Annotated in this window: 894 protein-coding genes, 7 tRNA genes, 3 rRNA genes, 6 pseudogenes and 1 riboswitch (2 of these 911 running past the window's edge); of the genes and pseudogenes, 453 read left to right on the top strand and 457 right to left on the bottom strand. The window is 55.0% G+C overall.

What is annotated here, in order from left to right; translation table 11 throughout:
* From MY069_RS14795 to MY069_RS14750, 10 genes are all read right to left on the bottom strand, one after another.
* A protein-coding gene (locus MY069_RS14795; protein ID WP_482794555.1) for a polyprenyl synthetase family protein crosses the window boundary here: on the bottom strand, positions 1-527 show its 5' portion. 376 nt of this gene lie to the left of the window's left edge; only the first 527 of its 903 coding nucleotides appear in the window; its start codon is at positions 525-527; the stop codon falls past the left edge of the window.
* The gene (locus MY069_RS14790; RefSeq protein WP_482794554.1) at positions 527-772 is read right to left on the bottom strand and encodes an exodeoxyribonuclease VII small subunit; all 246 of its coding nucleotides are present in this window, start codon (positions 770-772) and stop codon (positions 527-529) included. Before MY069_RS14790 ends, MY069_RS14795 begins: the two co-directional genes overlap by 1 nt.
* Before the next feature lie 70 nt (positions 773-842).
* Complete coding sequence (locus MY069_RS14785; protein ID WP_482794553.1) at positions 843-1,469, bottom strand: histidine phosphatase family protein; 627 nt, start codon at positions 1,467-1,469, stop codon at positions 843-845.
* 72 nt (positions 1,470-1,541) lie between these two features.
* The gene (locus MY069_RS14780; protein ID WP_482794552.1) at positions 1,542-2,669 is read right to left on the bottom strand and encodes a GNAT family N-acetyltransferase; all 1,128 of its coding nucleotides are present in this window, start codon (positions 2,667-2,669) and stop codon (positions 1,542-1,544) included.
* A gap of 94 nt (positions 2,670-2,763) precedes the next feature.
* Complete coding sequence (lepB, locus tag MY069_RS14775; protein ID WP_482794551.1) at positions 2,764-3,618, bottom strand: signal peptidase I; 855 nt, start codon at positions 3,616-3,618, stop codon at positions 2,764-2,766.
* Entirely contained in the window at positions 3,615-3,929 is a 315-nt protein-coding gene (locus tag MY069_RS14770; RefSeq protein ID WP_482794550.1) for a YbjQ family protein, read from the bottom strand. The genes lepB and MY069_RS14770 overlap by 4 nt, the downstream gene beginning before the upstream one ends.
* Before the next feature lie 12 nt (positions 3,930-3,941).
* A complete protein-coding gene (locus tag MY069_RS14765; RefSeq protein WP_482794549.1) occupies positions 3,942-4,208 on the bottom strand; it encodes a hypothetical protein in 267 nt (88 codons plus the stop codon).
* Between the two features lie 76 nt (positions 4,209-4,284).
* Complete coding sequence (locus tag MY069_RS14760) at positions 4,285-5,355, bottom strand: MBL fold metallo-hydrolase (protein WP_482794548.1); 1,071 nt, start codon at positions 5,353-5,355, stop codon at positions 4,285-4,287.
* 68 nt (positions 5,356-5,423) lie between these two features.
* Complete coding sequence (locus MY069_RS14755; protein WP_482794547.1) at positions 5,424-5,987, bottom strand: lipid-binding SYLF domain-containing protein; 564 nt, start codon at positions 5,985-5,987, stop codon at positions 5,424-5,426.
* A 77-nt stretch (positions 5,988-6,064) separates the two neighbouring features.
* On the bottom strand, positions 6,065-7,453 hold the full coding sequence (locus tag MY069_RS14750; protein WP_482794546.1) for an L-serine ammonia-lyase: 1,389 nt from the start codon (positions 7,451-7,453) through the stop codon (positions 6,065-6,067).
* Positions 7,454-7,558: 105 nt separating this feature from the next.
* Here MY069_RS14750 and MY069_RS14745 point away from each other — a divergent pair, with 105 nt between their 5' ends.
* From MY069_RS14745 to MY069_RS14735, 3 genes are all read left to right on the top strand, one after another.
* Positions 7,559-9,097: an amidase gene (locus MY069_RS14745; protein ID WP_482794545.1), complete on the top strand. Its 1,539-nt coding sequence runs from the start codon at positions 7,559-7,561 to the stop codon at positions 9,095-9,097.
* Between the two features lie 16 nt (positions 9,098-9,113).
* Positions 9,114-9,635: an SRPBCC family protein gene (locus MY069_RS14740; protein WP_482794544.1), complete on the top strand. Its 522-nt coding sequence runs from the start codon at positions 9,114-9,116 to the stop codon at positions 9,633-9,635.
* A gap of 72 nt (positions 9,636-9,707) precedes the next feature.
* A complete protein-coding gene (locus MY069_RS14735; protein ID WP_482794543.1) occupies positions 9,708-10,937 on the top strand; it encodes an MFS transporter in 1,230 nt (409 codons plus the stop codon).
* Positions 10,938-10,942: 5 nt separating this feature from the next.
* Here MY069_RS14735 and MY069_RS14730 read toward each other — a convergent pair whose 3' ends face one another.
* Both MY069_RS14730 and MY069_RS14725 read right to left on the bottom strand, forming a co-directional pair.
* Complete coding sequence (locus MY069_RS14730) at positions 10,943-11,320, bottom strand: VOC family protein (RefSeq protein WP_482794542.1); 378 nt, start codon at positions 11,318-11,320, stop codon at positions 10,943-10,945.
* A gap of 55 nt (positions 11,321-11,375) precedes the next feature.
* On the bottom strand, positions 11,376-12,149 hold the full coding sequence (locus MY069_RS14725; protein ID WP_482794541.1) for an SDR family oxidoreductase: 774 nt from the start codon (positions 12,147-12,149) through the stop codon (positions 11,376-11,378).
* Positions 12,150-12,312: 163 nt separating this feature from the next.
* Here MY069_RS14725 and MY069_RS14720 point away from each other — a divergent pair, with 163 nt between their 5' ends.
* Positions 12,313-13,083 (top strand): DUF1223 domain-containing protein, encoded by a 771-nt coding sequence (locus tag MY069_RS14720; protein ID WP_482794540.1) that lies wholly within the window; start codon positions 12,313-12,315, stop codon positions 13,081-13,083.
* Here the strand turns inward: MY069_RS14720 and MY069_RS14715 are convergent, their stop codons facing one another.
* From MY069_RS14715 to bioB, 4 genes are read right to left on the bottom strand one after another with little or no spacing between them, the layout of a single operon-like run.
* Positions 13,084-13,377 carry a 4a-hydroxytetrahydrobiopterin dehydratase gene (locus MY069_RS14715; protein WP_482794539.1) on the bottom strand — a complete coding sequence of 98 codons (294 nt, stop codon included), beginning with the start codon at positions 13,375-13,377 and terminating at the stop codon, positions 13,084-13,086.
* Positions 13,377-13,979: a putative periplasmic lipoprotein gene (locus MY069_RS14710; protein WP_482794538.1), complete on the bottom strand. Its 603-nt coding sequence runs from the start codon at positions 13,977-13,979 to the stop codon at positions 13,377-13,379. The genes MY069_RS14715 and MY069_RS14710 overlap by 1 nt, the downstream gene beginning before the upstream one ends.
* Complete coding sequence (locus MY069_RS14705; protein ID WP_482794537.1) at positions 13,976-14,626, bottom strand: HAD-IA family hydrolase; 651 nt, start codon at positions 14,624-14,626, stop codon at positions 13,976-13,978. Before MY069_RS14705 ends, MY069_RS14710 begins: the two co-directional genes overlap by 4 nt.
* 5 nt (positions 14,627-14,631) lie before the next feature.
* Positions 14,632-15,633 carry a biotin synthase BioB gene (bioB, locus tag MY069_RS14700; protein WP_482794536.1) on the bottom strand — a complete coding sequence of 334 codons (1,002 nt, stop codon included), beginning with the start codon at positions 15,631-15,633 and terminating at the stop codon, positions 14,632-14,634.
* 151 nt (positions 15,634-15,784) lie between these two features.
* Here bioB and MY069_RS14695 point away from each other — a divergent pair, with 151 nt between their 5' ends.
* Complete coding sequence (locus tag MY069_RS14695; RefSeq protein ID WP_482794535.1) at positions 15,785-16,159, top strand: DUF4345 family protein; 375 nt, start codon at positions 15,785-15,787, stop codon at positions 16,157-16,159.
* A 59-nt stretch (positions 16,160-16,218) separates the two neighbouring features.
* On the opposite strand, the gene MY069_RS14690 is transcribed toward MY069_RS14695, so the two are convergent.
* A complete protein-coding gene (locus MY069_RS14690; RefSeq protein WP_482794534.1) occupies positions 16,219-19,029 on the bottom strand; it encodes a TonB-dependent receptor in 2,811 nt (936 codons plus the stop codon).
* Positions 19,030-19,243: 214 nt separating this feature from the next.
* On the bottom strand, positions 19,244-20,203 hold the full coding sequence (locus MY069_RS14685; RefSeq protein WP_482794533.1) for a hypothetical protein: 960 nt from the start codon (positions 20,201-20,203) through the stop codon (positions 19,244-19,246).
* A 195-nt stretch (positions 20,204-20,398) separates the two neighbouring features.
* On the opposite strand from MY069_RS14685, the gene MY069_RS14680 reads away from it, so the two are divergent.
* Entirely contained in the window at positions 20,399-20,947 is a 549-nt protein-coding gene (locus tag MY069_RS14680; RefSeq protein WP_482794532.1) for a PAS domain-containing protein, read from the top strand.
* Positions 20,948-20,959: 12 nt separating this feature from the next.
* On the opposite strand, the gene MY069_RS14675 is transcribed toward MY069_RS14680, so the two are convergent.
* Positions 20,960-23,524, bottom strand: a complete 2,565-nt coding sequence (locus MY069_RS14675) for a response regulator (protein WP_482794531.1) — start codon at positions 23,522-23,524, stop codon at positions 20,960-20,962.
* A gap of 193 nt (positions 23,525-23,717) precedes the next feature.
* On the opposite strand from MY069_RS14675, the gene MY069_RS14670 reads away from it, so the two are divergent.
* The 6 genes from MY069_RS14670 to MY069_RS14645 all read left to right on the top strand — a co-directional run bounded on the left by MY069_RS14670 (position 23,718) and on the right by MY069_RS14645 (position 30,757).
* Complete coding sequence (locus MY069_RS14670; RefSeq protein ID WP_482794530.1) at positions 23,718-25,598, top strand: DUF885 domain-containing protein; 1,881 nt, start codon at positions 23,718-23,720, stop codon at positions 25,596-25,598.
* A 101-nt stretch (positions 25,599-25,699) separates the two neighbouring features.
* A complete protein-coding gene (locus MY069_RS14665) occupies positions 25,700-26,812 on the top strand; it encodes a Re/Si-specific NAD(P)(+) transhydrogenase subunit alpha (protein WP_482794529.1) in 1,113 nt (370 codons plus the stop codon).
* 35 nt (positions 26,813-26,847) lie between these two features.
* Positions 26,848-27,180 (top strand): NAD(P) transhydrogenase subunit alpha part 2, encoded by a 333-nt coding sequence (locus tag MY069_RS14660; protein ID WP_482796717.1) that lies wholly within the window; start codon positions 26,848-26,850, stop codon positions 27,178-27,180.
* A gap of 4 nt (positions 27,181-27,184) precedes the next feature.
* Positions 27,185-28,648, top strand: a complete 1,464-nt coding sequence (locus tag MY069_RS14655; RefSeq protein WP_482794528.1) for an NAD(P)(+) transhydrogenase (Re/Si-specific) subunit beta — start codon at positions 27,185-27,187, stop codon at positions 28,646-28,648.
* A gap of 45 nt (positions 28,649-28,693) precedes the next feature.
* Entirely contained in the window at positions 28,694-29,671 is a 978-nt protein-coding gene (locus MY069_RS14650; protein WP_482794527.1) for an NAD(P)H-dependent flavin oxidoreductase, read from the top strand.
* A gap of 81 nt (positions 29,672-29,752) precedes the next feature.
* Positions 29,753-30,757, top strand: a complete 1,005-nt coding sequence (locus tag MY069_RS14645) for a TerC family protein (protein WP_482794526.1) — start codon at positions 29,753-29,755, stop codon at positions 30,755-30,757.
* A 26-nt stretch (positions 30,758-30,783) separates the two neighbouring features.
* Here the strand turns inward: MY069_RS14645 and MY069_RS14640 are convergent, their stop codons facing one another.
* Both MY069_RS14640 and dksA read right to left on the bottom strand, forming a co-directional pair.
* Entirely contained in the window at positions 30,784-31,794 is a 1,011-nt protein-coding gene (locus MY069_RS14640) for a FliM/FliN family flagellar motor switch protein (RefSeq protein WP_482794525.1), read from the bottom strand.
* Positions 31,795-31,886: 92 nt separating this feature from the next.
* On the bottom strand, positions 31,887-32,303 hold the full coding sequence (dksA, locus tag MY069_RS14635) for an RNA polymerase-binding protein DksA (protein ID WP_482794524.1): 417 nt from the start codon (positions 32,301-32,303) through the stop codon (positions 31,887-31,889).
* A 232-nt stretch (positions 32,304-32,535) separates the two neighbouring features.
* Between dksA and MY069_RS14630 the strand changes: the two genes are divergently transcribed.
* The gene (locus MY069_RS14630; protein ID WP_482794523.1) at positions 32,536-33,828 is read left to right on the top strand and encodes a hypothetical protein; all 1,293 of its coding nucleotides are present in this window, start codon (positions 32,536-32,538) and stop codon (positions 33,826-33,828) included.
* On the opposite strand, the gene MY069_RS14625 is transcribed toward MY069_RS14630, so the two are convergent.
* Genes MY069_RS14625 through MY069_RS14615 form a run of 3 tightly spaced genes read right to left on the bottom strand, consistent with a single transcriptional unit; the run spans position 33,825 to position 35,201 of the window.
* Entirely contained in the window at positions 33,825-34,475 is a 651-nt protein-coding gene (locus MY069_RS14625; protein ID WP_482794522.1) for a MarC family protein, read from the bottom strand. The two genes, MY069_RS14630 and MY069_RS14625, sit on opposite strands and share 4 nt — an antisense overlap.
* 35 nt (positions 34,476-34,510) lie before the next feature.
* Entirely contained in the window at positions 34,511-34,822 is a 312-nt protein-coding gene (locus MY069_RS14620) for a hypothetical protein (protein ID WP_482794521.1), read from the bottom strand.
* Positions 34,815-35,201 (bottom strand): flagellar biosynthesis repressor FlbT, encoded by a 387-nt coding sequence (locus MY069_RS14615; protein ID WP_482794520.1) that lies wholly within the window; start codon positions 35,199-35,201, stop codon positions 34,815-34,817. Before MY069_RS14615 ends, MY069_RS14620 begins: the two co-directional genes overlap by 8 nt.
* Before the next feature lie 224 nt (positions 35,202-35,425).
* Here MY069_RS14615 and MY069_RS14610 point away from each other — a divergent pair, with 224 nt between their 5' ends.
* Positions 35,426-36,295 (top strand): AAA family ATPase, encoded by an 870-nt coding sequence (locus MY069_RS14610; protein ID WP_482794519.1) that lies wholly within the window; start codon positions 35,426-35,428, stop codon positions 36,293-36,295.
* A gap of 3 nt (positions 36,296-36,298) precedes the next feature.
* Here MY069_RS14610 and MY069_RS14605 read toward each other — a convergent pair whose 3' ends face one another.
* Positions 36,299-37,030, bottom strand: a complete 732-nt coding sequence (locus tag MY069_RS14605) for a TlyA family RNA methyltransferase (protein ID WP_482794518.1) — start codon at positions 37,028-37,030, stop codon at positions 36,299-36,301.
* Between the two features lie 59 nt (positions 37,031-37,089).
* Here MY069_RS14605 and MY069_RS14600 point away from each other — a divergent pair, with 59 nt between their 5' ends.
* Positions 37,090-37,686, top strand: coding sequence for a superoxide dismutase family protein (locus MY069_RS14600; RefSeq protein ID WP_482794517.1), 597 nt, complete (start codon positions 37,090-37,092; stop codon positions 37,684-37,686).
* A 3-nt stretch (positions 37,687-37,689) separates the two neighbouring features.
* On the opposite strand, the gene MY069_RS14595 is transcribed toward MY069_RS14600, so the two are convergent.
* From MY069_RS14595 to pdxH, 5 genes are all read right to left on the bottom strand, one after another.
* A complete protein-coding gene (locus MY069_RS14595; RefSeq protein ID WP_482794516.1) occupies positions 37,690-38,955 on the bottom strand; it encodes a hypothetical protein in 1,266 nt (421 codons plus the stop codon).
* A gap of 74 nt (positions 38,956-39,029) precedes the next feature.
* A complete protein-coding gene (locus MY069_RS14590) occupies positions 39,030-39,740 on the bottom strand; it encodes an ATP12 family chaperone protein (RefSeq protein ID WP_482794515.1) in 711 nt (236 codons plus the stop codon).
* Positions 39,740-40,414: an HAD-IA family hydrolase gene (locus MY069_RS14585; RefSeq protein WP_482794514.1), complete on the bottom strand. Its 675-nt coding sequence runs from the start codon at positions 40,412-40,414 to the stop codon at positions 39,740-39,742. The genes MY069_RS14590 and MY069_RS14585 overlap by 1 nt, the downstream gene beginning before the upstream one ends.
* A gap of 9 nt (positions 40,415-40,423) precedes the next feature.
* Positions 40,424-40,810: a DUF4345 domain-containing protein gene (locus tag MY069_RS14580; RefSeq protein ID WP_482794513.1), complete on the bottom strand. Its 387-nt coding sequence runs from the start codon at positions 40,808-40,810 to the stop codon at positions 40,424-40,426.
* 122 nt (positions 40,811-40,932) lie between these two features.
* On the bottom strand, positions 40,933-41,598 hold the full coding sequence (gene pdxH, locus MY069_RS14575) for a pyridoxamine 5'-phosphate oxidase (RefSeq protein ID WP_482794512.1): 666 nt from the start codon (positions 41,596-41,598) through the stop codon (positions 40,933-40,935).
* Positions 41,599-41,689: 91 nt separating this feature from the next.
* Here pdxH and aroC point away from each other — a divergent pair, with 91 nt between their 5' ends.
* The 4 genes from aroC (at position 41,690) to MY069_RS14555 (ending at position 44,977) form a co-directional block, all read left to right on the top strand.
* Positions 41,690-42,778: a chorismate synthase gene (aroC, locus tag MY069_RS14570; protein WP_482794511.1), complete on the top strand. Its 1,089-nt coding sequence runs from the start codon at positions 41,690-41,692 to the stop codon at positions 42,776-42,778.
* Positions 42,778-43,311: a GNAT family N-acetyltransferase gene (locus tag MY069_RS14565; protein WP_482794510.1), complete on the top strand. Its 534-nt coding sequence runs from the start codon at positions 42,778-42,780 to the stop codon at positions 43,309-43,311. The genes aroC and MY069_RS14565 overlap by 1 nt, the downstream gene beginning before the upstream one ends.
* A 71-nt stretch (positions 43,312-43,382) precedes the next feature.
* Entirely contained in the window at positions 43,383-44,156 is a 774-nt protein-coding gene (locus MY069_RS14560) for a DUF481 domain-containing protein (protein ID WP_482794509.1), read from the top strand.
* Between the two features lie 89 nt (positions 44,157-44,245).
* Complete coding sequence (locus MY069_RS14555; RefSeq protein WP_482794508.1) at positions 44,246-44,977, top strand: hypothetical protein; 732 nt, start codon at positions 44,246-44,248, stop codon at positions 44,975-44,977.
* 18 nt (positions 44,978-44,995) lie between these two features.
* Here the strand turns inward: MY069_RS14555 and MY069_RS14550 are convergent, their stop codons facing one another.
* The 4 genes from MY069_RS14550 to MY069_RS14535 form a co-directional block, all read right to left on the bottom strand.
* Positions 44,996-45,460, bottom strand: coding sequence for a GNAT family N-acetyltransferase (locus MY069_RS14550; RefSeq protein ID WP_482794507.1), 465 nt, complete (start codon positions 45,458-45,460; stop codon positions 44,996-44,998).
* Between the two features lie 12 nt (positions 45,461-45,472).
* The gene (locus MY069_RS14545; RefSeq protein WP_482794506.1) at positions 45,473-46,285 is read right to left on the bottom strand and encodes a ferredoxin--NADP reductase; all 813 of its coding nucleotides are present in this window, start codon (positions 46,283-46,285) and stop codon (positions 45,473-45,475) included.
* 109 nt (positions 46,286-46,394) lie between these two features.
* A complete protein-coding gene (locus MY069_RS14540) occupies positions 46,395-46,940 on the bottom strand; it encodes a rhodanese-like domain-containing protein (RefSeq protein WP_482794505.1) in 546 nt (181 codons plus the stop codon).
* A 73-nt stretch (positions 46,941-47,013) separates the two neighbouring features.
* Positions 47,014-47,598 (bottom strand): thymidine kinase, encoded by a 585-nt coding sequence (locus MY069_RS14535; protein WP_482794504.1) that lies wholly within the window; start codon positions 47,596-47,598, stop codon positions 47,014-47,016.
* A 56-nt stretch (positions 47,599-47,654) separates the two neighbouring features.
* Between MY069_RS14535 and MY069_RS14530 the strand changes: the two genes are divergently transcribed.
* Both MY069_RS14530 and MY069_RS14525 read left to right on the top strand, forming a co-directional pair.
* Complete coding sequence (locus MY069_RS14530; protein WP_482794503.1) at positions 47,655-47,969, top strand: DUF1272 domain-containing protein; 315 nt, start codon at positions 47,655-47,657, stop codon at positions 47,967-47,969.
* Between the two features lie 93 nt (positions 47,970-48,062).
* The gene (locus MY069_RS14525) at positions 48,063-49,109 is read left to right on the top strand and encodes a serine hydrolase domain-containing protein (RefSeq protein WP_482794502.1); all 1,047 of its coding nucleotides are present in this window, start codon (positions 48,063-48,065) and stop codon (positions 49,107-49,109) included.
* A 13-nt stretch (positions 49,110-49,122) separates the two neighbouring features.
* Here the strand turns inward: MY069_RS14525 and MY069_RS14520 are convergent, their stop codons facing one another.
* Positions 49,123-49,992, bottom strand: coding sequence for a Rieske 2Fe-2S domain-containing protein (locus MY069_RS14520; protein WP_482794501.1), 870 nt, complete (start codon positions 49,990-49,992; stop codon positions 49,123-49,125).
* Positions 49,993-50,018: 26 nt separating this feature from the next.
* Complete coding sequence (gene gcvA, locus MY069_RS14515; protein ID WP_482794500.1) at positions 50,019-50,954, bottom strand: transcriptional regulator GcvA; 936 nt, start codon at positions 50,952-50,954, stop codon at positions 50,019-50,021.
* A 128-nt stretch (positions 50,955-51,082) separates the two neighbouring features.
* On the opposite strand from gcvA, the gene cysG reads away from it, so the two are divergent.
* The 9 genes from cysG to MY069_RS14470 are packed head-to-tail and all read left to right on the top strand — an operon-like array spanning position 51,083 to position 57,592.
* Positions 51,083-52,486, top strand: coding sequence for a siroheme synthase CysG (gene cysG / locus MY069_RS14510; protein ID WP_482794499.1), 1,404 nt, complete (start codon positions 51,083-51,085; stop codon positions 52,484-52,486).
* Positions 52,483-52,791, top strand: coding sequence for a DUF2849 domain-containing protein (locus tag MY069_RS14505; protein WP_482794498.1), 309 nt, complete (start codon positions 52,483-52,485; stop codon positions 52,789-52,791). Before cysG ends, MY069_RS14505 begins: the two co-directional genes overlap by 4 nt.
* On the top strand, positions 52,788-53,423 hold the full coding sequence (locus tag MY069_RS14500; protein WP_482794497.1) for a glutathione S-transferase family protein: 636 nt from the start codon (positions 52,788-52,790) through the stop codon (positions 53,421-53,423). The genes MY069_RS14505 and MY069_RS14500 overlap by 4 nt, the downstream gene beginning before the upstream one ends.
* On the top strand, positions 53,423-55,081 hold the full coding sequence (locus MY069_RS14495) for a nitrite/sulfite reductase (protein WP_482794496.1): 1,659 nt from the start codon (positions 53,423-53,425) through the stop codon (positions 55,079-55,081). The genes MY069_RS14500 and MY069_RS14495 overlap by 1 nt, the downstream gene beginning before the upstream one ends.
* Complete coding sequence (locus tag MY069_RS14490) at positions 55,068-55,559, top strand: DUF934 domain-containing protein (protein ID WP_482794495.1); 492 nt, start codon at positions 55,068-55,070, stop codon at positions 55,557-55,559. Before MY069_RS14495 ends, MY069_RS14490 begins: the two co-directional genes overlap by 14 nt.
* 5 nt (positions 55,560-55,564) lie before the next feature.
* Positions 55,565-56,308 carry a phosphoadenylyl-sulfate reductase gene (locus tag MY069_RS14485; protein ID WP_482794494.1) on the top strand — a complete coding sequence of 248 codons (744 nt, stop codon included), beginning with the start codon at positions 55,565-55,567 and terminating at the stop codon, positions 56,306-56,308.
* A 53-nt stretch (positions 56,309-56,361) separates the two neighbouring features.
* Positions 56,362-56,973, top strand: coding sequence for a murein L,D-transpeptidase catalytic domain family protein (locus tag MY069_RS14480; protein ID WP_482794493.1), 612 nt, complete (start codon positions 56,362-56,364; stop codon positions 56,971-56,973).
* A complete protein-coding gene (locus tag MY069_RS14475; protein WP_482794492.1) occupies positions 56,960-57,301 on the top strand; it encodes an MmcQ/YjbR family DNA-binding protein in 342 nt (113 codons plus the stop codon). The genes MY069_RS14480 and MY069_RS14475 overlap by 14 nt, the downstream gene beginning before the upstream one ends.
* A gap of 27 nt (positions 57,302-57,328) precedes the next feature.
* The gene (locus MY069_RS14470) at positions 57,329-57,592 is read left to right on the top strand and encodes a DUF3297 family protein (protein WP_482794491.1); all 264 of its coding nucleotides are present in this window, start codon (positions 57,329-57,331) and stop codon (positions 57,590-57,592) included.
* 4 nt (positions 57,593-57,596) lie between these two features.
* Here MY069_RS14470 and MY069_RS14465 read toward each other — a convergent pair whose 3' ends face one another.
* Together MY069_RS14465 and panC are read right to left on the bottom strand one after the other, a co-directional pair.
* Positions 57,597-58,958 carry a serine hydrolase gene (locus MY069_RS14465; protein ID WP_482794490.1) on the bottom strand — a complete coding sequence of 454 codons (1,362 nt, stop codon included), beginning with the start codon at positions 58,956-58,958 and terminating at the stop codon, positions 57,597-57,599.
* Positions 58,959-59,042: 84 nt separating this feature from the next.
* Positions 59,043-59,909: a pantoate--beta-alanine ligase gene (panC, locus tag MY069_RS14460; protein WP_482796716.1), complete on the bottom strand. Its 867-nt coding sequence runs from the start codon at positions 59,907-59,909 to the stop codon at positions 59,043-59,045.
* 67 nt (positions 59,910-59,976) lie between these two features.
* Between panC and MY069_RS14455 the strand changes: the two genes are divergently transcribed.
* Together MY069_RS14455 and MY069_RS14450 are read left to right on the top strand one after the other, a co-directional pair.
* Complete coding sequence (locus MY069_RS14455; RefSeq protein ID WP_482794489.1) at positions 59,977-60,438, top strand: hypothetical protein; 462 nt, start codon at positions 59,977-59,979, stop codon at positions 60,436-60,438.
* 26 nt (positions 60,439-60,464) lie between these two features.
* A complete protein-coding gene (locus MY069_RS14450) occupies positions 60,465-61,355 on the top strand; it encodes a division plane positioning ATPase MipZ (protein WP_482794488.1) in 891 nt (296 codons plus the stop codon).
* Positions 61,356-61,359: 4 nt separating this feature from the next.
* Here the strand turns inward: MY069_RS14450 and MY069_RS14445 are convergent, their stop codons facing one another.
* Positions 61,360-63,333 carry a YadA-like family protein gene (locus MY069_RS14445; RefSeq protein ID WP_482794487.1) on the bottom strand — a complete coding sequence of 658 codons (1,974 nt, stop codon included), beginning with the start codon at positions 63,331-63,333 and terminating at the stop codon, positions 61,360-61,362.
* A gap of 193 nt (positions 63,334-63,526) precedes the next feature.
* Positions 63,527-64,627, bottom strand: a complete 1,101-nt coding sequence (locus MY069_RS14440; RefSeq protein ID WP_482794486.1) for a helix-turn-helix transcriptional regulator — start codon at positions 64,625-64,627, stop codon at positions 63,527-63,529.
* Positions 64,628-65,114: 487 nt separating this feature from the next.
* Here MY069_RS14440 and MY069_RS14435 point away from each other — a divergent pair, with 487 nt between their 5' ends.
* Entirely contained in the window at positions 65,115-65,414 is a 300-nt protein-coding gene (locus tag MY069_RS14435; RefSeq protein ID WP_482794485.1) for a hypothetical protein, read from the top strand.
* A 9-nt stretch (positions 65,415-65,423) separates the two neighbouring features.
* The gene (locus MY069_RS14430; RefSeq protein ID WP_482794484.1) at positions 65,424-65,558 is read left to right on the top strand and encodes a hypothetical protein; all 135 of its coding nucleotides are present in this window, start codon (positions 65,424-65,426) and stop codon (positions 65,556-65,558) included.
* On the opposite strand, the gene MY069_RS14425 is transcribed toward MY069_RS14430, so the two are convergent.
* Both MY069_RS14425 and MY069_RS14420 read right to left on the bottom strand, forming a co-directional pair.
* Positions 65,555-66,721: a serine hydrolase domain-containing protein gene (locus MY069_RS14425; RefSeq protein WP_482794483.1), complete on the bottom strand. Its 1,167-nt coding sequence runs from the start codon at positions 66,719-66,721 to the stop codon at positions 65,555-65,557. The genes MY069_RS14430 and MY069_RS14425 overlap by 4 nt on opposite strands.
* Before the next feature lie 30 nt (positions 66,722-66,751).
* Positions 66,752-67,726, bottom strand: a complete 975-nt coding sequence (locus MY069_RS14420; protein WP_482794482.1) for a D-alanyl-D-alanine carboxypeptidase family protein — start codon at positions 67,724-67,726, stop codon at positions 66,752-66,754.
* Between the two features lie 305 nt (positions 67,727-68,031).
* On the opposite strand from MY069_RS14420, the gene MY069_RS14415 reads away from it, so the two are divergent.
* The 4 genes from MY069_RS14415 (at position 68,032) to clpA (ending at position 71,642) form a co-directional block, all read left to right on the top strand.
* Positions 68,032-68,358 carry a phasin family protein gene (locus MY069_RS14415; RefSeq protein ID WP_482794481.1) on the top strand — a complete coding sequence of 109 codons (327 nt, stop codon included), beginning with the start codon at positions 68,032-68,034 and terminating at the stop codon, positions 68,356-68,358.
* Between the two features lie 105 nt (positions 68,359-68,463).
* Positions 68,464-68,859: a DUF1499 domain-containing protein gene (locus tag MY069_RS14410; protein WP_482794480.1), complete on the top strand. Its 396-nt coding sequence runs from the start codon at positions 68,464-68,466 to the stop codon at positions 68,857-68,859.
* A 75-nt stretch (positions 68,860-68,934) separates the two neighbouring features.
* Positions 68,935-69,312: an ATP-dependent Clp protease adapter ClpS gene (gene clpS, locus MY069_RS14405; protein ID WP_482794479.1), complete on the top strand. Its 378-nt coding sequence runs from the start codon at positions 68,935-68,937 to the stop codon at positions 69,310-69,312.
* Between the two features lie 11 nt (positions 69,313-69,323).
* Entirely contained in the window at positions 69,324-71,642 is a 2,319-nt protein-coding gene (clpA, locus tag MY069_RS14400; protein ID WP_482794478.1) for an ATP-dependent Clp protease ATP-binding subunit ClpA, read from the top strand.
* A 31-nt stretch (positions 71,643-71,673) separates the two neighbouring features.
* Here clpA and MY069_RS14395 read toward each other — a convergent pair whose 3' ends face one another.
* On the bottom strand, positions 71,674-72,114 hold the full coding sequence (locus tag MY069_RS14395) for a glyoxalase superfamily protein (RefSeq protein WP_482794477.1): 441 nt from the start codon (positions 72,112-72,114) through the stop codon (positions 71,674-71,676).
* Positions 72,115-72,326: 212 nt separating this feature from the next.
* Positions 72,327-74,207 carry a monovalent cation:proton antiporter-2 (CPA2) family protein gene (locus MY069_RS14390; RefSeq protein WP_482794476.1) on the bottom strand — a complete coding sequence of 627 codons (1,881 nt, stop codon included), beginning with the start codon at positions 74,205-74,207 and terminating at the stop codon, positions 72,327-72,329.
* A 159-nt stretch (positions 74,208-74,366) separates the two neighbouring features.
* Here MY069_RS14390 and MY069_RS14385 point away from each other — a divergent pair, with 159 nt between their 5' ends.
* The gene (locus MY069_RS14385; protein WP_482794475.1) at positions 74,367-76,076 is read left to right on the top strand and encodes an alpha/beta hydrolase; all 1,710 of its coding nucleotides are present in this window, start codon (positions 74,367-74,369) and stop codon (positions 76,074-76,076) included.
* Here the strand turns inward: MY069_RS14385 and MY069_RS14380 are convergent.
* Complete coding sequence (locus MY069_RS14380; RefSeq protein ID WP_482794474.1) at positions 76,073-77,440, bottom strand: SUMF1/EgtB/PvdO family nonheme iron enzyme; 1,368 nt, start codon at positions 77,438-77,440, stop codon at positions 76,073-76,075. The two genes, MY069_RS14385 and MY069_RS14380, sit on opposite strands and share 4 nt — an antisense overlap.
* Positions 77,441-77,650: 210 nt before the next feature.
* Here MY069_RS14380 and MY069_RS14375 point away from each other — a divergent pair, with 210 nt between their 5' ends.
* Positions 77,651-78,814 carry a hypothetical protein gene (locus MY069_RS14375; protein WP_482794473.1) on the top strand — a complete coding sequence of 388 codons (1,164 nt, stop codon included), beginning with the start codon at positions 77,651-77,653 and terminating at the stop codon, positions 78,812-78,814.
* Here the strand turns inward: MY069_RS14375 and MY069_RS14370 are convergent.
* A complete protein-coding gene (locus MY069_RS14370; protein WP_482794472.1) occupies positions 78,811-79,788 on the bottom strand; it encodes a glycerophosphodiester phosphodiesterase family protein in 978 nt (325 codons plus the stop codon). The two genes, MY069_RS14375 and MY069_RS14370, sit on opposite strands and share 4 nt — an antisense overlap.
* 101 nt (positions 79,789-79,889) lie before the next feature.
* Between MY069_RS14370 and MY069_RS14365 the strand changes: the two genes are divergently transcribed.
* From MY069_RS14365 to MY069_RS14350, 4 genes are all read left to right on the top strand, one after another.
* Positions 79,890-81,515: a long-chain-fatty-acid--CoA ligase gene (locus MY069_RS14365; protein ID WP_482794471.1), complete on the top strand. Its 1,626-nt coding sequence runs from the start codon at positions 79,890-79,892 to the stop codon at positions 81,513-81,515.
* A gap of 9 nt (positions 81,516-81,524) precedes the next feature.
* On the top strand, positions 81,525-82,421 hold the full coding sequence (gene mmsB, locus MY069_RS14360; protein WP_482794470.1) for a 3-hydroxyisobutyrate dehydrogenase: 897 nt from the start codon (positions 81,525-81,527) through the stop codon (positions 82,419-82,421).
* Positions 82,422-82,516: 95 nt separating this feature from the next.
* Positions 82,517-83,230, top strand: a complete 714-nt coding sequence (locus tag MY069_RS14355; protein ID WP_482794469.1) for a hypothetical protein — start codon at positions 82,517-82,519, stop codon at positions 83,228-83,230.
* 62 nt (positions 83,231-83,292) lie between these two features.
* Positions 83,293-83,369: transfer RNA gene (locus MY069_RS14350), tRNA-Met, on the top strand.
* A gap of 153 nt (positions 83,370-83,522) precedes the next feature.
* Here MY069_RS14350 and MY069_RS14345 read toward each other — a convergent pair.
* The 4 genes and pseudogenes from MY069_RS14345 to MY069_RS14330 form a co-directional block, all read right to left on the bottom strand.
* Positions 83,523-83,981: pseudogene (locus MY069_RS14345) on the bottom strand (tyrosine-type recombinase/integrase); the annotation flags it as partial.
* 781 nt (positions 83,982-84,762) lie between these two features.
* Complete coding sequence (locus MY069_RS14340) at positions 84,763-85,215, bottom strand: hypothetical protein (RefSeq protein WP_482794468.1); 453 nt, start codon at positions 85,213-85,215, stop codon at positions 84,763-84,765.
* A 323-nt stretch (positions 85,216-85,538) separates the two neighbouring features.
* Positions 85,539-87,431: a DUF3363 domain-containing protein gene (locus MY069_RS14335; protein WP_482794467.1), complete on the bottom strand. Its 1,893-nt coding sequence runs from the start codon at positions 87,429-87,431 to the stop codon at positions 85,539-85,541.
* 283 nt (positions 87,432-87,714) lie between these two features.
* Positions 87,715-88,191: a DUF2840 domain-containing protein gene (locus tag MY069_RS14330; RefSeq protein WP_482794466.1), complete on the bottom strand. Its 477-nt coding sequence runs from the start codon at positions 88,189-88,191 to the stop codon at positions 87,715-87,717.
* A 474-nt stretch (positions 88,192-88,665) separates the two neighbouring features.
* Here MY069_RS14330 and MY069_RS14325 point away from each other — a divergent pair, with 474 nt between their 5' ends.
* Positions 88,666-89,913, top strand: coding sequence for an NADH:flavin oxidoreductase/NADH oxidase family protein (locus tag MY069_RS14325; RefSeq protein WP_482794465.1), 1,248 nt, complete (start codon positions 88,666-88,668; stop codon positions 89,911-89,913).
* A gap of 152 nt (positions 89,914-90,065) precedes the next feature.
* Here MY069_RS14325 and MY069_RS14320 read toward each other — a convergent pair whose 3' ends face one another.
* Positions 90,066-90,902 carry an SDR family NAD(P)-dependent oxidoreductase gene (locus MY069_RS14320; protein ID WP_482794464.1) on the bottom strand — a complete coding sequence of 279 codons (837 nt, stop codon included), beginning with the start codon at positions 90,900-90,902 and terminating at the stop codon, positions 90,066-90,068.
* Positions 90,903-91,360: 458 nt separating this feature from the next.
* On the opposite strand from MY069_RS14320, the gene MY069_RS14315 reads away from it, so the two are divergent.
* Positions 91,361-93,136 (top strand): CocE/NonD family hydrolase, encoded by a 1,776-nt coding sequence (locus MY069_RS14315; protein ID WP_482794463.1) that lies wholly within the window; start codon positions 91,361-91,363, stop codon positions 93,134-93,136.
* 263 nt (positions 93,137-93,399) lie between these two features.
* Here the strand turns inward: MY069_RS14315 and MY069_RS14310 are convergent, their stop codons facing one another.
* Positions 93,400-94,767, bottom strand: a complete 1,368-nt coding sequence (locus MY069_RS14310) for an MFS transporter (RefSeq protein WP_482794462.1) — start codon at positions 94,765-94,767, stop codon at positions 93,400-93,402.
* Between the two features lie 217 nt (positions 94,768-94,984).
* On the opposite strand from MY069_RS14310, the gene MY069_RS14305 reads away from it, so the two are divergent.
* From MY069_RS14305 to MY069_RS14290, 4 genes are all read left to right on the top strand, one after another.
* Positions 94,985-95,629, top strand: coding sequence for a TetR/AcrR family transcriptional regulator (locus MY069_RS14305; protein ID WP_482794461.1), 645 nt, complete (start codon positions 94,985-94,987; stop codon positions 95,627-95,629).
* A gap of 351 nt (positions 95,630-95,980) precedes the next feature.
* Positions 95,981-96,757 (top strand): alpha/beta fold hydrolase, encoded by a 777-nt coding sequence (locus MY069_RS14300; RefSeq protein WP_482794460.1) that lies wholly within the window; start codon positions 95,981-95,983, stop codon positions 96,755-96,757.
* 290 nt (positions 96,758-97,047) lie between these two features.
* Positions 97,048-97,992: an aldo/keto reductase gene (locus MY069_RS14295; RefSeq protein WP_482794459.1), complete on the top strand. Its 945-nt coding sequence runs from the start codon at positions 97,048-97,050 to the stop codon at positions 97,990-97,992.
* Positions 97,993-98,085: 93 nt separating this feature from the next.
* Complete coding sequence (locus MY069_RS14290; protein ID WP_482794458.1) at positions 98,086-99,765, top strand: CocE/NonD family hydrolase; 1,680 nt, start codon at positions 98,086-98,088, stop codon at positions 99,763-99,765.
* 241 nt (positions 99,766-100,006) lie between these two features.
* Here the strand turns inward: MY069_RS14290 and MY069_RS14285 are convergent, their stop codons facing one another.
* Positions 100,007-100,768 carry a sulfite exporter TauE/SafE family protein gene (locus MY069_RS14285; RefSeq protein WP_482794457.1) on the bottom strand — a complete coding sequence of 254 codons (762 nt, stop codon included), beginning with the start codon at positions 100,766-100,768 and terminating at the stop codon, positions 100,007-100,009.
* Between the two features lie 284 nt (positions 100,769-101,052).
* Between MY069_RS14285 and MY069_RS14280 the strand changes: the two genes are divergently transcribed.
* The 3 genes from MY069_RS14280 to MY069_RS14270 all read left to right on the top strand — a co-directional run bounded on the left by MY069_RS14280 (position 101,053) and on the right by MY069_RS14270 (position 103,107).
* Positions 101,053-101,550: a MarR family winged helix-turn-helix transcriptional regulator gene (locus tag MY069_RS14280; protein WP_482794456.1), complete on the top strand. Its 498-nt coding sequence runs from the start codon at positions 101,053-101,055 to the stop codon at positions 101,548-101,550.
* A 266-nt stretch (positions 101,551-101,816) separates the two neighbouring features.
* Positions 101,817-102,044, top strand: a complete 228-nt coding sequence (locus tag MY069_RS14275; RefSeq protein ID WP_482794455.1) for a hypothetical protein — start codon at positions 101,817-101,819, stop codon at positions 102,042-102,044.
* Positions 102,045-102,258: 214 nt separating this feature from the next.
* On the top strand, positions 102,259-103,107 hold the full coding sequence (locus MY069_RS14270) for a thioesterase family protein (protein WP_482794454.1): 849 nt from the start codon (positions 102,259-102,261) through the stop codon (positions 103,105-103,107).
* A 176-nt stretch (positions 103,108-103,283) separates the two neighbouring features.
* On the opposite strand, the gene MY069_RS14265 is transcribed toward MY069_RS14270, so the two are convergent.
* Entirely contained in the window at positions 103,284-103,880 is a 597-nt protein-coding gene (locus MY069_RS14265) for a TetR/AcrR family transcriptional regulator (RefSeq protein WP_482796715.1), read from the bottom strand.
* Between the two features lie 130 nt (positions 103,881-104,010).
* On the opposite strand from MY069_RS14265, the gene MY069_RS14260 reads away from it, so the two are divergent.
* Positions 104,011-105,282, top strand: a complete 1,272-nt coding sequence (locus MY069_RS14260; protein WP_482794453.1) for a cytochrome P450 — start codon at positions 104,011-104,013, stop codon at positions 105,280-105,282.
* Positions 105,283-105,287: 5 nt separating this feature from the next.
* Positions 105,288-106,589, top strand: coding sequence for an MFS transporter (locus MY069_RS14255; RefSeq protein WP_482794452.1), 1,302 nt, complete (start codon positions 105,288-105,290; stop codon positions 106,587-106,589).
* Positions 106,590-107,015: 426 nt separating this feature from the next.
* Here the strand turns inward: MY069_RS14255 and MY069_RS14250 are convergent, their stop codons facing one another.
* Positions 107,016-110,504, bottom strand: coding sequence for an autotransporter outer membrane beta-barrel domain-containing protein (locus MY069_RS14250; protein ID WP_482794451.1), 3,489 nt, complete (start codon positions 110,502-110,504; stop codon positions 107,016-107,018).
* Between the two features lie 318 nt (positions 110,505-110,822).
* Here MY069_RS14250 and MY069_RS14245 point away from each other — a divergent pair.
* The 3 genes and pseudogenes from MY069_RS14245 to MY069_RS14235 all read left to right on the top strand — a co-directional run.
* Positions 110,823-111,191: pseudogene (locus MY069_RS14245) on the top strand (response regulator transcription factor); the annotation flags it as partial.
* 15 nt (positions 111,192-111,206) lie between these two features.
* Positions 111,207-111,581, top strand: a complete 375-nt coding sequence (locus MY069_RS14240; protein WP_482796714.1) for a winged helix-turn-helix domain-containing protein — start codon at positions 111,207-111,209, stop codon at positions 111,579-111,581.
* Between the two features lie 509 nt (positions 111,582-112,090).
* Positions 112,091-113,062, top strand: coding sequence for a sensor histidine kinase (locus MY069_RS14235; RefSeq protein ID WP_482794450.1), 972 nt, complete (start codon positions 112,091-112,093; stop codon positions 113,060-113,062).
* 65 nt (positions 113,063-113,127) lie between these two features.
* Here MY069_RS14235 and MY069_RS14230 read toward each other — a convergent pair whose 3' ends face one another.
* The 6 genes from MY069_RS14230 to MY069_RS14205 all read right to left on the bottom strand — a co-directional run bounded on the left by MY069_RS14230 (position 113,128) and on the right by MY069_RS14205 (position 119,914).
* Positions 113,128-113,409 carry a hypothetical protein gene (locus MY069_RS14230; RefSeq protein ID WP_482794449.1) on the bottom strand — a complete coding sequence of 94 codons (282 nt, stop codon included), beginning with the start codon at positions 113,407-113,409 and terminating at the stop codon, positions 113,128-113,130.
* Positions 113,410-113,565: 156 nt separating this feature from the next.
* Positions 113,566-114,144, bottom strand: coding sequence for a TetR/AcrR family transcriptional regulator (locus MY069_RS14225; protein ID WP_482794448.1), 579 nt, complete (start codon positions 114,142-114,144; stop codon positions 113,566-113,568).
* Between the two features lie 463 nt (positions 114,145-114,607).
* Positions 114,608-115,333, bottom strand: a complete 726-nt coding sequence (locus MY069_RS14220) for a hypothetical protein (RefSeq protein WP_482794447.1) — start codon at positions 115,331-115,333, stop codon at positions 114,608-114,610.
* On the bottom strand, positions 115,302-116,201 hold the full coding sequence (locus MY069_RS14215; RefSeq protein WP_482794446.1) for a nucleotidyltransferase family protein: 900 nt from the start codon (positions 116,199-116,201) through the stop codon (positions 115,302-115,304). The genes MY069_RS14220 and MY069_RS14215 overlap by 32 nt, the downstream gene beginning before the upstream one ends.
* Positions 116,202-117,407, bottom strand: coding sequence for an SAVED domain-containing protein (locus MY069_RS14210; RefSeq protein WP_482794445.1), 1,206 nt, complete (start codon positions 117,405-117,407; stop codon positions 116,202-116,204). It abuts the gene before it with no gap.
* A 218-nt stretch (positions 117,408-117,625) separates the two neighbouring features.
* Positions 117,626-119,914 (bottom strand): hypothetical protein, encoded by a 2,289-nt coding sequence (locus MY069_RS14205; protein ID WP_482794444.1) that lies wholly within the window; start codon positions 119,912-119,914, stop codon positions 117,626-117,628.
* Positions 119,915-120,104: 190 nt separating this feature from the next.
* Between MY069_RS14205 and MY069_RS14200 the strand changes: the two genes are divergently transcribed.
* Positions 120,105-121,265: an IS30 family transposase gene (locus tag MY069_RS14200; protein ID WP_482794443.1), complete on the top strand. Its 1,161-nt coding sequence runs from the start codon at positions 120,105-120,107 to the stop codon at positions 121,263-121,265.
* On the opposite strand, the gene MY069_RS14195 is transcribed toward MY069_RS14200, so the two are convergent.
* Together MY069_RS14195 and MY069_RS14190 are read right to left on the bottom strand one after the other, a co-directional pair.
* On the bottom strand, positions 121,214-121,543 hold the full coding sequence (locus MY069_RS14195) for a hypothetical protein (protein WP_482794442.1): 330 nt from the start codon (positions 121,541-121,543) through the stop codon (positions 121,214-121,216). The two genes, MY069_RS14200 and MY069_RS14195, sit on opposite strands and share 52 nt — an antisense overlap.
* Positions 121,544-122,061: 518 nt before the next feature.
* Entirely contained in the window at positions 122,062-123,099 is a 1,038-nt protein-coding gene (locus MY069_RS14190; RefSeq protein WP_482794441.1) for an ester cyclase, read from the bottom strand.
* A 138-nt stretch (positions 123,100-123,237) separates the two neighbouring features.
* Between MY069_RS14190 and MY069_RS14185 the strand changes: the two genes are divergently transcribed.
* From MY069_RS14185 to MY069_RS14160, 6 genes are read left to right on the top strand one after another with little or no spacing between them, the layout of a single operon-like run.
* Entirely contained in the window at positions 123,238-124,251 is a 1,014-nt protein-coding gene (locus tag MY069_RS14185; RefSeq protein WP_482794440.1) for a nuclear transport factor 2 family protein, read from the top strand.
* 42 nt (positions 124,252-124,293) lie between these two features.
* Positions 124,294-125,049, top strand: coding sequence for an alpha/beta fold hydrolase (locus MY069_RS14180; protein ID WP_482794439.1), 756 nt, complete (start codon positions 124,294-124,296; stop codon positions 125,047-125,049).
* A gap of 49 nt (positions 125,050-125,098) precedes the next feature.
* On the top strand, positions 125,099-126,091 hold the full coding sequence (locus MY069_RS14175) for a cupin domain-containing protein (protein ID WP_482794438.1): 993 nt from the start codon (positions 125,099-125,101) through the stop codon (positions 126,089-126,091).
* A complete protein-coding gene (locus tag MY069_RS14170; protein ID WP_482794437.1) occupies positions 126,088-126,813 on the top strand; it encodes an SDR family NAD(P)-dependent oxidoreductase in 726 nt (241 codons plus the stop codon). The genes MY069_RS14175 and MY069_RS14170 overlap by 4 nt, the downstream gene beginning before the upstream one ends.
* A gap of 8 nt (positions 126,814-126,821) precedes the next feature.
* A complete protein-coding gene (locus tag MY069_RS14165) occupies positions 126,822-127,889 on the top strand; it encodes an ester cyclase (RefSeq protein ID WP_482794436.1) in 1,068 nt (355 codons plus the stop codon).
* Positions 127,882-128,772: an amidohydrolase family protein gene (locus MY069_RS14160; RefSeq protein WP_482794435.1), complete on the top strand. Its 891-nt coding sequence runs from the start codon at positions 127,882-127,884 to the stop codon at positions 128,770-128,772. Before MY069_RS14165 ends, MY069_RS14160 begins: the two co-directional genes overlap by 8 nt.
* Here MY069_RS14160 and MY069_RS14155 read toward each other — a convergent pair.
* From MY069_RS14155 to MY069_RS14115, 9 genes are all read right to left on the bottom strand, one after another.
* Positions 128,769-129,521, bottom strand: coding sequence for an HpcH/HpaI aldolase family protein (locus MY069_RS14155; protein ID WP_482794434.1), 753 nt, complete (start codon positions 129,519-129,521; stop codon positions 128,769-128,771). The genes MY069_RS14160 and MY069_RS14155 overlap by 4 nt on opposite strands.
* Positions 129,518-130,672 carry a cobalamin-independent methionine synthase II family protein gene (locus MY069_RS14150; protein WP_482794433.1) on the bottom strand — a complete coding sequence of 385 codons (1,155 nt, stop codon included), beginning with the start codon at positions 130,670-130,672 and terminating at the stop codon, positions 129,518-129,520. Before MY069_RS14150 ends, MY069_RS14155 begins: the two co-directional genes overlap by 4 nt.
* Positions 130,673-130,709: 37 nt before the next feature.
* Complete coding sequence (locus MY069_RS14145; RefSeq protein ID WP_482794432.1) at positions 130,710-131,780, bottom strand: LacI family DNA-binding transcriptional regulator; 1,071 nt, start codon at positions 131,778-131,780, stop codon at positions 130,710-130,712.
* A complete protein-coding gene (gene hisD / locus MY069_RS14140; protein ID WP_482794431.1) occupies positions 131,746-133,044 on the bottom strand; it encodes a histidinol dehydrogenase in 1,299 nt (432 codons plus the stop codon). Before hisD ends, MY069_RS14145 begins: the two co-directional genes overlap by 35 nt.
* Before the next feature lie 77 nt (positions 133,045-133,121).
* On the bottom strand, positions 133,122-134,750 hold the full coding sequence (locus MY069_RS14135) for a sodium:solute symporter family transporter (protein ID WP_482794430.1): 1,629 nt from the start codon (positions 134,748-134,750) through the stop codon (positions 133,122-133,124).
* Positions 134,751-134,832: 82 nt separating this feature from the next.
* On the bottom strand, positions 134,833-136,332 hold the full coding sequence (locus MY069_RS14130) for an alpha/beta hydrolase family protein (RefSeq protein WP_482794429.1): 1,500 nt from the start codon (positions 136,330-136,332) through the stop codon (positions 134,833-134,835).
* A 128-nt stretch (positions 136,333-136,460) separates the two neighbouring features.
* Positions 136,461-138,857, bottom strand: a complete 2,397-nt coding sequence (locus MY069_RS14125; protein ID WP_482794428.1) for a TonB-dependent receptor — start codon at positions 138,855-138,857, stop codon at positions 136,461-136,463.
* Positions 138,858-139,120: 263 nt separating this feature from the next.
* A complete protein-coding gene (locus MY069_RS14120) occupies positions 139,121-139,915 on the bottom strand; it encodes a DUF4198 domain-containing protein (protein WP_482794427.1) in 795 nt (264 codons plus the stop codon).
* Positions 139,916-139,917: 2 nt separating this feature from the next.
* Positions 139,918-140,952 (bottom strand): DUF6607 family protein, encoded by a 1,035-nt coding sequence (locus MY069_RS14115; RefSeq protein ID WP_482794426.1) that lies wholly within the window; start codon positions 140,950-140,952, stop codon positions 139,918-139,920.
* A 136-nt stretch (positions 140,953-141,088) separates the two neighbouring features.
* On the opposite strand from MY069_RS14115, the gene MY069_RS14110 reads away from it, so the two are divergent.
* Positions 141,089-143,254 carry a TonB-dependent hemoglobin/transferrin/lactoferrin family receptor gene (locus MY069_RS14110; protein ID WP_482794425.1) on the top strand — a complete coding sequence of 722 codons (2,166 nt, stop codon included), beginning with the start codon at positions 141,089-141,091 and terminating at the stop codon, positions 143,252-143,254.
* 103 nt (positions 143,255-143,357) lie between these two features.
* Here MY069_RS14110 and MY069_RS14105 read toward each other — a convergent pair whose 3' ends face one another.
* From MY069_RS14105 to gltX, 7 genes are all read right to left on the bottom strand, one after another.
* Entirely contained in the window at positions 143,358-144,287 is a 930-nt protein-coding gene (locus tag MY069_RS14105) for a 5-oxoprolinase subunit C family protein (RefSeq protein ID WP_482794424.1), read from the bottom strand.
* On the bottom strand, positions 144,288-144,908 hold the full coding sequence (gene pxpB / locus MY069_RS14100; protein ID WP_482794423.1) for a 5-oxoprolinase subunit PxpB: 621 nt from the start codon (positions 144,906-144,908) through the stop codon (positions 144,288-144,290).
* Positions 144,893-145,639, bottom strand: a complete 747-nt coding sequence (gene pxpA, locus MY069_RS14095; protein WP_482794422.1) for a 5-oxoprolinase subunit PxpA — start codon at positions 145,637-145,639, stop codon at positions 144,893-144,895. Before pxpA ends, pxpB begins: the two co-directional genes overlap by 16 nt.
* Positions 145,636-146,841 (bottom strand): Nramp family divalent metal transporter, encoded by a 1,206-nt coding sequence (locus tag MY069_RS14090; RefSeq protein ID WP_482794421.1) that lies wholly within the window; start codon positions 146,839-146,841, stop codon positions 145,636-145,638. The genes pxpA and MY069_RS14090 overlap by 4 nt, the downstream gene beginning before the upstream one ends.
* Before the next feature lie 12 nt (positions 146,842-146,853).
* Complete coding sequence (locus MY069_RS14085) at positions 146,854-147,978, bottom strand: DUF2891 domain-containing protein (RefSeq protein ID WP_482794420.1); 1,125 nt, start codon at positions 147,976-147,978, stop codon at positions 146,854-146,856.
* A gap of 92 nt (positions 147,979-148,070) precedes the next feature.
* Positions 148,071-149,837 carry an arylsulfatase gene (locus tag MY069_RS14080; protein ID WP_482794419.1) on the bottom strand — a complete coding sequence of 589 codons (1,767 nt, stop codon included), beginning with the start codon at positions 149,835-149,837 and terminating at the stop codon, positions 148,071-148,073.
* 129 nt (positions 149,838-149,966) lie between these two features.
* Positions 149,967-151,304 carry a glutamate--tRNA ligase gene (gltX, locus tag MY069_RS14075; RefSeq protein ID WP_482794418.1) on the bottom strand — a complete coding sequence of 446 codons (1,338 nt, stop codon included), beginning with the start codon at positions 151,302-151,304 and terminating at the stop codon, positions 149,967-149,969.
* 130 nt (positions 151,305-151,434) lie between these two features.
* Between gltX and MY069_RS14070 the strand changes: the two genes are divergently transcribed.
* Both MY069_RS14070 and MY069_RS14065 read left to right on the top strand, forming a co-directional pair.
* A complete protein-coding gene (locus MY069_RS14070; protein ID WP_482794417.1) occupies positions 151,435-152,199 on the top strand; it encodes a hypothetical protein in 765 nt (254 codons plus the stop codon).
* Positions 152,200-152,280: 81 nt separating this feature from the next.
* Positions 152,281-153,162 (top strand): DUF1499 domain-containing protein, encoded by an 882-nt coding sequence (locus tag MY069_RS14065; RefSeq protein ID WP_482794416.1) that lies wholly within the window; start codon positions 152,281-152,283, stop codon positions 153,160-153,162.
* Positions 153,163-153,549: 387 nt separating this feature from the next.
* Here the strand turns inward: MY069_RS14065 and MY069_RS14060 are convergent, their stop codons facing one another.
* From MY069_RS14060 to MY069_RS14050, 3 genes are all read right to left on the bottom strand, one after another.
* Positions 153,550-154,461 (bottom strand): MBL fold metallo-hydrolase, encoded by a 912-nt coding sequence (locus MY069_RS14060; RefSeq protein WP_482794415.1) that lies wholly within the window; start codon positions 154,459-154,461, stop codon positions 153,550-153,552.
* A 75-nt stretch (positions 154,462-154,536) separates the two neighbouring features.
* Positions 154,537-155,472, bottom strand: coding sequence for a hypothetical protein (locus MY069_RS14055; RefSeq protein WP_482794414.1), 936 nt, complete (start codon positions 155,470-155,472; stop codon positions 154,537-154,539).
* Positions 155,473-155,591: 119 nt separating this feature from the next.
* On the bottom strand, positions 155,592-156,002 hold the full coding sequence (locus tag MY069_RS14050) for a protein tyrosine phosphatase family protein (RefSeq protein ID WP_482794413.1): 411 nt from the start codon (positions 156,000-156,002) through the stop codon (positions 155,592-155,594).
* Between the two features lie 126 nt (positions 156,003-156,128).
* On the opposite strand from MY069_RS14050, the gene MY069_RS14045 reads away from it, so the two are divergent.
* Genes MY069_RS14045 through MY069_RS14035 form a run of 3 tightly spaced genes read left to right on the top strand, consistent with a single transcriptional unit; the run spans position 156,129 to position 158,627 of the window.
* The gene (locus MY069_RS14045; protein WP_482794412.1) at positions 156,129-157,100 is read left to right on the top strand and encodes an ABC transporter permease; all 972 of its coding nucleotides are present in this window, start codon (positions 156,129-156,131) and stop codon (positions 157,098-157,100) included.
* Positions 157,093-157,995, top strand: a complete 903-nt coding sequence (locus MY069_RS14040) for an ABC transporter permease (RefSeq protein ID WP_482794411.1) — start codon at positions 157,093-157,095, stop codon at positions 157,993-157,995. Before MY069_RS14045 ends, MY069_RS14040 begins: the two co-directional genes overlap by 8 nt.
* Complete coding sequence (locus tag MY069_RS14035) at positions 157,995-158,627, top strand: DUF6445 family protein (protein WP_482794410.1); 633 nt, start codon at positions 157,995-157,997, stop codon at positions 158,625-158,627. The genes MY069_RS14040 and MY069_RS14035 overlap by 1 nt, the downstream gene beginning before the upstream one ends.
* Positions 158,628-158,636: 9 nt before the next feature.
* Here MY069_RS14035 and MY069_RS14030 read toward each other — a convergent pair whose 3' ends face one another.
* Together MY069_RS14030 and MY069_RS14025 are read right to left on the bottom strand one after the other, a co-directional pair.
* Complete coding sequence (locus MY069_RS14030; protein ID WP_482794409.1) at positions 158,637-159,638, bottom strand: RluA family pseudouridine synthase; 1,002 nt, start codon at positions 159,636-159,638, stop codon at positions 158,637-158,639.
* Positions 159,635-160,018 carry a fluoride efflux transporter FluC gene (locus MY069_RS14025; protein WP_482794408.1) on the bottom strand — a complete coding sequence of 128 codons (384 nt, stop codon included), beginning with the start codon at positions 160,016-160,018 and terminating at the stop codon, positions 159,635-159,637. The genes MY069_RS14030 and MY069_RS14025 overlap by 4 nt, the downstream gene beginning before the upstream one ends.
* A gap of 110 nt (positions 160,019-160,128) precedes the next feature.
* Between MY069_RS14025 and MY069_RS14020 the strand changes: the two genes are divergently transcribed.
* Positions 160,129-160,791: a hypothetical protein gene (locus tag MY069_RS14020; protein WP_482794407.1), complete on the top strand. Its 663-nt coding sequence runs from the start codon at positions 160,129-160,131 to the stop codon at positions 160,789-160,791.
* Here MY069_RS14020 and MY069_RS14015 read toward each other — a convergent pair.
* A complete protein-coding gene (locus MY069_RS14015) occupies positions 160,788-161,240 on the bottom strand; it encodes a YaiI/YqxD family protein (protein ID WP_482796713.1) in 453 nt (150 codons plus the stop codon). The genes MY069_RS14020 and MY069_RS14015 overlap by 4 nt on opposite strands.
* A gap of 11 nt (positions 161,241-161,251) precedes the next feature.
* Entirely contained in the window at positions 161,252-162,178 is a 927-nt protein-coding gene (argF, locus tag MY069_RS14010) for an ornithine carbamoyltransferase (protein ID WP_482794406.1), read from the bottom strand.
* A gap of 202 nt (positions 162,179-162,380) precedes the next feature.
* Here argF and MY069_RS14005 point away from each other — a divergent pair, with 202 nt between their 5' ends.
* Entirely contained in the window at positions 162,381-163,598 is a 1,218-nt protein-coding gene (locus MY069_RS14005; RefSeq protein WP_482794405.1) for a saccharopine dehydrogenase family protein, read from the top strand.
* Here the strand turns inward: MY069_RS14005 and MY069_RS14000 are convergent.
* Entirely contained in the window at positions 163,595-164,032 is a 438-nt protein-coding gene (locus MY069_RS14000; protein WP_482794404.1) for a VOC family protein, read from the bottom strand. The genes MY069_RS14005 and MY069_RS14000 overlap by 4 nt on opposite strands.
* Positions 164,029-164,352 carry an ArsR/SmtB family transcription factor gene (locus tag MY069_RS13995; RefSeq protein WP_482794403.1) on the bottom strand — a complete coding sequence of 108 codons (324 nt, stop codon included), beginning with the start codon at positions 164,350-164,352 and terminating at the stop codon, positions 164,029-164,031. Before MY069_RS13995 ends, MY069_RS14000 begins: the two co-directional genes overlap by 4 nt.
* A gap of 640 nt (positions 164,353-164,992) precedes the next feature.
* Here MY069_RS13995 and MY069_RS13990 point away from each other — a divergent pair.
* The 5 genes from MY069_RS13990 to MY069_RS13970 all read left to right on the top strand — a co-directional run bounded on the left by MY069_RS13990 (position 164,993) and on the right by MY069_RS13970 (position 169,693).
* Complete coding sequence (locus MY069_RS13990) at positions 164,993-165,667, top strand: hypothetical protein (protein WP_482794402.1); 675 nt, start codon at positions 164,993-164,995, stop codon at positions 165,665-165,667.
* A 78-nt stretch (positions 165,668-165,745) separates the two neighbouring features.
* Positions 165,746-166,561: an amidohydrolase family protein gene (locus MY069_RS13985; RefSeq protein ID WP_482794401.1), complete on the top strand. Its 816-nt coding sequence runs from the start codon at positions 165,746-165,748 to the stop codon at positions 166,559-166,561.
* A gap of 18 nt (positions 166,562-166,579) precedes the next feature.
* Positions 166,580-167,491 (top strand): crotonase/enoyl-CoA hydratase family protein, encoded by a 912-nt coding sequence (locus tag MY069_RS13980; protein WP_482794400.1) that lies wholly within the window; start codon positions 166,580-166,582, stop codon positions 167,489-167,491.
* Between the two features lie 117 nt (positions 167,492-167,608).
* Positions 167,609-168,739, top strand: coding sequence for a carboxynorspermidine decarboxylase (gene nspC / locus MY069_RS13975; RefSeq protein ID WP_482794399.1), 1,131 nt, complete (start codon positions 167,609-167,611; stop codon positions 168,737-168,739).
* Between the two features lie 81 nt (positions 168,740-168,820).
* A complete protein-coding gene (locus MY069_RS13970) occupies positions 168,821-169,693 on the top strand; it encodes a DUF817 domain-containing protein (RefSeq protein ID WP_482794398.1) in 873 nt (290 codons plus the stop codon).
* A 10-nt stretch (positions 169,694-169,703) separates the two neighbouring features.
* Here the strand turns inward: MY069_RS13970 and MY069_RS13965 are convergent, their stop codons facing one another.
* The gene (locus tag MY069_RS13965; protein ID WP_482794397.1) at positions 169,704-170,093 is read right to left on the bottom strand and encodes a VOC family protein; all 390 of its coding nucleotides are present in this window, start codon (positions 170,091-170,093) and stop codon (positions 169,704-169,706) included.
* Positions 170,094-170,290: 197 nt separating this feature from the next.
* Here MY069_RS13965 and MY069_RS13960 point away from each other — a divergent pair, with 197 nt between their 5' ends.
* On the top strand, positions 170,291-171,070 hold the full coding sequence (locus tag MY069_RS13960; RefSeq protein WP_482794396.1) for an SDR family oxidoreductase: 780 nt from the start codon (positions 170,291-170,293) through the stop codon (positions 171,068-171,070).
* 10 nt (positions 171,071-171,080) lie between these two features.
* Here the strand turns inward: MY069_RS13960 and MY069_RS13955 are convergent, their stop codons facing one another.
* Positions 171,081-171,989 carry a methyltransferase domain-containing protein gene (locus MY069_RS13955; protein WP_482794395.1) on the bottom strand — a complete coding sequence of 303 codons (909 nt, stop codon included), beginning with the start codon at positions 171,987-171,989 and terminating at the stop codon, positions 171,081-171,083.
* Here MY069_RS13955 and MY069_RS13950 point away from each other — a divergent pair.
* Genes MY069_RS13950 through MY069_RS13940 form a run of 3 tightly spaced genes read left to right on the top strand, consistent with a single transcriptional unit; the run spans position 171,988 to position 173,486 of the window.
* A complete protein-coding gene (locus tag MY069_RS13950; RefSeq protein ID WP_482794394.1) occupies positions 171,988-172,758 on the top strand; it encodes a phosphoribosyltransferase family protein in 771 nt (256 codons plus the stop codon). The genes MY069_RS13955 and MY069_RS13950 overlap by 2 nt on opposite strands.
* A gap of 32 nt (positions 172,759-172,790) precedes the next feature.
* Positions 172,791-173,048, top strand: a complete 258-nt coding sequence (gene grxC / locus MY069_RS13945) for a glutaredoxin 3 (protein WP_482794393.1) — start codon at positions 172,791-172,793, stop codon at positions 173,046-173,048.
* Complete coding sequence (locus MY069_RS13940; protein ID WP_482794392.1) at positions 173,049-173,486, top strand: DUF1178 family protein; 438 nt, start codon at positions 173,049-173,051, stop codon at positions 173,484-173,486.
* Here the strand turns inward: MY069_RS13940 and MY069_RS13935 are convergent.
* The gene (locus tag MY069_RS13935) at positions 173,483-174,529 is read right to left on the bottom strand and encodes a haloalkane dehalogenase (RefSeq protein WP_482794391.1); all 1,047 of its coding nucleotides are present in this window, start codon (positions 174,527-174,529) and stop codon (positions 173,483-173,485) included. The two genes, MY069_RS13940 and MY069_RS13935, sit on opposite strands and share 4 nt — an antisense overlap.
* Positions 174,530-174,923: 394 nt before the next feature.
* Between MY069_RS13935 and MY069_RS13930 the strand changes: the two genes are divergently transcribed.
* The 3 genes from MY069_RS13930 (at position 174,924) to MY069_RS13920 (ending at position 178,040) form a co-directional block, all read left to right on the top strand.
* Entirely contained in the window at positions 174,924-175,859 is a 936-nt protein-coding gene (locus MY069_RS13930; RefSeq protein ID WP_482794390.1) for a hypothetical protein, read from the top strand.
* A 150-nt stretch (positions 175,860-176,009) separates the two neighbouring features.
* A complete protein-coding gene (locus MY069_RS13925; RefSeq protein WP_482794389.1) occupies positions 176,010-176,216 on the top strand; it encodes a hypothetical protein in 207 nt (68 codons plus the stop codon).
* A 207-nt stretch (positions 176,217-176,423) separates the two neighbouring features.
* Positions 176,424-178,040 (top strand): AbgT family transporter, encoded by a 1,617-nt coding sequence (locus tag MY069_RS13920; RefSeq protein ID WP_482794388.1) that lies wholly within the window; start codon positions 176,424-176,426, stop codon positions 178,038-178,040.
* On the opposite strand, the gene MY069_RS13915 is transcribed toward MY069_RS13920, so the two are convergent.
* From MY069_RS13915 to MY069_RS13885, 7 genes are all read right to left on the bottom strand, one after another.
* Positions 178,037-178,738, bottom strand: coding sequence for an RluA family pseudouridine synthase (locus MY069_RS13915; protein ID WP_482794387.1), 702 nt, complete (start codon positions 178,736-178,738; stop codon positions 178,037-178,039). The genes MY069_RS13920 and MY069_RS13915 overlap by 4 nt on opposite strands.
* A 13-nt stretch (positions 178,739-178,751) precedes the next feature.
* The gene (locus MY069_RS13910) at positions 178,752-179,711 is read right to left on the bottom strand and encodes a DUF3667 domain-containing protein (protein ID WP_482794386.1); all 960 of its coding nucleotides are present in this window, start codon (positions 179,709-179,711) and stop codon (positions 178,752-178,754) included.
* A gap of 21 nt (positions 179,712-179,732) precedes the next feature.
* Complete coding sequence (locus MY069_RS13905; RefSeq protein WP_482794385.1) at positions 179,733-181,364, bottom strand: peptide ABC transporter substrate-binding protein; 1,632 nt, start codon at positions 181,362-181,364, stop codon at positions 179,733-179,735.
* A 110-nt stretch (positions 181,365-181,474) separates the two neighbouring features.
* A complete protein-coding gene (locus MY069_RS13900; protein ID WP_482794384.1) occupies positions 181,475-182,230 on the bottom strand; it encodes a hypothetical protein in 756 nt (251 codons plus the stop codon).
* A gap of 126 nt (positions 182,231-182,356) precedes the next feature.
* On the bottom strand, positions 182,357-183,958 hold the full coding sequence (locus tag MY069_RS13895; protein ID WP_482794383.1) for a peptide chain release factor 3: 1,602 nt from the start codon (positions 183,956-183,958) through the stop codon (positions 182,357-182,359).
* 104 nt (positions 183,959-184,062) lie between these two features.
* Entirely contained in the window at positions 184,063-184,416 is a 354-nt protein-coding gene (locus MY069_RS13890; protein ID WP_482794382.1) for a hypothetical protein, read from the bottom strand.
* Between the two features lie 65 nt (positions 184,417-184,481).
* Positions 184,482-184,832 (bottom strand): DUF1491 family protein, encoded by a 351-nt coding sequence (locus tag MY069_RS13885; protein ID WP_482794381.1) that lies wholly within the window; start codon positions 184,830-184,832, stop codon positions 184,482-184,484.
* Between the two features lie 80 nt (positions 184,833-184,912).
* Between MY069_RS13885 and MY069_RS13880 the strand changes: the two genes are divergently transcribed.
* Positions 184,913-185,107: a hypothetical protein gene (locus tag MY069_RS13880; protein WP_482794380.1), complete on the top strand. Its 195-nt coding sequence runs from the start codon at positions 184,913-184,915 to the stop codon at positions 185,105-185,107.
* A 13-nt stretch (positions 185,108-185,120) separates the two neighbouring features.
* Here the strand turns inward: MY069_RS13880 and MY069_RS13875 are convergent, their stop codons facing one another.
* A complete protein-coding gene (locus MY069_RS13875; RefSeq protein ID WP_482794379.1) occupies positions 185,121-186,350 on the bottom strand; it encodes a sensor histidine kinase in 1,230 nt (409 codons plus the stop codon).
* A 116-nt stretch (positions 186,351-186,466) separates the two neighbouring features.
* Here MY069_RS13875 and MY069_RS13870 point away from each other — a divergent pair, with 116 nt between their 5' ends.
* Positions 186,467-187,477 (top strand): hypothetical protein, encoded by a 1,011-nt coding sequence (locus MY069_RS13870; RefSeq protein ID WP_482794378.1) that lies wholly within the window; start codon positions 186,467-186,469, stop codon positions 187,475-187,477.
* A gap of 82 nt (positions 187,478-187,559) precedes the next feature.
* On the opposite strand, the gene MY069_RS13865 is transcribed toward MY069_RS13870, so the two are convergent.
* Genes MY069_RS13865 through MY069_RS13855 form a run of 3 tightly spaced genes read right to left on the bottom strand, consistent with a single transcriptional unit; the run spans position 187,560 to position 191,070 of the window.
* Positions 187,560-189,371 carry a hypothetical protein gene (locus MY069_RS13865; RefSeq protein WP_482794377.1) on the bottom strand — a complete coding sequence of 604 codons (1,812 nt, stop codon included), beginning with the start codon at positions 189,369-189,371 and terminating at the stop codon, positions 187,560-187,562.
* On the bottom strand, positions 189,368-190,435 hold the full coding sequence (locus MY069_RS13860) for a glycosyltransferase (protein ID WP_482794376.1): 1,068 nt from the start codon (positions 190,433-190,435) through the stop codon (positions 189,368-189,370). Before MY069_RS13860 ends, MY069_RS13865 begins: the two co-directional genes overlap by 4 nt.
* Positions 190,432-191,070, bottom strand: coding sequence for an SAM-dependent methyltransferase (locus tag MY069_RS13855; protein ID WP_482794375.1), 639 nt, complete (start codon positions 191,068-191,070; stop codon positions 190,432-190,434). Before MY069_RS13855 ends, MY069_RS13860 begins: the two co-directional genes overlap by 4 nt.
* 245 nt (positions 191,071-191,315) lie before the next feature.
* Here MY069_RS13855 and MY069_RS13850 point away from each other — a divergent pair, with 245 nt between their 5' ends.
* Positions 191,316-191,972 (top strand): hypothetical protein, encoded by a 657-nt coding sequence (locus tag MY069_RS13850; RefSeq protein WP_482794374.1) that lies wholly within the window; start codon positions 191,316-191,318, stop codon positions 191,970-191,972.
* Positions 191,973-191,983: 11 nt separating this feature from the next.
* On the opposite strand, the gene MY069_RS13845 is transcribed toward MY069_RS13850, so the two are convergent.
* The 6 genes from MY069_RS13845 to hisS form a co-directional block, all read right to left on the bottom strand.
* Positions 191,984-193,705, bottom strand: a complete 1,722-nt coding sequence (locus tag MY069_RS13845; protein WP_482794373.1) for a DUF2207 domain-containing protein — start codon at positions 193,703-193,705, stop codon at positions 191,984-191,986.
* Complete coding sequence (locus MY069_RS13840; protein ID WP_482796712.1) at positions 193,702-194,259, bottom strand: LemA family protein; 558 nt, start codon at positions 194,257-194,259, stop codon at positions 193,702-193,704. The genes MY069_RS13845 and MY069_RS13840 overlap by 4 nt, the downstream gene beginning before the upstream one ends.
* Before the next feature lie 119 nt (positions 194,260-194,378).
* Positions 194,379-195,572 (bottom strand): acetylornithine transaminase, encoded by a 1,194-nt coding sequence (locus MY069_RS13835; protein ID WP_482794372.1) that lies wholly within the window; start codon positions 195,570-195,572, stop codon positions 194,379-194,381.
* 484 nt (positions 195,573-196,056) lie between these two features.
* Entirely contained in the window at positions 196,057-197,001 is a 945-nt protein-coding gene (hisG, locus tag MY069_RS13830; protein WP_482794371.1) for an ATP phosphoribosyltransferase, read from the bottom strand.
* Complete coding sequence (locus MY069_RS13825) at positions 196,998-198,122, bottom strand: ATP phosphoribosyltransferase regulatory subunit (RefSeq protein WP_482794370.1); 1,125 nt, start codon at positions 198,120-198,122, stop codon at positions 196,998-197,000. The genes hisG and MY069_RS13825 overlap by 4 nt, the downstream gene beginning before the upstream one ends.
* A complete protein-coding gene (gene hisS / locus MY069_RS13820) occupies positions 198,119-199,594 on the bottom strand; it encodes a histidine--tRNA ligase (RefSeq protein ID WP_482794369.1) in 1,476 nt (491 codons plus the stop codon). Before hisS ends, MY069_RS13825 begins: the two co-directional genes overlap by 4 nt.
* Before the next feature lie 385 nt (positions 199,595-199,979).
* On the opposite strand from hisS, the gene MY069_RS13815 reads away from it, so the two are divergent.
* The 3 genes from MY069_RS13815 to MY069_RS13805 all read left to right on the top strand — a co-directional run bounded on the left by MY069_RS13815 (position 199,980) and on the right by MY069_RS13805 (position 202,509).
* Positions 199,980-201,218, top strand: a complete 1,239-nt coding sequence (locus MY069_RS13815; protein WP_482794368.1) for a GGDEF domain-containing protein — start codon at positions 199,980-199,982, stop codon at positions 201,216-201,218.
* 110 nt (positions 201,219-201,328) lie between these two features.
* The gene (locus MY069_RS13810; RefSeq protein WP_482794367.1) at positions 201,329-202,024 is read left to right on the top strand and encodes a response regulator transcription factor; all 696 of its coding nucleotides are present in this window, start codon (positions 201,329-201,331) and stop codon (positions 202,022-202,024) included.
* 23 nt (positions 202,025-202,047) lie between these two features.
* The gene (locus MY069_RS13805; protein WP_482794366.1) at positions 202,048-202,509 is read left to right on the top strand and encodes a hypothetical protein; all 462 of its coding nucleotides are present in this window, start codon (positions 202,048-202,050) and stop codon (positions 202,507-202,509) included.
* On the opposite strand, the gene MY069_RS13800 is transcribed toward MY069_RS13805, so the two are convergent.
* Positions 202,506-202,784 carry a hypothetical protein gene (locus tag MY069_RS13800; protein WP_482794365.1) on the bottom strand — a complete coding sequence of 93 codons (279 nt, stop codon included), beginning with the start codon at positions 202,782-202,784 and terminating at the stop codon, positions 202,506-202,508. The two genes, MY069_RS13805 and MY069_RS13800, sit on opposite strands and share 4 nt — an antisense overlap.
* Before the next feature lie 351 nt (positions 202,785-203,135).
* Here MY069_RS13800 and MY069_RS13795 point away from each other — a divergent pair, with 351 nt between their 5' ends.
* Together MY069_RS13795 and MY069_RS13790 are read left to right on the top strand one after the other, a co-directional pair.
* Entirely contained in the window at positions 203,136-204,017 is an 882-nt protein-coding gene (locus MY069_RS13795) for a LysR substrate-binding domain-containing protein (RefSeq protein WP_482794364.1), read from the top strand.
* A 106-nt stretch (positions 204,018-204,123) separates the two neighbouring features.
* A complete protein-coding gene (locus MY069_RS13790; RefSeq protein ID WP_482794363.1) occupies positions 204,124-204,456 on the top strand; it encodes a hypothetical protein in 333 nt (110 codons plus the stop codon).
* Here the strand turns inward: MY069_RS13790 and MY069_RS13785 are convergent.
* A complete protein-coding gene (locus MY069_RS13785; protein ID WP_482796711.1) occupies positions 204,453-205,997 on the bottom strand; it encodes an acetolactate synthase large subunit in 1,545 nt (514 codons plus the stop codon). The genes MY069_RS13790 and MY069_RS13785 overlap by 4 nt on opposite strands.
* A gap of 272 nt (positions 205,998-206,269) precedes the next feature.
* On the bottom strand, positions 206,270-208,132 hold the full coding sequence (locus MY069_RS13780) for a feruloyl-CoA synthase (protein WP_482794362.1): 1,863 nt from the start codon (positions 208,130-208,132) through the stop codon (positions 206,270-206,272).
* Between the two features lie 292 nt (positions 208,133-208,424).
* Here MY069_RS13780 and MY069_RS13775 point away from each other — a divergent pair, with 292 nt between their 5' ends.
* The 7 genes from MY069_RS13775 to MY069_RS13745 all read left to right on the top strand — a co-directional run bounded on the left by MY069_RS13775 (position 208,425) and on the right by MY069_RS13745 (position 213,693).
* Positions 208,425-209,159, top strand: a complete 735-nt coding sequence (locus tag MY069_RS13775) for an outer membrane protein (protein WP_482794361.1) — start codon at positions 208,425-208,427, stop codon at positions 209,157-209,159.
* A 116-nt stretch (positions 209,160-209,275) separates the two neighbouring features.
* Positions 209,276-210,169, top strand: a complete 894-nt coding sequence (gene ygfZ, locus MY069_RS13770; protein ID WP_482794360.1) for a CAF17-like 4Fe-4S cluster assembly/insertion protein YgfZ — start codon at positions 209,276-209,278, stop codon at positions 210,167-210,169.
* Entirely contained in the window at positions 210,166-210,750 is a 585-nt protein-coding gene (locus MY069_RS13765) for a DNA-3-methyladenine glycosylase I (RefSeq protein WP_482794359.1), read from the top strand. Before ygfZ ends, MY069_RS13765 begins: the two co-directional genes overlap by 4 nt.
* Positions 210,747-211,001, top strand: a complete 255-nt coding sequence (locus MY069_RS13760) for a hypothetical protein (protein WP_482794358.1) — start codon at positions 210,747-210,749, stop codon at positions 210,999-211,001. The genes MY069_RS13765 and MY069_RS13760 overlap by 4 nt, the downstream gene beginning before the upstream one ends.
* Positions 210,998-211,192 (top strand): hypothetical protein, encoded by a 195-nt coding sequence (locus tag MY069_RS13755; protein WP_482794357.1) that lies wholly within the window; start codon positions 210,998-211,000, stop codon positions 211,190-211,192. Before MY069_RS13760 ends, MY069_RS13755 begins: the two co-directional genes overlap by 4 nt.
* 83 nt (positions 211,193-211,275) lie before the next feature.
* Positions 211,276-212,472 carry a hypothetical protein gene (locus MY069_RS13750; protein WP_482794356.1) on the top strand — a complete coding sequence of 399 codons (1,197 nt, stop codon included), beginning with the start codon at positions 211,276-211,278 and terminating at the stop codon, positions 212,470-212,472.
* A 99-nt stretch (positions 212,473-212,571) separates the two neighbouring features.
* A complete protein-coding gene (locus tag MY069_RS13745) occupies positions 212,572-213,693 on the top strand; it encodes a beta-ketoacyl-ACP synthase III (RefSeq protein ID WP_482794355.1) in 1,122 nt (373 codons plus the stop codon).
* Here MY069_RS13745 and MY069_RS13740 read toward each other — a convergent pair.
* Positions 213,690-214,856, bottom strand: a complete 1,167-nt coding sequence (locus MY069_RS13740; protein WP_482794354.1) for a hypothetical protein — start codon at positions 214,854-214,856, stop codon at positions 213,690-213,692. The genes MY069_RS13745 and MY069_RS13740 overlap by 4 nt on opposite strands.
* 134 nt (positions 214,857-214,990) lie before the next feature.
* Between MY069_RS13740 and MY069_RS13735 the strand changes: the two genes are divergently transcribed.
* Entirely contained in the window at positions 214,991-215,575 is a 585-nt protein-coding gene (locus tag MY069_RS13735; protein WP_482794353.1) for a Fur family transcriptional regulator, read from the top strand.
* On the opposite strand, the gene MY069_RS13730 is transcribed toward MY069_RS13735, so the two are convergent.
* Entirely contained in the window at positions 215,543-216,094 is a 552-nt protein-coding gene (locus MY069_RS13730) for a cupin domain-containing protein (protein WP_482794352.1), read from the bottom strand. The two genes, MY069_RS13735 and MY069_RS13730, sit on opposite strands and share 33 nt — an antisense overlap.
* Positions 216,095-216,368: 274 nt before the next feature.
* Here MY069_RS13730 and MY069_RS13725 point away from each other — a divergent pair, with 274 nt between their 5' ends.
* The 8 genes from MY069_RS13725 to MY069_RS13690 all read left to right on the top strand — a co-directional run bounded on the left by MY069_RS13725 (position 216,369) and on the right by MY069_RS13690 (position 221,706).
* Positions 216,369-216,626, top strand: coding sequence for a YjhX family toxin (locus MY069_RS13725; RefSeq protein WP_482794351.1), 258 nt, complete (start codon positions 216,369-216,371; stop codon positions 216,624-216,626).
* Positions 216,627-216,793: 167 nt separating this feature from the next.
* The gene (locus tag MY069_RS13720; RefSeq protein WP_482794350.1) at positions 216,794-217,684 is read left to right on the top strand and encodes an acyl-CoA desaturase; all 891 of its coding nucleotides are present in this window, start codon (positions 216,794-216,796) and stop codon (positions 217,682-217,684) included.
* Between the two features lie 82 nt (positions 217,685-217,766).
* Entirely contained in the window at positions 217,767-218,807 is a 1,041-nt protein-coding gene (locus tag MY069_RS13715) for an alpha/beta hydrolase (protein ID WP_482794349.1), read from the top strand.
* Between the two features lie 257 nt (positions 218,808-219,064).
* The gene (sciP, locus tag MY069_RS13710) at positions 219,065-219,331 is read left to right on the top strand and encodes a CtrA inhibitor SciP (protein WP_482794348.1); all 267 of its coding nucleotides are present in this window, start codon (positions 219,065-219,067) and stop codon (positions 219,329-219,331) included.
* 103 nt (positions 219,332-219,434) lie between these two features.
* The gene (locus tag MY069_RS13705) at positions 219,435-220,085 is read left to right on the top strand and encodes a hypothetical protein (protein WP_482794347.1); all 651 of its coding nucleotides are present in this window, start codon (positions 219,435-219,437) and stop codon (positions 220,083-220,085) included.
* On the top strand, positions 220,086-221,015 hold the full coding sequence (locus MY069_RS13700) for a flagellar motor switch protein FliG (protein WP_482794346.1): 930 nt from the start codon (positions 220,086-220,088) through the stop codon (positions 221,013-221,015).
* Complete coding sequence (locus tag MY069_RS13695; RefSeq protein ID WP_482794345.1) at positions 221,012-221,371, top strand: hypothetical protein; 360 nt, start codon at positions 221,012-221,014, stop codon at positions 221,369-221,371. Before MY069_RS13700 ends, MY069_RS13695 begins: the two co-directional genes overlap by 4 nt.
* Positions 221,372-221,439: 68 nt before the next feature.
* Positions 221,440-221,706 (top strand): FliM/FliN family flagellar motor switch protein, encoded by a 267-nt coding sequence (locus MY069_RS13690; protein WP_482794344.1) that lies wholly within the window; start codon positions 221,440-221,442, stop codon positions 221,704-221,706.
* Between the two features lie 17 nt (positions 221,707-221,723).
* On the opposite strand, the gene MY069_RS13685 is transcribed toward MY069_RS13690, so the two are convergent.
* On the bottom strand, positions 221,724-222,317 hold the full coding sequence (locus MY069_RS13685; RefSeq protein ID WP_482794343.1) for a TetR/AcrR family transcriptional regulator: 594 nt from the start codon (positions 222,315-222,317) through the stop codon (positions 221,724-221,726).
* A gap of 124 nt (positions 222,318-222,441) precedes the next feature.
* Here MY069_RS13685 and MY069_RS13680 point away from each other — a divergent pair, with 124 nt between their 5' ends.
* The 8 genes from MY069_RS13680 to MY069_RS13645 all read left to right on the top strand — a co-directional run bounded on the left by MY069_RS13680 (position 222,442) and on the right by MY069_RS13645 (position 228,598).
* Positions 222,442-222,951, top strand: coding sequence for a YkgB family protein (locus tag MY069_RS13680; RefSeq protein ID WP_482794342.1), 510 nt, complete (start codon positions 222,442-222,444; stop codon positions 222,949-222,951).
* 212 nt (positions 222,952-223,163) lie between these two features.
* The gene (grxC, locus tag MY069_RS13675) at positions 223,164-223,436 is read left to right on the top strand and encodes a glutaredoxin 3 (RefSeq protein ID WP_482794341.1); all 273 of its coding nucleotides are present in this window, start codon (positions 223,164-223,166) and stop codon (positions 223,434-223,436) included.
* 11 nt (positions 223,437-223,447) lie between these two features.
* On the top strand, positions 223,448-223,807 hold the full coding sequence (locus MY069_RS13670) for a nuclear transport factor 2 family protein (RefSeq protein ID WP_482794340.1): 360 nt from the start codon (positions 223,448-223,450) through the stop codon (positions 223,805-223,807).
* 115 nt (positions 223,808-223,922) lie between these two features.
* On the top strand, positions 223,923-224,933 hold the full coding sequence (locus tag MY069_RS13665) for a TDT family transporter (RefSeq protein WP_482794339.1): 1,011 nt from the start codon (positions 223,923-223,925) through the stop codon (positions 224,931-224,933).
* 151 nt (positions 224,934-225,084) lie between these two features.
* A complete protein-coding gene (locus MY069_RS13660) occupies positions 225,085-226,089 on the top strand; it encodes a flagellar biosynthesis protein FlhF (RefSeq protein ID WP_482794338.1) in 1,005 nt (334 codons plus the stop codon).
* A complete protein-coding gene (locus MY069_RS13655; RefSeq protein ID WP_482794337.1) occupies positions 226,089-226,925 on the top strand; it encodes an AAA family ATPase in 837 nt (278 codons plus the stop codon). Before MY069_RS13660 ends, MY069_RS13655 begins: the two co-directional genes overlap by 1 nt.
* Before the next feature lie 124 nt (positions 226,926-227,049).
* Positions 227,050-227,751: a response regulator transcription factor CtrA gene (gene ctrA, locus MY069_RS13650; RefSeq protein WP_070960207.1), complete on the top strand. Its 702-nt coding sequence runs from the start codon at positions 227,050-227,052 to the stop codon at positions 227,749-227,751.
* A gap of 214 nt (positions 227,752-227,965) precedes the next feature.
* Entirely contained in the window at positions 227,966-228,598 is a 633-nt protein-coding gene (locus tag MY069_RS13645; RefSeq protein ID WP_482794336.1) for a trimeric intracellular cation channel family protein, read from the top strand.
* Positions 228,599-228,638: 40 nt separating this feature from the next.
* On the opposite strand, the gene MY069_RS13640 is transcribed toward MY069_RS13645, so the two are convergent.
* Complete coding sequence (locus tag MY069_RS13640; protein WP_482794335.1) at positions 228,639-229,820, bottom strand: amidohydrolase family protein; 1,182 nt, start codon at positions 229,818-229,820, stop codon at positions 228,639-228,641.
* 199 nt (positions 229,821-230,019) lie between these two features.
* Between MY069_RS13640 and MY069_RS13635 the strand changes: the two genes are divergently transcribed.
* From MY069_RS13635 to MY069_RS13625, 3 genes are all read left to right on the top strand, one after another.
* Entirely contained in the window at positions 230,020-230,868 is an 849-nt protein-coding gene (locus MY069_RS13635; protein ID WP_482794334.1) for a TauD/TfdA dioxygenase family protein, read from the top strand.
* A 90-nt stretch (positions 230,869-230,958) separates the two neighbouring features.
* Complete coding sequence (locus tag MY069_RS13630; protein WP_482794333.1) at positions 230,959-232,209, top strand: ATP-binding protein; 1,251 nt, start codon at positions 230,959-230,961, stop codon at positions 232,207-232,209.
* A 2-nt stretch (positions 232,210-232,211) separates the two neighbouring features.
* The gene (locus MY069_RS13625) at positions 232,212-232,853 is read left to right on the top strand and encodes a hypothetical protein (RefSeq protein ID WP_482794332.1); all 642 of its coding nucleotides are present in this window, start codon (positions 232,212-232,214) and stop codon (positions 232,851-232,853) included.
* Here MY069_RS13625 and MY069_RS13620 read toward each other — a convergent pair.
* The gene (locus MY069_RS13620) at positions 232,850-232,999 is read right to left on the bottom strand and encodes a hypothetical protein (RefSeq protein WP_482794331.1); all 150 of its coding nucleotides are present in this window, start codon (positions 232,997-232,999) and stop codon (positions 232,850-232,852) included. The genes MY069_RS13625 and MY069_RS13620 overlap by 4 nt on opposite strands.
* Before the next feature lie 157 nt (positions 233,000-233,156).
* On the opposite strand from MY069_RS13620, the gene MY069_RS13615 reads away from it, so the two are divergent.
* The 3 genes from MY069_RS13615 to MY069_RS13605 are packed head-to-tail and all read left to right on the top strand — an operon-like array spanning position 233,157 to position 235,032.
* Positions 233,157-233,765 carry a YfbR-like 5'-deoxynucleotidase gene (locus MY069_RS13615; RefSeq protein WP_482794330.1) on the top strand — a complete coding sequence of 203 codons (609 nt, stop codon included), beginning with the start codon at positions 233,157-233,159 and terminating at the stop codon, positions 233,763-233,765.
* Entirely contained in the window at positions 233,762-234,697 is a 936-nt protein-coding gene (locus tag MY069_RS13610) for an NUDIX hydrolase (protein ID WP_482794329.1), read from the top strand. The genes MY069_RS13615 and MY069_RS13610 overlap by 4 nt, the downstream gene beginning before the upstream one ends.
* A 32-nt stretch (positions 234,698-234,729) precedes the next feature.
* The gene (locus MY069_RS13605) at positions 234,730-235,032 is read left to right on the top strand and encodes a GIY-YIG nuclease family protein (protein WP_482794328.1); all 303 of its coding nucleotides are present in this window, start codon (positions 234,730-234,732) and stop codon (positions 235,030-235,032) included.
* A 116-nt stretch (positions 235,033-235,148) separates the two neighbouring features.
* Here the strand turns inward: MY069_RS13605 and MY069_RS13600 are convergent, their stop codons facing one another.
* Positions 235,149-235,805, bottom strand: coding sequence for a rhomboid family intramembrane serine protease (locus MY069_RS13600; protein WP_482794327.1), 657 nt, complete (start codon positions 235,803-235,805; stop codon positions 235,149-235,151).
* A 95-nt stretch (positions 235,806-235,900) separates the two neighbouring features.
* On the opposite strand from MY069_RS13600, the gene MY069_RS13595 reads away from it, so the two are divergent.
* A complete protein-coding gene (locus MY069_RS13595; protein ID WP_482794326.1) occupies positions 235,901-237,070 on the top strand; it encodes an acyl-CoA dehydrogenase family protein in 1,170 nt (389 codons plus the stop codon).
* A 23-nt stretch (positions 237,071-237,093) separates the two neighbouring features.
* Positions 237,094-237,915, top strand: a complete 822-nt coding sequence (locus tag MY069_RS13590; RefSeq protein WP_482794325.1) for an SDR family NAD(P)-dependent oxidoreductase — start codon at positions 237,094-237,096, stop codon at positions 237,913-237,915.
* A gap of 94 nt (positions 237,916-238,009) precedes the next feature.
* On the opposite strand, the gene MY069_RS13585 is transcribed toward MY069_RS13590, so the two are convergent.
* Positions 238,010-238,684, bottom strand: coding sequence for an OmpW/AlkL family protein (locus tag MY069_RS13585; protein ID WP_482794324.1), 675 nt, complete (start codon positions 238,682-238,684; stop codon positions 238,010-238,012).
* Between the two features lie 223 nt (positions 238,685-238,907).
* Between MY069_RS13585 and MY069_RS13580 the strand changes: the two genes are divergently transcribed.
* The 3 genes from MY069_RS13580 to MY069_RS13570 are packed head-to-tail and all read left to right on the top strand — an operon-like array spanning position 238,908 to position 240,795.
* Complete coding sequence (locus MY069_RS13580) at positions 238,908-239,387, top strand: transcriptional repressor (RefSeq protein ID WP_482794323.1); 480 nt, start codon at positions 238,908-238,910, stop codon at positions 239,385-239,387.
* The gene (locus tag MY069_RS13575) at positions 239,384-240,307 is read left to right on the top strand and encodes a thioesterase family protein (RefSeq protein WP_482794322.1); all 924 of its coding nucleotides are present in this window, start codon (positions 239,384-239,386) and stop codon (positions 240,305-240,307) included. The genes MY069_RS13580 and MY069_RS13575 overlap by 4 nt, the downstream gene beginning before the upstream one ends.
* On the top strand, positions 240,295-240,795 hold the full coding sequence (locus MY069_RS13570; protein ID WP_482796710.1) for a GNAT family N-acetyltransferase: 501 nt from the start codon (positions 240,295-240,297) through the stop codon (positions 240,793-240,795). The genes MY069_RS13575 and MY069_RS13570 overlap by 13 nt, the downstream gene beginning before the upstream one ends.
* Here MY069_RS13570 and MY069_RS13565 read toward each other — a convergent pair.
* The 3 genes from MY069_RS13565 to MY069_RS13555 are packed head-to-tail and all read right to left on the bottom strand — an operon-like array spanning position 240,792 to position 242,819.
* Positions 240,792-241,052 carry a hypothetical protein gene (locus MY069_RS13565; RefSeq protein WP_482794321.1) on the bottom strand — a complete coding sequence of 87 codons (261 nt, stop codon included), beginning with the start codon at positions 241,050-241,052 and terminating at the stop codon, positions 240,792-240,794. The genes MY069_RS13570 and MY069_RS13565 overlap by 4 nt on opposite strands.
* Before the next feature lie 49 nt (positions 241,053-241,101).
* Positions 241,102-242,064 (bottom strand): alpha/beta hydrolase, encoded by a 963-nt coding sequence (locus MY069_RS13560; protein ID WP_482794320.1) that lies wholly within the window; start codon positions 242,062-242,064, stop codon positions 241,102-241,104.
* Positions 242,065-242,078: 14 nt separating this feature from the next.
* On the bottom strand, positions 242,079-242,819 hold the full coding sequence (locus MY069_RS13555) for a DUF4197 domain-containing protein (RefSeq protein ID WP_482794319.1): 741 nt from the start codon (positions 242,817-242,819) through the stop codon (positions 242,079-242,081).
* Positions 242,820-242,956: 137 nt separating this feature from the next.
* Between MY069_RS13555 and MY069_RS13550 the strand changes: the two genes are divergently transcribed.
* Positions 242,957-243,808: an enoyl-CoA hydratase-related protein gene (locus MY069_RS13550; RefSeq protein ID WP_482794318.1), complete on the top strand. Its 852-nt coding sequence runs from the start codon at positions 242,957-242,959 to the stop codon at positions 243,806-243,808.
* Positions 243,809-243,818: 10 nt separating this feature from the next.
* Here MY069_RS13550 and MY069_RS13545 read toward each other — a convergent pair whose 3' ends face one another.
* The 4 genes from MY069_RS13545 to MY069_RS13530 form a co-directional block, all read right to left on the bottom strand.
* Positions 243,819-244,154 (bottom strand): hypothetical protein, encoded by a 336-nt coding sequence (locus MY069_RS13545; protein WP_482794317.1) that lies wholly within the window; start codon positions 244,152-244,154, stop codon positions 243,819-243,821.
* A gap of 94 nt (positions 244,155-244,248) precedes the next feature.
* Positions 244,249-244,674 carry a hypothetical protein gene (locus MY069_RS13540; protein WP_482794316.1) on the bottom strand — a complete coding sequence of 142 codons (426 nt, stop codon included), beginning with the start codon at positions 244,672-244,674 and terminating at the stop codon, positions 244,249-244,251.
* 161 nt (positions 244,675-244,835) lie between these two features.
* A complete protein-coding gene (argS, locus tag MY069_RS13535) occupies positions 244,836-246,641 on the bottom strand; it encodes an arginine--tRNA ligase (protein ID WP_482794315.1) in 1,806 nt (601 codons plus the stop codon).
* Positions 246,642-246,659: 18 nt separating this feature from the next.
* Positions 246,660-247,265, bottom strand: coding sequence for a hypothetical protein (locus tag MY069_RS13530; RefSeq protein ID WP_482794314.1), 606 nt, complete (start codon positions 247,263-247,265; stop codon positions 246,660-246,662).
* Positions 247,266-247,346: 81 nt separating this feature from the next.
* Between MY069_RS13530 and ispH the strand changes: the two genes are divergently transcribed.
* From ispH to MY069_RS13500, 6 genes are all read left to right on the top strand, one after another.
* Positions 247,347-248,288 carry a 4-hydroxy-3-methylbut-2-enyl diphosphate reductase gene (gene ispH, locus MY069_RS13525; RefSeq protein ID WP_482794313.1) on the top strand — a complete coding sequence of 314 codons (942 nt, stop codon included), beginning with the start codon at positions 247,347-247,349 and terminating at the stop codon, positions 248,286-248,288.
* A gap of 93 nt (positions 248,289-248,381) precedes the next feature.
* A complete protein-coding gene (purB, locus tag MY069_RS13520) occupies positions 248,382-249,680 on the top strand; it encodes an adenylosuccinate lyase (protein ID WP_482794312.1) in 1,299 nt (432 codons plus the stop codon).
* A gap of 67 nt (positions 249,681-249,747) precedes the next feature.
* Positions 249,748-250,230, top strand: a complete 483-nt coding sequence (locus tag MY069_RS13515) for a thioredoxin domain-containing protein (protein WP_482794311.1) — start codon at positions 249,748-249,750, stop codon at positions 250,228-250,230.
* A 172-nt stretch (positions 250,231-250,402) separates the two neighbouring features.
* The gene (locus MY069_RS13510) at positions 250,403-252,313 is read left to right on the top strand and encodes a transglycosylase domain-containing protein (protein WP_482794310.1); all 1,911 of its coding nucleotides are present in this window, start codon (positions 250,403-250,405) and stop codon (positions 252,311-252,313) included.
* A 73-nt stretch (positions 252,314-252,386) separates the two neighbouring features.
* The gene (locus MY069_RS13505; protein ID WP_482794309.1) at positions 252,387-253,253 is read left to right on the top strand and encodes a DMT family transporter; all 867 of its coding nucleotides are present in this window, start codon (positions 252,387-252,389) and stop codon (positions 253,251-253,253) included.
* Complete coding sequence (locus MY069_RS13500) at positions 253,250-254,530, top strand: TCR/Tet family MFS transporter (RefSeq protein WP_482794308.1); 1,281 nt, start codon at positions 253,250-253,252, stop codon at positions 254,528-254,530. Before MY069_RS13505 ends, MY069_RS13500 begins: the two co-directional genes overlap by 4 nt.
* Before the next feature lie 52 nt (positions 254,531-254,582).
* Here the strand turns inward: MY069_RS13500 and MY069_RS13495 are convergent, their stop codons facing one another.
* The gene (locus MY069_RS13495; protein WP_482794307.1) at positions 254,583-254,858 is read right to left on the bottom strand and encodes a hypothetical protein; all 276 of its coding nucleotides are present in this window, start codon (positions 254,856-254,858) and stop codon (positions 254,583-254,585) included.
* A 124-nt stretch (positions 254,859-254,982) separates the two neighbouring features.
* Between MY069_RS13495 and MY069_RS13490 the strand changes: the two genes are divergently transcribed.
* Positions 254,983-255,510 carry a D-glycero-alpha-D-manno-heptose-1,7-bisphosphate 7-phosphatase gene (locus MY069_RS13490; protein WP_482794306.1) on the top strand — a complete coding sequence of 176 codons (528 nt, stop codon included), beginning with the start codon at positions 254,983-254,985 and terminating at the stop codon, positions 255,508-255,510.
* Positions 255,507-256,202 carry an aspartate/glutamate racemase family protein gene (locus tag MY069_RS13485; protein ID WP_482794305.1) on the top strand — a complete coding sequence of 232 codons (696 nt, stop codon included), beginning with the start codon at positions 255,507-255,509 and terminating at the stop codon, positions 256,200-256,202. Before MY069_RS13490 ends, MY069_RS13485 begins: the two co-directional genes overlap by 4 nt.
* Positions 256,203-256,205: 3 nt before the next feature.
* Here MY069_RS13485 and MY069_RS13480 read toward each other — a convergent pair whose 3' ends face one another.
* The 8 genes from MY069_RS13480 to typA all read right to left on the bottom strand — a co-directional run bounded on the left by MY069_RS13480 (position 256,206) and on the right by typA (position 263,500).
* A complete protein-coding gene (locus MY069_RS13480; RefSeq protein WP_482794304.1) occupies positions 256,206-257,078 on the bottom strand; it encodes a hypothetical protein in 873 nt (290 codons plus the stop codon).
* Positions 257,079-257,195: 117 nt separating this feature from the next.
* Entirely contained in the window at positions 257,196-257,633 is a 438-nt protein-coding gene (locus MY069_RS13475; protein WP_482794303.1) for an EVE domain-containing protein, read from the bottom strand.
* Between the two features lie 28 nt (positions 257,634-257,661).
* Positions 257,662-258,180 (bottom strand): DUF4188 domain-containing protein, encoded by a 519-nt coding sequence (locus MY069_RS13470; protein ID WP_482794302.1) that lies wholly within the window; start codon positions 258,178-258,180, stop codon positions 257,662-257,664.
* 16 nt (positions 258,181-258,196) lie between these two features.
* Entirely contained in the window at positions 258,197-259,018 is an 822-nt protein-coding gene (locus tag MY069_RS13465; RefSeq protein WP_482794301.1) for a heme-dependent oxidative N-demethylase family protein, read from the bottom strand.
* Positions 259,008-259,637, bottom strand: a complete 630-nt coding sequence (locus tag MY069_RS13460; protein ID WP_482794300.1) for a class I SAM-dependent methyltransferase — start codon at positions 259,635-259,637, stop codon at positions 259,008-259,010. The genes MY069_RS13465 and MY069_RS13460 overlap by 11 nt, the downstream gene beginning before the upstream one ends.
* Positions 259,637-260,422: a hypothetical protein gene (locus tag MY069_RS13455; RefSeq protein WP_482794299.1), complete on the bottom strand. Its 786-nt coding sequence runs from the start codon at positions 260,420-260,422 to the stop codon at positions 259,637-259,639. Before MY069_RS13455 ends, MY069_RS13460 begins: the two co-directional genes overlap by 1 nt.
* Before the next feature lie 203 nt (positions 260,423-260,625).
* A complete protein-coding gene (gene ppk2 / locus MY069_RS13450; RefSeq protein ID WP_482794298.1) occupies positions 260,626-261,567 on the bottom strand; it encodes a polyphosphate kinase 2 in 942 nt (313 codons plus the stop codon).
* 106 nt (positions 261,568-261,673) lie between these two features.
* Positions 261,674-263,500: a translational GTPase TypA gene (gene typA, locus MY069_RS13445; protein ID WP_482794297.1), complete on the bottom strand. Its 1,827-nt coding sequence runs from the start codon at positions 263,498-263,500 to the stop codon at positions 261,674-261,676.
* A 168-nt stretch (positions 263,501-263,668) separates the two neighbouring features.
* Between typA and MY069_RS13440 the strand changes: the two genes are divergently transcribed.
* The 3 genes from MY069_RS13440 (at position 263,669) to MY069_RS13430 (ending at position 266,260) form a co-directional block, all read left to right on the top strand.
* On the top strand, positions 263,669-265,105 hold the full coding sequence (locus MY069_RS13440) for a caspase family protein (RefSeq protein ID WP_482794296.1): 1,437 nt from the start codon (positions 263,669-263,671) through the stop codon (positions 265,103-265,105).
* A gap of 79 nt (positions 265,106-265,184) precedes the next feature.
* Positions 265,185-265,481: a metalloregulator ArsR/SmtB family transcription factor gene (locus tag MY069_RS13435; RefSeq protein ID WP_482794295.1), complete on the top strand. Its 297-nt coding sequence runs from the start codon at positions 265,185-265,187 to the stop codon at positions 265,479-265,481.
* Positions 265,478-266,260, top strand: a complete 783-nt coding sequence (locus MY069_RS13430) for an SdpI family protein (protein WP_482794294.1) — start codon at positions 265,478-265,480, stop codon at positions 266,258-266,260. Before MY069_RS13435 ends, MY069_RS13430 begins: the two co-directional genes overlap by 4 nt.
* On the opposite strand, the gene MY069_RS13425 is transcribed toward MY069_RS13430, so the two are convergent.
* The 3 genes from MY069_RS13425 to MY069_RS13415 form a co-directional block, all read right to left on the bottom strand.
* Complete coding sequence (locus tag MY069_RS13425; protein ID WP_482794293.1) at positions 266,208-266,795, bottom strand: hypothetical protein; 588 nt, start codon at positions 266,793-266,795, stop codon at positions 266,208-266,210. The genes MY069_RS13430 and MY069_RS13425 overlap by 53 nt on opposite strands.
* Before the next feature lie 15 nt (positions 266,796-266,810).
* The gene (locus MY069_RS13420; protein WP_482794292.1) at positions 266,811-268,343 is read right to left on the bottom strand and encodes a hypothetical protein; all 1,533 of its coding nucleotides are present in this window, start codon (positions 268,341-268,343) and stop codon (positions 266,811-266,813) included.
* Between the two features lie 522 nt (positions 268,344-268,865).
* Positions 268,866-269,639 (bottom strand): vWA domain-containing protein, encoded by a 774-nt coding sequence (locus tag MY069_RS13415; RefSeq protein ID WP_482794291.1) that lies wholly within the window; start codon positions 269,637-269,639, stop codon positions 268,866-268,868.
* 211 nt (positions 269,640-269,850) lie between these two features.
* Here MY069_RS13415 and MY069_RS13410 point away from each other — a divergent pair, with 211 nt between their 5' ends.
* From MY069_RS13410 to MY069_RS13400, 3 genes are all read left to right on the top strand, one after another.
* On the top strand, positions 269,851-271,086 hold the full coding sequence (locus tag MY069_RS13410; protein WP_482794290.1) for an argininosuccinate synthase: 1,236 nt from the start codon (positions 269,851-269,853) through the stop codon (positions 271,084-271,086).
* A gap of 310 nt (positions 271,087-271,396) precedes the next feature.
* On the top strand, positions 271,397-271,744 hold the full coding sequence (locus MY069_RS13405; protein ID WP_482794289.1) for a GIY-YIG nuclease family protein: 348 nt from the start codon (positions 271,397-271,399) through the stop codon (positions 271,742-271,744).
* A gap of 329 nt (positions 271,745-272,073) precedes the next feature.
* Positions 272,074-272,589, top strand: coding sequence for a DUF1993 domain-containing protein (locus MY069_RS13400; RefSeq protein ID WP_482794288.1), 516 nt, complete (start codon positions 272,074-272,076; stop codon positions 272,587-272,589).
* A gap of 70 nt (positions 272,590-272,659) precedes the next feature.
* Here the strand turns inward: MY069_RS13400 and MY069_RS13395 are convergent, their stop codons facing one another.
* Positions 272,660-273,229, bottom strand: coding sequence for a YkvA family protein (locus MY069_RS13395; protein ID WP_482794287.1), 570 nt, complete (start codon positions 273,227-273,229; stop codon positions 272,660-272,662).
* 152 nt (positions 273,230-273,381) lie between these two features.
* On the opposite strand from MY069_RS13395, the gene MY069_RS13390 reads away from it, so the two are divergent.
* Complete coding sequence (locus MY069_RS13390; RefSeq protein WP_482794286.1) at positions 273,382-273,975, top strand: carboxymuconolactone decarboxylase family protein; 594 nt, start codon at positions 273,382-273,384, stop codon at positions 273,973-273,975.
* Position 273,976: 1 nt separating this feature from the next.
* Positions 273,977-274,471 carry a GNAT family N-acetyltransferase gene (locus tag MY069_RS13385; RefSeq protein WP_482794285.1) on the top strand — a complete coding sequence of 165 codons (495 nt, stop codon included), beginning with the start codon at positions 273,977-273,979 and terminating at the stop codon, positions 274,469-274,471.
* A gap of 162 nt (positions 274,472-274,633) precedes the next feature.
* Here MY069_RS13385 and MY069_RS13380 read toward each other — a convergent pair whose 3' ends face one another.
* Genes MY069_RS13380 through hppD form a run of 4 tightly spaced genes read right to left on the bottom strand, consistent with a single transcriptional unit; the run spans position 274,634 to position 277,492 of the window.
* Positions 274,634-275,644, bottom strand: coding sequence for a fumarylacetoacetate hydrolase family protein (locus tag MY069_RS13380; RefSeq protein WP_482794284.1), 1,011 nt, complete (start codon positions 275,642-275,644; stop codon positions 274,634-274,636).
* A gap of 3 nt (positions 275,645-275,647) precedes the next feature.
* A complete protein-coding gene (locus MY069_RS13375; RefSeq protein WP_482794283.1) occupies positions 275,648-276,199 on the bottom strand; it encodes a VOC family protein in 552 nt (183 codons plus the stop codon).
* The gene (locus MY069_RS13370) at positions 276,192-276,389 is read right to left on the bottom strand and encodes a hypothetical protein (RefSeq protein WP_482794282.1); all 198 of its coding nucleotides are present in this window, start codon (positions 276,387-276,389) and stop codon (positions 276,192-276,194) included. The genes MY069_RS13375 and MY069_RS13370 overlap by 8 nt, the downstream gene beginning before the upstream one ends.
* A gap of 2 nt (positions 276,390-276,391) precedes the next feature.
* A complete protein-coding gene (gene hppD / locus MY069_RS13365; RefSeq protein WP_482794281.1) occupies positions 276,392-277,492 on the bottom strand; it encodes a 4-hydroxyphenylpyruvate dioxygenase in 1,101 nt (366 codons plus the stop codon).
* 61 nt (positions 277,493-277,553) lie between these two features.
* Here hppD and MY069_RS13360 point away from each other — a divergent pair, with 61 nt between their 5' ends.
* Positions 277,554-278,381 (top strand): serine hydrolase, encoded by an 828-nt coding sequence (locus MY069_RS13360; protein ID WP_482794280.1) that lies wholly within the window; start codon positions 277,554-277,556, stop codon positions 278,379-278,381.
* Between the two features lie 104 nt (positions 278,382-278,485).
* Positions 278,486-279,869: pseudogene (locus MY069_RS13355) on the top strand (transposase).
* Between the two features lie 162 nt (positions 279,870-280,031).
* Here the strand turns inward: MY069_RS13355 and sigJ are convergent.
* The 4 genes from sigJ to MY069_RS13335 all read right to left on the bottom strand — a co-directional run bounded on the left by sigJ (position 280,032) and on the right by MY069_RS13335 (position 283,134).
* Complete coding sequence (gene sigJ / locus MY069_RS13350) at positions 280,032-280,922, bottom strand: RNA polymerase sigma factor SigJ (RefSeq protein WP_482794279.1); 891 nt, start codon at positions 280,920-280,922, stop codon at positions 280,032-280,034.
* Positions 280,919-281,461 carry a hypothetical protein gene (locus MY069_RS13345; RefSeq protein WP_482794278.1) on the bottom strand — a complete coding sequence of 181 codons (543 nt, stop codon included), beginning with the start codon at positions 281,459-281,461 and terminating at the stop codon, positions 280,919-280,921. The genes sigJ and MY069_RS13345 overlap by 4 nt, the downstream gene beginning before the upstream one ends.
* Positions 281,458-281,835, bottom strand: coding sequence for a hypothetical protein (locus MY069_RS13340; protein ID WP_482794277.1), 378 nt, complete (start codon positions 281,833-281,835; stop codon positions 281,458-281,460). Before MY069_RS13340 ends, MY069_RS13345 begins: the two co-directional genes overlap by 4 nt.
* Positions 281,836-281,976: 141 nt before the next feature.
* The gene (locus tag MY069_RS13335; RefSeq protein ID WP_482794276.1) at positions 281,977-283,134 is read right to left on the bottom strand and encodes a D-alanine--D-alanine ligase; all 1,158 of its coding nucleotides are present in this window, start codon (positions 283,132-283,134) and stop codon (positions 281,977-281,979) included.
* A gap of 75 nt (positions 283,135-283,209) precedes the next feature.
* Here MY069_RS13335 and MY069_RS13330 point away from each other — a divergent pair, with 75 nt between their 5' ends.
* Positions 283,210-283,971: an alpha/beta fold hydrolase gene (locus MY069_RS13330; protein WP_482794275.1), complete on the top strand. Its 762-nt coding sequence runs from the start codon at positions 283,210-283,212 to the stop codon at positions 283,969-283,971.
* A 2-nt stretch (positions 283,972-283,973) separates the two neighbouring features.
* Positions 283,974-285,563, top strand: a complete 1,590-nt coding sequence (locus MY069_RS13325) for a Mur ligase family protein (protein WP_482794274.1) — start codon at positions 283,974-283,976, stop codon at positions 285,561-285,563.
* 21 nt (positions 285,564-285,584) lie between these two features.
* Here the strand turns inward: MY069_RS13325 and MY069_RS13320 are convergent, their stop codons facing one another.
* Positions 285,585-286,154 (bottom strand): RNA polymerase sigma factor, encoded by a 570-nt coding sequence (locus MY069_RS13320; protein ID WP_482794273.1) that lies wholly within the window; start codon positions 286,152-286,154, stop codon positions 285,585-285,587.
* A 348-nt stretch (positions 286,155-286,502) separates the two neighbouring features.
* Here MY069_RS13320 and MY069_RS13315 point away from each other — a divergent pair, with 348 nt between their 5' ends.
* Both MY069_RS13315 and MY069_RS13310 read left to right on the top strand, forming a co-directional pair.
* Positions 286,503-287,075, top strand: coding sequence for a sigma-70 family RNA polymerase sigma factor (locus tag MY069_RS13315; protein ID WP_482794272.1), 573 nt, complete (start codon positions 286,503-286,505; stop codon positions 287,073-287,075).
* 276 nt (positions 287,076-287,351) lie between these two features.
* Positions 287,352-288,455: a sensor domain-containing diguanylate cyclase gene (locus MY069_RS13310; protein ID WP_482794271.1), complete on the top strand. Its 1,104-nt coding sequence runs from the start codon at positions 287,352-287,354 to the stop codon at positions 288,453-288,455.
* Between the two features lie 128 nt (positions 288,456-288,583).
* Here the strand turns inward: MY069_RS13310 and MY069_RS13305 are convergent, their stop codons facing one another.
* From MY069_RS13305 to MY069_RS13290, 4 genes are all read right to left on the bottom strand, one after another.
* Complete coding sequence (locus MY069_RS13305; RefSeq protein WP_482794270.1) at positions 288,584-290,011, bottom strand: Glu/Leu/Phe/Val family dehydrogenase; 1,428 nt, start codon at positions 290,009-290,011, stop codon at positions 288,584-288,586.
* A gap of 151 nt (positions 290,012-290,162) precedes the next feature.
* Positions 290,163-291,941, bottom strand: coding sequence for a vWA domain-containing protein (locus MY069_RS13300; protein WP_482794269.1), 1,779 nt, complete (start codon positions 291,939-291,941; stop codon positions 290,163-290,165).
* A 140-nt stretch (positions 291,942-292,081) separates the two neighbouring features.
* Positions 292,082-292,747, bottom strand: a complete 666-nt coding sequence (locus tag MY069_RS13295) for a Crp/Fnr family transcriptional regulator (RefSeq protein ID WP_482794268.1) — start codon at positions 292,745-292,747, stop codon at positions 292,082-292,084.
* A 240-nt stretch (positions 292,748-292,987) separates the two neighbouring features.
* Complete coding sequence (locus tag MY069_RS13290) at positions 292,988-293,413, bottom strand: hypothetical protein (RefSeq protein WP_482794267.1); 426 nt, start codon at positions 293,411-293,413, stop codon at positions 292,988-292,990.
* Between the two features lie 194 nt (positions 293,414-293,607).
* On the opposite strand from MY069_RS13290, the gene MY069_RS13285 reads away from it, so the two are divergent.
* On the top strand, positions 293,608-293,952 hold the full coding sequence (locus tag MY069_RS13285) for a hypothetical protein (RefSeq protein ID WP_482794266.1): 345 nt from the start codon (positions 293,608-293,610) through the stop codon (positions 293,950-293,952).
* Between the two features lie 31 nt (positions 293,953-293,983).
* Positions 293,984-294,262: a helix-turn-helix domain-containing protein gene (locus MY069_RS13280; RefSeq protein WP_482794265.1), complete on the top strand. Its 279-nt coding sequence runs from the start codon at positions 293,984-293,986 to the stop codon at positions 294,260-294,262.
* Positions 294,263-294,268: 6 nt separating this feature from the next.
* Here the strand turns inward: MY069_RS13280 and MY069_RS13275 are convergent, their stop codons facing one another.
* The 3 genes from MY069_RS13275 to MY069_RS13265 are packed head-to-tail and all read right to left on the bottom strand — an operon-like array spanning position 294,269 to position 295,838.
* The gene (locus MY069_RS13275; RefSeq protein ID WP_482794264.1) at positions 294,269-294,622 is read right to left on the bottom strand and encodes a hypothetical protein; all 354 of its coding nucleotides are present in this window, start codon (positions 294,620-294,622) and stop codon (positions 294,269-294,271) included.
* 2 nt (positions 294,623-294,624) lie between these two features.
* Positions 294,625-295,260, bottom strand: a complete 636-nt coding sequence (locus tag MY069_RS13270; protein WP_482794263.1) for a GNAT family N-acetyltransferase — start codon at positions 295,258-295,260, stop codon at positions 294,625-294,627.
* Positions 295,257-295,838 carry a hypothetical protein gene (locus MY069_RS13265; protein WP_482794262.1) on the bottom strand — a complete coding sequence of 194 codons (582 nt, stop codon included), beginning with the start codon at positions 295,836-295,838 and terminating at the stop codon, positions 295,257-295,259. Before MY069_RS13265 ends, MY069_RS13270 begins: the two co-directional genes overlap by 4 nt.
* Before the next feature lie 100 nt (positions 295,839-295,938).
* Here MY069_RS13265 and MY069_RS13260 point away from each other — a divergent pair, with 100 nt between their 5' ends.
* The 3 genes from MY069_RS13260 to MY069_RS13250 all read left to right on the top strand — a co-directional run bounded on the left by MY069_RS13260 (position 295,939) and on the right by MY069_RS13250 (position 297,744).
* Positions 295,939-296,928 carry a LysR family transcriptional regulator gene (locus MY069_RS13260; RefSeq protein ID WP_482794261.1) on the top strand — a complete coding sequence of 330 codons (990 nt, stop codon included), beginning with the start codon at positions 295,939-295,941 and terminating at the stop codon, positions 296,926-296,928.
* A gap of 119 nt (positions 296,929-297,047) precedes the next feature.
* On the top strand, positions 297,048-297,233 hold the full coding sequence (locus MY069_RS13255) for a NepR family anti-sigma factor (protein WP_482794260.1): 186 nt from the start codon (positions 297,048-297,050) through the stop codon (positions 297,231-297,233).
* A gap of 160 nt (positions 297,234-297,393) precedes the next feature.
* Complete coding sequence (locus MY069_RS13250; protein WP_482794259.1) at positions 297,394-297,744, top strand: hypothetical protein; 351 nt, start codon at positions 297,394-297,396, stop codon at positions 297,742-297,744.
* A gap of 39 nt (positions 297,745-297,783) precedes the next feature.
* Here MY069_RS13250 and MY069_RS13245 read toward each other — a convergent pair whose 3' ends face one another.
* The 9 genes from MY069_RS13245 to MY069_RS13205 all read right to left on the bottom strand — a co-directional run bounded on the left by MY069_RS13245 (position 297,784) and on the right by MY069_RS13205 (position 303,841).
* The gene (locus MY069_RS13245; protein ID WP_482794258.1) at positions 297,784-298,146 is read right to left on the bottom strand and encodes a helix-turn-helix transcriptional regulator; all 363 of its coding nucleotides are present in this window, start codon (positions 298,144-298,146) and stop codon (positions 297,784-297,786) included.
* A gap of 108 nt (positions 298,147-298,254) precedes the next feature.
* Positions 298,255-298,569, bottom strand: a complete 315-nt coding sequence (locus MY069_RS13240; protein WP_482794257.1) for a hypothetical protein — start codon at positions 298,567-298,569, stop codon at positions 298,255-298,257.
* Positions 298,559-299,653 carry an EscU/YscU/HrcU family type III secretion system export apparatus switch protein gene (locus tag MY069_RS13235; RefSeq protein WP_482794256.1) on the bottom strand — a complete coding sequence of 365 codons (1,095 nt, stop codon included), beginning with the start codon at positions 299,651-299,653 and terminating at the stop codon, positions 298,559-298,561. Before MY069_RS13235 ends, MY069_RS13240 begins: the two co-directional genes overlap by 11 nt.
* 3 nt (positions 299,654-299,656) lie before the next feature.
* Entirely contained in the window at positions 299,657-300,415 is a 759-nt protein-coding gene (locus tag MY069_RS13230; RefSeq protein WP_482794255.1) for a flagellar biosynthetic protein FliR, read from the bottom strand.
* On the bottom strand, positions 300,412-302,490 hold the full coding sequence (locus tag MY069_RS13225; protein ID WP_482794254.1) for a flagellar biosynthesis protein FlhA: 2,079 nt from the start codon (positions 302,488-302,490) through the stop codon (positions 300,412-300,414). Before MY069_RS13225 ends, MY069_RS13230 begins: the two co-directional genes overlap by 4 nt.
* Positions 302,491-302,497: 7 nt before the next feature.
* On the bottom strand, positions 302,498-302,761 hold the full coding sequence (locus MY069_RS13220; RefSeq protein ID WP_482794253.1) for a flagellar biosynthetic protein FliQ: 264 nt from the start codon (positions 302,759-302,761) through the stop codon (positions 302,498-302,500).
* An 18-nt stretch (positions 302,762-302,779) separates the two neighbouring features.
* Entirely contained in the window at positions 302,780-303,076 is a 297-nt protein-coding gene (fliE, locus tag MY069_RS13215) for a flagellar hook-basal body complex protein FliE (protein WP_482794252.1), read from the bottom strand.
* Positions 303,077-303,086: 10 nt separating this feature from the next.
* Positions 303,087-303,470, bottom strand: a complete 384-nt coding sequence (locus MY069_RS13210) for a flagellar basal body rod C-terminal domain-containing protein (protein ID WP_482794251.1) — start codon at positions 303,468-303,470, stop codon at positions 303,087-303,089.
* Between the two features lie 11 nt (positions 303,471-303,481).
* Positions 303,482-303,841 carry a flagellar biosynthesis protein FlgB gene (locus MY069_RS13205; protein ID WP_482794250.1) on the bottom strand — a complete coding sequence of 120 codons (360 nt, stop codon included), beginning with the start codon at positions 303,839-303,841 and terminating at the stop codon, positions 303,482-303,484.
* Between the two features lie 94 nt (positions 303,842-303,935).
* Between MY069_RS13205 and MY069_RS13200 the strand changes: the two genes are divergently transcribed.
* Positions 303,936-305,255: a FliI/YscN family ATPase gene (locus MY069_RS13200; RefSeq protein WP_482794249.1), complete on the top strand. Its 1,320-nt coding sequence runs from the start codon at positions 303,936-303,938 to the stop codon at positions 305,253-305,255.
* Between the two features lie 4 nt (positions 305,256-305,259).
* Here the strand turns inward: MY069_RS13200 and MY069_RS13195 are convergent, their stop codons facing one another.
* From MY069_RS13195 to MY069_RS13170, 6 genes are all read right to left on the bottom strand, one after another.
* Positions 305,260-306,099, bottom strand: a complete 840-nt coding sequence (locus tag MY069_RS13195; protein ID WP_482794248.1) for a DUF1217 domain-containing protein — start codon at positions 306,097-306,099, stop codon at positions 305,260-305,262.
* On the bottom strand, positions 306,100-306,516 hold the full coding sequence (locus MY069_RS13190) for a flagellar biosynthesis repressor FlbT (RefSeq protein ID WP_482794247.1): 417 nt from the start codon (positions 306,514-306,516) through the stop codon (positions 306,100-306,102).
* A gap of 33 nt (positions 306,517-306,549) precedes the next feature.
* On the bottom strand, positions 306,550-306,909 hold the full coding sequence (gene flaF, locus MY069_RS13185) for a flagellar biosynthesis regulator FlaF (RefSeq protein WP_482794246.1): 360 nt from the start codon (positions 306,907-306,909) through the stop codon (positions 306,550-306,552).
* Between the two features lie 67 nt (positions 306,910-306,976).
* On the bottom strand, positions 306,977-308,224 hold the full coding sequence (locus MY069_RS13180; protein ID WP_482794245.1) for a flagellin N-terminal helical domain-containing protein: 1,248 nt from the start codon (positions 308,222-308,224) through the stop codon (positions 306,977-306,979).
* A 138-nt stretch (positions 308,225-308,362) separates the two neighbouring features.
* Positions 308,363-308,743, bottom strand: coding sequence for a hypothetical protein (locus MY069_RS13175; protein WP_482794244.1), 381 nt, complete (start codon positions 308,741-308,743; stop codon positions 308,363-308,365).
* Positions 308,736-309,056 (bottom strand): hypothetical protein, encoded by a 321-nt coding sequence (locus MY069_RS13170; RefSeq protein WP_482794243.1) that lies wholly within the window; start codon positions 309,054-309,056, stop codon positions 308,736-308,738. Before MY069_RS13170 ends, MY069_RS13175 begins: the two co-directional genes overlap by 8 nt.
* 101 nt (positions 309,057-309,157) lie before the next feature.
* On the opposite strand from MY069_RS13170, the gene MY069_RS13165 reads away from it, so the two are divergent.
* On the top strand, positions 309,158-310,531 hold the full coding sequence (locus tag MY069_RS13165) for a flagellar hook-length control protein FliK (protein ID WP_482794242.1): 1,374 nt from the start codon (positions 309,158-309,160) through the stop codon (positions 310,529-310,531).
* A gap of 9 nt (positions 310,532-310,540) precedes the next feature.
* The gene (locus tag MY069_RS13160; protein ID WP_482794241.1) at positions 310,541-311,221 is read left to right on the top strand and encodes a flagellar hook assembly protein FlgD; all 681 of its coding nucleotides are present in this window, start codon (positions 310,541-310,543) and stop codon (positions 311,219-311,221) included.
* A 22-nt stretch (positions 311,222-311,243) separates the two neighbouring features.
* Here the strand turns inward: MY069_RS13160 and MY069_RS13155 are convergent, their stop codons facing one another.
* Genes MY069_RS13155 through MY069_RS13120 form a run of 8 tightly spaced genes read right to left on the bottom strand, consistent with a single transcriptional unit; the run spans position 311,244 to position 317,832 of the window.
* Positions 311,244-311,795 carry a hypothetical protein gene (locus tag MY069_RS13155; protein WP_482794240.1) on the bottom strand — a complete coding sequence of 184 codons (552 nt, stop codon included), beginning with the start codon at positions 311,793-311,795 and terminating at the stop codon, positions 311,244-311,246.
* Between the two features lie 10 nt (positions 311,796-311,805).
* Positions 311,806-312,525, bottom strand: coding sequence for a flagellar basal body L-ring protein FlgH (locus tag MY069_RS13150; protein ID WP_482794239.1), 720 nt, complete (start codon positions 312,523-312,525; stop codon positions 311,806-311,808).
* Positions 312,513-312,908, bottom strand: coding sequence for a flagellar basal body P-ring formation chaperone FlgA (gene flgA, locus MY069_RS13145; RefSeq protein ID WP_482794238.1), 396 nt, complete (start codon positions 312,906-312,908; stop codon positions 312,513-312,515). Before flgA ends, MY069_RS13150 begins: the two co-directional genes overlap by 13 nt.
* Entirely contained in the window at positions 312,908-313,693 is a 786-nt protein-coding gene (gene flgG / locus MY069_RS13140) for a flagellar basal-body rod protein FlgG (RefSeq protein ID WP_482794237.1), read from the bottom strand. The genes flgA and flgG overlap by 1 nt, the downstream gene beginning before the upstream one ends.
* Positions 313,694-313,709: 16 nt before the next feature.
* On the bottom strand, positions 313,710-314,423 hold the full coding sequence (locus MY069_RS13135; protein ID WP_482794236.1) for a flagellar hook-basal body complex protein: 714 nt from the start codon (positions 314,421-314,423) through the stop codon (positions 313,710-313,712).
* On the bottom strand, positions 314,413-316,137 hold the full coding sequence (locus tag MY069_RS13130) for a hypothetical protein (protein ID WP_482794235.1): 1,725 nt from the start codon (positions 316,135-316,137) through the stop codon (positions 314,413-314,415). Before MY069_RS13130 ends, MY069_RS13135 begins: the two co-directional genes overlap by 11 nt.
* The gene (gene motA, locus MY069_RS13125) at positions 316,134-317,000 is read right to left on the bottom strand and encodes a flagellar motor stator protein MotA (protein ID WP_482794234.1); all 867 of its coding nucleotides are present in this window, start codon (positions 316,998-317,000) and stop codon (positions 316,134-316,136) included. The genes MY069_RS13130 and motA overlap by 4 nt, the downstream gene beginning before the upstream one ends.
* Before the next feature lie 37 nt (positions 317,001-317,037).
* On the bottom strand, positions 317,038-317,832 hold the full coding sequence (locus tag MY069_RS13120; RefSeq protein WP_482794233.1) for a FliM/FliN family flagellar motor C-terminal domain-containing protein: 795 nt from the start codon (positions 317,830-317,832) through the stop codon (positions 317,038-317,040).
* A gap of 252 nt (positions 317,833-318,084) precedes the next feature.
* Between MY069_RS13120 and MY069_RS13115 the strand changes: the two genes are divergently transcribed.
* The 5 genes from MY069_RS13115 (at position 318,085) to MY069_RS13095 (ending at position 323,870) form a co-directional block, all read left to right on the top strand.
* Positions 318,085-318,927, top strand: coding sequence for a flagellar motor protein MotB (locus MY069_RS13115; RefSeq protein ID WP_482794232.1), 843 nt, complete (start codon positions 318,085-318,087; stop codon positions 318,925-318,927).
* 67 nt (positions 318,928-318,994) lie between these two features.
* Entirely contained in the window at positions 318,995-320,299 is a 1,305-nt protein-coding gene (locus MY069_RS13110) for a flagellar hook protein FlgE (RefSeq protein ID WP_482794231.1), read from the top strand.
* A gap of 28 nt (positions 320,300-320,327) precedes the next feature.
* Positions 320,328-321,776 carry a flagellar hook-associated protein FlgK gene (gene flgK / locus MY069_RS13105; protein ID WP_482794230.1) on the top strand — a complete coding sequence of 483 codons (1,449 nt, stop codon included), beginning with the start codon at positions 320,328-320,330 and terminating at the stop codon, positions 321,774-321,776.
* Positions 321,777-321,780: 4 nt separating this feature from the next.
* On the top strand, positions 321,781-322,758 hold the full coding sequence (locus tag MY069_RS13100; RefSeq protein WP_482794229.1) for a flagellin: 978 nt from the start codon (positions 321,781-321,783) through the stop codon (positions 322,756-322,758).
* 2 nt (positions 322,759-322,760) lie between these two features.
* Positions 322,761-323,870, top strand: coding sequence for a flagellar basal body P-ring protein FlgI (locus MY069_RS13095; protein ID WP_482794228.1), 1,110 nt, complete (start codon positions 322,761-322,763; stop codon positions 323,868-323,870).
* Between the two features lie 50 nt (positions 323,871-323,920).
* Here MY069_RS13095 and MY069_RS13090 read toward each other — a convergent pair whose 3' ends face one another.
* The 5 genes from MY069_RS13090 to fliF are packed head-to-tail and all read right to left on the bottom strand — an operon-like array spanning position 323,921 to position 328,231.
* Positions 323,921-325,000, bottom strand: coding sequence for a FliG C-terminal domain-containing protein (locus tag MY069_RS13090; protein ID WP_482794227.1), 1,080 nt, complete (start codon positions 324,998-325,000; stop codon positions 323,921-323,923).
* A complete protein-coding gene (gene fliP / locus MY069_RS13085; protein ID WP_482794226.1) occupies positions 325,001-325,786 on the bottom strand; it encodes a flagellar type III secretion system pore protein FliP in 786 nt (261 codons plus the stop codon).
* Positions 325,779-326,093, bottom strand: a complete 315-nt coding sequence (locus tag MY069_RS13080) for a FliM/FliN family flagellar motor switch protein (protein WP_482794225.1) — start codon at positions 326,091-326,093, stop codon at positions 325,779-325,781. The genes fliP and MY069_RS13080 overlap by 8 nt, the downstream gene beginning before the upstream one ends.
* 10 nt (positions 326,094-326,103) lie before the next feature.
* Positions 326,104-326,709 carry a hypothetical protein gene (locus tag MY069_RS13075; protein ID WP_482794224.1) on the bottom strand — a complete coding sequence of 202 codons (606 nt, stop codon included), beginning with the start codon at positions 326,707-326,709 and terminating at the stop codon, positions 326,104-326,106.
* Positions 326,702-328,231, bottom strand: coding sequence for a flagellar basal-body MS-ring/collar protein FliF (fliF, locus tag MY069_RS13070; RefSeq protein WP_482794223.1), 1,530 nt, complete (start codon positions 328,229-328,231; stop codon positions 326,702-326,704). The genes MY069_RS13075 and fliF overlap by 8 nt, the downstream gene beginning before the upstream one ends.
* A gap of 124 nt (positions 328,232-328,355) precedes the next feature.
* On the opposite strand from fliF, the gene MY069_RS13065 reads away from it, so the two are divergent.
* The 5 genes from MY069_RS13065 to MY069_RS13045 all read left to right on the top strand — a co-directional run bounded on the left by MY069_RS13065 (position 328,356) and on the right by MY069_RS13045 (position 331,737).
* Complete coding sequence (locus tag MY069_RS13065; protein ID WP_482794222.1) at positions 328,356-328,859, top strand: flagellar basal body-associated FliL family protein; 504 nt, start codon at positions 328,356-328,358, stop codon at positions 328,857-328,859.
* A gap of 4 nt (positions 328,860-328,863) precedes the next feature.
* On the top strand, positions 328,864-329,394 hold the full coding sequence (locus MY069_RS13060) for a DUF6468 domain-containing protein (RefSeq protein ID WP_482794221.1): 531 nt from the start codon (positions 328,864-328,866) through the stop codon (positions 329,392-329,394).
* Positions 329,395-329,397: 3 nt separating this feature from the next.
* Positions 329,398-330,015, top strand: a complete 618-nt coding sequence (locus MY069_RS13055; protein ID WP_482794220.1) for a MotE family protein — start codon at positions 329,398-329,400, stop codon at positions 330,013-330,015.
* Positions 330,016-330,147: 132 nt separating this feature from the next.
* Positions 330,148-330,543, top strand: coding sequence for a DUF7831 domain-containing protein (locus MY069_RS13050; RefSeq protein WP_482794219.1), 396 nt, complete (start codon positions 330,148-330,150; stop codon positions 330,541-330,543).
* Positions 330,544-330,648: 105 nt separating this feature from the next.
* Positions 330,649-331,737 (top strand): GGDEF domain-containing protein, encoded by a 1,089-nt coding sequence (locus MY069_RS13045; RefSeq protein WP_482794218.1) that lies wholly within the window; start codon positions 330,649-330,651, stop codon positions 331,735-331,737.
* Between the two features lie 7 nt (positions 331,738-331,744).
* Here the strand turns inward: MY069_RS13045 and MY069_RS13040 are convergent, their stop codons facing one another.
* Positions 331,745-332,665 carry a glycosyltransferase gene (locus tag MY069_RS13040; RefSeq protein ID WP_482794217.1) on the bottom strand — a complete coding sequence of 307 codons (921 nt, stop codon included), beginning with the start codon at positions 332,663-332,665 and terminating at the stop codon, positions 331,745-331,747.
* A gap of 287 nt (positions 332,666-332,952) precedes the next feature.
* Between MY069_RS13040 and MY069_RS13035 the strand changes: the two genes are divergently transcribed.
* From MY069_RS13035 to MY069_RS12990, 10 genes are all read left to right on the top strand, one after another.
* Positions 332,953-333,678: a hypothetical protein gene (locus MY069_RS13035; RefSeq protein ID WP_482794216.1), complete on the top strand. Its 726-nt coding sequence runs from the start codon at positions 332,953-332,955 to the stop codon at positions 333,676-333,678.
* A gap of 34 nt (positions 333,679-333,712) precedes the next feature.
* On the top strand, positions 333,713-334,177 hold the full coding sequence (gene gspG / locus MY069_RS13030; RefSeq protein ID WP_482794215.1) for a type II secretion system major pseudopilin GspG: 465 nt from the start codon (positions 333,713-333,715) through the stop codon (positions 334,175-334,177).
* On the top strand, positions 334,134-334,556 hold the full coding sequence (locus MY069_RS13025; protein WP_482794214.1) for a prepilin-type N-terminal cleavage/methylation domain-containing protein: 423 nt from the start codon (positions 334,134-334,136) through the stop codon (positions 334,554-334,556). Before gspG ends, MY069_RS13025 begins: the two co-directional genes overlap by 44 nt.
* Positions 334,553-335,161, top strand: a complete 609-nt coding sequence (locus tag MY069_RS13020) for a PilW family protein (RefSeq protein ID WP_482794213.1) — start codon at positions 334,553-334,555, stop codon at positions 335,159-335,161. Before MY069_RS13025 ends, MY069_RS13020 begins: the two co-directional genes overlap by 4 nt.
* A 34-nt stretch (positions 335,162-335,195) precedes the next feature.
* The gene (locus MY069_RS13015) at positions 335,196-336,110 is read left to right on the top strand and encodes a hypothetical protein (protein ID WP_482794212.1); all 915 of its coding nucleotides are present in this window, start codon (positions 335,196-335,198) and stop codon (positions 336,108-336,110) included.
* 127 nt (positions 336,111-336,237) lie between these two features.
* Positions 336,238-337,197 (top strand): hypothetical protein, encoded by a 960-nt coding sequence (locus tag MY069_RS13010; RefSeq protein ID WP_482794211.1) that lies wholly within the window; start codon positions 336,238-336,240, stop codon positions 337,195-337,197.
* Positions 337,198-337,242: 45 nt separating this feature from the next.
* Positions 337,243-337,743, top strand: a complete 501-nt coding sequence (locus MY069_RS13005) for a hypothetical protein (protein ID WP_482794210.1) — start codon at positions 337,243-337,245, stop codon at positions 337,741-337,743.
* A gap of 8 nt (positions 337,744-337,751) precedes the next feature.
* Positions 337,752-338,252 carry a hypothetical protein gene (locus MY069_RS13000; RefSeq protein ID WP_482794209.1) on the top strand — a complete coding sequence of 167 codons (501 nt, stop codon included), beginning with the start codon at positions 337,752-337,754 and terminating at the stop codon, positions 338,250-338,252.
* A 299-nt stretch (positions 338,253-338,551) separates the two neighbouring features.
* The gene (locus MY069_RS12995; RefSeq protein ID WP_482794208.1) at positions 338,552-340,483 is read left to right on the top strand and encodes a type II secretion system protein D; all 1,932 of its coding nucleotides are present in this window, start codon (positions 338,552-338,554) and stop codon (positions 340,481-340,483) included.
* Between the two features lie 58 nt (positions 340,484-340,541).
* Positions 340,542-340,898: a type IV pilus modification PilV family protein gene (locus tag MY069_RS12990; RefSeq protein WP_482794207.1), complete on the top strand. Its 357-nt coding sequence runs from the start codon at positions 340,542-340,544 to the stop codon at positions 340,896-340,898.
* 22 nt (positions 340,899-340,920) lie between these two features.
* On the opposite strand, the gene MY069_RS12985 is transcribed toward MY069_RS12990, so the two are convergent.
* The 4 genes from MY069_RS12985 to MY069_RS12970 all read right to left on the bottom strand — a co-directional run bounded on the left by MY069_RS12985 (position 340,921) and on the right by MY069_RS12970 (position 346,726).
* The gene (locus MY069_RS12985; protein ID WP_482794206.1) at positions 340,921-342,120 is read right to left on the bottom strand and encodes a type II secretion system F family protein; all 1,200 of its coding nucleotides are present in this window, start codon (positions 342,118-342,120) and stop codon (positions 340,921-340,923) included.
* Positions 342,121-342,138: 18 nt separating this feature from the next.
* A complete protein-coding gene (locus MY069_RS12980; protein ID WP_482794205.1) occupies positions 342,139-343,776 on the bottom strand; it encodes a GspE/PulE family protein in 1,638 nt (545 codons plus the stop codon).
* Between the two features lie 187 nt (positions 343,777-343,963).
* Positions 343,964-345,508 (bottom strand): hypothetical protein, encoded by a 1,545-nt coding sequence (locus MY069_RS12975; RefSeq protein WP_482794204.1) that lies wholly within the window; start codon positions 345,506-345,508, stop codon positions 343,964-343,966.
* A gap of 423 nt (positions 345,509-345,931) precedes the next feature.
* Complete coding sequence (locus tag MY069_RS12970; protein ID WP_482794203.1) at positions 345,932-346,726, bottom strand: class I SAM-dependent methyltransferase; 795 nt, start codon at positions 346,724-346,726, stop codon at positions 345,932-345,934.
* Positions 346,727-346,751: 25 nt separating this feature from the next.
* Here MY069_RS12970 and MY069_RS12965 point away from each other — a divergent pair, with 25 nt between their 5' ends.
* Positions 346,752-347,453, top strand: coding sequence for a sulfotransferase family protein (locus MY069_RS12965; RefSeq protein ID WP_482794202.1), 702 nt, complete (start codon positions 346,752-346,754; stop codon positions 347,451-347,453).
* 3 nt (positions 347,454-347,456) lie between these two features.
* Complete coding sequence (locus MY069_RS12960) at positions 347,457-348,404, top strand: hypothetical protein (protein WP_482794201.1); 948 nt, start codon at positions 347,457-347,459, stop codon at positions 348,402-348,404.
* 19 nt (positions 348,405-348,423) lie between these two features.
* On the opposite strand, the gene MY069_RS12955 is transcribed toward MY069_RS12960, so the two are convergent.
* The 8 genes from MY069_RS12955 to MY069_RS12920 all read right to left on the bottom strand — a co-directional run bounded on the left by MY069_RS12955 (position 348,424) and on the right by MY069_RS12920 (position 356,453).
* Positions 348,424-349,419, bottom strand: a complete 996-nt coding sequence (locus MY069_RS12955) for a helix-turn-helix transcriptional regulator (protein ID WP_482794200.1) — start codon at positions 349,417-349,419, stop codon at positions 348,424-348,426.
* 576 nt (positions 349,420-349,995) lie between these two features.
* Positions 349,996-350,072, bottom strand: a tRNA-Met gene (locus MY069_RS12950).
* 147 nt (positions 350,073-350,219) lie between these two features.
* Positions 350,220-350,334: ribosomal RNA gene (rrf, locus tag MY069_RS12945) — 5S ribosomal RNA — on the bottom strand.
* Between the two features lie 122 nt (positions 350,335-350,456).
* Positions 350,457-353,231 (bottom strand): 23S ribosomal RNA (locus tag MY069_RS12940).
* 282 nt (positions 353,232-353,513) lie between these two features.
* Positions 353,514-353,589: transfer RNA gene (locus MY069_RS12935), tRNA-Ala, on the bottom strand.
* A gap of 8 nt (positions 353,590-353,597) precedes the next feature.
* Positions 353,598-353,674 (bottom strand) — tRNA-Ile (locus MY069_RS12930).
* A 187-nt stretch (positions 353,675-353,861) separates the two neighbouring features.
* Positions 353,862-355,312 (bottom strand): 16S ribosomal RNA (locus MY069_RS12925).
* The 16S, 23S and 5S rRNA genes sit together here with 3 tRNA genes alongside, the layout of an rRNA operon.
* A gap of 724 nt (positions 355,313-356,036) precedes the next feature.
* Positions 356,037-356,453 (bottom strand): CBS domain-containing protein, encoded by a 417-nt coding sequence (locus MY069_RS12920; RefSeq protein WP_482794199.1) that lies wholly within the window; start codon positions 356,451-356,453, stop codon positions 356,037-356,039.
* Between the two features lie 238 nt (positions 356,454-356,691).
* Here MY069_RS12920 and hfaA point away from each other — a divergent pair, with 238 nt between their 5' ends.
* Genes hfaA through hfaD form a run of 3 tightly spaced genes read left to right on the top strand, consistent with a single transcriptional unit; the run spans position 356,692 to position 359,401 of the window.
* Positions 356,692-357,120: a holdfast anchoring protein HfaA gene (hfaA, locus tag MY069_RS12915; RefSeq protein ID WP_482794198.1), complete on the top strand. Its 429-nt coding sequence runs from the start codon at positions 356,692-356,694 to the stop codon at positions 357,118-357,120.
* The gene (gene hfaB, locus MY069_RS12910) at positions 357,117-358,127 is read left to right on the top strand and encodes a holdfast anchoring protein HfaB (protein WP_482794197.1); all 1,011 of its coding nucleotides are present in this window, start codon (positions 357,117-357,119) and stop codon (positions 358,125-358,127) included. The genes hfaA and hfaB overlap by 4 nt, the downstream gene beginning before the upstream one ends.
* Positions 358,127-359,401 carry a holdfast anchor protein HfaD gene (gene hfaD, locus MY069_RS12905; RefSeq protein ID WP_482794196.1) on the top strand — a complete coding sequence of 425 codons (1,275 nt, stop codon included), beginning with the start codon at positions 358,127-358,129 and terminating at the stop codon, positions 359,399-359,401. Before hfaB ends, hfaD begins: the two co-directional genes overlap by 1 nt.
* 493 nt (positions 359,402-359,894) lie before the next feature.
* On the opposite strand, the gene MY069_RS12900 is transcribed toward hfaD, so the two are convergent.
* The 4 genes from MY069_RS12900 to MY069_RS12885 form a co-directional block, all read right to left on the bottom strand.
* Entirely contained in the window at positions 359,895-360,095 is a 201-nt protein-coding gene (locus MY069_RS12900) for a dodecin family protein (RefSeq protein WP_482794195.1), read from the bottom strand.
* Between the two features lie 96 nt (positions 360,096-360,191).
* On the bottom strand, positions 360,192-360,797 hold the full coding sequence (locus MY069_RS12895; RefSeq protein WP_482794194.1) for a class I SAM-dependent methyltransferase: 606 nt from the start codon (positions 360,795-360,797) through the stop codon (positions 360,192-360,194).
* A gap of 102 nt (positions 360,798-360,899) precedes the next feature.
* On the bottom strand, positions 360,900-363,335 hold the full coding sequence (locus MY069_RS12890) for a sensor histidine kinase (protein WP_482794193.1): 2,436 nt from the start codon (positions 363,333-363,335) through the stop codon (positions 360,900-360,902).
* A 194-nt stretch (positions 363,336-363,529) separates the two neighbouring features.
* Complete coding sequence (locus MY069_RS12885) at positions 363,530-363,871, bottom strand: DUF2853 family protein (RefSeq protein ID WP_482794192.1); 342 nt, start codon at positions 363,869-363,871, stop codon at positions 363,530-363,532.
* 252 nt (positions 363,872-364,123) lie between these two features.
* Between MY069_RS12885 and MY069_RS12880 the strand changes: the two genes are divergently transcribed.
* Positions 364,124-364,699: an EF-hand domain-containing protein gene (locus MY069_RS12880; RefSeq protein ID WP_482794191.1), complete on the top strand. Its 576-nt coding sequence runs from the start codon at positions 364,124-364,126 to the stop codon at positions 364,697-364,699.
* A gap of 85 nt (positions 364,700-364,784) precedes the next feature.
* Entirely contained in the window at positions 364,785-365,585 is an 801-nt protein-coding gene (locus MY069_RS12875; protein WP_482794190.1) for a cyclase family protein, read from the top strand.
* Positions 365,586-365,595: 10 nt separating this feature from the next.
* Here MY069_RS12875 and MY069_RS12870 read toward each other — a convergent pair whose 3' ends face one another.
* From MY069_RS12870 to MY069_RS12855, 4 genes are all read right to left on the bottom strand, one after another.
* Positions 365,596-366,144 (bottom strand): DUF4287 domain-containing protein, encoded by a 549-nt coding sequence (locus MY069_RS12870; protein WP_482794189.1) that lies wholly within the window; start codon positions 366,142-366,144, stop codon positions 365,596-365,598.
* A 3-nt stretch (positions 366,145-366,147) separates the two neighbouring features.
* Positions 366,148-366,714, bottom strand: coding sequence for an SRPBCC domain-containing protein (locus MY069_RS12865; protein ID WP_482794188.1), 567 nt, complete (start codon positions 366,712-366,714; stop codon positions 366,148-366,150).
* Positions 366,707-367,075, bottom strand: a complete 369-nt coding sequence (locus MY069_RS12860) for an ArsR/SmtB family transcription factor (protein ID WP_482794187.1) — start codon at positions 367,073-367,075, stop codon at positions 366,707-366,709. The genes MY069_RS12865 and MY069_RS12860 overlap by 8 nt, the downstream gene beginning before the upstream one ends.
* A gap of 106 nt (positions 367,076-367,181) precedes the next feature.
* Entirely contained in the window at positions 367,182-367,385 is a 204-nt protein-coding gene (locus MY069_RS12855; protein WP_482794186.1) for a DUF1674 domain-containing protein, read from the bottom strand.
* Between the two features lie 90 nt (positions 367,386-367,475).
* Between MY069_RS12855 and htpX the strand changes: the two genes are divergently transcribed.
* The 8 genes from htpX (at position 367,476) to MY069_RS12815 (ending at position 376,836) form a co-directional block, all read left to right on the top strand.
* A complete protein-coding gene (gene htpX / locus MY069_RS12850; protein WP_482794185.1) occupies positions 367,476-368,372 on the top strand; it encodes a zinc metalloprotease HtpX in 897 nt (298 codons plus the stop codon).
* Between the two features lie 34 nt (positions 368,373-368,406).
* Entirely contained in the window at positions 368,407-369,687 is a 1,281-nt protein-coding gene (locus tag MY069_RS12845) for an RsmB/NOP family class I SAM-dependent RNA methyltransferase (protein WP_482794184.1), read from the top strand.
* A 120-nt stretch (positions 369,688-369,807) separates the two neighbouring features.
* On the top strand, positions 369,808-370,314 hold the full coding sequence (locus MY069_RS12840; RefSeq protein WP_482794183.1) for an outer membrane lipoprotein: 507 nt from the start codon (positions 369,808-369,810) through the stop codon (positions 370,312-370,314).
* A gap of 78 nt (positions 370,315-370,392) precedes the next feature.
* Positions 370,393-371,061 carry a ribulose-phosphate 3-epimerase gene (gene rpe, locus MY069_RS12835; RefSeq protein ID WP_482794182.1) on the top strand — a complete coding sequence of 223 codons (669 nt, stop codon included), beginning with the start codon at positions 370,393-370,395 and terminating at the stop codon, positions 371,059-371,061.
* Positions 371,062-371,076: 15 nt separating this feature from the next.
* On the top strand, positions 371,077-372,804 hold the full coding sequence (locus MY069_RS12830) for a heparinase II/III family protein (protein ID WP_482794181.1): 1,728 nt from the start codon (positions 371,077-371,079) through the stop codon (positions 372,802-372,804).
* The gene (locus MY069_RS12825; protein WP_482794180.1) at positions 372,801-374,681 is read left to right on the top strand and encodes a polysaccharide biosynthesis protein; all 1,881 of its coding nucleotides are present in this window, start codon (positions 372,801-372,803) and stop codon (positions 374,679-374,681) included. The genes MY069_RS12830 and MY069_RS12825 overlap by 4 nt, the downstream gene beginning before the upstream one ends.
* Before the next feature lie 79 nt (positions 374,682-374,760).
* Positions 374,761-376,347 (top strand): bifunctional phosphoribosylaminoimidazolecarboxamide formyltransferase/IMP cyclohydrolase, encoded by a 1,587-nt coding sequence (gene purH / locus MY069_RS12820; RefSeq protein WP_482794179.1) that lies wholly within the window; start codon positions 374,761-374,763, stop codon positions 376,345-376,347.
* A gap of 33 nt (positions 376,348-376,380) precedes the next feature.
* Positions 376,381-376,836 carry a YbgC/FadM family acyl-CoA thioesterase gene (locus MY069_RS12815; protein ID WP_482794178.1) on the top strand — a complete coding sequence of 152 codons (456 nt, stop codon included), beginning with the start codon at positions 376,381-376,383 and terminating at the stop codon, positions 376,834-376,836.
* Positions 376,837-376,850: 14 nt separating this feature from the next.
* Here the strand turns inward: MY069_RS12815 and MY069_RS12810 are convergent, their stop codons facing one another.
* The gene (locus MY069_RS12810) at positions 376,851-377,177 is read right to left on the bottom strand and encodes a GNAT family N-acetyltransferase (RefSeq protein WP_482794177.1); all 327 of its coding nucleotides are present in this window, start codon (positions 377,175-377,177) and stop codon (positions 376,851-376,853) included.
* A 124-nt stretch (positions 377,178-377,301) separates the two neighbouring features.
* Between MY069_RS12810 and MY069_RS12805 the strand changes: the two genes are divergently transcribed.
* A complete protein-coding gene (locus MY069_RS12805) occupies positions 377,302-377,709 on the top strand; it encodes a hypothetical protein (protein ID WP_482794176.1) in 408 nt (135 codons plus the stop codon).
* A 148-nt stretch (positions 377,710-377,857) separates the two neighbouring features.
* Here MY069_RS12805 and MY069_RS12800 read toward each other — a convergent pair whose 3' ends face one another.
* Positions 377,858-378,208, bottom strand: coding sequence for a MerR family DNA-binding protein (locus MY069_RS12800; protein WP_482794175.1), 351 nt, complete (start codon positions 378,206-378,208; stop codon positions 377,858-377,860).
* A 99-nt stretch (positions 378,209-378,307) separates the two neighbouring features.
* Here MY069_RS12800 and MY069_RS12795 point away from each other — a divergent pair, with 99 nt between their 5' ends.
* A complete protein-coding gene (locus tag MY069_RS12795) occupies positions 378,308-379,357 on the top strand; it encodes an alpha/beta hydrolase (RefSeq protein ID WP_482794174.1) in 1,050 nt (349 codons plus the stop codon).
* A gap of 158 nt (positions 379,358-379,515) precedes the next feature.
* A complete protein-coding gene (locus MY069_RS12790) occupies positions 379,516-380,811 on the top strand; it encodes a hypothetical protein (RefSeq protein WP_482794173.1) in 1,296 nt (431 codons plus the stop codon).
* Between the two features lie 30 nt (positions 380,812-380,841).
* Here MY069_RS12790 and MY069_RS12785 read toward each other — a convergent pair whose 3' ends face one another.
* Positions 380,842-381,219: a winged helix-turn-helix transcriptional regulator gene (locus MY069_RS12785; protein WP_482794172.1), complete on the bottom strand. Its 378-nt coding sequence runs from the start codon at positions 381,217-381,219 to the stop codon at positions 380,842-380,844.
* 224 nt (positions 381,220-381,443) lie between these two features.
* Here MY069_RS12785 and MY069_RS12780 point away from each other — a divergent pair, with 224 nt between their 5' ends.
* Positions 381,444-382,085: an NAD(P)H-dependent oxidoreductase gene (locus MY069_RS12780; RefSeq protein WP_482794171.1), complete on the top strand. Its 642-nt coding sequence runs from the start codon at positions 381,444-381,446 to the stop codon at positions 382,083-382,085.
* Positions 382,086-382,234: 149 nt separating this feature from the next.
* On the opposite strand, the gene MY069_RS12775 is transcribed toward MY069_RS12780, so the two are convergent.
* Positions 382,235-383,119 (bottom strand): LysR family transcriptional regulator, encoded by an 885-nt coding sequence (locus MY069_RS12775; protein WP_482794170.1) that lies wholly within the window; start codon positions 383,117-383,119, stop codon positions 382,235-382,237.
* A gap of 123 nt (positions 383,120-383,242) precedes the next feature.
* Here MY069_RS12775 and MY069_RS12770 point away from each other — a divergent pair, with 123 nt between their 5' ends.
* The 3 genes from MY069_RS12770 (at position 383,243) to MY069_RS12760 (ending at position 385,604) form a co-directional block, all read left to right on the top strand.
* Positions 383,243-384,049, top strand: coding sequence for an MBL fold metallo-hydrolase (locus MY069_RS12770; RefSeq protein WP_482794169.1), 807 nt, complete (start codon positions 383,243-383,245; stop codon positions 384,047-384,049).
* The gene (locus MY069_RS12765) at positions 384,046-384,705 is read left to right on the top strand and encodes an MOSC domain-containing protein (RefSeq protein WP_482794168.1); all 660 of its coding nucleotides are present in this window, start codon (positions 384,046-384,048) and stop codon (positions 384,703-384,705) included. The genes MY069_RS12770 and MY069_RS12765 overlap by 4 nt, the downstream gene beginning before the upstream one ends.
* A gap of 458 nt (positions 384,706-385,163) precedes the next feature.
* On the top strand, positions 385,164-385,604 hold the full coding sequence (locus tag MY069_RS12760) for a hypothetical protein (protein ID WP_482794167.1): 441 nt from the start codon (positions 385,164-385,166) through the stop codon (positions 385,602-385,604).
* A 78-nt stretch (positions 385,605-385,682) separates the two neighbouring features.
* Here the strand turns inward: MY069_RS12760 and MY069_RS12755 are convergent, their stop codons facing one another.
* Both MY069_RS12755 and MY069_RS12750 read right to left on the bottom strand, forming a co-directional pair.
* The gene (locus MY069_RS12755) at positions 385,683-386,372 is read right to left on the bottom strand and encodes a DUF2161 domain-containing phosphodiesterase (protein ID WP_482794166.1); all 690 of its coding nucleotides are present in this window, start codon (positions 386,370-386,372) and stop codon (positions 385,683-385,685) included.
* Positions 386,373-386,575: 203 nt separating this feature from the next.
* Positions 386,576-387,385, bottom strand: coding sequence for a hypothetical protein (locus MY069_RS12750; protein WP_482794165.1), 810 nt, complete (start codon positions 387,383-387,385; stop codon positions 386,576-386,578).
* Positions 387,386-387,587: 202 nt separating this feature from the next.
* Here MY069_RS12750 and mnmC1 point away from each other — a divergent pair, with 202 nt between their 5' ends.
* Both mnmC1 and MY069_RS12740 read left to right on the top strand, forming a co-directional pair.
* Entirely contained in the window at positions 387,588-389,420 is a 1,833-nt protein-coding gene (mnmC1, locus tag MY069_RS12745; protein WP_482794164.1) for an FAD-dependent 5-carboxymethylaminomethyl-2-thiouridine(34) oxidoreductase MnmC1, read from the top strand.
* 219 nt (positions 389,421-389,639) lie between these two features.
* Positions 389,640-391,250 (top strand): phosphoenolpyruvate carboxykinase, encoded by a 1,611-nt coding sequence (locus MY069_RS12740; RefSeq protein ID WP_482796709.1) that lies wholly within the window; start codon positions 389,640-389,642, stop codon positions 391,248-391,250.
* Positions 391,251-391,426: 176 nt separating this feature from the next.
* On the opposite strand, the gene MY069_RS12735 is transcribed toward MY069_RS12740, so the two are convergent.
* Together MY069_RS12735 and pgeF are read right to left on the bottom strand one after the other, a co-directional pair.
* Complete coding sequence (locus MY069_RS12735; protein WP_482794163.1) at positions 391,427-392,038, bottom strand: glutathione S-transferase family protein; 612 nt, start codon at positions 392,036-392,038, stop codon at positions 391,427-391,429.
* A 6-nt stretch (positions 392,039-392,044) separates the two neighbouring features.
* The gene (gene pgeF / locus MY069_RS12730; protein ID WP_482796708.1) at positions 392,045-392,812 is read right to left on the bottom strand and encodes a peptidoglycan editing factor PgeF; all 768 of its coding nucleotides are present in this window, start codon (positions 392,810-392,812) and stop codon (positions 392,045-392,047) included.
* Between the two features lie 115 nt (positions 392,813-392,927).
* Between pgeF and MY069_RS12725 the strand changes: the two genes are divergently transcribed.
* Complete coding sequence (locus tag MY069_RS12725) at positions 392,928-393,428, top strand: hypothetical protein (protein ID WP_482794162.1); 501 nt, start codon at positions 392,928-392,930, stop codon at positions 393,426-393,428.
* Here the strand turns inward: MY069_RS12725 and MY069_RS12720 are convergent.
* Complete coding sequence (locus MY069_RS12720; protein WP_482794161.1) at positions 393,425-393,997, bottom strand: ActR/PrrA/RegA family redox response regulator transcription factor; 573 nt, start codon at positions 393,995-393,997, stop codon at positions 393,425-393,427. The genes MY069_RS12725 and MY069_RS12720 overlap by 4 nt on opposite strands.
* Positions 393,998-394,015: 18 nt before the next feature.
* Positions 394,016-395,434: an ActS/PrrB/RegB family redox-sensitive histidine kinase gene (locus tag MY069_RS12715; RefSeq protein WP_482794160.1), complete on the bottom strand. Its 1,419-nt coding sequence runs from the start codon at positions 395,432-395,434 to the stop codon at positions 394,016-394,018.
* A 28-nt stretch (positions 395,435-395,462) separates the two neighbouring features.
* Here MY069_RS12715 and MY069_RS12710 point away from each other — a divergent pair, with 28 nt between their 5' ends.
* Complete coding sequence (locus tag MY069_RS12710; protein WP_482794159.1) at positions 395,463-396,077, top strand: SCO family protein; 615 nt, start codon at positions 395,463-395,465, stop codon at positions 396,075-396,077.
* A gap of 8 nt (positions 396,078-396,085) precedes the next feature.
* On the opposite strand, the gene MY069_RS12705 is transcribed toward MY069_RS12710, so the two are convergent.
* A complete protein-coding gene (locus MY069_RS12705) occupies positions 396,086-396,418 on the bottom strand; it encodes a response regulator transcription factor (protein WP_482794158.1) in 333 nt (110 codons plus the stop codon).
* A 155-nt stretch (positions 396,419-396,573) separates the two neighbouring features.
* A complete protein-coding gene (locus tag MY069_RS12700; protein WP_482794157.1) occupies positions 396,574-397,443 on the bottom strand; it encodes a GNAT family N-acetyltransferase in 870 nt (289 codons plus the stop codon).
* Positions 397,444-397,615: 172 nt separating this feature from the next.
* Between MY069_RS12700 and MY069_RS12695 the strand changes: the two genes are divergently transcribed.
* Positions 397,616-398,845: a polyhydroxyalkanoate depolymerase gene (locus MY069_RS12695; RefSeq protein ID WP_482794156.1), complete on the top strand. Its 1,230-nt coding sequence runs from the start codon at positions 397,616-397,618 to the stop codon at positions 398,843-398,845.
* Positions 398,846-399,025: 180 nt separating this feature from the next.
* Here MY069_RS12695 and MY069_RS12690 read toward each other — a convergent pair whose 3' ends face one another.
* Positions 399,026-400,357 carry an APC family permease gene (locus MY069_RS12690; protein WP_482794155.1) on the bottom strand — a complete coding sequence of 444 codons (1,332 nt, stop codon included), beginning with the start codon at positions 400,355-400,357 and terminating at the stop codon, positions 399,026-399,028.
* 157 nt (positions 400,358-400,514) lie between these two features.
* On the opposite strand from MY069_RS12690, the gene MY069_RS12685 reads away from it, so the two are divergent.
* Complete coding sequence (locus MY069_RS12685; RefSeq protein ID WP_482794154.1) at positions 400,515-401,627, top strand: helix-turn-helix domain-containing protein; 1,113 nt, start codon at positions 400,515-400,517, stop codon at positions 401,625-401,627.
* 126 nt (positions 401,628-401,753) lie between these two features.
* Positions 401,754-404,555: a DNA polymerase I gene (gene polA, locus MY069_RS12680; RefSeq protein ID WP_482794153.1), complete on the top strand. Its 2,802-nt coding sequence runs from the start codon at positions 401,754-401,756 to the stop codon at positions 404,553-404,555.
* A gap of 4 nt (positions 404,556-404,559) precedes the next feature.
* On the opposite strand, the gene MY069_RS12675 is transcribed toward polA, so the two are convergent.
* The 6 genes from MY069_RS12675 to MY069_RS12650 all read right to left on the bottom strand — a co-directional run bounded on the left by MY069_RS12675 (position 404,560) and on the right by MY069_RS12650 (position 410,256).
* On the bottom strand, positions 404,560-405,342 hold the full coding sequence (locus tag MY069_RS12675; protein WP_482794152.1) for an SDR family oxidoreductase: 783 nt from the start codon (positions 405,340-405,342) through the stop codon (positions 404,560-404,562).
* Between the two features lie 21 nt (positions 405,343-405,363).
* Positions 405,364-405,891, bottom strand: a complete 528-nt coding sequence (locus tag MY069_RS12670) for a DUF7282 domain-containing protein (protein WP_482794151.1) — start codon at positions 405,889-405,891, stop codon at positions 405,364-405,366.
* 73 nt (positions 405,892-405,964) lie between these two features.
* Positions 405,965-406,336: a hypothetical protein gene (locus tag MY069_RS12665; RefSeq protein ID WP_482794150.1), complete on the bottom strand. Its 372-nt coding sequence runs from the start codon at positions 406,334-406,336 to the stop codon at positions 405,965-405,967.
* Positions 406,314-406,961 carry a redoxin family protein gene (locus MY069_RS12660; protein ID WP_482794149.1) on the bottom strand — a complete coding sequence of 216 codons (648 nt, stop codon included), beginning with the start codon at positions 406,959-406,961 and terminating at the stop codon, positions 406,314-406,316. Before MY069_RS12660 ends, MY069_RS12665 begins: the two co-directional genes overlap by 23 nt.
* Before the next feature lie 42 nt (positions 406,962-407,003).
* Positions 407,004-409,262, bottom strand: a complete 2,259-nt coding sequence (locus tag MY069_RS12655) for a cytochrome c biogenesis protein CcdA (protein WP_482794148.1) — start codon at positions 409,260-409,262, stop codon at positions 407,004-407,006.
* 157 nt (positions 409,263-409,419) lie between these two features.
* Positions 409,420-410,256: a SapC family protein gene (locus MY069_RS12650; protein WP_482794147.1), complete on the bottom strand. Its 837-nt coding sequence runs from the start codon at positions 410,254-410,256 to the stop codon at positions 409,420-409,422.
* Positions 410,257-410,345: 89 nt separating this feature from the next.
* Here MY069_RS12650 and MY069_RS12645 point away from each other — a divergent pair, with 89 nt between their 5' ends.
* Entirely contained in the window at positions 410,346-412,154 is a 1,809-nt protein-coding gene (locus MY069_RS12645) for a DUF885 family protein (protein ID WP_482794146.1), read from the top strand.
* Here the strand turns inward: MY069_RS12645 and MY069_RS12640 are convergent.
* Entirely contained in the window at positions 412,151-412,486 is a 336-nt protein-coding gene (locus tag MY069_RS12640; protein WP_482794145.1) for a hypothetical protein, read from the bottom strand. The genes MY069_RS12645 and MY069_RS12640 overlap by 4 nt on opposite strands.
* Before the next feature lie 285 nt (positions 412,487-412,771).
* On the opposite strand from MY069_RS12640, the gene nadA reads away from it, so the two are divergent.
* The 6 genes from nadA to MY069_RS12610 all read left to right on the top strand — a co-directional run bounded on the left by nadA (position 412,772) and on the right by MY069_RS12610 (position 418,134).
* Positions 412,772-413,920, top strand: coding sequence for a quinolinate synthase NadA (gene nadA, locus MY069_RS12635; protein WP_482794144.1), 1,149 nt, complete (start codon positions 412,772-412,774; stop codon positions 413,918-413,920).
* Positions 413,921-413,979: 59 nt separating this feature from the next.
* On the top strand, positions 413,980-414,432 hold the full coding sequence (locus MY069_RS12630; RefSeq protein WP_482794143.1) for a hypothetical protein: 453 nt from the start codon (positions 413,980-413,982) through the stop codon (positions 414,430-414,432).
* Positions 414,432-414,872, top strand: coding sequence for a hypothetical protein (locus MY069_RS12625; protein WP_482794142.1), 441 nt, complete (start codon positions 414,432-414,434; stop codon positions 414,870-414,872). The genes MY069_RS12630 and MY069_RS12625 overlap by 1 nt, the downstream gene beginning before the upstream one ends.
* A gap of 62 nt (positions 414,873-414,934) precedes the next feature.
* On the top strand, positions 414,935-416,434 hold the full coding sequence (locus MY069_RS12620) for an L-aspartate oxidase (RefSeq protein WP_482796707.1): 1,500 nt from the start codon (positions 414,935-414,937) through the stop codon (positions 416,432-416,434).
* A complete protein-coding gene (nadC, locus tag MY069_RS12615; RefSeq protein WP_482794141.1) occupies positions 416,431-417,288 on the top strand; it encodes a carboxylating nicotinate-nucleotide diphosphorylase in 858 nt (285 codons plus the stop codon). The genes MY069_RS12620 and nadC overlap by 4 nt, the downstream gene beginning before the upstream one ends.
* A gap of 36 nt (positions 417,289-417,324) precedes the next feature.
* The gene (locus tag MY069_RS12610; RefSeq protein WP_482794140.1) at positions 417,325-418,134 is read left to right on the top strand and encodes an SDR family oxidoreductase; all 810 of its coding nucleotides are present in this window, start codon (positions 417,325-417,327) and stop codon (positions 418,132-418,134) included.
* Between the two features lie 8 nt (positions 418,135-418,142).
* Here MY069_RS12610 and MY069_RS12605 read toward each other — a convergent pair whose 3' ends face one another.
* The 9 genes from MY069_RS12605 to MY069_RS12565 all read right to left on the bottom strand — a co-directional run bounded on the left by MY069_RS12605 (position 418,143) and on the right by MY069_RS12565 (position 428,045).
* A complete protein-coding gene (locus MY069_RS12605; RefSeq protein WP_482794139.1) occupies positions 418,143-419,168 on the bottom strand; it encodes a cell wall hydrolase in 1,026 nt (341 codons plus the stop codon).
* Positions 419,169-419,542: 374 nt separating this feature from the next.
* A complete protein-coding gene (ppdK, locus tag MY069_RS12600; RefSeq protein WP_482794138.1) occupies positions 419,543-422,149 on the bottom strand; it encodes a pyruvate, phosphate dikinase in 2,607 nt (868 codons plus the stop codon).
* Positions 422,150-422,667: 518 nt separating this feature from the next.
* The gene (locus MY069_RS12595) at positions 422,668-422,961 is read right to left on the bottom strand and encodes a GIY-YIG nuclease family protein (protein WP_482794137.1); all 294 of its coding nucleotides are present in this window, start codon (positions 422,959-422,961) and stop codon (positions 422,668-422,670) included.
* Positions 422,962-423,082: 121 nt separating this feature from the next.
* A complete protein-coding gene (glyS, locus tag MY069_RS12590; RefSeq protein ID WP_482794136.1) occupies positions 423,083-425,200 on the bottom strand; it encodes a glycine--tRNA ligase subunit beta in 2,118 nt (705 codons plus the stop codon).
* A gap of 131 nt (positions 425,201-425,331) precedes the next feature.
* Positions 425,332-425,694 (bottom strand): cupin domain-containing protein, encoded by a 363-nt coding sequence (locus MY069_RS12585; protein ID WP_482794135.1) that lies wholly within the window; start codon positions 425,692-425,694, stop codon positions 425,332-425,334.
* Positions 425,691-426,128, bottom strand: coding sequence for a hypothetical protein (locus MY069_RS12580; RefSeq protein WP_482794134.1), 438 nt, complete (start codon positions 426,126-426,128; stop codon positions 425,691-425,693). Before MY069_RS12580 ends, MY069_RS12585 begins: the two co-directional genes overlap by 4 nt.
* The gene (locus MY069_RS12575) at positions 426,125-427,027 is read right to left on the bottom strand and encodes a glycine--tRNA ligase subunit alpha (RefSeq protein ID WP_482794133.1); all 903 of its coding nucleotides are present in this window, start codon (positions 427,025-427,027) and stop codon (positions 426,125-426,127) included. Before MY069_RS12575 ends, MY069_RS12580 begins: the two co-directional genes overlap by 4 nt.
* A gap of 74 nt (positions 427,028-427,101) precedes the next feature.
* Entirely contained in the window at positions 427,102-427,839 is a 738-nt protein-coding gene (locus MY069_RS12570; RefSeq protein WP_482794132.1) for a tRNA1(Val) (adenine(37)-N6)-methyltransferase, read from the bottom strand.
* The gene (locus MY069_RS12565) at positions 427,836-428,045 is read right to left on the bottom strand and encodes a putative signal transducing protein (protein WP_482794131.1); all 210 of its coding nucleotides are present in this window, start codon (positions 428,043-428,045) and stop codon (positions 427,836-427,838) included. The genes MY069_RS12570 and MY069_RS12565 overlap by 4 nt, the downstream gene beginning before the upstream one ends.
* A 163-nt stretch (positions 428,046-428,208) precedes the next feature.
* Between MY069_RS12565 and MY069_RS12560 the strand changes: the two genes are divergently transcribed.
* From MY069_RS12560 to MY069_RS12545, 4 genes are read left to right on the top strand one after another with little or no spacing between them, the layout of a single operon-like run.
* The gene (locus MY069_RS12560; protein ID WP_482796706.1) at positions 428,209-429,171 is read left to right on the top strand and encodes a polyprenyl synthetase family protein; all 963 of its coding nucleotides are present in this window, start codon (positions 428,209-428,211) and stop codon (positions 429,169-429,171) included.
* Between the two features lie 54 nt (positions 429,172-429,225).
* Entirely contained in the window at positions 429,226-430,968 is a 1,743-nt protein-coding gene (locus MY069_RS12555; protein ID WP_482794130.1) for a tetratricopeptide repeat protein, read from the top strand.
* The gene (locus MY069_RS12550) at positions 430,965-431,852 is read left to right on the top strand and encodes a 4-(cytidine 5'-diphospho)-2-C-methyl-D-erythritol kinase (RefSeq protein ID WP_482794129.1); all 888 of its coding nucleotides are present in this window, start codon (positions 430,965-430,967) and stop codon (positions 431,850-431,852) included. The genes MY069_RS12555 and MY069_RS12550 overlap by 4 nt, the downstream gene beginning before the upstream one ends.
* On the top strand, positions 431,852-432,808 hold the full coding sequence (locus MY069_RS12545) for a glycosyltransferase family 4 protein (protein ID WP_482794128.1): 957 nt from the start codon (positions 431,852-431,854) through the stop codon (positions 432,806-432,808). The genes MY069_RS12550 and MY069_RS12545 overlap by 1 nt, the downstream gene beginning before the upstream one ends.
* Positions 432,809-432,868: 60 nt before the next feature.
* Here the strand turns inward: MY069_RS12545 and MY069_RS12540 are convergent, their stop codons facing one another.
* A complete protein-coding gene (locus MY069_RS12540) occupies positions 432,869-433,444 on the bottom strand; it encodes a hypothetical protein (protein ID WP_482794127.1) in 576 nt (191 codons plus the stop codon).
* A gap of 14 nt (positions 433,445-433,458) precedes the next feature.
* Positions 433,459-435,138, bottom strand: a complete 1,680-nt coding sequence (locus MY069_RS12535) for an electron transfer flavoprotein-ubiquinone oxidoreductase (protein ID WP_482794126.1) — start codon at positions 435,136-435,138, stop codon at positions 433,459-433,461.
* Between the two features lie 96 nt (positions 435,139-435,234).
* On the opposite strand from MY069_RS12535, the gene MY069_RS12530 reads away from it, so the two are divergent.
* The 4 genes from MY069_RS12530 to MY069_RS12515 are packed head-to-tail and all read left to right on the top strand — an operon-like array spanning position 435,235 to position 437,674.
* Positions 435,235-436,074 (top strand): uracil-DNA glycosylase, encoded by an 840-nt coding sequence (locus MY069_RS12530; protein WP_482794125.1) that lies wholly within the window; start codon positions 435,235-435,237, stop codon positions 436,072-436,074.
* A complete protein-coding gene (locus tag MY069_RS12525) occupies positions 436,075-436,761 on the top strand; it encodes a TIGR04283 family arsenosugar biosynthesis glycosyltransferase (RefSeq protein WP_482794124.1) in 687 nt (228 codons plus the stop codon). It abuts the gene before it with no gap.
* Between the two features lie 23 nt (positions 436,762-436,784).
* The gene (locus tag MY069_RS12520; protein WP_482794123.1) at positions 436,785-436,982 is read left to right on the top strand and encodes a DUF2283 domain-containing protein; all 198 of its coding nucleotides are present in this window, start codon (positions 436,785-436,787) and stop codon (positions 436,980-436,982) included.
* A complete protein-coding gene (locus tag MY069_RS12515) occupies positions 436,979-437,674 on the top strand; it encodes a TIGR04282 family arsenosugar biosynthesis glycosyltransferase (RefSeq protein WP_482794122.1) in 696 nt (231 codons plus the stop codon). The genes MY069_RS12520 and MY069_RS12515 overlap by 4 nt, the downstream gene beginning before the upstream one ends.
* On the opposite strand, the gene MY069_RS12510 is transcribed toward MY069_RS12515, so the two are convergent.
* Positions 437,657-438,112, bottom strand: a complete 456-nt coding sequence (locus MY069_RS12510; protein WP_482794121.1) for a thermonuclease family protein — start codon at positions 438,110-438,112, stop codon at positions 437,657-437,659. The two genes, MY069_RS12515 and MY069_RS12510, sit on opposite strands and share 18 nt — an antisense overlap.
* 88 nt (positions 438,113-438,200) lie before the next feature.
* Here MY069_RS12510 and MY069_RS12505 point away from each other — a divergent pair, with 88 nt between their 5' ends.
* Positions 438,201-438,686 carry a flavodoxin family protein gene (locus MY069_RS12505; protein ID WP_482794120.1) on the top strand — a complete coding sequence of 162 codons (486 nt, stop codon included), beginning with the start codon at positions 438,201-438,203 and terminating at the stop codon, positions 438,684-438,686.
* Between the two features lie 7 nt (positions 438,687-438,693).
* Here the strand turns inward: MY069_RS12505 and MY069_RS12500 are convergent, their stop codons facing one another.
* The 5 genes from MY069_RS12500 to MY069_RS12480 form a co-directional block, all read right to left on the bottom strand.
* Complete coding sequence (locus MY069_RS12500) at positions 438,694-439,029, bottom strand: hypothetical protein (protein WP_482794119.1); 336 nt, start codon at positions 439,027-439,029, stop codon at positions 438,694-438,696.
* Between the two features lie 26 nt (positions 439,030-439,055).
* Positions 439,056-439,403 (bottom strand): PilZ domain-containing protein, encoded by a 348-nt coding sequence (locus MY069_RS12495; RefSeq protein WP_482794118.1) that lies wholly within the window; start codon positions 439,401-439,403, stop codon positions 439,056-439,058.
* A 124-nt stretch (positions 439,404-439,527) separates the two neighbouring features.
* The gene (locus MY069_RS12490; protein ID WP_482796705.1) at positions 439,528-439,872 is read right to left on the bottom strand and encodes an antibiotic biosynthesis monooxygenase family protein; all 345 of its coding nucleotides are present in this window, start codon (positions 439,870-439,872) and stop codon (positions 439,528-439,530) included.
* A gap of 236 nt (positions 439,873-440,108) precedes the next feature.
* Complete coding sequence (locus MY069_RS12485) at positions 440,109-441,311, bottom strand: acyl-CoA dehydrogenase family protein (protein ID WP_482794117.1); 1,203 nt, start codon at positions 441,309-441,311, stop codon at positions 440,109-440,111.
* 15 nt (positions 441,312-441,326) lie between these two features.
* On the bottom strand, positions 441,327-442,442 hold the full coding sequence (locus MY069_RS12480) for an acyl-CoA dehydrogenase family protein (protein WP_482794116.1): 1,116 nt from the start codon (positions 442,440-442,442) through the stop codon (positions 441,327-441,329).
* Between the two features lie 190 nt (positions 442,443-442,632).
* Here MY069_RS12480 and pepN point away from each other — a divergent pair, with 190 nt between their 5' ends.
* Complete coding sequence (gene pepN, locus MY069_RS12475) at positions 442,633-445,197, top strand: aminopeptidase N (protein ID WP_482794115.1); 2,565 nt, start codon at positions 442,633-442,635, stop codon at positions 445,195-445,197.
* Between the two features lie 119 nt (positions 445,198-445,316).
* The gene (locus MY069_RS12470; protein WP_482794114.1) at positions 445,317-447,617 is read left to right on the top strand and encodes a PAS domain-containing sensor histidine kinase; all 2,301 of its coding nucleotides are present in this window, start codon (positions 445,317-445,319) and stop codon (positions 447,615-447,617) included.
* On the opposite strand, the gene MY069_RS12465 is transcribed toward MY069_RS12470, so the two are convergent.
* Genes MY069_RS12465 through MY069_RS12450 form a run of 4 tightly spaced genes read right to left on the bottom strand, consistent with a single transcriptional unit; the run spans position 447,614 to position 451,078 of the window.
* A complete protein-coding gene (locus tag MY069_RS12465) occupies positions 447,614-448,198 on the bottom strand; it encodes an ABC-type transport auxiliary lipoprotein family protein (RefSeq protein ID WP_482794113.1) in 585 nt (194 codons plus the stop codon). The genes MY069_RS12470 and MY069_RS12465 overlap by 4 nt on opposite strands.
* A 5-nt stretch (positions 448,199-448,203) precedes the next feature.
* A complete protein-coding gene (locus MY069_RS12460; RefSeq protein WP_482794112.1) occupies positions 448,204-449,160 on the bottom strand; it encodes an MlaD family protein in 957 nt (318 codons plus the stop codon).
* Positions 449,160-449,927, bottom strand: coding sequence for an ABC transporter ATP-binding protein (locus MY069_RS12455; RefSeq protein ID WP_482794111.1), 768 nt, complete (start codon positions 449,925-449,927; stop codon positions 449,160-449,162). The genes MY069_RS12460 and MY069_RS12455 overlap by 1 nt, the downstream gene beginning before the upstream one ends.
* Positions 449,924-451,078 carry an MlaE family ABC transporter permease gene (locus MY069_RS12450; protein ID WP_482794110.1) on the bottom strand — a complete coding sequence of 385 codons (1,155 nt, stop codon included), beginning with the start codon at positions 451,076-451,078 and terminating at the stop codon, positions 449,924-449,926. The genes MY069_RS12455 and MY069_RS12450 overlap by 4 nt, the downstream gene beginning before the upstream one ends.
* Before the next feature lie 80 nt (positions 451,079-451,158).
* Here MY069_RS12450 and dgcA point away from each other — a divergent pair, with 80 nt between their 5' ends.
* A complete protein-coding gene (gene dgcA / locus MY069_RS12445; protein WP_482794109.1) occupies positions 451,159-452,136 on the top strand; it encodes an N-acetyl-D-Glu racemase DgcA in 978 nt (325 codons plus the stop codon).
* 301 nt (positions 452,137-452,437) lie between these two features.
* Here the strand turns inward: dgcA and MY069_RS12440 are convergent, their stop codons facing one another.
* From MY069_RS12440 to MY069_RS12430, 3 genes are read right to left on the bottom strand one after another with little or no spacing between them, the layout of a single operon-like run.
* Complete coding sequence (locus MY069_RS12440) at positions 452,438-452,860, bottom strand: SAE2 C-terminal domain-containing protein (RefSeq protein ID WP_482794108.1); 423 nt, start codon at positions 452,858-452,860, stop codon at positions 452,438-452,440.
* Positions 452,857-453,903, bottom strand: a complete 1,047-nt coding sequence (locus MY069_RS12435; protein ID WP_482794107.1) for a phosphotransferase family protein — start codon at positions 453,901-453,903, stop codon at positions 452,857-452,859. Before MY069_RS12435 ends, MY069_RS12440 begins: the two co-directional genes overlap by 4 nt.
* The gene (locus MY069_RS12430) at positions 453,896-454,993 is read right to left on the bottom strand and encodes an Rv3169 family protein (protein WP_482794106.1); all 1,098 of its coding nucleotides are present in this window, start codon (positions 454,991-454,993) and stop codon (positions 453,896-453,898) included. Before MY069_RS12430 ends, MY069_RS12435 begins: the two co-directional genes overlap by 8 nt.
* A 100-nt stretch (positions 454,994-455,093) precedes the next feature.
* Here MY069_RS12430 and MY069_RS12425 point away from each other — a divergent pair, with 100 nt between their 5' ends.
* From MY069_RS12425 to MY069_RS12405, 5 genes are all read left to right on the top strand, one after another.
* Positions 455,094-455,519, top strand: coding sequence for a PaaI family thioesterase (locus MY069_RS12425; RefSeq protein WP_482794105.1), 426 nt, complete (start codon positions 455,094-455,096; stop codon positions 455,517-455,519).
* Entirely contained in the window at positions 455,516-455,863 is a 348-nt protein-coding gene (locus MY069_RS12420; RefSeq protein WP_482794104.1) for a DUF423 domain-containing protein, read from the top strand. The genes MY069_RS12425 and MY069_RS12420 overlap by 4 nt, the downstream gene beginning before the upstream one ends.
* A 76-nt stretch (positions 455,864-455,939) precedes the next feature.
* Complete coding sequence (locus tag MY069_RS12415; RefSeq protein WP_482794103.1) at positions 455,940-456,707, top strand: SDR family oxidoreductase; 768 nt, start codon at positions 455,940-455,942, stop codon at positions 456,705-456,707.
* A 1-nt stretch (position 456,708) separates the two neighbouring features.
* Positions 456,709-457,107, top strand: a complete 399-nt coding sequence (locus tag MY069_RS12410) for a Rid family hydrolase (protein ID WP_482794102.1) — start codon at positions 456,709-456,711, stop codon at positions 457,105-457,107.
* Positions 457,104-457,580, top strand: a complete 477-nt coding sequence (locus MY069_RS12405; RefSeq protein WP_482794101.1) for a PaaI family thioesterase — start codon at positions 457,104-457,106, stop codon at positions 457,578-457,580. The genes MY069_RS12410 and MY069_RS12405 overlap by 4 nt, the downstream gene beginning before the upstream one ends.
* On the opposite strand, the gene MY069_RS12400 is transcribed toward MY069_RS12405, so the two are convergent.
* A complete protein-coding gene (locus MY069_RS12400) occupies positions 457,577-458,188 on the bottom strand; it encodes a TetR/AcrR family transcriptional regulator (RefSeq protein ID WP_482794100.1) in 612 nt (203 codons plus the stop codon). The two genes, MY069_RS12405 and MY069_RS12400, sit on opposite strands and share 4 nt — an antisense overlap.
* A 9-nt stretch (positions 458,189-458,197) precedes the next feature.
* Entirely contained in the window at positions 458,198-458,917 is a 720-nt protein-coding gene (locus MY069_RS12395; RefSeq protein ID WP_482794099.1) for a Coq4 family protein, read from the bottom strand.
* 142 nt (positions 458,918-459,059) lie between these two features.
* Between MY069_RS12395 and MY069_RS12390 the strand changes: the two genes are divergently transcribed.
* On the top strand, positions 459,060-459,950 hold the full coding sequence (locus MY069_RS12390) for a phytanoyl-CoA dioxygenase family protein (protein WP_482794098.1): 891 nt from the start codon (positions 459,060-459,062) through the stop codon (positions 459,948-459,950).
* A gap of 25 nt (positions 459,951-459,975) precedes the next feature.
* Here the strand turns inward: MY069_RS12390 and MY069_RS12385 are convergent, their stop codons facing one another.
* From MY069_RS12385 to MY069_RS12365, 5 genes are all read right to left on the bottom strand, one after another.
* Positions 459,976-461,556 carry a GMC oxidoreductase gene (locus MY069_RS12385; RefSeq protein ID WP_482794097.1) on the bottom strand — a complete coding sequence of 527 codons (1,581 nt, stop codon included), beginning with the start codon at positions 461,554-461,556 and terminating at the stop codon, positions 459,976-459,978.
* Between the two features lie 2 nt (positions 461,557-461,558).
* Positions 461,559-462,002, bottom strand: a complete 444-nt coding sequence (locus MY069_RS12380) for a hypothetical protein (RefSeq protein WP_482794096.1) — start codon at positions 462,000-462,002, stop codon at positions 461,559-461,561.
* Positions 461,995-462,210, bottom strand: a complete 216-nt coding sequence (locus MY069_RS12375; RefSeq protein ID WP_482794095.1) for a hypothetical protein — start codon at positions 462,208-462,210, stop codon at positions 461,995-461,997. The genes MY069_RS12380 and MY069_RS12375 overlap by 8 nt, the downstream gene beginning before the upstream one ends.
* 1 nt (position 462,211) lies before the next feature.
* Positions 462,212-462,424 (bottom strand): hypothetical protein, encoded by a 213-nt coding sequence (locus MY069_RS12370; RefSeq protein WP_482794094.1) that lies wholly within the window; start codon positions 462,422-462,424, stop codon positions 462,212-462,214.
* Between the two features lie 222 nt (positions 462,425-462,646).
* A complete protein-coding gene (locus MY069_RS12365) occupies positions 462,647-463,099 on the bottom strand; it encodes an Lrp/AsnC family transcriptional regulator (protein ID WP_482794093.1) in 453 nt (150 codons plus the stop codon).
* A 91-nt stretch (positions 463,100-463,190) separates the two neighbouring features.
* Between MY069_RS12365 and MY069_RS12360 the strand changes: the two genes are divergently transcribed.
* Positions 463,191-464,372, top strand: a complete 1,182-nt coding sequence (locus MY069_RS12360) for a PrnB family protein (protein ID WP_482794092.1) — start codon at positions 463,191-463,193, stop codon at positions 464,370-464,372.
* A 53-nt stretch (positions 464,373-464,425) separates the two neighbouring features.
* On the opposite strand, the gene dnaK is transcribed toward MY069_RS12360, so the two are convergent.
* Positions 464,426-466,339: a molecular chaperone DnaK gene (gene dnaK, locus MY069_RS12355; RefSeq protein WP_482794091.1), complete on the bottom strand. Its 1,914-nt coding sequence runs from the start codon at positions 466,337-466,339 to the stop codon at positions 464,426-464,428.
* Positions 466,340-466,594: 255 nt separating this feature from the next.
* Between dnaK and MY069_RS12350 the strand changes: the two genes are divergently transcribed.
* Positions 466,595-467,512, top strand: a complete 918-nt coding sequence (locus MY069_RS12350; RefSeq protein ID WP_482794090.1) for an SMP-30/gluconolactonase/LRE family protein — start codon at positions 466,595-466,597, stop codon at positions 467,510-467,512.
* Here the strand turns inward: MY069_RS12350 and MY069_RS12345 are convergent.
* From MY069_RS12345 to MY069_RS12335, 3 genes are all read right to left on the bottom strand, one after another.
* Positions 467,509-468,168: a nucleotide exchange factor GrpE gene (locus tag MY069_RS12345; RefSeq protein ID WP_482794089.1), complete on the bottom strand. Its 660-nt coding sequence runs from the start codon at positions 468,166-468,168 to the stop codon at positions 467,509-467,511. The two genes, MY069_RS12350 and MY069_RS12345, sit on opposite strands and share 4 nt — an antisense overlap.
* A gap of 13 nt (positions 468,169-468,181) precedes the next feature.
* A complete protein-coding gene (hrcA, locus tag MY069_RS12340) occupies positions 468,182-469,252 on the bottom strand; it encodes a heat-inducible transcriptional repressor HrcA (protein WP_482794088.1) in 1,071 nt (356 codons plus the stop codon).
* 102 nt (positions 469,253-469,354) lie between these two features.
* Positions 469,355-470,485, bottom strand: coding sequence for a hypothetical protein (locus MY069_RS12335; RefSeq protein ID WP_482794087.1), 1,131 nt, complete (start codon positions 470,483-470,485; stop codon positions 469,355-469,357).
* Between the two features lie 129 nt (positions 470,486-470,614).
* Between MY069_RS12335 and MY069_RS12330 the strand changes: the two genes are divergently transcribed.
* On the top strand, positions 470,615-471,406 hold the full coding sequence (locus MY069_RS12330; protein ID WP_482794086.1) for a winged helix-turn-helix domain-containing protein: 792 nt from the start codon (positions 470,615-470,617) through the stop codon (positions 471,404-471,406).
* A gap of 4 nt (positions 471,407-471,410) precedes the next feature.
* Here the strand turns inward: MY069_RS12330 and MY069_RS12325 are convergent, their stop codons facing one another.
* Positions 471,411-472,034 (bottom strand): 1-acyl-sn-glycerol-3-phosphate acyltransferase, encoded by a 624-nt coding sequence (locus MY069_RS12325; protein ID WP_482794085.1) that lies wholly within the window; start codon positions 472,032-472,034, stop codon positions 471,411-471,413.
* A 110-nt stretch (positions 472,035-472,144) separates the two neighbouring features.
* Between MY069_RS12325 and rph the strand changes: the two genes are divergently transcribed.
* Positions 472,145-472,870: a ribonuclease PH gene (gene rph, locus MY069_RS12320; protein WP_482794084.1), complete on the top strand. Its 726-nt coding sequence runs from the start codon at positions 472,145-472,147 to the stop codon at positions 472,868-472,870.
* A 3-nt stretch (positions 472,871-472,873) separates the two neighbouring features.
* On the top strand, positions 472,874-473,368 hold the full coding sequence (locus tag MY069_RS12315) for a CinA family protein (protein ID WP_482794083.1): 495 nt from the start codon (positions 472,874-472,876) through the stop codon (positions 473,366-473,368).
* Here MY069_RS12315 and MY069_RS12310 read toward each other — a convergent pair.
* Entirely contained in the window at positions 473,365-473,598 is a 234-nt protein-coding gene (locus MY069_RS12310; RefSeq protein WP_482794082.1) for a helix-turn-helix domain-containing protein, read from the bottom strand. The two genes, MY069_RS12315 and MY069_RS12310, sit on opposite strands and share 4 nt — an antisense overlap.
* A 12-nt stretch (positions 473,599-473,610) precedes the next feature.
* Positions 473,611-474,141: a DUF2975 domain-containing protein gene (locus MY069_RS12305; RefSeq protein WP_482794081.1), complete on the bottom strand. Its 531-nt coding sequence runs from the start codon at positions 474,139-474,141 to the stop codon at positions 473,611-473,613.
* 115 nt (positions 474,142-474,256) lie between these two features.
* Here MY069_RS12305 and rdgB point away from each other — a divergent pair, with 115 nt between their 5' ends.
* Positions 474,257-474,856, top strand: coding sequence for an RdgB/HAM1 family non-canonical purine NTP pyrophosphatase (gene rdgB, locus MY069_RS12300; RefSeq protein WP_482794080.1), 600 nt, complete (start codon positions 474,257-474,259; stop codon positions 474,854-474,856).
* Positions 474,856-476,001 (top strand): radical SAM family heme chaperone HemW, encoded by a 1,146-nt coding sequence (gene hemW / locus MY069_RS12295; RefSeq protein ID WP_482794079.1) that lies wholly within the window; start codon positions 474,856-474,858, stop codon positions 475,999-476,001. The genes rdgB and hemW overlap by 1 nt, the downstream gene beginning before the upstream one ends.
* Here the strand turns inward: hemW and MY069_RS12290 are convergent.
* Both MY069_RS12290 and MY069_RS12285 read right to left on the bottom strand, forming a co-directional pair.
* The gene (locus MY069_RS12290) at positions 475,995-477,335 is read right to left on the bottom strand and encodes a vWA domain-containing protein (protein WP_482794078.1); all 1,341 of its coding nucleotides are present in this window, start codon (positions 477,333-477,335) and stop codon (positions 475,995-475,997) included. The genes hemW and MY069_RS12290 overlap by 7 nt on opposite strands.
* Positions 477,336-478,280, bottom strand: a complete 945-nt coding sequence (locus tag MY069_RS12285) for an AAA family ATPase (protein WP_482794077.1) — start codon at positions 478,278-478,280, stop codon at positions 477,336-477,338. It abuts the gene before it with no gap.
* Between the two features lie 115 nt (positions 478,281-478,395).
* On the opposite strand from MY069_RS12285, the gene MY069_RS12280 reads away from it, so the two are divergent.
* On the top strand, positions 478,396-479,307 hold the full coding sequence (locus tag MY069_RS12280; RefSeq protein ID WP_482794076.1) for a peptidylprolyl isomerase: 912 nt from the start codon (positions 478,396-478,398) through the stop codon (positions 479,305-479,307).
* Here the strand turns inward: MY069_RS12280 and MY069_RS12275 are convergent.
* The 6 genes from MY069_RS12275 to MY069_RS12250 form a co-directional block, all read right to left on the bottom strand.
* Positions 479,288-480,784, bottom strand: coding sequence for a CoA-acylating methylmalonate-semialdehyde dehydrogenase (locus MY069_RS12275; protein WP_482794075.1), 1,497 nt, complete (start codon positions 480,782-480,784; stop codon positions 479,288-479,290). The genes MY069_RS12280 and MY069_RS12275 overlap by 20 nt on opposite strands.
* Positions 480,785-480,891: 107 nt before the next feature.
* Complete coding sequence (locus MY069_RS12270) at positions 480,892-482,511, bottom strand: ATP-binding protein (RefSeq protein WP_482794074.1); 1,620 nt, start codon at positions 482,509-482,511, stop codon at positions 480,892-480,894.
* 82 nt (positions 482,512-482,593) lie between these two features.
* On the bottom strand, positions 482,594-483,184 hold the full coding sequence (locus MY069_RS12265; protein ID WP_482794073.1) for an ATP-dependent Clp protease proteolytic subunit: 591 nt from the start codon (positions 483,182-483,184) through the stop codon (positions 482,594-482,596).
* A 68-nt stretch (positions 483,185-483,252) separates the two neighbouring features.
* The gene (locus tag MY069_RS12260) at positions 483,253-485,202 is read right to left on the bottom strand and encodes a hypothetical protein (RefSeq protein ID WP_482796745.1); all 1,950 of its coding nucleotides are present in this window, start codon (positions 485,200-485,202) and stop codon (positions 483,253-483,255) included.
* 160 nt (positions 485,203-485,362) lie between these two features.
* The gene (locus tag MY069_RS12255; RefSeq protein WP_482794072.1) at positions 485,363-486,316 is read right to left on the bottom strand and encodes a hypothetical protein; all 954 of its coding nucleotides are present in this window, start codon (positions 486,314-486,316) and stop codon (positions 485,363-485,365) included.
* Positions 486,317-486,380: 64 nt separating this feature from the next.
* Positions 486,381-487,175, bottom strand: a complete 795-nt coding sequence (locus tag MY069_RS12250) for a thymidylate synthase (protein WP_482794071.1) — start codon at positions 487,173-487,175, stop codon at positions 486,381-486,383.
* A 176-nt stretch (positions 487,176-487,351) separates the two neighbouring features.
* Here MY069_RS12250 and MY069_RS12245 point away from each other — a divergent pair, with 176 nt between their 5' ends.
* Entirely contained in the window at positions 487,352-489,106 is a 1,755-nt protein-coding gene (locus MY069_RS12245; RefSeq protein ID WP_482794070.1) for a vWA domain-containing protein, read from the top strand.
* Between the two features lie 58 nt (positions 489,107-489,164).
* On the opposite strand, the gene MY069_RS12240 is transcribed toward MY069_RS12245, so the two are convergent.
* Entirely contained in the window at positions 489,165-492,623 is a 3,459-nt protein-coding gene (locus tag MY069_RS12240) for an indolepyruvate ferredoxin oxidoreductase family protein (protein ID WP_482794069.1), read from the bottom strand.
* A gap of 128 nt (positions 492,624-492,751) precedes the next feature.
* On the opposite strand from MY069_RS12240, the gene MY069_RS12235 reads away from it, so the two are divergent.
* On the top strand, positions 492,752-493,246 hold the full coding sequence (locus tag MY069_RS12235) for an Lrp/AsnC family transcriptional regulator (protein WP_482794068.1): 495 nt from the start codon (positions 492,752-492,754) through the stop codon (positions 493,244-493,246).
* Here MY069_RS12235 and MY069_RS12230 read toward each other — a convergent pair.
* From MY069_RS12230 to MY069_RS12200, 7 genes are all read right to left on the bottom strand, one after another.
* The gene (locus tag MY069_RS12230) at positions 493,228-494,304 is read right to left on the bottom strand and encodes a DUF2332 domain-containing protein (protein WP_482794067.1); all 1,077 of its coding nucleotides are present in this window, start codon (positions 494,302-494,304) and stop codon (positions 493,228-493,230) included. The two genes, MY069_RS12235 and MY069_RS12230, sit on opposite strands and share 19 nt — an antisense overlap.
* 6 nt (positions 494,305-494,310) lie before the next feature.
* A complete protein-coding gene (locus MY069_RS12225; RefSeq protein ID WP_482794066.1) occupies positions 494,311-495,492 on the bottom strand; it encodes a thiolase family protein in 1,182 nt (393 codons plus the stop codon).
* A gap of 112 nt (positions 495,493-495,604) precedes the next feature.
* Positions 495,605-495,973, bottom strand: a complete 369-nt coding sequence (locus MY069_RS12220) for a DUF1801 domain-containing protein (protein WP_482794065.1) — start codon at positions 495,971-495,973, stop codon at positions 495,605-495,607.
* 144 nt (positions 495,974-496,117) lie between these two features.
* Complete coding sequence (locus tag MY069_RS12215; protein WP_482794064.1) at positions 496,118-498,304, bottom strand: M13 family metallopeptidase; 2,187 nt, start codon at positions 498,302-498,304, stop codon at positions 496,118-496,120.
* A gap of 53 nt (positions 498,305-498,357) precedes the next feature.
* Positions 498,358-501,594, bottom strand: a complete 3,237-nt coding sequence (locus tag MY069_RS12210) for an efflux RND transporter permease subunit (RefSeq protein ID WP_482794063.1) — start codon at positions 501,592-501,594, stop codon at positions 498,358-498,360.
* Positions 501,594-502,883: an efflux RND transporter periplasmic adaptor subunit gene (locus MY069_RS12205; RefSeq protein WP_482794062.1), complete on the bottom strand. Its 1,290-nt coding sequence runs from the start codon at positions 502,881-502,883 to the stop codon at positions 501,594-501,596. The genes MY069_RS12210 and MY069_RS12205 overlap by 1 nt, the downstream gene beginning before the upstream one ends.
* On the bottom strand, positions 502,880-504,337 hold the full coding sequence (locus tag MY069_RS12200; protein WP_482794061.1) for an efflux transporter outer membrane subunit: 1,458 nt from the start codon (positions 504,335-504,337) through the stop codon (positions 502,880-502,882). The genes MY069_RS12205 and MY069_RS12200 overlap by 4 nt, the downstream gene beginning before the upstream one ends.
* 172 nt (positions 504,338-504,509) lie before the next feature.
* Here MY069_RS12200 and MY069_RS12195 point away from each other — a divergent pair, with 172 nt between their 5' ends.
* From MY069_RS12195 to phoB, 7 genes are all read left to right on the top strand, one after another.
* Positions 504,510-505,880, top strand: coding sequence for a sensor histidine kinase (locus tag MY069_RS12195; protein WP_482794060.1), 1,371 nt, complete (start codon positions 504,510-504,512; stop codon positions 505,878-505,880).
* Positions 505,867-506,514 carry an RluA family pseudouridine synthase gene (locus MY069_RS12190; protein WP_482794059.1) on the top strand — a complete coding sequence of 216 codons (648 nt, stop codon included), beginning with the start codon at positions 505,867-505,869 and terminating at the stop codon, positions 506,512-506,514. Before MY069_RS12195 ends, MY069_RS12190 begins: the two co-directional genes overlap by 14 nt.
* 90 nt (positions 506,515-506,604) lie before the next feature.
* Entirely contained in the window at positions 506,605-508,026 is a 1,422-nt protein-coding gene (gene pstC / locus MY069_RS12185) for a phosphate ABC transporter permease subunit PstC (RefSeq protein WP_482794058.1), read from the top strand.
* Entirely contained in the window at positions 508,019-509,563 is a 1,545-nt protein-coding gene (gene pstA, locus MY069_RS12180) for a phosphate ABC transporter permease PstA (RefSeq protein WP_482794057.1), read from the top strand. The genes pstC and pstA overlap by 8 nt, the downstream gene beginning before the upstream one ends.
* Positions 509,564-509,565: 2 nt before the next feature.
* A complete protein-coding gene (gene pstB / locus MY069_RS12175; RefSeq protein ID WP_482794056.1) occupies positions 509,566-510,378 on the top strand; it encodes a phosphate ABC transporter ATP-binding protein PstB in 813 nt (270 codons plus the stop codon).
* Positions 510,379-510,389: 11 nt separating this feature from the next.
* The gene (gene phoU / locus MY069_RS12170; RefSeq protein WP_482794055.1) at positions 510,390-511,100 is read left to right on the top strand and encodes a phosphate signaling complex protein PhoU; all 711 of its coding nucleotides are present in this window, start codon (positions 510,390-510,392) and stop codon (positions 511,098-511,100) included.
* Positions 511,097-511,783 (top strand): phosphate regulon transcriptional regulator PhoB, encoded by a 687-nt coding sequence (phoB, locus tag MY069_RS12165; RefSeq protein ID WP_482794054.1) that lies wholly within the window; start codon positions 511,097-511,099, stop codon positions 511,781-511,783. Before phoU ends, phoB begins: the two co-directional genes overlap by 4 nt.
* A gap of 88 nt (positions 511,784-511,871) precedes the next feature.
* On the opposite strand, the gene MY069_RS12160 is transcribed toward phoB, so the two are convergent.
* Complete coding sequence (locus tag MY069_RS12160) at positions 511,872-513,908, bottom strand: S9 family peptidase (protein WP_482794053.1); 2,037 nt, start codon at positions 513,906-513,908, stop codon at positions 511,872-511,874.
* A gap of 64 nt (positions 513,909-513,972) precedes the next feature.
* Positions 513,973-514,956 (bottom strand): NAD(P)H-dependent flavin oxidoreductase, encoded by a 984-nt coding sequence (locus MY069_RS12155; protein WP_482794052.1) that lies wholly within the window; start codon positions 514,954-514,956, stop codon positions 513,973-513,975.
* A 182-nt stretch (positions 514,957-515,138) separates the two neighbouring features.
* Here MY069_RS12155 and MY069_RS12150 point away from each other — a divergent pair, with 182 nt between their 5' ends.
* Positions 515,139-515,567 (top strand): hypothetical protein, encoded by a 429-nt coding sequence (locus MY069_RS12150; protein WP_482794051.1) that lies wholly within the window; start codon positions 515,139-515,141, stop codon positions 515,565-515,567.
* Positions 515,568-515,643: 76 nt separating this feature from the next.
* Here MY069_RS12150 and MY069_RS12145 read toward each other — a convergent pair whose 3' ends face one another.
* The 3 genes from MY069_RS12145 to MY069_RS12135 all read right to left on the bottom strand — a co-directional run bounded on the left by MY069_RS12145 (position 515,644) and on the right by MY069_RS12135 (position 518,251).
* Positions 515,644-516,429: an SDR family NAD(P)-dependent oxidoreductase gene (locus MY069_RS12145; RefSeq protein ID WP_482794050.1), complete on the bottom strand. Its 786-nt coding sequence runs from the start codon at positions 516,427-516,429 to the stop codon at positions 515,644-515,646.
* A gap of 84 nt (positions 516,430-516,513) precedes the next feature.
* A complete protein-coding gene (locus tag MY069_RS12140) occupies positions 516,514-517,416 on the bottom strand; it encodes an aspartyl protease family protein (RefSeq protein ID WP_482794049.1) in 903 nt (300 codons plus the stop codon).
* Between the two features lie 85 nt (positions 517,417-517,501).
* Positions 517,502-518,251 carry an NAD(P)-dependent oxidoreductase gene (locus MY069_RS12135; protein ID WP_482794048.1) on the bottom strand — a complete coding sequence of 250 codons (750 nt, stop codon included), beginning with the start codon at positions 518,249-518,251 and terminating at the stop codon, positions 517,502-517,504.
* Positions 518,252-518,457: 206 nt separating this feature from the next.
* Here MY069_RS12135 and MY069_RS12130 point away from each other — a divergent pair, with 206 nt between their 5' ends.
* Positions 518,458-518,883 (top strand): TIGR02301 family protein, encoded by a 426-nt coding sequence (locus MY069_RS12130; protein WP_482794047.1) that lies wholly within the window; start codon positions 518,458-518,460, stop codon positions 518,881-518,883.
* Between the two features lie 2 nt (positions 518,884-518,885).
* Here the strand turns inward: MY069_RS12130 and MY069_RS12125 are convergent, their stop codons facing one another.
* A complete protein-coding gene (locus tag MY069_RS12125) occupies positions 518,886-519,635 on the bottom strand; it encodes an RNA methyltransferase (RefSeq protein WP_482794046.1) in 750 nt (249 codons plus the stop codon).
* Between the two features lie 126 nt (positions 519,636-519,761).
* Between MY069_RS12125 and MY069_RS12120 the strand changes: the two genes are divergently transcribed.
* The 3 genes from MY069_RS12120 (at position 519,762) to MY069_RS12110 (ending at position 522,141) form a co-directional block, all read left to right on the top strand.
* Positions 519,762-520,982, top strand: coding sequence for an NADP-dependent isocitrate dehydrogenase (locus MY069_RS12120; RefSeq protein ID WP_482794045.1), 1,221 nt, complete (start codon positions 519,762-519,764; stop codon positions 520,980-520,982).
* Between the two features lies 1 nt (position 520,983).
* Positions 520,984-521,514, top strand: coding sequence for a GNAT family N-acetyltransferase (locus tag MY069_RS12115; RefSeq protein ID WP_482794044.1), 531 nt, complete (start codon positions 520,984-520,986; stop codon positions 521,512-521,514).
* Positions 521,515-522,003: 489 nt separating this feature from the next.
* Entirely contained in the window at positions 522,004-522,141 is a 138-nt protein-coding gene (locus tag MY069_RS12110; protein WP_482794043.1) for a hypothetical protein, read from the top strand.
* A 59-nt stretch (positions 522,142-522,200) separates the two neighbouring features.
* Here MY069_RS12110 and purS read toward each other — a convergent pair whose 3' ends face one another.
* From purS to purC, 3 genes are read right to left on the bottom strand one after another with little or no spacing between them, the layout of a single operon-like run.
* Positions 522,201-522,443: a phosphoribosylformylglycinamidine synthase subunit PurS gene (gene purS / locus MY069_RS12105; protein ID WP_482794042.1), complete on the bottom strand. Its 243-nt coding sequence runs from the start codon at positions 522,441-522,443 to the stop codon at positions 522,201-522,203.
* Between the two features lie 52 nt (positions 522,444-522,495).
* On the bottom strand, positions 522,496-523,212 hold the full coding sequence (locus tag MY069_RS12100; protein ID WP_482794041.1) for a sulfotransferase family protein: 717 nt from the start codon (positions 523,210-523,212) through the stop codon (positions 522,496-522,498).
* A 28-nt stretch (positions 523,213-523,240) separates the two neighbouring features.
* Entirely contained in the window at positions 523,241-524,011 is a 771-nt protein-coding gene (gene purC, locus MY069_RS12095) for a phosphoribosylaminoimidazolesuccinocarboxamide synthase (protein ID WP_482794040.1), read from the bottom strand.
* A gap of 169 nt (positions 524,012-524,180) precedes the next feature.
* Here purC and MY069_RS12090 point away from each other — a divergent pair, with 169 nt between their 5' ends.
* On the top strand, positions 524,181-524,507 hold the full coding sequence (locus tag MY069_RS12090; RefSeq protein ID WP_482794039.1) for a DUF1476 domain-containing protein: 327 nt from the start codon (positions 524,181-524,183) through the stop codon (positions 524,505-524,507).
* Between the two features lie 4 nt (positions 524,508-524,511).
* Positions 524,512-524,847, top strand: coding sequence for a Grx4 family monothiol glutaredoxin (gene grxD / locus MY069_RS12085; RefSeq protein WP_482794038.1), 336 nt, complete (start codon positions 524,512-524,514; stop codon positions 524,845-524,847).
* Between the two features lie 416 nt (positions 524,848-525,263).
* Here grxD and MY069_RS12080 read toward each other — a convergent pair whose 3' ends face one another.
* Positions 525,264-525,668: a hypothetical protein gene (locus MY069_RS12080; RefSeq protein ID WP_482794037.1), complete on the bottom strand. Its 405-nt coding sequence runs from the start codon at positions 525,666-525,668 to the stop codon at positions 525,264-525,266.
* Between the two features lie 48 nt (positions 525,669-525,716).
* On the opposite strand from MY069_RS12080, the gene rimO reads away from it, so the two are divergent.
* Together rimO and MY069_RS12070 are read left to right on the top strand one after the other, a co-directional pair.
* Positions 525,717-527,072, top strand: coding sequence for a 30S ribosomal protein S12 methylthiotransferase RimO (rimO, locus tag MY069_RS12075; protein ID WP_482794036.1), 1,356 nt, complete (start codon positions 525,717-525,719; stop codon positions 527,070-527,072).
* A 30-nt stretch (positions 527,073-527,102) separates the two neighbouring features.
* Complete coding sequence (locus tag MY069_RS12070; protein WP_482794035.1) at positions 527,103-528,035, top strand: alpha/beta hydrolase; 933 nt, start codon at positions 527,103-527,105, stop codon at positions 528,033-528,035.
* On the opposite strand, the gene MY069_RS12065 is transcribed toward MY069_RS12070, so the two are convergent.
* The 3 genes from MY069_RS12065 to ggt all read right to left on the bottom strand — a co-directional run bounded on the left by MY069_RS12065 (position 528,036) and on the right by ggt (position 534,585).
* Positions 528,036-530,057, bottom strand: a complete 2,022-nt coding sequence (locus MY069_RS12065) for a S9 family peptidase (RefSeq protein WP_482794034.1) — start codon at positions 530,055-530,057, stop codon at positions 528,036-528,038.
* A gap of 29 nt (positions 530,058-530,086) precedes the next feature.
* A complete protein-coding gene (locus MY069_RS12060; RefSeq protein WP_482794033.1) occupies positions 530,087-532,723 on the bottom strand; it encodes a M14 family zinc carboxypeptidase in 2,637 nt (878 codons plus the stop codon).
* Positions 532,724-532,812: 89 nt separating this feature from the next.
* Positions 532,813-534,585, bottom strand: a complete 1,773-nt coding sequence (gene ggt / locus MY069_RS12055; RefSeq protein ID WP_482794032.1) for a gamma-glutamyltransferase — start codon at positions 534,583-534,585, stop codon at positions 532,813-532,815.
* Between the two features lie 73 nt (positions 534,586-534,658).
* Here ggt and MY069_RS12050 point away from each other — a divergent pair, with 73 nt between their 5' ends.
* From MY069_RS12050 to MY069_RS12040, 3 genes are all read left to right on the top strand, one after another.
* A complete protein-coding gene (locus tag MY069_RS12050) occupies positions 534,659-535,639 on the top strand; it encodes a P1 family peptidase (RefSeq protein ID WP_482794031.1) in 981 nt (326 codons plus the stop codon).
* Between the two features lie 58 nt (positions 535,640-535,697).
* Positions 535,698-535,774: transfer RNA gene (locus MY069_RS12045), tRNA-Arg, on the top strand.
* A 161-nt stretch (positions 535,775-535,935) separates the two neighbouring features.
* Positions 535,936-537,225, top strand: coding sequence for a Xaa-Pro dipeptidase (locus MY069_RS12040; protein WP_482794030.1), 1,290 nt, complete (start codon positions 535,936-535,938; stop codon positions 537,223-537,225).
* Here MY069_RS12040 and MY069_RS12035 read toward each other — a convergent pair.
* Positions 537,215-538,801 carry a tetratricopeptide repeat-containing sulfotransferase family protein gene (locus tag MY069_RS12035; protein ID WP_482794029.1) on the bottom strand — a complete coding sequence of 529 codons (1,587 nt, stop codon included), beginning with the start codon at positions 538,799-538,801 and terminating at the stop codon, positions 537,215-537,217. The two genes, MY069_RS12040 and MY069_RS12035, sit on opposite strands and share 11 nt — an antisense overlap.
* A gap of 199 nt (positions 538,802-539,000) precedes the next feature.
* On the opposite strand from MY069_RS12035, the gene MY069_RS12030 reads away from it, so the two are divergent.
* Positions 539,001-541,481 (top strand): TonB-dependent receptor, encoded by a 2,481-nt coding sequence (locus MY069_RS12030; RefSeq protein ID WP_482794028.1) that lies wholly within the window; start codon positions 539,001-539,003, stop codon positions 541,479-541,481.
* Positions 541,482-541,565: 84 nt separating this feature from the next.
* Here MY069_RS12030 and MY069_RS12025 read toward each other — a convergent pair whose 3' ends face one another.
* Positions 541,566-542,450 carry a branched-chain amino acid aminotransferase gene (locus MY069_RS12025; RefSeq protein WP_482794027.1) on the bottom strand — a complete coding sequence of 295 codons (885 nt, stop codon included), beginning with the start codon at positions 542,448-542,450 and terminating at the stop codon, positions 541,566-541,568.
* Between the two features lie 53 nt (positions 542,451-542,503).
* Here MY069_RS12025 and MY069_RS12020 point away from each other — a divergent pair, with 53 nt between their 5' ends.
* The 5 genes from MY069_RS12020 (at position 542,504) to MY069_RS12000 (ending at position 546,622) form a co-directional block, all read left to right on the top strand.
* Positions 542,504-542,977 (top strand): MarR family winged helix-turn-helix transcriptional regulator, encoded by a 474-nt coding sequence (locus MY069_RS12020; RefSeq protein WP_482794026.1) that lies wholly within the window; start codon positions 542,504-542,506, stop codon positions 542,975-542,977.
* A complete protein-coding gene (locus MY069_RS12015) occupies positions 542,974-543,651 on the top strand; it encodes a response regulator (protein WP_482794025.1) in 678 nt (225 codons plus the stop codon). The genes MY069_RS12020 and MY069_RS12015 overlap by 4 nt, the downstream gene beginning before the upstream one ends.
* 26 nt (positions 543,652-543,677) lie before the next feature.
* A complete protein-coding gene (locus MY069_RS12010; protein WP_482794024.1) occupies positions 543,678-544,292 on the top strand; it encodes a glutathione S-transferase family protein in 615 nt (204 codons plus the stop codon).
* 202 nt (positions 544,293-544,494) lie between these two features.
* A complete protein-coding gene (locus MY069_RS12005) occupies positions 544,495-545,319 on the top strand; it encodes an FkbM family methyltransferase (protein WP_482794023.1) in 825 nt (274 codons plus the stop codon).
* Between the two features lie 4 nt (positions 545,320-545,323).
* Positions 545,324-546,622 carry an ATP-binding protein gene (locus MY069_RS12000; RefSeq protein ID WP_482794022.1) on the top strand — a complete coding sequence of 433 codons (1,299 nt, stop codon included), beginning with the start codon at positions 545,324-545,326 and terminating at the stop codon, positions 546,620-546,622.
* Here the strand turns inward: MY069_RS12000 and MY069_RS11995 are convergent.
* The 4 genes from MY069_RS11995 to MY069_RS11980 form a co-directional block, all read right to left on the bottom strand.
* Positions 546,619-547,227: a hypothetical protein gene (locus MY069_RS11995; RefSeq protein ID WP_482794021.1), complete on the bottom strand. Its 609-nt coding sequence runs from the start codon at positions 547,225-547,227 to the stop codon at positions 546,619-546,621. The two genes, MY069_RS12000 and MY069_RS11995, sit on opposite strands and share 4 nt — an antisense overlap.
* Positions 547,224-548,030: a pyrroline-5-carboxylate reductase gene (proC, locus tag MY069_RS11990; protein WP_482794020.1), complete on the bottom strand. Its 807-nt coding sequence runs from the start codon at positions 548,028-548,030 to the stop codon at positions 547,224-547,226. Before proC ends, MY069_RS11995 begins: the two co-directional genes overlap by 4 nt.
* A gap of 48 nt (positions 548,031-548,078) precedes the next feature.
* The gene (locus MY069_RS11985; RefSeq protein ID WP_482794019.1) at positions 548,079-548,585 is read right to left on the bottom strand and encodes a type III secretion system chaperone family protein; all 507 of its coding nucleotides are present in this window, start codon (positions 548,583-548,585) and stop codon (positions 548,079-548,081) included.
* A gap of 102 nt (positions 548,586-548,687) precedes the next feature.
* On the bottom strand, positions 548,688-548,924 hold the full coding sequence (locus MY069_RS11980) for an accessory factor UbiK family protein (RefSeq protein WP_482794018.1): 237 nt from the start codon (positions 548,922-548,924) through the stop codon (positions 548,688-548,690).
* 85 nt (positions 548,925-549,009) lie between these two features.
* Here MY069_RS11980 and lgt point away from each other — a divergent pair, with 85 nt between their 5' ends.
* The 5 genes from lgt to MY069_RS11955 all read left to right on the top strand — a co-directional run bounded on the left by lgt (position 549,010) and on the right by MY069_RS11955 (position 553,599).
* A complete protein-coding gene (gene lgt / locus MY069_RS11975) occupies positions 549,010-549,951 on the top strand; it encodes a prolipoprotein diacylglyceryl transferase (protein WP_482794017.1) in 942 nt (313 codons plus the stop codon).
* The gene (locus MY069_RS11970) at positions 549,900-551,000 is read left to right on the top strand and encodes a class I SAM-dependent methyltransferase (protein ID WP_482794016.1); all 1,101 of its coding nucleotides are present in this window, start codon (positions 549,900-549,902) and stop codon (positions 550,998-551,000) included. Before lgt ends, MY069_RS11970 begins: the two co-directional genes overlap by 52 nt.
* A gap of 118 nt (positions 551,001-551,118) precedes the next feature.
* On the top strand, positions 551,119-551,865 hold the full coding sequence (locus MY069_RS11965; RefSeq protein ID WP_482794015.1) for an electron transfer flavoprotein subunit beta/FixA family protein: 747 nt from the start codon (positions 551,119-551,121) through the stop codon (positions 551,863-551,865).
* Positions 551,865-552,794, top strand: a complete 930-nt coding sequence (locus MY069_RS11960; protein WP_482794014.1) for an electron transfer flavoprotein subunit alpha/FixB family protein — start codon at positions 551,865-551,867, stop codon at positions 552,792-552,794. The genes MY069_RS11965 and MY069_RS11960 overlap by 1 nt, the downstream gene beginning before the upstream one ends.
* Before the next feature lie 94 nt (positions 552,795-552,888).
* Positions 552,889-553,599, top strand: coding sequence for a TMEM175 family protein (locus MY069_RS11955; protein ID WP_482794013.1), 711 nt, complete (start codon positions 552,889-552,891; stop codon positions 553,597-553,599).
* Here MY069_RS11955 and MY069_RS11950 read toward each other — a convergent pair.
* From MY069_RS11950 to dnaG, 3 genes are all read right to left on the bottom strand, one after another.
* Positions 553,596-554,015 carry a secondary thiamine-phosphate synthase enzyme YjbQ gene (locus tag MY069_RS11950; RefSeq protein WP_482794012.1) on the bottom strand — a complete coding sequence of 140 codons (420 nt, stop codon included), beginning with the start codon at positions 554,013-554,015 and terminating at the stop codon, positions 553,596-553,598. The genes MY069_RS11955 and MY069_RS11950 overlap by 4 nt on opposite strands.
* A 49-nt stretch (positions 554,016-554,064) precedes the next feature.
* Positions 554,065-555,999, bottom strand: coding sequence for an RNA polymerase sigma factor RpoD (gene rpoD / locus MY069_RS11945; protein ID WP_482794011.1), 1,935 nt, complete (start codon positions 555,997-555,999; stop codon positions 554,065-554,067).
* A 62-nt stretch (positions 556,000-556,061) separates the two neighbouring features.
* The gene (dnaG, locus tag MY069_RS11940) at positions 556,062-557,885 is read right to left on the bottom strand and encodes a DNA primase (protein ID WP_482794010.1); all 1,824 of its coding nucleotides are present in this window, start codon (positions 557,883-557,885) and stop codon (positions 556,062-556,064) included.
* A gap of 140 nt (positions 557,886-558,025) precedes the next feature.
* Between dnaG and MY069_RS11935 the strand changes: the two genes are divergently transcribed.
* The gene (locus MY069_RS11935) at positions 558,026-558,784 is read left to right on the top strand and encodes a GGDEF domain-containing protein (protein ID WP_482794009.1); all 759 of its coding nucleotides are present in this window, start codon (positions 558,026-558,028) and stop codon (positions 558,782-558,784) included.
* Here MY069_RS11935 and MY069_RS11930 read toward each other — a convergent pair.
* Together MY069_RS11930 and MY069_RS11925 are read right to left on the bottom strand one after the other, a co-directional pair.
* Complete coding sequence (locus MY069_RS11930) at positions 558,781-560,034, bottom strand: serine hydrolase domain-containing protein (protein ID WP_482794008.1); 1,254 nt, start codon at positions 560,032-560,034, stop codon at positions 558,781-558,783. The genes MY069_RS11935 and MY069_RS11930 overlap by 4 nt on opposite strands.
* Positions 560,035-560,085: 51 nt before the next feature.
* Positions 560,086-560,574, bottom strand: a complete 489-nt coding sequence (locus tag MY069_RS11925) for a GatB/YqeY domain-containing protein (RefSeq protein ID WP_482794007.1) — start codon at positions 560,572-560,574, stop codon at positions 560,086-560,088.
* Between the two features lie 145 nt (positions 560,575-560,719).
* On the opposite strand from MY069_RS11925, the gene carA reads away from it, so the two are divergent.
* Positions 560,720-561,889, top strand: a complete 1,170-nt coding sequence (carA, locus tag MY069_RS11920) for a glutamine-hydrolyzing carbamoyl-phosphate synthase small subunit (protein ID WP_482794006.1) — start codon at positions 560,720-560,722, stop codon at positions 561,887-561,889.
* Here the strand turns inward: carA and MY069_RS11915 are convergent.
* Complete coding sequence (locus MY069_RS11915) at positions 561,886-562,476, bottom strand: TetR/AcrR family transcriptional regulator (RefSeq protein ID WP_482794005.1); 591 nt, start codon at positions 562,474-562,476, stop codon at positions 561,886-561,888. The genes carA and MY069_RS11915 overlap by 4 nt on opposite strands.
* A gap of 186 nt (positions 562,477-562,662) precedes the next feature.
* Entirely contained in the window at positions 562,663-563,523 is an 861-nt protein-coding gene (locus tag MY069_RS11910) for a LolA family protein (protein WP_482794004.1), read from the bottom strand.
* A 228-nt stretch (positions 563,524-563,751) separates the two neighbouring features.
* On the opposite strand from MY069_RS11910, the gene MY069_RS11905 reads away from it, so the two are divergent.
* Entirely contained in the window at positions 563,752-564,387 is a 636-nt protein-coding gene (locus tag MY069_RS11905; RefSeq protein WP_482794003.1) for a YiaD family glycine zipper/OmpA-like lipoprotein, read from the top strand.
* 70 nt (positions 564,388-564,457) lie between these two features.
* On the opposite strand, the gene MY069_RS11900 is transcribed toward MY069_RS11905, so the two are convergent.
* The 9 genes from MY069_RS11900 to MY069_RS11860 all read right to left on the bottom strand — a co-directional run bounded on the left by MY069_RS11900 (position 564,458) and on the right by MY069_RS11860 (position 573,313).
* Complete coding sequence (locus MY069_RS11900; RefSeq protein ID WP_482794002.1) at positions 564,458-564,928, bottom strand: translation initiation factor 2; 471 nt, start codon at positions 564,926-564,928, stop codon at positions 564,458-564,460.
* A gap of 134 nt (positions 564,929-565,062) precedes the next feature.
* Positions 565,063-567,297: a 3-hydroxyacyl-CoA dehydrogenase NAD-binding domain-containing protein gene (locus MY069_RS11895; RefSeq protein WP_482794001.1), complete on the bottom strand. Its 2,235-nt coding sequence runs from the start codon at positions 567,295-567,297 to the stop codon at positions 565,063-565,065.
* Entirely contained in the window at positions 567,294-567,488 is a 195-nt protein-coding gene (locus MY069_RS11890) for a glycine zipper domain-containing protein (protein WP_482794000.1), read from the bottom strand. Before MY069_RS11890 ends, MY069_RS11895 begins: the two co-directional genes overlap by 4 nt.
* 4 nt (positions 567,489-567,492) lie before the next feature.
* Positions 567,493-568,698 carry an acetyl-CoA C-acetyltransferase gene (locus MY069_RS11885; protein WP_482793999.1) on the bottom strand — a complete coding sequence of 402 codons (1,206 nt, stop codon included), beginning with the start codon at positions 568,696-568,698 and terminating at the stop codon, positions 567,493-567,495.
* A gap of 35 nt (positions 568,699-568,733) precedes the next feature.
* The gene (locus tag MY069_RS11880) at positions 568,734-569,162 is read right to left on the bottom strand and encodes a PaaI family thioesterase (protein ID WP_482793998.1); all 429 of its coding nucleotides are present in this window, start codon (positions 569,160-569,162) and stop codon (positions 568,734-568,736) included.
* 1 nt (position 569,163) lies between these two features.
* Positions 569,164-570,327 carry an acyl-CoA dehydrogenase family protein gene (locus MY069_RS11875; RefSeq protein WP_482793997.1) on the bottom strand — a complete coding sequence of 388 codons (1,164 nt, stop codon included), beginning with the start codon at positions 570,325-570,327 and terminating at the stop codon, positions 569,164-569,166.
* A gap of 112 nt (positions 570,328-570,439) precedes the next feature.
* A complete protein-coding gene (locus MY069_RS11870; RefSeq protein ID WP_482793996.1) occupies positions 570,440-570,952 on the bottom strand; it encodes a GNAT family N-acetyltransferase in 513 nt (170 codons plus the stop codon).
* 2 nt (positions 570,953-570,954) lie between these two features.
* On the bottom strand, positions 570,955-572,736 hold the full coding sequence (locus MY069_RS11865; RefSeq protein ID WP_482793995.1) for an acyl-CoA dehydrogenase C-terminal domain-containing protein: 1,782 nt from the start codon (positions 572,734-572,736) through the stop codon (positions 570,955-570,957).
* A gap of 97 nt (positions 572,737-572,833) precedes the next feature.
* Positions 572,834-573,313: a MerR family transcriptional regulator gene (locus MY069_RS11860; protein ID WP_482793994.1), complete on the bottom strand. Its 480-nt coding sequence runs from the start codon at positions 573,311-573,313 to the stop codon at positions 572,834-572,836.
* Between the two features lie 207 nt (positions 573,314-573,520).
* On the opposite strand from MY069_RS11860, the gene MY069_RS11855 reads away from it, so the two are divergent.
* A complete protein-coding gene (locus MY069_RS11855; RefSeq protein ID WP_482793993.1) occupies positions 573,521-576,892 on the top strand; it encodes a peptidoglycan-binding protein in 3,372 nt (1,123 codons plus the stop codon).
* Here the strand turns inward: MY069_RS11855 and MY069_RS11850 are convergent.
* The 5 genes from MY069_RS11850 to MY069_RS11830 all read right to left on the bottom strand — a co-directional run bounded on the left by MY069_RS11850 (position 576,868) and on the right by MY069_RS11830 (position 582,233).
* Positions 576,868-577,635, bottom strand: coding sequence for a hypothetical protein (locus tag MY069_RS11850; RefSeq protein ID WP_482793992.1), 768 nt, complete (start codon positions 577,633-577,635; stop codon positions 576,868-576,870). The genes MY069_RS11855 and MY069_RS11850 overlap by 25 nt on opposite strands.
* A 65-nt stretch (positions 577,636-577,700) precedes the next feature.
* On the bottom strand, positions 577,701-578,732 hold the full coding sequence (holA, locus tag MY069_RS11845; RefSeq protein WP_482793991.1) for a DNA polymerase III subunit delta: 1,032 nt from the start codon (positions 578,730-578,732) through the stop codon (positions 577,701-577,703).
* Positions 578,729-579,193 carry a hypothetical protein gene (locus tag MY069_RS11840; RefSeq protein ID WP_482793990.1) on the bottom strand — a complete coding sequence of 155 codons (465 nt, stop codon included), beginning with the start codon at positions 579,191-579,193 and terminating at the stop codon, positions 578,729-578,731. Before MY069_RS11840 ends, holA begins: the two co-directional genes overlap by 4 nt.
* A complete protein-coding gene (gene leuS / locus MY069_RS11835) occupies positions 579,193-581,781 on the bottom strand; it encodes a leucine--tRNA ligase (RefSeq protein ID WP_482793989.1) in 2,589 nt (862 codons plus the stop codon). The genes MY069_RS11840 and leuS overlap by 1 nt, the downstream gene beginning before the upstream one ends.
* 23 nt (positions 581,782-581,804) lie before the next feature.
* Positions 581,805-582,233 carry a DUF3576 domain-containing protein gene (locus MY069_RS11830; protein ID WP_482793988.1) on the bottom strand — a complete coding sequence of 143 codons (429 nt, stop codon included), beginning with the start codon at positions 582,231-582,233 and terminating at the stop codon, positions 581,805-581,807.
* A gap of 111 nt (positions 582,234-582,344) precedes the next feature.
* Between MY069_RS11830 and MY069_RS11825 the strand changes: the two genes are divergently transcribed.
* Entirely contained in the window at positions 582,345-583,523 is a 1,179-nt protein-coding gene (locus MY069_RS11825; protein WP_482793987.1) for a porin, read from the top strand.
* Positions 583,524-583,570: 47 nt separating this feature from the next.
* Complete coding sequence (locus MY069_RS11820) at positions 583,571-584,005, top strand: NtrZ family periplasmic regulatory protein (protein WP_482793986.1); 435 nt, start codon at positions 583,571-583,573, stop codon at positions 584,003-584,005.
* Between the two features lie 6 nt (positions 584,006-584,011).
* Here the strand turns inward: MY069_RS11820 and tsaD are convergent, their stop codons facing one another.
* On the bottom strand, positions 584,012-585,097 hold the full coding sequence (gene tsaD, locus MY069_RS11815) for a tRNA (adenosine(37)-N6)-threonylcarbamoyltransferase complex transferase subunit TsaD (RefSeq protein ID WP_482796704.1): 1,086 nt from the start codon (positions 585,095-585,097) through the stop codon (positions 584,012-584,014).
* 49 nt (positions 585,098-585,146) lie between these two features.
* Positions 585,147-586,151 (bottom strand): glycoside hydrolase family 5 protein, encoded by a 1,005-nt coding sequence (locus MY069_RS11810; protein ID WP_482793985.1) that lies wholly within the window; start codon positions 586,149-586,151, stop codon positions 585,147-585,149.
* A 79-nt stretch (positions 586,152-586,230) separates the two neighbouring features.
* On the opposite strand from MY069_RS11810, the gene hemC reads away from it, so the two are divergent.
* The 7 genes from hemC (at position 586,231) to MY069_RS11775 (ending at position 593,457) form a co-directional block, all read left to right on the top strand.
* Positions 586,231-587,178, top strand: a complete 948-nt coding sequence (gene hemC / locus MY069_RS11805) for a hydroxymethylbilane synthase (protein ID WP_482793984.1) — start codon at positions 586,231-586,233, stop codon at positions 587,176-587,178.
* A gap of 9 nt (positions 587,179-587,187) precedes the next feature.
* On the top strand, positions 587,188-587,919 hold the full coding sequence (locus MY069_RS11800) for a uroporphyrinogen-III synthase (protein ID WP_482793983.1): 732 nt from the start codon (positions 587,188-587,190) through the stop codon (positions 587,917-587,919).
* A 48-nt stretch (positions 587,920-587,967) separates the two neighbouring features.
* Positions 587,968-589,104 (top strand): COG4223 family protein, encoded by a 1,137-nt coding sequence (locus tag MY069_RS11795; protein WP_482793982.1) that lies wholly within the window; start codon positions 587,968-587,970, stop codon positions 589,102-589,104.
* Positions 589,101-590,525, top strand: a complete 1,425-nt coding sequence (locus MY069_RS11790) for a heme biosynthesis HemY N-terminal domain-containing protein (protein ID WP_482793981.1) — start codon at positions 589,101-589,103, stop codon at positions 590,523-590,525. Before MY069_RS11795 ends, MY069_RS11790 begins: the two co-directional genes overlap by 4 nt.
* A 78-nt stretch (positions 590,526-590,603) precedes the next feature.
* Positions 590,604-590,679, top strand: a tRNA-Thr gene (locus tag MY069_RS11785).
* A gap of 399 nt (positions 590,680-591,078) precedes the next feature.
* Entirely contained in the window at positions 591,079-591,906 is an 828-nt protein-coding gene (locus MY069_RS11780; protein ID WP_482793980.1) for a S1 family peptidase, read from the top strand.
* Positions 591,907-592,347: 441 nt separating this feature from the next.
* Positions 592,348-593,457, top strand: a complete 1,110-nt coding sequence (locus MY069_RS11775) for a hypothetical protein (protein ID WP_482793979.1) — start codon at positions 592,348-592,350, stop codon at positions 593,455-593,457.
* Between the two features lie 307 nt (positions 593,458-593,764).
* On the opposite strand, the gene MY069_RS11770 is transcribed toward MY069_RS11775, so the two are convergent.
* Together MY069_RS11770 and MY069_RS11765 are read right to left on the bottom strand one after the other, a co-directional pair.
* Positions 593,765-594,325 (bottom strand): phosphoribosyl-AMP cyclohydrolase, encoded by a 561-nt coding sequence (locus MY069_RS11770; RefSeq protein WP_482793978.1) that lies wholly within the window; start codon positions 594,323-594,325, stop codon positions 593,765-593,767.
* 309 nt (positions 594,326-594,634) lie between these two features.
* Entirely contained in the window at positions 594,635-596,998 is a 2,364-nt protein-coding gene (locus MY069_RS11765) for a mechanosensitive ion channel family protein (RefSeq protein WP_482793977.1), read from the bottom strand.
* Between the two features lie 130 nt (positions 596,999-597,128).
* Here MY069_RS11765 and MY069_RS11760 point away from each other — a divergent pair, with 130 nt between their 5' ends.
* The 3 genes from MY069_RS11760 to MY069_RS11750 all read left to right on the top strand — a co-directional run bounded on the left by MY069_RS11760 (position 597,129) and on the right by MY069_RS11750 (position 598,405).
* On the top strand, positions 597,129-597,629 hold the full coding sequence (locus MY069_RS11760; RefSeq protein ID WP_482793976.1) for a MarR family winged helix-turn-helix transcriptional regulator: 501 nt from the start codon (positions 597,129-597,131) through the stop codon (positions 597,627-597,629).
* 94 nt (positions 597,630-597,723) lie between these two features.
* Positions 597,724-598,230 carry a Dps family protein gene (locus MY069_RS11755; protein ID WP_482793975.1) on the top strand — a complete coding sequence of 169 codons (507 nt, stop codon included), beginning with the start codon at positions 597,724-597,726 and terminating at the stop codon, positions 598,228-598,230.
* A gap of 43 nt (positions 598,231-598,273) precedes the next feature.
* The gene (locus tag MY069_RS11750) at positions 598,274-598,405 is read left to right on the top strand and encodes a hypothetical protein (RefSeq protein ID WP_482793974.1); all 132 of its coding nucleotides are present in this window, start codon (positions 598,274-598,276) and stop codon (positions 598,403-598,405) included.
* Between the two features lie 62 nt (positions 598,406-598,467).
* Here MY069_RS11750 and MY069_RS11745 read toward each other — a convergent pair whose 3' ends face one another.
* Together MY069_RS11745 and MY069_RS11740 are read right to left on the bottom strand one after the other, a co-directional pair.
* Complete coding sequence (locus MY069_RS11745; RefSeq protein ID WP_482793973.1) at positions 598,468-599,322, bottom strand: zinc transporter ZntB; 855 nt, start codon at positions 599,320-599,322, stop codon at positions 598,468-598,470.
* A gap of 459 nt (positions 599,323-599,781) precedes the next feature.
* Positions 599,782-600,816, bottom strand: a complete 1,035-nt coding sequence (locus MY069_RS11740; protein ID WP_482793972.1) for an IS110 family RNA-guided transposase — start codon at positions 600,814-600,816, stop codon at positions 599,782-599,784.
* Between the two features lie 181 nt (positions 600,817-600,997).
* Here MY069_RS11740 and MY069_RS11735 point away from each other — a divergent pair, with 181 nt between their 5' ends.
* Together MY069_RS11735 and MY069_RS11730 are read left to right on the top strand one after the other, a co-directional pair.
* Complete coding sequence (locus tag MY069_RS11735) at positions 600,998-602,020, top strand: IS110 family RNA-guided transposase (protein WP_482793971.1); 1,023 nt, start codon at positions 600,998-601,000, stop codon at positions 602,018-602,020.
* 353 nt (positions 602,021-602,373) lie between these two features.
* Positions 602,374-603,757: pseudogene (locus MY069_RS11730) on the top strand (transposase).
* 143 nt (positions 603,758-603,900) lie between these two features.
* Here the strand turns inward: MY069_RS11730 and MY069_RS11725 are convergent.
* Positions 603,901-605,028 (bottom strand): citrate synthase, encoded by a 1,128-nt coding sequence (locus MY069_RS11725; protein WP_482793970.1) that lies wholly within the window; start codon positions 605,026-605,028, stop codon positions 603,901-603,903.
* Positions 605,029-605,104: 76 nt separating this feature from the next.
* Here MY069_RS11725 and MY069_RS11720 point away from each other — a divergent pair, with 76 nt between their 5' ends.
* The gene (locus MY069_RS11720) at positions 605,105-606,178 is read left to right on the top strand and encodes a citrate synthase/methylcitrate synthase (protein WP_482793969.1); all 1,074 of its coding nucleotides are present in this window, start codon (positions 605,105-605,107) and stop codon (positions 606,176-606,178) included.
* Between the two features lie 124 nt (positions 606,179-606,302).
* Here the strand turns inward: MY069_RS11720 and MY069_RS11715 are convergent, their stop codons facing one another.
* Positions 606,303-607,445 (bottom strand): zinc-dependent alcohol dehydrogenase, encoded by a 1,143-nt coding sequence (locus MY069_RS11715; protein WP_482793968.1) that lies wholly within the window; start codon positions 607,443-607,445, stop codon positions 606,303-606,305.
* A gap of 78 nt (positions 607,446-607,523) precedes the next feature.
* Here MY069_RS11715 and MY069_RS11710 point away from each other — a divergent pair, with 78 nt between their 5' ends.
* Together MY069_RS11710 and MY069_RS11705 are read left to right on the top strand one after the other, a co-directional pair.
* Positions 607,524-608,090, top strand: a complete 567-nt coding sequence (locus MY069_RS11710) for a TetR/AcrR family transcriptional regulator (protein ID WP_482793967.1) — start codon at positions 607,524-607,526, stop codon at positions 608,088-608,090.
* Positions 608,091-608,167: 77 nt separating this feature from the next.
* Positions 608,168-608,845, top strand: a complete 678-nt coding sequence (locus tag MY069_RS11705; protein WP_482793966.1) for a nitroreductase — start codon at positions 608,168-608,170, stop codon at positions 608,843-608,845.
* A 620-nt stretch (positions 608,846-609,465) separates the two neighbouring features.
* Here the strand turns inward: MY069_RS11705 and MY069_RS11700 are convergent.
* The 4 genes from MY069_RS11700 to MY069_RS11685 form a co-directional block, all read right to left on the bottom strand.
* Entirely contained in the window at positions 609,466-611,583 is a 2,118-nt protein-coding gene (locus MY069_RS11700) for a putative bifunctional diguanylate cyclase/phosphodiesterase (protein ID WP_482793965.1), read from the bottom strand.
* Positions 611,580-612,596 carry a cytochrome-c peroxidase gene (locus MY069_RS11695; protein ID WP_482793964.1) on the bottom strand — a complete coding sequence of 339 codons (1,017 nt, stop codon included), beginning with the start codon at positions 612,594-612,596 and terminating at the stop codon, positions 611,580-611,582. The genes MY069_RS11700 and MY069_RS11695 overlap by 4 nt, the downstream gene beginning before the upstream one ends.
* 436 nt (positions 612,597-613,032) lie before the next feature.
* A complete protein-coding gene (locus tag MY069_RS11690; protein ID WP_482793963.1) occupies positions 613,033-613,968 on the bottom strand; it encodes a nuclear transport factor 2 family protein in 936 nt (311 codons plus the stop codon).
* 55 nt (positions 613,969-614,023) lie between these two features.
* Positions 614,024-615,007 (bottom strand): alpha/beta hydrolase, encoded by a 984-nt coding sequence (locus tag MY069_RS11685; protein ID WP_482793962.1) that lies wholly within the window; start codon positions 615,005-615,007, stop codon positions 614,024-614,026.
* Between the two features lie 145 nt (positions 615,008-615,152).
* On the opposite strand from MY069_RS11685, the gene MY069_RS11680 reads away from it, so the two are divergent.
* On the top strand, positions 615,153-616,034 hold the full coding sequence (locus tag MY069_RS11680; protein WP_482793961.1) for a helix-turn-helix transcriptional regulator: 882 nt from the start codon (positions 615,153-615,155) through the stop codon (positions 616,032-616,034).
* A 223-nt stretch (positions 616,035-616,257) separates the two neighbouring features.
* On the opposite strand, the gene MY069_RS11675 is transcribed toward MY069_RS11680, so the two are convergent.
* The 5 genes from MY069_RS11675 to MY069_RS11655 all read right to left on the bottom strand — a co-directional run bounded on the left by MY069_RS11675 (position 616,258) and on the right by MY069_RS11655 (position 621,960).
* Positions 616,258-618,000: an arylsulfatase gene (locus MY069_RS11675; RefSeq protein ID WP_482793960.1), complete on the bottom strand. Its 1,743-nt coding sequence runs from the start codon at positions 617,998-618,000 to the stop codon at positions 616,258-616,260.
* Between the two features lie 23 nt (positions 618,001-618,023).
* Positions 618,024-619,283, bottom strand: a complete 1,260-nt coding sequence (locus MY069_RS11670) for a glutathione S-transferase N-terminal domain-containing protein (protein WP_482793959.1) — start codon at positions 619,281-619,283, stop codon at positions 618,024-618,026.
* Positions 619,284-619,327: 44 nt separating this feature from the next.
* The gene (locus MY069_RS11665) at positions 619,328-620,122 is read right to left on the bottom strand and encodes an SDR family oxidoreductase (RefSeq protein WP_482793958.1); all 795 of its coding nucleotides are present in this window, start codon (positions 620,120-620,122) and stop codon (positions 619,328-619,330) included.
* A 55-nt stretch (positions 620,123-620,177) separates the two neighbouring features.
* Positions 620,178-620,822 (bottom strand): DsbA family protein, encoded by a 645-nt coding sequence (locus MY069_RS11660; protein WP_482793957.1) that lies wholly within the window; start codon positions 620,820-620,822, stop codon positions 620,178-620,180.
* Positions 620,823-620,928: 106 nt separating this feature from the next.
* Complete coding sequence (locus MY069_RS11655) at positions 620,929-621,960, bottom strand: helix-turn-helix domain-containing protein (RefSeq protein ID WP_482793956.1); 1,032 nt, start codon at positions 621,958-621,960, stop codon at positions 620,929-620,931.
* 281 nt (positions 621,961-622,241) lie between these two features.
* On the opposite strand from MY069_RS11655, the gene MY069_RS11650 reads away from it, so the two are divergent.
* Together MY069_RS11650 and MY069_RS11645 are read left to right on the top strand one after the other, a co-directional pair.
* Positions 622,242-623,267, top strand: a complete 1,026-nt coding sequence (locus MY069_RS11650) for an IS110 family RNA-guided transposase (protein WP_482793955.1) — start codon at positions 622,242-622,244, stop codon at positions 623,265-623,267.
* A 50-nt stretch (positions 623,268-623,317) separates the two neighbouring features.
* Complete coding sequence (locus tag MY069_RS11645) at positions 623,318-623,530, top strand: hypothetical protein (RefSeq protein WP_482793954.1); 213 nt, start codon at positions 623,318-623,320, stop codon at positions 623,528-623,530.
* A 313-nt stretch (positions 623,531-623,843) separates the two neighbouring features.
* On the opposite strand, the gene MY069_RS11640 is transcribed toward MY069_RS11645, so the two are convergent.
* The gene (locus MY069_RS11640) at positions 623,844-624,572 is read right to left on the bottom strand and encodes an endonuclease/exonuclease/phosphatase family protein (RefSeq protein ID WP_482793953.1); all 729 of its coding nucleotides are present in this window, start codon (positions 624,570-624,572) and stop codon (positions 623,844-623,846) included.
* 175 nt (positions 624,573-624,747) lie between these two features.
* On the opposite strand from MY069_RS11640, the gene MY069_RS11635 reads away from it, so the two are divergent.
* The gene (locus tag MY069_RS11635) at positions 624,748-626,193 is read left to right on the top strand and encodes a hypothetical protein (protein ID WP_482793952.1); all 1,446 of its coding nucleotides are present in this window, start codon (positions 624,748-624,750) and stop codon (positions 626,191-626,193) included.
* A gap of 200 nt (positions 626,194-626,393) precedes the next feature.
* Here MY069_RS11635 and MY069_RS11630 read toward each other — a convergent pair whose 3' ends face one another.
* From MY069_RS11630 to MY069_RS11620, 3 genes are all read right to left on the bottom strand, one after another.
* Positions 626,394-627,620: a sensor domain-containing phosphodiesterase gene (locus tag MY069_RS11630; protein ID WP_482793951.1), complete on the bottom strand. Its 1,227-nt coding sequence runs from the start codon at positions 627,618-627,620 to the stop codon at positions 626,394-626,396.
* A 260-nt stretch (positions 627,621-627,880) separates the two neighbouring features.
* Entirely contained in the window at positions 627,881-631,318 is a 3,438-nt protein-coding gene (locus MY069_RS11625; protein WP_482793950.1) for a P-loop NTPase fold protein, read from the bottom strand.
* A gap of 350 nt (positions 631,319-631,668) precedes the next feature.
* Positions 631,669-631,893 carry a helix-turn-helix domain-containing protein gene (locus tag MY069_RS11620; RefSeq protein WP_482796703.1) on the bottom strand — a complete coding sequence of 75 codons (225 nt, stop codon included), beginning with the start codon at positions 631,891-631,893 and terminating at the stop codon, positions 631,669-631,671.
* Positions 631,894-631,991: 98 nt separating this feature from the next.
* Here MY069_RS11620 and MY069_RS11615 point away from each other — a divergent pair, with 98 nt between their 5' ends.
* Positions 631,992-632,426 (top strand): hypothetical protein, encoded by a 435-nt coding sequence (locus MY069_RS11615; RefSeq protein WP_482793949.1) that lies wholly within the window; start codon positions 631,992-631,994, stop codon positions 632,424-632,426.
* A 214-nt stretch (positions 632,427-632,640) separates the two neighbouring features.
* Here the strand turns inward: MY069_RS11615 and MY069_RS11610 are convergent, their stop codons facing one another.
* The 7 genes from MY069_RS11610 to MY069_RS11580 all read right to left on the bottom strand — a co-directional run bounded on the left by MY069_RS11610 (position 632,641) and on the right by MY069_RS11580 (position 638,540).
* The gene (locus MY069_RS11610; RefSeq protein ID WP_482793948.1) at positions 632,641-634,920 is read right to left on the bottom strand and encodes a phage/plasmid primase, P4 family; all 2,280 of its coding nucleotides are present in this window, start codon (positions 634,918-634,920) and stop codon (positions 632,641-632,643) included.
* Complete coding sequence (locus MY069_RS11605; RefSeq protein ID WP_482793947.1) at positions 634,917-635,162, bottom strand: hypothetical protein; 246 nt, start codon at positions 635,160-635,162, stop codon at positions 634,917-634,919. Before MY069_RS11605 ends, MY069_RS11610 begins: the two co-directional genes overlap by 4 nt.
* Entirely contained in the window at positions 635,152-635,349 is a 198-nt protein-coding gene (locus MY069_RS11600) for a helix-turn-helix transcriptional regulator (protein WP_482793946.1), read from the bottom strand. Before MY069_RS11600 ends, MY069_RS11605 begins: the two co-directional genes overlap by 11 nt.
* A 116-nt stretch (positions 635,350-635,465) precedes the next feature.
* Positions 635,466-636,032, bottom strand: a complete 567-nt coding sequence (locus MY069_RS11595) for a hypothetical protein (RefSeq protein WP_482793945.1) — start codon at positions 636,030-636,032, stop codon at positions 635,466-635,468.
* Positions 636,022-637,188, bottom strand: coding sequence for a tyrosine-type recombinase/integrase (locus MY069_RS11590; RefSeq protein WP_482793944.1), 1,167 nt, complete (start codon positions 637,186-637,188; stop codon positions 636,022-636,024). The genes MY069_RS11595 and MY069_RS11590 overlap by 11 nt, the downstream gene beginning before the upstream one ends.
* Before the next feature lie 256 nt (positions 637,189-637,444).
* A complete protein-coding gene (locus MY069_RS11585; protein ID WP_482793943.1) occupies positions 637,445-637,852 on the bottom strand; it encodes a hypothetical protein in 408 nt (135 codons plus the stop codon).
* Positions 637,853-637,871: 19 nt separating this feature from the next.
* Complete coding sequence (locus tag MY069_RS11580; RefSeq protein ID WP_482793942.1) at positions 637,872-638,540, bottom strand: DJ-1/PfpI family protein; 669 nt, start codon at positions 638,538-638,540, stop codon at positions 637,872-637,874.
* An 83-nt stretch (positions 638,541-638,623) separates the two neighbouring features.
* Between MY069_RS11580 and MY069_RS11575 the strand changes: the two genes are divergently transcribed.
* Positions 638,624-639,253, top strand: coding sequence for a TetR/AcrR family transcriptional regulator (locus MY069_RS11575; protein WP_482793941.1), 630 nt, complete (start codon positions 638,624-638,626; stop codon positions 639,251-639,253).
* Between the two features lie 310 nt (positions 639,254-639,563).
* On the top strand, positions 639,564-640,823 hold the full coding sequence (locus tag MY069_RS11570; RefSeq protein ID WP_482793940.1) for a tyrosine-type recombinase/integrase: 1,260 nt from the start codon (positions 639,564-639,566) through the stop codon (positions 640,821-640,823).
* Between the two features lie 163 nt (positions 640,824-640,986).
* On the opposite strand, the gene MY069_RS11565 is transcribed toward MY069_RS11570, so the two are convergent.
* Together MY069_RS11565 and MY069_RS11560 are read right to left on the bottom strand one after the other, a co-directional pair.
* Positions 640,987-642,372 carry an MFS transporter gene (locus MY069_RS11565; RefSeq protein ID WP_482793939.1) on the bottom strand — a complete coding sequence of 462 codons (1,386 nt, stop codon included), beginning with the start codon at positions 642,370-642,372 and terminating at the stop codon, positions 640,987-640,989.
* Between the two features lie 97 nt (positions 642,373-642,469).
* Positions 642,470-643,360, bottom strand: a complete 891-nt coding sequence (locus MY069_RS11560; protein ID WP_482793938.1) for an ROK family protein — start codon at positions 643,358-643,360, stop codon at positions 642,470-642,472.
* Positions 643,361-643,620: 260 nt separating this feature from the next.
* On the opposite strand from MY069_RS11560, the gene MY069_RS11555 reads away from it, so the two are divergent.
* Complete coding sequence (locus MY069_RS11555) at positions 643,621-644,580, top strand: glycoside hydrolase family protein (protein WP_482793937.1); 960 nt, start codon at positions 643,621-643,623, stop codon at positions 644,578-644,580.
* Here MY069_RS11555 and MY069_RS11550 read toward each other — a convergent pair.
* From MY069_RS11550 to MY069_RS11540, 3 genes are all read right to left on the bottom strand, one after another.
* Entirely contained in the window at positions 644,577-645,596 is a 1,020-nt protein-coding gene (locus tag MY069_RS11550; RefSeq protein WP_482793936.1) for a LacI family DNA-binding transcriptional regulator, read from the bottom strand. The two genes, MY069_RS11555 and MY069_RS11550, sit on opposite strands and share 4 nt — an antisense overlap.
* Positions 645,597-645,791: 195 nt before the next feature.
* Complete coding sequence (locus tag MY069_RS11545) at positions 645,792-648,131, bottom strand: TonB-dependent receptor domain-containing protein (RefSeq protein ID WP_482793935.1); 2,340 nt, start codon at positions 648,129-648,131, stop codon at positions 645,792-645,794.
* 595 nt (positions 648,132-648,726) lie between these two features.
* Positions 648,727-654,573: a hypothetical protein gene (locus tag MY069_RS11540; protein WP_482793934.1), complete on the bottom strand. Its 5,847-nt coding sequence runs from the start codon at positions 654,571-654,573 to the stop codon at positions 648,727-648,729.
* A 378-nt stretch (positions 654,574-654,951) separates the two neighbouring features.
* Between MY069_RS11540 and MY069_RS11535 the strand changes: the two genes are divergently transcribed.
* The gene (locus MY069_RS11535; protein WP_482793933.1) at positions 654,952-655,713 is read left to right on the top strand and encodes a hypothetical protein; all 762 of its coding nucleotides are present in this window, start codon (positions 654,952-654,954) and stop codon (positions 655,711-655,713) included.
* A gap of 86 nt (positions 655,714-655,799) precedes the next feature.
* Here the strand turns inward: MY069_RS11535 and MY069_RS11530 are convergent, their stop codons facing one another.
* From MY069_RS11530 to MY069_RS11510, 5 genes are read right to left on the bottom strand one after another with little or no spacing between them, the layout of a single operon-like run.
* On the bottom strand, positions 655,800-656,120 hold the full coding sequence (locus MY069_RS11530) for a response regulator transcription factor (RefSeq protein ID WP_482793932.1): 321 nt from the start codon (positions 656,118-656,120) through the stop codon (positions 655,800-655,802).
* Positions 656,121-656,131: 11 nt separating this feature from the next.
* Positions 656,132-656,497, bottom strand: a complete 366-nt coding sequence (locus MY069_RS11525) for a CBU_0592 family membrane protein (RefSeq protein ID WP_482793931.1) — start codon at positions 656,495-656,497, stop codon at positions 656,132-656,134.
* Between the two features lie 39 nt (positions 656,498-656,536).
* Positions 656,537-657,079 (bottom strand): 2,4'-dihydroxyacetophenone dioxygenase family protein, encoded by a 543-nt coding sequence (locus MY069_RS11520; protein ID WP_482793930.1) that lies wholly within the window; start codon positions 657,077-657,079, stop codon positions 656,537-656,539.
* Between the two features lie 42 nt (positions 657,080-657,121).
* Entirely contained in the window at positions 657,122-658,267 is a 1,146-nt protein-coding gene (locus MY069_RS11515; RefSeq protein ID WP_482793929.1) for an aromatic ring-hydroxylating oxygenase subunit alpha, read from the bottom strand.
* Positions 658,264-659,142 (bottom strand): SDR family oxidoreductase, encoded by an 879-nt coding sequence (locus MY069_RS11510; protein ID WP_482793928.1) that lies wholly within the window; start codon positions 659,140-659,142, stop codon positions 658,264-658,266. The genes MY069_RS11515 and MY069_RS11510 overlap by 4 nt, the downstream gene beginning before the upstream one ends.
* A 114-nt stretch (positions 659,143-659,256) precedes the next feature.
* On the opposite strand from MY069_RS11510, the gene MY069_RS11505 reads away from it, so the two are divergent.
* The 5 genes from MY069_RS11505 (at position 659,257) to MY069_RS11485 (ending at position 664,123) form a co-directional block, all read left to right on the top strand.
* Positions 659,257-659,964, top strand: coding sequence for a TetR/AcrR family transcriptional regulator (locus MY069_RS11505; protein WP_482793927.1), 708 nt, complete (start codon positions 659,257-659,259; stop codon positions 659,962-659,964).
* A 94-nt stretch (positions 659,965-660,058) separates the two neighbouring features.
* On the top strand, positions 660,059-660,442 hold the full coding sequence (locus tag MY069_RS11500; protein ID WP_482793926.1) for a hypothetical protein: 384 nt from the start codon (positions 660,059-660,061) through the stop codon (positions 660,440-660,442).
* 95 nt (positions 660,443-660,537) lie between these two features.
* Positions 660,538-661,572 carry an IS110 family RNA-guided transposase gene (locus MY069_RS11495; RefSeq protein WP_482793925.1) on the top strand — a complete coding sequence of 345 codons (1,035 nt, stop codon included), beginning with the start codon at positions 660,538-660,540 and terminating at the stop codon, positions 661,570-661,572.
* A 363-nt stretch (positions 661,573-661,935) separates the two neighbouring features.
* Positions 661,936-663,060: a hypothetical protein gene (locus tag MY069_RS11490; RefSeq protein ID WP_482793924.1), complete on the top strand. Its 1,125-nt coding sequence runs from the start codon at positions 661,936-661,938 to the stop codon at positions 663,058-663,060.
* 133 nt (positions 663,061-663,193) lie between these two features.
* Complete coding sequence (locus MY069_RS11485) at positions 663,194-664,123, top strand: hypothetical protein (RefSeq protein WP_482793923.1); 930 nt, start codon at positions 663,194-663,196, stop codon at positions 664,121-664,123.
* Positions 664,124-664,256: 133 nt separating this feature from the next.
* Here MY069_RS11485 and MY069_RS11480 read toward each other — a convergent pair whose 3' ends face one another.
* Entirely contained in the window at positions 664,257-665,279 is a 1,023-nt protein-coding gene (locus tag MY069_RS11480; RefSeq protein WP_482793922.1) for a nucleotidyltransferase family protein, read from the bottom strand.
* 148 nt (positions 665,280-665,427) lie between these two features.
* On the opposite strand from MY069_RS11480, the gene MY069_RS11475 reads away from it, so the two are divergent.
* The 7 genes and pseudogenes from MY069_RS11475 (at position 665,428) to MY069_RS11445 (ending at position 672,836) form a co-directional block, all read left to right on the top strand.
* Positions 665,428-666,276 carry a hypothetical protein gene (locus MY069_RS11475; protein ID WP_482793921.1) on the top strand — a complete coding sequence of 283 codons (849 nt, stop codon included), beginning with the start codon at positions 665,428-665,430 and terminating at the stop codon, positions 666,274-666,276.
* Between the two features lie 448 nt (positions 666,277-666,724).
* The gene (locus MY069_RS11470) at positions 666,725-667,045 is read left to right on the top strand and encodes a hypothetical protein (RefSeq protein ID WP_482793920.1); all 321 of its coding nucleotides are present in this window, start codon (positions 666,725-666,727) and stop codon (positions 667,043-667,045) included.
* A gap of 1 nt (position 667,046) precedes the next feature.
* Positions 667,047-668,849: a type IV secretion system DNA-binding domain-containing protein gene (locus MY069_RS11465; RefSeq protein ID WP_482793919.1), complete on the top strand. Its 1,803-nt coding sequence runs from the start codon at positions 667,047-667,049 to the stop codon at positions 668,847-668,849.
* The gene (gene mobF, locus MY069_RS11460) at positions 668,849-669,934 is read left to right on the top strand and encodes a MobF family relaxase (RefSeq protein WP_482793918.1); all 1,086 of its coding nucleotides are present in this window, start codon (positions 668,849-668,851) and stop codon (positions 669,932-669,934) included. The genes MY069_RS11465 and mobF overlap by 1 nt, the downstream gene beginning before the upstream one ends.
* A gap of 434 nt (positions 669,935-670,368) precedes the next feature.
* Positions 670,369-671,673: a tyrosine-type recombinase/integrase gene (locus tag MY069_RS11455; RefSeq protein ID WP_482793917.1), complete on the top strand. Its 1,305-nt coding sequence runs from the start codon at positions 670,369-670,371 to the stop codon at positions 671,671-671,673.
* Positions 671,673-671,894: pseudogene (locus tag MY069_RS11450) on the top strand (Arm DNA-binding domain-containing protein); the annotation flags it as partial. The gene MY069_RS11455 and the pseudogene MY069_RS11450, both read left to right, overlap by 1 nt.
* Before the next feature lie 42 nt (positions 671,895-671,936).
* Complete coding sequence (locus tag MY069_RS11445) at positions 671,937-672,836, top strand: tyrosine-type recombinase/integrase (protein WP_482796702.1); 900 nt, start codon at positions 671,937-671,939, stop codon at positions 672,834-672,836.
* A 158-nt stretch (positions 672,837-672,994) separates the two neighbouring features.
* Here the strand turns inward: MY069_RS11445 and MY069_RS11440 are convergent, their stop codons facing one another.
* Together MY069_RS11440 and MY069_RS11435 are read right to left on the bottom strand one after the other, a co-directional pair.
* Positions 672,995-674,452 (bottom strand): hypothetical protein, encoded by a 1,458-nt coding sequence (locus tag MY069_RS11440; RefSeq protein ID WP_482793916.1) that lies wholly within the window; start codon positions 674,450-674,452, stop codon positions 672,995-672,997.
* Positions 674,449-679,377 (bottom strand): AAA domain-containing protein, encoded by a 4,929-nt coding sequence (locus MY069_RS11435; protein ID WP_482793915.1) that lies wholly within the window; start codon positions 679,375-679,377, stop codon positions 674,449-674,451. Before MY069_RS11435 ends, MY069_RS11440 begins: the two co-directional genes overlap by 4 nt.
* 558 nt (positions 679,378-679,935) lie before the next feature.
* Between MY069_RS11435 and MY069_RS11430 the strand changes: the two genes are divergently transcribed.
* Together MY069_RS11430 and MY069_RS11425 are read left to right on the top strand one after the other, a co-directional pair.
* Positions 679,936-681,246 (top strand): tyrosine-type recombinase/integrase, encoded by a 1,311-nt coding sequence (locus MY069_RS11430; protein ID WP_482793914.1) that lies wholly within the window; start codon positions 679,936-679,938, stop codon positions 681,244-681,246.
* A complete protein-coding gene (locus MY069_RS11425; RefSeq protein WP_482793913.1) occupies positions 681,243-681,701 on the top strand; it encodes an Arm DNA-binding domain-containing protein in 459 nt (152 codons plus the stop codon). The genes MY069_RS11430 and MY069_RS11425 overlap by 4 nt, the downstream gene beginning before the upstream one ends.
* 132 nt (positions 681,702-681,833) lie before the next feature.
* Here the strand turns inward: MY069_RS11425 and MY069_RS11420 are convergent.
* Positions 681,834-682,867, bottom strand: a pseudogene (locus MY069_RS11420) (IS110 family RNA-guided transposase).
* 13 nt (positions 682,868-682,880) lie between these two features.
* On the opposite strand from MY069_RS11420, the gene MY069_RS11415 reads away from it, so the two are divergent.
* Entirely contained in the window at positions 682,881-683,801 is a 921-nt protein-coding gene (locus MY069_RS11415) for a tyrosine-type recombinase/integrase (protein WP_482793912.1), read from the top strand.
* Between the two features lie 141 nt (positions 683,802-683,942).
* Here MY069_RS11415 and MY069_RS11410 read toward each other — a convergent pair whose 3' ends face one another.
* Complete coding sequence (locus MY069_RS11410) at positions 683,943-684,560, bottom strand: tyrosine-type recombinase/integrase (protein WP_482796701.1); 618 nt, start codon at positions 684,558-684,560, stop codon at positions 683,943-683,945.
* Between the two features lie 177 nt (positions 684,561-684,737).
* Positions 684,738-685,385 (bottom strand): Crp/Fnr family transcriptional regulator, encoded by a 648-nt coding sequence (locus tag MY069_RS11405; protein WP_482793911.1) that lies wholly within the window; start codon positions 685,383-685,385, stop codon positions 684,738-684,740.
* Positions 685,386-685,480: 95 nt separating this feature from the next.
* Here MY069_RS11405 and MY069_RS11400 point away from each other — a divergent pair, with 95 nt between their 5' ends.
* Positions 685,481-686,992, top strand: coding sequence for a hypothetical protein (locus MY069_RS11400; RefSeq protein WP_482793910.1), 1,512 nt, complete (start codon positions 685,481-685,483; stop codon positions 686,990-686,992).
* A 107-nt stretch (positions 686,993-687,099) separates the two neighbouring features.
* On the top strand, positions 687,100-689,424 hold the full coding sequence (locus tag MY069_RS11395; RefSeq protein WP_482793909.1) for a TonB-dependent receptor: 2,325 nt from the start codon (positions 687,100-687,102) through the stop codon (positions 689,422-689,424).
* A 682-nt stretch (positions 689,425-690,106) separates the two neighbouring features.
* Here MY069_RS11395 and MY069_RS11390 read toward each other — a convergent pair.
* From MY069_RS11390 to MY069_RS11375, 4 genes are all read right to left on the bottom strand, one after another.
* On the bottom strand, positions 690,107-690,811 hold the full coding sequence (locus tag MY069_RS11390; protein ID WP_482793908.1) for a GIY-YIG nuclease family protein: 705 nt from the start codon (positions 690,809-690,811) through the stop codon (positions 690,107-690,109).
* A 569-nt stretch (positions 690,812-691,380) separates the two neighbouring features.
* The gene (locus MY069_RS11385) at positions 691,381-692,259 is read right to left on the bottom strand and encodes a sterol desaturase family protein (RefSeq protein ID WP_482793907.1); all 879 of its coding nucleotides are present in this window, start codon (positions 692,257-692,259) and stop codon (positions 691,381-691,383) included.
* Entirely contained in the window at positions 692,256-692,912 is a 657-nt protein-coding gene (locus MY069_RS11380; RefSeq protein ID WP_482793906.1) for a cation diffusion facilitator family transporter, read from the bottom strand. Before MY069_RS11380 ends, MY069_RS11385 begins: the two co-directional genes overlap by 4 nt.
* On the bottom strand, positions 692,905-693,513 hold the full coding sequence (locus tag MY069_RS11375; protein WP_482793905.1) for a methyltransferase family protein: 609 nt from the start codon (positions 693,511-693,513) through the stop codon (positions 692,905-692,907). The genes MY069_RS11380 and MY069_RS11375 overlap by 8 nt, the downstream gene beginning before the upstream one ends.
* 87 nt (positions 693,514-693,600) lie before the next feature.
* Between MY069_RS11375 and MY069_RS11370 the strand changes: the two genes are divergently transcribed.
* On the top strand, positions 693,601-694,041 hold the full coding sequence (locus tag MY069_RS11370; protein ID WP_482793904.1) for a MerR family transcriptional regulator: 441 nt from the start codon (positions 693,601-693,603) through the stop codon (positions 694,039-694,041).
* A 470-nt stretch (positions 694,042-694,511) separates the two neighbouring features.
* Entirely contained in the window at positions 694,512-696,536 is a 2,025-nt protein-coding gene (locus tag MY069_RS11365; RefSeq protein WP_482793903.1) for a TonB-dependent receptor plug domain-containing protein, read from the top strand.
* A 159-nt stretch (positions 696,537-696,695) separates the two neighbouring features.
* Here MY069_RS11365 and MY069_RS11360 read toward each other — a convergent pair whose 3' ends face one another.
* Positions 696,696-697,088, bottom strand: a complete 393-nt coding sequence (locus MY069_RS11360; RefSeq protein ID WP_482793902.1) for a MerR family transcriptional regulator — start codon at positions 697,086-697,088, stop codon at positions 696,696-696,698.
* A 39-nt stretch (positions 697,089-697,127) separates the two neighbouring features.
* Between MY069_RS11360 and MY069_RS11355 the strand changes: the two genes are divergently transcribed.
* The 4 genes from MY069_RS11355 to MY069_RS11340 all read left to right on the top strand — a co-directional run bounded on the left by MY069_RS11355 (position 697,128) and on the right by MY069_RS11340 (position 700,611).
* Positions 697,128-697,493, top strand: coding sequence for a hypothetical protein (locus MY069_RS11355; protein ID WP_482793901.1), 366 nt, complete (start codon positions 697,128-697,130; stop codon positions 697,491-697,493).
* Positions 697,475-697,705 (top strand): GDCCVxC domain-containing (seleno)protein, encoded by a 231-nt coding sequence (locus MY069_RS11350; protein ID WP_482793900.1) that lies wholly within the window; start codon positions 697,475-697,477, stop codon positions 697,703-697,705. The genes MY069_RS11355 and MY069_RS11350 overlap by 19 nt, the downstream gene beginning before the upstream one ends.
* Positions 697,706-698,081: 376 nt before the next feature.
* A complete protein-coding gene (locus MY069_RS11345; protein ID WP_482793899.1) occupies positions 698,082-698,330 on the top strand; it encodes a DUF5676 family membrane protein in 249 nt (82 codons plus the stop codon).
* 61 nt (positions 698,331-698,391) lie between these two features.
* Entirely contained in the window at positions 698,392-700,611 is a 2,220-nt protein-coding gene (locus MY069_RS11340; protein ID WP_482793898.1) for a copper-transporting P-type ATPase, read from the top strand.
* A gap of 13 nt (positions 700,612-700,624) precedes the next feature.
* Here the strand turns inward: MY069_RS11340 and MY069_RS11335 are convergent, their stop codons facing one another.
* Positions 700,625-701,449 (bottom strand): CopD family protein, encoded by an 825-nt coding sequence (locus tag MY069_RS11335; RefSeq protein WP_482793897.1) that lies wholly within the window; start codon positions 701,447-701,449, stop codon positions 700,625-700,627.
* Between the two features lie 4 nt (positions 701,450-701,453).
* The gene (locus MY069_RS11330; RefSeq protein WP_482793896.1) at positions 701,454-701,810 is read right to left on the bottom strand and encodes a copper resistance CopC family protein; all 357 of its coding nucleotides are present in this window, start codon (positions 701,808-701,810) and stop codon (positions 701,454-701,456) included.
* Between the two features lie 63 nt (positions 701,811-701,873).
* Between MY069_RS11330 and MY069_RS11325 the strand changes: the two genes are divergently transcribed.
* The 7 genes from MY069_RS11325 to MY069_RS11295 all read left to right on the top strand — a co-directional run bounded on the left by MY069_RS11325 (position 701,874) and on the right by MY069_RS11295 (position 710,074).
* Complete coding sequence (locus MY069_RS11325; protein WP_482793895.1) at positions 701,874-702,149, top strand: metal-sensitive transcriptional regulator; 276 nt, start codon at positions 701,874-701,876, stop codon at positions 702,147-702,149.
* Positions 702,150-702,213: 64 nt separating this feature from the next.
* Positions 702,214-702,648, top strand: coding sequence for a hypothetical protein (locus MY069_RS11320; protein WP_482793894.1), 435 nt, complete (start codon positions 702,214-702,216; stop codon positions 702,646-702,648).
* A gap of 65 nt (positions 702,649-702,713) precedes the next feature.
* Positions 702,714-703,931, top strand: coding sequence for a TolC family protein (locus MY069_RS11315; RefSeq protein WP_482793893.1), 1,218 nt, complete (start codon positions 702,714-702,716; stop codon positions 703,929-703,931).
* On the top strand, positions 703,928-705,667 hold the full coding sequence (locus tag MY069_RS11310) for an efflux RND transporter periplasmic adaptor subunit (RefSeq protein ID WP_482793892.1): 1,740 nt from the start codon (positions 703,928-703,930) through the stop codon (positions 705,665-705,667). Before MY069_RS11315 ends, MY069_RS11310 begins: the two co-directional genes overlap by 4 nt.
* A 9-nt stretch (positions 705,668-705,676) precedes the next feature.
* A complete protein-coding gene (locus MY069_RS11305; protein ID WP_482793891.1) occupies positions 705,677-708,883 on the top strand; it encodes an efflux RND transporter permease subunit in 3,207 nt (1,068 codons plus the stop codon).
* A gap of 14 nt (positions 708,884-708,897) precedes the next feature.
* Positions 708,898-709,329, top strand: a complete 432-nt coding sequence (locus MY069_RS11300; RefSeq protein ID WP_482793890.1) for a copper-binding protein — start codon at positions 708,898-708,900, stop codon at positions 709,327-709,329.
* A gap of 22 nt (positions 709,330-709,351) precedes the next feature.
* Positions 709,352-710,074, top strand: a complete 723-nt coding sequence (locus tag MY069_RS11295; RefSeq protein ID WP_482793889.1) for a PepSY domain-containing protein — start codon at positions 709,352-709,354, stop codon at positions 710,072-710,074.
* Positions 710,075-710,658: 584 nt separating this feature from the next.
* Here MY069_RS11295 and MY069_RS11290 read toward each other — a convergent pair.
* Both MY069_RS11290 and cpdR read right to left on the bottom strand, forming a co-directional pair.
* Positions 710,659-710,733: transfer RNA gene (locus tag MY069_RS11290), tRNA-Val, on the bottom strand.
* Positions 710,734-710,799: 66 nt separating this feature from the next.
* Entirely contained in the window at positions 710,800-711,159 is a 360-nt protein-coding gene (gene cpdR / locus MY069_RS11285) for a cell cycle two-component system response regulator CpdR (RefSeq protein ID WP_482793888.1), read from the bottom strand.
* 236 nt (positions 711,160-711,395) lie between these two features.
* Here cpdR and MY069_RS11280 point away from each other — a divergent pair, with 236 nt between their 5' ends.
* The 11 genes from MY069_RS11280 (at position 711,396) to rfbB (ending at position 723,132) form a co-directional block, all read left to right on the top strand.
* Positions 711,396-712,217 (top strand): N-formylglutamate amidohydrolase, encoded by an 822-nt coding sequence (locus MY069_RS11280; RefSeq protein WP_482793887.1) that lies wholly within the window; start codon positions 711,396-711,398, stop codon positions 712,215-712,217.
* A 306-nt stretch (positions 712,218-712,523) separates the two neighbouring features.
* Complete coding sequence (locus tag MY069_RS11275; RefSeq protein WP_482793886.1) at positions 712,524-712,922, top strand: helix-turn-helix domain-containing protein; 399 nt, start codon at positions 712,524-712,526, stop codon at positions 712,920-712,922.
* A 32-nt stretch (positions 712,923-712,954) separates the two neighbouring features.
* Entirely contained in the window at positions 712,955-713,758 is an 804-nt protein-coding gene (gene hisN, locus MY069_RS11270) for a histidinol-phosphatase (protein ID WP_482793885.1), read from the top strand.
* Between the two features lie 51 nt (positions 713,759-713,809).
* Positions 713,810-716,635 carry a [protein-PII] uridylyltransferase gene (locus tag MY069_RS11265; protein ID WP_482793884.1) on the top strand — a complete coding sequence of 942 codons (2,826 nt, stop codon included), beginning with the start codon at positions 713,810-713,812 and terminating at the stop codon, positions 716,633-716,635.
* 15 nt (positions 716,636-716,650) lie between these two features.
* Positions 716,651-718,213, top strand: coding sequence for a murein biosynthesis integral membrane protein MurJ (gene murJ, locus MY069_RS11260; RefSeq protein WP_482793883.1), 1,563 nt, complete (start codon positions 716,651-716,653; stop codon positions 718,211-718,213).
* A 45-nt stretch (positions 718,214-718,258) separates the two neighbouring features.
* The gene (trpS, locus tag MY069_RS11255; RefSeq protein WP_482793882.1) at positions 718,259-719,293 is read left to right on the top strand and encodes a tryptophan--tRNA ligase; all 1,035 of its coding nucleotides are present in this window, start codon (positions 718,259-718,261) and stop codon (positions 719,291-719,293) included.
* A 39-nt stretch (positions 719,294-719,332) separates the two neighbouring features.
* Entirely contained in the window at positions 719,333-719,800 is a 468-nt protein-coding gene (locus MY069_RS11250; protein WP_482793881.1) for a copper chaperone PCu(A)C, read from the top strand.
* A gap of 2 nt (positions 719,801-719,802) precedes the next feature.
* Positions 719,803-720,108 carry a DUF1244 domain-containing protein gene (locus tag MY069_RS11245; RefSeq protein WP_482793880.1) on the top strand — a complete coding sequence of 102 codons (306 nt, stop codon included), beginning with the start codon at positions 719,803-719,805 and terminating at the stop codon, positions 720,106-720,108.
* A 272-nt stretch (positions 720,109-720,380) separates the two neighbouring features.
* The gene (rpoH, locus tag MY069_RS11240; RefSeq protein WP_482793879.1) at positions 720,381-721,277 is read left to right on the top strand and encodes an RNA polymerase sigma factor RpoH; all 897 of its coding nucleotides are present in this window, start codon (positions 720,381-720,383) and stop codon (positions 721,275-721,277) included.
* A 3-nt stretch (positions 721,278-721,280) separates the two neighbouring features.
* Positions 721,281-722,084 carry a TrmH family RNA methyltransferase gene (locus tag MY069_RS11235; protein ID WP_482793878.1) on the top strand — a complete coding sequence of 268 codons (804 nt, stop codon included), beginning with the start codon at positions 721,281-721,283 and terminating at the stop codon, positions 722,082-722,084.
* A 31-nt stretch (positions 722,085-722,115) separates the two neighbouring features.
* Positions 722,116-723,132 carry a dTDP-glucose 4,6-dehydratase gene (rfbB, locus tag MY069_RS11230; RefSeq protein ID WP_482793877.1) on the top strand — a complete coding sequence of 339 codons (1,017 nt, stop codon included), beginning with the start codon at positions 722,116-722,118 and terminating at the stop codon, positions 723,130-723,132.
* 4 nt (positions 723,133-723,136) lie between these two features.
* On the opposite strand, the gene MY069_RS11225 is transcribed toward rfbB, so the two are convergent.
* The 3 genes from MY069_RS11225 to MY069_RS11215 all read right to left on the bottom strand — a co-directional run bounded on the left by MY069_RS11225 (position 723,137) and on the right by MY069_RS11215 (position 725,395).
* Complete coding sequence (locus MY069_RS11225) at positions 723,137-724,090, bottom strand: alpha/beta fold hydrolase (RefSeq protein ID WP_482793876.1); 954 nt, start codon at positions 724,088-724,090, stop codon at positions 723,137-723,139.
* A 2-nt stretch (positions 724,091-724,092) separates the two neighbouring features.
* The gene (locus tag MY069_RS11220; protein WP_482793875.1) at positions 724,093-724,623 is read right to left on the bottom strand and encodes a tetratricopeptide repeat protein; all 531 of its coding nucleotides are present in this window, start codon (positions 724,621-724,623) and stop codon (positions 724,093-724,095) included.
* A gap of 76 nt (positions 724,624-724,699) precedes the next feature.
* Positions 724,700-725,395 (bottom strand): DJ-1/PfpI family protein, encoded by a 696-nt coding sequence (locus MY069_RS11215; protein WP_482793874.1) that lies wholly within the window; start codon positions 725,393-725,395, stop codon positions 724,700-724,702.
* Positions 725,396-725,411: 16 nt separating this feature from the next.
* Positions 725,412-725,498, bottom strand: a riboswitch (ZMP/ZTP riboswitch).
* Between the two features lie 176 nt (positions 725,499-725,674).
* Here MY069_RS11215 and MY069_RS11210 point away from each other — a divergent pair.
* A complete protein-coding gene (locus MY069_RS11210; RefSeq protein ID WP_482793873.1) occupies positions 725,675-726,703 on the top strand; it encodes a hypothetical protein in 1,029 nt (342 codons plus the stop codon).
* Positions 726,704-726,714: 11 nt separating this feature from the next.
* On the opposite strand, the gene MY069_RS11205 is transcribed toward MY069_RS11210, so the two are convergent.
* Entirely contained in the window at positions 726,715-727,323 is a 609-nt protein-coding gene (locus MY069_RS11205; RefSeq protein ID WP_482793872.1) for an HAD family hydrolase, read from the bottom strand.
* A 31-nt stretch (positions 727,324-727,354) separates the two neighbouring features.
* Positions 727,355-727,480 carry a type B 50S ribosomal protein L36 gene (gene ykgO / locus MY069_RS11200; protein WP_083332675.1) on the bottom strand — a complete coding sequence of 42 codons (126 nt, stop codon included), beginning with the start codon at positions 727,478-727,480 and terminating at the stop codon, positions 727,355-727,357.
* 121 nt (positions 727,481-727,601) lie between these two features.
* Between ykgO and MY069_RS11195 the strand changes: the two genes are divergently transcribed.
* Positions 727,602-728,921: a lytic murein transglycosylase gene (locus MY069_RS11195; protein WP_482793871.1), complete on the top strand. Its 1,320-nt coding sequence runs from the start codon at positions 727,602-727,604 to the stop codon at positions 728,919-728,921.
* On the opposite strand, the gene MY069_RS11190 is transcribed toward MY069_RS11195, so the two are convergent.
* A complete protein-coding gene (locus MY069_RS11190) occupies positions 728,918-730,186 on the bottom strand; it encodes an MFS transporter (protein WP_482793870.1) in 1,269 nt (422 codons plus the stop codon). The genes MY069_RS11195 and MY069_RS11190 overlap by 4 nt on opposite strands.
* Before the next feature lie 137 nt (positions 730,187-730,323).
* On the opposite strand from MY069_RS11190, the gene MY069_RS11185 reads away from it, so the two are divergent.
* From MY069_RS11185 to MY069_RS11170, 4 genes are all read left to right on the top strand, one after another.
* Positions 730,324-731,202, top strand: a complete 879-nt coding sequence (locus MY069_RS11185; RefSeq protein WP_482793869.1) for a motility-associated protein — start codon at positions 730,324-730,326, stop codon at positions 731,200-731,202.
* Positions 731,203-731,318: 116 nt separating this feature from the next.
* Positions 731,319-731,756, top strand: a complete 438-nt coding sequence (locus tag MY069_RS11180; protein WP_482793868.1) for a hypothetical protein — start codon at positions 731,319-731,321, stop codon at positions 731,754-731,756.
* A 54-nt stretch (positions 731,757-731,810) separates the two neighbouring features.
* On the top strand, positions 731,811-732,335 hold the full coding sequence (locus MY069_RS11175; protein WP_482793867.1) for a hypothetical protein: 525 nt from the start codon (positions 731,811-731,813) through the stop codon (positions 732,333-732,335).
* A gap of 21 nt (positions 732,336-732,356) precedes the next feature.
* The gene (locus tag MY069_RS11170; RefSeq protein WP_482793866.1) at positions 732,357-734,249 is read left to right on the top strand and encodes a cation:proton antiporter; all 1,893 of its coding nucleotides are present in this window, start codon (positions 732,357-732,359) and stop codon (positions 734,247-734,249) included.
* On the opposite strand, the gene MY069_RS11165 is transcribed toward MY069_RS11170, so the two are convergent.
* Entirely contained in the window at positions 734,246-734,968 is a 723-nt protein-coding gene (locus tag MY069_RS11165; RefSeq protein ID WP_482793865.1) for a M48 family metallopeptidase, read from the bottom strand. The genes MY069_RS11170 and MY069_RS11165 overlap by 4 nt on opposite strands.
* 63 nt (positions 734,969-735,031) lie before the next feature.
* Here MY069_RS11165 and MY069_RS11160 point away from each other — a divergent pair, with 63 nt between their 5' ends.
* The 8 genes from MY069_RS11160 to MY069_RS11125 all read left to right on the top strand — a co-directional run bounded on the left by MY069_RS11160 (position 735,032) and on the right by MY069_RS11125 (position 741,360).
* Positions 735,032-736,612 (top strand): hypothetical protein, encoded by a 1,581-nt coding sequence (locus tag MY069_RS11160; RefSeq protein WP_482793864.1) that lies wholly within the window; start codon positions 735,032-735,034, stop codon positions 736,610-736,612.
* Between the two features lie 85 nt (positions 736,613-736,697).
* Positions 736,698-737,522: a TIGR00282 family metallophosphoesterase gene (locus MY069_RS11155; protein ID WP_482793863.1), complete on the top strand. Its 825-nt coding sequence runs from the start codon at positions 736,698-736,700 to the stop codon at positions 737,520-737,522.
* Positions 737,523-737,579: 57 nt separating this feature from the next.
* On the top strand, positions 737,580-738,332 hold the full coding sequence (locus MY069_RS11150) for a YebC/PmpR family DNA-binding transcriptional regulator (protein WP_482793862.1): 753 nt from the start codon (positions 737,580-737,582) through the stop codon (positions 738,330-738,332).
* A gap of 118 nt (positions 738,333-738,450) precedes the next feature.
* On the top strand, positions 738,451-739,095 hold the full coding sequence (gene msrA / locus MY069_RS11145) for a peptide-methionine (S)-S-oxide reductase MsrA (protein WP_482793861.1): 645 nt from the start codon (positions 738,451-738,453) through the stop codon (positions 739,093-739,095).
* Between the two features lie 121 nt (positions 739,096-739,216).
* Positions 739,217-740,107 (top strand): thioredoxin, encoded by an 891-nt coding sequence (trxA, locus tag MY069_RS11140; RefSeq protein ID WP_482793860.1) that lies wholly within the window; start codon positions 739,217-739,219, stop codon positions 740,105-740,107.
* Between the two features lie 76 nt (positions 740,108-740,183).
* Positions 740,184-740,834, top strand: coding sequence for an LON peptidase substrate-binding domain-containing protein (locus tag MY069_RS11135; protein WP_482793859.1), 651 nt, complete (start codon positions 740,184-740,186; stop codon positions 740,832-740,834).
* Positions 740,831-741,049, top strand: a complete 219-nt coding sequence (locus tag MY069_RS11130) for a Trm112 family protein (protein ID WP_482793858.1) — start codon at positions 740,831-740,833, stop codon at positions 741,047-741,049. Before MY069_RS11135 ends, MY069_RS11130 begins: the two co-directional genes overlap by 4 nt.
* A complete protein-coding gene (locus tag MY069_RS11125; protein ID WP_482793857.1) occupies positions 741,046-741,360 on the top strand; it encodes a gamma-butyrobetaine hydroxylase family protein in 315 nt (104 codons plus the stop codon). The genes MY069_RS11130 and MY069_RS11125 overlap by 4 nt, the downstream gene beginning before the upstream one ends.
* A 203-nt stretch (positions 741,361-741,563) precedes the next feature.
* On the opposite strand, the gene MY069_RS11120 is transcribed toward MY069_RS11125, so the two are convergent.
* A complete protein-coding gene (locus MY069_RS11120; protein ID WP_482793856.1) occupies positions 741,564-742,931 on the bottom strand; it encodes a M24 family metallopeptidase in 1,368 nt (455 codons plus the stop codon).
* Positions 742,932-743,018: 87 nt separating this feature from the next.
* Positions 743,019-744,524 (bottom strand): LytR/AlgR family response regulator transcription factor, encoded by a 1,506-nt coding sequence (locus MY069_RS11115; RefSeq protein ID WP_482793855.1) that lies wholly within the window; start codon positions 744,522-744,524, stop codon positions 743,019-743,021.
* Positions 744,525-744,660: 136 nt separating this feature from the next.
* Here MY069_RS11115 and MY069_RS11110 point away from each other — a divergent pair, with 136 nt between their 5' ends.
* Positions 744,661-746,100, top strand: a complete 1,440-nt coding sequence (locus MY069_RS11110; RefSeq protein ID WP_482793854.1) for an alpha/beta fold hydrolase — start codon at positions 744,661-744,663, stop codon at positions 746,098-746,100.
* On the opposite strand, the gene MY069_RS11105 is transcribed toward MY069_RS11110, so the two are convergent.
* Genes MY069_RS11105 through MY069_RS11095 form a run of 3 tightly spaced genes read right to left on the bottom strand, consistent with a single transcriptional unit; the run spans position 746,097 to position 749,331 of the window.
* Complete coding sequence (locus MY069_RS11105; protein WP_482793853.1) at positions 746,097-746,837, bottom strand: sulfotransferase-like domain-containing protein; 741 nt, start codon at positions 746,835-746,837, stop codon at positions 746,097-746,099. The genes MY069_RS11110 and MY069_RS11105 overlap by 4 nt on opposite strands.
* Positions 746,834-747,757, bottom strand: a complete 924-nt coding sequence (locus MY069_RS11100; protein ID WP_482793852.1) for an aminotransferase class IV — start codon at positions 747,755-747,757, stop codon at positions 746,834-746,836. The genes MY069_RS11105 and MY069_RS11100 overlap by 4 nt, the downstream gene beginning before the upstream one ends.
* Positions 747,758-747,759: 2 nt before the next feature.
* Positions 747,760-749,331, bottom strand: a complete 1,572-nt coding sequence (locus MY069_RS11095; protein ID WP_482793851.1) for a long-chain-fatty-acid--CoA ligase — start codon at positions 749,329-749,331, stop codon at positions 747,760-747,762.
* 116 nt (positions 749,332-749,447) lie between these two features.
* Here MY069_RS11095 and MY069_RS11090 point away from each other — a divergent pair, with 116 nt between their 5' ends.
* Positions 749,448-750,395 (top strand): glutathione S-transferase family protein, encoded by a 948-nt coding sequence (locus MY069_RS11090; protein WP_482793850.1) that lies wholly within the window; start codon positions 749,448-749,450, stop codon positions 750,393-750,395.
* On the opposite strand, the gene MY069_RS11085 is transcribed toward MY069_RS11090, so the two are convergent.
* Complete coding sequence (locus MY069_RS11085; RefSeq protein ID WP_482793849.1) at positions 750,374-751,036, bottom strand: alternative oxidase; 663 nt, start codon at positions 751,034-751,036, stop codon at positions 750,374-750,376. The two genes, MY069_RS11090 and MY069_RS11085, sit on opposite strands and share 22 nt — an antisense overlap.
* Positions 751,037-751,129: 93 nt before the next feature.
* Complete coding sequence (locus MY069_RS11080) at positions 751,130-753,175, bottom strand: ArnT family glycosyltransferase (protein WP_482793848.1); 2,046 nt, start codon at positions 753,173-753,175, stop codon at positions 751,130-751,132.
* An 86-nt stretch (positions 753,176-753,261) separates the two neighbouring features.
* Between MY069_RS11080 and MY069_RS11075 the strand changes: the two genes are divergently transcribed.
* On the top strand, positions 753,262-754,605 hold the full coding sequence (locus MY069_RS11075; protein ID WP_482793847.1) for a dicarboxylate/amino acid:cation symporter: 1,344 nt from the start codon (positions 753,262-753,264) through the stop codon (positions 754,603-754,605).
* Here the strand turns inward: MY069_RS11075 and MY069_RS11070 are convergent.
* A complete protein-coding gene (locus MY069_RS11070; protein ID WP_482793846.1) occupies positions 754,602-755,495 on the bottom strand; it encodes a hydrogen peroxide-inducible genes activator in 894 nt (297 codons plus the stop codon). The two genes, MY069_RS11075 and MY069_RS11070, sit on opposite strands and share 4 nt — an antisense overlap.
* Before the next feature lie 345 nt (positions 755,496-755,840).
* Here MY069_RS11070 and MY069_RS11065 point away from each other — a divergent pair, with 345 nt between their 5' ends.
* The 4 genes from MY069_RS11065 (at position 755,841) to rpsP (ending at position 759,062) form a co-directional block, all read left to right on the top strand.
* Positions 755,841-756,431 (top strand): GNAT family N-acetyltransferase, encoded by a 591-nt coding sequence (locus MY069_RS11065; RefSeq protein WP_482793845.1) that lies wholly within the window; start codon positions 755,841-755,843, stop codon positions 756,429-756,431.
* A 191-nt stretch (positions 756,432-756,622) separates the two neighbouring features.
* Positions 756,623-758,080, top strand: a complete 1,458-nt coding sequence (gene ffh / locus MY069_RS11060; protein ID WP_482793844.1) for a signal recognition particle protein — start codon at positions 756,623-756,625, stop codon at positions 758,078-758,080.
* Entirely contained in the window at positions 758,077-758,367 is a 291-nt protein-coding gene (locus MY069_RS11055; RefSeq protein ID WP_482793843.1) for a chorismate mutase, read from the top strand. The genes ffh and MY069_RS11055 overlap by 4 nt, the downstream gene beginning before the upstream one ends.
* A 164-nt stretch (positions 758,368-758,531) precedes the next feature.
* Positions 758,532-759,062 carry a 30S ribosomal protein S16 gene (gene rpsP, locus MY069_RS11050; RefSeq protein WP_482793842.1) on the top strand — a complete coding sequence of 177 codons (531 nt, stop codon included), beginning with the start codon at positions 758,532-758,534 and terminating at the stop codon, positions 759,060-759,062.
* Between the two features lie 55 nt (positions 759,063-759,117).
* Here rpsP and MY069_RS11045 read toward each other — a convergent pair whose 3' ends face one another.
* The 5 genes from MY069_RS11045 to mdh all read right to left on the bottom strand — a co-directional run bounded on the left by MY069_RS11045 (position 759,118) and on the right by mdh (position 763,557).
* Positions 759,118-759,627: a hypothetical protein gene (locus MY069_RS11045; protein ID WP_482793841.1), complete on the bottom strand. Its 510-nt coding sequence runs from the start codon at positions 759,625-759,627 to the stop codon at positions 759,118-759,120.
* Positions 759,624-761,045 carry a M28 family peptidase gene (locus MY069_RS11040; RefSeq protein WP_482793840.1) on the bottom strand — a complete coding sequence of 474 codons (1,422 nt, stop codon included), beginning with the start codon at positions 761,043-761,045 and terminating at the stop codon, positions 759,624-759,626. Before MY069_RS11040 ends, MY069_RS11045 begins: the two co-directional genes overlap by 4 nt.
* A gap of 246 nt (positions 761,046-761,291) precedes the next feature.
* Complete coding sequence (locus MY069_RS11035) at positions 761,292-761,885, bottom strand: redoxin domain-containing protein (RefSeq protein ID WP_482793839.1); 594 nt, start codon at positions 761,883-761,885, stop codon at positions 761,292-761,294.
* A 108-nt stretch (positions 761,886-761,993) separates the two neighbouring features.
* Positions 761,994-762,536, bottom strand: coding sequence for a GNAT family N-acetyltransferase (locus MY069_RS11030; RefSeq protein ID WP_482793838.1), 543 nt, complete (start codon positions 762,534-762,536; stop codon positions 761,994-761,996).
* 58 nt (positions 762,537-762,594) lie between these two features.
* Positions 762,595-763,557: a malate dehydrogenase gene (mdh, locus tag MY069_RS11025; RefSeq protein WP_482793837.1), complete on the bottom strand. Its 963-nt coding sequence runs from the start codon at positions 763,555-763,557 to the stop codon at positions 762,595-762,597.
* 136 nt (positions 763,558-763,693) lie between these two features.
* Between mdh and MY069_RS11020 the strand changes: the two genes are divergently transcribed.
* Positions 763,694-764,152, top strand: coding sequence for a winged helix-turn-helix transcriptional regulator (locus MY069_RS11020; protein WP_482793836.1), 459 nt, complete (start codon positions 763,694-763,696; stop codon positions 764,150-764,152).
* Here MY069_RS11020 and MY069_RS11015 read toward each other — a convergent pair.
* Positions 764,149-764,694 carry a DUF1465 family protein gene (locus MY069_RS11015; protein ID WP_482793835.1) on the bottom strand — a complete coding sequence of 182 codons (546 nt, stop codon included), beginning with the start codon at positions 764,692-764,694 and terminating at the stop codon, positions 764,149-764,151. The genes MY069_RS11020 and MY069_RS11015 overlap by 4 nt on opposite strands.
* A gap of 65 nt (positions 764,695-764,759) precedes the next feature.
* The gene (locus MY069_RS11010; RefSeq protein ID WP_482793834.1) at positions 764,760-764,936 is read right to left on the bottom strand and encodes a DUF1192 domain-containing protein; all 177 of its coding nucleotides are present in this window, start codon (positions 764,934-764,936) and stop codon (positions 764,760-764,762) included.
* Positions 764,937-765,007: 71 nt separating this feature from the next.
* On the opposite strand from MY069_RS11010, the gene MY069_RS11005 reads away from it, so the two are divergent.
* The 5 genes from MY069_RS11005 (at position 765,008) to fsa (ending at position 769,890) form a co-directional block, all read left to right on the top strand.
* Positions 765,008-765,991, top strand: coding sequence for an NAD(P)H-quinone oxidoreductase (locus MY069_RS11005; protein ID WP_482793833.1), 984 nt, complete (start codon positions 765,008-765,010; stop codon positions 765,989-765,991).
* 163 nt (positions 765,992-766,154) lie between these two features.
* Positions 766,155-766,832: a DUF1013 domain-containing protein gene (locus MY069_RS11000; protein WP_482793832.1), complete on the top strand. Its 678-nt coding sequence runs from the start codon at positions 766,155-766,157 to the stop codon at positions 766,830-766,832.
* Positions 766,833-766,871: 39 nt separating this feature from the next.
* Positions 766,872-767,816 carry a tRNA pseudouridine(55) synthase TruB gene (gene truB, locus MY069_RS10995; RefSeq protein WP_482793831.1) on the top strand — a complete coding sequence of 315 codons (945 nt, stop codon included), beginning with the start codon at positions 766,872-766,874 and terminating at the stop codon, positions 767,814-767,816.
* Positions 767,817-767,904: 88 nt separating this feature from the next.
* Positions 767,905-769,212, top strand: coding sequence for a UDP-glucose dehydrogenase family protein (locus MY069_RS10990; RefSeq protein WP_482793830.1), 1,308 nt, complete (start codon positions 767,905-767,907; stop codon positions 769,210-769,212).
* Positions 769,213-769,239: 27 nt separating this feature from the next.
* Positions 769,240-769,890, top strand: coding sequence for a fructose-6-phosphate aldolase (gene fsa, locus MY069_RS10985; RefSeq protein WP_482793829.1), 651 nt, complete (start codon positions 769,240-769,242; stop codon positions 769,888-769,890).
* Here the strand turns inward: fsa and MY069_RS10980 are convergent.
* Both MY069_RS10980 and MY069_RS10975 read right to left on the bottom strand, forming a co-directional pair.
* A complete protein-coding gene (locus tag MY069_RS10980) occupies positions 769,887-770,306 on the bottom strand; it encodes a hypothetical protein (RefSeq protein WP_482793828.1) in 420 nt (139 codons plus the stop codon). The two genes, fsa and MY069_RS10980, sit on opposite strands and share 4 nt — an antisense overlap.
* Before the next feature lie 88 nt (positions 770,307-770,394).
* Positions 770,395-771,423, bottom strand: a complete 1,029-nt coding sequence (locus MY069_RS10975) for a ribonucleotide-diphosphate reductase subunit beta (RefSeq protein ID WP_482793827.1) — start codon at positions 771,421-771,423, stop codon at positions 770,395-770,397.
* 194 nt (positions 771,424-771,617) lie between these two features.
* On the opposite strand from MY069_RS10975, the gene MY069_RS10970 reads away from it, so the two are divergent.
* Entirely contained in the window at positions 771,618-772,820 is a 1,203-nt protein-coding gene (locus MY069_RS10970; RefSeq protein WP_482796700.1) for an acyltransferase family protein, read from the top strand.
* A 2-nt stretch (positions 772,821-772,822) separates the two neighbouring features.
* Here MY069_RS10970 and MY069_RS10965 read toward each other — a convergent pair whose 3' ends face one another.
* From MY069_RS10965 to MY069_RS10955, 3 genes are all read right to left on the bottom strand, one after another.
* Entirely contained in the window at positions 772,823-773,809 is a 987-nt protein-coding gene (locus MY069_RS10965; protein ID WP_482793826.1) for a lipid A deacylase LpxR family protein, read from the bottom strand.
* Positions 773,810-773,861: 52 nt separating this feature from the next.
* On the bottom strand, positions 773,862-774,644 hold the full coding sequence (locus MY069_RS10960) for a lipid A-modifier LpxR family protein (protein ID WP_482793825.1): 783 nt from the start codon (positions 774,642-774,644) through the stop codon (positions 773,862-773,864).
* Positions 774,645-775,015: 371 nt separating this feature from the next.
* Positions 775,016-776,878: a ribonucleoside-diphosphate reductase subunit alpha gene (locus tag MY069_RS10955; RefSeq protein WP_482793824.1), complete on the bottom strand. Its 1,863-nt coding sequence runs from the start codon at positions 776,876-776,878 to the stop codon at positions 775,016-775,018.
* Positions 776,879-777,323: 445 nt separating this feature from the next.
* Here MY069_RS10955 and MY069_RS10950 point away from each other — a divergent pair, with 445 nt between their 5' ends.
* From MY069_RS10950 to MY069_RS10925, 6 genes are all read left to right on the top strand, one after another.
* Positions 777,324-777,773 (top strand): DUF6265 family protein, encoded by a 450-nt coding sequence (locus MY069_RS10950; protein WP_482793823.1) that lies wholly within the window; start codon positions 777,324-777,326, stop codon positions 777,771-777,773.
* Between the two features lie 102 nt (positions 777,774-777,875).
* The gene (locus MY069_RS10945) at positions 777,876-779,027 is read left to right on the top strand and encodes a glycosyltransferase family 4 protein (RefSeq protein WP_482793822.1); all 1,152 of its coding nucleotides are present in this window, start codon (positions 777,876-777,878) and stop codon (positions 779,025-779,027) included.
* 13 nt (positions 779,028-779,040) lie between these two features.
* The gene (locus MY069_RS10940; protein ID WP_482793821.1) at positions 779,041-779,484 is read left to right on the top strand and encodes an ABA4-like family protein; all 444 of its coding nucleotides are present in this window, start codon (positions 779,041-779,043) and stop codon (positions 779,482-779,484) included.
* A gap of 146 nt (positions 779,485-779,630) precedes the next feature.
* Complete coding sequence (gene gap / locus MY069_RS10935; RefSeq protein WP_482793820.1) at positions 779,631-780,638, top strand: type I glyceraldehyde-3-phosphate dehydrogenase; 1,008 nt, start codon at positions 779,631-779,633, stop codon at positions 780,636-780,638.
* A 12-nt stretch (positions 780,639-780,650) separates the two neighbouring features.
* Complete coding sequence (locus MY069_RS10930; RefSeq protein ID WP_482793819.1) at positions 780,651-781,835, top strand: phosphoglycerate kinase; 1,185 nt, start codon at positions 780,651-780,653, stop codon at positions 781,833-781,835.
* A gap of 154 nt (positions 781,836-781,989) precedes the next feature.
* A complete protein-coding gene (locus tag MY069_RS10925; RefSeq protein WP_482793818.1) occupies positions 781,990-782,883 on the top strand; it encodes a fructose bisphosphate aldolase in 894 nt (297 codons plus the stop codon).
* A 66-nt stretch (positions 782,884-782,949) separates the two neighbouring features.
* Here MY069_RS10925 and MY069_RS10920 read toward each other — a convergent pair whose 3' ends face one another.
* On the bottom strand, positions 782,950-784,311 hold the full coding sequence (locus MY069_RS10920) for a polysaccharide pyruvyl transferase family protein (RefSeq protein WP_482796699.1): 1,362 nt from the start codon (positions 784,309-784,311) through the stop codon (positions 782,950-782,952).
* Positions 784,312-784,444: 133 nt separating this feature from the next.
* Between MY069_RS10920 and MY069_RS10915 the strand changes: the two genes are divergently transcribed.
* Both MY069_RS10915 and thiE read left to right on the top strand, forming a co-directional pair.
* A complete protein-coding gene (locus MY069_RS10915) occupies positions 784,445-784,690 on the top strand; it encodes a DUF2798 domain-containing protein (protein WP_482793817.1) in 246 nt (81 codons plus the stop codon).
* Between the two features lie 13 nt (positions 784,691-784,703).
* The gene (gene thiE / locus MY069_RS10910) at positions 784,704-785,396 is read left to right on the top strand and encodes a thiamine phosphate synthase (protein ID WP_482793816.1); all 693 of its coding nucleotides are present in this window, start codon (positions 784,704-784,706) and stop codon (positions 785,394-785,396) included.
* Here the strand turns inward: thiE and MY069_RS10905 are convergent.
* Positions 785,393-785,698 carry a DUF4282 domain-containing protein gene (locus MY069_RS10905; protein ID WP_482793815.1) on the bottom strand — a complete coding sequence of 102 codons (306 nt, stop codon included), beginning with the start codon at positions 785,696-785,698 and terminating at the stop codon, positions 785,393-785,395. The genes thiE and MY069_RS10905 overlap by 4 nt on opposite strands.
* A gap of 121 nt (positions 785,699-785,819) precedes the next feature.
* Between MY069_RS10905 and efp the strand changes: the two genes are divergently transcribed.
* Genes efp through MY069_RS10890 form a run of 3 tightly spaced genes read left to right on the top strand, consistent with a single transcriptional unit; the run spans position 785,820 to position 787,413 of the window.
* Positions 785,820-786,386: an elongation factor P gene (gene efp, locus MY069_RS10900; protein ID WP_482793814.1), complete on the top strand. Its 567-nt coding sequence runs from the start codon at positions 785,820-785,822 to the stop codon at positions 786,384-786,386.
* Between the two features lie 12 nt (positions 786,387-786,398).
* Positions 786,399-787,220, top strand: coding sequence for an inositol monophosphatase family protein (locus MY069_RS10895; RefSeq protein ID WP_482793813.1), 822 nt, complete (start codon positions 786,399-786,401; stop codon positions 787,218-787,220).
* Entirely contained in the window at positions 787,210-787,413 is a 204-nt protein-coding gene (locus tag MY069_RS10890) for a hypothetical protein (protein WP_482793812.1), read from the top strand. Before MY069_RS10895 ends, MY069_RS10890 begins: the two co-directional genes overlap by 11 nt.
* On the opposite strand, the gene MY069_RS10885 is transcribed toward MY069_RS10890, so the two are convergent.
* The 6 genes from MY069_RS10885 to ftsE form a co-directional block, all read right to left on the bottom strand.
* Positions 787,410-788,150: a hypothetical protein gene (locus MY069_RS10885; RefSeq protein ID WP_482793811.1), complete on the bottom strand. Its 741-nt coding sequence runs from the start codon at positions 788,148-788,150 to the stop codon at positions 787,410-787,412. The genes MY069_RS10890 and MY069_RS10885 overlap by 4 nt on opposite strands.
* A 75-nt stretch (positions 788,151-788,225) precedes the next feature.
* A complete protein-coding gene (locus MY069_RS10880) occupies positions 788,226-788,789 on the bottom strand; it encodes an HNH endonuclease (protein WP_482793810.1) in 564 nt (187 codons plus the stop codon).
* A gap of 179 nt (positions 788,790-788,968) precedes the next feature.
* A complete protein-coding gene (locus MY069_RS10875) occupies positions 788,969-789,589 on the bottom strand; it encodes a DNA-3-methyladenine glycosylase family protein (protein WP_482793809.1) in 621 nt (206 codons plus the stop codon).
* On the bottom strand, positions 789,586-790,338 hold the full coding sequence (locus tag MY069_RS10870) for a lysophospholipid acyltransferase family protein (protein WP_482793808.1): 753 nt from the start codon (positions 790,336-790,338) through the stop codon (positions 789,586-789,588). Before MY069_RS10870 ends, MY069_RS10875 begins: the two co-directional genes overlap by 4 nt.
* Positions 790,335-791,210, bottom strand: coding sequence for a cell division protein FtsX (locus MY069_RS10865; protein ID WP_482793807.1), 876 nt, complete (start codon positions 791,208-791,210; stop codon positions 790,335-790,337). The genes MY069_RS10870 and MY069_RS10865 overlap by 4 nt, the downstream gene beginning before the upstream one ends.
* Positions 791,207-791,923: a cell division ATP-binding protein FtsE gene (gene ftsE / locus MY069_RS10860; protein WP_482793806.1), complete on the bottom strand. Its 717-nt coding sequence runs from the start codon at positions 791,921-791,923 to the stop codon at positions 791,207-791,209. Before ftsE ends, MY069_RS10865 begins: the two co-directional genes overlap by 4 nt.
* 68 nt (positions 791,924-791,991) lie before the next feature.
* On the opposite strand from ftsE, the gene MY069_RS10855 reads away from it, so the two are divergent.
* Both MY069_RS10855 and MY069_RS10850 read left to right on the top strand, forming a co-directional pair.
* Positions 791,992-792,645 carry an MJ0042-type zinc finger domain-containing protein gene (locus MY069_RS10855; RefSeq protein WP_482793805.1) on the top strand — a complete coding sequence of 218 codons (654 nt, stop codon included), beginning with the start codon at positions 791,992-791,994 and terminating at the stop codon, positions 792,643-792,645.
* Between the two features lie 5 nt (positions 792,646-792,650).
* Positions 792,651-793,178: a phosphoribosyltransferase gene (locus tag MY069_RS10850; RefSeq protein WP_482793804.1), complete on the top strand. Its 528-nt coding sequence runs from the start codon at positions 792,651-792,653 to the stop codon at positions 793,176-793,178.
* Here the strand turns inward: MY069_RS10850 and MY069_RS10845 are convergent.
* From MY069_RS10845 to MY069_RS10805, 9 genes are all read right to left on the bottom strand, one after another.
* Positions 793,175-793,945: an alpha/beta hydrolase gene (locus MY069_RS10845; protein ID WP_482793803.1), complete on the bottom strand. Its 771-nt coding sequence runs from the start codon at positions 793,943-793,945 to the stop codon at positions 793,175-793,177. The two genes, MY069_RS10850 and MY069_RS10845, sit on opposite strands and share 4 nt — an antisense overlap.
* Positions 793,946-794,015: 70 nt before the next feature.
* Positions 794,016-794,507, bottom strand: coding sequence for an RNA pyrophosphohydrolase (locus tag MY069_RS10840; protein ID WP_482793802.1), 492 nt, complete (start codon positions 794,505-794,507; stop codon positions 794,016-794,018).
* Positions 794,504-795,742, bottom strand: a complete 1,239-nt coding sequence (locus MY069_RS10835; RefSeq protein ID WP_482793801.1) for a divergent polysaccharide deacetylase family protein — start codon at positions 795,740-795,742, stop codon at positions 794,504-794,506. The genes MY069_RS10840 and MY069_RS10835 overlap by 4 nt, the downstream gene beginning before the upstream one ends.
* A gap of 170 nt (positions 795,743-795,912) precedes the next feature.
* Complete coding sequence (locus MY069_RS10830; RefSeq protein ID WP_482793800.1) at positions 795,913-797,238, bottom strand: S41 family peptidase; 1,326 nt, start codon at positions 797,236-797,238, stop codon at positions 795,913-795,915.
* 22 nt (positions 797,239-797,260) lie between these two features.
* Entirely contained in the window at positions 797,261-798,448 is a 1,188-nt protein-coding gene (locus MY069_RS10825) for a murein hydrolase activator EnvC family protein (RefSeq protein WP_482793799.1), read from the bottom strand.
* Between the two features lie 102 nt (positions 798,449-798,550).
* Complete coding sequence (locus MY069_RS10820; protein ID WP_482793798.1) at positions 798,551-799,582, bottom strand: HpcH/HpaI aldolase/citrate lyase family protein; 1,032 nt, start codon at positions 799,580-799,582, stop codon at positions 798,551-798,553.
* A gap of 71 nt (positions 799,583-799,653) precedes the next feature.
* On the bottom strand, positions 799,654-800,550 hold the full coding sequence (locus MY069_RS10815; RefSeq protein ID WP_482793797.1) for a tyrosine recombinase: 897 nt from the start codon (positions 800,548-800,550) through the stop codon (positions 799,654-799,656).
* An 89-nt stretch (positions 800,551-800,639) separates the two neighbouring features.
* Complete coding sequence (locus MY069_RS10810; RefSeq protein ID WP_482793796.1) at positions 800,640-802,112, bottom strand: alanine/glycine:cation symporter family protein; 1,473 nt, start codon at positions 802,110-802,112, stop codon at positions 800,640-800,642.
* A gap of 114 nt (positions 802,113-802,226) precedes the next feature.
* Entirely contained in the window at positions 802,227-802,706 is a 480-nt protein-coding gene (locus MY069_RS10805; RefSeq protein WP_482793795.1) for a hypothetical protein, read from the bottom strand.
* A gap of 157 nt (positions 802,707-802,863) precedes the next feature.
* Between MY069_RS10805 and MY069_RS10800 the strand changes: the two genes are divergently transcribed.
* On the top strand, positions 802,864-803,406 hold the full coding sequence (locus tag MY069_RS10800) for an AAA family ATPase (protein ID WP_482793794.1): 543 nt from the start codon (positions 802,864-802,866) through the stop codon (positions 803,404-803,406).
* Here the strand turns inward: MY069_RS10800 and MY069_RS10795 are convergent.
* A complete protein-coding gene (locus tag MY069_RS10795) occupies positions 803,403-804,134 on the bottom strand; it encodes a glycosyltransferase family 2 protein (protein ID WP_482793793.1) in 732 nt (243 codons plus the stop codon). The two genes, MY069_RS10800 and MY069_RS10795, sit on opposite strands and share 4 nt — an antisense overlap.
* An 89-nt stretch (positions 804,135-804,223) precedes the next feature.
* Between MY069_RS10795 and hrpB the strand changes: the two genes are divergently transcribed.
* Complete coding sequence (gene hrpB / locus MY069_RS10790; protein WP_482793792.1) at positions 804,224-806,659, top strand: ATP-dependent helicase HrpB; 2,436 nt, start codon at positions 804,224-804,226, stop codon at positions 806,657-806,659.
* On the opposite strand, the gene MY069_RS10785 is transcribed toward hrpB, so the two are convergent.
* The gene (locus MY069_RS10785) at positions 806,656-807,204 is read right to left on the bottom strand and encodes a pseudouridine synthase (protein ID WP_482793791.1); all 549 of its coding nucleotides are present in this window, start codon (positions 807,202-807,204) and stop codon (positions 806,656-806,658) included. The genes hrpB and MY069_RS10785 overlap by 4 nt on opposite strands.
* Before the next feature lie 125 nt (positions 807,205-807,329).
* Here MY069_RS10785 and MY069_RS10780 point away from each other — a divergent pair, with 125 nt between their 5' ends.
* The 11 genes from MY069_RS10780 to MY069_RS10730 all read left to right on the top strand — a co-directional run bounded on the left by MY069_RS10780 (position 807,330) and on the right by MY069_RS10730 (position 817,963).
* Positions 807,330-807,497 (top strand): hypothetical protein, encoded by a 168-nt coding sequence (locus MY069_RS10780; protein ID WP_482793790.1) that lies wholly within the window; start codon positions 807,330-807,332, stop codon positions 807,495-807,497.
* Between the two features lie 59 nt (positions 807,498-807,556).
* On the top strand, positions 807,557-808,936 hold the full coding sequence (miaB, locus tag MY069_RS10775) for a tRNA (N6-isopentenyl adenosine(37)-C2)-methylthiotransferase MiaB (RefSeq protein ID WP_482793789.1): 1,380 nt from the start codon (positions 807,557-807,559) through the stop codon (positions 808,934-808,936).
* The gene (locus MY069_RS10770) at positions 808,933-809,886 is read left to right on the top strand and encodes a PhoH family protein (protein ID WP_482793788.1); all 954 of its coding nucleotides are present in this window, start codon (positions 808,933-808,935) and stop codon (positions 809,884-809,886) included. Before miaB ends, MY069_RS10770 begins: the two co-directional genes overlap by 4 nt.
* Positions 809,879-810,325, top strand: coding sequence for an rRNA maturation RNase YbeY (gene ybeY, locus MY069_RS10765; protein ID WP_482793787.1), 447 nt, complete (start codon positions 809,879-809,881; stop codon positions 810,323-810,325). Before MY069_RS10770 ends, ybeY begins: the two co-directional genes overlap by 8 nt.
* 39 nt (positions 810,326-810,364) lie before the next feature.
* Complete coding sequence (locus MY069_RS10760) at positions 810,365-811,189, top strand: hemolysin family protein (RefSeq protein ID WP_482793786.1); 825 nt, start codon at positions 810,365-810,367, stop codon at positions 811,187-811,189.
* On the top strand, positions 811,186-812,850 hold the full coding sequence (lnt, locus tag MY069_RS10755; protein WP_482793785.1) for an apolipoprotein N-acyltransferase: 1,665 nt from the start codon (positions 811,186-811,188) through the stop codon (positions 812,848-812,850). The genes MY069_RS10760 and lnt overlap by 4 nt, the downstream gene beginning before the upstream one ends.
* A gap of 35 nt (positions 812,851-812,885) precedes the next feature.
* The gene (locus MY069_RS10750; protein ID WP_482793784.1) at positions 812,886-813,308 is read left to right on the top strand and encodes a helix-turn-helix domain-containing protein; all 423 of its coding nucleotides are present in this window, start codon (positions 812,886-812,888) and stop codon (positions 813,306-813,308) included.
* 130 nt (positions 813,309-813,438) lie between these two features.
* Positions 813,439-814,317: a 3-hydroxybutyryl-CoA dehydrogenase gene (locus MY069_RS10745; protein ID WP_482793783.1), complete on the top strand. Its 879-nt coding sequence runs from the start codon at positions 813,439-813,441 to the stop codon at positions 814,315-814,317.
* A gap of 246 nt (positions 814,318-814,563) precedes the next feature.
* Positions 814,564-816,093 (top strand): UbiA family prenyltransferase, encoded by a 1,530-nt coding sequence (locus MY069_RS10740; RefSeq protein WP_482793782.1) that lies wholly within the window; start codon positions 814,564-814,566, stop codon positions 816,091-816,093.
* Positions 816,090-817,547 carry a hypothetical protein gene (locus MY069_RS10735; protein WP_482793781.1) on the top strand — a complete coding sequence of 486 codons (1,458 nt, stop codon included), beginning with the start codon at positions 816,090-816,092 and terminating at the stop codon, positions 817,545-817,547. The genes MY069_RS10740 and MY069_RS10735 overlap by 4 nt, the downstream gene beginning before the upstream one ends.
* A 38-nt stretch (positions 817,548-817,585) precedes the next feature.
* Positions 817,586-817,963, top strand: coding sequence for a DMT family transporter (locus tag MY069_RS10730; RefSeq protein ID WP_482793780.1), 378 nt, complete (start codon positions 817,586-817,588; stop codon positions 817,961-817,963).
* A gap of 32 nt (positions 817,964-817,995) precedes the next feature.
* Here the strand turns inward: MY069_RS10730 and MY069_RS10725 are convergent, their stop codons facing one another.
* Both MY069_RS10725 and MY069_RS10720 read right to left on the bottom strand, forming a co-directional pair.
* Positions 817,996-819,111, bottom strand: a complete 1,116-nt coding sequence (locus MY069_RS10725; RefSeq protein ID WP_482793779.1) for a Rieske 2Fe-2S domain-containing protein — start codon at positions 819,109-819,111, stop codon at positions 817,996-817,998.
* A 13-nt stretch (positions 819,112-819,124) separates the two neighbouring features.
* Complete coding sequence (locus MY069_RS10720) at positions 819,125-819,604, bottom strand: hypothetical protein (protein WP_482793778.1); 480 nt, start codon at positions 819,602-819,604, stop codon at positions 819,125-819,127.
* Positions 819,605-819,759: 155 nt separating this feature from the next.
* Here MY069_RS10720 and lepA point away from each other — a divergent pair, with 155 nt between their 5' ends.
* From lepA to MY069_RS10690, 6 genes are all read left to right on the top strand, one after another.
* A complete protein-coding gene (lepA, locus tag MY069_RS10715) occupies positions 819,760-821,565 on the top strand; it encodes a translation elongation factor 4 (RefSeq protein ID WP_482793777.1) in 1,806 nt (601 codons plus the stop codon).
* A 202-nt stretch (positions 821,566-821,767) separates the two neighbouring features.
* Positions 821,768-822,994 (top strand): hypothetical protein, encoded by a 1,227-nt coding sequence (locus MY069_RS10710; RefSeq protein WP_482793776.1) that lies wholly within the window; start codon positions 821,768-821,770, stop codon positions 822,992-822,994.
* Between the two features lie 233 nt (positions 822,995-823,227).
* Positions 823,228-823,842 carry a GTP cyclohydrolase I FolE gene (folE, locus tag MY069_RS10705; RefSeq protein WP_482796698.1) on the top strand — a complete coding sequence of 205 codons (615 nt, stop codon included), beginning with the start codon at positions 823,228-823,230 and terminating at the stop codon, positions 823,840-823,842.
* Positions 823,843-823,898: 56 nt separating this feature from the next.
* Complete coding sequence (locus tag MY069_RS10700) at positions 823,899-824,279, top strand: VOC family protein (protein ID WP_482793775.1); 381 nt, start codon at positions 823,899-823,901, stop codon at positions 824,277-824,279.
* 92 nt (positions 824,280-824,371) lie between these two features.
* Positions 824,372-824,698, top strand: a complete 327-nt coding sequence (locus MY069_RS10695; protein ID WP_482793774.1) for a hypothetical protein — start codon at positions 824,372-824,374, stop codon at positions 824,696-824,698.
* A 109-nt stretch (positions 824,699-824,807) separates the two neighbouring features.
* Positions 824,808-825,230: a hypothetical protein gene (locus MY069_RS10690; protein ID WP_482793773.1), complete on the top strand. Its 423-nt coding sequence runs from the start codon at positions 824,808-824,810 to the stop codon at positions 825,228-825,230.
* A 69-nt stretch (positions 825,231-825,299) separates the two neighbouring features.
* Here the strand turns inward: MY069_RS10690 and MY069_RS10685 are convergent, their stop codons facing one another.
* The 5 genes from MY069_RS10685 to MY069_RS10665 all read right to left on the bottom strand — a co-directional run bounded on the left by MY069_RS10685 (position 825,300) and on the right by MY069_RS10665 (position 832,036).
* Positions 825,300-826,145 carry a CAP domain-containing protein gene (locus tag MY069_RS10685; RefSeq protein ID WP_482793772.1) on the bottom strand — a complete coding sequence of 282 codons (846 nt, stop codon included), beginning with the start codon at positions 826,143-826,145 and terminating at the stop codon, positions 825,300-825,302.
* A gap of 145 nt (positions 826,146-826,290) precedes the next feature.
* A complete protein-coding gene (gene pnp, locus MY069_RS10680) occupies positions 826,291-828,417 on the bottom strand; it encodes a polyribonucleotide nucleotidyltransferase (protein ID WP_482793771.1) in 2,127 nt (708 codons plus the stop codon).
* A 72-nt stretch (positions 828,418-828,489) separates the two neighbouring features.
* A complete protein-coding gene (gene rpsO / locus MY069_RS10675) occupies positions 828,490-828,759 on the bottom strand; it encodes a 30S ribosomal protein S15 (RefSeq protein ID WP_482793770.1) in 270 nt (89 codons plus the stop codon).
* Between the two features lie 219 nt (positions 828,760-828,978).
* Positions 828,979-830,460 carry an oligosaccharide flippase family protein gene (locus MY069_RS10670; RefSeq protein WP_482793769.1) on the bottom strand — a complete coding sequence of 494 codons (1,482 nt, stop codon included), beginning with the start codon at positions 830,458-830,460 and terminating at the stop codon, positions 828,979-828,981.
* 214 nt (positions 830,461-830,674) lie between these two features.
* Positions 830,675-832,036 (bottom strand): ABC1 kinase family protein, encoded by a 1,362-nt coding sequence (locus tag MY069_RS10665; RefSeq protein WP_482793768.1) that lies wholly within the window; start codon positions 832,034-832,036, stop codon positions 830,675-830,677.
* 124 nt (positions 832,037-832,160) lie between these two features.
* Between MY069_RS10665 and MY069_RS10660 the strand changes: the two genes are divergently transcribed.
* The 3 genes from MY069_RS10660 to MY069_RS10650 all read left to right on the top strand — a co-directional run bounded on the left by MY069_RS10660 (position 832,161) and on the right by MY069_RS10650 (position 835,478).
* Positions 832,161-834,494 (top strand): ATP-dependent helicase, encoded by a 2,334-nt coding sequence (locus MY069_RS10660; RefSeq protein ID WP_482793767.1) that lies wholly within the window; start codon positions 832,161-832,163, stop codon positions 834,492-834,494.
* A 101-nt stretch (positions 834,495-834,595) separates the two neighbouring features.
* Positions 834,596-834,880, top strand: a complete 285-nt coding sequence (locus MY069_RS10655; protein ID WP_482793766.1) for a GIY-YIG nuclease family protein — start codon at positions 834,596-834,598, stop codon at positions 834,878-834,880.
* Between the two features lie 253 nt (positions 834,881-835,133).
* Positions 835,134-835,478 (top strand): hypothetical protein, encoded by a 345-nt coding sequence (locus MY069_RS10650; RefSeq protein WP_482793765.1) that lies wholly within the window; start codon positions 835,134-835,136, stop codon positions 835,476-835,478.
* 10 nt (positions 835,479-835,488) lie between these two features.
* Here the strand turns inward: MY069_RS10650 and MY069_RS10645 are convergent, their stop codons facing one another.
* On the bottom strand, positions 835,489-836,775 hold the full coding sequence (locus MY069_RS10645; RefSeq protein WP_482793764.1) for an O-acetylhomoserine aminocarboxypropyltransferase/cysteine synthase family protein: 1,287 nt from the start codon (positions 836,773-836,775) through the stop codon (positions 835,489-835,491).
* Positions 836,776-837,101: 326 nt separating this feature from the next.
* On the opposite strand from MY069_RS10645, the gene MY069_RS10640 reads away from it, so the two are divergent.
* The 3 genes from MY069_RS10640 to MY069_RS10630 all read left to right on the top strand — a co-directional run bounded on the left by MY069_RS10640 (position 837,102) and on the right by MY069_RS10630 (position 839,860).
* On the top strand, positions 837,102-837,731 hold the full coding sequence (locus MY069_RS10640; RefSeq protein ID WP_482793763.1) for a hypothetical protein: 630 nt from the start codon (positions 837,102-837,104) through the stop codon (positions 837,729-837,731).
* Positions 837,732-837,962: 231 nt separating this feature from the next.
* Positions 837,963-839,441 (top strand): hypothetical protein, encoded by a 1,479-nt coding sequence (locus MY069_RS10635; protein ID WP_482793762.1) that lies wholly within the window; start codon positions 837,963-837,965, stop codon positions 839,439-839,441.
* Positions 839,429-839,860, top strand: coding sequence for a DCC1-like thiol-disulfide oxidoreductase family protein (locus tag MY069_RS10630; RefSeq protein WP_482793761.1), 432 nt, complete (start codon positions 839,429-839,431; stop codon positions 839,858-839,860). Before MY069_RS10635 ends, MY069_RS10630 begins: the two co-directional genes overlap by 13 nt.
* Before the next feature lie 34 nt (positions 839,861-839,894).
* Here MY069_RS10630 and dnaJ read toward each other — a convergent pair whose 3' ends face one another.
* The 4 genes from dnaJ to MY069_RS10610 form a co-directional block, all read right to left on the bottom strand.
* Positions 839,895-841,058, bottom strand: a complete 1,164-nt coding sequence (dnaJ, locus tag MY069_RS10625) for a molecular chaperone DnaJ (RefSeq protein ID WP_482793760.1) — start codon at positions 841,056-841,058, stop codon at positions 839,895-839,897.
* An 85-nt stretch (positions 841,059-841,143) separates the two neighbouring features.
* The gene (gene gltB, locus MY069_RS10620; RefSeq protein ID WP_482793759.1) at positions 841,144-845,670 is read right to left on the bottom strand and encodes a glutamate synthase large subunit; all 4,527 of its coding nucleotides are present in this window, start codon (positions 845,668-845,670) and stop codon (positions 841,144-841,146) included.
* Positions 845,663-846,106 (bottom strand): GFA family protein, encoded by a 444-nt coding sequence (locus MY069_RS10615; protein WP_482793758.1) that lies wholly within the window; start codon positions 846,104-846,106, stop codon positions 845,663-845,665. Before MY069_RS10615 ends, gltB begins: the two co-directional genes overlap by 8 nt.
* Before the next feature lie 3 nt (positions 846,107-846,109).
* Positions 846,110-847,555 (bottom strand): NAD(P)-dependent oxidoreductase, encoded by a 1,446-nt coding sequence (locus MY069_RS10610; protein ID WP_482793757.1) that lies wholly within the window; start codon positions 847,553-847,555, stop codon positions 846,110-846,112.
* Positions 847,556-847,789: 234 nt separating this feature from the next.
* On the opposite strand from MY069_RS10610, the gene MY069_RS10605 reads away from it, so the two are divergent.
* From MY069_RS10605 to MY069_RS10595, 3 genes are all read left to right on the top strand, one after another.
* The gene (locus tag MY069_RS10605) at positions 847,790-848,641 is read left to right on the top strand and encodes an undecaprenyl-diphosphate phosphatase (RefSeq protein ID WP_482793756.1); all 852 of its coding nucleotides are present in this window, start codon (positions 847,790-847,792) and stop codon (positions 848,639-848,641) included.
* Between the two features lie 70 nt (positions 848,642-848,711).
* Positions 848,712-849,557, top strand: a complete 846-nt coding sequence (locus MY069_RS10600; protein ID WP_482793755.1) for a hypothetical protein — start codon at positions 848,712-848,714, stop codon at positions 849,555-849,557.
* Positions 849,558-849,695: 138 nt separating this feature from the next.
* Positions 849,696-850,301, top strand: a complete 606-nt coding sequence (locus MY069_RS10595; RefSeq protein ID WP_482793754.1) for an energy transducer TonB — start codon at positions 849,696-849,698, stop codon at positions 850,299-850,301.
* Positions 850,302-850,330: 29 nt separating this feature from the next.
* Here MY069_RS10595 and MY069_RS10590 read toward each other — a convergent pair whose 3' ends face one another.
* Together MY069_RS10590 and MY069_RS10585 are read right to left on the bottom strand one after the other, a co-directional pair.
* On the bottom strand, positions 850,331-851,554 hold the full coding sequence (locus MY069_RS10590; RefSeq protein ID WP_482793753.1) for a glycosyltransferase: 1,224 nt from the start codon (positions 851,552-851,554) through the stop codon (positions 850,331-850,333).
* Positions 851,555-851,655: 101 nt separating this feature from the next.
* Positions 851,656-852,912 (bottom strand): glycosyltransferase family 4 protein, encoded by a 1,257-nt coding sequence (locus MY069_RS10585; protein WP_482793752.1) that lies wholly within the window; start codon positions 852,910-852,912, stop codon positions 851,656-851,658.
* Positions 852,913-853,050: 138 nt separating this feature from the next.
* Between MY069_RS10585 and MY069_RS10580 the strand changes: the two genes are divergently transcribed.
* The 8 genes from MY069_RS10580 (at position 853,051) to MY069_RS10545 (ending at position 862,095) form a co-directional block, all read left to right on the top strand.
* On the top strand, positions 853,051-853,926 hold the full coding sequence (locus MY069_RS10580) for a glycosyltransferase family 2 protein (RefSeq protein ID WP_482793751.1): 876 nt from the start codon (positions 853,051-853,053) through the stop codon (positions 853,924-853,926).
* Between the two features lie 79 nt (positions 853,927-854,005).
* Complete coding sequence (locus MY069_RS10575; protein WP_482793750.1) at positions 854,006-855,475, top strand: hypothetical protein; 1,470 nt, start codon at positions 854,006-854,008, stop codon at positions 855,473-855,475.
* 242 nt (positions 855,476-855,717) lie between these two features.
* Complete coding sequence (locus tag MY069_RS10570) at positions 855,718-856,395, top strand: hypothetical protein (RefSeq protein ID WP_482793749.1); 678 nt, start codon at positions 855,718-855,720, stop codon at positions 856,393-856,395.
* 41 nt (positions 856,396-856,436) lie between these two features.
* Complete coding sequence (locus tag MY069_RS10565) at positions 856,437-857,147, top strand: RraA family protein (protein ID WP_482793748.1); 711 nt, start codon at positions 856,437-856,439, stop codon at positions 857,145-857,147.
* Positions 857,148-857,180: 33 nt separating this feature from the next.
* The gene (locus MY069_RS10560) at positions 857,181-858,260 is read left to right on the top strand and encodes a hypothetical protein (protein ID WP_482793747.1); all 1,080 of its coding nucleotides are present in this window, start codon (positions 857,181-857,183) and stop codon (positions 858,258-858,260) included.
* Complete coding sequence (locus tag MY069_RS10555) at positions 858,257-859,459, top strand: carboxylate--amine ligase (protein ID WP_482793746.1); 1,203 nt, start codon at positions 858,257-858,259, stop codon at positions 859,457-859,459. The genes MY069_RS10560 and MY069_RS10555 overlap by 4 nt, the downstream gene beginning before the upstream one ends.
* 5 nt (positions 859,460-859,464) lie before the next feature.
* Positions 859,465-860,496 (top strand): Ldh family oxidoreductase, encoded by a 1,032-nt coding sequence (locus tag MY069_RS10550; RefSeq protein WP_482793745.1) that lies wholly within the window; start codon positions 859,465-859,467, stop codon positions 860,494-860,496.
* 30 nt (positions 860,497-860,526) lie between these two features.
* A complete protein-coding gene (locus tag MY069_RS10545; RefSeq protein WP_482793744.1) occupies positions 860,527-862,095 on the top strand; it encodes a glucosamine inositolphosphorylceramide transferase family protein in 1,569 nt (522 codons plus the stop codon).
* Here MY069_RS10545 and MY069_RS10540 read toward each other — a convergent pair.
* The 9 genes from MY069_RS10540 to MY069_RS10500 form a co-directional block, all read right to left on the bottom strand.
* On the bottom strand, positions 862,092-863,099 hold the full coding sequence (locus MY069_RS10540) for a complex I NDUFA9 subunit family protein (protein WP_482793743.1): 1,008 nt from the start codon (positions 863,097-863,099) through the stop codon (positions 862,092-862,094). The genes MY069_RS10545 and MY069_RS10540 overlap by 4 nt on opposite strands.
* 133 nt (positions 863,100-863,232) lie before the next feature.
* On the bottom strand, positions 863,233-864,300 hold the full coding sequence (locus MY069_RS10535) for an acyltransferase family protein (RefSeq protein WP_482793742.1): 1,068 nt from the start codon (positions 864,298-864,300) through the stop codon (positions 863,233-863,235).
* Complete coding sequence (locus MY069_RS10530) at positions 864,297-865,517, bottom strand: hypothetical protein (RefSeq protein ID WP_482793741.1); 1,221 nt, start codon at positions 865,515-865,517, stop codon at positions 864,297-864,299. Before MY069_RS10530 ends, MY069_RS10535 begins: the two co-directional genes overlap by 4 nt.
* 159 nt (positions 865,518-865,676) lie before the next feature.
* A complete protein-coding gene (locus MY069_RS10525; protein WP_482793740.1) occupies positions 865,677-867,896 on the bottom strand; it encodes a GumC family protein in 2,220 nt (739 codons plus the stop codon).
* A 96-nt stretch (positions 867,897-867,992) separates the two neighbouring features.
* The gene (locus tag MY069_RS10520; RefSeq protein WP_482793739.1) at positions 867,993-869,258 is read right to left on the bottom strand and encodes an outer membrane beta-barrel protein; all 1,266 of its coding nucleotides are present in this window, start codon (positions 869,256-869,258) and stop codon (positions 867,993-867,995) included.
* Between the two features lie 119 nt (positions 869,259-869,377).
* On the bottom strand, positions 869,378-869,851 hold the full coding sequence (locus MY069_RS10515; RefSeq protein WP_482793738.1) for a hypothetical protein: 474 nt from the start codon (positions 869,849-869,851) through the stop codon (positions 869,378-869,380).
* Between the two features lie 76 nt (positions 869,852-869,927).
* A complete protein-coding gene (locus MY069_RS10510; RefSeq protein WP_482793737.1) occupies positions 869,928-870,503 on the bottom strand; it encodes a polysaccharide biosynthesis/export family protein in 576 nt (191 codons plus the stop codon).
* A gap of 19 nt (positions 870,504-870,522) precedes the next feature.
* The gene (locus MY069_RS10505) at positions 870,523-871,236 is read right to left on the bottom strand and encodes a metallophosphoesterase family protein (RefSeq protein WP_482793736.1); all 714 of its coding nucleotides are present in this window, start codon (positions 871,234-871,236) and stop codon (positions 870,523-870,525) included.
* A 376-nt stretch (positions 871,237-871,612) separates the two neighbouring features.
* A complete protein-coding gene (locus tag MY069_RS10500) occupies positions 871,613-871,801 on the bottom strand; it encodes a hypothetical protein (protein WP_482793735.1) in 189 nt (62 codons plus the stop codon).
* Positions 871,802-872,028: 227 nt separating this feature from the next.
* Here MY069_RS10500 and MY069_RS10495 point away from each other — a divergent pair, with 227 nt between their 5' ends.
* Positions 872,029-872,610: a hypothetical protein gene (locus tag MY069_RS10495; protein WP_482793734.1), complete on the top strand. Its 582-nt coding sequence runs from the start codon at positions 872,029-872,031 to the stop codon at positions 872,608-872,610.
* Positions 872,611-872,614: 4 nt separating this feature from the next.
* Here the strand turns inward: MY069_RS10495 and MY069_RS10490 are convergent, their stop codons facing one another.
* Both MY069_RS10490 and MY069_RS10485 read right to left on the bottom strand, forming a co-directional pair.
* Positions 872,615-873,706, bottom strand: coding sequence for a glycosyltransferase (locus MY069_RS10490; RefSeq protein WP_482793733.1), 1,092 nt, complete (start codon positions 873,704-873,706; stop codon positions 872,615-872,617).
* Between the two features lie 129 nt (positions 873,707-873,835).
* Positions 873,836-874,525 carry a sugar transferase gene (locus MY069_RS10485; RefSeq protein WP_482793732.1) on the bottom strand — a complete coding sequence of 230 codons (690 nt, stop codon included), beginning with the start codon at positions 874,523-874,525 and terminating at the stop codon, positions 873,836-873,838.
* A 303-nt stretch (positions 874,526-874,828) separates the two neighbouring features.
* Here MY069_RS10485 and MY069_RS10480 point away from each other — a divergent pair, with 303 nt between their 5' ends.
* Both MY069_RS10480 and MY069_RS10475 read left to right on the top strand, forming a co-directional pair.
* A complete protein-coding gene (locus tag MY069_RS10480) occupies positions 874,829-876,160 on the top strand; it encodes an O-antigen ligase family protein (protein WP_482793731.1) in 1,332 nt (443 codons plus the stop codon).
* A gap of 54 nt (positions 876,161-876,214) precedes the next feature.
* Positions 876,215-877,138, top strand: coding sequence for a ParA family protein (locus tag MY069_RS10475; protein WP_482793730.1), 924 nt, complete (start codon positions 876,215-876,217; stop codon positions 877,136-877,138).
* Between the two features lie 2 nt (positions 877,139-877,140).
* Here MY069_RS10475 and MY069_RS10470 read toward each other — a convergent pair whose 3' ends face one another.
* Positions 877,141-878,151, bottom strand: a complete 1,011-nt coding sequence (locus MY069_RS10470; protein WP_482793729.1) for an RluA family pseudouridine synthase — start codon at positions 878,149-878,151, stop codon at positions 877,141-877,143.
* A 77-nt stretch (positions 878,152-878,228) separates the two neighbouring features.
* On the opposite strand from MY069_RS10470, the gene MY069_RS10465 reads away from it, so the two are divergent.
* The 3 genes from MY069_RS10465 to MY069_RS10455 all read left to right on the top strand — a co-directional run bounded on the left by MY069_RS10465 (position 878,229) and on the right by MY069_RS10455 (position 882,500).
* Positions 878,229-879,959: an alkaline phosphatase D family protein gene (locus MY069_RS10465; RefSeq protein ID WP_482793728.1), complete on the top strand. Its 1,731-nt coding sequence runs from the start codon at positions 878,229-878,231 to the stop codon at positions 879,957-879,959.
* Between the two features lie 83 nt (positions 879,960-880,042).
* Positions 880,043-880,966 carry an SDR family NAD(P)-dependent oxidoreductase gene (locus MY069_RS10460; protein WP_482793727.1) on the top strand — a complete coding sequence of 308 codons (924 nt, stop codon included), beginning with the start codon at positions 880,043-880,045 and terminating at the stop codon, positions 880,964-880,966.
* Positions 880,967-881,024: 58 nt separating this feature from the next.
* A complete protein-coding gene (locus MY069_RS10455; RefSeq protein WP_482793726.1) occupies positions 881,025-882,500 on the top strand; it encodes a mechanosensitive ion channel family protein in 1,476 nt (491 codons plus the stop codon).
* Here the strand turns inward: MY069_RS10455 and MY069_RS10450 are convergent.
* Positions 882,497-883,216 (bottom strand): hypothetical protein, encoded by a 720-nt coding sequence (locus MY069_RS10450; RefSeq protein ID WP_482793725.1) that lies wholly within the window; start codon positions 883,214-883,216, stop codon positions 882,497-882,499. The genes MY069_RS10455 and MY069_RS10450 overlap by 4 nt on opposite strands.
* Positions 883,217-883,356: 140 nt before the next feature.
* On the opposite strand from MY069_RS10450, the gene MY069_RS10445 reads away from it, so the two are divergent.
* From MY069_RS10445 to MY069_RS10425, 5 genes are all read left to right on the top strand, one after another.
* Positions 883,357-884,328, top strand: coding sequence for a glycosyltransferase family 2 protein (locus MY069_RS10445; RefSeq protein ID WP_482793724.1), 972 nt, complete (start codon positions 883,357-883,359; stop codon positions 884,326-884,328).
* 94 nt (positions 884,329-884,422) lie between these two features.
* Positions 884,423-884,794: a BlaI/MecI/CopY family transcriptional regulator gene (locus tag MY069_RS10440; RefSeq protein ID WP_482793723.1), complete on the top strand. Its 372-nt coding sequence runs from the start codon at positions 884,423-884,425 to the stop codon at positions 884,792-884,794.
* Positions 884,791-887,076, top strand: coding sequence for a M56 family metallopeptidase (locus MY069_RS10435; RefSeq protein ID WP_482793722.1), 2,286 nt, complete (start codon positions 884,791-884,793; stop codon positions 887,074-887,076). Before MY069_RS10440 ends, MY069_RS10435 begins: the two co-directional genes overlap by 4 nt.
* 199 nt (positions 887,077-887,275) lie before the next feature.
* Positions 887,276-887,971 (top strand): pirin family protein, encoded by a 696-nt coding sequence (locus MY069_RS10430; protein ID WP_482793721.1) that lies wholly within the window; start codon positions 887,276-887,278, stop codon positions 887,969-887,971.
* Positions 887,972-888,059: 88 nt separating this feature from the next.
* Positions 888,060-888,536 carry a hypothetical protein gene (locus MY069_RS10425; protein WP_482793720.1) on the top strand — a complete coding sequence of 159 codons (477 nt, stop codon included), beginning with the start codon at positions 888,060-888,062 and terminating at the stop codon, positions 888,534-888,536.
* Here the strand turns inward: MY069_RS10425 and MY069_RS10420 are convergent.
* From MY069_RS10420 to MY069_RS10410, 3 genes are all read right to left on the bottom strand, one after another.
* Entirely contained in the window at positions 888,533-889,471 is a 939-nt protein-coding gene (locus MY069_RS10420; RefSeq protein WP_482793719.1) for a carbon-nitrogen hydrolase family protein, read from the bottom strand. The two genes, MY069_RS10425 and MY069_RS10420, sit on opposite strands and share 4 nt — an antisense overlap.
* Positions 889,472-889,538: 67 nt before the next feature.
* Complete coding sequence (locus tag MY069_RS10415; RefSeq protein WP_482793718.1) at positions 889,539-890,321, bottom strand: tyrosine-protein phosphatase; 783 nt, start codon at positions 890,319-890,321, stop codon at positions 889,539-889,541.
* Between the two features lie 8 nt (positions 890,322-890,329).
* Positions 890,330-891,778 (bottom strand): AMP nucleosidase, encoded by a 1,449-nt coding sequence (locus MY069_RS10410; protein ID WP_482793717.1) that lies wholly within the window; start codon positions 891,776-891,778, stop codon positions 890,330-890,332.
* A 170-nt stretch (positions 891,779-891,948) separates the two neighbouring features.
* On the opposite strand from MY069_RS10410, the gene MY069_RS10405 reads away from it, so the two are divergent.
* Positions 891,949-892,341 (top strand): GtrA family protein, encoded by a 393-nt coding sequence (locus MY069_RS10405; RefSeq protein ID WP_482793716.1) that lies wholly within the window; start codon positions 891,949-891,951, stop codon positions 892,339-892,341.
* Here the strand turns inward: MY069_RS10405 and MY069_RS10400 are convergent.
* Positions 892,325-893,392 carry a 5-(carboxyamino)imidazole ribonucleotide synthase gene (locus tag MY069_RS10400; protein WP_482793715.1) on the bottom strand — a complete coding sequence of 356 codons (1,068 nt, stop codon included), beginning with the start codon at positions 893,390-893,392 and terminating at the stop codon, positions 892,325-892,327. The two genes, MY069_RS10405 and MY069_RS10400, sit on opposite strands and share 17 nt — an antisense overlap.
* The gene (purE, locus tag MY069_RS10395) at positions 893,389-893,892 is read right to left on the bottom strand and encodes a 5-(carboxyamino)imidazole ribonucleotide mutase (RefSeq protein ID WP_482793714.1); all 504 of its coding nucleotides are present in this window, start codon (positions 893,890-893,892) and stop codon (positions 893,389-893,391) included. Before purE ends, MY069_RS10400 begins: the two co-directional genes overlap by 4 nt.
* Positions 893,893-893,991: 99 nt before the next feature.
* Here purE and MY069_RS10390 point away from each other — a divergent pair, with 99 nt between their 5' ends.
* The 3 genes from MY069_RS10390 to MY069_RS10380 all read left to right on the top strand — a co-directional run bounded on the left by MY069_RS10390 (position 893,992) and on the right by MY069_RS10380 (position 895,818).
* On the top strand, positions 893,992-894,690 hold the full coding sequence (locus tag MY069_RS10390; protein ID WP_482793713.1) for a GGDEF domain-containing protein: 699 nt from the start codon (positions 893,992-893,994) through the stop codon (positions 894,688-894,690).
* A gap of 70 nt (positions 894,691-894,760) precedes the next feature.
* Positions 894,761-894,985 (top strand): YdcH family protein, encoded by a 225-nt coding sequence (locus MY069_RS10385; RefSeq protein WP_482793712.1) that lies wholly within the window; start codon positions 894,761-894,763, stop codon positions 894,983-894,985.
* Between the two features lie 62 nt (positions 894,986-895,047).
* The gene (locus MY069_RS10380) at positions 895,048-895,818 is read left to right on the top strand and encodes an SDR family NAD(P)-dependent oxidoreductase (RefSeq protein ID WP_482793711.1); all 771 of its coding nucleotides are present in this window, start codon (positions 895,048-895,050) and stop codon (positions 895,816-895,818) included.
* A 60-nt stretch (positions 895,819-895,878) separates the two neighbouring features.
* Here MY069_RS10380 and MY069_RS10375 read toward each other — a convergent pair whose 3' ends face one another.
* Together MY069_RS10375 and MY069_RS10370 are read right to left on the bottom strand one after the other, a co-directional pair.
* Positions 895,879-897,207 (bottom strand): cytochrome P450, encoded by a 1,329-nt coding sequence (locus MY069_RS10375; protein ID WP_482793710.1) that lies wholly within the window; start codon positions 897,205-897,207, stop codon positions 895,879-895,881.
* A 106-nt stretch (positions 897,208-897,313) separates the two neighbouring features.
* Positions 897,314-897,802, bottom strand: coding sequence for a DUF2244 domain-containing protein (locus MY069_RS10370; protein ID WP_482793709.1), 489 nt, complete (start codon positions 897,800-897,802; stop codon positions 897,314-897,316).
* Between the two features lie 100 nt (positions 897,803-897,902).
* On the opposite strand from MY069_RS10370, the gene nth reads away from it, so the two are divergent.
* Genes nth through MY069_RS10320 form a run of 10 tightly spaced genes read left to right on the top strand, consistent with a single transcriptional unit; the run spans position 897,903 to position 903,652 of the window.
* Positions 897,903-898,634, top strand: coding sequence for an endonuclease III (nth, locus tag MY069_RS10365; RefSeq protein ID WP_482793708.1), 732 nt, complete (start codon positions 897,903-897,905; stop codon positions 898,632-898,634).
* 38 nt (positions 898,635-898,672) lie between these two features.
* The gene (hisF, locus tag MY069_RS10360; protein WP_482793707.1) at positions 898,673-899,431 is read left to right on the top strand and encodes an imidazole glycerol phosphate synthase subunit HisF; all 759 of its coding nucleotides are present in this window, start codon (positions 898,673-898,675) and stop codon (positions 899,429-899,431) included.
* Between the two features lie 9 nt (positions 899,432-899,440).
* Positions 899,441-899,791 carry a phosphoribosyl-ATP diphosphatase gene (gene hisE / locus MY069_RS10355; protein WP_482793706.1) on the top strand — a complete coding sequence of 117 codons (351 nt, stop codon included), beginning with the start codon at positions 899,441-899,443 and terminating at the stop codon, positions 899,789-899,791.
* Positions 899,792-899,830: 39 nt separating this feature from the next.
* A complete protein-coding gene (locus MY069_RS10350) occupies positions 899,831-900,196 on the top strand; it encodes a hypothetical protein (RefSeq protein ID WP_482793705.1) in 366 nt (121 codons plus the stop codon).
* A gap of 39 nt (positions 900,197-900,235) precedes the next feature.
* Positions 900,236-900,883 (top strand): hypothetical protein, encoded by a 648-nt coding sequence (locus MY069_RS10345; RefSeq protein ID WP_482793704.1) that lies wholly within the window; start codon positions 900,236-900,238, stop codon positions 900,881-900,883.
* 15 nt (positions 900,884-900,898) lie between these two features.
* Complete coding sequence (locus MY069_RS10340) at positions 900,899-901,231, top strand: heavy-metal-associated domain-containing protein (protein ID WP_482793703.1); 333 nt, start codon at positions 900,899-900,901, stop codon at positions 901,229-901,231.
* Positions 901,228-901,632 (top strand): hypothetical protein, encoded by a 405-nt coding sequence (locus MY069_RS10335; protein ID WP_482793702.1) that lies wholly within the window; start codon positions 901,228-901,230, stop codon positions 901,630-901,632. The genes MY069_RS10340 and MY069_RS10335 overlap by 4 nt, the downstream gene beginning before the upstream one ends.
* Before the next feature lie 60 nt (positions 901,633-901,692).
* On the top strand, positions 901,693-902,124 hold the full coding sequence (locus MY069_RS10330; RefSeq protein ID WP_482793701.1) for a nuclear transport factor 2 family protein: 432 nt from the start codon (positions 901,693-901,695) through the stop codon (positions 902,122-902,124).
* A complete protein-coding gene (locus tag MY069_RS10325; protein WP_482793700.1) occupies positions 902,121-902,657 on the top strand; it encodes a GNAT family N-acetyltransferase in 537 nt (178 codons plus the stop codon). Before MY069_RS10330 ends, MY069_RS10325 begins: the two co-directional genes overlap by 4 nt.
* Positions 902,658-902,689: 32 nt before the next feature.
* On the top strand, positions 902,690-903,652 hold the full coding sequence (locus MY069_RS10320; protein ID WP_482793699.1) for an acetyl-CoA carboxylase carboxyltransferase subunit alpha: 963 nt from the start codon (positions 902,690-902,692) through the stop codon (positions 903,650-903,652).
* A gap of 107 nt (positions 903,653-903,759) precedes the next feature.
* On the opposite strand, the gene MY069_RS10315 is transcribed toward MY069_RS10320, so the two are convergent.
* Complete coding sequence (locus tag MY069_RS10315) at positions 903,760-906,588, bottom strand: TonB-dependent receptor domain-containing protein (RefSeq protein WP_482793698.1); 2,829 nt, start codon at positions 906,586-906,588, stop codon at positions 903,760-903,762.
* Between the two features lie 222 nt (positions 906,589-906,810).
* Between MY069_RS10315 and MY069_RS10310 the strand changes: the two genes are divergently transcribed.
* Positions 906,811-908,229 (top strand): protein adenylyltransferase SelO family protein, encoded by a 1,419-nt coding sequence (locus tag MY069_RS10310; protein ID WP_482793697.1) that lies wholly within the window; start codon positions 906,811-906,813, stop codon positions 908,227-908,229.
* On the opposite strand, the gene MY069_RS10305 is transcribed toward MY069_RS10310, so the two are convergent.
* On the bottom strand, positions 908,193-908,570 hold the full coding sequence (locus MY069_RS10305) for a MerC domain-containing protein (RefSeq protein ID WP_482793696.1): 378 nt from the start codon (positions 908,568-908,570) through the stop codon (positions 908,193-908,195). The genes MY069_RS10310 and MY069_RS10305 overlap by 37 nt on opposite strands.
* Positions 908,570-910,684, bottom strand: a complete 2,115-nt coding sequence (locus MY069_RS10300; protein ID WP_482793695.1) for a TonB-dependent receptor — start codon at positions 910,682-910,684, stop codon at positions 908,570-908,572. The genes MY069_RS10305 and MY069_RS10300 overlap by 1 nt, the downstream gene beginning before the upstream one ends.
* 178 nt (positions 910,685-910,862) lie before the next feature.
* On the opposite strand from MY069_RS10300, the gene MY069_RS10295 reads away from it, so the two are divergent.
* Positions 910,863-912,548, top strand: coding sequence for an acyl-CoA dehydrogenase family protein (locus MY069_RS10295; RefSeq protein WP_482793694.1), 1,686 nt, complete (start codon positions 910,863-910,865; stop codon positions 912,546-912,548).
* A 9-nt stretch (positions 912,549-912,557) separates the two neighbouring features.
* On the opposite strand, the gene MY069_RS10290 is transcribed toward MY069_RS10295, so the two are convergent.
* Positions 912,558-913,541, bottom strand: coding sequence for a polysaccharide deacetylase family protein (locus MY069_RS10290; protein WP_482793693.1), 984 nt, complete (start codon positions 913,539-913,541; stop codon positions 912,558-912,560).
* A 168-nt stretch (positions 913,542-913,709) separates the two neighbouring features.
* Here MY069_RS10290 and MY069_RS10285 point away from each other — a divergent pair, with 168 nt between their 5' ends.
* Positions 913,710-914,651: a PAN domain-containing protein gene (locus tag MY069_RS10285; RefSeq protein ID WP_482793692.1), complete on the top strand. Its 942-nt coding sequence runs from the start codon at positions 913,710-913,712 to the stop codon at positions 914,649-914,651.
* Here the strand turns inward: MY069_RS10285 and MY069_RS10280 are convergent.
* Positions 914,648-915,562, bottom strand: coding sequence for a pseudouridine synthase (locus MY069_RS10280; RefSeq protein WP_482793691.1), 915 nt, complete (start codon positions 915,560-915,562; stop codon positions 914,648-914,650). The genes MY069_RS10285 and MY069_RS10280 overlap by 4 nt on opposite strands.
* A 112-nt stretch (positions 915,563-915,674) precedes the next feature.
* On the opposite strand from MY069_RS10280, the gene purQ reads away from it, so the two are divergent.
* The 3 genes from purQ to purL all read left to right on the top strand — a co-directional run bounded on the left by purQ (position 915,675) and on the right by purL (position 919,919).
* Positions 915,675-916,334: a phosphoribosylformylglycinamidine synthase subunit PurQ gene (purQ, locus tag MY069_RS10275; protein WP_482793690.1), complete on the top strand. Its 660-nt coding sequence runs from the start codon at positions 915,675-915,677 to the stop codon at positions 916,332-916,334.
* A gap of 66 nt (positions 916,335-916,400) precedes the next feature.
* The gene (locus MY069_RS10270; protein ID WP_482793689.1) at positions 916,401-917,594 is read left to right on the top strand and encodes a DUF418 domain-containing protein; all 1,194 of its coding nucleotides are present in this window, start codon (positions 916,401-916,403) and stop codon (positions 917,592-917,594) included.
* An 84-nt stretch (positions 917,595-917,678) separates the two neighbouring features.
* On the top strand, positions 917,679-919,919 hold the full coding sequence (gene purL, locus MY069_RS10265) for a phosphoribosylformylglycinamidine synthase subunit PurL (RefSeq protein WP_482796697.1): 2,241 nt from the start codon (positions 917,679-917,681) through the stop codon (positions 919,917-919,919).
* Between the two features lie 132 nt (positions 919,920-920,051).
* Here the strand turns inward: purL and MY069_RS10260 are convergent, their stop codons facing one another.
* Positions 920,052-920,909 (bottom strand): prephenate dehydratase, encoded by an 858-nt coding sequence (locus MY069_RS10260; protein WP_482793688.1) that lies wholly within the window; start codon positions 920,907-920,909, stop codon positions 920,052-920,054.
* A 187-nt stretch (positions 920,910-921,096) separates the two neighbouring features.
* Here MY069_RS10260 and MY069_RS10255 point away from each other — a divergent pair, with 187 nt between their 5' ends.
* A complete protein-coding gene (locus MY069_RS10255; RefSeq protein WP_482793687.1) occupies positions 921,097-922,029 on the top strand; it encodes a c-type cytochrome in 933 nt (310 codons plus the stop codon).
* On the opposite strand, the gene MY069_RS10250 is transcribed toward MY069_RS10255, so the two are convergent.
* Positions 922,010-922,746, bottom strand: the 3' portion of a protein-coding gene (locus tag MY069_RS10250; RefSeq protein WP_482793686.1) for a C40 family peptidase. Its footprint extends 124 nt past the window's final position; the window shows 737 of its 861 coding nt (coding positions 125-861); its start codon lies off the right edge, out of view — the gene reads right to left on this strand; its stop codon occupies positions 922,010-922,012. The genes MY069_RS10255 and MY069_RS10250 overlap by 20 nt on opposite strands.

The following is a 922,746-nucleotide window of genomic DNA, read 5'->3' as shown; positions in this document are numbered from 1 at the left end:
ATGTCGCGCGGGCTATCATCTTCGAGCATGTCGATCATTTGCCCGCCAACCATGCCCAAAGCACCGGAGCAGTCTGCCAAGCGCTCCAACAGTTTGAGCCGAATGTGAGGGTCCTGATGGGTGTCGCGATTGGCCAGGATCTTAAACGCGAGCGTTAGCAAAGCGTCCCCCGCAAGAACCGCCGTCGCTTCATTAAAGGCTTTATGCACGGTTGGCTGTCCGCGGCGAAAATCATCATCGTCCATACAAGGCAAATCATCATGCACCAGCGAATAGCAATGCACGCATTCCAACGCCGCCGCGGCCCGCAAAAGGCTCTTTTCCGGCGCATCAAACATCGCGCCGGTTTCAATCACATAAAAGGGGCGCATCCGTTTGCCATTGGCGAGCGCTGAATGGCGCATTGCACGCATAAGGTCGGCCTCAGGCCCTTGGGCGGGCGGGATCAGTTGATCAAGGGCAACCGTGATTCGATCGGCAATCTCGGTCAGCCGATGACTGAAATCCGGGTCGCCGACATCGGCCATCAGTCGAAGCTCGCAGGCTCGGTCTTCGCCGCGCCATCAGAGCCTTGTACGATTTGCTCGACTTTGAGCTCAGCCGATTTCAGCCGAGCTTCGCAATGCTTCTTCAGCTCCGCACCGCGCTCATAGATGGCGATCGACTTCTCGAGCTCGACATCGCCCTGCTCTAGCTGGCGGACAATTGTCTCTAGTTCCGCAAGCGCTTCTTCGAAGCTCATTTCTTTGACGGGTTTCGCCTTAGCAGCCATGTCGATATTCCGGTTTAACGCTGTTCGACCGGCACCCTAGAGGCGGATTGAATTCGCCTCAATGGCGATTTCATCGTTTTCCACGATATTCATAAACGCGATAACTCCAATACTTGTCAGCGCCATCATAGACACAGACCCAGCCAAGCCGCTTGAGCGGCCCGCGGAGCATACGATTGAACCAACCATGGGCGGCTAAATAGACCGACTTCCCATCGGCCGCATCATGCAAAACGGACGCGGCTTCCGCGGCGCGGGCGCGGGCTTCGTGCACCCCCTCGCCGTCGAGCTTATGACCGCGAAGCCAAAATATCCGGGCCAAAACGTTCCAAGTCTTGGGTAAATATTTTTTGGTCGCAAAACGTGGCGGCGGCAAAGGCGCCTCGTTAAAGATCGCGTTGGGTTCAGGCGCGCGCCCCCCTGTAGCCCATTTGGCTGTCTCAATCGCTCTCGGCCGCGACGAGCTTAACACAAGATCCACGCCCTCAACGCAGTCGGTCAATTTGGCTGGAGGGGCTTGGTCTTCGGCCAAACTGCCCTCTTCATAGCGCTCCCACCAGTCGCGATATTCTTGCCAACTCAGTTTAGGTCCAACCGAACGATTCAGCGCAGGCCGCCCGTGCCGTGATATGATGATCGGGCCTCGAACCGCTTTTGGCGTCTGATTTTGATTTCGCTCGGAAATGGTGACCCCCATCGATCTCAAACCTTGAAAGCCGATTAGACAGGATCGAGATTCGCCGCAAGCCGTGAAAAACCCGCGTCGCCTCTAAGCCGAGCGCGGCCCCAGTGCATTTAAGATCCCGCCAGCGCGTCCAGCCAAGCTGGTCTCAACAGAAGCAATTTGGTCCATACGCCGCCGCGCCCGCGCCATAATGGTCGCAGCTCGGTTCGGCATGACCTGCTCACCAAAGCGCCATGCCCGACCGACCACGCGAGACGGAATCAGCTGGTTCGCATGACCGGCGATGACGCCCGCTTCAATTGGCATCTGCAGGTTCGCATAGTGGCGCTTATAGTGATCAAAACCTGGACCTGCATCATACAGACGCAGCCCGTCGGCACACATTTGCTCGAGCATTTCTTGTACGAGCATATTGCCCGGTGAGTATGAACCGAGCTCTTGGTCGAAGGCGGTAATCCAACCGTGCAGGACGTTATCTGATTGCAGATTAAACTCCGCAGCGGCGAAACGATCATTGAAGAATAGACTGCTTAGGCGCGCTCGCAATCTCGGCCCTTCGAACTGACGCAAACGATCAAACAGGGCGCGCGTCCAAGGGGCTTTGAGGACGTCATGATAGCCAGTGCGCGCAAACTGGGTTTGCTTTAGCTCGAGCAAGCGCTGATAGTTTGCATCCGACCGGTCATCCCATTGCATGACGATGTCACCAAATTCACGCTCCGCCTTTCGGTAGACCCGGCGCATTTTTTTGAAATGTTTCGGCCAGCGTTTTTGTTGGTCGGTGAAGAACCCTTCCCAGCCCAGTGACAGGTCAGTCATGTTCGCGCCAACGCGTTCAAGGTCCGCACTTTTCTGAAATCCGCTCGGCATGAAGCCTTGCGTGGTCATGCCAGAAATATCGAACCCGGCTAGAATTTCTTGAGCGGAGAGTTCTGTGTCTTCGGATAAAATTGGGCCATTCCAGTCGGAGAATGGTGACCCGATCGGTCGCGCCCAATTCCCAGGCCGAATATGGAGCGGCCAAACCGCAAAAACCCCTTCGCGGTCGCTGGCAAAGCCAATCCGAGTATCAGACCGAACTTCTCCGACAAGGCGGGCAAAATCTGGATCAAAAAACGGGTCATCGTAGACCGATCGCGCATCGCGAAGCGTGGCATAAATTTGCCACTGCTCTTCCGACATCTCGTCCGGACGATACAAAACGTATTTCAAACCACTAGCATCCCACGCGTTCTCGCAACTTAAGGTATGCAAGCACCGTACCGGAAAGGCTTGGATTTATGCTGAATGGGATCTGTTAAATTGCTTACAATCCGCGCCAGACGCGAGATTTCATGCACGGGTCGGCTTGCGCGCTGCCGCAACGATAGAAGGAGAACAGGACCGTATCTGCGCGTCCAATGAGGTTTTGGAACGGTACAAACCCAACCGACGCTTGTTCTGGGGCCCATCCTTGGCGCGGATTACATCCGGCCTGATCAACCACACCCGCATCATTCGCTGGGCAATGTCCCGTTGGATTGCGCCCATCCATCGAATTGTCGCGATTGTCACCCATGAACAGGAAATGCCCGTCAGGGACGGTATAAGTGATGGAAATATTGGTGCCGGTCTGGCCATCAATATCATGGGTGACCCAGCTTTTGCCGTCATAGGACTCGGTAAATTCAGCAGCGGTGACACTCGCGCCGCTATCGTGCTGGCGGTAGCGCACTCGGCGCACGAAGTTGCGCTCGATCGGCGTGCCATTGATCGCCACAGGCTGGCCATCGCGGACGGTGACGGTGTCGCCGGGCAATCCAATGATCCGTTTGATCATGACCCGCGCGGTGTGGGTATGCTCGAACACCGCAACATCGCCGCGTTTGGGTTGGCTGGCAAAGATTCTGCCATCCGGCAGCGGCACATAGCGCCCCAGGCTGAACGGCAGTGAATTGCGAGAATAGCCATAGGCGAACTTGTTGACGGTGACGCGATCGCCGACTTGAAGGTTCGGCACCATGCTTTCAGACGGAATGACCCGCAGCTCATAGAACAGGCCAGAGAAGACCAAAAAGACCGGAATGAAGATTGAAAGCGTGATGCCCCACTCGCGAAGCTCCTTCACCACTTTTTCTTGCAGCGTCAAAGGCGCTTCGGTCGTCGCTACTGTTTCAGTCATGATAAACGTACCGCGGTTCCATAAGCCAGTAATTCGGCTGAACCGCCCATAATCATACTCGTTGTGACACGCAAACAAATCACCGCATCTGCGCCGCGCTTTTCAGCATCTGCGATCATTCGGTCAATCGCCTGTTCGCGCGCTTCTGCCATCAGTTTGGTGTATTCTGGCACTTCGCCGCCGACTAGGTTTCGAAGCGCAGCCATAATGTCCCGACCGAAAAATCGCGTCCGCACAGTATTGCCGCGGGCTGTGCCGAGAATTTCGGTTACCTCGCGACCTGGAACAGTTTCACCCATGGTGACGATCATTCTACGCGTTCCTTACTTATCGACCGTTTTCGAATAATGGTCGTCTTCCGCATTGTTGAGTCGATCCACAATCACCTTTGCCAGAAGCACAAGAAACCCCAATCCGACAAGGCCTGGTATCAGCAGGACTGCCCAGAAAGGTGCCCCGACAGCCTCTTCGGTTTGTTGGAATAAGACGAACAGTCCAAACAGCGTCCCGAGCGCATAGATCCCACCGCCAATGACGATCAGGGCGATTCCAAGCGTGAACCAGCCTTTGGTTGTTCCGGTTTCCTGCATGCGGGCCTCCTCAAGCGATCAAGCTTGCTCATGTCCCTTATCCGATTGAAAATGTCGAGATCAAGGCGCGACGGGATTAGGCTTTTGCCGCGTACCAGGCAACGCCGCTCGCATCCATCGTTCGCTCGGCTTGGTCATTGGCGATCAGATAGTTGAGGTGCGCCAAGGCCTCCCCCGTCGCCATAGAGAGGACGTCGTCGCCAATCTTACGCCCGAAAATCGCGGGGAAGATGTCAATCACCCGGCGCGGTTCTTGGGCGAGACGCTGATGTAAGCGCCGCAAGGCAACACCATGACCTTTGATCAAATGATCAAGCCGAGCATGGGCCCCGCGAAACGGTTCATTGTGCGCTGGCAAGACCAAAACATCTTCCGGTAGCTCGGCTTTCAGCTTCTCGCAACTGTCGAGCCAATCACGCAACGGATCGCCTGCAGGTTCGGTCGGAAACACTGACACATTCGAGGAGATTTTCGGCAACAATTGATCGCCTGAGATGACCAAGTTCAGGCTTTCGCAGTATAAGCAGCTATGCTCCGGCGAATGGCCGTTTCCGGACACAACCCGCCAGGTCTGTCCGGCCATTTCAAACGAATCGCCATCCTCGATCCGGTGATACGCATCGGGAAGCCTGGAAACACCGCGCCCAAAGCCGCCAAAGCGCGACTTATAGGTTTCGATCTGTTCGTCCGTCCAGCCGGCCGCGCGATAGAATTTGGTCCCCGCTTCTGGCGCTTCACGGCCCGTGTCGGCCACCAGCATACGGCATGAAATATATTCAAGGCGACTGATCCAAAATTCTGAGTCTGGGAATTTCCGGCTGAGCCAACCCGCATTGCCGATATGATCCGGATGCATATGCGTGACGATCACCCGCCATACCGGACGACCACCAAGCTTCTCTTCAAAAATCTTCCGCCATGCCGCTTTGGTATCGTCGAGCGGCATGCCGGTATCGACAATCGACCAGCCGCGGTCGCCATCATCGATCAGCCAGAGATTGATCCATTGCAGCGAGAAAGGCAGCGGCATCCGCACCCAATGCACGCCGGGTGCGACTTCCATTGTTTCACCAACCGCCGGTGTTTCCTCGCCAAACGGGTATTCAAGCGGCGCGCGACCGGCTGTCTTGCCTTCAAAACCATCCATCACAGATCTGTGCCACGCGCTTGGCTTTGGTCCAATCCGTCACCATGCGGCATGACCGAACGGCAGGCCTATCGCGTTTCGACGCGCGTGACTTTGGTTCCCTCAATGCTGACACCCGCCATCAGGCCCTTCTGATCGAAGATAAAGGCATACGCATCATCTTGAAGGGTCGATGAAGACAAGTTCTCGGCAACGCCTTGGTTGACCACGACGACGGTTGGTCCGACGCCAATTTCCCAACCATCGGAGCGTTCGAGATAGGACACGGCATCTTCGTTCATCAGGAAGACCGCATAGCCATACGATTGCGCCCCAGCCTGCAAGCCCCACGAGCCCGTAAAGGAGGTGTAATAATCGACGGTACTGCCGCCGCGACGAAGTTCGCCTTCACCATACGCGCCGCCAAATACCAATCCGGCTTTCACGATTGACGGAAATACCAAGACCGCCCGCGATTGCCGAGAGATCGCGGCTGCGGCTGGGTTTTCCCGCACTAGCTTATTCAGCGCCTGCGAGCTGTCCGCAGACAAATCAGCGCGCGATGCTGATGATGTGGCCGTCGTTGAGCAACTCGCCAATGTTCCCATTGAAAGGACAGCTGCAGCCGCCATGATGTTCGTAAAGGCACCCATTTGGACCTCCTTAAGTGAATTTTCCCCGCTTTACGGAGGAAGAGACCCTCCGACAATCAAAAGCGTCTAAATTCGATTTAACATTCGACCACGTTGACTGCCAAACCGCCTTCGCTCGTTTCTTTGTATTTGGATGACATATCGAGCCCGGTTTGGCGCATCGTCTCGATCACTTGATCCAAACTGACCTTCCCGGCGCCAGACTGATGTAGCGCCAAGCGCGCCGCATTGACCGCTTTCACCGTTCCGATCGCGTTGCGCTCTATGCACGGGATTTGGACGAGCCCCCCAACCGGATCGCAGGTCAGCCCCAGATTGTGCTCCATACCGATTTCTGCGGCCGCCAGAGATTGTGTGGGGCTCGCATCCCATACTGCCGCCAGACCGCCCGCCGCCATGGAACAAGCGACGCCAACCTCACCTTGGCAGCCCATTTCAGCGCCAGAGATCGATGCGCGCTGCTTGTATAAAAGCCCTATTCCGCCGGCGACGCATAAAAACCGTCGCGCTTTGGTTCGGCTGGGCACACCATCATCATCGCAGCAATAATGCCGAAGCACGGCTGGCAAAATGCCCGCCGCGCCATTGGTTGGCGCCGTTACCACACGCCCTCCAGCAGCATTTTCCTCGTTCACCGCCATGGCATAGACATTCAACCAATCGAATAGAGCTTCGCGCTCATTCACTCCGGCGCCAGTTTTGAGTTTTCGGTAGAGGTCCGGAGCGCGGCGCTGAACATCTAACCCGCCAGGTAATATGCCTTCAGTATTCAGACCACGCTCAATACAGGCGAGCATCGCGTCGGTGATGAGGTCGATTTGCGCATAGGTTGTCTCCCGCGGGCGGCGCTCATCCTCATTGGCGAGCACCAAAGCATCGATCGCCATCGGCGCTTGCTCGCAGAGTGTCAGCAGTTCTGCCGCGGAGCCGAATGAAAATGGTGACCGCGCTTTATCTTCGATCACGTCATCCTTTGTCGGGCGCGCTAGACGCCGCGCCGACGTGATGAAACCGCCGCCGGTTGAAAAATATACACGCGTAAAACTCGGCTCATCAGCAGATTCAGCGCGATACAGCCGGAGTACCATGCCGTTTGGATGCAGCTCCGGCACAATGTCTCCGCGATACAGGATATCGGAAAGCGGATTGAAGCGAATATCCGCCTGCCCCGCGACGTTTAGAGATTTGGTTTGCACCGCTTTCCGAAAGGCCGCCTCTGCCTCATCTGGCTCGGCGGTTTCAGGCTCGAAGCCGAGCAATCCCAGGATCACCGCTTTATCGGTTCCATGCCCCACACCCGTGAGCGCGAGCGATCCTTGCAGCTCGACCTCTACCCGGACGGCATCGGCGAGGTGTCCCGACTTTCTGGCTTCTCGCAAAAAGCGTTTTGCGATCCGCATCGGACCGACCGTATGGGACGACGACGGCCCCAACCCAACGCGAAACAAGTCCAGTATCGACAGCATTTCTGGCGCCTCTCCACAATTCGACCGCTACCCCTAGGGTGACCTTGCAATCACGGCAAGCCCAGGCCAGGGTCAAAGAAAAGCCAATTCTGGAGGGATACCGAGATGCAATTCAGTCGGAGACGGATACTGCAATCAAGCGCAGCGATTACAGCACTGGGATCATTGGGCGCCTGCGCGGGAGGAGACGACACCTCGCCAGACACCGGCACGCTTGAGGTCGAGACACCGCCCGTTGAAGCGGCACCTGAAGCTTACACAGCCACCGCCATCCCGGATGGGCTTGAACAACTCGAAATGCTGGCCAATGGCGCAGCCACCTCGCTGTCCTTGACAGAAGCTGCGATCGCGCGCTCCAAGGCGGCGCATCCACGCATCAATGCGGTGGCAACTGAGTCGTATGACAAGGCGCTAGAGGCGGCGGCAAATCCGCCAGAAGGCCGCTTTGGCGGTGTTCCAACCTTCATCAAAGATTTGCTGGATTGGGAAGGCGACCAAACCCTCTATGGCTCCCGCGCCTTTGAAGGCTATATCGCTCAAAGCGATGGCGACTTTGCCAAAGCCTGGCGCAAGGCGGGTGTGGTCAGCCTCGGAAAATCAACCTCGCCAGAAATGGGCCTCATCTCTTCGACCGAACCATTGGTCACTGGGGCAACAAGAAACCCTTATGATCTCAGCCGGATCCCAGGGGGCTCGTCTGGTGGGGCCGCCGCTTTGGTCGCGGCAAGGGTTGTGCCCTTCGCACATGCCAGCGATGGCGGCGGCTCGATCCGGATCCCAGCGGCATGTTGCGGCCTGTTTGGGCTGAAACCCAGCCGCGGCGCCCTGCCAATCAGCCGTGATTCAGGGCCTGTCGATATCTCGGTCAATCACGCTGTGACACTCACTGTGCGCGACAGTGCGGCTTTATTCGCGGCAGCCGAAGTTGACTTAGACACCGATCTGCCGCGCACCGGCAACGTCACCGAAGCCTCAACGCAGCGGCTCCGGATTGGTTTCGCACCAGAGCCCATCACAGATGCAACCATGGATGCGGAAACGCGCGCCGGACTTGAACGGACCGCCGAGCTTTGTCGCGAACTTGGACATGAGGTGGTGGACTATACCGTACCGATTGATGGCAACGAATTTAGCGACGCCTTCTTACTCTATTGGGCCGCTGGAGCGGCAGCCTTTGCCCAGCAAGCCAGCGCATTTTCTGGCAAACCGGTTAGCCCAGAAATCCTTGAACCGTGGACACTCGGTCTGGCGCAGGAATTCCTTGGCCGGCAAGCCGATATGCCGGCCGCTATTTCCTATCTGCAAGGTTTTGAAGCCGTCTATCATTCCTGGTTTGACGACTTCGACATTCTGCTCACACCAACGGTTTCAACGGTGCCACCAAAAGTCGGCAGCCAAGCGCCAGATGGTGACTATCAAACCGTTCGCGCAAATGTGCTCAATTTCGCCGCCTACACTGCGCCAATGAACGTTTCTGGCGCGGCCTCGATGAGCGTGCCTTTACAATGGAGTGCCGACGGTCTGCCGATCGGGTCCATGTTCTCAGGCAAGCGCGGCGATGATGGCAAACTTCTCGCTCTCGCTTATGAATTGGAAGAGGCGCTGCCTTGGATTGACCGCCTCCCGACGTTCAAGCCTGCCTAAACGGAGACATGATGATATGAAACCCATCCTTATTGCTGCTTGCGCTAGCTTCTTCGCCTCAAGTTTCGCGGCGCAGTCTGAAGTCGTGGCCTCGGCACCAGATCATTTTACGCTAAAACTCGAAGCGGAGTCTGAGCTCTCCCCGACTGAGATGTGGGCGCGCCTGATTGAGCCATCGGAGTGGTGGTTGCCCGATCACTCGTTCTCTGGCGATTCAAACAATCTCTTTCTTGACCCGCAAGCCGGTGGGCTTTGGCGCGAAGAGTGGGAAAGTGGTTCGGTTTGGCATGGCACTGTCTTACAGGCGCAACCTGAAAAGACTCTGGTTTTGTCTGCCCCGTTCGGTCCGTTGCAAGGGCTAGCCGTGACCTCGATTTGGACGATCACGCTGTCACCACTTGAAAGCGGTGGTACCAAGGTCACGTTTGATCACGTCACCAATGGCACCGCAGCGAGCAATCTAGATGCGCTGGCCCCTGCGGTCGATTTCGTCAAAAGCGAAGCGCTTAAAAGCTTGGTTCAACCAAACGCGGAATGAACAGCTTTCCGCAAGGTCGCGCTTGCCGGAGCATCCAAAGCCCGTAACTCTGCCCAATAAGAAAGATTGGGCATGGCTGAAACGAGCACAAATCCTGACACGCCGTTACGGCCGCTAACATCCTTTCAACAAGGCATGATCGCAATTGCGAGCGTCGCCATGGGCGCGGGCATGTCGATCAATTTCGTCGTCGTCGCGCCTCTGGCCCGAAAGGCAGGGCTCACCGAAGTGCAGGTCGCCGGGATCTTGACGCTATCAGCCGCGATCTATGCCTTGATGATCCCGCAATGGGGGCGCTGGGCGGATCGGTTCGGCCGCAAGCGCGTTATGGTGTTCTCGCTGATGGCGATGGGCTTCACCAATATGGCGTTCCTGTTTGCGCTCGCGGCCGCCCTTGCTGGCATGATCACCGGCATGACGATGTTTTTCACCTTGGTCTTTGTGAGGATCTGGTTTGGCTTACTGTCGCCCGGTCTGCAGCCAGCAAGCATGGCCGCAATGACGGATGCGACCACCCGCACCAATCGTGCCGCGGGGCTGGGCATGCTCGGTGCCGCGATGAGTATTGGCTCTATTCTTGGCCCCGCCGGTGCCACAGTACTAGCACCATTTGGAGCGCTGATGCCGCTTTGGGGGTCAATCATCCTGTGCTTGTCCTGCGGTGTCTTGATTGCTTTCGCCCTGCCGAAATCGCGTAGTTCGCGGCAAAGCGCGAAACGACCGCCCCCGCTAGCGATGCGCGATCCGCGTGTTTTCCCGCATTTGCTCTTCCTGTTCACCTATTTTGTCGCCGTCGGAATGATCCAGCAGACCTTGGGTTGGTTTCTAGAGGACCGGTATGATCTCGGTGAAGAACGCACCGTGTTGTTTGCAGGGATCGCTTTTGGCTGCCTCGCCGTTGCAATGGTGGCGGTTCAATTCGGTTATGTTCAACCGCGCAAACCAGACCCGCGCCGAATGTTGCCAACTGGGCTGTTCTTAATCGCGCTGGGATACGTGCTCGCCAATATTCTGATGCCCTTCTGGGCCGTCTGTATCGCCTTCTTAATTGTCGGTGGTGGTGCAGCCTTAGCCGTACCAGCAGCCAATGCGCTCGGCAGTCTATCGGTCGATCAACACGAGCAGGGCTCAGCCGCGGCTCTGCTTGCCGCTGCGCCGCCGTCCGGTTTCATCTTTGGCCCATTGATTGGCGCCAGCCTTTACCAGCTCGGCGCGCCGCTTCCGCTCTATGCCTCCGCGATCGTTATGGGCGTATTGGGCGCCTATGCCGTTTTAGTGGTTGGCCGGCGCCCGCTAGGTTAGGTTCGCTAATCCGCTGCGATCATGCAGAATGCGTTGAGCTTGTTGCCATCGAGATCACGGAAATAAGCAGCATAAAAGCCGCCGCCCCGATCGCCAGGCTTGCCTTCGCAGGTGCCGCCTTGCTCAAGCGCAATCGCGTGTAGGCGATCAACTTGTTCTGGACCACTCGCTTGCAATGCTACCATGGTGCCATTGCCGACACTCGGCGCATTGCCATCAAACGGTTTGGTGATCGCGACGCCCGCAGGGCCGCCCATTTCGCCCCAGGCGATGAACGTGTCTTCGTCCATCATCCGGCCAACGCCCATTTCTTTGGCAATTGCATCGTAGAACTTTGCGTTCCCGGCCAAGTCATTTGTGCCCAAAGTTACATAACCAATCATTCCAGCCTCCTTGTTGAGGCTGGAACATTACATGAACATGCGGGCTTGGCAAGCACTACATCGCGCTAATGCCGCCATCGACTTTCAGCTCAGCGCCGGTGACGAGCTTGCTCTCATCACTTGCGAGATAAAGCACGGCATAAGCAATATCGTCAGGCTCACCGACTTTGCCGAGCGGGATTTGACGGCCGAGCTTCGCCAGGCCTTCTTCTTCGCCGAACATTTGCTTCACACCGTCCAAGATCGGCGTGTTGATAAAAACGGGGTGGACAGAGTTACAGCGGATTTGCCCGCCGGTTTTGGCACAATGAAGCGCGATGGATTTCGACATGTGCCGCACCGCCGCTTTCGCCGTGTTGTAGGAAACATAATTGCCGCTCGCGACAATGCCGGCAATCGAGCTGATATTGACGATCGAGCCGAGGCCATGTTCGCGCATCAGCGGGATCGCGTACTTACAGCCAAGGAAAATCGAGTCGACATCGACTTTCATGACCTTTTGGAAGACTCCATAATCTTCGTCTTCAACACTGCCCAGCGATCCGATCCCGGCATTATTGATCAGGATGTTCAGCCCGCCCATCGCGTCGTGCGCCTCTTGAACCACGGCTTTCCAGCGATCGCCATCGGTGACGTCATGATGATAGGCAAAGGCCGTTCCATCGCCGAGTTCGGCATTGATTGCGGCGGCCACAGCATCAGCGCCCTCGGCATTAATGTCCGTGACGGTGACGGTCGCCCCTTCGCGCGCCAGCATCCACGCGGTGGCTTCGCCGAGCCCTTGTGCTCCGCCTGTCACGATAGCTTTCTTGCCTGATACGCGGCCCATATGGATCCTCCTCAATCTTTTGTCTGAGCGTGGTCTAACGCTGCCTTCTAAGGCGGCGCAAGCCCTGACGCGGCGACGGACGCTCACGGCGAGTTGAAAAAACGCGATTTGAGAATTGCCGCGCGGCTCGCGAGATAGGTTTCAGTACAGTTTGGAGATTTTCATGCGGACGTCCCTTCTTGCCCTGGCTCTGGTTGTGGTTACGCTTTTGGTTCTATCCATGCGTGGCGGCGCGCAGACGCTGCAAGAGCTGCCAGCCGCGACGGCGGCGTCGACGGGCCCGGTTGTAGCAGAGCTCTTCACCTCACAGAGCTGCTCGTCCTGCCCACCGGCAGAAAAGCTGTTCGCGGACCTTGCAGAGCGGGATGATCTGATCGTGCTGGAATGGCATGTCGATTATTGGGACCGGCTTGTGCATGGCCGTGCGGGGGCTTGGAAAGACCCCTATTCAAATCCCGATTACACCGCCCGCCAACGCCAGTATAATCGCGCACTCCGCGGCACCGCCGGGGCTTACACGCCGCAGGCGGTGATCAATGGCGCGTCCGAAACCGTGGGCAGTCGCAGCCGTGAAGTTTCAACCCTGCTCTCCGCAGCTCCGCATGCCATGGCCACGGTCGAGGTTTCCGCATCCGGCGACACAGCCCAAGTGAACATCGGCGCCTTTGATATTGCACTGGACCGGACCGCAGACATCTACCAACTCACCCTATTGCCCGAACAAGCCACAGCCGTGCCGCGCGGCGAAAATCGCGGCGTCCGGCTGTTCAGCCGCAATGTCGTGCTCGATGCCGAACAGATTGGCACCTATGACGGTGATGCGGTTGTATTAGAGATCGAAACACCCGCACCAGAGCATGGTTGCGCGATCATCATCCAAGAGAAACGCGGCAATCGCCTCGGCCCGATTCTTGGCGCGAGTTATTGCTCATAATTATGAAAGTTTCGAAGCAAGCGCGTCCATGAAGCCCGCGAGTTCAACATCCAGTGCCGTCACCCCACCAGCGTCATGCGTGGTCAGGGTGACTTCAACGCGATTATAGACATTGAACCATTCTGGGTGATGATCCATTTGCTCGGCTTTCAACGCGCATGAGGTCATGAACCCGAAAGCGGTTTTAAAGTCGGCAAAGTTAAACGTCTTTTCGATGGCATCGCGATCGCCAGATTTTACCGCCCAACCCGAAAGTTTTGCCACGGCCGTTTCAGCCCCGATTTTGGTCGTCATTAGTCGCTCGTTTCTGTTTCTTGAACTGTCTCATGAACGAAATAGAGCCAGCGGCCATCTTCGGCAATCGCTGTTCGAAGTCCAGGATAGGCTTCCCCCGCACGGATGCGCTCAAGGCCAACATCGCCCACCAATTCCCGCAAGCGCGCACGATCCGCAAAATCGAGCCGCTCCGGCATTAGGTCATCGGCGTCCTTGGCCGCAAAGTCGGGCCAAATATACCAGGTCTGATCGCCAACTTGGCGCGTGCCATAGGGGCCGTCGAGCAAAGCGCCGAGCCGCACGAGCGGATCAAACCCTGTGCGGCGAAGCAGGTCCCAATGAACCCGGTGGGATTCGCCCGCGAAATTGGAAACAAAATTTTCTTCTGAGTTCGCCAAGCGCACGAGGCGCGATAGCGAGTTGCGGTCTAGGATGTCACGAATGTCAGCAATTTTTGCGTCCACGGCCTCAGTTAGCGGCGTGACCGGTGCTTCGACTTCAACCGGCGCTGTAACCGCTGGCGCCGCCGTCACCATGACACGAATGCGCGGCGTGCCGTCGCTCTCACCGCATCCGGCAAGCAATAAGGTCGATGCTAATCCTAGAAATAGTGCTCTCATATGCCCTCAAAACTGGTAGCCTCTCGAAGATCCTGCAAGAGCTGAGCCTCGTTTAACACTTTAATCGTGTGCATGCCCATGGCGCGCGCGGGTTTGAGGTTAATGCCCAAATCATCGAGATAGACACAGCGCGCTGGATCAACATCTAAGGCTTCACACATGAGCGCATAGATCCGCGGATCCGGCTTGCGGATCCCGAGTTTCGAGCTCTCAATCACATGATGGAATTGTTCCATAATTTCAGAGACTTGAGCTGCCTTTTTGGAGTCTGAGCTCATGCCAGCGCCCTTGCCGACGGGGGCATTATTGGTGATGCAGCCAACTTTCACATGCTGTTTGCAAATCTTAAGCGCGTCGACCACCGCCGGACGGACCTCACCCGATAAAAGCCCCAAAATGTCCGTGCCCGGCACCTCATGTCCAAGGGCTCGGCTCTCATTTCGGAACAATGTATCAAATTCATCCGCTGTGACTTCTGAGCGCTCTAGCTTTGCCCAAGCGTTCTCCTGAATGTTCACCGCATTCACTGACCGCACAAAGTCTTTGGGAAGTCCGTTGCGTTCTTCATATCGGGTGAACGCCTCAAAAGGGGACGAGGTGAAAACCCCGCCAAAATCCCAAATTACAGCCTGCAGGTCGGTGGTCATATTGTCTATCTCGCGTCGATGAGGGTTTTCTTGTGTGCACGCTCCATAGCGTCATGGCCAGATGCTTCAAACCCCACAGCATCCAGCAAAGCCTGATCGCGGTCTTCGCCTGGATTATCAGTGGTCAGCAAACGGTCGCCAACAAAGATCGAGTTCGCGCCTGCCAAGAGCAGCAAAGCCTGTTCGCCCTCGCTCATGCCTTCGCGGCCTGCAGATAGGCGGACCCAGCTTTTCGGAAAAACAATCCGGCAAGTTGCAATCGCCCGCGCCATCTCTGTGACGCTCACGGCTGGGCTCTCGCCGAGCGGGGTGCCTTTGATTGGCACCAGCATATTGATCGGCACGCTCTCAGGGTGCGGTGTGAGTTTCGAGAGTTCGTGGATCAAGCCGATCCGATCTGCGCGCCCTTCTCCCATCCCAAGGATCCCGCCAACACAAAGCTTTACGCCAGCCTCTCGCGCCTTGGCCAATGTATCGAGACGATCTGAATAGGTCCGCGTCGTCACCACGGTCGTGTAATATTCTGGCGAGGTGTCGAGGTTGTGATTGTAATAATCAAGACCAGCCTCTTTCAGAGCTTCGGCTTGGCCGTCTTCCAGCATGCCGAGCGTGACGCAGGTTTCGAGGCCTTCAGCTTTCACCGCCGCAATCATCGCCGCAACTTTTGGAACATCGCGGTCTTTCAGCGAGCGCCAACCTGCGCCCATGCAGAACCGATCCGCGCCGCCTGCTTTCGCACGTTTTGCTGCTGCGACGACCTCTTCCAGGGGCATGAGTTTCTCAGCGTCCACATCGGTATCGAAATGCGCTGACTGACTGCAATAGCCGCAATCTTCGGGGCAACCACCTGTTTTGATCGACAATAGCTGAGACTTTTGCAGAGCGCCGTCCGGCCAATTGGCCCGCTTCACTTCAAGCGCTTGCCCAATCAAAGTGTCCAAAGGCTGCTCATAGATCGCTTCGATCTCGTCTTTGCGCCAATCATGGCGCGGCATATCAAATGGCATGGGAGGATCCTTGTTCGTCTACTCAATTCGCCGTGTCTCTGCACAGTCGATCGGAGTTTCTTCTGTCTCAGCCCTGCGCTGATGACAAGACTGTTCAGCCGAATTCCTCAACACATTCGCCAAGCGGGGAATGCGGCCTATCTTCCCTGTCATGATCACTCGCATTTTTCTGCTTTTCACCGCCCTCATGTTCATCGCATTTGGCCTTTGGTCGATCACCGATCCAGCCGGCATGACCACCCGTCTGGGCGTATCCGCCGAAGGAATCGCTGGTGTTTTTGAGATGCGCGGCGTTTATGGCGGCGTCAGTCTTGGCGCGGCTTTGTTGTGTCTCTTAGGCGGCTTGCACACGCGGTTTGAGTTTGCGGCGCTGTGTTTCATTGCAGCCTATATGGGCGGCTATGTTCTCGGGCGCGGGGCATCTTTCGCCTATGGCGACACAGCCATGGACTCAAATTGGTATTTTGCGGGTTTCGAGCTCGTCATGTTCATGATCGCCGCTCTTTTGGTGCGCCGAAAAGCATAGAAAAAGCCCCACCAAATTGGCAGGGCTTCCTCCAAAAGAGTTCTTGTCTAGGCTTTGGCTTAGAAGGTTTTCCGAACCGTCACACCGTAAGTCTGCGGCTGGCTTGGATAACCATCAAAACGGCCAGACTGGGCAACACCCGGGAACGTCGTGATGAGATGCTCATCATCAAAGAGATTGCGTCCCCACAACGTGACCCCAAGACCGCCGGCAGATTCAAATCCGAGCGATGCGTTGAAGAGGTTAATCTCACGCGTGAAGCCCGTTGCGTTCAATAGAGCGCGCGGCTCTGGGCTAGAGACGGGGTAGAAGTCTGTATCTTCTTCATACTGCCAGTCGGCGCGGAAAAATCCGCCCCAGTTTTCGTTCAGGCCAAAATTGTAGAGCACTGACGTTGATGTGATGACTTTCGGAATACCGGTCGGTGTTTCACCGGACTGGTCGACTGAGAAGTCACCGCCTGACGCGTCAATACCGGAACCATTCGGGAAGCTGTCATATTTAGGATCGATAAACGTCCCTGCAAAGTTCAGCGTCAGGTTCTCAATTGGACTCCAGCTCGCGTCGAGTTCGAGCCCCATCGCAGACTGCTCTTCCGCATTGGTCAGCACAAACCCTGTACCGAGGAAGACATTGCCTTGGAAGTTTTCGATTTTTTGGTCGAAAATCGCGACATTGAGCGCAAAATTTTCCCAAGAACCTTTCAACCCGATTTCAAAAACCTCAGAGTCTTCTGGTTCAGCGAAACGCGTTCCAACTGTCAGATTAGGCTGGGCCAGACCCGCATCTTGGATCGGAGACGATGGCGCCGCGCGAATGACTGCGCCCGTGAACGGATCAACAATCTGCCCGATCGACTGTTCCGTCGCCAATACGAAGGATGGTGTAAAGTCTGATGGGAATGGACGACTGTCGCGGCTCAAATTAATCGAGCTCGATTTCCAACCCGTCGCATAAGACCCGTAAACATTTACATTGTCCGATAGATCATATGCCAATCGGAACGAGTATGTGAATTGATCATCATCCGTCATCCCGTCTTCGATCGCGTTCGGAACGTTCACGAACGGTGGTTGGAATTGGAATCCAGCAAAGGCGGCCAATGGGTTTGACGAACCTGGCGCAAAGGTCGCTGGGTTGGCTGGGTCGAACGCCGGATCCGTAAGGTCAAAGTTACTTGCAATATTCAGAGCGACCGCTTGAATGCCCGCATAGGCCGGAGATGAGACAAAGGCACCAACCTGAGCCGGGTTAGTGATATCAATGCCATTCGCCTGCGCGACGCCTACGACCAACGCATTGTAACCCGCCTGAGCAAGATCCAATCCGGCAAGCGCATCGGTCGACTGGATATTGAGACGCGATTTTTTCTCGTTGCTTGTATAGTTGAGACCAAACGAAGCAGTCAGGCGGTCGGTGAGATGCCAGTCTGCCGTTCCGAACAGAGAGAAAGCTTCGTCGTCTTGACCAACGCTTTCAAGGGTGCCGCTACCGTCAGCACCTACGGTCCCTGCTGGAAGGTTTACGGCAGGCTCCAATAGTCCTGCAATGGCATCCGGGAGCACACCAGCGGCTTGTGCCCCCGTAATCGCAGCGATCACAGCGGGATTTGTTGGATCCCCAGAAAGTTCAATTTGACCCGCAACGTTTAAGAAATCGCGGAACTGTGAATCATAAGTAAGTTGGCTATCGCGCGATACTTTTTCATCGAAGTAGAAGCCGCCGACCATCCAGTCCAACGCGCCATCTCCATTAGACGTTAAGCGAACCTCTTGCGTAAAGGTTTCGAGCGCAACATCATCCCGCAACGATGCGAGATCAGCGCTTGAAAAGTCGATATCGTAATCCTGGAATGCGTCGTTCTCGCGATAAGCTGTAATCGTGCTGAGGGTAAATCCATCAAAATCGATTTCGCCATGCAAAGAAATACCGCGATTTTCCACCGTATTTACTGGCAATCTGTTAAGTGCAACTTCACGCGAGAATGCATCACCTGGAGATGCGATTTGCCCCCCTAGAGATTCAACCACAGCGCGGTTCGCAGCATCATCAACAATGTTGGTGACCACGCAGCAAACCTCATCAATTTCATCAATATCGGCAATGATTCGCCATTCTTGATTCTCAGTAGGTTCGAACATCAATTGGCCGCGCAAATTCCAACGATCACGCTGGTTGACGTCTGCGCCAGTCACAATCTCAGTCGCGGTTCCATCACGCTGGTTGATGCCACCGCCGAGAGAGAAAGACAGTCCGTCAGCGATCGGGCCGGTCACATAGCCTTTATAACGTTGAAGATTGTAGTTACCGAAGCTTGCTTCGACATTGCCGCCAAACGTGTCAGACGGCTTGCGGGTCACAACGGATACAACACCGGCAGAGGCATTTTTGCCAAACAGAGTAGACTGAGGACCGCGCAGCACTTCGACGCGCTCGATTGACGGCAAGTCGCCGATCTGCGCCGCAGCCCGCGAACGATATACACCATCAATAAAGACACCAACCGAAGGTTCGACACCAACATTGTTAGAGCCATTACCAAAGCCGCGAATTGTGAACGTCGCATTGGCCGAGGTCTGGAAGGTTCGGATGCCCAAAGACGGGACAACTGACTGTAGATCGTTGAGATCCAGGATCTCTGCTTTTTCAATCGTCGCGTCATCGACAACTGAAACAGCAACCGGAACATCTTGCAGAGTTTGCTCGCGTTTCGTCGCCGTGATGGTGATTGTATTCAGGCGCTTGGCGTCGTCTTCGCCATCTTCCTGCGCCATTGCGCTAAGGCCGCTTCCGGCAACCAGTGCTGTAAGACCAACACTGAATGACAGTGCGGCTTTCAAACCAAAATTAGGACCTGTGTGTCTATTCATCTCACGCCTCCCGACAAGATTAAGGAATATATGTTTCTGGGATCCTCTCTCTACGGAGGACTCACAAACAGGAGTAGTTGAAACCTTCCACCTGACAAGATCAGATTTACAGAAATGTCCGGAACCTGATTTGTGGCGGTAAAACTGCAACAGGTATTGCAGACTGCAGAGGTCGCCCTGCAGCCTGAATACACTGTTTCGTTGGAGATATGGGTTAGTTTACGCCCTGACCAACCCCGCCATCGAAGACCATGGCTTGCGCCTTGGACTGGCGGGTCCGCTCAACCTGGCGCTCGACAGATTTCATCACCGTGCGTGAGCGTGGAATACAAGTTTTGTGCTGGGCTTGAGCCGTGACCAGTTTGATCCCAGGTCCATGCCGACGCAGCAAAGACCGCTCATTACAATCGCGCTCTGGCATCTGCGGCGCACAGGCGAGGTTTCCACCATGCTTATGGGTCAGGGCTTCGCCTTTGCGACAGGCAAATGTCTCGCCATGCGCGAAGCTTGCTTTGCCATTTTCAACACTGCCTAGCGTCACTTGCATGCTGGTGCCCGCCATGCAGCGGAACAACTCACCTTTATAGGCGGCAGGAACATGCTCGCTCGCATCCACGCGTGAAGCCGGATGCGGAATGCCTTTATCGTCAATACAAACCGCTTGAACCGGTCGAACAATTGTTTTGATCGCGATATTCTCTTCGCAGAAGTTTTCCTCGGTTGGAATCTGCTCGGTGATTGTCTCTAAATAAGTCTCGTCGGCGCCTTCAACATTCAAGGCTCCGATTGCGGATGGCGCGACGCCTTGGGCTTGGAAGTAACCGCCACCGCCGCCAAACACGACACTGCTATCACTTCCAGAGACGACACTCGTGCTGAGGAAGCTCTGCGTGCTCGTATGGATGCTACCTTGATGCACAGAAACGTTCGATCCCGTGATCATAACGTTCGGACCTGATACATTTACGCCCGGCACATGTACGCGCGGACCTTTTGGCCCCTTACAACAATGGCCGCCATCATAACCGCCATTCGATCCCCCCATATGCGCGCCTGGCACAACAGGGCCGTGGCCGCCGCCAGAGCCGCCACCTGCATAGGCAAGGCCACCCAATATAGTGGCAGATAAGAGGCCCGCTCCCGCGAGAAGGGTGTTCCGTGTTGAGACGGTCATTCGATCACTCCCGAACAGTTCGCCTCTCAGGAAGCAGGTTCCGTGCCGAGTTTCCCCTCTCCCGCGAACCGAGCCCCAAAATGAACCGACATTCGCCCAATGCGCGAGCTGCAAACTGGCGCAAACATTGCGGCAGTGGTCTCAAACCGAAAAACAAACGTGTGGCTGAGGCGCCGCGCAAAGAGAACTGCGAAGATGACAAGAACAGACCACCACCCAAACACCCAGACCCTGCTCTCAGCATGGGCGCGTATGGACCAATCTCCGGAGCAAATGGACAGAAGTGTCCGCGCCAGCGATCACCCAGATCTATTAGAGTGTTTGTTCGTGATCGAGGAGTCTGAGGAAGGCCGCTGGCTGTTCCGAAACGCTGGGAACCGGCTTGAGACATTATTAGGGCGCGCTTTAAGTGAGCACGATAGCTTGGCTCTGTGGCGGGGACACGATCGCACCATGGTCGAGTCTCTTATCGCATCCGTTCGCGAGAGCCGGAAACCTGGCATTCTCGCTGCAACAGGCGAAACCCTGACCGGAACCCAAGTCGATATTGAGCTAACTTTGGCGCCTTTGCCCTCCCCACTCAAGAAAGCCAATCAGAACCGTTTGCTCGGTTTGTATCAGATTTTGCAACCGGCCCCTGTGCTCGGCGGCCGTCCGGTTTGGCGCCACCGCGTTACCGCGATTTATCCACCTGCGATTGACCGGCAACCGGCTCAGCTTCGCCTAGTCGCGAATAATGATTGATCTGGGCGGGACTTAAGCGGCTTCTTGCGCACGCGCGATGAGTTCAGCTTTTACCCGCTCGGCCAATTGCTTCACGGTGAACGGCTTCGACATAAAGCCCACCTCTTGGTCGCCATCCAGTTTGGCAGCAACATCTCGTTCGGCATAGCCTGACATGAACAGCACTTTTGCGGTTCCAAGCAGCTCTTTGGCTTCCCTGATAAGGGTTGGGCCATCCATACCTGGCATCACGACATCCGAGACGATCAAATCAAATCCGCCCGGATTGTCTTCGAGAATTTCGAGAGCTTCCTCGCCATCGCAGGCTTCTTCGACATCGTAGCCGCGCGATTTGAGCTGCGAAGCCGCAATTGAGCGAACCCCATCTTCGTCTTCAACCAGCAAAATGCGCCCGCGCCCTGAAATATCGACCGGCACAGGGATCGCATCAACCGGAGTAGGTTCAAGAATTTGAACTTCCGGAATCTCATCGGCTTTCAGCGCTGGCAGATAGATCTGGAACGTGGTGCCTTTGCCCGTTTCGCTGATCGGACAAATATAGCCTTCGGACTGTTTGATAATCCCATAGACCGTCGAGAGACCGAGGCCGGTTCCAAGCCCTTTCGGCTTGGTGGTGAAGAACGGATTGAAGATATTCGCGAGGTGTTCGGGCGCAATGCCGTGCCCGGTGTCTTCCACTTCAATCAGCAGGTACTCGCCGGTCTCAACATATCGGAAGCCATGCTTATGGGCATCCTTCTCCGTCGCCCGAGACGTGCGAATGGTCAGTTTCCCGCCTTTGCCGCCATCCATCAATAGAGCATCACGCGCATTCGTGGCGAGATTGATGATTGCCGTTTCAAGCTGGTTTCGGTCCGCTTTGATCATCGGTAGGTCGCGACCATGCACAACGTTGAAATCAATCCGTTCATCGAGCAGCTGGCCCAGCAGGATCGCAAACTCGGACAAGAAATCGCCTGGCTCGAACACTTCGCGACGGAAAGTCTGCTGACGCGCATAAGCCAAGAGCATTTGCACCAGATCTTTGGCGCGCACTGAAAACTCGTGGATTTTTTTGACGTGATCGAATGACGGATCGCCAACCGGGTGTTTGGTCAAAAGCTCATCATTATTCAGCATGATGCCGGTGAGCACATTATTGAAATCATGCGCAACGCCGCCGGCGAGTTTACCAATCGCCTGCATCTTCTCGCCTTGAGCGAGGCGCAGTTCGAGCTCTTTCTGCTCGCTCATATCGATGACGTAAGCGACTGCAGGTTGGCCGCGTCCATCCAACGTCACGAACACATTCACATGCTTCTGGTCTTCATCGGCGAGACGAAGTCCAACCGGCTTGTCGATGGAATCGAGCAACAGCTCACGCAGCTTGTTTTCGCCCTCTTCGGCAATGAAGAGATCGATAAAGCGCGTCCCTGGAGAGGCGCCGCCACCAGCGAGCCCCATAAGCGCGCGGTTGCTATCCGTGATGATCGCCCCCTCAAGCGACTGACCTTCAAGACGCACGGCGCCAAAAGGCGCATCATCAAACATTGGATCGCCGTCGGGGCGCGGCGGCCGACTGGCCGAGGCCGCGAGCATTCGGCTTTCACCATCGAGGAGGTTTTGCGCGTTGGCGAGCACAATCGTGCGCCCTGCCGCATCAGCGCCTTTTCCGTGCCAGGTCGTGATCGTTTGCACCGGCATTTCGACGCCGTCTCTCGAGCGGATCATAATATCCGCGCGACCCGGCACACCTGATTTGCGGTCGCGTCTGAGCAATTTCACAAATTCCGGACGCATAATGTCGTCGAGACGAATGTTCTTCGCGCTTTCTGAGACCCCAAGGATTTCGCGCAGCCATCCATTTGCATATGTGATCGTGCCGTCAGGTCCGGACGAGAAAAAGCCCATCGGCGCGTCTTCAACATACAGCGCGCGCATGTCGGCTGCGCCGGTGACATGATCTGAGCCGGTGATCCGGCGCAAACGCCAAATCACGCGCTCACCTTTGAGCGGTGAAACAGATGCTTCATACTGGACTGGGAGCGCCTCGGTCCCGAGCGTCATGGCAGGCAGCGTTTCGCGCCGGGTTTCGCCGGCTTTTGCAGCTTTCGACAAACGGAAGATTGGTGCCGCCAATCCTGGCGCAGCGCTGAAGATGCGGTCGACCGAAACAGGTCCCATTGCATCAGATTGCCCCAGCAGCGCCATTTGCGTGAGCTCGGTATAGGCTTCGTTCGCCGCGACCGGCGCACCGCCGCGATCACAGACCAACGCGGCCTCATCAAGCGCATCAATCCAAGAAAAACGCGGGGTAACCGGCTGCATCGCATCCGCCATCGCACCGCGTTCTGGGAAAAGCCCCATTCGGCGCCCAGCGCCGCGCAGAATCCATAGCAAGAAAACCATGCCGCCCGCGGCCATAGAAATCAGGAGGATGAGCCCCGTGGGTCCACCTGCATTTGGCCAAGCTAGGCTTGCGCTAGAAGCGCCAATGGCGAGCAGGATGCACAGCCAAAACCCCATTTGCAGCCAGTCCAACTGCCGCGTCGGAAGAGCTCCGGTTTCAGTTTGGATTTCAGGCGCTTCACTGGCCATAGTACTTAACTCCAACACAGACCCTGCACAGTCTGATGATTCGCGCCTACTTACAGCAGGTCGCTATGTGAGGACACACATGTCCCGCCCCAATTTATTCTTTTGCACTCGAAATGGTTAATCAAACGAGAAGGCTGGTTAATCTCACATGACCATTTATACAGGTTTCATTACAGATCTCGAAAGGATCCTCATGCGTTTCGCAGCCTCAATTCTCCCTCTAATTTCTGCCGCCGCGTTGGTCGCCTGCGGTGTGCAATCTCCAACCTCGCAATCGAACACGCCCGAGACCTCGTCCGCAACGGACGTAACCTCCGTTAATGCCGAAAAAGAGGCAGAAACTGCGCGGCTGAATGAATGGTTCGAAACCAAATATAATGAGTCTGTTTCTCGCAGCCCTATGCGCGCGACGTTTCTCGGAAGCCGGGAGAACTATGACAAATGGGATGATGTGACCGATGCAGCGCGCGATGCCGAGATGGAGATTTTACGCGCCGATGTCGCTGAAATGCGCGAATTGTTCGATCCTGAAGCGCTCACCGACCAAGGAAAACTCTCATTCCGCTTGGCTGAATATGAGCTGGAACGCGATGAAATCGCTAATCAGTGGCGAGGCCACAGATATTCCTTCAGCCAAATGCGCGGCGCACACGCCTCGATCGCCTCATTCCTGATCGGTCAACATAAGGTGACGAGTAAATCCGATGCCGAGGCCTACATCGCTCGGCTTGAAGGGGTCTCAACCTATCTCGGACAACATCTTTCAAATGCTCAGGCTTCCGCAGAGCAAGGCATTCGTCCGCCGCTCTTTGTTTATGATTTTGTCATCGAAGGCGCGGGCAATGTGATTGACGGCTACCCATTCGAGGGCGCCAGCTCAGACCGTCCATCGCCGCTTTATGCAGACTTCATGAGCAAAGTGAATGCGCTCGTTACCAATGGCAGCATCTCACAAGACGAGGCCGATGCACTCGACTTCGAGGCCCGCGGAGCCTTACTGGATCACGTCTACCCAGCCTATTTCGAACTGATCCAGTGGGTCGATGAGGACAAGGCCCACGCTACGACCGATGATGGTGCGTGGAAGCACGATGATGGCGCCGCCTACTATAATGCGCGTCTCGAATTAATGACGACGACGGACATGACTTCAGACGAGATCCACGACCTTGGACTGGCCGAAGTCGATCGGATCCATGGCGAAATGCGCGCGATCATGGCGCAAGTTGGGTTCGAGGGTACGCTCCAAGAATTCTTCGACTTCACCCGAACCGACCCGCAATTCTTCAAACCCAATACGGATGAAGGAAAAGCGGAATATCTCGCTGAAGCGACGGCGATGATTGATACAATGCGCGGAGCGCTCCCCAGCGTCTTTAATACGTTTCCGCAAGCCGAATTAGACGTCAAAGCGGTTGAACCATTCCGCGAGAAAGCCGCCGGAAAAGCGTTCTATCAGCGTCCTGCGCCAGATGGCTCACGCCCCGGAGTCTATTACGCCAACCTATATCGCATGCAGGATATGCCACTCTATCAAATGGAGGCGCTCGCCTATCATGAAGGCATTCCTGGACACCATATGCAGCTTGCCATCTCCCAAGAACTCAACGGCATTCCGAAATTCCGGAAATATGGCGGCTTCACAGCTTATACCGAGGGCTGGGGGCTCTATTCCGAGTTTCTGCCAAAAGAGATGGGCTTTTACGAAGACCCCTATTCCGATTTCGGACGGCTCGCGATGGAGCTGTGGCGGGCAGCGAGGCTGGTCGTTGATACAGGCCTGCATGAGAAACGATGGCCCCGAGAAGAAGCGATCGACTATTTGCTGACAAACACGCCCAACCCCGAGGGCGACTGCCGCAAAGCGATTGAGCGGTACATCGTCATGCCCGGGCAAGCCACAGCCTATAAAATCGGAATGATCAAAATCCTTGAGCTGCGGGAAAATGCGCGAGAACGGCTCGGCGACGCCTTTGACATTCGCGATTTCCACGATGTCGTACTTAAGGATGGTCCGGTGCCGCTTCAAATTCTAGAGGAGAATGTTGAGACCTGGATCCGGTCACAATCTTAACCCGCAAGACTATTCCCGTAGAGGAAGCTTTTTAGAAAGCTGATTCCATCGTTTAGGTTTTTTTGTTGCACGATCGCAAGATCTTACCCTATTGGAGCGTTATGAAACTAGCAGTCCTAAAAGAAGTGGCCGAGGGCGACGCTCGCGTTGCGGCCACACCCGAAACGGTCAAGAAATATGTCGGCTTGGGCCATGAAGTGACGGTGGAAGCCGCTGCTGGCCTCGCAGCAGGCTATACTGACGAAGCTTACACCGAAGCTGGCGCCAAAGTCGCAAAGACGGCCGCCAGCGTCACCAAAGGGGCAGATGTCTTGCTCTGCGTTCGGACGCCGGATGCCTCTAAATTGCCAGATGGGGTTACCGTCATCGGCCTGTTGGATCCGTTCAAGTTCGATGCATCCGCTTTCAATGCGAAAAAAGCGACCACTCTGGCTATGGAATTCACGCCACGAATTACCAGAGCGCAAAGCATGGACGCCCTCTCAAGCCAGTCCAACTTGGCAGGCTATCGCGCGGTGATCGAGGGCGCGACGCTTTATGGGCGCGCCATGCCGATGATGATGACGGCCGCGGGCACGGTCGCCCCAGCAAAAGTCTTCGTGATGGGCGCTGGGGTCGCAGGCCTACAAGCGATTGCCACCGCGCGGCGCCTTGGCGCCGTCGTGACGGCGACCGATGTTCGTCCGGCAGCGAAAGAACAAGTCGCGTCGCTCGGCGCGAAATTCGTTGCGGTCGAGGATGAAGAATTCAAAGCCGCTGAAACGGCCGGCGGCTATGCCAAGCAAATGTCTGAAGAGTATCAGAAGAAACAAGCTGAACTCGTCGCCAGCCACATTGCCAAACAGGATATCGTGGTCACCACGGCTCTGATCCCCGGTCGCGCCGCGCCGGTCCTGGTCAGCGCAGACATGGTCAAAACGATGCGCCCTGGCTCAGTGATTGTTGACATGGCGGTCAGCCAAGGCGGCAATTGCCCGCTGTCTGAGCCCGATAAAGTCGTCGACTCCGATGGGGTCAAAGTCGCTGGGTTCACAAACCTGCCGGCCCACCTGCCCGCTGATGCCAGCGCCCTCTACGCCAAGAATTTGATTGCCTTCCTGCCGCTGATCACAGCCGAAGATGGCAGCCTGAACCTTGAGACAGATGATGAAATTGTCACCGCAATGCTGCTCACGCGCGGCGGCGAGACTGTGAATGAGAGGATTTCCTCATGAGAAAAGCCCTAATTCTGGGCGCTGTGGCAGGAGCGATGGCCCTGCCCGCCTATGCTGCAGAAGCCAGCACGATTAGCCCCACCGTCTACTTGGCCGCGATTTTCGCGATGGCCTGTTTTGTCGGGTATTATGTCGTTTGGTCGGTGACCCCGGCTTTGCACACGCCTTTGATGGCGGTGACCAATGCGATTTCGTCCGTGATCATTGTTGGCGCGATTGTCGCTGCAACTGCGTCCGGCGCTGTTCAAGGCGGCTGGATCGCAAAAGCCCTCGGCGGCGTTGGCGTGGCGCTCGCGAGCGTCAATATTTTCGGCGGCTTCCTCGTCACCCAGCGCATGCTGGCCATGTATAAAAAGAAAGGAGACTAGTCCGATGGAACAGTTCCAATCGACTTGGGCCCCTTTGCTTTATCTGGCCTCTGGGATCCTATTTATCTTAGCCCTCCGCGGGCTCTCTAGCCCAGCCACCAGCCGCGCCGGAAACCGCAATGGTATGATCGGAATGACGATCGCCGTGGGCACGACGCTGGCTTTATTCTGGAATGCGCTGGACGCCACGACGTGGGGCATTCTCGCGGCTGGCGCACTCGTTGGCGGCGGGATTGGCGCCTACATCGCCCGCAAGATCCCAATGACGGACATGCCGCAGCTTGTGGCGGCGTTCCACTCGCTGGTTGGCCTTGCCGCCGTGCTCGTAGCCGCTGCGGCGCTTTATGCGCCGGTCAGTTTCGGCATCGCTGGCCCGTCCTTGTCGGTCACAGATATCGACACAGGCGCATTGATCGCCCAAGTCCGCCTAATAGGAACAGCGTCCCTGATTGAGTTATCGCTGGGCTCAGCCATTGGGGCGCTGACCTTTACCGGCTCTGTGATCGCTTTTGCGAAGCTCAACGGCAACATGTCTGGCGCGCCTATTCTTTTACCTGCACGCCACTTGCTGAATATTGCGATTGGCGTCGGTATCGTCGCTTTGATCGTAATCCTAGTCGGCAGCGGCGGTAGCGCCACATGGGCCTTCTGGGGGCTAACGGGGCTCGCCTTGGTGCTCGGCATCACGCTGATCATTCCAATTGGCGGCGCCGACATGCCGGTCGTGGTCTCTATGCTCAACTCTTATTCTGGTTGGGCAGCCGCGGCGCTCGGGTTCACACTCGGCAATTTCGCGCTGATCATCACTGGCGCTTTGGTTGGCTCTTCAGGCGCGATCCTGTCTTACATCATGTGTAAGGGCATGAATCGGAGCTTCATCTCGGTTATCCTGGGCGGCTTTGGCGGCGATGATGCGGCGGCAGCTGCAGGTGGCCAAGAAGAGCGTCCGTTCACGCGCGGCTCAGCTGAAGACGCGGCCTTTATCATGAAAAATGCATCTAAAGTCATTATCGTGCCGGGCTATGGCATGGCGGTGGCTCAGGCTCAGCACGCGCTGAAAGAGATGTGCGACAAGCTGAAAGAAGAAGGCGTCGATGTCTCTTACGCGATCCACCCCGTGGCGGGCCGGATGCCAGGGCACATGAACGTCCTGCTCGCTGAAGCCCAAGTGCCTTATGATGAAGTGTTCGAACTTGAAGACATCAATTCCGATTTCCGGAATTCGGAAGTGGCGTTCGTGATTGGCGCAAATGATGTGACGAACCCTGCGGCCAAAACCGACAAGACCTCGCCGATCTATGGCATGCCTGTCTTGGATGTTGAGAATGCCGGCACGGTGCTCTTCATCAAGCGCTCGATGGGCTCTGGCTATGCCGGGATCCAGAACGAACTCTTCTTCCGCGACAATACGATGATGCTCTTGTCGGATGCGAAGAAAATGGTCGAGGATATCGTCAAGTCGCTCTGATGGCGGGGCGATATCCACACTAACAAAATAAGGGAGCGGTCGGGCATGGCGATCAAAACGAGATTCACCGAAGAGTTTGGAATTGAACACCCTGTCGTCCAAGGCGGCATGCAATGGGTGGGCTATGCCGAAATGGTGGCACCCGTCGCGAATGCAGGCGGCCTCGGCTTCCTGACCGCTCTGACCCAGCCAACGCCAGAAGATCTCGCCAAAGAGATCGCACGCACCAAAGAGATGACGGACAAGCCGTTTGGCGTGAACCTGACCATCCTACCGGCGATCAAACCGCCGCCTTATGCCGAATATCGTCAAGCCATCATTGAAGGCGGCATCAAGATTGTCGAAACTGCAGGCTATAAGCCGAAAGAGCATATCGATCATTTCAAACAGCACGGCATCAAGATCATCCACAAATGCACGGCCGTCCGTCACGCTTTGTCGGCGGAACGGATGGGCGCAGATGCGATCTCGATTGATGGCTTCGAATGCGCCGGTCACCCAGGTGAAGATGATATTCCAGGTCTGATCCTGATCCCGGCAGCGGCCAACAAAGTGAGCGTACCCATGCTCGCTTCCGGCGGCTTTGGTGATGGCCGCGGTCTCGCGGCGGCGCTGGCGCTTGGCGCCGATGGCGTGAATATGGGCACACGCTTCTGCGTCACTCAAGAAGCCCCGATCCATGAGAACTTCAAACGCCAAATGGTGGAGAATGACGAGCGCGACACAAAGCTGATCTTCCGCACCCTGCACAATACAGCGCGCGTCATGAAGAATGCGGTCAGTACAGAAGTGGTTGAGATTGAACGCGCGGGCGGCGCCAAATTTGAAGACGTCCAACATCTCGTCGCCGGCAGCCGCGGTCGCAATGCGATGGAGCTTGGCGATCCTGATGGCGGTATCTGGTCGGCTGGACAGGTCCAAGGCTTGATCCACGACATCCCAACCGTCAAAGAACTGATCGATCGCATCGTCGCCGAAGCCGAAGATGTCATTAAGCAGCGCATGTCGGGCATGCTCGCCTAAACCGTAACATCTCGCGGCCTTCCAAATCACCTGACTCAGGTTAAGCTCTCCCCATCAGATAACCATCTAAGGGGATCCATGATGGGCGAGATCATCGCAGAAGTGTTTTCCGTCAGCGGCCTGTTCACGTTGTTCATGTTGCTATTATTGCAAGCCGTGCTCGGCTTCGACAATTTGCTCTATATCTCAATTGAATCGCAACGCGTCGGACCTGAAAAAGCGCCCATGGTGCGCCGTTGGGGGATCGCCATCGCCGTGATCCTGCGAATTGTTCTCTTGGTCGTTATCGTCAACCTGTTCTCACTCTTGGCAGAGCCTTTGTTCAACGTCGCATTCAAAGGTGTGATTGAGGGCGAGTTCACCCTCCAAGCGCTGGTCACTTTGGCGGGTGGCGGTTTCATCATCTACACAGCCATCAAAGAGATTCATCACTTACTGGCCGTCGACCATATCGAGCACACTGAAGGATCGGCCGGTAAATCCATCTTGCAAGCGATTGCGATGATCGTATTGATGAACGCCGTTTTCTCGTTCGACTCGATCCTGTCAGCGATGGCGATTGCGAATGTTGAGGTTGCGAATGTCGTCAATGCCTCTGGCGACGTGTTGAGTACGTTCACCGGCACTGTGGTGCAGTGTAAAGCCGATTTGATTGCCAATCCGGTTGCGGGCGCCGTCGGCTGCGCGCCCGGCAAAGACTATCAAGTTTGGATCATGGCGATTGCCATTCTGTCCTCCGGCGTGGTGATGATCTTGCTGGCTGATTATGTTGCCGACTTCCTCAAGCGCAATCGCATGTATGAAGTGCTTGGCCTGTTCATTCTCTTCCTGGTCGGGGTTCTGCTGGTGACCGAAGGCGCGCATCTCGCGCATTTAAAACTGTTTACCTTCCCCATCGATGCGATGAGCAAATCCAGCTTCTATTTGGTCGTTGGGGTGTTGATCATCACCGACATCATCTCAACCAATTACCAGAAGCGGCTCTGGGCGCAGCGCGAAGCGGAATTGCGCAGTTCAGGCAATAAAGCGGATGATGCGATCAAAGCCGTCGATGCGCACATCGCGAAGCATGGAAATATTGGGTGATCGGAACAGCGACGGGCGCTCACCGATTATGTGTCGAGCGTCCGGGCGCGTTTCGTGATCTTCACCGCAACTTTATTGCTCTTGCGGCCCATCCGGCCCTCAAAGGCAGGTTCGCCATCTCGGCCGCCTGAGAGCAGCTCTACCGGCTGATCCGCTGGCAAACCAAGGAGCAAGGTCGCGCCCGCTTTGAGTTCGGTGATCCGGCTTAGCGGCACGGTAAGGCTCGCCAAGCGCGCGGTAAGCACAGCCGTCACAGGCACAGGCGCAGCTGGTGTGTCGGCCGTCGCCTGTTTATCCTCGGGCAATTCTGATTGAATGACTGCGAGTTCGGAATGCAAGCCAGGCGCTTCAACGGAAAAGTCACCAATCGACACATTCGACGACGATAATAGGCTGCAAACATAGGGAATATCGGTTTCGATCGATTGCAGTTTAAGACCGTCGCCAATCACGTCTCCAAGCGGCACCAGCAATTGCTCGAGCAAGGCACAATCAATCGCACTCAGGGTCCAACCATCACCAATTCGGCCGGTCGATCCACGCGCGCCACAAGCCTTCGCAATGATCGCATCGGACAGCGTGGGCGGCAGACAAACCAAGGCATGGATGTCCGTCTCTGACGGCCCAAGACAAGCAATCGCACTCGATTTTCCATTCAGCAGTGCGGGAAGTTCAGTGCGTTCAATTGTGGCCGCCTCGCTCAGCGTGACCGCTGCTTTGAGGCCTGTGCCCAGCGCGAGCGCGCGCGACATGCGAGCGCCGAGCACGCGATAATGTTCGCTCGCACGATCATCTGTTTTGGTGAGTGCTTCATCGAATATCACCGTCTCTTGCGGCTCAATTGATTGCGGCAGCGGAGGCACTTCCGTTTGATTTTTAAGGGTTTCAGGACGCAGCAGCGCTTCAATTTCCGCGGCGGTCAAAACGCCCCGCGCGGTTGGAAACACGGCGTCTTCGTCTGCGTTTTCCACAGCCGAATCCAGATCGGCAGAGCCCTGCCGATCAAGTGTCTTCGGATTGCTGGGACCGTCTCGCATTCTGCACCTGTCACCGAGGAAAGCTTATCAGTGCGTTAACACGGTTAATGAAGCGTTAGGATTTTCGAGTCCGTCTGCCGGGAATCGCTCAATTAATCGTCACGAACGACGCGTTCATTGCGCTCGTGGCGCTCTTGCGCTTCAAGGCTGAGCGTTGCGGTTGGACGAGCTTCCAATCGGCGCAGACCAATTGGCTCTCCAGTATCATCGCAATAGCCATAGGTGCCATCATCAATCCGACGGATGGCGGCGTCGATTTTAGAGATAAGTTTACGCTGACGATCGCGCGTGCGCAGCTCTAATGCTTTGTCGCTTTCAGCCGAAGCACGGTCAACAAGATCCGGGTGATTTGAGGATTCCGCCCTCAGATTTCCGATGGTCACTTTCGCGCCATCTAGAATTTCATCTTTCCAATCTTCAAGCTTCTTGCGGAAGTAAGCTTTCTGCTTGGCATTCATGAAATCTTCTTTGTCAGACGGCGTATAACCGTTGAGATCAAAGTCAGCCATGGAATCAAATCCTCTACCGAGTTTGCGCGCCCTATACTGCGGTCACGTTAGATACGCAATCGCAATAATCAGATCATTGGCCCCAGAGCCTAGGGCGAAATGTGGCGTTGGCGGGGCTTATACACGGCTTTTGCAGCTGATCACGTAACGAAGACTTGATCTCTGGGGCCGCTTCGTGCGCTAAAGAGATAGGCAGTCTGCGTAAGACAGAAAACAGGACCGGGCCGAGTATATGACCTCCCGATGGCGGCAACGAGAAATCGAGCGCCCGTCTACATGGCGGCAATCTTTGCTGTTCAATAGCCTCATCCTCCTGCTTCCGATTTTCGCCGCGAGAATCATTATCGCTGCCTACACATCCGATATTGCGACCGACCCGTTGAGTTTGGATGCCCGCACCGAAACCCGCCAAGAAATCGAAGACGAATTCCGCGCCTTAGTTATCCCCAATGGGACAGAGCGCCGGGCCTGGGCTGAGCGGATCGGACAAACCATCGATGAACGCGATTTCTCCGCCGCACGTGGATATTTGCTGGCCGCGCCTTTGATGTTGAACAAACAGGACTCCGCTGCAGTGCTCGCCGCAGCGGACGCTGAAAGTTCTGGCAGCCGCGACCAGAGACTGGCGCGCGCAGCTTTGCTCTTTCTGCCGGAGGATTTACGCGCTGCGTATCAGCGTTCAACCGCACCGCCCCCACCGCCTGAGCCAGCGGCAACCGAAGACGACACGTCTGATGAAGATGACGTAGACACTGAAGAACCTCAGGTGGAAGAAGATACACCGCGGGCGACGGGCAATGCCTTTCAACTGTCTCCCGTCGACGAGCCGTTCTCGGCGAAGGGATCGTTCTTCCTGCTCGGCGACCCCGCCGACCTAACGCGGCGCTCTCAACGTTGGCTCGCGCAAGAACAAGTTGATGGGCTGCAGCTGCGATTGCGCGCCCTCGGACTGATGACCCAAGACGATCCCAATCCTGAATCACAAGCGGTGTTCGAAGCGGCGTCGATCTTGCGCGCTGCGCACCGTGCTGGGCGGCTCAATGATCGCTTTGTGAGATATTTGAACAGCCGGGTTGAAGACGCGCTACCAGAAGAAATTTTGCGCGCCGAACTCGCCACCGCCTTCGAACCTGTGATGACCACAGAAGCGCGAACCGTTGAGGTCGTGAAAGCCTATGAAACCACGCTCCAGCCTGAAGCTCGCGAGCGGCTGGCGCGGGACATGATGATCATTGCACGCATCGCGGAACTGACAAGTTCTTCCGGCGCCATTCGGCTAGTTGAACAGGCTCGCACACCAGAAGACATGCGCCGCGCTTTATTGCTATCGGAATCTGGCGGGCACCGATCCGTCGCGCTCGCCCGCGAACTTGGCCCTGACGTGCTCGGTCTGGCCCAGATTGGCGTCAAATGGAGCTACGGCCTAGCCCTGCAAGTGATGGGACTGATGGCGCTTGGCATGGCGCTGATCTGGACGACGCTCTCTGCGCTCATCCAAGCCGAGACCATCCGCTTCCGTTCCTAGATCCCGAACGCGCCTTTGATTCCATCGATCAACAACTGAACCGACAGTGCGGCCAGGATCACACCAAAGATCCGCGTGATGGCACCTGCAATGCTTTCGCCCATCGCTTTGACCAGCGGGCCTGCGGCTAGAAAGATCAGCAAACAGATCAACATGTTTGCGCCGATCGCGCTGAGCACGGCGCCCTTGCCGATCCAATCATCGTGCTGAGACATGTACAGCATCGCGGTGGCGATTGAGCCTGGGCCTGCCAGCATCGGAATGCCCACCGGAAACACCGATACATCATCAAGTTCGGTATCTGTGTCCTCATTGTCGGCGAGAACCGACTCAGCCCGATTCTCGCGCCGCTCTGTTCGTTTCTCGAACACCATATCGAGTGCGATGATAAATAGCAGGATCCCGCCCGCCGCGCGGAAGGCGTCTATCGTGATATGAAGTTTTTCCAAAAGCCAAGCGCCAAAAAAGGCAAAGCCGAAAATAATCAGTGTGCCGACCAAGACCGAACGCACCGCCATAGAGCGGCGATAGCTCGCGGGGCCACGGACTGTCAGTGATGCAAATACGGGCGCGACACCAAGCGCGTCGATCAAAACAAAGAAGGTCACGAAGGACGCAGTAAAAATGGAAATGAATTCGCCGGACATTATCGGCTCCCTCAATCAAAACAGAGGCTGGCCCCCTAGCCTTGATCCTTGAGCGCGTCGAGGATTGCAGCCACATCCGGATGCATGTCGGGTTTGCCAGAACGCATAGGCACAACACTGGAGGAGCTCTCGCCAGACGAAAGCGTCAAAATCATACGATGACCGCGCAAACGTTGCAGTAAGCCAGCTAGGCCTTTGACGCCGTCAGCGCGCAGTATCTTATTGTGACCGATATCTACACAAATCGTGTCAGGCGCATCGCCGGCTTCAATCAGCGCGATGCCCTCGTCGAGAGAGACAATTGGAGAGGGTTCGGGGAGTTCTATCATCGTAGATCGATCAGCCATTCCTCGCCCCCGCCGCTTTCAATAGTTTGCGGCACAAAGACAGAGCTTGGTAAGTTTCAGCAGCAGCGCAGGCGGTTGAGACCTGGATCAATAGATCGCGCTCAGTCTCATCCTTTGTTTCATCCATAAGCGCGGCAATCGCGGTTACGGTCTGATCGTAAAGCTGCCCTTCGGTTTGCCCCGTCAGGTACATTTGCATCACAGCGAAATAGAGGTGCTCCACCGAACTCTGAGTGGATTCAGGTTGCAGCACATCTTTTTGACGCAAAACGCGCGCGTGATTTTGTAGGAGGATGGTGCCCCGTCGGTCGCCATTGCGCAGCACAGCGCCGTTCACAACGACCGCTTCATTTGGCTTCAATGACAGTTTGAGTGGCATTTATAACGCTCCCAGTCGTAAACTGGTTTACGCGGCAATGGTTAACGCACACTTTCAGTTTGGTAACATGGGTTCGAAAGCCGATTAGATTCAGATGGTTAACCGGTCCAGGACAGACCTCCACAAAGCATTTATCGCGAATCACAGACCTCTCGCCACGTAAGTCCTTGCTTCTGCCCTCCTCAGGCTTATCCTTAGCGTAAACGTAAACGAAGAGGCTTCCCATGCGCTTTGAAGGCACCGAGAATTATGTCGCAACTGAAGATTTGCGGGTGGCTGTGAACGCCGCGATCCAATTGGAGCGTCCGCTGCTCATCAAGGGCGAGCCGGGAACCGGTAAGACTGTGCTCGCGATCGAAGTCGCGAAAGCCCTCGGATGCGAGTTGATCGAGTGGCATATCAAATCGACCACCAAAGCCGCGCAGGGCCTTTATGAGTATGATGCGGTCTCGCGCCTGCGTGATGGCCAAATGGGCGAAGAACGGGCCAAAGACGTTAAGAACTACATCAAGAAGGGCAAGCTGTGGGAAGCCTTCACCGCCAAGAAGCGCCCAATCCTGCTGATCGACGAAATCGACAAAGCTGATATCGAATTCCCGAACGATCTTCTCCAAGAACTCGATCGCATGGAATTCTATGTTTACGAGACCGATGAGACGGTCAAAGCGAAGCAACGCCCGATCGTGATCATCACTTCAAACAATGAAAAAGAGCTGCCAGACGCCTTCCTGCGCCGCTGCTTCTTCCATTTCATCAAATTCCCAGACGAACAGACAATGAAAGAGATTGTCGACGTCCACTATCCCGGCATCAAAGACAAGCTGGTCTCAGACGCTCTGACAACTTTCTACTCGATGCGCGAAGTGCCGGGCATGAAGAAAAAGCCTTCAACTTCAGAGCTGCTTGATTGGCTGAAGCTGCTGATGAACGAGGACGTCGATCTGGAGACCCTGCGCGAGCAGGATCCGGAGAAACTGACCCCGCCTCTGCACGGCGCCCTGCTGAAAAACGAGCAGGATGTGGCGCTTTTCGAACGGCTGGCCTTCCTCAACCGGCGTCAGTCTGGCCCGACACCGCGCGGTCCCGCGGGCTAGTTCTTAGTCGCAAAAAACCAAACGCTCCGCATTGCCATCGCCGCCCTTGATCGGGCTGTCTGCGCGCGCGCGGACTCGCCAGCCTTGCGACGCGAGCCAATCGACAAACGCATCTTCAGCGCGCTCAACCGCGCCGGTATCGCTGACGATACCGCCCTTGCCGACATATTCGCGGCCGACCTCAAATTGCGGTTTGAAGAGGGCGATAAGCTTGGCTCGCGGGGCCGTCAAAGACAGAGGCACGGTCAGCAATTTGTGTAGAGAGATGAAACTGGCATCGCAAACCACGAGATCTGATGGTGATTGGACGAGTTCTGGGGTCAAAGCCCTGGCATCGGTGGCCTCCAACAAGGTGATCCGCGGATCATCGCGCAAGCCCGCATGCAGTTGATCTCTACCGACATCGACAGAGACGATATGTGCGGCGCCGCGGGTTAAGAGCACTTGGGTGAAGCCGCCGGTTGATGCGCCGATATCCAAACAATGCAAGCCGCTCGGGTCGACCTCGAATATATCGAGCGCGTGATTGAGCTTTATCCCGGCGCGAGAAACCCAAGGATGCTCCGCCTCCGCTTCAATCTTGGCGTTCGCTGAGATCTTCTCCGACGGTTTTAAGAGCACTCGGCCGCCGATTTTGACCTTACCCGCAGCGATCGCGGATTGCGCCGCGGCCCGGCTTTGAAAATGGCCCAGCGCAACAAGTATTTTATCGGCCCGATCAAGTTTTTCTATCACGGCTGACAACTCCAACGAACGCTCTACACTCACGATCAACAGCCAATGGAGCCCATCTTATGATCCGTAAAGCCCTTCTCATCGCCCTTTTGCCGTTTGCCGCCTGCGCAGACGCCCCGGCTCAAGACGAAACCCCATCCGTGCCGGACACTTCAGAACAGCTGCCGAGTGCTGCAGAAGCGCTTGGTCCAGCGGATGGCGTGTTCCCGTCCATGCTGCGTATGGGCGGCGAGATTGTCGGCGTCGACGGCAGCGTGATTGGCAGCCTCAATATCTTAGATGGCCCAAACGGGCTTCTCATAGAAGCGGTGATTGAACCGGGCGGCTTAACCCCTGGCTGGCATGGTCTGCACCTTCACCAAGTTGGAGATTGCAGCGATGCTGGCGAGTTTAAACTCTCGGGCGGACATGTCGGCAAAATTCCGGACGGACATGGCTTACTCAACCCGGTTGGACCTGAAGCGGGCGATGTTCCCAACATTTGGGCCGGTGCCGACGGATCCGCAGGATATGAAGCTTTCACCACCCTCATATCGGGCGCAGAGCTCGCAGACGAAGATGGCACGGCATTGATTATCCATGCAAATCGCGATGACCACATGACCCAGCCGATTGGCGAAGCCGGTCCACGCGTGGCGTGTGCGGTGATCCGCTAGCCGCTATTGCCGGGTTGGCGGCGGTGGCAAGGGCGCGGTCGCCAATGGTGGATCTTCGATCGTGAGTGTACGCGCGCCGGCCGCGGGTGCGATCTCGTCCAAAGATGTCATGTCGAGGACTGGGATCAGCTGGTTAGCCTCCTCTGCGGAGACATCGCCATTGGCGACACTTTCCATGAGGTTGGCTTGCGCTCTTTGGATCTCGAGGCGCATATCATTGGCGTTCTCAAGCTGTGTCACATAGGCATCCATGACCTTGTTGCAGTGCGCCGAAAGGGCCGTTTCACCTCTGACTGGCGCGTGCCGCAAATGTTCAAAACAGAGCTGTACACCATAATCATTCTGGATCAGCGCCATGGTGATGTCGCGTACGGCTTCGGCCACCGCATAAGATGGCGGATAGGCTGGAGTCGATGGCCACGATCCGGTGACGCCCCCCGCCGATGAGTCAGTTGCAGATGGCGCTGTTTCAGCCAGGCGATTGCTAGTTTGTTCAGTGGCGGCCGCGGACGCTTGCGCATTCGATAAAGCGCGGGCGCGTGACCTCAAATCGCTGATCTCTCGACCACGGCGCTCGACTTCTTCGCCAGAGCAACCGGGAGCGTCCGGCGCGCCGAAACACTGGTCTTGAACATTTTCCAGAACCGTTACGTCTTCCTGCACGGATGCAATCTCATTGCTGAGACGAGTTTGTTCGGCGGACGCCATCGCGGCGCGTTGCAAATATTGTTCGCGATAGTTCATGTCACTGCCAGCAGACGCGCTGACAATTGCATCGCCGCCTTTAACCGAGCCAGTCAGCTGCTCAATCGCCAGCAGCGCAATCATATTGGTTTGAAACCGGCGCAGCATGATCGAGTACTGTTCTTGCGAGAGCCCATTCATATAGGCTTCGCAAACCCGATAGAATCCATCGCGGAGGGTTTGGATGGTTTGCGTCCGCAGGCCGATATTAGCAGCCGCTTCGGAAACGCCGCCTTCTGCAGACACCGCATTCGAAATATCGGAGACGCTGACGCCTGCCTGCGCGGCGATGGCTGAGAGCGCATCCGGTGCGGGTTCTGCGCAGACGACGCGATGATCTGAATCGCTTCGATTATTGGAGAGCACGGCGCGTTGCTCTGCATCAATGAAGACACCCGCCGGCGCTGATGCGCGGCCGAAGCCCGATCCAAGGGTCTCTTTCTTGTTGACCGCCGCCATATTTCCAATCGAAGCGCAAGCTGTGAGGCACAGGCCACTCAGCAAGACTATACCAATGCGTCGCATAACGTCCTCCTCCACCCCGACAGGACGCGAGAATGTGAAATTAGTCAAGGAGGACAGCGGTTTGCCGCTGATTTCTATCGCAGAGCTTTAAACCAGGTCTCCAGGGCGCTCGCGTCTTTCTCACGCGCAGATCGGACTGCCATCGCTTCCTCGTCTTCGCCCCATTGCTCAGCCTGCCAGGTTTCATCCACACAAGATGCGGCTAAGGCCTTTGATGCCGCAAGCGCGCCGCGTTCTACCGCAAGCGCCAAAACGGCTGACCCCAAAAGACTGCACCCCCAAGCCAGCGCCGTCAGCCGAAAATCGTCAAGATCCATCGCATAGTCGCGGACGGCATCCAAACTCGCTGGTGGCTGCGGACTGGCCATCAATCCAACCACCGGGACAAGGACGATCCCAAGCTCTTTACCAGCCCAGTCTCGCCAAGGCTGCCATGCCGTTTCTTGCCGCTCACGCAAGCCCGCAGGGGTTTCAACAAGATAGCAAGTCACGTCGGTGCTCGCATAACGCGCCAATTCTTCGGCAAGCTCTTCCCGTGTTTCTGGTGTACGATCGAGCGCGACATTCGCGAGCCGGGTGAGTGTCATGCCTTGAAGATCAAGTGTCTCACCTTGAGCGGTCCATTCTTCAGCAATCGCCCGAGCAAGCGCCTCACTGGGAAGGGTCAACGTTGCTTTGGCAGGCGTTTTGATCGGTCGCCCATCAAGCTCGACGGAATATCCGCCATTGCAAGTAGAAACTGAGGCTTGTTTGTAGAACCGCTTTGGGAGGTTGGTCTTGTCCATTAGGATACCCGCTCCGCAAATTGATCGAGACCAGCATTCAAGGTCGTAAAGTCATGGTGAACTTCGTGCGCGCCGACACTTTCGAGCTCATGCGCCTGGCCAAAGCCCCAACTGACCCCGATTGTGTGAATATGAGCATTCAACCCCATCCGGATGTCATGCACAGCGTCGCCAATGATCAGCGTTTGATCCGGCTCTGCACCAACCGACGCCATCGCTTGCTCGCACATGAACGGATGCGGCTTACCCGGCCCATCATCGGCGCACCAGGTCGTATCGAACAGTTCGCGCAAGCCATGTTGTTCAAAGAAAGCGTCGATCCCGCGTCGCGCCTTGCCGGTTGCGATGCCCAATAACCAACCATCATCGGCCAGGCGTTTCAGCGTTTCTGTCGCGCCCTCATAAAGTGGCTCAAACCCGTCGCCTTCTGCGCGCAATTGAACGAAGGATTGGCGATAGGCGTCCACCAAAGCATCCAGCTTGGCGCCTGAAACAGAGGGCGCCAAAATTTGACATGCTTCCGCCAAACCAAGACCGATCGTCTTGCGGGTTTCTTCATAGGGCGGCGGCGGCAGATCAAGCGCTTCAAAGCTGCGCACCATTGCCGATTGGATCACCTCGCGGCTGTCCACGATGGTGCCATCCATATCCCAAATTGCCAGTTTTAAACTCATGGCCGCCCTTTAGGCGGCAGCGGCCTTTCTCGCAACCAGTCTTTGCCAGAACAGGAATAGAGGCGAGGCAAGCTCGAGCACCATGCCCGCAAATTGCGTCTCAAGGCCCGGACCAACCGTGCTGTGCGAGAGTAATCTCGCCAACCCACCAATAAAAATCGCCGCACAAATGAAAGCCAACACCGTTCCGTGTTTCTCGACATTCGGGATCGTCCACCAAAGCAACATCGTGACCAGCAGATAAATCGCCGACAGGTAGCGAAGTTGATTATCGATCGCCGCCGGATAGCCGCCGTCCGGCATAAAGTAAGACGCACCTATCATGATGCCCAAAACGCCGAAGGCAAGCGGGATAAGGGACAATATCCCGAGCCCGATCTGCAAGCCTAATTTCATGTTCTAAACCTCCACAATGCCCGACGAGATTTCTTTTGCGCGAGCTTCAAACGCCGCTTTTGTCTCGCCTCCATTTGTGGAACAGACCAAATATCCGCCGCCCTGTCCAATGATCAATCTGACTAAGGATATAGGCGGGAACTCGTCCATGTCGAACCATCGAGGATCAGCTTCAGCCGATCATGCATCCGAAACGCTTGGTCTTGCCAAAACTCGAACTCCGATGGGATCAAGCGATAGCCGCCCCAATGCTCGGGGCGCGGAATGTCATCATCATCGCCATAGATCGCGCTAATCTCGGCGACGCGTTGATTGAAGGTCTCGCGCGTTTCAAGCGGCCGAGATTGATCGGACGCGATCGCGGCGATGCGGGATTGCGGGGCGCGTTGTTTGAAGTAGCTGTCGGACTGTTCGGACGTCGTTTTTTCGATTCTGCCGCGGACCCGAACTTGGCGCCGCAAGCTCTTCCAGTGAAAACAGATCGCAGCGCCTGGGTTGGCAGCGATATGAGCCCCCTTGGCGCTGTCATAATTGGTGTAGAATTGCAGGCCTGCATCCGCGCTCAAGCCGCGGAGTAGAACGATGCGGACATCAGGCATCCCAACTGCATCCACCGTCGCCAGTGACATGGCCGAGGAATCATTCGGCTCATGCGCGTTGGCCTCCTTCAACCAAAGCTCAAGCAGTTCAAATGGCTGGTCCGTGTCCGGGATCAGCGGGCGGTCACCCTCAGTCGCATAGTCCGCTGATGACGGCGATCTTGGGATGGAAACGGGCACATCGGTCATTCAGTCTGATCCAAAGAAGGCGTTAGGGGTTTGGCAGGCGCCGGTTTTGCATATAGGAGACCGCGAGCATCGCAACCACGGATTAGCCCTTATGTCGCATAACACATTTGGACATTTATTTCGCGTCACAACTTGGGGCGAAAGCCACGGACTGGCGCTTGGCTGTGTTGTTGACGGTTGCCCCCCAGGCTTGGCGCTCGACGAGGCTTGGGTGCAGACGTTCTTGGATCAACGCCGCCCGGGCACCAGCCGCTTCGTCACCCAGCGCCAGGAACCTGATCAGGTCAAAATCCTTTCTGGTGTGTTCGCAGATGATCGCACCGACGGACAAGTGACAACCGGAACCCCGATCAGTTTGATGATCGAGAATGTCGATCAGCGCTCGAAGGACTATTCTGAAATCCGCGACCGCTACCGTCCAGGTCATGCTGATTACACTTATGACCAAAAATATGGTGTGCGCGATTATCGCGGCGGCGGACGGAGCTCTGCCCGGGAGACGGCTTCGCGAGTCGCCGCCGGCGCAGTCGCCCGGCGCGTGCTGGGCGACGATATCCAAATTCGCGGCGCAGTCGTTCAAATTGGCGAACACAAAATCGATCGCGAGAAATGGGATTGGGACATTACTGGCGACAATCCGTTCTGGTGTCCGCACGCGGAAATGGCGCAGCAGTGGGAAACCTATCTCGATCAGGTCCGCAAATCCGGTTCCTCGGTCGGCGCAGTGGTCGAAGTGCAGGCTTCAGGCGTTCCGGCTGGTTGGGGCGCGCCGATCTATGGCAAGCTGGACAGCGAGCTCGCCATGGCCATGATGAGCATCAATGCAGCCAAAGGCGTTGAGATTGGCGCTGGCTTTGACGCAGCCGCTTATACGGGCGAGCAAAACGCCGATGAGATGCGCATGGGCAATGATGGCGTGCGCTTCCTGTCGAACAATAATGGCGGGGTTGCGGGCGGGCTCTCTACTGGTCAGGACGTGATTGTCCGGGTGGCGATTAAACCCACTTCGTCAATTCTCACCGAAACGAAATCGGTGACGCGCGACGGCCAAGAGGTCGATGTGCGCACCAAAGGCCGCCACGATCCGTGCGTTGGAATCCGCGCAGTCCCCGTCGCAGAAGCGATGCTGGCCTGTGTCCTCGCCGATGCAAAATTGCGACACCGTGGACAGATCGGGTAATGTCTGCCGCAAAAATTGAACCGCTCAGCTTGGATCGATCGGACCTCATTATCGATCTGCTGAAGGAACTTTTCAGCTTCTACAATCCAACCGCGTCCATCACCGATGACGACCTTAGGCACCATCTATCTGAGAATCTGCTTTCCGCTTCATCAGGCTTGGAATTAATCGTCGCGAGCGAGGAAGGTGGATCCATCATCGGCTTTGCAGCAATTGGGTTCATTCATTCCGTGGTTGACCCACGTCCACTCCATTCGAAACAGTGTTTTCTGAAAGAACTGTATGTTTCTAAGCGTGAAAGAAGCCGGGGCATTGGCCTCCAACTCATGCAATGGATCGCTGATTACGCCATTTCGAAGGGAGGTTCCCGGATTGATTGGCCCGTCAAAGCTGACAATTCCGGAGATATCAAGTTCTATGAGTCACTTGGTGCTGAGCGTGTCGAAGACCGTTTAAGCTATCGTCTTTCCGGCGCCTCTCTCGCTCAGCTCGCCGATGCAAAATTGCGACACCGTGGGCAGATCGGCAGTTAAAACTGCACTGGTTCATTTTGGATTCAGCTTTTTTAGATCATGTCGCGCCCGTCTAATCACAGGAGCTAGACATGACATTCTCCCAGATTCTAAAACTCGCTGCCTTTGCGGGCGCCATGACGATCGCTTTGCCAGCTCACGCGCAAGACGCGAGCGAAAACGGTTGGAGCGGCGAGGGCTCACTGAGCGCTGGTGTTACCACCGGCAACACTGAAACCACAGATCTCGGCCTTGCCGTCGACGCAACCCGGACCATGAATGTCTGGAAAGTCGGTCTACAAGCCAGCGCCGATTATGGCGAAACTGACGGCGATGAAACCAAGAACCGGATTTTCCTCGGCACCAATCTTGACCGCCAGATCAATGATCGTCTCTTCGGCTTTGGTCAGCTGACCTACGAGCGCGACGAGTTTTCAGGATTCGAATCGCGCGCCTTTATCGGTGGCGGTCTCGGCTATGAAGTTCTGAACGGCGACGCGACGCAGTGGACGGTGCGCGGCGGCCCAGGTCTCAAGATTGACGAAATCGAAGCTGTTTTCGATGCGACGACCGTGCCGCCAACTCTGCTGAGCGAAGCGACCACCGAAGAATCGTTTGGTGCAACAGCCGCCTCAAATTTCGCTCACCAGTTCAATGACAATGTCGCCTTCACCAATGATTCGACCGTCGTTTATGCCGACACATCGACGCAAATCGGAAACGTTGCGGCGATTACGGCAACTTTGACCAATACGCTATCTGCCCGCGTTTCGTTCGAAGTACGTCACGACACTGATCCAGTCGACGGATTCGAATCCACAGACACAATTAGCCGCGTTTCGCTGGTTTATGGATTTGGGAAGTAAGCGCCTGAACTCCTGATCAACATCCCGCATTGCCCAATTTTCTGAACAATGATCGCGTATCAACTATCAAAGGCGCAGGAAGTTGGGACATGCTGACAAGACGCGATCTGGTACTAAAACTCTCAACCGCCACTGCCCTCATTTCTACAGTGGCAAATAGTAAAATGTTGGCTGCCCCGATTACGGAGCACTCGAGAACTTGGTTGAAAAAGACCGATGAACTGACCGCCATGCTGCTCGGCGAAACAATTTCCGTTTCCGATTGGCGCACGGGGCTCTCACAGTTCAATAATCACTTTCATCTAGAGGAAATGCTGAAAGAAATCGACTTTGAGCGCCTTAAAACGGAAGTTGAATTTGCTAACTTGGGTGTAGCTACCGCCAAAATCGAGTTCGCCGATGATGATGTTCGCGAGCTTTCATTTATCCCAAAATTGTTCGCAGTAGGTACAGGGCGAGCGATCATTCCGCATGGCCACAGCAACATGGTATCCGCGCATTTGGTGGCCTCCGGCCGTTTCTATTTGCGCCAATATGACCAAGTCGCACTCGATGCAGACTCGATGCTCGTGCGTCCAAGTTTTGATGATATCGTCGCAACGGGCGATCTATCTTCGATTGGCAAAATTGAGGATAATGTTCATTGGTTCGTCGCGCTTGAACCGTCCTACACGTTCGACGTAATTGTAACGGGACTAGATGCCGAGGCGAATCGAAATTTTGACATTTATAATTTGGATATAGACGCTGCTGAACCCGATGGCGCGTTCCTCCGAGTTCCCAGGTTAAATGTCCAAGAAGCACTCGAAAAATATGGCTAGTTGATCAGATTGAAACCACTATAAGTCCAATAGCATCTGGCAATTGCAGCGATCATACGGCGTCGGAGTCACCTCATCGCCGGTGAGTTCGCGAAAGCCAAATTTGCGATACAGCGCCAAAGCTGCCTCGAGTTTGGTATTGGTCTCCAGCCAAATCTGCTTCGCGCCCATATCGCGTGACTTCGACATAGCGGCTTTCATCAAAGCGCGGCCAATGCCCTTGCCTTGAACATCTGTTCGCGCCGACATTTTGATCAGCTCGAGAACACCGTCACCATGTCCGGGAACCAGACCAACCGTGCCAACCGGTTCGCCCGCATACTCGGCGATCAGAATGGCGCCGCCTCTGTCCAGAATATGGATTTGCGGATCTTCGAGTTGCGCGCGGTCTTCCGGTTCAACCGTGAAATAGGCCTCAATCCACGCGAGGTTGAGATCGCGGAAAGCGGTGGCATCAGCAGGCGTATAGTCTCGGACAATCATGTCCGAACTATGCTATCCAACGAAGGCGCGTTCAATCACAAAGTCGGCTGGTTCGGCGTTTGAGCCTTCTTTGAGGCCGTGCTCTTCCATCAAGCCTTTGAGCTCTTTGGTCATCTCGATGGAGCCGCAAATCATTGCACGGTCAGTCGCTGGATCGAGGCGCGGAACGCCAAGATCTTCGAATAATTTCCCGGAGCGAATGAGGTCCGTGACCCGGCCAGCGCGATCAAATGCTTCGCGCGTGCAGGTTTGATAGAGCCGCAGCTTGCCCTGGCCGATCTCGCCAATGTCGGGATCGTTTAGGAACGTGTCGACGGTCTCTTGCGAATAAGCGAGCTCAGCAACATCGCGGCACGTATGCGTGATGATCACTTCCTCAAATTTTTCATAGGTTTCAGGATCGCGCAGAATGCTGGCAAAGGGCGCAAACCCTGTTCCGGTTGAGAAGCAATAAAGACGCTTGCCCGGCACCAAAGCATCATGCACCAGCGTGCCCACAGGCTTTTTGCCGAGCAGAACTTTGTCGCCCACTTGGATCTTTTGAAGTTTAGAGGTCAGCGGGCCGTCTGGCACCTTGATCGAATAAAATTCAAGCGTGTCATCCCAGTTTGGGCTGGCGACGGAATAGGCCCGCAGGAGCGGTTTCCCATTATCGCCCATAAGGCCAATCATGATGAACTCACCAGAGCGAAACCGGAAGCTCGCGGGCCGCGTGATCGTGAATTTGAACAAGCGATCAGTATAATGATGGACCGACAGCACCGTCTCTTCAGTCGGCGCATTTGGGTTCACTTTTTTCGCGGGCGCTTCAGCAGCTGCAGTCATCGCGATCTCCTAAGAACGGTTCTCAAGCGCCGCAGATGTATGATCTGTCCGCTTATTGCAAGGGTTCGAACGAACGCATTAGCAGAGCTAAAACTATCCGGGGAAGTCCTTAGAGCGGCAATTCGCCGGTGACCCAGTTCACATCTTCGTTGGTTGTCTCGGTCAAAACACCTAGCTCATAGATATTCTCATAGCCGTAACCATAGAGATTGATGAAGGTCGGAATGTTGAGCGCGAGCGAAATGCGTTTCAATGGGATCGGCTCTGCATCGTCACTGAAATTATTATTGCAATAAATCAGCACGCGCGTGTCTTTGTGCGGGATCACCTCTGCCAGTTTTTCGTCTGTAAAGTCCGAAAACGGCAAGTTCACCGCTCCTTCTATATGCCCCATTTCGAAAGCATATCGGCTACGGGCATCAAGGATGATCGTGTTTGGTGCGTCGGCCATGTCGTTGAACGCTTGCAGCGAGAGCAATCGCTCTTCGCGGACCTGAAACACTTCGTCACTCAGGTCTAGAAACCCGCCAAAATCAATTTCAGCAGAGCCTGACTGGTCTTGGGCGCTGGCGGCGAGACCGATGCCGATAAAGGTCGCAATCGCCAATAGGCCGCAAATTAGGCTGTTTCGAACACAATTCTTTTGGGCACGCATGACGAGCTCCATGTTTCACCCCAATCGCACGGATAAACCTTCATTGTGGCAGGATTGCGCGTCGAATTTGGTGCTAACGCCCCAATGATTCTTCCCAATGGCGGCGGCAAAGCGAGACATAGACCTCTTTACCGACGCTGACTTGGTTGCCAGATTTTATCGCCTGGCCATGTTCATCCATCCGCGCGGTCATAATGGCTTTCTTCCCGCAATGGCAGATCGTCCGAGCTTCTCGCAAATCGTCGGCAATCGCGAGCAAAGCGGCGGATCCCTCAAACAATTCCCCTTGGAAATCAGTTCGTAAGCCATAACAAAGCACCGGCAGATTCAAGCGATCGCCGACCCGCGCCAATTGCCAAACCTGATCTTTGGTCAAGAATTGCGCTTCATCGAAGAAGATCACATTTAGGCCTGTCGCGGCATGTTCTTTTTCGATGGCCGCAAACAAATCGGTTTCCGGCCGGTAGAGATGCGCCTCCGCCTCCAAACCAATGCGCGACTCGATCTTACCCATACGAGCATCGGGCGCGGCGCCATAATGCCCTGAGGTCCACAGCATGACCTCCATCCCGCATTCCTTATAGTTATGGGCCGCTTGCAATAAAATTGCGGACTTCCCCGCGTTCATCGCGCTATAGGTGAAATAGAGTTTAGACATGTGGATTGGCTTAGACGATTCTTTGCTCAAACACAGCGGTGAAGGAGAGATTTGAGATGCTGGAAATCCGCCCAAATTGTGAGCTTTGCGACCGCGACCTCCCTCCAGACTCTACCCATGCCATGATTTGCAGCTATGAATGCACTTATTGCGCAGACTGTGTGAACGGGCCGCTCTCGAATGTTTGCCCGACCTGTGGCGGCGGGTTTCATCCGCGTCCGATCCGTCCGGCAAAAAACTGGCGGGACGGCAAACGCCTCGGCCTCGAACATCATCCCGCTGGCGAAAAACGCTATCACTCGCCGTATGGCAAAGAAGATCTTGAGGCCCATGTGGCGCGCATCAAAGACATCCCGCCGGATCAGCGATGACGCTGTCTCTATGTTTGCCACTAGGGGCGCGCGGCGTCATCGCTAGCCATGCAGACCTTTTAGGGTGATAGAAAACCTAAAAGAGATTCGCCCATGGCCACTACCGCATCCTTGCCAGCCCTTCCGACACAGCCAGCGCGTGTTGATTGGCCAACACATGAATGGCTGGAGGGGGATCTACCCATTCAAGCGGATAAAGCCGGTTTAGAGAAACGCCTCGATCACGCATTCTCCAATCCAGATAGCCTCGGCAAAACCACCGCCTTTCTCGCCATCCAAGGCGGTAAGATCGTCTCTGAGCGCTATAATGAGGGCTTTGGTCCTGATGAGACCTACCATTCATGGTCAATGGCAAAATCGATGACGCATGCGCTGTTCGGGATTGCGCTGGGCGACGGAAAGGTCGATCTCCACGCGCCCGCAAATGTGCCGGAATGGCAAGGCGCCGATGATCCGCGCGCGGCGATCACGATTGAACATTTATTGCGCATGAGCTCTGGGCTTCAGTTTACTGAAGATTATGAAGACTCAGGCATCTCTCACACAATCGAGATGCTGTTTGGCGCCGGAAAGGAAGATGTCGCGCATTACGCCGCCGCCAAACCATTAGACCATCCGGTCGGATCGGTTTGGTCTTATTCCAGCGGCACCACGAACATTCTTTGCCGCTTGCTCGCCGACACGCTGGATCTCGATCAAACAGGGTTTGAAGCCTTTCTACGCGACCGGTTGCTCAACCCGATCGGGATGCGCTCAGCCATCCCGAAATTCGATCCCGCTGGGATTTTTATTGGATCAAGTTTCTGCTTTTGCACGGCGCGAGATTTCGCCCGATTTGGCCTCCTCTATCTGCGTGATGGCGTCTGGGACGGAAAACGTATTTTGCCAGAAGGCTGGGTCGACCATGCCCGCACGCCGACGCCAAATGTGCCGCCGGAAGAACCGATGCGCTATGGTGGTCAGTGGTGGCTGGACCTGGCTGGCCCAGGCAGTTTCTCGGCGAACGGATATGACGGACAATACATTGTCATCGTACCGCAAAAGGATCTGATCCTGGTACGCCACGGCATGTCGGAAGCGCAAAAAGACAATGTCCGCGGCTGGCTGGCTGATGTCGCGTCCTGCTTTTCTGAGGTCTAAACAACCAGACGGCTTAAGCTGGACGCAGATAGAGGGTCTCGTTCACAGTGATGAGTTCCGGCGGCTGCGCCAGGGCCTGGCATTTTTGCTCGGTATTCTCACCTGTTTGAACATCAAAATGATAGCCGTGCCACGGACAGGTCACTTGACCATTTTCATCCACTGAGCTGTTCTCGAGCGGCCCCAAAAGGTGCGTGCACACCGCACTGTGCACGAGCCACCTGCCCTGCCACTGCCGAACACAAAACCGGCCCTGCTCCATCTCCACGACATGCACTTGATCAGGATCCAAATCATCGGTGCGTCCAACTAGAATGTCCTTTGGGTCTGGTGCATTGGCAGCCCATCGCAGCCGATCATCCAGCGCTTCTTGGCGACCGGACATCAAGTCCAGATCTTCATCGTACAGCGTTGCATATTGCTGCTGCATATAAGCGAGGATCATCTCGGCGCCGGTTTCATTCTCGGGGGCTTCCGGCAAATAGAAGCGCACATCCACTTCGATCTCATTTTCTGCGAGTTCTGTGGCTTGCGTATGAATTTCTATTCCCGTGCCAGGCCCCGAGAACACAGTTGAAACCCAATAATGCTTATCGCTTTCCACTAGAAGATCGAGCAATTGATGCGATGCCGGTGCCCCCTCGGGCAGTCCGATTTTCGCGCGCCAGCCCCAGGTGCCGCTATCGATCAAATCGATCGAAGAAAAGGAGGATGAATGAACGAAGGGAAGATGTTCCCAATCGTAGGCATTCTCCATCATCCGCGCGAGATTGATCGGCAGGCGGCGAACATAATTGCCGAGATAATGCAGCCCCGCGACACGATCAAAATCGACTTGGTTGGGCCGGGCCGCAGCTAGGGACTGCTCTGTGTCGGTCAGCATGGGGTTCGCGCTCCTGTTCAAGCGATCTAGACGCCGGCAACCTCGCTGGCGGCGGCTTCAGCTTTGACCCATTTAATGAAGGCGCGGACGTCTTCTGTCAGGTGACGACCTTTTGGCCAAACCAGCCAATAGCCATAATCAACGCTGATCGAGCCATCCGCAAATGGCGCGATTAGACGCCCAGCAGCGATATCCGCCGCAGCGATCGCGCGCTTCGCTAGGACGACGCCTCTTCCGGTTGCCGCAGCCTCAATTGCGAGCGCAGATTGGTTGAAGCGCGGACCGCGCGTGCCATCCACATCGGCCCCTGCCCCTCGCGCTTTCAACCAGCTGGTCCAATCCGGACAAGATGGATCAACCTCAGCGCTGACATCATGGATCAGCGTATGTTTGGCGAGATCAGCCGGCTTGCGGATCGCGTCGTTGCCATCCAAAAGTTGCGGTGAGCAGACCGGCAAAACCATCTCATCGAGCAGTTTCTCGGCCTTCAATCCATCATAGTCACCAGCGCCATAGCGGATCGCAAAATCTGCGTCAGCAGTGGTGAAATCTGTCAGCCCGCTATCCGCGCTCACCCAAGCCTCAACACCGGGATGCGCATTGTGGAAGCCATCTAAGCGCGGTGCCAACCATTTTGCGGCAAAGCTCGGCGCTGAGCTAACCATGACGCGGCCCTTTCGGGCCGGCGCTTGCATAATCCGCCCCGCTTCGGCGATTTGATCGAACGCCTCACGGACCAAGGGCAGCGCGGCTTGCGCGGCATCAGTGAGCAGTACGCTTCGGCCAGTCCGCTTAAACAAGGGGGTTCCGGCATAGTCTTCCAATTGGCGAATATGCTGCGAAATCGCCCCTGGCGTCACATTCAGCTCGTCCGCGGCTTTGGTGAAAGACAATCGTCGTGCAGCGGCTTCGAAAGCGCGCAAGGCGTTTAGTGGAGGGAGGCGATCATTCGTGTCAGACATAGCTTACGTCTATAACCAGATTTTGATTGTAGTTTCTCTAAACGATGGGATAAGGCTCATACGGTTGCTGAAACCGCTCCGTCAACACATTTCTCCGGCAACGATCGTTCAAACGGGATCATCACGCCATGCGTCTCTTTCCTGCGTTTTTCTATACGGACAATGCTCACGTCACTGTGTTTGGTGGCGGCGAAGAAGCCCGTCGCAAAGTCCGTCTGCTGGCCAAGACGACGCTTCATATTACAGTGGTCATCGATACCGAGATTGAGCCAGGCTTCGCTGAAGAGTTTGCTGGACGGATTACGATTGCCCCGCGCGACATGGCCGGCCAAGCCCTCGACCGTTCGAAGTTTGCGATTGTCGCCTGCCGCACAAAAGAGAATTGCGAACAGTCGATCATTTGGGCGCGCGAATATGGCATCCCAATCAACGTCGTCGATCAACCAGAAGAATGCGACTTCACGGTTCCGAGCATCTTGGAGCGCGGCGAGATCGTTGCGGCTGTCGGCTCTGGTGGTGCAGCCCCGGTCCTAGCGAAACGCGTCCGTACAAGTTTAGAAGCGCTAATGCCGCAAAATATGGGGCCGCTATCAGAGCTCGCGCGCGACTTCCGCCCGCGGGTTTATGAGGTTCTAGACGATGGTGTGAAACGGCGCCAGTTCTGGGAAGCGGCGCTGAATGGCGCGCCGGCTGACCTGGCGATGTCCGGCGACTTCGATGGCGCTCGGGTGGCCATGGAAACGCTCCTGCAAGAGATTGCCTCGCCCGCCAATCGCGTCGGAACGGTCGACATTGTCGGCGCGGGTCCTGGTGACCCGGAATTGCTAACTCTGAAAGCGTTCCGGCTGATCCAAAACGCTGACATCGTTTTCCATGACCGTTTGGTTAGCGATGAGATTATGGATCTCGTCCGCCGCGATGCAACGCGCGTGTCCGTCGGAAAATCGAAAGCCAATCACAGCGTTCCGCAGCCTGAAATCCATGACCTGATGATTGAGGCCGCCCGCAAAGGTCAACGTGTTGTACGCCTTAAAGGCGGGGATCCATTCATCTTCGGGCGCGGCGGCGAAGAAGTTGAAGCGCTGCGTGAGGCCGGAATTGAGCCGAATGTCGTTCCCGGGATTTCATCGGCGCTTGGCTGCGCGGCGTCGGCTGGATTGCCGCTCACCCATCGCGATCACGCCCAGACGCTGACCTTTGTGACGGGCCACGCAAAATCTGGCGACGTGCCAGATCTCGACTGGGACGCGCTCGCAAAACCCACACAAACCGTGGTCGTGTTTATGGGCGTGGGGACCGCTCCGGATATTGCAGAAAAACTCATCCATGCAGGCCGGGCGAGCAGCACACCGGTCGCGGTGATCGAGAATGGAACCCGGCCAAACGAGATCAAAGTCTTCGGCACACTCGCCGAACTGCCACAATTGATCACGCGCGCGGGCATCAAGGGTCCGGCGCTGCTGGTCATTGGTGAGGTGAGCGCCATTCCTGCAGAGGCCTTAGAGAAACTTTCATCGGAGGTTGCGGCATGACATCTGTCCGCCCGAAACTAAAACCAGACACACCGAAAACCGTGACCGCATGGGAAACCGCAAGCGGCAAAGTTGTCTGGTTGCGCGCTGACCAGACTTGGACCGAGGATGCGAGCGAGATTGGCGTCTTTACCGGCGACGCAGCCGACGCCGCACTCGAGCATGCAAAATCCCAAGAAGGCGCGATCACCGATCCCTATTTCATGGAAGTGACCGAAGATGGCGAAGTCGCCGGTCGCGAAACTCTGCGCGAGACCATCCGTGCGACAGGTCCAACCGTACCCTACGGAGTGATCATCCGATGACCGGCCGAGAGATCACCAAGCTCACCCTCTATGGCGATAGCATTTCTGGCAATTGCCAGAAACCGCGCTGGACCGCCGACTATCTCGATGTGGACCATGACTGGGTCGAAGTGGATATCTTGGACGGCGGCACTCAGACCGAAGAATTTTTAGCGCTGAACCCAGTTGGCCAAGTCCCAATCGCGCGCTGGCCGGATGGACGAGTCTTGCCGCAATCGAATGCGATTATGCTCTACCTGGCGGAGGGCTCTGACCTCATCCCAGAAGATGCGTTTCAGCGCGCACAAATGAATTCCTGGCTGTTTTGGGAACAATATTCCCACGAGACCTCAATCGCCGTGCGCCGGTTCAAGAAACACTATTTGAAACTTCCAGACTCAGAAATCGATCCACAATTGATGGCGAAAGGTCGCCGGGCGCTTGGCGTTATGGAAATGCAGCTGACCTGGACAGATTGGCTGGTTGGCGAGGCTATGACCTGCGCCGACATTGCATTGGTCGCTTATACGCGTGTGGCGCACGAAGGCGGCTTTGATCTGGCGCAATTCCCAAATGTTGAACGCTGGGTGAGTCGCGTCGAAGGCGCGCTTTCCATTGGCCACGCTATGCCCAAAGAAGGGGTGACACTTTAATGTATCGCTATGATGAATTTGACGCGCAAATTGTCAAAGAGCGCGTCGATCAATTCCGTGGCCAAGTCGAACGCCGCTTGTCCGGAGAGATCCTCGAAGACGAGTTTAAGCCGCTGCGTTTGCAGAATGGCGTTTATTTGCAACTGCATGCCTATATGCTGCGTGTGGCCATCCCATATGGCCAGCTGAATGCGGCGCGGATGCGCAAACTGTCTAAGATCGCGCGCGATTATGATCGCGGGTATGGCCACATGACGACGCGCCAAAACATCCAATACAATTGGGTTGCGCTGAAAGACATTCCGGACGTGCTGGAAGAGCTGGCCGAAGTGGAAATGCACGCCATCCAGACCTCCGGCAATTGTATCCGCAATGTCACTTCAGACCATTTCGCAGGCGCCACCCGAGACGAGATTATGGATCCGCGCCCGTGGTGTGAGATCATCCGTCAGTGGAGCACCTTCCATCCGGAATTCGCGTTCTTGCCGCGTAAGTTCAAAATCGCTGTCACCGCAGCCGAGCATGATCGCGCTGCCATTCGGGTCCACGATATTGGCCTGCATATGCGTGAGCGTAATGGCGTGGTTGGCTTTGAAGTCCATGTCGGCGGCGGCCAAGGCCGGACCCCTATCATTGCCGCTTTGGTCAATGAGTTCGTACCAGCGACGGAAATCCTGGATTATCTCGAAGCGATTATGCGGGTCTATAACCGCTTCGGTCGCCGAGATAATAAATACAAAGCACGGATCAAAATTCTGGTCACCGAAACCGGCGCGGAAGAGTTTACGCGCCTGGTCGAAGAAGAATATGCAGCTCAGCAAAGCAGCGAAAAAATCGCCCTGCCCCAGGCTGAGATTGATCGCATCAATGCCTATTTCGCGCCGCCCGCCTTTGAAGACAAACCTGAAACCAGTGATGGGTTCGAGCGCGCCAAAGCCGCAGACCCGGCCTTCGCCAATTGGGCCAAAGTCAACCTACACCCGCATAAAGTGCCGGGCTACACCTCTGTTACGATCAGCCTCAAGCCGATTGCCGGGCTCGCAGGTGATGCCACGGACAGCCAAATGGCGGTCATGGCGCATTTGGGCGAGAGCTATGGCTTTGACGATATTCGCGTCACACACGCCCAGAATGTGGTGCTCCCGCATGTCGCGCTGGATGATCTTTATAATGTCTACCGAGAGCTCGACGCGGCTGGCCTCGCAACCGCGAATGAGAGCCTGATCACCGATATGATCGTCTGCCCAGGCCTTGATTATTGCAATCTCGCTAATGCCCGCTCGATCCCTGTCGGACAAGAGATCCAGAAGGTCTTTGCTGACCCGGCTTATGAGCAGGATATTGGCAAGCTGCACATCAATATTTCAGGCTGCATCAATGCTTGCGGGCACCACCATGTCGGCCATATCGGCATTCTCGGGGTCGACCGCAAAGGCGAGGAATATTACCAAATCTCCCTGGGTGGGCGCGCGGATGAGAAAGCCGCCGTCGGTCAGATTATCGGAAAAGCCCTGCGCCACGAAGAAGTGCCGGGCGCTGTGAAGACGATTGTCGATACTTATCGCGACCTTCGCACCAGTTCAGACGAGAAATTTATTGAAGCGGTCGAGCGCCTCGGCGTCGAACCGTTCCAGGAGGCGATCTATGCCACTGATTAAAAATGGCGCCGAAGCCGACGACACATGGACCTTTGCCGAGGACGGTACCGACCTTCCATCTTCAGGATGTGTAACAGTCTCTTTAGCTAAGCTAATAGAAAATTCCGAAACGCTTTTGGGACGAAATCAGCAAATTGGCGTCCGTTTAGCACCGGCTGATGATCCACATGATTTGACGCCATTTCTCGACCGTATCTCATTGATTGAAATAGACTTTCCGAAATATACGGATGGTCGCGGCTATAGCCAGGCTCAGCTTCTGAGACGACGCTTAGGCTATGAGGGTGAGCTCCGCGCGGTGGGCCACGTCTTAAGAGATCAGATTCTCTACATGAACCGTTCAGGGTTTGACGCTTATCAGACCTCCAGGGCCGACCTACCTAATGTTGTGCAAGCGCTGGAAGAATATTCGGCGTTCTATCAACCCGCCGCGGACGGCCAGACTTCGGTCTTTTCGAGGCGCCACACGAAAGTCTAAGGCGCATGCCCTATTCAGACATTAGTTTGCGGATCGACGAAGATATTGATCAGCGCCTCACGCGCTTGAACGATGAATTGCGCGATGCCTCTGCTCAAACCATTTTGCGGGCCTCGATCCTGCGCGAATGGATGGGCGAGCTCACTTATGTCTCAAGCTTTGGCGCTGAAAGCGCGGTGATGTTGGCCCTGATCGCCGATGTCGATCCGGACCTGCCAATTGTCTTCCTCGAAACCGGCATGCATTTCCCGCAAACCCTCGATTATAAAGAGGAATTAATTGAGCGGCTCGGTCTGACAAATGTTCGGGATATCCCGCCAGCTGAAGACGAGCGTCTCGCGGAAGATCCGAAGAATACGCTTTGGAAAACCGATCCAGACGCTTGTTGCGCGCTGCGCAAAGTGCGCCCGCTTGAGCCTGCCTTGGAAGGGTTCGATGCTTGGATTACCGGACGCAAACGCTTCCATGGCGGCGCCCGCATGTCTTTGCCTGTGTTTGAACATGCCAGCGGCCGGTTCAAAGTGAACCCGCTCGCCGGATGGACCCAGGAAGACGTCCAAGCCTATTTCAAACGCCGTGAACTGCCGCGTCATCCACTGGTCGCCCAGGGCTATCCGTCGATTGGCTGCTGGCCATGCACCAAGCCCGCCGAAGACCCCAACGATATTCGGTCTGGCCGCTGGGTGGGTCGCGACAAAAGCGAATGCGGCCTGCACATTGAAAAGACCGAGCGCCCGCGCGTCTTCTAACCGCTAAGCTCTTCAATCATAATTTTGCCGGAAAGCATGTCTTTATCCAGGGCATGCTTTCTGCGTTTTGGCCTGCCCTCCTATTCAGCCTGTTTTTTACCGCGCCCGCTTTTGCGCAGTCACAACCGGCGGCAGACGTTTTGGGCGAAACGCTCTTGGCGGAAGCCTTGCGCGCCAAAGCGGATGCCGCAAGCGAGATCCGGAATGATCGATATTTCAGCGTCATCGATTATCGCGCGCCTTCGAACGTTGCGCGCTATTTTCTGATCGACACAAAGGATATGAGCGCTGAAGCCTTCTTGGTCGCTCACGGCAAAGGCTCAGACCCTGATCATGATGGCATGGCCGACCGGTTTTCGAATATTGAAGGCTCAAAAATGACCTCGCTCGGCGCGTTTGTGACCGGGAAGACTTATTATGGGATGCATGGGCTATCGCTGAAACTGAAAGGCCTAAGCCCGCAGAATGATCTGGCCGAGCAACGGCTGATTGTGATCCATGGCGCGGACTATGTCTCACCGGACCGCTCCCTTCTCGGCCGCAGCTGGGGCTGCCCGGCGCTCGAGCGAGATGTGGCGACCCGCGTCATCCCTCTCATCAAAGGCGGCTCTTTCCTATATGCTGTCGGCACCGAAGGGGAGGAACCGATGAATGACCGTGGATGAATTTCGAGCGCTCGCGCTTTCGCTTCCAAAAGCGATTGAAAAGCCGCATTTCGAGCGCGCTAGTTTTCGCGTAGATGCACCGCGCGGGAAAACCATCGCCACCATGTTGGAAGCCGACAAAACCGCGAACGTGTTCTTGAGCGTGGAAGAACAGGAACTGCTCATTGCGGCCGAGCCTTCGGTCTTCTCGAAAGTTCCCAACAAATGGGGCGATAAGGGCGCAACGACGCTTCAGCTAGCAAACGCCGACGAAATCACCGCGCGCTCGGCGCTGCATATGTCTTGGCGTCACGCCGCACCGCCTAAACTTCAAGACTTGCTTGAATAGTCTGACGAGTTCGGCTTAAAGCGCGCCATGTCTGATCAAATGCCTGACCGTCTCTCGGTAAACCCGAATAGCCCTTACTATAACGAACAATTGCTGCTGCGCGGCGTTGGGATCCGCTTCAATGGCGAGGTCAAAACCAATGTCGAGGAGTATTGCATCTCAGAGGGCTGGGTCAAAGTCGCCGCTGGCAAAGCCGTTGATCGCAAAGGCAATCCATTGACCCTGAAGCTAAAGGGCACCGTCGAGGCCTGGCTAGAAGACGGCCAAGACAATCAAGACGGCACCGAATAGGCAACTACTCAGCGTTCAACGCATCATAAACGGCTTTGACACTGGTCTCGCGCAGCTCGAGGGGCTCACCCGGGTTATTGCCGTCGAACACCTGCACCATGCCGATAAAATAAAGCTCGTTCACCGGGTCGATCCAGAACCAGGTTCCAGCCGCGCCGCCCCAGAAATATGATCCATTCGGCGTCTGCGTTTCTGCCAGGTCGGCATCTTCAATCGTGCCCACCGTCAGTCCCATCCCGATTCCCAAATATTGCTCGCCGCCATTCATCCCTAAAGTGGACATGACCGCGCCGTCCGGCATCACACTTGTGGTGATCAAGTCGATTGTTTCAGGCTTGAGGATACGCACGCCCGCTAACTCGCCGCGATTGAGGAGCATCTGTGAAAAGCGCGCATAGTCATCCATCGTCGAGACCAATCCGCCGCCACCTGACTCATATCCGACGGTTTCCTTGCGGAACATCACGCCGGGAAACGGCACAGGAACCAAGGCACCAGTCTCTGGATCAAAGCCATAGACTTCGCTGAACCGGTCATAATCCTCGGCCGGGACATAGAAGCCTGTATCCGTCATACCCAGCGGCTCGAACATGCGAGATTGGAGGAATTCTCCGAAGCTTTGGCCGGATAATTTCTCAATAATATGCCCCTGAACATCCATGCCGACACTGTAGAACCAATGTTCACCCGGCTGGAACAGGAGCGGGATCGAGGCAGTGCGATCAATGAAGGATTGAAGGTCAGGCGATTCAAGCACTTTCAAATCGCGAAAAGCCGAATTGACGGGATCTGCGCCGCCGAGACCATATGCAAATCCCGACGTATGAGACATCAGCTCGCTCATCGTTGGGGGACGCTCGAGATCGGCCAAAATTGCCGTGCCGTCTTCATTCACCCCCGCCAGCACTTTCAAGTCTTCGAACTCCGGCACATATTTCGTGACCGGGTCATCGAGCTCAAACAAGCCTTCTTCGTACAGCATCATCATGGCCACGCCGGTGACAGGTTTGGTCATAGAGTAGATGCGGTAGATCGTGTCATCCTCGATCGGGGCTTGGGCCTCCAAGCCGCGCAGACCGGTCTTAAAGTCGCTAATCTCTTCGCCCTGGTGAACGAGGCGCGTGTGGATACTGTAGAGACGGCCATCGGCCACATATTGGCCCATGGTCTGCTCCAGGGCCGCGATCCCTTCAACAGAGAAAGCCGGTTTTGCGACAGGTGTTTCGACGACAGGCGCAACGGTTTCGACAACGGCCGGCGCTTCTGCAATGGCTGGATCAGTATCCGGCGCGACAGTCGCGCAGCCGGTCAATGCAAAGCCAGACGCCGCAGCGAGAAGCAGCCTTTGATAAGTGAGTTGAAGCATGACGCCCTCCGAGTTTCTAGGAATCCCTTGCGGGACTCGGCCCGGCTCGACAAGACCTGCCGTCGCGATGTCACTAAAATGTGCTCAGTCGCGCTGAAAGCCCATATTATCGATCAAGCGGGTTGGCCCCATCCAAGCGGCCGCGAGCACCCGGCCCACCTCGCCCACTTTTGTCGCCCCGTCTGGCAGATCTTCCAGCGTCAGCGGGTCAACCGCACTGACATAATCCAATCGTTCAAACCCGGCCGCCGCAATACGCGCGCGGGCTTCTTCCAGCACTTCAGAAACCGGCGCACCAATCGCGAGTCGGGCACAGGCGCGGTGCAAGGCCCCGCTAATCACGTTTGCTTTCACGCGCTCGTCTTCGTTCATATAGGCGTTGCGCGAAGACTGCGCCAAACCATCCGCGTCCCGGAAGGTTTCGCCCCCGATGATTTCAATCGGGAAGCCCAAGTCGCGCACCATCCGCCGGATGATTTGGAGCTGCTGATAGTCTTTCTCGCCAAACACAGCGACGTCAGGTTGCACATGCACGAACAGCCGCGCCACCACTGTCGCCACACCATAGAAGAAGTGTGGACGGAAAATCCCGTCGAGCAAATCAGACATATCGGCAACGCGAACATCTGTTTTCGATCCGTCCGGATACATCTCCTCAACGCTCGGTAAGTAGACAATATCTGTGCCGACCTTAGTCAAACGCGCAATGTCGGCTTCTTCTGTGCGCGGATAGGTGTCGAGATCTTCGCCGGGTGCAAACTGGGTTGGGTTCACGAAAATACTGACCACGGTGATATCGGTTTTCGCATTCGCGATCTCGACCAAAGACAGGTGCCCATCATGCAAGGCCCCCATGGTCGGTACGAAGCCAATCGTGCGGCCGGCCATCCGGTGGGTTCGGATCGCTTCTCGCAGATCAGATAGGGTGCGGACTCTTGTCGGAGATTTAATCATTACATTCGCGCCTGAGGAGAATTCGTAAACTCCCCGTTAACCTTTTGAGTAGATTCTTTAACACATGAGAAAGCACATCTTCCCCCGCCTTAAAGCGCTGCTCGGAGCAGCTTGTGCAACCCTCTACACAAGGCAGACGCGGCCCGCCACGCCGAAGTTCAGCCTTGAGCCAGAACCTGACCATTTGCGCGAACAAAACGACTGCTGGTTGTTTGAATCCGACGCCGGGCACGAAGCGGTTCGGACTAAGCTTTCAAAAGATATGGACGCGATTGCCGATAATTTGGCTGGCCTGCGTGAAACACTGGCCTTGATCCACGGGGAAACGCCGTTCCCGGTCGAAGCGACCACACTCACGCCGTGCGCGATTACGCATCATGACGAAATGCTGTTCGATGGTGAGCCGCTCGCGCCAACCATGCCAGCCCAAGAAGAAATCTCTGGCGGAGAGCAAGTCTTCTTATTCGACGATGCTCCAACTTTCGAAGACGAATTGACGACCCAAGCTCAGCAACACGCCGCTTGATGATTTAAAGGAGATCCCTTGCGGCCATGGCCGATGGATATCAACCTCCCCGCGACGGTGCGGACACGCTAACGCTTTCGACCCCGGCACAGAAACAGTGCCGGGTTATCGTTGTTGGCAATGAAAAAGGCGGCGCCGGTAAATCTACGGTCTCAATCCACCTCGCCATCGCTCTGATGCGCATGGGCCGGAAAGTTGGCGTGATCGATCTCGACGTTCGGCAACGCACGCTGACACGCTATCTCGAAAACCGGATGCGCTGGATGCAATCCACCGGCGCTCAGCTGCCCATGCCTGAAATCATTCGGGTCGATGCCAGCATGGAGCGCGATCTTGATATTGCCGAGAAAGAAGAGACCGAGCGGTTCCACACCTCTCTGGAACGGTTGAAAGCGGTTTGCGAAATGGTGATTGTCGACGCGCCAGGCGGTGACACCTACCTCTCTCGCATCGCCCATATGGCTGCCGATAGTTTGATCACACCGCTCAATGATTCCTTTGTCGATTTCGACCTGCTCGGCGACGTGAACCCGCAGACGCTGGAAGTGCTGCGCCCGAGCTTCTATTCAGAGATGGTTTGGCAGTGTCGCAAGAATAAAGCTCGCACCTCACGCCAACCGATCGATTGGATCGTTATGCGTAATCGGGTGTCGCCGCTCGAAGCCCGCAATAAACAAAAGGTCGGCGAAGCGCTGCTCAATCTGTCCAAACGGATCGGGTTCCGGCTCGCGCCAGGCCTGTCAGAGCGCGTGATTTACCGCGAACTCTTCCCGGCCGGCCTCACTCTGCTCGATTTGACCGAAAGCGGCTCAAACGTGTCCTTCACGATGAGCCATGTCGCGGCGCGCCAAGAGCTGCGTGATCTGGTGATCATCATGCAGCTCCCGGAGCTCGCAGGCGTAGAAATCGCGTTTTAGACACTTACCACCCCAAACGTAGACCTGCCCGCGCCCCGATCTCACCGCGATCCGGCGCAGCACCGATGGCAATGTTGGCAGACCATTTATCATGCAGCCGTTTGGTGCCTGAAAAGGCCAGCGCGGAGCTGCCTTCGAAATAACCTGCATTGAGCGTAAAGGCAGCGGTTTCATTCGCTTGCAGCCACGACGAGCCAGCCAAAGCATTGGCGATCGCAACCCCGTTTTTGTTGCTGTCGATTTTATCCGCCTGGTCTGCCACCACTTGGGCAAGCCCATACACGCTGAGGCCGAGGCTTTCAAAATCCGACTGAAGCATCTCAATAGAGTCACCATAATCCGTCATCCGCGCAATTCTGGCCTGATTTTCACTGGCCATCGCATATGCAGTATTCGCGGTTTCCGTGTTCGCGTCGATTTGCGCCTCATGCTCGATCACGGTTTTGTCGACCGCCTCAAAACGGGTTTCATGGCCCTCCATTTGCGTCTCCATCTCTTCAAACCGAACCGAATTGCCTGCAGCTCCCTCTTCCAGCCGCTGAATGTTCGCCCGATTGGCATCTATATCTGTGCGATTGCTCTGAATGGCGCTGGTATTTTTACCGATCGCCGCAGTGTTTGAAGTAATATCGGCGCGCAGATCCAAAAGTCGGCCTTCATTGTCCTCCACCATGCCCAATCCTTCCGCCAAGTCTTGCTCGAGTTGAGTGATCGAGGATTGAGCCGTCGCAATATCGGAAGTGTTTTGAGCGATGTTTCCCGCATTCACGCTGATCTGGTTGTTCAGAACATTGATGCGTTGGCCATTGCCAGAGATTTCCTGCTGCAGATTTGCCACCGTCTGACCGCCATCCGCGGCGAGATTGCCCGCGGAATCAACCGTGACAAGCTCTAAGGCTCCATTCTGCAAATCTCGCGATTGCGGACTGACCAATCCAGGCATTGTGTAATTAGAGGTCGGCGGCCCCAACATGAATTGGTTGTCGCGCGATGTTTGGGCGCCTGATCCGAATGCAAATGAGTCACTGAACAGCGCTTGCGCGCCGGTTCCGAAAGCTGCGGAATTACTGCCGCCAGCGCGCGTATTGACGCCTAAAGCGATTGCGTTCGTGCCCGGTGCCGCTGCCGCAGGTCCGGATCCATTGATATCGAGATAATCCGTCCCAGAGCCGGCCGCAGCAATTGCCGCCTGCATTTGATCAAGATTGACGGCATCTGTCCCCGCCGTTCCCGCCCCAAGATTTGTGATCCGGCGCAGCCGCGACTCATCCAAACTTGTGATCGGATTGTCCGGCCGCCCAACCGAAATTGTGTTTTCTTCATCCGCGAGTGAGAAGGATCCGAGCGCGACAGAATCTTCCGCCTCGGCGCGAGCCTCATAACCAATCGCTGCGCTTCGGCGCACCAAAGCATTACTAAACGCGCCGATCGCAAGCGCATGCGGGGCATCCGGCGCGATTCCGGCGACGGTGCCGATAGCGATGCCGCCGTGCGAACCTGGTTCGACATGGGTGCCTATGCCGAGCACAATGGCTTCTGGCGCTCCGCCCTTGGTCCCGGATCCGATTGCAATGCTCCCACGCTCAAGCGCCCGTGCACTTGGCCCGATCGCCAAGGCTTGAAGATTTGTCGCAGACGCTTGACCGCCAATGGCAATTGAATCCTCGCCAGAAGCAAGGGCGTCAGCCAAATTGCTATTCACAACCAAATGCGAACGAACCACCCCAGGCCCTGCCATTCCCACAAGCAGATCAGCAACCGTTTTATCGCCCTCTAATCGCCCTCGGAGCTTGATTCGTGCAGCACAATTATACGGGCGCACGGCCATTGCCTTGGTTCGCTCACCGGAGTCGATCGTGTTGATTACCTCAGGCTTGATCGGCGCGCCATTATCGCAGGCTTCTGCTGCAGCAAATTGAAATGTGGTCGATAAAGCGAGGAGCCCGATGGCAGTTCTGCCTATCAAATTGGCATTCATTATAAGGTTCCCAATGCAGGTGAGACCTCAATGCCAACTCTAAATATGGATGGCTCGAGACCTCGAACCCCTCATGAAATCAATCATGGGTTGAGATGCCTAGATTAGTCACTATCCCAACATCTCATTCTTATTGTCTCATTGCATCCATCCGGTTTCGAAACGACTCACCATAATCGGCAAGCGGCGGCGCCTAGCCACGTAATTTTCGCAAGGAGGCGCGCTCTGATTGGCCGATAAACCAATTATAGGTTGGATATTCTTCCCGCCGAGAATTGATCCTCGCCGGCGGCACATAAGACCCTTCCCCAAACAGCGCGCCAGGCGGCATGGTGAAGGCCTGTTTCACTGCGCGGTTGAAGTTCGCATTCGACGAAAACCCCCACTTGTCCGCAACATGCGTTAAACGCCCGCGCTTAATGCCACTATCGGCGAGATCCCAGACTGCAACATGCAAGCGCCGGTCTTGAATATAGCGCCGCACCCCGCCATCCGCTTCGAACATTCGATAAAGCGTCGCGCGGGAGAGGTTGAAGACATTGCATATCTTCGCCGGAAGAAGAGTCTGATCGCCGAGATTCGCTTCTATGTATTTTCGAATAATGTCGTTTCGGGCTCGCCACCACCCAGCCCGCTCAGACGCAGGATGACGATTATGCCCAATCAGCGAGCTGGTCATGTGGATCAGCGTGTCTGTTTCAAAATCCGTCGCCACAGGCGTTTCAAAGAATCGAGAGATCTCTTTGCCGAGCGTCTCTCCTAGAACAGTGCTTTCATCCACGACGATCGGATCTATGGCGGACCCCAAAGGCAAGCCGAGCAAGGCGCGCGGGATATATATCGTCTCCCCGACCGCTTCATGGTGGCTACCGCGAAAGCTCTGAAAGTGATCTGTGATGGCGATCTGGTTGGGCCGGTGAACGAAGCTTTTGAGCTCAAAGTCCAGCGTGGCATACCCCGCGCGCAACCGCCTCACCGAAACCACGCCCAAGCGCGCCGACAGTTTGTGATTTGCGTGCTGGACCAATTGCCACCCTGTGGCATAGCGGGCCCCTGCAAGTTCCCCCCTGACAACGCCCTGCATAAAGTTACCGCCAGAATTAGACCGAGGGTGCTGCACTCTTATATCATATATCGGCGCCCAAATGGCCGCCCAGACATCGCGCGGAATGGGCGCGAGTCGCCAGTCTTGCGGAGTCTTTTTGGTCGGCGAGATTGGATAAAGGACATCATGCATGCCTTTTTGATAGCTGTGTTTGAGGCAGAATAAATTCTCATCACGTCTCAAACTCACCAGAATTCACAAGTATTCGAATTCATATCTTGTTAATACATAAATAGCCGAATGCCGAAAATTGAGACGCTAGGGTAATGATCTTTCAGAAGATAATTCATATACATAACCTGTACGGGGGCCGTGAAACGTCTTCGTGCATTTGAATAGCTCTTAACTTCCTATTGGTTGCAAATACTAACGTCCCCTAGTACTCACGTAATCAATAGGTGCGCCTTGGCCGTTTAACGCAGTCGGCCAAGGCGCAATTTTTATGAGCCTCAATCTCGGTCGACCTTGCCAGAAAACGATCCGCTCGATACCTCGTGCTTATGCGCAACCGAATGATCCCCATTCAGCAACAAACGCCTCACATGCATGTGGCGAATGTTGGCGTATGTTTCGAGAACTGACCTAGAGCTTTTTGCTTGCAACTCGATCCCCAACCCTCGCCAAACCGGCGAGGTTTTCTTTTGGACACTCGCCGGAGATTTCAAAGGAAACCAATATGTCCCTGATAACAGATGCTGAGATTGAAAAACTCACCGCGCGCTTCATGGATCGCACACTGCCCAAGTCGGAATGGACCCACCGGGCTCATTTCGCCGCGGCCTTGCACCTACTCGCAGCCGAAGACTTAGATGCACGATCCAAAATGCCAGAGATGATCCGAGCCTATAATGAAGCAACCGGTGTCGCGAACACCGACACAGAAGGCTACCATGAGACCATTACAACCGCGTCGCTCCATGTCGCGGCAGCCATGTTACGGAAAGCGCCGCCTGGCACTTCTCTGGTCGCGATCTGAGACGCCCTGATGGAAAGCAAATATGGGCGGTCGGATTGGCTGCTCGAATATTGGTCGCACGAGCGCCTGTTTTCGGTTGAGGCGCGCCGCAGCTGGATCGCCCCAGATCTAGCTGCCTTCCCATTCGGGCAAGTAGCGCCTTAACCCTGGTCGCGATCCAGGCCGATCCAGTCTTGGGATGGTAAGCCATAGATCATGTCCATGACTTCAAACTGGAGCCCGACAGGTTTGCGCGCGTTCGAATTCCATAGCGCCACCACGCCCGATTGGCGCTCAGGGTCGAACAAGATCATAGACCGATAGCCATCGACCGCGCCGCGATGCCCAACCACGCGGTAGCCAGGCTCGCCATATTTATAGACGCGCCAGCCAAGCGCATAGCGCGCATCACGCAAGTGCCCGCCATATCGGCGGCTCATGCTCGACTGCTCGCGCCGCGTATAGATTCGGGGCGTATGCAGCTCAGTGAGAGTGCCCTCGTCCAAAACATCGGGCTGCAGCCCCATTTGAGCTTGCGCAAACCGCGCCAAATCCAAGATCGAGCCATTCACGCCGCCAGCTGCAGGAACCCGGTAATAAGAACGTTTAAGCGGACGCCGAACCGGCCGTGCATCCGCGCGGCGTTTACGATAAGGCTCAGCCCAAGACAAAGAGCCCGTTAGCGCCTCAAGACCATAACTCGCATCGCGCATTCCCAGCGGCTGAAACAGTTCGAGCTGAACCACTTCTTCAAATGAGACCCCGCGGACGGCTGCAACCACTTCAGCAATCGCGTCAAAGGCCACGTTTTGATAGGTATGGCACTCCCCGATCGGACAGGTCCGCTTCAGGCTTCCCAGGCTTTTGCGGATCTCAGCGGGGTCACGTCCATCTTCGAGCCGCGTATCATATGCATTCGGAACGATGCCGATTTTGTGCGCGAGCAAGTCTTCCAGCGTTCCAACTTTTTCGCCGCCCAAGGGAAGGCGCAGCGAGGTTTTGAACTTGGAAATCGTATCTGAGAGCGCCAATTGGCCCTCTGCGGCCATCTTACCCACAGCAGTGGATGCGACGCCTTTAGACAAAGAGGCCCAACGAAATACCGTATCCGGCGTGACCGCATCGCCGCCAAGCTTGGTGACACCATAGCCTTCGGCAAATGTAATCTCACCATCTTCTATGACGGCCACCGCGAGGCCAACCATGTCAACCTCTTCAGCGAGACGGGTTAGACGGTCATCAAGGGTTTCGTAATCAACCGGCGCTGCATTCGCTTGCGCGAAGATCGAAAGAGAAAAGATGGCAAATACGCTGAACAGTCTTAACACGATGAAGCTGGCTCCTTGAGCGCGAAGAACTTAATTAGATTTGGAGCCTTCGTCGCCTTCGGCAACCACTGTGTTTGTTCCAAAGATTTTACCGTTCAAGACCGGCATCGCCGCGCCGTTTGGATCAACCGGCGGCTGAACCTCGCTGAACGACATCCGCAAGCGTAGTTCCGGCTCTAAATCGGTTGGTTCAAAGCTTTTATACGCAGCTTCGATGAGGTCCGTGACGTGTTGATCGCGCGAGCGCGCGGTTGATCCGCCAAACATAATTGCGACCACTCGGCGGCCGCGACGCTTCGCACTGCTCATCAAGTTAAAACCAGAAGCTCGAGTGTACCCGGTCTTGATCCCGTCAACGCCCTCAACGCTGCCAATCAGGCGATTATGGTTCTTATAAGTTGACCGACCCCAAGAGAATTTCTTGTTTGAGAAATAGCCATAATAGTCCGCATGATCCTCAAGTAGGCGTTCGGCCAGAACCGCCATATCGCGCGCCGTCGACAGCTGCTGCGCGTTTGGCAGTCCGGACGCATTTTTAAACGTCGTGCTTTCCATGCCCATGGCTTTGGCTTTCGCCGTCATCAGCGTGGCAAATCGGGCTTCAGTTCCGCCCAATCGCTCGGCGACCACAACCGCAACATCATTAGCTGATTTAGTAATCAGGGCATTGATCGCTTGTTTTGTTGTAATCGTCGTGCCCGCGCGCAGCCGCAGTGAAGATGGCGGCTGTTTCGCTGCTGTTCGCGAGACCGGAAGCTTTTCGTGGAGCCGAACTTCGCCCGCCTTCATCGCATCGAACAACATGTACAGCGTCATCGCTTTTGTCAGGGATGCCGGATAGCGCGGGGCATCAGCGTGACGCGCGTGTAAAACCTCATCGCGCTCTAAATCAACAACGATGGATGCATATTTCTCGGCGGTCGCGGTGGGCGTAAATCCAAGCGTAAACGTAGCCGCAGCAACAAGGGCGGATTTCGCGAAAAGCGCTGGGATATCGAAACGCATACGGGGGATCTCCAAAAATCGGCTGCCCCGGGATCCCCGAGGAAACTCTAGGATCAATTCATAAGGTTAGCTACAGGTAAATGCACATGGCATTTTTGTTAGGATTTGCGGGCCAAATCTTACCAAAATTATAATTTTGTGCGGCGCACAATTTTTTGTTGCATGCGCGAATGTTTCGCGTATATTCCGTAAGGTTAAATCGATAGGATCTGATCATGACGGCTGCGACCTCCTCTCCCTTCTCTTTCCCTTTCAGCGCTTTCAATCCCGAGGCATTTTCTGGTATCTTTCCAGAAAGCGATTCGATGAGCGCTTTAGCTCGTGGCGCGATGGAAGCATCAACAGCAAGCACCCGCGCCTCCGTGAAAGGCATGCAGGACGCAGGCCAAACCATGATGGCGCATTTCAAAGAACAAATGAGCCTGTCTGTTGAGACGGGTAAAAAACTGGCAGAAGCTGGCTCGCTCGAGGATGCGATGACGATCCAAACGCGTTTTGTGAAGTCTGCCTTTGAAAACAATCTAAAAGGCTTTAGCGAGCTGTCGGAGCTTTACACCGAAACCATGCGCGACGCGTTTTCCCCTATCGCTCGCCAAGCGAAGAAAGCGGCGAAAAACGCTAAAACGGCTTAGGCGCTCGCTTTCAAACCAAAAATCTATTGAAAACCAGGCCGAACAGCCTGGTTTTTTGCTGCTTGGTCGCTGACAAAATGGTTTTGGGCATGCACAGTCACGCCCATGTCAGATTTCATCAATTTCAAAACGCTAAAGCGTCCACCGAAGCCGAATACGTGTTTGGTCGCTCCCGACAATCATTGCCTAGCCTCCGAGCCGGACTTCGCCGCCCCAGACCTTATGATGACGGGCCGCGGTCTATTCTCGAAACTGAGTGAGATCATTGCCTCGGAACGCAGCTTTGGAAAAGTCGAGTCGGACGCCGATGCGCTTCGCATCAAATTCGTCGCCACGACCGGCCTGATGCGGTTTAAAGATGACGTGGATATTGAGATTATTCCAAACGATAATGGACGCGCGACCTTTGCCATCTATTCCCGCTCACGGGTTGGCTATTCAGATCTTGGCGCCAATCGCAAACGCGTCACAAAAATAATTGAGCGCGTGACCGCAAATTGATCAAATTCAGGCTTGATCCTTTAGCGACGCAGCGTCAGTCTACACAAACCCAAAGGAACACTTATCTTCTAGCTCATGTCTATCAGAATTGACCGCATAACACTCTCAGATCCGGAAGGCCCACAAGGCCCGAACGATCCTGGCAGAGATGATGATGGCGGTCTTGGAATTGCCACCAAGACTCGCGTTCGCACCAAAAAGCCGAGCATGTATCGCGTCTTGATTCTGAATGATGACTATACGCCGATGGAGTTTGTGGTTCTGATCTTGGAACGGTTCTTCAATAAGAGCCGAGAACAGGCAACGCGGATCATGTTGCACGTTCACCAAAAAGGGGTCGGCGTCTGCGGCGTCTACACCTACGAAGTGGCAGAGACAAAAGTTGCGCAAGTCATGGATATGGCGCGTCGAAACGAACACCCGCTTCAATGTACGATGGAAAAAGAGGACTAGGAGAATAAAATATGCCGAGCTTAACCCCTAGCCTTGAATCAGCCCTCGAACGCGCCCTCACCGCGGCGGGCGAGCGCCAGCACGAATACGCAACGCTTGAGCACTTGCTGCTCGCGCTGACCGAAGACGAAGACGCGGTCGAAGTGATGAGCGCCTGTAAAGTCAATATTCCAGACCTAAAATCCGCGCTTGAGCAATATATCGACGAAGACTTATCCAGCCTGATCACAGACACGCCGTCTGGTCGGGTCCAGCCAACAGCGGCCTTCCAGCGTGTGGTGCAACGCGCAGTCCTACATGTTGAGAGCTCTGGTCGTGACGAAGTCTCTGGCGCCAATATCCTAATCTCAATCTTCTCAGAGCGCGAAAGCCACGCGACATACTTCCTGCAGGAGCAGGATATGACGCGCTATGATGCGGTAAACTATGTCAGCCATGGCGTTTCTAAAGTGCCGGGCCAAAACCGCCCATCGACACCGCGCGGTGCCGAACAAGAGGAAGCGCCGCCAAACGCACCGCAAAGCGAGGCGCTGGATGCGTATTGCGTCAACCTCAACGAAAAAGCCAAACAGGGCAAAATCGATCCCTTGATCGGTCGCCAAATGGAGATCGAGCGCTGTATCGAGGTTCTGTGCCGCCGGGCGAAGAACAATCCGATCCTGGTCGGCGATCCCGGCGTGGGCAAAACCGCAATTGCGGAAGGCCTCGCCCGCATGATCGTCAATGGCGAAGTGCCGGAGATCTTGGATGATGCCACGATCTGGGCGCTTGATATGGGCGCGCTTCTGGCCGGCACCCGCTATCGCGGCGATTTCGAAGAGCGATTGAAAGCGGTCATGAAAGAGATTGGCGAGCAGGACAAAGGCATTCTCTTTATTGATGAGATTCACACCATTATCGGCGCCGGGGCGACGTCTGGCGGCGCGATGGATGCTTCGAACTTGCTTAAGCCGGCGCTTCAGAATGGCGAAGTTCGCTGCATGGGCTCGACCACATTCAAAGAGTATAAGCAGCACTTCGAAAAAGACCGCGCACTATCGCGCCGGTTCCGTAAGATTGATGTCGTCGAGCCAAATGTCGAAGACGCGGTGAAGATCCTCACCGGCCTGAAGTCGACCTTCGAAGACTTCCACGGTCTGCGCTACACCAATGACGCGATCCGCTCTGCCGTCGAGCTCTCGGCGCGCGATATGACCGATCGCAAACTACCGGACAAAGCCATCGATGTGATTGACGAAGCGGGCGCCACCCAGTGGCTGGTTCCGGCCAGCAAGCGGCGCAAGACCATCGGTGTCAAAGAGATCGAAGCGATCGTAGCCAAGATTGCGCGCATCCCGCCCAAACAAGTCACGAAAGACGACGCGCAAGCGATCAAATCGCTTGAGACCGATCTTAAACGCGTGGTCTATGGCCAAGACGATGCAATCGACGCCCTGTCGAGCGCGATCAAGCTGTCGCGCGCCGGATTGCGCGAACCGAACAAGCCGATTGGCTCTTACCTGTTCACCGGTCCAACTGGGGTCGGTAAGACAGAAGTCACGCGCCAACTCGCCTCTATTCTCGGCGTCGAGCTTCACCGCTTCGACATGTCAGAATATATGGAACGCCACTCGATCTCTCGCTTGATCGGCGCGCCTCCTGGCTATGTCGGTTATGATGAAGGCGGCCTCCTCACCGATGCCGTGATGCAGCACCCGCATTCTGTTGTCCTGCTCGACGAGATCGAGAAAGCACATCCGGATCTGTTCAACGTTCTGCTGCAAGTCATGGACAATGGCACCCTGACCGACGCGAATGGTCGCAAAGTCGACTTCCGCAATGTCATCCTAGTGATGACCACGAATGCGGGGGCCTCGGATGCTGCGAAGAATTCCATCGGCTTCGGCCGCGGCCGCAAGGATGATGAGCAAGAAGAGGCGCTCAAGCGCCTGTTCACGCCGGAATTCCGCAACCGCTTGGACGCTGTCATCACATTCGGCGGCCTGACCCCGGAGATTATCGAGCGCGTGGTCGAGAAGTTCGTTCTACAGCTCGAAATTCAGCTCGCGGACCGGAATGTCACGATTGAACTGGCAGCTGGCGCGCGCGATTGGCTCGCCAAACGCGGCTTCGACGCCGAATTCGGCGCCCGTCCCTTGGCCCGTGTGATTTCTGAGCATGTAAAGAAACCGATGGCCGAGGAATTGTTGTTTGGAAAACTCGCCAAAGGCGGCACGGTCAAAATTGGCCACGACAAGAAGAAGGACGAATTGACCTTCAAATATGTCGAGGACAAGCCAGCGAAGCGCAAGCCAAAAACCCCTGGCAAAGGCAAGCCTGAGAAGGTTTAGGGAGCAAGAAAACCCCGCTCCCGAGTCTTTCCTAGATGATCAAAGCCGACTCGGGCGCGACGATGAGATGCGGCACTCCATCACTCGTCTTCGCCCAAGAGATCCCCTCAGGGGATACGAACGCCGTCACACGTTGCCGATGCGCGGAGAAACTCTCCCAGTCCACGACGTCGACGGGTTCATCAAAGTGGATCGTCACTTCATAGCCCGAGCCAGCCTGCAGCTCGCGGACGCCATGAATACGGCCTGAAAAATTGCGTTTCAAATATTGGCCACTGACACGTTCGCCAACTTGCCAGCTCGTTTCGGGCGCGTTGGAGAGGCGAGCGGAAGCGGTGTTCCAGTCTCGGAACCCCATCTCTCTCGCCACCACTTCTAGAGCTGCAGCGAGGCTCATGTTTGGGCCGTTTTCAGCTTTAAGTGTTCGGTCGCGCGCTTTGGCTTGCACGCGGGTATAGATATGCGAGGTCATCGCAAGATCCTTTCACAAGTCCTATTGGTCACGCAAAGGGCGGGGCTCGCATTGCCGCCAGACCAGATGTGAAAAGGTCTGCGAAAAATCCAGCTAGGCTGGGAGGACTTCACCCCGGACAATCCGTCCAGCGAGCGGCAGGCGCCTCAACCGAGGGCGGCATTTGCCCGATCGCGGTCGCGAAGTCAACCAACACGCTCGCGTATTCGCGTCTAAGACTTTTCTGGAACCTCTTCCATGATCTCCATCATCCGGTCATGAAGGTCTGCTTCCCAGGACTCAGCACGCTCTCGAACCCGGGCCACATAAGCCTCATTCTCATGACCCGGAATGTTGATGTCATAGACATCCGCCACTTCAATCATAGATTGCTGATCCATCTCGTGGAAAGCGTCTTTCATCTGCTCTGCGGCCTCGCGCGACGTACCGAGGGCTTCAAATGCTGAGCGGCCGATGCGCAGCGACGCGTCATAAGTCTCGCGAATAATATCGCGGCAGCCATGCGCCCACAACTCATAAGTGTGATGCCGATCCACCGCACGCGCGATCACGTGCAGGTTTGGATAATTGCGGGTGGCATATGAGACGAGTTCAGTGATCTGGTGCTTATCATCAATGGTGACGATCAAGAGCTTCGCCTTCTCAATCCCGGCCGAGTGCAACAGGTCCGGCCGCGTTGCATCGCCGAAATAAGCATGACTGATCCCAAACTTGCGCAAAATATCGAGCTGTTTGGCGCTATAATCGATGACGGTTGAGGAATAGCCTGCGGTCCGCAGCATACGGTCGACAATACCGCCGATCCGCCCACGCCCGGCAATGATAATGCCGTTTTCTTCTTCAATCTCATCGGCTTCTGATTCCTGCCCGCGCGCATAAATATTGGCGACGATTTGATCGTAGAGAATGAACAGCAGAGGCGTGATCAGCATGGATAGAGCGACCACTAAGAGGAGAAGGCTCGCGATCTGATCCGGAAGGATGCCATTTGAAGAGGTAAAAGCGAGCAAGACAAAGCCGAACTCGCCAGCTTGCGCCAGGCCCAGTGTAAATAGCCAGCGCTGCGCTCCGCGGATTTTGAATGCTGTCCCGAGCAGGAAGAGCACGGTCGCTTTGAGCGCCATTAGTCCCATCGTCATGGAGATCACGACGCCAAAATTCTCGGACAAGAGATTGAAATCAATTCCGGCCCCAACTGTGATGAAGAACAGGCCGAGCAGGAGTCCCCGGAACGGGTCGATGTCAGATTCCAGCTCGTGCTTGTATTCGGAATTGGCGAGAACCACTCCCGCGAGGAAAGTGCCAAGCGCTGGGGACAAGCCAACGAGCGTCATTAGAAGCGCGATCCCAATCACCATTAGTAGAGCCGTGGCCGTAAACAGCTCGCGCAAATTGGCACCCGCCACGAAGCGGAACAGCGGCCGCGTCAGATAGTTTCCACCTAAGATGACAGCAGCGATCGCGCCTAATGTCACAAGCATGGTCTGCCAGCCATTCAGACCTTCCACCAGGCTCAGGGAGTGGCCATGTTCGTCGCCGCCACCAGCGGTCAGTTGAGCCGTCTCAATGCCAATGACATCCGGAAACGCGAGCAACGGAATGATCGCCAGCATGGGTATGAAGGCGATGTCTTGGAATAGCAAAACCGAAAAGCTCGCTTGCCCGCCGTCGCTTTTCATCAGACCTTTTTCGTTCAAGGTTTGCAGCACAATCGCCGTCGATGAGAGCGATAGGATCATCCCAATGATCAACGCTGTGTTCCAGGATTGCCCAAACGCCATCGCGACTGACATAACCAGCGCCATTGTCGCGAGGACCTGTCCCCCGCCGAGCCCTAAAAGGCGCGTTCGCATTTGCCAGAGCAGTTTGGGCTCGAGCTCCATGCCGACCAGGAACAGCATCATTACGACGCCAAATTCGGCAAAATGCTGGAGCGAAACCACATCCACGCCGAGCACGCCCAATATGGGAGCAATCGCAATCCCCGCGATTAAATAGCCGAGGACAGACCCTAGCTTTAAGCGCGTCGCGATGGGCACTGCGACAATGCCAGCGACCAATAGAATAAAGGCGAGCATCAGAAAATCAGACATGGAACAGCCCTCAACAGCGGTTAGTTGGCTCGATATAGACGGATTTGCTTAGAATGCGACCGCATAGAACTTATTCCACATTTGTGCCGCGATCTGATGCTTGTTCTCGGTTCAGGTTATGATCTAGATTGCGGCGCGTAGGCGTTGGAAGGTGGACGCATGTTTAAGTGGTTTCTTGGGGCATTTGTCGTAATCGCAGCAGCGGCAGCAGCAGCCTGGTGGTGGCTTAACCGGCCATTGGTTTTGCGTCACCCAGAGTTCGGGACTGATTGCGCCACGCTCGTCACGGGCGCGAATCTCAATCAAAAGGTTGATTGCGTGCGGGTTTGGTATGGCACCAATCGCGAATTAGCGCTTGTCGCAGACTCCCAAAACCAACCAATGAGAGATGTGATCGGCGGCCTTGGAACGCCTGACGAGCAATTGCATTTGGGCCGCGCAGATGTGTGGCTGCCAAAACTCGTCGAGGAAGGCGGAAGCCGCGCCTTAGGCGAGACCCCACACGCCAAAGGCGCAGCCCCCACAGAAACAGATAGACTGGCGGAATATGTCTTTCTGACCCGGATCACGACGAGCGGCAGAGAAACCTTCACGTCGACCTTGCAAGACGCCATTGATCAAGATGCGATGGATTCCATTCTGCTGTTCGTACACGGATTTAATGTGAAATTCGACGACGCACTGGTTCGCGCGGCGCAGCTTTCAAATGACCTTTCTCGCAATCCCAATTTCGATGTCGGAACGCCGGTTCTGTATAGCTGGCCATCCGCGGGCGCCCTCTCCCTCGCCGATTATCGCAGCGATCGCGAAAACTCTTTGGGTGCGGCGCCCTATCTCGAACAATTCCTAGATGTTTTGACCGAGGATATCGATGTCAGCCGGATCAATATCATCGCACACTCAATGGGCAATCGCGTGCTGACCAAAGCGCTTGAGGATTATGCGCGTGACTATCTCGAACGCCATGATCGCGGCGATGAGCTAGAGTTTAGAATCCTCCTCGTCGCCGCCGACGTGGAGCGCGACATCTTTGATGCCGCCAATGGTGTTTTCGACAACCTCGACGCGAATGTCACGATCTACACATCAGACACAGACCGGGCGCTACATGTCTCTGGCTTGGTCAATCAGGCTAAACGCTTGGGCGATACCGACACCAACAAGCCCTATATTCGGCCAGTCCAGAATTATCAGACGATCGATGCGACTGCTGCCACTACCCAACTGTTTGGGATAGGGCACAATTACTATTCGGATAATCCGACCATCCTTTGGGACATGATGTGCACCATCGGGGAGACGGATCCGCAAGACCGCGCGCTCGAAGTGGCGCGGTTTGGCGACTTGCCAGACGGCGAGCAATATTATCGCGTGAACACGACGCTCTCGCCAAAAGATCAGGCCTGTAAGCTGCGCCGCACAGCCTACCCAACGACACAGCCGGTGCCGGAAGATACGGAGCCAAAAACAAGGTCTATGTCTCCGCCAGTGGCAATGAAGGAGGAGCCAGAAGCGATCGTTGCACCACAAGCCCTCGCATTCATGGATTTCTTCTATGTTGAGGACTATGACGATCTCGACCTGACGCCTTATCTGCCGATCTTAGAGCGCACACTCGACAGTGATGCTGAGATCGAATCGATTGCCATTCGTGCCTTCTCAGACACAGTCGGAACCGACGCTGAAAATCTCGCCCAGACCCAGCGCTATGCTGACGCCGTAAAAGCTTGGTTTGTCAGCCGCGGTGTGGATGCAGACCTAATCACGGCGACCGGTCTAGGCGAAAGCCAGCTGAATATGGAAACCGGGGATGAGGTTGATCAGCCGCTCAACCGGTTTGTTGAAATCGAAGTTCTGAGCGCGCGCTAGGTCCCGGCCTTATCGGCAACCACACGAAAGCCGAGTGAACGGTCCCGGACGGTGGCCCGATAGCGAGCGCGGTTTGCCGGACGATGTTCTGCCGCATCCAGTCGAAACGATCCGCCTTTGACCACGCGGCGACTGCAATCACCGGTTGTGACGGCCTGGCCATTGGTCGGCGCGTCGGCGTGATTATTGATATAGCAATCGGCGACCCATTCCCGCACATTTCCGAGCATGCCGGAGAGGCCGAACGGGTTCTCTGGCAGCGCAGAAACAGCACGAGTTTCACCTTGTACGACCCCTGCCCCAGGATAATCATTGCCCCACCAGAACAGGGTTTGGGTGCCCGCGCGGGCCGCATATTCCCATTCCGCCTCGCTCGGAAGACGGAAGCTCGCATTGGCTTTGGTGCTCAGCCAGTCAGCATAAGCTGATGCATCGCTCCAGCTAATGCCGGTCACTGGGTGCCCATCTTCCCCACCGCCTTGCGCAGGGCGGCAGCCGCCATCATTGACACAGACCTGCCATTCGGCGCGCGTAATTTCCGCTTGGCTCATCCAAAAACTGGCGACCGTCACTTCCATGACAGGGCCTTCATTGCCCGAACGTCCGCGCTCATCTTCAGCGGACCCGAGTACGGCGCTGCCACCCGGAACGCTGATCATGTCAGGACACTCCGCGCAGGCGAGTATTTCTGGTTCCGGCGGGCTCGGCTTTGTCGTCCCGGCCTCCCCGTCTTGCATAGCTTGCAACCCAAACCACGCGCCGCCGCCCACCACGACCAATCCGCCCAGAAGGATTGGCACCAGCCCAGAGGGTTTCTTTTTCTGTTTAGTCGCGGGTGCTGGCGCAGTTGGTTGAGCTGCCGATGGGGCGGGTGCAGCGGCCGCGGGTTTCGGCGCCTTTTTGGGTTTGGATTTAGGAGGCGGCGCTGCGACTGGTTTTGGATCGACGGGTGCCTCAGCCGCGCCCGCACGGGCTTTTTCAAGCGAGCGTTGAACGTCCGCCGCAAACTCTTTCCAGCGCTGATCTTCGCGATCCCCGGACCATCCAATCAAGTCTGCGGTCTGAACAAGCTCAAACATAATCGGGCGCTCGGCGTCCTCGATCATAACCGGCACAAGTTCGCACTTTCGTTGTCCAAGCGTCGCTTCCGCACGCACCCATTTTGATTGCACTGAGGTTTCCGACCAGAGCACGATCACAACTTGCGCATCGCGCAACATGGTCTCTGTCACCTCATCATAGGTTTGACCCGCTCTCAGGATTTTGTCCCACCAGACAGAGAAGCCTTCGGCCTCGAGCGCTTCCGCCATGGTTTGTGCGATCGGCCTATCGGCACGGCTATAAGAAAGAAATATGTCTGCCATCGTCCCTACCTGCTCCCAATCGATTGGGTTAACGCGTCCACACATCTCAGGAGTGGCATAGAAACTCTCCAAGCGAAAGCGATTAGTCAGGTTTTGCAGACAATCGACGCTGAAAAACCCATTATCTTACAGATATTAAGGAGGATAATGTGTTGCATCTTATCAGCCTTATGTGTTTTCTCACATGACGGGATTTGAGGGTGCGGAAGAATGAGTTTTAGGTTCAATGACGAGCTCTTGCTGTCGGAAGCCGACCGCGCTCTGGCTCAAAAAACCTTCCCGAATGTCTATTTCGCGCTCGACCATCCAGAGCTCCGCGAAGAATTTGGGCGCGTCGACGCCATCGCCGTTCGGGCCAAAAACACGTCCCAGCGGATTGGGTTTGCGGCGCTGATTTTCGCGACGCTCTCGTTGCTGACCTTTCCGATTGAGCCGATTGTGAAGGGGATTTGGCAGAACACGGATGAGTTCCAAACCATGTTCAGGTATCTCACCATTCTCGGCGCCATTATTGGATTTCTGGCGCTGATTTTTGGCAATCTCGGCCTCGGATTTGGCAAGTTTAAGCGGAATTGGCTGCAGCAGCGTTTGATCACCGAACGGCTGCGTCAGTGGCATGCGCAATACCTTATTGCTCACGCCACAGAGATTGCGCGCATTGCGGGCACGAGAGAAGGAAAAGAGGACTGGCTGTCAAAGCGATCCGTCGCGTTTCAGCGATTCAAGCGCGGCTTTGTCGACCAAATTGGCAGCGAATACGCAAAGTACACAATCTCATCTGCAGCGTCTTTTTCTGGACAAAGCGTATCTGACCCAAAGGCGCGAAACGCGTTTTGGATAGACGAGGCGTGGGCAACGGCCGCTGCTTCTAAGCCCGAAAAGGCGCACCAAGACAGTTTGAAAGAAGTGTACCAGGCTTATGAAGAAACGCGGATGCGGGGGCAGATCCAGTACACAAATTATGTCCTATCCGCCGACGGCAAATTCCTATCCTCCCCGGCCAAGCAAATCCACATTCTGGGCAATCTCAGCTATGTCTTAGTCATCCTCGCCTTCATGGCCAATTTCGCAGCGCTGATCAGCGCGCTCTGGCCGCAACCGCTTGAGGGGTGGGCGAGCGTGTTGAGCTCACTCGCAATCGCCTTCGCCATCATCGCCGTGGGTGTCAGAGCAACGCTAGAAGGCCTGCGTCCCGAACGCGAAACCCGTCGAATGCAATTTTATGCCAGCGCCCTCAACCATTCCCGTACGAGTTTTGAGTCCGCCCGCGCACACGGCAAACGGATGGAAGCGATGAGCATGCTCGAGCGCGCCTCCTATGATGAAATGGTCGAGTTTGTGAGCTCTAATGAGCAAGCGCGATTTGTACTTTAACCGGCGCCACAGGTTACGGCGACGTCGTCATCGGCGGTGAGGTAGTCTGCCACACGGTAGGGTTCGTCGGTCGCCAGCAAAGTCAGTCCACCATCGACGAGATCCTGAAACTCGCTGAGATCGCCGTCGGCAATGTATTGGTCATCCAGACGCTCACCTGGCCGGCCGAGCGTGCCAAAGGCGGCTTCAATCCCGCGGCGACCAATCGCCTGGAAGGCGCGCGGGTTTGGATTGCGGGTCCCGAGCCAGGCCACAACATTTTCAAAATTGACGCCCGCTGCTTCCAGCTCATCTTGGTGGTCTTGGCTGTCGAGACCCGCCGTCATCATCAGATCCGGCGCCAAGCCAGCAACCTCAATCGCCTGTTGGTCATTATAGGTGATCAGAACCACGTTGTTCTCCGCGCCCGCGGCTCGGACTTGGCTGATAATATTGCGGAAGCTGGTGGTTGGCTTTTTATCCAGCTCGACAATCGCGCCGCTTTGCTTGGCCCATAGCAGGACGTCAGACAGGTTTGGCGGCGTGAAACTAGTGATTGCGCCACTATTGTCTTTGAGGTTCAGCCTCTGAATCGTCTCCCAATCAGTGTCCGCGACAGGGCCATCGCCGGTTGTCGTCCGTCCGAGCGAACGGTCATGCATTAAGAACAGAACACCATCGCGGCTTTCCGCGACATCGATTTCATGGATGAGCAAGCCTTGGCTCGTCGCATATTCCAGAGTCTCCAGCGCGTTTTCGGGATAGCCAGGGGCTGGCCCGGCGCGGTGAGAGGCGATCAACACCCCGCCTGACTCGCGCACGCAATCGAAGAATGCCGGCAATGGTCCGAGCGCTAGACCCGTCCCCGCTTCTGTAGGTGTAGATACCGTCTCAGCCGCGCCATCAACTGCCGGAGGGCCAAATTCCGTTACCTCAGGCTGGCAGGCACTAAGCAGCAGTCCTGCTGCCGCGAGCGATGGGAGGAGAGATTTCATCAATAAACACTTTCGATTCTTGCCGATCAATGCTGGGCAACCTACAACACTCTGTAGGCCCTGTAAGGGGCGAAAAAACTACAAATTTATGGAGGAAACCGATGCAAGGCATCATGCAGGACTGGCAACTGACCAGCAATAAAATTCTCGAGCACGCGCAGCGTATCAATCCGACCCGCGAAATTATCACACGGCGCGTCGGCGGCGCGATCGTTCGCACATCCTATGGCGAGCTGTTCGACATGTCGAAACGCGTGTCTGGTGCTTTGATCGAAGCTGGCATTTCACTCGGTGATCGCGTTGCCACCCTTGGCTGGAACTCTGCTCGCCACATGGCCGCTTGGTATGGCACAATGGGCATTGGCGCTGTCCTGCACACGATCAATCCGCGCCTCCACCCTGAGCAAATTGCTTGGATCGCCAATCACGCCGAAGACAAAGTTATGATCTTCGACATCACGTTTTTGCCAATCCTCGAAGCGGTGAAAGATCAGCTGAAAACCGTGAAGACGTTCGTGATTTTTGCGGGCGCAGACGACATGCCGGAAAACTCGCTCGGGGCTATAGCGTTCGATGAATGGATCGCTGGAAAGCCTTTGACCGCGGGCTGGGGCGACTTCCCAGAAGAAACCGCTTGCGGCCTTTGCTATACATCAGGCACCACAGGCAATCCCAAAGGCGTGCTCTATTCGCACCGCTCTAACGTTCTGCACACGCTGATCACCATGTCGAAAGACGCGATGGGGATGGGCGCCGATGATGTCGTGCTGCCAGTTGTTCCAATGTTCCACGCCAATGCTTGGGGCTTGGCATTCGCCTGTCCAGCGACGGGTGCCAATATGGTCATGCCTGGCGCGCAAATGGATGGTGCCAGCATTTATGAGCTGCTCGACACTGAGAAAGTAACGATTACCGCAGCCGTCCCGACCGTTTGGCTCGGCCTGCTCACCTATTTGCGTGAGAACAATTTGAAGCTGCCGCACCTGCGCAAAGTTCTGATTGGCGGCTCAGCCATTCCTGAGGCTATCTTGCGCGCGTTTGAGACTGAATATGAAGTCGACGTGATCCACGCTTGGGGCATGACAGAGACCAGCCCGCTTGGAACCCTCGGTTCGCTGCCACCGCATTTGCTCGATGCCGATATCGACACGCGTATGGCGCAAAAGCTTAAACAGGGGCGCCCACCGTTTGGCGTTGAGCTCAAAATCGTCGATGACGAGAACAAAGACCTACCATGGGACGGAGAGACCGCCGGGCGCCTCGTGGTTCGCGGTCCTGCCATTGCGGGCGGCTATTTCAAAGGCGATGGTGGCAATGTCCTCGACGAGAATGGCTTCTTCGATACCGGCGATGTCGCGAACATTGACCAATATGGCACGATGCAGATCACTGACCGCGCGAAGGACGTCATCAAGTCTGGCGGCGAGTGGATCAGCTCGATCGATATCGAGAATATCGCGGTTGGCCATCCGAAAGTCGCGAACGCTGCGGCGATTGGTATTTACCACCCGAAATGGGATGAGCGCCCGCTTTTGATCATCCAATCCGCACCCGGCGAAGAGCCTTCAAAAGAGGAAGTCCTCGCCCAGCTGGAAGGCAAAATCGCCAAATGGTGGACGCCAGACGATGTTCAATTCATCGAGGAAATCCCGCTCGGCGCGACGGGCAAAATCAACAAGCTGAAGCTGCGTGAAATCTTCAAAGACTACAAGCTGCCGACAGCTTAAGAGGCAGTGATGCAAACCATAGCTTTTATCGGCCTTGGCAATATGGGGGGTGGCATGGCCGCCAACCAAGCCAAGGCCGGGCGCACAGTGCGCGCCTTCGATCTGTCAGACACCGCGCTCGTTAAGGCGTCCGATTCAGGCTGCATGGCCTGCAGTTCTGCCGCAGAAGCGGTGCAAGGCGCAGATGCTGTGATCACGATGCTGCCGGCCGGTAAGCACGTTCTCAGCGTTTATGAGAATGACATTCTGCCGATGGCGGCTTCAGGCGCGCTGCTGGTTGATTGCTCAACCATTGATGTCGACAGCGCCCGCAAAGCAGCAAGCCTTGCGCAGGCCGCTAATAAGAGCTTTCGCGCAGCAGATGCCCCCGTCTCAGGCGGCACAGCAGCAGCCGATGCGGGCACACTAGCCTTCATGGTTGGCAGCGCCGACACCGACTTTGCGGATGTCGAAACCGTGCTCGAGCCGATGAGCCGCGTGACCATTCACGCGGGCGACAGCGGGGCTGGCCAAGCGGCGAAGATTTGCAATAATATGCTGCTGGGTATCTCAATGATCGGCACGTGTGAGGCGTTTGCTTTGGCAGAGCGTTTGGGCCTTTCGGCGGAGCGCTTTTTCGAGATCTCAAGCCAAAGCTCAGGGCAGAACTGGTCCATGACCTCCTATTGCCCGGTCGAAGGCGTCGGCCCGGCTTCGCCTGCTGATCGCAATTTCGAAGGCGGTTTTGCGACCGATATGATGCTGAAAGATCTGCGCCTCGCGAAAGAAGCTGCGATATCGAGCGGCGCGGTGACGCCCATGGGCGGGCATGCTGAAGCGCTCTATGCGCTCCTCTCCGAGCAAGGCCTCGGCGGCAAGGACTTTTCTAGCGTGATTGAACTGCTCGCCAAAGGCACCGTTAAATAGCGCGTTCACACGCCATAAACCTAAAAGCTGCAAGCTCTCAAAGTTAATCTTGTCTGCCTTAAACCAGACGTAATTTAGCGAGAGACAGCTTGTCGATGACGCTTTTCCTCAGCCTGGCTTTTCCTCTGATCACTGGCAGCGGCCCGATGGACGAAGCCTTGCGCGCGACCGAAGCGCCTGAAACGCTGCGCGCCGCGTTTACTGTGGAAATGACCAGCGCCAAAGCCAGCCGGACCTACACCTACGATCCGCGCGAGCCGGACGGTCGACGGTGGCAGCTGGTGCTTGCATCGGGCGAGGATGGCGACTTAGACCAAGCCGGCGCCGCCTGGGGCGCGGAAATTGCGCCAGATGGACGACTGTTTCCTGATGATCTCCGCGCTAGCCTCGGAACCACAGTCTATGTCGACGATTTCGACGACGCCTGGCGTCTCAAATTCCAGCACGCGCCTTCCGCGAATGACAGCGCGCTGGATGTTTGGGCGACGCAGCGCCTGCAGGCCGAAGCCTGGCTCGAACCTAAACAAGGTCATTTTTTACGGATCGACTACACCCTCCCCCGTCCGGTTCGCGGGCCAAAAGGTGGCCGTCTGACAAAGTTCCAACAATCCTATTTGCTTGAGACCGAGCCCGAATGGGGCCTCACTTATATTTCGCAATTTGCGCTGAATTTCGAAGCGAAAGCGCCGTTTCGAACGATCCGCCAAAACTACCGCGCCGTGATCACCGATGCGACCTTCTTTTTCGCAAGCCCGGCGCTGGAACAAGAATTCGTGTCGGCCAAATTCACGCCGCCGATCCCGCACTGAATTTCGTCGCAGAAGAGTGGTTGCAGCCTGGCCGAGCGCAGTGTAATGACCCCGCTTCTAATGGTTCGGTAGCTCAGCTGGTTAGAGCGCACGACTCATAATCGTGAGGTCGGGAGTTCAAGTCTCCCCCGAACCACCATTTACCCTCTTGATTTTCATTACTTTTTATCTCAGCAAGCATCAGCTCGGATATTGATCTGTAACGCAATTGTAACGCAACCTCCGTGAGAAACGTATCGATCGCTGCTGTCGATTTAAAAAGGTAGGATGGGTCAAACGGTGCGTAGATCTCGGTCGTGCTCACATCCGGCGATTTATGACCAAGTTGAGCAGCGACTTCCCAAGCTGGAACACTGCTCTTTCTGAGCCACCGAGCCATTGTGTGTCGAAGCCCGTAAGGTTGAACAGCATCATCTAACTCAGTCGTCTTCCGCAAAGTGCGCCACGCAGTTCGAATGCTCTTTACCGGCCCACCTTTGAATTCGATTACGTGACCGGTTTTGGACAGTTCATGCTGCTTAAGAAGCCAGGGTTTCAAAGTTTGGGGGATCTTTACTTGAGGTCGAAACTTGAGCGTTTGCTCTCGCCCCTTCGGATTCAGGTCGATCAGTTCGTTACGAAAGTCGATTTGACTGAATTTCAGATCTAAGATCGCCCGGTTTCTCGCGGTCGCGGAAAGCATCAAGATGATGAACGCTTTCAGGTGATATTCCGCATGGTCGATCAGCATTGCAACTTCCTCGACTTCCATCGGGCGACCCTTCGGCGGTGGCGTAGGTACTTTCACCAACTCGATGTATGGGACAGAAGCGATCTCTCCCCGCTTCCAAGCCCAATTCAGTGCAGCTTTTCCAATCGTCAGGATTTGTCGAATGCTGTTCTTGCTCAGCCCCAATTCTTGTTCGAGATACATCCGAAACGCCTGTTGGCGGGCGGGAGCGCATGCTTCCTTGACTGTAGCTGTCTTGTGAAAGTCTAACCAATATCTCAGATATCTTTGAACGTTGTCAAAGCTGCGAAGCTTGGATCCGTATTGTTCGTAATAGCGGGCAAAAAGTTCTGCTAACGTAGCATCCTCAGGCTGCTCTTCGGTTTTTGTGTGAAAAAGCACAAACCAATCTGTTAGTGCTTGCTTGGCCTCGTCAAAATCCGATGTGCCGAGGCTAATGCGGCGTGTTTGTCGAGCTTCGCTGTCAAACCACGTTCGGTACCACGCTTCACTCTTGGGGCGCTTCGAAAGCCAGAACTCTCCGATTTGGAACGGTTTGTCAGAGTTGTATCTGGGCATGGTGCGCTCTCCACTGCATTGAGTAGGCATTGAATCAACTGAAATCCAAAAAAGCAAATCTTTCTGGGCGAAACGCGGACAAACTCAATTTCACCGCTGGATCGGAGCCTCCTCAGAGACACAACAGAAAGATCCAGAGCTTTCGCCGCCTCCTTCTCGGAATACTTGCCATACAGGTCCAGCCCCTGAGCCTCTGCCATTCGGTGATGAAACTTCGTTAGCTCCGGGGGCTCCAGCATCGATGTTACTCCGCCGCCACTGGCTGCTGTTCGATCTGCAGAAAATCGTCTTCATCGAACACAGCATCTGCGAGCGCTTCGCCGAGCAGCTTTCGACCCGAGTTTAGCCGGTCAGCAATGAGCGCTCTAAACCCTTCCACAGCGGAAGACGCCCGCGCTTTGGCGGCCTGTTTTTGTTCCCCAGTCATGGGCGGCGCAAATGCATGCTGATACCAGACCTGCATATCAACCATCTCGATGACGGCATTTTGCTCGCGTTCAATTCGAGCCAAACTTCGGATCATCTCATCTTGGCGTTTGATGAGGGCCGCGTCTCGTTCGTGCTGGATCGAGATTGAAAAGTAAGCGTTCAGTGCGTCTTCGACAACGGACGATTGTGTCATGCCTTGCTTCTTTGAGAGCGCAACGACTTTAGCGTGCACGTGGGCAGGCACGTATGCGACTAGGCGAAGTTTCATCAAATCAGCCCAACCAGATTTGTGTAATACTCTACTTTCATAGAGCTAAGTCTGCCGATTGAGACATCGCCTCGTCAAGGCTGAAAATCGTGAAAAATCGTGAACTTTAGTGAGCCTTTACAAGAACTTGCCGGCATTTGCGGTGACTTGCCGGATTTTGCCGCCATTTGCAATCCGCGCAATGTTAAAGAGGCGCTCCAACGACGCCTAAGCATACGAAAATCACCATATCTTTGAATCGAACGCGAATTTCAAAACCAGATTTCGCGTTTCAGGAGAGTAATTTCCGGTCTCTTGAATACGCGCTTAAGAGTACCCGTCGACTAGCGGCTGAGACCTCTGTTTCGCCCAATTGTCCAAGCAATATCTCTCGTACGCGACATCGTAATCTCGATGGGACGAGCTCTCAGCTTCTCCAGACTACGCTTCCACGGCACAAGCGAAAACTCGCGTCCACGATCGATGACCGCAAACTTTGCATGCTCAGTCTGGTGGATGCGTTTGAACGTCCCTTCGACCCGATCCCCAGGCTGTATTGCGCGATAGGTAAGGCCCGTCTCTTTCGTGATGTCCAAAGACGCATGAAGCATGCCTTCTTTTTGGAGGAGCTTTAGATGATCATTGTTCAGCTCTTTGGCGTCTCGGTCGCTCACAATCTCGCGCTGGAAGTGACGCTTCATGCGCTCATCCATCGCCGATCGAACATCTCCCCCAAGACCGGCGCCTCCAAGGGGTTCAACTGCTTGGCCAGCGAGCTGCTGATCTAGCCACGTTTCACCGAAAGCGCGGACCTGGCTTTCAAATACCCTACCCTCCACCTTGCGGACGATGTTGGGAGAACGGTTTGCCGCTTTCCCGAAATGCTCATCTACGCGGTCAATGAATTCTGGCCCGATTGAATAGGCGGTTCCATGAAATCGCTGCACGAGGCCTGCACGTTCCAAAGCGGCGATGCGATTCCTGATCATCGCTAAGTGTTTCGCGCTGACGTTAGGATCAGATTGCTTGTGATTTGCGAGGCTACAGATCCCGCGGTTTTGAGCAGCCACATCGATAATCGTTTGATCCATTCCAAGCGCACCGGGAGACCGTGGTTTGATCTCGAGCATATCACCTGGATTTAGATCCTTTGGGTAACTGGTTCCAAGATCGAAGTGATGCACGCGTCCATCTAATCCATCGACGATGGCGTATCGTCGATCCATGAGCTCATCATCGTAGCCGATTTTTAGAAGGCGCCCATGAACGGCGTTACCATACTTGAATGGCCCCTGTTCGTGGGCGCTGATTCTATCCAGTCCGGCCCTTCGAACAGCGCGCTCAATTCGTACGGCTATCGTGTCGGAATTCTCCAGAGCATTGAGGGCGACATCGAGCTGATCATCCACGCTCCAGACCCCGCTAGATTGGTGGCGCGCAAGCCCCATGCTTCTAAGCGTGTGTAATCGCTTCTTATAGTGCGGACGATTGCGTCTTAGGTTGTCTAAATTAACCCCGCCATTGCGATCCATCTCCCGCATCAAGATGCGGTCCATCCGCGTGACTTTTCTGAGAGCGGTTTCTCGCTCGAGTTTGGCAGCAAGTTCAGGCTCGGTTTGCAAGCCAAGTTTGCGGGTAAGAAGCGCGCTGCCGCGTTCTCGCATTTCATGCGAGAGATAATCTTTCGAGATGACGAGATCTTTCCCATCATCGCGCTTCCCGCTCATCACAATATGCGTGTGTGGATGCTCAGTGTTAAAGTGATCGACCGCAATCCAATCGAGCTTGGTTTCAAGATCGATTTCCATCTGAGAAGCCAGGTCCCGAATTAAGGGCTTTAGTTCTTGAAGTTTTTCGCCATCTTCAGGTGAGATAATAAACCTGAAATGGTGACGCTCATCAGCATGCTCCTTGAGCCATTCTTGGCCATCGATTCCCTCGCTCACATCATTGTAAAATTCTGCGGGTTCTTTGTCCTTACCTGCACCGTCTCTTTCTAAATACGAAATGTGGGCTCGCTGCGATCCCACCCCGCTCCCGGACAAGCGATGGACGCGAGCCTTGATCATCACGCGGCGCGCTCCTGCAAACGCGGTGGATCGGCCACCACCCCCAGTGTTGTTTGAACGCTTACGCGCGCCCTTCAGGTAAGCCTTCATGCCCTTTGATTTGAAACTGCCTTCTGACCGGATGTGTCCGAGCTTTGGCTGGAAGTCGAAGTCGCTATCTCCGCTCATGGCATGCACCATGTAGCGCTGAGCAATCGCCCATCAGTATTGAGAGTTTGGACAAGATAGTGCCAATTGTGCACCAATGCGCCCCTAAATCCGACTCGCGCGTATTTACAGTGGTGACGGGCGATCGAGAGATTTGAGCGACTCGCATGGTTGAACGATATGACTCGCGTCAAAGCCCCACCCCCATTGGCAATCTGTGTCTGTCGGACACAGTTGCTTTTATCTTGCGTTACTCCGCTCTTTGTCCCTACCCTTTCTCCTGCTCGCAAATGACAGATCCAGGTCATGAGATGGACCTCGCCCGAACAAGCGCGTCGAACACTTCAGGTTCGTAAGGCTCGGGCTCTTTATTCTTAGAGATTTGCAGGTGCACATGCCGCCAATAGGCCGGCGCAATCTCGTGCATAACGTGCGCTTCGGAGAGCATATCAACCACGCGAAGCGCACGTTTTGCTCTCGTTTTTCCGAAGGCATGGAGCAACAGATGGGCGCCCGGATGTACGCCCGGAATGCGCGTTAATTGCTCTCCTGGCCAACCCGCTTGAGCGACAACAACGCGCCATGTTTGGGTGCCAAATTGATCACCACGCCACCGAACAAATCCGAAAATTTGTGAAGGTTTGAAGCGGAGTTCTTCTTGGTTTTCAGAGGTGCGAAAAGCCTTCTTCGGACGCCCAAATAGCAGCCGATCATTCCCTCGATCTCCCCGCCGCGATAGCGAAAGTTGAGTAATTGACTTTGAGTTTTTCGCCGTATCCATACAACAATACACGCAAACTGGAGGCCAGAAGCTGTATTTGGCCCAGCTCATTTCAGCAGCGATAGCGCTGCTGGCTCCTAAATCGCGGACGTTAGAAATCTATCGACACCCCCATCCCCGTCTAGGTTCCGTCCAATGAACGATCACTAAGAGCACCTTTTGCCGCATCCAGAATAGCAAGTCTCAAATCGTTATGATGGTCGTTCGCGCTCCGCGTCTTTTCGCCCCTAGCTCGCAAAAGTTGACCAGTAGTTCATCAATGATTAGACACTATTTAATCAATGATTAGATATAGGGTGAAGCGATGATCAAATACGATTGGTTATGCTTCCGAAAATTTCACCATCGGTGGCAGGCTGACCAATCTGGTTGCTCGCGGCGCAGGGGGATTCAGCGTCGACGACGCCCGATCACAGGGGCGGACCCAATTATGACCAGCACAGGTTCGTCAAAGAAAATTGAGGAAAATGCAAAATGAATTCTGAGCAAGTTTTGTTCACACCACTCAACCTCCCAAATGGGGTGACCTTGAAGAATCGCCTGTGCAAGGCAGCCATGGAGGAAAACCTCGCAACCATTGGTCAACTGCCTGATGGGCGCTTGGAACGGTTGTATGCGCGTTGGGCTGAGGGAGGTGCGGGCCTTGTTCTAACTGGAAACGTCATGATCTCGCCGTCGGCGCTAACCGGGCCCGGAGCGGTCGTCCTAGAACAAGGGACGGATCTAGAACCGTTTCGGCGTTGGGCGAAGGCTGGCACAACAAATGACACGCAACTTTGGATGCAAATAAATCATCCGGGGAGGCAAATGTATGCCGCTATGGGCGAGGAAGCGGTTGCGCCTTCGGCAGTGCCGGTATCGATCGGCAAATACTCAAACTTGATCGCCCCGCCTCGGGCGCTCAGCGAATCCGAAATATTGGAGGTCATCGATCGATTTTCCAAAGCGGCGCGGCTCGCTGAACAAGCGGGTTTCACCGGAGTTCAAATTCATGCAGCCCATGGATATCTGACAAGTCAATTCTTGTCTCCGCTGACAAATCAACGGTCGGATCGATGGGGTGGCTCTCCGGAAAACCGGGCGCGTTTTTTATTGGAGATCGTGTCGGCCGTTCGAGAAGTCGTATCGCCGGATTTTTGTGTTTCGGTAAAACTCAACTCTTCGGATTTTCAGAAAGGTGGCTTCGAGCTAGACGATGCAATGAATGTTGCAAAAAAGCTAAACAATCTAGGCGTTGATCTATTGGAACTCTCGGGTGGATCATACGAAAGTCCTGCCATGTACGGGCGACGCGCGGATTCGACCACATCTCTTCGGGAGGCCTTTTTTGTCGATTTTGCCCGACAGATCGCTCAGGTTGCGAACATGCCGATCATGGTTACCGGCGGCATTTTTCGGAGAAAAACGGCGATTGATGCATTGCAGATGGATAAAGCTGGTTTTGGCGTGAGCGTTTTGGGAATCGCCAAGGCCTTCACCCGGGTCCCTGATCTTCCAAACGAGTGGCGCGCGGGTCGATCAACAAATATCAAACTTCCGAGCGTATCGTGGAAGAATAAAACCCTAGCTGGCGTGGCAACATCAGCGATTGCCCGCCGACGACTTGTGCAACTCGCGAATGGCAAGCAAACGAAGCGATCTCTATCGCCTCTCGTGAGTCTCATCTGGGATCGAATGCGGATAAAAAAACTCACTAAACGATATCGCCTATGGCGCCGCTAAATCCGGATCGAGCTTTCAACAGCCGAAACCGATGACCTGCGCGACATCTCGAGCAGCGTTGAAGGCGATACTCTGTTTTGCGTTGGAATAGGCTTGAACGCACGCCAGGTTGAGAAAGTTAACCTGAGGACTCCGCAGATTCTGCGATTTTCTCATAAACCCGATTTCGACCTGCAGAACTCAATCAAAGCTGTGCCAATCCCGTTTATGCGCCCCAGTTTTGGCAGATCCTTTGTCATTTCCCCATCGTAGAACGCTCCGGGTTGAGAGTCCTTGCGACTAGAATCGTACGCCGCGAACAGCTTTGCTGCTCCTTGATTTGCAGAACCGAAAAAAAGCGGCCCCAATAAACGAACAAACCAGGGCAGCCCACGACTCGAGGTCATTCCCGTTTTGCTGGCTCCGGGACTAGCGCTTAACACTGATACCCCTTTTTCGCCAAATCGATCAGCCAACTCATAAGTGACAACTGACAAAGCCAACTTAGACCTTGCGTATGGCCCTGCAAGCTGGCTGAAACTTTTTGGATTCTCTAGTTCGTCTAATGATAGATCCCGCGCTCGAAACATTGAGCTGGATGACACATTAATGATTGCTCCTCCGGCTTGAGACACTGGGGCCGTCAATAGGTGCATTAATACAAATGGCGCAATCAGATTGACTTGCGTATGAATTTCGACGCCATCTGGAGAAGCCAGCACGCGATCAAGAAGTACGCCAGCGTTGTTGAACAAAATATCAATCGCGATATCCAAGTCTAATATTTGCTGAGCAACGTTCTGAGCGCCGTTCGATGTGCCAAGATCACCTGCAACTAATTTCACCTGAATGTCCGGGAAATCATTTGCCAGTTTCGATTTCAGGCCTTCGAGCTCATCTTGCTTGCGGCCATGTAACACTAGATTATAGCCGCGCTGCGCAGCAATCTTAGCGAGTTCAGCACCGACCCCCCCCGTTGCGCCGGTAATTACACAGTTAGGTTTATTCATAACTCGCTCTCATTTAATCAACGATCAGTTTTTTTAATCATTGATTAGATTGTGGTCAAGGTGAACCCGCGCGTTCCAGTCAGAAGATTAAAGAAGCTGAGTACTCTGACGTCACTCACTTGAAGAAATATGACGCTGCTGAGCAGATGCCAAACGATCGATCACTGGCAGCGGTCCCTATGCGCTGCGGGTGGAAACGGCGGATGTTTTTTGACGATTTGCGCTATCGCTCATCGGAGTAATCAGCTGCTCATGCGACGAGAAAACTTGACGTCCCAATTGACGAAGGGGTCAAAGCAATAAATAACTGCATAATACACATAATTAATCCTCCCGGAGGCTGAGACGCAGGTTCAATCTAACACTCGGAAGAGTGGGATCGCTATCGGCATCCTAGGCCCGCGAAATGGATTAGGCCCGCGCTTCAACCGCTCATCATGGCATCAAGGAACTATATTATGTCAGTAAGATCACTCTTCGTCTCAAGCATCTTGACCATTTCGATTGCTGCTCTGGGGCATACCGTCAGAGCGCAAACCGCCCCGGACATTCCGAACGCCGATAATTCTTCCCCGGCATCAGCGATCGATCAAGTTTCGCAACCTCAGTATGAAGTCATCGTCGAAAAGAACATCCCCATCGTAACGCGCGATGGAACAACTCTTTATGCTGATGTTTACAGACCCGATGCTAGCGGCAAGTTCCCGGTTCTCGTCGCCCATGCACCGTACCAAAAAGACATCGACGAAGTCTTTCCGAAGCCAGTTCCCGGTTATCCCTCCCGCGAGATGCCGATGGTCTCATACTTCGTACCTCGCGGCTATGCGATTGTCCGAGTGGATCCTCGAGGGGTCGGGCGGTCCGAGGGTCAGTTTGGGATTTTCACTCGTCTCGGTGCTGAAGATGCGTATGACACAATCGAGTGGTCTGCTCAGCAACCATGGAGCACCGGCAAGACGTCAATTGGCGGTGGTGTGGGGTACTATTCGATAGCCTCGTGGCTAGTTGCAGCCCTTCGTCCGCCGCACTTAACAACGATGCTCAGTTGGGACGGAGACGCCGATATTTATCGAGGCCTATCTTACCGGGGTGGCATTTATTTTCAGCAACTCGGCGAGTACTATGAGAATGTCGCGGCTTTACAATTGCTCCATGATGATCCGCTGTACAACCGAGATGGATTCACCCGAAACTTTATCGCCGAAACTCTTCAAAATTCATTGGTCAGTGACGCGATTTGGGAAGGCCGGATTCCAGATCTTAGCAAAATCGATATACCAGTTCTAATGACTGAAAGCTGGGGTGTGAACACGATTCACGGTCGCGGGAATATAGAAGCGTACTACCGGATGCGCGAAATGGGGAAACAAAACATAAAGTTGCGCGTTCACGATAATCATAACAAGATGATGTACCCCGGCGGTTGCCAGCAATACGGCGACCACACGTGCGCGTTCTTCAGCGAAGAAGGCCTTCTTGAGCAGCTACGTTGGTACGATTACTGGTTGAAGGGAATCGACACGGGTGTAATGGACGAGCCGCCGGTGAAGCTCTGGGTTAGAAGCGGCCCGGACAGTGGAGTGTTTCGGTTTGAAGAAGATTGGCCACTACCGTCGACGCAATGGACTAAACTCTATTTGAGCAACGCCGTGGCGGGTGTTCACGACCAGTCCGTCAATGATGGCAGCCTGTCGCTGGACGCATCCGGAGATGCGGATTCTGTCACTTTTACTGCGGGGCCATTTGCCTATGCTCGTACACTGGGAATGGGATTGCCGACTGCAAGTTTTTCGACCTCGCCGATGGAGAACGACCAAGAGGTATCTGGACCTATCGCGTTGAAGCTTTGGGTCAGCTCTGAAACCACCGACATGGATATCGTCGCTCATGTCAGAGATATCGCGCCTGATGGGTCTGTCGACAATCTTGCTGATGGTTGGCTGAAAGTGTCTCGCCGAAAGCTGGACCATGAACTTACACGCAAATTTCGCCCATTCCACACCCACGACGAAGAGTTGAAAATGGTTCCGGGCGAAATTTATGAGGTCGAGATCGAGATCTGGCCGATCAGCCATGTGTTCAAGAAGGGACACCGTTTGTGGCTGGACATCGACTCGAGTCCGGGCGGATTCTTCAAGCATGCGCGATACAAGAACGGTAGTACGAATACGATCTATTTCGGTGAAGGACGACGCTCCTATCTTTTGATCCCGTTGATTCCCGCCAGGAAGTAGTGAACGAGATAATCAGCCTCTGTCTGATGTACGTTTAGGACACAATCGGCCGAGATAGCAGTCCCGCGCCGCCTGTTCGGCGCCGATTAGACAGGAGGTCCACTAATGTTGTGGCGCTGACCATCGCCACCGCACTCGGTGCCACCCCGGCCACGGCACTAATCCGCCGACTGCATCTTGGAAGGAGCGCCGAATTACAATCAGAGCGTCGAGAATTATCCCGATTGTGAGGGTGCCGCGCGTGTATGATTAGAACATTCCATTTAACCTTTGTAATTCGGTTCAGACGCCTGCTTGAGACTCGCCATATAACTACGAGTAAGCGGGTATTTTCTGCTCACCATGGCGGCCACCAAGTAGGCTAAGGCAGGAAGGCCTGCGAATACTATCATCAGGTTACGGATTTCGGCGGGTCCGTTTTCGCCAGCTGGATCAAATCCTGCGATGAGTCCAAGCAAGACGAATGGAACACCGATGGCAAAGCTCTGGCCCGTTTTGAAGGCGCTTGTCATTAGAGCGAAAAATACACCGCTTCGGTCTCTGTGCGTTTGGAGGAGATCCTGCTCAACGATGTCGGCGATCATCGAACGGGCGAGCGCGGCGGGTGCGCCAAACCCTACTCCGCTGACAACTACTGCAACTGCGAGGGCCGCATAGCCACCGACCCATGAAAGCGGGATGTAGGAAACGTGCGCGACAAATGCGAGAATGCATAACCAGGTCAGCGTACGATGCTTGTCGGTGACCTCCGAAAGCTTCATCCACAACGGCATGGACAACAGACCCGATAGAAAAAATAGCATCAACATGGCGCTAGCCCCGTTCTCAACTCCAAAACCCCACTCCGCCGCGAACAGATAAGTTGCCCCGGTGCTAGCAATTGCCAATCCGATGCAAATCTCAATAATTACAACACGGATTAGCGCTTCGTTTTTTGCGATCTGCTTGACGACCGACCATGCATTAGCCGTCAATGCTGGATCCTTTTGAGGTGCTATTGACGCATCGGGCACTCGCCAAATGGCCCAAGCGGTACAGATTGGCAATGAGACCAGCAGCACCAAACCCATTATCTGCGTTTGACCGAATATATCCAAGGCCATTGCGTTCTCAAGTATGGCCGGCAACGCCAGCAGCGAGAGGAGCGAAATAGATCCAAAAACCTCACGCCACATGAAGTACCTAGAGCGATCATCGTAGCTCTGAGCGAGGGTGGTTACCCAAGCCTGATGCGGTGTCTGCAACATCGTGAAGCCGGCGTAGAGAACCAAAATCCAGCCCAGTAGATACCAGCTGCTTACGCCATCGCGCGGAGGCATGTAGAGGAAATACCCAGACACCATGAGTATCGGAAGACTGAGCACCATCCAATGAGTAACGCGACCAAATCTAGATGGGAAACGATCAATCAATACGCCCATGATCGGGTCTGTGATCATGTCCCAAAGTCTTGCGATCATGAACAGCGCGCCAGTGACATCGAGCCCTAACTTTAAATCAACCGCGTAAAATTTGGGCATAAAGACGGCAAAGGGCAACCCAATCGCGGCTAACGGGATCGCGATCAAACCGTAAGAGATAAGCTGCCGAGTGTCGGACCTGACGGCCTGATCCTTGCTGGGGAGTTTCATGTACTACTGTTCCTGATTCTGATTGATGTTTTCGAGACCAGGCCCTTCCGCTCATGGGCTGCGTGATTTCGCCGCCCAATTCGACTGCACTGAATGCTCGTGCTGCTTTTGGCTTCCATCTCGCTGGTACCCTTGGAGGCTATCTGTTGACCTCAATGACCGTGCTCGTGCTGACAGAATTACACTCCTGTTGACTTTTGCACAATAGTGTTCAATTATGATCAAGCGCGTCAATTGCAAGAGGTTTATTTTGAGAAAGACAGCCGTCACACACCGAATCCATGACGCCGCGATCGAAATTTTCGCGACAAAGGGCGCAACAGACATCAACGTGAGCGAATTGGCTCAAAAAGCTGGAGTCGCGCGCGGCACAATCTATAGCCACGTCGATCATATTGATGGTCTCTTCGATCAAGTGGTCGCTGATGTTTCAAGCGACATGTACGCGCGCACACTTGCGAGCGTCGAAGGTATAGACGATCCCGCCCACCTACTTTCAAATGGTGCGCGAATGTTCATCCGAAGGAGCCATGACGACCCTTACTGGGGCAGGTTCATGATGAGGTTTGCCTTGAACGCCGAACCGCTGAGAGGCATCCTGACTGACGCACCTACGCAGTATATTCGTCGTGGAGTTCAATCCGGCAGATATAACCTCGGAGCAGCGAGCGTGGAATCGGCCGTCGCGCTCCTGGCAGGAACGACCCTTGCCTCTATGTTACTCGTCATTGACGGACATCAAACTTGGCGCAAAGCGGGTTCAGATGCGGTGGAGTTAATCCTAACTGCGTTTGGAATAGAAGAAGAAGAAGCTCGCGAAATTTCAACGAGGGAGTTGCCTAAATTGGCGCCCTCCCCGTAGGCGCACACTGACCGGCTTGGATATCCCGTAAAGACATCCAGTAGAAAGCCGAAAACCGCGCCGCTGCTCGCTCAATTTGAGGCCGTCAGCCAACAGCCAGAACATGGCTATCTCGCAAGTTGATCACAAAGATGTAGCACAGCTTTTTCACACAGGAATCTAAATCCGATGACCAACCAACAAAAGACAAAGTCAGGGCAAGCGATGCCCACTACGGCGGGCCGCCCAGCCCACAAGTGGAGCTCGGAGGATCTGCAAGCCGCGGGACTCGACCCACGATTTCGAAGCGAACGATTTGGGGAGCCAGGAAAACAGCTGCACGCAGTTTTTGGCGGCCAAGGAGAGCCCCTAGTGCTTCTCCCTGGATGGCCCCAAACTTGGTATGCTTGGCGCAGAACGTTAAATGCACTTGCAAGCGAGTACACAGTAATTGCAGTTGACCCGCGGGGTTTCGGTGGGTCTGACGCAGCACCTGGCGACTATGACGTCGGCACAATCGCCGACGAATTGGTGAATTTCATTCAATCCGAATTTGGATACAGAAAATTCAACCTGGTGGGGCATGACGTCGGCGCTTGGATAGCTCACAGCATAGCGGCGAGGCACGCAGAATCCGTTGCGGCTGTTGTTCTTTGTGAAGCAATTATTCCCGGTTTGGTAGATGGACCGCCGATGTTTCTCCCGGCTCCGTTCATAGAGCGTGCCTGGCATTTTGCGTTTAATCGAGTGCAGTCTTTGAACGAGATACTAGTCCAAGGCAAAGAAACGGAGTTCCTGCGGTTTCAATTCGAGAACAAGGCGCATCTGCCGGATGCGATTAGCGATGACGACCTCGAAATTTACGCGCGCGCCTACCGATCAGCAGATCATTTACGTGCGAGCTTCGACTACTATCGAGCGCTTGACCGCAATATTCAACTTACCGCAGAAAGCAAAGCGAACCCATTTCCCATGCCCGTGCTAGCAGTTGGTGGCGAGTACGGAATGGGCGCAGGGCAAGAGCAGTCTCTAAAACCGTATACGAACGACTTAACCGGCCGTGTTGTTCCCGGCGTTGGACACTATCCAGCTGAAGAAGATCCGCACGCCATGGTCTCCGTATTGTTGGACTTCTTCAGTCAAACCTGAGTCGTACGAACGGTTCCAGAGCCGACTTTCTGACGCCACTGCGCAGATGTGGTCCAGGCGAGTCTGCCAGCGAACTATGTGTATTACGCAAATAATCTAGCTGAGCATCTTGACGGCAAAATTATGCATGCATAATACACGCAATGTCCCGCGACTAGGCGCTAAAGATGCTCGAGAAAGCGATGTGACACTGATGCGATCCGATTCAGATCGGGCAATCACGTGTCGCCAGGCCTCGCCACCATGAACGACGCAACAAGCCACAGAGGTTTCACTAGGAAAGTGAAAAAATGAACACACCGATAGATGGCCTGCCGCTCGTTCTTGGCGGTAATGTTTTTGGATGGACCGCGAAAGGCGATGAGGGTTTTGCCGTCCTCGACGCTTTTTATGAGGCAGGTGGCCGAATGATCGATACCGCCGATGCTTATACTAAGGCCATGCCCGGACACAGCGGTGGCGAATCTGAAACGTTCATTGGGCAGTGGTTAACAAGCCGCGGTGTGCGTGACGAAATGAAAATCCATACAAAGACGGGCAAACTCAATCCCGGCGACGAGCTATACGAACTTTCTACAGTGTCCTCGACGATTGAGGAGTCCCTAAACCGCCTCCAAACCAACCATGTCGACCTCTACTACGCACATGCGGACAACACTGATGTGCCAATTGATCAAATCGTTGAAAGCATGAACACGACTGTCTTCGCAGGCAAAGCCCACGCGCTAGGCATTTCGAACATAACTCTCCCACGATTCAAAATGGCGTTGGACGCAGCTGCAAGAACGAGCGCGACAAAGTTCTCCGTATTGCAGAACCAAATGAACCTATTGGAACAGGATGACTTCGATCCAACCTATCAACAGTTCTGTGTCGAACATGGAATTTCAATGCTGCCTTATTTCAGCCTGGCATCGGGATACCTGACTGGGAAGTACCGCACACCGGGTGATTTTGACAAATGGATGCGCGGCAGAATGACAAAGCGATATACGGAAAACGGTAAGAACGTCCTCGCCGCGATGGATGCTATTGCAACAGAGACTGGCGCTTCATTGGCGACAATCGCGCTTGCATGGCTTGCGAGTCAACCCGGCATTACTTCCCCAATTGCCAGCGCCCGGACAGTTGATCAACTCGAACAGCTCATCGATTTCACACGCCTAAAACTGTCTGAAATCCAAATCAAATCCCTGACTGAAGCTGCGGCACAAAGCCCAACAGCCTCAAGGTGACCCCCCCCCCCCCCCGCAAGGCACCGCGAATTTTCCTTCGCGACCTCAACTTCGTCGACTTGAAAACATGATAACATTCTAAGGAGATCATAGATGCGCCACTCTAAACCCACCGAGCAGGACAGCAAAACTGACTACTCTGTATCGCCGGTTGAGCACGAAATCGTCGTAGATAAAGATGTGCCTATCCAAGTCCGAGACGGTACAACACTCTATGCTGACATATACAGACCCAATTCGCCGGGCAAGTTTCCAGTCTTGTTGGCACATTCTCCATATCTAAAAGACATCGACGAAATGTTCCCAAAGCCGGTGCCGGACTATGATTCAAGAGAAATGCCCATGGCATCATTCTTTGTACCACGCGGCTACGTCATTGTACGCCTAGACGTACGCGGCATTGGAAAATCTGAAGGCCATTTTGAGTTATTGTCCTTGCAAGAAGCCGAGGATGCTTACGATGTTATTGAATGGGCTGCGCAACAGACATGGAGTAATGGAAGGTCCTCTGTTGGCGGCGGCGTCGGTTATTATTCCATAGCATCTTGGAAAGTTGCCAGCTTGCGACCGCCACACCTAACGACCATGCTAAGCTGGGACGGCGATGCCGATATCTACCGCGGCCAGGTTTATCGGGGTGGGATGTATCTCGCTGCGCTTGGCTTCTATTACGAAATTATTTCCGCAAGCCAGCTTTTAGCAGGCGATCCAGAGTACAACTTGGAAGGATTGTCGAATAACCCTTTCTACGACAGTCTAACCAATCCCCTGATCAACGAATTCTGGCAGTCAAAAACCCCGGACTTAGCCCAAATCGACATCCCGGTTCTCATGACTGAGAGTTGGGGAGTAAACACCGTACATGGGCGCGGAAACATTGAACCATTCTTGCGCATGCGAGAACTCGGGAAAGAGAACATCAAACTTCGAATTCACGACAACCACGATCAAGCGGTTTATCCAGACTACACGAAATATGGGTCACATACTTGTGCTTTTTTCAGCGACGAAGGATTGCTTGAACAGTTGCGGTGGTACGACTATTGGCTCAAGGACATAGATACTGGCATTATGGACGAGCCTCCCGTCAAAGTGTGGGTTCGCGGGGGCCGCGATGGCGGCGAGTTTAGGTATGAACATGATTGGCCACTCCCTGATACACAGTGGACAAAATTCTACCTCCACGGTGCGAGCGCAGGTGCAGTAACGAACTCTCTCAATGACGGCAGTCTGACTAACGACCCATCTCAAGAGCAGGCAATCATATCTTATGAAGTTGGACCGGAAGCGTACGCACGCAATATGTATATGGGACTTCCAACCCTGAGCTTCTCTACGCCTCCGCTAGACGTCGATACAGAAGTGACTGGTCCGGTTGTTTTGAAACTTTGGGTCAGCTCTGAAACCGACGACATGGACGTGGTCGCCCACCTTAAAGATTTGGCACCCGATGAAAGCGTGGACCAATTGGCGGATGGATGGCTCAAAGTCTCTCACCGTAAACTTGATCCAGAGTTGACGAGAGATTTCCGCCCATTCCACAGCCATGATGAAGAACTAAGCATGACCCCAGGCGAGATTTATGAAATCGAGTTGGAGGTTTGGCCGATAAGTCATGTATTCAAAGCAGGACATCGAATTCGGCTGGATATCGGGGCCTACGCACCAGGTTTTTACAACAAAGCGCCGTACAAAATCGGCAAAAAGAACAGCATCATCATGGGCGGTCAGCACAACTCTTATTTGCAACTGCCGATCATCCCGCAACGCTAGAGCGAACAAACCAGAGAACCTTACCCTGAATCATTAGGGCAACTGAGCTTCACCTGACAGCCTCGGTTGCCTTGATGCACTCATACCGAGTAAACGCATCGTCGCGCCGGCACACCAACTTAAATATGTGTTCCCCAGACGCTTCCAAAGCACTGCGCGTCTTTGATTTTACTTTCTTGGATTACTTTTCCGCTCTTGGTATCGCCCCGAACTTCGCTATCCGGCTTGCCCTTAGCAGCGATCAAAAATGAAGTTGGCTCGCAGGGGCAACACCATCCCAGAGCAGTTTGAGCGACACCAACAACAAAGCCCAAGTCACAATCTTGTAGAATATTTCTTCTGGAACGATACTCACCAATCGCACGCCAGCAAACACAGCGATCACAGCCGGAACTACCAACACCGCGGCAACTTGAAGGTTCGTCGGACTCAGCTGACCCAGATAGTAGTACGGAAGGATTTTTGCTGCGTTCCCAATCGCAAATGCAATAGTTGTGGTTCCCATAAAAACCGCTTTCGGCATTTTCAAGGGCAGCGTGTAAACCTGGTATGGGGGTGCGCCGGAGTGTATCAAGAAACTCGTAAAACCAGTGAGCGACCCCCAGAACAGGCCGGGCCATACGCGGGCAGGCTTTTCCGCGACAATATGGTTTGAACGTAGTAGACTATTTAAGGCGAACACCGCTCCAATCAGACCGACAATGGCCGTGACTGCATTCTCAGGAACCACGCTTGCGAACGCCCAAGCCCACCCCAAACCAATCATCATTCCGGGAACAATGATTAAGAGCACTCGTTTGTTAAATTCGTGTCGATAAGCGTAAACTCCAAAAACATCTGACACAATATAGACGGGCAAAAGCAGTCCTGCTGCAGCGAAAGGATCGATAACAAGAGCCAAGATAGGCACACCCATCATCCCTGCTACCGGCATGCCGCCCTTACCGATGCCAACCAGCAGGCTTGCTATGATTGCGGCAAACCAAAACGCTGTTCCATCCATAGAAAAGTATCCTTCGTTCTATCGTAGTTGTTTGACCCACGACCGCGAAGACGCCACCAAAACAATCGTCTGGATCGACATGCCTGCAACGTCGCGTTGCGTTTCAGATGCCAAGAAGGCGCTCCCGATATCTCGGTGAATGGGCATGAAAGGTGCTGCGAGCTGGAGCAACTACCAGAGCGAAGCAGGCGACGCTCACTCCGCATATCGACACACGTGTTGAATTTTCCTCTTTCTTATTCAACTCTTTATGTGCTTTCTGCGCACGCTAGTTTGGAGGCAACATGGCGTCAACAAAAAATGTGCATAATGCACCTACCTCGGCACAACTTCGAGAGTTACACAGCGCTTTGCTTGAAATTGTGGGGGTCATGAACCGGCCTCAACGCGACGAAGCAACCATTCGCGAAGCAGGCATCTCCCTTGATCGAGCGCTTTTCGCTCTTCTTATTCTTGTGGAGCGGTTTGGCCCGATTGGTGTGGGTGACCTAGCAGATAGAGTAGGTCGCGATCATACGACCGTCAGTCGCCAGGTAGCTAAGCTCGAAAAGCTAGGCTTGATTACTCGGAAGGTCGCCGCAGACGACCGTCGCTTTCATCGTTCCATTGTCACTCCAAAAGGCAAAGCGATGACTGATCGCATTGATGCCGCCCGAGAACGCATTGCAGCAGACATCGCTAAGTCATGGAGCAAGCGAGACATATCTGAGCTAGTTAGACTTTTGCGAAAACTTGCAGACGCTTTGGCGACCGAGTCTTCGAACAAAACCGGCAAATCATAAAGTTGGTAATAAAGAACGACAGTCCTCAATACCTAAGCCGCTCCAGCACCTCGATGGGTCGCCAACTAATTAATGTGCAGATTGGTTGCGTACTCAGTCTCAACGTGCGCACAGCGTGGGCGTCTCTCCAAAAGTGAATAGAAAGACTGATTTAAACCGGACTTGCGAACTCAATTGATTTTTTTGCGGTTCAGCGACCGTGAGACATTTTATTTGTTTTGCTTAAGAAGGTTGTTGGCTCATCGTGACAGAACCAAGGAGTGACGATGAGCGAGAAAACCGAAAGTGACGAGCAGCACACTGAAATGGTGAAGCGCCGCACCCGGCACAAATATTCAGCCGAAGAGGAGATCCGTATTGACCTGGAAGGCATGCACGGGGAACACTCGATTGCAGAGCTATTTCGGTGCACGGCGATTGCCCTGAGCCAGTGTTATAGCTGGGCGAAGCATTTCATGGAGGCTGGCAAGAAACGCCGAACCGGGACCACCTAATCTAAGCACTTCACCTTTAAACCGCCCCAACAATCGAGAATTTCCCAATACGCGAATTGCTAGAGCGCTTTGCGTATTAGATGACAGCACCTTTGCGTTTGTTTGAGTATCCTCGTGCGGCACCCTGCATTGACTCGCAACTAATCATTGATTAGTTGCTGTGGAGACGTCACCACTAGTTCCGTCAAAAATTCACTTAACCTAACCGTAGAACGTGATCGATCTTTTGCCAGCCAATCAAAGCACACTCGGATTGACTACGTTGATTGAGCCGCAACAGGTATCACGGTCCCAATACAAGCTGCAAATAACCCCCGAGCTATGCGTCGGAACACCGGAAAAAAGATTTATGTTCGGTGGGGTTGGTCTTGGCGCATCATTGTTTGCGTTAGAAAAGACAACTCGCGCTCCTGTTATTTGGGCGAGCGCGCATTTTTTGAACTTTGCCCGCCCTCCCCAAACCCTCGCACTCGAAGTAAACACTCACAAATCGGGTCGCTTCATCGAACAAACGAGCGTTGAAGGCTTTGTCAATCGTGGCACCGTGTTTCGAGTAGCCGCAGCAATGGGAACGCGACCAGATGAGTTTCCGGCACAATGGCAAAAAATGCCATTGACTCCGTTGCCAGAAGATTGCCCCTTGGGGCAGCACTGGAGGAAAGGGTCCACCAGTATTCACAGCGGATTAGAGGTGCGCGTTGCCCGCGGAACGTACGGAAGCGATCGTGTAAGTCAGAGCGACCCGTTAGGAATGCTCTTACTTTGGGTACGCCCTAAGAACCTCGACAAGATAACGGTTCCATTTTTGGCGGTGCTAGCGGACCTAATACCAGCCGGTGTGGGGAACGCGCTAGGGATTAATGCCGGCGGAAACAGCTTAGACATAACTCTTCGACTGACTAATACGGAGCCAACAGAATGGGTAATGGTCGAGATCAACATTCTTACAATCAATGCAGGCTTAGTGCATGGCTCCGCTAATCTGTACAATCAACGAGGCGAGTTACTGGGCATGGCAAGCCAGTCTCTAATATTGAGAGTTCATTCCCCCGACACAAAATAAGCCCCCCCCGAGATCAATAATCTGGTCCTCGGGTTTATTGGAGCACCGGTGATATCCTACTCGATATCAGCCTTTATCGCAGATGGACATCCGCAAACCTGAGCGGTTCAAGTTGAACTGGGGGCGTCTCGGTGAGCGCAGTCTTCAAAAATGGCGATCCAGCTCGAGTTCAAAGATCAACTTCGATGGATATTGAGCTGATCCGTAACTAGGTTTCGATAAGCGTTTCGATCTAAAGAAAGAGCGAGGTGCAGCTTTGTCCCCAGGAGCGAATCGCCGAGCGCAGGAAGTAAAACTAGCAGGACGGTCAGGGCTGCTTGTTCGCGTTTATATTGCGAGTCCCCATGTGATTGTAGGACAGAGACAAGCTCGGCCACGGTTTCGCACAATGGCGTCAACAACTCTCGGTGCCCGCTGGAGGCAAGCCAAGCAATCAATCGACCTGCACCGTCTTCGTCAAATCCGTCGAACACCAAGTCAATAATACTTCTTCTTTCGACTGTGCCTTCACGGAGTTCTAAAATCGCTTGCTCTACTGTCGTCACCAGGTCCCTCGTCATTGCTTCTGCAAGCGCCGCTTGTAGACCAGCAGCGGAACCAAAATGGTGCGCGATGGTGCCATGCGCCATATCGAGTTTACCCGCGACTGCTTTCAGCGTTATCGCCTCTGGGCCAGATTCCAACAGTAATGTGCGAGCTTCCTGCAAAGCAATCTGACGAGCTTCTGCCGGAGACCTTCTACGTCGTTTCTTATTCGAATTTGTTATTGTCATGAGTTTCAATAAGCTCTAATTATATTGCATACACCGATCACCACTACATTGCTCGGCCCGGTAGCGCCAAGTTTTTGTGCACGCCGCCGAAACGAAAAGTTTATCGCCGATACGGAAGGATATTTGGAATATGCCTGGCACCACTACTAACAATCTAGGCTCGGATCTGGACGCTTCCACGCTTCCACTTGATCAGTTAGATCCGGCGGATCCTGTTCGATTTGAGCACAATACAATGTTGCCGGTTTTCGAACGTCTCCGCCGCGAAGATCCTATCCATTATACGGAAAACAGCATGTTTGGCCCGTACTGGTCGGTAACTAAATGGCACGACATAATGAGCGTAGACACTGATCATGAAACGTTCTCATCCGAACCGCGTATTTCTCTGATCCCAAATGTCTCACCCGGACAACAGGAAGAAATGCAAGCCTTGCAAATGTTTATATCGATGGACCCACCAAAACACGGTCAGCAACGTAAGTCAGTCAGCCCGGCAGTTTCTCCGACAAACCTGCGGGAAATGGCGCCACTGATCCGAGAACGCGTTGGCAAAATTCTAGATAGCTTACCCATCGGCGAGAAATTCGACTGGGTTGACAAGGTTTCGATGGAACTAACCGCGATGACATTGGCGACCTTGTTTGGGATGGATCAAGACGATCGTCGGCTTTTGACGCATTGGTCCGATGTAGTCACGGCAATTCCCGGCCCCGGTCGCATCGTCGAGACTCGAGAAGAAAAGCTTGGCATTTTTGGAGAGTTTCACGCATATTTCACTGAACTATGGAATCGCCGTGTTAACTCAGACCCGACTGGCGATTTGGTCTCCATGCTGGCCCACAACCCCGCCACACGTCACATGCAGCCATTGGAGTATTTCGGGAACGTCATCTTGCTCACGGTTGGAGGAAATGACACCACACGCAATACGCTGACCGGGTCGGTTCTCGCTTTGCATGAGAACCCCGATCAGTATTCCAAGCTGAAAGCCGATCCGGGTCTTTTGCCAGCAATGGTTTCAGAAACGATCCGCTGGCAAACCCCTCTCGCCCATATGAAGAGGCGAGCTACTCGAGACGTGGAGCTTGGAGGCAAAAAAATCGCGAAAGGCGAATCGGTGGTGATGTGGTATGTTTCTGGCAATCGAGATGAAGATGTCATCGAACAACCAAATCTTTACAATATCGCGCGGCCGAACCCGCGGCAGCATATGTCTTTCGGATTTGGAATTCATCGCTGTGTCGGTAACAGGCTGGCTGAACTACAGCTTAGAATTGCGTGGGAAGAAATCTTCAAACGATTTTCAGAGATCGTCGTCGTGGACGAACCGAAGAGGGTCCATTCTTCGTTCGTAAAGGGATATGAATCCATGAACGTCATCATTCCGGCCCGCAAGTAGTATTCATGAACGACGAAGAAAGCGGGCACAGAAACCCGGCCGCGGATAGAGATGAAACCGAATTCAATGAAATTGTTCGTGCAAATCTAAAGCGCAACTACGCGGCGAATTTTTTTCATGGCATGCTAGGCATGACGGGGTTCCGACTCGTCAACACCCCAACATTTCTACCCGCATATCTATTTTTGATTTCAGGATCCAACGCCATCGTCGGCTTGGGACTGGCGCTGCAGCAAGTGGGCGGCATTGTTTCCCCAATCATCACCGGTAATCGCGTTGAGCATCGCGATAAGGTGATGCCGGCCGCCATGCTTCTAGGTATACTCAGTCGATTGTCGGTGCTGGGCATAGCCTTAACCGGTTGGTTCGTGGTTGGAAATATTCAAGTAGCCGCACTGTTGGGATTTCTGTTCTTCTTCGGCGTATTCATGAGCGCGCAACGCGTCGTTTTTCAACTCCTCTTATCGAAGGTCATTCCAATCCGTCAGCGAGGGCGATTGCAAGCCTGGCGAAACGCGACCGGGGGTCTTGTCGCGGCGGCTCTCGCCTACTTTTCTGGCAAAGTCTTCATCGCTCAAAATGCTCTGGGCAACGGTTATGCGACGACTTTTCTGTGCGCATTTGTGTTGACGAGCCTCGGTTTGATGGTCTTGCATTTTATGATTGTTGAACCAAAATCGCCGCAGCTGCGCCCACCTATGCGATTTACCGATCGCCTAAGAGAATTTCCCTCACTCGTCTCCGAAAATCCAAGCTTTGGTTGGTTTTTGCTGGTTCAATTTTTTGCGGCCATGGGTAGAATGGCAGCTCCTTTTTATATTCTTTATGTTGGCGAGAAAATCACGATTGACGGCGCGACATTGGGTTTGCTCTCGCTCGCCTATCTTGGTGCCGGAACTGTTTCAAATTTGGTTTGGGGATATCTCGGGGATCGAACAGGTTTCCGACTGATACTCGTTCTCGCGGTACTAACCTGGATTTCGGCAACCTTACTATTGATCTTTACCTCGTCAGTTCCGTTCATATTTCTTGCTTTCTTTGGGTTTGGCAGCGCTCAAGCCGGCTACTTGATGGGATCGCAGACAATTGTTTTAGAGTTCGGCGAGCGTAGAGATTTACCTATGCGCATAGCGCTCTCCGCAACGGCAGAGAATGTGGCTGCTACGATTGGTCCGCTTGCTGGCGGAGTGATCGCCGACCTGCTCGGCTACAATTTTGTATTAGGGGTCTCTCTTGTCGTATTTTTCATGGCTTTAACACTGTTAGCTTTTTCGGTTGGTGAACCTCGCGATACGCGTGGTGTTTGATGCTATCACCGCTGTTCGATACACGCTCATCTTCATACAAACGGCATTGGCGCACGGTCTTTTAAATGGTTGTCCCTGCACGCATGCGATCGGTTATCGCGCTCTGGTAATGGTAGCGACAATACTCACCGGGGGACCGGCCCAACATTGTTGCGCTTATTACCGACTTTGGATTCGGAGATGAGAGCGCCAGGCTTTTCTATTTGAGCATCATGTAAACGTTTAGAGCGTCGGCCGGCGGTTTGCTTCGCTTACGGCCGGGCAGCCTACGGACGAATGATGATAGAAAACTATGCTGCAGAGGCGACATTAGGTCGGTCCTTCATACTCGCAATTCTACGCTCGCCAATAATTGAGAACTAGCGTCGTTCTCGAGTTCAGCTTGCGTTGTAGTGTTCTTCATTTGAGAGCAGACGGTTTTGCGGACTAAAAGCGAATTCTGAGAGAAACGCTCCCACGGTGTATGGTGCTCTCTTCGGAAGCTTCCAAGTTGTAACCGATGTTAACCTCCAGAAGTTCGGATTGCGTATTCAGGCCCAGACCGAAAATTACAGCATCGGAGTAGGTTTCGAAGGCGTTTACCTCGAAGGGATCAAGGCTGTCGTTCAACAAAGCCTCAGCGCCATAGTTTGTGTAGTCCAGAACCGTTCGATATCCCAGTCGAGCTTCAGGAATTACGAACGCGTTGCGCGAAACTTCCCATTGTGTCCCAACCCTGAGATCCGCAACAGCTGAAACCTGTTCTGTGACAGCCGAACTTATTTGGTAAGTCAGCGTTTCATAACCGGTTTCATTGTATCCGTCTTGATCGAGGCGAAAGTAATCCACACCCAATGATGGTATCACAAACGTCGATGCAAATTGCATCGCTGACGAAACGTCCAGGTTCACCGATTGACTGAGTCCAGACCAGGCCCCTTCGACATCGTAAGCCAGCTCATTGAGTTTAATGGTTCGATGGCTGTTAAAGTCATTTTTGTACGCCTGCCCAACCAATGTAACATCGACCGCACCGACGGCCTCCTGTAGGTAGAGGCCCGCACCTAGTGTGGAGTACATTATCGGACTGAGACTTCGTGACTTAGCGGTGTAGTCTCCGCTAGAAAAAGACCCAATTATCCCGAATGTGTCTAGACCGCCCAATCGGCGATCAAGTCCGAAAACGAATCCAACGCCCTCGCCATCGTATCCCGGCGCATCGGGCTGCGGATCAACTTGCATGCTCGTGAGATACTCCCCCACCCAAGGTCGCCAACCGATTTGATCTTGGCTATCGCGACGTTGAATAGACTGTTTGATGGCATCTTTGCCCGATAAGGTGTGCGACGCTAACACACGGCTCACTCCATCCGTGGCGTGGGGAGTTAAGCTCTCGAACGTCCTTGTGAATTGTTGTGCATCGGTGATTTTGGTCAACGCCGCACCGAGGTCATCGTCTGCAACAAATGAGGCTATGACGGCATCGAATGCCTCGGTTTGATTGGCGCCTAGACTCATCTCCGAAGGCGTCTTCAGGCGATAACTCAAAATCAGCTTCTCCGTCTGTTCGCTGATCTGATCCAAACCCACAAGGTAGATGTATGGTGTATCTTGCAGTATCGTTTCGTCTAAGTTCCCAGAGAATTCGAGCTGAGCCGCGGATAGGATCACCTTCTGAAATGCATCAGCTTGTAGGTCTTCGAAAACAACTTTGACTCTAACGTCGGGCCCAAGTTTGGCTGTTTGACGAGCAGTCAGGATGGCTGCGTCGCTCAGGGTTTGTTCCGAGATCGTGAGTTGCAGGCGAGATTGACCGTTCATCTCGAAGCTGTCGACGACTGCGTTTGTATCCGCGGATAGGTTTAGGTCAGAATTCTCAACAAGAACTGCGAGTTGCGTGGACGAACTGCTGAGTTTTCCAGATAACTCAGAACCATTTGTGAGGCGGAGATTTGCAATGCCGCTGTAGAATTCGAGATCACCATTTAGTTTTGCAGCGTTGAGCGAAAGCGTATTTTCGCCAACACCGAAGCGGACATCACCATTCAATGTGCTCTGTTGAAGCGTAAATATATTTTCGCCCGCGCCAAAATCCACGTTACCCGAGATCGATCCGGCTGTTGACGTGAACACGTCATCGCCGCGCCCCAATAAGATATCGCCGATGATTTGAGGCGTTGCCTCATCCCTGGCATCGACAACATCGTCACCATTCTTGTCTTCGGTCGGTGTATTACGCTTCTGTTCAATCATGACACCTTGCGACGCACCATGCGCCCTCAGGTCAATGGCGATCGCCCGCCCTGTATTTTCGACCACGGTGCCATCATCCCTTAACCCGGCAGCTATGCGATTGGTATTCACTAGTGAGCTGAGGGTTCCGCTTTCGTCCAGGATCGCGATCGCGCTCCCGGCTTCACCCGTCGTAGTAACTGAAATTGCCCCCGAATTCTCGATCGTTTCCAATTGTGCTCCAGGCGCAATCGAGATTCCTATAGCAGTATCATCGAAGCTGGTACTCGTCTGTGCCTCGATCGAACCTGCGTTAACAAATCGAGGAACAATGGCACCGGTGTTCAGGTCAATCGCAACGGCGTCCGCCAAGAAGGCCGACGCTTGTATTGCCCCTTTGTTGTAGATCCCGCCTTCCACGCGAGTCTCGTACTGGCCATCGGAGGAACCAGATACTTTGACGGCCGTGGCGTCGTAGCCAACATTTAAGCCGTTCACCGCGACGCGACCTCGGTTGATAAAACCGTAATCGTAGTCAAACGTCGCCAATTGCTCTGTAAAGTCTTCATCCTCGTCATCATCAGTCGTATCACGCACGTACTCGCGCACTCGGCCAAGAACCAGATGTTCAGCATTCGTGTTACCCCAGTCTGGACTAATAAAAATTGCCGGAGCTGAGCCCGTGGAGACGACTGAGCCTGTTGCGCGATTCTCGTCAAAATCTTCAATTGTATCCTTGGTTTCGTCTTCCTCATCAGATTCTGAGCGAAAGTTGTCATAAGCTCCATTGATCAAGAGGCCCTGGCCAAGGCTGCCGCCAATGGCCAGAGTTGGACCACCGTCATTCAGATCTTCCGCATCGATTCTGTCTGAAACCGGCTCGGTGCTTTCATCAATGCTGGTTGGTGCAATATAGTTGGACACGCTTGTCGACGTGAACCCCGTAGAACTCAAGCTGCTCTCAATCGTGAGGCCACCTGAAACGGATCCTGAGAAACTCGCCGCAGACGCCCCCTCTCCGCGAACGTTGATTGAGCCGCTCAGGAGTACGTTACCGTAAATTTGTTCCCGAACATCGACGCCGAGTGCATTTTCACCAACAACTGAGATGTTTCCATCGAGCGTCAGATCGCCTACCAGATCAGATCGTAGCGATATCGCAGCGGAGTCGTTTCCTTCGATAGCAATAGTTGACCCAACGCCCGTCGTGATGTCTCCCAGGTGGCGCCCGCCCGCGTTCAGTAAAAGACCTACGCGACCGCTTCCAATCGCAAGTGGACCATCCAGGTCGCCATCATCATCTTCGTCTTCCCGAGTGTATTCTTCAAGAATGGAAATGCGTCCATTGTTTGTGACGTCTGATGTGCGGTTTGCTTCAACCTCGATCGCGACGATATTGTCATTCTCGTCGAGAATGATATCGCCGTCATTTCGAACATCATGGTCACTGTTTACGGTGATCGCCGACACACCTTCAGCATCTTCTAGTTCAATCGCCCCATCCTCGGTGATTGTTACATTGCCGCCGGCATTTTCATCCGCTGATGCTGTATCTATTGGCGTTGTTCGCTTGGTTGAGATTTCTTCGGAGCTGGCCAGCTGCGCCTGATGAACCGTTAGCAATAATGCCAAAACGCACAATCCGTGCGCTCGGTTAGAGCTAATCCACGCCCGTGGTTGACAAGGCAACTGCTCATCAATCACGTCGGCGCTCACGATTCCGGTTCGGCAAGGGATCCGAACGGTTTTTTCTCGTTCATCCGCCACTTGCGGGGGCAGCGCAGTGAGGCTGTCCTGACGGGCTCGGCAATCTATGGATTTTTTCATTCAGCGTTCACGCCTTCCGCTCAAATTTGCTTTGGGCGGATAAGCGCAGCTGAAGCGCGCTAGATCATTTCAGAAGTTTCGAAATGTATGTCAAAGTGTGTCAAAGTCGGAGGCTCGACAAGAATCGACACTTGATTTCATGTTTCGGAGTTTCACCCCTGAGGCAAAACTGTTCATTGTGGCAGCCTTCGTTCGTTGAAATTGACAAAGTCCGGATACCCAATTTTGAAGGCAAACCAACCCCATATTCTCGTCATTGACGATAGCGAAGAAATTCGCGCTCCACTGACACGCTACTTTCGCGAAAACGGATTCAGGGTGTCTGCCGCGGAGAATGCGGAAGAAGCCAGGAAATGGCTAAGACGTTCTTTCATCAATTTGGCAATTCTTGACATTATGATGCCTGGACAATCCGGCCTAGACCTTTGTCGAGACCTACGACGCACCTCGGAAATTCCGATTATATTTCTCTCTGCCAAAAGCGAAGAGATTGACAGAATTGTAGGGCTTGAAGTTGGCGCAGATGACTATGTCACGAAGCCATTTAGCCCTCGCGAACTCCTAGCGCGAGTGCGCGCATTGCTCAAAAGGTCTGAGGCCAATCCATTTTCCAAGCCGAGCCCACACGTCAGTCGATATTGGTTCGCAACTTGGATTTATGATAGTGGGCGCAAAGAGCTCACCGACCGTAACGGGATCGTGACCTCGTTGAGCACGATTGAAGGCCGATTGTTGCTCGCGTTCTTGCGGAATACGCAACAAATCTTGTCACGCTTTGATCTTATCCGAGAAATCTATGGTGACGCAGATCATCAAACGGAAGATCGCAATATCGACACTCATGTGAGCCGACTTAGGCGCAAACTCGGCAACAACGCAGATGATATCGAGATCATCAAAACGATATGGGGGGAAGGTTACATGATGCTGGTTGAAGTGAAAAACACACCATGAGGCTAAAACCAAGTCATCTAGCGATACCAATCGAATCAATCATTGTCTCCGTTATCACCTTGGTTCTGATGTCGGCAAGCGCGATCGCTGTATGGCACTCTCAAACATCGCAAACGTCATTCGTTGGGGGCGTAGACCTCAACCTTAAGCTTCCGCAAATCTTGCAGCAGCTGGACAATGCACCAGCTGACCGAGAGGCGCTCGATCGGCTGGTTTCCGCATTATCGAGGGTTGGACTCGAGCTAAGGTTGTCGGATTCGCCTAGCGTTTCCGAGGACGATTTTGACTCGATGGTGTTTGAACGTCTATCTCGGCGGCTCAGCCGCCTAGGGTATACCGCAAGTATTCGTGTAGATAGTACGCCCATCAACTCAAACACGGTCGCGTTTGGGATGGCTGCGCTTCCGGGCTCTTTACAGCTGTCAAGAATTGACGGTGCAACTTCCGTGGAAGGAGGTTTGCGGGGCGGGAATTTGGCTGAGAGGGTCGAAATTCGAGACACACACCCGATGGCTGGAATCGCACTTCAGCCACCCGGCCAAGTCGAACTCTCAATTTTGTTAGGGCAAGAAAAAAACAATCTTTGGCTGAATGCGAGAAGCGTTCAACTCGTTCGCGGAAGTTACAGTCCTTGGCCGTTCGCCTGGATCCTGGGCATCGGTCTAACGATGATCATCTCCAGCTATTTTGTGTCTAAGCCTTCTGCTCGAACTTTACATGCACTTGATACCGGACTGAAGGCGCTCGATATGCATCAGAGCACAGTGGTTTTACCTGTGCATAGTCGAGGGCGCGCGACGCATGTGATCGAGACGTTCAATCGCTTCTCCCGTTCAACCAGCCAAACACTAAAAGAGCAAAATGAAATCCTCAACTCCGTCTCACATGATCTGCTTACACCGTTAACATCGCTGAGAATACGTGCTGAATTTATCGCAGATCCTGCGCTTCAGAACGAAATTCTTCAGACGATCGACGACATGGAGCACATGAGCTCCTCCCTTCTGGAAGCTGCCCGAGGTGGAGCAAGCGCGGAAACGCCGCGTAGACTTGAGGTTTCATCGCTCCTTAACGCAGTTTACGAGGATGAAGCGCGCGCTGGCAGACCTATTACGCTGGGCAATCTCGAATACGCGCTGAGTGAAGCTCGCCCCGTTGAGCTTCGGCGCCTGCTACGGAATTTGATCGACAATGGAATTCGGTATGGTTCATCTGTTGAATTGAGCATGCAGTTAGATGGCGACAAAATTGAAGTTCTGGTACGTGACCAAGGACCGGGTATTCCAGAGCATCAGCTTTCTGCCGTGTTTAAACCGTTCAGGCGCCTTGATGAGTCGCGAAACCGAAAAACAGGTGGATACGGCTTAGGTTTGACGATCGCGCGCGCAATTGCATTACGCAATAACGGCCAACTCTCACTTGAAAACCAAGAGACTGGCGGACTGCTCGCAAAATTGACCCTTCGAAGACTTGTGGACTAGCGCGCACACCAGCTCGAAACATGAAGCGCTTTCACGCATCTCGCTGATTGAACGAAGCAATCGGTTCAGACCGGATCTGGAGACTCCATTAGATCGTCAAACGGTGTCACGACTATCGTACTACCTTCCAGATTCAGCGCACGGCGCAACAACACCCTAAAATTATCGAACATCCGAGCCGACGCTAATAGCTCTCGGTTTTCGATCGCTAAAGTCGCCGCTTTGTACATACGCCCATAATCAATGCGGTCGAGAAAAATATCTTTCATATCCTGATAATCTTCCGGATCGGTTGTCAAAACCCCGGCGTCATGCAGACGCTCCAAGTCCACCTCAGACAGGGTCATTTCAGTAATCCTGCGCCCATCGCTTCTAACTAAGATGAATTTCACCCCACCCCCTTCCGAGCAAAAACACTCCAAGTCAAAATTAGTTTAGATAAAATAAAACAATTCGATCAATCAACTATACAGTTAATTTATTTTTTCGAAATGTAATATATGCTACTCAGTTATGCCTGTTAGAATTTTTAGAGTGTCGAACGCAAAATGATCGAGCCGTGTATCTTGAAGTCGGCCTTCTAGTGCCGGCCCGATGCTCAAACTGGCAGCTCCGTGCATGAAACACCAAACTGACACGGCAGCGATGTTGGAACCGCGAGGGGCGCTTCCGCTAGATTTCTGCTCGATGTCTTGTGCAAGCAACTCAAATACTGGCGCCGCGAACGGATGCAAAAGCGTCTTACGATCTCCTTCGGTTGCTTCAGCCGAAAACATCAATTGATACAAAGCCGAATGAGTTTGGGCGAATTCCAGATAGGCACGCACCATTCCCAGCAACCCATTTTTTTCGTTCGCCGCAGACAACAATGCTTCTAATCTCAAAAAACCCCTTTGACACAATGCAACAACAAGGCCCGCACGATCGCCAAAATGGTGGTATGGTGCACCAGGAGAAACACCTGCGGTCCTCGCGAGCTCTCGCATCGAGATTGCATCCAGAGAGCGATCACAAAGGACATCCTCCGCCGCATCGAGAATAGCGGATTTTAAATCGCCGTGGTGATAGGTCGCTTTGGGCATCTTTTCGTCCATTGCTCGCAATATTGGATTGTTAATTGACCACTGATTAGATGTAAATCAGCCCGCTATAAAACCGTGGTTTGAACGATCAAACCAGATTGCCCAATCGGGTTCTCAATTGCCTTCATCAATATTAGTGCCACCCCCCACATCCCGGGCATCCCAAATAGAGGTTGCACCAGTGGATAGCGCATCGATAGCAAGTTAAGAGCGCAGAAAAATAAATCACTAACGCATACCGACCTCGAACCTCACAACTCGGCTACGAACTCTCCACGACGACATACGATAAATAGCAAAGAACCAATACGTTACGCTTCAGTTGGTAACGACACACAGTTCGAGTATACTTTACGTGCAATGATTTGCGCCTTCCCTTTGACCTTGCCAAGGTTGGGCTCGTCATTCCTAGAAGCGGACATTACAAACGACGAACTTCAATATTGTTGTTTTGCGTTCTGCGCTAAACATCATCGCGGAACTTCCCGCGTTTCGTTCTGGTGAGTTCGCTCTCGATTTGCCGCTTCATGCGTTTGGCAAGCCAGACCGGCGTCGCTCCCTGTTTTGCAGAAACCTTTTTGCGGCAGCAGTGCCTGATAATCTTTCCAGACCGGCACGGACAAAGCCAATGGCCTTTTGTGCTCGCGCTCGCAAGGATCCTCAGCCAATAATAAAGCGGCCTGATCTTGGCGCTGACCCCAAGGACATCGGCGTACGCTTCGACCAGGCCAGCTCCATAGTGGGCGCGCTCGCCGGTTGGCGGAAACCTGCCATGTTTCTCATAGTATAGCTGACCCAGGAGAAAGTTTCGGACCGGAATAGTGAGGAACGTTTCGAAGCGATTGTCCGGTCGGCGCGCAAGCCACTCCTCTGGGACATAAAGGCAAGCTGAGCGATCGGTGTTCACGTGTCGGTCAGGCGACGTGGGGATGCGATCACCCATCAGCACCACGACGGGAAGACCGGATGGATAGTTTGGCGGAAAGTGAACCCGCAGGGTGAAACTGTCTAAATCAACGCCTTTGTCGCGAACGACGAAACGACCTTTGGCGAATAAGTGATCGCCGCGCTCTTGAAGTCTCAGAAAGGGCTGAGCCGCGAGCGCCGTTTGGACCTCGTCATAGATTTCCGGTTTGGCGACCCACCAGCGTCTCGGTTTATCTCTGGGCCCATGGCTGTGTCGGCGCATCTACATTCTCTGCAGCACTTGTAATGACCGCGACGCGCGCTGGTCCGGTTAACTGTGCCTCACCGAATGCTGCACCCCAGCCATATTTTTCAGATTGGTTCAGCATGGTCGACGCGACGGTTCTGAGCTCCGACAAGACCGTTGAACTGAGCAAGTGAGAAAGATCATTGCCGCTTGGGTTTGCGGGATCCTCGATCGCTGGCAAGTTGGCACCTTTCACCAGCCGCTCCAGAATATGCGTGAACTGACCGTCCAGACTGGTGAACCGCTTACCCTTGAGAAGCTCAATGATTAGCAAATCGAGCGCAAACTGCTTGATATCGAGATCGTGTCGGACGCGCATGAGCTTGCCAAGCTTCAAGGCATCGACCACGCCGCTATATTTGATGTGGTCGATATGGACTTGCAAATTGGTTTTTAAGCGAGATTTCTGTCCATCATTCTGATGGAGATAAGCATCGCCGCGCGTATCATCGACGAAACGGCCTGGGACAACATCGATGTAAAGGCGGTCACCTCGCTGGCCATCATTTTTGGCGAATAGTCGTAAGGCGGCGGTTTTGGGCTGGATGTAATAGTCTCCGGCCAATGCCCGAGCAGTGTTATTATAGATCTCTGGAAGGCTGTTTCCCAAGGTGTTGTCGTCATGTTGAGCGTACACGATGATATCCAGATCGTAGCTTTCCTTGATCATTGTCCCTTTGGCTTTGGAGCCACCATATCGGATCGTGGGGTTGGCTCCGGGAAACGCCGAGCGAATAGTCGCTTCGACATTCTCCCGGTGATCCCGAAGCTCGCACATTTCGCGGCTTTCCTGCGCAATTCGCTGCGCGTTGAGAAGGGTATTTAGGTCTGACGTGCGGGTCATTTAACTAATCTCCAATTGAAACGTGAACCCGCCCTTGGCCACGTCATTATCGTATACATGAAGGGGAGCTCGCGCCTTTGGCAGTCGGTCTTTTCCAAGACTGACAGCAATCGGTGCCGGCACTGCCGGCATCAGCGCGAGCGGTTTATTATCGCCATGTTTTGCAGCGATTTCGGATTGAGCGTCATGCCAGAAGCGGCGAAACGCTGCGAGGTCGTCAGCGGAGCTCAAAAAAGTGGGAGTGGGCGAGGCATCAGCAAGCTCAATCTCGTAGAGCGTGGAGCCGGTTGAAATGTCGTCAGGCAGGGTTTCTCGCGCGATTTTGCCGCTTAGCGACATAAGGATTGCAACAGGCGCCTCTGCGCCGCGATCTTCCAGGCAGGTCATTTTGTAAGCGACGGCATTGCCGGTGACTTGCTGCTTCCATGACCAGTCTTCGGTGTCACGATGACGCTGATAAAGGTCGACCGGGACTTTGTCGCCAAGGCGTGATCCCAAATAGGCAAGCAAGGGAATTGGGCCAATGGCGAATAGCGAAACACGCCCAGCCACTTCTACAGGCCCGCCCGGGCGATAGGCGTGATCGAGGCGTTGATCGATCAACCGACGCCCAACAGAATGAAGGTCTTCTTCCTCACCGAGACCCGTGAGCGCTGTGAGATCGATGCTGGTTTCGCGGCCATCGTAAGGGTGACGCGGCAATATGGCTTCGAACATATCGTTACGGGGAATTTCAACCCGATACCCTCTGATCGGCGCCGTGAACGAGATAAGGTGAGAGCCAAGATCGGGCGCGGCATCGAGCAGGGCGTCGACGCGGCGCTCATGTTTCTCCTTCATGGCTTTTAGAGCGGCTGTACTGAAGCGTTCCGGATGATCATCGATTTCCTTATGGCATGGCTTGCAAAGCGCCATGAGATTATCAACATCGTTGATGTCGATAGGACGCGCGGGATCATCGCCGCGCGGGCCTTTTTCGGAGAATGCAACAATGTGCGCACGGTCCGCGTAGGTGCCAGGCTGCTTGGAGAGATGGTGTTCAAATAGGCGAACATTGCAACCTTCACGTTCGCAGCGTCCTCCGGCTCTGATGAATAGAATTTGGCTAGTCTTTGCGGGGATGGCGCGTTTAGGCGTAAAGCAGGGTGCTGCTGGCCCAACAGGCTCAGTCTGAGTTGCTTCGGCGTGGTTTGGCTTACTTTCCATCAGCACTTTCCCTCGCGGACACCACAACATGAGGTAGGAACGATGATCTACAGGCACAAGACTTGGGGCCGAAAAAAGTTCACGTTTGGTTCTTATTGGGCCTGATAGGGCTTAGCGCGTCTTGCGCTCAAGCAAACGAACGGCCAGCGGGCGGGACGCCTACGGAAGTTAAGCTGAGTTGTATCTGCTTATGCTCGCTCACCGGTGGAGCTAAGTCGTCAGGAGCTCAGGACTCTCAACGCTCGCTCACGCCCCTTCTCGGATTTGTCTCCGTGATCGGGGTTCGTCATCAACCGGCAAACCTCCTCAATAGTGTTTCGAGTGATTGCCGGAACGCCATCTAAATTCTTCTGAGAGAGCATCGCATCATACGCCCGGAACCTAAGTTCGACATGGCTCGCAAATAGGTTCAAACGGATTGGAAATCTGGTTTTCAATCGTTCGGATACATTAGGCAAGAATGGCGTGTGACTGTCCTGGACCACATGTGCTGAGAGCACTAGTGCTGCTAGCTCCTGCGGTCGCTTGCCGAGCAATTCGAGGATCAGCGTGTAAGCAAACGCCAGCTCAGGAATCCGTTTAATATCCTTCAATATCTCAGTTAGCCGACCGATTTCAGCTTCTCGAACCAGTTTTGGCTGCTCTTGGAGCTTTTGAATTACACGTTCGAGGTTCGACTTAATGTCTATGAGACTTCCACGGTCTGCCGGGTCCGTGCTCCCCGCGATCCGTTCAAGTTGAGCGATCGAAATCTGATCTTGGATCTGATTGAGCTGTTCATCCGGTTCTCCGGCTAGGACTTTAAATCGCTCAACCATCCACTTTGCACCCGCTTGCAATTCTCGGTTGGGTGAATGGACGAGTTCGCTCAGACGCTGCTGGCTGTAAGGCAGCGCCTGCGGGTGATGCGATCGAGATCTATCGTAGTGCTCTTGCACTTTGCGAACGAACGTGGCTCTGGGCTCGAATCCTCCATTCCCATCGGATCGCATCCCTTCTTCGAAAAATTCTCTTTCGGTGAAAGGGTCAAATGCGTTCAGGTGACCGATCGCATAAAGACGGCGTTGCGCGCGATTGCGTTGCCAGATGCCGAATGCCTGTAATAAGGCGGCGAGCAGAACCAGATCGACAACCGCTCGAGAGGCAAAAGTAAGGTGCATTCCCAATGATGAACTGTCGCTAGGTTCGTAAGGTCGCTCGATGTCGATGTTATAGACTTCCCACCAATCCACGAAGGGCACAGCTTTGGCGAGTTCTGCCCCGAAGAAGCGCGACCAATCAATAAACGCGTTACCGGAAGCGAGATCAGGATTATACTCAAATGCGCCTGTCACACCCTGAAGCTGAAACAAACACAGGGGGACAAGAATGAAGAGCATCGCGTAACCGAGCAACGCCTCATCCTTCAAATCGTTATCGAACCCGATATGAATTTCGCGCGTGTTCTGACGTTCCAGGCGAGACGCCGTTTCACGATCGGCTTCAACCCAGGCCCATCGCCGACCCAATGAAATTGCGAGGACAATCGCGAATGCGAGCGGCACCAATCCAAATGGGCTGGGCAACGCGTATCCCATCGCACTCAATGGCACGATTATGAGAATGACAAACAAGTGTGGCATTCGCTGCTGAGTTGCACCCGACAGCGGAGCGACGAGCCGAACGAGAATTGAATCTAGCCAGCTATACCAAGCCGCGGGTGAGATAGTGGGAACTCCCGCGACCTTCGCCTCAGCGGCAATCAAAGCTGTGGCTTCGCGCCGGTCTCGGAGAGACTTGGCGACAAGGGGCGCCGTGATCACCGCCAGAAACGCCGCAATCACGAGCATAGTAACAAACACTCCAAAATTATCTTCGATCTTGAACAGCCGGCCTCCAGCAGCCCACGCCAACGTGCCGATAGCTAGTACGCTGATCGTTGCAATCGCGAAGGTTAGCGGCGACACAACATCGGATCGAAACAGTTTGATTCTTCGTCTACGAGTTTCTGCTCGGGCGATTAGGAGTGCTCCAATTATTGCTGGAATGTACGACGCGAGCATTAACCCCAGCAGGATGTGAACTTGGACGGTGTTGATTGGATCGTTGTTAGCGGCGATTGAGAAATCGATTTCGCCGATACGCCCTTCATTTACAGCGACAAAGACGATCGCAACTACGGCAATCTGGCAAGAAATGAGATAGACAAAAATCTCGCTGAACCCTCGTCTAACGAGAGTAGCCTCAAGGTTGTTTCTGCGCTGCTCCCGCTTTTGAATCGCTGGCCCTAGTTGGCCCCAAATGCTAGCAATGCGAATAAGTTGAAACCCAATTAGTCCTAGCACCGTGATGGTCAGTGCGAACGTCCACTCGAGGAATGTAGGTAACACCTGACCATCGACGGCATGCCATCCGATAATGGCCAGCCCCGCGAGCGCCGATAGAACTGTGAGAAAGCAAAACCCGATATAGACAAATTTCGGAACTGACTTTTGGTTTCGATTTTTTCTGCTCGGCCGATCACTCATCCTCGGCACCTTCCCCACCACAATTATTGATAGATTCTAGTCTAGCACTTCATTTCGAAATTGTAACAAAAATCAACTTCGCTTCAACGGTAATGCGCTAAGGGAATGCTGAACTGATGTCTCCTTTTGCTCGGCGCGCTCAACAGGTCGTTGCAACACTTTAGTTTGATTTCAAAACTGGAGTGGAGCGATGAAACGACGTCGTCGAATATATTTTACTGAGGCTCAAAAGGCAGAAATTTGGGATCGCTGGCAACGCGGGGAGTCGATGTCCTCGATCGGGCGCGGCTTTGAGCGGGACTCCTCTTCGATCCATCCGCTGATTTCTCGCACCGGCGGATTTCGACCAGAGCCACGCAAGCGGGGACCCCTGGCCTTGAGTCTTTCAGAGCGGGAAGAAATCTCCCGCGGTCTTGGGGCGGATCAATCGTATCGGTGCATTGCCAAACATCTGGGGCGAGCGCCATCAACGATCAGCCGGGAGGTGATGCGCAATGGCGGCCGCAGGGCCTATCGCGCGACCAAAGCAGATACAGCCGCCTGGACACGCGCGCAGCGCCCCAAGCTCAACAAACTGGCTTGCAACAAAGTGCTTTGCCGGACAGTCTCTGCCAAGCTTCGCCAGCAATGGTCACCGCAGCAGATCGCAGGCTGGCTGAAAAAGCAGCATCCGGAAGACGAGGCGAAACGCGTGTCACATGAGACCATCTATCGAAGCCTGTTTGTGCAGGCCCGCGGCGCGTTGAAGAAAGAGCTGATTGCATATTTACGGTCTCCCCGCTCGATGCGACGGCCGCGTGCCTCCAGCCTGCGCCAGTCGGGCCTCGGGCAGATCAAGGACATGATCTCAATCCGTGAGCGTCCGGCCGCTGTGGAAGATCGCGCCGTGCCAGGTCACTGGGAAGGGGATCTCATCGCTGGCTCAAAGGGCAGTCACATCGTCACGCTGGTCGAACGCCACACGCGCTATCTGATGCTGGCCAAGGTTGATAGTCGCGACACCGAGACGGTCATCGCAGCGCTGATCAAACAATCAAAGAAGCTGCCAAAAGAACTCTACAAGTCGCTGACCTGGGACCGCGGCAAGGAACTCTCGGATCATAAGCGCTTCACGCTGGCGACTGACATCCAGGTCTATTTCTGTGATCCGAAAAGTCCCTGGCAGCGCGGATCGAACGAGAACACCAACCGGCTGCTGCGCCAATATTTCCCGAAAGGCACGGACCTGTCGGTCCACTCGCAGGCTAAACTCAACGCTGTCGCAAGACAGATGAATGAGCGTCCAAGAAAAACGCTGGACTATGACACCCCAGCTGAGCGATTAAATGCCTGTGTTGCAATGACCGGGTGAATCCACTCTCGCATAGCAGACATAGCTGCTGAGACTTGGCGGGATTCCATGCAGACCACGTCAAAGTCCTCCGCTGTTAAACCATGGAACAAAGCCTGGCTCATCGTGCCAGCTTCAAAACCAATCCGCTCGACTGAATAGCCTTTGGACCGAACATGATTGGAGATCGCCTTGACCTCGCAATCCAGGTTGGTCTCTTCGATCAATTCACCTTCGGCACTAAGCACGCACATCGCCACTGACCGCAGTGAGACATCCAATCCAATAAACACGTTCATGGTATTCTCCTTCATGTCCGCAGCCCAATGCTGCGAACCTATCAGGAGCTCGACTGGCGAACAGTCCGTCCGATTACCCATGCTTTTGCTCGCGTTGCCGCCAATCGACATCTTTGCAAGATGGCATGGCATCAGACTTCGGCACCCATAGTCGCGCGATGTAGATCACCGAAATCCCAAACTAATCACACCCACAACCAGTTATCGTGAGGTTCGATCATGTAACGCAAGTGTAACGCAAACCACGATTTTATGCGGTTTCGCGTGACACCCTGTGATCGCCAAGAATGATGAAGCATGTGTTTTTATTGTTTATTTTTCTTGGTTCGTATTCCGGCATTCAACTCATAATCGTGAGGTCGGGAGTTCAAGTCTCCCCCGAACCACCATTTACCTTCCCGATTCGCTTTGCATTCGGTCGCGCCCTGCGTGATCATCCGGCGATTAAGCTTTTATCACGATGTTAGCGGTTTGCTACAGCTCGACCGATCATTAAGCCCGTTGTCTTTGTCCGGTCCTCATTGCAGTCCCGACGGAACCGAAACCGCTGACAAATTCCTTGCCTTATTGAATTCGCGCATGCGGCCGAGGACATCGACCCCGACTTGCGCGTAGAGGTCGAGCAGATCCACAAGAACCCAATTTTCGCGGATCAGTCCATCTTTCAGGCGCCAGAAATCCAAGCTGCGGAGGAGCACTTCCTTATTTGCAGGCGCGATCCCCATCCAACCGTCGTCAGAGAGCGTCAAACGCATATTTGGCCATCCCGTCTCGCAGACATAATCGCCCTCCCCGACCCAATGCGACATCAATTCTCCCATTGCATCGAGTTTGCGATCCGGCATCGCGCGTAGAAACGGAATCTGGTGCCAATTGCGGAAACCTGAAATACCGCGCCCGGTTCCGATACCCGCGGGGCCATACCAATTGAAGCGCGGATGCCAATAAGCGCCCAGATTCATCACGGCAGGGTCTGGGTCCGCTGGATATTTACAAAGATCCTCGAGCATATTGACGACATGTTGATAGGCCTCGCTCCCATCGCCGCTGATTGATCGCCCATCACCGCTCATCGGCGCCGGCGTACAGAGAAACGCGCCTAATTGCGGCGCCATGGGCCAAGCGCGCGCTTGCATCATCAGCTCCGGAATATCCCAGATCGCTTGCACCTCAACGACTTGTCCGTGTTCAATTCGAAAGAACTCATGGTATCGCATGTGCGCCAGGTGGCCTGTGGGCGGAATGTCGAGAAATGGCGCGGTAAACGTGCCCATATAGTTGCCCATCATGCCGACCCAGTCGTGGCCCTCGGGCGTGGTCCCCGCCATGACGATCATGTCGCGGCGCTCTAGATCTGCAAACGCGCTGAGCAGCGGCTTGTAGCAGTCGCCCATAAAGGCTGCGGGGCTGGTGAACGTGCCAAATGGGTGGCACATGTGAATAAGGGCGTCCGGCGAAATCAGTTTCGATAGGCTTTGCTCAAGGCTGGAGGCATCAGCGGTTTCTGCGGCAACGCGGAAGGGTTTAACGATCGCTTTCAATTCGGCGGCTTGCATTTCAATTGGTGTCCTGATGCATTGGGCGTCGCGACGAATACACTCAAATTTAGTGGATTAGCGCAACTTGAAATCCGATGGATAACAGGATTGCATTCGAAGTCAATTTCGCTAAACCTAAGCCAGAACGAGGGTGAGATGACGACAATTCAACAGGCTAAATCGGTTGTTCAAGCGCACATGAAAGCGTTCGATTCGGCACCCAATGAGCAATTGCTCGCGCTTGGCTGCGACGCTCTGAGCCGCGAATTTGCGTGGCGCAGCATGCACCCATTCTATGAGAAATCAGGGATCGACTCCGTGGTTTCGGAATTCTGGCTGCCTTTGCGCACAGCGTTTACAGGCCTACAGCGCCGCGAGGACGTGTTTTTTGGCGGGTTGAACGATGTCGATCATGGGCAAACCGTCTGGACCTGCAGCATGGGGCATTTTGTCGGCCTGTTTGATTCAGATTGGTTGAACATTCCCCATACCGGACGACTGGCGCACCTGCGCTATGCCGAGTTCATGTGCGTCCGCGATGACACAATTGTCGAGAGCGCTTTGTTTTTTGACCTCATCGGCCTGATGCATGAAGCGGGCGTCTATCCCCTGCCCCCGATGACCGGAACTTACTTTGTTTATCCCGGCCCGCGCACCCATGATGGGCGGCTCATTGAACAACAGGACGAGGCCGAGACAGAAGCGACCATTGATTTGATCAACCGGATGATTGCGGACTTGGATTCCATCAATCACCTCAACGCCGAAAAATGCTCGCCCGATCTGCTGGCGCGCACATGGCATGATGACATGACCTGGTACGGACCGTGCGGCATCGGCGCGAGTTTCACAATTGAGCGCTACCAAGAACAACACCAGTTTCCCTTCCGGCTAAATCTCGTCGACAAAACCTATAATGGCCACGTGGCCCGAATTGCCGAAGGCAGTTATGGCGGCTTCTTTGGCTGGTCGAACTTGAGCAATCGAAATGCAGGCGGATTCCTTGGCTTGCCTGCTGCCGCGACCTCAAGCGACATGCGGGTGGTAGATGTGTATCGCCGCGACGGTGACAAACTCGCCGAGAATTGGGTGTTTATCGACCTGCCCTTCTATTTAAAGCAACAAGGATTGGACGTGCTTGAACGGCTCGCGCAATTGCGCCGCTTATAGCCTGTTCCGCCATCTCCCACGGACGCGAATGGATGAGTTGAAATGCCTGAAAAGTCTGCGATTTTCCTGCCCGGGTTCATGTGCGACGAGCGCTTGTTCGCGCCCCAGATGCAAACCCTCTCGCGCGCTGGGGTTGCCTGTTTATTCGCAGATCTAACCCAGGCCTGTTCGATTGAACGCATGGCGGAACAAGTTCTGAAATCGGCGCCCAAGAGATTTGCAGCGATCGGGCTATCGATGGGCGGAATAGTCGCGCTGGAACTCTATCGCCAAGCGCCGGAACGGATAACCCATCTGGCGCTCCTGAATACTACGGCGAGAGCTGACGCTGCAGGCCCTGCGAGAAAGAAACAGCTCGGCCGGGTCGCAGCAGGCGAGCTTGATCTCGTGCTGCGCGAAGAGCTTAAGCCGCAATACCTGGCCCCGGCTAATCGCACCGAGGGTCGGCTCCGCATCCTCGAAAATATGGGCGTAGGCTTGGGAGAGGACGTGTTTTGTCGGCAGACAATGGCTTTGACCATTCGGCGCTCATATTTGGATCTGGTAGACCAAATTCATTGCCCGACCCTGTTATTAGCTGGCGCCGATGACACGGTCTGCCCGGTTGATCGTCATCGCGAAATTGCCGACTGCATCGACCACGCCGAACTCCAAGTGATTGACGCCTGCGGCCATATCTCGACCTTGGAGCAACCTGATCTCGTCTCGAAGGCCCTGCTTGCCCTATTAGAGCGCCCGGCGGCGCATACAACAAAGAGCGGAAACTGCACTTTAAAACTGGTCAAAAACGCAAATTGACTTCGAATGCAATTTGAGTATGCATAAGCTCAGAAAAGGATGATGAGCCATGTCAGAGACCATCGCGCGCACCCGCCAGGGAATAGAAGATCGGATCGTCCGATACGCTGATCTAGCGCCATGTTTAGACGCGTTCATCGACACGAGAACTCCGGGATCGGACAAGAAGGAAAACTTCACCATCATTGGCCCTGGGGTCTCGGAAAATCCCAATCAGCATGTCCACATTGCCGAACCGCACGGCTTCAATATTGGCGGCGCCAGGCAGCCGCCTCATTGTACAAATTCCCAACATAGTCATGACACGGTCGAAGTTTTTTACGTCCATGCTGGCCAATGGCGATTCGACCTTGGTGAGCATGCTGATGACGCACAAATCTGCCTCGCGCCAGGCGATATGATCTCAATTCCGACCAATGTGTTCCGAGGCTTTACGAATATTGGCGAAGACACAGGCTACCTTTGGGCTGTGTTGGGCGGCGATGACCCAGGTCGCGTTTTATGGGCGCCGACAGTATTCGATATGGCGAAAGATTATGGCTTGATCCTGCTCGAAGACGGCATGCTGATCGACACCAATAAGGGCGAAACCATTCCAGCTGGAAAATCACCGATGCCGGTCACCAGTGAAAGCCAGATTGCAGCGCTGGATGTATTCTCTGATGCCGAGCTGGAAGCTTGTGTCATTCGATCTGGTGCGAGTACCAATTTTGGCGCCTTCAATAGCCTATCTGGCATTGCCGAGACGAAATTGATCGGACCCAAACCGATTGACTGGCTGCATGGCTTCACGCTTAGCGAAATCGAGATCTCGCCGGGCGCCACTATCCCAGCACATCGCCTCGATAGTGCAGACGTCTATTTCGTTCATTCTGGCAAAGTGATCATCGCGATGGATGATGACAAAACCATCCTAACCGCTGGCGACACGGTCACCTTCCCAGCCGGCGTACATCGCAGCCTCACCAACGCTAATGATCAGGCTGCGCGCTTGGTTGCCGTTCGCGGCGGCGATGAGGCGCCGACGATTACGTGGACATGACTCAAGCCCTTCTCGGAAAGCGCGCTGTCATCACTGGCGCCAGCCGCGGCATCGGCCGCGCGATATGCGAAATGCTGCATGTCGCCGGTGCGGAGATCATTCCAATTGCCCGTCCATCCGATGCGCTGGATGAGCTTGTCGCCGCTTGTCCGGATCGGTGCACGCCATGGGCCGGCGACGCGGCGTCTGATGAACTTTTGCGCTTTCTGCATGATCAAGACCGGATCGATATCCTGGTCAATAATGTCGGCACCAATATCCCGAAACCTATGGATAACGTGACTGACGAAGACCTCGACTTGATGCTCGATCTGAACGTCCGCACCACCTATCGAGTCTCCAGAGCGGTCCTCAAATCGATGCCGGACGGCGGACGGATTGTGCATATCAGCTCCCAAATGGGACATGTTGGATCGCCCAACCGAACCGTATACTGCATGACCAAACATGCGATCGAAGGCCTGACCAAGGCCATGGCGGTAGAGCTCGCTGCGCGCGGTATACGGGTCAATTCTGTGGCCCCAACTTTCGTCGAGACACCGATGACCAAACCTATGCTAGATGACCCAGATTTCTCTGCCTTCGTCAAGCGAATGATCCCGCTCGGCACGGTCGCTAGCACCGACGATATCGCCCAAGCCGTGCTATACCTGTGCGGGCCTGCCGGTAAAATGATCACCGGCCATTCGCTCATCGTTGATGGCGGTTGGACGGCGCAATAAGGACCACAATGAGCAGCAAACCAATCACCCATGTCGCAACAACCGACATCGCCGACATGATGGCGCCGGGCCCAGAGCGGCGCATGGAGCTTCCGGGTTTCGACGAAGAGTTCGTGGATTTTCCTCACTATATCATCCGTATCACCGAACGGATCTGGCACGATCGCGCCGTAGAAAAATGCCTCGATTGGTATGGTGTAGACTGCGCGATACATACGATGGCGGGCGACATTAGCGGCGCGCAGACCGTCGTTGATAATACATGGGCAACGCTCAAGGCGTTCCCAGATCGCCGTCTCGACGCTGACAATGTCATCTGGTCAGATGAAGGCGATGGCACGTTTTACTCCTCTCACCTGATCACTTCGAAAATGACCAATGAGGGCCCAAGCGAGTTTGGCCCGGTAACCGGCCGCCAGATCCGGATTCAAACCATCGCCGAATGCCTCTGCAAAGAAAACAAAGTGATCGAAGAATGGTTGGTGCGGGACAATCTCGCAGCCGTCATGCAGCTCGGATTTGAACCCGATCGCGTCGCCAAAGAGCAAGCCCAAACCGACAAGATTAATGGCTTCAGCTTGATTGAGTTTCACGAAGACAATCGCGCCGCCACCCTAAACGGAGATGCGTGGAAAGCGCCGCTCGCGCCGGCATCACAGGTCGCAGTCGATGCCCTTCGCGCCAGTCTGTCCGGCGCAGATGAAAGCGCGCTGCAGTCGCATTATGACTTCAGAGCAGACGCGCAATATCCGGGCGACGTTTCCCTGTACGGACCAGACCAGATCGCCACTTGGTGCGCCGAGCTATTGAAGGCGTTTCCAGACCTAAAAATCGCCATCGATCACGTCGCTGAGATTCCATATCTCGGAGAGGCTCGAGACGTCTCTGTCCGCTGGACGGCGACCGGAACCCATGAGGGCGCCGGTCGGTATGGCGCGCCAAGCAATGCGCCGATTTACATTCTGGGCGTCACCCAATTCAGGGTCATGAACGGCCGCGTGCGCCAGCAAGTGACCATTTGGGATGACATCGCCCTGCGCCGACAAATTGCTACCGCGAGATATGAGCGTGGATGATCTTCCCTATATCGTCGATGCGCACCACCACCTCTGGGATTTAGACGCGTGCCGACATACTTGGCTGGCGGAACGCGGCGTTGTTCGGTTCTTTGGTGACCCCGCGCCGATTCAGAAGAATTACCATGTTGAAGACCTTAAGGCAGATCTCGGCGCCTTGCCGGTCAAAAAATCCGTCCATATTCAAGTCGGCGTCGATGACAGCCTGACCGAAACCGCATGGCTGCAGGAGCAATCGACCCAACACGGTTTGCCGTCCGCGATCATCGCTTTTTGTGATCTAACGCAAGACTCGGTCTCGCAAGATCTCGAGGCGCATGCCGCTCACGAGGCCGTGCGCGGCATCAGACAAATCATCGGACGCAGCGCCGAAGAAGACCGCAAGACAGGCACATCAGGATTGTTGAGTGATCCCCGTTTTAAGAGCGGTCTGCGGATACTTGCCGACAAGGGATTGTCATTTGACCTTCAACTGACTCCGCCGCTCATGTCCGCCGCGGCTTCGCTGTTTTCGCAAGTCCCAGACCTAAAGGTTGCGCTGTGTCATTGCGGCTCCCTCAGCGCCTTCGATCCAGACAGTTTAAGCGAATGGAAACAAGGCCTTCAGACCCTAGCGGATCTGCCCAACCTGATCTGTAAGATTTCAGGCTTCGGAATGTTTGATCATGGTTGGTCGCAGGACAGTATCGCGCCATTCGTTCACCGCGCGATCGAAATATTCGGGCCGGAGCGATGCGCATTCGGATCGAATTTCCCCGTCGATAAGCTTTATGCGAGCTATGAGGAAACGATGGGTGCCTATCTCAAAATCTGTGAGGTCTACTCACCTGAAGAGCGGGATTTGATGTTCCGGACGGTGGCTGAGGATTTCTACCAAATTTAGAAATGCTGGCGAACTTTCGCGGTCAAATCGGCTGCCCCAGACAACATGAATCCGTGATCGGAGCCGAGGAGAAACAGGCTCGCCCCAGCCGCACGCCATTTGGGCAGTTCCTCGAGATTAGCGGTGAACATGCCGATCGTAACGCCTGCATCCTTTCCTTTCTCGCAAATCATCTCGACCGCCTCGATCACGGCTGGATCGTTCGGCCCATCCGCGCCTAATGAGATGGAGAGATCAGCTCTGCCGATGAAGAATGCGTCGATCGCTTCAACCGCGAACATCTCGTCTAGATGCTCCAAAGCCTCGGCGTCTTCGATCTGCGCGACCACAACGGTTTCCTCAGCGCTTTTGGATTTGTGTTCCGCCATTTTGCGGGCACCATATCCCGCTGCCCGCGTTGAGCCAGCATAGCCGCGGCCGGTGCCGAAATGTCCATTGGCGGCGACCGCCCGCGCATCCTCGCCCGTGATTACATGCGGCACCAAGACGCCGGTTGCGCCGCAATCTAGCGCATTCAAGATGTGCTCAGGACGGTTCGCCGGAATGCGAACCAAGCTGGGTTTGCCGATATGGTTCAGCGCCAAGACGCAATCATTGATATCGCGGCGATCAAATGGCGAATGTTCAGCATCAAGGCACACCAGATCGAGATCACTGCGCCCGAGCACCTCACACAGCATGGCCGACGGCGTCTTCAGAAAAGTTCCGATCAGCGGTTTCTGCGCGCGAAGATCCGCTTTGAGCGTCATGACCAAAGCCGACCCGATGCGAGCTCCGCTCCGTCGGCCAGAGTTTTCAGTTTGGCATAGACAATATCTTCATCCACCGCACCGAAGCCGGCAAAGGTTGAGAACCCGCAATCGGTCCCCGCGATCACGCGCTCTTTTCCAACAATGCCCGCGAACCGCTCTATGCGCTGCGCCACCAATTCTGGATGCTCGATGAAATTGGTGGTCGAGTCGATGACACCAGGGATGAGGATTTTATCTTTGAGCTCACCGCGCTGCTCCGCATCGGCGAAGGCCGTCCATTCATGCCCGTGTCGCGGATTGGCATTCTCAAATAACAGAGCTTGCGGTTTGGCTTTCAATGCCACCGGCAGCACTTCATCCATGGGCGCATCACAATGGTGTGGCCCTTCATAATTGCCCCAGCAAATGTGCATCCGAACACGATCACCTGGCACATTGCGCAGCGCATGGTTGAGCACTTCAACATGCTGACTCGCAAGCCGGTGATAATCCTCAAGCGGCTTGTCCTTGAACATCATGTGTCGCCCGAGGCCGAGATCAGGCGTGTCGAGTTGAAGGATATGCCCTGCCCCTACAATCGCCTCGTATTCCGGTCGCATGGCTTCCGCCAAGGCTTCAAGATACTCATCTTGGGTGGCGTAATGCTCATTTGGTTGAAACAACGCAATTACGCCCGGGCTCGCCGCATTCATAAAGCTATCGCTGTGCCCCGCACCATCAAGGGCCGCCGAGAAATGTTTTAAGTCAGCTTCCAGCGGCGCCATGCTTTTGACTTTGATCTCACCGACGCATTTCGGTCGCCGATAGGTCGGCGTGCCCCCGCCCTTGGCCTGCCGCTCAAGAAAGCCTGGAAACGCTTCGAGGTCTGCAGGCGCACGACGGGGACTGTCGCCGTCAAAGCCAGTGATGCGATCCTTGATATAGGTGGCGTAGGAGATTTTACTCATCTCACCATCGCTCACAACATCGACGGATGATTGTCTTTGGCGTGCAACGGTGTCTGCGACAGCGCTAGAAATGACGGATTCAAAGGTCTGCTCATCGACCGCTTCACCCGCTTCGTGCGCGAACACGAGATCAGTCACCTGTTTTGATCTCGGCAAGCTTCCAACATGGGTGGTTAGAATTCGATCCTGGCTCGTTTCCATCGCGTTTCACTCCGAATATGCATTCGAAGTCATACGCTTATGTGGGCGCGCGAGCAATAGATCCGCCGGGAATAACCGCGCCTTCAAAGACGCGTTTTTCATGCGATTGATCAGGCCGCTCAACGCGATCAGTAATCATCTTCACCGCCGCTTCCGCCATCCGGCCAATTGGCTGGCGAATTGTCGTCAATTCATAGCTCGCAAACTGCCCCATCCCGATGCCGTCAAATCCGATAATTGAGAGTTCTCGCGGCACAGACAATCCGAGCACGGCTTGCGCTTCATCCATGCAACCCATGGCCATCATATCGTTGATGCAAATCACCAGACTCGGCATCAGTTTGGATTGAGCTTTGATCTCCTGGAGTCCGGCCGCACCGCTTTCATAGGTAAAATCGCCTTGAGCCTGGGCAACAATTTCAATGCCGGATCGGGTCAAACTTTCTTCTACGAGCTTGATACGTTCGCGGCTAACCATGTTTTCTGATGGCCCTGTGACAATCGCAGCTGTGCGGTGCCCCAACGTTTGCAATTGTTCGACAAGCTCATTCACCTGCTCGGCGGGGTCGCAATATACAACCGTATTCGGATGGTCGGCAAAATAGCGATTGAAGAACACAACAGGGATCTGTCGTTTCTCAAGAATCTTATATTGATCCTGCGACATGTGAGAGGCGGAAATCACCCCATCGACTTGGAATTGCCAAGCCTGCTCAATCACCATTTCGGTGTCTTCTTCATTGTCTACGGTGAAGAGTAAGGCGCGCAGACCAGCGGCGGAAAGCTGCTCGGTGATCTTGAACAAGACTTCCGGATAATAAAGATTGAGCCGTCCAGAAACCAGCACAGCGACGAGATTAGACCGTTGAGTGATCAGGCCGCGCGCAATCGCATTTGGCTGATATTCGAGCTCTTTCGCCGCTTTCATCACCCGTTCGCGCATCTTACCAGAAATGCTCGCTCCCGGCTTAAAACACCGCGACACCGCCGACTGCGAAACACCCGCCAGTCGGGCGACGTCATAAGACGTCGCACGCCGACCTTTGATCAACGGGATGACATTGTCATCGGAATCAGACGGTTTGTTTTTGCTCGGGTTGTTGGCCATAGCGTCTCACACGAATATCTGCCTGTTCTTTGTGACCTGCAAACCCTTCTAAAGCGCAAAGACGTGAGCAATATTCCCCAACCATTACAGATGCTTCCCGCGTTGCGCGTTGGAATGTACAGGTCTTGATGAACTTACCAACCCAAAGCCCACCTGTATAGCGGGCGGCCTTCATCGTCGGCAGGGTGTGGTTGGTCCCGATGACTTTATCGCCATAAGAAACATTGGTTTCCTGCCCCAGGAACAAGGCACCGTAATTGGTCATATTATCGAGGAAATAGTCTGGGTCTTCGGTCATAACCTGGACATGCTCAGACGCAATCTCGTCGGCCACTTCGACCATTTCTTCGTAAGAGTCACAGACGATGACTTGTCCATATTCTCGCCAGGCTTCGCCCGCGACATCAGCGGTTGGCAGCCATTTCAACTGACGCTCGACAGCTTCCATCGTTCGCTCGGCGAGGCCTTCGGAATTGGTGAGCAAGATTGCCGGTGATGTCGGGCCGTGCTCTGCCTGCCCTAACAGGTCAGCGGCGCAGAAATCTTCGTCGACAGTTTCGTCAGCGATGATCAGCGTCTCTGTCGGTCCCGCAAACAAATCGATGCCGACTCGGCCAAACAATTGCCGCTTCGCTTCCGCGACAAAGGCATTGCCAGGCCCAACAATCATGTCGACGGGTGCAATCGTCTCAGTCCCGATTGCCATGGCGCCAATGCCTTGCACACCGCCAAGCGAGTATATCTCATCAGCGCCCGCCATATCCATGGCAACGACAATGGCTGGATGCGGCCGGCCTTCGAATGGCGGCGCCGTCGCAATGATGCGCGGCACGCCAGCAACTTTCGCCGTGACGACACTCATATGCGCAGATGCGATAAGCGGATATTTGCCGCCTGGAATATAACAACCGACCGAGTTAACCGGCACATTCTTGTGGCCGAGCGTGACCCCGGGAAGGGTCTCAACTTCAACATCACGCAACGAATCTTTCTGGATCTGGGCGAAGTTTCGAACTTGCTCTTGGGCAAATCGGATATCGCTGATCGCTTGCTCGTCTAGCTCTTCATAGCAAGCATCAATTTCCTCGCGCGACAGCCGGTAGCTTTCAGGGCTCCACTTATCGAACTTTTCGGACAGATCGCGGACCGCTGCGTCGCCACGCGCATCAATATCCTCCAGGATGTCCTCAACCGTTTTGCGCACTTGCGCATCGGCCTTTTGTTTGATGTCGGGATCAATCCCCTCTTTGAGCCAACGAGCCATAGCTATCTCCTTAATATGGAGCGTTCTCTAGCATTTTTGCATTCGAATGCAAATTGAAAAGTTTACGTTCAGAGCGCTTATCCGCCAAGCGTTCCAAACCAGGCCAGAAATAGAATGATGACAGCGAAGAATCCCAACAAATACCAGGCGATTTGGTCGATCCGACCGGGCACCAAATACCAACCGTCCTGTTTTTCAGCCAAGCCCTGCTCTTTGAAACGGCGGATTTGACCGATCACTGTTTGCTCGTGCCAATCGGTCTGAAACCCATCCAGCAGGATGCTCGCTGTCCATGACACCGCGATATTGATCACACCCCCAATCACCACATACCAAGGCCAGGCGACATTGGCGGGCTCGAGACCGAATAACGGGACGCCTGCAACGATCGCATAGAGCCCCACAAACCCCGCGACGACCCCGACCAGCAGGCCGCGTTCCGTCGTGTGTTTCGACAAGAAACCGAGTCCAAACATGGCGAGCTTCGCCCCGACAAAATAAGACGCAACTTGGCTCAAGCGCTCCAGGATCGACCCGCCACTATTGATAAAGGCAAAAGCGACTGGAACGGCGAGTGCTGCCCAAACAATCGTGAAGATACGAGATGCGCCCAGGAAATGCGCGGTACTGGCCTCTTTTCTGAAAAAGCGCTGATAGAAGTCGGTCACTGAGATTGTAGCGAGAGAATTGAGCGCTGATGACAGGCTCGACATAGAGGCTGAAAGGACGGCCGCCGCGAGAATACCCATCAGACCCGGAATCGCCAAAGACTGCGCAAATACGAGAATAATTTCGTTCGGCTGATCGAAAGGTTCGCCTTTGAAGTGCACATAGAGCAAGGCACCGATGAAGAAGAACAAGAAGTAGATGAAGAAGGCTGCGAATCCCATCATCAGATAGGATTTCTTGGCATCTCCAAGCGTTTTCGCGGCAAGCGCACGTTGGACCATCATCTGATTGGTGCCGTAGACGGTGATGTGAAACAGTGTCATCGCCAAGACACCTGCCCAAACCGTCGGCGCGACGGAGAAATCTAGCTCCGTCCGGATCGGATTGAGCTTGCCATCCGTGGCCAAAGACTCGAGCGCGCCGGACAGTGGGCTCACCTCTCCAAGCAAACCCCACAGCACAATCCCTGCTCCCACAAACAGGATGACACCCTGCAACACGTCCGTCCAAATCACCGCGTTCATGCCGCCCATCATTGTATAGACCAACACAACGAACGTCATGCCGATGATCGCGATGCTGACATCGATACCCGTCGCAAATGTGATCACGACCGCTGTCGCGGTGAGGATCGAGGCAGTGGTTATGGTTTGGGTCAGAAGGAAGATCGCGGACATGACCGTTCGCGACGCTACGCCAAATCTCTGCTCGAGATACTCATAGATCGATGCGACACCGCTATTGTAGAAAAAGGGCAAAAACAGAACGACGACTACAAAAATGACGAGCGGATAATTGATATGAATAGCGAGCGCCGCCATGCCGTCCCCGTATGCCCAAGCGGGCCCGCCAAGGAAGGACAAGGCGCTGACATAAGTCGCAACCACCGAGATACCGATTGCCCACCAGGGTGCAGAACGGTCGCCAATCTGATAATCCGCAGCAGTCTTGACCTTGCGGCTCATCATGTAACCGAGAAACAGGTTGCCGATCAGATAGGCCGCAACAATCGACCAATTCAGTGCGCCAAATTCCATGCTAATCAGACCTCCCAATCCGATGAATATTCGAGCAGGTATTCTCTAACGGAACCCTATGACTTCGAATGCAAATAATACCCTAGCGGTTCTCGCCTTTTTGGCAATTAGTTCCTTTAGCGACACCATCATCCGCGAATACGCAGAGGTCATTTTGAATGAATTGGGCGTGACCTGCGACAGATCCCGGTGGTGAAAACCACTCGTGCTCGCTCAAACCAAGGCTGTGCGTATTGCCGGCATATTCGTATGTCTGGCAGGTACCGCCAATGGCGGTGATGTCTGCGCAAAGCTGTTCATTCCATTGAGGCAGCGAATAATAGTCCCGATCTGAATAATGAAGGTGAAGCAGTTCAGTTAAAAATGGCACCGCATTCGTTCCACCAATCTGCGCGATAGGCGCGAGCAATCTCGGATCATGCGCCACGAAATCGCGCCCTTCAGCATTCACGGCGATGGCCCAAGACAAGTCCCCATATTCCCGAACTCGAGCGTTCAACGTGGAATACATGTCCGTCGCTTTTGCGCTCATAGCTTCAGCCACTGTTGCAGCAGAGAAGGTTTCGACCTGCCAGGTCCAATCCTCTGGATGAGGCGACCCAATCCAGTCAGGCGGAAATCCAAACACGAAATTTGGGTTGCTTGATCCATCTTCACCGGTCGCTGATCCGGTCCAGGTTCCGTCTCCGGATAAGAAGGCTTCGGGACTCGTACTCATCGCTTCAAACGTTGCAAGCTGAGTAAAGCGATCGGCAATGTTTCCCGCCCAGATCGATCCGCCCGCGAGTTCAAGTCCCGACGCAGCGCCCTCCCCGACCGCCGCTAACACGGTGAGTGCAACATCGCCGCCCTGCGAATGCCCGTTGATAAACATGCGGGATGCATCAACTTGAGCCGTTTGCGGCACACCATCTTCGCCAGTGATTTGGATCGCTCCTGGTCGAGTGCTGATCGCCATCAGGTTCATCACGTCCACCGCGTAAAAACTCGGCATCAGATAAGCGCCATTGTCCCAGGCCAACATATCGCCGTGCCCGTCGGCTGGAATGCCATTGACCGTTCCGTGTCCGCGATATCCAGGGACCAAGACGACAAACCCGGCATCCACCCAAGCATTGATGACGTCGCCATAAATGTCACCATAGCTGGACTCTGTTGTGCACGCGAAATGCCAGTCCGGCGCATTTTCAGCTCCGACCCAGCCATGAGCAAAGATCATGACGGGGTACCCTGTTTCAGGCGGGGCCGAGTTCGGAACATCGATGCGCGCGTACACGTTGTGACCTTCGGACGAATAAGTTGCGAGAGCCCGCAAGGCTGGTTTTGAACGATCACCGCTCGCCTCTTGTGTGGTGCAATCTCGATCAATGCGTGCAACCACGTTCAATTCACCGCCGCCATATGCGCGGCTCCGGAGCGCTTCGATTGATAGATCTGAAAGCCGGTCCAACCGATCGCCCGCCAGCCGGTTCGATGGTCCTGCATCCGATTTTACGGCGTCACCACTGATACATCCGGCGGCCAAGAGAGTCGCGGCAACGGACGCGAAGAGTTTTGGGATCGCTTTGGGATCTACGCGCATGTTTCCTCTCGCATTCTTCTCATTGCGATTGATACAAAAAAGGGGAGGCCCTGGAAGGCCTCCCCTTAAGCGTCATTCGCGCATCCAGCCACTGTGGAGGATTAACCGAACTGCGCGAACGCCGTGTTTTAGAAGTCCACGCCGAGACGAACACCCCAAACTCGAGGGTCAGAAAAATTCGCCTGAATTGAAGCCGTGGCGATGTCCGCTTGGCTTGGCGTGAAGATGATCGCGCGGGTCAATACCGCTTCATCTTCGAGATTTTCGACAAAGCCTTCGACTTCGAACCCTTTGTTCTCATTACGCCATGTGACGCGCAGATCCGATTTCGTGAACGAGTCTTGCTCAGATCCCGGAACGTTGAAGTCAAAGCCATAATACTTGCCGGAATACGCGGTCTGGAACAATGGCGTGATCGTGTTGCCATTGCCGAGATCGAAGAAGTACCCGACCTGAAGCGATGCAGAAACTTCCGGCGTAAGCGCAGGTCTCCATCCTTCCAGAGACAGAGCTGGCACGCCGCCAGCAGCCACGATCTCACCCGTTGTCATGGTGACGTCCTGGCGACCTTCGAAATTACCAAGTCCGTTGACCCGGCCAACCTGATAGTCGCCGAATTCAGCGTCTTGTAGGGCCAGGGTACCATTCACGAACCAATTGTCGCCTGGCAACCAGTTTGCCTCGACTTCAAATCCGGTCGCGTCAACTTCACCAGCGTTCTCAGTATACTCTGAAGCGATACAAGTGGCTGGAACGGTTGGATCGATACAAGCGGTCACGAAGGACTGGGCGTGCATGTCGCGATACTGGTTGTGATAGAGCGCAACGTTCAGCGTCAAAGCGCCATCAAGCAAAGTGCTTTTGATGCCAGCCTCATAAGCTGTGACCGTTTCCGGATCATAACTGGCAGGTGCTCCCGCAGCAACAAGCGAAGAACCGTTCACACCGCCGATGCGATACCCGGTCGATGCAGTTGCATAGAGCAATTCATCATCGCCGAAATCAAACTCTGCGCCAGCTTTCCAAACGAGTTCATCGGATGTGCCGCCAGTCGCGCCGCCTCGGAGGGTGTTTTCATCATCATTCCAACGCAAGCCGCCAAGCACACGGAAATTATCGGTCAGCGAGTAAGTCGCGTTCCCAAATAGCGCCATAGATTCGGTCTCGAACGTGTCTGACGTGGTCGTGTTATAGCGCTGATATTGGCCATTGTTCAGGAAACCGAACTGCCAATCTGCTTCTGATTGGAACCAGAAACCACCCACGAGCCACTCAAGCGGACCTGTCCCTTGTGAGGCCAGTCGAATTTCGCCGGAATAGCTTTCTTGGAGCGTATCATATCCCGCGAAGCCGTTATTCAGAGCGTCGCCGCCATCATATGCGCCGTTGGAATAATCACCGTCATAGAATTGCAGGTTCTCATAGTCATCATAGGCGCCAATCACAGACAGTTCGGCCCAGCCGAGATCATAATTGACCTGAAGATTGATGCTGTCACCCGATTGCTTTGATCGAGACAGAGCATCTCGCGACACCGAGTATGGCCCAGCATCTTGCTCTGTCGCTTCACCGCCTGGTTGAGTCCGGCCAGACGCATCTGGTCCAGGCTGGTAACAGTGACCGTTCAGGAAGGTCGAATTTGCCGACAATCCCGTTGAAGTCGTCGCATCCTGGTTGTTGCGATAGCATCCGATTTGTTGGTAACCCCAAATCGCTGAACCGTTTGTATCTTGCTCAGTTGTGGTCCAACGCAAGGTTGCATCAAACACATCATTTGGCTGCCATTTGGCCGTCGCCCGGAACGCCATCACATCCTGATTGTGAAGATCGTCACCTGGGCCTTCACGGTAGGTGTTTTCAATATAGCCGTCGCGAACTTCTCCCATGCCAGCGAAGCGCAGAGCAAATGTATCGGAGACAGGCACGTTCAAAACGCCCTCAAGACGCTTCTGATTATAGTCACCCAGGGTGATCTCAGCTGACCCTTCGAGCTCATCAAAGTTGGGCTCATTCGAGATGATGTTGATCGTACCGGCAAATGTGTTCCGACCATATAGGGTGCCCTGTGGTCCGCGCAGCACTTCGACCCGATTGAGATCGAGATAGCTGGCTAGGACTTGCGTTGTGGTCGCGACATAGGCGCCATCATTGAAAATACCGACAACTTGCGCCGCTTCCGGACCAACATTGTTTGTACGGGCGCCACGCATCGCGACCCGCGCTTCATTGCCAGAATAGCCAACGTTCAGACCAGGCACGATGAGTCCGAGACGCTTTGGATCAACGATCCCAGCGAAATCCAGAGCTTCTTCGTTCACCGCGGTGATCGAAGCGGAGACGTCTTGCACATTCTCCTCGACCTTGGTTGCGGTGACGGTCACCGTGCTGAGGCGACGGCGCGCGTCATCATCCGCATCTTCGGCGGTGGCGCTGTCTTGCGCAACGGCTGTCAGTGTTGCTGCCGACAGGGCAACAATCGCCGCTCCGCCAAACAGGCTTTTTGTAAAAAACGAGCGTTTGCTCATGGCATTCCTCCCAATAATCTGTCTCGATCAGGATCACGAATGCATTTTTTGACTTCGAATGCAAGAATGATTTTTTAGCCCACCGCATTCGAAGTCAGTTTTACTCCGAGTGTTGCAAAATGGGCTCAATTGAGAGTGGGCGTTTTAGACATCCCGTGAAACTGAGCTAGGCACAGGGCAGGATTGCCGAGGTCGACATTATAATTCGGGCAACAGTCCGTTGATCGAGACGGGCTGTCAGGCGGTGGAGCGCGACGTCATTCTTACTCAACCGTGAAAGTTAGGGAGGTGGTATAGCTTCTAATATCGGTCTCTGCCCCCTCTGGGGACGGCGCTTGTAGCCGGGTCATGATGAGGTGAGTTCCGAGGCTTTCGAGCGGGATTTCAACCCGGCCTTCGAAGTCTGACCGGTAACCGATCCCCTCGTCTTCGACGCGATCTTTTTGACCGCTCCATGTCAGGACGAGCTTCTGTCCCGCTAGCGGCACCCCATCAAATAAGAGCGACACTGAGAACGTGTCGCTTCGGCCCAAAGTCGAGGGATGCTGGGCTGGAACAATCGCCAGCCGTCCAATTGGGTGTCGAACGCTCTTCCAAGTCGGCGCACCAATGGTGACGTATGTATCTGAGACGGTCGCGGTTTGCGATGTGAGCACGGGCGTGCCGTCTGGCACATAGATCGGCTCGGCATCTTCGCCATTCACGAGGTGATATCGGTCATCGAGCAGAACATATTCGCCGCCCTTCCGGCCAAGGCGCTCACCTGTCGTGATCCGGGTCGTGCCTTGATCTGTGATCTTTTGCTCTAGGATTGTGGCATTGGCAAAGCGTTCGATCCGGTCCGGCACAACCGATTCTCCGTCCGGTTGGATAATCGCAAAAGCGTCTGATCGAACCGGGTATTTCGGCACACAACAATAATCGTTGAACGAGGTCTCGATCGTGATGGTCTGGTCGAGAGACGGCGTGAATGTCGATGGCTCAATATAAGCGGTGTCAGCTGCTGCCGCGCCCGCCAAAGCAAGCGCCGCAAGCGTGGTCCAGACGGATTTGACCATGATTAGTTCAAGCTCGCCAAATTAGTCGTTGGCCGCAAACGATCAGCTAGAGCGCCAATGTCTGGCGTGACGAAATGATTGATCACGTCGCGGGCCTCAGCCAAAGCTGGCTCCAGGGCCGTCTCGCCAGACTTCACCTCGATCGCGAGCGCGAGGAGTGGATTGTAAAGCGCCTCGGTTTCACCTTGGATGGTGATAGCAAATCGTTCATGCTCCGCTTCGATACGGTTCCATTCGGCGCGAACGCCTGCCCAAAACTCTGCTGTTCCGGCCCAATAGTCTTCCGCGGCGGAGACAGGGTAATCATCGAATGCGAGGTAGGTGTTGACCCCAACCTCACGCACCAGCGCGCGCGGCGTTTCGTCGAGCATGAGTTTCGAATTATCCTGCTCATGGACCCAGCCCAAAGGCGTGATCACGTGGCGGTTCACCGCATCGACGGCATGATAATCATCGCGCGTTGTCATATCCCGGCGCGGCAGCGGGCGCCATTCTTGCGGCGGAGTCCATTCTGCAATGCCGTCCTCATAGGTCCAGGTCCCAACCGCGCCATAGCGCGGCGCATCATCGACTTGATAAACGGTTTGAGACCAACTCCCCGCTCGCTCAGAGGGCGGAACATCCTGCCATTCCCAAGCATTCCCGCCGATGAAAACCAGCACACGCGCCGGTTCATATTGCCAATCTTGCCGCCAGTGTTTCACCACGAAGGGAGAGTCATCTGGTCCGACCACGAGCAAATGTTGCAGGCTGATAAAGTCGCCCTGGTCCTCAATGACCCGGACAGATTCGTGCCCGCCCGAGAGCTTAGGTTCTTTCAGCTCGTAACCCTCCACGAATGACACGGTCTCCGTAAAATCAAAGGTGACTTTGTAATCGCCGGCCATGGCGAGAATCGAGCCTCTGTCTCGCTCGAAAGTTTCAGCAACCGGTTCTGCTGTGGCCGTCGGCTCGGCACTGACCAGATCAGTGGTTGTGGAACAAGCTGTCAGGACGCACGCAGCCGCGAAAAACAAGCCGGTTTTGAGAGGGGGCATTTCGGGATCTCCTATGAATGAATGTCTGAAATGCACATATTGCAAATGATAATGACTTGCAATTGCAATATGTGGCGTATAGCAAGATTTCTGTAATTGAGAATCACTCGCAAAACTAAACCTCAAAGGATTCCCTATGTTTCTCCGCTCTCATCGCAGCGAGCTGCGTGCCGCCTTGATTGCCTCCACCGCGCTCATCATAGCGCCTGTAGCCGTCTCTCAAGACGCAGAAACAGGCGATGACGAATTACGCGAAGAGACAGTTACGGTTTACGGGACATCTAACCCCCTCCCCGTTTTCGATTATCCAGGACAAGTCACCGTGGTCGATCGCGAGGCGATCGAAACCCTCGCGCCGTCTACGGTTTCCGAAGCGTTGAGAGATGTGCCCGGCCTTGATTTCGCTGGCGGCCCGCGGCGCACCGGAGAACTCCCAAGCATTCGCGGGCTGTCTGGTCAGAACGTGCTGATTTTGCTCGACGGGGCGCGTCAAAGCTTCACCTCCGCACATGATGGTCGCTTTTTCGTCGATCCGGATCTGATCGGAACCGCGGAAGTGGTTCGCGGACCAGCCTCGGCGCTATACGGTTCCGGCGCAGTCGGCGGTGTGCTGGCTTTTGAAAGCGTCGATGCGGCGGACCTTCTCCGTGAAGACGAGACATGGGGCGCTCGGGTCCGGCTCGGATATCGGAGCGTGAACGAAGAGGCGCTCGCCTCCCTCACCGCTTATACACAGCAAGGAGCTTTTGATGGCTTAGCCAGTTTCGGCATCCGCCAATCGGGCGATATTGAGCTCGGCTCTGGCGCTGATTTGCCGTCGGACGATGATATTCAAACAGCCCTTCTAAAAGGCAGTTACGCGGTGACCGATACCCTGACGATAGAGGGGTCTTGGCAGCGATTCACCAATACCGCGATTGAACCCAATAATGGACAAGGTGTGGCTGGCGCGGGTGACGGCGTTCTCGATCGCGATGTCGAGAAAGATATCACCACCGATACGTTCCGCCTCGGCGCGACCTATAATCCTGCCGCTAATGACTGGTTGGATGCCGGGTTCGTGGTCTACCAAACCTCCAGCGATGTCGATGAGTTTGACGCGACAGTGCCGCGAACCACGGTGCGCGATATTGAAACCACAGGTGTCAGCCTACGTAATGCCTCGCGTTTCAACCTCGCTGGAACAGAGACCACGCTCACAATTGGCGGCGACTGGTACAAAGACGAGCAAGTCGGAACAGACGACCAGACCACAGACCGCACGCGCGGCGGCGTGCCGAATGGCGAGAGTGAGTTTACCGGGATTTTCGCGCAGCTCGAAAGCGTCATTGAAACGCCTGCGGGCCAGTTCATCCTCATTCCAGGCATTCGTTTTGACGAATTCGAAAGTTCCTCAAGCATCGCGCCGGGAGCGGATAACTCTGATGACGCTGTCTCGCCGCGCTTTGCTGCGAGCTTTGCGCCAGGGGGTGCAGAGTGGCTGCGTCTGTTCGGATCGTACTCTGAAGGGTTCCGCGCGCCTTCGATCAACGAGCTCTATCTCGATGGCGTGCATTTCGAGATTCCGCATCCGGTCCTATTCAACCCGGCTATGGGATCATTTGTCTTCGCGCCGAATAATTTCATTCCAAACCCAGATCTAGTGCCCGAAGAAACGCAAACAATCGAATTCGGTGCAGGGGTTGATTTCAAACAGATTTTCGTCCCCAGCGACCGCTTCCAAGCCAAAGTGTCCTATTTCGAAACCGAGGCGGATGATTTGATCAATCTGTCCGTGAACGTGGTCCCAGCAGCCACCTGTTTCGCACCACCATTCTTCCAACCGTGCGATTGGGGAACGTCTGAATCCGCGAATGTCGACCGGGCCGAACTCGAAGGTTGGGAAGGTGAGATGAGCTATGATTCAGACCGCTTCTTTGCCAGTGCAAGCTTTGCCACAATTGAAGGCACGAACCTGTCAGACGGGTCTGATCTCGGCGCGCTGACGCCCGATCGCCTGGCGGTAAACTTGGGTTTGAAAGTCCCGGAATTCAACTCACGCATTGGTGCCCGCCTGCAACATGCCTCGGATTTCGAGCAACGCGTTTCCGATGGCGCGGGTGGTTTCACGCTGCAAGACCAGCGGGACGGTTATGTCGTCGTCGACCTTTACGCTACTTGGCATCCAGATTTCCTCGACGGCCTTCGCTTGGATCTCGGTGTCGATAACGTTTTTGACGAAGACTATGAGCGCGTGTTCGCGGGGGTCTCGCAACCCGGTCAGAACTTCAAAATCGCTGCGTCTTGGCAGTTTGGACAATAGGAGCCCCAGATATGTGTTTGCCGCTCGATGATGTCGCCGTGACTTGTTGGCTTAAGATGCAAATTCGCGAGTTGGAAGCACGACAGGAAGAACTAGGTCCACATCAAAGCTTTAGCCAGCTCGCCAAAAGCGCCTCTTTTTCTTGATAATCACGTAGCGCTGCATCAGGTGTTCGATGCAGCAGCGTGATCTGGTCGCCTGGGCGAATTTGGCCAAGCAAATGACGGTCGCAACGCGCGATGCTGGCGATGCGCGGATACCCGCCTGTCGTTTGGGCATCGCTGAGCAGGACAATCGGCCTGCCTGAAGGCGGGCATTGCACACTACCAGGAAAGACCGGCGCGCTTTTCATTTTTCCATCGCTCGCAATGGTGAGCGTGTGCCCTTCTAGAGACACGCCCATCCGCGTGTTTTGACGCCCGGCCTGGAATGTCTCATGGAACAGCGCATCTCGGGAGGCTGGATCAAGCAGATCTGTCTCTGCCGAGTCGCAAGCCCGCAACCCGAACGCATGAGTAAAGACTGGACGAACCGCGCTCGGCGTCTCGAAAGTCTCCGTCAACTCAGGCAAGGCGTTTGCGGACAAAACATCGCCCGGCTGAATGGCACGCCCTTCATGTCCTCCAAACTGTGCCGGCAGATAAGTCGAGCTTGAACCAAATTGGACCTCGGCTCTAAACCCGGAGTGCACGGCCAAATAGGACCGCGCGCCGACATTAGGCGGAGTGATCTGGAGCCGGTCCCCGGGCTTCAAATGCCAAGTCTGGTGTAAGGCGATGTCCCGACCGGAGACGCGTACGCTCCCGGCAGCCCCGGTGACCGCGATCGAACAGGCCGCCTCGATCTCAGCGTCAAACCCGCCAAAGGTGATCTCCAAACAGGTTGCGTCTCTCGCATTCCCAACGAGCCGATTGGCGAGCGCCATGGAAACCGCATCGGCGGGTCCCGCATTCGGGACACCAAAATGGCGATATCCCTTCCGCGGCGCGCCTTGGAGTGTGGTTTGCAAACCTGGTCTCAGAACCCGCAACATCTAAGCCGCCGTGAACTTTACAGACTGCCCCGGCTGCAGAAGAAACGGGGTCTCTGAGCTTACGTCAAACAGAGGTGCGTCCGTTCGGCCAATCAGCGGCCATCCGCCAGGCCCCGCCAAGGCATAGAGCCCAGTATAAGCCGCACTGATGCCGACTGATCCGGCTGCCACGCGTGGTCTTGGCGTACTCAGACGCGGGATCTCAAACCCGTCAGGCAGTCCCGATAAATAAGAAAAACCAGGGGTGAACCCGATCATCTCAACCCGGTGGATTGCCTGTGTGTGCAGCTCGATAAAAGCACCACGGCTCAGCTGCAGCGCCTCGCAAATCTCGTCTAAATCCGGACCGTATTCACCGCCATATTCAATGGGAACCTCAATCACAGGCCCCGTCATTTCGTCCGCCCTCTTTGGAGAGGTCACCTCAGCAAGCCAGGCTTGAACCGCTTCAAATTTCGCAGGTTCGAAGCGCACGCAAACGCGATCAAGCCCAGCGACAACATCCTCGGCCAGCCCAACGCTGCGAAGCTCTCTCGCGAGCGTTTGCGCATCTCTTGAACTTTCGACTCGAAACTCAAAAACGTCATCGGCAATCCGCGTCGGCGTCAGTGCGGCGGACATAGGGAAATCCCGCTCTGTTCCAATGCCGCTCTGATGGATTGTGCCGCAGCAAAAGCGCCGGGCGTATCGCCATGGACGCAAATCGTTTTGACCGGCAGCGAGATCGCGCCGCGATCATAAGTCTCGACTTCGCCTCGGGTGGCCATGCCCAGCGCCTGCTCTGTTTGCGCGTCAACGTCGTGGATCACCGCGCCTGGCGACTTTCTGTCCCGCAACTGACCATTGGCTTCATACGCGCGGTCGGCAAACCCTTCGGCGACAAAAGTGACGTCATTGGCTTGCGCTGCCGCTTCGAGTTCGGAATTGGGCGGCCCGAATAAAGCGGCCTCCGGTAGCGTCTCAATCAACACATTCACAACGCTCTGCGCGAGCCCAGCATCTAGGGCGGCCATATTATACAGCGCGCCATGCGGCTTGAGGTGCGTGATCGGAATGCCGAGCTGATCGGCCTCTGTTTTCAAAGCCGAAACCTGGCCACGGAGACTGGTTTCTAAGGCATCCCCGGACAAAGCGGACTTGGTGCGGCCGAAATTCTCCCGGTCCGGAAAAGAAGGGTGCGCCCCAGCTGCGACTCCACTTTCCTTCGCAAGCATCAGCGCTGTCCGCATCGATGTCGCATCACCGACATGGCCGCCGCACGCGATATTGCAGCTGGTCACCACCGACATCAGCTCAGCGTCGAACGCGCAACCTTCGCCTAGGTCGGCATTTAGATCTAAGCGCAAGCTCATGCCATCACCCCAGCAGCGCGAAGGATCGACCGCAACCCAAGGCCGAGCGTGATCAAGACAATCGCCCCGCCTGCGAGATTGGCCGCGAGCGTGTTTGTCTGCACGCCGAGCAAGTCTTTCCGGTTCATAATGTAGAGCAAGAAAGCAGCGATGATGGGCAGAAGCAATCCATTCGCATATTGCGCGATCAAGATCAGAGAAACGGGCCGGATGCCGAGCAGGCTGATGCCCGCGCCCACGACGACAACGAAAAGTGCTGTGCCGCGGAAGAGTTTCGACTTGCGGTCTTCATCCCCACCGATGATCTCACTGAGCGCGAATGCCGTGGCCATCGGCGCCGTGATCGCGGAGGTAAGCCCAGCGGCGAACAATCCGATCCCAATCACATAGCGCGCGCCTTCGCCAAATGTAGGCTCAATCGCACGGGCCATATCGGCTGCGCTTGAAATCTCTAGGCCGCTCTCAAACAGACTACTGGCTGCCGTCGAGAGAATGAGAATAGACACAAGACCGCCCAACCCGATTGAGATTGCGGAATCTGTTCGAGCCGCTCGCGTGCCCTCGTCGTCGGCCCATTTCCGCCGCGCGGCTGCAGCGTGAAGGAACAGATTATAGGGTACGATTGTTGTACCGATCAGCGCGATCGCCGTGAGCGTTCCGCCATCTGGAATGCGCGGCACCAGTCCGGCCGCAAGCGCCCCAAGATCTGGCTGTACGAATAAAATGCTCAAGATAAAGGCCGCGCTCATCACTAAGACGAGCCCGATCAGAAGCTTTTCCAATAGCTCGTAGCGGCCAATAAACACGATCACGCCCGCCAAGACCGCCAGGCCTGCGACCAAAGCAGATTGACCCGGCGAGGCCTCGCCAAACAAAGCCCCCAGTCCGAGCGCTCCGCCGCTGAGATTGCCGCCTTCATAGGCACAGTTCCCGATCAACAGCGCGGCAAATACGAGCCCGCCCACGACCCATTTCATCGCAGGCGCGGGCGCGCTTTGCATCAAGGCTTCACCCAGCCCAAGCTGCGCACCGGTTCCCAAACGCGCGGCCATATCTTGTAAAATCACGGTCGCGATCGTCGCAAAAACAAGCGCCCAAATCAGCGCGAATCCGAAATTGGCACCGGCAAGCGTGCAGGCGGTCACGGTACCGGGGCCGATAAAAGCAGCGGCGACCAGAACGCCAGGGCCAAAGTTTCGCATCTTGGGTTGTCCTTAATTCAGGCCGCGCTGGGTCGTCAGATAAGTCGCGAAACTGGCGAGCCAGTGACTGCCCGAATAGTGCTCATCCGAAACCGCAGCGATTCCAGCCTCGCGATGCAAAGCCGCCGAAGCGAGCAAAGCCGCAATGCGCGGATCACCTTCTGGCAGCGCGCTCGCAATACCTTCCAACGCCCAAGCGCGAGACAAGTTGACGCCGTCTAGATGGACCAGCTTGCCGTCCGAGGCATCCAAAACGATCCCCGGCTCCAGCCAGTCGCCGCTGCCATCAGAGGGGATTTGCGGCAAGAACGCACCAAGCCAAGCCGAGAATTCGACGCCTGTTAAGACGCGCCGCATCAAGTCTGCTTCCATAAGGCATGGCGACAGAAAGTCCTCGCCGGATGGTTCATAGCTCAGTGGGCAATTCACATCGCCCCGATGGAATTTGAGGATTTTGTTCGTGAGGTCTTGCTCAAAGCTCTGATCGCCAACGGTGCGGGCATAGTCGAGCATCAATCCAAACGCGAACGCGGTTTGATTGTGAGTGCCTAAGCGGACCGGGTAAGACAGATTTGGCAGCCAGGTACGAGTCTTTGTAACGATGGCCTCTTCAAGCGGACGCAGAGTTTCTCGCCAGGTCTGCATTTGTGGATGGTCACTCTCTTCCAGCTCCGCCACGAGCTGCAAGTACCAGGCGATGCCATAAGGTCGTTCAAACGAGTTACGGCCCGGCGCGAGATAGTAAGCCAGCTCGCCCTCGAAATTTTCGGGCGTGAAGCTTTGTGACAAAGCGGTCCGTATGTCCTCAGCGAGGACCGTCTCAGGATGAGTGTTTAGGAGGCGGGTTAAAAGCCAATGCCCGTGCACCGAAGAGTGCCAGTCAAAACATCCGTAAAATGCTGGGGTGAGCTCCCGCGGCGGCTTCGCATCTTCGGCCGATTGCATGACATGGCTGATCTTGTTCGGATATTCGCGATGCACACAATCAAGCGCAAGCACAGCAAACCGGTCTTCGACCGTCACGGGCGCAGGCCGTTCGGCGGGTGGCACGAGATCGACTGCCGGCTGTTCTGACTCTTGCCCGCCAGAGCAGGCAGCCACCGCGAATAAGGCGATTGCCCCAAAATATGATTTCATGTCGCTCAATCCCATTCACCCTCGATTTGAGAAAAGCATAAAAGATCAATCCGACAAGTCGATGGCGTTCCTGAGCTTGTGAAATGCAGCTTTTAGGTGCGGACGCGCCAGAAGATGAAACGCGCCAGCCGCCAGAGACCGTACAGCAAGCCCAGCAACACAAGCCCGAGGATGATGAGCGCCAGACGATTGTGTTGATAGAACCGCGCCGTGGCATTGTCAGCGACGGCTTGGGCCGAGTTATACCCCTCGGGCATTTCCAAAACGCCATTTGCCGCGGCATAGACCGCATATTCAGCCTGCAAGTCCGCAAAACGTTCTGGCTCGACCGCGCTTAGATCTGTCGTTTCGCCTGGATCGCTAACGATATCGAACAGTTTCCAATTCGCATCTCCCATAGGCGGCATCGAGCGGGTGATTTTGTACTCGCCTTTATAAAGCGCGCTATTGCCTGAGACTTCAATCGCTCGGATGTCATTTGGACCATAGACGCTCTCAGCCTCACCGCGCAGCAAGGGGAGCAAGGACCGCCCTGTCATCGGTTTCGAACCGCTCGGCGCAGAAGGTGCAGCGACCCAGTCCAGCAAGGTTGGCGTCAAATCCGACACCATGGCCGGCGCATCGGTTTTGGCCGGACCGATCTCTGGCCCAGCAATGATTAGAGGCGCTCTTAATCCGCCTTCCGTGGCGTAGAATTTATACAGCGCTCCAGGGGTCGCTGCGGCGGCCGCCCATTCCGGGCCGATAAAGCCCCAACTGCCTGGCTGTCCGGCACGCTCGGGATCGATATTATAGCCATTCATCGACTGCCAAATTTTGAGCCGCAGATCTTCGTCCCCGCGATTATATTCCGGGCCATTGTCGGACGTGATCACAAAAATCGAGTTTTCATATTGGCCTTTGGCTTTCAGATAATCGACAAACCGCCCGATATGAAAATCCATGGCATCGAGCATCGCTGCGTTGACTTCCATCATCGCAGAATAAAGCTCGCGATCACTCTCGCTCAGCGCATCCCAGGCGCGCGCATGCGAGGGCATATCTGCCATCTCGGCATTTTGACTGATCAAGCCCAAATCTTGCGCCCGCGCGAACCGCGCCTTTTGGAGCGCGCCCCAACCTTGATCATAAACGCCGTCATATTTGGTGATGAATTCGGCTGGCGCTTGCACGGGGATGTGGATGGCCTGAAAGGGCAGATAAGCGAAGAAAGGCTGCTCTTGGTCAGTGCCGTCCAAATACTCGATCATTTTGTCCACGATGAACTCGGACGAGTAAAAGTCCTCTGGCAAAGCCGCCTCAACGCCGTCTTCCCACCATGGCGCGTCTTTGTAGTAAGGCATGTAGGATTTATCGTCCCAATTGTCCGCGCCGGAGGCCGCCAAGGCAAAAGAGCGATCAAAACCGTGACTGTTGGGCATTTCATCTTCGGTCTCGCCCAAGTGCCACTTGCCGCTCATCAGCGTGCGATAGCCAGCCGGGCGCAAGCGGTCAGCGAGGGTTAGAACGCCGGGTTCCAAAGCCATCGTGTAACCGGCCTGACCTTTATGTTCTGGCGGCAGAACTTCTGGGATCGTCGCGACACCCGTCTGGTGGTTGTCGAGGCCGGTCAGCAACATGGCCCGCGTCGGCGAGCACAGCGGAGAGGTCCGATATTGGGTAAACATCACACCGCGCGCCGCCAGCGCATCAATATTCGGCGTTTGCGCTTCACCGCCATAGACGCCGAGATCCATCAAAGCGGCATCATCTATCAGAATGACCACAATGTTCGGTTTCGTTTGGTCCGCAACTGGTTGGGCGAAAGCGAGTGTCGTTCCGGCTAGAAATGCGACAACCGAGAGCAATATATTACGCATGGAGATCCTCCTTCTCCGAGATCGGAGAAAGGTATCACTACAAAATTGCAGCTGGCCACTGTCGGATCCGATCGCGTCATTTTTATCCAAAACAGGGATAAAAATGACAATCGAAATGTCAATATCGCCCTATCCCAGTCGGCTTAAGGCGCGGTCTCGGCCCATCAGAACCAGCATTTCGCCCACGCTCGGCCCGCGCTCCATACCGGTGAGCGCTTTGCGCAAGGGCATGAACAGGCCTTTGCCTTTGCGGCCAGTTTCCGCTTTCAGGGCAGATGTCCAAGCGCCCCAGGTCTCTGCTGTAAGCTCGCCTTCAGGAAGCAAACGCGCTGCCTCTGTGATGAAATCTTTGTCTTCCGCATCAATGACCGGCGTGATGTCCCCAAACGCGACCGGGACAAAGCGCGCAGCATCTTCAATCGTCGCGCAGTTTTCGCGCACGAGCATCCAAAACGCTTCATTTGCAGCAAGCGGATCGACCGCGGCCAATCTCGCTTCGGCGTCGGCATAAGACATATTGTGTGTGATGGCGGCATTAAGCGAGGCCAGATCTGCTTCATCAAACCGCGCAGGCGCCCGGCCAATTTTACCGAAATCAAACTCATCCGCGAGTTGGGCAAGCGACTCGCGAATTTCGACATTGTCGCTGGTACCGAGTTTGGCGAGCAGCGAGCAAATCGCCAAAGGCTCGATGCCTTGATTGCGTAACTCGCCCATTCCAAGCGAGCCGAGGCGTTTTGATAGGCTGGCGCCATCTGCGCCGACTAGAAGCGGTGTGTGCGCCATGGCCGGGGCGGTGCCGCCGAGGGCTTTGAAGATCTCAATTTGCGCCCCGGAATTGGTCACATGGTCTTCGCCGCGCACAACATGAGTTATCCCTGCTTCGATATCATCGACGCAGCTGGGCAGCGTGTAGAGGTAGGAGCCATCGGCACGGATTAAGACCGGATCTGAGAGACTGCTGGTCTCAATCGCTTGCTCGCCTCGAACCAGATCATTCCAGATCACCCGCTCACCGCTCAGTTTAAACCGCCAATGGGGTTTGCGCCCTTCAGCTTCGAACGCGGCTTTCTCATCATCGGTGAGGTTGAGGCCCGCGCGATTATAGATTGGCGGCTTGCCGCGTGCGCGTTGCAGCTTACGCTGGCGGTCGAGCTCATCAGCGGTCTCATAACAGGCATACAGCAAGCCCATGTCGCGTAGTTTGTCAGCTGCCGCGTCATATTGATCGAACCGCTCGGACTGTTTGAACGTATCGCCCCATGTGAGCCCGAGCCAAGTGAGGTCGTCTTTAATGCCTTGCTCATAGGCCGCCGTTGAGCGCTCAAGGTCGGTATCATCAATCCGCAGGATAAATGTCCCGCCCTGCCCGGTCGCAAAAAGCCAGTTGATCAATGCGGTACGAACATTGCCAACGTGCAAGTTGCCAGTTGGCGAGGGCGCGAAGCGAACGATAGGTTTGGTCATGGCAGAAGCCTTAGTGAATTCGAAGCGCTCCTTCCACACGAAAACGCCTCAAATGCCAAGTCATTGCCGCCACAATTGACAGCAAGGGTCGAGTCCGCGCACCACGAATCTAAAGAAAAGCGAGGAAATCATGATCCGGACTGTCATATACGCCGCGTCGGCCGGTTTGGTCTTAACCGCCTGCAGTCCGTCAAATACGGATCCCGCCCCCGAGACAAAGGTGCCAGACACAGTGGTCGAGACAGAATCGGACGTTTCGGCCGATCCCGAAACGCCAGTCTCTGAAGCCGATCCTGAGACGCAAGCCTCTCCGGAAGATATCCCAACCATTGGCTATCCTGATGGCTGGGAAATGCAGCTCTATTGGTCGGGCGAATATCCATCCGCTTTTTCGGTCACCCAAGAAGGCGTCACGGTGATGGGACATGAAACCATTACGTTTGAGGTCTATCCGCCCATCTATTGCGGCCTCCCGCACAAAGCGACCTACAGCCCGTGGAACCGAGACCGCAATAATGCCGACCAGGTCGAATATGTTTCAATGGTCTTCCCAACCACGTTCACGATTAAAGAAGACGTGACGATCAACGTACTGGTCGGGGATGGCGAAGAGGAGCTAACCCTCACAACCGGTGATCAACTAGTTTATAAAAGTTATCTCGCGGAAGGCTTTTTCATCGCCGAGAAAGACGGCGTTCAGTATGAAATGAACGAAGCAGATCTTCCCCAATCGACGGTGTTTGAGCAGGGGCCTGAGGATCAAGAATGGGTTAAGGTGACCTGTGACGATGCAGAAAAAACGCGAGCTTGGGTCCTCTATGAAGACGCCATAGGGGCGCCAGGCGTTGAGCCGTATGAATATACCGGCTTCGCAGAGGCCGCTGATCTTCCTTAATCGCGCTCGGCGCTGCGCAAATGATTTCCTTGCCCGCGATTATGGTCTATCTCGCTCCTACCGGGATAGAGGAGGCACCCCATGAGCGACGCGGTAGATACCCCTAAAGCAGGCTGGCGGATGAAAGTCGCGATTTTCGCGCTCGCGGTTTCAATTTTCACCGTGCTTTGGTTTGCCATTGCCGCGCTCGGCACGAAGTTTGGTCTCTGGCCTTGGCAGGTTGGACTTGGACAAATGACGATTGGGATTGGTCCCGGCATTGCGATGCTCGCGCTTGGTCTGTCTATCATCGCCCAAGTCATCGCACTGATTAAAGCGCCTCGGAAACAGGCCTTTATTCTCGCGCTTGCCGCCACGCTTATTGCCGCGTTTTGCATGTTCCGCCTCGCCGGCCTTGGGGCGCAAGCTGGGGCCCTGCCGCCGCTGCACGATATCCAAACCAATTGGGATGATCCCATTCAGTTTAGCGAAGCTTTGATGGCCGATCGCACCGCCCAAGGCGAAACCAACCCCGTGCTCGATGCGCCAACCGTTCCTGATTATGCCGAAGAGCGCTGGCCCGGCACCGCGGGTCGTCTTGTGTCAGAAATTCAGGAAGAAGCAGAAGCTAAAGAGGCCGGAAAAGGGACCGTCTATCCGAAGATGGAAACGCTTTATTTCAGCCAATCCCCACAAGAAGTGGCCGCCATTGCCGAACAGATCATGGACCGCAAAGGCTGGGATATCCTAGAACCCGAAACACTCACCGGCGATCAAGTTCAAATCGAAGCAATCGCCACATCTGGCTGGTTTGGCTTTAAAGACGATGTCGCAATACGCCTCCGCGCTGCGAATGGCGCCACAGCCGTCGATATTCGTTCCACCAGCCGCGTCGGCCTATCCGATCTAGGCGCCAACTCGACCCGGGTTTATGGCTTGATGGTTGAACTCGAAGACCGCGCCCAAGGCCGCCGCGCGCCTTAGAGGCAAGCCTATTATCACCGACACAAAGCCCGTACCCCAGCAGGGTGCGGGCTTTTTTTGGGAGGCGCATTGCTCCCCGCGATCATGTCCGAGCCGGAAGCGGTGAAGTGACTTAAAAATGCCTCTGGTTTAAGTTTGTTTCACAACATGTCTTCTATGGGTCAAACGCGGACACGCGAGTCTCAGGCCCTCATCCTGAGCGAAGTCGAAGGATAAAGGGTCGTGCTTCCCAGAAGCCCGCCTCGTCCTTCGACTTCGCTCAGGATGAGGCTCAAAGAAGGATTTTCATTCTTTCGTCCGCTCCGACGCCGAAAGCTGACACGATCAGAGCGTCCACATCTTCCAGAATAACAGTCGCTGACTCAATATCCGGGATATGCACACGCTCTAAGCGTCGACTTTCGTCAACCGAAACTCGCTTTGAACAACTGGACGCGCATCGCTTGCGGTGACGCGTCCTTCTTCGATCAGTTTGAACATATGACCGAGCAAGCTCATGCAAGCGGCAGGAAACAAGCGTTCTTCGAGCCCGACATACATGGCTTTGACCATGTCAGGGATTGCGGTTTCGCCCGCTTTCATTTGCGCAATCACCCCGTCTTCGCGATCTTGGCGATGCTGGCGATAGGCTTGGATGAACTCTTTCACAAAGGCTTTGCCTTCAATCGGAGAGCCGTGGGTTGGCCAAAGAATATCGAAGCCGCGGTCTTCAATTTTATCGAGGCTGTCGAAATAATCAGCCATATTGCCATCTGGCGGCGCAACAATTGTCGTCGACCAGCCCATGATATGATCGCCGCTCAAACAAGCATTCTCTTCTTTCAGACCGAAACAGATATGATTGGTCGTGTGACCTGGCGTTTCGATCGTCTCCAGGGTCCAGCCGGGACCTTCGAACAAGTCACCATCGCAGGTGCATTCATCGGGTGTGAAGCCCGGATCGTCTTCGCTGCCCAGCTCGCCTTTAGCGGTCGGCTCGCCGCAGCCTTTGGCATAGACTTTACAGCCTGCCCAATCGGCCAATGGCTTGGCCAAAGGCGAATGATCAGAGTGACCATGCGTCACCAGAACATATTTGACTGTCTCGCCTTCAAGCGCCGCTTTCAGCGCGTCAAAGTGCTCTTTAGTGTTCGGGCCGGGATCGATCACCGCAACTTCGCCATGCCCGACGATATAGACGCCGGTTCCGACATAGGTGAACGGACCTGGATTATTCGCGACGACACGGCGCAGGAGCGGAGAAACCTGCTCCACTTTGCCATATTCGAATTCAATTTCACGCACAAAAGGTATTGCCATGGGAGTAATGCTGCTTTGAGTTTCTTCTTGTTTTTGTCGTGGACATATCTGCCCTGATTTCACAAGTCAGGCAAACTACTTACGTTTCGGCGCGAACGCAGCGACAAAGGCTTTGGCCATGCGGCGGGTCGACTTCAACTTGTCGCCAAGCTTGAGGGCGACCGGTGGGCCCATATCGGTTTTGTTCGCGTCGACGATGTAGATTCGTCCCGACGCATTGTCGCGTAGCACGTCGACGCCGCCCCATTCCAGACCGATCTCATCAGCAAATCGTGATATCACGCGAATTTCATCGTCAGAGTAACAGTTCTGCGGCGAGTCGAGCAGAACTTCAGTATTCTCGTTGAGGAAGCGTCGGCCGATTGCGCGGCGCTTGCGGAACACGACGGCGGGCTCGCCGCCGCAAATGCAGCAACGCAGATCTTCGATCAGTCCGCCCGGAATTTCATTGTCGACCAGCACTTGATACGTCTTGTCAGCTAGCGGCTCGGCCAGTGGACCTTCCAAGATCCGGCCATCATGGCAGGCATTCTTTTCAGACTTTTCGACCATCGTGCCGGTAAAGACTGTCGGATCAACGGCAAGGCTATATCCAGCGGCCCGCTCAAACGCAGCCGCCACATTGGATTTGGAAATGTCTTTGCAACCAAAATTGACCAATTTGGCGCCGGGTTTGGTGACCGGCGGGGTGTGATCCGTCTCAGTCGAATCATCAAATTGGAAGACGATGTCGGCAATGCTGGTGTCTGAAATCAGTTTTGCGCCCGAGGCATGCATGACCGGCCAGATATGGTACCAAGGTCTTGGTTTTTCAGGATAAAATGCGATTGTTGGACGTTTATGTCCGGTAATCCGTCGCCATGAGCGCCAGGATTGTGCGAGCGTGTAGAAGGTCAGCCAGGTGAAGATGTCGTTCGCGAGCTCGCGAGTCGCCGGAACGCGGTGCCCAGTCTTTTTGACCAGCCAGGCGCCATCTTCATATTTAAAGTCTGCCAACCAGTTTCGTGACATACTTTACTCCTCAGCCGTCAATTCGGCGCTTTTCTGGTGGATCGCATGCTTAACAGAGGCTAGCAAGCTCTTTCGATCAGCGGAAGTGAATAAGTGCTCACAATCAAGTGACGCCCTTGTTATAAGAGCGGTTTCAACGCCGAAAGATCATAGCCTGCACCTGCAGCAGCGTCGACGATTTCATCCGCCATGCCCTGACCTGCATGGGTCATCGCCCAAGCTGTGATCGAGCGGGTTCCAGTGCGACAATAGGCCAATACCGGCGCCGGCGCCTCGGCCAAAGCCGCATTGTAACGCTCTAGAATATCCGGCGTGGGCGCGCCAGAAAACGGAATCGCGACAAAGGCCAATCCCAACGCCTCAGCCTGTTTGCGAATATTGCCCATACGCGGCTGTTCGACCCCGCCTTCACCATCAGGACGGTTCGCAATCAGCGTTTTGAAACCAGCGTCTGCAATCACCTGGACATCAGCTTCATCAATTTGGGGGGCGACTGCAAAACCGTCTGTGACTTTGCGTATTTCGACCATTCCATAACTCCGGTGTAGATGGGCGTTGACTTTGCCTCTTTGGACGTGAACGTAAGAAGTGTTGTCGGGGCTGCCAAGCCCCGAGTGTTGATTCAATTACACATACCTCTCGAGGAGCCCGACTCAGTGTCAGCCCTGCAGCGTACACTTTCGAGAATTCCTTGGGCCGATACGGCGCGCCGTCTGCTCATTGCTATTCCGACCCTTCTTCTAATCATCACCGTCGCGTTTTTCATGATGCGAATGGCGCCAGGCGGACCTTTCGATGGCGAGCGTAAGCTCAATGCCGCGACCGAGGCGGCTCTTAACGCGAAATTCGGTCTCGATAAGCCGCTCTGGCAGCAATACACAGACTATCTTTGGGGGGTTGCTCAGCTCGACTTCGGGCCCAGCATGAAAACCCTTGGCAAGAGCGTGAATGACCTCATCGCGGATGGTCTGCCGATCAGCCTCGCAATTGGCTTTTTGTCAATTTCACTGGCGATTGTCGTCGGCACGGCAATGGGAATATTCGCAGGTCTGCGCCAAAACACAGCTGGCGATTATTCCGTTATGGGTTTTGCAATGGCGGGAATTTCGATCCCGACCTTTGTCACGGGCCCGCTACTGATCCTGCTCTTCGCGCTGACGTTTGGGATCTTCGCCGTGGGCGGCCTTGGAACTTACCCAAATATCGGGATGAGTTTTCACAATATGACGCTGCCGGTGATCACACTGGCCCTGCCTCAGATTGCGATCATCTCGCGCCTGATGCGGGCGAGCGTGATTGAAACCATGCGTTCAGGCCATATCCGAACCGCTCGCGCCAAAGGACTGAGCGAGCGTGATGTGGTGATGAAACATGCACTGCCATCAGCGATCTTGCCGCTGGTGTCTTATGTTGGCCCGGCCATGGCGCGCGTGATGACGGGATCGCTGGTGATTGAGCGCATATTCGGACTGCCCGGCATGGGATCATACTTTGTCGATGGCGCGATCAATCGCGACTACACGCTCGTGATGGGCGCTCTGATCATCTATGCGACGCTGATCGTGCTGTTCAATCTGATCGCAGACATCCTTTACGCCCTGCTTGATCCGAAGGTGAAATATGACTGACACAATGGATCTGACAGGCCGTAAGGAGGCGGTTGAAACCGCCATTCAGGGCGGGCGTTCCCTGTGGGACGATGCCAAAGCGCGCTTGTTCCGAAACAAAGCTGCCGTTGCTTCAATGTGGATTCTCGGCGTGATGGTGCTGTTCGCCGTCGTCGGCCCGTTCTTTTGGGTCCACGATTACAGAACGATTTCAGCGAATGTTGAACTCGCCCCGACATTTGAGAACTTGCATTTACTCGGCACCGACACACAGGGTCGCGACAGCTTGGCCCGCTTGATGATTGGTCTGCGCATTTCGCTGGCCGTCGGGCTTGTCGCCACAATCGTTTCATTGATCATTGGCGTCACTTGGGGGGCCGTCGCTGGATTTGTTGGCGGACGGGTCGACAATATCATGATGCGGTTTGTCGATGTGCTTTATGCGATGCCATTCATCTTCTTCGTCATCCTACTGCTCACGGTGTTTGGCCGGAACATCATTCTGATCTTCGCTGCGATCGGCGCGGTCGAGTGGCTTACGATGAGCCGGATCGTTCGCGGCCAAACGCTCGCCATCAAGAATATGGAATATATCGAGGCGGCCCGCGCGACGGGCGTTCCCTTCTTCACCATTATTCGCCGCCACATTCTACCAAACGTGGTGGGACCAGTGGCGGTCTATGTCACCCTGACCATTCCGGTGGTAATTCTAGCAGAGAGCTTCTTGTCTTTCCTTGGACTCGGCGTGAATGAGCCGCTCACCTCCCTCGGCGTATTGATTTCAGATGGCGCCAAAGAGATGCAGGACAAACCCTGGATGCTGCTCGCGCCGGCACTCACCATGATGATTACTCTGCTTTGCTTGAACTTTATCGGCGATGGCTTGCGCGACGCATTGGATCCGAAAGAGCGCTAATGCACCTGACGCATTTCATCATCGATGACTTTGTCGGTGACCCCGTCGCGGTGCGCAATCACGCCCTCTCATTGACTTATCCGCCGCGTCCGGAAGGCGTGAATTATCCAGGCCGAAACGCCAGCCAAGCACTCGCCTTTCCAGGTGTGGAAGAGATGGTGAGCAGTATCGTACACGAGCCACTAAAACCGGTTCCGGCGCCACGCTCTTCACACGGAATTCCGCGCCTTGCCAAAGCTGGGGACACGAGCAGTTCCCATGTCCATATCGACAATTTTCATTGGTCGGGCATTCTCTACCTAACGCCGGACGAGCATTGCCAAGGCGGTACGCATTTCTTCAAACACAATCCCACTGGCTGGGACATGGCACCCGTTTGGCCTGGCATGGCGGAGAAAGCCGGCTATGCGGACGCAAAGACCGCGATGAACGAGATCCTTAGCCAGGACATCTATGACGCATCAAAGTGGACGGAGACGATGATGGTGCCGATGAAGTTCAACCGCCTTGTCTTGTTCCGCGGCTATCTCTGGCATGACGCTGGGGTTTCCTTCGGGACGACGCCTGAAAATGCGCGCTTGATCATCCCGCTTTTCTTCGCCAATCCGAACTTGCAGCCGCAGCAGAAATAGATCTGTAGCTTAGACAAATAGGTCCAAAGGATCCCGCCCAGCTTCGCTTTCCAAAAAGCCTAAAGTTTCAAACGTCTGCTTCATTGTCCCGGACAAGGGCGCCTGAACCGTCAAGGGTTTGCCGGATTTGCGCGGGATCACCATCGCGCGCGCGTGCAGGTGCAAGCCCCTAGCGACGCCTTGCGGCACCTCGCGGCGGGTTTCGTATTTGTCATCGCCTAGGATGCTGGTGCCAAGCTCGTGCATGTGAAAGCGCAATTGATGCATGCGGCCAGTCGACGGTTTCAGCGCCACCCAAGCTGCCCGGCGCGCGGCGGTGGATACCGTGACATAATCAGTAATCGCGTGTTTCGAGACTTTATCGCCATGGGCGCCCAAAATCATGCGCTCGCGTCCGTCTTCATCCACGCCCTTGCGCATCCAAGATCGGAGCTGTCCCGCCGGCGGATGCGGCACACCGACCGTCACTGCCCAATAGGTTTTCTCCATATCGCGCGAGTGGAATAGGTTCCCGAGCCGTGAAGCTCCATTCGGGTGTTTCGCAATCAGCAACAGACCTGAGGTTGCTTTGTCGAGCCGGTGCACCAGCCTCGGCCGATGCTCGCCATCTGACAGCGCGTCCAACATGCCATCGATATGGCGTCCGCCCTGCCCCGTGCCTCCTTGCACAGCAATGCCGGCTGGTTTGTTGAGCACGAACATCTCATCATCCTCATGCAGGATGAGCGGCTTTAGGAACGCCAGCGCTTTTGCATTTGGCTGAGTTGGCGCACTCCATGGCGCATTAGCGTCTTTCGCCATCTTCGATGCGAAAGGCGGCAGCCGCACCGACATGCCCGCTTCGAGCCGTGTATTGGCTTTCGCACGCGCGCCATCGACGCGAATCTGACCGGTCCGGAGAAGCTTTCCAAGTTCGCCCTGGGTCATCGGCATGCGCCGCTTCACCCAGCGATCAAGCCGCACGCCGCCTTCTTTTTCGGAGACAATTTCTGTGATGACTTGTCGGCTCATGCCAGCAGCCTTTTCAACGCTAAGAGCCCAGCCGTGAAAGCGGCCAAAGCGCCGACCATATTCAGTCCGGCAAACACCACGCCTTTCATCAGCTCGCCGGTCATAAACATATGGACCGTGTCGCGAGAGAAAGCAGAGAAAGTCGTAAACGCCCCCATCATCCCGACCCCGACCAGCAACCAAAGCGTGTTTTCGAGGACAGGCTCGCGGCTGGTAAACCAGCCCATCATCGCACCGAGAATGAAGCTGCCCGCGACATTCACAAACAGCGTCGCCCAGGCACCAGACACGCCGCCATGCTCGGTAAACGCCAAGCCAACGCCATAGCGCATAGAAGCGCCAATCGCGCCGCCAATCGCAACAAGAAGAAATCCGTTCATTCGGGGCTCTTAGTGGGTTTCGGAAGTGAGCGGAAGAGAAGCAAGTGAGGCAGAATAGGATTGACGCAGGCGCTTGCACTTCGCATCCTCGCCTCTGGGAGGCAATCAATATGTTCATCGGACACTATGGAGCCGCATTGGCGGCGCGGGCGGTGAAACCCGCAATTCCTCTGTGGCAGCTTTTCGTCGCCGTGCAATTGGTCGACTTTGCCTGGGCTGGTTTGGTTCTAGTCGGCATTGAAAAATTCGATGTCGCACCCGGCTTTATGGAAGCCTCGATCTTGGATTTACATCATATGCCTTATACCCATTCCCTCGTGGCCGCCGTGATTTGGGCGATCGCTGCTGGGGCGCTTTACGCCGCTTTACGAAAGGGTGCCAAAGCCGTGACGGCGGGCGTGATTATTGGGCTCGCGGTATTCAGCCATTGGCTCACAGATCTGATCGCACACGGCCCAGATTTAGCGCTGTGGTTTGGCGGCCCGAAAATCGGGCTGGGGCTTTGGAACAGCTTGCTCTGGACCCAAGTCGTGGAGATCGGCCTACTCTTGATCGGCGGCGCGCTCTATCTCGCGCATACTAAACCAAAGGGCACGGTCGGACGGTTTGCCCCATGGCTGCTGATTGGCTTCATGCTGGCGCTGCAAGTCTATAATCACTTGCCGGTCGATCATCCGCCAGCGATCCCGCAATTTGCGATCATGGCGCTTGTCGCGTTCAGCCTCTTGGCAGCTTTGGCTTGGGCCACGGATCGGACGCGGGAGCCAGCTTAGCGGGCTTGGCGCTTTAGACGGTTCAACGCTTCATCAAGTGCTGACAGATAACGCGACCGATCAGCCTTTGAAAACGGCGCTGCGCCGCCAACTTGATCCCCGCCCGCGCGCAGATCAGCCATGATCGCGCGCGTCGCAATAGCGCCGCCAATCGAGTTTTCTGTAAACGGCTTGCCATTCGGCCCCAGCACGATCGCGCCTTTCTTAAGAGCTCGCTCCGCCAGCAAGATATCCGCCGTCACCACCACACTTGCGGCATGCGCCAGTTCGACCACATGATCATCAGCGGCGTCAAACCCGTCGCTAACCGTGACATGTTTGATCAAGGGATGCGGTGGTACACGCAGAAAGCTATTGCTAACCAAAGTCACCGGCACCTCATGGCGCAAGGCGACTTTATAGGTCTCATCTTTGACCGGACAGGCGTCCGCATCGATCAAGATTTGGATCTGACCCGCCACTATTTGTAGAGGCACCAGCGCATGATCGCTTTCTGCACATGAAGCCGGTTTTCCGCCTCATCCCAGACTAGCGAGTTTGGTCCGTCAATGACTTCTGCATCGACCTCTTCGCCGCGATGGGCTGGCAAACAGTGCAAAAATTTAGCGCCGCCTTGCGCGAGATCCATCAGCTCGTCGGTGACCGCATATGGGTCGAGTTCTGCAAGGCGCGCTTCCCCGTCTTTGTCGCCCATGGAGACAAATGTATCAGTGATCACAACGTCGGCACCGGCAACGGCTTCTTCGGCGGTTTCGTAGAGATCGACGCGGCCTTGAAGCTGGCGCGCAATTTCAACATCTTCATCATCCGGCGCATACCGGTCTGGCGTTCCAATCGCGAAAGAAAAGCCAAATTTTGGCGCTGCGTGTAGGAAGCTGGAGCAAACATTATTGCCGTCGCCTACCCAAGCGAGGCGCGCGCCTTTTAGATCGAGGCCAGATTCTTCAAGCGTCTGAAGATCTGCCAAAATCTGGCAAGGATGCGACCGGTCGGTCAGGCCATTGATCACTGGCACAGACGCCGCTTCCGCAAACACTTCCAGATCGCTGTGATTATTCGCGCGCAGCATCACCATATCGACATAGCGGCTGAGCACGCGCGCGGTGTCTTCAACCGTCTCACCGCGGCCGAGTTGCATGTCCGAGGCGGTCGCGATGATTGAGTCGCCGCCCAGCTGGCGCATCGCAGCTTCGAAGCTAAACCGTGTCCGAGTCGAGTTCTTCTCAAAGATCATCGCCATTGTATGGCCCGCGAGCGGCGCATCGGCATCGGTTTTACCCTTTGGCCAGCCTTGTCGGGCGCGTTTCATCGCATGGGCTTGGTCCATGATGGCGCGCAGTTCGCTTGCCTCAAGCTGCCACAGATCGATGAAGTGCCGATAGGTCATTTGCTCCCCCGGAATCTCGGAAAAGCGGCGCTCTTAACCTATTTCCGCGGCGAACGCCACTCAAAGATGGATCATGCGTGATCTGCAGAAATGCCCGGAGAATCCTCCCTCTAAGGCGACTGAAATTGAACTAGCGAACCGCGTCCATCTCAAGTAGAGGCAGAAATACGAATACTTGGCTTTGCAAAAAGGGTTGAGGCACATGGATCGAGTGTTGATTATCGGCGCCGGAGCGGCTGGCTCAGTTGTCGCGCAGAAATGCGCAATGGATCGCGAGACGTTCAAACATATCACACTGGCTTCGCGCCGTTTGGTCTCGTGCGAGAACGTCGCCAAATTGTGCCAGACGCCAATCGATATTGCGCAAGTTGATGCCGATAATGTCGAGGAGACAATTGCCCTTATCGAAAAGGTCAAACCCGATCTCGTGATCAATATGGCCCTGCCTTATCAAGACTTGCCGATCATGGATGCCTGTCTTGCCACTAAGACCCATTATATGGACACCGCGAATTACGAGCCGCGCGATGTCGCAAAATTCGAATATCACTGGCAATGGGCCTATCAAGAGCGTTTCAAAGAGGCGGGTCTAACCGCCATCCTCGGCTGCGGTTTTGACCCAGGCTGTACCAACATCTATTGCGCCTATGCCCAGCAAGAGGGTCTGCTCGACGAGATCGAATATATCGACATTGTCGACTGCAATGCGGGCGATCATGGCAAGAGTTTCGCGACCAATTTCAATCCAGAGATCAATCTGCGCGAAGTGACCCAGGACGGGCGTTATTGGAAAAATGGCGCGTGGATCGAGATCCCAGCCCTCTCCATTCGAACCCTAATCGACTATCCCGAAGTCGGCCCGAAAATGTCTTACCTCATCTATCACGAGGAAGAAGAGAGCCTGGTCAAACATATCAAAGGCCTGAAACAGATCCGCTTCTGGATGACCTTTGGCGATGAGTACATCAAGCATTTGGACGTGTTCAAATCGATCGGCCTGATCGGCCTCGAACCGATCAAGCACAAGGGTATGGACATTATCCCGATGGAATTCCTGAAAGACTTGCTGCCCGTGCCGAGCACTCTGGCGGAGGGTTATACGGGTAAGACCTCGATCGGCGTCATCCTGCGCGGCACCAAAGACGGCCAGCCGGTGACCAAGATGATCTATAATGTCAGCGACCATACGCAGACGAATAAAGAAGTCTCAGCCCAAGCGGTCAGCTATACGACCGGGGTGCCGCCAGTCTCGGGTGCGGCCATGTTCTTCAAAGGCGAATGGTCCGGTGCGGGCGTGTTCAATGTCGAGCAATTCCCAGCCAAGCCCTTCCTCGAAGACGTCGCCAAACGCGGCCTGCCTTGGCACGTGATTGATGTGCCAACCGGCAAGCAGGACGATTTGTTCGAGGTGGAGACTTAACAGCAGCCCCCCGCCTCTTTGGCGAGCGGTGTGTGCGGAATCTCGTCGCGCAGATCCTGGCCATAGGTCGGGATGCTATCCATCGTGTGGAACATTTCCCAGACGACGCCTTGCGGGTCTTTCGCCCAATGCTTGTTCGACTGTGCGTAGCAGCACTGTGCACCGGGTTCCGCCAACGTAGACTGTTCCGCGGCCAGCAGCGCAGCATTGACCGCTTCGAGCTCATCATCGCTCTCAACTTGGATGCCTAAGTGATCCACGCCGCGGGTCGCACCATCGCGTTGACTGACCGCGAGATTGATCTTCGGGTCCTCAAGCATCCATTTCATATAGTCCGGCTCGTCGACGGTCGGCGCCTGGCCAAACAGGGCGGAGTAATAGCGTTTGGTCGCGTTCATATCGGCAGCGCTGATGTGTACATGTAGGCGTTTCATGAGGTCTCCAATTCAAGCTGAGTTTGGACAGACAGCGTGCCGCGGCAGCAGTCTTCCATGAGAAATTCGATGAGCGATTGCAGCGCCGAATAGTCCGCCACTGAGATCAGCGAGCGGCCGTCTCGGCTTTGCCGGATCAGGTCGGCCTCGGCCATGGCTTTGAGATGATGGCCAAAGGTCGTGGCCGGGATTTTGAGCTGCGTGCGCATTTGCGACACGCTCAAACCTTTGGCCCCGGCTTGCACTAAGAGACGCAAGATCGCGACCCGATTAGGATGCCCAAGGGCGGCGAAAGCAGAGGCTGCACTGTGATCGTTCATAACATCTATATATCTAGTTTTTTAGATATATCAAGTGCAGGTTCGTCATGCCACAAAATTCGGATTGCTTATTCGGCACTTGATTGAAGAACGGCATCCATCCCAAGATGCACTCTAGGCAGCGGAGACTTGGACATGACCGCACTGAGAGTGAAGTATTTGTGCACCACATGCCAAGTGGCGATGTCGCGCACATTTGTCCGAGATACGGTCATGAAATGCGGCCGTTGCGGCAAGCCACTATCCTACGTGCACCACAAGTTTCGCGCGCCGTCTAAGCGAGATGACTGGTTCTGGAAAGTTATTCGTTATCTGGAGTCTGCCGGCCAAATTCGTGAATTGGATCGGGGGACAATTCCGCAAAATATGCGCGAGGCTCGCGCCCTAGTGGAACAGAAACGACAAGCCGAAATCGCTCTATCGTCTCATCACAAAAGAGCATTGGCCGAGAGAAAGTGGAAACGTCGGGAGGAAGTCGAGAGAAAACGCCGACTGGCCTGGAAGCGACGCTATTGGGCTAATTTGGCTCGAACAGGCACTAAAGACTCCTAATCGGTTTGAACACGATTTCGTGTGCTGGCTTGAATTGTATCGAAAAACCAAGCACCGAGCGCTTCAAAATCGCTCGAAGGAACAAAGAATGAAACTGCCCGTCTTTTCCAGCCTCATCGCCGCAGCAGCCTTGCTTGTCTCTGCTTGTTCAGGCGCAGCGATTGACCCCGACAAGCCGCTCTTTGTCCCGGCGGTCGATTATGCCGATTTCACGCCCGCTGCGGGATGCGCCGCAGATGTGCCAGATGCGATTTACCGCGCCTGTCTTGATCCAAAGGAACTCTACGCGGCAGCAGTGACCTCAGCCCAAGAGGCGAGCAATCCGCTTATGGTCGTCTGGGGCTTTGAAGAATGCCCGTATTGCCAGGCCTTTCAAAAGGCTGAGTTGAATGAAAACAATCCGCGCACAATTGCAGACTTTGTCGGCAACACGCTCTCAGACAAACAGCGCAAGAGCTTGCCGAATGGCGGCGCGGATTTCCAAGTCAGTGTCCTGCACATCCAGGTTCGCACCCCCGCCGGCGCAGACCTGGCTGAGCAAATGGGCGTCACCGATATTGCCCGCGAACGCGGTTGGCATCGCGTCTGGTCGCCATTTGTGACGTTTACCCGCCCTGGCTCCGATACATTCGTGGCGCAGACGCAATTCGAGCAAGGCGAAAAGCCCTGTGAATATGTCGATGATTTCGCGATTAGCTTGCAGCAGCTCAACTATATTCCAGCCGATCCAACCAAAGTTCGGAAGATGTGCGCGGCGGCTTAACCTGCCCTGGCGCGATGACTTGAAGCACGTGAATTTGCTCAGTACATTTTAGCCTTAGCGATAGGCGAGGGCTAAAGCATGAAGATTATCGACGCCTGGGCACAACACCCAACTCAGCGCCATTCCGAAAACCCAGTGTTCGACTCGCTGCGCCGCTGGACCAAAGGCACGATCCCAGATCAACAGCTTCCCGTCTCCACCACGGTTGCGGCGATGGACCAAGCCGGCGTTGAGATCAGTCTCATTTGCGCCTGGCAAGCGCCGGGCAAGGATATGATCACCAATGACGAAGTGGCGGCATTCTGTGCAGAGTCTAACGGGCGCTTGGTCGGCGTTGGCTCGGTCGATATCTCAAAACCCATGCAGGCGGCGCGAGAAATTCGGCGGTGTGTTGAAGAGCTAGGCTTCAAAGCCATTCGCGTTCTGCCCTGGCTCGCAGAACGTCCGCCGACCGATCGCTTATTCTATCCTGTCTACACGGCTTGTTGTGAGATGGGTGTGCCGTTTTGCACGCAAATTGGCCATACAGGACCGCTTGCGCCATCCGAGGTGGGACGCCCGATTTATCTCGATCAAGTCGCGCTCGACTTTCCAGAACTGGTGATCGTCGGTGGCCATATCGGCTACCCCTGGACCGAAGAAGCCGTGGCCGTCGCGACCAAGCATGAGAATGTGTATATCGACACATCCGCCTATACGGCCAAACGGTATCCGCCAGAACTTGTGCGTTATCTGAAATCCAATGGCCGGAAAAAAGTGCTGTTCGGCACAAATTATCCGATGATCACACCGGCCAAAGCGCTAGAGGGTTTGGACGATCTGAACCTCGATCAAGAGACGCAAGATCTGTTTCTGTTTGAGAATGCGGCGCGCGTGTTCGACTTGAGCGCTTAATGTCCCTAAGCTGCCCCCATGTTCGACACCATTCTTTACGAGATCGAGAACGGGCGGGCCCGGATCACGCTCAATCGGCCTGACAAACTCAACGCGATGAGCCTGAAAATGCAGGCTGAATTGTCTGAGGCACTTTGGGATGCCGATGCCCGCAAGGATGTGCATTGCGCCATCATCAAAGGGGCCGGGCGCGCTTTTACAGCCGGTTATGATCTGGCTGGCGGTGACAGCGTTCCGATCTCACGGCTGCAGTCTGAAAACCCAGACGCGCCCTATCGCGGTTATCGCAGCGTTGATGACGACATTTGGCAACTCGAACGCGCCCAGCGCTATCGGATGACCGCGTTCGACATGCACAAGCCGGTGATCGCGCAAGTGCATGGCCACTGCAAAGCGGGCGGAACCGATCTGGCGCTGCTCTGTGATATCGTGATTGTCGCCGATGATGCTGAGATTGGCTTTCCGGCCGGGCGCGATCTCGGCGCGCTGCCGAATCAATTTTGGCTGCACAATCTCGGCCCGCAATGGACTAAGCGTTTGTTGCTCACAGGCGATACAATCAGCGGTAAACAAGCGGCCGAAATTGGCTTTGCGCTGAAAGCCGTGCCTACCGATATGCTCGAAGCCGAAGTTGAGGGCCTTGCTGATCGCTTTGCCCTGATTGATCCGGACATTCTCGCCGCCAATAAACGCGCGATCAATATGGGCCTCGAACTGATGGGCGCGCGGACGCTGCAACGCTATGCGGTTGAGAATGATGCAAGAGGCCACCAAGCGGCCAGCGCGAGAGGGTTTGTCAAACGCGCTAGGGAAGCGGGTTTAAAACAAGCGCTGAAAGAGCGCGACGCCCCATTCGGGGATGGCCGCGTAAAGGTGCACGGACCAGAAACCCGAAACTCTGACGGCAAGCTGGTCAATCCTGAGGATTAAGCACGTAGCTCACCGGGATATGCGTTCGGATTGCAATTCGAAGGTGCATCTTCACTTCTGTTTCTCTATTTAAGCGTCACGCGCGCAGGGCCGCTTTCCGTCAAAAGGATCTCATGCATGTCTGATCAGATTTCGACCCCGTGCTTTGTGCTCGATCTTGCCCGCCTACGTCAAAATCTCGAAACCGCGAAACGGGTGCGCGACGAAGCCGGATGTAAAATCCTGCTCGCCACCAAAGGCTTTGCCCTGCCAGCCGTGTTCCCGATCATGCGCGACTATCTTGATGGCACCACAGCCAGCGGCGAGCATGAAGCGCAACTCGGCGCCGAGACCTTCGGCAAGGAAGTTCATGTCTACTCCCCTGCTTATGCGCCCGGCGAAGTCGAGCGGCTCAGCGGCATTGCCGAACATATCTATTTCAACTCAACTGCGCAGGTCCGCCAGTATGGCGCCATCGCCAAAGCTGCAGGCACGAAAATCGGTTTGCGCGTAAATCCAGGCTATTCGAACGCGACCCTGGGCGGTGATCTCTATGACCCTTGCGCGCCAATGTCTCGCTTCGGGGAAATCGCCAGCAAGCTCGATGAGGTCGATTGGGATTTGGTCGACATTTTCCACGTCCATGCGCTATGCGAGAGCATGGCGGATGGCTCGATCGGCTTGATCAATCATGTCGCAGAACAATTCGCGCCTTATCTGGCCCGCGTCAGCGCGGTGAATTTTGGCGGTGGGCATTTCCTCAACAAGCCAGGCTATGATGTCGATGCCTTGATTGCCTCCATCAAAGGCTTCCGGGAGCGGTTCCAGATCGAGGTCATTCTTGAGCCTGGTGGCGGCCTGGTCGTCGACACAGGCGAGTTGCATGCCAGCGTTATTGATCTGCATTGGAATGACGGCGCGATCGCGCTACTCGATGCCAGCGCCTCGACCCATATGCCGGATGTGCTCGAAGCCCCTTATCGCCCAGACGTAGTCGGCGCAGGGCTGCCAGACGAACAGGCGCACACCTATCGTCTCGCTGGCCGCACCTGCATGACCGGAGACGTCATCGGCGACTATTCCTTCGCCACCCCGCTAAAGCCCGGTGACCGCGTGATCTTCACCGATCAGATGCACTATTCCTTCGTCAAAGCGAACACGTTTAACGGCAACCCCCTCGCCAATCTCGCCCTCCGCCACGAAGACGGCCGGATCGAGAGGCTCAGTGATTTTGGTTATGAAGCGTTTCGGGAGAGATTGGGGCGCTAAGACATCGCAGCGTCTCAATCGAATGACGCTTAGCCGCAATGACGACAAATCGCGGCCAATTTCTTAAGCAAAGCGCGTATCATGGATCGTATGACCGAGATCTCCCGCGTCGATGAAACGCTCACTCGTATCTTGCCCAACCTTGAGCGCTGGCTGAACAAAGGCCTGTCCGAGCGCCTAACCAAAGGCCTGGTTGAGTTTCTCGTGTTCGGCATCAAACAGGCCTGGGCGTGTCTGTTTGGCGGGCTGTTGCTGCTTGGCATGATGGTGACCGGCTACGCCTATCCCGACGCCGCGCCGATCGCGCGATATGATTTTCTCGTGCTCTATGCCGTAGCGATCCAAGCATTGTTTCTAATCACCAAACTAGAACGCCCAAGCGAAGCGATTGTGATTTTGATCTTCCACATTGTCGGCACGGCGATGGAAGTGTTCAAAACAGAGGCCGGGTCTTGGGTTTATCCAGAAGACAATGTCCTGCGCATTGGCGGCGTGCCGCTCTTTTCAGGATTTATGTATGCCGCGGTCGGGTCGTACTTTGCCCGCGTCGCCCGGGTGTTTGAGTTTCGCTGGACGCATTACCCGCCCGTCTTAGCGACCTTGGCACTCTCGGCGGCGATTTATGTGAATTTCTTCAGCCACCATTATGTCTGGGATGTCCGCTATGTATTGTTTGGCCTGACCGCGCTCCTGTTCTGGCGCACCCGCGTGCATTACCGCGTCTGGCGTTGGCGCCATCAAATGCCGCTTCTGCTCGGCTTTCTTCTGGTCAGCTTTTTCATTTGGATCGCCGAGAACATCGCGACTTTTACACGGATCTGGCTCTACCCCAATCAGGAAGCCGGTTGGCATCTGGTGTCGCTGCAAAAGCTTGGCAGCTGGTATCTCTTGATGATCATTTCCTGGGTGTTGGTGACCCTGGTGCACCGGCCGCAAGCCCATAGATCAGACTAGCTCGGCCACACTAAGTGGCATTGTGCTGCGGTTCCCAGAGCTGGATCGGATTGCCCTCAGGATCAAATACAGTCGCAAACAATCCGTTTGGATAAGGGTTGCCCTCATCCATCTTCACCTCATTGCCGTTGGCCCGTAATTGCGCGACCATTTTCTCCAAATCGTCGACGCGGAAATTCATCATGAACGTCTTGGACGGATCATCGCCGAAATAAGTCGTATCCTGGGCGAAGGGCGCGAACACTGTGGGGCCCTCATCTTGATGCCAGGGCTGGGTCTCATAGTCACTTGGAACCTTATCGATGCCGAAATTCTCGTCATACCAGGTGGCCAGCGCGGATGGATCTTTGGCGCGAAAGAAAAATCCACCAAACCCTGTGATGCGTTGTTTTTCAGACATGTCGTTCTCCCAGAGCGTTGGTCAATCGATTATCTTCGAAAAAACGATTGACGCAATGCGTGCCTCGAATATTTAGGTCACACCTTAAAGGAGCTTTTGAGAGCAGATGAACTAGCGGCACCGGACCTCCGGCATCTCTTCCCGCACTGGCGCGTTTCCCCGCGCCGGACATTTCATACGCCCTAAAAGGACTCATCATGCCCCGCTTACAAAACAAAACTGCGCTGGTCACCGGCGCCGCTCGCGGCATTGGCGCCGCCATCGCAACCGCTTTCGCAAAAGAAGGCGCAGATGTCATCGTTTCCGACATCAATGACGCGCAAGGCCAAGAGACGGCAAATGCGATTGGCGCCCGCTATGCGCACCTAGACGTCTCGTCCGAAGCCGACTGGCAAAACGTTCACGGCGCGCATCCTGAGCTCGATATTCTCGTCAATAATGCCGGCATCACCGGATTTGAATCCGGAGAACTGGTGCACGATCCAGAAAATGCCTCACTCAGCGCTTGGCGCGGCGTGCATGGCGTGAATTTGGACGGCACCTTCTTAGGCTGCAAAACCGCCATCGCAGCGATGAAAACAGCCGGTCGCGGCAGCATCATCAATATCGCTTCGCGCTCTGGCTTGGTCGGCATTCCCGGCGCAGCGGCTTATGCCAGTTCAAAGGCAGCGATGATCAACCACACTCGAACCGTGGCGCTCTATTGCGCGCAGCAAGGTTGGGCCATTCGCTGCAATGCCATCGCGCCCGCCGCCATCCTCACCGCAATCTGGGAACCAATGATCGGCGACGGCCCAGACCGGGACGAGAAAATGGCCGCCCTCGTCGCGGACACGCCGCTAAAGCGATTCGGTCAGCCTGAGGAAGTCGCAGCGCTCGCGATTATGTTGGCCAGTGACGAAGCCGCTTATATGACCGGCGAAACACTGACTTTGGATGGGGGCTTATTAGCGGGTTCTGCGGCAAGCCCCGGCTAAGTCGAAACCGCTAGGATTGGCCGGTTTTCTTGACGGCGTCCGCCAAGCTGAACTTCCCGCTGCCCGGCTTTAAGGGTTGCGGCTGTCCCGCTGCGGGCGCCCAACCGGAGAGCCAGATAATCTCAAAACTCGCGCGGACTTTGCCATCCGGATCGCTGAATCGATCGAAATAGATCTCGGACATCCGCGCCAGGATCCGGCGCGAGAGAGGCCGCCGCTCTTGGCCGTCTCGAGGCGCGAAGGCGGCTTGCTCGCCCATGCCCTTCAAGTCACGCAAAAGCTTCATTGGGTGATCGTATCGAACTGTGACTCGCTCAACATCCGCCACGGGAAGCGCAAAGCGAGCGCGCTGCAGAAGGCCCGCCATGTCTTGCAGGCTCGGCAGCGGAGACAGACGCGGGCTAACGCCACCGGTGATTTCGCTTTCCGCTTCGATGAGCGCGCTGCGCAGTTCCTTCAGCGTTCCCCCACCAAACAGGCTGGCGAGAAATAGGCCATCGGGCTTCAACACCGTGCAGATTTGGCTCAGCAAACCGGGCAGATCATTGGCCCAATGCAAAGCCAAAACGCTGACCACCAAGTCAAACGTGGCCGGGTCATAGGGCAGCGCGTCATCATTCATAGATGCCGCCGTGACCGCCTCAACTGACAAGCGCTCAGCCATCACCTTCGACGGTTCCAGCGCGCTGACCCGGCTTACATAACCGCTCTTTTTAAGGGCCGCGCTCGCCTGCCCCGTATGGGCAAACAGGTCGAGCGCATGGTCAAACTCACGCGGGCTATCACGGAGTCTGTCTAATAATTGAGTCGACTCCTTGACCTTAAGGAAGGCATACTGATCAAAATCAGACGACGCGCGATCCCGATTACGGATCCAACGCACGCGATCAAACAGCACAGGGGGTGGAGACGGCGACATGAGTTCCGATATGCACTGGACCACGCGATCCGCAAGAGCGGGCCTGAGGTCACTTGCGAATTTTGTCTGGCCGCAACGCTCGATCCTGACCGGCGAACGCCATGGTGGCGACGGGGTTTTGACCGCTGATGATTTTTCGAGACTGACCTTTTTGAACGGCGCTGGATGCCGCAGTTGCGCTGTGCCACTGGAGGTCGATTACGGCGAACACAGCCTATGCGGCGCCTGCGCAGCCAAAGCCCCCAAATGGGATCAAGCGCGCGCAGCAATCGCTTATGATCAGGCTTCGCGCCAAGCGATCCTCGAACTGAAACATGCCGGACGCAGGGATGGACTCAGCGCGATGAGCAATTGGATGGCGATGGCCGGGCGAGATGTCCTGCCAGAGACCGATTGGCTTGTGCCCGTCCCGCTACATTATCAGCGCCTGGCCTCGCGCGGATACAATCAAGCCGCTTGGCTGGCCCAGGCCGTTGCCCGCAAGACCGGGACGCTCGCATTGGTCGACGCCCTCTCGCGCAAGCGCAACACGCCGAGCCAAGGCGGGCTTACAGCGCGGCAGCGCCGGCGCAATGTTGCGGGCGCTTTTGAGGTTCGAAAATCTCGCTTGGGCCGGATCAAAGGCAGCACGGTCACTCTGGTCGATGATGTGCTGACAACTGGATCAACGCTCGCCGCATGCACCAAAGCGCTGAAAAAAGCCGGAGCGAGCCGCGTCAATGTGTTGGTGCTGGCCCGCGTTGTAAGAGAGGCAGATCTTACCATATAAGGGGCGACCCGTTGAAAGGACCGCTCTGACATATGGCACAAGTCACCATCTATACCCGCGCGTTTTGCCCTTATTGCAGCCGCGCCCTCAGCCTGCTTAAGCAAAAAGGCGTCGACATGACCCATATCGATGCGGGCATGGACTCGAAGAAAAAAGCCGAGATGATTCAAAAGTCTGGCGGGGCGCGTACGTTTCCGCAGATCTTTGTCGGCGATATCCATATTGGCGGCTGCGATGAAATGATGGCGCTCGAACGCGCTGGCAAACTTGATGCTCTGCTCGCGGCCTAAATGATCAAATACGCGCTCATCTGTTCTGATTGCGATTCGGAGTTCGAGGCTTGGTTTGCCTCCTCTGGTGCGTATGACAAACAGTCTGAGCGTGGTTTGGTGGAATGCATGCACTGCCACGGTACGAATGTCGGCAAAGCGATCATGGCACCGGCTGTGTCTGGCACCAAAAAGTCGGGGCCGCCGGATCCGCAAAAAGTGTTCGGCAAACTCGCGGCGAAAGCCCGGCAGCATGTGTCTGAGAATTTCGACTATGTCGGCGACGGGTTCGCAACCGAAGCCCGCGCCATGCATTATGGCGAGACAGAGCACAAACCGATTTGGGGTGAGACCACCGCCGATGAACGCGAAGCGCTCAAAGAAGAAGGGGTCCCTGCTGAACCGCTGCCCCCAGCCTTCACGCCCGCAAAACCGCGGGATGAAGACAAGCTCAATTAGTTCGCTTCGATGAACGCGATCATGATCCGGACGAGTTCCTCCGGATTATCTTCCTGGATGAAATGGTGCCCGCCTTCAATCACTGTGTGCGGCTGACCGGCGGCGCCGGGGACGGTATCTTGCCAGATTTTGTCGCCGCCCGCTGTCACCGGGTCACTGTCGCCAAACGCCGTTAGGAATGGTTTGTCCCATTTCGCGAAGACCTCATCCATAACCTTCTGGTTTTGCCGTAACTGAGACGGCACCATCATCGGAAAGATCCGCGTTGCCGCGCGATAAATCTCATCAGGAAACGGCGCGGCATAACCCGCCAACTCTGCGTCTGAGAGCACACGCGTCGTCGCGCCTTGAAACAGAGTGGGAAGGTCGAAATTGTCGGAATGGCGCGCAAACGCGATCCAGCGCGTGAAGCGAAACTCGCCATTATCATCGACACTGTCCGGCTTGCCTTCACGCCATGTCGCAAAGCGGATCATCGGATAACCGATCCAGCCGCGCAGCCCTTTAGCGGCTGGAAGCCCGGTATTTGACAGCATGATCCGCGCGTAGCGATCCGGATCGGCAGCGACCATACGCAACCCAATCAACCCGCCCCAATCTTGTGCAAACAGAGTTGCGCCTTGCAGGTCAATCTGCTGGGCAAAGCCCGTCATCACATCGACATGCATTTGATAGCTATGATCGGACTGTTTGAGCGGTTTGTCAGACTTGCCAAAGCCCACCAAATCTGGCGCGATCACGCGGTAGCCAGCTTCGGCGAGGGGCGGGATCATATGGCGATAGAGATAGCTCCAAGAGGGCTGGCCATGCATTAGCAGGATGGTCTGTCCGTCGCGCGGGCCCTCATCAACATAATGGACCCGATACCCCTCGATCTCGATATAGTTTGGCTGGAACGGATAATCGGAAAGATTGGCAAATCTTTCGTCAGGCGTCCTGATCGACTCCGCCGATTTCCAATTCGTTGGTGCCTGCAAAGCGATCACCAAGACAACAGCTAGGATCAGTCCGACAAGCAAAATCCCCAAAATCAGTTTCATCATCACGCCTTCCAAATGTGTTTTGTCCGTTCGCACGTGTTGCAATAAATGACACCTTAAATGTCAGAAGCAAGCGCTTAAAGAGATTGAAAAATTGGTCCGGACGCGCGGTGTTGACGATTGGCGTTGCGACCTAGATCCGCTGCATCGCACCCGCACAGAACTTTCCATAGCGGTTCGCATGCAGCATATCAGAGCCCTGCACGCACCCTGGATATTCAAACCAGCACAACCTCCGCGCGTGACAGCCCGCCATGCTGGTTCACACAATTGTTATCACCACTTTGTGTTGAGCATCGTTGCAAAACCCGAGCACAAGCGGTGTGTGGAGGGATGTTAGGTCAGGGTCGATTTGCTGAGTCGCTAAGCGAAATTGATGTTTACTCGGGGACTCCGAATGACTGACTTGCCGTCCCGCTCATTCAACTTGGTTCGCGTTGGCGAAGCGGCTTTCGAGTTTGACGTCATGATTTATGGCGGCAAACGCTCGCACTTAAGACCGCTGCTCATCTGCCACTCGATAGAGTTCCCGGTTCCGCCTTCGGAGATGTTTTGCGGGGCGATGCAGGCGGCGGGCTTACAAGTGATCTTTGTTCGCCGGGCCGGGTTTGGCAGGTCGTCACCGCTGCCCCAAGCCTTGGTTACCGACGCGCTCATCCGCTCTGGCGCCACGGCGATGGCCGAGGCCGTCATGATGCGCCAGCTTATGACCAAGCTTGGCTTATCGAATGCCGTCCTGCTCGCAATGGGAAGTTCGAATCTCGTCGCGTATAGATTGGTGAAACTCGCCCCCGAAATCACGTTCACTGTTTTCACCAACCCCGTGTTTAATCAGGATATTTTTGAGGTCTTCACACCGGATTGGTTCAGAGCGATGCTCAAACAAATCGTGACGAGCAAAAGCGGATTAAAGGTGGCAATCCAAGGGATGAAGCTCCTCATTCGCAAAGACCCTGTCGCGTTCTACAACCACATCTACCAGAAGAACGCGGACGATTTGCAATACGTCCGAGACAATGCTGACGATTATTGCAAGGCGGGCCAATTGGCTCTCGAGACGACCCCGGCGCAATTGTTCTACGATGCCGTCATGTTGCTCGACCAGGATCCGCTCCTTCGCGACGGGTATTTTGGTGACACCGATGGCGTCGCACTGATCGGCGCAGAGAGCTCCGAATATTGGCGCTCACAAATGAACAGCGAAGCAAATCGACTCGGATTGCCGGTCGCCCACACCCCTAGAGGGGATCTATTTTGCGCCTACACCTCTCCTGAGACGCTGCTTGAGCTTGTCCACTCACAAATCCCCTTAGCGCGTTTCGAATTGGCTTAGCTCAGAGTCCTACGTCGTCAAATACACAGATTTTTGCGCTGAAGCGCCAAAAAATGTTGCAATCTGTAGTAGTTCTTTGTTGCAAATCGCGTCAAATTGCGTGACTTTCTATTCATGACCGTAGCAACACACAAAAACGGGCGTTGATCGATGGGGGACAACAAACTTTCGGTTGAAGACATCGAGTATGTCGCGGACATGCTACGCGCAATTACCTGGGTGAAAGATGACCTGGGCCCCGTTTCGAACAAAGCAATCGAAGACTTGGAAGATAGTCTCGTATCAGCTGAGACCGCGCTTCGACGCATCGCTGCGGAAATGGAGATTTCTGTTTCTGGCCAAGCGAAGTCGAAATAGAGCTTTTTGAGCAATCACTCTCGCGGATCACTTGCTGTGTCCCGGGAAAACACACCGCTAACAAACCCCACTCATCCCCGCATGGCCATGACCGGCGCGCCTGAAACTGCGTTTCAGATCCGGCGAGCGCATTGCAGGTTCGTGATTGCCAGCCAACATGGCCCGGTCTAGATCGAAAGGAACGATAGATTTCTGGGAGAATGAGGCATGGCAGACGCGGCTGCGGGGGCACAGACAAAAGGATTTCTCGGCTGGGTCGAGCGAACCGGCAATAAATTACCTGATCCGGTCTTTATTTTCTTCTATTTGATCATCTTACTGGTCGGGATTTCGATCGTCGCCGATCTGTTAAATGTCTCCGCTAACCACCCAACCCAGATAAATTCAGACGGAACGCCACAAGTAGAAAGCGCCGTCAGTCTGCTGTCTGCTGATAATATTCAGCGCCTTTGGGTCGATATGCCCAAGACGTTCACCCACTTTCACCCGCTCGGATATGTGCTCGTTGTGATGCTTGGCGCTGGGGTGGCGGAACGATCCGGCCTATTCGCAAGTGCCATTCGCGGCGCGGTGCGAAACGCTCCAAAACTCTTGCTCACGCCGCTCGTCGCTTTGATCGCAATGCTTTCAAATCATGCGGCAGATGCTGGCTATGTGGTCATGATCCCGCTCGCGGCGATTATCTTCGCCTCAGCTGGACGTCATCCGCTTGCCGGTATCGCAGCGGCCTTTGCTGGGGTCTCTGGCGGGTTCTCGGCTAATATCTTCCCCGGTCAACTCGATGCGCTGCTCTATGGCATCACCGAGACGGCTTATGATGCGAGCAGCATTGATGCTGGCTGGACCATGAACATTGCCGGCAACACCTATTTCATCATGGCGCTTTTATTCCTCTATATGCCGATCATTTGGTTTGTGACCGATCGCATTATTGAGCCGCGTCTGGGCAAATGGGTGCCGGATGAGGGATCGGATGCGCAAAGCGATAGTGATGAAAACAAACCCCTCACCGATGATCAGAAGAAAGGTCTCTCCCGCGCTGGCTTGGCGGTTTTGGCGGTTTGCGGCCTATGGGCAGCGATGACATTTGGCCCAGGCACACCTTTGATTGATGAAAGCGCCTGCGCAGGCGAAGCGGCGGCGGCGGGCACGTGTAGCCCGATTTCCAATTATGCCCCCTTCTTCCGGTCGCTCGTTGGCGGGTTCCTCGTCCTCTTCCTCGCAGCAGGTTGGGCCTATGGCGCTGCTGCGAAGACCATCAATAATCACAGAGACCTGGTGGATATGATGGCGGAAGCGATGAGAGATATGGGCTATTACCTGGTCCTCGCCTTCGCAGCGGCGCACTTCGTTGCGATGTTTGGCTGGTCTAATCTTGGACTAATCACCGCGGTGCACGGCGCCGATGCGATCCAGTCGAGCGGCTTACCGCTGCCCTTAGTGCTTGGAATGATCGTCTTGTTCTCAGCCCTGCTGAACCTATTTGTCGGGTCCGCGAGCGCGAAATGGGCGTTGATGGCACCGGTCTTGGTACCGATGCTAATGTTGCTCGGGATCAGCCCAGACGGCGCGACCGCGGCTTATCGTGTCGGCGATGGCGCGACCAATATCATTACGCCTCTCATGGTCTACTTCCCGCTGATCCTGGTTTTCGCCCAGCGTTGGAAGAAGGATTTTGGACTGGGCAGCCTGACCGCGATGATGATCCCTTATTCCATCTGGCTGCTCATCTCAGGCGTAGGCTTGATGATGATCTGGATCTTCCTTGGATTGGATCTTGGACCTGGCGCCCCGGCCCAAATCGCGATCGCAGGAGCAAACTAGAGCCCAAGCTCCTTTTGCTTCCCGGCAAAGTCTTCCGGAACTGGCGCCTCGAGCGCCAGTTTCTTTTTGTCTGGCAGAGTGATTTCCAGCGCTGCCGCATGCAGCATCAATCGATCTGACCCGTCTTTACGATCACCATAAATGGCATCTCCTAGGATCGGGCAGCCGAGCTGCGCGAGGTGCGCGCGGATCTGATGCATTCGCCCCGTCAAAGGGCGCGCCTCAATCAGTGCGACCCCTTCCGCGCGCGCACGCACCGTCCAATCGGTTCTTGCGCTGTCCGCGCCTTGCTCAATGCTCCCAGGCACAACCGATCGCCCGGTCTTGCGCAAAGGCACAAGGATCGATCCTTCATCGGCTTTAGGGATCTCGCCTGAGACCAAAGCAAGATAGGTCTTCCGCACGCGACGTTCCGCAAACTCAGCTGACAGCGCAGTGATCGCCGGTTTGGTCTTGGCTGCCAGGATCAAACCTGACGTGCCAGCGTCAATCCGATGAACCAATTGCGGGCGCTTGCCATTCGAGCGCGCGAAGGTCCAGAGCAAGTGGTCAAGTGATGTCCCGCGATTGCCCCGCGTCTGCACGGCAAGTCCAGATGGTTTATTGAACGCAAGGACAAATGCGTCTTCGTAAATGACCAGCGACCTGACAAATGCCTTCTGATCTTCAGCAATGTTCGGGATCGGGCGATTTTTCATAGAGCTCGCGGGGCTAGGCCGAGACCAACATACCGCTGACAATGACGGTCGCTGCGATGATCGTCGTTGTGAAAATGATCCACAAGAACAACATCAGAAACAGGCGCAAACCTGACATCATGATCCCGGTGGACCCGACCACAGCAAGACTGCGCCAGACATAGATGAGAAATCCTACAAAATACCCAATCACCAGGATATCAGGGAGATAAGGCCCGGCGAGCATCATCACCGCGCCGGTGAGATAAATCCATGAGTGCAAGTGCAGTGCATGCACGGCATGATCGTAGACATAAAGCGATCGCCGCCAAATGTGCAGAATACAGAACGAAATGATCGTCATTGGCACGATCAAAATGCTCAAACGCGGCAACCATTTTTCCAATTCAGCGCCAAACTGATCTTGGTTTTCGAGCACCGCAAGGATTTGTCTTTCGATCCCTTCCCGCAACTCATCATCAGAGGTTTCGACGCTGATATTTGCGCGCTCCAAACGCTCGCGCGCCGTCTCTGGGATGTCTTCGAGCGCACCGTTTTCTTGAGCTTCACGCAGACCATTTGAGATCTCAGCGCGGGTTTCATCATCAACGTTGATATACTGTCCAGGAGGCACGAGCGCGAACAGGACAAAGTAGAACACCAAGCTCGCGATCAAGAACAATCTGAACGGCGGCACATACCGCGCGCGTTTCCCAGACGTATAATTCTTGGTGAGCCGCCACGGCCGAAACAATAAGACCGGCAGCGTTCTCGCCAATCGCCCATCGACCGTAAACGTGTCAGAGATCGTTTCGCCGATCAGCGAGACGATTGGCCGGTGAAAACTCGCAGCGAGCTGACCGCAATTGGTACAGTAGCGCTCTTCAACCATATGGCCGCAATTGCGACACGGCTGCCCCGATAGGTCAGCCGATTGCCGCCTGGTCAGACCGCCGAGCGAGGCGATCCCAGCTGTTTCGAGCTCTACTGACATGGTCCCTCCCCGAACCTGTCCCTATTCGCTTCCAGTTGTCTCCGCGCCAACATCAGACGGGCACAACCAACGCGACCGGTGATTATCCTCGGCGTTTTCGGCCCACCCGGTGAGGTTTGGATCAACCAGATTTTTCGTCACCTCAAACCACATTGGCGTAATCGGATAGTCTTGCAACATGATCTCTTCAGCCTGAGCGAATATCTCTGCGCGACGCTCCAGGTCTCGCTCTTGGCTCGCCTGTTCGAGCAAAGCATCAAATTCAGGGTTGGAGTAATTGCCGTAATTTTGCTGCCCAGCATCTGTATCAAGCAGATAAAGATAGTTGAGCGGATCATTATAGTCGGCGAGCCAGCCGCCATCGGCGACTTCGAAATTGCTTTGTCGCAGGTCCGCATAAAGCACTTTTGTATCTTGCCGCAGGATCTGGGCATCGACCCAAGGCGCAATCTCGTTCCAATTCGCTTGCGCAACCGGCGCGGCTTTTGGATTATCACCGGTGGAACGGTGCTTATACTCAAACCGTAGCGGATTGTCCGGGCCGTACCCGGCCTCTTCCAACAAGGAACGAGCCTCGGCGAGGCGATCCTCACGGCTCATAGATTTCCACTCTACTTCTGGGCGGTTTGTTTCATAATTCGCGATCCCCGGCGGCACGAAACTATAGGCGGGGATGAAGCCAGGCGTCAGAACATTATCAACCAGGAATTCCCGGTCCAATGCCATCGCAAGCGCTTTGCGCACACGAACATCATCAAACGGGGCTTGGCTCGAATTGAAGCTCCAATAGGTGGTCAAGAGCCCCGGCGTTGTGCGCGCCCAGCCTGGGAAACGCTGATCTATTTCAGCTTTTCGGCCACCGTCGAAATTATTGTTTATATCGAGATCACCCGCTTCCATACGGCGCTCAACGGCTGCGAGGTCTTCAAGTTCAAAATAGCTCACGCGCCCAAAGCAGAGCGTATCAGCTTCGTAAAAAAGCGGGTTTGCTTCAGCCACAAGCTGGTTACCTGTTTGCCAGAATTTGAGCTTGTAAGGGCCGTTTACCTCGATGTTTTCTGGCTGCACCCAGGCTTCACCGAACGTTTCCACAATATGCTCAGGCACGGGAAAAGTCGTGTAATGCGTCAGCAGACCCAGGAAGTAAGGCGCCGGCTCTTCAAGCGTGATTTCAAGCGTTCTTTCATCGACCGCGCGTACCCCCAATTCTTCAGGGGCCACACGCCCCTCATTGAGCGGCTGAGCGTTCTTGATGATGTAGAGCAGAGACGAGTATTGCGACGCGATGGCTGGATCTTGAATGCGGCGAAGCGCATAGACAAAATCGTTCGCTGTTACCGGTACGCCATCGGACCAAGTCGCATCAATCAGCTTAAAGGTCCAAACCAGACCATCTTCGCTCGTAGTCCAGCTCTCCGCCATGGCCGGGATGACTTCACCGTCTGGGGCATGTTGCATTAAGCCGTGAAACATATCGCCGATGACAATGTTTTCCCAAGCGGCGGAGGATCGATGCGGGTCGAGCGTATCGACTTTTGCGGAAATCCCGCGGCGCAGGGTCAGCGTATCGTCACCGGATCCGCCGCCTCCGCACGCTGAAATAGCGAGGGTGAGCGCTAGGGCCGAGCCCGCGAGAATTTTGTTCAACCGCATCGATAGGTCCTTTTCGAAAGAGATATCGTAGTTTTATCAAACTGTTTCAGACAATTCAGGCTTTGCCCAGGTCAGCTCTGTCGCATCTGACTGGTTCTCGCCCCACTGCCTTAGCGGCGACGGAAAAAGCCAACAAAGCCAAATAGCCCGGCAAGCAGCGATCCAATTCCTCCAGCGACCACAGTGATCGGGCTAATCGATTGCGCCAGCGCAACCGCTTGGCCGATCCGTGAGACTTCAACCTCAACCGAATCTCTGAAAGTGCGAAGCGGCAGGGCTTCATTGTCCATGAGCGCAAAAAGTTCGATGACAAGCTCTTGATTGCCGACCGCCGTGGGTGTCACTTTCCAGCGCCATACATTCTCTGTGACTGGGGAAATGCGCTGCGTTGCCGGCGTGATGGCTTCCACTGAGAAGGCTTCGCCTGACACAAGCGCTTGAACTGTATCGGTGATTTGCGCTTCGCCTTCGACGATATTGCCGGTTCCGGGCAAAGGCGCGGTTGCGTCGCCATTACCGGTTCCATCGAGCGCCAGTGTGACAGTGAACGGGCGGCCGAATCTCGCTGATTTCGGCGTCTCATGCGCAATCGGCACGGTGCGTAAGGAGGCGAGTAAATCATCGGTCGACGTGGAGGCGACACCGACCATATCGTCCAGCGCGGGTTTATCTGTCAGGCTCCGTGTCGGCGGTGTCGACCGCGCCATTGGGGGCTCATCGCTGTTCATATCCAGATTAAACCCGACACTGCCGGGTGGCGGAGTGCTTTCGGCACTCGTGCCTTGGGTTTGCATATATTGATGTCCGCCATAGGCGAGCGCAGCGCCGCCAATCAGGATCAGCAAGAACGAGAAAAATCTCAGCATCACAGACCTCCAACTCTCACAGTCTTGTAAGCTCACCCCGCCATTAGGGGAAGAGTTAACTGAACCTGCATTGAATGAGAGCGCCATACGCTGGCTGCAATGTCACATCAAACGCCGGAAGCTGCGCTAGTTCGAACGCTCTTTGGTCGCGGTGAATCGCAACTCTGGGTTCTTTTCTTGCGCGTATCCGACGTCCCAGGCATTCTTTGCCAAATAGACCGGCGCATCATCTAGATCTGTGCCGGAGGCTGACTTGTTCTTATCCAAAAACGCCCGAAGGACCGCCTCATCATCGCAATGGATCCAGCGCGCAACATTGTAAGGCGCCGCTTCGAACACGACGTCGAGGCCATATTCATTGGTCATGCGCTCAGCCATCACCTCAATCTGCAGCGCACCGACCGCGCCAACAATCATGTCTGACCCAATGCTTGGCTTGAACAATTGGGTCACGCCCTCTTCTGCCAGGCTCTCGAGCGCTTTGCGCAAATGCTTGGCTTTCATCGGGTCGATTGTGCGTGCGCGGCGCAAGATTTCAGGCGCGAAGTTGGGGATGCCAGCAAACCGGATATCGCCGGTCTCAGAAAGACTATCTCCGACGCGGAGTTGGCCATGGTTCGGCACACCAATCACATCGCCTGCATAAGCGGTCTCAGCGATCTCGCGATCCTGCGCCAGAAACATCAGCGGGTTATGGACATTGATCTGCTTACCTTCGGCTGTCTTGAGGCGCATGCCTCGTTTAAACTCGCCTGAACAGAGCCGAAAGAAGGCAACCCGATCCCGGTGATTGGGGTCCATGTTCGCTTGGATCTTAAACACAAAGCCCGCCACGCCTTTGTCGCCGCGTTCCAGAGTGTGGTTCTGATCTTTCTTTTGACAGGTTTGGGGACGCGGGGCCGGTGCGAATTCTTCTAAGACCGCGAGCAGTTCGCCGACTCCAAAGTGGCGCAAGGCTGTCCCAAACACGACCGGCGTCATATGCCCCTCTAGAAAGGCTTGTTTGCTGATCTCAGGCAGCATTTCGCGAGCCATCTCGCTGCCCTCTTCCAACTCTTCAAGCGCGCTGGGGTCGACATCGTCGCGAACGGCGTCCAACTCCACCCGCGCCGACTCGCCAGGTGTTAGGCCCTCATCAGCCGTCTTTTTGGAATAATGTAGAAAATCGCCGGTGCGCAGATCCACCATGCCGCCAAACCGCCGTCCCGAGGCGGCCGGCCAATAGAGAGGGGCACAATCGAGTTGCAGCTGATCCTGGATCTGATCGAGCAGTTCAAGTGGGTCGAGCGCTTCGCGGTCCATTTTATTGATGAAGGTCACAATCGGAATGTCGCGCAGGCGGCACACTTCAAACAGTTTCAGCGTTTGTGGCTCGATCCCTTTGGCGGCGTCGAGCACCATGATCGCGCAATCTGCAGCGGTCAGCGTTCGATAGGTGTCTTCAGAGAAGTCTTCGTGGCCTGGCGTGTCGAGCAAATTGTAGACATTGCCGCGAAACTCAAAGGTCATCACAGAGGCGCTAACGGAGATCCCGCGATCGCGTTCAATCTTCATCCAGTCCGAGGTCGTCCTGCGACGTTCTCCGCGCGCAGCCACTTCGCCCGCCATACGGATCGCACCGCCAGCCAAGAGCAGGTTTTCCGTAAGCGTCGTCTTCCCGGCATCGGGGTGAGAGATGATCGCAAAGGTTCGGCGACGATCTGCCTGTTCTGACAATGACATGGACATAATATTCGCCTCAAAAAATTCCAAAGCGCGATCTAGGCGGTTTTGCGGAGGGCTTCAACGCATGTGTCTGCGGAAACCAGAAACCGGACGTAAGTTTGGGGATCTCAGGCGCGGATACGTTCGCCCTGATCATTCGCCGCGCCGCGTTGATAGGTCTCTAAGACCAGAGGCGGAATGTCCCGCAAATGAGGCTCGACGCTGCCAGACGCCGTGGGCTTGAGGATCAAACTATTCGCGCCGGTTTTCGCGATGATCAGAGCGGCGATGTCCGCGAGCAATTCACGATCATCCTCGGATTGTGTCTCGAGCAATTCTTGGTAACGGTTGGCAGCATGCTCGACAGCGTCGTGGGCCCGCAATTGCCGCGGGTCGCCGCAGCCAATCTCACGCCAGCGTTCCAGCAAATGCGCTTCCGGCGCTGGTATCTCAATCACCTTGTCATTCAGCAGAAACAACATGGTCCACCCCTTAGTTCAGGGTCCATGTCGGTTAATTACGGTTAATGAAGCGTTACAGACGCCGATTATGACGGGTATTCGATAGGCTCGGTGATGAAGTGCCGAGCGCTACGATCTTCAATTTCAATCACCCAAAGATCACGATCGCGGCTCCGAACGCGTTCGATATAAGCGTCTGCGCTGGCTTCGTCTGGACCAACCTCTTGGCTCTCAAGGTCGACAAAAACCCGAGTCCCCTCCATCGAGGTTCGGGGGACATAAATTCGAGCGCCGCCGCTCAAATCAGCCACCTTTATAACCAGATCGCCACGCTCCTCATCGCCACTCTGTAGAATGAAGGCGGAGGCGCCCTCTAATTGGGCGCGCCGGATCAGTGCATCGACCCAGAGTTTTGTATGCAATCGTTCTTCAAACATGACCAACCAAGTCTTTCGGCATTAGGATTGCATTGCGCTTTCTTGTTGATGTTTTGTTTACCCTGATGGATCGCGCTAAAATGAACAAGTCCGCGCTGCTTAAAGGACTGATCCTCTCTGTCTCATTGGTCCTGACCTGCGCGAGCGTTGCAGCTCAGCCGCGTCTCATCGCTGAAGCTCAATCAGTCGTCTTCACCTGGCCACTTGTCACATTTTTGAGTGTGATCATGATCGGCGCGGCTGCGGCAATTATCTGGGACATCAGGTCAGACTAAAGACCTGCAGCTCTTATTCTGCCGCGCGCTTCTGCGCCGCTGATAAAGCAGGGAGCGTGACCATAACTTGCGTGCCCTGACCCGGCATTGTTTCGATCCGCACCTGTCCTGACTGCAATTCAGCCAACCTCTGAACCATTGCGAGCCCCAAGCCGGTGCCTGCCCGACCTTTGGCATTTCGCCCTTGCGCGAATGGTCGAGCAATCCGCGCAAGATCTTCGGCGTCCATGCCCGCCCCTGTGTCGCGGACACTTAAGACGCACATGCCATTTTTCTCAAACGCGCGCATGGTCACCGTATCACCGCGCGCCGAATATTTAATCGCGTTCGAGACCAGATTATCCCAAATCCGCCGCACCGCCCCCGCATCCGCCAGCGCCATAACCTCACCTTCGCTTCGCAGTTTGAGTGTGACACCTGACAATTCAGCAATCCCTTCGGATTGGCGGAAAACACTCTCACCGCTTGCCGCAACATCAAGGGGGGAAACATCTAATTCATAAGTTCCAGCTTCGGCTTTGGCATAGCCGAGAATGTCCTCGACCAACCGCATAAGCGTGTCGCCGCTTTCGCGGATCAGAGACGGATAATCCTTGTAAGCATCTGGCAGAGGTCCGCGTAATTCCGCATCCATAATGTCTGCAAAGCCTATAATTCCATTCAGCGGACTCTTCAGATCATGCCCTAGGCTGGCGAAGAATTGTGTGCGTTCCAACACTTCGGATTTTGCGTCCGAACGATCTTCAATTTGAGGGGTTAAGAGCACGATTTCGCCTGCGCTTGATGGCCAACGGAAAACAGAGAAGGCGCCAGTCACAAGGGACAAGTTTGACTGGGTCTTCGCCTCAAATTGCGGCAGGATTTCTTCTAATATTTTGCCGACCTTCAACCCTGGAACATAGTCAGCGTGTCCCTGATAAGCCCGAATGCGCCCCTGTTTTGAGACACTAAGAACTAGGATTGGATCATTTTCGGTCACAACCTCAATGGTCGAAAGCGAAGGAGCGACTTCAATATTCGTCGGTTCCGTCCCAGAGCGCTGTAACAATGCAATCAGTTGCAGGATGATCAGCGCGGTTAACAGGCTCGCGCCCAGCCAAATCCCGATGAGACTCCCAGACAATATTACAGTCAGCGCCCCAATTCCCGCGACCGCCGACCCGATCGCCATAACGAAAGAGTTAATCGAATATTCTCGATCAATCGGCTTTGTCTTAACGGAATGGTCAGGTCTGTTAGGCATTTTCACGATATGGATTCATTAAATTATCCGTCAGAATCCAAAATTCATCAGACGCTGGTCTATGCGCGACGCAAAAGATGGGCCAGGGTCGGGGTCGTAGAGTGAGGGAGCTTTTCATGACCATTAAAACCGCAATTTCGGCTGCCATCGTAATTGCTGGCTTGAGTCTACAAGCGACAGCTCAACTTGTCACGCCAGCACCCCAAAAAGTATCGGCCACCGCGCCGCAATCGGATCCGCTCGCAAAAGCCGCAGCGCTCTATGCGACGTATCAAGGGGACGTCACCGACGTAAAATCGAACGGCTTCTCATCTGCTGGCGATATCGAAGATTCGCTCAACAATTTGGGCGGACACAATCCAGAACAGCTTACCCAAGGGTGGATGGCCTATTCCGCTTTGGTCGCGGCCCAGAACCCAGAATTCCGTGCTGCCGTGCTTGATATCGAAGGCTATTATGGCCGGGACATGCTGATGAGCGGCATGCAGAACGACATTCGCTATGCACGCACATTGAGCGGCGGCAATGCCGCGGTCAATCAAGCGCTGACGGCCGTGAAAGCCGATAGCAGCCGACTGATCGGCGCCGCAGCATTCGTCAAAGAACAAGCTTACAGCCTCCAAGGCTCAGGCTGGGCCAAAGGCCGACTTGGCAACTCTAAAGCGAAAGCGACCAGTCTGTTTGCATCGACGCAAACCGGCATCCCCGCCCGCGGCAGCCTAGTTCAGGCCATGCACGCGCCAGAGATCAGCACCGTATTGTCTCAAGCAGGTCAATCGGGCGCTCCATCGGTTTGGGAGAGTGTTTCAGGCGCGGCCAGCACCATCCGTGTGCCATCTGCGGTGACGAGCTTCGGCCAATCAAACCGTATCGCGCGCGGCAAAGAACCAATCGCCGATCGGATCACGACACTTGCTGCCTATCGCGTCTTGAACGCTGACCCGAGCGTGGCTGGCTCTATGCGTCAAGCAATGAGCGAACGTGAAACCCAAGCCTGCCTCAACATGGCAAACTTGAACCTGCAGCAATGCGTTGCTGCCGCCCACAAACATTATGAAGTGCCCTTCTGTATCGGCGAGCATGCGCTCTCAGATATCGGTAAATGTATCGGGAAAGTCTCTGGGTAAGGCCGTTTAGGCCCGTTTCAAAGACCAAGACCACCCAAATTCCAAACGCCCATGGCCTAACCGCTATGGGCGTTTTGCTATTTTACCAACTCGCGCCGGGGCGAACACGATAAGCATAACCACCCAACTGAATCACCTGCCCGTCTTGAATGAGCCTAGTCAGCAATTCTTTGTCTTCCTGCGCGGCCTGCGGAAGAAGGCCAGGTTTAAAATACCAATAGGTCTGACAATTGGGATCAATCGCTTTTCCGCTGCGCAGGTACCATTTCAGATCTCGGCCGCCTTTGAAATCTGCTTTGTACGCAGCGACAATCGGATTCTGACGAACCATGTCATGAGCCGAGAAGATCGTCCGGCAGCCTTCCGTTCGCTCGATGTCCGCGCGCAGCGCATTCGCCCCTACATGTCCGCCCAAATTGTTCATGACGTTTTCGGACGCAAGTATGTAGTCTCGACTGCCGGTTTCAATCACCGCTGCGCTAACCAGCGCGAACGGAATGAAGACGGCAAACACGCGCCGGTCCAAGCTCCAGCGGGTTTTCAGGAGTCGCGTTTTCCATGTCTCAAATGACGCTGATACAGGCCTCCAAAGACCAGTTTGTTTCAATCGATCCGGCCAGTTCTTCGACGCGGTCGCACCCGCAAGCCCCGCTACCGATAGCGAGAACAACCAACCTGAATTGCGATCATCATAGCTGCAGCAAATGCCCGTCCCAATCGAGCCTGCGATGGCGACGAGAGCGATCAAAGCCACGATCAACCGCTCTCGACCGCGCAAGAAGAAGATCGCGATCGTCATCAAGCCCAAGCTCGCCAAACGTACAAAATCGGCGAGATTGTCGACTGACAGGAATAGAGCGAGCCCGCGGCTCCAAATATCATCAATTTCAGTTCGGCGCGCGCTAAGTGAGATCAATCCTTCGATCTGAGATCCCGTCCCCATAACGGCATGTTGATAACCCGAAAAGAAAACCGCAAAAACCAGGACGGGTATCACCAACCCTGAGATGGCTAAGAATAGGTTTTTCCAGTCTATTCGCCCATTAAAATAGTCGTACGCGGCAACGATCAGACCGAGGACAACGAGCGGCCAGCCCGCCTGTTTCGTGACCGCTGCAATCCCGAACAAAAAGAAGGGCAATAACCAGATGAGCCGGTCTTCACTCGTGGTTTTGGATTCGTCCTTGGTCAAAAATAGGGACGCCACACCGGCTGCGATCAGGAGCGCGACAGGCTGGTCCATATAGCCCCAGGTGAATTTGTGCAGGATCTCTCCCGTGCCAAGCAAAAGCCCTCCAGCAAAGACTAAAGCCGCAGCCGCTTTGCGCCGACGCCAAAGCTCCCAACTCACGAGGCTCGCCAACACAATCAAGATGAGGTGCAGATTTTTGCTCAAAACCTGCCAGGGCTCCGCACCTTGCGCGGCATAGATCACCGACCAAAGCGTCGGCCAAAGAATGGGATATGGATTTGGATACGGCGCGTATCGCCCAATCAGCAGCTCATTCGCCCAACGGTTCCACGAGACAACCGCATCCCAAGTATCAAATCCGAAATGCTGGCGGGAATCTGCCTTGAGGACCCACAACAAAGCGGCCACACAAAACCCGGCCAATAGGAGCGTGCCCAATGACAGCTCTACCTGTTTCGGCGACCGATTTAGAAAGACGAAATTTGCGGTGATCAGAATGAGCGCGAGCCAGATCAGTATACCAAAAGAGAGTGGTCCAAAATTCATCCACCAAAGCGTCGAGAACACATAAGCGACGGCGATGGAGGCAGCGCTAAAAACGCCAATGATCGCCGGGGATGCGGGCGCGTCAGAGCGGGCAAACCAGACGCTGCCTGCGCCGCACAAAACCAACCATACCCCTAATAGGCCTCCAAAAATCACGGTTTGGTTCCTTTCCCACTGGATGGCGCTTTATCGAAGAAAATGAAGTTCCGCTGGACGACGAAATTGATCGAAAAGAAGAACGTGTTTCCGATCAGGGCCGCGACAATTCTTGGGACATCGAGCTGGGTTTCTGCGAACCAAACAAATCCGTAGAGAAACGCAAGATTCACGCAGACGAGCAGAATGTAATAGAGCGCTTGGTTGGCAAAATCCCCCGACGAATTAAACACCACCGATCGGGCAATCGTGAAAAACAAAACCACCGACACGGCTCGTGCCAGGACCAGTGTCGTTAGGATTGTGGCGTCGAGCGCGGTGAGGACGACTACGAGGATCGCTTCACACAGCGACACCATCAGCGTGATCAAAATGTACCGAAGCAAGACCCAGTAAACTCGCGCTGAATCTACAACGGGATTGAAGTGAGAGGTGGGATTTCCCGGCTCGTAAACCGTCGTAATTTCAACTTGCTCTACAGCTCGGGCATGCATGAGCGCAGTGAGCATTTCGATTTCATATTCGTAGCGGTTGTAAGCGATATCGCTGATCAAGCGGAGGTCTTCGCGGCGGATCGCGCGCAAGCCGGTCTGGGTATCCTGAACATCGACCCCATGGATTAATCGAAACAATTGCCTTGTCAGAACATTGCCGAATCGACTGCGAAGCGGGACCGATCTATCAAACCTCCGGACCCCCAAAACTGTGGTTTGGGTTTCACGTGACCGCGCCGCGACATTCAGGATGTCTTTGGGCAAATGTTGGCCGTCCGCATCCGCGGTGACAACAAAAGACACCCGCTCCACCGATTGTTCCAAAGCATAGCCAAACCCAAACTTCAGCGCCGCGCCTTTGCCTTGATTAGGAGATTGAGTGAGAACCGTGACCGTTTCGAGCTGTTCCAGCTGCTCAAAGATCACGGCACGATCAGGTGAAGATCCGTCATTGATGACTAAGATCTCCAGCGCAATTGCGCGTGATTGAGCCAAGGTCATCGTCTCCGAAACGATTTCAATCAAACTTGCGTCCGGCTCATAGGCAGGAATGATGAGAAGGCAGCTCACGCGTCTACTTTTCTGTAGACCAGATAGCCTTGGGTTAGACCGATCAACCAATTGATAGAGCTATGGACCAAGTCTCCGTAATCTCGCGCGGCGGCTTGGACTTCATTGAAACCCAATGGCCGCTCATCGTGAAACTTCCATTGCCCAGCAAGCTCAATCACTCCGCGCAACACGCGATATAATAGAGTCGGCGTTGGAAATGTGATCAGGACGATGCCGCCTGGTTTGCAAAGCTCAAAGTGGGACTGTGTGCACCTGGCAGTGTTCTCCAAATTGAAATGTTCAATTAGGCCAACACTATAAACGATGTCGAACCGGCGCTCGGGAGATGAGATCTCGAGCGCATCTTGGAGTTGACCGGTGACCAGGCTGGAGTTTTCGAACCGCTGATTGAGTAAGCCAATACCATACGCATTGTTGTCAATCGCCACATAAGTTTGCGGTTCCATTTGCTCACATACCGCATCGACAAAGCAGCTATTGGCGCCCCCAAGCTCAGCGATTTCTGGATGTTCTGTTCGGCAATAAGTTCGCATCAGATTGATGATTTTGCGCTCACTTATTTTGCGTGTGAACCGCGCGGTAGAGGCTGGCTTCGCATAATACTCATCCCAATCGGTTGGCTTGGTGAGCATGACAGACCCTTTTTGACACCACACAAATCCACTAATCTGAATGCTTCCGCTTGATACAGAATACACGGCACCAAGAAAGCATATTCATAATTTTCGCCAGTAGTATGCAAAATCAACTCAGGTCAACACGTACTTTTATAAATAACGAATACTTTGAATTGTTTGCCAAAAGAATTCGTTTGCCTGGCGTCTCAATTCACGATACGCGACGAAACCCGTGCAGCCCCAGACAATGACATTTGCCCATGTCCCTCGAAAAACTCGACGCCACCCAAACGCGGCCAAACATCGAGGGCATTGCGCCATATCGCTACACCTTGGACGGTGGCGGGCGGCATGCGGTCCAACAACTCATTGACGAAAACAATGCCAAACTTCTGCTGGAAGTTGGCGTCTATCTCGGCGGCTCCTGCTATGAGTGGTTAGGTCATTCCGACGAGTTGCACGTGATCGGGGTCGACACTTGGTCGGACGCCTATAATGCACGTGCGGACCTCACTCGTTATCGCGAGATCAACACGTCTTGCTTCCGATACATTGATGATATCGATGCCTTTATCGAGAGCACTGTCGAGCACGGATTTTACGCGTCTGCATTGGCCAATCTGAGCGTCTTTGGCGACCGCTTTCACCCCTATCGAGGCCACGCCCCAGAGGCGCTTTTCGAAATCCGGGATCTCGGCGTCGAACCTGACATCATCTATATCGACTCGGCAAAAGACCGCATCAATCTCAATGCGGCTTATGAGTGTTTTCCCAATGCTAAACTTTGCGGAGATGATTGGACCTGGGGCGCCTCGCTCGGCCACCCGATGCAAGAGGCCGTCAATGGCTTTGCGGAAGAGAACGGATTCAAAGTTCGCGCCAGCGGCGCGACATGGGTGCTGGATAAAATCGCTTAAAATACCGGTAGTTACCAGCCGCCGCCGCCACCTCCGCCGCCACCGCCACCAGAGAAGCCGCCCCCGCCGCCCCCTGAGCTTGAGCTTTGCGGCATCGCGGTTGAGACGCCAGAACTCATGCCCGACACCATGGATTTGGTCATTCCACCCATCGAGCCAAAGGTTCGCGCGCTGACATTTGTCCAGCTGGGATCATAGGCTTTGGCCGCGTCAGGGATCAAACGCTCGAAATGCTTGGTCCAGGGCTTTTCTACCCCGAGCGCAACCGCGTAAGGCAAGAATCTCTCGTAGCGCTCAACCGTCATCGGCGGCGGGGCGTCGCTGCCGACCTCGACAGAATTCAGCTGCAGCTTCTCGGCCTTGTCCATGTAGAGCCTGAACCCTTCCAAATGGGTCCGAACTTTTTGGCCCCGCCGCGTCGGCGCAGGCATCAAATACATGAACAGCCCATTCAGGCCGAGCAAAGCGAGAATGGCCAGCGTGTGCCACCAGGTCCAATACGAATGCTGCAAAATGGCGAACAGGATCGCAAAAACAGACAATGCCCCTCCCAAGATCACATAGATCGGGTTCCACTTGAAATAGGCACTGCCATAGCGATCCGTGACTGTTGTTTTAAACTGTTCATACGCCGCGGTGAAATCTGCATCATATTTTTCACCAAGTTTTACCCGGTCACCACCGTCGAAAACGTCTTCAAACAGGCCGGCCATTTCAGGCGCCATGCTTGGCAATGATGAAGCTCCTGCTTTGGTTAGTGTGGTCTTTTTCTTATTGTCCTTATCGACCTCAATCCGCATCAGGCCGTTAGAAGCGAGATACATCAGGCTGGCGATGAGCCCATCATGCCCGTTCAGGGTGCGATAATAGATGTGATGCGCTGCGGCCGGCGAATAGCCTTCCGGCGGTTCGTATTGCGGGAAGACGGGGCCTTTGACCGGGTCACGCCCAACGCGGTCGAAACTGCGATAATAGAACATGAGCAACCCACCAAAAGACAAAAGTAGCGCCGTTAGAGAGCCATTGCGCGCCCACCAGAGCCAGCCTTGATCCGACAAGGACGGCGGATCGATCACGCCCTTTTCCAGGCCAATCGAAATGGTCAGCCCCTCTCGCGCCTTCAGCGCCTCAGTCGTTTCGAAGACATGCGTATCGCCCATCTGGCGATAAGTTGCGTTGCGCTCAGCCTCACCAAGCCCGCCTGTATAGATATTGGTCTCGGTGATCTGCGCACCGTCCGGCAAGGTCACTCGCGCCGTCGCAGAATTGATTGGGAACACCCAATAATTGCCCGTGACGTTCCAATAGAGCTCGTCCTGATTATCCAAATAGTGGATCTGGTTTTTCACGCGATAGCGGATTTCATACACATGCTCGCGGTAGTCCAAATAGCGATCTTCATGGCCAATCCGCAAACTTACCGCATAGCCCTCTCGCTCGCGTTGATAAGGCTCTTTTTGGCCGTCCTTGCGAACGCTCAGAATTTTGTAGCGATAGGGTAGATTTCCGCCGGTTTCATCATCCTTATAAAAGGCCGGGAGATCGCGCAGAATGCCGCGCCGAATCTCGCGACCTTCGACATTTATCGCGATCGTTTCGGTGACATAGATGTCGCCGTTTTCCTGGACCTCAATCTCTACATCAAAGTTTCGAATCTCTTCTTGCGCTTCCGCGCTCAGGTAAAACGAACAAATTAGCCCGATCGCGACCAGCAACAGTCGAAGGTGCATCATTCGCTTGGCCCGATATCCAGTGAGGGAACCGCACGATCGGCCAGTGTGATTTCAAAAAAGTGGCGCCGCGCAAACCCAAACATTCCGGCGACGAGATTGCCAGGGAAACTCTCCACCGCGACATTCATCTCGCGCACCGCACCATTATAGAAGCGTCGCGCCATTTCGATTTTATTCTCGGTTTCCGACAGTTCGTCTTGGAGCTCTTTGAAATTCTCGTTCGCTTTCAAGTCAGGATAGTCTTCCGCAAGCGCCATAAGCCGACCAACCGGCGCGCCGAGCGCGCTTTCCTTATTGCCGCGCTCGCTGGGGTTGTCTCCAGCTTGCAACGCTGCATTGCGGCGCATGATGACGTCTTCAAACAGCTGCCGCTCATGGCTGGCATAGGCCTGAACCGTGGTCACCAATTGCGGGATGAGGTCCGCGCGTCGCTTGAGCTGGACATCAATGTCCGCCCAGCCATTGTTCACCATATTCCGTTTGCCCACCAATTGGTTGAACAAGATGATCAGGGCGGCCACCAGCACAATTGCTATGCCGACGCTTATATAAATTGCTGTCAAAACAGCCCCCTCTGCATTGGTTATCGAAGACGCAACGCAACCTTAAGGCAAGATTGCGCGCGAATGAAGCAAAACCCAGGAAAACGAGGCTGATTAAAGCTGAACCTCGCTTAGCTTGCGACTTCCCAGCTGCCGAGCGCCGCGTCCATTATCGATACCGCCTCACGGACATCAGAATCTTCGATAATCAGCGGCGGCGCCAAACGCAGAACATTGTTTCCCGCTACGCCAACCAGCAGGCCGGTTTCACGACAAGCGTTCTGGACAGGTTTCGGCAAGGCCTTCAATCGCAGTCCGGTCAGCAGGCCTTTGCCCGTTACGCCATCGACCTTGTCAGGGTGGCTGTCAGCGAGCGATTTCAGCCCCTGCGCAACCGTACCAGACACGCGGCGCACATTCTCCAAAAACGCTTCATCAGAGATGATATCCCAGACAACATTTCCGACCGCCATTGCGAGCGGGTTGCCGCCATAGGTTGAGCCGTGGCTGCCGGGCTGCATGACAGCGCCGGCCGCTTCAGTTGTCAAACAAGCCCCGAATGGGAAGCCGCCACCAACGCCTTTGGCGACGCACATAATGTCGGGTTCAGCTTCGGTCGCCCATTCATGCGCGAAGAGTTTGCCGGTCCGGCCCATGCCGCACTGAACTTCGTCATAAATCAGCAAGGCGCCACGCTCATCGCACAGTTTCCGCATGTCGGTGAGACAAGATTCAGGGATCGCGCGGACGCCGCCCTCGCCTTGTACAGGCTCAACCAAGACCGCAGCCGTCTTGTCCGTCACTGCCGCATCAAGAGCCTCATGATCGCCAAACTCAACTTGCTTAAAGCCAGGCAGCGGCGGGCCAAAGCCTTCTAGATATTTCGGGTTGCCGCCCGCATTGATCGCGCCGAGCGACCGGCCGTGAAACGCGCCCGTGAAGGTGACGATCTCATAGCGGTCGGCATCATCATTCGCCCAATGATACTTGCGGGCGGTTTTGAGTGCGCATTCAATCGCCTCGGTGCCAGAATTGGTGAAAAAGACGCGATCAGCAAATGGCAAGCGCTCACACATTTTCCGGGCAAGCTCTTCGCCAGCCGGAACCCTGAACATGTTCGAGGTGTGCCAAAGCTTTTCAGATTGAGCTTTCAGCGCGTCGACCATCGCTGGATGCGAGTGACCTAATGCACTCACCGCAATCCCGGCGACGAAGTCGAGATAGGATTTACCCTCCTCGGTGATCAGGCGAACCCCCTCGCCACGCTCAAATGCTTCTTCTGGAGGACGGTATACCGGCATGATGTGCTGACGTGGATCGGACATGTTTTGCTCCTGTCTGAAACGATTATTGGCGTTTTCGCCTTTCAGGACGCTCTGCCAGCCTATTCTTTAAAGTCAACTCAGGAGATGATTCCTGCAATTTTTCACCTCATACGTTACACTTGTCACAACAATCATGCTAAGACTCATGCTGATCCGCGGTGAGATTTTCCTTACCATTTTTTCAGGAAAAAAAATCCGATTATTCATTGACGAAAAACGATAAACTGTTATTGTTTTTCAATAATAAATGATCTGGCGGCATCCCTAACCTCTCTCCCCCTGAGCGTCGCCCGATTGATAATCTCACTCCAATATCTTGGCGGCTCCCATTTGGGGGTCGTTTTTTCTTTGTGGAATGTGTTGGGAAAGACGCGCACAGCGCCAAAGAAAAAAGGCGCGACCGATTGGTCACGCCCTGAAAAGTGATTGCAGCGTTTCCTCCCAGAAACTTGCCTGTTGTGTATTGCCACTTTGTCGCAGCGCGTCAAGCACTTCGTGACACCTTCTTAACAAAATTCTCCAAGACAGCGTTGTCAGAGCTGAAGACCTGGTTAATCGTTGCAATTGTTACAGTTTTCGCGCCCCCCTGGGCGAGTGTACGCGCTGCCTCACTCGCTTTTTGAGACGCACAGAGAGCGATTTGATCGCTCACACGCTTGAGATCGAACGCCGTCATCACTGATTCTGGAATCGCACTATCTGATTCGATCCGAACCAAAGCGCGCGCCGAAGCTGTAGCTTCGATCCCGTCTGAAAACACTTCGAGTGTTTGCAATGCGTCTGCAGACCAATCTGCGCGGAGCGACCCCACCAAAGAGGCTTGGCTTTTCAGGATGACACCATCATCCAAGACTTTGAGATCGTTGGCTTTCAAAGTTGCGCCGGTCGAGGTGATGTCGACGATCACTTCTGCAGTCCCCGCGGCTGGGGCCGCCTCCGTCGCGCCGGGGCTCTCGATCAAACGGTACTCTCCGACAGCTTTATCCGCAAAGAACTGTCGTGTGAGTTTGAGATACTTGGTCGCGACGCGCATCCGTCGCCCATGGCGCTGGCGAAACAAAGCGCCGGCCGCCTCGAGATCCGCCATGGTCTCAACATCCAGCCATGCGGATGGAACCGCGACAATCACATCGGCGCCGCCAAAATCAAGCCGCCGCATAACATGCACATCGCGATCGAACGCGTTCGAGAGATCATGCAGCAGGTCTTCGCCTGTAATCCCAATATGCAGGTTCCCAGCGATCAGTTCTTCGGCAATCTCGCGCGCTGAGAGCAACATAATGTCAGCACCTGGCAGCCCTTTGAGTTCCGCACGATAGCTGCGCCCGCCGCCTTTTTGGCGTAGCTTAAAACCGCTTGAGCGGAGCCACTCTTCCGACTTCTCCTTCAGCCGCCCCTTTGAAGGGATCGCAATCGACAAACGTGTCATGAGCGTTCTCCCAGCAAAGTCTCAACCCGGTGCGGAATGATAATTCCGCCTAAGGCCGCGGCATCGACCTTGCCATTCGACAGGTCAGATAGTAGCGAGTCATATCGGCCGCCTGCAACGATGGGGCGTCGCCTTGCGCCATCATCGTCACCCGCCGCGATCTCAAAGACGAACCCGTCATAATAAGTAAAGCGCCGACCAAACCGCGTCGCAAAGCGCGCTGATTTGGTGAAACTCGTTCCGATGGCTGCGAGCTTTTCTGTGCGATCGGCGAAGCGCTGCAACACATTGTCGAGTGACGATAGCCCGCCATCTTTGGCAATTGTTTCTAGCGCGCCAGGCGCTTCTTCGAACGGAACATCGAGGGTCAACACCCGTTCAATAAGCTCGGATTGTTCATCAGAGACTTCGAACCCTGCGCCGACACTGGACCTTGCGTGCAATCGTTCAACAATCTCTTCAGCCGACCGATTACCCACCGGTCGCACGCCGGTGATCGAAAAGATGTCCTCAACGAAAGCGGCAATTTCTTTGCGGCTCATGCCTGAAACACGCGCAGGCAATCCGCTCTGATTGCGCGTCTGGCCAGACAAATAGGCCCGCACACCGCCTTCTTGGCGGAAGGCGCGCCGTAAGCCTGCCGACACGTCCTCAGGAAACCCCAGAGCCTGCACGAAAGCAGGGAATATCGAGAGATCGCCGAAGCTTGTGTGACCGCTTTTAACTCCACACACTTCAGTAGCGTCGACAAGCGTTTGAAACAGCCAGACATCATGCGCTGGATCGCTGGGCGCGCCAAACCGTTCAAGCCCAACCTGCTCGTATTCAAGCGGATCTCCTTGATTTGCCGGCAACCGGAACACCGGACCGCGATAGCGTCGGCAGGTCTCGCCCAAACCGTGCTTTTGGCGCAATCCGCACTCGGCCTGCGCCACTGGCAAAGTCAGATCTGGGCGGAGCGCCCATTCCGTCGCTTCGCCGTCGACGAATGTACAAATCCGGCTGCGGACGGTTTCACCCGACAATTCAAGCGGCACCGACGCCTCGATCAAAAGCGGCGGATCGACAAGATCGCCATCTTGAGTCGCGAGGGCGTTCTCGGCGGCCTCGGCGATACTCATTGCTCTGCCTCCACGATCTCGCGGATGCGTGCGATCATTTCGGCTCGGGGCGCTTCAAGCTGGCCCGGACGCGCCTCACGATACTCTTGATTGCTTTCAATCGCAGCCGCTTGACGCGCGCCTTCCTTCAAATCCTTGATCGTGACGACGCCTTTTTCAAGCTCGTCTGTACCGACCATGATCACAGCCGGCGCGCGGCGACGATCCGCATATTTCATCTGCGGCCGCATGCCCGAACTGCCCATGTAAGCTTCGGCGCGAATGCCAACGCTGCGAAGCTCGGTTGCGAGTTGCAAAGCGATCGCTGGATTTTCGCGATCCATATTCAGGACCACGACCGGGCCATTGAGCTCATCAATCTCACCGCTGATCGAAAATGCGGCTGCCAGGCGACTGATTCCAACTGAGAATCCTGTTGCGGGAATTTTTTCGCCCGTGAAGCGAGCGACCAAATCATCATAGCGGCCACCGCCGCCCACAGAGCCAATCCGAACGGTATTGCCGTCCTCATCCTTGGTCTCTTTTAGCAAGTCGGCTTCGAACACAGGGCCCGTATAGTATTCCAACCCGCGCACGATTGAGGGGTCAAACTTTACGTCACCCTCTGGTGTTCCAAGCGCTGAGAGCGCCCTTGTAATCGCCTCGAGCTCAGCCAAACCAGCTTGCGCGTCTTCGCCGCTACCGACCGCTTGGCCGAGCGCTTCGATCGTTTCACCGCGTGTGGCCCGTCCGGCTTCCGCAAATGCCAAGACGCGTTTAACGCTCGCCGCATCGAGGCCAGCGCCCTTAGTAAAGTCGCCGCTTTCATCCATACGCCCGGCACCGAGCAAGTCAGCCACGCCGCTTGTGCCAAACTTATCCAGCTTATCAAGTGCCCGCAAAATTGTCAGACGAACCGTTTCGCCCGTCGCGCCGACGCCATCCAGCACCGCATTGAGCAGGCGGCGCGTATTCACCCGGATGGCAAACTCTCCATCAGCAGCACCCGCCGCCCGCATTGCTTCAGCGGCCATGGCGATCATTTCAGCATCAGCGTGCGCCCCGGCGGCGCCGACCGTATCGGCATCGCATTGCAAGAATTCACGGAACCGTCCCGGCCCAGGTTTTTCATTCCGCCACACCGAACCAACGGCATAGCGCCGATACGGCTTTGCTAGAGTTTGCCAGTTTTCGGCGGCGAACCGGGCCAGCGGCGCGGTAAGATCATAGCGCAGGCTCATCCATTGGTCGTCATCATCCTGAACCGCGAACACACCCGCATTTGGGCGATCTTGGTCGGGCAGAAATTTTCCCAGCGCGTCGGCATATTCGAACGCCCCAGTATCGAGACCTTCAAATCCCCAGTTACGATAGACGGAGGTTACCCGTTCAATCATCGTCTGTTCCGCGTGGATCAAGCCTTCTCGCTTATCCGGAAACCCGCGCGGTTTCCGCGCCAGATCCATCGGTTTTGGCGGCTTTTGTTTGCCCATTGGTCAGCCTTTGCGTTCGGTCGCGCTCCGCATAGACGAAGCCGTGGTCAGTGTGAAGGTTGCGCGAACAAGGAGACCCCTACTCGATCAACCCAGATGGAAATCGGCGAACGCTCAAACTGTTGGCTCAAAAAGATGAGATGAGAAAACTTGGAGGCGCACCGAACTCATTCGCGCCTCGGGGGACGCGTCAGGTCTTTGGATGAAGATGATGCAGATGTGTTTTCATGACGCCGCGCATACTGAAGCCGACTGCGCCCGTCAAGCCGTAACCCCGTAGGTGTCAGTGTGTGGCGGCGTGAGTTCTGTGAAAATTCACCTATCGGCTCAACCGAATCTTATCGACGATCTGGTAGAAATTTAAACCTGGAATTGAGTAGAGCTTTTGAAACGACTTCTTGATTTTCTCGGCGCTTTCTTCCCGAAGACCCTATGGGTCCCGGATGATGGCAGCCTGATCCTGTCGACGGAGGACATCCATCGGCGGCGGATGATCTATGTTTCGCTCTTCGCCTTTGTAATGACGGCGGGATACACCGCACTGCAAGTCTATCAATTTGGATTTGCTCAATCGGCTTGGTTCAATCTCGGCACGGGTGTGCTGGGCTGTTTTCTGTCTTTGTTTGCCTTAAAAGTCAGCCTTTGGCGCAAACGGCCTGAGCCTTTTATTCGCTTACTTTTGATGGGCTTTTCGGTCTTGCTCTGGGCAGAGATTTATTTCGCTGGCGGGGTCACGGGCTATCATATCGGTATCCTGCCATTACTGCCGGTCGTTGCTGCAATCCTGCTGACAGCGCGCGATACAATTATGTTCACAGTGTTGAACATTGTCGTTGTAGCGGCCTTCGCCATTTTGGCTTTCCAAGGTCAGTTTATCCCCGTCTTTGATATCTCGTCAGAGCTCAATGCGCTGATGACGTCGATCATCATTGCGATTGCGATTCTCGGCTGTGGTGGCGCTGCTGTCATGCTGGTGCAACAAAGCGAAAAAGTGAACCGTCAGCTATTGGAACTGGTTGAGTATCAGTCGCACCTCGCCGCCCACGACCACTTAACCGGGCTCGGCAATCGGATCAGCCTTCAGAAACGATTTGAGAATATTGCTCAGAACGACGCGTTCGACATTCTTTTGATCGACTTGGACGGCTTCAAAGCCGTCAATGACACCTACGGGCACAATGCCGGTGACTTTCTGATCAAAGCCATGGCCGACCGCCTGCGTGAGGTCACCGATCGTCAGGATCTGCTGGTTCGCCTCGGCGGGGATGAGTTTGTGATTCTGCTTGAAGACGTCGACGGCACCCTGGGCAGTGTCCGAAAATATGCGGAATATCTAATCGATATTGTTAGCCGCCCATATCGCTGGCAGCAGGCCGTGCTTCGGGTCTCCGCATCCATCGGTCATGCCCGCTTCCCGCACCACGGCACGAGCCCGAGTAAAGTGCTCAGCCTGGCTGACAAAGCGCTCTATGCTGCGAAAGATGCGGGCAAAGCCCAATGCATCACATACGGGTCTGAAACCTTCTTAAGTCTCGGGCGCGTTACCGGGTCAGGGCCTCAAAGTTCTGAATCAAAACGCAAAATTGCCGCATTCACCCCAAATCTGCGCCAAAAATCTGGATAAGAGTGAATATTCCACAAAGCCGGGGCTTCCGGCGGCACTCGAACCATGGTTCAACAGCCACTTAGTCAGAGCCCAGGCAGTATCTGGGTTTGGAAGCAAAGGGCTGAACCATGACAACGCTTGCACTCGTAGATGATGATGAAAACATCGTCGCCTCTTTAAAGATCTTCTTTGAAGCTGAAGGGTATCAAGTCCGCACCTATCATGACGGTTTATCTGCGCTCGGCGCGCTGACCGATAGTCCGCCTGATCTTGCTATTCTCGATGTAAAAATGCCGAAAATGGATGGCATGGAATTGCTCAAGCGTTTGCGCCAAACCTCGGAATTGCCGGTGATTTTCCTGACCTCGAAAGATGAGGAAATCGATGAAGTGATCGGGTTCAATATTGGCGCCGATGATTTTGTTCGGAAGCCTTGCTCAAACCGGCTTCTATCGGAGCGCGTCAAAGCGGTGCTGCGCCGGTCGCGATCCGCAGATGCCGCCCCAGAAGACGGCGATGTGAAACCGATTGTTCGCGGTCGACTGACACTTGACCCCAATCGCCACTCTTGTTCTTGGGATGGCCATCCGGTGCGCCTGACCGTGACCGAATTTCTGATCTTGCAAGCGCTTGCCCAGCGGCCGGGCTATGTAAAGTCACGCGATAATCTGATGGACGCTGCGTATGATGATCAGATCTATGTCGATGATCGGACGATCGACAGCCATATCAAACGGCTGCGCAAAAAATTCCGGGAAAGCGACAAAGAATTTGATGCGATCGAAACGCTGTATGGCGTCGGTTATCGCTACAATGAAAGCTAGCTTTCAATTTAAGGGGTGGGACAATGAAAACACAGACCATATTGATCGGGCTTAGCCTGGCTGTTGCCGCATGTGGCGGCGCCCCTGACGCGGCGGATCCATATGCGGATCTTGCGGACAATTCGCTCCTTGTGCGGTTCGAAGCGAACCCGGACATCGCAGAAGGCCAGTGCAATCCTAACGTGCACTATGCGATGCGCACGACGGAGGAGAGTATTCTCCTCAACGTCAGTATTGAAGTCGTCGATCAAAACCTGAGCGGCTCTGGCCTGGCGATCTTTGACGCTGAACAATCCGGTGTGGCGACGAATACGGGCGAGCTGAATATGTTCGACCCTTATCCCCTGCCCTGTTCAGAGCTGACGGTTCGCGTTTCCGAGATTACCTGCCGGGCAAATGATCAGGATGCTGGCGAACCATGTCCAAACCCGGTCTTCGAAGGCACGGAAATGTTTGCAGACTTTCGAGGCCTGCCAAACAATTAGTTTGCCAGTTTGAGCCAGGCGCGTGCAGCGGCGAGTGCAGACTTGATCTCGTCTTTACAGAGCAAGTCGGCCATTTCCTGACGGCAAATTTTTGCATCGTCACAGCCTTTGAGCACAGCCAAGTTGAACCATTTATGCGCTGCGACCAAGTCTTGCTCGCAATCAACGCCTTCTGAGTAAGCCAGGCCAACGCGGTATAGCTCTTCACCTGTCGCGGTTTCAGAATTCAAACCGGTCTCTGGTGCAATATCAATCGCCAAATCTGAATATGGCATCTTCTTTTCCTCTCATCTGTCGAGAGGTGTCCGGCTCTAGTTTTCTAAAGTCCGGGACACCCACCATCACAATCACCAATACCTCGGCGACAGGGGTGAGATTGCCGGACAGGCTTTGCATTAAGGTTAACGCCTAGAGCGCTGAAATGGCAGTGTATTAATAAAACCGGGTCTGGCTGTTAACTTCGAATGAGATATTCGGATAATTTTGCACCGGCCACCGGAAAATCGCTGATTTCCGGTAATACGGGCCGTCTCGAGAATTTCTCATTTTTACCATGCCTAATACTCAGAGCTGTGAGCAGGGCTCGTTTTCTGAAGACAATCGCAATCCGCGTTTGGATTTGTTACATGGCGAACATGCTCAATCGACTTCCCCCTCTAAATGCGATCAAGGCGTTTCACGCGGCGAGTCGCCACCTCAATCTGTCTCGCGCCGCAGAAGAGCTCGGCGTGACCCAAGGCGCGGTGAGCAAACAGATCCTCGCTTTGGAGGATTTTATCGGCGCCAAACTGTTCGAACGCTTGCCAACGGGACTCGAACTCACGAGTGAGGGAACCTCCCTTAAAAATGTCACCTGGCCAGCGTTTGAATTGCTGCTGTCGGGTTTTTCTCGTTATGAACGCCGCCCACCGCGCTCACAGAAGGTTCGGATTTCGACGCTGGCATCTTTCGCCTCAAGTATTCTGGCGCCAAGGCTGGGGCGACTTGAAGCAGCGTTTCCCGAGGTTCAGTTTGAGATCCTGACGTCGGATCGCGTACTTGATCACAGTCGAGAAGAAATCGATTTCAGCATTCGCTATGGACAAGCGAGCGCCAAAGACTTGCAATACGACCCAATCGGCTCAGCCCGGATCGTTCCCGTTTGCGCATCGGGCATCCAGATGGACCCGAAATCCCTTTTGCGATTCCAGGTGTTCTCTATCAATGAGTGGCGTGCCTGGGAAGATCAGCATGGTGATGGTTTAACCCGACATGGCCAAAATCTCGTGATTGAGGATTTTGTCGTCGCCCTCAGCGCTGTCCTAAAGGGGCAAGGCTATGCCCTCCTGCCAGAGCTAATCGTCCATGACCAAATCCAAACCGGCCAGCTGACAAGGTTTGGCACTCCGTTAGCCGATTGGCCGTACCAATACTATCTCGCTTACCGGCCACAAGCCGCAAAGCGCAAACCTGTCGCGTCGATCATGGCATGGATCCGCAATGAAATCGCGGCATCATCCGCGACTTAATTTGCGCGAAAATTACTCATACCTCAGTTGACGAAGCCGCGATTCTCATGGCCGGCGGCGCATGCCATCTCCCTCTTCCCGCCCCAAGATGGAAAAGGAGATGACTATGAAGAAGACATTACAACTCGTTCTAATCGGTGCCGCTCTGTTGATGACAACTCCAATCGTGAGTGCACAGTTGTACGAACCCGTGACGGTTTCGTTTGAGTATGATCGCTCTGCTCCAATTAAAACGACTTACCGCAACGCGTTAAAGCAAACGGAAAAAGCGTGCGGGCTCAATCGGGAAATCGCGCCAATGAAACGGGCCCTAAAACGAACATGCGTGACACCGATCTTAGAGCAATTTGTTCTCGCCACGCAGGATCAAGATTTGATCGCTTTTTACGAACGCAAAAACAATGTTCATATCACTGCTAATCGTATCGCCGCTCACTAACCCGGTACGACAGCGGCGATGAGCCGAGGCCCTGGTGCGGCGATCGCGTCGGCCAGGGCCTGATCAAAGGTTTCCGCAGTGGTCGCTTCGACGGCGGGAACGCCCATACTGGAAGCGAGCTGAACCCAATCAATATCAGGTCCGCCAATCGACAGCATGTTTTTCGCCGCCGGGCCCGGATTACCAGCGCCAGTGCGATAGAGCTCAATATTCAGAATGCGATAGGAGTGATTGACGAAGACAATCGTCGTCACATCCGCGCCTTCGCGCGCCATGCTCCACAGAGCTTGGTTTGTGTACATGCCGGCGCCGTCGCCGGACAGACAAATGACTTTCCGATCAGGCGCAGCGATCGCGGCTCCAAGCGCCAGCGGCATGCCCTGCCCGATCGCTCCACCGGTCAGCATCATCCAATCATGCGGTTGAGCGTTTTGCGTGGGCAAGTAAGACAGAAGGCCATTGGAAACGCCATCATCTGAGACGAGCGCGTTTTCTGGCATATGACGCGCGAGGCTTTGACCGACAGCCTGCGCCGTGAGATCTCCACTTGGTTGCTCTGGCTGAGCAAGCCCTTCAACCGGCGCGGCGTCATTTGTATTCAACGCATCTGCGAGCGCCGCAAGCGTCATCGCACTATCTGTGCTTGCATCCCCAAGATCTAAAAGCTCACAGCCTTCCGGGACGAGTAGGCTTGGTTTCCCAGGATAAGAGAAGAAAGCAACCGGCGCGCTTGTTCCAGCCAGGATCATCAGATCGCTGCCTTCGAGATCACTCATCGCTCCTTCAGCGAAATATTGCATCCGCTCTGGTGCGAAGACCCCGGCCCCGCGGCGCATCTTTGCGTAGAACGTATCCGTCAGCACCCGGATGCCTGCCGCTTTTAGGCGCGACGCAGCCTGCAACCCGGTTTCGGTTAGAGCTGTGCCATTCATGATGATCACTGGTTTGCTGGCTTTCGAGATCGCGTCCGCAGCGGCCGTGACGCGCTCGTCTGAAACCTGTCGAAGCGTGGGCGCAGGCAGGCGCGCCCCCAATTTTCCGCCTTCGAGCCAGGCGCTATCGGCGGGTAGGAGAAGAGAAACGGGTCCGGGCTTTGGGCCAAAGCTCGCAGCAAAGGCTTCCGCCGCCAGCTCGCCGGTTTGATCGACTTTGTTGGCAGATTTGATCCACCTCGAATTCGGCCCAGCAAGGCCAACAATGTCTGAGGTGAGCGGCGCATCATATTTGAGATGAGGCACGGCATGATCACCAATCACATTGATCATCGGCGTGTTCGCGCGGCCAGCATTGTGAATGTTCGCGCCAGCATTGAGATAGCCTGCCCCCAAATGCAGAAGCGTCATCGCAGGGGTTCCGGCAACCCGGGCAAATCCGTCTGCGGCACCCGTCGCGACGCCTTCAAACAGACATAAGACTGATCGGATGCGCGGCTCGCCATCCAGCGCGGTGACCAAGTGCATTTCGGACGTACCAGGATTGGCGAAGCAGGCGGTGACGCCATGGTCCGCCAGGGTTCCTACTAAAGCCTGCGCGCCCGTCATCTTTTGTGCGTCTTGCTCGCTCATGTCTGCCCTCTTGCATCTGTGTGTTGCACAGTCTCTAGCGCGACGGTTGAGAAAGAACAGACCCTTCGCGTATCAAGACAAGACGGGACGACACAAGGCCGCCCCGCCAAGGTCCGTAGACAAGCCACAAAGGGGATATGGCTGCGAGGGAACCGAAATTCGCGCCTCGCACGAACTATATCTGCCGCCAAGATCTGAAATTCAAGTCAACTTATCCATGAGATCTGCATTTCTTCTGTATTCGCGCGTTACAGATTTATGACATCACGCTCAGTACGCGCGCCATAGAGCTTGGACACATCTTCGGATCGCAGCCCTTGGGCCTTGTTTTGATTGATGTATCCCTTCTCAGTGATCTCGCCCGCATCCGCTTGCGGCGGTGTGGTTTGCAGCAAGATCCGCGCAATCCGGCTGGCGGCGTTTGGATTCTGCCGATTGTGCGCCGCAAGGCCAACGCGGACCGCTTCAATCACTTTTGGATGTTTCGCGAGCTGATCGAGCGGCAAAGCCTCACCGACCAAACGCTGGCAGTATCCCTCGTTCAAGAAGCCAAGCAAACACACATTGTCTTCGTTTAAGCCGCAAACAACGGCGTCGGACAGGGCACCGTCCACCGCCTGCACAGCCTGCACGCGAAGCTTACCGGCCGAGACCCATGTCCCATTCGCCAGCTTAAATTCTTCCGCCGTCCGACCATCAAAAGCGAGACCCTTGTTCGGTTTGTCAGGATCAACAAAGCGAACCGCATCGCCTAAGCGGTAAAACCCTTCTTCATCAAACGCGGCTTTGGTCTTCTCTTCGTCCCGATAATAGCCAGGCGTCACGTTCACGCCTTTCACCCGGAGTTCCATCTTCTCGCCGGCGGGCACAAGTTTGAACGTGTTGCCTGGCAAAGGCAGACCAATCAGCCCCATCGTGTCATTTGGCCAATGCACATTGCTGGCGGTCGGTGAGGTCTCTGTCGCGCCATAGCCCGCAGACAAAGAAATGCGTTTGCCGGTCACGCGCACGGCGACAGTTTGGATACGCTCATAAATATCCTGCCCCATCGCAGCGCCGCCATAGGCCATGGAACAAATGCGCTCGAAGAAGGTCTCCGCCAGAGCCTCATCGCGCTCAAACTCCGTGGCAAGCGCCGCCCAGGCCGCGGGCACTGTAGTGTGCTGCGTGGTCGAGATTTCTTTCATGTTGCGGATCATCTCTGGCAGTCGCGCAGGCGTCGGCGCACCCCAATCGAGATACAGTGTACCACCCCAATCGGTCATATTGTGCAAGATCGCATTGGCGCCATAGGTGTGGCTCCAAGGCAGAAAATTGCACATGATCTGAACCCCGCCGGAAACCTCGTCGAGACGTTTCTCATCCCAAACCGAGCGGATCATTTTGGCGTTCGCTGCGATCATACCGTGCGTGTTGATCACCGCTTTCGGTTCGCCCGTCGAACCAGAGGTGAGCATAAATTTCGCCACCGTTTCCGAGTTTAGTCGATCATAAGCCTCCGAGACAGAGTTCCCGCCGGGCACCGCAAAATCCTCTAATGACTGCGTCTGATACCCCTTTGGTGCATTGCGCGAATACAAAACCAGCCGGTCTTCGACCTTCATCCCATCGAGCCCGCGCTGATACTCTGCGCCATCCTCGACATAAATAAAGTTTGGCTCGATCAATTCATCGACATAATTTAGGCGCGCAAAATCTTGGCTCAGCAGCGCATAAGCCGGCGTAACGGGAACCACAGGACAGCCCGCCAGCATCGCGCCGTACATCACCAAGGCATGATCAATCGTATTGCGCGAGAGGATCATCACCGGCGCATCCGCCCCGGCATTCAGGAAACCTTGTGCAATCGCCTGCACTTTTGTCCACGCCTCCGCATAGCTGATCTCTTGCCAGCCCTCTTTACTCGAATCGATTGGGTCACGTTGCGCGAGCCAGGTGCGATCCGGCGCGTGTCCGGCCCAATGCCGCAAGGGCCAAAGCATGTGTGGCGGGTGGTCTTTCAGAGGGTGGCCATTGTCCAATAGGATTGATCCGTCCGCGCGCTGATCAACCGTCATCTTTTGCGGCAAGTAAGGCACTTCGCGAAATGGGATATGACTGGTTTCACTCATGGCTTAGCTCAAACCTTTCGTTTCGATCTATTGGCGACGACCACTTAGCGCTCAGTGAATCGCAGCTCAATCATGAGGCGTCAGTCCGCATGCCTTACGCGGTTAGTCAACCTTCCCGCTGGAGCGCGGGATACTCGAACCGGTTGGCAAGCACTGGCGCTGTCATCGTGATGTCAATTCGGTGTGAGCGAAGGTGATGACGGGTTGATCAGACGTTAAGTGCCGCGCCGACAAGAGCGGGCTAGGTCCCAGGCCAAGCAAAACACAAATGGCTATTGGAAGGACTTTGCCTATGTCTCGCTTCGCTTTTGCGGCTCTTGCCGCTTCAACAGTTTTGGGGGTCTCTGCGCAGGCCGATCAAGAGCCCGGCTTTTATGTGTCTGGTTTCATTGGTGCTGGCTTTCCGGGTGATGCCGACTTGCGCGGCACCCAAAACCCCGTTGCTGGCGCTCCAGGAACGGCTGGCGCGCCTGCCAATATTGACGCAGATTTTGACAGCGGCACGACTTTGGGCGTTGCGCTTGGCTACAAAACTCCATGGGAATTCTTCGGACTCTTTCATCCTCGCCTTGAACTCGAATATTCCACCCTCGACGTGGATGTGGATGGCGGCAGCTTTAATGGCGGCAACCAGCCTTTCTCAGGCGATACCGATATCGATTTCTTTCTGATCAACAGCTATAACGACATAATCTGGGACGATGATCAAACCCTCATCCCGTATGTTGGCGGCGGCCTCGGGGTTGCGAGTGTTGACGCAAACATCCTCTATGCTGGGGGCGGCGCAACCGCACCGAACTTCGTCGCAACCGGTAGTGATACAGGGTTCGCGAGCACCGTTGCAGGCGGCCTGACCTGGCTCACTGGCTCACCCTGGGAAATCTATGGTGAAGCGCGCTATTATCAGGTTCGAGACCTTGAGTTTGATCGCCGCTTCATTGGCGGTGGCGCAGACCTGTTCAATGCCAGCGTCGATGACGATTTCGACGGCACCAGCCTTACCATCGGCGCACGCTACAAGTTCTAAGAGATACCTCCCCTCTCTCGATCTCTTAGATCTGCCCGGCAACGTTCTCTCTCTGCGTTGCCGGGCTATTTTTTGTCAGGATGACATTGGCCGCGGTAGCCTCTACATGCGATCTCATGGCTTCACCCTTTACATATCTGCCCCATCGCGCTGTTCTATCTTTGGCCGGACCAGACACGATCACGCTGCTGGAACGGCTGGTTACCAACTCGACCGAAGACTGGACCCCAGGCGAAACCCGATATGGCGCGCTTTTGACGCCGCAAGGCAAAGTCATCGCCGATTATCTTGCGATCAGAACCTCTGAAGGCGTGCTCCTAGACGTCGCCGAAGCGCATATCGAAGACCTCGCTAAACGCTTCAAACTCTTTCGGCTTCGCAGCAAGGTCGAGATTGAACGATTGGAAGACGTTTTCGTGATTGCTGGAATAGAAGACGCTCCAGAAGGCGTTCAGCCGATTTCGAGGGCACACGAAGTCTATCTCGACCCAAGATATCCAGGTGGGCGTTTGCGCGGTCTCGCTACCAAAGAAAGTTGGCCAGCATTGGATGGCAAGGATGCCCAGGCATGGTCCCCCGCCATGGATGCTTATCACTTAGACCGCATTCAGAATGGCGTTCCGGAACAAGGCTTCGATTTTGGCAGTGCTGAGGTCTTTCCGTCCGACATTAATATGGATGTCCTCGGCGGTGTGGCCTTAAACAAAGGCTGCTTTGTCGGCCAAGAAGTGGTTAGCCGCATGCATCGCAGGGGTAAGATCCGTAAACGAACGCTCACGGTGGAGCTGCCCGCGGGCAAAGACCTTAAACCAAAAGCCGATATTCTCGCTCCAGCGCCGATCGGGTCGCTCACCAGCGTCGAGGCACCGCTTGCGCTCGCTCGTATTCGCATCGACCGATGGCTCAAAGCAGAGGCTGATGGCACCCTGGCCATGATTGATGAAACCCCTGTCATAATTACAGAACCGGATTGGCTTCAGGCCGAACTGGCGGCTATGGACGAAACATGACCGATCAAACCCCATGCGGCTGGGCGCCTATCGATGATCCCCTATATCGCGCCTATCATGACGAAGAATGGGGCGTACCGGAATATGACTCGCGCGCGCTTTGGGAAAAGCTTCAACTCGATGGCATGCAAGCTGGTCTTGCTTGGATCACGATCTTGCGCAAACGCGAAACCATGCGCCAAGAGTTTGATGGGTTTGACCCCGAACGGATCGCCCGATGGGACCAAAAGCGCATTGAAAAAGCGCTGACTAATCCTGGTATCATTCGCAGCCCGAAAAAAATCGAAGCGTGCATCGGTAACGCCAAAGCTTTCTTGGACGCCGCTGACAAAGGCGAAGACTTTTCGGACTTCTGCTGGAACTTTGTCGACGGCAAGCCAATCGTTCACCAGCTTCAAAATTATCGAGACGGCCCAACAAAGACCGAAATATCAGAGGCTTGCTCAAAAGCCCTAAAGCAGCGCGGGCACAAATTTGTCGGCCCCGTCATCGTCTATGCTTGGATGCAGGCTTGCGGTCTGTACAATGATCACGAAGTCGGCTGCGTTCGGCACAAAGAAGTTCAGGAGTATTATCGATGAAATCTCTACTCGCGCTTTCGCTCGTGGTCCTCGCTGCGGGCTGTATTTCGACAGCCGAGTTCGATCGGGATCAGGCCTATGCGAAATGTAACTCGATCTCCAACAAGTCGAGCCGCGATCGCTGTATCGCAGATGCCATTAGTCGCGCCGAACGCGAACGTCATAAAGATAATGAGCGCCTCGAGCAAAGCCATGAGGATGCTGAACGTCGCGAACTCGGGCGCGAAATCGCTGGCGCAGGCGACAAATGATGCGACGCGCGGTCTTGCTGATGATGAGCGCCGCAGTCCAAGGTGGGTGTGTGCTCGTGCAAGACGAATATGACCGCCAAAGCCTAGAAGAGTGCCGCGAAGACCCCGCGCCAAATAAGCGATTAGACTGTGAACGCCGGGCTCATGACGCAGCCGCGGAACGCCGCCGGGACCACCTCTCCAAAGACTAATCGACCCGATCTCTCCCCTGACAAACCACAGTTTGAACACACTTCTCCGCAAATAAGTGATCAATCGCTCACGGAGACTGTTGATGCTTAAACTCGTTCAAATGGGACTTGTAGGCTGTGCCTTAGCGGCTTGCACGCCCGCCATTCAAACCCCTGAAATCGACGCCACTTGGCAAGACGTACTCGCCGAACAAGGATTGGCCGCCGCCGAAGTCACGCTGTCTGAACAGGTGCGCAGTCCTGACACGGACTTTCTGCTTGGTGGCATACAATTCCTGCGCGCCAGCGAAGCGATCATGCAAGTGCGATATCAAAACTCATCGGCATCTTTGGCTTTGATCCCGGGCATGCGCAATTCGCTCCCCGCCAATCCAGACGCCAAGTTTGACCCTGCATTCTTGGAGCAGGCGATGACCCAAGCGCTTGAACATTTGTCTCGCGCCGAAATCACACTCGCCCGCGCAACAGGAGAAGAGATCGGTGTCGAGGTTCCGCTAACCGCCATCTGGTTTGATGTGAACGCCAATGGCACCCGCGAAGATTGGGAATCGGGCCTTGCAGTGATGGCGGAGTTGAACGCGACGCCGGATGCGGCCTTTGATGGCCTGGTTCGCTTTGACAGCGCGGATGCAAATTGGCTCAAAGCCTATGTCCACGTCATGTCTGGCATGGCCGAGCTTACTCTAGCGACCGACCCTACGCCCGCCATTCGGACCGTCTATGAGGGGCGACGGGACATGGAACAGCTTGGCGAGATTGAAGGCCTGTTCCTCGACAATGATACAATCGACACGCTCGCCGCTGTCTTGTTGACCCTGCGCGGTGTGCCGGACAAGACCCGCACCCGCGCCGCGCATGCGCACTTCAAGTCCATGATCGCTGAAAATCGCGCCTTCTGGACCGCCGTCATGCGTGAGACGGATTATGAGCGAGAATGGTTGCCTAATCCGCAGCAGACCTCCGCTTTTGGAATTGAGGTCGATGAAGAAATGGCCGCCGGTTGGCAGGCCGTATTGGTCGAGATTGAGAGCCTATTAGAAGGCGAGACTCTTGTCCCTTATTGGCGGATGGAAAACGGCTTCGAAGCAGAGATCGGGATCGGCGTGAACATCGCCAAATTCCTCCAAGAGCCTGGCGATATGGATATTATTCTTTGGCTACATGGCGCGGGCGCTGCCCCTTATCTCGAACGCGGCAAGCTTGCTCGGCTGGAGGCCTGGGACCGGTTTGTTCGGATGACGGGCGGGAATGGCCTGATGTTCGCGGCTTGGTTCAACTGAATCTGACCGACACTGACGCCTCGACGCGCGCCGACCATCGGCCTAAACTAAGGCCGAGAGAGATAAAAGTCGCCGAGGCGACGCGCGAGGCATTGCATCATGAACACCCCCGTCATTTCGGCCACCGGACTTTGGACACCCTCGGAGTCTGTGTCGAACGAAGAGCTTGTCGCCAGCTTCAACGCGTGGGCAGATAAATGGAATGCCGACCATGCCGGCGACATCGCCGCGGGAACGGTTGAAGCCAAAACCCATTCCAGTGTTGAGTTCATTGAAAAAGCGTCTGGAATTAAATCACGCTTCGTCGTCAATAAATCGGGCATTATTGATCCAGATGTGATGCGCCCTGACATCCCTGAGCGTCCGAATGAGCAAATATCAGTATTGGCCGAGATCGCGGTCAACGCAGCCAATATGGCGCTCGAGCGTGCGGGACGTGATCCGAAAGATGTCGATGCCGTTTTGTGCGCCGCCTCTAATATGCAGCGCGGCTACCCGGCCATGGCCGTAGAAATCCAGGATGCACTTGGCATTGAGGGCTTTGGCTTTGATATGAATGTGGCTTGCTCGTCGGCGACGTTTGGCATTCAAACCGGCGCAGATTTCGTTCGCTCTGGCAGCGCGAAATCGGTGCTCATGGTCAATCCAGAAATCTGTTCGGGTCATCTGAACTTCACCGACCGCGATAGCCATTTCATTTTTGGAGACGTCGCCACAGCGGTCTTGATCGAGGCCGAAGACGTGGCGCCGGCGCAGCACTGGAAAATCCTCGGCACGAGTTTGAAAACGCAATTCTCTAACAATATCCGCAACAATTTCGGCTTCCTCAATCGCTGCGCGCCTGACGGTGTTGGGGCAACCGACAAACTCTTTGTTCAGGAAGGTCGCAAAGTGTTCAAAGAAGTTGTGCCCATGGTCGCCAAGATGATCATTGCCGAGCTTGAACGCTTAGAGCTCGAAGCGCCGAATTTGCGCCGGATGTGGTTGCATCAGGCCAATGCCAATATGAACCGGCTGATTGCCTCTAAAGTGCTCGGGCGCGAAGCCACACCGGATGAGAGCCCAACCGTGCTCGACACCTATGCAAACACAAGCTCAGCAGGCTCAATCATCGCCTTCCACAAAAATAGCGATGATATGGTCGCCGGAGACAAAGGCCTGATCTGCTCGTTTGGCGCAGGCTATTCAGCGGGCACGGTGTTTGTCGAAAAGGCCGCCTAAACCACTAATTCCTCCTCAACGTCCAGCACCGGTTCTGGCTCAGCTTGCCGCCCATAAAGCAGCAAGAGAGAGACAAAAGCGATGCTGGTCGCCTGGGAGGAAAACAATTCTAACATGAGCGCGAAAACCCAAGCCGGTAGACTTTGCGATGGCTGCGTCTGAGGCACCGAGGCTTGGGCGCGCAAGTCCGCGCGCGCGACAGCGATCTTTGCTTCCAGATCAGCGCGCCGTTTGGCTAGTCCAAGCTCATTCTGGGCGTCACGATATGGTTTCTGATGGGTACGGCCTGCTGCCTCAACGCCAATCAGATAGGCCTGCAAGCCTTCAATCGACCTGGTTTCGGGCGGAATGGCCTGCAATTGCCGCGTCCAGTCTGCGATCTCTGCTTCAGTGAGCGCGCGCATATCATTGGCGCTTTTCCAGGTCGCTGCTTGGCCCTCGGCATTGTTCATCATGAACAGGCTGGTGCCCGCGATCGAGGTCGCCGCGCCTGCAATCGCAAAGATCAAAGCGCGTGCCGCCTCTCCGCGCCGCCCGCCTGAAATATGCCACCAGAAGAAAGTGAACCCGCCGAACGAACAGACCGAGGCAATCACCCCGCTCCATCCCCAAATCTTGGCTTGAGTTGGATCGCTAACGCCAAGGCTAAAAGCTTGAAAATTGGCAAAGCCAGACAAGCCCGCCGCCGCAAGCCCGGCGCCCAGAAAGATCAGCGCCAGCAAGGACATAATGATCCGCTCGCCCCAGCGCCCATCAGATTTTGGGCGCGTCGGCGGCACAGCGGGTTCGGGTATCTCCGGGATCAGTTCGGCTTGGATTGGATCGGGCGCGGCGGGCACGAGCGACAGCATCGGCTCCGGCAAAGACACCGGATCTGGCTTAGTTAGGCGCGGTTCAATCGGAATAATCTCAGCCTCGGAAAAAGGCTCATTATTCCACTCCGCCGCGTTCGACTTCTCTCGCAGATAAGCCAGAAGCGGCCCCTCTATACCGCAGCCATTGCAATGCACACGGCCCCGCGCGAGCGATAGCTTTAAACCGCGATGCGCGCCGCAGCCTGGGCAATCCTCATGCGCAATGCCGCGATCATCAAAAGCTTCCTCTAAACCCGCGCTTCGCAATGCTTGGTCTAGCACGTCCGATGTGGTGACGATTGCGCTCATGACAGCCCTTTAACAACAAATGATCCCTTTATGTTCTCATTATGTTTCTTTTTCACCCTCGTCAAGCGCAACGTTTGCGTCAACGGAAAGGAATTAACTCGACGCAAACCCGTATCAGACATATACGTCATACTATGACACGCATCCGATCCCGCACGCCCGCCACTGGCAAACGTCGACTCCACCGCCGCCGCTGGCGCGGTCCAGAGAGCGCAAAGCCGAGCCGTGAAGAATTGCTGCAAGCCGCAGCCGATGAGGCGCAGCTGAATGGCAAAAGCCTGACCGCGATCCGCAAACATGTATTGAACGTCTTGTTGGATGCCCAGCGCCCGCTCACCGCTTATGAAGTGCTGTCTTCGCTAGAAGGCGTTGGCTCCGTTTCACCGCCAACGGCCTATCGCGCGCTCGACTTTCTGGTGTCGCTTGGATTTGTGACGCGGGTTGAAAGCTTAAACGCTTACCTCGCGCTCGATTTGGGCCCGAGCGATACCCCCCTGGCCTTTTTCGTTTGCGAGACTTGCGGACAAGCGCAAGAGATCCCCGCCACAGATGCGATAGTGAGTTTGATCTCGGAAGCCGACAATCAGGGCTTTGGCGTCAATCATGCGTCGCTAGAAGTACGCGGAGATTGTCGCGGCAAACTCGGCTGTGACGCTTGGAGCGAAAGCATCGTGACCGCCGAAGACTTAGGTTCGGTCGACCAGCACAGCCACGAATAAAGCCGGCTCATCGCCCTCTACCGCCCAAGCGTGGTTGGTCGCGCGCTGCACGACAACATCGCCCGGTCCGATCACCGTTTCTTCCTTATCAAGGATCAAACGGACGCGGCCTTTCACCAAAATAATCGCATCAAGCGTGTGCGTTGTGTGCATGGCCGGATGTTTAGACGTGTCCGGCTGATGATCGCCCGCGCCCATCGCGATAAAGGCTTGGCGGGTTAAATCCGCGATCATTTCAGGCGGCGCTCCCTCTGGGGTAGGCCCGGAAGAAAACCAGCGAATTTTCACTTTACCTTTTTCTGGCGAAAGCTGCGGCGTGCCAGCCGCTTTGTCCTCACAAGGGGCGGGATCGAGGGGGCCTGAAACCTCATCATGCCAAATCTCGAACAATCCACCGAGATCGCCAGATCGGAACTCGTCTGCTGGGCCGCCATCTATCATAATGTGCGACTTCCCGTCAGCATCATTTGCGGTCACGATCCGGCGTAGTCCGGACAGCATCTCATCCATTTTGCTCATCTGTTTCCTCCTCAAGCGGCGCTTATGCTACGATTGACGCAAGTTAAGGCACATTTCGAGCCGCGCGGCGAGGTGTCTTGACGACCCCCTGTTTGATTTTCTAAATCGCCCACTCAACGGAGACTTTATGTTTAACTTGTCTGAGTCCTGGTAAAGGCCCGCGCCGCGCGCAAGCAACGGCAATGGGCCCGAAACAGATCCAAACCCTGACCCGCAATTTGGGTCAGCCTGTTTCTACGCGCCTGTTAGGCGCACCAATGGACTTACACACATCATGGATATCTCACGCGCCGAACAGCGCATTCTGCACTTGCTCGCTCAAGGCGGGCGGATCGAAGTTGAACGTGGCGAAAATCGAAAAGTGGAACGCGTTCTGTGTATCAATCGCGAAGGATGGCGGGCCCCTGGGCTGGATCTTTGCTTGTTTCGCAAACTGAAACGACGCCGCGCGATCGCCTCAAAACAAGGCCAGCCCTACCGAATTACGCGGCGCGGCTTGGAATTGGTGAGGTCTGAATTCGACAATCGCTAGTATAAACGGGAGAGGCTAGGTCAAAAACGTGACTCTCCCGTCACACTTGCTCACTATGCTGTCATTGCTGAAAATGAAGGCTTTCCTGTTCTGCGAGCGAGTCTTAACTGCTTAGTAAGGCGACACAGTCGTTTAATGTATTCAAACACCGTCAGGAGGCTTTCAGAATGATCCCTCGATCCGCCGCGATCCCAAAAAACTGGAAAACCTTTAGCTTTTCGAGCTTCTTCTCCGCCTTTTTGTATCCCGCATTAGGGCTCGCCATGCTGATCACGATGATTGTTTTAGGGCTTGCTTTATCGGGTCTGACCTTGCGCTGGTACTATCTGCCGCTCGGTCTTGGCGTTGTGGCGCTGTCGATCTTCATCTGCAATGCCGGCATCGGCCCGCTGCATCGGATCCTGCAACACAAGGCCGGTGAACTACGCGCACCGGGCCAAGTTGTGACAATGATCAATCTGATGATCGCCATGCAAGGCACCGTGCGTGATTGGGTCAATTATCACAGCCAGCACCACCGGTTCTCTGACAAGCCTGGCGATCCGCACAACCCGTTTGAATCAAAGCGCTGGGCCTGGGTCGGCTGGATCATCTGGCGCGACGCGAAAGACATGATGCGTCCAATGCCGAACTGGCTAAAAAAGCAACCGATCGTCGATTGGATGGATCGTTCCTACAATTCGATCTCTTTGGTGCTGCACCTATTTATCCCAGCTGCGATATATTTGATCGTCTGGGCCGCGGGCGGATCCTTGGTCCTGACCGCCATCATCCATGCCTGTTTTGTTATCGGCCGGGCGATCCAATTCCACGCGACCGTCTATGGCATCAATGTCCTCGGTCATCTGCCAACGCCAAAGTGGGCAGATCATTTGATCGGGCTCTTAACCGGCGGTGAGGCCTTCCACGACCATCACCATGAAGAACCGCAAAGTGCGCTGCACCGTCCGCGCAAGGGGCTTTGGAACCGGATCGTCGATTATAATGGCACGATCTTGCTGGTGTACGAAAAGCTCGGCTGGGTGAGAAATCTCAAAATCGCCCCACAGTTTGCGTAAGATCGCTTCTCGCGACGATAAACTGGCGCGCTCTTGAAAATTAAGGCTTGTAGCTTGAGACCTCGCTCAAGAAGGATGCCTTATGCCTAATATCGCCAATGATCCTCGCCTCGACCCGCGCCTCAAGGCCGTGCTCAGCATGCTGCCGTCCGTCACCGAAGAAACCGATGTCGTCTCGCGCGAGGCGCAGCTCGCAGAGGCCAACACACCCGAAGCGAAAGCCGCGACAGAGCAACTCCGCCAAATGCTCGAAATGATGGACAATGAGGATATCGCGCCATCAGACGGGCTCGAGATTTCAGAATTGGAATTCCCCTCACAGCCTGACGGAAATCCAATCAAAATCCGTTTCGTCCGTCCCGAAGGACAAGAGAAAGTTCCATGCGTCTATTACATCCATGGCGGCGGGATGATGATCTTCTCTTGCTTCTACGGAAACTATCGGGCGTGGTCGAAAATCATCGCGGCCAATGGCGTGGCCGTAGCAATGGTCGATTTCCGCAACGCGTTGACGCCATCTTCCGCCGAAGACGTTGCGCCCTTCCCAGCCGGACTGAATGATTGTGTCTCTGGGGTTCGGTGGCTGCACGCAAATGCTGATCAGCTTGGCATTGATGCCGACCGGATCATTGTTTCGGGTGAAAGCGGCGGCGGGAACCTGACCATCGCAACCGGACTAAAACTCAAACAAGACGGCGATCTTGGTCTCATTAGCGGTCTCTACCCGCTTTGCCCCTACATCGCTGGACAGTGGCCGCAGGATGAATTGCCGTCTTCGATCGAGAATAATGGCATCCTGATCAATCTCCACTCAAACCGCGGCGCCATGGCCTATGGCATCGACGCGCTCGAAGCGAAGGACCCGCTGGCTTGGCCGCGTTTTGCCAGCGTGGAAGATGTGCGGGGCCTCCCTAAGACCATGATCAGCGTGAATGAGTGCGATCCGCTGCGTGATGAAGGCATCGCCTTTTACCGTCTCCTTATGCAAGCGGGGGTTTCGGCCAGGTGTCGGGAGGTGCGCTGCACGTGTCACGGTGCCGAATTGCTGATGAATGCCGTGCCCGACATTAGTGGCGACACCGCCGCCGATATTGCTCGGTTTGCCAAACTGGGGCGCGAATAATTTTAAAAACGGCTGCGCGCCAATCGCATCAAATCTGCCCGCCAATCCCAACTTGTGGTTTAGGATTGGCGGCGTTTTGCCGTTTTTGATCCAAATCGGAACAGCTTTACCAACGAGGCCCTAATGCGCTCGCGCGGCTTGCGTCCAATTTTCACAAAAATTGAGCGATCAGGCTGAAACTGGTTTTAAGGCCGCTCCTGTATACCCATCCCATCGCCACAGAACGTGGTGTCGAAACCAAATTGGATGGTGGAACTATGACGCAGAACACGCAATCTTTGAGCGTGCGCGGCCCTGACGGTCGCCCGCTCACTCTTTCAGACCTACCAAAGCCAGGCATCACGCGCTGGGTCACACGCCGCAAAGCAGAAGTTGTTGCAGCCGTGACCGGGGGCCTATTGTCTGAAGAAGAAGCCCTGACCCGCTACGACTTGAGCGAAGAAGAGTTTTCAGGTTGGCGCGCGCTCTATTCTAAGCATGGCCGCAAAGGCCTGCGCACAACACGCGTGCAGCAATACCGCTAAACCATTGCGCAAGGGGATTATCCCCTTGTTAAAGCGCCGTTTACGACGCCACCCGTAAAAGAATGCGGGTTAGCCCGCATCTGCGACGGGCGAAGGTATCCTTATGCGCGCTAAAGACAGAACGCCCACCACGCGTCTTTTGGCCCTCGCTGCGTTTCTCCTCGCAGCAGGGCTTTTGTCATTGCGCGCCTATGATGTGTTTGGCACGCCGGATGCTGAACCGGCTGGTGGCGCCGCGGAACGTGAGATCACCTATTTGCTTGAACCAATTGCGGGTAAAAACCGCATTCGCGTTTCGGTGACCGGGCACAGCCCCAAAACAGTCTTAGTGATGATCGATGGCGCCAATGGCGAGGATCTCCGCGCCGTGCGCACCCGCGTCGAGGCCGTTCTATCGGCATCGATTGGCTTTGATCCGGAGACCGACACACTCACGCTGTCCCAGTTTCCGTTCGCGCGCGGGGTGGGCGGCAGCATGACACCATTCGAGATCGCCGAACTGACCGGCCTCGGCCTTTTAAGCCTCATATTACTTGGACTGGTCTTCGCGCCAGCGCCCGCGACAAGCCAAGCCGCGCCTGCACCGATCCGCGATCGCACAAGCGAACCAGCGCCGCAGGCGCGCTCAGCACCGCAAGTGACGCAAGTGCTTGAGCCCAATCAAGATCTGAACGACGCGACAAGCCTCGCCGAAGCCCAACCGAGCCAGACCGCAGATCTGGTTCGCGATTGGATGTCGTATCGGGAGGAATAGATGACGATCCCGATGCTCTCTCCTCAGCCAGGCCGCGCGGACGGTATGATCCGAAGCGCCATGCTGATGCGCGCCTTGGGCGCCAAAGCGGCATCGGTATGGTCGGAGCTCTCTCCCCAAGATGCGGAACGGCTGTCTGCTGCCATGCAAGCGCTGCCCGAAGACAGCGCGGCAGAGCAAAGCGTCCTGCGCTCTTATGTTCAGTCGATGCAGGGCCGCGCGACGCTTGGCGCGCCCCAAACTTCAACTGTCTGGGCGCGGCTCTCCAAGACAGACGGCACATTCATAGCCGCCCTTACCCAAAGCGAGAGCCCCCAGGTCATCGCGCTCATCCTCTCTCGCCTCGCGCCCGAAGCAGCTGCGAACGCGGTGCGCGCTTTGCCGAGAAATTTAGCGACTGAGGCTCTCAAACGGCTTCTCAACTTGGGCGATGTGCACCCATCAGCGGTACGCGCCATTGAATTGGCGCTTGAAAACAGCCTGATCCAATCGCAATCGACCGCACTATCTGGCGGACACGAACATGTGGCGCGGATCTTTGACAGTCTCGATAGCGGTTCTGAGACATCGCTCTTGTCCTCGCTCGACAGTGCTGAACCCGGCGCTGGTGAGAAAATCCGAGCTTTGATGTTCACCTTCGACGATCTGGCGACCCTCGATCCAGGTAGCTTGCAGACCATACTGGGCAGCGTCGACCGCGCGGTGCTGACCGTCGCTCTGAAAGGCGCATCGCAAACGGTGTCTGATGCCTTCTTTAAAAATATCACTCAGCGCGCTGGCGACCTCCTACGCGAAGATATCGCGGCGGTTGGGCCCGTCCGTAGAAGTGAGATTGAAGCGGCGCGTGCCGAGGTTTTGCTGGTCGCTCGAGCATTGGTCAAACGCGGGGATCTGTTGCCGCAAAACCAAGATGACGAGCTGATCGAATGAAGCGGCGCGTTGAGTCTTTGACCCCCTACCCCTTCGCGAGCGATTTTAGCGCGCCTGCCGCTCAAACCCGCGACACCGTACAAATGAGCACGGAAGAGCTGGCTTTGCTGCTTGCGGATGCTCAGGCCAGCGGCGCCTCAATTGCCCGCAATGACAGCTTGGCCGAACAAGCCGATAAGCTTTCGCAAGCCTCGGCTGACCTCAAGCAAGTCCTCGCCAGCATTGTGGATCTCGCCGCCCATCTTGAAACCGCAGCGATTGATGAGAGCGACCGCGCCGACGCCCTAGATCGCGTGCGCCGCCTCGCCGCAGTTGTGATTCAGGGCCAAGGTGACTTATTTTCCGAAGGCAGCTGATTTGTTCATATCTCGGCAACCATTCAGCCCCAATCTGGCCCTTCTCGCAGATCAAAGATAACCGCCTCATGACCACCAATCGCGCTCTCGAAGACTCCCTCATGGATGCCCCGGTAAAAGTGGATGTCGTCCTTGGCGAAGCCAGAATGCCGATGGAAGAGCTGATGGGCCTATCAGAAGGCGAGATTGTCGAGCTTGAGAACCAGACCACTGATTTGGTGGATATCTATGTCTCGGACCGGTTGATGGCGCGGGGCCGGCTGGTCGTCGCGGATGGCCAACTTGGCGTGACCTTGAGCGAAATCGTCGACAGCCGTTCACCAAGTTTCGCTTAAGCCCGAACCATATCAAACTACTCGCGCGCCATTTTCATGGCATGCGATGCGGCGAGTTCTAGCCCTTCAATGGCGACGCCGCTTCGCACCATGATGCGAAATCCGACATACACCGATAGCAACGCCTCCGCTCTCGCTTGCACTTCGGCCAGACCGAGGTCTGGGAAAAGATCTTGCAGCGGAACGATCAAGCCCTTGGTGAGCTGCTCGAACCCGATCGACACTTGCGCCTTGGTTGGGACGTCCAGGTCAGCTTGATCGGCCGAGGCATTACAGAGAAAACACCCCGATCGGTCATTCTTAGTTGCCGCATTGAGCGGCGCTCTGATCAGGGCTTCGATCCGTGCCTGCGGAGGAAGAGACCCGTCTTTCAAGGCGCTTGCCGCCGCTGAAACCACATCTGTGTGATATTGCGCCAGCGCCTTCAGATACATTGAGCGTTTGTCTCCGAAAGCCGCATACAGGCTCGCTTTCTGCAACTCTGTCTCTTTCATAATCATTGAAAGAGAGACGCCATCAAACCCATTCTTCCAGAATAGGTGCATGATTTTTCTGAGGATTTTGATGTCATCAAACTCTCTCGGACGGCCTGGTGCATTTCGATCACGCATCTGTGATCTCCTATATTCTTGACCGATTGGTCTTTAATCCATATTTCAACTCTCGCAGACGCAAAACGTCTCGTTACACCCAATTAAAGACCAAACGGTCAATATTTCAAGAAGGAAGATTAAAATGTCCCAGTCAACTGCAATCCTCGCCGGTCAATCCGCAGACGAGCTCAGCGCATTGTCTCAGAAAGTCACCGGTATTGGCCGTCATGGTCTTCGATTCTCGATCGCTGGTGTGTTGGGCTGGATTGGCGCGATGAAATTCACCGCTTATGAAGCCGGCGCCATTGAGGGCCTGGTTGCCTCCAGTCCGCTAACCAGTTGGCTCTACAGTGTGACCAGTGTTCAAGGCGCCTCTAACCTGATCGGTTCGATCGAAATCGTCACCGCGATCGCTCTGATCGCCGGATTGAAATTTGCCAGAATTGGCTTGCTCGGCGCCGTCGCTGCGGCCTTCACCTTCCTGCTGACCTTTAGCTTCTTGCTGACCGCGCCGGGCTGGGAACAAAGCCTAGGCGGCTTCCCCGCTCTGTCCGTTGTTCCAGGTCAATTCCTACTCAAAGACGCCGTTTTGTTCGCAGGAGCACTGTTTCTCGCCGGCAATGAGCTGAAGCGTGTGGCCGACGCCGCGTAACCCTCAATCATCCAATCGCGCAGGTCGCTAACCGGCGATCTGCGCGGCCCAAGAAAGGATCACATCATGTCTAACGCAACCACCACGTCTCGCATCATCACGCTCGGCCTTTTAGCTGCCCTGACAGGCGTGATCTGGACCATCGCCCTGGCGCAGCAACCATCGCTGTTCGCCTAAAGCTCCAACCCGCACCTACCGAAAGGACCGCTCCTATGCCGCATATCCTGCTCTACACGATGGGCCATTGCCCATACTGCAAACGCGCCAAGGCCTTGCTGCGCGAAAAAGGCATCACCGATTGGGAAGAATACGATCTTGAAATCGTCCCCGAGAAACGCGGTGAAATGCTGGCTCGTTCAAACGGCCGACACACCGTGCCGCAAATCTTCATTGGCGACACGCATGTCGGCGGCGCGGATGATCTCTTCAAACTCGATGCTGCAGGTCGTTTGGACCAGTTGCTCACCCTCGAACCACAACTCTAAGGACTAAGACTATGGAACAACAAAATCTCGCTCAGCTCGACACGCTCCTCGGCATGCTCGCACAAGGCCAATTTGTCGAAGGCATGGAAGCCTTCTTCGCCCCAGACGTGACCATTCAAGAAGTTGGTCAGGCGCCCAAAACCGGTCGCGATCACACCATCGCAGTCGAGAAAGATCTACTCGCCGGCGTGTCGGAGTTCATCCAATATAGCGCTCATTCCAAAGGCGCTGGCGGTGACAAGACCTTTTATGAAGCGACCATGGAGTTCAAAACGACGGATGGTCAACATATTGTCCAAAACCAAGCTGTGGTGACGACTTGGAAAGACGGAAAGATCGTGGACGAGCGCTATTATCATAGCAACGTCTGATCAGTAACGCAGAGCCCGCGCGTCGCCAGGATAGGACGAGGCGTGGGCTCTGCTCTTGCTATAACCGCAAGAGTGATCGATCACAGACAGGACTATTTCATGCTAGGCGGTTGCAATGGCACTCTCGTTTAAAGGCGCAGGACAATTGCTGGTCCGTATCCCAACGGCGCTGTTTCCAATTGCGCTCGGGCTGGCAGGATTGGCCTCCGCTGCGATCATAGCCGCGCCCCGGCTCAATCTCGAGCTTCTAAACACGATCGGCATGGGCGTTCTCTGTCTGGCTGGCGGGATTTTAGTCGTGGATGTCTTGCTGTATCTGATAAAATTACTGCGCCACAGCGACGAAGTCGCCGAGGATCTATCCACCGCCAATCGCGCAAATCTCCTCGCTCCAGGCCTGATGGCAGCGATGGTCATCGGAGGCACATTAGCCGATGCTTGGTCGATGGGCGGCGTGATCTGGGCTGCCGCGTCGGTGCTGCATGTGATTTTGCTGATTGGTTTTGTCGGGCGATGGCTCACCCATGATTATGCACCATCTGATTTGAACCCGACTTGGTTCCTTCCAGCCGCGGGCATCATGACCTCCGGCATGACCTGGCCAGGCATCGGGCCAGTTGAGTTCCCTTTACTGACATTTGGCATCGGCGTGATGGTTTGGGTCATGCTGCTCCCCTTGGTGTTCCGCCGTTTGGTTTTTGAACCTGCGGTCGCCCCAGAATTGCGCCCCAGCCTATTCATTGCCGCGGCGCCGTTTGGCCTGGCCGCTGGAGCGCTTCTGACCTTATTCCCAAACCTTGGCTGGCACGCGCCGAACTTGCTGCTCAGTGGCGGCGCGTTCTTTATCGCAGTCTTGTTGTTGCAGCTGAACTTCATCCGCAAAGCCGGCATCACGCTCAGCTGGTGGGCGACGACGTTTCCCATCGCGACTGTGGCGGCTGGGTATTTTAGGATTTCGGATCAATCCGGAAATATTGCGCTCTATGCGGCGATGGGTTTGCTGATTGTCGCTTGTTTCACAACAAGTTTCGCACTGATCGCAACTGTCCGCGCAACCTGGTGCACCTGCGCAAAAACGGTGCGCAGAACCGAGCAACAAATTGAGGCGATGCAAGGCTTGGGATAGTTTGTTTGGGTGCCGCCATGCGTGACAGCTTTTTGGGCCATCCACATTAAACATCGCCCACAAAGGCGCGAATTCGTAAAAAACTAATAAATCAACAGAATCTGTTAACCATTTCGGCGCAACACTCATTTCATAGAGTGGAGTGTGCTGTATGCGAATGAAGATGTTTGCCGCTGAGTCCTTAGAGGCAGCAAAGGCATTGATCTTCGCGGAAATGGGCGACGATGCGATCATCTTGTCCGAACGCGAAGTGCCAGGAGGCGTGGAAGTCCGGGCGGCGACCGATAAAATGGGCGGCGGAATGGTGCCCAGTGAGTCGCGGATACTAACGCGCCTCGGCGCAAACCCGTCTCCACGTTTGGTTGAGAGCCCGATCCGCAATCGGGTTCGCGACTCGCTGCTTTGGCACGGCACGCCTGAACGTTTTGCAGAACGCATCGCCGATGCTGGGCTAACCGGCGGCTTCGAAACCAGCGAGCCTGGCTCTGCGCTGGCTGCCGGTCTCGACAGCACCATCACTTGCGATCCAATTCCGCCGGTTCCGCACAGAAACATCGTGCTTGTCGGCGCGCCAGGTCATGGCCGCACGGCCACAGCCGCAAAGCTCACCCGCCGCGCTGCGGTCGCAAAAGCTGAAGTGCTGCCAGTTGCTGCAGATCTTGATCTGACAGCAGGCGGCGCGCAACTCGCTGCTTATCTCGAGAAAGAGCAAAACCAAGTCCGTTCGGTCACCACACCAGACGATTTGTTCGCGTTGCTGAAAACGATCAAAGAGAATGACCAGCGCTGCATCATTGATATGCCGGCCATCATTCCGTTTGATCAAGAAGATATGGCGAGCTTGCAGGACCTGTTAGCGGTGATTGATGCAGAACCTGTGCTCGTGATCAGCGCCGAAGGACACCCAGAAGATCAAGCCGAAGCGGCAAAAGCCTTTGCGCGTTGCGGCGTCCGCCGTGCGATTGTCACCAAACTAGATGTCACGCGTCGCCGCGGCGGTATCGTATCCGCGCTGATCGCTGCCAAAATCTCATTCTCCCACCTCGCCATCACGCCATTTATCGGCGGCGGCTTGGTCCCCGCGACCCCATCAAGACTGGCCCAGTTGCTGACAGAAGACGCACCTGCCCATGTCGCTCTAAAAGGAGCCGCATAATGAGCTTCCTCCTTCCAAAATCGCAAGAGCGCCCGAACCAGCGCCCTCCGCGACGCGTCGAGCCTGCCTCGATTATCGCGGTTGGATCTGGCAAAGGTGGGGTCGGGAAAACCTTCATGTCGATCACGTTGGCCAGCGCGATGGCGCAAGCCGGTCGTCGTACACTTCTCGTCGATGGCGACCTTGGCCTCGCCAATGTCGATGTCCAGCTTGGGATCGCGCCAGAAACAGATTTAGCCGCGGTCATTGCTGGCTGGGTTGAGCTTGAAGACGCGGTAACCCCCGTCGATGGCGGGTCTGCTAATGGCGGGTTTGATGTGCTGCCAGGCCGCTCAGGCTCGGGCGCGCTGGCAGAGATGTCTTCAGAAGAAGTCGCTCGTCTCGCCGCGGGTCTCTCCGCCCTCGCGCTGCAATATGATCAAGTCATCTTAGACCTCGGCGCAGGGATCGAAGCCAATTGTATGCGCCTCGCGCGCGCCGCAGATAAAGTTCTGATGGTCATCACCGATGAACCGACCTCAATGACAGACGCCTATGCCTTTATCAAAGTACTAAAAGGTTACGCGCCGAGTGTCGAACAGATGATTGCGATTAATCAGTGCGAAACCAGAGCCGCCGGCCAGAGCACGTTCTCTGCTGTGTCTCAAGCCTGCCAGACTTTCCTCGGCTTCCGTCCGCAACTTGCTGGCACCGTTATTCGGGATGACGCGGTCCGCGAAGCTATTCGCAGCCAAAAAACGTTAATCTCAACAAATTCGTCCTCTCAACCGATTCAGGACGTTATCGCCATTGCTCACACGCTTCTCGGGCGCACTGGGCAAGACCTTCATTCTTAAGAGGTATGAATAAAAACATCGTTTCGAATGCGATTGTTAAATCTTCGGTTACTTTCATTACCTAGATTCACAATGGTTAACGATCACGCTAGGAAAGCGAATAGACTGATTCGGGGAGCTGAATATGCGAGTCTTACTAATTGAAGATGATAATGCGGTCGCCCGCAGTATCGAACTGATGCTGAAGGCCGCTGGCTTTAACATCTACACGACGGATCTCGGTGAAGAGGGCGTCGATCTGGGCAAGGTATATGAGTATGATATTATCATTCTCGATCTCTCGCTTCCGGACATTTCTGGCTATGACGTGCTGAAACAGCTGCGTATGGCTCGGGTGAATACACCTGTCCTGATTCTGTCTGGTAACCCAGACATTGAAGCTAAAGTGAAAACACTCGGCTATGGCGCCGACGATTACCTCACCAAGCCATTCAACAAAGACGAACTGATTGCTCGTATCACGGCCATCGTACGTCGTTCGAAAGGTCACGCTGAGAGCGTTATCCGCACCGGCGAAATCCTGGTGAACTTGGACGCAAAGACTGTTGAAGTCGACGAAGAGCGCGTCCACCTCACCGGCAAAGAATACCAAATGTTCGAGCTGCTCAGCCTCCGTAAAGGCACGACGCTCACCAAGGAAATGTTCCTCAACCACCTGTATGGCGGTATGGACGAGCCTGAACTTAAAATCATCGACGTGTTCATCTGTAAGCTGCGCAAGAAATTGCAGCAGGCCACAGGTGGCGAGCACTATATCGAAACTGTTTGGGGCCGCGGCTATGTGCTTCGCGACCCGAAACCGAAGAAGGAAGCGGTCGCCGCTTAACCCTTCCTCACCCCCGAATTACCTTTAAACCCGGTGCGCAAGCATCGGGTTTTGTTTTGAGAGGCAGCTGAAATCGGGATGGATTTGGGATGCTAAAGTCTTTTAACTCGGATATTGATTCAGCTGTCGATGCCGGTCGATATTGCAAGCCTTACGCGAACACGTCTGGTTGAGGCGCGCCACCTCAAAAACCGCCATCTAGGAGGAAATCTGTATGGAAATCTGGGACGTCTTCGCGGTTTTGAACGTGTTTGGTCTGTTTGTATTTGCCATCTCTGGCGCCCTCACCGCGATCCGCAATCAGCTCGATTTTCTGAGTGTATTGATCATTGCGTTCTTTACCGGCGTCGGTGGCGGAACGATACGCGATGTATTGCTTGGTATTTCACCGGTTTGGTGGGTCAGTGACCAATCCGCCGTGATGATCTGTATCGCGGGCGCCATTGTCGCGAGTGTTACGCATCAATTATTGTGGTCTCGCCAGAAAGCGCTGATTTGGGCGGATGCAATTGGTTTGTCCGTGTTTTCAGTAGCTGGCGCACAATCAGCGCTCGATGCAGGCGCGCCGGCGATTGTTGCGATCTTCATGGGGGCGGTCACAGCAACATTTGGAGGCATCATTCGCGATGTTCTCTTGAGTCAGCCCTCGCTTATTCTCAAACAGGAAGTCTATGCAACCGCAGCTTTGGGAGGCGCGACGGTGTTTGTGATTTTGAGCGAAGTTGGACTGTCGATGGAGCTGGCTGCGATCTTGGCCGCACTATTAACGCTCGCCATTCGCGGCGGGGCAATCGTCTTCGGCTACTCACTTCCTAAGCTTGGCGGCAACGTGAAACGGGACCCTTAGCGAGCACCCGGTTTACAGCGACTTCAGCCACGGATCTTAGTTATTCGTGGACCCGTGCCTCCGGCCAGAGGCGGAGGAAATTCTCTGTATAGAATTTGGTTTTAACGGCTTCGTTCGCGTCTGTGAGATAGCCTTCAAACTTGCCAATCGGGTCACGTCCGCCCTCTACATGAGGATAGTCGGACGAGAATAAATACAGGTCCGGCGAGGATTGCTCGATCAAGACACTGACATCCTCGACCGGGAATGGCGTGAAGCCCATTTGCATAGTGAGTTGCTCAGACGGTTTGCGGGAGAACCTCAAAGTTTCATCTACGCGGCCATAAACGCGGGTGACCCAATCGAGCCGGCGCAACAATTCCGGCACCCAACCCGCGCCAAGCTCTACTGCAGCGCCGCGCAAGTTTGGGTGACGCTCGAACAGCCCATCGATTAGCATCATTGAAAGGAAGGCTTCGACCGGCTGGTGCAGGACCGCGGCATCTTTGGTTCGCACATTTTCACCGCCGCCCATCCAGTCGCGTACGGCGGCACGGCCATTATTGCTCCACGATTTCAGCGCCTGCAGCGGCGACCCGCCAACGTGCAACACGAACGGCACACCTGCTTCAGCGAGGCGTGCCCAGAACGGCTCTAGATCGACATGGCCCGGCGCAAACCCAATCGGTGCGCGATGCGGCACCCAGATCGCTTCCATGCCGCTTTCAATAGCGAAGTCGAGCTCTTTAATCGCAAGCTCGGGCGTATCGAGCGGAACAATCCCAACCCCCATGAGCCTCGGGTCGTCAGCGCAGAAATCAGCCATATGGCGATTGTGCGCCCGCGTCGCTGCGTAGCGAAGCTTCGGGTCCGTCTTAGAACTTGGATGGAAGGGAAGCACGACCGAATGGGTTGCAAAGACGAGTTGCTTTTTGAACCCCAACATGTCCATCGCTTTCGATCGATCACTCGCATTGAACGCCCCCAAAGCTTGGATCTCTTTTGATTGCGAGATCAGTGCATCGCCTAAAGCGATTTGATCAGCGACATGCGTCTCCGAATGCTGGCCGCCCTGATCCATGATCACCGCGACTTCTTCATCGGTCACAAGAGAGGCCGAGTAATTCACTTCCGGGATGTCATCGCGCACATCTGGGTCGGCATACTTTTTGAGGAAATCTGGCAGCTCCATGATGTGACTATCCGCATCATAAATGGCTCGGTTTGCGGGCGCGTAGACCATGATGAATTCCTTCCACATCAAGCTTCAGAGGAAGCGTATGAGATTGGTGGCGCACAGGCAAGCAAGACCTATTGAACGGGGTAGCCAGTGGCGCAGGTTCAATCTTACGGCGCGCGCATCAACTTTCTCCGCCTTGGCAGAGGCCTTTATATTTGGTTCAGTGCCGGACATAAAAATTGGGGACCGGAGGAATGCCGAAATGACACTGACAATCACCCCGAGTGACCAAGCCTGCGGCGCATCCGTCACAGGCGTGGACCTGACCCAGCCTTTAGATCCGCAGATGATTGATGACATCCGCGCCGCCTGGCTTGAGCATTTGGTCCTGTCCTTCCCCGACCAAGCAATGAGTGACGATGACCTTGAACGCTTCACGCTCTGTTTTGGTCCCTTTGGAGATGACCCTTTCATTGCGCCAATTCCCGGCCGAGATCATATCATTGCGGTGAAACGCGCGGCGAACGAGACCTCGCCCATCTTTGCCGAGATTTGGCATTCTGATTGGAGCTTTCAGGAAACCCCGCCGGCGGGCACCTGCCTGTTTGGCATCACTATCCCGCCAACCGGCGGCGATACAATGTTTGCTAATCAATACAAAGCTCTAGACGAGATGCCTGATGAGTTGCGGCAGCGGCTAGACGGCAAGAAAGCCATCCACTCCGCCGCCCGCGGTTATGCCAAAGACGGCCTCTATGGCGACGGCGATGCGAGTGATCGCAGCATGGATATCCGTCCTTCGAATGCGGCGCTAACGAGCCACACTCACGATATTATTCGCACCCATCCCGAAACCGGTCGCAAAGCCATCTTTAGCTCCGCCGCTTATATTACCGGGTTTGAGGATATGGATCCGGAGGCGTCGAATCAGCTCCTCATGGATCTTTATCACTGGCAGACCCGGCCAGAATTCCACTACCGCCACAAATGGCAACCCAATATGCTTGTGATGTGGGACAATCGATCGGTCTTACATATGGCCACGGGCGGCTATGCCGGACATGACCGCCTCTTGCATCGGACAACGATTGGCGCGCGGGTCGCGAGTTAAGGCGTTTCAAAGATCGCAATTTAGACGCTTTGGCCTGCGCTTTGCTTGCTCTCATGGGACCTAAAGGCAATCCCGGGATCGGCTCCGATCATGCAATCAAATGCTCAGAACATCGCAGGCAATGTCAGCGTGCTTCTGCTTGGCGATTCTCGCATGGCCTTTCCGATCGCCAAAGCGCTCCACAAACAAGGCGCGCAGGTCTTTGCTGGGGTCTCGATCTATAGCAATTACCTTGAATGGTCGCGCTATTTACACGGCACATTCTCGCATCCGTCGACGGATAATGGCACCGATGACGCCTTGCCTGCCATCTTGAATTGGCTTGCGCAGAATCCGCAAATTGATGTCATTCAACCCGTTTCAGAATCTGCGTCACGACTGATCATGCGGCATCGCGAAACCTTCGAGCGGATCGCAACGCTGATTATGCCATCGTCGGAAACCGTCTCGCTTTGTTCGAGTAAGGGCGAGATGTTTCGGCTATGCCGAGAACTTGGGGTGCCCCTCGCTCCGTTTGAAATCATCGAGTCCCAGGACGCTCTGCTCGCTGCCAGCCAACGGATTGGGTTCCCGCTCATCGTAAAGCCGTCAAATGTGGATGCAGAACTGTTCGGGCGCAAAGCGATTATTACGCAGTCTGAAAGTGAGCTTGCGTCAGCCTTCCCGGCGTGGCCGAGCGAGCATCCAGAATTGATCATTCAGAAATTCGTCAAAGGTCCGCGCCACAGCGTGATTTTTAGTGCGCAAAACGGGCGCTTGCTGAAAGCGGCGGCGGTGGCCGCTTTACGCACACATGAAGATGACGGCACAGGTTACACAACGCTGGGGGTTACAGTTGCGCCTTCGCAGCCCGTTAAAGACGCGACCGAAAAACTGGTACGCGCGCTCGATTACAGCTTCACCGGATGCACGCAATTCATCGTCGATCCTGACACCGGCGAAACGACCTTTATGGAGCTTAATCCACGCACCAGCCTTGCACGCATCTCCGAAGCTGCCGGCGTTCATCATAGCCTCCTCGGATTGCAGCATGCTCTAGGCGTCGACCTGGGCGATCAAGATGATGCCTGGGACACCAAACACGGTGTCCGATACGTTTGGACGAAAGGCGACTTGATGCGCCTCAAGCGCGGTGTTGCCACGGGTCAAAAGTCGATCTTCCAGGCGCTCTACGAACTTCCTAGCATCGGATGGGACGCGGTTCGATCTTGCCATGCCATATTCGATCTTTCAGACCCTATGCCTGCGATCGGCACCTATTTGAATCCGATTATCGAGAAGTTTCGGACCCCGAACGACAAGACCGTTACTCATGGGTGTGAGGCGAAATATCAGACATGAAGATGAAGCGGATCAGCAGCGGGTTTGATCGGATCGCGATCATCGTCATCCTTATGGCAGGTTTGCTCGTTCTGGCGACGGCTGTGCAGCCTTGGGTCGACCCGCGTTGGCTTTACCTAGACACGCAAACCGTCGGAGAGCTCTCAGGCGACTGCTGCCATATCTATGACGGCGCGATCTCGACTTTGGGCATCATGATCTGGGCCGCTACGGCTGCGATATTGTTATTCACCGCCTGGGTCGGCTACGGTTTGAGACAGAAAGACCTAACCAATACTACCCTTCAAGGTGCTGTGGTTTCAACTCTGCTAGCGCTGGATGACGCTTATTTATTTCACGAAATCGTATTTCCAAAATTGGGCGTTCCGCAAGTCGTGATCATTGCGATCTATACCGGGATAATGGCGGCATATCTCGTCTGGAACTTTCAGTTTTTCAAAACCAAATCGAGTTGGATCCTAGCGGTTAGTCTGGCGGCCTTTGCCGCAAGTGTCGGGATCGATCAAATCGCCCACAGCATCAAGCCCGTTTGGGTCGTCCTCGAAGACGGCGCCAAATTCGTTGGAATCGTGTCCTGGTTTTTGTTCCACTTTTCGCTGTTTTCAGACAGCGTGGTTCGCGCGCAGGTCGTGTCGAAGACTTAGTCTTCGTCCTCAACCATATCAGCCCAGAAGACATCCGCGCTGGTGCGGATGGCTTCAACCAAAATGCAGATTACTGCGAGGGAGAGCACCCACCATGCTGTGCTGGATTGCCCAGCCCAATTCACCAATGTCTCAATCATCACCATGCCTCGGTCTTGCGCCGTCGATCAGGTGAATATGACGGCCACGTCTTAACGAGAGCTGAGTCAAATTCGGCACAGCTGAGGCAATTCGTAATCAAAACCGCCCTATTTCTTTACGCCTGACCGATTTTGCGCAATCACCGGTCGAATGAGTTCAAGAATGCCTTCCCGAAAACCTCCGGCTCGAGTTTGGCAGCGCATGCTGTCCGGACGCCGTTTAGATTTGCTTGACCCTTCCCCAGTCGATGTCGAGATAGAAGACATCGCGCACGGGCTTGCACGGGTCGCGCGCTGGAACGGACAAACCAAAGGCGCCCATGCCTTTTCGGTCGCTCAGCACAGCGTTATTGTCGAAGCCTTATGCGTACAGCTCGAACCGCGGCTGGATCCGAAATCCCGCCTCCTGGCGCTTCTGCATGACGCGCCCGAATATGTCATCGGCGATATGATTTCACCGTTCAAAGCGGTGCTCGGGGATGGCTATAAAGACATCGAGGCGCGCCTTGCCTATGCCATCCATGCCCGGTTTGGCTTGCCCGCAGAAACGCCAGGTAGTTTGAAACGCTTGATCAAAAAGGCTGACAATATCTGCGCCTGGTTCGAAGCCACCCAGCTTGCCGGGTTCTCTGTTGCCGAATCGGATCGCTTTTTCGGGCATCCGCCGCGCGGAATCCAACTCGACCTGCACCCGCAGCCCACCGAAGCGGCGCAAGCTGAGATGATTGGCCGAACCGTCGCGCTGCTCTCAGAAATTGAGGCACCTGCATGAGCCTGCTGATTGGATTGTCAGTAGTGATCGTCGCGTATGATGGTGAGAAACCACGCGTCCTCACAACCCGCCGCGAAGGCGGACTGTTGGCGCTTCCATTCGGTGCATTTGACCCAGGCGAACACAGGACCTTTGAACTGGCTTTGCGCGGCTGGGTGAAAGAACAAACCGGTTTTCAACTTGGTTATGTTGAGCAGCTCTACACATTTGGGGACCGCGACCGCGAAAGCCCAGAAGCCACCTTGCTCGACGCGCCCGCAAATGCCCGCGTGGTCAGTGTCGGTTATCTCGCGCTGACGCCAGAAGCTGAGCGATTGCCAGAAGCGTTCGAAGCGCGTTGGCGCGGTTGGTATCGTCATTTCCCATGGGAAGATCGACGCGCTGGGCGTCCGGCGATAATTGACGACGAAATTGGACCGAGGCTGTCAACTTGGGCAGCCGGCAACCCGGATCGTTTATCTCGCGCCGAAAGCGCCTTTGGCCTGGCGGGCAATGATTGGCCCGACGAAGCCGTCCTCGAGCGCTATGAACTTCTATATGAAGCGGGTCTCGTCTCCGAATGCGCTCGCGATCAAGGCTTGCCATTGCCAGAGGTCCTGCTCGGCGAACCCATGGCATCGGATCACCGTCGTATCCTCGCAACGGCGATGGCCCGCTTGCGTTCGAAAATTCGCTATCGGCCGGTTGTGTTTGAACTGATGCCTGCGCGGTTCACACTCACCGCGTTGCAAAGCACGGTCGAAGCCATTCTCGGCCAGGGCCTGCACAAACAAAACTTCCGCCGCGCTTTAGAACGAACCGGCTTTGTCGAGGGAACCGGCGAGATGGAAAGCAGCACTGGCGGCCGCCCCGCCGAACTGTACCGCTTCAAACGCGAAGCCCTTCGCAAAACCGGCGCGAGGGGGCTAAGCGCGCCCGTGCTTCGAAGTTAAGGGGACCCAACCAATCTGCTGGAGGAGGCAGGATGGCAAGTTGGGACAAAATTATCGCCGTCTACATGATGGCCAATCGAAAGAACGGAACGCTCTATACCGGCGTGACATCAGACCTCTTGAAAAGAAGCTGGCAGCACCGCGAGGCCGTGTTTCCAGGATTCTCGAAGAAATGGGGCTGTAGGAAACTTGTTTGGTTCGAAACGCATGACCTGATTGCTGAAGCCATTCGCCGCGAAAAATCGATTAAAAGCTATCGCAGGAAGAATAAAATCAATTTGATTGAGACGCACAATCCTGACTGGCGTGATCTGTACTTTGAGCTGCTTGAATAACGTCATGTCTCGCGTCTCCCTCGACGAGCGCAGCTCGTCTGAGGGCCCATCATCCGAATTTTAGGTCTCGAGATGGGCGCCCAGATCGCTGACGCGATCGGGCGTGACGCATGAACTTACCTTCTCGCCAAAACCAAAAACACCGGAAACGAAAAGCCTGCGGCTAAGCCGCCCAAATGCGCGGCCCAGGCAATGTTCATAACGCCGACATCGCCGCCCAGAAACGCCAGGACCACATTGATGAGGATCCAAGGCACACTCATTGACCAAGCGCCCTTCCAGCCATTGCGAATGTAGCCGACCGCAGGAAGTAATCCAGAAATCGCCGAAGACGCCCCGATCGCGATGCCGTCTTGCGCTTCGATGGCGTACCAAAGCATTTGCGCAAGCCCACCGCCAATGGCGCAAACCGCGAAGAAGGCCAGGAACAGGCCTGCCGCAAAGGCCGACTTACCAAGCGCTTGCGCGATGATCGGTCCAATCGCGATCAGCATCGCCATGTTCAGCATCAGGTGAAACGACCCGCCATGTAGGAATGTGTGCAAGACATAAGGCGCGAAATCGCCCCAGGGCCGGTACACATTTTCAAAGCTGGGACCGCCTGCAAGCGCGGCCACCGAGAACATCCAGTCTTCAGTGGCGCGGGACGCGTTGAACTGGATCAACGACACCGCGACAATCGCGCAGGTGAGCAACAGTATGACCGTCGGAAATCCTTTGCGGAAAATCGGAGGCTTTTCAGGTAGATCGGTCTGATCATCATAGACTTGCATGCTCTACATATGGCGCCTGGTGCGCGGAGCGCTAGCCCTGCTTTGCCGCCACGTGACGGCTTGACCTTCTTCCAGCTGCGGCCACGATCGCGGTTATGACTTTGACATTTGATGACCTCCGCCCGCCCTGCCCGCATATGGATGACACCCACACAGAATGGCGCCGCTCTGTCCGCGGCTTCGTCGACAAAGAAATCATGCCTTATGTCGAGGAATGGGAAGAGGCCGGCAGGATCCCGCGCGAGCTGTTCAAAAAGGCCAAAGCGGCAGGCATTCTCGGCATTGGCTATCCAACCGAATATGGCGGCGAAGGCACAGAATTTGATCGCTTCCACGGGATCGTGACTTCAGAAGAACTTGCGCGGATTGGTGCCGGCGGGGTGTCCTCTGCGTTAATGATCCATGGTATTGGCCTGCCGCCGATCATGGCGCTCGGCACCGAGGAAATGAAAACCGAAATTGGCCGCAAAGTCCTCTCGGGCGAAAAACAAATCAGCCTGGGGATTACGGAACCGTCCGCTGGATCGGATGTCGCCCAGCTTAAAACCAAAGCGGTCAAAGACGGTAATGGCTGGCGGGTGAATGGGTCGAAGACTTACATTACCGGCGGCATGACCTCGAAATGGCTGACCACCGCGGTCCGCACCGGCGGCGAAGGCATGGGCGGCATCTCGCTCCTGCTCATCGATCTCGAAAGCGATGGGGTCAGCCGAACGGATTTGCCCAAGCAAGGCTGGTGGGCTTCGGACACCGCCACGATCCACTTTGATGATGTCTTCGTTCCGGCGGAAAACCTGATCGGAGAAGAGCATAGAGGCTTTTACGGCATCATGGCGAACTTCAATGGCGAACGGCTCGGCATGGCCGCGCAAGCCGCCGCCTCAGCGCGGGTTTGTGTCGAGGAAGCCGCTGCTTGGGCGCAGGAGCGTAAGACTTTTGGAAAACGCCTCGCGGATCATCAAGTCATTCGCCACAAGATTGCCAGCATGGCGCAGCGCGTCTGGGCAACGACGACCATGCTCGACACTTTTGCTTGGCATGTCCAGAACGGCAACACGCCCGTGGCCGAGCTTGCTATGTTGAAAGTGCAAGCCACCGAAACACTCGAATTCTGCGCTCGTGAAGCGATGCAGATTCTTGGCGGCGCCGGCTTCATTCGCGGCCACCGTGTCGAGCGGATCTATCGCGAAGTTCGGGTCATGGCGATTGGTGGCGGCTCCGAGGAAATTATGCGCGACCTGGCCGCCCGCCAGCTCTCCGTCTAGGCTGATCTTAGGAGGAAGAGCTTATGGACAGTTTTAAAGACAAGGTCGTGGTGATCACAGGTGGCGCGACCGGCATCGGCTTCGGACTCGCCAAGCGGTTCGGCAAAGAAGGCGCGAAGATCGTGATCGGCGAGCCGCGCCAAAGCTACCTCGACACGGCCTTAGCGGAACTTAAGGCGCTCGGCATTGACGCGTCCACCATGGTTATGGACGTGACCGACCCGAAAAGCATAGAATCCTTCGCCGACTTTGCCTGGAACACCTATGGCGGCGCGCATGTCCTAATCAACAATGCCGGGATATCGATTGGTCGCAAAGCGATGGTCGATGTGCCGCTTGAAGACCTTCACCGGCTCATGAACGTCAATTTCTTTGGCGTGTGGCATGGCGCGGCAATCTTCGGCAAACGGATGATAGAGCAAGGCGAACCGGCGGCGATTTACAATCTCGCTTCAGAGAACGCCTTCTTCAACGCGGTGCAAAAGAGTGCGCCTTACATCGCCTCAAAGCACGCCGTCCGCGGGCTGACTGAAGCCATGCGGGATGAGTTTCCCGACTTCATTCAAATCGGCATGATTGTGCCGGGCTTTGTCGCCTCGGACATGACCAAAGGCTCTGAACAATTCGCCATGGATGCAGATACATTCGCGGACAAAGTCGTTGAGCAAATCCGCGCCGGTGAGTTTTACGTCGTTACACACTCTTACAACGTGGTCCGGATCAAACCGATCCATGACGCGATCGAAGCCGCCTATGAGCGCAACGCACCGCGCTATGACGGCGATGACGAATATGACGTGCCGACGCTAATTGCGAAACTCCGGTCGCGTCGGGATGGCACATAAATTGGTTCAAAGCCTTCATTGGCGAAGACTAAAAAGTGCCCCGAACCGCAGCCAGTTCGGGGCAAATGGATTGGCATTGTAAGGAGGCAGTCGGCTAAAATTTATAGCCAAAACCAATGCCAACCACAGTCGGGTTGATGTCGACATCCGCATCGACAGTCGCTCCCAAAGCGGTGGTGAAATCGACGGTCACGTCTGTATTGATCCAGACCTTCTTGATATCGGCATTGAGCAGCCAACCGCCTGGCTCGCCATCGAGGTCATAGTCGACGCCAACTTGCAGCGCGCCGCCAAAGCTTGGATCATAATCGATGCCGTCCGCGACAGATCCTTTGTCCTCATCAAAGAAGAAGGTCGCGTTCACCCCAGCGCCGACATAAGGCTTAAACTGTGTGCCGGTATCGAAATGGTATTGCAGCGTAAGGGTCGGCGGCAGCAGCCAGACATCACCCAGATCGACTGTCGCATTGTCGAGCGCACCCGGCACCGTCACGCCAACCGCGTCAACATCATGCGGGGTCACCGCTAGGATCAGCTCGACCGCAATATTGTCGTTAAAGAAGTAAGTGATGTCGAGCTCAGGCACGTATTGATCGCCAATATCGACACTGCCTGCCAAGGCCGCACTGCCGACCGACAGATCTGCACTTTCATCGGGCAGGACACCAAGAACGCGACCACGAACCATCCAAGGATTGTCATCTGCATAGGCCGCAGCCCCAATCAACGCAGATGTGACCATGAGGGCGGAACAGAATAAAGATTTCATAACAGAGCCTCTTTCTAGGGGTTACCCAGCCTAGGTATGACCTTGATTTACATAGTGAAATGCACTCATTCGCCGCGCGGAAACGTGTCACGCGGCATAGGCGCTCATATCCGTATTCCCCCTAAGTGACTGGGGATGAGAGACTTGCGATGGGTCGAAGATTCCGGCCCATTCTCCTCGGTTCCCTCTTCACTTTTGCGTCCAATCGTCCAACATAGCGCCCATGTCCGATAAGCATGCACACGTCCACGCCAATACGCCTTGCAGTCCGCAAGACGCTGAGGCCTTTCTGGTACAGGCCGAAGCCTTGGTAAGCGGGAAAGGGCAAAAGCTCACACCAATCCGCCGGAAGGTCCTACATCTTTTGCTGGAGAGCGAAGAACCCGCCAAAGCTTATGACCTTCTGGCCAATCTTGATGGCGAAGGCGCTGCGAAGCCGCCGACCGTCTATCGCGCCCTGGATTTCCTGCAAGAAATGGGATTGGCGCATAAGATTGAAAGTCTCAACGCTTATGTCCCTTGCGGGCACGCCAATCACGAGCATTCGGCTGTGTTTCTTATTTGTCAGTCTTGCGGCGGCGCCGAAGAATTGCACGCTATTGAAACCAGCGCGGCCCTGTCAAAGGAAACCCAATCAGCGGGCTTCTCAATTCAAAACGCAGTGATCGAAGCACGCGGCACCTGCCGGAAATGCGCCGCATGATCCCGTTGTGGAAAGGCATCGCGAACACTTGGGACTGTGACGAGATGGGGCACATGAATGTGCGCGTCTATGTCGAAAAAGCCATGGAAGGCTTAGGCAATCTCGCTGGTGCGCTTCAGATGCCGCACGCCTTCCGCGCTAACGCCCCCTCGACCCTACTGCCGACTGAGCACCATATTCGCTACATTCGAGAAGCCCATGCGGGTAAGCCGCTGACCATGACCGGGTGCGTGCTTGAGTGGGATGAGACAAGCGCGCTGATCTATCAGGATATGCGCCATGGTGACGGCAGTCCCGCGGCTGCGTTCCGCACCCGCGTCCAACACGTGGAGTCCAAAACCGGCAAGCCATTTCCATGGAGCACTTGGACGCGGGCGCAATTAGAAGCCCTGATCGACACGCCGCCGGAAGACACAAAACCGCGCGGAATCGATCCTGCCCTCGCGCCCATTCCCAGCAGCATGGCGACCATGGAGCAAGTCACCAAAGCCGGCGCTCCAGAGATCGGCCGCGGCATGGTACTGCCACGCGAATGCGATGCTTTCGGCCGGTTCTGGGCGCCTTGGTTCATGGGCCGAATTTCAGATTCTGTCCCTGTCCTACTGCATGATTGGCGATCCGAAATCGCGGCGTCCAATGGCGATGTTCGGATGGGGGCTGCGGTGCTCGAATACCGCCTCATCTACCGAAAGTGGCCGCGTGCTGGCGATCGCTTCGTCATCCATACCAGTCTCGCTGATGTCGCAGAGAAAACCCATTCGCTGTCGCATTGGGTGTTAAACCCGGACACGGGTGAGGCCTACATTACCAGCCAAGCGGTGGCGGTGACCTTCGACTTGGACAAACGGAAAGTTATTCCAACCCCTCCGGACCAAATCGCTGAGCTTGAGAGAATAGCGCCTCGGGGATTAGTCCTATAAGCGGCGCGCTCCATGTTCGCGAAGCGCTGCCCAATGATGGTGCCGCCGCGATCCAGGTCTTACGCGACTCGATCACCTCACTTTGCGGTCCGGACCACCAAAATAAGCCTGACCTGCTCACCCCTTGGCTCGCCAATAAGACGATTGAGTCTTTTCAGGTTTGGCTTGGGAACCCTGAACGCATCCTCAAACTTGCTTGCCTGGAACACCGGATCGTTGGGGTCGGCATGGCGTCGACGTCTGGAGAGATCCTCTTAAACTATGTCTCGCCGGACGCCCGTCTTTGCGGGGTTTCGTCTAAGCTTTTATCGGCGCTGGAAGACGGCCTCTTCGAAGCGGGCCACACGAAACTGAAGCTCGATAGCACGCAGACGGCTCACCGCTTTTATCGCTCTCGCGGCTGGCGAGATGCTGGTTCACCGTTTCTCGACGGCGGGATGCAAAGCTATCCGATGCACAAAACATTGGCCGCAATGCTTGACCGCTAGTCTTCCCAGGCGCGATCACGCTTTAGATTTGTCGCCATGGTCTGGCGCCCATAGGTCGTTGAGACCCGGTGGACGGTGCAATTCAACATGCCGTCTGCGGCATCTTCTCGTTCCATCTGGTCTTCGCTGCAGGACACGAGCAGCGTTTCCTCAAATGCGGTTTTTCCGAAATACGAATCTGAAACGGCGCCAGCCGTTCCAATCAAGATGAAGCTTGCGAATCCGCAAGCCACCATCGCGGCAATCCGACCCTGCATATTTTCTCTCCCAGGATCAGCGGAGCAGAATATTAACCATTTGTAAAGTCTAGCGGCTTCGCAGCGACCGCTTCATCGGGCCCACATCATCAACTCCTATCCCTTCAATCAGGCTCGAAATGTAGGACGAGAGCTGATCGCGCACATCATAAGGCGCCTCCATTGGGAGGAAGTGTGTTGTGTTCACGCGTTCCTTCAAAATCAGGTGCGGGCACTTCTTGGTCAGCCGCGCTGCGACCTCGTCTGTCAGCACAGAATCGCTATCGGGCCTCAGCACCGTAATCGGGATCTTGTGTTTCTTAACTTTGCCGATCGCGCCCCAAGGGCGATTACGCTGTGCCATGAAGGTTGCCGCTTCCCATTTCGGATCACAGAGCAATTGCCAAACCTGTTTATCGCTGTCGGGATCATTGCCATCTGTTCGATCAAACGCATCAAGAATGTAATCAGCGAGGAACGGATCGCGCCAGGTCGCAAACGCGCCGCGGCCCTTATATTTGTACTGAATATGCTCACGGGAATCGAATTTGTTACGCCTGCGCCTAGCCTGTTTGGCCATATGATGACCGCCGCGCCGGAACCCGAACGGCATTAAATGCATCGCCATATAATATCGCGGCGGTAGGATCACGGGATCGACAAGCACCAGACCCGCAACCTTTTCCGGGCGCGCGCCTGCAATCATCAGTGCCACAGTCGCACCCATCGAATGTCCGCCAAGCACGACGGGATTAATCGGCGATTCGCGATCCAAAAAAGCGATGACATCGTCGCGATAACGCCTCCACGACTGCAACGAACCCGGTTTGGCGGGCAATGTCGAACGGCCATGCCCGCGTAAATCAACCGCTTGTACCTTCGTGCGCAAGCCAAGCGGCGCCAAAATCGATTGATAGGTCATGGCATTAAACCCGGTGGCGTGAAGCCAGAGGGCAGCCAGTTTTTTCGCAGGATCTCCAAACTCCAAAGCCGCTAAATCGCCTTCGGAAGTCTCGAACGTAAAACGACGCATTCTTTGCCTAAACTCTACCCAAATACTCTTCGCAACAGATCCGTGGTTCGAGCCAACGGATTATCGCGAATCTTCTGTTCTTCAACTGCGAGATAATTGAACAGTCCATCAAGGCCAAATTGGACCGCATATGTGGTTAAATCAGATTTGTAATCTGTTGCCGCAATTGCGAGCAGCGGCTGGCTTGATGTGACACTGTCTAGAGCGCGATAGGCACCAGAGGCGTCCAAAGCGGATTCCACATAAGGCGTGAAAGTCTCGCGCAGGCTGGCTTCAGTCCGGCCACGCAAGAAATCGGTCGCTGCGGTATCGCCGCCGCGCAAAATGCCAAGCGCATCTTCAATCGTGATCGATTGGACCGCCTCGATGACAATTTTCTTGCCCGCAGGAACCGCATCCTCTGCAGCCCGGTTCATCCGCAATTGCAGCTCATCGAGTGGCCCAGACAGACCAACACTTGAGAGCTGTTCTTGAACGTCTCCCAGTCGGCCCGGCAGTGGGATCCGGATTTGAGGATCTTTCCAATAGCCATCCTCCACACCGATTTGGGAGGCGACTCGATCGGTTCCAATTTCAAGCGCCTGTCGAAGTCCGGCATCCACTTCAGCAAGTGTCAGCTCGCCACCTGGGCTTTGCGCCCCTTCGATGCCGCCAAGAACGTCGCCTAAGACTTGGCCAAAATCGCCGCCCGATCCGGATTCGCACCCGGCAGGTATTAAGGTTAAGGCCAAAGCCCCGATGATCGTTGCGCGCATCTTCATATCCCTCCACCAATGCTGTCCATGAACCAAGTTTTGGCTGTAAAATCAAATGTCTATCTACTTATCGCCGCGACAGCCTGGTGATACTAGCCTGCTTGATGTAGTTTAGCGAGGGATTTGGAGACGTACACATGCTGAAGAAAACACACGAATGTTTCACAGTGTCAGTTGAGGACAAGGTCGCGCACATTGTGCTGAACCGGCCGCAAGCCATGAACGCAATGAACAAAGCGTTCTGGAATGAGCTGCCTGCAATTGTAAACGAGATTAACACGACCGCCGCGGCCCGCGTGATTGTCATTTCCTCAGAAGGAAAGCACTTCTCTGCTGGGATGGATCTATCGGTGTTCGGCCAGGATGGCGCTGTCATGCATGGCAAAGTGGATCGTCATATTGCGGCTGAAGCGTTTCGGTCAAACATCAAACAGATCCAATCCTCCTTCAATGCGCTTGAAGAGGCTCGGATGCCGGTCCTCATCGCTTGCCAAGGCGGCGTGATTGGCGGCGCGATCGATATGATTTCTGCTGGCGATATTCGCTGGAGCACCAAGGACGCTTTCTTCTGCATCCAGGAAACCAATATCGCGATGACAGCCGATGTCGGCACCTTCCCCCGTTTGCAGCGCTACATCCCTGAGGGCTGGGTCAAGCAAATGGCCTATACGGGCGAACGTCTCGGCGCTGAAAAAGCGAAAGAGATTGGCCTCGTCAATGAAGTGTTCGACACCAAAGAAGAGATGATGGCGCATGTGATGGGCGTCGCGAAGGAAATTGCTTCGAAAGATCCGCTTGCGGTGACCGGGTGCAAAGTCCTGATCAATTATGGCCGCGATCACTCTACTGCCGACACGCTTGATTATATTGGCGTTTGGAATTCCGGCATGATCCCGCCTTCGCATATGCAAGAGGCTTTCGCCGCAAAATCAGAAAAGCGAGAGGCTGAGTTTCCAGATCTTTTACCGCTGCGCACCTCGCCCATGTAGCCTTCGCGCGCTAACTAATTCGAAAGACGACCGTCGCTTTTAGCAAGTGGCGGTCGTTTTGTTTGGCGATCCCGCTGGCAAAGATCAGCGTGCGTGTTTTGCGATCAATGCGGCTTTCGAAAGCGATCTCATCACCAGAAATCGCTTCCGCAGACACATCAAAAGTCACGGAAACAGAATGAAGCTCGCCCGTCTCCAATTGGCTGCCGCAATGATGCTCGATCACCGCTTGCAGCAAAACGCCAACCTGAATTGTGGTCCATGCGCCCGCTGCCGCGGACGCCGTTGACTCCGTTTCAAAGCTGAGCGCGGAGAGAGGAATTGTAAGATCGTTCAAACTCGACATGGCGCTGCTCTAATTCGAGCGCTGCAAAAAGAAAAGGCTCACGGCGCGATAATGCCATGAGCCTATCAAGAGGAAGCTGTTTTAGATCGGAAGCCTAGGCTGCAGCAGCGGTTTCCCGTGCGCCAGTCAGCATATCCGCCACCACGAGGTCACCGAGATGCCCAAAGGCTTCCATACCATAAGTGGTTTGCATGTATTTGCTGATTGAAGGCAGCAAGAGTGAGATTTCTTTGTGCCCGAGACCGGCTTGATGGAGGCTGGTAAACATGCCCTCGCCGACATGACGGCGGCCGCCCGGTGTTTGCTCGATCAAGCGCGCGATCACGGAGGTCGCTGCGCCATGGTCTGCGCCGGTTGTCGCAGACAAAGTCCGCGCACCTGGCATTTTACGGAAAATCGCTTCTGCCAGGGGTGAACCTTGGCGTTCAGCTGTATTGAGAACGATGCCCAATGCGCTGCGGGCTTTCACCTGCGTCATGCCTGTCGCATCAGCGCACGTTTTAATTAGGTTTTTCAGCATTGGGCAGCTCCTTCTCGATTGATCTCTAGGATCAAGCCTAGCTGCCACGCCTTGCCTGAAGGTTACTATTCGGAAGAGATTCATTCACTTTCGAGCGAAAGTGGTTAAGCGCCGTTAGCACCGAGTAAACAAATCAGGCCGATCTGTTTACTTTTGGCCGATTACATCCGGTTTGGCGCGGTAATGCCCAAAATCCCCAGCCCGGCTTCAAGTTGATGCAAGACGGTTTTACAGAGGGCTAAGCGCGAAGATCGCGTTTGAGCATCCACATCATCCTTGAGGATCGGACACGCCGCATAGAAGGCGCTGAACGATTGCGCCAATTGGTAGACATGTTCGCAAATATAATGCGGCATCCGTTTCTCGCGGGCGAGCCGCAGCGCAAGCGCAAATCCATCAAGGGCGAGAACCAGCTTTCGCTCTTCCGGCGCTTCGATCGTGATATCGCCAGATGCAAACCCCTGCTCTGCTGCCCGGCGCAGGATCGCTTTCAGTCGTACCGCGGCATAGAGCAGGTACGGACCGGTCTTGCCTTCAAATGAAGTGAAACGCTCAAGGTCGAACACGTAATTGGTGGTGCGCTGGTTTTGCAAATCGGCAAAGCGCAAGGCTGCGCGCGCCACGAGCGTGCTGATTTCAGCTTTCTCGTCTTCGCCAATATCGCCAGACAGGCCCGCCTCGCCAATCCGTTTCGAGGCTTCCTCGAACGCCATTCCATTCAAATCGGCCAGGCGCAAAGTCCCGCCTTCGCGGGTCTTGAACGGTTTACCATCTGTGCCGTTAACGGTGCCGAAGCCGAGATGCTCAAGCTGATCGCGTCCGATATAGTCGGCTTTGTCAGCGGCCCGGTAGACTTGCTCAAAATGCAAGGCCTGGCGCTGGTCGACCACATAAAGGATCCGGTCAGGACCAATCGTCTCGACCCGGTCTTTGATCGTGGCAAGATCTGTCGCGTGATAGCCCGTCGCGCCGCGCGAATTGACCAGCATAAACGGCGGCATCGGGTTTTTGAGACGCGGTTGGCCATCTTTGCCCACGGTTTCGATATTCTCATCATCGCGCGCAATCTCAATGATCCACGCGCCATCATCCTCAGTCGCCAGACCTCTAGCCTTCAGCTCTTCAACCATGGGCGCGATCAAAGGATCGACATCGCTTTCGCCTTTCCAAAGGTCGAAAGACACATCTAGAAAGCCATAATCAACTTTCAGCGCGGCAACGGACACATCGATGAAATGCTTAAGCAATGCCCGGTAACCGGCCCGGCCCGCTTGCATTTCCGCGACTGCATCTTGCGCACGTTTCGCATAAGCTTCGTCTTCCTTTGAGCGCCCTGACGCCATCGGGTAAAGCCGAGACAAGTCTTCCATCGTGACCGGGGGTTCTGTCGGGAAAGGACCTGTTTGGGCGGCATCAAAATAGATCAGATCTGGCTGTTCATCCATGACGGCGATGATCAGCAGCCCCATTTGCAGGCCCCAATCGCCGAGATGCACATCGCCAGTGACATCGTCACCTAAAAAGCGGAACAGGCGCACTAAAGTGTCACCAATCACAGCGGATCGGATATGCCCGACATGCATCGGCTTTGCGACATTCGGGCCGCCAAAATCAAACACGATTTTTTCGGGATGATCGACCGCTCCGCCGCCGGCCCGTTCGTCCTGGCCAATAAAGGTGGCTTGTTCAGCGAGTGCGGCGGCGCTGACCGTGATATTCAAAAAGCCTGGGCCTGCGACATCAACGCGCTCGACCACATTGGCCTCGGCAATCTTCGGCGCAATCTTCGCGGCCAGCTCGCGCGGGTTCATACCGGCCTGTTTGGCGGCGCCCATGCAGCCATTGCACTGAAAATCAGCAAGTTCGGGACGGTCTGACTGCTTCACCGCGCCCCAGCGCGCTTCTAAGCCCTCAGCCTCAAAAGCCGCGCTGCACGCGCCCGCCAATTGCGTCGCGAGATCTGTCATGTCGTGTAACTCCCGCGACTATTGGCCAGCATTCAGGCGGAAGCGTCGCCCTTGGCGGTTATAGTCAAGCTGTTCTTCGGTCAGATCAAAGCCGATCAAGACTTCGAAGTTTGCGGCCGATACAGATTCGTCGGCTCGGGGAATGATGATCCGCTGCAACAGCTCGGTTTCCGCGGTCACCGGTCCGTCAGAAAAATCAGCCGAGACCGTGAAATGCTCTTTGTGCAGCACTTTGCCGCTGCGCCGTGTGACAGCGACCCAATAGCCGTAATCATGCCGATCGCTGGTGCCAGCAGGTCCTTGACCAAAGGCAAAATCGATCTCGACTTCGGCGCGCACCGGGTCGGTACCGGCATACCTGCAATAGAGCCGCACGCCGACAATCTCGCCGGTATAGGAAACGTTCGGGAAGATCTTCTCTTCGCCGTTAAACTGAACCACGCGCGAAACGTTATAGATGCTTCCAGCAGGCGGGCATGTGCCAGCATTTTGGCGCGTATCGAACGCGTCACCAATGCCAGAGCCTGATTGGCAAGCGCCAATCGCCAGGGCGAGGATGGAAAGGGCGATGATTCGCATATGTGATGCCTTGTCACTCTTGGCCTCGCGGGCGAGGCTATCCATTTACTGCTCAGAGTGTTACCGGGCGAAGAGACGGCGCGCAACGCCCTATCTGCGTCGCAATTGTGAGGACAGTGTAAGGTTATGAAGCCGCTCAGGATTCTGCTGGCTGCCCCGCGCGGCTTTTGCGCCGGTGTAGACCGTGCGATTCAAATTGTCGAAGAAGCGCTGACCAAATGGGGTGCGCCGGTCTATGTGCGCCACGAAATCGTCCACAACCAACATGTCGTCTCTCGTCTTGAGCAATTGGGCGCGGTGTTTGTCGAAGAACTGGACGAGTGCCCCGATGATCGCCCAGTCGTGTTTTCCGCACATGGCGTCCCGAAATCTGTCCCTGCCGCGGCGGCGGCGCGGGACATGGTTTTTGTCGATGCAACCTGTCCCTTGGTGTCGAAAGTTCATGTCGAGGCCTCGCGTCATAGCCAAGCGGGCAAAGAGATTGTGCTGATTGGCCATGAAGGTCACCCCGAAGTCATTGGCACGATGGGGCAGTTGCCAGATGGCGCGATCACGTTGATTGAAACAGTTGAAGATGTCGCCGCTTATCAACCGCAGGACCCTGATAATCTAGCCTTTGTGACCCAAACGACCCTCAGCGTCGACGACACGGCGGAAATCGTCAGTGCGCTGCAAAAACGGTTTCCGTCGATCAGCGTGCCGCACAAAGAAGACATCTGTTACGCCACCACGAATCGCCAAGAAGCGGTCAAAGTGATGGCCGAACGGGCGGACTTGTTTCTCGTGATTGGGGCGGAGACCTCGTCTAATTCCAAACGCTTGGTCGATGTCGCGCTGCGGGCGGGATGCCCTGAAGCCTATTTGGTCGCGAGTGCGGAGAACATTGACTGGTCCTGGTTCGAAAATGTTGAGACCTTGGGCCTGACAGCGGGTGCGAGCGCGCCGGAAGATCTGGTGCAAGGTCTGATCGCCGCCTGCCGCGCGCGCTACGAGATTTCGGTTGAGGAGATCACGACCGCAACTGAAAGCGTAGTGTTCAAACTTCCGCGCGTGCTCGAGCGCACTTAGTCCAGCCCGCGACAGACCGGCAATTGCGACTCTTTCAGGCCAGCGCTATAGCCCAGCGCAACCTCGCAGATTCGCTTTGATCGGACCCCGACTATGATCCCACGCTATGCTCGCCCCGCTATGACCGCCATTTGGGAGCCCACCAGCAAATATGGCATCTGGCTCGAAATCGAGACGCTCGCCGCTGAAGCGATGGAAGAGCTCGGCCAGATCCCGGCAGGCACCAGCGCGGTGGTCCGCGAAAAAGGCGCCTTTGAAGTCGCGCGCATCGATGAGATTGAGGCCGAGGTTAAACATGACGTCATCGCCTTTCTGACCAATGTCGCTGAACATGTCGGTGAGCCGGCACGCTTCCTCCATAAAGGCATGACCAGTTCCGATGTGCTCGATACGTGCCTGAACGTGCAGTTGGTACGGGCCACTGATCTGCTCGCGGAAGGCTTGGATCGCGTCCTCGCTGCTCTGGAAAAGCGCGCCTTTGAGCATAAGCTGACCCCAACTATTGGGCGCAGTCATGGCATCCACGCAGAACCCACCACATTCGGGATCAAGCTCGCAACCTTCCATGCGGAATTCCAGCGTGCCAAGCGCCGCCTTGAGACGGCGCGCGAAGAGGTCGCCACTTGCGCCATCTCGGGCGCGGTCGGCACATTTGCGAATATTGATCCGCGCATCGAAGAATATGTGGCTGAAAAGCTCGATCTGACGCCGGAGCCGGTTTCGACCCAAGTGATCCCGCGTGATCGCCACGCCGCCTATTTCGCGGCTTTGGGCGTTATCGCGTCGTCAATCGAGCGCCTCGCAACCGAAATCCGCCACCTGCAGCGCACCGAACTGTATGAGGCTGAGGAGTTCTTCTCCAAAGGCCAAAAAGGCTCGTCGGCGATGCCGCATAAGCGCAATCCCGTGCTGACAGAAAACCTGACCGGCCTCGCCCGCCTTGTGCGGATGGCCGTGGTCCCGGCGATGGAAAATGTGGCGCTTTGGCATGAGCGGGACATCTCGCACTCCTCTGTCGAGCGCGGCATTGGGCCTGACACGACCATCCATCTCGACTTCGCGCTACACCGTTTGGCTGGCGTGATCGAAAACCTGCTCGTCTATCCAGACAATATGCAGGCGGTGATGGACAAGATGGGCGGCCTGCACAATTCGCAGCGTGTTTTGCTGGCCCTGATCGAAGCCGGAAACAGCCGCGAAGACAGCTATCGCATGGTTCAGCGCAACGCGATGAAGACATGGGCCGGCGAAGGCGCCTTCCTCGACCATCTCAAAGGCGATGCCGATGTGACCGCGAAGCTTTCGGACGAACAGCTCGAGAGCTTGTTTGATGATGGCTACCACTTCAAACGCGTGGATTATATCTTTGAGCGGGTGTTCGGGCGCAGTTGATAACGCGTGTGTGATCTGATCGCTCGCTGAACTGTGCTAACTTAGCTCGGCGTGATTGGAGCTGAAGATGCGATCTTTGTTGACCTGTTTGGCGATGGCCGTTCTTGGCGTGTTTCCCAGCCAAGCTGAGCCGGTGCTCAAAATTATCAACTTCACCGCCGATTGGTGTCCAAACTGCCAAATCCTCAATCCGCGTATTGATGAGGCCATATCTGGCTTCGCACCTGGTACAATTGAGCGCGTTGATCTTGATGTGACCAAGATGCGGGGCGCGGAATCAGTCATCGAACGCGCGGCGGTTCAGACCGATGCCATCGTCCTCGCGGGCGAACACCAAGCCGCTTATCTCTGGGATTGGTATGGCGGGGTCACTGGCATTGCGGTTGCGGTCTCAGCGGATAATGGCGAGCCGATCACTTGCTTTATGCGCCCAATGAAAGCCGATGAAATTCAAGATCGGCTCAAACTGGCGAAAATCCTCGCCGAAAAGGGCGAACCCGGACAGCGCAAACCCGATGGCCCGGACTGCCCAGCGCCGATGCGCGGGTAACACACGGTTAAGCTCTTCGCCTTCACCCTGCCTCAATTTCTCTGCACTAAACCTCGCTGAAGTTGTGCACGAAAGGTGAGCAGGCGTGAGAGCTTCAAACGGCAAACCCGGTTTAAAAAAACCTGCTCGCAGACCCAAAGCGTCTAAGGCGCCCAAGGCACAGGGAGCGACTGTGGGGATCTTTCGCGGACGTCCAATTTTGAAATGGGGCCTGGTCTCGGGCCTGGTTTTGACGCTGGGCGCGCTCTTGGCGGCCTGGCTCTATTGGCAAAGCCTGTATCGCGGCATGCCCAGTCTGCCCGCCACCGCTGAGCTTTGGGATGCTAATCGCGAACCAGCGATCGAATATGTCGATCGCAATGGCAAAACGATTGCCATTCGCGGGCCGCGCTATGGCCGTGCAATCAAGATTGATGAGCTCCCGCCGCACGTCCCGCGCGCCTTTATCGCTGCTGAAGACAAACGATTTTACGAACATGACGGTGCCGACACCCAGGCCATGGCCCGCGCCGCCATGTCGAATGTCATTTCCAGACGCACGGTGTCTGGCGCGTCTACGATCACGCAGCAATTGGTCAAAAACCTGGTTCTGTCACCAGAACAAACGCTCAAGCGAAAAGTCCAAGAAGTTCGCCTCGCCCGGCAGTTGGAAGAGCAGCTATCGAAGAATGAGATTCTCGAGCTTTATCTCAACCGAGTGTATTTCGGCTCGGGCTTTTATGGCCTTGGCGCGGCATCTCGCTTCTATTTCGGCAAAGATCCGCAAGACCTGACCTTGGCTGAGGCGACGCTTCTCGCCACGCTTCCAAAAGCACCGTCTCGCCTCGCTCTCGACAATAACATGGAGGGTGCCAAGCAAAGACAGGCCTATGTTCTGTCCGAGATGATGCAGTCGGGGTTCATCACGCCAGAAAGCGCTCAAATCGCCATGAATGCCGATGTGACGCTGGCGCCTGATCCAGAGCAGAATCCGCAATTTGGCTTTATCTTGGACGCCGCGACCGAGCGGGCGAACGAGATGATCCCGGAAGTCCCAGACGATATGGTCATCACGCTGACGATCGATTCTGAGCTACAGAATAAAGTCTCGGAAGCCCTCGAAGCGCGTATGAATGAGGAGTCTGAGGAGGCAAATGCCGGGCAGACAGCGGCCATAATCATGAACCGCCAAGGCCATGTCCTGGCGCTCTATGGCGGCCGGGACTACACCGAAAACCAGTATAACCGTGCAATGCAGGCACGGCGGCAACCAGGCTCGGCGTTTAAGCCATTTGTATTCGCTGCGGCGCTAGAGGCTGGCATCGGCCCTTATGATGTGCGGATCGATCAGCCAGTGACAATCGATGATTGGTCGCCAAAGAACTTCTCTCGCGCCTTTATGGGACCGGTGACAATCTCTGAAGCGCTGCGCGACAGTCTCAACACGATCGCCGCCACCCTCGCGCAAGAGACCAGCGTTGAGTCGGTCATCTCGACTGCCCGCAAATTCGGCATCAGCGAGGACTTTCAACCCTTCCCATCGATTGCCTTAGGCAGTCAGGAAGTCACGCTGTGGGATCTAACCCGTGCCTATGGGCCGTTCATGACGGGTGGTCGGCGCGTTGATCCCTATCTGATCGAAAAAATTGAAACGACCCGCGGCGATGTCATCTATCAACGTGCAGAATATGAACCGGCGCGCGTTTATGAGAGAGAGCTTGCCGAGACAATGACCGCGATGATGGCGGAAGTGATCCGCACCGGTACCGGCAAAGCCGCCGCAGTCAATGGTTGGCCCATCGCTGGAAAGACCGGCACCAGCCAATCCTCACGCGATGCGTGGTTCGTTGGCGATAGTTCCGAACTGCTCGGTGGCATCTGGACCGGCAATGATGATGATACGCCGATGAATAAAGTCACCGGCGGCGGTCTGCCCGCACGGCTTTGGTCTGACATGATGAAAATCGCCCATGATGGCCGCTCTCCTAGCCTCTTGCGGGGCGCCGATAAGCTGATCCAACTCACACCAGAACAACAAGCGCGGGTCGGATACTATCGCGATCTCGGCATGGCCTTTGCCGGGTTGGCGGAGTCTGGGAATTAAAGGCTCACAAGAGTTTGATAGCCATCGGCTCTATTAGGCTGGTGATCTTGAAATCAGCGCTTTAAACGGGCGCATGCCCAGCGCGTTTCGCATTTTTATTCTGACGTCGCTTGCGATGGTCGCGTTCGCCGCAAACTCGGTCCTTGGGCGGTTGGGCCTGGTTGAAACAGAGATCGGCGCGGGCAGTTTTGCTTTGATTAGATTAGTGAGTGGGGCGGCAGTATTGGCCGCGATCTGCCTCATCCAATCGAAACGGATTTCAGGCTCGATCCGCGGCGGTGTCTCATTGCTAATTTATGCCGGTTTTTTCTCCTACGCCTATCTCGCACTGCCCGCGGGCATGGGCGCGATCATTCTGTTCGCGATGGTTCAAATCACTATGCTTGGCTGGGGTTTGATGCGCGGTGAGAAACTATCAGGCTTGCAATGGCTGGGATTCTTAACCGCTGTGGCCGCGCTGCTTTGGTTGGTTTCGCCCAGCTTAGAAGCGCCTCCGCTTTGGGCGGCAGCGATGATGGCGCTAGCCGGGATCGGTTGGGGCGCGTACTCGCTGATCGGGCGTAGCGCTCGAGATGCAACGGCCGCCACCACTGGCAATTTTGTTATTGCCAGCCTGCTCGCGCTTCCTCTTCTCGCGGTTGTTCTATTCGTGGCGCCCGAACCGGCCCTACCCCTTAATGGTATTGTGATCGCCGTGCTTTCAGGCGCAGTCACCTCTGGGCTCGGTTATGTGATTTGGTACCAGGCTCTGACAAGCCTCACCGCAACCCGCGCCGGTATCGCGCAGCTCAGCGTGCCAGCGATCGCTGCGATTGGCGGGGTCCTGTTTTTGTCTGAGCCGATCACCTTCCGATTTGCGTTAGCGACGACCGCAATCTTGGGCGGTGTCGCGCTTGCCGTCTTGACCGCAGCGCCGCGCTCCACCAAAGCGGGGGAATGACAGATCCCGCACCCTCTCCAGACAAACCGGGAAAGAACGCGTTCTTCTTCGTCGTCATCGCGGTTATCCTCAACATGATCTCATTCGGCATCATCATGCCGGTGATGCCCGCTTTGCTCGAAGACATTACCGGCCTCGCGGCAGCGCAATCAGTCTCATATGGCGGCTGGCTCGCTATGACCTTTGCGGTGGCAAATTTCTTCGCGATGCCGATCCTAGGCGGTCTATCAGATCGATATGGGCGGCGACCGGTCTTGCTCGCATCGATCGCAATGCTGGCGGTGGACCTGCTGATCATGGGCCTCGCTCCGACCCTGGCAGTATTATTTATCGGCCGGTTCTTAGGCGGAATGTTCTCCGCCACCTATTCGGTTGCAAATGCCTATATTGCCGACGTTACCGAACCAGAAGATCGCGGACGTGCGTTTGGCATGATGGGAGCGGCGTTTGGGATCGGGTTCATTCTCGGCCCAGTCTTTGGCGGCTTCTTAGGCGAGATCAATCCGCGCCTTCCTTTCTTCGTGGCTGCGGGCATTGCCAGTATCAACTTCCTTTATGGCTTTTTCATTCTGCCCGAGAGCCTGAAAGCAGAAGATCGCCGCGACTTCAGTATTGCCCGCGCGAACCCGTTCGGCGCGATGGTCCACTTCTCAAAGGTCCCGCGTGTGGCCTGGTTCATTGTCGCGATTGGCCTGTTCCAGATTGCGCACGCGGTTTATCCGTCGACTTGGAACTTTCATGGCGAAATCCGTTATGACTGGTCGGAGTTTGAGATTGGCCTGTCGCTGGCCGCGGTCGGGATTGGCTCTGCGGTTAGCCAAGCCCTGCTCACGGGCTATTTGATCAAGCGGTTTGGCCCCATGCGCGCGGGTCTTTTCGGCCTGATCGCCAATATGGGAGCGCTGTTTCTGTTCTTCTTGGCCGAAGCGCCGTGGATGGCGTACGCTGTGATCTTTGTGTCCGCGATTGGCGGCGTCGCGATGCCCGCGATCAATACGATCACCTCGACCCTGACACCGCGAAACGCGCAGGGTGAGCTGCAAGGCGCGCAAGCCAGTATGATGGCGTTCACGCTGATTTTCAGCCCAGTTTTAATGACCCAAACACTGCAATATTTCGCAACGCTACCAGAGGCGCATGCGCTTCACACCGGCGGGGCGGCGTTCCTATTGGCGGCCATCATTACCGGTTTGGCCATCATCCCCTTCCTGATCGGCGCTGGGATCAATCGGCGGGCGATTGCCGAGGCCGCGCAAGACCCCGCGCCTGCCGAATAAAAAAGGGCGGCCCCAATCTGGACCGCCCCAATTCAATTCGTGACAATAAGGCCTAGCGACCTTTGGTGACGAGGCCGATAATGCCGCCAATCACACCGCCGCCAACGCCGCCATTTAGGAAGCTGCTGAGCAGTCCCATAATCGCTTCACTGCCGAGCAAGGATTGAAAGCCGACATCGGCTGCGTTCATGCCGTAACCACCAGCGAGACCGCCGATAATCCCAGCAATGGCGCCTGTTCCGCCTTTACCGCCAAGTGCTTTTGAGACGATTGGTCCAAGGACCGCACCGCCAACACCATTCAAAATGAGTGGAATAAACTGTTCCATGTTTTTGCCCTCCCGAGGCTATACGAGGGGCCTGTTTTCAGATCTCCCCTCACGTAAGGCACCAGAATTTTTGAATTCTGCCAAGGGCTCTCGCGCAGAACGAGAGTCTGGGCTAGGCAGTCTCATGGCTGATCTTCAACCTGCTTTATTCCTCGATCGCGACGGCGTCATCAATGTCGATCGGGGCTATGTGGCGCGGGTGGACGACTGGGAATGGGTGGACGGCGCGACCGCCTGTATCACCGCTTTTAAGGCCCGCGGCTGGTTCGTTTTCGTGGTCACCAATCAGTCCGGGATCGCGTTTGATCATTACACAGAGGCCGATATGCAAGCTGTGCATGATCATATGACCCACGGGATCGAACAGGCTGGCACCCAGATCGACCGCATCTATGCCTGCCCGTTCCATCAAGACGGCACCAATCCACGCTATCGAAAAGACAGTTTTGACCGCAAACCAAAGCCTGGGATGATCCTTCAGGCCATGGCCGATTTTCCCGTAAAACGCGAAGCAAGTTTCTTGATTGGCGACAAACAAACCGATATCGACGCAGCCCATGCCGCCGGAATTGGCGGTTTTTTGTTCAAGGGCGGCCATCTCGGCGATTTCGCGGAATGGGCGCTCGCGAGTTTTGAGGATGGATCAAGATGAAAACGATCGGTATGATTGGCGGGGTCAGCACCGAAGCGACGCTGATCTATTACAGGACGATCAATGCTTTGGTTCGGCAGCGGCTTGGCGGATATCACAGCGCCGATATGCGCATCCATTCGGTGAACTTCCACGAGTATAATGGCGCGCATGAAACCCGCGATTGGCCGTTTATTCGAGCGGGTTTTGACCAGGCTGCTAAAGGCTTAAAAGGCGCTGGGGCAGAATTCATCGTATTGGCCTGCAACACGCTGCACACGGTGGCCGATGCGATTGAAAACGCGACGGATTTGCCATTTCTCCACATTGTCGATGCGTGCGGTGCAAAGCTGCAGGCAGATGGCCGCAAACAACCGGGATTGCTTGGAACAGCGTTCACAATGGAGCAGCCCTATTTTGTCGATCGGCTGGCTGAAACCACGGGCATGACCCCGTTACTGCCAGATGCGGAGACCCAGAAAGAGCTCAGCCGGATCATTTTCGAAGAGCTCACCCATGGCGTGGTGACCGATGCGAGCATTGCCTATTATGAGGAAGCGATCGAAGATTTAAAAAAACGCGGGTGCGACAGTATCATTCTTGGCTGTACAGAGCTCGGCCTGCTGATCACGGACAAGAACAGCCCGCTACCGCCTTATGACACCGCCCTTATCCATTGCGAAGCGATCGCCGATTACATCTTGGCCGCGTAAGGCCTAAACGCGTTCGAAATCACGAATAATGACCGCGCGGATCTCCGTTTCCGGATAAGCGCCTTCGAGCCTGGTTTTAAACGCCGAGACGATAAGGCCTGGCAATTCCCATTCCCGGTAGGGCCCGAAATCGACGCTTTCAACGGCCTCAATTTTTAGGACGCTGACCGCCAATCCATCTGCGTATAGCGATTTGGCTGTCTCGGGATCGGTTAAAACGCCGACTGAAACCCGCAACCGTCGAGAATTGGGCCCGGAGTCTATGGAAATCGTTGCAGGTGCTGTATGATAGATGGCGCTGTCGCCAGAGAAAGTGACCGTGCCATATTCATTATCGAACGTGTTCGGTTCCGCTTGGACGACATCAGAGAGCAACTTTTCTTTAGGCGCGTCGGCAGACTCTGTTGCCGCTGTTTCATAACCGCCGTCGGACTCCTCGGCTGTGATTTCTTCGGCGGCTTTATCGTTTCCGCCAGAGGTTGCGAAAATGAATCCGGCGCCGCCCAATGCCGCAGCCAAAACAGCTGCACCAATCAAACCGATGGGAGACTTCAAAAGGCCTAGAAAGCCGGGCTTACGCGGGCTTTCCGCAGGTTCCGTAACGGTGTCGGTATCTTCGCTCATGTCGGCGTTCGAGTCCGCATCAGCTTCTGGTTCGGTGCCTTGAACCGGAACGGTGACCACCTCTTCTGGGTCTTCAAAAACCACTTCATCCGGAACGGGCGGCGTCTCGACTGCCGTTTGATCTGCGCTCAAATCAGGATCCGCTTCTATTTCCGTCTCTTCAGTCCGAACGGCGACCACTTCTTCTAGTGCCTCAAAAACCACATCATCGGGAACTGGCGATGTCTCGATTGCCGTTTGATCTGCGCTCACGTCCGTCTCCAACACGCTGAATTTCGATTACAAGTTGAAATTCATAACCTGAATAGTCTTAAGATTCCTTTTGATCTCAGGGATGTGTTTGCAGAGCGGACGTCCGATCCAGCGCGCCTAAAGCGGCTTTAGCGTCTTTCCATTCAGACCGCCCATGCGGCAGACTTCCATCCACTCGTCTTCCAGGACTGGCTGGACTGACAGCCGCATACTGGTGACGAGCGACATTTTCTCAAGCGCTTCGCTCGCTTTGACGGCTTTCAGTGTCACTGGCTCCGGCATGTCGGTCAGGGCGCGGATATGGACGCAATCCCAGCGCTCATCATCTGTGGTTGAGTCCGGCGCGCTTTCGGCTGAAACTTCCACAATTCCAACCACTTCCAGCCCTTCATTAGAGTGATAGAAAAAACCGCGATCGCCAATTTTCATCTCGCGCATATTGTTGCGCGCTTGATAATTGCGAATGCCGTCCCATTCTTCGCCCGCATCGCCTTTCGCCTTTTGCTGGTCCCAGCTCCATTTGAACGGCTCCGATTTGAACAGCCAGTATTTCATGTGCGCTCCTACAAGTAATGCAGGCCATTTAGGTCGCTTTGGGATCAGCGTCCACTGGTTGGTCATCGCCTTCGGTTTGTCGCAGACGTCCTTTCGCAGATCGATGGCGCCCATCGGCAGGTTTCAAACCGCTCGCCACCCCGAGGCCAACAGCTGGCATGTTGCCATAAACGGTCTCATGCTGCCCATCTTTTACCAGGAAAGTCTCGTGCCATATCCCAACATCGCCATCTGACCCGATTTCCTTGTTGAAGGCTTTCCAGGCAGGCAAATGCTCGTGATCTCGGCTCACGGAGTAGGCGTGCAAATGTTCAAAACTGCGCCAATATTGAACCAGGTAGGGGCTGCGCAAACTGAAAAAAGTCTTGGAGTGGAGCAAACCCAGCTCGGGATCCTTTTCAAGCTCGGCTAACATGCGCGGCATCGCCGTGATCACTGGGAACCACTTCCAAAACTTCCATAATTTGTGGACGCGCATTCCGATCAGGAAAATCACGAAGTCACCTTCAATACTCGCCGTCATCCGCCCCGGAATGAGTTTTGTCATGGATAGGCCCTCCCAGTCATTTTTTCTTGGCGCTATGGGTCCGGCAGGCTTCTGCAACCAGCGGCTCAAGCTCTGTCCAGTGCTTATAGTGCCGAATGGCCGCTGAAGCCCCCAACCAAGCGTCCTCAAACGCGTCGCGCGTATCGCCATCCGCCAGGATCGGCAAAAGCGGATCGACGCTGATCCGGATCGTGAACACCATGGCACCGGTCTTGGGCAGTTTGCGAATAGTTTGGCGTTCGACCCGCAAATGAAGGTCTTCGACCTGTTTATTCACCGCACTTGGCCGGTCGGGGGTATGGCGCTTGTCGCTCGCCTGCACCGTCCAGTTAAAGCGCTCCAGAACAACGCCCGGTTTTAGACCAGAGAAGATCCGTCCAACCCGCGCCGCAAGCTCAGGGTCGCCGCGGGGCACGGGGCTGTGCAACGCCCCAAGGTCGAGGCCGATCCGCTCGGGCAAGGTCCAAAAGGTCGGCGCACAGAGGACGCCCGCGATAAGTCGCCAATCGTTCGGGCGTGACGCCTCCAAAATGCAAAGATCATCCGAGACCAGTGAGGCTGCCTCTTCGAGCGCTGTTGGCATATTCTGGTTCGGCACACGCCCCGTGGCTTCAATGATCAGTGCCAAAAGCTCTTCGGCCGCCTGACCGTCCAACGCCCCGCCAGCGACATTGGCGCGCATCATTTTCAGGACCAGACATTTGTCTCGCAGCCAGGCATCTGACTCCGTATCAGGGGTCAGCCATTCAGAGACGGGAATAGGCGAAAGACCGGGCTCAAATTTCGGAATGCCTTGTAAAAAAGGCAGATGCGGAGGGGGTCGCGACTTAAGCGACACCCGCGCTGCCCCAAGAGGCGAAGCCAGCGATTTTCGGCGTGCTCGGCAGATACATGGTCTCGAACTGGTCGAGCTTGAAGCCTTCGGCCTCGAGCATGGATTTCGTATCGCGTGTCAGGTGGCAGCCGCCCGCCATCCGTTTCCAGAGCGGCTCGATTCGGCGCTGCCATTTCGCGACGCCTTCATCTGGTGCCAGACCATGTTCTGAGAACAGGACTTTGCCGCCCGGCTTCAAAACCCGACGCAACTCCTGCAAAGAGGCCCGCCAATCTGGGATCGTGCACAAGACAAATGTGACGACGGCCGTATCGACGCTCTTATCCTCGAGCGGCACTGCTTCAGCGCCGCACGTATAAATATCACTGGGAAAATCGTAATCGCCTTCGGCCATCGCATTTTTCGCCCGTTCCACCATCGGGGCGTGTGGTTCAATCGCGTGCAAGTGTTTAACTTTGGCGGCATCGTAATAGTCGAAATTTGTGCCGCACCCGCAACCAATCTCCAGGACGACGCCTTCGGCTTCTGGGACCACTTTCTCGCGCTGTTTCATCATCGGCTTGGACGAGCAAGCACATGAAATTAGCGGCGGTAATACATATCGATCCCAGAGCCCAAACATTACTCGCTTCCTTCCACCATTCTCCGGCGCGTCTGGCCGTCCATGGGTTCGACCACTAGCGCATTTTGCGTGATCCGAACACGGTAGCTCAAATTATCCGCCATGGGGAAATAAACCGCCGACCCAAACGGCGGCGATCCGCCACTATTTTTTGACGTCACCATGCCCGCTGAAAACCAAGACGGCTTGTCGCCTGCAGGTGCGTCTTCGCTGAGGACCCGATCAAGCTCTTTCTCGCCGCTATAATTGACCAGCGCGCCATAGACATCGAGGCCAAGCTCTTGGTCAAACACTTCAATCTTGCCGTCCTCGCTGACCCGCCGGCCATAGGATGTCGCGCGGGTCAGATCGGTTGAGCTAAACCGGCGGGCATAGCGGCTTTCAATGAATTCTAGACGATAGAGACTGTCATAACCGAGCATCTGTCTCATCGGCGAGAATCGGATGACTTGCGCGCTGACTTGGAATTCATCGCCAATAAATCCGTCTTGAACGATCACCTCGCCAGATGGCAGCGTCATGGTCATCGTATAGGTGTCTTCAGCGCTATTATCTTGCACAAAGCTGATCTCAGCGACATCGCGCTCTTTGGTCAGTGCCTTATAGGTTTGCAGGTTTAACCCGACAAAGGTTCCAATCCCCGCCGCGCCCAGAAACCCGATCCCGAACAAGAACCGCAATCCACCCGCCGCCAAGCGCAGCTTCATCAACCGCCCTATGCCTGCGAAACTCAATGCTAAACCGACAATCCCTGCAAGCGCCGGTAAGATCCACCAGATCATCATATGCCACCTCCTTAGAGCCGCCCCTTATGGCTCGTTGGAATTAACTATATCAGTGGATTTTGATGAAGACAGGGCACGCGCGCAGACTCCCTCACCATCACGCGATAAGTCACTGAATAAACATCTGTTTTTAAATTACTCGATCCACTGGTTCGAGCTGAAATTATGGCTGGCGGGATGCGCTATAATGAACCATGAGCGCCTTAAGTTTGATCCGGATGCAAGGACTGACCTAAAATGTGTTCGCTATTCCCGATCACATGCTGGCTGACGCCGACGATCAGAGGGTCAGGCGCGCGAGCAACGCGGCGGTCTTTGTCGGGATAATCCAATGAAGACAGGAAATGCTGCATACAATTGATGCGTGCACGTTTTTTGTCCGAGGATTTGATGATCGTCCAAGGCGCATCCGCAGTGTCCGTATAGAAGAACATCGCCTCTTTCGCTTCAGTGTAATCGTCCCAACGGTCCAAAGACGCGCGGTCAATCGGAGAGAGCTTCCATTGTTTGAGCGGGTCATGCTGTCGCGCTTGAAAACGTTTCTGCTGCTCGTCTTGGGTGACAGAAAACCAGTACTTGAAAAGCTTGATTCCTGAGCGGGTCAGCATCCGCTCTAGATCGGGCACCTGACGCATAAACTCGAGGTATTCTGTTGGATTGCAAAAACCCATAACGCGCTCGACGCCCGCTCTGTTGTACCAAGATCGGTCAAACAGAACGATCTCACCTTCGGTCGGCAGATGGTTGATATAGCGCTGAAAATACCATTGCCCGCGCTCTGTATTCGTCGGCTTCTCTAAGGCGATGACCCGAGCACCGCGCGGGTTCAGATGCTCAGTAAAGCGCTTAATCGTGCCGCCCTTGCCTGCTGCATCACGACCTTCAAACAAAATAACAATTTTTTGGCCGGTCTCTTTGACCCAATGTTGAACCTTCAAAAGCTCGACCTGCAGCTCTGCTTTGTGGCGTTCATACGTCTTACGTCGCATCTTCGTTTTGTACGGAAACTCGCCATTTTCGAATAATTCACGAATCCGATCCGGATCATGGCGCTGTTGCCGAGCGGTGAGCGAGGATAGCGCCTCTGCCGAAGCGTCACCAAAGGCTTCGCTCTCAGGCAAGCCTGATAATGTTTCATGAGCCATATCTGATCCTCCTACCCTATCCGACGGCGACGTCAGGATGGCGTAGTAAGACTCAGATCAAATACGCAGACTCACCTATATGCGCAGAAATACGGGCAAAATGATTTTAAGCGTTCGCGGCTTTCGCGGCGCGTTTGCGCTCGTGCGGGTCCAAGTGGACTTTGCGCAGGCGAATGCTTTCTGGTGTGACTTCCACCAGCTCATCATCGGCAATGTACGCCAAAGACCGCTCCAGCGTCATTTGCAGCGGCGGGGTCAGGCGCACAGCTTCATCCGTGCCGCTGGCGCGGACGTTTGTGAGCTTCTTGCCTTTGAGCACGTTCACTTCGAGATCATTGTCGCGGGTATGCTCGCCAACAATCATGCCTTGGTACACTTTAGCGCCAGGGTGAATCATCATCGGGCCACGATCTTCGAGGTTCCATAGCGCGAAGGCGACGGCCTCGCCTTTATCCATCGCGATCAGCGTTCCGGTACGACGGCCTTGGATTTTGCCTTTATAAGCCGCGTATTCGAGGAAGACGCGGTTCATGATCGCAGTGCCGCGCGTGTCCGTCATTAGCTCGCCTTGATAGCCGATCAAGCCGCGGGTTGGCGCGTGGAACACCATCCGGGTGCGACCAGCACCTGATTGCTTCATCTCAATCATTTCGGCTTTGCGTTCTGACAATTTCTGCACAACCGCGCCGGAAAACTCGTCATCAACATCGATCACGACTTCTTCGATCGGCTCCAGGCGTTCACCGCCCTCGCCTTCTTTATAGACCACTTGTGGACGCGAGACGCCAAGCTCATAGCCTTCGCGGCGCATGGTTTCGATCAAGACAGCGAGTTGCAGTTCGCCCCGGCCTGAAACGATGAAAGACTCAGCCTCAGTGGAGCGCTCTACTTTCAGCGCGACATTGCCTTCGGCTTCGCGCTGCAGGCGGTCCCAGATCACCCGGCTGGTGACTTTGTCGCCTTCAGTGCCGGCGAGCGGGCTGTCATTGACGCGGAAGGTCATAGACAGAGTTGGCGGATCGATTGGCTGAGCTTCAATCGGTTCCGTCACGCTCGGATCGACAAATGTGTCAGCCACGTTGGCTTTCTGAAGGCCAGAGATGGAAACGATGTCGCCGGCCTCACCCACCTCGATCGGTTCACGCTGCAAGCCTCGAAAAGCTAGGACTTTCGAGACCCGGCCACTTTCAACCAATGAGCCATCGCGAGCCAGGACTTTGACGGTTTGGTTCGGCTTGACCGTCCCAGAGGTGACGCGTCCGGTCAGAATGCGGCCGAGGAAATTGTCCGCGCCAATCGTCGTTGCGAGCATTCTGAATGGACCCTCTTCGACTTTTGGTTCCGGTACGTGTTTGACGACCAAGTCGAACAGCTCATCCATATCGGTGCGCTCTTCTTCATATTGAGTCGACATCCAGCCATTCTTCGCGGAGCCGTATAGGATCGGGAAATCGAGCTGATCATCATCGGCGCCGAGCGCGTCGAACAGGTCGAACACTTCGTCAATCACTTCGTCTGGGCGGCGCTCAGGCTTATCGATCTTGTTGACCGCGACAATCGGGCGAAGGCCAATTTTCAGCGCTTTCGAAACCACGAATTTGGTCTGCGGCATCGGCCCTTCGGCGGCATCGACAAGCACGATGGCGCCATCCACCATAGACAGGATCCGCTCCACTTCGCCGCCAAAATCAGCGTGTCCGGGCGTATCCACAATATTGATCCGCGTATCGCCCCAGACGACGCTGGTCGTCTTGGCGAGAATGGTGATGCCGCGCTCTTTTTCGAGATCATTAGAATCCATCATCCGCTCGGACGTGGCTTCATTTTCGCGGAACGTGCCAGACTGTTTCAGCAAACAGTCGACCAGGGTTGTCTTACCATGGTCAACGTGGGCGATGATCGCAATATTGCGAAGGGAAGTTGGCTCGGTCATCGGGAGGGGCTCTCAAAGCGCTATTTGTCGTTGCGCGCGCCATACACGGGACCGGGGGCTTTGGCTATGGCTTGTGGACACTCCCGCGCCCGCCGCCGCTGAACTTGGCGCTGACAAAGCGTCAGACTTTGGTTAATCAGAAATGGGGCGGACGAAATGAGGGATATTATGCGTCTGATTTTATTGTGCTTGTTTGCGGCCCTTTCGCTCGGCCCAAGCGCGGTCGCGGAGAAACGGATCGCCTTGGTGATTGGCAATAGCACCTATGAAACAAATGGCTGGACCCTCGCGAATCCGACCAATGATGCAGAACTGATCACGCGGTCGCTTGAGGCTGTCGGATTCGAGGTGCATCAGCTGCTCGATGCCGACAAATCCGCCATGGAGGAAGGGTTTCAGCAGCATGCTGATCGGCTCAAAGACGCTGGCGAGGATGCGGTTGGCTTTTTCTTCTATGCGGGGCATGGCGCCCAGCATCGCGGCCTAAACTATCTCGTTTCGACCGATGCGCGCTTACGATCGGCAGCAGATCTCATGCGCCAGCCCAAGCTCGACCTGTTAATGGACTATCTCGACTATGCGGGGAACCAGACCAATTTTATCGTCCTCGATGCGTGCCGGAACAATCCCCTGCCCGCCTCAATGCGCAGCGCCCCGCAAGGTCTTGCCAGTAGCCAGAAAGTGCGCGGCACCCTGATCGCTTATTCGACGGCACCGGGCATGGTGGCCGAAGATGGTGAAGGACGGAGCAATAGCTCTTACACGACCTCGCTCGCGGCACTGATGACTCAGCCAGGCTACTCCGTTGAGACGATGTTTCGGGTCGTCGCGACACGCGTCGAAGACCTCACAGAGGGCTATCAAATCCCTTGGACAGAGAGCGGGTTGCGCGGGGAGGCGGATTTCTGTTTTGCCGGATGCGAATTGCGCGGTGAAAATGATCTCGAAACCGAAGCGCTATCGGAAGCGATCTCAAGCAATGATCCGATGATTTTGGAAGTCTTCCTCGACCTCTTCCCAGAAAGCGAACACCGCAATTTCGTTGAATCGCAAAAGCGCCAACTGGAAATCGAACGCAGCGCGGCGCAAGAAATTGCCGATGCTAAAGCCGCCAATGAAGCGGTCCGCGAGCTGTTTGGCGTCGATCGGCTGATCTCAGAAATGATTACGCCCTGGCAGGATGAGCCGCAGCAGATCACAGCGCGCTTGGGGATGGAAACACGGATCCTCGAAGGCGACCCGGCCTTTGCCAAACTGGATGAAGCTATGTTCGTGTTTTTCGACGAAGGCTCGAGCACGCTCTCCGAAGCAGCGAAGACCAATCTCGATCTGTTTCTGAAATACACGGCGGATTCTCACATTCTCGAGGCCGGGCCAGGCAGCTTATCCATCATTGCCAGTTGCAGCCCGGATGAGACCAGTCTCGAAATCTGCCAAGGTCGGGCGTTCAGCGTCGAAAGCTATCTGCGAGAGCTGGGCCTATATGAAACCGCGATTTTGCAATCTGAGAATTGGGGGTCGATCCGCCAGATTTCGGCCGGCGATAGCGGGATCGATGAGAACGATTTGAACAGATACGCCGCAATCATGCTGTTGAACCGATAGATCTGCTCCCGAACGCCGCAATAACCGGGAACTCGAAATTAGCTTGACTCATAATTATCAAAAATGCTAATTAGCATTTATGGCAAATGAAGTCTTCAAAGCGCTTGGACACCCTTTGCGCCGCCAAGTTATGGCGCTGCTGCAAAAGGGACCTAAGAGTTCAGGCGAATTGGCCGAAGCCTTTGACGCGGCCTGGCCAACCGTCACACGCCATTTGAATGTGCTCAAGGATGCCGACCTCATCACGGCAGAGCGTCAGGGCACATCCATCATCTACCGCACGAATACAAGCGTCGTTGAAGACGCTGTCACCGCACTGCTTGGCCTAATCGGTCGCGACAATGGTGACGATGACATCAAGGAGGCCGCAGAATGATCCGGACGGGTTTAATCGCATCAGCGATCACAATCACGCTTATGGCAGGAATTGCTATCTGGGCGGGGCAGCAACTTCCGGCTGAAAACATTCCGGTACATTGGAATGCCGAAGGCGTGGCGGACCGATTTTCTGACAAAAATGAAGCGCTCTTTCTGCTTTGGCTGCTGCCCACCAGCGCTCTGTTCGGGGCTTTAGTGTTCTCACTACTGCCGCAGATTGAGCCAATGCGAGATAATCTGTTTAAAAGCCGCAAGGCCGATAATGCGGTCTGGATCACCACGATGCTGCTCTTCCTCGGTATCCATTGCGGAATCGCCTATATGATGGTGATTGGCAGCGGTAGCGACATGCAATCGAACGAGTTTGTTCGCTTTGTGATTGCCGGAACCGGCCTGCTCTTCATTATCCTCGGCAACTACCTGCCCAAGACGCGTCAGAACTGGTTCCTTGGCATTCGCACACCGTGGACGCTTTCCAGCGAGTTTACTTGGGAAAAGACGCATCGTTTGGCGGGCCGCTTATTTTTTCTGGTCGGCCTCGTCTGCATGGTCAGCGCCTTCGTAGTTGACGGGATTGGCCTTGTTTTTGTGGTCACCGGCGCCGCAGTTGGCAGCGCGCTGATCAGTGCGGTCTATTCTTTCATCATCTACCGCAACGCACCCGATAAGCGGGTCAGCCCAGACTATATCGTCCAGGCACCCGGGCTTCGCAGAGCCCAGACCTCTACTCGATCGTCTCTTCTGCTTTCAGCATCACAGCCGGCTTATCGTCGCTGAGCATCTCAGTCGGCATCGCGGCTTTCGCTTTCGCACTCGCCCAATCACCGGCATTGACCCGCACAGCATAAGCGCGCGTTTCGATAACACCTGGTCCTGGACGAGCGGTTGCCAGCACGTTCACATAGTGGACGCCAGCCGATTGAGGCTGAAAATCCACACGCCAAGTATGCGTCGTCACATCCGACATGGCGACCTCTGTCACCCGCGTGGCGCCGAAGACTTCAAGCCCATCACCGCCCGTTGCCTCAAGCGTCAGTGTGCCAGTTGGATAGCCTTCATTCACTGTGATGGTCACTGCGCTATTCTCACCGACTTCAAGCGTTTTGACGGCCGGGTGCGAAAAGGTCACCGACGCGCCGGGCTTCACGGTGCTGATCGGCGGCGCCAACGTCACTTTGCTTACAGCCCCATCAGCCGCGATCTCAGCCCTACCACTCGGTGCCACATCGCTGGCCGGTTGTTGCGCACAAGAGGCGATCAAAACGCCCGCGCTGAGCGTTAGAAGGCCGAACAGTTTTCCAGTCTTGGTCATGGTGCTTGCCCTCCTTTATGTCACCGAGAAATCGAAACAGCTATCGCCAGCGGTGTCTTCGTCGAAATTCTTGAAATCATAGATTTCGATCGCATAAGTCCCAGCATCTAGCGTTCCTGTCCATGTTTCGGATCCGTCAACGCCAGACTCCGCACGCCGATCCTGTCCACGATTGTCGCTCGAGAACAAACGGCCATTTTCCCAAATCCTAAAATCGGGATCCGTCGTTCCGGCAGGACCCGATGTCTCAGTCGCCGCCATGGTTAGAGCGGTCGTCGAGTTTAGGGTCAGTGTGATGAACTCTCGCACGCCATGGCGATTGGTATCGCCGTTTACAGCGGTGGAGCAAACAGTGAATGCGGCTCCGCCAACCGTTGCGGTTTTGTAGACCGGCAGCGATTGAGGTAGCGCGCCATTATTGGTCTCGCCAACGCCGCGCGGGCCGCTGCCATTGATATCCTCGGCCGCCAGCAAAGTATCTAACGCTGCGCCACTTACGGTGGCTTCGTCGCGAACCCGATCAGCAAAGGCAAAGATCGTCGTGAAATCTGGATTATTGATATAAGCCGGATCGGTGAACGCATTATAGATCGCCGCTAAGCCGCCATCGATCGTGTCGACGCCATCATCATCGCTATCATAGATATCGTAGAGGATTTGCTGAACTGAAGCCTCATTGAACCAGCCTTGGTCGCGCGACGAACTTGGCACCTCGGTCAGGTCGGATTCGACGCTAAACGCGAACCCGCTCGATTGCTGCGCGCCGTTTACATCACGATACACAGGATCGTCCAAGATCATCCCGGAAAACGCATTGCCCCAGCCTTCGCCAAAGGACAAACGCGAGTCGAGGCGCGGGGTTAAGCTATGCGATCCGCCGGGCGAGTCAGAGCGCGCCAACTGGTCTTCGAAATAATGCCCGAACTCATGCACCACTACATGTGTGTCATACTCATCGGTATCATTGTTTTCCGCGCCAAGAATACGGACTGTCGGGACACCGCCCGCTGTCCGCGTATAGGATGAGGTCCCAATTTCACCATCAGCGACATTCCCGCTGGTCGGCACATTGTTCACGCTCCACAACACTTCTAGGCGTGGAAAATTCACATCCGTATCAACCGCAGCAATGTCAATGACCGCGTCATAGATCCCATCAAGAATCGCAAATGGAGCGGCGGCACGCGCTGTCGCTGACGTGTAGCCACCAACACCGCCGTTTAAGCTTTGATCCCAGCCAGAGCCGGCATTCAAGTTACGGGTTGAATTGGCCGATCCGGAACTCGTCAGGCTCCCCTGCAACACGTAAATCGCATTGCTGCTCGTATTGTCTAAAACCTGAATATTCCACGTCGCGCCGCTGGTGCTGATCATCTCGCTTCGGACGCGCACGCGCACTTCCGTGTCGGCATCTACCGTGACCGAATAACCGCCATTTTCATCGGTGGTGTCGGTATCAAGTACGGTCCCACTGCTATTGACGACTTGCACCGTCACGCCCCGCGCAGGCTCTTGTGTGATCGCATTATAATTAAGACTCGAAGCCACGACCTGCGTTGCCGTTGCCGAGCCGATCTGGTGCGGGACCTTGTCGAACGAGACCTGCCCCGAAATCTCCACAGATCCCGATGGCGGAGGGGGTGGTGGAGGAGGAGGTGGTGGCGGAGGGGGTGGTGAGATTTGTGTCGGCGGCGGCGATGAAGACCCGCCACCACCGCCACAGGCTGCAACCAGCCCGGTGGCCACAACTAACGCAGTTGCATTGACGAAATGCTTGAATTTTGGAGGTCGATTGGACTTCAAGACGGCTCTCCCCGCAGCACAATTACAATCATAACGGGAAACCAACCCCTCGACGACTAATCAGAGGTTAACGCACACAATTCCCCTAGGCTCAACAAGCTGCGCGAAGTTGAGTTTAGGCGCAAGCAGACAATGTCTGCATGACAGAAATTTGAGACCGCGTGAGCGGAGAACGACAAAGAGCGCAGAGAAAAATCTCTGCGCTCCCCGCTCTCTCCCGCGTCATGTCCCGTGCCCACGGGGAGGAATTTTACTCTACCACTCTACTTAACGGTTTGAGCCTTTGCGCTCTTTGACGTCTTCTTCTTCCGCGACGGCGCGGTCTTCAGCGTCAAACTCGATCTCTTCCGAAACACCTTTGCCATAGTCGCGCGCCTTTTTGGCAAGACGCTCTTGGGTCACTGACAAAGTCCCAGCGCTCACAGCCATCTGTTTGTTTGAGCTGACCCCGACCGCGTCAGCATCTCCGAAGTTCGCGAATTCTGCGCCCAGGAAGACCACTTCCCACCCGCGGGCTTCTGCCCGATCTAGCGCGGCTTTAGCGCCTTCGCGTGTCACTTCGCGGGACGAGTTTTCATGACCGTCCGTCATGATCACAATCACCGCTTTCTCAGGATTATCCGCCTCTGCCATCGTGATGGTGCGGTTGATCGCATCAAATAAGGGCGTCATGCCGCGCGGGCTGACCTCATCATTAGTCACATCCGTCCAGGCATCAGGCGTGATTTCTTTGCGTAGGACGTCGAACTGAAACCCTTCTTGGTGATCAAACACCGCCAAGGTCACTGAAGTTTCAAGATCATCGGCTTCGCCATCTTCAACTTTTCCAACCGCGGCAGCATAAGCATTCACAGACCCGAGCGCCTCATCCCAAATGTCCGACATCGAGCCGGTGCGATCGAGAAGGATATAGGAGGAAACAGCATTCATAATCGGCGTATCCGCAATTGGTTCAGGGGAAGGTTTGGTTTTGGCGTGGGCGCCAAACGCCAAAGCGGCGGCGGCCATTACGCTTGCGACGGTCAAGCTGGTGCGTTTCATTTGGTGCGTCTCCCATTGGTTTTCGTGTGAAGAGAGTGTTGCGAGCAAACAAGGCAGCGGGCTGGCCGCAATCAAGGCATTTTAACCTAATGTGTGACCTTCATGCCCGAATTCAGTCATCGCCTGTTCAGGTTCAAGTGAGATGCCCCTTGCGCTGCAGAGCAGTCCGCGCCATACGCGCCTGAATCAAAAATTGACGATGGAGTCGACAATGTCCTCTGCGCCCAAAAAAGTTGTGCTCGCCTATTCCGGAGGGCTCGACACCTCCATCATCCTGAAATGGCTACAAACCGAATTTGGCGCCGAAGTGATCACCTTCACCGCCGATCTCGGCCAAGGCGAAGAGATCGAACCGGCCCGCGCCAAAGCCATCGCGGCGGGCGTCAAACCAGAAAACGTCTTCATCGAAGATGTCCGCGAAGAGTTTGTCAGCGAATATGTCTTCCCGATGTTCCGCGCCAATGCAGTTTATGAAGGCGTCTACTTGCTCGGGACTTCGATTGCGCGCCCGCTGATCGCTAAGCGCCAGATTGAGATTGCGGATCAAATGGGCGCTGATGCGGTCTGTCATGGCGCGACCGGCAAAGGCAATGACCAGGTTCGCTTTGAGCTTGGCTATTACGGCCTCAACCCTGACATTAAAGTCATCGCCCCTTGGCGCGATTGGGAGTTTAAATCCCGCACCGATTTGCTTGCTTTCGCAGAGAGCCAAGGCATTGAGATAGCCAAAGACAAGCGCGGCGAAGCGCCTTTCTCGGTCGATGCCAACCTGCTCCACTCCTCGTCAGAGGGCAAAGTTCTCGAGAACCCAGCCGAAGCCGCGCCGGAATTCGTTCACTTGCGCACGGTGGCGCCAGAAGATGCGCCGGATCAGCCTGAAATCATCACGATCGGCTTTGAAAAAGGCGATGCCTGCGCCATCAATGGCGAGGCAATGAGCCCGGCGACGATCCTGACCAAGCTCAACGAATACGGTCGCAAGCACGGCATTGGCCGCCTCGACCTGCTTGAGAACCGCTTTGTCGGTATGAAGTCTCGCGGCATTTACGAAACGCCCGGCGGCACGATCCTGCTGACCGCGCATCGCGGCATGGAGAGCATCACGCTCGACCGCGGCGCTGGCCATCTCAAAGACGAGCTGATGCCGCGCTATGCCGAGCTGATTTATAATGGCTTTTGGTGGAGCCCGGAGCGCGAAATGCTCCAGGCGGCAATTGACCATTCACAACGTTTCGTCACCGGCGAAGTGAAAGTGAAGCTGTATAAAGGCGGCGTTCACCTGGTCGGCCGCGACAGCCCCTACTCGCTCTACCGCGAAGACATTGTCACCTTTGAGGATGATCACGGCGCCTATGATCAGAAAGACGCCGAGGGCTTTATCAAGCTGAATGCGCTGCGCCTGCGGATCTTAGCGGGGCGGGATCGGAAATTTGGGAAGAATGGGTAGGACGCAGGCCTCTCCAATCCCGACACCAATCCAACTTACGCGTTCCCTCGGACGAGTTCCGAGGGTCCATCGCGCGAGCTTGAACCCCGATCGGGAGAGATCGCATCGCTCTCGTCCTATACCGCGTCATCCCGTGATGGATTGCCCAGACAAGCTGGGCAAAGCGCTGGATGGAAGGGATGCGCACGAAATGCCAATCTTGCCAGAGAACGTAGATTAAGCGCTCCCCACAGCTCGTCTGCGGGGCCCAACGCCTGATCTTTCGGCTTCGATCGAGAGCGCAAGCCCTCCTTTCGATCAACAATCGAAAATGAGACGCTGCGAACTTGAACCACTTCAACAATCCAATACTCAAAATACGATGGCGCGGTTTGATTTCATCGCAACCTATATCATGGCCAATCGCAAGAATGGCGCGATTTATACGGGATGCACGTCAGATCTTCCGGCGCGCGTCGGTCAGCATAAACAAGGCGTAGGCTCAAGATTCACGCGGCAATATCGGTGCTTCAGCCTCGTTTGGTATGAACGGTTCGAGGACTTGGCGTTTGCGGTGCACCGTGAGAAACAAATCAAACGCTGGCCGCGCCAATGGAAGATCAATTTGATCGAAGCGCGCAATCCGATCTGGCTCGATCTATCGCGTGAATTGGTTTGAACGGCGCGACGATTGGTGGCCGCATAAACACCGAATCCGCGAGCAGAATTTCATTCTAAGCGCTCCCTCGGACTTGTTCCGAGGGCCCAGCACGTGATCTTGAAACCACGACCGGGAGGGATCGCGCCGCTCCCAATCCAAGCCGAGAGACCTCGTGATGGATTGCCCAAACAAGTTTAGCAAAACGCTCAATGGTGGGGTGGTGCGCCGAGCCTCAATCCATGAGGGCGCGCAACGGATCTAACAATACAATTTCGCCGACTATCTTGCCCTGCCCAAACTTCTCCCCCAAATGCCTCCCACACAACACGGCTGGAGGAGCAGCGCCTATGACCACCCCTATCTATAAATCCACAATCGGCGTGATGATCCGCCAAGCCGAAGCCTTGGTTGGCATTATGGCGGCTGGGCGCGAGCACCTGGGCGACGGCGCGGACGCGTTCATCAATGAAAAGCTGATCGATGACATGCTGCCCTTCTCGTTCCAGATCCGGGCCGTTTGTCATTCGAGCTATGGCAATGTGGAAGCCATCCGCGCCGGACAAGCTGGCCCTCCGGGAGAGGCAGAGATCAGCTCTTACGCGCAGTTGGAAACAATGCTCAATGAGACGATCGAGCACCTCAAAACAATCGATCCATCAGAACTCGATACGCTGATCGACAAAGACCTGGTCTTCGTCCTGGGCGATTTCAAATTACCGTTCAAAGGCCTCGGCTTTTTGACCTCGTTCGCGATGCCGAATTTCTTCTTCCACATGACCACCGCTTACAATTTGCTGCGCCAAAAAGGCGTCCCGATCGGCAAGCGGGAATATCTCGGCGCCATGGATATGAATATGGGCTAAGGCCCCGATCCCATCAAAAAAAGGCCCCAGACGCCTGAAACGTCTGGGGCTTCTTTTTTGGGGGTTTGACTTAACCTGCGTGGAAAAGCGATGTGATCACATCGGTTCCAGACGCGCCACCCGAGCGGCGACGTCGACGGCGGCGCATCCGAGATTGCAGCTCGTCCCGCGCCACTTTCAAAGGCTGGGCGTCAGCTTCTTTAGCTTCGAGATCTTTGCGGTTCTCACAGAACTCAGCATAGGCTTCGAGTTCGGGCTGCAAGTCGATCGCAGCCAAATCGACCATGATCGTATCGTCCAAGAAGCCAATGCCTGGCAGATCATCTGGGATGATATCATTCGGGTCGGCAAAATAGGCGAGCACTTCCAACACGCGCTCCCGGTCATCACTCTCAAGATTCCAGTCGCGGTCTTTGAGCATGTCGACCATATTTTGAAGCGTCAGCATGCGTGAGACGACAAAAGTCGGTGGATCGCTCTCAAGTGCTTTCACAGCCAAAGCTTCCGCCGCGAGGATCACACGATCATCATCTCGCAGGGCGCGGTTCTTGCGAGCCTTTGACAGGCGGTTACGGAAATACTCGATGTCTTTCGGACCGAGTTCGAAATTGATGCGTAGCGTATCGCCTTGTACGTCCATAGGCTTGATCTCTCCATAAGCGCTTTTGAAACAACACGATGCCGAGAGACGAGCGCAGATGCAAGAGCGAATTTTAATCGACGCGACCGCTTTTCGCTTGCTCGATTAAAGGATCCGGGCTTCGGTCAGGAGGAATTAGACGGGAAGAAACGATGACACGCATTTCGCCAGCACCGCCGGAACAGCTCGCCGAAAGCAAGGATCTTCTGGCCCTCGCCGCCGCCGCGATGGGGTTTGAAGCCAACTCTTTGAAAGTCATGGCAAGACAGCCAGCCATCCTTCAGGGCTTTATGGGCTTGTCGGCTGCCTTGCTGGGTCCGAATGCGAGCCTCGACCCCGTGCTACGGCAGATGATTGCGCACATTTCCAGCGCGGCCGCGGGCTGTGCCTATTGCCAGGCGCACACGGCCCATGGCGCGGAACACCGCGGCGCGGATGCGGCCAAGCTCGATGCGCTTTGGTCGTTTGAGACCAACGATCTGTTCAGCCCCGCTGAAAAAGCTGCGCTCGACTTGGCTTTAGCCGCAGGCAGCGTGCCCAACCAAGCCACAGATGAGCAGTTCAACGCGCTGCGAGCCCACTATAGCGAAGACGAAATCGTCGAGATTGTTGGCGTGATCGCTCTGTTTGGGTTCTTGAATCGCTGGAATGACACGCTCGCCACCACGCTCGAGGATAGCCCGCTGGCCTTTGCAGAAGCCCATCTCGCGCCGCGCGGCTGGAGCGGCGACAAGCATAAGGACTAATATGCCCATTCGCCCTTACCGTTCCGATGACTTTCCGACGCTGTTTGCCGCAAATGAGGCCTCCGTGCCCGGCGTCGGCGCCGAGACAGAATCCAGCCTCGCCAAATGGATCGCGCTTTCAACCTGCTTGGTCGCAACGCACAGGGGCGATCAGCCTTTGGGCTTCATCACCGTGATGGAACTCGACCAGCCAGAGTATGACAGCCCGAATATGCGGTGGTTTGAGGCTTATGCCGGTGAGACGGGGAAATCCATCGTCTATGTCGACCGCATCGCGCTTTTACCCGAAGCGCGGGGGCAAAGGCTGGGTGAGGCGCTGTATGCAGCGGCCTTCACCCAGTTTGCGGATCGCGATGAAATGGGCTGCGAAGTCAACACTCTGCCAGATAATCCCGGATCGCACCGGTTTCATAAACGGCTGGGGTTTAACCAGGTTGGCGAAGCGGTCGACCGGCCGGGCGAGAAAGCGGTCCGGTTTTACACCCGCGCTCTCTAGCGCCCTATCATACTACGCTCTGCCCAACTTGTTTGGGCAGCCCAGCTCGTCATCTCTCCGCTGAGATCGGGAGCGACGTACTCCCTCCCGGTCCTACCCACGCCATCGGATGTTGGGCCCCACAGACAAGCTGTGGGGAACGCCCAAATGAACAGGCGCGGCTTAAACCGCCACGACTTTCTGTTCGATCGCACCGAAGATCGATTTTCCGCTCGCATCTAGCATATCCAGGCGCACTGTATCGCCAGGCTGCATGAACGGCGTTTTGAACTCACCGGTCGCAATCTTCTCAATCATCCGGATTTCAGCGATGCAGGAATAGCCGAGCCCGCCTTCACCCACCGGTTTGCCGGGTCCACCATCGACGCCTTTATTCGACACGGTGCCCGAACCGATCACTGTGCCAGCACTCAGCGGGCGCGTCTTCGCCGCATGCGCGACCAGCCGCGCCAGAGAGAACGTCGCATCGACGCCGGCTTCAGCTCGGCCAAAGGCGGCGCCATTATAATCCACGCGCAGCGGCAAGTGGACGAGATTGTCTTTCCAAGCGGCGCCCAACTCTTCAGGCGTCACCGCCACAGGCGAGAACGCGCTTGGCGGTTTACTTTGGAAAAAACCAAACCCCTTTGCGAGCTCTGGCGGAATTAGACCGCGCAGCGAGACATCATTGCAGAGCATGATCAGTTTGATGTGATCGGCTGCTTCCGCTTCGCTGACGCCCATCGGGACATCATCGGTGATAACCGCGATCTCGCCTTCCATATCACAGCCCCAAGCGACATCACCGAGCGGGATGTCATCGCGCGGACCCAAGAAGGCATCAGAGCCGCCTTGATACATCAGAGGGTCATCATAGAAGCTCTCTGGCACTTCGGCGCCGCGCGCTTTTCGGACCAGTTCAACATGATTGATATAGGCCGACCCATCGGCCCATTGATAGGCGCGCGGCAGCGGGCTTTCGCAATCATGCTCATGGAACCGGAAGGTTGGGACAGAGCCAAGCTCAACGCCCTCTGCCATACGGGCGAGGCGCGGGGCAACCATTTCCCAATCATCCAATGCCGCCTGCAAAGTCGGCGCGATCCGCGCCGCATCGGTGCAACGGGTGAGGTCTTTGGACACGACGACCAGACGCCCATCGCGTGAGCCATTTTTGAGTGTGGCGAGTTTCATAAATTAGCTCTCTTGTTTGATCTTCTCATGCAGCCAAGCCGCGTGGCGCGGGGCCTTTTTGGTTTGGCTCCACTCTTCGAGCATTTCAGGCGCGACGCGTTTCAGCTCCGCATACTGATCGGGCGTACCAATATCGCAGGCGAGCTCTAAACGGTGGCCGTTCGGATCGAAGAAGTAAATCGATTTGAAAATGCCATGATGGGTCGGGCCAAGCACGTCGAGCCCATGCGCTTCAGCCCGCTCTTTCGCCGCTAGCAGCTCTTCCATCGAGCCAATCTTGAAGGCGATATGCTGAACCCATTGCGGCGTGTTCTCATCGCGGCCCATATCAGGCTGTTCTGGCAGTTCGAAAAAGGCGAGCACATTGCCATTTCCGGCATCAAGGAAGATGTGCATGTAAGGATCATAGGCGCCGGTTGAGGGCACATGATCTTCAGCAATCGCGAGCTGGAAATCCATGCCCAGAACTTGATGATAGAACTCGACCGTTTCTTTCGCGTCTTTGCAACGATAGGCGACGTGGTGGACGCCTTGCAGGTTCGGGACATTACTCATCTTTATTGCTCCGCTTCGGGAATAGGATCACGCCGATGACGCCGCCCACCAGCGCAAAAAACGCACCCGCGCCAGCATCAACGGCATATTTCATCACCCCTTCGGCTTCATAGACATAGTCTTTCGCAAACGTTCCAATGAACATGAATACGATCGCGAGTATGATCGCCGGCAGGGACAGTCTCGACACGTTTAAGCAGGCTCCTCAACAGCCAGAACACCACGCTCAACCTGATCACGTTCGATGCTTTCAAACAAGGCTTTGAAATTGCCTTCGCCAAAGCCGTCTTTGTAATCACCGACGCGTTGGATGAACTCAAAGAAGACCGGGCCGAGTTGCGGCTGCGCGAAGATTTGTAAGAGCAGGCGCGGCTCGCCGCCTTCGGTCGTACCATCGAGCAAGATGCCGCGAGACTTCAGCTCGCCTTCCGGCTGGCCATGCCCAGGCAAGCGCTCAGACAGCATTTTATAATAAGTCTCTGGCGGCGCCGTCATAAACGGAACGCCGAGCTTTTGCAGCCGATCCCAGCAGGCGACCAAGTCGTCACAAATGAGCGCAATATGCTGAATGCCTTCGCCATTAAACTCGCGCAGGAATTCTTCGATCTGACCTTTTCCGCCCTCGCCTTCTTCATTCAGCGGAATGCGGATTTTGCCATCCGGCGCGGTCAGCGCTTTTGAGGTCAGGCCCGTATATTCGCCTTTAATGTCGAAATAGCGGATCTCTTGGAAATTGAAGAGCGTCTCATAAAAATCGGCCCAATATTTCATCCGGCCGCCATAGACATTGTGGGTCAAATGATCGACGACTTGGAACCCGCAGCCTTCTGGGTGTTGCTCAACGCCCGGCAGATACTCGAAATCGATGTCATAAATGGTGTGGCTGCCATCGCCGTCAGCATAGCGGTCAATCAAATAGATGATGGAATTGCCGATCCCGCGAATGCCGGGAATGTGGAGCTCCATTGGGCCAGTTTCGACAGACACGGGCTCCGCGCCTTGCCCCAGCAAATGCTCATAGGCTTTGCCGGCATTGCGGACGCGGAAGCCCATGCCGCAAGCGCTCGGGCCATGCTCGCGTGAGAAATACCAAGCCGCAGAGCGCGGCTCATAATTGGTGATGAAATTGATCCCGCCTTGGCGCCAGAGCTCAACGTCTTTCGATCGGTGACGTGCGACTTTGGTAAAGCCCATGCTTTCAAAGACAGGTTCTAGAACACCTTTTTCAGGCGCAGAAAATTCAATGAATTCAAATCCGTCCAAGCCTGCCGGGTTTTCGAACAAATCGGCCATGTCGTGCCTCCATGCATGAGAGTATCGTTTCTAGGGTCTTCGTATCAGCAATTAGTTGCATATGCAACTATATAGATTGGGACTAGCGCCGCTCTTCAACGCGCGCCAAAAGGAGCGGATGGAAACAGATCGTCTCGCTGCTCTGAAAGACCTCACCGAAGCGTTCGTGCGGCGCCCCGGAACCGTCACGGTGCATGTCGCCTCGAAAACCGACCCGGCGCTGTCTGTCGCTTTGAACACGGCGCAATCGCTACCCTCAGCCAGTGTGATCAAGGCGGCGATTGCCTGCGCAGCGGTCGACACACCTGGACTAGACCTCGCGCAGACCATCCCGCGGGCAGACTTGGATGACACCTTTTACTGCTCCATCCTCCACGCCTTCGAGCCCGAGGACGTGCTCTCGCTCAAGAGCTTGATTGGCCTGATGCTGATCGTCAGCGATAACCCCGCGACCAGCGCGATCCTAGAAGCGGTCGGCACGGACACGGTAAATGCCTGGCTGCGCGAGAACGGCCTGACAGAGACCAATATCGAAGTCGGGTTCGATGATGCCTCGCTCGGCGCGCCGCTGCGGGCCAACCTGACCACCGCGGACGATTGCCTCACCCTGCTCAAATTGATCGACCAGACACCGCACTACGGCTTCATCAAACGCATGCTCGCCAACAATCTCCGCAATGAACGGATCCCAAAATGCCTGCCGGATGATGCCGTGATCGCGCACAAGACGGGGACCCTAAACGGCTTGGTCCACGATATTGCCATCGTGGAGAGCCCCATCGCGGCTTATTATTTGGTGGTCTTGGCGGATGGCTTGGAGGACGATGCAGCTTTCGCGCGCGACCTCGCGGCGTATTCGGATAGCGTGTACGGGCTTATGGCCGGATAGAGACCAGCCGAGTGGCTTAAAACGCCCGATGGTGTTGAAAAACTCCGAGTCAAAGTGGCCGAATTCTGATTCAGTGATTTTCGTGCAGATCGAGGAGATGCGCGATGATGGGACGATTGGACGAAGACGGTGCAAAGCTGTTCTATGAGTTCTCACTGGAAGAGATGGTTCCGGCAGATCATTTGCTGCGCAAGATTGGCCGCTTCCTCGATTTCGATGACATCCGGGCGCACCTAAAGCCCTTCTATAGTCACACGGGCCGCCCATCGGTTGACCCGGAACTTATGTGCCGGATGCTGATCGTTGGATACTGCTATGGCATCCGATCGGAGCGGCGCTTGTGCGAAGAAGTTCATCTGAACCTCGCCTATCGATGGTTTTGCAAGCTTGGCATTGAAGACAAGGTCCGAACCACTCAACTTTTTCCAAAGCACGTCATGGCCGGTTCCGTGAGAGTGACTTGTTTCGGAAACTGTTCGAGCAAGTCGTGTTGTGCTGCATGTCCGAGGGCTTGGTCAAAGGCGAGGGCTTTGCGGTTGATGCCAGTCTGATCCGCGCGGATGCGAGTGAAGACCGCGCTGTTGAGAAGGGCGAGCCTGTTGACTGGTCAGACCCAAAGATCGCTTCGCGCCCGGTGACAGAATATCTTGATGCGATCGATCAGACCGAGACTGAAAATAGCACGCCACGCAAGAAGGTATCCCTCACCGATCCGATAGCGCGTTGGACCGCTGCGGTTGGCGGCAAAGCCCGGTTTACCTGGTCAACCAATTACCTTTTGGATGTTGAGACATCGGTTATTATGGACGTGGAAGCCACGCCGGCTCATCGCACCGCTGAAGTCGATGCTGCGAAGCTTATGATCAACCGGACCGAGGATAGGTTTGGGCTCAAGCCCAAACGCCTGATGGGAGATGGAGCTTATGGTGCCGGTGAAATCCTTGCTTGGATGGTCGATAAAAGAAGATCGCTCCACATGTCGCGCTGCTTGAGCCGCCCGGCGCGCCGACGACAAACTTCACCGTCAAAGACTTCGTGTATGATCAGGACCGTGATCTTTATACCTGCCCGAATGGCAAAGAGCTGCGCCATCAACGACGAAACTATAAGGTGCCGCGATCAGGCATCACGAAAGACAAGAAACGAATGTACAGATCGAGCAGCTCAGACTGCGCGGTCTGTCCGCTGAAAGACAAATGCTGTCCCAACGCGCGTAACAAACGTGTTGGTCGATCCATCTATGAGCATGCCAGAGACGAAGTCAGGCGCCTGAGAGAAACGGATGAATACGAGCAATCGAGGCGAGATCGAAAGAAGGTCGAGATGAGCTTCGCGCATCTGAAATGCCAACATGGCTTGCGCCGATTACGATTACGCGGCCCCACTGGAGCCAATGACGAATTTCTCCTCGCTGCCACCACCCAAAACCTCAGAAAACTCGCCAGATACGCCCCGAAACCGTCTACCACCCTCCAAAACGCCGCGTGATACGGTCGAGAAGAGCGAACACCCTGCAGAAAAAGAGGCCTGAACACGATCGAAGAGGAAAGCCCGCGCTCTAGCAGCAGAGTTTTTCAACAGAATTGCCCTAAAACAGACGGTGAGCGTAAATCCGATACCTAGAGGTCTCGGGTTTCTTTAGCGAAGCCATCACCAGCCCTCGCCAACTCTGCTTTCCAGCATGGCCAGTTTGTCAGGGTTACGCATTATGTAGAGCCAAGCAATCTCACCATGCGGCGATGGCGCGAGGGTTATCACAGAATCAACGACCCCTTCCACGCGTCGTACGATTCCGGGCTTGCTGTTGGAGATGCAAGGTTCGAGGGTCCAGTTTTTTTCATCCGCAAAACGATGCCAAATGGCGGCGTAAACCTGAATTATATCCTCTGGTCCAACCAAAACACGTCTTGCGGCGCGGGCTTTGCGTCCACCATCCGAAATCGCAACTGCATTAGGAGCAAACAAGCTCTTTGCCTCTTCAAAGTCATTCGCCGCGGCGGCGGCGAAGAACTTAGAAATGAGTTCCTGGACTTGGTCAGGAGACGCATCAAATCGCGGTCCACTCTCTTGCAGTTTCTTATGTGCGCGACTGACCATTTGACGACAGGCCGCTGCGCTCTTTGCCAACGTTGCAGCGATATCATCATAACCGGCATCAAACGCTTCACGCAGAATAAAGGCGGCGCGCTCTTCCTCTCCCAAACGTTGCATCGCCCAGAGCAATGCAAGTTCGCACTCTTGCGCCAACTCGAAGTCCTGTTCGGGCCCGGCATCGCTCTGCACCAGGGGTTCCGGAAGCCAGGGGCCGACATAAGTTTCGCGCCGCTGTCTCGCTGAACGCAGGGCGTCGATCGCAATGTTCGTTGCTGCTCGGCGCAACCAGGCGGCAGGATTTGAAATGGAGCTGTGATTAGCATTCATCCACCGTAGCCAAGTGTCCTGAACAGCATCCTCAGCGCCCGCGCGGTCCCCCAACATACGATAGCAAAGCGAAATGAGATGTTTCCGCTCTGCTTCAAATGTCGAAACCGTATCTATCATGTCGCCTCGCGCTCTATCGTCTTTATGTTGTCAAAACAGATCTGCTGGCACGCATGGCCGTATCCGAGGCCGCGCTTGAAAACGGGATAGAACCGCCCCGATCCGGCGGCAAATGATGCCGCGATCAAACCGCGTCGACCATGTTTGGCTTCGATTTGGCGTTGAAAATCTTCGACGTTTAGATCACCGCCTATGGCGGCCATTGCAAACTGGAACCCAAGTCCAACATCTCCTGCGCGTTGCGGATCCCCCTCGAAACAGCTTTGCAAGTCTGCCGGGTCAGCGCCTGCTCGGAGCGCCATATCGACAACCAATTGCGCACAGGGGCCACAATCGCCCTCAAGCGTAGAGGCGAAAATTGCGCCGACCCAAACGAGCTTCGCATCTTTTGGGCCGCGATATTGGCTAATCATTGGAAAGCCAGACAGACGCAGGCCCGCACCTGCAGATGTATTGATCACATCCAGCATGTAGCCCACATCGTAGTCGTAGGCACGGCCGAATGCACGCGCACCACGCCTTAGGATCCACTTGATCATTCGATGTCTCCTTGAAGTTTCATCGCTGCGAACAGCGCAAGCCAAGCGGGCACTTGTATGCCGACGAGATTTATCAAAGCGACTTGGTCTAAGGGCGTGCCGCGCGCAATCCAAACCCAAGCGTGTAGGGTTGCGTGCAGGCACACCCAGACCGCACCGAATATTGCGACGGACCGGTTTCGATATCGCCCGCCCCAAAGGAGCGCTCCGCCACTGGTCAAGAACGCGAGCCCTGCATCTTGAATAAAATGTGTGTTGAACGGTCCCATCATGGCGACGCCGGGAGTCTGGTCATAGAACACTTGCGGTGCTGCAAACATGTAAATGGCTGTGAAGAGGTAAAGTCCTCCGACGCCGTAGAGTATGAGTTTCATTCGATTATCTCCATGCCTCAAACTAATGACGAGACAGGATGACAATCTGTGACAGGGCGCCGATTATTGCGCCGGATTGATCAACACAACGCCGCAGCCCTGAGCACGACGGACCGTCTTATTATCGCCCCGCAACAGCCGCTAGCGCCGCGGCAAGAGCCGCGCATCCTGCGGCACAGGATCTTCGAACGTCTTGATCGTGTCGCCCGTGGCCTCGTCGATCAAATGCTGGATCAGCTCGGGGAAGAGCAAGGGTTCAGCCGCTGCTTCCCATAGGAAGAAACCATATGACCCTGGAATGGCGTTGATTTCATTGAACCAGAGCTCACCCGTCTCCTGATTGCACATGAAGTCGATCCGCGGAGCGCCGCGTTTGCCGAGCGCGGTGAAGGTCTTGGCGGCATAGTCGTAAATCTTGTCGCGCAGCGCGTCTGGAATGTCCGGATTGATGTCGCGGGTCAGAGACAGCATGCCTTCGGACGGCTTAAACGCGCCTTTGGTGCCGCCATCGCTGGAGAGATATTTCTCGCGAAAATCGAGCAATTCGGCGCCTGACTTAGGCCGCTCAATCGCGGAAAATTTGATCTCGCCGTCTTTGGCAATCATGGCGATATTATATTCGACCAAGTTCTGAACCTGCGGCTCGATCAGCGCGAGCGTGTCTTTCTTGAGTACATATTCAACCAGCGGCCAGAGATCATCATTGTCGCTTTTTGCGAGGCCTACCCCGACACTTGAGCCAAGATTGGCGGGTTTGACGATGACGGGAAACCCAAAGGACTCACGCACTTCTTTCAGCACAGCTTCAGAATGATGCACGCGGTCGCGATCAACTGTGACATGCGGCAACACATTGACGCCGGCGGCTTTGACCAAAGACTTCGTCACGTCTTTGCGCATTGCGATGGCATTACCAGACGCGGACATGCCAGTCACCGGAATGCCAAGCAGTTCAAAATAGGCTTGCACGCGGCCATCTTCTCCGAACGTTCCATGGAAGACTGGCAGCACGCAATCAACGTTATCGATGGGCGTGCCGTCCATGGCGCACATAACCGGGCCATTATCGCCCCAACGAAACATGACTTGCTTGGCGAGCGGTGGTTTCGGGCTGTAGCGCGCAATGTTGCGGAGGTTCGCGCCGATCCAGAACCGGTTGGCGAAATCGGTATAGACCGGGATAATCTCCAGCCCGCGCACGTCTGCGGCGTCCATTAATTGATGGGCGCTAACGACGCTGACATCGTGCTCAGAGCTCGCACCCCCAAAAATCACCACAGTTTTCAACAGTTTTGCCAATTTTTCACCAGTCTTAAGTCTTAAGCGCGCTTACTGTATTAAAGAGCGAATCGTTGAGCGGGATCAAGCGCACCTATGAGCACTGCATTGAAGCCAAATTTGGTTCAAATTGGGGACGCGACCAAACCCGCCATTGTGTTTGGGCATGGCTGGGGTCGAACCTATAATGATTTCATCCCCGTTGCCGAAGCCCTGGCCCCAGTTGCTCGCAGCTATCTGGTCGATTTTCCAGGCTTTGGCGACAGCCCGCGCCCCGACCAGGCCTGGGGCACCGAAAATTATGCCGAGCATATGGTCGCCTTCCTGCGCGATGAGCACGGCTTGAAGAATTACACTTGGGTTGGCCACTCCTTTGGCGGCCGCGTCGGCATGCGCATCGCGGCCAAGCACCCCAAGATCATCAATCACTTGGTCTTGGTGGCCTCCGCTGGCGTGCCGCGCACCCGCACGCTCGGCCAGCAATTGCGCGGCAAACAGCGCAGTTGGGCGTTTAAGTTCCGCAAGTCGATGGCGAAATCGCCTGAAGCGCTTAAGGCGCTGGAACAGCAATATGGCAGCGCCGACTATGTCCACAGCCGCGAGATCGGCATGCGAGACATTTTCGTCCGCACGGTGAATGAAGACCAGACTAGCTCGCTGGGCCAGATCACCTGCCCGACCACGGCGATCTATGGCGGGTTGGATTTTGAGACTCCGGTTGAGGTCGGTGAGAAAATCGTTGCGGGGATATCCGATGCGCAGCTAGTGGTCTGTCCGCACTTTGATCATATCTCGATCTTGGACCGGGGCCGGCATCAGATCGCGCTCAGCATCAAAGAAAATCTCGGGGGCGCGTAAAGATGTTGCCTTATCTTCCCTTCGCGCTCTTCCTGCTCAGCTTGGCAGGGTTTGGCATGGTTCGGATCAACACGATCCTCACCTATTTCCAGCAAGAAGAGTATGATAGCTCGCGCTTTCTCGGCGCGGTGTTTCGGGTGCGTTTGTTCGATGTGCTCGCAACGCTGGGATTGCTGGCGCTCTTTGTAGCTCAGCATTTTATCGAACTTGGCAACTACGTTTGGCTCATCGCAGCGGCTTTACTCACGCTGATTGCCCTGCCCGAGCGCGGGTACACCTATAAGAAAAAGCTGGTTGCGACAGATCGATTAAAGCGGATCCGCTGGCTCGCTCGCGGGTTCTATCTGATCAGTCTCGGGCTGGTTTTCGTCCACGCCTATGCCGTGTTTGCGATTATCCAAGCGGTGCCGCTTTTGATCATGCTGGCCAACCGCCTGCTGCGCCCGATGCAAGACAAAATCAATCAAGGCTTTGTCGATCAGGCGATTGAGAAGCTCGAGACATTTCAACCCGTAACGATTGGGATTACCGGCTCGTTCGGCAAGACGACGACCAAACATATTCTCGCTGAAGTGCTCGAATCTGCAGGGCCAGTTTTTTACAGCCCTGGCAGCATCAATACCGTGCTCGGCCTGACCCGGAACATCCGCGAGAAATTGCAGCGCGGGCACAAATTTTTCATCGCCGAAATGGGCGCTTACGGCATCGGCTCGATTAAGCGGCTATGTGATTTCAGCGACCCTGAATTCGCCATCGTCACCGCGATTGGCGACGCACATACCGAGCGCTTTGGCAGCATTGAAAACATTGCGCGCGCCAAATCTGAGCTGGTCGAACATGTCTGCGCGCGCGGCGGTCAGGCGGTCATCCCGGTCGAAATTCTAGACCATGAGCCCTTTGCAGAATTGAAGACCGCCTACCCCAATCTGGTCAAAACCGTTGGCCATGAGGCCAGCGCGGATTTTCAAATCGTCAAAGCCGAGCTTGAAGACAGCAATTGGGCGATTGAGATCCAGCCGCGCGATGAGGCTGGCGCGGCACCGATCCACTACACGCTGCCGTTGCTCGGCGACCACAATATCCTCAACTCGGCGCTGTCAGTTGTCCTCACCTATTTGGTCAGCCCCAAGACGGTGAACCGGATCGCCGCCTTTTCCAAAGACGTGGAACAGGTTCAGCATCGGCTGCAAAAGGTCGATAATCCCGGCCAACCGCTGATCCTTGATGACGCGTATAATTCAAACGAGATCGGCTTTAAGAATGCTGTGAAAGTGCTTCGTAAGCTCGCCGATCAGCGCGGCGGGAAAGCCGTTTTGGTGACGCCTGGCGTGGCTGAGCTTGGCCTCGAACATGACCGCGTGCACAATCGTCTGGGCCAGTTTGCCTCCGAGCATTGCGACCTGGTGATTGCGATCAACCCTTCCCGGATCGAGAGCTTCGTGAAGGCCATCGACCAAGACCGCACCGATTTTCATACCCGTGCTTCCTTCGCCGACGCGCGGCGATTGGTGAGTGAACTGGCATCCGACAAAGATGTCGTGCTTTACGAGAACGATTTGCCGGACCTTCTGGAAGAGAGCCGACTGCTTTAAGCTCGAAACCCGCAGGCGAGATTATGCGGCGCGCGCCAACGCTTGAATGCGGTTGAGCGCCTCGTGCAGCTGGACAATTGGCGAAGCGGAAGGCGTCTTTTTGTCCTCAGACCATTGATCAGAGTGGAATTTACCAAGCGCCATTTCACGCGCGCGGCTCACGCGGCTCTTCACAGTGCCTTCAGAGCAGCCGAGCACCTCCGCCGCTTCCGCATAGGTGAAGCCCGCCGCTGCGACGAGCAAGAAGGCATCGCGCTGCGCCTCTTTCAGCGTTTCAATGGCCTGTAGCATGCGGCTGAGCTCGGAACGGGTCTGCAATCCGCAATCGGCGACAAGGTGGAGTTCAATCTGCGTCGTAGAATCTATTTCTCGCACCCGCTCCGCGCGCTTTTGTTGATAAAACTCGTTGCGGACAATCCGAAACAACCAGCCGCGCAAGGCGCCTTTTTGGGGATCAAAACTTGTCCTTTTTTCCCAAGCTTTGAGGCACGCATTTTGAACAATATCATCCGCCCGCACGACATCGCCGCAAAGCACCCGCGCATAAGCACGAAGATCTGGAAGGTGGGTTTCTAAAGCGTCAGAAAACATCGCGAATTCTCAATATTTCCACTCTGGATAGTACCCGTTAGCTAATACTTAGTTTCTAGAAGTCGATGTCTTTGGCAACGAAATACAGGCAATGACATAGAAAATGGCGCGCAAAGGCCGCGGCCACGACACTTTCTGCTGGTGATAATATGCAATAATTTCAACGCGCTAATGCCAATCTCCATTGTCCTCGGAAGTATGTGAAGTCTAAATCCGAACTAAAACCTGCCCTATAGAAATTTTGATTTCAGAGACTTTGCGAATGGCGATCGGTTTCTAAGAAGTTAACACTATTTACGATTAATTAACCAACGCTGCAGACATCATTGGTCAACGAGGGGCCGTTATATGTTTGCTGATGAACTTGAAAAACTCCTGCCAGAAATCCGTGCCTATGCGCGCATGCTCTGCCTCGATCGAGACGTATCAGACGATATCGCCCAGAACGCCTGTCTGAAAGCTTGGAAAGCGCAAGACAGTTTCGATCCGAATAAAGGATCTCTGAAAGCGTGGATGTTCGTCATCACGCGCAATGAGTTTCTTCAACACATTCGAAAACATAAGCGCACCGAAAGTCACGCGCCGACCGATTTCGAAAACTGGCTGACCGAAGACTGTCAAATGTCGACGAGAGCCGCCTGCTCTGACGCGATTAAGGAGCTGTTTGCGCTCAACCCAGATCAACGGGACGTTTTCATCCTGGTTGTCGCCGCGGGCTATTCCTACGAAGAAGCTGCGAGTATTCTTGATTGCTCTGTTGGAACGGTGAAAAGCCGGATCAATCGATCTCGCGAGAAACTGCAAGCCCGGCTGTCCGAACCAGAATCGGACGTCGAACCTGATCCCGAGACCTCGCTCGCTTTTCTCAGCATGCAGGATGTATTCGGTCGCGTCGACGCGCTGACCAGACCCGCAGCTTAGCGCCCCGCCGCAAGGATTTTCTCGAAATCTGAGGTTTTTCAAAAAAGTTTGGAACGATTTCCAACCCTGAGACGTAGGGATTATGGAAACGCCCGTTTCCAAATCTCCATTATGACTTACCCGCACCCTCTCCGGTGCGGGTTTCTTTTGTCTGGGAGACGCTGTTGACGGCGTCGACACTGCGATTGTGTGAGAAACCCGGAATGTAAACTGTTTTACAACCAATGGTAGAATATAAGGAGATACACGTATAAAAGAATACCCGGAGAGAGCCCCATGATTTCATACCCGCCCCCGAAATTCGAGGAACAGAAATCGGAGATTCTCCAGCGATATCAGATCTTGTATGATGACAATGCCCTGAGCGCGACCTCGTTCGCAGACTCCGTGGCCCTAGCGCTCGATACCCCATTTGTGATCGCCGCACTGACCAATCGCTATCGCAGCTGGTACCATTGCACCCATGGTCTGGGCGCCTTTGCGAACAGCGATTTGCAGACCTATTTCGCCCGCATGCATCTGGCGCAATCTCGGTTCGAAGTGGCCGACATCAGCGAAGAAGAGTTCTTCCTCAGCCATACAAGTGGGCTGCAAATCCCTAAATTTCGATCGCTTGCGGGCGTTCCTCTAACCGACCCTAACGGCAAACGGTTCGGGACGCTCTGTGTGGGCGATCGCAAGACCCGCGAATTTACCGAGACCGAGCTCAACATTTTATCGAGCTTTGGGCGGCTTGTGAGCAACGATATCTGCGTTAAGAGCGCCGCGCGCTACGCCGTCAAAGATTTGATTGAGCTCGAAAATGAGAAATGCGACTTGTTCGAGCTGGCCACCATTGACCCGCTCACCAAAGCGCTTAACCGCCGCGCTTTTATGCGCTTCTCAGAACGCGAGTTGGCCCGCTTCAAGCGCGACAATGCTCGCATCTCGACGCTGATGCTCGACATCGACCATTTCAAACAAGTGAACGACGTACATGGTCACGCCACGGGAGACAAAGTGCTCTCAAAAATGGTCTCCATTGCGTCAAACGTCCTCCGCCAAGAAGACCTCATCGGTCGACTGGGGGGCGAGGAGTTCGCGATTGTATTGGTCGACGCCGATGCGATGTCGGCCGCTAAAGTTGCCGACCGTATCCGGCAAGCGATCAAACAGGTGAAATTTCCAAGCGAAGCGGGACCTTTCAATGTTTCTGTGAGCATTGGCGTTGCCGAGCCGCTTCTCAATGAAGCGAGCATCAATGACGCGCTCGAGCGGGCCGACGCTGCGCTTTACAATGCCAAGCGGAATGGCCGCGACCGGGTTGAGATCGCAGCAGAGAATGTCTCGCCCTTCGGCCATGGTGCGAGCCCCAGCGTCACAAACAGACGCGCGAACTAAACTCTACACATAGTTTCCTCCCAGAGCCGCAATTGCGGTTCGCCCATACCAAAAGCGCCGCCCGAAGAGACTTCGAGCGGCGCTTTTTTTTGGAGGCCCGCCGCAGGTAGCGGGCCGGTCCAGTTTCCTTATAGGGTGAAGTGATCCATCACGCCCACAATCCGGCGAACAGCAACCATATAAGCGGCGGTTCTAAGGTCTGGGCAGTTGGGGTGGGCTTCACGCACTTCACGCATCGCGACATAGGCCGCGCGCATAGTGTCATCGAGGCCTGAGCGGACAAGATCGATCTCGCCAGCGCCGCACTCCAGCTTCTTCCTCAAAGACGGATCGACACCATTCGGCAGGACCGCTTCAAGCTGCTCAAGGAAGGCGCGACTGCGCGCTTCTTCCTGACGGCGCTGCATACGGCCAAACCGGATGTGCGAAATATTCTTCGCCCATTCAAAGTAAGACACGGTGACACCACCGGCATTCGCGAACAGATCTGGAATGATCGTGTGGCCACGCTCGACCAAGATATCATTCGCATCGGCCGTGATCGGGCCATTCGCGGCCTCAATGATCAGGCGAGCTTTGATCTTGTGAGCATTCGCATAGGTGATCACGCTCTCACACGCCGCCGGGATCAGAATATCGCAATCATATTCTAAACCGAGCGAGCCATCAGCAACAAACTCGACGCCAGCGAACTCAGCCAAAGGCTTACGCGCCATCAGGTGCGCTTTCAAAGCTTCGACATCGATGCCCTTCGGATTGAAGACCGCGCCATCGCGCTCAACAACGCCGACAATTTTCGAGCCATCTTCCTCACTCAAGAATTTCGCGGCATGGTAGCCGACATTTCCGAGGCCTTGAACGACAACGCGCTTGCCATCAAGCGAGCCGTCTAGTCCGGCAGCTTTGACATCATCCGCGTGGCGGAAGAACTCTTGCAGCGCATATTGAACACCGCGTCCGGTCGCTTCGGTCCGGCCAGCAATCCCGCCTGCGTTGAGCGGCTTACCGGTCACACAAGCCCGGGCATTCATGTCGGTCGGGTTCATGCGGCGGTACTCGTCCGCCATCCAAGCCATTTCGCGCTCGCCAGTCCCCATATCAGGCGCCGGAACGTTCTGCGATGGATTGATCAGATCGCGCTTGATCAGCTCATACGCAAACCGGCGCGTGATTTTCTCAAGCTCGTGGTCTTCCCACTCGGTCGGATCGATAATCAGACCGCCCTTTGAACCACCAAACGGCGCTTCAACCAAGGCACATTTATACGTCATCAAAGCGGCGAGCGCTTCGACTTCATCCTTGTTCACTTCGATCGAATAACGGATGCCGCCTTTGGCCGGTTCCATATGCTCTGAGTGGACAGACCGGTAGCCTTTAAATGTGTGCAGCTGACCGCGCAAACGGACTGAAAACTGGACTTCATATGTGGAGTTACAAGTCTTGATCGTCTGTGCGACATCTCCCGGCAAATCGAGCAGATCAACGGCGCGATCGTACATCAGATTGACGCTCTGAAGAAAGCCAGTCGTTAAGGGTTTTTTAGTTTGGAAATTCATTTTGTCCCACCTTTCCTGATTTTATACAGGATACAATGCATTGTTTTAATTGAAGATAATTGAAACAAAAAGTTCCGGCGGGTTGAGCAACCTAATCGTAAGTATGGTAACTCAAACCCGCCAAATTTCACTTGATCAGGTAAGGTTTTGTTTACCCAGAAATCCGCAAGTCAGAGATCGATGTAGCAATCTTTCGATACGCATCTTTGAGCTCAGCCGCCGATGTCGGATCGAAGTAAAAATCCGGACCAGATGCGCAATAGTTGAGCACTTCGCGACCTGAAGTCGGCGCGCTCAACGCCACCGAATAAACTTTGATGCCAGATGCTTTCATATTGTCGCAAAGGTTGCGCGCTTGGATATTTGAATTGCCCTGTTCAGGGAAAATCTCAGCATTGAAGGCGCCATCGGTCATCAAGATTACGGCTTTGGTGCTGTCGGGTTCGGAATAAGAGAGGGGTGCGGAACCGCCGGTGAACACTCCCCCCCAATGTTCTGAGACCAAATACCACGACCAAGCCACACCTAGATGTCCCGCGGTTCCGCCGCCGGCATTTAGGCTTTTGAGGTGATTGATCAGTGTTGTGCGATTATTGGTCAAAGCGACTGGCTCGCTCTCGCGACATTCATCGCCATCATACCAAGAATGATCTGGACGGTTGGGGTGACCAACATGCCAGACACCGCCATCGCGATGATCTTCATCCTCTTCGAACCAAGCTTGTTGATGCGCAAGATAAGCGCCGGTTTCCGGCCGAGAATCCGTGAATTTTTCGTCGCCATCACGCTCCCAAACACAAGTTGAGGTCAGTGTGTATTCAACCTCTCGAGGCGGACTCGCTTTGCCGCGCACAATCTCAAACTTGATCGTCTCATCAAAAAGTTTGCGGCCGCGCGCCTTTTGCCCAGAATAAAGACGGACCCGAAGTTTGTAGTCGCCCTCGCGCCAATTGCGGCCATGATAGTCGCCGCGCCGATCTCCATACAAAGCGTAGGGATCAAAATTTTCTGTCTGTCGTTTTGATTCTCGCCCGGAAAGGTCAAACCGTATGCTCTTAAATCGACCGCGATACGGGCTTGAATTAGGAACAGACACATCGATGGTCATCCTATGATCTGTCCGGTCGTTTCGGTCCCAATCTTCGATTGCGATAACCGCATCATCACCGATCAGGGAGACAAACTCATCGCGATCCGCATCCATCAGCGTAACCGTAATATCGTCGAGGAGGTCGCCTTCCGTGACCTTCGGACCAGAATCGCCACCGCCTATTGTATGGGTGTAGGTGCGGGTCGCTGGAACGCCAGTCACATCCTCGAAGTGAAGGCCAGCATTAACCATCGTATTATAGGTCACCATGCTCAGGCGTGTATTTTCGATCAGCTGCGGCGCTGCATCAGCGGGCAATAGAATATCAATCGCATCCGTCGCGGCAGCCTTTAAATTGGTGAGGCGGCTCGAACTGTTCATTGAGCCTGAAACGTCAAACATGAACGCAACATCGATCTTATCGATCCCATACTCCGCCACAGCCGCGACCGTGAAATCCATTTTCTCTTGGCCGATTACACGGGTTAGCGAGGTAGGCTGACTGCAGCTCATTGCCGCTGTAATACGCTGGGCAGATGCTCCGATCGCGACATTCGGGGCTTCACAGGTCATCCCGCCATTCATTGGATCAAGTTGAGCATTCATAAATCCGGAAAGCGCAGCGCTAACCTCAGCATCGGTGGCGCCGGTCTGTTTCACGCGCGCGGCAGCGAGGATTGCCGAGTCCAGGATCACCTGAACCTTTTGTTTCTTTTTGATCGTGTTTTGGAAATCGATCGCAAAGCCCGCGACGGCGAAAATCGGTATCAAAGACAGTGCAAAGATCACCGCAACCTGGCCGGCTTCATCAGATATTTTTTTCAATTTTTTTATGGGCATAGAACGCAGTGAACCTCTCCATCGAGGCCCAAGGATCTAGCAAACTATAGTTAATTCCCGTTTGGGTTGATCAATCGAATTTTCTATTGAGGGTAAGGATTGAGTCATATTCTGTTGAGAATTGACAGAGGCAGCGCCCGCTAATCTTGGTCATCTAACCAGGCTTTGAGCTTTTCGCGATCGACCGTCATCAGGGCGCGATCAACCCTTTGCACCAAGCCGAGCTCTTCGAGACTTTTGATCGCTTTTGAAATGCTGATCCGAGTCACCGCAAGGATTTCAGCGAGTTCAGCTTGGGTAAACTCGATCGCAGGGCGGTGCTCTGTAATCAGCATGATCCGTTTTCCGAGGCGAATGATTAGAGGCTCTTGCCGCTGCTCTCTCAGATAGCTGAGCGCAACGAAGAACCGTTCGGAAAGATCTTTAAACAAATATTCGGCAAACAAGACATCCTTGCCGATCATTTCATAAACGGTCTCGCGCTTGATCAAGACGAAGCGTGTTTCAGCTTTCGCCGCTTCAATCGCGAACGGATTGACAATCTGAAGGTGCATCCCGGCATGGTGCAGCACTTCACCAGGTGTGCGATAGACAGCGGTTGGCTGGCGCTGCCCGTCTTGGAAATAAACCAGCGTGGCCAAGCCGGACAGGACAATCAACAAATGTTTATCAGTTTGGCCCAGCGCGAGAATGGTGTCACCGTCATCTGCCTGGTAAAACTCGCCATGCGCTTCAATTAAAGCCCAGGCTGTATCGCTGAGACCTTCCAGACGATCTTCGGCACGGGGAGACACTTCACGCAGCACTGTAGGCTCCTCTTTGCGCCTCAACTGACGGCGATCGACAGTCTAAGCTGGGTGCACTGAGGTTCCACGCACAAATCTTGTCTGTATTAAACATATCGAGACTCGCCCCTATTCTCGCTCTGTAAACAAGTTTGCACGCATGCCCCGCCATAGACTTTTTCTCAGCGCCCGACTGTGACGCGGCACCAGATCGAAATCAGTTTTTCTATTTTCTATTACAATCGCAACAATTGCTACAGTTTAACTGACATCGAAACAGTCATATGTGACTGCGTTTAGAAAGCCATATTCTAGAAATGCGACGCCATGGGGCCCAACCATCGCGCCAGATTCTCCGGTTTCGGTGGTCGCGGCGCAATACATTGTATGGTCGTTGAGATTTGTCAGGCTCACTTTGGCGATAATGGTCTTGCCCTTACAGGCATAGTCTTGGGTGACTTTCACGCCATTCCTGACCGCCAAGGATGATCTCGGAAAGCCAAACGCCTGATCGAGCGAGGCACGGCATTTTTTAGCGTCCAATTGATCGGTGAAAGGTGTGGCATGGACGCGGTCAAAGCTAGCGCGCCGGATCGCCGCCTCACTCAAGCTGGCCGTTGTTTCACACCCCGCCAATGCGATCATCAAACTACCGGTCAGCAAGGCTGAAAATGGGCCGTGAGACATGTGAGGCTCCCTCATTCGAACGCGGGCTCATTTCGGCAGAGTCGCCTTAAGAAAATACTATTCTCGATTGAAATGTATCGCCGAGCCGTTCGAGACGACGATTGAGCGTCAGGGGTTAGTCATTCGTAAATTTTCTACTTTATGTTGTTTTTTGAAACGTGGCCGATTCGGCCCGTCAAATAGATGAGACCCGTATGGCAAAGTCCGAAAACAGCCCCGCACAAGCGCAGCGCAGCCCGCTCACGCTGCTCGCTACGACCGCCTTAGCCGTCTCTAATTTGATTGTCGGAATATTGCAGGAAAACAGGTTCTTAATCGCCGCCAGCGCCGCCTTGGCAGGCCTTTTTGCGGTGGTCTATTTGGTCCGGATCCACCGCCCTGAGCTGTTCGAAAAATTTTCACTCGGCCGGGGTAAAACCGGATCGCGTGGGCGGCGGAAATTTCCGCTTTCGGTCTTCGTTGCGATCTTGTTTGTCGCCCTCCCTGCCCTCTTTTTATTCATGCAGATCCTGCAACCTCAGTATAATTTCAATTTATAATTGATTTACTGATTTACCCTTTAGTTGCTCCATGTCCTTGACGACCCCTGACGAAACCCCTGTTGATGAAGCCATTGGCCACCGTATTCGAATGGCCCGGGTCAACGCCTCGATGACCCAATCCCAGCTCGGCGAGCATTTAGGCTGCTCGAGCCAGCAGATTCATAAATATGAGCGTGGCAGCAACCGGGTTTCAGCAGGCACGCTATTCGTCATTGCGCAGCTGCTCGAATATCCGGTTGATTGGTTCTTTTTAAATCCGCAAACACCGACGGAAACAGATCCAGTCGCCAGCGTGCCGTACCACTGATCCAGACTATTTCGACAGAATGGCGGCTCGGTCTAACTCCGCGGTCAATCCCGCACGGGTCAAGATTGATCGCATCTGTTCGAACAGTTTTACGTCCGCAACACCCGCCAAGCTGACCTGGCGAACTGAGCTGGATAGAATGAAGTCAATCAACCCATCTGACAGGTTGCGTTCCGCGCTGAAGATCGGCTCATACCGGCCAATTCGGATACCCAGCTCATTCAGCCCTTCGCTATTATGCTGTTGTACAAAGGCCACCGGCTGCTGCGAGACGCGCGCATCATCGATACGTTCATGCAATCCAGTGAGTCCAGACGGATCGGGAACCCGTTTGCTCGCAGATAAAACAAGCAGGCACATGGCTAGGCCGCCACTTCGTGCACATCACCGCCGCGGGTGGCAGACTGCTCCAAAATTCCAGGCGTGTCCCAATCGCCTTCAGGTCGAATAATCATCATAGGATCAGAGTTGAGCCGGATCGCATCCGGATGCGCCGATACAGAAATTTCCATCTCGCAATACTCGAAATCCGAGAAAAAGAAGTTTGGATGATCGTCCATCAGGCGGCAGTTTAGCGTTTTCGACCAAAGCGGCCAGAGGCGCGCCTGAATTTGCGCGAGCATTCGGCGATAACCTTTGCGGGACGCGATTTCCAATGACGCCGCCAGCATCACTTTAACCACGCCGCTGCCTCGATAGGCCGGCAGGATGCTGACGCGTTCGATCTTACCAAATCCAGCAAACCAGCGCAGTCTCAAAGTCGCGATTGGCTGTCCGTTTGAATAGGCAATCACGTGTGAGGCGCATAAATCATTGCCATCAAATTCTTCTTCATACGGGCAGTCTTGCTCGGCCATATAGACCATAGACCGCACCGCCACGACTTTTTGAAACGCATCAAGCGTCCGAACCATTTCGATCGGAAATTGCTCAATCAGTTCAGGATCAAGTGGTTTTGCGAGACCAGATTCGCCAATCGGTGAGATCTTGAGCATCATGCCACCTTTTGCTCTGGCACGACCAAAGCCCCTTGCATCCAGAGTTTTTCGGCGCCGAAGCCCGCTGGCGACCAGCCAAGGCTTTCCATCGATCGCGCGCCATCTTCTGTCGCGGCGCGGGCAAAGCAGGGCACCTGGGCGTAAATCGCCATCCGGATTACCCCTGCGCCGCTCATAACCGCCTTCCGCGCTTCTTTCGTCTCGCCGGCATAGATACCGATATAGACGCCCGCACAGGGCTGACCAACCGCAGCGACATGCGCATCATCAGGTGTTTTTGCCACGAATTCATTGTCTTGGACGGCATCCAATCCGGCTTCCGACAGGGGAACTGAGATGACCAGGCCTTCAACTGGGTCACCGAACACCCACGCCGTTATGCCAGTTAGATCGTGCAAATGTGCAAGCGTTTCTGAGCTAATCAAACGGTCGTCAATCAGACGTTCGCCCAGCGCCAACATTTCCGGAATTTCTTTTTGATTCGCCGTCCGCCAACCAAAATTCGACATTTGCTCAATCATTTTGGATTGATCGACAATAAAGGGATATGTCGCGAGTCGTTTTGCTGCATTGGTCATCAATTCGCTCCTTCTAAATGAAGGTTTCTCACAATTCGTTTGCCTGCGATGCAGACAGAATCGAATTGGGGTAGTACAGAAATCGTATAAGGGGCCCTAAATGTTTGAGAATCTGGACTGGGATAAGCTAAAAGTCTTTATAGTTGTTGCCGAACTTGGCAGCATGAACGCGGCTGCTTCGCGTTTGAAGGAGACAGCTCCAACGGTTTCCCGAAAAATTGACGATCTCGAGCGGTCCCTCAATGCGCGCCTTCTGTATCGATCGCCGCGCGGGGTGACCTTGACTGATGCCGGTAAAAAAACCTTACGCTATGCGGAAATCATGTCAGATGCCGCAGATGGATTGCGCAGCGACGTGCTCGATCACGACTTGCCCGCTGAAGGCTCGGTCACGCTTTGTACGGGCGACGGTCTCGCCACTCATTGGCTCGCCCCGCACCTTCCGGATTTTCATTTGCAGAACCCCAAGATCGAATTGCGACTCGAAACCACTGATCGGCCAGACGCCGATTTGATCAATGAGAAGGCCGATATCGCCATTCAATTCCAAGAACCGGGCCGGCCAGATATCGTCTCGAAACGCCTTGGCGTCTTGCACTATGTCTTCTTCGCGTCGCCCGATTACATCAAAAATTTCGGACATCCGACGAGCGTTTTCGACCTTTATAACCACCGCTGCATCATTCATTCCGGATATGTGAACCAGATGGAGCGATGGGCGCCAAAAGCTAAAGAATTCAGAGACTTGATCGATTTTGCACTGGTCACCAATTCTGGCGCCGTGATGGTTGAAGTCTGCGCCAAAGGCGGCGGCATCGCGCTCTTACCAACCTATGTTCACGGGCTCGGCAAGAATATTGTGCCCCTCAACCTCCCAGAGGTCGCCCCGATTCGGTTCTGGCTGACCTATACAGAGCGAGTTCGCAGAATGGCACGTGCACAAATCGTGATTGATTGGTTGCGCGGCCTGTTTCACCAGCAAAAATCCCCCTGGTTCAAACCTACATTTGTTCACCCAAGAGACTATGCAAATGGTTCTCTTGAACAGCGTGAGCAAAGTCTTGCAGATTCTGGCTCTGACAATCCTTAGAATTTGCGCGAGACCCTATTTTTGTTTGGTATTACAAAAATTATGTAACTGTCCGAGTTGCTATAACGCTCAGACTTAGGCTCCAAACAGGTAAAGGGATTTAAAACAGAGACAAACCTATGTCCGGTGATCGGGATGCGCCTAAGAGTCCGCCAGAATGGCGGTCGAAAAAGCCAATGGGTGAGGCATTGCGCGATAAATATAAAGAAGTCCTGCACGAGCCGGTTCCAGAAAAACTCAAAAAGCTGATCGAAGCCCTGAAAGAGCAAGAGCGGAAAGATCGCGATAACTCTGAATGTGATTAAGCCCTCGACATCCAAATTTTGGCCAGTACGGCCCTCACTCACAAAAAATTGAAAAAAAATTCATCCAACTCGGAACAATTCCGAGGAGCAGCGCATTGATATCATGTGAGACGCGAAAACGCGCCACGCTAATCAAATGCGTTGCAAGAAGGAAATTGTAATGGGGACCGAAAAACTGATCGAGCAAGAGCTGCCACAATGGGTAAAATCCGTGCGCCGGCATGCTCATTTTGCGCAATCGATCGAGACAGAAGAACTCGCAGATGCAGAGCTCGAAGTGCAACTCGGAATGATTGATGCGATCAGCGCAAAACAGGCTCTGGGGCCAGTTGATATGCTGCTAAAGCTCAAGCTTTGGGAAAACTATGTCGCGCCAAATGGCAACACAACAGATCTGCCATCAGAGGCCAATCTGATCCTGTCAGTGATCCGCGATTTAGAAGCTTTTGTAGATACGCAAGGGGGCTCTATGGCGAGCTATCCAGGCGGTCATTTGGCCAAGGTCAGTTAAGACCCTGAACCCTTGGCCAAACGGTTTCGGACGCAGGGACTAGCGGGTGCCTGCGAGCCGCAAAACTTCACGTACTGGACCCAAATTCGCGCTTTGGCGCAGATCTAAAAGCAGGTTCATGCAATCATCAAAATCGGTCGTACCTGACTCTTTGACGGCGTGAATTCGGTCAACAATATCCTCATCAAAGAACCAGCTGATCGGGATATCGAACACTTTGGCAATTTCATAAAGCGTGCCCGCTGAGACGCGATTGACGCCCTTCTCATACTTCTGAACTTGCTGAAAAGTTAGCCCGATCATATCGCCGAGTTGGCCTTGGGTCAGCTTCGCCGCGCGACGCGCTTGGCGAATACGACGGCCCACTTGATGGTCCACGTGGGACGGTGTCTTAGCACTCATTTGGTTCTCCATGCATTCAGGCGGCGTTTTTATGATTGAATTTGCCACTCTTCGCGCAGGGATAGTACGGCTGAGTTTATGAAGAGAAGGTAAACTTGTTTACCTTGATCACGAATTGTTCAGCACGGACTGCGAAAAGACCGTTTGGCGGAGCTCGTCCTGAATCGCCTCTGTAGCGGCTTTTAGGGTCGCAATTTGCCGATCGAGAATCTCCTGACGATGTTGCATGTATCGCAAATAGCCATTGGCTATACTCATTTGTGTAAACCCGTCTTGCCGTTGATCGAGTTGCTGAAATTCGCTTTCGAGTTCAGCGCGCTTTTGCTCAACCCCGCGCAGTTCCGACATCAGCGCGGCCAAGCGCTGGACCTGGTCTTTATGCTTAATATCCAGCAATTGCGGAATGATCGGATCAACTTGCATGGCCCGGACCTTTTAGATGCTGACGAACCCGCTCAACATATTGGATCGCCGCTGCGACGGCCGCAAAATGTTCTCTGCGGATCTCTTCTTCCACTTCAATGAGACGATATAGCGAGCGCGCGGTTGGCGGGTCGCGATAGATCGGCACATTATTGGCTTGTGCAACCTCGCGAATTTTCGCGGCTAAGTGATCAACGCCTTTGGCCACACAAATCGGCGCGGAGTCGCCGTTCGGATCCCATTGCAAAGCCACCGCATAGTGTTCCGGGTTGACCATGACCACGGTCGCAGATTCGACATTTTTGAGCATGTCAGAGCGGGCGATCTGCGTTCCACGCTCGCGGCGCTGCTGCTTCAAGTGCGGATCACCCTCGCTTTGTTTCATTTCCTTTTTGACCTCTTCGCGGGTCATTTTGAGGCGCTCGGCGTGCAGATATTGCTGTAGCGGGAGATCTAGGAGCGCGAGCACGATCTGGAAGGCCCCAAAATAAAGGATGAGTTTGAGGATTTGCTCCAGCGTGAATTCGACCAATTGGCCTTTAGAGATCGCGCCCGCTGCGTAGAATTCGGACGCGAAATAGATCATGAAATAGGCTGCGATCAGACCGGCAAACATCATCTTTGCCGCGTCTTTCAAGAAGTCGAGCATGCCTTTCGCGCCATACTTGTTCTTGATGTTCTCGACCGGATTGATCTTTTTGACGTCGGGTTTGATCTTTTTGGTTGAGAAGGCGATCGCGCGCTGAAGGATGAGCGCCAGCAGGACGCAAGCCACAAGCACGCCAAACAAGGGCAAGATCGAGTACATCATACCCGACATGACTTTCCGCGTCTGCGAGCCCTTATCTGCAAATATATCCAGAGCGTACCGGTCAGCATGATAGAACATGCTGGCAAAGCCATCATTCAGAGCTTGTGAGGTCAGCATCAAGAACACCAAAGTGCCCAGGCCAATACCCATTATTAAGCCGGCGGCATTGGCTTCTTTCGATACCGGAACATCGCCATCCTCACGCGCCTGCCGAAGGCGCTCATCGGTGGCATCAAATTCCTTTTCGCCGGACTGGTCGTCTTGCTCTGCCATGCCCTATAACCACACAATCAGCTGCGCGATTTGATCTTGCCAAACCATCAGCATAGCCCCGATCGAAATCGCGAGAAGGAACATTCCGGCGCCGACCAAGAAGGGCGCGCCAACAAAAGCCACCATCATTTGCGGCATGGCTTTATTGATGAAGCCGAGACACACATTGTAGAGCAGGTTCATCGCCACAAAGGGCCAAGCGAGTAGGATCGCGAACGCAAACGCGGCATAGATGCTGTCGAACAAAAAGGCTTGTGCGATCCAGGACGAGCCGCCCACCGGGATCGTCTCATAAAGGCCGATCCAGCTGGCAAAAACCTCAACGTGAAAGTTCATCGAAAATAAAACCGCCGCCCCCGCCATAGACAGCAAGTTCGCAGTTGCGGTTTGCGCTTCGTTTTCAAGCGCCACCCCCAAAGGTTGCGCCAATCCCATCGATTGCGCGATGACACTGCCAGCAATGTTCAGCGTCCAGATGACCACCCGCAATCCAATCCCCAAAAACAGGCCGAGCAGCAATTCTGTGACGATGACAATGCCGAGATCTGTGAGATTGCCGGGCAGGACATAATCCGTGATCCCCATGCCCGATATCGCCGCAGATAGGCCGAGCAGAAGATAGATACGCACCTGCGCGGGGATCATCTGCTCGCCAATTCCCGGGATCAGAATGACCACAAAGGACAGCCGGGCCACCGTCAGAATGAACTGGGCCACCCATGCTGACAGGTCTGGACCGAGCAGATCCAGGAGCGGGATCATACAATCCCTACGATTTGCGGTTTGCTGCTGGAGCGGATCTCTTCATAGGCCAGAACAGCATTGCGAATGCCCTTGCTGGCGAGCACGGTCTGCAAGAATCGGCGCCGCTTCGAGGAGGTTGCAATCGCCGCAACCACGCCGCGCTGGGCCGTCTCGTTCAGCTTTTCTTGAATGCCATTGAGCAGCTCGCTGAACAGTTCAGGGGGCAGCGCGATATCGGAAGCGCCGCCATCTGATTTGATCTCGTGCTCGGCGAATTTTTGCTCCCACGCCGTTGAGAGCTGAACCAGCGGCAAACGTCCATCCGTATCCTGAAGCTTGTTCAAGATTTGGAAGGAGAGGCGTTGACGCACCAGCTCAACCATTTGCGACTGATTGGCACCTTGGGCTTTCGCTTCCCCAACGGTTTCCAGAATGAGGAAGATATTGCGGATCGACACGCGCTCTTCGAGTAAGCCGCGCAGCACGGCCAGCAAGGTCTCAGGCGGCACTTTGGTCGGGATATACTCATCCAGCAATTTCTGATTGGCCGCACTGCGGTCGCCATCCGACATACTGGTCAGCGCATCCAAGGTTTGGATCATCACCATGCGTGTAAAGATCAGCGAGAAATTACCCTGGATCAGCTCAAGCATGTGCGTGGCGAGCACTTCAATCGGCTCGATCACCGGCGTGCCAGCAGCCACCAATTCTTGTTTCTTGGTCGTCGGCAGCCAGCGCGCGGCGGCCTTATAGACGGGCTCTTTGACATGTTCCCCGGTTAGGTGCGGCAGCTGATCTTCTTCAATCAGGGCCAAGACTGAGCCTGGCCGCAACAGACCACTATCGACAGGCACCCCCTGAATGTTCAGGCGATAGGTGTTGCGCTCCATGGTCGGATTATCGGTCATCCGGATGGATGGCAGAACAAAGCCATATTCTTCGGCGATATAGCGCCGGATTTTATCAATTCGGGCCTCAATGCCACTATCACCTTGCAGCACTGTGTTGACCAAGTCGGGCGCCACTTCGAGGTGGATTTCATCGGAATGGATGGAGTCGCCGATTTGGTTGGCTTGGGTTTCTGGGGTCTCCTCGGGCGTGTCAGCTTGCGCTTCAACCGCTTGCTGCTGTTTGCGCAGGAAGTAAGCGGTGACGCCAAACCCGATCGAGGCCAGCATGAAGGGGAGGAAAGGCAGACCCGGGAAGAGAGCAAACACGGCGAGCAGGCCGGAGACGATCATCAGCGAGGTTGCATTGCCGCCAAGCTGCTTGCCGAGCGCCTCGTCAATCGCGCCGTCATCGCGCCCCTTGGAGAGCAGGAGCGCCGCAGATACTGAAACGATGACCGCTGGAATTTGCGAGACCAGGCCGTCCCCGACGGTGAGCACAGAATAGTTCGCAGCCGCTTCACTGAGCGAGAGGCCATGCACCGCCAACCCGAATCCAATGCCCGCAACCAAGTTCAGCGCGGTGATCAGAAGGCCAGCAATCGCATCACCTTTTACAAATTTAGACGCACCATCCAGTGAGCCAAGGAAAGCAGCTTCTTCTTGCTCTTTTTGACGGCGCTGTTTGGCTTCTTCATGGCTGATCGCGCCAACCGCTAAGTCAGAGTCGATCGCGAGCTGTTTGCCTGGCATCGCATCCAAAGCGAACCGCGCCCCAACCTCGGCCATACGTCCCGCGCCCTTGGTAATCACCATGAAGTTCACAATGATCAGAACGCCAAATACGACGAGCCCGACAAACAGGTTCCCGCCCATGATGAACATGGCAAAGCCTTCAATCACGCCGCCCGCAGCATCGGTGCCTGAGTGGCCCTCTGAGATAATCAACTTGGTCGACGAGACGTTCAGTGCGAGCCGCAAGATCAGGGACGCTAAAAGCACGCTCGGAAAAGAGGAAAAGTCGAGCGGCTTTTCAATAAAGATCGAGGTCGTGAAGATCAGGATCGCAAAGGCAAAGGACGCGGTCAGTCCTAAATCCAACACCCAAGCCGGCACCGGCAGGACCATGACCAAGATTACAAGCATTAAGCCCAGCGCGAGGAACGCGGTGGGCGATGCAATATCAAGCAGTTTCGATTGCGTCATCAGGGTCTCAGAGCGTGATCATCGGAAGAATGAAATTGTTGAAGAGATCGAGACAGACGCGCGTCATGTAACCGATCGTGAGAAAGAAGACCGTCACCACGGCAATGATCTTCGGCACAAAAGTTAGCGTCATTTCTTGAATCGAGGTCAGCGCTTGGACCAAGCCAATCGCAAACCCCAAGACCAAAGAAACGCCAAGGATCGGCAAGCCCATGAGCACGCCGGTCCACAAAGAAGCCCGAAGGACCTCAAAAATTTCAGATTCGCCCATCGTCCCCGTGGCTCCATTCTAGACTGGCATGCGCAGTAATTCCTGATAGGCCTCGACCACCTTGTCGCGGACCGTCACGGCAGTTTCGAGCACCATCTCAGCGTTCGCTAAGGCTTCGACCATGGCATGCGGATCCGCGCCGGAGACGGCGGTATCGATTGCGGCTTGCTCGGCTTTCTGCACGGCGGCTTTAAATTCAGATGCCCCCTTTGCGACCACATTGTCTTCGGCAGCAGGCTTGGCTGGCGCTGCCGATGAGGTCGCAACTTTTGCGGGGTTGAGCGAGTTATAGGCTCCAAAACCGAAATTGTTCATTCAAGCCTCCCTATCGCCGCAACACGTCCAGCAGCGAGGTGTACATGCTCCGCGCCTGCTGGAAGGTATTGAGGTTGGCCTCATAAGTGCGGTTGGCTTCGCGCATGTCGGCCATCTCAGTCACCAGAGAAACATTTGAGAGCGTGATATAGCCCTCATCATTCGCCATCGGGTGGGACGGGCTGTACTCTTGCTCACCTTCGGTTTGATCAAGTGCGGTTCGAAGCGCCCCAAAGGACAGCTCATTGCCAGCGCCTGGCTCGGTCAGCAGGATTTTGCGTTGATAGCCGGGCGTATCAACGTTTGAGACGTTTTCGGCGCTCACCGTAATGCGCTGAGAGTTTTGACGCATGCCCGCGACAGACTGCATCATGGAAAATTCAAATGGGTTCATATCCTAGTCCCCTATTGCCTCCGCCCAAGCGCAAGCTTCATCATGTCCAAAGATTTGGAATAGACGGTCATCGCCATATTGTGCTTGCCCACGGCTTCAGCCGATCTGAATACTTGCTCTTCAACGCTCACCGTGTTGCCGTTTGGCGAGGCCGAATCTAAATTTAGACTGTGTTGAAACGGCTGATTGAAATCGATTTTCTCGACGTCTGGTCCGTTGCGTTTCATGAAGTCTGCGAAGGATTCGATTTCCACCGCTTTGTAGCCTGGCTCATTCGCACGCGAGAGGTTTTCAGCGCTCGTTTTCTGCGTTTCAGCCGCATGACGCGCCATCGCCCCGTAGATTTGGAACAGAGACATGTCAGAAAGCATCGGAAAATCCCTTAAGGTTAACGTTTCCGCAAAATTTGCGACTATAAGTTGAAGAAAGGATTAACAGATACCCTGGGTTTAATTAACTTTTAGCATGTCTCGCCCCATCACCTCTCCCGCCCGTTTATGGGGCGCCGTGACCGAAATCCTGCCCGGCATGATTGAAGTCTCCGGCGTCAGTCACGCTGTGGGCATTGGCGATTCCGTAACAATTGAGAAGCCTGGTGAAGATCTGATCGGCGAAGTGATCACCGTGATGGGCGATTGTGTGAAAATCCTGATGTACAGCTCAACCGATGCGATTCGGATTGGCGACCGCGCCTTCATCACCGAACAAGATCAAGTTGAGGTCGGCGATCATTGGCTGGGCGCGCTCGTCAATTATCGCGGCGAGGTTCAGACCCGCCGGATTCCGAAACAGGGCGCGGGTTTAAAACAGAGTATGCCGCTGCAAACCAGCGCCTTGCCCCCGTCGGTCCGCAAACCGCTGGGCAAGCGTCTGCTGACGGGGCTGAACGTGACTGACACATTGCTGCCGATCTGCGCGGGACAGCGCATTGGCCTGTTCGCAGGATCCGGTGTTGGGAAATCGACGTTGCTCGGCACCCTTGCGGGCGGGATGAATGCCGACCGAGTAGTGATCGCTTTGATTGGCGAGCGCTCGCGCGAGGTTCAAGAATTTATCGACGAAGTCTTGCCGCCAGAGGCTCTGCCTAAAACCACAGTGATTGCGGCGACGGCGAATGAGCCGCCCGGCGCCAAAAAACGCGCTGCGTTCTGCGCGATGGCCGCGGCAGAGTATTATCGTGACCAAGGCCATTCGGTCCTCTTCTTGTTTGACTCGCTGACGCGGTTTGCCGAAGCGCATCGCGAAACGGCTTTAATGGCGGGCGAGACACCAGCGCTTAATGCGTTTCCGCCGTCCACTGTGCGCGTGGTCTCAGAGCTTGCCGAACGCACCGGCCCAGGTCCAAAGGGTCTTGGGGATATTACCGCGATCTTTTCTGTATTGGTCGCCGGATCAGACTTTGAAGAACCGGTCGCGGATATGGTGCGCGGCATCTTGGATGGGCATTTCGTGCTCTCTCGAAAGATTGCCGAGCGCGGCCGGTATCCAGCGATTGATGTCTTGCGCAGCGTCTCTCGCGCTTTGCCAAAAGCGGCGACGCCTGAGCAAAACGCCCTGCTCCACACCTATCGCAATTTGATCACCACTTATGATGAAATCGCGCCAATGGTCCGCGCGGGATTGTTTGAATTTGGAAAAGATCCGCATGCGGATCTGGCTTATTCGCTTTATCCCAGTCTCGATAAATTCCTCACCGAGCCCAGCAATGGAATAGAGACCGCGTTCGAGTATTTGCAAAGCCTGATGCAACCTGCGCTCAGCACCCCTGAAGCGGTGCCCGCTTAAGCGATTAGAAATTGCTCAAAAACAGATTTTGGCTCGCGACTGCGCCGAACCCGACAGCATTGCTCAACAAGGTGAGCGCCGTAGCGGCTGATCCAGTTGCCGCGATATTTTGATTAAGCGAGTCCAGCACCTGATAGCGCTGGATCACGCGATCAATCACGTCCGGCTCGGTCAGCTGGTCGATCGACGAGATGCTGAATTTCTTCTGCAATTCCTCATCGAGGATTTCGGCCTGCCGATCGATATCTAATGAGGCAAACTCTGATGGCAGGCCTAACGCGGTTTCCATCACGGTCCGCACCGGCACGCTGCCGAGCATGCGATAAAGATTGGTCTGGTCGGTCGAATTGGAATCTACAAGATCGGCAATTTCGGTCTGATAGTTGAGGCTTAGCCGCATCGCATTGTCTTGCTGGCCAACCGCCTCTTCAAAGGATTCAGACGCATATTGCGACGTTAGGCGTTCGACTTGTCCTGATGCGAGATTGATCATGCCCTCAGAATTCGGCCGCAAAGCGTTGGCGAAATCGGTATAGGCTTGGTTGTTCAAGCGCGCGAGAAAGGTGCTTTCAGGGTCCTGCACTTCCTCGAGCACATTGCGGACATAGCCGGTTTTCCAGGACTCGTCCGCCAACCCAAATGAGGTTAGCGCGATCCGGCGCAAACGGCCATCGGTGACAAACTCCTCCACCGCGATCGGTTTGGAGAGCTTCTCAGTGAAATAGTCGATATCGTTTTTGATCTGCGCAGAGTTTGAGTAGGTCTCGAGCTGCGTGTCATATGTCGACTGCAAAAAGGCCCAACCACCCAGACCTGATAGAGGAATGACCGGTTGGAATACCATTTAAGCCGCCAGAGCGTCGTTTCGATCTTGCCCGAGCATTTGGCTTTCGAGCTCGATTACCTGCTTCAAATAGCACAGCGCAGAATAGTAATTGCCGCGCCGGATCATTTCGCAAAGCGTTGGGATCAGATCGGGTTTAATCGGTGAGAATGCGTCTTTAAGATCCTCGCACGCCCGATAGAGTGCGGGCAGTGTATCGTCTTCTTCGAGATCTTTTGTGATCAGAAGCTGGATTGCGTAATAGACCTGCTTAACGGGGGTATCGACTTGGTCGGGCCGCAAAGCATCGCGGCAGCGCAGAACCATAACATCCGGACTTGGCACGCGAATGCGTCCGGGTTTGTCGCCGTTTTCCAGCATTGTTCCGTTGATAATAAAACGCTCACCAGGAGCGAGTTTTAGCATTAATCCGGACATTCCTAGTCCCCTCCAGCTTTACTCTTTCGCCGTTTAAACCGTTTTGAGCCCCTGCATTATGGACTCGTTGATTTCGATCAGGTCTGCCAAATGCGCATCGCCTGAAAGCACTTGCATAGAGTGCCGGCGGACAAAGACAGCGAGCTCGAGGAGGGACTTCCGCGTCGCCTCTGGGAGCTGATTTTCAGGGTGAAGCAAATCGGTGGAGAGAAGGGTCCACAATTCGAGGTTTCGATTGACGGCATCTGCCCATTTGGGAGCGTCAGTTTTTTCGAGATCGACCGCGTCTCTCAGCGCATCCGTGATTTGATCAAACAGAGCATGTTCGAGAGATTTGTTATCCGCGGTTCGGTTCCGAACTTCACCATACGCTTTGACAGCTAGAGCCTGCAATCAAGCCTCCTAGAATTCTAAAATGAAATCTGGGGCGCCCCGAAGAGCGCCCCAGACAATTGAGTTACTATCGGAAGAGTGACAGCAGCGACTGAGGCGCCTGGTTCGCGATAGACAGAGCTTGGGTACCAAGCTGCTGCTGAACCTGAAGGGCCTGAAGCTTCGCTGAAGCGGCTTCCATATCTGTGTCTGTCAGACCACCGATACCGGTTGTCAGTGAGTCGACCATTGTCTGAACAAACTCGCTTTGTGTATCGATCCGCTTCTGAGCAGAACCGAAGCCAGCTGCGGCGTCGATTGAGGTATTGAGAAGCGTCTCAATTGAGCTCAGAGCTGCGGTTGCACCAGCGTCCGTCGTAACGTCGATGGTTGACAAGTTACCAAGGCCACCAGCCGACGTACCAGCGGTACTGTCGTTTGTAGATTCAGTCTGAATGCTAACCGCTGCACCAGAATTGTTGGTGATCGAGATTGAGTTGTCAGTACGAGACACAACATAGTCAGTCTGACCAGTTGCTGCGAAGAAGTTTGAAATCTGAGTTTCAAGGTTCGCAGCAACAGAGTTGGTGCTCGCATCTGCATCAGCAACATACTGGAATGTGCGCTGACCGATATTGTTATTGGTCGCCGTGTCATCAATGATGATCTGGTAGCCATAACCGTCAGCAACCGATTCGATATCGATTGTTTGGGTCGCGCTATCAGCAACTGATGCCGCGGTACCAGCGTTTGTGCCGCCATTGTCGATGATTGTTAGGTCATCAACAAAAGTCGTACCGAATGTTTCGCCAGTTGCGGTGTTCGAAATCGACAGGTCAGTCCGTGCAACGTCGATATAAGACGCCGAAACAGTGCCGGCAGACGAACGGTCGAGAGACGCCAAAACGCTAACGTCTTCAGTGGAAGAACCGTCGATCAGGTTCAGGCCGTTAAACTGAGCCGCACCAACAATAGATCCCACCTGGTCACGAAGCGCCGCGATGTCGGTTTGGATTTTTGAACGGTCAACGTTTTCTTCTTGAGCAGAAACGATCAGCTCTTTCATGTCCTGAAGAACGTTTGTGATTTGCTCAGAAGCAGACCGGGCAACACCGACAGAAGAGTTACCAAGGTTCAAAGAGTCTTGGATCTGCTTAAAGCTCTCAACGTCTGTAGACATAACAGTCGAGATCGCCCAGATCGCCGCGTTATCCTTGGCGCTGGAAACTTTTTTACCGGTTGAAATTTCTGACTGAACCATTGCGAGGTCTTTGTTGATGCCGCGCAATGTTTCCAGTGCGACCATGGCACTGTTGTTCGTAAGAATACTAGACATTGATGCTTATCCTTATTTGGTTTGGTCCTAAGCGGGACTTTCTGTTCAATGCCATCCTGACACCCCGTTTATACGGGAAACCACTCTTGGTTGTATTTACCGTATTACTATCGCAGGGTGTACAAACCCTTAATTCCGTTACGCTTTACTTTCGAAGCCGCCGCGAGCGCCAGAAAAGTGCACTTTAGAGCCTGACTGATTGTAGGACCCGACCTGCGAATCGCTTTGCAGACGATCGAGCCGACTGATCACGCTCTTTAATCCATGCTGCATGGCGCGGAGATGCCGCCCGTGCTCATCCGCCGTGGCCTGAAGTTTAACCACGCGCTTGATCAGTGTTTGGGGTTGGTCTTTTAAAGCACCGCCCTCAATCGCATTGGCCAGCGTCGTCAGATGTTCAAGCTTCGTGCTCGACAAAGCGTTCAATTCGCTAATCTGCCCTAAGACAATATGTTCCGCTTCCTGTTCAAATACAGTTTCGATCGAGTCGAGGCACGCTTCTAAATTTGCACTATTCATTGATCAGTCCCTTTGCATCTGTGTAAGCGGCCACTGGCGTTGGAAGTTCTTTATCTAAGAGGCCGAGCGGCTGTTGCTGGGCGAGGTCTTCGGCAATCGCTTCAACAAAGTATCGCGAGAACATAGACGCCCCTTCGCCGCCGCCGAGTGTCATTGCTTTCTCCAACCCCGTATGGGTGAGAAGTTCAGCCCAGAGCAATTTTTCAAAGCGCAGCTTCGCATCCTCTGACATGTCTGTCGGCGCTGGTTTGGTACCCTCCGCCGAGGTCGAGGCGGCGAGCTGATTACTGGTGATCGGCGATAGAGGTTGCACATCGCACTCCTTGATTGGTGAATCAAAATTAAATTTAAAGTTGTTAATTACCTCTTTACGCGCTCCTGTTGTATTGCGCGCAGGTTTTTGAAGAGAGCCCGATGATCTCTGTCTTAATGTCTGAGGGTTTGGCCCCGTCGAACGGCGCTAAACCACACGAACCCGCCCGCGATGCGTCGCGTCCGTCCAAAGACGAGGCGTTCTCGTCCGATATGGACTCCCCTGACGACACGTCTGACGTCGCCTCTGAAAAAGAGAGCGCCGCGCAAGACACCGTCGCAGCCGCACCAGCCGAAACAGATCAAAAACCGGCCCCCGCCGGCGAAGACGGATCTCAACTGAATGCTGTAAAAGTGGCGAAAGATAGCGCTCAAGCTGAACCCACTGGTGCCCTCAACCTAGATGCAGAAATCGCGGCCGATGACCCAGATATCGCCGCTAAAGATACCGCCTCTAAAGAGGCCAATGCCCCGCGCACAGCTGAGATCGTCGACACAGTCAAAACTGCGGCATCCGCCGCGGTGACCGCCGGTGACGCCAATCTCGACGCTCCTGTGCAAACGCAGGCTGAAACGGCTGCTCCGTCCCCTGACGGGGAACCGCGTGCGCACGGATCTGAAGACGCTGCCACCATCAAGGGCGCGCCGGAAGCAGATGCTGAGATTAAGCTCGATCCGCGTAGCGGCGACCAAGCCTCTGCTGATGGCGAAGTGACGCCCCTGAAATTCGCAGACACATCAGGTCAATCTGGTGACCAGAATCGAGGCCAGACTAGTCTAACCGCGACGCCAGAAGCTGATCCGCGCTTGGCGGGCGACGCGGAAGCCGCCCCCAGCGACCTGGTGCGGACAAGTGAACTTGCCGACCTAGACGCGCGAAAACAGAATGCCGCTGCTGCTGGCAACGAAAAGCTCATTCAAGCAAGCGTGTCTCGTGACGGGGCGCCGGTCTCTTTTGACCCCGCTCTATCCGTCGTCGCCGCATCTTCGAGTTCTAGTTCAGTAGGTCCCGTGCCCACAGGAGGCCTCGCCCCAACGACGCCTGCGCACGTCATCGCTGCGCCGTCGGATCTGACCAATATTGTCATGAATGCGCTCAAAACTGGCGGTGATCCGCAAGAGCAATTGGTGGTTCAGCTGGATCCGCCTGAATTGGGACGCGTCCTGATCGACTTTAAATTCGACGCGCAAGGCGTTCAGCAAATTACCGTCACCTCTGAAAATCCTGAAGCCTTGAAACGCCTTCGGGAATTGCATTTCGAATTGACTGAAGCCTTGAAGCAAAACGGCCTCTCAGACAGCAATCTGTCGTTCCAGCAACACACGCAAGATCAGTCGCAATCAAATTGGCAGGCCCCTGAATGGGGGCGTGCGCAATCGCAATCCATTGCAGCCGCAGATCGAGATTCTTCGGCTGCCTCCATGCCGCCTCTCCCTAACTTCCAAGGGAGGGATCGGCTCGACTTATTGCTTTAGGAGTAAGCTATGAGTGAGATAAATCCTGTTTCTTCGACCGGATCTACCGGCTCGACAAACACAGCGGCGGCAAACACGTCAGCCAATCAAACCAGTTTCAACGAAGACTTTGACACCTTCTTGCAACTGCTCACCGCACAAATCCGAAACCAGGATCCGTTAGAGCCGACAGACTCAACTCAGTTTGTTGAACAGCTCGCGACCTTCTCCTCGCTTGAGCAGCAAGTTGAAACAAATAATACGCTGGGCGACATCGCCACTATGATCGGCAATCTCTCCTCAATGCTGGCCAATGAATGGCTCGGCCAAGAAGTCGCGGTGTCCTCTAAGCATGTGTCCTATGAAGGCAAACCCGTCGAGTTCGAGGTCGATCCTGCTTACGCTTATGATGAAGCGGTGCTGACCGTCGCCGACAGCCAAAACCAAATCATCTACCAAGAAAAGCTTGATGTTGATCAAGGACGGTACGCTTGGGATGGCGACCTCTCCAACCAAAAAGGTCAAGCCGATGATGGAATCTATCAGTTCCAGGTCGACTTGTTTGAAGATGGCCAAGTGGTGGCTTCCACTCCGGCTGAAATTATCAGCAAAGTGACCGCGCTGGGCAATGAGAACGGCCAGTTGCGCATTGGCACAGATAGTCGCCTATCGGCCAATCTGAGCGACGTCCGGAAGCTCGACGCGAATTGAGTTAAAGCGAATTTGTGAGGACCTACATTAGGTCCTGTTTGGCCATATCCACAATCAGCACATTCACGATCCCGTCGGACACAGAGTCTCGAAGGTTCATCAAAAGCATTGAGCGGATCATTTCATAATGCTCAATATTGGTGGGCTCTTCGAGCGTTCGACCATCATTGCTGAGCCCGATCAGAGTCGTCATGATATTGTCGCGTAGTTTCGGTTCTTCCGAGAAAAGCTTGTCGGATGCGCCAGAAGCGGTTTCAAGCGTGACGTGCAAAATGACGAGGCTTTTGACCTGATCTTCGCGCATCACCGGGACGACGAATTCTCGGCTAAATTTAAAATATTCAGACTCGCCCGTTGAAGCGTATTTGTCGCCTTTCTTGGCATCGCCTTTCTTCTTGCCATGATCGTCTTTTTTGTAATCCCCGTGATCATCATGGTCGCCATGATCATCCTTGGATTCAGAATGATCTGAACCACCAGCCGCCGCTGTCGACGGCGTCTTCAGCATAACGCCGGCAAAACTGCCAATAGCGATAAAAATAATAGCAACGAGGCTGGTGATGATCAGTTTCATGATTGGATCCTTAGAAGGGGAGTACTTTTTCGAGCACTTTCGGCACCATGCCGCGTTTGATCCCGGCTTGGGTTTCTCCGCGGCTGAGATAAGACAGGTTGGCGTCGGCGATTTTCTCGTAAGACACTGTGTTGGTTCGCGTGATATCTTGCGCGCGAATGACGCCTGAAACGGTTAGGTATCGCACTTCGTCGCTGACTTGGGTTTGCTGATAGCCAGCAATGACGAGATTGCCGTTTGGCTCCACGCCGACGACGCGGGCCGATAATCTGAATGTGACTTGTTCCGCCCGATTTAGTGAACCATCGCCTGTGATCCCTGAGGCCCGGTCATAGTCGATGGCAGGCGACAGGCTGGCACCATTCGGCAGAAAGCCGCCAGCGGCCTGCGGCAAGCCGAGAAGCGCCGCAATGTTAAACTGTTCATTGGTTTGACGATTGCGTGACAGAGAGCTTTGCATGCTGGCTTGATCATTCATGTCGACCACAACGGTGAGCAAATCGCCAACATCTTTGGCGCGGCGCATACCCAGCAGTGCGTTCGGCGCCGTGGTCCACAGCGAAGCAGATGTTGCTTGCGGTTCTTGTGTATAAGCGGGCTGAGTTTGCGCCCAATAGGTCGGCTGCTCATGCACGGCAACATCTTGCCCATCATGCGCGCCGCCTGAAGCACATGCCGACAAAGACACAGCCACTAATCCCGTAAATGCGGGAATTCCTAATTTACCCATATCCAGCCTCCTGCTTGAACGATTCCTTCGACGGTTTGGCGCGACTCAAGGTTCAGAACGGGCACTCGCTCGTTCAACCCTGCTTCGCCCAAGGCCCGACCCGTCAGGGTGATTTCGAGCGGACCTTTCATATATTTCAAAGTGACCAATTGATTGCGCTTCACCAGGCGTGGCGAGCGAGTATCTTTGGCGGCAATTGGCTGGCCAGCATAAATCGTGCGGCTGACCTCTCGACCGAGAAGCTCCGCATGCTGATCTTGCCAGACATCGTCCGCAGGAGACGTGTTTTCTTGGGTGATCACAGACCCAGCGCGTAACACTTCATTGGCGGTTAAAGAGGCATCGACAGAGAGGCCAAGCGCCAGACAAATCAGGCTAATCATTATCTTAGCCTCGTGGTTGCAGCGAGCATTTCGTCAGAGGCAGTAATCACTTTCGAGTTCAGCTCATACCCGCGCTGCGCTTCAATCAGATCCGAAATCTCCTTCACCACATCTACGCCAGAATCTTCCAAAAATCCCTGCCGTAATGAGCCCACCCCTTCGCTCCCAGGCACCAAGCGATTGGCTTGACCAGAGGCTTCTGTTTCACGGAACAAATTATCCCCGATCGCCTCGAGGCCTTTTTCGTTCACGAATGACGCGACTGAAATCACGCCAATCGATTGGCCTTCGACTTGGTTGTCAAAATAAGCGGTCACCTCGCCATCGCGCGAAATAGAAATGCGCTGGGCATCGTTTGGAATCGTAATGCCATCGGCCAGCGAGTAACCAGCGGCGGTGACGATCTCGCCATCGGCGCTGCGATTAAGTTTCCCATCGCGCGTATAGACCGACTCGCCATCCGGGGTCCGAACCTCGAGGAACCCCTTGCCATCAATCGCGATATCAAGCTCAGCGCCCGTTTCGCGAAGCGCGCCTTGGGTGATTGCCATCGACACCGATGAAGCTTTCACCCCCGTACCGAGTTGAATACCAGCCGGAACGACTGTGCCCGTCTGCGAGGTGATTGTCCCAGGCGTGAGATATTGTTGATAGACCAGGTCTGAAAACTCGGCGACGCGCGGCCGATAGGCGGCGGTGCTCATATTGGCAATATTGTTCGAGATAACGTCGACGCGCGTTTGCTGCGCCGCCATCCCTGTTGCTGCAATCTGGAGGGATTTCATGGCTTAACTCCTGTGCCTATCGGTCTCTAACCGCTGAAATAAATTGCGTGATGCGTTGGTCCTCTCGCTCCAACAAAGTTTGTCCGGCCTCGTAAGCGCGATGCACTTCAATCATTCGGGCCATTTCTAAAACGGGGGATACATTGGAGGCTTCCAATGCGCCTTGTAGGACAGCGGCGCCTGCTACTGGCTGTAAGCCGCCATCAGCAACAAAGCGTGTGTCTGTCTCGCGCTGCAGCTGTCCTGTTGGGTTAAACACGCCAACCTGGCCAATGATCTGACCATCGGATGAGATGGTGCCATCGCCGGCAATGGTGACATTCGCTGCCTCGGGCGGGATCTGGATGGGTGAACTGCCTTCGCTCAGCACTTTCGCGCCGTCAGCTGTCACCAACTCGCCTTCTGCGGAAATCTGGAACGCTCCAGCGCGGGTCAGCCGCTGTCCGGCATCGGTCTCAAGCCCGAAAAAGCCTTCGCCTTGGATCGCCAGATCAAACTGGCCGCCAGTGAATTTCACAGTGCCTTGCGTCAGATCGAAACTATGCCCGGCAAGCCCGCCCATAGAGAGCGAAGGCGTCTCTTGCCCTGTGGCCATGACATATTCAGCGAAGATGGCGCTGTCGGTCTTATAACCTGATGTGTTTGTATTTGCGATATTGTTCGCGACGACTTGCATCTCTTTTAAGAGACCATCTTGGCGCGCCAGCGTGGTGTAAATACTATTGCTCATTCATGGCTCCTGCCTGTGGGACCGCCAGCGCTTTTCGAGAAGACTCAAGAAGGTCTGCGATCTGATACGGGCGAATCTCTCGCCCCGCCCCATCTGGGGAAATTCCTTTTGAAAGCTTGATCGTCCGCACACGGTCTAGACGCACAACTTCCTCGTCCGATAGACCGGTCACGAGCTTGGCGAGATCAACGTCCCAAAGCGCCCAATTGTCGACAATGGCGCCCTGCTCAATCAGCTCAAGCTGTTTGCTTGGATAGGCAGCGAGGCCCGTATAAGCGGCTGTCGCAATGATCGGCAGATTGGCCTGCAAGGCGCGAATTCCGGCCATGCGGTTGATTTCGGCTTCGGTTGGGAAGTCCTCGCGGACATCAAACAAATCTTGATCGACATGGCCCCAGAATGCGGCTTCGGCGAGCATGTTCGCGACTTCGGGGGTTTGCTCAACCGGCCCGAGGAATTCCTTGACCATGCTGAACAAACCCAACTCCAGAGCTTTGACGGCGCCCTGTTTGCGAAGGTCTGTGCCATAACCATCAATCGGGAGATCGCTATGGAAGCGCGTAAGCGTATGCAGCGCGTTGAGCGCATTCGCCGGGTCGTCGTCGGTCAGATAATCATCCAGCGCGCGAACAGTGTAGCTATCAATCGAAGCCCGAACCTCGTCACGATTTGCGACCGGCAACGCGCGAATGCGCTGCAAGCCTGCATACAAATCCCCGCTTGCAAGGTGATCGATGACGAACTCCAGAATCGGATCGAGATTGTGCTGAGTCTCATTCGTCTCGAGCATGTTCCACGCTTCTTCGAGTACAAATGAGCGGACGGTTGGGCGGAGCTGATCACTGCGCTCAACTAAAATCAAAAGCGCCGCCAATTTCAGCTTTGGCCGACTCATCAGCATGACCAAACGGTCGTCTGATTCTGCGCCGCTCGGCATATCAAGGATCGCCGTCTTCAGCGCACTCAGACGCGTCGAATTCTCAATTTCTTGCGGTGTGAAAGTCGCAATCACCTGTTGCGCGAGATCGCTGCGCCGCTCAATCAACAGCGATGGCACGATGAGCATCGCGGTGTCTTCGCGCAGGTTGTATGGCAGGGTTCGAATGCTGGCGATCTGATTGGCAAGTCGCTCAACTCCGCCCGGCTCGAACAAGACCAATTGCGCCGCCGCGTGCCAAATCTCAGCTTCGGAATGGCAAGCGCTCAGCGCTTCGAAGTAAGCAAGATCAGGCCGCACCCGATTTTCCATCAGCGTGATGAATTTGCGGTACGGCTCCCATTGCGGCTCTTCCCGAGCATTTAGCAGCGCTCGCGATTCCGCGTAGAGGCCCAAAGCGAGTTTTGATTTTAGATCCGCACGAAGCTTTTCGTCTATGCTTTCATCGGCAGCGGCATCAATCGCGTTGGGCAGCTCGGTAAATTTCCGCAATGATCTGACCACGGAGAAATCGAGTGGATAAGGCTGCGCGCAATTCCCTCGCGCGGCTGGCATTGATCTGATTTCTGACCCATCGGCCTGCGGCCCATCCTCGCCCTCGGCAGGGACAAGAAGTCCGCCGCGGATCGCGGTTTCGACAAATGCGTCGAGGTCTTCGCCCACAGCTTCTTGGTCAGTTTCTGCTTCAGGTTCAGAAACGTCGTTCGCTCCGGTTTGCGCATGAGCTGCGGAAACCAGAGCGATGAAGAAACTTGCGGTGGCAAGACGGCGTATCATGCGGCTTGGCGTAATCCTTTCACGGCTTCTTCAACCTCGTCGAAGGACGGGCGGACCCTGGCCGGGGCATGTCGGCGAGCGACTTCGACACAGATATTGATCGGGTTCTTGTGCAGGCTCGACACCAGCACTTCGCCAATCATCTCATAGAAAAAATGCTCTTCTTTGCGAGTATGGGCGACCTTGGTGGCAAAGGGGCCGACGACGCCGTAGGCCAAAAACACGCCAAGGAAGGTTCCGACCAGCGCGCCACCGATCATACCCCCCAGAACTTCTGGCGGCTTGTCGATCGAAGCCATGGTTTTAATAACGCCGAGAACCGCCGCAACGATCCCAAGGGCCGGTAGAGCGTCGGCCATGTTCTGCAGTGCGTGCGAGCCATGCAGATGGTCTTCGAGGAGCGCTTCAAGGTGCTTTTCCAGAAGCTCTTCGACTTGGTGAACATTGTCGAAATTCATGATCATCGAGCGGATCGTGTCGCAGATCATTTCAATCGCGTGGTGATCTTTGAGAATTTTCGGATATTTCTGGAAGATCGCAGACTCTTTGGGCGCCTCAATGTGCGCTTCAATGTCGACCGGGTTTTCTTTGAGAATGGTCAAGAGCTCTGTCATCATGCAGAGCAGGTCTTGATAGTCTTTCTTCTTCCATTTGGGGCCAGCAAAAGCTGCGCCGAGATCACCGGCAGTGTGTTTGATTGTGGCCATATCATTCGCAGCCAAAAACGCACCAGTCGCCGCGCCGCCAATCATCATCATCTCAAATGGCAGCGACTTGAGGATGATGCTCATCTTACCTCCGGCGAGGATATACCCGCCGAAGACCATCACCATGGTCACTACTAAGCCTAATATCGCGTTCACCGGTACTCTCCTTTTGACCCGTACTCACCCATCTTCATCATGCCGCCGTCATCTCTTGGACGAACTCAGGATCGATCTCTGATGTCAGCTTGACTGCGCGCTGGTGTTTCCAAACACCGAGCTCCGCCATCGCGATATCAACCGGACCGTCCACGGTTTTTGCGGACACGATAAGCTTTGAACGATCAGTGCCGGGCAGCGTAATGACACTTCCGCTCTCGAGGCGCGCGCATTCCGCGACACTCATCGGCACCCGATCGATTATGATTTCCAAATTGACGCTCGAATTCTGAACCCGGGGCTCGTCGAGACTTGGTGGTTTCTGCGTTTCTTCGGCATTTGCGTTTGCAATTCCGTCCTCAGAAGACGCCATGGCCAATGCAATTGTCTTTTCGAGCTTCAGCGCCACGCCAACCCGCACCGCCTGGCCTTCGATATCGCTTAAATAGTATACAAGCAGGCAATTGCCTTCGACCGACAGACTCTCAAACGCGACGCAAGCTGGCGGCTCGTCGTCTTCCTCAATCAAACCAAACGCGCGGGTGACGGACTCGCCCAGAACACTCGCCGAGCGCTCCAAAAGTAATTGTAAGAAGAGTTGCGGCGCCTCTGCTAATCGGGCGGGATCTTGTTCTAATTTATTACCGGCCACGCGTGCGGCAATCAAATTGTCGATCGAAACGCCAACAATGAAATCGTCCGACTCACTTTCAAAGCCATAGAGATAGGCGCCGAACAGGTCGTCTGGGAGCGCTGCGCCACGGCACACTTCACGCGACTGCAATCGAACCTTGTTTTCCCCGCCTAATGTCTCGTCGAGCCATGTGGCCACAGAGGATTCAAGCGTCAGCCAAAAGGACCGACTCTGCAGCACTTTTGGCGGCAACCCACCGCTCGATTCAAGCTTTTTCCGAAGAACGGACGTCAAATTGCACCCCTAGTGATCACGCGTAATCTCTACCCACGATTGAATTTTAAGGTGAATAAAACGTTATCGGCGTCGAAAAAATCGCCGTGTAGTTGTATTTCGGAAATTTACCTTACTTTGCTAATCCAAGCCCACTGAACAAAACGGGTGTACGTTATGGCTGCTGATGGTGCTACTGGACTTGCTCCAATCATTATTAAGAAGAAGAAAAAAGTCGTTGGCGGCGGACACCACGGCGGGGCCTGGAAGGTTGCATATGCAGACTTCGTGACCGCGATGATGGCCTTCTTCCTGCTGATGTGGCTGCTCAACGCGACAACTGAAGAGCAGCGCAAAGGCATCGCCGACTATTTCAACCCGACTATTCCCGTCAGCCGGATTTCTGGCGGCGGCTCAGACGGGCTGAATGGCTCTTCGATCTTCACCGAGCAGACTTATGCGCAAAAAGGAACCGGCGCGACGCGAGATGCGACCGCGGGCAGCCCCTCAACCTCAAAAACCGGCACCCCGGATGAGGAAGGTTTGGCGCAGGCTGACGCAGATATCGTTGAGCAATTGCAGCTGGCGATTAGTCAGGAAGCCCCGCTATTGAACGAACATATTCAGGTTAAACTCTCCCCCGAAGGGATTGTTATGGAGCTTGTCGACTCTGAGGATGTTCCCCTGTTCCCGCGCGGCGGCAGCGTCGCGACTCCGCTTCTCACTGAACTCATTCAAACCGTAACCCAGTCATTCGACTCTTTCGGCAATTCTGTGAAAGTGGTTGGTCACACAGATTCAGCTGTGTTCAGAAATGGCGAAGGGTTCGACAATTGGGATCTTTCTGCCGAACGCGCGAACGTCGCGCGCCGTCTGATGATGGAGGCTGGATTCCCGGCAAGCCGTATCCAGGAAGTCTCAGGCCGCGCCGATACCGACCTGCTGGTTAAGGATGATCCGTATGCGGCACAAAACCGCCGGATCTCGATCACACTGCTCAAACAGGAGATCAGTGGTTAAGGGGAGTTATCCGTCTATTAACCTATGATTTCTACTTTCGGTTGCATCGACTGCAGGAGCAACCGACATGAGTATCACATCATCCTTGAACGCGGCCGTTAGCGGCCTCAACGCAAACGCCACCCGCCTCGCAACAATTTCTGACAATTTGGCGAACTCTGAAACGTTTGGATACAAACGCAGTGACGTCGACTTTTCGAGCATGGTGCTCGAACAGCGCAGCTCAACTTATTCTGCTGGCGGCGTAAATGTCGACGCGTTCAAAGATGTGCGCGCAATTGGCTCTCTGATTTCAACCGGTAACGCCACCGATATCGCCGTGGCAGGCCGGGGCTTGGTCCCAGTGACCGACCTTCAGGGCACAACGCTGAATGGTGATGATCGAGACCTCATGCTCCTGCCCACAGGATCCTTTTCCGCAGATCAGAACGGCAACCTGCGCACCCAAAGCGGCAAATATCTACTCGGCTGGCCAGCCGATAGCGCCGGCGATGTTGGTAGCGTAAGCCGCAATAGTGGCGGCAGCTTGCAGCCGGTCAACATCTCGACATCGCAATTCGTTGCCGCCCCAACTGGCCGGATCGAGATTGATATCAACCTCCCAGCGGATGCGACCCAGGCCGGGGCCCCGGCAGGCGCTTACTCGCTGCCAATTGAGTATTATGACAATCTTGGCCGAGCGCAGAATGTGAGATTGGAATTCACACCTGTGGTTCCCGGTACCGGTTCAAGTAATGAATGGAATGTCCAAATCTTTGATGAGGCTGGCGATCCATTGGTGTCCGTCGGTGATTTCAATGTCACTTTCTTGGATACGACCGGAAATGGCGGTCAGATTGATGCAGTCACAGCATCTGGGGGCGCCACCTATTCAAACGCGACAGGCTTACTTTCAATGACGTTTGAGCATGGTCCGGTGGATATTTTCATTGGCCGTCCAAGCGACACGGCTGGGATTACCCAGCTTTCAGCCGCCTTCTCACCCACATCGGTCACCAAAGATGGGGCGCCAATTGGGGATCTGCAATCTGTTGAGATTGACGATCGCGGTTATCTTCAAGCGATTTATGATACCGGCTTCCGGCGCACATTGTTCCAGATTCCGATTGCGGACGTTCCAAATATGGACGGCCTGATCGCCCGTGATGGCCAAGCCTTTAGCATCTCAGCTTCAAGTGGCGATATGTATCTCTGGGATGCCGGAACCGGACCAGTCGGATCGATTTCTGGTTATTCCTTGATGGAATCCACCGTCGACATTGCAGCCGAGCTTACCGACTTGATCGAAACGCAACGCGCTTACTCTTCGAGTGCGAAGATCGTGCAGACCGTAGACGAGATGCTGCAGGAAACGACAAACCTCAAGCGATAACGCTTAGTCCGCCAAGAAAGCCAATGACGTGAGCATTACAGCTGCCATTCAATCCGCAAGGTCTGGGCTCGACGTCATTGGTATGCGCGCCGATTTGGTCGCAACCAATGTCGCCAATGCGACGACGCCAGGATATGTCCGCCGGTCTTTGACCGTCAGCGAGACGATTCTCGGCAATCAAACTGCCGGCGTGCAGGTGATCAGCGTTGATCGCTCTCAAAATGAGATCATGACCGCTGAGCGCCGCAGCCTCTCAAGTGATTTGGCACAAGCCGATATCCTCAGCAGCCGTTGGGGATCTCTGTCTCAACGGATCGGTGATGACATCGAGTCTTCTGCGCTGTTCCAAAATTTGAGCTCATTGCAGGCCGCGATTGATGAAGCGGTGCTGAGCCCTGAATCTGCGACCCACGCCAATACGGTGGTGCAGTCAGCAAACAATCTTGTTCGAGAGTTTAATGCTCTATCGGATCTGATCACCCAGGAGCGTTGGCGCGCTGAAGGAGACATCCAAGAAGGCGTCACAATCGTGAATGCTTCGCTCAAACAAGTTGAAAACCTGAACAAGCAAATTTCAGGAGTTGATCGAACGACCGCCCAAGCGGCGGCCCTTTTCGACGAACGCGATCGGGTGATAGACCGGATTGCCGAATATCTCCCCGTGCAAACGATCGACAGTCAAAGTGGCACGGTCGATCTACTTACGGCTGAAGGCGTGTATTTGCTCGCCGGCACCGCACGCGAGATCGATTTCAACCAAGCCAATGCGATCGGGCCCAATATTACGCTCGGCAATGGCTTATTGTCCGGCATCTCAGTGGACGGCACGGATATAACGCCCGGTGCAACCTCCTTCGGCGCGGTCTCAAGCGGGAAATTTGGCGCGCTGTTCACGCTGCGCGACACAGACCTGCCCGCGCTTGAAGGTCAGCTTGATATCATGGCGCAGGACCTGATTGATCGGTTTTCCGACCCCGCACTTGACCCGACGCTGACACCTGGCGACCCGGGTCTGTTCTTAGACACCAACGCCGCTGCTGGCGACGGCGTTGCAGGGCGTTTGCAATTAAACGCCTTGGTTGATCCTGATCGCGGCGGCGCCGTTTGGCGATTGCGAGATGGTCTCGGGGCGGTCACACCCGGACCACCCGGGGACAACACAATCTTGAGCAATATGTCCGGTGCCTTCGATACCGTAAATGCGATCAGCGTCCCAGGCCTGCAAGGCGGGTTCGCATACTCAGATCTCGTCGCACAATTGGGTTCGCTGACGGGTCAACAGCGCATCCAGAATGAATCCGTTTTGTCATCAATATCGCTTCAGCATCAAACGATAAGAGAAGCCGAGGCCCGGGAAACGGGCGTCGATATCGAGACTGAGATGCAAGACTTGCTGATAATTGAGCAAGCTTATGCCGCCAATGCCCGCGTGATCCAAACAGCCAGTCAGATGCTGACAGAATTGATGGAGATCTAAGTCGATGAACTCGATTTCGCTCAATGGTTTTCTCAACGCATCGGTTCTGAATAGCGTTTCAACTCTCAAAGAACGCATCGCTTCAAGCGCCCAAGAGGCGACGTCCGGGCTCCAATCTGACCTTGTCGGCCACCTGAATGGCCGCATTGATCAGGCCTTGTTGAGCGACAAAGCGATCAACGAAAACAGAGCTGATCAATCTCGCATCGAACTTCGTAATATTCGCCTCGACATCACCGACAATACGCTGAGCTCGCTGCGAGACCTGACCGAAGGACTCTCGCTCGAAATGCAAAGCGCGATCGGCGTCACGGACGTGCCGCGGCAAGATGCTGTCGCGCTCGAGGCCAAGGAAGCGATCACCGAAGTCCTCTCACGCCTCAATGCGCGGCATGGCGAGCGGTTTCTCTTCTCTGGTGACGCCACAGCGACCCCGCCTTTCGCAGATGCCGACACGCTGCTCAGCGATATCCGCAACATCTCACTGACCGCGGTGGATGAAGCAGACTACGCGGCGCAAATCGATACCTATTTCAATGACCCCGCAGGCGGGTTCCAGACCTCCTTCTATCAAGGTTCTCAAACCGCCAGCGATGGCGATGCGGTCTTGGCGAACCAACAAGCTTTTGCGGATTTGTTTCAGGGCCTGGCTGTGCTGGCTTTGGCAAATACGTCTGAAGGTCAACCTTATGCGCGCGCAGGCACACCGGCGCTGGATCAGGCTCTGTCTCGCCTGGAAGGCGGGCGCACTGGCATTGTCGACGTTCAAGCCGGCGTTGGTATCCGCCAAGCAAACCTGCAAAACGAGCAAGTTCGCCTTGAGCGAGAAGAAACTCTTCTCGCGGCGGCTTTCATCGATCTTGCCGGTAAAGACCAATATGAAGCAGCGACAGAGCTAAGAGAGCTCGAGGCGAACCTTGAAGCGTCTTACTTGCTCACCTCTCGCCTCTCGAACCTCTCGCTCCTCAACTATCTGAGATAATTATGCGCTTTTTGTCCTCTCTCCTGAGTATTGCGGTCTTGTTGACCTTAACCGCCGCACCTATCGCGCAAGCGCAAACCAAGTTGCGGGATATTCTTGATATTGAAGGGGTCAGAACCAATGACCTGGTCGGTTACGGCATTGTGGTCGGTTTGAACGGAACCGGCGACTCGGTTCGGAACTCGCCCTTTACCGAAGACTCCCTGTCCAACATGCTCGAACGTCTTGGCGTGAACGTGCAAGGTGAAGACATTCGGCCGAATAATGTTGCAGCCGTATTGGTCACCGCGACCCTGCCCGCATTTTCGCGCAGCGGGTCGAGCATTGATGTCTCGGTCGCTTCGATTGGCGATGCTGGCAGCCTTGAAGGCGGCACCTTGATCCTAACGCCCCTGCGCGGCGCCGACAGCCAAGTCTATGCTGTGGCGCAAGGCAGTGTGATGGTCAGCGGCCTTAATGTCGAAGCTCCTGGCGCGCGCGATACAGTCGGCACACCCACGACCGGCGCGATCCCCGCCGGCGCGATGGTCGAGCGTGAAATCGCGTTCGACTTCAACGCCCAGGAGACCCTGACCCTGGCCCTGCAAACGCCAGATTTCACCACTGCCGCGCGGGTTGAGAACATTATCAATACCGCGCTTGGAAAGCCTGTCGCCTACATGCGCGACCCAGGCACGATTGAACTTAATATTGGCGCAACAGACGGCTCTCCCGCGCGTGTTCTCGCGGCGATTGAAAACCTGCCCGTCCAAGTTGAAACCCCGGCCCGCATAGTGATTGACGAAAAGTCAGGAACGATTGTCCTGGGTCAAGACGTGACGATTTCTCAAGTCGCAATCGCGCAAGGCAATATCTCGATCCGCGTGCGTGAGAATCCGGTTGTTGTGCAGCCTAATCCATTTGCGGAAGGCGAAACGATTGTCTTGCCGCGCACCGATATTCAAGTCGGTCAGACCGGCAATCAAAACATCGCTGTGCTGAATTCAAACACCACGCTATCGCAGCTGATTGATGGCCTCAACGCGCTCGGTGTGCGGCCGCAAGAAATGGCTGACATCATTCGTGCGATGAAGACTGCTGGCGCGATCCATGCCGAACTTGTGGTTCGATAGACCACTCTGAAAAATAGAAACTTGTGAGTTAGAAAGGGGCCCTTTGGCCCCTATTCTTCTTCCGGCTCAGGGCGTTCGAGCACAATCAACTCATCGCGTTTCATTTCCATCATCTTCATCAGGAAATCTTTTTGGATTTGTTCAGCAGCCTCAGCGCTCGGCGCTTTCATCATGCTCAGATCGTCGCGAATACCGTCCGCCATCCGGTTGGAGATATTGTCCAAGAAATAGTCATAGACGGCCTTATACTCACCCTCCAAAACCTTCATCAATTCAAGCAGGAACTCTTGATCCAGAGCTTTGAACAAGACCGGCACATAATTGCGATTGAGCATGGTTGGAATGTCGACCAGTTCGAACATGCCCTTCTGAATCGCGTCGACCTTTTCAGCATGCTTGTCTGACACATGGCCCATGAGGGACGACCGGCGGTCGTTCGGCATCAGGCTGAGAATCTCGCCAACGCCTTGCAATTGCGCATCGCCATCATCTTCGTCTTCTTCAGGCGCGAGCAGGAATTCCATCCGCACCATCCGCGCTACAACAGCATCAATTTCATATGAAGGCGGCGGCGGATTGACCATCTCGCTGAGGACTTTCGACTGCTGGCCTTCTTCGAGCAAACAAATCAATTCCGAACACAGCGTCGCATCGAGATTTCGCAGGATTAAGCCGACAATATTGGGGGTCAGACCCGACAAGTATTTGGCGATATGGGCGGGCTCTCGCTTCGAAAACGTGTCCCAAAGGCGGCTGAAGTCTTCTTTGTTTTCAGGCTCCGGCAGCTGGTCTTCCAGGCTCTCTTCTTGCGGCGCCCCGTAAATTACGTTGAGCCGCGACTCATCGAGCAGGCTTTCCATCAATTGCCGAGAGGTCTCCGACCCGCCTCGTAGCGCGCCGCTTGAACGGCGCAAATGGCCGAGAAAGTCCATCACAATTTCCGTCAGCTGCTCGCGCGGGAGGTATTGGATCGTTTCCAATGATGCTGCGACATTGGCGATCGCATGATCGTCAAGCATATCGACAATAGGTTTCGCCGCGTCTTCGCCAAGCACAGCAATCACCACCGCCGCGCGTTGCGATGCGGTTATGTGCTGTGTGCTTTGCGCATTAGAAGGAGCATTCGACACTTAAGCATATCCTCTCAATAGGGCTTCGGTGATTTTCAACCACCCATCCGCCAGTACAAAGAATCCGAGTTTAAACGGCAGTGAGACCACAGTCGGCGGCACCATCATCATGCCGACCGCCATTAGGATTGAAGCCACTACCAGGTCGATGACCATGAAGGGCATGAAGATCACAAAGCCGATCTGAAACGCGTGCTTGATCTCAGACAGCATGAACGAGGTCGCAAGCAATGAGAACGAGTGTTCTTCTTCCGGCCCCACCGGGCGGTTGAGCGCATCGGAAAGCACAAACAACGCTTCTGGATCGGTCCGGCGCAGCATGAACTCACGGAACGGCTCTGTGGTCAGCTGCCATGCCTGCTGCTCTGATAAGCCGCCCTCGATGTAAGGCGATAGGCCTTCGGTCCAGGCCTGCATGAACACGGGTTCCATGATGAAGAAGGTCAGGAACATGGCGAGCGCCATGATCATCATATTTGGTGGCGCTTGCTGCACCCCGAGCGCTTGGCGCAAGATGGAAAAAACGATCACCATGAATGGCAGACAGGTGACCATCATCGCGATGCCAGGCACCAGGCTGAGAATGGTGACGAAGAGGAAGAGCTGGATCACAGTCCCGCTCAGGCCCTCGCCTCCGCCGCCCAGCAAGTCGCCGAGCGGTCCTGCTGCATCATCCGGGATCACTTGCGCAAAAGCCGCCCCAGTTAGGACGGTCATTGAAAGCGTTAGAACAAGAACGGAGCGCCAGAAGAGGCTCTGCCAGCTCGTGGTCGGCAGGCTAGCCATCTTCTTGTTCCTCGATTTGCGTGAGACGAACGCCAATCGCGCCATCTTCAAGCTCAATCAGCTCACCATGCGCGATCAACCGGTCATCAACCAGCAACTCGATCGGATCTTCGATTTTCGCGGTAAGCGGAATGATTGTGTCTGGTCGCAATTGCAAAAGCTCTGCAACGCTGAGCTTTTTGCGCCCAATCGAGACGACAACATTGACCGGCAAGCCATAAATGGACCGCTTATATTGGTTCTCTGGCGCGATGCTCCGGCGCTCTGTTTCACCAACAACGTCTTCTACTGTTTCTGGCTCTGACATCCTGTCCCTCTTACACGCTTTCCGACCCGCTCATGCGGGCCAGGCTAGACTCAACAAATCGCTGCATGTCGAATTGCAAACCGCCGGTTTGCCAATCTGCATCGACGAAAATTTCAGTTGCGGCGTCGAGCATTTGCAGCTCGCAAATCTCGTTCAACCGCGGCGACGCCTGAATGGCATTTTGAAAAGAAACGCCAAATTGGGTTGGCACTTTCAGCACCAGCTTTTCAATTTCCGGAGGGGCCGTCTCTGCAAGCTCGCGGGTGATTTCTTCGGCCAGAAACGCCTCTGCCAAGTGCGGAAAGGCGGTTTCGATAAAGTCACGTGTCAGTTCGGTGACTTTCGCCACCGCGGCACGTTGCAACCCGTCCATTTGCGCCTCGAGGCTTTGCAGGATGGTGCCTGTATCGATTTCCGGCTGCAACGGAGCGATCGGCGCCTCAACGCTCTCTTCCGCGTCTTGCAGCGCGTCTGGTTGATCCGCTTGCGCTTCAAGCTCTGCGTCAAACTCAGCATCGTTTGACGGCTGCCCGACCATCGTCCGGCGGTCCTTTGGCGCCGGAGCGAGCGCATTTACGTGAAAGCGCGGAAGCGAAAGCGGCGGCAAACTATTCATTGGCCGCTTTCTTTCTGTCTTCTTTCAGCCAGTCTTGCAGTAAGGCGGCCGTCTGTTCCTGATTCTCGCTCGTATAATCTTTCAAATAGTCGATTGGATCGCTCGATTGTTCGAACAGCTCCCCGTCCAGACCGCCCTCTACGGTGCCGTCACCGGAACCTTCTGCGTCGCGATTTGCGGTGCCGCCTTGAGCAAATACCGGACGCATCACACCGAACCCGAGCGCGAGGACAATAATGCCTAAGAAAATCGCCTGAATGGCGGACCATAAATGCTGCTCGATTAAACGTGAGACCATGCCTGGTGCTGGCGTCATCTCGACCTCTGGCAAAGCTTGGAACGGCATCAGCTCAACCGTCAGCGTATCCCCGCGATCAACCTCCAACCCGGCTGCGTTGCGAACCAGTGCTTCGAAATTCTGACGCGCCTGCTCAATTTGGGTCGCCGCGTCCGCAGCCGTGAGATCAATCCCCAGCGCTTCCTGGTTGAGCAGGACCGCAATCGACACGCGTTCGATTTGGCCTGGAAGGCGCTCTGTCTGTGTCCGGGTTTCATTCAGCTCATATGCAATGCTCTCAGTTGAGCTCTTGCTTGTGCTCTCATTCTGGCCGGCGCCGGCATCGCCTTGCGGCAGGTTGCTGGCCACGGTGAGATTGCCGCCGCCTTGATTGGTTTCGTTCGAATCATTGGTCGTCCGCGATCGAACCACCCGCGATTCGGGGTCAAACCGGACGTCAGAAATCACCGTGCGTTCGCGGCTGACATCAACACTGACCGAGACTTCGGCATTGCCGTCACCGAGGCGCGCAAACAGAAGGCGTTTGATTTTCTGCTCTAGCGCTGAGGCCTGATCTTCGGCGACAATCCCAGGCGCTTCAGCCGTATCGGCTGTGGGGCCCGCAAGAATGCCATGCCGCGGATCGATCACGACGACATCTTCAGGGTTCAGCCCGGAAACTGCGAGCGCGACAAGGTATTGGATCGCCTCGGCCTGCCCATTATTCAAGCGGCGCGCGGACGACAGTGTCACGGATGCGGTCGGTGTCGGCGAAGCCCGCGAAAACCCTGAGCGCAGATTGGCGCCAATATGCACACGCGCGGAATCGACGCCCGGCGTGGTCAGGATGGTGCGCGTCAGTTCACCTTCTTTGGCGCGCCAATAGGCAGCATTGTACATCTCTGACGTAACCGAGAAGCCATTGACGCTGTCGAGCAGCTCATAACCTTGGATGGATTGGCGCGGCAGACCGTCGCGTGCCAGGGCAAATCGCGTCCGGTCGCGGACATTGGCCGGAATGAAAATCGCCTCGCCGCGAATCTCATAAGACACATCAAGTGATTCGAGTTCGTTGATCACCTCCCCAGCGCGGACCGGATCAAGACCAGAATAAAGCAGAGACATAGAAGGCTGCAGGGTCGTGCGCACTAAGAAGGTCATCGCCGCCAATACGCCCAAAACGGCCGCGGCGAGCATGATCTGACGCTGCAAACCCAGCGCGCGCAGATTGTCGATGAACCCCATAAGACCGCTTTCTGTTTTCTCGCTACGGTTGAACTTAGTTAATTTCTCGGGCGAAAGCGTTAAGGCTTCCTTTACTAGGGATTGTTTTAAACAGGAAAACTACTTCTAGTTTTATGAGGGACACATGAGCGACAAGCCAGAGGCCAAATCTGAAGAGGCGGCCCCACCATCCGGCGGCATCAATATGATGGGATTGCTCGTGCTGGGCCTCGCCTGTGCGGCGACCTCCTTTGCCAGCGTCTATTTCTTAGCCCCCGCCCCGACTGTCGCAGAAGCGGCGACCGTGGAGGCGGAATATGAGGTCAAAGAAAAACCCGAAGAGAAGAAGAGCCTGACCTATACACCGGTCCAGGAAATCTTGATTACAATCGGCAGCGCGCCAGCGACGCGCTATCTCAAAATGCAACTTTCTGTCGCCACTGACAAAGCCGATGCGAAAAAGGTCAAGCCGGTGGAAACCCAACTGGTCGATGCATTCCTGCTCTATTTGCGGTCGGTTGAGCTGGATGATTTTGAGGATCCGGCTTTTTACAAACATATGCGTGAGCAACTCGGTCGCCGAGCTGACTTAGTTCTAGGGGACGGCATTGTCGAAGGCGTCCTGATCACTGAATTCTTATTGAGGTAAAAGCGTGCCGATTTCTCCTTTCGATATTGCGATCATTCTGATCTCTTCTGTGGCTTGCATTTATTGCATCGTGCTGAGCCGCCGCCTGCGCGCGCTGCAAAACACCCGCAATGGGCTCGGCGCGACGATTAAAGCGCTGTCTGATTCGATCAGTGCCGTCTCCGCCACCACAGATGAAACCCGCTACCACGCTGGCGAACTCGCAGCGCGTTTAGCCCGCCTGATCGAAGAGGCCAAAACATCCTGTCAGCGGGTTGAAGCCCTCACTCAGCGCTTAAACGAAGCGCATGACCGCGCTTCAACCTATACACCACCCATTCACCAACCTGTACCGGTTCCTGCGCCTGTACCTGCACCGAGCAATGGCGCCGTCCAGGAGGCGCTCGATGAGTCAAATCAGCGCCTGCAAGAAATCACGGAAATGATGCACCGGCTGAAAGACCTGTCTGAACAATCGGTCGCTGAAGCAGAAAAGGAAGCACCGGTTCTGCGCCCGCTTCCGACGCAATTACGGCCCCGGATGAAAGTGGTGTAAGGCATGGCGATTAAAGCTGCGAACCGATCGAATGTCCTTTTAACGCTGGGCGTCTTGTTCACGCTTGGGGCGGCCACACGCTTGATCCCGGCAAATGTTGCTGATGCCCGCGAGGCTGACGCTGATGACACGGTCGAAACTGTATCGGCTGAGCCAACTAAGGCTGAAACGACAAACGCTGCCGCCCTGCCAATTGAAGGGCAAATCTGTTTCAGTGAAGATCTGTCAGCGGCTCTGGCTTCAGATCAATTGCGGCTGGAAACAGAGACTGAAAAGCTCGCCGCCCGGGAGCTGGAACTGCAAGCGCTGGAGGCCGAACTGGCTGAAACACGCGCGGATTTGACCGCGCTCCAGGCCAGTTTGGAGACCCGCTGGGAGGATATGCAAGCCTTTGCTGGCGAAGACCTCAACCATTTGGCGCAAATGTATGGGGCGATGAAACCGGACCAAGCGGCGACGATTTTTAATCAGATGGATCCAGGCTTCGCAGCTGGCTTTCTCAGACTGCTAAATTCAGAGCAAGCCGGCCTCATCATGGCGAATATGGAATCTCAGCAAGCCTATATTGTCAGCGTCCGTCTTGCGAGCATCAATGAAGACCTGCGCCGCGAAGAATCCTAATTCTGAGGTGCTAGACCGTTAGCGCTCACTCTTTTGTGATGGCATCCTTAATGTCATATTACTACTTTAACTAGAATTGGTCTGTATATTGCTTTGACCTTGCGCATTAACCACGCAGGATCAGCGATAGATATGACGATAGCGCATCCGGATATGTCCGTGACCATCTTCCGGCAGACTTGGACCACGCGAGACGACCTCCGTGCGAACAGAGACTGTGTGTTTGTCTATGGTGATAATGTTGCGCGGGAAGGCCATCGCGGCCTTGCCCGGCAAATGCGCGGTGAACCAAATGCGCATCCAATATCGATCAGTTGGGGCCCGTTTGAGCCTTTCACACATGCTACAGCTGCGAAAGCAAAGGCTCAAATCGAACAGGACTTAGACGCGCTGCTGGCGCTTAAGTCTTCTCTGATCGTATGGCCGCTGATTGGTATCGTGCCGGATTTTCAGTCCATGCCAGACGAGATTCATCACTATTTACAGGTCCAAGCGCAGCACCGTTTTGGGCTGACTGACCCCGCCTAAAGTCCAAAGCAGGCCCGCGACGCTTTCGCACAGCCATGCCTGCTGAATCCCGTTTGGAATTAACTCTAATTAAAACAACCCTAGATAGAAGTTTCTCATCGAATAATGATGGGATCGGCCATGGCATCGGCGGCGCAAGCACAACAAATCGAAACGGAAGACGACGCTCCCGTCAGCGCACGCACGCTTATTTTTAAGCATTGCAAGGCCGCATTCGACGAGATTCAAAAACACGGCACCCCGCCTGATCCAACCGCTTACGCCGTTTGGTACGCCTATGTCTCGCGCAATCCGGCCGAACTCAGATTGTCTGTCGACCGGATTTTGGCCAGCGGCGGCGCCCTTGATGACTATGAGCTAAACGAACTTTATCGCGAACATGTCAGCCCGAACCAATCGGTGGATAAGAATGAAGCGATAGGCAAAGAAATCGAAAGCAGCATTCAAGACGTCTCGAAGCTTCTAAAAGCTGGCATGACGCAGAATGCCCATTTTCGGACGACCCTGGATGATTTGGCCGAAGCGCCGACAGATCAAGCAGATGAGCAGGATTTCAAATCCCTGCTCGACCAATTGATCTCGGAAAGCCAAAAAATGGCCGTTGTTTCAACCCGGCTAACTGATGGGCTGCGCAAGTCACAGGAAAAAGTGCAAAAGCTCAATGACGAGCTCGAACAGGCTCGCCGTCAGAGCTTGCTCGACCCCCTTACATCCGTCGCCAATCGCCGCGCCTTCGAGAACCGGATGCAGAGCCAAACTGAAGAAGCCAATGCCACTGGATCGCGCTTCTGCCTGGTGCTTGCAGATCTCGATGAGTTCAAGTCGGTAAATGACAATCTCGGCCACCAAGCCGGCGATGAAGTGCTGAAAAAGTTCGCGTCGATCCTGTTTGAAAATACAAAAGGCCAAGATCTCGTGGCTCGTTATGGCGGCGACGAGTTCGCGATCATCCTACCAAATATTGATGTCATGTCGGCCTATAATCTGATGGTCGCCGTCAAACACCAGTTTGAACAGGTCCGCGCTTCAACTTCCCAGTCTCATGCGGCTCAGATCGAGGCGACGGCCTCGTTCGGCATCGCGCCGTTCAAACCCCGCCGCACAGTGGAAGATCTCGTCACAGCGGCCGATACCGCGCTAAACAAAGCCAAATCACTTGGCCGAAACCGAGTCTGTGCCGAAGGGCTGTTTTAAGCCGTCTTCATCGACCTTGGATGAGATTATCCAGCCCCAAAGCGGCGATCTGATTGGCTTCGCCTGGCAATTGACCGAATAGAATCGGCTTTCGGTTCGGCGGGCGATAGTCCTCCCCGCGAATTTTGCGATACTGCGCGGTATATTTTTCCCATGTCGTTATCCCATCCGCTTCAGGCTTAATCACCCGCCGCGAGGTCGTGACGCCGTGGTGGAACTGGTGAAATGTGCCTTCCCCCAGGATCGAATAATAGCGGGTGTCCGGCAAGCGCAATAACCGGTTCAGAAAGTCGAGATTGACCAGGCCGCCGCCGGGAATATCGAACGCTTCATCATACCCGCCAAGCTCATCATACAGGCTCCGCGGCAGGATCGGCGCATTGGATTCATTCAAATATCCAAACCACCCATATCGAGACGAGCCCGCAAGCGCACAAATCTCGAACAACCGATACCCATTTTCGGGCCAATTGATGGATTTTAGCAACTCGTCTTCGACCTCTTGGCAATAGCCTTCTTCGACGGCGATTTGCTGCAATTTATCGCCCAAATGGAACCCAGCCGTAGACGCAAAGGCGCGCGGGCTTTGGGCCGCGGCCTCAAGCCCCCATTTCAATAGACCAGGGCTCGCCATCCGGGCGCCATCAATCACCGGGCAAACCAAAGGCGCGGTCGACAGCGCGATCCCTTCATTCAGCGCGCGCGCCGGCGAGGGATGCGCGTTTTCGACAAAATGATAGCGAACATTGGCCGGCCAACTCTTGTGGATCTGTTCCGACACAGGCCGCGGAGAGCCATTCTCCATCACGATGATCTCGACATCGCTCTCTGATATACCGGTCTGATAAGGCGGCAAGAATGACGTCACCGTACGCGGTACTTCCCGCGCCATATTATAAGAGATGATGATAATACTGATCTTGGGCACTGCAGGTCTGGCAGTGCTTCCCCCCGCGCGAGCGGCTAGCGATCGCCTCAATTTAGCAAGATTTGATATCATTGGACCTACATCATTTGCGCGCCGCGGCCACAACTTGCAATCGTTCATTTTCGTTCCGCAAGTCGCAACAACTCTGTTCCGTTACTCAAATCAAGATGCTGATCACTGTGAAGCCTCTTTTACGGCACCTCAAGAGTTGGCAGAGTGCCGCGTCGCGAGCTATTAGAGCGGCGAACACAATGTTGATACCAGTTAGATTGGCCTAGAAATTAAAAATGGCAGGTTTTCTGATCCTTGGCATGCACCGGTCCGGCACATCCTGTTTAGCAGGGTGTTTGGAAGCTGGTGGAATGAGACTCGGCGCAGTCAATACTTACGCGCCCTTCAACAGGAAGGGAAACCGAGAGCATGAGCCAATTCGCGATGTTCATGACGAGATCCTAAGTCTCCACGGGCGATCTTGGGACAATCCACCCGAGCAGCAAATTCCAATCACCTGCGACCACTTACGCCGCTTGCGGCAGCATGTGGACGCTATCGACACATCAAATCATTGGGGCGTCAAAGACCCTAGATCAATGTTTTTCGCCAATAGCTGGCAACAAAACTTCGATTGCAATTTTATTGGCACTTTTAGACATCCGGTAGACGTTGCAAAAAGCCTCGAAAGCCGTGCGGCGAGGACTGGGAAAACGATGAATCGCGAAAATTCGCTGCAGCTATGGAAGATATACAACACGCAATTGTTGGAGCTGCATCGTGCTAATCGGTTTCAGTTGATTCGATATGGAATAGATGTAAAACTCTACTCAGATCAAATACGTGACATTTCGCGCCGATTAAATTTGAATCCTAACGAAGCGACCGAGTTTTACACCCAGGACCTGACACATCACAGCAGCGTCGAAACACCCGTGCCAAAGTGCTGCCAAGATATTTGGGATAACCTAACTAGCGCATGGGAAGACTTCGAGAGACAGTGTAATCCGCGCAAAACATGAAACGCCTAAGCCTAACAGGGAGACCTCCGTGCAAGTGCCTTTTTTAACCGCCTTATTTCGCCTCGTTGCGGGGGCTGATCGGAAACAACAGGTCAAACCAACACAATCAGGATACTCATTGCTAGAGATCTTGGTCGTGCTTGCGATTATCTCAGCCCTGATGGCAATTGTCGGACCGCGGTTCCTTGGACACGTAGACCAATCAAAGGTTGTGAGCACCAAAACTCAAGCCAAGAACTTAAAAGATGCGCTCGCGATTTACCGGCTCCAATCTGGAAGTTATCCGGACAAGACAGTTGGGTTAAAAGTCCTAATCGACCCACCGGTTGGCGAGAAAATCCTTGATGAAGAAGCGCTTCCGGTTGATGCTTGGGGAAACGCATTTCACTATGAGCCGCCAACGGAAGTAAACGGTCGAACCTCTTCCATTCGAGTTTATTCACTCGGGGCGGATAATGAGCCAGGCGGCGAAGGCCTCAACGCCGACATTTATGGTTAGCAGCCAATCAAACCAAGGCGGTTTCAGCCTAATTGAAACGCTTGCAGCGCTGGCGATCCTGGGACTATTAGCGTCGACGGTGGTCGTCAATTTGACACCTATCGTTGAAGAGCGACGATTTAACTCCATTGAGTCAGCAGTAGAAAATGCAATCTCCGCCGCTCGAATAGCGAATGTCCACGAAAGGCGCTCGATTTCCCTCATAAATTTTCTCGGTGAGAGACATCCAGAACTAACAGGATTCGTGCTTCTCGACTCGGAATTGAAGGTTGTTTCTCGTGGCGCCTGCAATGAAGGACAGCTCGCAATTGAGTATGCCGGCAGAATAAAGCGCTACAGTGTTTCGCCGATCACCTGCAGCTTGACGCCCCTGGCATGATTATTCGCTCCCCTTCAGAACAGAACGAGTCAGTCCAGCAAGGCTTTTCACTTGTCGAAGTATTAGCGGTCATAATGATCGCGAGCACGCTCCTCGTCAGCATGATGTCAATCCTGGTGATGTCTCAAAGATCGTTTCAAGAATTCTCTGATGCAGACGAACGAGCATCAAAACGCTTCTTCTTCGAACAACAATTTGAGGCATTTGCCGGAGCGTTGGAGACCGTGCCCCACCCGGAAATCGAAGGAACTTGCGAACTCAGCGGAGATAAGGACGGCTTCAGTGGGTGTTTCTACGATATTTTCGATGGGTTTGGCGGCATGCGAGCCTTCGAGTTAGAAATCGAAAGCACTGATTTGGGTTCAGTCGTCTGGTTGAAGTACAACGAGCAAGAGATCCCATGGTTCGCGACAGAGACAAAACTATCGATTACATACCAAAACATTGGTGGCGAAGATCAGGAAACGTGGCCAGTCGAAGATTCGCAGCCCACGCCTGCCGCATTGTTGGATGAGCCGATTCCACCGAGTGCGATAGTATTACAATTTGCCGCCACAGGCCCAATTCCAGAAACGAGAAGATTGTTTGTTACGAAGCACCGTTAATTCCGAATATGCTCGCGATCAGAATGGCTTCGTCATGCCTTTATGCCTCGTTGTCATCGCGCTCCTCGCCCTAACTGCAGCGACTCTGTCTCAATCACTCCAGACGGCGACAGCACGGGCGCAGCTGCAAAAGGACGTGATCGACTTTGAATGGTCGATGCACAATTTAGAGCAACAGGTCGTATGGAGATCCGTGCTTGAGCGTGCCGTCGTGAACGCTCAGTTTGACGGTCAAGCGATATCCGGTCGCACGGCGACGCTCATCGAACTTTCAGGGCCCTGGGACAAACGATCCACCCCGATGGAATGGCAGAGCCTTTACGAAAACGAAGATCTAGAAAACGATCGATACGAAGTAACCGTTCAAGACACCAGAGGGTTGCTTGATATAAACTATCCTAGCGAGAGCTATCTGAGCTTCGCGCTCCGCTCCATGGACATTCCACCCTCAAAAAGGCGACGTGCATTGGAAGAAATTCGATCGCGAATATCGGATTTCCAAGCGCTAAGGATCGTTGGGGATGAGGGATATCGCACCAACACTGTTACTGGACTCACTGGGATCGCCGATCTTTGCGGTCTTGAAACATGGGGATCATTTGAGCTGTGCGATGCTCCGGTAGCGCTCGCTAAATATCTGACTTTCGGATCTGGTTCGCTTCCGAACATCAAACTCACGCCAGACAGTTTACGTGACGAAATGGGCGTCCGGGCCTTCGGATCCAGCGACGCCGCACTTATTTCCGACTGGGAACGTGTTCAACAGCGCGAGGGATTTTATGATCCTCTGCTTGCATCCGGACCAGGCGGGTCAAGGTTTCACGTCTGGCTCCATGATCAAAGCACTGGGACACAGCGGTTTTTTGAGCTACATCACTCCTTGGACCCAAACCTAAGCCCATTTCGGATCACCCAAAGATTTGAAGGCGCTGTCGCCGAAGAGGAATAAGGTGGATACCGCCGGATTGTAGAGTATTATGATTTTCTCACCCTCCCTCATTTACTTGGATCGAGAAGGACAACTCTCTGGATCTCTGGGCGGTGTTCTGTCTCAATGGCTCACCGGGAAGCGCATCGTGCTGTCTCGTGCGATCTGCTCACACGAGCGAATAAAAAACGATGCCGGACTAACCCGGCAGAATCAACTCAAGCGCGCATACCTACACGCGATCGAGAAATCGCCCTATGATCGCCCCGGAGTATTTCTTCAAGCGTTAGACCAGGGCACGGCGATTTGGAGCTGGAACGCGGATTTAGTCGAAGATCAATCCGGTGAGAAAAGCCTGCTTTGCGTTCCAGAAAGCGCATTTTACAAAGGGTTGTCAGACGGATTCCACGTCATCCAATGCTCAGACGGCTTTGAAGGGATGTACTGCGGCGGGGATGAAATCCTTCTCAGTCGATGGTGGCCAAATATGCCAACCGAAAACGACTGGTTACGGTTTACCCTGAATGCCGAGCAATTTGGTGCAAAGTCAGGTCCGATTCCAGAAGCAATCGCAATCAAGTCTTTTCGGCGAGGCCCCCCCCCAAAAAACCAGATCGGCTACCGCGAAGCATTTCGGATGGTTGATGTTCCGCGGCTAGTATCAATTGGCATACTAATCGCGACACTCGTCACACTGTATCCGGTATTTAGGTGGGCGAATCTCAGCGCCCAATCTTCCTTTCTTGGATCCGAACTAAGCGGGATGTCGGCGCAATTTGACGAGCGTATAGACCAAATTAGAGAACGCAGCGAGTTGTCCGCCTCGATAGGTGTGTTGGCAGACGCTGTAGACATCGAACCTTCATTTATCCCGTTTTCCGAAGGCATATCAACGATCCAAGACGCCGGCGGCGAGATCCACAGAGTTTCATTCGGAGACGGGCTTTGGGATGTGGGGTTCTCAACAAAAGCCGATTTCAGCGAGACCGAATTGGTCAGAATATTAGAAGAGAACCCAAAGCTTGACGCAGCATCAGTTGAAGCCGACCGGCGGGCTAATTTTTGGATTGCGCGTTTCCGGAACAGCGCAGAGGAAGCCGAGGAATAAGCAATGAATAGACTGCGGCTCTATTTCGAAGAACAACTCACGCCAATGCTTGGCGCTGCACTGGCGGCTTTGTTCTTACTCATCTGCTTTTGGATCTTCGATGCAGTCTCGCGAGCTAATCAGGCTCTTGAAAGCCGAATCATAGATCAAAAATCAGAACTCTCGCAGATGCAACTCCTATCTAGCGAGCAAAATCAGGTGAGCGAGAATGTTGTTCTCGCACAGATGTTAGAGACTCTCGCCTCCAAGACTCTGCGCGAAGAAACAGAAGGCCTTAATTCGGCTTTGTTTCAGCAGCATATCAGACAGACGCTTCAGGAGTGCGGAATGGAACGCGTCTCAATCGCTATATCTGTTTCCGAAGACCCGGAACTTCCAGGCCTTTCTGTTTATGAAGCCGCCGTCAGAGCGAGAGACGCGGATGGCGTTTTCGCTCTCTGCTATCAACGGCTATCAGAAATGGAAGTCGCTGCTAAAATCGACTATATCAGATGGACGAACTCCGGATTGTTTCAGGTAAATGTTCTGGGTTTCTCCGAGCTGTAGGGTAGATTATGTATTCGCTGTTGACCGCATTACATACAAAGCAAGTATGGTTAGGGATCCTAGCCCTATCTGCTTGGGTTCTACTTCATGCTGCGCGTCCTATAAATTCGGAAGCGCTTGCCGGAACGTCGGTAACGAATATCGCGGATCGAGTTGAGCTCAATAGAGGTTCTGATCTCAATGATGCCATGCAAAAACTCACTCGATCGGGTTTCTACGTACCCGTTGTCGTCGACGACCCAAGCGTCACCCAGGCAATCGATATTGCTGGCGCTGAAGCTGCCGCCGTGCCTACGCTGAGGCTAACGCGTTCTTTGAATGGGCGGTGGGCCGCATATTTCGGCACTGGCGAGCAGCGAATTATTGTCGAAGAAAATGACGATATCCATGGCTGGGTCGTTTCTGATATCGGCCCTGCTTCGGTTCAACTCACTAACGAAACGGAATCGCGTCGAATCTATATTTTCGACCGCTTACCGGATGCAAACTCGGAAGATTCGCAACTATGAAACGGTCCCACTACGCATATGTGAGTTTGTTCGCACTAACGCTCAGCGCCTGCGCGACGAGTAGCAATTCTGACGGTCTTGAAGCCTCGGAGATTCCTCAGGTGCGCCCCCAAACGCAAGTAAACGTGGCCAGCACGGCAAATCCAAGTGCCGTACAGTCTGCAGAACTGGGTGTTTCTGAAGAAAACACAGCGGGCGAAGAACTAAGATTCGGTACAGTTCCAAGAATCGGGACACGTCAACCCGTCGAGAGAGTATCCACACAAAGCTATCCGCCTCTCCCAACCGGTGATCTTCAAATGGCGCTAAGCGCTAGCCAATCAATTCCGGAATTCATCGATGTTGTGTTCGGCGATATTCTTGGAACAGGTTACACATTGGGTCCTGGCGTCGATAGCAATCCCGGTATTGTAAACCTACGCACCCCTTCGGAAATGTCACCGCGCGATCTCTACGATACTGCCGTCAACACACTAAGCCTGCATGCAATTAGTGTTGCGGTTGAAGAGGATGAGGTCAAGATTTTTGCGGATGAAGATCTTCGTGACTCCTCCCCTCGGTTTATCCCATCGCGCGCCAGAAGCTCAGTCCCAGCAGGATTGCAACCGATCGTTCAGTACGTGGAAATTTATGCCCGCGATCTGAACGATATGGCACAAATCCTCAAGGACGCTTTTCCAGACTCCAACGACCTGACAGTTCGCGTGAACAGGGCCTCCAATTCGCTAACGATTGCAGGGCTACCACAGCAGACGTCTGAAGCACTCAAGATCATCGAGGAAATGGATGAGCTAGATTATGCAGATACCGATTACGCGGTTTACACGGCGCGAAACTGGAGCGCTGAAGAATTAGGCAAAGCTCTAGAAGAATTGCTAATTTTAAATGGCTTATCGGTATCCAGCCAGCGCGGGGTCACCGCATCGGTAAACCTCAAGACTCTGGATTACACGCAGCAAGTCTATATTTTTGCGCGCCGGCCTGATTTCCTGGAACTCGCTATCGATACGATCCGAATGCTGGACTCCGATGCGTCCCCGGACGATCTGCGGACCACACGAGTATACAAGGCAAAACACTATAAAGCGGAAGATCTTGTCGGGGTCTTAGACAGTGTCGCAAAATTGGGTCAAGCGAGTAGCGATCCTGCACAACTCGCAGCGGGATTGGAGGCTCCAACACAAGCGAGCGGTGGTCCGAATAATATCGCGAACACCGGAAACTATGTCGTCGATTTGCAAGGCAATCGGATCATATTTCAAGCGACGAATGATGAATACGCCGATACGATTAGGCTCTTAAACCGAATTGATGTTCCAGCGTCCGAAGTTCTGATCGAGGTCACCATCGCTGAGGTGACACTTACAGACCAAACCCGGTCGGGTGTTGAGTTTATTTTCAATCAAATCGGTTCGCGCGGCTTCGCCGTCAATGCGGGAACGCTTGGGGGATTAGGTCTTGCCTCCGGCGGATTCTCCGGTCGCGCTCGCAGTGGCGACTACATCTTAGACTTCAGCGCCTTTGCGTCTAACAATGATGTGAATGTCCTCTCTACACCGAGAATCGTTACGAAATCCGGCTCAAGTGCAAGCATTCAAGTGGGTACCGACGTGCCGCTCATTGTTTCGCAATCGGCCGGCGACTCACAGTCGCAAGGCTCCACGGATATTCTACAAACGGTTCAATATCGCGAAACCGGTATCTTACTCGATATCACGCCTTTGGTCCTATCGGAGGATCGGATCGATCTAACAATCAGTCAGGAAGTCTCCTCGGCCGAAGACAATGAAAACCAGTCAATACCCTCTCCGTTGATATCGAACAGAAGCCTCCAAACGGAGCTAACTTTGCAGGATGGTCAGTCGGCAATTTTGGGTGGGTTGATTGAGAACAGATATAGCCGGGGCATTAGCGGTGTGCCACTCTTGAAAGATATTCCTGGCTTGGGGCGAGCCTTCAGTACGGAAACGCTCAACAATTCTCAAACAGTTCTGATGGTGATGATCACACCGTACATTCTCAACTCGAGAGAGGACCGAGCAAACGCAGTCAATGCATTATCGGACCGAGTGAATGACGCGTATTTGAAATCGTTCGCTGGTTCCAAGACATTCACAAAACCACCAGCTCCCATGCACGTGACGCCGGAACCACGGGAATTACCCGAAAACTCTCTTCAAAGTGACGAGACCATAATCCATGGCAAAGTACAGGCAAAAGACGACTTTTAAGACCCCTTGTTGTCTCGGCGTGCTCAAGCTTTCTACGTCTCAACGAGATCAATATGGGATGAGCACGATTGAAGTCATTGCGGCTTTGCTACTGTTCTCGATTGCCTTGCTACCGATCGCTCAAGTGCAAATGAACGCTCAACGTGGGTCGGTAATTGTTAACGAAGCCGAGACGACCGCCAGACTTGAACAACAAGCCCTCACCTATCTAAAGTCTGTCAACTTTGCGGTTCGCCCGACCGGAGAATATTCATTTGGAGATGGATCGCTCAAATGGACCTCTGAGCTCATGGCACCTGACGCTGAAATCATATTAAACCAACGTCGGATCGGTCTATATCGTGTTCAGGTGGAGCTGACTCATGAGCAACGCTTGCTGTCCACACGCTACCTTCACTCGACCGGCTGGCGATAATCTACTGACACAAACGCCAAACTTAAAGGGATACGTCGTACAGGCTTGTCATCGACGTGACCAAGGCGATGACCACGGTGCCAACGATTAGCGAAATCACCAGGATGGCAATCGGCTCGGCCAGCTTTCCTAATCGACTGGACTTGGAATTCACTTCTTCATCCAGCGTGTTTGTCGCAATCAAGAGCATTTCTGCAAGGCGACCCGACTTAACGCCGGTAGAAACGAGGCTAAGGACAAGCGAGTCGATCCCTTCGACTTTCTTCAACGCCTCGTCCAAAGCCAATCCCGAGCGCAAATCACGGGTTACGCTTTGAAATTCAGATTTCATAGCCGGATCCCGTACGGATTGATTGGCTAAGTGCACGGCGTCCAAGAGATGGGATCTGGCATCCACCGAAATGCCAATTGTTCGGGTCCAATTCGACATATCTGCGGTATGCATTAGCGGTCCGAGCACCGGGACTCGATATCCAAGCCGCAGGAATACGCTCCGAACCGAGCTTGACCGCCAAGCCATCAGAACAATGGCCGCAACGCCCCCCAATACTCCGAACAGCAATAAAGAGTTGCCGACCATAAATTCGCTGATCGAAAACACGACGTCAGCGATCATAGGTAAACTCTCGCGTGAGTCCCCAATCATTGAAGAGAAACGCGGGACAACAACGTAAAACATGAAGACGACGGCAATCACTCCAACGATCAAAAGGAAAGTTGGATAGGTCAATGCGTCTCTGAGCTCTTTCTTCATTTTTTCCTGTAGAGAGAGCTGATCGGCCAAGAGCGACATCACACTCCCCAGACGTCCTGTTTTTTCTCCCAGTTTAACCAGGTTGAAAACGAGAGGCGGAAATTCCGGCATCTCGGTTGCCATCGCATCTCCCAAGGTGATACCAGCCCTCAATTTCTGTGAAACAGAATCAAGCTGATCTGAGATATGCTTGTGCTTGGTCGCCCCTTTGAGGCTCTGGAGTCCTTCCAAGACGGAGACTTCAGCATCGACCAGAACCGAAAACTGCTTAAGCAACTGGTAGTAGTCATTGCTCGACGGCTTGCCTGATTTCAGGTCTGATTTCGCGTCTCTGACCTTAGAGACCTCAAACGCACGAATCTGGCGGGATTGAAGCAGCCGAAGCGCTTCTCGCTCCTCTACGGCCTCGATTTTTCCCGAGACCTGAGTTCCGTCAGACGCGACACCTTTATATTTGAATATGGACATAGAACTTCTTCAGCGACATCAACTATACCAGCGTCCGAAAACGCGCTCAATTTCTTCAAGCGACGTCAGTCCACGCGACGACTTCTCTATCCCATCCGTGACCATGCTCACATAGCCATTTGATCGTAGCGCTTTTTCGTCCATGATCTCGGACAGTGATTTTTCCGGAAACTTATTGACCATCGAATGAGCGTTCAACAACTCGAACACACCCACCCGTCCGCTGTATCCACTGTGCCCGCAGTGTTCGCATCCAACGGCTTTCCGGTAATTTCGTTGCTCCGCCGAAACGCCATCCGCGTGCAATCGCGATATCGCGTGGGAGACCATTTCACCATTGGCTTGGGGGACCGAGCAATGACCACACAAACGACGCAATAATCGCTGCCCGAGCACCCCGCGCAGCGAGGCTTTGATCAAAAACGGCTCTGTTCCCAAGTCTTGCAGGCGCTCAATTGCGCCCGCTGCTGTGTTGGTGTGCAAGGTTGAAAACACCATATGGCCCGTCAGTGCAGCTTGAACAGAGACTTCAGCTGTCTCTGGATCCCGAATTTCCCCAACCATTATGACATCCGGGTCATGGCGAAGCATCGCCCGCAATCCGCCGGCAAACGTTAGGCCGATCTCTGAATGCACTTGGATCTGTCCGATATTCTCCATCTCATATTCAACCGGATCCTCAATAGTGATGATCTTGTTTTCACCATTATTGAGCAGCTCCAACACGCGATAGAGCGTGGTCGATTTACCGGACCCGGTCGGACCAGTTACGAGGAAAATTCCATTCGGCAATCTTACAAGCGACTCAAGTTCGCTCAACAGCTTTGCGCCAATTCCTAACCCCTCCAGGTCAGGCAGTGACGATTGTTTACGCAAAAGACGGAGTACAACACTCTCGCCATAAGTGGATGGAATGGACGAAACTCGCAGGTCCACTTCTTCACCAGCCACCCTAATCGTCTGTCGTCCATCCTGCGGCAAGCGCCGCTCCGAAATATCCATGTTCGACAGAATTTTAATGCGCGTGACGACGGAGTCGAAAAGTGCTCTTGGATTGATTCTTTGATGCGCGAGAACGCCATCGACTCGAAAGCGAGTAATGAAATCGATTTCCGAGGGCTCAATATGCACGTCTGATGCGCGCAAATCGACTGCGTCGGAAAGCAAACCGTTCACAAAATCGATGACCGGTGCTTCTTCCGCGAGTTCCCTTAGCCGCGCGACATCGGTGCTGGTCTCTTGCTGCAGGTTCCGGGCGCCCGCATCTGCACTCAATTGAGCAAACAAAGCATCCAGCGTGCGATTGGTCGCGAGAAACTGTCTTAGGGTTCCGTTCCAAAACTTCTGGATGTTTTCTTCACCGCTTGTATCTAACGGATCCCGCTGAATGAAATTCAGTGTTTCGGCATCATCTCCATCGATCCAGATCACCAGATCAAGCGCACTGAGCCAGCCGTCGCTCACATCTAGAGCAAGCATCCCCCTTTTGATATCATCGAGCGATGGAATTGGGGTGGCAGAGGTTTCGATACACTCGATCGATAGGACCCGTTGATAAACATCTAATAGATCTTGCTCTCGCAGCAGCCCGAGCTTCATAACCGCCTGGCGAAGACTCCCACCAATATTGGTTTGAAAGCGTTGGACCTCCGCCAACTGCGTCTCCGAGAGCAATCCACATTCGACTAATGTGCCTGATATACTGGTAGAAAATGCGATGTCGTTTTGCACGCGATTGACCTCGTATTGATAGCGTCGATCCTAAACAAATCTCAGGTAAAAAAAAGAGGGCGCACAGCGTGCGCCCTCTTAGATTTTGTGTCTGTCTCAGACAGTTTCCGACTTAGTCGTCACCGTCCACAGATGCACCAGCAGTAGAGTTGTTGTTGCCGAATGCTGTGATGATGTTCGCAGCATCAGAGTTCATCAGACGGTCACAATCAAGAGCGGTTGTTGCGCCGATGAAGTTGAACAGAATGTCTGCTCGACCAAATTCGCCAGCAGCTGCGCCGATATGAGCGTTCGTGATGACAACCTCAGGCTGGCTGAAGTCATAAGACTGCATGGTGTAAGACCCGTCGAACGAAGCTCCGTTAGAAGAGTTAGACAGTGTTACAATCACGTCTGAAGTCGCAGAACCCGCACCTGTTACGCGCCAAATGTTGGCAGTTGGCTTGGTTGCGTCACCGACCCAATCGAAGGTTTCACATGTTTCACCTTCATAGTTCAGGTCATCAAGTGTTGCGTCTGCAATTGGCTCGTCATCAACGAGTGTTGCATCAGCAAAGTTCAGAAGACCCATGCTTGTGGTCACGTCTTGCTGAGGAACTTGCGCTGAAGAAGCACCGGTCAGAACTGACACTGTAATGTTCTCGATGAGATCATTCACTGCCATTGCAACGTTTGCAGCCACAGTCAGAGATGCCGCTCCACCTGCGCTGAACGCATCGGTGTCAGCACCTTCTTCAGTGTTTGCAGAGTCTAGACCGGTTGGATCAGAAACGTTCACGTCAAATGTCGCTGAAGTCACGTCGGTAGCTGTACCAGTGATCGTCGACAGAGCATTTGCACCATCGTTCAATTCTGTAACAAAAGCGCCGCCCGGTAGGGTCAGACCACCTGGGTTAAACTCAACGGTCAACACACCGAGTGTCGCAGTTGTAGCCGTATCAGCTGGACCTGCCGTCGTTGTGCCGTCAGCGCCTGCATCTGTCGCAGAAGTTGTCACACCAGCTTCAAACGCTTCGAACTCGATTGAGTCGAGGAATGAATCGTTCGCACCCGCGAGGACGTCTGTTGCGATTGAGCCCATGTATGCGTTACCACACGTGATAGCCGCGTCATCCAGCGAGACAGTACCTTCTTCGAAAGTAACGCCGCCAGTGGTCTCAATAGACACTGTGAAGTTCAGCTCAGATGGGCAACCGCTGTACATGATTGGCAGTTCGAGACCAAAATTGTCACCAACGACGTTGTCGTTAGAAACCAAGAAACGGACCGCATTCTCGCCTTCTTGGCCGGTTTGCGCCTGACCAGCGATTTGAACAGAAGAACCTGAAACAGTGATACCTGAACCGCCGTCGCCGTCAGTTACCTCAGCACCGGTCAGATCTGCAGAAAAAGTTCCGCCAGATACCGTCACGTCCACGAAATAGTTTTCGCTCGCCGCAAATGTACCAGTCGCATCAACACGAAGCTCAAAAATACCAACATCAGAACCAGTCGCTGCGAAGCTTGCTTCTTCCGCAACAATAATGGCTGACTCAATCTGAGTGCCTGTGAGGCCAGCAAGTGTATCTGCATCCCCTTGTGTAACTTCCAGAGCTGCAGCGCTCCCCGCAATCAGAGCTGCCGACGCAGCTGAGACCAAAAGTTTATTCATACTCATACGTAAATTCTCCGTTCAGTTTTACGCTCTCCCACAGCACTGCGCGCTGATAAAGACCGCGGGGCAAACGCCCGCACCCACTGCTAAAGAACACTGCGACCGCGATGTCAACAGGTTGGAGATTGATTATTAAACGGCCGCAACTTTTTAGGACAGGTATTGCGAATTTGCCACGACCAAAAATCTGGATATTACCATAATAAACAATCACTTAGGGGATTTCTTGAGGGCTTTATTAACCAATTCAACTTGTTGCAGTTGAACCACGCCAAAGCGTTTCAAAATCATGAGCTGCAAAAAGCGATTTTGCGCGTGAAATTAATCATAAGTGTCTGGTTTCTCGCCGTGTTACAACAATAGCGAGCGAACGCTCCATCAACATTCAGTGGTGATTCGGACGGCTTGAAAGGATGCAATTCGATCCTAATTTTGCTTTATTTTAAAGAGGCGCTGGTTGCGCGGATGACTAAAGCCATCAATAGGTCGGAGCACCAAACCAACCTTCCCCCCCAATGAGGTGATCTGCTCTTGACTGAGATGAAACGGGTCTCTGTCCGGATAAGTGGTAATACCGGCGGACTGTTCTGATGGCAGGTGCGGATTGTGATCTGTTACAAAGAAGGTCGCCATGACGGTGGATTGCGGATGCATACACTGAGAGATCGACCGCAAGACAGACAAACATTGATCTGGATGCAAATGAGTGAAAAGCGAAAAGGCAACTATGAAGTCGAACGACATTTCAATCGGCAAAGCTTGGGTCGCATCGTGCTCAATCAAATTTTCTCTTGGTAGTTTGGTTCTCAATTGCTCCGACAATTCGCGCTCGTATCCGGCATCAAGCAATGGCAGATTGAGATCTGTGCCATAGTATTGTCCAGGATCTAGAAAGTCGACGAGCTTCGCCCCCAGTCGCAGAGACCCGCAGCCAACATCCAAAACCGAGCTTGACGGTTTCATACCCAGATGTTGCAGGCAGTTTAGTTGGAGTGTTCCGAGTTCTTCCCATAGCCCCCCAATCACAACCCTATGTCGATCAGAAGCGACGAGCTCTTTGATCCGTTCGGCGTCGTAGTACTTACTCATGGATGATGAGCCCTTCTTGAGAGGATTTAAATAGTCGAGACCGCGATCGTAACGGAAGCCTGGGGGCTTCGACAAGAATAGATTGCTCATTTTGGATAGACATTCAAAAGCGGCCGGGATAGCGAAGCCCATCTTACGCGTTATGGGCAGACTCCGAATGAATTCCTCACGCCATGGTCGCGCCATCATCATTCTTGGCATGCATCGCAGCGGCACCAGCGCGCTGGCTGGGACTTTGCGTGCGCATGGCGTTTATTTTGGCGAGGTGCTCGATCAGGGCATCCAGTATAACCCAAAAGGTCTGCAAGAAGCGCCCTCGATCCTGTATATGCAAGAAGACCTGATGGCGAAGAATGGCGGGGCTTGGCATAGCCCACCCGACGAAATCAAATGGCAGCCTTTGCATAAGGCGGTGCGCGATCTGTTTATTGAGTCGCGATCGAGCCAGCCCCTGTGGGCCTTTAAGGACCCGCGCACGCTGTTGACGCTCGAAGGGTGGTATGAGGTTTTGCCAAATCTCGCGGGCGCTGGGATCTTCCGTCACCCCGCAGAAGTTGCGATGTCGATCCATACGCGCAATGGGTTTGCTCTGGAAAAATGTCTAGAGATTTGGTGCGCCTATAATCAGAGGCTGCTCGACTTCCACCACGCCCATAAGATCCCGGTGATCGAATTCGTGGGCGACCAAGCCACCATGGAGCGAAGCTTCAAGTCTATGATCGACGCCTTAGGATTGGGCGATAACGCGCCTGAACAGACTTTCTTTGAGGCTGGGATGAAACATCAAGACCGGCCGGATATGGCCCTCACGCCGCGCGCGATTGAGCTTTACCAAGCGCTGCAGGCAGCAGCCTTGTAAGTCATGCTCAGGATCCACTCGACCCGGCTTTTTCCCAAAGATCTCGGCGCGGACCAATACCGCCTGACGGGGATCGCGGCGCGTTGCGATTGGGTCGTATTGTCAGACAAGGCCGCTCCGCAGACGCATCTCATCAAGCAGCGCGGCGGCACAACGCCAAAAACCGTGTTCCTGTCCTTTCGTTGGCAACGGGTGGCCCTGCGATTCTTCGTCGAAACGGTGCTGCCGCAAATCACAGGCCCATTCATTCTCGTTAGCGGTTCTGAAGACACGACCATCCCGAACCAAACCGATGCCCGTATGGCGCCATTCGAGCAGCAGGATCGCGTCGATGTCGCGGCAATCATAAACCATCCCTTGCTCACCGCTTGGGTGGCGGAGAACCTGGACAGCGCCAGCCATCCAAAACTCCACCCGCTGCCCTTGGGCATGGTGTTCAATGAAGACCCGCATATTCGTGAGATGGTCGCGATCCCAACACCGCCGCCGCTTTCCGCCCGGCCGCTGAAAGCGCTGTGTGGTCACCGCGTGCGCCCTGGCGTCCAATGGGAGGCTCGGCGGAAGGTCGCCGATCTTGCAGCCCATGATTGGAGCGATTGGTGCACGCGCCTTGAAGAAAACGTCTCCGAGCGGGCCTTCATAGACCAAATCGAACAACATGCTTTCGTCTTATGTGTCGAAGGCGGCGGCTTAGACCCCTCGCCAAAGGCGTGGCTCTCGCTTTTACATGGTGCAGTCCCAATCATCAAAAGAAGCGCTCTGGACAAAGCCTATCAGCGTCTCCCCGTGGCTTTCGTAGAGGACTGGACCGCTGATGCGCTCACGCCCGCGCTACTGCAGCGCTGGCACCAGGAATTTTCGCCTCTGTTCGATCAAGCCGCGCTTAGACGGGCCATGCATAAACGCCTCGGGTTAGACTATTGGTGGGATTACATTCTCTCGCGCAGATAGCGGCGCTCGCCCAGTCGTCTCACACCCACCACGTTTCCCAAAGGTCTGCAGGTTCGGCTAATTCTGGGCGGAGGTCAGGGCGGGCGATGGCGCCGAGGGCGATTTTGGGCGGTAAGCCGAATTGGCTAGAGAAGGCCGCCTCAAACGCGTCCAAGGAAGTGTATCCGCAATAGGCGGCGACATCTTTAGTCCGCTTCGGATTGGCCTCACCGAACGCCAGGCTGCGCAGCGCATAATCGAGCCGCCGACGCGCGATATAGTCATCCAATTTTCCAGCAACATCTAAAGCGGCATAGATTTGTCCGCGCGGCGCGTCGAACACATCCATCAAAGCCGTCAAGGACAGCTCTTGGTCGAATATGTGCGCGTCGACATATTCCAGAAGTTTCGGCTTTAGCGCCTGATCCTCACCCGCCTGCCGCACGTTTCGGTTTAGTAGCGTCGCTAACAAGGCCGAAAACCGGTCGGCTTCTTGCGGCACGTCTTTACGGGTCATCTGGTCAGCGTCGCGAATAACGCGCTCAAGCTCCCCCGCCACTAAAGCGCCATCCGCCGATTCGAGGTCCAAGATGAGACGGGCTGGATGCCGCAATGGATCATATCCGACCCGGCGATGCGGCACCATGATGCTATAGACTTCAGATTGCGCTGCGATCGAATAGAGCTCTCGCGAATAGTCGAACAGGCAAAACACATTGTCACCAATGTCAAACATCTCGCCCTCATGCCAAATCTGGGCTCCGCCACGCCGATAAATCCAGCCAAACAGAATATCCGGCGCGCCTTTAACCGTCGATGATCCCGGCTTGCAGCACATGGTCTGCGGATCGAAGAAGACGTGCGAGAACACCAGTCGCTCAATCACCCAGCTTTGCGCATGCGCCGCGAATGGCCGCTCCGGAACGAGAAGCGGCTGCACTTTGTGCATATAGCTCATATACCGCGCCCAAGCCTCCGGCCGGTCGTCTGAACTATGCTCAGCAGGATCGAATCCGAGTTTCGGTAGCTCGGTCATTGATATATGATAACGTTTTTCGCGAGCGGCGGATAGGCGAGAAAATTCCGCGTGTTCGGACGCTAGAACGCCAAAACCTGCACCCAGCGCATCCCAAACACCAGACAAAGGACAGCCACTAAAAAACCGAGTATTTTCCGAGACTTACTTGGGGAAAAAATAGATCTCTGAGAACATGCCCGCTCTCGACGTAAAAGGGGCATGCACGCCAACTCGACTGTCCCGGCCTTGATCTGGGACCTCGTGCGATAGATCCGTGACCGGCGCTGGAGATCCCGAGTCAAGCCCGGGATAGGCGGGGTTCTCTTTAAGCCTCATTCTCAGCGAAGTCGAAGGACGAGGGCCTCCTACGGAAAGATCCGTGCGCGCACCGCTTTCCTGACGAAAGTCAGGATTCACGACGGCTGGGCCCAGTCTCAAAAACCTAAGCCAGCCGCCATGGGTACCAGCTTGCGCTGGCGGAGCGGTAACAGGGGCGCTGTCGTCTAATGTCTGCTCCCACCCTTTCCGACTACAAAAAATCAAAACCCCAAACAGAAAAACCCCCGAAAAACCGAAGTTTTTCAGGGGTTTATTTGGGTGCGGGAGTAGGATTTGAACCTACGACCTTCAGGTTATGAGCCTGACGAGCTACCGGGCTGCTCCATCCCGCGTCAGAGTGGCTCCCTCCTATGAGGTTACCAGAAACGAAAAAACCGGCACAAGGCCGGTTCGATTTGTCCACCAAGCAGCTGGTGGGCCCGAACCAGTCGAGCAATCTATAAGGGAAGATGTCTGTTTTTCATCACCAGCTTTAGCTGACCCGGCAGCGACTTACTCTCCCGCGCCTTAAGACGCAGTACCATCAGCGCTAGGGGACTTAACGGCCGAGTTCGGGATGGGATCGGGTGGGGAACCCCTGCCATAACCACCGGGTCGGCAAAAGCTAGCAATGTAAGAAACCAATAAGTAAAAAACCGCAGATATTTAATTTAATGTTCTGGGATGTTTCTGATCTTAGTCCGCATGAGGCGTTCACCACCACACACGAGTTTCTAAAGATCAAGCCAATCGAGCAATTAGTACCAGTAAGCTCCACGCCTCGCAGCGCTTCCACACCTGGCCTATCGACGTCCTAGTCTAGAACGGCTCTCAAGGGAAACCTGGTTTTGAGGTGGGTTTCCCGCTTAGATGCATTCAGCGGTTATCCCGTCCATACATAGCTACCCTGCAATGCGGCTGGCGCCACAACAGGTCCACCAGAGGTATGTCCATCCCGGTCCTCTCGTACTAAGGACAGATCCTCTCAAGTTTCCAACACCCACGGCAGATAGGGACCAAACTGTCTCACGACGTTCTGAACCCAGCTCACGTACCACTTTAATCGGCGAACAGCCGAACCCTTGGGACCTGCTTCAGCCCCAGGATGTGATGAGCCGACATCGAGGTGCCAAACGATGCCGTCGATATGGACTCTTGGGCATCATCAGCCTGTTATCCCCGGAGTACCTTTTATCCGTTGAGCGATGGCCCTTCCACTCGGGACCACCGGATCACTATGACCGACTTTCGTCTCTGCTCGGTCCGTCGACCTCACAGTCAGGCAAGCTTATGCCATTGCACTCAACAGCCGATGTCCGACCGGCTTGAGCTTACCATCGCGCGCCTCCGTTACTCTTTAGGAGGCGACCGCCCCAGTCAAACTGCCCGCCAGGCTGGGTCCCGGTCCCATCCAGGGACGCGGTTAGACAACGAAAAGAATAAGGGTGGTATTTCAAGGATGGCTCCACAACGACTGGCGCCGCTGCTTCAAAGCCTCCCACCTATCCTACACATATTATTTCCGGTGCCACAGCCAAGCTGCAGTAAAGGTTCACGGGGTCTTTCCGTCTGACCGCGGGTACCCCGCATCTTCACGGGGACTTCAATTTCGCTGAGTCGATGCTGGAGACAGTGGGGAAGTCGTTACGCCATTCGTGCAGGTCGGAACTTACCCGACAAGGAATTTCGCTACCTTAGGACCGTTATAGTTACGGCCGCCGTTCACCGGGGCTTCAATTCGACGCTCTCACATCTCCTTTTAACCTTCCGGCACCGGGCAGGCGTCAGACCCTATACGTCGCCTTGCGGCTTCGCAGAGCCCTGTGTTTTTGATAAACAGTCGCAACCCCCTGGTCTGTGCCCCTCAGTTCTAGTTGCCTAGAGTGAGGCCTCCTTCTCCCGAAGTTACGGAGGTAATTTGCCGAGTTCCTTCAGCATCGTTCTCTCAAGCGCCTTGGTATTCTCTACCTATCCACCTGTGTCGGTTTAGGGTACGGTCTATACGGGAGGGCTATTTCCTGGGACTTCCAGGCTGCCACCCCAATCCGATAAGGGATGACAACTTTCGAAATCCGTCACACACTCCCAGGCCCACGAATATTAACGTGGTTCCCATCGGCTACGCCTTTCGGCCTCGCCTTAGGGGCCGGCTAACCCTGCGCAGATTAGCTTTACGCAGGAACCCTTGGATTTTCGGCGAGCGGGTCTCTCACCCGCTTTGTCGCTACTCATGTCAACATTCTCACTTCCGATACCTCCAGCATGCCTCACAGCACACCTTCGCAGGCTTACGGAACGCTCCGCTACCGCTCTTACGAGCCCACAATTTCGGTAAATGGCTTTAGCCCCGTTACATTTTCGGCGCAGGATCGCTTGATGAGTGAGCTGTTACGCTTTCTTTAAAGGATGGCTGCTTCTAAGCCAACCTCCTCATTGTCAAAGCAATCCCACATCCTTTCACACTTAGCCATTATTTGGGGACCTTAATTGGTGGTCAGGGTTGTTTCCCTCTCCACGACGGACGTTAGCACCCGCCGTGTGTCTGCCGATTAGTACTTCTCGGTATTCGGAGTTTGATAAGGTTTGGTAATCCGGTGAGGACCCCTAGCCCAGTCAGTGCTCTACCCCCGAGAGTATTCGATCGACGCTCTACCTAAATAGATTTCGCGGAGAACCAGCTATCAGCAAGTTTGATTGGCCTTTCACCCCTAGGCACAGGTCATCCGAGCACTTTTCAACGTGCAACGGTTCGGGCCTCCAGTGCATGTTACTGCACCTTCACCCTGCCCATACCTAGATCACTTGCCTTCGGGTCTAATGCTACATACTCAGTCGCCCTATTCAGACTCGCTTTCGCTACGCCTACACCTAACGGTTTAAGCTTGCATGCAACACTAAGTCGTTGACCCATTATACAAAAGGTACGAGGTCACTCCGAAGAGCTCCCTCAGCTTGTAAGCATCCGGTTTCAGGTACTGTTTCACTCCCCTCATCGGGGTACTTTTCATCTTTCCCTCACGGTACTAGTTCACTATCGGTCGGTAAGGAGTACTTAGGCTTGGAGGGTGGTCCCCCCATGTTCAGACAGGATTTCACGTGTCCCGCCCTACTCGAAAAGGTCTTCATTTTACAGCTACGGGGCTATCACCCACTATGGCGCAACTTTCCAGATGCTTTGCTTTATTTCAGACCAGGCCTGGTCCCCGTTCGCTCGCCGCTACTAAGGGAGTCTCAATTGATGTCCTTTCCTCCGGGTACTTAGATGTTTCAATTCCCCGGGTTCGCTTAATAACACCTATGTATTCAGTGTATTATATCTCTCTATTGAAATGTATGACCAGCACCCAACCGGAGTTGGATTATAGTCAAACATCTCGGAGATGGGTTTCCCCATTCGGAAATCACGGGATCAAAGGGTGCTCTCGCCTCCCCCGTGCTTATCGCAGAGTGCCACGTCCTTCATCGCCTCTTACCGCCAAGACATCCCCCGGATGCCCTTTTGACGCTTGATCTCATTTTTGAAACTCATGTGCAGAGGTGAACGCCCCGTACGAGACGGCGCGAACCCTATACATATGGGTTTCGATCAGACTTTGTTGGTTTCTTTAACAGACTAACCCTTTATGACAGGCTCACCTCGTTACTCCATCCGGTTAGTGAGGAGCTTGCTGTCGATGACAGCGAGGCGGATTAATCTTCCCTTACGATTACAAACATCCCGGAGACAAGCTCCGGAAACTTAGACACTTTCTTCATTTGCTATGCGGTTTGACGCTAACCAACCACCAAGGAAATGGTGGAGCCTAGCGGGATCGAACCGCTGACCTCCTGAATGCAAATCAGGCGCTCTCCCAGCTGAGCTAAGGCCCCGAAAAGGGTGGTGGGCCGAGGAGGACTTGAACCTCCGACCTCACGCTTATCAGGCGTGCGCTCTAACCGCCTGAGCTACCGGCCCCAATTACTAGGTTGCCCGGTAGCACCAGGCTATGTCCCTGCCAAGCGGCGAGGAACAGCAAATGAAGGAAGAGAAACGAAGACGGCACAAACAACCGCATAGTTTTTGTTGGTCACCGATTGCTCGGGCCAACGATTGTCTTTGAACGTTGCCATAAGGCGTGAGCCTAAATGACAAACATCCTTAGAAAGGAGGTGATCCAGCCGCAGGTTCCCCTACGGCTACCTTGTTACGACTTCACCCCAGTCGCTGAACCTACCGTGGCTTGCTGCCTCCGAAGTTAGCTCACAATCTTCGGGTAGATCCAACTCCCATGGTGTGACGGGCGGTGTGTACAAGGCCCGGGAACGTATTCACCGTGGCATGCTGATCCACGATTACTAGCGATTCCAACTTCATGCCGGCGAGTTGCAGCCGACAATCCGAACTGAGACAGCTTTTGGGGATTATCCCATTGTCACTGCCATTGTAGCACGTGTGTAGCCCTACGCGTAAGGGCCATGAGGACTTGACGTCATCCCCGCCTTCCTCCGGCTTAGCACCGGCAGTTTCCCTAGAGTGCCCACCCAAACGTGATGGCAACTAAGGATGAGGGTTGCGCTCGTTGCGGGACTTAACCCAACATCTCACGACACGAGCTGACGACAGCCATGCAGCACCTGTGCACTGGCCCCGAAGGGAGAAACCGATCTCTCGGAGTCGTCCAGGCATGTCAAGCGTAGGTAAGGTTCTGCGCGTTGCTTCGAATTAAACCACATGCTCCACCGCTTGTGCGGGCCCCCGTCAATTTCTTTGAGTTTTAACCTTGCGGCCGTACTCCCCAGGCGGAGTGCTTAATGCGTTAGCTGCGTCACCTACAGGCATGCCTGCAGACAACTAGCACTCATCGTTTACGGTGTGGACTACCAGGGTATCTAATCCTGTTTGCTCCCCACACTTTCGCACCTCAGCGTCAGTATCAGTCCAGTCAGCCGCCTTCGCCACTGGTGTTCCACCGAATATCTACGAATTTCACCTCTACACTCGGTATTCCGCTGACCTCTCCTGATCTCTAGACTCCCAGTTTCAAATGCAGTTCCAAGGTTGAGCCTTGGGATTTCACATCTGACTTAAAAGTCCGCCTACGTGCGCTTTACGCCCAGTAATTCCGAACAACGCTAGCCCCCTTCGTATTACCGCGGCTGCTGGCACGAAGTTAGCCGGGGCTTCTTTACTAGGTACTGTCATTATCATCCCTAGCGAAAGAATTTTACAACCCTAAGGCCTTCATCATTCACGCGGCATGGCTGCATCAGGCTTGCGCCCATTGTGCAATATTCCCCACTGCTGCCTCCCGTAGGAGTCTGGGCCGTGTCTCAGTCCCAGTGTGGCTGATCATCCTCTCAGACCAGCTATAGATCGTAGCCTTGGTGAGCCGTTACCTCACCAACTAGCTAATCTAACGCGGACCGATCTTTCACCGATAAATCTTTCCCCCGGAGGGCGTATACGGTATTACCTTTCGTTTCCAAAAGCTATTCCGTAGTGAAAGGCACGTTTCCACGCGTTACTCACCCGTCTGCCACTATATCGTTCGACTTGCATGTGTTAAGCCTGCCGCCAGCGTTCGTTCTGAGCCAGAATCAAACTCTCAGGTTGAGAATTGACTTCTGACGATGCGTCATATGCTCCAGGAAAATGGAGCGACGCCTAGCTATAAAGCTTGTTTACGTTTTGACGAGAAACCCTTGCACAAATCACTATCGACCGAAGCCGATATTTTTTGTGAAGGTATTTCTTTTTTGAAACGCAAATCGTCATAGTCATATGTGGTCCTAAAAGGACCGCAAGTCGCCTATGCCGCCTGCGTTTCTCTTCCTAATTCCTGCGATGTCAAACAGCTGGGCCGGAGCCCGATTTGGCGTCTGGAGCATGGCGCCCCGTCGACCGGAAGTGGCGGCTTATACAGCCACCGAATTTTGCGTCAACACCCTTTTTTCGACTTTCTGCAGAGCAATTTCAGCGGACTGAAAAACCCTGATTTTGAGCCGAAAAATCTCTCTGAGCCGTTTGACCGGCCCCGAATAAGAGAGGCATTTCCGTGAAGCGCGGTCTCTACAGACCTGACCTCACCCCGTCAACACCGTATTTCACCAAAACTGCAGAAAAGGTTGCAAACGCAACTTTCTCTAATTTTGGCGACGCAAAGCCGTTGAGCCGTTTAACCGGCCCCACAGATTTGAGGCATTCACGAAGCAAGCCCCCATATAGAATCTGTTCGGGGGTTTTGGCAAGCAAAAAATTCGCCTGTTACGCACATTTCTGCAGATCGTGCATTAACCTTTTAGACACCCTGTTCGCAGGGCCTTTAGCCACTGCGAATCTAGGCCTCCATGGCCTCTGCTTCCGCCAGTACGGCATCGATCTTATACTTCACCAGGTCACCGATCGAGATAATCCCTTTCAGAACGCCCTCATCCACGACTGGCAAGTGGCGAATCCGTCTGTCCGTCATCCGCCCCAGACATGTATCAACGTCTTCTGCGGGTGAGGCCGTAATCACACCACGGGTCATCGCTTGGGAAACCGTCATCGATACGGTCTTTTCGCCATTGCGCGCAAACCGGCGCACAATATCGCGCTCAGAGAGCACGCCGCTCAAATCACCCGCATCATCTACCGCCACGATCGCACCGATTCTCTTTTGGTCGAGCAGATTCGCCGCCTCGGCCAATGTCGCTTTATCGGAAATCGTTTGAACCGAATTTCCTTTATCCTTGAGAATCGTATCGATCAGCATGCGCCACCTCCCTGTGTGTGATTATATATAAAGGCTATAGCACAGCTTCCACGGTTCGCGAAAATATCCGGCGTTTTGTTTCAAACCGATACATTGAGCCGGTCAAATGCCCCAAATCGGGGAGAATCGCCCGCAATACACTTCGCCTGACGCGCGAATAGCGCAACAGAATACCCCAATATTGGCATGACCGTTGCAACCTTCCCGGCAAATGGAACTAGCGGGAAAGAATGCCAATATGAAAGCGCCGAAACATACCCGATCATTTTGCATTGGCGGCCTTGCCGTCCTTGCAGGTGGATCGCTCCTCGCCGCGGCCCTCCCGGCCCAGGCGCAAGAAGCCAGTTCGGTTTCAGAATTCGAACGCCCTTACGGGTTCGGATATGGCGCCGAATCGCGCCCCTTTTCTGCAAACACACGAGACCGCCTCGGAAATCGCGTCATCATTAATGGCTTGATTGAAGGTGGATCTGGGCTCGGCACCGGCCTTTATACCGGTTGGGGTCAAACCGATGGCGCCGCCGGCATGATCGGCACAGGCACCGCGGTGGGCAATCAGCTGAATGTCATCACCAACGGATCGAACAATACGATCATCATCGATTCGACACAGATCAATAATGGCGACCAAACCGTCGTGCTCAACGGGGAACTGGACTTAGAATGATCAATCTCATGAAAATCCTTCCGCTCACAGGCGGTAAAACTACAGGCGCCGTCCTCGCTTCGGCTATGCTTGTCACTGGCTGCATCTCTCCAGTTGCAGGCCCAGGCGGCAATTATACTCAGCCGATCGGCGGCTCACCGGTCACCGCAAACCCAACCCCTTATTCAAATGGCTTGGTCTGCATGGGTCATTATGCACGACAGTCTGGTGTTCGCGCCCCGCGCATCGCAGTTGGACGGATCCTCGATTATACCGGCAAGGCCGATATTGAAGGCGGTCGCCGGGTCACTCAGGGCGGTTCTCTGATGGCGATGTCTGCGCTTGCCAAAGCTGGCGCGGTTCTGGTCGAACGCTTTGACACGTCTGTCGCCGAGCTCGACCTCAAATATAAGAACAATAAGCTAATCGGTGATGCACCGGGCGAGTTTGATAAAATTCACGCCGGATCAATCCCTGGATCAGACTTCTACCTGGTCGGCGGCATCACTGAGCTGAACTATAATATCCGCTCTGTTGGTGGCGAAGCCTTTGTTGGCGACACCGATGCGACCGATCCGAAAGGGACAGCCGGGGCGAAACTGTTCGTCATCAATGTCGGCCTCGACCTTCGCCTGGTCAAAACCGACACTTTGGAAGTGTTCGACGTGATCTCTTATCAAAAGCAGATCATTGGACGCGAGCTCTCATTCGGCATTTTCGACTTTGCCAATGGCAATGTCTTTGATGTCGGCGTTGGTGGCCGCGCGCAGGAGCCTATTCAATTGGCGGTTCGCTCAGTCATCGAACGCGCTTCGCTCGAAATGATGGCCAATCTTTATGGCGCGCCAAACGCAGATGTTTGCGCCCTGACACGCGGCGTCATCTCAACCAATAGCGTCACTGGTGACTACCGTCCGTTCCGCGCGCAATTGGAAGATTACAATGGCGGATCGCGTCAGTCTTCGAATAAATGGCATGAAAACCGTGACAGCGGCTACAAAGCCAAATCAGATGGGCCTGCCCGCTAATGGCTGCGCGACGAGAAACCCCACCGGTCAAGGTGCTTCGCTACACGCTGGCGCTCGGCTGTTTTGCCGGCGTCGCGCTGCTCGCCCCGCCTGCCCTGTCTGAAGGACAACCGGCAACGGTTGAGATTGTCCAAGTTCAGCTCAACGATGTCTGGTCTGATATGACAGTGGTGATTCCCGAAACCGCTTGGGAAGCCACCTCGACCTCGACCGCTGTTGGCAATGCCGCGGCAGGCCTAGTCATGCAAGGCACAGTCGATCTCGACGCGACACAGACGCTTGAAGGCGATGTTCGCGCTGATAACCAAGTGTTAGGCGGCACGGCCGGGCTCGCTGTGGCAACGACAACCGCTTATGGCAACTCAACCACTGGCGGCACCTGGTCGGGTGACAATTACTATCGCGCAGAACAAGTTTCCAACGGCGATGTGTCGGCCAATACGCGGGTCGATATTGAACGCGCGAACAATATTGCGACGGCCACAACCGGCATCGCCAATGTTTCTGTGCCGACCGATGAGTGGGGCACGAACGCGGCCTTCCAAATCCAGGAAAGCAATGGCTCTGTAGAAGCCACAACCGATGTCGATATGTGCTGCGATGGCACCTCGGCGAGTTTCGCAACCACAGCTGGCGGCAATGCGGTTTCCTCGACCGGAACCACCAGCACAAATTATAATGGCGCCGTCCAAACAACCGCTTCCGGCGAGACGATTACTGCCTCCAGCGATGTCTATATGGGGTATGGCCACAATGTGCTGACCGCGACCACCGGATTCGGCAACTCAGCCACCGTCCACAATGAATGGGGCTATGCCACGCTCGGCCGAGACGGATCAGAGCTCTATCAAGGCAATGACTCCGATATTGATGCCCAGTCTTATGTGACCCTCGATGAGTGGTCAGGCTATGCCAGCTCAAGCGCCTATGGCGTCGGCAATGCCGCTGAGATTTCAAATGTTGGCTCTGATACCGGGCTTTATGCCATCCAAAACAACACTGGCTCGGTCTATAGCGAGGCCAGCCTCAACGGCACCTCAAGCTATGATGGCGACGGCATTGTCACCGCCACTTCAATCGGCAATGCGGCAACCGCGACGCTGTGTAATATCTGCGGCGACGCGTCCCTGCACGGACAGACCCAGCAATACAATTCAGGATCAGTGATCGCGCGGGGCAGCGCGACCATTGGTCAATCTGGCAGCGTCTTCGGATCCGCCACCGCGGTTGGAAACTCATCCACCTATCAATCAAACGGACACCAGATCCGGTAAAGCTTGCGACACGAAAACCCCCGCTTCAGCTGAAGCGGGGGCTTTTTGATGTGTGCTGGCGAGATTGCGCTCAATGTAAGGAGCACCCTGAAATTATCCGAGCGAGCACAACACCGTCAGGCCCTCATCATGAGTGAGGTCGAAGGATCAAGGGCCGGGCTTCCCATGTGTTATTCGGTGAGCCCGCCTCGTCCTTCGACATCGCACAGGATGAGGCTGATCGGAGACATAGTCGCCACACGCGTCTCCCTCGACAGCCGCAGGCTGTCTGAGGGCCCATCAAGGAACCTATCCGCGTGATGCAAACTCGCGTGTTGGATCCTCAGACCGCTGCGCGGTCGAGGATGACGCGAAACTCCTGACGTTCTCTCCGACACCGAAAGCAGAACGAGAACGGCTCAAGATTCTCTGCATGAGCCTATGGAATAAGTACTTTTGGAAATAGCCGAACCCCCGCCTCAACCGAAGCAGGGGTGTTTGATTTCCACGGTATCTATTTCAGGATGAAAGTCACCTTCATCACCACACGATATTCTTTGATTTCGCCCTTATCGAGGACGACCGATTGATCCTTGATCCAGGCGCCTTCAACATTGTTGAGCGTCTTGTTCGCTCGAGCGATGCCTTTTTGGATCGCATCGTCGAAGCTCTTCTTCGACCCTGAGATAATTTCTGTAACGCGTGCAATAGCCATTCTGGCCTCCCTTTGTACTCGCAGGTCTAATACCTGGAGACCAAAACTGGCCGGACAAGCCGCGCTTGGCAAGCCTGCAGCCTCATAGCGCGGTGACTATGAATTCAGATCTCGACCAAAGGAGAAGCCAAAAGATGACACCTTCTCCTCGTCACGAAACATGGTCTTTTCAGACATATCGCAGCCGAGATCTTTGCAAAGCGCCTCATAATCGTGTGCGAAACAATGCCATTTCGGATCGAAACTCGTGCCTTTGCGCGGCCATTGACGTTCAAGCACCGTTATCACCGCCACCGACTTACAGCAGCGCGCCAGTTCTGACATTGAATGCTCAATGTTCTCGAACGGGATATGCATCAGCACATGAGACGCGATCCCGATTTCAAATGCTCCGTCTGCAAACGGGAACTTGTCTAAAGGTCCTTCAATGAAGTTCGCATCAACGCTGATTCCAGCGGAGTCCGCGGCCTGTCGTGCGCGATCATTGTAGTTTGTGGACAAATCTAGCGTCGCGATCTTTGCGACGCCTTTGTAGAGCGGAAACAGACGACCGACTCCCGGTCCCAGCTCGAGCAGCGAACTCGCTCCGGATAGCATGGGTCCAAAGAAATCAAGTTCGACCTGACCTATCCCAGGATTTGCCGCTGTGTTTGGATGCTCTCTGGTATTCCAATGTTCGACCGGATCGTATTTGTCTGACATAATGCGTCCCCTGCATTTACGTTAGCTACAACAAATTACGTGCGATTTGGAAACAGACTTTCTGCAAATTTGCCGAAGCAAAACCCCACCGGGTTGCTTGCCCTAAGCCGCCAATTTTTCTGGTGAGCCAGAGCCGCCTTTTGGCGTCGCTTCGACCGGGATCCAGCAGACAACTTCCGTGCCGCCGCCAGGCTGGGACTTAATCCCGACATTGCCGCCATGCAGCTGGACAAAGTGTTTCACCAGCGACAGCCCGAGGCCGGCGCCGCGTCGATCGCTTGAAGTAAAGCTGTCAAAACGGGTCGCTTGATCTTCAGCAGGAATGCCACGTCCATTGTCTTTGACGGTCAGCTTAGCGGTGTCGCCCATTCGTTCGGCCGAAATCGTTACTTGTCCGCCCGGATCAGTGAATCGCAGCGCGTTGGAAATGAGATTGAACAGCACTTGCCGAATGCGCTTTTCATCGGCTTCGATTTTGCCCAGGCTGTCTTCGATATTCGAGATCACTTCAACCTCGGTATCAGCCGCATTGGTGACGCCGATGGTCACGGCTTCTTTGATCAAGGCCTTGAGGTCGACTTGGGTGATATCGAGATCCATCCGCCCCGCTTCGATCATCGCCAGGTCGAGAATATTGCCGATCAGATCATTCAAATGATTAGACGCCTCACAGATCGCATCCACTTTGTCGCGCTGCGCATCATTGAGATCGCCAATGCGCTCCATTTGAAGGAATTCACCATAGCCAAGAATGGTCTGCAGCGGCGAGCGAAGTTGATAGGAGACGTTTTTAACAAACTCGGTTTTGAGCCTGTCAGCTGTTTCAAACGCTTCCGCACGATCCCGAAGCGCGGTCTCAACAGAGCGCTGCGCGGATACATCGGCGAATCCGATCAGCGTGTTCCCGTCCGGCAGCGGCTTGGTCACATAGGTCAGGATCGCCCCGTCCGAGCGTTTCATTTCGCCCGTGGTTTCCTGGCGGGCGCTTGGGTCAGTGATATGGCCTTTGATGGCGGTCCAGGTCGCTCGATCGTGGAAGAGCGGCACACAGAAATCTGCGATATCATCATAGTCCGGCTCATCCTTGAGCAAGTCTTCTTCAACGCCCCAAAGCTCAGCAAAAGCGCTATTCCAAAGTTTCAACCGCCCATCGGTGCCAAACACAACGACGGCTTCATGCAAGCTGTCGAGGGTTTTGCCTTGGGTTTTGATCATGGCGTTATATTTGGTCCGGAGATCGAGTTCGCTGGTAATGTCCTTAAACAGGATCAACAATCCGCCCATAGGGTGGCGCTGGCGCGTTACTTTTAAGGTGCGATTGTCCGGCAAGTGCCATTCGTCTTCTTCGATCCCGCTAATATCGAGATAGTAAGACAGCTCTTCGGCGCGCCATTTCGCATATTCAGATTGCGCTGGCAGTTTACGCCGCTCACGCAAGCGATCGAGCAATTGGCCATGGCTCGGCATATCGAGCAGGAAGCCCTCATCCATATCCCACATTTTCGCAAAGGCGCGATTGTGGAAGGTCAGTTTGCGCTCGCCGCTAAAGATCGCCACCGCATCGGCAACATGGTTCAGCGTCTCGTCATGCGCTTGAACATGTTTGTCCAACTCGTCGCGCGCGCGCTCTTGTTCAGTGACGTCAAACGCCATGGCGCCAACGCCGCCTGAAAGTGGGAAAGACAAGATCCGCATGGCGCGCCGATCGCCGCCTATGGCGATGTGGCGTGTCTCATCTAACTCTTTGCCTTCGGTCAGGGTCTTGCGAACCTGTTCTACGGCTTTCTCATCCAACATGACCTGACGCTCAAGCACGCGGTCCAGGCTGTCGCCGTCGACTGCTTCGACATAGGCCGGGTTTGCCCATTGCAGGCGTCCAACGCCCGAAATCCGCCAAGCTGGGAATGGCGCTTTGCCGAGCATATCCAAGAAGGCTGTCGGATCACGCGCGATCACTTGGCGAGCCTCTTCAAGCCGGCCACGGGCGGAGCTTTCTTCCAGGCCTTTAATCGTCGAGTCCGTGACCCAGACGACAACTCGAGCGCCGGCGGTCCGGCCATCCGCTTCGAGGAAGCGGCCATTCTGTCCGATAATGGTCAGCGAAAACGGATGACCTTCTTCGGCGAGCTCGCGCAAACGCAAGCGCAAAGTTGTATCGATACCGCTGGCGTCGCGCGCTTCCAGATCTGCAAGCCCTTCAATAATTCGCACCGCCGGATCAATTGAAACTGCATCATCGGTAAAGCGCAACAGGCTGGCCAGCGCGACCGGCGAGCCGTGAATTTCAGGCGGTGTGATTTCGTCAGCATCGACATCAATGTCTTCACCTTGCCAAACCAAGATGACACCAGGATGTGCGCCCAGCACTGATTTAAGCTCGGCCACAGAAGATTCAGCATCATGGGCTTTATCTTTATAGCGTTTCGCAGCCCCGCGCGCGCCATCAGACGTCCGCAAGGCCCAAAGGATGAACGCCAATCCAAGCGCCAATGCGCCGACCGCAATTATAAGCGGGATCTGGTCTGCCGTGATTTGCATGACATCCTCCTGAAGCCCCAAGGCGAATCACTCGCTGGCGCATAGCTCTACTGGTTAACCGAATGCTAGCTTAGCGTTAAGTCCGGGTTAACGAAGATGGCTTGAGCGTTAAGGATTTACACGTCTCGCCCAACAAGAAAGGGCTGCAGCAATCGCTGCAGCCCCTCGAATGTGCCGATACCGGGCAGCAAAGCCTATTTGAACAAAGACGCTTTGCGGAAATGCTTGACCAGAAGATAGTAGACCACGGCGCGGTATTTTTTGCGCACAGAACGGCCATAGATTTCCATCACTGCGTCCAGGCCTTCATCCAGCTTCGGTGTATCTTTCAGACCAAGTTTCTTGATCAAGAAACTCTTCTTCACAGTCTCAAGCTCTTTTTTCTGAGTTGCTGAAACCGTTGATGAGTCATTGTTATAGATCGATGGGCCACAAGCAATCGTGACCGCAGTCAGCAATTTCATGTCTGGCTTCATCTCGCACTTCTCTTCAAGATCCTTCGCATACTTGGCGATCAGATCGTCACGCTTACCCATAATATTCCTCCGTGGGATCGGACCGCGAAGTCTTGCGGCCTTGAGGTTCAGAAACGGTACTCAACTTATAGGACTATCTCTCGAGCGGGACTCGACAGCGCGGTCAACCCGTTTCCGACATCCATTAAAAACTGGCAATCTCTTGCCTTCTTGCAACGGATCGCCAAACTATAGCCGTTGAACTGACAGAATCGTCATGCGGTGTTCATCTTGAACGGCCCTATATGACGGTAAGCGTCGCGTGGAGTATTTATGATCCGTACCCTATCACTTGTCAGTCTCACCTGTTTGAGCCTGTGCATTTCAGCTCAGGCGCAAGTCGATGAAGACGAGCTGGTCCGGCTGCCTGGACAAGGCGAGATCCGATCAGAAGGTCTCCGTCAAAAAGCTAAGGCGACTCGTTTGAAGCCAGGCGCTGGTCTGCTGATTACGTTCGATACGAATGATGATGAGCGCATCAGCCCGTCCGAGATCGAAACCGGTATCCCGATCGCGTTTGCCAGCGCAGACAAGAACCAAGACGGGTACCTCACCGCGCTTGAGCAGCAAGACTGGGCGGCCAGCCTGCCCACACGCGATGACAGTCTCGCCAATCCGTTCCGGTTCGATCCGAACCTTGATCGCCGTGCGGACTTAGAAGAGTTCACATCCGTAATCAGCAATCTCGCTTCGGATTATGCTGGCAAAGACAGCACGGACATTTTGGTCTCTGACCTAAAAGCCCCTCACCCGCGCGCCCAAGAGCGTCGTGACGGGATTGAAGAAGCGATCCAAGACCAACGCCGCGACCGTCCATCGAATCGGCGCAATCAGTCCGCCCGGAACTGATCGACTGGGCGCCATCCGGTAAACTTGATCCGCAGAAGAGTCTTTGCTTGAGTGAACGCTTAGGGGCCATTCAAGGATCAGACCGATGCGCTTGCCCACAATTATTGCAACGTCTCTGGTGATCGCCGCCTGCGGTGCACCCGCTCAGAACATGGACTTCACAAACGGCACTTGGGTCGATCTGACTCATGAATTTGATGAGCGCACACTGCATTGGCCCACGTCTGATCTGTTCGTTCTCTCGACCGTTTCGGAAGGCATGACGGAAGGCGGCTACTATTACAGCGCCTATGCGTTTCAAGGCTCAGAACATGGCGGCACACATTTGGATGCGCCCATTCATTTCCAAGCCAAGGGGCAAACCACTGATGAGATCCCGCTCAGTTCCCTCATCGGCCCAGCCATCGTCATTGATGTGAAAGCCAAGACAGAAAATGATCGAGGGTACGGAATTACCGTCGAAGACATCACCGCTTGGGAAGCCGAGCATGGTGAGATCGAAAACCGTCCGATCGTGCTCTTTAACACGGGCTCTGCTGCGCTCTGGCCAGATGCAGAGGCTTATCTTGGCACCGGCCGGCGTGGCCCAGGCGGCGTCGCCGAGCTCAATTTTCCTGGCTTGACCCCAGACGCTGCGGACTTCCTCGCCAATCAGCGATCGGTGCGCGCCGTAGGCCTCGACACACCAAGTCTCGATATGGCTAATTCGGCGAGCTACCTCGTCCATCGAACTCTGTTCGATAAGAACATTCCCGGCTTTGAAAATGTCGCATCCTTGGATGGCATCCCTGCTCGCGGTGCCCATGTTTTTGCGCTGCCTATGAAAATCAAAGGCGGCAGCGGCGGCCCGCTGCGTATGGTCGCCTTTGTGCCAGATGACGCTTAAAGGCTAACGCCTATCCGGCGCGACCGAACGCTTCTTTCAGCCAGTCTTTTACCTCGCCGTCAAAGTCGCTTGGCTCGCTGAGCTTTATCTTATGGGTGCACATGCCCGACATCGCTTCGAGGCGGTCTTGTGGCTCGACCCCTTTGAGATTGAGACCGAGATCGATGCGCGTTTTTGTGCTCGGCTGAATCAGCGCGAACTGCTTCTTACGGCGCAGGCTGACGCTCGTTTTCTTAGGCGCGATCTCAAGCTCACTGCCGAAGGACTGAACATAAGCAACAATCGCATCGTGGAGCGGTTTCAGCGCTTCCTTGCCCTTATATTGATTGGCGACGAGATCCTCATCCGCGACATCCAAATTGCCGATACATTTTTGCGCAATCAGGTTGGCGAAGCCATGGGTCACGCCATATTCGCCCTTGAGCAGTTTCATGATCTCGCCATGCTTCACCGCACCACTCTTGGCCACCAGTGACTGCCAGGCCTCGAGCGATTTACCGGTTTTGTCCGGCATATTATCGATCATGGTTTGGGCGAGCTCTTGAGGGGATTTTGCCATGCTCTAAGCCTCCTTCACGATTTTGAGGTCCGACGGATCGCGTTCCAGCGGCCAATGTTCAATCCGCTGCTCTTTTTTGGCAAACACCGCCATGACCGGGGTCATCAGCGTCACCATCTTTCCGCTAAAGGCGGGCTTGCCTGTCTCGGCGAGTGATTTGAGATTTTTCGCGATAAACACCTGACCGCCAATCATCTGTTTGTGCAAATCACTGCCTTCGATGGCGCGCTCGATGATCAGATCAAATTCGGTGCCGCCATCTTTCTCTCTCAACTCATAAGTAACCTGGCAGGCATCGTCTTTGAGATTGGTCATTTTGAATGTGTGGCTGTAGCGATGGGGTGGCTCAAAGGCGAGCACTTCCCCAACCACCATGGCGATTTTCCGATTGGGGTGGACCATCCGCATCTGCACGCCCGGCTTTAATCCATCTTTTGTGTCGCAGACGCTGCCAAAGAAAAAGGGCAGCGGCTTGTCGGTGGCGACCAAGATCGACCAAACGGTTTCGATCGGCGCCTCAATAAAAGTGCGGTGAACCGATTTTTCGGCATAGTTGGGCTGGTCAGTCATTTTCCCCCTCCTCTTTTGGTACTGTATTGGTTTGAGCGACATGTTCCGCCGCCTGTTTGATAAAACTGAGACGATCCGCCCAAACGGCGCTGAAGCGATCGATCCAACGCTCATGGATGGCCTGGATCGGCATCGCGTTCAGATACAAACGCCGCGAGCGCCCATCCTTTTGGCTGACCAGAAGGCCCGCCTCTTCTAGGACTTTCAAATGGTTCATGATCGCGATGCGGCTGACATCAAAAGCCTTGGCCAGCTCGCCGACACTTTGACCGGGCTTGTCGCGCACCAAGTCCAAAATGCGTCGGCGCGTTTGATGCGCCAAAGCGTGGAAGACCAGATCCATATCGTCATTAGTAATCATGTAATTACTTAATTACATTAAAAGCTAGGAGTCAACGCCTACCTCCAAGAATCTTGTTCCACATTGTTTTTATGAGACTAAATTCGCGCCGTAGGTCCAAAGATCGCTAAAAATCAACCGCGCGACCGGCCTTCTCCCAATCGCCATAGCGCACGCGCTCTTCCTTAGGGCCGCCTTTTTCGCTGGACCGTTGATCCTCCAAAACGGCTTCTTTGGCTTCTTGTTCGGCGCGGCGGGCTTCTGCTTCAGCCAGCGCTCTCTCCGCCGCTGGGCTGATCTGTTTCTTCGTGACGAATTTTTCATCTGACATGAACAAGACTCCCCGCTTTGTTAACTAATCCATATATGTTCCGAGACAGAACGTATTCTTTCAATCCACGCGTGCAAGGAGCCATGTCAAATGGGCACAGCCAAAACCTTTATGCTACTCGCCGCACTGACTGCCCTTTTCATGGCGGTTGGGTATCTGGTTGGGGGGCCTATGGGAATGGGGATCGCCTTTGTAATTGCTGGCGGTCTCAATCTGTTTTCCTATTGGAATGCCGATAAAATCGTCCTGCGCATGCAAGGCGCGCGGCAGGTCGATGACAATGAGCGTAGCCCAGTGATTCGCACCTTCGTTCAGGACACCAAAGCCCTGGCACAATCGGCGGGCATGCCAGAACCGAAGATTTACATCATCGACACTCAGCAACCCAACGCCTTCGCGACGGGGCGCGATCCGCAAAATGCGGCTGTCGCTGCGACCACTGGTCTTCTGAATATCCTTTCACGAGAAGAAACCGCCGGCGTCATGGCGCATGAGCTTGCCCATGTACAAAATCGCGACACGCTGACCATGACCGTCACCGCCACAATTGCAGGCGCGATCGGCATGCTGGCCAATTTTGCGCTCTTCTTCACCAATCGCGAGCGGGGCGGCATGCTGACCGGATTGGCGATTATGATCTTTGCCCCAATGGCGGCAGGTCTCGTTCAAATGGCAATTAGCCGGTCGCGTGAATATGAAGCCGATAAGCGCGGCGCAGAGATTTGCGGCAATCCGCTTTGGCTCGCCTCAGCACTGGCAAAGATTGATCGCGGCGCGCGGTCGACCGTCAATCGCCGGGCCGAGCAGAACCCGGCCATGGCGCATATGTATATTATGAACCCGCTCGCCGGAAAGCGCGGGGACAGTCTGTTCTCCACCCATCCCGCCACGCAAAACCGGATTGAAGCGCTGCAGCGACTCGCCGCAGAGATGGGCGTAGAACCTTCAAGTGTGCGGCCACGCCGCGCCGCTGGCCCGTGGGGATAATTGACCTTTTGCCATATCTAAAAGTCCAACCCGCATGAGCGGCGCCACAACGCGCCTTGCCGCCGCGCAGCTCCTAATGATGGTGCTGGAAGAGCGCCGAACCTTGGATGAAGCGCTCGCCACCACAGATGCTTTCGAACAATTAAGCGGCGCCGATCGCGGCTTTGCCCGCGCTATGACCAGCGCCGCCTTACGCCATCTTGGCCGGATCGATCTCGGCCTCGCGCCTTTCTTGGATCGCCCTCTAGAGACCGCGCCACCGCCCTCGCGCGCATTATTGAGAATTGGCGCGGCCCAAGCTTGGCTGCTGGAAACACCTGATCATGCGGTCGTCGGTGAGACGGTCTCTGCTGCAAAGATGTGGCCGCGCGCGCAGCGGGCGACCGGCTTTCTAAACGCCGTTCTTCGAAAAGTAGTCGCTGACCGATCAGGATTTGACGCCGCCCCGATGGAAGCCAATTGGCCCGAATGGCTGCGCGCTATGATCAGCCAAGGCCTCGGCGCGAAAGCGGCAGCTGCATTGGCAGAAGCTCAAACCCGGCAGCCGGAAACCTATCTCACGCCCAAAGACGGCAACCCTGCCGCTTTGGCTGAAAAACTGGGCGGCGAGGCCGTCGCGGACGTTTCAGTGAGCATCGAAACCAATGCCGTTGACGCCCTTCCTGGCTATGAAGATGGCGACTGGTGGGTTCAAGATGTGGCGGCGACCTTGCCCGCGCGCTTGCTCGGCGCATCCGCTGGAGAGCAAGTCTTAGATATTTGCGCCGCTCCGGGCGGCAAAACGTTGCAACTGGCGGCAACGGGGGCGAATGTTACCGCGATTGATCGATCAAAGCCGCGCCTTAAGCGGCTCAAACAGAACCTGTGGCGCACCAAGTTCAAAGGCGAAGTAGAGGTCATCCAAGCCGATGCCACAGAATGGCGACCAGAAACGCCCGTCGATCGCATTCTATTGGACGCGCCGTGTTCGGCCCTGGGCACACTCAGGCGCCACCCCGAAGGCGCTTGGATCAAGGCGCCCGAAGACGTTACCCGGTTTCCGGACATTCAAGAACGGCTGTTGCGCGCCTGTATTGCGATGCTCAAGCCTGGCGGCACCTTGGTCTATTGCGTATGTTCACCGCTCCCCCATGAAGGCGCGGATATTGTTGAGCGCGTATTGACTGAAACCAACCTCTCTCGCGCGGCCATTCGCCCCGAAGAATGCCCGGGGTTTGAAACCTGCGTCACAGCGGCCGGAGATCTTCTCACACTCCCGGTGGGCACGTTCGGACATGACGCGTTCTACATCGCTCGCCTGAGACGCGATTCCTGACCAAATTGTCATAAAAACAATCGATTCTGCCCCAATCATGCCTTTTCAGGTTCATAGGACGTTCAGCCAATATCGGTGAAAACCGTATCCATAGTTTCCCGTGCATAAGGAGCACACCCCATGACGACTCTTGTCTCAGCCGTGAAGGCCCCAACTAAACTTTTCGCTGGCGGAATTGCCGCCATGACCCTCGCTGTTGCTGGGTGCCAAAGCACCTATGGCGCAAATACTGTCAGCTCTTCCAGCGTCGGCTATGCGATGACCGTGAAACCAGGCGTTGTGACCAGTGTTCGCGCGGTGACCATCAAGCCTGACCGCTCAATTGTCGGCACCGCAACCGGTGCTGTCCTTGGCGGACTTGCAGGATCTGAGCTTGGCGGCGGCGATAAAGCCCAAACCGCGGGCGCGATTGGTGGCGCCGTCCTTGGCGGTATCGCTGGGAACATGATCGGCACAGCTGCTGGCACCAAACAAGGCCTCTCCGTGACGGTTGAGTTCAATGACGGCAATGTCAAAGCCTTCGTCCAACCGGCAGATACCAATCTCCAGCCAGGACAGCCTGTAAACGTCGAATTCCGTGAAGACGGCGCTTATGTTGTCCCGGTTCAATACGCAGGCGGATACTAACCCGCCACCTGCGATATCCCCTGTATCAAAACTGCCGTCAGCCTTGTGCTGGCGGCAGTTCCGTTTTAGGCGTTCAGCATGAGTGAGGTGTTGATTTCACCGTCGATTCTGTCGGCGGATTTCGCAGAATTGGGCGCAGAGATTCGCCGAATTGATGAAGCAGGCGCAGACATGATCCATGTCGACGTCATGGATGGGCATTTCGTGCCGAATTTGACCTTCGGGCCGCCCGTGATTGAAAAGCTGCGCCGTCATAGCGACAAACCCTTCGACGTGCATTTGATGATCGCTCCGGTTGATCCTTTTATTGGCGACTTTGCGAAAGCGGGTGCAAATATTCTGACCGTGCACCCTGAAGCAGGCCCTCACCTTCATCGCACCCTGCAGGCGATCCGCGCTGCGGGCATGAAACCGGGTGTGGCTTTAAATCCCGGCACACCTGCCGACGTGATCGATCCGGTCATCGACGATGTCGACATGATCCTGGTCATGTCCGTCAATCCAGGCTTTGGCGGCCAGAGCTTCATTGAAAGCCAGCTCAGAAAAATCGAAGTCTTGCGCCAAAAAATTGACGCCACCGGTCGCGACATCATTCTGGAAGTGGATGGCGGCCTCAACCCGGAAACGGCCCCGCGCGCCATCTCAGCTGGGGTAACTGCTATCGTCGCCGGATCAGCAGTCTTCCGCGGCGGCCCGAGCGCTTATGCCGACAACATTTCCGCCTTGCGCGCGCCCGCGACAATTTAAGGCTGTCTCCCTGCGATGAGTGAAGCCCATTCCTCCGATCCGTTAAAAGCGAAGCGTAGCGACGCTGAGGATGCGGCAGTGTGGGAAAAATTTGCTGGACGGCCCGGCGAAGACGCAAAAGTTTCAGCCGTCCACCGCTTACGCATTGCCGGCAACGCGCCTGAAGGATTTGGCTTACATATGCGCCAGATCATTCCGCCGGACGAGCTGCGCGGTGAGATGCTGATGCGCGGTGTTTGGCGGATTGGCATGGACCGCCTTGAACATGAAGATGGCGCCGCCCCCTGGTCGGGGGCGATGCCATCTCGGCACTATGCTAACCGATTGCACCGGTTTGATTGGCTTCCCGATCTGTTCACACAAGGCGATGCCGGAGCTGACCGCGCACGGTTTCTGGTCGATGATTGGATCGATAATTTCGGCCGGTTTGACGGCTTCTCTTGGCGCATGGGTTGCGCTGCGGACCGCGTCTGGAACTGGATGCGCTGCGGCGCAGCTTTGTTTGAACAAGGCCTGCCAGAAGCTTGCGACACCCGGTTGGAGGCGCTTGGACGTCAAGCGCGCCACGTTTTGGCACTGGTCGATTCTGAGCTCGAACCGAAAGCCCGGTGGCGCGGGTGCACGCTCGCGGTGGCGCACGCAGTCTGTCTGGGACGCGGCAAGGGCCTGGACGATGCTGAAATGCGGCTCGAGAGCGAATGTACCGCCCAATTCTTCGCAGATGGCGGACATGTCAGCCGATCACCTGCACGGGCGATGCGATGCTTGTCTGATTTGATCGCCATCCACGATCTGCTCAGCCGCAGTGATCGGGAAATCCCGGAATTTCTGACCCGTTGGATCTCGCGGATTGGCGGCATGGTCGCCTTCTTCAAAGCCAGCGATGGGGCTCTGATGCCCTTTCATGATGGCGATGAGCGTTGGCCGGAAGCGGTCAGCGCTGTCCTCGATCATATGGAAACGCCGCCGCGCCGTTTCTCCGTCGCGCCAAAATCTGGCTTTCATAAGCTTGAGAAGCAAAACACCGTTTTGATTCTCGATGCCGGGGCCGCCCCAGAGCCGCCTTTTGGCGACAAAGCCCATGCCGGTGCGCTTGGGTTCGAGCTGCATGATGGCGATGCGCGGCTGATTACGTCCTGTGCCTGCAGCCCCGAAATCGATATCGCGTTCCGCGCCGCGGTGCGTCATTCAAGTGCGCATTCGACGCTGATCCTGGCAGATACAGATTCCTCAAGGTTCACTCCGAATGAGGATACCCGCCTCCTCTACCCACATGGCCCGGAAGGCATCTCAGCCAAGCGGCTCGAAGAAGATGACGAGATTTGGCTTGATGCGCAGCATGGCGGCTATAAGCGCGAATATGGCCTGCTGCACCGGCGACGGCTGTTCATGTCGGGCGATGGCAGACGGTTGACGGGCGAAGATTCTTTGGCACGTCCCGTGTCTGCCGGAGCGACGGAAGATGATGCGCCAATCGTTTATGCATTGAGATTCCATTTGCATCCGACCGTCGAACCAGAAATGGCGGGCGACTCAATTCTGTTACAAAGTGAGCATGGTGCGAAATGGCGCTTCAAATCTAGCCACGCTAAGGCCATGCTAGAGGAGACGATCTACTTAGGGAGAGGGATCATCGAGCGGAGCAAGCAAATCGTGCTGAGCGGCAAAGCCTCGCCCGACAGTGATGGTTCGGCGCCCCCGAACTGCATTCGCTGGGCCTTCCTAAAGGTGGAAAACGGATGAAGCCGCAGGTTGAAGCCAGACGGGCAATGGCCCTGACGCTCGGCTTCGACGTGTTCGCAGCCTTTTTATCGATGCTGGTGGCCGTCCATTATCGTTGGATCGCCACAGATGGAACGCCGCCTGACGCGTGGCCAACATCTCTCATCGCCGCGGGATCTTTTGCGCTTGCTGCTGGAGTCGCCTTTTTTGCTCTACGAGTACACAGACAAGTTTGGCGCCATTCTGGCTGGCCTGACGCGGCTCGGATCATTCAAGCGGTCTTCCTAACCGCCCTCATCTTCATTCCTATCATCTTTCTCTGGAATCGATGGGTCGGATTCCCGCGGACCAGTCTGCCGCTGGCTTTGCTCGTCTGGGTGACTTTGGTTTTCTTGGGTCGCATGGTCGCCCTCTCACGCTCAACCCGGCGGCCTTTTCAGATCTTTCGCGGCACGCGCGCCGACGCACCGCCAGCGATTTTGGTCGCCAATGCAACTGAAGCTGCAGACGTGCTACGCGACCTGCAAGCCACAAAAGGCGGCGCTCCGGTTCGGATATTAGGCTTGATCGAAGCCGACGGCGCTGAGCCTGGGCGCGCGATCCGCGGCGTTCCAGTATTCGGCGACCTGAGCGAACTCGGCAAAATGTTGGACCTTTTGGCGGTGCGCTATGACGGCACGCCATGGGTCGCTGTCGCCGGCACAGTCCGCGCGCGCGAGACCATGAACCAAGTTCTCGAACTCGCGACCCAGCATGGCGCCGAGGTCATGGCGCTCGGCTCAAATCGCGAGGGTTTACATCTCCAGCGCGTGCGCCCTGCGGACCTGTTGGCGCGTCCGGTGCGAAAACTGGATATTGAACCCCTCCATGCCCTCCTCAAGGGCAAACGCGTCTTTGTCACCGGCGCGGGCGGAACCATCGGATCACAATTGGTCCAGCAATGTGCCGCAATGGGGGTCTCGCAACTCACACTCTTCGATGCGTCTGAGTTTAATCTCTACGACATCGATCTGACACTGCGGGAATCTTTCCCGGACTTAGATGTGTTCGCGCAAATCGGCGATGTCCGAGACAAAAAGCGCCTTCAACAAACGGTGCAGCAGGCCAAGCCTGACATCATGATCCACGCTGCCGCGCTGAAACATGTGCCGCTCATGGAGATGAATGCCTGCGAGGCCATCCTCACAAATGTCGGCGGGGCGATTAATGCGGTCGATGTCTCGATTGAATGCGGGCTCGAACGATTTGTCTTCATCTCCACCGACAAAGCCGTGGACCCAGACAACGTGATGGGCGCGACCAAACGCTTGGCCGAACTCGCCCTCGCTTATCGCGCTAAAGGCACACAGCTTGCCGTATCGATGGTGCGGTTCGGCAATGTCTTGGGCTCATCCGGCTCTGTGGTGCCGCTATTTGAACGTCAGATTGCGGCAGGCGGTCCTCTGACACTGACGGATGACCAAGTGTCCCGCTATTTTATGACCGTGGAAGAAGCCGCTTCATTGGTGCTGCAGGGCGTTGCTCATAATGGGAGCCCTGGCGAAGCCTCGCTCTATGTCCTCGACATGGGTGATCCGATCCGCATCCGGACACTGGCCGAAGCGATGATCCGCATGAAGGGCATGGTCCCGTATCAAGAGATTAAGATCAAAACGACTGGTTTGCGGCCCGGCGAAAAGCTGCATGAAGAGCTGACCTATTCGGATGAGCGATTGATCGCCACGGGCATAAACGGCCTCAACAAGGTCACGCCTGAAAGCCGAAAAATGGAGCCGCAAGGCTTTGGCGAAAATGTCGAACAACTGCTATCGGTCGCCGCCGAGCGTCAGCAAAACCACGCCCTCAAGATCCTCGGACAGCTCGTCCCGGCCTATGATCCGCCAAATTGCCGGACTTAGATGATGCCAACCCGTTGACGCCGCTGGGACTCATGATACGCGAGCGAGCGTGATCAGCCCCTAGCCTGAAAGCCGCTCAATGACCCACGCCACCAAAGTTCGCCGCGCCCTCATTTCAGTTTCAGATAAAGAAGGGCTGGTCGAACGCGCCAAGGCGCTAGCCGGCTTTGGCGTAGAGCTCGTCTCAACCGGCGGCACATCGCGTGCGCTCAAAGAGGCCGGACTAGACGTCAAAGATGTGGCTGACCTGACGGGCTACCCTGAAATGATGGATGGCCGGGTTAAAACCCTCCACCCAGCCGTGCATGGCGGCCTCTTATATTTGCGCGACAATGACAGCCACAAAGCTGACGCCGAGCGCCACGGCATTGAGGCGATCGATCTGGTCTATATCAATCTCTATCCATTCGAAGCGACTGTTGCATCGGGGGCGGGGTTCGAAGACTGTATTGAGAATATCGACATTGGCGGCCCCGCCATGCTGCGCGCGGCCGCCAAGAATGGCGATTTCGTTTCGGTTTGCACTGATGGCGGCGACTTGGATTCCGTTTTGGCAGAAATGGCGAGCTCTGGTGGCCGCATCAGCCGAGACACGAGCCGTAAGCTCGCAGCGAAAACCTACGCTCGCTCAGCCGCCTATGATGCCGCCATATCAGGCTGGTATGCGAAACAACTTGGCGAGACGGCACCTGATTGGGTCGGCTTCGGAGGGCAGCTCAATGAAGCGCTCCGCTATGGCGAAAACCCGCACCAGAACGCTGCCTTCTACACAACTGGCGAGAACCGTCCTGGAGTTGCCACCGCCCACCAGGTGCAAGGCAAAGCGCTCTCATACAATAATATCAATGACACAGATGCTGCTTATGAGCTGATCGGCGAGCTTGGAGATGACGTGCCCGCCGTGGCGATCATCAAACACGCAAATCCTTGCGGCGTCGCGCTCGGCGACAGCGTGATTGAGGCTTATCGCGAGGCGCTGGCTTGCGACTCTACCTCGGCGTTTGGCGGGATCGTGGCGCTGAACCGTCCGCTGGATGAGGCCACAGCCCAGGAAATCACCTCGATCTTTACCGAAGTGGTGATCGCCCCGGGCGCAGACGACGCGGCAATTGAAGTGTTCAAGAAAAAGAAGAATCTCCGGCTGCTGCTCACGGATGGGCTGCCCGATCCCGCGGCGCCCGGCACCTTTGTGAAGACGGTTGCGGGCGGGCTGCTGGTCCAAGATCGCGATTTTGGCCGGATCACCAAAGACGATCTAAAAGTCGTGACAAAGCTCGCACCAACCGAGGCGCAGCTTGACGATTTACTATTCGCGTGGCGCGTCGCCAAACATGTGAAATCAAACACAATTGTCTATGCAAAAGACCGCGCAACGGTCGGCATCGGGGCCGGACAAATGAGCCGCATTGATTCCGCTCGAATTGCCGCGCGCAAAGCCGAAGACGCGAAAGAGAAAGAAGGGTTCGATGCACTCCGCACGACAGGGTGTGTCGCCGCCTCCGATGCTTTCTTCCCATTCCCGGACGGCATGCTTGCCGCCGCTTCTGCGGGCGCCAGCGCGATTATCCAGCCGGGCGGTTCGATCCGTGATGATGAGGTAATTGCCGCGGCTGACGAAGCCGGCCTCGCCATGGTGCTAACCGGAATGCGTCACTTCCGGCACTAGCGCGACCATCCTTGCGCCTGTTAGCTACACTGTATGAGCACGCTTCCTCCGCCTTTCGACGCACATGGCCAGCACTGGCTGGATATTCGGGTCTATTATGAGGACACCGATTTCACCGGCATGGTCTATCACGCGAATTATTTGCGCTTCTTCGAGCGCGGACGCTCAGATTTTTTGCGGGATGCCGGGGTGAGCCATCAAAACCTGCTCGCACGAACACCACCAGCAGCGTTCACGCTGACCAATGTCGAGGTGGATTATAAACGCGCGGCGAAAGTCGACGACTTGCTGACCATCCGAACGCGTAGCCTCGGCGTGAAAGGCGTCCGGATGTATTTTGGACAGACCTGTTTTCGCGGCAAAGACGTGATCGCAGAAGGCCGCATCACCGCCGTGATGATTCACACCGACGGCCGTCCGATGCGCCCGATCCCAGAAGTGGTCGCGCAGCTTGAGCCGTACGAATATCAGGCGCCCGCCGAAAGTTAATCTTCAGCCCGACCTTATTGCACCGCATCCTGCCATTCCGGATGTTTATCAAGCGTCGCCTTGGCAAAGGGACAGAGCGGGATGATCTTGTAGCCCTCCGCCCGCGCATCTTCTACAGCGGCCTCGACCAGTTTAAGACCGATCCCCATTCCGCGCATCGAGTCCGGCACGCCGGTATGATCAATAATGATCCGCGTTGCACCGGCACGCGAATAGGTCATCTCAGCTTCATCGCCATTGATGACAAGCACATATCGCCCGCCTTTAGGACCGTCTTCTCGCATTATCTCCGCTTCCGCCATTTCAGTCTCATTGTCTGGATAAGACATAGGTCCAGGCATGGTTCCCGACCATGGCGAAGGGCACGAATAGTCTTATCTCGAAATTGCATGGCGGTGCCTCGAGAAGTGTCAGGATTTGTCAGCAGTCGGGATTAGACTAAACTGCAAAGTACGGAGGATCCTCATGGCCAAAAAGACCGCCCGCGAGAAACTCGCCGTGGAGAAGCAAATCAAGAAAGTCGTCATGGACAAGGCCTGGGCCGGCATGAAACCAGGCGACAGGATGCTCGTCGCCACCCCGCTCATGGTCGATGCCTATATTCGCAAGATCCCGCATGGCAAAACCGAGACGATCCCCGAAATGCGCAACGCTATGGCCGCGGCCGAGGGCTGCACGGGGACGTGCCCAATGTCGACCGCCATCTTCGTGCGCATGGTCGCTGAAGCGGCACTTGAAGACATCGCAGACGGTAAGGCGGTCTCAGACGTCAGTCCGTTTTGGCGGATGATTACCAGCCAAGACAAAATCGCCAAAAAGCTGAACGTGGACCCGGCCTGGATTGACGAGCAACGCGCCTTGGAGGCGCATTAGTTCCATATAGTTCTGTTTGAGATATTCTGACAAAATCATTTTCGATGTATGCGCACTCTGCGAGTTGAAGCCACCCGAGCACGACTGTTTTTTTGGGTCAGAAGCGGACATTGGGACTTTAAATGAAATCGCGCGCCGCGGTCGGAGTTTAAGAGTAGGTGGTACGCAGCTTTTCGGCGAGCCGGTCTCGGATGCTTTGAAGATGCGCGATCTTTTGATCGACCTCTTCGAGTTTCTCGCGGAACATGGCCGCAGCTTTTTCTTTTGGGAGTTTGTCTTCCATGAACATGGTCAGATAGTGCTCAATCTCTGAGAGTGTAAATCCGAGCGATTTTCCGAGAATGATCCATTTTAGGCGTTCTTGATCCCGATCTGAAAAATCATTGTATAGTCTTGTCCCCGCTTGCTTCGGCGTTGGCTTAAGTAGACCGATCTCCACATAATGCCGAATGGAGTCTTTCGTCAGGCCGACTGACCGAGCGAGCTGTCCAATTAGCATAGTATGTCTCTTTTACGCTTGACTGTGGGGTTAACCCCGCAGGTTAGAGCATAGGTGACGCGACGATTCCAGTCGCCTTTTCTCCTCGAGGACTTGCTCATGTTTATCAAAATTGGACTTGCGGTGATTGCTGCTTTCGCTGCATTCGGGGCCTTGGTGTGGTTTGCAGATTTGGGGGGGCTGAAAACGCGTCTCTTCGTTGGCCAGATCGTCAAGATGCGTGTGTCGCCAGAGCGGCTCACAAATGTCAAAACGCCGGCAGACTATGGCATGTCATTCTCGGATGTCGACATCATGACACCAGATGGCCTTCGCCTCAGCGCTTGGGAGATCCCAGCACCGATTGCATCCGACAAAACGATCATCATGAACCATGCGCTGTCGACGACGCGGTATGGCTCTGTAGAGGGACTTGATGGTGTGCCGGTTGAGTATCTGCCTATGGTGAAGCACCTCCACGAGGCAGGCTATAATGTTGTGATGTATGATCACCGCGGGCAAGGCGATAGCGATGGTGGTACAGGCAAGACTCAAATCGGCCCAAAAGCCCCGGTCGGTGTGGGGGCGACAGAGTGGCAAGACGTTATTGGTTCGCTAGACTATGTGAAAAATCATCCGACATTCGGGAATGATCAGATTGCATTTTTGAGCCAATGCATGGGCGCAAGCGCAACATTCCGCGCTTGGACGGAAGCGCCTCAGACATTTTCCGATCCACAGATCAAGTCTGTTGTCGCGATCCAGCCACCAATCGCTTACAAAATGAACGAGCGCTTCATTATCGCGAAAGCGAACATGGACATCGTGGATGAAGTTCTGGAAGCACAGATTGAGAGTTATGGATTTGGTTTTGCGGACAATGTGAAACACGTGAAAAGCCTTACGGTGCCGGTACTTTTCTCACAGGTCGAAGCAGACGAATATACGTTTGACATCGAAACGGGCGTGAATGATGTCCAGCTCATCTATGACGCCGCCGCGACGGAGAAGGAAATTATCTGGGTGCGCGAGACGGGTGATAAGCCTCACGGAACGGGCAAGCGGTTTGACGGCTATGGTTATTTTAACAAATATCCGGAAGAGCTCCTCGAATTCCTGGCTCGGAACTTTGAGATCGGTTCTGAGGGATCAGTTGATCTCGCAGAATAGCCTGGACAGGGGTAGGTTCATACAGCTTCTTGCGGTTGCGCGCGGCTTACAGCTCGTTGCCACTCACGTCTGCTTCGACGCCGGTAGCGGACACTCGCTCCGGGCCACCGATTTCCGGGTTGAATTGACAAATCCGGGGCAGCACTCATTAATCTCACGTGCTCCAACTTATTCTACAAGCCATTTCTTATCCTTTCGGGCCGCGTCTCGCCTGGATTACGGGTCTGTTGGGCATCGCCCTATCTCTGTTAATTTTCGGGTTTTTTCTAACCAAGCCACCAAGCCAATTTTCCGAAACCCCGCCTAGGATTGGTCTCGTCTTGGCCGGAAATTGCGGCGACGACTTGGCGGTCTATTCCACCTTGGATCACGACCAGAATATCCTTCTCGGTGTGTCTGTTAAGGCGTCAGAGCCGGAAGCCTATTCAAGCACGTTTAGACGGCTGGCAGATGAGGTCGAAGCATCAGTGTCCTACGCTCCGCTGAGCGACGAAATCGACTGCGACCGCATGCGACTGGCCGTGGTCGGTCCGCCAAAGTCATCCGTGACACCTGTGGGGGCGGTGTTTGGCGACATTATTGTTCAGAACCATTCCGTCGGGAGTTCTCGGCGCAGTGGGATTGTCGAAACTGCGTTGCGCGAAGATGAAAACGGACCCGGAAGTGACCGCGGCAGTGCCGACCAGGTTCGCGATGGAGCGCGCGCGAAAGTCGGTTTCGTTTCAACCGCCGATTTCCCCGAAATTATCAAACCAGCTGAGTCCGTCGATACAGATTATATCGGGCCAGAAAGCGATTTATTAGGCACGACCGATCCAGATTTTGGCGGCATTTTACAAGACTGTATCGGTTCACACGGCGCCTCTCACACAGATATCGATCTCTCCGAACACCCATGTGTCGCATTCGTCGAAGCGGAGGCTTTACCAGGTTTTGTCGGCGTCGCCATTCCGTCCACGCGTTGCGCTCAACCGGTCGGGGCCGAGCCTGTTCAGTGTATGTCTACGTCCGGACTTGTTCAAAGACGGATCGCTCCGGTCGCCTTGCTGTTCAAAATTGACTGCCCCGAATGCCGAAAAGGACAAAGGTTCGGGTTCAGTCTGGAAGCGATCTTCACCCAGATGAGCGCCTGGATTTCAGGCAATGACAAAACGGTGTCTCTCACCGCTTTATCCACCGATCGGAAAGCACCGACGCCCTGGCGGGATGACGACGCGGCGCGAACCAAACGTTTTGATGATTGGGTTTCAACGACAAAAGTCGGCGCCTATTCAACCACAATTGATAGTTATGTTTGGCAGTCAAAGAATATGGATGAGCGCCGTCAATTCAATCTCATGTGGGGCGCGATTATCCTCGGCTTGGGCATGACGATTCTGATCGAACTTTTGATTGTCTCCATCCATCCGGGCATCAGATTGCAAACCACCCCTCCGGATGAGGACGGTGTGTAATTCGCCACCAGCTCGGCCGAGCAAGGCGCACTAGTTCACATTGAGCTGTTCGGTTGCCTGATCGTATTTCTCGCGGGCTGTATCAATTCTATTCAGGTTTTCCAGCGCCCAATTCCCGAGTGCGGATACTGGCTCGCGGAACGACTCACCCATTTTGGTCAAATTGTATTCAACCTTGGGCGGGATGGTTGGGTGATAAGTGCGGTGAACGAGGCCATCCCTTTCCAGCTTTTTCAAGGTCAGGCTCAACATGCGCTGTGAGATTCCCAAATTGCGTTTCAGCTCGTTAAAGCGAAGCGTTCCATATTCTGAAAGCGAGATGATGACGAGGACGCTCCAACGGTCACCGACGCGCGCCAAAACTTCATTGATGCGCGCGCAATCAGGGCATTGGACAGAATTTAGCATGTTGGTTCCCTTCTTGTGACCAGGGGTCGTTCATGTGCCTTCTTGCGAAAACATACAGTTCCCAATACATCGTCAGTAACAAAAGTATACTGCGCTCAATGGATCACGACAATAGGAGATGGGAAATGGCCAAAACGAGTCTGCTGAGCCGCATTTTTGGGCGGAACAGCAAAAAGAGTATCGCGCCCGTTCAAACACAATCAACAGATAATAGGACGACATCTATGACCCAGAAGACCCTGCTCGAACAGCTAGATTGGCGCTACGCAACCAAGAAGATGGACCCCGCAAAAGCGGTTCCGCAAGAAAAAGTAGACGCCATAGTCGAAGCCATCCGCATGGCACCAACTTCAAGTGGCACACAACCTTTCGAACTGCTCGTCGTCACCAATCCTGAGGTGCGCAGCGAAATTTGCAAAGCCGCGAACGGTCAAACGCCGATTACGGACGGGTCTCACCTGTTAGTGTTTGCCGCCTGGGACAATTACACAGAAGCGCGCATTGACGAGGTGGCAGACCTGAACGTGAAGGCGCGAGGCGATTTGCCTTTGATCGGTCAGTATTACGGAAACCTAAAAGCCAATTATGTTCCTCGCGATTCTGAAACAAATTACGCCCACGCTGCACGCCAAGCCTACATCGCATTGGGTGTCGGCCTGGTTGCCGCGGCCGAGCAAGAAGTCGACAGCACGCCGATGGAAGGGTTTGACCCGGCCGCAGTCGATAAAATTTTAGGCCTAAAAGAGCGCGGCTTGCGCTCAGTTGTTCTCTTGCCGCTTGGCTATCGTGATCCGACTGGCGATTGGCTGCTGCCAATGGCAAAAGTCCGCAAGTCACGGGACACGATGGTGACGTTCGTCGACTAAATCGACCGACGGCCATCACCGCTATGGACGGTCACTGGTGGGCCTTCGGGCGTTGCCAGGGCTCCCATGGGTCAGGAGGAGACATTGCCGGAGTGTCTTAGCGGGGACTAACCTAAGTCGTTTTGGGACCTCGCTTTTTCGCTCACCGACTATTCGAGCAAGATTGATTGACGGAGCTCATCGATAAAAGTTCGCAGTAACGGGCTATCGCTGTCTGACGCGAACACGCCGTGCCATTGCCGTTTAAACCCGGCGTCACCCAAACGTAGTGGCACCATGTTTTGCATGTTATCACGCCTCAACATCCAGCCCGCAAGTGTGGCAACGCCAAGCCCAGCTCTTGCGAGTTCGAACATACCTTCTGTCAACGGCATCTCCGTCACGGATTTGGGCGCACACCCTGCTGGCCGCATGAACTCATCGATAATTGGTGATCCACCGGCCGAATAGACAAGCAGTGTCTCAGGTTCCAAATCGGCGGGGTGGACGACGCCGCGTTTCGCCAGCCGATGGTCTCGCGATACGAGAGCAAAGATTTCGTCCTCAAATAAAAACTCCGACTGACAATTTGGGAACGTTTCTGGATACGCACTCAGGATTAGGTCAACTTGGCGGCTTTCAAGGAGCTTTATTGGAGCGATCGTTGCGGCAATTATTTGTACGTCCAAGTTACAATCATATTGGCGAATTCGGTGCATCACTGCAGGCAGCCATCGATATGTGGTGAAACAATGCGCACCCACACGAATGCGGGCTTGGTTCTGAGCATTCAGATCGCTCAATTCGATGTTCAGCCGACCGATTTCTTGTGCGATCAATTTTGCTGTCTCAAGGGCACGGCGTCCGGACGCGTTCAAAGTAAGACGGCGCCCGGTGCGCTCAAACAGGGGTGCACCAAGCGATTCTTCAAGCTTAGAGAGCCGATAGCTCGCGGCTGGTTGGGTCAGCCCGAGGCGTTCAGATGCTGCCGTCAGGCTCCCCGTTTCGGCAATGGCAATCAGTAGGTCCAAACGATGCGGGAGAATTTCTTTCATCAAATTTTTTTATCAAAATTTTCCAATTATTCAATTGGACTTATATCGCACGGCGAGGCTAGGTGCTCGTCTCGGCGCGTGCAGATTGCGTCGTCGCTGAACTCCAAAATAAAGAGACCTCGCATGCTATCCGCTACCCTCAAATGCCTTTCGCTCCTGATCATCTCTTTTTTGCTGAACATCCCACCCGCATGTTCCGACCCCGTAGATATACAGCGGCTGACTTGGGCGGGGGTCAAACTCTCGAACGAGAACGCCACGGTCTTCATCGACACGATGGCGACAGACATTTGGGACGGCGCTGCGCCGGAAAAGTTTGTCAAACCGGAAGCCAACACGCCGCGCCGCTATGCGCTGATCACTCATATCCACAATGATCATTTCGATACCGAAGGGCTGCACGAGTTGCTCGGCGAACGAGGGTACGTCATTTGTCATCAACCGATCGCCGCTTATGTCGCCTCTCGCGGCTTCAAAGTGATTCCGGTAACGCTCAACCAATCAATTTCGCGAGGCGGTTTTTGGTTCACCGCGTTGCCGGCGAGCGACGGGTTTGGCGACGCTCAAGTCAGTTGGCTCGTGTCGACCGAAACACAGAAAGTGTTTCATGGCGGCGACACGCTTTGGCACGGAGATTTCGAGCGGATAGGCGCGCAATATGGACCAATCGATATTGCCTTTTTACCGATCAACGGCGTGAGTGTCCCGGGGCCTTTGGGGGCCTACTCGCCCCGCGTGATGACCCCTCAGCAAGCCGTGGACGCTGCCAAGTTGCTGCGCGCAAAGGTCATTTCTCCGATTCATTTTGGCGTGACCAGCGCCCCCGGCTATGTCGAGGTCGAGAAGCCATTGCAAGCCCTGCGAGATGCTGTCGCTGACCAACCTCTCTCGGCTGTGCATCTGTTGCCAGGCGACTCGCTGCAGCAATGATGCCGTGGGACGTCGCCACAGTCTCCACGCTTGCGATTGGTCGCCCGAAAGTTCAAATCCATGGCCAGCGAGAAATCCAAACCAGCATATTCAAAACACCCGTCACCGGCCCGCTTTCGGTTGGAAAATCGAATATAGAGGGTGATCGACAAGCTGATCTCAGCGTTCATGGCGGGCGCAACAAGGCCATCTATGTTTATTCAGAGGCTTACTATCCGGACTGGGCCGCGACTTTGAAACGCGACCAACTTGAGCCTGCGCAATTCGGTGAAAATCTCACCGTCGACGGGTGTCGCGATTCGGACATCCTCATTGGCGCCACAAATCGGATTGGTACGACGCTGCTAACAGTGACGCAGCCAAGAATACCCTGTTTCAAACTTGGAATCCGTTTGGGTGACATGACTGTTCCTAAGTTATTTTGGGAAATGGGCGCGCTTGGATTTTATATGCGGGTGGAGAAAGAAGGTGAGATTTGTCAGGGCGACCGGGTGCGCCTGATATCTGTACCCGACCACGACATAACGGTGCACGATCTATGGAAGTGCGTCATGCACAGACAGGTCGTCCGTGCGAAATCTGCTCTCACGCTTTTGCCTCATCTTGACGCGGGCTGGCAGAGACGTCTGCAAGCAATCGTGGCGAAAACGGACTAAGCATCACCGACAGCATCTTCATCAAACTTTACCGATATGGACTGTGGTACATTCACCCACTCCATATCCGCCTCTGCAAGAGAGTGCGTATACTGATCCTCCTTGGTGCGCGACTTGTACCTAGCGGATAACGTCCGCTTTAACACCGAAAGCGGACATTGTGTCTGGGCCATTCGCGAATTCTGGCGTTTCAGGTCCTCATCCAGAGCGCAGTCGAAGGATAATGGGCCGTGCTTCCCAGGAGTTTTCCGATAGCCCGCCTCGTCCCTCGACAGCCGCGGGCTGTCCGAGGGTCCATCTCGGACACGCTCACCATGACGCATCACTTCCGCTCCCGCTTTGGACGTCGATAGCGGACCTTCGGGGAAGGTCGCACACTCGACTTCTACGAGACACGTGTCACATCCGGTGTATTAATGGCGACCAAACGCCAAGAAACTTCGCAAAAGGAGCGTTCTATGCTCGACCTCACGATCAGTGCGATCTTTTTAGCCAACACAATCTGGTACGGATTGGGCTTTATCGCTTTCTACATTCGCAGAGACATATTCGCGAAGGTCGTCGTTCCGGTCCAGGCGGATCGCAACAATTCAGCGTATGCTGCCGTGATTGAATCAGGGCGCTTCATGGGTGGTTTCAACTTTGCTCTGTCAGCGTTGAATCTAGGTCTGTTCCTGAATCTTGCTGCCCTCGAAACGCCAGCTCAGCTTTCACTCATGTTGGCATTCAATGGCCTAGCACATGGGTCGCAATTCTTTGGAAACGTACCAATGGCCGTCCAAAACATGCAAGGTGGCGGAATATGGAACGTGTTCAAAGGTGTGATGCTTCAGATTTTTGTCATCGACTTTATTTTGATGACAGCCAACTTTTTATTGGCCCTGACGGTCTCACTATAGATGGATCGCGCCCGGCCGCCTTTGACGCTGAAAGCGGAGGATAGACGCCTCGCCCGAACAACGCACTCGAAGTCGTCTTTACGCCGCCAGCTTTTCGAGTTCTTGCTTAAAGTCCCGCAGCGCCGTTTTGCCTTTTGGCGTGATGTCATAGATGCCGGTTTTCACGCGTTCGAACCAGCCATAATGGTCATCGGCCATAATGCGTCGCGCCGTTTCAACGCCCGTCACACCCGCAACGATAGACGCTTTAGTGGCGCCGTGCGTTCGCAAATAGCCAAGACAACGCAGAGCATCTTGTCGATAGGCCGTTATCAAGCCGGACCGGGTCGAACCGCCTGTATTGGGATCGCCAACCCGTTTCGCAAATTCCTTGAGTAGCCTGTTTTTCTTAACCGCAGAGCGACGCGGTGCATACGGGCCAGGATCTGTATGCGGAAAGACGAACCCATCCTTGAGGCGCACGGTGAGCAATCCAATTCCAAGCCGACGGCATAGTGCGATGTTTCGTTTCAATGATCTCGCAAACACCTTGCCCGGTTTGTGGGGGGCGGCGATGTAAACAATCTCTGATACAGCTAGACGATCAATGGCTTGATGAAACAAGGAGAGCGAGAAAGACGTTTTTAGCTCGACCAGAACAGGCGGCTCATCACCGCGACACGCGACAACGTCCACGGCGCCAATTTCACCCTTCACGACATAGCCTTGCGCTTGCAAAAACTGCTTAATCGGGGCGTACAGATCGGTTTCACATATTGGATTTGCCATTATTTTCGAACCGTCCCTTTCTCGCCCACAAGCTTATTGAACAAAGGTAAACCGCTGGTTCGAACCGGCGAAGGGAATTTATGGCATTAGTCGCGCGTCTATTTCGACTTTACGCCGAAACCGGACCTTACTGATTGGACTTGGTTAGCCGCGCGAGATGCACAGCGCACAGTCCGGCCGTTAGACGCACCAAGTCCTCACATCTAAGGCACGTTCAGCTCGACCTGCTGACTGTCCACGATCACCATATCGTTCCAGAAGGCGAAACTTTCAGGGGTGTCTGCGCGCAAGGAGACAAAGACCTGCGCGCCGATATTTTCGGCGTCCCAGCGGCTGTTCCAATTTGTGCTCACGCAAAGCGTTTCGGTTTCTCCAGCGCGGATATTCTCTTCGTGTAAATCTGGTTCGCGGTCGATCATCTGGCCCGTCTCGCTGTGCAATTCCAGGTCATATTCCTGCATCAACGCGGTTGGGTTGAGAATATCTGCGCAGATCTTGATTTCGTCTTGGCCCATCGCATCAGCGATCCGCCGGGTGCGAAGTTCGCTAATCTCGCCGCCAGGTGCGCCGCCGAACGCCACACCGCCATAGGTGGAATTGATCAAACGATAATACATGCCGCCATGGAATTTACAGAGCGACGGCCCGACGCCCGGAACCCGATAGACAACGCCTGCTTTCCCGGTGTCGCAGATCGCAAACATCTCATCGCGCATACGGTCATCACACCAAGCCTGGCTTTTTTCTCCCATGCGGTAACAGGCGTCATGACGCGCGCAGACGGGTCGGAACGGACCGTCTGCTAATGGTTCAATCGCAGCCTTTAGGGCGCTGGGGAGTTTGTCCTGGATGAAAGCGGGGCCGCAGCTATCAGCGGCATCCATGTACGCTGCCTCGCGCGCCAGATAATCCTCGCCGACATCCGCTGGTGCATCAACTTGATTCGAAATCAACGCGCACGCAGCGGCGACCAGCGCGACCGCAACCATCGCCGCTAAGATACGCCGGTTCATGCTGCTAGAGCCCGTCTGAACCTGCCATGGGTCATCGCTTGTAATTGATAAGTCTGATCAGTCATTCGTCCCCTCCCACAGCGCCAATCCTGCACGCCGCAGCACGCTAGCGCCAACCCCGGAAAGAATAAAGCGCGCGCTTTGGGGCAGCGCCCCTTCCCCCAACCTAGCCGCTAGCTTTAGAACCGGCTATGGCGGCGCGATGAGATTGCCGCCCCGCCCAGATCTGCATTGGAACGAAGATGGCACGCCCGTCGATCAGCGTGTGGGCGACGTCTATTACTCGGTCGAGGATGGGCTCGCGGAAAGTCGCGCCGTGTTCTTGGCGGGCTGCGGCCTGCCAGAGGCTTGGCAAGAGAGATCGCAATTCACGATCGCAGAACTGGGGTTTGGAACCGGCCTCAACTTTCTCGCTACGTGGCAGATGTGGCACGCATCGGGCCCGCGCGATGGCTGGCTGAACTTTGTCAGCTTTGAAGGCTTCCCGCTCGACCTGGAAGACATAGAGCGCGCGCTGAAGCCCTGGCCTGAACTGGCTGATCTCGCTGCAGAACTGTGCGCAAAATGGCCCCCGCGCGCGAAAGGTATCCGCCAGATCACTTGGCCGGAAGAGCGCCTGACGCTCACCCTGCATATCGGCATGATCGAGGACACCCTGCCGCAATCGCAATTAAGGGCCGACGCTTGGTTCCTGGACGGGTTTAGCCCGGCAAAGAATGGAGCCATGTGGGAGGACCCTATCTGGCCGCTCATCGCAGAACGGTCAGCGCCGAGCGCCCGCGCCGCGACGTTTACGGTTGCAGGCGCGGTCCGACGCGGGCTCTCAGAGGCTGGCTTCAAGGTTGAGAAAAAGCCGGGCCATGGCCGCAAACGCGAACGCTTGGAAGCGGTGCTTGAAACCCCCGCCTCACCGGCGCTCCCAGTCCGGTCTGCGCACCCCAAGATCGCGATTATCGGGGCCGGGATCGCGGGCGCTTGTCTCGCTCATACGCTGGTAGAGCGCGGCGCAGACGTCACCGTATTCGAACAAGACGACGCGCCCGCGCGCGGCACGAGCGGCAATCCACTCGCGTTGATGATGCCGCGTCTCGACGCCGCCGACACAGTCCAAGCGCGCTTGCTTATCGACGCCTATTTAAGTGCCCAAAGCTTCTACGCGAACTGTCCTGGGGCCACGATTACCGAAACCGTTCACACCCCGCGAAATGCGCAAGAAACGCAGCGATTTCAAAAGCTACTGGCCGACCCACCTTTGGGGCTTGAGCAATTAGAAGCGCTCCGCGGGGGCGGGCTCTTACATAAGCAAAGCCTGATCATTGAGCCTTCGGTTCTCATTTCTGCATTGCTCGAAAAGGTGGATGTCAGATGGGGCACTCAGGCCGCGCCAGACCTCAACACCCGCCACATCGATGGCGAGCCGTTTGACGCGGTGGTCTTGGCCAGCGGTTGGTATATGCGCGAGGCTCTACCAGAGCTCGACCTTACAAACCGGCACGGTCAAATCGAGTGGTGCCAGTCTAAAATTGCCGCCCCGCCATCGGCCCAAGCCAGCGGGGATTATGCGCTGGCGCTCGAGCAAACTCGGCTCTGGGGCGCGACGTTTGCCGATCATGTGGACGGTTATCCTCAGACCAGTGAAAAGGCGACGGTGGAAAATAGCGAAGCGCTTGAAGCGCTCAATCCATATTGGCGCCAAGACGCTAAGCAAGCGACGCAAAATGCGCGAGCGGGCGTACGAGCGACCACCGCGGACCGTTTGCCGCTGATCGGCTGGATGCCGGACCCGATCGCCCTCAAAGCGGATCGAAAACTTCTAGAGCGCCAAGCCTGGTCGATCGCGCCTGATGCCTATGCCAGGGCTGGCATTTTCGCGACCGGAGGCTTCGGCTCTCGCGGCTTTACCTGGGGACCTTGGGCCGCCAAAATTCTGACTTCGATCTTGTTTGATGACCCTTTGCCAATTGGCCAAGACGGCTTGAAAATGATTGTGCCAAATCGGCAAATTCTTCGAAATCTGAAACGATCCGGCTCTTAACCAAAACGAATCGGTCGCGAAATATTTCCGCTAAATCGCGCGAATCCGGACGATTTTGCTCGCAAAACGGGTACTCCGCAAATTGACAGCGCTGACTATCAGTTTGACAGCGTTTACCTCGGCCCCAGGGCTGGCCTTGGCCAGACCCTTGCAGTTGTATCCGCGAAGTTCACGCAGCTGGGTGCGCTGGACACCAGAATTTTAGATCCGCGCGAACAAATTTCAGGGGAAGAATCAGTGTCTCAACAGAATGTAGAGTTGGCCGATCTCGGCATCGAAGCCGGCGAGGTCCGCACGAACTGGACCGAAGAACGCCTTTACGAACAGGCCGTCCGCAGCGGTGAAGGCGAAGTTGCCAAAGGCGGCGCTTTGCTCGTCAAAACCGGCAAACACACGGGCCGTTCGGCCAAAGACAAGTTTACCGTCCGGGACGAAACCACAGAGAACACCGTCTGGTGGGACAATAATGCCTCGATGACACCCGCCCATTTCGAAGCGCTTTGGGAAGACTTCCAAGCCCATCTTGCAGGCAAAACCCTCTACACACAGCAACTCTTCGGCGGCGCCGATCTAGATCACCGCGCGCCCGTCCGTGTCGTCAATGAATTTGCTTGGCACTCTCTGTTCATTCGCCACTTGCTGCGCATTCCAACCGCCGACGAGTATTCCGATTTCGCGCACGAGTTCACGATCATCAACAGCCCAAGTTTCCGCGCGGACCCGGCTAAGCATGGCACCGTTTCGGAAACCGTGATCGCGGTAAACTTTGCTAAGAAGCTCGTCCTCATTGGCGGCACATCTTATGCGGGCGAGACCAAGAAATCGGTCTTCACCATTCTCAATTATATCCTGCCAACCAAAGGCGTGATGCCCATGCATTGCTCGGTCAATGATGGCGGCAAGGACGATGCAGCCATCTTCTTTGGCCTCTCCGGCACCGGCAAAACCACGCTCTCGGCAGATGCTAGCCGCACGCTGATTGGCGATGATGAGCATGGCTGGTCTGAGAATGGCTTGTTTAATTTCGAAGGCGGCTGCTACGCTAAAATGATCAATCTCTCGCCAGAGAACGAGCCTGAGATTTACGCCACCACAAGCATGTGGGGCACCGTACTCGAAAACGTCGTCATGGACCCTGAGACCCGTGAGCTCGACTTCTTCGACAATACGCTCGCGGAAAACTCGCGCGGTGCCTATCCGATCTCGGCGATTGAGAATGCGTCTTTGAGCGGCCGCTGCGGCCAGCCGAAAAACCTGATCATGCTGACCTGTGATGCGTTCGGCGTCATGCCGCCGATTGCGAAACTGACGCCGGAACAGGCCATGTATCACTTCTTGTCTGGCTACACCGCGAAAGTCGCGGGCACCGAAAAAGGCGTCACCGAACCGACCGCAACCTTCTCAACTTGCTTTGGCGGACCGTTCATGCCGCGCCATCCAAGCGAGTATGGCAAATTGCTCGGCGAGTTGATCGATAAGTACAATGTCAATTGCTGGCTGGTATCAACCGGCTGGACCGGCGGCGCCCATGGCGTTGGCCATCGGATGCCGATCAAAGCCACGCGCGCCCTTCTGAACGCGGCCCTGGACGGGTCCCTCAATGCGGCAGAATTCCGCGCCGACGAAACATTTGGTTTCATGGTCCCAACCGCGCTCGAAGGCGTCGACAGCACGATCCTCAATCCGCGCGACACATGGGACGATAAAGCAGCCTATGATGCTCAAGCTGAGAAACTCGCGCAGATGTTTATCGAGAATTTCAAAGTCTATGAAGCGCATGTCTCGGCTGACGTAAACGCTGCAGGACCTAAGCTCAAAGTCGACGCTTAAATCGTCGCACATCTTAAAAATCGCCCGCGCTTTTCCGGCGCGGGCTTTTTTATGCGCGGCTGGCGGGCGGGGTGTTAGAGCTTCGACAAGTCCAACAAGCTTGCGTAGCCATCATTTAGGTCCCACCAAACTCGCCATCGAGCATTGGCACGCAGATACTCGATCATTTCCCGCGACTAGGCATCCGCACTCGGGCGGACTGATACCGCCTCATGCCATCGCTTGAGATGCTTGAGGGCCGGATCGTAAGGCACACCGACCAAGCCGTTTGCAAAATCTAAGTTGGCCAAGAGCACCGCATCGACAACGCTATAGGCGCCGCCCGCCACGAATTCATTCTCAGCCAATTGGTCGTTTAGAAGCTTGTACCCAAGGTGGACGCGCTTGCGATTTTGGTCCGCCGCTTCAGGAATCTGTTTGATCAGCCGCGCCGTTAGTGGATGGCCATGAATCCAAACCATGCCCACCGGGACCATGAAATTTAGCTCTACGCGGCGCAGCCACATCTCGATGATCGCCTTTTCAAGCGCGGTCGTACCGAAGAGGGGCGGCTCAGGGTGCAATTCTTCGAAATATCGGCAAATCGCTACGGATTCGGAGATACAGGTGCCATCATCGAGTTCCAAAACGGGAATGCTGCCAATTGGATTTTTGGCTAAAAATTCAGGCGTTTTCTGCTCGCGCTTAACGATGTCGGTATGAACAAGCGGAACCGATATGCCCTTCTCAGCGAGAAAGATCCGCACCCGCCGGGGGTTGGGCCCGGCTTTGTAATCATAGAGTTTCATCCGCCCCTATGCCCCCAACACAATCACGCTGCCATTACGGCCATAGTCAGGCTCTCCGCGATGGTTGCGGCGGCGATTGGAAAAATAGTCATCTTCAAGCGCACATGTGTCGAGGCCGAGATTGTCGACGGCGGCGATGCCCTCGTCCATCAGCACGGCCTCCACAAAGCCGGTTAGATCGAAATGTGAACGATCGTCTTTTCCCGCGATGAAGAGGCGATCGGTCCATTCCTGATCGCCAACAAACGTGTCCCGAAACTCAGGACCGACTTCATAACTGGCCTGCTGGATCGAGGGGCCGATCGCAGCGGCAATGTTCTCCCGGCTCGCGCCGAGCGCTTCCATGGCTTCGAGCGTCGCTTCGCAGATGCCCGCTAAGGCGCCTTTCCAACCCGCGTGCGCTGCCCCTATCACCCCGGCCTCGGCATCCGCAAACAAGACCGGCACGCAGTCAGCCGACAAGATACAAAGCGCCAGGCCTGGCACTTTGGTGACCATGCCGTCGGCCTGTGGGCGGGTCCGCCAAGGCTCCGTCACGGTTACAGTTTTGGCGCTATGAACTTGAAAGCATGAAAGCAGTTTTTTCGCGCCCATCGCGTCGCGAATACGGTCGCGATTATCGCGAATATTCTGCGCTTCATCATCCGAGCCTTGGCCGATATTTAGGCTCGTATAGATCCCGGTCGAGACTCCGCCTTTCCGGCCAAAAAAGCCGTGCCGCACCCCAGACAGGGCGGTCAGTTTCGAACTCTGAGCATGCGGCGGGGCGATCATGATCAGCACTTAACGTGTCCGCCATCAGAAGAGCAAGAGGGTTCCGAAACTTCAAATCGCTTGACGATGTCATATAATTACATATTGTAACTTTATTACCTTAAGGGAGGTTGCATTGTACCGATTGTTTATCACGGGTTGCGCTATCGCGGCGCTCACAAGCTGCGCCACAGCTGAGTATTCAGAACAAAGCTCGACCAGCATGGAGGCTTCAATTTTCGACGCCGCCATTGCAACCTTCGACACGGCGAAGACTGCGGCAAAGGCGTGCCACATTGTGTCTGTTAAAGTGTCGGAGAGGCATCAATGCTCAGACTCCGCGGCACCGTATGATCGGACAGCCTGCTTAGCGTTCGACGCTGCGATCCAACCCGCCCTAGAGCCATTGCGCTATTGCGCCGGTGAAAAAACCGCCGCGCAAGACCCTGCTATGGCCGAGCAATGCCAGGCCTATATCGCGCAGTTTATGGACCCGTGTTTAGGGGTTCATGCCTTACAGCTCACCTATGCCGACCAGGCGCAGAGCCAGGCGTATCGAGTGGCTAAACAATCAGGCATGAGCCATGAAGAAGCGCTGCAATCTGCAGCGCCCAATCTAACCCGGTATCGCGACTAGCGTGGGGCGCGTTTGGCGAGGATGCGTTGCAACGTCCGGCGGTGCATATTCAACCGGCGCGCCGTCTCTGAAACATTGTGGCCGCAGAGCTCGTAGACCCGTTGGATATGTTCCCAACGCACACGATCGGCTGACATCGGATTTTCCGGTGGCTCCGGCAGGCCATCGCCAGAGTTGACCAGCGCACGGACGATGTCTTCCACGTCGGCAGGCTTGGCGAGATAGTCCACCGCGCCAGCTTTAACTGCGGCAACCGCGGTTGCGATCGCGCCATACCCGGTCAAAATCACAGCGCGCGCTTCAGGGCGATAGCGATGCAGAACTTCAACCACATCGAGGCCGGAGCCATCTTCAAGGCGCAAATCCAATACCGCGAAGGCTGGCGGGTTTAGCCGTGCAATATCGCGCGCTTCAGACACTTTCGATGTCGCAGACACCAAAAAGCCGCGCTGGGTGAGCGCGCGGGCGAGACGCTGCAGAAATGGCCCATCATCATCCAAGACAAGACAGGTCCGGTCCTCAACATTTTTGAGGCTTTCATGCAGTTTAACTGTGACTGGAGATTCCATTTTCTGCTCCTTCAGCCGCTAATCTAAGTTATTTTCCGTATTGTCCAACGGCTGTAATTCAGTTCTAGGCCATACTGCTTGCACAATCGCCCCGTGGCGTGGTGCCGCGCGGTTGCGTGTCGCAATTCGGCCCCCTGTGCGCTCGATCAGAGTTTTTGCAATAAAGAAGCCAAGCCCCATATCGCCGCCGCCTAGCTGCGCCTCCCCACGCTGCGAGACATAAGGCTCACCCAGTTTTGGCATGACCTCAGCGGCAAAGCCAGGCCCATCATCGCGGATGGTGACGATAAATTGTGTATCGGTCCAATTGGCGACGACGCGCACCTCTGAATCCGCAAAACTCACTGCGTTCTCGATAAAAGCGCCCAAAGCATGGAGGATTTCCGGGCTGCGGCGGATCACCGGGACTTTCTCTTCGCCGCGCTCGGCGGCTTCATAAGTGACCGCAACCGCCACGCCGAGGCCTTTGTGAGGCGCGGCTGCCTCTTCGACCAGAGCGCTAATCGGCATGCGGGCATGGACGATATCACTGGCTTCGCGCGCGCGGCCCAAACGCTGCAAAATATCCCGGCAACGCTCAGCCTGTTCTGCCAGCAAAGACGCGTCTTCCCGATACGGGCTGTCTTCGGGCAGCATCGCATATAGCTCTTTGGAGACCAAGTGGATGGTCGCCAGAGGCGTGCCGAGCTCATGCGCGGTCATCGCAGACATCGCCCCTAACGCCGACAGGCGTTGCTCCCGCGACATCACAACCGCGGCGGCGTCGAGCGCCCGGACCATTTTCGCTTCATCCTCATTCACACGCTGCGCCGATAGGGCGAAAAACACGATCCCAATACACAAGGCTGCGAAATGCCCGCCCTCAAACAATTGCGGGAAAATGAGTTGCTCCCCTTCTCTCCAAGGCAGCTCAAACGCGAAAAATGGCATCAAAGCCGCCATGCCGATCGCAAGCGCGGAAATTAGCGCGGTGTAGCGTCCTCTAAGGCTCGAGGCAGCGACGGTTACCGGCGCGATCAAGAATAAGAGGAAAGGATTGGAGAGCCCGCCCGTCAAGCTGATCAGCAGAGCCAGCTGCACAACATCGAATCCGATTTGCAGGGCCGCTTCCCAGCCTTTCAAAAGCTGCGGTCCGACGGCTGCGAACGACAGAAACACGTTCAACCAAGCCGACGCCGCGATCACCGCTAAGCAAAGCGACAGCGGCAAATCAAAGCCTAGCCCGAAATGGACGAATAAGACCGCAAGCGTTTGCCCCGCCACAGCTAGCCATCGCAAGGTCATCAACGTCGCCAACCGGGTGCGGCCTTGCGCGGCACCAACATGCGACAGGCCCTCTGGCAAAAGGCTGACCAGCGCTTCATCCATGCTGGCGCGCGAGGCGTTCAAGTCTTCCAAATCAAGGCCCTCAAGTGCGGCGACACGGCCCCTTACCATAATCCGCTAGTTTGCACATAACGACTTCATGAAACTGATTCAGTCTGTCTCACTCGGACTTGCAGGTCTTGCACTGGCCGCCTGTAATCCGTCTTCATCGACGCCGTCGGCTGGCGGCGCGGCAGCGGGATGCATGACCCGCGCCTATGACACAATTGGCGGGCCGATCAGCCTGATCTCACATACGGGCGAGCGGGTGACTGAGGAAACTTATAAAGGCGCGCCGACGCTGATCTATTTCGGCTTCACATTCTGCCCCGATATTTGCCCCGGCACATTGGTGGCGCTGAACCGCGCATATGACGCGCTGCCGGACAATATTGAGCCGCCGCAAACCCTTTTGATCACGGTTGATCCCGAACGCGACACGCCGGAAGCCTTGGCGGAATATGTCTCAACTGCCGCCTTTCCAGACAATCTGGTCGGCCTAACCGGAACACAAGAAGAGATTGCTGCGGCCGCAGACGCCTTCATCGCGCAATATGAGCGGATTGAGACCCCCGACAGCCTGGCGGAATATACGATGGATCACACATCCCTGCTCTACTTGATGGACGAGAACTGGGAGCTAAAGACGTTCTTCGCCGAAGCGGATGCGAATCCGGACTATGTCGCCGAATGCCTTGTTCAACATATTGGATAGAGCGCCGATTAGGCCGTAATCGCCTCGACCTCTGTTCCGGCCAAATGGGCTGAGATGATCGCGACTGCGGCTGAACCTGAGCTTACGCCAAGTTTCGCATAAGCGCGGCGACGGAATGTATCGGCGGTGGCGGTCGTAACGCCCATGCGACCCGCAATCTCTCGCTTTTTCAGCCCGGCTCCGATCCACATAAGTAATTCGAACTCGCGCTGTGACAGACGCAAATGTTTCCGGGTTTTATCGCACGAGCGATGCAGTTGCAGCGTATAGTTTCCAACGCGAAACTCGCTCCGTTCTTGGTCATCGTCACTGACCACAGAATTTACCATATCAAATTTCATGACCGCGCGCTTACTCTGTTCCGCCACTGAGACAAGCGGAATAGACAGCAAGTCCTGCCACTATACTGTTTTTGATGCTGAAATTTCGCAGCAATTTGGATAAAAACCGAAGTATTAGCGCTGCCGTCTTAGCGACTATAAGAAAATAGGCGGCTTTATCCGCCGGTTGAGACACACAGTTTTTGCGGTTTGCCCCGTGGGGCGAACCAAGAATGAAACAAAAAGCTACCGCCAAGCCGCTCAATCCGCGCCCCGCTACCAAGTTTAAACCGGCGCAACCCCTCGTTCAAATCCGCCCGCCCCAGGTCCAGTTGATCTATTCCGCGCCGACGAAGATCGCACATGATCTGCCAGAGGAGACGATTATGCGCACAATGCCGCCGGCCTGCATCCGTGGTCACACCGGCTTGATACGTCGCCATCCGCCCATGTTTTAGAACCAGCATCCCTGCGATGGGATTTCCGTTCTCGAGCGCAGTATACAATCGCGCTTGCCCTTTATTGGCGCTCGCGAAAGCCAAAAGGAAACCAGCTGGATAGGCGCGATATTTGCGCGATTTTTGTTGCGCAGCTTCGGCTTGGAAGAACCATTTGTGCCGCGTGTCATCAAGCGCTTGTTCAATTACGGTGATCGGCGCGTGCTCGGCTTTTTTCAGCTGATTGCGCCATTTTTGGTGGAGGCGCGCCCGCATCTGATCCGCGTCATCAAGGTCCACAATTGCAAGCTCAGCGCCTTTGGCGATCTGCAAACCGCCGGGCCCGCGCCCGTCAATGTACGGAGCGTTCACCACTAAGGGGCCGGATAGGGTGCGGCGCACGTCTGCCAGGAGCGCAGATCCGGTCTCCGCATCAACCGCCACAGGCCCGCGCGAGAGAAGATGAAACGCGCCGATTAGGGGAAGTTTCCGGCTCTGAACTAAACACGAGCCATTCGCGCCTTCAAAGCGCGTGACCGGCAAATCTAAGGCCTGACAAGTGCGCTCGAACGCAAGAGACTGGGTCAAAGGCAAGACGATATCGGACATTTTGCAAACTTGTGGTTGAAACGCTTCACAATTGGTTAAGACTTTTGAGCGGCAATGCCCTCGATCTGTGCGGCGTAATTCCTGTACGCAATTCTCCTGACTGGGGTGTTCGGTTGGCTTTACTAACCCTGCGCACTATGTTGCACTGCACCAAATACGGGATTGGGCCCACATGCTGTACACGTTTGTTGAAATGAACCGCGCCGCGCTTGCGCCCATGCGATTGCTGGCAAAAGGCACGATGCAAGCACTGGAAAACCCGCTCAACCCGTTTTCAAAAACCAGTCTAGGACGCTCGGCCCATGCAGCGAGCAGCGTGTTTGAACGGGCCACGCGCTATTATGGCAAGCCCGAATGGCAAATTCCGAGCACAGAGATTGGCGGAAAAACCTGTGCCGTTGTGCCCGAAACCTCGTGGTCGACCCCGTGGTGCAACCTGGTCCACTTCGCGACACAAGGCGCGCCGAAAGGCCGGCCACGCCTTCTGATTTGCGCACCGCTATCCGGCCATTTTGCAACCCTCTTGCGTGGCACAGTTGAAGCGTTTTTGCCGACCCATGAGGTCTACATCACCGACTGGACAGATGCCAAAATGGCGCCGGTCTGGTTTGGGCGATTTGATCTTGATGATTATATCGATCATGTCCGCTCAGCGCTGCAACATATTGGCGGCGGCGCGCATGTGGTCGCGGTCTGTCAGCCCGGCCCTGCAGCGCTCGCGGCGATTTCGATGATGGCCGAAGACGGTGACCCAGCTCTGCCAGCCACGATGACTTTTATGGGGTCACCGATTGATGCCCGCAAATCGCCAACCGTACCAAACCTGCTCGCCGAAGAGCGCGGCTTTGAATGGTTCCGAGACAAGATGATTTACACCGTGCCCGCCCCCTGGCCGGGCATGATGCGACGGGTCTATCCAGGCTTTGTTCAGCTCACCAGCTTCATGCACATGAACTGGGATCGGCATGTCGATGCCCAGGCGCGCTTCTTCGATCATTTGGTCGAGGGTGATGAAGACAGCGCCGAAAAGCACCGCGCCTTCTATGATGAATATCTGGCTGTGCTCGATCTCACCGAAGAATTTTACCTGCAAACGATTCGGCGCGTCTTCCGGGAACACCGGCTGGCCCGCGGCACCTTCCGCTATCGCGGCGAGCGCTTGATCAATCCAGGCGCGATTAAAACCGTCGGCTTGATGACGGTCGAAGGTGAAAAAGACGATATTTCTGGCATTGGCCAAACCCAAGCGGCGCATGATCTGTGTTCAGGCATCCCGGAAAAGATGCAGATCGATTACATCCAACCCGGTGTGGGACATTATGGGGTCTTCAATGGCCGCCGGTTCAACGATGAAATCGTGCCCCGAATCAATGCGTTTCAAGACATGATAGCTGGGCTTTGACCCCTAGCAGATTACGGCGTTCTACTTAGTTACAGCCTTGTCCAACTGTGCTGGATTTGCAGTTGGAGCCTGTCGCGATAACGCGATGAAGCGCAACCGATGCAGGGGTGCGCTCTAAAAAAATCCTGATCGTCGTCCATGACGGCGAACTCGGGTGATCGGTCTGAGCTGGACGCGTCTCTACGTTCCTTCCACAGTTGAAGTACGCGACCGGCTCAGACCGTAAATAACCGCTCCAGTGATAATCAATCCAATACTCACAGCGACCTCTTGAGGCCGCTCGATCGCGACATAGCCCAAGGTCCAGACCGTCAGCGCCAGATATATCAGCGGCAGCCAAGGATAGAGCGGCACCCGGAACGGTCGTTCAAGCTCAGGTTGGCGCCAACGAAGGATGAACAGGCCCAGCACCGCAAACAGGCTATTCAGTGCGAGCGTAAAACCCGCAAACACCAGTACCTGATCAAAGGTCGCGGTAATTACGAACAGCAAAGCCAGGCCCGATTGTACTAAGACAGCGGTGGTCGGCATCCCGTCAGCATTCGATCTCGCCAAAAAACGGAAGGCTTTGATATCCTGCCCCACCACTTGCAAAACGCGTGGACCAGCGATGGTCATGGCGGAGACGGTTGAGATCAACAGAACGCCCAAAACCGCGCCGGTAAACATCGCCCCAGCCTGTCCAAACACATGCCTTGCGGCAATCACCCCGACTTCAACCTCGCCGACCATCAGGTCCGTAGGTGTGGTTAGCAAGAAGACCGCATTGAGCAAAATATAGAGCAGCATGACGCCGAACGCGCCGGCGAACAAAACGCGCGGCAAGCTGCGTTGCGGTGTCTCCAATTCATCGGTCAAATAGGTCGCGACATTCCAGCCCGTATAGGCATAGCTCACATAGATCAGCGATACCGCAAATGCGCCCGATGTGACGGCACCTATATCGCCTGCCGCAGGCAAAAAGCTGACCGGTTGATAGTCGGCCACCATGATCAAGCCCGCCGCGCTGATGATCAGAATGACCGCGACTTTGATCGCTGTGAAGACTGTCTGAAACCGTCCGCTTGTGTCCCTCTGACGAGTATGAATGAGCGTCAATAGGACGATCAGCGCGATCGCGAGACCTCGCTCAGTCCAGCGAGTTACGTCTTCAGATGCCTCTGGCAAAAGGGACGAGCTGGTATAGGCGCCAAACGTCATTGCCGCCAGCGCCACCGGCGCGGAAAACCCGACCGTCGAAGAAACCCAGCCGGACACAAAGCCAGCCCCAGGATGATAGATGCGGCCGAGGAAATTATACTCGCCGCCTGATCGCGGCAGGGCGGCGCCAAGCTCAGCATAAGACAGCGCTCCACAGATCGCGACCACACCGCCGACAACCCAAAGCATGATCAGCGCAAACCCAGACTGTAAGGTCACCAGCTGAAAACCGAGACTGGTGAACACACCGGTACCGATCATATTGGCGACGACGACCGCGAGCGCTGTCCGTGGAGAAAAGAAGGTTTTCATCGAGTCTGGCTTAAAGAGCGGAGGCGGGCCTTGTCCACTCTCCGTTCTAGGACACCCCGGATTCCTTGTTATCCACCGCATTTTGAGACACTGTGACAATGTTTTTATGTCTCTGTGTCTCTTATAGTGGAGTCGCGCACGTAATTGGGAGGACAAGGTGCACGCTTCGAATACCCTATCCGGTATCGAATTTTCGGCCGAACAGAAGCGTTTCGCAACCGGCACGACGGAGTTCATGCGCGCCAGCACAGTCCCCCTTTACGATATGACCCCGATCAAATGGGACGGGTTCACAGGACGCTACATATCGAACGCTTGGTTTGGGCAAGACGTCTTGTTTACGCAGACCACCAATGACGCAGTCGCAATCACAAGGCGCAAGTCTCAAGCTGAGAATGGCGCCCATTTGATCTTCGTTCATCGCTATTTGGCTGGCGGCGTCCGCGGGCAATTCGGAGATGTAAGCTTAGATCGCGACCCGGGTTCGATCTATTTGTTTGACCAAGCACAGCGGGTTGATTGTATTCAGTTTCCGACCACCGTGCAGGGGATGTTCATCCCCAAAAGACTGCTCGGTTACACGCCTGACCTTCATGCGCCGCTTATTCAACTTGCAGCGGACAGCCCCAATGGGCGCGCGCTCGCTGCTGAGTTCACAGCAATATTTGACCAGCTCTTCAACTTTGATCGGCTTGAATTGGCTCGGCTGGATCGATTAATAGCCTGCCTCCGTTCGGCGCTTGGAACAGCGCAAGACGACCTCGATATCAGGCGCCAATACAGCAATGCCCTGCGTGATCTCATCCGCGCCAGAATAGAACGTGACCTATCCTCTCCCGATCTCAACGTTTCGACTCTGCTTTCAGAATTCGGCGTCTCTCGAGCGTCTTTGTATCGGATGTTCGAATCGGTCGGTGGTGTTCGTCGATACATAAATGATCGACGCGTGTTTCGCGCCGTGGCTGAGATCTCGAACAACCCGATCAAACGAGGCGGAATCGCCGAAATCGCTGAGAAATGGGGCTTTAATTCCAATTCGGGTTTCACGCGCATGGTGAGAGACCATTTTGGGGTCGCGCCAAGTTCGCTCAGCCTCTCAGGTGCGCCTGAAATCGACTATCCCATGGAACCCTTGGCAAACCAGCCTTTCGCGCAGCAGACGGCATTGTTGAAAAACGAGCCGCCGATCCAAACCTGTTCTCAATCGACGCTGCTCAAACATTGCACCGCCAACTCGGGTGCTGCGACCGAAACACTCGAACCGGCGTAAAGTCATGCGGGGCTGATCAGCCAATATCCTCAACTTTCTCGCAAAGGCGCGCTGCAAAACTCGGCCGCCCCCTACCCTCAGACCCGACTCGCCGCTAATACTCGTCCGTCACACAAGGACGAACCAATGCCGAGCGCCCCGATCAATTCCGACAGCCATCTCTATTTGATTGATGCAAGCGCTTATATCTTTCGCGCTTATCACGCGCTGCCGCCGCTGACCCGTGCCTCAGATGGATTGCCGGTCGGCGCCGTGTCCGGCTTCTGCAACATGCTCTGGAAACTACTTGAAGATCTGAAAGGCGATGATCGCCCGACCCATTTCGCCTGTGTGTTCGATAAGTCGTCTTATACGTTCCGGAATGAGATGTTCCCGGACTATAAAGCCAACCGGTCTGAACCGCCGGAAGATTTGCGCCCACAATTCCCATTGGTCCGCGAGGCGGCGATCGCCTTCCACACCCATGCCCTCGAGCTGGAAGGCTATGAAGCCGATGACTTGATGGCGACTTATGCGCGCCAAGCCGAAGCCAAAGGCGCGCGGGTGACCATCGTTTCCTCAGACAAGGATCTAATGCAGCTGGTCACTGACAAAATCTCCATGCTCGACACGATGAAAAATAAGCATATCGGGCATGATCAAGTGGTTGAGAAATTCGGCGTCGGACCGGACAAAGTCATCGACATTCAGTCACTCGCCGGCGACAGCGTCGACAATATTCCAGGCGCGCCGGGCATTGGCGTGAAGACGGCGGCGACTTTGATTACTGAATATGGCGACTTGGACAGCCTGCTCGCGCGCGCGGAAGAGATCAAACAGCCCAAACGCCGCCAAACTCTGATCGACAATGCCGACCAAATCCGCATGTCGCGCGATCTGGTGACTTTGAAAGTCGATGTGCCGGTGGACGTCCCGCTCGAAGAACTCGCCGTCGCCGATCCGGACCCGAAAACACTGATCGATTTCTTGGAGCGGATGGAGTTCCGCACGATCACGCGCCGGGTCAAAGAAACGTTTGAGCTCGAGGGCACGCTCGATGAGGCCATTGAAGACGAGCCAGTTCAAATCGACCGCAGCGCCTATACCTGTGTCCGCGATTTTGACACTCTGGAAGACTGGATCGCTCGCGCCACAGCGCAAGGCTATGTCGCGGTCGATACCGAAACCGACGCTTTGGACGCCCACGAGTCCGGCCTGGTCGGCGTGTCGCTGGCGCTCGCGCCCGGTGAGGCCTGCTATATCCCGCTCGCCCATGTTGATCCCGACAGCGATCCATCTGCCGCGACCGATGATATGTTCGGCATCGATCCGCCGCGCCAGATCAATATGGATAAGGCCCTTGAGGCGCTAAAAGCCCTGTTTGAGGATGATTCCGTTCTCAAGATCGGCCATAATTTCAAATATGATGTCACCGTTCTGGCGCGCTACGGTATCCGCGTCGCGCCGATGGATGACACGATCCTGCTCAGCTTTGTGATGAATGCCGGCATGCACAATCACGGCATGGACGAGCTGTCTGAGCGCTATTTCCACCACACACCGCTGAGCTTCAAGGACGTCTGCGGCACCGGGAAAAAGCAAATCACCTTTGACCGTGTCCCGCTCGACCGCGCGACCGAATATGCGGCGGAAGATGCAGACGTGACGCTGCGGCTCTGGCTCGATGGCAAAGCCCGTCTCCACAAAGAGCATGTCACCACCGTCTATGAAACGCTGGAGCGCCCTCTGGTCCCTGTCCTTGCCGACATGGAGGCCAATGGGATCAAAGTTGATCGCGATCATCTTTCGCGCCTGTCAGCCGATTTCAGCCAATCCATGGCCCGCTATGAGGCTGAGGCCTATGAATTAGCAGGTCGTGAGTTCAATCTCGGTTCTCCGAAACAGCTCGGCGAGATCTTGTTCGATGAGATGGGCATTGAAGGCGGCAAAAAGACCAAGACTGGCGCCTGGCAAACCGGCGCAGACATTCTCGAAGATTTGGCCGCCGAAGGGCACGATCTCCCGCGGGCGGTGATCAATTGGCGGACCGTTTCGAAACTGCGCTCCACCTATACCGAGACCCTGCAGCAACAGATCAGCCCGCGCACCGGCCGCGTCCACACCAATTATGGCATGACCGGCGCGCAGACCGGACGGCTCTCTTCAAATGATCCCAACCTGCAAAACATTCCGATCCGCACAGACGAAGGCCGCAAGATCCGCGAAGCCTTCATCCCAGAGCCCGGCAATGTTCTGATCAGCGCCGACTATAGCCAGATAGAACTTCGCCTCCTCGCTCATATTGCCGGCATTGACGCGCTGAAAGACGCGTTCAACCAAGGCCTCGACATTCACGCAATGACGGCGAGCGAAATGTTCGACACGCCAATCGAAGGCATGGATCCGATGATCCGCCGCCGCGCCAAAGCGATCAATTTTGGCATCATTTACGGCATCTCAGCCTTTGGTCTGGCGCGCCAGCTCTCGATCCCGCGCGACGAAGCCAGCGCCTATATCAAGACCTATTTCAAACGCTTCCCGGGCATCAAAGCCTATATGGATGAGACCAAGAAATACGCAGCCGAGCATGAACGGGTCGAGACGATCTTTGGCCGGGTCTTGCACCTCAAAGGCATCAAGTCGAAAGGCCCGCAGCGCGGATTTGCCGAGCGCCAAGCGATCAATGCGCCGATCCAAGGCTCTGCCGCCGACATTATCAAACGCGCGATGATCCAAATGCCAAGCGCTTTGGACAAAGCCGGACTGAAAGCTAAAATGCTCCTGCAAGTGCACGACGAATTGATCTTCGAGGCGCCAGAGGATGAAGCGGAGCAAACCATCCAAGTCGTCTGCAAAACAATGGAACGCGCCCCGCTCCCAGCCCTCAGCCTAAGCGTCCCACTGGTCGTCGAAGCGGACACCGGAATGAACTGGGCCGAGGCGCATTAAGCCTTCAGCGCGGGGCCATTCGAATAGCCCCGTCCAGACGCAGGCATTGGCCGTTAAAATAGCCGTTGCGGGCAAGCTCCAAGGCGAGCGAAGCGAACTCCTCGGGTTTGCCCAGCCGCTTCGGGAACGGCACCGAGGCCGCAAGGCTGTCGAGCACTGGCTGTGGCGCGCCGAGCATGAGCGGCGTCGCAAAAATGCCCGGCATGATCGAATTGACGCGAATGCCAATATTCATCAAATCGCGCGCCATGGGCAGCACCAGCCCATTCACGCCAGCTTTGGCGGAGCCATAGACGATTTGGCCGATTTGCGCGTCTTGGGCCGCAACTGAGGCCGTCATCGTGATCGCGCCGCGCTCGCCATCCTCCATCGGCTCGAGACCAGACATACCCAGTGCTGCGTGTGAGGCCACTCGGAACGAGGCGACCAAGACGCCTTCGACGCCTTTGGCATAGGTCTCGGTATCAAGCTTCTTATAGCCGCCTGTTTCCTTGTCGAAAGCAAGCGTCTTGCCGCGGGTCGACGCCATCGCGCAGTGCACACAGATCCGCTCTTGGCCTTGCGCGGCGCGCGCCGCCTCAAAACCCGCCACGACGGAGTCTTCATCAAGGATATTTACGTGATGGAAGCTGCCGCCAATCGCTTTGGCGACGGCTTCACCGGCTTCATCATTGATATCAAAGATCGCCACCGGGACGCCCGCCGCAGCGAAGGCCTCCGCGGTCGCCCGGCCAAGACCTGAGGCGCCGCCGGTGACAATTGCTGGTGTGTCTTTCGATAATTGCATGAGAGCTCCTCCAATCGCGGATTATTCAGGGACCGCAAAAACGTGCGCGATCATTCGCATCCCTTCGAAAACCGCACGATCTTCGACATTGATGCCGTCTTCTACGAAGACAAAATCGAATACCCGATCTTCGTCGACATCACTGTGCAGCATGACCAGGAACTTGTCGCCAGGGTCTGCGGGGTGATTGACCTGGATCTCCACATTTTCGTGCGTCCCGGCCCCGACATAGGTGAATCCAGACACCATATCGCCATCTGGTCGGCCATCGATGACGGGGTGTAAAACGACCCAGCCGCTTTTCTCGATCGTCACTTCTGGAAAGGAAATCGCTGTCGATGTACCGCGGAAAGACTTCACCGCATCGCCATCGACTCGGACTTCAGAGAAGGTCGTCTCACCTTCCACAAGCGATAGTCCGTCCACAATAATCGCATTGGCCTCGCCATTCCCAATGCTCATCTGGGGCGCGGCAGGTGCCTCTTGCGCGGTCGCGCAGGCGACTGTCATGGTTGCCGCTGCGAGAATAGAAAAAGCGATTTTCGTCATGTGATTAGAGCTCCCTTATTTATCTTCGGGATGACCCTAAGCCGGATTTGCCAGGAAGTAGAGTCCTGCCTGATTAGGCCTCTAATTCTGCCCGCGCGCGCCGGAGCGCGGCTTCTGCGAGACCCAACGCTTTGTTGAATTCGTGTGCGGTTTCCGTTGAGAGCGCGCGCGTCTCTTCACTGGTTTTTCGCAAAAGGTCTAAATAATCAGCGATGAGTTTCATCTCTTCGCGATCAAGCTGACGGCGCGGTCGAATAAAGTCTCGAAGCTTTATGACGTTCGAAATGGTGAAGTCCCCAGAAGCTTGTTCCAGGTTGACCTTAAGTCGCGGGTTTTGATTCGGCTGTCCCGCGAATGGACGACAACTCAAATAAAAAGCCGCTCCAATCAGGAACGGCTTTTCTGCGAACTGGGCAATTGATTTAATATTTGACCGAACAGCCATAAGGTTTGGCGCTCGTGACCTCAGGCATTCCGCCTTGCGCAACAGCCGTCAGCGCCGCTGTCACATAATTGGTCGCTTTGTCGATATCGGCGATTTTGGTCGAGCGGATCGAGTCGATCGCGCCCTGATAGGCAAGCGTGCCCGCACCATTGATCACATACATATGCGGAGTTGTTTTCGCATCATAAGCCCGTCCGAGAGACCCTTCAGGATCGAGAATGGTATAAGTCGGGTTGGCGCCGCGCTCTACATTTTTCGCGATTGCGGCGTCTGCTTCAAGATGACCTTGTTTGCCTGGCGCAGATGATATGACTTGGAGCCAAACGATATCATCGCCCGCAGCATCGCTTTGCAAGGTCTGCATATTTTTCACAGGCTCAGAATAGTGTTTCACCACGAACGGGCAGTCATGATTGGTCCATTCCATGACAACCGTTTTGCCCGCAAAATCGCCGAGCGAAATTTGCTCGCCTGATGCTGTATCATAATCAACGAAAATGGGCGCAGACTCGCCGCTGACCGGTGCCGCATCCGCGGTGAACGCAATCATCGATCCAGCCGTCAGCGCAACCGCGGTTGCCATGCCCGCTGCCAGGCCGAGATTTCTTCGTGTGAGTGCAATCATAACATGGTTCCCTGTTATTTATACGATGGCGAATAACTTACTTTAGCTCGCTGGTTCAACAAGTCCGGTTACAAGATCGATAGAGAGTAATTCTGGCAAAACTTCTGGCGTGGTCTGTCCCGGCGCATACCAAAGATACATCGGCACACCTGCGCGATTATGTTTTTGCAATTCGAGCGCGATGGTTTTGTCGCCATTGGTGAAATCTGCCACCAAGAACGCGACATCCGCAGCCGCGAACGCATCCGTGACAGGCTGGGTTTGCAAGGTTTGCAACTTATTGGCTTGGCACGTCACGCACCATTCTGCTGTGAAATCCACAAACACGGCGCGGCCTTCCGACGTCAGTTCCGCAACCCGTTCCGGCGACCAGGCTTCGGTCTCGTATTTCGCGGCATAGGCTTCGGTTGGAGCATCTGAGGCGAGGGCTGTGCGGGCCTGAGCCAACGGCCAAATCAAGCCCGCTACGATCGCCAATCCGGCGAGACCTTTGGCCAAGCGCGACGCGACCCCTTCTCCCAAGCGAGCAATCACAACGAAAGCCGCGATCATGCCAACGAGCCAAGCCAGACCAATCACCACTTCCATGGAACTCGTGGCTGAGATTAGACCAAAGACGGGTATGATGATCGCCAGTCCAAGCACAGAAAGCAGAATGGATTTCGCGCCCTGCCCGGCGGACTTGAGTGCCCATATGCCGAAGGCGATCAACGCAGCGCCCGCAACCACCATAGCGGCCATGCGATACCCGGCCAAAGCGCCCAAGACAGACAATAACCAAGCGGCCGTGAGGAACATTGGAAAGGCGAAGACTTGTTTGAGCGTTTCCATCCACGCACCCGGCTTTGGCATGAACTTTTGCAGTCCTGGCGAGAAGGAGAGGAGCAAGAAAGGCAGCGCCATCCCAAGCCCCATGGTCAGCAGCACCAGAACGACATTCACCGCGGGCTGCGTCATCACCGCGCCGAGCGCTGCGCCTAGGAACGGCCCGGTGCAAGGCGCTCCGACCACCGCCGCAAGCACGCCCGTAAAGAACGCGCCTGCGCTGCCTTGTTTCGCCGCGAGGTCTGAGCCAACGCTTTGCACCGAGGTGCCGAGTTCAAACAAGCCGAGCAACCAAAGACCGATCAAGAAGATGACTAAGATCAACGCGGTGACGAGGATCGGGTTTTGTAGCCAAAAACCCCAGATCGCGATCCCAGTAGCCGCGCGCACGCTGAGGATAGCCGCCGCCAAGACGCCGAAACTCACCAACACACCGGCCGTGTACCAAAGGCCATGCGCGCGGGCCTCGGCGGCTTGTCCATTCGCCGCAGATGAGACCAGTCCCATCGCTTTGATCGACAAGACCGGGAGCACGCACGGCATCAGATTGAGGATCAACCCGCCGATCAGCGCGAATGCCATTAAGAGCGGCAGGCTCGTCCCGCCCGAACCACTTAACGCGCCGGTTCCGGCTGAGCGCGTCCCAGGCAGAATCGCGCCCGATGTGGTGGAGACTTCGAAGGCCGCATCGCCCAGAATGACGACACCGGACAGGGCTTCTGGGAGGGCAGCATCGGCGCCGTCCGGAGTGAGCGATAAGCTAAACCCCGCATCGCCAAAGCTCGCGACCTGGTCTGCAGCATGGATGATTTCATGACCATACGGGAAGAAACGCGCCTCGCCCGTCTGACCAGCGACCTCTGCGGCCGCGAGTGACATGACCCAGCTATCGCCTTCTTGGCTGAGGTTCACGTCACCTGGAAATTCCGGCGGCACTTGCGCGAGCGCCGCTTGAATGAGCTCTGAGGCCCGCGTGTCGGGGATTTGTCCAGCGCCGACCGACAGCATCAAGCGAATGTCGACGCTCTCAGGAATGCAAATATCTTCGCAAATCAGATAATCAGCGACGCCTTCAAAGACGAGGGGCCCTTCCACGTCCTCAGGCAGAGTTACCGCGAAGGGCAGAACGACTTGATCGGAATAGCCATAATCCATGATCTGGCCAGGAACCACAGGCAGCAATTCTGGAAGCGGCCATTCAAATGCGCCAATCCTGTCTTCTGCGAGGCCGCCGCGTTCTCGCCAAGTGATTTCAGGCGGAATACCCGCATCGCCAGGATTGATCCAATAGACGTGCCATTTGGGATCTATCTCGAAGGATAGGCCGAACCACACCGTTTCGCCTGGCACGGCAAGGGCGCGTTCGGAGATCAGCTCGACCCGCGCATGACCGCCATCAACGGGCTGCGCGGCAACCAAGGTCCCACCAAACACAGCGGTGAGAAGGAAGAATACGAAACTGCGAAGAAACGTCATTGAGTCGGCCCGATGTCTAATTATCGCGGTTGATATACACATATAACATAGGTGGAAGCCCGCTCGCGAGGATGTGATTTCGCTTTTTAGCCCCGAAAACGAAAACAGGGCGGCTCTAAAGAACCGCCCTGTTGAAATTGGTATGCGAAACAGACGCTTAGAAAGCGCCCGGTGCAGTTGGCGCTGCAGGTGCCGCAGCTGCAGGCGCGGCAGCAGCCGCTTGGGTTTGCTGCGCGATGGCGCGCTGAATGACGCGCTGCCAGTTTAGAAGCGAAATCATGTGTGCATAGATTGCGCCCAGAGCGCCATTGGCCCGCAATTCTTTGAACTGCTCATCGCTCAAGGCGTTGAGTTTGTTCTCATCAACGGCCCAATAATCTGCGATCTTTTGCTGCTCACCTTGCGGGTTGCCTTGCTGATCGCGTGGTTGGAACGCAACAGACTTCTGCTCAAACAAGCCCATCTCACGGATGATTTTAGTGAACTCACTGGTCGAACGGCGCTGACGTTCGAATTCCTTACAAAACTCAATAGCGTTTTGCGTGAACGCGCTCGGCTCGCCATTTTCGAACAGCGGCACTTCTGGCTGATTGGTCACCATTGGTGCATCGCGATCGATACAGAGCAGAAGGCGATCTCCATTATCATCATTCGCGAACACGAAAGGATAGCGGCGCACGAAGGCCGGGACATAATAGTCGACCTCTGTGTTGCCGTCTTCGCGAACAAACACGTTCTGCCCTTGGTTTACGCCCATCACGGCCACAGGCGTATAGTCATCGCCGACAAAAATGATGGGATAGGCGGTTGAGGCCATACCAAATTCAGTAACGGTCACAGGCACAGCGTGCGCGGTGCGCAAAAAACCGAACGGTTGTTCGATGGTTTTAACCCCCAGCCCGGCATGCTGCTCAGGGTTTAGAGGTTGAGGGTTCTTGTAGAACAGTACATTTCCAGTCAAACCTGGATCTTGTGGGGTCGGTGAATTTTCCACGGGTCACTCCGCTAAATAGACTGGCGGGGTGTAACGGAAATGGCTAAGCCCGACAACAGGGAGTCGCGTAAGGAATGCAGCTGTTGCGAATGTTTCATACTTTCCTACGGCCAATCCAGAGGCAAAAGCGTACCGCGCGATCGTTCCGGCTCGGATTAATCGGCGCCCTTTTGGGCATCGCGCTGCCGCTTTCTGCCTGCAGCCAAGGCAATGGCGACTCGCTCTCCGAACGCCGCGCGATTGCACAATCCCAAGCCATCGCGTCTGACTTTTTGCAAACCGAACTCGCCCTATCACCAGAGACTGCGAGCCGTTTAGGCCTGGAACAGACGCTGGGTCCAGCCACAAGCTTTGCCTTGGACAATCATTCGCAAGCAGGGTTCGAAAGACGGCGCCTGGTCCGGATCGAGTTATTACAGCGGCTGCGCCAACGGCCTCGCCTTCCGGACGAGCACCCTTTGATTGATGATCTTGCCATCGCAGAACGCGCGCTCTTGGATCTGATCTCGCTCGAACAGCTCGGCTATGGGCGCTTCAATTATCAAACCATGCGCCCATATGCGATCGATCCCTATTCCGGCATTTGGATCGAGGGGCCCAATCTTTTGGCGTTTCGGCAATCGATCACCACAGTTGAACAAGCGACGGCTTTTGTGACGAGACTCCAGAGCCTGAGCGCCGCGCTGCAAGACACACGGCGGCGGGTGATCGCTGACCAGATGGCTGGCCTCCGCATCCCGCTTTCTTTGTCAGCGGAACTTCGAGACCGGCTCGACCAAATGGCCGACCTCGAAACGGGTTCGCTCGATGAGATTTCCGCTGTTTTCGATCTCCTGACCTTAGATGTACCGGATCTTGAGCTGGAAGATCGCGCAGCTTTTGTCGCGGTGGTGGACGAGGAAGTGGCGCAAAACCTGCGCCCCGCCTATCGCGCCCTAATTGAGACCCTCTCCGAAGCCGCCGGTTCGAGCTCTGACCGATTGGGCGTCTGGGCCCAACCGCTTGGCCAAGATCTGTTTGAAGGCATTTTGAAAGCCGCAACTGGCGAGCCGATTAGCATAGAACGCTTGCATGAACGACATCTCGAAGACGCGGCCACGTTGCGCGAACAAATCGACCGCGCGCTGCAGCCGCCGCCGATTGAAGAGGGCGCTGAACCAACCGCCGAACCTGTGGTGCCGGACACGTTCGCGGAAAGACTGACCTGGTTTGAAGCGTTTTACGCTGCCGATCCTTTGCCAGCGGCCACGATAGAAGAGGTCGCTGCCGATATCCTTCTTCCGCTGGAAGCGCTCGCGCCGCGCTCCGAGTGGGCGGAAATCGCTGAGGCACCAAGCTTTGATTTTCAGACCCTAGCATTGCATGCCTTCGATACGTTCTGGCAGTCCGAACCTTATGCCGCTTGGTGGACGGCTGCTCGAACGGACCAACAGCCTTTACGCGCCCTGCTTGAATATCCCGGCATTGTTGATGGGTGGCGCCTCTATATTTGGAACGCCGAGACAAATAATGGGCGCCCGCCAGTCACACCAGTCGATCGGGTTGCGAGACGGTCGATTGATCTCATCCAAGCCAGCCTCGCGGCCACCGATACAGGTCTTCATTTGGAGCGATGGACACACGTTGAGGCGGTTGCGTATGTGGCAGAAATGACCGCGCTTGATCCGGCCATTGCAGAACAATTGGTGCTTAGGATTGCGGCACGTCCGGGACATCAAACGGCAGTCCGGGTGGCGCTGCATCGCCTGGAAGCCTTGTCAGAACGCGCCAAAGCGGTTCTTGGGGCTGAATATTCAGAAGCCGAGTTTCAGCGCACATTGATCCTAGAAGGGCCCCGTCCGCTCGATATGATCGAGAAGGATATCGAGGCTTGGTATGGCGAGCGCTTGGCCAATTAGGCCGCGAGCGCGAGGTCTGCCTGCGCATGTTCTAGAACAGGGTTTAGTCCAGCCGCGAGATCTTCAAGCGCTGCCGCACGGTCTTGTGGATCAATCTCACGCATCACAAACACTGTGCGCGCGCCATAACGTTCCGCATCCGCCCAAGCCCAGATTGGCTGCACATCATGCAGGCGGCCCCGCAACGTCGTGAGCCGAACTACGCGCCAGCCAAACGGTCCTTGCGCTGCAAACAGCGCCACACCGGCTTCTCGTGCCCATGGCGCGTTCGGCGCCATTCTAACAAATGAATAGGCCTTCCCTGACCGCCCTCGAAACTTCACTTCACGCATCGCTTGTTCTCCTTGTGTTCACATCTTTATATTCCTCTTTTGTTCTCATGCAAGAAGTTTATCGTTAACAAGGTCTTAACGGCGCGCTCGGATAGGCGCCTAAGGCCTGTGCTCCCTAGGGGGGCCGCGACTTGCTCTGTGGATGGTTTTGTACTACAGGGCTTTTGCTCACCCGCAGCATAAGGGTGAGGCGTGAGGCTTTTTACGTAATCGAAGCGCGAAGTCTTGAAGGTAGGTATCCTCGCGCCCATATAATGCTCAAGTTGAGCATAACAGGAGGCTGAAATGGCAAGACTGATCGATGCAGGACCCGGATGTCCGACCCCTACTCCTTTGCGCGGCACTGTCGTCGCTGAAGAAACCGGGCTCGCCTATGACGAAGACGTCAAAGCGAAGACCGATCACCTCTACCCGCTTGTCAGCGATTTTATCACGCCAATGGAATGGCCCGCCGTGGCACCATTGGTCGCCGCGATCAATGATCTGAAAGCCGAGAAGAACGCCGTCATTCTCGCGCACAATTATATGACGCCGGACATTTTCCGCCTGGTTGGCGATTTTCGCGGTGACAGCCTGCAATTGGCGCGCGAAGCGGCGAATGTCGAAGCCGACATTATCGTCCAGGGCGGCGTTCATTTCATGGCCGAGACCTCCAAGATTCTCGCCCCGAGCAAAACTGTCCTGATTTCGAGCCTCGAGGCCGGGTGTTCGCTCGCGAGTTCCATCACTGGCGATGATGTTCGCCTGATCAAAGAGCGCTATCCTGACTATCCGGTCGTCACCTATGTGAACACGACCGCGGATGTGAAGGCTGAGTGCCATATTACCTGCACCAGCTCGAACGCCGCGCAAGTGGTTGAGGCGGTTGCGAAGGAATGGAACACAGACACAGTGATATTGGTGCCGGATCAGTATCTGGCGAAAAATGTCGCGGCCCAGACCGATATCCGCATCATGACATGGCCTGGCGCATGTGAAGTGCATGAGCTGTTCAGCGCAGACGATGTCGAAGCTTTGCGTGAAGCGCATCCAGGCGTTGTCATTCTGGCGCATCCGGAATGTCCACCGGACGTTCTAGAAAGCGCCGACTTTGCTGGATCGACTGCCGCGCTTGCCAACTATGTCAAAGACGAGCGGCCCGCAAAAGTCGTTCTGCTGACCGAGTGTTCAATGTCGGACAATGTTGCATCCGAGAATCCAGGCGTCGATTTTGTGCGTCCCTGCAATCTTTGCCCGCACATGAAGCGGATCACGCTCGAGAACATTCTCGAATGCCTGACCGAAATGAAGCATGAAGTGACGATCGAAGAGAGCGTTCGCGTCAAAGCGAAAGCGGCGATCGATGCGATGCTGGATCTGCCGAAAATGGCAAGCCCACTGGCCTTCGAAACCGGCTTGGCGCCGATGGAGATTGAAGTAATTTCACCATCGTAACGTCTTGTCGCCGCCACAAGCGCGGCTAAGGTGAAGCTGGAGTGAGACAGGAGAGAGTTATGGCGAAGTGGGTAACAACGCTGTTCGCAGGTCTAATGTCGCTTTGCCTATTGCCGGCGCATGCAGACACCAAAGACCCAACCGATGTGCTCGGATCTTGGAGTTTCCAAACCAAACCCTATCGCCAGGGCCAGTGCATTATGACGGGCACGATGCGGCTCAGCTCGCATCCTGGCGAAGGTCTCTATGAGTGCGAACTTACCGCGGTTGAGGTTTGCTCAATGTGGGGCCGGTCAGTGGTCTTGCAACAATGCGAAGCCCGCCGGTTTGGCAATCAAGTCTCGATCCGGTCTCAAATCAAAGAAATGCTTGAGCAAAAGGTTGAGGGGCTGATCTATGTCCCGGACAATTTCAGCCTAACCATCCAGGATCAATCTCGGATGTGGGGCGCTTTGGTCTCTGCTGCGACCGCGCCGGTTGAATTTCGCCGCTCTGAGGATGGCATTTCCTAATGCGAGCTTTGGCGACCGGTCTTCTTGCATGCCTAATTGCACTGCCAGCTTTCGCCGAGGCCGGGGTCGCTGATACCAATATTGCCGGACATTGGACGTTTGAAGCCAACATCGCCGAAGAGTGCGAGTTTGGCGGCCAAGCCTATTTAGAGAAAACTGGCGAGGATCGGTTTCAAGGCGAGGTGACCGCCCGTCAAAGCTGTATCGGTTTGGAAGAAGACTATCTCGTCCGCCAGGAATGTGCCGCTTCGCAGCTTGGCAATCAGCTTTCAGTTCGCTGCCGGATCGTTGAATTTGTGAGCGGCAATGAAAGCCAATTTTACTACCCAGACAATTTCACCCTGACCATTGAATCGTCAGCGCGCATGCATGGCGCCTTGGTGAGTTCTGGAATGGCGAAACCCGCTGAATGGGTGCGCGCCGAAAGGGGCATTTCTTGAACCGATCTAGCGGGCCTCGGCCCGAACGTTTTACCGCCACTGCTCCTGCAGGCGATGCGCGCATTTTGATTGTGGGAGCGGGCCTTGCTGGCCTCTTCCTCGCCTTACGCCTGGCGCCGCGCCCGTGCACGGTAATTTCGCCTGCGCCGCTTGGGCAAGCCGCTTCCTCTGCTTGGGCACAAGGCGGATTGGCGGCCGCGCTCCATCCGCAAGATAGTCCTGAGCAGCATGCCGCCGACACAGTCGCGGCCGGGGCTGGCTTGGTGGATCCGGCCATCGCAAAACTAATCGCTGAAGACGGGCCTAAACGCGTCCGCGACTTGATCGCGCTGGGCGTGCCGTTTGATCGCACGCCAGACGGACAATTGGCACTGAGTCTCGAAGCCGCTCACTCCCACCCGCGTGTGGCGCGTGTCGCAGGCGATCTTGCTGGAAAAGCGATCATGGGCGCCCTCACAGCAGCGGTGAAAGCCGCCGGTCATATCCAGCTGATCGAGCACGCTAAAGCAGTCGGCCTACTGCAAGATGATCATGGGCGGATTGCAGGCGCGGTCTTAAAAGATCGGCGTGGACGGATCTCGACTTTTACCAGTCCGCAGACCGTTTTGTGCACTGGCGGATCGGGAGGCCTGTTCCGAGTGACAACCAACCCGCCGCAAGCGCGCGGCGATGCGCTCGCCATGGCCTCTAGTGCAGGCGCGGTGATCGCCGACCCTGAATTTGTCCAATTCCACCCCACCGCGATGGATGTCGGGCTCGACCCCTCACCGCTGGCAACCGAAGCCTTGCGCGGAGAAGGCGCAATCTTGGTCAATGCTGAGGACCGGCCATTTATGGCGGACTATCACGAAGATGCCGAACTCGCCCCGCGCGATGAAGTGGCCCGCGCCATCCATTCTGAGATTTCTGCCGGTCGCAAAACTTTTCTCGATACCCGGGCCACGATCGGCGCCGACATCAAAGACCATTTCCCAACTGTGTTCGCCGCCTGCATGGCCGCTGGCATTGATCCGCGGGAGACTGTGATCCCTGTCGCGCCAGCGATGCACTATCATATGGGCGGCATCCTATCGGATACGTGGGGACGATCGAGCCTCAACGGGCTCAGCATCTGCGGAGAATGCGCGAGCACCGGGGCTCATGGCGCAAACCGGCTCGCGTCCAATTCTCTACTAGAAGCCGTGGTGATGGCAGCGCGGATCGCTGACCGGTTGCGCGAAGCCAATTTGGTGACACCCGGCAATAGCAGCGCAGAGCTGCCGGTGGAGCTGTCAGATGAAGCGCTCCAAGCCTTGCGTCATGACATGGCCGCAAATTGCGGTGTGGTGCGCGATCGAAACGGCCTGGCCGGGCTTCTGGAACGGCTCGAGCAGCTTGAGATAGAATTCCCTGGCGCCCGCGCCCTATGCGCCTCAAAACTCATCGCTCAGGCCGCGCTTGACCGGGCCGAGAGCCGGGGCGGGCACTTCCGCTCTGATCACCCAGGCCAAACGTCAAACCCTAAGCGCACATTTGCGGTGCGCGATGACGTCCTCAAACCCGTTTTGGAAACGACCACATGACCTTTATCGCTCCGCCGCCGCTCCCAGACATCGTTCTAGAGCCAATTGTCCGTCTCGCTCTGGCCGAAGATCTTGGTCGCGCCGGAGACCTGACGACTGATGCCACGATTGCGCCCGGAACCCAGTTAACGGCCCATATTCGCGCCAGGATGCCTGGGCGGCTCGCAGGCCTCGATGCTGCGGCTTATGCGCTGAAACTGGTCGATACAGACACCAAACTCGACTTGCATAAGAATGACGGCGATACGCTGGCGCCTGGCGATGTCGTTGCGGTGATGACCGGTAGCGCCCGCTCCATCCTGATCGCCGAACGCACCATGCTCAACTTTATGGGCCGCCTTTCGGGCATCGCCTCTCTGACCGCGCAATTTGCGGATCGCATCGCCCATACCAAGGCTAAAATCGTCTGCACCCGCAAGACCACGCCAGGTCACCGAGCGGTTGAGAAACGAGCTGTCCGGTGCGGCGGCGGCACTTCGCATCGCTATGGGCTCGATGATGCCATCTTGATCAAAGACAATCATATCGCCGCTTGCGGCTCGATCGAAGACGCGCTGAAGCGGGCGCACGCCTATGCCGGGCATTTGCGGATGATCGAGATTGAAGTCGACTCGCTCGATCAGCTCGCCGAAGCCCTGCCCCACAAGCCGCACGCGGTTCTCCTCGACAATATGGAACCCGCGCTATTGCGCGAAGCGGTGGCGATGATAGACGGCCAATGCCTGGCCGAAGCCAGTGGCGTGATCACGCTCGATAAGGTTGCTGCAAAAGCCGAAACCGGCGTTGATTACATCTCTTCCGGCGCGCTCACTCACTCTGCGTCAAACCTTGACCTGGGTCTCGATATCCTCTGACCTGTCGCAAGACAGCGATCAATCGGGAGGAAATAGATGGCCAATGCGAATGGACGAAAGTCGATCTTCATCACTGGCGCCGCCTCTGGCATTGGCGCAGAAACCGCCCGCCTGTTTCAGTCCCGCGGCTGGTTTTGCGGCCTGTATGACATTGACGAGACTGGACTGACCTCCGTTGCCGGTGAGATCGGGGCGGACAATTGCCATGTTGCGAAGCTCGATGTCACCAAGCGAGATGACTGGGCTGCGGCGATGTCTGGCTTTTCCGAAGCGACAGGCGGCAAGATGAACGTCCTCTTCAACAATGCCGGAATTGGTCGCCATGGGTGGTTCGAGGATATTCCGCCCGAAGAGTCCGATCTCGTCGTCGATGTGAACGTCAAGGGCGTGATCAATGGCATTTATGCCGCCCTCCCATTGCTCAAGGACACGGATGACGCGCGGATCGTAAACACCGCCTCAACAGCAGGAGTCGTCGGCTCTCCACGCCTGGCGGTCTATTCTGCGACCAAGTTTGCCGTCCGCGGGCTGACCGAAGCGCTAGACGTCGAACTCTCAGGCCTCGGCATTCGGTGCACCAGCCTGATGCCCTGGTTCATCGACACCCCAATTCTCGATATGGGCTTAACCGAAGGCGCGAACGTCAAAATGGCCGATGAGATCCGCGAAAACGGGCAAGAGGTCTATCCGGTATCACTCGCGGCAGAGACCGCCTGGGAAGCCGCGCATGGCAAAGACGTTCACTATATGGCCGGTAAACGCGCTAAACAGGCGAGGTTCGCGGCGCGCTTTATGCCTGGCCGCATGAAAAAACAGATTTTGAGTGGATTACCACCGCGCGATTAAAAGCTGGCTCAGCCGCCTGCGGCAGATTCAATCGTCGAAAGCACGCTTGTATTCAAGCTGGCAACCGTCGCTTCTTCGCTTGGCGCTGGCGTGATCGTTTCAGGTTTTGCCTCAACCGCCGTTTCAGCTGGCGCCACGGCCTGCAATCCGGCGCGGCGTTGCGCTAAGCGAGCGCTTTGACGCGCTGATGCGACAGACCACTCGCTGCCGCGCGGAAAGCGATAGAAAATGTGCAGACCGATTTGTCCGGTCTTGATCAGGCCAGAATTCCATACCGGGTTTACATAAGTCGCGTGGTAATGCGTGGCACCGCCCGTCTTACGCTCGTTCAGATCCATCATGACATGTGCCGCGATGGTCTGGGCTTTGTCCCATTTTGCGCCACGTGGCGCTTTGTTCATGGCGCCGTCGCAGGTGAATGTGAACTGGCATCCGGTTGTCCGGGTCGCGCCCTGGTACACCACATCACAAATTGAGTTTGGATAGCGGTGATCTTTAACGCGGTTTACGATCACTTCAGCCACGCCGAGCTGACCGGCTGTCGTCTCACTGCGCGCTTCGTAATAGACTGCGGTCGCGAGACATTCTTTCTGGCGCAGCATTTCTTCGGCATCGGTGCGTTTCGGCACTTCCAACGTGACCAGGCTGCTAATCGCGGCCTTATCGCGATCGAATGCTGTGTACTGGCTGAGCGCAGAACTTGGGTCACGTTCGAGAGAATATTCAACGAAACGCAGCCAATCATGGCTCATCAGAGCAGATTTGTCGGTCAGCGCGGCGCTGACTTCAACTTGGTCTTCGCGAATTTCAGCGAGCTGAACACTGCGATCGCGGAACTGTTCTTCGTTTTGCTGGCTCGCATTAAAGCCAGAAATCATCGGCATAGACGCAACTAGCGCAAGAAACCCAGCAGCGCCGAGGCCGCCCTGAAGCGCCTTCTTGCGCTCATGCGATGACGCATGCGCACGCAGCCAGCGGCTGATACGCGCGGACACGGTCGTGCCCGTCATCGGGTTTCTGGATAATTCAGTCATTATCGTCTTAAGCTTTCCCACCACACTTGCGAGCGTCATCGCCCTGCAAGTTTCAAACCTTTTCCTTATCGTCGCGGCTCTTTTTTGCCGCTTTGGATGTTGTTCAGAGGTGTGCATATTTCCTGCCAGCCTAGAAAATCAATTCTATAAACACCCGCTAATTGCACATTTTTGGTACTGAAAGGTGACTGAATTCATGATGAATGCGTCATCTTTGGCCATACACGCCGCTAAACGTCCGAATCTATTACAGATTCATTGATGCAGCGCAGCATGGTTAATTTTCACTCAGAATCGCGACTGTTGCGGAAACGCAACACTCCAGGCGATCACAATTTATTGCGAATCCGGAACAAATTCACTGTTTGGCGAATCTAACCTTGCTTTAAAACCGCGTGTGCAGCGGCCAATCGGGCGATTGGGACCCGGTACGGAGAGCAAGAAACATAGTCCAAACCAAGGCTGTGACAGAAGATAACCGAAGCGGGATCACCGCCATGTTCGCCGCAAATGCCAAGCTTAATATCGCTCCGTGTCGCCCTGCCCCGTTCCGCTGCGGTCCGGACCAATTCGCCGACCCCTTCTTGGTCAATCGTCACAAATGGATCTTTTTCATAAATCCCTTGTTCTTCATAAGCGGTCAGGAAGCGGCCAGCATCATCACGCGAAATGCCCAAAGTGGTCTGCGTGAGATCATTGGTCCCGAAGGAGAAGAACTCAGCCGTTTCAGCGATTTGCCCCGCTCGCAGCGCGGCGCGCGGTAGCTCGATCATCGTGCCCACGAGATAATCGAGCGTGGTTCCGGTCTCAGCAAACACCGCTTGGGCTTCGGCATCGACAACCGCTTTCAGGATATCGAGCTCTTTGCGCGTCCCCACCAGCGGGATCATCACTTCTGGCACCGGCTTGGAACCGCTTTCATTAGCAATCGCGACGGCGGCTTCAAATATCGCTCGCGCTTGCATGGCGTAGATTTCAGGGAAGGTAATGCCGAGCCGGCAGCCGCGATGGCCGAGCATTGGATTGCTCTCATGCAGCGCATCCGCTTGCGCTTTCAGAGCTTTCACATCCATCCCAGAGGCCTGGGCGACTTCTTCCATCTCCGCATCGGTGTGCGGCATGAACTCATGCAAAGGCGGATCTAGCAGGCGGATCGTGCACGGCAGCCCGCCCATAATCCGAAAGATCTCTTCGAAATCGGAGCGCTGCATGGGTAACAATTTCTGAAGCGCCGCCTCGCGACCGGGCTTCGTCCCCGCCAAGATCATGCTGCGCACAACTGGAATCCGGTCAGCGTCAAAGAACATATGTTCGGTCCGGCACAGGCCGATGCCTTCAGCGCCAAACTCTTTCGCCACTTTGACGTCAGCCGGAGTTTCCGCATTGGTGCGTACATTGAGTTTGCGGACCTTATCGGCCCAGCCCATGAGCAAGCCGAAATCGCCAGACAGGTCCGGCTGCTGCATCTCAACTTCGCCGAACAGAACCTCGCCCTCGGCGCCATCGACAGTGATGATGTCGCCCTTTTTCACTTCCCTGTCACCGACGCGGAACACGCCAGCTTCGGTATCAATTTGCAGATTGCCCGCGCCACACACACACGGCCGGCCCATGCCGCGCGCAACCACAGCCGCGTGCGAAGTCATGCCGCCGCGCGCCGTTACAATCGCACGAGCAGCGTGCATGCCGTGAATATCTTCCGGACTGGTTTCAACCCGAACCAGAATAACTGCGCGCCCAGCCTCTGCGAGGTGCGCCGCTTCGTTTGAATCGAACACAACTTGTCCGACAGCCGCGCCTGGACTCGCTGGCAAGCCTTTGACCACGACATCCCGCACCGCATTGGGTGAAATGGTTGGGTGCAGCAACTGATCAAGCTGAGCGGGCTCAAGACGAAGGATCGCTTCTTCTTCGCTGATCAGGCCTTCTTTCGCCATATCGACCGCGATTTGCAGGGCGGCAGCGGCCGTGCGCTTTCCGTTTCGAGTTTGCAGCATGTAGAGGACATTGTCTTCGACCGTGAATTCGATGTCCTGCATATCCCGATAATGCGCTTCCAGCGTATCGGCGACATCGGTCAGCTGTTTGTAGACCGCAGGCATCACCTCCTCGAGCGGGGCCTCATCTGATTTAAGTTCATCCGCGCGCGCTCGGCTAATTGGTGCTGGTGTGCGGATGCCCGCTACCACATCTTCGCCCTGCGCATTGGTCAGGAACTCGCCATAGAATGTGTTGGCACCCGTGGATGGATCGCGGGTAAACGCCACGCCAGTCGCAGACGTTTCGCCCATATTTCCAAACACCATGGACTGGACGTTCACCGCGGTGCCCCATTCGGCCGGGATATCATTCAGCTTTCGATACAGGATCGCGCGATCATTCATCCATGACCCGAACACTGCGCCAATCGCGCCCCAAAGCTGTTCGCGGGCATCGTCTGGAAACGGCTTGCCGAGCTTTTCCTGAACCGCGTCTTTATACTGGCCGACAATCGTCTTCCAATCGCCCGCTTCCATTTCGGTGTCGAGCTCAAAGCCTTGGCTGTCTTTATAATCGTCGAGCAGATATTCGAACGTGTCATGCCGCAGGCCAAGCACGACATTTGAGTACATCTGAATGAACCGGCGATAGCTGTCATAAGCAAAGCGCTCACCGGCCTTCGCCGCGAGGCCTTGGACGGTGGTTTCAGAGAGGCCGAGGTTCAGGACAGTATCCATCATCCCAGGCATCGACGCCCGCGCGCCGGAGCGGACAGAAACCAATAGCGGGTTGGCCGCATCGCCAAACGTCTTGCCGGTCTTCGCCTCTAGCGCTTTTAGCGCCGCATCAACTTGCTCGTCGAGCCCATCCGGATAGGCCTCGTTCAAATCGTAATACGCCGTGCAAACGTCTGTGGTCAGGGTAAAACCAGGAGGAACTGGCAAACCAAGGCTCGCCATTTCGGCTAGGTTCGCCCCTTTTCCGCCCAGCAAATTTTTCATTGCTGCGCTCCCGTCAGAGCTCCCACCGCCGAAAGAGTAGACCCATTTGGTCTCTACACCCGCGCCATCACCCATACTGTCCTCCGTCTGACCTTTGAGGGGCGGCTCTGCCTCTCGCATGAGTCTTGAATGCAAGCCAAGCGCCACGATTAGCGCTCAGAATCAAGTCGCTATTTCCACTGACTACGCTGTCACCGAAATTTCTTGCGCAAAATCAGCAGAAATGTCCCGATAAAGGAAAATTATTGTTGCTGCACCGCAACATGATGACACAGTAAAAACACCCCAGTCAGCTTAGGTTCAGGCAAGGCATCGCAAACTCGTGAAGCATTGTGAGACGCACAGGCAATGACTGTGATGGAATCAGTGCACATATTGAGAGCACACAAGACGAGGCTAGGGCTGATGACCAAAATCAAACTGCGCGACATAATCTCGCTCAACACATTCACCGCACTCAGCGCCATCGCACTCTGCGTGGTCCTCGCCACAGATCCATCGCTTTTGGGCTAAGGGACTTATTGGTTTAGGCGCATGAACAGATCGTCCCATTTGGGATTGGTCTCTTCGATCAGTCTGATTTTCCACGCGCGTTTCCAGGCTTTGATTTGATATTCGCGGGTTTTGGCGCTCTCTCGCGTATCGTGGGGTTCACACCAAACAAGCCGAGTCACTCTATATTTGCGGGTAAAGGCGCTCCCACGCCCTTCTCGATGCTGATGGACCCGGCGCACCAGATCATCAGCATGGCCACAATAGAGCGTGCCATTCTTCTGACTGGCCAGAAGATAGACCCAAAATTGCTTCTCCATAACCCAACCCCGCCGATACCTGCGGAGGCAGGTATCCAGGGACAAATCATCCCCACGAGCACTCAGAGGTTGAAACGGTCCCTAGACCCCAGCCTACGCTGGCGTCGCCGGAACCCGGGGATTACCCCTCAATCTTAGAAAAGTCAGCGACAGTGCCGATGGCTTCGCGCATCATATTTAACAGGTTTAACCGGTTCTCGCGGACCTTTGAATCCTCCGCATTGACCATGACGCTATCTGGCCCATCAAAGAACGCATCCACTGGCGCGCGGAGATTTGCCAGGGCCGACATGGCCGCGCCGAAATCTTCTTTCGCCAAAGCCGCCTGCGCCGCAGCCGCACTCTCAGAGACCGCCTTAAATAGTGCTTTCTCTGCTTTTGCATCGAGCAGGCTCTCATTCACCGCGCCAGTAAACTTGGTTTTGTCTTTCTTCTCTTCAGCGCGAAGAATGTTCGCCGCGCGCTTAGAACCCGCCAGCAAATTGGTCCCGTCTTCACTCTCGAGGAAACGCGCGAGCGCTTCGACGCGCTTCACGATCAGAACCAAATCATCCTCGCCGAGCGCAAAGACCGCATCGATCAAATCGTGGCGCTGACCTTGGTCACGAAGGTATTGTTTGAGACGGTCGGCGAAGAAGGCGAGGAGATGAGCTTCATCAAACGATCCCCGGTGCATTCCGGCCGCAGGTCCTCCTTTGATCTGAAGAGACGTTTGGTTTTGGCGCTGGAATTCGGCCATTCCAAATACTTCTTTCAGTTTTGTCCGAACCTCATCCTCCAACAAAATCCGCACCACACCTAGCGCCGCGCGACGCAGTGCGAACGGATCTTTAGACCCGGTCGGCTTCTCATCAATCGCCCAAAACCCAACCAATGTGTCGAGTTTATCGGCGAGCGCGACGGCGATCCCAACCGGCTCGCTTGGCACCGCGTCCGAGGGGCCTTGCGGTTTATAATGATCACGAATGGCGTCGGCGACGCGCGCATCTTCTTTCGCTTCGATCGCATAATACCGGCCCATGACGCCCTGGAGCTCAGGAAACTCATAGACCATTTCAGAAACCAGGTCGGCCTTGGCGAGCTTCGCGGCACGTTCGGCCAAATCCGGATCAGCGCCGACTTTTGGCGCCAGCTCGCGCGACAAAGCCGCAACGCGTTCGACTTTGTCAGCAATCGTGCCGAGTTCTTTCTTAAAGTCGATTTTCACCAGTTTCGGCGTCATCGCTTCCAGCCCGGTTTTCTTGTCATTCTCCCAGAAGAAGCGGCCATCTTCGAGACGAGCTGACAAGACTTTCCGGTTCCCGGCCGCAATCGCCTTGCCGCCATCGGCCGCAGTAATGTTTGCGACCACAACAAAGTTCGGCGCCAGATCACCGGTTTTCGGGTCGCGCACCGCGAAATATTTTTGGTGCGTCCGCATCGAGAGCTGAATGGTTTCTGGCGGCAGCTCTAAGAAAGCCGGATCCATCTCGCCGAGAATGACATTTGGCCATTCCGCAAGACCCACGACCTCTTCGAGCAGGCCTTTGTCTTCAACCAGTTCGAGGCCATGCTTTTCGCAAATCGCTTTGGCGTCCGCCTCAATTTTTGCACGGCGGTCATCACGCGTCAGCAAGACATGTCCTGCGCCGCTCAACTGCTGCACATAATCAGCAAGCCCGGTGACCGTATAAGGCCCGCGGCCATGAACGCGGTGGCCTTCGGTCTCATTGCCGCTGGCAATGCCGTCGACTTCAAACGGCACCACTGCGCCATCAAACAGACAGACAATCCGCTGCAGCGGGCGCACCCAACGCATCTCGCCGCGGCCTGTCCGCATGGATTTCGGCCAATGGAAATTGCGCATCAGATCCGGCACCAGCTCAGCGACAATGTCCGGTGTGGCGCGACCCGGAACGGTCCGCATGGCGACATAGAAGTCGCCTTTCTTGGGATCTGAGCGAACCTCAGCCTGATCAATCGAAGTCAGGCCGGCGCCGCGTAGAAAGCCTTCAACCGCTTTTTCCGGTGCGCCAACTTTAGGGCCTTTGCGTTCTTCGCTGACATCTTCAGATCCGGCAGGCACATCGGCGCACGACACAGCCAACCGCCGCGGGCCTGACATAGCGGTGACCTCTCCGAAACTCAGCCCCGCCGCGTTCAAGCCTTTGGTCAGAGCTTCAGCGAGGTCGCGTTCGGCTTTCGCCTGCATCCGCGCGGGGATCTCTTCACAGAAGATTTCGAGAAAAAGTTCAGCCATATCAGCCCAGAATGTTTGGTTCTAAATTTGATGTCTAACGATTGGTCCGAAGGCGCGTTTAGCGGCCTGATCGCGGGCGCACAAGCGGTGTTTCTCTGCGCAACTCAGGAGGACCGCGCTCAGCGCAATGCCTAGATCGTCTCCATTTCGGTCACGGTGCGCGCGGTCGCGTCCCCATCGCCTGTGTTCACGACAGAAGACGGCTCGATCAACATGATCTCGCATTCCTCATCCGCGCCGGGGCGATGCTCGGTCCCGCGCGGCACGATGATGAACTCACCCGCGCTTACGGTTTCGACCCGGTCGCGAAACGCCATCCGCATCTCGCCTTTGATGACGACGAACATCTCGTCTTCCTCGGCATGCGAATGCCAATCGAAATCGCCTTGGATCTTGACTAAGCGAACATCCATATCATTGACCCGGCCCGCCAGACGCGGCTGCCAATGATCCGAGAATTTCTCAAACTTATCAGCCAGGTTCACTTTGCTCATGGCAAGGGCTCCTCATGGAATTGCGCGCGAATATTTGGCATCTCTGCATCGGTCATGTCGAACATCACCCGGCGGGTATACCCGCCGCGATACCGCTCGCCATCCTTGAAGCGCCAGTCCGCAATATCGGCGGTCAGAAACGGCACATCCTTGCCGCCAGACGTCTCACCGATAAATCCCGCAAACTCCGCCCGAATATTAGAGAGCTCTTCATAGTCACGGCCATAAGCGCTGGAGGGCATAATCACCGTCACGCGGAAGTCGGAATAGTCGCCAATGCCGCTCCGCCACGCCTCAAAGAATACCGGCAGGTTTTGTCGCGCTTCAGAGACCGCGTTCTGCATATCTCGATCTTGATATAGCGCGGGTGAGCCAGGCGTGGGACTACACGCCGCCACAGCCAGAATGACAAAAGCGAACAGCGCCCGGGTCATGCTTCAGCGCGCTCCGCCTCTTGGGTCGCCCATTGCTCTGCTGCGCCGCGCGCCAGATCGCGCACACGGCCAATAAAGGCTTGGCGCTCGGTCGGCGATATCGCCCCGCGCGCATCAATCAAGTTGAAAACATGGCTGGCTTTCAGCGCAAAATCATACGCTGGGAGCGGTTTCCCTGCAGCGCGCAAGGCGTTGGATTGGCTTTCGCAGTCACCGAACCAGCGCTGTAACATATCGACATCGGAATGCTCGAAATTAAAGGCCGATTGCTGACGCTCATTCTCGATAAAGACATCGCCATAAGATAGCGGCGTGGGACTGTCTGGCGCGTTGAACGGCAAATCATAGACATTATCGACGCCAAACACATACATAGCGAGACGCTCAAGCCCATAGGTCAGCTCGCCCGAGACCGGGAACACGTCCAAGCCGCCAACTTGTTGGAAATAGGTATATTGGCTGACTTCCATCCCGTCGCACCAAACTTCCCAGCCAAGCCCCCACGCGCCAACCGTGGGGTTCTCCCAATCATCCTCAACAAAGCGGATATCGTGCACGGTCGGATCAATGCCGATCTCGTATAGCGAGTTCAGATAAAGATCCTGCAGGTTTTTCGGGTTGGGCTTCAGGATCACTTGATATTGGTAATAATGGCCGAGCCGCATCGGGTTCTCGCCATAACGGGCATCGGCAGGACGACGAGACGGCTGAACATAAGCCGCGCGCCAGTCTTTCGGTCCAAGCGCCCGCAGCACGGTGGCAGGGTGCAAAGTCCCCGCGCCGACTTCCATGTCATAAGGCTGCAGGATCGCACAGCCTTGCTCGGCCCAATAATTCTGCAGGCGCAAGATCAGGTCTTGAAACGATTTTGGTTTGGCTTTGGCAACAGGTGCAGTCATGGCTCATTCAGTCTTCAGAAATTCAGAGCTTTCGCCTACTCCCGTCTGGCCGCGGGGGCAAGCTTGGAGCCCGGCTATTTCCAGTCAATGCCCGTGCCGTCGCGCTGCAGCCCAAGCGCCCAGTCAGTGCGCCCGCCGCCTTTGTCTGTGTAGAGGTATTTTGACTCCAATAGGCGCATGGGCCCAGGCCGCAGGGCTTTGCGCGCCCGCACCAGGACCCGTTTTGCCTCTGCACCAGGATAAGAATGGACCGGCAGAACGGTGATTTCCCCGCTTTGGCGCTCAAGCACGGATAAGATCCGGGCGAGATCTGCCGCGCGATGGACCATCACAAATGTCCCCTTGGGCCGCAGCGCAAACAGCATTGCGTTGATCCAGTCTTTCAGCGGCACGCTTTCCAGATAGGCCGCCTCTTTCCCTGTACCGGGCGCGGGAATGGTGCCGGTCTCGAAAAAGGGCGGATTAGCGAAGACCAGATCAAAGCCATTCTGCCAGACCGCCGGAAGCGACGCGGCAGAGCCTTCAACGATCTCGACCACGCCTAAATAGCCATTCGCCTCCACACCTTTGCGGGCAAGCGCGGCCATGTCGGCATCGCGCTCTAAACCTGTGAAATGCAGGTCAGCCAGTCGATACGCCGCTGGCAGGAGCGCTCCGCCAGCCCCGCACCCAATTTCTAAAGCGCGCCCACGCGATACGCCATCAAGGGCCGCCGCGAGCAGCAAACTATCGGTGCCGGCCCGAAAGCCTTTTACGGGCTGATAGACTTTTACCCGGCCCTCATAGAAATCATCGCACGTGATCTCGCTCACGCATCCTTCTCCACGTCGCGCAAAATGAAGCGGGCCCGGTCGGCAAGATCAGAGCGCACCGTGATCCGGATCGGCACCATTGGCCCGCGCCCATCGATCATGGCTGTATGTTCATCCAACACAAAGGGCTCAATCCCTTCTTCAAACAGGATGTGCTTGATATAAGACAGCTTCACTAAATCATTGGTGCGAAAGACTTCTTCCAAAACTCGGTCTCCAAAATGCCGCATGCGGTGGCATACCGCAGCTGCGCATGATCACATTTGCGCTAATGTATGGATAAACCCGTAAAAGTGGAATAGGACCACGGTTGTGACCGCCCAAACCCATCCTTCTGAAACGCCCAGCTATGCTGATATTGTTGATCGCATGCAGTCTATGCTTGCCGATGACTTAAACGCGACAGAACGATTGCTGGTTGAGCGCGCGAAAAGCCCGGTTGATGTGATCCCAAATCTCTCGGGTTATATCGTGTCAGCTGGCGGCAAACGGCTCCGGCCGATGATTACGCTGATTGCCGCTCATGTTTGCGGCGGCACCAATCCAGGCACCCACGCCCTGGCGACAGCGGTTGAGTTCATTCACACGGCCACACTTCTGCATGATGATGTGGTTGACGATAGCGATCTGCGCCGGGGCAAAAAAGCCGCTAAGAATGTGTGGGGTAATAATGCATCCATTCTGGTCGGTGACTTCCTGTTTGCACGCGCGTTCACACTGATGGTCGAAACCGGCAATTTGGAAATCTTGCGGATCTTGTCCAACGCGTCGTCGGTGATCGCAGAGGGTGAAGTTCGCCAGCTGGCCGCTGCCAGCCGAACCGATCTACCGACTGAAGAATATCTAACCATTGTCGAAGCCAAAACCGCCGCGCTGTTTGAAGCGGCCGCGGAAGCTGGAGCATTGTCGGCAGGCCCTGATGGCGAGGGCCATGCAGCAGCGCTCGCCTCTTACGGTAAAAATCTCGGTCTCGCTTTTCAGATCGTTGATGACGCGCTCGATTATGGCGGCACCACATCCGTGATCGGCAAAGCGGTTGGCGACGATTTCCGAGAAGGCAAGTCGACCCTGCCTGTGATCATCGCCCGGCGTCGCGGCTCAGCTGAAGATCAAGCGTTTTGGGATCGCGCTTTGAATATCGAGACCCAAGACGAAAGCGATTTAGCGCACGCGATTCATCTCATTCGCTCAACTGGCGCCGCCGAAGCCACGGTCGCTGAAGCGCAAGCCTATGCGGATCTCGCTAAGGCTGCTCTGCGCACGTTGCCGGAAGGCGCTTGGCGCGATGCGCTCTCTGATTTGGCCGATTTCTGCGTTAGCCGCGTTCACTAATTAATTCGCACAGATTTACTTGCCTGAAACCTCCGAGGCTGAGACAGTACGGGCATGTGGCGTATTTTGACTCTTTCTGCTTCGTGTCTAGCCATCACCGCGTGCGCGTCGGTCAGCCGGTCCGTCAATCCGAGCTTGCTCGAACGCGCTGAAGCGGCCACCAAATTGCGCAGCGATATCGATACGCTCAGCACATTTGCTGTCGCGAAATATGCGGGCCTCACTGAAGATCCTCTGAAATCCGCACAAAATTATGCGCGCCTATTGAGCAGCGTCTCTGATGACCCTTGGGTTGCCGAACAGGCGATATTTTCGGTGATGCGTGTCGGCGAGGTCGAACGCGCGGTCAAACTCGCAAAGCGATTGCCTCAAGAGACGATCTTACAGACCGAACTCCCGCGGCTTTTGCTCGCAGTCGATGCGGTTAAGCGCGGAGATAATGATGATGCGTTCTCTTATCTCACAACGCCTTGGAGCAGCGTTTATCACGCCATGCTGGCCCGCAGCCTCGCCGCCTGGGCTTTGCTCGAAGAAGATCCCGACACCGCGATCAGCCTGCAAAGCCAAGCCGGTGGGACTGAAGGCCTTTATGCGCTGATCGGGCAAACGCTCCGCGCGATCATGAAAGCCAGCGTCGGTGATGAAGCCGGAGCGCGGGAAGACTTTGAATTCCTATGGTCTGTCGATGCGCGCCTCGCCATGGGCGTGGAAGCCGAGGCTCGACTATTGGCACTCGCAGGCGAAACAGACACCGCGCTGACACGGCTGAGCGTGTTCCGCGAGGAAGTTGGCCGCCATCCGGCCCTCCTAGCGCTCGCTGATGAGATCGAAGCCGGTACGGTTGCACCCTTCCCTGAATTCACCGCGGCACAAGGCACCGCGCTTTCATTCTATTTGGCAACCGCTCCACAATCCTCTCAGGCTTTAGGCGATGCACCGGCAGTGTATTTCGCCATGGCGGTTTATCTTGATCCAGATTTGCATGTCGCGAAAACGCTATGGGCGGACACGCTCGATAATGCTGACCGTCGGCCTGAAGCGATCGAAATTCTGCAATCGATCCCAGAAAGCTCGCTCCATCATACCAGCGCACAAGGCCAGCTGGCTTGGGCGCTGCGCCGCGAAGGCCAAGATATGGAGGCTCTGAAAGTCGCGCGGAAAACGCTGATCCAGACCGACAATCGCAATATCCGCATTCAGCTGGCTGATCTCCTCCAATCGCTCGGACGCGACGGTGAGGCAGAGGCGACATTCACGGAGGTCATCGACGCCGACGAAGCAGCGGGCCGCTATGATTGGCGCATCTATTTTGCGCGCGGCGGCGCCAGGGAACGGCTGGGCGAATGGCCACCGGCGGAAAATGATCTGAAAACCGCGATGACGCTGAACCCGGATGATCCAACCATTATGAATTATCTCGGCTATAGCTGGATTGATCGCGGGATAAATCTTCGAGACGGGCTCGACCTGATTGAACAAGCGCTCCGGCTAGCGCCGAACAATGGCGCTATAACCGACAGTTTGGGCTGGGCGCATTATAAAATGGGCAATTATGAGCGCGCGATTTTCTATCTCGAGCGCGCCGCATCCCTCGAGCCAGATCTGGCCGAAGTCTTAGACCATCTGGGCGATGCCTATTGGCAGGTCGGCCGGTTCAAAGAAGCAGGCTTCCAATGGGAACGCGCGTTGAAGTACGCCACCGATGACGAAGAAATTAGCCGTCTACGCAAGAAATTGGATGGCGGTATCGCGTTGCTACAAGCCGCCACCCAAGATCCGATCCCTGCTTATCCATGAGCCAGTTGCAAGACTTCGCGCCAGCTAAGGTCAATCTTTCGCTTCATGTCGGCCCACCAAAAGATAATGGACGACATGATCTGGTTTCGCTGGTCACGTTTTGCGACAGTGACGTCGCCGATATCCTGACTGCAGAACCGGCCAGCCATTTCAGCCTCGCCGTGGACGGCCGCTATGCGAAAGAGTCCGGACCCGCGAGAGACAATCTCGTTCTGCAAGCCGCGCGCGCCATGAATGATGCGCTCGACGGCAATGCCCCGCCGCTCGCTTTTCGGCTGAAGAAGAACCTCCCTTGCGCGGCAGGTATTGGCGGTGGCTCAGCCGATGCCGCGGCCGCTTTGCGTCTGATCATCCGCGCGCATGGCGGTGATCGCGTGCAAGCTTTGGCCGAGACGATTGCTCCGCTTTTGGGCGGAGACGTTTTAGCTTGCTTGATCAACCTACCAGGCTTCATGACCGGCGAAGGGGACGTGTTCGAGCCGGTCTTGAGTGTCCCCAAGCTCCCTGCTGTTCTGGTCAATCCTGGCATCGCCTGCCCAACCGGCCCAGTCTTTCGTGCCTATGACGAGACCGCGCCGAGTGAGATCCCAGAACATCCGCCTTTGCCTGATAATCGCACCGCGACGCGCGCGTTCCAAACTTGGCTCAACGAGAATACGCGCAACAGCCTGCAATCTCCGGCGATGAGCATGCACCCTGAGATCACTAAGACCCTTGCTGCGTTGCAGACGCTGCCGGGCATACGCACCCTCAGAATGAGCGGCTCTGGCGCCACCTGTTTTGCGCTCTTTGACAGTCTCGACATCGCCGCCGATGGCGCGAGAATGCTCAGCGCCCAACATCCCACCTGGTGGGTCAAGTCAACGCTGTTGGGCGGCGCCTGATGAGCGCGACTGTTTGGATTGTCCCAGCCGGATTTACCGCCATCAGTTTCGCCGCGGGATTGTTCGCCTGCGCGTTGATCAAACGGACCGGGATTGTCGACGCACCCGATGGTGCGCGCAAAACCCAATCTGGGCCCGTTCCAAGACTTGGCGGCGTGGCGATCCTTCTCGGCACGCTTATTGGGATGGCGCTAGGATTTGTCACTCTGATGGTCGGCTATGGCGCCGACCCAGTCGCCATTTTTTCTGAGCTGCTGGCGGATGTGTACCAAAGCAACGCTCCGCTCGGCCTGGCCCTTTGCTTTGTCGCCATCTGTTTCTTGATTGGGCTCTGGGACGATATCTGGACCGCCAATACAAAGCTTAAACTGATTACTCTAGCTCTCGCCGCGCTGATGGCAGCCGTCATGGGCTTGCGGGCCTCTGAACTCACGACGCCATTTGGAGATATCGAAACGCCGGCTGTGCTCATCGCGGGCAGCGCCGCTTGGCTGATCGTAATGGTCAATACTGCGAACTTTATGGATGGCTCAAACGGGCTGGCGGTTGGGAGCTTGGCCATCATGGGAACCGCTTTAGCCGCGACCGCGACCCTGGCTGGCGACTGGAGCCTGTCTATCTGGTGGTTCCCGGTGCTCGGTGCGATTGGGGCGTTTCTAATGCACAATTTGCGCGGAACGCTATATGCAGGCGATGCAGGCGCTTTGGGCTTGGGCGCTCTGTTTGCCGGGCTTGGATTGGCTTCTGGACTCAATGTTTGGACGATTGCCACCATCGCCCTGCCCTTTTTAGTCGATGTGCTGATGACCCTGATTTGGCGCGCCAAGCATGGCCGCAATTGGCTCGAAGCGCATCTCGATCACGCCTATCAGCGCTTGATTGCAAGCGGCTGGTCGCATTTGGAAACTGCCGTTCTTTATTGGGGCCTTGCCGCCACAACCGGCGCCATGGCCTAGATTGCGTCAGTCGCGGGCGGGGCTGCTCCATTTGCTGTGTTTTGGGGGCTTTGGATTGCTCTAAGCGTCCTCTGGATCCGGCACCGGCGAACCTCCCAATTGAGCGATCTCAGCGGATAGGGCCGCAGAACTGAGCTTTGCGGCCTGCAGGTTCGGGCGGCAGGTCCAAGCCACCGGCAACATCAAAATCACCAAAGCGCCGCCGACAATCGTCGCCTCAACCTGCCCGCGCCCGGTCATATTGGTGAGCCCCGCAAAGATAAAGAATAGCCCGCCCACTGTTCCAAGCAGGCCGAGAATGAACAAAGCGACCCGCCATGGTGCGGAATAGCCGTACTCAATCTCCAGCTCGGGATTGGCGCGCTCAAACACTTGTAGAATGGCTTGGATCAGCCCGAAGAATTCGTCGCGCGCGCCGCCATGATCGGTATATTCGATTTTGGTGGTGCCCGCTTCAGATTGCAGGTGCAGCCAGGCGCTTCTCGTGCCGCGATAACTCACCGTGTTCCAGCTCGCGCTGGTCACCTTAGCGAGGTTGAGCGCTGCCGATCCCCCTCGCCGCATCAGGTGATCATCTTTGATCGCCCAGATCTGTTCTTTGCGGACGGGCGCCGGTTTGAAGCTAAACTCTCGCATCGGCGCCCCGCAGATTACATGTTTGGATAAGCCGGACCGCCACCACCTTCAGGGGTGACCCAATTGATGTTTTGATTGGGGTCTTTGATGTCGCAAGTCTTACAATGGATGCAGTTTTGCGAGTTGATCTGGAAGCGTGGCGGCTGGCCGTCTTCTTCCACCCATTCATACACGCCCGCCGGGCAGTAACGCGCCGATGGCCCGTTAAAGATATCGAGCTCTGACGATTTTTGCAGGCCGAGATCGCCAACTTTCAAATGCTTTGGCTGGTCTTCGGCGTGATAGGTGTTGGTGAAGGACACATTGGTCAACTTGTCAAAGCTCAGCACGCCATCCGGTTTTGGATACTCGATCGGCTTACATTTGCTCGCGGGCTTGAGATATTCATGATCCGCTTTGCCATGCTTGAGCTGCGGAATGTAACCGAAGCCAACCAGATAACGCATCCACATGTCGGGCATCCCCAGCACCGCGCCGGGCATCGTGCCGAACCGGCCCATGAGCGGCTTCACATTGCGGACGCGGGCAAGGTCGGTCCAGACCCAGCTATCGCGCACCGCTTGATCATAGGTTGAGAGCTCGTCGCCCGAACGCTCGGCCCGGATCGCGCCAACTGCTTCTTCAGCCGCCAACATGCCGGTCTTCATCGCATTGTGCGTGCCTTTGATCCGCGGCAAGTTCACAAAGCCCGCCGAGCAACCGATCAACATCCCGCCGGGGAATGACAGTTTCGGGATCGACTGGATGCCGCCAGAAGTGATCGCGCGCGCGCCATAGGCTTCGCGTTTGCCGCCTTTGAGGAATTTCGAGATATCGTCGTGATGCTTGTAGCGCTGGAACTCATCATAGGGCGACAGATGCGGGTTTTTATAGTTTAGGTGCACCACATAGCCGACTGAGACATAGTTCTCGCCGCCTTCTGAGAAGTGGTAGAGGAAGCCGCCGCCCGAACCGTCTTTTTCTTTTACCGGCCAGCCAAATGTGTGTTGGACAAACCCCGATTTAAATTCCGGATGATCGGCTGGAACTTTCCAAACTTCTTTCAGGCCAATGCCGTATTTTTGCGGATCGCAATCGGCTTCGAGGTCATATTTGGCTTTGACTTCTTTGGTCAAGGAGCCGCGCGCGCCTTCGGCGAACATCACATATTTACCCAGCAGTTCCATGCCGGGCTCATAGTCTGGCTTGTGGCTGCCATCTTCGGCGATGCCCATGACGCCCGCGACGACGCCGCGGACTTCACCATTCTCGCCATAAACGACTTCAGAGGCCGCAAAGCCTGGGAAGACTTGCACTTCGAGTTCTTCGGCGCGTTCGCCGAGCCAGCGGCAGACATTCGCCAGCGAGCCAATATAGCAGCCATGATTGTGCATGAAGGGTGGGAAAGCGAAGGTTGGCATCGGCAAGGAGCCGTTTGGTCCGAGCAGTTTATAAGTATCGGCGCCAACTTCCGTGCGAATCGGACGATCATCGCGCGTACGCCAATCTGGGATCAACTCGTCGAGTGCCTTAGGATCGAGAACGAGGCCTGAGAGAATGTGGGCGCCAATCTCGCCGCCTTTTTCGAGGACAACGACTTCAAGTTCTTCGCCAGCTTCATTGGCCAATTGTTTGGCTCGGATCGCAGCCGCCAGACCAGCGGGCCCGCCGCCAACAATCACTAGGTCGAATTCCATAGATTCGCGTTCGCTCATCAATTCTCTCCTCACAAGCTGGCGGCCGGACTTGCGCGCCACCTAGGTATATTCCAGTATCTGAGCACCTCTTTAGCCAAAGTTTACAAGGTCTCAATGCCCCAAAATGCCTCTGCCGCAGCGTTAAAGGCGCTCACCGCATGGTGGGAGGAGATGGGTGTTGATGTCGATACGGGTGAAATTGCGCGTGCGACGCAGGCGAAAACCAGCGCCAATACTGGGCCTGCACCGTCTGAGCGCGAGACGGCGGCCGTATCTGAAGCGCCTGCGCCAGCCTCCGGGCGGCGCTCGCGGAAGTCTGGCAATAAATCGCTGCATGATTGGATCCAAGAAGCGGAATCACTCGCCGCGGGGGCTGATTCGATTGAAGCCCTAAAGGCCGCCATTGAAAGCTTTGATGGCTGCCCGCTGAAACAGCTCTGCGAGAAAACCGTCGTCTATGATGGCACAATTGGCGCGCCGGTTATGGTGCTCGGCGAAGGCCCGGGCGGTCAGGAAGACCGGCAAGGCTTGCCCTTTGTTGGCAAAGCCGGGCAGCTTCTCGACAAAATGCTGGCCGCTATCCAGCTAGACCGCAAGTCGAATACACTCATCTCAAACGTCAATTATTGGCGCCCGCCAGGCAATCGCAATCCCGAAGCCGACGAGCTTGCCGTCTGCCGCCCTTTTGTGAACCGCATGGTCGATCTCGCGCAGCCAAAAATCATCATCGCCACCGGCGGCGTGGCCGCGAAATCGCTGCTCAATTCAAAGACTGGCATCATGCGGCTGCGCGGCTCAGAGCGCCCGTTTGAAACGCCCGCCGGGACCAAAGCGCCGCTCATCCCGATGTTCCATCCCGCCTATTTGCTCCGCCGCCCGCAGGATAAGAGCCGCGCTTGGCGGGATCTTTTGCTCGTGCAAGCGCGCCTCAACGAAATGGGCGTATCGCCATAAATGCCCGCCCCACTTTCGATCATTATTCCAGCCTTAGATGCTGAAGCCGTTCTGCCGCTTTGCCTAAGCGCGTTGATGCCTGGACTGGAAGCAGGTCTGATCAGGGAAGTCATCCTGGTTGATGGCGGCAGCGAAGACCAAACGCGGCGCCTGGCGGAAGGTGCAGGCGCGAAGGTGACGTCTGCGCCACAAAAAGGCCGCGCCGCGCAAATGCGCCATGGGGTCGAGACCGCGCGGGGCGATTGGTTACTCTTCCTGCACGCGGACACCGCGCTGTCGCGAGATTGGGCCGAGCGCGCCAAAGCCCATATGTCTGAGCGCATCGATAAAGCCGCCGCGTTCACTTTGGCCTATCGATCGGATCATCCGATGGCGAAACGAGTGGCGCGGCGGGCCAATTGGCGGGCCCGGGCATTGGGCTTACCTTATGGCGATCAGGGCCTGCTCATCTCCCGCAAACTCTATCAGGAGATTGGCGGGTATCCCGAGACGACATTTATGGAGGACGTCCAAATCATTCGGGCAATTGGCAAGAAGCGCCTCTCAATTCTGTCGGCCGAAGCCCGCACCGATGCATCGAAATATGAGCGCGATGGCTGGCGCACACGCAGCTGGCGGAATGTCTATTTGGTCGCCCGCTATTGGCTAGGCGCGAATCCGGAAAAGCTCGCCAAATTGTATAAATAACCAATTCGGTCAAAGGTCACGCCATGACATTGGATGCAAACTGGGACGATGAATTAGAAGCCGGCTATATCTATTTGCCGGATCACCCCGGGGCTGGGACGCCAGGTTGCGTGAGCCGCTCAATTGATGTTTTCGCTCTAGATGAAAGTCTGCGCGGATTACAAATCATTCTCGATGTGGACGAGCATAACAGAGTTATCGGAATAGAAGTGGTTCGATGAAACGCCCACACATACTGATCTTCGCCAAACCACCGCGGATTGGGCTTGCGAAAACGCGCTTGGCCAAAGACCTCGGTTCACCGGTCACGGCGCGTCGAATCGCAACCGCATTGCAAGCCAAAACCCTGCGTGCTGCCTTGCAAGGGCCTTGGAACACCGTGCTCTACACCGCACCGGATAAAGAGCTCGACAATTCCTTAGGCGGGATTTGGCCGGTCCATCTTGAGCGCCGCAGCCAAGGGCCAGGCAATCTTGGTGACCGATTGAGCAAAGGCCTGCGCGAAGCCCCGGCCGGTCCGGTCCTGTTCATTGGCAGCGACGCCCCAGACATTTCGGCCGCCCTGCTGCGCCAAGCGATCCGGCAGCTTAGCCGCCATGACGCGGTGTTCGGCCCCGCTCAAGATGGCGGATTTTGGCTCTTCGGGATCAACAAGTCGGCCCGCACGAAAAGCCCGTTTTACGACGTCCGCTGGTCGGGCCCACACGCAATGGAAGACGTCTGGGCCAATTTGCCCACGGATGCATCAATCGCCCTGCTCCCGCAATTGATCGATATTGACGACTCGAAAGACTGGGCCATTTGGCAAGGCCGCCATGAAGCAGAGGTCGATGCGCATGCGGAAGCACAGACCCAAACAGCAGACGCGAATAAAAAACCTGGCTTGTTTGCGCGCTTATTCGGTCGCGGCTGACAGCTCACCGCACCAATTCGGTTTTTTGGTCAGCGCACGCCGTCCGCGGTGCGGCCAAGGGCCCAGATGACCCGCAGCGATTCCGGCTTCGCCGACATCTTGCCCGTTCGCGGACAGCGTTATGACCTCTCGCTTATACCGATCTGGGCCCGAATTGCTGGTGATGACCAATTCAGCATCGCGGGTCAGCTCAACCATGAAGGCTTTCGCGTCAAAGCCCAGCTCGCGCTCAAACTCGCATTTCGCCCCGCCTCGAGCACCAACGCCGCCCGTCTCCGGTGCATCGACATTGGCCAATCGGAACTTCACACCATCAATCCGGCCGCTATCCCCGTCCGACCAATAGATTGAACTCTCCGATGTCGCTATGATTTGATTAGCAACAGAGTCCGAACAGGCCGCGAGCGGCACGAGCAAAAGTAGTAACGCAGTTTTCACACGCTCCGATTGAAGTGATTCGGATCGATTTTGGACCGCTCTCGTCTTTTCGGGAGACCTTTACGGAAAAACCGAATAGTCACCGGCTATGGCACATTTGCTCATCGTCTATCACACGCGCACCCAAGGCACCCGGCAAATGGCGGAGGCAGCCTATCAAGCCGCAAAAGACGAAATCGAAACCCGCCTGCAACGCGCGGAAGATACCTCGCCTGAGGATTTGCTTGCGGCGGACGGGTATCTGTTTGCTGCACCAGAAAATCTCGCCGCCCTATCCGGTGAAATGAAAGCCTTTTTTGACCGGTGCTATTATCCGGTGCTCGGGAAGCTCGAAGGCCGGCCCTATGCACAAATGATCTGTGCCGGGTCGGATGGCGAGAACGCGGCGCGCCAAACCGCCCGGATCGCCACGGGTTGGCGGCTCAAACAAGTGCAGGCGCCCTTGATCATCTGCACCCATGCCCAAACCGAAGCCGAAATTCTTGCGCGAAAGCACATTCCTGAGACCGATCTTGAACGCTGTCGCGAACTGGGAACAGCGCTGGGTGCCGGCCTCGCAATGGGCGTTTTTTAGATCCGCGCTATTTCTTTCCACCCGGCGGCATCGCGCTGACAAAGGCGAAGCCCTCTTCGAGCAGTTGAGTGACGAAGCCATCCGCCGCCAGCATCTCATCGGTCAGGCAAACATAATCGCGCATGGTCGCGCCATAGGACTTAAATGGCCCGGCACCATATTCCTCCAAAAGCTCGGCCTGTCGGGGTTTAGGCAAGCGAATGCCGAGCTGATCGTCTTTATTGATCTGTGAGAACATATGCCCATTGGCGGACGTGTAGGGATTAGCCTTGCCTTTGCGCTCAATCTGGTCCGACGCGGCGATCGCGTTTTCGAACAAAGCAATGAGATCTGCTCGGGTCATCTCCAGGTTCCTGATTACCTCACGGGCTAACCCGCGACGCGATTATCAGGCACGAATTCAATTCCGGCGTCAAACTCAGATTGCCAAACCACACGGGCAAACCGGGCCAATCCGATACGCGACGCTTTAATGCGCACCACTTTTGGGAGCGTGCCGCGGCTCCGAAACCGAATCCGCGCACCGGTTTTGGAAATATCGACAATCACGCCCTCGCGTACCTCACCGCCCCGCGTCTCGATGGCGCAGACACACCAAACGCCTTTGCGAGGTCCGCGTCGATTATTGACACTGGGACGCACAACAGGGACCGGGCGCGCCGATCCGCTCACGGCCCGTTCAATGTTGATTTTGTTTTTCGACTTTGACGAAAACATTGCGCAAATCTCAGTTACTCCAACAGAATAGCCGAAATCGCGTTAAAGTTGAATTACCTATAAATGAGGTACTGCAGTTGAAAGGTTTGTCAGTACCGGAGACCACTCGGGACCAATCGCGGTGTCACTCTACCGACCGACCAATCGGCCCACTATAAGCCCGTTCGACTTTGGCGACCCGCAGCTCATAGTGCGAATACCATCTGTCGATCCCGTTTTTCTGCGCGAGCAAATGCTGGGTCTGTTGTTTCCAGGCGAGAATGCTCTCTTCATCGCTCCAATAAGAAACGGTGATGCCGAGCTTGTCTGCGCCTCTTGTGGTTTCGATGCCCAGATATCCGGGCTGTTGTTCTGCGAGTTCGACCAGAGCCCGCCCCATGGCGTCATACCCTTCGTCATTTTCGCCAAGTGTGCTCGTGAAAATCACGGCGTAATAAGGGGGGTCTGGTGTTTTTGAAAAACCGTCCATGGTGGCAACTGCTCGTTTCTTAAACATGAGTGCATTGGGCTTTAGGTCGGTTCGACCCAGTCCCAGCGCGATACACTCATAGATTCTCCCAATGATGCCACCCGTTTCTTGCGATTTTCGGCAAGTGAGCTGATCGGGCTTAACCGCACCCGCTGCCCGCGGCGACCAGTCCCAAAAGAAAAGAGCTCCCAGATTCACTCTGGGAGCTCTTAATTTTTTCGATGAAGGGTGGGGAATTAACCCGACTTCATCTCATCAAACGGAATGTCCTTATCGACCCGCACATCTTGCGGCAGGCCAAGCACACGCTCTGCAATGATGTTCTTCAAAATCTCATCGGTGCCGCCCGCAATACGTAGGCCTGGTGCCCACATGAAGCTCTGCTGGAACAGTCCATCGGCGGGCATCTCATCGCCCGTCATCAGACCATAATGATCCTGCATTTCGATTGCTGAGTTACAGATATCCTGCAGCTGATTGGCGGTGATGATTTTACCGATCGAGTTTTCAGGTCCCGGCGTTTGGCCCTTAGAGAGTGCCGTTTGAGTGCGCAGCTTAGTCAGCTTATAGCCTTGCGCGGCGACATACCAATCGGCGAGATTATCGCGGAAGGCCGCATCGCTCATGGTCCCGGCGTCCTTGGCGTAGGACATGATCTCAGACCAATCTGGACCCGGCGATCCGCCAACTGCGAGCCGCTCATTCATCAGCGTCACAATCGCAACTTTCCAGCCTTGGCCAACTTCACCGAGCCGGTCGCTGTCTGGGATGCGAACATCAGTGAAATAGACCTCGTTAAACTCACGGCCACCTGAGGCTTGGTGGATTGGGCGGGCTTCGACGCCCTGCTGCTTCATGTCCACAATGAACATGGTCAGGCCCTTATGTTTGGCCGCTTTCGGATCGGTGCGGACGAGCAGGATGCCGTAATCAGAATAGTGCGCGCCTGAAGTCCAGACTTTCTGACCATTGATCACCCATTCATCGCCATCTTTGACGGCGCGAGTTTTGAGGCCCGCCACATCCGACCCAGCAGACGGTTCTGAGAAGAGCTGACACCAGATTTCTTCACCCAAGAGCGCCTTCTGGACGTAGCGCTTTTTATGCGCGTCAGAGCCAAATGCGATGACGGTGGGGATGCACATGCCAAGACCGATCGTAAACGGTCCAGTGGGCGCATCGAACTTGCCTTCTTCTTGGCCCCAAATCACTTGCTGCATCGGCGTCCCGCCGCGCCCGCCCATTTCCTTGGGCCAAGTGATTTTGGCATAGCCTTCCTTGGCCTTGGTCGCTTGCCAGATCTTGGCTTGTTTCATGAACTCTTCGCCCGAGACGCGTTGGCGGAGGGGTTTAGCGCCTTTTGGTTCGAGGTGTTTTTCGAGGAAGCTGCGGGCTTCTGCGCGGAATTCGGCTTCTTCAGCTGTATCGTTGAAATCCATCTGTCTTCTCCGTTCCTAAGCCGCGTTCTTCAATTCGAGCGCGCGGACCAATTTCTCTTTCCAAACTTTCGGGGCGCCAGCTTGCACCGCGAGCAATTTCGCTCTGCGATAGAACAAGTGGCAATCGACTTCCCACGTAAAACCCATACCGCCATGAGTTTGGATATTCTCTTTTGACGCAAACCAGTAGGCTTCACTGGCCGCTAAACGCGCGGCCGCCGCGGCCTCTGGCAGCTCTGCGGCATCCGTCGAGAGCGCCCAAGCGCCATAATAGCAGTTCGAGCGTGCGACTTCGTTTTTGACATACATGTCAGCGAGCTTGTGCTTGATCGCCTGATTGCCGCCAATCGGGCGGCCAAAGGCATAACGCTCTTTGGCATACTCAGTGGCCATTTCGAGACAGCGCGTCGCGCCGCCCAGCTGTTCAAAGGCGAGCAAGACCGCAGCCCGGTTCATGATCGCATCATGCAGCTCAGCGCCAGCGCCTGCTTCACCAAGGCGTTCGCCGGCCGCACCGTCAAACTTGATCTCAGCATGGCTGCGGGTTGGCTCGAGGGTCTTGACCGGCGTCCGCGTGACGCCGTCGCCATTCAGGTCGACGAGCACCAGGCTGGCGCCGCTGCCTTCTTTGGCCAGAACAATCGCATGGGTTGCGATATCGCCGTCTGTGACTGGAATTTTGGTGCCCGACACTTTGCTGCCGTCAAAGGTGACCGAGAGCTTGGACGCATCTGGGTTACCTGGGCCTTCGCTTGCGGCGTAGCAGCCAATGACATCGCCGCTGGCCACACCCGGCAGCACCGCGCCTTTTTGCGTTTCGCTGCCCGCAATCATCAGGCCTTCGGCGAAGAAATAGACCGTGCTCGCGAAGGGAACCGGCGCCAATGCGCGGCCCATTTCTTCAGCGAGGACGCAAAGTTCAAGCGATCCGAGGCCCAGCCCGCCATGCTCTTCTGGGATCGCTGTGCCGAGCCAGCCCATTTCCTTCACTTTGGTCCAAACCCCATCATGATGCGATTTATCATCATCATTCAGAACCTCGCGCACATGCTGCGTGGTGCATTCCCCGTCGAGGAACTTGCGCGCCTCATTGCCGAGGAATTTTTGATCATCGGAGAAGTCAAAATTCATGGCCCACCGGCCTCCCTGTCACTTTCTATGGCATCAACAATAGCGCGGTTGACGTGCACGGAAACCCGTGACGCCACGGTAGGCTCTACCAGGGGAAAACGGGCGAAACCGGCCCGGTCACAGGAACGTAAGATTGCATGCCGCGACAAGATAGCTAAATGAGGTTGGATACAGCCAGAAAGGGCCCACCATGCGCACAGAAACGCCGGTTCAAATCAAACTCGCAGACTATGCACCGTATCCGTTTGCGATTGATCAGGTCGAGATGCATTTCGATCTCGAACCGGGCGCGACGAAGGTACGGACCAAGATGCAAGTCCGGCGTCTCGGCGCAGGTGACCTTGTCCTTGATGGCGTGCAAGTAAAATTGGACTCGATTGCGCTTGATGGAGCAGAGCTCGCCGCAGACGTCTATCAGATCAGCGAAGAAACTCTGACGCTGAAAGACGCGCCTGATACGTTCACGCTTGAAACCCTGGTCACAATTGATCCATCCGCAAACACGGCCCTCTCAGGCCTCTACATTTCCGGTGGCCGGTTTTGCTCACAATGTGAGAGTATCGGCTTCCGTCGGATCACTTATTGGCCCGACCGTCCGGACGTGATGAGCCGCTTTAAAGTGCGGATTGAGGGCGACAAGGCCGCCTATCCGATCTTGCTTTCAAACGGGACGCTCGGCGACACCGGAGACCTTGAAGGCGGGCGCCACTTTGCCGAATGGGATGATCCCCACCTCAAGCCATCTTACCTCTTCGCGCTCTGTGCTGGCGACTATGATGTCTATCGCGACAGCTACACCACCATGAATGGCGCGGCGGTGGAGCTTGCTGTGCATGTCGACAAGGGCGATGGCGACCAAGCCGCTTGGGCGATGGAAAGCCTCAAAGCCTCGATGAAATGGGACGAAGACGTGTTTGCCCGCGAATATGATCTCGGTGTGTTTAACATTGTCGCTGTGCGCGATTTCAATTTCGGTGCGATGGAGAATAAGGGCCTCAATATCTTCAACTCGGCCTATGTGCTTGCCGATGAAGCGACCGCTACAGATGCGGATTTTGAAGCGATAGAGAGCATTGTCGGCCACGAATATTTCCACAATTGGACCGGCAATCGGATCACCTGCCGCGACTGGTTCCAGCTCTGTCTGAAAGAAGGCCTGACCGTCTTCCGCGACCAAGAGTTCAGCGCCGATATGCGCTCACGCCCGGTCCAACGCATTAAAGACGTGATCCGCCTGCGCGCGCGTCAGTTCGCCGAAGATGCCGGCCCGCTCGCGCACCAAGTTCGCCCCGACAGCTATGCCAGCATCGACAATCTCTACACCGCCACTGTCTATGAAAAAGGCGCTGAGCTGATCCGCATGCTGAAAACGCTGATCGGCGATGAGGCTTTCGCGAAAGGCATGCAAATCTATTTCGATCGCCATGATGGCGAAGCGACCACGATTGAGCATTTCTATGCCTGTTTCGAAGAGGCGAGCGGCGAGGATCTGACAAATTTCCGTCGCTGGTACAGCCAACCCGGGACCCCAACCCTCACCGCGAGCGAGATTTGGGACGAAGACCGTAACGTGCTCACGGTAATGCTGACCCAATCCAATCCAAAGACCCCTGGCAATGAAACGCCAGCGCCCCTGCCAATGCCGCTGCGCGCAGCGGCTTTCGCCCCCGACGGCAAAGTCCTGGATGACATCACTTTGCTGATTGAAAACGAAGAAACGGTTTGGCGGATCACCTGTGACACCGGACGCCCGTATGTGTCACTCAATCGCGGCTTCTCCGCGCCGATCCGGCTGGACCACCAAATCGATGATGCCCATCGTCTCGAGCTGGCCCGTTTGGACAATGATCCGTTTAACCAATGGGATGCCCTACAGGCCTTGGTGAAGAAGGATATTCTCGCGCTCGCCTATGGCCAGGCGACGGCGCCTGACACGCACATCATCACCGCCATCGCGGACGCCGTGCGCGCCAATATGGATGACGCGGCTTTCGCTGCTTTGCTCACCCGCTTGCCAGATGTCGGCGAGCTGTTCCAAGAGCACACCCCGGCCAATCCGAGCGCGCTCGCAGATGCGCGCAAAACAGTGCAGCAAGCACTCGCCACCGCTCTGTCCGCAGATGCCGAGACTTATCTTGCGAAAGCCAGCCCCGAACCGTTCCGTCCTGATGCCGAACAATCCGGCGCCCGCGCCCTGCGCAGCGCTTTTATCGGCTTGCTGGCGGCTCTGGGCGGGTCATCAGACACCGCACTGAAGACGCTGTTCGATGCGGCTGGAAACATGACCGAGAGCCTCTCAACGCTGCGCGCGCTCTGTGTCGCAGCTGGCGAAAGCAAACAAACGGCCTTGAGCGCGTTTGAAACCAAATGGGCCAGCAATGAGCTGGTGATGGACAAATGGTTTGCCGTCCAAGCCAGCACGGGCGCCGTGGCGGACATTGCGACTTTGATCAAACATCCAAAATTCGATCTCGGAAACCCGAACCGAGTGCGGTCTGTCATTGCAGTGTTTGCGATGCAAAACCTCGCCGAGTTCCACGCGGCTGACGGATCTGGTTACGATCTTGTAGCTGACATCATCAAAGCGGCGGACCCGAAAAACCCAGCTTTGGCCGCCCGTTTGCTCACCGCGTTTGAACAGTGGCGGTCGCTTGAACCAAAGGCAAAATCGGCGGCCGAACGCACGCTAAAAGCCTTGCAAGCTGGCGATCTGTCTAAGAATGCGACTGACATTATCAACCGCACACTGAGCTAATCTGCTGCCGAATCCCAGAATCGTGCCATTGGTTAACCAAACCTGAACTTTCTGAACCGTAACGAAAGCTTAAGGGATGAAAACGTGCCTCAATAGGTGCGAGCGGAAAGGAACCGGCCGTGGCGCGGCGGAAGGGCGAAAACCAAAAATCCGCTAAGCGGATGCGCAAGCGTCCAAGCTTGAACCTGACGACTGCGCTCGGATTGATTATCCTTATTCAAGGTGTGGCGCTCGGCTTGAAAGCGTTTGATGACACACAGAAATTGCGCGCGGGCACACAAGCCGAAACGCATCGCGAAGCGCTGGCCTTTTCCGAACATCTATCTGGCAAGATCGAGACTGTCGCTCAGACCCTGCAAATGGGCTATCAAGCTGGCTGGTCCTCAAGCCAAATTCAACGCGCCTATCCCGAGATAGAAACGGTCGCGACCCTGGCCGATGCTCTGACCGCGCCAACCGGTAGTCGCTTGCGCGTCAATGGCGAACGGGCAAGCGAACTCTTAGCCACCGGACAGCAAGCCGGTCTCTCAACCAATGATGATCTGATCGTGGTCTATGATCCCGACTCTGGCAGCTCCAGGCTGGCGATCACCCCGGTCGCAAACCTGTTACCAACCCCAGATGGGGGGCGCACCGCTCGCATTTTCAACGACCGGCGGAGCGGCGCAGAATTGATGTCGTCCAGCCAGGTTCGAGCGTGCTCACCGATCTCGAGCAATGCGCTGTCGGTCTGTATTACGCGCCCATTTTCCGTGATGTCTCAGTCAGCGATGATTGATCTTTTGGTCTATGCGCTGCTGCTGCTTGGCCCGTCGCTAGCAATTTTGGGCCTATTTCGCTTGTTCGAACAAAACCGGCTTGTCTCAGAAGCATTCGAAGGCGAAGCCACCCGCGCGGGGCGCATCCTCAAGACAGTCCTACATCAATCTAAAGCCGGCTTCTGGTCCTGGGACGAGAAGACCGCAACTTATCAATTTAGCGAAGAGGCGAGCAAATTGCTCGGCGCCGACGGCGAGTTGCAGCTTTCCAGACGCGAATTCCTCCGATTTGTGCACCAGGACCATGCCGACGCCGTCGAGCAAGCCTTGGAGGGCCTGTCGGAACGCGGCTTCGTCCAACAAGTCTTCACGACGCCAGATCAATCCATATGGCTCGATCTGCGCGCGCAACCTGATGAGACCAGCGGCGCCCTCAATGGGATCCTACATGATGTCACGGAGACCAAGCGCGCCCTCGCCCGAACGCGGCAAGCCGAAAACCGCCTCAAGAGCGCCCTCGAAGGCTATTCTGGGCCATTCGCGCTTTGGGACGGCCGCAAGCGCCTGATCTATTGGAACCGCGCCTTCCAGCGGGTGTTTGGCCTTGAGCCGACGGTCCGCGCCGGCATGGGATATGAGACGATCATGTTGGCCCAGGCCGCGAACGTCATTGACCGGCGCCCGAGTGAGGCCAACGACCCTGCGGACATCATCAAAACCCGTGACGGCGCATGGTACAAAATCATAGAGCGCACCGTTCCCTCGGGCGGTATGATCACGATCGGGATGGATGTCTCTAGCGATATGCGCAACGAGGTCGAGCTGACCAAACAACACGCGCGCTTGCGCAATCTCGTCGCCGAACTGGAACGTTCTGAGACCATGACCGCAGAGCTGACCCGCAAGCTCGAAGAAGAAAAGATCAATGCCGAACGCTCTTCCAATTCTAAGAATGCGTTCCTGGCCAATATGAGCCATGAACTTCGCACGCCGCTCAATGCGATTAATGGCTTCTCGGAAATCTTGGTCGACGAGATGTACGGCCCGCTCGGCGACGAGCGCTACAAGACTTACGCAAAAGACATTCTAGATTCTGGCAAACATCTTCTCGAGATGATCACCGACATTCTCGACATGGCGAAAATCGAAGCGGGCAAGATGACCGTCGATCTGCAATCGATTGATATTGTCGACCCTGTCGATGCAGCGATCCGGATGATCCGGCGTAAGGCAGAAGACAAGAATATCAGCCTGCAAATGGTGGCCAATCCTGGCCTGCCCCTGGTCGAAGCCGACCATCGCGCCATTCGCCAGATGATCCTGAACCTGGTTTCGAACGCGCTCAAATTCACCGACCCGGGCGGCGAGGTACGGGTGACCGTGGATCAAAAAGGCGATGAGCTGCGCGTATCGGTCCGTGACAATGGTATCGGCATTCCGGCCGACGCCCTACCTCGGCTCGCGCAACCGTTTGAACAGGTCAGCGATACGCGCGACCGCAATTTTGATGGCACAGGTCTTGGCTTGGCGCTGACAAAATCCTTCGCGGAAATGCATGGCGGCCGCCTGACGATTGCCAGCAAACCTGGCCGCGGCACGCAAGTCAGCTTTTATTTACCGATCAGCCAAGCCCGTTCAGACGCCGAGCCTTCAGTTGCTTAAGACGGGTCTTCGATCCCAGAAATTGCAAACTGAGCTGCCTGCGCCGCGCAATCGGTCGCCGCTGCTTTCAGCGCCAAGGCACGATCGCTCGGCTCCCCACTCGTCGCCTGCGCGCGCGCAATGATTTGCTTCCGCTCAAGCAGCGTTCGGTCCCGGGTCGCGATGAGGCTTACCGCCATCTCGCAAATCGCGGTTTCGCCCTGCAGTTTGAGGTCCGTCAATTCGGTTGCCATCTCAAAGCGCGGCAGAATACCAAGCTCTGGCAACACGGCATTGCCCGGCTCACCCAATTTAAAACTGTTCAGCATCGCCAATTGCAGCTGACGGGTCGCTGGCCCAGACCACTCGACCCGCGGCACGACACGTAAGCCGCCATCCTCGCCTTCGCTGATGATGTTTTGTCCGCTAATCAGCCGCGGCGCTTCAGGTTCGCGAACGATTAGGTCCTGCGCCAATCCCGCATAAGCAGTTTCAGCGTCGATACTATAAAGGGCGTCTGGCGCAGTGGGCTCAGGCAGGACCGAGACGCAAGCGACCGATAGGCTAAAAGCAACACCAATGATGACAGGCTTCAGGTTCATTAGCGTCACTCCTCATATGGCAAGGGATCACCGATCACCAAGCCTTGCGGGTTTTGTTCAATATCGCGGGTGAGCCGATCCAATCGCGAGATCAGCAGTCGCAACTCTTGGGCGGCTAGACTGGTTTGCTGAACCGTATCAGAGGCGCCGCCTTCGACCAGCAGCGTGGCCGCTTCAACCGCTTTGCGGCTCTCGGTCAGCATCGCGCTGGCATCCCCTGTCGCGCCGTTCAGTTCGCTCACAAGCGCTTTCAAGTCAGCGTTTAAGCTGATCAATTCTTGATCCAGTGAACTGGCAACCGACGTGATATCTTGCGATGCGACGGTGAGATTGTCGCCGGCGCGCTCCAGAGACGCCAGGGTTTGGATGCTTTGGGCCAGCAAGGCGTTGTCATCTTCCGACAGGGTTGCCGTGATATCTCGAACATTGGTGAGGATTTCACCCATGGCGGTGATGTTCTCCTCGGTCAGCAAATTGCTTAACTGATCAATGGTCATTCCAGCTTGGCCTACAATTTCGGCACCGCCATTGAACAAAGCCGTCAACGGAGTTTCGCCCGCGTCGATCACCGCGATATCCTCGTATGGCGCGGGCAAGAGCGGTCCGGCATCATCGCTGCCCGCATTGATCTGAACAAAAGTGACGCCCGTTATGCCCGCAAAATCGATGATCGCGGTGGAGTCAGATTTGACCGGTGTGGTCTTATCGACGCGCAGGCGTGCCCGAACCATAGACGCATCGCGGCGATCGATCCGTACCGTTTCGACCTCGCCCACTTTGATCCCGATATAGCGAACCGATGCACCCTCTTCGAGCGAGACGGGGCCGGGGAATACAACATCATAGATCGCGTAGTCTCGATTAAACTGCGAGGAACCGAGCCACAGCGCGAACCCGATCACAGCGGCCGCTGCCATTAAGACAAAAGCGCCGATTAGCGCGTAATTCGCACGTGTTTCCATCATCCGGCTCCCATAATTGCGCCGCGACCTCTCGGTCCCCCAAAATAATCCTGAATCCACGGATGGGGATTACGTCTCAATTCATCCATCGTGCCAGTTGCGAGAATGCGCTTTTCCCCAAGCACCGCGATCCGATCACAGGTGACCGCAAGTGTATCTACGTCATGTGTCACCAAAAACACCGTTAGGCCTAGGGATTTCTGCAAATCTCGGATCAATTGATCAAAGCCAGCAGCAGTGATTGGATCAAGACCCGCGGTCGGTTCATCGAGGAAAAGCAGCGGCGGATCGAGCGCTAAAGCTCGCGCCAAGGCGGCGCGTTTCCGCATTCCGCCCGACAGATCTGATGGGTATTTGCGCCCCGCCCAGGTTTCCAGCCCTGACATCCGGATCTTCTGATCGGCAAGTTCTTTCATCAAAGCCAGCGGCAGGTCGGTGTGCTCTTTCATCGGCACCATAACGTTTTCACGAACGGTCAGATTGGAAAACAGCGCCCCGTCCTGGAACATAATCCCCCAGAGGCGTTGCAGCGCCGCATGATCGGCCGATTGTAGATGGATCACATCCTCACCGAACACGTGGACATCGCCTTCTGACGGCTCTTTCAATCCAACTATGGCGCGAAGCAGGACAGATTTACCGGTCCCAGATGGGCCGATCACGCCCAGGACTTCGCCTTTCCGCATATCCATATCGAGATGCTCATGCACGACATGTGTGCCATAAGCGGTTTTCAGACCGCGCACTTTGATCGCGAGCTCGGTCACAGACCCATCTCCATATAGAAGATGGCGAACAGCGCATCGATGACAATGATCGCAAACAGCGCCTGGACCACTGATTTTGTGGTGTGATGGCCGAGCGATTGAACGCTACCGCCAACTTCCAAGCCCTGCCGGCACCCAATCAGAGCAATGGCAAGCCCAAACACCGGCGCTTTCGACATGCCGATCCAGAATTGATCAATCGGCACATTGTCTTGCAGCCGGTTGAAGAACACGGTCGGATTGATATCGAGCACCAGCCAACCCACCGCCATACCGCCAGCAATCGCGGTCAGCATGCCGATAAAGGTCAGCACCGGCACCATAATCATCATGGCCAACACACGCGGCGCGACGATGACCTGCATCGGATCGAGCCCCAAAGTCTGCATTGCATCGATCTCTTGGCGCATTTTCATCGCGCCGATTTGCGCGGTGAAGGCCGAATTGGTGCGCCCAGCAATGATAATCGCGGCCAAGACCCCGCCCAGCTCGCGCAACACGCCAAAGCCGACCAGTTCGACCACAAAGATCGTGGCCCCAAATTGCGACAGCGTCGTCGCACCGATAAAGGCGACCACCATGCCGACAAAGAAACTCAAAAAGGCAATGATCGGCACTGCATCGAGGCCGGCATCTTCCATGACCGACACCAAAGCCGTCCACCGCATTTTGGTGGGGCGCCAGACCGCCGAGGCGATCGCTACGATGGTCCCGCCTAAGAATGACAGGGTTTCCAGCGCTTCTTGCCATAAATGCTCAGCGTTTCGGCCCGTCCGCTCAAGCAAGTCGACGAAGCCATGCCCGTCTTCGCGAACCGGCGGCGCGTGTTCTTCTTGGGTTGCCAGCGTGCGCGCCTGGCCAAGCAGATCCAAGGCTTCTGGCTGCGCGCCTGTAATCTCTGGCGTCGATGGCGCGAACGCGCGCAAGGTGCGGTCTGCGAGATAGGCGCCAGCCGTGTCCATACTTTCCAGCGCACTTAAATCCACCTCAGCCAGCGCGTCATGGCCATGGGTTTCACCCAGATCGCGGAGCTTTTCATCCAGCCCGCCTAAGGCCATAACCGTCCAAACGCCCCGCAGCACCAGCCGCGGGCGTGCGCCCCCAATATACTCAAACGAGGGCGAAAAAGACGGATCGTTCGATTTCGACACTATTTACCTTAACCCACCAGCGTTTAAGACAGCCCGCAAAGCGTCATTCAAATTTTACCATTCCGGCAAAGACTTCATCCATGCGCCAGATGACCATCACCCCTCAGTCTTCGCCGCTTAAAGCAGCGTTTGCAATCTCTCGCGGATCAAAGACGACGGCCGAAACCGTGCTCGTCGAGATCAAAGAGGGCGAACATATCGGCCGCGGCGAATGCGTGCCTTATGCCCGCTACAAAGAAAGCCGGGTCAGCGTGGTCGCGCAACTCTCTGGCATTGAAAGCGATATTCAAGACGGCCTGACCCGCCAAGACTTGCAACGCCGCCTCCCCGCAGGCGCTGCCAAATGTGCTGCCGATTGCGCGCTGTGGGATCTCGAGTCCAAGCTCACCGGCACGCCGGTTTGGGAGCTTGCTGGCCTGCCCGAACCGAAACCCCTGCCGACCACAATGACGATCAGCTTGGACACACCCGAAGCGATGGCGGAGGCGGCGAAAGCAACCAATGCGAAAATTCTAAAGCTCAAGCTCGGCGGGCCGGATGACCTTATCCGCGTCGAAGCGGTGCGGCGGGCCCGACCGGACGCGAAACTCGTGCTCGACGGCAATGAAGGCCTCGACCCCGCCGCGTTTCCGAGCCTGGCTGCGAAAGCGGCCAATCTCGGCGTGGTCCTGATCGAACAGCCCTTTCCCGCCGATCAAGATGGCGCACTGACCAGGCGCCCTGGCCATGTCGCGATTTGCGCGGATGAAAGCATGCATACCCGCGCCGATATCCAGGGCCTCGCCAAGAAATATGACGCGGTAAATATCAAGCTCGACAAAGCCGGCGGCCTCACTGAGGGGCTGCGGATTATGAAAGAAGCCAAACGCTGCGGCATGGGCACAATGGTCGGCTGCATGGTCGCCGGCTCGCTCAGCATGGCGCCTGCGATTTTGCTTGGCCAAGTCGCTGACCTCATTGATCTGGATGGCCCGCTTTGGCTCGAAAAAGATGTCGCTCATAAGCTCCGCTACAATGATGGCATGGTCTCACCGCCGAGCCGGGAATTGTGGGGCTAGGAACAAACATTAGATAACCGCCTGCGCCCCGTTCCCGCTCTGCCAGCGCAAGCTGGCACCCATGGCGGCTGGCTAAGGCCTTTGAGGCCGGGCTCAGCCGCCGTAGATCCTGACTTTCGTCAGGAACGCGGTGCTCGAACGGAGGTTTCCATAGGCTGAGGGCGTTTGGGTATTTGGAGGAAGAAATGAGCCGCAGACGCCAGCGGAGGCTGGGGTCCAGGGACAGATCTTAGCCTCACAGCGTTGAGGTCGTTTTTTGGTCCATGGATACCTGCGTGCGCAGGTATCGGCGGAAAGCGACCTATTCATCCCCATCCGGAAAGTCAGGCGGGCTGGGCATGCGGGCCATTGCGGTGGCCATCAGATGCAACCAGATTTTCGCGTTCAGATCTTTCGCTTCGTCATCCTCGCGATTCTCGAGAGACATTTGCAGGGCCGTCAAATAACCAGCAAGCGCGTTTCGTTCTTCAGTCAGATCTGCGACTTTGAAACTCGCGCTTTTCGGCACCGCGACTTCTTTTCCAGCGAGGGCAAACAGACCGCGCATTCCGGCAATTTCATTGACCAGTCGGTCCGCCGCGCCGTCCCAGGCTTCGCCCGCCATCACGGCCATCAAGCCGCTCATCGCCGCATGCCCGCCGGAATAGTCGCCTTCCAATTTTGGCGCGACTTCGGTGACGAGTTTGCGTCCGATCCGATCGAGGATCATGCCAATATCGCTCATCCGCCTGCTCCATATTTCGGCCCCAGCCGCATCGCCAACATCAACTCGTGCGCTGCATGGGTGAACCAGCCCGACCACGCCAAGATCGGGTCATCATTCTCGCCATTCGCGAAGGCTTTTTCCGAGGTCACCCAAATGCCAAGCGCTTTGACATGCGCAAACAGAGACCACCATTCAAACGCCGCCGGATCAAACTGGCAGCCCGAGGCTTCTTGCCAAATCGCAATCGCGTCCGGCCACGGAATAAAGCCCGCGGCGCGTTCCTGATCATTGCCGCACCAGAGCAAGTCCGTCGCCCAAGCGAGGTCTTCATACGGATCGCCAATATGCGCCATTTCCCAGTCCAAGATCGCGGTCAAATAACCTGCGCCATCCTGCAGGAAATTGCCGGTCCGGTAGTCGCCATGGACGATCGAGAGCCGTTGCGCGGGCGGCGGCGGATTGCGTTCCAAGTGTCGAATAGCGGCTTCTGCGACCGGCTGCGGGTCTTTCGCATTGGTGCGGATTTCATTCGCCCAATAGTCAAGCTCGCGCCGCCAGCACGCGTCCAGTTCCGGCGTCTCGATCTCGTCGGCCAAGGCAGAGCCCTCAACCGGCAATGCGGCGATCGATCCGAGATGCCGAAAGAACTGTTCGCCAATCGTGGCGCGGTGCGGCTCGATATCATCTATTTTGAACGGGTTGACGGGATCCCCGCCTTCAATCCGCCCCATGACGAAAAAGGGCGCGCCGAGTGCATCATTTTCTGTTTCAAGAAACAGCGCTTCCGGCACCGGCAAATCGCGCTGGCCATAAGCACTCTTGATCGCCGCAAACTCGACCCGGCGCTCAGTATCGATCAAACTGTCCGGCGGGTCGCGGCGCAGGATGAGCCCTTTGGTTTTTGGCCCCGTCGCGTCCTCATATGTCAGATCAATCGAATAAGTTTGTCGGCTGGCCCCACCATGGATCCGGTTGATACTATCGACGCGCGCATTCTTGGCGCCCGGAAGGCGCGCTTCCGCATAAGCCGCAAACTTGGTTGCGAGTTCCGCCTCAAGCATCGAGCGTATCCTTCCAACCGCTTGGCGCATGCGGACCAAGCGCCAATTGCTCTAAGATCCCAATGCCTTCGCTGGACTGACCATCTGGTCCTTTATGGGTCGCTTTTACGATCGCTTGGATGTGCAGATTATCTGGTTGCTGCCAGGGCAGATTATCCGGCGTCAGGTCTTCGCGGGTCACGGCGAGGTCACCGCGATAAGAGCCATGCCCCATGCTCGGATGACCATAGCCAATGCCTTTCATCATGAACGTGGACAGCGGCTCATAGGTCACTTCATGCGGACGCCCCTGGCCATCTTCTACATGCAACGTCGCACCTGCAGCACGGCGGGTGCCTGCGTGCCACGATACATCCATTTTCGGCCGGTTGAGATGCAAAAGGCCATCGCGATCAGCGCCGTCCATTGCGAGGACCGAACGCGTGTTCCAAGCGCCGCCCGACGCATCTTCATTGACATGAAAATAGAGCGAAAGATTGGGGAAATTGATCGGCGCCCACAGCCAATAGAATTGCGGCAGCTGCATCGGTAAAACCGGTTGCGGATCACGCTCTCCGATTGGACGCACGCCCCAGCTGCGATCGCGTGTGCCGAGGAAGTCTTTGACCTCCACTGCGTCGCCATCAACGCTAAGCTTGCCTTGCCAATGGCCGTTCTGGGTCATCCGGGTGCAATCGATCAACATGCGCGGGCCTTGGCGATAGGTGAAGCGCGGTTCTTCGATTGGAAAATGCCGCCCAGTGAAGGTTACATCAAGCGCGATGCCTTCTGTCTCTTCGAGCGTCAGCCGGATCTGCTTGAGCTCCTCGATCACTTGTACTTGCAGCGGGCCAACCTTGGTGTCCATCCGCTCCATACCCAAGAGACGCGAGACATGGATCGATTTCTGCACGCCGTCTTTGAGGATAGAAACCGCTCCATCCATAACGTTCAAATGCGGATACACGCCGAACGCCGCGGCAAAGAAGACCGACCCATCAGCCGAATAGCCATTGAAGAAAAAGCGGTCATAAAAGTTACGGTCAGACCCTGAAAACGCAATGGGTTCGGGGGTTTGATGAATCGGGTATTCGTCACCTTTGGTGAGCACGGTTTCACTCCTCCCGTGGCGTGATCTCTTTTCGGATCAGTTTGGAGATATAAGTTGGCCCCCAAGCCAAGCAGGCGTCAATGCCTATCGGAGGGAGAACATGGGATCTGTCGTGACCACTCAGGAGGTGAACGCCTTCTATGACGCCGTGTTCAAAGGATCGGGCGAACAGGAACGCGTGCTTGAAGTTCGGGAAAATTATGCGCGGATCCGACAACCAGTTGATCAGGGCAATATTCGGCCCGGCGGCTATATCAATGGCCCGACGCAAATGGCTGTGGCTGACAGTGCAGCTTATATCGCAATCTTCACGCGGATTGGGATCACGCCGATGGCTTTGACCAGCAATTTGAACATCAATTTCATGCGCCCGTGTATCGGCGACGCGGTGATCGCCGAAGGCACCCTTTTGAAACTTGGCAAAACGCTCGCCGTGGTCAGTGTCGATATCCGCGCTGAAGGTAGCGACAAGCTGTCGAGCCAGGCCGTCGTCAATTATTCGATCCCGCTAGAGGACCCGTCATGATTACACTGCTCGGTGCCTTAGCCGGATTTCTCGCGGTCGCCTTCGGCGCGTTTGGCGCGCATGCGCTCGGTGACACAATGACAGAGAAAGCATCAGGCTGGTGGGAAACCGCGACGCTCTACTTGCTCGTTCATGCCGCGCTAGCCACGGCGCTTTCAGCGGGCGATGCAGAAAAGTTTGGGGGCGCAGCGGCAGTTTTGCTGGCCGGCGCTGTGCTCTTTGCGGCGACGCTTTATGCTATGGCATTCGGCGCACCGCGCTGGTTCGGCGCGATCACACCGATTGGCGGTCTTGGAATGCTGGCAGGCTGGGCGATGATCGCTTGGGTGGCCTGGAAAACCTGACCTCGCGAAACCCTTTTCTTACACCAGCCCGCCGCGTATCACCGCCGCAGCACACAAGTTAAAAGGGAGCGCTTCAATGAGCTTGTTCGATCTTTCAGGAAAATCAGCCATCATCACCGGATCCTCACGCGGCATCGGTAAAGCCATTGCCGAGCAGTTTGCAGCGGCCGGCGCCAAAGTGACGATCAGCTCGCGCAAGCCTGGCCCCTGCCAAGAAGTCGCTGGCGCTTTGAATGATCAATATGGCGAGGGCACCGCGATTGCGATCCCAGCCAACATTTCTGAGAAAGATCAGCTCCAAGCCATGGTCGACGCGACCAATGAGGCCTTTGGCAAAGTCGACATCGTGGTCTGCAACGCCGCGTCCAACCCGTATTACGGCCCCATGGAAGGCATTTCAGACGATGCGTTTGAGAAGATCCTCTCTAACAATATTATCTCAAATCACTGGCTGGTTCAGATGTGCGCCCCGCAAATGCGCGAGCGCAAAGATGGCGCGATCATCATTGTGAGCTCAATTGGCGGCCTGCGCGCCTCTCCTGTGATTGGCGCTTACAACATCTCCAAAGCGGCTGATTTCCAGCTCGTCCGCAATCTGGCCGGCGAGTATGGCCCAGATAATGTTCGCGTGAACGCGATTGCGCCTGGCCTGATCAAAACGGACTTTGCGCGCGCCCTGTGGGAAAACCCAGACACGCTGAAGCGCGCCACTTCGACCACCCCTCTGCGCCGCATTGGTGAGCCAATCGAGATTGCGGGGGCAGCTGTTTACTTGGCGTCTGACGCGGGCAGTTTCATGACTGGGCAAATGATGGTGGTCGATGGTGGCCAGACGGTCGTCTAGCATGCCAAAAATGATTGTTCCCGACAGCCTCAAAGAGCGCACAGAGCAAATGCAATTTGCGCCCGCTGTACGCGCGGGAGACATGGTGTTTTGCTCCGGTGTTATCGCAGCCCTAAAAGAGGGTGAAGACGCCACGGAAGAGGCTTATTTTCGCGGCGCCGATGAGGCCTTTGCTGAAATCGACATGATCCTGCGCGAGGCCGGTGGAAGCATGGCCGACGTGGTCGACATCACGGGCTATCACGTCGATTTTGAGAAACATATGGCACCGATTTTTCGCGCCAAAGCGAAATGGATGCCAGGGCCGTTTTTCTCTTGCTACACGCTGATTGGGGTTTCGTCCTTGTTCAATCCGCTCGGCTTTGTTGAGCTCAAAGCGCGGGCCTATATCCCGGCATGACGCGAACAGACCTTTCAAGAGATCAGCAGGTTTTCTTCGATCGGCTGCGCAGCGGCGGCTGGGACAAGCCTGCTGGGATAGAGAATCTCGGCATTCGTCCCGAGGATTGGCTAAAAGACGTGCGCTACGGCTATGTCCGCTATGAATGGCCCAACAGCGGAGATCGCGACATCTCGGATGGCCGCGTCTTTGGCGGTTGGATCGCCGGCTTTAGCGACCATATCGTCTCCATGTGCATGGCCTCAGCCCTGGAAGACGGCGAATGGTTCACCACGACAGAGCTGCAGACCCGGATCTTCCGGCCCGTGCCGAACGGCCTCATCACGATTGAAGGTCGGCTGGTCTCACGTGGGCGTACGACGGGTTTTGTGGAAGCCGACTGGCGCGATGAAAAAGGACGTCACCTCGTCCGCATCAGCGCCGCCAAAGCGATCCGCACACGGGCGGAATTGGAAGGCAATAAGCTACGCTAGGAGCGTTTTGTCACCATTTGCATGATCGATTCGATCATATGACCGGTCATATCTCTCGCATTCTTCAATTCCAGTCGGTCCATGTTCACCGGCAAGGCAAGCGTGCCGTGAACCGCTGACCAAAGCACTTGGACCAGTGTGTCAGGATCACCGTGGATGAGCGCGCCTGTTGCCTGTCCTTCTTCGATCGCGGCTTTCATCAGCGTTGGAAAAGCAAAATTGCTCAAGGGCTGTTTGTCAGGCGTCTCCAGCGCAGTGGGCCGAACAAACATCAGCGCGTTGCGATATAAGACGGCTTGATTGATCCCGAACTCGAGATAGGCGCGTAGCAGCGCTTCAATCCGCGCCACAGGATCTGAATGCTTCGCGGCGAGTGCTCGAAACTCATCGTCCAGCTGTGCAATCCGCCCCGTCCACAGCGATTGCATCAGGCCGGTTAGATCGCCGAAATAGGAATAGATCGTCCCCACCGACACACCAGCTTTGGTTGCTACGGCCCGCGCCGATATCGCCGACAAACCCTCGCGCCGGTAAAGCTCAGCGGCGGCCTGTTGAATCGACCGCCGCACTTGCGCACGCTGTTCCGGACTTGCCTTAGGTCTTGCCATATAGGCGGTTTAGGCGGCTTTCGCGATTTGACGCAAGTTCATTTCGACTTGCAGATTGGCCAGCGGCTCAGCCATCCGCTCTTCCCATTTCTCGAAATTGATATTGTTCGAGTTGCGCCCATAATACCAACCGTCGACAAACGCATCCATAGACGGCACGACCCCTTTGGGGGCCACCAGCGCGGTATGCGCCATGGTCACGGCCAAGCGGATCGCGTGATACGGAAAACGGATCTGTGAGAGATAATAAGACGCCAGCGCCAGCTCGCCAGGAATGGTCGCGCCATAGCCGGTCAGCACATGCATGAAGTCATGGATCTGCGTCCCGCGCACCATCATATAGGCCATATCGGCTGGCATCCGGTCGAGCTTTCCGGTTGATTCTAGCTGTTTCTGGAAGGCGCGATAATCACGGCCAAAATTCTCGATCAGATTGTTCTCTTCAACAAAGTCGCGATACGCAGCTCCGAGTGTGCCGGGCCCATAATGACGGAGCCCTTCAATCGTCAGCGGTTCGGCAATATAGCGCTCTTTAAGAAACTCTGTGGCGCCAGGAATGTCGTGCAACTCTTCCATATAAACATCGATGGCTTCGGTCGTCGCGCCTTCCCACCAGTCGTGGAACAAGAAATAAACCCCATAATCGAGCGGGCGGTCGACAGAGACCATGAACTTTTTGACGAAGTCACGATCGACGATGGGCGGCTTTTCAAACACGGGATTGGACATGGAATTCCTCCTCATTTGTCGTCTATGTAGCACAGGGTTTTAGTTTTGTGAACATGTTCATTTAATTATTTTTCGGTCGCTCAACTGGACTCGCTCCCGGTCTCAGCGTTTGCTGAGGAGAGAGAACCGAGGAGGATGGCTTATGCCGCTCAAATATCTACCCGCGGATACCGCGCCGGAAGCCCTGGCAGACGCGCTCAAAACAGATGGCGCCTGCATTCTCGAAGGCGCTATGTCAGCCGATGCGCTCACCCAATTAAAAGCCGAGTGCCTGCCTTATATCGAGGCGACTGAGACAGGCCGGGATGACTTCACCGGACGCAAGACCACACGCACTGGCGCGCTCGTTGCGCGCTCAGCGGCCTGCCGCGACGCAGTCATGAACAAAACCATCGTGAATGGCGCGAAGACCTTCCTCAAACCCTATTGCGAGACGATCCAGCTCCACCTGACGCAGTTCATCCGCATTCAGCCAGGCCAGCCCGTGCAGCCGCTGCATCGCGATCGATTGGCTTGGGGCGGCTATTTGCTGCCGACTTTGGAGCCGCAATTCAATACGATCTGGGCGATTACAGACTTCACCAAAGAGAATGGTGCCACCAATGTCATTCCCGGATCCAATCGCTGGGACGCAGACCGCCAACCAGTCCGCGACGAGGTTGAGTATGCCGAAATGGAAGCCGGGTCTGTGCTGGTCTATTCAGGCTCGGTCGTCCATAGCGGCGGCGCCAATGAATCCAATGGGGACCGAATTGGCCTGAACATCACTTACGCGCTTGGATGGCTCCGTCAGGAAGAGAACCAATACCTGTCTTGCCCGCCAGAAATCGCCAAAGACTTCGATCCCGAGCTGCAAGCCATGCTCGGCTATGCGATGGGCTCTTATGCTCTCGGATATTTCACCCCGCCCCTGCCACCCGGCAAGGGCCCAGAAGTCGTCCCACCAGACTTCCTCTTCAACGGCAAAGTCGCATCCTGGGGCGACGAAATGTATGAAAAAGTCTCAGCGCGAGCGAAGGATGGCGCGAAATAAGGTTTCGTAGTTCGCGCCGCGCGCTCTACTGCAGACGCGCGATCATGTGATCCGCGAGCCGATAACTCAGCGCCGTTAATGTCAGTGTGGGATTTGCGAACCCGGATGACGGAAACACGGACGACCCGGCCACATAAAGATTATCGACCCCGAAATATTTCAAATCAGTATCAACGACGCCTTGCGCGGCGCTGGTCGCCAATCGCGTGGTTCCGATATGATGCGCCGCATATCCCCAACCAATATCTTGAATGGCCTCCTCGACGCTGCCCGTCAGCCAGCTGTCCAAGGCTAATCGGCCAAACTGCTCTTTCGCCAAAAACCGAGCAAACTCCTTAGCGACCCCAAGAACCGTTTGAACCTCGCGTGCTCCAATCTTCCAGTTAAACCGAAGCTTACGAAGCCCCAACCTATCTCGCTCGGCGCCGAGGCTAACGAAATTATCGACCGACGGCGTCTGCTCAAATTCTGAATAGAAACGAATGAGTCGAAACACGTTTGCATCCGATCGCAGACTTTTCGGAATGAAACTGTAGGCAAGCTCATCAATGTTTCTCGCGGCCCAGATGGCTTTGCCAGCTAAGGATCGTGGCGGCGGCTCTATCCCCGAGGCTTGGCGCAATGTCGGCTCGTAGAATCGAAAATATCCAGCGCCAATCTGCTCGCGTTCCTGTGCCTCTGGAGAAATATTCAAATAGGGCTTCCAGAGACTTTCGCCAGCGCCGCTTTCATCCTCGGTATAAGTGATCGCAGGATCAATATAGTCTGAACCGGTTTTGGTGGCGGCGATCGTACCAATCATACAATTGGGATGCTCTTGGAAATACTTCCCCAAATGAGCACTCGCAGAAGGATCGCCCAGCGGACCTTCGTCAATCATATTTAAGAGCAGACGCGGATTTTCTAACCCTCCACACGCCAATACGAACAATCGAGCACTGGCCGTGCCTTCCTTTCCAGAGAGGGTACGAAACTTAAGACGGGTGACGTGGTCGCCCGGTTCCGATCGCTCAAAGCCAATTACATTGGCGTGCAACAAACAGTCGATGCGCTCATGCTGTTCGATCACTGCTAAGTCGCGCTCCGCCAATCTCAGCGCAAATCGAAGCCCGTCGCGACTACGATACTTCCAGGCTCGATTGTATCCGAACGCTTCATCGCCGCGCGCACCCACGCCGTTTCGCGTGGCTTGGGTAATCACCGCTCGATCACCTGAGCCCAGTTCCAAGAACTCGTGCGCCTGGGCGTGATAAGGGTCCAGATCGTCAAACGAAATGCCCCAACCGATATCCTGCGGTAGCCATGGTTTTCCGACGAGATCGTACGGGCGCAGAGCGTCAGTCTGCCCATTCCAGTGTCCACTCGTCCCACCGAATTGGCGCAGCCTTGTGCCGGTCAGTGAATAGTCGCGACCCAAGAGCTCGCCATCATAAAGGTCTTGGGAGTCTTGTTCGAAGGTTGCGCCTCCAGCCTCTAAAACGAGGACGGAGTAACCTGCGTCGGCAAGTCGAAATGCGAGCGACAATCCCGCCGGGCCCGATCCAGCGATTGCGACATCCGCGGAGTATTCTTGCGGCGCTTCGGCATCGATAAAGTCAATCAGCACGATTACAACATCCCTGTTTCGGGAGTATCGCGCTTGAGAATCAGTAACATGCCGCAAATATCGCGTTCCGTCGGAGAGAGCAGCCAATCACCGGCCAATACCAAGTCGCCAGCATGAATTTCGTCTTCAATTTGCGCCTGAAGGACCTCACTATAGGTCTCATCCCTGAGGACATTTTGTAAATGATCATGAATGTGTTGCAGCGCTGTATCGTTGAGCTGATCGCGCGAGATCCTGACGGGCAGAACTTCACCGGCCCAATTCCTCTGCAAAATATGCTCAAGCTGTTGAATGATTTTTTCGGACACAGTGACAAAGCGAACAGGTTCAGAAGCTGAGGCTTGCCGAACACCGCTGACTCCAACAAAGGCAGCGCCCGATCCCATCACGCCCAGCAATTGCCGCCGCGATGAATCTAACATTGCGGATTTGCGAGCATCACTCATGCGGCGCCCTCCGAAAGACCCGGCGCATATCCAAAAACAGCAGCGTATAGGTATAGACCAAGTTCACGGGCGGGATCAGCAAAGTCACCCAAAGCGATGGATGCAATTGTTCGTCAGCGCGGAGGTAGCGCTGGATAGATCTGACCGTCCAAACGAGAAATGCGACGTAGCTTAAGATGATCAGCAGGCGGAATACATCGATACTCATTCTATCGATCTCCGCTCAAGCTGTTCAGTTTCTTCTTCGACAGGACATGGAAAAAGAGTCCATGACCAATCGCGGGAACCGCTCCGATCGCTGCGATAATTGGAGACAGCCCATGTCGCTTACAGAGCAGAACATAGCCGGGCACATTCAAAATACTTGATATGGCCAGTGTGATGCCATGCAAGACGAGGATAAATACAATTAGATCAAGCATCGCCGCCAATCTCACCCATGAAGTAGACACTATGCCTGGCGCCAAGAAAGATCAAGCGTACACCAGTGGCAAGTCATTGAAATTTATAGATTTGTCGCGACGTGCGCGAACTTTGGATAGGCTTGAACCTCAATTGCGCGAAACTGTGTCAATAAAAGTGCTTATCGAAAGAGCGATGGGCATTGGACTTAGTCGCACTTCGGATGGCTAATCTCTTCCCGTCTACGCCCGCTTATCCTTGGGGGAGCCAAGACTAATATGCGATGTGATTGATCGGACTTGCGGAAGGACGCCCAAGACATTGGCGTGAAAGTCTTTGTAAGCTGGTAAGTCTGCCACTTCGACGCGCAATAGATATTCAACCGCTCCCGTGATGTTGTGGCATTCTCTCACTTGAGGTGACGCCTCCATCGCACGTTCAAATTCGCGGGCATCCTTGGAGAGATGAGCGGACAAGCCAACCATAACAAAGACGGTTAGCCCGGCCCCCATCCGCGTCCGGTCCAGCACGGCGCGATAGCCTTTGATCCAGCCATTCCGCTCCAGCTCCTGAACCCGTCGCAGACAGGCCGAAGGCGACAATCCAACGCGTTTCGCCAGTTCGGTATTGCTGACCCGCCCATCCGATTCGAGTTCAAACAATATTCTTGAGCTTATTCGATCTATTTCCGTCATTTATTGCTCTCACCACTCAGATTAGCACCATTTAAGTGAGAAATTGTGTGCAATCCACCGTATTATTGCAAAAAATTCTTAGGAGTGCGATATGCTGAACTTAAACGACTATGACATGTCCGCTGAACGCGGATTCTTATGCCGCCATAATACCCAGGACATTAGGCTGCCCGATGACTTGGCGGTGATTGAGCGTGTCGCCATGTCCCTGCCCCAGCTGCTTCCGACCGGTCGGGTGCGGGAATTGTTGGCAGAGCGCCTTCCCCTGATCGAGCTGCCCTTAGATCAGCTTAGCGACGCTGAAGCGCGCATGTGTATGGTGCATTATTCCTTCATGGTCCAAGCGTTCGTTTGGGGCGAGCCTGCGGCGCCTGACACATTACCGGAAAATCTAGCGAAACCGATGGTCGCGCTCGCTGATCACCTCGGCCAGCAGCCGCTGCTCTCCTATTCTGGCTATGTCCTCGACAATTGGAGTTTGATCGACCCTGACGGGCCAGTGGATCTCGACAATGTCGATATGGTCCAGAATTTCTTGAACGGTCAGGATGAGAATTGGTTCGTGTTGGTTCACGTGGCGATTGAGGCCGCTGCCGGTCGGGCCCTCGCCGCGTTCGGACCGACGATTAAAGCCAGCCGCGCAGGCGATGTCGCGAAGACGCGAGCGCTTCTTCAGCAGATCGGTGAGGCATGGAAAGACATCAACCGCCTGTTTGATCGGATGCCAGAGCGGTGTGACCCTTATATCTATTTTGAGCGGGTGCGTCCTTACATCCATGGCTGGAAAGATAATCCCGCTCTGCCGGATGGGATCATTTATGAAGGGGTCGAAAAATATGGCTCAAAAGCGCAAGCGTTTCGCGGGCAAACAGGATCGCAATCCTCGATCGTGCCGGCCATGGATGCGCTTTTAGGCGTTGGGCATGCAGCCGACCCTCTGCGTGAATTCCTAGACCAATTGCACATCTATCGGCCGCCAGCGCACCGCCGTTTCATTGATGACACGCGCGCGGCAAGCGGCGTCCGGGCCTTTGTGGAACAAGCCAAAGATCGCGCGCTAACAGAAGCGTACAACACGATCATCCAAGCCATGGCGGACTTCCGCACGCGCCATCTCGAATATGCTGCCAGCTATATCAACAAACAGCAGCGCGGCGCGTCAGGAAACGACACAGAAGTCGGCACCGGCGGTACGCCCTTCATGCGCTATTTGAAGAAGCATCGCGACGAAACATCGGCGCGCCTCATCTCAAACGCTGCGAACGCTGCTTAATAAAAAAGCCCCGCCATAATAGCGGGGCTTTTTCAATTCTGTTTTAGGAACGCTTAGGCGCTCTGACGGTTCTCATCGTCGACTTCTTCGAAGTCCGCGTCGACTACGTCTTCGCCGTCGGCGGCAGCATCAGAAGCTGCATCGGCGCTCGCGGCTTCTTCTTGCTGGGCGCCATAAATGGCCTCGCCGAGCTTCATCGCCGCATTCATCAGCGCTTGGTGCTTCTCTTGAATGTCCGCTGCGTCGTCGCCCTCTGCAGCTGTTTTCAGAGCCGCCGCAGCGTCTTCGATTTCTTTCTTCACATCATCGCCGACTTTGTCGCCATGCTCTTCGAGCTGCTTCTCAGTCTGATGCGCAAGGCTTTCCGCATTGTTCTTGGCTTCGACCAAGTCGCGGCGCTTCTTATCTTCTTCAGCGTTCGCTTCAGCATCTTTCATCATCGCATCGATATCGGCGTCGTTGAGGCCGCCATCGGCTTGGATGGTGATTTGCTGCTCTTTGCCGGTCGCTTTGTCTTTGGCGCCGACAGAGACGATACCGTTGGCATCAATGTCGAACGTGACCTCGATTTGCGGTACGCCGCGCGGGGCTGGCGGGATATCTTCCAGATTGAACTGGCCGAGATTTTTGTTGTCCGCCGCCATTTCACGCTCGCCTTGGAAGACGCGAATGGTCACGGCTGGCTGATTGTCTTCAGCGGTTGAGAAGGTCTGAGACTTCTTAGTCGGGATCGTCGTGTTGCGATCGATCAGACGTGTGAACACGCCGCCCAATGTCTCAATGCCAAGCGATAGAGGCGTCACGTCGAGCAGAACTACGTCTTTCACGTCGCCCTGCAAAACACCGCCTTGGATCGCCGCGCCGAGCGCCACAACTTCGTCTGGGTTCACACCTTTGTGCGGGTCTTTGCCGAAGAAGCCTTTCACCGCTTCCTGGACCGCAGGCATCCGAGTCATACCGCCAACCAGAACAACGTCATCAATGTCCGAAGGGTTCTTACCGGCATCCGCAAGCGCCTTCTTACACGGATCAATGGTGCGTTTGATCAGGTCACTGACCAGGCTTTCCAGCTTCGCGCGGGACAGCTTGATGTTGAGGTGTTTCGGGCCTGTCGCATCCGCTGTAATGAACGGCAAGTTGACTTCATAAGACGAGGCGGAAGAGAGCTCTTTCTTGGCTTTCTCGGCTTCTTCTTTCAGGCGCTGAAGCGCGAGCTTGTCGGCTTTCAGATCAATGCCCTGCTCTTTTTTGAACTCGTCGGCTAGGAAGTCGACGATGCGGAGGTCAAAGTCTTCACCGCCAAGGAAGGTGTCACCATTGGTGGAGAGCACTTCAAATACGCCATCACCGATCTCAAGCAATGAGACATCAAATGTACCACCGCCAAGGTCATAAACCGCGATGATTTTATTGGTGTCTTTATCAAGACCATAAGCCAGCGCCGCAGCGGTTGGCTCGTTGATGATGCGGAGCACTTCAAGACCAGCAATCTTACCGGCGTCTTTTGTCGCCTGGCGCTGTGCGTCGTTAAAGTAAGCTGGAACCGTGATCACCGCTTGGGTGACTTCGCTGCCGAGATAGGCTTCAGCGGTTTCTTTCATCTTGGTCAGGATGAACGCAGAAACTTCTTGCGGCGCGTAATCTTTGTCACGGCCTTTGACCCAAGCATCGCCATTTGGACCTTTGACGATTTCAAACGGGCTCAACTCTTTGTCTTTTTGCGCGGTCGGGTCATCAAAAGTACGACCGATCAAGCGCTTAATCGCGTAGAACGTAAAGTCGGGGTTCGTCACAGCCTGACGGCGCGCCGGCATCCCGATCAGGCGTTCGCCGCCTTCGGTAAAGGCCACCACAGACGGTGTCGTGCGTGCGCCTTCTGAATTTTCGATAACTTTGGCGTCTCCGCCATCCATGACAGCGACGCAGCTATTGGTCGTGCCGAGGTCGATTCCAATAATCTTACCCATATTTCTTTCTCTCCTTAGCCGCCGCCATTTGCCTCGAATCGGCCTGCTATGCAGCACCAGCAACCTGCGGCTCTATACACAAAGATGTCCGAAGGTGAAGACGGTGTTTCAGTCCGGTCGCCTCCGTTCCCCCCGCATGTGGGAAACGTCAGGACATGTTCAAGGGGTGGAATGGAGTTAGACTTGACGAAGAATTTAGTGGGCAAACCCTCATTTCTTACGCTACACCTGTCACATAACCCATGGAGACAGTCTATGCGCTTCCTTGCCACGCTATATATTCTCGCGCTCGCAGCTTGTTCGCCAGCCACATATGACGCTACCAACGACGACACGCCGGCCGCAGACACTCAGCCTGACGGGGTTGAAGCCTCAACAGAAACACCTGAAGCGACGGCCAGCAGCGATCGTCCAGACCTTGAACAGCTCTGGGTCACGAGCGGCTTCTCAGCGCCCGAGGGCGTGGCCGTTGAAGGTGACATATTGTACATTTCCAATGTCGCAGGCGAAGGCGGCGCGAAAGATGGCGAAGGCTGGATCAGTCGTCTGTCGCTGCAAGGCGAAATCCTGGACGAAAAATGGATCTCTGGTCTGAACGCGCCAAAAGGCATGGCCGTTCGAGACGGCAAGCTTTTCGTGTCTGATTATGACGCCTATCACGTCATCGATATCGCGACGGCGCAGATTGAGAATACTTATCCAGTCGACGGCGCTGGGTTTCTCAACGATATCACGGTCTGGCAAAACGGCGTCTATTTGAGTGATTCCGGGTCGGCGCGGATCTTTCAGATCGACGTCAACGGCTACAAAGAATGGCTCGCAGATGACCGTCTGGGCGGCGTCAACGGGCTCACCGCGGATGGCGAGCGATTGCTAATCGCAACCATGGATTCAGGCAGCTTGTTGGAGACCCGCGGCGCTCGAGACCTAACTGAGCTCGCCACCGGAATGGAGAATGCTGACGGCATCGCGGTTTTAGATACTGGCGGCTATCTCGTCTCAAGCTGGCCCGGCCAAATTTGGCATGTGACACCCGAAGGCGAGACTGTCGAGCTCCACAACACCGAAGAGATCCCGACCTACCAAAATGACCTGACCCGTGTTGGCGATATGATCATCGTGCCTAATTGGCAGCCTGGAACAGTTACAGCGTGGCGGCTAAAAACGAACTAGTTCGTCTGTCCCGCACTCACCGCGACCATCGCGGCACGCAAGGTCCGATCGCCGATCTTCCAGCCTGCTTGGAACAGGCTCGCGATCGTGCCGTTCGGGTGTTCAGATGGAATGTTCGCGACCGCCTGGTGCAGGTTTGGATCAAACGCCGCGCCTGGCTCGACCTCAATCGCGGTGACGCCATGGCGCGTGAGGACCGTGTGCAGTTCTTTTTGCGTCATCTCAATGCCGCCGAGCAGACCTTTGCCGCCTTCAGTCAGAGCGTCTCGCTCGCTCTCCGGCAGCGCTTCAAGGGCCCGGGCCATATTGTCTGAAACGCTGAGCAGGTCGCGGGCAAATTTCTCAATCGCATAGACCCGGGCATCAGATTTCTCGCGCTCGGAACGTTTGCGCAGATTTTCCATCTCAGCCATGGCGCGCAGCATTTGATCGCGCAGCTCTTGCTTCTCGACTTCGAGCGCGAGCAGTTGCTGTTCTGGAGTCAGCTCAATTGGCTCTTCGATCTCCGCGACCTCGTCTTCTTCGACCGCTTCATCCGCGGCAGGTGCGTTCGCTTTGGCCGCTTTTAAGATATCGTCCGCGGCAGCTTTCAGATCCGCTTTGCTGGCGTCTGGGCCCAATTCTGGGGCGTCGTCTTTGACTGTTTCGTCACTCATCGCTTCAATTCACTCATTCTTGGCGGTGCTTGCCGAGCACCTCTCCAACCATCCGTGCTGTATAGTCAACCATTGGAATCACCCGCGCATAGTTGAGCCGGGTTGGCCCGATCACGCCGAGGGCGCCAATAACTTGACGTTCGGCGTTCATATAGGGAGCCACAATCACGCTTGAACCCGAAAGCGGAAAAAGACTGTTTTCCGAGCCAATAAAGAGCCGCACCCCGTCTGCATCTCTTGTGGAATCGAGCACTTCCAGCAAGCCTTGTTGGCGCTCCAAGGCGTCAAAGAGCTGGCGCACCCGTTCCATATCTTCGGCTGCGGCTGTATCATCGAGCAGGTTAGCGCGGCCCTGAATGATCAACCGGCGCTCTTCTCCAGGTGCGGCGCCGCTCCATTCGGCGAGTCCCCGCTGCACCAAATCCGTTGCCGCCGCATCAAGTTGCGCTTGGCGATTGGCAATTTCTGTCCGCACATCAGCGGCGGCTTCATGTAGGGTCCGCCCCTTCATCCGCGCCGCCAGATAATTCCCCGCTTCGATCAATACGGTTTGCGGTAGACCAGGCGGGATTTTGACCAAACGGTTTTCGACATCGCCTTGCTCTTTAACCAGCACACACAAGGCCTCGCCGGTCGAGAGCGGGACGAACTCAACATGTCGAACCGCCGCGTCTTGAGTGGGTGAAGAGACCAGCCCTGCCCCGCCTGCAAGGCCAGACAGAAGCGACGAGGCTTCTTTCAACACCCCGCTTAAATCGCGGCCCGCCCCACTGAGGCGACCTTCAATTGCAGCGCGGTCGGCTTGGCCCGGATCGCCCATTTCTAGGAAGCCATCAACGAATAGTCGCAAGCCTGCATGCGTCGGCATCCGCCCGGCTGAGACATGCGGCGCATCCAGCAAGCCAAGGTCGGTTAGATCCGACATAACGTTGCGGATCGACGCTGCTGAAAGCTCGATCCCAGCTTTCGACAATGTTCGCGACCCGACCGGTTCGCCAGTTTCGAGATAGGTCTCGACAATTTGCTTGAAGATATCACGCGAGCGTTGGTTCAACGCCTGCATGATCGATGTGTCTGAGCTCATTTAGATTGAATAGTGCGCGAAGACGGGGGATTCAATCTGGGAATGAGGCTTCAGCGCACAGACTTTTGGTCAATGCGCTGAAACCGATCGCAGGTCAGCGGTCTATTCTTCTGAGAGCGCCGCTTTAAAGCCCCACCCGCCGAACGATTCTGAGACGGCAGCGACGATTTCTGTTTCGCCCGGCTCAAGATGGAGTGCGATCTGATCGACCAAGGCAATTGTACCGAGAAAACGATGATCGCGGGCGCGCCACATTGCATTGCCCGAATAAACCAGGTCGCCATTCACGAACAGTCTCACGCGATCGGAATACCCAAATGATAGCATGCGTGTGCTAGCTTCATCTGCGGACACGGTGAACCGCAGCAGGGCGGTGTTCTTTCCGTCCTTGATCGGTGTCGTCCGGGCAATATTGGCCACACCATCATTCTCAACCGCCAGGGATGTCCAAGGCGTGTCCATCACGTCGAGCACTGGCAATTGGTATGCCTCGCTGATCTCCGACTCAGCAAAAGGAGCCGAGACGTCGAACGATTTAAGGAGCCCGTCTGGCAACGGGTCTGTTTCTGCCGGTTTCCCGATAATTTGGTCACTTGCAGTCGCGTCGCGAACAGTGATGTTCGAGAAATAGGCGCCAGTCTCCTGCATCCAGGGTCGATCAGACGCGTAGAGCGCCACTTTTCCGGAGGCACTCACGCTGCGCAAATCGGGGACGTGGATCAATGGCGTGGACATGTCGCCGACAAAAATGTCTGCCTGGTCCCCGATCGCGACAATCCGCACTTTAATCCAAGTCTGTGGCGGCAACTCTGTCGCCACCGCCTCATTCGGCCCGGCATGGAGCTGCCAAGTCGCGGCGCCATTCGTCAACACCATATATTGCGTCGCGTCCGGTTGTCCGGACTGGTGCGGACGGGTGTAGAATTGTTCGAGATTGGCAGTTTCGGAATCGGCCCGGAAATTTATGCCGATGAATCCAGAAGGATGCGTCGAGGCATAATCGTATTCTATGACCATATCGCCATACTCAGCACCCTCCAGCACGGCCACGTTGCGACTCAAAAACAGGGCGTCACGCCCAAGATATGATTCGATCTTGGCGGCACTATTCTCGCCTTGGTCAGCGGACCATGTCTGGCCATCCAAGACAAACTCATCCGCAGCAGCGGTGACGCTCGCCAGTGCCATTATCGCTGTCGATGTGATCATTTTTCTCAGTATTTTCGATGCCACGTGAAAGTCTCCTATCTTGACCTTCGTGGTGTTCCGGGTGAGCAAATAAGGCAATTAAAGAAAAGCTGAAGAAGCTACAGGCTGCCAAACATCGCGCAGACCATCAGCCGTCAGCTCGGGATAAACCGCATGTCTCTCATTAAAATCGACACTTGGGCTTTTGCGCCGGACACAGGCACGCTGGACAATGGAGAAGAAACCCGGCGCTTGGAAAACCGCACCGCAGCTTTGCTCGAACTCTTGGTGCAGCAACCCGGACAGGTGGTGTCCCAATCAGCGATTCTGGATCATGTCTGGGAAGGTCGGACGGTCAGTCCTAATAGTGTTGCCGTGGTGATTTCCGATTTGAGGCGCGCCCTAAACGATGATCCAAAAGCCCCCCGGATTCTCGAAACACTTCCCAAGCGCGGATATCGTTTGATCGCAGACGTCACCTTGCCCAACCGCCCGCAAATGCCTGCGAGCGATAATCCAACCCGGCCCCACAGCATTTCGAAAACTTGGTTCGGACTTGCGGCGATCGCGATCGGGACTTTGTTGCTAGGCTTGTTCTTGGTCCAATCGGTTTCATCTACCCCGCCGGATCGCACCTCAATCATGGTGAGCGCGACCACCAATGAAACCGGCAATGACGAATATCTACCGCTGTCACGATCGGTAACTGAATTGCTATCGGTTGAGCTTAGTAAATTCGATCATTTCAAAGTCTCAGCGGATGCAAATCCCGATATCGTTATCAACAGCAAGCTCATCTTGTGGGATGGTCACCCGTCCATGTCGATTTTTGCCGAGTCGACGGAAACGGGTGAGATCCTGTGGTCCGGCATGGCAAGCGGCCCCGAGACGCTATTACCGCGACAGGTCCGCGAAGAGATGACCGCATTCGCAGAAACGACCGAGCCCGCTGCGCCAACTGAGTAGCCGGCTATTCGCCTTCAACACCTACCAGACTCTCACCCGTTAGCGGATGATTGAAGCGCGACACACGGGCAGCATAGAATTTTGCGACCGTTTCCATGTCGGCCGTATAGTCGCCACAAGGCACAAGCGTTCCGTCTAGGCCGCCAAATTTATTCTCATAATCGATAAAACCGAGCCCGACCGGCACTTCTGCCGCGAGAGCGATATTATAAAAGCCAGTCTTCCAAGCTTTGACATCTTTCCGTGTGCCTTCCGGAGCGATGACCAGGCACATTTCATCTACTGCATTGTAGGCCTCAACGACTTGATCGACCAGTCGGGTCGAGCCGCTACGATCCACCGGCAACAGGCCCCACCAACGCATCAGCCAACCGAACGTCCCCTCGCCGAGGCTTTTCTTACCCATCCAACGCACCGGAATTCGATAGTAAAACGCGATGCCGAGCATCTGCGTCAAATCCCAATTGGTCTCGTGTGGGGCAGCGATAATGACCATTTTTTTGTCCGGGGGCGCCTCGCCCAGGACGCGCCATCCCATCAACCGATACAGGCCATAGAAAAACACGCGGGCGACCTCATAGGCAAAACTGCGCGGCGGACGCTTTGAGCTCGCGGCTCTGGCCTTCATCTCTGCAATGTCCAACGGCAACGTCCTCACCCGATATATTCTCAGCCCAGACAGAAGACCCAAAACCCGCAATTTGCGGCGAGCAGCTTAAGCTATGAAAGACATATCAAATGACAGACTTCGTTCGCCCTTCCGGACGCTCCGCCGACCAACTCCGCGAGATCAGCCTCGAGACCGGCGTTACTCGCTATGCAGAGGGCTCCTGTCTGGCCAAATTTGGGCACACACACGTGCTCTGCACTGCCAGCTGGACGGATAAAGTTCCTGGCTGGATGCGCGGCACCGGCACTGGCTGGGTCACTGGCGAGTATGGCATGCTGCCGCGCGCGACCCACACACGCGGACGACGAGAAGCGGCGGCAGGCAAACAGTCTGGCCGGACCCAGGAAATTCAGCGCTTGATTGGCCGCTCATTACGCTCTGTCGTCGATCTTGAAGCGCTCGGCGAAAACCAAATCACGATCGATTGCGATGTAATCCAAGCCGATGGCGGCACCCGCACCGCCTCAATTACCGGCGGCTTTGTCGCGCTTGCGCTCGCCTGTCGCTATTTGAAAACCGAAGGCGTGATCACGCGCGACCCGATCTTGAAACAAGCGGCGGCGATTTCCGTGGGCGTTTACAAAGATGTGCCCGTGCTCGATCTCGATTATCCTGAAGACAGTGCGGGCCAAGCGGACATGAATGTGGTCATGAGCTCTGATGGCGGGATCATCGAACTGCAAGGCACGGGCGAAGAACGCCCCATGACCCGCACCGAAGTCGACACGATGATGGCGCTGGCTGAGAAAGGCTGCAACGAGCTATTCGCGGCGCAAAAAGCGGCGATCGGATAAGTCATGGAACGCCTGATCCCGCTGGCCGAAACAGTCGGTGCTCGCTTATTGGCCCGCGGTGAGACGATTGGGATTTCGGAATCCTCATCGGGCGGTTTGATTTCAGCCGCTTTGCTCGCCGTGCCAGGTGCATCGCGTTTCTATCGCGGAGCTGGGGTGATCTACACGCCAAATGCGTTTCGCGGTCTGATGGGCCTCAGCAAAGACGATATAAGCGGTATGCGCTCAGCGACAGAACCCTATGCCCGGCTCATGGCGACGACGATTAGAGCGCGTCTGCGTACCTCTTGGGGGCTTTGTGAGACTGGCGCGGCTGGGCCTTCCGGCAATGGCTATGGCGATGAGGCCGGTCATGTTTGCGCGGCGATTTTTGGCGGCCCGCCTGAAGCATTGGTCGAGCGCAGCACAACCCGCGAAACAGGGATCACGGACCGGGTCGAGAACATGTATTTATTTGCTGAGACAGCACTTGAGTTGCTGCGAGACGGGCTCGATTAAGCCGCTTCGCTCGCTTCATTCGATTGACCATCCTCAAACACGAGAATGTCGCCAGGCTGACAATCGAGTTCTCGGCAAAGCGCTTCTAAAGTCGAGAAGCGCACCGCCTTGGCTTTGCCGGTTTTCAGGATGGAGAGGTTGGCCAGGGTGACGCCGACGCGCTCAGAAAGCTCGGTCAGCGACATTCTTTTTTCCAATAACACCCGATCAAGGGTCACACGAATTGACACGTCATGGCCCTCCTAAATTGTCATTTTCTCTTCTTCGCGAAGGCGGGTGCCCTCTTTGAAGACTTGCGCCAGAATGAGAAGCACGATCACTGCGCCCCAAACGGCCAAATTGATATTGATATTCGCATCATAACCTTCGCCGAGATCCACCGTCGCCGCCAAGATCAGAACCGACGACATTCGAATGACCTCAACCAAGCCGATCGCAATCGCGATTTGGGTCAGGCGCGGCGCGTTCTCAGGGACGAATGGATCGCCATCAGCCAAAGTCGATAGGATTTTCCGCAACTGAGCACAGACAAAGGCAATACCCGGCGCAAACACCAGAAGCCCCACGAGCGCGGCCGCGATCCGCCCGGCCGGCACGCCATCGGCGCGCGCTTCAACCAATGGCAAGTCGAGTTCGCCGCCATTGAGACTGCCCAACAAGCCGATTCCGAGAATCACAAACAAAATCGTGCCGAGAACAATTGCGAGCCAGAAAATCACGGTTACGACGGTTGACAGAACTGCCGCCATTGAATTCTTGCGCGTACCTGACATGCGTTTATGTCATCCTTCTGTCATTTTGCTACGTTTGTCACATAGCACAAAGTCACAAACTTACCGTTAAACGATAAGGTCATTCGTTCAAAAAGCAAGATCGGAGCCACATTGCATGTCTCGCAAACTCGAACCGGGCCGTTTGGTCGCTGCTACGCACAACAAAGGCAAAGTGTCTGAACTAAAAGATCTTTTTGAACCTTTGGGCTTTGAAGTGGTGTCTGGGATCGAGCTGGATCTCGACGAACCCGATGAAACTGAGTTCACTTTTGAAGGAAATGCGCTGATCAAAGCCCGCGCAGCCGCCCAAGCCACGGGCGCGCCAGCGCTTTCCGACGATAGCGGGCTGGAAGTCACCGCGCTTGGCGGCATGCCAGGCGTGCATACCGCGATCTGGGCCGGCGAACCGCGCGATTTCTACAAAGCCATGGAAAAAGTCGAACGCGAATTGCAAGCCATTGACGCCCAAGACCGCAGCGCAAAATTTGTCAGTTGCCTGGCTGTCGCTTGGCCTGATGGACACGAAGTAACGTTTCGAGGTGAGGCGCACGGAACCCTGACATGGCCGCCGCGTGGCGAAATGGGATTCGGCTATGACCCTGTTTTTGTTCCTGTCGGACATGAGGTGACGTTTGCGCAGCTCGAGCCCGCTCAGAAACACGCGATGAGCCATCGCGCGGTTGCGTTTGAAAAATTGAAAGCGGCCCTGCTTTAATGACTGCGGTCGGGCGAAAATACGGGTTTGGACTCTATATTCATTGGCCCTTTTGCACGCGCATCTGTCCCTATTGTGATTTTAACGTTTATGCCGCGAAAGACCGCGACATAGAGCCCTTGCTGGACGCGATGATCGCCGATCTTCACGCGCACCGCACGGTTTTGCCAGGCCATCCGCAGCTCGATTCGGTGTTCTTTGGTGGCGGCACACCATCCTTACTGTCAGCGACGCAAATCGAACGTCTGCTCGAGGCTGCAAATGCCAGTTTCGGCCTAAAAGCCGATGCCGAAATTACGCTCGAAGCCAATCCAAATGATGTCTTAGACGCAGACCCAGCCGATTGGGCGGCGGCGGGGGTGGGTCGCTTATCTTTGGGACTACAGAGCCTCAATGATCAAGCGCTCGCTTTTCTTGGCCGGGATCATGACAGCAAAAGCGGCCGTGCTGCGGTCGACCGTGTACAAGCTTGTTTTGACAATCATTCTGTCGATCTAATCTATGCTCGCCCAGGACAAACCGCTGAGGATTGGCAACAAGAACTAAACGACACCCTCGCTTTGGGCGCTCCACATCTGTCTTTGTACGAACTGACAATTGAAGAACGAACCGCATTTGGAAAGCGCGCTGCGCGCGGTGATCTGGTGCCAATGTCAGACGATGATCAAGCCGATCTTTATGAGCTGACCCAACAGATCTGCGATGCTCAGGGGCTCTCGGCTTATGAAGTCTCCAACCATGCCCGTGCGCCTGAATATGAGTCTCGACATAATCACATCTATTGGGCCAGCGGCGATTGGATTGGTATTGGGCCAGGCGCACATGGGCGTCTGACCGTGAACGGCCAGAGGTTGGCGACCGAAGCTGCACGTCGCCCCACTGACTATATCAACTCGCAAGCAGCCAATCAGACCGAACTTTCCCCAACCGACACCGCACGAGAATTTCTCGCCATGGCGCTACGTCCAACCTCCGGGCTCGATTTGGCGCGGTTCGCAGACCTGTTTGGCGTTGATATTGATTCCGACATTGTAGCCGACCTAAGGGAGCGGAATCTCGCTCAGAACCACGGCGGCAGATTGCGTCTCACATCGTCAGGACGATTGATGGCAGACTATATTACCAGCCTTCTCGCGCCCTATTGATACCGCGACAGCGCTTCATCCAAAATGCGCTCGAGATCTTTTATCGTGGTCACCTGTTTCATCGTATGACAGTGCGGCCGGTAACGCGGCAGTTCGCTGTCGCCGCTGCCCCATTGGCTTTCCCCCTCCGGCGTCAGCCAAATGACACGCTTGACGCGCGCCGCCGCTTCCCGGAACAAGTCCAGGCGAGGATCCCCATAATTTGACCGTCCATCCCCCAAAACAATCAAGGTCGTACGCCGGTCGAGCACGTTCCAATGGTTCATTTTGAGATCTGATAGCGACTGACCGTAATCGGTTGAACTCATACCAATTGAGTTGATGATTTGATCCATGGCGGCCGCGAAGTCTTCGGTCTCAAGCGTGTCGCCGACATCCTCTAGCCGTCCGGAAAAGGCAAAGGACTCAATATCCGGCACCACTTCATTCAAACTGTAAAGCAACATCAGAAAGAAACGCACCACCCGCGCCACTGAGCCAGAGACATCACAGACGGCAACGATCTTTGCGCGATCACGCTTGGTCTGTTTCCAGGCAAGATCAAACGGCACACCATCAAACCCGGCATTGACCCGCAGCGTTTTACGGACATCTAATTGCCCGCGATTTTTCTTCCGGCGCCGCCGGGAGTGTTTCACCGCGAGGCGTTTGGCGATCTTCTGAACCAGCACCTGCATGCGCCCAAGATCGCGGACGTCCAAGGCGGTGAGCGCGGTATCGGCCAGCACATCTTCGCGAAATGCCAGCGTGGCACCAGCGCCATATGTCTCAAATGCTTGTTTGGCGTGCTCGCGCGCTCGCGAGAACATTTGCTTGCGGCCTTCAATCAGCTCTTCGGCATAGGCCTGGCCATCTTCGGTCCGCTCCCGAAAGGCTTGCATCATCTCGCTTTCGAGCCGCTCGACGCCGAGCGATTTCATCATTTGCTGGGCAAAGTAGGACACTTGAGTTGAGAAGCGGATGTCTTGCAGGCCTGCCTCTTGTCCCGCGCGCTCCATCGCCATGGCAATTGCGGTCTCGTCGCCGCTCTCCAGCAAATCGAGCAGGTCACCTGGCCCGTCAGAATCACTCGCTTCGGAATTCTCATCTTCGGATGGTGGCTCGCTCTGCGGCACCGGTTGGCGCGAGAAATAGAGATCGAACAAGCGGTCATGCGCCAGCTTTTCGGTCGGCGATTTCGCCAATACACAGCGCAGCGTATCCAAGAGCCGCTGCCGGTCCGCATAGCCGATCAGTTTCACCGCTTCGGCCGCATCAATCGCCTCACCTGTCGAGACCCGCACATCGGCTGATCGCAGCGCGCGGATAAAATCGGTGAGGACTTGTTCTGCCATTTATCCGGCCGAAACGGCGGCGCGGGCAAGTGTGCGAACATCCTTATCAACCGCCTGGATATCGCTTTCATGCTTCAGCAGCACATTCAGGGTCGAACGGACCATGTCTTCGTCCAATTCTGTAGCGTGCATGAGCAAGAGCGTCCGTGCCCAATCTACGGTTTCGGAGATTGACGGGCGCTTGCGGATGTCGAGATCGCGAAGGCCCTGCACAAAGTCCACCAGCTGCTTGAGCAGAGCGTCGGACACATCTGGCACTCGTGCGCGGACAATCGCTTGCTCGCGCTCGGCTTCGGGGAAATCGATATGAAGGTGCAAACAGCGGCGCTTCAGGGCATCGCCTAGCTCACGAATATTGTTCGATGTCAGGATCACCAGAGGCGGCACTTGCGCGCGAATGGTGCCGATCTCCGGCACGGTGACTTGATAGTCAGACAAGACTTCCAGCAAATAGGCTTCGAACTCTTCGTCGGACTTATCGATCTCATCGATCAGAAGGACAGAGCCTTTGTCTTGCTTCATCGCGGTCAGAAGCGGGCGCGGCTCGAGGAAGGTTTCGGAATAGAAGAGGTCCTCAAACGAGGTCAGCTTATCGAAAGCGGCATTGAGCGTGCCGGCGCCGTCCATCACTTCGCCGAGCTTTTCCTTCAATAGCTGCGTGTAGAGCAGCTGTTTGCCATATTTCCACTCATACAGCGCTTTGCCCTCATCGAGGCCTTCATAGCATTGCAAGCGGTTCAGTGAGATATCGAGAAAGCGCGCCATAGAGGCGGCGAGATCGGTCTTGCCGACGCCCGCTGGGCCTTCGATCAGGATCGGTTTCCGCAAATTGTGCGCGAGATAAATCGCGGTGGAGATTTCGCGCGTCGAGATATAGCCAACCGAAGCCAATCCCGCCGTAATCGCGTCAATCGAAGTGAGAGTTTCATAGCCCGTTTTCGTCATGGCCTTCTGGTAACGGGGCGGTTCCACGCCCGCAAGAATGACCTTGAGGCAAGCGCTCTGGCCAAAGCAGGTGGCGAAAGCTAGGCTCACAACAGAACGGTTTTGGAGCTTTCATATGCGATCCCTGATATTCGGTGCCCTCGCCTTATCATTTGCCACAGCGTGCCAAGCGCAAGACGCAGCACAGATTGAACTTACAGAAGACGAAATTGCCTCCGCCTTGGCGCCGAATTGGCGCGATGTGTCACCGGAGAATTTGGTCCTGATCGAAACCGGGTATGGCGACATTGTCGTCGAGTTGAATCCGGATTTTGCGCCCAATCATGCGGCTCAGTTCCGCAAATTGGTCCAGGATGATGTCTATAATGGCATCCGGTTTTATCGCGTGATCGAAGCCTTCGTTGCGCAAGGCGGATTGCAAGATGAAGAGACCATCGAGCAGTATCCGACCCTTAAGAACGAGAATGATCGGCCACTTTCGGATGCCGCCTTCGTGCCGCTCGGCAATGCCGACCTCTTCGCGCCGATGGTGGGGCATATTGACGGGTTCGCGGTTGGGCGAAGCGAAACGCTGGGCACTGAATGGCTTTTACACTGTCCTGGCGCACTCGCCATGGCGCGCGATAATGATCCCGATAGCGGCAGCACCGAATTCTATATCGTGCTCGACGCCCAGCGTTACCTTGACCGAAATTTGACCGTGTTCGGCCGCGTCATCGACGGTATGCAATATGTGCAAAAGCTGAAACGAGGTGTGCGGGCGATCGAAAGCGGCGTCATTCAAGCGCCAGACGTCGGCGACGAGATTATGTCTATGACGGTCGCCGCGGATATGGATCCGGCCATTCGCCCGGCCTATCAGGTGCAAGCCATGCCTACCCAAGCCTTTGAAGATGCAAAGACTGAAAAGCGCGTGCGCGACGAAGACTTTTTCTATCGCAAGCCGCCTGAAATGCTCGATATTTGCGGCTTTGAAGTGCCGGTTCGAAAATTACCGGACGCTGAGCCTACCCCATCGTCGGAATGATGAAGGCCTGGTCGCCAATGTCGCCTTCGGGCCAACGCGATGTGACCGTCTTAATCTTGGTCCAGAAGCGGACGCCCTCGGGGCCATGCTGATTGGTGTCGCCAAAGGCTGAGCGTTTCCAGCCGCCAAAGGTGTGATAGCTGACAGGGACTGGGATCGGGACGTTCACGCCAACCATGCCGACATTGACTTGCGCTGCAAATTCGCGCGCGGCACGACCATTCTGAGTAAAGATGGCGACACCATTGCCGTATTGGTGATTGCTCGGCAGTGCGGCGGCTTCTTCCAGGCTTGTCGCACGCACAACTTGTAGGACCGGGCCGAAAATCTCTTCCTCATAGGACCGCATGCCGGGCTTCACATTGTCGAACAAAGACGGGCCGATGAAATAGCCGTTCTCGTGGCCTTGCAGCTTGTGGCCGCGGCCATCGAGTTTCAGGTCAGCGCCTTCATCGACGCCCATCTGGATATAGTCCTCGACCTTGGCCTTGTGGGCGGCAGACACGACTGGGCCATAATGGGCTTCAGCATCTGTCGAGACCCCGACTTTCAAGCCACGGGCCGCGTCCAGCATACGCTCAACAAACTCGTCGCCGGTCTTCTGGCCGACCGTGACGGCCACTGGCAGCGCCATGCAGCGTTCGCCAGCTGAGCCATAAGCCGCACCGACAATGTCTTTGACCGCCTGTTCCATATTGCAGTCGGGCAGGATGATGCCGTGGTTCTTGGCCCCGCCCATGGCCTGAACGCGTTTGCCGTGCGCTGTGCCTGTTGAGTAGACATATTGCGCGATGTCCGATGAGCCGACAAAACTCACGGCTTTCACGTCCGGATGGGTCAGGATCGCGTCGACGCTTTCCTTGTCGCCATTGACCATGTTGAGCACACCGTCCGGGGCCCCGGCCTCACGGAACAGCTCGACGAGGCGCAGCGGCACGCTCGGGTCTTTCTCGGATGGTTTCAGGATGAACGTATTGCCGCAGGCAATGGCCACCGCAAACATCCAACACGGGATCATGGCTGGGAAGTTGAACGGGGTGATGCCAGCAACAACGCCGAGCGGCTGACGCATGGAATAGACATCAATGCCAGGGCCAGCGCCCTCGGTATATTCGCCCTTTTGCAGATGCGGGATGCCGCAGGCAAACTCGACCACATCAATGCCGCGCTGAACGTCGCCGCGACTGTCGGCAACCACTTTGCCATGTTCAGACGAGAGCAGCTCTGCCAGCTCATCCATATTGGCTTCGAGCAGGCGTTTAAACTCATACATCACCCGCGCGCGGCGCTGAGGATTGGTGTTGGCCCAGCCCGGCAGAGCAGCCTTGGCGTTCCCAACCGCGTCTGCAACTTCTTGCGTCGTCGCCAGCGCCACGCGGGCCTGCACCTCACCGGTGTTCGGATTATAGATATCGCCAAATCGGCCTGAGGTGCCAGCGACTTGCTGACCACCGATGAAATGATTCACTTCGCGCATCGCGCTTCTCCCAAACCTGTCTGATTTTAGCAGTTGAGATCGCGCATTCGGCCCGCCAAAGCAAGCCTTGTCAGTAGGTCAGTATTGGAATGTGTGGGGCGTGGGGCCTAGCCTGCCAATCGGCCTCGGAGTTCGACTGCAGAAACATGCCCTGCCGCACGAGACATCAGGGCGTCTGCAATGGTCGCAACAAGTTCTGGACCTGCTATCGGTTTCTTCAGTGCCCGGTCGGCCCCCATGGCGATACAATCCTGACGGCGCTGATCAGCAACATCGGCGGTCAGGGCAATGATCGGCACCGTTGCATTGAAGCCGCGCCGTCGGCGAATCTGATCAATCAGGCTCATCGCAGTACCATCTGGCAAGTGAAGATCTGTGAGCACAGCCTGGAACTGGCGGAGCTCAAGGTAAGACTCAGCGGCATGCAAAGTGCCAGCATGATGCACCGTCCATCCAGCTTGCTCCAAGGCGGTAATCACGATCATCGCCGACGCCTCATGATCTTCGACCAAAAGAATATCGCCAAGCTCGAACTTGCCTTTACGCGGTGCCAAGGCGTTGAGCCAATGATTGCTGTCTTGATTAGTGGCTCTCTCGACCGGCACGCTTAGTGTGAAGACGCTGCCACCATTTGGATTATCGGCGTGTGATAACACCCCGCCAAGCGCTTTCGCGAGTGCCCGAGAAATGGTCAGCCCCAGGCCCCAGCCCTTAACCCCATCAATCTCTGGACCCTTTTCAAATACTTTCATGAACCGATCGCGTTGCTCTGGTGAAAGCCCGCGCCCTGTATCGGCAACCGATAGAACCAACATCAATCGCTGCCCGACAGATTCCGTCGACAGCGTCACCTCTACCTGCCCTTCGCGGGTAAATTTCAGAGCGTTGGAAACGAGATTGTTCGCGATTTGCCGGATCCGGCCGTGATCGCTGAGCACATGCGCTGGGCCGTTTGGAATAACACCAACCCGCAAACTCAGCCCTTTGCGCGACGCTTCTCCGCCCCACAAACGTCGCAGATCACTCGCCAATTCGGCAAGATCTGTGGCTTCGGTGCGGACGTTCAGCTTGCCTGCCTCAAGCCGCGCAAAATCGAGTGTATCGGTGAGGATCCGGTCCAATGTCTCGCTTGAGCGGACTATGGTTTGGGCAATGTCTTTTTCGTACTCATCCCGAATCCGAGAGGCGAGCATGTCAGACAGGCCCATAATCGCGGTCAGAGGGGTGCGAATCTCATGAGCGAGCGTTCCCAAGAGCGGGGTAGTTGTATTTGATGCTGCGGGGTTGGGGCCTTGCGACTTGTGCGCGCCCTCCGCTGCTGCACTGCCAGAAATAGCGGCCATCAAAGCGTTGCGGAATTTCGCCGGGCTCAAAACGCCTTTAAACCGCTTATCTTCAATGATGATGCAACCACGCGCGATCACTTCATCTATCTTGGTGCCGACACGGGCGATAAAATCTCGAACGGTTGTCTCTGCGCGCAGGATAAATGCGCGCGCAGACACCAAATCCCCAATCGTAAGATCGGATTGGGCGCCAGAATTGGCACTCACGGCAAACTCAAAGGCCATAACGCGGCTAATGAGGCCCGCGGGCCGCTTGTCTCGCACGAGAATGAAATAGCTAGCGCCCGGATCATTTTGGAACAGCTCGACCACGCGCGACAGGGGAGTCAACGCGGATATTGGTTTTGCGGCTTCGACAAAATCACCCAAGCAAACGGACATAAACCGGCTCTCACACTCTACAACGCGAGTGGGAAAGTGCCTGCAATTCCTTTACGGCTTGCAAATTGCCGCAAGTTTTTTTCTATTTAATGTCGCTATGATGTGAAACGATTTTGCTCACGAGGCCATATTTCACGGCTTCTTCAGCGCTCATCCAGTGATCTCGATCGGTGTCTTCGACAATCTTTTTAAGCGGCTGACCCGTCGCTTCAGCAAAAATCTTGTTGAGGCGTTCCCGCATCCGAACGATCTCGCGGACCTGGATTTCAACATCAGACGCCTGGCCGCCGACGCCGCCCCGTGGCTCATGAAGCAGGAAGCGGGTGTTAGGCAGGGCGAAACGGTTCTCTTTCTTGGCCGCTGAATAGATCAGAGCCCCCGCACTCGCGACCCAACCGGAGCCAAGCACTTTCACCGGTGCACCGACAAATTTGATCATATCGTGGATCATATCGCCGGACTCGACATGCCCGCCCGGCGAAGAGATCACGAGCAGGATCGGGTCTGAACTATCTGAGGCCAGTGCCAGAAGACGCTCGCAAACCCGGCGAGCGAGTTTGTCATCGACGCCGCCAGTGAGCATTATTGTGCGAGCATTGAACAGCGCTTCTTCAAGAAACGCGTTCGGCTCACTCATCGGTTTCGCTTCGTTTTCGTCATCAAGGCGTGTCATGCAGTCTCCGCAATTCTCTTGGCCTGAGATTTGATGTGCGCGGCGCGCTGGGTCAAGCAGCAAGATGCCTATTTTGTGTGGGTAACCGTTAACCCAAAGATTTCAACGATCTCTTCTGGCTCTGGTTCATCTTCATAGCTATCCATCAATTCCTCATTGATTGGCACAGGCGGGTTGGCTGCAATCTCAAGGGAACCGCCCGTTTCCAGATAGGTTGCAATGGACTCAATCCACGCCTCTGCGGGCGGGAATTCGGCGGCCGCGCTGGCTTTGCCCATCCGCGTCATTGTGCCGAGATAGGTCCGCATTTGCGCAGGCTCCATACTGCCCAGCATCGCGCCCCACCCCTCATCGGGATACTCTTTGCCGATCGCATTGGCGAAGCCGAACAGTTTATCATAAATGCCTTTGTCTTCCTCGAACCACCGTGCACCTGTGAACGAGAACGCCTCACGGAAAGCCCCTTCAAACGCTTCCTCTCGATCTTCATCTTCAAACGCGGATTTCAGCGCGTCATAGATCGGCACCGTGATTCCGATATCGAGCTCATTACGCCCGAATCCTTCGGCGTCCCAGCGAAGCGCGAAATCTGCCGGGCCGGTGTCTGCGGCCCAAGTCGCATTGATATTGAAATCGAACGGGATTTGGTCGAGGCCGTGCTCGGGTAGTAATTCGATGGCTTTTTCCACGCCTTCTCGAACCAATTCCATTTGCGCGCGTTCATCCTCTGGCAGGTCATCCGCATCGACCCCGCTCAAAAACGTCTCAAAAAACACAAAGAAAAACTCGCTCAACTCATCGGCATTGAGGGTAGCGCCGGTGAGGCCAAAGCTGAGATCACTTGGGATCACCCACTCAAAATTCTCGCCATTGAAATAACCGCGATCGGCGGTGAGAATGGTTTTGTCATTGAGCTGCGAGACATAATCGGAGAATTCCCAAGTTCCGAGGCTCAGCAAGTCCCGCTCATCCATCATTGGTAATTCAGAGCGCGCCAGGAAGCCCATCAATTTGTCGAGCTTGATGTTGCGCATTTCAGCGATCTCATAACTCTCCTGTTGCGCCATCGTGAACCCGGCGGGGAAGCCCGACATGGTGATCACCTCGCCAGCTGCTGTGGCTTCGGTGTAGGCATTGGTTTGTGCGCCGGAATAGCCATGAGCAACATTCTTCTCGATATTAAAGCCTTGCATGTTTTCCGCTGCCGCAAGCTCGACGGAGACCGAGACGGATGTTTCCGCCCCCGGTTGGCGCATCTCAAAGTTGAAATTGGTATCCAGCGACACGCTTTTCTCGATTGAGAGAGAACGGGATACGGCGATCAATCTTTGTCCAGCATGGACGATGTCGACCAGTTCAGCCGGAATTTCATCGTCAATATCAGTGATCCGCTCAGCCGGCAGGAGCGCAAGTTCCCAAGGTCGCAAGGACACGCCCGACATGACAAACCGCTCGGTATTGCTGTCAAACCGGTCAAATCCGAATTCGAACCCTTCTGGCAATTCTGCATCGAGTTGCTCCAGCGTCTCATCAAAAATAGCGTTTATCGCCGGCACGACTCCGAAATAGGAAACATTCGTGCCTTCCAAGCGGCTGAACAGCGCTCCGGTCTCGGTCAGCCTCTCTCCAGCCAAGCGCGATACGAGGAGACCATCATCATAGCCCCAAAGCTTTGCAGTTTCGAAATTGATGCCAAATTTCTCTGTGCCGCCAAACCCGATGGACAGGCCTTCAAAAACCGTGGCGCCCGTGTTCGCGTCTAGCGACTTTGTATCCCAAGTCACGCTGGCATAGGCTGGCAGATTTGCGACAAGGGCTGACAAGTCCGCCTCGCTTGCGCCAGAGATGGTGTACGGATCGTTCACATATGCCATATAGGCCGCATATTCTGCATCATCGGAGGTTACGGCATCGAGATTCGTTTCGGTGGTGAGCTCCGTGGACGGAGACTCGGCGGGCGTACACGCGGTTAATCCGCCCGCAATTACGATCCCAGCAGTCCAGTATTTAAAGCTCATTTCAAAGTCTCCTTTGCTCAATGCCCAGCACCCACTATGAAAGTGTTTATCACAATTCCGGGCGCGCGCATCTGCCATTAAGGTGGTCACATCGCGAAACATGGTCCCTAACTTTAGGTGGTCAGGGATGGTGCGAATAATGTTCTTTAGATTCTTATGCTTAGTGAACTGAGCCCGAACTTGACGGCTTAGGGTCTGGCATCGGCTCCGTATTCGGATCAATCACTTCGGTCTCCGCAGGTGGCGCGCCTGCTTCAACGGCAGCGGGTGCAGGCGGTTCTGGCTGCGGCGCAGGTGCCTCAGGCGTTGCCTCTGCCTCGATCTCAACCGGCGGCGCTTCAGGGACCTGTTCAGGCACGTCTTCTGGCTCAGCTGCGGCTTCCACCGCCTCTTCAGGTTCTTCGATCGGAGCCTGTTTTTTCGGTTTGCGCTTCCAAAACGGCGCGTTTGGATCGGCTTTGCGATCATATTGCATCGAATAGAATTCATGCGCCGTATGAGTCAGCGGTCTTGGCGTGAGCTCCATCCCCTCCATGCGGAGATATTCAACGACTTGATCCCGCAAGTGTAGACCTGGCAAGGCATGGGCGTCGAAGGGTGTCGCTTTCATCCAATCGCGAACATCCCAAGATCTGGTCGACCGAGCGCGATCGGGCGGACAGCCTTTATGCTCTTCCCACAGATATAAAGTCGCAATCGAGCCAATCAGCGCCCGAACCGCGCGGTTTGCGGGCATTTCCACATCGCTTGCCCCAGCCATGGCGGCGCGTAGGGATTGTTTGTGGGCGCTTAACTCATTGTAATTGCCGCGAATAATCGTCAGACCCCGGCGATCGGCTTCGTTCGGCCGGGTCAATAGTGCATCCAGTTGCGGGTGCACGACCGGGATAACATCGATCTCGCTCCGCAAACTGCCATCAGCGATGCCGCGCAACTCATCTAAAAGGCGTTTCAGATTGAGGCGCATTTCATGGCGAATACCGTCCAGCGAGCGCTTTTCCATGTCGCGTTCGCGATCAACCCATCGCCAAGCCGACCAAGCGAGATACCCGATCGCAATAATGAGGATAAGCAGTCCGGAAACCAAAAAGGTTTCAAAAGTCGCGTTCGACATGTTCGTCTCCCCTTTATTAACCTTCTAGCAAAGGTCTGACGGGGAAGCCACTGGCAATTGGGATCTAAACAGCGACCGGCGCCTTGATGTGTGGATGCGATTGGTAATCGACCAATGTGAAATCTTCATAATCCCAGCCAAAAAGGTCCGTTTTGTCAGGGTTGAGGATCATTTTTGGCTCCGGATACGGCTCTCGAGTGAGCTGTAACCGCGCTTGATCCATGTGATTCGAATAAAGATGCGCATCGCCGAACGTATGGACAAATTCGCCTGGCTTTAGGCCTGTCGCCCGCGCCATCATCAGGGTCAGCAGGGCATAAGACGCAATATTAAACGGCACGCCCAAAAACACATCCGCAGAGCGCTGATAGAGCTGGCAGTTCAGACGGCCATCCATGACATTGAACTGAAATAAACAATGACAAGGCGGCAGCGCCATTGAGGGAACATCCGCCGGGTTCCACGCCGACACAACCATGCGCCGCGAATTGGGATTGGCTCGAATTTCTTCCAACACCCATTCAATCTGGTCGATCACGCGGCCATCTGGCGCTGCCCAGCTGCGCCACTGTTTCCCATAAACCGGGCCAAGATCGCCATTTTCGTCGGCCCACTCGTCCCAAATCGACACTTTGCGCTCTTGCAGCCAGCGCACATTTGTATCACCGCGCAGGAACCAGAGCAGCTCCACAATGATCGACCGAAGGTGCAATTTCTTGGTTGTCACCATCGGGAAGGATTCCGCGAGATCGAAGCGGAGCTGGCGCCCAAATACGCCCAGTGTGCCTGTGCCGGTACGGTCGCCCCGTTCGACACCATTATCGAGAATGTCTTGGAGAAGAGTCAGATACTGTCGCATCTCACGTGCAAACCATGACTCGCCATCCGGTTCCAGTACGAACCCACAGGCTTGGTAAACAAATCATCTGCATCGGCACCAAAATCCACAGTACAAATCTAACGGGACCTCAATCCTGATAGATTATCCCTGCGTCTCATAAAATGGGCGTTAGGACGCAGAAGCGTTGTATAAAAATGAGACACACTGAGCTTTTCAAGAATGAAGGCGGGCAGGTGGCAATTCTTTTCGGATTGGTCCTTATCCCGCTCGTAGCAGTCGCAGGATTTGCGATTGATTTCCAACAAACCGTGAAGCGTAAGGCGAAAGCCCAGCTGATCATGGACTCCGCCGTGCTCGCCGCGGCGCGCGTCAAGCAAACCGGCGCAAATGACACGGAGGTCAAGCTTGCCGTCCAGCAATATATGGACGCGCAACTCGATGGTCTTCCTGGCCTGGCTTGCAATGCTGCTGTCGTGACCGTTTCGACAACGGACGAAGAGATTGATGCCGAAATGCGGTGCCAGCAAACAACCTCTCTGATGAAAGTTGTCGGCCAAAACTATATGCCGTTCACGGTTATCTCAGGGTCAGAATATGGCATCGACAAAATCGACGTCGCCTTCATGTTTGACGTCTCAGGTTCGATGAACAGTTCTAGCCGATTGTCCAACCTAAAGCTTGCCGCGCAGGACGCTGTCGATATTCTATTGCCGGCAGATGCCACCCAAGATCTATTGGAAAACACGCGTCTCGCCATGGTCTCTTACAATGGCATGGTCAATGCGGGCGACTTCTTCGAAGACGTTGCTGGCGTGCCGCCGACCCGAACCTATACCCACACAATCTCTGGGTATGGCGAAGATGATTACACTGTCGGCGACACTTATGATGAGTTCTTTGTCGGTCTCTACGATACAGACACCGACGAACTGATCTCAGAAATTGGTGACGGCGCAATCATTGAAGTGCAAGACCACCAAGATGATGACCTGACGATTGCGGTTACAATGAACAGTTCGCACGATCTTTATGGCCAGGTCGAAAGCATGCGGCTGCAATTGTCAGGAACGGAGTGGAATGACAAAACAGAGAATGTTGAGCCCTACACGATGTATGGTGATAGCGGTCTCAACAATATGACCGGCCAAGCCTGGGACATGGGCGAATTCGAATTGCGCTTAAGAGCGTATTCTGGAAACAATCGAAGCGGTTGGAAGCTGTTTGACGACACGTTTAGTTTCACGCTGGTCCCTGAAGGGGGACAGGAACCTGAAACCAAATCCTACACGCTGACCTCGACCTGTGTTTGGGAACGTGACGGGCCATTCAGGTTTACCGATCTCCACCCGGATGTCGGGGGATATCTCGCCCACCGCCAAGCCTGGTTTGTCGAAGACGATAGCTATTCCAATGGCGGATATTGGGAAACTGGCCACCCAAGCCGACCAAATGACAGCAAATATGATGGCGATGAGTGCCGCAATATTGAGCCTGTTGAATTGACCAATAACCGTAGCACGCTGAGCACGTATATTACCTCGCTCACAGCAGGTGGTTGGACGGCTGGACACTTGGGTATTGCCTGGACCTGGTATCTGGTCGCCGAAGATTGGAACACAATCTTCACCGGTGACGCCATGCCGCTTGATTATACCGAGCCAGATTCGGCCAAAATCGTGATCTTGATGACAGACGGCGCATTCAACACTGAGATTTTCCCAGGTCAGGGAAGCTCCGATAGCCAAGCCCGCGATATCTGCGACAATATCAAGCTCAAAGACATCAAAGTCTATTCAGTCGCGCTGAACGCCCCGGACTCGGGTAAGGAAGTGCTCGAATACTGCGCCACCGGACCTGGTTACTATTTTGAGCCAGAAAACGGTGCCGAGTTGAAAGACGCCTACCGTCAGATTGCGGTCTCCATCTCAGATCTCAGAATCTCGAAGTAAACCCCCACCACCAATCGAGACACTTGGCGATGCACTTCCAAAGTGCATCGCCATTTTTTTACTCCGCAGCGATCAGCGTAGTCTTGGCTTTCGGCAAGCTGCCATTCGGCCAATTCTGCCAAAGCTCTGCTTCCCGCGCCGCAGCTGTTGCAATCGCCGCCTCTTTGACATGCCCATAGCCTCTGATCTCATCCGGGATCTCGGCGATCGCAATCGCCAGATCGAGATTTTTGTCATTCAGATCCGAGAGCATGCGCTCGATATTGTCGAGATACTGATCGCGTAATTTGCGCTCGAGTTTGCGCTCACCCGTCCAGCCGAACGGATCGAACCGCGTGCCGCGAAGAAATTTGAAGCGCTTCATCAGATTGAAGCTGGTTTTCATCCAAGGTCCAAACTGGCGTTTAACCAAATGACCGTTCTCATCTTTCTTCGAGTTTAACGGCGGCGCCAAATGGTAAGCGACTTTCCCGCCTTTAAACTTTTTCGCCAGATAAGCGTCGAACTTTCCATCCGTCCAAAGCCGGGCCACTTCATATTCGTCTTTGTACGCCATCAGCTTATAGCCAAATCGGGCAACCGCTTCTGACAACCGTTCGCCAAGGCCAGCCGCTGTCTCAGCGTCTCGCACGCGTTGCACAGCATCGCGATAGTGCTGCGCGTATTTCGCGTTCTGATAGTCTGTCAGACGCGCCGCCCGATTCTCGATCAGCTCGTCTAAACTCATCGGCGTGATATGACCGCGCGGATCTTTCGCTGGCTCGAGACGTTCTGGGTCATAGGCCGCGACCCGGCCAAGATCGAAGGCCGCCATATTGTCGTCAGCCTTCACACCGTTCAGTTTGATCGCGCGATAAATTCCGCGCAATGAGATCGGCAATTGGCCTTTTTGCCAAGCATATCCGGCCATGATCATATTGGTGTAGATCGCTTCGTTGAAATACAGGATCGCCAGTGCTTCGGCGTCAAAAGCGGCGAAGTCCGTGCTCTGACGTTTCACCCGAGCCGCCAGCAAATCGCTTTCGAATTTCTTCGATCGATCGCGAATAAATTCACTCGTCGGGGTCACATCACTATTGGCGTAAGCCGCGGTGCGATCGGCATCCATAAGGTTAAGCGCATCGCCGCCAGCGGCGACAACCAAATCGCACGCAATCATGCAATCTGTGCTCGCGGGCGGAACCCGCCCCGTGGAAATCATGTCCGGGTCCCGGGCAAAGCGTAGATGGCTGAGCACCGGTCCGCCTTTTTGTGCAAGACCGGTCATATCCAAGCTCGAAGCGGCATTGCCATCGACATGAGCGGCCATCGCCAAAATCGCCGCTACCGTCGTCACGCCCGTCCCACCAACGCCGGTGAACAAAACGTTCCAGACCTCTTCCAGACTCGGCGTCTCCGGCAGCGGAATATTATCCGCATCGATATCCGGCCGCGGCTCGTCCTTGGCAGTGAACTCAGCATCGGTGACGGTGATGAAGCTCGGACAAAAGCCTTTGACACAGGAAATGTCGGTATTGCAGGTCGATTGATTGATCCGCCGCTTGCGCCCCAATTCTGTTTCGACCGGCTCGACTGACAAGCAATTCGACTTGATCGAGCAATCTCCGCAACCTTCGCAGACTTCTGTGTTGATTAAGACCCGCGTCCGGTCTGGCGCGCGCAGTCCGCGTTTCGAGCGGCGGCGTTTTTCAGTCGCGCAAATCTGGTCATAGATCAGGACCGAAACGCCCGGGGTCTCGCGCAATTGTTTCTGGACTTTATCGAGGTCGCTGCGCTCATAAATTCTGACCCGACGCGGCAGCCCTTTGACATTCGCATAGCGCACAGGATCTTCGGTGACGATAACGATGGTCTCGACCCCTTCGCCTTTCACCTGCGTGGCAATTTGTTGAGGCGTTTGACCTGACTCGACCGTTTGCCCGCCAGTCATCGCGACCGCGTCATTATACAAGATCTTATAGGTGATATTGGCGCCGGACGTGACCGCCGCGCGGATCGCCAGCGATCCAGAATGAGAATACGTGCCGTCGCCTAGATTGACGAACATGTGGTCTTCATCAGTGGCGAAATGCTGGCCGACCCAAGCGATCCCCTCACCGCCCATTTGGCTGGTCATGTCAGTGTTTCGGTCCGGCATAAAGTTGGCCATATAGTGACAGCCAATGCCCGCCAGAGCGCGCGACCCTTCCGGCACAACCGTTGACGTATTGTGCGGACAGCCAGAGCAATAATGCGGCGTGCGCACCGTCGGCGTGGCATTGGTACGTGCCGCTTCGCCAGCCCGACCTACGCGCGCAAAATAGGCGTCTGCTTTGTCTGTGTTCCAGCCCTTTGGTAGGACGCCGCGCAAGGCGTCAGCCATTTCAGGGATCGGGATCGACCCGATTTGGCTGAGCAAAGGCTGGCCGTCCACGGTCAGCTTACCTTCAAGTTTCGGCCGCTGTTTTTCGGGCAATGGATAAAGCGCCGCGCGCAGCTGATCTTCGATCAGAGGCCGCTTATGCTCAATCACCAAGACCCGCTCCAGCCCGGCGCAAAACGCTTTAATGCCCTCTGATTCGAGCGGCCATGGCATGGCGACTTTATAGATGGTCACGCCGAGTTTGGCAGCATCCTCAGGCGTCAAACCAAGCGCCGATAACGCCTCAAACACATCGCGCGCCGCTTGGCCGGTGACGATCAGACCGACGCGCGGTTTCGCGCTCGGCAGGATGACATGATCAAGTTGATTCGCACGCGCCCAGGCTTGCGCGGCCGGCAGTTTGAACTCCCGAAGCCGCCGCTCTTTTTCAAGCGGCGGATCCGCGCGGCGCATGTGAACGCCGTCATCAGGGAATTCAAAATCGGGCTTCACGAAATTCATTCGGTTGAGCGAAACATCGACAACCGATCCGCTATCCATCGTATCCGCGAGCGCAATCATCGAGCTCCAGCCGCCTGAGAACCGGCTCATCGCCCATCCGTGCAAACCATAGTCGAGTACATCTTGGATAGAGGCCGGGTTTAGGACCGGAATCTCAGCGTCTTGCATCGCAAATTCCGACTGCGACGGCAGGGTCGAGGATTTGCACATGTGATCGTCGCCCAGAATCGCGAGCACCCCGCCTAAGGGTGAGGTGCCAGCCGCATTTGCATGTTTGAAAACGTCGCCCGTGCGATCAACACCCGGCGCTTTGCCGTACCAAATCCCGAACAAGCCATCGCGTTGCGCGCCCGGGAACAGTCCAAGCTGTTGGCTGCCCCATGCGGCGGTTGCACCTAGATCTTCGTTCAGGCCTTCCCAGAATTTCACGTCATGGGTGTCGAGCCACTTTTGTGCAGCTCGCAATTGCTGGTCGTAGCCGCCAAGCGGTGAGCCTCGATAGCCCGAAATAAATCCCGCAGTGTTATGACCTGCCTGATTATCCAGCCGCTTTTGGTCAAGCGGCAGGCGCACAAGCGCCTGTATCCCAGTCATGTACGCTTTGCCCTCGACAAGATCGTATTTGTCGTCCAGCGTGACTTCACGATGTTCCAAACCGCACTCTCCAGTGTTGCGTTTAGGTCATATATCCCAACAATGTGCCGAAAATGCTTGCCTTCTTTGCGTTTATAGGGCTTATTTGAGCAATAAATAACTAAAGAACGCGCCTATCGGGGGAAAAATTGTCTGAACAGCTCGATACTATTGATGCCAAGATTCTCGATTTAATTCAAAAAGACGCGTCCTTGTCGGTCGCGGATATCGCAGAACGTGTTGGTTTATCCTCCTCCCCATGCTGGCGCCGGATCAAGCGCATGGAGGAGGCTGGGATCATCCAAGGCCGCGTCACGCTGCTTGATCGCCAAAGCCTCGGTCTCGGCTTTGAAGTCGTTGCAAACGTCAAACTGGCGCTGCCAAGCAAAGAAAATCTAGAAGCTTTTGAAGAGCTTGTGGGCAAATGGCCCGAAGTGATGGAGTGCATGACCGTCACTGGCGCTGTCGATTATATCATCCGCGTCACCACGACCGACATGTATGCTTATGACAAATTCTTGCGCGAAAAATTGCTCGGCTCTGCCTTAGTTTCTGACGTTCAGTCGCGCATCATCATCAATGTCGCCAAGCGAACGACCGCTGTCCCGCTCGGATTGGTCAGCGATTACGTGCCCGCAGGATAAGGATCGACATAAGTGACGTGGCCATCTGATTGGCCATAGATCTCAACCTCTCCGCCCGGCCACGCTTCCAATCGCGCATGCATGTTGCCACTGTTCGGATCGCCGCCAAACAGCGCTTCCGCTTCAAAGCTTAACCAAGCCAAAGGCGCGTCCGAGGTTGCAGCGGCCCCTGCCCTGCGGATCAGGTTTGTAATTTCAGCAATCACCTCGCGCGGCGGATAGACCAAAAATGCCGAATGGTAGATGACCGTGACACCGGATGTCGGCCGGGTTTCAAGTTTCTGTTCCAACCACGAGAGCGCATCTGCTTGCGTGACCACCGTTCTTTGCGCTTGCGCCAGCTTGATTGCCGCGTCGAGACGCTCCAATCGCTCTGCTTGATCGGCCCAAGTATAGCATTTGAGGCGAAGCACTTGCTCTGGATCCAACAGATCAATCGGCATCAGATCACAAGCCGCGCGACTCGCAACTTGGACATCCGCGTCCAGATGATCAGGCACAGGCGCCCGCCAATCTGAGCGCACCGTGACGTCGCTATCGCCCGGGCGCTGCCAAGTGCCGGTCTGATAATTGAACTTGTCCCAGTTTTGGTTGAGTCCCGCGCTTGCGCCCATTTCCAACAAGTGCAGCGGCATTTGATAGCGCGCCGCGAGTTTCAAAAACCCTGGAAGGAAAATGATTGATCGTCGCGTTTCATTGGTCTGCGGCGGGCTTTGAATGAAGGTGCGAACCTGGTCGATATTTGCTGCGAGCCAGTCTTTCGCGACCGGCCAAACAGCCTCCATATCCCAGTTCACGCCGCCTTTTGGATAGACTTCGGCAAGCGCACGCGAAGTCTCCGACAAAACGGCATGATGCAGCGCTCCGGCCAGCCTTAGTCCGAGCGCATCCTTGCGCGGATTGGTCGCCCAATCGCCACATATATCTGCAATTGGTCCGCCCGTTTCAAAGTCTGCGGCGAACCGCAACTGCAAAGCTGCCGTGAATGGAGAGCCAAGCGCCTCGCACCATTTCGCCTGTTCAACGAAATGGTCGACGATTTTTGTATTGCCGAGCAAGGTCAGTTACGCCCGCTCGACACACATGGCGATCCCTTCGCCGCCTCCAATACAGAGTGAGGCCACGCCTTTTTTGACGTCGCGATCTTCCATCGCCGCGAGGAGCGTAATCAAGATACGTGCTCCTGATGCGCCGATCGGGTGGCCCATGGCGCAAGCGCCGCCATTCACGTTGACGATGTCATGGCTCAGGCCGAGCTCTTGCATCGCGATCATTGGCACAACGGCAAAGGCCTCATTGATTTCCCAAAGCCCAACCTCGTCTTTCGACCAGCCTGCTTTTGCGAGCGCTTTTTCCATAGCCGGGACTGGCGCTGTGGTGAAATTCTCAGGCTCATGTGCGTGGCTTGAAGAAGAAACGATTTTAGCAATCGGGGTCAGACCGCGAGACGCCGCTTCGGACTCTTTCATCAAAACCAAAGCCGCTGCGCCATCAGAAATCGCTGACGCATTCGCGGCGGTCACGGTGCCGTCTTTATTGAAAGCTGGGCGCAAGCTCGGGATCTTGTCCGGGCGGGCGGTGCGCGGCAGCTCATCCGCTTCCACCGTGGTTTCGCCTTTTCGACTTTTGATCGTCACTGGCGCAATCTCGCGCTTGAATTTGCCGTTCTCTGTTGCTTCTTGCGCGCGTTTTAGGGTTTCGAGCGCATAGGCGTCCTGCTGTTCGCGGGTGAACTGATACTTCTCTGCGATCATGTCTGCGAACGCGCCCATTGGACCGCCAGCATAGGCATCGGTTAGACCATCTAGCGCCATATGATCTTTCGCGGCCATATCGCCGTATTTGTGACCGTTCCGAACATCCATCAGATGCGGCGCATTGGTCATGCTTTCCATGCCGCCAACAATGACGATATTTGCATCGCCCGAAGCGATGGATTGGCGCCCCATAACTGCCGCCTGCAGGCCCGAGCCGCACATCTTGTTGATGGTTGTCGCTTCGAGTCCTTTATCCATACCGGCTTTGAATCCGGCTTGACGCGCAGGCGCTTGGCCTTGCCCAGCAGGCAAGCAATTGCCCATGATAATCTCATCGGCATCATCCGCGCCTAAGCCAGCTTCCGCAACCGCAGCTTTGACCGCCACCGCGCCAAGTTCATTTGCTGACATGCTCGACAAGTCGCCCAGCAAACCGCCCATTGGGGTGCGCGCCATTCCAACAATTACAACAGGATCCGTAGCGGTCATGGTAAGCCCTCCTAAAAGCTTTCGTCTCGCACTTTTTGTGCACCTGCGAACAAATGAAGGAGAAGACAGGCAATCGTCAAGTCACCCAAGGACAGATTCTGTCTCCAGATACCTATCGCACGCGCTGCGGAGCCGTTGCATCTAGCGCCACGGCGCGGTCCATAATGTCGATCAGTTCGTCATTAATGTGGTCTGCGGAATAGACTTTCACATGGCGCAGGGATTTGCCGGTTCCCTCGATACGATCGAGATAATCATCCGCCAGACGCGCGCCTTGCCATAGCTGCAAGTTGCAACGATCACCATGCGCAATCACCGAGAACACTCGTTCATTCCCACTCCAACAGGGGAAACCCCAAGCGAGTTTCACCGTCAGGTGTGACCACTGCGATTTGATGATGTCTTCGAGCGCGATGGCGATAATGGATTGATGCGGTTCAAGGCCATCGAAATAAGCCCTTACGGTCTTTGGCTTCGGCACAGCTTCCCCCAAGTCATTTCGCCCCAGAAATGGTTAATACCCCAAAGTGCGCTGCACAGGCCATAGGGAAATAGCGTTTTTTTTCCGGAGAAATAGAAAAAGGGCGAGCCGAAGCTCGCCCTTTTATATGTCGGTCGGGTCGGCTTACCAGATCCGAATACGGTCTTCGGGCGCCAAATAAAGCGCGTGGTCTGGTCCGACATCAAACGCTTCATACCATTCGTCAAAATTGCGGACGATGCCATTCACCCGGTAATAGGGCGGGCTGTGTGGACCGCGGATAAGCTGCTGGCGCAGAGCCTCTTCGCGATACTTATTTCGCCAGGCTTGTGCCCAGGCCATGAAGAAGCGTTGATCACCCGTGAGGCCACCCAAAACAGGGGCTTCTTCGTCGGCGCTGATCTCGCCATCGCCATTGGTATCCAGGCTCATCTTATAGGCCTTGTAAGCCATAGAGAGACCGCCAAGGTCGCCGGTATTTTCGCCCAGGCCTAGACGGCCATTTACACAAGTCTCGCCATCATCAAGCGGACAGAATTCATTATACTGTCCCACCAGCGCATCGGTTCGCGCCACGAAGGCGGCCTTATCATCTGGCGTCCACCAATCGCGCAGCACGCCGTCGCCGTCAGACTTGGACCCTTGATCGTCAAATCCATGGCCAATCTCGTGCCCAATCACGCCGCCAATCGCGCCATAATTGATCGCTGGATCAGCATCGATGTTAAAGAAGGGCGGCTGCAAAATCGCCGCTGGGAAGACAATCTCATTCCGGGTTGGCGAGTAATAAGCATTGACCGTTTGCGGCAGCATGAACCACTCAGTCTTATCGATCGGTTGACCGAGTTTGGCGAGATTGTCATCCGACGCCCACTGGGCAGCGGCCATCGCGTTTTCGAAGGCGCTGTCTGTGACGTTCAAAGAATCATAGGTTTCAAACTTCTCGGTGAACCCAATTTTCGGGGTAAACTTGGACAGCTTATCTCGCGCTTGAACCTTGGTTTCGTCACCCATCCAATCAATCTCATTGAGATTGTCGGCCATGGCGAGGCGAAGGTTGGCCACGAGCTCATCCATCGCGGCTTTGTTCTCGGCCGGGAAATACCGATCGGCATAGACTCGACCGACAGCTTCACCGAGCGCCCCTTCGACCGCGGAGACGCCGCGCTTCCAACGTGGACGCTGCTCTTCTTGGCCGCGAAGCTGCTGATTGAAGAAGGCGAAGCTTGCCTCATCGATTTCACTTGGCAGCACGCTCGCATTTGACGCGATAAAGCGCGCCGTCAAATAAGTCTTCCAGTCCGCTAGGTCAGCAGACTCCATAACCTCAGCAATTGCTGCGATACCGCCACCTGAGATCTTTTCGAGTTGGTCTTCAGTCAGCTGAAGCGCTTCAATTTCTTCCTCTGTCGGCATGACTTGGCTGACAACAAAGAATGGCTGATCCGCGACGCCGATCTCATCGAGAAAGGCTGTCATTGGGAAGGAGCCAGCAAGCGCAACAAACTCGTCTTTGCTGAGCTTATTATAGGTGAGATCACGATTACGGTTCATCGTACGATCCCAATGCGCCTCGGCAATCTTAGTCTCGAGAGCGAGGATGCGCGCCGCGCCGTCGGCTGGATCTTCATAGCCAGCTGCACCGAGCACTGTCGTCAAAAACGCGACATACCCATCGCGCGTTTCTTGGCTCTTTTCATCATCCTTGAGGTAGAAAGAGCGATCGCCCAGTCCGAGACCAGACTGCGAGATGTAGAAGATGTTCTCGTCGGTTTTCTTAGCATCGATGCTGACACCGCCGCCAATCGGGCTGGCAAACCCAACCGACGCAAAGACGCGTGCCAAATCTTCCTGGGTTTCGATCGCGTTGATCTTGTCGAGATAAGGCTGCACCGGCGCCAAACCCGCCGCTTCAATCGCATCTGTATCGACAAAGGCATTGTAGAAGGCGGCAACTTTGCCTTCTTGGGTCGCCGGATCAGGTTTCTCAGCGGCGAGATCATCGATGATGAACTTCACGCGCTGCTCAGATTTCTCGCGCAGCAGTGTGAAAGACCCATAACGGGTTTGATCGCTGGGGATTTCAAACTCATCATACCAGGTGCCATTCACGTGGTTGAAGAAATCATCGCCCGGATGAACGTCGGCGTTCACGGAATATAGATCGAGGCCAAACTCACCCCAATCATCGCGAGAACTGGTCTCAACTTTACGATCGGCTTCGACCGAGTCGCCTGCAATTGCCGACGAACCCGCGGTTTGCGTCGCCTCTTGCGGGCTGCACGCTGCTAGGACGAGCGCTGCGGCACTCGCATACAATAGTTCTTTCATTCGTTTCTCCCTGAACGTTCGAACAATTGGTAAATTGTAACGCACCCTATGCCTTATTCGGCTGGGACAGGTCTCGGTGTTTCCACACTCGTACCGATCAACTCTTCGCTATCAATCGTGACTTCGCCTGTGTAGGACTCGCCGATCTTGCGATAAGGACGTCCGCCCCAGCTCCATCGGAACACCCGGCCGATCTCGACGCCAACCGCATACAGGGTCGGAACCAAGAAGAGCGAAACGAAGATCGCAAACGCCACCGCATAACCCAGTGAAATCACCATTGGCTTGAGGAATTGCGCCTGCATGGATCGCTCGGCAATCAGCGGCAAGATGCCCACAAACGTGGTCACCGAAGTCAGCAAAATCGGACGGAACCGCGAAACGCCAGCATCGACCAGTGCCTGCACGGCGCCGACGCCTTCGGCCCGTTTTCGGTTCACGAAATCGACCAAGACCAAGTTATCATTGATCACAACACCCGCCGCCGCTGCGATCCCAAAGATCGAGAACATCGCCATGGAGGTGCCAGTGATTGCGTGCCCCAGGATCGCGCCGGTGATCGCAAACGGGATCGCCGTCATCAAGAGCAATGGTTGAGCATAAGACCGGAACGCAATCGCCAGAACGATATACATACAAATGATTGCACCAGCCGCCAGCATTTGTAGCTCGTTGAAGAAGCGCTGCTCTTCCTCGAACCCGCCAGCGGATCCGCGTTCAATATCGGGGAACTGCTTCTCAAAATCCGGCCAGAAATTGACGTTCATATCGGCCATGATTTGACCGCGCCCACCGTCGCCAAGCACGTCGGCAAAGACCGAGACAGAGCGGGTTCGGTTACGACGCAAGATCCGGTTGATGCCAGGGGCATAGGTAAAGTCTGCCACTTGGGTGAGCGCGAGTTCTCGACCGTCCGCCGTTCGTATCCGCAGATTGTCGATACTATCAAGATCTGTCCGTGCCGATTTCGGCAGACGCACCATCACGCGAACATCTTCACCATCGCGCGGCAAGCGTTGCACTTCTTCACCAAAATAAGCTTGGCGAACTTGACGGGACACATCCGCGAGCGTGACACCCAGCGCTTCAGCGCCAGGTTTCAACTCGATCCGCAACTCATCCGCCGCGGCGGTGAGATTGTCGCCAATGTCATAAGCGGCGGCATACGTCGCCAATTGCTCTTGGACCACCGCGGAGGCCTCGCGAAGCCGATCAAGGTCAGGGTGGTTTAGCGCAAACCTGATGCCCGTATCATTCTCATTATCGGTGAAATCGAAGTTGACCTCTTCCGCATCTTGAATCGGCCCGACTAATTCTCTGATTTTCTCAGAGATCTCGCGAGTCGACAGAAGTTCCGGACGGTTTTCCGGCGGCACCAAGCCAATCCAAGACTGGACCTGACTGTTCGAAGCAACGACAGACGCACCATTTAGAACACCGCCCTCATAGCCACCATCAGACCGAAGGATCTGTGAATTCCATTTCGTATTGAGCTCGGTCTCAGCCGCGTTGATGCCCGCCTGCAATTGGTCACGAACTTCCAGCGTCCGTGAGAATGGCGTGCCTTCCGGCATGTCGATCGTGACTTGTACCAAGTCGCTTTCGATTTCCGGCATAAACTTGAACGGCACGACGCGATTTGCCACCAGCATGATCGCGAATGCAAACACGATGAAAAAGAACACGATGGTTGCGTATCGCATCCGCAAAGCAAATTCGAGCAATGGCTTGTAAATGTGCTGAGCGAACCAAATCAGACTGTCAGCAATCCGCCGCTGAAAGCGTGCCAAGCCATTTTGCTTGCTTTTGTCTTCCTTTTTCATATGCGACAGGTGAGCCGGCAGAATGAACATACACTCGATGATCGAGAAGACGAGCGATGCAATCACAACGAATGTGATTTGCTGAGTAAAGGCGCGTGTTGGCCCTGTCAGCATGGCCCAAGGGGCAAATGCGATAATCGTCGTGATAACGCCGAACACCACAGGTTTGAACACGAGCTGAGTGCCGACAACCGCGGCATCAATGCCTTCGCGTCGGCCGCTTTCGACCTCTCGGTGAATGTTCTCCCCCACCACAATGGCATCATCGACAATGACCCCAATGACCAGCAGCACCGCGAAAGTCGACAACACATTCCACGATACACCAAAGAACGGCATCAACATGATGCCACCGGCAAATGCGGTAATAATCCCAATCGTCACCCAGAATGCGACGATTGGACGAAGGAATAAGATTAAGACCAGCATCACCAATACAGCGCCAAGCAGCGCTGATTCAGAGATCAGCTGCATACGGGCTTGGAATGGTTGCGAATTGTCCCAGAGAATTTCAATCTGCATCCCGTCTGGCAGAATGCCAGTCGCGGGATTATTCGCCCGGTCGATATAATCGCGGAAACTATTCGCATAGTTGACGATATCCATACTGTCGGGTTGAACGACCATAACGAACGCGGTCGGGCTGCCATTATGGGTGGCATCAAGATCCGCATCGATGAAGCCATCAATCACCTGCGCGACATCGCCAACCCGGATTGTACCTTGGTCATTTGATTGACGGACGATGATTTTTTCAAACTGTTCTTGAGTATCGGCCAAAGCCCGCGCAGTCATCGAAACATCACCGACATTCGAACGGATTTGCCCGCCTGATGAATTAAGGGATGATTGGCGGATCGCCTGCGCGACTTCCGAGAAACTCAGATTGTACCGGCGCAGCGCATCTTCGGAAATTTCAACCGAGACCTCTTCGTCCAAAACGCCTTGTAGGACCGCCAGCTCACCGCCGCTGATTTCAGCGATATCATCGCGAACGTCATCGGCCACCCGTTTCAAAGTTCGGGAATCGACTTCGCCAAATATGGCCATGCCGAAATACCAATCGCGCTGTTCCCAACGTGTCACACGGGGCTGGAAGGCGGCTTGCGGAAGGTTGTTTATCTGATCGACGCGGAGTTTGATCTCATCGATAAAGACTTGCATATCGATATCGTCGCGGCCGCGAATGTTGACAACCGCAAAGCTTTCGCGAGCAATCGAGGTGATCCGATCAAGCCCATCAATGTCGGCAACGGCTTCTTCAATCCTGGTAATAATCTGTTCTTCGACATCCTGGGGCGACGCGCCCTGCCAGCTCATGGTAACCGAGGCCCCCGCCACTGGAACCACGGGGAACATCTCTCGTTCCATTTGGTTAAAACCGAGAACGCCGCCGACAAAGGCGACAACCATGAGCAGGTTCGCAGCAACCGCGTTTCGTGCGAACCAGGATACCATTCCAAACATTACAGGCCTCCGTCACCAGCAGACGCGACGAGATCTGAGGACACGTCCGCAATACCGGTTGTGTCATCCTCGTCGTCGTCAGATTTTGCAGCTTCATTGTGATTTTTGATTGAGCCATCTTCCATGCGCTGCAGGATGGTGATGCTCATGCCGTCATTTGACCCTCGGATCGGGCTGGTAATCGCAAGATCACCTGGCGCGACATCCGGGCTGCGGAACCAGGCACCATCTGGCGAGCTGAATACCAAATCGACTTCATAAATGCGCAGGGCGCCTTCACTTGGATCGCCGATGAAGATGTTCTCACCCCCGCGAATGGCGGAGCGCGGCGCGACCAACAGGTTTTCGATCTTAGTTCCTGCAATATCTGCATTCACGAACAGGCCCGGAGCCATCGGTGCGCCATTGTCAGAGCCAGCTCCATAAGGATCGGCGAGTTCTGCGATGACATTGATCAATCTTGTTTGGCCGTTCACCGCTGCCGATGTTCGGGTGACACGGCCCGTCCACTGGCGAACCTCGCCTGCTACAGGGGCGGTGAAAATCACTTCTGGACCTGGCGCCGCCGCCGTTTCCGCAAACGCCAATGGCAGACCAAGGCGGCCAAGTTCATCATCCGTAATCGGCAAAGAGACCTCGACCATATCGGTGGCGAACACGCGACCTAAAGACTGTCCTGGCGAAGCGAACTGGCCCACATCGACGTTTTCTTCACGCACACGGCCATCAAACGGCGCGACGACAGCCGTGCGGCGTAGGGCCAAATTTGCGTCCGCCAATTGTGCTTTAGCTGATTCCAGAGCGGCCCGCGCTTCCGCCAATTGTGGTTCGCGTCGCGCCAGCGGGCTGGAATCGGTGATGCCGAGATTGATCAGATCTTGCTGGGCAATTTCGGCTTCGGCTTGCTCTCTGGCAAGACGCTGTTCCGCGCTCGCAACGCCAGACTGCGCGCGCACGACGGCGAGCTCATAATCAGCAACCTCGAGACGGACCAGCACCTGCCCACGACGAATAAAACCGCCATCGATGAAGTCAGGTGATACATATGAAATCCGGCCTGCGATTTGCGGCGCAACAATCAGCTCCCGCTGCGGGCGAACCTCACCTTGGGCCGTGACATGGAAGTCCAAATCTTCTTGGCGAATCTCTTCAGAGAAGACAGAGAGTCCCGAGAATTTCTCGTCCGCTTGTTCCGGCTCAGGCTTGAGGATTTGCACCGTCATGAAGGCGACGACGGCCATTCCCGCCAATACGGCGATTGTGATGATGATTGAAATTATACGGCTCATGGGAGGATTGCCTCTTCGGGGCTATTATTGCTCAACGCGATCGGGTTTGCAGGTTCAGGAACCGGCAATCCGCCGCCAAGAGCGAGGTGGAAACTCACACGGTTTGACGCGCGTGCTGAGCGGGCCGAGATCAAGCTATTCTCGGCACTCAAGCGTCGCGTCTGGGAATCAATCAGGTTGAAGATCGAAACCAAACCATTTGTATATTGTCGGGTCGCCAATTCTTCGGCGAGGCGCGCTTCTTCTAGGGCGCGAGATTGCGCATCTTCTTGCAACGCGAGCAGCGTATCCGCAGCGATCGCATCTTCGACTTCACGCCACGCGTTAAGCGTCGTTGCAGCATAGTTTTCAACTGCCGCACGCGCCGACGCGACAGCAGCATCACGGTCCGCATCAAGCGATCCGCCATTAAATATCGGCGCCGTCAGGCCTGCAACCAACCTTGCAGCGACTCGTGTTGGATCCAACGCATCTGCGATATCGGTTTCAGTGTTTGAAACCGACCCAGTGATGCGAAGACCGGGCAGCATTGCGAGCCGTGCTTGCTCCGCGCGCAATCCAGCGGCCACCACGCGGGCTTCAGCCGCGGCAATATCCGGGCGACGCGTCAGCAACAGCGTTGGGTTCCCAGATGGCGGAATTTGCGCAAGCTCAGGCAGTTCTGCCAGAGCTTCGAGCTCTGCGGCAGGGTATCGCCCAAGCAGAATTTCGAGGCGGCGCGTGGCATTCTGACTGGCCTGACGCTGTGCCGCAATCGACGCTTCGGCCGAAGCTTGGGTGGTCCGCGCCGTCCGCACATCCAGCGCGGAGGCCAAACCGCGTGACAAACGACGTTCTGTCAATTCGAGCGCACGAGACCGCGCCTCAAAGGTTTCAACCGCAACCCGCTCTTGCGCCAAGGCGGCATTTAAATCGAACCAAGCTGACGCGGTTTGCGCCGCAAGCGAAAGGCGCGCAGATGCAAGATCAGCTTCGCTCGCGACAAGATCTGCTTCAGCGGCGTTGATACCCGCCCGGAGCCGGCCCCAAAGGTCAATTTCCCAATTGAGATCGAGCCCGACCCCAAAAGTTGGATCATCGACGCGATCATCAATCGACGCGATGAAATTGCTGGTTCCGCCTGCTGATGCTGAGCCGGACAGGCTCGGCAATGTCCGACCATAAACGCTCCGCGCCTGAGCGCGTGTCGCTTCAACCGCGTAGAATTGCGAGCGGATCGAGGGGTTCGCTGAGAGGGCTTCATTGACCAGGCTGACCAGTTTCTGGTCATTGAACTGGCTCAGCCAATCGGTTTGGGGCACTTGGCCAGCAACGCCAGACGCCGCCCAAACTTCAGGCGCATCCGGAGCGACCGGAAAGATTGCTTCTGGTTGTCCGCCCAAGGTTGGAACACTCGGAACGCTAGAACACGCGCCCAGTGCCAGAAACCCCAATACTATACCCGCTTGTTTCATAGAAACCTCTTCACCTTGGATCGTGGCTTACGCCCGCACTAGCCGACTGTCAACAAATAATTATCGTTTTTCAATAATTGTGAAAAAGCTTTCAGACTTGCCGATCAGCGCTACCTGTTTATACGCCGGAAGGCTCATAACGGACCATATCCTAACTGGAAGTTGAGAGGTCATGTCGCAGGATAAGACAAATATAGAACCCGATCCGCCAAAGCGGTTTCGAGACTTTCTTGTCTTGACTTTGGGCGGCGTCGCGGTGCTTGCGCTGCTATTGCTGACCGGCGCAATCGGATGGGTGGAGTGGGCCACTGGTGCCGTGGTTATGACCGCGGGCGCGCTGGCTTTTTATGTGGGCTCTGCGCCTACGGGCCGAAAAATTCGCAATGCGGAAGTCCTTGAGGCTTCAACGCCGCTCCCCGTTCAGTCGGATGATCGGGCGATCACCTCCTTCATCGAAGCGCTTCCCCTCCCCGCCTTGTTGGTCTCACCCGAGCGCCAGCTTGCCTCGGTCAACCCACATGCCCGCCGTTTGTTTCGCCTGGATAAGGCGGCACAAAGCCTTCCCGTTGCTTTGCTCAGACAACCAGACCTCTTAGCCGCCGCCGAACGGGTTGCCGAAGACGGCGCCAATGAGCGCGTCGAGTTCACCCAGCATGGCGATGCTGAAGTGTGGATGGCGCATGTTCGGTCAGGTCCGGATACAGGATCTGTCCTAATTGTGTTCGAAGACCTGACCGCAGTGCGGCGCGCGGAGAAAGCCCGCGCGGACTTCCTCGCCAATGCCAGCCATGAATTGCGGACACCTCTGACGGCCATTGGCGGCTTCATCGAAACCATGCGCGGCCCGGCCAAAGACGATAAAGCCTCCTGGGATGGGTTCTTAGAGATTATGGGCCAGCAAACTGAGCGGATGAAACGTTTGGTCGCCGATCTTCTATCGCTCTCCCGTATTGAATTTAGTGAGCACCGCCCGCCAAACACACAGATTGAAATTGTTGATCTCGCACGCTCGACAAGTTCCGCGCTGACCCCGATCGCCGCAGACGCCGGGATCAGCCTGCATTTTGATGCACCAGATCACCAGATCAAAGCCATCGCTGATGCAGATGAGATTGCGCAAGTGATCCAAAACTTAGTGAGCAATGCGATCAAATATGCGCGTCCTGGCGGGGAAGTTCAGATTTTGGTTGGGGCAGCTCCGACCATGGCCGACGCGGCGCTCGCATGCGGGAGACAATCGGAAGAGCCCAAACGCTCACTTTTGCTGCAACCCTATGCAGCCTCTGGTGCCCCCGCATTCTGGCTGAGGGTCACTGATGATGGCGAGGGGATTTCAGAAAACCATCTGCCGCGTCTCGGCGAGCGGTTTTACCGCGTCGACGAAAGCCGCGGCGGTAAAATCGAAGGTACGGGGCTCGGCCTCGCCATTGTGAAACACATTATGGCGCGCCATCGCGGCGGCCTGGCGGTCGAAAGTTTAGAAGGGCAAGGCACCGCGTTCGGTGTTTGGATGCCCCGCCTCAAAGACGATGCCGCCACCTAAACCCTACACACCCCCACCTGCCGAAACCCTGATCACGCTCTATTCCGACGAGGCGATCGTCTTGGCAGATAAACCTAGCGGATTGCTCAGCGTTCCTGGTCGAGGGCCTGAAAAAGCCTTCTGCGCCCAAAGCATATTAAGCGAGCGACATGGGCCGGTGCTCACAGTCCATCGCCTCGATATGGACACGTCCGGAATCATGATCTTCGCCCGCACGAAAGACGTGCAAAGAAATCTGTCCCGGCAGTTTGAAAAACGAACGGTCGAGAAGACATATGAAGCCCTGGTACAAGGAACCGTCAGCGACACGTCCGGCACGATTGATAAAGCAATTGCGAAACACTCTTTGGATCGCCCCTTGAGGCATCTCGATCCCGAAGGTCAAACCGCGATTACGCATTGGTCTGTTCTAGATCACACCTCAGAGTCAACGCGCTTGCATTTGAAACCTGAGACTGGCCGCTCGCACCAGCTTCGGCTTCACTTGGCTAGCATCGGACATCCCATCCTGGGCGATGTATTTTATGGCGATCCGACAAGCCATGAGCGGCTTTGTCTACATGCGAAATCGCTTTGCTTCGACCACCCAAACGGCCACGCCAGAATCGAACACGTCGCCGCCACCCCGTTTTAAGTCGCCGCCTCAAATCCAAGAGCGCAGAAGTGTCACAAACGTGTCAACAACGACATGTAAGAGCGCCGGACCTGAGCGAACGACCAATCTATGCTGCATACTTTAGGATACCTTCCCATCGGATGGTTGTTGATTGCGCCATTGGCGGCTGCAGGCTTTTTCGCATTCTATTTTGGACGGCAGCAGATTGGCGCACTGGCCATCGGCCCGACTTTTGGCGCGAGACTCAATTCTCAACCGAATTTTCACGGCTATTTTTTGGCGCTGGCGACCGTCCTACCGGCGGCCTTTGTCTTCTTGCTCTATTTGCTGTTCGCCGAAGACATGATCCGCAGCACCTTGATCAGCGAATTGCCGGAACACTTGATCACGCGCGGCGCTGAGCAAGTCGCATTCTTTGTCGACCGGGTCGCAGAGTATGCTCGGACCCAGCAAACAAGTGTTACAGGTAACCTCTTATTTGATGCCAGCGTGGAGAGATTCTCCACCCTGAACGGCGGCGCACGTCTGGTCGCGATGGGTCTGGCCGTTTTGGCAGGCGCAGCCGGTTTCTACTTTGGAAAACGCCAGCTCAGCCGGAACTTTCCAGCGCGCTCATATGTCGAGCTGTGCATCACGTCTGGCCTGTTTATCTGCGCCGCAATCGCCGTTTTAACCACCGCTGCCATCGTCTTATCGTTGGTATTTGAAACGATCCGGTTCTTTAGCCTCCCCGATGGCCCAAGCATATTTGAATTTCTTTTCGGGACTGAATGGAACGCGCAAACAGGCACCCATTTCGGCGCCGTTCCTTTATTTTTTGGCACGCTGATGATCGCCCTCTTGGCGATGCTGGTTGCAGTGCCGGTCGGACTGTTTTCGGCAATCTATCTCTCAGAATATTCGAGCCCGAGATTTCGCGCTTGGGTCAAACCGATCTTGGAGCTCCTCGCGGGCATTCCGACCGTGGTTTACGGGTTTTTTGCCGCGACATTGATCGCGCCTTTCGTTCGCAATTTTGCGCAATGGGTGAATGCACTGCCCTTCACGCCAGATACGCTCCTAGCGGCGCAGCCGACCAGCGCCCTGGCCGCGGGCTTGGTTATGGGCGTGATGATTATCCCATTCGTCAGCTCGCTCTCGGATGATGTCATCAATGCGGTACCTCAATCGCTGAGAGATGGGGCGCTCGCCATGGGGGCGACCAAGTCAGAAATGATCAAACAGGTGATCCTACCTGCTGCCTTGCCCGGGATCATCGCTGCAATCTTGCTCGCCGTGTCACGTGCCATTGGCGAGACGATGATCGTGGTCATGGCGGCGGGTGGACGCGCCCTGATCACGCTCGACCCGACCTCTGATATCACTACGGTGACCTATCAAATCGTGGCTTTGCTGACCGGCGATACCGCCTTTGATAGCGCGAAAACGATTTCGGCGTTCGCGCTGGGCTTTGTCCTGTTTGGTGTCACCCTCTTGTTCAACATCATCGCGCTCCGCGTGGTGCAACGCTATCGGGAAGCTTATGACTAAGCCGGCTCTTTCCCCAGACGCGTTTGCCGCGCGACGCCTGGAACGGCGAAATGCTGCTGAGCGCCGGTTCAAGCTCTATGGCCAAATTGCGATCGGCATCGCGGTCGGGTTTTTGGCGCTGCTGCTGCTTTCAATCTGCGGCAAGGCGATGTCCGCTTTCTCGCGGCACACGATCGTGCTGACCATCGATCAGCCAGACCTTTCTGAGCGAACTGCATTTGCCGTGAGCGATGTAAATCTCGTAGTGCGCGATGAATTGCTGAATCTGTTTCCAGAAAGTGCCAGTAAGCGTTCGGCTAGGATTGAGCTGTTTCGTCTATCTACACGGCTGGCTGTGTTGCCGCTGGCGGAGGCCGCCACTGAGGACCCAGAGGTTTTCGCCGCGCCTTATCAGGTCCGCCTACCTCTCTCCGACGATCTCGACCTATACCTCAAGAACGATATCAAACAGCATCAAACCGAACCGGTGGGTCGCGCAGGTCGTTTTTCAGAAACCGCCTCGGGTACGTATCGCCTGACGGATGCAGATCCGGATGGGTTCGAGAGATTTCAGAACTTCTTAGCCGCTCTGCCTGCCCCCAGAACCGATATTTTGATATCGCTTTCGGGCGCCTGGTTTGACCTTCAAACAGTGTCAGGCGCGGCGCTTGAGTTGCAACACCTTGCCGGGCCCCTGCCCAATCTCGGTGAACAAAATCGCGCGGCGATCACGGCCCTTATCCTGCCGAGCCGGAGCCAGAACCGGCAAGTCTCCAACCATCAAATCGCGTATGCGCTGCTGCTCAAAGAACGCGATATGATCGACCGCAGATTTAATGGCAGCCTGTTTGCCAGCGCCGATAGTACCTATCCCGAGCTCGCTGGTGCCGCCGCAGCATTGGTGGGGTCGATGTTTACCATGCTGATGACCGCGCTGTTTGCGATCCCGGTCGGAATCTTTGCCGCGGTTTATCTTGAAGAATTCGCGAAGAAGTCTCTGATCACGAACATTATCGAGGTGAACATCAACAATCTCGCCGCCGTGCCATCGATCATATTTGGGCTGCTCGGCGCGGCGGTGTTTTTGAACACGTTTGGCCTGCCGCGATCGGTGCCCTTGGTTGGCGGATTGGTGCTCGGTCTTTTGGTTCTGCCGACAATCATCATCGCCTCCCGCGCGGCGCTGCAATCGGTGCCGCCGTCCGTTCGGGATGCGGCGCTTGGACTGGGCGCGTCGCATTCGCAAGCGGTCTTTCATCACGTCTTACCGCTCGCCACCCCGGGCATTCTCACTGGAGCGATCATCGCAATGGCGCGCGCGCTTGGCGAGACCGCACCGCTTCTCTTGATCGGCATGGTGGCCTTTATCAGCGAAGTGCCACAGACTCCGAGCGATGAAGCGACTGTTTTACCGGTTCTAATTTATAAGTGGTTTTCCGGTGCGGAGCGGGCCTGGGAACCGATGACGGCGGCGGTGATCGTGATCCTCCTCGTCATTCTGGTCGCGATGAATTTGATCGCGACCCTGTTGCGGCGTCGGTTTGAGCGGAGATGGTAAAGATGGCAGACACGAGCACATCTCAAAACAATTTCTCACCGGCAGGGTTCGGGATTGGTGGCGCAAAAATTGAGTGCCGCGGCATCAATGTGCGCTACCAGGAAAAGGTCGCGATCCACGACATTTCGATGAAAATTCAAGACAAATCCGTCACCGCTCTGATCGGGCCTTCGGGTTGCGGGAAATCGACCTTCTTGCGCTGCCTCAACCGTATGAATGACACGATTGAAGGCGCGCTTGTCGACGGTGAAATCATCATGGACGGCGAAGATATCAACTCGCCAGATATGGACCCTGTCACGCTGCGATCGAAAGTCGGCATGGTGTTTCAGAAACCGAACCCATTTCCGAAATCAGTCTATGATAATGTCGCCTATGGCGCCCGCATTCACGGCCTCGCAGGCTCGAAGGCGGAGCTGGATCAAATCGTCGAAGTCTCTTTGCAAAAAGCCGGCCTTTGGGATGAGGTCAAAGATCGCCTCACAGCGATCGGCACCAGTCTGTCAGGCGGACAGCAGCAACGCCTCTGCATTGCCCGCGCTATCGCGATCAGCCCAGAAGTCATTCTGATGGATGAACCCTGCTCTGCGCTTGATCCGATTGCGACGGCGCGGATCGAAGAACTGATCGATGATTTGCGGCTCCGTTATTGCATCATCATCGTCACCCATTCCATGCAACAAGCCGCCCGCGTGTCGCAACGTACGGCATTCTTTAATTTGGGCGAATTAGTAGAATTCGGCGACACAGAAATGATTTTCACCAATCCCGCGCAGCAGCGCACACAGGATTATATCACAGGCCGCTTTGGCTAAGGGAGATGCATGTGGCCGGACCACAGCACATTGTTAGCGCTTATTCTGAGGAGCTTGAACGCCTCTCCGCGGATATCTTGCGCATGGGAGGGCTCGCCGAGGCGATGATCCGAGATGCGTCGCGGGCCGTCGTTGCCCGCGATGCCAAACTTGCCGAGCTGGTGATTGAGCGCGATCACGAAATGGATCGGTTGGAAAGCGAGATTGAACGCCAAGCCGTTCGCATGTTGGCGCTGCGCCAACCGATGGCGGGCGATCTGCGAAATGTGATCGGCGCAATCAAGCTGGCGGGCGGCATTGAACGGATCGGTGATCTCGCCAAGAATATCGCGCGCCGGACGCTTGCTGTGGTCAATGAAGACAATCGCACAACGCTAAAAGGCATTGAACGCATGGGCCAGGCGGTCTCGCGCATGCTGCAGATTGCGCTCGATGCCTATGCCCGCCGAGACCCGGTCACGGCGATCAGCGTACTCCGCCAAGACGACGATATCGATAGCCAGTATAATAGCCTGCTTCGGTCTATGCTGGTCTTTATGGCAGAGGAGCCCGAACAGATGACTGCGCGCTCAAATTACCTCTTCATCGTCAAAAATCTTGAGCGTATTGGCGATCACTGCACCAATATCGCTAAAGTCGTCCACTTCATCGCCACGGGCAAACAAATCACAGAACGTGATGCCGAAACCCAGATGAGCCACACGAAGGAAGCTCAGTCATGAAACCGTTCATTGTTATAGCGGAAGACGAACCAGCCGTTTCAGAACTGCTGCGATACAATCTGGAAGCGGAAGGATATGAAACAGCGATCGCCAGTGACGGGGATGAAGCAATGTTGCTCATCGATGAGCGCATTCCAGATTTGATGCTGCTTGATTGGATGCTCCCCAAAATCTCAGGGATCGAGATTTGCCGCCGCGTGCGCACCCGCCAAGAAACCGCCAATCTACCGATCATCATGCTGACCGCGCGCACCGAAGAAGCCGACCGCATTCGCGGGCTTGAGACGGGCGCGGATGATTATGTCACCAAGCCGTTTTCCACCAATGAGCTGATGGCACGTGTGAAAGCGGTGCTCAGACGGATCCGCCCTGCGCTGATGGATGACCAGATCAAAGTCGGTGACATCCAAATCGATCGCTCGACCCATAGCGTGATGCGCGCTGGCAAAGAGATCCATCTTGGCCCGACTGAGTTTCGACTGCTCGAATATTTTGCGCAGCATCCCGGGCGTGTGTTTTCGCGTGAACAGCTTCTCGACGGGGTCTGGGGATCAGATGTCTATGTCGAAGCGCGCACCGTTGATGTTCATATTGGGCGATTGCGCAAGGCCTTGATGAGCCAGGGTGGCAATAACCCTATCCGTACCGTTCGCTCAGCGGGTTACTCGCTGCGCACGGAATAGAGATCGGCGTCTGGCCCTCAAAAATATCGCGTGCAACGCAGCTGCACGCGATTTCTTTTTATAGATCTTTGACTTTCAGGAGAACGGCTTAGCCGTCTTCTTCTTTGCCATCCTCAAGCGCCGCTTCAACGGCCTGTTCAGCCATTTCGCCCTCGCCTTTTAAGAAGCGATCCAGGAAGGCGACATAGGCCTCAGACGCCGTGATCCGGTTTTCCTTGCGCAGGAAGCCGTGCCCTTCATCTGGGAACAGGACATATTCCACATAGACGCCGTTCTCGCGGATCGCGGCGACCAGCTCATCGCTTTCAACCTGCAGAACGCGTGGATCATTTGCGCCTTGCACAACCAGCATCGGCTTGGTCACATTCTCCGCATGGAAGAGCGGTGAGATTTTGTGGTGACGCTCAGCATCTGTCGCAGGATCACCCATCTCGTCATACAATGCTTCGCGGAACGCGGCCCACCAATCAGGGATGCTTTGTAGTGTCCGCACCCAATTGGTCACCCCGAAAATATTGATACCAACTTCAAACTCTTCCGGGTGGAAGGTCAGAGCGGCGGCGGTCATATAGCCGCCATAAGAGCCGCCAATAACGCCAACTTTGTCGCCATCGACCCAATCGAGGCCGCGCAAATAGTGGCCGGCTTCAACGATATCGCGCAGGTCTTCTTGGCCGTGCCGCTTATCATCCATGTGGAAGAAGGTTTTGCCATAGCCAGATGAACCGCGATTATTGGCGGCATAGATCGCATAGCCATGATTGACCATGTGCTGGATTGCGGCGCTATAACCGCGCGTGCTTTGGCCACCCGGTCCGCCATGAACCCAAACCAGAGCCGGTACTGGATTATCAGCTGACGCTTGCTTTGGCTTATACAGGATGCCCGGAACGGTGACGCCATCAGAGGCGGCGAATCGCTCGACGGTCGCAGTCACCAAATTGTCTTCGCTGATTTCAGGATTGAGCGCGTCAGTCAGACGCTTGGCCTCACCGCCAAGCTTGGTCATGTAGAGGTTGAAAGGTGACGTATCGGTGTTCAAACCGAACGCAATTTTTGTCTCGTCCGGAGAGAAACGGATTTGCCCAAGCTCACCTTCTGGTACGCCATTCAAGACGACCTCTTCGCCGCTCGCCGTGTCGGTGATCGTCAAATCGGTCAAACCATCGGCATTGATGGCATGGATCTGATATTGCCCGCTTGGCGAATAAAAGACGAAACTGACATCCCAATCAGCCGCTATTAGCGGCGCTTTTTCGCCCGTCGTCAGATCATGCGTCCAAGCCTGGCTGAACTCGCCAAACTCATTGGTGCTACAGACCAGCTTGCTCTCATCTGGGGTGAAATCATAGGTGCCATGGGCGATATTGCCTTCATGCTCGGTCACCAAAACTGGTTCCGGTGCTTCAGCCGACAAATCCACGACATAGACATCAGAATCGGCACTTGTCCGCGGCTTGTCTAAAGCGAGCCAACGTCCGGTATCGCTCAGAGCGCCTGGCTGAAACCCGGGATTCTCAAACACCATTGTGGTGCTGTAATCGGTTGGGTTCACCGCATAGAGGTCGAAGCTCGCGGAGTCTCGACCATTGTGCCAGACATAGAAGACCTCATTGTTCGCGCGCCATCCGCCGAACGAAGCTTTCACCTCATCGCCCGGTGTGACGTCAACCAAAGTGCCGTCGAGTTCGCGTACATAAATATGGTTGAGTTCATTCCCGCCTTGGTCAGCGGAAACGATGATCCGATCATCGTTTGGGAAGAAGGACTGTGCGAAATGCGCATCCGTCTCTGAAGTCGTCAGCTGCACGACGGCGCCGTCCGCATCAATCGTCATGGCGTTGAACACGCCGCTCGCGTCAGAGTTTGCCAAAACGCGCGTGCCATCGCTCGACCAGGCATAGCCGGCGCTGCTTGCCAGGCCGAAACTCGTGGTTTGGAAGAAAGCGTCTGCCGAATAGGTCTCGAATGCGACCTTCTCCATCACAGCTTCCGGTTCCGCACTCACTTCAGCTTCGGCCGCAGGCGGCGCTTCGGCAACGACAGGATCGGTTTCGATATTGGCTGTGTTTGCGCAAGCAGCAATCAAAGCTACCGCAGAGGCGCTCATTAGAAATTTCAACATATTATACGTCCCGTAGACTGTTAAGTATGGTTAACCGTAACAGCCTGCGAGATGCTTGGCGAGCCTAAACCGACTCCGAAACGCGCAGGCCAGCCACACGCGTGATCGCGGCTTCAGCATCCGCCATGATCTGATCGACAATGTCTTTCACCGGCAGAATTTCCTTCACGCCACCTGCGGATTGGCCCATGGCGAAGCACGACTTGCTGCCATCTAAGCGGGCTTCATCTGTAACCCCGCCAATGCCGCCAATCACATCGGTTTGAACCGACAAGGCCGCTTGCATTGGAAAGGCTTGGATCTCGTCCGGGCGACGTTCCCAGTCCAGAATGTACTCGTTGGTGCGGCAGCGCATCGGCTTACCCGAATAGCAGCGTGTGCGGGTCGTATCCGTGTCGCCAGCGCCGACCACGGTTTCCTTATAGCTCTGCGCTGCATGGGCCTCGGCGGAAGCAATAAACCTTGTGCCCATCCAGACACCAACCGCGCCTAATGAGAGCGCTGCGGCGAGCCCGCGACCGTCATAGATACCCCCTGCGGCCACCACTGGAATGTTCACCGCCTCAACGGCCTGTGCAACAAGCGGCAGAGTTCCGACAAGACCCGTATGCCCGCCGCCTTCACCGCCCTGCAAAATGACCGCATCACAGCCCGCTTGTTCAGCTTTGATGGCATGTTTCACAGCGCCGCCGACGACCATCACCTTGACCCCGGCGTCTTTGAGTTTTTTCATGATCGGCATCGGGACACCTAGCCCGGCCACAAAACTGTCGGCGCCGCCTTCGATGATGACATCGACGCTCTTTTCCAGACTGGTCGGGTCTGCTGCGAGCAAATCAACCCCGAACGGCTTGTCGGTGAGCTCTTTCACCCGCGCCATTTGGCCAGCGATGAAATCTGGCGACGTCCCCGCCATTCCAAGCACGCCATAGCCGCCAGCATTACACATCGCTGCGGCGAGCTCGGCATAGGAAACGCCGCCCATTCCAGCCAGCATGATCGGATGCCGGGTTCCGAGAAAATCACAAAGCGGAGTGTGAATGGCCATAATTGCCTCCTATTTTTATTGCCTGATAGGAGGGCAACCTTGCGGCAAGACAAGGCATTCCCATGCGGAAATCGAGCAACAATGGGCCGTATGCAGATTCCCCCTGCAATTTACACGCGATTCCCCTATGATTATCGCACGCCAATCGTGGCGTATCTTCTAGAGGGGAAGAGACAATGAGTATGAAACTCTGGATTGCAGCGATCGCTGCGGCTGGTCTGGCCGCGTGTAACGCTGCTGAGGAAGCTGCTGAAACAACTGCAGACGCAGTCGAAGAAGCTGCGGATGTCGCTGCTGATGCTGCAAGTGATGCTGTTGAAGCAACTGGCGACGCCGTTGATGCGGCCGCTGATGCAACAGAAGAAGCTGCCTCCGATGCTGTAGAAGCGGCTTCAGACGCTACCGACGCAACCATGGATGCTGCGGGTGACGCTGTCGACGCAGCGGGTGATGCCGCTTCCGAGGCCGTTGATGCAGCTGCTGATATGGCAAACGATGCGGGTGAAGCTGTCACCGACGCAGCCGGCGATATGATGGACGCAGCTGAAGAAGCTGTTGAAGAGGCCGTCACAGACGTCGAAGAAGCTGTTGAAGAAGAAACAACCGAATAAGGCTGTTCTTAAGAAGACATAGAAAAGGCCCTGGGACAGCTCCCAGGGCCTTTTTTTGTTCCGAAAGCCCAGAGCGCTAGAAGATCGCGTAACCGCCATCGATGATACACGTCGTGCCAGAGTGATAACGCGAGGCATCACTGGCGAGATAGACAGCCATACCGCCAAAGTCCTGCGGCTCGCCCCAGCGCCGGATCGGCACGCGGGTAATAACCTTGGTTGTGAAGACGTCATTGTCCTGCGCACCTTCAGTCATATCCGTTGCGATCCACCCAGGCAGAATGGAATTGGCGCGAATGCCATATCGACCACATTCGGCCGCGATGCCGCGGATCATTGAGGGCAAACCGCCTTTGGTGGCCGCATAGGCTTGATTGCGCGCGGCGCCCTCAATCCCTGCCAGAGACGCCACCCCAACAACAGAACCACCAGGGTCGCCAGCTTTTGCCCGCTCAGTCATATGTTTCACGCTTTCGCGCAGCGTCCAGAACGCGCCGTCTAGATTAACCGCCATGTTCTTTCGCCAAGTTTCGGTGGTCATCTCTGCGAAGCTTGGGGCCCCAAACCCAACGCCTGCATTGGCAAAACAGCTATCGATCCGGCCCAGGCTGGAAACGACATCGGCTGTCGCATCGACCACCGCTTGCTCATCAGAAACGTCCACAGTCCAAGCTTTGACCTCGCCGGATCCGAGCTTTGAGAGCGATTCCACCGCGGCCGTGTTTGCGGCCTCTTTGCGACCCCAAATCGCAAGGCTTGCATTTGAGGCGGCCAGCGCCTCTGCCATGCCATAGCCGATTCCGCGATTGCCGCCCGTGACGAGCGCAACTTTTCCAGTCAAATCAAAAGGCGCATATGCCATTCATCTTACTCCCAAACTGTTTGTGGCTCTTCAGTCGGGGGCGTAACGGTAGGGAAAGCAAACGCTAATTCGCGATCTCGGCGTTCATTGGAATGCGTGACTCCGCACCTGCACCGGCGACCGCCGCCGGATGCTTCCAGAATGCACGAACGTAACGCGCTGGCGTTTCTGATCGACCTGCAATCGGAAGTGTCTGAGAAAATCCATGCCCATGACCATCATTGGCGCGTCGCCATATCCGAGCTCTTCAAATAAATCCGTATCAAGCACTGGAAGTTTCGATTTTGCGATCCGAAAATCGCCAAACCGAAAATCACGAAATGTATGTAAATGTGCGGTTTGCCGGGACAAGTCGCTGCCCTTTAGCTGTTCTTGCTCAAATGGGTCGGGCACAGCACGAGCCTGCCGCGCGAAGGCCGGATTCACAAAGCTGCGAACCGCGCCAGTATCAATCAGGGCAAATCCAGAAACGTCATTTATCTCGATCGGAATGAAAACCAGGCGTTGATGATCATCATATTTGATCGTCGATGCGGTCGCCCGCCGAACCCGTTTGGGGCGTCCGTCATAGACCTGGATGCGCGCGCGACTGAACTCGAAATCCACGATCGAAGACTGAAACAAAGACAGCGGCACAATTCCGTGGCGCACTGGAAATTGGTCGCTCGTGTTCACAGCCACCCGCATATCGCGCCAAGATCGGGTCCCGATCGATAGATCTGAAATCTCTGTCACAGGATACTCGCGCAATCCGCCCAATCCAAGAACGTGGGTTACTCCGACTTCCGGAACGAATGGTTGATCTGCCGCCAGATATTTATCATCGATCATCGCAATTGTTGCCGCGGTGTCGATAATCGCAGTCGATTCAACCCCATTAACTTGGATCGCGATCACCGGTCCTTGGAGTGGATCTTCGATCAGAGGAAATGTCCGCCGCTCTGAGGCCTCAGCGGATTGGAAGATCAGTCCGAGCGTCAGTGCCAAAAGGAAGAACGCAATTCCTCTCGCCTGCCCCACGAAATGTGAACCTGCATTGGCCATTCACCGAGTATGGCACAAATCGCGCGCCTTAGGAAAACGCGTCTTCGTGAACGGCGTTGCGGAGCGGCTTACCGGCCAGAAACAGTTCGAGATTTTCGAGGAACACGGCATCGGTGCGAACCTTAGATCCCTCAGTGAGGGCTGAGATATGCGGGGTCAGTGTGATCCGCGGATGGCTCCAGATTGAACTCTCAGGTGGCAGAGGTTCTTCGCGCACCACGTCGAGATAAGCTTCGGCCGGCGCGCCCGTGTTCAGTGCGCTCATCAGCGCGCCTTCATCCACCAAACCGCCTCGCCCGACATTCATAAATAGGCTTCCATTTGCCATGGCGTCAAAAAACGCGGCGTCTGCGATATTTTCAGTCGCATCCGTCAAAGGCAGACTAAGCAGCGCGACATCCATGTCTGGCAGCGCCGCCATGACGTCGCCCGGCGGGATAATCCGGTCTGCGGCGGGATCAGTACCACCGCTGCGCCGAACGCCGGTCACATCCGCGCCGAGGGCCCGCAAACGGCGCCCACAGGCCTGCCCGATCGCGCCGAACCCAATGATTAGCCATTTTGATCCAGCGATTTCTCGAAATGGGAGACGCGTCCAATTTTTGGCCGCTTGCGCCTCTCTGCGGCGCGCGCCGCCTTGGAAATAGTCCAGGCCAGCCCAGACTACCCATTCCGCAATCGCGTCCGACTGTTCATGGCTGCCAGAGAATAATTCTGCCTTCTTCCCAACGCTTGGATCATCGGATGCTCGACGCCGGCGGCCGAAGACTGAAACCAATCGAGCTGCGGAAACGCCATCAAGGTTTGAAAGAAAGTCATCACTGACGGGCTGAAATAGGCGTCTTGGGTACCGTACGCGATTGCGGCGCTTGCCTCACTCTCGCCCCAAGCATGCTTCAGGTCTCCTTCATCATCTAAGACTAGAGGTGAAACTTGATCAGAGAATCTCTTCAACGCGTCCTCGACCCGGGCAAAGGATTTTGCATGAATCAAAAGTTGTCGCATCGAGGCCTCCTCGCAGGGATCCTATTGGGGGTTTCCACCCTGTTGCCAGCTCTGCCGGCACAAGGCCAGATTCAGTCTCAAGATTATTATCGCGATGTCACTGCGCTTGCAGAGGTGCTGGGCAAGTCCCATGCGATCCGTGTCGCGTGCAATGGCCGCAATGACCAATATTGGCGAAGCTATATGCTGCGTCTGCTTGAGCTGGAAGCACCATATCAAGGCGGTCTCCGGCGCTCCATGGTGAACGGGTTTAATGCCGGGTTCTCATTCGGCAGCGATTTGCATCCGGCGTGTGATAGCAATGCGGTGAACGCCGAAAAAGCCTACGCCGCAGAGGGGCGCGATCTCTCCGCGCGACTGGTGCAAGCAAATATTCCTGGCGCCAATCCCGTCACGCCGCGATAGACTTAATCTTCGCGTTTGACCCGCGCTTTGCCGCGGCCCTGTGCCAAGGCTTTGATCGCGCCGCGAAACGTGCGCACTTCTTGAGTGGTCCAATCGCCGCGAATGAACGCGTTGCGAATATTGGTTTTCATCAACGGCGTTTTATCAGCCGGGTAAAAATAGCCGGCCCGCTCTAGCTCTTCTTCCAAATGCTCAAACATGCGGATCAGATCTTCTTTCGGAGCAGGAGGCTCGATCCCTGCCTTCTCGCCTTCCCAACGACCGACAGCGCCCTGCTGCGCCCCCCAGCTGGCACAGAACACACCCACAGCCTGCGCGAGGTTTAAAGACGCGAAACCCGGATTGACTGGATAAGTCAGAATCGCGTCGGCGAGCCCGACGACTTCGCTGGGCAGTCCATGATTCTCTGCCCCAAACAGGATACCGGTTTTTTGTCGCCGCGCCTGAACAAGCTCAACACCGCCCCGCGCATCGACCACTTGCTTCTCCATTCCGCGGGGTCGCGCCGTCGTCGCAAGCACAGTTCCAAGATCCGCAATCGCCTCGTCAATGCCAGCAAAGACGCCCACCTTCACGCCCGCGTCAAATGCCCCAGCAGAGAGCGTCTCAGCAGCAGGATTTGGCCACCCATCACGCGGCTCAACCAGGCGCAATTCGGTCAAACCAAAATTCAACATCACCCGCGCCGCCGAGCCAATATTCTCGCCAAGTTGCGGTCGATGCAGGATGATTATGGGCGCAGAAAGTGTCATGGCGCCCCACCTGCCTCATCCGATTGATATCGGTCAACCAATCGAAAGCCGCAGGTCCCCTTTTGACGCCGCTGGCAGACCTGCTATAGGCCCCCACAAACCGTTAAAGGCAAAGGACTTCCTCTCATGGCAAAGATCAAGGTCGAAAACCCAATCGTCGAAATGGATGGCGATGAAATGACCCGTATCATCTGGCAGATGATCAAGGACCAACTCATCAATCCCTATCTCGATGTAGACCTCAAATATTACGACCTTTCGATCGAATCGCGCGACGAAACCGATGATCAAATCACCATCGACGCCGCGAACGCGACTAAACAATATGGCGTTGCGGTTAAGTGCGCGACCATCACCCCGGACGAAGCGCGTGTGGAAGAGTTTGGCCTGAAGAAAATGTGGCGTAGTCCGAACGGTACGATCCGTAACATTCTCGGCGGCGTTGTCTTCCGTGAGCCAATCGTGATCAACAACGTTCCTCGCTTGGTCCCAGGCTGGACGCAGCCAGTTGTGGTGGGCCGTCATGCCTTTGGTGACCAATATAAAGCGACTGACTTCCTCGTCCCAGGTGCTGGTAAGCTGACCATGAAGTGGGAAGCGGCGGATGGCTCCGACAGCCAAGAATTTGAAGTGTTCGACTTCCCAGAAGCTGGCATCGCGATGGGCATGTACAACTTGGATCAGTCGATCCGTGATTTTGCCCGCGCCAGCATGAATTATGGCCTACAGCGCAAATGGCCGGTCTATCTGTCGACCAAAAACACGATCATGAAAAAATATGACGGCCGGTTCAAAGACATCTTCCAAGAGGTGTTCGATACCGAGTTTAAGGACGCGTTTGACGAGTTTGGTGGTACTTATGAGCACCGCCTGATCGACGACATGGTGGCCGCCGCGATGAAATGGTCTGGCGGCTATGTTTGGGCCTGTAAGAACTATGATGGCGATGTGCAGTCTGACACAGTTGCGCAGGGCTATGGCTCACTTGGCCTGATGACCTCCGTTCTGATGACCCCAGATGGCAAGACGGTAGAAGCGGAAGCCGCGCACGGCACCGTGACCCGTCACTATCGCAACCACCAAAAAGGCGAAGCGACCTCGACCAACTCGATCGCCTCGATCTTTGCTTGGACCCGCGGTCTGCAGCACCGTGGCCGCATGGATAACACGCCAGAGGTGACAGCCTTCGCACAGAAGCTCGAAGACACGATCATCAAAACTGTTGAAGGCGGTCAGATGACCAAAGACCTCGCGCTGCTGGTTGGCCCGGAGCAAGAGTGGCTGACCACTGAAGGCTTCCTCAACGCCGTTGGCAGCAACTTCGAAAAAGCCATGTCCGCTGGCTAAGATGGGCCTAGGGATCAACATCCGACGAGCTGTCCCGGGCGATGAATATGCGCTCGGGGTGGTTGGCTCGGCCACTTTCCTGGAAAGCTATAGCGAAACGATACCCGGCCCAGACTTGATCGCGCATTGTCGCAAACAACACGCGCCTGACATTTATCAGGGCTATATCACCTCGAATGATCCCAACTATGCGTGCTGGATCGCAGAATCGACAGCGACGCGCGCGCCGATTGGCTATGCCGTCACCAGCGCCGTCGAAGCCCCGACCAAGGGCCTGCCCGGCGATATTGAGCTGAAACGCATTTACGTCTTTTCCAAATATCACGGCACGGGCACGGGTCGCGAATTGATGACCCATGCCCTCGCCCATGCCCGAGAGATCGGCGCCAAGCGCATGCTGCTCGGCACCTATGATCAAAACCACCGCGCCGTTGCATTCTATGAACGCGCCGGCTTCGAAAAAGTCGGCGAACGCAAATTCCCGGTTGGCGACCAAGTGTTTAATGACATCATCATGGGTGTCCGGCTTTAGGCGGCACGGTCCGCTCCCACACCGTTTTCCTGACGAAAGTCAGGATCCATGGCGGCAGGGCGCGCTCTTGAAGACATCAGCCAGCCGCCATGGGTACCAGCTTGCGCTGGCAGAGCGGGAATATGAGATGTTGCTGCCCAATATCCGCTGTCGGCGTCGAAGCGAACATACACGCCAACCCGACTGTCCCGGACTTGATCCGGGACCACGTGCCATCAGATGCGGAGGCGGGGACTGGAGATCCCGGGTCAAACCCGGGATGGACGGGTTTCCTTTTAAGCCTCATCCTGAGCGAAGTCGAAGGACGAGGCGGGCTCATCGGAAGCTCGGCGCTTTACGCTCAGGATGAGGGCCTGAAGCGCCAGCACTCACGAATGGCCCAGACGTTTGAACGTTCCTGATGGCGACGAAACTCAGGTGGCAGATGTCGATGGATGGCAGATCGCGCACAAAAAGACAGGCATGCTTTTTCTGCGCAGAGAACAATCCATGTCAAAGTTTGCAATCGAGGCTTTCTTTTATGATGTGCTGAGTATCGCCGTCGCCAATGGCTGGCAGTTTCACTCTTGGTGCCACGAACCAGATTTACCAAACTGGTCGGCTCGAGTCGCTAATGTCCGCTTCTGACCCAAAGCAGACAATAGCGAGCGTCCTGCTTAAAGACTCATCTGAGCCATCGGATCAAACTAGCTGACCAACTCGACGCGGTAGCTTTCAATCACCGTGTTCGCGAGCAGCTTCTCGCACATGTCTTTGACGCGGGTTTCAGCGTCGGCTTCCGAGACGCCTTCAAGATCAAGCTCAATGACTTTGCCAATACGCGCGCCTGCGACTTCGCCAAACCCCATACGCCCGAGCGAATCGGCCACCGCTTTGCCTTGAGGATCCAGAACTCCTGGCTTCAAACCGACATGGACAATGGCTTTCATGGGAATCACGCTCCGCTGCTTGAGTCGCGCCTGCTTTAACTCAAACCCCTGCTTACTGAAAGGCCGTATAGGCGGCGATCGCAGAAACAGCCAATATCGCTGCCGCCACCCAAGGGACATAAGCAAGGCGGGTCATGCCTTTGATCATCTTATGGAACTGTTCGGCGTCATTCACGCGTGGAAACGGCCCTTCCGGCACCGGCTTGCCGAGAAACGTACAGAGCGGCTCCCAGCCATCCTTCACTTCAAAGACCAGCAAACGATCGGCGGGCAAAGAAGATTTGACCTCTTCGATATGCGCATTCCAGACCGTTTCGGCGTGGCCTTTGTCTTCGAATTTGCCGTCAAACTTGCCGTTCCAGATGATGTTTTTGGTCATGCGGTCGATTTTGCGGGGCTTCGGGATTAACCGTGTCCAAGCCGGTTGTTTCTTGCCGACGGCGTAAATCGTCCCCTCCGCGCTTTTATACCAGCTTTCAAAACTGCGCACAGTGAGCACCACTTTGGCGTCAGGATAGGCCTCGGCCAATTCTTTCCAATAAATACTGGACGGGAAATCCACACAGGCTTGATAGCCATCGAAAATCTTATCCCAGCCAGGACGCTCACCCCGACCGACTGCATCCCAATAATCGAGCTGTTGCGGATCATCGGTCATCAAGACCTCGACCATATGGTGACACTTGTTATAGCCGAGCTGTTCCAGGGCTGCCTTCATTGACAGCGTTCCTGTACGCCCGAAGCCGGCGCCAATCACTTGCAATGCCATAGACCACTCCCCCGTGTTTATGGGGAGCTTATTTTCCGGCGCTGTTAATGTCCACAATCTCGGCGCCTTGCCCAGATTCCTTGATAATGCCGAGGCGCCGAGCAACTTCGGCATAAGCCTCGGTCACGCCGCCGAGGTCTCGGCGGAAGCGGTCTTTATCGAGCTTCTCATTGGTCTCGAGATCCCATAACCGGCAGCTATCTGGACTAATCTCGTCAGCGAGAATGACCCGCTGCATATCGTTCTCGAAGAACCGACCGAACTCGAGCTTGAAATCGACCAGTTTAATCCCAACCCCAGCGAACAGGCCGGACATGAAATCGTTAACCCGCAGGGACAATGCGATCAGCTCGTCCATTTCATGCGGTTGCGCCCAGTTAAACGCCGCGATGTGCTCTTCAGAGACAAGCGGGTCGCCCAAATCATCATCCTTGAGGCAGAACTCAACAATCGCTCGCGGCAATTGCGTACCTTCAGCGATGCCGAGGCGTTTCGACATGGTCCCTGCCGCGACATTGCGAACAACCACTTCGAGCGGAATGATCTCAACCTTTTTGATCAATTGCTCGCGCATGTTTAGGCGTTTGATGAAGTGATTTGGAATTCCGACGCCGCCAAGCCGCGTCATCATGAATTCAGAGATCCGGTTGTTCAGCACGCCCTTGCCGTCCAGAACCGCTTTTTTCTCGGCATTGAAGGCCGTCGCATCATCCTTGAAATACTGGATCAGCGTGTTCGGCTCAGGCCCTTCATAGAGAATCTTAGCCTTGCCTTCATAGATCATTCGTTTGCGTGACATCGCGCATTCCCTCGAGCGTGTGATAGCAGGCCGACTCAGCCGCTCCGCATAATCAGGCGCTCCCCTTACGCGAAACCCAGCCTTTAGGCAAAAGGCTTCTTGCACCCACACCCCCACCACCCCTATATCAGCGGCAGAAACTGAACATCCCGAACAAGGTTGAACACATATGTCTTCATTTGACGATCGTAAGCGCGGCGAAGAAGCCAAATTCGCAATGGACGAAGCGGCCGAATTTAAAGTCATGGCGCGCCGCAATAAGCTCCTCGGACTTTGGGCCGCTGAGCTGATGAATCTGCACGGCGCAGACGCTGAGGCCTATGCCAAAACGGTCGTCCTGTCTGACCTCGAAGAAGCCGGTGACGATGACGTCTTCAGAAAAGTCCGCGGCGACCTAGATAAAGCCGGCGTTGAACGCACGGATTCGCGTATTCGTGACCATATGGCGGAATTGCTGCCGGTCGCGCGCGAACAGGTGATGAAAGAAGCGGAGTAACCCAATGACTGACGCCGTACAGACTTCAATCGACAATGCTGTGAAGGGCAATGATGTGCTGCTATTTATGAAAGGCACACCGACCTTTCCGCAATGCGGCTTTAGCTCAGTTGTCGTCCAAGTTTTGGATTATCTCGGGGTTGAATACCAAGCCGTGAACGTGCTGGAGGACCAAGGCGTTCGGGAAGGCATTAAGACCTATTCCGATTGGCCAACCATTCCCCAGCTTTACGTCAAAGGTGAGTTTGTCGGCGGCTGCGATATTATCAAAGAAATGTTCGAGGCCGGTGAGCTGAAGGACTATATGGCCGAAAAAGGCATCGAGATGGAAGCGGCTTAGAAGAAATTCGCCACCGCTCATTTACTTGAATTTCAAGGCAGTAGATTAAACCGTCTGCATGGAATCCGAGCTGAATAGACAACCCTTCATGGGCTCCCTCGCATATAGCAGTGCGATCTTTTGGATTTTGACCGCTTTCACCACCTGGTCCATCACGCTGTTTCTTCCGGAAGCAACATCGTTCTTTTTCGTGTTTGTATTTATCACGCTGCCTCTAGCAGTGTTCTCTAACACACCGTTTTTCTGGGTCGCCCTCACGGCCAGTGGTCTATGTTTCTATATCGCAATTGTAAGAAATTTTGTTGGCAAACGAAGACCAACCGTATGGTGGACGATCGGATTCAATTTCTTCGGATTGGTTATGGTTTTGACTCCATATCGGCTCGAGTATCTCGAATGGGCGTCTCGCTAAGCCCTCAAACCGCGAAAAAGAACAAATAGATGCACGCGATCAGCGGCAAGAGGCCCATCGCGAACATGATCCGGATGAACTTATAGTGCGCCACCCAATTGTCGATCTTGGCGTCGCCGCTTTCGCGCGTTTCGGTCTCTAGATCGATCCAATCATGCTTTTTCGAAAACGTGTCAGAGACAATAGATTGATCGAGCGAGTCTTCGAAAAACCGGTGCCCAAAATAGAAACTGATCGAATAGGCGATGATGCCAAGCATGATAATGATCAGCCATCCGACCCAGCCCATGCCGCCGCCAGACTCAATCACATCCCAAAAGGCAAACCCGGTCCCCAGTCCGATCACCCCGGCCCCTAAAACGATCAGCCACAACCGCCCGGTGTTCGGCGCGCGCGTATCCTCGCCCATGACCAGCGCTCCTTTTCAAGTCCGCCCTCAGCGTATATCAGCGCGGCCATGACGACCACCCTCGACCGCCCCGCCCCAATCAAGCCCGACGCCATCCCAAAAGTCGGGATCGTATCTTTGGGATGCCCCAAGGCTTTGGTGGATTCCGAACGGATTGTGACCCGGCTGCGGGCTGAGGGCTATCAAATAAGTCCGGATTATTCTGGGGCTGATCTGGTACTCGTAAACACGTGCGGCTTTATCGACAGCGCCCGCGAAGAAAGCCTCGACGCGATTGGTGAGGCGATCGAAGCCAATGGCAAAGTCATCGTCACAGGCTGCCTGGGCGCTGAGCCTGAGGTGATTGAAAAAGCGCATCCGAAAGTGCTCGCCGTCACCGGGCCGCATCAATACGAACAGGTGATGGATGCCGTCCATACCCACCTCACGCCACCCCACAATCCGCACACGGATCTTGTTCCGGAAAGCGGCTTGCGACTGACCCCACGCCACTATGCATATTTAAAGATCTCAGAAGGTTGCAATAATCGCTGCAGCTTTTGCATCATTCCGAAATTGCGCGGTGACCTTGCCTCTCGCCCGATCCATCATGTCTTGATCGAAGCTGAACAGCTGGTGCGCGCGGGGGTGAAAGAGCTTCTGGTGATCAGCCAAGACACGAGTGCGTATGGGCTCGACCTCAAATATGCGCCGCAGACCTGGAAGGGCGAGGAATACGAAACCCGCTTCCTCGATCTTGCGCGCGGTCTATCATCGCTCGGGGTTTGGACGCGAATGCACTATGTTTATCCCTATCCGCACGTGGACAAGTTCATTCCATTGATGGCGGAAGGCGCGATCACGCCATACCTCGACATCCCATTTCAACATGCCAGCGCCAATGTGCTAAAAGCGATGAAGCGTCCGGCCAAGCAAGACCGGGTGCTAGAGCGGATCCAACAATGGCGCCGCGACGTCCCCGACCTCGCCATCCGTTCGACTTTCATTGTTGGCTTTCCGGGTGAGACCGAAGAAGATTTCGAAATCTTGCTCGACTTCATCCGGGAAGCGAAAATCGATCGCGCCGGCTGTTTCAAATACGAGAACGTCACCCACGCTGACAGCCGAGACTTGCCGGGCCATTTGCCCGAAGAGGTCAAAGAAGAGCGCTGGCACCGTTTCATGGAAACCCAAGCAGAGATCTCTGCAGACCGCGCCGCGGCTCAGATTGGCACGACCCAAGACGTCATCATCGACGGCCCAAGCGACGAAACGGGTGAGTATCTCGCGCGTTCGAAAGCGGATGCGCCGGAAATTGATGGTGTGGTCTATTTGAAATCTGCGGCTAATTTATCCCCAGGGGACGTTGTCTCCGCTCAAATCACAGATGCCGATGCCTATGACCTCTACGGGCACGCCGACTAAAATTGCGCGACGGCCGAGGAGGCAACAGCCATGTTAAAGAAGATCATCGCCACCGGGCTCGCCGCCTCTTTCATAGCCACTTCGGCGCTGGCGCAAGACAGCGTACCGTTTGCGGAAGTGCCAACGCCGGAAGATGCCGAAGCTTTGCCTCTGTATGAAGGCGCCGCGCCCGGGTCTGATAATTCTGACCTGGAAGAAGTCTGGCGCAATGCTGGAACCGAACGCTGGGCGACGAATGTCACCCGCCCCACTTTGCTGCCCGTTTTACCAGAAGATCCAGCGGCAACGCGCGCAGCCGTGATCGTGATCCCCGGCGGCGGATTTCAATTCGTGTCGATGGACAATGAGGGCTATGCGATTGCCGACTGGCTGGCCGAACGCGGCGTGGCTGCGTTCATCCTGAAATACCGCACTATGGAAACCCCAACCGAGCCAGAGGCGTTTGGCGCCTTTATGAGCGCGCTCTGGGCGCCGCAGCCAGGCGATCCGCAGGTCGATGTGACCCAAGGTATTCCCTTCGCTGTTGCCGATGCTCAAGCGGCCTTAGAGCTGGTCCGCGCGAACAGCGAAGCCTGGGGCTATGACGCGGACAAGATTGGCATGCTTGGCTTCTCAGCAGGGGCGATCACCGCCCTAGGCGTCACGCTTTCAGACGCGGACCAAGCGCCAAAGCCCGATTATATTGGCTATATTTACGGTCCAATGGATGCTGTGGACGTGCCCGAAGGCGCACCGCCAATGTTCGCAGCTCTCGCAGCGGATGACGGTCTTTTTGCCGGTCGCGGTTTCGGCGTCGTTGAGGCCTGGCAGGCCGCTGGCATTCCAGTTGAGTTTCACTATTACCTGTCCGGCGGTCACGGCTTTGGCAGCTATAAGCGCGGTGTTCCAGCAGATGATTGGTTCGACCAATTCATGGGCTGGATGAAGGCGCAAGATCTGCTCGCGCCTCCAGCAGGAGAATAGTTACTCTTCCTCAAATACCTCTTCGAGAAACTCGGCCTGCGCGCGGTAATAGAACAAACGGTTCGACAATTTCCGCCAGCCATGGCCCTCATCCTCGATCCGGATGTATGGCGCCTCGATGCCATTCGATCGCAGGGTTTTGACCATCACTTCGGTCTCGTAAATATCGATCCGCGGATCCATGACACCATGCGAGAAGAGCACCGGAACTTTGATCTTATCGGCCAAACGGATCGGCGAGTTTTCAGTGTAATAGTCGATCCATTTTTGCTCGCGGATATCGCCATACTCAATCCGGTCAGAGGCTTTGAGTGCTGGCGAGGCAATCTGTAAGGCCGTAACCCAATCAGCCACCCCAAACAGGCTGACACCCGCTGAGAACGTGTCTGGATAGAGAGCCAAGACGGCGTTGACCAGATAGCCGCCATAGGAGCCGCCAGCGACCGCTGAACGGTCCATATCGACCCGGCCATCTGCGCGCAGATAATCTGCCATATCGATCAGATCGCGGACACTATCGCGACGGTTCTCTTGATCATCGAGCGTCACATAGGTTCGGCCAAAGCCCGTCGATCCGCGAACGTTTGGTTCAAACACAGCGATGCCGCGATCGACATGATATTGTACAATCGGATCAAAACTTGCCCGCGATTGTGAGGTCGGTCCGCCATGCACGATAAACAGGACCGGCGGCAGGACATCTTCTGTCTGAGAAGCGTCGTCCGGAAGATAGAGCAGCCCCTGAATATCAACGCCGTCTCGCGCCGGGATGGTGACGCTCTCGGGACGCACAAACCGGTTCAGGTCGAGGCCTGCACTCGTCGAGGTGAAAGTTGGGCTGACCGCGTTGCGGCTTAGGTCCCAGACTTTGATATCGCCTGGTGTGTTCCAGCCATTAATGCCAATCGCCATGCGGTCAGAACCGAGCGCGCAGCTAATGCCGTAAACTCCTTCGGCCAAACGTGGCGTCGTTACTGCGTCGCCGGTCGCCAAGTCGCGGACATGAAGCGTGTCGAACCCATCGACGTTTTCGGCAAAAGCGAGGTATCCGCCGGTTTCACCGCAAAGTTCGATTTGACTGGCATCGCGGTCTGTTTCAACCGCGACACTGAGCTCGCCTGATGCCACGTCATAGAGGTGCACTGCGGAAAATTCCCGCTCGACATTGCTGGAGAAGTAAAAGCCTGAATTGTCTGGAAGCCAGGCGAAGCCGCCATCACCGTGATTAGCGCGCGGGCTCGGCGCCGAGACGGTTGTCATCTCTTTGGTCTCGACATCCATCAAATAGAGATTGTCAGAATCTTCGCCGACCGTTTCTGTCACAATCAGATATTTGCCATCCGGTGAGAGCGCGCGTGCGAAATAGCCAAAAGTGCCTTCAAACAGAAGTTCGGTTTCACCTGTCGTCAGATCGGCTTTGTAGAGATCGAAATCGAGACCATTCCGTTCCGTCGACGCATAAACCGCTTCAGTGCCGCTGGCCGCGATATCGCCGAACGATCGGAAGCCACCTTCAACAGCCGGCAGTAAGAGCCGTTCTGTGTGCCCGTCGGGGGAGACAAAATAATAGGATTCCTGCTCATTGCCGTCATTGTCCGCGCCATAGATTAAGCCCGAACCGTCCGGCATCCATCTGAAGAATGTGATGCCATTGCCAAAGGTGAGCTGCTGCGCCGCGCCGCCTGTCGCCCGCGACACCCATAATTGCGGCACACCAGTCACGCTGTAACGGAACGCAACATGTTCCCCGCCCGGCGAAAGACTGGCACCAGACGCGCCGCGCGCCAGCAAATAGCGTGCGATATCGGCAGGGTCGCTGCCCGCCATTCCAACATTCACTTTGCCAGCCTCAGGCGAAATCGCCTGCAGGCTATAGTCTGGCCCGCCAATCGTTTCCTCCGTCTCCAAGACGATTTCCGGCGGCTCTGGCTTTGTTTCAGCCGCCTTAGTCTCAGATTGGGCCGTGGCGCAGGCGGTCAAGGCCGCGCTTAGCGCGATACTGGAAAGCGTAGAACGGGTCATGGTGACGTCTCTTTCTTTGAATCTAAGCGCTATTGCGCGACACGGGCGGGCCCCAGGATAACGGCATTGGCCAGCAGCATATTCAGCCCATTGAGATAAGCCCGTGTGGTCGGGCTTTGGGTGAAACCGATCACCACGCCATTGCCTTGGCGCTCGGCCATCACAAATGGCTTAAACGCCAACTGCGCGCGGTTTTCTTCCCAAAGATAACCGCTTTCGAGCAGCGTCTCAGCATCGGCAAAGCGGAACACATTTGTCCCGTCACTTTCATTCAGGGGCCGATAGATTTCCCGCCCCGTCACCAAGGCGGTCGCTTCTGTATAGCCTGCCGCGAGCCAATGGTCGGGATCGGCAATCGTCTTGACCAGAACTCCTGGAATGTCTTCCGGGCGGGCGCGGTGATCGTGAATATGTTCCTCATATTCTGCCAGCGAGGCAAAATTGATCCCCGGCACGCGGCCATTATCAGACTCGTCTGCAGCCGCCCCATCACTTGTCGCAAGCTCTAACTGGGTCGACAATAAACCAACCTCCTTGGCTGCGATTTCGCTTACCCCGGTTGAGAACGCGATCAACACGCCGCCTTCTTTGACAAATTCTTTGAGCGGCTCTGCGGACCCCATTTGCGCGACCAAGCCGCCATACGTGTCCGGAATGATCAACACATCATAAGCTGACAGGTCAGCATGGGCGAGCGCCGAGACGCGGATCGGGGTCACCGGCACGCCAAGCTGATGTTCCAACACAAACCGAGAATTACCCGCTGAAGTCGGGCTGGTGCCATTGCCCCAGGCGATCGCAACTTCCGGCATGCTCAATGCGGCGAAGGCCGAGCTGCCAAAATTCGGGCCATCCTCAACCCAGCTATTTGCCATTGGGACGATTTCCGCGCCGATCTTTTGGCTCAGGGCGGTAAGATCCCGTCCAAGTTCAGACGAATTGTCCGCGATTGAGAACACCACGCTGCCTGATGGAAAGGTCCGGCCGTTTTGAACAAAGGCTCGATCCGTGGTCTTGCCCTGCAACCCCGCTTTCAGAGCGGCAATGACAAGCCGCGCTTGGCCGCCATCCGTCCACGGGACCACATAGCCGTATTGTCCTGTGCCCGACGTAATCGCCGGGATAGGGTCTGTCGCCGACACGGGAGTCGCTGCAGAGAGATCTACGCGCCGACACTGAACTCGATCGACCCCATCCATAAGCGGCAGGGACCAGGCGGTGACATCATAAAGCTCATGATTGAGCCCGCGTTCACGACGGCTTTCTTGCTCGGCGATAAATTCGGGCGCCAAAGGCGTCGACTGGCTTAGGAGCGTTTTGATCAGGCGCCCTTGCGGCTGAGCCATATCAATAATCAGCGCGCCGTCGGGATAGCTGACGCGGCATTGCTCGCTGCCGGCGGGGACGCGTTGAACGGCAATCCCCTGCTGGGCCAGTCGGCGTCCCATGGCTTCGGCTTCATATCGAGAAGATGCCAGATTCAAGACGATATAGCGATCGCTCGCACCGGATGCCTCATCGATCGCGGTGCGGCGGAACTCAGCGTAATCGGTCAAGAACGCATTCTTGTTACGGGCGACGATTTCCAAAGTCGCGAGCGATGTCAGCACATTATTGCGCACGCCTTCGGCATAGGTCAGCAGCGTTCCATCCGAGCGCGCGAAGATGAGCCCACGCGGGGAGGCCTGCTCAAATGTCATCGCAATTGCGCCATTCAATGTTGGCCACATATCGCCATAGCCGGGATAAAACGCGTCAAACACTTCGCGGGTAAAATAGTCGACGCCAAAGCGGTCGAACCAGCTCGCCATATTGCGTCCCAGCTGAGTCTGACGCCCGAGCTGCGAGTCGGTGATGTTCGGATTGTACGGGCGCGCCGCGGGCGGGAAATAATAGGTGCTATCACCGCCCATCTCATGGCTGTCGACATAGATCACTGGATGCCATTGCATGACCGCATCAATTTTGCCCCGAGTTTCGGGCTGCGTCATCGCGAACCAGTCGCGGTTTAGATCAAACAAATAGTGATTATAGCGCCCGCGTGGCCAAGGCTGATCATGCTCGGCTGCGAACCGGTCGGCTCTCGGCTTGAGACCCAGCGCGGATGCAAAACTATGCACGAACCGGTCCCGGCCGTCCGGATTTTGGCTCGGATCAATAATGATGATCGAATTGGCCAGAACCGTATCGACCAGGGCGTCATTTTCTGCCGCGATCAGATGGTACGCCATGAACAGTGCGCTATCGGGCGGCGTGATTTCATCGCCATGGACACCATAAGACAGCCAAACCACGGCGGGCGTCGCTTCGAGCGTCTCAGCCGCCAGGGTCTCTCCAGTCGCTAGTGTTGAGAGATCAGCCTGAATAGACTCGAGCCGCGCCATATTCTCCGGCGATGAGATTACCGCATAGACCAATTCTCGGCCTTGCCAGGTCTCGCCATAAGGGCGGACCTGCATCCGATCGGGGGCATGATCGGCCAAAGCGCGCAGAAATTTGGTGATGTCCGCAGCCGACGAAATCATCCCGCCATGTTCATGCCCGACCACTTCCGGCAAGGTAGGAACGTCGCCATCATAATTGGTTTCTGGATAGGCTTGCGCATGTGCGCCCATCGCCAAACTGGTCGCCAAAAATAGGCCCGCAACTATTCTAAAAATGCCCACGTCTCACTTCCCATCTTCTATAGTTCAAGCCGTTATCGCACGCGCGGCTTGATCCGTTCTAGACCCGCCAAAAATTTTAAAGGCTCGCCTTACTCGTCAGGCGACCGTGCCACCCCTTCACGACGTGGATCAGCCCCGCCGAGCAGCCCGTCTTCGGTCACCAAGATCACGTGCAGACCACTATTCTCGCCGCGCCGTTCCTCAACATTATAGCCCGCCGCCTTAAGCTCATCGGCCACTTCTTGGCCGCCTTCACGATCAACTTCGACGCCAACACTTTCGCCACGAGCGATGATGTTCGGCAAGGCGACCGCCTCTTGCGGCGTGTGATCCCAGGCCAACACCCCAAGAATGGATTTCGCCGTATAAGCAACGATCGAATTACCGCCTGGCGAGCCGGTGACCATTTTCACGTCGCCGGCTTGGTCAAAGATAATCGTCGGCGACATGGAACTACGCGGACGTTTTTTTGGCCCCGGCGCGTTCGCAACAGGCAGATTTGATTTGCGCGGTTCTCTGGCAAAATCGGTCAGCTCATTATTCAGCAAGAACCCGTTCACCATGCGCGAGTTTCCGAACGCCGCTTCAACCGTCGCTGTCATCGAAACCGCATTGCCTTCGCCATCAATGATCGACAAATGCGTTGTGCCGGGCGCGTCTTCGGTTGGGTCTTGGCCCCACATGCCGACCATTGGATTGCCACCCAATGCGACACCAGGATCGCCGGGGGTCGGGGTTGCGCCCGGTTCAAACACTTCCGTCGCCCGCACGTCGAGATAGGTCGGATTGATCAGGTCGGCTGACGGAACTTGGACAAAATCAGCATCGGCAACATAGTGATCGCGGTCCGCATAAGCGAGGCGCTGAGCGTCAACAAAGGCGCGCAAGAATTGCTCAGGCTCTGTCGCGCCCTCTGGTAGCAAGCGGTCATACAGGCCGGTAATCGCATTTTGAGTGATCCCGCCTGAGCTTGGCGGCGGCGCCGAGCAAATCTTATATTCGCGCCAGTCCCCACACAGCGGGGGGCGGGTTTTCACTTCGTAGGATTCAATGTCCTCAACGCTCAGAGAACCTGGACGCGGCTCTTCGGCAAGCGTTGCGACGATGGCTTCAGGAATTTCGCCTTTATAAAATGCGTCAGTGCCCTCAGTCGCCACCCGGCGGAGCGTTTCGGCATAATCCGGATTGTCCCTGACAAAGCCCTCAGCAAGCGGTTCGCCGTCGGGATAGAAATAGGCGGCGCTGACCGGATGATCATCGATGCGCGTGAACATCCGCAAACGGTCACTGGCCAGCGTATTCGCTAAGCGCGGACTGACTTCAAACCCGTTCTCCGCAAGCGCGATGGCAGAGTCAAAGTTTGACGCCCAATCCATCTTACCATGGGCATCATGTGCGGTTTTATAAAGCGCGATCGCGCCGGGAACACCAGCAGACTTTCCGGATTGCCAAGCTTCCAAAAAGCCGAGCACTTCGCCATTCTCGATGAAAAGATTTTCATCTGCCGCTGACGGTGCGGTCTCGCGTCCGTCATAGACAACCGTCTCGCCGCTGGCCCGGTCATAAACCACCATGAAGGCGCCGCCGCCAATGCCAGACGATTGCGGCTCTACAAGCCCCAGCACCGTATGAACCGCAATCGCGGCATCCACCGCATGGCCGCCATTGCGCAAGACTTCCAGGCCAGCTTCAACCGCACGGGGATCGGCGGCTGCCACCATCGCGCCTTTGGTCCAGTCCGCACTCGTCTCTTCAACCGGCGGGACCGGAGGCGCTTCAATCTCAATCTCTGCCTCTTGCGGCTGACAGGCCGCGATAAAAAGAGCTGACGCTCCGGCGAGAAGGATAGTTTTTACTGACATTCGATGGCGCTCCGACTTGGCGATTTCTGATCCTCACCGTAGAGCGTAAGCGAATGACAGGAAAGAGATTTCAATGTCCCAGCCGGGTAAAAACAATCTGATCACGGATATTGCTGGAATTCGCGTAGGCAATGCGCATGACGCGGCCGCGAAGACAGGAACATCTGTTATAGTTTGCGACACGCCCAGCGTCGGCGCAGCTGCGGTTGCGGGCGGCGGCCCAGGGACACGCGAGACGGACTTATTGCTCGCTGACAAATTGGTGGATCATGTCGACGCGATCGTCCTGTCAGGCGGCAGCGCTTATGGACTCGCTGCCGGGGATGGCGTCGCCGCCGCCCTCGGCGCACAAGGCCGCGGATTTGGCCTGGTCGACCGCCCAGGTGTTCCGAAAACGCCAATCGTCCCTGCCGCCATTCTCTACGATCTCGCAAATGGGGGTGACAAATCCTGGGGCGATCAGCCGCCTTATCAAAACCTCGGACGCGCTGCCTTCGAGGCTGCCGTTCCCGGCCCTTTCGAGCTTGGCCCGTCCGGCGCAGGCTTTGGCGCGCAAGCCGGTCAGTTTCGCGGCGGTCTAGGCTCCGCTTCGATTGTCACCGAAGACGGTATGAGCGTCGGCGCGATCACGGCAGTCAATTGCTTTGGCTCAGTGTTTATGCCGGGCACAGACGCGTTTTGGGCCTGGCCTTACGAGATCAATGGCGAGTTTGGTGGCGCACGGCCGCCTGCCACCTATCGCGCCGACGCAGAAGATTGGGGCCCGGCAAAACAGAACCCGCAGCTGGGCGAGAACACCACGATTGGTTGCATCGCCACTGATATCGCCCTCACGTCTGGCCAAGCGCACCGGGTGGCGCAAATGGCGCTCGCCGGATTTGCCCGCGCCATACGCCCCGTCTTTGCACCATTTGATGGCGATGTTGTCTTCGTTATTTCAACCGCCCAAAGGCCACTTCCAGACCCAGATGCTTTGAGTTTGGCCCGCCTCGGCGAACTTGCGGCAAACACGCTGGCCAGAGCGGTTGCGCGCGGCGTTTACGAAGCGCAGTAATTTCCTGATATCAGGTGTTGCCATCACGTGGGGCCGAGAGTATGTGTCCCGCTTCCGCGCTTCGGTAGCTCAGTTGGATAGAGTACTTGGCTACGAACCAAGGGGTCGGGGGTTCGAATCCTCCCCGAAGCGCCACTTTTCTCTTCGCCTTTTCAATAAATGATGGATCAAAAATCATCAGACCCCGAAATGATCGAGTCGATCTAGAGGATTTCTCGCGGCAAGCGTTGCCAAATTAGGCGGTCAGTCTATGCCTTAAGCCAACAATAGATCGACGTTGAGATTGGGAGCTCATCATGATTTTCAAGCGATTCCTCACTGCCCTTGCTGGGACAGTTATTGCCGCTGGCTTTGCGGCTGCCGAAACCGGAACCGTCATTAAAGGCGCCGACATCATTGATGTCATCGACGGCAAGAAAGTCCGCGGCCAAGTCGTTGCGGTGCAGGACGGCCTAATCACCTATATCGGCTCTGAACGTCGTTTGCCCGACGGCGAGTGGACCGAGATTGATCTGTCTGGCGCCACCTTGATGCCAGGGCTCTCAGATAGCCATGTCCACCTGACCTCCGGCGCCAACGTGCATGGCTTCCGCCGCCTGACCCGGTCCACCGCGCGCGGCGCCATTAGCGGTGTGGTCAACGCGAAAACGACGCTCCTCGCAGGATTCACCACGGTGCGAAATCTCGGCGCGGCGGGCTTCACCGATATCGATCTGATGAAAGCCATCAATGAGGGTGAAATTATCGGGCCGCGCATTATCGGCGCGGGCCAATCGATTGGGATTACAGGGGGCCATTGCGGCGATGCCACTTTGCTTCCTTATGAGGCCCAACGCAAAACCGGGGGCCGCGCAGATGGACCTTGGGAAGTCCGTCAGAAAGTCCGCGAGAACAAAAAGTATGGCGCCCGGGTGATTAAGTTTTGCGGCACCGGCGGCGTGCTCTCGCCCAATACGTCAATCAACGCTCAGCAATACTCGCTCGAAGAAATGAAGGCGATTGTTGATGAAGCCAGATTGCTGGACCTGAAAGTTGCGGTCCATGCCCACGGCCCGCGCGGCATTCAATCTGCGCTCGAGGCCGGGGTCGACTCAGTCGAGCATGCCAGCATGATCACCGATGAAGGTATCGCGCTCGCAATTGAGCAAGGCACCTATCTGTCCATGGATATTTATGTCTCTGACTATATCCTGTCCGAAGGCGAAGCCGCTGGAATTTTGGAAGAGTCACTCGCCAAAGAACGTATGGTCGGCCGGCTCCAACGGGAACGGTTCCAGGCTGCGGTCGAAGCGGGCGCCAATATGGCCTTTGGCAGCGATGCGGGCGTCTATCCGCACGGCACCAATGCGCGCCAGTTCCCGAAAATGGTCGAATGGGGCATGAGCCCGATGCAAGCGATCCAAACCGCCACCATCAGCAATGCGACCCTGTTTGGCTTGGAAGATGAAATTGGCTCGATCACAATTGGCAAAGCCGCAGATATGATCGCGGTAGACGGTGATCCGCTCTCCGATATCGCAGAGCTCCAAGACGTTGATTTCGTCATGAAAGGTGGCGTGGTTTATTTGAACGAGATCAATCGATAAGCTCAGTTGCATCCATACAGCCGGCCTCAACCAGAATGTTTAAGGCCGGGTCGATCCCTGGCCGGTAGCGTTTCCAACGGGCCAGCGAACTCGTGTACAAAGGCTGACGCACTTGTGCAGAACTTGCCGTGGCAACCGGTGCCCGATTGGTGTGAAAATCGATACAAGCCTGCTCAAATGGCAAGCCGCAAAAATCGAGCAATCGGCGGGTTTCAGTATCGATATCTGCAACCACAGATTCGTAGCGAACCGTTGTGAACCGCGTATTGGGAAGCGCATTCTCAAACTGCTCCACCATATGCTTAAACCAGGTAAAATAGCGCGCCGTTGCTTCAAGATCATAGGCATAATTGTAATATGAAAACGAGGTCGCGAAGAGCTGGCGATAATTGCTGAGTACGGTATCGGCAGGATGCCGCAACAAACAGATGACCCGCGCGTTTGGGATCGCCTTTAAGATCAATGGCGCATAAACCACGTTCAATGGCATCTTGTCGGTAAAGATTGGTGTTTCGATTCCAACCGTCTCACGCACCCGGCGAATGTATGCCGCCCCAAGCTCCTCAAGCGGCGCGGACTTACCCGCCGCTAGGGTTGGTCCGTCCAGCACGAACGGCCCAGGACTTTTGACCTGCTGTTTCAAGAGCAGCCCGAAGTCGGTTAGCTCACCCGCCGGAGACACCTGACTATGGCTTGAGAGAATTCGATCGACCAGAGTGGTGCCTGTCCGCGGCATTCCGACAATAAAAATAGGACCCGGCGCGTCAGGCGCAGCAATCGGGAGGTCTCCCGCCAAGGCACAAGCCTGTTCGAAGACCCGCGCGTCAAAGCTTGGATCATAGTTGAGCTCTTGGCGTTTTTTGACCTTCGCTTTTTCAAGCCAAATAAGGGCGTTCGCCCCGTCCTGGAGATCCTCATACGCCTTTGCAATGGCGTGCCCGATATTCAGACTTGCATTGGCGTCTTGGCTGAACCGCGGAAACAAAGCTTCGAGCTCAGCGATATCGTTTTCGTCAGCTGTCTGTTTCGTGATCGTTACCATCGCGGCGCGGGCGCGGGCATCCAAAGGATCGAGCGCGATCACTTTACTATAGGCTTCTCGTGCCTCCTCCATCTTGCCAATGAATTGAAGCGCTGCACCATAATTGTAGAAATATTCAGGCTGGTTCGGCGCCCCTGCCACGGCTTTCTGATAGAATGGAATCGCTTCTTCGTGGCGTCCGGCGCGAGAAAGCACGACGCCAAGCGTATCCAATGTAAATGGCGTGAGATCTTTTATTAGCGACGCTTGTTTCACCGCATCCAATGCAGCTTCACGTTGGTTCAGCGTCAGTAAGTTTCGCGCTTTTTGAGCGTGCGAGGGCGCGTGATCAGGCGCAAATCCCAGCGCGCGATCGAACAGCTCTACGGCTTTCGCGTGGTTGGCATGGTCTGCGGTCAGAATGCCGAGCAGATAGTAAGCGAGATGGTTTTTGGGGTCTTGTTGCAGAACTGTCAGGCATCGCGCATGGGCGTCGCGATAAGCCTTTTGCGCTAATAGCTTTTGCGCCTCTTCCAGGAGTTGGGACACTGACATGCTTGTTTCTATCTCCAAGGCTGTCTCTGAAAACCGGCCTGATGCTGAAAAATGAGGCAAAAATGCATCAATCGCGGAGAAAATCCATTCTTGCGCGGTGAAAACTGTCACAGGCGCTTTGAGATCTCAGGAAGCTGAGTGAACTGATACATGGAGAGAGTACTACTAAGACACTGCGATAATCTATTTGGAGGACAATATGAGTCAAAAGAATCGCTTTTTAGTTTCTGGGAGCATGCTGGCGTTAGCATCTTCTGGACTAATCTTCGCAGCGCCTGCGATCGCCCAAGATGATGGCGAACCAGACGAGTTACGCGCTGATACCGTAATTGTTACAGCAACCCGCCGCGCCGAAGGCGTTCAGGACATTCCTTTGAACATTGCCGCGGTTGGCGAAGCTCAGATTGAAGAGCAGGGTTTTGACGAACTCGCTGATACGCTCGCCTTTGTTCCCGGGATTAACGTAGTTGATAATGGCGGCCGTCAGGGCAACCCTATCATCGTTCGAGGCTTGAACGCTGAGCCGCTCGGCTCAGGTGACGGCAACAATGATGGCGGCGGCACAGTTGCCACCTATCTTGGCGAAATTCCAGTCTTTGTTGACCTGAAACTGAATGACCTACAACGGGTCGAAGTTCTGCTTGGGCCACAAGGGACTCTGTACGGTGCGGGTACGCTTGGCGGCGCCATCCGTTACATTCCGAACAAACCCGATTTCAATGGCGACCTGTTTAGTGTTCGCTCAGAAATCTCTCAATACAGCAAGGCTGATGATTTCAGCTATGAGGCTGGCTTTACCTTCAACAAAGCATTGGGCGATAATTTTGCTATTCGCGGTTCACTGGATCTAGAAGACGATAGCGGTTTCATCGATTATCCGTTTGTGGTCCAACAAATCGGTGTGTCTGATCCAGACCCGGACTTCTCAGACCCAGCTGCACTCGCTGCTAACTTCAATCCACAAAAAGACGTGAACAGCGAAGAGACCCTCTCCGGTCGTATCGCCGCGCGCTGGGCGCCAACTGAATGGCTCGATGGCACACTCACATACTATTATCAGAACGCTGATATTGGTGGACGTCAGTTCTCTAGCCTGCGTTCAACCGTACCAGCTGGTCGCTATGAATCAGGTCTGCGGGTTGTCGAACCAAACGAGATCACCAACGACTTGCTCGCGCTGGAAGTAACAGCCGATCTCGGATTTGCTGAACTCACCTCTGCGACTGGTTTCAGCCGGTTTGAGGATAAGGGACAACGCGATCAAACCGATCTTTTGATCACGCTCGAGTATAGCTATGAATCATTCCCGACATTCACGGCGTTTACGTTTGAAGAAGGTCGTGCGGAGCGGATCAACCAAGAAGCTCGATTGGTTTCGACTCATGACGGCCCGTTTAATTGGATCGTCGGCGGTTTCTATAACAATCTCCGCGAATGGGGCTCTTCATCCGAGTTTACTCCAGGTTATCCTGAGTTCGCCGGATTTGATCGTCCAGACGCGCTCGAATATTTCTCGATCGGCAACGATGAAACCGAAGAAATCGCGTTTTTCGGGGAAATTGGCTATGACATCACCGATCGTTGGTCGGTGAATTTCGGGGCACGGTACTATGAGTATGATGTGCAGTCATTCTCAACCCAGTCCTTCCCGCTATTCGACCCAACTTTTGTTGCGCAGTCATTGGGCGAAATCAAGGATACGCCCTACGATCCGGCACTGGCGCAGTCTCGCAGCGGTGAACTGTTCAAGTTCAACACGTCTTATGACGTGACCGACGATGTTCTGGTCTACTTCACCTATAGTGAAGGCTATCGGATTGGTGGCCGTAACGGTACCGCACCTTGTCCTGATCTCGGACCGGATGCATCGGTTCAACAAGGCGCTTGTGCCCTCGCACCTGGACAAGAGTTCCTCGAAGCTGACGGCTCTCGTGGGGTTTCAACTCGTGATGAAACACAGTTCGGTCCCGATACGACGGCCAACTATGAGCTCGGGTTCAAAAGCACCATCCTTGATGGCACTCTGGACCTGAATGCCGCGGCCTATTTGATCGAATGGGACGGTGCTCAGCTTGGTTCGGCGACGGTGAACGCGAATATTCCGATCACCATCAATGCCGACGGCGCTGAGACTCGGGGTGTTGAGATTTCTGGTAACTGGCGTCCGAGCGAGTATTTCAGCTTGCGCGGCAGCTACAGCAACATCAGAGCAGAACTGACGGCAGACGTACCGTCTCTTATCCGGACGATTAACCCTCCAGGATTTGGATCTGCGTTTATCGACGGTCTCGCCGGAGATCAGTTGCCCGGTGCACCAGAGCATCAATTCTCTTTCTTTGGCACATACAATCACCCACTCGCCAATGGCAGAGACTTGGCCTTTAACTTTGGTTATTCGTGGCAAGGAGATGTCTTGACGCGAACTGCAAGCAAAGGCGAAGGCGTGATCCTGAAGCCTGTTCGTGTGGCGAATGCTTCAGTCGTTTACGATGCCGACACGTGGAGAGCGACTCTGTTCGCGAACAACCTGTTTGATGAGTATAATGAAACAGGTATTCGGACCACACCGCTGTCTAACCAGACGGTCAATGGCGCGAATGTTAGATCACATGGTGCCTTTGTTGGTGCACCACGATCCATCGGTGTTCGCTTCACTTGGGACATCTTTGACGGCACATAAGCGCGTCATCATCGACAATAAGGAAAGGCCGGATCATCTGATCCGGCCTTTTTCTGTGCTCAAATGAACCACAAAAATGGGTTCTTAGTCCGGCATCTCAATCCGCCGATAAACCAGGTCAGCATAATCATTGACCAGAGCTTCCGACGCATTTCCCGGTTTATAGGTGTGCTCACCAATCTCAGCCACTGGGGTGATCTCGGCAGCTGACCCCGTGATGAAACATTCATCAAAAGTCGAGAGCTCATCTGGCATGATGGCCCGCTCGATGACTTCAATCTGGCGCGCTTTGGCCAGCTTAATTGCCGTCTGGCGGGTGATGCCATTGAGGAAACAATCGGCCGTCGGCGTATGCAATGCGCCATCGCGCATGAAAAAGATATTCGCGCCTGTCGCTTCTGCGACTTGGCCGCGATAGTCGAGCATCAGTGCATCCGCATAACCTTCATTCTCTGCCGCATGCTTGGACAGCGTACAAATCATGTAGAGACCCGCGGCTTTCGCATGACATGGCGCCGTGAGCGGGTCTGGACGACGATACATCGCATGCGTCATCCGGATGCCTTTCATCTTATCGGCGAAATAGTCGCCCCAGGCCCAAACGGCGACCGCCAAGTGGATGGAATTACTTTGCGCGGAAACGCCCATCATTTCGCTGCCGCGCCAAGCAAAGGCGCGGACATAGGCATTTTCCAAGCCGGACTTTGCCAACGTCTCGGCTTTGATCGCTTCGAGCTCATCAACCGACACCGGCAGCTCAAAGCCCATAATCTTGGCAGAGTTCGCTAACCGCTCAGAGTGCCGACGTGAGGCATAGATCACACCGCCATAAGCACGCTCGCCCTCGAACACACATGAGGCATAATGCATTGCATGGGTCAGCACGTGGACTTTCGTGTCGCGCCATGGGACGAACTGCCCGTCCATCCAGATATAGCCGTCACGATCATCATAGGCTTGGTCTGCCATTCTCTTTTCCTGTCTTGCACTTTTACCCAATTCACGGGCATTCTCAGATCACTATGGTGGATGTCAACCAAATACGCGCGAATGCCCCCGGATTCGACCCCCGACTCTTCTTAAGAGACGAAGAGCTGGATTACGGAATTGCATTGCTCTTGGCCGGAGAGCGCGCTCTGATGAAAGCGGCGGGCGACATTGCACGTGACTTTTCGCTTCCCGTTCTAGCAGCGCGTGTGCTGGTAACCGTGCGCTTTCAGCCCGGTCACACGGTGAATGCCCTTCGCGAACAATTGGACGCAACCACCCCAACATTTGCCCGTATCATCGCAGATCTCGAAAAACGGGGCTTGATTGAGCGTCGGCAATCTGCACAAGGCGATCGGCGCACGCGGCAATTGTTTTTGACCTATGAAGGCAAACGCGTCACCGATCCCGCAACCATCGCGATGCGCGACCGGCTTCGACACGCCTATCGCAGCGCCGGCTCCGGCGCCGTGGGCGGGGTCCGTATGGTGTTGGAGGCGCTATTATGAGCAGAGAAACGCATCTTCTTGTGGTCGATGATGATGACCGGATCCGTGAATTGTTGAAGCAATATCTGACGCGCCAAGGCCATTCGGTGACCACTGCTTCCGAGGCCACCGCGGCGCGGAAATTGTTCCAAACCTTTAGCTTCGATCTCGCGATTTTTGACATCATGATGCCGGGCGAAGACGGGCTCAGCCTGCTTAAAGCCCTGCGCGACGAGGGCAATGAAACGCCGGTCTTGTTGCTCACGGCTCGCGGGCAAGCCAGTGACCGGATCGAAGGTTTGCGGCTCGGCGCCGATGATTATCTGCCCAAGCCGTTCGAACCGGAAGAATTGGCGTTGCGCACCGCAGCCATTCTGAAGCGAAGCCATGTCCCCCCGCCGCCAAGCGAGATTGAAATGTCGGGCCTGGTCTTCGACCCAATGAAGGGTCTGTTGACCGGCCCGAGCGGGAATATTCGCCTAACCGATAGCGAGCATCAATTGCTGTCCATCTTGTCGAAAAACCCGGGCGAACCCGTATCGCGAGAAGCGCTCGCCGCACAAACATCGAACGGTACTGAGCGCAGCATCGACGTCCAGGTGACGCGGCTCAGAAAGAAAATCGAACCTGACCCGAGGAACCCCATTCACATCCAAACAGTACGAGGTATCGGTTATCGCCTGATGCCAGACTAAACAGAGTACAATCAAAGGGGCTCTCTATGCTAAAAGTTCACCACCTTCGCGTTGGGCGCTCCGTTTTCACGGTATGGCTGCTTGAAGAGCTCGGCGCACCTTATGAGCTCGAAATCTATATTCGCAACGAAATGGGCCGCGCGCCCCCGGAATTGAAAAACGCTCATCCGCTCGGCAAATCGCCGGTGATTGAGGATGACGGCTTCATCCTCGCAGAATCTGGCGCCATCGCGCTCTATTTGCTGGAGAAGTTCGATCCGGAGAACAAGCTCGGCCCACCGGAAGGCGACCTGAAAGCCAAAGGCGAATGGAACCAATGGCTGATGTATTCAGAAGCCTCCGCTTTTGCGCCGCTGCTGATGAAGCTGCTGCTCAGCCGTATGGAAGATAAGCCGCCAGTCTTCGACATGTTCGCCTCTGGCGAGGTTGCGTTGCAACTTGGTTATCTTGAAGCGCGCTTGGCCGACCGTGAGTTCGTTATGGGCGATCGGTTCACAGCGCCCGACATTGGCACGACGTATATCGCGCAAATGGCTGAACGGCTGGGTGAAATTGGACCCTATCCAAACCTCGCTGCCTATTTAGCTCGCAATACTGCAAGACCCGCGTTTCAGCGAGCCTTGGAAAAAACCGGCGGCTAACCGGACAGCTGAATGATCTCGTCATTGAGAAAGGGTTTTGCGCATCGCCTTCTTATCGCGCCATTGAACAGGGTTGAGACGCCCCGGCGATTGATTCAGCTGGTGGGTTCGGGGCATGAGCCATCGCTGAAACGATTTTCGCAGATGATCCCGACTGAGCGCGGATCTACCCAAATCGAGGCATTAAACCTATAAAGAACGAATGGATCATCCCGCCCAGACTTTTCGACCTGGACCGCTTTCAAGCACGCTGATTGGCCTTTCGCGCCATACCCCGTTCGGTCGAGGCGGCCTGCGCAAGCTCATGGCGAAAAGCGTGCGTGCGCTCAATCCGGGCCACCCTTTGGATGTCAGCCTCTATGGCGGCCAAGCCAGACTGCATCACACAGGAAATAATTCTGAAGTCAAAGCCTTGCTCAGCCCCAAACGCTATGCGCGCGAAGAGTATGCATTTTGCCGGTCGCACATGCCGCGCGCTGGCGGCACGTTCCTCGACATTGGCGGCAATGCTGGCGTGTTCAGCCTGTATGTCGCATCTTTGATGAATACGGGGACGCTGATCGCCGCCGAGCCGCAACCCGCTATGTATGAGCGTCTGAAGACAAATTTCGCGCTCAATCCTCACCTTGCTGAGCGATTGACCCTATCCCTGAATCAAACCGCCGTCGGCGGTGACGCAGTGGGCACACTGACGATTTCAACGCCCGAAAGTGCTGGCCAAGCCTCGGCACGTGTGAAAGCCGGTGATCCGACGATCGAGGTTCCGGTCATTCCGATGTTAAAGCTGTTGAACCAATCCGGCGCCCAAAAACTTGATCTGCTCAAAATCGATGTCGAAGGCTTTGAAGATGGCGTCCTGTTTCCGTTTTTTGCACAAGCGTCGAAAGAGCTGCATCCCAAAGCCGTGGTTATGGAGGCCTGTCATGCGCATCGCTGGGAACGCGATTGTGAGGCCCTCTTGCTCGAACAGGGATACAAGATTGTGCATAAGGATCGCACCAATATGATGCTGGTTTTGGATGCGTGACGAGATGAGCGGCTTTCGACTTAGAGATTACACGCCCCGCGGCCTCTATGCGCGCCTCGCTGCATTGGTCGCGCTGCCGGTAATTGCCATTTTTGCGATCTTTTCGCTCTATTATTATCAAGAACACATTAGCGAGGTGAATGAAAAACTCTCGCAATCGATTGCCCGTGAAGTCGGCCTGATCGTCGATATCTGCGCGGCGGCAGATCATGATCAAAGGCGGGAAACACTCGTCGAAAATCAGCTCGGCCTGATGTTCGACTGCGACCATCCCGGGAAAATGCAATGGCCAGAAGCTGCGCGTGAGCGATTCAGTTATGATAAGGTGCTGCGCGGTCAGTTGGCGTCGGTTACAAGTCAATCATTCGAGGTGCGGACAGTACAAACAGGCCGTGTCCTCGACTTCCGTACGGAAGCGGAGACCGGCACAGTACGAGTGTTGATTGATCGCAAACGGGCTCTCGCCGCCAACACGCATTTTACAATCGTTTGGGTCTTACTCGGCGCAGTCATCATGTTAGCGCTCGCTTTTGCATTCTTGCGCAATCAAGTGCGGTCCATTTTGCGTCTCACCGAAGCGGCAAAAGCGTTTGGGCGCGGCCGTGATATGCCAGGCTTTCGCCCCAGCGGCGCCACCGAGATTAGAGATGCGGCGCGCGCTGTCACCGATATGCGCTCCCGCCTGATGGCCTTCACGGATCAGCGCACGGCGATGCTCGCTGGGGTCAGCCATGATCTGCGGACTCCGCTCACGCGGCTGAAGCTCCAGCTCGCAATGCTCGAACAGACCGAAGAAATCACCGGCGCCCGGACCGATCTCGAAGACATGTCGAAGATGCTCGATGAATATCTTGCCTTTGCCAGCGGCGAGGAAGGCGAACGGGCCGAGGCGCTGCGGCTTGATCATATCACCCGCACTGTGGCCGAACGGATCGACGGTGCAGAAGTGGTCGAAGCTGGAGAGATCTCCGTGACCGTGCGCCCGATGGCGCTGACCCGCACGCTGACCAATCTGATGACCAATGGCGTCGGCTACGGCACACGCTGCGAGGTGCGGCTGGTCAAAGGCCCGCGCATGGCTGAGATTCTGTTAGATGATAATGGCCCTGGCATTGCCGAAGACCAGCGCGAAGACGCGTTTCGTCCATTCCACAGACTAGATGATGGGCGATCGCAAAATGTTGCTGGAACAGGTCTGGGGCTGACGCTGGCGCGAGATTTCGCGCGCCTACATGGCGGCGACATTCGCCTTGAAGATAGTCCGCTGGGCGGCCTACGCGTGCGTTTGAGACTGCCTTATTAGGCCTCGTCCTGTTCAGGCTCGGCCGGCTTCTGTTTGCGTCCGCGATTTTTGATCCACGCGGCGCGCTCTTCGATCTTGATCAGCTCGGAATCCAAAGCAGCCATGGTGCGACTAAGGTCAGCACTGGTTTCTTGGCGCCAAGCGCGTTCCGCCTGTGCAATCGCCCAAGCCAACGCCGTGATTTGGACCCCGCGCGGGATGCGGCTCGCCCCGTCTAGGCCAGCGCAAGCCAGCGCCCATTTCGCCGTTTGCGCGCGCGCCTGAAGCCGCAAGGCAAGGCCATCAATCGACCTGTCTCGCCAGCGCAAATAGGACATCGCGCCATCGCGAACCTCTTCCATGGTTTCGAACCGGAGCATGATGACATCGAACAGGCGCGTCCGCGCGGTCTCATCCTCGTCGATGGAGCCTTCGCTCATCCCTGCATCGAAGATGCGTTCAACCGCTGCGGAGAGATCATCCTTATCGGCGACACCATGAAAGTCTTTCAGAGTGAGCCCTGCTTCCTGCGCGATTTCCGCGAGCGTGAGATCGCCCCACTTTCCGGTCTCGGCCAGCTTGAGCGCTGCCTGTACGCCGGTCTCGATGATTTCATCTCGGCTCATTCGGTCTCCTTTGAGAGGGCAATATCACGCGCGATGGCGGCACCGACCGCTTTCTCAAATACAGATGGCATCGCCTCGGGCGACATCAAGACTTCCAGCGCCGCCTGCGTCACTCCGTTCGGCGAGGTGACATTCTTGCGCAAGGTCGCGGCCTCCTCTTCGGAGCCCTCCATCAGAGCTCCCGCTCCTTCCACAGTCTTACGGGCGAGACGCATAGCGAGCGCAGGGTCGAGCCCATGGGCGGCGCCAGCGGCAGCCATCACTTCAGCCAGTAGGAACCCATAAGCCGGGCCGCAGCCGGACACCGCCGTCGCCGCGGGCAGCAAGTCTTCACCGATTGGCCCCTCCACTTCGCCAAGCGGCGCGAGTAGAGCTTTTAGGCCATCAACCGCATCTGAAGATGTTTCAGGCTTGGTACATAAGATAGTGACGCCTTTACCCACCAAGCCCGGCGTATTGGGCATCGCGCGCGCGACATTGGTGGTTCCGAGCTTGGCTTCAAGCGTCGCCAAGGTGACGCCCGCCATGATCGATAGGATGTGCGTATCTGGTCCAACCCGCGCCGCGATTTCATCCGCCAAGGATCCAAACATTTGCGGTTTCACGGCCACCACTAGCATCTCAGCGGGTTCGCGATCGGGGTTTAAACGAACACTACCATCGCTGCCCCAAGCCTGGACAATGGGTGCTGGCGCGGGATCGACAATATCAATATTGCCTCGCAATCCTGCCTTAAGCCAGCCGCCTGCAAGGGCCGAGCCCATGCGGCCAGCGCCAATCAGCGTGATATGTGTATCTGTCATGCGCGTCCTCGTCATTGACGGTCAGGACGAGGGGTTTAGCCGAGCCGCTTAAGCTTCGCCAGCAGTTTCGAACAGGGCCGCCTCGAGCGCTTCGCGCGGGGTCTTGCCGGCCCAGATAACGAAATTAAAGGCCGGAACGAACATGTTCACGGCATCAAGGCCCGCCGCCATCACCGCGCGAACTTCGCCAGTGTCCGGCTCAACCCGATCCAGCATTGGCAGTGCGTGGCGGAAAATGATCACGCCCTCTTCGGCCCAATAATCAAAGTGGCCGAGCCAGAGACGCTCATTCGCCATCATCACCAATTCGGCAATGGCCATGCGGCGCGTTTCAGTCGGTTTTACATCTAGGGTGATCGAAAAATGGAGCGCAGGAGGCTCGGCGCGATTGGCAAACATGCCGCCCATATCGCCCCATTTTGAGTTCGCGATGCATTGAAGAGTCTCATCATCCTCATCGCGTTGGAATTCCCAACCCGCTTCTGTCAAGCAGCTTTCGACAAGCTCTAGCGCATCGATTTCCATTGTCTGGGAACGATCTACGGACAGGCTCATGGGCTCCCCCTTCCGAATCAGTCAGGCATTCTTGCCTTCGGGTCAGGCTACTCATGCCCGACTCATCGCGCAAGAGTCTTGGTTAAAAAGCAGTGGACGCTTTTATTTCTCTAGGCTTTCCAAGCGCTTCTCGAGGGCTTCAACGCGCTCAAGCGCTTGCACCGCAATCGCCTTCAAGGCTTCGACCTCGTCACGGCTGGCCAAATCCATATCAGCAATCATCGCGCGAACGCGCGATTCACCAGCGGTTTTCACTTCTTCGCCAGCGGCACGCGCAGCGCCCATTGCGCCGGTCATCAAACCCGCGAGATCATCCAGGATGGGGCTCTTTGCAGACATGTGACGACTCCCTTGCGCGTCTTGAACCGATAACCATTTGTCCCTAGCAGATGGGAAACGAAATGCCGACAGGAAAGACCGCCGCATGAGTCTTCTAGCGATATCAGCCATGAGCTTCCCGGAATTCTCGCCGGCGATCTTCCAAATTGATCTTGGATTTTTGGGCCTCGGGAAATTTCCAATCCGCTGGTATGCCTTGTCCTATATTGTGGCTTTGCTGCTTGGCTGGCGACTTGCGCTCGCTTTAGTCGCCCGCCCGGCCCTGTGGGGCGGTAAAAGCCCTGCCGACCGAGACGATATCGACGATTTGCTGTTCTACGTCACCCTCGGTGTGATCCTGGGCGGGCGGTTTGGCTATATCCTGTTCTATCAACTCCCCTATCAGTGGGATCAAACCCTATCCGACCCGATGAGCCTGTTGCGCATCTGGGAGGGCGGGATGAGCTTTCATGGCGGTCTGCTTGGCGTCGTGATCGCGATCCTGTGGGTGACCCGGCATCGCAAACTCTCACTCTTGTCAGTTGGCGACATTGCCGGGGTGGTCGCACCGTTCGGGCCATTGTTCGGTCGGATTGCCAATTTCATCAATGCTGAGCTCTATGGTCGCCCAACCCCTGAAGGCAGCTCTTGGGGCATGATCTTCCCCGAAGGCTATGTGCGCGGCTCAACCCCAAGCGCCTATGATTGGGGAAGCGGCGAATGGGTCTATCGCGGCGATGAAGTCGCCCGCTATCCGAGCCAGCTCTATGAAGCGGTCCTCGAAGGCTTAATCCCAGCGATCGTGCTCACCATCTTGGTCTGGCGCTTTAAAGCGCTGCAGCGCCCGGGCTTGGTGGCTGGACTTTTCTTGCTACTCTACGCCTTTGGCCGCACCGTCTCCGAACAGTTCCGGGAACCCGACGCCTTCGTCTCAGGGCTGCCGGAATGGATCACCATGGGGCAAATCCTATCCCTGCCCATGTGGATTGGCGGCGCTTGGCTGGTCTGGGCCGCGCTCAAAAAGTCCGCGACCTCTCCGCAAACGTGACGACGCTAAAACAACGCCTCACCGCAATGATCCAAGCGAGCGGTCCGGTCTCGGTTGCGACCTATATGGATCTCTGCCTGCACGATCGTCAGCATGGCTACTACGCGACCCGGCCAGGCCTCGGCGAAGACTTCATCACCGCCCCTGAGATTAGCCAGATCTTTGGGGAACTGATTGGGCTTTGGCTCGCAAATGAATGGCAATCGCTCGGCGCGCCCAAGCAGCTAAACTTGGTTGAGATTGGTCCTGGACGGGGCACGCTGATGGCAGACGCTTTGCGCGCCGCGCACTCAGTTCCGGGATTTGTCGACGCCGTTCAGCTCCATTTTCTCGAACCGAGCCCGGTTCTTCGTTCGCATTTGACCGAGCGATTTGCGGATCACGACCCGATCTTTTTGGATCACTTTGAAGACATCCCGCAGGACACCCCGGTCTTGGTGATCGCGAATGAGTGGCTCGATTGCCTGCCGGTCCAACAATATGTGCGGGTCGGCGAGACCTGGCATGAGCGCGTCATCGGCCTCAATGACGAGAATGAGCTAACCTTTGGCTTGAACACAGACGCCTTGCCGCCAGAGATCGGCCGTGACACAGCCGAAGATACTCTAGAGCTGCAGCCTGGCCTCAAAACCCTCGCTGAAGGACTCTCCAATCTCTTCGCGCACACGGTGGGGCGTGCGCTGCTGATCGATTATGGCCCCGCCTCAGACACACCTGGTGACACGCTTCGCTCCTACCAAAAGGGCGAACAGATTGATCCTCTAACTGCCCCCGGCGAAAGCGATCTGACCTGCGATGTCGACTTTGCACGGTTGAAAAGGCTCAGCGAAAAAGCAGGCTGCACGGTGTCCGGACCGATCTCGCAAAGCGCATTTTTGTTGCGGTTGGGGGCGGAGGCTAGGCTCAATCAATTGGCAAAAACCCATCCAGACACCGCGAATGACCTCTATCACGGTATCCGCAAGCTCACAGACCCCGCAGAAATGGGAGAGCGATTTCAGGCGATCTGTATTAGCGGCTATGATTTGCCTCCACCTGCCGCATTTTAGAAACCGCTTACAAAAATTCGCGCCAAATTGACCCTAACGTCAAGGTAAGCCTTGTGTTTCTGGCTCGTCCTGCTACCTCCCGGGGCAACAAAACCTAAGCTAACCTCGGGAGTTGCCCATGAAGGTCCTCGTGCCTGTCAAACGGGTCATCGACTATAATGTGAAGGTCCGCGTCAAATCGGATCAAACAGGCGTCGATCTGGCCAATGTTAAAATGTCCATGAACCCATTCGACGAGATTTCTGTCGAAGAAGCCGTTCGCATGAAAGAAGCCGGAACCGTGACCGAAGTGGTCGCCGTATCTGTTGGACCACAACAAGCGCAAGAGACTATTCGAACCGCGCTCGCCATGGGCGCTGATCGCGGCATTCTAATCAAAACCGATGACGATGTTGAGCCACTTGGCGTTGCCAAACTGCTGGCAAAAGTCGTCGAAGAAGAGAGCCCTGATCTGGTCATTCTCGGCAAGCAAGCGATTGACGATGATAGCAACCAGACCGGTCAAATGCTGGGCGCCCTGCTCGGCTGGCCACAAGGCACGTTCGCGTCTGAAGTCAAAGCTGATGGTGGCAAAGTCAATGTCACCCGCGAAGTCGATGGCGGCCTGCAAACGGTTGCGCTCGACGGCCCAGCGATTGTCACCACAGACTTGCGCCTGAATGAGCCACGTTACGCCTCCCTGCCAAACATTATGAAGGCGAAGAAAAAGCCTATCGATATGAAAGAGCCTGGTGATTATGGCGTCGACATCTCGCCGCGCCTGACCGTCGTCAAAGTAACCGAGCCGCCAGTGCGCGAAGCGGGTGAAAAAGTCGAAGACGTCGCCGCTCTGGTTGAAAAACTCAAAACTGCGGGAGCTGTATAATGGCTGTTCTTGTAATTGCAGATCACGACAATGCGGCGCTGTCTGACGCGACCGCGAAAACCGTCACCGCAGCAAAAGCCTTTGGCGGCGATGTAGACGTTCTGGTTGCTGGTAAAGGCGCTGGCGATGTCGCTGCGGCTGCTGCTGGCATCGACGGCGTTCGTAAAGTGCTTCACGCTGATGGCGACGCTTATGAAAAGCAACTCGCTGAAGCCATGGAAGCGCTGATCGTCCCAATGATGGACGGCTATGACGCCCTGTTCGCGCCAGCCACCACAATGGGCAAAAACGTGACTCCACGAATCGCGGCCAAGCTCGATGTGATGCAGCTGTCTGACATTATCGGCATTGAAGGTCAGGACACATTTGTCCGCCCAATCTATGCCGGTAACGCGATCATGACGGTGAAGTCTTCGGATGCGAAAAAAGTCGTGACCGTTCGCGGCACAGCGTTCGACGCGGCAGGCACCGGTGGCTCAGCCGCCGTTGAAACTGTCGACGCTCCGGGCGGACCGTTCAAATCAACTTTCGTCTCTGAAGAGATTGTTGCGAGCGACCGTCCAGAACTGACTGCTGCGAAACGCATCGTTTCTGGTGGCCGCGCGCTTGGCTCTGCCGAAGAGTTTGAGCGTCTGATGAACCCACTGGCTGACAAACTCGGTGCAGCTGTCGGTGCGTCACGCGCCGCGGTTGATGCGGGCTATGCGCCAAACGATTACCAAGTCGGCCAGACCGGCAAAATCGTTGCGCCAGAGCTTTACATCGCGGTCGGAATTTCCGGCGCGATCCAGCACCTGGCCGGGATGAAAGACTCTAAGATCATCGTCGCGATCAACAAAGACGAGGAAGCACCAATCTTCCAAGTCGCTGATTACGGCCTGGTCGCAGACCTCTTTAACGCGGTTCCAGAATTGACTGACGCGCTCTAAGCGATCGACACATTCTACAGGTCAAACCCCGGTCATCGGCCGGGGTTTTTCTTTGCGTGAATTCCTCTAGGCTGCGCATCAGAGGGGGAGTTCCATGCGCAATGAGATCGCAAAACATCTAGATCATGATCCACATTTTGAGTGGCGCGGGCAGAATGTCACGCGGCTCGAGAACCTATCGGACATTGTGTTCGCCTTGGCGCTTGGCATGTTGCTGCTCACAGGCGCACCTCCGTCGAATTTTGGCGAGTTGATCGCGTTCTTGGTGAATATTGTGCCCGTCGCCGCGGCCTTCGCGATCCTGTTTGGGATCTGGAACGCGCATTTCACATTCTTCAGGCGGTATGGGCTCGCCGACACGAAGATCATTGTGCTCAACAGTATCTTGCTGCTGCTGGTCCTGTTTGTGGCTTATCCGCTTCGATTCATTTTCGACAGTCTGTTTGGCTATGTGATTTTTCTTATCTCGGCCGACCCAACGCGGCTGATGGAAACGGACATGGACATAGTGAACTCGGCAAGAAGTGTGGCCATTTTTAATGCGGGATACTCGGTGATCATTTTTCTGACCAGCCTGATGTATCAACACGCCTTGTCCAAAACCGAGATGCTTGGCCTGAGCGAAAATGAGCAACGGCTAACGAAAAGGACCATATGGAGTTACCGCGGCGAGATGATGATTGCGGCGCTCACCGCCGTCATTGCCATTGCGACGCCGCTCGGCCCGTTTGCCGGTGGCTTGCTATTCTTGAATTGGCCAAATGCGATATTCTGGCGGAAACGATTTGAAATCACGACGAACTAAGCACTGATATGCGCCACTACGCTGCGCGTATGGGGGCGACTGCGATGCTCAAACAAATAGATCCCTTGCCATGTGCCGAGTACCAGACGCCCTTCGCTGATCGGGATAGAGATTGATGTTTGGGTCAGGGCCGTTTTGATGTGCGCCGGCATGTCATCGGGGCCCTCCGCGCGGTGAAGCAGGTAGGACATGGACGGATCATTCGCATCGGGTACCAAGCGCGCAAAGAACGCTTTTAGGTCTGTCAGAACGTCCGGATCGGCATTCTCTTGGATCACCAAAGAGCAAGATGTGTGCTGGCAAAACAGGGTCAGCAAACCTTGGCGTTGATCCGCAGAATCCACGAAGGCTGCCACATCTGAGGTAAATTCATGGAGGCCTGGACCATGGGTCGACAGTTCGAATTTTGCCTGCATAACGAGCTAGCTCAATTGAACAGGGCGACCCAAGAGCCGCCCTTTAATCTTACGTATCCAAGAAGCTTCGCAGCTTACGGCTTCGGCTTGGGTGCTTCAGCTTGCGCAGCGCTTTCGCTTCGATCTGACGGATCCGCTCCCGGGTCACTGAGAATTGCTGACCCACTTCTTCAAGCGTGTGGTCGGTATTCATCCCGATGCCGAACCGCATGCGTAGAACGCGTTCTTCACGAGGCGTGAGAGACGCAAGGACCCGAGTTGTGGTTTCGCGCAGGTTCGATTGGATCGCGGCGTCGACAGGCAGCAGAGCGGCTTTGTCTTCGATGAAGTCGCCGAGGTTTGAATCCTCATCATCGCCAATCGGTGTTTCCAGCGAGATCGGCTCTTTGGCAATTTTTAGAACCTTACGGATCTTCTCGAGCGGCAAGCCAAGCTTTTCCGCCAGCTCTTCCGGTGTTGGCTCGCGGCCAATCTCGTGCAGCATCTGGCGCTGAGAGCGGACAATCTTATTGATCGTCTCAATCATATGCACCGGAATACGGATCGTCCGCGCCTGGTCCGCAATCGAGCGGGTGATTGCCTGACGGATCCACCAGGTTGCATAAGTCGAGAACTTATAGCCGCGGCGATATTCAAACTTATCCACCGCCTTCATCAGGCCGATATTGCCCTCTTGGATGAGATCCAGGAATTGCAGGCCGCGATTGGTGTATTTTTTGGCGATCGAGATCACGAGACGGAGGTTCGCTTCGACCATCTCTTTCTTGGCGATCCGCGCTTCGCGCTCCCCTTTTTGGACACGCTGAACAATCTTACGATAATCATCGATCGGAATACCGATTTCTTGCGCGACCATTTGGATTTCGCCGCGGATGAGGTCGATCTTTTCCGCTTCGCGCTCGGTGAAGCGCTCCCACTTTTTCGACATGGCAGCGACGTCTTCAATCCAAGTCGGATCAAGTTCGCGGCCAAAATAGTTCTTCAAGAATTCTGAGCGCGGGACACCATGTGCATCGGCCAGACGCATTAGCTGGCCTTCAAGCCCCATCAGCTTCTTATTAATCGCATAGAGCTGCTCAACCAGCGCTTCGATCCGCGCATTGTTGATGTGCATCGTCTTAAGTTCATCAACGATGTTCTGAGAGATGCCGTCATACGATTCACGGTCTTTCGGCGTCAGGGCTTTGCCTTCCATCCGGCGACCAACCAGTTTTTCCTGAAGCTTCCGGAATTTGCCAAAGCCGGTGGCGATTTCGTCGAGCTTATCTAGCACGCCTTCGCGAAGTTCGGCTTCCATGCCGGACATCGACATCGCTGCGCCTTCTTCTTCGTCCTCACGCTCTTCGCGCGCGTGGCGTTCTTCAACGGTCTCGTTCTCGCGCGCTTCGGCTTCTTCTTCGTCGAGCTCGTCTTCTTCAGGCGCCGGGTTTTCGGCGCCATAAGTCGCTTCGAGGTCGATCAGGTCGCGCAGCAGAATACGCTCATTTACAAGCTCGTCGCGCCACACCATCATCGCTTCAAATGTCAGCGGCGATTCACACAAGCCCCGGATCATCGCGTCGCGGCCGGCTTCGATGCGCTTAGCAATCGCGATTTCGCCTTCGCGAGAGAGCAGTTCAACCGCCCCCATTTCGCGCAGATACATGCGCACCGGATCATCGGTTCGATCAGACCCACGGGCATTGCCTTTTTTGACAACTGTGCCAGTCGCGCTGGTGGTCGCAACCGCCGTTGATTTCGCAGCCGCTTCGCCTTCTTCCTCATTGTCGACCACTGTGATGCCTTGTTCTGAGAGCATCGCCATCGTGTCTTCAATTCGGTCTGACGACAGCTCGTCTTCCGGCATGATCTTGTTCAATTGCTCAAGCGTCACATAGCCTTTGGCTTTTGCGTCTTTGAGGAATTTTTTGACTTTGGTGTCGCTGAGATCGAGGACCGGACGGTCTTCGCTTTCTTCGAGTACTTCCGCTTTGGCTTTCGCCATTTATCGCTCCTGTCCGCTGCGACCGCTGTCGCAACATACACTTTCAATTCCGTAAAAGGGGGTCAGTTCTGATCCGCCTTTTCTGCAGCTTCATTGAGACGCGCTGTGCGTGCCCGACGTTCCGACACGATCCGATGCCGGTGTCGCGCATCTTCAGCAGTGGCAAATGCCTCTCCTGCGATACGGCCGGTCTCGTCCGCGCCTTCTGGGCGTGCATACTGCTCTAAGGCGATCAGCCATTCCCGCTCCTCTGAACCGCCTTGCGGTATGTTTGGGATGTCGGGATACTTTGTTAACAGTTCTGCAGCGCGCAATTTTCCAAGACCCTCTAAATGGTTGCTCAGGGTCTTCCGGTCAACACCTGAATCTGCAGTATTTTGGCTGATAAGGGCGTCTCTAATCGCTGAAACGTCGGGATCGGGGAAAATGGCAACAGCTAACGCCTCAAAACCGACCTCGGCCAAGTGGTGACTGTCAACCGCCCGCACAACCAAGCCGAGCCCTCTTGTCTTCGCAGGCGGACCCCCACGCAGCGCAGACTGGACCACCTGGCCTCCGCGGTTTGGGGTTCTCCCGCTGCTTCTATTTGCCGATCTCAACTGCCAGAGATAATCGCGCATGCGCGCTTTGAGCTCGCGCTCATAGGCCGATTTTACCGCGCCATCTTGGATCGTGCTGGCCGCTTGCATCAGGCGCTTCTCTAGCCCGGCTTGGCGCTCAGGCGTATCCACGGCTTCAAGGTCGCGTTCACGCCGCCACAGCACTTCGACCAAAGGCAGTGCGCCATCGAGCGCTTTACCCATCGCGCCCGGTCCGTGATCGCGAATAAGATCATCCGGATCCATGCCGTCCGACAGCAAGCAGAAAAAGACGCTTCGACCTGGCTGCAACCCAGGAAGAGCCCGTTCAATCGAGCGATAGGCAGCGCCGAGACCCGCCCGGTCGCCATCAAAACACAGAACCGGTTCGGGCCCTGCGCGCCAGAGCAGGCTGATTTGCTCTTCAGTTAAAGCTGTGCCGAGCGGGGCGACGGCGTGACCGAAACCCGCCTCACACAATGCGATCACATCCATATAGCCTTCACAAACGATCAGGCCGCCTTCATCGGTACCGCCGAACGCTTCGCGCGCGGCTTTGTATCGGTAGAGCACGCGCGACTTATGGAAGAGCGGCGTGTCAGAGGAATTGAGATATTTCGGCTTGGCATCAGGCTGCAGCGCTCGTCCACCAAAGGCGATGACCTGGCCACGCGCATCCTCGATCGGGAACATGAGACGGCCGCGGAACCGGTCATACGGCTCGCCCCCGCCCTCTTTTTCCACCGCCAGTCCGGCTTCAACAATCTCGCTTTGCGAAAAGCCTTTCGATTTGAGGTGTTCGAACGTTTGCCGCCAATCATCTGGTGAAAAGCCAAGCCGGTATTTGCCCCAGCTGTTCGGGCGCAAGCCTCGTCCCTCGAGATAGCGCCGCGCGTCCGCTCCTTCGGGCGCGCGCAGACAGGCTTCATAATAAGCCGCAGCCGCTTCAGATGCTGCGATCAGGCGCAATCGCCGATCATACTGTTCTTGGCTTTCCGGCGTCGCTTTGGGCAGCGACATGCCGGCTTCATCGGCCAGTTTTTCGACCGCCTCCATGAAAGACAGCCGTTCGGTTTCCATCACAAATGAGATGACATCACCGCCCATCCCGGACGAGAAACACTTAAAGATCTTCTTCTGGTCGTTGACGTAAAAACTCGGCGTCTTTTCGTTGGTGAAGGGTGAAAGCCCGACCCACTCTTTGCCTTGTTTTTTCAGTTTGACCTTGCGTCCGATAACATCCGAAGGTCGGATACGAGCTTTCAACTCGTCAACAAAACCGTCTGGAATCCGAATAGGGCCGCTCATTTGATTAATATAGCGCGGGAAACGCCCAGAGCGAAGGATTTTAGCGGCTGGTGTTCGGGAAGATGCATGCAATTTGATCGATTTCTGAAACCCTATCCTATTGCTATTGCGGTATGTCCCGCTGCAGGTGGACATATGCGTTGAAACTAAGATCTGATCCTTACAATGTGCCTACAGAGCGCGAATTTGCCACGAGCATGATTCTGACCGGCTTGGTCATTCTCGTGATTGCGGTCGGCATTGCCGTCAGCGTGACTTGGTACACTACGCGCTTTTACGAGCCAGAGATTCACGCCCAAGCCTTACGCACCGCCACTTTCTTGCCGTTGGTTATCGTTCCGCTCTGTACCTCAATCATTGGCCATCAGGGATATCGGAACCACAAGAAAATGCTGGCCGTGGCGCATCTTGCGCGCACCGACGAGATGACCGGGCTGTCCAATCGCCGTGCCTTCATGCACACCGCCGAAACGCTGTTTGCCGAAACCGATTTTGAATATTCTGGCCTTGGTCTTTTTATCGTCGACCTGGATCACTTTAAACAGGTGAACGATGTGCACGGGCATGAAACCGGTGACCAAGTGCTGATCCACGCCTCACAACAAATCTTAGCCGCGGTCTCTGAAGACTGTTTCGTTGCCCGGCTTGGCGGCGAGGAGTTTGGGGTTCTTGTGCCGTTTCACGCGGTGCCTCAACTGCATCAAATGGCAGAAGCGATTCGGTTCCAAGTGGCGTCAAACCCCTGCTTGCACGACGATCTCACAATTCCAATTTCAGCCAGCGTTGGCGTCGGCATCGCGCACCCACGCGACACTGTAAGCTCAGTTCTATGCCGAGCAGATGACGCGCTCTATGAGGCGAAAGACAAAGGTCGCAACCGGTTTGTCGTCGCCGCTTAAGGCGCGGATATCTCAGCCCCCGCGTCAACCGCCTCTGGCTGGTCAAACCATTCTGCGAGCGCCTTATACACGGCGAAACTATGATCATCATGGGCGCGAACATAGCCTTCAGGCCAGGCGCTAGAGCGGGCTACCACGATGTCATTTTCGCGATCAATATAGAGCGTTTGTCCATTCGCGCCGGAGGCTGTGAACGTTCCATCGGCATAGGTCCACCAATGCCAGGCATAGCCGCGATTCGGGTTCGGGTGCACTTCGCCTGGACGGATATGCGCATCGTCTGAAATCGTCGCGCGATCGACCCAATCGACAGGCAAGATTTGCTCGCCATTCCAAACGCCGCCTTGTTCCACAAAGATTCCGAACCGGGCCCAATCACGGAGGGCGGCATTGTAAAACGCGCCGCCAATCTCTGCACCCTCTGCGCCAGCCCGGTCGAGCACCCATTCGCCTGAATGTTCCATACCAAGCGGTCGCCAAATCTTCTGCTCGAGATAGGCCGCAGCATCCATATCCGTCACCCGGCGGATCAGCTCAAGCAGGACTTGGCTTTCAGCGGTATTGTAGTTGAATTTCGTCCCAGGCTCATGCTCGCGTTTATATTTGATCGCGAGCTCAAAAGCCGGCTTTTTGCCGGTCACGACGCTATTGGTCATGAAATTGACGGTGTCGTCCATCTTGCCGTCGAACAGATTGGGGTCATAGCGAATGCCAGACGACATTTGCAGCGCCTGCTTAATCGTGACGCCATCATAAGCCGTGCCTGCCACCTCCGGCAGATATTTGACGAGCTGATCATCGACACTGTCAATTTTACCGTCCGCAACAGCGACGCCGACCAGGGTCGAGGTGATTGATTTGACCAGAGACCAAGTCGTAAAACGCGTACCAGCATCAGCGCCACGCCCATAGGACTCGTGCACAATCTTACCCTCATGAATGATCATCAGGCCCGAGGTTTCCATCGCCGTATAGAGATCCGCGAGGGTCCGGGTTTCACCTTCATATTCATAGGTGAACCCCTCCAACGCCGCCTCGTCCCGGCTCAGCGGCTGCCGCTCCTCCGATACAGACACGGTCCGGGTCGGATAGAGCTCGCTGGTATTCTGGAAGAAATAATCCGCATCGCCTTCAAAAGCTGTTGCGCGCGCCATCGCATCCAGCGGCGGTGGCACGAAACGCGTATAGGTAAAGACGCCAATGAGTGCGCCAAGAATAAGCGCGATCCCTGCAACCAAAAACGATTTCATGCCAGACCTCCAATCCAGGAGCTCTGATGTCGCGAATTTTGAGAGATACGTCTAGCCTATCGCCGCGCGAACAGCTTTGCTGGCGGGGCCGCATTCGATTTGACCCGGATATTTTTCGCGCAGCGCCGTCATACAGCGGCCGACATCTTTGAGCTTTGAGGCGCTCAGTTGAGAAACAATCGCTGCGGCGGCCGTTTCCAGCGCTTCACCCATGAGCGGCTTGGGCAAAAACTCCGAAATGATCTCAATCTCGTCCCGCTCACGTTCGGCTTCGACAATCCGGCCATTATCGTCGAATTGTTTGATTGCACGCTCCCGCTGCGCGACCATGGTCTCGAGCAATTCCAATATCACTTCATTGTCACATCCGGAACATTCACCGCGGCTGCGCGCGATCACGTCGCGATCATCCATTGCGCATTTTATCAAGCGCAAAGTTTGCGATTCCACACTGTTCGCATCTGTCGCCTCAGCGGAGCTGAGCGCGGTATTTATGCGATTTCGGAGTGTAACTTGGACGGTTTGATCCAATTGACCCATTTATAAGCCTCTAAAGCCGCCTTTTAGGTCCAAAACCGCTTGACGGTCCTGGCCGCAGCACTCTATTTGCCACCCGTTTGCCTGAGAAACCGTTAAAGCCACAGGCGGGCGCTGAGTCCAGCGAAACGTGGGAGATAAGGGCTACATGGACAAAAATCAATCCGAATTCGCCAGTCAGGCGAGTGGCGCGATCGCCCTTGCAGACGGCACCGTATTCCTCGGAATCGGCTCTGGAGCTGTAGGAATTGCGGTCGGAGAGCTGTGTTTCAACACCGCCATGACCGGCTATCAAGAGATCCTGACCGATCCATCCTATGCAGAGCAAGTTGTGATGTTCACATTTCCGCATATCGGCAATGTCGGCGCCAATCCTGAAGATCATGAAGACTCGAGCGATAATTCCGTTCGCGCCGCCGTCGGCACTGTGTTTCGGGATCCGATTACCCCTCCTTCAAATTGGCGCGCCGAGGATCATTTCGACGCGTGGCTGGCGAAACGCGGAATTGTCGGCTTGTCTGGCGTCGATACCCGCGCTCTGACCCGTCTGATACGCGAAAAAGGCATGCAGAAATGCGCCATCCAATACGCCCCGAACGGTAAAATCGATACGAGCTCACTGATCGAAGCAGCGCAGGCCTGGGAAGGGCTCGAAGCGGCGGACCTGGCTGCAAATGTCGATGTCGATGCCGCGATGGACCATTCAGAACGTTTATGGGCGCTCGGAACCGGGTTTGCAGATCAAGATCCACCTCAAAAACACGTCGTCGTCGTCGATTTTGGCGTGAAAAAGAACATCCTGCGCAATCTCGCCGAAGTCGGCGCGCGCTCAACTGTGGTCAGCGGCGATGTCTCGATCGAAGACATCAAAGCGCTCAATCCAGATGGGATTGTATTAGCTAACGGACCTGGCGACCCAGCCGCCACCTTCAAGCGCTCAGGCCAGCTCCTAAAAGCCTTGGTGGATAGTGAGTGGCCTATCCTAGGGATTTGCCTCGGTCATCAATTGCTAGCGCTGACCCTGGGTGCGCAGACCATGAAAATGGAACAAGGCCATCACGGCGCCAATCATCCGGTGCAGGATCTCGCCACCGGCAAGGTCGAAATCGTATCGATGAACCATGGCTTCACAGTCGACACTGCGACGCTGCCGAAAGGTGTCGAGGAGAGCCATAAATCTCTGTTCGATGGCACCAATTGCGGCCTGAAAGTCGCCGGAAAGCCCATCATCTCGGTCCAGCACCACCCTGAGGCGAGCCCCGGACCGCAGGACAGTTTCTATGTTTTCCGCCGGTTCATCGACCTGATGGACGCTTAGCGAAGCGATTTCACCAGGTTCTCAAACGCATCATAGAACCCCTCCGCGGTAATCCCATCGGTTTCCCGCGCGAGGGCGAACCCCGCACCGTTCAATGCGTTTTGCAACATAATCGCGAGCGCATCGACGCGGTGCTCGGCCACGAGCCCTTTCTTGGCGAGGTATCGAACGCCCGCGCGGACATTTTCGATGCCGAGATCATGGTCCTGCTCATACCAGCCTTGAACGCCAATCACAGAGGGACCATCCACTAAGACAATCTTCTGAAATTCTGGGCGCGCCGCATATTTAAGATAGACCCGGCACCCCGCTAAGAAGGCGCTATAGGGGTCTGTAAGGCTCCGCGCGGCGACCGCCGCCTCGCGCGCTTCGTCATCCATCTCGACTTGCAAACGCTGCCATATTTCGGCGAATAGATCTTGCTTGGACTTAAAATGGTGAAACAGCGCGCCTTTGGTAATGCCAAGATCTTCGCAGATGTCATTGATCGAGGTGTCAGCATAACCGTCTTGCGCAAATCGCGCTTTCGCGGCGGCGATTAAGCGCTCACGTGTTTCTTCTGCATCAGACTTTGAACGACGCCCCATACCCAACCGTTATTTCAGCTTGACCCACAACATACCGATGGTATGTATAATCCCCAAATGCAGACGAAAACAAGCGTTAGTTATTGTCTGCGACGGGTTACGCGAGTCTAGGGGACGTACGCGGACCAGACGCAAAGCCGGGCCAGCTTATGCTGACCCGGCTTTGTTTTTTTGACCGATTAAAGCCTAACGTTCGTCTTCTTCATCATCGTCTTCGTTCAATCGGAAAAGACGTGGATCAACCCGAACATTGGTTTCGACATCAACCAGATCAACGACCGTGGTTTGGTAATTCCCATCCACGGTGAGCCATCCGAGCAGATCATAGCTGTCTGCGTCGAACACCATGGTCAGCGTTCCTTCGAGTTCGCCACTTGCATCGCTGACGCGAATCCCAACGCGATCTTCCGAGGTCAATATGCTCAAGACTTCAACATCTTCGTCAACGTTCAGATCCGTCGATAGGATCAGCCCTAAAGGCGTCGCGCCAATTGGAATACGATCCACAGTTTCAAGTTCGCTATCTTCCATCGCGACGGTCGTCCCGTCGGAAACAATCAAGATCGGTGTCGGGTCGTCATAGTCGAAGCGCATACGGCCTGGGCGATTCAGCGCGAACGTTCCCGTGGTAATCGTGCCATCGACATTGGTTTGCATAAACTTGCCAGAAGCAGTCTCCGCCGCTGCTAGAGCAGTGCTGGCCGAGCTTAGAATTGCTGGCCATTCTGATGCGGGCACTTCGCCGTTTGTCGCCACGGGTTGAGGGGCAGGCTCGACCTCGTCCTCAAGGGTGCCGGGATCAGGAAGCGCCGGTGTCGCGATCTGATTGTCTTCAATCACCGTCTCTTCGATTTGCTCCAATGGCAGCGTGGCAGGGTCCTCGGCGGCGTCAGCCGCTTCAGCATCTGCAGGGGTTTCCACGTCTTCCGCCTGTTCCACCGGGCGCTCTATTGCCGGTGATTCATCTAGGGCAGCTTGCAGATTGACCTGCAATTGCGGACCTAAAACTAGCGCAAGCGCGAGCGTTGAAACGAATACAGATAACATTGGGACACTCCTGTAACTGAGACCCACTTAAGCCGGGCTGCGCAACAAAAACAGGGCTGAATCAAGGCTTTTATGCCTGTTTTCGTTGCTTTTGGTTCAGTTGCGCGGCGTTCAGAAAACGCCTGCTAGATCCCCGAACATCTTCAAACTTACCGGGATTGCTTTTTATTCACTTGGCGATTCGGGTCCAAAGTGGCGTTCTAGCCATGAAACTGGGGAGCTTCTCTCATGAAAATTGCACTAACTGCACTCGCGGCAGCCGCGCTTTTGGCGGGCTGTCAAAATGTCTCTAATCGCACGCTCAGCACCACAGCGGGTGGCGCAATCATCGGCGCCGGTGTCGGTATGATGGCGGGCGGCGATGACAAACGAAACGCCGCCATTGGCGCGGTTGTTGGCGGTCTCGCTGGCGCAGGCGTGGGCGTTTACATGGATCGCCAGGAAGAAGCGCTGCGCCGCCAAACCGAAGGCACAGGCATCGAAGTCCAGCGCGTCGGCGACCAAATCGCTCTAAATCTACCATCGGGCATCACATTCGACGTGAATAGCGCGGCCATTAAAGGCGATTTTTACGGCCCGTTAGACGATGTCACGACGACATTGATCGAATACCCAAAGACCGCCGTAGATATTGTCGGCCATGCCAGCTCGGATGGTCCGGATGATTATAATCAAGAGCTGTCCGAACGCCGCGCGGGTTCGGTGCAATCTTATTTGATCAATAGCGGCGTACAATCGGTGCGCCTCCGCGCCATTGGCATGGGCGAGAGCCAACCCATTGCCGATAATTCCACTCAGGCCGGCCGGGTCGCCAATAGACGCGTCGAGATCCTTCTCACGCCAATTGTCGAAGGCGGCGCCTGATCAACAAAGGCCGGAGCAAACGCTCCGGCCTTTCTTTTTGAACTTACAAACTGAGCAATCTGAAGACAGCTTATTTCCGAGAAGAGATCGGCTCGATCGGCAGATCGGTACCCGGCAAGGTCGCGACTGGCTGGTCTGAGCCATTTGGCTGCAGTGTGACGAAAAGCGGATTGGGACGCAAATCATTCATCGCGCCTGTCGAGGCATCAACCCCAGCGCCAATAATCCCGCCAAGCAGAATATTTCCGCCCATGCCCGCGATACCGTCTCCAGAGAGTTTTGGTTCCAGCAAGTGAGTCTCGGAGGCGTATCCCTTCTTCTCGAAGGTCACGTAATACGCCCATTTCCGATTGAGCTCGAGCTTACAAGGCGTGACGCAAGACACATCTCGCAAGATATGCCGCGTGTCTTCGATCGTCACTTGAGCGGTTGGCGGTGACGATTCCAAGCGAACCGTATCTTCGGTCCCTTTGGTGACCGTCGCACAGGCGGAGGTGGATAGCATGGCGGTGACGAGCACGGCTTTGAGAACATAATTCATGACTTACCTCTACAAAGAAAAACCAAAGTGGGAGTGTTTGTATTTGCAGAAGCAAGTGCTAATTGATCACAATTAACAAACGAAAAAAGGCCAGAGCTAAATCTGGCCTTTTCTACTTTATCTATTATTTGTCGTTAAGCCGCAGCTTTTTGCTTTACGCCGCCCGGAGGGAAGCGAGAGTAGAAGGTCTCGCCGTTCGCGGCCATATCGCGCAGAAGCTGCGGGACTTTGAACCGGTCACCATATTTCTCAGCTAGCGCATCCGCCTCAGCGACAAATTCTGGGATGCCCCAGATCAAGTCCATGTAAGAGGCGCAACCGCCAGTATAAGGCGCGAAGCCCCAAGCCAGGATTGAGCCAATATCGGCGTCACGGGCATCGGTGATCACACCTTCTTCAAAGCAGCGCGCAACTTCGACAGCCTGGCGGACCAGGAACCGGTTAGTCAGGTGCTTTTTCAGCTCTGGTGGGCATTCATCGACGGTAACATCAATGCGGCTGTTTAGATCAGGCCAGAGGCGCGATGGCTTGCCCTTCTCATTATAGTCGTAGAAGCCTTTGCCAGCTTTACGGCCGACGCGGCCCTGGTCTTCAACCAGCCATGCCATCATCTGACCCAGCTCATTTGAATCGTAATCAACACCAGCGGCTTGCGCCATTTGGCGACCGACTTTCAGAGCGGTATCGAGGCCGACCGAGTCAGACACTTCCAGCGCGCCCATTGGCATGCCGGACTGGCGCCCAACATTCTCAATGATCGCCGGCTTAATGCCTTCTGCGAGCATCGCCATACCTTCTTGGGTATAGGTGCCGAAGCAACGCGAGGTGTAGAAGCCGCGGCTATCATTGACGACGATTGGCGTCTTACGGATCGCCAAGACATAATCGATTGATTTGGCGAGCGTTTCTTCGCTGGTCTTTTCACCGGTGATGATCTCGACCAGACCCATCCGCTCGACCGGCGAGAAGAAGTGGATGCCGATAAAGTTCTCAGGACGCTGAGAGGCTTCTGCCAGGCCGGTGATTGGCAGCGTCGATGTGTTTGATCCGAAGATCGCATCAGCGCTGATCACGTCTTCCGCCATTTTGGTGATTTTGGCTTTCAGCTCAGGGTTTTCGAACACGGCCTCAACGACCAGATCGGAGCCTTTGACGTCATCGTAAGAATCCGTCGTGGTGATCAGGTCGAGCAGCTTGTCGCCTTTCTCCTGAGTGGTCTTGCCGCGTGACAGGTCTTTCTCGACCAGACGGCGGGCATAGTCCTTGCCCTTCTCGGCATTCTCTTTGGAGACATCAACCAGCACCGTCGGGATTCCGGCTTTGGCTTGGACATAGGCAATGCCTGCACCCATCAGACCAGCACCGATGACGGCAATCTTTTTGAACTCAGTTTTGTCATATCCTGCGGGGCGATTGCCGCCTTTGGACAGTTCTTGCATCGACAGGAAGAGCGAGCGGATCATCGCTTTCGCTTCTGGGCGCTGCTGGGTGTTGATGAAATAGCGGGTCTCGATCCGAAGCGCGGCATCGATCGGCACTTGAGTACCTTCATAGACGCAAGACAGAATGTTCTTCTGGGCTGGGTAATTGCCATAGGTGTTGGCCGCCAGCATCGCGTTCGACATGGTTGCGACTTGGCCAGCGCCCGGCGCGCGGTGGACCACGCCTCCTGGCATTTTGAAGCCTTTTTCATCCCACGGCGCTTTCGCATCTGGGTTGGCTTTGATCCAGGCTTTACACTTCGCAACCGTGTCAGACTTCGGCGCAAGCTCGTTCACGACGCCCATTTTGTGGGCTTTCTCCGCGTTAAAGCTCTTGCCTTGAAGGATTAGCGGCAGCGCTTCTTGAACGCCAATCAGGCGCGGCAGACGCTGTGTGCCACCAGCGCCCGGCAGTAGCCCGATCTTGGCTTCCGGCAGACCGAACTGGATCTTTGGATTGTCATTCGCAGCCACACGATAATGTCCTGCAAGTGCCACTTCCAAGCCGCCGCCAAGGGCGAGACCGTCCAGGGCCACCGCAATTGGCTTGCCGCATGTTTCGAGCTCGCGCAGTGTTTTGTTGAGCGAGAAACCGCGCTCAAATTGCATCGCTTTCAGCTCGGCTTCTGACATTTCAGATTCTGGCTTACCGCCGCCGGCTTGCTGGTTCATTTCACCAAGATCCGCGCCGGCGCAGAAGCCAGACGGCTTACCGGACGAGATCACCAGACCGGTGATTTTATCATTGGTCGCGACTTCTTTTGTGATCGCGATAATGTCAGCGATCGCTTTGCCGGTCAGCGTGTTCATGCTGCGGCCTGGGACATCAAACACCGCGTGCGCAATGCCGTCACCATCAATGTCGAAAGAGAATGTTTCGAGGTTCATTTGTCTTTTTCCTGAGACTCTTGGGTGTCTTCACCCTCATTGGATTCCTTAGCGGACAGCGCCACACCCAAACCGGCGCCGATCGCAACACCGACACCGATCCCGACGCCCATATTTTCGGTGGCAACACCGATTGCGAGGCCGATCGACATGCCGATTGCGATCCCGATTGGGAGACCTGAGCTGCCCATGCGTTTAAACGCGCTCGATGATCGTCGCGGTGCCCATACCGGCGCCGACGCAAAGCGTGACCAGAGCGGTTTCTTTGTCCGCCCGCTCAAGCTCATCAACCATGGTGCCGAGCAGCATGCCGCCCGTCGCACCCAGCGGGTGACCCATAGCAATCGCGCCGCCATTCACGTTCATTTTCTCATGATCAATGCCGAGCAGATGCATCATCAGCATTGGTACAGACGCAAAGGCTTCATTGAGCTCGTACAAGTCGATGTCGCTGACATCCATGCCGGCTTTCTTGAGCGCTTTCAGCGTCACATCGGTCGGGCCCGTCAACATGATGCCTGGCTCAGAACCAATTGAGGCCATTTGCTTAACGCGCGCGCGCGGCTTGAGGCCAAGACGCTCGCCCATTTCTTTACTGCCGAACAGAACCGCAGAGGCACCATCGACAATACCTGAAGAGTTACCCGCGTGGTGGACGTGATTGATCGCTTCCAGCTCAGGGTAGCGCTGCTTAATCACTTCATCAAAGCCCATAGAGCCCATGCCAGCAAAACTAGGGTTCAACGCGGCGAGGCTTTGCATATCAGCGTCTGGACGCATGTGCTCATCATGATCGAGGCGAATGCCGCCCATTTGATCTTTGACCGCAATGACAGATTTCGAGAACCGGCCTTCATCCCATGCTTGCTTCGCGCGGCGCTGAGATTCAACCGCATAGGCGTCGACATCATCGCGAGAGAAGCCCCATTTGGTGGCAATTGTATCGGCGCCGACGCCTTGCGGAGAGAAGTAAGATTTCAGCGCGATTTGCGGGTCAGATGACCAGGCGCCGCCAGCTGCGCCCATTGGCACGCGGCTCATGCTTTCAATGCCGCCGCCGATGGCCATATCGGCTTCGCCGGTCATGACTTTCGCAGCTGCCATATTACAGGCTTCGAGGCCTGAGGCGCAGAATCGGTCGACTTGGACGCCTGCTGTTGTTTCAGCATAGTCCGCGTTCAGCACAGCGATACGCGCAATGTCGCCGCCTTGCTCACCGACCGGCGATACACAGCCGAGCACAACATCGTCGACATATTTGGTGTCGAGATCGTTGCGGTCGCGGATTGCTTCCAGCGTTTGGGTGGACAGCTCAAGCGCAGTGATTTCGTGCAAGCTGCCAGATTTTTTGCCTTTACCGCGCGGGGTCCGCACAGCGTCGTAAATATAGGCTTCAGTCATGGGAGGGGTCTCCTGTCTTTAACTTGTTAAACGCATTATTTTGCTGGCGCCTTCATTGGGTTGATGGCGAGCGAAGCTCGAGCCCTCGCGGCTTCTTTGCCACGCGAGTCATATAGGTCAGCTTCAGCAAAAATCACTTGTCGACCAATGTTGCGAAGCCGGGCGGCGACTTCAATCGCGCCCACTCTCACGGGTCGTAAAAAGGTCGTGTGCAGATCAATGGTCGATGGAAAGGCGCGGGTACCAGTCTTTACTGTCGCAAGCATTCCTATCGTATCGTCGAGCATGGCGGAGAGATATCCGCCTTGAATATAGCCTGCTGGATTGGTGAACTCAGGCTTCCCATCGAACTTCACACGCGTTTCCATCTTGCTCATGTCGAGCGAAACCAGCTCAAAGCCAAGCGACTTTGAACTCTCAGCTGGCTGCGGGAAGGTTTCCGTGAGGAGATGGCTGTCCGGCAAGCTAGAGCGTCCTCGCGATCAGCATTTTCATCACCTCATTGGCGCCGCCATAGATGCGCTGCACGCGGGCATCTTGGTACATTTGGCCAATCGGATACTCGTCCATATAGCCCCAGCCGCCATGCAGTTGCAGGCATTCATCAATGATCTTACACTGTAGATCAGAGATCCAATATTTCGACATAGACGCGGTCGCGGCATCAAGCTCGCCTTTCAGCAAAAGCTCTGTGCAATGATCGGTGAACACTTTCGCCACGGTCGCTTCGGTTTTGCACTCCGCCAGTTTGAATTGCGTGTTCTGGAAATCCATAATCGTGCCGCCAAACGCTTTGCGCTGTTTGACATAAGCCACAGTTTCTCGAATTGCGCGTTCGATCATACCGATGCCTTGAATGCCGATAATATGGCGCTCTTGGGGGAGCTGTTGCATCAGCTGGATAAAGCCTTGGCCTTCTTCCGGGCCGAGCAAAGCTGAGGCTGGCACTCTCACATCATTGAAGAAAAGCTCTGACGTGTCCGCGGCTGGTTGGCCAATCTTCTTCAAGTTACGGCCGCGTTCGAAGCCTTCGACTTCATCGGTTTCGACCATCATGATCGAAATGCCTTTCGCGCCCTTGCTTGGATCGGTCTTGGCGCAAACCAGGATCAAATTGGCGGTCTGGCCATTGGTGATGAAGGTCTTAGAGCCATTAATCACATAGCCATTGCCGTCTTTCTTGGCCGTGGTTTTGATATTTTGAAGGTCAGAGCCCGTGCCCGGCTCCGTCATCGCGATGGCGCAGACGAGCTCACCAGAAGCGAGCTTTGGCAGGAGGCGCTGTTTCTGCTCTTCAGAGCCATAATGAATGATGTAAGGCGCGACGATCGCATTGTGCAGACCGATGCCAAAACCGGCAATGCCTTGCAGTTCAAGCTGTTCGATGATCACCGCATCATGCCGGAAATCACCGCCCGCCCCGCCATACTCTTCGGGGGCTGAGACCAGCAAAAGCCCCTGCTCTGCGGCTTTATACCAAACATCCCGGGGCACCGCGCCTGCTTCTCGCCAATCTTCAACGTGAGGTTTCAATTCCTTCTCGAAGAATTGCGAAACCGCTTCATTGAAGATTTTGATTTCCTCATCCTGACGCCATGGCGACAATGGTACATTGAGGACATCAGACATAGGCAAACTCCCAGAAAGTGGTTATGACGTTTACGTTCACGTCAATGTAAGCGGAAAGACGGGTTTTGACCAGGTGTGACGTAACGGGAAGTTGCAGCTGGGATCGGCAGTTTTACTGGGCATTGTGCCGATAAAAGCGCGTTTCCGGCTCTTCAGCCAAACGGATTTCAGGCGCAAACACAGCGCCCAGCCGCTCTGCCAGCTTAATCGACGCGCCATTGTCTTCGTGAATTCCGCTGATCAGACGCGGCCATTGCAGGATTTCAAATGCAAAGTTACGTGCATTTAGGGCGGCTTCGAAAGCATAGCCTTGACCTTCAAACCCTTCCCAAAGGATCCAGCCAAGCTCCGGTTCTGGCAACGCGATGGCAGTATTCAGAGACACCAATCCAACCGCCTCGCCGCTATCTTTCCGTTCGATCGTCCAGGCGCCGTGGCCAGCAATCGCCCAGCGACCCGTACCCGCTGTGAACAAATCCCAAGCCGTCTGACGATCGACCGGTCCGTCCGTGTAGATCGATCGCGGTGAAGCGAAATAGGCCGCAAATGCCTCGAAATCACCGAGCTTGTAGGGCCGCAGCACCAGGCGCTCTGTTTCGAGCGTTGGTGCTGCGGAAAACCCCATGCTTAGAACCGGTCCGCTGGCAGCGCCATCATCAGATCCGCGCCGGTTTTCAGCTTGGCCAAGTGAGATGCCGCTTCTGGCAATACGCGAGAGACATAGTATTGGCCGGTGACCAGCTTGTCGTCATAGAACGGGTCATCGCCCTTTTTCTCAATCGCGACTTTTGCCATCAGCGCCCACATATATGTCAGCGCTGTGAGGCCAAACAATTGCAGATAATCGGCAGATGCCGCCCCGGCATTGTTAAAGTCGGTCATGCCGTTCTGCATCAGCCAATTGGTGCCGTCTTGCAGCTGAGCTTTTGCGGACTTCAGGCCCTCAATGAACGGCTCGAGCTCGGCATTGCCTTCATGGTTGCCGATAAAATCATCCATCTCGGCAAAGAAGCTGAATACCGCGCGGCCACCATTGGCGGCGAGTTTACGGCCAACCAGATCGAGCGCCTGAATACCATTGGTGCCTTCATAAATCAGCGTGATCCGGCAATCGCGAACGAATTGCTCAAGACCCCACTCTTGGGTGAAGCCTGATCCTCCGTGGATTTGAAGCGCCTCATTGGCCATCTTGAAACCGCGATCGGTCAGGAAAGCTTTTAGCACCGGCGTCATTAGCGCCATATAATCATTGGCTTTTTCGCGGACTTTTTCGTCCGGCGATTTATGGTGCAGATCGCTGTAAAGCGCGGTCCAGTATGTGAACGCGCGGGCGCCTTCGATAAACGCCTTTTGATCCATCAACATGCGGCGCACATCTGGGTGAACAATCACCGGGTCCGCGGGCTTGTCCGGCGCTTGAACGCCTTTCAACGAGCGGCCCTGCAGACGGTCGTTCGCGAAATCAACAGCGTTTTGATACGCGACTTCAGCTTGGCTGAGGCCCTGCATGCCGACGCCGAGGCGCGCTTCGTTCATCATCACGAACATGGTGCGCATGCCTTTATGCTCTTCGCCGACCAGCCAGCCAGTGGCGCCGTCATAGTTCATCACACAGGTCGCATTGCCGTGGATGCCCATCTTTTCTTCGAGGCCACCACAAGACGCCGCATTGCGCTCGCCCGGATTGCCATCTTCGTCGACAATGAATTTCGGCACGACGAAAAGTGAGATCCCTTTAATGCCTTCCGGCGCGCCTTCGATACGGGCCAGAACAAGGTGAATGATGTTCTCGGTTAGGTCTTGCTCGCCACCAGAGATCCAGATCTTTTGGCCGGTGATTTTGTAAGAGCCATCCGGCTGAGGCACCGCTTTGGTTTTGATCAAACCAAGATCGGTTCCGCACTGCGGCTCGGTCAGGTTCATTGTTCCAGCCCACTGACCAGAAGCCATTTTCGGACCGTACATGGCTTTCTGCTCTTCTGATCCACCCGCCATCAACGCCTCAAACGCGCCAGAGGTCAGGCCCGGATACATGGCGAAGGCCATATTCGCAGACGAGGTCATTTCGCTGGTCGCCATGCCAACGACATAAGGTAGGCCTTGGCCGCCCATCTCAGGAGACTTACCGAGCAATGGCCAGCCATTTTCGACCATTTGTTGATAAGCTTCGGGGAAACCGTCCGGTGTTTTCACGCTCGCATCGGCGTTGCGGATACAGCCTTGTTCGTCACCGACTTTGTTGAGCGGGAACAGAACCTCTTTGGCGAACTTGCCAGACTCTTCCAGGATTGCGTCAACCAAATCTGGAGTCGCTTCTTCAAAGCCGGGAAGGTTCGAATATTTCTCGATCGACAGCACGTCGTGCAAGATGAATTGCATATCGCGAATTGGGGCGTCGTAGCGTGGCATCTGGTTATCCCTCAGATATTATAATTAAACCGTGACGCTTGCTCTAGCGTCACGGTTTGGAAAGGTCATTCAACTCATGCGGGTGAGCTGTAGTTTTTTACGCGTCATCGAGCTGTTTGCGGGCAACAGCATCGTAAGCTTTTAGGTTTTCCGCCTCAGCTGCACCTGGGCCGATTTTCTCAAGCTGGCCTTCCAGCCATTCGATCCCATTGTGCAGTTCCTGAAGCGCCATTTCGATGTCTTCGCGCTGGTTCTCAAGTTCTTTGATTTGGTTCTGGAACTTGACCAGGGACATGCGCATCTGAGCACGCTGCCCATCTTCAAGACCATAAAGATCGAGAATTTCGCGAATATCTGCCAGCGGCAGACCCAAGCGCTTCAAACGGACAATGATTTTGACGCGGCCGCGGTCGCGGTGCGAGTAAACACGCGTCATGCCGTCCCGGGCTGGGTGCAGCATATCTTTGTCTTCATAGAAGCGCAGCGCGCGGGGGGTGATTCCAAACTCTCGGGCCAGTTCAGAGATCGAATAAGTACGAGAGTCAGCGATAGAAAGAGATGTTACAGTATCAGGCATAGACGCAACTATGCCCCGTCTTTACGCGAACGTCAACGTCAGGCTCACGTTTACGTAAGCAGAAGAATGAACAAACCTTTCGAATTTCACCTTAAACGTTTACCTTTTTAACTCCGTCTTAAGGGCGATGACGCCATCTCTCTCCATTAGATATCTATTTTGGCGTGTATTTTCGAATCACTCGCGCCGGTTATTGGAGTACCGAGGATGAGCCACTACGGGTCATGGAGCGTCAAGGGGGTTGACGATCGGGCGCGCGCTGTCGCGAAAGAGAAAGCGCGCCTCAAAGGGGTCACCCTCGGCGATTATATTAACACGCTCCTCTTGGAAGGTCATAGCGAGGCTGGTCCCCGCGACTATTTTGAACGTCCAAACGCAGCCCCGCGGCACAATCCGCTGGACGGCTTGGCGCAGCGGATCGAAGCCGTCGAAGCGCGCTCAACCCTCGCCATTACTGGGATTGATCAGTCGGTCTTAGGCCTGCTCGCCCGTCTCGAAAACACGGAAAACTCCACCTCAGCAATGGCCGCCGAAGTCGAACGTATGATCGACGAGCTGCGCGAAACGCACGAAGCATTGCAAGACAAAGTCGGCACGCTGGAAGCCGATGATAGTAACGTCAAAAACCTCGAAGCGATGAAAGCGTTCGAGGATGCCCTCGGAAAACTGGCTTCGCACGTTTATGAAGAAGGTCGCCTGACCCAAGACGAAAACATGGCGATCAAAGGCCGTGTCGAGTCGGGCTTTAGCGATCTCAATGACCGTGTTGAGTCAATGGAAGTGAAAGTCGAATCGACGCTCTCTGACGCCGCGCAGCGGGTTGAGAAAGCGGTTGAACAAGCCGAATTGCGATCTGAAGGCGCGTCACGACAACTCGCCTCTCGCGTTTCCAGCCTCGAATCGTCTTTCGCCACCAAAGTCGACACAGTTGATGCCCGCGTAAAAGCGGTTGAAGGCGATGTCTCGGGCGCCATCACATCGATGGAAAGCACGCTGGTGCGGATTCAAGACCGCTTGCATCGCGCCGAAACAACCACAGACACAGCGCTAAAAGCCCTTGAGCACACTTTCGCGAGTCTCGATGAGCGCATCGACTCGGTTGCGGATATGGCCAGCCCTGAAAAAGCCCATGCTTGGAAGGCTGAACTCGAGGCGCGCTTTGATGCCTTAGCTGCTGATCTGCGCGAAAATGTCGAACAGTCGCGTCGCCAACTCGCAGATGAGATTGAACGCGCGGCTGCAGGCGCCAGCCCAGAACTGATGGGTCAGCTCGAATCTCGCGTGAATGCCCTCGAATCGGCACCGGTGACAGATCAGATCGACGAAATCGGCACCCAAGTCGCGTCGCTCAGCGAGCATATGAAAGATGCTGAGCTGCAAACAGCCGCTGCAATTGAACAAGTTGGTGATCAAGTTGCGGGACTGACCGAAACACTCGACCAACGCGTGATTGATAGCGAACGCCGCAGTGCCGCAGCGATCGAACAAGTCGGCGAACAAGTCGCCACAGCGATTAAGCATGTTCAAGCCCGCCAAGAACAGGGTCAACGCGCGCTAACCGAACGCGTCACCGCTTCTGAAAAACGCAACGAAGCCCGTCTGTCCGACGCCCTCTGCAATATTTCCGACCGTTTGGCTGAGATGCAAAACCAGACCGTGACAGCCGTCTCGCCTGTGCAGCGTGCCATTGTTTCGCTGGCCTCTCGCCTTGAGGCACTGGAAGATTTCACGACACCGCCGCATGCCGAGCCGAGCTCGGATACCTTGCCCGAAATGCCGGAGCTCGAGATCGACACCACGCCGATCCAGTTGAATGAGGTCGAGGCAGAAGAACCCGTTGAAGAGCCCATCGCGCCTGAACCAGAAGTCGCACAAGCGGCCCCAGCAGAGATTGAAGAGTTTGAAGAAGACGAAGACTTCATTGCTGGATTGCCCGATTTTGATGAAGATCCCGAACCGGTTGCCGCCGAAACCAGCGAACTTGAGGCGTCCGTAGATCTCTGGGCACATCTGGATGCGGATAGCGATACGGAGACGGATGAGGCTGGTGAGACGGATGAGGCTGATGAGGATTATCTCACTCAGACTTCAGATGAGAACGCCGCCGATCCATTGCTTGAGCAAATTGAAGATGACGAACCCGATCCCCTGCAAGAACTTGGCAGCTGGGACGAAACGCAAAACGAAGCGCGCGATTCAGACGTGTTCGCCTTTGAAGAAGATGGTTTGGACGACATCACACCCGCTTCGGGCGAGGAGGAGCTCGCGCACAATACCGATACGCTCGCCCCTGAACTGGAAGAATCCGAAGAGCCTGAGCTAGAAGACACCGCCAATTATCTTAACCGAGCGCGCACTGCAGCCATCGCGGCGGCCAGCGATCAAAGCCGCGACAAACGCGGGCGCCGGTCCAAACGCGCCGCGCATGCCAAAACAACTGGCGGCTCCGGCAAAAAACTTCCCGTCATCGCAGCAGCATCCATGTTTGCGATTGCAGCTGCCGGAGCGGGCGGCTGGGTCGCGTTACGCGGCAAGCAAGTCTCTGCGGACACGGAACCCCCAGTCTTGGCGACGAAATCAAACCTCGCAGAAGCGCCCACCGAACAGGTCGAAGAACCATCCTTGACCGGCATTGAATTTGCGGATGCGGCCCAGACGAGCTTGGACGAAGCCCTATTTGAGGATGAAGGCAGCGCCGCTGGGATAGAGGCGCTCGACGCGACGACTGTTGCGCCGGAACCAGCACAAATTGATCTGCCGACTATTCCTGATGCTTTGACGCTTCAGCGCGCGGCCGAGAATGGGAATCCAGTCGCAGAGTTCCAATGGGGTGAAGCGCGTCTTGAAGCGCAAGATCTGGCGGTTGGCGCCGATTTCATTAGTCGCGCCGCCCAGCAAGGCCTGCCGGCCGCTCAATACCGGCTCGCAAAGCTGCACGAGCGCGGACTCGGCGTCCCGAGGGACTTTGTTGAAGCGCGCTCTTGGACCGAACGCGCGGCCAATGGCGGCAATGTCAAAGCGATGCACGATCTCGCCGTCTTCTTTGCCGATGGCGAAGGTGGACCGCAATCGTATGCCGCCGCTGCTGAATGGTTCAGAAAAGCCGCGGACTTTGGCATCGTCGACAGCCAATACAATCTCGCCGTCCTCTACGAGAACGGCCTAGGCATCTCACCGAGCCAAGTTGAAGCGCTATACTGGTATGAAGTCGCCTCCATGAATGGCGATGCCAGCGCGCCTGGTAATGTCAACACGCTACGCGAAGCATTACCGCTTGAGCAATCCCAACAGGCGCTGCGCCGAGCCTCTGGCTGGTCCGTATCGCCGATGGATCGCGGCGCAAATGGCACATTCGGCACCCAGACTTGGGAACGTTCGAGCCGCGCTCAAGTTGAAGCGGTACAGACGGTTCTGAATGGTCTTGGCTATGATGCAGGCACGCCTGACGGTCTTGCCGGCGCCGGTACGCGCACGGCCATCCGCGCCTTCCAGGCCGATTCTGGGCTAGAAACATCAGGTGTGATCGATGCCAGCCTGGTTGAAGCCTTAAACGCTCAGGTCGACAGCTTATCTGGATAACTGCCGCGCGCCCCGAAGCGGATCCGCCGAAACAAGACATATAGCGCGACCACTGCCGTGATGATCGCGAGCCAGCCTGTGCCGGTGCGGGTCCAGTTGTTGACGACGATGCCCAATAGGCCCCAACCGAGGGCCACAAAGTACCAGAAATTCCGACTGATATAATTGGCAAAAACAAATGCCATCACCACGGCAGGCACGAGCGCCATCCAAAGCGATTGCCAGACGGCATCTGTGACCCCGTGCGCCAACAACCAGCGACCAAGATCAGGAACGCTAATCGACACCGCGACGGTCAACCATCCCGCGTAGAGACCTGTCGTGAGGCCAATCAGAATCCGCGTCAGCGTGCCATCATATCGCGCCAATCGATCTTGCCGATGGGCCGCCCACCACGTGCAAAATGCGATCGGTAAAAGCAGCATGAAATCAAGCCAGACCAGTCCCAGGCTTTGGGCACTCCACATCCAAACCAGATTTCCAAATGCAGCCAAAGTCAGCGGCAAGCTAACCCGTTCAATCGCATGATCCGAGGCGACCAGGTTTCGGACGGCGAGGACAAAGAGGCCAAGGAAAATGATCCCCCAAATCGAGAAAAACAGGCCGGGCGGCAATTCAGGCGGAATACCTTCGGCCACAGCGCGATCGCCAATCGTCTCTCCAATACCCATTTGCGGCAGCACGGGCACAAAAAACTGACCGATCGCCGTCAACAAAAACAAGATTTTAAGCGTCAGATTCATGCCGTCCTCCTGCGCCTGTTTGGCAGGCTGCGCCGAAAACTTCCAGTCACTGTTTTTTGAACGTGCTAGCCAGCAGCTGCTGCGGCTTTGTAAAGCGAGATGAATAGCTCTCGCGTGGCCGGCTCTGCTAGCCCTGCCCCGCCGGGCGATTTTGCCATCAGTTCAAGATCGTGCAGCCGCTCAATCAACCGCACAAGGCGCGGCGCAGGCCATTTGCGGAGTCGCGCTTGGAAAGCCGGCCAATCGGACTTCCAGACCGGCGGCTTAAGCTTCATGCCGACATTGCCGCCGCCACTATCGCCTTGCAGCGCGTGGGCTTCCAGCATGCGGCTGGCTTCCATCTCAAACATGCGTACCAGGCTGATTGGGGATAGGCCCGCATCGATCACCCGGTCCATTTCGGCTTGCGCCTGTTCCGGCGCCCCGCTCAGAGCTTTCAAGACGGCAGCCCGCGCGCTTTCATCGGCATTGGTTTCACACAAGGCCCGAACATCTTCGACAGATACCGCGCGCCCCAAATCATGGGCATAGGTGGCGAGCTTTTCCATCTCCGCATTGGCAAGGCTTCTATGGCCCGGCAGACCGCCGACAAAAACAGACAGCGCCTCAGGCTCAATTGTAACCGATCGTTCGGAGAGAAACCGCCCGACCAATTCCGACATATCAGAAGCGCTATCGGCAAACAGGTGTAGTGCAGCCGCATTGGGTGCGGCCTCAAACGCCGTGCGCAGTTTCGATCGTGTGTTCAGCGATCCGTTCTGCAGCACCAGTTTTGCCGCGATCCGATCGCTCGGCAATTCAAGCACGTCTTTCATCAAGGCGAACAGTTTTTCACCCTTGGTCCGTATGCGGATGATGGTGCCTTCGCCTAGTAATGAGACCGCTTCCAGCGCATCGAACAGGCGCGCAGGTTCGCGTTTCACGTCATCTTCTTCCAGGGTCAGAACAGTGCTTGGATTGGCTTTTTCCCAAGCCTTGATCAGCGCATTTGCGGTGTCGGCAACGACGCCTTCATCTTCTCCAAAGATTAGAGCAAACGCGCAGGCAGGATCAGGCTTTTTGGCAAAACGCTCCGCGCTTGTGCCCTGCAGCTTCATTCTTCGCTGGCCATTTTGATCCGCAAATCATCGGCAATTCGGCGGGCGAGCAAAAGCATGGCCCGGTCGGTCGCGTCGATCTGGGCGGTAATGTCTGAGAAAGGGGCGTCTGGGACCAAGAAGCTGGTCTCCGCAGAGCTATTGCCCGACACGGTTCCATCATCATGCGCGAGAACATATTGCGCGCTGACAATAATATCGGTCCGGGTCGCCGCTTCATCGGGTTGAAGTGCTAAGCGGCCAATCCGCTCCCGCAAATTGATACTAAGGCTCGCTGGTCCTTCGAGGCCCGGCAGGCCTGGCGCGAGTTCTTGCAAAAGGGCTTTGCGCAAGGCTTGCCCGGCGCGCCCATCGATCTGCTCAATATTGATATTGCCGCCGCCAGCACCGCCCGCATAGAGCGGAGTAAAGCCGCAAGCGGACAAGGTTAGGGCGAGTATGGCAATAGCTAGCTGTCTCATCACACCACGATATTCACGATCCGGCCCGGAACGACAATCACTTTCTTGATGGTTTTGCCGTCAATAAAGGATTGAAGCGCCGGTTCTGCCAAGGCTGTGGCTTCAATGTCATCCCTGCTGGCGCTCTTGGAGACCGATATTTCGGCCCGTCGCTTACCATTGACCTGGATCGGCAATGTGACGCTGTCTTCGACCAGCAAGGCCTCTTCCACTTCCGGCCACGCAGCAGCAGAGCACAATCCGTCTTCGCCAATCATCTGCCAGCCTTCTTCGGCCAAGTGCGGCATGAACGGCACGAGGCAGCGCGCCAACATCGAGGCACCCTCAAAGCGCGCAGCCAGCAGGTCATCCCCGCCTTGCTCAGCCTTTTTCAAGGCGCTCACCCATTCATGGATGGTCGCAATGGCGGAGTTGAACCGAAACTCTTCGATCGCTTTGTCCACGGCTGCGACCGCCTTGTGAGAGGTTCGGCGCAGTGCGAGCGCCGCATCGGTGTCGCTGGCCTCTGGTTTGGCGACGCTGCTCAGCGTGTTGAACAAGCCCCAGACCCGCTGCACGAACCGGCCTGAGCCTTCGGCACCTGATTGCGTCCACTCAACATCGCGCTCAGGCGGACTGTCAGACAAGACAAACCAACGCGCGGTATCAGCGCCAAATGTGGCAATGATATTGTCTGGGTCGACGACATTTTTCTTCGACTTGGACATTTTCTCAATTGCGCCGACTGAGACCGAATGATCGGTGCCAATCTCCCAAAGGCTACCATCGCGTTCTTCGACTTCCGCCGGCGTAATCCAGCGCTGATCATCGGTACGATAAGTTTCGTGGGTCACCATGCCTTGGGTGAACAAGCCTGCGAACGGCTCGCCGCTCGGCAGATCCACTTCGCCGACATCGCGCATCGCGCGCATGAAGAAGCGGGCATAAAGCAAATGGAGCACCGCGTGCTCAACACCGCCAACATATTGATCAACCGGCAGCCAATAGGCGCGCTCAGCCGGATCATCGACGCTTGCAAAGCGAGCGAAATACCAGCTGGAATCATTGAATGTATCGAGCGTATCGGTTTCGCGTTGCGCCGCTTTTCCGCATGTCGGACAGTCGACATCTTTCCATGTCGCGTGGTGGACCAGCGGATTGCCGGGCTTCTCGAAACTGACATCGTCCGGCAGTTTCACGGGTAGATCTGCTTCCGGCACAGGGACAATCCCGCAATCATCGCAATGGATGACGGGAATTGGACAGCCCCAATAGCGCTGCCGCGACACGCCCCAATCCCGCAGACGATAATTCACGGTGCCTGCGCCCAGTTTCATCGCTTCGATTTTGCCAATCGCCAGCGATTTCGCTTCGGTAATCTCTTTACCATCCAAGAATTCTGAATTCATGATCGCGCCAGGCCCGGTATAGGCGGCGTCCATATCCGCACCTTGGCCTGAGCTGACCCAAGCTGCCGAGGCGGCATCCTTATCGGATGGCCTCACAACTGGCAGGATCGGCAAGTCATATTTGCGGGCAAAATCGAAGTCGCGCTGATCATGCGCAGGGCACGCGAAGATGGCGCCGGTGCCATATCCCATGAGCACGAAATTCGCGACATAGACCGGCAGTTCTTGCCCTTCAATAAAGGGATGCTGAACCTTCAGACCAGTATCGAACCCCATTTTCGGGGCTTTCTCGATGTCCGCCTCGGACGTTCCAATCTTGGCGCATTCAGCGCAGAATGTTTCAAGATCCGCATTATTGGCGGCCATCTCGATGGTTAAAGGATGGTCGGGCGATAGCGCGACAAAACTCGCTCCAAACAAAGTGTCCGGCCGCGTGGTGAAGACTTCGACCCCGTCGGCATGGCTCGCAGGCCCGTCAGCGGCCCATTCAAAGCGCATTTGCAAGCCTTCAGATCGGCCAATCCAATTGGCCTGCATCGTGCGGACTTTTTCCGGCCATCGTTCGAGCTTCTGAACCTGCTCAAGCAAATCCTCAGCATAGTGGGTGATCCGGAAGAACCATTGCACCAATTCACGCTGCTCAACCGGCGCGCCAGAACGCCAGCCCTTGCCGTCGATCACTTGCTCATTGGCGAGCACGGTATTGTCGACGGGGTCCCAATTCACCTTGGCCTTCTTTTGATAGACCAGGCCCTTGTCCATGAATTTCAGGAACAGCCTCTGCTGCTCCCCATAATAGTCCGGATCACAGGTTGCGAATTCACGAGACCAGTCGAGCGACAAGCCTAATTTCTCAAACTGCGCCTTCATGGCCGCGATGTTCTGATAGGTCCATTCACCAGGATGGACATTCTTTTCCATCGCAGCGTTTTCCGCAGGCATGCCAAACGCGTCCCAGCCCATTGGGTGTAGAACATTGTAGCCTTTCGCCTTTTTATGCCGCGAAACGACATCGCCCATGGCATAATTGCGGACATGCCCCATGTGCAAACGGCCCGACGGATACGGAAACATTTCAAGCACATAGGCTTTTGGCATGTCGCCCGCTTCAGCGGGTGTTTTGGCTTTGAACAGCTCAGCTTTCTGCCAAGCATCACGCCATTTGGGTTCCGCCTCTTGCGGATTGTATCTTGAGGCCATGGCCTCCCCCATCAATGTTTTAATTAGTCGAGTTCGGAAGCTTTGAGATTTCGCGCCCGTACGAGGATCGCGTTCTCTAGCTGAATCCCGGTTTCGAGATCGACCGCTGCATCGGTCCAGGTGCCATCTTCATTGACCTGCCGAAACACGCTGACTTTGACACCATCGGCGCGCAGACGTGAGTCGAGAATATAGACCGTCGCTTTGATGCGCTCATCAGCGGCATCTTCGAAAGAGTGCCAATCATAGATGATTGTTCCACCAAACGGATCTGCGCTGACGAGTGGAAGCGCTTGCAGCGTATCGAGGCTGGCGCGCCACAAATACGGATTGGACCCTCCAGCAATCTCTTCGACCACTGCTGCTTCTGTTCTGTCGCTGCCACCGAAGACGCAACCAGATAGCGCGAGCGCACCGAACGTTGCTGCGATGAGCGATGAAACTGCCTTCATATCGTCATTTCCCGTTGGCAAGACCTTGTTGATTAACAGTCTCTATAGCACCTGATACAGAGCCTACCAGTGCCCATTTGCTGTACTGCGAAGCGGAGAAGGAAGACACTCATGTGGAAGCAAACATTCGTCCCCTTCGCGGCGCCGGTTTTGCTCGTGCCGATGGCTTTAGCTGACGGGCCTCAGCCGATTGAAGCTCAGCTAGAGGTCGAGAGCACAACGCTGGTTTCGCCGCACTTGGATGTCGATTCAGGGCAAGATGGTGAAGCGGTGCTGGGCGAGCTGTCGCTGATTGGCAACGTCGAAACAGTGCTCGAAAACGGCGTCCGCATCAGGGCGCGCGGCGCCTGGCGATTGCAAACAGATCACGCAAATCGGCCCGGCGGTATTGGCGGCTTCGGGCAAAATGAGGGTACCCCAGTGGGCGCTTTTTCCGGCCTGTCAGCAGGGCCCACCCTTGAGGATGGCGACACGCGCGGTCGCCTCGAAACCGCCTATTTGCAGATAGATGGCGGCTATGGCGAACTCCGTGTCGGCAAAGACCGCGGCGTGGCTGCGAGATTCTTTGAAGGTCCAAAATCTGCGCTTACGCATGCGCGTTTGGACAGCACATTGCTTGATCCAACTGGTCTTACAACCGTGCGCACACGGCATGACCTCACGGGGCCTAGCTTAAAAGTCTCGTATGCAAGCCCGCGTCTGATCGGGATCCGCGCCGGGGTGAGCTTCACGCCAGAAGCGGATGCTGACGGTCTTGATCGGCGCCCCGCAGCTGGAACCGGCGGCATCGCTCCAGACACACAAAACGCTGTCGAACTCGCCTTGAATGGCACAAGACGGTTCCGCGAATCAGGCTGGCGAGTCGATGTCGGTGCGGCTTGGTCGACAGCAGATGTGTCTACTCAAGGTCTCACCCCTGTTTACCAAGACATGCAAACTTGGTCGGCGGGAACGCGGATTGAGAAAGGGGATTGGACGGTTGGGGCGTCGTGGTTGAATTCCGAGAACGGTCTCGCAAACGGCGACTATAAGAGTTGGACTGCGGGCCTTTTCAAGGAGGCTTATGATATTGATTTTTCAGCAGAATATGGCGAATCTGAAGACGATAATGCGCAACTCAGTACGCATGGCTGGCGCCTCTCAGCAGGGCGCGATTTTGGCCGTGATGCCCGCATCGCCGTCGCATATTTGCATGACAACCTCCGGTCACCCTTGCAAGAATGGAGTGCAACCGGTGTTGTTGTCGAAATCACACTCTCACAAGAAATTGTTCAAGTGACTGGAAATTAAGGTTCTATTAATCAATCTCGCTGCTATCTGTCACCCAGGAGTATTTTATGCGCTACCTAATGGTATCTCTTGGAACGATTTGCGGCTTCGCCCTTCCGGCGATGGCCCAGCAAGACGTGCCTGAAATGCCAGCGCCGACGATTTCCGAAACAGATGTTGCGCAGCCTGATTGGTTCCAATCCTTCAATTTCGGAAATACTGATTTCAATGCTCCGATTTGGCAGGATCGTCCTTCGCAGACCTTTAACCTCGCGTGGATCAATGGCGACCGTTGGAGCCTCAGCCTCGACCTAACGTCTCGGGAAGGGGATTCCCCACTGCCGCGCGAAGAGATGTTGGCGGAAGCGGAATTCCGCATCACGCCGCGAATTACTGTTGGTGCTGATTTGAGCATTGGAGCTGAAGAGCTCGACGATGCTAATCGCTGGGAAGATCAAGAGATCGAAGCCGGCATCCGTCTTCGTTCAGCCTTTAAGTTTTAAATAAAGTCAGGCTTTCGCGCCGCGTTTGCCCCCGCCATAGGCCGGGTCTGCTTTTGCGCGCGCTTCATCCAGAGGCCAGCGCGGCCTAGCCGCAAATGCCAGACCGTCATCTTGGACCAATCCAGCCGCCAATCGCTCAGCGCCCGCAAGCGCGATCATCGCCGCATTATCCGTACAATGCCGGAGCGGCGGTGCAATGAGGCGCGCGCCTGCCGCCTGCGCCACCTCATCCAAAGCCGATCTAATCGTCTGATTGGCGGCAACACCACCCGCCACCACCAAACGCGTTTCACTAGATTGTCCGGCTTTAAACACATCAAGCGCCCGGCGGGTTTTTTCAGCCAAGCAATCCGCGATAGCCAATTGGAAAGACGCGCAGAGGTCTGACTGCCCTTGTGCATCCAAGTCTTCGGCCTCAACCACCCGCGCAGCCGCCGTCTTCAAACCTGCAAAGCTCATATCTAATCCCGGACGGTTCAGTAGCGGACGCGGCAGTGCAAATCGCGCGCTATCGCCCTGCGCAGCGAGGCGCTCAACAGCAGGACCACCTGGGAAGCCAATTCCGAGCGTTTTTGCCAGTTTGTCAAAGGCTTCGCCCGCCGCGTCATCGATCGTCGACCCCAGTCGCTCATAGGTGCCGAGCCCGGTCACCGCAATAAACTGGCAATGACCGCCACTGACCAAGAGAAGCAAATATGGAAACGGACAAGAATCAGCCAAGCGGGGCGACAAAGCGTGGCCTTCTAAGTGATTGATCGGAATGAAGGGCTTATCAGCCGCCAGCGCCATCGCTTTTCCAGTCATCATGCCGACCATGACCCCGCCAATCAGGCCCGGGCCACTGGTGGCGGCAATTCCGTCGAGTTCAGCAAGCGATATTCCGCTGTCGGTGAGTGCTTTTGCCACCACTTTATCGGCAATATCGGCATGCGCGCGCGCCGCGATCTCCGGCACAACCCCGCCATAAGGTGCATGCTCATCGATTTGGCTGTGCACGATTTCAGATAGGATCACGACCTCGCCATCCGGCTCACGCCGCAAAACTGCTGCCGCGGTTTCGTCGCAGCTGGTTTCGATTCCGAGGATACTGATAGGATGGCTCATCGCGGCGATATAGGCGGATCAGTCCGCTGTTGGAACCTTATTCGTCCAGCAGCGCCGCTTTGAGTTCCGGCAACCAAGCTTCCCGGTCGACATCATAAGCCTTCAAAGACCCAGCGAAATCCCAATAGCACCAAGCCAGACTGCGGGCGTCAAATCCCTGCCGAAGCGCCTGCGTCCAGCGCGCGCGATGCTCAATCGGAACCCCTTCATAGACACCAAACTCGCCGACAAAAATCGGCATCCGCAAGCGCTCTTGAATGGCAACCGCCTCATCCAATTCGGCCATCATTTCAGTCACATCCTCACGCGTGCCCCAGCGGACATCCGTCTTCGGAGCATCCGCCCAAGGTGCGCCCTGATGGGTAAAATCGAAAGGGGAATATTCATGATAAGTCAGCATCACCTTCGGGTCATAAGCAGGGCGCGACTCTTCAAGCGCGTCCAAACTACCCCAAAATGCCGTGCCCAGGATCACCCAACGATCAGGATGATCGAGCCGGATTCGCGCCAGCAAGCGCTGGTTCAGCGCATCAGTCAGCGGAGTTGTCATATTCGTATGCGGCTCGTTGATCGTCTCAAAAATGAGCGAGCTTGGTGCGCCGACATAATGGGTCGCAAGCCGGTCCCATATCGCTTCGAGCCGCGGGATATGGGTGTCGGGATCTTGATTGAGCTCATCATAGTGATGGACGTTCACGACCACATTCAGATCCAGCGCCTCTGCCCAACCGAGGATCTCATCAACCCGCGCCAAGAAGTCGGGCTCAATTTCATATGGCGCATCCAGGCTGGTATGAGCCGACCACTTTACCGGAAGTCGGATCGTATCAAACCCGGCAGTTTTGATCCGCTCTAAATCTTCTTGGCGAACGGTGTAGCCCCACTCGCCTTCATTCGGCGCCTCAAGCGCGCTGCCGACATTCATACATCTCGAAATCGGTGCGGCTGAGATCGGCAAGGACGTATCACGGGTCAAAGGCTCAACCGGCGCCGGTCCGCACGCGGCCAGCAATAAGACCATTCCAGCTACAAAATAGCGCATCTCGAGGTTCCTGTTCGCTTTGGCTTGCACCGATACACGTTCATCCTTAGCTGATTCCCATCGCAAGAATGGAACCAGAATGACCAGCGCTCAACCCGTTCGTATTGGGACACGCGGCTCACCGCTCGCTCTTTATCAAGCTGAACTGATTGCTCAGGAACTCAGCCGGGCTTCAGATGGCGCGCTGGTTGGCGAGATTGTCACCTTCAGCACCAAGGGCGATCAGCTCACCACAGAGCGGCTGATCAATTCGGGCGGTAAAGGCCTGTTCACGCGCGAGATCGATCACGCGGTTGATCAAGGCGAGGTCGATATTGGCGTGCATAGCCTCAAGGATGTGCCAAGCATTCTACCGCCCGGCCAGGACCTGATCGCCTTTCCCGAACGGGCCGACCCGCGGGACGGGTTTTTAACCAGCAATGGCATCATGAGACTGCAGGACTTGCCGCAGGGCGCGGTGCTTGGCACCGCCAGCTTGCGACGCGAAGCGCAAGCTCTGGCTTTGCGCCCCGACTTGAAAATTGTGCCGTTTCGCGGACGCGTCGAAACCCGGATCGAGAAACTAGAACGCGGCGAGGCGGATGCCACTTTCTTGGCGATGGCGGGGCTCGAGCGCTTAGGCCTAAACCATCTCGCAAATCCGGTACCGATCGGCGACCTTCTTCCCGCCGCTGGACAAGGCATTATCGCCGTCGCGGCTCGGCGCGATCATCTCTCGCCTGAGCTTCAGACAGCGCTCGATACAATCGACCATCCCGCCACCCGCGCCATGGCAACCGCTGAGCGGGCTTTCCTGGCCGAACTCGATGGGTCGTGCCGCACAGCGATGGCCGCGCAACTCATCAATCGTGATGGCACCTGGCATTTGATTGGCGAAGTTCTTGCCCCTGACGGCCAGAGCAAATGGAGCGCCCGCGCATCCGCGCTTTTATCTGCCTCCAAAGAAGATCTTGCAGCGCTTGGCACCCAGCTTGGGCAGAATATTAGAGATCAAGCTGGCGGTGACCTCCCGGTCTTTGAAGACTAGGCTTCGCGCATGAGCCTCGCTGATTTTCCAATCCTAGTGACGCGCGCAGAGCCTGGCGCGAGCGAAACCGCGGCAAGATTACGGGCTGCGGGACGGACACCGATCCTTGCGCCCATGCTGTCACTCCGCGCACTGCCCGACACGCCCCTGCCCCCGCCCGAGGAGATCTCGGGACTGGTGTTCACCAGCGCGAATGGCGTGCGCACCTATGCAGATCGGCGTGGCGACCGACATCTACCCGCTTGGTGCGTTGGGCCCGCGACCGCCGCAGCTGCAGGTGAAGCAGGATTTGAAACCGTTCTGGAATCGGCGGGAAATGCCATGGACCTCGCCCGCTTCATCACCAAGAACGCTCCAACCCCGAAAAAACCGCTGCTCCACATCGCCAATATCGCCGCGGCCGGGACGTTGAAAGCGATCCTTGAATCCTTGGGATTTCCGATGGTGTTTGTCCCGCTCTATGAGATGCGGCCCGCAACCAACCTGCCCGGGCCGGTCCAGCGTCTGGTGACACAAAACGAACCCGCCTTTGTGCTGGTCCACTCCGAAAAAGGCGCCAGCGCGTTTGCCGCCGCGGTCGCTCCTGGTTCGCTTTCGAATTGGGTTGGGGTCGCGATATCGGATCGCGCCAGCGCGCCGCTTGAACCGTTAAATCTGAGCGCCATCTATAAAGCAGACATCCCGAATGAGGATGGTTTGTTTGCCGCACTCGAGACCGCCCTCGCCACACTTTCGGCGTGAAGCAACTCGATATAGGCTTTTGAAAATACTCGCATTGGAGCGCCAAACATGACCGATCCATCCCTGCCCCCGTCATCCAGGGATGAAGCCCCAATCGATGCCGAGTTTGAGCCGGCTGCCCCGAGCGATGCCAAACGGCGCCCGTCTCGCTCCGGCCCAGGTTGGATGGCGTTTGGTCTTCTCGGCCTGATATCAGTCATAGCCTTGTGCTTGTCCGCCGCGCTTGCCGGATTAGTGCCAGGCTTCAAGCCAGGGGCGAAACCGCTCAATACGCTGCAAGCCGAGCTCACCGAACTGAAATCCGCGGATGAAACAGCGGCCAGCGCGATGACAACGAATACAGGCGAGATTGCCGCGCTGAAATCACGCGCTGATAGTTTGCAAGCCGATCGCACTCGCGCAGTGACGGACATTCGTACCCTCCGCCGCGAGCTTGAGACTTTGCAAGCTGATATTGCGACGCTGCAGCGCGCTCGGATCGCCAGCCTCGCAGAGACGGATGACGCGGCTCCAGAAAGCGAAAACAACCCAGACCTCTCAGCCATTGAATCTCGGGTGGCCGCGCTCGAAGACGCGCTTGTGTCCCAGCTCGGCACTTATGAGACCAGTTTGGAAGGCCTGAAAGCCCGGATTGCGGACTTGGAAACCCAAGCTGAAACGGAATCTCTGACCGCCGCGAATAGTTCCAATGCCCGCACGGAAGCGGCTTTGGCCCTTTCGGCCATCGAAGCGGCGGCGCGACGCGGGCGGCCTTTTCTGACGGCGCAGCAAAAACTCGCCGCGGCAATGCCCGCCAATCAAGCGGTCGAGCGATTGGCCACCATCGCGCCCGAAACTGTCCCAACCGTTGCAGACCTCCGTGCCGCCTTTCCGGCGCTAAGACGCGAAGCCTTAGACCGCGACGCACAAGCCGAGGGCGGGGCCAGCGGCTGGATGCGCGACCTATTTGGCGATGGCATCCAAATTCGCCAAACCGGGGAAGTCACGACAAATGACCGGCTCGATGCGGCGGCGGCGGCCTTACAAGTCGGCGATTTAAGCAATGCGATCCAATCGGTCCGCGCGCTCGATACCAATCTTCAGCCTGTCTTCACAGATTGGCTGGATAATGCGGAGAACCGACTAATTCTGGAAGAGACTTTAGAGGCTCTTCGGCTGACTATGATTGCGGAAGAACGCCCATGATCATCTTGTTCTTGATCATCGTCCTGATCGTCCTGGCAGGGATCTTTGTTCTCTGGGCCTCGCGCCTGCCGGGCGGGCTGACCTTGGATCTTGGTAATGGCACGCTGTACGAATTCGAGCTCGTCTGGGCACTACTCGCCATCTTGCTAATCGGCGCCGCCCTGGCGCTGTCTTGGTCGATTGTGACGGGGCTGGTGACCTTGCCGAGCCGGTTTAGCAAATCTCGCCGGGCCTCAAAGATCAAAGCGGCGAACAGAGCCCTCGCTGATGGCCTTCTAGCCGCTGAAGCCGGCGATGCAGAGCTTGCGAAAAAGCTCTCAAAAAAGGCTGCCCAATATGCCGAAGATGACCGGTTAAAACTGCTCCTCGAAGCCCGCGCGGCAGAGATTTCCGATGATTGGTCTGGCGCCGAGCGCGCTTGGGGGCAACTGACCCGCCTCCCCGGTGGCCAACTTGCAGGCCTGCGCGGTGCCGCCTCTGCGGCCAGCGCACGCGGCGATGCGGTCTCTGCCGTTGCCCGCGCTCGCGAAGCTTTGGAGTTAAAATCCGGCGCCGATTGGCCGTTCAACTCGCTGTTCGATAGCCAAGTGGCTGAAGGCAATTGGGACGCCGCGCTGCAAACCCTCAGCACTGGTGAGAAACGCGGTCAGATTAGCGGCGACAGTTTGCGCCGGCGCCGCGCTGTCTTGTACACCGCCCGCGCCGCGGCCCTGCAGCATAATGAGCGCAAAGAAGCCCAGCGCCTGCTCGCCGAAGCCATCCGTTCTGCCCCCTCTTTTCCGCCCGCGGCTTGGCATGGCGCGCGGCAACTAATGATCGATGGCAAGATCAAAGCAGCGCAAGGCGTGCTGGAGCTTGGCTGGAAAGCCCGGCCGCACCCCGCCCTCTCACAACTCGCCCGCCGGCTGGAAGATAATGCCAGCCATAGCGCGATTGAAGGCCGCCTGAAAAACCTGATCGCGGCCAATCCCGACCATCGCGAAAGCCGGATCCTCGGCGCAGAACTCGCTATGCAATCGCGCAGCTGGCTCAGCGCCGTGAAAGCGCTGGCGCTACTGGTAGAAGAGAAACCGACCGCCCGGCTGTGCCTCCTGCTCGAAAAGGCTTTGCGCGGTTATGGCGACCTGACCGAAGCTGAACGCTGGGGCCGGATGGCCGTCACTGCCGCCCGCGAACCAGAATGGTCTGATATTGACCCGCGCGGCGGCGCCTTCCAATACGCCAATCGCGACTGGGCCCGGATGGTCTACGCGTTTGGCGACGCAGGCACCTTGATCCACCCGCGCTACGAAACTTCGGAACGAGAACTCGAAGCAGGCCGCCCGGTCGCTCTGCCCGCACCCGGCGCCAAGCAGGACACGGTGAAAGCCCCGCGCACCGATGTCGTCACCCCGCCGCTCGATTACGTTCCTGAAGACTAAAATCCGCCTGCCAAGCGTGAAGGTTTCACTTGCGAAGCCCCGCGCCGAGCGGTAATTGAGCGCTCCTGGAATTGGTAAGCCGCGTTAGCTCAGCTGGTAGAGCATCGCATTCGTAATGCGGAGGTCGGGTGTTCAAGTCACCTACGCGGCACCATCATAATTCAATAAAAACAACGCATTAGTCGTTCATGTTCTGAGGCAGATTTTACCTTTCGGCGCATAGAGGCACACATAGGCGCAAAAATACGCATGGAGATTGGTCCAATATTCGTCCAATCAGGACGATTTCTGATTTTTGGGCGCATCAATGCGCTTTGTTTTTATTGGAAATTTTTTCATCGCGAAAAGCTTCACCTCAAACCAGGCGTGATTCGAAAAACCTCCCCTCGTGCGAGGGAGCGGTGACTTCGACTCAATTCGAGTTTGTAACTCCAATCGGCTAGCAGATTCGCAGTACAGGCATCGCAGCAAATTTCGTTTATCTACACTATTGGAGAATCTTCGTAGGTTGGGCGCGCAAAAGTGCCGTTTTCATAATTAAAGTGACCCCAATATGTTGTATCGAGAGTTGACCCACATCGAATATCTGGCGTGCGTTGAGCTGGACGCCAAATTCGACGATAATTCAACTTCTATAGGTTCAGGTTTTATTGTTGGAGATGCTGACAGCTTATATATATGCACCGCGCGGCACGTATTGGACCCTAAGTATCGCCCTCAGAATGATGGATATCGAAACGCCATTATCACGGAATGCCACGTTCGAATTCGCATCCATAAACAAGCAGGATCAATGCTAAATTATCAGCCATATGAATTGGGAGTCCCAAACCCGCAGCTGTTGTTCGACGATCGCGATCATGATGTTTGCGCGATCAAGGTGCCGAAAGCGAACATAAGCTTCAAAAATGGATTTGAACTCACTCACTTTGAGTATGCGGCGTTAGCCAACCAATCACAAATTGCTCAGTACTCAGCTTCGACGCCTGCTTACATCATCGGTTACCCAAAAACCGCACCGCCCGGGCAAAAAATGGCTTCCGGACGCCACGAAAGGATGCCTGTCATCAGGCAAGGCATTTTGGCGACGATCCCCGCTCTGACAACATCTGTGAATGGAGCAATTGGATCTGACTACGGATACCTGGATTGCTATGCTTTGAACGGATTTTCGGGAGGCCCGGTGATCGTCCCGGAGTATGGAATCGAAAAGAAACCTGGTCGACTGATCGCGACAGAGATATTTAGACCAACCCAAATTGTCGGAATGTTGTGCGGCCATTTGCGGAGCAGTGATGATCGCGCCGAAGGAAAGCACTCCGGCCTGAGTTATTATTGTTCGTCAAACACGCTGATCCGATTGCTCGACCAAAACAGATGATGTTCCAAGACACTCGATCACTCGATGCTTGGAAAATTTTTCCAATAAAGTCAGACATTTAGAGAAATTCTTCTGGTCCAATTCTCGTCCAATGAATTTTATACGTAAAATATTCAACAAATTCAAGGCATTACCGACTACGCGACAGCATTCGTAATGCGGAGGTCGGGTGTTCAAGTCACCTACGCGGCACCATTTTTAGTATTTTTATTCAATAACTTCAATTCACTATCAATAATTTTGATATTTGCATCCACCCGATAATCCACCCATTAACCGACCTCCCCCAAAAAATCACCACGGCGAATACAGGCACGAGAACCAAATCTCCTATTTTACGAGTTACAAACTCTATTTACATCGATAGCTCACCTGAAGAATCTCAGGCTGAAAGAATGGCATAAGGCTTCCCGCTCGTGAAATTCGGGCATAAGTATAATTATGACCAGACTCCCGATTTTCACAGAAACCGCAGATGGACAATTGGTGCCGATGAGGCCCAGCGCTCCACCAGACGAAGACAGCCTGCAGGAACTTATCGGACGCTTCCCCGAGATTATATCCGGCGATGGTGAACCCTTGCTCCTGGTTCAACGGGAACAGTCGGTACCGGATACCCTCGAAGGTTCCGCTCGTTGGTCTCTCGATCACCTGTTTGTAAGTCGTGGCGCTGTACCAGTATTAGTGGAAGTAAAGCGAGCAACCGATACTAGAATTCGTCGCGAGGTTATCGGTCAGTTGATGGACTACGCAGCCAACGGGGTCGCCTATTGGCGATCGGGTACTCTCGCTGAGTCGTTCGCGACCCAATCCAGTAAGGATGGCACAGATCCAGATGTGACGTTGTCTCAATTTCTCGATGGCGAAGATGCAGAGGACTTTTGGGCGCAGGTCGATGCGAATTTATCAGCTGGCCGGATCCGGTTGATCGTAGCTGCAGATGTAATACCAAAAGAACTTGCCAGAATTATCGAGTTCTTGAACGAGCAGATGCAATGTACGGTGCTGGCTGTTGAGCTGACTTACTTTGAAGCAGAAGACGGTCGGCGTACACTAGCGCCGAAAGTTATCGGAGAGACCGAGCGCACGGGACTCGCCCAAAAAAAGGGCCGTCCGATTCTCGATCCGATCAGTTTGGAGGAATGGGTCAAGAGGAACATTGCGCCGCAAGGCGAAGCAACATTACGAGGAACACAAGCTTGGATTAACTTCGTCAAGAAGCAGAGAGGTGAAGTCAGCGTCTCAGAGCAACAAGGCTCAATTCTCGCACGCTGGAGGACCGAAGATGGCACAACGACCTGGCCGTTCGTTCTGGGGGCGACCGGACGCCTTGGGACGAGTTTTGGGTGGATCAAATCTCGGCCAGCCTTCAGAAACGAGGAAGTTCGCAGAAGCTACTTACAGAAAATCCATAACGCGGTTGGTGGCTTGAGCACCGACAACACAAACGGGCATCCATCTTTCCGCGTTGAGCGTTTGAGCGAAGAAGCGATTGTAGAAGCGTTTGAAACGTGTGCGACAGACTTAGTGCAACTGGCATTGAAAAGTTAATTGGTATCGGTGACGTTTGAGGCACCACGTCTATACTTCCATCGCTGGGTGCAGACATTAGCTTAACGTCCTGAGCATGTCCCATAACTCACTCTGGCATAGTCCGAAATGAGGGCAGATAGAAACATAAGCTTAGCGGTGTAAGTCGCTCTCATTGAGACAGAATCGAACAATGCGTTGGCGCAAGCGTTTAAGTTAAAACCAACCGAACGAAAAGTCTGGCTTCGACCAAATGTTGTCGCGGTTCTGACCAACTAAAAAAGGATGACCGAATGGCCATCCCTTTTCTAAAAACTGCAATTTGTGATCAGCCTGCCGAATACGGCAAGGATGAGTGGTGCAGATTAATTTTTAAAGCGCCCTCGTCATCCAAGACGTAACCGAAAGTGTATTCCACTTTGGTTTCGTTTCCGTCAGGCCCGGTGAAGTAGTAATTACCCATGGCGGTAGCTGAATCACCGTCTGTATAGATGCCGTTGCTTTCCCAGCGGACATTGGTCCAACCTTTGATCGCAAACCCGCTGTCCTCTGTGCCCTCCGTCCCGATGAAATAGGACAGCGCCTCGTCAAAAGTTTCGCGGAACTGATCATCTGCAGCAAGAGTGGGTTTGAACATCACGGATGTGTCGCCATAGGCGTACAGAGACTCGATGTGCTGTTTGGCGCGCTTTTTGTAGTCGCCATCAGCCGCGTGAACGCTTGAGATAGCTACAATACCTTTACCCCATTCAGTTTGTGCATCGATGATGTCAGCTTTGGTAATACCAGACTCAATTGCTTCCGCACTATCTGCCATCGCCGGGGACATCGCTGAAACGATGGCCAGACCTGCGACACCGCTAAAAACCGCTTTTGATGAGATCTTCATAGTTAGCTCCTTTTGTTATGGCTGGTGCGCGCGAAAGCATCGGTAGTAGAATGTGACCCAGCGTATTCAATGCTATGTCAAAAACAGAACTTCGATTGGGGCGCTCTCACTCGCATGCGATAGCAAGTGGCTTCACATTTAGTGGATTCAAATAGATAAAAGCTATTGATGTTAAAGCTCCAAACTGTTGGCTTTTTCAAGAGTTTTAAACTCGATTGGACTGCATGGGGAACGCGTAGCGCAACCTTAGTCTCGCCAATCTGAAAATTTCACACGGCCTAAACCGTGCGCAAAAGAGATGGTTTCAGATTATGTATCGGATTGAGTCGGGGCGGCGGAGCCTGAACGTATGTGAATATCGCGTTGCGGGAAAGGAATTTCTATACCGGCCTTCTTGAGGGCTGTGAAGATTTTGAACCGCATATCGTTTCGAACGAGCAGAGAATTGTTCGCGTCGCGGATGAAGACCCGCAGCTGCAAGTTAAGTGAGCTGTCAGCGAAATCAGCAAAGTAAACGAACGGCTCAGGTTCCATCAGAATTTGAGGATGGTTTTCGGCACACTCGAGAAGGATCTCGCGCACGTGTTCTGGGTCTGAATCATAGGACACGCCGACAGGGATGATGACGCGCGCAGTGTCGTCTTTGTAGGTCCAGTTTTGAACAGAAGACGAAATCAGTTCAGAGTTCGGAACGATGATGGAGCAGCGGTCGAACGTCTCGATTTCGGTCGACCGAACATTGATTTTCTTCACGCGCCCTTCGCCCGACGCAGTGATCACCCAATCGTCGATTTTGATCGGACGCTCAAACAGAAGGATGAGCCCCGAGACGAAGTTATTGACGATACTCTGTAATCCAAAGCCGATGCCGACCGACAATGCACCCGCGATGATGGCGAGGTTTGAGAGGTTGAAGCCAAGCGCCGAGACGCCGGTAAAGAAGGCGATCAGCAGTCCTACATAGCCGACCAGTGTTTTTAGTGAATGCCGGATGCCCGGGTTGAGGCGGGTCATTGGAAGGATGCGATTCTCTAGAACGCGCTGTGCCAATCTCGTCAGGACCAGGATCGCTATGACGAGGAGCAATCCATAAATTAGATTTGATGGTGAAACTTGTATCGCGCCGATCGAGAACCCGGACATAAAGTTCAAGGCCATGGTCCGGATCTCCGTCCATTCCATGCCAAATATGGCGAGGATCACTGGCAGAGATGCTAGCGCCACTAGAATGTCGACGGAGAGCCGGGTCCAAAACCCGATTATGTCATCCGCAGGTGTTTCGTTCCTAGTCTTCCCGAAAGTGATGCGTTCGACGGCCAACAGCGTCCAGCTGCCCAGGAATTTGCGGAGCAAGAACGCATAGCCCAGGAAGAGCGCAAAATAAGCGGCTTTTTCAAAGACCCATCGCGATAGCGCTGCATAGCCCAGCAGGCTTGCTACGACCATGATCGCTGCGGGCAGCAGCAAGAGCAGCTGAGCGATCGTTTTCCCTAGACCGCTTCTTTGTGAAACCGGCCCGGCCGTTTCGAGCGTAGAGGCCTGATTGGTATCATGCTGTATGCGATGAAGCCTGCGATAGAGCGAGACCATTACTAACCCAAAGATGATTGCTGCGATCAGAGTTTCCAGTCTGAGAAGCGCTCCAAATTCTTCTCTGCCGATGAGCGCAACGAGGATCTGGTCGATCGCAAACAGGGCCGTCACGGAAATGGCTGCTAGGTGAGCACCAGAGGCCGTTTCGTTCGAGATTTTGAAGGTTCGCCAATGATCATTGTCGGGTGCGAACAAGCCACGAGAGATCGCGTTCGCGCAGAGCAGGGCAAAGACCGCCTGCGCAATTTGGTTCAGGGTCTCCCGATACGTCTCTCCGACAAAGCCTGTCTCGAGTATGAGGCGGTGCGCCGCAAAAACGCTCAGCGCTGCGAGTATAATCCGTGTCGATGTTCGGGTCAGCGCAATCGCGGGAGGCCCCGCAGGCGTCATTTCGCGTTTTGGCAGTTGCCGCCACAACTGGTTCGCGACACGGTCTTTGATTGGGATATTGATCAGGAACAGGATGACCCCGCTGCCGAGCAGCAGCCATACAAGCGTCAGGGAAGAACGCGCTTCACTTGCTTCAGCGGCGTCGGAACCTGTAAGCCAGACACGGCCCTTTTGGATGGATTGGGTCAGCTCCGTCGACGCTGTGGAGAGTTCGCTTGGTAAGTAAGGTGGCGGCGCACGGTCTAGAATTCTGGAGAGAAACGCGTCGGTGAGTTGTTGTGCAGACTCTTCCAAAAGGCTGTCGATTTGTTGTTTCAACGCGCTGGCTAGAACCGAAAGTCGATCATATTCCGCGATCCGGTCGGCATAGTTCCGCCTGAGATCTGCGACAGCAGCTGGCTCGCTTCCATTCTCGGGTGACGGCCCAAGCACCCCTAAATCGACCTCGAGTTGCGACTTCGAAGCGCGAAAGCTGCGTTGTAACTCTTCTAACTGAACGCGATTTTCCTGGAGCGTCAGGCGGGCTGCAGAGATGGCGGATGTATCGGGCGCTGAGGCAAGATCGGCTTTCGCACCTTCCACTTCAGTTTGAAGGGTATTGAAGCGTTCCGTCGCAGTCGTTGCATCCTGCGCCAATGCGCTCGTGCAAAAAACCAGTGTTGTGAGGAGCACCAAAAACCATCGATACATATCTTGCTAAAAACTCCCAGCTTCGGTCGTGGACTCTAACCGCGATTAAAGGAAATACCAGCGCGCCCTTGACAATTTCAGTTAGAGTTATAATGTTTAGAGAACGAAAGAAAAGAGGTCTAAACAATAAATGGCTGAACCAGCCGCACTTATCGAAACGTCACAAAGCGATCGGGTTTTGATTTCCATTCGGCAAATCATCCGCGCTGTAGACATTCATTCAAAGCGCCTCGTGCGCGAAACGGGTTTGTCTGCGCCCCAATTGGTCGTGTTGCGGTCTATCGATGAGTTAGGTGAAGTGACAACGCGGGCTTTATCGCTCCATGTCAGCCTTAGTCAGCCAACTGTGACCACCATTCTCGATCGCCTTGAGTCTAAAGGCTTGGTCGAACGGTATCGCAGCCAAAGAGACCGCCGCGTCGTGCATACCAAACTCACGCGTGACGGAAAGAAGGCCCTAAATACCGCGCCGCCGCTTCTCCAAGAAGCTTTTACGGATGCTTTCGAAGCGCTCTCCAAGACGCGCCGTAATGACATTGTCTCTGCCGTGAGTGATCTTGCGCAGATGATGCGGGCCGATGACCTTGATGCATCGCCGGTCCTGACCACCGCTGCGACCGCACGAACATAGATCTTCGTCGCCGGACGCTGGCAGCATCACAATCACCATCGTGCGCTCCGTGTTTTTACGCGTCGAGTGCCAACACGAAAGAAAGGAACACCTCATGACCAATACGGTTCTAATGACACGCAACGAAACACTAGACATCGACACCGATGTGAAAGCTGAAAATCGCACCGCCATTGCCGGCATGCTCAGCAAAGTGCTGGCATCGACTTACATCCTCTATCACAAGACCCAAGGCTTCCACTGGAATGTGACAGGCCCGATGTTTCTGAGCGTGCACGAGCTCACAGAGCGCCATTACAAGGACTTGGCGAAAGGCATCGATGATCTCGCAGAGCGTATTCGAACACTCGGTGAACCTGCCCCGATGGGTTTGACCGGCTACATCAATGATAGCAAAATCCCGGATCAGCCCGAGTTTCCAACCGTCGGACAAATGCTCGAAACCTTGGCGCAAGACCATTTGACGGTCGCCGATGAGATGCGCGGCATCGTCGAGGCGGCGGAAAAACTGAAAGACGTTTACACAGCCGACTTACTGACGGCGCGGATTGGCGAGCACGAAGAGGCCGCCTGGATGCTGAAAGCGCTCGCCGCTTCTTAAAGCGCGACTTTTGGCCGAACACTGGAATAAGGAGACAAACTCAATGTCGATTGAACTGACACAGAACGAAGCCCGTCAGGGTAAAACGAAGAAGAATATGCCCCTCGTCCTAGGGGTATCCACGGCCAGTGCAGCTGCCGCGATGCTCGCAATTTTCGGGATCGCACTGCTGTAAAACCTGGGGGAGCCGCATGGGAGGCGGTCGGGGCCAGTCCTTTTGGGGGCTGGCCCCTTTTTCTATAGCCAATCCGCTTTTCGAAAAAGGTAGAGCAACCCGCCCGTGAGCGCGACGAGCGCAGCACAGAAAAGCGCGAATGCATACGGACTTTCGACGCCTGGCATACCGCCAATATTCACACCAAAGAGACCTGTGAAGAAGCCAAGCGGCAAGAAAACCGCTGAAATGATTGCCAGCACGAACAGGCGTTGATTCATCGCTTCCGCGCGCTGCTCAACAATCTGTTCCTGAATGACCACAGCGCGTTCTCGGGCGAGGTCCAAATCCTCGGCGAGGCGTGTGGTAATGTCCTGGATCTCGCGCAATCGCAGTTTGGCTTCGTCGCTCAGAAACGCTCCGCCCTCTCTCACCAGCGAAGACAGAGCCTCTTTTTGAGGGGCAATGTAGCGCCGAAGTGAAAGAGCCGATCGGCGGAAATGCGCAAGCTTCTGTTTCGGGGCGGGCGTGTTCTGATCGAGCCAATCCTCTTCCAGCTCGTCGGCTTCTTCTTCCAGCTTGGCGACAATCGGTTCCAGTCGGAACGTGAGCCGATCCGCAATAAACGTCACCAAATCACCATGCGTCTCAGGTGGCTTATTGGTTCGATATAGATCGGCGAGATCATCGATCGCCCGGATAGGGTGTGCCCGCGTTGTGATAACGAGGTCGTCGGTGGCCCAAATCCGAATGGAAATCATATCGGTTGGCTCTGCGCCTGGATTGAGGTTGGCGCCGCGCAAATTGAGCAAAATGCCGTTTTCGTAACGTGCCGCTCTCGGGCGGGTGTCTTCCTGAAACAGGATACCGACAATGAGTGGATCAAGTCCGCTAACACTCTCCAGCCAAGTCCTCGCTTCGTCTGATTTACGATCCATGTGAAGCCATAAGCGACCCCGATTTTCGGACTCAAGTTCACCCGTCAGATCGTTCCATTGCAACGATCTGACATCGCCGTCTGAATTCGCCGAAAAGCCTATGATAAGTGGATCTTGCACTGTGTCCGACAATTAGCTCGCCTCTTTATTTTGTGCTTAAGCGTTGACCGGTGTTACTCGAATTCCGATTGGCGAGCATCTGTGGACGGCGGCCCCTTGGCAAGAGATTTTAGTTGGTCATCTGCAGGTTGGCCGTTAGCGGGCATCTGTTCGGCCTATTCGAGCGGCATTCAGACGCCGCTGGCCATCATGCGTTCCGCAAGATGAGGTTCCTTACAAAAGCACGCACTCAAGGGTGCTTGCTCGCAGGTGGATTGTCCTCACTTGTTGAACCTACGGGTCTGCATGACCTCCTTATGCTCTCACCAATCTCGTTTGCGCCTGTTCAGCGCGGCGACTTTATGCCGGCATTAGCTTTGCCGGATTGAACTTCTCTCCTTTGACCATCAGGGCCCAGATCATGCGGCCCATCTTGTTGGCCATGGCGATCGCAACCACCATCATCGGTTTACGCTCGAGCAAACGGCTAAGCCATGGATGCTTCGTGAAGCCGAGCTGTTTCGCTCGGATGATCATCGACATCGCGCCAGTAACCAGTAAGCGCCTCAGCTCCGGGTTGCCCTTCTTGGTGATCTTCCCGAGCCGCTCTCGCCCGCCACTGGAATGCTGTTTAGGCACAAGCCCGACCCAGGCGGAGAATGCGCGACCGGATTTGAAGATCTTTGGATCGGGTACTTCAGCGACCACACGTGTTGCGATGACCGGTCCGACGCCGGGTATCGTTTCCAGTCGCTGGCAGATGGCATTGGCTTTATGGGCCTTGAGGATCTTGCGATCCGTTTCCAAGATTTGCCGCTTCACGTGTCGGAGCTCGCTGGCGAGCGGCAGCAGGCACTCCCGCGCCAGGTCGGGGATGCGATCATCCTGATCGTCAGCCAGCGTGTCGAGGATGGCTTCAACGCCCATCCGCCCTCTGGAAGCGACGATACCGAACTCAGCCAAGTAGCCCCGTAATGTGTTGATCAGCCGGGTCGATAAACGCACCCAATGATCGCGTACACCATGCAGGGCAAGGAGCGCCTGTTGATCTGGTGTTTTGATAGGAACGAACCGCATCGTTGGCCGGGTGACGGCTTCGCAGATCGCTTCCGCATCACGCATATCGTTCTTCTGGCTCTTGAGATACGGCTTCACAAACTGGGGCGCCATCAGCTTCACTTCATGCCCAAGTGCGCTCAGCTCACGGCCCCAATAGTGCGCTGTTGCGCAGGCTTCCATGCCGACCAAACACGGTTCCAACTGATTGAAAAAGGCGAGGACTCGCGACCGGCTGAGTTTGCGACGAACGACAACCTCACCCTCCGTGTTGATACCGTGAACCTGAAAAACCGACTTGGCTAAATCTAGGCCAATAACTGTGATACTCTTATCCATAGGCGTGCTCCTAATGTTGGCGGTGTGGATACCTTCACATTACCAGCTCAGTAGAGCTGGGTGGGACACGCCGTCCACAGCATCAAAAGCAGATGGGGTGGATGGCTCCTGCTCCCGGCGTCGCAATGCGCCATAATACGCAGTCACCATCAGAGTGCTGCAACTAAGAGGAGCCACCCACATGCATGTTATCACAATCGGCATCGATCTGGCCAAGACGATTTTTCAAGTTCATGGCGTGACTGAAGACGGGGGCGTTGCCTTCAATCGCTCGCTTCGCCGTCATCAAGTCTTGCCGTTCCTAGCAAAACTGGACCCGTGCCTGGTTGGCATGGAAGCTTGCAGCACCAGTCATCATTGGGCTCGCGAGATCAGTAAGCTTGGCCATCAGGTGAAGCTAATGCCGCCCGCCTATGTGAAGCCCTATGTCAAACGCGGAAAGACGGACGCGGCGGACGCTGAAGCGATCTGTGAGGCCGTCACGCGGCCAACGATGCGGTTCGTGTCGATCAAGTCTCCGGACCAGCAGGCTCTACTCAGCCAACATCGTGCGCGTCAGCTGCTGATCGGACAGCGCACCCAGCTCTCAAACATGATCCGCGGTCTGCTCGGGGAGTTTGGATATGTTGTTCGCAAAGGGCTGAACCATATCCGAGATTTTGCTGAAGGCCTTCAGGCTGGCAATGGCCCAGCATTGCCGTCTGCGGCGCAAACGGTCATCCTATCTTTGTGCGAGCAACTCTTGCTTCTGCATGCACGGATCAAAGACCTGGAGGCGGAGATCTTCGCCGCGTCGCGCACAGACAAACGGGTGAAGCTGTTAGAGACCATTCCGGGCATAGGGCCAGTCACCGCGTCAGCGATCGTTGCGACCGTCGGATCACCCCATCAGTTTAAGTCGGGGCGTGAGTTTGCGGCCTGGCTCGGCCTGACGCCGCTCAATCGATCAAGCGGCGGAAAGGAACGATTGGGTCGGATCTCCAAAATGGGTGATCGGTATCTCCGCGCCTTGCTGGTTGCTGGCATGACATCGCGCGTCCGTGCAGCCCGCGCACGTCCAGATCGAGTTGACCCCTGGCTCGTCTCTTTGCTGGAGCGAAAGCCAGTTCGGCTCGCCACGGTCGCAATGGCGAACAAGGCGGCAAGGATCATCTGGGCCGTGCTGACACGCGGTGAACCCTACCGAGCATCTGTCACCGCATAGGAGAGAAGGACAACCAAGTTTGCAAGGACGATGAGAAGTGATGGCAATCCGGGTCAGACCGGGGATCAGGAAAACCCGCCTAATGTCGAGGACATTAAATGTCCGCAAACCAGAATGGGACCAGATCCGCGGAAACCATCAAGGCCAGAGGCACAAACGCCTCATTAATAGGCCGGACACAAGACTGTACCTGACCATGCTCGCCGAAACTTCAAAAAGCCCTTGCATCGCAGGAGCCATCCACACAAGACATTAGCTCAGCGGCTTAAGTCGCCCGATGGTGTTGAAAAACTCCGAGTCAAAGTGGCCGAATTCTGATTCAGTGATTTTCGTGCAGATCGAGGAGATGCGCGATGATGGGACGATTGGACGAAGACGGTGCAAAGCTGTTCTATGAGTTCTCACTGGAAGAGATGGTTCCGGCAGATCATTTGCTGCGCAAGATTGGCCGCTTCCTCGATTTCGATGACATCCGGGCGCACCTAAAGCCCTTCTATAGTCACACGGGCCGCCCATCGGTTGACCCGGAACTTATGTGCCGGATGCTGATCGTTGGATACTGCTATGGCATCCGATCGGAGCGGCGCTTGTGCGAAGAAGTTCATCTGAACCTCGCCTATCGATGGTTTTGCAAGCTTGGCATTGAAGACAAGGTCCCGAACCACTCAACTTTTTCCAAAGCACGTCATGGCCGGTTCCGTGAGAGTGACTTGTTTCGGAAACTGTTCGAGCAAGTCGTGTTGTGCTGCATGTCCGAGGGCTTGGTCAAAGGCGAGGGCTTTGCGGTTGATGCCAGTCTGATCCGCGCGGATGCGAGTGAAGACCGCGCTGTTGAGAAGGGCGAGCCTGTTGACTGGTCAGACCCAAAGATCGCTTCGCGCCCGGTGACAGAATATCTTGATGCGATCGATCAGACCGAGACTGAAAATAGCACGCCACGCAAGAAGGTATCCCTCACCGATCCGATAGCGCGTTGGACCGCTGCGGTTGGCGGCAAAGCCCGGTTTACCTGGTCAACCAATTACCTTTGGATGTTGAGACATCGGTTATTATGGACGTGGAAGCCACGCCGGCTCATCGCACCGCTGAAGTCGATGCTGCGAAGCTTATGATCAACCGGACCGAGGATAGGTTTGGGCTCAAGCCCAAACGCCTGATGGGAGATGGAGCTTATGGTGCCGGTGAAATCCTTGCTTGGATGGTCGATAAAAAGAAGATCGCTCCACATGTCGCGCTGCTTGAGCCGCCCGGCGCGCCGACGACAAACTTCACCGTCAAAGACTTCGTGTATGATCAGGACCGTGATCTTTACACTGCCCGAATGGCAAAGAGCTGCGCCATCAACGACGAAACTATAAGGTGCCGCGATCAGGCATCACGAAAGACAAGAAACGAATGTACAGATCGAGCAGCTCAGACTGCGCGGTCTGTCCGCTGAAAGACAAATGCTGTCCCAACGCGCGTAACAAACGTGTTGGTCGATCCATCTATGAGCATGCCAGAGACGAAGTCAGGCGCCTGAGAGAAACGGATGAATACGAGCAATCGAGGCGAGATCGAAAGAAGGTCGAGATGAGCTTCGCGCATCTGAAATGCCAACATGGCTTGCGCCGATTACGATTACGCGGCCCCACTGGAGCCAATGACGAATTTCTCCTCGCTGCCACCACCCAAAACCTCAGAAAACTCGCCAGATACGCCCCGAAACCGTCTACCACCCTCCAAAACGCCGCGTGATACGGTCGAGAAGAGCGAACACCCTGCAGAAAAAGAGGCCTGAACACGATCGAAGAGGAAAGCCCGCGCTCTAGCAGCAGAGTTTTTCAACAGAATTGCCCTAAAAAGGACCCTAGCAAGACCAGCATCACTGGATTCTGTTATCAATCGGCCAGGTATTTTGCACGGGGGCGGATGACTTTTCCGCTTTGAGCCTGCTCGATTGCATGCGCGATCCAACCGACCATGCGCCCCGCTGCGAAAATTAGGAATGGGGCATCGTCGGGCAGATCGAGTGTTAAGCAAAGCGCCGCAAGCGCCATGTCTATGTTGGCCCGGTCTTCGCCGAGGCGTTCGGCCTGGAGAATGGCGCGCTTTAGGCGTGGTTCTGGTTTGGTCCATTTTATGATGGCTTTGGCGCGAGGATCCCCCTTTGGATATAGCGCGTGGCCGATCGCCGGAATGTCTCGGGAGTTCGTGTTGAGTTTTGATCCGGGCATCGCCGCCGTGTTGCTGAGTTGTTGCTTCAGATAGGACAAGGCCCGCGCCGAGGCCTCGCCATGCCGTGGCCCGGTCAATGTTGCGTAACCAGAAAGGGCGCACGCGGCTAAGCAAGCACCCGTCGAGGCGGTCACCCGCGCGGCAAAGGAGGATGGATTAAGTTCATGGTCTGAGACCAGAACTAAGGTGCGACGCAACAGGTCGGTGCCGTTTGGGTCGAGCTTCCAATATCGCGCGAGGCGCTGATGGAACAAACCTCGCCCCGTTTTACCAGACACAGAGTCTGAGAAGCCAATCAAGAGCGATGCGCCGCGTCTTGCGATCTCATCTTCGTGCGCGATTGGTGTGTCTTGAGAGGCCGCCATTTGGGCGAGATAGTTAAAGGCCCTCTCCTTACCGGTGGTGCCTGGAATTGCGATCTCTGGCGTGTGTTCAGGGTGTAATGGATCGCATTGCCAGAGCCGGGCGGCGATGTCCTCAACGGTTGCATGTTCGGCGAGCTTAACGGCGTCGACCCCGCGATAGATCAGTCGACCGTTTCGGATTGTGGTGATTTTGGTTTCCATCACCGGGTCGCCCCAAGCAATAGCCGCAGTGGCAATGTCCGATCGAGAGCGCCCGCGCCGACGGCGCTTCACCAGAGCATCGATATCGACCTCTGAATATAGACTCGCGCGCGGATCATCGGGATGCGTTTGCGCGGAAATTTGCCCACGACTGACATAAGCATAAAGCGTCTGGGCTTTGACCCCTAGCTTGTGCAAAGCAGCTTCACGATCCAACCAAGACATATATTGATTATGTTGATCAAGATTGACGCTGTCCAGCTGTTTTCCGACATAGGCTCAAAACAGACAGGAGAAGATTATGGATTCAGGATTAGAAAATGTAGTCGCGGCCGAGACGGCGCTTTCAGATGTCAAAGGCGATATTGGGGAGCTGATCATCAAAGGCTGGTATGTCGAAAAACTCGCAACATCTTTGGCGTATGAGGACGTCACGCACCTTTTGTGGCGATCTGCCTTTGAAGATGTGCCATCGGTGCAAGAGCTTGGCGCACGGATGGGAGCGGCGAGGGTGGAAGCGTTCAAACGTTTGCCCGATGTGACGTCTCATTCGGACATCATTCAGTATTTAAGACGCGGCTGGGCCAATGAGCGAGATGACGAGACGCTCGACACTGCGATTGCACTAGCTGCGAGCGGTCTGGTTTACACCGCTGCGGCGGTGAGACTGGCTGCTGGTGAAGTGCCGATTGCGCCCGATGCGCGTTTATCGTCTTCCGCCGATTTCCTCAAAATGATCACGGGGACCGTGCCGCAGGCGCATACCGCACGGGCGCTCGACGCCTATTTGGTGACGATTTGCGATCATGGATTGAATGCATCGACCTTTGCGGCGCGCGTGGTCTCGTCGACGCGGGCCGGGCTGGCATCGGCGGTCCTGGGCGGCTTGTCGGCGCTGAAAGGTCCGCTGCACGGCGGAGCCCCTGGGCCGGTGCTGGATATGCTGGACGAGATTGGTGAGGTGGCGAATGCCGAGGCTTGGATTGATCAGGCCTTGGCAAACGGAGAGCGATTGATGGGCTTTGGTCACCGCGTTTATCGGGCGCGGGACCCTCGCGCAGATGCGCTGAAAACCGCGGCCGGTCGCTTGCCGGGTACGGCGGGCCGGATCGCATATGCTGAGCACATTGAACGCGAAGTGCTCGGAAAGCTACGCAACAAATACCCAGATCGGTCGCTAGAAACGAATGTTGAGTTCTATACAGCGATTTTACTGGAGGCGTTAGACATTCCGCGCCAAGCCTTCACCGCGACATTTGCTTGTGGGCGGGTGCTTGGATGGATCGCGCATGCCCGTGAACAGATTTCTGAAGGCCGAATTGTACGCCCAAAATCAATCTATACAGGGCCTATGCCAGAACTGACAAATGCATGAAATCTAGTATTTCGAATAACCGGAGCGGCTTAAATTCGCTCCACAACAGCCTCTCGTCTAAGCGGCGGGATGCGCCCTAGTTAAGACGCCCGGCGAGTTTAGTGGTGCGATTGTTCCGGCCTGATTACGCACGCGGTGGGTTTATTCGTTCTCGAGTAACGACGACTTTCGCGGTCGGGTCTAAGAAGGCGTTGGGTGCATCTTCCCAATCTGCCACCAGCGTCGTGACAAGTTCAGGCTTGAACGCGCCGGACTTTGTGAGTTCCAATATGTCCGGCAGGGATGCGCTAACGTCAGCTAGTCCCGTTTCGAATGAGAGCGATTTTACATACATTTCCCAGACCGGCATCGGCGTTGATTTCCGAAAATAGAAAAAAGCGTTTGTACAGACTCCCCCCGGAGAGAGAGAACGAATGGCAAAATCGAGCGCTCCTGGAAGCCCGCTTGCATCGAAGCTGATTGGATACCGCTTTCCACTGGAAAGCCGCTCGCGATACGATTTCTTCCCTGGCTTGATTTCAACCGGATTTGCGCCGACCCGCTCCGCAATCTCCAGAGAATGTCTATCTGAGCTAACGAAGTCTACTCGTTCGGCCCCCATCGCGACTGCGAGCGCCGCTCCATACAAGCCGACGCTTCTTGCCCGCCCACCAACGACTAAAACCGGTGCTCCGGGATTGCGTTTCAGGTGTGGTCCAACCCCACGCCATCCGTCTGGAATATTATCACTCGCGCTTGCGAGCGCAATTGGGTCGACTCCATCAGGCACCTGAACGAGCATGTGCTCTGCATGTGGAATCCGAACGATGTCGCTCATTGCACCTCCCCAAGCCCCCGTTGGATCCCCAAAGCCGTAAGCAGAGATTGGCGCCGGTCTGTCCGTATCGCACTGTGCCGTTCGACCCGACTGGCAGGTCAAACACTTGCCGCATGAAACCTGGAACGGAACGATCACCACGTCACCGATATTTACTCCTCGGACATCAGCCCCGACCGCGATGACCTCGGCGACACATTCGTGCCCGTATGGAAAAGGCCCTTTGAACGGTTGTTTTCCGAGGTCGTACTTAATGCGAGGATCAAACCAATGCAGCTCCGCAGCGAGGCGCAAAGGTGCAGTCAGGCTTCGGTTCAGGAATGCGGTATCGAGATCGCATCGCGCCACCGCAAATGGGCGGACCAATGCATCGGTTGATGCTTGCAAAACGAGATCGTCCGCTTCACGCCACTCAAGCGTTCTCTTCTTAATAAACATGAGTTGGCGCATGATCTTCTCCGCAGTATGGTGATTGACATATTATGGTGATTGACATATTTGTAAACCCTGATCATCGGAGTAGTGATTATGAAGGGCGCTCAAACCCGCCAAAAATTCGTTGATACCGCGAACACTCTTTTTCAGCGGCATGGATTTCACGGAGTTGGCTTATCTCGTTTGATAGAAGCCAGCGGAGCCCCGAAAGGCTCTTTCTATTTCCACTTTCCGGGCGGGAAGAAGGAACTTGCGATCGCTGCGATTGAGAAGTCGCGTCAAGATGTTCTGGCTCTGTTACATTTCGCTGCGACCTACGCAGACTCTGCCGCTGATTATGTACGCACCATCGGAAAGGGTTTGCAGGCTTGGATCACGCAGTCTGATTTCTCGGAAGGATGCCCAGTTGCTACATTTACGCTAGAGCTTGCCAGCACATCAGCCGAAATCGCAAAGCTCTGCAATGCTGCGTATCAAGACTGGAACGATTGCATTTCTGGATTTCTCGAAAGCACCGGCATTGAAGCTGAGCGTACTCAAAAGCTGGCTACGCTAATTCTGTCTAGTTACGAAGGGGCAGTGATTATGTGCCGTGCGCAGAAGCAACTGACTCCCATAAAAAACGTTAGCGATGAACTGTCGCTGCTTCTGCGTGTCTAAGCTTTCAAATCACCACGAAGAGCGTTTCGCGCACTGCTAAAGAACACTGCGGTTGGATAGAAAAACAGGATCAGGTCATGTCGCCCAATATCGAAACCGTCGTTCGAGAAAGACGCTCAACGCGGGCTTTCCTCTCAAAACCTATATCTGAATCAAGTATACGGGAGCTGTTGGACCTTGCGCGTTGGTCGCCGTCCGGTAGCAACATGCAGCCATGGCGAGCAACTGTTTTAAGTGGCAAGCCACTTGAACAGATGTGCGATATTGCTCAGAAAACGATCCTTGCAAATCCTATGGGAGAACAAGGAGAATTCCCAGTCTATCCTGCCGGGCTTAAGGACCCACACCGAGCGCTGCGCACTGAAACCGGCGAACTAATGTATGAAAAGCTAGGCATCCCGAGAGAAGACAAGTTTGCACGGCTTGAATGGCTCGCAAACAATTTCCGATTTTTCGGCGCCCCCGTCGGGATGTTAATTTCTATTGATCGCGAGCTTGAGCGTCCGCAGTGGGCTCATTTGGGGATGTTCATGCAAACCTTTGCGCTTCTCGCAGAGTCACGCGGTTTTGCGACCTGTATGCAAGAAGCTTGGGGAAGCGTACGCGAAACATTACATACTCGTCTGGGGCTGCCAGCAAACGATGTAATTTATGCAGGCATCGCTGTCGGATACGCAGACCGGGACGCAAACGTCAATTCGTTGCGAACATCGAGGCGCTCTGTCGATGAGTTTACAACCTTTCGAGGTTTCTAACCCTGTCGCTTCGCCGCAAATGTTAATCCATTTGCGATTCAGCCAGACCATAACAAAAAGACAAGCCCAAAAACTGAACCGACCATCATCATGGGTTGTATCCAAACAATAGGAACAGGAGATCGCATAAGTTTGGGTGACAAGATTTCGGGAACGTGATCGTGCGCGCTGGAAAAGGTCGCCGCGTCCTTCGCTAAAGCTTCGATTTGTCGATGCGAATATATCACTACGCTCGTCACCCCGGCACTCACGATGCCACAAAAAACAAAAATAGCGATCGCCAAAAACAGATTGGACTCGTCGCGTATTGCATGAGCAGCCGCAAAAACGCCAAACGTCAAGGTCAACCAAACCATAGTCAGATTGGCGACGCGTGTCGCCATTTGGGATCGAAGGTCAGCGATTTCATAGGGAGTCATTCGAGCAACATTTCTATCAGCTTACACAGGCTACACGCAAACGCCCGATGGGCAAGTCCAGGCTGGCGCCTTGAGATAAGCCTAATTGTCTCAAGATTGAGAATTGAAAAGCAAGCGGCTTAAATTCGCCCCAGAGCAGACGCTGACTAAGGCTGGTGGGCGAGCAAAAGAAGACATAAAGCGGTTGGACGGGAATCAAAGTTAGATCGCTTTATTGGACGAGACTTCAATCGAATTTCGATGCAACAACCATTGAGTTATCGCGGGTTTAGACTTAGGGCGCGAAAACAAGTACCCTTGGAACTGAGTGCAGCCGAGTGAAACAAGTTCATCGCGCTCGGAGGCGGTTTCAACGCCCTCGGCTAAACATTCAATGTCCAGCTTACCCGCCAAATCCGTTAGAGCTGAAACGATCGCATGCTTGTCTTTATTTGAATCGATATCGCTAACGAACATCCGGTCTAGTTTAATTCGATCCACCTTGAAACGCGTCAAATTCGAGATCGACGCATGTCCTGTTCCGAAATCGTCTAGTTCGATTTTGTATCCTAGGTCTCGAAGTCTTTTGACTTGCGAGATTGCGAGATCTTCACGGTCTCCGAAAAGAACACTTTCAACGATCTCAATTGAAATATCGTGGGAAGACAAACCGCTATCGCAAACCCTTTGATTTAACTCATCGATCAGACCGGGGTTGCGGAGTTGGTTTGCGGCGAAGTTCAAACTGACTCGCGGCACATCGATCGCAAGGTCACGCCAGGTTTTTAAGGCTTCAATCGATTGCTGAATACAAATCGTGGTAAGCTCATCGCCGAGACCATTGTCCATTGCGAGATCTAGAAAGTGAATTGGCGCGAGCGTGCCTCTCTCAGGATGATCCCATCTAAGCAACGCTTCCATTCCGATGACGCGCTTGGCTGAAACATCAACTTGCGGTTGGAAATGCACAATCAGTTCTTGCTTGGCCAATCCGCGTTTGAGTTGCTCTAAGGTCGTTCTTTGCCGCTCGCGTTGAATGCGTTGCGCTTTGGAGGAGAATTTGAAGAGACCGCGCCCTGCTGCTTTCGCGTCATAAAGCGCCAAGTCTGCGTTGGAGAGCAATAATTCCGTGTTTCGCTCAGACTGTGAATAGAATGCAATCCCAATGCTCGCATTCACTTGTAACTCTGCACCATTGTAAGAGATTGGCATGGATGCTCCGCGAATGATCGACTCGGCGAGCTTACTGGCCTTCTCTTGTGTAGCATTCTCCCGGGAGAGCACCAGAAACTCATCGCCACCCACCCGGAAGATAAGGTCGCTTGATGAAACCTGTTGAATAAGAACTTGCGCAATAACCCGTAGAATTTCATCTCCCGCGTGGTGACCGTGCGTATCATTGGCAATCTTGAAACGGTCTAGATCTATGTGCATCGCGATCCACTCTTCATCCGAGTTATCGGTGCCGCGAATTTCATCTAGTTTACGGTCCATGCACCGCCGGTTCCTCAAGCCCGTAAGCGGATCATGTAGGGCAAGGTATTCAACATGTTCCTTGGTGGCGGTCAGCTCTTGAAGATCACGAGAGAAAGAGGCCACGTTTCGGGCCATCTCTCCAATTTCATCTTTCCGCGTCGCATCTTCTACTTGGACGCTGAACTGACCATTGCGAATTCGGGTCATGTCAGACGAAAGGCGTTGTAGTGCAGAAGCTAGATGATTGGCGCGATAGAACGCGATTAGACTTCCTACGATCAAGAGCACGATTAAAGAGATCTGTGCGGCCGTCATATGTTCGCGAAATCGCGACCGGTTCTCGATCATTGCGCGTTCTTCAAAAATGCGCGCTTGAGCGTACACTGATGACATCGTCGACTGGATACGATTCTTTTTGACTGAGAGGTTTTCGAACGTCGGAATATTGCTCGAGGGTCTGAGTCCTAGAACAATTTCGGCATTGTCGGCCCACTCTATCGCACTCCGCTCGAGTTCGAGAAGAGTCTCCGCATCTACACCCATCTCAACATGTGACGTCAGTTCTTTGAGGTCAGCTAAAACTTTGTTGCGTAGAGCAGTAAAAGTCTCCGAGATTTCCTCTTGTGGGATGATCCGATCGAAAGAGGTAACTTCGCCGACATACCTATCAATTTCGGCAATCGAAGCTTTTGACGACACAACAACTTCGAGTGCTTTAGTGACCTGTTGCTGATGAATCTCAGCATACTCATGACTGTTTCGAGCTGTATCCGAAATCCAGAACATTGCGCTCGACCCGATGATCAAGAGCACAGCCAAAGGCAAAAATATGCTTATGCGCAGAGATCCAGATCTGCCATTCATCGTTCCGGCACCTCTGGAGGAAGTGCTGGCGTTGTGACGTGAACATCGTTGGCCGATAGCGTCTCTAGGAATGCGATGATCGCATCTATTTCTGAATCGCTCAGCTCAAGATCGGTGACGTCCTCTGATTTGGACGGCCGTGCCAAGCCACCCTCATTATAATGACGAAGAACATCGCGAAGCGACTGCAAGTTTCCTCGATGCATGTATGGCGCTCGAATGGCTACATTTCTCAGTGTAGGTGTCTTAAACGCAAACTGTGCCTCTGCGTTATCTGGCTCATACTTTCCGCGTCCAATGTCATCTGTGTCGAGACCTATGTCGTGAAAATCATAGTCGGTAAACGCCCAACCTGAATGGCAAGCTGCGCATTTAGCTTTACCGGTGAATAGATCGAGTCCTGCGCGTGCTTGCTGCGAAATTGCGTCATCGTCACCATTAATCCAATCATCAAACGGTGCGTGGCCAGATCTCAAAGTGCGTTCATAAGTGGCAATGCTACGAACAACGGTCCCGCCGGATATTCCGTCATCGAAAAGTGTTTCAAACCAACGTTTATACTCAGGGATCAGCATCAGCCGTTCGACGACGTCGTCGATTGTGTTGTTCATCTCTTTCGGGTGTGTGATTGGCTGACTTGCTTGTTCTTCTAGCGAGCCGACTTTTCCATCCCAATGTAGGCGCTTTGCTTCTGCTAAGTTTTCAATAGTGGGGGCGTGCCGGTCCAGCGGCTCATTCATAGCGCCGATGGTTCTGGCTGCTGGTGTCTCCCATCCAAATGACGGATTGTGGCACGATGCACAGCTCATGTTCTGAGCGCCAGAAAGACGCGGATCGAAAAATAGTTTCTTTCCTAGCGCCGCAACCTGGGGAGAGTATGGAGCATCCTCAGGGAAAGAAATCACATCAGGTCTGCGAAATTCATCGCGAAGTTTCTGGTCATCGGGCGGTCCGAGCTGACTGAAAACCGCAATGCTTCCAACGCAAATCAGTTGAAGAAAAAAGTGCCCCATTTGAGACTAACAACCCTGTATTTCGACTTTGGGTTGTATTGTGTTTTGGAGAATATTTGGTGAATTTCCATCTCCAAATTTTCGAATACGGATCTCGTCACCGGCTCGCTGTCTGTGCGTTTTGCTTTCAGTATTAGATTTCGATACTCCACTACAGCGGGCTCACGCACGGCGTGGCAAGGCATACAACGATGCAGAATTCGAGATGAGTACCATCCAATAAAATGCCCAGCCGTTTCGGCCGGGCATTCGGTTCAAGTCTCTTGCAGGCTGGGTGGGGGACGCACGCGGAGACCGAACGTAAACTTGTTTACACATTGGCTCTCGATGCACAACACCGATCAACGCATAACAGTTTTGCGAGCAGAAGGAGACATAAACAGAACTGACCGTGCAGAGCGCCTGTGCACGGTCAGCTTGTAGAGTTGGGAGAACGTCACTGTTCCATTCCAAAGGCGCGGGCGAATTCGCGCGGATCGAAATACTCCCTAAACAAAGTTATCTTACCTTCGTCTACATGGAAGAGACCGCCATAGGTCTGACGATAGGTTTCGCCCGTCGGAATGATGTCGACTTCGCCGCGATATTCGACAAAAATCGTGCGCGGATCCTGCATCGGATAGAAGACTAGATGATCGGTGAAGTTGGCAGCGCCAGACACCTCGGGCCACGCCGCATATTGTGCAATCAAAGCCTCCTTCCCTGTGACACGGCTTGGGAAGTTGCTTGGCACGTAAGGCATGTCCTGGACGGCATCATCGGCCCAAACACTATTCACCTTCGCCATGTCCTTTTCTTCCAGACCTGTGAGAAAATCCATGACGACCGCGCGGGTCTGTTGCCGAAGAATATATTCTGAAGGATCTTTGCTCGCTGCCTCAATCGCAGGACCGAACACGTCGCGCGAACCGATCTCATCGGTTACAGTAAAAGTCATGGACGTGATCTTCCATGCTTGGCCGTCATGAGCGAATTGATAGTCATACTGGCCATCGACCTGCCAGTAGGCGTCGTTAATCCAATGACCTGCCGCGACCGCGGCCGTGGCTGTAGCCGTCTCGCTGTTGATTTGCGTTTGGATAGAGGACAGGGCGTGACGCGTTCGGTCAAAGCCTGGCAATACGCTTGCCCATTCGGTCATCAGGCCTTGCGGACTTTTGATCTCGGCGGGCTGTCCGCTCAAGGAAGAATAGTCGATCATCACTTCAGGCGCATAAAGACGTTCGAGCGCAGTGAACTCGCCGCGATCAGCAAGCGTGCCCACACTTTCAACAATTGTTGTGATGGCAGCTTCGTCTTCGGGCGAGGCGTGCGCAATGGGGGAAAGGGAGAATGCGGCGGTCATAGCTAGGGTTCCAATAAAATATTTCATGAGTGTCTCCAGGGGAATGCGGGCCCAACGCATGGCTGGGCCCTTAGGATCCAGATTAGTTTTCGATGAAAAAGGCAGCAGCGTAATCGGCGGCTTTTTCGACTTGCGTCTCACTGTCATAGAAATCGAATTGACCGACGCCGTCGAGCCAGATGGACTGGCTGCCTTTAGAGGTGAGCGCAGCTTCAAACTTGCGCGCGCCTTGCGGGATGGCGGCAGCTTCAGAGTGCACGACCAGCACGGGCTGAGTGATTTCAGACGCGGTCCGCACACTGTCAAAAGTCAGCCAGCCTTCCCAGGAGGCGAGATTGAACGTGTTTTCCCATTGTGGGATCCGGCCGCGGTTTGGGTCATTGTAGTACCCGCCATCCATTGCCATGAGAGCTCCTGAATCTGCATCGCCTGCAGCTGCAATGAGTTGCGGCTCACCGGTTTCGGCTTCAGTTGCGGCAGCTGCACGGCCGGTCTCGATGAGCGCCGAGACGCTGTCTTCGCCGCCGTAGACAGTTTCAACAATTTCAGCATCGTGCAGCCACGGTGCCACGAGGGCGACAGACTGTAAGATTGGCGAGCGCTCTGCGGCCGTCGCCATGTATCCTGCACTGGCGCAGACGCCGAGACCGTTGACGCCGCTGACATCGCCGCGGGTGACTAGGAAGTTTCCTGCTGCGATGATGTCTTCGACTTTCATCTCAGGGCTTTCCAGGCTGCGTGTGTCACCGCCGCTTTCACCCCAAGTGCGGAAGTCGAACGAAAGCGCCATCTGCCCGCGCTCGGCGAGTTCAGAGGCATATAGCCCGGACATATGCTCCTTGATGGAGGTCCATGAACCTGTGACGATTACAGCTTCGGACGGGTTCGCATCGGTGACGCCTTCGGGAATATAAAGGTCTCCGACAATCGTATCGCCGCCGGAGGTGAATGTGACGCGCTCCACGGTGTAAGACCTGTCAGCCGGTATTGGCGTTTCGGCTGCAGACGCGCCTGCGAGGGTTAGAATGGAAGCAGTTGCTGCAAGGGTTTTGATGAATTTGCTCATTGGTTTGGTCCTTTAGGTTTAAGTTCCCGGAACGCTGTGTTCCGATGAAGCCAACCTAGAGGCGGGGGCGTTTGTTTGATTGCTGATCCCTGCGCAGGTTTTGAAGATTCCTGCTTTTTGACAAAACTGCCCTATATGACCCGGCATGAAGACTTACCAAGAAATCTACCCCTCCGAGCCCTTAATGCGGTCGGGCGATATAGTGCGTCAGCGGGCCAGTGATTTGCTCAGCTTGGAATACTTCGAGGCTGACCCAGATGAGATGCCGGCGCAGGCTTTCGATCAGCATCATATTCTGATCAGTCTGAAGGAAACGCCGCACCGCGTTGAAAACTGGCGGGACGGCGAGCACCGGGACTTCATCTTTCATCAGAATGAAATTGTGGTGACACCGGCTGGGCTTGAAAGCGGGTGGCGCTGGCACGAGCAATCAAGGTGTATTGTGATCACTTTGGATCCTGCGAAGCTTGAGTCCTTTACTCAAAATGAGCTCGGCGTTCTTCTGACAGATCAGCAATTGCATGATCTTCCGCAATTCGAGGACGAGGACATTACAAGTGCGGCGGTGATGCTCCTGGATGCGCTTCGCTTGCCCGGACACAGCTCAGACTTGATGTTTGAGAGCCTTGCGCGCGTGTTTCTAGTGAAACTCGTGCAGAAGTATGGCGACGAACGCAGTGAAGATATCGCCTTTTCCCCGGCATTCAGCGCCGCCCATTACAAGCGCGTTCTGGATTTTGTGGCAGACAAATATGGCCAGTCGATCCAGATCGAAGACATTGCCAGACAGGCTGGACTTTCAACATCTCACTTCTCGCGCTTATTCAAACAAACGGTCGGTGACACCCCTTATCAATTTCTGATGCGCTACAGAGTCGAACGTGCCAGCGAGATGCTCGCCGATCCGTCTAACGCGCTGATCGATATTGCGTTGGCATGTGGCTTTTCCGATCAGCCGCACTTCACCAGGACGTTCAAACAGATCAAAGGCGAAACGCCGAAGCAATGGCGAAAGAAAGCTGGATAAGAGACGATCGAGCGTCTTAGACTTGCTCATCCCTAGCCATTCATGGTTTCGGCAAAGCGAGCAAAACCAGACGCTAGCTCAGCGGCTTAGGTCGCTGGTTATCAAGCGTTTGTTGCATTCTGAGTTATTTCATTCGCGGGCCCGCCACCAAATCCTGGCGACGATCAAAGCTCAAGTATCGCTGCGTGCCTCTGATCACGCATTATCACAGATGCGGTAAAACCTATCGCCGCCAGAGTTTTCGAGTGAAACGGAACAGAACGAAGATCAAACCGCAAAATACCACACCCACAACAGCCACGGTGAACATATGTCGGCGCAACATTTTCGCTCGCGCGTTGTGGCCAATTTGAGCTTGCACATCAAAATCAGCTGGCAGCGCCACAACCTTTAGGTCCGCGGCGTAACGATTATAGTCAGACAGCATTTCTTGATGCAGTTCCGTTTCTTGCTCCGAAAGGTCGATTGTTTCGCCTGGGTCATCCACAATGTTATGCAAACGCCAGGTGGCGTCACCATGCGGTTTCGTATTTCGCGTTAGCTTGAACTGTCCTTTGAACAGCGCGGCGTTGCCTGCAACTTCGAGTCCCACTGATTCATCATCACCATAGACTTCACTCTCGGCATTCGTAAGCACAGGCGACAAGCTACGTCCATTCATGGTTTCGCTTACGGGCAATCCAGCCATATCGATTATAGTTGGTGCAATGTCGGTTACAAAGCTTCGCGCTTTCGTAAAGCCTTTAGGATCAATGCCCGGACCGCTGACAATGAGAGGTACACGGGTTCCACCTTCGCTTGCGTACATCTTAAATAGCGAGCCCGGTGCGGCGGCAGCGCTCGCCCACTCAGTGCCGATGGCAACCATACTTCCGCGTTCTCCCATACCTTCGACATCCGTATGGTAGTCGTTTGCCCGCATCCACAATTTGAAAACCGTGTCTTCGATCGGGTCATTGAACTCCGGTCCGTTATCCGATGTGATTATGAAAATCGTATTGTCGAGTACATCTTGCTTTTTCAGGTCATCGACGAGACGACCAATGTGGAAATCCATTGCTTCAAGCATGCCAGCATTGACCATCATGCTGCGCTCATAATGTTCTTTTTCTTCTTGGCTGAGTGAATGCCATGGCCGTAAATCGGGGTGCGTTTCTGGGGGCGAAGCGGTTTCCGGAATAAGCCCTAGCTGTTTTGCCCGATCAAACCGTTGCTCGCGAAGTGCGTCCCAACCCTGTGCATAGACCCCTACATATTTGTCGGTGAACTCTCGGGGCGCTTGCACAGGTATGTGGATTGCTTGAAATGCGACATAGGCAAAGAACGGTTGAGCTGTGTCTCTTTCTCCGAGATATTGGATCATCTTGTCGACGAGAAACCGCGACGAATAGAAGTCGTCCGGCAAAGTCGCTGGCTCACCATCCTCGAACCAAGGCGCATATTCGTATAGCGGCATAAACGGCTTTTGTTCCCAATTGTCGGCGCCTGAAGCGTCGAGCGCAAATGACCGGTCAAAGCCGTGTCGATTGGGAAGGTCGTTTTGATCCTGGCCAAGATGCCACTTGCCCGTCATATAAGTTTGGTAGCCCGCTGTCTTTAGCGTTTCGGCAACCGTTTCTACTTCAGGCAATAGACGAAGTTCGTAGCCCGGTTGGCCTTTCTGTTCCGGTGTTATGACTTCCGGGATTGTGCCGACACCGGTTCTGTGACTGTCCAGACCTGTTAGTAGCATCGCGCGCGACGGTGCACAGAGTGGTGACGTGTGGTAGTTGGAGAATCTGACGCCTTGGTCTGCAAGCGCATTGATATTGGGCGTATGCGCCTCTCCGCCATATTCGCCAAAATCCATAAACGCGCCATCATCGACTAAAATAACAACAAAGTTTGGCCGGGCATACGCGGTTCCAGCTGTCCATATCGCCGTGAGGAGAAAGGCAAAAAGACTCGATACGGTTTTCAACGGCATGAGAAGCTCCTCTTGACGGAACATCAATTTGGACGGGCGCGGTGGTGTTTAAAATAGATGGGTAGCCAGTCTGTCCCTTCAGCTTTCAGCTCTGGGGTCACATTGACAGGCCGGTTGGCTCGAGAATTTTGTAATAGCTTTTCAAAACGACTTTTCTTCGACCAAAGCCTCGAAACGGTTTCGTCTGAGTGCAGTCGCGCAGGTCTATGGGCGGTGACGGACTTCATTTCTTCAGGACAAATAATTTCTGCCTGAAGAATATCCGCGGCCGCATCTCCTAAGAAAAGTCGGGCTTGGGCTTTATGCTCATCACTCAGAATCTGAAATCGCTTCTGGATTTCAGCTAGGCAATAGACTCGATATGGCGCCGTCATCACCGTCCACTCTAAACCATCGACCTTATAGGATGTTGTATCCTCACCTTCTAGGAAGGCGTTTCGGTTTGCCAGTAAGTACGGAACATAGTCTGACGCCATTTTTTGCATGAGGTCTTTAAGATCGTCGGGAACCGTCGAAATTTCCGGCGCTGCATTCACGTCTTCTGGCCGCGTCGCCCAAAGTCGCGCTACCCAAGAAAAAACGTTTGGCGCACGGACTTGCATGATTTCTTGTGGGGTCGGGTCATTGCTAAAGTGCGGAAACATCGGCCCCTGCAATCCGAAATCTGCTTCACAGGGCCTGTACCCAAACAGGAATGGACGCTTTTTTAGAATTGGCTGCAAGAGGTCAAGCAAATCGATATAGAGTTGTTCGATCTGACGATTATGCCGGTCGCTAACCAAACCGTTCCGCTTGAGGTGGACGCCCGTTTGACGAGATTTAATGACCCATCTCAGCATGAACCGCGGCAGGGGCAAACCTCTGGCCGCAATCGTATACGTGAATTCATCGCTTCGCCGGCGCTCGTCCATGTCGAAGGCCCACCGATAGTATAAAGCAGGTGCCCAAAGCCACTCATCGAAGCTGTCTTCTAGAAAGTAGCTGCAAAACGCCACCAACGGGTCTCTCGGCCGGATGGGCGTTTCTGGCGTCCCATTCTCAAAGGCTTGGATGATGGGTGTTGTATCGCAAAGCCACGTACCATCTGGGCACTCGACCAAAGGAAACTGCGTGACGCCGACTTTTTTGGGAAGCTGAGCGAAGCCCGGGGAGTCGAGTTCAACATACTTGTAAGGAATGCCTTTTACCTGGAAATAGTTCTCGAGCTTTTTGGTGAAATAGGAACAGAACATTCCATAAATGGTATAATACCCCTCTTGTATGTTCGCGGTGTTGCTTTCCATTCTCTCCTCCAAAAGTCTCATTACCGTTCGGGTTCCGGGCTAGGCTAGAACAGCGAGGCGTGCTGCCCACCGTCAATGACAATGTTCTGTCCGACGATGAATCTTGCGAGCTGACTGCACAAGAACGCGGCCATCGGAGCGAGATCATCCGCCTCGCCGACGAACCCTGCAGGAATGTGATTATTGGCCAGAAAGTGCGGGCGTACGACTTCCGATACAGGCTCCAGGCCGAAGGCAGCCGCATAGTCTTTCATGATTTCATTTGCACCTTCAGTTTGGAACATGCCCGGCAACAAATTATTGATATTCACGCCATGCTTGGCGATTTCCCGGGAAACGCTTGCTGTGTAATTGATGAGGGCTGACCGCGCGGGGCCAGACATGAGGCGCCATATCATCGGGTTTTTAGCCGAGAACGTGGCGATATTCACAATCCGCCCCCACCCCTTTTCCTTCATCGTAGGTATATAGTTCCGCATGATCTCTATCGGACCGACCAGCGTGGTTTCAATCGACTCTCGCCACATGTCCGGCGTGACTTTCAAAAAGTCTCCATTGGGGGCTGGCGGCTTTATCGTGATCGCGAGAATGTCCGGCTGTGGACACGCCTCAAACAAAGCTTTTCGCCCTTGTTCTGTTGAAGAGTCGGCAACCACAGGCGTCACTGATGTCCCGTACTTCTCTGAAATCTCTTTTGCTGCATTGTTGAGGCGTTCTTCGCGGCGCGCAGAGATATAGAGATCTACCCCCGCCTCGGCTAAACGCTCAGCGGTCGCACGGCCCATTCCAGCGCTGCCGCCCGCCATGATCGCTGTTTTGCCCTTGATACCCAGATCCATCTTGGTTCCTCCAATTTCTGGAATTCATGTTCATTCTGTTTACGAGTGCGTACGTCTATTTTCTTCCGAGGCCTTCGCCATCGAGCCGCCATCGAAGTGTTTCGATCCGGTCCTGCCCGAAGAAAGGCTCGCCCTGAAAAACCATAGTTGGCACGCCCCAATGCCCGGCTTGTTCGAGTGCCTGATGATTGTCGGCAACAGAGGCGCGGACATCGGCTTCGTGCATGGCGGTCTCCATGTCAGTAAGACTTAATCCGATGTTTTTTGCTGCTTGTGCCAGGTGATCAGATTTGTCCCAATCGGGTATCCCACACCAAATCACTGCTGCCGCTGCATGTGCGAAATCGATGCCTTTGCCCAAGCTCTCGGCGATGACGCCCAGACCCGTTAGCCACCAGATCAGGGGCTGTTCCTCAGGGACAGAAAATGTCTCTCGGTCTTGAATGACGGGATCTGGTTTTGGCCAGACAAAGGCCAGACCCAGAAATTCTGCACGACGGCGCGCATCCATGACGATGTAGCGCGGTCGCTTTTTGTCGGACGCGTCGAAGATCGTGGATTTCGCGCGTAGCGCGATCGGTAGAACCGGACGCAAACGCACTTGAACCTCATAATCCTCACGAAGCTTGAGAAGGTCAGTTGTGACCAAATAGGAGTATGGACTGCGAAAGGACCAAAAAACGTCAACCACGTTCGCCATGAGATTTTCTCCTCCCAGCGCACCAAGAAGCGTGCAGCTATTGATGCCCAGAATGGGAGGCGGGGCCGAATTGCGCGAGACCGAACCAGGCCACACACTATCCATATCAGGCCAAATCGGATGCTCGCTTGCGATATTCAGACGGTGATTGTCCGGTCCAACCTTTAAAGGCACGTCCAAAATGGGACGGATTGTCAAACCCCAACTCGTAGGCAATCGAAGCCACAGCTTCCGCAGTCTCTTTAAGCAAGGACTGAGCAAGTTCTTGCCGCGTCACGTCCAATATCTTCTGATAGGAGGTTCCATCATCTTTAAGGCGTCTTCTGAGACTACGCGGGGACATTCCCATCGTGCTCGCGAGCTCTGCGAGTTTTGGCGGCGCAGAGATATTATTCAGAAAAATGGCGGAAACTCTGTGCGACAGATCACTTTCAGCATGAGCCGCAGCGAGTTGAGCTTCACACATTTCCTCTAACAACCGCACCGTCTGCGGGTCGGCTTGCTTTAGAGGTTGATCGATGAACGCCGGGTCGAGGATGACGCGGTTCTGCAACGCACCAAACATCAATGCGAAGCCAAACTGGTCGCGCACGGCACCGAAATCAGGTGGTGGCGGCAAAGCCAATTCCAGTCTTCGAACCAGATGCGCGCCATTCAGGGGGGCAAGAAAGACGCGGTCAAGGAACAAAGCATAGGCCGTGATCGCAAAATATTGGACCTGCTCATTGCGTACGGTGGGCTCCAGCGCAATCGCCAACCCAGCGTCCTTCGCGATTGTCCGCGTATCGAGCGTACGGGTGAACAGTCGCCCATATCTAGAGAACAGGCTGAGTGCGCGAGAAATGCGGCCACTATTGATCACTGCCATAATCGCCAAGCTTGATGTCGCGATATCAACTTTTTGGGAAATCCGCAGCGCCAAGTGCAGATCGTTCGTTATGGCCAGCACACGCAGAATAAACTGCTCATGTTGATGGGCGCTCAGCCGAAACGTCTCATCGGCAAGTTGTGAAGGCGAGATATCGATCCCTTCAAGCAATTCACCTTCGTTATAGCCGTCTTCTGTCAGGACCGAGAGTATCAGTCTTGGAAAGTTCGGTAGGTGTTGCACCTCACGTAGCGTTCGCTCTGATTGCATCTAACTGCCAAGTTAATGTTGGAGTATGTGTAGCTTACTATCACTCCCGTTCTTTTTTCAAATCACGAGGTACTGACGCGTTAGCGAGAGTAGAAAACACGGTTATGCTTCCATGCTTGGTCGAGATCACGGTCAGGATTAGAGCAACAAAGAATCGCTCTGGAACAACCGCTCGGCTGGTCTGTTGCGCGAGCAAAAGCATGGGTAATCGGGCGGACTGTTAGCCAGTCGAGCTCCTGATAGGTTCGCAGCATTGGGCTGCGGACATGAAGGAGAATACGATGAACGTGTTTATTGGATTGGATGTTTCGCTGCGATCTGTGGCGATGTGCGTGCTTGGTACGGATGGTAATCCGATCGAAGAGACCAACCTGGATTGCGAGGTTGAGGCGATCTCAGATCATATCCGAACCAAGGGCTATTCAGTCGAACGGATTGGTTTTGAGGCTGGCACCATGAGCCAGGCTTTATTCCATGGTTTAACAGCCGAAGGCTTTGACGTGGTCTGCATGGAATCCCGCCAAGTCTCAGCAGCCATGTCTGCTATGCGGAACAAAACCGACAAGACCGACGCGCGAGGCATCGCTCAAATTCTTCGGGCGGGCTGGTACAATCCGGTTCATATGAAGAGCCGCGAGAGCCATGAGGTCAAAGCGCTGTTGGCCGCTCGCAAAGCCATCCTCAACCGCTGCATCGATTTGGAGAATGAGATCCGGGGGCTGTTCAAAGCGTTTGGGATCAGACTGCCATCTCGTCTCAGCCGACTTCGGTTCGATGAGAAAGTCCGGCCGATCATCGAGGCCGATGATACGCTCGCCTTTGCACTCCTGCCCATGCTGGATGTCCGGGGCGAACTCTATGATGCTTATCGATTGATGGAGAAGCGTGTCATCGCCGTGTCGCGGAAGGACCAGGTTTGCAAGCTACTGATGACGGCGCCTGGCGTTGGTCCGATCACAGCCCTCTCGTTCAAAGCGGCTGTCGATGACCCAACACGCTTTAAGTCTTCCAGACTGGTTGGGGCGCACTTCGGCCTAACACCGAGACGCTTCCAATCTGGCGAGATGGATAATACGGGGCGTATCTCTCGGGCCGGCGACAAAGACGTACGCGCGACGCTCTATATTGCAGCCAACTCACTTCTGATCGTATCGGGGCGGCCATCGTCGTTGAAGGCGTGGGGCCTGAAACTGATCCGAACCAAAGGCATCCGGCGTGCCCGCATCGCAGTCGCGCGCAAGCTTGCTGTGATCCTGCACCGGATGTGGATCACGAATATGCCATTCCAGACGGAGGGCGTCGCATGATCTAAACCCTAGAGATACCCGGTTCGTCCTGGTCTGGACGAAGTGTGTGGATGACGCCGTTTATGTCTCCTGCGCTCGAAGACGAAGCGCGCGCAAAAGCAAGGCGCCCCACAACACAAGATCACACACATGCATGCAGCGGCGCCAACGCTATGCGCCAACCAGACTGCGAAGAGAAGCGTGACCCAGACTTGGCGAAGAACCGGATCAAAGACGAAAATATGGAGCTTGACCCGAAAGCCCGATTAGAGAAGCAGAAATAAACCTACAGTACGCTTTCGTTGGCATCGAAACGTACCATAGACCTGACCGCCGTCGAAAAGAATCAGAAGGTCCCCATGAGCAATTTCTGAATGATCGGAAATTTGACACCCCAACTAGTGATGAAACCGGCGGTCTAATGCACGCTGACTAGGTGAGCTTATTCTCCTATGCCGCCTCCCCTGAATGACTCTGGAGACAAATCTGGAAGCCCATGAAACCTTACATAGGATTTCGGATAGGGAAAGATCTGCACAAAATCGTCGTGAGTGTTTCCAAAGTGAAACTATATCTGATTGACCTTTAGTTTTCGGATTAGTTTGAATCCCTACGTCCGCTCGTGAGGTCTGCAACTACCCCAAAATGGTCGGAACGTTTCCGGCCTCGATGATCTTCGGCAGGCCTTCCGACGACCGCTTTAACATTCAGCGGAGCTGTAACAGCGATGTGATCAATTGAGAGCTGGTCTACGCCATTTAGTGGACCTCTTGTGACCACTTCATAATTCTCCAGAGCTAGCTCCAAAAGTTCGTAGGAGTGTTTAGGTCCCCAAGACCGTGGCATTCTTCGGTTGAAGTCTCCCAGTACTATCGTCGGGCCTTCTATTGCCCAAACATCTAGATATGACATTAGTTTTCGAAGAAACGCATTGTGTTGGCTCCATGGCTTTTCCTTGGGTGTTACGCCGAGCGGACTGGCAAAATGGTAAGGTACGCAAATTCCAACGATCCTAGTTTGGATTCCAGCTAGATTGCATAACCCTGTAACGGCACTGCCGGTCTCCTCTAGTTCATTGATGACCTCGACAGATACCCAAGGTTGATGAGACCAGATTAGCACTTTGCGCTCGTCTTCTTTTTGAGGGCTCCAAGCAATACCTTTCGAGGAGATTGTAAAACCTCCGAGAGTTTCTAAGGAGTCAACCCAAGCTTCCGTTAGGCAAATCACGTCCGGGGCGATGCTCGCAATCTCTTCGATTAGAGACTTGGCTTGCCATGAGCCGGGTCGTTTGCGTTCGATATTCCAGTTGACCAACCGAAACATAGTTTACCTTTTCAGATAATAGTTAGTTCTCCACGCGCGGAGGCGCGTCACCGCAGGGTAACTTTACTTAAGTCGCAGGTTATGACCAGCTTGCTTGATGAGCATACGAGCAGCACCATCCGCACAGTCCGACCCGTACAATCTTGCGGAGCTGGAGAGGGGACTGCATTCAATAATGGCGGCCATCTCTCAAAAGTCCGATAAGCAATTGAGTAAAACGCGTTTTGCGGGTCGTTTCATCGGTGGAAAAGTCGCGGGCGTTACAGCCATGTCAGCTTTTTATGGAGCCGTCGCAACCTTCGGTACCGCGAGCACGGGCACCGCAATCAGCACCCTAAGCGGAGCGGCAGCGACCAATGCGACTCTCTACTGGATTGGTGGACTGGTCGGTGGGGGGGTGGCTGCAGGCGCAACAGTGATGACCTTCGGAGCGACTGTAATAGGTGCTGGCGCAATGCTATGGTGGTCGCACAAGTTCGGTTCAAAACCTAGACAATTGCGCGATCTGGAGCTCCCTGAGAAGCGCATCCTGTGCAGCTGCGACATTCTTTTGCGAGCGTTGGAACCCGAAGCGAATGATATAGCGAATACTTCCCGGCGAACTCCCTCAGGGGCAGAGCGGATGCTTCTGTCTCAAGATGGAATTCAGCCGATTATAGCGGCGATTAGCTCGAGTTTGTTGTCAAAAGAAAGAGAAGAGCTCCTGAAGAAACGGCTTAAAAGAAAGTATGTTAAAACGCTCAGGGCGGAATACGAAAAGCTGGTCGAATGGCAGAGGGCGTTCGCGCGAACTTATACAAAGAAGTCCTCGAGAAGAGCAAAGCCACGTATTTCTAACGGGTCGGTTTTGCTCCAGCTTTGGCGCATCTTCTTCAGCAAGAAGGAACAAGAAGTCGACATTGAGCGCACTGCATCCGGATCCGTGTTTCTGACATTTGTACATTTGATCAAAGACCCCTCTGGCCCCATGAGCAGCGAACATGAGTTTGTTTTAGATGCCATTCGACGTTCGAGGACCGAGCTCTGTGATGCGACGGTGGAGGAAGTTTCAAACTTTTTGAGTTTGCTTTCGTCCGACGAGCTTACAGAAGTCACAAAGGTGACAAACGATCTATTTAAGGCTCACGTTAAAAATAAGTATCGGTCTTCAAATGAAAACATAGTGGGAGAGGAGCAGGATTTAGATCAAGGCGATCTCACATTTGTGCTTGAAGGAGGCGAGATTGAAAGGGTCCGGCACGTCGCTTCCATAAACACCGATGAGATCCATGAACATTTTCAACTTCATCCTGCAGTTGAGCTTCGCGCATCTGAGGCGCTAAAACCACAACAACTAATTGCGATTCTCGAGGGTCTCGGAAGCACCGAACTCAAAGAATTTGTTCTGAACCAAGATGTCATACGTCGGCTCGCAGAATTGAAAGCACTTGGGTTTATTAGCAGTATCTCCGATGAACTTATTTCATCTGCTTACGTGGTGGCCGCGACAACGGTGCATTCAATCATAGTGAAGAAACAAAGCCCGGAAGCAGCGCTCAATGACGCGCTCATCATTTCGGGCATCATTACATCCGGGAACATCATATCTAATACTCTCGGAGATTCGCTAGGGTTACCATAAGGTCGGATTGAAAAGGGCGGAAGTATTTTGCTCCAAGCCTAGAACTACTCGTTAGTGACCGAACGCCATTTGAGTACAACTTCTATAGCTCATGAATGTTTATTGTTTCGGCTTAGCGGAAACTCGAATCAGCGGTTGCGCGAGCAACAGACACAAGGCCGTCAGCCTAAAACATCTTGTAGTGAATCTAATCGTAGTTTCTAGATTGCACGTTGCATTTCTAGCGCGACCAGTGCGTCTGTTGAAGGTTTACCCAGATAATACCCCTGTCCGCGACTAACGCCCAGCAGCTTGAGCGTATCGAGCTCGGACTTGGTTTCGATACCTTCAGCGATGATTTGTGCGCTTGTCTCCCGGGTATAGAATACCAACGCGCTGACTAAAGCGCGGCGCGCCAGATCTGAATCCACATTTCGAGTGAGACTCATGTCGAGTTTTATGAATTCTGGATCAAGTTGAACAATGTGCCGCAGCGAGGAATGCCCAGCTCCGGCGTCATCAATGGCGACCCTTAGCCCGCGCTGGCGTAGGATTGCGAGTGCTCTGTTGACATCATCATAATCTTCAATCACGGCATGCTCAGTGATTTCAAGCACCACTTTGCTCAGATCGAAAGAATGCATCTTTGTCTGAAACGCATCAGTAAGCAGAGTCCTTGGTGATACGTTGACCGACAGATAAGTATCGCAAATCATGCGATCTAAATTCTGTAGAGCTACCTCAATTGCAGACAACTCAAGCTCAGTGGATAAGCCTACGTCCGCCGCTTCATTGAACCAAATGTCCGGCGAACGAACAGGTTCAACCGAGAACCGGCTCAACGATTCAAATCCCGCCGTGTTCATCGTGAGGAGGTCGATGATCGGCTGGAAAACAATATTGAAACTGGAGTTCGCTACGACGCTTCCAACACGCGCGCGCTTCACCTCAAAGTCCTGACGCGCTTGATGGTCTCTTTGAACCTGTGCGGCTGCCAAATCAGCAAACATGCGCATGGTTTCGAGATCACGTGAGTTGAGGGATAAATTGGGTTCAGGACTGAGGCAACAGAACATGCCAAAGGCGCGTCCATCAGGAAGTCTGATCGGAATGCTCATATGCGAACCGATCGGAATTGCCTGGGTAATCGGTAAGGCGGTACAAATGGGTTCTTGCGATGTGTCTGGAATGAGCTCCGGCAACCGACCTTCCAGTATATGCTGACAATACACATCCTCGAGGCTCTGGCTGTCACCGACATCGATCAGCTCTTCAAGGCCCGGCGCGCTTACGTTCCTAAAGATAGATCGACCATCCACGAACTCTGAAAGATACGCGACCGACATGCCCAAATGCTTTCGGATCACGTCCAAGGCGGAATCAACTACATTTTGATCATACGGATCTTGTATGTTTTCCAGCGCGCGAGACGAGGTAGACGAAGACATATTTAAGCTTTCAGTTTCAGTATTTCGTCTCGGCTAACAGCTTAAAGTTGTTTTTACGTTACTCTAAGGTCGCGGTATTGGAACCTCTCAGCCGCTGCGAACTGAAGCAACAAGCCTAGATTTGCAGAAGCGTCAAAAAAGCAATCAAAAGGAAACGAAAAGAACGATCTAGTTTTCTACAAGCAATCTGAAAACAGGCGGTCGAAACTACGATTGTTCTTGGTCCCCAAGAAACGATACTCTTGTCTTATTGGATTGGGTTATGACGGTCTTTCTTGATCCACCTGCTGCACTGGAATTACGATTTCGAAGTTCGTGAAGAGCTCTTGCGCCCAGCTAGCTATCGCCTCATCCGCGGAATTGCGGCAAGTCAGAACAGCTTCTTCGAATCTATCGACTGCTTCCGGGCTAGCCACCTTCTTGCAAGCGACAAACTCTTTGGATTTCTCTCTTATGAACGAACGCGCGGTCTCACTTGTTGATGCAACGAGCGGCGTTAGGAGTTGATCCAGAGCCAATTCTGGACTGGACTCTAGCGGCAGCATCGCCCCTAGCTCAAAGTATAGCTCGGTGAAGTGCTCCACGCTATCTGGCGTGGTGGTAACTTCCTTGAGGTTGATAAACGTATCTTTGGCGACCTTTTGCTTTGTGTTCTTTTGCATACCACTCAATAGTTTTTTCCAGCTTGAGGCCGTTTTCGTCACTATCTCCGTGCCATCGAGCACTCCGAGAGCATGCTGTGAAACTGCGGCGCGAAATGGTCCAACCGGTGGTCGGTAACCTTGCGACAATCGAATGAACAAGTGGGTCATTGCGCTACTGTCTTCTTCTTGGAAAAACTGCTCCCAATCAGATTCATCAAATGCGCCATAGTATGAGTCGAGAGCGGCTGGGATTTTGTCTAGACCCTCTACTCCGTATTCATGAATGGCTTCGACCAAACGAGGTGCGACTTTGAGGCTATCGCTTCCTCCAATATGATCGTCGAATTTTTCAGACCAGTTTGCGAACTTACGCAAAAACTTTGTGACTAAGTTATCGTCTAGCAGCTCTTCTATCTCAAAAAACCTTGTCATGACGTCTGAAATTGACAGGCGATTAAAGTTCGCATCGAGAACCAGGCGACGGAATGTGGGGACCAACGGTGGTTGTGATGCATCGGCTAGAGTGAATGTCATCCATTCAGCAAATCCGTCAGCTGTCGCGATAAGGCCTGATAATTCCCTTATCACTTCATGTTCATCGTCATAATTTGAAATCAGCACAGCCACGCGCGGAACTAATTGAGATATATCGCCAAAGTGAGGATGGTTTGTCGGCAGTTGTGGGGAAAGATTGCCATTGCCAGTCTTGGCAATCAGCCAGAGCAAGTGAGCGGTTACGACTGGATTTTTGCTATCAGCGGTACGATCAAGATGCCACAGCAGAGAACCATCATCGTATTGTTGTTTGATCCTAGCAATTAACGGATTTTGATCGGAAGCATTAGCGATAACACTTTTGGAAAGCTTCAAAAGTCCTTCCAACGCCGCGGGAGATAGCTTTTCAGAATGCAGTCTGTTGCAGAGCCGGTCCAAACATGTCTGCAGGAATGCTTGTTTTGCAAATTTCGGAGCACTATCTATCGCTCGAGCGACCACATCTGGCGCTGATGTAACAAGTTCCAGACTGGCGGTGGCGAGCTCCTCGTCGGAATGCCGCATTTTGAATGAACTCGCGGAAACATCCGATAACTCTCTGCTTTTTGCGAATACACCGATCGCAAACTTCTGTCCGTCAGGGAAAACGATCTGTCGAAAGAGCAATTTGGCTGCATTCGCGTTTTGCCTCACAATGGCCTGGGTGGCATAGCCGACAAACGTGACCCAATTTCTTCCGGTCTCGTGCGTACGGTCTTCGATTTCAGGTAAGCCGCTGGAGTACCAAGAAATAACTGCGCGAGTTCGCTCCGTGAGTTCTTCGGCCGGTGAATGCCCAAGAATTTCTGCCAACCCAGTATAGTAGTTGGCGTCTTCGGAGTCGCACTTGTCCAAGAATGGAATGGCCTCATCCAAATGCGCCCAGGTCTCTACCAAGTGCCGTTCGTTGAACTGATCGTGCGCTAAGAACTCTCCGGCAATAGCTAGCGAGTAACCTCGGTTTTGTGCCCAGCTCTCCGCGTTCCTTTCGATAAGGTCGGGCAAGACCTCCCAGAAGCCCGGCAACTTGGAGAGTCGCTCAAATTCACCGAATTCATATTCTTCAATTGATTTCGCGATATCTTGGCCCAGCAACACTTGGTATGCGTGTTGCGGATCAACGTTAAATGCGAGCGCAACCATATTTCTATGCCAGTCGCCGTCTACGATGCGGGCTTGGCGTCTGTCGATGATGGATGTTGATTGCAATACCGACGGGTTTTGTTCAATCCGCGACCGGTTCAATATGTATAACGCAATGTGAGCTACTGGAATGTCGTCCTGCCATTGATTCCAAATCGTGCCAATTTCGTTGACGTAGGTGTTCAGAGAACGAGGAGTTGCGTGCTTTTTTTCATCTTGAAGCCGAATATCAAATAGGCGGTGAACCTTCAGTCGCTCAGCTTCCGGCAAATTTATGGGCAAAGACCAATCCAACTTGTCGAACAAATAGTTTTTCCAATCGGTGGCCACGGGTGGTGCCACCCTCATGGTGAGGTCGAACGACTTTGCCACTAGGCTTTGCGCATTCTTAATCGCCGACTCGTGGTCGCTTTGATTCTCTTTTTGAAATGCTTCGGAGATATACGCGCTGTCGAACGGTATCACTGCTGTCACTGCGGACTGGGGAAGCTTCGCTCCTCTATTTCTAGCAGCAAAAATGGATCGCGCTTCGCTCCAAACTTCAAAAAAATTACGGATGGGTAACCGGTCGATATTGTCCAATACTAATATTATGCGGTCGTTTTTTTTCTGAGCGACGGAAAGCAATTCGCGAAAGAAGTTCTGAAATTCCTCCCCTGTCGGGCTTCGCTCATTTACATGCTGTGTAAAACTATCTTGGTCGGTTTCGCGAGAGAACAAACGCGTCGCGGCAGACAACGCAGCCAGCGGGTCATTGACATCTTTACGTAGCAGGCTCGCCAAGAATGCGAAAACAAAAACAACGTATAGAATAGGCAGCGCATACAATGCGATCTTCTGTAGAATAGGAATGATCCAATGTGGATCAGGGCTCGTGGCGAAAGCGAACGGACTAAGCCACATGTACACCAGCGGCAGCAGCGGGAATGCCAAAATAAAAAAAATCGCCGAGAGTTTGTATTGACGTGAGTTTTCGACAGTCGTCTCCACGCGACGATCGCTAAGTTGCTTAGAGTATGTTGCAGCCGTTTTTGTGGAAATAAGGTCTTTGTTTTCAAGCCAACCAATCAACTCTTCCAAAAAGGCGAGCTTGAGTAGTTTCGGTTGATGCAGCCATAAATCGAAACAAAAAAAGTGATACTTCAGTTTTGTCTCATTCGAAGTCTTAATTATACGTTCTGTCAAACGAATGACGCTCGACTTTCCAGCTCCCCACTCACCGTCCAGGCCGATCGCTCCATCATCTTCGGACAGTTCGTTAATTGCGAGAGCGAGGGAACGAGCTGTGCGCTCGTGACCTTCGCCAGAAAACTGGTCGTGTTCCGCAGGTTCGTCGCGAATGAGTCGTGCGAATTTTTTCCGCTCTGTTTCGGCCATATTCTTTCCAGTTCTATTCGAAGAGTTTGAACGCGCCCCGTAACTTTGAGAGTAATGGTAGTCGTTTTACTTATCTTGCATCAAGGTGGGTATTGGTCGAACTTTTTTGAAAATTTCGCGCTACATTTTCGTCCACGAATTTTGATTGGGAGCTTAAGAATACTAAACCCTCGCTTAGAGACTGATTTCGGAAAGAATGATCGCGAATCAAGTTTTAAGACATTGGAAGCCATCGACATGCCAAAGGTGTATTAGGCTGTCCCGAGGTTGAATTTTTATGTCTCTTGTGAGGACCTGCAGCCTAGACACGCTGTTACTTGTTCTGGGAAAATCAAATTGCGTCTCATATGCTAACCAGAAGATTTTGGCTCTGGACTGAGCAGCTCTAAAAAGTGGACGTCTAGGGCAACAGAAAGCTCATACACTGTAACAATAGTTGGATTACGTTGCCCCTTCTCCAATCCGCTTATGTATTGCTGACTGAAGCCAGATAGCTCCTCTACTCGCTCTTGAGTAAGACCTTTCTCTTTTCGAATACGAGCAAAGTTGGCTCCGACTATCACTCTCACGTCCATCCGTGGAAGTTGACATGAATAGACGCACAGCATTATCAACTATAATATGTATTTAGTCGACACTTTGATGGTCAGAACACTTTGAGAGGAAATTAGAGATGCATAAGGGCTTAGTGATAAGTGTATTTTTTTTCGCGATAACAGGCTGCGTGAACCTTTCTCCCGAAGCTAAGTTGATGGGACGCGATACAGGAGATTTTGGTTCAGGTACGATTGAAAACGTTGTGTTCGGGAATTCTGGCAAGATAGAAATTCAGCTACGAAACGAGATCTACACCGGTCAGTGGATCACTGTCAGAAACGAAGGCAGCACCCAACTACAACTAATGAGCGCGTTTTACCCTTCTGGAGCGATCGGTTTGGCGGGTGGATCTAACACCAAACGCTCAGACTTCGGCTTTGGCTCGGCGCTTCTAGGAAGTAAAATAGGAAACACTCTGCATTGCGAATACCAATATAGTTTGGTGACGATAACCGCGATCGGAATTTGTGAACACAGTGACGGAGAAATCTTCGATCTACAGGTTGGATGATCCAAAAACTTCGAGGGTCCTCTCTCTGACTTCACATTTGGGGGGTAACGCGCGATCGCAAGAATTTTCTAGCGATAGATTTTTTTATCGAAATATTTGAAATACACCGAGGGGACACTCGGGACATTGGATTATTGATTATGCTTACGTAACCGGAAGGCCATCGTAAACTTACTAATTTGACGTGTCCCAGGCGTCCCCCAATGTACGACAATTAAAGGCCGGGTAGCTCCAACGCTCGTTTTAGACCACGAAAACCTCTTGCGCGGTCTGACTTATATCTTTGGTAACCTCGCTTAAGCAGTCCTGCACTGATCTGAGTGGTAGACCATGGCGTAATACCTTCTTTCTGCGCCCACCGATGAAACTCCAGGCGTAAGCTCTCGTTGGTGATTTTTGCTGCGCTATCTTTCTCGAGACAGTCAGTAACAAACTTTCCAAGTACATCCTCATCATCTATGTACTGCATAGATCTATCTACAATGGATTGCGGGATTTGAAGTCCGCTCTCATACCACTTTACCGCTCCATCAATCGCCCACCGCAAAATAGCTGCAGTTTCGTTTTTGAGCTTGTCTGGTAGGTTTCTATCTTCTTGGCCGTTAGGGATTGTGACATCGAATGGGATAAGACAAATCCGTCTCCGAACAGCTTCGTCAATGCCTTTTAAGGCCGGGATATTATTGGCATCAACCAGCAACGTGCATTGAGGCTGAAACGTAAAATTGTCTTGGCGCATGAATCTGGCAGTCAACCAATCCCCACCGGTTATTTGCTTAATTAATACTTCGTCCCAAGACCGGCCTGGAGGTAGTTCCGACGCTCGCGCAAAACGCGCTCCTTTCAAATACGCGAGATCAGTTGCATGCTGTTCGGTCCTTTTATCCAACAAAAGTTTTGGCGAGATTGTACGTGAGTAATCTTCTGAGAGAATCTGGCTGTAAGTGTTGAACAATGTAGACTTACCATTTCGTCCGGTCCCATACGCGATGAACAGTCTGTGCTCTTTGGTCGAACCAGTGAGGCCGTATCCCAGCAACCTTTGTATAAAATCTATTTCCGCATCATTGTCAGCGAAGATTGTTTTGAGGAATTTGATCCACTGCGTTGGCGGTTCTCCTGTGGCCGCAGGATCGACGGATGTAGCTTTCAAGAGAAAATCAGTTCGTCGACGAGGCCGCCAAATTCCGGATCGAAGGTCAACAATTCCGTTCGGTGTGCCAATCAGTGACGGTTCCACATCCCATTCATTTATCGACTTGGCTGCACCGACGCTCGACCTCATCAAGGTGAATACGGCTTTAATCGTGTTTAGACTCCCGATCCGTTTATTCTGCCGCAGTCCATCAGCCGACCGGAGTGCATCGCGCAACTCGCGTCGTAATCGCGTTACCGGATCGTGTTTTGATATCGCTATAGACCAGCGTTTTCCATTCCAATTTGCCCAACGATCGAATTCAGGAATGTAGAACATTTCACCGTCCCAACTGTTTTCGAAGATTGCTGTGGCAAGTTGGTCATCAGACATGGATGCATCAATCGGGATCTTTTTTTGATCTGCTGAATAAACTTCAGCACAGCTACGAATTGCTTTCATTATTGTTGCGTGCCGATAGTCCGGGCGTTTTTCATATTTCGGCCTGATAAGAGCGGACTGTCTGAACAGACGATCCATTCTTCGGGCATCCTTACCCGTCCAAAAAGCAAGATGGTTCATTAAAGCCAGATCGGCGCTAGATCGATCGAAACCGTCCAACTTGTTATCCCCGGGATAATACTCAGACAGAACGATTTCTCGTTTGATCCATAAATCTTCGAAACTGGCTTTTTGACCGAATGAACTAGCCAACGATCTTGACCGACGGGCGCGGTCGATAAGTTCGTCATCGGATTCTAAGGCAGAGTAGTTTGGGTCGCACCCATCGGGGAGTTGGTACTTTTCAAAATCTGGGTGAGCGATGCCTGGTAGCGAGGGGTTAGCGAGTTCCTCTCGCTCTGGAACAATGGATTTTAGAACTTCTGTCCAATCGCGGTCAACTTCGACGCCATGGATACGCGCCCAACCGGAAGGGCCAAACGCGATAAACCGCCTTTGAGTATAAAACTCCTTCCAACCGTCCCACTTATTTCTCGAATTCTTGAGCAATGATTTGTCACATTTCCCAAAAATGTGGAGCCCAGCACCAGACTGAGAAACTTCGCCCCATGCTCCCGGAAAGAGGCTTACAATCTGTTTGGCTTCGTACGACCAGTCATTCGTCTCGTGATCAAAGCATTTATCAAGATCTAGAAAAAAGTACGGATCGTTTTCCGTTAGAACGAACCCAACAGAAAATCCCGTCTTTTTAGCTGTTGGATGATCAATCCAGTTTTGGGAATCAAGGGGGTCGATGGCATGACCCTTTGTATCACATGGGACTTTTGCGTGTTTACCATTTCGCTCGATAAGGCGCCAATTAATGAACTGGCTTGGCAAGCCTTTTGGAATGCTCATTTGACATCTCCGGCTTGTTCTAAGTTTTTTGCTTCCTGGATCGCTCTCTCTAGTGCGGCACGAAGTTCTTCCGCTCCTTCAATTGGTAGCAATTCAGCGTAAGGCGGAAGCTCGGCAATCCCGTGGTAGCCAACAAAAACACCCCCTGGAAAAGGAAGGAGTGTTTTTTGCCTTTGCTCACAGATCGATGATCCAGACCACAAGCTCGATATGTATTTTGTAGTAACAATTCTACGCGACATGATCAGCCTCCGAACATTCGAAGCGATTGTCGAAATTATCCAAATCGATCGCGCGCCACAGATTGCGATGTCCAATTTTTATCGGTTCGGGGAATTGGATATTTGGGTTTTGTATCCAGCGATAAATCGTAGAGCGGCTAATCTTATAGCGGCTTTCTACCTCGTTCGACGCAAGAAAAATGTTCATTTGGGCACCTCTTGAAGTTTTATGGTGCTTCATTCTTGTTCGTGTCGTTCACCGCGTCGTGGAGTAAAATTAATTTTGTTTATTCACCTACACTGCAGCGAGCCTTACTCGATGCTTTAGAGTTTTCTGTTTTTCCAAACCGTGCGCACGTGGTTGCGGCTGACGCCGTGCAACTCTGCCATCATGTTCACGATGGACTGTGCCTCATCTTTTGGGCTCTCATTAGTTCCTAATTTGAGACCCGTACCTTCATCGAGCAAAGACATCGTTCTAGCAATTTCATGATCCCTAAAGTTGTCGGGTTTTTTCCCTCGCTTCAGACGTGGTTTTGATCTTACTCCTAGCTCAAAGAGCAAAAGAAAACGGCAAATGTCCGAGCTTACGTCCCGGTCATTCTTCAGTTGCCGTTCAGCAAATCGACGTAAACCATTATAGAAAATCGCGTTATTCTCACATAGCTTGGATATTGCGTCTGAGAAGCCTTCGCTTTGCAGCCATCGCCCGAGCAAAGCGTCCGGATTTAGTTCGGGCGTTCGCGTTTTTTGAGAATCTAGTCGCCCCTTTAAAAGGGCCTTGAAGTCGTCATAGGATGCTCCAGCGGACGCCATCTTTTGGAGTTCAGAAACTTCTTTATCGCGTTCTTTTCGAATAAGGATGGTAATATCGTTTTCATCATGATCCATCGATAAAATCAGCCCACCTTTGCATTAACGCTCTTCGTTGCTCGATATAATCAGTTCTATTGTAAGAGCGCTCAACTCTAGAGCCGATGGAATGTGCCAGACACGCTTCTGCTACTTCCCATGAAATGTCTGTATTTTCTGAGCACCAAACTCTAAAACTAGATCGAAACCCGTGCGGTCTTGCGATGAGACCTCGTCGCTCCATCAATCGAGACATTGCGGCGTCTGACATCACGCCTTTTCTTACACTCGGAAACAAAAAGCCGTCCCTCGAATATGGCCGGGCTCGCGCAATTATGTCCTGCGCCTGTCTTGGAAGAGGTACCCGGAAGTCAGGTGTCTTTCCTTTCGCACCCTTCATGTTCTCATGGGGAACAGTCCAAACGTCACCCACAACTTGCTCTTCTCTCATATACCGAATGGGCTTAGATCGCGGCCCGATAGTTAGAATGAGCAGCTTCAACGCGAGATGAACGATCGTATCTTCAATGAGAGAAGAATAGAAAGCTGGAACCTCCTGCCATGGCATAAACGGCGTATGCTTCGTCACGTGTTGTTGCGCGCCGAGCAATGCCTTTGCTTTCGTCGGAATCTGTAAATCGACGTCCAGTCCCAACGCCGCACTATGCTTTAAACATACCGAAAGTCGAGCGAGCGCTTTCTTTGCGGTAGCTGGTTTTTCGTGCCAAATAGGGGCCAGCGCATTCCTGACATCTATTTGGTCTATATCAGCGACAGGAATACGTCCGAGTTTTGGTAAAACATAAAGCTCAAGCGGTGAAAACCATCGCCCTGACTTACCGTCATTTTTCAGCTCCGCTTTTCGGGTTTCGAAGCAATCCTGCGCAATATCGTTCAGCAAGTTTAGACTGCGTTCGTCGCGCCGCCTTTGTTTATCGCGCTCTTTTATCGGATCTTTTCCATCGCGAACAACGGCGCGCCAGCGATCAGCGCTTATTCTGGCTTCTTTCAGTGACACCGCCGGTGAGGGACCGAGGCCCATCTCACGTCTTCTGCCATGCACTGTTATTCTCAAAAACCACTGAGCTCCGCCGTCGGCACGCTTGTAAAGCCACAATCCTCCGCCGTCAGAGTGCTTACCCACCGGTGCATTCTTAACAAAAGCAGGTGAGAGTTTGTTCAAAGGACGGGCCATTTTCGTCCACCTTACTGTCCACCTTTTATGGTGCAACATCGTGAACTACCATGCAACAGCGTGAAGCCAGAAGTTTCTCTAAATATCTGAATTATTTGAATAACAACACGTGATGGAGCCTGCTGAGACAGCAATTCACGTCTCCTACGCGGCACCATTTTTTCCGCGCGAAACTCTCTGATCGCTCGCGATTCGCGCCGGTTGAATCGTGGACCAATATTGGAACCTAGAGCGCAAGAATTTTGCACGGGCGGGGTCAGCGTTTATACTTCACATGCCCTTGTTTGAGGTAGGTCCGTAACTCTTGGATATCGATCACCGCGCTGATCAGTGTGGTCAGGATCACGTAGACGATGAACCATGACAGTGCTGGGCTCACTGCCTGGGTCATCAACCAATAGATCAAAAAGGGCACGATAATCACCCAGTGCGCATGCCCCACTGGTCCCATCAGCTTAGAAAAAGGCGCGCGTTTGTGGATCTGGCTAGCAATGATGCCCGACAGAAGGCGGCCGAGCAGAATAACCGCGCCGGGAAGGGTCGCAATGAAAATCATGCCCCCGATGAGTTGTGGTAAGGGATAAGCGATCGCCCATAACTTGATCGTCCAGGGCAACGTGCCCATCGCATTGAACCAGATCCAAATGTCTTTGACGAAACTCATCGCTGCAACACCCGTATGCTCAGGCAGCCGCGATTTGGCGAATCCGGTCGTGCGGCATGACCGTTTCGACACCCGCCCGCGCCATGGCCAGGGTCGCTTCATCCGCAATGGATGGATGCCCCGTTCCAAAAGGCGGCGCTGGATTGTATTCGAGAATGAGCTCGATCATGCGCCCAACATCTTCACCCGCAATTAGCCCGGCAACCGTCAGACCAATGTCAACCCCGGCCGTCACGCCGCCGCCAGTGCATCGATTGCGATCCACCACGACGCGTTCGTGCATCGGGGTCGCTCCAAAGGCGTCGAGTGTGTCGATCACAGCCCAGTGACTGGCCGCTTTATAGCCGTTCAATAGGCCAGCTTTGCCGAGCAAGAGCGTCCCGGTGCAAACCGAAACGATCCAGTTCGCCGCCGCCCCTTGCTGAGCCAGAAACTCTACAGTTGCTTCGTCCTCGAGAATATCGATAGACGGCGTGCCGCCACCGGGAACGAGGATGATGTCTGGGGAGCGAGACGCTGTTTCGAATGTTGCATCGGCTAGAATCGTCGCCCCTGCATCTGTCGGGTTAGCGCCCGCTTTTTGCGCCACGATTTCCGTTTTCGAACCGGGAATTTGCGCGAGCGGTTGCATAGCGCCAATCAAATCGAGTGTTGTGAAACCAGGATAAACGAGGGCTTGAACCAGCATGGCGTGCTCCTTGAGCTTGTCATTTCGTACTGTTTCGTACATTAATATCGGGTCGTCAATAATTAATTGCGAAACGGTACATAATGTCTCAAGTGAAGCGCAAACGCGGTCGCCCCGCGAGCATCGACAAATCAGCAGCGATGCAAGCAGTCATCGAATTGTTCCGTTCAAAGGGCTATGCGGCGGTATCGCTTGATGAGCTCTCCGATGTCACCGGATTGAGCCGGCCAAGCTTGTACAGAACCTTTGGCAACAAGCTTTCTATGTATGTCGGGGCGATGAACGCATTTGGCGAGCAAGTGCGGGAGCAGGCCGTTCCGGCCTTGCAAGCAGACGGGCCATTAGAGACGGCCATTGCGAGTTTTTTAGAGGCTATGCTGTCGATCTATTACCGCGACAGCGACATCGATCCTGGATGTTTGGTCTTCGGCACCGCGCCTTCAAGCGCAGATGAAGCTGCCATCAAATCCCGCCTCCGCGTCGGGATAGAGCAACTTGACGATTTGCTGCGCTCAAGGATTCTGCGGTCCGTTCCAAACTGCCCCACCGCTCAACTCAATACCGCGACTCATCTGGTCGCAAACACATTGATTGCCTTCTCCGCCAGGGCAAAATCCGGCGAGTCGCAGGCGAACCTGACCATGATGTCCCAGAACTGCGCGCGGGCCGTTTCAGAAATGCTTGGCGTATCTTCGGCGCAGACATCGCTTTAAGACGCGATAAGCTGAGATGGATATCGCTACGCACATCAAGGTCTTTAAAGGCTAAGCGCCGTTCAGAACCGCAAACTGCTTTAGAAAAATGGTGGTCGATACTAGGTTCGAACTAGTGACCCCTGCAATGTCAAAGCGATCTTTGGGGTTTTGTCAGAGTTTGCGCACGCTTGCTCAAGATTGAAATTTTACAATTAAAACAAGATATTGTAGAGTTGTTACGGCTGCTAAAACTTGATCACCTTTGCGCTGAGTTGAGGGAGTGGTGGTAACATGGTGGTAACACGAGCTGGACGAATTGGAGATTGGAATGACCGAAGTTTCACTCAAACTGACGAAACGTAGCGCCGAGAGCTTGCCACCCAAATCCGCCAAATATGTAGCTTGGGATTCAGAGGTATCGGGGTTTGGAATACGCATTATGCCGTCCGGTTCCAAATCATACATCCTAAAGTACAGGATTGGGAGAGGTCGCTCTGCAAAAACGCGAACCATAACGCTCGGCAAACTGGAAGACTCAACACCTGAAGCCTCAAGGCGATTGGCCAGAGACTGCAAAGCCGAAGCTCGATTGGGCCAGGACCCATTCAAAACCGAAGAGCACTTGGTTGATGACGGCACCCAAACCTTCGCCGAGCTATTCGAAACTTGGCAGGAAAAAGCTGCGCATATCAGTCGTCGTACCGGTGCACTGCGCAAAGCCGCTAACGTAAAATTGGATGTAGACCGTTTAAAGATTCACGTTTTGCCGTTACTCGGTGACAAACCAATCAACCAGATCAAACTAGCCGATATCGCTAACGTGCGGGACCAGATCACCAGTGGGGCGACAAGAACCCAAAAAAAAACGAAGCCACGTGGCGTTCGGCGCGCCAGCGGCGGTGCCGGAACGGCCAAAAGGACAATAGGTATTTTGTCGAGCGTGTTCGCTTACGCCGTCGAACACGAAATTTTAGATCGCAATCCTTGCAAAGGTGTACGACTTGCTCCGAGCAAAAGTAACGAACGCTTCCTGACCGAAGCCGAAGCGGGGCGCTTGGGAGAGGTTCTCAAAAACTGGGAAAGCCGTGCAAACGCGAAGCAAGCGGTTACAATTATCCGGCTTCTTTCATTGACCGGGGCACGGCGTTCGGAAATTTCGGAACTCAAATGGTCTGAGATTGATTTCGACCAGGGATTTCTGCGACTCGGCGATACCAAGACAGGAATGTCAATTCGGCCAATTTCTAAGCTCGCGTTAGACTTGCTCGACCTACAGCCACGGGAGCATGAAAAATGGGTGTTTCCAGCATCGACAGGACCCGCAGCTTATCAAGGTCTTGGAAAAATATGGCGCCAAATAAGAATTGAAGCGGGCCTAGAAGACGTTCGCATGCACGACTTGCGTCATAGCTTCGCAAGTTTTGGAGCGGCCAAAGGTCTCTCGCTTCCTATGATAGGAGCTCTCTTGGGCCACAAAAGTTTTGCGACCACCCAACGGTATGCACACCTGACGAACTCAGCTGCTCAAAAAGCGGCTGAAGAGATTGGGCGGGTTGTAGGCGATGCCATGGATATTTCGCTACGTTAAGTGCTCTACCAGGAAAAGAACCCTCGGAAGCTTGATCACACCCAACGCTATGCGCGCAGAGTTGGTGTCAGGGCTCCAAAACCGGTCAATAGCGGCATGGCGGGAATTTCCTAAAAGCAGACACAAGAAACTGGTTACGCCCTCCACCTTGGAGGGGGTTAGATTATAACGGCCCTCGTCTGGAGCTCAGTTCAACCTCAATACGGTTGAGAAGCTTACGATCGATCTGGTAGAAATACATCAAGCTTCCCGCCACCAGGAAGAATATGCCGGGAATGATATTGAACATCATTTTAATGCCGCTCAAAGCAGCATCTGGTTGGGCTTGAACAACTCCATCTACAGGGGCCAGAAATCCATACAAAGCGAGTACCGATGAAGGTATGGCAACACCAACCGCGGAGCCGAATTTCAATGAGAACATTGAGGCAGATACCGTTAAACCGGCGCTGTTTTTCCCCGACTTCCATTCGCCATACTCAGAGCAGTCCGTGTACATCGCAAACAGCAGAGTAATCATGATACCAAAGCAGAACATCATAATTGTATGCGTGACCAAAGCAGGTAAGAATGCTTCAGGCGATATGAAATTCACGACCAATGCGGTTGCCGCGACAAAATTCGCGGTGATCATAAGGGTTTTTTTGTCGGCTTGTTTGGTGAGAGCGGGCGTTAAAAGCGCGCCGAACAATTGCCCGATAAATCCAACGGTTATGATGACCGAAGCCGCGTCCATCCACCATAGCAGTTTCGCATCGTCCAAGCCCATATTGTATTTCGTGAAAAATGCCACCGACGATAGTCGTCCGATCAATCCTATAACAATCAGAACCCCTGAGACGGCGAGTACAATCCAGGAAATGTTTTTGAAGAGGACGCCGAGGTCTTCAGATATTTTAGACTTTTGTGGAGTCTTCGGCGCAATGCGTTCTTTCGTTGCGGCGAAGGTGATCAAGAAAAGCACAACCGATAGAATGGCAAACAGGATTATGGTCAGCCGGAATCCCGTCACTTCGTCGCCGCCTCCGAGCCAATCCACCAGCGGCTTTGTGGCTGCGCCGACAAGGATCGACCCCAAGGAGGCAAACACGAAGCGATACTGCGTGGCCTTTGTCCGTTCTGTACTATCAGGATGGATCACGGCGAGGAGCGCGGAATATGGGACATTGATCGCGGTGTAAGCGAGCATGACGAGCGAATAGGTCACATAAGCGTAGACGAGCTTCCCTGTGGGCCCGAAATCAGGACCAAGGAAGAGCAAATATCCCAGCAAGGCATAAGGAATGATCGTCCACAGAATGAACGGGCGGTATTTGCCCCATCGCGTATTGGTCCGGTCTGCGATCATCCCCATTGCCGGATCCGTAAAGGCGTCGGCCCATCGGGTGATCAGAAACATAAACGCAGCGTGGCCCGGATGAATACCCCACACGTCAGTGTAGTAGTACAAGAGAAAGATGCCAAAGAAGCCATTGTAGAAATTGGAGGCCATATCGCCCAATCCGTAGGCGACTTTCTCCTTTACGCTCAGCGGCGGATAGCTGGTCATCGTCATTTCCTCCCGGTGGCGCTATGCAGATTTTCTGTCGGCCGAATTAAGTCATGCCCCAAATACAATCGATTGTATAGTGGGGTGTCAAAGGTCTTTACTGGTGTTGAGAGGCCAATAATAGAGCGCCACAGAGTCCAGCATCATCGCCAAATGCGGGTCGGTCGATCAATGTCCTGCCGGCAATCGACTCGTCTCCAAGATAGTTTGCCATCTGACGGTCATAGGCTGAACGAACCATGTCCAGAAGATGCGGCGCCAACATCAAGCCGCCACCGAGAATGATACGCTCCACTCTCAAAGTCAGGGTGAGCACGCGGCACGCTTGCGCGAGATAATCGGCAGCGATCACCCACCCATGATGATTGGGCGCAAGATCTTTGGGTTCGCCCCATCGCGCACGCATCGCTGAGACCGAGGCCAGTCCCTCAAGACAATCCCCGTGAAACGGGCAAATACCCGCAAATGAGGTATCATCTGGGTGTCGCTTGATCGGAATATGCCCAAACTCAGGATGCGTAGGCTGTCCTGCAAAATGGCCATTGAGATAAATGCCAGCCCCGACTCCTGTCCCGATCGTGATGTAGACCGCTGACGCGGCGCCCTGCGCTGCGCCGCTAGCCATTTCGGCGAACAATGCGCCGTTCACATCGGTATCGACAACTGTTTCTGTCGCGAGGGCGTCGGTAAAGAACGCATGTAAGTTAGTTCCTGCCCAATTCGGCTTGGGGGTCGAAAGGATGGTTCCATAAGTGTTGGATGTTCGATCAATATCGATCGGCCCGAAGCTCGCAATACCCAAGGCTTTCAGATCGGATCGAGAGACGACCGATTTGAAAAACGCTGCGCAGGCTGACAGCGTTTCCTCTGGCGAGGTCACGCGAACGCGATGCTTATTCAGCAGGTTACCGTCAGCGTCGCTTACGCCGCATTTGAAGGTCGTACCTCCAGCATCAATGCCGGCGAAACATGGCCTTGGATTGGTCATTTATCTCAACTCACATTAGGCGATCGATACTTATTGCAATCGATTGTATTTCTGATAGCATAAAGATCAAAGCAATTACAATCATATGTTTATACGGATTATCTCAGAGCATGCACGTCAAGTCAGCGCCAATCCCTCGCGCAAGCGGAGATGTGTTCCAGGGCGGGATAACTCACCCGGACCTATGGCTTTGGGATAGCTGGACACTCAGCGAACCATCCGGAGATCTACATCTTTACTGCCTGGCACTAAGCAGAAGGATGGCAGATGGCACCCCCATCGCGCCGCCGGAGCGGAATGATTTTGCATTTCATGTCCGCCATTTTGTCTCGTCCGATCATGGAATGTCTTGGCGTGACGATGGTCCTGTCCTAACGCCTGGACAGGTTGCAGACGGCGCTGATGCACGCAATGTGTGGAGCGGCTCAGCGCTGGCCTTGGATGATGGGCGGATTGCTTTCGGCTTCACTGGCGTAAGAAATTGCGGGGCTGATCGGCGATTCTTGCAAACCATCTGTGTTGCGACCGGCCCAAGTCCATTTCGGGTGGATGCAATCCCTCAAGCCGCCATCAGCTGCCCGCTACGCGACTATGATGCGATTGTTGAAAAGGGCTTTTATCTTGGTCCGCGCGATAGTCTTGGGAGCGATTTGGGCGAGGATGGCGGGCCGATCATGGCCTGGCGTGACCCGTTTCTTTTTTCAGATCCTTCTGGAGGTCTCCACGCTGTCTGGTCGGCCAAAATATCTCCAATACGACCGGCGATTGCGCATGCTCGACTGAAGCGGGATGGTCAAAACATCATAATTGATGAGCTGAGCGCTCCCATCGAGCTGCCAGATGCTGACTTGATGACACAAGCGGAGGTCCCGAAGCTTTATCAAGACCCCAGGTCTGGAGATCTTCTTCTCATGGTGTCGGCCTGCGATCGCCATTACGAAGGGCAACCAGACTCAGAGTTAACCCATCATCACCGCTTGTATCGCGGTGCGGATATGTTGGGGCCATGGCAAGCGATCGCTCCAGATACAAGCAAGCTGCCCGGATTGCATGGTTTGTTCGGCGGTAGCGTCATCGATTTTGATCTTTCGCTTGGCAGCTTTAAAATCCTTGGGCCTTATACCGAGAATGCCGGACCCGAAAAGCAATTGCGGTTCGCCGAACCCAAAGAAATTTTCGTGGAAACAAATATCGCCACAGCGCCGGTCGAAACCACTTAGCTTTGCTTGGTAGACGCTCTCACAATCAGACGTGTCGGCGTCAGCTGCGGATCGACGTCCTCTCCGGCAAGCTTGCGCAACAGCAGATCGACTAACATTTCTCCGCCCGCTGCAATGTTCTGATCGATCGTCGTTAAAGACGGCGTTGAAAGGCTAGCCTGACCGATATTATCATACCCGACCACAGCCACGTCGTGCGGCACCGATCGCGATTTGGACTGCAGGGCTAGCATTGCTGACATCGCCAACACGTCAGAAACCGCAAATATCGCATCAAAATCTGGACCGTTTTCAATGAAGGCGGATACTTCCTGAAACACTGATGCGCTGCCAAACTCAACATCCAACATAAGGGCTGGGTCATGTTTAACCCCCTCTGCGATGTGAGCGGCTTGGAAGCCCTCAAAGCGCAAACGGACCTCTGGCAAATCATTGGGCCCAAGGAAGAGTATTCGTCTTCTGCCAATTGACAGGAGATGTTCCGCTGCTAACCGACCGCCTTCTTTATTGTCACTCCCCACCAAGGTGTAATTGACCGGGTCCGCGAGACCTCCCCAAACAATGACTTTCTTTGCCAACGGCCCCAAGGCTTCGAGCCGGTCGGAGCGCCCCGCCTGACCGATAACAATCAAGCCATCGGCTTTGCCAGTTTGCAAAAGACGCTGTTCAGCGATTTTTTCATCTTCTTTGGGAACGCTAATGATCAAATCATAGCCGCGTTCGGAGGCGGCTTGGCTGACAGCACCAACCATCTCAAGGTAAAAAGGATCGGAAATTGTTTGGCCTGATCCCGCTCTAAGGGGAATAACCATGCCGATGGCTTCCGAAGATTGCCGTCTGAGGTTGCGCGCCGATGCATTGACCGCATACCCGGTCTCTGACGCAATCTTCAGAATCTGCGCCTTGGTTTTCTCTTTGACGAGTGGGCTGTCATTCAACGCACGCGACACAGTCGATACGTCGACATTAGCGAGCCGCGCCAACTCCGCCATCGTAATTTTACCGGGTTTGATCAAGGCTATTCCTCGTCCAGAAGCTCAAGTCTGAATTATATGCTGGCATAGGTTACTACATTGACGCAATTCGAAAAATAATTTGCGACCGAGTACGGAAACCTTCTCTTCTCCTCAATATCAAAACAGCCCGCCTGAACGGCGGGCTGTTGATAATTATCCAAAACTGGGAGGAAGGTATGTTTTGGATATTATTGCTTAGAAATTGTAACGCAAAGTCGCAGAAATCGTTCGGCCGTTGATTGGACGGAAGCGAACAAAATCACCGATGGCTGGATTGCCTTCCTCGCCTTCAGTGAAGCCAACCTCGTCGAACAGATTGTTACCTGCGACACTCAATGTGAGATTGTCTTTCAATTCGTAGTTCACATAAGCGCCAATCGTCGTGAAGCCTGGCAGGTCGAACTGGTTACTATCCTGTACCGGAGCATCCCCCGTGCTGAAGATGTTCAGACCTAGATCGTAACCTTCGCCCTCAAAATACGGATTGATGTTCAGAGTATAAGGCGCCTGACGACGCGGTGTATTGCCGAGATTGGCATTGGTTGCCGGGCCTGAGATCTTGGAATCTGTCAGCGTGACATTGCCCGATACACCGAAGCCTTCGCCAAATGTGAAGTCACCTTCAATCTCAACTCCGCTTGTATCAAATTCGGTTTGGATCACGTTTTGCGTGGTTACTTCGAATTGCGCTGCCTCGGCGACCTGAGCGTCGAAGTAAACAATGCTAAGATCACCCGCATCGAACCGGAAACGCATACCCAGTTCGAACTGCTCCACGAAGTTGAGGAAGAGATCATCGTCTGGAGACGTACCGACGCCATTTGCCACGACGAGGTTCCCAGTCGAGCGATCAGGCGCAGTTAAAGAGGCGCCTTCAGAATAGTTCGCAAAGACCGCCAAACCATCATTGACGCGATAGTTTGCACCAATCGAATAACTATCAAAGTCGGCGTCGTAATCGGTGCGGACTAGCGCAGATGAGTCAAATCGTTGAGCGCCCTGTTCGTTTGTACCGATCGTTCCATCACCGTCAGCATCAAACGGTCCGATGATCGCATTTCCGAAGCTGATAAACTGTCCTGAAACGCTATTATTTGTTTGGCGATAAGACGCTTCAACGGTCAGATCGTCCAAGTCAAAGTTTGCGGAGACATATGGCGCCGTCTGCTCAATATCGAAATCCCAATAGACTGAGCAGCAATTACCGAAGTTTGGATTGCCATAGCTTTGGCCATTGATGAAGGACCCGTCCAGCGGATTCAGAAATAGACTTGATGCGTCGTTGGTTATGAGGCGGCCGCCGCGAAGCACTGCTCTGGCATCATTGAAGCTCCAGACCTGCTCACTTGCCTGATCAGCATAGAACAAACCGGCTCTCAGCGTTACGAACTCAAACTCTCCTGTCAGGCTAAAATCGCTGAACAGGTTTCCGACATCCGGAACCGCTGTGTTGAACAGGACGTAATTGATGTTTGAAGATCCGTCCGGGTTTGTGCTGTCCAATCCAGCCGGGAACGGTGAATAAAAATTCCCCGAGATGTCTGCCCACCGCGCTTTACCGTTGAATGTGAGGATGTCGGTCAAATCATAAGATCCCTCGATCCCGATAGACGTCATCTCAGATTCCACGCCCTCGTCGACGCTGTCGCGCGAATCGCCGAGGCGCAACGCAACATCGTTGAGACCGAGCGAGTTGGTACCAGAACCCAAGTCGAGACCGTTCAATGCGCCTATAGAACCATCATTTTGAACAATCCCAGGAAGCGGCAAGAAGGTCGGCACGCGATCATCAAGATGTTTGAAATGAACGACGACATCGCCTCGATCAAATTCTTTGCCGACAGAAGCTTTGATCTGGAACCCTTCTTCCTGATTGCCAACTGTTTCGCGAACACCTTCGCCAGAACGCACAAAACCACCAACATGGTAGTAAATGCCGTTATCGAGCACGTTCCCGAACTCAGCATCAAGGCGTATGGCGCTATAATCGATACCAGATGTCAGCGCGACGGAGCCGCCCCGTTCAGTCGGCTTTTTGGAGATCAGGTTGATGATACCACCGGCCGCGTTCGGCGCTTGCGTGGAAGCAGAGCCGCCACGAATGGACTGGACTGAACCAATTGTACTGTCGACGCGAAGGTAGCTATCGGCTGTACTGAAAGCGACATCACCGACCAAGAGGGTTGGGAACCCGTTCTCTTGAAGGGACAGGTATCGTGAGCCACCTGAAGCGATTGGGAGACCACGAACCTTGATGTTCGCGTTTGCGTCGCCGCCCGTGTCTTCTGACTTTACGCCAGGGATCGCACGAAACAGCTCATTAACGGATCGCGGTGCAAGATTTTGGATTGTCTCTTCTGGCAATGCAGAGACTGACGCAGAAGAATCGAAAATCGTCGTCGCTTTCGCAACCCCGGTCACAATTACGGTATCTTGCCGCGCCTCTTCTTCTACCTGCTCTTGGGCGATCGCGCCGGCATTACAAAGCGCAAAAGCGCCCGCGCTGATGAGCAAAGATTTTTTACGTTTGAACATTTTTAGGTTCCTCCTGATAGGCCTTGTCAATCGGCTCTTCCACTTTCGCAGCATGAGTAAGCACAAAAATGCAATCGATTGCAAGGTTAAATTACAATCGATTGCAGATGTTTCGGCATCAAGACCTGTGTGTTGCAAATAAACGACACACTCGCAGCCGCGATGGATCCGGCAAAGCAAAAAGCGGAAGTAATCTGTTGCGAGAAATTGGCCTTGGTGCGTTCCTAAATCCAGGGAAGAAGCGGCGAAGTGGTTCTTTCGAAATTCCTTGTGGAGGTTTGGCTGCTCGATCCCAAAACGCGTCAGAATTCAACTAGCAGGAAGTTCCTATTAGGAGACGTGCCGAGGTCGCTGTTTGACGTCATTGGTGGACGTAAAGTCGAGGAAACTAGCTAATCACCACAGAGCCAAGGTATTTGGACGAGAGCTTGTACCTCGAGATTGGAGGACGCGAGTGAACACGGACTCGTTCCAATACCGCTTGCTTTTGGTGTTTGAATGCTACGAAGAGCCTCAATCCCATAGTGTTGATAGTGATCGCTAAGGGCGCTTCCCTAGTTTTTATCTGACTGGCTTAGATCCTCCGTCAGCGTATTCAGGGAAACGGCGCCCCTGTGGATCCCGCTGCGAGTTCAAGCATCATTGCTCGATCAGAAACTGTAACCGTATCTGCAACCAATCGTATGAATCTCGCGACCTCATCGCGATGAGCCGCCCATACCCATCCATCGAAGACTTCGAGCATTTCGAGCATCGCATCAACGCTTGCAGGCTTTAACCTCGAGACCAAACGAATTCCGACTTCCATGAAGAAGTAGAGTTCATTCACTTGAGAGGCGTCGTCTTTGATCAGTTGGGCAGCGCGTTTGAACAAAGCCTGGTAGTGGCAAATGACGCGGTCAGATAATGCGTTATCCAATTTCGGCACGGTCTGAAAGAGCGACGCCAGTAATTGAAGATCGCGGACTTCAAACCGCTTGATCCAAAACCGGACCTGCCGCAGGACGCGAGCCCACTGGGCTTCATCTAAACCGTCGATACCTGCCATGTGCAATTGGTTCAGCTTCAGCTCGTTAGCACCAAACACATCCTCGACGAAGGCGGCCCGTTCTTGGATGACTTTCCGCATCCACTCGTCGTCACCAGACAGAATGTCCATCGACCAGTCAGGGTGATCCCCGAGCCAAGACCCAAACTGATTTGGAAGACTTGCCAAACTAAGTATGGCCGGATGAGGGAACGCAGCCTCTTCTTGGAACGAAATCTCTTTAGCGACTCTTGCAACTTCCTCTTTTGGTAGATCCTCACCTGCCTCGCCAATCCAAGCACCACCGAGCCCAGAACAGAATTGAACATGAGTCAAAACGTTTGGATCAAGCACATCATTTGATCGAAGCGTGGCTTTTAGCGCGAGCCGGTTCGAGGTCGATCGTTCAACGAACACGCCCGAGAGCTTTGTAAGGTCGGCGCCACGCGGGATCAAAGCGCTGAACACGCGACCCGTCCATGCCCAAGCGCTTATCCAAATCTCTTCCAGCGAATGATCCGGCGGAAGACTTGCATAGAGGCGCAGCGCCACGGCACGCGCATAATCAAGTTGTGCATGCCGGTTTTCTGTCATCTCCAAACCCGCCTCGGTGACCAACTCTGTTCGCGCTGCGTGTGCTGCTTCGTTTTTCTCAAACAAGTGCAGTAAGTTTCGTCTGGAGACGGGATCGAAGCAATCACCCGCTAATCGTTCTGATAGGCTCTTTGCCTCCGCCTCTCCCAAACTGGCAAACCACGCTTCGCAGCATTCCGGAAACGAGATTGGAACCCCAGACCACCGGCGCACTGCCTCCAGCATCCCAACCTTTTCCGCGAGCGCTTCGAACGCACTCACATTGCCTTGTGAAAGGCCGATATCGGGCGAGATCCAATCCAGCATGTCAGCCAGACCTGGCGCCGCCAATTGATCGAGGCGAACTGCATCGCCTCCTTTTAGCTCGCAAAGTTGGTGCAGCCGTCCTTCGGGAGAATTTGACAATTCATCTAAGACGTAAGCGCGCTTTTCAGCGGAGCGCGCTCGTCCAAACCGTCTTCGCCAAAAAGTCGCGTCCGCGGCGCACATGTCGAAGGTCGCCAATCGCTCATCAAGAGCTGCTCGACGGATTGCGTGATCGCGGGCGCCGATCGCGACTGGGATGAGACGTTCAATGACGCGATCGCCGACCGCTGCTTGAATGTGGGTTTCATCCGACCTCGACAAGACAACGATTAAACCATTTTCGACAGTTCGGGTCACCTGATCATCACTGTCAATCAAAGCATCGACGGCTGTCCAGAGATCATCTTGCAGGAAAAACAGATCATTCACCTGCGTGCCAAATGTCACTCCAAGCGCGTCTCGTATGCGAGGTTCGCGGCAAATCGCTTGTTCCAACTCATCGGGGCAGACTTCCAAAAAGCAAGCCACAATGCCGCGCCCGACACGGGCCTCGTTCGATGTTTCGTCATGCTCGAGAACGTCATTGATGTGACCTGCCGTCACTTCAGCGATACCTATCACGAATGGATCCAAACCACCCGAATTGAACTCAATCGCAGGCTTTATAAGATTGGTGTAAATACACTCCAAAATCTCGGCAAACTCGCGACGTCTTTCTGGTCCAACCAAGCCAGCTTGAGACAAGAATGACAAAACGAATGAGCCATACCATAACTCGCAGATTTGGCGCGCACCTTCAGGATTGACGTCTGCGCGCCAATCAAGTCGAAAGCTTTCCATCACCCAAATCGTCGCTGTCAGATCAAGGTCTTTAGATCCGAGCGTATTTTGCAAAATCAGTTGAACAACATTGCTCGCCAATAAGTACTGTCTGATCGCCGCTTGGCGCTCATCGACCGCGTGAACGCCAAGCGGGCCGAAAACCGTACCCTGAATACTTGCAAAGCGCTCAAAGGTTCGCCGCATCGCTTCTAGTCGCGGCGAGGCTTGCCGGCTCTCATTCCAGTCAACACTCAGCGCCGCATACACCTCTTCCGCGGTCGGAAGGATGAAATCATAGCCTTGGCGCCGTAATTGAAATTTGTAGTCATCCTGTTGCGCCCGCGTGATCAAGTCGCGCTCCCGCAACATATCAAGAATGACCTGCACGCCAACAATTGGATGACGCGGGCCATTCGAGTGACCGTTCAAAAAGCGATCATCGCACCAATAGGCGGCTCTCCGACTAGAGGCATAATTCATCCCGGATCGAACCGTCAGATCGAGCGTGTTGCCCTCTTCAGCCTCGGCCTCTGCGGATGGGGCGGGCGCAAGTCGAAACCGACCCGCGCTTAACTCTGATGACAAGAATGATCGAAGGCTCGCCATTCGATCGGCGACCAAACTGCCATTTTCGTTCGACCTGAATTCGCGCTGAAGCTCTTGAGCATGTCTCTCACTCATTGAGAGTCTCACCTCACCTAACAATTGATCCAAGCGGCCAGCAACTTCTAAGGGCTCAGGCGTGCCATCTGTTAGAAAAACAGGCGCCCTATCTGAGATTACCTTCTCGATCCGCTCATCATTCAGGTCGTGCTCACAGATATCGCTATCTGTGGCGACGTCTCCTTCAAAGCAAATCCGCACCGATCCTGCTGGCCTGAGGCGTTCTACCCTGATCTCTCCAGCCTTAATGGCTTCGACGATGCGCTCCCTGGCGGCAACGCGGTCGGGCTGATTGGGGCGGGCAGACATCTCCATATCAATAATTGAATCGGCCCACGCAAATGGCAGCACAACATCGATTTCCGCTTCTTCCAAAAGCGGCCATAGATCCAAAATGTCCGCCATGAAAATAGCCGATAAATCCATCAGAACTTCATCAACATCTCTCGGACCGATACTACCTCCCACGGCATGCGAAATTTGCGGCGAGAGCCCTCCAAACTCTCCGTTCGATACAGACGGCGTGAAATAGAGCAATCCAAACCGTTCGTTGAAAACGGCATGGCCAAAAATTCGGCCATCGACATATGCGGCAGTCGTTCGGCGCGCATTGTCCGCCGATGCGATCATCCAGTCTCGGATCTCTTCAATCGTCGCTGATCGAATGGGTCCGTTCGGATTTGCCAGCACAAAGGCTTGCATATGGCGCGTATAAGGTGCTGCCTGAGCTGGCATCAGCTCCAAAGCAAGGATACCAGCGCCGAACGCCACGGCCTTATCTGGATCGAATGCAAAACTTGCTTTCAAAAATCGTTTTGCATTCTTCGGGTCTTCGCTCGCAATCGTGTTTGCCCATCGCATGAGGATTTCGGCGGTGTTCGCGATCGGATTACCAGCGCGCAACGCGCGATAGACCACTGAGCCTGCGCCTCGAAGATTGCCCAACTGAAATTGAAGCCGCGCGCGCACCATATAGTTTGGTTCAGAGGCGTCGGTGTAAATGGTCTCGGCATAAGAAAGCGCTTCGGGCAGTTTCCCGGCATTTGATAGGAAGTTGATCCGCTTGGCCGCATAGTGAGCGGGAAGCGGTTCTGGCAGATATTGCACGCTTTGGCTCTCATAATAGTCGAGCGCAGGGACCGGCCCCTCGATTTCAGCAATGCATTGGGCGATGATTTCAAACGCTACAGGGGTCGCGACTTTCTGTTCGAAAAACTCTCGCTCACCAAACAACACATCCCACTTGTTTTCACGCGTGAGCCGCATCGCCAACTCAATTCGAAGACTAATTTCAGTTTGCTGGTCTAAGAAGTGCTGCTCAATCACCTCCAATGTCGCATCGACCCGTTCAATCTCTCCAGACCGCATCCGCTCGACTTCTTGTTGCCATGCCTCAACCTGCGGGACATCGCCGAGCTCAAAGGTTTGGTCATGGTCCGCGAACAGGGTTTCCAGCTTGTCGACGTCTCCGGAGTCTCGCCACAAAAAGAATAACGACGCTGCTGCATTTAGGTCTCGCGCGTCGTTTGTCAGTCGCTCCAAGAGCCAAGCCTCAACCTTAACGCGATCAAACTCAATCTGACGCCCAAGACACCAGGTCACAAATGACGGGCAACATGGCCCGTCCTCCATGGCCGCTATGACCAGTTCAGCAGCTTTCTCAGGGCCGCCTGGCTCATCCAATGCGGCAATAAAGGTCCATAACCAAGCAAGCTCTCGGTCCGCTTTCTCCGGCGCGGTCGCAGCGACCTCCTCAAACCAAGTAGCCGCTTGAGACCTTCGCTGCTGCGAAACTGCATCTCGCCGAACGAGAAGCGGCGAATATGGGCTCGGACCAGAAATGCCCAGAAAGCCCAAGCCCGGCGCGACCGTCGCAGAATAATAAATCGCTGCTCTACAAATGCGTGCCATCAAATCATCAGAGGCGGCAAGATAGGCCTTATCGGCCTGTTCGATCGCAAGATCGTCTTGCCCAAGACGCGACAGAGCCGTGGCGCGCACACGGTGATACCAAGGCGTGAACTTGCCTTCCGGTTCTGGCCCGTCATCCAATATTTTCAAGGCGCTGGCAGGATCACGCAACTCGCTTTGATAGGCGGCTTTCAAAATGCGCTCTCTCAGCGTCCGAGGATGACTTATCGCCTCGACCGCGGCTTTCATTCCGTTTTCTTGAGCGATGATTTGGAAATCGGCATACCGGTCTTTCGGCGGATGAAGCGACCGCGCCTCTGCATGAGCGGCTTTAAAACCTTCTATATCGGTCGCGAAATCAAACATCACCGCCGTTCGAATGACCGTTGCTTTTTGCTGCGCGTTGAACGTGCGCCAAACACTCAAATCCTTGCGCAGGCGCCCAGCTTCTTCAATCAGCTCCGATTTTGCACCCTGACGAGCGAGCTGGATCAACTGGTCTATCTTCGCCTGTACCAATGGTGCCCGGCTATCTTCAAAAGCGCGAACTTGAGCCTCCAAAGCGTCGATTTGAGCTTCAGTCGCGCCTTCTACGCCCACAACACTCGGCGCGCATAAGACATGCGCCCACCTCCGGCCGAGATGCTGGACGACCACGGCTGGATGTGGCCTCAGACGATCGATCAGACCACTTTGGCTCCACACCTCGCATGTGATCCCAAGATCAAGAATAATGGACCGCGCTTCCTCCACATGCTTTTTGCGCGTTTCAGTTCGTTCCTCGCAGGCCAAGCATAAGACAAATTGGGTCACATCTTGCCGCTTCCACTTCTTGTCCCAGTTTTTTGCAAATTCTTTGGCCGCCCCAACAATTCGCTGCTTGGCCGGATTGCGGTCTGATCGACATGATCCGGCCACCAGACCGCTTGTTCCGAGATCGACGAGGAAATCTACGCCATGCTGTGCCGTGCCTCGTTTTTCGTGTAGATCACCACTAACCACATTTTCGAAATGCGCCCTAGCGACATCGAGGCAAAGATACTCAAATGCTTCATCGCTCTTTGAGCTGAAGTCAGGCCGGTTCGTTCCGGAAAAATCTGGGTCCGGAAAAGATGACATGGTTCACGATCTCTCCTTCCCCAATCGGCTTAAGTCCTGTCTTGATTGCACTAGAAGGTGATTCGTCGCGTTTACCGACGCTCAGATGAGCGAGCCAAGGCGTGATTGTTGCGCGGTTAAAAACTCGCATTTGCGCGGCAGCAAAGCCGGCGTTGCGGTTTTTCGAACGCACGACGTATCGCTTTTCTGGCGCGCGAAAGCTCGAAAGTGGACACCCTCGTGCGAAAGCGTTACTTGCAACTCAACGTCAACCAGAAAGCGAATTCTGTTTCCAGACAGGCGTGCAAACTCATCGCTTTGAGCACCAGGCATGTGCGCAAACAAACGCTTGATCAGGCCAACTCACAACATCAACTCGCCAGCTGAAACATACGCGTCATGTCCTCAGACTCAGATCCAAAAGACGACTCTCAAGATGGACTTGATGCCTCTATCGGTGATCGGCTTGTCGCGTCCTTGAAAGGCGCCGCCTCCATACTTCCACTGGCAGGTGGCCCGTTAGCCGAATTGATCGGCGAGATCGTTCCAAACCAGCGACTTGATCGCCTGACAGCTTATGTGAGAGCGTTGGCAAACCGTGTTGAGCTCTTAGATGAGGCGCAAACAAAAGCGCTTTTGCAAGACGCGGAAACAATCGACCTGGTCGAACGCGGCGCTTATTCTGCCGTGCGCGCAACGACCGAAGATCGGATCGCGCACATCGTCGCACTCGTGAATGCCGGCCTGACCAAGGGTGAGCGTGACCGCGTCCGGCGCAAACGATTACTCGGCGTGCTGGATGCACTCGATGTCGATGAGTTTTCCATCCTGCGCGCTTATGGCGTCTCAACCGACATGACCATGGGGTCAGACGAAGATGACCCGTTTGAATCCGTAGACCGCGTTTTTGAGCCGACCATGGACGACACCGAAGAGGACATTGAACGCCATCACTTATATGAACTCGGCGTCTCCAATCTCTTGAGACTTGGCCTTTTGCGGCGGCGCTACCCCGCGCGCTCGACACTTGGTGAGCTTCCTGAGTTCGACCCAAGAACGGGCGAGTTTAAAGGCAGCGTCGAAATATCAAGCCTTGGTCGCTTACTGCTCAGAGAGATCGGATTGCCAACGCCGTATGATCAGGAACGCAAGTCCAACTGATCCTGCAGCCAATGAACACACCGGGAGGAACCAAGCTTGGATCAAGCGCGACTTAAGCCTCTGAGCTTTCGTCTCCTTTTGCTCGCTCACCTGAATTGGTCGGTAGACGATCGTTGACGAATATCAGCTCCAGATTGGATCGCGATTGCAATTGAGGAGGCTTGCGCAGCTGAATTCACCTCCAGCTTTTCAAAGATACGTTTCTTGAACGTATCGACGGTGCTGCGTTGGACGTTCAGCGCGCTGGCAATTTCGGCTGATGTGAATCCATCAGCAATGAGCTTGAGCGTTTGCCACTCTCTCAGAGACAGGCCAAAATCCCGGTGCCTCTCTGCATCTATCGTCGCCATGAGCACCTCAAAGCGGCCCAGCATTTTCCAGTCTGAAGTCGTGTCCGAATGTGCCATCTAGCACTCCATTAGTTTGCCGCTCGTTGCGGTGCGTGAGCCCCAGATGAGCGTCGAAAGAACGCAACTATCGCGACCAGAGAAACCAGGCACCATGTGCCCTCCAGGACGAGAAAAGGAAGATAAGAAATCAACCAGGACGCATAAGCGGCAAGGCCCGCGCCAACGGCGTTCATGGCGCTGTACATGAAAGACTGACGATCCAGTATGCCAAACACATTCAAAGCAAATGCGATCAACAGCAAGGATACCCCGGCTGCACCGACCCAGTCTGAGTATTGAAATGGCTCTAACATCGCTTTTGTTCCTTCAAGGTTCATGTGCGTCCGCAGGGGATGGGAGGGCAAAACATCGCCGTGCGTGAGCGATTGGCTCATTGAGATTGCCGACGACCAAACAGCCAGAATGTGGCTTCATCAGCTTTCTGAAAAATCGGCCATCGCTTGCGGTTTGATGTATCGTGGCATGTTTTGCCCGGACTGTTTTGCAACTTCGATCAGGACTTGTTCGATCCAAGCCGCATCCATAATGTTCATGAACTGGCCGTCAGCACCGAAGTTGATATTGGCGCCATTGACGACCATGAAGCCCTCTGCCCCTTCTTTGCTCTCAAAAGTGTGGATCGAGCCACCCGGTTCGTAGAGATAGCTGCCCTCAGTTTGCACATCTTCGGGGTGCTCAACATAAGCCCAAGCGCCCTTGGTGGTGTAAAAGTGCACGGTGCCTGTGTGGTAATGCGTTGGCAGAATCGTTCCTGGCTCAAACCTGGAATACAATACCCAGAGCCCATTCTCGACATCGATGAAACATGGTGTCACGTGAACGCCAGGCAGCGCATCTTTGATTTCAGCTCCCTCGTGCCGGTTAAGTGTAAGCAAGTAAGGTTGGTGGTTCACTTGGCTGAGGTCAGCAACGTGCGAGGATGGGTTGGTAGCGGCGGGCTCATGAGATAAGGACATGAAGGTGTACTTTCGGTTCAGTGTTTCGAATTTGCGGTGTGGTTACTCTGCCGGAGCGTTCATCTTCTCCAGCCACCACTGGTTCAATTGCCAGATTGACTTCTCGAGCGGCGATAGACGCCCCTGTTTCGTGAGCGGGGCTTTGAGCCCTTCCCAAACTTTGTCATTGGCATCGATATCTTCGTGATGAACGACACTCACCAGAGCGGCGTTGCCTTCTGCAGCTTCACCAAAACCGTCCAACGCCAGATGGGATTTGGGTGACAGTAAGTGGATTTTTAACAGCATCCGATCCGCCGCCTGCGGAAACACTTGATACCACGCGACGCCGGTGCCTTGGAACGCCAATAAGAAATGGGGAAACATAACCGTGGCGAACAAATCGCGTTCTTGCCATGGCTCTAATCCTTCAATTGGTGGTAGCCCAGGCGCTGCCGCCTCATGCGCCGACGGCATGTGAAGAATTGACCAGGGGCCAGTATTATCGGGGATCTTTGAATCCCTGGCATGGAAAAGCGACTCCAAAGACTGAGCATGCGTCGCGATGTGGTGGTAGGCTTCCATGAAGTTCTCGACCAGAACTTTCCAGTTCCACGGACTGTCAAACTCGAGTGTTTTGACAACGACCATCTCATCGAGCTTGTACTTTTCGAAGTAGCTTGAGTAGTCCGCCACTTGCGGCGCAAAAGGGGGCGCGTCTGGGTCGAGGTTTGCCATGATGAAACCGTTCCAGAGCTCGGTTTTGATTTGGGGCAGCTTGCAGTCCTTCTCCGCAAACCCTTCTGCCCCGTCCATTAGAGGCGCGCGGATGAGCTGCCCGGTCGTGTCGTAGCTCCAGGCATGGTAGGGGCACGTAAAGAGCTTTCGCTTACCTTCACCTTCGGCGATCGGCGCTGCGCGATGAAGGCAGACGCGGGACATGACACGAAACTCCCCATCGATACCATGCACCACCATCACCGGCTGTCCAAACAGATCGAGGGATATGTATTGCCCGGGCTCAGCGATCTGATCCACGCGGGCCAGCGGGAGCCAGCTTTTTCGCATGATCTCTGTTTCTTCCAACGCATAGATATCTTCGCTTAGGTAAGCCTGCGGTGGCAGCGTGTACGCGTTCTCCAAGGGCTGACGGACGCGCTTAATTTGGTCGGCGGTAAAGTCTGGGATACGATCAATCAACGTGGTCATGCTGGCACTCCCGTTTCTTCAGATGCCAACCAATCCGACATGCCGAGTTCCGACATGACAAACGCGCGCCATTTCGCATCGTTCATTGCTTTTCGGCCAGCCAATATTTCTGGTGCAGCGACACCAGGCTCGTATCGGAGTTTTGGTTGTTCAGCGGACGCGGCTTCGAGAATTGTATCAGCGACCAGCTGCGGATTTTCGCCTGCGACTTCGCCTTCAGACGTCGACGCCACAACTTGGTCATTGAACGCATCATAGGGCGTGTCCCGAGAGAAGAAGCTCGACGCATCGGTATTGTGCATACTCATGCCAGTATTGAAGAACGCCGGCCGAATTGTGCTGACCGATATACCAAAGCGCGCTACTTCCATCGCCAGGGACTCAGCCATGCCTTCGAGAGCAAACTTACTGGCGCAGTAAATGGATTCACCGGGAATGCCCGTGACACCCGCCATGGATGAAACGAAAATGATGCGTCCGTACTCTTGCGCGCGCATAACCGGCAACACGGCGCGCGTCATGTCAGCGGCTGAAAAGAAATTGGTGTCCATGACCTGATGGATATGATTGCTGTGCAGTGTTTCTAGTGCCCCAAAACTGCTCATCCCCACATTGTTGACCAAGACATCAACGCTGCCCGTGATCGACTTGACCTCTTTTACAACATTTCGATTTTGAGTCGGATCGAGCACGTCGTGTTCTAGCACGGTCAAGCTCATGTCTTGTTCCATAGCCCAGGCATCGAGCTCTGCACGGCGCTCAGACGCACGCCGCATCGTTGCAAACACATCGAAGCCCGCTCGAGCGAGCGTTTTGGCGGTGAGTTGTCCAAACCCGGTCGGGCGAGAGCATCCAGTAACAATGGCTGTGGGCATAGCTTCCTCCTGATTTCGAGGGGCGCTGTAGCATAGGTATTTTGCTTGAGTCAATTATTTTAGATCGATCGATTTAAATTAGACATTAAGCTTCAACCTCTATAGCCATGTCACATGACCAATAAATCGCCTGATATCGCCACCAAGAAACGCCGCCCCGTCGGACGACCTCGAGGAGATGGCAAACCTCATCTGACCCGACAGCGGGTCTTTGAGATCTGCACCAAGCTCATTGCTGAGCATGGCTTTGCCGGAACGAGCATTCGAATGATGGCGACTGCATTGGATGCCTCGCCAGCATCGCTGTTCAATCTGTTCGGATCCAAGGATGGCCTGTTGAATGAGCTCATTTCATATGCAGCGCAGGCGTCGCTCTCATTTTACGAAGAGCTCAAGGCTATCGATGCCGAACCAGAAGTCCTTCTCTACAAAAGCATTTATGAAGAAGTCGTGGCCGTCGCATCGGCAGACCAAGACTATGTGGGCATCTTCTACCTTCCGGAACTCAGGAAGCCGGAATTCGTATCCGCGCAAGCTGTCCGAACTAGAATGGTTGCTCACTATGCGGGACTAATCAAAGCATGCTTAGCCAAGAACACTTTAAGGGCTGACCAATCGCAGCTCGCCGCGGAGCAGGTATTTCAGCTGACAGAGACGTCTATTCTGGCTCCGCAACTGGCGAATGAGTTGACCCCCGAGGAACAAGCAAGGGCAACGGCTGATTTCTGCTTTCGCGCTATGCGTTGCGATGAGGTCAAACTGCAGAGCGTGCGAAAAACAGCTGCAATGATCGATCTGCGTATCATGCAACCGACAGCCTAACTGTCATTGTCCCAGATATATAGGATTTCGCGTCTCAGGAGAGTTTTCTAGTCGTGCCGCGCTCAAATCGAGGCAGACCACAGGCGACCAGAAAATGTCTTTTGCGACCTTTATAGAACAGCAGCTTCCTTGCATGCGGCGCTATGCATTTGCGATGGTTGGAAATCTCGAAAGCGCTGATCAATGCTTGGCGCAAGTTGTCGAGCGATTACTCGAAGCGCGCGACGAAGAAACCCCAATCGACCATTTTCGCAAAGTCGACCTCTTCATTCTGTTGCAGCGTTCCATCGTTCAGCATGATCCGAAAAGCGCCAAAGATGTCATGCGACAGCTGGTGCTGCTCTTAGAACTCGAGGAATTCTCGATTGATAAAGTGGGCATGATCTTGGGCATCCCGCTCGATGAATTATGGCATCTGGCGAATAGCGAGGAATACGCTTCCAAGTGCGATTCGATGCGCATTGGCCGCGATTGCTAACGACTGCTTTTGATGCTGTGGACGGCGTGCCCCACCCAGCTCTGCTGAGCTGGTAATGTGAAGGTATCCACACCGCCAACATTAGGAGCACGCCTATGGATAAGAGTATCACAGTTATTGGCTTGGATTTAGCCAAATCGGTTTTTCAGGTTCACGGGATCAACGCGGAGGGTGAGGTTGTCGTCCGACGCAAACTCAGCCGGTCGCGAGTCCTCGCCTATTTCAATCAATTGGAACCGTGCCTGGTCGGCATGGAAGCCTGCGCAACAGCGCACTATTGGGGCCGCGAGCTGAGGGCACTCGGGCATGATGTGAAGCTGATGCCCCCACAGTTCGTGAAGCCGTATCTGAAGAGCCAAAAGAACGACATGCGCGATGCAGAAGCGATCTGCGAAGCCGTCACAAGGCCAACGATGCGGTTCGTTCCGATCAAAACACCAGATCAACAAGCGCTTCTTGCCCTACACGGTGTGCGTGATCACTGGGTGCGTCTATCGACCCGGCTGATCAATACGTTGCGGGGCTACTTGGCTGAGTTCGGAATCGTCGCTGCCAGGGGCCGGATGGGTGTTGAGGCCATCCTCGACACGCTGGCTGACGATCAGGATGATCGCATCCCCGATCTGGCGCGGGAGTGTCTGACGCCACTCGCCAATGAGCTCCGACATGTGAAGCGGCAAATCCTGGAAACTGATCGGAAGATCATGAGAGCGCATCGCTCTAGTGATATGTGTCAGAGATTAGAGACCATCCCTGGCGTTGGACCGGTCATCGCAACACGAGTGGTTGCGGAAGTTCCCGATCCGAAGATCTTCAAATCCGGCCGCGCCTTCTCCGCCTGGGTTGGTCTTGTGCCCAAGCAGCATTCCAGCGGCGGGCGAGATCGGATGGGGCGGATCACAAAGACAGGGAACCCAGAACTGAGGCGCTTACTGGTTGCTGGCGCGATGTCGATGATCATCCGAGCCAAACAGCTCGGCTTCACGAAGCATCCATGGCTCAGCCGTTTGCTCGAGCGCAAACCGATGATGGTGGTTGCGATCGCTATGGCCAATAAGATCGGCCGAATGATCTGGGCCCTGATGACCAAAGGAGAAAAGTTCAATCCGGCAAAGCTTTTGCCGGCATAAAGTCACCGCGCCGCTAAGGCGCAAACGAAATTGGTGAGAGCATAAGGAGGTCATGCAGAACCGGAGTTTCTGACAAGTGAGGACAATCCACTCGCGAGCCAGCACCCTCGAGTGCGTGCTTTTGTAAGGAACCTCATCTTGCGGAGCGCATGATGGCCAGCGGCGTCCGAAAGCCGTCTCAATAGGCCGAACAGATGCCCGCTAACGGCCAACCTGCAAATGACCAACTAAAATCTCTTGCCACGGGGGCGCCGTCCACAGATGCTCGCGTTTCGGAACCGCTTGGACCGTTCCAAGGCATGTGCGAAGATGCATCGGTTGACGACGATCACAACAAAGATCGAATAGCTAAGAGGCAGCGGAATGAATCGTAATTATTGGGGCGAGTGCCCATTTATTTTGTGGCTGATTGGCTGTTTCGCTCTTTGGTTTGTTCCAAGTTTTGCCGTCGCACAAGGCAGTTACTTGAACGAAACCCTGATTGAGGAAACCGCCGCTTTCGATCCCGAGGATTGGCGTCCCATCCAGGCGAAAGACTTACCAAATCTCGGAGAAAGGGTGTCCGTTTCACCGCAGAACAGGGGTGTTCTCCTATATGCAGAAGACTCAATTGCCGTCTTCAATCGGGGGAATGTGCGCACGCGCGAACAGAACGCCAGTGGGCGCCCCATCTCGAAGGTCATTCCGGAAGGACCCATTTGCTCCGCCCCCGAATGGCATCGCGAGTGGCGACAAGATAGCACGCGGTATAATATCGCACCCGTGGCCGTGCCCTCCATGCACGTTGTTGTCGTCATCAACGAGTTGCCGACGTTTGAAATATCGCGTGAGTGGTTTGATCAAACACTGAAACCGGTCATTCGTGATCAGGTGGTCGAAAATTATTGCGGCGGTAAAACGGTTTCTGTCCAGGCGGACATCTGGCTGGTGGGGCTGCAACACAGCTCAGAGGGCGAGATTTTTAATATCGCGGAATTCGCTTACCCGGAGTATCGCGTGGGTGCGAATGCCAGAGAACACAGTTCGTTCCAACTTAACGCAGGTGCTCAATCGCTGCGCATCAGGCCTTATGATGCAGGTTTCGCGACAGGTTTCTTCTATTTCTGGGACAATCTACTGGAGCCCAAGCGAACGCGCTTAAAAGCCATGGACTTCGATACAAGCGAAGCAAACACGCTATCGCTCTCTCTCGGATTTGGTGTTTCCGAGTTTGCAAATGGGAAAATCAAAACGCTGACTAAGAAATGGGAACGGCTCTCATATGCCGACTATAACTGGCACCAGGCGCAAAGCGCAAAGCGAACGCAGGACGTGCTTGCCGCAAGGCAGGAAGCTGAGGACCTCGCCAAAGCGTTTATCGCTGGCCTCGCAATCTTGCAGTTCCGCAATTATTGCTACGGAAACGATACGCCCTGGTGGGCCTGGGACCTTCACGATGTTTGGCAGCGCCGCGAACTCGATGCGTGCAAACACTACTTCGGCGAATAGCCCTCTAAGCGTGAGGAGAACTAGCAATGTCTTCCCGCGTGTTCTTGAGTTCTGAAAGCCGTTGTGTACGTGTAACCCTAAAGGATCTCAGAAACGCGAAAGGGGACATTGCGTGCTCAAGACTCTCTCAACAATGATAGTATCCATCGCTTGCCTCGCGACAGCATACGCAGAATGCGCTGTTTACGAAGCCACATCTTCGGATGGAGCAATCGAGTATAGTTGTAGCGACAATCGCCATAGTCGTTTGGCGATGCCAGGTTCGGTTCGAAATGAAGCCAATCAAGCGCTCGGTATGCCCAACCCTCGCAATTTGATTGTGAAGATAGATGCGGGTGGAACCATCATCGATAGCTGGGTCAACCAGCGCGGATGGAGGGCGACAGGACAAGGCGGCGGTGCTGACTCAAGAGCCGTATATGCAAGCCCTGGCGCTGACGCTGATGCGTTGCAAGCCGCCATTGTATCTGGCGCCCCGGTATCGGCTTGGGTCGCGACCCCACAGGGTACGAGGTTTGATCTGTTTTCGGTAAGTTTCGCTGTGAGCGAGCCTCAAGTGTCTTCACAGGACGTCGAACCCGCGCCGCTCAACTCGAGCGAAGGAGACCTTGCTGGATTCGACGCGGAGATGGCATTGGCGCATTTGAATGGGCGCACCAGTAAGGCTTTACTCGACAAGACCTGCGTCATTGAGATGGCAACAGAGAAGCGAGATGAGGTACGCGCATCATTGACCGCACAACAACAAGACGCCTCGGCGACCGCGCGCGGACGCCAACAAAATTATGAGGGCGATCGGGCCGCGACAGTTGCCAAACTCGCAGACTATAGCAGCCCTGAACTAACCGCTCCGAAAATTCTGGCGCGTATGTTTGAACACGGCGACTGTCGCAGCCGGGAACAAGCGAACGAGTATTACCTATCAGAGTGTCAACGTGCGGGCGGACGCGATTGTGAATGCAAGGCGGAGTATTTCGCAGAGAATTTCGTTTCCAAGACACGGATTGAATGGGGTGATGAAGTGCAACGCCTTCGGACAGATGCCATGTCTTCTTGCCGATAACGATCCAGTTTTGGTCGCATAAACCGGGTTTCTGCAAGTTTTCTTACGTCTGGTTTTGCTCGCCAAACAGACTCACTCAGCCTTCCTAGATTCACTCCCCAAGTATGCCCTTCGGGAGCCTTACCTCTGGCAATTATCCAAGTACATCCGTCACTATTTTTTCGATCTGAGCTGAATTCTTTCGCGACACTCCGATGGCCGCTCTCCATGCGGGTCCCTTTTCCATCGCAACTGACAATGAGTTTGCGAGCTCAGCCGGTCGATCTTCGCTAAGCACTTCAAACAGTACTTCTGCTTGAGCTAGGTCTTTTTTCGCTTTTAGGGCAGACGACGAGTGCCTGCGCGCCGCGACGATCAGCTTATGCACCGCATAACGTTCTGGCCTCGGAACTTGGACCAGCACACCAGAACGATAAAGCGCTACCGCAGGAATTGGCTCTGCGATCAGGAAATTCAGGAATGGAAGCGCCTGTGCATAGACACCAAGTGGATCCAGTTTGAGAATACCGCTATCTTCGCGCATCAATGGTACCAAGAATTCGACTTCGGTACCGCCTCCTCCGCCCATGACCCATTTGGTTGGACGATTCCTACGATCAAGCCCGGGGGCCGGTTCTAAGCTTAAATCCTTGAAGGTCTCCGGCAGGGCCGGATCAACTTCGTCTTCGATCACGAGCTTAAGGTTCTCAAAGGCAGCGATGTCCACGTCGCCTGTTACGGCAAGCGTGTTGTCAAAACGCACGCCGAGTTCGGCGCGATATAAGCGAAAAGCATGTGTCCCGATAAGCGTTCCACCCAGGCGAAAGACACCGCTCCTGGCCATTGCATTTAGGACTTTTCCAGTGTCCCGATCTAGGGCTGGAACGCCCGCGGCGCGCAATTGTGCAACCATGCTGGCACAGCGACGCTCAAAGGCATGTGTCTCTTCATTTGCAGCTTCGGCGGCCTGGATCCGTTCGCGAACCTCAGGGGTGTCTGGTCCAACATATTTCTGAGTGGTCTTGTCGCCGATCCTCTGGCGCGCGTACCAATACTTTCCTTTCTTTCCCATATCTCGAAGAAAGGGTTTTCCCGGAACATCAGAGATCGCTCGTATTGCGTGGGCCTGCAGCAGGTCCTGATATGTTGTATGGATCGAAAGGGGGAAGCTATGCATCACGCGTTACACCACATAAGTATATTTTGTAGTGTAATACACTGGTTACACCACAAAAGCAATATTTGTGGTGTAACCAAATCATCTAACCAGACGTGAAGTGTGGACCAAGCTGGCACCGTTCATGCTTCAGACTTTCTGACCAGCAATGGAGTATGCAATTTCGGTATCTGAGTTGAGTTTTAAAGATATGGAACGGTTCTCCGAACTCGGAGAACTAGCTGAACTATTTGAGTCTCTCGAAGTCGAACTCAACGGGGAGGCAATGATGCAGCTTCTAGTCGCCGATCTATTTGCCGGAAGATTTGATCCAGAAATTCCAAATGAGGTACCCTCCCGCTATGCGACCTCAAAGTATACGAGCAAACAAACGCTTGCAGTCCCAAGCTTGTCTTTTGCGAACCGGGTAATGTTGATGTCAGGAAGCGCCAGAGGCGGGTGCCGCTATTTGTATGGCACTTCGGCCGATGTTGTTGCCATTTTGTGGAAGATTAAGGCGCTGCCGTTCGATGCCCCAGAGCAATTGACGGAGGACTTTATCAGTTCAACCATCAATAGATTGTCCAAACTCCCGATAGGTAGTTATGGCGACAGAGCTCGCGACCTATTAGATTGCATAATGGTCGACAGAACCGTTTTACGGACCTGGTTTGAGGCTGCAGGGATGATGACTCCGCAAAACGGAAACGTTGATCTCGACGCCGCAAACGACCGCCACGTGGCAAATGGAGATGATCTGGTACCGCTTCGCCTCGTTGAGAATGAGAAAGAACGTTTAAAACCTGGGAGACCTTCATCTGACCTTTGGCCGCGCGTCCAGGAACTTGTAGCCGAGTTGCACAGAAAGAATCCAGAAGCGTACAATAACGCGATGGCGTCAGAGATTCATGAACGACTTGTCGCCGAGTTCCCAGACCAAAACGTTCTGGCACTCACCACTATTCAGGGTCGAATGATGCCGCTTCGGATGCAAGCACGCATCGAATTGGACGAGTAGAAATTTGAGGCAACCAGGTCGGGAGAGATTTCTTCTACAAAGGGATATGTCGCGCGAGAACTCCGCCCATTACGTGTATTATTACGACTAATTATGCGCATCTGCGCTGAAGTTTGACAAAACTGTTTTCCTTTTTCGCCAACGAAATCTGTGCTCGCGTTTCTCTATCGATCACCGCGCGGAGTAGAGTTTATGTCTAATCACAGCATTCCACATCTTGAACAAATTCTAGAAGGCAACCCTGGTTGGCTAGATGAAGCCATCGACACCCCGTCAGTCAGCAAAATGACAGGCGTGCCGATTTGCACGCTCACCACATGGCGCAGTCGAGGAGGAGGACCGAGGTTTCTGAAGCTAGGAAAAAGTGTTCGCTATCGCAGGCGAGCGGTTCTTGGCTGGATGGCTGATTGCGAGGCGCCGTACATTGATCGCGATGGTAAAATCTACCATGACTGATGTATCTACTCCGGTCTCTATTCGATTAGCCCCTGAAGACATAGACAGGCTTTCAGAACGAGCCAAACGCATTTCTGGGACTAAGACGGGAGTTGCCCGCGAACTGATCAGGTCTGGTCTGTCGGATGGCGACCCCTTCGAACAAGCCAGTCGACTACTGAAAATCGAACGAAAACTCGCGATCGTCACTCAAGACATTCACTTGTCCAAGACCTCTCAATCTGAACTCCGAGCCACCGTCGCGCGCATCGAGAAAATGTTTGAGCAACTCCTGCTTGCCCTCAGCGGTCAGTTGAAAGCCGAGAGGAACTAACATGTCGAAGATCAAAACGAATCTCCTAGCCTCATGCGCAGTGTTAGCGGTGACGGCCTTTGGGTCTTACGAATTAGGCTTCCACTATTATCGGGCTGGCGTCGAAACCGCGCCGGGACAAATTTCGTATCATGATCGGGCATTCATGGATGACTGTGCCAAGGCCCGAGTTGCGTCGCTTTTCTACGATCCTGTTGGCGTCGATACATGGTCCCACTGCAAAGCGGTAATGAAGTATTACGAAACGCAGCCGGCGTTTAATCGACGACTTAATCTCGTTTCAGCTTTATCCGGTCTTAGCGTCGCGACGCTGATCGCGTTCTTTTGGATCATGAAATACGGATCGAAGCCGCCAAAAGTTGTGCGCGGGCGACAGCACTTCAAAGGTAAGGCAGCTATCAAGCAACTCAAAAAGATATCACGCAAAGAATGCAAACAATCTGGCCAGGGCATTGAGTTTCCACTGAACGTTCCGATGAGCCTCGATAGAGAGAGTCGACACTTCCTCGCCTGGGGTAGTACGGGTGCGGGTAAGACGACTGCGATGCTCCTTTTGATGCTGGGCGCGATCCACCGCGGTGACAAAGTCCTAATCCTCGACACGAAGGGCGATCTGACTTCCAAGCTGCCATACATAAGCGGCGTTATGGCCCCGCATGATGCGCGTTCCTTGAAATGGGATATCGCCTATGATTGTCGTACCCCGCAGGAAGCGCGAGAACTGGCGGCGCGCATAATACCGGCCAGCGGATCGGACCCGATGTGGTCAAACGCAGCGAGAGAGATCTTCGTCGCCTGCATTGTCTCGCTGCAAAACACCCGTCCAGAATGCTGGAACTGGATGTATCTTCGCGACCTGGTACTCGCCGACCCAGAACGACTTCTCGAAGTCGCCCAGCGCCATTATCCAGCTGCGACGCAGTTTTTGCGTGAACCGACCAGCAAAACCACTCAGAGCATTCTGACAACGTTCAAATCTCATATGAACATTGTGTTGGTATTGGCAGACGCCTGGCCAAGAAGTTCGGGTGGCTTCTCGATCCGGAGGTGGTTGGACCTACCAAACTACGGTCCGGTAGTGCTGCAGCGCGACGGAAAGTTCCCGCAACTCTCTAAGGCCTGGCTTTCAGGGATAATTGGTTTGCTCGCAAGCTATGCTGGTTCACCGGCAATGCGGGAGAACCCAGATACTCGAACTTGGCTCTTCCTCGACGAGTTTCCCCAGCTAGAGCGAATGGACCATTTCTCCACGCTTTTGGATGTCGGTCGCTCAAAAGGCATCAGCGTCGTCTTGGGCGCGCAAGACCTCTCTCAGATCCGGAAAACATATGGCCCTGATCAAGCCAATGCATGGATCGGCATGATCGGCACGCACATCATTACTCGAATGAACCTTGGCGAGAGCGCTGAAATCACGAGCCGCTTGCTCGGCAAGCAAACGGTAGAAGTTGAGCGCAAGAGTGAGACCTGGACCAATGGACTGCGATCTACGAGCAAAACGACGGTCCCGGAGATCCGTGACGTGATCACACCTTCTGAGCTCTCGGATCATCTTGGCGTCACTAAAGATGGAATCCGTGCCTTGATGGTGGGCCCAGGGCAGCACGTGTACGACGTCGAAATTCCGTTTCTGGATCTGCCCGAACAGCGGTCTGCCAGCGTGCCTGCCGACTGGACTTCGAAATGTGCGAGAGATCTCGCTCCACTTCCAGAACGCAATCCGCTTCGCGAAGAGCGCCCTATCCTTTCTCCGGATATGGCTGACTTTATCAGCAGAAAAGCCGAAGACGGATTTGATGCGTAATGGTCGCCTCCATCTCGGCGCGCAAATCCGTCGCTGCGGCAGTCGCTTACTTCCAGCATATGGCGCAAGACGAATACTACACAAAAGAAAATGAAGCCGAAGCGGAAAGCGATTGGGATGGACGAGGCGCAGAACGCCTTGCGTTAGATGGAGACGTTAACCGGAGAGACTTTGAATCTCTTTTGAACGGCTATGATCCAAAAACTTCGGAGCCGCTCGTTCAGACTAGTAACAAGTCTCACGCTCCCGGTTGGGATATGACCTACAGTGCTCCCAAATCAGTATCGGTATTGTGGGCGCTGTCACCTCCAGCTGAACGCGTGAAAATTGAAGCGGCTCATCGCCAAGCCGTGTCGGTTGCAACAAAGCACCTTGAAGACAACCACGCCCTCACGCGGCGAGGAAAAGGCGGAGCCGTGCGTGAGCCCGTTGCCGGGTTGACGATCGCTCGTTTCCATCACCACACGAGCCGAGATCTCGACCCGCAGCTTCATACGCACGCGTTCATATTTAACGCTGCGCCGCGGCAAGACGGAACTTGGGGCTCGCTGGTCAGCCGCGAACTTTACAAAGCACAAAAAGAAACCGGCGCAGTCTATCGAAATCACTTAGCGAACGCGCTCGAACGGGACGGTTATACAGTCGATCGACAAGGTAGCTCGTTTCGCATGCGAGCAATCCCGCATCAAATCGAACGTGCGTTCTCCAAACGTCGTCAAGCGATCGAAGAGGCGGCCAAAGCACATGGGTACAGAACACCAAAGGGGATGGAACTCGCCGCGCTTCGGACGCGCCAAGCCAAGCGCCCCCGCGAGCGCTCTGCCCTCTTCCAGGCATGGTCTCAGGAAGCGCGAACGCTCGGCTTTAAACTGCCCGACAGGCGACAACAGCATCAACCAAATCTCGCTGTACAAGCAACGGTACCGAGTGAAAAAGTAACGACGTTATCGTCACCTTTAAGTCATTCGATTCAACGCCTTGTGATGACGGCCGCTCTCGCTCTTAGCTCGTCTCGAGGCATGTCCGGATTGAGCGTTTCGCTCCGCAAATCTAATAGAGAACGTGACGTGGAGATCGAACGCTGACCGTGCACAGGCGAAATCCGTTGTGGTTACTAGGTTTTGGCTGAATCTTGCGCGGCTTTGTAAGCGACAATACAGCTGAGCGTATACAGCGAAACCTTCAACAACCGTAGGTGTTTCAGACAAAATCGCTTGCGCTTTGTCAGCACCAAAGGTGCATGGGGTGTGAAACGAAACATCCCCTTTTGTTCTGCCAATAATCGGCGGCATTCAGGGCAAGTTGGAATAGGTCGGGCGTTCGATGCGGATTGGTTTTTATATTTGTTTTCAGGGTCTTCGCCTCTGGATAAAATAAAAACCGATCCATCCTGACAGGTTTCAGGGACGGCATCGAACAGGAATGCGGGCTTTCGGATTTTCTCTTCCCCGTGTGTCCTGAAGCTTCCCCAGGATGTGCAAATATTTTGTCCTGATGGGGAAGCATCGGGAGAGACCCTATGCCTGCTAAACCCATATCACCCACCAGTAATACAAAAGCCATTTCAGCCGACCGTTTCGAATGGGACAGTGAAGTTCCACGCCTCGCTCTGCGCCATCGACAAGATCGACAGCCAGCTTGGTATATTCAGATATGCGTGGATGGACGAAACTTGCGGCGCTCGATTGGCCCGAAGGCGTCGCTGAACCTTGACCAAGCCCGCGACATAGCCCGCACGCTAATCGCCGAACTCACCGGCCAAGCCGCGCCGGTGCCACTTGTGCCGGACAAGCCAACAGCAACCGTCGCTGAGTTTGCAGAGCGTTTCCTCGCACATGGGACACCAAACTGGAAACCTGCCACGCTAAAGGCGCACCGCAGCCTCTTGGCTTGCTCGGTCCTGCCTCAGTTCGGGTTCAGGGAGGTTGGCTCCATAAATGCCCAAGAGGTCGCTTCCTGGTTTTCTCAGTCTCAAGCATCGCAGGGAAGCCGAAACCGCGCGCTTGCCGTTCTCTCGGGCATGATGCGGCATGCGGAAATCCTTGGGCTTCGTACGCCGGGGTCAAATCCTTGTCAGGGGCTGCGCCGACGAAAGAACCAGTTTCAGGTTCATCAGCTTAGCCGCGAAGATTATGGACGGCTTGGCGAGGCCCTAAAACGTATTAAAGATACTGAACCGGTCGTCGTGGCTCTCATCCGATTTCTCGCCCTCACGGGGTGTCGCAAATCTGAAGCGCGGCTTCTGCGATGGGACATGCTGGACGCAAACCGCGCGGCACTTCCAGACAGCAAAACTGGGCCGCGCGCAATCTGGCTCGGCAAAGCCGCGCTGGAACTCCTCTCTGAACAGCCTCTTCTTTCTGAGTTTGTATTCTCGATCAAAGGCAAACCAGTTTCTCCTGCGCGTATCGCGAAAGTTTGGGCAATCATCCGCGAGGACATCGGGCTTCCAAGTTTGCGGCTCCACGATCTGCGCCACGGGTTTGCGTCGATTGCGATCTCGTCAGGTGAGGCACTGCGCACGGTTTCAGGTTTGCTTGGACATTCTGAACTGCAAACGACGGCGGGGTATGCCAAGTTTGCAGAAGCTCCTGTGCGGCAAGCTGCCGAGCGCGTGGCTTTGCATCTGGAGCGCACTCTTGCCGGGCCTGCTGCGAAAGCCCTGCCGGAACCGCCACCGCTGGTGGCAGAGTTTCTAGGGCAGCGGCTATCAGTTGCTGACTTCGCAGTCGAACGCGGCGTTAGTGCGTCAACCTTGCGCCAGAAGGTCGGTGCCTACAATCGCGCGCGACGAGCCGCTATTTCTGGCTCGGAGACGAACTGATGCGAAAAGAACCGATTTATCTCAGCGACCTTTCCGCTCGTGCTGCCCGCCCTGCTGGTAAGGAGTACACGCTGCCAGACAACCGATTGAGTGGGTTTGGCCTGCGGGTGCAACCCACCGGAACTAAGTCTTGGGTCCTGAGGCTCAAGATCGACAGCAAGGCAAAACGGGTCACGCTCGGCAATGCTCAAACTATGAGCGCTGAGGAGGCGCGGGCGCGAGCCCACCACAAGCTTTCAGCGTCCGCGCCTCCGGTTATCTCATTGCTGGCTGCGAACGATAAGCCCGCCATCAAATTGCATGTGCTGGCGAAAAGGTTCCTGAAAGCGAAACAATCAACATGGAAACCTACGACCATGAAGGCGGTAAAAACGTATCTCAACAGCGCGATCCTTCCGGCGTTTGGTGACTACGCCATAAACCGACTTTCCACCGCCGATATCGCAGACTGGTTCCACACCTACAGCGCGACTAGTCCGGGCGGCGCTAATCAGGCGCTGTCGCATCTGCGGAGTATGCTGAAGTTTGCGCGAGAAAACGGCATCCTGCCTCCCGACTCGCCTGATCCGTCTAAGCCCATTCGTCGCAACACGCGCCGGGCTAGAGGACGTTTATTGAACAGCCATCAATTGGCAATGCTGGGCAGTTGGCTAAAAACGCCGCCAATCCGGTGGCTTAATGTTGCCGACGCGATCCACTTGATCCTGTTGACAGGGTGCCGCTCAGGCGAAATCGCAAGACTTCGTTGGGATGAAGTCAACGAAGATCGATTGACGCTGACGACGACCAAAACGGGCGCACGCGAGGTCGTATTGTCTAAACCCGCACGCAGGATCCTAGAAACGAGACGAACAAATGCGAAATCGAAGTTTGTGTTTCCGAAAACCGCGAACTCTAATTTGCCGATTGCCTCGATAGATTCATCTTGGCGCGCAATCCGAAACCTGATCGGCTTGCCAGAAGACATTAGGTTGCACGATCTTCGTCATACCTACGCCAGTCACGCCATACTGACGGGCGAGACGCTAAACATGGCGGGTCAATTGCTTGGGCACAGGCGGCCAAAGACAACTGAAATCTACGCTCATCTTGACGCGCAGCATCTTGAAGAGGCGGCGGAGAGGATTTCGGCGCTATTAGTTAATTGGATGTCGCATCAATAGCATACCGAGTTAAAACCAGTTGTTTCATGACATATGTCAAGCCATTGGTTCGGGCTGAAAACCCGCAAGCTGACTGGGAAAGTGGTACGTACGCATCGGCTTTTAATCGTAGCAACTTCCCGGAAATGCTGGGCCGCTTACGCGCAATCATAGCCATTTCATCGTTTCGATAAATCATTCGGCGGTCCTGGCCGAATATCTGAAAACAACTCGCTAAGCGTCTTATCAGTCGAGCCCAAGTCTGAAAGAAGCTTCCGTGTTCTCTCAATCACCTTCGAGTCCCTGCTGATATAACCCAAGGGTACGGGCAAACCACGTGGGGCTTCTAGCGGTTCATGCACGATCACACTGCAGAGAACATCTGGGATCAAGAGAACCTCCAACCCTCGTGGGACGCCAAGCCTTTCGTTATCTATCGTTTTATCAAAAACCCGCGAAAGAACCCACTCAGCATTTTTTGCACATACACCAATTACATCTGGCGAATTGTCGATTTCACCATATCTGTCTTGCAAAGTTGCTACGATTTCAGAGAGATTTCTGGTAGCACCCCAGTGGGGCACATTTGGAGCAATCCAGAATATGCTTTTTGGCGAATGATCAGGCGTTGATGCGTATTTAAGTTGGTCTAGCAAACGCCTGAGGTTCTCTTTTACAAACAAGCTTCCGAGGACAGGAATCGTCTTCCGGTCTGATCTAACTTCACCGACCCTTCCGAGGCATTCATTGTAGTAGCGACGGATCGCCAGTCCATCCGAACGGGTCCACTCGGCGAGGAATTCAGTTGCGGTGGTTGTTAGGACCTCAAAGGATCGTTCAGCATCATCACTCTTAGAAATGTATAGTGTTTCCGCAAAGTCCTGCACGGCACGCAGAATGTCGACCCGGTCTTCAATTTGATACTTGTCACCCCAATCCGATAGATTGACTTCAGCTGACGTAGGACTCCGTGGCTTACTTCCAATATTGATCCTTACGGTTGCAGAAAAACGGCTTAACGGAGTAGCGCCATCCACTGAATAGAGAATTGGACGATCTTGCCATCTACCAGTCGCCGATGAAGAAAACTGCGAGAAGTTGCGTGAGAATAGACTAATTACTTTATCTCCTGCACTTGATGCGGCGGGAGCGTCCAAAATCGCCAGTTCAGGAAACCTTAGCTCTGCAAAGGTTAGGCTCTTTCTTTCTTCAAGGCACAATGAAATCAAATCTATGCCAACTTGCTTTGACAACTCTTCAACGGCAAAAATCTTGGGGATGGGAGAATCGTGTGTGAATAGCTGCTCTCCCGCCGCCGACAAACAAACTTGACCGTCGCCCCGCGTCAGATAACCAGCCTCATCCAACTCAACCAGAACATAGCTCAACTCTCGATGGTTGAGACCAAAATAATGTCCGATGTCATTCTCATCAATTTCGCCGGTGGCCTTTATCAGCCTCAAAACGAATTCGCTCAGTACAGAGAAATTCTTGGGAACCGCAGCTTTGTAAGTCACATCGAATAAACGACATGGAAGCAAACAATCATATACGCCAAGGGGGTAGAATTCGTCCGCCTCTTGCTGAGTCATCGACCCGCTAATCGTCAAGACAGCCCTTTTTGGCACCTTACTCATTTCGCCACCTCGTTTTCAGCAGAATCGCGCTTCAACAACCCAACGACATCCAAGGTAGATGCGTTGCCTTCGTCCTCCTGATCTTTGATGATGTCAGACAGCTTCGACAATGGGTTTTGTTCGGGCCAAGAATGTCGAGCTCCAACTATTATAAGCTGATCCATTGCTCGGCTCATCGCAACATTTATGCGATTAGTTTTGGCCAGAAATCCTGGTGCAATTTTTTGTTGTCCGTTTTCTTGCAGGTCACGATTGTTCCGGACTAAAGAAACTATAACGATGGGATTTTCTTTGCCTTGGTAGCTATCTACAGTATCGATCTTGATGGTTCGACGCACAGATTCGCTAAGTCTGAGATGCGCCACCTTTTGCCGTAAAAGTTCTTTCTGGCCTGCATACATACAAATTATGCCCACCAAGTGCTCAAATTTTCCTTGTGACTGAACATATTTGCGGAAGGGTTCACATTCATCGAGCGATTTCAGAAGGGCGAGGACCACATCAGCCTCTTTGCCGTTTCGCAAACTACTCGAGTCTCTAATTTTTGATTGAAAGGCATTCGATTTGAAACCGTCAGTTTCGGCCCAGATGATCGGTGCGTTGAACTCCGCAGGCAGAATGCCCGGTGGTAAGATTGGTTCTGTCCTACCACTTTTCAGCTTCCCATCATAAAATGCCCTCGAAACAAGTCGGCCAATAGGTGGCAACATTCTATACTGCGTATCAAGTACTGTGCGGCTACTTGTGCCATCAAAGCTATCGAACATTCTCTCAAAATCACTAGCGAGTACATCGCTTTCGGGAAGCCCCGTTTTTTGGCGGACTCGGCTAACAACTTCGAATGAATGCAGAGGCTCTAACTGATTGTGGTCTCCAACAAGCACAGCCCACCGCGCGGTCTGAAGTGGAACTGCCAATTCACTCGATGTGCAGCGGGCCGCTTCATCGACGATCACGAGATCAAAATATGAAGCCGTTAGTCCTAAAGAAGGGCGTCCTAGTCCAACACAAGTTCCAGATACCAGCTGACGAGTTCCAGCCAAGAAAGGCTCAAAACTTCTTCGCGCGCTGGATTCGGTAAACAAGAAATCTTGGGACAATTCCACCAGCTGTCGAAACTTCAAAAGAGCTGCTGGCGAAACCTGCATATTGGTTGGCTGAAGCAAATTAATTTGGGCAGCGAAATTACCAAACAAGTCGGACACCGAAAGGCTGGAGTCCAGAATTTGATCTTCGTCGAAACTGAGGCCCAATGCTTGCAGATTATTTTGCAAAGATCTTTTCAAGGCACTATTCTCGCTAGAGCTCTCTAATTTAGCAGTAGCGCGATACTGAGTGATCAGCGGCCGAATAACGAGTTGCAACCGCATTAGCGGCTCAAACATCGTTCCAAAATCGCCCAAGTACTTCGAAATATTTTCGAGACGCAAACGGAATTCGGCTTGGAAACGGTCTTTGAACAGCGCCTCCAATTGCTGGGTATGAAATGGCATAAGCGGCTCAGATACGACGGCCTCATTGCCCACCCGCATTAGGCTAGGCGTGCTCTCTTCATTTGAGAACAGTTTCAATACTGCCTCTGTTGCATTATTGACAGCCTCATGAGACTGGCTCGCTATAAGAACATTTCTTATTAGTTTTTTGTGCAGCGCATAGTGAACAAGCGCGGCGATAAATTTTGTTTTTCCCGTTCCCGGCGGTCCTTGCACCAGTCCAAGTGGACGTATTGAAACGGCTCTCTTTAAGGCCTCGGCCTGCGCAGAGTTTAGGCCGTAACGGTCAAGCTCTTCGTCAGTTGGCAAGCATTCGGCGTTGACAGTGGTTGCCACTGGAGCGGCAAATGCGTCCATCAAGTTCTTGATCCCCGCATTGCCTGATGCGACCCGCTCAATCGCATTTTTTCTGCGCCTAAGACTTTCTTCTTCGAAATGGCTTGTGAACTTAAGTAGCTGACCGTCTCTCACCAAATCAGTAGACGCGATGGAAATATCTGCCGAACTACTCTCAATGACCACCGAATCCTTCGACGAACGGCGAATATCCAAAACACCTACGCGACGCCAATTCCCCCTTCTTTCTTGCCTCAGAACTCCAACAGTATCTGAAAGCGAATAGTCCAGCGTGCCAGCTTCGAGTTCGAAAGGCACAACATGTCGCTTGAGGTCTGTTCGGTAGGTACTGTTACTGAGCGCGGTACCTAACGTTGAAAACTCCTCTTCAGATTCAACGAAGGAAGTCCACAGGGCACGTACGTCAACGTCGCCGGGGGTCTCGCTCGGTATTTTTGTTTGACCGAACAATTGATCAAGTGCGGCATCGCCTTCTGGGTTTGGCTCTTCCTGATCTTCTCGCTTACTATGATCTGGAGTAGCTTCACGTGCCGCCCAGGCGTTGCGAAATTCTTCCAATTCAGTGATTATGCTTAAATGTTCATAGTTGCGAGTTGACCCGGCTTCGATTTCAATCTCGCCATTAAAAACAGCAATCTCGTGTTGCGCAATTCGTTCAATCTTAGTCTGCTCAATTGAACGCTTAAAAACGCTGGTCGGGCGGGCTTCAAGATCACAGTCTATGACAAGCTCTTCACATAACCCCCGCACCATAAACCGCGATCGACTGGGGTGTAATCGAACGTGAAATCCACCTTCATCGGACACAAAAGCATGTTTTTCGAACCCCGGAGACTTCAGGACGATTTTTGTAACTTCGACTGTTTCCTTTGTAGCGATTAGGCCCGACAATATTTCCAAAACCGGACTAAGAGTTGTATTTGCCAAGTCCCCCGTCTGGCACTTTTTTAGATCACCAATAGCCATCTCAATATCATCAAATTCTGATGCTATGGGGTCTAGTAGCTCTTTAACAATTTCTACCGTAGCAAAACGATCTCGTTCAAACCTGCCGCCTTGGCTCGGAGAATATCGGCTTGTACAAATTTCACCGTCTGCCTGTGGTGCGAAATCAAGGCTATCAATGATCACCGGTTCCACTACATCACCGTCTTTGAGTACGATGTTGTCCGGTTTTAGATCTCCGTGCGTCATTCCAAGCGCATGAAAATCTGAAACAGCTTTCGTTAACTTCGAAGCTACGGTGAGAATTAGGCCACGCAAACCTTCAATGGTTTGATCGTCTTCGATGAATTCTCTAAGCACCCGTCCGTCGACGAATTCTTGAACAATCGCAATGGCATCTCCAAGCCAAGCAACCTCTTTCACAGAGACGAAGCTGTCGAAATCGCGCTTGCTGTACTCATCAGCACGACTGAGGAAATCCAGTATCTTCGCGCCCTCTCTTTGACTGTTGTTCCACGAAACAGACTTCCAAAGCTTCACCAGAAACGTTTTGCCATCAACTCTCGATTTCCATTGTTCGACCTCGGCGCTTTCCTCCAAGAGCTCGGTCTCAGGATAAGCGCTAAGAAGGGCTCGCTGCGAAGCGTACTTACCGGAAAAATTCTCCAACCCAGAGCTGATCTCAGCTCGCGTGGGACGAGCCTCAGTCGATCGGTTAAAAGCGCTCAATGCTTCAACAGCACTTGGAAATCTATCACTCGGGTCCAGAGCCAACGAGGTCTCAAACCAGGAATGCAAAGCGCCATATTCACGAAGCGGATCAATAGAAGCATCCCACTCGGCAGGCTGGCCCTCACTAGCGGAGGGCGGTTTGCCAAAGAAGAGATGATGAAGCAGAACGCCCACCAAGAACACGTCTTTGGGCATCGAATGCGCGTCCTCAATATCTAGAATATCCTCTGGAAGAATCGCACTAGATAAAAATTGGTAGCGATCGGTTCCCAGTGACTTCACCTCAGGGGTTCGGGCCGCCATCAAGTGTGAAATACGAATTGTGGAGGGGCGTTCGATCCACAAGCTGTGCGAACCGATGTCGAGGTGCGAGACTTCAATTCTATGAAGACTTTCTAGCCTTGAAATTATCTGGCGACCAACTTCGATTTTGTCATCAATGTTTAGTTTGTTGCCATCTGAGACTATCCAGTCTCTAAATCGCTTAAGTCGTTTCCTCCGATCATACACTTCCCAAAATTTGACGCCTCGTTCCGGATCATCCGCAACTAGTCCCAGCAATGCTTGCTCAGCATCTGTACCTAGTTCACGGATAAATCCGAACACCTCACGCTCTCGGCCTGCGATTTCATTTCGGCCATCCTCATTTTGAAACCGGGTGTCTGCTTGAGTGAAGTCCCAAAGTCTCAAGGTGCCAAAAGTTGTAGCGCTATTCCGGTCCTCAACTTCGTATTCAGAATATACTTTTCTTGGATGTTCGAATGTCGCTGCTTCGGATTGCGCAACATAATTTCCATATAACCGCCGTCCGGGTTCAACTACACCACTTCCTGCATTAAAAAAGCTAGAGGTAATCCTCTTCCAAGGCTCCTGGTGCAGAGAATTCGAAACAAAATAACCAAAAGCAGGACCGAATGCGGCGACTCTTCTTTTCGGATCAGCAACTTTATTGACAAAATCTTCAATCTGAAAAACGCGTTTGCGCTCATTAGTGTCCAGACCTGAAAAATCAGCTTTTGATGTAACGACAACGAAGCCCTGAATGGTGGGGACCTTTGGACGCTTTCCATTGCTGTGTTGCTTAATGTGGGCCGTCATCAGTGGAAGCAGGTCGCGTACGTTTTGCAGCATTTTTTGAACTGGCGAAGCACCTAGATTGCGGTCGCCATTCAGCCAGTTTCCGTTTGAGCTGCTGATCGGACCTTTCCAATCTTTCAAGTCAATAAGCATAACTCTGTCGGGTGCCACGAGTACAACGTCTATTTCACGCGATTTGTGAGCCGAAAATATCAGATCTAGGTTTGTGTAGGCGAACCACTCTCTGGGTAGTTTTTGCAGTGCATTAACGCCAACAACCTCGCGTGCATGTATACCAGACCCACAATTGATAATTTTCACCAACTCATCTCCACACACCAAATTGAGAACCAACTTATACGGCAATTTCAATGGTTCGGAAGAACCAACGCATGCTCAACTAAACGGAATTCGCCGTGCTGCGTGTGAATGGCGATTCGATCTTGATCCGACAGTTTTCGTGAAATAGAGTCCCCTAAGGGTCGATAGACCCGAAAGCGTATTATGCGTCTGACCGGCAAAGGTGAAAGAGTTGTCCTCTGTTTTCCTTGCCATTCCGAACTTGATGTTTTGTCCTCATACGCATCGTTTAGGTGCATGGGGTGTGATACCGAAACTCTCTTTTCCAACGTCTCTTTCGCGAGGCATTTGGAGAATGACTGAGTTGTTACGCGTGGGTTCGATTGAAGAAATATCGCTGCACTATCAGAGGCTTAGACTTTGAGAGTGGTGATCAAGAAGATGGCGTTTTCGTCCGTCTTTACTTTCATCGAGCAGGCCAGCTTGGACCCGGATTTCTGCTTCCCCGTGTGTCCTGAGCGCTTCCCCGGGATGTGCAGTCTTTTGTGTCCTGACGGGGAAGCATCAGGAGGTAATCCCATGCTCGCCAAACAAACCAAGAAAGCATCCCGCAACCAGACATCCGACAAAGATCGCTTTAAATGGGATGACAAAGAACCCGGTCTCGGCATCCGTTTCCGTGCCGGACGTAACCCCACCTGGTATCTACAAACCCGGATCGAAGGTAAAACAGTCCGCCGTTCACTCGGGCTTTTGCATGATCTATCCCTTGCTGACGCCAGAGAGATTGCGCGCGAAGCGAGAGACGAATTGTCTGGAGCGACACCTGCGCCAGCCTTGGTGCCTGAAACTCCAAAAGCAACGGTCGCAGATTTCGCAGACCAGTTTCTGAAGGATGGCGCGCCCAACTGGAAACCGGCCACCATCAAGGCGCACCGCTATGTTATTTCGCGTTTCATTGTTCCCGCCTTTGGCACCCGCGACCTTGCCTCGCTAACTGCTGAGGATGTTGCCGCATGGTGGTCCGGTCTCGATGCATCTGCCGGAACCCGGAACCGCACCCTTGCCGTTCTGTCTGGAATCATTCGGCACGGAGAACTGCTGGGCTTGCGCTCGCCGGGGCTTAACCCCTGCCAGGGGCTCCGGCGACGCAAGTCCAGCTTCAAGGCCGATAGATTGACGTCTGAAGATTATGGACGGCTTGGCGAGTCCATCAGAAGCGTTGAAACGCGCTGGCCTGTGGAAGCTGATATATTTCGATTTCTTGCCCTGACAGGTTGCCGCAAATCCGAGGCGCGTTTCCTGCAATGGAGTATGATCGACGGAAAACGGGCGGCGTTGCCCGACAGCAAGACCGGACCTCGCGCCATCTGGCTTGGGTCTCCAGCTCTCAAACTGCTCGCTGAACAGCCGACTCTCTCTGACTACGTCTTCGCCAAACGCGGCAAACCTGTTTCCAACAACCAACTCTACAAGATTTGGCACCGCGTTCGCGAACATGCAGACCTCTCCGCTCTCCGGCTTCATGACCTTCGGCACGGGTTCGCATCGGTTGCCATATCATCGGGCGAACCGCTGAGAACCGTTGCAGGTCTTTTGGGGCATTCAGACCTGCAGACGACAGCAGGCTACGCTCAGTTTGCCGAAGCACCCGTTCGCGCAGCGGCTGCGCGGGTCGCCGATCATCTGGGCGAGGCTCTGGCCGCGCAGAAGCTCCGGGCTGCGCCTCTGCCCAAAGGCATTGTCGCCGACTTCCTCGCCCAAGGTCTGCCGATGGACGCCTTTGCCGAAATCAACGGTATTAGCCTATCTACTCTGCGCCAGAAACTTGCCCGGCACTTCAAGGACGTCCGCGCGTCACGTGCCAGCAGTGAGGGTATGGAGCAATGAGCGGGGCGAAGAGACACTTGACCGATGCGCTGGCCCGAAAGGCAAAGCCCAAGTGCCGGGAATACGCCTTGGCAGACGTAGCGCTACAAGGGTTTGCCCTTCGCGTTCAGCCATCCGGTTCTAAGGCGTGGATTTTGAGGATGCGTGTTGAAGGCAAGCTGCGCCGGTTCACGATTGGATCGCCAAACACAATGAATGCCGACGAAGCGCGAACCCGTGCGTTCCAATTGCGCACAGAGCACCAGCCGAAAACTGTCATTCAACTCGCGTGCGCGGACGAACCGGCCATCACGTTCCGCGAACTCAGCCACTGCCTGCTGCAAGCATCTGTGGACGGCGGCCCCTTGGCAAGAGATTTTAGTTGGTCATCTGCAGGTTGGCCGTTAGCGGGCATCTGTTCGGCCTATTCGAGCGGCATTCAGACGCCGCTGGCCATCATGCGTTCCGCAAGATGAGGTTCCTTACAAAAGCACGCACTCAAGGGTGCTTGCTCGCAGGTGGATTGTCCTCACTTGTTGAACCTACGGGTCTGCATGACCTCCTTATGCTCTCACCAATCTCGTTTGCGCCTGTTCAGCGCGGCGACTTTATGCCGGCATTAGCTTTGCCGGATTGAACTTCTCTCCTTTGACCATCAGGGCCCAGATCATGCGGCCCATCTTGTTGGCCATGGCGATCGCAACCACCATCATCGGTTTACGCTCGAGCAAACGGCTAAGCCATGGATGCTTCGTGAAGCCGAGCTGTTTCGCTCGGATGATCATCGACATCGCGCCAGTAACCAGTAAGCGCCTCAGCTCCGGGTTGCCCTTCTTGGTGATCTTCCCGAGCCGCTCTCGCCCGCCACTGGAATGCTGTTTAGGCACAAGCCCGACCCAGGCGGAGAATGCGCGACCGGATTTGAAGATCTTTGGATCGGGTACTTCAGCGACCACACGTGTTGCGATGACCGGTCCGACGCCGGGTATCGTTTCCAGTCGCTGGCAGATGGCATTGGCTTTATGGGCCTTGAGGATCTTGCGATCCGTTTCCAAGATTTGCCGCTTCACGTGTCGGAGCTCGCTGGCGAGCGGCAGCAGGCACTCCCGCGCCAGGTCGGGGATGCGATCATCCTGATCGTCAGCCAGCGTGTCGAGGATGGCTTCAACGCCCATCCGCCCTCTGGAAGCGACGATACCGAACTCAGCCAAGTAGCCCGTAATGTGTTGATCAGCCGGGTCGATAAACGCACCCAATGATCGCGTACACCATGCAGGGCAAGGAGCGCCTGTTGATCTGGTGTTTTGATAGGAACGAACCGCATCGTTGGCCGGGTGACGGCTTCGCAGATCGCTTCCGCATCACGCATATCGTTCTTCTGGCTCTTGAGATACGGCTTCACAAACTGGGGCGCCATCAGCTTCACTTCATGCCCAAGTGCGCTCAGCTCACGGCCCCAATAGTGCGCTGTTGCGCAGGCTTCCATGCCGACCAAACACGGTTCCAACTGATTGAAAAAGGCGAGGACTCGCGACCGGCTGAGTTTGCGACGAACGACAACCTCACCCTCCGTGTTGATACCGTGAACCTGAAAAACCGACTTGGCTAAATCTAGGCCAATAACTGTGATACTCTTATCCATAGGCGTGCTCCTAATGTTGGCGGTGTGGATACCTTCACATTACCAGCTCAGTAGAGCTGGGTGGGACACGCCGTCCACAGCATCAAAAGCGGGCGTCTGGAAACCCAGCACGATTAAGGCAGTGACCACTTATCTAAACGCCGAACTCCTACCTACCTTCGGAGACCGTCCGATCAATCGGTTGACAACCGCAGAGATAGCAGCGTGGTTCAACGCCTACAGCGCTCGACGGCCAGGTGGAGCCAATCAGGCGCTCACGCATCTGCGCACTGCTCTGAAGTTTGCAAGAGAAACGGGTCGCCTACCGCGTGACGCCCCAGACCCATCGAGCCCGATCCGCAAGAACACAAGGCGCGCGCGGGGACGGCTCCTGAATGCCAACCAGCTCGCAAAGCTGGGAGCTTGGCTGGAAGCGCCCCAGCTGCGCTGGCTGGACGTGGCTGATGCTATCCACCTGATCCTGCTGACTGGCTGCAGGTCCGGAGAAATTTCGCGCTTGCAGTGGGCTGAAGTTCTTGAGGACAGGCTACGGCTAAAGGCATCGAAGACCGGCAGTCGGGACGTGGTTCTGACGCCGCCCGCCATAGCAATCCTGGTGCGTCGGCGAAAGGGCACGCGGTCACTCTATGTGTTCCCTGCCAGCCACGACCCCGGCAAGCCTATCGGGACATTGGATGTGCCGTGGCGATCTATCCGGGAGCGTATCGGATTGCCCCGTGAAATCCGCTTGCACGACCTTCGCCACACTTATGCAAGCCAAGCGATCATGACTGGCGAAACACTCAGCATGGCGGGCCAGTTGCTAGGGCACCGAAGCCCCCAGACAACCGAAATCTATGCCCACCTTGATGCGCGGCATTTGGCTGATACGGCGGACAGGGTCTCGCAATCGATACATGAATGTCTGGAATCAGGGTGCGAAGCAGCCGTTTGAACCTCTCAGGTTAGGTGACCGAGATTGGCCCGAAGCTGCCGTTAAGATTGTGTCATCGAGTGTCGCCCTTTGGCGAAACCACGTCGTAGTTTAACGATGGAAAAACAGCAGGGGTATTCCAACCCCTGCCATTCCATACATTTATAGATCTATACTAGACGATATTTCCAAAGCATCATCGACTTCAACGCCCAGATATCTGACTGTGCTTTCGAGCTTGCTATGCCCCAATAGAAGCTGAACGGCTCGCAAGTTGCCGGTTTTTCGATAGATCAAAGCTGCCTTCGTTCGGCGTAGAGAGTGGGTCCCATATGTTGCCGGATTCAAACCGATTGATGCCACCCAGTGTTGAACCAGCCTGGAATATTGCCGCGTCGAGAGGTGTGGCGATGATCTCACTCGGCTTTTAAACAGATAGTCCTCGGAATTTAGGCCTTTCTCGTCGATAAGCGCTTTGACTGTTTTGCGAGTGTTCCTTGATATCTCGAAATGAACGGGTCGCGAGGTCTTCTTCTGAATAATCACTCCGCGGGTTTTCACCTCACCTCCGGCAAAGATGTCACTCACCCTGATTCTAACAAGATCACAGCCGCGTAGCTTGCTGTCGATTGCGAGATTAAACATAGCGAGGCTCCGCGTGTTACCTTCAAGTTCGAGCCGTGTGCGAATGGCCCAGACTTCCTTCATTTTTAAAGCTGGCTTTTGGCCTGTCAGTTTTCCACCAGCGATGTGATTAGATGTTTGGAAGCTTTCCGACATAAGTGATTGAAATAGATCGTCCTGCATATCTGAGTCCTTCAATGGTCCAACCACACCATGCGGCTGGTTCGATGAAGGCATGCAATTCAGCGGCTTGCGCGAGTGGGAGCAGTCGCAAATAATGCCGAAATCGCTGAATCCAATCAAACTTATCAGCCTGATCGAATAAGTGTTTCTTCAATTTTTCCCGTAAACCCACCGCGTGAGTCCCGGCCTGTCCAGAATAACGGTCCTACCATAGTTAGTGCTGACTAGACCCAACCCGGACATCTTCTTGAGTGCAGTCCCTATCGTGTTGCGTGACACGCCCATTTGGTGAGCGAGTCTGGATTGATTGAGCGAGACTTCATCATCGAATTCCGAAAACTCCAATAGGCGCTTGCCCAGGCGCCGCGCCAGCGGAAGACGACGCTCTTCTTCCAAAGTATCAAAGGCGCGCCCCAGACGGTCACTCAAAAAGCCAATCAACTCGCGGCGCGCAGAAGGATTTGAATCGATCAGCTCCCAGAGTTCCCGCTCGCTAATCTGGATCAAATCGCAATCCTCAATGGTCTCGCCTGTATGCGATCGGGGGCGTTTCATCAAAAGCGGGAAAAGTCCGAAGGCGTCACCAACTGTCAGAATGGCGGCCACGCTTGAGTGTCCATCCTCACTGGTTCGAAACATTGAAATCCGTCCAGACACGATAAGCGAAAAGCTTTGGGCTGGTGAACCTTGCTGGTAAACGAGTCTGCCTGCTGCGATGTGTTCGCGTCGCCCCGAAGCCGCAAGGAAATCAAACAGGCGTAGCGGCAAGCGATCGCGAGCTTGGGTGACATGAGGCATTTTTGCATCTCCTGAGTGACAGATGCTTGAATTGCACAATTCTTGGCATTCTTCATGTCTTTTTTGCCGTAGCGGATTCAAAAAGGGAGGAAGCTATGCTGAGACAGTTTAGTGTAGGCATTTGCGTGTTAGCTTTGGCACTCGCGAGCTGTGGGCAAGTCGAGTCTGCCGATGAAAATGCGGAAAGCATCGCCACGGGAGACGCCATCGAGACGGCTGATACATTCGGCCCAATACCCGGACCCAGAACGTGTTTCTGGATGCGTGGCCCGCACAGCGCTGATCCGTATATCAATCTTGCCTATCCAGATGCCAACGTCTTTTATTGGGCATCCACTTTCACCGTACCGGATGACGCTGAGTTACGCATTGAGGGCGAGTATCCCTACTCGCGCTACATGTCTCTGATTTCCTATGACGAACGCGGGCGCCCGGTCGAGTCGCTTGCCGACTATCTGATCGCACCCGGCGCGGCCCCCGACGGTCCATCCAGCGCGGATCTCGCACCAGAGCGCAAGCCGGTTCGTTTTGCCTGGAACGTCGCTCATGCACAGGACGTCGATGATAATGGCCGCAGCATCAATCCCTTCATTCCCGGCAACCGCAGGGACAGCAAAAACCGGGATTATTTTGTAAAAGTGGTGAGCGCGGCCCCTGAGAACGAGCGCGCCATTGGAGAGCGTACTGAGAGCAGTAGTGGAAATATTCTCCATGTCCCGCGCTATGGAGCGGGCAATCAACAGATGGTGCTATATCGCATATATTTGCCAGATGACCGCAAGGCACCTGATGGCGGTGTCAGCCTGCCTGAGCCTGTGCTTGTTTATCCTGATGGCACGGAGCTGCGTGGCCAGGACGCCTGCGATAAATTGAATTCAAGTCAACCGCTGGCGATCTCTCTCGACGCTGTTGGCGTGCCGCCATCGGAATATCGCAAACTGATCAACCAGCCGGACAAACCTGACACCTGGCCCTCCAAGATACCGGCTGAATGGTTCATCCAACTCGACCGGGAGAGCCTGCTTGGCATCTACACAGGCTACACCAATCCGGATGCGCGGCGGTCTGAAGGCGGATTCTACCCCAACCTTGATAACCACTACATACGCACGATTATCAATCGCAAGCATGGCAAAGTCTTCATGCTGCGCGGTAAAGCCCCTTCCACGCCCACAACACACAAGGGCGACATGGTCATGGGCGATGGCGAATTACGGTATTGGTCAATCTGTTCTAATCAGGGGCTGTCAAACACGCGCGTCAATGATTGTCTGTTTGACGAAGAAATACCCCTCGATGCGCGCGGTTACTATACGGTGGTCATCAGCCGGGAAGAAGACCGTCCGAGGAATGCTGTCCCTGAATGTGGCATCGGCTGGTTGCCGATGGCGGAAGATGGTGACGGCCTGTTCGACCCAGATGTGACTGTCGTGCAAATCCGGCACATGTTGACCGCGCCAGATTTCGATCATTCGGTTCAACGCGTCTTCCGCCAGGAAAATCTCGAAAAGGTGATGGGCCAGTACCTTCCGGTTTCCAGATACGGCCTTCCCAACCAGATCGAGACATTTTTTCCATGTATGCCGCGATCCAAATCAGCGGACTGATATGAACATCAAACAGTGGCTGACAGCGATAGGACGTGTGCAAATTGCTTGAGGCGCTCGTTCGAACAAAATAATCATCAACATAGAAAAATTTAGGAGGAATATCGATGTATAAATCCATTCTCATGACGGGCGTTTGCCTGGCGCTTGTGCCAGGTTTCGCCAGCGCACAAGAGTCTGACGGCACTGAGGTGCAGGAAGCGCGCCGTCTTACTGCAGTGACAGTGACAGCACAAAAGCGGGCACAAGACGTTCAGGATGTCCCAATCTCCATCTCTGCCTATGGCGAAGACTTTATCGAAGATTCTGGCGTCGAGACGCTTGGCGATATCTCGCTTTATTCGCCAAACTTCACCATCACCAGTTCATCGCAAAAGACCAATTCCCGTATCGCCATTCGCGGTGTCGGCTCGGTTGGTAATGCAGGCATCGAACCGTCTGTCGGTGTCTTTATTGACGGTGTTTATTATCCGCGCCCGGGGTCTGTCATTGGCAATTTGATCGATCTTGAAGCGATTGAAGTTCTGCGCGGTCCGCAGGGAACGCTTTTTGGCCGCAACACGCCGATGGGCGCTCTGAATGTGCGTACAAAAAATCCGTCTGATGATTTCGAGTATTATGTTGAAGGCGGTTTCGGCTCTTATGATGCTTTTGACCTTGGCGGCGTAATTTCAGGCCCTCTTAGCGACAAGGTTTCTGGGCGTCTAAGCGCAAAATACTCAGAGCGCGGCGGCTATGGCGACAATCTGCTGACGAACGAGGAGTATGGCGAACAGGATGATTTCAATATCCGTGGCAAGCTATTGTTCGACTTGAGTGACAATTTAGAAGTCAAGGTCTCTGCCGATTATGGCGAAATCAACTCAGGCGGTCAGGCGATCGAATTTTTGAATGGCACAGAAAGCCCGGTATTTCTGGGTACGCTTCAGGCGCTTGCGGGGCCTGATGCAGCGCAAATTCTGACAAACGACCCGTTCGATCACGACATCTATCAGGATCACCGCGACAGTTTGGCTGATGAACAGTGGGGCGTTGCGGTTGATGCGTCCTGGGAACTCGGTTCCGGGCACACTCTTCGTTCAATCACCAGTTACCGCGACTGGGAAGCCAAGTATTTCGAGAGCGCAATTCGCCTGCCGATCCAGCTCTTCCCACGCAAGACAGACTATAATAACGAGACCTTCAGTCAGGAATTCCAGCTGCTGTCACCGACGGGTGAGACCTTCGAGTATGTCCTGGGCGCATTCTTCTATGACGAGACATATGAGATCAGTCAGGATTTCGATCTTGGCGCACAATTCTGTATTCCTGTCGTTGCCGGGCTCGCGGGTCTGCCAGCCGCCCAAGGCTGTGCCGCAGGACAGCAGATTGATGCTTCCGATGGTGAGTTTGCCCAGGATCTTCAAAGCATGGCCTTCTTTGGCCAGGGCACATATCATGTGAATGACCAATTATCGTTCACGCTTGGTGGTCGCTGGACATCCGACGAGAAGGACGCTGACTTCTCAAACGTTGTGAACAACCCATTCGTCATTGCGCTCAGCGTGCGTGATAATGAAAACCGCCCGGGTCTGACTGTCGACGATTCAAAATTCACATACTTCGCCAATGCCAGCTACTTCCCGGTTGATGACACAATGCTGTTCGCAACGGTTTCAACGGGTTACAAATCTGGTGGCTTTAACACGGATGGAACGTTCCCCGCCCTTACCGAAGAGCAGCGCGTTTTTGCTGAGGAAGACACGACCAATTACGAAGTCGGTATCAAGACGCAATTGCTTGATAATACCCTTCAGCTGAATGCGACGCTGTTCCGGATGGATATTGAAGGATTCCAGGACCGGGCCTTCGATGGCATTTCTTTCATCACGCGCAATGTCGGTGAATTACGCCAGCAGGGTGTCGAAGCTGATTTCGTCTGGGCTCCGCTCGATCAACTGACCTTCAACGGCGGTCTGTCCTATCTTGATAGTGAATTCCAAGATTATCGAAACGCTTCGCCGCTTCCCGGCGGGCCTGTGCAAGACCTCACCGGGCAGAGAGCGCATTTCGCTCCAGAATGGCAGGGTTCACTTGTCGCCGACTGGACGGACGCATTCACACCCATCTCCGGCACAGAATACTTCCTGCGCGGCGAGACCCAGTATGTTGGTGATCAGAATATCGGGGGTAATACCAATCAGAACCCGCAATCTTTCCAGGAAGGCTATCAGCTCTTTAACGCACGCATCGGCCTACGCGCGGATGATGAGCGTTGGGAAGTCAATCTATTCGGCAAGAATTTGGGTGATGAAGGGTACTGCCTGACGATCTTCGATCAACCTTTTGGGGGCCAACTCGGCGGGGTAAATCCTGTGGCAAATACAATTCCCCAGCGCTGCGCTGTAGGGGCTCCGCAAACTTGGGGTGTGCAACTCAAATTGAGAAACTGATATTCGCAACAGATAATCAGGACACATTACTGACGCCGCCTGTGTTTTCATTGGCGGCGTCTTTCGGTTTGATAGTGTGCGGCAACCCTCATCGGTGACTGAGCGCTAGTGATGGATTTATGGCCTTCAAGGACAAATGTTTGCAACGAACCAAACTATGAGCGCATAAATGTTGGCTACTTTTGTCCGAAAACCTGCAAAAAGCAGTCATTCGCGATTTATGACCTAATGTCTCGATTTGGCGAGAAATTTCCGTTGGTCAGGTCAAGGCCGAACGTCAGCAAAGGGCGTTGCCAGACATTAGATTTTTGAAACGCCTAGATCATCTCGTAAGGCCGCCTTTAGCTTGTCATGAGCCTCATATCGTTCCGCTACGTCGTCATTGGTCTCAACGATTCTGGCGATGGCTCTACGCACATTTGGAGGAGAGACTAAGTCACATCGCATTTGCCAATATGCAAAATTCTTGGCGGCCTTGTCAGATCGAGAGACAGCCGCCTCGTGGTATGCTTCCAACAATCCGATGTATGCCGCTTTGCGTTCTTCAAAGTTCCGTCTTTTCGTCTGACTTCTGTTTTGCAACCAAGACTGAGCGAGGGCCGTTATAATCGAACCAAGACCAAATGCCGTTAAGAGCGGAAGAACGAGCTCCGGGTTCAATTTCTTTGTCCTTTGATGTTGCTCACTGAAATTTTCGCCTTTTGAACGCTCGTATGTCTTTGCGCGTGAGTTTGAACCACTCGCCATTTGCACGTCTATCAGCAAATCGTCGATGCCAGTAACTTTCTATCCCACTAGGGTCGTCGGTCCGTATCGTATGAACAAGATCGACCTTTTCAGGCATTGAAACACCAATCTCCTTTACTCGACGCTCGATCTCCTCACTTCTACCAATTTTGTAATGAGCGCCTGACTTCAAAAGGTACACGAAACCTTCCTGAGCACTTTCCTGGACGGTGTTTGTGTCTCCTTGGTCGGGTAGTAAGTTGGCTATAGCTGCAAACTCTTCATGTCCGGCCACCCAATCGGAAAGCGCACGAAGCAACGAGGCCTTGTTACCAAAGTGCTTCGAAAATGTCGTGTGTGAGGGAAAGCTTTCATTATCGCGCGCATGCATTCGCACATCAACTTCGGCAGGTATTCGTCCGAGTTGTTGAACGAACTCAGCGTATTGTTGAAGAATACGATCCGAAGAAAGTTTACCTTGCTTTTTGTTGGGTTCGAGACCCGCTTCAATAAGAGCCGCACTCCAACTCCTCCAATGAACGCCGTACCACTCAGGTTTTCTAATCCCTGTCTCTCTTTCAAACACGACCATGCCCGGGGCGCGGTTGTTTTTTTCATAAACTCGCTGGATTTCAGATAGTATGAATTCACGAGATGGCATGTTGGTGTCCTGCTTGGGGTATTAGCAATCCCCGTAGCACAACAGCAATTGCTCCAATCTGCAAGTGCGGGTGGGTCGTCTCGTCTGCTTCGTGGGATATTTGAGCTATCAGATTTGGGTCGCATAGCGAACGAATTTGCGCGAAATATTGAATGCCAATCGAAAGACTTGATCATCATGCAAATCGACGACATTGTGACCACGGGCCGCACGGTCCGAGTCCAAGTTGGCGCAAAGTCAAAAACGGACCGCATCTGAGAGCATTGGTTTTGCTCAATAATTATGGCGGCCCGTCTTGGAGTTTCGGTATCTTCCTTCACCGCTAGGTGAGTGTGGTGTGAACTTACTCATCTATCGAGAAACACTTGGTCTATTGCGGCTCAGACGCTCTATTTTACACACTCACGACCCCAACCTTGGCAACGCTTCGATCTCTCCTAAGTCATTGAAAATAAAGAAGCACAACGTTGCCCAACGTAGTCTAACGTAGTCGATCATAGCGCAATATAGCGCTTCGAAGTGGACCGACGTTGCCCATAGGTTGCCCCACTTACACGTCCAGCCATCGTTTAATCACCGGGAAAAGTACTGTCGTTGCGATCCCATCTACGGAACGGCTCGACGAATTGCGCGGCGTAGCGGACTGGAAAGTCGGGGCGTCCAGCGACCCCGAGTTCCCCGTCTCGTGGCTGCGGGCGATCCTTGACGAATGTGCCAAGCAGGTGATCCCAGATCATGGTGAAAAGGCCAAAATTGACATCGCCTTTGACTTTGTGAGCGAGGTGATGGTGGCGATGACCTGGTGCAACCGCCCAAAAATAGATCAGAGGCCCGACCCGCATATCCACGTTGGAATGTTGCAACATGAGCTGGATCGCCACAGCGAAGCCAAGCAGCGCGCCGGTCTCCATAGGCATGCCCATCAGCAAGAGAGGCGTCGTACCGGCTGTAAGTTCAATCGCCTGATGCAGCGGATGCTTCATCAATCCGTTGAACCCATACATCCGTTCAACGCTATGATGGACGGCATGAAGCCGCCAGAGCGCTTCGATTTTATGACTGGCGTAATGCGCCATTGTAATTCCGAAATCGGCGATCAGGATTGTCATCCCGAGTTGAGCCCAAAGCGGCCACTCGCTCGGCCAGACATCGAACCCGGTCGTTATCGCCGCCACAACCGGAATGAAGGCGATCGCCGCGATATTCGATACCTCGTTGATGATCGCATGCAGCGTATCGCGGCCAGCATCCCCCTTTGAGCGGTTCCACGCCGCCTCGAAAGGCGCAATGCGTTCGGCAAGGAAAGACAAAGCGATCGCGGGCAACAGCAGCCCCGCCAACCAAAGTTTACTGCCGTCATTTTCAACCATCCAAAGGGCCGCACCGATAAACCCAAAAAAGAAAATCGGTGCGTATAAATAGCGCGTCGCGTTGCGTAAGGCTGTCATGACTCAGAAGGAACCTGCTGCGATGCCGCCGAAGCATTGGCTTGGCGCAGATCACGCCGTGCCTGGGTTAGAATTCCCCATGCCGAATGGAGAAAAATACCGACAATGATCAAAGCGACAACTAAATCTGGCCACGGCGCGCCGGTCAGCGCGACCAAACCAGCAGCAATTAAGACCGCGACATTGCCGATCGCATCGTTACGTGAGAACAGCCAGACCGCTCTCACATTTGCGTCGCCATCGCGGTAAGGGAGGAGCGGCACGATCGCGACGAGGTTCACGACAAGCGCGCCAAGTGCAAAGGCGCCCATGGCAAAAGGCTCGACCGCGCTCTGGTCAAGTATTCTGTTAACTGTCTCATACAAAATCCAGATCGCCATGACGCAGAGAAACGCGCCCTGCAGCGCTGCCGCCCGAGCGCGCCATGCGAGCGACCAACCGATCGCGAGGATGGCGATAAAAGTGATCGACCCGTCGCCGAGGAAATCGAGCGCATCGGCTTTGAGCGCCTGAGAATTCGAGAAATAGCCGCCGAAGAGTTCGATGAGGCCATAGCCCACATTAAGGACGACAACGATCCAAAGCGCGCGGCGGTAACCGGGCGATTTTTCGATCAGTTCTTCATCGGCGCTGCAACCGCAATCATCAGCCATGGGAAGGCTCCGTTCTTAGGTTTGAAGACGCGCCAAAATGAAAATAGCGTCCAACGCGCCGACAATATTGGGTGTAGTCGGCTCCAAAGTGGCGCTTCAAATGGGGCTCCTCGACAATTGTGATGTAGCCATGAACCAGAAGCGCGAATGCGACAGCGAAAAGGAATGCGAGCAGCGATCCGCTCGCCGTTGCTGCGCCCACAAACATCAGCCAGTAGCCGAGATATTGAGGGTTCCGCGAGCGCCTGTAGATGCCGTGCTCAATGAGCTCGTTTTCCTTCAGGCCGTACACCCGCGCCTGATCGCCATAGGCTTTGCGGCCAAGATAGATCACATAGGCGCCAAGGACGATGATCGCGCCGCCTGGCATTAGCGACCAGAGCGTCGGATCGTAAGCAGAGCCGCGGTCCAGCCACGCCACTGCGAACGTCGCTAGAGCATGGCCATGCATTGCAAAACCGGTCCAGATCGCCATGGGCCAGGAGACGCGGCCCAGCCTTGCGAAATCCCGTTTCACCAAAAGCGCCATTGGCAAGGCCAGGATCGCGTTTGCGATCATGATTGCTGTCAGCCCGTTTCTCAGATCCAATGTCTCAAACATCGGCGTCACCCTTTTCAAATCATCGAGTATTGTCTAATCCCTACAGTCTACAGTGACTGTAGAGGCAAGAGAGAAAGTGACGCCCCGATGAAACCGATGACGATAGGCCGTTTATCCAAGGCAGCTGGCGTGAAAGTTACGACCATTCGCTATTATGAATCCATCGACCTGATGGGAGAGCCGGATCGCAGTGATAGCGGACAGAGACTCTATGGGGATGATGCTGTTCAGCGCCTGTCTTTCATCCGTCATGGCCGCGAATTGGGATTTCCGACGGAGGCAATCCGGGAGCTGATCACCCTGCAATCCAATCCCGGCGAAGACTGCGCGGTCGTCGAAGCGATCGCTGAGGATCAACTCCAAAACGTTCGAACGCGTCTGAAACAACTCCGAGCCCTGGAGCGGGAACTGAAACGTATGATAACGAGCTGTGAGGGGGGCAAGGTTTGCGAGTGCCGCATCATGTCTGCGCTTAACGATCACAGTGATTGTATCGCGCAAACCCACGAACGCGTAACAGCGTTGTAAAAAACAGCTTGCCGCTCTAGTGGCTGTAGAGATTAAAGACATTTGGGCGGTCATCCTGCAAACGGGACAAATGAAGACGGTCATGCAAAGAACCTTCATGAGAATTGTTGTTATGTTCGTCATCGCAACATCTATTTTCGCAGCACCGCTTGCGAACGCCGTCCATATCGAGACCAGCTCAATCGATTTATGCATTGTTGAAGGCGTTCAGGACTTAGCCAATAGAGGACATGCGGACCATGAGCATGACGGTCATTTACATCAGTGCGCTCAGTGTCATGTTCATTTTCATCTAGGCAACCAGCCGCCAAGGTCTGTCCTGGCAGAGGATGGCGATAACCACAGGTTCCCTCTGAGCAGTCGAGCCATATCAGCATCCATATCGCCGCTCTTGCAGCCCCCGAAAACCTGAATCTGTTCGCGAACGCCATTTTACGCGTTCATTTCTCAACAGATTTCGGACCTTTATAATGTCAAAATACATCTATGCACCCACAGCATGTGTTGCACTTGCAATGCTGGGGCACCCTGTATCGATCGCTCAAGAAGTGACGTTGGACCAAACCACGCCCTCTGAGAATGAAGAGCGCGATAATCACGACGACCACACAGAAGATGGTCATGAGAAAACCCTGGACACGATCATCGTCCAAGCGACGCGATCTGGACGTCTGCTTCAAGATGAACCGATGCGCGTTGAAGTGATCGACCAGGAAGAAATCGAAGAAAAAGCGCTAATGAGGCCGGGCAACATCGCGACACTCGTAAATGAAACGGGGGGCATCCGCGTTCAGATCACGTCGCCTGCTTTAGGGGCGGCAAACATTCGCGTGCAGGGCCTTTATGGTCGTTATACGCAATTGCTCGCCGATGGCCTGCCTCTTTATGGAGGGCAAGCCTCGTCGATCGGATTGCTTCAAATCCCGCCGACCGATCTTCGACAAGTCGAGGTGATAAAAGGCTCTGCCACGTCACTTTACGGAGCCTCGGCATTGGGCGGTGTGATCAATTTGGTCTCGCGCAGACCCGGAGAAGAAGCCGAGAACGAAGTATTGCTCAATGTAACTTCGCGGGATGGACAAGACTTGACGGCATACACCGCAATGCCGCTGTCAGATTCCCTCGGTGTTTCATTGACAGCAGGCGCGCATCGACAAGGCCTACAAGATTTTGATGATGATGGCTGGATCGATATGCCGAGCTATCAAAGGTGGACAGCGCGCCCACGTCTGTTCTGGCAAGGCGACAGCGGTGCCGAGGTATATGCCACACTCGGCTTTATGACCGAAGAGCGCGATGGCGGAACACGTGACGGGTTTACCGTTCCAGATGGGAGCTTCTTCCCGCAAGACCAGGATACAGTTCGGCTAGACGGCGGACTGGTCGCTGACATCCCGCTCACCCAGTCTGTGGAGGGGCAGTTTCGTGCATCCGGAATGGTTCAAGATCACGATCACCGCTTCGGCGCGCTGCTCGAAGAAGACCTCCACGAAAGCTATTTGCTTGAGGCCTCCGCATCTGGTGCAAACGCGGGCACAAATTGGGTTGCCGGTGTCGCATGGCAATCAGAGATTTACTCATCCGATACGTTCCCTGCATTCGACTACACCTATGATGTTCCTGGCATTTTCGGCCAGGTCGATCACGACTTCACCGACAAAGTCTCTGTGTCGGTGAGCGCCCGCTATGATGACCATAGCGAGTATGGATCGCAATTCAGCCCTCGGCTATCTGTTCTCTACCGGCCTGGAAATTGGACATTTCGGGGGTCGGTCGCTGACGGCTTCTTTGCTCCGACCCCGTTCGTCGAGGAGATTGAAGCAGCCGGACTGTCTCGTCTCGAACCGTTATCTGGAATTGTCGAGGAGACCGCACAAACGGCATCGTTTGACATTGGCTATCGCCAAGGCGGAATTGAGGCGAATGCAACCTTCTTTGCCTCGGATGTCGATGGAGTGACCAGGCTGGAGCCTTTTGCAAGCGCGCCAGGTGGTGAACTGGACCGCGTACGGTTGGTCAACGCGCCCGGCAAAACCGAGCTTCGTGGAACGGAGCTGCTTCTTCGCTACGTATGGCGAGACTTCAAAGTTACCGGAAGCTACGTCTATATCGACTCAAGTGAGCCAGACGAGCTGGGAACCGGGCGTCAGGAAGTTGCGCTTACACCGAAACATACTGCGGGCATGGTCGCGATGTGGGAACGCCACGGCGAGTTCAGGCTTGGATTGGAGATGTATTACACCGGCGAACAGCGGGTTGAAGACAGTCCGTTTCGTACCACGAGCGACTCGTATCTAGATATCGGTATCCTTGGAGAAAAAACGTTTGGTCGGATCAGTTATTTCATCAATGCCGAAAACATTCTCGACGTCCGACAAACGCGAGAAGAGCCGCTCTTGAGGCCGACACGTGCCCCTGATGGCCAATGGACGACCGACATTTGGTCTCGCAACGATGGGTTCATCGTGAACGGTGGCATCAGGGTGAAATTCTAGTTGGTTTTTTAGTTCGCAAAAACCTGGCCGCCCAATGCACGCTGTGTTGGGCGGTTGGTCGAGCGTCTTAAACTCGTCCCACGATCGTAGCCCGTGATGACTTCATTGGGTCGATAAGCCAATGCTAGCTATTCGTATATTCGCGTCCGGCGATGTAGCTTACGATGATAGGGCGTCAATTATTGGGCATTCCGGGGTGTCGCCTCGAGCGCACTCTTTTGTGATCCCACTTAATGTTCGTTCCAGCCGCTTCAGATCAGCAATTTTCTTTCGCACTTCGGATAGATGCGCGGTGGTCAGCGCATGAACTTCAGCGCAGGAGGGCGCTTCGTCGTTCAGCCCCAACATTGATCTGACTGCGTCCAATCCGAAGCCTAAATCGCGGCTTCGCTTTATGAAGCTCAATCTCGCTAAGTGCGATGGATTGTAGATTCGCTGCTTCCCAACTGATCGAGGAGGGTCGGGCATAATCCCAACCTTCTCGTAATAGCGAATGGTTTCGACCTTCACGCCTGTTGCCGAGCTCAATCGCCCAATCGTGATGTCAGACATGCTTGCACCTATAGTTACTACAGGTTTTATCATGCTCACATGTTGGATGAATTAGAAACAGAAAAAGACGTCCAAAAGCGCGGCGGCTGGTTCGCGAGCGGCGGTGTGGTCGCAAGCTTTTTCGCCTTTATCGGTGCATCTTGCTGCGTACTACCGATCATTCTGGTAAATCTCGGAGTAAGCACGACTCTGGTTGCCAAGCTTGGCTTTTTCGCCCGCAATCAGGCTCTGTTTCAGTGGGTAACTTTGGCCTTGTTGGCGTCGGCCGCGTTCTTCGCATTTCGAAATGGACGACCAAGCATGCGCGTTATCGTATTGCTTGTGATCGGCTTTGCATTGGCAGGCGTTGCGTACATGCTGCCGTCTTATGAGAGGGAAATATTGGAATGGCTGAACTTGATGTAACCGGAGGCTTCATCGCCGAGTCTACGGTGACCTGTCCGGAATGCGGTCATCAATCAAAAGACACGATGCCGACCAATGCGTGTCAGTTTTTCTATGATTGCAAAGGATGCGGAACTGTTCTGAAGCCCAATCCGGGCGACTGTTGCGTTTACTGCTCGTTCGGTGACGTAGCCTGTCCCCCAATCCAAGTCGGCGATGATTGCTGCGGCTAATAATTACTTAGACACCGAAATCAAACATTGGGATCGCTACCCTGTGCAGTTTGGGGTTTTCTGAGCGACTTCAATTCGCACCAAAACGGCCTCTTGAATTGTCTGTTTTGAGTCATCTACCGGACATTATTTGGAGACTAATCATTCGATGAGTCGCCAATATGGGAAGTGGCTTCTCCGTCTTTCGCGTTGGACTGAAAGCGCCCGCTACGGCGACTACATCGGACCGGCGGGGTTTTTCAGGACCATTATAAAAATGTGCGGCGAATGCAGCGAATAGCCAAGGCTTGAATATACCCTATAGGGGTATTATTTATCTGCTGTCGGCATACAACTGACGCGGCGCTGCGCCCGCAACCCGAAAGGAGGCGACTTCATGAAAATCACATCTGTGGGACATACCTTGTCCCTATTCCTCGCTATTACATTTTTGATCTGCATCGGCTGGGGCCTTGTTACGCCCCCAGCGCTGCACATGCATGGTGCCTGGGAAGGTCTGCTCCCCGGCTTTGAGTTCCTGACGCCGCTTGGCTTCGGAATTGGGCTGATCGAGAGCTATCTCTACGGCTGGTATATCGCTCTCGTGTTCGTGCCGCTCTACAACCGGTTCAACAAATCTTCCTGAGCACTATCGGTCGCCGCACCAGCAAGTTTGTGGCGCGGCGTTCCCCTATTTGAGACCTTACATGACCAATCACGACCATTCCCAACACGACCAGCATGGCGATCATTGCCATTCATCAGCGCCCACACCTGATAAAGACTATGACAATATCCCTGCAGAATATTCAGGCATGGTGTGGACCTGTCCGATGCACCCTCAGGTTCGCGAGACCTCGAACGTGGGGTGCCCGATCTGCGGCATGTCCCTCGAACCGGAAACGGTCAGCGCCGAAGAAGACACGTCCGAACTCGACGACATGACAAGGAGGTTCTGGGTCGGGCTCGTCCTTTCCGTGCCTATGGTCGCATTTGTCATGGGCGAAATGATCCCCGGAAATCCGCTCGGCAATCTGGTCAATCCCACTCTCGGCGTCTGGCTGCAGGCGGTTCTGGCGACACCGGTTGTTTTGTGGGCGGGCTGGCCCTTCTTTGTTCGCGGGTGGCAGTCGGTAACACGGCGTAGCCTGAATATGTACACGCTCATCGCGATGGGGGTCGGCGTGGCCTATGTGTATTCACTTGTCGCCTCTTTTGCGCCTGACGTGTTCCCCGAGTCTTTTCGAGGTCATGGCGGGACCGTTCCCGTTTATTATGAAGCCGCCGCTGTGATCGTGACACTGGTTCTTCTCGGCCAGGTCCTCGAACTGCGCGCACGAAGCGCAACATCCGGCGCGATCCGCGCGCTGCTTGAACTATCTCCGCCGACAGCGCGGCGGATGGCCGAGGATGGCAGTGAGGAAGAGGTCGATCTCTCAGAGGTCGGTGCCGGCGACCTGCTAAGGGTGCGGCCGGGTGAGAAAATTCCGGTCGATGGCACGGTGCTGGAAGGACGCTCGTCTGTCGATGAATCCATGGTCACCGGCGAGCCGGTTCCCGTTGAGAAAAACAAAGATGACCGCGTGACTGGCGGCACGGTTAACGGCACCGGGTCGTTGGTCATGCAGGCGACACATGTTGGCGAAGACACACTGCTATCGCAAATCGTTCAAATGGTTGCTGCCGCGCAGCGCTCGCGTGCACCGATCCAGCGACTGGTCGATCTTGTTTCGTCATGGTTCGTTCCGGCTGTCATCATCATCGCCATTCTGACGTTTATTGTCTGGTCGTTGTTCGGCCCCGACCCGGCCATGGCGTTCGCCCTTGTGAACGCTGTCGCGGTTCTGATCATTGCCTGCCCGTGCGCCCTTGGCCTTGCAACGCCAATGTCGATCATGGTTGGTACTGGCAAAGGCGCTTCAAATGGTATCCTTATCAAGAATGCCGAAGCGCTCGAGACGTTCGAAAAAATCGACACGATCGTCGTAGACAAGACCGGCACGCTCACACTTGGTCGCCCGGAACTCGTTCTTGTTAAACCCGCCGGTCCGTTTGATGAGGCCGCTCTTTTAAGCCTTGTTGCCGCCGTTGAGCGTTCGAGCGAACACCCTCTGGCCGAAGCGATTGTTCGGGGTGCTGAAACACGCAACGCGCCAGACTCCACGGCGACAGATTTTCAATCGGTTACTGGAGAAGGCGCGCATGCCAGTGTCGATGGACAGGTGGTCGCGATTGGCAACTCAAAAATGATGAAACGGCTCGGCGTCTGGTCCGATGAATATGGAGTCGAAGCCGATCAGTATCGCTCGGAAGGTCAAACCGTGATGTTCGTGAGTGTCGATGGGGCGTTTGCGGGCATGATTGGCGTGGCCGATCCAATCAAAGAGACAACGCCGGAAGCGATAAAACGATTGCACGCTGAAGGGTTGAAGGTCGTCATGCTGACCGGCGACTCCAAAGCCACGGCTCAAGCTGTGGCAGCAAAAGTCGGGATTGATGAGGTCCATGCGGATGTTTCTCCAGAAGACAAGCACAAGATCGTTTCAGAATTACAGTCTGGGGGCGCGCGCGTCGCGATGGCCGGCGACGGGATCAATGACGCCCCTGCGCTCGCTCAAGCTGACGTCGGCATTGCAATGGGCACCGGGACTGATGTGGCAATGGAGAGTGCTGGCGTCACTCTGGTCAAAGGCGACTTGCTCGGCGTTGCCAAGGCGCGAGAGCTGAGCCGCGCGACGATGCGGAATATTCGTCAGAACCTCTTCTTCGCCTTCATATACAACTCACTCGGAGTCCCTGTGGCCGCGGGTGTGCTTTACCCGTTTTTCGGATTGCTGCTCAGTCCAATGATCGCTGCCGCTGCGATGAGCCTGTCGTCCGTTTCGGTAATCGCCAATGCTCTGCGACTGCGCGCGCTTGAGCTGTAAAGACCACAGCCAATCAGGCGCCCGGGCCCGTCAGGCTTGTGGCTGAGGCAATCGCAATGATGATTCCAATGAAGAGAAGACAATCGACTGTCAGTGTTTGGCGTAAAAGTCTTCGGCCAGCCGCTGGATCTTTGTTTATCTGAAGCGTCACCCAGAATTTGTTAACAGCGCCGACCCCTAAAGCAACCAACGCCAGACTAAACTTGATCGCAAGCAATCTTCCGTAGTCACTTTCGACCAGTGTGGAGACCGAACCGCCAATCTGGAGACTGAGCCAGACACCTCCGGCGATCAAAGTCGGTATGCTCCAGATCGCTACTGCGCTGAAGCGTTTCATGCACTGCAAAAGATCCGTGTCGGACATGGTTTTTACAGGCCACAAAACGATCGGCGCAGTGACCCAAAAGGCCGCAATGGCGACATGGATTGAAACAAAGATCGGGTTTAGCCCGGGCGTATCCATGCCATGGGTGTGACCGCCAAGCCCTGCGCCGGCGAAAACGGTGATCAATCCGGGCACTGAGAGCCATTTCAAGCCTAAGGCTGCAGAGATGAAAAGCACTAGTGCGCCAATCACATAGGCGAGCGTCTGATCCCTGTTCGGCGTCCATACCCAACCGAAAAGGCTGAAATCAAAACTGTCTTCAAGGCCGCCGGCCAGTACAGCATTCATCAAGAACAATCTCAGGCAGACCGCCGCTGATAGAAGAAGTGCGAAGCCAGCGATCAATCGCCGATTCTGGGCCCCGGTGATATAGGCTTGGAGACACAGGCCAGCTGAGCCGAGCAATCCGACATAAAGGACAATTTTGGTAAATAGCGTCAGTGCAACCAGCACCTGACTAGCCAGTGATCGTGAAGTCGACTTCACCCTTCATAACATGACCGTCCTTGGCCACAGCGCGCCATTTGAGGACGTACGTACCGGGCTCGAGCACTGGCAGTGGTACCGAAAACGACTTGCCCATCTCTCCCGGAGGCTCGAACGCGACCTCAACACGATCACCGTCCAATGTCTCAAGGTCCAAACCGGCGAGACCAATGTCCGCCCCGAACGAAAAGTCGAAAGACGCGGGCGCAGCTTCGATCTGCGACCCATCCTCTATGTTTGACGACACGATGCTCGTGTGAGCGAATGCCGGGACCACCGTTACCGAAAAGACCGCGACGGTGGCTATCAGATTTCTGAGGAATTTCATGAGCGCCTCTAGCGTTTGGTAAGACATTTGCTATATCTATATACCCGGTAGAGGGTATTGCCAATGAAAACTGACACAAAAGAATCTGCGCTCAAGCGCCTTGCCCGAATCGAAGGGCAGGTGCGAGGTGTTTCGAAGATGATCTCCGAAGATCGATACTGCATCGATGTCGTCCGGCAGGTCCAGGCGGTCAAAGCCGCCTTATCGGGACTGGAGAAAGTCGTCCTCGACGATCATCTGGAAACGTGCGTCGAGCACGCGTTGACCAGTGAAGACGTGGATGCTCGCCGCGAAAAAGTAGAGGAATTGGTCGCTGTCCTTGGCGGTCGGAAAAAGTGACTTTCAAATATACCCCTTAGGGAGTATAAGATGTTAACCTGTATAGAGGTAATCTGACGGACTTATGTTGAAACTGACGCGCCTTATAATTTTGGTAGCCGTCGCCTTCATGGTGGCGCGACCGGTCATGGCGTGCTGTATTACGGGCCACAACGAGGCCCCGTCATCTGTTCATTCTGCCGAGACGCCTTCTTGCCATGATGCTGCTGATAGCTCGGAGCATACATCATCAGATTCATCCGGCGAGATGCCAGGTGACATGCAAGACCCTATGGAATGCCCCGGCTGTTTCGATTGCGACAGCGCCATCATGCAAGCGCAGACGTTTGATGAAGGCGCCGTACTTACTGAATCGCCATCGGAAATCGCGGTAGCTCTCCTGACGGCGCGATTTGAAGGTTTTCATCACAATTCGACGGTTCTTACGACCGGCCCACCGGGCCAAGCTCCGCCGACAAACCCGACACCCGTAACGCTGAAACAGCGCCTGTTGATTTGATCCGGTAGCGCCGCGCGATCTTGCGCGGTTTTCGCTGCTCGTTTCAATCAACTTGGTGCTGACCTATGCCCCCACTTCGAAAACTCGCGCTTCTGTGCGCTGTCCTGGCAACGCCCCTCATGGCGATGTCTGTCGCTGCGCAGTCCATGGATGAACTCGAATCGCGTCTCTCCGACCATCCAAGTCTCGCCGCGCTCACTTATCAGGCGGACGCCAACCGGGAACGCGGTCGAGCCGCCACGGCATTGCCCGACCCAGTGGTATCGGTCGGGATCAATAACTTTCCGATCTTCGACCCCTCATTTTCGGACTTCCTGCCCACCAATAAGGCGATTGGCGTGCGCCAGGAATTTCCAAACCGGGCTGGCCGCGAAGCGCGCGCGGGAGAGGCGCGCAGCCTTGCGGCGCAGACAGATCTTGTCCGATCAGCGCAGCTCGCGGCCTTGCGCGGCGAACTCATCTCGCTGCTTCATGAAAAAGCCCGTATCGAAAAGCAGCGCGCGCTGGCCGAGCTCCGCAATGCAAAATATGACGAACTGACCCAGGTGGTGGAAACCGAAATCGATGCCGGACGTCCAGCGGTATTCAGGCTTGCTGAAATTGAATCAGAGCGCACGAGCGTCTCCCGCATTCTGGTCGATCTTGATCGCGAGACCGCACAAATTGATGCCCGCCTGATTGATCTTGTCGGCCTGGTGCCAGTCACGCCCGCGCCGCCGGTAACCGCATCGGACTGGACAGGCGAAGCCATGGACTTTCATGCCGTACGTGTCGCGCAAGCCAGCATTCGAGTCGCAGACCAGTCAGTTGATGGTGCTGAAGCGGCATGGCGCCCAAACTGGGGTGCGCAACTGACTTATCAACAGCGTGAGTCCGGCTCGAATTTCGCCGGAGATGACTGGGTCTCCGGCATGGTCACCTTCAGTGTTCCCCTTTGGGCAGAGCGCAGCCAGGCGCCAAGTCTTCGCGCTGCAAAAGCAGATCGCGCGAGCGCCGAAATGCGCTATCAGGCATCTGCGCGCACATCGGCTGCTCGCTTTGCGAGTGAGGCAGCCGCCTGGCGCGCTTCACAGGATAATATCGCGGTTCTCGAGCGCAATATCGCCGCCGTTGAAGACGAAATTGCCGCGCAACTGACCACTTATGAATCCGGTGTCGGTGACTACGCGCCGATTATCGACGGCGAAATCGCCATCCTCAAACTGCGTTCTGACATCGCCACTGAGGCAGCCCGCATGGCCGCCGCGATTGCTCGTATGAACGCGCTCCTGGTGCAATCATGAAACAGTCCTTCGTTATTTTAGCGGCCTCAGCTGCCATTTTAACAGCCTGCGGCGAACCCGCCGCCGTCGTCGGTTCAAGCTCAGGCGCCACATCGGCAACGTCGACCCCGTCAGCTGAAACGTCCCAATACACCTGCCCGATGCATCCGCATTACATCTCGACCGACCCAGATGGTTCCTGCCCGATATGCGGCATGGACCTGGTCCCGGTGAACGTAAACGCAAGCGCAACGCCCGGTGATGGCGCGATCGTGGTGGCACCTGAAATGATCCAGACCATGGGCATCAGGACGGCGCCCGTCAGCGTCACCAATTTTGGGCGGTCATTGCGCGCCTTTGGCACCGTTGAAACAAATGAACGGTTGGAAAATGTCAGCGTCTCGCGGCTTGAAGGCTGGATCGATGACTTGCGCGTCCGGGCCGAGGGCGACACCGTTCGCCCCGGCGCGTTGCTGTACCGCGTTTACAGCCCGGACCTCATCGCTGCGCAGAAAGACTACCTCGCTTCGCTCACGATCGGCAATGAGAACCGTGTCGCAGCGGTTCGCCAACGGCTTCGCTCGGTCGGCATGCAGAATACGGCGATAGAGCGCCTGACTGAGACGCGCACCATAATAGAGCGTGTTCCTGTATATGCGGAATCAGGCGGAACGGTTGCAGAGCTTCAGGTTAGCGAAGGCGACTACATCAAACCTGGCACGCCGATTCTGCGCCTGCAATCTTATGCCGGCGTCTGGATCATCGCCCGCGTACCTGAACAAGACTTGGCGCTGATCGATACCGGGCTTGCAGTCCGTCTTGAGTTTCCGAGCGCGCCAGGCGCGCCAGCGGAGGGCCGGATCAATTATATCTACCCCACGATCGATCCGCGAACGCGAACCGGCGAAGTGCGGATTGAAGTCGACAATGCGGCCGGATATCTGCGTCCTGGCGCCTATGCTGACATTTCGTTGGATCTTGGCGGTGAAGCGCGCCTTTCTGTCCCAACCGAAGCCATTCTTCGAGACAGCCGCGGCGCGCACGTGATTGTGGCTCTCGGGCAAGGCCGGTTTGCCGGGCGCGGCGTCCAGACTGGTATCGCTGCTAATGGCCGAACAGAAATCATTGCCGGTTTGGAGTCTGGTGACCTGGTCGTTGCGAGCGGTCAGTTCATGCTCGATAGTGAGGTGAACCTGCGCGAAGGCTTTTCAAAGCTTCAGGTGCCAGTGGCGACTGCAGCCGGGCCTGACACGCCGCTACCCCAGCTTCCTGTAGACGCCAGCACGCTCGCCGAGATCGACCATTTCACGGACATGGCGCTCTATTTCCACGAGGCGCTGACGGACGGCTATAAGATCGATCCCTATTTCCTCGATCCGGCCTTAGGTCTCGGTGAGACTTTGCGCACACGGTTTGCGAACACAAAGCTGATCCCCGTCCTTGAACGTTCTGAAATCGCGCTGCGCGCGGCAAAAGAAGCCCGTGAAGGTGATGCCCTGAAAGCCGAACTTGAAAGGCTCATGGAAGCGCTTGAACCGTGGTTGCTGGAGGGCGCGCCAATTCATTATCGTGATGCAGGTCTAACACTTTTCCAAGAAGCAGACACAGACCGTCTCTGGCTTCAGGAGGGCTCAGCACCGAACAATCCTTATGGCGATAACGCAGCCAGACCCGTGTCCTGGCCCGACCCTATGGCGGGCATGGCAATCGACACCGGGGAGCGTCCTTCGACCGATCCCCATGCAGGGCATCGCTAGGAAACCGTCATGTCAGATCACTCTCCCCACACGCCTGACGATCTTGCCGGACGCGACCCTTCCAAGTCATGGGTCGCCGGTCTGATTTCCTGGTCGATAACCAACCAGCTGATTGTCCTTGTGCTCTGCGCAGCGCTCGCAGTGTCAGGTTGGATGGCCGTTCAGAACACGCCGCTGGATGCGGTGCCCGATCTTACGGACACGCAGGTCATCATTCGCACAGATTTTCCGGGCCAGAGCCCTCAAATCGTCGAAGACCTCGTTACGTATCCACTCTCGACCAATCTTCTTGGCTTGCCAAAAACCAAGGACGTACGTGGCTCATCCATGTTTGGCACCAGCTTTGTTTATGTCATTTTCGAAGATGATGTAGATCTGTATTGGGCCCGATCACGGTTCCTTGAAGCGCTCTCGCGCCTTGGAAATACTCTGCCGGATGGCGCGGTCCCGCAGCTCGGTCCTGATGCGACTGGCGTCGGCTGGGTTTACCAGTACGCGCTGGTCGACAAAACCGGTGGAACTGACCTGGCTGAGCTGCGCTCCCTGCAGGATTGGTTTCTGAAGCTTGAACTTGCCGGCGTCGAGGGTGTCTCGGAAGTCGCCTCTGTTGGCGGCTTTGTTCGAGAGTATCAGGTCCTGATCGACCCGAACCTCTTACGCTCCTATGATATCCCGCTCCGGCGGGTATCTGAGGCCGTCAAGGCCGCATCCAGCGAAGTCGGCGGCCGTGTTCTCGAACAGAGCGAAAGCGAGTTTGTGATCCGCTCGTCAGGCTATGTTGATGAGAAAGCCGATCTCGAACAGGTCGTTCTTTATGCTGCTGATGGTTCGCCGGTCTTGTTGTCGGCCGTCGCGCGGATCATTGAGGGCCCCGCGCTTCGCCGAGGCGTCGTTGAGTTGAATGGTGAAGGCGAAACGGTTGCCGGGATCGTCATCATGCGCGACGGCGAGAACGCACTGACGGTTATTCAGCGTGTCAAAGCCAAACTTGCAGACCTTCAGCGCGGCCTGCCCGACGGGGTTGAGATTGTCACTGTCTATGACCGTGCGCCGCTCATTGAAGGCGCGGTGAAATACCTCGAAGAAAAACTGCTGGAAGAAGGTATCGCAGTGGCTTTGGTCATTCTGATTTTTCTCCTGCATGTGCGCTCGTCGCTCGTCGCGATCATCACGCTACCACTTGGTGTTCTGGGGGCATTTCTGATCATGTCGTTCCAAGGAGTGACGGCAAATATTATGAGCCTGGGCGGTATCGCCATTGCGATCGGGGCGATGGTGGACGCCTCCATTGTGCTGGTTGAAAATGCGAGCCGCAAACTGTCGGAGATTGGCGATAAGCCAAGCGCGGCGGAGCGACGCCGCACGCTGATCGCGGCGGCGCAGGAAGTCGGTCCAGGCATCTTCTTCTCACTGTTGATCATCACCGTCTCGTTCCTTCCGGTATTTGCTCTGACCGGTGAAAGCTATCGTCTGTTCAGTCCGCTCGCTTTCACCAAGACCTATGCGATGGCCTTCGCGGCCATTCTCTCTGTCACGCTAGTGCCTGTGTTGATGCTGTATCTGATGCGGGGCAAGTTTCGACGGGAGGAAGCTAATCCGCTCAATGCATTTTTCATCTGGGCCTATAAGCCGATCCTTCACGCCGCGCTAAGGTTCAAATGGGTGACCGTCGCTCTTGCCGTCCTAATGACGGCCAGCGTGATCGTTCCGTTGCAGCGCATCGGATCAGAATTCATGCCCGCCCTATATGAAGGCGAACTACTGTATATGCCCACCACGCTGCCCGGCGTTTCTTCGACCAAGATGCGCGAAATCCTCGGTCAGACCAATCGGGTGATGATGACCGTGCCTGAGGTTGAACGCGTCTTTGGCAAGGCGGGCCGAGCAGACACCGCAACGGATCCTGCGCCGCTAACCATGATCGAGACATGGATCAAGCTGAAACCAAAAAGCGAATGGCGACCTGGTATCACGGTCGATGACATTACCGCTGAGCTTGATGCGAAATTACAAATGCCAGGCCTCGTCAATTCCTGGGGCTACCCGATCAAGATTCGTATGGACATGGTCTCAACCGGCGTGCGCACCCCGGTCGGTATCAAGGTCACCGGCGACAATCTGATCGAAATCGAGCGCATCGCACGCGATGTTGAGACAGCCGTTGGGGACGTGCCAGGTACGCGCTCTGCCTTCGCCGACCGCGTGCTCGGCGGCAAATATCTGGAAATCACGCCGGATCGGGCTGAGCTGTCCCGGCGCAATATCGATATGGGCGTCTTCCAGACTGTTGTTCAGACTGCGCTTGGTGGCATGCGTCTCTCCCAATCGGTCGAAGGCCGCGAGCGCTATGACATCATGCTGCGCTATGACAGGCCGTTCCGCGAGACACCTGAAGACCTTGGCAATATCCTTGTCCCAACGCCGACCGGGGCGCACATCCCGCTCGGCGAGCTGGCCACGATCGCTTATACTGAGGGCCCGCCCATGATCCGCTCAGAGAATGCGCGGCTGACGGGTTGGGTATTTGTCGACATCGCGGACCGAGACATGGGCAGCTATGTCAGCGAAGCCAGACAAGTGGTTGCCGACGCAGTCAGCCTGCCGGCTGGCTATGCGGTCGAGTTCTCGGGACAGTATGAACAAATGGAGGCGGCAAGCGAGCGCCTGCAGATTGCTATCCCGGCCGCCATCGGTCTGATCTTTCTGCTCTTGATGCTGCATTTTGGCCGCCTTGATCGAACTGCGATTATCATGCTCTCGTTGCCATTCGGTCTGATCGGAGGGCTGTGGGCGGTCTGGCTCGCAGGCTACAATCTTTCGGTTGCCGTGGCTGTTGGCTTTATTGCACTCGGCGGAATCGCGGTCGAAACGGCCGTTATCATGCTGCTCTATATTGATGGACAAGTACGAACAGAAAACCCGACCAATCGGGAAGACCTGTTTGGCGCCATCACCCGCGGCGCAGCGATGCGTGTGCGGCCAAAACTGATGACCGTGCTGACAATTCTTGTCGGTCTTGCGCCGGTCTTTCTGACCGATGGTCTTGGCGCCGATGTCATGCGCCGCATCGCGCTGCCCATGCTTGGCGGCATGGTCTCAACCCTATTGCTAACCCTGATCGTGATCCCGGCGATCTACTATATCTGGGTTGGCAAAACACTGTCTGCTCGCCGCCCCAAAACTGAGGCAGAGCATACACCTTTCAACAATCCCTAAGGAGATCCCATACAATGAAACCCTTCATTCTTTTCACTGCGAGCGCCTTTGCTCTGACGCTCGCTGCCTGTGGCGGAGCTGACGGCGATGCGCCAGCCCCAACCCCCGCTGCAGACGCACCGATGGACATGGCAGACGGCACCATGGACCATTCTGATCACAATATGGGCGACGGCACGATCGGTCATGGCACAGGCATCATCAAATCTGTCGGTGCGCAGGGCGACTTCCTGACAATTGATCACGGTCCGATTGATGGCATTGGCATGGGTGCCATGACGATGGGTTTTGACATTATGGGCGATGTCGATCTGGCAGGCTTCGCCGACGGCGACCAAGTCGCGTTTATGGTCAAAAAGGGCCGTGACAATTCCTATCGCATCACTGAAATCTGTAATACCGGGACAGATGGTGAAGACTGCCTTGAAGGCATGATGGATCACTAGATCCAGATAGGGAGGGCGTGATATGGGCTTGCTCAGATGGTCTGTTCGAATTCACAAATGGGTTGCCCTGATTATCGGCCTTCAAATCCTACTGTGGATTGCAGGCGGGTTGGTGATGAGCGTGATCCCGATTGAGCAGGTTCGCGGTGAGCACAAGGTGGCTGCGCCTGCGCCACTCTCCCTTTCTCCCATCCTTGTCCTCCCCCTATCAGACGCAACAGACCGCGCTGGTCTGATCGAACTGAGGGGGGCCTCGATAGGTCAGGTGATGGAGCAACCTGTCTGGCGGTTGACGGGGGCTGAAGGCCAGCACTTTGTTGTCAATGCGCAGACCGGAGAGTTGATGACGCCCGTAAGCAGTGATCTGGCTGAGCGTATCGCGAACGCCGATTATTCCGGAACGGGCCAACTGAAAACGATCGAGCGCGTAATTGATCCACCTGCCGAATATGGAAGGCCCGGACCCGTTTGGCGTGCCACGTTCGATGATGGCGATGCAACGACGCTTTACATTGATCCTAGCACGGCAGAGGTCCGGGCGCGTCGATCATCGACCTGGCGGTTCTACGACTTCTTCTGGAAGCTACACATCATGGACTATGATGATGGCGCTGACTTTAATCACCCGCTTTTGATCACAGCGGCAGGAGCGGCAGTATTTGTCGCTTTGTCGGGTTTGATTCTGTTATTTATCAAAATGCGCCGTACGTTGATGGTTTGGCGCCGTTCCAAACGTGGAAACTGATCTCGCAAAATATTCGACGCGTTCACATACTGAAGCTTTGCAAACCGCGTAAGGCGAAAGCTGCGATAAAAGCCGATTCACCTCAGCGGAAGCGCCGCGGGAATGGTCAGCAGAACATGAGCCGCAAACGCCCTGCTTTAGAATCGCTCGACATGGAACTCGTCATTGTCCACTTCGACGCCGGGAGCAGTCATAAGGATCGCAACCCTGTGTACGTTGGGGTTGTCTCAGCGTGTTAAAATCACCCAGATCGCACTCTGATCGAGAGGCAGGAAACAGAAGTGACTTGAGCGGCCGCCAACCTCATGAGATTCAGCGGATGGGGGCCGCAAAATTATCGCGTTGGCTCACTTACTCTTGGGCAGAGTTTATTCTGAAAGGGGGTCTGGCCTTGGAGGCAAACTCAGAATTTTCGGCGTTTCCGAGTTTCAGAATCAAATTTCTTTGAGGTTTGTTCAGTAACACCTGACATGCGCCAATTCTTCCACAAGAAAATTTGGTGGTAACACGGTGGTAACACGAAGACCGAACAACTTATCTTCGGAAATTTTCATCCCGCAAGTTATTGAAATGTTGGGAGAAAATGGTGGTCGATACAAGGTTCGAACTTGTGACCCCTGCAATGTCAATGCAGTGCTCTACCACTGAGCTAATCGACCATCCGTTTTGAAGGAGGCGTCATCCCCTGTTGGAGACGCCAAGTCAAGCCTGAACTGCAACCAATATCAGGCCGCCATCACCCGTTCGACTTCATCGACCAGTTCGCGCAAATGGAATGGCTTGGAGAGCACTTTCGCCCCGGCTGGGGTCGGCGAGCTGCCGGACAGCGCCACCGCTGCGAACCCCGTGATAAAGACGATCTTCATGGCCGGATCGAGTTCGGCGCCGCGGCGGGCGAGTTCGATCCCATCAATGCCAGGCATCACAATGTCGGTGAGCAGGAGATCGAAGACTTCGCGCTCAAGCGCTTCCAGCGCGCCTTCGCCATCTTCATAGTCTTGCACATCATGTCCGGCACGGCGCAGCGACGCCGTCAAAAAACTGCGCATCGCGTCATCATCTTCTGCCAGCAAGATTTTGCTCATCGAACATCGTCCCTAAATTATTCGCACTCTTCATGGTCGATAGACCGTAAACCCTGAGTGAATATGCCGGTAAAACGCAAATAAAAAGTGAGCGTATAAGCGATTTCGAGTCGGTTTGCGATGCTCACCGTTTTTTTTGCCTTGACCTGAGGCACAGAACATCGACCTTGAACCCAATGCAAACTGCCGCTCAATCGCCTAAAACACTGGATGACGCTCTGCCTGAGGCGTACGAAATGACGCGCGCGCGCGCTTTGAAGGCGCCGGTGATTTTTGCATCCCCGCATAGTGGCACTTTGTATCCGCGGCAGATGACAGACCTCTTATCGGTTCCGCTTTGTGATTTGCAGCGCACAGAAGATGCGTTTGTCGATGAGCTTTACGTGTCTGCCCCGCGCCAGGGCGCCATTCTGCTCCAGGCGAATTTTGCGCGCGCCTTTGTCGACTTAAACCGCGATGCGCGCGAGCTGGATGCCAGCATGTTTGCTGATGGCTTGCCGCGGGTGGCTGGCATGCCAAGCGCCAGGGTGAAAGCGGGCCTCGGATGTTTGCCGCGGGTGGGTGCCAGCGGCCGCGACATCTATACCAAGCAGATCACTCGAGCGGATGGCGCATTTCGCTTAGACACGGTCCATGATCGCTATCACGGAGCCCTGCAGGCAGAAATAGAAGCGCTTAAGCAGGACTGGTCCGATGTGTTTATCATCGATTGCCACTCTATGCCGTCCCGCCAGCCTGGCCGATCAAACCTACCGGATGTTGTGCTGGGAGACCGGTTTGGATCAAGTTGCTCCGCGCGGCTCACCTCGAAGGCAGAACGGTTCTTTCGCAGCGAAGGCTTTAGCGTGACGCGCAATGCGCCATATGCGGGCGGGTATACAACGCGCCGCTATGGCCGGCCGCGGCGCGGCGTTCACGTGCTTCAGATTGAACTCAATCGATCGCTTTATATGAATGAGCTGGACGTACAAAAATCAAATGGCTTCAGCCATCTCAAACAGCAAGTGTCGCGCTTGATTGCAGACCTGGTCGATCTCGCCCTCTCAGAGAACACCTGAACAAAAAAAAGAGCCGCGCTAGAGAGCGCGGCTGTATCAGGTAAGGGAGGAAACGCCAGAAGGCGCTAGCACCACAGTGCTGATCTCAATTTATTGTGCGGCGCACAAAATACAACCCCATCTATGCGGCACTGCCGCATAACTCCGATGCACTGACGTATACGTAAGCGTCAAACAATCGCCCCAAAAATTCTAGCGCACTGATTTTTCCAACAATTTAGGCAATCGGCACGCAACTTGCTGTTGAGAGGTCCAATATCCATTTCGGGACTCCGTGAGGGGGCTCCGATCATCCGGGAGAACGGTATGACGGACAATACGGATCTTAATGTCGGAAAGCGTTTGCGCCGACGCCGACGTCTTTTGGGCATGACCCAACAGGATCTGGCCAGCATGGTCGGGGTTCGGTTTCAACAGATTCAAAAATATGAGTGCGGGGCCAACCGTGTGACCGCGTCTCGACTTTACGACCTGTCACGCGCTTTAAACGTCTCGGTTCAATACTTCTTTGACGGTTTAGAAGGCGACTCGCTTCAAGGGACGGCCGCTAACGATGCCGAGCGCCTGGATGCGGACATTTTAAGCCAAAAAGAAACGCTCGAGCTTGTCCGCGCTTATTATCGCCTGGGCGAACGCCCACGCCGCCGCCTGCTTGAATTGGCGAAAGCCTTGGAAACTGAAGCATCTGACACTGGCGCCGCTTGACCTGAACGGACCCGCGCGGCTAAGCGCGGGGCATGACAGCTTCAATCGACTTTGACGCAATCCAAACGGCGCACACGCTTGCAGATGCCGCACGGCACGCTATTGCGCCACATTTTCGCGCCTTAGAGACAATTGAAAACAAGAAAGATGGGGCGGATTTTGACCCCGTCACGGTCGCTGACCGCGCGGCTGAGAAAGCCATGCGCGAAGTATTGGCCAAGCTTCGCCCTGATGATGCGATTCACGGCGAAGAATATGGCAAGCAAGACGGCACAACCGGCTGGACATGGGTGCTCGACCCGATCGATGGCACCCGCGCCTTTGTCGCTGGACTGCCGGTGTGGACCACGTTGATTGGTCTTGTTGATGAACAAGGCGACTCTGTCGCAGGCACCATCGATCAGCCAGTCCTTGATGAACGGTATTTCGGCTCGTCTGATGGATCATTTCTCAGACATGGCGGCAAGGACGTTCCGATCCATGTCTCTGATTGCGGTGACTTGAGACAAGCCGTGATCGCTACGACCGATCCATTTATTATGACGCCGCCAGAACAAGGCGCATGGACGCACTTGCGCCATACGGCGCGGATCACCCGCTATGGTTTAGACGCTTATGCCTATGCGCGCCTCGCAGCAGGAACGATTGATTTGGTCGCCGAAGCAGGACTAGCGCCCTATGATGCCGCGGCGCTCATACCGGTCGTTCGCGGCGCCGGCGGTCTTGCCTGTGACTGGCGCGGAAACCCAGCAAAACCGGGCGGGCAACTGGTCTGTGCCTCAAATCAAGGCGTCCTTGATCAAGCTCTGATATCGCTCCGCCGATCGGCAAACTAAAGCCATTCAAGAACTAGCCAGAACGCGGTAAAGCGCGCTAGACGAAAAGCCATGGCTCAAGATGTTGCCCTCGTCGAAAAGCGGACCCCAACCCGGCGTGCCCCGGGAAGATGGCGGTTAAGCTCAATCATCGACGGCCGGGCCCTCCGGGTCAAACTCACCGCAGCGGCGCTCAGCCATGAGGGCGATGACAAAGCCGCGCGAAAAGAGGCGCTCGACATCTTACATGGCGCCTTGTTCCGAGGCCGTCTGATCGCCCAGGAACGTCTGCAACAAGGCGCTGATGGGCTCGACACCGCACGTCTGCTTTCGGCGGTGCAAGACGAAGTCCTCCATGCCTTGTTCGATTTCATCACGACCCATGTGTTCCGAGCCCGGAACCCTACGGAGGGCGAGCGCATGGCGGTGTTCGCCACTGGCGGTTATGGCCGGTCGGTGCTCGCGCCATCTTCAGACATCGATCTACTCTTTATCCGCGCTTACAAAGCCAGCCCGCATGCTGAAAGCGTTATCGAATATATGCTCTATGCGCTTTGGGACATGGGGCTGAAGGTCGGACATGCATTCCGGACCCCGCAAGAATGCGTGCGGCTCGCGAAAGAAGACGTGACGATCAAAACCAGTCTCCTCGATGCGCGGTTCCTATTCGGTGACAAGGATTTGGCAGAGGAAACCCGCGAGCTGTTCAATCGCCAAGCCGTCGTCGGAGAAGACGCCCAATTTATCGCCGATAAGCTCGGAGAGCGAGACAATCGACATGCCCGCCAGGGCAATGCGCGATATTTGGTGGAACCGAATGTCAAAGAAAGCAAAGGCGGTCTGCGCGATCTCCAAACGCTATATTGGATCGTCAAACATATGCATCCCGACGAGACTGAGTCGCTCGAAGATGTGATGAAAACCAAGGTCTTCACCCAGCATGAATATCATCTTTTCATGCGCGCGGCCCGGTTTCTTTGGACGGTACGCTGTCACCTCCACTATATTACTGGACGCCCTGAAGAGCGCCTAAGTTTCGACCTGCAGCCAGAAATCGCCGCCCGAATGGGCTATCAGGATCGCGGCGAACAGCTCGGGGTTGAGCGGTTCATGAAGCGCTATTTCTTGGCAGCGAAAGATGTCGGCGGACTGACACGCATCCTGGCGGCGAAATTGGAAGCGCAGCAAAAGGCGAAACCAGAAGGATGGCGCCGCTTCCTATCGCGCGGTGGCCAATCCAAAACTCTGTCTGACGACCGATTTAAATTGGTCGGAAACCGGGTCAATTTTGCCGATACTGATATTGTTCCAGAAGATCCCACTGTCTTACTGAAACTGTTCCAAATCGCTGATAAAAGCGGCGTAGACGTCCACCCAGATGCGCTCACTTTCGCGACCCGCAATACCAAAATCATCAATGCCAAAAACCGCTCAAACCCGGACATGGTCGAGGTCTTCCTGGAGATTTTGCTGGAAAGCGACAATCTCGGCCTGACGCTGAACCGCCTGAATGAAGCGAGCGTATTGGGACGGTTCTTACCCGAGTTTGGCGGCATCGTGGCGCAGACACAGTTCAACATGTATCACCATTACACGGTCGACGAGCACACGATCCGGGCGATGGAATACATCTCGAATATGGACAAAGGCGAAGATGGATTTGCCTTGGCCAAGCAGCTTTACGGCAAAATCGAAAACCGCCGCGCGCTCTACCTCGCCATGTTGCTCCACGATACCGGTAAAGGCCTCGGCGATCAGCAAATCGAGGGCATGAAAACCGCCCGCCGCGCCTGTCGTCGCCTCGGTCTGGATAAAGCAGAAACCGAACTCGTTGCATGGCTGGTCGGCAATCATCTTGAGATGAGCGAGACCGCCCAAAAACGAGACATCGCAGACCCCCGGACCATCGTGACCTTCGCCGAAAAGGTCATGGATCTTGAGCATTTACGGTTGCTCTACATTCTCACTGTCGCGGATATCCGCGCTGTTGGTCCAAATGTTTGGAACACATGGAAAGGTCAGCTGCTCGGCGATCTTTACCACAATACCGAAGCGGCGCTGCGCGGTGGGCGGACAGATGAGGCGACCGTCACCGCAGAATTACAGGCGCGCGCGGAAGCCAATCGGGAACTGGTGGTCGATCAGTTTGGGACGCTCCCGCAAGTCATGCTCGAAATGGATGAGGCTTACTGGACCGGCTTCGATGCCGAAACCCTGGTCGAACATGCCAAACGCCTTTCAAGCTCTGACGACATTATTGTTAGCGCGACATCCGGCAGTGATGATCGCACCAGCCTGTTCATCTCGGCGCCCGATCGGGTTGGTCTGTTCGCGCGTTTGACCCAAGCCATTGGCGGCCTTGGCGCGCACACAGTCGCAGCGCAGGTCTTCACCGGCCCGTCCGGGCGGATCATCGATGTCTTCGTCCTCGAAGATGGCGAAGGCAACCCATTCGCGAAAGGCGATCGCAGCCGCCTAGACCGGATGGAGAAAAGCATTCTCGCGGCGATCGATCCTGAAACGGACTTGCCTGAGCCAAGCCTGCGTCAGAGCCAGCGGAAAGCGGCCTTTATCGTCCAACCGCGCGTCACAATCTCTGAGGACGCCTCGCAAGCCTATACGGTGATTGACGTTTCAGGGCGCGACCGCCCTGGCCTATTGAGTGATGTCAGCCAGGTCTTGGCCGCCGCCGGGATCTCAATCGTATCAGCGCATGTCGGATCGTATGGCGAGCGGGTGTTTGACGCGTTTTACGTCAAACTCCCGAGCGGATTTGACGAAGACATGAAATCGTCATTGCGTGACCAACTCCTCGCCGCGCTTGGCCGCGAAGAACCCGATGGTCCCAGCACCCCCGCGCGCAAACTCAAACGCGCCAGCGCAGCTGATAGTTTCTAAGGCGATCCCGACTCTATGAGCCTCTTGCGTAACACGCTCACACAATCCTCGCTGACCATGGGCAGCCGGATCCTGGGCTTTGTCCGAGACATTCTGATCGCCGCGAAGGTCGGTGCGGGGCCCATCGGGGACGCTTTTGTCACTGCGCTTATGTTCCCAAATCTGTTCCGGCGGATTTTCGCAGAAGGCGCTTTCGCGCAGGCCTTTGTACCCGCTTATGCGCGGACGCTGGAAGCGGAAGGCCCAGAAGCCGCCCAAGAAGTCGCCAAACAAACCATGCGAGGCCTGTTTGCGGCGACGGCCGGTCTGGTCATCATCGCACAATTCGCGATGCCCTGGATTATGAAAATCATTCATGGCGGCTATGAGGAGAGCAGTGAGAGTTTCCAACTCGCCATTTTGCTCACTCAGATCACCATGCCCTATCTCGCCTGCATGGCGCTGGCGGCGCTGTTATCAGGGGTGTTAAACTCGGCTGGGCGGTTCGTGCTATCCGCAGGCGCGCCGACTTTGTTGAACATCTGTCTGATCACGGCCGCCTTATTGGGCGATGATCAGCGCAATACCGCCATCCTCGCATCGATTGCGGTGTCGATTGCCGGTGCCGCCCAAGCCGCCCTGCTTTGGTGGGGCGTGAGCCGCCAAAAAGTCTCACTATCACTCGGCTGGCCGAAGCTGACCCCAGCGGTACGCAAAGTCATTGCCTTGGCCATCCCTGGAACGATTGCGGCGAGCGGTACGCAGATAAATATTCTGGTCAGCCAAGCGCTCGCCAGTTTCGAAGAAGGCGCCAAGTCTTGGCTGTTCTATGCCGATCGTTTGTATCAATTGCCGCTGGGAATTGTCGGCGTTGCCGTTGGGGTTGCGATTCTGCCCAGGCTGGCCCGCGCCGCGCGCTCAGATGATGGCAAATCCGCGAACACATTGATGGATGATGGCATTGGCCTCGCCATGGCGCTGACGCTACCTGCAGCCATCGCCCTGATGGTTGCGCCCGCCTATTTGATCGAAGGCCTGTACGCGCGCGGGGCGTTTTTGGTCTCAGACGCCCAGCAAGCCGGTTTGGCGCTCGTCCACTATGGCTGGGGCGTCCCGGCCTTTGTGTTGATCAAAGTGCTCGCCCCGGGCTTCTTCGCGCGCGAAGATACTAAGACCCCGATGCGGTTTGTGCTCTTCACCGTCGCGCTGAACACGATCTTGGGCGCGGGCCTGTTTTTGTGGTTCCGCTCGCAAGGCTGGCCCGGCTTTCCGGGGCTCGCCATCGCCACCAGTGTCGCCGCTTGGATCAATGCTGCTTTGCTATTCTTTGGGCTGCAGGCCCGCGGTTGGTACCGCCCCGGCGGCCGACTGATCTCTCGATTGATATCGGTCACACTGGCGAGCGTCTCGATGGGGGCGGCATTGCTTTTTCTGTTGCAGCACCGCGAGACGCTGCAAAGCTGGGCCCCTTACGGCAAATTTGTGGAAGTGTTGGCATTCATCTCCATCGGCGCGGCCGCGTATGGGATTGCTGCGATACTCTTTGGCGCGATCCGCCTACGTGATCTCAAAGCGATGGTCCGCCGCAAAGCAGCATAAATTCCCCACTAGCCAGGCGGTCAAAATCCGCTAAACCCCGCTGCCATGACTGAGCAAGCATCCTATTCTGGCCCGCAGCGGATTTTCTCTGGCATCCAGCCAACCGGAAATCTTCATCTTGGTAATTATCTCGGCGCACTGAAAAAGTTCGCCGACCTCCAAGATGCCGGTTGGGAAGGCATTTATTGTGTCGTCGATCTTCACGCCATCACAATGCCGCACCCAAAAGGCGCGCTGGCCGACCAGACCCGCCAAATCGCTGCTGCGATGATGGCCGCTGGGCTCGATCCCGATACATCGACCATCTTCGTTCAATCCTCAGTACGCGCCCACACTGAGCTGACTTGGATTTTCAACTGTGTCGCGCGCATGGGTTGGCTCGAAAAAATGACCCAGTTCAAGGATAAGTCAGGCAAAGACGCCGAACGCGCCAGCGTCGGTCTGTTCGATTATCCTGTCCTGCAAGCTGCTGATATTCTCGCCTACAAAGCGACCCATGTTCCGGTGGGCGAAGACCAAAAGCAGCATCTTGAACTGAGCCGCAACATCGCGGCCCGTTTCAATCAACAATATGATGCGCCCGGCTTTTTCCCAGAGCCAGAAGGCCTGATCGAAGGGCCTGGCGCGCGGATTATGAGTCTCAAAGACGGCACCAAGAAAATGTCGAAATCCGACCCGGCCGAAACCTCGCGGATCAATTTGATCGACGATACAGATACGATCGCCAAGAAGATCAAGAAGGCGAAGACCGACACGCTCGGCGATATGCCGGAAACGGTTGAAGACATGGCGCCGCGCCCTGAAGTCGCCAATCTGGTCGGCATCTATGCTGCGCTGGCAGGGATCAGCGATGAGCAAGTGCTCGCCGAATATGGCGGCAAAGGCTTTGGCACATTCAAACCCGCTTTGGCAGAGCTTGCGGTCGAGAAACTCTCGCCGATCACGAATAAGATGCGGGCCTATCTTGATGACCCGGCAGAGATTGATGCCGCGCTCGCGAAAGGGGCGGAAAAAGCCAATGCTGTGGCTGAGCCGATCATTGAAGAGGTGCGACGCGTTGTGGGCTTCTGGCAAGCCTAATCTCGGCCTATATCCATTGCGATATAAAAGGAAACTGTGATGTCTAAATGGCTTCTAAGCGCGGCTGTCGTCAGCCTTGTCGCGGCGTGTTCTCCGTCGGATGCACCGACACCTCCCGCGAGCGAGACAGGTCCTGTGCTCTCGTATAGCGATGCTTTCGTGATGGAGCCGATTGGCGGCCGTGATATGACAATGGGCGGTGTGACCCTCAGTGTTGAAGGCGGCGATGTCACCCTCACCAGCGCCTCCGCACCAAACATTGGCACAATCGAATTGCACACAATGGCCATGGTCGATGACCGTATGCAAATGCGTCAGGTCGAGAATTTTGAAATCGCCAGCGGCGAGACTCTCGAGCTTAAGCGCGGCGGCAATCACTTGATGATGTTCGATGTCGGTGAAGGTGTCGTCGGCGGCGAGACCGTGGACATCACATTTAATTTCGATGCAAATGGTGAGCCGATGACCCTGGTCGTCGAAGCCGATGTGCGGGTCGTGGGAGAATAGGTTTGAGCGATCTAACACAAGACCAGCAAGACAAACTCGACGCAGCAGCCTTCCGGCGCCTTCTATCGCATCTCGACAATCGCAAAGACGTCCAGAATATCGATTTGATGATCCTTGCCGATTTCTGCCGAAACTGCCTCGGCGACTGGTACCGCGAAGCGGCTGAGGCGGAAGGGATCGACATGTCCAAAGACGCCGCTCGGGAACGGGTCTACGGCATGCCCTATGCGACTTGGAAAGAGAAATTCCAAGGCGAGGCAACGCCAGAGCAAATGGCCGCGTTCAAAGCGCGGAAATCCGAGCGCTAAGCAGGCCGCGACATCGGGACGGCTCAATTCGCGCGTCTCGGGACGCCTCCAGGCCCAATTTACTCGAGATTTGTCCTGACAGGTTTCGTCATCCGAACGCCTTAAATAACGCACTTGTCATCCCTATCTATGCAATATCGCGATAGGGACTATTCGCGAAAGAGGGAAAGACGCTGCCGATGATCGGGGCTATGACCCTCACCAACGATAGAACCGAAGCAGATGCCTAAACGTATAGGGTCTTGTGACGGGGACAAAGGAGGACCAGTAATATGGCCAACACAACTGCGAGCCGCGCGCTCACGCTGAGCCCTGAGCAAGGTCTTAGCCGTTACCTCTCAGAAATCCGTAAGTTTCCAATGCTCGCCAAAGACGAAGAGTTCATGCTCGCCAAGCGTTGGCAGGAAAACGAAGACACTGAAGCCGCCGAGAAAATGGTGACCTCGCATCTGCGCCTGGTGGCGAAGATCGCGATGGGCTATCGCGGCTATGGCTTGCCGATGGCGGAAGTGATTTCCGAAGGCAATGTCGGCTTGATGCAATCAGTCAAAAAGTTTGACCCGGATAAAGGCTTCCGGCTCGCCACTTATGCCATGTGGTGGATCCGTGCCAGCATTCAGGAATATATCTTGCGCTCTTGGAGCCTGGTAAAGCTCGGCACTACAGCCGCGCAGAAAAAGCTTTTCTTCAATCTCCGCCGGATGAAAGGTGAGATTGATGCGCTGGATAATGCGCAGCTAAAGCCAGAGCAGGTCACGCATATTGCCGATAAGCTCAACGTCTCGGAAAAAGACGTGATCTCGATGAATGGCCGGATGAACGGCTCAGACGCCTCCCTCAACGCCCCGATGGGCGCAGAAGGCGACATGGAGTGGATGGATTGGCTCGAAGATGAAGAGCCGAACCAAGCTGAAGAGTTTGCGCGGACCCAAGAGTTCGATGCGCGGATGGAGCTCTTGCAAACCGCAATGGCGGATCTGTCAGAGCGCGAGCAGCACATCCTTCAAGAACGCCGTCTGACCGATGAACCAAAAACGCTCGAAGAGCTGTCTGAGGTTTACAATGTCAGCCGCGAGCGCATTCGCCAGATTGAAGTGCGCGCGTTCGAAAAGGTTCAAAAAGCCATGCAAAAAATGGCCAAAGAACAAGGCCTCCCAATGGGCGCTTAGGCTTTGAGCAAGCAAAACATCATTCGAATATCAGACAGGGGCGATCCACGGGTCGCCCCTTTTGTCAGCGTGCGAGAGCGAGATTTAACCGGCGGCGCCGACGGGCGCTTCATCGTCGAAGGCAAAGTCCCGCTTTCAATCTTATTGAGCCAATCGCGGTTTGCTGTTGAGAGCCTGTTTCTATGCGAGACCCGGCTCGAACCCCTGGCGGCGCTTTTGCAGCAAGTGGATCCCAGCGTGCCAATCTATACGGCGCCGCAGGTTTTGATGGATGAGATTGCTGGGTTTCCTATCCATCGCGGGATCCTCGCCTGCGCGCGGAAGGGCGCGCCATTGCCGCTTGAGAGTTTTTTGAGCGCCAAACGTCTATTACTGCTCAATGAAATCTCCAATCATGACAATGTCGGCGCGGCGTTTCGCAATGCGGCGGCGTTTGGGGCCGACGGCGTGCTGCTTGATGCAGGCTCCTGCGATCCGCTCTACCGCAAGTCCATTCGGGTCTCGTCAGGCGCGAGCTTATGGCTGCCCTATCATCATGGCGGCAGCGGGCTCGATCATGTCGAAATCCTGAAAGCCGCTGGATTTGAAATCTGGGCAATGACGCCGCGCAGCGACGCTGAGCCCTTGCAAAACCTAGCGCCGCCGGAAAAGCTCGCCATCTTGCTCGGCGCTGAGGGCCCGGGCCTGCCGAATGCCCTAATCCAAGCCGCACGGCCCGTGCGAATCCCAATGCGCGCCGGCTTTGATAGCGTTAATGTTGCGACGGCTGGTGCAATCGCCCTCGCCCATGTATTCAACCCACATTAATCGAGACGCGCTCAGCTCAGTGGGAGAATAAATGCGTTACATCGTTACCGGGGGATATGGGTTTATTGGCTCTGCCGTCGTCCGCCAGTTGGTCGCCGCCGGACATGATGTCTTCAATCTCGACAAGAAAACCTACGCCGCAAACCCGGCCGCGATCGCCGGGACGGCTGTTCAGAACGTGCATGCCTGCATCACTGATCGCCCGGCTGTGGAAGCTTTGTTCAAGGCCGCGCGCCCCGATGCTGTGCTGCATCTCGCCGCTGAAACCCATGTCGACCGCTCGATTGATGGGCCCAGCGCGTTTATGAAAACCAATGTCGATGGCACATTCTGCCTGCTCGAAGCGGCGTTGAATTGGTGGCAGAGCGCAGGCCGCAGCGAGCAATTTCGGTTCGTCCATGTCTCCACCGATGAAGTGTTTGGCGATTTGGGCCCAGATGATCCGGTGTTTGATGCCCACACGGCCTATGCGCCCTCCTCGCCCTATTCAGCCAGCAAAGCTGCCAGCGACCATTTGGTGCGCGCTTGGCAGCGAACCTATGGCCTCCCGACGCTGGTGACCAATTGCACGAATAATTATGGGCCGTGGCAGAATGCTGAAAAACTGATCCCGACCGTCATCCGCAAAGCCATTCTTGGCGCGCCGATCCCAATTTATGGCGATGGGCAAAACGTCCGCGATTGGCTCTATGTCGAAGACCATGCCCGCGGCCTGATTGAGGCTTGCGGCGCAGCCCCCGGCTCAACACTCTTGTTTGGCGCTCGCGCTGAGCGTAGCAATCTCGAGCTCGTCAAAGCGATATGCGGCCTGCTCGATGAAATCCGACCGAAAGCCAATAAATACGCCGATCAAATCGAGTTTGTCACCGATCGCAAAGGCCATGACCGCCGGTATGGGGTCGATCCGTCCAGCGCCGAAACGCTGATCGACTGGCAACCTGAGCACGATCTCGATGCTGGTCTTCGGGCGACGGTAGAATGGTATCTCGCCAATCTCGATAGCGATTTGGTCGATGCAGATGACCGGCTCGGCCTGGCACGGTCTTAGACCTTTATTCCGCGGCTTGCGCCTTCCCACCATTGGTTAGACGCCGGATCACATCGGCCACATCGCTGCCAAAGGCGTGATGCGGCATGTGCCCACCATCCGCGAGTTTGACCAGCTCTAGGCCCTCGACTTGATGTTTCAGCTTGCCGACATGCAATGGCGGGCTGATCACCGTGTCGAGCGCGCCCGAGAACACCACAGTCGGGACTTTAATCTCGTCATAGCGCGCTTGCTGAGCGCCAAGCTCAAGCCGAAGCGCATTCACATCCTTCGCATTCGCCGAAAAATTTGACGGTCGGAATAACAGTCCAATCCCCGATTTTTCGAAATAGCCCTCTGGCGCAGGTTTAGGCGAAAACACATTGGTGACACCGCGCTTGACCTGCGCAGGCCCGACAATCGGCACCAATTGGGTAAAGGCTGGCCCGATCAGAGGATGCCCTGCATATTTGTTGTACCAAGCCTCACCGCCGCCGCCCCAATCATGGCTGACCGGCGCGAGCAACACCAAGCCTTCGACAAGTTCGGGATGATCGAGCGCGAGCCTGAGCGAAACAGCGCCGCCAAAACTATGCCCGACAACAATCGCTTTTTGGCCCGGCGCAAGCGCCTTCAAGGCGCCCGCAGCTTGTGCTGCCTGCACCGCCAGCGTGTCCGCATCCGCGGGGCGTTCAGAATGACCATGCCCAGGGCGATCGACCATCAGAATGCGGTGCGTCTCAGAGAGGCGCGGCGCTAAGGTCCAGGAAAACTCCCGCGCATTCGCCGAGGCGCCATGGATCATTAGAACAACAGGGCCATCTCTGCCCTGCTCTAGCACGTGAACATCAGCGCCATTCACCTCGACCAGCTGACCGTCTGCGGGATGGTCTTTGTTGACGCGCGAAGCATAGGCCGCGCTGTTCAACCAAGCAGCCGCACCGCCAAGGGCGAGGACGATTACTCCAATTGTCAGCATTCTCACACCGGCCGGCCTTCCTGTTCGCGCCGAATGCGATTTATACCGCGCTGGGCCGAAGGAAAGAGCGGATAGATCTCAAGCGCTTTTGAATAGGCCTCAAGCGCTTCCTCTTTTGACCCCAGTCCCTCAAGCACCGCGCCAAGACCGCCCCAGGCCCCAAAATGACGAGGCTCTAAACGCAGCGCCTCATTTACATCGCGCAGGGCTTCTGGATAGTTTTCTTGCGCCAGAAACACCGTCGCCCGCCGGTTCCAAGCTTCGGCATAGTCCGGCTGGATTGCGATGACGCGGTCATACAGCGCGCGGGCATGATCCAAGTCGCCAAAGGCTTGGGCTTGCACCGCCCGCTCCATGACGAGATCCGCCGCAGCCGAACCACTTTCCATCCAAGAGGCCCAGATATCGAGTGCGACATCATTGGCTTCTTCTTCGCTCGGGGCATTTTTTAACTCGTCAAACATCTCTTCAGACGGCCCGAAATCGGGGCTGCTGACGAGAAGAAGTCCGACAAAGGCGAGCGCTTTTAGCATGGTTTAGACTATGGGCCGTTGAGCAATGAGTGCCAAGAAAAATTAGCGTGAAGCACTGTATCGGCTGCAAATGGGGCTAAAATCCGAGCGCTTCGGCGATGGCTTTCACTTTCGCTTCGCGGTCTGGCACCGCCGCATCTATCATTTTGTAATAGCGGTCCAAGATCTCTGGCGAGACTTTATCTGGCGAACCAGCATCAAAGGGCGGCATCGGGTCATATTCAATGCTGAGCTGAATGAACCGGGCGAAATCCTCATTGCGGATACGCGCCGCCAGGGCCAAAGCAAAGTCTATCCCGGAGGTGACCCCACCGCCCGAAAACCGGTTTCGGTCTTCAACAATCCGCTCCCGCACCGGGATGGCGCCAAAATATTCGAGCTGATCAATCGACGCCCAATGACAGCCTGATCGGTAGCCCTTGAGCAGCCCCGCCGCGCCGAGCACCAGCGAGCCCGTACAAACCGAGGTCACCCAATCGGCTTTCTCGGCCACCTTGCGGAGCCAGTCTAAGACCTCGCGGTCCTGCATAATCTCCATCGTGCCGAGCCCACCCGGCACGCACAGGATATTGACGTGCTCGATCTCATCAAAGGTGGCGGTCGGCAAAAGCGGAAATCCAGCATCAGTGGGCACTGGGTCTTTGTTTTTCCAGACCAAGTTGAGCTCTGTGTTCCCGAGCCGTGAAAGCACTTGCGCTGGGCCGGTTAGGTCCAATTGCGTGACATTTGGAAACAGTAAGAACGCAACCGAATGCGGGGATAAGTCTGGCATGGCCATCTCCTTTTTGGTGAATGGCCCAGGCGATCGGCACTCGTGACTATCATCGACGCTCCCCAGTGGTGCTCCACTTCATTCGCCAGTCGCGCCGCGATCGAGGATTATAGAACGCTTGCAGCGCGCGGTCTATGGGCCCGCCTGAGGCCAATATGAACCACACGAGCAGCTTTGTTGGCACCGCGTTTCAGCCGCTGAATAATTTCGTTCACCCATTGGGACTATTTCAACCCATCTCAGATATTGAGACCCCACAAGACATAATCGGGGGTTAGAATGAACCAGCGTTTCAAACTTATCTTGGCACTGGCAGCCGTGTTCGGATTATCGGCATGCGCCCCAGGTGATATGTTTAGCGGTGAAGGCAGCGGCGAAATGATCGCGCCGGAAACACCCCTGATTGTCGCCGAAGGTCAAAGCCGGACACTCATGAGCCAAGTTTCCATCGGCCAGCCCAATCTTGTCGCAAACGAGCTTCCAGCGGTGTTCGAAGCGATCGATGCGGAGCCTAATTGTAGGATGCCGCGACCGAGCGGGGCGTCGAAAGTTGCCTATGTCTACACCTATGGCGGCGGCGTGAAGACCCCTCTTCAATACATCGCCGACGGCGAGGACGCGGAACTGATTGCCGCACGAATCGCCATGACGAAAGAAGTCGCCAAAGAGGTCGCGCGCGAAGGCGGGTTCATTGAGGGCGCGATCGCGAGAGAGTTTGCGGGTTTTGCAAAAGGAAACTCTGTCGAGTGGGCGACCCGTGTGGACGTCTTGGTCACCGAAACCGAAGCCCCGGTGTTTCTGGTTCTGACCTCCTATAATGCGATCCTTTGGAATATTCAGCTGGCGCCAGGTGCCAAACTGGATGGTGTCGTGGTGAGCGCATATGAAGGCGGCGCGATTGCAAATGGCGCGTCCGCTCGCCGCACAGGCTTTATGGGGTTTGACGGCTCGCCGAACCGGTCCTGCCGTTTGGACGGGCGCGGCAAACCCGTGCCAAGCGCGGACCGCATCGCGAGCGCCAAGGATCTAAATCCTGATTTCGATCCGCAAGGCTATAAGGAACGATGGGACGCAGAATACCGAGACGGTCAGAAATTCTTTGCCGTCGAGTTGCGTCAAAAAATCGGAAAAACTCCAACCTGGGTGCTCAATGATGCGCGCGGCGAAACGTTTCAAGCGGTGCTGGTTGGGCCAGTGCCAGACGCGCCCTTTCAGCAAGAACCGATCACACGCCTTCAAATTCCATCCTATATTGCGCCCTATTGGGGCACGCGGAAAGGCGCATTTCAATATTTTGGGCTGGAGTGAACCGAACGCGCCTAAAGCAGCCCTTCAGCCATCAATCGTGCTTTCAGCCCCTCTGCACCCGTGAACTGATGCGTTTTGAAACCCATGGCCTCAGCGGCGAGGCAATTATTCTCGCGGTCATCAGTGAACAGCACATCACCGGGATCAGGATTGCCCATTCGTTCGAGGGTGATTTCATAGATGCGGCGGTCGGGTTTAACCACCTTCTCCGCCCCAGAGACCACCACATCGCGTAGCAATCTGATCATTGGAAAGGCGTCAAACGTCTCTTCCGCGACTTCTGCCGGGATGTTGGACAGCCCATAGAGCGGCACACTGTTTTCTTCGAGCTCAGCCATCAGCGGCGGCATACCCGGAACGTAGCCTTCAAACATATCCAGCCAGCGCGTGCGCCAGGCTAAGATCTGCGATTCATAGTGCGGATATTGCGCGATCAGGGGTTTGGCATTCTCTGCCATGGAAACGCCGCGATCATGGTGAACATGCCAATCCATGTTACACACATCGCGAACAAAGGTCTCAGCCTCTGTTTCAGACTCAAACAAGTCGCGATAGAGCCGGATTGGTTGCCAATCGACAACCACATGGCCAAGATCGAAAAGGACGATGCGAGCACCCATCTCAAATGAGGCTCAGCTGTTCATCTCTGACTCAGCCCTGCTTTGCTTTGAAGCGTGGGTCAGTCTTGTTGATGACATAGGTCCGGCCACGGCGGCGAACGACCTTGCAGTCACGGTGGCGCGACTTGAGTGCTTTGATCGAGGATTTCACTTTCATGGCTTTTGCCCAAACGTTAGAACTGTTTTCACGAAAGCGCGGGACATACACATCGGGTCCGAGTGAGTCAATCATGGCTTACAGGCTTTTCCGCAAAGGGGTGCATGTGATGAGGGACTTTATGATCAAACGGCCAATCTATGGCCTCTTGGCTGGCGCAGCGCTGATGACCGCCTGTGCCTCAGCGCCTCAAGCCGCTGGGCCAAGCGCGCCGGGGACGAGCGGTAATGGCGGGGTGGTTGAGACACCGACCGTCCCATCGCTGCCGCCTTTTGCGGCGTCTGGACATGATGGAATGGATGCCTGGCGGTTAGATTTTGCCAATCGCGCAATCGCCGCTGGCCGAAACCCAACTGTCGTTTATGAAACCCTGCGCAGCATCTCCCCGCTTGAGCTTTATCTCTCAGACAATGTCTCAATTGCCGGGACAGACGTTGCGGATCAGGCGGAATTTGCCAAGCCGATTTGGGACTATGTCGAATCAGCCGTGACAGAAGGCCGGAAAACGCGCGGCGCTGAGCGGCTTGCTGAACTTTCAGCGACCTTTGATCTTATTGAAGCCGAATATGGCGTCGATCGCGAAGCAATTACTGCGATCTGGGCCATGGAAACCAATCTCGGCTCTTATATTGGCAATTTCGACGCCGCAAATACACTGGCCAATATGGCGGTCGAAGGCCGGCGCCAGCGATTTGCAGAAAGCGAGCTGACCGCTCTGATGAAAATCCAAGAGCGCGGCGAGGTTGACCGAGATGACTTGGTCTCCGGATGGGCGGGCGCGATGGGACAGACCCAATTCATGCCCTCGACCTTTTTGTCTTACGCCGTCGATTTTGATGGCGATGGGGTTAAAGACCTTTGGAACAGCGCGCCCGACGCCTTGGCGTCCGCCGCAAATTATCTGAGTGCCTCAGGTTATCAAAAGGACCAGCCGTGGGGCATTGAGATCTTGGCCCCGAGCGATTTTGACTGGTCGCTCGCCGATGGTGAAGACCGGCGCCTATCGACTTGGGCAAGCTATGGCCTATCCCCGATGTCCGGCGGAACGTTTACCGCACCCGAGACGGCTTATGCAGAGTTCTGGCTGCCCACCGGCGCGTCTGGCCCGAAATTCCTGCTGTTCAAGAATTTTGACGTGTTCAAGACCTATAACCGGTCTGACAGCTACGCGCTCGCGGTTGGTTTGCTAACTGATGGCGTCGCGGGTGTAACAGGTCCCATCGCCAGCTGGCCAACCGATCTGACCCTGCTCAATAAGCGCGATATCATGATTTTGCAGAGCAATCTGAACCGGCTGGGCTTTGACGCAGGCGCGGTGGATGGGATTGCCGGACGCGGCACCAAAGGCGCGCTGCGGCGGTTTCAGAAAGCCAATGAGATTATCCCGGCGGATGGATATCCCACCACGATCGCCCTCGATCAGGTCCTCGCCGCGAGCTAGAGCTCATCCGCTTCGCCGACGCCGGGCGCAATCGCTTTCCAGGCAAATAGCGCCATGGAGATCAGCAATCCGACGCAAATCCAGAAGGGCAGAGCCGGGTCAACAAACTCGTACAAGAACAGGCCAAACAGCGGCGTGATGATATAGCCCATCCCATTGGCGGAGATGACCAAGCCTGCGACATTGCCCTGCAATTGTGGCGACACCGCGAGCGAGGCGCCACTTGAAAAGCCAGGACGGGTCAGCCCTTGACCAATCCCAAGGAAGAATTGCGCAAAGATCAGTGTCGCGAAGTCTTGTGCTGGGATCAGCAATAGAGCCCCGATTAAAAGCGGGAAACAGCCGGTGATCATCAGCGTCTTGTTCTTCAGTTTCAGCTTTGGGATTAAAACCAGCTGCGCTGTCATCACGGCCATCGCGCCGACCATAAAGGCCGGACCTGTATATTGGGCCGCCTGAACGCCAGTCACATCCAGCTTATCCATCACCGCGAACACAAAGACCTGGGTCAGGATGCCGGTGACCAAAGACAGTGTCACCGCATAAGCCAAGAACGGGAGCACATTGCGCGATTTCCAGAGGCCGATGGCGCCCGGAATCGCTTCAATCTTCGTCGCATCTTGGACGGGTTTCCGATTCTCCGGCAGGTAATTCCACAACAGGACTGACATTGTCGCCGCCATGATGGAGGTAATGAGCATTGGGCTCAGCAATCCAAAATTTGCAACCAGAACCGCTGCGAAGGCAGGCCCAACAATGGTTCCAAAGCTAAAACCCGAGGTGACAAACGCGATCTCGCTTTGGCGTTCATGGGGGTCCGTTCGGTCTGCCACATAAGCCTGGGCAGCCGGACTAGATCCCGATCCGATCAAACCAAACACGGATCGTGACAAAGCCAGGCAAGCAAAAATCGCGAAGGGCGCAGTGATCCATTCAGAAATCGCTGCCCATGATGATAAGAGCAGCAAAAACATCGACACAGCATAGCCTGCGAGCCCGAAAGACGCGATCCGGCGGCGGCCATATCGGTTTGAACGCTTTCCCCAAAACGGCGACGAAAGCGACCAACACAAAGCCGACAGCGAGAAGATCGCGCCTGCCATCCAATCGGGGAGCGCCAGCGTCCGGGTCAAAGGCGGAATAACCGCCGCGATCAGCATCGTATTGCCAGCGCCAATCGCCATCAAAGAAAAGAATAAGAGAAAAAACGCCCCGCGCCGATTGGGCTGGGGCGTTTGATCTAAGCTTTGGTCGGCGTCACTCATGCGCCCCTTTTCTGCTCATGCGCCACAAAATCAAGATCTGATTCAATCATTCTTAGGCCTGCCGCCGCGTCGGCAACCGGTTCGAAAGGTTCTTCTGAAATGATCAGACCCTGACACCGTCATCCCAGGAATATTTCATGATCCAATTGTTTGGATTCGCCATTGTCTTACTGATCGTCTCTGGCGCTTTGCTGATCAGTGGGGGTCCAGCTGTTTTGTCGGCTTTGCCCTTCGAATTGGCCCTAATCGGCGGCGCCGCGATCGGTACTGTGATGATCGGCAATTCTGCATCGGTTGCGAAAGCCGCCTTCGGCGGGTTTGCGCAAACTTTGCGCGGCGCGAAATGGTCTAAGGATGATTATGCTGGATTGCTAACATTGATGCACGAGCTTGTGCGCCGGGCCCAGCGCGGGGGAATCGTCGCGATAGAGCGCGATATTGAGGCGCCTGAAGACTCTGCCCTATTCGCGACCCAACCGCGCCTGCAGAACGATCCGTACGCCATCAATCTCATCTGCGACAGCTTCCGCCTGATCGCGCTCGATCCGAGCATGCGCCAACAGACAGCCACCTATCTCCAAGATACGGTGGCAGAGATGGTTGAAGAACGGCAACGCGCCGTCGGCGCACTTCAAACCCTGGCCGATGCTCTCCCCGCGCTCGGCATTGTCGCCGCGGTTTTGGGCATCATCAAAACCATGGCGATGATTGATCAATCCACCGCGGTGCTTGGGGAAATGATCGCCTCAGCGCTCTTAGGCACCTTCCTTGGGGTCTTTTTGGCTTATGGACTGGTCGGCCCGATCGCTAATCGATTTGGCCAAATCGTTGAAGAAGAAGCGATTTATCTCGATACAATTGCCCGAATTATCACCGCCTTTACCCAGGAAACCGCGCCCCGCACTTCGATCGAGATGGCCCGGGCTAGCCTGCCAGCCCACCTTCGGCCAAACATCTCCGACCTCGATGAGCACATCAAGATTGTTCGGTTGGAACAGGCCCAGCGCGCCGCCTAGAAACGCCTCCAACAGCGTTCCTAATCCTGAAAAATTTGATCTATCCGCTTAATCGGATCGCAAATCCGCTATCGGATACTCGCGGGTGAGGGATGCAGAATAAAGGCGCTTAGCCCATGCAGACGACCGAATTCGAGACACCCAACCCGGCACCATCCTATTGGTTACGCGGCATGCCAGCCCTGTTGGCCAACGGCCTGTGCGGCCTGATCGCTATTTTTGTCGCCATTGCGGCCATGACATACGAACCTCATTCAGGTCCCGGTGGCGTCGGATTCGATCATATTGTCCGGATTATCTCTTTTGCGGGGCTCACAATCTGGGTCACGTTTACAATCGGCATAAGTCGTCGCGGCGCAGCTGCCATGATCGTCCTCGGGTTCGCCGTGTTTCTTGAGCTGGTGATTGTCCCACTGAGAGAGTCCGGTCTCTCGACCATTGCGTCGGCAAATCTTGGAATTGTCTTGGCCTACTGCGTTGTCCAGATGTACTGGTTCGCCCTGCAGGCGCGGTCTAAAAGAGACCGATTGCACCTAGAACCAGCTAAAGACTAGCCTTCGCACCAATCGCGCCCTATTTTCCAATTGGATTGATTGGGGAGTGAGGGCTTGTCTCGATTTGAAGAGCTAATCTCAACCGTGTCGCGCTATCAAACACTGGCGGCAGAGAATTATTCAAGGGTGAGATCCCTAGCAGAAGAGCTGCGTGCCGGACTCTGCGCCCATATTGGCATGAAAGACGGCATCTGTGTCATGCTGGTGCCGCCGTCCGGGCCGTTTGAGCCCAAAGACTATGGTGACCAGGCTTTCTCAATGCCGCCTGAAGGATTCCGTCCGCTTGGCGCCATTCAATTTGGTCTCGCCGTCCGCGTTTTGTCTGACAAGGACTGGATGCGCGTCACCATGCAATGCCAGAAAATTGGCGACGATTTCATCGCGCAAATTGTCGGCGGCGACGAATATCGACTATCGATCCCGCTCAAGGATAATGATCCAGAGCCGTTCTATGATCACATCTATGAACACGTGCTTGAATGGTTCCAAACGCAAATCGAACGCTATGAAGCGGGCGATTATGGCCGGCGTGAAATCGGCTTTGATGTGTCCCGAGATCATGACGAGGTTGCAGCCTAAATCGGCTGCGCTGGACGACTTATGGATATTGGCATTCTTCTCGCGGGCGGCGCTGGACAAGAGGTGATCTTTGCCTGTGCATTGATCGGCGCACTCGGCGTTGGCGCGCAATGGCTCGCTTGGCGTCTTCAGGCGCCTGCAATTGTGCTCATGTCGCTGGCTGGCCTCGCCGTTGGCCCGCTTTGGTCGGTGATTTTTGGCAATCCGCTGCTCAGCCCACAACAGTCATTTGGCGATGTGTTCCGGCCGATCGTCTCGCTCGCCGTAGCGGTGATCCTGTTTGAAGGCGGATTGGTCCTTAAGTTCGAAAATTTGCGGGAAGCGGGCGCCGCGGTTCGGCGCATGATCTTTATCGGCGGACCGCTCGCATGGGTCTTAGGCGCCTTCGCCGCGCGATTTGCGGCGGGACTAGATTGGGCCAGCGCCATTGTATTCGCCGGCGTTATGGTGGTCACTGGCCCGACCGTGATCATCCCGCTCCTGCGGCAGTCCAAGCTTGGCGGACGTCCAGCTAAATTTCTCAAATGGGAAGGCATCGTCAACGACCCGATCGGGGCATTATTTGCCGTTGCTGCGTTTGAATTTATCCGCGTCGCCTCGGAAGGCCAGAGCCTTTTTGGCGCCGGACTTTGGATCATTATGGCAGCCACTTATGGCACGCTGCTCGGTATCTTCTTTGGCTGGGCGATGGCGAAAGCCTTCCGTGAGGGCTGGACGCCGGAATACCTCAAAGCGCCGATCATTCTTGCCTCGATCGTGCTCTGCTACACGATGGCTGAGATGTTCCAGAAAGAGATCGGCCTGGTGGCTGTGACGGCATATGGAATGATGCTCGGCAATTCCAAACTGGCGGGCCTGAACGAGCTGCAAAAGTTCAAGGAAGACATCGCGATCCTGCTGGTCTCGGGCGTGTTTGTGATGCTGACGGCCGATCTCACGCCTGCAATTATTAGTCAGGCGATCAATTGGAACACGCTCGCCTTCTTGGTCTGCATGCTGTTTATCGTCCGGCCGCTTTCGGTTTGGATCGCCACTTATGGCACGCTCTCTCGCAACGAAGCGCTCTTGCTCGGCTGGATTGCGCCGCGCGGGATTGTTGCGGTTGCCGTGTCAGGCCTGTTCGGTTCGCTTCTGGTGGATCTTTCGCGCGAAGGGCGGTTCTTCTTCTCCGGGGCGGACCAGATTACGCCGCTGGCCTTTGCGATGGTATTCGTCACAGTTGTCTTGCACGGATTCACAATTGGGCCGTTGTCGCGGGGCCTCGGTCTGGCGCGCAAAGAAAAGCCTGGAGTGTTGATTGTCGGCGCCAATACTTGGAGCGTTCAATTTGCGCGAGCGCTTGAGCAAAGTGGGATCGAAGTCATCGTCGCGGACACCAATTACCGACGCCTCAAATCCTCGCGAGATGCCGGCTTGGATATCTTTATGGGCGAAGTCATGTCTGAAGATGCCGAGCTGAAACTGGACCATGCCCGGTTCTCAACCGTCATCGCGCTGTCCACCAATGACTCCTACAACGCGCTCGTGTGTAGTCATTTCGCCCCGGAAGTTGGGCGCCACATGGTCTATCAACTCTCAATCAACGAGGATGAAGAGAGCGATGATCGCGGGCTCAGCTCAAATGCGCGGGGCAGGACCTTGATCCGCCGCGGCCGGAATTATGACAGTTTGATCCGGGATCAGTATCGCGGCTGGGAGTTTGCCCGTACCCGCCTCACTGACAAATACTCGCTCGAGGCGTTCCGCAAAGACCGCCCAGATGCGGACATTGTTGCTGAAATCCGCGCCGACGGATCGCTTTTGCTGCTGGGGCCGAACCGTGAAGCGCGCGGCGGAGAAGGCACAGTGTTGATTAGTTTTGCGCCCGAGCTGAAGGATCAACCGAACGATCAAGCGGAACTGTCTCCGGCCTAATCTGCCGTCACGGCGTGAAGGTCGCGGCCATTTTTGCGAAGCCATGCGCGTTCCGCTTTCCAGTCAGGGCGGCAGGTCTCAACATGCGCCCAAAAGGCCGGACTATGGTTCATCTCGAGCAGGTGCGCGCATTCGTGGGCGGCGACATATTGCAAGACGGGCGGCGGCGCCATGATCAAACGCCAGGAAAACGCCAATCGGCCATCTGAGGTACACGACCCCCATCTCGATCTTGTGTCTTTCACCGTCACGCGTCGCGCTTCGACCCCCAGCATCTCGCAATACTCGATCACCGAATCAGACAAATCTGACTTTGCGGCTTTCCGGAGATATCGCTCAACCCGTTTTCCGGTTGTGTCTGCATCTCCTGGCACACGGAGCACCAAAGGCGGCCCAATCTCCAATTTCGGGACGCGTCCAGTCCCTTCCAGACTGATTTCACAGCGCTCGCCGCGCAAGCAGAAGTCTTGACCTGCTCGCAGCGCCACTTTCTCCGGAAGCGCCTGTAAATGCTCGGCAATCCAGTCGATCCGGTCGCGCGCAAAGGCGGCGGCTTCACCAATCTTTTTTTTGCTCGGCGCGACTGCCACAGCCTCGCGATTGCGTTCGTCGAGCCTTAATATCAAGCGACGGGCTTTCGGATTGATTTCAAAGCGAACATTCACCGTTTCACCGGATTTTGTGCGCAATGCCATCTTGTCGCCTTTATCGATAATCATTAAATAGCCTCGACAGGATTAGGCGATAAGCTTATGGGACTCCGGTTGAAAAGGGAATCAATCATGAAGAAATTAATGTACGGTGCCGCAGCGCTCACTCTATTGACGGCGTGTGGCGGTGAAGAAGCAGCGACAGAAGTCACGATTGCCGAGCCAACGCTAAAAGAACTTACTGTTCGTGCGGGCGATCCGGCTGAAGCAGCGAGCGCGCTGGCGGCAATGTCACTAACCAATAGCGGTAGCGGCGTTCTGTCATTCGCGGGCAGCACAACCGATGGCGCGACAGCAACCTTTACGGACCTGTCAATCACCGGCGAAGACGCCGTCAAAGTCGGCTCTCTGGTGCTTGAAGGCCTCGAAATGGACGGCGAGCAAGCCAATTTCGGTAAAATGAGCCTGAACGACATCACCCTTTCTGAAGAAGGTGAAGATGTTGAAGTAAAGCTCGGCTCTATTGAGCTTGTGAACCCGTCGCCAGAACTGGCCGGGTGGCTCGCAGCCAGCCTGAATGGCCAGGAAGTGCCGTTCCCAGCCGCTGACAAGGTCGTTTTTGACAGCTGGTCGATGAATGGTCTGACCGGCGATTTCGCAGAAGACGAATCCGAAGGCACGTTCGGCATCGAAAAAATCGAAATTCGCGACATGACCGATTTGAAAGCCGCAAAAGCGGTGATTAGCGGTCTAACACTGGTCGGCACAGACGAGTCGGAAGGCGTAAACTTCGACATCAAACTCGGCAGCATGACCGCAACAAATGTTGACGCGAAATTTGTCAAAGCCATTCAAGAGAATGTTGATGACGAAGAGGCCATAGTCGCCGCATTGATGGATATGGCTTACGACAATCCAATGGAGCCGGGCTATGACTCGTTCAAGCTCGATGGCCTGAATATTGACGTGGCTGGCGCCTCATTCGCCATTCCAAGCCTCGTGACTGGAGTTGAGCGGAACGCCGCTGGCCAAGCCACCAAATTCGTAACTCAGCCTTATTCGATGACGCTCAAAGCCGATGGCGCTGGCGGCGAGGTTGGTGAAGCGCTGCTGCAAGGCCTCAGCGTGGTTGGTTATGAAGAGCTGGAACTGAAAGGCGCTGGCGTCATGTCTTATGACCCAGACCAGGACATTGTCTCATTCGATGCTGGCTCGAACTATCTTGAGCTTGTCGATGGCGCGAAGTTTAGCCTCGGCGGCAAAATCGAAGGCTATAGCGCCTACACCAGAGACATTGCGGGCGCGTTCGATATTGAAGAGCTGTCTGCTGGTGCAGAGCCAGATCCGACCGCCATGACCAATGCGCTTGGCAAGCTGACCTTCCACAATTTCGAAGTCTCGATTGCGGATAACTCGCTCTTGGATCGCGCCTTCAACGCAGCTGCAACCGCGCAAGGTGCTGACCCAGCTGAAATGAAGTCGCAAATCGGCATGGGCCTCGCGATGGCGCCAATGATGGCTCAAGGATCAGGCATTGATATGGCTCTGATCACAGAAGCGACCACCGCGCTCTCAAGCTTCATCAATGATGGCGGCACGCTGACCTTCAAACTCGCGCCAGAGACACCGCTCTCTGTGGCGTCGATCATGGAAAACCCAGATCCAGCAGCCTACACTAAGGACTCGCTTGGATTTACGGCGACGCAAAAATAGGCGTTCCAAATCTCAATCAGAAGCGCGCGATATAGAGACGTATCGCGCGCTTTTCTTTTACCAGCGAACCACGCATACTAGCTTCATGAAACTTGCTTTTTTCGGAGATGTCGTCGGCAAACCAGGCCGCCAAGCTGTGCGCGAACACCTGCCGGGCGTGCGCCAAGCCTTGGGCTTGGATTTCGTCGTCGTAAATGCCGAAAATGCCGCCGGCGGATTTGGCCTTACCGAAGCCATTGCAAATGAGTTTTTCGACGCGGGCGCGGATTGTCTTACCCTTGGCGACCATGCGTGGGACCAACGCGAAGCGCTGACTTATATTGAGCGCGAACCGCGACTATTGCGGCCGATAAACTATCCGGAAGCTGCGAGTGCGCCAGGCAAGGGCGCACACCTCTTCGTGCTTCCGGATGGACGGCGCGTGGGCGTTATCCAGGCGCAAGGCATCGTGTTTATGAAACAGCTCTTGGAAAACCCATTTGGCGCCGTCGATCTCGCGCTGGATGAAATGCCGCTAGGGTCAGTCGCAGACGCTGTCATTGTCGACATGCATTGCGAAGCGACCTCAGAAAAAATGGCCATGGGACATCATTGCGACGGCCGGGCCAGCGTCGTCGTCGGCAGCCATACCCATGTTCCAACCGCCGATCATATGATCCTGTCAAACGGCACGGCCTATCAAAGCGATGCTGGTATGTGCGGCGACTATGATAGCGTCATCGGCATGCAAAAGGACAATTCGCTGCGACGCTTTTCCACGCAATTGCCGGGACAACGCTATGAACCGGCTTTGGGCGAAGGCACATTATGCGGTCTGTTTGTCGAAACCGATGATGCAAGCGGGCTCGCAAAACGCTGCGAACCGATCCGCGTCGGGGGGCGGTTGTCTGAATTGCTGCCAACCCTTTGAATTCTCAGCTGAGCTGGGTTAAGCAGCGCGTTCTAATGATTGACCGTAGGAGCCCCCATGGCTGGCCATAGTAAATGGGCAAATATTCAGCACCGCAAAGGTGCCCAGGATAAGAAGCGCGCGGCGCTGTTTTCGCGCCTCTCGAAAGAGATCACGATCGCCTCGAAAATGGGTGGCCCTGACCCCGATGGCAATCCGCGCCTGCGCCTTGCAATCGCCAATGCGCGCGGGCAATCCATGCCTAAGGACAATATCAAACGGGCGGTTGATAAAGGCCAAGGCGGTGGCGGCGAAGACTATGTCGACATCCGTTATGAAGGTTTTGGTCCCGGCGGCGTTGGCATCATTGTCGAAGCCTCGACAGACAATCGCAATCGTGCCGCCAGCGAGATCCGGACGGCATTTTCGAAAAATGGCGGCAATCTCGGCGAAACCGGCTCAGTCTCTTTCGGGTTTGAGAATGTCGGCGAAATCCAATTCGCGCCGGAAGCCGGCGACGAAGATACGATTATGGAAGCCGCGCTTGAAGCCGGTGCCAGCGATGTTGAAAGCGACGAAGACGGCCACTTCATCTATACCGAGCGCGAAGAATTGTCCGACGTGGCCGGTGCCCTTGAAGGCCAGTTTGGCGAGGTAGAAGCCAAATCGACCAAGCTCATCTGGAAACCCCAGAACACGGTGCCGATTGCCGGTGAAGATGCGGAAAAGCTGATGCGCCTCCTCGATGTGCTCGATGATCTCGATGATGTCGCAAATATATACGACAATTCGGAACTCTCTCCCGAAGAGATCGAACGGTTAGCAGGCTAAGCCTGGGTCTTGATCACGGCGGAACAAAAAACCGTGAAAACTGAAATCAGTTCTCGCATTCTTCGAGGCGAATCGTCATATGCAGCCTTCCAGAAGAAACGCGTTTGGACGATCTGAAATGAAACTGACTCATCCGCTATCCATCAGCCTGTTTGCCGGGGGCTTTGCAGCGCTCGCCACATTCTTTTTAAACGCTGGGGCTGAAGACCGACCAAACATCACGACCAGCCAAGCAGGCGTTGAAACAGCGATTTTCGCTGGCGGTTGCTTTTGGTGCGTCGAGAGCGATTTTGATAAGCTGCCAGGTGTGCTTGAGACCGTGTCAGGCTACACGGCCGGAAATAGCACAAACCCGACCTATAAAACCCATACAAAACAAGGGCATTTAGAGGCGGTCAAAGTTGTCTATGACCCGACCAAGATCGAGTATGGCGAGCTTGTCCACTATTTCATGCGCCATATCGATCCGACCGATGATGGTGGCCAGTTCTGCGATCGCGGTAATTCCTACCGGACCGCTGTGTTCGTAGACAGCGCAGACGAGCGGGCAGAAGTCGAGGAACAGTTTGCTGAGATCACTGAGGCCAGCCTCCTCCCGGCGCCGATTGTTACGCGGGTCTTGGATGAAACCACATTCTATGACGCCGAAGGCTATCATCAGAATTATTACCAGAAGAACCCAGCACGCTATAAGCTCTACCGGGTCGGTTGCGGCCGCGACAAGCGCGTTGCCGAGGTCTGGGGCGAGGCTGGCGACAGCTAGTTTCCAAACAATTTCAATCTAATCAAAGCGGGTTTCAGCACGCCGCGCAGACAGTGTGTCTTGCGCGATGGCGCCATCGCGCCCAAATAGGCCCAGCTAAGCATAATGGAGACCGCTTCTCATGACTGAAGCAGCCGCATCACCGCATATCGTCGATTCATCCGATCAGAATTTCATGACCGATGTGATCGAAGCATCGAATGAACAACCGGTCCTGGTTGACTTTTGGGCCCCCTGGTGCGGGCCGTGTCGGACCCTGACGCCAACGCTTGAAAAAGTTATCGGCGAGCAGAATGGCAAAGTGAAGCTGGTCAAAATCAACACTGAAGAACATCCAGGTGTTGCCGGTCAGATGGGCGTGCGATCGATCCCATCCGTGTTCGCTTTTGACAAAGGCCGTCCTGTTAACGGCTTTCAAGGCGCGCTACCAGAAAGCCAAGTTCGTCAATTCATCGAGTCCATTCTCGGCGGGACGGATGGCGCGAAACAGCTGCAGGAAGCCTTGGATCAAGCCGAAACCGCGGCCCAAAGCGGCGATATCGGTACCGCCGCGCAGCTTTATGGTGCGGTTATGGAAGCCGATCCGGAAAACGCCGCAGCGATTGCAGGGCTCGCGCGTTGCTATCTTGCCAATGATGATCATGATCGGGCCCGACAAATCTTGGACATGGCCCCAGAAAACAAAGTGAATGACCCGGCGATCAAATCGGTTCGCACCGCCCTCGATCTGATGGCGGAAAAACCGCTTGATGAAGACATGGCGCAAGCGAAAGAAACGGTTGCCGCTAACCCTACCGATCACAATGCCCGGTTTGACCTGGCTGAGTCGCTGATCGCGCAAGGCAAAAACAAAGATGCTTCCGAACACTTATTGACCATTCTCGAAGCCAATTTGGAGTGGGAAGACGGCAAAGCAAAAGCGAAATTGCTGGAAATTTTCGAAGCCGCCGGTCCAAAAGATCCGGTTACAGTCGAAGGGCGCCGCCGCCTCGGCTCGCTGATGTTTTCGTAAGAAGCCGCATTAAGATCTCGCCGCGCCCTGTGTTCAGCCCATCTTATGCTATAGGATGAGCCAAACAGGAGCCGGTGTGACCCACGAGACCTACCGAAAATTGTCGGATCTGCCCGAGATCATCCCGGTGTTTCCGCTCTCGGGCGTCCTTTTATTTCCGCGTTGGTCTTTGCCGCTCAACATTTTTGAACCGCGCTATCTCAACATGATTGATGATGCGATGTCGGGCAGCCGGATCATCGGAATGATCCAATCGAGCGGTGGTGACCGCGCCCATCCAAACCTGGTCAGAACCGGGTGTGCCGGCCGGATCACCTCTTATTCAGAAACCGACGATGGTCGCTATTTGATTTCTTTAACCGGGATTTGCCGCTTCGACGTCCAAGACGAACTCGGCGTCGACACACCATACCGGCAAGTCCTGGCGGATTGGCAGGCCTTCGAAAGTGACCTTGTTTCGCCGCCCGAAAGCGCGCTTCCGGATCGCTTGGCGCTCACCAACTCGCTAAAACGCTATACCCAAATCAACGCCATGGAAGTCGATTGGGAAGCGGTGGAGCACGCTCCAATGGAAACTCTGATCAATGCGCTTTGCGCCGGCTGCCCGTTTGGCACGCTGGAAAAACAAGCCTTGATCGAAGCTCAAACCGTTGCAGATCGGGCGCAAACTCTGATCACGCTGCTTGACATGGACGTGCCAGGCGATGACAGCTCGACCTTGCAATGACCGAAACCAAAACAGACCCAAAACCCGGCCCCTGCGGCGTCAACCCACGCCTGCTTGAAGTCTTGATCTGCCCGGTAACCGGCGGCCCGCTTGTGTTCGACAAAGACGCTTGCGAGCTGATCTCCCGAAAGGCCAAACTCGCCTTTCCCATTCGGGATGGCTTGCCGATCCTGTTAGAAACCGAAGCCCGCGATCTGGACACAATACAATCATGAGTAAACGCGCTTGGCCCACCGAATTGCGCTTTTCCAAGAGCAAACGCGCGCTCCACATCACATTTGATGACGGCGAAGCCTTTGCCCTGCCCTATAAACAGCTTCGGCTCGACAGCCCGTCTGCAGATGTGCAGGGCCATGGCAGCGGCCCTAAACCGCCCCCGCCAATTGTCAGAGATGATATCACTGTCGATAAAGCCGACCCGGTCGGGCGCTATGCGGTGCGCATCCATTTCAGTGACGGTCATTCAAACGGACTGTTCACTTGGGCCGATTTGCGGGAGCTCGCCGAAAAGAGCGCCGCGGCTTAAGCCTACTTACAGAGCGTTCCATTCGTGCCTATATGGCTTCAGCACAGAGGCTGGGGCGTTTGAGGACGGTCAGCTATCCGCCGACCTTAAGTTCCGTCAGGGAGCTGGCTCTGGACTGGACCGTGGTCCTATCTAACCGGCGCCCACCTAGTCTCTAGGTCGACGGGATACGAGACCCGAGACGGCGCTTTCGGTCCTGTGCGCTATCGCACTACATGCCATGTGGTTTGGCGGCCAGCGAGATAATTGACGCGCTGCCCATCGAAACAGGCATCTTGCTCGAGCTTGATCTGCGCATGCTGATCGGACCATTCAGGCACCGGCGCTTTCACATTCCCTTCGATGGCGTAGCAAGTGTTCTCATAGACCGGCCAATCGCCGCGAACAGGCGTGCCGTCTTGATCATCCCACATGCCAATTGTCGGCCCTGGCGCGTGCCCAAAAAAGCCGAGCGGATGGGTATAGACCGAGCAGATATAGTCGCCCGCATCGCACTGCGCACGCGTGTCAGCGAGGACTTGATTGCCCGTCTTCCCCGTGGCGAAGGCGCCGGTGTGATGGTCTTGCCAACGGTTCCCCACGGCCATGGCCGCCTTCAAACCCTCCGGCACATCGCTTTCGCCAATATGGGCGATATAGCCCATTTCTTGGGTGTCGGTGCATAGTTTGAGATAGCAAATTCCAACATCCGTATGGATCACGTCACCGCGCTGAATAACCCCTTCTGTGCCGCAAAAGGATTGCTCGGCTTCGCAAGCGAGGCCTGGTCGTTGGACATTGACATAGGGATTGAACCAGGGCGCCAGATTTAGGTCTTCAAACCGCTGGCGCATGTACCAGGCAACATCATCCGTCGTGGTGACGCCCGGTGTGATGACGTTCGACGAGAACGCCTCGCTGATTACCGAGCGTGCGAGGCTGACAATGTGCCCATAAGCCTGCATTTCGTTTTCGCTGCGGGTTTCGATCCAGCGAATGACCAAGTCTTCCGCGCTGACCAAACGCCGTTCCAGCCGGTTTGGCAGAACGGATTCGAGCTTCTGATGGAGCCCATGGGTTAAGCCGTCCGCCACTGGCCAATGCGACGAGACATTAATGCCAATCCGCTCTGGGTTTTTGTCTTCGATCAGATCCGCCAGCGCCTGCCATTGTTCATCGAGGTCGCCGCCTTCCCAAGCCGCAACATAGGGCTCACCGAGCGGATAGCGGTTGACGGTGAGCATCTCAAACGCGTCCTCGGTCTTGTGAAATACTAAGATCGTCGTTCGACGCGCAGCAAAGGCAGGTTGCGGGACAAGCGTGAAATAGACCGGATCTTCGGCATATTCGCGATTGATCACGAGCCACATATCGATGTCGGTTTCCTCCATCAATTTCGGCAGCAAATTCTCAAGCCGGTCGCGCGTCATCTCGTTTTCCGGCGCAATGCGGTCACGGAACTCGAAGACTGCGCTGACATCACGAACCTCGCGGCCTTGCGCAAACTGATTGTAGGCCTGAGCCAACGCCCCGGGCGCCAGAAGGCTCATGGCCAAAACGGCCATCATTAAACGCTTCAATCCAACCAGCATGCCGCCACCTTTCTCCAACCGAAGGTCAGCATAGAGCGGCCTCACGCACCTGCAAGATAGTCGGGGTCTCTATTTGGGTGAGGTGGTTTAATTTAGGGCTTCACGCACTTTCGGCATGATCCGGCGACTCACTGGCACTGTCACATCGTCTGCCAAGGATAGCGTCCCAGTGCCGGAGGAGTCGCGTTTCAATGCGGCGACATGCATAACATTGATCAAGTGCGAACGATGGACGCGCAAGAAGGTGGCTGGAAGGACCGATTCCAACTCGTTCAAACTCATCGAATGCAAAACGGTTCGTCCGCCAATCAGGACAATCTCAGTATAACCGCCAGCGCCGCGGCAATGTACGATTTGCCCAGTCTCAATGCGTTCAATCGACCCGGCGCCTTTAATATTGATATGGCTGGACGCGGCCCGTTCGCCAGCTTCGGCAAGCGCTTGTTCTAGGCGATTGGCGCGCGCTTCCTCATTCCGGCGCTCGCGCTCTTCGTCAGCAAGGATGACCGCTTGTTCGATGAAGAGCAGCAGCAGCAATAACGCCACGAGCAGGAAGAACACAGTGTCCAGGAACAGGCCTTGAAAGACAACAATCGCCAGCAAGAAAACCAAAAGTGCGATAAAGTAGAGAAACGCCCGCGTGCGACCTTGATACGTCCAAATACCCGTCGCGATCAGTGTTCCCAAGAGCGGAACGGTCATCCCTGTCAGCGCCTTATAGTCAAAGCCATTCGCGATCATCATGCTTAGCACTGAAAGCGCCGCGAGCCCGGCAACCCATTTGAGCGAGCCGCGCGTCATAAATGTCCGAAATGTGTGAAAAGCGACGCTGATGCCGAAGGCTGAAGAGAACACGGCGATCGCGATCAAACGCATATCGTGAATGGGATACGCATAAGCTACCAAGTTTCGCAAAGCTTCCGAGACCAATTGCGCCGCTGCAAAGAAACTCATCGCGCTTAAAGTGAGCGACCGCACACGTGCCGTTCCGATCAGCGCCATGACGCCGAAGTACAATCCGCCAAGACAGAAGAGGCTGAGCGTGACCAAGGCCATGATCAATCGCGGCGACATTGTATTGGAATACGCCCCTGCAGGCGCGATGCCGACCAAGTGCAAAGGCCGATACAAATCGATGATGCCGTGATGTGCGGAAGCGCGAAACACGATCTCATTCTCGCCGATCCGGAACAGGTTCTGCGGTGGATAAAGTTCGGTATCCATTTTGCCAGGTGTCTCACCGGCCGCATCGGCTGCGGGTGTTCCATTTGCGCCGACATATACGCCGTTCAAATAGACTTCGCTGGCCATTTTCCCGGACAGGTAAAGGGATAGAGGTTCGCCGCGCGCTCCGCGCACTGAGACCAAGTTCACTGTGGTTTTGACCCAAATATAGCTCCCCTGTGGATCAATCTCTTCCGCCCGCGCGGTCGCGCAGGTGGTTGCTGTGAAGTCCGGAGGGGAGGTTTGTGCCGCGGTGGCGGGGCAAATTGTGACCCGATCCAAATCGAGCAAGGTGAAGCCGCGCGCCTGCCCGAAAGCAGGCCAAGCCAAGACCAGAATCGCAACTAGCAATGAGATAAGTCGAACCATGACCTACCGTAGACAGGATTGACCGGGCCGGACAGCGCCGTTTGCCAGAAATTCGCTACCGTTCGCACAATCCACGCAAGCATAAATTCAATGATTCCTTAGGTTTGGCGCATCGCAACGCTTTGGAGCCATTCCCATGAAACTCTCATCCTCTCTCCTCCCTTTAATGCTGCTGACAACAGGTGCCGCCGTCTCCGAGGCTCAAACTCTGCCGGGCGAAACTGAGATCTCGTTTGCGCCCAAATCCGGAGACCCGGTGCAAGCCTATGAGGGCGCGCTCACCGTTCCCGAGAACCGGAGCAATGCCGACAGCCGCTCAATCACGCTGAAATATGTTCGCTTCCCCGCGACGGGAGAGACCTCTGGTGCGCCGATTGTGTACTTGTCAGGTGGCCCAGGAGGTTCTGGCATCCAGACCGCTAAATATGACCGCTTCCCTCTTTTCATGGCGATGCGCGAGTTTGGCGATGTCATCGCGTTCGATCAGCGCGGAACCGGCGCCTCAAACGATCTGCCGACTTGCACCTCTTCCTACCATATCAGCTATACCGAAGCGGCGTCTGACCAGGAAGTCTTCGATAAAGAACGGCAGGCTTTTGCTGAATGCTTGACCTTTTGGAAAGACCAAGGCGTGGACATTTACGGCTACACGACCTCAGAGAGCGTTTCGGACTTAGACGCGCTGCGCCAGCATCTCGGCGCCGAGAAAATTGACCTTTGGGGCATTTCTTACGGCTCACACCTATCGCTTGCGGCCCTGCAGCAAATAGATGACCGGATTGGGCGCGTGGTGATGACGGCGATTGAAGGCCTCGACCAGACCGTCAAACAACCTCTACGCGGGGACGCATATTTCGATCGCTTACAAGCTGCGATCGACACGGATCACGACGCCAAAGCCAAATATCCGGACGTCAAAGCAATGATCCGGCGCGTACTGAACCAGCTTGAAGAGACTCCGTTGCACCTCGATTTCCCAACAGAAGATGGCGTGACTGTTCCGATCCTCATTCAAAAGCGAGATCTACAAAAATTCACCTCGGCTTTGGTTGCAGATCCAGCGCGTGCCGTTTGGGTTTTAGACGTGTATCGCGGTTTGGATGCCGGCGACACGACCGCACTCACCGCATTGCTCCAACGCGCGATTGATCCAACCGACACTGCGATTTCCTTCCGTCCGATGACCTATTTGATGGATGTCGCCTCGGGATCTGGGCCGGAGCGGCGCGCCATGATTGAAGAACAGGCGAAGACGGCTTTGCTGGGCCAGCATATGAATTTCAGTCTGCACTTAGAGACAGTCGACGCAAAGCTGGACCTTGGCGACGCCTTCCGAACCGCACCGGTCTCTGATGTCCCCACTTTAGTTCTGTCCGGCACCTTGGATGGCCGGACCTATCCCGAAAGCGGTCAAGAAGCGACAGCAGGTCTGTCGCAAAGACAGACGGTCATCGTCGAAAATGCCGGGCACAATTTGTTCATGATGTCGCCCGAGATCACGGAAGTCATCCAAGACTTTATGCGTGGCGGTGATGTCGATGGACGCACGCTGAAAGTCGATCTTCCCGACTTTTAGACCCGCATCAGACGGTGGGCCGCCAATTGATCATAGATCTCCAAGGCGGCCTCGAAAACACCCGTGAGCTCTGGGTCGACGTCTGGCAAATCGCCGGGCGCCGGCCCAAAGCCGCTAGAGCGCCAGACGGCGTCGTACCAATGCGGCGCCCAGGCACCGTCTTCGGATTTGGGGCCAGCTTCCCAGGTTAGCATTTGCTCCGTCCAGAGCAGTCCGAGTGCGTCACATAGAGCCATCAAAGCGCCAGCCGGATCGCGCAGAATATCATCGCTATCAATGACAATTGGCGGGCGCCCCTCAACCTCAGAGGCCTTTTGAAACAGGCTCAACTGCTGGGGAAACCCGATCGCTTCAAGCGACACCTTCTCCATTTTGCGGGCATAGGACGGGATCACTCGGGCCGGGTGGCGAATGAGAAACACATTGCGACAATGGCGCATCCAGCTGCGATCAAAGTCTGGCAGCATGTGATGGGTCATATGTTTTTGATAGACCACCGGACGATCTAGACTTGGGACAGCGATCAGGTCTGATATGACCGCGTCAGGGTCAACGCTTTGACTGGCAAAGATCTCGTCTGACATCGGATGGTTCAACTCGGTCTGTTTCAAATAAGCCGCGTAGAAGGGTTCATCGAAACAGACCGTATCGGGCCGCGCGCCGAAGCTGCGCATCATTGTCGTCGACATGTTTCGCGGCCCAGACCACATGGCGATGCGAAGCGGCTTGGTCGTCATGTGATCGGCGTCAAGTTCGTTTCGATCAGCGCTTTGTACAGCCCCGACAGTTTCTGCGTCATCGGGCCGTTAAGCTGCGCGATCACCCGGCCATCTACTTCGCGTACGGGTGTCGCGCCAGCAAAGGTGCCCGTGATGAACGCCTCATCGGCCGAATAGACATCAAACAGTGAGAAGCGCTTCTCACGCACCGGAATGTCGCTCTCGCGGCAAACTCGAATGATGTTTCCGCGGGTAATTCCGCCGAGGCAATATTCCGGCGGACTGGTCCAAACCTCGCCATCGCGAACAATGAAGAAATGCGTCGAATTGCAGGTCGCGACAAAGCCATCTGGATCAAGCATGAGCGCTTCGTCAGCACCGGCTTTGTCAGCTTGGATACAGGCCAAGATACAATTCAGCTTGGAATGCGAATTGAGCTTTTGGTCCTGCTCCGCTGGCCCTGTCCGCCGCACATGAGCCGTAAAGAGCGACACGCCTTTGGCTTGGATCTCTGGCACGGGCGATTTAAATTCCGGAATGATCACGATGGTCGGCGGTTTGATCGTGAAGCGAGGCCCTTGATAAGGCGTCTTCTTCACCCCGCGCGTGACCATCAAGCGGATATGAACGCCCTCCGTCATGCCCTGGGCTTTGAGACAATCAAACAGCTGCTGGGTAAGAGCTTCGGGGCTCAGACCGATATCGATATCAATCGTCTTGGCGCCGGCATAAAGCCGCTTCAAATGCTCATCTAAGAACGCGACTCCGCCGCCATGGACGCGCATCCCTTCCCAAACGCCGTCGCCAAGCAAATAACCGCTTTCAAAGACCGAGACCGTGGCCTGATCGCGATGTTTCAGCTCGCCATTTATGGAGACCTGAATGTCGGCATTGCGCTCATCATAGACATAATCGTGAACGCCGTGCGCATCATCCATGATTAGCCCCCAACGCGTCGTTCTTGTCCCGCCCAATAAGGCTCACGCAGATCTTTGCGCAGAATTTTACCCGACGGGTTGCGCGGCAAGGCTTCAATATAGTCGACCGATTTCGGGCATTTATAGCCAGCAATCTTCTCTCTTGCCCAAGCAATGATGCTTTCAGGCGTTGGATTTGCGCCATCTTTCGGAACGATAATCGCTTTGACGGACTCGCCCCATTTCTCATCTGGTACGCCGATCACAGCGACATCGGCCACGTCCGGATGCCCAAAGATCGCATTCTCGACCTCGGCTGGATAAACGTTCTCACCGCCTGACACGATCATGTCTTTGACGCGGTCATGGATGAACAAGAACCCATCTTCGTCAAAATAACCCGCATCGCCAGTATGGAAGAAACCATTGCGAATTGAGTCTTCGGTGGCCTCTGGGCGGTTCCAATACCCTTTCATGACGAAGCCGGACTGGATCACAATCTCACCCACTTCGCCGATCGGGACGGAATTGCCATCTGCATCAACACAGCGAACGATGGTCGACGGATACGGCACCCCGCAAGAGCGGAGCTTGCCCCAGCTTGGATTATGCGCTTCGGGCGGCAAATAAGTACCGCCGCCAACCGTTTCGGTGAGGCCGTAGAGCTGCGTAAACTGCGCGCCCATCACTTCGACGGCCGTTTTCAACAGGTCTTCAGTGATCGGCGAGGCGCCATAAAAGACCTGTTTCAGCGTCGAATAATCGCGCTCACGGAAATCCGGCATTTGCGACAACATCAGAATAACGGCGGGCACCCAGAATGCATGATTGATCTTCTGAGTTTCGATCAAATCCAAAATTTGTGCCGGATTAATCTCAGGCAGGACGACCGTTTTGGCCCCCTGCGCGGTCGCGAGCACACCCGCATTCACACCCGCTACGTGGAAGAGCGGCATGGCATTCATCACCACTTCGCCGGCTTCATAGCCTGCCCATTGCAATGCGCCCGCCTGTTCCATGAAAGATTCATAGTTCGCATTGGTCAGCATCACGCCCTTTGGCAAACCCGTCGTTCCGGACGTGTAGAGCTGGATCACATCGTCATCATCAAGCGTTTTGACCGCTGGCGCCGCGCCGTCTTGGCTGTCTCGCCAGGCTGTGTATTCAGGCCACCCCTCGCGGCTGCCATCGACGGTGATTATGTGCTGCAGATGCGGACACTCATCTTTGATTTGGTCGATCATGTCGAACCATTCGGGCCCGACAAATAGCACTGAGACCTGGGCGTCAGAGAGAATGAATTGAACCTCCGGCGCGGCCAGACGCGTGTTGACGGCATTCATCACCGCCCGGATTTTCGCGCAGCCATAGAGCATTTCGTAATAAAGCGCGGTATTCTTCGCGAGATAGCCCACTCGCTGATTGACCTCGACCCCTAAGCCCGTCAGCCCATGGCTCACTTGATTGGCACGCTTATCTAGCTCGCCAAATGTGGTTTCTTCCTCATTGCACCAGAAAGCGACTTCACCGCCTCGCAACTCGGCTTGAACGCGCGGAATATCCGCCACATGCGGCATCGTTTTCGTGTCGAGCATGTCGAACCACCTCCCAGGTCTTTTGTGTTTTCATTTGTTTTAGGCAACATTGGAGACTTGGAAAGCCCAATCAAACAGGCTTAGTCTGGTCGAGACGTCTGGGGAGGCAAACAAGCATGGCAAACGCCCAAAGCATTATTCTTCATCAGTTTGATCGATCACCTTATTCAGAGAAGATCCGATTGGCACTGAGAATGAAGAATCTCGGCTGGGCGTCAGTGGAAATTCCGTCCATCATGCCAAAGCCCGATCTGATGCCGCTCACCGGCGGCTATCGCCGAACGCCAGTGATGCAAATCGGTGCAGATATTTTTTGCGACACTTCGATCATGCTTGTCGAATTAGAAAAGCGCTTTCAGATCCCGGCGCTCAATTTGCCAGGTCATGAAGGTCTCGGACGGATGGTATCGGGTTGGACCGATGGAAAATGGTTTCAGACCAGCGTCGCCGTGATTTTTGGCGCGATTGGCGAGCATATGCCGCAAGAGTTTATCGATGACCGCACCAAAATGTCAGGCCGCGCCTTCGATGTTGATGCGATGAAAGCCGCCGCGCCCTTTATGCGAGATCAGTGGCGCAGCCAATTGATGTGGATTGAAGAACGGCTCGCCGGCGGACGCTTGGCTGGCACCGGTGATTGGCTGGTCGGTACAAAGCCCGGCATGGTCGATGTGCACGCCTATATGAATCCCTGGTTTGTGGAAAATAACGTTCCAGACTTCCTTGAAACCTGTTTTGAGAGCGCGCCGTTGACCAAAGATTGGTATCACCGCCTCAAAGACTTCAAAGGCCAAGCCCCGGAAGAAATTAGCGGTGCCGACGCGGTGGAAATCGCCAATGCCGCAGCGCCGCGCCTAAAACCGGCCTCCACAGCTGGCGATTTGCGCGATTTCGAACCCGGGGACCGGGTCGCCATCGCCCCAGATGATTATGCCAAAGACAGGGTTGAAGGCGACCTCGTGATTGCCAATTCAGAGCGGGTGATCATTGCCCGGCAGGACGAGCGTGCAGATAATTTGCACATTCACTTTCCGCGCGTCGGCTATGTATTGCGCCAAGCGTAATCGTTTAAATCCACATCGCCTTTAGGTTCGTCGCCCGCAATCAAAACGTCAGCGAAATAATGGTTTCGGTCGCGATGCCCGGCTTCGTCTTCGCGGACAGCGATGACAACATCTCTTAGGCGCGCGGTGGCGGGGAGGGTCCAATAATCGATGGCGATCTGAGGTGCTGGCCCGTTCTCTAATCGACCCGCATCAATTTCTTGCAGATAATGGGTATAGCTGGTCACCGCTTCTTCTTCGAAATAGCCGATGACGCGGTGCGCGGTTTTCGGCGCAAACAGATAGAGGAAGAAATAGAAATTATAGAAAATGGCCTGCGCGATCATGATCAAACCGCGCTCGAACAAAGTCGGCTGCGCCACTTGAATGAACGTCATCAAGTGCATGCGTTCATTCTCTGCCTCGTCGAGCAGTTCTTTGACCCAGCCTTGATCGTCGCGCATCCGGCGAATGGCGCGCAGATGCTGGAGCAATCCGGCCACCATGCCCGGCACCGCAGCAACGGTTTCGAGCACAACCGCCCGGTGGCCATAGCGTTTGCGGAAAAACAGATCGGCGAAGAAACGCAAGAATTTCACAAAAACAAACGCGATCCGGTCGCGAAGGCCTTCGGGTTTTCTGTGGGGTTCAATATAGCTCATTTGCGATCTCCTTGGCATCTCAGCCTTAGGTAATCGCCCTTATGCTCGGCATGAGTTGCTCAATTGCCGCGCGACAGAATGTGCCAGGTTTGGCTAGCAGTCAGCGTCGAACCGGTAGGCGACAAAATGCACTGGGTCGCCGTTCGAATAGTTGAGCGCGTAGACCGGGTCTGATTCCTGGACACATAGAGATGTGCCATTCGCCTGCTCGAGCAAATCGTCTCGAATTTGCGCTGCGGGCGGGATGCAGTCATCACCCAAAGCCTCGCAACGGCGCGCTGGGCTGCCGCGCCCCTCTAAATTGATCAAATAGACCACAGGATACGCGCTCTCATCCGCAGGAAGGGTCAAAGGCGTTTCTGGGGGGTGCAGGTTCTGTGTCCCGAATGTCATCACATAGGAGGGCTCGGCATAACCGACCGCCAAAACGCGCTCGGGGCTGGTCCAGCCGGTCTCACACGTCTCGCTCGGAACCCCGCAAACATCTTGCAGCGCCAGACGGGCGCTTTCGGTTGGTTGCGCCCAGAGCTGGGTTGGCAGGACAAACGTCCGCGCGTGCCAGCCCAAGAATAGGCTCACCAAAACGCCAAAAGCGGCTGCGACCCCGATTTTGCGGACAAAGACCGCAACCAAAGACGCGATCAGAGCTGCCGCCCCAAGCCCCCATAGCCAAAGCGGGAAGTTTGCATAAGCCGCCCATTGCTCGATCACGAGTTCCGGCGACACGGTTTTGAAATCACCTGCCGCTTCCGTCTTGATCAGGCGCGCCGCCCAGGGCGAGCTGACGAATAGCAAAAGAGCGCCGCCAAACGCATAGATCGCAAAGCTCATCCATTTCGACACAGGCAGCCCTGCGCCTTCGACCATTTTTACCCCCGCCCAGCCGCAGAGCAGACCGATGGCTGGATAGGCCGGTAGAATATAGTGGCTGAGCCGCGTCGGCATCAGCTCAAAGAAGATGGTTGTGAGCAGCGCCCAAGCGACCAGGAACCGGATCGCCCGGATCTCCTCGGTGACGGGGGCGGCCTCTGCCATCGACCAACGCGTCTGCCATTCAGGCCGCGTGCTGAGCCACCAAAATCCCGCAATGATCAGGCCCGCAAAGGCAGACGGCGCGCCATTGCCGATCTCGCCAGGCACGATCCAAGTGACGAGCGTTGTTAACGCCCCCAATGCCAAGACAAAGAAAATCGCATCGGTGCCTCGCTTGCGAGCTAGATCACTCGATCCTCGCAAATGTTTCCAAGCCAGCACCATGCCCGGGACGAGCAACAAGACAGCCGGGAAGAACCAAACCGGGATATGGCTCAAATGGTAGAGCGGCCAGCCAGCATGCCCTTCTGAGGCTCCGGCAAATTTGTCCTTTAGGTCTTTCCCGATCGCGCCTTCTAAGAAGGTGCCATCGGTTGCGAATTGGATAGCGATCAACCAAGGCAGGAACATCGCAGCAGCCAGAACCGGACCTGGCCACCAGATCAGAGGGCGCCACCAGTCGCCGCCTTTGCCTTCGCCAGCCTTTGCCCAGACCCACGCCCCAAACCCGGCATAAGCAGCGACCATTGGCGTGACAGGGCCTTTGATCAGCAAGCCGCAGCCCATGGCGAACCAGAATATCAGCGCGATACGCTTGGGGTTCTCAGCCTGCCCCATATAGAGCCGCGCTAGCGCGCCAATTCCCCAGGTCGTGAGAAAGACCAGCATGCCATCGGTTTTGGAAATATGGGCTTCACTGGTCAGCAACAGCGTGGCGCCAAACAGGGCTGCTCCTAAAAACGCAGCCCGCCGTCCAATCAGCACCATCCCGCACCAGAAGGTCGCCAAAGTTGCCAGCGCCGCGCCAATCCAGCTCGGCACGCGATAGGTCCAAATATCGAGCTTGTCTTCGTCGCCTAGAACCTGGGTCGCACCGGCCTGCAGCCAATGAATGCCCGCCGGTTTTTTGTTCCGGTACTCGTCCTGATAGCGAATGATCAGATAGTCGCCGGTTTCGATATATTGCTTAGACGCTTGCGCGAACCGGCTCTCGTCGCGATCCAAGGCAGGCATGTTAAACACACCCGGCGCGGCCGCCGTCAGCGTAATCGCAAACAGCAGAATCCAAGCTTTCCAACCGGACGAAAGACGATCAAGCATATTCATAGCTCGCTCTTATCCTGAGCCTTCGCCGTTGAATAGATTAGCAATGCGGACTAGCGTCCTCGAAATGTGGAAAAATGGGAGTGGGCATGTCCTGGTGGTTCAAGATTGATCTGTGGAAGCGCGTCATCGGTGCGCTCATTCTCGGGCTCGCGTGTGGCCTCGGGCTAAGATACGGCATGGGCGCAGAAGCGGGCGGCGCTTTTGCCCAAGACTGGATCAGTTGGGCAGGAGATCTGTTCCTGCGTCTGATCCGAATGCTGATCGTGCCTTTGATCTTCTTCACGCTCGTCTCGGGCATCATCGCGATGGGCGACCCGAAACGGCTTGGCAGCCTCGGGGTCCGAACGATCGCCACCTATTTCTTCACCACAGCGATCGCGGTGACGCTGGGCCTGATTATGGCGACGATTTTTCAGCCGGGCGCTAGTCTTTCGCCTGAAACGTTCGCAGGGGCGGATACAAGCCGAATGCAATCGGTGGCCGAAAGCGCCGCGCAAGCGGGCGGCATTGTCGACCGATTACTAGCCATTGTTCCGACCAATCCGGTGCAGGCGCTGGCCACTGGCAATATCTTACAAATCATTTTCTTCGCCATCATGTTCGGTGTCGGCATTTTGATGGCGGGTAAGATCGGCGAGCCGGTCGCGAAATGGTTCGATGGCGCCTCAGAAGCGATGATGAAAGTCACCATCATTGTCATGGAAACGGCACCGATTGGCGTGTTTGCTCTGATGGCAACGGTGATGGCGACCCAAGGCCTTGGCGTGTTGCAGAGCCTCGGAACCCTCGCCATCGCGCTCTATTTGGCCTGCGCTATCCATATCCTCGTGACCTATGGCGGGATCATTATCAAAGGCGTGTTGGGTTTGCCGTTCATCCCGTTCATGCGGGGCATCACGGATGCGCAAGCGGTGGCCTATTCGACTGCGAGTTCGTCAGCCACATTGCCTGTGACCATCACCTGCGCGGAAGAAAATCTTGGGATTGATAAGGCTGTGGCGGGCTCTGTTCTGCCCCTCGGCGCAACCATCAATATGGATGGCACCGCCATCTATATCGGCATGGTCGCCCTGTTTGGCGCTCAGGCCATGGGCGTTGAAGTCTCGCTCACGCAATATGTCCTGGTCGCAGTCATGGCGACTTTGGTTTCGATTGGCGCCGCTGGTATTCCAAGTGCTGGACTGTTCCTATCAGGGCTCGCACTCGCGCAAGTCGGCATCCCGGAAGAACAAGCCTTTTTGATCATTGGCTTCATTCTACCCTTTGATCGCCTCCTCGACATGATGCGAACGCTGACCAATGTCACTGGCGATACGGCCGTCGCGACAGCAGTGGCAAAGTGGGAAGGCGAGTTGGATGAGGACGTCTTCCGCGCCGCGGATAATCTGTCCGCTCACATTGATGACCGGGAACCCGCGCAACTGGCTTAGATCGCGCCGCGGACAATCTCACCGATCATCTTTGCTTCAGCGGCGCGCGGCGACCCGGTGCGCCACGCAATGCCGATCCGGCGTCCAATCAAGGGTGTCTCAAAGGCCTGCAATTCAACATCGGCCCCAGACGTCACACCGGCATCAATCGCGAGCCTTGGCAATAAAGACACGCCAAGTCCGCCAGCCACCATATGCACCAAGGTCGGGAGGCTCGTTGCGGTGACGTCGGCGCCGTCCCGTTTGCTAGGAAGACGACAAATCGACAGCGCATGATCGCGCAAACAATGGCCGTCTTCTAAGAGCAAGATGTCTTCGTCCAATAGATCGGAAGATTTCAGGTCGCTGCGTTCAGCCAGGTCATGTCCCGTCGGCGCCACCAGCAGAAATTCGTCTTCCCCGAGATCCATCGTCTCGACCCCAGAAGCCTCCCAAGGCAAGGCAATTAAAGCGGCGTCAAGCTTTCGGGCCCGCAAAGCCTCGAGCAATCGATCGGTCTGGTCTTCGCGTAAATAGAGTTTCAAACTCGGATGCGCCGCGCGCAGCGCTTTCAAAGTCTTCGGCAGTAGGAAGGGCGCGATGGTTGGAATGGCCCCCAATCGGAACGCACCACTCAAAGGCGCACCGGCTTGCTGCGCCGCGGAGACGAGATCTGCAGTGTCTGACAAGATGCTCCGCGCCCGTTCCACCGCCGCCGTACCGGCTTGAGTTAAAGACGCGCCGCGAGCTTCCCGTTCGATCAGTTGAACGTTCAACAGGCCCTCAATCTCTTTGATTGCGGCAGACAAAGTGGGCTGGGTCACGTGACAGGCCTCAGCCGCCTTTGAAAAAGACCCATTGTCGGCAACAGCACACAAGAATTCGAGTTGGCGGAGCGTTGGAAGATGCATAGGTTCTTTCTATCTCATCAACTCGAATTATCAATTATCCAAACAGCACCGCCTGCCCTATGTTCACACTTAGTTGATTGAAAAACGTTCCTGGGCCGCTTGAATAAGTCCTCCAAAACGCCATTTCATTCCCATCACGAGGACAGTTTTCGCCTCGCTCAAAATCGCACCGGTGGCTACCGATCCCCAATCCCTCATGCCGCCGGAAAGCGCGGTCCTGCCGGACCCTTTCCCTCCCCCTTACAAGGTTCTCCGGCAGGACCAACGCCTTAACAGGCCGATTACAAAACCACGTGACTAAGTTTTGACTTGCTAAGCCCACCCATACAGGCATGCTATGCACTCATGGACCTTACAGCACCTGGCCTTCAAAACGACCTGATCAAACTCGCGCAATTGGACGAACAGTTTCGCGAGGCCTTACGATCGAGCGATACCGCTGAGCATATGTGGTCATCCTTACCGGCGATCCAGCGCGGTGCCGGATTTGATGCCTATTATGATCATGTGCAGCGCCAAGCGGAAACGGGTGAGATGTATGCATTCGCCCTGCTCGACCCGAATGATGAGGACCGATTTGTCGGCGTCACGGCGCTGGTCAATCCCAACAAGATGCATCGCCGGGTCCGCTTAGGCTATACATGGCTGGAGCCGCATTTGCGCGGCCGGGGCATTTATGCAGCGACGCAAAAGCTGTTGATCGAGCGGGCGCTCGAATGGGGCGCCAAACGTATTGAGTGGTTTGTCGAAGAACCGAACACGCGGGCCATCCGCGCCATTCAATCGCTCGGCGCGATTCAAGAAGGGGTCTTGCGCCAATATGAGAAATTTGCGGCGGGCGAATGGGTCAATGTCGTCGTCCTGTCCATGGTCCGGGACGAAGCGAAAGAAGCGATCCGGCGCCTCGATTTGATCATGGCAGAGTCTGAGGCTTGATTCTTAGCCTCACCCGTGCTTTACGCGCGCAACAATCACCGCACTGACAGTACGTGCGCGTTGACCGGGACTTGAGCCCGGCGATGTCCCCCACTCGGCGAAGGCTCGCTCAGTGGGGCGCTACTGCTTTGTGTTGGCGATGAGAGCGCTTATCTGTTCTGTGGAACCAGATCGGCAAAAGGAGTGACGCGATGTTTGACGCGCTAACAGACCGCCTAGGCGGGGTATTTGACGGATTGCTCGGGCGCGGTGCGCTGACCGAGAAAGACGTGACCGCTGCCCTGCGCGAAATTCGCGTGGCGCTGCTCGAAGCCGACGTCGCCCTGCCCGTCGTCAAAGACTTTATCAGCTCGATCAAAGACAAAGCCGTCGGCGAAGACGTCATCCGTTCAGTAAAGCCCGGCCAGCAAGTCGTTAAAATCGTTCATGATGGGCTCATTGACCTCCTTGGCGGCGACGAGGCTGAAACCGGCCTACGCGTCGACAATCCGCCAGCCGTCGTGATGATGGCAGGTCTGCAGGGCTCAGGTAAAACGACCACAACCGGGAAACTCGCCAAGCGCCTCGCTGATCGCGACAAGAAAAAGGTCCTCCTCGCCTCGCTCGATACGCGCCGTCCAGCGGCGATGGAACAGCTTGCCATTTTGGCCGATCAGTGCGGTGAGAACGTCTCCTCGCTCCCAATTATCGAAGGCCAAAGCCCGGCAGAGATTGCCCGGCGCGCCCTGCAAGCCGCCAAGCTCGGCGGCTATGATGTCGTCTTCCTCGATACCGCCGGCCGGACCTCAATCGACGAACAGATGATGGCTGAGGCGAGCGAGATCGCCAAAATCGCGACGCCGAATGAAACGCTTCTGGTCGCCGACTCGCTGACCGGACAAGATGCGGTGGAGACCGCCAGCCGGTTCCACGAGCGCCTGCCGCTGACCGGCTTGATCCTCACCCGGATGGATGGTGATGGCCGCGGCGGTGCGGCGCTGTCCATGCGCGCGGTCACGGGCCTTCCGATCAAATTCCTCGGTACCGGTGAAAAGCTGGATGGACTCGATGCGTTTGATGCCAAACGCCTGGCAGGTCGAATTCTTGGCCAAGGCGACATTGTCTCGCTGGTTGAAAAAGCTGGCGACCAGATGGACGCCGAAAAAGCTGAGAAGATGGCCAAGAAAATGGCCAAGGGGCAGTTCGATCTGGACGACCTGGCTCAGCAGCTTCAGCAAATGCAGAAAATGGGCGGTCTAGGCGGCATTATGGGGCTTTTGCCAGGCGCTAAGAAAGCCAAACAAGCGCTCGATGCCTCCGGCATGGATGACAAGGTCATTCTGCGCCAGGCGGCGATCATTTCCTCAATGACCAAGAAAGAGCGCGCCAAACCTGCTCTCCTCAATGCCTCGCGCCGCAAACGGATTGCTGCTGGCGCTGGCGTCACCGTCCAAGACGTCAATCGTGTCCTGAAAATGCATAAGCAGATGGCCGGGATGATGAAGAAGATGTCCAAAGGCGGCATGAAGGGCATGATGAATATGATGGGCCAAGCGGGTGTCTCACCTGCCGATCTCGCCAAAATGGGCGGCGGCGCAGCGATGCCCGGCGGGATGCCTGGCGCAGGCGGCTTGCCAAATATTCCTGGGCTCGGGGGGGCTAAAAAATGAACTCTCCTGTCGACCAACTCACCCAATACCGCGCCAGTATCGACAATCTCGATGCCATCCTGCTGCACACATTGGCAGAGCGATTTAAAGTCACTCAAGCCGTGGGCAAGCTGAAAGCTGAGAATGACATGCCGCCCTCTGATAAAGCGCGGGAAGCGCGTCAGATTGAGCGCCTGCAAAAGCTCGCTCAAGAGAGCGGGCTCGACCCGGTTTTTGCTGAAAAGTTTTTGAATTTCATCGTCGCGGAAGTCATCCGCCACCACGAAAAATTGCGGGAGGAGAAATAGTGTTTTCTTCCCCAACCCTACCGGCGACACCTGCGAAGGCAGGTGTCCATGGCCCCGAATTTCCCCATGCGCTTTTGGCAAATGCCTGGCCATGGATCCCTGCCTGCGCAGGGATCAACGGGACGAACAAACCTAAAGAGATGCCCAAATTCTAGGAGTAAACCATGGCCCTCAAGATCCGACTCGCCCGCGGCGGGTCCAAAAAACGCCCTTTCTATAGTGTTGTCGTTGCTGACAGCCGCATGCCGCGCGACGGCCGCTTCATTGAGAAGATCGGCACCTATGATCCGCGTCTGCCAAAAGACAGCGAAAGCCGTGTCAAAATCGACGGCCAGAAAGCTGCTGACTGGATCAAGAAAGGCGCCAAGCCAACCGATCGCGTTGCCCGCTTCCTGAGCCAAATCACACTCGAAGGCGAAAAAGCGCCGGTCTATGGCTGGACCGCCAGCAACAACCCGCAAAAAGGTGAGCCCGGCGCGAAAGCGAAAGAGCGCATCGAAGAGAAGGCTGAAAAAGAAGCCGCTCGCAAAGAAGCCGAGAAAGAAGCTAAGGCTGCTGCCAAAGCTGAAAAAGAAGCTGCAAAAGCGGCGAAAGCTGAAGCTGAAGCAGCCGAAGCAGAAGCCCCTGCTGAAGAGGCACCTACGGAAGAAGCTCCAGCCGAAGAAGCGGCTGCTGAAGAAGAGAAGTCTGAATAAGATCCACGCTTCGATACGAATAGTAGAGACCCCCGATCCTTGTGGTCGGGGTTTTTTATTGGGCTGCTTCGTCGGCGCTCTGCAAAAACTCCGCCCCGGTTTCGATATCGCCGAGCGCAGTCTTGAGCTGGGCTTGTTGCGCGGGGGTGACTAGATCATCCAAGACCGGCTGGGTTAAGATCAAATGCCGAACCACGCGCGCCGCGATCGGTAAGCCGCGCACCAATGTATCTTGACTGAGATGCCACAACGCGCCGCGCGGATGCATAAAATTGTTCCGCGCCTCAACCAGCCGATCAAAACTCTGCCGCGCTGCCATGCCAAAGGGCAGCGTAAACGGCGCTGGCAATCGATCTTTCGACGCCGCGCGCAATAGAAGCTCGGTCGCGCCCGCTTGGCCTGGAATAGAGTCGCCCGCCGCGCGCAAAGCGATCGCAGCGGCTTGTTGTGCCATCAAAACTCCGCCCGTGACCATCCACGGGTCCTCGACCTGCTGCGTTACATAGAGTTCGAGCCGCTGCGCCGTGAACTCGACCGTCTCACAAAGCGCGGTTTCTGGGGTCATTCGGTGCCAGACGCCTCGAGCTCGGGCTGTTTGCGGAAGTCCCAGCCGGTTTCAGCCGCGATATAGGTAAAGGCGGCATAGACCGCGACGTTCTGGCGAAACTCAGCCGGGTCAATCTTGTCAAACGTATCATCCGGTGTGTGGTGATAGTCGAAATAGTCCATCCCGTTCTGACCGGGCGTGACAACGGGAACCCCAGCGCGCGCCAAGATGCCAATATCTGGTCCGCCAGAGGCGCGATTGTCGCCTGGTGTCACGCCCAGCGGCATCAGCAAGTTTTGAAGCGTGCGCGCATAGGGCAACGCCGCCTCGCCAAAGCGCGTTTGAAAGCGCCAGATAGGCCCCGCGCCGAAATCGCTTTCTGCTGCCAAGATATGTTTATCGAGATCATCGCCATGCTCACGTGCATACGCCGTCGCGCCGAACAGGCCGACCTCTTCGGCGCCATAGAGCACAACGCGAATGGTCCGCCGAGGACGCTCAGGCAGGTCCGCGATCAACATGGCCGCACCAACGACAATGCCGCAGCCTGCGCCATCATCCAGCGCGCCAGTGCCTAGATCCCAACTGTCTAAATGACATCCGATCAATACGATCTCATCGGCAAGATCGGTTCCGGTTATCTCTGCAATGACATTGCCGGAGGGGGCATTGGTTTTAATCTCGGTTTGGATGTTCACAGACACCGTCACCGGGCCGCGTTCCAAAAGGCGGGTCAGCTGATCTGCATCTGGACCCGAGACCGCAGCAACCGGCCCTGCGCCTTCCGCCCCGTCGCGCGCCATGATGCCGGTATGGGGCATGCGATGGGGCTGGGTTCCTACTGAGCGGATCAAGCAAGCAAGCGCGCCTTTGCTAGAGGCGGCTTCTGCACATTGGCTGCGTTTGCGCACCGCCATGCCATAGCCAGAACCATCCATGGATTTGATCATCGTCTCGTCAATGAAGACGATTTTGCCATCGACTTTTGAGATCGGAGCCGATTGCAAATCTGCAAGGCTTTCGAAGCGCACGACTTGTCCCGCGACCCCACCTTTCGGAGTTGCCGCAGATCCGCCGAGCGCGGTCGCGACCAAAGGTTGGGGGCTGGGTGAGAGGACCGCGACTGATTCTGATTTTCGCGACCAAAATGGGATCTCAAAAGGTTCGATCCGGACTTGGTCAAACTGCAACTCGGTCAGCTCAGCGACTGCCCAATCGCGGGCACGCGCCTCGGCGTCTGACCCGGCCAAACGCTGACCAACTTCAGTGGTCAGATCTTCGACAAAGGCCAGGCCGACATCGTCAAATTCGGCTTGTTCGATAAGGAAGCCAACTGTCTCGGCGATCTCGGGAGACAGCTCCGCAGCTTCTTGCGCCATTCCGGTAAGTGGCAAGGCGCAAGTTGCTACACTCGCCGCAATCATGCGTTTGATCATCGTTAATCTCTCCCAAGTCTTGAGGGAGAGATTAATTGGATTTGCAACAGCGTCCAGAGTTAATAGGCGCGTCAGATTAGGCCGCGAGTGCGGCTGACCGATCCTTCAGACCGGGCAGATGCGTCTAAGTGTAAAAGCGTGCGGGCCAAAGATGCCTCCATTATTTGCAACGCAAACAAGGTGGGTCTTTGGCCCGCAACCGGACAGAGCTCATTTTCGGCATTCTGTTATGCCATTATCGTATAATTATGGGGCGACAGGTGCGCCCTGATTGATGAGGGATACCAATTGCGGAATACCCTCGGTTGGCGGGCGATCTTTGTAGCCCTCTTCTTTTTGGACCCCGGCCACTTCGCCATTTGCCCGAATATAGACAATCGCTGGGTGGGGGATGCCATCGAAACGGCTGCCAGCCGCAACGTCGGTGTTGCGCAGACCAAATGCATCAATCGTCGCCGATCCTGTGTCAGACAGGAAGGTGTAGGACAGCGATTTATCGGCTGCGAATTCTGCTAGCGTTTCTGGCGCGTCATAAGTGATCAGGTTCAAAGACCAGCCAACCGCTTCGAGATCCGCCTTCACGGTTTCAAGCTCCAAAGCTTGGGCTTTGCAATAAGGGCACCAATCGAGCGAGCGGCTGAACACCAACACCGCGCCGTTTTCGCCCGTGATCGTCGCGAGATCGACAGCATCGCCCGCCGCCGTCACCGCTGCCACGGTTGGGGCTGTTGTGCCAGCTTCGACGCAAATCATGTTGCTGGTCTCGACGCCGGTATTATCCGCAAATGCGGCAGCCCCTGTCATCATGAGTGCCGACGCTGCGATTAAAGATCGAAACATCAAAGCGACCCTCCTTTTAGTCCATCTTGCCGTTGTCCTTACAGGGCCAACGCGCCCGTGGATAGGGGGCTCACAGCGGTGTGATGCATGTGTGACCTGGTCTAGGAATTAGGCCTGTCGGCGGGCGCGCCACTCATCCGCGCTTTGGCCATAGACATCCCACATCATGCCTTCGAAAGGCGGCGGAGTCGGCGCTTTTCGTAAATATCGGCTGCCGAGTCTCTCGGCGACACGAACCGATCCGGTGTTTTCGGGCAAGATTGTATGAATGATTTCGGTCCAGCCAAGATGATCGACCGCATAGTCCATCGCCGCCGTCGCGCCTTCGGTCGCATAACCATTTCCCCAAGCGGATCGCGCGAGCCCCCAACCAATTTCAGTACCTGGCCAGCCGTTCGGGCGCCAAGGACCGAGCCGTCCAATCCAATTGCCTGTGGCTTTTTCGATGATCGAGAACATCGAAAACCCTTCAATCGTCCAAGCCCCAGTCATCGCACACACAGAACGCCAGGTGAGCTCCGGGCCTTGTACGCCGCCTAAATATTTCATCACGTCCGCATCGGCGTGGAAGGCCACCCAAGGGTCAAAGTCTTCCTTTTGAGGCGGCCTCAGTATGAGGCGATCTGTTTCGAGAATTGGTCCTTCGCGCACTAAAAAACCCTCCGCTGAAGACAGCGAAGGGTTTCTGCAATTTGATTTCAGGTCAAGCCTAAGCCAGAGCAGGCTCAAGCTTTTTACAATCCTCAACCAGGCCTTTCACAGCGGCCACAGAGGTCATGAACATGTCGCGTTCGGTATCATTGAAATCGAACTCTACGATTTTCTCCGCGCCATTCCCGCCAATCAGCGTTGGAACACCGACATACATGCCATCCAAACCATATTCGCCATCACACCAAGCCGCAGACGGCAGGACGCGTTTTTGGTCTTTTAGATAAGACTTGGCCATCGCAATCGCTGATTCAGCTGGCGCATAATAAGCCGAACCGGTTTTCAGGAGCGCAACGATCTCGCCGCCGCCTTTCCGGGTGCGGTCTACGATGGCATCCAGTTTTTCTTGGCTCATCCAGCCTTGTTTGACCAATTCAGTCAGCGGCAGACCGCCAACCGTAGAATGGCGCACCATTGGCACCATTGAGTCGCCATGCCCAGCCAGCGTCCAAGCATGAATATCAGCGACGGAAACGCCGGTCGCTTCTGACAAGAAGTAGGCAAAACGGCTGGAATCGAGCACGCCCGCCATGCCAACGACTTTATTGGTCGGTAGACCAGAGAATTGCTGAAGCGCCCAAACCATCGCGTCGAGCGGGTTGGTAATACAGATCACGAAAGCGTTCGGGGCGTGGGCTTTAATGCCTTCACCAACTGCTTTCATGACTTTCAGATTGATCCCAAGAAGATCATCACGGCTCATGCCAGGCTTACGCGGCACACCGGCGGTGACGATACAAACGTCCGCACCGGCGATATCTTCATACGCATTGGCGCCTTTCAGGTCGACAGAGCTGCCATAGACCGGCGTTGATTCTGCCAGATCGAGCGCTTTGCCTTGCGGCAAACCTTCTGCGATGTCGAACAGAACGACGTCGCCGAGCTCCTCACGTGCTGCGACGTGAGCCAAAGTGCCCCCAATCATGCCTGAACCAATTAGAGCGATCTTCTTGCGAGCCATCCTTCGGGCCTCCTATAGAAATTGAACCATTTGGCGCTTCCCCTAGCCGAGCCAAGTCACTCGCGCAATGTAACCTTGGTCGCAGGGGCAAATTTTGGGCTGGATTTGAAGCGCGAAATCGGACAACAGAGGGCTAATGATACCTCGTGCGCGAAAATCTCCTGTCCCGCTCGACGCCTGCCATTTGGCGAAAGCCATCGAAATGATTGGCGATCGATGGACATTGCTCATCTTACGAGCCTCTCTTTTTGGCGTGCGCCGTTTCGACGATTTTCAAAAGGAATTGGGCATTCCGCGGACCGTACTATCGGGCCGTTTATCTAAACTCGTGGACAATGGCGTGCTCGAAAAACGCGCTTATAAGGAAGACGGCAAACGCGCCCGTCCGGAATATGTTTTGACAGAAGCGGGCGAAGGCTTGCGGCCGGTGCTCATGGCGCTCACCCAATGGGGTGACGAGTTTGCCAGCGATGGCGCTGTCCCACCGATCACATTTACGCACGCCAAAAGCCGCCAAAAAGTCCGGCCTGCTTTTGTGGATGAAGATGGGCGTGAAACGCCAATGTCGCAGACGCGGGTTTCGCTGCGGCGCTAGCGGGCTTTGCCCCAAACGCGGAGTGGATCGAAGGCGCCGGTCTCAGCCGCTTTCTGCAATTGTGCCAGCTGGTCTCCAACCGGGCTGCCGCTTTCCAGCACGCCGCGCCCATACAAGGCCTGATCGAGGCGGCAAATCCGCTCAAACAGGTTCTCAGACCGTTCAACCAGGTCGAGGAACACATCAGGAAGTCCGCGGCCGCGCTGGGCACTGGCGTCTAGAGCAGGGTCTTCACGGCTGATTCGATATTTGGTCTGCATCGCATCATTCGGATGCATATCCCCATCCCGAACAGCCTTCTGCATGACCAGCCAACTCGCCGCCTGCATTAGGCGCGTAGTCAGTTCCATACTCCAAGCGGCATAGGTGAGGCTGGCCTCACGCGGCAAAGTCGATGATAGTTTGCGGCCCGGACCGTCCAGGTAAGACGCGGTTTCCTCGACCAAAGCCATGCCGTCGACAAAGACTTTTTCAAACACTTTTCCATCCGTGAAAGACAGATCAGTGAGCTCTGACGGCGGAGACTTTGATTGATCAACCATGCTCAAGCAACTTCCAGAAATGACACATACGCGCGGACTCTACCCCGGCGCTTCCTTAGAAGACCTTAATCACTCGCGCCAAAAAGCGCATCAGCTGCAGATTTATGTGACTGCTTTTTATTGAGTTCGGCTTCGCAGGCAGCGATTTCGGCCTGCAATTCCTCGATCCGCTCTTGTAATTCTTCGACAGAAAGACGCTCTAAATCGAGTTTCTTTTCTGGGATTGGCTCATCTTCAAACATGGTTTGCTCTTTCCCACTTGGTTGGCTCACCTCTATGTAGGCAAGAAGACGAAAACAAACAGGAGTGTCAAATGGGCGAGAAGATGTGGGCTGTGGTGGTTGAAGAGGATCAACCGCTCAAGCTGGGCGACGTTGAAAAGCCCAGTTGCGGCCCGAATGATGTTTTGGTCGAAATTGTCACCGCCGGATTGAATCGGGCCGATCTGGTCCAAAGACGCGGGCTGTATCCGCCGCCACCCGGCGCATCAGAGATTATGGGGCTGGAATGTGCTGGCACGATCGTCGCGATTGGATCAGATGTTTCGAGCTGGTCGATTGGCGACCGCGTCTGCGGGTTGATGGCCGGCGGCGGCTATGCGGAATTCGCAATCGTCGACCAAGGCTCTTTGTTCAAGATCCCAGACGGCATGAGCTTTGACGAAGCCGGAGCCCTTCCAGAAGTGATGATGACGGTTTGGGCGAATATTTTCGACCGCTGCCAGTTCAAATCCGGTGAAGCGGTCCTGATCCACGGCGGCACCAGCGGCATCGGCACGATGGCGATCCAAATGCTGAAAACCGCCGGCGCTTCGAAGATCATGATCACCGCGGGCAGCGCTGAAAAATGCGAGAGAGCCAAAGCGCTCGGCGCCGATATCGCGATCAATTATCGCGACGAAGACTTTGAGCAGGTAGTGCGGGATGCTGGCGGCGCCGATATCATCCTGGATATGGTTGGCGGCGATTATGTTCAGAAGAATATCTCCGCAGCCAAGGTTGGCGGGCGGATCGTCAATATCGCCTATATGCAAGGCTCCCAGGTGCAAGTGAACTTGATGCCGCTTATGTTGAAACGGCTCGTTCTCACGGGAACCACGCTGCGCGCGCGCCCGAATGCGGATAAGCAGCGCATCCGTGATGCGATCCTGGCGGGTTTCTGGCCCGCTGTGCTGACCGGCGGGATCAAGCCCGTGATCGATACAACCTACCCTTTCGATCAAGCCGAAGCGGCGCAAGCGCATATGGCGAAAGGCGGTCATATCGGAAAAATCTTGCTGTCGCGCCAGAACAGCTAGGGCGCACCAGCAGAATTGACGAATCGCAGCAGAGTTAGGGTTTCAAAATCGTCCGTATCCCGCTATAGGCAGAGGGTTAGGTAATTTCTCGCCTGAAACCTGACCGCCCGAGACCCGAGTCTCGGGCGGCTGCATTTCTGGCGCCCATTTCAAGGAGCTTTCCATGGCCGATATTTTGATGCCCAAGGCAACCGCGGTCTGGTTGATCGACAATACTACACTGACCTTTGATCAGATTGCTGATCTCTGCGGTCTGCACCACCTTGAGGTCAAAGGCATTGCCGACGGCGATGTCGCTGAAAATATGCGCGGTGTTGATCCCATCTCTGGCGGCGAGCTCACCCGCGAAGAAATCCAAAAGGGCGAAGAAGATCCTGATTACCGTCTGAAAACAGCGCCTTCTAAGATTGCTCATATCCCGCAACCAAAGCGTAAAGGCGCGCGTTACACGCCAGTCGCCCGCCGCGGCGATAAGCCAGACGCCATCGCTTGGTTCATCCGCAATCACCCTGAGGTGACCGATCCGCAAATCTCGAAACTGATCGGAACGACCAAAGCGACGATCACCAATGTGCGCGACAAGACCCATTGGAACAGCCAGAACATCAAGCCGGTCGACCCGGTGACGCTTGGCCTCTGCTCTCAAATCGAGCTGGACGAAGTGATCATGAAAGCCTCGAGCCGGCGCAAGAAAATGGATGCTGAGCGCGCGGCGCAAGAGGAAGGTCCAGGTCTCGCACCTGCGGACGAGGTTGAGCAAACGGTCGATTTCAGCGAGCCGGTTGCACCTGCCGCAGACGAGCCGTCCGCTGACGACGTCTTCAGCGCGTTCAAAGACTAAGAACGCCCCTTTCCGCAGCTAGAATGCGTGGAGACCCTGATGGGACGCCAAAGAAAACGTAAAGGCGATCCAGTGCATGGCTGGCTCGCGATTGATAAGCCTGTAGAGGTCACATCAACGCAAGTCGTCGGCATTTTAAAACGCCTCTATAATGCCCAAAAGGCTGGTCATGGCGGTACGCTTGATCCGCTTGCCGATGGCATTCTACCGATTGCATTCGGGGAAGCGACCAAGACGGCCCAATGGGCGATGGATTGCGATAAGGAATACGTCTTCACGATTGAGTGGGGCACCTCAACCGCCAGCCAAGACAAAGAAGGCGAGGTCATTGCCTCGTCTGATGTTCGTCCAAGTCGCGACCAGATCGAGGCGGCATTGCCGAGCTTTGTCGGCGACATCGAGCAAGTACCGCCAAAATACTCCGCCATCAAAATCCAAGGCGCACGCGCTTATGATTTGGTGCGCGACGGTGAAGAGTTTGAGATCCCGTCCCGGCAAGTCACCGTCTATGAAGCCGAGCTCGTCGACACTCCTGATCCGGATCATGCGACGCTGCGGGTCGTTTCGGGCAAAGGGTTTTATGTGCGCGCCATGGCCCGCGATCTTGCCGCCATGTTAGGCACCGAAGGCCATGTCAGCGCGCTGCGCCGTACCCGGGTTGGCGCTTTAGACGAACCGTCCAGTATTAAACTCGCAGACCTCGAAGCCCTGGCCGAAGACAAAGAGGCGCTGATCGCGACGCTGAAACCGCTCGAGACAATCTTGGATGATATACCGAAGATTGAGATTGATCGCGGCGATGCCGATGCGCTGAAGCTAGGGCGCGAAGTGGTGCTGCTGCCGCACATTATTGAACAATGGCGTGCCGAAGCCGATCTCGAGTCTGATGATCGCTTGGCGCTCGCAATGACGGATCAACAAGCCGTTGCCTTAGGCGAAGTTCGGGCCGGACGGTTCCAACCTCGAAAAGTTTTTCAACTCTAACCAGGCTGACGGCTAGGCTTGACCGCGTCAGTCAAAAAATGCACCTGTCCGGCTGAGCGCGAGTCGGCACAAATTGTGAGGGTTTAGTATGCGTGTAGCGATGATCGGGACGGGCTATGTCGGCCTGGTAAGTGGGGCCTGTTTTGCTGATTTCGGACACGTTGTGACGTGCGTCGATAAGGATGCCAGCAAGATCGACCGTTTGCATCAAAACATTATGCCGATTTATGAGCCGGGTCTCGATGATCTGGTTGAAAGCAACGTCAAAGAAGAACGTCTCTTCTTCACCACCGAAGCCAAAGACGCGATCGCCGATGCGGATGCTGTCTTTATCGCGGTGGGCACGCCGTCACGTCGCGGCGATGGCCATGCGGACTTGTCTTATGTCTATGCCGCCGCCGAAGAGATTGCTGAGCTGATGACTGGATTCACGGTTGTTGTGACCAAATCTACAGTTCCTGTCGGCACCGGCGACGAAGTCGAAGAAATTATCCGTAAGAAAAACCCCAATGCCGATTTCGCTGTTGTCTCTAACCCAGAATTCTTGCGCGAAGGCGCGGCGATCAAAGACTTTAAGATCCCTGATCGCGTCGTGGTCGGCACTGAAGACGATCGCGCCAAAGAAGTGATGGAAGAGCTCTATCGTCCGCTCTTCCTCAATCAGACCCCGATCGTGTTTACCGCGCGCCGGACCTCTGAACTGATCAAATATGCGGCGAATGCGTTCCTGGCTGTGAAGATCACTTTCATCAATGAAATGGCGGATCTGTGCGAAGCGGTTGGCGCCAATGTCCAAGAAGTCTCGCGCGGCATCGGTCTCGATGGGCGGATTGGTAAAAAATTCTTGAATGCAGGCCCCGGCTATGGCGGCTCTTGCTTCCCGAAAGACACGCTGGCTTTGACCAAGACGGCGAACGATCACAACTCGCCCGTCCGCATTGTCGACACGGTGGTTGAGGTCAACGCTTCGCGGAAAAAAGCCATGGCGGGCAAAATCATCAAAGCCATGGGCGGCGATGTTTCCGGGAAAACGATCGGCGTGTTGGGCCTCGCCTTTAAGCAGAACACTGATGATATGCGCGACGCGCCAAGCCTGGATATTATTCCAGCACTGGTCGAGGCGGGCGCCAAGATCAAAGCTTTCGATCCAGAAGCGATGGAAGAGGCCAAACACTTGCTGGATGGTATCGACTATGCCGACAATGCTTATGCTGCGGTCGATGGCGCCGATGCGATGGTGATCCTAACCGAATGGGATCAGTTCCGGGCGCTGGATTTAGCGCGAATCAAGGCATCCTTGAACGGCGATGTTGTTGTCGACTTGCGCAACATTTACGCACCTGAAGACATGTCCAAACGCGGGTTCTCATACACCTCAATCGGACGCCCTGACTAATTGCTAAGAGGCTTTGGAGGCTGAGCTATGAAATTCTTCGTCGATACCGCAGACACGACTGAGATTAAGGAGCTGGCGGCCACGGGCCTGATCGATGGCGTCACAACCAATCCGTCCCTGATCACAAAATCTGGCCGCGATTTCAAAGAAGTCATCGCCGAGATTTGTGACCTGACAAACGGCCATGTCAGCGCTGAAGTGGTCGCCACCGAATGGCAGGAGATGGTCGCGGAAGGCAAGAAACTTCAAGCGATTGCCGAGAATGTTGCTGTGAAATTGCCGCTCACTATGGATGGTCTGCGGGCCTGCCGTGAGCTCGCCAATATGGGCACGGCGGTAAATGTCACGCTCTGCTTCTCCGCCAATCAGGCTCTGCTCGCAGCGAAAGCCGGCGCGACTTATATCTCACCCTTCATCGGGCGTCTCGACGATATCAATATTGATGGCATGGAGCTGATCGAAGAAATTCGCGTCATCTATGACAATTACATGTTCGAGACCGAAATTCTCGCCGCCTCTATTCGCAGCGCGAACCATGTCAAACTCTCCGCTTTGGCGGGCGCCGATGTCGCGACCGTGCCGCCAAATGTGCTCAAGGGCCTCGCCAATCACCCGCTAACCGATAAAGGCCTCGCAGCCTTCCTGGCAGACGCGGAAAAAGGCGGCGTAAAAGTCTAAATGGGACAGGCGCCGCCCGCGGCGCGCATAAGATCGAGATAGTCTTCGAGCTGTTCGCCGAGATCATCCATTCTCTTATAAGCCGCCTCGGCTTCAGGCGTCGCATCATCCGCGCGTCGCGCCTCAGATAGTGCTCGGAACGCGGCTTCTGCAGATCCATTATGCTCCGCCATTAGTGTTTCCATCGACTCTAAAGTGGAAATGGCGGTGTCGCGGGCCGTGTCTGGTAAGGCTAAGATTTGCTTGCTTGTGCAGGCACAATAGTCTTCAGCTGAGATGCTCGCTTCCAAAATATCCCGCTGCACATCCGGATCAGCCATCACCGCATTGCAGGTCTTATTGAGCGATACTTCGGCGCTATCGCCACACGCGGTCAGAACCAAAAAGCCGGCTGCTCCAATCAGAATTTTACGCATTTTCGTCTCCCTCATCTGGGGCGTAGCAGACACAGAAAAGGCGCGACTGTCCAGCCGCGCCTTTGGAAGTTTGCGGTTGCCTTTCCGGCTAGCCTGTCAGCACTGTCTGCGGCTTGCGCTTGTCGAACATTGACCAAACGCCGCTATCGCCATGCCAGTCGCCTTGCGTGGCGCCTTTTGAATATTCCGTCGCGCGGGCTTCGAAGAAGTTGGCATGCTCGACGCCGTTGAGGATCTCAGTCAGCCACGGAATCGGGTGTTTCTCGACGCCATAAATCGGATCGAGCTTTAGCTGGCCCATACGCCAATCGGCGATGTAGCGGATATATTGCTGAATATCGGTTGGCGTCATGCCTTCAACTTCGCCGGCTTCGAAAGCCAGTTCGATGAACTTATCTTCTAGCTGCACCACAGTTTCGCAGGCTTCGCGGATGCGGTTTTTCACGCGTGTGTTCAGCGCGCCCGTTTCTGCGGCGAATGTGTGGAACATTTTCATCATGCCCTCACAATGCAGCGACTCATCGCGCACTGACCAAGACACGATTTGGCCCATCCCCTTCATTTTATTGAAGCGTGGGAAGTTCATCAGCATCGCGAAGGAGGCGAACAATTGCAGGCCTTCTGTAAAGCCGCCAAACACCGCCATAGAGGTGAGGATGTCTTCCTCGGTCTCGGTGCCGAACTGGCCGAGATAATCATGCTTCGCGGCCATTTCCTCATATTCCATGAAGGCCGAGAACTCAGAATCTGGCATGCCGATCGTCTCAAGTAAAAGCGCATAAGCGGCGATGTGCACGGTCTCCATATTGGAGAACGCTGCCAGCATCATACGGACCTCTACCGGCTTAAATAGCGGCATATAGTTTTCCATATAATTGGCGCCGACTTCGACGTCTGACTGGGTGAAGAAGCGGAAAATCTGAGTCAGCAGATTGCGCTCTTTATCATTGAGCTTGTTGACCCAGTCTTTGCAATCTTCGCCGAGCGGCACCTCTTCGGGCAGCCAGTGCACCTGTTGCTGCAATTTCCAAAAATCATACGCCCACGCATAGCGGAACGGCTTGTAAGAATGGGACGGTGTTAAAAGTCCCGGAAGTTTCGCCATACCATCGGCCATGCTCAAACCCCTTAAATGTCTATCACACTACATATAGTGTCTAAATCCGTTACCGCACGCAAGATGTATCCTGATGATCTGCGGCACTTCTCCACAGCCTGCCCACAAGAAAGTGAATGTTAACCTCGAATCAGGCCTGTTCCATGAGCAATGGCATGGTGTTTGCGAGTCGATCCGGCGTCTGCAGGACGGGGATGAACACTTTGACGACAGCAAACACGGCCACTCAACGGCTCCATCATTTTGATTTATTAAGAGCAGTCATGCTGCTGCTGATTGTCTTGGTGCACATCGCGCATGTCTACAATCCCGTGGCAGATTGGATTGTCTCATCGCCGGAGTCGAGCTGGCTGGCGCCGATTCTATCGGCGATTCCAGTCTTTTCGATGCCTGGTTTCTTCATGATCTCCTCGATCCTTTCAATCTTCCTCCTGCGCAAAAGAAGTTATGACGATTGGGCGCGCGGACGGCTTCTTAGGATCGCCGTTCCTCTTTTCTTTGGGATTTTGATCCTGAGCCCGATTACGATTTACGCGGCCAGCTTGGCTGCGGCGGCAAAAGCAACTGAGACAACCTCATTTTTGGGGGATCTGAGCAGAGACTTTTCCATTGTTGATCGCCGTTGGATCGGACACCTTTGGTTCTTATCAACACTCGGAATTTTTACGCTGATCGCGTGGTGGGGTTTTGCCAAGGGCGTTTTGATGCCGTGGCTGAACAACACTGCGAAAATGCTGGTCGACTTAGATAGAAAAGTGTCGACCTGGTGGACGGTTGTGGTCACCATCAGCTTGTGGAGCTTTGGCGTCAAAGCAGCCTTCTATCTATTCAAATCATTCTTAGGATTTGAACCCACCATTATCGCTCTCCTCAACGCAGATACACTATTTTCCTACTTCCCAATTTTCATGTTGGGCTTGCTGCTCGGTGCCAGCGAAGAGCTAAGATCAACCCTGTTTCGCGCGACCCCGCTGCGCGTATGGGTCTTGGCGACAATGTTTACCGTGTTTGTCCTCGGCGCGGGTATTGATAATTCCGTTTGGGGGATCGTTCGAAAACTCATATCAAGTGGTTTGGGAACGGGTATCGCGCTGTTCTTATTCGGATATTTGGCCGATAAAATCGGCAAACCTAATCCCACCGTAAAAGCCATCTCAAAATACTCTTATACCGTCTATCTGGTGCACTATCCCATTTGCAACCTGCTCGGATACTATCTCATTTTCGTATCTTGGGACCCGACGATCGAGTTTCTCCTAGCGGTATTGCTCACATATGCACTGAGCTTTGTTGCAGCCTGGCTTATCGCCCGGTCAAAGCTGCTGACCTTCGCTTTCAACGGCGAACCGTTTTGGAGGAAATCAGCCCTCAAGCAGAACCTCAAAATGGGCCGTTGAATTCAACGCGCAATCGATACCGACACAGCCCCGAAACGTTGAGGTCCGCTTTGCGCGACGAACTCTTCGGTTCGGTGAACATAGGTGAAGGCGAGCTGCACATCGCCTTGATGTAGCGCGACACCAAATTGCAGATCGGCGCCATAGTCTCTTCGGTCTTCGACCCGCGCACTGTCGCGGAAGAGATTGCCATCTAGGAACATATCGCGGGCAATGGCGCGACCTTCAACGCCCGCAAAGACATATCCGCCGAAGGGTCGGCCCGGACGAAACACACCGGCCCCGGCAAGCGCGGGCCGAATGCGCGGAGGTCCAAAATCAGAGGACAGATCCCAACCCACCCGAGCCATTCCGCCAATCGAGGCATAGGTGCGAACATTGCCCAGCGTGGCCCCGCCATGCAGAGCGTAATCTGTTTCTAGTCCTAAAGGCAGATCTGGCCCCTCAAACTGCCGCATCCGCTGGGCCGTAATCTCGATCCCAAACTCGTCTTTGAGTTGCGAGTCCCAGCCTCGCGGTTCGACCGCCTGGATCAAATCATGCCAATTCTCTTGCACAAATTGCCCGCCAGCAGAGGGGCCGACCACGCCGAGATTGACCTGCAAGACATCCTGTACCATCTCGCCCGGCCCCAGTCGTGTCGTGCCGACCACCGTTCCAGACGCATAGAGCCACGCCGCATAAGGCCGGTCTTCCGGATCTGGCACCGGCGCTTCAATATCTTCGGGCGTAAAAATCGTGTGTGAGAGCGCGAAGCCTTGCCGCAATTCGGTTCGGTCGAGATCTAAGAAGGGAATGCGATTGGCGACCCAATTCAAACCCGGGGTTACTTTATTGGCCGGTCGCACGCGCTCTATGCGAAGCCCATTGGAATAGTTTCGATCGGTACCGCCGAACAGATCGTTTTCAGAGGTCAGAGACCAAACGCCAACCGGCTGCGGCGGCTCTAAAGCCGGATTAACTGTCTCTTGCGCGCCAGCGGCGGTCATAAAAAAAGCCGCCAGACTGGCGGCTCCTATACATCTTTGAGCAACCATGCGCTCAGCGCTTAATGGTAAAGCTCACTCCCGCGAAGTCCTGATTTTCATTGGCGCCGAGATTTCGCTCCCGATATTCGACTTCACGCCGAATATAGCTGAAAGAAATCTGGCCCAAGCCTCGCTCAATCGTCACGCCGGCTTGAACATCGCCGACGGTCACCTTGTCCCGAAGCGCCATAGCTCCAACAGCCACAAGCCCCTGCTCATCCGGCTCCCAGACCAACGCTTCGCCATCGGCGCCTGCGAACAGATACCAGCTTGAATTGGTTGGCTCGCCGCGCTTGTCGAAGTTCTGACCGATGCGCACCTCACCCCCGAACCGGCGAGACGCAAACTGTCCATCACGCGTGATTTCGACACGTGGCGCGATGCCAACGTCAAAGCCCAGGCCCGTTTGTTCAGAGGACGCAGACAGCGCGATTTCCGCGGTCAAACGTCTCTGTTCGCGCGGCACAGGCGAGAGATTAGCCTCTGCCCGATCAGCCGCCACGTCCGTCATAATAGCCCCAGAGTAGAGCCGCCGCGAGTTCAAAGGTTTGCTACTATCAAACTTAAATCCGAGATCAGTGTCTTTTGGCAGTTGAAAGCCGAAATGCCGCGTCGTTTCGGTTTTTGCGAAGGTTCCCGAATAGACGAGATTGACGCGAGTCTGAGAGCGTTGTCCGAGGGCGCGACTGGCGGCCAGAATAGTTTCATCATCGATTTGAGGTCCCGAATTCACTTGCGCGTGAATACAGGTCTGACATGCCATCGCGGCCATCAAAGATGTGCCTGCAATAATCATTCTTCTCAAGCCTCTCATCGTGTCAGCTCCGTGGTCCCCTAAGAAGCTGACTGATCATCCTTACCTTAACATGAACGTTTGACGTCCCAAAATCCGATTGCGCGCCTCTCTATTAAGCTTTTGCGGATCACAGAAACGTGATCATGCCCGTATTTATTAGCCATCTGGGTCCAACTTGACCCGTGAAACAATGTTAACTCAGGCCAGTTTAATCTTCATTTTTGCCGAAAATTTGCGCGTTTTTGGGCTAAAGTCGCCCGAAGAACACATTATTGGAGAGCGAAAACAGAGCTGTTTTCGTCTCAAGTAGGCGCCTAAAACGAAAAAACCCCGCCAAATTGACGGGGTTTTGATTGATTAATTGAGCTCGTTTACTGACAGGCGAGGCACTCGTCATAGTCGGTATTCGGAACATCCATCCCGCTCATACTGGCTTCTTTTTCGTCCGCCCCGGCGAAACTCGCGCGCTGCACGGACTTAGAGCGACAATAATAAAGCGACTTCACACCACGCTCCCAAGCTGTCCAGTGCAGCATGTGCAGGTCCCACTTATTGATGTCGGCCGGAAGGAATACGTTCAGCGACTGCGCCTGACAAATATAAGGCGTGCGATCGGCCGCATGTTCAATGATCCAGCGCTGATCAATTTCAAACGCGGTCTTAAATGTCGATTTCTCGTGCTCGTCCAAGCAATCCAAGTGCTGAACCGATCCTTCATGTTCGAGAATAGAGGTCCACACCTCATCTGTGTTCTGACCTTTTTCCTCTAGCATTTGCTCAAGATACTTATTCTTGACCGTGAACGACCCGGACAGCGTCTTATGCGTGTAAACATTGGCCGGGATTGGCTCGATGCCGGCGCTGGTGCCGCCACAAATGATCGAGATTGAGGCCGTCGGCGCGACCGCCATTTTGTGGCTGAAACGCGCCATCATGCCAGCTTCGGCAGCATCTTCACAAGGCCCGCGCTCTTTGGCGAGCTTGACCGACGCCGCATCAGCGCCTTGGCGAATATGTTTGAACAGTTTCTCATTCCAAACTTTCGCCATCGCGCTCTCCATCGGGAGATTGAGCGATTGGAGGAAAGAGTGGAAGCCCATTAGGCCGAGCCCGACAGAACGTTCGCGCTTTGCAGAATATACCGCGCGGGCCATTTCTGGTGGCGCGCGATCGATAAAGTCTTGAAGCACATTATCCAGGAAGCGATAAACGTCTTCGAGGAAGAGCTCGTCTTTGCTCCACTCAAAGAATTTCTCTGCATTAATCGAAGACAGGCAGCAAACCGCTGTACGATCTTCACCATGATGATCGACGCCAGTTGGCAGCGTAATCTCGGAGCAGAGATTAGATTGCGTCACTTTCAGGCCAAGCTGGCGCTGGTGGGCCGGCATCGCATTGTTCACGGTGTCAGTGAACAGCAAGTATGGCTCGCCGGTTTGAATACGCAGCTCGAGAATTTTCTGCCAAATCTTACGCGCATTCACTTTGCGCAGCGGCTCACCTGATTTCGGAGACAAGAGCTCAAACTCTTCATCATTCTTCACCGCTTCCATGAACGCATCGGTGATATTGATGCCGTGGTGCAGGTTCAGAGATTTCCGGTTGAAGTCGCCAGAGGGCTTACGGACTTCCAGGAACTCTTCGATTTCCGGGTGGTGGACGTCCAAATAGCACGCCGCGGAACCGCGGCGCAGTGAGCCTTGGCTAATCGCCAGGGTCAAAGAGTCCATCACGCGAATGAAGGGAATGATGCCGCTGGTTTGGCCGCTATTGCCGACTTTCTCACCGATCGAGCGAACATTGCCCCAATAGGTGCCGATGCCGCCGCCATTAGACGCGAGCCAAACATTCTCAGTCCAAGTGCCGACAATATCGTCCAAGCTGTCGCCGACTTGGTTCAGGAAGCAAGAGATGGGCAGGCCGCGGTCTGCGCCGCCATTTGACAGGACAGGCGTCGCCGGCATGAACCAAAGTTTCGACATATAATCATAGAGACGTTGGGCATGATCAGCGTCGTCCGCGAAGGCCTCAGACACACGTGCAAACATGTCCTGATAAGATTCTCCAGGCAGCAAATAGCGGTCCTCAAGGGTAACTTTTCCGAACTCGGTGAGCAGCGCGTCGCGAGACCGGTCGATCTTAACGCTCGGTACGACTCGCAATTCTGGCGCGCCGGATTGCACGTCCTTAGATTTAGCCTGTTTTGCGATCGTCGCGTTATTAGTGCCTGCCATAGTCTCTTACCCCTTGCATAAGGCCCGTCACATATAGGTATTAATCAGAAAACCGCCATATACGGTGTTTCAAATCAGCCCTCACACAACATATTGTGCCTCCAAGGTTAATGAGAGGTCAACAGCGGGCGTCTCAAAAACGTCATTTTGGCGGTGGATAAGTGGTTAATGAGAAGTTAATTCATCGCCCCCACGCCCGTCCCAATTGGGGCTGCAAGGGCACTGCTTTCTTTGAAAAAAAATTCCTTACCAAACGGCTTGAATTTTTTAACGAACCACGCGTGTAGCGATCTTGGGATTCACGACACAATCAGACGAAGACGAAACCACCACCTACTACATCTAGTAGGTGCACGGTTCGAAGGCCCGGCATATAGCGATTGCACTGGTCGGCGCCCTGAATACTCTGCGGAGACCCTCGGATTTAGACAGGAGCGGCCGCCAAGTGATTCGTTCAACTATAAGTTTGTTTCTGCTGTCGGCTTGCCTCTCGGCGCCCGCCGCAACTCCACAAAACGCGAATCAACTGGATTGGCTGACAGGGTGCTGGCAAAGTGAAGAAGGGGACACGCGAGAGATCTGGTCGGTGTCTGAAGGCGGCTACCTGTTTGGCTATTCTGTTGTGTATCATGAAGGCCACGCGGTCTTCTTTGAACAGATGCGCGTTGATCCCGGCGAGACGCCCACTTTCAACGCCTATCCGCGCGGCACCGGACCGTCCGCTTTTCCGGCCATCGAGATCGAAGTTCAATCCGTAACCTTCGCCAATGCCGCGCACGATTATCCGCAAAAGATTCACTATTATCGAGACGGCGCTCATCTGCGCGCTAGGATCTCCAAGATCGATGATAGTAAGCCTCGTGACTTCGCCTTTCGACCTTGCAGCAGCGAGTAACCCTCAGCGAATGCAGTTCCCGACCATCCTCGCCTTTACGCCGCGAGCGCGGCTCCCTAGAACTTCTATGCAATCGTCAACGGGGCGACGAGGAGCTGCTACATGCGCATAATGATCGTCACGGACGCCTGGGAGCCGCAGGTGAATGGCGTGGTTCGCACCATGCAGCGCGTGATCGCTGAGCTGGAAGCCGAAGGTCATGAGTTTGATGTGATCCATCCCGGCGAGGGCTTTCAGACCATGCCCCTGCCGACCTATCCCGAGATCAAGCTCGCTTTGTTTGCTGAGCGTCGCATCAAAGAACGGTTTGAGGCTTTCGAGCCGGATGCCATCCATATTGTCACTGAAGGCACGCTCGGCATGGCGGGCCGGAAAATGTGTTTGAAAATCAAACACCCCTTCTCGACCGCTTATCATACGCGGTTTCCAGAATATGTGTCGGCCAGGATGCCGATCCCGACCGCGACGGGTTACAGCTTTGTGCGCTGGTTTCACAAATATTCTGGCAAAGTCATGGTGCCGACGCCGAGCATGGTCGAAGAGCTCCGCGAGAAACGTTTCATCAATCTGGTCGCTTGGACCCGCGGCGTTGATACCGAGCTGTTCCACCCGTCGCGCCGGATCGAGGCAGGCACGACGGATGATCCATTTAACAACCTGCCGCGTCCGATCTTCCTAAATGTTGGACGCGTCGCCGTCGAAAAAAATATCGAAGCTTTTGTTGAGTTGGACCTGCCGGGATCGAAAGTCGTGATCGGAGACGGCCCAGCGCTGGACAGCCTGAAAAAGAAATATCCAGAAGTCACCTTCCTGGGCGCCCGGTTTGGCGAAGATCTCGCGAAATATTATGCCAGCGCCGATGTGTTCGTTTTTCCAAGCCTCACCGATACGTTCGGCCTGGTTGTCCTCGAAGCTATGGCCTCTGGCACACCGGTCGCCGCTTTTGAAGCCACCGGTCCGAAAGACGTCATTCCAGGTTCAAATGCAGGAACAATTACCCCGGTTGGCGGCGACCTCGCGTCGGGCGCGAAGGCTTGTCTCGAATTGGACCGCGAGACCTGCCGCACCTATGCAGAGGGTTATAGCTGGCGCTCAGTTGCCCTCGCCTTCTTGGAAAACCTGCAACCGCTTCCGACGCCCGAACGCCGCCGCTTTTGGCAAAAGCTCAGACGCAAAAAGAAAACATGGATCGATTGGGAACAGTTCACGGATTGGATGAACACCCCCGATGAATCTCAGAAGAAAGAAAAATAAGAGGGCTTAAGGAATGACCTGGGAAACCGGATTTTCAGCAATCAATGTTCTGGTAATGCCGGCATGGGCTCTGTTGATCTTTCTGCCGCGAGCGAAAATCACAAAAGCGGCCGTCCACTCTATGCTGTGGCCGGTGCTAATTGGCGCCATCTATGCGACGCTTTTAATTGGGGCGATGGCGTTCGGACTGTCTGATCCGGACGCTGGGTTCTCTTTCAGCGGCGTCCAGGCACTCTTCGATCACCCGAATGGCGTTTTGGTCGGCTGGTCGCATTATTTGGTGTTTGATCTCTTTGTCGGTGCATGGATCGCGCGCGATGCGCAGCGCCGCGGCATCGCGCATTGGCAAACCATTCCGTGCATTTTAGGGTCTTATGTCTTCGGACCGGTTGGCTTGCTTCTCTATGCAATATTGCGGTTTGCGACCGGCCATGGGTTTATGCTCGAAGAGCGCTGATCGAAGAGGGAATCTCCTCGACTTGATAGCGACGCTATTGTGACAGCGTAATCAGGTGAGATGCGCCCGTCTGACACGCTAGACTGGCGCCGATCTTGCGTCTAAAGACCCCACAAATTCAGCATCTTGGCAAAAGAGGTTTCACTATGGCTCTTCGCGTCGCAATCAATGGCTTTGGCCGTATCGGTCGTTTGGTCCTGCGCTCTATCATCGAACACGATCGTAAGGATATCGAAGTTGTTGCGATCAACGATCTCGGTCCTGTCGAAACCAATGCGCACTTGCTTCAGTATGATACGGTGCACGGCAAACTGAACCAAGAGGTCACGGTTGACGGCGATATGATTCGCGTTGGCGATCGCGCTTTTAAGTGCACAGCCATCCGCAACCCGGCTGAGCTACCGCATGGCGACATGGGCATTGATATCGCTTTTGAGTGTACCGGCATCTTTGCGTCTAAAGAAAAAGCAGCGGCGCACCTCGAAGCTGGCGCTAAACGTGTTCTCGTATCTGCCCCAGCAGGCGGCGCCGACAAGACAATCGTGTTCGGCGTCAATGATGACACGCTCTCAGCTGACGACCTGGTCGTCTCGAACGCATCTTGTACCACCAACTGCCTGTCGCCGGTCGCAAAAGTTCTAAACGACACAGTCGGTATCGAGCGCGGTTACATGACCACGGTTCATGCTTATACCGGCGACCAGCCGACCCTCGATCGGATGCATAAGGATCTGTATCGGGCGCGCGCTGCAGCCAGCTCAATGATCCCAACCTCAACCGGCGCCGCGAAAGCGGTTGGCCTGGTCCTGCCAGAACTTGCTGGCAAGCTGAACGGCTCTGCGGTTCGCGTACCGACCCCGAACGTGTCGATGATCGACCTCGTCTTTGATGCGGGTCGCGAAACCAGCGTCGAAGAAGTCAACGCCGCGATTAAAGCTGCAGCTGACGGCCCAATGAAGGGTGTCCTTGGATATTCAGACGCGCCACTGGTCAGCGCTGACTTCAATCATGACGCTCACAGCTCAACCTTCGCAGCCGACGGTACCAATGTCACCGAAGGCACTTTGGTTCGGGTCTTGTCTTGGTACGACAATGAGTGGGGCTTTGCCACGCGGATGAGCGACACCGCCCTCGCTATGGCGAAATTCCTGTAAGGATCGCGATTGATGGCAGACTTTAAGACCCTCGACGATCTCGACCTAGTTGAGAAAGTCGTCGTCACCCGGATCGATATCAACGTGCCCGTCGAGGATGGGCGCGTGACCGATACCACCCGGATCGACAAAGTCGCACCAACCATCCTGAAGATCCTGGAAAAGGGCGGCAAGCCCGTCTTGCTAGCCCATTTCGGGCGCCCAAAAGGGCAGCCAAACCCGGACATGTCGCTACGCGTAACGGTTCCCGCGCTGGAAGCAGCTCTGGGAAAGCCAGTCACTTTCGTAGAACGTCCAGACCGCGCTGCGATCGATGCCACGCCCGCAGATGCTGTCATTCTGGTCGAGAACACACGATTCAGCGCGATGGAAGAAGCCAATGACCCGAAAATGGCCGGCTTCTTAGCCAGCCTGGGCGATGTCTATTGCAATGACGCGTTCTCCGCAGCGCACCGGGCCCATGCCTCAACCGAAGGCATTGCTCGTCTCTTACCGTCTTGTGCTGGTCTGCTGATGGAAGCCGAGCTGAAAGCGCTTGATGCAGCTCTGGGAACGCCGACACGGCCCGTCCTAGCCGTCGTCGGCGGCGCAAAAGTCAGCTCCAAGATCGATCTGCTTAAAAACCTCGTGTCGAAAGTAGATGCCCTTGCGATTGGCGGCGGTATGGCCAACACTTTCTTGGCCGCTCGCGGTTACAGTGTCGGCAAGTCGCTCTGCGAGCATGATCTGACCGACACCGCGAAGCAGATCGAAGCCAACGCAAAAGCCGCGGGCTGCGATATTCTCCTGCCAATGGATGTGGTTGTGGCGAAAGACTTTGCCGCCAACGCGCCCCACCGAACCTGCGGCCTCGATGAGGTCGCTGATGATGAGATGATCCTGGATGCAGGTCCGCAAACTGTCGCAATCCTGGCCTCCGCCCTCGATGCCGCTAAGACATTAGTATGGAACGGCCCCCTCGGCGCATTCGAACTGACGCCATTCGACAAAGCTACCGTTCAAGCGGCCCAAGCCGCTGGCACGCGGTGCAAATCTGGCAGTCTCATCGCTGTTGCTGGCGGCGGTGACACAGTGGCCGCTCTTAATCACGCCAATGTGGCACAGGACTTTACACATATTTCCACTGCAGGTGGCGCGTTTCTTGAATGGATGGAGGGCAAGCCTCTTCCTGGTGTCGAGGCGCTCAAAGGCAACTAAATGACGTCAAAATTCTTCTTCCGCTGGACCGATATGTTCACGGAAGCAGAGGCCGCCAAAAAGACAGCGGTGTCAGTTTCATACACAACTAACCAATCCGGGCTGGTCGCAAAACGCTGCCAGCCTTTTTTCTATCTTGAAAGGGACCTTTAAGATGGTGAATCAACACATGACGCAGCAAGCGGCTCAGAAAGACGGCTTTGTTGCTGCGCTTGATCAATCGGGTGGATCGACGCCAAAAGCGCTTAAGCTTTACGGCATCGAAGATGACGCGTGGTCGAATGATGAAGAAATGTTCGGCCTCATTCACGAAATGCGCGCCCGCATCGTCAAATCACCGGCTTTTACTGGCGACAAAGTCATGGGCGCTATTCTGTTTGAGCGCACAATGGACGGTCAGATTGACGGCATGCCGACGGCCAAATTCCTTTGGGAAAAGCGCGGCGTTGTTCCGTTCTTGAAAGTCGACAAAGGCCTCGCGCCTGAAGAAAACGGGGTTCAACTCATGAACCCGATGCCAGAGCTTGATGCGCTGCTCGAACGCGCAGTCGCAAACGGCATCTTTGGCACCAAGATGCGTTCAGTTATCCATGCTGCCAACGCCGAAGGCATTGCGGCGAATGTTGCCCAGCAATTCCAAGTGGGTCTACAGATCCTCAGCCACGGCCTGGTCCCGATTATTGAGCCAGAGATCAATATCACGATCGCTGACAAAGCGGCCGCCGAAGATCTGCTCTTGGCGGAGATTACCAAACAGCTCGACACCGTGCCGGCTGACAAACAGGTCATGCTGAAACTGTCCCTGCCGGAAAAAAGCAACCAATACAAAACCCTCGTCGACCATCCGCGCGTAATGCGCGTCGTTGCACTGTCTGGTGGATATAGCCGCGACGAAGCCAATCGCCGCCTCTGTGAGAATACCGGCATGATTGCAAGCTTCTCCCGCGCGCTTACCGAAGGATTGTCAGCCAAACAAAGCGACAGCGATTTCGATTCTCTGCTGGCGGGCACAATTGACAGCATCTATGACGCGTCTTGCGCCGGCTAACGCCCAATCAAGACATGTTTGGAAAAGGCGGCTCTTCCCTCGGGCCGCCTTTTTCTTGGCTGGCGGTTAGTTCTGAAGGCTGGCTGTGATGCTGGAATAGAGTTGTTTGATCCCATCGCGCGCGTCGCTTAGCACTTTCAGCCTGTGTTCGTCCGGTATTCCGTCTTCGCTCGCTTTCAGCGCCAGCGAAACGCATTCTGCCGCCGGAATGGATTGCACATCGTATAGCCATTCTTCTCGGTTAACAGATTTCATAAACGAGGAGAGTTTTCGGTCCCATGCCAAGGCAATCGCCGGCACTCCCAGTGAATAGGCAGCAATCACGGCGTGCATGCGATACGCGATTAACACATCAAGCTCCGAAATGATGCCGCTCAGCTCTTTTGGATTGCTTGCGGTCGGGAAGGAGAGGACGGTTTCATCACCCAGCGCTCGGATACGATCATACAAATCAGCCGCATACGTTCGATCTTCGGGGCTTCCATTTGTGAACACTTTCAAATGGAAACCTTGCTTGATCGCTTCCCGCGCGACATCAACATACCATTGGTCAAGATAGTCACGTGATGGGGTAAGCGCGGAGTGATACTTGATCGCCACATGGCTCATAATCCCCAGCCCGAGCACAGGGCGCGGCCCGGTCGCCGGTTTAGATTGAGACCGGACGGGCAAGTCATAGACTTGCTGCGCCAGTAGGCCAGGATCCCGTACGACCAGCGCTTGATGACCTGTCGCTTCTCCAAACCGGGTGTCCCATTGTTCTTTTGACTCAACGTCGCGAACAAAAACCCCTTTCACGTTCGGCTTGCGAAATGCCGCTCTGATCATCGCTTCGCCGCGAGGGCTCCAATCGCTGGCAACCCCAGCAGCATAGATAAAGCTTGGCAGACCAAGTTTCTCCGCTTCCTCAACCGCGAGTGACAGTTTGGTGGGAAAATTGAGGTCGATGTCAGACAATAAGTTTCCGCCACCAATCACAACCGCATTGGCGCCGTGCAATGAGCTAGCATAGTGAGGACGCCAGCTTTGCGCGGATTTAATCGCTAAAGGGATGCGAATGGCGTTGCGGCGCACCCGCGTGGGCATTTTTTCAAGCACCGACATGATTAGTGCTCGGCCCGCCATCTCATCGCCATAGGCTAGCCTTTGAGCGAGATCGATCGACCAAGTGTCCCGATCTGCGCCCAAGTTGATGAGTCCCTCTTCCAAGCACTCAGAAAGCAATCCGTCGCCTAAATTCGGGCTAAATTTAGCATTGAACAGCCTGATTTTCGGCGCAGCTGCGTGCGTGTAACCTCCGTCGAGGCCCCTGCTTTCACTGGCTTTTTTCAACTTGTTCAACTTATATCCCCAAAGTTGGAGCCTCCAGAACGATAAAACGCGGCAGCTCGCAAGGCATGCCGAGATCCTGGAACTCAATTCCCACACCGCGATCAAAAACCAACGCCGCACGTTTACAAGTCAGAAGTTTGCAAACCATGTGCCGGGTGTTTTCGGTATTCAACACGCCCTGTCATGGTAACCTAAAGCATTAAAAAAATTAGGCAAAAGTTGATCCGCGATGCGTAGCGAACCAAAATCTCTCATCTGGCGGCTAATCCACACCGGTCTCCTCTCGGGCGGGATGAGCGCTTTGGTGGCGCTGATTGTGACCATGGTGAACACTGGAATCGATTCCGGGCTTGGGGAGCGTTGGCTTATTGCTTGGAGCCTGGCCTATCCAGTTGCCTGGTTCGCCGCCCTGATTTGGGGGCCGAGCGCACGAAAACTCACCAATTGGTTGACCGGAACCGACCGAAAATCTTGACGAATAGGTCAAGTTGAGCGCAAACCCAGCCATCATGTCCGATCCGCAACGCGAACGCCCGCGCCTCTATTTGATCACGCCGCCGCAGATTGCGGACATTCCGGCATTTGTGGATCAGTTCCGCGCCGCTATACAAGGCGGCGACATAGCCAGCCTACAGATCAGACTGAAACAAGGCGATGAGATTGATACCGCAGCGACGCGCGAACTGGCGCAAGCGGTCAAACGCATTTGCCTCGCCGAGCATATTGCGCTGATCATCAATGACAGCCCGCAATTGGCCCGGGCGCTCGAAGCTGACGGCGTCCATCTCGGTATGAATGATATGGAGATTTCTGAGGCCCGCAGCATTGTCGGCGAAGACATGATCATCGGGGCGACCTGCAAAAACTCCCGTCACCACGCGATGATCGTTGGTGAAGCTGGGGCCGATTATGTCGCGTTTGGAGCATTTTACCCCAGCCAAACTAAGGCCGATACGACGCCGGCCGACCCTGAAATTCTAACCTGGTGCCAGATGTTCCTGACCCTGCCTTGTGTGGCGATTGGCGGGATCACATTGGACAATGCTGGGCCGCTGGTTTCAGCGGGCGCAGATTTCTTGGCGGTTTCCAGCGGCGTGTGGGACCACCAAGATGGTCCCGCCGCCGCGGTCGCAATGTTCAATCGCGTGATTGATGATGCGATGGCCGCTTCGAAAATCTAGTCCGATTTTGAAGGCGCGGCGCGGCCCGTCACTTGGTCGTGCAGCGATTTGTCCATGCGGAAATGCGCAAGAACAAATTCAGCCACAACGCGCAGCACCAAGATCGCAATGATGGCGCCTATCGGCGTTTTAATCATGCCCCAGAGCGCTGTATCCCAATCATTGTCGAGATAGGTCAGCCAGAACCAAAACCGGCGAACCGCATGCCACAGGATGCCAACAATCCCAAGATAATAGAGGATCCGCGTCAACGTCTCGCCCATGGATTTTTCAAAACTCAGAAAACCAGAAATCATGCCCATGATTACCCCTCCGTATTGAGCAATTTAGCATATTCAACCTCAAGCGGAGCGGTCTGTCCACAAAACTTGACCAAAGCGCCCGTCACCGCTACCCCGCGCGCTCTACTGATGAGGACGTCACATGGCCAAAATCAACGGCAACGAAATCAAACCCAATATGGTGATTGAGTATAATGGCAGCGTCTGGCGCGCGATGAAGTGCAGCCACGTGAAGCCAGGCAAAGGCGGCGCGTTCAATCAGGTTGAAATGCGCAATCTGTTCAATGGCTCGAAAGCCAATGAACGGTTCCGAGCCAATGAAACCGTCGAGCGCGTTCGCCTCGAGCAAAAAGACTTTCAATTCCTCTATGATGCTGGCGAAGCCTATGCCTTCATGGATCAGGAATCATTCGAGCAAATCGAGCTTCAAAAAGACTTTGTCGGTGATGATGGCGATTTTCTACAGGACGGGATGACCGTCGAAATCGAATTCTATGGCGACACGCCAATTGGCGTCGCGCTGCCGCAGCAGGTCACGCTGACAGTTGAAGACACTGAACCCGTCGTCAAAGGCCAGACAGCAGCAAATAGCTTTAAACCAGCCACTTGCGACAATGGCGTGCGCGTCACCGTCCCCCCTTTCATCGGTGTTGGCGAGCGGATTGTCGTGCAGACCGAAGACCGCACATATTTGCGCCGCGCTGATTAAGGCCCTTCAGACATGTCTAAACCCTCAGCGCTCGGCAATGTGATCATTGAAGCGGCTCGCAAAGCGGGGCGTTCGCTGGCCCGCGATTTCGGTGAAGTCGAGTTTCTGCAAGTGTCCAAAAAAGGCCCGGCGGATTTTGTCTCAAATGCCGATCACCGCGCCGAAGACATCATCTATGAGCATCTAACCAAGGCCCGTCCTGGTTATGGCTTCGTGATGGAGGAACGTGGCATTGTTGAGGGAAGTGACAAGACCAATAAATTCATTGTCGACCCTCTGGATGGGACTTTGAACTTTCTTCACGGGCAGCCGCACTACGCTGTGTCGATTGCGCTGGAACGCGAAGGAAAACTGTTTTCTGGCGTCGTTTATGATGTCGCTAAGAATGAAATCTTCTGGGGCGAAACCGGACGCGGCGCTTGGCTTGGCCAGCGCAAACTTCGCGTCGGCGGGCGAAACAAACTGGAGGAAGCGGTGATCGCCACAGGAACGCCGTGGGTTGGTAAATCTGAGGAATATCACGATCGCTTCGCGCGTGAGATCCAAGTCATGACCCGCAGCGTCGCAGGCATCCGTCGCTATGGTTCGGCGGCCTTGGACTTGGCGTGGGTGGCGGCTGGCCGGTTTGACGGGTTTTGGGAAAGTCATCTTAAGGCCTGGGATATCGCCGCTGGAATGGTCTTGGTCAGAGAGGCGGGTGGCGCAGTCACCGAACTAAACGGCAAAGGTGATCCATTGGTTTCAGGATCGGTGCTTGCGAGTAATTCCGATCTGTTGCCGCTGCTCGAAAAGCGCTTACGCCAAGCTGGGGCCAGACCCCCAAATGTCGACTGATCAAACGCCGGAACCCAAGATGGGCAATGGCCCTATCACGCGCCTACGCGCGGGAATCGCTTGGCTCAATGCGAACAAGAAACAATTTTTTTGGTGGTGGGTCGGCTATCAAGCCGTCAAAGGCATGCTGACCCTATCATTGATCTGGATTCCGCTCTTGTTGATTTGGCTTCGCGCCCGCGGCGAGGCCTAGCCAAACACCGACGCATAGGCAGCTGAGGCGATCGCCAATCCGGCGGCAGACCCCCCGGCAATCACCACGCGTTTCAGCAATTTGTTCACCGACAAACGTTTGAAAAAGAACACAAATAGCGCGATCAAAGGCAGGATTCCCGCCAGATACGCGATAGCGAGAAAGAAGCTCAGCCCTGCTTCGTCACCACTTTCGACCTCTGGCGGCACGGTTGATGTATCGGGAGCAGCTGGATCCACAGTAGGCGGCGGCTCAGTCCCTTCACCAAAAGTATCATCCCACATCATCAGTTGGCCCGTCATTTCTGCGCATGAGCTGCCATAGAAGGAGACGTTCTCGACGCCTGATTTGCACTGGGAATTGAAGTGATTGATCTCAACAATCGGTGTGATGACCTGCACCGCAATTGCGAACAAGATCACCAAAAACGCATACGGAATCAGGAAGAATCGAAAGATATATTTGGTGCCCATCGCCTCTTCACGGGCGACGGAGGACCAGACGATAAGCGTTCCTGACACCGCGATGGCAATGGCCATCACGTCGAGCCCGTTAATTGTCCAACCGAACGAGATTTTGAAGAAATTCGCAATCAGCGGAAAGATGCCCGCAAACAAGCTAGAGATAAACTTTAGCGGACCAATCAGTGTGAACACCATGCCGATCAGCTTGATCAATTGCATGATCAAAAACCCAACGCCAAGCGTATCCGATATGGATCGCAGCACTTGCCACATAAAACCAATCCCTCTCTCCGAGGTGGAGTTTGGCAAACTTAATGAAACTTCACAAGCAAGCGGTGATCAGGCTTTTTAGCGGTCGAGTTCGATATCCCAATAGAGATAGTCCATCCACGTCTCGTGTAGGTGATGCGGTGGGAATTTACGTCCCATTTCCTGCAAATAATAATTGCTGGGGCGCTCTGGCTTGCGGTTTGGATGCATCGCGCAATCCTTTGGCATCCGCCCGCCTTTTTTGAGATTACAGGGCGAGCATGCCGCGACAATATTCTCCCAAGTGGTCTGGCCACCTTTCGAGCGCGGGATCACGTGATCAAAGGTCAAATCATCTGGCGAACCGCAATAGACGCACTTAAACCCGTCACGCAGAAACACATTGAAACGCGTGAAAGCTGGCACCCGGTCCTGCCGGACAAATTCCCGCAAAGCGATGACCGATGGCAAGCGCATTTCAAAGCTCGGGCTGCGGACATAATGATCATATTCAGCAATGATATCGACCCGGTCGAGAAACACAGCTTTTACAACGTCCTGCCACGGCCAGAGCGAGAGCGGATAATAGGATAGTGGACGGTAGTCCGCGTTCAAAACAAGAGCTGGGCGGCCATTCGGCGGGGCGGAAAGAACCTCAGCCATGACAAAATCTCTCTGTCATGAGGGCGGTCGGGTATCGAACCTTCGTCTTGAAAGCGGGCGCTCCTTTTAGTGTGTGCACAGCCTTACTGATTCGCTGTAACGATCATATGACAGCCGCTTTGGCCGTCCAGGTCAAATCAAAACGCGAATTTCTTTGGGCAGCACACGGCCAAAATCGCTCAATCGCGGACCGAGTGGAGCCAATCATATAGGAGGTGCGCCGCCACGGCGCGATGCGGACGCCAGCCGTCTGCGAGCTCGGAAAACGCCTTCGCAGACAGCCGCGCTTCCGCACCTGACAAACGTTTATGCGCTTCCATCAAGCCGACATCGCCATGCGGAAACGCGTCCAAATGGCCAAGCGCCGTCATTAAAAAGGTCTCCGCCGTCCAAGGCCCTATCCCGCGAACAGAGACCAGCCTTTTCCGGGCCGCATCAATCGGGATCTGCGCCAGCACGTCAAAATCGAGCACGCCCGATTGGACCGCTTCGGCGATTGCAATCAGATGGCCGAGTTTCGGTCGGGACAGACCGCAGGCCAACAAGCGCTCTGGATCATCTGCAAGCACCGCGCGCGGCGTTAGCTCTGTGTGGCGGGCGCACACCCGTCCCCAAATCGCATCGGCCGCTTTGGTCGAGATCAGTTGATAGACGACAATTTGCGCGAGGCTTTGATAATTAGCGGGACGGCCACGCCAGTTCGGCAAATCCACCTTGCCATAGGCCTGTTTTAATTCTGGATCGGTTGCCGCGAGCGCTTCACACGCCGCGCGCAACACTGCTTCGCGGGGCGCCGTCATTTAAGGTCCGCGCGTGTCCGGCCTTGAGCGGCGAGCCCCTCATCAAGCAACCGGTCGCTGCCCGCTTCCAATCGCGCTTCTAGCTCAGCCAGCATCGCTTTGGGGTTCATGCCTGGCGTGATCGGCGGCAGGACTTCATAAACAACCTTACCCGGTGTCCGCACCATGCCATGAGCAGGCCAGCACAGACCGGAATTGGTCGCCAGTGGCAGCATTGGAACGTCCAGTGTCTTATAAAAGGCGCGCACGCCCGCGGGCTTACAGTCCGGCGCGGCCCCAGGATCGCTGCGCGTACCTTCCGGATAGATCAGCATTTGCCGGCTTTCCCCGACCACACGAGCCTGCGCGGCGGCGAGCATTTTGCGCATCGTCTTCGCGCCGCCCGCCCGGTCAATCGCCAGCATACGCGTTTTCATCGCATACCAACCGAGCGCCGGATACCAAAGCAGCTCGCGTTTCATAACCAGGACAGGGTCATCAAAAATCAAAAAAGGAACAAACACATCCAGCATGGCCTGATGTTTCCCAGCAATCAGAAGCGGGCCACCCGATACATGCTCCAGTCCGCGAAATTCGACGTGAACGCCGCAAATCCACTTCAGGCCGAGCACGACCGTGCGCGCATAGAGGCGAATGACCCATAAGATCGCACCGCGCGGCAGGAATAGAGTCGGCAAAGCCAGAATGCCGAGCACCGCCATCCAGCCATACAGCCAAATCACATAAATAAACGACCGGATTGCGTTCACAGTGTTTCCTTAAGCGATGCCAGCACCGTCAATCGCGCGGCCATTCGAGCGGCAAGTCCTGCCATAATCGGGGTCACCAAAAGGATAACAATGTCCCAAAAATCCAAGCTGAGCCGCGGTAAAAGTTGCGATTCCACGCCTTGCGAGCCGCTGCCGGTAAACACAATCAGGGCGGTGACCATCAAAGCGGCGACCGCGCCACCAAGCCCAGCTTGCAGCGCCAAGATCCAGAACCGGCGTTCAAACAAGCCCGCAATATAGCGGTCCTCTGCCCCTGACAGGTGCAACACATCGACAATATCCCGCCGCGCCAAAAGAGCAGCATGAGTGGCAAAGGCGATCACCGCGATCGCTGTCGCCGAAAGCAGCGCCACAATCGAGAGTGCCACCAATCGCAAAACCCCTAAAGCGCCGCGAACATTATCCGCATAGCCGGCATTGCCTGCTACATCGCCATCAACGCCAAACTCATCAAGCAGGCGGTTTATATCATCACTGGGATCCCCGACCGCCATGTCCGCTTGTACGACCATCAGCATCGGGATGGGCAAGCCATCTGGCATCCCGCCCGGGCCAAGGCTTGGCTCCAGCAGCGTTTCAACCTCTTCGCGGGTTAGAACGCGCGCTTCAAAAACATTGGCCAGCGCGCCGGTTCGATCAGCAAGCTGTTCCGCTGTGCGCCGGTCCGTGTCGCGCATAACCACCGTAATATCGCCTTCAATCTGCGCCCCCCACGCTTCGGCGGCTTTATAGGTGCCGCGTGTGGTGAGAGCAGCGAGCGCAGCGAGAAAACACAGCGCGCCAATGACAAAGAAAAGCGCAGCTTCGCGGGCGTCGCTGGCGGGCAGAAGGGGTGACTCGCGGCGGCTCATTGCGCGGCTCCATACTCGACATCCCGCACCAATAGTCCGTCATTCAGGCGCAAGACCGGGACATCAAACTCGCGAATGAGGTCTAGATCATGTGTTGCAATCAAGATGGTCGTGCCGACGCGCTTATTCAGCTCCGCAAATAGGCGCAGAATTTTCCGGCCCATTTCAGGATCAACATTGCCGGTCGGTTCGTCCGCGATGAGCAGATCTGGCTTATTGATGAGGGCTCTCGCAATTGCCACACGCTGCTGTTCACCGCCTGAGAGCGATGGCGTTGGCGCATCCACTCGTTCGCCCAAACCAACCCAGCGAAGCAGGTCGATGACTTCGTTTTTGTATTGGTCAGATTTCTGCCCGGCGACACGCAGCGGCAGGGCAACATTCTCAAATGCGGTCAGATGATTGAGCAGCCGGAATTCTTGGAACACGACCCCAATTCGGCGCCGCATCGCCGCCAACTGCTTGCGTTTCAGCTCATGGGTTTGCCGCCCAAAAAGACGGATGGCGCCGCGCGTCGGCCCATGCGCCAAATACATCAGCTTCAGCAAGGACGACTTCCCTGCCCCAGACGGACCGGTCAAAAATGTGAAACTGCCTTGGCGCAACACCAAGTCGAGCTCGGTCAACACTTCCCCAGTGCGTTCATAGGTCAAACTCACCCCGTCCAGGCGGACTGCGGGCTCATCGCTAAGATCAGGTCGAAAGCGAGTCATGTTCATCCTTCAGCAATAGGCTTTAGGGCATATCGACTATTCCTAAAAATTGCGCGAATGTCCAAGCCATGATCCTTACGTGCCCGGAATGCGAGACCCAATACTTCGCGGACGACGCCACCATTGGCGAAAGCGGCCGAACGGTAAAGTGCGCAACCTGCGGCCATTCCTGGTTTGTCGGGCCCGAAGGCGCGAATGAAGGCGCCAACGCGCTGGGCGCTCATGAGACTTACAGACTAAAAGTGCGCGAACGGCGGCGGCGTAAAAGCCGAAACGCCGCGATGAGCGCGTGGACGGCAACAGCCGCCGCCTTTGTCGTGATTCTCACCGGATTGGTCCTGTTCCGCGGCGAGGTTGTGAAACATTGGCCCGAATCGGCAACAACTTATGCAGCGATCGGCATGCCGGTAAACCGGTTCGGCTTAGAGTTTCTAGACACCGAAGCGGAGCGCTTCTTTGACGGCACAACCCCAATCCTAGAAATCCGCGGCGCGGTCCAAAACACGTCCGGGCGGACGGTCTCTGCGCCGCTGGTCCGGGTGATATTGCTCGATGATCAAGGCGCACAAGTCGCGCAAGCCTTTGCGCCAATTACGCCCTCCTCCGTACCGGCTGACGCCCAGGCTGTTTTTGCCGCAAGAGTGGAAAACCCACCCTTTGAATCATTCGAACTTGAACTCGACCTCGTTCCAGCCGATACGGCACTCGCTGAGAACAGGTAAACTTTATGGCCCTTCCCGAGATTGAGACCGTCCTTTCCGAACCGGATTTGATGGCGCGAATTGATGATCTTGCTCATCGCTTGGCCCCCAGCCTGACCGGCGAATGGACCGCGATCAACATTCTGATCGGCGCCACTCCGTTTACCAGCGATCTGATGAAAGCCCTCGCCCGATTAGACGTGCATCCGATTCTCGATGCGCTCTGGCTCGAAAGCTATCGCGATGCCCGCGAGAGCTCTGGCCGGGTGGTTGTCCGCGCCGACATTGCGCGCCAGGTCAAAGGCCGCGGCGTTTTGATCATTGATGATGTGTTTGACACTGGGCGCACGCTCGAATTTGCCAAACACCATTTGCTCGCCAAAGGCGCGCGCGAGGTGATTACCTGCGCCTTAGCCCGCAAGCCTTGGGCGCCTGAGGGCGAGACCAATGTCGACTTCCACGCGTTTGATGCGCCAGGCCGGTTCTTGGTGGGCTATGGCATGGATGATGCCGGACTGTATCGCGGCCTGCCTTATATTGGCGCGCTCGATTAAAGGCTGCGATCGAGCCATTCTAAGATATCAGCGCTAACCTGTTCGGTGCCTGGCTCATCGACAATCCAATGCGCGTGATTGCCATATTCCATATAGTCACCCGGATGCGCCGCCTTCGCGTATTTCGCGCCGGTCTTGCGCACCGCTTTGATCACGGTAGCGCGGTCTTTCTTAGCGCCAATCGTTAGCGTCGGGACATTGATCTGCGCTTCATCAATGACGCCGGGATTGGCAAGATCATGATAGACCCGGCCACTGTCGAACAGTGCTTCGGCATAAATTGCGTCATGTCGGTCTTGTGGCACCGCGTTGAGCACACCCCAACGAAAGCCTTTGGGTCCGACTTTGAACACACCGCCCGGGACATTTTTTTGACCAACTTTAAGAATGCTCCAAAAGGTCCTGAGCACTCTAAGATCGGTGACCGTGCAGCCTTTCGGTTGCGCCGGTGTGAGAAAGATCCCGGCACGAACCGCGCCTGTTTCGGTCAGCTTTTGCGCAATCAGCCCGCCCATGGAATGTCCAATGATAACAGGTGCTTCACCCGTCTTGGCTTTGATCTCGTCCGCCATCGTAGCGGCGGCGCTCACATAGTCGCTCAGAGTTAAATCTGCGAGCCCGGCGGGCGGGTCCTCTTTGGTCCGGAGATCGGGAAACAAGGTTGGCGTTTCACAGGTCCAACCGGCCATGGCGAAATCGCGCTTCATGCGCTCCCAAACTTCGCCGCCGCAGCCAACGCCGTGGATCATCAATAGAGTTTTCGCCACAGCCAACTTCCTCCCAGCGCCGCATACATTTGCAGCATAGGCGTAGTTTTGAGGAAAAGGAAAGAAAGGTCTAGGTCGGTTCACCCCATCGCGCGAACCGTTTGGCGACCTCTTCATAGACCGGCCGTTTAAACGGAACGATCAGGCCGGGAAGCTCTTCGAGTTTGGCCCAGCGCCAGGCGTCAAATTCAGGCGTGTGCTTGTCGAGGCGAACGTCGCTGTCAGAGCCTTTAAACCGCAACGCATACCATTTCTGACGCTGCCCGAGATACGGCCCGCCCATGCGGCGCAACAGATCTGGCGGAAAATCGTAATACAGCCAGTCTTCGGTTTCTTCGAGAATATCGACCAGTTTGGCAGCGACGCCGATTTCCTCGTCCATTTCGCGTAAAGCGGCTTCGACGGCTTCTTCACCCTTATCGACCCCGCCCTGCGGCATTTGCCATTGAAACGCGCCGCGTCCATTGACGCGCCGGCCAACAAAAACGTGTCCAGCTTTCGAAAACAAAGCCAGCCCAACATTGGCGCGGTAAAGCGCAGGATCCCGTTTCTTCTCACTCACCCTTGCGGGTCTAGCTGAGCCTGTTGAACCTGGCCAGCACCCAGCGACTGTTTGGCATAGTGCGAGGCCGGGGCCAAAGCGATGCCTTTTGCTTCAAGGGTGGGCAGCCATTCTTTGAGAATATCAAACGTCACCGGGAAGGGCATTCCCGTGCCGAGCGCAGCGCCGCGTTCCAGTGCGGTGGTTTCAAGCAGCAGCAATTGCTGCGAGATCTCATCGGCGCCTGGACGCGCATCAATCCAAGTGGTGGCTTTTCCGAAGGCGAGACCAGACTTGCGCGCGCTCACCCCAAACTCGGACCGGCCCAGACGTCCATCGTCAAACAACGCCAAGCCTTTATCGCTCAAAGCCGCTACGACCGGGTCAACCGCCTCGCTACTGGTGGCGTATTTATCGCCCATATAGTTCATCACACCGACATAGCCGGGGGTGCGTGCCAGCAAGGCAGCTAAGCGTTGCCGGTTTTCGTCAGGAGACAGGTCGGCTTCCAATACCTGCGGATGCGGACGTTGGCGCCCATAGTCATAGGGCTCCATGGGAAGCTCGATCAGGACTTCATGTCCGGCGCGGCGAGCGTCACGGACGTAGCCTCGCAAATTGTCAGCGGTTGGCGCAAAAGACAGTGTCACTTCGGGCGGCAACTCGTTGATCGCTGCTCGGGTCCTGGTGCGATTGGTGCCGAGTCCGCCAACAATGATCGAAACGGTGGGTTTGCCATCAGTATTGGTGAAGTCCCGCGCATATCGCATCAGCGGCGCGTCTTCTGAAAGGACGGGCGCCGCTGGCGCGGCCTCAGAGTCCGCCATTTGGATTTGCGAGACCTGACTATAGGTCTGTCCAGGCAGAACTGTGCGACCATTGATCCGCACGCCAGACGGCTTGGTGTCAGTCCGTGCGACGGCTTTAACCGGACGGGCTTCACCATATTCCACCCCAAGATCAGGTTCGTCCCCTTGTGGGGTCTGTTCCGCGGGTGTTGCCGCTGCAAGGCCGAGCGTTCCTTCATATGCGGGCCCTTGATAACCGGGCAAGCGCGGGTTTAGCTGCGGCGCGTCATTTGGTGTCTCATTAAACAGAGCCATGCGTACAGATGGGCTGCCAGCGTCAGGGCTGCCGAGCAAATGCATAGCAGACGCCGCAGATCCAAGCACGAAGGTCAGTGTGAAAGCCCCAAGCGCGCTATGCACAACGCCGCTTCGAAAAGGGGATGGATCACGCGCAGAGCGAGCAGACATTGAGGCTCCTGAGAACACTTTAATTCGACCAGCATTCAGTTTGCCGCTCTAATGGTTAAGAAGAGGCAAACTTGAATTAACCTTTGGAGTGATTTGCACAGCTTCACGACCCTGAATCGATTAAAATTCAGCAACTGACTATCTGAAATAGAAACGCGTCGTGCCGCTACTTAGCCGGAGCGGCTTTCTGTGCTCGCGACGATGCCGCCTGAATTTAGAAATTCGATCGCTTTTTCAAGCTGATAGTCGCCCTCATAATCGACAGGCGGCATATCATCCGGGATATGCGGCAGATCGCGAGCGGTGCCGTCTTCATTATCGAGCGCGTTTGGCAGATCGGCTTCTGAATAGCGTCTGATCCGCGCCAGATCTTCTTCACTCACGCGGCGGTTGGCAACTTCAATGTCAGGCACGATGCCCGTGGCCTGAATAGACCGCCCAGATGGGGTGTAGTAACGCGCCGTGGTGAGGCGGATCGCGCCACGCTCAGCGCCCAGTGGCATGACGGTCTGAACCGAGCCTTTGCCGAAACTGGTCATGCCGAGCACCGTCGCCCGATCACGGTCTTGCAAGGCGCCAGCGACAATTTCGGACGCCGATGCGGAACCATTATTGATCAACACAACCAGCGGCACGTTCTTAAACACTTCGCCGCGCTGGGCGTTTGACCGCATCACATCGCCGGGGCGTCGGCCAATGGTTGAAACAACTTCGCCACCAGACAGGAACTGATCGCTGACTGAGACCGCTTCATCGAGCAGGCCGCCACCATTATTGCGTAAATCTAGAATGATCCCGTTTGGACGGCGTCCAATCTCATCCCGGATTTGATCAAACGCTTCGATCAGCTTGGTTGTGGTCTTTTTATTGTTGAAGGTCGCGATGCGGATATAGGCGATACCGTCGCCCTTATCTTCGAACTCAACATATTTCGGTTCGATCACTTCGCGGGTTAGCGTGACATCGAACGGGTCTTGCCCGTCGCGATAAACGGTGACCGTCAAATCTGTGCCCGGCGCGCCGCGCATATCGCGAACCGCATCATCAAGGCTCAAGCCAACAATCGCTTTTGCGTTTAGGTGGGTGAGCAGGTCGCCTGGCTCCAAACCAGCGCGACTGGCGGGCGTATCATCCATTGGCGTGACGACTTTGACGAACCCGTCTTCCATGGTCACTTCAATGCCAAGCCCGCCATATTCACCGGATGTGGTCACTTGAAGCGCTTCAAACTCGTCTGGCGACATATAGCCAGAATGCGGATCGAGGGAGCCAAGCATGCCGTCAATCGCAGCCTCGAGCGCGGCGACCTCATCAATTTCTTCGACATAATCGGCTTTGGCGCGCGCCATCACTTCGGTGAACAAAGAGAGCTGTTCGAACGCGGCTTCATAACGCGGCGACGAATTCTCTGCGTCTGGCCATGCGACGGCTGAAACCCCAACTGCTGTCGCTCCAAGTACGACCCCCAGCGCGGCTCCTGTCAGCATAGCTCTCATAGACGTTTCTCCTGTTCCGGCCTTAGCCGCGTTTCATCCAATTTGCCGGGTCCATGGGCTCACCGCCTTTGCGGACCTCTAAATATAGTTCTGGCTCACCCGCGGCGCGCTCAGCCATGCGGGCCACCGGCTCGCCCTGTTGTACCGATTGACCAACAGCGACATAGCTCGACGACATTCCCCATAAAAGAACATGGTATCCGTCGCTTGTCGAGAGGATCAGTAATTGTCCATAGCTCCTGAATGGGCCTGCAAACTCTACAGTACCGCTAATTGGGGCAGAAACTTGAGCGCCGCTACGGGTCGCAAAGGCGACACTTTCAGATTTGGCGCCACCTGGCATTTTATCGCCCCAGGCGCGGACCACGCGGCCGGTCGCCGGAACGGCCAACACGCCAAGCGGTTGAGAAACGGTCGCGCGCGGCAGGTTGGCTCGTTGGGTGGGTCGAGGTCGTGTTTGCTCGGCAAAAGCGAGCCGCGGTTTCAGGCGCGGCGCCGCCGGAGCGGTGGATTCAAGGGCGAGGATCAAGTCCCGGAGCGTTCCGGCTTTTTCACCAAGAGATTCAGCGTGTTGGCGCAAAATCTGGGCATCTGAATTGACGTCCTCAAAGGCCGCACGCTTGGCTGTTGTGAGCTGAATAATCTCTTCTTTTTTCAGCGCCAAAGCGGCATCGGCGGCGGCCAGAGTCTTTTGTTCGCGCAACACTTGGCGCTCAATGCTTCTGAGCTCGCTAATCTCTTCGGTGAGAACCTTGGTCTTGCTGCGTACTTCTGGGGCAACCTCGCCCATTAGGATCGCCGCCCGGATGGCTTGATTGGCATTCTTCGGCTGGGTCAAAAGCGCTGGCGGGCGGTGGCGGCCCGAGATCGCTAACGAGGCCATCAAATCTTCGAGAGCCGCTTCTCCCTCAATCAAATCCGTCCGCGCCATGGACAATCGCGACCGGAGCGAGACCAGTTTCAGTTCTGTCGATATCGCTTGTTCTTCCCGACGTTGGCTTTCCATCGCTGCTGAAATCAAATCGCGTTCGAGCTTTTCGAGATCACCCGCCACGACGCCACCAGCAGACTCCAATATCGCCAGCTGTCGCAAGGTTTCTTCGCGCTCGGCTTCTAAAGCTTCCAAGTCGGCGCGTGACACATCATCCTGGCCTTGAACAGGCAAAGCCGCTGCCGCAAAAACCGCGGTGCAAGCCAGAAGGTGGCGCACGAATCGAGAATGCCTCAGACGCATCTGATCAATATGCCACAGGCCTGGTGATCAGGACATTAACGCAATCGGTGAAGCCAAATGCCGTGCCGTACGGTTCGATTAGCCGTCTTTGGCCGCGATTTGATCGGCAAGATCGACGATGACTTTGGCCTGTTTCCAAGTCGCGTCATCTTGCATTTTACCGTCCAGCATCGCAACGCCCGCCCCGTCCGGGATGGCCTCGAGCACCCGCCGTGCAAACGCCACCTCATCAGGATCTGGACTGAATACCTTCTTCGCCACCTCAATTTGGCTCGGGTGCAGCGTCCACGTGCCGACACATCCCATCAAGAAGGCATTGCGGAATTGCTGTTCGCAGGCTTCCAAATCGGCGATATCGCCGAACGGGCCATAGAAGGGCTTGATCCCCGCCATTCCGCACGCATCGACCATTTTACCGAGCGTATAATGCCAAGGATCTTGTTGCGCGCCTGTGCGAGCAGATCCATCTTCTTTAGGATCTTCAATCACCCGGTAGAAAGGATGACCACCGCCCACTCGTGTGGTTTTCATCTTGCGAGAGGCAGCAAGATCCGCCGGGCCGAGCGAGATGCCTTGCATACGCGGCGAGGCGAGCGCGATGTCTTCAACCCGCGCGACGCCTTCGGCGGTTTCCAAAATGGCGTGCAATAGGATCGGACGCGAGAGCCCAGCTTTCGCTTCCAATTGCGCCACGAGTTGATCGACATAGTGAATGTCCCAAGGGCCTTCGACTTTCGGGATCATCAGGACATCGATTTGCTGTCCCGCTTTGGTGATCAGCTCGGTCACATCGTCCAAGAACCACGGCGAATTAAGACAGTTCACCCGGCTCCACAGGCCCGTGCCTTTGGCTTGCCAATCGAGCATGCTGGCCATTTCGATGACGCCCGCGCGGGCCGATTCTTTCGCATCGGCGGGGATCGCGTCTTCCAAATTTCCGAGCACCACGTCACACGTGTCCGCCATGCTGGGCACTTTCGCGCGCACTTTGTCGAGATGCGGCGGCACGAATTGGATCATCCGCTCGACTCTGACAGGCAGCTCTAATAGTGGCTCGGGCGCGCCCGCGGCAAGCGGTTTAAAAAATTGGCGCGGGGCTTTTTGGCTCATCGATGATCCTCCGATTTGACGCGCAACCTAGCGAGCAAAACAGCGGAGGCAATGGGGACTTAGGGGCAGGCCTATTGCGCCATCGGATGCGCGGTCTCTAACAGTTCGGCAAGTTCGTCGGTCAGCACGTGGGTATAGATTTGCGTTGTCGCGATATCGGCATGCCCCAAAAGCGTTTGCACGCTGCGCAGGTCAGCCCCGCCCTGCAGGAGATGCGTCGCATAGGCGTGACGCAGAGCGTGCGGATGGACGCGGGTTGGAGACAGCCCAACCTTAATTGCCAGCGCTTCTAGCATTTGCGCCAAACGGCGTCGGGTGAGGTGGCCGGTTTTGCCCCGGGATGGAAACAGAAACGCCCCGCTGCCGGTCCCATATTTGTCATCATCGCGCAGTTCGAGCCAATTGCGGATCGCGAGCAATGCTGGCGCGCCCAACGGGCACATGCGTTCTTTGCCGCCTTTGCCGCGAATAATCATTTCCCTTGTTTCCCAGAGGCCGAGGCGGCGGCGCGGAAGATCGCCGAGGCGCAAGCTCACCAATTCGGTCACCCGCAACCCAGCGCCGTAGAGCAGTTCTAAAAGGCAGGTCATGCGCGGATCATCAACGCAAGCCCGGAGCAAGTCATCGACATCCTCGCGCGACAATACATCGGGTACATCGCGCTGAACTTTCGGCGCATCCAGTTTGGAGGTTGGATCATCCTTGCGATCACGCTCTTCGAACAAGAAACGGAAAAATCGCTTTAGCGAGGACAGTTTGCGCGCTTGGGTCGAAGCGGCCAAACCGTCTTTGGCGAGCGATTGCATCCAGCCGGAAAGGTCTCGTGGATCGGCCGCGCACAAAGTCCCGCCAAGATAGCCTGAGGCCTCAAGCAAGTCGCGACCATAGGCGTCTAGCGTGTGCGGCGAAGCCCCACGCTCGGCAGACATCATTTCCAAGAAAGCTTCAATACGCGAATGATCAGACATGCGTTCTGTCTAAAAGACAGACCTTAACGCCAAACGAAAACGGGCGCTCTGATGGGAGCGCCCGCTTAGATTTGCTAAAAGAGGCGCGTCTACTCGACCCCTTCGCCTTTCAACATGATGGAATCCCCATCTTCGGTATCTGGATCGCCATTCTTCCTGTGCATCGCCACGACGACGCTGGACAGCAAGAGGATCGCAATCAAGTTCGGCAAGGCCATGGAGGCATTGGCGAGATCACCAAATTTCCAAACGAACTCAACCTGCGCCAAGGCGCCGACAAAGATCACTCCGACCCAAAGGAACCGGAACGGCTTGGTCGCCCATTCGCCGACCAAATAAGTCAACGCCTGTTCGGCATAATAAGACCAACCGATAATCGTGGTGAAGGCAAACAGCGCCAAACAAATCGTCACGATCCAGCCGCCACCGCTAAACGCTGCTTCATAAGCGGCATTGGTAATCGCAGAGGCTTCAAGGTCTGCTGCGAGCCAGATATATTGGGTTTCGCCGCCATCAGCAGTGACCCAAGTGCCAGTCGTGGTCAGGATCACCAAAGCCGTCATCGTACAAATCACCAGTGTGTCGATAAACACACCGATCATTGCGATCTCGCCTTGCTTGACTGGGTTGCGGGTTTGCGCCGCCGCGTGTGCGATTGGTGCAGACCCTTGGCCAGCCTCGTTAGAGAACAGGCCGCGCGCGACACCAGCGCGAACCGCCGCCGCCATGCCGTAGCCCGCAAGACCACCAGCCGCTTGCTCAAGTCCAAAAGCGGATTTGACGATCAAAGACAGCGCCGCCGGGATTTCGGTGACATTCATCATCAACACGACAAAGGCTGCCGCGACGTAGAAGAGCGCCATGAACGGGACGACTTTTCCGGCCACGCTACCAATTGATTTGATGCCGCCAATGATGACCGCAAAAGTCAGCACCGCAAGCACCAAGCCGACGCTCCATGTTGGGATACCAACGCCGATTTCTGCGCCGCTTCGTACGACCGTTTGGGTGATCGAGTTGGCCTGAACCATTCCGCCAGTCGCGGTGGCGGAGAACAAGGTGCCGATACAGAAGAAGACGGCGAGCCAGCCCCAATTCTTGCCGAGCGCGTTTTTGATATAATACATCGGGCCACCATTGATGCGGCCATATTTATCACGCTCTCGATATTTGATGGCGAGCGAGCTTTCCGCAAACGCCAAGGCCATACCGAACAGCGCGGTCAGCCACATCCAGAAGATCGCCCCGGGTCCGCCAAGTGTAATCGCGGTTGCAACCCCAGCCAGGTTCCCGGTTCCAACTTGGCCTGACAGGGCCGTGGACAGGGCTTGCCAAGCGGTGATCGTGTTTGGGTCACCATCGCCTTTGCGGCTACCCCACAATTCCGCCAAGGCCGGACCAAACCGGCGCAAAGGGCGACCGCCCAAGCGGATCATGAAATATAGGCCAGACCCTAAAAGAAAGACCGCTAAGGGCGCAAAGGGCAAGACCTGGGTGCTGCCCCATGAGCCGCCCCAGATAAACCCACTAAGATTATCAACAAATCCGTAAAACGCTTCCATAATGCCTCCCCGGCAAAGCTTTTTTCTCTACAGGTCGCCACCCTAGAACAGAAACGGGCGCTGTGAAGCGCCCGGTCCCAAGTTTTTGCAGATATCTGATCAAATGGGGATAATCTATCCCACAAACCCTTCGCCAACGCCAAAATCGCGTCGCGCTGAAACGATCGTCACCACGACCCCTGCAAGCACATCAAGCAGCGCCATAATGGTCAGGATGAAGAAAACAGAGGTCGCGAAGTTCGGATGCAGCAGGAACAGCATCAAGCAGACAATGAACACGATCATTGAGAGCGCGTGGTTCATAATCGTCGCTGTGCCAGTGCTGGTCGATTTCAGGATTTCCATAAACAGAACACCAATCGAAAGCAGAAGCAGCGCGTCGCCTTTGGTCAGCACCCATTCGATCTCGCCGCCAATCATGCCGATAGAGAAGAACTTTTGGCCCAAGATGGCCATCAGAGGCGAGACTTTCTCGCTCAATACTTCATTGCCATGCGTCAGCACGGCAGGATCGCCATTGCTGGTCAGGGCGATCAGGCAATAAATGCCCACTGGAATTACAAATAGCGGAAATGCGCTAAGTAAAAGTCGCATCAAACTTCCCCTTTTCCGTGGACTATGGCCATTCTGGCGCTCCACCCTTTGCTGTTTTTCGTCGAGACCCGCCATAACAGCGCCCGGAAATGGTACGGTCATGGCGCGCCTCCTCGCCTGACCAGTTAACCGTAATATGGATTAATGCAAAGTGAGCATGTCTGCGATCACCTCAAAATCTCCGTCCTATTTCGTCCTGAGCGGGCCGCCTGGATCAGGAAAGACGAGCCTGCTCAAAGCACTCGGGTCGCGGGTTCAAACCGTCGCTGAACCGGCGCGCCGCGTGCTGGCAGAGCAAAGGCGGATCGGCGGCACAGCAACCGGTGACCAAGACCCCGCCGCCTTTGTGGCCCAAATGCTTGCGCTCGCTGTGCGAGATTATGGGGCCGCCTCGGGCATCTCAGTGTTCGATCGCGGATTGCCAGATTTGCTTGGCTTTACAGCCTTTTATCAGCTCGATGACCGCGACATTCGCGAGGCCATCGCCGCGCACCGCTACCAATCAACAGTCTTCTTTTTACCAGGATGGCAAGAGATTTATGAGAATGACGAAGAGCGCACGCTCGATTTTAACGGCGCTGTCGCGTTCGGGGACCTTATTCGTCAGGGCTATGAGCAATCCGGCTATGACTTGGTCGATGTGCCAATTGGGCCTCTTGAGACGCGCGCGGCATTTATTCTGGACCAGATAAAGACCTAGATCTCGTCAGATCCACCTGGATTACGACGGCGGCGAATGAGCCACATCACGCCGCGCAGATCTGACAGCGCGTCTCCGAGGCGGCCAAAATTGGTGTATTTAGATTGCCCTGCGCCGCGTTCGCGATGGTTCACATCCATAAACTCGACGCCATAGCCTTCAGCATTCATCAACGCTGGCATGTAGCGGTGCATATGATCGAAATAGGGCAAAGCCAGAAACGCCTCGCGCTTCATCACTTTGATCCCGCACCCGCTATCATCGCATTCATCGCGCAAGAGGCGTTTGCGGAAGGCATTGGCAAAGCGAGAGCCAAACTTTTTCCAAGACGAGTCTTTGCGGCTGGCCCGGCGCCCCATCACCATAGTCAGGCCTTCTGGCGCATCGGCGCGGGTCAGGCTGCGATACAAGGCGGGAAGATCTGCCGGATCATTCTGACCGTCCCCATCTAGGGTGCCAATAATCGGCGCGCGCGCATGCTGAATGGCGGTCCTCAAAGCCCGCGATTGGCCCGCATTCGAGCGGTGCGCAATCACGCGAAGCTCAGGATATTTGGCTTTCAAACTGGCCAGAACTGCCCGCGTATCATCCGTCGAGGCGTCATCGGTGATGACCATCTCATAAGCGCGTCCAGCTAGGGCGGCTGCGATCTCGTCAATCAAATGTTCCGCATTGCCGGATTCATTGTGCATTGGCACACAGATCGAGAATTCTGGGGATGAGGTCACAGGGGGTCACTCCACTAAGACAAGACCGCCTGCCTTTAGTTGATATCCAGCGATTGCGAAACCTCAAGACTGAGGACATGAGTGTTTTTATGAGCGATCTTCCCATTGAACCCTTGCTGCCAGAGATTGCTGCGACGCTGAAAGCGCGGCAGCGATTGATCCTTGGTGCGCCGCCCGGGGCGGGGAAGACGACCCGCGTGCCCTTGGCACTGGCGGGCCTAATCGATGGCTTCGATGCGCTGCCCGGTAAAATCGTCATGCTCGAGCCGCGCCGGATTGCCGCCCGCATGGCCGCGCAACGCATGGCCCAGACCCTAGGCGAGCCGCTCGGCAAGCGGATCGGGCTCTCGACCCGGGTGGATCGCAAGACCAGCAAAGACACTGTGGTCGAGGTGATCACCGACGGCTTGTTCACGCGGCGATTGCTCGCAGATCCAGAGCTTTCAGGCGTCAGCGCGGTGATCTTTGACGAGATTCACGAGCGCAGCCTCAGCGCCGATCTGGGCCTCGCCTTGGCACTCGAAGTCCAGTCCGCTTTGCGCGATGATGTGCACCTGCTGGCCATGTCAGCAACGCTCGATACATCGTCGATGGCAGGCAAACTCGACGCGCCGGCGATTGAGAGCGAGGGGCGGCAATATCCGGTCGAGACCCGGTATCTCGGGCGCACACAAGACCGGCTTGAAGATCAAATGGCGCGGGCAATCGAGCGGGCTGTGCGGGAAACTGATGGCTCCGTTCTCGCCTTTTTGCCCGGCGCTGGCGAAATTCGCCGGACCGCAGAACGCTTGTCGCATCTAAATGATGTTCTCATCGCTCCGCTGTTTGGCGCGCTGAGCCCGCAAGATCAAGACGCTGCCATTCGACCCTCTCCCGAGGGCCAAAGAAAAGTCGTGCTGGCAACCGATATCGCGGAAAGTGCACTGACCATTGAGGGCGTGTCTGTCGTGGTCGATAGCGGCTATGCCCGGGTGCCGCGCTATGTCCCAGGCGGATTGTCCACCGAGCTTCAGACGGTGCGCGCCGCCCGCGCCAATGTCGACCAACGACGCGGCCGCGCCGGACGATTAGGCCCAGGTATCTGCTATCGGCTCTGGGACGAGGCAGAGAGCCGAGGCCTAACTGCCGCGCCAGAGCCAGAAATCCAAAATGCCGATCTGTCTGGCCTTTTGCTCACACTCGCTGATTGGGGGGAAGCAAAGCCGGAGCGCCTGAACTGGCTGACCCCGCCAGCCCCTGGCCGCTTAAAGGCAGCAAAGCAAGATTTGCGCGCGCTCGGCGCCCTCGATGAGGCCGGAGGTCTGACAAATATCGGCCGCGCGATGACCAAATTGCCGCTTTCGCCGCGCCTCGCAGCCCTGATTGTTCGCGCCGAAACGGATCCTCATCGCGCACTCGCCGCGCAAATCGCAGCATTGATCAGCGAGCGGGGGATTGGTGGCAACAATGCTCATCTTAATGAACGACTGGCGAGCTTCCAACGCGATCGTGGGCGGCGTGCTGAGACATTGAAACGCCAAGCCGCGCAATGGGCTGGCGGCGGGAAAGCATCCGGCAATGTCGCTGAAATCCTAGCCCGCGGCTGGCCCGACATGATCGCGCGAAAACGGCCAGGCAGCAGTGCGCAATATGTCCTCGCTTCAGGCCGCGCCGGTCAAATCGATGACACATCCGCCCTCGCCAAGTCAGACTGGTTGGTCGTCGCCGACATGGTTGGCAGCGCGAAAACCGCTCGGATTACGCTCGCTGCCCCGCTGGATGAGCAGCTGGCCCGCTCCATCGGCCGCGAAGAAACCCGCGAAACGGCTGAGTTCGACCCAGCCAAAGGCACATTCAAGGCCCGCCGCGTAAAAGCTATCGGCGCCATCATTCTCAGCGAACAACCGCTCCCCAAACCTAGTCCAGAAGCCGCGAACGACGCGTTCTTGGCCCATATCGAGACAGACGGTTTCGCGCCCACCGGTCTGGGTGTGCCGATGCAGACCATGTTGGCGCGCTTGACCCATCTCCGCACCCTATTCGGCGCCCCTTGGCCAGAATGGGGCTTCGACGAGCGGTCCCAGACCGTCAGAGATTGGCTCGGCCCGATTTTGAGTAACCAATCATTTACCATGCCGACACCCGCCACGCTTCGGGATGCGTTAAAAGCGCAGCTCGATTGGCCACTCCCCAAAGAGTTGGATCAATACGCGCCCTTGGCGGTTGAGCTCCCCTCTGGGCGAAACGCAAAGATTGACTGGCTCGATGAACGGGCGCCGCTGGTGGAATGCAAAGCCCAGGAACTCTATGGCGCGCAGCAGCATATCAGCTTGGCGCAAGGGCGTTTGCCGGTGACGCTGCAAATTCTATCGCCGGGCGGCAAACCTGTGGCCACAACCCGGGATCTGCCTGGCTTTTGGCAAGGCGGATATCGCGACATGGCAAAAGATATGCGCGGGCGGTACCCCAAACATGACTGGCCCGATCAGCCTGAAACCGCCAAACCGCATGCTGGGATGACCAAAGCGCGGCTCGCTAAAAGCTAAGCATCGCGCCACTCCCCGCTATTTAGGCCATCAATCGTCCAATTGCCGATCTGATACCGGATCAGGCGCAGTGTGGGATGACCGATCGCCGCCGTCATACGCCGCACTTGGCGATTTCGGCCTTCTGAAATGGTCAGCGAAATCCAGCAATCTGGGATCGATTTACGCACGCGGATCGGCGGCGTTCGCGGCCACAAGTCCTCCGGCGTCTCCATCCGGATCACGTCTGCAGCGGAGCTAAGGCCATCTTTGAGCTGTACGCCGGATCGCAGCTTGTCCAATGCAGCCTCATCCGGGATGCCTTCAACTTGCGCCCAATAGGTTTTTGGCGTCCGGTTGCGCGGATTGGTGATTTGCGCCTGAAGCCGTCCATTATCGGTCAAAACCAGCAAGCCTTCACTGTCCCGATCAAGCCGCCCGGCGGCATAAACGGCGGGCACATCTATGAAATCAGACAGCGTTTGCCGCGCCGATCCCGCAACGCCTTTGTCGGTAAATTGCGACAGTACATTGAAGGGTTTGTTGAACAAAATAACGCGAGTCATGTAGGCACCCGAACAATAATTAATCCGTATCGCAGCATATTTTTAGTCCGGTTCCGTTGCATTTCTGAAGACATATGGTAAATAGGAGGCCTCATTAGCGTAAGAAAGTGAAGGGAGATAAGAACATGAACACACTTCCCATGCACAACAAGGCTGGTCACCAGTCAGACTCATTTAACGGCCCAATCCTCGACCGCGATAAATTGCGTGAGGGCACTTATGTGGCAATGCTCACTGCAATCGGATCGATTGTCCTCGTGCTCGCCGTGAAGGCCGTTTACCTGGCCTTTTAGTCACCAAAAACTGAACCCACATATAGCTTTTCGGGCGGTTTTAAGTCATAAGCCGCCCGATGAGTGAAATGACCCCTGATAAGTCCAGCAAATCGGTCTTCATCAAGACCTATGGCTGCCAGATGAATGTCTATGATAGCGAGCGTATGAAGGACGTCCTCGCCCAGATCGGCTATGCGCCGGTCGACAGTCCCGATGGCGCTGATTTGGTGGTCCTCAACACCTGCCATATTCGCGAAAAAGCGACAGAAAAAGTCTATTCTGAGCTTGGCAAAATCAAGAAGCTGAAACAGGCGCAGGGCGGCAAGATGACCATCGCTGTGGCTGGCTGTGTGGCCCAAGCTGAGGGCGCTGAGATTATGCGCCGCCAACCAGCGGTCGATTTGGTGCTTGGCCCACAAGCCTATCACAAGCTGCCAGAGATGATTGCCCGCGTGCATCGTTCCACAGGCGAGCGGCTTGAGACTGAGTTTGAAACGCTGGAAAAGTTTGATGCGCTGCCCAAGGCTCGCCAGGCCGACGGCCCGGTCGCCTTCCTATCGGTGCAAGAAGGCTGCGATAAATTCTGCACGTTTTGCGTCGTCCCGTACACGCGCGGCGCGGAACTGTCTCGCCCCGTCGATGATGTGATTTTCGAAGCGCGGAACCTGGCCGGACAAGGCGTGCGCGAGGTTCAGCTGCTTGGTCAGAACGTGAATGCCTATCACGGCGCGGCCCCGCAGCTTGAAGGCGGTGAAGAGTGGACCTTGTCTCATTTGGTTCGGCATGTCGCTAAAGTCGGCGGTCTCGACCGGATCCGCTACACAACCAGCCACCCGCGCGACATGGATGATGATCTGATCGCCGCGCATGCTGATACGCCAGAGCTGATGCCGTTCTTGCACCTGCCAGTTCAATCTGGCTCGAACAATATCCTCAAAGCGATGAATCGCGGCCACACGCGCGAGCACTATCTCGACATTATGCGCCGGATGAAAGAAGCCCGGCCCGATATGGCGCTCGCGTCTGATTTCATTGTCGGGTTTCCAGGCGAGAGCGATAAAGACTTTGAAGACACGATGGATCTGGTACGCGAGGTCAATTACGCGATCGCTTATTCGTTCAAATATTCCGAACGTCCTGGCACGCCTGCTGCTGAGATGTTCGGCCAAGTCCCTGAGGACGTGAAGAATGAGCGCTTGCAGGCTCTGCAAGCGCTTTTGAAAGAGCAACAGACCGCGTTCAACGCCTCCAAGATCGGCCAGACCATTCCTGTCCTGGTGACCGGCAAAGGTCGCAAAGATGGCCAGATGCACGGGCGCTCGCCGTGGTTGCAGGCGGTGCATTTCGATGCGCAGCCAGACCTGGTTGGGCAGATCATTGATGTCTCGATCAATGGCGCGACCTTGAACTCGCTCTCGGGAGAGCTCGCCGTCAAATCGAAAGAGGTCGCCGCTTGAGCCAAGTCTGGACCCCAAAGGACGCGTCACTCCTGCCAGTGATTTGCGGCCCCAACCACATGAACCTGCTCTATCTCGAGAATGAGCTCGGGGCTGGAGCACTGAAAGCAGAAAGCCAAGGCGGCGGAATCGCACTCGAAGGCTCTGCCGAGGCGGTGGCAACGGCTGAGCTGGCTTTAAGCGTGTTTGAAACCGTGCTGGCGCAAAATCCAAATGCCGGGATCGCGGCGCTCGAAGGCGCGGTGGAACAGGCCCGCACACCCAGCCAGCACTATCGCACGCTGACCGGCCTGAAAGTACCGATCAAAGCGCAAACCAACATGCAGGCGAAATATCTCGATCTGCTGACGGGCGCTGAGAATGACCTGATCTTCGGGGTTGGCCCGGCCGGGACAGGGAAGACCTTTTTGGCCGTCGCTGCCGGCGCAGCGGCGCTCAAAAACAAAGCCGCGTCAAAACTGATCATCACCCGCCCCGCGGTCGAAGCGGGCGAGAATCTCGGCTTCTTGCCCGGAGATCTCGAAGAAAAAGTTGAACCTTATTTGCGCCCGATCTGGGATGCGCTCGATGAAACCCTCGGCGCAGATCAAGCAGGCCGATTGCGCGAGAAACGTGTGATCGAAGTCGCGCCGCTTGCCTTTATGCGCGGGCGAACCTTGAAGAATGCCTTCGTGATTATGGATGAGGCACAAAACGCCACGGTCGCGCAGATGAAAATGGTTCTGACGCGCTTGGGCCGCGACAGTCGGATGGTCGTGACTGGCGACCCTGGCCAGGTCGACCTGCCCAAGAGCCAAACTTCGGGCCTCGCTCATGCCTTGCGGATCCTGCGCGGCGTGAAAGGCGTCGGACGAGTGACGTTCACCGCCCGCGATGTCCGCCGCCATGCCTTGGTGAGCCGGATCATCGAAGCCTATGACAAAGCCGCTAAATCAGACTCAGATGATTGATCTCGATTTACGCGTTGCGGAGCCGGAATGGGCGAAACGCTTGGCCAACCCGCAATCCATTTGCCTTCGCGCACTTGAAGCCGGCGCGACGCAAAAAGCCGTCAAAGGCGAAGTCGCGGTCTTGCTGACTAGCAATGACGAGATCCAAACGCTCAATCGCGACTGGCGCGGCAAAGACAAACCAACAGATGTCTTATCGTTTCCAGCGGATCCAATGGATCGGCCATTCCTCGGCGACATTGCGATTGCGCTCGGCGTGACAGAATCCGATGCGACCATGCGCGGGATTCCACTCGACCAACACTTATCGCATTTGTTAATCCACGGGGTGTTGCATTTACTCGGGCACGACCACAAAGATGACACAGAGGCCGCCGAAATGGAGGCCTTAGAGATTGCGGCGCTTGCGTCACTAGGCTGGCCTGATCCATATAGTTAGCTTGCGATTCGAACGCGCCAAACAGGACCGAAGAAAGACATGTCGGAAGGACGCAAAGGCTTGCTAGGCCTGTTCAAGAAAACCCCGGACGACCCGGTCGAGCCCTCATCGGAAACGCCAGAAGCGCCGTCTCAACAAGAGATGCGCCTGCGGATCGCTGATTTTGCCAGCGCCCGAGTCGAGGATGTGATGATCCCGCGCGCTGAGATTATCGCGGTCGAACTGTCGACCAGTATGGATGACCTGATCCAACTCTACGCCAATGAGGCTCACTCCCGTCTGCCCGTCTATCGAGAGACTTTGGATGATCCGGTTGGTGTGGTTCATATTCGAGATTTGATCGGTGAGATCGCGCGCGCCAATGGCGACGCCCCGAAAGAAGATGATGCCCCGCTGGAACGCTTGCGCCGAGACATTCTTTTTGTCCCGCCCTCCATGCCGCTGCCTGACTTGCTGGTGAAGATGCAAGCCTCGCGCACACATTTGGCCCTGGTTGTCGATGAATATGGTGGCACCGACGGGCTCGTGAGCCTTGAAGACTTGGTTGAAGAAATCGTTGGCGAGATTGAAGACGAACATGACGAGGAAGTCGCGCTTCTGATCCGCCGCGGACGCCTTGCTTGGGAAGTCGATGCCCGAATGGAAACCGAAGACTTTGCCGAAGAGACCGGGCTCGATCTCGAACTCGAAGATCACGATGTCGACACGCTCGGCGGGGTCGCGTTTGCCTTGGCGGGCCGCGTGCCTCTGCGCGGGGAAATTTTGCCCCACCCGAAAGGGGTCGATCTTGAGATCCTAGAGAGCGATGTCCGCCGCATTCAACGACTGGTGGTTCGCAAACCTGCGGCGGAGTTGAACTCATGATTGAGCATCAGGAAACGCGCAGCCACGGCTTAGGGGTTCTCACCAGCGTGCATGAGGCGGTCGCCCGCACCCGCGGTATGACGGCGGGTCTGTTCGCGATTCTATTGGGCGCGTTCTGTGCGCTTGGATTTGCCCCGTTTCACCTTTCTCCAGCGCTCATCATCGCTTTTGTGGGCCTGGTCTGGATGCTCGATGGCGCCCGCAGCCAGCGCCGCTGGGGCCGCGCCATGTTCTTCCGCGCCTGGGCCTTTGGCTTCGGCTATTTCCTTGTTGGCATGTACTGGACGGCGCTTCCTTTCCTCGTGGAGCCCGAAAAGCACGCCATCTTCCTGTGGATGCCTCTGCTTCTATTGCCAGGCGGCATGGCTCTGATTTGGGGCGCGGCTTGCGCCCTCGCCGGCGCGTTTTGGTCGGCTTCACCGTCGCGGATTTTCATCTTTGCGATCTTCATGGGCGGCGCAGAACTCATCCGCGGAACGCTATTTGGCGGCTTCCCGTGGAACTTGCCGGGCACGACTTGGGCGCCAGGTGGAGCCTTATCGCAAGTCGCCTCGATTGGCGGCATTTACTGGCTGACTCTGATGACGCTCTTTGTCGCCGCTTCACCGTCCGCGCTCGTGGATACGCGCGACGCAAAAGGTGTCCTGGGCCGCGCTGTGCCGGTGATCATGGCGGTGGCTTTGGTTGGGTTCTCGTTTGCTTGGGGCTCGCAGCGGCTCGCCAATGACACGGTCCTAACCGAGCGGTCTGTTCTATTAATGGATGCCGGCGTCCCGCAACGCGAAAAGTTCGACGATTTCGGCGAGCCTGTCGTCGCCCGCTATATTGATCTGCTCCGAAACGTTCCGAGCGAAGACGGCGATATCCTGATTTGGCCGGAAGGCGCCCTGCCTTATGGATTACTGCCTAACCCCTATTTTGCCGACAATAACGCGCTCGATTTGGTGTCTGCCTTCCTTGGACGGCGCGCGCTGATTGCCGGATCGCCCCGGTTTACAAATGAGGACGGCCAAAGCCGCGACTATAATAGCCTTGTGATGTTTACCGCTGGCGCCAACACAGCCGAACTCGCAGCGCTTTATGACAAACACCGCCTGGTGCCGTTCGGTGAGTTACCCGCCTCGAAGATTGTTCCATTTGGCGAAAACCTCGCCGGCATCCTGCCTAAAGCGATCCAGCGGATTGCCACAAATGGCTTTGAGCCAGGCGCCGAAGCGACTGTTCTGCTGCCGCAAGTCGTGGCGCCCCCTTTTATTCCTTTGATTTGCTATGAGGGCCTGTTCCCCGAAATCGTCCGCAAAGCTCAACCACAGCGCGAGGCAGCGGAGTGGATTGTGGTGATCTCAAACGATGCCTGGTTTGGTGGCGGCCTTGGACCCGCTCAGCATTATGCTCAGAACCGGTACCGTGCGATTGAAAGCGGCTTGCCCATGGCTCGGGTCGCCTCGCGCGGCATGACGGCAATGGTCGATGGCTATGGTCGAGAGATCGCACGCGGCAATCCTGCGCCAGGCGATCCTGCGGGCTGGAAATCCTCGATTGTTCGAACCGGATTGCCGGAAAAACTCGCAAACACACCGTTTCAACGGTTTGGGGACACGTTTTACTGGTTGACATTGGTCCTATTTGCTGGACTAGCCTTTATGAACTGGCGACGTTAGAAGAATAGTAGTGGTATAGAGAGTTCGGGTAGCGGATGTCAGAAAATAAAGTCCCCAGCGGTATCGATCGAATTGTTGGCCAAAGACTGCGGTGGCGTCGTCGCGAACTTAAGCTCACGCAAGAACAGCTCGGCGAGAAACTCGGCCTCACCTTCCAGCAGGTTCAAAAATACGAAAAAGGCGTGAACCGCATTTCCGCAGGCCGCTTGTTCGAAATGGCGCAGGTGCTCGGGATTACCATCACCTATTTCTATGAAGGCGTTGATGATTTGCTGGAGGGGCCCAGCATGCTCACCGTGCATGAAGAAGACCATCCACCCAGCCTGCCCGTGCTCGATGGCGAGGCCATGGAACTGGTCAAAGCCTTCCAGCAAATTGGTGATAAATCGCTCCGTCGCTCTCTCTTGGACACGATCCGGGCGGCCGCCGCCAGCAATGAATCCGGCACCGCGGCTTAACCAATAGCTGTGGCTCGGAAGCGACAGCCATAATTCTTTTGCAACTGCGAAGAAAATCTGAGGTTGCTTTGCCGCACTGCACAAGCAACCTAGTTTGCTTACAATAAAGACATTCCGACGGGAGACGAGTGTGGCGGAAATCAAAACCATCGGCGTTGTTGGCGCTGGGCAAATGGGAAATGGAATTGCGCATGTCTGCGCCCTGGCCGGATATGACGTCATTTTGAATGATATCTCGCAAGACGCGCTCGATGCTGGGCTCACAACAATCGAGAAGAATCTCGGCCGCCAACTATCCCGCGAGTTGATCTCCATGGATGAGATGAAAGCGGCGCAAGCGCGGATTTCAACCACTGTCGCTTTAGATCCACTGGGCGAGGTCGATCTTGCCATCGAGGCAGCAACTGAGAACCGCGAGATCAAAGAGAAAATCTTTGCCGGCCTTTGCGGCGTTGTTCCCAAGCACGCCTATTTGGCCACAAACACCTCCTCAATCTCGGTCACCCGGCTTGCTTCGACGACCGACCGCCCAGAGAAATTCATCGGCCTACACTTCATGAACCCGGTTCCATTGATGAAATTAATGGAAATCATCCGCGGCCTCGCCACCGATCAAGAAACCTATGAAATGGCAATGGGCCTTGCCGGGCGACTCGGCAAAACGACCACAAATGCCGAGGATTACCCGGCCTTTATCGTCAATCGCATCCTGGTTCCGATGATCAATGAAGCGGTCTACGCGCTCTATGAAGGCGTGGGCACAGTCGAGAGCATCGACACCGCCATGCGCCTTGGCGCCAACCACCCAATGGGCCCGCTCACCTTGGCGGACTTCATTGGCTTGGATACTTGCCTATCGATCATGCAGGTCCTCCATGACGGCCTCGCCGACACCAAATATCGCCCCTGCCCGCTATTGGTAAAGTATGTCGAAGCCGGCTGGGTCGGCCGTAAAGTCGGCCGCGGCTTTTATGATTATTCGGGTGATGCGCCTGTACCGACGCGCTAAGCCGACCGATCAAGTAAAGCTATTTTTTAAGCAATATATAATTGGAATCTTCGCAGAAGATCCATCGGTTTTGACCAACACTATCAATCTAGGGACCCGCGATTAGAACCCTGTCTTTTCGCGATACGGCGCCCCAACATTCGCGTAAACAGCGAATATTGTTGTATAAATTTGCCAAAAGCCTATCCCTCTAATGACTGACCGATAATTTTTCATCGGACTTTGGGTTAAGGGGATCGGAAATATTTGGGTAGTGATTTGGAATCCTCTACGGAAAATGTCGAAAATTCTGGCGCAGAGCGCGCAGCAAACGATGACAAAACGCCCCTTGTTGTTGACCTTGATGGCACGCTGATCGATTCCGACATTCTCGTTGAATCTGCATTCGCGCTCCTTGGAAAATCCCCACTCAGTATTTTCGCGCTCATCTTTGTTTTGCTGACTCAAGGAAAAGCAGCACTTAAGTCCTATATTGCGGACAGATCTGAGATCGACGTTTCCGTCCTCCCCTACAATCAGGCCGTCTTGTCCTTGTTGCAGCAAGCGCATGCAGACGATCGCCCTCTATATCTGGCCTCCGCGTCCCACAAAAAATATGTCAAAGCCGTCGCGGAGCATCTCGACATATTCGCCGATTGGTTCGCGACGGGCAGCGACACGAATTTGTCTGGCGACGCAAAACGCGACCTCCTTATGGAGCAGTGTGGCGAAGCAGGCTTCGACTATATTGGCAATGCTTCTGCCGACCTCTCAATCTGGGCCGTTGCCCAACAGTGTATTTGTGTAAATGCGAGTTCGAGCGTCAAAGCGCGTCTGAAAACGCTCTCTCCGACGGCAAGCTATATCGAAACAAAACCGCCGCGCCTTAGAACTTGGATCAAGCTATTGCGCATCCACCAATGGGCAAAAAATTGCTTGGTTTTTGTGCCGCTGGTCACCTCTCAGGCGATCTACAGCAGCTCGGTCCTTTATTCTATCGGTGCTTTTTTCACATTCTCGCTCACCGCATCATCGATCTATATTATCAACGATGCGATTGATTTGGATGCCGATCGCAAACATCCGAGCAAAAAAGGACGTCCTCTGGCGGCTGGCACGATTTCGGTGTTTTCAGCGATGTTGGCGGTTCCGGCTCTGCTATCGATTGCGCTCATTGGGGCGTGGTTCATTAATCCGATCTATTTCGCAGTCCTGCTCGGATATCTCAGCCTGACAACCGCTTACACGTTTAGCCTCAAGCGAAAGCTCCTGGTCGATGTTGTCGCCCTGGCCAGTCTCTACACGATTAGAGTTATCGGCGGCGCCGCCGCCATCTCTGTGATGGTCTCTGAATGGCTGCTCGCCTTTTCCGTTTTTCTCTTCACATCCCTGGCATTAATCAAACGCTATACAGAACTCGTCCTTTTGTTTCATGAGGATTTGCCCGACCCGACCAATCGAAACTATCGCAAAGCAGATTTGCCGATCATCGCCGCACTAGCCGCAGCGGCCGGGTTCAACGCCGTGACGGTGTTCGCACTTTATGTCTCAGACCAAGATGTTCAGGCATTATATGCGCGTCCGCAACTTCTTTGGCTGATCTGTCCGATGCTTCTATACTGGTTGGGTAGAGCCCTCATGCTCGCGCACCGGCGCTCAATGAATGATGATCCAATCGTATTTGCACTGAAAGACCGGAACAGCCGCGTGACGGTTTTCGCGGCTGGTATCGTGATGCTGTTGGCAATGTTCGAGTTGCAAATTCCGGGCTTTCAGGCTGGAGCTGCATCACAATGATTGAGAGCATTCAGCGGACTTACGATAAAGGTTTCGATGCGACGGTTGGAAGACTTCGCATTGCGAAAATGTGGGATCACATCAAGCGGGACCTAACATCAAACAGACAGCATCTGACGAAAAAAGATGCCTACATTGCGATGGCTATGGGACTGTTGGGCGCCGCGATTTCCGTGTGGGCCTTTTCCCAAACCAACCGGGTTCCTGAACTCCATACGACGTTCAATCTCTGGTTACACGCGGATGTCGCGAGATATGCCGAAAACTTAGTCTCCGCCGGCGGCAGTCACGGTCGGACCTCCGTCCACCCCCTATTCTCCATTCTATTATATCCGTTTGGGGCCACCCTAACCGCTTTTGGTTTGGACCCCCTCACAGCCGCAAAAACGTTGATCGTTATCGTGATGGGCGCAAATGCAGCGCTATTCAGCCTTGTCGTTCGGCTGTTGGGTTTAGATCGCATCGCGGTTGTTCTGTTCAGCCTCGTGTTTGTTACGACCGCAACCTTCATGTTTTGGAGCGCCGTCGTGGAGAGCTTTCAGTTCTCGGGCTTTTCCGTTTTGCTCTCTCTGTTCATGATGTTTCGGGTCAAAGAGTCTCATTGGGGCTGGTGGGTGCTCCTCAATGTGCTGACCCTAGGCTTCCTAATAACCAATTGGGTATTCGCCCTGGTCGCGATGGCGGTCAGGCTCAAACTGAAGCCCTTTATTGCCATCGGCGCGTCCTCTTTTGCGCTCGTGGTCGCATTGTCGCTCGTCCAAAATGCAACTTTTGAGCGGGCCGCGATTTTTTTGAATCCCGAAACGCTGCTTCGAGAGCAAGAATATTTTCAGCCAACACTGGAAGCGAAAGGGGACTATGACGAAGGCTTCAAGCCAAGCTCAAATCTCCGCAGTATTTATGTGACCACCATGGTCGCGATGCCGGTCTATGTTCAACAGGAACGTCGCATGCGTCTGGCGACGACCAATCAAAATTCTGGATTTCCGGAAGGCGAACTAGTGCCAATCCTTGCTGTGATCGTGTGGGTTGCGCTGTTTGGATTAGGGGTATGGGGTGCCGTCAGGTCGAAACAGCTTAGGCTTCCTTTCATCGGGTGCGGAGCAATGCTCGCAGCTCAAACAGTCCTTCACCTAATCTATGGCGAAGTGACATTCCTTTACAGTATGAGTTTTATGCCGATGGTCATTCTGATAGCGTCTGCGGCCTATTTTTCTCCATACAAAACGCTGTCGCTGGCCTTGGCTGTAGTATTAGTTGTCACGGCCGGATTAAATAATGAGAGACGGTTTCAACACACAATTGAAGTCGCGCAGTGTTTGGCGGCGCTTCCGACTGTTCAGAAAATGCAAGTCTATGAACTGGTGAGAGACAATCCTCCGGACGAAGACTTTTTCGATCCGAAATTTGTCGTGGACACTAAAGATATCTGCGGAACCAAGTCCCCAATGTAATCTCACATCTGGATTGGCACTAAGATTGAGGATTCTCTATGTCGCTACAAATCATTTCGCTCATCATGATCAGCGTGCTTCTCAGCGCGGGGTCGCAGATTGTTCTCAAGAAAGCGATGATTGCGGACTCAGTTCAAAAGAGCATTGCATCTGGAGACGTCATCGCGATCTCAACAACATTGATCACATCGCCAATGATTCTTGCTGGATTGTTTAGCTTTGGCCTGAGCGCCGTGTTCTGGCTGTTCGTGTTATCAAAGGTTCCCCTTTCTTCTGCCTATCCGTTTGTCGCTCTCGGCATTGGAATTACAGTAATTGCGGGGGTTACGATTTTTGGAGAGACCGTATCCCCCGTCGGCGCCATCGGCGTGGGGCTGATTGTGCTGGGAATCCTCTGCGTCGGCTCCCAAGCGTAGGCCCACCAGGCTTCATCTCATTGTGAAGCGTTTTAACTCCGCCAGCGTAGCGTCACCGGTTTGATCTTATTCACAAAGTCGCGCTTCTCAGATCGCGCTGCCGCCCATTCGCGTTTCAGCATCTGATACCATTTGGCTTGGACATCGATATCATCGATCCACATCATCGCCTTTTGGTGCTCCATTCCGAGGTTTTGCAGATCCACCATATCGCCATCTTGGCGCAGGAATTTGCGGGCCATGGGTTTGGCAACTGGAATCGCGAGATTGAGCAGCGGTGCGCCGGTCCACCAGGTGAGCTGGGTGATCCGGGTGCGTTTCGGCGCTTCCGGCGTGAGGCAGGTCAGTGTCACCAGTCGCGCGCGATCGTTCGAGATGATCTCCCAGCGAAAGCCAGGCAATTGGAATCGGATCTCAGTTTCGACCTCGTCGCCGAACACCCATTTATAGAGTTTCGAATTGGAACTTGGCTTGTGACGATCAATCGCCCAGCCGCGATCGGCCGGAATGAACGGCTTTTCTTTGAGCTTCAGCCCCACAGATGGCGGGCGCCACCACCATTGATTATGCACAAAAGGCACATGCGCCGGGTCCATCAAGCCGACCACGGCATCATCCATATGGGCATTGAAAACATCTTCGATGACGAATTTGGGCTTGTCAGGGAGCGGCCCAAAATCCGGAGCAGGAACATCGGGCGCCCCGTCAAAGCGCGGATTATCCGCTACAAAAACATAGATCGCGCCATTCGCTTCATGCACCGGATAGCGCCGCACTTTCACTTTCGAAGGTTCATAGGGCTCAGACCCGGTCAAAGACGGCATATGTTTGCACACGCCATCGGTGCCAAACCGCCAGCCATGATACGGGCATTCCAGTGTCGCCTCGCCATCGGTCTCAACTTGCCGCCCGGCACTCAGCGGCACCAGGCGATGCGGACAAATATCGCGCAGCGCAAACACCTCGCCTTGCTCCGTCCGGGCCAGAACAATCGGTTGGCCGATTACGGTTCGGCGCACCTGTTTACAGGATTTCAGCTCCGCCGACACGCAGGCCAAATACCAACTATCGGTCAGCCACCCTTCCGGTGTCAGACCAGGCTTTTGCTCGGGTTGGGTAGTATCGATGAGCGTCTGAGTGTCGGCCATGAACCGCTTATACCTATTCTTGGTAGATGCGTGAATAATCGGCAAACACTGAGCCGTCGAGCGCTTCTGAAATGATTTGAGTGGCCAGTTCAACATCGAGGACCCGGCAGCAGATTTCGAGCGCCTCAGCGCTCAGTCGCCCCGCATCGCAATATCCAAGCCCCGTCCAGCCGAGCTTTTCGGTCAGGGCGTCTTCCACGTCTTCCTGTTTGTCTCGGTCTGCGTCGGCATCGTTCGACGCCGGGAACTCGACAATCAAAGTCGCATAAGCGCTTTCGCCAATCTCTTCGAAGCCAAGATCGCGCGCACCTTGTAAAACGCCAGAAAATTGTTTCTCGAGCGAGCCAAAAATGTGCACACGATGGCTGGCGGTCTCGCCTGGCTCACCGATATAGCCCCAATGCTCCACGATCCGGCGATGCTGCGGCTCGATCCAGGCCTCATGATAGGCCGCTATTTTTCCGGTCTCGTCGCGTTTGAAAAGTCTGATCATTCGCCCGTCATGCGTCACAAACCGCCTCGAACGCCAGCCTTTTTTCTGGAGCATGCAACCCAAAGCCTGCACAGCCCAGACGAAACGCGCCTTTTATCGCAGTTCTTGCTGCAGCTTTGCTTCCCTTAGCGAGCGGCCAAGTCTATATCGCGCTTATGACACCACGCGATAAAATTCGTAATTTCTCCATCGTGGCGCACATTGACCACGGCAAATCGACTCTGGCTGATCGTCTGATCCAAAAGACGGGCGGTCTGACCGAACGCGAAATGTCCGAGCAAGTGCTCGACTCGATGGATATTGAGAAAGAGCGCGGGATCACGATTAAAGCGCAGACCGTTCGGCTCGATTACAAAGCCAATGATGGCGAGACGTATACGCTGAACCTGATGGACACACCTGGCCATGTCGACTTCTCTTATGAAGTCAGCCGCTGCCTCGCCGCGTGTGAAGGTTCGCTCTTGGTCGTCGATGCGAGCCAAGGGGTCGAGGCGCAAACGCTTGCCAATGTCTATCAAGCGATCGACCAGGACCACGAAATCGTCCCGGTGCTGAACAAGATCGACTTACCCGCTGCTGACCCAGAAGCGGTGAAAGCCGAGATTGAAGACATTATTGGTTTGGATGCCTCGGACGCGGTTGAGATTTCCGCCAAGACCGGGATCGGCATTGAAGATGTGCTCGAAGCGATCGTGGAACGCCTGCCTGCGCCGAGCCAGGGTGAGGTGGACGCCCCGCTGAAGGCTGCGCTCGTGGATGCCTATTACGACCCCTATCTCGGCGTCGTTGTGATCGTCCGAATGCATGATGGCGTACTGAAAAAGAAAATGAAAATCCGCATGCTGAAAACGGGCGCGACTTATGATGTCGACCGGGTCGGCGTGTTTAAGCCCAAGCCAACCGATGTCGACGAGCTCGGGCCCGGCGAAGTGGGTTTCCTCGTTGCTTCAATTAAAGAAGTCGCGGATTGCGCGATCGGGGACACGATCACCACCGACAAAGCAGGAACCGAAGAAGCGCTGCCCGGCTATAAAGACGTCCAACCCGTTGTATTCTGCGGCCTATTTCCGATGGATGCGGGTGATTTCGAGGAGCTCCGCGCTGCGATGGGCAAGTTGCGCCTGAATGATGCGAGCTTCACCTGGGAAATGGAAACCTCCGCCGCACTCGGCATGGGCTTTCGCTGCGGCTTCCTCGGGCTGCTGCACTTAGAGATTATTCAAGAACGTCTCAGCCGCGAGTTTGACTTGGACCTGATCGCGACAGCGCCAAGCGTGGTTTATGAAATGTCGATGACAGATGGCACCGAGATCGAGCTGCACAACCCGGCTGATATGCCTGACGTCGTCAAAATCGAAGAAATCCGAGAGCCGTGGATTGAGGCGACGATTTATTCGCCGGATGAATATCTAGGTTCCATTTTGAAACTTTGTCAGGACAGAAGGGGTATTCAAAAGGAACTCTCATATGTTGGTGGCCGGGCCATGGTCAAATATGAGCTGCCGCTCAATGAAGTTGTGTTCGATTTCTATGACCGGCTGAAATCCATGTCGCGCGGCTATGCGAGCTTTGACTATGAGATTATCGGGCACCGGGCGGAGAATCTCGTCAAGATGAATATTCTGGTCAATGACGAGCCGGTCGATGCGCTCGCCATGCTGGTTCACCGTGATCGCGCTGAAAGCCGCGGCCGTCAGATGTGTGAGCGGTTAAAAGATCTGATCCCCCGCCAAATGTTCAAAATCCCTGTCCAGGCTGCAATTGGCGGCCGGATCATTGCCCGCGAGACCATCTCAGCGCTGCGCAAAGACGTGACCGCAAAATGCTATGGCGGCGACGCAACGCGCAAACGCAAACTGCTCGACAAGCAAAAAGCCGGTAAGCAGCGCATGCGCCAATTCGGAAAAGTCGAAATCCCGCAAGAAGCCTTTGTCGCGGCGCTCCGGATGGATGGGGACTAGTAGGGGCTTCCACACTGAAAACGTTCGACTTTGACCCGCAAGAATGGGCCTCACCGTAGAAGGGTCGAACACGACAGCTTTGCGGGTCCGCGGCTAGTCACGCTCCTGAATATGAGCGCACTTTTATTTGCGTTGACACGGACAGCCGGCCGCTTAGTTTCGAACTCGAAATAATAAGCAAGCACCTCCGTTGGGGAATATAATGCGCTTAGTGGGGATCGACAGAGTCGAAGCAAGAGGTCTGACTCAGTACAGAGCAGAATATGAATCGCGTTCCGGCCGACCATTCCGTCTGCACTTCACGCTGCCATCACTCTATAAAGCGCCCGAAAATCAAGATGCGTTCTTCGTCGTTGGGATCACGCTCGCGATGATCCTTCGTGAAGACTATGAACAGTCCATACCTGTTTCAAAATCCCTTCTGCATGGCGTTCGGCAAACGGTCAAAAAATGGTGCTCGTGGCATTCATTCTTAAAACAGATCAAGATTAAGACCCCGACCCGTTTGAACGCTCAAACAGCCGATTCTCACGACGATCGCGTAAATGCGAGCTTTTTCACCGGCGGCGTCGACTCTTTGTTTACAACCGTGAACCATCCGAACGAGATTGGCGGCCTCATCTCGATTGCGCATAGTTCCGCGGATTTTGAAGAGATTGAGCATACGCTCGCAAACCTGAGAGGGTTGTCCGGCTTTGCTGCGCAAACCGACCGAAAACACTTTGTCATAGCAACGAATGTTATGACGCTGGCGCCTGAAATGCTCGACACCTGGTCGTGGCTTAGTCACGGCGCTGCTCTTGCGGCGGTCGCACATTCCCTTTCCGGCGAGATCACGAATGCGATCATCTCCTCTTCGGATACCTGGGAAACACTCGTTCCGTGGGGGTCTCACCCAGATGTCGATCGGCTTTTTTCGAATGAATCGGTGACGATGGAGCATTACGGGAACGATTTCGGACGGACGCAAAAAACGGAACGCATCGCGGCGGACGCTTCTGCCCTGTCGACGCTTTCAGTCTGTCATCACGGGCGAGCTGCGAACCAAGAAATCGTGAATTGTTCCAAATGTGCAAAGTGCATCCGCACCATGATCACACTCGATTTGGCAGGGGCGTCACCGGCCCAAAGCACAACATTTGATTGGTCGCACTACCGTCTTGAGGCCATTCGGGACTTTCGGCTAACAAGCGAAGACGATTTGGTGTTCTTCGACGAAATCAGCTTGAAGTGCGAACAGGAAGGACGCAGTGATCTCGCAGCTGCCGTAAAATCAATGACCAGAGGATCCAATACGCTCATGATCCTCAAAAAGCTGGAGACTTATTTACGGCGCAGAATACCAGTGCTCGCGCAATTTAGGCCGGTCTTGGTACGATGCCGCAATGCCATTTATCGCTCATTTAAAATCACCACGAATGCTGATTAACCTTTTCCGCAGCGTTTAGATCCACGAAATCACTAAAACTTGAAATCCGCGAGCGCCCGCCTGCCGTAAAGAGAGTCTGGTAACTGGTGGAATTCGCCACTATGTTCCAAACATCGCCCTGAGGGTACAAACTCCGGGCGGGCGTTAAGTCCTTATCTGGCAGGGTCCTTGAATGGTCTACCTCAGGTTCGGCTCGACCTCCGTCCCTCAGACTAAGGAATTCAAATATGGCCATGGATGCCATCACCCCAAAAGATCAAATCGATCTCACCGAAGAAATTAAGCGCCCAAGCATGGAAGAAGCGATGGATGCCGTTCGCACATTGCTGGCTTGGGCAGGCGACGATCCGCGCCGAGAGGGCCTGATCGACACGCCGAAACGAGTCGCAAAAGCCTATCAAGAATTCTTCGCCGGATATGAGATGGATCCAGTCAAAGAGCTGTCGCGGACGTTTGAAGATGTGCAAGGCTATGATGATATCGTCATGCTGAAAGACATCGATGTAGAAAGCCATTGTGAGCACCACATGGTGCCGATCCTCGGCAAAGCCCATGTCGCTTACATGCCGACCCATCAAGTCGTTGGCATCTCGAAAATCGCCCGCGTGGTCGAAATTTTCGGCAAGCGCTTGCAGACCCAAGAGACGATGACCGCACAGGTCGCCGATTGTATCACCGAAGCCCTACAACCTGCGGGTGTTGCGGTGCTGATCGATGCCAAGCACCAATGCATGACCACGCGCGGTGTTCACCACAAGAATGTGGCGACGATTACCACGCAGTTCACGGGCGTCTTCAAGACTGACAAAGATCTACGCAACCGCTTCCTTCGGTTCGTCGAACAATAAAGCCATTGACCCTTTCCAGGCTTTCCCGATGATGAGGCAAAGCCGGGGAGGATCATATGGATTTAAACACTGCCAAACCCACACTATTTCTCGCCACGTCCAATCCGGAAGCGGCGAGAAATTTTTATGAAGAACAGCTGGGCTTAAAGCTGTCAGCAGACGACGAATACGCTCTAGTCTATCAATTGGCGGGGACTGAGCTGCGCCTCTCGAAAGTACCAAACCACACGCCGCTGCCCTTCACGGTGTTAGATTGGCAGGTTCCAAGCATTGAAAATGCCCATGCCGCTTTGGCAGAAAAGGGCGTCGAATTTTCGATCTTCGACGGCAGGGGTCAGGATGATCGAGGCATTTGGCAAAGTCCCGATGGCGGCGCTCGTATTCTCTGGTTCAAAGACCCTGATGGAAATGTCCTGTCGGTCTCAGAGCGCGCTTAGAGCCCGATTTGCTCGCGCGACTTGTTTGCGTTAACCATGACGGGTTGCGCGGAAAGCCGCCCAACATCCATAATCAATGGGAGGATGGACTCATGAGAAAGTTTTTCGCTGTAGCGCTCGCTGCTGGATTTATCGCAGCCCCTGCATTTGCAGCAAAGGTCACCGTTTCGTTCGCAAGCGATGATGGCACCACGCAAGAGTGGACCTTTGACGACTCGACCAATACCGCAACCATGGGCGATATCAGCGCGTCTTATACGTTTGATGCAGAAGCCGGTGTGCTCTGTGCCGATATTCCAGAGCAAGGCGAAGTTTGCGCCACCTTTGATGGCGTTGCGCAAGCGGTCGGTGAAAGCTCTGGCTATACGCTCTCAACCGGCGGCGGCGGCACAGCCACAATCACAGCAATGAGCGAATAAGACCCGTTCTCGCTTTAACAATACAAGCCTGGAGCCATCGCTCCAGGCTTTTTTATTGACTTTTAGGCGCTTGGAACATATTGTTTATCAATAAGAAGGAGGCCTCCCAATGCATGCAGAAATCGTCCGTCTCGGATTGCACCAAGTCGATATTAAAATCGTCAATGGCGATGATATGCATGTGCTGCAATGGCGCCGGAACCTTTTATGGGACGAGGTCCTCTTAAATGGCAAACGCCAAGCGCATTCTTCTGGATTTTTCGGCCGTGAGAAAGTCTATGGCTTAGTCTTCGGCGCCAATGAGACGGGTCAAGATGGAACTCAAGTCATGCTTTTGCTCGACCCGAGTACAGAATATGGCAATTGGAGCCAGTCACAACGGATTAGCGGCGTACGGCTCGAGGCAAAAGACGGTCCGATTGTGTCTTATGGCTCGCTCGATCCGCAAGCCTTGCAGAAGCCGACAACTTTTGCCGATTGGATGAGAAAAACAATGGGCATGGAATGGGGCGACCATTCTTCCCCGCGATAGATTTAGACAAAGAAAAAGGGCGCCGAGGCTAAAACTCAGCGCCCGTTTCCAATTCAGTCTAACGGAAGATTAGTTCCTGCCGCTAACCAATGGCCCCTTGAGAACATAAGTGCTGTCGCGAAGCCCGACCAGGACATCAAGCGCCGCAGATTCCGTGCCTTTCAGCTCATTGAAGCGTACCCGAGGAATCGAGCTGCGCGCCAACATTTCACCGGACGCTTTATCAACCAGCCCCCAAGCCACAACTTGCTGATCATGGCGGGTGAGTTTTGCCTTCAGCGGCTTTGTGCCTCGCGCTGAAACTGGGATCGCCTCGAGCAGGTCGCCCTCAGCGGCAGCAAAGACTTGCACCACATAATATTGCCCGGCTTCTTCAACCACACCGATGCCAACATCGGTAAAGCTAGCCCGCATCATATTGGTGACGTTCAACCCGTCGCGTTTGAGCTTTGTGTGCACCGTGGATGCATCATCGGCAGCGCGAGCGACCGTGACGTTCGAACCAGACGCACCAACCAGCATGGTTCTGTCGAAAGCTCGGATCCGGTGAAGATGGTCCCGGCCCTCTAGATCGACATGATCGGCATAAATGCGCACAGACATATCAAGCGCATGAGACATCGCCGCTTTATCGAGCGTGGCACGGCGATTGAGCGGCGCGAGGCCATTCGAGGCACGCTCAGCATTGATCGCTTCAAACAAGCCATCGGCGACGGTGGCGTTAAAATTATCCGCGCTCTCAATGCAATCCGAGGCCTCGGAAACACAGGATGCGAGATCCATTGAATAACCATTGTCTAGGCCGCAACCGGCCTCAGTCGCACCTGCTGTTCCAGAGAGCGCAGCGCTCCCGGCAACCGTCAGCGCGAGGAGGAGAGTAGATTTCAGTTTGTCATATTTTTGTAACATCAGCATCATGTAACTTATGTGACAGATATATGTCAATAATTTATAGTCCGAATTCGGACCATAAATTATCCTTAACCGGACAAATAGTTAACAAAAAAGCCGCTCCTTGTCGGAGCGGCTTTTAAAATTGTTTTGATTCCAAGGGGAAAGCTTAGTCGTCGCTGTCTTTTGCGACTTCTTTTCCGGTCTCTTGGTCAATGTTTTTCATCGACAGACGGACCTTTCCACGATCATCAAAGCCCATCAGTTTGACATAGACTTGCTGACCTTCAGAGACGACGTCTTTCGGATGGCCGATGCGCTCATTGGCCATCTGTGAGACGTGAACCAGGCCGTCTTTCGGGCCAAAGAAGTTCACGAACGCACCGAAGTCTTTGATCGAAACGACTTTGCCTTCGTAAATCTCACCGACTTCTGGCTCTGCAACGATCTCTTTGATCATTTTCAGGGCCTTATCGATGCTCTCACGATCGGTGGCTGAGACTTGAACTGTGCCATCATCATCGATGTTCACTTTGGCGCCGGACTCATCAACGATGCCGCGAATGACTTTACCGCCGGAGCCGATGACTTCACGGATCTTGTCTTCTGGAACTTTGATGATTTCCATTTGCGGTGCGTTGTCCGCAAGGCTCTCACGCACGGTGTCCAGACCCTTGGCCATTTCCCCGAGAATGTGAGCGCGGCCGCCTTTGGCCTGCTCGAGCGCGGTTTCCATGATCTCTTTGGTGATGCCTGCAATCTTGATGTCCATTTGCAAGCTGGTGAGGCCCTTCTCGGTACCCGCCACTTTAAAGTCCATGTCGCCGAGATGGTCTTCGTCGCCGAGGATGTCAGACAGGACAGCAATGCCCTCGTCATCCTTGATCAGACCCATGGCGATCCCAGACACAGGGCGCTTCAGCGGCACACCGGCATCCATCATCGCGAGCGAACACCCGCAAACAGTGGCCATAGAAGATGAGCCGTTAGACTCTGTAATCTCAGACACCATGCGGATCGTGTAAGGGAAGTCTTCGTGCTCTGGCAGAACCGCGCGCAGTGCGCGCCAAGCCAATTTCCCGTGACCGGTTTCACGACGGCTGGTGCCGCCCATGCGTCCGGTCTCACCCACAGAATATGGCGGGAAGTTATAGTGAAGCAGGAACTTCTCTTTGCGTGTACCGTCTAGGCCGTCGATGAACTGCTCATCGTCGCTGGTGCCAAGGGTCGCGACACAGATCGCTTGCGTTTCACCGCGGGTGAACAGCGCAGAACCGTGTGTGCGTGGCAGGAAGCCAGCTTCGGCTTCAATCGGACGAACTTGGTCGAGTGACCGGCCATCAATCCGCTTACCAGTTTTGATGATGTCGCCGCGAACAACTTTCGCTTCAGCCTTTTTAAACGCTGATTTGAAGACATTGGCGTCCATGCCGTCTTCATTCTCTTCCGTCGCTACCAGTTTCTCAGCCGCTTTTTCGCGAGCTTCACCAACAGCGGCCTGACGCTCAAGCTTTTCAGTGATCTGGTAAGCTTTAGAGAGATCTTTGCCGACCAGTTTCTGGATTGCGCCGAGTTCAGAAGAAAGATCTTCAGCTTCGAACTCAAATGGCTCTTTCGCCGCCGCTTCAGCCAGCTTGATAATCGCGTCGATCACTGGCTGCATCGCTTCGTGTCCGGCCATAACCGCGCCGAGCATGACATCTTCAGACAGCTCTTTGGCTTCTGATTCAACCATCATCACAGCGTCGCTTGTGCCTGCAACCACCAGATCAAGCTCAGATTCTTCGAGCTCTTCGACAGTTGGGTTGATGACATAGGCGCCATCCTTATAGCCGACGCGAGCAGCGCCGATTGGGCCCATGAATGGGGCACCAGACAGAACCAGTGCCGCAGAGGCGCCGATCATGCCGAGAATGTCTGGATCGTTCTCAAGGTCGTAAGAGACAGCGGTCAGAACCACTTGTACTTCATTCTTGAAACCGTCGACGAAAAGCGGACGAATTGGACGGTCGATCAGGCGAGACGTCAGGGTCTCTTTCTCAGTCGGGCGTCCCTCACGCTTAAAGAAGCCGCCTGGAATGCGGCCTGAAGCGTAGTATTTTTCCATGTAATTGACGGTCAGCGGGAAGAAGTCTTGTCCCGGCTTCGCGGATTTCGCGAAAGTTGCCGTCGCCAGTAGGCTGGTATCACCATAAGTGATCATAACCGCGCCATCAGCTTGACGGGCCACTTGGCCTGTCTCGATTTTCAGTGTCCGGCCGGCCCATTCCAGCGAGACTGATTGTTTATCAAACATAAGGTTTTGCTTTCTTTCATACATACGAAAAGCCCGCCAAGTCCCTATGACCGAGCGGGCTGTTTTGAGAGCCTAGCGGCGAATGCCGAGCTCTCCGATGAGCGTTTGGTAACGCTCTTCATTTTTCCTCTTCACATAGTCGAGGAGTTTGCGGCGGGTGGCGACCATCGCCAGAAGCCCGCGGCGGGAGTGGTTGTCTTTTTTATTGTCCTGGAAGTGTCCGGTCAGATTGTTGATCCGTTCAGTCAGGATCGCGACTTGGACTTCAGGGCTGCCTGTATCACCTTCGGTGCGGGCAAATTTCTTGATCAGTTCGGCTTTACGCTCAGCTGTGATCGACATCGATATACTCTCTTTTATCGCCTTGCGGCGGGTTAAATACGCGGCCGAATGGCCTGTGTTTTGAGGGAGGGCGGCGCGGGTTCAGCCTCGTCCGGGATGTCGTCCAGAAGGGCTAGGTTTGCACGTTGCTCGCAACAAGCCGCGCATGTGGCACATTTGGTTGCATTTGGAAAGGGTTTCTTGCGGCTCGAACCGGCGGCTCAATTTGGGTGAAGTTAATTATAGAGCGACCGATACGTGTCGCTTGAACACCGCTTCATAGACCTTCCGTTCAACCCCATCGGGTTTTCCCAATAGGTTCCAGAAAATGGTCACGGTCAACACGTAAACCAGGACGGAAATGGCCGACAAGCTGGCGATCGACAGCAAAAGCATCCACGGGCTATCATAGATAACGTATCTGGTGGTGAACCATAGAAACAGAGCCATGACCATGAGCGAGATATACGGCATCACCAGCACTCTTATTTGCTTCACGTAGCCTAAGTTCAGCAATTGCTTCACCATCCAGAGCGCGCTGCCGAAGAATACGACCGCCCCCAATGCTTGCGCGATGAAGAAGCCAGGCAGTCCAAACAACCAGAAACCCAGATACAAAAACACAGCGAGCGAGACGAAAGCGATAGCATTATGAATTGCATAGAAGACCGTTCGGTCTTGCGCGTAAGCCACGCTGCCGGCAGGACCTGTGGGGGCTGAAAGAAGCGAACACGCCGCCAAAATCGCCAAAAAGGCCGGCGCTTCCTGCCATTCTTGCCCAAACAAGAACAAAACGATGGGTCCAGCCAGAACGGCGAGGATCACAAAAATCGGCCCGGTTGCCAGCAACACAACCCGAGAGCTCGTGAGATACCCGGTTTCCAATGACCCTTCTTTCTGCAGCAGGGAAAATGTCGAAATGAACGGAACCAAGAGCGGGCGCAAAAAGGCCTGATGGACGATGCCATTCAGATTTGAACCAACACTATAATTCCCAGTCGTGGTTCGGGAAGAAAATTGCGCCAACACGAACACATTTAGCTGCCAGTGCGCCGCTGAGAAGAATTGCGAGACGGTCGTCCAACCAATCATATTCGCGAAAATTGACCACGATTTAAGCGACCATTTTGGCAGGAACGGAACGTAAATATAAGTCGCCATCGTCAAAAAAGCGGGGGTTAAGACCGTCATCAGCACAAGCGCCCAGTAGCTTTTCGTGATGATCGCAAACGGCAACGCAATCGCCATGGTCGTAGCGCGGGCCACAATCCCAATAACCGCCTCCGGATAATAATTGATCCGGCGGGCAAGCAGAGTCATTTTCGGATTGAACAGTCCCCGAACCGCCGGAGCGAGCGCCAATACGGGCATCAGGGCGTTCAAACGCGGTTCGTTAAACATAAATGCCGCAACAGGCGTCAAAATCAAAATGATCCCGACCACAATCACCGATCTCAAGATTGAAATCGAGAATGCCGTGTAGAGCATATCCCTCGTCACTCGTTTGGAACGAATGAGCGCCGCGCCGACATGCATTTGCAAAATCGCCTCGGTGACTTGAACAAAGATCATCGCAATCGCGATGAGCGCAAAATCTTCAGGCGTCAGCAGTCTGGCAAGAACGAGCACCAGAAAAAAGTCTATTAGCTTCGCCAATAGCTGAGATCCCGACAGCGCCAAGCTCGCGCTAGCGGTCCGGCTAACTATTTTCGATTTCGTCACCGCTCAGTCCAATACTGCTATACTCACGCGTCAGGATGCAACTATTATACCTGAATGCGAAACACATCGCATTCAGCGCAGGCGTGCATCTCATCAGTCTGCCTCGTTCTCAGTCCAAAAAAGAGCGGGCCAATGCAAGATCAGCTCTGACATTTGCCCTCAAACTAACTGCATTACCGAAGAAATTGGGCGGTATTGAGCTCGAATCACAGCGCTACAACCCCGCGCGACTGAGCGCCGTATTCTGAGCGTCTATCAGGGATTCCTCACTAAATCCTTCGAGACTTTCCTCGAACAAGCGATGATAGTTAAGTTCAGCCCCTAATCTCAAATAGGCCGCCCCGAGGCCGATTGCGGCTCGATCCATAAATACGAACTCAGCTGGGACTGTCACCGGGCCCTTCTCTTTAAGCAGCCGCCGGACGGCAAATGCTTCCTTGCGGCCATATTCGCCGGGTTTCACGCCATCAGCGACGCTCCGCACGCGGTCATCAATCAGTGGGCCATAGATAAATCGCGCCCAGATGCTCAGCACTTCGACCAGTTCTGTGTTGAGGCCTTTAAACCCCCATTTCTCAAACGCGGCATAGACTGCATCAAAATCATCGGCGAGCAGTCCGCGATAGAGATCGACCACGCCGGCAACGAAACTTGGCGGGAAGATCCGGATGCAGCCAAAGTCTAGGAGATTGAGCGCCTGCCCGTCTTGCGTGACCTGATAATTGCCCAAATGCGGATCGCCATGGATCACCGCCGCGCCGGTGAACGGCTTCCACCAGGTCCAGAACAAATGCTGCGCAATCGTATTTCGAACCTCTTGCGGCGCCGCCTCATAATCATTCAGGCGATCACCATTCACCCAAGACATAGTCAACAGACGGTCCGTACTCAGCTCCGGCACCAAGTCCGGAACCGTGACATATTCCGCGTCTTTGAGGAGATATTGGTACAGCGCCAAATGTTTGGCCTCGCGGGCATAGTCGAGCTCTTCGCGCAAGCGATCCGTGACCTCTTCGATAATCTCAGACGTATCGACCGACCCATCCAATCGCTTGAACATGCCAAGCAGCATTTTCAGCTGGCCAACATCGCTTTCGACGGCGGAACTCATATCCGGATATTGCAGCTTACAGGCAACCTCGCGGCCATCATGCAGGGCCGCCCGGTGGACTTGGCCCAGGCTTGCCGCATGCGCCGCCTCCTTGCCAAATTCGGCAAATTTGCTCTGCCAATCGGCGCCCAGTTCAGCGCGCATACGCCGTTTCACAAACGGCCAACCCATGGCCGGCGCCTGAGCCTGCAATTTGCTGAGCTCATCCGCATACTCCTCAGGCAAAAAGTCCGGCACGGTCGAGACCATTTGCGCGACTTTCATCAGCGGGCCTTTGGATTTACCCAGCGCCGCCGCCAGCGCTTTGGCAATCCGCTCATCGCCTTTCTCACCGCCAAACATCGCATTAGCGGCAAAGGTCAGACCTGCACCGGACAGGTTGGTTCCAACCTTCATTGTCCGCCCCAAACGCGCCGAGAGGCGGTTACGCTCAGGGTCTTTTTCAAAGTCTTCTACGTCGCTCATAGCGGCTCCAAGGTCCGGTTTCCTTAAACATAGACCTAAAAGCGCCCCCGCGAAGAGGAGAAGGAGTCGCGGGGCACGCACATTCCCCCTGACAAACTGATCCTGTTCACTCTATATTCCCCGGATGACGGGACCGAATCGCAAACTGAGCATCTCTGAAATGGCCGCGGCGAAAGCGCCGGTGGCGAATACGGGTGCGGATTACCTCACGGGGCTGAACCCAGAGCAAAAAGACGCGGTCCTGACCACAGAAGGACCGCTTCTTGTCTTGGCCGGCGCCGGGACCGGGAAAACCCGCGTGCTGACCACGCGCCTGGCGCACATTATCGCCTCTGGGCTCGCTTATCCGAGCCAGACGCTGACGGTGACCTTTACCAATAAAGCCGCCCGCGAAATGCGCGAGCGGGCGCTAAAGCTGACCGGCGAGGCTGGGGAAGGCTTGCGCTGGCTCGGCACGTTCCACTCGATCTCGGCGCAAATTCTGAGGCGCCATGCTGAACTGGTTGGACTGAAATCAAGTTTCACCATTATCGACACCGATGACCAGGTCCGGCTCTGTAAGCAAATCATTGAAGCGGAGAATATTGATCCGAAGCGTTGGACGCCCCGCTATCTCGCGGGCCTGATTGATGGCTGGAAGAATCGGGCGCTCCTCCCGCACAAAGTCCCGAGCGATGAGGCGTATCAATTCGCCGATGGTAAAGGAATCAAATGCTATGAGACCTATCAAGCGCGTCTCAAGGTGCTGAACGCCTGCGATTTTGGCGATCTGTTGATCCACAATATCACGCTGTTTCAAGACAATCCGGACCTGCTCGCCGACTTTCACAGAAAATTCAAATACATCCTGGTCGACGAGTATCAGGATACCAACGTCGCCCAATATCTCTGGCTGCGCCTGCTCGCCCAAGGCAATTCGAATATTTGCTGCGTCGGGGATGATGATCAGTCGATCTATGGTTGGCGCGGGGCGGAGGTCGACAATATCTTGCGCTTTGAGAAGGATTTTCCAGGCGCCAAAACGGTTCGCCTAGAGCGCAATTACCGTTCAACCGAGCCGATCCTCGCTTGCGCCTCGGCAGTGATCTCGAACAATAAAGGCCGGCTTGGCAAAACGCTGTTTGTTGGCGGCGATTGGGCTGGTGACCCAGACGCCAAGAAAGTCCAAGTCCGCGGCCTGTGGGACGGTGAAGCCGAAGCGCGGATGATCTGTGATGAGATCGAAGCCTGGGCGGCCAAGGGCGGCAAGAACACCTATGAGGACTGCGCCATCTTGGTCCGCGCCTCCTGGCAGATGCGTCTGTTTGAAGAACGCCTGATCATTCTCGGCATTCCGTATCGCGTGATTGGTGGCCCGCGCTTCTTCGAACGCGCCGAGATCCGCGATGCCATGGCCTATTTGCGGCTGATCCGCTCGACTGATGATGACTTGGCCTTTGAGCGCGTCGTCAATCAACCCAAGCGCGGCGTCGGCAATACGACCGTACAAAAGCTGCAACGCTATGCCCGCGATGATGGCCGCAGCCTGTTCACGCTGACACCGATGGTGCTGCAAACAGATGAGATTAAAGGCCCGGGCAAGCGCGGGCTCACCCAATTCATCGATCAGATCAATCTCTGGCGCGACCGCCATAATGGCGGCATGAGCCATACTGAGCTCGCGCAAGTGATCTTGGACGAGTCGGGCTATACGGACATGCTGCAAAAGGATCGTAGCCCGCAGGCACAGACGCGGCTTGATAACCTCAAAGAGCTGATCAATGCGATGGGCGAGTTTGAGAACCTGACCGGCTTTCTCGAACACGTTGAGCTGGTCATGGACACGGGCGGCAAATCAAACGGGGACGAGGTGCAAATTCTCACCCTGCACGGCGCTAAAGGCCTCGAATGGCCGCTGGTCTTCTTGCCGGGCTGGGAAGAGGAAGTGTTTCCGTCTCGCCGCTCGCTTGATGAAAGCGGCGCCAAAGGCCTCGAGGAAGAGCGACGCCTGGCTTATGTCGGCATCACCCGCGCTCGCGAGGTTTGCCGGATTAGCTTTGTCGCAAATCGCCAGATCTTCGGCCGCTGGCAAAGCGTGCTGCCGAGCCGCTTTGTTGACGAGCTGCCGCATGAACATGTCGAAGCTGAAGCCGAGACCGGCTATTCCTCTCTGCCCGGTGGCGAGGATGGTTTTACCGGCACCGTCGAGGATTTGGGCGAACGCTCCAGCTATTCATCACCCGGTTGGAAACGGCTCAAAGAGAATGCCGGAAAATATGAAGACGGCCCCGTCCTCGAAGGCAAGGCGAACCTGATGGCATCCGAGAGCGGCCATGCCGGCTTCAAGCTCGGCCAGCGCGTGTTCCACGAAAAATTCGGCTATGGCAAAGTTATGGATGCCAATGGCACCAAACTCAAAGTCGCGTTCGAGAAAGCCGGCTTGAAGAAAGTCATCTCAACTTTTGTGACGGCGGCTTAGCCCGTTCCGATTATCCCGCGCTTGACGCAGGATCTCCAGCCGCGTGTACTACCCCATGCGGGACGAGGTCCCGGATCAAGTCCGGGACAACGGAGCCTGGATTGTTTTACACATATATCGTCACCAATCGGCCGCGCGGCGTGCTCTACACTGGGCACACGGATGACATCAATAAACGGGCCTGGCAGCACCGCACACACGGTTTGCGAGGATCATTTTCGGACAAATATAATTGCGAAATACTGGTCTGGCTTGAGGCATATGATACGCGCGAAGAAGCCAAGGGCCGCGAACAACAGGTCAAAAACTGGAAGCGCGATTGGAAAATTGAACTGATTGAACGCCAAAATCCGGAATGGCGCGATCTCGCCGACGCGCTGCACTAGCCCAACGCCGCCTATCCCGGACTTGATCCGGGATCTCATGCGATGGCTTAGGCGAGCCGCCGCTCGAGGCTCCGGGTCAAGCCCGGAGACACGGAAATTGGGTTGCCTGGCCGCCTTCAGCGAAAAGCACCAAAGATCTGCTCTTTATATGTTATTGACCCAACAAACCGGAACAGAATAAGGCTGTAGAACGAGCTGTTTTCAGGTCTATATCTGGACTAGGCCTTGTTTACGAACAGCTGAGGATCGCCCGATGACCAAATCACCCGAAGATGCCCTAGACGATTTTCTGGAAACGCTGCGCCGCGAGTTTCGGTCTGATCCCGAGCTTGCGCATCGCGTGGTGAAAGCGCTGGGTGTGAAAGTGGAGCTTCGTGGATCGAAGGCAGCGGATGTTCTGAATGCGCTCGAACTTGTCGACAAAGAAGGCCATGACGGCGCGCGCGAGACCCTGCGCTCTTTTTCAAGCGCGGAGCTTAAGAAAATCGCGAAGAACAATAATCTCGCGACGCCCGTGGATATGAAATCGCTAGACGATGCGGGTCTGATCGAGGTGATCGTGACCCGCGCTGCCAATAAGATTGCGGAACGGCGCTAGGCTTAAGCGATTATAATGCCGCTTTGAGCGCTTGATCGAGATCGGCCATCAAGTCTTCCGCATCCTCGATCCCGATGGACAAGCGGACAGAGTCAGGCGCCGCGCCGGCTGCAATTTTTTGCGCATCGGTGAGCTGTCTGTGCGTGGTCGAAGCCGGATGGATCACCAACGAGCGAGCATCACCCAAGTTTGCGACATGGCTGAACAATTCGAGTGAGTTCACGAACTTCACGCAAGACTCATAGCCGCCTTTCAGCTGAACCGTGAACAAAGCCCCAGCGCCTTTGGGACAGAGTTTTTGCGCCCGCGCTTTGTAAGGCGAGCTGTCGAGCCCCGCATAGGTCACGCTGGAAACCGCGTCATGGCCCTCAAGCCAGGCCGAAATCTTCTCAGCATTCGCGACATGTTTCTGCATCCGCAGAGACAAGCTCTCAATCCCCATCAGTGTGTAATGCGCGCCTTGCGGGTTCATCGTCATGCCAAGGTCACGCAGCCCGATGGCGATCGAATGGAAGGTGAAAGCTGCTGGGCCAAAAGTCTCGTGGAATTTGAGGCCATGATAGGCAGGCTCGGGCTCCGTGAGGGAGGGGAACTTGCCCGCCGCGGTCCAATCAAACGCGCCGGAGTCCACAATTGCTCCGCCAGTTACGGTCCCATTTCCGGTGAGATATTTGGTCAAAGAATGGGTGACCAAAGTGGCGCCATATTGGATTGGATTGCAGAGATAAGGTGTCGCGGTCGTGTTATCGACGATCAGCGGCACTTGCGCCGCCTGAGCGATTGAGGCGATGGCTTCGAGATCAGTGACATAGCCGCCGGGGTTCGCGATCGTTTCACAGAAAATCGCTCTTGTGTCTTCGTTGACCGCTGCTTTGACCGCATCGAGATCATCAAAGTCGACAAAGGTCGCCGCCCAACCAAACCGTTTGATCGTGTGGGTAAACTGCGTCACGGAGCCACCATAAAGCCGGGTCGAGACGACGACATTGCGACCTGGTTCCATGAGTGGGAATAGCGCCATCAGCTGAGCCGCGTGACCTGATGAGCAACAAACGGCCCCGGCGCCGCCTTCCAGCTGCGCGATCCGGTCGCCCAGCGCCCCAACGGTTGGATTGGTCAGACGCGAATAGATGTAACCCACTTCTTGGAGATTAAACAAAGCCGCCGCGTGATCGGCATCGCGAAACACATAAGCCGTCGATTGATAGATCGGCACCTGTCGCGCGCCTGTAGCAGGATCTGCGACGGCGCCCGCGTGAATTTGTTTTGTGTCGAAGCCGGTTTTGTTTTGCGTCATAAATACATCTCTGTCGAAAACACCACTTAGAGCAGCTCTAACCGATCTGCCAATATGTGATCGCCGATTCATTTGCTCTTAACTGCCGACATCCCAACAGCTGCGACTGTCGCGCGTCTGCCTGGCTTAAGCGTTGCGAAAAAGTACACGCTCAACTTTTGGTGTATGGATTCATGTTTTTGAGAAAGTAGACTGCAGCAAAAGAGCAGCTCACATCAACTCAATCTCAGAAAAACGATAGTGATCTGCAGCCTTTATATTGAATTTGACTCAATACCCAAAATAACCAAATTGAAATATTTTGCCTGACCGACTTGGAAAACATAATGGAAAACACGCAACAGAACGCTCGATCATTGGACAAACAATGGGAGACGAAAACCCTTCTATACTTGTTGCTATTCCTGGTTCCATATTTTGCCGCGACCACCGTGTTTCAAATACGTTCGGGTTTTGCAATCAACATGGAGGGATCACCTTTTGACCGGATGAATGGAGGATTGCTTTGGCTCGCCTCCTCTATGGCGCTTATGAATGCGGTTCTGCGCAGCGATGATCTAAGACGTTCAGCGCTCTGGTTGTTAGGATGTGCGGCGATCGGTGTAGTCGCGCTGGATGAGTTATTTGCCCTGCACGAACACTCCATAGAGGTTACCGGCGATGATGATCACCCAAAAATCTTGTTGTTTCTTTGCGCTGTCGCCGGCGTGTTTGTTTTGAACAAGCTGGAGAACCTCAATCGCAAAGTATTTTGGCTAATTATTGCGGGCCTGAGCGTCCATTTTATCTATTTGATGGTCGATATGGGAGATGGAGACTATTTCACGATCCCTGCTTCGAAACAGACGCTGCGTTGGTTCGAAGAGTACCTCGAACTCACCGCATCAGCGCTGTATTTTAGTGCGCTGTTTCTTCAGGCGATCATGACCTTCAAGGTCGCAAAAGCTGAGGAATAGAGATTACGAGAGCTTTTTTGAGAATGCGAGAACGTTGAAGCCTCTCATCATTGAGGTTATTGTATCCGATCGCCTCGCCGCCTTATTCCTGAGCAGTTCGCAATATTCGCGCAGTTTTATTCGCGTTGAGCGAGAATCTGGTTGAAGCGGACGGGCTCATATCGCAATAATCGCTTCAGCTAGGGACGATGTGACAGCGCTGCAAAGCTCGAATTGATTATGGGGGGAAGTATGTCCGATTTGGCCGCTTCGGAAAACACGAATGTCGCAGATACGCGACTGACTTCACTGACTATTTTTTCATACGCATGGGCAATGCAGAGCCTTATCCAGCTTGTCTATTTTCGAGCTTGGTTTGAGACAGGCCAACCGCTGGGATGGATTTTCCTATTCTTCTCGCTCGCCGTCTTTCTGTTTCCAGGGCGCATCAGGCTGTTCGCTGGCATGGTCGCGTCTGGTTTAGTCTATTATATTTCGATTTGGCCGTTTGTGGTGAACCACCATCTAGGCGATCATGTCATCGCCATTACGATGCTGGCCGCCGCTGTGATTGTTCTTGGCAAGAAGCTGCTCTCAACTGACCCGCTGACTGACGAAGATTCTGAGGATTGGTTCGACAAGTTTGCGCCCGTGGCGGGTGCGATTTTCGCCTTTGTTTATTTCTCGATCATCGTGTCGAAACTAAACGGTGCATTTTTCGATCTCGAGATAAGCTGTCTATCCGGAATGATCGAGGAGGCGGAAGCTGATCGGCCTTTGGTGCGGCCGTTTTTGGGCCTGTTCAGCGTCGAGTTCTACTTCTGGGTTTTCATTGTCGCCGAGACCCTGTTGCCCTTCATGTTGGCTTATAAGCCGACGCGTCTACCCGCCTTCTATTTTGGCGTGCCCTTCCACATCCTACTCGGCCTGATGGGTCACTGGCCGTTCTCGTCAATGATGCTGACCCTGTACATTTTGATGTGTATGCCGATGCTGAAAGACGTGTTGCGGCCCTATGTCCAAAAAATCGATGAAATACGCGCGGATGCAACACCATGGCTCCCCGGCTCAGCACTGTTTGCGCTGCTCAGCGGCTTCTTTTTAGTCATCGCTGCGGTCGGAAAACCAAGCTGGGCTTGGCTGCTTTGGTCTGTAATTTTGGCGGCAGCAATCCTGTTTGGCATGTTGCGTGAGCATATGGAGAACGGTCTTTTCACCGGAAATGGCGTTATAAATGTCTGGGTCAAACACCCTGGCTGGTTGTGGGTCATGTTCGCATTGGCGGTCGTCAACTCAACTGGCCCCTATCTCGGTTGGAAGACCCAAACCAGCATAGCCATGTACAGTAATATGCGCACCGAAGGCGCGTTCAATAATCACTTCTTCATTCCTGATTTGCCAGTCTTTGGGTTCCAGGATGATCTGGTTGAAATCATTGATTCCAACAATGACGAGATCCTCGCGTTGAAGACCTACCCCGCCCGATACGGATTCGTAGGACAAGAACATGAGGTCTATCGCGTTTACTTCGAGTTCCGGCGCGCCGTCAGCACCCTTGAAGATCCAGATCTTGAGATTACCTATTTGCGTAATGGCGAAATGAGAACGTTTAAGCGAGGCGATGACGGGAACGTGGACAAAGACCTCGATAAACCACTTCCGATCCTCCAAGCGAAACTTCAATATTTCCGCCCGGTCTTCAAAAGCGAGCGCGCATATTGTCTGCACTAGATCCATCTGCCCTGAGCCAAGAAAAGGCGAGTTCGGACAATTGGCTGATCTATGATGGCGAATGCCCGTTTTGCAGCCAATATGTAAAACTGGTTCGGATCCGGGAAGCGGTTGGCGGGTTGAAACTTCTCAATGCGCGGGAGGGAGGTCCGCAATATGACGAGGTTTTGCGCGCCGGGCTCGACCTTGATGAAGGCATGGTGCTGAAGCTGAATGATCGGCTCTATCATGGCGACGATTGTATTCACGCCCTCGCCATGTTGAGCGAACCAAAAGGCTTTTTCAATCGGCTGAATGTTTGGGTGTTTAAGTCGCCTAAGCGTGCGGCGTTCCTCTATCCGATTTTGCGCGCTGGCCGAAATCTGGCGCTCAAACTGCTTGGCCGAAAGAAATTAGACCACGAAGAAGCCACCAGCTAATCGCTACGTCCACAGCGATAAATCTCAGCGTACTTTAGTGCTTGGTCGCTTCGTCTTCGCTGCCAATACCGTCCCAGAATTTTTTCACGCGGCCCATAAAGCCTTCCGATTCTGGGTTGCAGTCTTTGCCTGAGCAATCGCAGAACTCGCGCAGGATTTCTTTTTGGCGGGCGGTGAGATTGCGCGGGGTTTCGACGAACATCTCAATATAGAGATCACCCGTTTGGTGATTGCCGCGTAGGCTTGGCATGCCTTTGCCGCGCAGGCGGAGCTTTCGGCCGGTCTGGGCGCCTTCAGGAATACTGACACGAGCGCGGCCGCCATCAATAGTCGGTATTTCCACCTCGCCGCCAAGCGACGCGGTGACCATGGAGACCGGGGTCCGGCAATAGAGATTAGGGCCATCGCGCTCAAAAATGTCATGTTCGTCGACATTTACGAAAATATAGAGATCGCCTTTCGGCCCGCCCTGCGCGCCAGGTTCGCCCTCACCTGAGAGCCGGATCCGCATGCCGGTCTCAACACCCGCTGGAATCTTAACTGACAGGTTGCGGTCTTCTTGAACTTGTCCGGCGCCGTGACAGGTTTTGCACGGCTTCGCGATCACCTGGCCTTTGCCGTTACAGCGGCCACAGGTGCGCTCCATAGTGAAAAAGCCCTGCTGCGCGCGCACACGTCCCGCGCCTTGGCAAGTTGGACAAGTCTCGGGGCTGGTCCCAGGTTCCGCGCCGCTGCCATCGCATGTGCCGCAATCGACCGCAGAGGGCACATTGATGGTCGCGTCCTTGCCGTTGAAGGCTTCTTCAAGCGAGATATCCATATCATAGCGCAAATCCGCGCCGCGCTGCGGACCGCCGCGGCGACGTCCGCCGCCGAAAGGATTGCCGCCAAAGACTTGGCTGAAAATGTCTTGGAAAATGTCGTTCGGGTCACCGCCGCCAAACGGGTTGCCACCACCGCCGCCCATGCCATTTTCAAACGCGGCGTGGCCAAAGCGGTCATAGGCCGCCTTCTTTTCAGCGTCTGATAAGACGGCATACGCTTCGCCGACTTCTTTAAACATGGCTTCAGCTTCAACATCATCCGGATTTTGGTCCGGGTGATATTTCATTGCCAGCTTCCGATAGGCGCTCTTAAGGGCCTTTTCGTCCGCATTTCGGTCTACGCCGAGCACGTCATAATAGTCGCGTTTGCTCATGAAGCGGGTACCTATTGTTCTAACTCTCTCTCGACCGCCAAGGTGGGGAGGTCCGAAGCGAAGTGCAAGGCCTTATACTGCAGGCCTAACCTACCTTTTGCTTTCCAGTGTCGCCAAGCACACGTTCAGAGATTTCCTTAGGCACAATCATCAAAGTGTCAGAGAGGGTTTGATCCCATTCATTGAGCAGCTCTGTGGCGCGCTGAGACCCTGTGCGTTCTCGATGAATTTCCAGCATCGTCTTGAACACATCCACATGTTTTTGATCCATCGTGCCGACGGCATACCAATCAATCGCATCTGGGTTTGCAACATGTTCAAACCGCTTTTCTGGGTCCCAGATATAGGCGACACCGCCGGTCATCCCGGCCCCAAAATTATCACCAACAGAGCCCAAGATCGCGACGCGGCCACCGGTCATATATTCGCAGCCATTTGCGCCGCAGCCTTCGACAACCGCTTCCGCGCCTGAGTTACGGACGCCGAAACGGACCCCCGCTTGCCCTGCCGCATAAAGATTGCCGCTGGTTGCGCCATAGAGACAAGTATTGCCGATAATGGTGTTTTCGCCGCTTTGGTAAGAGGCGTTCGCGGGCGGGCGAAGTTGGATAGTCGCGCCGGACAGGCCTTTGCCAACATAGTCATTCGCATCGCCAATCACGTCGAGCAGCAGCCCTTGCACACTAAACGCGCCTAGTGATTGGCCTGCACTTCCAGTCAGGCGAATGTGCAAGCGGCCCTCTGGCAACGCCTTCTCGCCAAATTTACGAACAATCGCGGAGCTAGACCGGGCGCCGATTGAGCGCTGAACGTTCTGCACTTCGTAAGTCAGCTGCATTTTCTCGCCGCGTGCGAAGAAAGGATCGCCATCGCGGAGGATTTGCGCGTCGAGCGTGTCGGGCACATCTTCGCGGCGATCCGGTTCATAGGTGACCGGCTCAGCTGTATCGACTTGCACGAGCAGCGGGTTCAAGTCCAAATCATCCAAGTGCGGAGCCCCGCGAGACACTTGCGCCAAGAGATCCGTCCGGCCGATTGCTTCATCCAGAGAGTTCAGGCCCAGCGACGCCAAAATCCGGCGCACATCTTCAGCAATGAAGCTCATCAGGTTGATGACTTTGTCGGCAGTGCCGGTGAACTTGGCTCGCAAAGACTCGTCCTGGGTACAGACGCCAACCGGGCACGTATTGGAGTGGCACTGACGCACCATGATACAGCCCATAGCCACCAAGCTGGCGGTGCCGATGCCATATTCTTCGGCACCGAGCATCGCGGCAATCACAATGTCTCGTCCGGTGCGCAGACCGCCATCGGTCCGCAAGGTGACTTTGTCGCGAAGATTGTTGAGGCTGAGCACTTGGTGCGCTTCAGCCAGCCCCATTTCCCACGGCAGCCCGGCATATTTGATACTGGTCTGCGGTGAGGCGCCGGTACCGCCAACCCCGCCTGCGATCAGGATCACGTCTGCCTTCGCCTTGGCCACACCCGCAGCGACCGTGCCGACGCCCGATTGCGCAACGAGTTTTACGCAAACCCGGCAGTCCGGATTGATCTGCTTAAGGTCGTAGATGAGCTGCGCCAGATCTTCGATCGAATAAATGTCATGATGGGGTGGCGGGCTGATCAGCGTCACACCCGGCGTAGAGTGGCGGTTTTTCGCAATGAACTCCGTCACTTTAAATCCAGGCAGTTGGCCACCTTCACCCGGCTTCGCGCCCTGGGCAACTTTGATTTCAACTTCGCGGCAATTGTTGAGATATTCTGCGGTGACACCGAACCGGCCAGAGGCCACTTGCTTGACCGCAGAGTTCATATTGTCGCCATTTGGCAAAGGCCGATAGCGCTCTCGCACTTCGCCGCCTTCGCCAGAAACAGACTTGGCACCAATCCGGTTCATCGCAACATTCAACGTGCCATGCGCTTCCGGGCTCAGCGCACCCAGCGACATGCCGGGCGTTACAAACCGTTTGCGGATTTCATTGACCGACTGCACCCGCTCAAGCGGCTCTTCCGGACCGGCCGGTTTGAAATCCAGAAGGTCGCGCAACTGGATGGGCTGGTCGCGTTTGTCGATGACTTGCGCATATTTTTCGAACAGGCTGTACTCACCCCGATCACAGGCAGCCTGCAACATATGGATCGAGTTGCCATCCAATGCGTGCGGTTCAGAACGCGCGCGCAGGCGATAGAAGCCGCCGACCGGCAAAGCGATGACGTCTTCATCGAACGCCTCTTCGTGACGGGTCACCGCATTTTCTTCGATACCGGCCAGGCCAAGCCCAGAAATCCGGCTCGCCAGGCCTGGGAAATAGTCGGCCACAAGCGCCCGCGACAGACCCAGCGCTTCAAAATTATAGCCGCCGCGATAGGAAGAAATCACCGAGATCCCCATCTTGGACATGATCTTCAGCAGGCCAGCTTCGATGGCTTTTTTGAAGTTCAACACCGCTTCGCCAAGCGAGATATCGCCAAGCAAGCCGCGCGCATGGCGGTCAGCGATCGCGTCTTGAGCGAGATAGGCATTCACGCAAGTCGCGCCAACGCCGATCAGCACCGCGAAATAGTGCGTGTCGATACATTCTGATGAGCGCACCGTGATCGAACAGAACGACCGCAAACCTTGGGCAACCAGGTGCGAGTGTACCGCGCCCGTCGCCAAGATCATCGGGATCGCAACATGGGTATCGCCTTGGGTTTCATCGGTGAGAACAATATGCTCTCGCCCTGCCCGCACCGCATCCTCGGCTTCTTGGCGAATGCGCGCCAGCGCTTGTTTCAGCGCGCCGCCATCGCCGGTGGCATCGTCCAGCTCGAATGTACAATCGATTTTCTGGACACCTTTGCCGAGCATGGCCGTCAGTCGCTCATACATCCCCGTCGACAGGACCGGACTTTCGAGCACGAACACGTCTTGCTGAGTCTCATCTGTGGTCAGGACATTGCCAAGATTTTTGAACCGCGTTTTCAAGCTCATCACGCGGTCTTCGCGCAAGGGGTCGACCGGCGGGTTGGTCACCTGGCTGAAATTCTGACGGAAGAAGTGCGAGAGCGGCCGGAACTGTTCAGACAGGACCGCCACCGGGCTGTCATCGCCCATTGAGCCAATCGCTTCTTTGCCATTCTCTGCCATTGGCGCGAGGATCAGCTCAAGCGTTTCAAGGGTGAAGCCCGCCACTTTCTGGCGGCGCATCATCATCTCTGTTTCAAACAGGCGCGGTTCTGGTCCAGGGCCGATCTCCGGGTCGAGATCGCGCACGTTTTTGAGCCATTTCTCATATGGATGCTCTTCGGCGAGCTCGTCGACAATTTCTTCATGCTCGTAGAATTTGCCGTTTTGCAGATCCGCTGCGATCATGCCGCCCGCTTGCACATGGCCGCGGCGAACAACTTCATGTCCCGAAAGTGGGCACATACCAGTTTCAGACCCTACCGCGAGAATGCCGTCACCCGTCAGCGCATAGCGCAGCGGCCGCAAACCATTACGGTCCAGACCTGCCACCGCCCAGCGGCCATCATAAGCGCAGACCGCTGCCGGTCCGTCCCAAGGCTCCATCACCGAGTTGCAATAGGCATAAAGCGCTGCGTGTTTTTCAGGCATGATCGAGGCGCGTTTTGACCAGGCTTCGGGGATCAGAAGCGCTTTCGTCATTGGGGCCGTGCGGCCTGCCTTACAAAGGATTTCGAACACCGCATCGAGCGCGCCGGAGTCTGAGCTGCCTTGGGGTGCCACAGGCTTCACATCGTCGACATAGTCACCAAAGGTTCCAGAGACCATTTTGATCTCATGGCTTTTCATCCAGTTGAGATTGCCGCGCAGCGTGTTGATCTCGCCATTATGAGCGAGCATGCGGAACGGTTGGGCCAGCGCCCACTGGGGAAATGTGTTGGTCGAGTAGCGCTGGTGATAAATCGCAACCGCGGACTCAAAGCGCTCATCTTTTAGATCGAGATAGAAATTATCGATATCCTCGGCGAGGAACATGCCTTTATAGATCAGCGACTTGTGGCTGAGCGAGCAGATATAGAAGCTTGGAATACCGGCTTCACGCGCCCGGCGCTCAATCCGGCGGCGACAGATATAAAGCGCGCGCTCAAGCTCTTCTGGATCGCGGCCGCGATCATCGCGGAACATGATTTGTTCAATTTCGGGACGCGTATCTTGCGCCTTCTGACCAATGATCGAGACATCGACCGGCGGTTGGCGCCAGCCATAGATATAGAAGCCGAAATGCAGGATTTCCGTTTCAACAATTGCCCGCGCCGCTTCTTGCTGACCGAGATCCGTACGCGGCAAGAAGATTTGACCGACACAGATCGGGTCCTCTGTTGGTTCATGGCCGCAGCGGCTGACTTGATAGCGGAAGAATTCCTGCGGGACTTCAACGCGGATGCCGGCCCCATCGCCGGTTTTGCCATCCGCATCGACGGCACCGCGGTGCCAAACATTCTTCAGGGCCTTAATACCCATCTCGACGATCTCGCGCCGCGGCTTGCCGTCGAGCGCTGCCACAAGGCCAACCCCACAAGCGCTGTGCTCGTCTTCAGGATTATAGGCGTGCGCATCGATCAGGCGCTGACGATTGTCTTGATAATTGCGAACAAAATCAGTCATTGTTTTGTTGCTCCGCTTGGTATTTTTCGAACCGCTCAAACATTTGCGCGCTGGTGATCCGCGGCGCGTCTGTATCGAAGCGATAATAATCAGGTTGTTCGTCGACGAAGATTTCTTCGTGAATGGTGAGGCCTTCAGGCAGGTCAAACAGACCCGCCTGGCTGCTGTGGATAACGTCAGAACCGGTCAGGTGATAATACAATGTCGTGCCGCAATTGCTGCAGAAGGCGCGCTCTGCCCAGTCCGAGCTCTGAAACGCTTTGATCTGTTCTTTGCCCGCTACAATATGCACGCCTTGCTCAAAAGAGGCCGCCATGGCGGGGCTACCGTGCCAACGCCGACACATATCGCAATGGCAGATTTCGAGTTTTGGCGCTCCGCGGCCTTCCAACTGAACCGCGCCGCACAAACAATGTCCTTTATGAATTTCTGCCATATCTTACTCCGCCGCAACTTTGCGCTGTTTGGCGTTCGCGCGCATCGCTTTGTGCATTTGCTCTGCTGCCTCGCGCCCATCAACGATGGCCCAGACAACCAGCGAGGCGCCGCGCACGATATCGCCCGCCGCATAGACGCCCGGCAGACTGGTCTCCATCGTCTTAAAGTCGACTTGGATCGCGCCCCATCGGTTCACTCGTAGCGCGGATTCATCAAATAGAACCGGCAAGTCTTCAGGATCAAACCCGAGCGCTTTGATCACGATATCCGCCTTCATATCGACGGTTTCGTCCGTCTTTTCAGGCGACTGACGACCAGACGCATCTGGCGCACCAAGCTTCATCCGGCGCACTTTCACGCCTTTAACCTTGTTCGCTTTGGTATGCAGCACGGCATCAGGGCCAGAGAGCCATTCGAATTTGACGCCCTCTTCTTCGGCATTCGCCACCTCGCGTTGCGAGCCTGGCATGTTCGCGCGGTCGCGACGATAGAGACAGGTGACCGATTTCGCGCCCTGGCGCACCGCTGTACGGACACAATCCATCGCCGTGTCCCCGCCACCAATCACGATAACGCGCTTACCGTCTGCATTGAGCTCTCCGGTTTCAAACCGGTCCACGCTGTCACCGAAGCTGACACGGTTCGAGGCGGTTAAGTAATCCAGCGCTGGGTGAACCCCGTCAGCGCCGACGCCCGGCACTTTCAGATCCCGCGCTTTGTAAACACCCGTCGCGATCAAAACGGTGTCATGACTGTCGCGAATTTCATTTAGGCTAATCTCTTGGCCGACATCGCAATTGAACCGGAAGGTGATCCCGCCCTCTTCCAGCAATTTGATCCGGCGCTCGACAATGTCTTTTTCGAGCTTGAAGCCGGGAATGCCATAGACCAACAAACCGCCGCCGCGATCATAGCGGTCATAAACAGTCACTTGATAGCCTTTACGGCGAAGTTGCTCTGCCGCCGCCAGTCCGCCTGGCCCCGCGCCGATAATGCCTGCCGATTGCTTTCGCTCGCGCGGCGGTGCAATCGGTTTGACCCAGCCCTTGTCCCATGCCGTGTCAGTGATGTGGCGCTCGATGGAGCCGATGGTCACCGTGCCGTGCCCGGATTGTTCGATCGTACAAATGCCTTCGCACAGCCGGTCTTGCGGACAAATCCGGCCACAGATTTCCGGCATATTATTGGTCGCGCTTGAGACGGCATAGGCCTCCTCCAACCGATCCTCGGCTGCGAGTTTGAGCCAATCTGGGATATTATTCTGAAGCGGACAGCCTTGCTGGCAGAACGGAACCCCACATTGCGAACAGCGCGATGCTTGGTCGCGCGCAGCCTTTTGGGCATAATCGCCATAAATCTCATTAAAGTCGGTTTTGCGCGTTTTCGCCGAACGCTTTTTCGGCATCGCGCGATCAACTTTGATGAATTTCAGCATCTTTTCTGCCATAACGAGCTCCCAAGGGTAGAGGCTTGCTTATGCGCAATGATAATCGGGGCAGCAAGGGTGAATTCTACCTTTCTATATCATTATGGTATTTATTCACTGCCTTGAATGAGCCAAAACGATGTACACAGATAGGCATAGAATGAAAATATATCACATCAATATATTTATTTGAGCCGTGCGTGTTGGCGCGAATTATGCGAGACCGCGTCATTAATCGAAATCTGTGGGTTCTTGATGTCACTGCTTCAACTCATAATTATCGCGTTGGTTCAAGGCGTGACGGAATGGCTTCCAATTTCGTCTTCCGGGCACGTGCTGCTCGCGGCAAACTTATTCACGCTTGAAGGGCGCGACGAACTTCTGATCAATGCTGTGTCGAACCTAGGCACCCTCGCCGCGATGCTGATTTACTTCCGAAAAGACGTCTTGGCAGCCACGCGCGGAGGGTTCGAGCTGCTCGGCGCAGGGGTCAGCAAACAACCCCTCTCGCGAGGCGCCCATCTCGCGCTATGCATTATTGTCGCGACCCCACTCGCACTGGTGGCCGCTATAGCTCATGAAATGTTTGTTCCAGACAGCATTCAAGCCAATCTTCGCAGCGTTTGGACTGTCGCTGGGGCGACGATCGGCTTTGGCCTGCTTCTATGGTGGGCCGATGTCGCAGGCGGAAAAACGAGAACCGAAGCGGATATGACAATCGGGCACGCGGTGATGATCGGCGCCACCCAAGCAATTGCCGCCTTAATCCCGGGTACTAGCCGGTCTGGGATCACCATGACCGCAGCCCGCGCCCTTGGTTATGAGCGCACCGAAGCAGCGCGGTTTTCGATGCTAATCGGCGCCCCAATTTTGGCAGCAGCTGGACTTTATGGTGCCGTTGGATTGCTGAGTGCAGACATCACAGGTGGGGTCGTCACGCCGCAAGACGGATTAATCGTCGCCGCGCTAGCTTTTGTCTCTGGCCTCGCCTCGATCCATGCTTTGATGACGTTGATCAAGCGGATGAGCTTTCTCCCCTTTGTCATCTACCGGCTCTTGCTAGGGTTCGGACTCATTCTCGCCGCACCCATTCTGGGATTGATTTAATTGAAGAAAATTCTGTCCTGACACTTTTTTACTGGCGTCTTGGCACGATCATCCTTTTATAAGACGGGATATGTCGAAAAGTGCGGACCACTGGTCCAGCCAATCTGATCGAGTAGTGATGACGCGCCGAGAAAAGAAAAGCGAAAGCTTAGACATCCGACTGCCATTCCAACAGAAGCAAGACTTCATGGCGGCGACAAAGCAAAGAGGCGAAACCGCCTCGCAAGCTCTGCGACGATACATTGCTGACTATATCGAGGAGGCTCGACTGGCCGAACAACCCCATCCGGTCCAGGAGATCACTATGACCCTCGCACGACATCGATTTAAAACCCTCGCCACCGCCGCCGGCGCGGCCATTGGCGTCTTCTCTGTCACCGCCCTGCCATCCGCCGCAGATTCAACCGCATTTGAAGCACTCGATAAGAATAAGGACGGCGTGCTGACAGAAGGCGAAATCGCGCCTGGCTATGACGCTGACATTATCCAAAAGCTCGACACTGACGGGTCAGGCGGGGTCAGCCAAGCCGAACTCGAAGCCGCGGGAGACCATATCGTCATCCATGACAGCGAGGTAGATTCCGAAGAAGACGGCAAAACAGTCACTCGTAAAACCATGAAAGTCCTCAAGTTTAGTGATTCAGAGGATGGCGATATTCATGGCGAACTGACCACAGAAGTCGACAAGAAGATCACCATCAAACGCATGGGATCAGGCTCTGAACTGTCTGAAGAAGAACTCGAAGCGCTTATCGCAAAAGCGCTCGAAGACGTTGAAGGTGATTTCGATATGGATATCGATCACGACACCGAGACCATTTATGAAGACATCAGCGAGTCCGGTGACAAACGGATTATCGTAAAACGGATCAAGCGGACAGAAACAAGCACAAGCTCAGAGACTGAAGCCGAGTAATCCATGCTGGCTTAGGCAAAACACGAACACCGAAAGCCTGTCCGGACACGAAAAGTCTGGCGTATGAACGGGCTTTCGGTTTTCATGACGCATCGAAGCGGTCCTGACATAAGGACCGGCAATCCTTCGGAGAGCGGCATGACCAAACAGCGCCCGGAAAAGAAGACAGAAATGATTGAAGTGCGGCTGCCGCACTCTAAGAAAGCAGCTTTTAAGCGCGCGTGCGAGGAAGAAGGGATTTCCGTCAGCTACGCTGTGCGGACCTTTGTCGATGCCTATCTCCGACGATCTCGCCGGATGAAAGTCAAACGTATCGCAAAGGACATTTCGATGACCCTCATCCGCAACCCGCTTAAAACGACAGGCGGCCTCAGCGCCGCTCTGACCGCAGCTTTCGGCATCGCTACACTTGCCACAGCACCGAGCTTCGCCGACCGCGACGCTCAACCCATCGATCTTCCCAGGCCCGAATACCCAATCGACTTGGCAAAGCAGGGAGTCAGCGCACATTGTGACAATTATTTTGATGTCAGCCCGGAAGGCTATGTCATCAATCTAGAGGTTAAATGCGGACATCCAGGTTTTGTTGACTCATCGCGCAACGCTGTCGCAAGCCTCAAATTCGAACCGAAAATGGTAGATGGCGTCGCGGTTAAACGAAAAGGGGTGGTGTATCCGCTGGTGTTCCAAATGGCGGACGATGAGGACAATCTGATGCCGCCATTGATGCCCAATTCCGAATAACCCTCTTTTATCGCCGCTCTAGTCGAGCGTTACGCTTCCTGCAGCTTTCTATTGAATAGCTCGACAAATGATTGCGCCCATTTAATCGGCGTGTTGGTGATATGGTGGGCGCGCTCGAAGGCATTGCAGCTGGTCTCAAGGACCAGGTCATTGTCATTGCTGAATCGATCGAGAACGTTCGCCAGATCGCTTGAATCACTCGGGTCAAAAACCGATCCAAGATTGAGATCCCTGACCTGTTCGGAAAGCGTACTTGGGTCCGAAATAATGATTGGCAGCCCGCTTTGCGCGGCCTCCGCAACGACGAGGCCATAAGGCTCTCGCCAGCGCCCTGGAACAACCAGCGCGCGCGCTGTTTTCGCATGGTCTACAAGCTGATCGCGTGAGCAAAAGCCATAGAAGCTTGCTTGGTCATGCTGATTTTCCAAACTGTCGCGCAGCGGACCTTCTCCCGCAAAGGAGACCGTAACGCCTGACAATCTGGCCGCTTCAACTAGAATATCGGCGCCCTTTTCCTCGGTTAAGCGGCCGATATATAGGAAATTGTCATTTGCCTCAGCTTCGATCCGCATGTCGGTATAAGGCACAGAGGGGTTCGGAATACTGGTCAAGTTTTTCGGCGTAAAACCCGCCTCGCGCATGAGTTTTTCCATACCTTCATGCAAGCATACGAAACTCATGGGGCTATTGGCAAAATCCGCAAAGTGATTGAGGCTGACCTGACGCGCCATTCTCCACATTTTGTGACCGCGACCGCGCCGGTCGCAATTGCTCGCCCAACACGCCGCAGACATCGGCTTCAGCGAACAGGCTTCGCGCTTTTGAAAATTCACCAATCCGCCATTCGGACAGATATTGAAGAAATCATGACAAGACACGACGGTCCGACTCGCGACTGATTCGAGTGCCGCAAAGACACTCGGCGACAATATCTGGGCCCAATTGTGCAAATGGTATCCGGTATCCGGCGTATCGTTTTGAGCGATAAATTCCTGAATCTGTTTGGAAGCGCGTTGGTTGTAAATTCCATTGACGAAGGTTTTCGCGGACACTTCCGAAGCTAAGCTAGGGTGAGACAATGCGACCACATTGATACCATAGCGCATCAGGCTCCGATCATCATTGGCGCCAGTAATATAGGTAACTTTATATCCGAGCTTACGATACTGAATCGCGCTCAGTCTCGCGAGTTCAGTCGCCCCGCCTCGAGCTTCGATTTTATCATGTATTACGACTATGTGACGCAGTTTCATTATAGTCAGTCCCCGTGACAGACCGTACAAACTGCAAGAACTATTCCATTTGGCCTACAAACCCTGTCACTATTGACGACTAGGCTCGGCTGCCACCCTAATTATATGGCCATTTGAGGCGTTTTTGCCCCGGTTGCAGATCCAATTCTTGCCTGCATGATGTCGATAAATTTCTGTGCCCAGTCATCCGGCGACGAGCAGATTGCATGGGCGTTCGCGAATGCGTTTTCACTCATAGTCCGAGTCAATTCATCATTCTTAGTCCATGACGACAATCGGCCCGCCAAATCTCCCGGCTTTAGTGGGTCAAACACTGAACCCATTTCTCGAGAATTGATTTCTCCGGACAACATACTTTGCTTAGAAATCAAAACTGGAATGCCGCTCAGCGCTGCCTCGGCGACCACTAAGCCGAACGGTTCTCTAACCCGGCTAGGGACAATAATACCGCGAGCCTTCTGGGCATATTTTTCGATCGCTGCATGGTCGCAAAATCCAGCAAATTCCGCTTCGGGATATTTGGCTTTGAGTTCATCTTCCAAATCGCCCTCGCCAATGATCATCATTGGCACCCCGGCCTGGTGCGCTTCTTTTAGCGCGATATCCGCTCCTTTTTCAGCCGACAGGCGCCCAACAAAGAGGAATGGTTTATTTTGTTCGCAGGGGACACGGCCATTTGTGTAAGCGCTGGCTGGGTTAGGAACGCTGGTAAGCAAAGGCGGATTAAAGCCTACGGAACGCAACAAGTCCGTCATGCCTTCATGTAAGCTGACAAATGTCATTTCGCTTTCATCAAACCGGGCAAGCCGATTAAGGTTCACCTGGCGCAGCATTCGCCAGTATTTATGTACAGTCCCGCGCCGATCGCACTGACTCAGCCAACATTCTTTCGACATCGGCTTGAGCGAACAGGGCGCGCCCGTCGGGAAGTGCAGTAATCCACCGTTTGGACAGGCATTAAACAAGTCATGGCATGAAACAACCGTGCGGTTGGCCACCGGCGACAGGGCCGAAAAAATTCCCGGTGACAGTATTTGGGCCCAATTGTGAAGATGGTACGCTGTCGAGTCTGTATCGTTTCGTTTGATCCATTGAGACACACGTTTTGCAGCATGAGAATTGTAGAGCCCGCTTGTGATCGCTTCAAATCGCGGCTGCTGCCGAAGCATGGCTTGCCCCAAGCCGATGGTTTCGATGCCATACTCACTTAGGCTTCCATCGTCTGGAACTCCGGTAATGAAAACAACGTCGTACCCCATCGCACGATAGCGTATTGCAGACAGTCGTGCGAGGCTTGTCGCGCCACCAATCGCGTCTAGTGTATCATGCAATACGACTATGCGGTTCAGCTTACTCATTCCCCACCTTTTCTCGCATCAGAAAAACCATGCATTCTGCGCGCCAACTCTAACTTAAGATGGCATATGTTTTGCTGTCCCCGTATCAACAGCCAAATACTCAACCTCGCCGAGAGTTCAATAGAGGACAAAAAATTTATGTCGACCATTGCCGTAGCGATTGCGTCTTTAGGACGACCAGAATCTTTGGGCGAAGTCCTAATGTGTCTGAAGTCACAGAGCCGACATGCTGACCGAATTGTTCTCTCTGTGACAAGCGAAGCGGATTTACCGGCCGATTTTAACGATCCTGATGTCGAAATTATCATGGGATCAAAAGGCGCAAGCACGCAACGCAATCGCGCCTTGGATCACCTTGGATCCAGTGTCGACTATGTCATTTTCTATGATGACGATTATGTGCCATCCCGCTTTGCGATCGAGAACCTGATTTCCTTCTTCGACCAAAACCCAGATATTGTTGGCGCAATGGGGAATACGTTTAAAGACGGGATCGGCGGACCGGGATACTCATTCGCGAAAGCCTCTCGAATGGTTCAGGAAAAAGATTCCGAGCCGGCCCCGACACCCGAAATCTATAAAGACGTTTCGGGATTGTATGGATGCAATATGGCGTTTCGAAATGAAGCGATTGGAACAGTGAGATTCGATGAGAACCTGCCAATGTACAGTTGGTTGGAAGACAATGATTTTTCGAACCAACTTCTAGGTCGCGGCCGGCTGGTTCATACCAACGCTTTTTGGGGCGTTCACTGCGGCATCAAAAAGGCGAGATCACCCGGTTTAAGGCTCGGATATTCGCAAATCGCAAACCCAATATATCTCAGCCGGAAAGGCACCTTGCCTTGGCCGAAAGCCCTACACTTGATGAGTCGAAATTTCCTCGCCAATCATGCCAAAACCTTAGCACCTGAACCGTGGGTCGATCGCTGGGGTCGCGCTAAGGGGAATTGGTTGGCGATCCGACACATCTTCTCGGGAAAGCTTGACCCAACGCATATTACCAATCTTTAGCGTCGAGTAGTGTTTTTGGGCGATTAGAAATGAACCGACCGAATTCCGCAGCAGAGTTAAATAGAAAGTCGATGTCCAATTGAGCGTTTCAATTATCGGTATTATCATTGCTGCCTTGGCAGCGCTTTCGGTGCTTCGGTCTTCTGCTTTAGCGCTAACCATCGTTTGCTGCGCCGGACTCTTGCAAGCGGCTTCGGCGATGGCGTTCGGCCCTGCAAACATCACACCTGGCCACCTTAGTTTGCTGTTCTTTGGCGCCGCTGTCCTAATTCGAGAACGCTCCATTGCGTTTGGGTCGCTCGCGCTTCAGCCGGGGCGTCCGGGTATGACCTTGCTACTGCTGAGCATATGGGCCTTGGTTTCGAGCGTTGTCCTTCCTCGTTTGTTTTCAGGGTCGTTCTTGGTGTTCCCGCTGGCAGCGCAAACCCGCGGCATTATCGAGGTCCCGCTGCAAGCCACCAGTTCTAATTTCAATCAGGCCGTCTACTTCCTGGCTGGTATCATTGTCTTCGCGATGGTGTCTTCCATGGCACGCAGCGCACAGATGATCGAACGCGCAGCGATGGCGATCATCATATGTACGTTTGTAAACTTTATTATCGTTTTCATTGATACAGTCACCTTCGCGGCGGGACTCTCTTCGCTTTTGGATTTCATCCGAAACGCCGACTATGCTCAGCTGTTTTCGCATCAATTTATGGGCATTAAACGGGTCACCGGTTCGTTTCCTGAAGCCTCTTCATTCGCGACCACTTCAGTAGGATTGTTCGCGTTCAGTTTCCGGTTGTGGAGAGCTGGGGTAAAGCCGCGCCTCACCGGGATCGCCGCTTTGCTGACATTCGTCGCGCTACTATTTACGTTCTCCTCAACAGCCTATGCTGCGATCGCCGTCTATCTCGCATTTGCTTATGCCGTCACGCTCACGGGCATGGATATTCAGCGGACGAGAAACCCGTTCTCCGCAGTCAATAAGCGACTGTTTATCGCCGTCGGGCCATTGCTTGCTTTGCTGGGCGCAATTGCAATCGCGATCGCGCCAGAAATCCTCGACCCGATTGTGAAGACGTTCGATAATTCGATCGCGAGCAAGCTTGGCAGTGCGAGCGGGATTGAACGGACATCTTGGAACATGGGCGGGTTGAATGCCTTCGTGCAGACCCTCGGATTAGGCGCCGGAACGGGGAGCGTTCGCACATCAAGTTTCGTTGTAGGTGTGCTCGCAAATTTGGGGATTATTGGCGCCATCCTGTTTGGTGTCTTCTTCTACCAATTGTTCAGATTTAAGCCCGAACTGAACACGCCCTGGGCCACCGAAGATAGTGTCCACTACGCATCTGCTGCCCGCGCGGGATGTATCAACATCTTGATTGCGTCTTCTATCTCAGGGTCTTCAGTTGATTTAGGCATCCACTTTTATGTCATGGCGGGGATCGCTTGCGCGTCGCTATTCTACCAAAAGGCCAGCCGCTTCCCACTCAATCCAAACGCGCCAGCTCACGAGCCGAATGGAGTTGTCGCAGCGTTGATTCCGAACAAACGATTTGTCTGATGTTAGACCCGCATCGTGGGCCGCCACCTGAGCGCAAAAATTTTGCTCAAATTTTAAGCAGAGACGGCCAATATTCTCCTACGAGGTGAAAGTCCCTGCTTTAGGAAGAATACCTATTGCACTTCAGATTTCGGAGGAGCATAGATAGCCACTGTCTGACAAGTCTAGCTGGGTGGCGAAGGCATCAGGCATCAAACGAGCAGAAGCTCTGTGTATTGTAGCATCCAGAATTGGGGGGTGAAATGGTCTTCAAATATAATCCTGGCGACGCTCACGAAGAGTTCGTGAACAAAGGTTATGTTCATCTGAAAGATCTTTTGGATGACGGTTTTTTGAACCATCTCCAAAGCCACTATCAAGAATCCTTGAAAAGTGCGCAGAACGAGAAAGAAGACTGGAAGGTCTACGGCAAAAAACGCCAATATTTATTCGATTTTCCATCTGACAAAGACGCCATCGAATTCCGTGACGGAATGGCCGCTTTGCTCGGATATGACAAAGACGCGCTGACGATTTCAGAACGTCACCTCAAAGTCTATGACGCAGCCGCGGAAGATTATCCCGCGCCTCACAAGGATCGCGCAGCGTCTTCCGTGTCGATCGGACTTCCTGTCTTCTTGCCGGAAGGTTCGACAGTTTGTGTTTTTCCAGAATTGGATTTCGGACCGAACCCGGAAGAACGCGCAGTGTTCATGACCGATCGCGATCATCCTGATTTAGCTCAGATCTACGAGTTGGAAAAAGCCATAACCCTCAATGAAAAAGTTGGCGATCTGGTTGTCTTTCTGGGGTCTTCAATTTTCCACGAGCGTGTAAAAGCCGCTGGTGCTGCAATCCTGTACATTAAAGTCAATCAGGACGGTCGTGACCCGCTGGGCGAGAATATCTTTGGGAAGATCGCCGATACCGAGTCGGTATAGCGCTTGCATCCAAAAAATAGAGAAAAGTAGACGAGGATAGCATGGCTGAGAAACTCAAGTCAGCGGAGATGACGCCTGGACCTGGCTTCATGATCCGTTCGGATTTTGACCGCCCATCGCCCGATCTGATTAGCAAGTTTTCCGACTTTGAAACTGCCGATGTTTCCGACGCGATGAACCGCTTATACGCGATGAGCGGCAAGCTTCGAAACTTATCAAACGACAAAGAACTGCTTGGGCCAGCGCTCACCGTGAAGCTATACCCCGGCGATAATTTGATGATCCACAAAACGCTGGACATTGCCAAACCCGGCGACGTGGTCGTGGTGGATTGCAGCGGTGCCATGACGAATGCTGTGTTCGGCGATCTGGTGGCGAATAAAGCCAAACATCGGGGCATTGCAGGCTTCATCATTGATGGCTTGATCAGAGATGTCGACGGCGTCCGCGAGACAGGTTTACCCGTCTATGCGCGCGGCGTGACCCCGTTCGGCCCTCTTCATCGCGGTCCAGGCGAGATCAACACACCGGTCTCTTGCGGCGGCGTAGTTGTGAACCCAGGCGATATCATCAAAGCAGATGCAACCGGCATCGCAGTGGTTCCGAAAGACTATGGACCTGAAATCCTGTCGCGACTTCAAGCCAGCAAAGACCGGCAAGCCGCTTATGTTGAAAGTGTCAAACGCGGCGATTTCTCAAACGCCTGGGTTGATGATCAACTTCGCGATACTGATTGCGCATTTATCGAATAGATGGCGTAGTTTCGCGAATGGGTGGATTGGGCGATGGCATCGGGATCTCTTGTACGGCAATGGCGTCGGAATAAGCGGCGCCTCCTGAATTTGCACGCGGGTCTCGCGCGGCGCCGTTTAAGACCGGTGCGGGCGAAATTCTATTCTGATCTTTGGACCAATTCGGCTGAGGCGATTGGAGCAGAAATATCGGCAAAGCCAAATGGCCTCTTGGAAATTCGCAAAAACAATCTCGCCACCTATGTCCGCCAATCTGACCTCATGCTGGATAGCGACATCACGCTGAGCGTCTTCGCGAACAAAGCCCTTCATTACGAATTGATGGTCCAGAAATCACTGCGCTTGCCTGAATTCAAGAATTTCACGCTCGGCTCTCTTTCCGAGGCTGAGCAATTTCTCAAAGCGCAAGCCGGACCGATCGTCGTAAAGCCTGCCGATGGCACCGGGGGCGGTCAGGGCGTCGTCACCGGCATTACCAATTTGAGCGCGCTTAAGGCAGCGGCGCAGCATGCATCCGGATACAATCCGCGCCTCATCGCGGAAAAACAACTGACCGGAGCATGTTATCGCCTAGTCTATTTAAATGGCGAGTTTCTAGACGCTGTCAGACGCGATTCTCCCAGTGTCACCGGAGACGGTACGTCAACCATCGCCCATCTCGTGAAAGCCGAAAACAGCGCTCGCGAAGACATAAATAATATTCGCGCGCTGAATCCGCTTATCCTCGACCAAGAGAGTCGAAACACATTAACCGCCGATGGTTTGACCCCAAAAACGGTTTTAGCGGCCGGGACATCCGCTCGCGTAAAATTGGCCGTCAATGAAAACTCAGCTGCTGAGAACCACATTGTCCGCGAGCTAGTGAACGCGGAAATCATTGAGCTTGGCGCCCGCCTCGTCCGAGATTTTGGTCTCAAATTTGCGGGACTCGATATAACCTCAGACGACATATCTGCACCTCTGCTCGACGGGGACACCTATTTCAATGAGATCAATGTAAACCCCGGGATTCATCATCACTATCTCGTCTCTAATCCATCTCAGAGCGCAAAGCTCGCCCCGCAATTGTTAGATCGGATGTTCACCAGCAAAATGGGCACAATTCAGTTATGACCAAATTCGACCCATCCACGCCCGTTCTTTTGCTCGGGGGCAAGCAAAACGCCGTCGCCGTGGCCCGAAACTTAGGCAAGAAAGGCGTCCCGATTGTCGCAAGCGGCTATTCGGACTCTCGGGCAATTTACTCGAAGTACTGCAAGCAGACATTCGTGGTGCCGGCAAAAGCGGATGCAACCGAATATTGGGCTAACCTGCTTCTGACGGACCGGCCCGCGGCACTCCAGAACAATATTGTGCTGCCGTGTTGTGATGAGTCTTTGGCGTTTATCGTCGCGAATTATCAAGCCCTGTCCGAACACTATGCCTTGGAAGAGCTTGTGCCTGAGCAGCGTGAGATGATGCTCGACAAACAGGCGACTCTCGATGCCGCCCATAGCGTTGGCGTGCCGGCGCCGAAGCATTGGACGGTCCAATCGATTTCTGACGTTGAGAAGATCAAAGACGAGATCATGTTTCCGGTTATGGTGAAGCCGATCGACTCCTATGCGTTTGTCCACACTTTCGGGAAGAAGCTCTTCATCATTGAGGACAGTTTCGATGAAGTCGTCGAAAAGGTAGCGCTGGCACACGAGAAAAATCACCAGGTCATGGTTGTCGAGATGATCCCAGGTCCAGATCGTCTGCTTAATAGCTACTATACCTATCGGACAAAGGATGGCGTGAAGCTCTACGATTATACAAAGAGCGTCATCCGCAGATGGCCGATCAATCGCGGCGGCTCATCCATGCATCAATCTGAGTGGCTGCCCAAAACCGCAGAAATGGGACAGCGCTTATTTGATGGCCTGGAGTGGCAGGGCATTGCGAATGTGGAGTTTAAAACAGACACGCGCGATGGTCAGCTGAAGATCATTGAAGTGAATGCAAGATTCACAGCCGCGCATCGCCTGGTCACCGATGCGGGCGCGCCGATTGATGAGATCATTTACTGCCATCTGACAGGTCAGCCTGTTCCGACATTTGATACATATTCGAGTAAGCTTAGAATGCTCAATCCGATGCGAGACCTGATTGCCTTTCTCGCCCTGCGCAAACGCAAAGAGATCACCACCTTTGGCTGGCTCAAAAGCCTATTCGAACAGAAGTTCATTCTGTCCTATTTCAGCTTAACAGACCCTGGCCCGATGTTGGCTGAGACCCGAGGCGACCTTTCGCGTGTGTTCAATAAAATAAAGGGCGCGGTCGCGAAATAAAGCGCATGAGACTTAATCATTCCGAGCTGTCAGCTGTTACCCAAGATATCCTGCTCAGCGCTGGTATTAGTTCTGAACAAGCTCAAACCGTGACCGAAAACCTTATCTGGTGCGATATGGTTGGACGCCGGAATCACGGAATTGAGCGACTTCCAATCCTGCTGAAACACGTCTCTGCCGGGACCCTTCGCAGCGCGCCAAATATGAAATTCGACTCCTTGAGCCCCACGATGGAGCGGCTAGATGCGGACCAAGCCTTCGGACATCACGCGGGACGGATCGCGATAGATCGCGCAATCGAACTTTCCGAAACATTCGGGATTGGCATTGTAGGGGTTCACAATAGCAACTTTTTCGGCGCCGGCGCTTACTATGCTGCCCGCGCCGCGGAAGCTGGGAAGCTTAGCTTAGTCCTCAGCAATTCATTTCCAAAAGTCGCGGCACCTGGCGGGCTTCAAGCTGTGCTCGGCACGAACCCATTTACCTTCGGAGCACCTCGACGAGATGGGCATCACGTCTTGGTGGACATGTCGACCGCGGCTGTCGCCGGCTCCACGGTGCGCGAGAAAATCGTCGCAGGTGAAACATTCGAGCCAGGCGTTGCGATTGATGGCGAGGGAAATCCAATTCTGGATCCCAATGAAGTTATGGCAGGAACTCTGCTGCCAGCGGCTGGCGCGAAAGGCTTCGGGCTCGCTTTGATGGTCGAGATATTGAGTGCGGTGCTCACCGGCGCCGCGATCTCTCACCAGGTTGGATCGATGTACAAAAATTTCGAACGAAGCGGGGAAAATGGGCACTTCTTTATGGTCCTCAACACCCAAGTCTGGCTGTCGCTCGAAACGTATTTCGATCGAATGGATGCGCTCGGCGCTGCGCTCAACGCGACCCCGCAAGATAGTGAAACGCGCTTTCCGGGTCAGGTGCGTTGGCAACAATACGAAGATAGTCTTGAAAACGGAGTAGAGGTTGATGCCAACATGCTTTCGTCCTTCATGGCACTTGCCGAACAGCAGGGTGTGACGGTGCCGTGGTAGGTTAGAGTTTTAGGGGTTGGGAAAACGCTCATGGCGAACGAGCCATTAAAAATCGCGCTTGTCTGTGACCGCCGAGGCGACCTCGAGCCTTGGATGCAGCGGCTTGCCACGCGCATAGAAGCCACCTCGGGACTCGAACTTTCTGCGCTCATTGAACGTGATGCCGACAAGACCGAACGTCCGAAACCGGCGCTCGGTTGGTGGTGGAGGCTCGAATCCAAACTCGCCGCCAAACCAAAGGCGGCAAACACCTCCGAGTTCGAGAACGTTCTGTCCGAATTGCCCATCATCGGCAGCACCGACGCACGAGCGATCAGCACCCTAGAATGCGATATTATTCTGGATCTGACCCATCAGTGTGGACTTGGAGTTGACCCTAAACTGTGCCGTTTTGGAGTCTGGGTCTTAGACATGCTTGGCCCGACCTATGGCCATGAGTCCGTGCGCGCGATCGTCTCTCGCTCGCGGTTGATTGAGATAAACCTTTGCCGCCTGAGCGCGGAAACACCCAAGGCAGACATCATCGGCACCGCGACCTTGAACACCAAATTTATTGCGGCACTGAACCATCTCTATCTTTGCGAGAAATCTGTCACGCTGATCATGCGAGAGCTCAAACGGGTGCAGCTCGATGGCGCGCTTCAAGCCTCCGGATCAAAGACCCTCGCGCAACCCGCATCGCTCTCATTCGCAACCCTGTTCAAATATGGAACGCATCTCGGCCGCGAGGTGGTCACTCGGATCGGAACCAAAATTGGCTCAAAACTGGGCCTGCGACCAGGCATGTTCTACTTGCAGACGGCGCAGGCGTCGCTCGCGGCTTTTGATCCAGCCAAAATGACGCCTCAACCGGTCTCCGGAAACACCTATTACGCTGATCCGTTTCTGTGGGAAAAGAATGGCGAGACCCACTGTTTCTTTGAAATCTACGATTATAAAACCTCGCACGGCCATCTCGGGGTCGGGCGTTTCAAAAATGGTGTTCTGACCGAGACAAGGTCGATTATCAAAAGCGACTATCACATGTCGTATCCGTTTTTATTTGAGCATGGCGATCAGCTTTACATGATACCCGAAACCTGTGGGGCGAAGCGAATAGAGCTCTGGAAATGCGTCAACTTCCCGGACGGGTGGGAACGCGATCGCATCTTGCTCGATGACGTGATTGCTGCGGATACCAGTATCGCCGAAATCAATGGAGAATGGTGGCTGTTCACCAATATTTCCACAGATCCTTTTGGCGAGATGAACTCCGAACTCCATGTTTACAAGATCGATGGGCCAGACCTGAAAACTCTAACCCCTCATCCGCTTAACCCTGTCGTCTTTGACGCGCGGACCGCCCGCAATGGCGGACGCATCCATCATGAAAACGGAGCTGTGCTGCGGGCATCACAAAATAATTCGCATGGCCTTTATGGCTACGGATTAAACCTCATGAACATCGCTAAGATCTCGATGACCGAATATGTCGAATCCCTCGAACGGGCAGTCGAACCAGACTTTAAGCCCGATCTCATCGGATGCCATCATATCGACATCCGTGATGGATTGGTGGTCATTGATGTCCGGAAACGGATTGGCGGGCGCGCCGGCTAAGCGCTTTCGCTTTCCTGGTGGTACTGACCATAAGGGCGGAACCGATAGAGATAACTCGGAACAATCGCCTCGACGGACTCGACATGCTCAACCCCTAGGTCAGCGAGTGTCAAAGCCTTGTCTGAGACGACATTATCGGTCTTCAGCATCTCGACTTGATCACCCGTGATCGGTGGTGCACCAAAAATCCCAGAAGATAGTGGCCAAACATACCGAAACACCGCTCCAAAGGTCAGACCGAGCGGTTTGGCGATGAAGAATGGCAGCGGAAGCGCGTACCGCTTTCGGTCAATTGTTTTGCCGATATAGTCGTAGAGGTCGTTGAAGGAATAGACGCGCGGGCCGCCAAGCTCATAAGTCTTGCCGGCGGCATCGCTTCTGGAAACCGCATTGGCGATCGCGTCAGCAACATCTCCGGCGTAAACCGGCTGCAGTTTCGTGTCTCCGCCGCCAATGGCCGGAAGGAAAGGCGCGAATGTCGAAATCGGATGCGACGACATCGCTGCAAAGCGATTGAAGAACTGGTCTTCCGGGCCAAAAACGATCGATGGACGCAGAATGACCGCACTGGGCACCGCGCTCCGGACTGCTTGCTCGGCTTCTGCTTTGGTTTTTGCATAATCAGCGCGAGAGTCAGGGTCCGCGCCGATCGCCGAAACATGCACCAGGGTTTCAACATTCGCCGCCGCGCAAGCTTCTGCGATGTTTTTTGCGCCTTCGCGCTGAGCGCCTTCAAAACTCTGGCGGCCTTTTTCATAAAGGATACCGACCAGGTTCACGACCGCATCAGCGCCCTCTATGGCCGCTTCCACAGAAGCTTTGTGCCGAACATTGGCTTGAACGATATCGACCCAGCCAGGTGCACCCGCGAGCCGCACATCTCCAGCCAGATGCGGTCGACGCACCGCAACCCGAACGCGGTAACCGGCTTGAACAAGGCTACGAGCGGCATAACGCCCGATAAACCCAGAGCCGCCAAACAAAGTTACGAGTTTGTCGCCCATTGCACTACCCTCCGAACCTAACGGAACTTCCACTTAGATTCGGTTTTGATCACGCCGCCCGCGTCTTGTCTATGTGGCAAGACATACAAATCCGTCGGCTGAAGCGCTCCTTGAAACAGCCGTAGGCCTCGCCCTATTCCGCGGGCGTAGGCCGTGTCAGGCGCGCCATCTCTGGACGGACATAGAGGAAGTTCAATGACGTATTTCGGATCATTCGCTCGAACACCAATGGCGACAACACAGCGACCATCAGTATGATGAAGGTCGAGAGACCGACGCTGCCCAGAGGATCACCGATACGTTCAATGATCTTCTCGGTCACCTTCATCGGGATATAGAAAGTCAGATAGACGACAATCGAGTTCTGACCGATATAGCGAATGAGATTCCCGACATTATGCTTGGCCATCAACACGCCCAACGCGCACACAGCAAAGGCTCCAACCAAGCCGAATATCGGCGCGATCAGCGGCACATGGTGCAGGTCTAATTCTGCAAAATACCAATTCGTCACACCCCAAATCAAAAGCCCGATGATGAGCGCTTTGGTGTGCGGGCGCACGAACTCTGCGCCTTTGAAAATCAAACCGGCGCCAGCATAACCGACATAGAAATAGATGAATCGGTCCATAAATCGGCTCAAGGCGGTCCAATCGGAGTGGAATACACCGGATTGAACGAGGGTGTTTAACGCAAAGCCAACCAAAAGCATGACGGTCACCGGGACCTTCCGCGTCAGCCGGGTCACAACGTAGAACACGGCGAGCATATGCAAGAACCAGAGCGCGTTTACCGGCTCGACAAAGGCGGTCAAAAAGGCCTGGCCAAATCCAACCGGGTCAGAAATCAGAAGGCCAGCCTCTTTCAATGGCAGCAAAATAACCAACCAAAGCGTGTAGAAATAGAGGAAGTGTACGACTTTTCGATCATAATAGGATCGCGCGTCCGAATTGATCGAACGGTGCAAAAACAAGCCCGCGATCAGGAAGAAGTCGGGCATCCGGAACGGTTGCGCAAAATCGACCACCGGTCGCAGCCAACCTTCCGACCCAGCTAGGAATTCATAATTGACGACCGTGTGCATCATCACGACCAAGATCATGCAGATGCCTTTAGAGTAATCGATCCAATCGATCCGATCAGCTTGGGTTGTTTGCCCCCCAACTGCAGCCGCGCTTGGGTTAAATAGATCTCTGATCATGGGACATCGCTCCAGCCATCACGGCTTCTCGTTTTGATGTTAAGTAGGCGGTAGATAAAGTGGCGAACGCGCACGAAAAACGCCCTGTGGCGCCCGGCAGTGGCTAATCGCCTGCGCAAAAAGTATTCGATGGTGACAATCCAATGGTACTTTTTGGCATAGGTGATCGTATTGGTGAGGACACGCTCAATATCGGTGCGCTTCACGCGCCTCGCTTCTTGTAACATTTCCGAGCAATTGACGTGACCCGCCAATAAAAACGTTGTCAGCTTTTCGGGTCGATAATCTGACCAATCAAAGGTTGGCGCCTGCTCAGGCGACAGGCCAAGCAGGTCTAAACCAATCATTGTGCGCAGACATTTTTGGCATTGAGAGCAATTTAGACGCTCACCGGATTGGGGGCCATGCTCACAGATCGACAAATGGTGCATAAACTCAGGATTGCTCGATAGCACCCGTAGTTTCTCAAATCGATTGGTTTCGGCGCCAATGTGATCCACGGATAATCTGGAGGATGACAACAGACGGTCGGTTTCTGGATGAGACCCCCAGGGCCGCAATTGGTCATAAGTGAACGACGAGGATATCAAGAGCCGGTCGATCGATTGCCCAAGGAAATAACCAACAGCTGCATATGCCGTTCCGTGCGCCATGCTCGCCCACGCATCCGTGATCTCAGGAAACGCGAACATCATATTGGTTTCAATGGTGACGAGCGGCTTGCCCTGAGTCTCGGCAAAGGCGTGAAGCGAAGAATTCGGTTCAATCAATCCTGGAAGGTCCGGTGCCTTCTTTCGATGGACGACATTGATGAGCGTCGCGATATCGTCGGCATGTTCATGCACTGTGAACAGAGAATCAATTCCGCCGGTGAACAAGCACCCACCGTTTTTTAGCTCAGTATTGGCAGCGGCGTCGCGAAACGCGGGCACTCGAATTTCAACGAGCTTCTTTTTACGCCAATCCTGCCAGCGCTGCATCAGCTCGCGCATATTATGGTACAGGCGGGAGTCTATCGGTTCTGAGTGCTCATAGGGCTCGGATCGAAGATAGGCTGCGAGCACCCCGAGAACGAAAAAATGATCCGCGGTCTTGGGAACATCCACAGACGCATCGGTTGCAAAAAACACCGTACGGCGGGATCCGTTTGCGAGCTCATAAACCGCCTCGGAAAAAGTTGTTTCAGCAGCTCGACTGGAAATCTTCAGAAGCTTCATGAATGGACTGTCCGAGAATGGTAGGTTGGCCGTAAATCAGTACCCAACTGTGCCAGAAGCATGCCAATCGGCATGCTTCTGAACGCTCAAACACGGTTTTGTTATTGAGCCCAATCTAACCGGTCATATTGTCCGTAGATTGGGCAATAAATAGCGCTGTTATCCGGACGTATAATACTTGTCGTAGGACTTGTATCCGGAGTGGCCATAGCCTTGTCGGTGGTACTTGTTCATGTCCACGCGGTTCAACGCAATTCCGGTTACGCGGGCGCCGAAATCTGTCAGAATAGACAAAGTTTCTTTCAGGGCCGCGCGGTTGGTTTTCAGCCAGCGGGCGACGACGACTGTTTGATCCACCTTGCTCGCCAATACGCGGGTTTCCGCCATGAGGAGAATAGGGCCGGTATCAAAGATAATGAGGTCATACTTCTCTTTTAGCGGCGCCAGCATATCATCGAATACTCTTGAGCCGAACACATCCCGAGGCGTGTGGCGATCCGCGGTCAGTGGAAGGATGTCCAGGTCGGTTTTTTCGTCTTTTACAATGGCTTCTTCGAGAGAGCATTCGCCGAACAGGTATTCTAAGAATCCGTGCTCTTGAGAATCTCCAACCGAATTGGATGAGAGTTGACGGCGACGGAAATCCCCATCGACGATCAGCGTTTTGGTGCCTGACATGGCGCACATACGGCCCAGTCCAAACGTCAAGGTCGACTTGCCCTCGTCAGGTTGCGAGGAGGTAATCGCAACAGTTTTGACGGTCGAATCCAGATCAGCAAACATCAGTGATGCGCGTAGATTCCTCAGCGCTTCGGCATAACTCGACATCGGATTGTTCACCAGGAAGTCGCCAGGTTTCTTCCGGCCCGAACCAGCAATTTGCGGGAAGTTGCCTAAGAATGGGACTTTGAAATTGGCTTCGACGTCCTCTCCAGTGCTGATTTGGCTATTGAGCGATTCAATAATCATCACAACCAAAGCACCCAACATGACGCCAAGGACTAGGCCAATGGCCAGATTGAGCGATGTTTTCGGGAAGGATGGGCGTGATGGTACAGTCGCTCGTGACAGAATCCGAGCATCGGCTTGCGCGAGATCTTCTTGATCATCAATTTGCTTATAACGCTCGAGATAGGTCTCATAGGTCGTACGCGACGCCTCTGCATTGCGCTCCAACTCGCGAAGCCGCACGCTCGCCCGATTATTCTCGGCAAGTGTCGCACGCATGCTTGAGAGGTTCCGCTCCAAACTGTTCAAGCGTTGACGAGAAATCGTGACTTCGCTTTCCAGATTTGAGACTAGACGGCGTACCTCAGTTTGAATCTGAGATTCGACGTTTGAATACTCGCGATTAATCCGCTGAATTTCCGGGTGGTTCGGCAGATATCTGTTCTCGAGATCGGCCTTCTCACGATTGATTTCGGCCTGCTGGCGACGCAGTTCGTTGATCACAGACGATTGCAATGCCTCGCCACTGACCTCAGCAGAACCGCCGCGCTGGGCAATCTCGCGAATAGAGTTCAGACGCGCTTCTCGCTCAGCCAGATCTGCGCGCTGAACAATCAATTGCGCATTCAAATCCGTCATTTGTTGTTCGTTTAGCGTCGTGGCGCCGGTCGCAAATAGACCAGAGGCCGCACGATAGGCTTCTACAAGGCTTTCCGCTTCGTTCAGCTCGACTCGGAGATCAGATAGCTGTTCTTCGATCCAAGCATTGGCACGCCGGGTCGCTTCGTACTTCGCATCCAACTGCTCAACCAAATATTGGTCGGCAATTTCATTGGCGATCGCAGCAGCGAGTTTCGGATCATAGCTATCTGCAGAGATCGCAATACCGTAGGTCGTGCCAATTCTATAAGCATTGGTTTTGGAGAGCAGTGAGGACACAACCGAGTCCATCTCAGAGCGTCCGCTATCGCCATCGCTAACGGATTGCGAAGCGTCATCACGTGATGATCCACCGAACACACCTTCCAACATAGACATTGCGGTGCGTTTCGCTTGATCGATACTGCTTCGCTCGCGGAGCCGCGAGTTGAACTCAGGGGATTCGACCAGATTGAGCTTTTGGACAATCTTCTCCGCCAGCGTACGCGACCGGATAATCTCAACTTCAGTGTCGACCACCGCTGCGTCTGGTGCCAAGCCGGATAAAACCGAGCCGACATCTACGACATTCGTTTCACGTACATCAATGATGACGGAAGCGTCTGTGGAATAGACAGGTCTCGCTTGAAAGGTGAAAACCGCGACCAGCGAGAATACAAGGATCATCGTGATGAAGAAGACCGGCAGACGACGTCTGAAGGCCCTCAATATCTGATTTGGATCCGTAATTTTCTCGTCTACAGCTGCCCCATAAGCAGGCCGATCCGTCATTCTGGCGTCCAGTCTAAATGGCTTGTTCACTACATCCGTCCTCTAATGGCACACACATTCTGTTATGCCAGCAAGTCTCGGACCGAATTTCGCCGATTAGGGGAATATGCGCAGCCCGATTAAAAACCGATTTTCGGAGAAATCCTGCACATTCGAGGACTGATCCGTCAACTCATAAGATCCATCAACCCAAAGATTCGGGTTCACTTTCCAAGTTGCGGCCGCTCGCAGGTTCCAGCGGTCATCATTTCGGTCAACATTCTCGAAATCGAAATTCGTGAAACGCGCCTCGCCTGAGACGATTACATTGCGGCGGAGTTCATGATCAGCGCGTGCACTCACATTGGTCCGAACAGCCGCATTTGATTGCGACAGACCTGGGTCAATGACACCGCGGCCCGCGCCAAAGCTCAGCGTGGTTAGCTGGCTCGCAAACCATTGCAGGCCGCCATCGACCGATAGGCCGCTCACATCGTCTACGGTTGGATCGTCATATTCACTTTGGAACGCACCAATACCTATATCGCCTCGAATGAGATTGCGGAGTTCGAAATCAGTACCAACCCGCAGCGAGGTGTTTGAGAAATCGCGGTTCAGAGCGGTAAAAATATTTGGCCCATCATAATCTGATTCACTGTGATCAACTTCGGCAAACACCGCCCAGTCGCGCTCGACAGCGTAAGACGTCCGCACCACCAGTGACGTGACATCGCGATCTCGGAAATCTTGGTCTTGAATCAATCCGTCATTGAGGGCGACATCATCATAATCAAATGTCTCGAGCCCAGCGGCGCCGCGAATACGTAGGCGTCCGGCTTCGTATTGAATCCCGGCTTCACCGCCAACACGCGTATACTCGACAGGTTCGGATGCATTCTCGACGCTCGCGATATTTGAACGCGGCTCGGTTAGGTCATCCGCCTGGAATGCGCCAAACAGGTTAACTTCGCGACTGACATCAAGTCGACCGTCGCCGCCGAGATTTAAGTTTGTGCGACTCTCAGAAGACGTGTCGCCATATTCAATGTGGTCAATCCGCCCTCGGAGACCAAGCGCGTGTCGGCTCCAAGTCGAACGAACATCGATGCTGGGCCGGATGCCCAAAAAGTAATCATCGACTTCATCATTACCCGTCGCAAAAAGGTTTGAAGTCGCGCCAGCCGTAAACGACACTTCAGGCGTGATCTCAAATCCGTCTGTCCGGATCGGAAGGGGATCAAACTCGGGCTGAGAGCGATCGGTGACCGCCTCATATTTATTACGGATGAAGAAGTCTTCATCTTCCTGCGCCACGGCGCTTCCGGCTCCAATGGCAACGCAGAGCGCGCCCAGCGAACTAATTTTGAGAAGATTCTTTTTCATTGTGAATCGTGCCTGTCTAGTTTGATACCCGCCCCGGCAACTATCCCTGAAAAGATGTAGTTCACCTTAACCGAACGCACAAAACTGTGCGATCGATTTTCAAGGATTTCATGTAAAAACTACTCTTGATAGTCCGAAGATGGCGGATCTGAAGGTGATCCGCTAAGTGGCGGCAGATCGGAAGAGTTTGACAAGATAATGCTATTCGGAGCGCTAGGCCCTTCTGGCTCTTCGGTTTCAAAGCGCACCGGTGTCGCAGCAGGTTGTGCCGCGCCTAGCCGCGCTTCGAGCGTTGCCATATCTGTCTCTGCCAAAGCAAGCATGTTCACAGCGAAGCTGTTCATCTGCCCGCAAACATTGTCGGCCGTAGACAGAAGCTTCAGCGCCGCAACGACATCCGTCATGCTCGCTTGCATTTTTGTCGATTCAGCTTTGAAGTCAGCCTGTAGCCGCTCCACCGAGTCACAGTTTGCATAGGCCGCAACAGTCCATGCCAAAGCTTCACCATCGAGCTTAGAATGGGACGTGTCCGCAGCAGCCGACAAGCTCATAAGACCACCCACGGTAAGCGAAGCGATAAGTTTTCCAATCATCACGATACCTCTTTTTTTATTCCATACGCGAAATATTCAGAAGAGGAAAGTTCCGCTCCCGTATCACGCGAACCGCCTAGAAAAACCGTTCTACGACGCGAATTGTGTCACCTGGTAGGATTTGGGTCGATGGATCCAGTTTCAAGCGAAACTCCTCGGAGTCCTCCGCGCCCTTGATCAGGATAAAACTCTCATTCGCACGATACGTAAAACCGCCTGCTGTTGCGACGGCGTTTAAGACTGTTAGCCCGTTTGTGTACGGGTACTCGCCGGGCTGACGCACTTCACCCAAGATATAGAACGGTCGATAGTTGAGCACTTCCGCGTTGATCCGCGGCTCACGCAAATAGCCATCTGCATAGCGCGCTTCAACCGCGCGCTGGAATTCGCGGACCGTAAGATTGAGCGCAGGAACCTCGCCAATCAATGGCAGCGAAACCGTTCCGGTTCCATCGAGAACATATTCGCCAGAGAGTTCGGGTTCGCCAAAGACGGTGACGCGTAATTGGTCTGCAGAGCCCAGGCGGTATTCCCCGACTGTTCGCTCCGCCATGGCTTCAGGTTCCGCGCCGTTGCTGGCAGCGGGTGTTGACTGACAGGCCGAAATCCCAACCAGCATTGCTGCGGCAAATCCAAAAACTAAGCGCTTCATGCACCCATTCCTCTTCGTTCTACGTTTCGGTGGCGATGAATTCCACCTCAGTTCCTGTTAGCTTCGCAGCCGTGAGGCGCCCCGTAAAGTAAGCACCTGTATCAACATTGATCCGTCTGTGGTCGCTGTGCGGGGTATCGACCGGCGTATGCCCGTGAACCACCATAACATCGAATGTCGAGTTCTCTTTCAAAAACTCATCTCTGATCCACATAAGATCATGATCGGTTTGCTCTGCGAATTTCTTGCCAGGTCGCAAACCGGCATGCGCAAACCCATACCCGCCAATCCTTACGCTGGTCGGAAGCGACATCAAAAATGTCTGATGGCCATTGGGAATAGCCTTTAAGAACGCATCATGTGCATCCTCCCACTCGGCATTCAGAGAAAGACTCCTTGGGGGCCTTACGCCGTATGACACAAGCGTCTCCCGGCCGCCATAAGCGGCCCATTTTGGGCCAAAACTCGGGTCCGATAAAAATGATAGAAGCGCGTCTTCGTGATTGCCTTTGAGATAGTGGGTTTCAAACGGCGCAAGCCGATCACTCAATAGCGTCTCAATCACCTGACGAGATTGCAGCCCGCGATCTATATAATCGCCCAAGAAAACCAAGTGCGGCTTCCGGTCGAGATCCGTGATGTCGGCTTCGATTTTGTCGAGCAGCTTTGACAATAGGTCAGCGCGGCCGTGAATATCACCAATCGCATAAACCACCGCGCCCTCTTCCAGCAACGGACCTTCCGCGCGCTCTAAATTCGCAATGGGAGCCGCTGATCGCTTAGATTTAGAGGGGCGAGTCTCGCGCTTTTGCCGAGACACCTTTTCAGCAGCAACATCTCGCCGGCCGAAAAGTGAAATCAATTGGTGTGTAGAACGCCCTAAAAAGGCTCGGCCAGCTCCAACCATAGGTAATAGCCATCGGCCGATTTGCTCGGCGATACGCATGATCCAGCGTTGGGGTCGTTGGAAATGATCAGGCATGGTCTCGACTGGCGTCCCGTTAACGCACCATATAGTCTTTCGCGGTCACGAAATCTATGCGTTTGCGTCAAGCACTCTTCAATATGGGCCGATGACCATGCATTCATCGTACCAAGACGTGAAGTGGTTAGAACACGATCGCAAACACGCTAGCCCAGAATGCTGTGCAAATGATGGTGACCCCCAATGCAGTCGGCCACAAAGGCCACTTGGCGGATCGATCGTTTACTGAACGCGAGCTCAGCTGCGTTTGCGGCGTGGCCAGCACATCTACAGTTTGCCCGGCGACTTCATTTTGGCGCAATGCGTAGCGCATATAAGTCTCTTTGTATCTTGCTCAGGTTTGTAGGTTTAGGACGATCAGATTGACTAGTTCTTAATCGATTGGGGTATGTTTCAACTATTAACCCCGTCGTCTCTTCTTCTACTTCTGATCTAGCGCACTTTTTGCAAGAACAAGCCATAATAATCGGTAATTCAAGAATGAAATCGAGCAAACCACTGATTTTACGTGTGATTTTGGCGGCCCCTATTGTGGGAATAATGGCAATTGGAGGCGTCACAGCCTATGCGGCCATGTCGTCCAATACGCGAATCTCAGAGCTGCAAACAACAAATGTTGGAGCATCGGAGGCGGCAGAACGGCTGCGCTCGAGTACAGTCGTTGAGCATCCTGGAGAGTGGATCGCGGTGGCAACCGCCCTGAGTACGGAGAGCGCGCAGAATGATGCCCGCTCAATTGACCTACTTGAGCGCGCTTTAGCCGAGGCGCCGGATGATGCGAGCGCCTGGGCGCTTTTATCCTTCTTACACACCCGGCAGTCCGGTTCCTTCACGCCCGCAGCTGAAAACGCTTTGAGAGAATCAAACGCGCGCTGCCCAATGTGCAACAAGGCGCTAATGCAATGGCGCCTTACCTTTACGCTGCAACACTGGGATCAAGTACCTGAAGATGTCCGCATGTCAGCTTTTGAAGGCGCCGATTTTTTGCGCTGGTGGTATTCTGATCACGACTATCTCCGGCAAGTTGGCAACAGTGCCAAAGCCCGGGGCATCCCGTTCAATGAATATCGCCGAAAGGTGAACACAAAAGTTCGCCCAAATGAGATTCCAAGCGCAGGCTGAACGCCTAAATCTCAATCCCATTATCGGCGAGGATTTTCGAGATTTTTGACTTGAAATGGTCGGGACTGAATTGATTAGCGTGCTGCTCGATTTGATTGGGATCGAACGAGGCGCGCTCAAATCCTTCAACGGCCTCGATGAGCGAGTCCACAGATTGTTCCGAGAAGAGCAGCCCCGTTTTGCCATCAATCACGGTATCAAGCGCGCCGCCCTTACCATAAGCAATTACGGGTCGGCCCGAAGCCATCACTTCGACCGGGATCATGCCGAAGTCTTCTTCGCCTGGAAAAACAAGCGCTTTGCAGGCCCCAAAGTGCTGCTTAAGCTCTGAAAATCCAACGCGTCCGAGAAATTTCACATTCGGCCCAGCGCGTTGCTCAAGGTCTTTTTTCTGTTCGCCATCGCCGACCACGATCAGTGGTTTTCCCAGCTTGGTGAACGCGTCCACGACCAGATCGAAGCGCTTGTATCCAACGAGCTCCCCGGCAGCGAGATAGTAATCGCCTGGTGTCTCTGTGCGGGCCTTCGCGAATTCCGAAACGGCGACAGGCGGGAACACAACTTCGCTGTCCCTGCGATAGAATTTTTGGATTCGTCGCGCCACAAAATTTGAGTTTGCAACAAACTGATCGACTCGTGCAGCGCTGGTCACATCCCAGGTTCGAAGCCGGTGCGCGATCCCAGGAAAGACCTGCCGCGCGACAAAGCCCGCGCTACCAAAATAGTGCGGGTAGAGATCCCAAATATAGCGCATTGGGGAATGGCAATAACATAAGTGGAAGGCGTCCGGACTGGTGATCACGCCTTTGGCCGGTCCAGACTCTGACGAGATCACAAGGTCATAACCGGTGAGGTCAAGCTCTTCCAAAGCCCGGGGCATGAAAGGCAGATATTTCTGATACTGAGACGTCGCGAAGGGCAGCTTAGAGATAAACGTCGTCTCAATCTTGTGCCGGTTTAGCGTGTCGCTGAGTTTTGAACGATCCACCACATGCGTGAAAATATCCGCCTCCGGAAACATCTCGCACAGCGTTTCCAATACGCGCTCGCCGCCGCGCATATTCGTCAACCAGTAATGCACCAACGCAACACGCATGTTCTCAAACCTTGGATTTGTTCTAGGCTCATCCGGTTGGATGGTCGGCCGTCATTAGCACCAAGCGATTATCGCTTCGTAAAATCACCGCTCATTGAAGAGAAATACTTTAATGCTCGAGTATCGAGTCTATTTCGCGCCATCGGATAGCAAGACGGCAGGCACGGTCATCACCATGATCTGAATGTCTTTGAAATAGGTTCTTTCATTGACATAAGTCACATCAAGCGCAACGCGCTCATCATAGCTCGTTTCACTCCGGCCGCTCACTTGCCAAAGGCCAGTCAGACCCGGGCGGACGCTCGCATAATAGGTGAAATAGTCGCCATATTTTTCGACTTCATTGCGGACGATCGGACGCGGGCCAACAATCGACATGTCGCCGCGGATGATATTGATCAGCTGCGGCAGCTCATCCAAAGACGATTTACGCAGGAAATTTCCAAACGTCGTAATGCGGGGATCATTGTCGAGTTTTTGAGTCGCTGCCCATTCAGCTCGCGCTTGCGGATCGCGCGCCAATAATTCTTCGAGTTGCTCTTGTGCATTTACGTGCATGGAGCGGAACTTGTAGCAAAGGAACTCGCGACCATTGAGACCAATCCGTCTCTGTTTAAAAATCGCGGGGCCGCCATCCGACAAACGGGTGATCACGGCGATCGGGATTAAGACCGGCAACAAAAAGACAAACGCAACACTCGCCACGAACACATCCGTAACGCGTTTTAGAGCTCCATTTGCTCCGACTTTGACACTCGCATTCTGCAGTGCAGCGTAATCTGCGTTTGGCAGATCACGCATATATGGCTGGTATCCCATTCTGGTCCCACACTTTCCGCCGGCTAGCCCGGACACAACTGTTCTAACGGGGAATTAGCAAGTTCCTTGCCAAATCTGTTAGAAGCTGCCCACCTTCCAGGTATTAGCCGCCGTTGAAATAACTCTGACGAAATTGCTTATGGCGCGGGTTTTGCTGCAATTGCAAACATGTTCGCGTGTGAGGCGAAAAATTTAATGTTTGTTAACCTACAAAACCAAAATGCGAGCAGAGTTGCCGCAGTTTTAACCGACCCCTTATTCGTCTGATCCTATCCTGCAGCCACCGGAACAATTGAGCCAATCATGTCCCCTTCAAATCCAATCCTGTTGAGAACGCTCGGGATGCGGTCCAAGCAAGACATGGTGATGGGCGTGTCTGCCCTTTTGATGGCTTTCGGCCTGCTGTTATCTCACCTCGTTGCCGGAGCTGACATCGCCTCGGTCGCCGCGCCTTTTGTATTATGCGCATGCGCGCTGCTGGTTGTATTGTGCATTTTGGAACAGGCCAGAAATGTCACCATCGCGATGGCAGTGGTCTCATGTCTTTTCTTGCTATGGCTCGCATTCGATTGGATTGGCTCATGGCATCTTGCCAGGCATGAAGTGCAAACTTTGATCGCGGCGGGCGCGATTGCGTCGATCGGCTTCACGATTGGACGCACCAATAGAGGCCTTAAGCTCGCTTGGAACACACTGATCTGGTCGATGCTGGTTTTCGTGGCGATTGCCAGTTTCTCTTTCTTTTCTGCCCCGCCGAGTTCCGAGACCTTTGGCAACCGCCTCAGCGCAGGCTTCGGATCTCCCAACACTGCTGCTACCCTGTTTGGTCTGATTCTGTTGGTCTCATCGGCAAAGCTGATGGTTCGCTTTCAAAGCGCACACTTTAATGCTCGGCCGCGCGGCGATCGCCTTGCGCTTCTTGCTCAATACGAATTCTTCACGATCGCACTTGTTTTGGGTGCTCTAATTTGCCTTGTGTTCACCGTCTCTCGCGCGGGAATCTCAGTCGGTTTGCTGAGCTTTTTTGCGCTCGTCGGATTTGAAGTCTTCCGGATGCGTAGCCGAGGTCATTTTTCATTCTTAAGAAAACGACGTTCGATCCTTCTATTGCTCGTTCCAGTTGTCGCTATTTTGGCGCTCGCAATAACTGGCGAGATCAATCAAGCCAGCCAAGAATCCTTATTAGAGAATGCCTCTGGCCGACAATCAATCAACCAAATCTATTGGCAAGTGTTTCTGGAAAAACCTTGGTTTGGACATGGCCTCGGCAGCTTCAACGCCATCAATGATCAAATCACCACGGCAGATAATGCTGCCACGCTGATGCCGCTGGGAGCGGTGCACAATGTGATCCTGCAATGGCTGGTTCAACAAGGCATCTTCGGCGTGCTCGCGATGGCGGCGGTGTTCGGCATCATATTCTATCCCATTGTCTCCGCGCTTCGGTCACGATCTAAGAAACCGCGGAATTTCCTGCGCCTTGCGGTGGCTGCGACCTTCCTCGTCTTTGCGCATGGCATGGTTGACTATGCCCTCGAAATCCCGAGCGTGATGTGGACTTATGCCTACATTCTCGGGCTCGCAGCCGGATATGCCTCTATGATCCGAGTGCAACGCCACCAGTCTGACGAATAACCCTTCCGAGATCGAATCGGATATGCCAATAAAGCGGCGAGGGAGACTGACTTTATGTCTGCAACGATCGCGGCCGTCGCCAATCTCAAAGGCGGCGTTGGAAAATCGACCACCACGCTGATGTTAGCTGATGGGTTGGCTTATTATTACGGCGCTGATGTGCTGGTCGTGGACCTCGACCCACAAGCCAATTCTAGCCAAATGTTGTTGACCGATCGCGGTCTGCAAATGGCGTTTGAGCAGGGCAAGGGCGTTCATCACCTGATCAAACAGTTTGCCGATAATGAGCCGCCAAACTTGGCTAATCTGATCCTGCCAAACGCTGTGACGCTCGAAGAGCTTCGCAAGGCTGAAGAACGCGATGAGCGCATGGGCTGGATCTCGATCCTCCCAGCACATACGCAATTGCGTCTGACCGAGATGGAGCTTGAGGAAAAACTCTATACCAAAGGCATGGCGCCAAGCCGGCTCGCCAGCTATCTCGCCGGGCATATGGAAAAAGCGCTCGAGCCGCTGGCCAATCTATATGATGTGATCCTCATCGATACGCCGCCTTACTTGTCGCCCATGGCGCGCGCTGGCCTGTCGATCGCCAATCAATATGTCACGCCAACCTTGGCAGACTCTGTCTCAATCTGGGGCACCAAACAATTCTCCGATTGGATCATCGGCAATGTCACGCCGCATCTCGCCTCGAACAATTTTGTCGTGATTACGCGGTTCCGAAACACCAAATATGCGCGCACGGCTGAGACAGAGCTGAAAGAGATCTATCTCAAAGACCGCACATTTGGCCCGACGATTCCTGAATCTGTCCAGGCGTTGAACGCGATGGATCGCGCGGATCTCGATAGTTATGACACGCTGCGCGGTAAATATGGTCGGCTGCGGAATGACGTGAAACGCCTCGCTGAAAGCTTTGCCGGATTTCTGGCGAGCAAGTCGAATGGGCCGCCGCCAAAAATGGTGCGCGACTAGAACTAAAGCCGCTGTAAAGCCTGACGCAAAGCCATCAAATCATCCGGCAAAGGCGTTTCGACAAAGATCTGCTCGCCCGTGATCGGGTGCGTGAACCCCAGGCTCGCCGCATGTAGGGCTTGCCGCGTCAGCTTACGGGCAAGGCTTGTGGCCGCGTCAAAATCAGGTCCGCTACCATGCGCTTTGATCCCGCGATGGCGACCATAGACCGGGTCGCCGATCAGCGAATAACCAAGATGAGCGAGATGCACGCGGATTTGATGGGTCCGCCCGGTTTCTAATTTGCACTCGATCAAGGCCGCCGCTGGAAGCGCCTCGCTCTTGCTGATCTCGCCATAGGATTCGAGCGTCTTATAATGCGTAACGGCATGCCGCCCCTCACCATCCGGAACCACCGCCATTTTCTTGCGATCACGCGGGCTTCTGGCGATATCACCCGTAATCGTTCCCACAGACGGCCGCGGGCGCCCGCGGGTCAGCGCGAGATATGTGCGCTCGATGTCATGGGTCGCAAACAGCTCGGATAAGCCTTGATGCGCGCGTTCGGTCTTTGCGACGACCAAAACCCCGGTCGTCTCTTTATCAATGCGGTGGACAATCCCAGGCCGCTCCACCCCGCCAATCCCAGGCAGCTGACCTTTGCAGTGATGCAGCAAGGCATTCACCAAAGTGCCTTGCCAAGTGCCTGGGGCCGGGTGGACCGCCATGCCAGAGCCTTTGTTGATGAGGATCAAATGCTCGTCTTCGAACAAGACGTCCAAGGGAATGTCTTCCGGTTCTGGAACAGCCGGCACCGGATCGGGCATCAGAACAATATATTCAACGCCTGGAATGGCCGGCGTTTTTGGATCATCTTGGACCTGTTCGGACTTGGCGTTCCGCTGGCGAACATGGCCCTCTTTGATCAGCGTTTTCGCGCGTGATCTTGAGAGCGCCTCGAGCTGTTCGCTCAAGAAACGATCCAACCGGGTTCCCTTATCATTTTCGCCTGCTAAAGCTGATAATTCTGTCATAAGAGCGGTATAAACCGACCAGAAGGCAAAGGTCATGCTGCAATCGCAATTGCAGGCGCAAGAAGAGAGGCTGAATCATGGGGAAACTAACGCGGCGCGGGTTGCTTGGCGCGAGTGGCGGCATATTGGGTTTGGCGGCCTGTAGCCAAGAACCCATTATTGATTCCGAAGCGCGCATCACGGTCAGCCCAGATGATCGCGCGGCCTATCCTGGAACCGTCAATTTTATTCATGGGGTCGCCTCAGGCGATCCTTTGCCAGATAGCGTCATCATTTGGACGCGCGTCACCCCGGATGCAGCCTACCCCGATGTGCTCATTCCAGTCAGCTTTGGCGTGTTTGAAGATGAGGCGATGGAAAAGCCGGTGAAATATGGCCAAGGCTATGCCTCGCCGGATCGCGACTATACGGTAAAGGTCAATCTAACCGATCTGGAACCCGACACAGTCTATTATTACCGGTTCAGCGCAAAAGTCGCATCCGGCGATGTGGCCTCTCCGATTGGGCGCACGCGCACGACAGCGGCGGCAGGCGAAACCCCGGTTAAATTCGCGGTGATTTCTTGCTCAAACTATCCGTTTGGTCGGTTTCACGTGTATCGCGAAATCGCCAATACAGCTGACCTAGATGCGGTCATCCATCTCGGCGATTACATTTATGAATATGGCATTGATGGCTATGGCGGCTCTGTCGGCCAAGAAATTGACCGTAATCATGAACCGCCGCTCGAAATCGTCACGCTGGACGATTATCGAACCCGCCATGCGCAATATAAGACTGATGCCGACCTGCAAGCGGCGCATGCAGCCGCCCCGTGGATCTGCACATGGGATGATCATGAGAGCACCAACAATTCCTATCGGTCCGGCGCAGAAAACCATAATCCGGAGCAAAATGAAGGCAATTGGAGCGACCGCAAACAAGCTGCGGTGCAAGCCTATCTGGAGTGGATGCCGGTGCGCGACCCAGCTGTTGGGCGCGCGCGTGAAGCGCTTTATCGCCGGTTCGATTTTGGCGATGTCGCCTCGGTGATCTGCCTTGAAACCCGCCTCACCGGCCGCTCTGATGAGATTAGCTGGTTCGCCGAACTTGGGGGACTTGAGTCAAACCAAATCCCGTTTGCCGCCACAGAGACAATGATCCGGGTCCAGGATCCTGAACGGACCATGCTTGGCACCGCGCAAGAAGAGTGGCTCGATCGTGAGCTGAAATCCTCCACCGAATCCGGGAAGAGTTGGCAAGTCTTAGCCAACCAAATCATCATGGCTCGCGTGCGGCCGCCAAACTTCACCCGGACGCTCACCGATGAGCAAAAGGCGGCGCAAGATGTTGGCTATATTCAACAATTGATCCCGTTTAGTCAGCTCGGCTTGCCGTTTAACTTGGACGCTTGGGACGGGTTCCCGGCGGCGCGGGATCGGCTTTATGAAAGCGCGAAATCAGCAGGCGCGCGGCTTGTGACCTTAACCGGCGACACACATACTGCTTGGGCGAATACGCTGGTCGACGCCGATAGTGAGCAGCGCGGCGTTGAGTTTGGCTGCACCTCAGTGACCTCCCCTGGCCTCGGGACTTATATAAAAGATGTGCCTGATCTTGGGGCGCAATTTGTTGAAGCGAATGAGGAAGTCGATTTCTATGATCCTTTCGACAATGGCTTAATTGTCGTCACGCTCACCAAAGAGGATGTGCGCGCGGACTTTAAGAAAGTGTCTGACGTGACGCAGGAAACCTATACCGCCCGCGACGTTGCATCATATGTCACCACGCGCGACGGCGACGGTATGACACCGCTTAAAACTGGCTAAGACTGTGCGTCGCGGCGGCACCCTTGCCGCGGTCAAAAATCCATGCTGTCTCGCCACCAGATGAGACAGTTATGGAGGGCGCTATGGGCGTTTTAGACGGCAAAGTCATTCTGATCACCGGCGGCGGTAATGGCATCGGCAAAGAGTGTGCGCTCTTAGCCGCGCGCGAGGGCGCGAAAATCGTTGTGAATGATCTCGGCGGAGCGCTCACCGATAGCGGCGACGCATCTGGCGATGCCGGGCTTGCTGAGCAAGTGGCTCAGGAAATCCGTGATGCCGGCGGCGAGGCGGTGTCAAACTCGGAAAGCGTCACCGATCTTGGCGCCGTGCAAGGCATGGTCGAGCAAGCGAAAGACACGTTTGGCGGCTTGCACGGGATCATCAATCCAGCTGGTATCTTGCGCGATGGCATGTTCCACAAGATGAGCGAAGCTGACTGGAAAGCGGTGATCGACGTCCACTTGCATGGCTCGTTCAATGTTACGCGCGCCGCGGTGGAGCATTTCCGAGAGCAAGAGGATGGCAGCTTCGTTCTGTTCACCTCCACGTCCGGCCTGATCGGTAATATCGGCCAGGCCAACTATGCCGCGGCTAAAATGGGGATTGCCGGTCTTTCGCGCATCGTCGCCATGGAAGGTGCCCGGAAAAATGTACGCTCCAACATCATTGCACCATTTGCCTGGACGCGGATGATCGCCTCGATCCCGGTTAAGGACGAAGCGGGCGCCGAACGGGTTGAACGGATGCGGACCGGCATGCGCGCAGATCAAGTCGCCCAACTCGCCGTCACTCTTTGCGCCGACGGAGCAAAACACGTGAACGGGCAGATTTTCAGCGTTCGCGGCAATGAAGTTGTGCTGTTCAGCCAACCGCGGCCGGTGAAATCTGTGTCACGTTTGGAAGGCTGGACACCAGAAACCCTGATAGAACAGGGCTTTGGCGCGATGGAAGGTAGCTTCACCGATCTTGGCGCTACAACCTCTGTGTTCCCCTACCCGCCAGTCTAAGCTATCTCCGGCGGCGTGAGTTTTGCAGGCCTTGCGGCTTGTTGAGAGGACGACGCCGATGGAAAATGACAGCGAGCTGGCCGTCGAAGGCTGCGTGACGATCGAAGGTCAACGCATTTGCGGTGACAATCTCAGCGTGTCTGAAATCGCAGAAGCCGCGGAAACGCTGCCGGCGATTGAAGTGGTTGAAGCGCCTGAACCGAACGGCGGACCATTTGATTGGGCAGATCCGATCCTGGCAGACCCCTTGAGTTGGGCGCAATCGAACCTGCTAAACACCGAGCTGTTAATGCCATATCTGTGGCAGGTCGGCGCAATTATCGGAGCGCTTCTCATCGGCGCCATCCTGACCCCGCGCTTCCGTGATCTTGTGATCGCGGGGCTGGTGCGGCTGCCAAAAAACATCAGAGCCTTGGTCGAGGAGACCGCGCCCAAACTGGTTCGCCCAGCGCTCTGGGCCGCTCTACTTTACATCGCGCAAACCGCAATGACCGGGGCGGGCATGGAAAGCGCGATGGTGCGGATCGCCTCTTCGCTATCGCTCGCCTGGCTATTGATATTAGTGGTGACAGCTTTCTTGCCCGAAGCCTTCCGCAAACCTGCGGGCTGGGTGATCTGGGTGTTCGCCGCGTTTTACGCAATTGGCATTCTCGATGAGGTCATGACGTGGCTGAACTCGATTGGTCCACCGTTTGGCGGACGAACGATCAGCCCGGTCTTTGTGGTCCAAGCCATCGCGACCGTCGCGCTGTTTATGTTTGCGGCGAGCTGGCTCGCGAAGAAGCTGAAAACGCGCGTCGATGAGCTGCCGCAAGTTGAACCCTCCCTGCGCATCCTGATGGGCAATGCCGTTCAGATAGGTCTCTTCTTTGGTGCCGCTTTGCTGGCGATGGCGGGCCTCGGCATTCCATTGTCTGGCCTCGCTGTGCTCGGCGGTGCGATTGGGGTTGGTCTCGGCTTTGGGATGCAGCAAATCGTGGCGAATTTCATCTCAGGTGTCATTCTGCTCACCGACAGGTCGATCAAACCGGATGATGTGATCGAGGTCGACGAAACCTATGGCGTCGTGAAATCACTGGGCTTGCGCTATGCCTCCGTCATCACGCGTGACGGCAAAGAACACCTCATCCCGAACGAGATGTTGATCACGGACAAAGTGGTCAACTGGTCTTACTCTAATAAAGAAGTGCGGGTGAAACGCCGCCTCCGGGTCGAGTATGAAACTGATCTGCGCCAAGCGGTGGCTCTGGTCGAACAAGGCGCGATGCTAACCGATCGTGTGCTCGCGCGCCCGGCGCCGAAATGCCTGGTGATGGAGTTTGGCGACGAGGCGATCGAGATTGAAATTCGGTTCTGGATCAATGACCCAGAGAATGGCGTCTCAAATGTGTCGTCGGCGGTGATGCTGAACATTTGGGACAAGTTCACAGAAGCCGGGATCGATATCCCGCTGCGCCATGAAGATGTTCTGATCACACCAGGCTCGACGCTAAAAGTTGAAATGGTGAAAGCATCGAAGAACGAAGACGCCTAGCGCAGCAAACGGCCTTTTCGCGCGCGATCCACCATCAAGACAAAGCCGGTCACGACCATGGTCAGACCCAAAAATGCAAACAGTTTCATCCACCACGTGTCGAACCTGTCCTCGCCCGTCACGTCCATAATGTGAAACCGCCAAAGGACGTCAAAGATGCGCCAGAGATTGGTTCTCACGGATCGGATCTCGCCGGTTGTGGCATCAAAGTAGATCCGTTGCTGCGTGCGAGCATCTTCAATCACCCAAGCCGGCAGCGCACCGCCATATTCACGGGGTGCATGATCGATCAAATAGGTCGCCGTGGCTTCTGTTCCGGGAATACGCGCATCGCCCTCACCATTGGCGAACCGCCTTTGCAACGCCCGAAACGAGACTGAATCCAAGGGCGACCAAGTTTCGCCCGTGATCGCATCGATCATCTGTTTGGTCTCACTGGTCGTGATCACCCAGACCGGCCGATCCAGGAAGGGTTGCAACTGCGCGCCCAGCCACACGCCTTCGACTTTTGCCGCCGCCTCCGCCGCGCTGACCTGAACGGCCATGGTCTCTAAAGATCCATGTTCAATCTTTGGACGCCAAGGATCCCCGCGAATGATCTCAATCGGGAACAGGGTGAAGAACAGACCACTGACTGTCCAAAAGAACAGCTGGATGCCGACGACAATGCCAACAATTTTGTGCAAACGAGAAAACCGGCGCGCAGTAAGGGACATGTCTTGGCTCCAAGGCGATCGCCGGTTTGCTCGCACACTTAAGGGCTGGCGTTAAGCCCACCCGGCGGCCCCCGACGGATAAAAAGCCTTTAGCAACTTCTCTGTCCTATGACGGGTTCAAGTTCTGAGGAGGCCGGACTGTGCCCACGCTCTCAATTGTTGTGCCTATGTATAATGAAGAAGAGGCCATGGATGGCTTTTTCTCCCGCGTGCAACAGGTGCTGCAAACGGTCACGCCATCTTATGAAATCATCTGCGTCAATGATGGCAGCCGTGACCTAACGCTTGCCCGTTTGCGCGCCAAAGCCGAAACTGACCCCCGTGTGAAAGTGGTCAATCTGTCGAGGAACTTTGGCAAAGAGATCGCGCTCTCTGCAGGCTTAGACCATGCCTCTGGCGATGCGGTTATCCCCATCGACGCCGATTTGCAGGACCCGCCAGAAGTCATCCCTTTGATGCTGGCGAAATGGCGCGCTGGCGCAAAACTGGTGCTCGCCAAACGCCGCGATCGTTCCTCTGATTCTTGGCTCAAGCGGATGACCGCGAATGGGGCCTATTGGTTATTCTCTAAGCTGACCCACCCTAAAATTCCCCAAAATGTCGGCGATTTCCGTCTCATGGATCGCGAAGTGGTCGACGCTGTGAACCGCCTACCAGAGCGATCTCGCTTTATGAAAGGCCTGTTCGCTTGGATCGGATATGAAGCTGAGATTGTCGAATATGACCGGGAAGCGCGGTCTGCTGGCGAAACCAAGTGGAATTATTGGAAGCTTTGGAATTTCGCCCTGGATGGCATCACGTCATTCTCTTCCCTGCCGCTTCGCATTTGGTCCTATCTCGGCTTTGGGGTGAGCCTATTGGCAATGGCTTATCTCGCCTGGACAGTGACCAAAACGCTGGTCTTCGGAATGGATGTGCCCGGCTATGCGTCGTTGATGAGCGTCATCCTCTTCTTCAATGGGATTTCCCTGATCGGCATTGGCGTGATCGGCGAATATCTCGGCCGGATCTTTACCGAGGTCAAAGCGCGACCGCTGTATCTGGTCTCGGAAAAAATCGGCTTCGAAGCAGACGCCCAGTCTGACACGCCTGCGACTGAGAAGCGCGCTTAGTTCAATCGTTAAAAAATAACAAAAGAGTCATATTTTCCCTATTGACCACACTTGTAGTCGTCGCTATTGACCACATCTGTAGTCAAAAGGTGAGATGATGAGTCTACAAATCACTCCTGCTGAACTTGAAATCATGAAAGTGCTGTGGAAACGGCCTGGCATCGGGGCATCCGAAATTGTGAATGCCCTAGACGGTGAACAGGACTGGAGCCCGCGCACGGTTAAGACGCTGCTCTCGCGCTTGGTCGAGAAAGGCGCGCTCGAGACGCAAGCGGAAGGACGGCGCTATCTGTACCGCCCAACCGTCGCCAAGCGAGACTACCAAAAGAAAGAAGCTGGACAGTTGATTGATAAACTGTTTGGCGGACGCGCAGCGCCTTTGGTGGCGCAATTGGCTGATGCCCGTGGGCTCAGCGAAGATGATATCGAAGAACTCGAAGCTTTGTTGGGGAGATTAAAGCAATGAGCTGGACAGAATTTCACCCATTCGTTCAGGAAGCCATCCTAACCACCACCGCAGTCAGCGTGCTGGTCTTGTTCGTGCTCTTGATCCGAAAGCCATTCGCCCGTCGTTATGGCGCAAAAGCCGGTTACTTGCTGTGGGCGCTGCCTTTAGCGCGGTTCATAACCCCGCCTTTGCCAGGCAATTGGTCGCTTGCTGGACTGCTCGGCTTTACCCGTCCCGCGCCGGTCAGCGAGACGACGCCGATTGTCACCGAATCTATGCCGATCCGAAACATGTGGGTCGAAGCTCCAAATATAGCCGCTCCTATTGAAACGGCAGCTCCGGCTTCGACACCAGACGTCATTGTACTGAGACAACCCGAACTCGTGGTCGAATCCTCGACCGGAACAAGCTTGCTGGAGGCCACCCTGGTCCAGGCACCCCTGATCCTGACTTGTGTCTGGCTCACCGGGGTGGTCCTCTGGCTTGGTCGTTCGATCTATCAACAGCGCCAGTTCCTCAGCTTGATAAAAGCCGACTCTGAGCCCGCGGAATCCGCCACTGTTGCTGAAACGCAGCGGATTGCGAAACAACTCGGCATCAAGCGGGTACCAGATGTCCGCGCCAGCCTGCTCTGCAGCGGTCCATTGGTCACTGGCCTCAAGAACCCCGTCATTTTGCTGCCGATGTGGTTTGAAGAAGACTATGACGCCACTGAGCGTCGGGACGCTTTGGTCCACGAGCTGATGCACCTCAAGCGCCGCGATCTCTGGGCCTTCCAAGCGGCTCGGATCGTCGCCGCTACCCAGTGGTTCAACCCGCTCGCTTATACGGCACTTCGGGCGTTCCGGACCGATCAGGAAGCGGCGTGTGATGCTGACGTCATCGCCCGCGCAAAACTCTCTCCAGCTGCTTATGGCCGCACTTTGGTCAAGGCTGCACGCCTTGCCCGCCCCTCGGATCGTCGCATCGCTGCGGCGAGCCTAACCCTCGCTCATCCCATAAAAGAAAGACTAATAATGATGACGCACCCTACTCCGACCCTTCGTAGCCGCCTGATGGGCGGAACCCTGGCCGTGGCGCTTGGCGCTGGCGCTGTCTTTGCGACTGCCTCTTGCACTTCATCGGTCGCGCAGGAACTTGATGGCGCACCGCAAGAGGGTGGCTCTAGCACGCACTCAATCACCGTCGATCATGACACAGATATGTCCTTTTCCGTGACCGTAGATGGCGAGACCTTCTCTTTCGATATGGCTGACCTACCGCCGATGCCGCCCATGCCGGCTATGCCAGCCATGCCGGGCATGGTGTTCGAGCAAGACGGAAACAGCTTCCATATGGAATTTGATACCGATAAGCTCGAAGCGCTCGAAGACAGCCCTGAATTCGCTGAGTGGGAATCCAAAATGGAAGCCTGGGGCGAAGAAATGGAAGCCTGGGGCGAGCTCGTTGAAGAACGCGCAGAAGCCTGGACCGAGAATATGGAACCCCACATTGAAGCCTGGGCCGATGCACAGTCTGAGCGGTGGGAAAGCCAGGTTGAGCTAATGGTCGAACGGGCCGAGCGCGATGCAGAACGTGCTGAGCGCATGGTTGAACGCCAAGCCGCCCGTATGGAACGCGATGCCGCCCGCGCGCAGCGTGATGCGGAACGCGCCGAGCACCGCAATTCTTGGGTCTGGCACCGAAGCCAAAACGATGAAGGCGGCGGCGGCGGCTATACCGGCGTAACCGAGCCTGAAACCCGCGACTTCGGCAATAATTCCTTCAGCAAAGTCAATGTCGGTAGCGGTGTCGCAGTCGTCTACACACAGGATCCAAACGCCTCGATCACAGCAACATTGAAGCGCGGCAGCTGGGACCAGATCGACATCAAAGTTGATAATGACACGCTGATCGCGAAGAAGAAAAAGAACAGCAAATGGGGACGGTATGGACCACAAATCACAGTCTATGCGTCATCGCCTAATCTAAGCTCTGTTGATGCGTCTTCCGGCTCTTCTTTCAAAGGAAATGTGATCGCTGGTGACCTTCGGGTGGATGCTTCAAGTGGCTCGTCTCTTTCGATGGAAGGTGCCTGCAAAAATCTCGATCTCGATGCATCATCTGGCTCCAGCGTATCGCTGAACAAGCTGGAATGTGAAAGCGCCGATGTCGACGCGTCAAGCGGATCTTCGATCAGCGTCTATGCCTCGAAAAAAGTCGATGTCGACGCGTCGAGTGGGTCTTCGATCTCTGTGAGCGGCAAACCCAGCGACGTCACCACAGACAAGTCTAGCGGCGCTTCCGTTCGTATCCGCTAGGACTTTCGCAAGCTCTCCTCCCCGAACCCGCACGCACATGGGTTTCCCTTGAGAGTTAAACCCCGCCCTTCCCCGGGCGGGGTTTTTTGGTCGATCCGCGACCCATACCAAAACAGCAGAATTGAATTCAGTTCCGTCTCTCTACCCTCACGGAGCAGCGATGCCACTTTGTCGACATCGCAGCACAAAGGAGACTGTCATGATTGAGATCAGACGCTTTTCCGATCTTGGAACATTTCAAAATGAATGGCTGAACGCCCATTATCATTTTTCCTTCTCTCACTATCACGACCCCGATCGCATGGGGCACGGTAAACTGCGGGTTTGGAACGATGATACGATCCTACCGCAGACGGGGTTCCCGCCGCATGGACATCGCGACATGGAAATCATCACTTATGTCCGAACTGGCGCGATCACCCACCAGGACTCGATGGGCAATAAAGGCCGCACCGAGGCTGGCGATGTGCAAGTCATGAGCGCTGGGCGCGGAGTCCAACATTCAGAGTGGAACGCTGAAGGCGAAGACACCACGCTCTTTCAGCTTTGGATCGAACCCGCAAACACAGGCGGTGATCCTGATTGGGGCGCCAAAGCGTTTCCTAAAGCCGACCGGTCCGGAGAATGGGCCACCCTCGCCAGCGGACGGGGTGAAGCTGGCGCGTTGCCAATTCGCCAAGACGCCGCTGTCCTCGGCGCCACACTGAAAGCCGGAGAGCAGCTCGATTATAGTGTCAAAGCCGGGCGGTATGGCTATTTGGTCTTAGCCGCCGGGTCGATCGAACTGAATGGCGAAGTTCTGCACGCCCGCGATGGCGCGGCGATTACGGGCGCATCTACACTCACTCTAAAAGGCTTAGAAGACGCCGAAATCGTATTTGTGGACACGATTTAATCTATCCCTCGCAAGGCCGTGATTGGAATAGAGAGGAGTTTTGCCCTATATTCTATTCAGTTTTGACCACGAAAAGGAGACGACGCCCATGAAAACCTTCTTTGCAGCCATCGGCACTCTGGCGATTTTGCAGACCGCGGCAGCGACTGAAATCGCAGTCACCTACAGTGAAGACTTTGCCGAAGAACTCGCTGACAATTACGGCGAACGCGAAGGCGAGAAGCTCACCGAAGATATTCTTCAAGACCTCGAGAAGGCATTCGAAAAAGCCGGGGTTGATCCTGCCAAGGTCGATGTCGAAATCGTTGACGCGAAACCCAACCGGCCTACCTTCGAGCAGCTCTCTAACGAACCTGGTTTAGACGCTTTCCGGTCAATTTCGATTGGCGGAATGGAACTGGTTGGTACCGCTTACGATGCGGACGGAAATGTGCTCGCGACCCAAGAGTATGAGTGGTTCGAGAATAATATTCGCGACGTTGTCGGATCCGCGACCTGGACCGATGCCAATCGCGCCTCTCGCCGGTTCGCGAACAAACTCGCAAAACAGCTCAGCGACAGCTAACCGCGATCGCCGGGATAGATCTCCTGGCCATCCACTTCTAAGCGAAACAGATCTGGCCGGGAATAATGCCCGGCTGGATCGCTCGCGACTTTGCAGGCGCGAGCCAAAGACAGGTCAGCATCTGCGACGAGTATTCCCTCTTCGTTCGATAGGATCCCTTCGACCACTTCGCCGCGCGGATCGATTATCGCCGACCCTCCATTATGGTCGAACTCATAAAGCGGCTGGAAACGATCCGGCACGTGCGCCTTCATACGAAGACCTGCTGAACAAATCACCCAAGCCCCTGCCTGGCTCGCAAAGGCGCGACTGAGCAGTAATTGTCGCGCCCAGACCGGTTGGCTCGGCGCCTCCTCGGGCTCTCTACCAGGCCAAGCAGCAACATGAACGTCGACACCCTGCGCCATCAAAGCATAAGCAGGCAGCACGGCATTGTGCTCCCAGCAATTCAGCGAGGACAGCCGGCCCCAATCGCGCTGAACGGGCTTTAGGCCTTTCGCGTCACCATCGCCCCAAACCGAGCGCTCATGGTGGGTTGGTTTCAGTTTGCGGTGGCGGTTTAGAATTGTGCCATCCCGGCCAATCGTCAGCATCGTGCAGTAAAGCGTCGCCTCGGTTTGCGGATCGAGCTCATTCACTCCGATCACGAGATCCGACTTCGCGCGCTTGGCCGCTTTGCAAAGGGTTTCGACTTCCGGTCCATCCAAGCGGACGCCATTTTTCAACAGCTCGCTGGCCGCCTGCCACCAGATATCAGACAGCGGGCTATCGATAAAAAACGGATAGCCGGGCAACCAAGCTTCCCCAAACGCGATAACATCTGGGTGTTGCTTGGCCGCTTGATCGATCCAATTGACGGCGATATCGAGGCTGGCTTGTTTATCGAAAAGAGCGGGCGCGGCCTGGACGGCACACAAGCGAACAGTATCAGTCATGCCCTCCGATACGCCCGAACACGTCGTCAAAACAAGGGCCTCACGAAAAGTTTGATCGGCTCAGTGGCTACGTCAAATAGGCGCTCCGGAGACGATCGCGCTCCGCGTCCCCGATGCCGAGCGTTTCCTGCAAATAAGTGTCCACGCTGCCTGATTGAGCAATGACGCTATCGAGCGCGGCTTCTAGGAATTCCGCATCAACCCCGACAAAGGGGTGATAGACGCTGTCTTCATAGTCTTTGCCGATATGCTCGTTGAACAGACGCGCCATTTCCGGCAAGCGTACGGCGACATTGGCAGCGCTATTAGTTAGTTCGTAATCTGCGAAGATCGCCTCACGGTCGACGCCCAGCACATGATGGGTCAGCGCGCAGAGAATTCCGGTCCGGTCTTTCCCGGCGGCGCAATTGACCACACCTGCCTCACCCGGCGCCAATTCTGCGATGGATTTAAACCAAGCTGAGAAGGTTTCGATATGCTGCTCTTTGAAAGGCGCAGCGCGATAATAATCGACCATCCAGCCATGCGCTTTCGGGGCATCAACGGAGACTTCCGACAGAAACCGAACATGCGGCGCTTGGGTTGCGCTGCCTTTGTCGCTGGAGAGCACCTGAACGCCCTGAACGGGCCAGCGATGGCCATGACGTTCGCGTTCATCGGGCCGGCGCAGATCGGCTTGGACTTTGATATTATAGTCCGCCAGCGCCGTCAGATCGGCTTCACTGGCCTCACCAAAATGCGCGGAACGAAACAAGACGCCAGCGCGAACTTTGCGTCCACCCGCGCCCTCATAGCCGCCAAAATCACGGAAGTTTCGAATATTCTCAAAGGATTTTACGCGGTCTTGCATGGTGGCTCCTAGCGGAATGGCGGTTCGTCGAACGCGCGGAGTTTCCGGCTGTGAAGCTTGGCATCGCCACTCGCCAATTTCTCCAGGGTCGCGACGCCGATTTGTAAATGCTGACCAATCGACTTTTCATAGAATTTATTGGCCGCGCCGGGCAATTTGATCTCGCCATGCAGCGGTTTGTCCGAGACACAAAGCAAGACGCCATAGGGCACCCGCAAACGGAAGCCGTTGGCGGCGATCGTGGCGCTTTCCATATCGATCGCAATCGCTCGCGACTGGTTAAACCGCCGGGCGCTGTCACTAAAGCGCAGCTCCCAATTGCGATCATCCGTGGTCACAACAGTGCCGGTGCGAAGCCGTTTTTTGAGCGCATCGCCGGTTTCGCCCGTGACGTCCGCGGAGGCTTCTTGCAAGGCCACCTGAACTTCGGCGATTGGCGGGATCGGGATGTCGGGCGACAAGACTTCATCCAATACGTGATCATCGCGCAAATAGGCGTGGGCGAGCACATAATCGCCAATCGCCTGGCTGTGGCGTAGGCCGCCGCAATGGCCAACCATGATCCAGCATTCTGGCCGCAGCACGGCGAGGTGGTCGGTGATTGTCTTGGCGTTTGATGGCCCGACGCCGATATTCACCAGCGTGATCCCGGAACCGTCCTCGGCGGTGAGATGATAAGCAGGCATCTGAAACCGCCGCCAAGGCGCATTGTCGATCAGCTCGCGCGCATTTTCAGTGTCTTTGTCGACGACAATGCCGCCAGCCACGGAAAGCGTTTTATAGCGCCCACCGGCCTTCAATTGTTCCAACCCCCAATCAACAAAAGCGTCGACATAGCGGTGGTAATTGGTGAACAATAAATAGCGCTGGAAATGCTTCACCGGCGTTCCGGTATAGTGCGCGAGGCGTTTGAGCGAGAAATCTGTCCGCGGCGCGTCAAACAAAGCGAGCGGGCGATGTGCATAAGGCTCAAACAGCTCGCCATCGGCAATCTCATCACCAATATCGCTCAGCTGAGGCGCTGGGAACCATTTGGCGAGTTCGGCGGGATTAATTTCGTCGAGGCCGCTGGCTTGGCCCTGATCCCAGACATAAGCATAAGGGATTTCAGCCGAAGAGCGTTGCACTTCAACTTCGACATCATAGTCGCGCATCAGAGGGACCAATTGTTCGGTGAGATAGTGGCGATAAAAATCTGGCTGCGTGACCGTGGTGGAATAGGTTCCCGGTTCTGACATTTTGCCAAACGCGCGCGAAATTGGTGGCGGCGGACCGTCCGGATTGTAGCGAATAATCAGTTCGGGATAGCAGAACACGCCGTTCGCGCGGGCCTCCGGATCTGGTGTTTTATTCTCGTGAAGATAGTCCTGTAGCGCCGTGCAGAGCGCATCAACAGCTTGGGAGTAGAGCTTTTCCAGCTCGTCTATGATTTTTTTGGGAGTTTCTAGTTTTGTCATGGCCTCCTTTGCCGCAAAGCGGTTTCGGGGTCAACGTGGCGGTGGTGTTGTGGACACCAAGAACGCCTCAATCGTAAAAGCGATATTAGTAATTTCGGCTCGGTTTCAAACCTGCTCTTAAGCATGGAACCCTTATCCCATGGGCTTGGATATGGTGAAAGACGACCGGCATGGGCCAGCGCTCGCTTACACAATTTGGACGCTTTGCCGTGGTCGGCGGCCTTGGCTTTATTGTCGATTCTTGTGTGACTCTGTCGCTCATTCATCGCGGAATTGACCCTTATACCGCGCGCATCTTTGCCATTGCGCTGGCGATGATGGTTACCTGGCGCCTCAATCGCGCGCTCACATTCTCAGCCAGCGGCTCCAACCAAGCGACAGAAGGCATCCGCTATTTTACCGTCGCAATTATTGCCGCTGTCCTGAACTATATGATCTATGCCGGACTGGTGTTCAGCTTCCCGGCTTTGTCGCCGCTAATCGCGATTGTGATTGCGATAGGCAGCGTCACTCTGCTGTCCTTTATGGGTTATCGGCGCTTAGTGTTTAAGAGCGCCGTCTAACCAAATGCCCCATTTTGCGACCGGGCTTGGCGTTTCGCTTGCCATACAGGGTCAGCACGCCATCCGCTGCTAAGACTTCCGGCGGCACCAAAGCCTCTTCACCTAAGAGATTGAGCATCTCAACATCATGATACCGGGTCACTGGCCCGAGCGGCCATCCCGCGACAGCGCGAATGTGTTGCTCGAACTGGCCCGTCGCGCAGGCTTCTGGGGTCCAATGCCCGGAATTGTGCACCCGCGGCGCAAACTCATTTGCGAGCAGAGTCCCGTCCGGCAACACGAAAAACTCGAGCGCCAAGACGCCAACATAATCGAGCGCATCGGCAAGTGCTTTGGCGGCTTCCCCGGCGCGTTTTGCAACCTCGTCAGGCAAATCGCTAGGCACCACAGAGCGCTTGAGGATCCCATTAATGTGCTCATTGCGCGGCATATCAAAGCACACGGACTCACCGGCGCGATCACGGGCAATGATCACCGAAACCTCGCGCTCAAACGGCACCATGGCTTCAAGAATACATGGGGCATGATTCAGAGCCTTATGCGCCGCCTCATAATCATCGCCTTGGGCTAAGCGGGCCTGGCCTTTGCCATCATAACCATCGCGCCGAGTCTTGAGGATGCCCTGGCCGCCAAACCGCTGAATCGGTCCAGCGACATCGTCAGAATGGTCGATTTGAGCAAACTCAGCAGTTTGGATGCCGCAGTCTCGTAGATAGGTTTTTTCAACGATCCGGTCTTGAGACACTTGCAAAGGGCGGGCGCCAGGCCGGACCAGATTCCCCGCCGCGATCAAAGCTTCTGCCGCTTCGACTGGAACATTCTCAAACTCATAGGTGATCGCGTCACATGTACTCGCCCAAGCGAGCAAGCTTTCTGTGTCGGTATATGAGCCAATCGTGTGACGCGCTGCGACCCGCGCTGCCGGGCAATCTTCTTCCGGGCAATAGATCGAGATATCGAAGCCGAGCGCTGCAGCGGCGGAGCCAAGCATGCGGCCGAGCTGGCCGCCGCCCAAGATTCCGATCGTGGCACCGGCTTGCAGCGCGGTCATCCTTCCGGAATCTCCTGCACGGCGTCCGTTTGCTTGGCGCGGAAGGCGTCCAATTTTGCCGCGACATCTGCGTTTTCCAGCGCGATGATGGAGGCTGCGAGCAAACCGGCATTCGCTGCCCCTGCTTCTCCGATGGCAAGCGTCCCGACCGGTACGCCTTTTGGCATTTGAGCGATTGAGAGCAAACTGTCGATTCCGCTCAGGGCGCGAGATTGAACCGGCACGCCCAAAACTGGCAACGGCGTCATTGATGCCGCCATGCCGGGCAAATGGGCCGCGCCGCCGGCGCCCGCAATGATAACTTTGAGACCTCGGCCTTTGGCAGCACCGGCATAATCGTAGAGCCGTTGCGGTGTGCGATGCGCCGAAACAATCCGCGCTTCGAACGCAACGCCCAGCTGATCTAACAACTCGCACGCTTTTTCCATGATAGGCCAATCGGACTGGCTGCCCATGATCACGCCAACAACCGGCGCATCACTATTCGAGGTAAGGGCCATCGAATCCCCCGTTTCAAAGCGCGCAACATAGAAATGCTGCTTGCCGCGTCAACTGTTCATGCCCTGGGCTTTGCAGCGCGTATCGCATAAGCTTTGAAAATGATTGAGTCGTCGCGTCCCGAGACAGAACAAGAGCGGTTCAACGCCCGAAGATCGGCGCGGCAGAGGCTGGTGGCTGCCTTAGGCATCGATATGGATGCGCTGCCGCGGGAGGCCCAAGCGGCTATCGAGGCATTGGCCGGAGAAGTCCTCGGTTTGCGAGAGGATCGTGAACATCTCAAACGCGAACTCGAAACCGCCGCACATTTGGCTGATCGCGATACGCTGTGCCCGATCTTCAACCGCCGCGCCTTTGAGCGCGAGCTGACCCGCGAAATTTCTCTTTCCGAACGCTATGGCACGCCGCTTTGCTTGATTTTCATTGATCTCGACCGGTTTAAACAGATCAATGATCGGTTTGGTCACGCCACCGGCGACCGGGTGATTCAGCACGTCGCGGAAACCCTGGTCGAACATGTCCGCCAGAGCGATATTGTCGGCCGACTTGGCGGCGATGAGTTTGGCATCGCCCTGACCCACGCCGACCTCGCCGATGGGCGATCAAAAGCGGCGCGGCTGGAATCGATTATTAGCGCGCTGGTGGTTCGGGATGCCGAGAACGAATCGCTCGGGGCCGTTCATTTGGGCGCCTCATGTGGCACCGTGCTTTGGCAGCCAGGTCGCGATGCCGCCAGCCTGATCGCCGAGGCAGATGAAACTATGTTTCGCCGAAAAAACGACAAAAAACGGTCGCGCTGAAGCCTTCGAACGCAACAATTTTTCAAATCAAGGATTCTTTGAGCACCCCACGTGACTCCCTTCTCAACCTATGGTTATCTGTTGCCATAAAGACACAGAGATCATTTCAGCAAGAAGGAGTGTGCCTATGTCCCTGCAAGGTCGGATCGAAGAACTCTCAAAACGTCACGCACAAATCGACGAAAAGATCGACGAAGAACAAAAACGACCGGCAAGAAACGACATAGTGCTCAGAGATCTCAAACGACAGAAACTTAGGCTTAAAGAAGAGATTGGTATACTCCGCGCAAGTTAGGCGCGTTCCAATCATTTGAGCGGCTCCGCCTGCACCACATTAGAGCAGGCAGGAGCGCCAAAATGGACAAACCCGTCACCCTGATTATCGGACTCGGCCAAACGGTCGGGGACGCGGTTGCACGCCGCTTTCTGGATGAAGGTCACGCTGTCCTGGCGGTTGATCCTGATGCGCGCCTGCTCGACGAGCTTAAGAAAACCGCTGGCGACAAAATCGCGTATCATCATGGCGCAACCCATACCAAACTCGGTCTGCGCAATGCCATGGCCGCGGCGCTAGAGAGCTATAGCTTTGTCGACAATGTCGTCTGTATTCCGCCTCTGCCCGAGCCGGATCGTTTGATGGATCTCGACATGGAAGACTTCGAAACCGTGTTGATGAAAACTGCTCGTGGCGCCGTTCAGACGCTGCGCGTGTTTACTCCTGAGTTGATCGCGGAGCGCCCTGAAGCGGAAAATGCCGCCGATCGCACACGCCAAACGGGAACTTTTACATTCATACTCTCCTTAGGCGCGAGTATGGCGCAACCAGGCTGGTTCAGTGAAAGCGTCTCTCAGCACGCGATTATGGGCATCATTAAAGCCGCCGCGATTGAGCTTGCGCCAGAGGCGGTGCGGGTCAATGCGGTGATTGCCTTGAGGCCGAGAGCCGAAGGGCGAGAGCCTTGGCTTCAGGAACGCACGCCCATGGGACGGCCTTCCCTGGCGGAGGAGATCGCCGAGACCGCAACTTTCCTCGCCAGCCCAAATAGCGCGATTATAACCGGTGAAGCGATCACCCTGGATGGCGGGCGCCGCTTCTTATCGGGCCTAATTGAGTCTGACGACGATTAGAGACGGTTGCCGCCCTCGTCCTGCGACTTCGCGTCGGAAGAGGGCTGCGATATTTGCCTCTTATTTCGGGTGACAGATGACGGGCATCCACGTGTAGCCCTTCACAAACGCGCCTGATGTCAGGCTTGGCTCGTCGAGCACTTCGACATGGCTGAACCGCTCGAAGATTTCTTCCCACAAGATACGCAGCTGCAATTCACCAAGGCGATTACCAACGCAGCGGTGGATGCCAAATCCGAACGACAAGTGATTCCGGGCTTGGTCGCGATCAATGATCAGACGGTTAGGGTCTTCTTTCCAGAAGCGTTCGTCGCGGTTGCCCGAGACATACCACATCGCAATCTGGTCACCCTTTTTGATCGTTTTGCCGTGCATCTCGACATCTTCGAGCGCGGTGCGGCGCATGAAGGCGAGCGGGGTCTGCCAACGGATCACTTCTGACACCATGTTCGGGATCAGCGACGGATCCTTCTTCAGCTTGGCATATTCTTCTGGGAACTTGTTGAGGCCATAGACTGAGGCCGTCATTGAGTTCCGGGTTGTGTCATTGCCGCCAACGATGAGCAGGATGACATTCCCAAGCAGTTCCATCGGCGTCATGTTCTTGGTCTTTTCGCCATGCGCAAGCAGGCTGATCAGATCATTCCGCACGGGCTCGCTTTGTTTCTTTTGGAACAATTCCATGAACGTGCCGAGGCACTCCATGAGTTCCTCTTTCCATTGCTCTTCCCCACCTGGGCAAATATCCGGGTTTTCGCGGTTGGTAGAGACATCTGACCAACGCGTGAGTTTGCGGCGATCTTCAAACGGGAAGTCGAACAGGGTGGCCAGCATCATTGTGGTCAGCTCGATCGATACCGTATCGACCCAATCAAATGGCTCACCCACCGGCACAGAATCCAGGATTTCCTTTGTGCGGGCACGGATCAATGGCTCAAACTCTTTGAGCATGTTTGGCGCGACCGCTGGCTGAACGGTTTTGCGCTGCTCAGAGTGTTTCGGCTCATCCATGGCGATAAACATCGGAAGTTCAAAATCTTCCATCGGCTCACCGAGGACGATGCCGCCATGCTCCCAGCTGGACGAAAACCGCTTATGGTCGATGTCGACTTTCATAATGTCTTCGTAGCGTGTGACGGACCAGAACCCGCCCGCGAAACTATCTTCTGTCCAGTGCAATGGATCTTCATCGCGCATCCGGCGGAACAGTTCCCAATACGCCCCTCTGCGCCAGATCTCAGGATCTACGAGATGCATTTCATCAAGCGAAATGTTCTCAACATCCGGCAGAGCCCCGTCGAACGTAAGATAGCCTTCAAAGAGCGGCTCGCGCTCGGTGATTTTTGGGCGCTCGAGATTGTGTGGAATTTTGGTCAGCGTATCAGCCATCTATGCCTCCGGATAAGCGGTCTTGCATGCCGCAATTATGACGTCGGCGTCACCTTAACACAGGTGTTTCAAAAAAACCATGACGCAGGCGTCATTTTTTTCATTTTTATGCGGGATAGCGTTCATTTCGGGCGTTCCAAATTGCCACCTCGAGCGCATCTTTGAGGCTTTTGCGCTCAGCCGGCGTTAGAAACCGGCCAATCACCCAGGCTTTATCGGCATGTGCGAGCTTCAATTCACTCGGCCGACGCTCTGGGAAATCGAGACTGACCCGCGCAAACGCTGTCGGGAGGTTGGCCAAGCGCGGCGGTTTTCCTGGCACTGAATGGACCAGATCAATCTGATCCGCGGTCACCCGCACCTGCGTTTCTTGTTTGAGATTACGGAAGCTCCAACGAAAGGCCAGCCATATCGCCAAAGCGTCGAGGCCGAAAAACCCAATCACCGGAAACGCGCCCATTGAGACAAAAGCGAGGCCCGCAATGAAGCTCATCCCCGCTACGACCGCCATAACCACGGTAAACGCGCGAGGGCTTAGCGACCTGTTGGGCGTCAGAGTCGCATCGAAATAGATGATTTCCGGGGTCGTCTCCATGTCGGAGAATATAGGTCAAAAAATCACGCTGGCCGCAAGTGCGGCTGAGTATCGCAAGAATCGGATTTTCTTCTGTCCAATGCTGGCCTAGGTAGCAGATATGGCTACGACGAAACGCAAACGCGCCCCGCGAACATTTGGCAAAGAGAAAGCCGCAGAGCTATTTGCAGAGCTGGCAAAGGATCGCCCAAACCCGAAAACCGAACTCGACTTCGTCAATCCTTATACTTTGGTTGTCGCCGTTGCTCTGTCAGCACAAGCGACCGATGTTGGGGTCAACAAAGCCACCAAAGAATTGTTCAAAATCGCGGATACGCCTGAAAAGATGCTCGGGCTCGGGCTTGAAGGCGTTGAGAGCCATGTGAAGACGATTGGTCTGTGGCGCAATAAAGCCAAGAATGTCATCGCGCTGAGTCAAATGATCATTGATGAGTTTGGCGGCGAAGTGCCTCAGACGCGGGAGGAACTGGTCCGTTTGCCGGGCGTTGGGCGAAAGACAGCGAATGTGGTTCTGAACGAAGCCTTCGGACAGCCAACCATCGCGGTCGACACGCATATTTTTCGGGTTTCAAACCGCACCGGTCTCGCGCCTGGCAAGGATCCCGATCAAGTCGAGGCGAGCCTGGAGCGAACAACCCCCGATGAGTTTAAGCTCGGCGCCCACCATTGGCTCATCTTGCATGGGCGCTACACATGTGTCGCCCGCAAACCAAAATGCTGGACCTGCTCCATCACCCATTTGTGCAAGTTCAAAGACAAAACACCCGATCCCGCGACGATCTCTTCGCTCGGGCCCAAGGCCCCCAAGCGCAAAGCCAACGCGAAGAAATAAGCTTGCGCCCGCACGCGATCCGACCTTAAACGCCGCCTATGCTTAAGACCCGCATCATTCCCTGCCTCGATGTCAAAGATGGCCGCACCGTGAAGGGTGTCAATTTTGTTGATCTGCGCGATGCGGGCGACCCGGTTGCACTGGCCAAAGCCTATGATGCGCAAGGCGCAGATGAGCTTTGTTTTCTGGACATCACGGCCAGCCATGAAGGGCGTGGCACATTGCTCGACATTGTCAGCGCCACGGCCGAGCAGTGTTTCATGCCGCTAACGGTTGGCGGCGGCGTCCGAAGCGCGGAGAATATGGTCCAATTGCTGCGCGCTGGCGCCGATAAAGTCGCGATCAATTCTGCCGCGGTGGCCGACCCTGATGTCGTCTCGCGCTGCGCCGCAAAAGCTGGCCGACAATGCGTTGTTGTTGCAATTGATGCCCGCAAGACGGGCGATCATTGGGAAATCTTCACCCATGGCGGACGCAAACCCACCGGCATTGACGCGGTTGAGTTTGCACAGCTCGCCGAACGCAAAGGTGCGGGCGAAATCCTGCTGACCAGCATGGACAAGGATGGCACCAAATCAGGCTTTGACCTGCCGCTAACCAAAGCCATCACCGATGCCGTGTCGATCCCGGTCATCGCTAGTGGCGGCGCGGGCAAAGCGGAAGACCTCGCCCCGGCCATTCTCGAAGCTGGCGCAAATGCCGTGCTCGCAGCGTCGATTTTTCATTTTGGTGAAGTCACACTAGAACAAGCCCGCGCCGCGCTAAACGCCGCTGGCGCGCCGGTTCGCCCGCTTTAGGAGCATAATATGTCAAACGCCCCCCTCGGAAATGCGCACGGCCTGATGGATATGCTGGGCTATCTCGCGATGACAATTGACGCCCGTGCGAGCGGTGATGGCGAGCGCTCTTATACCAAGAGCTTGCTTGAAAAAGGCCCGCTCCATTGCGGCAAGAAAATCGCCGAAGAAGGTGCCGAACTTGCCCTCGCCCTCGCTGCGCAAGGACAAGATGAGGCCGCCGCTGAGGCAGCAGATTTACTGTATCACATCTTGGTTGGACTGCGCGCCAAGGGCGTGAGTTTGGATGAGGTCAGCGCGGCTTTAAAAGCGCGCCAAGGCATCTCTGGATTGGATGAAAAAGCGAGCCGGTCGTCCTAATCGCTTGTTTAGGCGCGCGCTTTCGCCTATTTTGAGCTCATGATCCGAGCCCTGACCTCTTGCCTTTGGATTATCGCAGCCCTGGCGCTCGGCTTTGAAGCCGTTGCCCAACCGTGCGATCTTCGGATGCAAATGGAGCAAGAAACAGCGCATGAGATGCATGCGGACATGCCTTGTCATGATGGCATGGCTGTCAAAGCAGACCACTCAGAGCCGACCCCCAATCATACCCCCGAGCATGAACGCCAAGCGTGCTGCTGCGCGGCCTTGCTCGGGAATGCGATGACCGTTTCTGCGCCGGAACTCGGCCAGCCTGCTTTTGGGGTCACCCTTTGGGCAATCCCGATGCCAGATAACGCCAACTCCATTCTCCTGGAATATGAGCCCCCGCCACCGCGGGCATGATCCTTTTCACCTAAGGATCAACTCACACAGGACATTCAAATGAAACGCATCCTACATGCAGGCGTCACGCTTGCGCTGGGCGCTGCATCGTTCTCTCTGACAGCTGAAGCGAGACCGGTCTCCTATCCGGGCGGATGGACACTGATGCAACAGAACAATGGGGATTTTTCCTCTGTTCACGCGCATTACTCGCCGACGTTCAGGGACTCAATCGGGCTCTATATTGAGCGCAATTGGGACGCTGACTATCAGTTTACGGGGCTGCAATATAACCGCCTCGTCAAACGGTGGAATGAACCCGGCGCGCAAGCCAACCTGTATTTCAAAGCCGCTGCGGGTCAGGCCGACCCATTTGGCAATGATGCAGACACTGAGCTTGCCGGCTTTGTCGGCGTGGCGGCAGATTGGGAAACACGCCGCTGGTTCGCCTCTTATGAAGGTCGCGCTTATGATCTCGGATATACGCGAGACACGCGGCACTCGGCCCGGGTCGGCGTTGCGCCTTATATTGGCGACTATGGCGACTTGCACACCTGGTTGATGCTGGAAGTGCAAAACCACCCAGAAGCCGAAACCCCAAACACAGTGACCCCTTTGGTCCGCTTTTTTTATGACGTTCAGCTGCTCGAAATCGGGTATACGCCCGAGACCGAAGAGTTTCTGCTGAACTGGATTGTCCGCTTTTAGAAAGGAACAGGACAGATGAAACAGATTGCAATCGCGGCCTTTGCCGCAACTTTTACCTTCGCAAGCCCAATCGCCGCCGCAGAAGAAACCGCCCCAGCTCAGTCCACAGCGATGACGAACACCATGATCACCGCGAAAGTGAATGGCATGGTCTGCGACTTCTGCGCCCGCGCCGTCACCAAAGTCTTTGGCAAAGAAGACGCTGTAAAGAACGTGCACGTCGATCTCGACAATGGGGAGATCCATGTCACACTTGAAGCCGGCGGCACGCTCAGCGACGATCGTGTCGCCGAACTCGTCAAAAAGTCGGGCTATGATCTCGTCTCGATCGAGAGAGAAACAGCATGACCGCCATGCAAGACGAGGTGAAATCGCCCAGCGTTTTGCCGGCCACCCTGGCCCTCTTCACGTCAGCGACAACGCTGATTTGCTGCGCCCTTCCGGCCATGCTGGTCATGCTTGGCATGGGCGCGGTTTGGTCTGGCGTGCTTGGCGCGGTGCCCGGGATCACCTGGTTTGGTGCCAATAAAGAGCTGGTATTCGGTTTTACTGGCTTGGTGCTAGCAGCCTCTGGCGCGTGGCAATGGCACGCTCGCACCCTGCCCTGCCCAGTCGACCCCGTAAGAGCCCGCGCTTGCACACGGCTCCGCCGGATCAGCTGGACCCTCTGGGGGATCAGCGTCGCCGCTTTCTGTATTGGCGGCTTTTTCGCTTTCTTCCCAGATGTCGCTGCGGCGCTATTCCTCTAGGGTAGCGCTGGACAAAATTCGTTTGGACCTTCACCCTTCTTGAAAAGGGAGGAGGTCCAAATGGCCAATCAGCACGCCGTTCCCATCACCGGCTATCAACCGAATCTGCAAGCCTGGTTCGACTATATGATGGACGGACATGATCGCGGAAAATTGCTGGAGATGCTGCACGATGATGTCGTGTTCCGCAGTCCGGTTGTCCACACCCCGCAAGAAGGTAAAGCGATCACGTTTGCGTACCTTTCAGCGGCCGGAAACACGCTGGGTAATGGCACGTTCCAATATACGCGCGTATTCGATTGCGGCGACAAAGCCGTGCTTGAGTTTGAGACGGAAATGGATGGCATTCACGTCAATGGCATCGATATGATCGAATGGGACGCGGACGGCAAAATCACCGATTTTAAAGTCATGGTGCGGCCGCTCAAAGCAATCCAAACCGTCCATGCCGCGATGGGGAAAATGCTCGAACAAATGAAAGCGCAAGCTTGACCGCACCCACGCTTCTGACCGCGCGGCTGAAACTTACCGGACCACAGCCAGAAGACTATGATGACTTCGCTCAGATGTGGGCGGATGCCGATGTGGTGCAGTTTTTGGGTGCGGAGATTAGCAATCCACAAGATGCTTGGCTTAGGCTGATGAGGAATGCCGGGTCTTGGGCCTTGCTCGGCTATGGCCCTTGGATCGTCCGCGACCGCAAGACCGATGCGTTTATCGGAGATACCGGCTTTTCCGATTATCGGCGCGGCATGACGCCTGATATTTCCGGATATCCCGAAGCGGGCTGGGTGTTTGCCAAACGTTTTTGGGGACAAGGCTATGCAAGCGAAGCGCTAACCGCGACCCACGCCTGGCTGGACGAGATGCACCCCGGGCGATCCGTTTGCATTATCGAACCGGATCACGGTGCGTCTATTCGAGTCGCTCAAAAGCTCGGATACCGCGATTTTGTCGGTTCGGACTATAAGGGCACGCCCATGCTCATCTTCGAACGTTTCAGTCCGGGCACAGGAAAAAGCTAGCGATTCAACGAAACCACCGCTATTTAGCGGAGATGGTTACAACATATCTCGATTTCGAAAAGCCGCTCGCCGAGCTTGAAACTAAGATCGCTGAGCTGGAATCGGTTGCTGCCCAAGAAGGCGGACCGCAAATCAATGATGAGCTCGCAAAGCTCAAAGAGAAGGCTGCGAAACAGCTCAAAGACACCTACTCTTCGCTCAATCCGTGGCGCAAAACCCAAGTTGCACGCCATCCGGAACGGCCGCACTTTAGCGATTATGTCGAAGGTCTGTTCGACGATTTCCAAGAACTCGCCGGTGATCGCGTCTTCGGCAATGACGAAGCCGTTCTTGGCGGGCTCGCCCGCTTCAAAGGCCAATCCGTTGTCGTGATCGGCCATGAAAAAGGGCGCACCACGGAAGCGCGCCTCAAGCACAATTTTGGCATGGCCCACCCCGAAGGCTATCGCAAAGCCGTCCGCTTGATGGATTTGGCCGAGCGTTTTGACCTGCCGGTCATCACCATGCCCGATACGTCCGGCGCATTCCCGGGTAAAGCTGGGGAAGAGCGCGGCCAAGCCGAAGCCATTGCGCGCGGCACAGAACGGTGTCTTTCTCTACCGGTTCCGATGATCACATTGATCATTGGCGAAGGCATGTCAGGCGGCGCGATTGCGATTGCTGCCGCGAACCGCGTGATGATGATGGAGCACTCGATCTATTCAGTCATCTCACCTGAGGGCTGCGCTTCGATCCTCTATCGCGACGCCGCGAAGGCCAAAGAAGCCGCCGAGGCGATGAAGATCACAGCGAAAGATCTGATGAAACTGAAAGTCGTCGATACGATCGTGAAAGAACCGATTGGCGGCGCGCATCGCAATCCGCAGAAAGCCATCGCATCGGCCGGCAAGGCGATTGATAAAGCGCTACAAGAGCTGATGGCGCTAACCCCGCATGAGCTCAAACTCCAACGCCGAGAACGCTTCTACGCCATCGGCCGCGAAGGCCTGAACTAAGACAGCAAAAGCGCAGCGCCTGAAGCGCGCATGTCCTTTCAAATTGAGACAAAGAAAAAGGGCGACCGTTTGGTCGCCCTTTTCAGTGTCTAGATGTTCCCTAAGACTTAGCTACCGCCAAAAGTCTTTGTCAGGCTAATCTTAAACGTACGACCGAACGGATTGTGCGTATACGGATCGTAGTTCAAATCGAACGCTGCGAATGGTGGATCTTCATCAAACGCATTCACAACAGAGAGCCCGAGATCGATATCCCATGGGGCGTCCCAGTTGTAGAACAAGTCGAGCGTTGTTTGGCTGTCGATCTTGTCAGAACCATTTCCGGTAATGTCACCGCGCTCATCATCATATGAGTCGATGTGACGAACGACACCGCGGAAATTGTGATCGCCGACCGCATAGTTGGCTGTCACATTTGCTTTCCACTGCGGCAAAGACCGCGAGAAGTTTGAGCGGTTGAACTGATCAACACGATCACCGCCCGCAATGGTCACGCCATCAATATCAAGATCACCGACCTCGTATTCGATAATGTAGGTTGAGTCCAAGCCGAGTGTGAACTCGCCTGCACCCATATCCCAAACATTCTCCATCCGAAGATCGAAGCCTGATGTTTCGATGTCCGGTCCGTTCACAACGTTTGTCGAAATCCGCGAGATCTCAGCAGGATCGTTGATCCCGTCATTGTTGTTATCGGTGAACGAAATTCGACCAATAATGGCATCATCGTCAGTCGAAGGCGTCGCCAATGCGGCAAGAGCTGCGGCAATAATACTCGACTGTTGTTCCACGATGATCGGATCAGAGAAGTCGAAATTGTAGTAGTCGAGAGAAGCGGAGAAACCGCCATTCTGAAAAATACCGCCGAGGTTGAAGCTGAAAGCGCTTTCAGGGCTGAGGTTTGGATTACCAGACTGATCCACCGCTTTAAACGCAGACGTTGGTGCAACAAACTGAAGCGTCGTCACCGTGCCAGACAATTGGTTCAGTGTCGGCCCGCGGAACGATGTCTGAGCAGACCCGCGGAACGCGAACGCATCATTGATTTGCCACTTAGCGGCAACTTTAGGATCGAAGGTTGAGCCAACCTCACCGCCATAATCCTCGTAGCGTGCGGCAACTTGGAGATCCAAATTATCGTAAAGTGGAATTTGAAGTTCACCGAACACCGCGAAAATTGACTGGTCCTCATCCGCCGCGTTTGTCCCGGCTAAGAATGAGTATGGTCCAGTGCCGCCTGGTCCGGGTGTGACGGCGAGATCTGTCAGATCGCTTGGATCAACCTCATACGTCTCACGACGAATTTGCGCACCGGCCGCCCAACCTACAGAGCCACCGCCTGCTTGGACGTTACTCTCTCCAGAGAATACCGCATCAAATACGAGAAGGCTCGTCGTTGCGTCTGTCTCATTCGGATCTGTCAACCAATCCGCGAGCTCTGCAGAGTTCGCGAGACTTGGAACATAGTTCGGATTTGCTTGTCCGGTAATCGCACTGGCAGCAATCGCGTTGGAGAATGGGTTGTAATATTCACATCCACCTTGGCCTGCGACTGCACCTGCATTCACCGCTCCCGTGACTTGGTCAGCACAAAGGCCGAAGCCGCTCAGAGCTGCCGTTAGACCGCCAATATAGGTGTCATTGGTCAGGCGATAGCCTTCCGTCTGAGAATAGCTAACCGCGAAGTCATAGTTCACATCATTGGCGAACGTACCGGCATAAGAACCGGACGCAGAGAATGAGTCATACTCACGAATACCTTCTTGCGCGCCGCCAGTGCCTGGGAAACCACCCCAACCAAAGGTCCGGCCAATGAACAGAGCGCCGATACCACCAGCGAGAGCTGATCCTGGATTGTCAGCGAGATATTGCTGATAGCCCGGAGCGCTTGCTGGCACGAACTGACTGGTCAGAACCTGCGGTGGGTAAGATGGAGACGTTTTCCATTCTGGCACTTCAATTTGAGAATAGAGGAACTCGAGGTGCAGATCACCGTTGCCAATTTCGCGATTGTACTCGGTGAAGACTTTCAGTTGCTCTTCTTCTTCGACCAGATTGTCGAATTGAGTGAACTGGAAGCGACAGTCACCAACTGCAGGGTTGATGATCCCCCCTGCCGCGACACAGCCTGAATCCACTTCGGCACCAACCGGTGTTCCAGCTGCACCAATCACGACATAACGACCTGGATTGGACAGAGAGGAGAAACCACCCACCGGGTTTTCGGTGATTGAAGAGATCGCCCAGTCTTTTTCAAGTAGCGGCGTTTCAGTCCGCTTCTGATACTCAACCGTGGTTACCCAGTTGAAATTATCGCCTTGAAGGCCGTATGCGGCTGAAAGCCGATACTCACCATCCGAACCATCAAACGTTTGATAGTCACCCGACAGTTCCAGACCGTCCAAATCATCTCGTGTAATGAAGTTCACGACGCCTGCGATCGCATCTGAACCGTACAGCGCGGCAGCGCCGTCTTTCAGGACTTCCAAACGACCAATCGCAGCAGATGGAATGTTATTGGTGTTTACAAAGAGCTGCGCTTGCTCACCGATCCCGTAAGGCGAAAACGTTTGCCGGCGCCCATTCAAGAGAACCAATGTCCGCGCCGGCCCAAGACCACGCAAGTTGACATTTGACGTGCCTTCGAGACCGTTAGATGCAAACTGGTTGGTTTGACCGTCTGTACCTGATGAAGGTCCAAGGTTCTTGATCAAGTCGGTAACCGTCGGGTTGCCTTCAAGTTTAAGATCTGCCGCTGTGATGACGTCGACCGGAAGCGCAGCATCTTCAGGTGTCCCCTGAATAAACGAACCCGTGACCGTGACGGTGTTTTGGCGTAGCTCTTCGCCGTCACCTTCATCTTGCGCCATCGCTGTGCCGCCAGCCATCAAGGCTGCGAGCGAGGCACCAAATACCAGTTTTCTACCAAGCGTCATATATTCCTCCGTGTATAACTTTACGCAGCCGCAACTCATGTGTTGGTGCAGCTTCACCGATGAACATATTTTTGTGAGCGACTTGTTAAAGAGACGATCTATGCTGCAGCGCAATATAAACAAATTGACAACGCGAGACAATGAATGTGTGAACTGCGTATCGAGGATCGATATCGCTCAATTGGCCTATCCAAATGATCGAAAACACGCTTAGACAGCCACATGACTGTTCCTATTGAGCAAATTTCTACCTTCTTCGCAGATGCAGCAAATCCTGCGACGTTTCCAAAATCAGTGTTGCGCTTTCGCAACAGCCGATGGGCAGATCGGGTTGGTCTTGGGGATTTGAGCGACGAGGCCTGGGCAAATCACTTCGCTCAGTTCGCGGCATTGCCCGGCAATCTCTCTACCCCGCTGGCGCTGCGCTATCACGGGCATCAGTTCCATACTTATAATCCGGACCTCGGCGATGGCCGCGGCTTTCTGTTTGCGCAAGTGTGGGATTCGAGCGGACGGCTGCTTGATCTCGGCACCAAAGGCTCCGGCCAGACCCGATGGTCGCGTCAGGGCGATGGCAGGCTGACGCTCAAAGGCGGGGTGCGCGAAATCCTCGCCGCCGCCTATCTCGAAGCACTCGGCGTCAACACCTCAAAAGCGTTCAGCTTGATTGAAACGGGTGAAGACCTGCATCGTAATGATGAGCCATCGCCAACGCGCTCCGCTGTCCTGGTTCGGCTCAATCATTCACATCTGCGATTTGGAACCTTTCAGCGCGCGGCTTATTTCGACGATACCGAGGCGATGGCGGCGCTGGTTCAGCATATCATTGAACACTATTATCCAGACTGCGCAGATGAGGCGCTCGGCACAGCCGCGCCGGCTCTGTTTGAGCGCATGGCGCAAGCCACCGGCGCGATGATCGGACAATGGATGGCGGCCGGATTTGTGCATGGCGTCATGAACACCGACAATTTCAACATTACCGGCGAAACGTTCGACTTTGGGCCCTGGCGGTTTCTGCCGAAAAGCGATCCAAACTTCACCGCTGCTTACTTTGACCAGCAAGGCCTGTACCGATTTGGCCGTCAACCGGCGCAAGGCCTATGGGCGTTGCAACAGCTTGGCGGCGCGCTTTCGCTCGTCGCGGACGAAGATGATCTAAGCCAGGCATTGGGCGCGTATGAACCTGCCTATCAAGACAGTTTTGCCGCACATACATTGGCATTGCTGGGGCTCACGCGCGCCTCCAGCCTGCATGAGGATCTCGTATTTCTGCAAGATTTTTACGGCTGGCTCACCGAATCAGAAGCGCACTGGCCGCAAACCTTCTATGATTGGTTTGGTGGGGAAGCCAGCGCCCAACGCGCAGCAAAAAGCCCACAAGCCGCGCTCTACACATCACCGGCGTTTGAAAAAGTCCGCGCGACAATTGAAGCGCGCGCGCCCGATCGTCCAGAGCGTCTAAGGCACGCCTATTTTCAGGCGGACCGCCCGGTTGATCTGATTGTCGACACGGTCGAAGCCTTATGGGCGCCAATTGCCGAAAGCGACAATTGGCAGCCTTTAAATTCTCATCTCGATTGGATCGAGCAAGCCCGCTTGGCTTATGATTGGTCAGCCGCCCCGATACGGGCCCAGTGAAAGACGTGACCTGAGGCCAATATGATTGCGCCAATGACGGTTAGCTGGGTCTCATAATCATGCAGAGATTCCACAAAAGCGCCGACCATTAGCAGGCTCAATCCGGTGACGATCAAAGTCGCCGTAAAAAGGCTTGTGCGTTTTGAATTCAAAGCCAGCAGCGCGAACGGCAATGCGGCGATGACAAAGGCTTTGTGTAACCATTCTGCTTCTGCAAAAACGCCAAGGCTCGGTAGACTGGCAGAAAGCACCGGCAAAATCAGGCAGTGGATAAAGCACAGGCTCGAAAGCGCGATGGCTGGGGCGTCAATGACCGCTGTTCTAGACGGGAGGGTGCTCATCAGAAGGCCACCCGTACACCAAGGCGAAAGTTCTGACCAGGTGCTGGAATCAAGTCTTTCAGGACAGATGTTGCGAACCGAACTTCTTCGTCTGTGATGTTGCGCGCTTCGATGAATGCTTCGGTACCTTCTCCACCGATTCCGAAGTCATAAAGGTCGATTTCGCCGCGCAAATCCAACGTCGTATAGCCATCGGTCGGCAGCTGTCCGGCGCCAGGATCATCTTGATCGCCAGCAATCGTCAAAGCCGCGCCGAGCTCATAGGCGCCCCATTCGGCGCTGATATCGCCATTGAAGGTCACGGGCGGAATGAATGGGACATCGCCGCCACCGTCGAGGTCGGCATCAACGAAATCAACGCTGCCGGTAAGTTCCCAGTCGGCGCCGAACAGGCCTTCTTCGAACACTAAGTCCCCATAGATTTCGCCGCCGACGAAGCTCGCATCGTCTTGGGTGAATAGGAAGACTGGCAAGCCATCGCCTTCACCCGTTACTTCGCCATCAATCAGGGCAACGCCCGGCGTCAGGAAAATAAAGTCGCTAAATTCAGTGACAAACAGGTTGATGCCGATACTGGCATTGTCGCCCGCCCAGCGCGCGGTGCCTTCGAGGTTCAGACCGCTCTCTTTATCAAGATTGGGATTACCAACTTCAAACTGATCCGTCGCCAAGTGTGGTCCAAAGGCAAACAGTTCACTCTCGTTTGGCGCCCGCTCAGTATAAGAGATCTGACCGCCCAGCCAAAAGCCCGCCTCATAATGTTTGTGCGCGCCAAATGAGGCGCTGAACAAGTCATAGTCCGCCGAGCCGAACTGCTGATTATCATATTCGACATTGCCAATTCGAAGGCCGCCCTCGACAGCGATCACATCATCCCATTCTTGCGTTTCATATAAAAAGAACCCGACGCTCTGGATGTCGGTTGGTGTGATAAAGGCCTCTTCGCCGACCGCACTGAACTCGCGATCCGCATATTGAAACCCAAAGGCGCCCTCGAACCCTGCGAATGTGTGATCGAACTCTACCCGGCCTTCAACGCCTTCATTCTCGAAAATCGTACCGGCTTCACCTGGAGCCTCGAACTCGGTGTGCTCATAATCAACCACGGAAAGGGTACCGATAATATCGGTGAAGAAGCCATTATTAACGGTCACGCCACCGCGGACATCGACGCGGGTTTGTTCAAGGTCGATGAACGGGTTTTCTTCTTCCTCGCTATGTTCTTCGCCCTCTTCTTCACCTTCTTCGTCATGACCTTCTTCGTGACCATGACCCGGCAGACCATATTCTGAAGTTTGCTGGCGGACGGCGACACCCAAGAACGCATTCTCGCCGACCCAACTCACGCCAGCCGCCAAAGTCTGGGTTTCCACGAAAGAGTTTTCCGCAGTGCCGCGCACTTCTTCCTCTTCGCTATGCTCTTCGCCTTCTTCCTCTGCCTCTTCGGCCTCTTCAAGCTCCCGCTGAAGCGAAGACTCTGCGAAGTCAGGGATGTCATAATTGTCGAAATCGCGCATCGACCCGGATAGGGTGAAGACCAATTGCCCAGCGGTGAATTGTCCACGTCCAGCAAGCTCGGTGCCTTCATTCACGCTATTATAAGCTGTGAACAAGTCGGCTGAGACATGCTCGCTAGGCAGGTCTTGCACAATCAAGCCATCAATCACATTAACGACCCCGCCAATCGCTTGACCGCCATAGCCTAAAGCTGCTGGGCCCCGCAAAATCTCGATCTTTTCCGCGTCGATCCCATCGGCGCTAACCTGGTGGTCGGGAGACGCCGCGGACACATCGATGACACCGATCCCATTGGTCAAAACTTGTACGCGCTCAGCGCCAAGCCCACGCAGGATTGGTCGGCTGGCACCCGCACCAAAGAACGTGGTCGATACGCCCGGCTGGCGATCCAATGTGTCGCCCAAGCTTGCACTCAATGTTTCAAGAATGTCCTCGCGATCAAGTGCGGTGGCATTGCCGACCAGTTCATCTGCAGAGCGTTCGGGACCCGGCGCTGTAACAATGATCGTCTCTTCTCGAAGCTCTTCGGCCTGCACGCCGATGATCGGCGTTAAAGCCAAGGGAGAAATAGACGCTAAAAGGAGGAAACGGGACATGGAACCACTCGTGTTATGTTATCACTTTTCATGCGTTCTATTCACCCTGGCGTTTCTTGCAAGTCTTTTTTGTGGCGCGCCGCTGCACATGCATGCTTCGCTGCGCCGCATCCAAATGTCCGTGACTCTTACAAGCCGCGAATATACCTAGGCGCGATACGAAACGCGGAGGATCGGCATGGACGGACTAGCCGAAGTGAAAGAGAACCAAGTCTTAGTTGGTCTGACGGGCTTGCTTCAGGATTCAATTGTTGCTTGCGACGCTTATAAATCCGCCGTCCACACAAAGATCAGTTCCATCCTCGCGCCGTCTGGAAAAGTCGATCGCACCGCCTTTGCCGCGAACCAGCATCTGGCACATGGTTATGCTTGGCTCGTCACCTATGTCGAAACACTAAGGGAGACGGCAAACTGGGCCGCTCGCCTCGAAGCCGAGGGCAAGCTCGGGGACATTGACGCGCTGCTCGCGCAAATCCTATTCAGCAAATACTTGGCCGACATTGTTGGCGGCGTGCCGATGAACCAAGGTGAGACGGTCCGCCCCCACGAGTTTGATGCCTTAGACGCTGTCAATACGCTGTTCGACAACAAAGCTGTGCGCACGCTGATCGAACGTGGGTTGACGCCAGACAGCATGTCCGCCGCGGCCGCCTTCCTGCCGGATAGTCTCTCCCGCGCAACCGTCGAAAATACCGGCGAAGACGAAACCATGGCGATGATCCGCGACCAGTTCCGCCGATATGCCGAAGACAAAATCGTTCCATACGCCCACGAATGGCATCTCAAGAATGAATACATTCCAATGGATGTGGTCACCGAGATGGCTGAGCTCGGCGTGTTTGGCCTCACAATCCCGGAAGAATTTGGCGGCCTCGGTATGGGCAAAACGGCCATGTGCGTCGTCTCCGAAGAACTCTCGCGCGGCTATATCGGGACAGGCTCCCTCGGCACGCGTTCAGAGATTGCGGCTGAGCTGATCCTAATCGGCGGCACAAACGCTCAAAAAGAGAAATACCTGCCGGTGATCGCGAGCGGTGAAATCCTACCGACCGCCGTGTTTACCGAGCCAAATACCGGGTCGGATCCAGGCGCGCTACGGACACGCGCCGTTAAGGACGGCGATACCTATAAGATTACAGGCAACAAGACCTGGATCACCCATCCGGTTCGAGCTGATTTGATGACGCTCTTGGCGCGGACTGATCCGGAGACCAAGAATTTCTCCGGCCTTTCCATGTTCCTGGCTGAAAAGCCGCGTGGCTCGGATGCACAGCCATTCCCAGCAGACGGCATGACCGGCGGCGAGATTGAAGTGCTCGGCTATCGCGGCATGAAAGAGTACGAGATCGGTTTTGACGCATTTGAAGTCCCCGCCGCGAACCTGCTCGGCGAAACCGAAGGTATGGGGTTCAAACACCTTATGGCGACTTTTGAATCAGCTCGCATTCAAACCGCCGCTCGCGCGGTCGGCGTCGCGCAGTGCGCCTATGAGCTCGGCTTACGTTATGCCCTCGACCGGGCTCAATTCGGCCAACCCATCTTCAATTTCCCGCGCGTCGCAAACAAGCTGGTTATGATGGCTGCAGAGCTCGTCGGCATCCGGCAGCTCACTTATTTCTCTGCCCGACAAAAAGATCAGGACAAACGCTGTGACTTAGAAGCTGGCATGGCGAAATTACTGGCCGCGCGCGCTGCGTGGGCGGCAGCAGATAATGCGCTTCAAATCCATGGCGGCAACGGATTTGCGCTGGAATATCCGATCAGCCGGGTGCTGCAGGATGCGCGTATCCTGAACATTTTTGAAGGCGCAGGCGAGGTTCAAGCCATGGTCATTGCGCGGCGTGTGATTGAAGAAGGCAATTAGGCGCTGCCTCTATTCCGCGCCATCCGCGCGCGGTGTAAACGCGCCATAGGCAGCAACCTTTTCTTCTATTCCAAGCTCGCTCGCGCTCCAATGATCAAACACCTCGCGACCGCGCATGCCGGCGTCCGCAGCTAGGGCTGCAACCCGGCCGGCCCCGGAAAATCGTGTGGTCGGCAATTGGTCTACAATCGGATCCGCAAACGCCTCATCTGGGTGGATAATCTGCCACCCATCTTCCCTTAGAGCTGTAATCATCTCTGCTGAGAAACTCGCAGCGAGATCATTTTCGTGCAGCAATAAAACCTGCGCCGGACGACGCCCGAAGACCGTCTGGCCGAGCGCGTCATAGTGGTTTGCCGCGTCCAACACCATCTCGACATAGACCTGCGACAGAGCTTGCATATCCACGTCCGCCCCGCTGCGCACGGCCTGGAACCAAAGACGGTCCAAGTGCCAATCATAGGTGTCCACAGTGACATAGCCGCTGATCAAATCGCGGTCGGCGAGCGCTTTGCGCAAGGCGTCGCGGCGCACGGCATCCGCATTCGTCTCACCCTGCCCGCCTTCATCCAAAAAGGGGAACCGAAACCACGGACGGCGATTGGCAAACGGCGCGAGTTTTGTTTCAGCTTGATCGATATCGGCGATGTAATCGTTTGTCGGGGTCCGGCTCGCCCAAACATGCTGATCGCTATGATTGGCGATCAAATGACCGGCAGCCGCATAGGCATTGATCCGCGCGACACCGTCCGGAAGATCCAGGCCTTTTGTGGTGACGAAAATCGCGACAGGGCCGGACTCGGCGCGATCTAATTGCGCGATGAGAGCGTCAGTCCGCTCGTCGCCTGCATAGCGCGGCCCAGCGCCCAAAGGCGCGTCATCATAGGTGAGCGCGATCCGTTTTAGACCCGCGTCAGGCGCCGCATTTGAGGGACTGTCAATACATGCAGACACGGAAAAAAGAAGGACAGCAATCAACCAACGAAAAACCATCGCTAATCCTACTCAGAACCGAGTAAAAAGCACAATCGGTTTTCGAGCGAGATCACCAAACGCGACCGGCAAATTCGCGCCAATCAAAATCTCAATTGCACGCTCACACCTTATTAAGCCCACCTGTGGCATTATGCGGGCATACGCTTGTAATGAGAGATCTGAGCCATGCGCGCTTTACCGGCCCTGTTCGCCATCGCTATGTTCGCCGTTCCGGCCTTCGCTGACACTGCACTGCAAGGCGGCCCGCTGACGGTTGAAGACAACACTTACCGGTTCGGCGATCTCTACCATTCCGAGCGCGGCACCACAGTGGAAGCCTGCGCGCAAAAGTGTACGGCCGATCAAGGCTGCGCCTCATGGTCTCTAACCCCTGCCACCTTCCGCATGGGCCCGCGTTGCGAGCTAAAACGGACCCCCGGAGAAGCCATTTCCCGCCCTGGCGCTACATCTGGCATGTCAGAGGTTTGGCAAATGGACCCCGCCCGCCACGCAGCGATGCGCTATCAGCCGCGCGTGCCTGAAAGTCGCCAACCGGTTGCCGTACCACTGGATCAATTGCGGCCATCGCCCGTGCCGCGGACATTTGGTGACCCGCCACCTATTCGCGAACCCGAGCTGATGGGCGCACCTGGTCCGCAAGCGGCGATTCAACCGACGCCCGGAAAAGCGGTCACGCTCGGAGCGCCGACCCAGACTGCGCAAGTCCATCGCGGTCCGGGTGAGGGCGTCGTTCCTGAATATGTGAAACAGCCGGCCCCGCAACCTGCTCCACCGGCCTATCAAGAGGCGGCACGTCAGGCCCCGAAACCCGTTTTCAAAGATCCGGCTCATATGGCGCCGACGGCGACTCCCGTTGCCGCAAATCTCAACGCTGTGGTGAAACGCCAAGCTCAGACGCCGCAACCGGCTCCGATGCCGGTCGCAGCACCGACGCCAGCTCCTGCACCCGTGCCGATGCCAATGACAGAGCCTGAACCGCAACGCGTCCCTTGGACGGAGCGCACTGGCACAACGCCAAACTATTCCGTAGGCGGCAGCGGCTATGTTCCTGGTGACGAGGATGCGACAGCAGGATTCGTCGAAGGAGTTCCAGAAGCCGGAACTTAATCGCGCTTCGGGCGTTTTGACCGCGCGCGCATTTTCTCGACTTCCTTGGATTTATCGCGATTGGGCTTAGGTCCGCCGCGCCCGACAAAGCTCCGTCCTTTACGGATCGGTTTGCCGCTTTCGTCGGTCACGCGTTTATGCTTGGGCGGCAGCGAGGCCGCGATCAAAGCCGCCCGTTCCTTTGGTTTTAACGCCCGCCATTTACCCGTCTCCAAATCACCCATCTCGAGTGGTCCAATTCGGATACGTTGAAGATCGACCACGCGCAATCCAACCAGATCGCACATGCGCCGGATCTGACGCTTGCGGCCCTCTTTGAGGATAAATCGAAGCGTTTGACCCTCCACGACCGTGACCTTAGCAGGCTTGAGCCGCCGCTCATCCAAGCTGAGACCATTGCGCAATAGGGTCAGGCGCCCATCCGTGATCTTGCCTTGGACGGTGACCAAATACTCTTTTTCGAGACTGTGCTGAGGCCCAATAATCGCTTTGGCGAGCACGCCATCATCAGACAATAGTAAGAGACCATGCGAATCTTGATCGAGCCGACCAAGCGGGGCGAGGCTAGCATCTTTCGCAGGGCCACGCGTGCCATCGGTTGCGTTCGTGGTCTTCAGCAAACGAACCGCCGGCACTTGATCGTCTTCAGGCTGGGCTGAGACATAGTCGACCGGCTTGTTCAATACAGCGGTGAATTTGCTGGCAATTGCCTGCTGCGCCCGGGCGGCGAGTGTGAGGGTTTGTCCGGGCTCAATCTTATGGCCGGGCCGCTCGACCACGACCTCATCAACAAGCACACCGCCCGCCTCGATCAAGGCCTCAGCTTCGCGCCGAGAGCAGAGCCCGAGCTCAGCCATCCACTTGTTCAAGCGAACCGGCGCATTGCCGCGATATATGTGCGCATCTGACATAGCCGTCCGTTTGACGCCCCCGGGTCTGAGCGTCAATCGAGAAATGCCAGATCTGGATATTCCCTTTTGCCCCGACTCCCTGCTAAAGGCTGCGCCAAACATAGGAGTGGCCATGAAAACCGCTGTCATCGTCTTTCCCGGTTCGAATTGCGACCGCGACGCCCAAGTCGCGCTCAGACAAGCCACAGGCCAAGAGCCAGCAATGGTTTGGCACAAGGATGGAACCATCCCTGAAGGCACAGACTTGGTCATGGTGCCGGGCGGGTTCTCTTATGGCGACTATCTACGCTGCGGTGCTGTCGCGGCGAACAGCCCAATCATCTCTCAACTGCATGCCCATGCCGAGCGCGGCGGGTACATTCTCGGCGTTTGCAATGGCTTTCAGATTCTTTGTGAGACCGGCCTGCTGCCCGGCGCCTTGATCCGCAATGCTGGCCTTGAATTTGTCTGTCGGCCTGAAGTCTTGAAGATTGAAACCACCAATACGGCCTTCACTAATGCTTATGCGGGCGGAGAAATTACGATCCCAATCGCGCACCATGATGGCAATTATGTCGCCGACGTGGAAACCTTGAACACACTCGAAGGCGATGGCCGCGTGGCGTTCCGTTACACGGACAACCCAAATGGCTCCGCACGCGATATTGCCGGGGTGATCAGCGAGAATGGCCGGGTGCTCGGAATGATGCCGCACCCTGAGCGCGCGATTGGCGGCCATGAAGGCGGCACCGATGGCCTCGGCATGTTTGAGAGCCTGCTCGCGGCAGCCTAACCCAAACGCTTGCCCCTATCCCCGATCCGCGCCTAAATTTCAAAAAGGGAATGCGGAGGGATCAAAATGAGCTATGCCCAGGAAACCCAAGACGCGGGCCGAGAAATCTTCCCAGATCTTGCGCGCGCATTCGCTCTAATCGGCATTTGCGTGGTGAATGTTGGCGTCATCGCGTGGCCGATGATGTCTGGATACGGCCCCGAAGGCACTGCAACCGAGATCGACAGCGCCGCCTTCTTTAGCGTGAACGCGTTCTTCCTGATGAAGTCTTACACCCTGTTTTCTTTTATGTTCGGGGTCGGTTTTGCCTATCAAATGCAGTCCGCGCAGCGCCGCGGGATTGGCTTTGCGGGACGCTATTGGCGGCGCATTTTCGGCCTTTTGGCTTTTGGACTGATCAATGTCGCCTTCCTGTTCCAAGGCGATATCCTGGTCATGTACGCGATCCTGGGCAGCCTCCTCTTTCTGTTTAGAAATAGCAGTGCACGCACCCTCTCAGGCTGGGCCATTGGCACCTATGTATTGCAGTGCACTTTGGTGGCTTTCATGGCCGCAAGCATGGCCGCCTATAGCCATTTTGATCCCGAGAATTACACGGTCGAGATGGCGACCATGGCCGAAGACGCTATTCGAGATTCAGAAGCCTATCGCTCTGGCGATTTCACCGCCGCCATCGTTCAACGGTTCACGGATTGGGGCGGGGTCATCACCTTTGGCATGATGATGCAGGGCATCGGCGCGTTCTCATTTTTCCTGTTCGGACTGTCTGCGGTCAAACGTGGGACGATTGCCAACCCCTCCGCGCCGTTTTGGAAACGCTGCCGGTGGGTGTTCTTGCCGATCGGGCTTGTGATCAGTGGGATTGGCGCTTGGTTCACGCTGCAAGGCGGCGGCGGTTTCGGCCCTAAAATTCTGATGGGCATGGCGATCATTATGCTGGGCAGCCCGTTCTCAACCGCCAGCTATCTTGGCCTAATCGCGAAATGGGCCGAGCAGCCTGGCGGCACGGTCAAAACCTTCCTCGCCCGCGGCGGCACCTCATCGCTCACCGCTTATTTGATGCAGGGCCTGATCCTATCGCTGATCTTTAACGCCTATGGCTTCGGCCTGTTCGAACAAGTCGGTGCTGCAGGCTGTGTTGCCATCGCGTTTGGGGTGGCGCTGTTCACGGTCATTTTTGCAAGCTTGTGGCGGACAAAATTCAAGCGCGGACCACTGGAGTACGTGCTGCGCGGCTGGACCTATCTCGGGGCGCGGTAATCCAGGCTCATAAACGCTCTAGCGAATCTCAGCGGCAAGCGCTAAAGCGCGCGCATGACTGACACATCTGCGATTATCGCCGCTATGCAGGCTCAGCAGGACGAAGCGTCCGCGCAAGAGCATGGGATCAATGCTGAAGAGTGGGAGCGTCTGACCACCCGCCTCGGACGCCAGCCCAATCTGGTCGAACTCGGCATCTATTCAGTGATGTGGTCAGAGCATTGCTCCTACAAATCCTCGCGGCGGCACCTGTCCAAATTCCCGACCAAGAATGAGCATGTCATTCAAGGCCCCGGCGAGAATGCAGGCGTGATCGATATTGGCGACGGCCAGGCGGCGATCTTCAAAATGGAGAGCCATAACCACCCATCTTATATCGAGCCCTATCAAGGGGCTGCGACGGGCGTGGGCGGCATCTTGCGCGATGTCTTCACCATGGGCGCGCGCCCGATTGCCCTGGTCAATGCGCTGCGCTTTGGCGATCCGAGCCATCCCAAAACGCGCAGCCTGGTGGCCGGCGTCGTTGCCGGGATTGGCGGCTATGGCAATTGTGTTGGCGTGCCGACTGTGGCCGGCGAGACCGAGTTTCATTCCGGCTATAATGGCAACATCCTGGTCAATGCGATGGCGGTTGGCCTCGCCGATCAAGACAAGATTTTCTATGCCCGCGGCGCAACGCCCGGCAATCCGATCTTCTATGTCGGCTCAAAGACCGGCCGCGATGGCATCCATGGCGCGACTATGGCCTCGGCCGAATTCTCTGAAGGCGATGAGGACAATCGACCGACGGTTCAGGTCGGCGATCCGTTCACCGAAAAGCTGCTGATTGAAGCCTGCTTAGAGCTGATGGCCACAGATGCGATCCAAGCGATCCAAGATATGGGCGCCGCGGGTCTGACCTCCTCATCAGTCGAGATGGCCGATAGTGGCGGCGAGAATGGCGAAGGCATAGGCGTTGAGATGGACTTGGACAAAGTTCCGCAACGCGAGACTGGCATGAGCGCCTATGAGATCATGCTGTCGGAAAGCCAAGAGCGTATGCTGATGGTGCTCTATCCAGACAAGATCGAGCTGGCGAAACAGATTTTCGACAAATACGATCTCGACGCTGAAGTGATCGGCATGACAACCGATTCTGGGCGCATGGTGCTGAAACAATTCGGCGAGACGGTGTGCGATATCCCTGTCGCGCCGCTGGCTGAAGATGCGCCGAATTATGACCGGCCCTGGGTCGAACCGAAAAAGCGAGCGCCGCTGGATCTCTCTAAATATCCCGAGCCGGAAGATTATGGCGAGGTGCTGCTGAAGCTGATGTCTTGCCCGGACATGGCCTCTAAGCGCTGGATCTGGGAGCAATATGATCGCCACGTCATGGGAGACACAATCGATAGCTCGCAGAGCATGGGCAATGCAGCGATTGTGCGCGTTCATGGTACAAATAAGGCGCTCGCCATCACCTCAGATTGCACCCCGCGCTATGTCGCGGCGGACCCGTATGAAGGCGGCAAACAGGTGGTTGCGGAAGCCTATCACAATCTGTCGGCGGTTGGCGCGAAACCGATTGCGATCACTGACAATCTAAATTTCGGCAATCCCGAAAAGCCCGAGACGATGGGCTATATCGTCAAAGCGATTGAGGGCATGGCCGAGGCGTGTAAAGCGCTCGATTTCCCCGTCGTGTCCGGCAATGTCAGCCTATACAATGAGACGGACGGCATCGCGATCCCGCCGACGCCTGTGGTTGGCGGGGTCGGCCTGATTGAGGACTTGGACAAAGTCGCGACGCTGAAAGGCGCGCAACCCGGGGATGTGCTGATCCTGATCGGCGAGACCAAAGGCCATCTCGGTGCATCGCTCTATGCGCGGGAGATTTTGGGGCTAGACGGCGATGAGGCGGGACCACCGCCACCAGTAGATTTGGCGACTGAGCAGAAGAACGCGGATTTTGTGCGCGAGCTGATTGAGCAAGGGCTCGTCAATGCGGTGCACGATGTCAGCGATGGCGGTGTGGCCTGTGCGGCGGCGGAATTGCTTTTAGGGTCTGGTCTTGGATTGGATGGCGCTTTGGGCGCTGGCGATGATCAACGCGCTGCGTATTTCGGCGAAGGCATCGGACGATTTTTGATTGCGGTTTCGCCACGCGATGCGGCAACAGTTCAAACGCGCGCAGATCAAGCGGGTCTGCCTGGTTTATTAATAGGTGATTTGGTTGATGGAGATGGGTTCTCATTGGTCAATGATGGACCGGTACTCGATGTCTCTCTCTCTCGCCTCCGCGATGCGCATGAAGATTGGTTACCCAGCTATATGAGCAAAGTCGAGTAAAGCGCGTTATTTACCGGCGATACCTGCGCAGGCAGGTATCCATGGATGGGATTTGCCGTCTAACAATTTGGAATATTTAGTTCTTGGACCCCAGCCTTCTCTGGGGTCTTTGGAATGTGACGTTCTAATCAACTACCCGCGTGGGCCGCGCAGGGCTTCGCGTGCGAGATTCTTCGGATAAACGCCAAGGATCTTCAGCGAGTTCGAGAAAAAACCCAACTCCTCGAGCGCCAATTGGACCCGGCGCTCATCCGGATGACCTTCAATCTCAGCATAGAATTGTGACGCGCTGAACGAGCCTTCAATTTGATAGCTTTCAAGCTTAGTCATGTTCACGCCATTCGTCGCGAAACCACCAAGCGCTTTGTAGAGCGATGACGGAATGTTGCGCACTTGGAACAGAAACGCGGTCATGCATGGCCCGTCTTCTGGACCAATGTCGAGCGGTTCAGGCGACATGATCACGAACCGGGTCGTGTTATGCGCGGCGTCTTCCACATCGTTGGCCAAGATTTCGAGATCATATTCTTCCGCGGCAAGAGAGGGCGCGAGCGCTGCTGCTTTAATGTCTCCACGCTCGGCGACTTGCCGCGCTGCCCCAGCTGTATCGGCCGCGGTGCGCGCTTGAATGCCATGCTTGCGCAAGAAGTTCCGACACTGCCCTAGCCCCATGACATGGCGATAAGCGCGCTCGATATTTTCCAGTTTTGCGCCCTTTAGAGCCATCAGCTGGAACCGGATCCGCATCAAATGCTCGCCAATCATGTGCAAGCTGGTGGACGGCAAGAGGTGATGGATATCGCCGACACGGCCCGCAATTGTATTCTCGACCGGAATCATTGCGAGCTGCGCTTCACCGCCTTCGACCATAGCGATGACATCTTCAAATGTGCGGCACGCGACCGGTTCATGATCCGGATAAACGTCCAAACAGGCAATATGCGAGTTGGCGCCGCGCTCCCCCTGATAGGCAATTTTGCCTTGTGTCATCTTTTGATCTCCAATTTCGATCCGGTCCCTATTTGCCAAGCCTTTCAATATAAAGACCCTGATAATCAACCTGCGCGCTTTCGCCGCTGAATCAGGTAACGCGCAATCTGCCACATCTGTATATATTGATTGCGAACGCATAGCGTGTCAGAAGGCGCGCGCAAGATTGGAATATGAGGGATCACCTATGGGCGAACTCGGACTCAACAAGATTTTCGGGGCACTTCTGGCTGTAGGCCTTGTAGTTCTTGGCCTGAAAGAGGTTTCAACCATCGTCTTTGGCGGCGGGCATCACCACCATCATGAATACGAATCACTGAACGCATGGGCCGAATCAAACTTTAAAGGCTACCGCGTCGATATTGCTGACGCTGGCGGCTCAGGCGAAGTGCCTGTAGAGGTTTATGACCTTGGCGCGCTTCTCCTTGGCGCAGACTTGGCGCGCGGCGAGCGCAGCTTCAAAGCGAAATGCGCCTCGTGCCACACCATTGACCAAGGCGGAGCCGACGGCACCGGACCAAATCTTTATGCCACGCTGGGCGCTGCCAAGCAGAGCCATACAGGCTTCAATTATTCAGGCGCGCTCGGAAACACCGAAGGCGACTGGTCTTGGGAGCGTATGGATGCCTGGCTCGAAAATCCATCAAGCTATGCGCGCGGCACAAGCATGGCCTTTGCTGGCTTGAAGCGGGATGATGAGCGCGCCAGCGTGCTCGCTTATCTCGCCTCTTACAGCCCAGACGCCCCTGTCGCGCCAGAGCCACTTCCAGAGGTCGCTGAAGAAGGCGATGCGGAGGAAGCTGCTGGCGATCTCGCAGAAACTGATGAAAACGTCATCGAAGGCGCTGCTGACACCGCAGGTGATGCAGCCGAGGCCGCTGAAGCGGCTGCCGATCAAGCCATCGAAGACGCTGCAGGCGAAGGCACAGCCGCCATCGCTGAGGCTGCCGCTACTGCCGAGGAGACGATTTCAGAAACCGTCTCTGATGCCGCTGATACAGTAACCGACGCCGTCGAAACGACCGTTTCTGACGCCGCGGATACGGTTGAGGAGACAGTGACGGATGCAGCAGAGACTGCGGAAGAAGTGGTCGAAGAGGCTACTGAGACGGAAGAGTAAGCCAGTCCGGCTGCACACCTCTCAAACTTGAAACATCTACGCGGCGAGCCTCTAAGGGCTCGCCGTATTCATTTGCAATCCGCTGAATCGCAGGCGCGAGCGGCTCTTTCATTGTCGTCATAAAGGTCCCATTGGCGTGCAGCAGCGTTTCACTGTCTGCCATCAATCCGACATGCCCCTTCCAAAAGAGAAGATCACCGCGCTGCAAGGCACCTGGGGCTTGCCACTGCGCGATCGGGTCGCCAAACCAAACCTGCTGCATATCGCTATCGCGCGGACACAGAACACCACACGCACCAAAGGCAATCTGGACGAGGCCGGAACAATCGAGGCCCAAACAATCGCGTCCGCCCCACAAATAAGGCGTTCCCAGAAACCGCTCGGCCACGGCAACGGGATCGGTTTCATAGGCGCCGGCGTCAGCGATCAAATGATCCACGATCCATCCAGCCCGCTCAAACCGCAAATATCGCCCTTCGCGATCGCCTGTCGCCGTCAGTTTAGCGCCGGCCCCCAGCACAAGATGCGCCGCAGCGGTGATCTTAGGGTCGGTATAGGTGTGCAGACGGCCGACACTCACGCGATGGGTCACGTCCAGGACGGCGGCCGATAGAGCGTCCATCAGAACCCAACCGACATAGCGATCTGTTTCGCACTGAACGAGGCCAAACCCGCCCTCTTCATGATGCAAGAGCACTGTCTCGCCGTGTAAGACTT

The organism is Hyphomonas sp. ske169 (assembly GCF_056850855.1).
The sequence above is the reverse complement of the archived record's forward strand: the minus strand, read 5'-3'. Positions and strand labels throughout refer to the sequence as shown.

Coding starts and splice junctions, on each gene's coding strand:
- MY069_RS14790 (WP_482794554.1), bottom strand. CDS start 772: ATGGCTGCTAAGGCGAAACCCGTCAAAGAAATGAGCTTCGAAGAAGCG.
- MY069_RS14785 (WP_482794553.1), bottom strand. CDS start 1,469: ATGGGGGTCACCATTTCCGAGCGAAATCAAAATCAGACGCCAAAAGCG.
- lepB (WP_482794551.1), bottom strand. CDS start 3,618: ATGACTGAAACAGTAGCGACGACCGAAGCGCCTTTGACGCTGCAAGAA.
- MY069_RS14770 (WP_482794550.1), bottom strand. CDS start 3,929: ATGATCGTCACCATGGGTGAAACTGTTCCAGGTCGCGAGGTAACCGAA.
- MY069_RS14765 (WP_482794549.1), bottom strand. CDS start 4,208: ATGCAGGAAACCGGAACAACCAAAGGCTGGTTCACGCTTGGAATCGCC.
- MY069_RS14760 (WP_482794548.1), bottom strand. CDS start 5,355: ATGGATGGTTTTGAAGGCAAGACAGCCGGTCGCGCGCCGCTTGAATAC.
- MY069_RS14755 (WP_482794547.1), bottom strand. CDS start 5,987: ATGGGTGCCTTTACGAACATCATGGCGGCTGCAGCTGTCCTTTCAATG.
- MY069_RS14750 (WP_482794546.1), bottom strand. CDS start 7,453: ATGCTGTCGATACTGGACTTGTTTCGCGTTGGGTTGGGGCCGTCGTCG.
- MY069_RS14745 (WP_482794545.1), top strand. CDS start 7,559: ATGCAATTCAGTCGGAGACGGATACTGCAATCAAGCGCAGCGATTACA.
- MY069_RS14740 (WP_482794544.1), top strand. CDS start 9,114: ATGAAACCCATCCTTATTGCTGCTTGCGCTAGCTTCTTCGCCTCAAGT.
- MY069_RS14735 (WP_482794543.1), top strand. CDS start 9,708: ATGGCTGAAACGAGCACAAATCCTGACACGCCGTTACGGCCGCTAACA.
- MY069_RS14730 (WP_482794542.1), bottom strand. CDS start 11,320: ATGATTGGTTATGTAACTTTGGGCACAAATGACTTGGCCGGGAACGCA.
- MY069_RS14725 (WP_482794541.1), bottom strand. CDS start 12,149: ATGGGCCGCGTATCAGGCAAGAAAGCTATCGTGACAGGCGGAGCACAA.
- MY069_RS14720 (WP_482794540.1), top strand. CDS start 12,313: ATGCGGACGTCCCTTCTTGCCCTGGCTCTGGTTGTGGTTACGCTTTTG.
- MY069_RS14715 (WP_482794539.1), bottom strand. CDS start 13,377: ATGACGACCAAAATCGGGGCTGAAACGGCCGTGGCAAAACTTTCGGGT.
- MY069_RS14710 (WP_482794538.1), bottom strand. CDS start 13,979: ATGAGAGCACTATTTCTAGGATTAGCATCGACCTTATTGCTTGCCGGA.
- MY069_RS14705 (WP_482794537.1), bottom strand. CDS start 14,626: ATGACCACCGACCTGCAGGCTGTAATTTGGGATTTTGGCGGGGTTTTC.
- bioB (WP_482794536.1), bottom strand. CDS start 15,633: ATGCCATTTGATATGCCGCGCCATGATTGGCGCAAAGACGAGATCGAA.
- MY069_RS14695 (WP_482794535.1), top strand. CDS start 15,785: ATGATCACTCGCATTTTTCTGCTTTTCACCGCCCTCATGTTCATCGCA.
- MY069_RS14690 (WP_482794534.1), bottom strand. CDS start 19,029: ATGAATAGACACACAGGTCCTAATTTTGGTTTGAAAGCCGCACTGTCA.
- MY069_RS14685 (WP_482794533.1), bottom strand. CDS start 20,203: ATGACCGTCTCAACACGGAACACCCTTCTCGCGGGAGCGGGCCTCTTA.
- MY069_RS14680 (WP_482794532.1), top strand. CDS start 20,399: ATGACAAGAACAGACCACCACCCAAACACCCAGACCCTGCTCTCAGCA.
- MY069_RS14675 (WP_482794531.1), bottom strand. CDS start 23,524: ATGGCCAGTGAAGCGCCTGAAATCCAAACTGAAACCGGAGCTCTTCCG.
- MY069_RS14670 (WP_482794530.1), top strand. CDS start 23,718: ATGCGTTTCGCAGCCTCAATTCTCCCTCTAATTTCTGCCGCCGCGTTG.
- MY069_RS14665 (WP_482794529.1), top strand. CDS start 25,700: ATGAAACTAGCAGTCCTAAAAGAAGTGGCCGAGGGCGACGCTCGCGTT.
- MY069_RS14660 (WP_482796717.1), top strand. CDS start 26,848: ATGGCCCTGCCCGCCTATGCTGCAGAAGCCAGCACGATTAGCCCCACC.
- MY069_RS14655 (WP_482794528.1), top strand. CDS start 27,185: ATGGAACAGTTCCAATCGACTTGGGCCCCTTTGCTTTATCTGGCCTCT.
- MY069_RS14650 (WP_482794527.1), top strand. CDS start 28,694: ATGGCGATCAAAACGAGATTCACCGAAGAGTTTGGAATTGAACACCCT.
- MY069_RS14645 (WP_482794526.1), top strand. CDS start 29,753: ATGGGCGAGATCATCGCAGAAGTGTTTTCCGTCAGCGGCCTGTTCACG.
- MY069_RS14640 (WP_482794525.1), bottom strand. CDS start 31,794: ATGCGAGACGGTCCCAGCAATCCGAAGACACTTGATCGGCAGGGCTCT.
- dksA (WP_482794524.1), bottom strand. CDS start 32,303: ATGGCTGACTTTGATCTCAACGGTTATACGCCGTCTGACAAAGAAGAT.
- MY069_RS14630 (WP_482794523.1), top strand. CDS start 32,536: ATGACCTCCCGATGGCGGCAACGAGAAATCGAGCGCCCGTCTACATGG.
- MY069_RS14625 (WP_482794522.1), bottom strand. CDS start 34,475: ATGTCCGGCGAATTCATTTCCATTTTTACTGCGTCCTTCGTGACCTTC.
- MY069_RS14620 (WP_482794521.1), bottom strand. CDS start 34,822: ATGGCTGATCGATCTACGATGATAGAACTCCCCGAACCCTCTCCAATT.
- MY069_RS14615 (WP_482794520.1), bottom strand. CDS start 35,201: ATGCCACTCAAACTGTCATTGAAGCCAAATGAAGCGGTCGTTGTGAAC.
- MY069_RS14610 (WP_482794519.1), top strand. CDS start 35,426: ATGCGCTTTGAAGGCACCGAGAATTATGTCGCAACTGAAGATTTGCGG.
- MY069_RS14600 (WP_482794517.1), top strand. CDS start 37,090: ATGATCCGTAAAGCCCTTCTCATCGCCCTTTTGCCGTTTGCCGCCTGC.
- MY069_RS14595 (WP_482794516.1), bottom strand. CDS start 38,955: ATGCGACGCATTGGTATAGTCTTGCTGAGTGGCCTGTGCCTCACAGCT.
- MY069_RS14590 (WP_482794515.1), bottom strand. CDS start 39,740: ATGGACAAGACCAACCTCCCAAAGCGGTTCTACAAACAAGCCTCAGTT.
- MY069_RS14585 (WP_482794514.1), bottom strand. CDS start 40,414: ATGAGTTTAAAACTGGCAATTTGGGATATGGATGGCACCATCGTGGAC.
- MY069_RS14580 (WP_482794513.1), bottom strand. CDS start 40,810: ATGAAATTAGGCTTGCAGATCGGGCTCGGGATATTGTCCCTTATCCCG.
- pdxH (WP_482794512.1), bottom strand. CDS start 41,598: ATGACCGATGTGCCCGTTTCCATCCCAAGATCGCCGTCATCAGCGGAC.
- aroC (WP_482794511.1), top strand. CDS start 41,690: ATGTCGCATAACACATTTGGACATTTATTTCGCGTCACAACTTGGGGC.
- MY069_RS14565 (WP_482794510.1), top strand. CDS start 42,778: ATGTCTGCCGCAAAAATTGAACCGCTCAGCTTGGATCGATCGGACCTC.
- MY069_RS14560 (WP_482794509.1), top strand. CDS start 43,383: ATGACATTCTCCCAGATTCTAAAACTCGCTGCCTTTGCGGGCGCCATG.
- MY069_RS14555 (WP_482794508.1), top strand. CDS start 44,246: ATGCTGACAAGACGCGATCTGGTACTAAAACTCTCAACCGCCACTGCC.
- MY069_RS14550 (WP_482794507.1), bottom strand. CDS start 45,460: ATGATTGTCCGAGACTATACGCCTGCTGATGCCACCGCTTTCCGCGAT.
- MY069_RS14545 (WP_482794506.1), bottom strand. CDS start 46,285: ATGACTGCAGCTGCTGAAGCGCCCGCGAAAAAAGTGAACCCAAATGCG.
- MY069_RS14540 (WP_482794505.1), bottom strand. CDS start 46,940: ATGCGTGCCCAAAAGAATTGTGTTCGAAACAGCCTAATTTGCGGCCTA.
- MY069_RS14535 (WP_482794504.1), bottom strand. CDS start 47,598: ATGTCTAAACTCTATTTCACCTATAGCGCGATGAACGCGGGGAAGTCC.
- MY069_RS14530 (WP_482794503.1), top strand. CDS start 47,655: ATGCTGGAAATCCGCCCAAATTGTGAGCTTTGCGACCGCGACCTCCCT.
- MY069_RS14525 (WP_482794502.1), top strand. CDS start 48,063: ATGGCCACTACCGCATCCTTGCCAGCCCTTCCGACACAGCCAGCGCGT.
- MY069_RS14520 (WP_482794501.1), bottom strand. CDS start 49,992: ATGCTGACCGACACAGAGCAGTCCCTAGCTGCGGCCCGGCCCAACCAA.
- gcvA (WP_482794500.1), bottom strand. CDS start 50,954: ATGTCTGACACGAATGATCGCCTCCCTCCACTAAACGCCTTGCGCGCT.
- cysG (WP_482794499.1), top strand. CDS start 51,083: ATGCGTCTCTTTCCTGCGTTTTTCTATACGGACAATGCTCACGTCACT.
- MY069_RS14505 (WP_482794498.1), top strand. CDS start 52,483: ATGACATCTGTCCGCCCGAAACTAAAACCAGACACACCGAAAACCGTG.
- MY069_RS14500 (WP_482794497.1), top strand. CDS start 52,788: ATGACCGGCCGAGAGATCACCAAGCTCACCCTCTATGGCGATAGCATT.
- MY069_RS14495 (WP_482794496.1), top strand. CDS start 53,423: ATGTATCGCTATGATGAATTTGACGCGCAAATTGTCAAAGAGCGCGTC.
- MY069_RS14490 (WP_482794495.1), top strand. CDS start 55,068: ATGCCACTGATTAAAAATGGCGCCGAAGCCGACGACACATGGACCTTT.
- MY069_RS14485 (WP_482794494.1), top strand. CDS start 55,565: ATGCCCTATTCAGACATTAGTTTGCGGATCGACGAAGATATTGATCAG.
- MY069_RS14480 (WP_482794493.1), top strand. CDS start 56,362: ATGCTTTCTGCGTTTTGGCCTGCCCTCCTATTCAGCCTGTTTTTTACC.
- MY069_RS14475 (WP_482794492.1), top strand. CDS start 56,960: ATGACCGTGGATGAATTTCGAGCGCTCGCGCTTTCGCTTCCAAAAGCG.
- MY069_RS14470 (WP_482794491.1), top strand. CDS start 57,329: ATGTCTGATCAAATGCCTGACCGTCTCTCGGTAAACCCGAATAGCCCT.
- MY069_RS14465 (WP_482794490.1), bottom strand. CDS start 58,958: ATGCTTCAACTCACTTATCAAAGGCTGCTTCTCGCTGCGGCGTCTGGC.
- MY069_RS14455 (WP_482794489.1), top strand. CDS start 59,977: ATGAGAAAGCACATCTTCCCCCGCCTTAAAGCGCTGCTCGGAGCAGCT.
- MY069_RS14450 (WP_482794488.1), top strand. CDS start 60,465: ATGGCCGATGGATATCAACCTCCCCGCGACGGTGCGGACACGCTAACG.
- MY069_RS14445 (WP_482794487.1), bottom strand. CDS start 63,333: ATGAATGCCAATTTGATAGGCAGAACTGCCATCGGGCTCCTCGCTTTA.
- MY069_RS14435 (WP_482794485.1), top strand. CDS start 65,115: ATGTCCCTGATAACAGATGCTGAGATTGAAAAACTCACCGCGCGCTTC.
- MY069_RS14430 (WP_482794484.1), top strand. CDS start 65,424: ATGGAAAGCAAATATGGGCGGTCGGATTGGCTGCTCGAATATTGGTCG.
- MY069_RS14420 (WP_482794482.1), bottom strand. CDS start 67,726: ATGCGTTTCGATATCCCAGCGCTTTTCGCGAAATCCGCCCTTGTTGCT.
- MY069_RS14415 (WP_482794481.1), top strand. CDS start 68,032: ATGAGCGCTTTAGCTCGTGGCGCGATGGAAGCATCAACAGCAAGCACC.
- MY069_RS14410 (WP_482794480.1), top strand. CDS start 68,464: ATGTCAGATTTCATCAATTTCAAAACGCTAAAGCGTCCACCGAAGCCG.
- clpS (WP_482794479.1), top strand. CDS start 68,935: ATGTCTATCAGAATTGACCGCATAACACTCTCAGATCCGGAAGGCCCA.
- clpA (WP_482794478.1), top strand. CDS start 69,324: ATGCCGAGCTTAACCCCTAGCCTTGAATCAGCCCTCGAACGCGCCCTC.
- MY069_RS14395 (WP_482794477.1), bottom strand. CDS start 72,114: ATGACCTCGCATATCTATACCCGCGTGCAAGCCAAAGCGCGCGACCGA.
- MY069_RS14390 (WP_482794476.1), bottom strand. CDS start 74,207: ATGTCTGATTTTCTGATGCTCGCCTTTATTCTATTGGTCGCTGGCATT.
- MY069_RS14385 (WP_482794475.1), top strand. CDS start 74,367: ATGTTTAAGTGGTTTCTTGGGGCATTTGTCGTAATCGCAGCAGCGGCA.
- MY069_RS14380 (WP_482794474.1), bottom strand. CDS start 77,440: ATGGCAGACATATTTCTTTCTTATAGCCGTGCCGATAGGCCGATCGCA.
- MY069_RS14375 (WP_482794473.1), top strand. CDS start 77,651: ATGAGTTTTAGGTTCAATGACGAGCTCTTGCTGTCGGAAGCCGACCGC.
- MY069_RS14370 (WP_482794472.1), bottom strand. CDS start 79,788: ATGAAATCTCTCCTCCCATCGCTCGCGGCAGCAGGACTGCTGCTTAGT.
- MY069_RS14365 (WP_482794471.1), top strand. CDS start 79,890: ATGCAAGGCATCATGCAGGACTGGCAACTGACCAGCAATAAAATTCTC.
- mmsB (WP_482794470.1), top strand. CDS start 81,525: ATGCAAACCATAGCTTTTATCGGCCTTGGCAATATGGGGGGTGGCATG.
- MY069_RS14355 (WP_482794469.1), top strand. CDS start 82,517: ATGACGCTTTTCCTCAGCCTGGCTTTTCCTCTGATCACTGGCAGCGGC.
- MY069_RS14340 (WP_482794468.1), bottom strand. CDS start 85,215: ATGAAACTTCGCCTAGTCGCATACGTGCCTGCCCACGTGCACGCTAAA.
- MY069_RS14335 (WP_482794467.1), bottom strand. CDS start 87,431: ATGAGCGGAGATAGCGACTTCGACTTCCAGCCAAAGCTCGGACACATC.
- MY069_RS14330 (WP_482794466.1), bottom strand. CDS start 88,191: ATGGATACGGCGAAAAACTCAAAGTCAATTACTCAACTTTCGCTATCG.
- MY069_RS14325 (WP_482794465.1), top strand. CDS start 88,666: ATGAATTCTGAGCAAGTTTTGTTCACACCACTCAACCTCCCAAATGGG.
- MY069_RS14320 (WP_482794464.1), bottom strand. CDS start 90,902: ATGAATAAACCTAACTGTGTAATTACCGGCGCAACGGGGGGGGTCGGT.
- MY069_RS14315 (WP_482794463.1), top strand. CDS start 91,361: ATGTCAGTAAGATCACTCTTCGTCTCAAGCATCTTGACCATTTCGATT.
- MY069_RS14310 (WP_482794462.1), bottom strand. CDS start 94,767: ATGAAACTCCCCAGCAAGGATCAGGCCGTCAGGTCCGACACTCGGCAG.
- MY069_RS14305 (WP_482794461.1), top strand. CDS start 94,985: ATGATCAAGCGCGTCAATTGCAAGAGGTTTATTTTGAGAAAGACAGCC.
- MY069_RS14295 (WP_482794459.1), top strand. CDS start 97,048: ATGAACACACCGATAGATGGCCTGCCGCTCGTTCTTGGCGGTAATGTT.
- MY069_RS14290 (WP_482794458.1), top strand. CDS start 98,086: ATGCGCCACTCTAAACCCACCGAGCAGGACAGCAAAACTGACTACTCT.
- MY069_RS14285 (WP_482794457.1), bottom strand. CDS start 100,768: ATGGATGGAACAGCGTTTTGGTTTGCCGCAATCATAGCAAGCCTGCTG.
- MY069_RS14280 (WP_482794456.1), top strand. CDS start 101,053: ATGGCGTCAACAAAAAATGTGCATAATGCACCTACCTCGGCACAACTT.
- MY069_RS14275 (WP_482794455.1), top strand. CDS start 101,817: ATGAGCGAGAAAACCGAAAGTGACGAGCAGCACACTGAAATGGTGAAG.
- MY069_RS14265 (WP_482796715.1), bottom strand. CDS start 103,880: ATGACAATAACAAATTCGAATAAGAAACGACGTAGAAGGTCTCCGGCA.
- MY069_RS14260 (WP_482794453.1), top strand. CDS start 104,011: ATGCCTGGCACCACTACTAACAATCTAGGCTCGGATCTGGACGCTTCC.
- MY069_RS14255 (WP_482794452.1), top strand. CDS start 105,288: ATGAACGACGAAGAAAGCGGGCACAGAAACCCGGCCGCGGATAGAGAT.
- MY069_RS14235 (WP_482794450.1), top strand. CDS start 112,091: ATGGCTGGAATCGCACTTCAGCCACCCGGCCAAGTCGAACTCTCAATT.
- MY069_RS14230 (WP_482794449.1), bottom strand. CDS start 113,409: ATGACCCTGTCTGAGGTGGACTTGGAGCGTCTGCATGACGCCGGGGTT.
- MY069_RS14225 (WP_482794448.1), bottom strand. CDS start 114,144: ATGCCCAAAGCGACCTATCACCACGGCGATTTAAAATCCGCTATTCTC.
- MY069_RS14220 (WP_482794447.1), bottom strand. CDS start 115,333: ATGCGCCGACACAGCCATGGGCCCAGAGATAAACCGAGACGCTGGTGG.
- MY069_RS14215 (WP_482794446.1), bottom strand. CDS start 116,201: ATGACCCGCACGTCAGACCTAAATACCCTTCTCAACGCGCAGCGAATT.
- MY069_RS14210 (WP_482794445.1), bottom strand. CDS start 117,407: ATGGAAAGTAAGCCAAACCACGCCGAAGCAACTCAGACTGAGCCTGTT.
- MY069_RS14205 (WP_482794444.1), bottom strand. CDS start 119,914: ATGAGTGATCGGCCGAGCAGAAAAAATCGAAACCAAAAGTCAGTTCCG.
- MY069_RS14200 (WP_482794443.1), top strand. CDS start 120,105: ATGAAACGACGTCGTCGAATATATTTTACTGAGGCTCAAAAGGCAGAA.
- MY069_RS14195 (WP_482794442.1), bottom strand. CDS start 121,543: ATGAACGTGTTTATTGGATTGGATGTCTCACTGCGGTCAGTGGCGATG.
- MY069_RS14190 (WP_482794441.1), bottom strand. CDS start 123,099: ATGCAAGCCGCCGAATTGAAAGCGATCGTTAAACCCTTCCGCGTTGCC.
- MY069_RS14185 (WP_482794440.1), top strand. CDS start 123,238: ATGACGACAATTCAACAGGCTAAATCGGTTGTTCAAGCGCACATGAAA.
- MY069_RS14180 (WP_482794439.1), top strand. CDS start 124,294: ATGCCTGAAAAGTCTGCGATTTTCCTGCCCGGGTTCATGTGCGACGAG.
- MY069_RS14175 (WP_482794438.1), top strand. CDS start 125,099: ATGTCAGAGACCATCGCGCGCACCCGCCAGGGAATAGAAGATCGGATC.
- MY069_RS14170 (WP_482794437.1), top strand. CDS start 126,088: ATGACTCAAGCCCTTCTCGGAAAGCGCGCTGTCATCACTGGCGCCAGC.
- MY069_RS14165 (WP_482794436.1), top strand. CDS start 126,822: ATGAGCAGCAAACCAATCACCCATGTCGCAACAACCGACATCGCCGAC.
- MY069_RS14155 (WP_482794434.1), bottom strand. CDS start 129,521: ATGACGCTCAAAGCGGATCTTCGCGCGCAGAAACCGCTGATCGGAACT.
- MY069_RS14150 (WP_482794433.1), bottom strand. CDS start 130,672: ATGGAAACGAGCCAGGATCGAATTCTAACCACCCATGTTGGAAGCTTG.
- MY069_RS14145 (WP_482794432.1), bottom strand. CDS start 131,780: ATGGCCAACAACCCGAGCAAAAACAAACCGTCTGATTCCGATGACAAT.
- hisD (WP_482794431.1), bottom strand. CDS start 133,044: ATGGCTCGTTGGCTCAAAGAGGGGATTGATCCCGACATCAAACAAAAG.
- MY069_RS14135 (WP_482794430.1), bottom strand. CDS start 134,750: ATGGAATTTGGCGCACTGAATTGGTCGATTGTTGCGGCCTATCTGATC.
- MY069_RS14130 (WP_482794429.1), bottom strand. CDS start 136,332: ATGCGCGTAGATCCCAAAGCGATCCCAAAACTCTTCGCGTCCGTTGCC.
- MY069_RS14125 (WP_482794428.1), bottom strand. CDS start 138,857: ATGAGCAAACGCTCGTTTTTTACAAAAAGCCTGTTTGGCGGAGCGGCG.
- MY069_RS14120 (WP_482794427.1), bottom strand. CDS start 139,915: ATGGTCAAATCCGTCTGGACCACGCTTGCGGCGCTTGCTTTGGCGGGC.
- MY069_RS14115 (WP_482794426.1), bottom strand. CDS start 140,952: ATGCCCCCTCTCAAAACCGGCTTGTTTTTCGCGGCTGCGTGCGTCCTG.
- MY069_RS14110 (WP_482794425.1), top strand. CDS start 141,089: ATGTTTCTCCGCTCTCATCGCAGCGAGCTGCGTGCCGCCTTGATTGCC.
- MY069_RS14105 (WP_482794424.1), bottom strand. CDS start 144,287: ATGTTGCGGGTTCTGAGACCAGGTTTGCAAACCACACTCCAAGGCGCG.
- pxpB (WP_482794423.1), bottom strand. CDS start 144,908: ATGTCCGCCGCACTGACGCCGACGCGGATTGCCGATGACGTTTTTGAG.
- pxpA (WP_482794422.1), bottom strand. CDS start 145,639: ATGAGCTTGCGCTTAGATCTAAATGCCGACCTAGGCGAAGGTTGCGCG.
- MY069_RS14090 (WP_482794421.1), bottom strand. CDS start 146,841: ATGCGAAACTTTGGCCCTGGCGTTCTGGTCGCCGCTGCTTTTATCGGC.
- MY069_RS14085 (WP_482794420.1), bottom strand. CDS start 147,978: ATGAAATCATATTTTGGGGCAATCGCCTTATTCGCGGTGGCTGCCTGC.
- MY069_RS14080 (WP_482794419.1), bottom strand. CDS start 149,837: ATGCGTAATATATTGCTCTCGGTTGTCGCATTTCTAGCCGGAACGACA.
- gltX (WP_482794418.1), bottom strand. CDS start 151,304: ATGACCAAACCTATCGTTCGCTTCGCGCCCTCGCCAACTGGCAACTTG.
- MY069_RS14070 (WP_482794417.1), top strand. CDS start 151,435: ATGATCCGGACTGTCATATACGCCGCGTCGGCCGGTTTGGTCTTAACC.
- MY069_RS14065 (WP_482794416.1), top strand. CDS start 152,281: ATGAGCGACGCGGTAGATACCCCTAAAGCAGGCTGGCGGATGAAAGTC.
- MY069_RS14060 (WP_482794415.1), bottom strand. CDS start 154,461: ATGGCAATACCTTTTGTGCGTGAAATTGAATTCGAATATGGCAAAGTG.
- MY069_RS14055 (WP_482794414.1), bottom strand. CDS start 155,472: ATGTCACGAAACTGGTTGGCAGACTTTAAATATGAAGATGGCGCCTGG.
- MY069_RS14050 (WP_482794413.1), bottom strand. CDS start 156,002: ATGGTCGAAATACGCAAAGTCACAGACGGTTTTGCAGTCGCCCCCCAA.
- MY069_RS14040 (WP_482794411.1), top strand. CDS start 157,093: ATGACTGACACAATGGATCTGACAGGCCGTAAGGAGGCGGTTGAAACC.
- MY069_RS14035 (WP_482794410.1), top strand. CDS start 157,995: ATGCACCTGACGCATTTCATCATCGATGACTTTGTCGGTGACCCCGTC.
- MY069_RS14030 (WP_482794409.1), bottom strand. CDS start 159,638: ATGAGCCGACAAGTCATCACAGAAATTGTCTCCGAAAAAGAAGGCGGC.
- MY069_RS14025 (WP_482794408.1), bottom strand. CDS start 160,018: ATGAACGGATTTCTTCTTGTTGCGATTGGCGGCGCGATTGGCGCTTCT.
- MY069_RS14020 (WP_482794407.1), top strand. CDS start 160,129: ATGTTCATCGGACACTATGGAGCCGCATTGGCGGCGCGGGCGGTGAAA.
- argF (WP_482794406.1), bottom strand. CDS start 162,178: ATGACCTATCGGCACTTCATCGATCTGTGGCAGCTTGAGGCAAGCGAA.
- MY069_RS14005 (WP_482794405.1), top strand. CDS start 162,381: ATGGATCGAGTGTTGATTATCGGCGCCGGAGCGGCTGGCTCAGTTGTC.
- MY069_RS14000 (WP_482794404.1), bottom strand. CDS start 164,032: ATGAAACGCCTACATGTACACATCAGCGCTGCCGATATGAACGCGACC.
- MY069_RS13995 (WP_482794403.1), bottom strand. CDS start 164,352: ATGAACGATCACAGTGCAGCCTCTGCTTTCGCCGCCCTTGGGCATCCT.
- MY069_RS13990 (WP_482794402.1), top strand. CDS start 164,993: ATGAAACTGCCCGTCTTTTCCAGCCTCATCGCCGCAGCAGCCTTGCTT.
- MY069_RS13985 (WP_482794401.1), top strand. CDS start 165,746: ATGAAGATTATCGACGCCTGGGCACAACACCCAACTCAGCGCCATTCC.
- MY069_RS13980 (WP_482794400.1), top strand. CDS start 166,580: ATGTTCGACACCATTCTTTACGAGATCGAGAACGGGCGGGCCCGGATC.
- nspC (WP_482794399.1), top strand. CDS start 167,609: ATGTCTGATCAGATTTCGACCCCGTGCTTTGTGCTCGATCTTGCCCGC.
- MY069_RS13970 (WP_482794398.1), top strand. CDS start 168,821: ATGGATCGTATGACCGAGATCTCCCGCGTCGATGAAACGCTCACTCGT.
- MY069_RS13965 (WP_482794397.1), bottom strand. CDS start 170,093: ATGTCTGAAAAACAACGCATCACAGGGTTTGGTGGATTTTTCTTTCGC.
- MY069_RS13960 (WP_482794396.1), top strand. CDS start 170,291: ATGCCCCGCTTACAAAACAAAACTGCGCTGGTCACCGGCGCCGCTCGC.
- MY069_RS13950 (WP_482794394.1), top strand. CDS start 171,988: ATGAGTTCCGATATGCACTGGACCACGCGATCCGCAAGAGCGGGCCTG.
- MY069_RS13955 (WP_482794395.1), bottom strand. CDS start 171,989: ATGTCGCCGTCTCCACCCCCTGTGCTGTTTGATCGCGTGCGTTGGATC.
- grxC (WP_482794393.1), top strand. CDS start 172,791: ATGGCACAAGTCACCATCTATACCCGCGCGTTTTGCCCTTATTGCAGC.
- MY069_RS13940 (WP_482794392.1), top strand. CDS start 173,049: ATGATCAAATACGCGCTCATCTGTTCTGATTGCGATTCGGAGTTCGAG.
- MY069_RS13935 (WP_482794391.1), bottom strand. CDS start 174,529: ATGATGAAACTGATTTTGGGGATTTTGCTTGTCGGACTGATCCTAGCT.
- MY069_RS13930 (WP_482794390.1), top strand. CDS start 174,924: ATGACTGACTTGCCGTCCCGCTCATTCAACTTGGTTCGCGTTGGCGAA.
- MY069_RS13925 (WP_482794389.1), top strand. CDS start 176,010: ATGGGGGACAACAAACTTTCGGTTGAAGACATCGAGTATGTCGCGGAC.
- MY069_RS13920 (WP_482794388.1), top strand. CDS start 176,424: ATGGCAGACGCGGCTGCGGGGGCACAGACAAAAGGATTTCTCGGCTGG.
- MY069_RS13915 (WP_482794387.1), bottom strand. CDS start 178,738: ATGAAAAATCGCCCGATCCCGAACATTGCTGAAGATCAGAAGGCATTT.
- MY069_RS13910 (WP_482794386.1), bottom strand. CDS start 179,711: ATGTCAGTAGAGCTCGAAACAGCTGGGATCGCCTCGCTCGGCGGTCTG.
- MY069_RS13905 (WP_482794385.1), bottom strand. CDS start 181,364: ATGCGGTTGAACAAAATTCTCGCGGGCTCGGCCCTAGCGCTCACCCTC.
- MY069_RS13900 (WP_482794384.1), bottom strand. CDS start 182,230: ATGCTGAGATTTTTCTCGTTCTTGCTGATCCTGATTGGCGGCGCTGCG.
- MY069_RS13895 (WP_482794383.1), bottom strand. CDS start 183,958: ATGTCCATGTCATTGTCAGAACAGGCAGATCGTCGCCGAACCTTTGCG.
- MY069_RS13890 (WP_482794382.1), bottom strand. CDS start 184,416: ATGTTGTTTCTGCTGAATGACAAGGTGATTGAGATACCAGCGCCGGAA.
- MY069_RS13885 (WP_482794381.1), bottom strand. CDS start 184,832: ATGTTTGAAGAACGATTGCATACAAAACTCTGGGTCGATGCACTGATC.
- MY069_RS13880 (WP_482794380.1), top strand. CDS start 184,913: ATGAACAAGTCCGCGCTGCTTAAAGGACTGATCCTCTCTGTCTCATTG.
- MY069_RS13875 (WP_482794379.1), bottom strand. CDS start 186,350: ATGCCTAACAGACCTGACCATTCCGTTAAGACAAAGCCGATTGATCGA.
- MY069_RS13870 (WP_482794378.1), top strand. CDS start 186,467: ATGACCATTAAAACCGCAATTTCGGCTGCCATCGTAATTGCTGGCTTG.
- MY069_RS13855 (WP_482794375.1), bottom strand. CDS start 191,070: ATGCTCACCAAGCCAACCGATTGGGATGAGTATTATGCGAAGCCAGCC.
- MY069_RS13850 (WP_482794374.1), top strand. CDS start 191,316: ATGTCCCTCGAAAAACTCGACGCCACCCAAACGCGGCCAAACATCGAG.
- MY069_RS13845 (WP_482794373.1), bottom strand. CDS start 193,705: ATGATGCACCTTCGACTGTTGCTGGTCGCGATCGGGCTAATTTGTTCG.
- MY069_RS13835 (WP_482794372.1), bottom strand. CDS start 195,572: ATGTCCGATCCACGTCAGCACATCATGCCGGTATACCGTCCTCCAGAA.
- hisG (WP_482794371.1), bottom strand. CDS start 197,001: ATGACACGTTTGTCGATTGCGATCCCTTCAAAGGGGCGGCTGAAGGAG.
- MY069_RS13825 (WP_482794370.1), bottom strand. CDS start 198,122: ATGAGTATCGCCGAGGCCGCCGAGAACGCCCTCGCGACTCAAGATGGC.
- hisS (WP_482794369.1), bottom strand. CDS start 199,594: ATGGGCAAACAAAAGCCGCCAAAACCGATGGATCTGGCGCGGAAACCG.
- MY069_RS13810 (WP_482794367.1), top strand. CDS start 201,329: ATGACAACGCTTGCACTCGTAGATGATGATGAAAACATCGTCGCCTCT.
- MY069_RS13805 (WP_482794366.1), top strand. CDS start 202,048: ATGAAAACACAGACCATATTGATCGGGCTTAGCCTGGCTGTTGCCGCA.
- MY069_RS13800 (WP_482794365.1), bottom strand. CDS start 202,784: ATGCCATATTCAGATTTGGCGATTGATATTGCACCAGAGACCGGTTTG.
- MY069_RS13795 (WP_482794364.1), top strand. CDS start 203,136: ATGGCGAACATGCTCAATCGACTTCCCCCTCTAAATGCGATCAAGGCG.
- MY069_RS13790 (WP_482794363.1), top strand. CDS start 204,124: ATGAAGAAGACATTACAACTCGTTCTAATCGGTGCCGCTCTGTTGATG.
- MY069_RS13785 (WP_482796711.1), bottom strand. CDS start 205,997: ATGACGGGCGCGCAGGCTTTAGTAGGAACCCTGGCGGACCATGGCGTC.
- MY069_RS13780 (WP_482794362.1), bottom strand. CDS start 208,132: ATGAGTGAAACCAGTCATATCCCATTTCGCGAAGTGCCTTACTTGCCG.
- MY069_RS13775 (WP_482794361.1), top strand. CDS start 208,425: ATGTCTCGCTTCGCTTTTGCGGCTCTTGCCGCTTCAACAGTTTTGGGG.
- ygfZ (WP_482794360.1), top strand. CDS start 209,276: ATGGCTTCACCCTTTACATATCTGCCCCATCGCGCTGTTCTATCTTTG.
- MY069_RS13765 (WP_482794359.1), top strand. CDS start 210,166: ATGACCGATCAAACCCCATGCGGCTGGGCGCCTATCGATGATCCCCTA.
- MY069_RS13760 (WP_482794358.1), top strand. CDS start 210,747: ATGAAATCTCTACTCGCGCTTTCGCTCGTGGTCCTCGCTGCGGGCTGT.
- MY069_RS13755 (WP_482794357.1), top strand. CDS start 210,998: ATGATGCGACGCGCGGTCTTGCTGATGATGAGCGCCGCAGTCCAAGGT.
- MY069_RS13750 (WP_482794356.1), top strand. CDS start 211,276: ATGCTTAAACTCGTTCAAATGGGACTTGTAGGCTGTGCCTTAGCGGCT.
- MY069_RS13745 (WP_482794355.1), top strand. CDS start 212,572: ATGAACACCCCCGTCATTTCGGCCACCGGACTTTGGACACCCTCGGAG.
- MY069_RS13740 (WP_482794354.1), bottom strand. CDS start 214,856: ATGAGCGCAATCGTCACCACATCGGACGTGCTAGACCAAGCATTGCGA.
- MY069_RS13735 (WP_482794353.1), top strand. CDS start 214,991: ATGACACGCATCCGATCCCGCACGCCCGCCACTGGCAAACGTCGACTC.
- MY069_RS13730 (WP_482794352.1), bottom strand. CDS start 216,094: ATGAGCAAAATGGATGAGATGCTGTCCGGACTACGCCGGATCGTGACC.
- MY069_RS13725 (WP_482794351.1), top strand. CDS start 216,369: ATGGATATCTCACGCGCCGAACAGCGCATTCTGCACTTGCTCGCTCAA.
- MY069_RS13720 (WP_482794350.1), top strand. CDS start 216,794: ATGATCCCTCGATCCGCCGCGATCCCAAAAAACTGGAAAACCTTTAGC.
- MY069_RS13715 (WP_482794349.1), top strand. CDS start 217,767: ATGCCTAATATCGCCAATGATCCTCGCCTCGACCCGCGCCTCAAGGCC.
- sciP (WP_482794348.1), top strand. CDS start 219,065: ATGACGCAGAACACGCAATCTTTGAGCGTGCGCGGCCCTGACGGTCGC.
- MY069_RS13705 (WP_482794347.1), top strand. CDS start 219,435: ATGCGCGCTAAAGACAGAACGCCCACCACGCGTCTTTTGGCCCTCGCT.
- MY069_RS13700 (WP_482794346.1), top strand. CDS start 220,086: ATGACGATCCCGATGCTCTCTCCTCAGCCAGGCCGCGCGGACGGTATG.
- MY069_RS13695 (WP_482794345.1), top strand. CDS start 221,012: ATGAAGCGGCGCGTTGAGTCTTTGACCCCCTACCCCTTCGCGAGCGAT.
- MY069_RS13690 (WP_482794344.1), top strand. CDS start 221,440: ATGACCACCAATCGCGCTCTCGAAGACTCCCTCATGGATGCCCCGGTA.
- MY069_RS13685 (WP_482794343.1), bottom strand. CDS start 222,317: ATGCGTGATCGAAATGCACCAGGCCGTCCGAGAGAGTTTGATGACATC.
- MY069_RS13680 (WP_482794342.1), top strand. CDS start 222,442: ATGTCCCAGTCAACTGCAATCCTCGCCGGTCAATCCGCAGACGAGCTC.
- grxC (WP_482794341.1), top strand. CDS start 223,164: ATGCCGCATATCCTGCTCTACACGATGGGCCATTGCCCATACTGCAAA.
- MY069_RS13670 (WP_482794340.1), top strand. CDS start 223,448: ATGGAACAACAAAATCTCGCTCAGCTCGACACGCTCCTCGGCATGCTC.
- MY069_RS13665 (WP_482794339.1), top strand. CDS start 223,923: ATGGCACTCTCGTTTAAAGGCGCAGGACAATTGCTGGTCCGTATCCCA.
- MY069_RS13660 (WP_482794338.1), top strand. CDS start 225,085: ATGCGAATGAAGATGTTTGCCGCTGAGTCCTTAGAGGCAGCAAAGGCA.
- MY069_RS13655 (WP_482794337.1), top strand. CDS start 226,089: ATGAGCTTCCTCCTTCCAAAATCGCAAGAGCGCCCGAACCAGCGCCCT.
- ctrA (WP_070960207.1), top strand. CDS start 227,050: ATGCGAGTCTTACTAATTGAAGATGATAATGCGGTCGCCCGCAGTATC.
- MY069_RS13645 (WP_482794336.1), top strand. CDS start 227,966: ATGGAAATCTGGGACGTCTTCGCGGTTTTGAACGTGTTTGGTCTGTTT.
- MY069_RS13640 (WP_482794335.1), bottom strand. CDS start 229,820: ATGGTCTACGCGCCCGCAAACCGAGCCATTTATGATGCGGATAGTCAC.
- MY069_RS13635 (WP_482794334.1), top strand. CDS start 230,020: ATGACACTGACAATCACCCCGAGTGACCAAGCCTGCGGCGCATCCGTC.
- MY069_RS13630 (WP_482794333.1), top strand. CDS start 230,959: ATGCAATCAAATGCTCAGAACATCGCAGGCAATGTCAGCGTGCTTCTG.
- MY069_RS13625 (WP_482794332.1), top strand. CDS start 232,212: ATGAAGCGGATCAGCAGCGGGTTTGATCGGATCGCGATCATCGTCATC.
- MY069_RS13620 (WP_482794331.1), bottom strand. CDS start 232,999: ATGGTGATGATTGAGACATTGGTGAATTGGGCTGGGCAATCCAGCACA.
- MY069_RS13615 (WP_482794330.1), top strand. CDS start 233,157: ATGCCTTCCCGAAAACCTCCGGCTCGAGTTTGGCAGCGCATGCTGTCC.
- MY069_RS13610 (WP_482794329.1), top strand. CDS start 233,762: ATGAGCCTGCTGATTGGATTGTCAGTAGTGATCGTCGCGTATGATGGT.
- MY069_RS13605 (WP_482794328.1), top strand. CDS start 234,730: ATGGCAAGTTGGGACAAAATTATCGCCGTCTACATGATGGCCAATCGA.
- MY069_RS13600 (WP_482794327.1), bottom strand. CDS start 235,805: ATGCAAGTCTATGATGATCAGACCGATCTACCTGAAAAGCCTCCGATT.
- MY069_RS13595 (WP_482794326.1), top strand. CDS start 235,901: ATGACTTTGACATTTGATGACCTCCGCCCGCCCTGCCCGCATATGGAT.
- MY069_RS13590 (WP_482794325.1), top strand. CDS start 237,094: ATGGACAGTTTTAAAGACAAGGTCGTGGTGATCACAGGTGGCGCGACC.
- MY069_RS13585 (WP_482794324.1), bottom strand. CDS start 238,684: ATGAAATCTTTATTCTGTTCCGCCCTCATGGTCACATCTGCGTTGATT.
- MY069_RS13580 (WP_482794323.1), top strand. CDS start 238,908: ATGTCCGATAAGCATGCACACGTCCACGCCAATACGCCTTGCAGTCCG.
- MY069_RS13575 (WP_482794322.1), top strand. CDS start 239,384: ATGATCCCGTTGTGGAAAGGCATCGCGAACACTTGGGACTGTGACGAG.
- MY069_RS13565 (WP_482794321.1), bottom strand. CDS start 241,052: ATGCAGGGTCGGATTGCCGCGATGGTGGCTTGCGGATTCGCAAGCTTC.
- MY069_RS13560 (WP_482794320.1), bottom strand. CDS start 242,064: ATGCGTCGTTTTACGTTCGAGACTTCCGAAGGCGATTTAGCGGCTTTG.
- MY069_RS13555 (WP_482794319.1), bottom strand. CDS start 242,819: ATGCGCGCAACGATCATCGGGGCTTTGGCCTTAACCTTAATACCTGCC.
- MY069_RS13550 (WP_482794318.1), top strand. CDS start 242,957: ATGCTGAAGAAAACACACGAATGTTTCACAGTGTCAGTTGAGGACAAG.
- MY069_RS13545 (WP_482794317.1), bottom strand. CDS start 244,154: ATGTCGAGTTTGAACGATCTTACAATTCCTCTCTCCGCGCTCAGCTTT.
- MY069_RS13540 (WP_482794316.1), bottom strand. CDS start 244,674: ATGCTGAAAAACCTAATTAAAACGTGCGCTGATGCGACAGGCATGACG.
- argS (WP_482794315.1), bottom strand. CDS start 246,641: ATGACAGATCTCGCGACGCAATTGGCGGGCGCGTGCAGCGCGGCTTTT.
- MY069_RS13530 (WP_482794314.1), bottom strand. CDS start 247,265: ATGGATAGCCTCGCCCGCGAGGCCAAGAGTGACAAGGCATCACATATG.
- ispH (WP_482794313.1), top strand. CDS start 247,347: ATGAAGCCGCTCAGGATTCTGCTGGCTGCCCCGCGCGGCTTTTGCGCC.
- purB (WP_482794312.1), top strand. CDS start 248,382: ATGATCCCACGCTATGCTCGCCCCGCTATGACCGCCATTTGGGAGCCC.
- MY069_RS13515 (WP_482794311.1), top strand. CDS start 249,748: ATGCGATCTTTGTTGACCTGTTTGGCGATGGCCGTTCTTGGCGTGTTT.
- MY069_RS13505 (WP_482794309.1), top strand. CDS start 252,387: ATGCCCAGCGCGTTTCGCATTTTTATTCTGACGTCGCTTGCGATGGTC.
- MY069_RS13500 (WP_482794308.1), top strand. CDS start 253,250: ATGACAGATCCCGCACCCTCTCCAGACAAACCGGGAAAGAACGCGTTC.
- MY069_RS13495 (WP_482794307.1), bottom strand. CDS start 254,858: ATGGAACAGTTTATTCCACTCATTTTGAATGGTGTTGGCGGTGCGGTC.
- MY069_RS13490 (WP_482794306.1), top strand. CDS start 254,983: ATGGCTGATCTTCAACCTGCTTTATTCCTCGATCGCGACGGCGTCATC.
- MY069_RS13485 (WP_482794305.1), top strand. CDS start 255,507: ATGAAAACGATCGGTATGATTGGCGGGGTCAGCACCGAAGCGACGCTG.
- MY069_RS13475 (WP_482794303.1), bottom strand. CDS start 257,633: ATGAAATACTGGCTGTTCAAATCGGAGCCGTTCAAATGGAGCTGGGAC.
- MY069_RS13470 (WP_482794302.1), bottom strand. CDS start 258,180: ATGACAAAACTCATTCCGGGGCGGATGACGGCGAGTATTGAAGGTGAC.
- MY069_RS13460 (WP_482794300.1), bottom strand. CDS start 259,637: ATGTTTGGGCTCTGGGATCGATATGTATTACCGCCGCTAATTTCATGT.
- MY069_RS13455 (WP_482794299.1), bottom strand. CDS start 260,422: ATGATGATCTGGTGGATCTTACCGGCGCTTGCAGGGATTGTCGGTTTA.
- ppk2 (WP_482794298.1), bottom strand. CDS start 261,567: ATGGCTCATGAAACATTATCAGGCTTGCCTGAGAGCGAAGCCTTTGGT.
- typA (WP_482794297.1), bottom strand. CDS start 263,500: ATGACCGAGCCAACTTCCCTTCGCAATATTGCGATCATCGCCCACGTT.
- MY069_RS13440 (WP_482794296.1), top strand. CDS start 263,669: ATGCGTCTGATTTTATTGTGCTTGTTTGCGGCCCTTTCGCTCGGCCCA.
- MY069_RS13435 (WP_482794295.1), top strand. CDS start 265,185: ATGGCAAATGAAGTCTTCAAAGCGCTTGGACACCCTTTGCGCCGCCAA.
- MY069_RS13430 (WP_482794294.1), top strand. CDS start 265,478: ATGATCCGGACGGGTTTAATCGCATCAGCGATCACAATCACGCTTATG.
- MY069_RS13425 (WP_482794293.1), bottom strand. CDS start 266,795: ATGACCAAGACTGGAAAACTGTTCGGCCTTCTAACGCTCAGCGCGGGC.
- MY069_RS13415 (WP_482794291.1), bottom strand. CDS start 269,639: ATGAAACGCACCAGCTTGACCGTCGCAAGCGTAATGGCCGCCGCCGCT.
- MY069_RS13410 (WP_482794290.1), top strand. CDS start 269,851: ATGTCCTCTGCGCCCAAAAAAGTTGTGCTCGCCTATTCCGGAGGGCTC.
- MY069_RS13405 (WP_482794289.1), top strand. CDS start 271,397: ATGAGACGCTGCGAACTTGAACCACTTCAACAATCCAATACTCAAAAT.
- MY069_RS13400 (WP_482794288.1), top strand. CDS start 272,074: ATGACCACCCCTATCTATAAATCCACAATCGGCGTGATGATCCGCCAA.
- MY069_RS13395 (WP_482794287.1), bottom strand. CDS start 273,229: ATGGACGTACAAGGCGATACGCTACGCATCAATTTCGAACTCGGTCCG.
- MY069_RS13390 (WP_482794286.1), top strand. CDS start 273,382: ATGACACGCATTTCGCCAGCACCGCCGGAACAGCTCGCCGAAAGCAAG.
- MY069_RS13385 (WP_482794285.1), top strand. CDS start 273,977: ATGCCCATTCGCCCTTACCGTTCCGATGACTTTCCGACGCTGTTTGCC.
- MY069_RS13380 (WP_482794284.1), bottom strand. CDS start 275,644: ATGAAACTCGCCACACTCAAAAATGGCTCACGCGATGGGCGTCTGGTC.
- MY069_RS13375 (WP_482794283.1), bottom strand. CDS start 276,199: ATGAGTAATGTCCCGAACCTGCAAGGCGTCCACCACGTCGCCTATCGT.
- hppD (WP_482794281.1), bottom strand. CDS start 277,492: ATGGCCGATTTGTTCGAAAACCCGGCAGGCTTGGACGGATTTGAATTC.
- MY069_RS13360 (WP_482794280.1), top strand. CDS start 277,554: ATGCAACTATATAGATTGGGACTAGCGCCGCTCTTCAACGCGCGCCAA.
- sigJ (WP_482794279.1), bottom strand. CDS start 280,922: ATGATAGATACGGTTTCGACATTTGAAGCAGAGCGGAAACATCTCATT.
- MY069_RS13345 (WP_482794278.1), bottom strand. CDS start 281,461: ATGATCAAGTGGATCCTAAGGCGTGGTGCGCGTGCATTCGGCCGTGCC.
- MY069_RS13340 (WP_482794277.1), bottom strand. CDS start 281,835: ATGAAACTCATACTCTACGGCGTCGGAGGACTTTACCTCTTCACAGCC.
- MY069_RS13330 (WP_482794275.1), top strand. CDS start 283,210: ATGAGCACTGCATTGAAGCCAAATTTGGTTCAAATTGGGGACGCGACC.
- MY069_RS13325 (WP_482794274.1), top strand. CDS start 283,974: ATGTTGCCTTATCTTCCCTTCGCGCTCTTCCTGCTCAGCTTGGCAGGG.
- MY069_RS13320 (WP_482794273.1), bottom strand. CDS start 286,154: ATGTTTTCTGACGCTTTAGAAACCCACCTTCCAGATCTTCGTGCTTAT.
- MY069_RS13315 (WP_482794272.1), top strand. CDS start 286,503: ATGTTTGCTGATGAACTTGAAAAACTCCTGCCAGAAATCCGTGCCTAT.
- MY069_RS13310 (WP_482794271.1), top strand. CDS start 287,352: ATGATTTCATACCCGCCCCCGAAATTCGAGGAACAGAAATCGGAGATT.
- MY069_RS13305 (WP_482794270.1), bottom strand. CDS start 290,011: ATGAATTTCCAAACTAAAAAACCCTTAACGACTGGCTTTCTTCAGAGC.
- MY069_RS13300 (WP_482794269.1), bottom strand. CDS start 291,941: ATGCCCATAAAAAAATTGAAAAAAATATCTGATGAAGCCGGCCAGGTT.
- MY069_RS13290 (WP_482794267.1), bottom strand. CDS start 293,413: ATGTCTCACGGCCCATTTTCAGCCTTGCTGACCGGTAGTTTGATGATC.
- MY069_RS13285 (WP_482794266.1), top strand. CDS start 293,608: ATGGCAAAGTCCGAAAACAGCCCCGCACAAGCGCAGCGCAGCCCGCTC.
- MY069_RS13280 (WP_482794265.1), top strand. CDS start 293,984: ATGTCCTTGACGACCCCTGACGAAACCCCTGTTGATGAAGCCATTGGC.
- MY069_RS13275 (WP_482794264.1), bottom strand. CDS start 294,622: ATGTGCCTGCTTGTTTTATCTGCGAGCAAACGGGTTCCCGATCCGTCT.
- MY069_RS13270 (WP_482794263.1), bottom strand. CDS start 295,260: ATGATGCTCAAGATCTCACCGATTGGCGAATCTGGTCTCGCAAAACCA.
- MY069_RS13265 (WP_482794262.1), bottom strand. CDS start 295,838: ATGACCAATGCAGCAAAACGACTCGCGACATATCCCTTTATTGTCGAT.
- MY069_RS13260 (WP_482794261.1), top strand. CDS start 295,939: ATGTTTGAGAATCTGGACTGGGATAAGCTAAAAGTCTTTATAGTTGTT.
- MY069_RS13255 (WP_482794260.1), top strand. CDS start 297,048: ATGTCCGGTGATCGGGATGCGCCTAAGAGTCCGCCAGAATGGCGGTCG.
- MY069_RS13250 (WP_482794259.1), top strand. CDS start 297,394: ATGGGGACCGAAAAACTGATCGAGCAAGAGCTGCCACAATGGGTAAAA.
- MY069_RS13245 (WP_482794258.1), bottom strand. CDS start 298,146: ATGAGTGCTAAGACACCGTCCCACGTGGACCATCAAGTGGGCCGTCGT.
- MY069_RS13240 (WP_482794257.1), bottom strand. CDS start 298,569: ATGCAAGTTGATCCGATCATTCCGCAATTGCTGGATATTAAGCATAAA.
- MY069_RS13235 (WP_482794256.1), bottom strand. CDS start 299,653: ATGGCAGAGCAAGACGACCAGTCCGGCGAAAAGGAATTTGATGCCACC.
- MY069_RS13230 (WP_482794255.1), bottom strand. CDS start 300,415: ATGATCCCGCTCCTGGATCTGCTCGGTCCAGACCTGTCAGCATGGGTG.
- MY069_RS13225 (WP_482794254.1), bottom strand. CDS start 302,490: ATGACGCAATCGAAACTGCTTGATATTGCATCGCCCACCGCGTTCCTC.
- MY069_RS13220 (WP_482794253.1), bottom strand. CDS start 302,761: ATGGGCGAATCTGAAATTTTTGAGGTCCTTCGGGCTTCTTTGTGGACC.
- fliE (WP_482794252.1), bottom strand. CDS start 303,076: ATGAACAATTTCGGTTTTGGAGCCTATAACTCGCTCAACCCCGCAAAA.
- MY069_RS13210 (WP_482794251.1), bottom strand. CDS start 303,470: ATGAACCCATTTGAATTTTCCATGATGCAGTCTGTCGCGGGCATGCGT.
- MY069_RS13205 (WP_482794250.1), bottom strand. CDS start 303,841: ATGCTTTCTGACATGTCTCTGTTCCAAATCTACGGGGCGATGGCGCGT.
- MY069_RS13200 (WP_482794249.1), top strand. CDS start 303,936: ATGTCTCGCCCCATCACCTCTCCCGCCCGTTTATGGGGCGCCGTGACC.
- MY069_RS13195 (WP_482794248.1), bottom strand. CDS start 306,099: ATGGTATTCCAACCGGTCATTCCTCTATCAGGTCTGGGTGGTTGGGCC.
- MY069_RS13190 (WP_482794247.1), bottom strand. CDS start 306,516: ATGTCCGGATTAATGCTAAAACTCGCTCCTGGTGAGCGTTTTATTATC.
- MY069_RS13180 (WP_482794245.1), bottom strand. CDS start 308,224: ATGTCTAGTATTCTTACGAACAACAGTGCCATGGTCGCACTGGAAACA.
- MY069_RS13175 (WP_482794244.1), bottom strand. CDS start 308,743: ATGAATAGTGCAAATTTAGAAGCGTGCCTCGACTCGATCGAAACTGTA.
- MY069_RS13165 (WP_482794242.1), top strand. CDS start 309,158: ATGATCTCTGTCTTAATGTCTGAGGGTTTGGCCCCGTCGAACGGCGCT.
- MY069_RS13160 (WP_482794241.1), top strand. CDS start 310,541: ATGAGTGAGATAAATCCTGTTTCTTCGACCGGATCTACCGGCTCGACA.
- MY069_RS13155 (WP_482794240.1), bottom strand. CDS start 311,795: ATGAAACTGATCATCACCAGCCTCGTTGCTATTATTTTTATCGCTATT.
- MY069_RS13150 (WP_482794239.1), bottom strand. CDS start 312,525: ATGGGTAAATTAGGAATTCCCGCATTTACGGGATTAGTGGCTGTGTCT.
- flgA (WP_482794238.1), bottom strand. CDS start 312,908: ATGATTAGCCTGATTTGTCTGGCGCTTGGCCTCTCTGTCGATGCCTCT.
- flgG (WP_482794237.1), bottom strand. CDS start 313,693: ATGAAATCCCTCCAGATTGCAGCAACAGGGATGGCGGCGCAGCAAACG.
- MY069_RS13135 (WP_482794236.1), bottom strand. CDS start 314,423: ATGAGCAATAGTATTTACACCACGCTGGCGCGCCAAGATGGTCTCTTA.
- MY069_RS13130 (WP_482794235.1), bottom strand. CDS start 316,137: ATGATACGCCGTCTTGCCACCGCAAGTTTCTTCATCGCTCTGGTTTCC.
- MY069_RS13115 (WP_482794232.1), top strand. CDS start 318,085: ATGGCTGCTGATGGTGCTACTGGACTTGCTCCAATCATTATTAAGAAG.
- MY069_RS13110 (WP_482794231.1), top strand. CDS start 318,995: ATGAGTATCACATCATCCTTGAACGCGGCCGTTAGCGGCCTCAACGCA.
- MY069_RS13100 (WP_482794229.1), top strand. CDS start 321,781: ATGAACTCGATTTCGCTCAATGGTTTTCTCAACGCATCGGTTCTGAAT.
- MY069_RS13095 (WP_482794228.1), top strand. CDS start 322,761: ATGCGCTTTTTGTCCTCTCTCCTGAGTATTGCGGTCTTGTTGACCTTA.
- fliP (WP_482794226.1), bottom strand. CDS start 325,786: ATGGCTAGCCTGCCGACCACGAGCTGGCAGAGCCTCTTCTGGCGCTCC.
- MY069_RS13080 (WP_482794225.1), bottom strand. CDS start 326,093: ATGTCAGAGCCAGAAACAGTAGAAGACGTTGTTGGTGAAACAGAGCGC.
- MY069_RS13075 (WP_482794224.1), bottom strand. CDS start 326,709: ATGAATAGTTTGCCGCCGCTTTCGCTTCCGCGCTTTCACGTAAATGCG.
- fliF (WP_482794223.1), bottom strand. CDS start 328,231: ATGGGGTTCATCGACAATCTGCGCGCGCTGGGTTTGCAGCGTCAGATC.
- MY069_RS13065 (WP_482794222.1), top strand. CDS start 328,356: ATGAGCGACAAGCCAGAGGCCAAATCTGAAGAGGCGGCCCCACCATCC.
- MY069_RS13055 (WP_482794220.1), top strand. CDS start 329,398: ATGGCGATTAAAGCTGCGAACCGATCGAATGTCCTTTTAACGCTGGGC.
- MY069_RS13050 (WP_482794219.1), top strand. CDS start 330,148: ATGACGATAGCGCATCCGGATATGTCCGTGACCATCTTCCGGCAGACT.
- MY069_RS13045 (WP_482794218.1), top strand. CDS start 330,649: ATGATGGGATCGGCCATGGCATCGGCGGCGCAAGCACAACAAATCGAA.
- MY069_RS13035 (WP_482794216.1), top strand. CDS start 332,953: ATGGCAGGTTTTCTGATCCTTGGCATGCACCGGTCCGGCACATCCTGT.
- MY069_RS13025 (WP_482794214.1), top strand. CDS start 334,134: ATGAGCCAGGCGGCGAAGGCCTCAACGCCGACATTTATGGTTAGCAGC.
- MY069_RS13020 (WP_482794213.1), top strand. CDS start 334,553: ATGATTATTCGCTCCCCTTCAGAACAGAACGAGTCAGTCCAGCAAGGC.
- MY069_RS13015 (WP_482794212.1), top strand. CDS start 335,196: ATGCCTTTATGCCTCGTTGTCATCGCGCTCCTCGCCCTAACTGCAGCG.
- MY069_RS13005 (WP_482794210.1), top strand. CDS start 337,243: ATGCTTGGCGCTGCACTGGCGGCTTTGTTCTTACTCATCTGCTTTTGG.
- MY069_RS13000 (WP_482794209.1), top strand. CDS start 337,752: ATGTATTCGCTGTTGACCGCATTACATACAAAGCAAGTATGGTTAGGG.
- MY069_RS12995 (WP_482794208.1), top strand. CDS start 338,552: ATGGCGCTAAGCGCTAGCCAATCAATTCCGGAATTCATCGATGTTGTG.
- MY069_RS12990 (WP_482794207.1), top strand. CDS start 340,542: ATGAGCACGATTGAAGTCATTGCGGCTTTGCTACTGTTCTCGATTGCC.
- MY069_RS12985 (WP_482794206.1), bottom strand. CDS start 342,120: ATGTCCATATTCAAATATAAAGGTGTCGCGTCTGACGGAACTCAGGTC.
- MY069_RS12975 (WP_482794204.1), bottom strand. CDS start 345,508: ATGAGTATGAATAAACTTTTGGTCTCAGCTGCGTCGGCAGCTCTGATT.
- MY069_RS12970 (WP_482794203.1), bottom strand. CDS start 346,726: ATGGGCTTCGCTATCCCGGCCGCTTTTGAATGTCTATCCAAAATGAGC.
- MY069_RS12965 (WP_482794202.1), top strand. CDS start 346,752: ATGAATTCCTCACGCCATGGTCGCGCCATCATCATTCTTGGCATGCAT.
- MY069_RS12960 (WP_482794201.1), top strand. CDS start 347,457: ATGCTCAGGATCCACTCGACCCGGCTTTTTCCCAAAGATCTCGGCGCG.
- MY069_RS12955 (WP_482794200.1), bottom strand. CDS start 349,419: ATGACCGAGCTACCGAAACTCGGATTCGATCCTGCTGAGCATAGTTCA.
- MY069_RS12920 (WP_482794199.1), bottom strand. CDS start 356,453: ATGCTGATCGATACGATTCTCAAGGATAAAGGAAATTCGGTTCAAACG.
- hfaA (WP_482794198.1), top strand. CDS start 356,692: ATGAAAGCGCCGAAACATACCCGATCATTTTGCATTGGCGGCCTTGCC.
- hfaB (WP_482794197.1), top strand. CDS start 357,117: ATGATCAATCTCATGAAAATCCTTCCGCTCACAGGCGGTAAAACTACA.
- hfaD (WP_482794196.1), top strand. CDS start 358,127: ATGGCTGCGCGACGAGAAACCCCACCGGTCAAGGTGCTTCGCTACACG.
- MY069_RS12900 (WP_482794195.1), bottom strand. CDS start 360,095: ATGGCTATTGCACGCGTTACAGAAATTATCTCAGGGTCGAAGAAGAGC.
- MY069_RS12895 (WP_482794194.1), bottom strand. CDS start 360,797: ATGTCAGACAAATACGATCCGGTCGAACATTGGAATACCAGAGAGCAT.
- MY069_RS12890 (WP_482794193.1), bottom strand. CDS start 363,335: ATGCAAATCACGGCAGACCAGATCCCGCTTATAATTGCGGTCGGCGCA.
- MY069_RS12885 (WP_482794192.1), bottom strand. CDS start 363,871: ATGGGTAAGCGTGACGATCTGATCGCCAAGTATGCGAAGGATCTTGAA.
- MY069_RS12880 (WP_482794191.1), top strand. CDS start 364,124: ATGATCCGTACCCTATCACTTGTCAGTCTCACCTGTTTGAGCCTGTGC.
- MY069_RS12875 (WP_482794190.1), top strand. CDS start 364,785: ATGCGCTTGCCCACAATTATTGCAACGTCTCTGGTGATCGCCGCCTGC.
- MY069_RS12870 (WP_482794189.1), bottom strand. CDS start 366,144: ATGGCAAAATCCCCTCAAGAGCTCGCCCAAACCATGATCGATAATATG.
- MY069_RS12865 (WP_482794188.1), bottom strand. CDS start 366,714: ATGACTGACCAGCCCAACTATGCCGAAAAATCGGTTCACCGCACTTTT.
- MY069_RS12860 (WP_482794187.1), bottom strand. CDS start 367,075: ATGATTACTAATGACGATATGGATCTGGTCTTCCACGCTTTGGCGCAT.
- MY069_RS12855 (WP_482794186.1), bottom strand. CDS start 367,385: ATGTCAGATGAAAAATTCGTCACGAAGAAACAGATCAGCCCAGCGGCG.
- htpX (WP_482794185.1), top strand. CDS start 367,476: ATGGGCACAGCCAAAACCTTTATGCTACTCGCCGCACTGACTGCCCTT.
- MY069_RS12845 (WP_482794184.1), top strand. CDS start 368,407: ATGAGCGGCGCCACAACGCGCCTTGCCGCCGCGCAGCTCCTAATGATG.
- MY069_RS12840 (WP_482794183.1), top strand. CDS start 369,808: ATGACGACTCTTGTCTCAGCCGTGAAGGCCCCAACTAAACTTTTCGCT.
- rpe (WP_482794182.1), top strand. CDS start 370,393: ATGAGTGAGGTGTTGATTTCACCGTCGATTCTGTCGGCGGATTTCGCA.
- MY069_RS12830 (WP_482794181.1), top strand. CDS start 371,077: ATGAGTGAAGCCCATTCCTCCGATCCGTTAAAAGCGAAGCGTAGCGAC.
- MY069_RS12825 (WP_482794180.1), top strand. CDS start 372,801: ATGAAGCCGCAGGTTGAAGCCAGACGGGCAATGGCCCTGACGCTCGGC.
- purH (WP_482794179.1), top strand. CDS start 374,761: ATGACCCACGCCACCAAAGTTCGCCGCGCCCTCATTTCAGTTTCAGAT.
- MY069_RS12815 (WP_482794178.1), top strand. CDS start 376,381: ATGAGCACGCTTCCTCCGCCTTTCGACGCACATGGCCAGCACTGGCTG.
- MY069_RS12810 (WP_482794177.1), bottom strand. CDS start 377,177: ATGCCTGGACCTATGTCTTATCCAGACAATGAGACTGAAATGGCGGAA.
- MY069_RS12805 (WP_482794176.1), top strand. CDS start 377,302: ATGGCCAAAAAGACCGCCCGCGAGAAACTCGCCGTGGAGAAGCAAATC.
- MY069_RS12800 (WP_482794175.1), bottom strand. CDS start 378,208: ATGCTAATTGGACAGCTCGCTCGGTCAGTCGGCCTGACGAAAGACTCC.
- MY069_RS12795 (WP_482794174.1), top strand. CDS start 378,308: ATGTTTATCAAAATTGGACTTGCGGTGATTGCTGCTTTCGCTGCATTC.
- MY069_RS12785 (WP_482794172.1), bottom strand. CDS start 381,219: ATGCTAAATTCTGTCCAATGCCCTGATTGCGCGCGCATCAATGAAGTT.
- MY069_RS12780 (WP_482794171.1), top strand. CDS start 381,444: ATGACCCAGAAGACCCTGCTCGAACAGCTAGATTGGCGCTACGCAACC.
- MY069_RS12775 (WP_482794170.1), bottom strand. CDS start 383,119: ATGAAAGAAATTCTCCCGCATCGTTTGGACCTACTGATTGCCATTGCC.
- MY069_RS12770 (WP_482794169.1), top strand. CDS start 383,243: ATGCTATCCGCTACCCTCAAATGCCTTTCGCTCCTGATCATCTCTTTT.
- MY069_RS12765 (WP_482794168.1), top strand. CDS start 384,046: ATGATGCCGTGGGACGTCGCCACAGTCTCCACGCTTGCGATTGGTCGC.
- MY069_RS12760 (WP_482794167.1), top strand. CDS start 385,164: ATGCTCGACCTCACGATCAGTGCGATCTTTTTAGCCAACACAATCTGG.
- MY069_RS12755 (WP_482794166.1), bottom strand. CDS start 386,372: ATGGCAAATCCAATATGTGAAACCGATCTGTACGCCCCGATTAAGCAG.
- MY069_RS12750 (WP_482794165.1), bottom strand. CDS start 387,385: ATGAACCGGCGTATCTTAGCGGCGATGGTTGCGGTCGCGCTGGTCGCC.
- mnmC1 (WP_482794164.1), top strand. CDS start 387,588: ATGAGATTGCCGCCCCGCCCAGATCTGCATTGGAACGAAGATGGCACG.
- MY069_RS12735 (WP_482794163.1), bottom strand. CDS start 392,038: ATGAAACTCTATGATTACAAAGCCGGGCCCAACCCCCGGCGGGTGCGG.
- pgeF (WP_482796708.1), bottom strand. CDS start 392,812: ATGATCGCCCCGCCGCATGCTCAGAGTTCGAAACTGACCGCCCTGTCT.
- MY069_RS12720 (WP_482794161.1), bottom strand. CDS start 393,997: ATGGAATCTCCAGTCACAGTTAAACTGCATGAAAGCCTCAAAAATGTT.
- MY069_RS12715 (WP_482794160.1), bottom strand. CDS start 395,434: ATGGTAAGGGGCCGTGTCGCCGCACTTGAGGGCCTTGATTTGGAAGAC.
- MY069_RS12710 (WP_482794159.1), top strand. CDS start 395,463: ATGAAACTGATTCAGTCTGTCTCACTCGGACTTGCAGGTCTTGCACTG.
- MY069_RS12705 (WP_482794158.1), bottom strand. CDS start 396,418: ATGAAATTTGATATGGTAAATTCTGTGGTCAGTGACGATGACCAAGAA.
- MY069_RS12700 (WP_482794157.1), bottom strand. CDS start 397,443: ATGTCCGATATCGTCTTGCCTTTGACCCAGTCTCTTGCGTTCGAGCGC.
- MY069_RS12695 (WP_482794156.1), top strand. CDS start 397,616: ATGCTGTACACGTTTGTTGAAATGAACCGCGCCGCGCTTGCGCCCATG.
- MY069_RS12690 (WP_482794155.1), bottom strand. CDS start 400,357: ATGAAAACCTTCTTTTCTCCACGGACAGCGCTCGCGGTCGTCGTCGCC.
- polA (WP_482794153.1), top strand. CDS start 401,754: ATGCCGAGCGCCCCGATCAATTCCGACAGCCATCTCTATTTGATTGAT.
- MY069_RS12675 (WP_482794152.1), bottom strand. CDS start 405,342: ATGCAATTATCGAAAGACACACCAGCAATTGTCACCGGCGGCGCCTCA.
- MY069_RS12670 (WP_482794151.1), bottom strand. CDS start 405,891: ATGACGAAAATCGCTTTTTCTATTCTCGCAGCGGCAACCATGACAGTC.
- MY069_RS12665 (WP_482794150.1), bottom strand. CDS start 406,336: ATGGCTGTTCGGTCAAATATTAAATCAATTGCCCAGTTCGCAGAAAAG.
- MY069_RS12660 (WP_482794149.1), bottom strand. CDS start 406,961: ATGATTGCACTCACACGAAGAAATCTCGGCCTGGCAGCGGGCATGGCA.
- MY069_RS12655 (WP_482794148.1), bottom strand. CDS start 409,262: ATGACGTTTCTTCGCAGTTTCGTATTCTTCCTTCTCACCGCTGTGTTT.
- MY069_RS12645 (WP_482794146.1), top strand. CDS start 410,346: ATGTTTCATACTTTCCTACGGCCAATCCAGAGGCAAAAGCGTACCGCG.
- MY069_RS12640 (WP_482794145.1), bottom strand. CDS start 412,486: ATGCGTGAAGTGAAGTTTCGAGGGCGGTCAGGGAAGGCCTATTCATTT.
- nadA (WP_482794144.1), top strand. CDS start 412,772: ATGGCAAGACTGATCGATGCAGGACCCGGATGTCCGACCCCTACTCCT.
- MY069_RS12630 (WP_482794143.1), top strand. CDS start 413,980: ATGGCGAAGTGGGTAACAACGCTGTTCGCAGGTCTAATGTCGCTTTGC.
- MY069_RS12625 (WP_482794142.1), top strand. CDS start 414,432: ATGCGAGCTTTGGCGACCGGTCTTCTTGCATGCCTAATTGCACTGCCA.
- nadC (WP_482794141.1), top strand. CDS start 416,431: ATGACCTTTATCGCTCCGCCGCCGCTCCCAGACATCGTTCTAGAGCCA.
- MY069_RS12610 (WP_482794140.1), top strand. CDS start 417,325: ATGGCCAATGCGAATGGACGAAAGTCGATCTTCATCACTGGCGCCGCC.
- MY069_RS12605 (WP_482794139.1), bottom strand. CDS start 419,168: ATGACTGAATTATCCAGAAACCCGATGACGGGCACGACCGTGTCCGCG.
- ppdK (WP_482794138.1), bottom strand. CDS start 422,149: ATGAAAAATTTGCTGGGCGGAAAAGGGGCGAACCTAGCCGAAATGGCG.
- MY069_RS12595 (WP_482794137.1), bottom strand. CDS start 422,961: ATGGAGAAGCAATTTTGGGTCTATCTTCTGGCCAGTCAGAAGAATGGC.
- glyS (WP_482794136.1), bottom strand. CDS start 425,200: ATGGCTGAACTTTTTCTCGAAATCTTCTGTGAAGAGATCCCCGCGCGG.
- MY069_RS12585 (WP_482794135.1), bottom strand. CDS start 425,694: ATGAGCAAAGTGAACCTGGCTGATAAGTTTGAGAAATTCTCGGATCAT.
- MY069_RS12580 (WP_482794134.1), bottom strand. CDS start 426,128: ATGACCCGGGCGCTGTTCGCTTTTGTCATTCTGGCTGTGGCGGCGTGT.
- MY069_RS12575 (WP_482794133.1), bottom strand. CDS start 427,027: ATGACTGCACCTGTTGCCAAAGCCAAACCAAAATCGTTTCAAGACCTG.
- MY069_RS12560 (WP_482796706.1), top strand. CDS start 428,209: ATGCAGTCTATGCTTGCCGATGACTTAAACGCGACAGAACGATTGCTG.
- MY069_RS12555 (WP_482794130.1), top strand. CDS start 429,226: ATGTGGCGTATTTTGACTCTTTCTGCTTCGTGTCTAGCCATCACCGCG.
- MY069_RS12550 (WP_482794129.1), top strand. CDS start 430,965: ATGAGCCAGTTGCAAGACTTCGCGCCAGCTAAGGTCAATCTTTCGCTT.
- MY069_RS12545 (WP_482794128.1), top strand. CDS start 431,852: ATGAGCGCGACTGTTTGGATTGTCCCAGCCGGATTTACCGCCATCAGT.
- MY069_RS12540 (WP_482794127.1), bottom strand. CDS start 433,444: ATGCGAGAGTTTAGCTTCAAACCGGCGCCCGTCCGCAAAGAACAGATC.
- MY069_RS12535 (WP_482794126.1), bottom strand. CDS start 435,138: ATGAGCGAACGCGAATCTATGGAATTCGACCTAGTGATTGTTGGCGGC.
- MY069_RS12530 (WP_482794125.1), top strand. CDS start 435,235: ATGCCCCAAAATGCCTCTGCCGCAGCGTTAAAGGCGCTCACCGCATGG.
- MY069_RS12525 (WP_482794124.1), top strand. CDS start 436,075: ATGCCCGCCCCACTTTCGATCATTATTCCAGCCTTAGATGCTGAAGCC.
- MY069_RS12520 (WP_482794123.1), top strand. CDS start 436,785: ATGACATTGGATGCAAACTGGGACGATGAATTAGAAGCCGGCTATATC.
- MY069_RS12515 (WP_482794122.1), top strand. CDS start 436,979: ATGAAACGCCCACACATACTGATCTTCGCCAAACCACCGCGGATTGGG.
- MY069_RS12505 (WP_482794120.1), top strand. CDS start 438,201: ATGGCACATTTGCTCATCGTCTATCACACGCGCACCCAAGGCACCCGG.
- MY069_RS12500 (WP_482794119.1), bottom strand. CDS start 439,029: ATGACCCGAGCAGATCTCATTGCTTTGTTCGAAAACGCGATCGCCGCG.
- MY069_RS12495 (WP_482794118.1), bottom strand. CDS start 439,403: ATGTTTTCGTCAAAGTCGAAAAACAAAATCAACATTGAACGGGCCGTG.
- MY069_RS12490 (WP_482796705.1), bottom strand. CDS start 439,872: ATGGACGGTTTTTCAAAAACACCAGACCCCCCTTATTACGCCGTGATT.
- MY069_RS12485 (WP_482794117.1), bottom strand. CDS start 441,311: ATGGATTTCAACGATACAGCTGAAGAAGCCGAATTCCGCGCAGAAGCC.
- MY069_RS12480 (WP_482794116.1), bottom strand. CDS start 442,442: ATGAATTTTGACTTCTCCGATGATCAAAAATTCCTCGGCAATGAGGCG.
- pepN (WP_482794115.1), top strand. CDS start 442,633: ATGCGCACAGAAACGCCGGTTCAAATCAAACTCGCAGACTATGCACCG.
- MY069_RS12465 (WP_482794113.1), bottom strand. CDS start 448,198: ATGAACCTGAAGCCTGTCATCATTGGTGTTGCTTTTAGCCTATCGGTC.
- MY069_RS12460 (WP_482794112.1), bottom strand. CDS start 449,160: ATGGAAACACGTGCGAATTACGCGCTAATCGGCGCTTTTGTCTTAATG.
- dgcA (WP_482794109.1), top strand. CDS start 451,159: ATGCGCCAGATGACCATCACCCCTCAGTCTTCGCCGCTTAAAGCAGCG.
- MY069_RS12440 (WP_482794108.1), bottom strand. CDS start 452,860: ATGAGCGATATTGGCATGATCCTCGATCGGATCGGACGCAAACTCGTC.
- MY069_RS12435 (WP_482794107.1), bottom strand. CDS start 453,903: ATGCTTGAGGCGGAACTCGCAACCAAGTTTGCGGCTTATGCGGAAGCG.
- MY069_RS12425 (WP_482794105.1), top strand. CDS start 455,094: ATGGGATCTGTCGTGACCACTCAGGAGGTGAACGCCTTCTATGACGCC.
- MY069_RS12420 (WP_482794104.1), top strand. CDS start 455,516: ATGATTACACTGCTCGGTGCCTTAGCCGGATTTCTCGCGGTCGCCTTC.
- MY069_RS12415 (WP_482794103.1), top strand. CDS start 455,940: ATGAGCTTGTTCGATCTTTCAGGAAAATCAGCCATCATCACCGGATCC.
- MY069_RS12410 (WP_482794102.1), top strand. CDS start 456,709: ATGCCAAAAATGATTGTTCCCGACAGCCTCAAAGAGCGCACAGAGCAA.
- MY069_RS12405 (WP_482794101.1), top strand. CDS start 457,104: ATGACGCGAACAGACCTTTCAAGAGATCAGCAGGTTTTCTTCGATCGG.
- MY069_RS12400 (WP_482794100.1), bottom strand. CDS start 458,188: ATGGCAAGACCTAAGGCAAGTCCGGAACAGCGTGCGCAAGTGCGGCGG.
- MY069_RS12395 (WP_482794099.1), bottom strand. CDS start 458,917: ATGTCCAATCCCGTGTTTGAAAAGCCGCCCATCGTCGATCGTGACTTC.
- MY069_RS12390 (WP_482794098.1), top strand. CDS start 459,060: ATGCCGCTCAAATATCTACCCGCGGATACCGCGCCGGAAGCCCTGGCA.
- MY069_RS12380 (WP_482794096.1), bottom strand. CDS start 462,002: ATGAGTGATGCTCGCAAATCCGCAATGTTAGATTCATCGCGGCGGCAA.
- MY069_RS12375 (WP_482794095.1), bottom strand. CDS start 462,210: ATGAGTATCGATGTATTCCGCCTGCTGATCATCTTAAGCTACGTCGCA.
- MY069_RS12370 (WP_482794094.1), bottom strand. CDS start 462,424: ATGCTTGATCTAATTGTATTTATCCTCGTCTTGCATGGCATCACACTG.
- MY069_RS12365 (WP_482794093.1), bottom strand. CDS start 463,099: ATGACGGAAATAGATCGAATAAGCTCAAGAATATTGTTTGAACTCGAA.
- MY069_RS12360 (WP_482794092.1), top strand. CDS start 463,191: ATGCTGAACTTAAACGACTATGACATGTCCGCTGAACGCGGATTCTTA.
- dnaK (WP_482794091.1), bottom strand. CDS start 466,339: ATGGGTAAGATTATTGGAATCGACCTCGGCACGACCAATAGCTGCGTC.
- MY069_RS12350 (WP_482794090.1), top strand. CDS start 466,595: ATGCGCTTCCTTGCCACGCTATATATTCTCGCGCTCGCAGCTTGTTCG.
- MY069_RS12345 (WP_482794089.1), bottom strand. CDS start 468,168: ATGAGTGACGAAACAGTCAAAGACGACGCCCCAGAATTGGGCCCAGAC.
- hrcA (WP_482794088.1), bottom strand. CDS start 469,252: ATGAGCTCAGACACATCGATCATGCAGGCGTTGAACCAACGCTCGCGT.
- MY069_RS12330 (WP_482794086.1), top strand. CDS start 470,615: ATGTCTCTCATTAAAATCGACACTTGGGCTTTTGCGCCGGACACAGGC.
- MY069_RS12325 (WP_482794085.1), bottom strand. CDS start 472,034: ATGAAGGCCAGAGCCGCGAGCTCAAAGCGTCCGCCGCGCAGTTTTGCC.
- rph (WP_482794084.1), top strand. CDS start 472,145: ATGACAGACTTCGTTCGCCCTTCCGGACGCTCCGCCGACCAACTCCGC.
- MY069_RS12315 (WP_482794083.1), top strand. CDS start 472,874: ATGGAACGCCTGATCCCGCTGGCCGAAACAGTCGGTGCTCGCTTATTG.
- MY069_RS12305 (WP_482794081.1), bottom strand. CDS start 474,141: ATGTCAGGTACGCGCAAGAATTCAATGGCGGCAGTTCTGTCAACCGTC.
- rdgB (WP_482794080.1), top strand. CDS start 474,257: ATGTCTCGCAAACTCGAACCGGGCCGTTTGGTCGCTGCTACGCACAAC.
- hemW (WP_482794079.1), top strand. CDS start 474,856: ATGACTGCGGTCGGGCGAAAATACGGGTTTGGACTCTATATTCATTGG.
- MY069_RS12290 (WP_482794078.1), bottom strand. CDS start 477,335: ATGGCAGAACAAGTCCTCACCGATTTTATCCGCGCGCTGCGATCAGCC.
- MY069_RS12285 (WP_482794077.1), bottom strand. CDS start 478,280: ATGACGAAAACGGGCTATGAAACTCTCACTTCGATTGACGCGATTACG.
- MY069_RS12280 (WP_482794076.1), top strand. CDS start 478,396: ATGCGATCCCTGATATTCGGTGCCCTCGCCTTATCATTTGCCACAGCG.
- MY069_RS12275 (WP_482794075.1), bottom strand. CDS start 480,784: ATGCGCGAAGTGAATCATTTCATCGGTGGTCAGCAAGTCGCTGGCACC.
- MY069_RS12270 (WP_482794074.1), bottom strand. CDS start 482,511: ATGTCCGTTTGCTTGGGTGATTTTGTCGAAGCCGCAAAACCAATATCC.
- MY069_RS12265 (WP_482794073.1), bottom strand. CDS start 483,184: ATGACACGCCTTGATGACGAAAACGAAGCGAAACCGATGAGTGAGCCG.
- MY069_RS12260 (WP_482796745.1), bottom strand. CDS start 485,202: ATGAGCTTTAAATACTGGACTGCTGGGATCGTAATTGCGGGCGGATTA.
- MY069_RS12255 (WP_482794072.1), bottom strand. CDS start 486,316: ATGTCGAACGCGACTTTTGAAACCTTTTTGGTTTCCGGACTGCTTATC.
- MY069_RS12250 (WP_482794071.1), bottom strand. CDS start 487,175: ATGCGACAGTATCTGACTCTTCTCCAAGACATTCTCGATAATGGTGTC.
- MY069_RS12245 (WP_482794070.1), top strand. CDS start 487,352: ATGAGACACACTGAGCTTTTCAAGAATGAAGGCGGGCAGGTGGCAATT.
- MY069_RS12225 (WP_482794066.1), bottom strand. CDS start 495,492: ATGACCGCTACGGATCCTGTTGTAATTGTTGGAATGGCGCGCACCCCA.
- MY069_RS12215 (WP_482794064.1), bottom strand. CDS start 498,304: ATGAAAGAACTATTGTATGCGAGTGCCGCAGCGCTCGTCCTAGCAGCG.
- MY069_RS12210 (WP_482794063.1), bottom strand. CDS start 501,594: ATGTTTGGAATGGTATCCTGGTTCGCACGAAACGCGGTTGCTGCGAAC.
- MY069_RS12205 (WP_482794062.1), bottom strand. CDS start 502,883: ATGAGCCGTATAATTTCAATCATCATCACAATCGCCGTATTGGCGGGA.
- MY069_RS12200 (WP_482794061.1), bottom strand. CDS start 504,337: ATGAAACAAGCGGGTATAGTATTGGGGTTTCTGGCACTGGGCGCGTGT.
- MY069_RS12195 (WP_482794060.1), top strand. CDS start 504,510: ATGTCGCAGGATAAGACAAATATAGAACCCGATCCGCCAAAGCGGTTT.
- MY069_RS12190 (WP_482794059.1), top strand. CDS start 505,867: ATGCCGCCACCTAAACCCTACACACCCCCACCTGCCGAAACCCTGATC.
- pstC (WP_482794058.1), top strand. CDS start 506,605: ATGCTGCATACTTTAGGATACCTTCCCATCGGATGGTTGTTGATTGCG.
- pstA (WP_482794057.1), top strand. CDS start 508,019: ATGACTAAGCCGGCTCTTTCCCCAGACGCGTTTGCCGCGCGACGCCTG.
- pstB (WP_482794056.1), top strand. CDS start 509,566: ATGGCAGACACGAGCACATCTCAAAACAATTTCTCACCGGCAGGGTTC.
- phoB (WP_482794054.1), top strand. CDS start 511,097: ATGAAACCGTTCATTGTTATAGCGGAAGACGAACCAGCCGTTTCAGAA.
- MY069_RS12160 (WP_482794053.1), bottom strand. CDS start 513,908: ATGTTGAAATTTCTAATGAGCGCCTCTGCGGTAGCTTTGATTGCTGCT.
- MY069_RS12155 (WP_482794052.1), bottom strand. CDS start 514,956: ATGGCCATTCACACTCCGCTTTGTGATTTTCTCGGAACCCGGCATCCG.
- MY069_RS12150 (WP_482794051.1), top strand. CDS start 515,139: ATGAAACTCTGGATTGCAGCGATCGCTGCGGCTGGTCTGGCCGCGTGT.
- MY069_RS12145 (WP_482794050.1), bottom strand. CDS start 516,429: ATGGCATATGCGCCTTTTGATTTGACTGGAAAAGTTGCGCTCGTCACG.
- MY069_RS12130 (WP_482794047.1), top strand. CDS start 518,458: ATGAATCAAAAGTTGTCGCATCGAGGCCTCCTCGCAGGGATCCTATTG.
- MY069_RS12125 (WP_482794046.1), bottom strand. CDS start 519,635: ATGACACTTTCTGCGCCCATAATCATCCTGCATCGACCGCAACTTGGC.
- MY069_RS12120 (WP_482794045.1), top strand. CDS start 519,762: ATGGCAAAGATCAAGGTCGAAAACCCAATCGTCGAAATGGATGGCGAT.
- MY069_RS12115 (WP_482794044.1), top strand. CDS start 520,984: ATGGGCCTAGGGATCAACATCCGACGAGCTGTCCCGGGCGATGAATAT.
- MY069_RS12110 (WP_482794043.1), top strand. CDS start 522,004: ATGTCAAAGTTTGCAATCGAGGCTTTCTTTTATGATGTGCTGAGTATC.
- purS (WP_482794042.1), bottom strand. CDS start 522,443: ATGAAAGCCATTGTCCATGTCGGTTTGAAGCCAGGAGTTCTGGATCCT.
- MY069_RS12100 (WP_482794041.1), bottom strand. CDS start 523,212: ATGGCATTGCAAGTGATTGGCGCCGGCTTCGGGCGTACAGGAACGCTG.
- purC (WP_482794040.1), bottom strand. CDS start 524,011: ATGTCACGCAAACGAATGATCTATGAAGGCAAGGCTAAGATTCTCTAT.
- MY069_RS12090 (WP_482794039.1), top strand. CDS start 524,181: ATGTCTTCATTTGACGATCGTAAGCGCGGCGAAGAAGCCAAATTCGCA.
- grxD (WP_482794038.1), top strand. CDS start 524,512: ATGACTGACGCCGTACAGACTTCAATCGACAATGCTGTGAAGGGCAAT.
- MY069_RS12080 (WP_482794037.1), bottom strand. CDS start 525,668: ATGGGCGAGGATACGCGCGCGCCGAACACCGGGCGGTTGTGGCTGATC.
- rimO (WP_482794036.1), top strand. CDS start 525,717: ATGACGACCACCCTCGACCGCCCCGCCCCAATCAAGCCCGACGCCATC.
- MY069_RS12070 (WP_482794035.1), top strand. CDS start 527,103: ATGTTAAAGAAGATCATCGCCACCGGGCTCGCCGCCTCTTTCATAGCC.
- MY069_RS12065 (WP_482794034.1), bottom strand. CDS start 530,057: ATGACCCGTTCTACGCTTTCCAGTATCGCGCTAAGCGCGGCCTTGACC.
- ggt (WP_482794032.1), bottom strand. CDS start 534,585: ATGTCAGTAAAAACTATCCTTCTCGCCGGAGCGTCAGCTCTTTTTATC.
- MY069_RS12050 (WP_482794031.1), top strand. CDS start 534,659: ATGTCCCAGCCGGGTAAAAACAATCTGATCACGGATATTGCTGGAATT.
- MY069_RS12040 (WP_482794030.1), top strand. CDS start 535,936: ATGATTTTCAAGCGATTCCTCACTGCCCTTGCTGGGACAGTTATTGCC.
- MY069_RS12035 (WP_482794029.1), bottom strand. CDS start 538,801: ATGTCAGTGTCCCAACTCCTGGAAGAGGCGCAAAAGCTATTAGCGCAA.
- MY069_RS12030 (WP_482794028.1), top strand. CDS start 539,001: ATGAGTCAAAAGAATCGCTTTTTAGTTTCTGGGAGCATGCTGGCGTTA.
- MY069_RS12025 (WP_482794027.1), bottom strand. CDS start 542,450: ATGGCAGACCAAGCCTATGATGATCGTGACGGCTATATCTGGATGGAC.
- MY069_RS12020 (WP_482794026.1), top strand. CDS start 542,504: ATGGTGGATGTCAACCAAATACGCGCGAATGCCCCCGGATTCGACCCC.
- MY069_RS12015 (WP_482794025.1), top strand. CDS start 542,974: ATGAGCAGAGAAACGCATCTTCTTGTGGTCGATGATGATGACCGGATC.
- MY069_RS12010 (WP_482794024.1), top strand. CDS start 543,678: ATGCTAAAAGTTCACCACCTTCGCGTTGGGCGCTCCGTTTTCACGGTA.
- MY069_RS12005 (WP_482794023.1), top strand. CDS start 544,495: ATGGATCATCCCGCCCAGACTTTTCGACCTGGACCGCTTTCAAGCACG.
- MY069_RS12000 (WP_482794022.1), top strand. CDS start 545,324: ATGAGCGGCTTTCGACTTAGAGATTACACGCCCCGCGGCCTCTATGCG.
- MY069_RS11995 (WP_482794021.1), bottom strand. CDS start 547,227: ATGAGCCGAGATGAAATCATCGAGACCGGCGTACAGGCAGCGCTCAAG.
- proC (WP_482794020.1), bottom strand. CDS start 548,030: ATGACAGATACACATATCACGCTGATTGGCGCTGGCCGCATGGGCTCG.
- MY069_RS11985 (WP_482794019.1), bottom strand. CDS start 548,585: ATGAGCCTGTCCGTAGATCGTTCCCAGACAATGGAAATCGATGCGCTA.
- MY069_RS11980 (WP_482794018.1), bottom strand. CDS start 548,924: ATGTCTGCAAAGAGCCCCATCCTGGATGATCTCGCGGGTTTGATGACC.
- lgt (WP_482794017.1), top strand. CDS start 549,010: ATGAGTCTTCTAGCGATATCAGCCATGAGCTTCCCGGAATTCTCGCCG.
- MY069_RS11965 (WP_482794015.1), top strand. CDS start 551,119: ATGAAGGTCCTCGTGCCTGTCAAACGGGTCATCGACTATAATGTGAAG.
- MY069_RS11960 (WP_482794014.1), top strand. CDS start 551,865: ATGGCTGTTCTTGTAATTGCAGATCACGACAATGCGGCGCTGTCTGAC.
- MY069_RS11955 (WP_482794013.1), top strand. CDS start 552,889: ATGCGCAATGAGATCGCAAAACATCTAGATCATGATCCACATTTTGAG.
- MY069_RS11950 (WP_482794012.1), bottom strand. CDS start 554,015: ATGCAGGCAAAATTCGAACTGTCGACCCATGGTCCAGGCCTCCATGAA.
- rpoD (WP_482794011.1), bottom strand. CDS start 555,999: ATGGCGAAAGCCAAAGCGGAAGTACTCGAAGAAAGCGAAGACCGTCCG.
- dnaG (WP_482794010.1), bottom strand. CDS start 557,885: ATGAGCGGCCCTATTCGGATTCCAGACGGTTTTGTTGACGAGTTGAAA.
- MY069_RS11930 (WP_482794008.1), bottom strand. CDS start 560,034: ATGAAATCGTTTTTGGTTGCAGGGATCGCGCTTATTCTTGGCGCACTC.
- MY069_RS11925 (WP_482794007.1), bottom strand. CDS start 560,574: ATGGGTCAATTGGATCAAACCGTCCAAGTTACACTCCGAAATCGCATA.
- carA (WP_482794006.1), top strand. CDS start 560,720: ATGGACAAAAATCAATCCGAATTCGCCAGTCAGGCGAGTGGCGCGATC.
- MY069_RS11915 (WP_482794005.1), bottom strand. CDS start 562,476: ATGGGGCGTCGTTCAAAGTCTGATGCAGAAGAAACACGTGAGCGCTTA.
- MY069_RS11910 (WP_482794004.1), bottom strand. CDS start 563,523: ATGTTATCTGTATTCGTTTCAACGCTCGCGCTTGCGCTAGTTTTAGGT.
- MY069_RS11905 (WP_482794003.1), top strand. CDS start 563,752: ATGAAAATTGCACTAACTGCACTCGCGGCAGCCGCGCTTTTGGCGGGC.
- MY069_RS11900 (WP_482794002.1), bottom strand. CDS start 564,928: ATGAATTATGTTCTCAAAGCCGTGCTCGTCACCGCCATGCTATCCACC.
- MY069_RS11895 (WP_482794001.1), bottom strand. CDS start 567,297: ATGAACCTCGAAACATTCTCTTTCGACATTGATGGTGACGGCATTGCG.
- MY069_RS11890 (WP_482794000.1), bottom strand. CDS start 567,488: ATGGGCAGCTCAGGTCTCCCAATCGGGATCGCAATCGGCATGTCGATC.
- MY069_RS11885 (WP_482793999.1), bottom strand. CDS start 568,698: ATGACTGAAGCCTATATTTACGACGCTGTGCGGACCCCGCGCGGTAAA.
- MY069_RS11875 (WP_482793997.1), bottom strand. CDS start 570,327: ATGTCTGATGTCCTCAATGTACCATTGTCGCCATGGCGTCAGGATGAG.
- MY069_RS11870 (WP_482793996.1), bottom strand. CDS start 570,952: ATGGGGTTTTCCGCAGCACCAACGCTCGAAACAGAGCGCCTGGTGCTG.
- MY069_RS11865 (WP_482793995.1), bottom strand. CDS start 572,736: ATGCCACGCTACGACGCCCCAATTCGCGATATGCAATTCATCTTGCAC.
- MY069_RS11860 (WP_482793994.1), bottom strand. CDS start 573,313: ATGCCTGATACTGTAACATCTCTTTCTATCGCTGACTCTCGTACTTAT.
- MY069_RS11855 (WP_482793993.1), top strand. CDS start 573,521: ATGAGCCACTACGGGTCATGGAGCGTCAAGGGGGTTGACGATCGGGCG.
- MY069_RS11850 (WP_482793992.1), bottom strand. CDS start 577,635: ATGAATCTGACGCTTAAAATCTTGTTTTTGTTGACGGCGATCGGTCAG.
- holA (WP_482793991.1), bottom strand. CDS start 578,732: ATGAAGCTGCAGGGCACAAGCGCGGAGCGTTTTGCCAAAAAGCCTGAT.
- MY069_RS11840 (WP_482793990.1), bottom strand. CDS start 579,193: ATGAGACAGCTAGCTATTGCCATACTCGCCCTAACCTTGTCCGCTTGC.
- leuS (WP_482793989.1), bottom strand. CDS start 581,781: ATGGCCTCAAGATACAATCCGCAAGAGGCGGAACCCAAATGGCGTGAT.
- MY069_RS11830 (WP_482793988.1), bottom strand. CDS start 582,233: ATGAAGGCAGTTTCATCGCTCATCGCAGCAACGTTCGGTGCGCTCGCG.
- MY069_RS11825 (WP_482793987.1), top strand. CDS start 582,345: ATGTGGAAGCAAACATTCGTCCCCTTCGCGGCGCCGGTTTTGCTCGTG.
- MY069_RS11820 (WP_482793986.1), top strand. CDS start 583,571: ATGCGCTACCTAATGGTATCTCTTGGAACGATTTGCGGCTTCGCCCTT.
- MY069_RS11810 (WP_482793985.1), bottom strand. CDS start 586,151: ATGCGCTATTTTGTAGCTGGAATGGTCTTATTGCTGGCCGCGTGCGGA.
- hemC (WP_482793984.1), top strand. CDS start 586,231: ATGACCAGCGCTCAACCCGTTCGTATTGGGACACGCGGCTCACCGCTC.
- MY069_RS11800 (WP_482793983.1), top strand. CDS start 587,188: ATGAGCCTCGCTGATTTTCCAATCCTAGTGACGCGCGCAGAGCCTGGC.
- MY069_RS11795 (WP_482793982.1), top strand. CDS start 587,968: ATGACCGATCCATCCCTGCCCCCGTCATCCAGGGATGAAGCCCCAATC.
- MY069_RS11790 (WP_482793981.1), top strand. CDS start 589,101: ATGATCATCTTGTTCTTGATCATCGTCCTGATCGTCCTGGCAGGGATC.
- MY069_RS11780 (WP_482793980.1), top strand. CDS start 591,079: ATGTTGTATCGAGAGTTGACCCACATCGAATATCTGGCGTGCGTTGAG.
- MY069_RS11775 (WP_482793979.1), top strand. CDS start 592,348: ATGACCAGACTCCCGATTTTCACAGAAACCGCAGATGGACAATTGGTG.
- MY069_RS11770 (WP_482793978.1), bottom strand. CDS start 594,325: ATGAAGATCTCATCAAAAGCGGTTTTTAGCGGTGTCGCAGGTCTGGCC.
- MY069_RS11765 (WP_482793977.1), bottom strand. CDS start 596,998: ATGTATCGATGGTTTTTGGTGCTCCTCACAACACTGGTTTTTTGCACG.
- MY069_RS11760 (WP_482793976.1), top strand. CDS start 597,129: ATGGCTGAACCAGCCGCACTTATCGAAACGTCACAAAGCGATCGGGTT.
- MY069_RS11755 (WP_482793975.1), top strand. CDS start 597,724: ATGACCAATACGGTTCTAATGACACGCAACGAAACACTAGACATCGAC.
- MY069_RS11750 (WP_482793974.1), top strand. CDS start 598,274: ATGTCGATTGAACTGACACAGAACGAAGCCCGTCAGGGTAAAACGAAG.
- MY069_RS11745 (WP_482793973.1), bottom strand. CDS start 599,322: ATGGATCGTAAATCAGACGAAGCGAGGACTTGGCTGGAGAGTGTTAGC.
- MY069_RS11740 (WP_482793972.1), bottom strand. CDS start 600,816: ATGGATAAGAGTATCACAGTTATTGGCCTAGATTTAGCCAAGTCGGTT.
- MY069_RS11735 (WP_482793971.1), top strand. CDS start 600,998: ATGCATGTTATCACAATCGGCATCGATCTGGCCAAGACGATTTTTCAA.
- MY069_RS11725 (WP_482793970.1), bottom strand. CDS start 605,028: ATGTCTTGGTTGGATCGTGAAGCTGCTTTGCACAAGCTAGGGGTCAAA.
- MY069_RS11720 (WP_482793969.1), top strand. CDS start 605,105: ATGGATTCAGGATTAGAAAATGTAGTCGCGGCCGAGACGGCGCTTTCA.
- MY069_RS11715 (WP_482793968.1), bottom strand. CDS start 607,445: ATGCGCCAACTCATGTTTATTAAGAAGAGAACGCTTGAGTGGCGTGAA.
- MY069_RS11710 (WP_482793967.1), top strand. CDS start 607,524: ATGAAGGGCGCTCAAACCCGCCAAAAATTCGTTGATACCGCGAACACT.
- MY069_RS11705 (WP_482793966.1), top strand. CDS start 608,168: ATGTCGCCCAATATCGAAACCGTCGTTCGAGAAAGACGCTCAACGCGG.
- MY069_RS11700 (WP_482793965.1), bottom strand. CDS start 611,583: ATGAATGGCAGATCTGGATCTCTGCGCATAAGCATATTTTTGCCTTTG.
- MY069_RS11695 (WP_482793964.1), bottom strand. CDS start 612,596: ATGGGGCACTTTTTTCTTCAACTGATTTGCGTTGGAAGCATTGCGGTT.
- MY069_RS11690 (WP_482793963.1), bottom strand. CDS start 613,968: ATGAAATATTTTATTGGAACCCTAGCTATGACCGCCGCATTCTCCCTT.
- MY069_RS11685 (WP_482793962.1), bottom strand. CDS start 615,007: ATGAGCAAATTCATCAAAACCCTTGCAGCAACTGCTTCCATTCTAACC.
- MY069_RS11680 (WP_482793961.1), top strand. CDS start 615,153: ATGAAGACTTACCAAGAAATCTACCCCTCCGAGCCCTTAATGCGGTCG.
- MY069_RS11675 (WP_482793960.1), bottom strand. CDS start 618,000: ATGCCGTTGAAAACCGTATCGAGTCTTTTTGCCTTTCTCCTCACGGCG.
- MY069_RS11670 (WP_482793959.1), bottom strand. CDS start 619,283: ATGGAAAGCAACACCGCGAACATACAAGAGGGGTATTATACCATTTAT.
- MY069_RS11665 (WP_482793958.1), bottom strand. CDS start 620,122: ATGGATCTGGGTATCAAGGGCAAAACAGCGATCATGGCGGGCGGCAGC.
- MY069_RS11660 (WP_482793957.1), bottom strand. CDS start 620,822: ATGGCGAACGTGGTTGACGTTTTTTGGTCCTTTCGCAGTCCATACTCC.
- MY069_RS11655 (WP_482793956.1), bottom strand. CDS start 621,960: ATGCAATCAGAGCGAACGCTACGTGAGGTGCAACACCTACCGAACTTT.
- MY069_RS11650 (WP_482793955.1), top strand. CDS start 622,242: ATGAACGTGTTTATTGGATTGGATGTTTCGCTGCGATCTGTGGCGATG.
- MY069_RS11645 (WP_482793954.1), top strand. CDS start 623,318: ATGACGCCGTTTATGTCTCCTGCGCTCGAAGACGAAGCGCGCGCAAAA.
- MY069_RS11640 (WP_482793953.1), bottom strand. CDS start 624,572: ATGTTTCGGTTGGTCAACTGGAATATCGAACGCAAACGACCCGGCTCA.
- MY069_RS11635 (WP_482793952.1), top strand. CDS start 624,748: ATGGCGGCCATCTCTCAAAAGTCCGATAAGCAATTGAGTAAAACGCGT.
- MY069_RS11630 (WP_482793951.1), bottom strand. CDS start 627,620: ATGTCTTCGTCTACCTCGTCTCGCGCGCTGGAAAACATACAAGATCCG.
- MY069_RS11625 (WP_482793950.1), bottom strand. CDS start 631,318: ATGGCCGAAACAGAGCGGAAAAAATTCGCACGACTCATTCGCGACGAA.
- MY069_RS11620 (WP_482796703.1), bottom strand. CDS start 631,893: ATGGACGTGAGAGTGATAGTCGGAGCCAACTTTGCTCGTATTCGAAAA.
- MY069_RS11615 (WP_482793949.1), top strand. CDS start 631,992: ATGCATAAGGGCTTAGTGATAAGTGTATTTTTTTTCGCGATAACAGGC.
- MY069_RS11610 (WP_482793948.1), bottom strand. CDS start 634,920: ATGAGCATTCCAAAAGGCTTGCCAAGCCAGTTCATTAATTGGCGCCTT.
- MY069_RS11605 (WP_482793947.1), bottom strand. CDS start 635,162: ATGTCGCGTAGAATTGTTACTACAAAATACATATCGAGCTTGTGGTCT.
- MY069_RS11600 (WP_482793946.1), bottom strand. CDS start 635,349: ATGAACATTTTTCTTGCGTCGAACGAGGTAGAAAGCCGCTATAAGATT.
- MY069_RS11595 (WP_482793945.1), bottom strand. CDS start 636,032: ATGGATCATGATGAAAACGATATTACCATCCTTATTCGAAAAGAACGC.
- MY069_RS11590 (WP_482793944.1), bottom strand. CDS start 637,188: ATGGCCCGTCCTTTGAACAAACTCTCACCTGCTTTTGTTAAGAATGCA.
- MY069_RS11585 (WP_482793943.1), bottom strand. CDS start 637,852: ATGAGTTTCGTCAAAGACATTTGGATCTGGTTCAATGCGATGGGCACG.
- MY069_RS11580 (WP_482793942.1), bottom strand. CDS start 638,540: ATGCTGGTTCAAGCCCTCGTTTATCCTGGTTTCACAACACTCGATTTG.
- MY069_RS11575 (WP_482793941.1), top strand. CDS start 638,624: ATGTCTCAAGTGAAGCGCAAACGCGGTCGCCCCGCGAGCATCGACAAA.
- MY069_RS11570 (WP_482793940.1), top strand. CDS start 639,564: ATGACCGAAGTTTCACTCAAACTGACGAAACGTAGCGCCGAGAGCTTG.
- MY069_RS11565 (WP_482793939.1), bottom strand. CDS start 642,372: ATGACCAGCTATCCGCCGCTGAGCGTAAAGGAGAAAGTCGCCTACGGA.
- MY069_RS11560 (WP_482793938.1), bottom strand. CDS start 643,360: ATGACCAATCCAAGGCCATGTTTCGCCGGCATTGATGCTGGAGGTACG.
- MY069_RS11555 (WP_482793937.1), top strand. CDS start 643,621: ATGGCAGATGGCACCCCCATCGCGCCGCCGGAGCGGAATGATTTTGCA.
- MY069_RS11545 (WP_482793935.1), bottom strand. CDS start 648,131: ATGTTCAAACGTAAAAAATCTTTGCTCATCAGCGCGGGCGCTTTTGCG.
- MY069_RS11540 (WP_482793934.1), bottom strand. CDS start 654,573: ATGTCATCTTTTCCGGACCCAGATTTTTCCGGAACGAACCGGCCTGAC.
- MY069_RS11535 (WP_482793933.1), top strand. CDS start 654,952: ATGTCCTCAGACTCAGATCCAAAAGACGACTCTCAAGATGGACTTGAT.
- MY069_RS11530 (WP_482793932.1), bottom strand. CDS start 656,120: ATGGCACATTCGGACACGACTTCAGACTGGAAAATGCTGGGCCGCTTT.
- MY069_RS11525 (WP_482793931.1), bottom strand. CDS start 656,497: ATGAGCCAATCGCTCACGCACGGCGATGTTTTGCCCTCCCATCCCCTG.
- MY069_RS11520 (WP_482793930.1), bottom strand. CDS start 657,079: ATGTCCTTATCTCATGAGCCCGCCGCTACCAACCCATCCTCGCACGTT.
- MY069_RS11515 (WP_482793929.1), bottom strand. CDS start 658,267: ATGACCACGTTGATTGATCGTATCCCAGACTTTACCGCCGACCAAATT.
- MY069_RS11510 (WP_482793928.1), bottom strand. CDS start 659,142: ATGCCCACAGCCATTGTTACTGGATGCTCTCGCCCGACCGGGTTTGGA.
- MY069_RS11505 (WP_482793927.1), top strand. CDS start 659,257: ATGACCAATAAATCGCCTGATATCGCCACCAAGAAACGCCGCCCCGTC.
- MY069_RS11500 (WP_482793926.1), top strand. CDS start 660,059: ATGTCTTTTGCGACCTTTATAGAACAGCAGCTTCCTTGCATGCGGCGC.
- MY069_RS11495 (WP_482793925.1), top strand. CDS start 660,538: ATGGATAAGAGTATCACAGTTATTGGCTTGGATTTAGCCAAATCGGTT.
- MY069_RS11490 (WP_482793924.1), top strand. CDS start 661,936: ATGAATCGTAATTATTGGGGCGAGTGCCCATTTATTTTGTGGCTGATT.
- MY069_RS11485 (WP_482793923.1), top strand. CDS start 663,194: ATGATAGTATCCATCGCTTGCCTCGCGACAGCATACGCAGAATGCGCT.
- MY069_RS11480 (WP_482793922.1), bottom strand. CDS start 665,279: ATGCATAGCTTCCCCCTTTCGATCCATACAACATATCAGGACCTGCTG.
- MY069_RS11475 (WP_482793921.1), top strand. CDS start 665,428: ATGGAGTATGCAATTTCGGTATCTGAGTTGAGTTTTAAAGATATGGAA.
- MY069_RS11470 (WP_482793920.1), top strand. CDS start 666,725: ATGACTGATGTATCTACTCCGGTCTCTATTCGATTAGCCCCTGAAGAC.
- MY069_RS11465 (WP_482793919.1), top strand. CDS start 667,047: ATGTCGAAGATCAAAACGAATCTCCTAGCCTCATGCGCAGTGTTAGCG.
- mobF (WP_482793918.1), top strand. CDS start 668,849: ATGGTCGCCTCCATCTCGGCGCGCAAATCCGTCGCTGCGGCAGTCGCT.
- MY069_RS11455 (WP_482793917.1), top strand. CDS start 670,369: ATGCCTGCTAAACCCATATCACCCACCAGTAATACAAAAGCCATTTCA.
- MY069_RS11440 (WP_482793916.1), bottom strand. CDS start 674,452: ATGAGTAAGGTGCCAAAAAGGGCTGTCTTGACGATTAGCGGGTCGATG.
- MY069_RS11430 (WP_482793914.1), top strand. CDS start 679,936: ATGCTCGCCAAACAAACCAAGAAAGCATCCCGCAACCAGACATCCGAC.
- MY069_RS11425 (WP_482793913.1), top strand. CDS start 681,243: ATGAGCGGGGCGAAGAGACACTTGACCGATGCGCTGGCCCGAAAGGCA.
- MY069_RS11415 (WP_482793912.1), top strand. CDS start 682,881: ATGTTGGCGGTGTGGATACCTTCACATTACCAGCTCAGTAGAGCTGGG.
- MY069_RS11410 (WP_482796701.1), bottom strand. CDS start 684,560: ATGTCGGAAAGCTTCCAAACATCTAATCACATCGCTGGTGGAAAACTG.
- MY069_RS11405 (WP_482793911.1), bottom strand. CDS start 685,385: ATGCCTCATGTCACCCAAGCTCGCGATCGCTTGCCGCTACGCCTGTTT.
- MY069_RS11400 (WP_482793910.1), top strand. CDS start 685,481: ATGCTGAGACAGTTTAGTGTAGGCATTTGCGTGTTAGCTTTGGCACTC.
- MY069_RS11395 (WP_482793909.1), top strand. CDS start 687,100: ATGTATAAATCCATTCTCATGACGGGCGTTTGCCTGGCGCTTGTGCCA.
- MY069_RS11390 (WP_482793908.1), bottom strand. CDS start 690,811: ATGCCATCTCGTGAATTCATACTATCTGAAATCCAGCGAGTTTATGAA.
- MY069_RS11385 (WP_482793907.1), bottom strand. CDS start 692,259: ATGACAGCCTTACGCAACGCGACGCGCTATTTATACGCACCGATTTTC.
- MY069_RS11380 (WP_482793906.1), bottom strand. CDS start 692,912: ATGGCTGATGATTGCGGTTGCAGCGCCGATGAAGAACTGATCGAAAAA.
- MY069_RS11375 (WP_482793905.1), bottom strand. CDS start 693,513: ATGTTTGAGACATTGGATCTGAGAAACGGGCTGACAGCAATCATGATC.
- MY069_RS11370 (WP_482793904.1), top strand. CDS start 693,601: ATGAAACCGATGACGATAGGCCGTTTATCCAAGGCAGCTGGCGTGAAA.
- MY069_RS11365 (WP_482793903.1), top strand. CDS start 694,512: ATGTCAAAATACATCTATGCACCCACAGCATGTGTTGCACTTGCAATG.
- MY069_RS11360 (WP_482793902.1), bottom strand. CDS start 697,088: ATGTCTGACATCACGATTGGGCGATTGAGCTCGGCAACAGGCGTGAAG.
- MY069_RS11355 (WP_482793901.1), top strand. CDS start 697,128: ATGTTGGATGAATTAGAAACAGAAAAAGACGTCCAAAAGCGCGGCGGC.
- MY069_RS11350 (WP_482793900.1), top strand. CDS start 697,475: ATGGCTGAACTTGATGTAACCGGAGGCTTCATCGCCGAGTCTACGGTG.
- MY069_RS11345 (WP_482793899.1), top strand. CDS start 698,082: ATGAAAATCACATCTGTGGGACATACCTTGTCCCTATTCCTCGCTATT.
- MY069_RS11340 (WP_482793898.1), top strand. CDS start 698,392: ATGACCAATCACGACCATTCCCAACACGACCAGCATGGCGATCATTGC.
- MY069_RS11330 (WP_482793896.1), bottom strand. CDS start 701,810: ATGAAATTCCTCAGAAATCTGATAGCCACCGTCGCGGTCTTTTCGGTA.
- MY069_RS11325 (WP_482793895.1), top strand. CDS start 701,874: ATGAAAACTGACACAAAAGAATCTGCGCTCAAGCGCCTTGCCCGAATC.
- MY069_RS11320 (WP_482793894.1), top strand. CDS start 702,214: ATGTTGAAACTGACGCGCCTTATAATTTTGGTAGCCGTCGCCTTCATG.
- MY069_RS11315 (WP_482793893.1), top strand. CDS start 702,714: ATGCCCCCACTTCGAAAACTCGCGCTTCTGTGCGCTGTCCTGGCAACG.
- MY069_RS11310 (WP_482793892.1), top strand. CDS start 703,928: ATGAAACAGTCCTTCGTTATTTTAGCGGCCTCAGCTGCCATTTTAACA.
- MY069_RS11305 (WP_482793891.1), top strand. CDS start 705,677: ATGTCAGATCACTCTCCCCACACGCCTGACGATCTTGCCGGACGCGAC.
- MY069_RS11300 (WP_482793890.1), top strand. CDS start 708,898: ATGAAACCCTTCATTCTTTTCACTGCGAGCGCCTTTGCTCTGACGCTC.
- MY069_RS11295 (WP_482793889.1), top strand. CDS start 709,352: ATGGGCTTGCTCAGATGGTCTGTTCGAATTCACAAATGGGTTGCCCTG.
- cpdR (WP_482793888.1), bottom strand. CDS start 711,159: ATGAGCAAAATCTTGCTGGCAGAAGATGATGACGCGATGCGCAGTTTT.
- MY069_RS11280 (WP_482793887.1), top strand. CDS start 711,396: ATGACGCGCGCGCGCGCTTTGAAGGCGCCGGTGATTTTTGCATCCCCG.
- MY069_RS11275 (WP_482793886.1), top strand. CDS start 712,524: ATGACGGACAATACGGATCTTAATGTCGGAAAGCGTTTGCGCCGACGC.
- hisN (WP_482793885.1), top strand. CDS start 712,955: ATGACAGCTTCAATCGACTTTGACGCAATCCAAACGGCGCACACGCTT.
- MY069_RS11265 (WP_482793884.1), top strand. CDS start 713,810: ATGGCTCAAGATGTTGCCCTCGTCGAAAAGCGGACCCCAACCCGGCGT.
- murJ (WP_482793883.1), top strand. CDS start 716,651: ATGAGCCTCTTGCGTAACACGCTCACACAATCCTCGCTGACCATGGGC.
- trpS (WP_482793882.1), top strand. CDS start 718,259: ATGACTGAGCAAGCATCCTATTCTGGCCCGCAGCGGATTTTCTCTGGC.
- MY069_RS11250 (WP_482793881.1), top strand. CDS start 719,333: ATGTCTAAATGGCTTCTAAGCGCGGCTGTCGTCAGCCTTGTCGCGGCG.
- rpoH (WP_482793879.1), top strand. CDS start 720,381: ATGGCCAACACAACTGCGAGCCGCGCGCTCACGCTGAGCCCTGAGCAA.
- rfbB (WP_482793877.1), top strand. CDS start 722,116: ATGCGTTACATCGTTACCGGGGGATATGGGTTTATTGGCTCTGCCGTC.
- MY069_RS11225 (WP_482793876.1), bottom strand. CDS start 724,090: ATGCTGACAATTGGAGTAATCGTCCTCGCCCTTGGCGGTGCGGCTGCT.
- MY069_RS11220 (WP_482793875.1), bottom strand. CDS start 724,623: ATGCTAAAAGCGCTCGCCTTTGTCGGACTTCTTCTCGTCAGCAGCCCC.
- MY069_RS11215 (WP_482793874.1), bottom strand. CDS start 725,395: ATGCCAGACTTATCCCCGCATTCGGTTGCGTTCTTACTGTTTCCAAAT.
- MY069_RS11210 (WP_482793873.1), top strand. CDS start 725,675: ATGAACCAGCGTTTCAAACTTATCTTGGCACTGGCAGCCGTGTTCGGA.
- MY069_RS11205 (WP_482793872.1), bottom strand. CDS start 727,323: ATGGGTGCTCGCATCGTCCTTTTCGATCTTGGCCATGTGGTTGTCGAT.
- ykgO (WP_083332675.1), bottom strand. CDS start 727,480: ATGAAAGTGAAATCCTCGATCAAAGCACTCAAGTCGCGCCACCGTGAC.
- MY069_RS11195 (WP_482793871.1), top strand. CDS start 727,602: ATGATCAAACGGCCAATCTATGGCCTCTTGGCTGGCGCAGCGCTGATG.
- MY069_RS11190 (WP_482793870.1), bottom strand. CDS start 730,186: ATGAGTGACGCCGACCAAAGCTTAGATCAAACGCCCCAGCCCAATCGG.
- MY069_RS11185 (WP_482793869.1), top strand. CDS start 730,324: ATGATCCAATTGTTTGGATTCGCCATTGTCTTACTGATCGTCTCTGGC.
- MY069_RS11180 (WP_482793868.1), top strand. CDS start 731,319: ATGCAGACGACCGAATTCGAGACACCCAACCCGGCACCATCCTATTGG.
- MY069_RS11170 (WP_482793866.1), top strand. CDS start 732,357: ATGGATATTGGCATTCTTCTCGCGGGCGGCGCTGGACAAGAGGTGATC.
- MY069_RS11165 (WP_482793865.1), bottom strand. CDS start 734,968: ATGATTATCGATAAAGGCGACAAGATGGCATTGCGCACAAAATCCGGT.
- MY069_RS11160 (WP_482793864.1), top strand. CDS start 735,032: ATGAAGAAATTAATGTACGGTGCCGCAGCGCTCACTCTATTGACGGCG.
- MY069_RS11155 (WP_482793863.1), top strand. CDS start 736,698: ATGAAACTTGCTTTTTTCGGAGATGTCGTCGGCAAACCAGGCCGCCAA.
- MY069_RS11150 (WP_482793862.1), top strand. CDS start 737,580: ATGGCTGGCCATAGTAAATGGGCAAATATTCAGCACCGCAAAGGTGCC.
- msrA (WP_482793861.1), top strand. CDS start 738,451: ATGAAACTGACTCATCCGCTATCCATCAGCCTGTTTGCCGGGGGCTTT.
- trxA (WP_482793860.1), top strand. CDS start 739,217: ATGACTGAAGCAGCCGCATCACCGCATATCGTCGATTCATCCGATCAG.
- MY069_RS11130 (WP_482793858.1), top strand. CDS start 740,831: ATGACCGAAACCAAAACAGACCCAAAACCCGGCCCCTGCGGCGTCAAC.
- MY069_RS11125 (WP_482793857.1), top strand. CDS start 741,046: ATGAGTAAACGCGCTTGGCCCACCGAATTGCGCTTTTCCAAGAGCAAA.
- MY069_RS11120 (WP_482793856.1), bottom strand. CDS start 742,931: ATGCTGGTTGGATTGAAGCGTTTAATGATGGCCGTTTTGGCCATGAGC.
- MY069_RS11115 (WP_482793855.1), bottom strand. CDS start 744,524: ATGGTTCGACTTATCTCATTGCTAGTTGCGATTCTGGTCTTGGCTTGG.
- MY069_RS11110 (WP_482793854.1), top strand. CDS start 744,661: ATGAAACTCTCATCCTCTCTCCTCCCTTTAATGCTGCTGACAACAGGT.
- MY069_RS11105 (WP_482793853.1), bottom strand. CDS start 746,837: ATGACGACCAAGCCGCTTCGCATCGCCATGTGGTCTGGGCCGCGAAAC.
- MY069_RS11100 (WP_482793852.1), bottom strand. CDS start 747,757: ATGGATGATGCGCACGGCGTTCACGATTATGTCTATGATGAGCGCAAT.
- MY069_RS11095 (WP_482793851.1), bottom strand. CDS start 749,331: ATGCTCGACACGAAAACGATGCCGCATGTGGCGGATATTCCGCGCGTT.
- MY069_RS11090 (WP_482793850.1), top strand. CDS start 749,448: ATGGCAAACGCCCAAAGCATTATTCTTCATCAGTTTGATCGATCACCT.
- MY069_RS11085 (WP_482793849.1), bottom strand. CDS start 751,036: ATGAGCTATATTGAACCCCACAGAAAACCCGAAGGCCTTCGCGACCGG.
- MY069_RS11080 (WP_482793848.1), bottom strand. CDS start 753,175: ATGAATATGCTTGATCGTCTTTCGTCCGGTTGGAAAGCTTGGATTCTG.
- MY069_RS11075 (WP_482793847.1), top strand. CDS start 753,262: ATGTCCTGGTGGTTCAAGATTGATCTGTGGAAGCGCGTCATCGGTGCG.
- MY069_RS11070 (WP_482793846.1), bottom strand. CDS start 755,495: ATGCATCTTCCAACGCTCCGCCAACTCGAATTCTTGTGTGCTGTTGCC.
- MY069_RS11065 (WP_482793845.1), top strand. CDS start 755,841: ATGGACCTTACAGCACCTGGCCTTCAAAACGACCTGATCAAACTCGCG.
- ffh (WP_482793844.1), top strand. CDS start 756,623: ATGTTTGACGCGCTAACAGACCGCCTAGGCGGGGTATTTGACGGATTG.
- MY069_RS11055 (WP_482793843.1), top strand. CDS start 758,077: ATGAACTCTCCTGTCGACCAACTCACCCAATACCGCGCCAGTATCGAC.
- rpsP (WP_482793842.1), top strand. CDS start 758,532: ATGGCCCTCAAGATCCGACTCGCCCGCGGCGGGTCCAAAAAACGCCCT.
- MY069_RS11045 (WP_482793841.1), bottom strand. CDS start 759,627: ATGACCCCAGAAACCGCGCTTTGTGAGACGGTCGAGTTCACGGCGCAG.
- MY069_RS11040 (WP_482793840.1), bottom strand. CDS start 761,045: ATGATCAAACGCATGATTGCGGCGAGTGTAGCAACTTGCGCCTTGCCA.
- MY069_RS11035 (WP_482793839.1), bottom strand. CDS start 761,885: ATGTTTCGATCTTTAATCGCAGCGTCGGCACTCATGATGACAGGGGCT.
- mdh (WP_482793837.1), bottom strand. CDS start 763,557: ATGGCTCGCAAGAAGATCGCTCTAATTGGTTCAGGCATGATTGGGGGC.
- MY069_RS11020 (WP_482793836.1), top strand. CDS start 763,694: ATGATACCTCGTGCGCGAAAATCTCCTGTCCCGCTCGACGCCTGCCAT.
- MY069_RS11015 (WP_482793835.1), bottom strand. CDS start 764,694: ATGGTTGATCAATCAAAGTCTCCGCCGTCAGAGCTCACTGATCTGTCT.
- MY069_RS11010 (WP_482793834.1), bottom strand. CDS start 764,936: ATGTTTGAAGATGAGCCAATCCCAGAAAAGAAACTCGATTTAGAGCGT.
- MY069_RS11005 (WP_482793833.1), top strand. CDS start 765,008: ATGGGCGAGAAGATGTGGGCTGTGGTGGTTGAAGAGGATCAACCGCTC.
- MY069_RS11000 (WP_482793832.1), top strand. CDS start 766,155: ATGGCCGATATTTTGATGCCCAAGGCAACCGCGGTCTGGTTGATCGAC.
- truB (WP_482793831.1), top strand. CDS start 766,872: ATGGGACGCCAAAGAAAACGTAAAGGCGATCCAGTGCATGGCTGGCTC.
- MY069_RS10990 (WP_482793830.1), top strand. CDS start 767,905: ATGCGTGTAGCGATGATCGGGACGGGCTATGTCGGCCTGGTAAGTGGG.
- fsa (WP_482793829.1), top strand. CDS start 769,240: ATGAAATTCTTCGTCGATACCGCAGACACGACTGAGATTAAGGAGCTG.
- MY069_RS10980 (WP_482793828.1), bottom strand. CDS start 770,306: ATGCGTAAAATTCTGATTGGAGCAGCCGGCTTTTTGGTTCTGACCGCG.
- MY069_RS10975 (WP_482793827.1), bottom strand. CDS start 771,423: ATGGCCGATGGTATGGCGAAACTTCCGGGACTTTTAACACCGTCCCAT.
- MY069_RS10970 (WP_482796700.1), top strand. CDS start 771,618: ATGAACACTTTGACGACAGCAAACACGGCCACTCAACGGCTCCATCAT.
- MY069_RS10965 (WP_482793826.1), bottom strand. CDS start 773,809: ATGACCGCCGCTGGCGCGCAAGAGACAGTTAATCCGGCTTTAGAGCCG.
- MY069_RS10960 (WP_482793825.1), bottom strand. CDS start 774,644: ATGATTATTGCAGGCACATCTTTGATGGCCGCGATGGCATGTCAGACC.
- MY069_RS10955 (WP_482793824.1), bottom strand. CDS start 776,878: ATGGCAGGCACTAATAACGCGACGATCGCAAAACAGGCTAAATCTAAG.
- MY069_RS10945 (WP_482793822.1), top strand. CDS start 777,876: ATGCGCATAATGATCGTCACGGACGCCTGGGAGCCGCAGGTGAATGGC.
- MY069_RS10940 (WP_482793821.1), top strand. CDS start 779,041: ATGACCTGGGAAACCGGATTTTCAGCAATCAATGTTCTGGTAATGCCG.
- gap (WP_482793820.1), top strand. CDS start 779,631: ATGGCTCTTCGCGTCGCAATCAATGGCTTTGGCCGTATCGGTCGTTTG.
- MY069_RS10930 (WP_482793819.1), top strand. CDS start 780,651: ATGGCAGACTTTAAGACCCTCGACGATCTCGACCTAGTTGAGAAAGTC.
- MY069_RS10925 (WP_482793818.1), top strand. CDS start 781,990: ATGGTGAATCAACACATGACGCAGCAAGCGGCTCAGAAAGACGGCTTT.
- MY069_RS10915 (WP_482793817.1), top strand. CDS start 784,445: ATGCGTAGCGAACCAAAATCTCTCATCTGGCGGCTAATCCACACCGGT.
- MY069_RS10905 (WP_482793815.1), bottom strand. CDS start 785,698: ATGGGCATGATTTCTGGTTTTCTGAGTTTTGAAAAATCCATGGGCGAG.
- efp (WP_482793814.1), top strand. CDS start 785,820: ATGGCCAAAATCAACGGCAACGAAATCAAACCCAATATGGTGATTGAG.
- MY069_RS10895 (WP_482793813.1), top strand. CDS start 786,399: ATGTCTAAACCCTCAGCGCTCGGCAATGTGATCATTGAAGCGGCTCGC.
- MY069_RS10890 (WP_482793812.1), top strand. CDS start 787,210: ATGTCGACTGATCAAACGCCGGAACCCAAGATGGGCAATGGCCCTATC.
- MY069_RS10885 (WP_482793811.1), bottom strand. CDS start 788,150: ATGTGGCAAGTGCTGCGATCCATATCGGATACGCTTGGCGTTGGGTTT.
- MY069_RS10880 (WP_482793810.1), bottom strand. CDS start 788,789: ATGGCTGAGGTTCTTTCCGCCCCGCCGAATGGCCGCCCAGCTCTTGTT.
- MY069_RS10875 (WP_482793809.1), bottom strand. CDS start 789,589: ATGACGGCGCCCCGCGAAGCAGTGTTGCGCGCGGCGTGTGAAGCGCTC.
- MY069_RS10865 (WP_482793807.1), bottom strand. CDS start 791,210: ATGAGCCGCCGCGAGTCACCCCTTCTGCCCGCCAGCGACGCCCGCGAA.
- ftsE (WP_482793806.1), bottom strand. CDS start 791,923: ATGACTCGCTTTCGACCTGATCTTAGCGATGAGCCCGCAGTCCGCCTG.
- MY069_RS10855 (WP_482793805.1), top strand. CDS start 791,992: ATGATCCTTACGTGCCCGGAATGCGAGACCCAATACTTCGCGGACGAC.
- MY069_RS10850 (WP_482793804.1), top strand. CDS start 792,651: ATGGCCCTTCCCGAGATTGAGACCGTCCTTTCCGAACCGGATTTGATG.
- MY069_RS10835 (WP_482793801.1), bottom strand. CDS start 795,742: ATGTCTGCTCGCTCTGCGCGTGATCCATCCCCTTTTCGAAGCGGCGTT.
- MY069_RS10830 (WP_482793800.1), bottom strand. CDS start 797,238: ATGAGAGCTATGCTGACAGGAGCCGCGCTGGGGGTCGTACTTGGAGCG.
- MY069_RS10820 (WP_482793798.1), bottom strand. CDS start 799,582: ATGAGCCAAAAAGCCCCGCGCCAATTTTTTAAACCGCTTGCCGCGGGC.
- MY069_RS10815 (WP_482793797.1), bottom strand. CDS start 800,550: ATGTCTGATCATTCGCGTATTGAAGCTTTCTTGGAAATGATGTCTGCC.
- MY069_RS10810 (WP_482793796.1), bottom strand. CDS start 802,112: ATGGAAGCGTTTTACGGATTTGTTGATAATCTTAGTGGGTTTATCTGG.
- MY069_RS10805 (WP_482793795.1), bottom strand. CDS start 802,706: ATGCGACTTTTACTTAGCGCATTTCCGCTATTTGTAATTCCAGTGGGC.
- MY069_RS10800 (WP_482793794.1), top strand. CDS start 802,864: ATGTCTGCGATCACCTCAAAATCTCCGTCCTATTTCGTCCTGAGCGGG.
- hrpB (WP_482793792.1), top strand. CDS start 804,224: ATGAGCGATCTTCCCATTGAACCCTTGCTGCCAGAGATTGCTGCGACG.
- MY069_RS10785 (WP_482793791.1), bottom strand. CDS start 807,204: ATGACTCGCGTTATTTTGTTCAACAAACCCTTCAATGTACTGTCGCAA.
- MY069_RS10780 (WP_482793790.1), top strand. CDS start 807,330: ATGAACACACTTCCCATGCACAACAAGGCTGGTCACCAGTCAGACTCA.
- miaB (WP_482793789.1), top strand. CDS start 807,557: ATGAGTGAAATGACCCCTGATAAGTCCAGCAAATCGGTCTTCATCAAG.
- ybeY (WP_482793787.1), top strand. CDS start 809,879: ATGATTGATCTCGATTTACGCGTTGCGGAGCCGGAATGGGCGAAACGC.
- MY069_RS10760 (WP_482793786.1), top strand. CDS start 810,365: ATGTCGGAAGGACGCAAAGGCTTGCTAGGCCTGTTCAAGAAAACCCCG.
- lnt (WP_482793785.1), top strand. CDS start 811,186: ATGATTGAGCATCAGGAAACGCGCAGCCACGGCTTAGGGGTTCTCACC.
- MY069_RS10750 (WP_482793784.1), top strand. CDS start 812,886: ATGTCAGAAAATAAAGTCCCCAGCGGTATCGATCGAATTGTTGGCCAA.
- MY069_RS10735 (WP_482793781.1), top strand. CDS start 816,090: ATGATTGAGAGCATTCAGCGGACTTACGATAAAGGTTTCGATGCGACG.
- MY069_RS10730 (WP_482793780.1), top strand. CDS start 817,586: ATGTCGCTACAAATCATTTCGCTCATCATGATCAGCGTGCTTCTCAGC.
- MY069_RS10725 (WP_482793779.1), bottom strand. CDS start 819,111: ATGGCCGACACTCAGACGCTCATCGATACTACCCAACCCGAGCAAAAG.
- MY069_RS10720 (WP_482793778.1), bottom strand. CDS start 819,604: ATGATCAGACTTTTCAAACGCGACGAGACCGGAAAAATAGCGGCCTAT.
- lepA (WP_482793777.1), top strand. CDS start 819,760: ATGACACCACGCGATAAAATTCGTAATTTCTCCATCGTGGCGCACATT.
- MY069_RS10710 (WP_482793776.1), top strand. CDS start 821,768: ATGCGCTTAGTGGGGATCGACAGAGTCGAAGCAAGAGGTCTGACTCAG.
- folE (WP_482796698.1), top strand. CDS start 823,228: ATGGATGCCATCACCCCAAAAGATCAAATCGATCTCACCGAAGAAATT.
- MY069_RS10700 (WP_482793775.1), top strand. CDS start 823,899: ATGGATTTAAACACTGCCAAACCCACACTATTTCTCGCCACGTCCAAT.
- MY069_RS10695 (WP_482793774.1), top strand. CDS start 824,372: ATGAGAAAGTTTTTCGCTGTAGCGCTCGCTGCTGGATTTATCGCAGCC.
- MY069_RS10690 (WP_482793773.1), top strand. CDS start 824,808: ATGCATGCAGAAATCGTCCGTCTCGGATTGCACCAAGTCGATATTAAA.
- MY069_RS10685 (WP_482793772.1), bottom strand. CDS start 826,145: ATGCTGATGTTACAAAAATATGACAAACTGAAATCTACTCTCCTCCTC.
- pnp (WP_482793771.1), bottom strand. CDS start 828,417: ATGTTTGATAAACAATCAGTCTCGCTGGAATGGGCCGGCCGGACACTG.
- rpsO (WP_482793770.1), bottom strand. CDS start 828,759: ATGTCGATCACAGCTGAGCGTAAAGCCGAACTGATCAAGAAATTTGCC.
- MY069_RS10665 (WP_482793768.1), bottom strand. CDS start 832,036: ATGAGCGACGTAGAAGACTTTGAAAAAGACCCTGAGCGTAACCGCCTC.
- MY069_RS10660 (WP_482793767.1), top strand. CDS start 832,161: ATGACGGGACCGAATCGCAAACTGAGCATCTCTGAAATGGCCGCGGCG.
- MY069_RS10650 (WP_482793765.1), top strand. CDS start 835,134: ATGACCAAATCACCCGAAGATGCCCTAGACGATTTTCTGGAAACGCTG.
- MY069_RS10645 (WP_482793764.1), bottom strand. CDS start 836,775: ATGACGCAAAACAAAACCGGCTTCGACACAAAACAAATTCACGCGGGC.
- MY069_RS10640 (WP_482793763.1), top strand. CDS start 837,102: ATGGAAAACACGCAACAGAACGCTCGATCATTGGACAAACAATGGGAG.
- MY069_RS10635 (WP_482793762.1), top strand. CDS start 837,963: ATGTCCGATTTGGCCGCTTCGGAAAACACGAATGTCGCAGATACGCGA.
- dnaJ (WP_482793760.1), bottom strand. CDS start 841,058: ATGAGCAAACGCGACTATTATGACGTGCTCGGCGTAGACCGAAATGCG.
- gltB (WP_482793759.1), bottom strand. CDS start 845,670: ATGACTGATTTTGTTCGCAATTATCAAGACAATCGTCAGCGCCTGATC.
- MY069_RS10615 (WP_482793758.1), bottom strand. CDS start 846,106: ATGGCAGAAATTCATAAAGGACATTGTTTGTGCGGCGCGGTTCAGTTG.
- MY069_RS10610 (WP_482793757.1), bottom strand. CDS start 847,555: ATGGCAGAAAAGATGCTGAAATTCATCAAAGTTGATCGCGCGATGCCG.
- MY069_RS10605 (WP_482793756.1), top strand. CDS start 847,790: ATGTCACTGCTTCAACTCATAATTATCGCGTTGGTTCAAGGCGTGACG.
- MY069_RS10600 (WP_482793755.1), top strand. CDS start 848,712: ATGTCGAAAAGTGCGGACCACTGGTCCAGCCAATCTGATCGAGTAGTG.
- MY069_RS10595 (WP_482793754.1), top strand. CDS start 849,696: ATGACCAAACAGCGCCCGGAAAAGAAGACAGAAATGATTGAAGTGCGG.
- MY069_RS10590 (WP_482793753.1), bottom strand. CDS start 851,554: ATGAAACTGCGTCACATAGTCGTAATACATGATAAAATCGAAGCTCGA.
- MY069_RS10585 (WP_482793752.1), bottom strand. CDS start 852,912: ATGAGTAAGCTGAACCGCATAGTCGTATTGCATGATACACTAGACGCG.
- MY069_RS10580 (WP_482793751.1), top strand. CDS start 853,051: ATGTCGACCATTGCCGTAGCGATTGCGTCTTTAGGACGACCAGAATCT.
- MY069_RS10570 (WP_482793749.1), top strand. CDS start 855,718: ATGGTCTTCAAATATAATCCTGGCGACGCTCACGAAGAGTTCGTGAAC.
- MY069_RS10565 (WP_482793748.1), top strand. CDS start 856,437: ATGGCTGAGAAACTCAAGTCAGCGGAGATGACGCCTGGACCTGGCTTC.
- MY069_RS10560 (WP_482793747.1), top strand. CDS start 857,181: ATGGCATCGGGATCTCTTGTACGGCAATGGCGTCGGAATAAGCGGCGC.
- MY069_RS10555 (WP_482793746.1), top strand. CDS start 858,257: ATGACCAAATTCGACCCATCCACGCCCGTTCTTTTGCTCGGGGGCAAG.
- MY069_RS10550 (WP_482793745.1), top strand. CDS start 859,465: ATGAGACTTAATCATTCCGAGCTGTCAGCTGTTACCCAAGATATCCTG.
- MY069_RS10545 (WP_482793744.1), top strand. CDS start 860,527: ATGGCGAACGAGCCATTAAAAATCGCGCTTGTCTGTGACCGCCGAGGC.
- MY069_RS10540 (WP_482793743.1), bottom strand. CDS start 863,099: ATGGGCGACAAACTCGTAACTTTGTTTGGCGGCTCTGGGTTTATCGGG.
- MY069_RS10535 (WP_482793742.1), bottom strand. CDS start 864,300: ATGATCAGAGATCTATTTAACCCAAGCGCGGCTGCAGTTGGGGGGCAA.
- MY069_RS10530 (WP_482793741.1), bottom strand. CDS start 865,517: ATGAAGCTTCTGAAGATTTCCAGTCGAGCTGCTGAAACAACTTTTTCC.
- MY069_RS10525 (WP_482793740.1), bottom strand. CDS start 867,896: ATGACGGATCGGCCTGCTTATGGGGCAGCTGTAGACGAGAAAATTACG.
- MY069_RS10520 (WP_482793739.1), bottom strand. CDS start 869,258: ATGAAAAAGAATCTTCTCAAAATTAGTTCGCTGGGCGCGCTCTGCGTT.
- MY069_RS10515 (WP_482793738.1), bottom strand. CDS start 869,851: ATGATTGGAAAACTTATCGCTTCGCTTACCGTGGGTGGTCTTATGAGC.
- MY069_RS10510 (WP_482793737.1), bottom strand. CDS start 870,503: ATGAAGCGCTTAGTTTTTGGATTTGCCGCAGCAATGCTGGTTGGGATT.
- MY069_RS10500 (WP_482793735.1), bottom strand. CDS start 871,801: ATGCGCTACGCATTGCGCCAAAATGAAGTCGCCGGGCAAACTGTAGAT.
- MY069_RS10495 (WP_482793734.1), top strand. CDS start 872,029: ATGGCAATTGGAGGCGTCACAGCCTATGCGGCCATGTCGTCCAATACG.
- MY069_RS10490 (WP_482793733.1), bottom strand. CDS start 873,706: ATGCGTGTTGCGTTGGTGCATTACTGGTTGACGAATATGCGCGGCGGC.
- MY069_RS10485 (WP_482793732.1), bottom strand. CDS start 874,525: ATGGGATACCAGCCATATATGCGTGATCTGCCAAACGCAGATTACGCT.
- MY069_RS10480 (WP_482793731.1), top strand. CDS start 874,829: ATGTCCCCTTCAAATCCAATCCTGTTGAGAACGCTCGGGATGCGGTCC.
- MY069_RS10475 (WP_482793730.1), top strand. CDS start 876,215: ATGTCTGCAACGATCGCGGCCGTCGCCAATCTCAAAGGCGGCGTTGGA.
- MY069_RS10470 (WP_482793729.1), bottom strand. CDS start 878,151: ATGACAGAATTATCAGCTTTAGCAGGCGAAAATGATAAGGGAACCCGG.
- MY069_RS10465 (WP_482793728.1), top strand. CDS start 878,229: ATGGGGAAACTAACGCGGCGCGGGTTGCTTGGCGCGAGTGGCGGCATA.
- MY069_RS10460 (WP_482793727.1), top strand. CDS start 880,043: ATGGGCGTTTTAGACGGCAAAGTCATTCTGATCACCGGCGGCGGTAAT.
- MY069_RS10455 (WP_482793726.1), top strand. CDS start 881,025: ATGGAAAATGACAGCGAGCTGGCCGTCGAAGGCTGCGTGACGATCGAA.
- MY069_RS10450 (WP_482793725.1), bottom strand. CDS start 883,216: ATGTCCCTTACTGCGCGCCGGTTTTCTCGTTTGCACAAAATTGTTGGC.
- MY069_RS10440 (WP_482793723.1), top strand. CDS start 884,423: ATGATGAGTCTACAAATCACTCCTGCTGAACTTGAAATCATGAAAGTG.
- MY069_RS10435 (WP_482793722.1), top strand. CDS start 884,791: ATGAGCTGGACAGAATTTCACCCATTCGTTCAGGAAGCCATCCTAACC.
- MY069_RS10430 (WP_482793721.1), top strand. CDS start 887,276: ATGATTGAGATCAGACGCTTTTCCGATCTTGGAACATTTCAAAATGAA.
- MY069_RS10425 (WP_482793720.1), top strand. CDS start 888,060: ATGAAAACCTTCTTTGCAGCCATCGGCACTCTGGCGATTTTGCAGACC.
- MY069_RS10420 (WP_482793719.1), bottom strand. CDS start 889,471: ATGACTGATACTGTTCGCTTGTGTGCCGTCCAGGCCGCGCCCGCTCTT.
- MY069_RS10415 (WP_482793718.1), bottom strand. CDS start 890,321: ATGCAAGACCGCGTAAAATCCTTTGAGAATATTCGAAACTTCCGTGAT.
- MY069_RS10410 (WP_482793717.1), bottom strand. CDS start 891,778: ATGACAAAACTAGAAACTCCCAAAAAAATCATAGACGAGCTGGAAAAG.
- MY069_RS10405 (WP_482793716.1), top strand. CDS start 891,949: ATGGGCCAGCGCTCGCTTACACAATTTGGACGCTTTGCCGTGGTCGGC.
- MY069_RS10400 (WP_482793715.1), bottom strand. CDS start 893,392: ATGACCGCGCTGCAAGCCGGTGCCACGATCGGAATCTTGGGCGGCGGC.
- purE (WP_482793714.1), bottom strand. CDS start 893,892: ATGGCCCTTACCTCGAATAGTGATGCGCCGGTTGTTGGCGTGATCATG.
- MY069_RS10390 (WP_482793713.1), top strand. CDS start 893,992: ATGATTGAGTCGTCGCGTCCCGAGACAGAACAAGAGCGGTTCAACGCC.
- MY069_RS10385 (WP_482793712.1), top strand. CDS start 894,761: ATGGTTATCTGTTGCCATAAAGACACAGAGATCATTTCAGCAAGAAGG.
- MY069_RS10380 (WP_482793711.1), top strand. CDS start 895,048: ATGGACAAACCCGTCACCCTGATTATCGGACTCGGCCAAACGGTCGGG.
- MY069_RS10375 (WP_482793710.1), bottom strand. CDS start 897,207: ATGGCTGATACGCTGACCAAAATTCCACACAATCTCGAGCGCCCAAAA.
- MY069_RS10370 (WP_482793709.1), bottom strand. CDS start 897,802: ATGGAGACGACCCCGGAAATCATCTATTTCGATGCGACTCTGACGCCC.
- nth (WP_482793708.1), top strand. CDS start 897,903: ATGGCTACGACGAAACGCAAACGCGCCCCGCGAACATTTGGCAAAGAG.
- hisF (WP_482793707.1), top strand. CDS start 898,673: ATGCTTAAGACCCGCATCATTCCCTGCCTCGATGTCAAAGATGGCCGC.
- hisE (WP_482793706.1), top strand. CDS start 899,441: ATGTCAAACGCCCCCCTCGGAAATGCGCACGGCCTGATGGATATGCTG.
- MY069_RS10350 (WP_482793705.1), top strand. CDS start 899,831: ATGATCCGAGCCCTGACCTCTTGCCTTTGGATTATCGCAGCCCTGGCG.
- MY069_RS10345 (WP_482793704.1), top strand. CDS start 900,236: ATGAAACGCATCCTACATGCAGGCGTCACGCTTGCGCTGGGCGCTGCA.
- MY069_RS10340 (WP_482793703.1), top strand. CDS start 900,899: ATGAAACAGATTGCAATCGCGGCCTTTGCCGCAACTTTTACCTTCGCA.
- MY069_RS10335 (WP_482793702.1), top strand. CDS start 901,228: ATGACCGCCATGCAAGACGAGGTGAAATCGCCCAGCGTTTTGCCGGCC.
- MY069_RS10330 (WP_482793701.1), top strand. CDS start 901,693: ATGGCCAATCAGCACGCCGTTCCCATCACCGGCTATCAACCGAATCTG.
- MY069_RS10320 (WP_482793699.1), top strand. CDS start 902,690: ATGGTTACAACATATCTCGATTTCGAAAAGCCGCTCGCCGAGCTTGAA.
- MY069_RS10315 (WP_482793698.1), bottom strand. CDS start 906,588: ATGACGCTTGGTAGAAAACTGGTATTTGGTGCCTCGCTCGCAGCCTTG.
- MY069_RS10310 (WP_482793697.1), top strand. CDS start 906,811: ATGACTGTTCCTATTGAGCAAATTTCTACCTTCTTCGCAGATGCAGCA.
- MY069_RS10305 (WP_482793696.1), bottom strand. CDS start 908,570: ATGAGCACCCTCCCGTCTAGAACAGCGGTCATTGACGCCCCAGCCATC.
- MY069_RS10300 (WP_482793695.1), bottom strand. CDS start 910,684: ATGTCCCGTTTCCTCCTTTTAGCGTCTATTTCTCCCTTGGCTTTAACG.
- MY069_RS10295 (WP_482793694.1), top strand. CDS start 910,863: ATGGACGGACTAGCCGAAGTGAAAGAGAACCAAGTCTTAGTTGGTCTG.
- MY069_RS10290 (WP_482793693.1), bottom strand. CDS start 913,541: ATGGTTTTTCGTTGGTTGATTGCTGTCCTTCTTTTTTCCGTGTCTGCA.
- MY069_RS10285 (WP_482793692.1), top strand. CDS start 913,710: ATGCGCGCTTTACCGGCCCTGTTCGCCATCGCTATGTTCGCCGTTCCG.
- MY069_RS10280 (WP_482793691.1), bottom strand. CDS start 915,562: ATGTCAGATGCGCACATATATCGCGGCAATGCGCCGGTTCGCTTGAAC.
- purQ (WP_482793690.1), top strand. CDS start 915,675: ATGAAAACCGCTGTCATCGTCTTTCCCGGTTCGAATTGCGACCGCGAC.
- MY069_RS10270 (WP_482793689.1), top strand. CDS start 916,401: ATGAGCTATGCCCAGGAAACCCAAGACGCGGGCCGAGAAATCTTCCCA.
- purL (WP_482796697.1), top strand. CDS start 917,679: ATGCAGGCTCAGCAGGACGAAGCGTCCGCGCAAGAGCATGGGATCAAT.
- MY069_RS10260 (WP_482793688.1), bottom strand. CDS start 920,909: ATGACACAAGGCAAAATTGCCTATCAGGGGGAGCGCGGCGCCAACTCG.
- MY069_RS10255 (WP_482793687.1), top strand. CDS start 921,097: ATGGGCGAACTCGGACTCAACAAGATTTTCGGGGCACTTCTGGCTGTA.